Annotated in this window: 824 protein-coding genes, 16 tRNA genes, 3 rRNA genes, 35 pseudogenes and 2 riboswitches (1 of these 880 only partly in view); of the genes and pseudogenes, 496 read left to right on the forward strand and 382 right to left on the reverse strand. The window is 59.6% G+C overall.

The window, feature by feature from the left end:
• Window positions 1–97 precede the first annotated feature (97 nt).
• From KI237_RS05835 to KI237_RS05865, 7 genes and pseudogenes are all read left to right on the forward strand, one after another.
• Window positions 98–1,353, forward strand: a pseudogene (locus tag KI237_RS05835) (hypothetical protein).
• 268 nt (window positions 1,354–1,621) lie between these two features.
• Window positions 1,622–2,656, forward strand: coding sequence for a hypothetical protein (locus KI237_RS05840; RefSeq protein ID WP_249410693.1), 1,035 nt, complete (start codon window positions 1,622–1,624; stop codon window positions 2,654–2,656).
• A gap of 58 nt (window positions 2,657–2,714) precedes the next feature.
• Complete coding sequence (locus KI237_RS05845; RefSeq protein ID WP_212799170.1) at window positions 2,715–3,458, forward strand: fimbrial biogenesis chaperone; 744 nt, start codon at window positions 2,715–2,717, stop codon at window positions 3,456–3,458.
• Between the two features lie 44 nt (window positions 3,459–3,502).
• Window positions 3,503–3,985, forward strand: coding sequence for a CS1 type fimbrial major subunit (locus tag KI237_RS05850; protein ID WP_212799171.1), 483 nt, complete (start codon window positions 3,503–3,505; stop codon window positions 3,983–3,985).
• Between the two features lie 215 nt (window positions 3,986–4,200).
• Window positions 4,201–4,695, forward strand: a complete 495-nt coding sequence (locus tag KI237_RS05855; protein WP_212800563.1) for a CS1 type fimbrial major subunit — start codon at window positions 4,201–4,203, stop codon at window positions 4,693–4,695.
• Window positions 4,696–4,724: 29 nt separating this feature from the next.
• On the forward strand, window positions 4,725–5,282 hold the full coding sequence (locus KI237_RS05860; RefSeq protein ID WP_249410694.1) for a CS1 type fimbrial major subunit: 558 nt from the start codon (window positions 4,725–4,727) through the stop codon (window positions 5,280–5,282).
• Window positions 5,283–5,406: 124 nt separating this feature from the next.
• A complete protein-coding gene (locus tag KI237_RS05865; RefSeq protein ID WP_212799172.1) occupies window positions 5,407–5,898 on the forward strand; it encodes a CS1 type fimbrial major subunit in 492 nt (163 codons plus the stop codon).
• A 60-nt stretch (window positions 5,899–5,958) separates the two neighbouring features.
• Here KI237_RS05865 and KI237_RS05870 read toward each other — a convergent pair whose 3' ends face one another.
• Window positions 5,959–9,066, reverse strand: a complete 3,108-nt coding sequence (locus tag KI237_RS05870) for a transglycosylase domain-containing protein (RefSeq protein ID WP_212799173.1) — start codon at window positions 9,064–9,066, stop codon at window positions 5,959–5,961.
• Between the two features lie 357 nt (window positions 9,067–9,423).
• On the opposite strand from KI237_RS05870, the gene KI237_RS05875 reads away from it, so the two are divergent.
• The 4 genes from KI237_RS05875 (at window position 9,424) to KI237_RS05890 (ending at window position 13,672) form a co-directional block, all read left to right on the forward strand.
• Window positions 9,424–9,885 (forward strand): REP-associated tyrosine transposase, encoded by a 462-nt coding sequence (locus KI237_RS05875; RefSeq protein WP_212799174.1) that lies wholly within the window; start codon window positions 9,424–9,426, stop codon window positions 9,883–9,885.
• A 472-nt stretch (window positions 9,886–10,357) separates the two neighbouring features.
• Window positions 10,358–11,779, forward strand: a complete 1,422-nt coding sequence (locus tag KI237_RS05880; protein ID WP_212799175.1) for an amino acid permease — start codon at window positions 10,358–10,360, stop codon at window positions 11,777–11,779.
• A gap of 379 nt (window positions 11,780–12,158) precedes the next feature.
• Window positions 12,159–13,217, forward strand: a complete 1,059-nt coding sequence (locus KI237_RS05885; RefSeq protein WP_212799176.1) for a glucosyltransferase domain-containing protein — start codon at window positions 12,159–12,161, stop codon at window positions 13,215–13,217.
• Window positions 13,218–13,267: 50 nt separating this feature from the next.
• On the forward strand, window positions 13,268–13,672 hold the full coding sequence (locus tag KI237_RS05890) for a hypothetical protein (RefSeq protein ID WP_212799177.1): 405 nt from the start codon (window positions 13,268–13,270) through the stop codon (window positions 13,670–13,672).
• Between the two features lie 68 nt (window positions 13,673–13,740).
• On the opposite strand, the gene KI237_RS05895 is transcribed toward KI237_RS05890, so the two are convergent.
• The 6 genes and pseudogenes from KI237_RS05895 to KI237_RS05920 form a co-directional block, all read right to left on the reverse strand.
• Window positions 13,741–15,360 (reverse strand): FMN-binding glutamate synthase family protein, encoded by a 1,620-nt coding sequence (locus tag KI237_RS05895; protein ID WP_212799178.1) that lies wholly within the window; start codon window positions 15,358–15,360, stop codon window positions 13,741–13,743.
• 418 nt (window positions 15,361–15,778) lie between these two features.
• Window positions 15,779–17,184, reverse strand: a pseudogene (locus KI237_RS05900) (ATP-binding protein).
• The gene (locus tag KI237_RS05905) at window positions 17,181–18,983 is read right to left on the reverse strand and encodes a DAHL domain-containing sensor histidine kinase (RefSeq protein WP_212799179.1); all 1,803 of its coding nucleotides are present in this window, start codon (window positions 18,981–18,983) and stop codon (window positions 17,181–17,183) included. The pseudogene KI237_RS05900 and the gene KI237_RS05905 overlap by 4 nt, the downstream one beginning before the upstream one ends.
• Window positions 18,980–19,939, reverse strand: coding sequence for a cytochrome-c peroxidase (locus KI237_RS05910; protein ID WP_212799180.1), 960 nt, complete (start codon window positions 19,937–19,939; stop codon window positions 18,980–18,982). Before KI237_RS05910 ends, KI237_RS05905 begins: the two co-directional genes overlap by 4 nt.
• Window positions 19,940–19,982: 43 nt before the next feature.
• Window positions 19,983–21,857 carry an EAL domain-containing protein gene (locus KI237_RS05915; RefSeq protein ID WP_212799181.1) on the reverse strand — a complete coding sequence of 625 codons (1,875 nt, stop codon included), beginning with the start codon at window positions 21,855–21,857 and terminating at the stop codon, window positions 19,983–19,985.
• Complete coding sequence (locus tag KI237_RS05920) at window positions 21,854–24,145, reverse strand: GGDEF/EAL domain-containing response regulator (protein ID WP_212799182.1); 2,292 nt, start codon at window positions 24,143–24,145, stop codon at window positions 21,854–21,856. The genes KI237_RS05915 and KI237_RS05920 overlap by 4 nt, the downstream gene beginning before the upstream one ends.
• Before the next feature lie 227 nt (window positions 24,146–24,372).
• Here KI237_RS05920 and nosR (KI237_RS05925) point away from each other — a divergent pair, with 227 nt between their 5' ends.
• The 4 genes from nosR (KI237_RS05925) to KI237_RS05940 all read left to right on the forward strand — a co-directional run bounded on the left by nosR (KI237_RS05925) (window position 24,373) and on the right by KI237_RS05940 (window position 27,544).
• Window positions 24,373–25,740, forward strand: a complete 1,368-nt coding sequence (gene nosR / locus KI237_RS05925; RefSeq protein ID WP_212799183.1) for a response regulator c-di-GMP phosphodiesterase, NosR family — start codon at window positions 24,373–24,375, stop codon at window positions 25,738–25,740.
• Window positions 25,741–25,970: 230 nt separating this feature from the next.
• Window positions 25,971–26,387, forward strand: a complete 417-nt coding sequence (locus KI237_RS05930) for an NUDIX hydrolase (protein WP_212799184.1) — start codon at window positions 25,971–25,973, stop codon at window positions 26,385–26,387.
• Window positions 26,388–26,411: 24 nt separating this feature from the next.
• Window positions 26,412–27,050, forward strand: a complete 639-nt coding sequence (locus KI237_RS05935) for a LysE family translocator (protein ID WP_013694135.1) — start codon at window positions 26,412–26,414, stop codon at window positions 27,048–27,050.
• The gene (locus tag KI237_RS05940; protein ID WP_212799185.1) at window positions 27,047–27,544 is read left to right on the forward strand and encodes a GNAT family N-acetyltransferase; all 498 of its coding nucleotides are present in this window, start codon (window positions 27,047–27,049) and stop codon (window positions 27,542–27,544) included. The genes KI237_RS05935 and KI237_RS05940 overlap by 4 nt, the downstream gene beginning before the upstream one ends.
• A gap of 105 nt (window positions 27,545–27,649) precedes the next feature.
• Here the strand turns inward: KI237_RS05940 and metR are convergent, their stop codons facing one another.
• Window positions 27,650–28,567: a transcriptional regulator MetR gene (metR, locus tag KI237_RS05945; protein WP_058546066.1), complete on the reverse strand. Its 918-nt coding sequence runs from the start codon at window positions 28,565–28,567 to the stop codon at window positions 27,650–27,652.
• Between the two features lie 109 nt (window positions 28,568–28,676).
• Between metR and metE the strand changes: the two genes are divergently transcribed.
• Window positions 28,677–30,989, forward strand: coding sequence for a 5-methyltetrahydropteroyltriglutamate--homocysteine S-methyltransferase (gene metE, locus KI237_RS05950; RefSeq protein ID WP_212799186.1), 2,313 nt, complete (start codon window positions 28,677–28,679; stop codon window positions 30,987–30,989).
• Window positions 30,990–31,226: 237 nt separating this feature from the next.
• Window positions 31,227–32,246: an alpha/beta fold hydrolase gene (locus KI237_RS05955; protein ID WP_212799187.1), complete on the forward strand. Its 1,020-nt coding sequence runs from the start codon at window positions 31,227–31,229 to the stop codon at window positions 32,244–32,246.
• A gap of 107 nt (window positions 32,247–32,353) precedes the next feature.
• Here KI237_RS05955 and KI237_RS05960 read toward each other — a convergent pair whose 3' ends face one another.
• Window positions 32,354–33,262, reverse strand: coding sequence for a LysR substrate-binding domain-containing protein (locus tag KI237_RS05960; protein WP_212799188.1), 909 nt, complete (start codon window positions 33,260–33,262; stop codon window positions 32,354–32,356).
• Between the two features lie 160 nt (window positions 33,263–33,422).
• Between KI237_RS05960 and KI237_RS05965 the strand changes: the two genes are divergently transcribed.
• Window positions 33,423–35,054 carry a 5-guanidino-2-oxopentanoate decarboxylase gene (locus tag KI237_RS05965; protein ID WP_212800565.1) on the forward strand — a complete coding sequence of 544 codons (1,632 nt, stop codon included), beginning with the start codon at window positions 33,423–33,425 and terminating at the stop codon, window positions 35,052–35,054.
• Between the two features lie 120 nt (window positions 35,055–35,174).
• On the opposite strand, the gene KI237_RS05970 is transcribed toward KI237_RS05965, so the two are convergent.
• Entirely contained in the window at window positions 35,175–36,104 is a 930-nt protein-coding gene (locus tag KI237_RS05970) for an AraC family transcriptional regulator (RefSeq protein ID WP_212799189.1), read from the reverse strand.
• A 113-nt stretch (window positions 36,105–36,217) separates the two neighbouring features.
• Between KI237_RS05970 and KI237_RS05975 the strand changes: the two genes are divergently transcribed.
• Genes KI237_RS05975 through KI237_RS05985 form a run of 3 tightly spaced genes read left to right on the forward strand, consistent with a single transcriptional unit; the run spans window position 36,218 to window position 37,068 of the window.
• Window positions 36,218–36,379: a hypothetical protein gene (locus tag KI237_RS05975; RefSeq protein WP_212799190.1), complete on the forward strand. Its 162-nt coding sequence runs from the start codon at window positions 36,218–36,220 to the stop codon at window positions 36,377–36,379.
• Window positions 36,380–36,431: 52 nt separating this feature from the next.
• The gene (locus KI237_RS05980) at window positions 36,432–36,785 is read left to right on the forward strand and encodes a putative quinol monooxygenase (protein ID WP_212799191.1); all 354 of its coding nucleotides are present in this window, start codon (window positions 36,432–36,434) and stop codon (window positions 36,783–36,785) included.
• Window positions 36,786–36,828: 43 nt separating this feature from the next.
• Complete coding sequence (locus tag KI237_RS05985) at window positions 36,829–37,068, forward strand: hypothetical protein (protein WP_212799192.1); 240 nt, start codon at window positions 36,829–36,831, stop codon at window positions 37,066–37,068.
• Window positions 37,069–37,176: 108 nt separating this feature from the next.
• On the opposite strand, the gene KI237_RS05990 is transcribed toward KI237_RS05985, so the two are convergent.
• Window positions 37,177–37,797 carry a flavin reductase family protein gene (locus KI237_RS05990; RefSeq protein ID WP_212799193.1) on the reverse strand — a complete coding sequence of 207 codons (621 nt, stop codon included), beginning with the start codon at window positions 37,795–37,797 and terminating at the stop codon, window positions 37,177–37,179.
• 290 nt (window positions 37,798–38,087) lie between these two features.
• On the reverse strand, window positions 38,088–38,654 hold the full coding sequence (locus KI237_RS05995) for a heme utilization protein (protein WP_212799194.1): 567 nt from the start codon (window positions 38,652–38,654) through the stop codon (window positions 38,088–38,090).
• 339 nt (window positions 38,655–38,993) lie between these two features.
• On the opposite strand from KI237_RS05995, the gene KI237_RS06000 reads away from it, so the two are divergent.
• On the forward strand, window positions 38,994–39,749 hold the full coding sequence (locus KI237_RS06000) for a COG4705 family protein (protein ID WP_212799195.1): 756 nt from the start codon (window positions 38,994–38,996) through the stop codon (window positions 39,747–39,749).
• Between the two features lie 236 nt (window positions 39,750–39,985).
• On the opposite strand, the gene KI237_RS06005 is transcribed toward KI237_RS06000, so the two are convergent.
• The 4 genes from KI237_RS06005 to KI237_RS06020 form a co-directional block, all read right to left on the reverse strand.
• Entirely contained in the window at window positions 39,986–41,305 is a 1,320-nt protein-coding gene (locus tag KI237_RS06005; RefSeq protein WP_003178505.1) for an MFS transporter, read from the reverse strand.
• Window positions 41,306–41,739: 434 nt separating this feature from the next.
• Entirely contained in the window at window positions 41,740–43,065 is a 1,326-nt protein-coding gene (mifR, locus tag KI237_RS06010; RefSeq protein ID WP_212799196.1) for a two-component system response regulator MifR, read from the reverse strand.
• On the reverse strand, window positions 43,058–44,824 hold the full coding sequence (locus KI237_RS06015; protein ID WP_212799197.1) for a sensor histidine kinase: 1,767 nt from the start codon (window positions 44,822–44,824) through the stop codon (window positions 43,058–43,060). Before KI237_RS06015 ends, mifR begins: the two co-directional genes overlap by 8 nt.
• Window positions 44,825–45,680: 856 nt before the next feature.
• A complete protein-coding gene (locus KI237_RS06020) occupies window positions 45,681–47,204 on the reverse strand; it encodes a fumarate hydratase (RefSeq protein WP_212799198.1) in 1,524 nt (507 codons plus the stop codon).
• Between the two features lie 417 nt (window positions 47,205–47,621).
• On the opposite strand from KI237_RS06020, the gene KI237_RS06025 reads away from it, so the two are divergent.
• The 3 genes from KI237_RS06025 to KI237_RS06035 are packed head-to-tail and all read left to right on the forward strand — an operon-like array spanning window position 47,622 to window position 50,434.
• Window positions 47,622–48,728, forward strand: coding sequence for a GGDEF domain-containing protein (locus KI237_RS06025; protein ID WP_212799199.1), 1,107 nt, complete (start codon window positions 47,622–47,624; stop codon window positions 48,726–48,728).
• Window positions 48,721–49,656 (forward strand): iron-sulfur-binding ferredoxin reductase, encoded by a 936-nt coding sequence (locus tag KI237_RS06030; RefSeq protein ID WP_212799200.1) that lies wholly within the window; start codon window positions 48,721–48,723, stop codon window positions 49,654–49,656. The genes KI237_RS06025 and KI237_RS06030 overlap by 8 nt, the downstream gene beginning before the upstream one ends.
• A 28-nt stretch (window positions 49,657–49,684) precedes the next feature.
• Window positions 49,685–50,434: an enoyl-CoA hydratase gene (locus KI237_RS06035; protein ID WP_212799201.1), complete on the forward strand. Its 750-nt coding sequence runs from the start codon at window positions 49,685–49,687 to the stop codon at window positions 50,432–50,434.
• A 209-nt stretch (window positions 50,435–50,643) separates the two neighbouring features.
• On the opposite strand, the gene pyk (KI237_RS06040) is transcribed toward KI237_RS06035, so the two are convergent.
• The gene (gene pyk / locus KI237_RS06040) at window positions 50,644–52,095 is read right to left on the reverse strand and encodes a pyruvate kinase (protein ID WP_212799202.1); all 1,452 of its coding nucleotides are present in this window, start codon (window positions 52,093–52,095) and stop codon (window positions 50,644–50,646) included.
• 365 nt (window positions 52,096–52,460) lie between these two features.
• On the opposite strand from pyk (KI237_RS06040), the gene KI237_RS06045 reads away from it, so the two are divergent.
• Entirely contained in the window at window positions 52,461–52,835 is a 375-nt protein-coding gene (locus KI237_RS06045) for a tetratricopeptide repeat protein (RefSeq protein ID WP_212799203.1), read from the forward strand.
• 289 nt (window positions 52,836–53,124) lie between these two features.
• Window positions 53,125–53,484 carry a PilZ domain-containing protein gene (locus KI237_RS06050; protein WP_212799204.1) on the forward strand — a complete coding sequence of 120 codons (360 nt, stop codon included), beginning with the start codon at window positions 53,125–53,127 and terminating at the stop codon, window positions 53,482–53,484.
• 156 nt (window positions 53,485–53,640) lie between these two features.
• On the opposite strand, the gene KI237_RS06055 is transcribed toward KI237_RS06050, so the two are convergent.
• The 7 genes from KI237_RS06055 to KI237_RS06085 form a co-directional block, all read right to left on the reverse strand.
• Complete coding sequence (locus tag KI237_RS06055; protein WP_212799205.1) at window positions 53,641–54,009, reverse strand: DUF6124 family protein; 369 nt, start codon at window positions 54,007–54,009, stop codon at window positions 53,641–53,643.
• Window positions 54,010–54,350: 341 nt separating this feature from the next.
• Complete coding sequence (locus KI237_RS06060; protein WP_212799206.1) at window positions 54,351–55,682, reverse strand: DUF58 domain-containing protein; 1,332 nt, start codon at window positions 55,680–55,682, stop codon at window positions 54,351–54,353.
• A gap of 169 nt (window positions 55,683–55,851) precedes the next feature.
• On the reverse strand, window positions 55,852–56,856 hold the full coding sequence (locus KI237_RS06065) for an AAA family ATPase (protein ID WP_212799207.1): 1,005 nt from the start codon (window positions 56,854–56,856) through the stop codon (window positions 55,852–55,854).
• Complete coding sequence (locus KI237_RS06070; RefSeq protein WP_212799208.1) at window positions 56,853–58,016, reverse strand: DUF4350 domain-containing protein; 1,164 nt, start codon at window positions 58,014–58,016, stop codon at window positions 56,853–56,855. Before KI237_RS06070 ends, KI237_RS06065 begins: the two co-directional genes overlap by 4 nt.
• Window positions 58,013–59,563 (reverse strand): DUF4129 domain-containing protein, encoded by a 1,551-nt coding sequence (locus tag KI237_RS06075; protein WP_212799209.1) that lies wholly within the window; start codon window positions 59,561–59,563, stop codon window positions 58,013–58,015. Before KI237_RS06075 ends, KI237_RS06070 begins: the two co-directional genes overlap by 4 nt.
• On the reverse strand, window positions 59,550–60,524 hold the full coding sequence (locus tag KI237_RS06080) for a stage II sporulation protein M (protein ID WP_212799210.1): 975 nt from the start codon (window positions 60,522–60,524) through the stop codon (window positions 59,550–59,552). Before KI237_RS06080 ends, KI237_RS06075 begins: the two co-directional genes overlap by 14 nt.
• Window positions 60,521–61,246 carry an RDD family protein gene (locus KI237_RS06085; protein ID WP_212799211.1) on the reverse strand — a complete coding sequence of 242 codons (726 nt, stop codon included), beginning with the start codon at window positions 61,244–61,246 and terminating at the stop codon, window positions 60,521–60,523. The genes KI237_RS06080 and KI237_RS06085 overlap by 4 nt, the downstream gene beginning before the upstream one ends.
• Before the next feature lie 323 nt (window positions 61,247–61,569).
• Between KI237_RS06085 and sbcB the strand changes: the two genes are divergently transcribed.
• Window positions 61,570–63,006: an exodeoxyribonuclease I gene (sbcB, locus tag KI237_RS06090; protein ID WP_212799212.1), complete on the forward strand. Its 1,437-nt coding sequence runs from the start codon at window positions 61,570–61,572 to the stop codon at window positions 63,004–63,006.
• Between the two features lie 82 nt (window positions 63,007–63,088).
• Here sbcB and mvaT read toward each other — a convergent pair whose 3' ends face one another.
• Window positions 63,089–63,466 carry a histone-like nucleoid-structuring protein MvaT gene (mvaT, locus tag KI237_RS06095; protein WP_003205091.1) on the reverse strand — a complete coding sequence of 126 codons (378 nt, stop codon included), beginning with the start codon at window positions 63,464–63,466 and terminating at the stop codon, window positions 63,089–63,091.
• 306 nt (window positions 63,467–63,772) lie between these two features.
• On the opposite strand from mvaT, the gene purU reads away from it, so the two are divergent.
• Window positions 63,773–64,621 carry a formyltetrahydrofolate deformylase gene (gene purU, locus KI237_RS06100; RefSeq protein WP_003178545.1) on the forward strand — a complete coding sequence of 283 codons (849 nt, stop codon included), beginning with the start codon at window positions 63,773–63,775 and terminating at the stop codon, window positions 64,619–64,621.
• 57 nt (window positions 64,622–64,678) lie between these two features.
• Window positions 64,679–64,852, forward strand: a complete 174-nt coding sequence (locus KI237_RS06105) for a hypothetical protein (RefSeq protein ID WP_003205087.1) — start codon at window positions 64,679–64,681, stop codon at window positions 64,850–64,852.
• 4 nt (window positions 64,853–64,856) lie between these two features.
• Here the strand turns inward: KI237_RS06105 and gpgF are convergent, their stop codons facing one another.
• The 3 genes from gpgF to gpgS are packed head-to-tail and all read right to left on the reverse strand — an operon-like array spanning window position 64,857 to window position 67,745.
• Window positions 64,857–65,852 carry a glucosaminyl phosphatidylglycerol flippase gene (gene gpgF, locus KI237_RS06110; RefSeq protein WP_212799213.1) on the reverse strand — a complete coding sequence of 332 codons (996 nt, stop codon included), beginning with the start codon at window positions 65,850–65,852 and terminating at the stop codon, window positions 64,857–64,859.
• A complete protein-coding gene (gene gpgD, locus KI237_RS06115) occupies window positions 65,849–66,616 on the reverse strand; it encodes an N-acetylglucosaminyl phosphatidylglycerol deacetylase (RefSeq protein WP_212799214.1) in 768 nt (255 codons plus the stop codon). The genes gpgF and gpgD overlap by 4 nt, the downstream gene beginning before the upstream one ends.
• 16 nt (window positions 66,617–66,632) lie before the next feature.
• Window positions 66,633–67,745, reverse strand: a complete 1,113-nt coding sequence (gpgS, locus tag KI237_RS06120) for an N-acetylglucosaminyl phosphatidylglycerol synthase (RefSeq protein ID WP_502937080.1) — start codon at window positions 67,743–67,745, stop codon at window positions 66,633–66,635.
• A gap of 293 nt (window positions 67,746–68,038) precedes the next feature.
• On the opposite strand from gpgS, the gene KI237_RS06125 reads away from it, so the two are divergent.
• Window positions 68,039–69,526: a helicase HerA-like domain-containing protein gene (locus KI237_RS06125; protein ID WP_212799216.1), complete on the forward strand. Its 1,488-nt coding sequence runs from the start codon at window positions 68,039–68,041 to the stop codon at window positions 69,524–69,526.
• Window positions 69,527–70,254: 728 nt separating this feature from the next.
• Here KI237_RS06125 and KI237_RS06130 read toward each other — a convergent pair.
• A complete protein-coding gene (locus tag KI237_RS06130) occupies window positions 70,255–70,710 on the reverse strand; it encodes a DUF721 domain-containing protein (RefSeq protein ID WP_212799217.1) in 456 nt (151 codons plus the stop codon).
• A gap of 307 nt (window positions 70,711–71,017) precedes the next feature.
• On the opposite strand from KI237_RS06130, the gene secA reads away from it, so the two are divergent.
• The 4 genes from secA to KI237_RS06150 all read left to right on the forward strand — a co-directional run bounded on the left by secA (window position 71,018) and on the right by KI237_RS06150 (window position 76,828).
• Window positions 71,018–73,753, forward strand: a complete 2,736-nt coding sequence (gene secA, locus KI237_RS06135) for a preprotein translocase subunit SecA (RefSeq protein WP_212799218.1) — start codon at window positions 71,018–71,020, stop codon at window positions 73,751–73,753.
• Between the two features lie 123 nt (window positions 73,754–73,876).
• Window positions 73,877–75,094: a bifunctional glutamate N-acetyltransferase/amino-acid acetyltransferase ArgJ gene (gene argJ / locus KI237_RS06140; RefSeq protein ID WP_212799219.1), complete on the forward strand. Its 1,218-nt coding sequence runs from the start codon at window positions 73,877–73,879 to the stop codon at window positions 75,092–75,094.
• Between the two features lie 160 nt (window positions 75,095–75,254).
• Window positions 75,255–75,887 (forward strand): glutathione S-transferase family protein, encoded by a 633-nt coding sequence (locus tag KI237_RS06145; protein ID WP_212799220.1) that lies wholly within the window; start codon window positions 75,255–75,257, stop codon window positions 75,885–75,887.
• Entirely contained in the window at window positions 75,884–76,828 is a 945-nt protein-coding gene (locus tag KI237_RS06150) for a Nudix family hydrolase (protein ID WP_212799221.1), read from the forward strand. Before KI237_RS06145 ends, KI237_RS06150 begins: the two co-directional genes overlap by 4 nt.
• A 116-nt stretch (window positions 76,829–76,944) precedes the next feature.
• Here the strand turns inward: KI237_RS06150 and KI237_RS06155 are convergent, their stop codons facing one another.
• Genes KI237_RS06155 through KI237_RS06165 form a run of 3 tightly spaced genes read right to left on the reverse strand, consistent with a single transcriptional unit; the run spans window position 76,945 to window position 80,529 of the window.
• On the reverse strand, window positions 76,945–77,526 hold the full coding sequence (locus KI237_RS06155) for a cob(I)yrinic acid a,c-diamide adenosyltransferase (RefSeq protein WP_212799222.1): 582 nt from the start codon (window positions 77,524–77,526) through the stop codon (window positions 76,945–76,947).
• Between the two features lie 2 nt (window positions 77,527–77,528).
• Window positions 77,529–79,565 (reverse strand): sensor histidine kinase, encoded by a 2,037-nt coding sequence (locus KI237_RS06160; RefSeq protein WP_212799223.1) that lies wholly within the window; start codon window positions 79,563–79,565, stop codon window positions 77,529–77,531.
• A 46-nt stretch (window positions 79,566–79,611) separates the two neighbouring features.
• Window positions 79,612–80,529 carry a putative 2-dehydropantoate 2-reductase gene (locus tag KI237_RS06165; RefSeq protein ID WP_212799224.1) on the reverse strand — a complete coding sequence of 306 codons (918 nt, stop codon included), beginning with the start codon at window positions 80,527–80,529 and terminating at the stop codon, window positions 79,612–79,614.
• Window positions 80,530–80,671: 142 nt separating this feature from the next.
• Between KI237_RS06165 and KI237_RS06170 the strand changes: the two genes are divergently transcribed.
• Both KI237_RS06170 and KI237_RS06175 read left to right on the forward strand, forming a co-directional pair.
• The gene (locus KI237_RS06170) at window positions 80,672–81,157 is read left to right on the forward strand and encodes a YajQ family cyclic di-GMP-binding protein (RefSeq protein ID WP_003205057.1); all 486 of its coding nucleotides are present in this window, start codon (window positions 80,672–80,674) and stop codon (window positions 81,155–81,157) included.
• Window positions 81,158–81,366: 209 nt separating this feature from the next.
• A complete protein-coding gene (locus KI237_RS06175) occupies window positions 81,367–82,209 on the forward strand; it encodes a mechanosensitive ion channel family protein (RefSeq protein WP_212799225.1) in 843 nt (280 codons plus the stop codon).
• A gap of 163 nt (window positions 82,210–82,372) precedes the next feature.
• On the opposite strand, the gene KI237_RS06180 is transcribed toward KI237_RS06175, so the two are convergent.
• On the reverse strand, window positions 82,373–83,635 hold the full coding sequence (locus tag KI237_RS06180) for an OprD family porin (protein ID WP_212799226.1): 1,263 nt from the start codon (window positions 83,633–83,635) through the stop codon (window positions 82,373–82,375).
• 76 nt (window positions 83,636–83,711) lie between these two features.
• Here KI237_RS06180 and KI237_RS06185 point away from each other — a divergent pair, with 76 nt between their 5' ends.
• The 3 genes from KI237_RS06185 (at window position 83,712) to KI237_RS06195 (ending at window position 85,160) form a co-directional block, all read left to right on the forward strand.
• Entirely contained in the window at window positions 83,712–84,104 is a 393-nt protein-coding gene (locus tag KI237_RS06185) for a hypothetical protein (RefSeq protein ID WP_212799227.1), read from the forward strand.
• A 420-nt stretch (window positions 84,105–84,524) separates the two neighbouring features.
• Window positions 84,525–84,950, forward strand: a complete 426-nt coding sequence (locus KI237_RS06190) for an HIT family protein (protein ID WP_212799228.1) — start codon at window positions 84,525–84,527, stop codon at window positions 84,948–84,950.
• 3 nt (window positions 84,951–84,953) lie between these two features.
• Window positions 84,954–85,160 (forward strand): SlyX family protein, encoded by a 207-nt coding sequence (locus KI237_RS06195; RefSeq protein WP_212799229.1) that lies wholly within the window; start codon window positions 84,954–84,956, stop codon window positions 85,158–85,160.
• A gap of 77 nt (window positions 85,161–85,237) precedes the next feature.
• On the opposite strand, the gene KI237_RS30705 is transcribed toward KI237_RS06195, so the two are convergent.
• Window positions 85,238–85,843, reverse strand: coding sequence for a cold-shock protein (locus KI237_RS30705; RefSeq protein ID WP_003178583.1), 606 nt, complete (start codon window positions 85,841–85,843; stop codon window positions 85,238–85,240).
• A gap of 394 nt (window positions 85,844–86,237) precedes the next feature.
• Between KI237_RS30705 and KI237_RS06205 the strand changes: the two genes are divergently transcribed.
• The 19 genes and pseudogenes from KI237_RS06205 to KI237_RS30325 form a co-directional block, all read left to right on the forward strand.
• Complete coding sequence (locus tag KI237_RS06205; RefSeq protein ID WP_014339923.1) at window positions 86,238–86,711, forward strand: Dps family protein; 474 nt, start codon at window positions 86,238–86,240, stop codon at window positions 86,709–86,711.
• 206 nt (window positions 86,712–86,917) lie between these two features.
• The gene (locus tag KI237_RS06210) at window positions 86,918–87,262 is read left to right on the forward strand and encodes a ribbon-helix-helix domain-containing protein (protein ID WP_212799230.1); all 345 of its coding nucleotides are present in this window, start codon (window positions 86,918–86,920) and stop codon (window positions 87,260–87,262) included.
• Window positions 87,263–87,409: 147 nt separating this feature from the next.
• On the forward strand, window positions 87,410–87,631 hold the full coding sequence (locus KI237_RS06215; protein ID WP_003178589.1) for an FmdB family zinc ribbon protein: 222 nt from the start codon (window positions 87,410–87,412) through the stop codon (window positions 87,629–87,631).
• Window positions 87,632–87,706: 75 nt separating this feature from the next.
• Window positions 87,707–89,482 (forward strand): aspartate--tRNA ligase, encoded by a 1,776-nt coding sequence (aspS, locus tag KI237_RS06220; RefSeq protein WP_135846914.1) that lies wholly within the window; start codon window positions 87,707–87,709, stop codon window positions 89,480–89,482.
• 120 nt (window positions 89,483–89,602) lie between these two features.
• Window positions 89,603–90,349, forward strand: coding sequence for a YebC/PmpR family DNA-binding transcriptional regulator (locus KI237_RS06225; RefSeq protein WP_212799231.1), 747 nt, complete (start codon window positions 89,603–89,605; stop codon window positions 90,347–90,349).
• Window positions 90,350–90,512: 163 nt separating this feature from the next.
• The gene (gene ruvC, locus KI237_RS06230) at window positions 90,513–91,037 is read left to right on the forward strand and encodes a crossover junction endodeoxyribonuclease RuvC (RefSeq protein ID WP_025215229.1); all 525 of its coding nucleotides are present in this window, start codon (window positions 90,513–90,515) and stop codon (window positions 91,035–91,037) included.
• Window positions 91,038–91,152: 115 nt separating this feature from the next.
• Complete coding sequence (gene ruvA / locus KI237_RS06235) at window positions 91,153–91,761, forward strand: Holliday junction branch migration protein RuvA (protein ID WP_058542614.1); 609 nt, start codon at window positions 91,153–91,155, stop codon at window positions 91,759–91,761.
• Entirely contained in the window at window positions 91,762–92,823 is a 1,062-nt protein-coding gene (gene ruvB, locus KI237_RS06240) for a Holliday junction branch migration DNA helicase RuvB (protein WP_025215228.1), read from the forward strand.
• Between the two features lie 127 nt (window positions 92,824–92,950).
• On the forward strand, window positions 92,951–93,418 hold the full coding sequence (gene ybgC / locus KI237_RS06245; protein WP_003205037.1) for a tol-pal system-associated acyl-CoA thioesterase: 468 nt from the start codon (window positions 92,951–92,953) through the stop codon (window positions 93,416–93,418).
• The gene (gene tolQ / locus KI237_RS06250) at window positions 93,408–94,103 is read left to right on the forward strand and encodes a protein TolQ (protein ID WP_014339916.1); all 696 of its coding nucleotides are present in this window, start codon (window positions 93,408–93,410) and stop codon (window positions 94,101–94,103) included. Before ybgC ends, tolQ begins: the two co-directional genes overlap by 11 nt.
• A gap of 23 nt (window positions 94,104–94,126) precedes the next feature.
• Window positions 94,127–94,579, forward strand: coding sequence for a protein TolR (gene tolR / locus KI237_RS06255; RefSeq protein ID WP_212800566.1), 453 nt, complete (start codon window positions 94,127–94,129; stop codon window positions 94,577–94,579).
• Window positions 94,579–95,658, forward strand: coding sequence for a cell envelope integrity protein TolA (tolA, locus tag KI237_RS06260; RefSeq protein ID WP_212799232.1), 1,080 nt, complete (start codon window positions 94,579–94,581; stop codon window positions 95,656–95,658). Before tolR ends, tolA begins: the two co-directional genes overlap by 1 nt.
• On the forward strand, window positions 95,655–96,956 hold the full coding sequence (gene tolB, locus KI237_RS06265) for a Tol-Pal system beta propeller repeat protein TolB (protein ID WP_502937081.1): 1,302 nt from the start codon (window positions 95,655–95,657) through the stop codon (window positions 96,954–96,956). Before tolA ends, tolB begins: the two co-directional genes overlap by 4 nt.
• 52 nt (window positions 96,957–97,008) lie before the next feature.
• Window positions 97,009–97,506: a peptidoglycan-associated lipoprotein Pal gene (gene pal, locus KI237_RS06270; RefSeq protein WP_003178634.1), complete on the forward strand. Its 498-nt coding sequence runs from the start codon at window positions 97,009–97,011 to the stop codon at window positions 97,504–97,506.
• Between the two features lie 6 nt (window positions 97,507–97,512).
• A complete protein-coding gene (ybgF, locus tag KI237_RS06275; protein ID WP_212799233.1) occupies window positions 97,513–98,346 on the forward strand; it encodes a tol-pal system protein YbgF in 834 nt (277 codons plus the stop codon).
• A 166-nt stretch (window positions 98,347–98,512) separates the two neighbouring features.
• A complete protein-coding gene (queE, locus tag KI237_RS06280; RefSeq protein WP_109753811.1) occupies window positions 98,513–99,160 on the forward strand; it encodes a 7-carboxy-7-deazaguanine synthase QueE in 648 nt (215 codons plus the stop codon).
• A gap of 19 nt (window positions 99,161–99,179) precedes the next feature.
• Window positions 99,180–99,854, forward strand: a complete 675-nt coding sequence (gene queC / locus KI237_RS06285; RefSeq protein ID WP_212800568.1) for a 7-cyano-7-deazaguanine synthase QueC — start codon at window positions 99,180–99,182, stop codon at window positions 99,852–99,854.
• Window positions 99,855–99,917: 63 nt separating this feature from the next.
• Window positions 99,918–99,993 (forward strand) — tRNA-Lys (locus KI237_RS06290).
• 185 nt (window positions 99,994–100,178) lie between these two features.
• Window positions 100,179–100,256 (forward strand): annotated as a pseudogene (locus KI237_RS30325) (nucleoid-structuring protein H-NS); the annotation flags it as partial.
• A 300-nt stretch (window positions 100,257–100,556) separates the two neighbouring features.
• Here the strand turns inward: KI237_RS30325 and KI237_RS30710 are convergent.
• The 7 genes from KI237_RS30710 to KI237_RS06320 all read right to left on the reverse strand — a co-directional run bounded on the left by KI237_RS30710 (window position 100,557) and on the right by KI237_RS06320 (window position 107,896).
• On the reverse strand, window positions 100,557–100,682 hold the full coding sequence (locus tag KI237_RS30710; RefSeq protein ID WP_283246325.1) for a hypothetical protein: 126 nt from the start codon (window positions 100,680–100,682) through the stop codon (window positions 100,557–100,559).
• A 247-nt stretch (window positions 100,683–100,929) separates the two neighbouring features.
• A complete protein-coding gene (locus KI237_RS06295; protein WP_212799234.1) occupies window positions 100,930–102,363 on the reverse strand; it encodes a hypothetical protein in 1,434 nt (477 codons plus the stop codon).
• A 97-nt stretch (window positions 102,364–102,460) separates the two neighbouring features.
• Window positions 102,461–103,648, reverse strand: coding sequence for a cyanate transporter (locus KI237_RS06300; RefSeq protein ID WP_212799235.1), 1,188 nt, complete (start codon window positions 103,646–103,648; stop codon window positions 102,461–102,463).
• A gap of 171 nt (window positions 103,649–103,819) precedes the next feature.
• Entirely contained in the window at window positions 103,820–104,731 is a 912-nt protein-coding gene (copD, locus tag KI237_RS06305; RefSeq protein ID WP_212799236.1) for a copper homeostasis membrane protein CopD, read from the reverse strand.
• Between the two features lie 4 nt (window positions 104,732–104,735).
• Entirely contained in the window at window positions 104,736–105,122 is a 387-nt protein-coding gene (gene copC / locus KI237_RS06310; RefSeq protein WP_212799237.1) for a copper homeostasis periplasmic binding protein CopC, read from the reverse strand.
• 52 nt (window positions 105,123–105,174) lie between these two features.
• Window positions 105,175–106,077 (reverse strand): copper resistance protein B, encoded by a 903-nt coding sequence (locus KI237_RS06315; RefSeq protein ID WP_212799238.1) that lies wholly within the window; start codon window positions 106,075–106,077, stop codon window positions 105,175–105,177.
• Window positions 106,078–106,087: 10 nt separating this feature from the next.
• Window positions 106,088–107,896 carry a copper resistance system multicopper oxidase gene (locus KI237_RS06320; protein ID WP_212799239.1) on the reverse strand — a complete coding sequence of 603 codons (1,809 nt, stop codon included), beginning with the start codon at window positions 107,894–107,896 and terminating at the stop codon, window positions 106,088–106,090.
• A gap of 317 nt (window positions 107,897–108,213) precedes the next feature.
• Here KI237_RS06320 and nadA point away from each other — a divergent pair, with 317 nt between their 5' ends.
• On the forward strand, window positions 108,214–109,272 hold the full coding sequence (gene nadA / locus KI237_RS06325; protein ID WP_003205010.1) for a quinolinate synthase NadA: 1,059 nt from the start codon (window positions 108,214–108,216) through the stop codon (window positions 109,270–109,272).
• Window positions 109,273–109,511: 239 nt separating this feature from the next.
• Here nadA and KI237_RS06330 read toward each other — a convergent pair whose 3' ends face one another.
• From KI237_RS06330 to KI237_RS06365, 8 genes are all read right to left on the reverse strand, one after another.
• The gene (locus tag KI237_RS06330; protein ID WP_212799240.1) at window positions 109,512–110,000 is read right to left on the reverse strand and encodes an RDD family protein; all 489 of its coding nucleotides are present in this window, start codon (window positions 109,998–110,000) and stop codon (window positions 109,512–109,514) included.
• A gap of 94 nt (window positions 110,001–110,094) precedes the next feature.
• Window positions 110,095–110,307, reverse strand: coding sequence for a cold-shock protein (locus KI237_RS06335; RefSeq protein ID WP_003175786.1), 213 nt, complete (start codon window positions 110,305–110,307; stop codon window positions 110,095–110,097).
• Window positions 110,308–110,700: 393 nt separating this feature from the next.
• Window positions 110,701–111,825, reverse strand: a complete 1,125-nt coding sequence (gcvT, locus tag KI237_RS06340) for a glycine cleavage system aminomethyltransferase GcvT (RefSeq protein ID WP_212799241.1) — start codon at window positions 111,823–111,825, stop codon at window positions 110,701–110,703.
• Between the two features lie 31 nt (window positions 111,826–111,856).
• Window positions 111,857–113,233, reverse strand: a complete 1,377-nt coding sequence (locus tag KI237_RS06345; RefSeq protein WP_212799242.1) for an L-serine ammonia-lyase — start codon at window positions 113,231–113,233, stop codon at window positions 111,857–111,859.
• A 236-nt stretch (window positions 113,234–113,469) separates the two neighbouring features.
• A complete protein-coding gene (gene gcvP / locus KI237_RS06350; RefSeq protein ID WP_212799243.1) occupies window positions 113,470–116,331 on the reverse strand; it encodes an aminomethyl-transferring glycine dehydrogenase in 2,862 nt (953 codons plus the stop codon).
• A gap of 10 nt (window positions 116,332–116,341) precedes the next feature.
• Complete coding sequence (gene gcvH, locus KI237_RS06355; protein WP_212799244.1) at window positions 116,342–116,725, reverse strand: glycine cleavage system protein GcvH; 384 nt, start codon at window positions 116,723–116,725, stop codon at window positions 116,342–116,344.
• 429 nt (window positions 116,726–117,154) lie between these two features.
• Complete coding sequence (gene gcsR, locus KI237_RS06360) at window positions 117,155–118,663, reverse strand: transcriptional regulator GcsR (RefSeq protein WP_058542596.1); 1,509 nt, start codon at window positions 118,661–118,663, stop codon at window positions 117,155–117,157.
• A gap of 211 nt (window positions 118,664–118,874) precedes the next feature.
• Complete coding sequence (locus KI237_RS06365; RefSeq protein ID WP_212799245.1) at window positions 118,875–119,780, reverse strand: LysR family transcriptional regulator; 906 nt, start codon at window positions 119,778–119,780, stop codon at window positions 118,875–118,877.
• 115 nt (window positions 119,781–119,895) lie between these two features.
• Between KI237_RS06365 and KI237_RS06370 the strand changes: the two genes are divergently transcribed.
• Window positions 119,896–120,774: an MBL fold metallo-hydrolase gene (locus tag KI237_RS06370; protein WP_212799246.1), complete on the forward strand. Its 879-nt coding sequence runs from the start codon at window positions 119,896–119,898 to the stop codon at window positions 120,772–120,774.
• Window positions 120,775–120,870: 96 nt separating this feature from the next.
• The gene (locus tag KI237_RS06375) at window positions 120,871–121,485 is read left to right on the forward strand and encodes an NAD(P)-dependent oxidoreductase (protein WP_212799247.1); all 615 of its coding nucleotides are present in this window, start codon (window positions 120,871–120,873) and stop codon (window positions 121,483–121,485) included.
• Window positions 121,486–121,617: 132 nt separating this feature from the next.
• Here the strand turns inward: KI237_RS06375 and KI237_RS06380 are convergent, their stop codons facing one another.
• The 11 genes from KI237_RS06380 to KI237_RS06430 form a co-directional block, all read right to left on the reverse strand.
• The gene (locus KI237_RS06380; RefSeq protein ID WP_212800569.1) at window positions 121,618–121,947 is read right to left on the reverse strand and encodes a GlpM family protein; all 330 of its coding nucleotides are present in this window, start codon (window positions 121,945–121,947) and stop codon (window positions 121,618–121,620) included.
• Window positions 121,948–121,975: 28 nt separating this feature from the next.
• Entirely contained in the window at window positions 121,976–123,304 is a 1,329-nt protein-coding gene (gene aauR / locus KI237_RS06385; RefSeq protein ID WP_212799248.1) for a two-component response regulator AauR, read from the reverse strand.
• A complete protein-coding gene (gene aauS, locus KI237_RS06390) occupies window positions 123,301–125,205 on the reverse strand; it encodes a two-component sensor histidine kinase AauS (protein ID WP_212799249.1) in 1,905 nt (634 codons plus the stop codon). Before aauS ends, aauR begins: the two co-directional genes overlap by 4 nt.
• Window positions 125,206–125,366: 161 nt before the next feature.
• Window positions 125,367–126,101, reverse strand: a complete 735-nt coding sequence (locus tag KI237_RS06395) for an amino acid ABC transporter ATP-binding protein (protein WP_003204983.1) — start codon at window positions 126,099–126,101, stop codon at window positions 125,367–125,369.
• Window positions 126,098–126,769, reverse strand: a complete 672-nt coding sequence (locus KI237_RS06400) for an amino acid ABC transporter permease (protein ID WP_212799250.1) — start codon at window positions 126,767–126,769, stop codon at window positions 126,098–126,100. Before KI237_RS06400 ends, KI237_RS06395 begins: the two co-directional genes overlap by 4 nt.
• A complete protein-coding gene (locus KI237_RS06405) occupies window positions 126,769–127,515 on the reverse strand; it encodes an amino acid ABC transporter permease (protein ID WP_212799251.1) in 747 nt (248 codons plus the stop codon). Before KI237_RS06405 ends, KI237_RS06400 begins: the two co-directional genes overlap by 1 nt.
• A gap of 192 nt (window positions 127,516–127,707) precedes the next feature.
• The gene (locus KI237_RS06410) at window positions 127,708–128,622 is read right to left on the reverse strand and encodes a glutamate/aspartate ABC transporter substrate-binding protein (protein WP_212799252.1); all 915 of its coding nucleotides are present in this window, start codon (window positions 128,620–128,622) and stop codon (window positions 127,708–127,710) included.
• A gap of 444 nt (window positions 128,623–129,066) precedes the next feature.
• Window positions 129,067–130,605 carry a glycerol-3-phosphate dehydrogenase gene (gene glpD, locus KI237_RS06415; RefSeq protein WP_212799253.1) on the reverse strand — a complete coding sequence of 513 codons (1,539 nt, stop codon included), beginning with the start codon at window positions 130,603–130,605 and terminating at the stop codon, window positions 129,067–129,069.
• 307 nt (window positions 130,606–130,912) lie between these two features.
• Window positions 130,913–131,668: a DeoR/GlpR family transcriptional regulator gene (locus tag KI237_RS06420; RefSeq protein WP_039591738.1), complete on the reverse strand. Its 756-nt coding sequence runs from the start codon at window positions 131,666–131,668 to the stop codon at window positions 130,913–130,915.
• A gap of 85 nt (window positions 131,669–131,753) precedes the next feature.
• On the reverse strand, window positions 131,754–133,259 hold the full coding sequence (glpK, locus tag KI237_RS06425) for a glycerol kinase GlpK (RefSeq protein ID WP_212799254.1): 1,506 nt from the start codon (window positions 133,257–133,259) through the stop codon (window positions 131,754–131,756).
• A gap of 74 nt (window positions 133,260–133,333) precedes the next feature.
• Window positions 133,334–134,185: an MIP/aquaporin family protein gene (locus tag KI237_RS06430; RefSeq protein WP_212799255.1), complete on the reverse strand. Its 852-nt coding sequence runs from the start codon at window positions 134,183–134,185 to the stop codon at window positions 133,334–133,336.
• Window positions 134,186–134,507: 322 nt separating this feature from the next.
• Between KI237_RS06430 and ybaK the strand changes: the two genes are divergently transcribed.
• The 3 genes from ybaK (at window position 134,508) to KI237_RS06445 (ending at window position 137,197) form a co-directional block, all read left to right on the forward strand.
• The gene (gene ybaK, locus KI237_RS06435) at window positions 134,508–134,978 is read left to right on the forward strand and encodes a Cys-tRNA(Pro) deacylase (RefSeq protein WP_212799256.1); all 471 of its coding nucleotides are present in this window, start codon (window positions 134,508–134,510) and stop codon (window positions 134,976–134,978) included.
• A gap of 174 nt (window positions 134,979–135,152) precedes the next feature.
• Window positions 135,153–135,935, forward strand: a complete 783-nt coding sequence (locus KI237_RS06440; protein WP_212799257.1) for a PhzF family phenazine biosynthesis protein — start codon at window positions 135,153–135,155, stop codon at window positions 135,933–135,935.
• Window positions 135,936–136,249: 314 nt separating this feature from the next.
• Window positions 136,250–137,197 (forward strand): IS110 family transposase, encoded by a 948-nt coding sequence (locus KI237_RS06445; RefSeq protein WP_212799258.1) that lies wholly within the window; start codon window positions 136,250–136,252, stop codon window positions 137,195–137,197.
• A gap of 108 nt (window positions 137,198–137,305) precedes the next feature.
• Here the strand turns inward: KI237_RS06445 and KI237_RS06450 are convergent, their stop codons facing one another.
• Window positions 137,306–138,418 (reverse strand): ABC transporter ATP-binding protein, encoded by a 1,113-nt coding sequence (locus KI237_RS06450; protein ID WP_212799259.1) that lies wholly within the window; start codon window positions 138,416–138,418, stop codon window positions 137,306–137,308.
• Entirely contained in the window at window positions 138,415–139,335 is a 921-nt protein-coding gene (gene argF / locus KI237_RS06455) for an ornithine carbamoyltransferase (RefSeq protein ID WP_212799260.1), read from the reverse strand. The genes KI237_RS06450 and argF overlap by 4 nt, the downstream gene beginning before the upstream one ends.
• A gap of 402 nt (window positions 139,336–139,737) precedes the next feature.
• On the opposite strand from argF, the gene plzR reads away from it, so the two are divergent.
• From plzR to grxD, 3 genes are all read left to right on the forward strand, one after another.
• The gene (gene plzR / locus KI237_RS06460; RefSeq protein ID WP_014339882.1) at window positions 139,738–140,025 is read left to right on the forward strand and encodes a PlzR type 4 pili assembly inhibitor; all 288 of its coding nucleotides are present in this window, start codon (window positions 139,738–139,740) and stop codon (window positions 140,023–140,025) included.
• Between the two features lie 131 nt (window positions 140,026–140,156).
• The gene (locus KI237_RS06465; RefSeq protein WP_212799261.1) at window positions 140,157–142,265 is read left to right on the forward strand and encodes a molybdopterin oxidoreductase family protein; all 2,109 of its coding nucleotides are present in this window, start codon (window positions 140,157–140,159) and stop codon (window positions 142,263–142,265) included.
• 89 nt (window positions 142,266–142,354) lie between these two features.
• Window positions 142,355–142,696 carry a Grx4 family monothiol glutaredoxin gene (gene grxD / locus KI237_RS06470; RefSeq protein WP_003204956.1) on the forward strand — a complete coding sequence of 114 codons (342 nt, stop codon included), beginning with the start codon at window positions 142,355–142,357 and terminating at the stop codon, window positions 142,694–142,696.
• Between the two features lie 241 nt (window positions 142,697–142,937).
• Here the strand turns inward: grxD and bfr are convergent, their stop codons facing one another.
• Together bfr and KI237_RS06480 are read right to left on the reverse strand one after the other, a co-directional pair.
• The gene (gene bfr / locus KI237_RS06475; protein ID WP_212799262.1) at window positions 142,938–143,411 is read right to left on the reverse strand and encodes a bacterioferritin; all 474 of its coding nucleotides are present in this window, start codon (window positions 143,409–143,411) and stop codon (window positions 142,938–142,940) included.
• Window positions 143,412–143,619: 208 nt separating this feature from the next.
• A complete protein-coding gene (locus tag KI237_RS06480) occupies window positions 143,620–143,838 on the reverse strand; it encodes a bacterioferritin-associated ferredoxin (protein WP_003178704.1) in 219 nt (72 codons plus the stop codon).
• A 314-nt stretch (window positions 143,839–144,152) separates the two neighbouring features.
• On the opposite strand from KI237_RS06480, the gene KI237_RS06485 reads away from it, so the two are divergent.
• A complete protein-coding gene (locus KI237_RS06485) occupies window positions 144,153–144,755 on the forward strand; it encodes a peroxiredoxin (RefSeq protein ID WP_003204949.1) in 603 nt (200 codons plus the stop codon).
• 223 nt (window positions 144,756–144,978) lie between these two features.
• On the opposite strand, the gene rnt is transcribed toward KI237_RS06485, so the two are convergent.
• Both rnt and pyrC read right to left on the reverse strand, forming a co-directional pair.
• The gene (gene rnt / locus KI237_RS06490) at window positions 144,979–145,656 is read right to left on the reverse strand and encodes a ribonuclease T (protein WP_212799263.1); all 678 of its coding nucleotides are present in this window, start codon (window positions 145,654–145,656) and stop codon (window positions 144,979–144,981) included.
• The gene (gene pyrC / locus KI237_RS06495; RefSeq protein ID WP_212799264.1) at window positions 145,653–146,699 is read right to left on the reverse strand and encodes a dihydroorotase; all 1,047 of its coding nucleotides are present in this window, start codon (window positions 146,697–146,699) and stop codon (window positions 145,653–145,655) included. Before pyrC ends, rnt begins: the two co-directional genes overlap by 4 nt.
• 188 nt (window positions 146,700–146,887) lie before the next feature.
• On the opposite strand from pyrC, the gene KI237_RS06500 reads away from it, so the two are divergent.
• Both KI237_RS06500 and KI237_RS06505 read left to right on the forward strand, forming a co-directional pair.
• Window positions 146,888–147,865, forward strand: a complete 978-nt coding sequence (locus KI237_RS06500; protein WP_212799265.1) for a flagellar protein MotY — start codon at window positions 146,888–146,890, stop codon at window positions 147,863–147,865.
• A 126-nt stretch (window positions 147,866–147,991) separates the two neighbouring features.
• A complete protein-coding gene (locus KI237_RS06505; protein WP_003204943.1) occupies window positions 147,992–149,209 on the forward strand; it encodes an argininosuccinate synthase in 1,218 nt (405 codons plus the stop codon).
• 308 nt (window positions 149,210–149,517) lie between these two features.
• On the opposite strand, the pseudogene KI237_RS06510 reads toward KI237_RS06505, so the two are convergent.
• A pseudogene (locus tag KI237_RS06510) lies at window positions 149,518–149,773 on the reverse strand (hypothetical protein); the annotation flags it as partial.
• A gap of 468 nt (window positions 149,774–150,241) precedes the next feature.
• Between KI237_RS06510 and KI237_RS06515 the strand changes: the two are divergent.
• Window positions 150,242–150,867, forward strand: a pseudogene (locus KI237_RS06515) (response regulator).
• Window positions 150,868–150,922: 55 nt separating this feature from the next.
• Here the strand turns inward: KI237_RS06515 and KI237_RS06520 are convergent.
• The 8 genes from KI237_RS06520 to metG form a co-directional block, all read right to left on the reverse strand.
• Window positions 150,923–151,105, reverse strand: coding sequence for a PA3496 family putative envelope integrity protein (locus KI237_RS06520; protein ID WP_212799266.1), 183 nt, complete (start codon window positions 151,103–151,105; stop codon window positions 150,923–150,925).
• 107 nt (window positions 151,106–151,212) lie between these two features.
• Entirely contained in the window at window positions 151,213–151,851 is a 639-nt protein-coding gene (gene nth, locus KI237_RS06525) for an endonuclease III (protein ID WP_003204935.1), read from the reverse strand.
• Entirely contained in the window at window positions 151,848–152,381 is a 534-nt protein-coding gene (locus KI237_RS06530) for an Rnf-Nqr domain containing protein (RefSeq protein ID WP_212799267.1), read from the reverse strand. Before KI237_RS06530 ends, nth begins: the two co-directional genes overlap by 4 nt.
• Window positions 152,374–152,985 carry an RnfABCDGE type electron transport complex subunit G gene (locus tag KI237_RS06535; RefSeq protein ID WP_212799268.1) on the reverse strand — a complete coding sequence of 204 codons (612 nt, stop codon included), beginning with the start codon at window positions 152,983–152,985 and terminating at the stop codon, window positions 152,374–152,376. Before KI237_RS06535 ends, KI237_RS06530 begins: the two co-directional genes overlap by 8 nt.
• The gene (locus KI237_RS06540; protein ID WP_212799269.1) at window positions 152,982–153,968 is read right to left on the reverse strand and encodes an RnfABCDGE type electron transport complex subunit D; all 987 of its coding nucleotides are present in this window, start codon (window positions 153,966–153,968) and stop codon (window positions 152,982–152,984) included. Before KI237_RS06540 ends, KI237_RS06535 begins: the two co-directional genes overlap by 4 nt.
• On the reverse strand, window positions 153,955–154,974 hold the full coding sequence (gene rsxB, locus KI237_RS06545) for an electron transport complex subunit RsxB (protein ID WP_212799270.1): 1,020 nt from the start codon (window positions 154,972–154,974) through the stop codon (window positions 153,955–153,957). Before rsxB ends, KI237_RS06540 begins: the two co-directional genes overlap by 14 nt.
• Window positions 154,971–155,543 (reverse strand): Rnf-Nqr domain containing protein, encoded by a 573-nt coding sequence (locus tag KI237_RS06550; protein WP_212799271.1) that lies wholly within the window; start codon window positions 155,541–155,543, stop codon window positions 154,971–154,973. The genes rsxB and KI237_RS06550 overlap by 4 nt, the downstream gene beginning before the upstream one ends.
• Before the next feature lie 130 nt (window positions 155,544–155,673).
• The gene (gene metG, locus KI237_RS06555) at window positions 155,674–157,719 is read right to left on the reverse strand and encodes a methionine--tRNA ligase (protein ID WP_003204922.1); all 2,046 of its coding nucleotides are present in this window, start codon (window positions 157,717–157,719) and stop codon (window positions 155,674–155,676) included.
• A gap of 298 nt (window positions 157,720–158,017) precedes the next feature.
• Here metG and apbC point away from each other — a divergent pair, with 298 nt between their 5' ends.
• Window positions 158,018–159,112 (forward strand): iron-sulfur cluster carrier protein ApbC, encoded by a 1,095-nt coding sequence (gene apbC, locus KI237_RS06560; RefSeq protein WP_212799272.1) that lies wholly within the window; start codon window positions 158,018–158,020, stop codon window positions 159,110–159,112.
• A gap of 154 nt (window positions 159,113–159,266) precedes the next feature.
• Here the strand turns inward: apbC and KI237_RS06565 are convergent, their stop codons facing one another.
• A complete protein-coding gene (locus KI237_RS06565; RefSeq protein WP_212799273.1) occupies window positions 159,267–160,025 on the reverse strand; it encodes an SDR family oxidoreductase in 759 nt (252 codons plus the stop codon).
• A gap of 164 nt (window positions 160,026–160,189) precedes the next feature.
• Here KI237_RS06565 and KI237_RS06570 point away from each other — a divergent pair, with 164 nt between their 5' ends.
• The 4 genes from KI237_RS06570 to groL all read left to right on the forward strand — a co-directional run bounded on the left by KI237_RS06570 (window position 160,190) and on the right by groL (window position 163,695).
• Entirely contained in the window at window positions 160,190–160,921 is a 732-nt protein-coding gene (locus KI237_RS06570; RefSeq protein WP_212799274.1) for a HugZ family pyridoxamine 5'-phosphate oxidase, read from the forward strand.
• A gap of 66 nt (window positions 160,922–160,987) precedes the next feature.
• The gene (locus KI237_RS06575) at window positions 160,988–161,464 is read left to right on the forward strand and encodes an FxsA family protein (protein ID WP_212799275.1); all 477 of its coding nucleotides are present in this window, start codon (window positions 160,988–160,990) and stop codon (window positions 161,462–161,464) included.
• Between the two features lie 243 nt (window positions 161,465–161,707).
• Window positions 161,708–162,001: a co-chaperone GroES gene (locus KI237_RS06580; RefSeq protein WP_003204913.1), complete on the forward strand. Its 294-nt coding sequence runs from the start codon at window positions 161,708–161,710 to the stop codon at window positions 161,999–162,001.
• Between the two features lie 50 nt (window positions 162,002–162,051).
• The gene (gene groL / locus KI237_RS06585; RefSeq protein ID WP_212799276.1) at window positions 162,052–163,695 is read left to right on the forward strand and encodes a chaperonin GroEL; all 1,644 of its coding nucleotides are present in this window, start codon (window positions 162,052–162,054) and stop codon (window positions 163,693–163,695) included.
• Between the two features lie 249 nt (window positions 163,696–163,944).
• Here the strand turns inward: groL and KI237_RS06590 are convergent, their stop codons facing one another.
• Together KI237_RS06590 and KI237_RS06595 are read right to left on the reverse strand one after the other, a co-directional pair.
• Window positions 163,945–164,688 (reverse strand): phosphatase PAP2 family protein, encoded by a 744-nt coding sequence (locus KI237_RS06590; protein ID WP_212799277.1) that lies wholly within the window; start codon window positions 164,686–164,688, stop codon window positions 163,945–163,947.
• Between the two features lie 53 nt (window positions 164,689–164,741).
• Window positions 164,742–166,691, reverse strand: a complete 1,950-nt coding sequence (locus tag KI237_RS06595; protein ID WP_212799278.1) for an LTA synthase family protein — start codon at window positions 166,689–166,691, stop codon at window positions 164,742–164,744.
• A gap of 208 nt (window positions 166,692–166,899) precedes the next feature.
• On the opposite strand from KI237_RS06595, the gene colR reads away from it, so the two are divergent.
• The 5 genes from colR to KI237_RS06620 all read left to right on the forward strand — a co-directional run bounded on the left by colR (window position 166,900) and on the right by KI237_RS06620 (window position 170,577).
• Window positions 166,900–167,583 carry a two-component system response regulator ColR gene (gene colR / locus KI237_RS06600; RefSeq protein WP_024779529.1) on the forward strand — a complete coding sequence of 228 codons (684 nt, stop codon included), beginning with the start codon at window positions 166,900–166,902 and terminating at the stop codon, window positions 167,581–167,583.
• Window positions 167,573–168,850, forward strand: coding sequence for a sensor histidine kinase (locus KI237_RS06605; protein ID WP_212799279.1), 1,278 nt, complete (start codon window positions 167,573–167,575; stop codon window positions 168,848–168,850). Before colR ends, KI237_RS06605 begins: the two co-directional genes overlap by 11 nt.
• Before the next feature lie 113 nt (window positions 168,851–168,963).
• Entirely contained in the window at window positions 168,964–169,632 is a 669-nt protein-coding gene (locus tag KI237_RS06610; protein ID WP_212799280.1) for a class I SAM-dependent methyltransferase, read from the forward strand.
• Between the two features lie 4 nt (window positions 169,633–169,636).
• Window positions 169,637–170,347 (forward strand): lipopolysaccharide kinase InaA family protein, encoded by a 711-nt coding sequence (locus KI237_RS06615; protein WP_212799281.1) that lies wholly within the window; start codon window positions 169,637–169,639, stop codon window positions 170,345–170,347.
• 2 nt (window positions 170,348–170,349) lie between these two features.
• Window positions 170,350–170,577 carry a hypothetical protein gene (locus tag KI237_RS06620; RefSeq protein ID WP_212799282.1) on the forward strand — a complete coding sequence of 76 codons (228 nt, stop codon included), beginning with the start codon at window positions 170,350–170,352 and terminating at the stop codon, window positions 170,575–170,577.
• A gap of 209 nt (window positions 170,578–170,786) precedes the next feature.
• Here the strand turns inward: KI237_RS06620 and KI237_RS06625 are convergent, their stop codons facing one another.
• The 11 genes from KI237_RS06625 to KI237_RS06675 form a co-directional block, all read right to left on the reverse strand.
• Window positions 170,787–173,813: a multidrug efflux RND transporter permease subunit gene (locus KI237_RS06625; RefSeq protein WP_212799283.1), complete on the reverse strand. Its 3,027-nt coding sequence runs from the start codon at window positions 173,811–173,813 to the stop codon at window positions 170,787–170,789.
• 13 nt (window positions 173,814–173,826) lie between these two features.
• Window positions 173,827–174,975 carry an efflux RND transporter periplasmic adaptor subunit gene (locus tag KI237_RS06630; RefSeq protein ID WP_212799284.1) on the reverse strand — a complete coding sequence of 383 codons (1,149 nt, stop codon included), beginning with the start codon at window positions 174,973–174,975 and terminating at the stop codon, window positions 173,827–173,829.
• Between the two features lie 155 nt (window positions 174,976–175,130).
• On the reverse strand, window positions 175,131–176,228 hold the full coding sequence (locus KI237_RS06635) for a DUF1513 domain-containing protein (RefSeq protein ID WP_212799285.1): 1,098 nt from the start codon (window positions 176,226–176,228) through the stop codon (window positions 175,131–175,133).
• A gap of 2 nt (window positions 176,229–176,230) precedes the next feature.
• Window positions 176,231–177,295 carry an imelysin family protein gene (locus tag KI237_RS06640; RefSeq protein ID WP_003204891.1) on the reverse strand — a complete coding sequence of 355 codons (1,065 nt, stop codon included), beginning with the start codon at window positions 177,293–177,295 and terminating at the stop codon, window positions 176,231–176,233.
• Window positions 177,296–177,323: 28 nt separating this feature from the next.
• Window positions 177,324–178,751, reverse strand: coding sequence for a di-heme oxidoreductase family protein (locus KI237_RS06645; protein ID WP_212799286.1), 1,428 nt, complete (start codon window positions 178,749–178,751; stop codon window positions 177,324–177,326).
• Window positions 178,752–179,031: 280 nt separating this feature from the next.
• Window positions 179,032–180,372 carry a sensor histidine kinase gene (locus tag KI237_RS06650; protein WP_212799287.1) on the reverse strand — a complete coding sequence of 447 codons (1,341 nt, stop codon included), beginning with the start codon at window positions 180,370–180,372 and terminating at the stop codon, window positions 179,032–179,034.
• Between the two features lie 66 nt (window positions 180,373–180,438).
• Entirely contained in the window at window positions 180,439–180,876 is a 438-nt protein-coding gene (locus KI237_RS06655) for a Spy/CpxP family protein refolding chaperone (protein ID WP_212799288.1), read from the reverse strand.
• Window positions 180,877–181,145: 269 nt separating this feature from the next.
• A complete protein-coding gene (locus tag KI237_RS06660; RefSeq protein ID WP_003204879.1) occupies window positions 181,146–181,823 on the reverse strand; it encodes a response regulator transcription factor in 678 nt (225 codons plus the stop codon).
• 7 nt (window positions 181,824–181,830) lie between these two features.
• Window positions 181,831–182,241, reverse strand: a complete 411-nt coding sequence (locus tag KI237_RS06665; RefSeq protein WP_212799289.1) for an SH3 domain-containing protein — start codon at window positions 182,239–182,241, stop codon at window positions 181,831–181,833.
• A 107-nt stretch (window positions 182,242–182,348) separates the two neighbouring features.
• Window positions 182,349–182,648 (reverse strand): YciI family protein, encoded by a 300-nt coding sequence (locus tag KI237_RS06670; protein WP_212799290.1) that lies wholly within the window; start codon window positions 182,646–182,648, stop codon window positions 182,349–182,351.
• 1 nt (window position 182,649) lies between these two features.
• A complete protein-coding gene (locus KI237_RS06675; RefSeq protein ID WP_212799291.1) occupies window positions 182,650–183,246 on the reverse strand; it encodes a septation protein A in 597 nt (198 codons plus the stop codon).
• Between the two features lie 87 nt (window positions 183,247–183,333).
• Here KI237_RS06675 and KI237_RS06680 point away from each other — a divergent pair, with 87 nt between their 5' ends.
• From KI237_RS06680 to rluB, 5 genes are all read left to right on the forward strand, one after another.
• Window positions 183,334–184,197, forward strand: a complete 864-nt coding sequence (locus tag KI237_RS06680; protein ID WP_212799292.1) for a PHP domain-containing protein — start codon at window positions 183,334–183,336, stop codon at window positions 184,195–184,197.
• Window positions 184,198–184,210: 13 nt separating this feature from the next.
• Entirely contained in the window at window positions 184,211–184,840 is a 630-nt protein-coding gene (locus KI237_RS06685) for an L-threonylcarbamoyladenylate synthase (RefSeq protein WP_053124883.1), read from the forward strand.
• Window positions 184,841–185,671, forward strand: coding sequence for a segregation and condensation protein A (locus tag KI237_RS06690; protein WP_003204868.1), 831 nt, complete (start codon window positions 184,841–184,843; stop codon window positions 185,669–185,671).
• 11 nt (window positions 185,672–185,682) lie between these two features.
• Window positions 185,683–186,624 carry an SMC-Scp complex subunit ScpB gene (scpB, locus tag KI237_RS06695; RefSeq protein WP_212799293.1) on the forward strand — a complete coding sequence of 314 codons (942 nt, stop codon included), beginning with the start codon at window positions 185,683–185,685 and terminating at the stop codon, window positions 186,622–186,624.
• A gap of 317 nt (window positions 186,625–186,941) precedes the next feature.
• Complete coding sequence (rluB, locus tag KI237_RS06700; RefSeq protein ID WP_212799294.1) at window positions 186,942–188,177, forward strand: 23S rRNA pseudouridine(2605) synthase RluB; 1,236 nt, start codon at window positions 186,942–186,944, stop codon at window positions 188,175–188,177.
• A gap of 226 nt (window positions 188,178–188,403) precedes the next feature.
• Here the strand turns inward: rluB and KI237_RS06705 are convergent, their stop codons facing one another.
• Window positions 188,404–189,369 carry a M29 family metallopeptidase gene (locus KI237_RS06705; RefSeq protein ID WP_212799295.1) on the reverse strand — a complete coding sequence of 322 codons (966 nt, stop codon included), beginning with the start codon at window positions 189,367–189,369 and terminating at the stop codon, window positions 188,404–188,406.
• A gap of 93 nt (window positions 189,370–189,462) precedes the next feature.
• The gene (locus KI237_RS06710; RefSeq protein ID WP_003178782.1) at window positions 189,463–189,600 is read right to left on the reverse strand and encodes a hypothetical protein; all 138 of its coding nucleotides are present in this window, start codon (window positions 189,598–189,600) and stop codon (window positions 189,463–189,465) included.
• A gap of 756 nt (window positions 189,601–190,356) precedes the next feature.
• On the opposite strand from KI237_RS06710, the gene KI237_RS06715 reads away from it, so the two are divergent.
• Both KI237_RS06715 and arfB read left to right on the forward strand, forming a co-directional pair.
• On the forward strand, window positions 190,357–191,775 hold the full coding sequence (locus tag KI237_RS06715) for an amino acid permease (protein ID WP_212799296.1): 1,419 nt from the start codon (window positions 190,357–190,359) through the stop codon (window positions 191,773–191,775).
• Between the two features lie 253 nt (window positions 191,776–192,028).
• On the forward strand, window positions 192,029–192,442 hold the full coding sequence (arfB, locus tag KI237_RS06720; protein WP_013694088.1) for an alternative ribosome rescue aminoacyl-tRNA hydrolase ArfB: 414 nt from the start codon (window positions 192,029–192,031) through the stop codon (window positions 192,440–192,442).
• Here the strand turns inward: arfB and KI237_RS06725 are convergent.
• The 4 genes from KI237_RS06725 to KI237_RS06740 all read right to left on the reverse strand — a co-directional run bounded on the left by KI237_RS06725 (window position 192,439) and on the right by KI237_RS06740 (window position 195,316).
• Complete coding sequence (locus KI237_RS06725) at window positions 192,439–193,638, reverse strand: MFS transporter (protein ID WP_003204857.1); 1,200 nt, start codon at window positions 193,636–193,638, stop codon at window positions 192,439–192,441. The genes arfB and KI237_RS06725 overlap by 4 nt on opposite strands.
• 101 nt (window positions 193,639–193,739) lie before the next feature.
• On the reverse strand, window positions 193,740–193,970 hold the full coding sequence (locus KI237_RS06730; RefSeq protein ID WP_212799297.1) for a hypothetical protein: 231 nt from the start codon (window positions 193,968–193,970) through the stop codon (window positions 193,740–193,742).
• Window positions 193,971–194,007: 37 nt separating this feature from the next.
• On the reverse strand, window positions 194,008–194,151 hold the full coding sequence (locus KI237_RS06735; protein ID WP_212799298.1) for a hypothetical protein: 144 nt from the start codon (window positions 194,149–194,151) through the stop codon (window positions 194,008–194,010).
• Window positions 194,152–194,293: 142 nt separating this feature from the next.
• Window positions 194,294–195,316: a transporter gene (locus KI237_RS06740; RefSeq protein ID WP_212799299.1), complete on the reverse strand. Its 1,023-nt coding sequence runs from the start codon at window positions 195,314–195,316 to the stop codon at window positions 194,294–194,296.
• A gap of 361 nt (window positions 195,317–195,677) precedes the next feature.
• Here KI237_RS06740 and KI237_RS06745 point away from each other — a divergent pair, with 361 nt between their 5' ends.
• Entirely contained in the window at window positions 195,678–197,303 is a 1,626-nt protein-coding gene (locus tag KI237_RS06745; RefSeq protein ID WP_212799300.1) for a methyl-accepting chemotaxis protein, read from the forward strand.
• A gap of 79 nt (window positions 197,304–197,382) precedes the next feature.
• On the opposite strand, the gene KI237_RS06750 is transcribed toward KI237_RS06745, so the two are convergent.
• Window positions 197,383–197,688: a PepSY domain-containing protein gene (locus tag KI237_RS06750; RefSeq protein WP_212799301.1), complete on the reverse strand. Its 306-nt coding sequence runs from the start codon at window positions 197,686–197,688 to the stop codon at window positions 197,383–197,385.
• 150 nt (window positions 197,689–197,838) lie between these two features.
• Window positions 197,839–198,966, reverse strand: coding sequence for a glycerophosphodiester phosphodiesterase (locus KI237_RS06755; RefSeq protein WP_212799302.1), 1,128 nt, complete (start codon window positions 198,964–198,966; stop codon window positions 197,839–197,841).
• A gap of 246 nt (window positions 198,967–199,212) precedes the next feature.
• On the opposite strand from KI237_RS06755, the gene KI237_RS06760 reads away from it, so the two are divergent.
• Window positions 199,213–199,539 (forward strand): DUF2025 family protein, encoded by a 327-nt coding sequence (locus KI237_RS06760; protein WP_212799303.1) that lies wholly within the window; start codon window positions 199,213–199,215, stop codon window positions 199,537–199,539.
• 334 nt (window positions 199,540–199,873) lie between these two features.
• On the opposite strand, the gene KI237_RS06765 is transcribed toward KI237_RS06760, so the two are convergent.
• Complete coding sequence (locus KI237_RS06765) at window positions 199,874–200,188, reverse strand: antibiotic biosynthesis monooxygenase family protein (protein WP_212799304.1); 315 nt, start codon at window positions 200,186–200,188, stop codon at window positions 199,874–199,876.
• Window positions 200,185–200,895: a CTP synthase C-terminal region-related (seleno)protein gene (locus tag KI237_RS06770; RefSeq protein WP_212799305.1), complete on the reverse strand. Its 711-nt coding sequence runs from the start codon at window positions 200,893–200,895 to the stop codon at window positions 200,185–200,187. Before KI237_RS06770 ends, KI237_RS06765 begins: the two co-directional genes overlap by 4 nt.
• Before the next feature lie 14 nt (window positions 200,896–200,909).
• On the opposite strand from KI237_RS06770, the gene KI237_RS06775 reads away from it, so the two are divergent.
• Both KI237_RS06775 and KI237_RS06780 read left to right on the forward strand, forming a co-directional pair.
• On the forward strand, window positions 200,910–201,857 hold the full coding sequence (locus KI237_RS06775) for a LysR family transcriptional regulator (RefSeq protein WP_212799306.1): 948 nt from the start codon (window positions 200,910–200,912) through the stop codon (window positions 201,855–201,857).
• 93 nt (window positions 201,858–201,950) lie between these two features.
• Complete coding sequence (locus KI237_RS06780; protein ID WP_212799307.1) at window positions 201,951–202,484, forward strand: DUF1003 domain-containing protein; 534 nt, start codon at window positions 201,951–201,953, stop codon at window positions 202,482–202,484.
• 22 nt (window positions 202,485–202,506) lie between these two features.
• On the opposite strand, the gene KI237_RS06785 is transcribed toward KI237_RS06780, so the two are convergent.
• Window positions 202,507–203,115 carry a TetR/AcrR family transcriptional regulator gene (locus tag KI237_RS06785; protein ID WP_212799308.1) on the reverse strand — a complete coding sequence of 203 codons (609 nt, stop codon included), beginning with the start codon at window positions 203,113–203,115 and terminating at the stop codon, window positions 202,507–202,509.
• A 185-nt stretch (window positions 203,116–203,300) separates the two neighbouring features.
• Between KI237_RS06785 and KI237_RS06790 the strand changes: the two genes are divergently transcribed.
• Window positions 203,301–204,359: an MBL fold metallo-hydrolase gene (locus KI237_RS06790; protein ID WP_212799309.1), complete on the forward strand. Its 1,059-nt coding sequence runs from the start codon at window positions 203,301–203,303 to the stop codon at window positions 204,357–204,359.
• A 20-nt stretch (window positions 204,360–204,379) separates the two neighbouring features.
• Here the strand turns inward: KI237_RS06790 and KI237_RS06795 are convergent, their stop codons facing one another.
• Entirely contained in the window at window positions 204,380–204,697 is a 318-nt protein-coding gene (locus KI237_RS06795) for a helix-turn-helix domain-containing protein (protein WP_212799310.1), read from the reverse strand.
• An 85-nt stretch (window positions 204,698–204,782) separates the two neighbouring features.
• The gene (locus KI237_RS06800; protein ID WP_212799311.1) at window positions 204,783–205,559 is read right to left on the reverse strand and encodes an AraC family transcriptional regulator; all 777 of its coding nucleotides are present in this window, start codon (window positions 205,557–205,559) and stop codon (window positions 204,783–204,785) included.
• 113 nt (window positions 205,560–205,672) lie between these two features.
• Between KI237_RS06800 and KI237_RS06805 the strand changes: the two genes are divergently transcribed.
• The 3 genes from KI237_RS06805 to KI237_RS06815 are packed head-to-tail and all read left to right on the forward strand — an operon-like array spanning window position 205,673 to window position 207,608.
• Window positions 205,673–206,488 (forward strand): sulfite exporter TauE/SafE family protein, encoded by an 816-nt coding sequence (locus KI237_RS06805; RefSeq protein WP_212799312.1) that lies wholly within the window; start codon window positions 205,673–205,675, stop codon window positions 206,486–206,488.
• Between the two features lie 43 nt (window positions 206,489–206,531).
• On the forward strand, window positions 206,532–206,882 hold the full coding sequence (locus tag KI237_RS06810) for a hypothetical protein (RefSeq protein WP_212799313.1): 351 nt from the start codon (window positions 206,532–206,534) through the stop codon (window positions 206,880–206,882).
• A gap of 30 nt (window positions 206,883–206,912) precedes the next feature.
• Complete coding sequence (locus KI237_RS06815) at window positions 206,913–207,608, forward strand: DUF6933 domain-containing protein (protein ID WP_212799314.1); 696 nt, start codon at window positions 206,913–206,915, stop codon at window positions 207,606–207,608.
• A 29-nt stretch (window positions 207,609–207,637) separates the two neighbouring features.
• On the opposite strand, the gene KI237_RS06820 is transcribed toward KI237_RS06815, so the two are convergent.
• Window positions 207,638–208,630, reverse strand: coding sequence for a hypothetical protein (locus KI237_RS06820; protein WP_212799315.1), 993 nt, complete (start codon window positions 208,628–208,630; stop codon window positions 207,638–207,640).
• Window positions 208,631–208,966: 336 nt separating this feature from the next.
• Here KI237_RS06820 and KI237_RS06825 point away from each other — a divergent pair, with 336 nt between their 5' ends.
• From KI237_RS06825 to KI237_RS06835, 3 genes are all read left to right on the forward strand, one after another.
• Window positions 208,967–209,212 (forward strand): type II toxin-antitoxin system Phd/YefM family antitoxin, encoded by a 246-nt coding sequence (locus tag KI237_RS06825; protein WP_212799316.1) that lies wholly within the window; start codon window positions 208,967–208,969, stop codon window positions 209,210–209,212.
• Window positions 209,209–209,595 carry a type II toxin-antitoxin system VapC family toxin gene (locus tag KI237_RS06830; RefSeq protein WP_212799317.1) on the forward strand — a complete coding sequence of 129 codons (387 nt, stop codon included), beginning with the start codon at window positions 209,209–209,211 and terminating at the stop codon, window positions 209,593–209,595. The genes KI237_RS06825 and KI237_RS06830 overlap by 4 nt, the downstream gene beginning before the upstream one ends.
• Window positions 209,596–209,827: 232 nt before the next feature.
• Window positions 209,828–210,709, forward strand: a complete 882-nt coding sequence (locus KI237_RS06835; RefSeq protein WP_212800570.1) for a LysR family transcriptional regulator — start codon at window positions 209,828–209,830, stop codon at window positions 210,707–210,709.
• A 64-nt stretch (window positions 210,710–210,773) separates the two neighbouring features.
• On the opposite strand, the gene KI237_RS06840 is transcribed toward KI237_RS06835, so the two are convergent.
• The 4 genes from KI237_RS06840 to KI237_RS06855 all read right to left on the reverse strand — a co-directional run bounded on the left by KI237_RS06840 (window position 210,774) and on the right by KI237_RS06855 (window position 213,925).
• Window positions 210,774–211,394, reverse strand: a complete 621-nt coding sequence (locus KI237_RS06840; protein WP_212799318.1) for a LysE family translocator — start codon at window positions 211,392–211,394, stop codon at window positions 210,774–210,776.
• A 283-nt stretch (window positions 211,395–211,677) separates the two neighbouring features.
• A complete protein-coding gene (locus KI237_RS06845) occupies window positions 211,678–212,925 on the reverse strand; it encodes a ribonucleotide-diphosphate reductase subunit beta (RefSeq protein ID WP_212799319.1) in 1,248 nt (415 codons plus the stop codon).
• Between the two features lie 489 nt (window positions 212,926–213,414).
• Window positions 213,415–213,630 (reverse strand): hypothetical protein, encoded by a 216-nt coding sequence (locus KI237_RS06850; RefSeq protein WP_212799320.1) that lies wholly within the window; start codon window positions 213,628–213,630, stop codon window positions 213,415–213,417.
• A gap of 31 nt (window positions 213,631–213,661) precedes the next feature.
• Window positions 213,662–213,925: a DUF2790 domain-containing protein gene (locus tag KI237_RS06855; RefSeq protein WP_212799321.1), complete on the reverse strand. Its 264-nt coding sequence runs from the start codon at window positions 213,923–213,925 to the stop codon at window positions 213,662–213,664.
• Between the two features lie 430 nt (window positions 213,926–214,355).
• Between KI237_RS06855 and acs the strand changes: the two genes are divergently transcribed.
• The 13 genes from acs to astE all read left to right on the forward strand — a co-directional run bounded on the left by acs (window position 214,356) and on the right by astE (window position 229,485).
• The gene (gene acs, locus KI237_RS06860) at window positions 214,356–216,311 is read left to right on the forward strand and encodes an acetate--CoA ligase (RefSeq protein WP_212799322.1); all 1,956 of its coding nucleotides are present in this window, start codon (window positions 214,356–214,358) and stop codon (window positions 216,309–216,311) included.
• Between the two features lie 724 nt (window positions 216,312–217,035).
• On the forward strand, window positions 217,036–217,809 hold the full coding sequence (aotJ, locus tag KI237_RS06865; protein WP_212799323.1) for an L-arginine-binding protein AotJ: 774 nt from the start codon (window positions 217,036–217,038) through the stop codon (window positions 217,807–217,809).
• Window positions 217,810–217,899: 90 nt separating this feature from the next.
• Window positions 217,900–218,589, forward strand: a complete 690-nt coding sequence (locus tag KI237_RS06870; RefSeq protein WP_003204800.1) for an ABC transporter permease — start codon at window positions 217,900–217,902, stop codon at window positions 218,587–218,589.
• Window positions 218,586–219,284, forward strand: coding sequence for an ABC transporter permease (locus KI237_RS06875; protein ID WP_003204798.1), 699 nt, complete (start codon window positions 218,586–218,588; stop codon window positions 219,282–219,284). Before KI237_RS06870 ends, KI237_RS06875 begins: the two co-directional genes overlap by 4 nt.
• Before the next feature lie 56 nt (window positions 219,285–219,340).
• Window positions 219,341–220,105 carry an ABC transporter ATP-binding protein gene (locus tag KI237_RS06880; RefSeq protein ID WP_018612663.1) on the forward strand — a complete coding sequence of 255 codons (765 nt, stop codon included), beginning with the start codon at window positions 219,341–219,343 and terminating at the stop codon, window positions 220,103–220,105.
• 113 nt (window positions 220,106–220,218) lie between these two features.
• The gene (locus KI237_RS06885) at window positions 220,219–221,199 is read left to right on the forward strand and encodes a GlxA family transcriptional regulator (protein WP_018612661.1); all 981 of its coding nucleotides are present in this window, start codon (window positions 220,219–220,221) and stop codon (window positions 221,197–221,199) included.
• 359 nt (window positions 221,200–221,558) lie between these two features.
• Window positions 221,559–222,779, forward strand: coding sequence for an aspartate aminotransferase family protein (locus tag KI237_RS06890; RefSeq protein WP_212799324.1), 1,221 nt, complete (start codon window positions 221,559–221,561; stop codon window positions 222,777–222,779).
• 232 nt (window positions 222,780–223,011) lie between these two features.
• The gene (gene aruF / locus KI237_RS06895) at window positions 223,012–224,031 is read left to right on the forward strand and encodes an arginine/ornithine succinyltransferase subunit alpha (RefSeq protein ID WP_003178851.1); all 1,020 of its coding nucleotides are present in this window, start codon (window positions 223,012–223,014) and stop codon (window positions 224,029–224,031) included.
• A gap of 54 nt (window positions 224,032–224,085) precedes the next feature.
• Window positions 224,086–225,111: an arginine N-succinyltransferase gene (gene astA, locus KI237_RS06900; RefSeq protein ID WP_212799325.1), complete on the forward strand. Its 1,026-nt coding sequence runs from the start codon at window positions 224,086–224,088 to the stop codon at window positions 225,109–225,111.
• Window positions 225,108–226,577, forward strand: coding sequence for a succinylglutamate-semialdehyde dehydrogenase (gene astD / locus KI237_RS06905; protein ID WP_212799326.1), 1,470 nt, complete (start codon window positions 225,108–225,110; stop codon window positions 226,575–226,577). The genes astA and astD overlap by 4 nt, the downstream gene beginning before the upstream one ends.
• Before the next feature lie 185 nt (window positions 226,578–226,762).
• On the forward strand, window positions 226,763–228,109 hold the full coding sequence (astB, locus tag KI237_RS06910) for an N-succinylarginine dihydrolase (protein WP_212799327.1): 1,347 nt from the start codon (window positions 226,763–226,765) through the stop codon (window positions 228,107–228,109).
• Between the two features lie 68 nt (window positions 228,110–228,177).
• Window positions 228,178–228,465, forward strand: a complete 288-nt coding sequence (locus KI237_RS06915) for a hypothetical protein (RefSeq protein WP_003178862.1) — start codon at window positions 228,178–228,180, stop codon at window positions 228,463–228,465.
• A 12-nt stretch (window positions 228,466–228,477) separates the two neighbouring features.
• Window positions 228,478–229,485, forward strand: coding sequence for a succinylglutamate desuccinylase (gene astE / locus KI237_RS06920; protein ID WP_212799328.1), 1,008 nt, complete (start codon window positions 228,478–228,480; stop codon window positions 229,483–229,485).
• Window positions 229,486–229,608: 123 nt separating this feature from the next.
• Here astE and KI237_RS06925 read toward each other — a convergent pair whose 3' ends face one another.
• Window positions 229,609–230,118, reverse strand: coding sequence for a 6,7-dimethyl-8-ribityllumazine synthase (locus tag KI237_RS06925; RefSeq protein WP_212799329.1), 510 nt, complete (start codon window positions 230,116–230,118; stop codon window positions 229,609–229,611).
• A gap of 100 nt (window positions 230,119–230,218) precedes the next feature.
• Window positions 230,219–230,387, reverse strand: a riboswitch (FMN riboswitch).
• Window positions 230,388–230,651: 264 nt separating this feature from the next.
• Between KI237_RS06925 and ltaE the strand changes: the two genes are divergently transcribed.
• The 7 genes from ltaE (at window position 230,652) to KI237_RS06960 (ending at window position 236,612) form a co-directional block, all read left to right on the forward strand.
• A complete protein-coding gene (ltaE, locus tag KI237_RS06930; RefSeq protein WP_212799330.1) occupies window positions 230,652–231,656 on the forward strand; it encodes a low-specificity L-threonine aldolase in 1,005 nt (334 codons plus the stop codon).
• A gap of 146 nt (window positions 231,657–231,802) precedes the next feature.
• A complete protein-coding gene (alaS, locus tag KI237_RS06935) occupies window positions 231,803–234,424 on the forward strand; it encodes an alanine--tRNA ligase (RefSeq protein ID WP_212799331.1) in 2,622 nt (873 codons plus the stop codon).
• An 89-nt stretch (window positions 234,425–234,513) separates the two neighbouring features.
• Window positions 234,514–235,755: an aspartate kinase gene (locus tag KI237_RS06940; protein WP_014339802.1), complete on the forward strand. Its 1,242-nt coding sequence runs from the start codon at window positions 234,514–234,516 to the stop codon at window positions 235,753–235,755.
• Between the two features lie 184 nt (window positions 235,756–235,939).
• Complete coding sequence (csrA, locus tag KI237_RS06945) at window positions 235,940–236,128, forward strand: carbon storage regulator CsrA (protein ID WP_003178872.1); 189 nt, start codon at window positions 235,940–235,942, stop codon at window positions 236,126–236,128.
• Window positions 236,129–236,190: 62 nt separating this feature from the next.
• Window positions 236,191–236,281: transfer RNA gene (locus KI237_RS06950), tRNA-Ser, on the forward strand.
• A gap of 105 nt (window positions 236,282–236,386) precedes the next feature.
• Window positions 236,387–236,463, forward strand: a tRNA-Arg gene (locus tag KI237_RS06955).
• Between the two features lie 72 nt (window positions 236,464–236,535).
• Window positions 236,536–236,612 (forward strand) — tRNA-Arg (locus KI237_RS06960).
• 40 nt (window positions 236,613–236,652) lie between these two features.
• Here the strand turns inward: KI237_RS06960 and KI237_RS06965 are convergent.
• Complete coding sequence (locus KI237_RS06965; protein ID WP_212799332.1) at window positions 236,653–237,168, reverse strand: cell envelope protein SmpA; 516 nt, start codon at window positions 237,166–237,168, stop codon at window positions 236,653–236,655.
• A 322-nt stretch (window positions 237,169–237,490) separates the two neighbouring features.
• On the opposite strand from KI237_RS06965, the gene mgtE reads away from it, so the two are divergent.
• Window positions 237,491–238,933 (forward strand): magnesium transporter, encoded by a 1,443-nt coding sequence (mgtE, locus tag KI237_RS06970; protein ID WP_003204768.1) that lies wholly within the window; start codon window positions 237,491–237,493, stop codon window positions 238,931–238,933.
• A 294-nt stretch (window positions 238,934–239,227) separates the two neighbouring features.
• On the opposite strand, the gene KI237_RS06975 is transcribed toward mgtE, so the two are convergent.
• Complete coding sequence (locus KI237_RS06975) at window positions 239,228–239,554, reverse strand: Arc family DNA-binding protein (protein ID WP_003204761.1); 327 nt, start codon at window positions 239,552–239,554, stop codon at window positions 239,228–239,230.
• 523 nt (window positions 239,555–240,077) lie between these two features.
• Here KI237_RS06975 and KI237_RS06980 point away from each other — a divergent pair.
• The 3 genes from KI237_RS06980 (at window position 240,078) to KI237_RS06990 (ending at window position 241,184) form a co-directional block, all read left to right on the forward strand.
• A tRNA-Arg gene (locus tag KI237_RS06980) sits at window positions 240,078–240,154 on the forward strand.
• A gap of 155 nt (window positions 240,155–240,309) precedes the next feature.
• Window positions 240,310–240,840 carry a hypothetical protein gene (locus KI237_RS06985; RefSeq protein ID WP_212799333.1) on the forward strand — a complete coding sequence of 177 codons (531 nt, stop codon included), beginning with the start codon at window positions 240,310–240,312 and terminating at the stop codon, window positions 240,838–240,840.
• Entirely contained in the window at window positions 240,837–241,184 is a 348-nt protein-coding gene (locus KI237_RS06990; RefSeq protein WP_212799334.1) for a hypothetical protein, read from the forward strand. Before KI237_RS06985 ends, KI237_RS06990 begins: the two co-directional genes overlap by 4 nt.
• 196 nt (window positions 241,185–241,380) lie before the next feature.
• On the opposite strand, the gene KI237_RS06995 is transcribed toward KI237_RS06990, so the two are convergent.
• The 11 genes from KI237_RS06995 to KI237_RS07045 form a co-directional block, all read right to left on the reverse strand.
• Window positions 241,381–241,614, reverse strand: a complete 234-nt coding sequence (locus tag KI237_RS06995; protein ID WP_212799335.1) for a hypothetical protein — start codon at window positions 241,612–241,614, stop codon at window positions 241,381–241,383.
• Window positions 241,615–241,679: 65 nt separating this feature from the next.
• Window positions 241,680–242,267, reverse strand: coding sequence for a tail assembly protein (locus KI237_RS07000; RefSeq protein WP_212799336.1), 588 nt, complete (start codon window positions 242,265–242,267; stop codon window positions 241,680–241,682).
• 31 nt (window positions 242,268–242,298) lie between these two features.
• Entirely contained in the window at window positions 242,299–242,625 is a 327-nt protein-coding gene (locus KI237_RS07005; protein ID WP_212799337.1) for a hypothetical protein, read from the reverse strand.
• 464 nt (window positions 242,626–243,089) lie between these two features.
• Window positions 243,090–244,010 (reverse strand): phage major capsid protein, encoded by a 921-nt coding sequence (locus tag KI237_RS07010; RefSeq protein ID WP_249410695.1) that lies wholly within the window; start codon window positions 244,008–244,010, stop codon window positions 243,090–243,092.
• A gap of 11 nt (window positions 244,011–244,021) precedes the next feature.
• Window positions 244,022–244,216, reverse strand: a complete 195-nt coding sequence (locus KI237_RS07015) for a hypothetical protein (RefSeq protein ID WP_212799339.1) — start codon at window positions 244,214–244,216, stop codon at window positions 244,022–244,024.
• 9 nt (window positions 244,217–244,225) lie between these two features.
• Window positions 244,226–244,900 carry an HK97 family phage prohead protease gene (locus KI237_RS07020; RefSeq protein WP_212799340.1) on the reverse strand — a complete coding sequence of 225 codons (675 nt, stop codon included), beginning with the start codon at window positions 244,898–244,900 and terminating at the stop codon, window positions 244,226–244,228.
• A 132-nt stretch (window positions 244,901–245,032) separates the two neighbouring features.
• Window positions 245,033–245,230 carry a hypothetical protein gene (locus tag KI237_RS07025; RefSeq protein WP_212799341.1) on the reverse strand — a complete coding sequence of 66 codons (198 nt, stop codon included), beginning with the start codon at window positions 245,228–245,230 and terminating at the stop codon, window positions 245,033–245,035.
• A gap of 1,345 nt (window positions 245,231–246,575) precedes the next feature.
• Complete coding sequence (locus KI237_RS07030; protein WP_212799342.1) at window positions 246,576–246,884, reverse strand: helix-turn-helix domain-containing protein; 309 nt, start codon at window positions 246,882–246,884, stop codon at window positions 246,576–246,578.
• A 2-nt stretch (window positions 246,885–246,886) separates the two neighbouring features.
• Window positions 246,887–247,165, reverse strand: coding sequence for a hypothetical protein (locus KI237_RS07035; RefSeq protein ID WP_249410696.1), 279 nt, complete (start codon window positions 247,163–247,165; stop codon window positions 246,887–246,889).
• The gene (locus KI237_RS07040; RefSeq protein WP_212799343.1) at window positions 247,162–247,488 is read right to left on the reverse strand and encodes a hypothetical protein; all 327 of its coding nucleotides are present in this window, start codon (window positions 247,486–247,488) and stop codon (window positions 247,162–247,164) included. The genes KI237_RS07035 and KI237_RS07040 overlap by 4 nt, the downstream gene beginning before the upstream one ends.
• Complete coding sequence (locus tag KI237_RS07045) at window positions 247,485–247,718, reverse strand: helix-turn-helix domain-containing protein (RefSeq protein ID WP_249410697.1); 234 nt, start codon at window positions 247,716–247,718, stop codon at window positions 247,485–247,487. Before KI237_RS07045 ends, KI237_RS07040 begins: the two co-directional genes overlap by 4 nt.
• Before the next feature lie 170 nt (window positions 247,719–247,888).
• Between KI237_RS07045 and KI237_RS07050 the strand changes: the two genes are divergently transcribed.
• A complete protein-coding gene (locus tag KI237_RS07050; RefSeq protein ID WP_212799345.1) occupies window positions 247,889–248,443 on the forward strand; it encodes a hypothetical protein in 555 nt (184 codons plus the stop codon).
• Here the strand turns inward: KI237_RS07050 and KI237_RS07055 are convergent, their stop codons facing one another.
• From KI237_RS07055 to KI237_RS07075, 5 genes are all read right to left on the reverse strand, one after another.
• Window positions 248,444–249,658 (reverse strand): site-specific integrase, encoded by a 1,215-nt coding sequence (locus KI237_RS07055; protein ID WP_212799346.1) that lies wholly within the window; start codon window positions 249,656–249,658, stop codon window positions 248,444–248,446.
• A 334-nt stretch (window positions 249,659–249,992) separates the two neighbouring features.
• Window positions 249,993–251,066 (reverse strand): polyamine ABC transporter substrate-binding protein, encoded by a 1,074-nt coding sequence (locus tag KI237_RS07060; protein ID WP_212799347.1) that lies wholly within the window; start codon window positions 251,064–251,066, stop codon window positions 249,993–249,995.
• Between the two features lie 44 nt (window positions 251,067–251,110).
• Complete coding sequence (locus tag KI237_RS07065) at window positions 251,111–251,452, reverse strand: cupin domain-containing protein (RefSeq protein WP_212799348.1); 342 nt, start codon at window positions 251,450–251,452, stop codon at window positions 251,111–251,113.
• Window positions 251,449–252,873 carry an NAD(P)/FAD-dependent oxidoreductase gene (locus tag KI237_RS07070; protein ID WP_212799349.1) on the reverse strand — a complete coding sequence of 475 codons (1,425 nt, stop codon included), beginning with the start codon at window positions 252,871–252,873 and terminating at the stop codon, window positions 251,449–251,451. The genes KI237_RS07065 and KI237_RS07070 overlap by 4 nt, the downstream gene beginning before the upstream one ends.
• 57 nt (window positions 252,874–252,930) lie before the next feature.
• On the reverse strand, window positions 252,931–253,731 hold the full coding sequence (locus KI237_RS07075; protein ID WP_212799350.1) for a helix-turn-helix domain-containing protein: 801 nt from the start codon (window positions 253,729–253,731) through the stop codon (window positions 252,931–252,933).
• A gap of 395 nt (window positions 253,732–254,126) precedes the next feature.
• Here KI237_RS07075 and KI237_RS07080 point away from each other — a divergent pair, with 395 nt between their 5' ends.
• From KI237_RS07080 to KI237_RS07095, 4 genes are all read left to right on the forward strand, one after another.
• The gene (locus KI237_RS07080) at window positions 254,127–255,734 is read left to right on the forward strand and encodes a tetratricopeptide repeat-containing response regulator (RefSeq protein ID WP_212799351.1); all 1,608 of its coding nucleotides are present in this window, start codon (window positions 254,127–254,129) and stop codon (window positions 255,732–255,734) included.
• Entirely contained in the window at window positions 255,727–256,419 is a 693-nt protein-coding gene (locus KI237_RS07085) for a sensor histidine kinase (RefSeq protein ID WP_212799352.1), read from the forward strand. Before KI237_RS07080 ends, KI237_RS07085 begins: the two co-directional genes overlap by 8 nt.
• Window positions 256,420–256,747: 328 nt before the next feature.
• Window positions 256,748–257,989, forward strand: coding sequence for a glutamine synthetase family protein (locus tag KI237_RS07090; protein WP_212800572.1), 1,242 nt, complete (start codon window positions 256,748–256,750; stop codon window positions 257,987–257,989).
• Window positions 257,990–258,059: 70 nt separating this feature from the next.
• A complete protein-coding gene (locus KI237_RS07095) occupies window positions 258,060–259,427 on the forward strand; it encodes an MFS transporter (protein ID WP_212799353.1) in 1,368 nt (455 codons plus the stop codon).
• 61 nt (window positions 259,428–259,488) lie between these two features.
• Here KI237_RS07095 and KI237_RS07100 read toward each other — a convergent pair.
• The 4 genes and pseudogenes from KI237_RS07100 to flgA form a co-directional block, all read right to left on the reverse strand.
• A pseudogene (locus KI237_RS07100) lies at window positions 259,489–260,234 on the reverse strand (flagellar brake protein).
• A 92-nt stretch (window positions 260,235–260,326) separates the two neighbouring features.
• A complete protein-coding gene (locus KI237_RS07105; protein ID WP_212799354.1) occupies window positions 260,327–260,794 on the reverse strand; it encodes a flagella synthesis protein FlgN in 468 nt (155 codons plus the stop codon).
• A gap of 47 nt (window positions 260,795–260,841) precedes the next feature.
• Window positions 260,842–261,159, reverse strand: a complete 318-nt coding sequence (flgM, locus tag KI237_RS07110) for a flagellar biosynthesis anti-sigma factor FlgM (protein ID WP_212799355.1) — start codon at window positions 261,157–261,159, stop codon at window positions 260,842–260,844.
• A gap of 172 nt (window positions 261,160–261,331) precedes the next feature.
• A complete protein-coding gene (gene flgA / locus KI237_RS07115; RefSeq protein ID WP_212799356.1) occupies window positions 261,332–262,096 on the reverse strand; it encodes a flagellar basal body P-ring formation chaperone FlgA in 765 nt (254 codons plus the stop codon).
• Window positions 262,097–262,174: 78 nt separating this feature from the next.
• Here flgA and KI237_RS07120 point away from each other — a divergent pair, with 78 nt between their 5' ends.
• The 10 genes and pseudogenes from KI237_RS07120 (at window position 262,175) to KI237_RS30330 (ending at window position 276,046) form a co-directional block, all read left to right on the forward strand.
• Complete coding sequence (locus KI237_RS07120; RefSeq protein ID WP_212799357.1) at window positions 262,175–263,101, forward strand: chemotaxis protein CheV; 927 nt, start codon at window positions 262,175–262,177, stop codon at window positions 263,099–263,101.
• Between the two features lie 54 nt (window positions 263,102–263,155).
• Window positions 263,156–263,982 (forward strand): annotated as a pseudogene (gene cheR, locus KI237_RS07125) (protein-glutamate O-methyltransferase CheR).
• Window positions 263,983–264,343: 361 nt separating this feature from the next.
• A complete protein-coding gene (gene flgB / locus KI237_RS07130) occupies window positions 264,344–264,751 on the forward strand; it encodes a flagellar basal body rod protein FlgB (RefSeq protein WP_042729797.1) in 408 nt (135 codons plus the stop codon).
• 3 nt (window positions 264,752–264,754) lie between these two features.
• Window positions 264,755–265,198: a flagellar basal body rod protein FlgC gene (gene flgC / locus KI237_RS07135; RefSeq protein WP_212799358.1), complete on the forward strand. Its 444-nt coding sequence runs from the start codon at window positions 264,755–264,757 to the stop codon at window positions 265,196–265,198.
• 15 nt (window positions 265,199–265,213) lie between these two features.
• Window positions 265,214–265,936 (forward strand): flagellar hook assembly protein FlgD, encoded by a 723-nt coding sequence (gene flgD / locus KI237_RS07140; RefSeq protein ID WP_212799359.1) that lies wholly within the window; start codon window positions 265,214–265,216, stop codon window positions 265,934–265,936.
• A 28-nt stretch (window positions 265,937–265,964) separates the two neighbouring features.
• A pseudogene (flgE, locus tag KI237_RS07145) lies at window positions 265,965–267,289 on the forward strand (flagellar hook protein FlgE).
• Window positions 267,290–267,496: 207 nt separating this feature from the next.
• A complete protein-coding gene (locus KI237_RS07150) occupies window positions 267,497–269,236 on the forward strand; it encodes a type I secretion system permease/ATPase (protein ID WP_212799360.1) in 1,740 nt (579 codons plus the stop codon).
• Window positions 269,236–270,546 carry an HlyD family type I secretion periplasmic adaptor subunit gene (locus KI237_RS07155; RefSeq protein ID WP_212799361.1) on the forward strand — a complete coding sequence of 437 codons (1,311 nt, stop codon included), beginning with the start codon at window positions 269,236–269,238 and terminating at the stop codon, window positions 270,544–270,546. The genes KI237_RS07150 and KI237_RS07155 overlap by 1 nt, the downstream gene beginning before the upstream one ends.
• A gap of 56 nt (window positions 270,547–270,602) precedes the next feature.
• Entirely contained in the window at window positions 270,603–275,858 is a 5,256-nt protein-coding gene (locus KI237_RS07160; protein ID WP_502937082.1) for a beta strand repeat-containing protein, read from the forward strand.
• Entirely contained in the window at window positions 275,855–276,046 is a 192-nt protein-coding gene (locus KI237_RS30330) for a hypothetical protein (protein WP_249410699.1), read from the forward strand. The genes KI237_RS07160 and KI237_RS30330 overlap by 4 nt, the downstream gene beginning before the upstream one ends.
• A gap of 197 nt (window positions 276,047–276,243) precedes the next feature.
• On the opposite strand, the gene KI237_RS07165 is transcribed toward KI237_RS30330, so the two are convergent.
• Window positions 276,244–279,135 carry a ribonucleoside-diphosphate reductase subunit alpha gene (locus KI237_RS07165; protein ID WP_212799362.1) on the reverse strand — a complete coding sequence of 964 codons (2,892 nt, stop codon included), beginning with the start codon at window positions 279,133–279,135 and terminating at the stop codon, window positions 276,244–276,246.
• Between the two features lie 766 nt (window positions 279,136–279,901).
• On the opposite strand from KI237_RS07165, the gene KI237_RS07170 reads away from it, so the two are divergent.
• Both KI237_RS07170 and KI237_RS07175 read left to right on the forward strand, forming a co-directional pair.
• On the forward strand, window positions 279,902–280,624 hold the full coding sequence (locus tag KI237_RS07170) for a response regulator (RefSeq protein ID WP_212799363.1): 723 nt from the start codon (window positions 279,902–279,904) through the stop codon (window positions 280,622–280,624).
• A pseudogene (locus KI237_RS07175) lies at window positions 280,621–282,229 on the forward strand (ATP-binding protein). Before KI237_RS07170 ends, KI237_RS07175 begins: the two are co-directional and overlap by 4 nt.
• 132 nt (window positions 282,230–282,361) lie before the next feature.
• Here the strand turns inward: KI237_RS07175 and KI237_RS07180 are convergent.
• Window positions 282,362–283,087: a 4'-phosphopantetheinyl transferase family protein gene (locus KI237_RS07180; protein ID WP_212799364.1), complete on the reverse strand. Its 726-nt coding sequence runs from the start codon at window positions 283,085–283,087 to the stop codon at window positions 282,362–282,364.
• Between the two features lie 200 nt (window positions 283,088–283,287).
• A complete protein-coding gene (locus tag KI237_RS07185; protein ID WP_212799365.1) occupies window positions 283,288–284,076 on the reverse strand; it encodes a dienelactone hydrolase family protein in 789 nt (262 codons plus the stop codon).
• A gap of 144 nt (window positions 284,077–284,220) precedes the next feature.
• Between KI237_RS07185 and KI237_RS07190 the strand changes: the two genes are divergently transcribed.
• The 3 genes from KI237_RS07190 to KI237_RS07200 all read left to right on the forward strand — a co-directional run bounded on the left by KI237_RS07190 (window position 284,221) and on the right by KI237_RS07200 (window position 286,946).
• Window positions 284,221–284,820 (forward strand): hypothetical protein, encoded by a 600-nt coding sequence (locus KI237_RS07190; protein WP_063324738.1) that lies wholly within the window; start codon window positions 284,221–284,223, stop codon window positions 284,818–284,820.
• 105 nt (window positions 284,821–284,925) lie between these two features.
• Window positions 284,926–285,603, forward strand: a complete 678-nt coding sequence (locus KI237_RS07195) for a response regulator (protein ID WP_212799366.1) — start codon at window positions 284,926–284,928, stop codon at window positions 285,601–285,603.
• The gene (locus tag KI237_RS07200; RefSeq protein WP_212799367.1) at window positions 285,600–286,946 is read left to right on the forward strand and encodes an ATP-binding protein; all 1,347 of its coding nucleotides are present in this window, start codon (window positions 285,600–285,602) and stop codon (window positions 286,944–286,946) included. The genes KI237_RS07195 and KI237_RS07200 overlap by 4 nt, the downstream gene beginning before the upstream one ends.
• Window positions 286,947–287,078: 132 nt before the next feature.
• On the opposite strand, the gene KI237_RS07205 is transcribed toward KI237_RS07200, so the two are convergent.
• On the reverse strand, window positions 287,079–288,077 hold the full coding sequence (locus KI237_RS07205) for an AraC family transcriptional regulator (protein WP_212799368.1): 999 nt from the start codon (window positions 288,075–288,077) through the stop codon (window positions 287,079–287,081).
• 330 nt (window positions 288,078–288,407) lie between these two features.
• On the opposite strand from KI237_RS07205, the gene KI237_RS07210 reads away from it, so the two are divergent.
• The gene (locus KI237_RS07210) at window positions 288,408–289,760 is read left to right on the forward strand and encodes a dicarboxylate/amino acid:cation symporter (protein WP_212799369.1); all 1,353 of its coding nucleotides are present in this window, start codon (window positions 288,408–288,410) and stop codon (window positions 289,758–289,760) included.
• A gap of 242 nt (window positions 289,761–290,002) precedes the next feature.
• A complete protein-coding gene (locus KI237_RS07215) occupies window positions 290,003–291,184 on the forward strand; it encodes a CaiB/BaiF CoA transferase family protein (RefSeq protein WP_212799370.1) in 1,182 nt (393 codons plus the stop codon).
• A gap of 112 nt (window positions 291,185–291,296) precedes the next feature.
• Here KI237_RS07215 and KI237_RS07220 read toward each other — a convergent pair whose 3' ends face one another.
• Both KI237_RS07220 and KI237_RS07225 read right to left on the reverse strand, forming a co-directional pair.
• Window positions 291,297–291,791 carry a SprT family zinc-dependent metalloprotease gene (locus KI237_RS07220; protein ID WP_003204703.1) on the reverse strand — a complete coding sequence of 165 codons (495 nt, stop codon included), beginning with the start codon at window positions 291,789–291,791 and terminating at the stop codon, window positions 291,297–291,299.
• 174 nt (window positions 291,792–291,965) lie between these two features.
• The gene (locus KI237_RS07225) at window positions 291,966–292,568 is read right to left on the reverse strand and encodes a Yip1 family protein (RefSeq protein ID WP_212799371.1); all 603 of its coding nucleotides are present in this window, start codon (window positions 292,566–292,568) and stop codon (window positions 291,966–291,968) included.
• A 394-nt stretch (window positions 292,569–292,962) separates the two neighbouring features.
• Between KI237_RS07225 and ttcA the strand changes: the two genes are divergently transcribed.
• Both ttcA and KI237_RS07235 read left to right on the forward strand, forming a co-directional pair.
• Window positions 292,963–293,787, forward strand: a complete 825-nt coding sequence (gene ttcA, locus KI237_RS07230; protein ID WP_212799372.1) for a tRNA 2-thiocytidine(32) synthetase TtcA — start codon at window positions 292,963–292,965, stop codon at window positions 293,785–293,787.
• 67 nt (window positions 293,788–293,854) lie between these two features.
• Window positions 293,855–294,529, forward strand: a complete 675-nt coding sequence (locus tag KI237_RS07235; RefSeq protein ID WP_212799373.1) for a DNA-3-methyladenine glycosylase I — start codon at window positions 293,855–293,857, stop codon at window positions 294,527–294,529.
• A gap of 96 nt (window positions 294,530–294,625) precedes the next feature.
• Here KI237_RS07235 and KI237_RS07240 read toward each other — a convergent pair whose 3' ends face one another.
• The 3 genes from KI237_RS07240 to arsC are packed head-to-tail and all read right to left on the reverse strand — an operon-like array spanning window position 294,626 to window position 296,002.
• Complete coding sequence (locus tag KI237_RS07240; protein WP_212799374.1) at window positions 294,626–295,054, reverse strand: DUF2069 domain-containing protein; 429 nt, start codon at window positions 295,052–295,054, stop codon at window positions 294,626–294,628.
• Complete coding sequence (gene wrbA, locus KI237_RS07245; RefSeq protein ID WP_103310752.1) at window positions 295,047–295,652, reverse strand: NAD(P)H:quinone oxidoreductase; 606 nt, start codon at window positions 295,650–295,652, stop codon at window positions 295,047–295,049. Before wrbA ends, KI237_RS07240 begins: the two co-directional genes overlap by 8 nt.
• On the reverse strand, window positions 295,649–296,002 hold the full coding sequence (gene arsC, locus KI237_RS07250) for an arsenate reductase (glutaredoxin) (protein WP_212799375.1): 354 nt from the start codon (window positions 296,000–296,002) through the stop codon (window positions 295,649–295,651). The genes wrbA and arsC overlap by 4 nt, the downstream gene beginning before the upstream one ends.
• Before the next feature lie 114 nt (window positions 296,003–296,116).
• On the opposite strand from arsC, the gene KI237_RS07255 reads away from it, so the two are divergent.
• Complete coding sequence (locus tag KI237_RS07255) at window positions 296,117–296,584, forward strand: TlpA disulfide reductase family protein (RefSeq protein WP_212799376.1); 468 nt, start codon at window positions 296,117–296,119, stop codon at window positions 296,582–296,584.
• Between the two features lie 176 nt (window positions 296,585–296,760).
• On the opposite strand, the gene KI237_RS07260 is transcribed toward KI237_RS07255, so the two are convergent.
• The 4 genes from KI237_RS07260 to KI237_RS07275 form a co-directional block, all read right to left on the reverse strand.
• Window positions 296,761–297,165: an META domain-containing protein gene (locus KI237_RS07260; protein WP_212799377.1), complete on the reverse strand. Its 405-nt coding sequence runs from the start codon at window positions 297,163–297,165 to the stop codon at window positions 296,761–296,763.
• On the reverse strand, window positions 297,165–297,599 hold the full coding sequence (locus tag KI237_RS07265; protein WP_212799378.1) for a hypothetical protein: 435 nt from the start codon (window positions 297,597–297,599) through the stop codon (window positions 297,165–297,167). Before KI237_RS07265 ends, KI237_RS07260 begins: the two co-directional genes overlap by 1 nt.
• 199 nt (window positions 297,600–297,798) lie before the next feature.
• Window positions 297,799–298,788, reverse strand: coding sequence for a 2-hydroxyacid dehydrogenase (locus KI237_RS07270; protein WP_212799379.1), 990 nt, complete (start codon window positions 298,786–298,788; stop codon window positions 297,799–297,801).
• 92 nt (window positions 298,789–298,880) lie between these two features.
• Window positions 298,881–301,631: a response regulator gene (locus KI237_RS07275; RefSeq protein WP_212799380.1), complete on the reverse strand. Its 2,751-nt coding sequence runs from the start codon at window positions 301,629–301,631 to the stop codon at window positions 298,881–298,883.
• A 688-nt stretch (window positions 301,632–302,319) separates the two neighbouring features.
• Between KI237_RS07275 and KI237_RS07280 the strand changes: the two genes are divergently transcribed.
• From KI237_RS07280 to KI237_RS07305, 6 genes are all read left to right on the forward strand, one after another.
• The gene (locus KI237_RS07280; RefSeq protein ID WP_212799381.1) at window positions 302,320–302,712 is read left to right on the forward strand and encodes a hypothetical protein; all 393 of its coding nucleotides are present in this window, start codon (window positions 302,320–302,322) and stop codon (window positions 302,710–302,712) included.
• A gap of 276 nt (window positions 302,713–302,988) precedes the next feature.
• Window positions 302,989–303,891, forward strand: a complete 903-nt coding sequence (cysM, locus tag KI237_RS07285; RefSeq protein WP_212799382.1) for a cysteine synthase CysM — start codon at window positions 302,989–302,991, stop codon at window positions 303,889–303,891.
• Complete coding sequence (rlmD, locus tag KI237_RS07290) at window positions 303,891–305,261, forward strand: 23S rRNA (uracil(1939)-C(5))-methyltransferase RlmD (protein ID WP_212799383.1); 1,371 nt, start codon at window positions 303,891–303,893, stop codon at window positions 305,259–305,261. Before cysM ends, rlmD begins: the two co-directional genes overlap by 1 nt.
• Window positions 305,262–305,361: 100 nt before the next feature.
• Complete coding sequence (relA, locus tag KI237_RS07295) at window positions 305,362–307,608, forward strand: GTP diphosphokinase (RefSeq protein ID WP_212799384.1); 2,247 nt, start codon at window positions 305,362–305,364, stop codon at window positions 307,606–307,608.
• 191 nt (window positions 307,609–307,799) lie between these two features.
• Complete coding sequence (gene mazG, locus KI237_RS07300) at window positions 307,800–308,633, forward strand: nucleoside triphosphate pyrophosphohydrolase (RefSeq protein WP_212799385.1); 834 nt, start codon at window positions 307,800–307,802, stop codon at window positions 308,631–308,633.
• 26 nt (window positions 308,634–308,659) lie between these two features.
• On the forward strand, window positions 308,660–309,199 hold the full coding sequence (locus tag KI237_RS07305) for a DUF2058 domain-containing protein (protein WP_212799386.1): 540 nt from the start codon (window positions 308,660–308,662) through the stop codon (window positions 309,197–309,199).
• Window positions 309,200–309,325: 126 nt separating this feature from the next.
• On the opposite strand, the gene KI237_RS07310 is transcribed toward KI237_RS07305, so the two are convergent.
• A complete protein-coding gene (locus KI237_RS07310) occupies window positions 309,326–309,520 on the reverse strand; it encodes a hypothetical protein (RefSeq protein ID WP_025215049.1) in 195 nt (64 codons plus the stop codon).
• 407 nt (window positions 309,521–309,927) lie between these two features.
• On the opposite strand from KI237_RS07310, the gene KI237_RS07315 reads away from it, so the two are divergent.
• Window positions 309,928–310,416 (forward strand): hypothetical protein, encoded by a 489-nt coding sequence (locus tag KI237_RS07315; RefSeq protein WP_212799387.1) that lies wholly within the window; start codon window positions 309,928–309,930, stop codon window positions 310,414–310,416.
• Between the two features lie 282 nt (window positions 310,417–310,698).
• On the opposite strand, the gene KI237_RS07320 is transcribed toward KI237_RS07315, so the two are convergent.
• The 3 genes from KI237_RS07320 to purM are packed head-to-tail and all read right to left on the reverse strand — an operon-like array spanning window position 310,699 to window position 313,129.
• The gene (locus tag KI237_RS07320; protein WP_212799388.1) at window positions 310,699–311,412 is read right to left on the reverse strand and encodes a DUF3108 domain-containing protein; all 714 of its coding nucleotides are present in this window, start codon (window positions 311,410–311,412) and stop codon (window positions 310,699–310,701) included.
• Window positions 311,413–311,420: 8 nt separating this feature from the next.
• The gene (purN, locus tag KI237_RS07325) at window positions 311,421–312,071 is read right to left on the reverse strand and encodes a phosphoribosylglycinamide formyltransferase (RefSeq protein ID WP_212799389.1); all 651 of its coding nucleotides are present in this window, start codon (window positions 312,069–312,071) and stop codon (window positions 311,421–311,423) included.
• Window positions 312,071–313,129 (reverse strand): phosphoribosylformylglycinamidine cyclo-ligase, encoded by a 1,059-nt coding sequence (gene purM / locus KI237_RS07330; RefSeq protein ID WP_186728786.1) that lies wholly within the window; start codon window positions 313,127–313,129, stop codon window positions 312,071–312,073. Before purM ends, purN begins: the two co-directional genes overlap by 1 nt.
• Before the next feature lie 364 nt (window positions 313,130–313,493).
• Between purM and KI237_RS07335 the strand changes: the two genes are divergently transcribed.
• The 5 genes from KI237_RS07335 to KI237_RS07355 all read left to right on the forward strand — a co-directional run bounded on the left by KI237_RS07335 (window position 313,494) and on the right by KI237_RS07355 (window position 318,073).
• The gene (locus tag KI237_RS07335) at window positions 313,494–314,552 is read left to right on the forward strand and encodes a DUF2066 domain-containing protein (protein WP_212799390.1); all 1,059 of its coding nucleotides are present in this window, start codon (window positions 313,494–313,496) and stop codon (window positions 314,550–314,552) included.
• 32 nt (window positions 314,553–314,584) lie between these two features.
• Window positions 314,585–315,658, forward strand: a complete 1,074-nt coding sequence (locus KI237_RS07340) for an AI-2E family transporter (RefSeq protein ID WP_212799391.1) — start codon at window positions 314,585–314,587, stop codon at window positions 315,656–315,658.
• Window positions 315,659–315,827: 169 nt separating this feature from the next.
• Complete coding sequence (gene hda, locus KI237_RS07345) at window positions 315,828–316,532, forward strand: DnaA regulatory inactivator Hda (RefSeq protein WP_003178999.1); 705 nt, start codon at window positions 315,828–315,830, stop codon at window positions 316,530–316,532.
• Window positions 316,533–316,744: 212 nt separating this feature from the next.
• Entirely contained in the window at window positions 316,745–317,371 is a 627-nt protein-coding gene (locus KI237_RS07350) for a C40 family peptidase (protein ID WP_212799392.1), read from the forward strand.
• Window positions 317,372–317,536: 165 nt separating this feature from the next.
• Window positions 317,537–318,073 (forward strand): C40 family peptidase, encoded by a 537-nt coding sequence (locus KI237_RS07355; RefSeq protein WP_135846747.1) that lies wholly within the window; start codon window positions 317,537–317,539, stop codon window positions 318,071–318,073.
• A gap of 131 nt (window positions 318,074–318,204) precedes the next feature.
• On the opposite strand, the gene KI237_RS07360 is transcribed toward KI237_RS07355, so the two are convergent.
• Window positions 318,205–319,515 carry a PQQ-dependent sugar dehydrogenase gene (locus tag KI237_RS07360; RefSeq protein WP_212799393.1) on the reverse strand — a complete coding sequence of 437 codons (1,311 nt, stop codon included), beginning with the start codon at window positions 319,513–319,515 and terminating at the stop codon, window positions 318,205–318,207.
• A 241-nt stretch (window positions 319,516–319,756) separates the two neighbouring features.
• Window positions 319,757–320,341: a hypothetical protein gene (locus KI237_RS07365; RefSeq protein ID WP_212799394.1), complete on the reverse strand. Its 585-nt coding sequence runs from the start codon at window positions 320,339–320,341 to the stop codon at window positions 319,757–319,759.
• Between the two features lie 149 nt (window positions 320,342–320,490).
• A riboswitch (cobalamin riboswitch) is annotated at window positions 320,491–320,699 on the forward strand.
• 82 nt (window positions 320,700–320,781) lie between these two features.
• On the opposite strand from KI237_RS07365, the gene cobO reads away from it, so the two are divergent.
• From cobO to KI237_RS07430, 13 genes are all read left to right on the forward strand, one after another.
• Window positions 320,782–321,408, forward strand: a complete 627-nt coding sequence (gene cobO / locus KI237_RS07370) for a cob(I)yrinic acid a,c-diamide adenosyltransferase (RefSeq protein ID WP_212799395.1) — start codon at window positions 320,782–320,784, stop codon at window positions 321,406–321,408.
• Between the two features lie 11 nt (window positions 321,409–321,419).
• Window positions 321,420–322,889, forward strand: a complete 1,470-nt coding sequence (locus tag KI237_RS07375; protein WP_502937107.1) for a cobyrinic acid a,c-diamide synthase CobB — start codon at window positions 321,420–321,422, stop codon at window positions 322,887–322,889.
• A complete protein-coding gene (gene bluB / locus KI237_RS07380; protein ID WP_212799396.1) occupies window positions 322,886–323,536 on the forward strand; it encodes a 5,6-dimethylbenzimidazole synthase in 651 nt (216 codons plus the stop codon). The genes KI237_RS07375 and bluB overlap by 4 nt, the downstream gene beginning before the upstream one ends.
• On the forward strand, window positions 323,533–324,441 hold the full coding sequence (cbiB, locus tag KI237_RS07385) for an adenosylcobinamide-phosphate synthase CbiB (RefSeq protein ID WP_212799397.1): 909 nt from the start codon (window positions 323,533–323,535) through the stop codon (window positions 324,439–324,441). Before bluB ends, cbiB begins: the two co-directional genes overlap by 4 nt.
• The gene (cobD, locus tag KI237_RS07390; RefSeq protein WP_212799398.1) at window positions 324,434–325,426 is read left to right on the forward strand and encodes a threonine-phosphate decarboxylase CobD; all 993 of its coding nucleotides are present in this window, start codon (window positions 324,434–324,436) and stop codon (window positions 325,424–325,426) included. The genes cbiB and cobD overlap by 8 nt, the downstream gene beginning before the upstream one ends.
• On the forward strand, window positions 325,423–326,874 hold the full coding sequence (locus KI237_RS07395) for a cobyric acid synthase (protein WP_212799399.1): 1,452 nt from the start codon (window positions 325,423–325,425) through the stop codon (window positions 326,872–326,874). The genes cobD and KI237_RS07395 overlap by 4 nt, the downstream gene beginning before the upstream one ends.
• 150 nt (window positions 326,875–327,024) lie before the next feature.
• Window positions 327,025–327,546, forward strand: a complete 522-nt coding sequence (gene cobU, locus KI237_RS07400; RefSeq protein WP_212799400.1) for a bifunctional adenosylcobinamide kinase/adenosylcobinamide-phosphate guanylyltransferase — start codon at window positions 327,025–327,027, stop codon at window positions 327,544–327,546.
• Window positions 327,543–328,598 (forward strand): nicotinate-nucleotide--dimethylbenzimidazole phosphoribosyltransferase, encoded by a 1,056-nt coding sequence (gene cobT / locus KI237_RS07405; protein WP_212799401.1) that lies wholly within the window; start codon window positions 327,543–327,545, stop codon window positions 328,596–328,598. The genes cobU and cobT overlap by 4 nt, the downstream gene beginning before the upstream one ends.
• Window positions 328,595–329,170, forward strand: coding sequence for an alpha-ribazole phosphatase family protein (cobC, locus tag KI237_RS07410; protein WP_212799402.1), 576 nt, complete (start codon window positions 328,595–328,597; stop codon window positions 329,168–329,170). Before cobT ends, cobC begins: the two co-directional genes overlap by 4 nt.
• Window positions 329,171–329,172: 2 nt before the next feature.
• Window positions 329,173–329,904, forward strand: coding sequence for an adenosylcobinamide-GDP ribazoletransferase (locus KI237_RS07415; RefSeq protein ID WP_212799403.1), 732 nt, complete (start codon window positions 329,173–329,175; stop codon window positions 329,902–329,904).
• A gap of 196 nt (window positions 329,905–330,100) precedes the next feature.
• The gene (locus tag KI237_RS07420) at window positions 330,101–332,065 is read left to right on the forward strand and encodes a hypothetical protein (RefSeq protein ID WP_212799404.1); all 1,965 of its coding nucleotides are present in this window, start codon (window positions 330,101–330,103) and stop codon (window positions 332,063–332,065) included.
• 171 nt (window positions 332,066–332,236) lie between these two features.
• Entirely contained in the window at window positions 332,237–334,438 is a 2,202-nt protein-coding gene (locus tag KI237_RS07425) for an autotransporter outer membrane beta-barrel domain-containing protein (RefSeq protein WP_212799405.1), read from the forward strand.
• A gap of 125 nt (window positions 334,439–334,563) precedes the next feature.
• A complete protein-coding gene (locus tag KI237_RS07430) occupies window positions 334,564–336,030 on the forward strand; it encodes a hypothetical protein (RefSeq protein WP_212799406.1) in 1,467 nt (488 codons plus the stop codon).
• Window positions 336,031–336,108: 78 nt separating this feature from the next.
• Here the strand turns inward: KI237_RS07430 and KI237_RS07435 are convergent, their stop codons facing one another.
• The 3 genes from KI237_RS07435 to KI237_RS30340 are packed head-to-tail and all read right to left on the reverse strand — an operon-like array spanning window position 336,109 to window position 341,068.
• Entirely contained in the window at window positions 336,109–336,783 is a 675-nt protein-coding gene (locus KI237_RS07435) for a hypothetical protein (RefSeq protein ID WP_212799407.1), read from the reverse strand.
• Window positions 336,723–338,954: an RHS repeat-associated core domain-containing protein gene (locus KI237_RS30335; RefSeq protein WP_249410700.1), complete on the reverse strand. Its 2,232-nt coding sequence runs from the start codon at window positions 338,952–338,954 to the stop codon at window positions 336,723–336,725. Before KI237_RS30335 ends, KI237_RS07435 begins: the two co-directional genes overlap by 61 nt.
• Complete coding sequence (locus KI237_RS30340; RefSeq protein ID WP_249410701.1) at window positions 338,858–341,068, reverse strand: RHS repeat domain-containing protein; 2,211 nt, start codon at window positions 341,066–341,068, stop codon at window positions 338,858–338,860. The genes KI237_RS30335 and KI237_RS30340 overlap by 97 nt, the downstream gene beginning before the upstream one ends.
• 309 nt (window positions 341,069–341,377) lie before the next feature.
• Here KI237_RS30340 and KI237_RS07445 point away from each other — a divergent pair, with 309 nt between their 5' ends.
• From KI237_RS07445 to KI237_RS30345, 6 genes are all read left to right on the forward strand, one after another.
• Entirely contained in the window at window positions 341,378–342,820 is a 1,443-nt protein-coding gene (locus KI237_RS07445; RefSeq protein WP_212799408.1) for a hypothetical protein, read from the forward strand.
• 38 nt (window positions 342,821–342,858) lie between these two features.
• Window positions 342,859–345,174 carry a hypothetical protein gene (locus KI237_RS07450; protein ID WP_212799409.1) on the forward strand — a complete coding sequence of 772 codons (2,316 nt, stop codon included), beginning with the start codon at window positions 342,859–342,861 and terminating at the stop codon, window positions 345,172–345,174.
• Window positions 345,175–345,346: 172 nt separating this feature from the next.
• Window positions 345,347–347,641 (forward strand): hypothetical protein, encoded by a 2,295-nt coding sequence (locus KI237_RS07455; RefSeq protein WP_212799410.1) that lies wholly within the window; start codon window positions 345,347–345,349, stop codon window positions 347,639–347,641.
• Window positions 347,642–347,696: 55 nt separating this feature from the next.
• Window positions 347,697–350,603 carry a hypothetical protein gene (locus tag KI237_RS07460; RefSeq protein ID WP_212799411.1) on the forward strand — a complete coding sequence of 969 codons (2,907 nt, stop codon included), beginning with the start codon at window positions 347,697–347,699 and terminating at the stop codon, window positions 350,601–350,603.
• 163 nt (window positions 350,604–350,766) lie between these two features.
• Complete coding sequence (locus tag KI237_RS07465; RefSeq protein ID WP_249410702.1) at window positions 350,767–354,690, forward strand: RHS repeat domain-containing protein; 3,924 nt, start codon at window positions 350,767–350,769, stop codon at window positions 354,688–354,690.
• A gap of 69 nt (window positions 354,691–354,759) precedes the next feature.
• Window positions 354,760–354,912: a hypothetical protein gene (locus tag KI237_RS30345; RefSeq protein ID WP_249410703.1), complete on the forward strand. Its 153-nt coding sequence runs from the start codon at window positions 354,760–354,762 to the stop codon at window positions 354,910–354,912.
• Window positions 354,913–355,283: 371 nt separating this feature from the next.
• Here the strand turns inward: KI237_RS30345 and KI237_RS07475 are convergent, their stop codons facing one another.
• Window positions 355,284–355,559, reverse strand: a complete 276-nt coding sequence (locus KI237_RS07475; protein WP_212799413.1) for a helix-turn-helix transcriptional regulator — start codon at window positions 355,557–355,559, stop codon at window positions 355,284–355,286.
• Window positions 355,560–355,798: 239 nt separating this feature from the next.
• Between KI237_RS07475 and KI237_RS07480 the strand changes: the two genes are divergently transcribed.
• The 3 genes from KI237_RS07480 (at window position 355,799) to KI237_RS07490 (ending at window position 358,197) form a co-directional block, all read left to right on the forward strand.
• A complete protein-coding gene (locus KI237_RS07480) occupies window positions 355,799–356,203 on the forward strand; it encodes a MarR family winged helix-turn-helix transcriptional regulator (protein WP_212799414.1) in 405 nt (134 codons plus the stop codon).
• A 52-nt stretch (window positions 356,204–356,255) separates the two neighbouring features.
• Window positions 356,256–357,464 (forward strand): MFS transporter, encoded by a 1,209-nt coding sequence (locus KI237_RS07485; RefSeq protein ID WP_212799415.1) that lies wholly within the window; start codon window positions 356,256–356,258, stop codon window positions 357,462–357,464.
• A 181-nt stretch (window positions 357,465–357,645) separates the two neighbouring features.
• The gene (locus KI237_RS07490) at window positions 357,646–358,197 is read left to right on the forward strand and encodes a glutathione peroxidase (protein WP_212799416.1); all 552 of its coding nucleotides are present in this window, start codon (window positions 357,646–357,648) and stop codon (window positions 358,195–358,197) included.
• A 90-nt stretch (window positions 358,198–358,287) separates the two neighbouring features.
• On the opposite strand, the gene KI237_RS07495 is transcribed toward KI237_RS07490, so the two are convergent.
• The 3 genes from KI237_RS07495 to KI237_RS07505 form a co-directional block, all read right to left on the reverse strand.
• On the reverse strand, window positions 358,288–359,559 hold the full coding sequence (locus tag KI237_RS07495; protein WP_212799417.1) for an OmpP1/FadL family transporter: 1,272 nt from the start codon (window positions 359,557–359,559) through the stop codon (window positions 358,288–358,290).
• A 144-nt stretch (window positions 359,560–359,703) separates the two neighbouring features.
• Window positions 359,704–360,186, reverse strand: a complete 483-nt coding sequence (locus KI237_RS07500; RefSeq protein WP_212799418.1) for a hypothetical protein — start codon at window positions 360,184–360,186, stop codon at window positions 359,704–359,706.
• 276 nt (window positions 360,187–360,462) lie between these two features.
• A complete protein-coding gene (locus KI237_RS07505; protein ID WP_003204606.1) occupies window positions 360,463–360,687 on the reverse strand; it encodes a hypothetical protein in 225 nt (74 codons plus the stop codon).
• A 954-nt stretch (window positions 360,688–361,641) separates the two neighbouring features.
• Here KI237_RS07505 and KI237_RS07510 point away from each other — a divergent pair.
• Window positions 361,642–361,965: an SEL1-like repeat protein gene (locus tag KI237_RS07510; RefSeq protein WP_212799419.1), complete on the forward strand. Its 324-nt coding sequence runs from the start codon at window positions 361,642–361,644 to the stop codon at window positions 361,963–361,965.
• A 188-nt stretch (window positions 361,966–362,153) separates the two neighbouring features.
• Window positions 362,154–363,542, forward strand: coding sequence for a DNA recombination protein RmuC (locus KI237_RS07515; protein WP_249410746.1), 1,389 nt, complete (start codon window positions 362,154–362,156; stop codon window positions 363,540–363,542).
• 146 nt (window positions 363,543–363,688) lie between these two features.
• Here the strand turns inward: KI237_RS07515 and KI237_RS07520 are convergent, their stop codons facing one another.
• Window positions 363,689–367,159: a hybrid sensor histidine kinase/response regulator gene (locus tag KI237_RS07520; protein WP_212799421.1), complete on the reverse strand. Its 3,471-nt coding sequence runs from the start codon at window positions 367,157–367,159 to the stop codon at window positions 363,689–363,691.
• 237 nt (window positions 367,160–367,396) lie between these two features.
• Window positions 367,397–367,936, reverse strand: coding sequence for a TetR/AcrR family transcriptional regulator (locus KI237_RS07525; protein ID WP_212799422.1), 540 nt, complete (start codon window positions 367,934–367,936; stop codon window positions 367,397–367,399).
• Window positions 367,937–368,039: 103 nt separating this feature from the next.
• Here KI237_RS07525 and KI237_RS07530 point away from each other — a divergent pair, with 103 nt between their 5' ends.
• From KI237_RS07530 to KI237_RS07545, 4 genes are all read left to right on the forward strand, one after another.
• Window positions 368,040–369,230 carry an MFS transporter gene (locus KI237_RS07530; protein WP_212799423.1) on the forward strand — a complete coding sequence of 397 codons (1,191 nt, stop codon included), beginning with the start codon at window positions 368,040–368,042 and terminating at the stop codon, window positions 369,228–369,230.
• Between the two features lie 69 nt (window positions 369,231–369,299).
• Window positions 369,300–369,611 carry a cupin domain-containing protein gene (locus KI237_RS07535; protein WP_212799424.1) on the forward strand — a complete coding sequence of 104 codons (312 nt, stop codon included), beginning with the start codon at window positions 369,300–369,302 and terminating at the stop codon, window positions 369,609–369,611.
• A 103-nt stretch (window positions 369,612–369,714) separates the two neighbouring features.
• Entirely contained in the window at window positions 369,715–370,863 is a 1,149-nt protein-coding gene (locus KI237_RS07540; RefSeq protein ID WP_212799425.1) for a TDT family transporter, read from the forward strand.
• Between the two features lie 82 nt (window positions 370,864–370,945).
• On the forward strand, window positions 370,946–372,820 hold the full coding sequence (locus KI237_RS07545; RefSeq protein ID WP_212799426.1) for an MFS transporter: 1,875 nt from the start codon (window positions 370,946–370,948) through the stop codon (window positions 372,818–372,820).
• Window positions 372,821–372,936: 116 nt separating this feature from the next.
• Here KI237_RS07545 and sugE read toward each other — a convergent pair whose 3' ends face one another.
• From sugE to rdgC, 3 genes are all read right to left on the reverse strand, one after another.
• A complete protein-coding gene (gene sugE, locus KI237_RS07550) occupies window positions 372,937–373,251 on the reverse strand; it encodes a quaternary ammonium compound efflux SMR transporter SugE (protein ID WP_039594604.1) in 315 nt (104 codons plus the stop codon).
• 117 nt (window positions 373,252–373,368) lie between these two features.
• Window positions 373,369–374,334 carry a bile acid:sodium symporter family protein gene (locus KI237_RS07555; RefSeq protein WP_212799427.1) on the reverse strand — a complete coding sequence of 322 codons (966 nt, stop codon included), beginning with the start codon at window positions 374,332–374,334 and terminating at the stop codon, window positions 373,369–373,371.
• A gap of 141 nt (window positions 374,335–374,475) precedes the next feature.
• A complete protein-coding gene (rdgC, locus tag KI237_RS07560) occupies window positions 374,476–375,396 on the reverse strand; it encodes a recombination-associated protein RdgC (RefSeq protein WP_014339706.1) in 921 nt (306 codons plus the stop codon).
• Window positions 375,397–375,556: 160 nt separating this feature from the next.
• Here rdgC and KI237_RS07565 point away from each other — a divergent pair.
• From KI237_RS07565 to KI237_RS07580, 4 genes are all read left to right on the forward strand, one after another.
• Window positions 375,557–375,632 (forward strand) — tRNA-Val (locus KI237_RS07565).
• 19 nt (window positions 375,633–375,651) lie between these two features.
• Window positions 375,652–375,728 (forward strand) — tRNA-Asp (locus KI237_RS07570).
• Window positions 375,729–375,903: 175 nt separating this feature from the next.
• Window positions 375,904–375,979, forward strand: a tRNA-Val gene (locus KI237_RS07575).
• Window positions 375,980–375,996: 17 nt separating this feature from the next.
• Window positions 375,997–376,073 (forward strand) — tRNA-Asp (locus KI237_RS07580).
• A gap of 251 nt (window positions 376,074–376,324) precedes the next feature.
• Here the strand turns inward: KI237_RS07580 and KI237_RS07585 are convergent.
• Window positions 376,325–377,233, reverse strand: coding sequence for an alpha/beta hydrolase (locus KI237_RS07585; protein WP_212799428.1), 909 nt, complete (start codon window positions 377,231–377,233; stop codon window positions 376,325–376,327).
• Between the two features lie 193 nt (window positions 377,234–377,426).
• Window positions 377,427–377,522, reverse strand: a pseudogene (locus KI237_RS30720) (helix-turn-helix domain-containing protein); the annotation flags it as partial.
• Window positions 377,523–377,641: 119 nt separating this feature from the next.
• Between KI237_RS30720 and KI237_RS07595 the strand changes: the two are divergent.
• Window positions 377,642–377,935, forward strand: a pseudogene (locus KI237_RS07595) (aldehyde dehydrogenase family protein); the annotation flags it as partial.
• Here KI237_RS07595 and KI237_RS07600 read toward each other — a convergent pair.
• On the reverse strand, window positions 377,935–379,071 hold the full coding sequence (locus tag KI237_RS07600) for a catalase family protein (protein ID WP_212799429.1): 1,137 nt from the start codon (window positions 379,069–379,071) through the stop codon (window positions 377,935–377,937). The pseudogene KI237_RS07595 and the gene KI237_RS07600 overlap by 1 nt on opposite strands.
• Before the next feature lie 31 nt (window positions 379,072–379,102).
• A complete protein-coding gene (locus tag KI237_RS07605; RefSeq protein ID WP_212799430.1) occupies window positions 379,103–380,908 on the reverse strand; it encodes a di-heme-cytochrome C peroxidase in 1,806 nt (601 codons plus the stop codon).
• A 268-nt stretch (window positions 380,909–381,176) separates the two neighbouring features.
• On the opposite strand from KI237_RS07605, the gene bamJ reads away from it, so the two are divergent.
• The 8 genes from bamJ (at window position 381,177) to KI237_RS07640 (ending at window position 389,020) form a co-directional block, all read left to right on the forward strand.
• Window positions 381,177–381,890 carry a BamJ family beta-barrel-assembly machinery protein gene (bamJ, locus tag KI237_RS07610; protein WP_003204577.1) on the forward strand — a complete coding sequence of 238 codons (714 nt, stop codon included), beginning with the start codon at window positions 381,177–381,179 and terminating at the stop codon, window positions 381,888–381,890.
• A gap of 294 nt (window positions 381,891–382,184) precedes the next feature.
• A complete protein-coding gene (locus KI237_RS07615) occupies window positions 382,185–382,640 on the forward strand; it encodes a YkvA family protein (RefSeq protein ID WP_212799431.1) in 456 nt (151 codons plus the stop codon).
• A 114-nt stretch (window positions 382,641–382,754) separates the two neighbouring features.
• Entirely contained in the window at window positions 382,755–383,096 is a 342-nt protein-coding gene (locus KI237_RS07620; protein WP_003204574.1) for a helix-turn-helix domain-containing protein, read from the forward strand.
• Window positions 383,093–383,464, forward strand: coding sequence for a hypothetical protein (locus KI237_RS07625; protein WP_003179080.1), 372 nt, complete (start codon window positions 383,093–383,095; stop codon window positions 383,462–383,464). Before KI237_RS07620 ends, KI237_RS07625 begins: the two co-directional genes overlap by 4 nt.
• Window positions 383,465–383,866, forward strand: a complete 402-nt coding sequence (locus KI237_RS07630; RefSeq protein WP_212799432.1) for an SEL1-like repeat protein — start codon at window positions 383,465–383,467, stop codon at window positions 383,864–383,866.
• 188 nt (window positions 383,867–384,054) lie between these two features.
• Window positions 384,055–388,380 (forward strand): RHS repeat-associated core domain-containing protein, encoded by a 4,326-nt coding sequence (locus KI237_RS07635; protein ID WP_249410704.1) that lies wholly within the window; start codon window positions 384,055–384,057, stop codon window positions 388,378–388,380.
• Window positions 388,347–388,712, forward strand: coding sequence for an RNase A-like domain-containing protein (locus KI237_RS30350; RefSeq protein WP_249410705.1), 366 nt, complete (start codon window positions 388,347–388,349; stop codon window positions 388,710–388,712). Before KI237_RS07635 ends, KI237_RS30350 begins: the two co-directional genes overlap by 34 nt.
• Window positions 388,709–389,020 (forward strand): contact-dependent growth inhibition system immunity protein, encoded by a 312-nt coding sequence (locus KI237_RS07640; RefSeq protein WP_212799433.1) that lies wholly within the window; start codon window positions 388,709–388,711, stop codon window positions 389,018–389,020. The genes KI237_RS30350 and KI237_RS07640 overlap by 4 nt, the downstream gene beginning before the upstream one ends.
• Window positions 389,021–389,102: 82 nt before the next feature.
• Here the strand turns inward: KI237_RS07640 and KI237_RS07645 are convergent.
• Window positions 389,103–389,561: pseudogene (locus KI237_RS07645) on the reverse strand (diguanylate cyclase domain-containing protein); the annotation flags it as partial.
• Window positions 389,562–389,873: 312 nt separating this feature from the next.
• Between KI237_RS07645 and KI237_RS07650 the strand changes: the two are divergent.
• A complete protein-coding gene (locus tag KI237_RS07650) occupies window positions 389,874–391,616 on the forward strand; it encodes a P-loop NTPase fold protein (RefSeq protein WP_212799434.1) in 1,743 nt (580 codons plus the stop codon).
• Window positions 391,617–391,656: 40 nt separating this feature from the next.
• On the opposite strand, the gene KI237_RS07655 is transcribed toward KI237_RS07650, so the two are convergent.
• The 5 genes and pseudogenes from KI237_RS07655 to KI237_RS07675 all read right to left on the reverse strand — a co-directional run bounded on the left by KI237_RS07655 (window position 391,657) and on the right by KI237_RS07675 (window position 398,114).
• Window positions 391,657–392,790: a beta family protein gene (locus KI237_RS07655; RefSeq protein ID WP_200660215.1), complete on the reverse strand. Its 1,134-nt coding sequence runs from the start codon at window positions 392,788–392,790 to the stop codon at window positions 391,657–391,659.
• Window positions 392,791–392,801: 11 nt separating this feature from the next.
• Window positions 392,802–394,013, reverse strand: coding sequence for an ImmA/IrrE family metallo-endopeptidase (locus KI237_RS07660; protein ID WP_083349617.1), 1,212 nt, complete (start codon window positions 394,011–394,013; stop codon window positions 392,802–392,804).
• A complete protein-coding gene (locus KI237_RS07665) occupies window positions 394,010–394,273 on the reverse strand; it encodes a type II toxin-antitoxin system HigB family toxin (protein ID WP_167663944.1) in 264 nt (87 codons plus the stop codon). Before KI237_RS07665 ends, KI237_RS07660 begins: the two co-directional genes overlap by 4 nt.
• A gap of 301 nt (window positions 394,274–394,574) precedes the next feature.
• A pseudogene (locus tag KI237_RS07670) lies at window positions 394,575–395,917 on the reverse strand (EAL domain-containing protein); the annotation flags it as partial.
• A gap of 118 nt (window positions 395,918–396,035) precedes the next feature.
• Window positions 396,036–398,114, reverse strand: a complete 2,079-nt coding sequence (locus tag KI237_RS07675; RefSeq protein ID WP_212800574.1) for a carboxy terminal-processing peptidase — start codon at window positions 398,112–398,114, stop codon at window positions 396,036–396,038.
• 139 nt (window positions 398,115–398,253) lie between these two features.
• Here KI237_RS07675 and KI237_RS07680 point away from each other — a divergent pair, with 139 nt between their 5' ends.
• From KI237_RS07680 to KI237_RS07690, 3 genes are all read left to right on the forward strand, one after another.
• Entirely contained in the window at window positions 398,254–399,216 is a 963-nt protein-coding gene (locus tag KI237_RS07680; RefSeq protein WP_212799435.1) for a zinc-binding dehydrogenase, read from the forward strand.
• A 313-nt stretch (window positions 399,217–399,529) separates the two neighbouring features.
• The gene (locus KI237_RS07685; protein ID WP_212799436.1) at window positions 399,530–400,165 is read left to right on the forward strand and encodes a DUF1326 domain-containing protein; all 636 of its coding nucleotides are present in this window, start codon (window positions 399,530–399,532) and stop codon (window positions 400,163–400,165) included.
• A gap of 2 nt (window positions 400,166–400,167) precedes the next feature.
• Complete coding sequence (locus tag KI237_RS07690; RefSeq protein WP_212799437.1) at window positions 400,168–400,956, forward strand: DUF2182 domain-containing protein; 789 nt, start codon at window positions 400,168–400,170, stop codon at window positions 400,954–400,956.
• A gap of 30 nt (window positions 400,957–400,986) precedes the next feature.
• Here KI237_RS07690 and KI237_RS07695 read toward each other — a convergent pair whose 3' ends face one another.
• From KI237_RS07695 to KI237_RS07720, 6 genes are all read right to left on the reverse strand, one after another.
• A complete protein-coding gene (locus KI237_RS07695) occupies window positions 400,987–401,640 on the reverse strand; it encodes an HAD family hydrolase (RefSeq protein WP_212799438.1) in 654 nt (217 codons plus the stop codon).
• 46 nt (window positions 401,641–401,686) lie between these two features.
• The gene (locus tag KI237_RS07700; protein ID WP_212799439.1) at window positions 401,687–402,676 is read right to left on the reverse strand and encodes an ABC transporter ATP-binding protein; all 990 of its coding nucleotides are present in this window, start codon (window positions 402,674–402,676) and stop codon (window positions 401,687–401,689) included.
• Window positions 402,673–403,473 carry an ABC transporter permease gene (locus KI237_RS07705; protein WP_212799440.1) on the reverse strand — a complete coding sequence of 267 codons (801 nt, stop codon included), beginning with the start codon at window positions 403,471–403,473 and terminating at the stop codon, window positions 402,673–402,675. Before KI237_RS07705 ends, KI237_RS07700 begins: the two co-directional genes overlap by 4 nt.
• Complete coding sequence (locus KI237_RS07710) at window positions 403,460–404,296, reverse strand: ABC transporter permease (protein ID WP_212800575.1); 837 nt, start codon at window positions 404,294–404,296, stop codon at window positions 403,460–403,462. The genes KI237_RS07705 and KI237_RS07710 overlap by 14 nt, the downstream gene beginning before the upstream one ends.
• Window positions 404,297–404,301: 5 nt before the next feature.
• On the reverse strand, window positions 404,302–405,108 hold the full coding sequence (locus KI237_RS07715) for an alkaline phosphatase family protein (RefSeq protein WP_212799441.1): 807 nt from the start codon (window positions 405,106–405,108) through the stop codon (window positions 404,302–404,304).
• Between the two features lie 215 nt (window positions 405,109–405,323).
• A complete protein-coding gene (locus tag KI237_RS07720; protein ID WP_212799442.1) occupies window positions 405,324–406,391 on the reverse strand; it encodes an ABC transporter substrate-binding protein in 1,068 nt (355 codons plus the stop codon).
• A 349-nt stretch (window positions 406,392–406,740) separates the two neighbouring features.
• On the opposite strand from KI237_RS07720, the gene KI237_RS07725 reads away from it, so the two are divergent.
• Window positions 406,741–407,469 carry a UTRA domain-containing protein gene (locus KI237_RS07725; RefSeq protein ID WP_212799443.1) on the forward strand — a complete coding sequence of 243 codons (729 nt, stop codon included), beginning with the start codon at window positions 406,741–406,743 and terminating at the stop codon, window positions 407,467–407,469.
• A 7-nt stretch (window positions 407,470–407,476) separates the two neighbouring features.
• Here the strand turns inward: KI237_RS07725 and KI237_RS07730 are convergent, their stop codons facing one another.
• The 6 genes from KI237_RS07730 to minC form a co-directional block, all read right to left on the reverse strand.
• Entirely contained in the window at window positions 407,477–407,659 is a 183-nt protein-coding gene (locus tag KI237_RS07730; RefSeq protein WP_212799444.1) for a hypothetical protein, read from the reverse strand.
• A 151-nt stretch (window positions 407,660–407,810) separates the two neighbouring features.
• Window positions 407,811–409,100, reverse strand: coding sequence for a M18 family aminopeptidase (locus tag KI237_RS07735; protein ID WP_212799445.1), 1,290 nt, complete (start codon window positions 409,098–409,100; stop codon window positions 407,811–407,813).
• A 167-nt stretch (window positions 409,101–409,267) separates the two neighbouring features.
• Complete coding sequence (locus tag KI237_RS07740) at window positions 409,268–409,903, reverse strand: RluA family pseudouridine synthase (RefSeq protein ID WP_003204542.1); 636 nt, start codon at window positions 409,901–409,903, stop codon at window positions 409,268–409,270.
• 104 nt (window positions 409,904–410,007) lie between these two features.
• Window positions 410,008–410,262: a cell division topological specificity factor MinE gene (minE, locus tag KI237_RS07745; protein ID WP_003179111.1), complete on the reverse strand. Its 255-nt coding sequence runs from the start codon at window positions 410,260–410,262 to the stop codon at window positions 410,008–410,010.
• A complete protein-coding gene (gene minD / locus KI237_RS07750) occupies window positions 410,262–411,074 on the reverse strand; it encodes a septum site-determining protein MinD (protein WP_042728954.1) in 813 nt (270 codons plus the stop codon). The genes minE and minD overlap by 1 nt, the downstream gene beginning before the upstream one ends.
• Before the next feature lie 200 nt (window positions 411,075–411,274).
• Entirely contained in the window at window positions 411,275–412,012 is a 738-nt protein-coding gene (gene minC / locus KI237_RS07755; protein WP_212799446.1) for a septum site-determining protein MinC, read from the reverse strand.
• A gap of 118 nt (window positions 412,013–412,130) precedes the next feature.
• Between minC and KI237_RS07760 the strand changes: the two genes are divergently transcribed.
• Both KI237_RS07760 and KI237_RS07765 read left to right on the forward strand, forming a co-directional pair.
• Complete coding sequence (locus KI237_RS07760) at window positions 412,131–413,063, forward strand: lipid A biosynthesis lauroyl acyltransferase (RefSeq protein WP_212799447.1); 933 nt, start codon at window positions 412,131–412,133, stop codon at window positions 413,061–413,063.
• A 44-nt stretch (window positions 413,064–413,107) separates the two neighbouring features.
• Window positions 413,108–414,262 carry a patatin-like phospholipase family protein gene (locus KI237_RS07765; protein ID WP_212799448.1) on the forward strand — a complete coding sequence of 385 codons (1,155 nt, stop codon included), beginning with the start codon at window positions 413,108–413,110 and terminating at the stop codon, window positions 414,260–414,262.
• Window positions 414,263–414,472: 210 nt separating this feature from the next.
• Here KI237_RS07765 and KI237_RS07770 read toward each other — a convergent pair whose 3' ends face one another.
• The 6 genes from KI237_RS07770 to puuE form a co-directional block, all read right to left on the reverse strand.
• Window positions 414,473–415,258, reverse strand: a complete 786-nt coding sequence (locus KI237_RS07770; RefSeq protein ID WP_212799449.1) for an outer membrane protein OmpK — start codon at window positions 415,256–415,258, stop codon at window positions 414,473–414,475.
• A gap of 502 nt (window positions 415,259–415,760) precedes the next feature.
• Window positions 415,761–417,062: a urate hydroxylase PuuD gene (locus KI237_RS07775; protein ID WP_212799450.1), complete on the reverse strand. Its 1,302-nt coding sequence runs from the start codon at window positions 417,060–417,062 to the stop codon at window positions 415,761–415,763.
• Window positions 417,063–417,067: 5 nt separating this feature from the next.
• Window positions 417,068–417,616: an ureidoglycolate lyase gene (locus tag KI237_RS07780; RefSeq protein WP_212799451.1), complete on the reverse strand. Its 549-nt coding sequence runs from the start codon at window positions 417,614–417,616 to the stop codon at window positions 417,068–417,070.
• A 115-nt stretch (window positions 417,617–417,731) separates the two neighbouring features.
• Window positions 417,732–418,733, reverse strand: a complete 1,002-nt coding sequence (alc, locus tag KI237_RS07785) for an allantoicase (RefSeq protein ID WP_212799452.1) — start codon at window positions 418,731–418,733, stop codon at window positions 417,732–417,734.
• Between the two features lie 66 nt (window positions 418,734–418,799).
• Window positions 418,800–419,315, reverse strand: a complete 516-nt coding sequence (gene uraD / locus KI237_RS07790; protein ID WP_212799453.1) for a 2-oxo-4-hydroxy-4-carboxy-5-ureidoimidazoline decarboxylase — start codon at window positions 419,313–419,315, stop codon at window positions 418,800–418,802.
• On the reverse strand, window positions 419,312–420,238 hold the full coding sequence (gene puuE / locus KI237_RS07795; protein WP_212799454.1) for an allantoinase PuuE: 927 nt from the start codon (window positions 420,236–420,238) through the stop codon (window positions 419,312–419,314). The genes uraD and puuE overlap by 4 nt, the downstream gene beginning before the upstream one ends.
• A 414-nt stretch (window positions 420,239–420,652) precedes the next feature.
• On the opposite strand from puuE, the gene uraH reads away from it, so the two are divergent.
• Window positions 420,653–421,006, forward strand: a complete 354-nt coding sequence (gene uraH, locus KI237_RS07800) for a hydroxyisourate hydrolase (RefSeq protein ID WP_212799455.1) — start codon at window positions 420,653–420,655, stop codon at window positions 421,004–421,006.
• Between the two features lie 201 nt (window positions 421,007–421,207).
• Here the strand turns inward: uraH and KI237_RS07805 are convergent, their stop codons facing one another.
• The 3 genes from KI237_RS07805 to KI237_RS07815 all read right to left on the reverse strand — a co-directional run bounded on the left by KI237_RS07805 (window position 421,208) and on the right by KI237_RS07815 (window position 424,018).
• On the reverse strand, window positions 421,208–421,834 hold the full coding sequence (locus KI237_RS07805) for a LysE family translocator (RefSeq protein WP_212799456.1): 627 nt from the start codon (window positions 421,832–421,834) through the stop codon (window positions 421,208–421,210).
• Window positions 421,835–421,896: 62 nt separating this feature from the next.
• Window positions 421,897–423,246, reverse strand: a complete 1,350-nt coding sequence (locus KI237_RS07810; RefSeq protein ID WP_212799457.1) for an NCS2 family permease — start codon at window positions 423,244–423,246, stop codon at window positions 421,897–421,899.
• Between the two features lie 334 nt (window positions 423,247–423,580).
• The gene (locus tag KI237_RS07815; protein WP_212799458.1) at window positions 423,581–424,018 is read right to left on the reverse strand and encodes a MarR family winged helix-turn-helix transcriptional regulator; all 438 of its coding nucleotides are present in this window, start codon (window positions 424,016–424,018) and stop codon (window positions 423,581–423,583) included.
• An 82-nt stretch (window positions 424,019–424,100) separates the two neighbouring features.
• Between KI237_RS07815 and KI237_RS07820 the strand changes: the two are divergent.
• A pseudogene (locus KI237_RS07820) lies at window positions 424,101–425,265 on the forward strand (aminotransferase-like domain-containing protein).
• A gap of 155 nt (window positions 425,266–425,420) precedes the next feature.
• Here the strand turns inward: KI237_RS07820 and KI237_RS07825 are convergent.
• From KI237_RS07825 to KI237_RS07845, 5 genes are all read right to left on the reverse strand, one after another.
• Window positions 425,421–425,792: a glutaredoxin family protein gene (locus KI237_RS07825; protein WP_212799459.1), complete on the reverse strand. Its 372-nt coding sequence runs from the start codon at window positions 425,790–425,792 to the stop codon at window positions 425,421–425,423.
• Window positions 425,793–425,896: 104 nt separating this feature from the next.
• Window positions 425,897–426,442 (reverse strand): GTP cyclohydrolase I FolE, encoded by a 546-nt coding sequence (gene folE / locus KI237_RS07830; RefSeq protein WP_003204506.1) that lies wholly within the window; start codon window positions 426,440–426,442, stop codon window positions 425,897–425,899.
• Window positions 426,443–426,519: 77 nt separating this feature from the next.
• A complete protein-coding gene (locus tag KI237_RS07835) occupies window positions 426,520–427,077 on the reverse strand; it encodes a Smr/MutS family protein (protein ID WP_053146321.1) in 558 nt (185 codons plus the stop codon).
• A 73-nt stretch (window positions 427,078–427,150) separates the two neighbouring features.
• Window positions 427,151–427,471, reverse strand: a complete 321-nt coding sequence (locus tag KI237_RS07840) for a hypothetical protein (RefSeq protein WP_212799460.1) — start codon at window positions 427,469–427,471, stop codon at window positions 427,151–427,153.
• 130 nt (window positions 427,472–427,601) lie between these two features.
• Window positions 427,602–428,192, reverse strand: coding sequence for a cysteine hydrolase family protein (locus KI237_RS07845; RefSeq protein WP_212799461.1), 591 nt, complete (start codon window positions 428,190–428,192; stop codon window positions 427,602–427,604).
• Between the two features lie 253 nt (window positions 428,193–428,445).
• Here KI237_RS07845 and prmB point away from each other — a divergent pair, with 253 nt between their 5' ends.
• On the forward strand, window positions 428,446–429,354 hold the full coding sequence (prmB, locus tag KI237_RS07850; protein WP_212799462.1) for a 50S ribosomal protein L3 N(5)-glutamine methyltransferase: 909 nt from the start codon (window positions 428,446–428,448) through the stop codon (window positions 429,352–429,354).
• A 139-nt stretch (window positions 429,355–429,493) separates the two neighbouring features.
• On the opposite strand, the gene KI237_RS07855 is transcribed toward prmB, so the two are convergent.
• Both KI237_RS07855 and KI237_RS07860 read right to left on the reverse strand, forming a co-directional pair.
• The gene (locus tag KI237_RS07855) at window positions 429,494–430,282 is read right to left on the reverse strand and encodes a hypothetical protein (protein ID WP_063324822.1); all 789 of its coding nucleotides are present in this window, start codon (window positions 430,280–430,282) and stop codon (window positions 429,494–429,496) included.
• A gap of 109 nt (window positions 430,283–430,391) precedes the next feature.
• Complete coding sequence (locus KI237_RS07860) at window positions 430,392–431,357, reverse strand: alpha/beta hydrolase (protein WP_212799463.1); 966 nt, start codon at window positions 431,355–431,357, stop codon at window positions 430,392–430,394.
• 142 nt (window positions 431,358–431,499) lie between these two features.
• Here KI237_RS07860 and aroC point away from each other — a divergent pair, with 142 nt between their 5' ends.
• From aroC to KI237_RS07875, 3 genes are read left to right on the forward strand one after another with little or no spacing between them, the layout of a single operon-like run.
• A complete protein-coding gene (aroC, locus tag KI237_RS07865; protein WP_212799464.1) occupies window positions 431,500–432,591 on the forward strand; it encodes a chorismate synthase in 1,092 nt (363 codons plus the stop codon).
• 34 nt (window positions 432,592–432,625) lie between these two features.
• Entirely contained in the window at window positions 432,626–433,771 is a 1,146-nt protein-coding gene (locus tag KI237_RS07870) for an MFS transporter (RefSeq protein WP_212799465.1), read from the forward strand.
• A gap of 34 nt (window positions 433,772–433,805) precedes the next feature.
• Window positions 433,806–434,336, forward strand: a complete 531-nt coding sequence (locus KI237_RS07875) for a 1,2-dihydroxy-3-keto-5-methylthiopentene dioxygenase (protein WP_212799466.1) — start codon at window positions 433,806–433,808, stop codon at window positions 434,334–434,336.
• A 959-nt stretch (window positions 434,337–435,295) separates the two neighbouring features.
• On the opposite strand, the pseudogene KI237_RS07880 reads toward KI237_RS07875, so the two are convergent.
• A pseudogene (locus tag KI237_RS07880) lies at window positions 435,296–435,573 on the reverse strand (DUF3509 domain-containing protein).
• A 355-nt stretch (window positions 435,574–435,928) separates the two neighbouring features.
• Between KI237_RS07880 and KI237_RS07885 the strand changes: the two are divergent.
• The 4 genes from KI237_RS07885 to KI237_RS07900 all read left to right on the forward strand — a co-directional run bounded on the left by KI237_RS07885 (window position 435,929) and on the right by KI237_RS07900 (window position 439,345).
• Entirely contained in the window at window positions 435,929–437,755 is a 1,827-nt protein-coding gene (locus KI237_RS07885; RefSeq protein WP_212799467.1) for a long-chain-acyl-CoA synthetase, read from the forward strand.
• Between the two features lie 95 nt (window positions 437,756–437,850).
• A complete protein-coding gene (locus KI237_RS07890; protein ID WP_212799468.1) occupies window positions 437,851–438,369 on the forward strand; it encodes an ankyrin repeat domain-containing protein in 519 nt (172 codons plus the stop codon).
• Between the two features lie 182 nt (window positions 438,370–438,551).
• Window positions 438,552–439,082, forward strand: coding sequence for a hypothetical protein (locus KI237_RS07895; RefSeq protein WP_212799469.1), 531 nt, complete (start codon window positions 438,552–438,554; stop codon window positions 439,080–439,082).
• A gap of 71 nt (window positions 439,083–439,153) precedes the next feature.
• Window positions 439,154–439,345 carry a PLDc N-terminal domain-containing protein gene (locus KI237_RS07900; protein WP_212799470.1) on the forward strand — a complete coding sequence of 64 codons (192 nt, stop codon included), beginning with the start codon at window positions 439,154–439,156 and terminating at the stop codon, window positions 439,343–439,345.
• A gap of 61 nt (window positions 439,346–439,406) precedes the next feature.
• Here KI237_RS07900 and KI237_RS07905 read toward each other — a convergent pair whose 3' ends face one another.
• The 9 genes from KI237_RS07905 to gcl form a co-directional block, all read right to left on the reverse strand.
• Complete coding sequence (locus KI237_RS07905) at window positions 439,407–440,609, reverse strand: MFS transporter (RefSeq protein WP_212799471.1); 1,203 nt, start codon at window positions 440,607–440,609, stop codon at window positions 439,407–439,409.
• A gap of 336 nt (window positions 440,610–440,945) precedes the next feature.
• A complete protein-coding gene (locus tag KI237_RS07910) occupies window positions 440,946–441,944 on the reverse strand; it encodes a sulfate ABC transporter substrate-binding protein (RefSeq protein WP_212799472.1) in 999 nt (332 codons plus the stop codon).
• Window positions 441,945–442,037: 93 nt separating this feature from the next.
• Window positions 442,038–442,862 (reverse strand): ion transporter, encoded by an 825-nt coding sequence (locus KI237_RS07915; protein ID WP_212799473.1) that lies wholly within the window; start codon window positions 442,860–442,862, stop codon window positions 442,038–442,040.
• A gap of 21 nt (window positions 442,863–442,883) precedes the next feature.
• On the reverse strand, window positions 442,884–443,786 hold the full coding sequence (locus tag KI237_RS07920) for an urea transporter (protein WP_212799474.1): 903 nt from the start codon (window positions 443,784–443,786) through the stop codon (window positions 442,884–442,886).
• Between the two features lie 113 nt (window positions 443,787–443,899).
• On the reverse strand, window positions 443,900–445,315 hold the full coding sequence (gene pyk / locus KI237_RS07925) for a pyruvate kinase (protein WP_212799475.1): 1,416 nt from the start codon (window positions 445,313–445,315) through the stop codon (window positions 443,900–443,902).
• Entirely contained in the window at window positions 445,305–446,585 is a 1,281-nt protein-coding gene (locus tag KI237_RS07930) for a glycerate kinase type-2 family protein (RefSeq protein WP_212799476.1), read from the reverse strand. The genes pyk (KI237_RS07925) and KI237_RS07930 overlap by 11 nt, the downstream gene beginning before the upstream one ends.
• 150 nt (window positions 446,586–446,735) lie before the next feature.
• The gene (locus KI237_RS07935; protein ID WP_212799477.1) at window positions 446,736–447,626 is read right to left on the reverse strand and encodes a 2-hydroxy-3-oxopropionate reductase; all 891 of its coding nucleotides are present in this window, start codon (window positions 447,624–447,626) and stop codon (window positions 446,736–446,738) included.
• Window positions 447,627–447,743: 117 nt separating this feature from the next.
• Window positions 447,744–448,538: a hydroxypyruvate isomerase gene (gene hyi, locus KI237_RS07940; RefSeq protein ID WP_212799478.1), complete on the reverse strand. Its 795-nt coding sequence runs from the start codon at window positions 448,536–448,538 to the stop codon at window positions 447,744–447,746.
• 136 nt (window positions 448,539–448,674) lie between these two features.
• A complete protein-coding gene (gene gcl, locus KI237_RS07945) occupies window positions 448,675–450,450 on the reverse strand; it encodes a glyoxylate carboligase (protein ID WP_212799479.1) in 1,776 nt (591 codons plus the stop codon).
• Between the two features lie 268 nt (window positions 450,451–450,718).
• Between gcl and KI237_RS07950 the strand changes: the two genes are divergently transcribed.
• Window positions 450,719–451,159, forward strand: coding sequence for a GlcG/HbpS family heme-binding protein (locus KI237_RS07950; protein WP_212799480.1), 441 nt, complete (start codon window positions 450,719–450,721; stop codon window positions 451,157–451,159).
• Window positions 451,160–451,370: 211 nt separating this feature from the next.
• A complete protein-coding gene (locus KI237_RS07955; protein WP_212799481.1) occupies window positions 451,371–451,829 on the forward strand; it encodes an REP-associated tyrosine transposase in 459 nt (152 codons plus the stop codon).
• A gap of 133 nt (window positions 451,830–451,962) precedes the next feature.
• Here the strand turns inward: KI237_RS07955 and KI237_RS07960 are convergent, their stop codons facing one another.
• A complete protein-coding gene (locus KI237_RS07960; RefSeq protein WP_212799482.1) occupies window positions 451,963–452,571 on the reverse strand; it encodes a TetR/AcrR family transcriptional regulator in 609 nt (202 codons plus the stop codon).
• 291 nt (window positions 452,572–452,862) lie between these two features.
• On the opposite strand from KI237_RS07960, the gene KI237_RS07965 reads away from it, so the two are divergent.
• The 3 genes from KI237_RS07965 (at window position 452,863) to KI237_RS07975 (ending at window position 456,057) form a co-directional block, all read left to right on the forward strand.
• Entirely contained in the window at window positions 452,863–453,777 is a 915-nt protein-coding gene (locus KI237_RS07965) for a DUF808 domain-containing protein (RefSeq protein WP_212799483.1), read from the forward strand.
• Window positions 453,778–453,838: 61 nt separating this feature from the next.
• Window positions 453,839–454,981 (forward strand): acyltransferase family protein, encoded by a 1,143-nt coding sequence (locus KI237_RS07970; protein ID WP_212799484.1) that lies wholly within the window; start codon window positions 453,839–453,841, stop codon window positions 454,979–454,981.
• Window positions 454,982–455,091: 110 nt separating this feature from the next.
• On the forward strand, window positions 455,092–456,057 hold the full coding sequence (locus KI237_RS07975) for a WaaS/CpsH family glycosyltransferase (protein ID WP_212799485.1): 966 nt from the start codon (window positions 455,092–455,094) through the stop codon (window positions 456,055–456,057).
• Window positions 456,058–456,115: 58 nt separating this feature from the next.
• On the opposite strand, the gene KI237_RS07980 is transcribed toward KI237_RS07975, so the two are convergent.
• Window positions 456,116–456,904: an MlaA family lipoprotein gene (locus KI237_RS07980; RefSeq protein ID WP_212799486.1), complete on the reverse strand. Its 789-nt coding sequence runs from the start codon at window positions 456,902–456,904 to the stop codon at window positions 456,116–456,118.
• Entirely contained in the window at window positions 456,897–458,195 is a 1,299-nt protein-coding gene (gene mlaY, locus KI237_RS07985) for a lipid asymmetry maintenance lipase MlaY (RefSeq protein WP_212799487.1), read from the reverse strand. The genes KI237_RS07980 and mlaY overlap by 8 nt, the downstream gene beginning before the upstream one ends.
• 427 nt (window positions 458,196–458,622) lie before the next feature.
• Here mlaY and KI237_RS07990 point away from each other — a divergent pair, with 427 nt between their 5' ends.
• The 3 genes from KI237_RS07990 (at window position 458,623) to KI237_RS08000 (ending at window position 461,739) form a co-directional block, all read left to right on the forward strand.
• Complete coding sequence (locus tag KI237_RS07990) at window positions 458,623–459,477, forward strand: glycine betaine ABC transporter substrate-binding protein (RefSeq protein WP_212799488.1); 855 nt, start codon at window positions 458,623–458,625, stop codon at window positions 459,475–459,477.
• Between the two features lie 295 nt (window positions 459,478–459,772).
• Complete coding sequence (locus KI237_RS07995; RefSeq protein ID WP_212799489.1) at window positions 459,773–460,084, forward strand: DUF485 domain-containing protein; 312 nt, start codon at window positions 459,773–459,775, stop codon at window positions 460,082–460,084.
• Window positions 460,081–461,739, forward strand: a complete 1,659-nt coding sequence (locus KI237_RS08000; RefSeq protein WP_212799490.1) for a cation acetate symporter — start codon at window positions 460,081–460,083, stop codon at window positions 461,737–461,739. Before KI237_RS07995 ends, KI237_RS08000 begins: the two co-directional genes overlap by 4 nt.
• A 274-nt stretch (window positions 461,740–462,013) precedes the next feature.
• Here the strand turns inward: KI237_RS08000 and gltA are convergent, their stop codons facing one another.
• A complete protein-coding gene (gene gltA / locus KI237_RS08005) occupies window positions 462,014–463,303 on the reverse strand; it encodes a citrate synthase (protein WP_003204440.1) in 1,290 nt (429 codons plus the stop codon).
• A 365-nt stretch (window positions 463,304–463,668) separates the two neighbouring features.
• Between gltA and sdhC the strand changes: the two genes are divergently transcribed.
• The 11 genes from sdhC (at window position 463,669) to KI237_RS08060 (ending at window position 477,826) form a co-directional block, all read left to right on the forward strand.
• Window positions 463,669–464,043 (forward strand): succinate dehydrogenase, cytochrome b556 subunit, encoded by a 375-nt coding sequence (gene sdhC, locus KI237_RS08010; protein ID WP_003179220.1) that lies wholly within the window; start codon window positions 463,669–463,671, stop codon window positions 464,041–464,043.
• Window positions 464,037–464,405 (forward strand): succinate dehydrogenase, hydrophobic membrane anchor protein, encoded by a 369-nt coding sequence (gene sdhD, locus KI237_RS08015; protein ID WP_003204438.1) that lies wholly within the window; start codon window positions 464,037–464,039, stop codon window positions 464,403–464,405. Before sdhC ends, sdhD begins: the two co-directional genes overlap by 7 nt.
• Window positions 464,406–464,408: 3 nt before the next feature.
• On the forward strand, window positions 464,409–466,181 hold the full coding sequence (sdhA, locus tag KI237_RS08020) for a succinate dehydrogenase flavoprotein subunit (RefSeq protein WP_212799491.1): 1,773 nt from the start codon (window positions 464,409–464,411) through the stop codon (window positions 466,179–466,181).
• A gap of 11 nt (window positions 466,182–466,192) precedes the next feature.
• Window positions 466,193–466,897, forward strand: coding sequence for a succinate dehydrogenase iron-sulfur subunit (locus KI237_RS08025; RefSeq protein ID WP_003204434.1), 705 nt, complete (start codon window positions 466,193–466,195; stop codon window positions 466,895–466,897).
• A gap of 262 nt (window positions 466,898–467,159) precedes the next feature.
• A complete protein-coding gene (locus KI237_RS08030; RefSeq protein ID WP_212799492.1) occupies window positions 467,160–469,991 on the forward strand; it encodes a 2-oxoglutarate dehydrogenase E1 component in 2,832 nt (943 codons plus the stop codon).
• Window positions 469,992–470,035: 44 nt separating this feature from the next.
• Window positions 470,036–471,256, forward strand: a complete 1,221-nt coding sequence (gene odhB / locus KI237_RS08035; protein WP_212799493.1) for a 2-oxoglutarate dehydrogenase complex dihydrolipoyllysine-residue succinyltransferase — start codon at window positions 470,036–470,038, stop codon at window positions 471,254–471,256.
• Window positions 471,257–471,369: 113 nt separating this feature from the next.
• Complete coding sequence (lpdA, locus tag KI237_RS08040; protein ID WP_212799494.1) at window positions 471,370–472,806, forward strand: dihydrolipoyl dehydrogenase; 1,437 nt, start codon at window positions 471,370–471,372, stop codon at window positions 472,804–472,806.
• 196 nt (window positions 472,807–473,002) lie between these two features.
• Window positions 473,003–474,169, forward strand: coding sequence for an ADP-forming succinate--CoA ligase subunit beta (gene sucC, locus KI237_RS08045; RefSeq protein WP_007919879.1), 1,167 nt, complete (start codon window positions 473,003–473,005; stop codon window positions 474,167–474,169).
• Window positions 474,169–475,053 carry a succinate--CoA ligase subunit alpha gene (gene sucD, locus KI237_RS08050; RefSeq protein ID WP_003179236.1) on the forward strand — a complete coding sequence of 295 codons (885 nt, stop codon included), beginning with the start codon at window positions 474,169–474,171 and terminating at the stop codon, window positions 475,051–475,053. Before sucC ends, sucD begins: the two co-directional genes overlap by 1 nt.
• Before the next feature lie 445 nt (window positions 475,054–475,498).
• Window positions 475,499–476,812 carry a branched-chain amino acid transport system II carrier protein gene (brnQ, locus tag KI237_RS08055; protein ID WP_212799495.1) on the forward strand — a complete coding sequence of 438 codons (1,314 nt, stop codon included), beginning with the start codon at window positions 475,499–475,501 and terminating at the stop codon, window positions 476,810–476,812.
• 276 nt (window positions 476,813–477,088) lie between these two features.
• Window positions 477,089–477,826 (forward strand): DUF599 domain-containing protein, encoded by a 738-nt coding sequence (locus KI237_RS08060; protein WP_212799496.1) that lies wholly within the window; start codon window positions 477,089–477,091, stop codon window positions 477,824–477,826.
• A 73-nt stretch (window positions 477,827–477,899) separates the two neighbouring features.
• On the opposite strand, the gene KI237_RS08065 is transcribed toward KI237_RS08060, so the two are convergent.
• A complete protein-coding gene (locus tag KI237_RS08065) occupies window positions 477,900–478,151 on the reverse strand; it encodes a hypothetical protein (protein WP_212799497.1) in 252 nt (83 codons plus the stop codon).
• Between the two features lie 157 nt (window positions 478,152–478,308).
• On the opposite strand from KI237_RS08065, the gene KI237_RS08070 reads away from it, so the two are divergent.
• From KI237_RS08070 to KI237_RS08085, 4 genes are all read left to right on the forward strand, one after another.
• A complete protein-coding gene (locus KI237_RS08070; protein ID WP_212799498.1) occupies window positions 478,309–478,785 on the forward strand; it encodes a PaaI family thioesterase in 477 nt (158 codons plus the stop codon).
• Window positions 478,782–479,243 carry a PaaI family thioesterase gene (locus tag KI237_RS08075; RefSeq protein WP_212799499.1) on the forward strand — a complete coding sequence of 154 codons (462 nt, stop codon included), beginning with the start codon at window positions 478,782–478,784 and terminating at the stop codon, window positions 479,241–479,243. Before KI237_RS08070 ends, KI237_RS08075 begins: the two co-directional genes overlap by 4 nt.
• Window positions 479,244–479,330: 87 nt before the next feature.
• Window positions 479,331–481,235, forward strand: coding sequence for a molecular chaperone HtpG (gene htpG / locus KI237_RS08080; protein ID WP_212799500.1), 1,905 nt, complete (start codon window positions 479,331–479,333; stop codon window positions 481,233–481,235).
• A gap of 117 nt (window positions 481,236–481,352) precedes the next feature.
• A complete protein-coding gene (locus KI237_RS08085) occupies window positions 481,353–482,081 on the forward strand; it encodes a dienelactone hydrolase family protein (protein WP_212799501.1) in 729 nt (242 codons plus the stop codon).
• Between the two features lie 154 nt (window positions 482,082–482,235).
• Here KI237_RS08085 and KI237_RS08090 read toward each other — a convergent pair whose 3' ends face one another.
• A complete protein-coding gene (locus tag KI237_RS08090; RefSeq protein WP_212799502.1) occupies window positions 482,236–483,096 on the reverse strand; it encodes a pirin family protein in 861 nt (286 codons plus the stop codon).
• Window positions 483,097–483,221: 125 nt separating this feature from the next.
• Between KI237_RS08090 and KI237_RS08095 the strand changes: the two genes are divergently transcribed.
• Window positions 483,222–484,238: an amidohydrolase family protein gene (locus tag KI237_RS08095; RefSeq protein ID WP_212799503.1), complete on the forward strand. Its 1,017-nt coding sequence runs from the start codon at window positions 483,222–483,224 to the stop codon at window positions 484,236–484,238.
• A 133-nt stretch (window positions 484,239–484,371) separates the two neighbouring features.
• Window positions 484,372–484,836: a DUF3859 domain-containing protein gene (locus KI237_RS08100; RefSeq protein WP_018610122.1), complete on the forward strand. Its 465-nt coding sequence runs from the start codon at window positions 484,372–484,374 to the stop codon at window positions 484,834–484,836.
• A 203-nt stretch (window positions 484,837–485,039) separates the two neighbouring features.
• Here KI237_RS08100 and fabB read toward each other — a convergent pair whose 3' ends face one another.
• The 5 genes from fabB to KI237_RS08125 form a co-directional block, all read right to left on the reverse strand.
• Complete coding sequence (gene fabB / locus KI237_RS08105) at window positions 485,040–486,260, reverse strand: beta-ketoacyl-ACP synthase I (protein ID WP_212799504.1); 1,221 nt, start codon at window positions 486,258–486,260, stop codon at window positions 485,040–485,042.
• An 11-nt stretch (window positions 486,261–486,271) separates the two neighbouring features.
• Complete coding sequence (fabA, locus tag KI237_RS08110; RefSeq protein ID WP_003204400.1) at window positions 486,272–486,787, reverse strand: 3-hydroxyacyl-[acyl-carrier-protein] dehydratase FabA; 516 nt, start codon at window positions 486,785–486,787, stop codon at window positions 486,272–486,274.
• A gap of 248 nt (window positions 486,788–487,035) precedes the next feature.
• Window positions 487,036–488,937 (reverse strand): ATP-binding protein, encoded by a 1,902-nt coding sequence (locus KI237_RS08115; RefSeq protein WP_212799505.1) that lies wholly within the window; start codon window positions 488,935–488,937, stop codon window positions 487,036–487,038.
• The gene (locus KI237_RS08120; RefSeq protein ID WP_212799506.1) at window positions 488,934–489,866 is read right to left on the reverse strand and encodes an ABC transporter substrate-binding protein; all 933 of its coding nucleotides are present in this window, start codon (window positions 489,864–489,866) and stop codon (window positions 488,934–488,936) included. Before KI237_RS08120 ends, KI237_RS08115 begins: the two co-directional genes overlap by 4 nt.
• On the reverse strand, window positions 489,867–491,990 hold the full coding sequence (locus KI237_RS08125; RefSeq protein WP_212799507.1) for a TonB-dependent receptor plug domain-containing protein: 2,124 nt from the start codon (window positions 491,988–491,990) through the stop codon (window positions 489,867–489,869).
• Between the two features lie 198 nt (window positions 491,991–492,188).
• On the opposite strand from KI237_RS08125, the gene KI237_RS08130 reads away from it, so the two are divergent.
• The 8 genes from KI237_RS08130 to KI237_RS08165 all read left to right on the forward strand — a co-directional run bounded on the left by KI237_RS08130 (window position 492,189) and on the right by KI237_RS08165 (window position 498,502).
• On the forward strand, window positions 492,189–493,214 hold the full coding sequence (locus tag KI237_RS08130; protein WP_212799508.1) for an NAD(P)H-dependent glycerol-3-phosphate dehydrogenase: 1,026 nt from the start codon (window positions 492,189–492,191) through the stop codon (window positions 493,212–493,214).
• Window positions 493,215–493,245: 31 nt separating this feature from the next.
• Window positions 493,246–493,593: a DUF4389 domain-containing protein gene (locus tag KI237_RS08135; protein WP_212799509.1), complete on the forward strand. Its 348-nt coding sequence runs from the start codon at window positions 493,246–493,248 to the stop codon at window positions 493,591–493,593.
• Window positions 493,590–494,042 (forward strand): phosphohistidine phosphatase SixA, encoded by a 453-nt coding sequence (sixA, locus tag KI237_RS08140; protein ID WP_212799510.1) that lies wholly within the window; start codon window positions 493,590–493,592, stop codon window positions 494,040–494,042. Before KI237_RS08135 ends, sixA begins: the two co-directional genes overlap by 4 nt.
• A 52-nt stretch (window positions 494,043–494,094) precedes the next feature.
• The gene (locus tag KI237_RS08145) at window positions 494,095–494,538 is read left to right on the forward strand and encodes a hotdog fold thioesterase (protein ID WP_212799511.1); all 444 of its coding nucleotides are present in this window, start codon (window positions 494,095–494,097) and stop codon (window positions 494,536–494,538) included.
• Between the two features lie 272 nt (window positions 494,539–494,810).
• A complete protein-coding gene (locus tag KI237_RS08150) occupies window positions 494,811–495,605 on the forward strand; it encodes an alpha/beta fold hydrolase (RefSeq protein ID WP_057451981.1) in 795 nt (264 codons plus the stop codon).
• Window positions 495,602–496,453: an alpha/beta hydrolase gene (locus KI237_RS08155; RefSeq protein WP_212799512.1), complete on the forward strand. Its 852-nt coding sequence runs from the start codon at window positions 495,602–495,604 to the stop codon at window positions 496,451–496,453. Before KI237_RS08150 ends, KI237_RS08155 begins: the two co-directional genes overlap by 4 nt.
• 129 nt (window positions 496,454–496,582) lie before the next feature.
• A complete protein-coding gene (locus KI237_RS08160; RefSeq protein ID WP_212799513.1) occupies window positions 496,583–497,401 on the forward strand; it encodes a DUF4892 domain-containing protein in 819 nt (272 codons plus the stop codon).
• 63 nt (window positions 497,402–497,464) lie between these two features.
• Window positions 497,465–498,502 carry an AI-2E family transporter gene (locus KI237_RS08165; protein ID WP_212799514.1) on the forward strand — a complete coding sequence of 346 codons (1,038 nt, stop codon included), beginning with the start codon at window positions 497,465–497,467 and terminating at the stop codon, window positions 498,500–498,502.
• 204 nt (window positions 498,503–498,706) lie between these two features.
• Here KI237_RS08165 and KI237_RS08170 read toward each other — a convergent pair whose 3' ends face one another.
• On the reverse strand, window positions 498,707–499,753 hold the full coding sequence (locus KI237_RS08170) for a HAMP domain-containing sensor histidine kinase (RefSeq protein WP_212799515.1): 1,047 nt from the start codon (window positions 499,751–499,753) through the stop codon (window positions 498,707–498,709).
• Window positions 499,753–500,511, reverse strand: coding sequence for a response regulator (locus tag KI237_RS08175; RefSeq protein WP_212799516.1), 759 nt, complete (start codon window positions 500,509–500,511; stop codon window positions 499,753–499,755). Before KI237_RS08175 ends, KI237_RS08170 begins: the two co-directional genes overlap by 1 nt.
• Before the next feature lie 292 nt (window positions 500,512–500,803).
• Here KI237_RS08175 and pyrF point away from each other — a divergent pair, with 292 nt between their 5' ends.
• Window positions 500,804–501,502, forward strand: coding sequence for an orotidine-5'-phosphate decarboxylase (gene pyrF / locus KI237_RS08180; RefSeq protein ID WP_212799517.1), 699 nt, complete (start codon window positions 500,804–500,806; stop codon window positions 501,500–501,502).
• Window positions 501,503–501,634: 132 nt separating this feature from the next.
• On the opposite strand, the gene KI237_RS08185 is transcribed toward pyrF, so the two are convergent.
• Window positions 501,635–502,639 carry an NADP-dependent oxidoreductase gene (locus tag KI237_RS08185; protein ID WP_212799518.1) on the reverse strand — a complete coding sequence of 335 codons (1,005 nt, stop codon included), beginning with the start codon at window positions 502,637–502,639 and terminating at the stop codon, window positions 501,635–501,637.
• A gap of 227 nt (window positions 502,640–502,866) precedes the next feature.
• Here KI237_RS08185 and KI237_RS08190 point away from each other — a divergent pair, with 227 nt between their 5' ends.
• The 4 genes and pseudogenes from KI237_RS08190 (at window position 502,867) to KI237_RS30915 (ending at window position 507,297) form a co-directional block, all read left to right on the forward strand.
• Window positions 502,867–503,628: an SDR family oxidoreductase gene (locus KI237_RS08190; protein WP_057451989.1), complete on the forward strand. Its 762-nt coding sequence runs from the start codon at window positions 502,867–502,869 to the stop codon at window positions 503,626–503,628.
• A gap of 205 nt (window positions 503,629–503,833) precedes the next feature.
• Window positions 503,834–505,219 (forward strand): aminotransferase-like domain-containing protein, encoded by a 1,386-nt coding sequence (locus KI237_RS08195; RefSeq protein WP_212799519.1) that lies wholly within the window; start codon window positions 503,834–503,836, stop codon window positions 505,217–505,219.
• Window positions 505,220–506,211: 992 nt separating this feature from the next.
• Window positions 506,212–506,436 (forward strand): annotated as a pseudogene (locus KI237_RS30910) (HAMP domain-containing protein); the annotation flags it as partial.
• A complete protein-coding gene (locus KI237_RS30915; RefSeq protein WP_411740638.1) occupies window positions 506,434–507,297 on the forward strand; it encodes a methyl-accepting chemotaxis protein in 864 nt (287 codons plus the stop codon). The pseudogene KI237_RS30910 and the gene KI237_RS30915, both read left to right, overlap by 3 nt.
• A gap of 62 nt (window positions 507,298–507,359) precedes the next feature.
• On the opposite strand, the gene KI237_RS08205 is transcribed toward KI237_RS30915, so the two are convergent.
• The gene (locus tag KI237_RS08205; RefSeq protein ID WP_212799521.1) at window positions 507,360–508,118 is read right to left on the reverse strand and encodes a hypothetical protein; all 759 of its coding nucleotides are present in this window, start codon (window positions 508,116–508,118) and stop codon (window positions 507,360–507,362) included.
• A 371-nt stretch (window positions 508,119–508,489) separates the two neighbouring features.
• On the opposite strand from KI237_RS08205, the gene KI237_RS08210 reads away from it, so the two are divergent.
• The 5 genes from KI237_RS08210 to KI237_RS08230 all read left to right on the forward strand — a co-directional run bounded on the left by KI237_RS08210 (window position 508,490) and on the right by KI237_RS08230 (window position 510,966).
• Window positions 508,490–508,565: transfer RNA gene (locus KI237_RS08210), tRNA-Glu, on the forward strand.
• Between the two features lie 2 nt (window positions 508,566–508,567).
• Window positions 508,568–508,643 (forward strand) — tRNA-Gly (locus KI237_RS08215).
• Between the two features lie 104 nt (window positions 508,644–508,747).
• A tRNA-Glu gene (locus tag KI237_RS08220) sits at window positions 508,748–508,823 on the forward strand.
• Between the two features lie 3 nt (window positions 508,824–508,826).
• Window positions 508,827–508,902, forward strand: a tRNA-Gly gene (locus KI237_RS08225).
• A gap of 222 nt (window positions 508,903–509,124) precedes the next feature.
• Window positions 509,125–510,966, forward strand: a complete 1,842-nt coding sequence (locus KI237_RS08230; RefSeq protein ID WP_102617808.1) for a tyrosine-type recombinase/integrase — start codon at window positions 509,125–509,127, stop codon at window positions 510,964–510,966.
• A gap of 934 nt (window positions 510,967–511,900) precedes the next feature.
• Here KI237_RS08230 and KI237_RS08235 read toward each other — a convergent pair.
• Window positions 511,901–512,629: an SOS response-associated peptidase family protein gene (locus KI237_RS08235; RefSeq protein ID WP_102617807.1), complete on the reverse strand. Its 729-nt coding sequence runs from the start codon at window positions 512,627–512,629 to the stop codon at window positions 511,901–511,903.
• 162 nt (window positions 512,630–512,791) lie between these two features.
• Here KI237_RS08235 and KI237_RS08240 point away from each other — a divergent pair, with 162 nt between their 5' ends.
• Both KI237_RS08240 and umuC read left to right on the forward strand, forming a co-directional pair.
• Window positions 512,792–513,217 (forward strand): LexA family protein, encoded by a 426-nt coding sequence (locus KI237_RS08240; protein WP_014338712.1) that lies wholly within the window; start codon window positions 512,792–512,794, stop codon window positions 513,215–513,217.
• A complete protein-coding gene (gene umuC / locus KI237_RS08245) occupies window positions 513,210–514,487 on the forward strand; it encodes a translesion error-prone DNA polymerase V subunit UmuC (protein WP_014338713.1) in 1,278 nt (425 codons plus the stop codon). Before KI237_RS08240 ends, umuC begins: the two co-directional genes overlap by 8 nt.
• Before the next feature lie 836 nt (window positions 514,488–515,323).
• On the opposite strand, the gene KI237_RS08250 is transcribed toward umuC, so the two are convergent.
• The 4 genes from KI237_RS08250 to mobH all read right to left on the reverse strand — a co-directional run bounded on the left by KI237_RS08250 (window position 515,324) and on the right by mobH (window position 520,621).
• Entirely contained in the window at window positions 515,324–516,346 is a 1,023-nt protein-coding gene (locus tag KI237_RS08250; RefSeq protein WP_041475976.1) for a hypothetical protein, read from the reverse strand.
• A 1-nt stretch (window position 516,347) separates the two neighbouring features.
• Window positions 516,348–517,946, reverse strand: coding sequence for an AAA family ATPase (locus tag KI237_RS08255; RefSeq protein ID WP_212799522.1), 1,599 nt, complete (start codon window positions 517,944–517,946; stop codon window positions 516,348–516,350).
• A gap of 324 nt (window positions 517,947–518,270) precedes the next feature.
• Window positions 518,271–518,486 (reverse strand): hypothetical protein, encoded by a 216-nt coding sequence (locus KI237_RS30355; protein ID WP_102617441.1) that lies wholly within the window; start codon window positions 518,484–518,486, stop codon window positions 518,271–518,273.
• 410 nt (window positions 518,487–518,896) lie between these two features.
• Window positions 518,897–520,621: a MobH family relaxase gene (mobH, locus tag KI237_RS08260; RefSeq protein WP_102617440.1), complete on the reverse strand. Its 1,725-nt coding sequence runs from the start codon at window positions 520,619–520,621 to the stop codon at window positions 518,897–518,899.
• Between the two features lie 231 nt (window positions 520,622–520,852).
• Here mobH and KI237_RS08265 point away from each other — a divergent pair, with 231 nt between their 5' ends.
• Complete coding sequence (locus tag KI237_RS08265) at window positions 520,853–521,047, forward strand: DUF7740 domain-containing protein (RefSeq protein WP_027912535.1); 195 nt, start codon at window positions 520,853–520,855, stop codon at window positions 521,045–521,047.
• 134 nt (window positions 521,048–521,181) lie between these two features.
• Here KI237_RS08265 and KI237_RS08270 read toward each other — a convergent pair whose 3' ends face one another.
• Both KI237_RS08270 and KI237_RS08275 read right to left on the reverse strand, forming a co-directional pair.
• A complete protein-coding gene (locus KI237_RS08270) occupies window positions 521,182–522,144 on the reverse strand; it encodes an ArdC family protein (protein WP_212799523.1) in 963 nt (320 codons plus the stop codon).
• A gap of 113 nt (window positions 522,145–522,257) precedes the next feature.
• A complete protein-coding gene (locus KI237_RS08275; RefSeq protein ID WP_126587178.1) occupies window positions 522,258–522,587 on the reverse strand; it encodes a hypothetical protein in 330 nt (109 codons plus the stop codon).
• Window positions 522,588–523,035: 448 nt separating this feature from the next.
• Between KI237_RS08275 and KI237_RS08280 the strand changes: the two genes are divergently transcribed.
• Window positions 523,036–523,401: a DUF3742 family protein gene (locus tag KI237_RS08280; protein ID WP_126587179.1), complete on the forward strand. Its 366-nt coding sequence runs from the start codon at window positions 523,036–523,038 to the stop codon at window positions 523,399–523,401.
• A gap of 9 nt (window positions 523,402–523,410) precedes the next feature.
• Here the strand turns inward: KI237_RS08280 and KI237_RS08285 are convergent, their stop codons facing one another.
• The 5 genes from KI237_RS08285 to KI237_RS08305 all read right to left on the reverse strand — a co-directional run bounded on the left by KI237_RS08285 (window position 523,411) and on the right by KI237_RS08305 (window position 527,995).
• On the reverse strand, window positions 523,411–524,967 hold the full coding sequence (locus tag KI237_RS08285) for a conjugal transfer protein TraG N-terminal domain-containing protein (RefSeq protein WP_126587180.1): 1,557 nt from the start codon (window positions 524,965–524,967) through the stop codon (window positions 523,411–523,413).
• A 10-nt stretch (window positions 524,968–524,977) separates the two neighbouring features.
• On the reverse strand, window positions 524,978–525,286 hold the full coding sequence (locus KI237_RS08290) for a hypothetical protein (RefSeq protein WP_068934379.1): 309 nt from the start codon (window positions 525,284–525,286) through the stop codon (window positions 524,978–524,980).
• A 3-nt stretch (window positions 525,287–525,289) separates the two neighbouring features.
• Entirely contained in the window at window positions 525,290–526,672 is a 1,383-nt protein-coding gene (locus KI237_RS08295) for an integrating conjugative element protein (RefSeq protein ID WP_212799524.1), read from the reverse strand.
• On the reverse strand, window positions 526,669–527,625 hold the full coding sequence (locus KI237_RS08300) for a TIGR03756 family integrating conjugative element protein (RefSeq protein ID WP_126587182.1): 957 nt from the start codon (window positions 527,623–527,625) through the stop codon (window positions 526,669–526,671). Before KI237_RS08300 ends, KI237_RS08295 begins: the two co-directional genes overlap by 4 nt.
• Window positions 527,626–527,740: 115 nt before the next feature.
• Complete coding sequence (locus KI237_RS08305; protein ID WP_046062023.1) at window positions 527,741–527,995, reverse strand: helix-turn-helix domain-containing protein; 255 nt, start codon at window positions 527,993–527,995, stop codon at window positions 527,741–527,743.
• A 157-nt stretch (window positions 527,996–528,152) separates the two neighbouring features.
• Between KI237_RS08305 and KI237_RS08310 the strand changes: the two genes are divergently transcribed.
• On the forward strand, window positions 528,153–528,410 hold the full coding sequence (locus tag KI237_RS08310) for a LasR-specific antiactivator QslA (RefSeq protein ID WP_126587183.1): 258 nt from the start codon (window positions 528,153–528,155) through the stop codon (window positions 528,408–528,410).
• A 41-nt stretch (window positions 528,411–528,451) separates the two neighbouring features.
• On the opposite strand, the gene KI237_RS08315 is transcribed toward KI237_RS08310, so the two are convergent.
• From KI237_RS08315 to KI237_RS08355, 9 genes are read right to left on the reverse strand one after another with little or no spacing between them, the layout of a single operon-like run.
• Window positions 528,452–531,205, reverse strand: coding sequence for a conjugative transfer ATPase (locus KI237_RS08315; protein WP_126587184.1), 2,754 nt, complete (start codon window positions 531,203–531,205; stop codon window positions 528,452–528,454).
• Window positions 531,205–531,621 carry a TIGR03751 family conjugal transfer lipoprotein gene (locus KI237_RS08320; protein WP_041475984.1) on the reverse strand — a complete coding sequence of 139 codons (417 nt, stop codon included), beginning with the start codon at window positions 531,619–531,621 and terminating at the stop codon, window positions 531,205–531,207. Before KI237_RS08320 ends, KI237_RS08315 begins: the two co-directional genes overlap by 1 nt.
• Complete coding sequence (locus tag KI237_RS08325) at window positions 531,584–533,101, reverse strand: TIGR03752 family integrating conjugative element protein (protein ID WP_126587185.1); 1,518 nt, start codon at window positions 533,099–533,101, stop codon at window positions 531,584–531,586. Before KI237_RS08325 ends, KI237_RS08320 begins: the two co-directional genes overlap by 38 nt.
• The gene (locus KI237_RS08330) at window positions 533,091–533,903 is read right to left on the reverse strand and encodes a TIGR03749 family integrating conjugative element protein (RefSeq protein WP_126587186.1); all 813 of its coding nucleotides are present in this window, start codon (window positions 533,901–533,903) and stop codon (window positions 533,091–533,093) included. The genes KI237_RS08325 and KI237_RS08330 overlap by 11 nt, the downstream gene beginning before the upstream one ends.
• Window positions 533,900–534,541, reverse strand: coding sequence for a PFL_4703 family integrating conjugative element protein (locus KI237_RS08335; protein WP_014338741.1), 642 nt, complete (start codon window positions 534,539–534,541; stop codon window positions 533,900–533,902). The genes KI237_RS08330 and KI237_RS08335 overlap by 4 nt, the downstream gene beginning before the upstream one ends.
• Window positions 534,538–534,951: a TIGR03750 family conjugal transfer protein gene (locus KI237_RS08340; protein ID WP_014338742.1), complete on the reverse strand. Its 414-nt coding sequence runs from the start codon at window positions 534,949–534,951 to the stop codon at window positions 534,538–534,540. The genes KI237_RS08335 and KI237_RS08340 overlap by 4 nt, the downstream gene beginning before the upstream one ends.
• Before the next feature lie 7 nt (window positions 534,952–534,958).
• Entirely contained in the window at window positions 534,959–535,330 is a 372-nt protein-coding gene (locus KI237_RS08345; protein WP_014338743.1) for a TIGR03745 family integrating conjugative element membrane protein, read from the reverse strand.
• A 17-nt stretch (window positions 535,331–535,347) separates the two neighbouring features.
• On the reverse strand, window positions 535,348–535,587 hold the full coding sequence (locus tag KI237_RS08350) for a TIGR03758 family integrating conjugative element protein (protein WP_014338744.1): 240 nt from the start codon (window positions 535,585–535,587) through the stop codon (window positions 535,348–535,350).
• On the reverse strand, window positions 535,584–535,916 hold the full coding sequence (locus tag KI237_RS08355) for an integrative conjugative element protein, RAQPRD family (RefSeq protein WP_014338745.1): 333 nt from the start codon (window positions 535,914–535,916) through the stop codon (window positions 535,584–535,586). The genes KI237_RS08350 and KI237_RS08355 overlap by 4 nt, the downstream gene beginning before the upstream one ends.
• Window positions 535,917–536,307: 391 nt before the next feature.
• Between KI237_RS08355 and KI237_RS08360 the strand changes: the two genes are divergently transcribed.
• Complete coding sequence (locus KI237_RS08360; RefSeq protein WP_126587187.1) at window positions 536,308–538,626, forward strand: hypothetical protein; 2,319 nt, start codon at window positions 536,308–536,310, stop codon at window positions 538,624–538,626.
• 74 nt (window positions 538,627–538,700) lie between these two features.
• Here KI237_RS08360 and KI237_RS08365 read toward each other — a convergent pair whose 3' ends face one another.
• The 12 genes from KI237_RS08365 to KI237_RS08415 all read right to left on the reverse strand — a co-directional run bounded on the left by KI237_RS08365 (window position 538,701) and on the right by KI237_RS08415 (window position 548,234).
• Window positions 538,701–539,432, reverse strand: a complete 732-nt coding sequence (locus KI237_RS08365; protein WP_126587188.1) for a TIGR03747 family integrating conjugative element membrane protein — start codon at window positions 539,430–539,432, stop codon at window positions 538,701–538,703.
• Window positions 539,433–539,518: 86 nt separating this feature from the next.
• Window positions 539,519–541,624, reverse strand: a complete 2,106-nt coding sequence (traD, locus tag KI237_RS08370; protein WP_014338751.1) for a type IV conjugative transfer system coupling protein TraD — start codon at window positions 541,622–541,624, stop codon at window positions 539,519–539,521.
• A gap of 9 nt (window positions 541,625–541,633) precedes the next feature.
• Window positions 541,634–542,149: an integrating conjugative element protein gene (locus KI237_RS08375; RefSeq protein WP_041475986.1), complete on the reverse strand. Its 516-nt coding sequence runs from the start codon at window positions 542,147–542,149 to the stop codon at window positions 541,634–541,636.
• Window positions 542,146–542,694, reverse strand: a complete 549-nt coding sequence (locus KI237_RS08380) for a lysozyme family protein (protein WP_041475987.1) — start codon at window positions 542,692–542,694, stop codon at window positions 542,146–542,148. The genes KI237_RS08375 and KI237_RS08380 overlap by 4 nt, the downstream gene beginning before the upstream one ends.
• Window positions 542,676–543,395, reverse strand: a complete 720-nt coding sequence (locus KI237_RS08385; protein ID WP_014338754.1) for a TIGR03759 family integrating conjugative element protein — start codon at window positions 543,393–543,395, stop codon at window positions 542,676–542,678. Before KI237_RS08385 ends, KI237_RS08380 begins: the two co-directional genes overlap by 19 nt.
• Before the next feature lie 9 nt (window positions 543,396–543,404).
• Window positions 543,405–544,076: a chemotaxis protein gene (locus KI237_RS08390; protein WP_014338755.1), complete on the reverse strand. Its 672-nt coding sequence runs from the start codon at window positions 544,074–544,076 to the stop codon at window positions 543,405–543,407.
• A complete protein-coding gene (pilL2, locus tag KI237_RS08395; protein WP_014338756.1) occupies window positions 544,073–544,615 on the reverse strand; it encodes a PFGI-1 class ICE element type IV pilus protein PilL2 in 543 nt (180 codons plus the stop codon). Before pilL2 ends, KI237_RS08390 begins: the two co-directional genes overlap by 4 nt.
• Window positions 544,616–544,721: 106 nt before the next feature.
• Window positions 544,722–545,468: a DUF5983 family protein gene (locus tag KI237_RS08400; RefSeq protein WP_102617439.1), complete on the reverse strand. Its 747-nt coding sequence runs from the start codon at window positions 545,466–545,468 to the stop codon at window positions 544,722–544,724.
• Between the two features lie 53 nt (window positions 545,469–545,521).
• Window positions 545,522–546,016 (reverse strand): RadC family protein, encoded by a 495-nt coding sequence (radC, locus tag KI237_RS08405; protein ID WP_014338758.1) that lies wholly within the window; start codon window positions 546,014–546,016, stop codon window positions 545,522–545,524.
• 100 nt (window positions 546,017–546,116) lie between these two features.
• Window positions 546,117–546,374 (reverse strand): hypothetical protein, encoded by a 258-nt coding sequence (locus tag KI237_RS30360; protein WP_041475988.1) that lies wholly within the window; start codon window positions 546,372–546,374, stop codon window positions 546,117–546,119.
• Between the two features lie 69 nt (window positions 546,375–546,443).
• On the reverse strand, window positions 546,444–547,025 hold the full coding sequence (locus KI237_RS08410) for an STY4534 family ICE replication protein (protein ID WP_014338759.1): 582 nt from the start codon (window positions 547,023–547,025) through the stop codon (window positions 546,444–546,446).
• 867 nt (window positions 547,026–547,892) lie between these two features.
• Window positions 547,893–548,234 (reverse strand): helix-turn-helix domain-containing protein, encoded by a 342-nt coding sequence (locus KI237_RS08415; protein ID WP_027912505.1) that lies wholly within the window; start codon window positions 548,232–548,234, stop codon window positions 547,893–547,895.
• A 209-nt stretch (window positions 548,235–548,443) separates the two neighbouring features.
• On the opposite strand from KI237_RS08415, the gene KI237_RS08420 reads away from it, so the two are divergent.
• Entirely contained in the window at window positions 548,444–548,701 is a 258-nt protein-coding gene (locus KI237_RS08420; RefSeq protein ID WP_126587189.1) for a hypothetical protein, read from the forward strand.
• A gap of 36 nt (window positions 548,702–548,737) precedes the next feature.
• Here KI237_RS08420 and KI237_RS08425 read toward each other — a convergent pair whose 3' ends face one another.
• From KI237_RS08425 to istA, 14 genes are all read right to left on the reverse strand, one after another.
• A complete protein-coding gene (locus tag KI237_RS08425; RefSeq protein ID WP_126587190.1) occupies window positions 548,738–550,705 on the reverse strand; it encodes a DNA topoisomerase III in 1,968 nt (655 codons plus the stop codon).
• Window positions 550,706–550,927: 222 nt separating this feature from the next.
• Window positions 550,928–551,398: a single-stranded DNA-binding protein gene (locus KI237_RS08430; protein WP_126587191.1), complete on the reverse strand. Its 471-nt coding sequence runs from the start codon at window positions 551,396–551,398 to the stop codon at window positions 550,928–550,930.
• Window positions 551,395–551,913, reverse strand: a complete 519-nt coding sequence (locus tag KI237_RS08435; protein ID WP_126587192.1) for a DUF3158 family protein — start codon at window positions 551,911–551,913, stop codon at window positions 551,395–551,397. Before KI237_RS08435 ends, KI237_RS08430 begins: the two co-directional genes overlap by 4 nt.
• Window positions 551,910–552,665 (reverse strand): PFL_4669 family integrating conjugative element protein, encoded by a 756-nt coding sequence (locus tag KI237_RS08440; protein ID WP_126587193.1) that lies wholly within the window; start codon window positions 552,663–552,665, stop codon window positions 551,910–551,912. Before KI237_RS08440 ends, KI237_RS08435 begins: the two co-directional genes overlap by 4 nt.
• Before the next feature lie 143 nt (window positions 552,666–552,808).
• Complete coding sequence (locus KI237_RS08445) at window positions 552,809–553,996, reverse strand: STY4528 family pathogenicity island replication protein (protein WP_126587194.1); 1,188 nt, start codon at window positions 553,994–553,996, stop codon at window positions 552,809–552,811.
• Window positions 553,993–554,541 carry a DUF2857 domain-containing protein gene (locus tag KI237_RS08450; RefSeq protein ID WP_126587195.1) on the reverse strand — a complete coding sequence of 183 codons (549 nt, stop codon included), beginning with the start codon at window positions 554,539–554,541 and terminating at the stop codon, window positions 553,993–553,995. Before KI237_RS08450 ends, KI237_RS08445 begins: the two co-directional genes overlap by 4 nt.
• Entirely contained in the window at window positions 554,538–556,109 is a 1,572-nt protein-coding gene (locus tag KI237_RS08455; protein ID WP_126587196.1) for a ParB family protein, read from the reverse strand. The genes KI237_RS08450 and KI237_RS08455 overlap by 4 nt, the downstream gene beginning before the upstream one ends.
• Window positions 556,110–556,515: 406 nt before the next feature.
• Window positions 556,516–556,743, reverse strand: a complete 228-nt coding sequence (locus KI237_RS08460) for an AlpA family transcriptional regulator (RefSeq protein WP_034113396.1) — start codon at window positions 556,741–556,743, stop codon at window positions 556,516–556,518.
• A 112-nt stretch (window positions 556,744–556,855) separates the two neighbouring features.
• Window positions 556,856–557,605, reverse strand: coding sequence for a hypothetical protein (locus KI237_RS08465; RefSeq protein ID WP_034113394.1), 750 nt, complete (start codon window positions 557,603–557,605; stop codon window positions 556,856–556,858).
• A 577-nt stretch (window positions 557,606–558,182) separates the two neighbouring features.
• Complete coding sequence (locus tag KI237_RS08470) at window positions 558,183–558,863, reverse strand: TetR/AcrR family transcriptional regulator (RefSeq protein ID WP_080569988.1); 681 nt, start codon at window positions 558,861–558,863, stop codon at window positions 558,183–558,185.
• Window positions 558,850–559,701 carry a 3-hydroxybutyryl-CoA dehydrogenase gene (locus KI237_RS08475; RefSeq protein ID WP_014338772.1) on the reverse strand — a complete coding sequence of 284 codons (852 nt, stop codon included), beginning with the start codon at window positions 559,699–559,701 and terminating at the stop codon, window positions 558,850–558,852. Before KI237_RS08475 ends, KI237_RS08470 begins: the two co-directional genes overlap by 14 nt.
• A gap of 13 nt (window positions 559,702–559,714) precedes the next feature.
• Window positions 559,715–560,899: an acetyl-CoA C-acyltransferase family protein gene (locus KI237_RS08480; protein WP_014338773.1), complete on the reverse strand. Its 1,185-nt coding sequence runs from the start codon at window positions 560,897–560,899 to the stop codon at window positions 559,715–559,717.
• 110 nt (window positions 560,900–561,009) lie between these two features.
• On the reverse strand, window positions 561,010–561,765 hold the full coding sequence (istB, locus tag KI237_RS08485; RefSeq protein WP_057711072.1) for an IS21-like element ISPsy14 family helper ATPase IstB: 756 nt from the start codon (window positions 561,763–561,765) through the stop codon (window positions 561,010–561,012).
• A 19-nt stretch (window positions 561,766–561,784) separates the two neighbouring features.
• Window positions 561,785–563,299 (reverse strand): IS21 family transposase, encoded by a 1,515-nt coding sequence (istA, locus tag KI237_RS08490; protein WP_102617438.1) that lies wholly within the window; start codon window positions 563,297–563,299, stop codon window positions 561,785–561,787.
• Window positions 563,300–563,609: 310 nt separating this feature from the next.
• Here istA and KI237_RS08495 point away from each other — a divergent pair, with 310 nt between their 5' ends.
• The 3 genes and pseudogenes from KI237_RS08495 (at window position 563,610) to KI237_RS30925 (ending at window position 566,468) form a co-directional block, all read left to right on the forward strand.
• A complete protein-coding gene (locus tag KI237_RS08495; RefSeq protein ID WP_014338774.1) occupies window positions 563,610–564,626 on the forward strand; it encodes an AraC family transcriptional regulator in 1,017 nt (338 codons plus the stop codon).
• Between the two features lie 780 nt (window positions 564,627–565,406).
• Window positions 565,407–565,604 (forward strand): annotated as a pseudogene (locus tag KI237_RS30920) (HAMP domain-containing protein); the annotation flags it as partial.
• Window positions 565,605–565,742: 138 nt separating this feature from the next.
• On the forward strand, window positions 565,743–566,468 hold the full coding sequence (locus tag KI237_RS30925) for a methyl-accepting chemotaxis protein (protein WP_404940916.1): 726 nt from the start codon (window positions 565,743–565,745) through the stop codon (window positions 566,466–566,468).
• A 52-nt stretch (window positions 566,469–566,520) separates the two neighbouring features.
• Here KI237_RS30925 and KI237_RS08505 read toward each other — a convergent pair whose 3' ends face one another.
• The 3 genes from KI237_RS08505 to KI237_RS08515 all read right to left on the reverse strand — a co-directional run bounded on the left by KI237_RS08505 (window position 566,521) and on the right by KI237_RS08515 (window position 571,264).
• On the reverse strand, window positions 566,521–566,979 hold the full coding sequence (locus KI237_RS08505) for a MarR family winged helix-turn-helix transcriptional regulator (protein WP_034114523.1): 459 nt from the start codon (window positions 566,977–566,979) through the stop codon (window positions 566,521–566,523).
• A gap of 63 nt (window positions 566,980–567,042) precedes the next feature.
• Window positions 567,043–567,600, reverse strand: a complete 558-nt coding sequence (gene folE / locus KI237_RS08510) for a GTP cyclohydrolase I FolE (protein WP_014338777.1) — start codon at window positions 567,598–567,600, stop codon at window positions 567,043–567,045.
• A gap of 100 nt (window positions 567,601–567,700) precedes the next feature.
• A complete protein-coding gene (locus KI237_RS08515; protein WP_014338778.1) occupies window positions 567,701–571,264 on the reverse strand; it encodes an indolepyruvate ferredoxin oxidoreductase family protein in 3,564 nt (1,187 codons plus the stop codon).
• A 373-nt stretch (window positions 571,265–571,637) separates the two neighbouring features.
• On the opposite strand from KI237_RS08515, the gene KI237_RS08520 reads away from it, so the two are divergent.
• The 8 genes and pseudogenes from KI237_RS08520 to KI237_RS08555 all read left to right on the forward strand — a co-directional run bounded on the left by KI237_RS08520 (window position 571,638) and on the right by KI237_RS08555 (window position 580,656).
• A complete protein-coding gene (locus KI237_RS08520) occupies window positions 571,638–573,308 on the forward strand; it encodes a DUF1302 domain-containing protein (RefSeq protein WP_014338779.1) in 1,671 nt (556 codons plus the stop codon).
• A gap of 67 nt (window positions 573,309–573,375) precedes the next feature.
• Window positions 573,376–574,728, forward strand: coding sequence for a DUF1329 domain-containing protein (locus KI237_RS08525; protein WP_014338780.1), 1,353 nt, complete (start codon window positions 573,376–573,378; stop codon window positions 574,726–574,728).
• Window positions 574,729–574,793: 65 nt separating this feature from the next.
• Window positions 574,794–575,612: an SDR family NAD(P)-dependent oxidoreductase gene (locus tag KI237_RS08530; protein ID WP_014338781.1), complete on the forward strand. Its 819-nt coding sequence runs from the start codon at window positions 574,794–574,796 to the stop codon at window positions 575,610–575,612.
• A gap of 33 nt (window positions 575,613–575,645) precedes the next feature.
• Window positions 575,646–576,095 carry a nuclear transport factor 2 family protein gene (locus KI237_RS08535; RefSeq protein ID WP_014338782.1) on the forward strand — a complete coding sequence of 150 codons (450 nt, stop codon included), beginning with the start codon at window positions 575,646–575,648 and terminating at the stop codon, window positions 576,093–576,095.
• 38 nt (window positions 576,096–576,133) lie between these two features.
• Window positions 576,134–577,497, forward strand: a pseudogene (locus tag KI237_RS08540) (phosphotransferase family protein).
• 59 nt (window positions 577,498–577,556) lie between these two features.
• Window positions 577,557–578,378: an SDR family NAD(P)-dependent oxidoreductase gene (locus tag KI237_RS08545; RefSeq protein WP_034114521.1), complete on the forward strand. Its 822-nt coding sequence runs from the start codon at window positions 577,557–577,559 to the stop codon at window positions 578,376–578,378.
• Window positions 578,379–578,388: 10 nt separating this feature from the next.
• The gene (locus KI237_RS08550) at window positions 578,389–579,636 is read left to right on the forward strand and encodes an MFS transporter (RefSeq protein WP_102617437.1); all 1,248 of its coding nucleotides are present in this window, start codon (window positions 578,389–578,391) and stop codon (window positions 579,634–579,636) included.
• Window positions 579,637–579,729: 93 nt separating this feature from the next.
• Window positions 579,730–580,656, forward strand: a complete 927-nt coding sequence (locus KI237_RS08555) for a quinone oxidoreductase family protein (protein ID WP_014338786.1) — start codon at window positions 579,730–579,732, stop codon at window positions 580,654–580,656.
• Window positions 580,657–580,696: 40 nt separating this feature from the next.
• Here KI237_RS08555 and KI237_RS08560 read toward each other — a convergent pair whose 3' ends face one another.
• Window positions 580,697–581,602 (reverse strand): helix-turn-helix transcriptional regulator, encoded by a 906-nt coding sequence (locus KI237_RS08560; protein WP_212799525.1) that lies wholly within the window; start codon window positions 581,600–581,602, stop codon window positions 580,697–580,699.
• 141 nt (window positions 581,603–581,743) lie between these two features.
• On the opposite strand from KI237_RS08560, the gene KI237_RS08565 reads away from it, so the two are divergent.
• Window positions 581,744–582,655, forward strand: coding sequence for a LysR family transcriptional regulator (locus tag KI237_RS08565; RefSeq protein ID WP_034114514.1), 912 nt, complete (start codon window positions 581,744–581,746; stop codon window positions 582,653–582,655).
• 165 nt (window positions 582,656–582,820) lie between these two features.
• Window positions 582,821–583,858, forward strand: a complete 1,038-nt coding sequence (locus KI237_RS08570) for an amidohydrolase family protein (protein ID WP_014338789.1) — start codon at window positions 582,821–582,823, stop codon at window positions 583,856–583,858.
• Between the two features lie 44 nt (window positions 583,859–583,902).
• Here the strand turns inward: KI237_RS08570 and KI237_RS08575 are convergent, their stop codons facing one another.
• On the reverse strand, window positions 583,903–584,748 hold the full coding sequence (locus tag KI237_RS08575) for an SDR family oxidoreductase (RefSeq protein ID WP_014338790.1): 846 nt from the start codon (window positions 584,746–584,748) through the stop codon (window positions 583,903–583,905).
• 421 nt (window positions 584,749–585,169) lie between these two features.
• Between KI237_RS08575 and KI237_RS08580 the strand changes: the two genes are divergently transcribed.
• The 8 genes from KI237_RS08580 (at window position 585,170) to KI237_RS08615 (ending at window position 596,399) form a co-directional block, all read left to right on the forward strand.
• A complete protein-coding gene (locus KI237_RS08580) occupies window positions 585,170–586,831 on the forward strand; it encodes a DUF1302 domain-containing protein (RefSeq protein WP_014338791.1) in 1,662 nt (553 codons plus the stop codon).
• A 30-nt stretch (window positions 586,832–586,861) separates the two neighbouring features.
• The gene (locus KI237_RS08585) at window positions 586,862–588,223 is read left to right on the forward strand and encodes a DUF1329 domain-containing protein (RefSeq protein ID WP_034114512.1); all 1,362 of its coding nucleotides are present in this window, start codon (window positions 586,862–586,864) and stop codon (window positions 588,221–588,223) included.
• 95 nt (window positions 588,224–588,318) lie between these two features.
• A complete protein-coding gene (locus KI237_RS08590) occupies window positions 588,319–589,449 on the forward strand; it encodes a YCF48-related protein (RefSeq protein ID WP_014338793.1) in 1,131 nt (376 codons plus the stop codon).
• 35 nt (window positions 589,450–589,484) lie between these two features.
• Window positions 589,485–592,016 (forward strand): efflux RND transporter permease subunit, encoded by a 2,532-nt coding sequence (locus KI237_RS08595; RefSeq protein ID WP_014338794.1) that lies wholly within the window; start codon window positions 589,485–589,487, stop codon window positions 592,014–592,016.
• Between the two features lie 47 nt (window positions 592,017–592,063).
• Window positions 592,064–593,035, forward strand: a complete 972-nt coding sequence (locus KI237_RS08600) for a VOC family protein (protein WP_102617436.1) — start codon at window positions 592,064–592,066, stop codon at window positions 593,033–593,035.
• Window positions 593,032–593,850 carry an enoyl-CoA hydratase/isomerase family protein gene (locus KI237_RS08605; protein ID WP_014338796.1) on the forward strand — a complete coding sequence of 273 codons (819 nt, stop codon included), beginning with the start codon at window positions 593,032–593,034 and terminating at the stop codon, window positions 593,848–593,850. Before KI237_RS08600 ends, KI237_RS08605 begins: the two co-directional genes overlap by 4 nt.
• Window positions 593,851–593,882: 32 nt before the next feature.
• Complete coding sequence (locus KI237_RS08610) at window positions 593,883–594,704, forward strand: SDR family NAD(P)-dependent oxidoreductase (protein ID WP_014338797.1); 822 nt, start codon at window positions 593,883–593,885, stop codon at window positions 594,702–594,704.
• Window positions 594,705–594,794: 90 nt separating this feature from the next.
• Window positions 594,795–596,399, forward strand: coding sequence for a phytoene desaturase family protein (locus tag KI237_RS08615; protein ID WP_014338798.1), 1,605 nt, complete (start codon window positions 594,795–594,797; stop codon window positions 596,397–596,399).
• Between the two features lie 179 nt (window positions 596,400–596,578).
• On the opposite strand, the gene KI237_RS08620 is transcribed toward KI237_RS08615, so the two are convergent.
• A complete protein-coding gene (locus KI237_RS08620; protein ID WP_014338799.1) occupies window positions 596,579–597,244 on the reverse strand; it encodes a TetR/AcrR family transcriptional regulator in 666 nt (221 codons plus the stop codon).
• A gap of 182 nt (window positions 597,245–597,426) precedes the next feature.
• On the opposite strand from KI237_RS08620, the gene KI237_RS08625 reads away from it, so the two are divergent.
• From KI237_RS08625 to KI237_RS08645, 5 genes are all read left to right on the forward strand, one after another.
• Window positions 597,427–598,704, forward strand: coding sequence for a cytochrome P450 (locus KI237_RS08625; protein ID WP_014338800.1), 1,278 nt, complete (start codon window positions 597,427–597,429; stop codon window positions 598,702–598,704).
• A 50-nt stretch (window positions 598,705–598,754) separates the two neighbouring features.
• Complete coding sequence (locus KI237_RS08630; protein WP_014338801.1) at window positions 598,755–599,786, forward strand: hypothetical protein; 1,032 nt, start codon at window positions 598,755–598,757, stop codon at window positions 599,784–599,786.
• 87 nt (window positions 599,787–599,873) lie between these two features.
• Complete coding sequence (locus KI237_RS08635; protein ID WP_014338802.1) at window positions 599,874–600,662, forward strand: SDR family NAD(P)-dependent oxidoreductase; 789 nt, start codon at window positions 599,874–599,876, stop codon at window positions 600,660–600,662.
• A 45-nt stretch (window positions 600,663–600,707) separates the two neighbouring features.
• Window positions 600,708–602,009: an MFS transporter gene (locus KI237_RS08640; RefSeq protein WP_014338803.1), complete on the forward strand. Its 1,302-nt coding sequence runs from the start codon at window positions 600,708–600,710 to the stop codon at window positions 602,007–602,009.
• A gap of 23 nt (window positions 602,010–602,032) precedes the next feature.
• Window positions 602,033–602,383 carry a nuclear transport factor 2 family protein gene (locus KI237_RS08645; protein ID WP_014338804.1) on the forward strand — a complete coding sequence of 117 codons (351 nt, stop codon included), beginning with the start codon at window positions 602,033–602,035 and terminating at the stop codon, window positions 602,381–602,383.
• A 56-nt stretch (window positions 602,384–602,439) separates the two neighbouring features.
• Here KI237_RS08645 and KI237_RS08650 read toward each other — a convergent pair whose 3' ends face one another.
• From KI237_RS08650 to KI237_RS08665, 4 genes are all read right to left on the reverse strand, one after another.
• Window positions 602,440–603,273 (reverse strand): oxidoreductase, encoded by an 834-nt coding sequence (locus KI237_RS08650; RefSeq protein ID WP_014338805.1) that lies wholly within the window; start codon window positions 603,271–603,273, stop codon window positions 602,440–602,442.
• A gap of 82 nt (window positions 603,274–603,355) precedes the next feature.
• Entirely contained in the window at window positions 603,356–604,591 is a 1,236-nt protein-coding gene (locus KI237_RS08655) for an NAD(P)/FAD-dependent oxidoreductase (protein WP_014338806.1), read from the reverse strand.
• A gap of 20 nt (window positions 604,592–604,611) precedes the next feature.
• Window positions 604,612–604,932, reverse strand: coding sequence for a 2Fe-2S iron-sulfur cluster-binding protein (locus KI237_RS08660; protein WP_014338807.1), 321 nt, complete (start codon window positions 604,930–604,932; stop codon window positions 604,612–604,614).
• Between the two features lie 33 nt (window positions 604,933–604,965).
• Window positions 604,966–606,228, reverse strand: coding sequence for an MFS transporter (locus KI237_RS08665; RefSeq protein ID WP_014338808.1), 1,263 nt, complete (start codon window positions 606,226–606,228; stop codon window positions 604,966–604,968).
• Between the two features lie 352 nt (window positions 606,229–606,580).
• Here KI237_RS08665 and KI237_RS08670 point away from each other — a divergent pair, with 352 nt between their 5' ends.
• The 6 genes and pseudogenes from KI237_RS08670 to KI237_RS08695 all read left to right on the forward strand — a co-directional run bounded on the left by KI237_RS08670 (window position 606,581) and on the right by KI237_RS08695 (window position 610,693).
• On the forward strand, window positions 606,581–606,817 hold the full coding sequence (locus KI237_RS08670; RefSeq protein WP_014338809.1) for a ferredoxin: 237 nt from the start codon (window positions 606,581–606,583) through the stop codon (window positions 606,815–606,817).
• 51 nt (window positions 606,818–606,868) lie between these two features.
• Entirely contained in the window at window positions 606,869–607,627 is a 759-nt protein-coding gene (locus tag KI237_RS08675) for an SDR family NAD(P)-dependent oxidoreductase (protein WP_034114552.1), read from the forward strand.
• 61 nt (window positions 607,628–607,688) lie between these two features.
• A complete protein-coding gene (locus KI237_RS08680) occupies window positions 607,689–608,639 on the forward strand; it encodes a VOC family protein (RefSeq protein WP_102617435.1) in 951 nt (316 codons plus the stop codon).
• A gap of 1 nt (window position 608,640) precedes the next feature.
• Window positions 608,641–609,525 (forward strand): fumarylacetoacetate hydrolase family protein, encoded by an 885-nt coding sequence (locus KI237_RS08685; protein WP_014338812.1) that lies wholly within the window; start codon window positions 608,641–608,643, stop codon window positions 609,523–609,525.
• 34 nt (window positions 609,526–609,559) lie between these two features.
• Window positions 609,560–609,844, forward strand: coding sequence for an MFS transporter (locus KI237_RS08690; RefSeq protein WP_014338813.1), 285 nt, complete (start codon window positions 609,560–609,562; stop codon window positions 609,842–609,844).
• A gap of 64 nt (window positions 609,845–609,908) precedes the next feature.
• Window positions 609,909–610,693, forward strand: a pseudogene (locus KI237_RS08695) (IclR family transcriptional regulator).
• 9 nt (window positions 610,694–610,702) lie between these two features.
• Here the strand turns inward: KI237_RS08695 and KI237_RS08700 are convergent.
• Together KI237_RS08700 and KI237_RS08705 are read right to left on the reverse strand one after the other, a co-directional pair.
• The gene (locus tag KI237_RS08700) at window positions 610,703–611,893 is read right to left on the reverse strand and encodes a thiolase family protein (RefSeq protein ID WP_212799526.1); all 1,191 of its coding nucleotides are present in this window, start codon (window positions 611,891–611,893) and stop codon (window positions 610,703–610,705) included.
• Window positions 611,893–612,291: a Zn-ribbon domain-containing OB-fold protein gene (locus KI237_RS08705; protein ID WP_014338816.1), complete on the reverse strand. Its 399-nt coding sequence runs from the start codon at window positions 612,289–612,291 to the stop codon at window positions 611,893–611,895. Before KI237_RS08705 ends, KI237_RS08700 begins: the two co-directional genes overlap by 1 nt.
• 139 nt (window positions 612,292–612,430) lie before the next feature.
• Here KI237_RS08705 and KI237_RS08710 point away from each other — a divergent pair, with 139 nt between their 5' ends.
• The 4 genes from KI237_RS08710 to KI237_RS08725 all read left to right on the forward strand — a co-directional run bounded on the left by KI237_RS08710 (window position 612,431) and on the right by KI237_RS08725 (window position 616,307).
• Window positions 612,431–613,132 (forward strand): SDR family NAD(P)-dependent oxidoreductase, encoded by a 702-nt coding sequence (locus KI237_RS08710; protein ID WP_014338817.1) that lies wholly within the window; start codon window positions 612,431–612,433, stop codon window positions 613,130–613,132.
• Window positions 613,129–614,127, forward strand: a complete 999-nt coding sequence (locus tag KI237_RS08715; RefSeq protein WP_102617434.1) for a fumarylacetoacetate hydrolase family protein — start codon at window positions 613,129–613,131, stop codon at window positions 614,125–614,127. The genes KI237_RS08710 and KI237_RS08715 overlap by 4 nt, the downstream gene beginning before the upstream one ends.
• Window positions 614,128–614,241: 114 nt before the next feature.
• Window positions 614,242–615,642 (forward strand): Rieske 2Fe-2S domain-containing protein, encoded by a 1,401-nt coding sequence (locus tag KI237_RS08720; protein ID WP_014338819.1) that lies wholly within the window; start codon window positions 614,242–614,244, stop codon window positions 615,640–615,642.
• Between the two features lie 89 nt (window positions 615,643–615,731).
• On the forward strand, window positions 615,732–616,307 hold the full coding sequence (locus KI237_RS08725; protein ID WP_014338820.1) for an aromatic-ring-hydroxylating dioxygenase subunit beta: 576 nt from the start codon (window positions 615,732–615,734) through the stop codon (window positions 616,305–616,307).
• Window positions 616,308–616,392: 85 nt separating this feature from the next.
• Here the strand turns inward: KI237_RS08725 and KI237_RS08730 are convergent, their stop codons facing one another.
• Entirely contained in the window at window positions 616,393–617,133 is a 741-nt protein-coding gene (locus KI237_RS08730; RefSeq protein WP_014338821.1) for a DUF2889 domain-containing protein, read from the reverse strand.
• 101 nt (window positions 617,134–617,234) lie between these two features.
• On the opposite strand from KI237_RS08730, the gene KI237_RS08735 reads away from it, so the two are divergent.
• Window positions 617,235–618,035, forward strand: coding sequence for an SDR family NAD(P)-dependent oxidoreductase (locus KI237_RS08735; RefSeq protein ID WP_014338822.1), 801 nt, complete (start codon window positions 617,235–617,237; stop codon window positions 618,033–618,035).
• Window positions 618,036–618,161: 126 nt separating this feature from the next.
• Here the strand turns inward: KI237_RS08735 and KI237_RS08740 are convergent, their stop codons facing one another.
• Window positions 618,162–619,793, reverse strand: a complete 1,632-nt coding sequence (locus KI237_RS08740; RefSeq protein WP_102617433.1) for an ATP-dependent acyl-CoA ligase — start codon at window positions 619,791–619,793, stop codon at window positions 618,162–618,164.
• 184 nt (window positions 619,794–619,977) lie between these two features.
• Between KI237_RS08740 and KI237_RS08745 the strand changes: the two genes are divergently transcribed.
• The 17 genes from KI237_RS08745 to KI237_RS08825 all read left to right on the forward strand — a co-directional run bounded on the left by KI237_RS08745 (window position 619,978) and on the right by KI237_RS08825 (window position 637,099).
• Window positions 619,978–620,709: a TetR/AcrR family transcriptional regulator gene (locus KI237_RS08745; RefSeq protein WP_014338824.1), complete on the forward strand. Its 732-nt coding sequence runs from the start codon at window positions 619,978–619,980 to the stop codon at window positions 620,707–620,709.
• A gap of 333 nt (window positions 620,710–621,042) precedes the next feature.
• On the forward strand, window positions 621,043–622,107 hold the full coding sequence (locus KI237_RS08750) for an amidohydrolase family protein (protein WP_034114491.1): 1,065 nt from the start codon (window positions 621,043–621,045) through the stop codon (window positions 622,105–622,107).
• Window positions 622,107–622,958 carry a fumarylacetoacetate hydrolase family protein gene (locus tag KI237_RS08755; RefSeq protein ID WP_034114489.1) on the forward strand — a complete coding sequence of 284 codons (852 nt, stop codon included), beginning with the start codon at window positions 622,107–622,109 and terminating at the stop codon, window positions 622,956–622,958. Before KI237_RS08750 ends, KI237_RS08755 begins: the two co-directional genes overlap by 1 nt.
• 13 nt (window positions 622,959–622,971) lie before the next feature.
• Window positions 622,972–623,874: a 3-hydroxyacyl-CoA dehydrogenase gene (locus KI237_RS08760; protein WP_014338827.1), complete on the forward strand. Its 903-nt coding sequence runs from the start codon at window positions 622,972–622,974 to the stop codon at window positions 623,872–623,874.
• Window positions 623,871–625,046, forward strand: a complete 1,176-nt coding sequence (locus KI237_RS08765; protein ID WP_014338828.1) for a thiolase family protein — start codon at window positions 623,871–623,873, stop codon at window positions 625,044–625,046. Before KI237_RS08760 ends, KI237_RS08765 begins: the two co-directional genes overlap by 4 nt.
• A 1-nt stretch (window position 625,047) precedes the next feature.
• Window positions 625,048–625,551, forward strand: a complete 504-nt coding sequence (locus KI237_RS08770) for a carboxymuconolactone decarboxylase family protein (protein ID WP_014338829.1) — start codon at window positions 625,048–625,050, stop codon at window positions 625,549–625,551.
• A gap of 139 nt (window positions 625,552–625,690) precedes the next feature.
• The gene (locus KI237_RS08775; protein WP_014338830.1) at window positions 625,691–626,968 is read left to right on the forward strand and encodes a cytochrome P450; all 1,278 of its coding nucleotides are present in this window, start codon (window positions 625,691–625,693) and stop codon (window positions 626,966–626,968) included.
• Between the two features lie 113 nt (window positions 626,969–627,081).
• Entirely contained in the window at window positions 627,082–628,389 is a 1,308-nt protein-coding gene (locus KI237_RS08780; protein ID WP_014338831.1) for an amidohydrolase family protein, read from the forward strand.
• 110 nt (window positions 628,390–628,499) lie between these two features.
• A complete protein-coding gene (locus KI237_RS08785) occupies window positions 628,500–629,648 on the forward strand; it encodes an acyl-CoA dehydrogenase family protein (RefSeq protein ID WP_034114487.1) in 1,149 nt (382 codons plus the stop codon).
• A complete protein-coding gene (locus KI237_RS08790; RefSeq protein ID WP_014338833.1) occupies window positions 629,648–630,721 on the forward strand; it encodes an acyl-CoA dehydrogenase family protein in 1,074 nt (357 codons plus the stop codon). The genes KI237_RS08785 and KI237_RS08790 overlap by 1 nt, the downstream gene beginning before the upstream one ends.
• Window positions 630,718–631,518, forward strand: coding sequence for a crotonase/enoyl-CoA hydratase family protein (locus KI237_RS08795; protein WP_014338834.1), 801 nt, complete (start codon window positions 630,718–630,720; stop codon window positions 631,516–631,518). The genes KI237_RS08790 and KI237_RS08795 overlap by 4 nt, the downstream gene beginning before the upstream one ends.
• 42 nt (window positions 631,519–631,560) lie before the next feature.
• Window positions 631,561–632,685: an acyl-CoA dehydrogenase family protein gene (locus tag KI237_RS08800; RefSeq protein WP_014338835.1), complete on the forward strand. Its 1,125-nt coding sequence runs from the start codon at window positions 631,561–631,563 to the stop codon at window positions 632,683–632,685.
• A gap of 24 nt (window positions 632,686–632,709) precedes the next feature.
• Window positions 632,710–633,261 carry a glutathione peroxidase gene (locus KI237_RS08805; protein ID WP_014338836.1) on the forward strand — a complete coding sequence of 184 codons (552 nt, stop codon included), beginning with the start codon at window positions 632,710–632,712 and terminating at the stop codon, window positions 633,259–633,261.
• Window positions 633,262–633,263: 2 nt separating this feature from the next.
• Window positions 633,264–634,124 carry a pantoate--beta-alanine ligase gene (gene panC / locus KI237_RS08810; protein ID WP_102617432.1) on the forward strand — a complete coding sequence of 287 codons (861 nt, stop codon included), beginning with the start codon at window positions 633,264–633,266 and terminating at the stop codon, window positions 634,122–634,124.
• Between the two features lie 88 nt (window positions 634,125–634,212).
• Window positions 634,213–635,070: a cache domain-containing protein gene (locus tag KI237_RS08815; RefSeq protein WP_014338838.1), complete on the forward strand. Its 858-nt coding sequence runs from the start codon at window positions 634,213–634,215 to the stop codon at window positions 635,068–635,070.
• Window positions 635,071–635,076: 6 nt separating this feature from the next.
• Window positions 635,077–636,282 (forward strand): MFS transporter, encoded by a 1,206-nt coding sequence (locus tag KI237_RS08820; protein WP_014338839.1) that lies wholly within the window; start codon window positions 635,077–635,079, stop codon window positions 636,280–636,282.
• Between the two features lie 250 nt (window positions 636,283–636,532).
• Entirely contained in the window at window positions 636,533–637,099 is a 567-nt protein-coding gene (locus tag KI237_RS08825; RefSeq protein ID WP_232925609.1) for a TetR/AcrR family transcriptional regulator, read from the forward strand.
• A gap of 68 nt (window positions 637,100–637,167) precedes the next feature.
• Here KI237_RS08825 and KI237_RS08830 read toward each other — a convergent pair whose 3' ends face one another.
• From KI237_RS08830 to KI237_RS08845, 4 genes are read right to left on the reverse strand one after another with little or no spacing between them, the layout of a single operon-like run.
• Window positions 637,168–637,680, reverse strand: a complete 513-nt coding sequence (locus KI237_RS08830) for an integrating conjugative element protein (RefSeq protein WP_041475991.1) — start codon at window positions 637,678–637,680, stop codon at window positions 637,168–637,170.
• Between the two features lie 46 nt (window positions 637,681–637,726).
• On the reverse strand, window positions 637,727–639,115 hold the full coding sequence (locus tag KI237_RS08835; RefSeq protein ID WP_212799527.1) for an efflux transporter outer membrane subunit: 1,389 nt from the start codon (window positions 639,113–639,115) through the stop codon (window positions 637,727–637,729).
• Complete coding sequence (locus tag KI237_RS08840) at window positions 639,112–640,281, reverse strand: HlyD family secretion protein (RefSeq protein WP_249410706.1); 1,170 nt, start codon at window positions 640,279–640,281, stop codon at window positions 639,112–639,114. The genes KI237_RS08835 and KI237_RS08840 overlap by 4 nt, the downstream gene beginning before the upstream one ends.
• A gap of 7 nt (window positions 640,282–640,288) precedes the next feature.
• Complete coding sequence (locus KI237_RS08845; protein ID WP_014338844.1) at window positions 640,289–641,230, reverse strand: MFS transporter; 942 nt, start codon at window positions 641,228–641,230, stop codon at window positions 640,289–640,291.
• A gap of 344 nt (window positions 641,231–641,574) precedes the next feature.
• On the opposite strand from KI237_RS08845, the gene KI237_RS08850 reads away from it, so the two are divergent.
• Complete coding sequence (locus KI237_RS08850; protein ID WP_013692858.1) at window positions 641,575–641,859, forward strand: hypothetical protein; 285 nt, start codon at window positions 641,575–641,577, stop codon at window positions 641,857–641,859.
• 149 nt (window positions 641,860–642,008) lie between these two features.
• Here KI237_RS08850 and KI237_RS08855 read toward each other — a convergent pair whose 3' ends face one another.
• Complete coding sequence (locus tag KI237_RS08855; protein WP_013692859.1) at window positions 642,009–642,203, reverse strand: hypothetical protein; 195 nt, start codon at window positions 642,201–642,203, stop codon at window positions 642,009–642,011.
• 521 nt (window positions 642,204–642,724) lie between these two features.
• On the opposite strand from KI237_RS08855, the pseudogene KI237_RS08860 reads away from it, so the two are divergent.
• From KI237_RS08860 to KI237_RS08890, 7 genes and pseudogenes are all read left to right on the forward strand, one after another.
• Window positions 642,725–642,931 (forward strand): annotated as a pseudogene (locus KI237_RS08860) (IS3 family transposase); the annotation flags it as partial.
• Window positions 642,932–643,590: 659 nt separating this feature from the next.
• Complete coding sequence (nosR, locus tag KI237_RS08865; protein ID WP_371918414.1) at window positions 643,591–645,717, forward strand: transcriptional regulator NosR; 2,127 nt, start codon at window positions 643,591–643,593, stop codon at window positions 645,715–645,717.
• Between the two features lie 65 nt (window positions 645,718–645,782).
• Complete coding sequence (gene nosZ / locus KI237_RS08870) at window positions 645,783–647,720, forward strand: TAT-dependent nitrous-oxide reductase (RefSeq protein WP_013692874.1); 1,938 nt, start codon at window positions 645,783–645,785, stop codon at window positions 647,718–647,720.
• Window positions 647,721–647,776: 56 nt separating this feature from the next.
• Window positions 647,777–649,048: a nitrous oxide reductase family maturation protein NosD gene (locus KI237_RS08875; protein ID WP_102617442.1), complete on the forward strand. Its 1,272-nt coding sequence runs from the start codon at window positions 647,777–647,779 to the stop codon at window positions 649,046–649,048.
• The gene (locus tag KI237_RS08880) at window positions 649,045–649,968 is read left to right on the forward strand and encodes an ABC transporter ATP-binding protein (RefSeq protein ID WP_014338849.1); all 924 of its coding nucleotides are present in this window, start codon (window positions 649,045–649,047) and stop codon (window positions 649,966–649,968) included. The genes KI237_RS08875 and KI237_RS08880 overlap by 4 nt, the downstream gene beginning before the upstream one ends.
• Entirely contained in the window at window positions 649,965–650,795 is an 831-nt protein-coding gene (locus KI237_RS08885) for an ABC transporter permease (protein WP_014338850.1), read from the forward strand. The genes KI237_RS08880 and KI237_RS08885 overlap by 4 nt, the downstream gene beginning before the upstream one ends.
• Before the next feature lie 24 nt (window positions 650,796–650,819).
• A complete protein-coding gene (locus tag KI237_RS08890; RefSeq protein ID WP_014338851.1) occupies window positions 650,820–651,329 on the forward strand; it encodes a nitrous oxide reductase accessory protein NosL in 510 nt (169 codons plus the stop codon).
• A 122-nt stretch (window positions 651,330–651,451) separates the two neighbouring features.
• On the opposite strand, the gene KI237_RS08895 is transcribed toward KI237_RS08890, so the two are convergent.
• Window positions 651,452–651,766: a c-type cytochrome gene (locus KI237_RS08895; RefSeq protein WP_041475993.1), complete on the reverse strand. Its 315-nt coding sequence runs from the start codon at window positions 651,764–651,766 to the stop codon at window positions 651,452–651,454.
• Window positions 651,767–652,505: 739 nt separating this feature from the next.
• On the opposite strand from KI237_RS08895, the pseudogene KI237_RS30365 reads away from it, so the two are divergent.
• A pseudogene (locus KI237_RS30365) lies at window positions 652,506–652,817 on the forward strand (nitric oxide reductase activation protein NorD); the annotation flags it as partial.
• 37 nt (window positions 652,818–652,854) lie between these two features.
• On the forward strand, window positions 652,855–653,211 hold the full coding sequence (locus KI237_RS08905; protein ID WP_047296634.1) for a hypothetical protein: 357 nt from the start codon (window positions 652,855–652,857) through the stop codon (window positions 653,209–653,211).
• Window positions 653,212–653,398: 187 nt separating this feature from the next.
• On the opposite strand, the gene KI237_RS08910 is transcribed toward KI237_RS08905, so the two are convergent.
• The 6 genes and pseudogenes from KI237_RS08910 to KI237_RS30370 all read right to left on the reverse strand — a co-directional run.
• Window positions 653,399–655,417 (reverse strand): nitric oxide reductase activation protein NorD, encoded by a 2,019-nt coding sequence (locus KI237_RS08910; protein ID WP_102617429.1) that lies wholly within the window; start codon window positions 655,415–655,417, stop codon window positions 653,399–653,401.
• A complete protein-coding gene (locus KI237_RS08915; protein ID WP_094989999.1) occupies window positions 655,418–656,233 on the reverse strand; it encodes a CbbQ/NirQ/NorQ/GpvN family protein in 816 nt (271 codons plus the stop codon).
• Between the two features lie 14 nt (window positions 656,234–656,247).
• A complete protein-coding gene (locus KI237_RS08920; protein ID WP_102617428.1) occupies window positions 656,248–657,615 on the reverse strand; it encodes a cbb3-type cytochrome c oxidase subunit I in 1,368 nt (455 codons plus the stop codon).
• Between the two features lie 15 nt (window positions 657,616–657,630).
• A complete protein-coding gene (locus tag KI237_RS08925; RefSeq protein ID WP_025214367.1) occupies window positions 657,631–658,488 on the reverse strand; it encodes a c-type cytochrome in 858 nt (285 codons plus the stop codon).
• Window positions 658,489–659,156: 668 nt separating this feature from the next.
• Window positions 659,157–659,507 (reverse strand): hypothetical protein, encoded by a 351-nt coding sequence (locus KI237_RS08930; protein WP_034114485.1) that lies wholly within the window; start codon window positions 659,505–659,507, stop codon window positions 659,157–659,159.
• A 366-nt stretch (window positions 659,508–659,873) separates the two neighbouring features.
• Window positions 659,874–660,023, reverse strand: a pseudogene (locus KI237_RS30370) (DUF488 family protein); the annotation flags it as partial.
• A gap of 495 nt (window positions 660,024–660,518) precedes the next feature.
• On the opposite strand from KI237_RS30370, the pseudogene KI237_RS30375 reads away from it, so the two are divergent.
• Window positions 660,519–660,946: pseudogene (locus KI237_RS30375) on the forward strand (regulatory protein NosR); the annotation flags it as partial.
• A gap of 377 nt (window positions 660,947–661,323) precedes the next feature.
• Here KI237_RS30375 and KI237_RS08945 read toward each other — a convergent pair.
• Entirely contained in the window at window positions 661,324–661,671 is a 348-nt protein-coding gene (locus tag KI237_RS08945) for a hypothetical protein (RefSeq protein WP_034114482.1), read from the reverse strand.
• 198 nt (window positions 661,672–661,869) lie between these two features.
• Between KI237_RS08945 and KI237_RS08950 the strand changes: the two genes are divergently transcribed.
• Window positions 661,870–663,072: a cytochrome P450 gene (locus KI237_RS08950; protein ID WP_014338858.1), complete on the forward strand. Its 1,203-nt coding sequence runs from the start codon at window positions 661,870–661,872 to the stop codon at window positions 663,070–663,072.
• Between the two features lie 123 nt (window positions 663,073–663,195).
• Here KI237_RS08950 and norR read toward each other — a convergent pair whose 3' ends face one another.
• Window positions 663,196–664,719 carry a nitric oxide reductase transcriptional regulator NorR gene (gene norR / locus KI237_RS08955; protein ID WP_102617426.1) on the reverse strand — a complete coding sequence of 508 codons (1,524 nt, stop codon included), beginning with the start codon at window positions 664,717–664,719 and terminating at the stop codon, window positions 663,196–663,198.
• Between the two features lie 156 nt (window positions 664,720–664,875).
• Here norR and norV point away from each other — a divergent pair, with 156 nt between their 5' ends.
• From norV to KI237_RS08970, 3 genes and pseudogenes are all read left to right on the forward strand, one after another.
• Window positions 664,876–666,318, forward strand: a complete 1,443-nt coding sequence (norV, locus tag KI237_RS08960) for an anaerobic nitric oxide reductase flavorubredoxin (RefSeq protein WP_095021390.1) — start codon at window positions 664,876–664,878, stop codon at window positions 666,316–666,318.
• Window positions 666,315–667,448 carry an NADH:flavorubredoxin reductase NorW gene (gene norW / locus KI237_RS08965; protein ID WP_025214355.1) on the forward strand — a complete coding sequence of 378 codons (1,134 nt, stop codon included), beginning with the start codon at window positions 666,315–666,317 and terminating at the stop codon, window positions 667,446–667,448. Before norV ends, norW begins: the two co-directional genes overlap by 4 nt.
• 974 nt (window positions 667,449–668,422) lie before the next feature.
• Window positions 668,423–668,689: pseudogene (locus KI237_RS08970) on the forward strand (Arm DNA-binding domain-containing protein); the annotation flags it as partial.
• 464 nt (window positions 668,690–669,153) lie between these two features.
• Here the strand turns inward: KI237_RS08970 and KI237_RS08975 are convergent.
• A complete protein-coding gene (locus KI237_RS08975; RefSeq protein WP_185833616.1) occupies window positions 669,154–669,294 on the reverse strand; it encodes a hypothetical protein in 141 nt (46 codons plus the stop codon).
• 160 nt (window positions 669,295–669,454) lie between these two features.
• Here KI237_RS08975 and KI237_RS30380 point away from each other — a divergent pair, with 160 nt between their 5' ends.
• The 4 genes from KI237_RS30380 (at window position 669,455) to KI237_RS08990 (ending at window position 672,254) form a co-directional block, all read left to right on the forward strand.
• Window positions 669,455–669,775 (forward strand): hypothetical protein, encoded by a 321-nt coding sequence (locus tag KI237_RS30380; protein WP_013692855.1) that lies wholly within the window; start codon window positions 669,455–669,457, stop codon window positions 669,773–669,775.
• A 605-nt stretch (window positions 669,776–670,380) separates the two neighbouring features.
• Complete coding sequence (locus KI237_RS08980; RefSeq protein ID WP_126587314.1) at window positions 670,381–671,052, forward strand: hypothetical protein; 672 nt, start codon at window positions 670,381–670,383, stop codon at window positions 671,050–671,052.
• Window positions 671,045–671,752, forward strand: a complete 708-nt coding sequence (locus KI237_RS08985) for an RES family NAD+ phosphorylase (RefSeq protein WP_126587313.1) — start codon at window positions 671,045–671,047, stop codon at window positions 671,750–671,752. The genes KI237_RS08980 and KI237_RS08985 overlap by 8 nt, the downstream gene beginning before the upstream one ends.
• Window positions 671,753–671,993: 241 nt before the next feature.
• On the forward strand, window positions 671,994–672,254 hold the full coding sequence (locus KI237_RS08990; protein WP_126587312.1) for a hypothetical protein: 261 nt from the start codon (window positions 671,994–671,996) through the stop codon (window positions 672,252–672,254).
• A gap of 119 nt (window positions 672,255–672,373) precedes the next feature.
• Here the strand turns inward: KI237_RS08990 and KI237_RS08995 are convergent, their stop codons facing one another.
• Entirely contained in the window at window positions 672,374–672,586 is a 213-nt protein-coding gene (locus tag KI237_RS08995; RefSeq protein ID WP_126587311.1) for a hypothetical protein, read from the reverse strand.
• A gap of 175 nt (window positions 672,587–672,761) precedes the next feature.
• On the opposite strand from KI237_RS08995, the pseudogene KI237_RS09000 reads away from it, so the two are divergent.
• Together KI237_RS09000 and KI237_RS09005 are read left to right on the forward strand one after the other, a co-directional pair.
• A pseudogene (locus KI237_RS09000) lies at window positions 672,762–672,866 on the forward strand (MotA/TolQ/ExbB proton channel family protein); the annotation flags it as partial.
• 44 nt (window positions 672,867–672,910) lie between these two features.
• Window positions 672,911–673,306 (forward strand): annotated as a pseudogene (locus tag KI237_RS09005) (ExbD/TolR family protein).
• 1 nt (window position 673,307) lies between these two features.
• Here the strand turns inward: KI237_RS09005 and KI237_RS09010 are convergent.
• The 4 genes and pseudogenes from KI237_RS09010 to KI237_RS30930 all read right to left on the reverse strand — a co-directional run.
• Complete coding sequence (locus KI237_RS09010) at window positions 673,308–674,075, reverse strand: HNH endonuclease (RefSeq protein ID WP_126587310.1); 768 nt, start codon at window positions 674,073–674,075, stop codon at window positions 673,308–673,310.
• Entirely contained in the window at window positions 674,072–676,357 is a 2,286-nt protein-coding gene (locus KI237_RS09015; protein WP_126587309.1) for an AAA family ATPase, read from the reverse strand. The genes KI237_RS09010 and KI237_RS09015 overlap by 4 nt, the downstream gene beginning before the upstream one ends.
• Before the next feature lie 108 nt (window positions 676,358–676,465).
• Complete coding sequence (locus tag KI237_RS09020) at window positions 676,466–677,560, reverse strand: PD-(D/E)XK nuclease family protein (RefSeq protein ID WP_126587308.1); 1,095 nt, start codon at window positions 677,558–677,560, stop codon at window positions 676,466–676,468.
• A gap of 150 nt (window positions 677,561–677,710) precedes the next feature.
• Window positions 677,711–677,850 (reverse strand): annotated as a pseudogene (locus KI237_RS30930) (DUF6282 family protein); the annotation flags it as partial.
• Between the two features lie 5 nt (window positions 677,851–677,855).
• Here KI237_RS30930 and KI237_RS09025 point away from each other — a divergent pair.
• Window positions 677,856–678,083: a LysR substrate-binding domain-containing protein gene (locus KI237_RS09025; RefSeq protein ID WP_249410707.1), complete on the forward strand. Its 228-nt coding sequence runs from the start codon at window positions 677,856–677,858 to the stop codon at window positions 678,081–678,083.
• A 69-nt stretch (window positions 678,084–678,152) separates the two neighbouring features.
• On the opposite strand, the gene KI237_RS09030 is transcribed toward KI237_RS09025, so the two are convergent.
• Window positions 678,153–679,241 carry a helix-turn-helix transcriptional regulator gene (locus KI237_RS09030; RefSeq protein WP_212799528.1) on the reverse strand — a complete coding sequence of 363 codons (1,089 nt, stop codon included), beginning with the start codon at window positions 679,239–679,241 and terminating at the stop codon, window positions 678,153–678,155.
• 98 nt (window positions 679,242–679,339) lie between these two features.
• Here KI237_RS09030 and KI237_RS09035 point away from each other — a divergent pair, with 98 nt between their 5' ends.
• The 11 genes from KI237_RS09035 to KI237_RS09080 all read left to right on the forward strand — a co-directional run bounded on the left by KI237_RS09035 (window position 679,340) and on the right by KI237_RS09080 (window position 687,612).
• Window positions 679,340–680,209, forward strand: a complete 870-nt coding sequence (locus KI237_RS09035; RefSeq protein ID WP_212799529.1) for a hypothetical protein — start codon at window positions 679,340–679,342, stop codon at window positions 680,207–680,209.
• A 103-nt stretch (window positions 680,210–680,312) separates the two neighbouring features.
• Window positions 680,313–680,681, forward strand: a complete 369-nt coding sequence (locus KI237_RS09040; RefSeq protein WP_212799530.1) for a hypothetical protein — start codon at window positions 680,313–680,315, stop codon at window positions 680,679–680,681.
• Between the two features lie 179 nt (window positions 680,682–680,860).
• A complete protein-coding gene (locus KI237_RS30385; RefSeq protein WP_249410708.1) occupies window positions 680,861–681,142 on the forward strand; it encodes a helix-turn-helix domain-containing protein in 282 nt (93 codons plus the stop codon).
• A complete protein-coding gene (locus KI237_RS30390) occupies window positions 681,139–681,495 on the forward strand; it encodes a hypothetical protein (protein WP_249410709.1) in 357 nt (118 codons plus the stop codon). Before KI237_RS30385 ends, KI237_RS30390 begins: the two co-directional genes overlap by 4 nt.
• A gap of 11 nt (window positions 681,496–681,506) precedes the next feature.
• Window positions 681,507–682,316 (forward strand): ubiquinol-cytochrome C chaperone family protein, encoded by an 810-nt coding sequence (locus tag KI237_RS09050; protein WP_198799710.1) that lies wholly within the window; start codon window positions 681,507–681,509, stop codon window positions 682,314–682,316.
• Window positions 682,317–682,347: 31 nt separating this feature from the next.
• On the forward strand, window positions 682,348–682,491 hold the full coding sequence (locus KI237_RS09055) for a hypothetical protein (protein ID WP_164488184.1): 144 nt from the start codon (window positions 682,348–682,350) through the stop codon (window positions 682,489–682,491).
• Between the two features lie 28 nt (window positions 682,492–682,519).
• Window positions 682,520–683,749 (forward strand): AAA family ATPase, encoded by a 1,230-nt coding sequence (locus KI237_RS09060; RefSeq protein WP_212799531.1) that lies wholly within the window; start codon window positions 682,520–682,522, stop codon window positions 683,747–683,749.
• An 80-nt stretch (window positions 683,750–683,829) separates the two neighbouring features.
• A complete protein-coding gene (locus KI237_RS09065) occupies window positions 683,830–684,858 on the forward strand; it encodes a radical SAM family protein (protein ID WP_212799532.1) in 1,029 nt (342 codons plus the stop codon).
• The gene (locus KI237_RS09070) at window positions 684,855–685,709 is read left to right on the forward strand and encodes a histidinol-phosphatase (RefSeq protein ID WP_212799533.1); all 855 of its coding nucleotides are present in this window, start codon (window positions 684,855–684,857) and stop codon (window positions 685,707–685,709) included. Before KI237_RS09065 ends, KI237_RS09070 begins: the two co-directional genes overlap by 4 nt.
• Window positions 685,706–686,839: a hypothetical protein gene (locus tag KI237_RS09075; RefSeq protein WP_212799534.1), complete on the forward strand. Its 1,134-nt coding sequence runs from the start codon at window positions 685,706–685,708 to the stop codon at window positions 686,837–686,839. The genes KI237_RS09070 and KI237_RS09075 overlap by 4 nt, the downstream gene beginning before the upstream one ends.
• The gene (locus KI237_RS09080) at window positions 686,836–687,612 is read left to right on the forward strand and encodes a glycosyltransferase (RefSeq protein WP_249410710.1); all 777 of its coding nucleotides are present in this window, start codon (window positions 686,836–686,838) and stop codon (window positions 687,610–687,612) included. The genes KI237_RS09075 and KI237_RS09080 overlap by 4 nt, the downstream gene beginning before the upstream one ends.
• 6 nt (window positions 687,613–687,618) lie before the next feature.
• Here KI237_RS09080 and KI237_RS09085 read toward each other — a convergent pair whose 3' ends face one another.
• Together KI237_RS09085 and KI237_RS09090 are read right to left on the reverse strand one after the other, a co-directional pair.
• On the reverse strand, window positions 687,619–689,085 hold the full coding sequence (locus KI237_RS09085; protein ID WP_212799536.1) for a glycosyltransferase family 9 protein: 1,467 nt from the start codon (window positions 689,083–689,085) through the stop codon (window positions 687,619–687,621).
• 182 nt (window positions 689,086–689,267) lie between these two features.
• Window positions 689,268–693,863, reverse strand: coding sequence for an NACHT domain-containing protein (locus KI237_RS09090; RefSeq protein ID WP_212799537.1), 4,596 nt, complete (start codon window positions 693,861–693,863; stop codon window positions 689,268–689,270).
• Between the two features lie 127 nt (window positions 693,864–693,990).
• On the opposite strand from KI237_RS09090, the gene KI237_RS09095 reads away from it, so the two are divergent.
• From KI237_RS09095 to KI237_RS09115, 6 genes are all read left to right on the forward strand, one after another.
• Window positions 693,991–695,210 (forward strand): IS3 family transposase gene (locus KI237_RS09095; protein ID WP_376741864.1). Its coding sequence is split into 2 segments (ribosomal slippage): window positions 693,991–694,336 and window positions 694,336–695,210, totalling 1,221 coding nucleotides; the frame shifts between segments, so codons are not numbered across the junction.
• Window positions 695,211–695,434: 224 nt separating this feature from the next.
• On the forward strand, window positions 695,435–695,614 hold the full coding sequence (locus KI237_RS09100; protein ID WP_126587305.1) for a hypothetical protein: 180 nt from the start codon (window positions 695,435–695,437) through the stop codon (window positions 695,612–695,614).
• Window positions 695,615–695,954: 340 nt separating this feature from the next.
• Window positions 695,955–696,368 (forward strand): ATP-dependent nuclease, encoded by a 414-nt coding sequence (locus KI237_RS30395; protein ID WP_249410711.1) that lies wholly within the window; start codon window positions 695,955–695,957, stop codon window positions 696,366–696,368.
• A gap of 29 nt (window positions 696,369–696,397) precedes the next feature.
• On the forward strand, window positions 696,398–697,846 hold the full coding sequence (locus KI237_RS09105) for an ATP-dependent nuclease (protein WP_249410749.1): 1,449 nt from the start codon (window positions 696,398–696,400) through the stop codon (window positions 697,844–697,846).
• On the forward strand, window positions 697,843–699,600 hold the full coding sequence (locus tag KI237_RS09110) for a UvrD-helicase domain-containing protein (RefSeq protein WP_126587303.1): 1,758 nt from the start codon (window positions 697,843–697,845) through the stop codon (window positions 699,598–699,600). The genes KI237_RS09105 and KI237_RS09110 overlap by 4 nt, the downstream gene beginning before the upstream one ends.
• Before the next feature lie 793 nt (window positions 699,601–700,393).
• Window positions 700,394–701,353: a hypothetical protein gene (locus KI237_RS09115; RefSeq protein ID WP_126587301.1), complete on the forward strand. Its 960-nt coding sequence runs from the start codon at window positions 700,394–700,396 to the stop codon at window positions 701,351–701,353.
• 216 nt (window positions 701,354–701,569) lie between these two features.
• Here the strand turns inward: KI237_RS09115 and KI237_RS09120 are convergent.
• Window positions 701,570–702,090, reverse strand: a pseudogene (locus tag KI237_RS09120) (cation:dicarboxylate symporter family transporter); the annotation flags it as partial.
• 492 nt (window positions 702,091–702,582) lie between these two features.
• On the opposite strand from KI237_RS09120, the gene KI237_RS30400 reads away from it, so the two are divergent.
• The 4 genes and pseudogenes from KI237_RS30400 to KI237_RS09140 all read left to right on the forward strand — a co-directional run.
• Window positions 702,583–703,020, forward strand: a complete 438-nt coding sequence (locus KI237_RS30400) for a transposase (RefSeq protein WP_249410712.1) — start codon at window positions 702,583–702,585, stop codon at window positions 703,018–703,020.
• Between the two features lie 39 nt (window positions 703,021–703,059).
• The gene (locus KI237_RS09130) at window positions 703,060–704,409 is read left to right on the forward strand and encodes an IS110 family RNA-guided transposase (protein ID WP_126587413.1); all 1,350 of its coding nucleotides are present in this window, start codon (window positions 703,060–703,062) and stop codon (window positions 704,407–704,409) included.
• A 42-nt stretch (window positions 704,410–704,451) separates the two neighbouring features.
• Window positions 704,452–705,291, forward strand: a pseudogene (locus KI237_RS09135) (IS3 family transposase); the annotation flags it as partial.
• A gap of 214 nt (window positions 705,292–705,505) precedes the next feature.
• Window positions 705,506–706,038: pseudogene (locus KI237_RS09140) on the forward strand (KUP/HAK/KT family potassium transporter); the annotation flags it as partial.
• A 76-nt stretch (window positions 706,039–706,114) separates the two neighbouring features.
• Here the strand turns inward: KI237_RS09140 and KI237_RS30405 are convergent.
• Both KI237_RS30405 and KI237_RS30410 read right to left on the reverse strand, forming a co-directional pair.
• Window positions 706,115–706,660, reverse strand: a complete 546-nt coding sequence (locus KI237_RS30405; protein WP_249410714.1) for a hypothetical protein — start codon at window positions 706,658–706,660, stop codon at window positions 706,115–706,117.
• Window positions 706,612–707,304, reverse strand: coding sequence for a hypothetical protein (locus tag KI237_RS30410; protein WP_249410715.1), 693 nt, complete (start codon window positions 707,302–707,304; stop codon window positions 706,612–706,614). Before KI237_RS30410 ends, KI237_RS30405 begins: the two co-directional genes overlap by 49 nt.
• Before the next feature lie 690 nt (window positions 707,305–707,994).
• Between KI237_RS30410 and KI237_RS09150 the strand changes: the two genes are divergently transcribed.
• Complete coding sequence (locus KI237_RS09150; protein WP_212799538.1) at window positions 707,995–708,627, forward strand: LysE family translocator; 633 nt, start codon at window positions 707,995–707,997, stop codon at window positions 708,625–708,627.
• 65 nt (window positions 708,628–708,692) lie between these two features.
• Here KI237_RS09150 and KI237_RS09155 read toward each other — a convergent pair whose 3' ends face one another.
• From KI237_RS09155 to KI237_RS09170, 4 genes are all read right to left on the reverse strand, one after another.
• Window positions 708,693–709,949, reverse strand: a complete 1,257-nt coding sequence (locus KI237_RS09155; protein ID WP_212799539.1) for an aminotransferase-like domain-containing protein — start codon at window positions 709,947–709,949, stop codon at window positions 708,693–708,695.
• Between the two features lie 61 nt (window positions 709,950–710,010).
• On the reverse strand, window positions 710,011–711,156 hold the full coding sequence (locus tag KI237_RS09160; protein ID WP_212799540.1) for a PLP-dependent transferase: 1,146 nt from the start codon (window positions 711,154–711,156) through the stop codon (window positions 710,011–710,013).
• Window positions 711,153–712,637 carry an AmmeMemoRadiSam system radical SAM enzyme gene (gene amrS / locus KI237_RS09165; protein WP_212799541.1) on the reverse strand — a complete coding sequence of 495 codons (1,485 nt, stop codon included), beginning with the start codon at window positions 712,635–712,637 and terminating at the stop codon, window positions 711,153–711,155. Before amrS ends, KI237_RS09160 begins: the two co-directional genes overlap by 4 nt.
• Before the next feature lie 103 nt (window positions 712,638–712,740).
• The gene (locus KI237_RS09170) at window positions 712,741–713,454 is read right to left on the reverse strand and encodes a YczE/YyaS/YitT family protein (RefSeq protein WP_212799542.1); all 714 of its coding nucleotides are present in this window, start codon (window positions 713,452–713,454) and stop codon (window positions 712,741–712,743) included.
• 187 nt (window positions 713,455–713,641) lie between these two features.
• Between KI237_RS09170 and KI237_RS09175 the strand changes: the two genes are divergently transcribed.
• On the forward strand, window positions 713,642–714,073 hold the full coding sequence (locus tag KI237_RS09175) for an Lrp/AsnC family transcriptional regulator (protein WP_060741195.1): 432 nt from the start codon (window positions 713,642–713,644) through the stop codon (window positions 714,071–714,073).
• Window positions 714,074–714,120: 47 nt separating this feature from the next.
• Here KI237_RS09175 and KI237_RS09180 read toward each other — a convergent pair whose 3' ends face one another.
• Window positions 714,121–714,987, reverse strand: a complete 867-nt coding sequence (locus KI237_RS09180) for a response regulator transcription factor (protein WP_212799543.1) — start codon at window positions 714,985–714,987, stop codon at window positions 714,121–714,123.
• A 312-nt stretch (window positions 714,988–715,299) separates the two neighbouring features.
• Here KI237_RS09180 and KI237_RS09185 point away from each other — a divergent pair, with 312 nt between their 5' ends.
• The 12 genes and pseudogenes from KI237_RS09185 to KI237_RS09240 all read left to right on the forward strand — a co-directional run bounded on the left by KI237_RS09185 (window position 715,300) and on the right by KI237_RS09240 (window position 725,566).
• Entirely contained in the window at window positions 715,300–715,494 is a 195-nt protein-coding gene (locus KI237_RS09185; RefSeq protein WP_008070254.1) for a Flp family type IVb pilin, read from the forward strand.
• A gap of 157 nt (window positions 715,495–715,651) precedes the next feature.
• Window positions 715,652–715,846, forward strand: a complete 195-nt coding sequence (locus KI237_RS09190; RefSeq protein ID WP_212799544.1) for a Flp family type IVb pilin — start codon at window positions 715,652–715,654, stop codon at window positions 715,844–715,846.
• A gap of 26 nt (window positions 715,847–715,872) precedes the next feature.
• Window positions 715,873–716,403, forward strand: coding sequence for an A24 family peptidase (locus KI237_RS09195; RefSeq protein ID WP_212799545.1), 531 nt, complete (start codon window positions 715,873–715,875; stop codon window positions 716,401–716,403).
• Window positions 716,404–716,405: 2 nt separating this feature from the next.
• Window positions 716,406–717,734, forward strand: a complete 1,329-nt coding sequence (locus KI237_RS09200) for a DUF8689 domain-containing protein (RefSeq protein ID WP_212799546.1) — start codon at window positions 716,406–716,408, stop codon at window positions 717,732–717,734.
• Between the two features lie 15 nt (window positions 717,735–717,749).
• Window positions 717,750–718,565 carry a Flp pilus assembly protein CpaB gene (gene cpaB, locus KI237_RS09205; protein ID WP_212799547.1) on the forward strand — a complete coding sequence of 272 codons (816 nt, stop codon included), beginning with the start codon at window positions 717,750–717,752 and terminating at the stop codon, window positions 718,563–718,565.
• 70 nt (window positions 718,566–718,635) lie between these two features.
• Window positions 718,636–719,952, forward strand: coding sequence for a TadE/TadG family type IV pilus assembly protein (locus tag KI237_RS09210; RefSeq protein ID WP_212799548.1), 1,317 nt, complete (start codon window positions 718,636–718,638; stop codon window positions 719,950–719,952).
• 8 nt (window positions 719,953–719,960) lie between these two features.
• Window positions 719,961–720,440: a TadE/TadG family type IV pilus assembly protein gene (locus KI237_RS09215; RefSeq protein ID WP_212799549.1), complete on the forward strand. Its 480-nt coding sequence runs from the start codon at window positions 719,961–719,963 to the stop codon at window positions 720,438–720,440.
• Window positions 720,440–720,934 carry a TadE family protein gene (locus KI237_RS09220; RefSeq protein WP_212799550.1) on the forward strand — a complete coding sequence of 165 codons (495 nt, stop codon included), beginning with the start codon at window positions 720,440–720,442 and terminating at the stop codon, window positions 720,932–720,934. The genes KI237_RS09215 and KI237_RS09220 overlap by 1 nt, the downstream gene beginning before the upstream one ends.
• A pseudogene (locus tag KI237_RS09225) lies at window positions 720,928–722,147 on the forward strand (AAA family ATPase). The gene KI237_RS09220 and the pseudogene KI237_RS09225 overlap by 7 nt, the downstream one beginning before the upstream one ends.
• A 3-nt stretch (window positions 722,148–722,150) precedes the next feature.
• Window positions 722,151–723,593 (forward strand): TadA family conjugal transfer-associated ATPase, encoded by a 1,443-nt coding sequence (locus KI237_RS09230; protein ID WP_212799551.1) that lies wholly within the window; start codon window positions 722,151–722,153, stop codon window positions 723,591–723,593.
• Window positions 723,590–724,576 (forward strand): type II secretion system F family protein, encoded by a 987-nt coding sequence (locus KI237_RS09235; RefSeq protein ID WP_212799552.1) that lies wholly within the window; start codon window positions 723,590–723,592, stop codon window positions 724,574–724,576. Before KI237_RS09230 ends, KI237_RS09235 begins: the two co-directional genes overlap by 4 nt.
• Window positions 724,577–724,603: 27 nt before the next feature.
• Window positions 724,604–725,566, forward strand: coding sequence for a type II secretion system F family protein (locus KI237_RS09240; RefSeq protein WP_212799553.1), 963 nt, complete (start codon window positions 724,604–724,606; stop codon window positions 725,564–725,566).
• A gap of 786 nt (window positions 725,567–726,352) precedes the next feature.
• On the opposite strand, the gene KI237_RS09245 is transcribed toward KI237_RS09240, so the two are convergent.
• The 5 genes from KI237_RS09245 to KI237_RS09265 all read right to left on the reverse strand — a co-directional run bounded on the left by KI237_RS09245 (window position 726,353) and on the right by KI237_RS09265 (window position 731,464).
• Window positions 726,353–727,500 (reverse strand): IS3 family transposase gene (locus KI237_RS09245; RefSeq protein WP_212799554.1). Its coding sequence is split into 2 segments (ribosomal slippage): window positions 726,353–727,245 and window positions 727,245–727,500, totalling 1,149 coding nucleotides; the frame shifts between segments, so codons are not numbered across the junction.
• Window positions 727,501–728,074: 574 nt separating this feature from the next.
• Window positions 728,075–728,344, reverse strand: coding sequence for a DUF3613 domain-containing protein (locus KI237_RS09250; RefSeq protein WP_212799555.1), 270 nt, complete (start codon window positions 728,342–728,344; stop codon window positions 728,075–728,077).
• A gap of 22 nt (window positions 728,345–728,366) precedes the next feature.
• Window positions 728,367–729,080: a tetratricopeptide repeat protein gene (locus tag KI237_RS09255; RefSeq protein ID WP_212799556.1), complete on the reverse strand. Its 714-nt coding sequence runs from the start codon at window positions 729,078–729,080 to the stop codon at window positions 728,367–728,369.
• 56 nt (window positions 729,081–729,136) lie between these two features.
• A complete protein-coding gene (locus tag KI237_RS09260) occupies window positions 729,137–730,360 on the reverse strand; it encodes a type II and III secretion system protein family protein (protein WP_212799557.1) in 1,224 nt (407 codons plus the stop codon).
• A 477-nt stretch (window positions 730,361–730,837) separates the two neighbouring features.
• Window positions 730,838–731,464: an alanyl-tRNA editing protein gene (locus KI237_RS09265; RefSeq protein WP_212799558.1), complete on the reverse strand. Its 627-nt coding sequence runs from the start codon at window positions 731,462–731,464 to the stop codon at window positions 730,838–730,840.
• Between the two features lie 90 nt (window positions 731,465–731,554).
• Between KI237_RS09265 and KI237_RS09270 the strand changes: the two genes are divergently transcribed.
• On the forward strand, window positions 731,555–732,553 hold the full coding sequence (locus KI237_RS09270; protein WP_212799559.1) for a LysR family transcriptional regulator: 999 nt from the start codon (window positions 731,555–731,557) through the stop codon (window positions 732,551–732,553).
• Window positions 732,554–732,748: 195 nt separating this feature from the next.
• Here the strand turns inward: KI237_RS09270 and KI237_RS09275 are convergent, their stop codons facing one another.
• Together KI237_RS09275 and KI237_RS09280 are read right to left on the reverse strand one after the other, a co-directional pair.
• Entirely contained in the window at window positions 732,749–733,156 is a 408-nt protein-coding gene (locus KI237_RS09275; RefSeq protein WP_212799560.1) for a PA2817 family protein, read from the reverse strand.
• Between the two features lie 130 nt (window positions 733,157–733,286).
• Window positions 733,287–735,734, reverse strand: a complete 2,448-nt coding sequence (locus tag KI237_RS09280; RefSeq protein WP_212799561.1) for an acyl-CoA dehydrogenase — start codon at window positions 735,732–735,734, stop codon at window positions 733,287–733,289.
• Between the two features lie 380 nt (window positions 735,735–736,114).
• Here KI237_RS09280 and KI237_RS09285 point away from each other — a divergent pair, with 380 nt between their 5' ends.
• The 4 genes from KI237_RS09285 to KI237_RS09300 all read left to right on the forward strand — a co-directional run bounded on the left by KI237_RS09285 (window position 736,115) and on the right by KI237_RS09300 (window position 739,293).
• Window positions 736,115–736,774 carry a transglutaminase-like domain-containing protein gene (locus KI237_RS09285; RefSeq protein WP_212799562.1) on the forward strand — a complete coding sequence of 220 codons (660 nt, stop codon included), beginning with the start codon at window positions 736,115–736,117 and terminating at the stop codon, window positions 736,772–736,774.
• Window positions 736,775–736,818: 44 nt separating this feature from the next.
• Window positions 736,819–737,442: a glutathione S-transferase family protein gene (locus KI237_RS09290; RefSeq protein ID WP_212799563.1), complete on the forward strand. Its 624-nt coding sequence runs from the start codon at window positions 736,819–736,821 to the stop codon at window positions 737,440–737,442.
• 136 nt (window positions 737,443–737,578) lie between these two features.
• Window positions 737,579–738,511, forward strand: coding sequence for an ABC transporter ATP-binding protein (locus KI237_RS09295; RefSeq protein ID WP_212799564.1), 933 nt, complete (start codon window positions 737,579–737,581; stop codon window positions 738,509–738,511).
• A 2-nt stretch (window positions 738,512–738,513) separates the two neighbouring features.
• On the forward strand, window positions 738,514–739,293 hold the full coding sequence (locus tag KI237_RS09300) for an ABC transporter permease (protein WP_212800577.1): 780 nt from the start codon (window positions 738,514–738,516) through the stop codon (window positions 739,291–739,293).
• 191 nt (window positions 739,294–739,484) lie between these two features.
• On the opposite strand, the gene KI237_RS09305 is transcribed toward KI237_RS09300, so the two are convergent.
• Window positions 739,485–740,000: a DUF2062 domain-containing protein gene (locus KI237_RS09305; protein ID WP_212799565.1), complete on the reverse strand. Its 516-nt coding sequence runs from the start codon at window positions 739,998–740,000 to the stop codon at window positions 739,485–739,487.
• A 144-nt stretch (window positions 740,001–740,144) separates the two neighbouring features.
• On the opposite strand from KI237_RS09305, the gene KI237_RS09310 reads away from it, so the two are divergent.
• The 12 genes from KI237_RS09310 to KI237_RS09365 all read left to right on the forward strand — a co-directional run bounded on the left by KI237_RS09310 (window position 740,145) and on the right by KI237_RS09365 (window position 751,637).
• A complete protein-coding gene (locus KI237_RS09310; protein WP_212799566.1) occupies window positions 740,145–742,391 on the forward strand; it encodes a DNA internalization-related competence protein ComEC/Rec2 in 2,247 nt (748 codons plus the stop codon).
• A gap of 95 nt (window positions 742,392–742,486) precedes the next feature.
• Window positions 742,487–743,122, forward strand: a complete 636-nt coding sequence (gene pocA, locus KI237_RS09315; RefSeq protein WP_212799567.1) for a flagellar polar localization protein PocA — start codon at window positions 742,487–742,489, stop codon at window positions 743,120–743,122.
• Entirely contained in the window at window positions 743,119–743,547 is a 429-nt protein-coding gene (gene pocB, locus KI237_RS09320; protein WP_212799568.1) for a flagellar polar localization protein PocB, read from the forward strand. The genes pocA and pocB overlap by 4 nt, the downstream gene beginning before the upstream one ends.
• Window positions 743,547–744,557 (forward strand): tetraacyldisaccharide 4'-kinase, encoded by a 1,011-nt coding sequence (gene lpxK / locus KI237_RS09325; protein ID WP_212799569.1) that lies wholly within the window; start codon window positions 743,547–743,549, stop codon window positions 744,555–744,557. The genes pocB and lpxK overlap by 1 nt, the downstream gene beginning before the upstream one ends.
• A 23-nt stretch (window positions 744,558–744,580) precedes the next feature.
• Window positions 744,581–744,766, forward strand: a complete 186-nt coding sequence (locus KI237_RS09330; protein ID WP_003179363.1) for a Trm112 family protein — start codon at window positions 744,581–744,583, stop codon at window positions 744,764–744,766.
• Window positions 744,763–745,527: a 3-deoxy-manno-octulosonate cytidylyltransferase gene (gene kdsB, locus KI237_RS09335; RefSeq protein ID WP_212799570.1), complete on the forward strand. Its 765-nt coding sequence runs from the start codon at window positions 744,763–744,765 to the stop codon at window positions 745,525–745,527. Before KI237_RS09330 ends, kdsB begins: the two co-directional genes overlap by 4 nt.
• On the forward strand, window positions 745,527–745,991 hold the full coding sequence (locus KI237_RS09340; RefSeq protein ID WP_212799571.1) for a low molecular weight protein-tyrosine-phosphatase: 465 nt from the start codon (window positions 745,527–745,529) through the stop codon (window positions 745,989–745,991). Before kdsB ends, KI237_RS09340 begins: the two co-directional genes overlap by 1 nt.
• Window positions 745,988–747,007: a UDP-N-acetylmuramate dehydrogenase gene (gene murB / locus KI237_RS09345; RefSeq protein ID WP_212799572.1), complete on the forward strand. Its 1,020-nt coding sequence runs from the start codon at window positions 745,988–745,990 to the stop codon at window positions 747,005–747,007. Before KI237_RS09340 ends, murB begins: the two co-directional genes overlap by 4 nt.
• 265 nt (window positions 747,008–747,272) lie before the next feature.
• Complete coding sequence (locus tag KI237_RS09350) at window positions 747,273–747,743, forward strand: (2Fe-2S)-binding protein (protein ID WP_212799573.1); 471 nt, start codon at window positions 747,273–747,275, stop codon at window positions 747,741–747,743.
• Window positions 747,740–750,055, forward strand: coding sequence for a xanthine dehydrogenase family protein molybdopterin-binding subunit (locus tag KI237_RS09355; protein WP_212799574.1), 2,316 nt, complete (start codon window positions 747,740–747,742; stop codon window positions 750,053–750,055). The genes KI237_RS09350 and KI237_RS09355 overlap by 4 nt, the downstream gene beginning before the upstream one ends.
• Window positions 750,055–751,026 carry an XdhC family protein gene (locus KI237_RS09360; RefSeq protein WP_212799575.1) on the forward strand — a complete coding sequence of 324 codons (972 nt, stop codon included), beginning with the start codon at window positions 750,055–750,057 and terminating at the stop codon, window positions 751,024–751,026. Before KI237_RS09355 ends, KI237_RS09360 begins: the two co-directional genes overlap by 1 nt.
• 20 nt (window positions 751,027–751,046) lie before the next feature.
• Window positions 751,047–751,637 (forward strand): nucleotidyltransferase family protein, encoded by a 591-nt coding sequence (locus tag KI237_RS09365; RefSeq protein ID WP_212799576.1) that lies wholly within the window; start codon window positions 751,047–751,049, stop codon window positions 751,635–751,637.
• Between the two features lie 1,296 nt (window positions 751,638–752,933).
• On the opposite strand, the gene rne is transcribed toward KI237_RS09365, so the two are convergent.
• On the reverse strand, window positions 752,934–756,131 hold the full coding sequence (gene rne / locus KI237_RS09370) for a ribonuclease E (RefSeq protein WP_212799577.1): 3,198 nt from the start codon (window positions 756,129–756,131) through the stop codon (window positions 752,934–752,936).
• 699 nt (window positions 756,132–756,830) lie between these two features.
• On the opposite strand from rne, the gene rluC reads away from it, so the two are divergent.
• Genes rluC through KI237_RS09385 form a run of 3 tightly spaced genes read left to right on the forward strand, consistent with a single transcriptional unit; the run spans window position 756,831 to window position 759,449 of the window.
• A complete protein-coding gene (rluC, locus tag KI237_RS09375; RefSeq protein WP_212799578.1) occupies window positions 756,831–757,787 on the forward strand; it encodes a 23S rRNA pseudouridine(955/2504/2580) synthase RluC in 957 nt (318 codons plus the stop codon).
• On the forward strand, window positions 757,777–758,439 hold the full coding sequence (locus KI237_RS09380; protein ID WP_212799579.1) for an HAD-IA family hydrolase: 663 nt from the start codon (window positions 757,777–757,779) through the stop codon (window positions 758,437–758,439). The genes rluC and KI237_RS09380 overlap by 11 nt, the downstream gene beginning before the upstream one ends.
• A gap of 20 nt (window positions 758,440–758,459) precedes the next feature.
• Window positions 758,460–759,449: a S49 family peptidase gene (locus tag KI237_RS09385; RefSeq protein WP_212799580.1), complete on the forward strand. Its 990-nt coding sequence runs from the start codon at window positions 758,460–758,462 to the stop codon at window positions 759,447–759,449.
• Window positions 759,450–759,611: 162 nt separating this feature from the next.
• Here the strand turns inward: KI237_RS09385 and KI237_RS09390 are convergent, their stop codons facing one another.
• Window positions 759,612–760,190: a Maf family protein gene (locus tag KI237_RS09390; RefSeq protein WP_212799581.1), complete on the reverse strand. Its 579-nt coding sequence runs from the start codon at window positions 760,188–760,190 to the stop codon at window positions 759,612–759,614.
• A 105-nt stretch (window positions 760,191–760,295) separates the two neighbouring features.
• On the opposite strand from KI237_RS09390, the gene KI237_RS09395 reads away from it, so the two are divergent.
• From KI237_RS09395 to araH, 23 genes are all read left to right on the forward strand, one after another.
• Window positions 760,296–760,823 carry a YceD family protein gene (locus tag KI237_RS09395; RefSeq protein ID WP_212799582.1) on the forward strand — a complete coding sequence of 176 codons (528 nt, stop codon included), beginning with the start codon at window positions 760,296–760,298 and terminating at the stop codon, window positions 760,821–760,823.
• Window positions 760,824–760,836: 13 nt separating this feature from the next.
• A complete protein-coding gene (rpmF, locus tag KI237_RS09400) occupies window positions 760,837–761,019 on the forward strand; it encodes a 50S ribosomal protein L32 (protein ID WP_003179396.1) in 183 nt (60 codons plus the stop codon).
• 4 nt (window positions 761,020–761,023) lie between these two features.
• On the forward strand, window positions 761,024–762,034 hold the full coding sequence (plsX, locus tag KI237_RS09405; protein WP_212799583.1) for a phosphate acyltransferase PlsX: 1,011 nt from the start codon (window positions 761,024–761,026) through the stop codon (window positions 762,032–762,034).
• Window positions 762,035–762,157: 123 nt separating this feature from the next.
• Window positions 762,158–763,096, forward strand: a complete 939-nt coding sequence (gene fabD, locus KI237_RS09410) for an ACP S-malonyltransferase (protein ID WP_212799584.1) — start codon at window positions 762,158–762,160, stop codon at window positions 763,094–763,096.
• A 15-nt stretch (window positions 763,097–763,111) separates the two neighbouring features.
• The gene (fabG, locus tag KI237_RS09415) at window positions 763,112–763,855 is read left to right on the forward strand and encodes a 3-oxoacyl-ACP reductase FabG (RefSeq protein WP_186707194.1); all 744 of its coding nucleotides are present in this window, start codon (window positions 763,112–763,114) and stop codon (window positions 763,853–763,855) included.
• 191 nt (window positions 763,856–764,046) lie between these two features.
• On the forward strand, window positions 764,047–764,283 hold the full coding sequence (gene acpP / locus KI237_RS09420; protein ID WP_003442511.1) for an acyl carrier protein: 237 nt from the start codon (window positions 764,047–764,049) through the stop codon (window positions 764,281–764,283).
• A 108-nt stretch (window positions 764,284–764,391) separates the two neighbouring features.
• Entirely contained in the window at window positions 764,392–765,636 is a 1,245-nt protein-coding gene (gene fabF / locus KI237_RS09425; RefSeq protein ID WP_212799585.1) for a beta-ketoacyl-ACP synthase II, read from the forward strand.
• Window positions 765,636–766,451, forward strand: coding sequence for an aminodeoxychorismate lyase (pabC, locus tag KI237_RS09430; protein WP_212799586.1), 816 nt, complete (start codon window positions 765,636–765,638; stop codon window positions 766,449–766,451). Before fabF ends, pabC begins: the two co-directional genes overlap by 1 nt.
• A 3-nt stretch (window positions 766,452–766,454) precedes the next feature.
• Window positions 766,455–767,615 carry an endolytic transglycosylase MltG gene (mltG, locus tag KI237_RS09435; RefSeq protein ID WP_212799587.1) on the forward strand — a complete coding sequence of 387 codons (1,161 nt, stop codon included), beginning with the start codon at window positions 766,455–766,457 and terminating at the stop codon, window positions 767,613–767,615.
• A 19-nt stretch (window positions 767,616–767,634) separates the two neighbouring features.
• The gene (gene tmk, locus KI237_RS09440) at window positions 767,635–768,267 is read left to right on the forward strand and encodes a dTMP kinase (RefSeq protein ID WP_212799588.1); all 633 of its coding nucleotides are present in this window, start codon (window positions 767,635–767,637) and stop codon (window positions 768,265–768,267) included.
• Window positions 768,260–769,246, forward strand: a complete 987-nt coding sequence (locus KI237_RS09445; RefSeq protein ID WP_212799589.1) for a DNA polymerase III subunit delta' — start codon at window positions 768,260–768,262, stop codon at window positions 769,244–769,246. The genes tmk and KI237_RS09445 overlap by 8 nt, the downstream gene beginning before the upstream one ends.
• Window positions 769,247–769,288: 42 nt before the next feature.
• On the forward strand, window positions 769,289–769,645 hold the full coding sequence (locus KI237_RS09450; RefSeq protein ID WP_024618378.1) for a PilZ domain-containing protein: 357 nt from the start codon (window positions 769,289–769,291) through the stop codon (window positions 769,643–769,645).
• Between the two features lie 11 nt (window positions 769,646–769,656).
• On the forward strand, window positions 769,657–770,451 hold the full coding sequence (locus KI237_RS09455; RefSeq protein WP_212799590.1) for a TatD family hydrolase: 795 nt from the start codon (window positions 769,657–769,659) through the stop codon (window positions 770,449–770,451).
• Window positions 770,452–770,835: 384 nt separating this feature from the next.
• Window positions 770,836–771,474, forward strand: coding sequence for a TetR/AcrR family transcriptional regulator (locus tag KI237_RS09460; protein WP_212799591.1), 639 nt, complete (start codon window positions 770,836–770,838; stop codon window positions 771,472–771,474).
• Window positions 771,475–771,627: 153 nt separating this feature from the next.
• Window positions 771,628–772,596 (forward strand): GTP 3',8-cyclase MoaA, encoded by a 969-nt coding sequence (locus tag KI237_RS09465; protein WP_212799592.1) that lies wholly within the window; start codon window positions 771,628–771,630, stop codon window positions 772,594–772,596.
• 187 nt (window positions 772,597–772,783) lie between these two features.
• The gene (locus KI237_RS09470) at window positions 772,784–773,389 is read left to right on the forward strand and encodes a DUF4823 domain-containing protein (RefSeq protein WP_212799593.1); all 606 of its coding nucleotides are present in this window, start codon (window positions 772,784–772,786) and stop codon (window positions 773,387–773,389) included.
• 16 nt (window positions 773,390–773,405) lie between these two features.
• Window positions 773,406–773,966: a DUF1285 domain-containing protein gene (locus KI237_RS09475; RefSeq protein ID WP_212799594.1), complete on the forward strand. Its 561-nt coding sequence runs from the start codon at window positions 773,406–773,408 to the stop codon at window positions 773,964–773,966.
• A 178-nt stretch (window positions 773,967–774,144) separates the two neighbouring features.
• Complete coding sequence (locus tag KI237_RS09480; protein WP_212799595.1) at window positions 774,145–774,891, forward strand: FadR/GntR family transcriptional regulator; 747 nt, start codon at window positions 774,145–774,147, stop codon at window positions 774,889–774,891.
• Window positions 774,888–775,763, forward strand: a complete 876-nt coding sequence (locus tag KI237_RS09485; RefSeq protein ID WP_212799596.1) for an SMP-30/gluconolactonase/LRE family protein — start codon at window positions 774,888–774,890, stop codon at window positions 775,761–775,763. Before KI237_RS09480 ends, KI237_RS09485 begins: the two co-directional genes overlap by 4 nt.
• 236 nt (window positions 775,764–775,999) lie before the next feature.
• Entirely contained in the window at window positions 776,000–776,818 is an 819-nt protein-coding gene (locus KI237_RS09490; RefSeq protein WP_212799597.1) for an SDR family oxidoreductase, read from the forward strand.
• Between the two features lie 175 nt (window positions 776,819–776,993).
• Complete coding sequence (locus tag KI237_RS09495) at window positions 776,994–777,998, forward strand: substrate-binding domain-containing protein (protein ID WP_212799598.1); 1,005 nt, start codon at window positions 776,994–776,996, stop codon at window positions 777,996–777,998.
• Window positions 777,999–778,073: 75 nt separating this feature from the next.
• Window positions 778,074–779,618 carry an L-arabinose ABC transporter ATP-binding protein AraG gene (gene araG / locus KI237_RS09500; RefSeq protein WP_212799599.1) on the forward strand — a complete coding sequence of 515 codons (1,545 nt, stop codon included), beginning with the start codon at window positions 778,074–778,076 and terminating at the stop codon, window positions 779,616–779,618.
• A 10-nt stretch (window positions 779,619–779,628) separates the two neighbouring features.
• Window positions 779,629–780,597, forward strand: coding sequence for an L-arabinose ABC transporter permease AraH (gene araH / locus KI237_RS09505; protein WP_212799600.1), 969 nt, complete (start codon window positions 779,629–779,631; stop codon window positions 780,595–780,597).
• Between the two features lie 678 nt (window positions 780,598–781,275).
• Here the strand turns inward: araH and KI237_RS09510 are convergent.
• The 3 genes from KI237_RS09510 to KI237_RS09520 form a co-directional block, all read right to left on the reverse strand.
• A complete protein-coding gene (locus tag KI237_RS09510; protein WP_212799601.1) occupies window positions 781,276–781,656 on the reverse strand; it encodes a Rho termination factor N-terminal domain-containing protein in 381 nt (126 codons plus the stop codon).
• A 32-nt stretch (window positions 781,657–781,688) separates the two neighbouring features.
• Entirely contained in the window at window positions 781,689–782,036 is a 348-nt protein-coding gene (locus KI237_RS09515) for a hypothetical protein (protein ID WP_212799602.1), read from the reverse strand.
• An 83-nt stretch (window positions 782,037–782,119) separates the two neighbouring features.
• The gene (locus KI237_RS09520) at window positions 782,120–782,776 is read right to left on the reverse strand and encodes an HD domain-containing protein (protein WP_212799603.1); all 657 of its coding nucleotides are present in this window, start codon (window positions 782,774–782,776) and stop codon (window positions 782,120–782,122) included.
• 117 nt (window positions 782,777–782,893) lie between these two features.
• Here KI237_RS09520 and KI237_RS09525 point away from each other — a divergent pair, with 117 nt between their 5' ends.
• Window positions 782,894–783,376, forward strand: a complete 483-nt coding sequence (locus tag KI237_RS09525) for a GNAT family N-acetyltransferase (protein WP_014339485.1) — start codon at window positions 782,894–782,896, stop codon at window positions 783,374–783,376.
• A 3-nt stretch (window positions 783,377–783,379) separates the two neighbouring features.
• Here the strand turns inward: KI237_RS09525 and KI237_RS09530 are convergent, their stop codons facing one another.
• Window positions 783,380–784,012, reverse strand: a complete 633-nt coding sequence (locus tag KI237_RS09530; RefSeq protein WP_212799604.1) for a glutathione S-transferase family protein — start codon at window positions 784,010–784,012, stop codon at window positions 783,380–783,382.
• A 189-nt stretch (window positions 784,013–784,201) separates the two neighbouring features.
• Between KI237_RS09530 and KI237_RS09535 the strand changes: the two genes are divergently transcribed.
• The 5 genes and pseudogenes from KI237_RS09535 (at window position 784,202) to KI237_RS09555 (ending at window position 789,371) form a co-directional block, all read left to right on the forward strand.
• Window positions 784,202–785,182, forward strand: a complete 981-nt coding sequence (locus tag KI237_RS09535; RefSeq protein WP_212799605.1) for a 2-dehydro-3-deoxygalactonokinase — start codon at window positions 784,202–784,204, stop codon at window positions 785,180–785,182.
• 19 nt (window positions 785,183–785,201) lie between these two features.
• On the forward strand, window positions 785,202–785,822 hold the full coding sequence (locus tag KI237_RS09540; RefSeq protein WP_212799606.1) for a 2-dehydro-3-deoxy-6-phosphogalactonate aldolase: 621 nt from the start codon (window positions 785,202–785,204) through the stop codon (window positions 785,820–785,822).
• Window positions 785,823–785,871: 49 nt separating this feature from the next.
• Window positions 785,872–787,020: a galactonate dehydratase gene (gene dgoD / locus KI237_RS09545; RefSeq protein ID WP_003179439.1), complete on the forward strand. Its 1,149-nt coding sequence runs from the start codon at window positions 785,872–785,874 to the stop codon at window positions 787,018–787,020.
• A 178-nt stretch (window positions 787,021–787,198) separates the two neighbouring features.
• Window positions 787,199–788,509 (forward strand): MFS transporter, encoded by a 1,311-nt coding sequence (locus KI237_RS09550; protein ID WP_024616933.1) that lies wholly within the window; start codon window positions 787,199–787,201, stop codon window positions 788,507–788,509.
• 59 nt (window positions 788,510–788,568) lie between these two features.
• Window positions 788,569–789,371 (forward strand): annotated as a pseudogene (locus tag KI237_RS09555) (IclR family transcriptional regulator).
• Window positions 789,372–789,377: 6 nt separating this feature from the next.
• On the opposite strand, the gene KI237_RS09560 reads toward KI237_RS09555, so the two are convergent.
• Window positions 789,378–790,430 carry an NAD(P)-dependent alcohol dehydrogenase gene (locus KI237_RS09560; RefSeq protein WP_212799607.1) on the reverse strand — a complete coding sequence of 351 codons (1,053 nt, stop codon included), beginning with the start codon at window positions 790,428–790,430 and terminating at the stop codon, window positions 789,378–789,380.
• 179 nt (window positions 790,431–790,609) lie between these two features.
• Between KI237_RS09560 and KI237_RS09565 the strand changes: the two genes are divergently transcribed.
• Complete coding sequence (locus tag KI237_RS09565) at window positions 790,610–791,500, forward strand: AraC family transcriptional regulator (RefSeq protein ID WP_212799608.1); 891 nt, start codon at window positions 790,610–790,612, stop codon at window positions 791,498–791,500.
• A 183-nt stretch (window positions 791,501–791,683) separates the two neighbouring features.
• Here the strand turns inward: KI237_RS09565 and KI237_RS09570 are convergent, their stop codons facing one another.
• Window positions 791,684–793,348, reverse strand: coding sequence for an electron transfer flavoprotein-ubiquinone oxidoreductase (locus KI237_RS09570; RefSeq protein WP_212799609.1), 1,665 nt, complete (start codon window positions 793,346–793,348; stop codon window positions 791,684–791,686).
• A gap of 545 nt (window positions 793,349–793,893) precedes the next feature.
• Here KI237_RS09570 and KI237_RS09575 point away from each other — a divergent pair.
• The 14 genes from KI237_RS09575 to KI237_RS09640 all read left to right on the forward strand — a co-directional run bounded on the left by KI237_RS09575 (window position 793,894) and on the right by KI237_RS09640 (window position 805,403).
• Window positions 793,894–794,643, forward strand: a complete 750-nt coding sequence (locus KI237_RS09575; RefSeq protein WP_014339477.1) for an electron transfer flavoprotein subunit beta/FixA family protein — start codon at window positions 793,894–793,896, stop codon at window positions 794,641–794,643.
• Between the two features lie 2 nt (window positions 794,644–794,645).
• On the forward strand, window positions 794,646–795,575 hold the full coding sequence (locus tag KI237_RS09580) for an electron transfer flavoprotein subunit alpha/FixB family protein (protein WP_212799610.1): 930 nt from the start codon (window positions 794,646–794,648) through the stop codon (window positions 795,573–795,575).
• 76 nt (window positions 795,576–795,651) lie between these two features.
• Window positions 795,652–796,476 carry a substrate-binding periplasmic protein gene (locus tag KI237_RS09585; RefSeq protein ID WP_212799611.1) on the forward strand — a complete coding sequence of 275 codons (825 nt, stop codon included), beginning with the start codon at window positions 795,652–795,654 and terminating at the stop codon, window positions 796,474–796,476.
• A 9-nt stretch (window positions 796,477–796,485) separates the two neighbouring features.
• Window positions 796,486–796,845 (forward strand): DUF4398 domain-containing protein, encoded by a 360-nt coding sequence (locus KI237_RS09590; RefSeq protein ID WP_003204190.1) that lies wholly within the window; start codon window positions 796,486–796,488, stop codon window positions 796,843–796,845.
• Entirely contained in the window at window positions 796,842–797,651 is an 810-nt protein-coding gene (locus tag KI237_RS09595) for an OmpA family protein (RefSeq protein ID WP_212799612.1), read from the forward strand. Before KI237_RS09590 ends, KI237_RS09595 begins: the two co-directional genes overlap by 4 nt.
• A gap of 200 nt (window positions 797,652–797,851) precedes the next feature.
• Window positions 797,852–799,294 carry an aminotransferase-like domain-containing protein gene (locus tag KI237_RS09600; RefSeq protein WP_014339472.1) on the forward strand — a complete coding sequence of 481 codons (1,443 nt, stop codon included), beginning with the start codon at window positions 797,852–797,854 and terminating at the stop codon, window positions 799,292–799,294.
• An 85-nt stretch (window positions 799,295–799,379) separates the two neighbouring features.
• Window positions 799,380–799,856, forward strand: coding sequence for a translation initiation factor 2 (locus tag KI237_RS09605; RefSeq protein ID WP_212800578.1), 477 nt, complete (start codon window positions 799,380–799,382; stop codon window positions 799,854–799,856).
• Between the two features lie 148 nt (window positions 799,857–800,004).
• Window positions 800,005–800,259 carry a YkgJ family cysteine cluster protein gene (locus KI237_RS09610; protein ID WP_003204182.1) on the forward strand — a complete coding sequence of 85 codons (255 nt, stop codon included), beginning with the start codon at window positions 800,005–800,007 and terminating at the stop codon, window positions 800,257–800,259.
• Between the two features lie 54 nt (window positions 800,260–800,313).
• Window positions 800,314–800,922 carry an START domain-containing protein gene (locus KI237_RS09615; protein WP_212799613.1) on the forward strand — a complete coding sequence of 203 codons (609 nt, stop codon included), beginning with the start codon at window positions 800,314–800,316 and terminating at the stop codon, window positions 800,920–800,922.
• A gap of 141 nt (window positions 800,923–801,063) precedes the next feature.
• Complete coding sequence (locus tag KI237_RS09620; protein ID WP_057452053.1) at window positions 801,064–801,300, forward strand: hypothetical protein; 237 nt, start codon at window positions 801,064–801,066, stop codon at window positions 801,298–801,300.
• 201 nt (window positions 801,301–801,501) lie between these two features.
• Window positions 801,502–801,843, forward strand: coding sequence for a ribonuclease E inhibitor RraB (locus KI237_RS09625; protein ID WP_003179463.1), 342 nt, complete (start codon window positions 801,502–801,504; stop codon window positions 801,841–801,843).
• Window positions 801,844–802,233: 390 nt separating this feature from the next.
• On the forward strand, window positions 802,234–803,643 hold the full coding sequence (locus KI237_RS09630) for a circularly permuted type 2 ATP-grasp protein (RefSeq protein ID WP_212799614.1): 1,410 nt from the start codon (window positions 802,234–802,236) through the stop codon (window positions 803,641–803,643).
• 9 nt (window positions 803,644–803,652) lie between these two features.
• A complete protein-coding gene (locus KI237_RS09635) occupies window positions 803,653–804,603 on the forward strand; it encodes an alpha-E domain-containing protein (RefSeq protein ID WP_212799615.1) in 951 nt (316 codons plus the stop codon).
• Window positions 804,600–805,403, forward strand: a complete 804-nt coding sequence (locus KI237_RS09640; protein ID WP_212799616.1) for a transglutaminase family protein — start codon at window positions 804,600–804,602, stop codon at window positions 805,401–805,403. Before KI237_RS09635 ends, KI237_RS09640 begins: the two co-directional genes overlap by 4 nt.
• Window positions 805,404–805,473: 70 nt before the next feature.
• Here KI237_RS09640 and KI237_RS09645 read toward each other — a convergent pair whose 3' ends face one another.
• On the reverse strand, window positions 805,474–806,286 hold the full coding sequence (locus tag KI237_RS09645; RefSeq protein WP_212799617.1) for a c-type cytochrome: 813 nt from the start codon (window positions 806,284–806,286) through the stop codon (window positions 805,474–805,476).
• A gap of 607 nt (window positions 806,287–806,893) precedes the next feature.
• On the opposite strand from KI237_RS09645, the gene KI237_RS09650 reads away from it, so the two are divergent.
• From KI237_RS09650 to KI237_RS09660, 3 genes are all read left to right on the forward strand, one after another.
• Entirely contained in the window at window positions 806,894–808,099 is a 1,206-nt protein-coding gene (locus KI237_RS09650; protein WP_212799618.1) for an acetyl-CoA C-acetyltransferase, read from the forward strand.
• 26 nt (window positions 808,100–808,125) lie between these two features.
• On the forward strand, window positions 808,126–810,270 hold the full coding sequence (locus tag KI237_RS09655; RefSeq protein WP_212799619.1) for a 3-hydroxyacyl-CoA dehydrogenase NAD-binding domain-containing protein: 2,145 nt from the start codon (window positions 808,126–808,128) through the stop codon (window positions 810,268–810,270).
• 89 nt (window positions 810,271–810,359) lie between these two features.
• Window positions 810,360–811,094 carry an amidotransferase gene (locus tag KI237_RS09660; protein WP_212799620.1) on the forward strand — a complete coding sequence of 245 codons (735 nt, stop codon included), beginning with the start codon at window positions 810,360–810,362 and terminating at the stop codon, window positions 811,092–811,094.
• Window positions 811,095–811,218: 124 nt separating this feature from the next.
• On the opposite strand, the gene KI237_RS09665 is transcribed toward KI237_RS09660, so the two are convergent.
• The 3 genes from KI237_RS09665 to KI237_RS09675 all read right to left on the reverse strand — a co-directional run bounded on the left by KI237_RS09665 (window position 811,219) and on the right by KI237_RS09675 (window position 814,074).
• Window positions 811,219–812,190, reverse strand: a complete 972-nt coding sequence (locus KI237_RS09665; RefSeq protein ID WP_212799621.1) for a magnesium and cobalt transport protein CorA — start codon at window positions 812,188–812,190, stop codon at window positions 811,219–811,221.
• Window positions 812,191–812,326: 136 nt separating this feature from the next.
• Window positions 812,327–813,049: a 1-acylglycerol-3-phosphate O-acyltransferase gene (locus KI237_RS09670; protein WP_212799622.1), complete on the reverse strand. Its 723-nt coding sequence runs from the start codon at window positions 813,047–813,049 to the stop codon at window positions 812,327–812,329.
• 335 nt (window positions 813,050–813,384) lie between these two features.
• On the reverse strand, window positions 813,385–814,074 hold the full coding sequence (locus KI237_RS09675) for a crotonase/enoyl-CoA hydratase family protein (protein WP_212799623.1): 690 nt from the start codon (window positions 814,072–814,074) through the stop codon (window positions 813,385–813,387).
• 308 nt (window positions 814,075–814,382) lie between these two features.
• Here KI237_RS09675 and KI237_RS09680 point away from each other — a divergent pair.
• A tRNA-Ser gene (locus tag KI237_RS09680) sits at window positions 814,383–814,472 on the forward strand.
• 219 nt (window positions 814,473–814,691) lie between these two features.
• On the opposite strand, the gene KI237_RS09685 is transcribed toward KI237_RS09680, so the two are convergent.
• Window positions 814,692–815,213 carry a hypothetical protein gene (locus tag KI237_RS09685; RefSeq protein WP_212799624.1) on the reverse strand — a complete coding sequence of 174 codons (522 nt, stop codon included), beginning with the start codon at window positions 815,211–815,213 and terminating at the stop codon, window positions 814,692–814,694.
• Window positions 815,171–815,464, reverse strand: a complete 294-nt coding sequence (locus tag KI237_RS09690; protein ID WP_212799625.1) for a type II toxin-antitoxin system TacA family antitoxin — start codon at window positions 815,462–815,464, stop codon at window positions 815,171–815,173. The genes KI237_RS09685 and KI237_RS09690 overlap by 43 nt, the downstream gene beginning before the upstream one ends.
• A 400-nt stretch (window positions 815,465–815,864) precedes the next feature.
• On the opposite strand from KI237_RS09690, the pseudogene KI237_RS09695 reads away from it, so the two are divergent.
• Together KI237_RS09695 and KI237_RS09700 are read left to right on the forward strand one after the other, a co-directional pair.
• Window positions 815,865–817,066: pseudogene (locus KI237_RS09695) on the forward strand (MFS transporter).
• A gap of 192 nt (window positions 817,067–817,258) precedes the next feature.
• Window positions 817,259–817,654 (forward strand): nuclear transport factor 2 family protein, encoded by a 396-nt coding sequence (locus tag KI237_RS09700; RefSeq protein ID WP_212799626.1) that lies wholly within the window; start codon window positions 817,259–817,261, stop codon window positions 817,652–817,654.
• Between the two features lie 7 nt (window positions 817,655–817,661).
• Here KI237_RS09700 and KI237_RS09705 read toward each other — a convergent pair whose 3' ends face one another.
• On the reverse strand, window positions 817,662–818,477 hold the full coding sequence (locus KI237_RS09705) for a DUF1206 domain-containing protein (protein ID WP_212799627.1): 816 nt from the start codon (window positions 818,475–818,477) through the stop codon (window positions 817,662–817,664).
• Between the two features lie 210 nt (window positions 818,478–818,687).
• Between KI237_RS09705 and KI237_RS09710 the strand changes: the two genes are divergently transcribed.
• Window positions 818,688–818,915, forward strand: a complete 228-nt coding sequence (locus tag KI237_RS09710; RefSeq protein WP_003204158.1) for an integrase — start codon at window positions 818,688–818,690, stop codon at window positions 818,913–818,915.
• Between the two features lie 16 nt (window positions 818,916–818,931).
• Here the strand turns inward: KI237_RS09710 and KI237_RS09715 are convergent, their stop codons facing one another.
• Together KI237_RS09715 and KI237_RS09720 are read right to left on the reverse strand one after the other, a co-directional pair.
• On the reverse strand, window positions 818,932–819,414 hold the full coding sequence (locus KI237_RS09715; protein WP_212799628.1) for a GNAT family N-acetyltransferase: 483 nt from the start codon (window positions 819,412–819,414) through the stop codon (window positions 818,932–818,934).
• Window positions 819,415–819,489: 75 nt separating this feature from the next.
• Window positions 819,490–820,425: a helix-turn-helix transcriptional regulator gene (locus KI237_RS09720; protein WP_212799629.1), complete on the reverse strand. Its 936-nt coding sequence runs from the start codon at window positions 820,423–820,425 to the stop codon at window positions 819,490–819,492.
• Window positions 820,426–820,986: 561 nt separating this feature from the next.
• On the opposite strand from KI237_RS09720, the gene KI237_RS09725 reads away from it, so the two are divergent.
• The 4 genes from KI237_RS09725 to KI237_RS09740 all read left to right on the forward strand — a co-directional run bounded on the left by KI237_RS09725 (window position 820,987) and on the right by KI237_RS09740 (window position 825,064).
• The gene (locus tag KI237_RS09725; RefSeq protein WP_212799630.1) at window positions 820,987–822,336 is read left to right on the forward strand and encodes an MFS transporter; all 1,350 of its coding nucleotides are present in this window, start codon (window positions 820,987–820,989) and stop codon (window positions 822,334–822,336) included.
• A 101-nt stretch (window positions 822,337–822,437) separates the two neighbouring features.
• Window positions 822,438–823,136 carry a fumarylacetoacetate hydrolase family protein gene (locus KI237_RS09730; protein ID WP_212799631.1) on the forward strand — a complete coding sequence of 233 codons (699 nt, stop codon included), beginning with the start codon at window positions 822,438–822,440 and terminating at the stop codon, window positions 823,134–823,136.
• 21 nt (window positions 823,137–823,157) lie between these two features.
• Window positions 823,158–823,916, forward strand: a complete 759-nt coding sequence (locus KI237_RS09735) for an SDR family oxidoreductase (RefSeq protein WP_212799632.1) — start codon at window positions 823,158–823,160, stop codon at window positions 823,914–823,916.
• 191 nt (window positions 823,917–824,107) lie between these two features.
• Complete coding sequence (locus KI237_RS09740) at window positions 824,108–825,064, forward strand: 2-hydroxyacid dehydrogenase (protein ID WP_212799633.1); 957 nt, start codon at window positions 824,108–824,110, stop codon at window positions 825,062–825,064.
• 43 nt (window positions 825,065–825,107) lie between these two features.
• On the opposite strand, the gene KI237_RS09745 is transcribed toward KI237_RS09740, so the two are convergent.
• Window positions 825,108–825,614 carry a DUF7079 family protein gene (locus tag KI237_RS09745; RefSeq protein WP_249410716.1) on the reverse strand — a complete coding sequence of 169 codons (507 nt, stop codon included), beginning with the start codon at window positions 825,612–825,614 and terminating at the stop codon, window positions 825,108–825,110.
• On the opposite strand from KI237_RS09745, the gene KI237_RS09750 reads away from it, so the two are divergent.
• From KI237_RS09750 to KI237_RS09760, 3 genes are all read left to right on the forward strand, one after another.
• Entirely contained in the window at window positions 825,613–825,945 is a 333-nt protein-coding gene (locus tag KI237_RS09750) for a type II toxin-antitoxin system HigB family toxin (RefSeq protein ID WP_212799634.1), read from the forward strand. The two genes, KI237_RS09745 and KI237_RS09750, sit on opposite strands and share 2 nt — an antisense overlap.
• Window positions 825,942–826,580, forward strand: a complete 639-nt coding sequence (locus tag KI237_RS09755; RefSeq protein WP_212799635.1) for a helix-turn-helix domain-containing protein — start codon at window positions 825,942–825,944, stop codon at window positions 826,578–826,580. Before KI237_RS09750 ends, KI237_RS09755 begins: the two co-directional genes overlap by 4 nt.
• Window positions 826,581–826,681: 101 nt before the next feature.
• On the forward strand, window positions 826,682–827,242 hold the full coding sequence (locus KI237_RS09760) for a GNAT family N-acetyltransferase (RefSeq protein WP_212799636.1): 561 nt from the start codon (window positions 826,682–826,684) through the stop codon (window positions 827,240–827,242).
• Window positions 827,243–827,267: 25 nt separating this feature from the next.
• Here KI237_RS09760 and KI237_RS09765 read toward each other — a convergent pair whose 3' ends face one another.
• Window positions 827,268–828,038, reverse strand: coding sequence for a S1C family serine protease (locus KI237_RS09765; protein ID WP_212799637.1), 771 nt, complete (start codon window positions 828,036–828,038; stop codon window positions 827,268–827,270).
• A gap of 541 nt (window positions 828,039–828,579) precedes the next feature.
• Here KI237_RS09765 and KI237_RS09770 point away from each other — a divergent pair.
• The 7 genes and pseudogenes from KI237_RS09770 (at window position 828,580) to KI237_RS09795 (ending at window position 833,467) form a co-directional block, all read left to right on the forward strand.
• Complete coding sequence (locus KI237_RS09770) at window positions 828,580–829,749, forward strand: PDZ domain-containing protein (RefSeq protein ID WP_212799638.1); 1,170 nt, start codon at window positions 828,580–828,582, stop codon at window positions 829,747–829,749.
• 129 nt (window positions 829,750–829,878) lie between these two features.
• The gene (locus KI237_RS09775; RefSeq protein WP_212799639.1) at window positions 829,879–830,244 is read left to right on the forward strand and encodes a VOC family protein; all 366 of its coding nucleotides are present in this window, start codon (window positions 829,879–829,881) and stop codon (window positions 830,242–830,244) included.
• Entirely contained in the window at window positions 830,235–831,038 is an 804-nt protein-coding gene (dapF, locus tag KI237_RS09780) for a diaminopimelate epimerase (RefSeq protein ID WP_212799640.1), read from the forward strand. The genes KI237_RS09775 and dapF overlap by 10 nt, the downstream gene beginning before the upstream one ends.
• A 77-nt stretch (window positions 831,039–831,115) precedes the next feature.
• The gene (locus KI237_RS09785; protein ID WP_212799641.1) at window positions 831,116–831,562 is read left to right on the forward strand and encodes an NUDIX hydrolase; all 447 of its coding nucleotides are present in this window, start codon (window positions 831,116–831,118) and stop codon (window positions 831,560–831,562) included.
• Window positions 831,563–831,761: 199 nt separating this feature from the next.
• Window positions 831,762–831,959: pseudogene (locus tag KI237_RS30415) on the forward strand (sterol desaturase family protein); the annotation flags it as partial.
• Window positions 831,956–832,771, forward strand: coding sequence for a suppressor of fused domain protein (locus tag KI237_RS09790; protein ID WP_212799642.1), 816 nt, complete (start codon window positions 831,956–831,958; stop codon window positions 832,769–832,771). The pseudogene KI237_RS30415 and the gene KI237_RS09790, both read left to right, overlap by 4 nt.
• An 81-nt stretch (window positions 832,772–832,852) precedes the next feature.
• Complete coding sequence (locus tag KI237_RS09795) at window positions 832,853–833,467, forward strand: alpha/beta fold hydrolase (protein WP_212799643.1); 615 nt, start codon at window positions 832,853–832,855, stop codon at window positions 833,465–833,467.
• Window positions 833,468–833,665: 198 nt separating this feature from the next.
• On the opposite strand, the gene KI237_RS09800 is transcribed toward KI237_RS09795, so the two are convergent.
• Window positions 833,666–833,944 (reverse strand): short-chain dehydrogenase, encoded by a 279-nt coding sequence (locus KI237_RS09800; RefSeq protein WP_212799644.1) that lies wholly within the window; start codon window positions 833,942–833,944, stop codon window positions 833,666–833,668.
• A gap of 481 nt (window positions 833,945–834,425) precedes the next feature.
• Between KI237_RS09800 and KI237_RS09805 the strand changes: the two genes are divergently transcribed.
• Window positions 834,426–835,049, forward strand: coding sequence for an SMI1/KNR4 family protein (locus KI237_RS09805; protein ID WP_212799645.1), 624 nt, complete (start codon window positions 834,426–834,428; stop codon window positions 835,047–835,049).
• Window positions 835,050–835,084: 35 nt separating this feature from the next.
• Here the strand turns inward: KI237_RS09805 and KI237_RS09810 are convergent, their stop codons facing one another.
• The 3 genes from KI237_RS09810 to KI237_RS09820 form a co-directional block, all read right to left on the reverse strand.
• On the reverse strand, window positions 835,085–835,771 hold the full coding sequence (locus KI237_RS09810) for an HD domain-containing protein (RefSeq protein WP_212799646.1): 687 nt from the start codon (window positions 835,769–835,771) through the stop codon (window positions 835,085–835,087).
• A 21-nt stretch (window positions 835,772–835,792) separates the two neighbouring features.
• A complete protein-coding gene (locus KI237_RS09815) occupies window positions 835,793–836,182 on the reverse strand; it encodes a hypothetical protein (protein WP_212799647.1) in 390 nt (129 codons plus the stop codon).
• Between the two features lie 121 nt (window positions 836,183–836,303).
• Window positions 836,304–837,764 carry an L-lactate permease gene (locus KI237_RS09820; RefSeq protein WP_212799648.1) on the reverse strand — a complete coding sequence of 487 codons (1,461 nt, stop codon included), beginning with the start codon at window positions 837,762–837,764 and terminating at the stop codon, window positions 836,304–836,306.
• 132 nt (window positions 837,765–837,896) lie between these two features.
• Here KI237_RS09820 and KI237_RS09825 point away from each other — a divergent pair, with 132 nt between their 5' ends.
• Window positions 837,897–838,400 carry an Lrp/AsnC family transcriptional regulator gene (locus KI237_RS09825; RefSeq protein ID WP_212799649.1) on the forward strand — a complete coding sequence of 168 codons (504 nt, stop codon included), beginning with the start codon at window positions 837,897–837,899 and terminating at the stop codon, window positions 838,398–838,400.
• Window positions 838,401–838,481: 81 nt separating this feature from the next.
• Here KI237_RS09825 and KI237_RS09830 read toward each other — a convergent pair whose 3' ends face one another.
• From KI237_RS09830 to KI237_RS09840, 3 genes and pseudogenes are all read right to left on the reverse strand, one after another.
• Window positions 838,482–839,051: a DJ-1/PfpI family protein gene (locus KI237_RS09830; RefSeq protein ID WP_212799650.1), complete on the reverse strand. Its 570-nt coding sequence runs from the start codon at window positions 839,049–839,051 to the stop codon at window positions 838,482–838,484.
• A gap of 75 nt (window positions 839,052–839,126) precedes the next feature.
• Window positions 839,127–840,181, reverse strand: a pseudogene (locus KI237_RS09835) (alpha/beta hydrolase family protein).
• A 99-nt stretch (window positions 840,182–840,280) separates the two neighbouring features.
• Window positions 840,281–840,958 carry a phytanoyl-CoA dioxygenase family protein gene (locus tag KI237_RS09840; RefSeq protein WP_212799651.1) on the reverse strand — a complete coding sequence of 226 codons (678 nt, stop codon included), beginning with the start codon at window positions 840,956–840,958 and terminating at the stop codon, window positions 840,281–840,283.
• A gap of 428 nt (window positions 840,959–841,386) precedes the next feature.
• Here KI237_RS09840 and KI237_RS09845 point away from each other — a divergent pair, with 428 nt between their 5' ends.
• Complete coding sequence (locus KI237_RS09845; RefSeq protein WP_212799652.1) at window positions 841,387–843,576, forward strand: GAF domain-containing hybrid sensor histidine kinase/response regulator; 2,190 nt, start codon at window positions 841,387–841,389, stop codon at window positions 843,574–843,576.
• Window positions 843,577–843,949: 373 nt separating this feature from the next.
• Here the strand turns inward: KI237_RS09845 and KI237_RS09850 are convergent, their stop codons facing one another.
• Window positions 843,950–844,120, reverse strand: a complete 171-nt coding sequence (locus KI237_RS09850) for a hypothetical protein (protein WP_212799653.1) — start codon at window positions 844,118–844,120, stop codon at window positions 843,950–843,952.
• Window positions 844,121–844,352: 232 nt separating this feature from the next.
• On the opposite strand from KI237_RS09850, the gene KI237_RS09855 reads away from it, so the two are divergent.
• From KI237_RS09855 to KI237_RS09870, 4 genes are all read left to right on the forward strand, one after another.
• Complete coding sequence (locus tag KI237_RS09855; RefSeq protein WP_212799654.1) at window positions 844,353–844,763, forward strand: glycine zipper domain-containing protein; 411 nt, start codon at window positions 844,353–844,355, stop codon at window positions 844,761–844,763.
• 498 nt (window positions 844,764–845,261) lie between these two features.
• Complete coding sequence (locus KI237_RS09860; RefSeq protein WP_212800580.1) at window positions 845,262–845,465, forward strand: hypothetical protein; 204 nt, start codon at window positions 845,262–845,264, stop codon at window positions 845,463–845,465.
• An 87-nt stretch (window positions 845,466–845,552) separates the two neighbouring features.
• Window positions 845,553–845,936 carry a hypothetical protein gene (locus KI237_RS09865; protein WP_212799655.1) on the forward strand — a complete coding sequence of 128 codons (384 nt, stop codon included), beginning with the start codon at window positions 845,553–845,555 and terminating at the stop codon, window positions 845,934–845,936.
• A gap of 342 nt (window positions 845,937–846,278) precedes the next feature.
• On the forward strand, window positions 846,279–846,974 hold the full coding sequence (locus tag KI237_RS09870; RefSeq protein WP_014339428.1) for an HAD-IA family hydrolase: 696 nt from the start codon (window positions 846,279–846,281) through the stop codon (window positions 846,972–846,974).
• Window positions 846,975–847,043: 69 nt separating this feature from the next.
• Here KI237_RS09870 and KI237_RS09875 read toward each other — a convergent pair whose 3' ends face one another.
• Window positions 847,044–847,790, reverse strand: coding sequence for a 3-oxoacyl-ACP reductase family protein (locus KI237_RS09875; RefSeq protein WP_212799656.1), 747 nt, complete (start codon window positions 847,788–847,790; stop codon window positions 847,044–847,046).
• Between the two features lie 125 nt (window positions 847,791–847,915).
• Here KI237_RS09875 and KI237_RS09880 point away from each other — a divergent pair, with 125 nt between their 5' ends.
• Complete coding sequence (locus KI237_RS09880) at window positions 847,916–848,839, forward strand: LysR family transcriptional regulator (RefSeq protein WP_212799657.1); 924 nt, start codon at window positions 847,916–847,918, stop codon at window positions 848,837–848,839.
• A 147-nt stretch (window positions 848,840–848,986) separates the two neighbouring features.
• On the opposite strand, the gene KI237_RS09885 is transcribed toward KI237_RS09880, so the two are convergent.
• From KI237_RS09885 to KI237_RS09895, 3 genes are all read right to left on the reverse strand, one after another.
• On the reverse strand, window positions 848,987–849,715 hold the full coding sequence (locus KI237_RS09885) for an aspartate/glutamate racemase family protein (RefSeq protein WP_018600232.1): 729 nt from the start codon (window positions 849,713–849,715) through the stop codon (window positions 848,987–848,989).
• Window positions 849,716–849,775: 60 nt separating this feature from the next.
• Window positions 849,776–851,302: an NCS1 family nucleobase:cation symporter-1 gene (locus tag KI237_RS09890; protein ID WP_212799658.1), complete on the reverse strand. Its 1,527-nt coding sequence runs from the start codon at window positions 851,300–851,302 to the stop codon at window positions 849,776–849,778.
• A gap of 451 nt (window positions 851,303–851,753) precedes the next feature.
• Entirely contained in the window at window positions 851,754–852,497 is a 744-nt protein-coding gene (locus tag KI237_RS09895; RefSeq protein WP_212799659.1) for a phosphoadenylyl-sulfate reductase, read from the reverse strand.
• 174 nt (window positions 852,498–852,671) lie between these two features.
• Between KI237_RS09895 and thrH the strand changes: the two genes are divergently transcribed.
• Complete coding sequence (thrH, locus tag KI237_RS09900) at window positions 852,672–853,289, forward strand: bifunctional phosphoserine phosphatase/homoserine phosphotransferase ThrH (protein ID WP_212799660.1); 618 nt, start codon at window positions 852,672–852,674, stop codon at window positions 853,287–853,289.
• Between the two features lie 146 nt (window positions 853,290–853,435).
• Here thrH and pabB read toward each other — a convergent pair whose 3' ends face one another.
• From pabB to rloA, 4 genes are all read right to left on the reverse strand, one after another.
• Entirely contained in the window at window positions 853,436–854,779 is a 1,344-nt protein-coding gene (pabB, locus tag KI237_RS09905; RefSeq protein WP_212799661.1) for an aminodeoxychorismate synthase component I, read from the reverse strand.
• 190 nt (window positions 854,780–854,969) lie between these two features.
• The gene (locus KI237_RS09910; protein WP_212799662.1) at window positions 854,970–855,956 is read right to left on the reverse strand and encodes an alpha-L-glutamate ligase-like protein; all 987 of its coding nucleotides are present in this window, start codon (window positions 855,954–855,956) and stop codon (window positions 854,970–854,972) included.
• Window positions 855,956–857,488 (reverse strand): osmotic stress tolerance membrane protein RloB, encoded by a 1,533-nt coding sequence (gene rloB / locus KI237_RS09915; RefSeq protein ID WP_212799663.1) that lies wholly within the window; start codon window positions 857,486–857,488, stop codon window positions 855,956–855,958. Before rloB ends, KI237_RS09910 begins: the two co-directional genes overlap by 1 nt.
• A gap of 5 nt (window positions 857,489–857,493) precedes the next feature.
• A complete protein-coding gene (gene rloA, locus KI237_RS09920; RefSeq protein WP_018600248.1) occupies window positions 857,494–858,030 on the reverse strand; it encodes a retropepsin-like aspartic peptidase RloA in 537 nt (178 codons plus the stop codon).
• A 280-nt stretch (window positions 858,031–858,310) separates the two neighbouring features.
• Between rloA and KI237_RS09925 the strand changes: the two genes are divergently transcribed.
• The 5 genes from KI237_RS09925 (at window position 858,311) to prpF (ending at window position 865,104) form a co-directional block, all read left to right on the forward strand.
• Window positions 858,311–859,024, forward strand: coding sequence for a GntR family transcriptional regulator (locus KI237_RS09925; protein WP_003204063.1), 714 nt, complete (start codon window positions 858,311–858,313; stop codon window positions 859,022–859,024).
• Window positions 859,021–859,911 carry a methylisocitrate lyase gene (prpB, locus tag KI237_RS09930; protein WP_003204061.1) on the forward strand — a complete coding sequence of 297 codons (891 nt, stop codon included), beginning with the start codon at window positions 859,021–859,023 and terminating at the stop codon, window positions 859,909–859,911. The genes KI237_RS09925 and prpB overlap by 4 nt, the downstream gene beginning before the upstream one ends.
• A 42-nt stretch (window positions 859,912–859,953) precedes the next feature.
• Window positions 859,954–861,081 (forward strand): bifunctional 2-methylcitrate synthase/citrate synthase, encoded by a 1,128-nt coding sequence (gene prpC / locus KI237_RS09935; protein ID WP_212799664.1) that lies wholly within the window; start codon window positions 859,954–859,956, stop codon window positions 861,079–861,081.
• 198 nt (window positions 861,082–861,279) lie between these two features.
• Window positions 861,280–863,871, forward strand: coding sequence for a Fe/S-dependent 2-methylisocitrate dehydratase AcnD (gene acnD / locus KI237_RS09940; protein WP_212799665.1), 2,592 nt, complete (start codon window positions 861,280–861,282; stop codon window positions 863,869–863,871).
• Window positions 863,872–863,913: 42 nt separating this feature from the next.
• Entirely contained in the window at window positions 863,914–865,104 is a 1,191-nt protein-coding gene (gene prpF / locus KI237_RS09945; RefSeq protein ID WP_212799666.1) for a 2-methylaconitate cis-trans isomerase PrpF, read from the forward strand.
• Window positions 865,105–865,242: 138 nt separating this feature from the next.
• Here the strand turns inward: prpF and KI237_RS09950 are convergent, their stop codons facing one another.
• The 10 genes from KI237_RS09950 to soxR all read right to left on the reverse strand — a co-directional run bounded on the left by KI237_RS09950 (window position 865,243) and on the right by soxR (window position 872,717).
• Window positions 865,243–866,136: a metal ABC transporter solute-binding protein, Zn/Mn family gene (locus KI237_RS09950; protein ID WP_212799667.1), complete on the reverse strand. Its 894-nt coding sequence runs from the start codon at window positions 866,134–866,136 to the stop codon at window positions 865,243–865,245.
• Window positions 866,137–867,036 carry a metal ABC transporter permease gene (locus tag KI237_RS09955; RefSeq protein ID WP_212799668.1) on the reverse strand — a complete coding sequence of 300 codons (900 nt, stop codon included), beginning with the start codon at window positions 867,034–867,036 and terminating at the stop codon, window positions 866,137–866,139.
• Window positions 867,033–867,788 (reverse strand): metal ABC transporter ATP-binding protein, encoded by a 756-nt coding sequence (locus tag KI237_RS09960; RefSeq protein WP_212799669.1) that lies wholly within the window; start codon window positions 867,786–867,788, stop codon window positions 867,033–867,035. Before KI237_RS09960 ends, KI237_RS09955 begins: the two co-directional genes overlap by 4 nt.
• Window positions 867,785–868,714 carry a metal ABC transporter solute-binding protein, Zn/Mn family gene (locus KI237_RS09965; protein ID WP_212799670.1) on the reverse strand — a complete coding sequence of 310 codons (930 nt, stop codon included), beginning with the start codon at window positions 868,712–868,714 and terminating at the stop codon, window positions 867,785–867,787. Before KI237_RS09965 ends, KI237_RS09960 begins: the two co-directional genes overlap by 4 nt.
• A 35-nt stretch (window positions 868,715–868,749) precedes the next feature.
• Window positions 868,750–869,325 (reverse strand): DUF6162 family protein, encoded by a 576-nt coding sequence (locus tag KI237_RS09970; protein WP_212799671.1) that lies wholly within the window; start codon window positions 869,323–869,325, stop codon window positions 868,750–868,752.
• A complete protein-coding gene (locus tag KI237_RS09975) occupies window positions 869,322–869,648 on the reverse strand; it encodes a hypothetical protein (protein ID WP_212799672.1) in 327 nt (108 codons plus the stop codon). Before KI237_RS09975 ends, KI237_RS09970 begins: the two co-directional genes overlap by 4 nt.
• Window positions 869,645–870,187 carry a PA2404 family protein gene (locus tag KI237_RS09980; RefSeq protein ID WP_212799673.1) on the reverse strand — a complete coding sequence of 181 codons (543 nt, stop codon included), beginning with the start codon at window positions 870,185–870,187 and terminating at the stop codon, window positions 869,645–869,647. The genes KI237_RS09975 and KI237_RS09980 overlap by 4 nt, the downstream gene beginning before the upstream one ends.
• On the reverse strand, window positions 870,184–871,398 hold the full coding sequence (locus KI237_RS09985) for a PepSY-associated TM helix domain-containing protein (RefSeq protein ID WP_212799674.1): 1,215 nt from the start codon (window positions 871,396–871,398) through the stop codon (window positions 870,184–870,186). Before KI237_RS09985 ends, KI237_RS09980 begins: the two co-directional genes overlap by 4 nt.
• A gap of 301 nt (window positions 871,399–871,699) precedes the next feature.
• Window positions 871,700–872,161, reverse strand: coding sequence for a VOC family protein (locus tag KI237_RS09990; RefSeq protein WP_212799675.1), 462 nt, complete (start codon window positions 872,159–872,161; stop codon window positions 871,700–871,702).
• A gap of 103 nt (window positions 872,162–872,264) precedes the next feature.
• The gene (gene soxR / locus KI237_RS09995; protein WP_212799676.1) at window positions 872,265–872,717 is read right to left on the reverse strand and encodes a redox-sensitive transcriptional activator SoxR; all 453 of its coding nucleotides are present in this window, start codon (window positions 872,715–872,717) and stop codon (window positions 872,265–872,267) included.
• Between the two features lie 96 nt (window positions 872,718–872,813).
• On the opposite strand from soxR, the gene KI237_RS10000 reads away from it, so the two are divergent.
• The 5 genes from KI237_RS10000 to KI237_RS10020 all read left to right on the forward strand — a co-directional run bounded on the left by KI237_RS10000 (window position 872,814) and on the right by KI237_RS10020 (window position 877,459).
• Entirely contained in the window at window positions 872,814–873,179 is a 366-nt protein-coding gene (locus KI237_RS10000; RefSeq protein ID WP_212799677.1) for an antibiotic biosynthesis monooxygenase, read from the forward strand.
• Between the two features lie 116 nt (window positions 873,180–873,295).
• A complete protein-coding gene (locus KI237_RS10005; RefSeq protein WP_018600280.1) occupies window positions 873,296–873,562 on the forward strand; it encodes a hypothetical protein in 267 nt (88 codons plus the stop codon).
• Between the two features lie 102 nt (window positions 873,563–873,664).
• Complete coding sequence (locus KI237_RS10010) at window positions 873,665–874,279, forward strand: LysE family translocator (RefSeq protein ID WP_212799678.1); 615 nt, start codon at window positions 873,665–873,667, stop codon at window positions 874,277–874,279.
• 159 nt (window positions 874,280–874,438) lie between these two features.
• Window positions 874,439–875,605: a cysteine desulfurase family protein gene (locus KI237_RS10015; protein ID WP_212799679.1), complete on the forward strand. Its 1,167-nt coding sequence runs from the start codon at window positions 874,439–874,441 to the stop codon at window positions 875,603–875,605.
• A gap of 45 nt (window positions 875,606–875,650) precedes the next feature.
• The gene (locus KI237_RS10020) at window positions 875,651–877,459 is read left to right on the forward strand and encodes an aminopeptidase P family protein (protein ID WP_212799680.1); all 1,809 of its coding nucleotides are present in this window, start codon (window positions 875,651–875,653) and stop codon (window positions 877,457–877,459) included.
• A 9-nt stretch (window positions 877,460–877,468) separates the two neighbouring features.
• On the opposite strand, the gene KI237_RS10025 is transcribed toward KI237_RS10020, so the two are convergent.
• A complete protein-coding gene (locus tag KI237_RS10025; RefSeq protein ID WP_212799681.1) occupies window positions 877,469–878,059 on the reverse strand; it encodes a 2-hydroxychromene-2-carboxylate isomerase in 591 nt (196 codons plus the stop codon).
• A gap of 34 nt (window positions 878,060–878,093) precedes the next feature.
• Entirely contained in the window at window positions 878,094–878,822 is a 729-nt protein-coding gene (locus KI237_RS10030) for an SDR family oxidoreductase (RefSeq protein ID WP_212799682.1), read from the reverse strand.
• A 90-nt stretch (window positions 878,823–878,912) separates the two neighbouring features.
• Between KI237_RS10030 and KI237_RS10035 the strand changes: the two genes are divergently transcribed.
• A complete protein-coding gene (locus KI237_RS10035; protein WP_212799683.1) occupies window positions 878,913–879,482 on the forward strand; it encodes a TetR/AcrR family transcriptional regulator in 570 nt (189 codons plus the stop codon).
• A gap of 6 nt (window positions 879,483–879,488) precedes the next feature.
• Here KI237_RS10035 and KI237_RS10040 read toward each other — a convergent pair whose 3' ends face one another.
• Together KI237_RS10040 and rhtA are read right to left on the reverse strand one after the other, a co-directional pair.
• Entirely contained in the window at window positions 879,489–879,770 is a 282-nt protein-coding gene (locus KI237_RS10040) for a hypothetical protein (RefSeq protein WP_014337379.1), read from the reverse strand.
• 168 nt (window positions 879,771–879,938) lie between these two features.
• Window positions 879,939–880,829, reverse strand: a complete 891-nt coding sequence (gene rhtA / locus KI237_RS10045; protein WP_212799684.1) for a threonine/homoserine exporter RhtA — start codon at window positions 880,827–880,829, stop codon at window positions 879,939–879,941.
• Window positions 880,830–881,497: 668 nt separating this feature from the next.
• Between rhtA and KI237_RS10050 the strand changes: the two genes are divergently transcribed.
• From KI237_RS10050 to rrf, 5 genes are all read left to right on the forward strand, one after another.
• Window positions 881,498–883,034, forward strand: a 16S ribosomal RNA gene (locus tag KI237_RS10050).
• A gap of 123 nt (window positions 883,035–883,157) precedes the next feature.
• Window positions 883,158–883,234, forward strand: a tRNA-Ile gene (locus tag KI237_RS10055).
• Between the two features lie 10 nt (window positions 883,235–883,244).
• Window positions 883,245–883,320: transfer RNA gene (locus KI237_RS10060), tRNA-Ala, on the forward strand.
• 233 nt (window positions 883,321–883,553) lie between these two features.
• A 23S ribosomal RNA gene (locus KI237_RS10065) occupies window positions 883,554–886,445 on the forward strand.
• Between the two features lie 158 nt (window positions 886,446–886,603).
• Window positions 886,604–886,719: ribosomal RNA gene (gene rrf / locus KI237_RS10070) — 5S ribosomal RNA — on the forward strand.
• Together the 16S, 23S and 5S rRNA genes with 2 tRNA genes alongside form the textbook arrangement of a ribosomal RNA operon.
• Window positions 886,720–886,834: 115 nt before the next feature.
• On the opposite strand, the gene KI237_RS10075 is transcribed toward rrf, so the two are convergent.
• Window positions 886,835–887,236, reverse strand: a complete 402-nt coding sequence (locus tag KI237_RS10075; RefSeq protein WP_212799685.1) for a lysozyme inhibitor LprI family protein — start codon at window positions 887,234–887,236, stop codon at window positions 886,835–886,837.
• A gap of 141 nt (window positions 887,237–887,377) precedes the next feature.
• On the opposite strand from KI237_RS10075, the gene KI237_RS10080 reads away from it, so the two are divergent.
• Window positions 887,378–887,836, forward strand: coding sequence for an SRPBCC family protein (locus tag KI237_RS10080; protein WP_212799686.1), 459 nt, complete (start codon window positions 887,378–887,380; stop codon window positions 887,834–887,836).
• A 505-nt stretch (window positions 887,837–888,341) separates the two neighbouring features.
• On the opposite strand, the gene KI237_RS10085 is transcribed toward KI237_RS10080, so the two are convergent.
• Window positions 888,342–889,289: an AraC family transcriptional regulator gene (locus KI237_RS10085; RefSeq protein ID WP_212799687.1), complete on the reverse strand. Its 948-nt coding sequence runs from the start codon at window positions 889,287–889,289 to the stop codon at window positions 888,342–888,344.
• A gap of 203 nt (window positions 889,290–889,492) precedes the next feature.
• On the opposite strand from KI237_RS10085, the gene KI237_RS10090 reads away from it, so the two are divergent.
• Window positions 889,493–890,230 (forward strand): SDR family oxidoreductase, encoded by a 738-nt coding sequence (locus KI237_RS10090; RefSeq protein WP_212799688.1) that lies wholly within the window; start codon window positions 889,493–889,495, stop codon window positions 890,228–890,230.
• A gap of 137 nt (window positions 890,231–890,367) precedes the next feature.
• Here KI237_RS10090 and inhA read toward each other — a convergent pair whose 3' ends face one another.
• Window positions 890,368–891,051, reverse strand: a complete 684-nt coding sequence (gene inhA, locus KI237_RS10095) for an isonitrile hydratase (RefSeq protein ID WP_212799689.1) — start codon at window positions 891,049–891,051, stop codon at window positions 890,368–890,370.
• A 100-nt stretch (window positions 891,052–891,151) separates the two neighbouring features.
• On the opposite strand from inhA, the gene KI237_RS10100 reads away from it, so the two are divergent.
• Window positions 891,152–892,144, forward strand: a complete 993-nt coding sequence (locus tag KI237_RS10100; protein WP_212799690.1) for a GlxA family transcriptional regulator — start codon at window positions 891,152–891,154, stop codon at window positions 892,142–892,144.
• Here KI237_RS10100 and KI237_RS10105 read toward each other — a convergent pair.
• On the reverse strand, window positions 892,113–893,015 hold the full coding sequence (locus KI237_RS10105) for an alpha/beta fold hydrolase (RefSeq protein WP_212799691.1): 903 nt from the start codon (window positions 893,013–893,015) through the stop codon (window positions 892,113–892,115). The two genes, KI237_RS10100 and KI237_RS10105, sit on opposite strands and share 32 nt — an antisense overlap.
• 27 nt (window positions 893,016–893,042) lie before the next feature.
• Window positions 893,043–893,420: a hypothetical protein gene (locus KI237_RS10110; protein WP_212799692.1), complete on the reverse strand. Its 378-nt coding sequence runs from the start codon at window positions 893,418–893,420 to the stop codon at window positions 893,043–893,045.
• Between the two features lie 556 nt (window positions 893,421–893,976).
• On the opposite strand from KI237_RS10110, the gene KI237_RS10115 reads away from it, so the two are divergent.
• Window positions 893,977–894,357 carry a DUF6124 family protein gene (locus KI237_RS10115; RefSeq protein WP_212799693.1) on the forward strand — a complete coding sequence of 127 codons (381 nt, stop codon included), beginning with the start codon at window positions 893,977–893,979 and terminating at the stop codon, window positions 894,355–894,357.
• Between the two features lie 13 nt (window positions 894,358–894,370).
• Here the strand turns inward: KI237_RS10115 and KI237_RS10120 are convergent, their stop codons facing one another.
• From KI237_RS10120 to tam, 4 genes are all read right to left on the reverse strand, one after another.
• Window positions 894,371–896,194, reverse strand: coding sequence for a glycoside hydrolase family 15 protein (locus tag KI237_RS10120; protein WP_212799694.1), 1,824 nt, complete (start codon window positions 896,192–896,194; stop codon window positions 894,371–894,373).
• Entirely contained in the window at window positions 896,187–896,987 is an 801-nt protein-coding gene (locus KI237_RS10125; protein ID WP_212799695.1) for an SDR family oxidoreductase, read from the reverse strand. Before KI237_RS10125 ends, KI237_RS10120 begins: the two co-directional genes overlap by 8 nt.
• Window positions 896,988–897,167: 180 nt before the next feature.
• On the reverse strand, window positions 897,168–898,301 hold the full coding sequence (locus KI237_RS10130; protein WP_212799696.1) for a cupin-like domain-containing protein: 1,134 nt from the start codon (window positions 898,299–898,301) through the stop codon (window positions 897,168–897,170).
• 90 nt (window positions 898,302–898,391) lie between these two features.
• Window positions 898,392–899,243 (reverse strand): trans-aconitate 2-methyltransferase, encoded by an 852-nt coding sequence (tam, locus tag KI237_RS10135; protein ID WP_349305757.1) that lies wholly within the window; start codon window positions 899,241–899,243, stop codon window positions 898,392–898,394.
• Window positions 899,244–899,363: 120 nt separating this feature from the next.
• On the opposite strand from tam, the gene KI237_RS10140 reads away from it, so the two are divergent.
• Together KI237_RS10140 and KI237_RS10145 are read left to right on the forward strand one after the other, a co-directional pair.
• Window positions 899,364–900,098 (forward strand): thioesterase II family protein, encoded by a 735-nt coding sequence (locus tag KI237_RS10140; RefSeq protein ID WP_212799698.1) that lies wholly within the window; start codon window positions 899,364–899,366, stop codon window positions 900,096–900,098.
• Window positions 900,099–900,392: 294 nt separating this feature from the next.
• A protein-coding gene (locus KI237_RS10145) for a non-ribosomal peptide synthase/polyketide synthase (RefSeq protein ID WP_212799699.1) crosses the window boundary here: on the forward strand, window positions 900,393–907,230 show its 5' portion. The gene runs 5,780 nt beyond the window's last position; only the first 6,838 of its 12,618 coding nucleotides appear in the window; the start codon lies at window positions 900,393–900,395; its stop codon lies beyond the right edge, outside the window.

Consider the following 907,230-nt stretch of genomic DNA (forward strand, 5'->3'; position numbering starts at 1 on the left):
GAAATCGAGGCGCCTGCATCGCGGGCAAGCCTTGCTCCCACAGATGATTCTCACCCCCTGTTTGTAGTGATTGGTCTTGATGTATGAGGTTGTATTAATGAAATGTTTATCGGCGGCAGGGCGTGGTGTGGCTTCGGTGTTGTTGTTTGCCTCGCTTCTTGCTGGTCCAACAACGGCCAGTGCACTGACGCAAGAGATCAGTGCGCTTTTTCGGCCCGATCCTGCAAAACCTACGGAGAACAAGTTCACCAATACCACGCCAGTGAGTGGGTATTGCGCCCAGTATTCCGCGCAATGTGCCAGCACGAATATGTTCAGTATTCGAATGCCCATTATTTTTAATTCGTCCAGGCCTATCGAGGCTAATCATGTGGATAGTCGGCAGGGCGCCATGTTCAGGATGCCCACCGATTGGCGTCCTGTAACAGTAAACAATTCAAGCACTGGTGAAAGTGAAGAGGTTGAAATACGAATATCCGGTGTGGGTTCGCAATATCGCCTCAACGAGAATCCTATTGATCTGGTGGGGGGGGCGTGGACCTTGTCACGGCGCATTTCAGGCTCTGGGGCGGCAGTTGGGTATATGCACCTGCTCCATGCCGTCAGACTGGTGTTGGTTACTACAGTACGCATTGGTACACATTTTTCTGGACGACGCCACAGGCAGGCTCTTGTAACAAACAAGCCAAATTCCTGATACCGGAACTAAAGTACAACTATCTGGATTTCGCTTACGAATTGCGCACACCCAACCCCTTGAAGATGTCTGTCGGTCATTACACGGGGACGTTGAACTATACCGTCGGGCCAGGACAAGACTTCGACATGGGCGATGTCATGATCCCAAACGATTCGACCATCACCCTCAATTTCAATCTCGAAGTCCAACACACCCTCAAAGTCGAAGTCCCCCCCGGCGGCAACCGGGTCGATCTGGAGCCCCAGGAAGGCTGGCAAGTCTGGCTCAACAGCGGGCGCAAACCAACGCGGCTGTTGCGTGACCAACGCTTCCATATCTCGGCCTCCTCGCGTTTCAAGATGGCGCTCGAATGCCAATACGTCAGCGGCAATACCTGCGCGGTCGCAGAAACCGACACCGGCCACGCCGTGCCGGTGGACGTCAGCGTCAGCCTGCCCGATGGCCTGACCGACGCCGCCGGCCAGCCGGTCAACCGTCGCCGGTTACTGCGTGACGGCAGTGGCACCGAACTGTTCCAGCCGGGTTTTTACATCGAGCGCCGATCAGGAACCCTGCACTTCGAAGTGGGCCGCAGCGCTGTTGAAGAGATGCTTGGCAATGGCGCCAAGGCGTATAGCGGCAACGTCACCGTGATTTGGGATTCGGAAGTTTAAAACCCCTGGTTTGTTCAACGGCTGCTTTTCCCCGCCAGGACTTGCCCTGATGCATGAGGTTGCGTAGATGAAATTCTCAAGAACACTCGCAAGCGGTATGGCTGCCACCGTTTGGTTGGCTTGTTTGCCAACTGTCGATGCCGCCACTCTGGACATAACAGCGCAGTTCAGAGCCGATAGCGCCAAGCCCCAAGAGAATAAGTTTGTCAACACCACTCGAAACAGCGGCTATTGCGAGCAGTTTGCCGCGCAGTGCCAATCGGCAGGGATGTTCAGTCTGCGATTGGGCACGGGCGCTTCAGGCGGGCCGATCCAGGCCAATCATGAAGATGTCCGCCAGGGGGCGATGCTCAAGGCACCGGCCAGCTGGCGTACCGTACAGGTGACCCATGCAGGGACAGGCCATACCGAAATGCTTGAGTTGCGCGTGGTCGCAATGGGCGGGGCGATCGGGCTGACGCCCAATCCGACTGACATTGTCGGTGGCGGCGTGAGTGACGAAACCGCCTATAACATGATTTTCGGTTCGACCTGGTGGCAAGCCCCGACGCCCTGTGTGAGACAGGGAGCCAGCATTTCCCACGCCTGGTTCTTCTGGAGGACCCCGACAGAAGAAGCGTGTGCCAAACCGGCCCGTTATCTGATTCCTCGGTTCCAGTACCAGGACCTGAGTTTTGCCTACGAGCTGCGCACACCCAATCCTTTGAAAATGGCCGGTGGGCAGTACCGGGGCTCGCTGACGTTCGGCATCGGGCCGGGCCAGGATTTTGACTTCGGTGACGTCGTGATCCCCAACGATTCGGCGCTCACACTCAATTTCACACTGGACGTCGAACACGTCCTCAAAGTCGAGATTCCACCGGGAGGCAACCAGGTGGAATTGGAGCCTCGAGAGGGCTGGAAAGCCTGGTTGAGCAATGGCAGCAAACCCACGGTGCTGTTTCGCGACCATCCGTTCCTGATCTCGACGTCTTCACCTTTCACGATGAGGCTTGAGTGTCGCTACATGGCAGGCACCGAGTGCGGTGTCACGGCAGCCGGTTCCGCCATTTATTACCCGGTGGATGTCTATGTCTCGCTGCCCGACGGTTTGACCCATCCCAACGGGCAACCGGTCAATCGCCACACGGTGCCCGTCGCTGGCTTTGCCAATCCTGTTCGATTTCTCCCGATCCGGTACATCGACCGCAAGACCGGAACCCTGCATTTCCAGATCCGCACCGCCAGTGTCTCCGCGATGCTGGACCGTGAGCCCGACACCTATACCGGCGGCGTCACGGTGATCTGGGATTCAGAGGTTTGAGTGGCGTGCCGTCCGGCAATGTTCAGTGAGTTGCGTTTAATACATGAGGTTTGAAGTGATGAAGCATCTATTGGCATGGGTTGGTTTTCTTCTGTTTTGCGGCGTGGCCCAGGCCGGGCCGCAGATTGGTGTCGGGGTGGTCTACGACTACCTCGACGGAGACAAAAGCACCTACATGAAGCGTGTGTTCAACGGGGGCACCTCCACGGCATTCGTCAAGGTCAACATTCTGGAGATTGTCTACAACGAAGATGGCAGCTACCAGGAAGTGCCCCTGCAGGACCAGGCCAATGCCACGGCCAAGGATGGCCTGATGGCCAGCCCGGCGCGCCTGATCGTGCCGGCCAACGGCATGCAGGGCACCCGGTTGCTGTTCATGGGCAACCGCGACAAGGAGCGTTACTTCCGAGTGCGTTTCGTGCCGGTGGTACCCGAAGCCGAGGATGAATTTGCCGTCAGCGCCGAGGAGCGCGAAGCCTACAAGAAAGAGCGCGTGGCGGCAGGGGTCAAGGTCCTGGCGGGCTACGGCACGGTGTTTTTCGTGCGGCCCAAGAACACCCGTTTCGAGACGCTCGTCGATGACAGCGCCAATCGTTACGTGGTGCGCAACAACGGCAACAGCGTCGTGGTGATCGATGAGTTCAAGGATTGCGTAGTGAAGAAAGAAAACGACTGCCGGCCGACCACCAAACACCACGTCATGGCCGGTCGCACGTTTTCGTTCGACAAGGAGGCGGGGCGTGAATATCGCTTCACGCTGATCGAGGGCGGCAAGAGCAAAGCCGTCGAGATCAAGGGTTGACGGTTGCCGTCGCCGAACCGTCCCAGACGCCACAGGTAATCAATATGTCCAAGACACTGCTACCCCCGCTCGCGTTGACCGCCCTGATGCTGCCCTGGGTATGGGCCTGGGGCGCGGTCGAGCGGGAAACGTTCGAACTCCACGTGACCATCCCGACGATCGATTTTTATGTACTGCCCCTCGACCCGCAGTTGGTCCAGCGTGAGCAACGCTTGCCTTTCAGCACCGTCACCAGCGAGCTCAGCCCGCTGCGTGCCACCTACGAGGTGAAGAACAGCAACGGGGCCATCGGTGCGCGCCTGGGAGAGGAGGCTTATCTGTCCAATGGCCGTGAGCGTATCGACTTGAGGGTGAAGTTCAACGACGTCGAATTGACCCTGGACTCGACTCAGGTGGTGTCTGCTCTCGAAGCCCGGCCCGGACGCCAGGTGCCCCTGGAAATCGCCGCGATCAAGCCGGGTGACGGCTATAGGACCGGTGATTACTACGGCACGGTGCACATGGTGTTCGATGCCATTGCACCGTGAGCCAGGTGACTTGTAGGCGTCAGGGCATACGCCTTCCGTGGCGAGGGGATTTATCCCCGCTCGGCTGCGAAGCGGTCGTCACACAGCTGACGCGGTTTATCTGCAGCACCGCACTGCCTGGTTTTTGGAGGAGCTGCTGCGCGGTGCAACGTTTCGCTAAATCCACTCGCCACGGAATCTGTCTTTCGTTTTATTACTCAGAAGAGGTGTCAAGCATGTTAAAAAAAATGATGACCGTTATGGCCTTGGGCGTTGCGGTCCTGAGTCCTTCATGGGCGTTGGCGGCTGATGATGCACGCTCATCCATCCATATCACCGCGAACATTCCAAACAAGCAATTTCATGTACAGCCCCGCAACCCGGACTTTGGCAGGGACGAGGTGATGCATTACAACCCTGTGCAGAATCAATTGAGCTCTTTGCACCAGACCTTTGATGTGAAGCACACCGATGGCTCGATCCATGCCTACATTCAGGAGGGCAGGGCCATTCTGAGCAATGGCTGGGATCTCATCCCCCTGAGCGTGACGTTCAACGGCGTCTATCTCAATGGCGTGCCTCAAGAAGTCGTCGACGATGCCTCGTCCACGCCAGGTACCCAGGCCGAGATGGTCATTCGTTCCAACGCCATGTCGGTCGACCGCCACCCAGGCTTGTACACCGGCCAATTCACCGTGATTTATGACGCGGTGCCTAGGGTCAGCCTGTAACTCACTGCGCCACGTCATGAGGCATCGGTGTGCAGACCGTTCCCTCTAGCCCGCAGTACGGGGATTCTGCACTTCGTTTATTAATCAGAAGAACAAATATGTATAAAACAATAATGTTCGTAACGGCTATGGTCGTTGCAGCACTGAACCCTTCGTGGGTATTGGCAGTTGATGATGCGCACGCAGCCATCCATATCACCGCGAATATTCCGAACAAGCAATTTCATGTAGTGCCACGGGATCCGGACTTCGGTAAGAACGAGGTCATGCATTTCGATCCTGTAACTAGAAAATTGTCCCCTGTGCGCCAGCTCTTCGATGTGAAGCACACCGATGGTTCGGTTCATGCTTACGTTGAAAGGACTCCCGTGCTGTATGGCAAATATCTGATACCCCTCCTCGTCGCGTTCAACAACGTCTATCTGTACGAATCGCCGCAGGAAGTGGTGGACGACGCCACGTCCACACCGGGTATGACGGCTGAGATGCTCATCTACACGCCGTTCCCGGTCTCTTCCAAACATACAGGTTTGTACGTTGGAGATATCACCGTGATCTTCGATGCGGTCCCTAGGGTGACCCTGTAACTCACTGCGCCGTGGCACATCGGCGTGGTCCCGTCGGCCTGCAAGGCAGGCCAAATGCTAAAAGGTGCAGTCGGTTTAGGCTGGCGTGCATTTTTTCTTAAAATGCTATCAACAGGAATTGAACATGTTTAAAAAAATACTCTGCGCGACAGTACTGGCTGCCGGTGCCTTGAATACCTCTTTGGTATTCGCTGCCGATGACGCACTGGCGCCAATTCATATTACTGCGAATATTCCTAATAAACAGTTTCATGTGCAGCCACGCAATCCGGATTTTGGTAAAGATGAATACATGTATTACAACCCGGTAAGTTACGATTTGAGCTCCATACGCCAGACCTTTGATGTGAAGAATACCGATGGCTCGGTTCATGCCTACCTTGAGGGACGCTCTGTTTTGTCTAATGGTACCGTGCTCATACCTCTGCGTGTCTTGTTCAACGACGTATTGTTGAACGAGGTGCCTCAAGAAGTAGTGGATGACGCCACATCCACGCCAGGGACCCAGGTGGAGATGTTCATCCATGCGAATCATTGGCCCATCCCTCGCTATCCTGGCCTGTACACCGGGAACTTCACTGTCATCTTCGATGCGGTACCCCGTGTAACCCTCTGATCGAGTAGCGTGGGAATAAAAGACCTCGCCCACGATACATGATCCCTATGGCGCTATAGCTCATTGCCGTGCCACCAACGGCTTGCACTGGGTATGACTCCCCGGTTGCAAGTAAGGCGAGAGAATCGGCGCCATCCCCTTGAGCACTTGCACCGGCAGGGCTGAGGTGAACTTGAAGTTCTGCGCCGAAGCCCCCGGGACGAAGGCGGTGAGGGTGCCGAAATGGCTGTCGCCGATGTAGAACACGAAAGTGGCGGTGCGGTTGATGGCCTTGGAGCTGATCACTCGTCCCCCGGCACCGATGGCTTCGATACGGTTGTCGCCGGTGCCGGTCTTGCCGCCCATGGCCAGCGGCGTACCGTCGGCCAGTTTGAAACTGCCGGCCACGCGTTTCGCGGTGCCGGCATCCACCACCTGGGACAGCGCACCGCGCAGGGCCTGGGCCACCTCGGCTGGCATCACCCGCTTGCCGTTATCCGGATCGTTAAGAAGGCGTGTTTCATAGGGGGTGCCGACGGCAAAGTCCAGGCTGTCGACCCGCAGCGCCGGTTGCCGGATGCCGTCGTTGAGGATCGTCCCCACCAGTTCCGCCAGCGCGGCGGGGCGGTCGCCTGAGCTACCGATGGCGGTGGCGAGCGACGGCACCAGGTGGTCGAACGGGTAGCCGACTTTCTGCCAGCGCTGGTGAATATCCAGGAACGCCTCGATCTCCAGCATGGTACGGATGCGACCGTCGCGGGCGCTCTTGTGCTTGCTCTTGAACAGCCAACTGTAGACTTCCTGGCGCTCGAACTGGCTGGCCTTGACGATCTGGCTGAACTTGGCGTCGGGGTTGTTGAGCAGGTAACCCATCAGCCACAGGTCCAGCGGGTGGACCTTGGCGATGAAGCCTTGGTCCGGCAGGTCGTAGGCGCCGGGGCCGTAGCTCTGGTAGAGCCGTTCCAGGCGTTCGTCGGTGAGTTTCTCGGGGTTCTTGACCGACTTGAGGTGCGAGCGCACGAAAAGGTTGAAGCTCTCCTGGCTGTCGCCGGGAAAGAAATAACGGTGCACCGCCGCCAGGCGGATCGCGGTGGGGCGCATGCCGTCGAGGAAGGTCTCTAGCCGTTGGCTGGTGTCTTTTTTCTGGTACTTCTTCCAGAACCTGAGCAGGAACGAGGTGCCTTCACGGTCGGCGAACTGGGCCAGGTACTCCTGGCGGCGCGGATCCTGGTCGTCCTTGAGCAGCTCGGAACTGTTGTTGGGGCCGGCATAGGTGGCGTAGCGCACCAGGTCGCGCATCAGGCGGATGAAGGGCAAGTTGATCGACTCGCGCAGGGCATCGCGCAGCGTGGGGTTGCGACCGTTGTCTTCGCTGCGGAAGTTGTGGAAGGTGTGCAGCCCGCCGCCGGTAAAGAACGCCTCGCCGGGGCTGGCCGAGTACGTGCGGTCCAGCGCCGCTTCGAGCATCTTCGGCAGGCTGTGGTCGGTGTTCTGGATCAGGTAGTCGACCGCCCAGCGCGAGAGGCGGTCCGGCTCGGCGATGTCGACTTTCTTCAATGCCGCCGGGGTTTGCTGGGCATAGCGCTCGTGCAGCTCGGCGATGATCTGCAGATACGTGGTGAGCACCCGCAACTTGGCGGTGGAACCCAGTTCCAGCTTGCTGCCTTCGTTGATGTCGAAGGGCTGGTCGGTGCTGTCGGTCTGCACCCGCACGCGCGAGCCATCGGGAGTCAGTTCCAGCAGGGTGAAGCTGTAGCGCACCTGGGTGGTGCTGGTGGGGGTCAGCAGGCGTTCGCCCATCAGGCCGATCTCGGTCGCGAAGGCCGGGTCGGCCAAGCGCTTGAGGTAGTCGGTGGCCTGGGCCTGCAAGTCGCTTTGCAAGGTGCTGGTGGCGGAGAGGTCGAGGCGATCGAGGTCGTACAGCGGACGATTGAGCAGGGTGGCGAGGCGACTGCGGGCGGCGCTGATGCCTTTGTTGGTTTCGTTGGGCTGGACGGTCGGGTCCTGGACCCAGTCGCGATAGCTGACCTGGCTCGCCAGGGCCGCCTCGGACAACGCCGCATCGATCACGCCGTTCTGCACCAACAGCCGGATGTGGCTGTCGGTCAGGCGCGCCAGCTCATCGTGGCCCTTGGACAGGTAATGGGACGGGCGGCGCTGGGCGATCATCAGCGACAGCATTTCGCGCAGGGCCAAGCCTTTTTCCGCCAGGCTCTTGGGGTCGTTGGCGGCACTGAACAGGCGTTCATTGGCCCGGTTGAAATCGGCGCCGTACCAGACCCGCAAGCCCTCCGCCATGCCATGGACTTCACCGTGCCCCGGCACAGCCGAGAGCGGCACGCTGTTGAGGTAGTCGCGGATGATCCGCTGCCGGGCTTCGAGCGTCTGCGGGCCGGCCTGATAGGCCCGCACGCTGGCGGAGATCATCTGGCGAATTTTTTCCCCGCCCGACACGGTGAGGCCCTCGGGAGAGTGCCGGTATTTTTCCAGCTGTGTCGCCAGGGTACTGCCGCCGGCGGACTGCCCCGGCAGGCTAAACAACTTGGCCACCTGCGACCACGCCGCCATGCCGAAGCGCGGCCAGTCCACTGCCGGGTTCGCCAAGGGTTGCTTGGGGTCGAGCAGGAAACGGTTCTCGATGAACAGCAGGCTTTGCACCACCACCGGCGGGATCGCGTCGAAACTGGCGTACAACTGCTGCGGGTACTTGAACTGATAGACCGGCGCCGCGCGGCAATCGGTGATGGTCAGCCCGGCCTGGATCTTTTCCGCATAGGGCACGAACAGGCCTTTTTCGACGTAGCCCATCAGGGCCGGGGAGAACCGCGCCTGGCCCTGGATCACGTAGTCGCGCTTGAGCAGGCGCGGCAGGAACTCCCCCAGCGCGCTGTAGCCCAAGCGCCGGTCGAACGGGCCTGCACCCGGGTAGACGATGGCATCGCTGGGCCCCGGCTGCACCGCATAGCTCAGGGACGTGGCGTACTTGCTGATCTCCCGGGCCTGAAACTGGGAGGTGCGCATCTCCTTGGCCACCGCCAGGCCGACCACCACGATGATAATCAGCAGCAACAACCAGAATGCCCGCCAGCCATGCCGTACGCGGCGTTTTTTTTGAGGTAAAGGCGCTTCTTCCATACGTTCAGCTGGGACCACAGGTTCATTCGAATCGGTTTGCCACAAAGCGCCCATAGTCGACTGATCCATTCACGCAGATTGATCGGACTTGCTTGAAGCTTAGACGGTGGTTGGCGGGGGGGAGGGGAAATTGTCGACTCGGTGGCCCGGGACGCAGGGCAATGCCTTTGAGTGAAGGGCTTATGTGGCGAGGGAGCTTGCTCCCGCTCGGCTGCGCAGCAGACGCAACGGCGGCATGGCTGAAGAATTTCAGCAGTTGAAAAGCGAGGGCGGCTTCGCCCCCCAGCGGGAGCAAGCTCCCTCGCCACGGGTACTACGTTGTTTTCGGAAAAGTCGCTCAACCGTCATCGCGTCGGATCGTCACGGGCGAGGCTACTGTAAGTAGATCCCCTAAACTCAGGAAGCCAAGGAATGCAGCCCCCACGTCCAAACTCCCATCGCTTGCGTCGCGGACGCTCTTCGGAACCGGGGCGAGGTTACCTCGTCACTACGGTTGTTCACCAACGCATACCGATCTTCAGGAACTGGCGACTGGGCCGCTTGTTGGTGGCAGAAATGCGTCAGGCTCATGAGCGAGGCCAGGTCAATTCGCTGGCCTGGGTTGTGATGCCGGATCACCTGCATTGGCTTGTGCAGCTAGAGCAAGCTGACCTCATGCAGGTGATGCAGAGGGTCAAGTCCCGCAGCACCCTCACAATCAACCGAGCAATGGACAGGAAGGGTGCCTTCTGGCAAAGCGGTTTCCATGACCGCGCGATTCGCGACAACGACGACCTGCGGCCTTTCGCCCGCTACATCATTGCCAACCCTCTTCGCGCAGGGTTGGTGGATCGCATTGGCGATTACCCGCTCTGGGATGCGACATGGCTCTAAGTGCTTTTGTGGCGAGGGAGCTTGCTCCCGCTGGGGGGCGAAGCCACCCCCGGCTTTTTGGCTTTGCCTGCGACTGCTGCGCAGTCGAGCGGGAGCAAGCTCCCTCGCCACAGGTTGAGAGTGTTCAAGAGCCTTGTGCTAGAGCCTTGAAGAGGTCGCATTACGGTCATGACGTAGCGCGTATCCCTGTGCAATACTCCGCCACGTTTATCCCACTGAATTTCCTGTAATCGTAGTTAATGCATCTCCAAAAGAACGGCTTTTTTTGAGGCTTTCCCTGAATTAATCCCGTTTTACAGTGAATCTCTCTATCCCTGGCTTCTTATACTGCATGGCCCACCGATCCTGGGGCTGGTGTCCCAAAGGACGGTCTGCCCATAAGGCAGGCCCGGTTTCGGCAAGGCGGCAGGCTTACCGGCCTGTGGCTTTGGACACTCGGTGGCTAATCCAATAACAAGACGAGGTTACCCCTATGCCTGTCGGCAATCATCTGCCCCATGGCGAGACCACGCAGGGTGGTCCGCTCAAACGTGAGCTCGGTGAGCGGCATATCCGCCTGATGGCGCTCGGTGCCTGCATCGGTGTCGGGCTGTTCCTCGGTTCGGCCAAAGCCATTGAAATGGCCGGCCCGGCGATCATGCTGTCCTACATCCTGGGCGGCCTGGCGATCCTGGTGATCATGCGCGCCCTCGGCGAAATGGCCGTGCACAATCCGGTGGCCGGTTCGTTCAGCCGCTATGCCCAGGATTACCTCGGCCCGCTGGCGGGTTTTCTCACCGGCTGGAACTACTGGTTCCTGTGGCTGGTGACCTGCGTGGCGGAGATCACCGCCGTGGCGGTGTACATGGGCATCTGGTTTCCTGACGTTCCCCGTTGGATCTGGGCCCTGGCCGCGTTGGTCAGCATGGGCTCGATCAACCTGATCGCGGTCAAGGCCTTCGGTGAGTTCGAATTCTGGTTCGCCCTGATCAAGATCGTCACCATCATCGCCATGGTCATCGGTGGCGTCGGCATCATCGCCTTCGGGTTCGGTAACGATGGCGTGGCCCTGGGCATTTCCAACCTCTGGACCCACGGCGGCTTCATGCCCAACGGCGTGTCCGGCGTATTGATGTCCCTGCAAATGGTGATGTTCGCCTACCTGGGCGTGGAGATGATCGGCCTGACAGCCGGTGAGGCGAAGAACCCGCAGAAAACCATCCCTAACGCCATCGGCTCGGTGTTCTGGCGAATCCTGCTGTTCTACGTTGGCGCGCTGTTCGTGATCCTGTCGATCTACCCGTGGAACGAGATCGGCACCCAGGGCAGCCCGTTCGTGATGACCTTCGAGCGCCTGGGCATCAAGACCGCCGCCGGCATCATCAACTTCGTGGTGATCACCGCCGCGTTGTCGTCCTGCAATGGCGGCATCTTCAGCACCGGGCGCATGCTCTACAGCCTGGCGCAGAACGGCCAGGCCCCGGCCGGCTTCGCCAAGACCTCGGCCAACGGCGTACCGCGCCGCGCACTGCTGCTGTCTATCGGTGCGCTGCTGCTGGGCGTGCTGCTCAATTACCTGGTGCCAGAAAAGGTCTTCGTCTGGGTGACCTCCATCGCCACCTTCGGCGCGATCTGGACCTGGGTGATGATCCTGCTGGCCCAGCTCAAGTTCCGCAGAGGCCTGAGCCCTTGCGAGCGTGCCGCGTTGAAATATCGCATGTGGTTGTACCCGGTCAGCTCGTACTTGGCGCTGGCCTTCCTGGTGCTGGTGGTGGGCCTGATGGCGTACTTCCCGGATACACGGGTGGCGCTGTACGTAGGGCCGGCGTTCCTGGTGTTGTTGACGGTGTTGTTTTATACCTTCAAGTTGCAGCCGACGGGGGATGTGCAGGGTTCGGTGCGTTCGGCTTCGTAGGTTGACATTGCGGTAAGAAAGAAGCCCCGATCGGATGATCGGGGCTTTTTTTGTAGTGCGTGTCTCTCAAACCGCCCGGTGGGGATCGCGTGCCGAGTGGTGTGGCAGGGGAGCGTCCTATGAACGGCCGTCCCCTATGCGATAGTCGCTGGGCGCCTTGTATCGCCACAAATAAACCCTTCCCCAGGTCACCCCGGCACCTGTTAGTTCTTACAGTAGACGGCGTATCGACGGGTCGATAGATTAAATATCGCCTGAAATACCAATCCGCTGATGATCTACTTGGAAACTAAACGTCGGCCCCGGCATGTAGTCAAGGATAGGGTCGGGGAATAAGTAAAGTGGTAAAGCAGGGTTCGGTTCATGGAGGTGCCAGTTTATGTGGGCTGAGAAAATATTAAGCAAAGGAGAAGTGTTCGGGTTTTTTGTTTTGGCTTCTCTGCTCTATGTGTTTCCTTTTATTAATGCTGATTACGCCTATATAGATGACAACTGGCGAGCGCTTTTATGGGCGGACGAAGCCTGGAGGAATCAAGGCAGAGTGCTGGCTGAGGGGTTGACAAAATTTTTGGCCTTCAATAATGCATCCATCAATATATTTCCACTTCCTTTATTGATTGCTACCGTTGTGATAGCTCATGCGATGTGTCTATTGACGTTTTGGTTTTTCTCTCAGCCACGATGGACTACATGTTTGATTGCGCTTCCCATGTTGTGCAATCCATTTTTTTTGGGAAATATCAGTTATCAGTATGATGGGCCTGGAATGATGCTTTCGGTGGCGGCTGCTATCTATGCATTGACTTGTCAGGTGGGCGGTGTTTATTTTCGAGGGGCATTGTCGGCGCTGCTACTGGCCGTTATGTTGAGTCTTTATCAACTGACGGTCACGGTGTTTATAAGTTTGTGCTTTGTGGAATGCGTATGGAATGTGCGGAATGAAAAACATGCGCGAGCGGTGCTGCTCGGCCTGGTGCAGCGTGGCTTACAACTCGCAGGGGGAGGGCTTATATATTACCTGACAGCTTTTCAGCTGTTCGTTGTTTCGCGAGGGGGGCTTATACCGGTTGGTCAACAGTGGTTTGAGGTGATAAGTGGAAGGTTTTTGTTTTCGGTGGACAGGGTTGTAGAACTTATTAATCCGGGAAATTTTTATTTTTCTGTTTTGATTCTGCTTGTGGCCGGTATAGCCTTCATAAGGCTGGGCAGGAATATTTTTATATTGGAGGGTGGTCGAACAGATAGGTTTCTGGTTTTGGTCGCTTACCTGTGTGTGATCCCAGTGCTGATCATTGGGGTGCCCGGCGCTATATTGTTTCTGGAGGAAAAAAATATTTTTGCCAGGTATTTTTGGGGTTCTCAGGCGTGTTGTTTTTTCTATTTCTGCTTAATTATGAATGCCTGGGGCGTGTTTGGGGTGGGTTGCGGGTTTTTTTAGTTATTCCGGTATTGTGTATGTACTCACTTTGTTATGCCTATGGGCAAGTCATGATCGCAAAGAAAGAACTTGAAACTACCCTGGCTACATTCATCGCTTATGACATAGTCGCAACAGATGAGCTGAGAGCGAGCAAGGTCTTGTTCTTCATCGGACCCCGAACAGACGGGAACTGGTTGCCCCAGGGGCACCCGGCAATGAGCTATATGCCGGTGCTGAGGTATATTTTGAGCAACGCCAGTGAGCTGTTACATCCGCAGTTTTTTCCGAGGCTGGGTATCAATAATGTCGATGGCCGCACAAGGGAGGTCTTCGAGACGGCCATGTCCTCCAGCAAAACGTCCAAGCGTGTCGTGGATAGAAAGTTCTATTCCATTTACATCACTGAGGCAGGTGATTTCATCGTCATGAAAGACATTGTCGATTCGGAAAAATATATGGATGACCCTTGGTGATGGCGCGATCTGCTGGAGCAATCCCTATACGGGGATTACTCCATGCCCAAGCAGCAATCAACCTACCGCTACGCAGCCCCCGCTTCCAAAGGCTCAAAACTATCCGCCCGCGCCATCTGCCACATCCGCGAATAAAACGCCCCATTGACCTCACTTGTCAGCAATTCCCCCGGCTTCAAGAACACATGCAACTGTGAAAACAGTTTGATCTCAGTGGCCGACATGCGCCGCACCAGGTGCTTGGGTTGCAATTGCGACGGGTGCTCGAGCCCGGCGGCGGCGAGCATTTCGGCCAGGGCCTTGAGGGTGTTGCGGTGGAAGTTGTAGACCCGCTGGGCCTTGTCCGGGACGACCAGGGCGCGCTGGCGCAGGGTGTCCTGGGTGGCGACGCCGGTGGGGCATTTGTTGGTGTGGCAGCTTTGGGACTGGATGCAGCCGATGGCGAACATGAAGCCCCGGGCGGCGTTGGCCCAGTCGGCGCCGATGGCCAACACGCTGGCGATGTCGAAGGCGCTGACGATCTTGCCGCTGGCGCCGAGCTTGATCTTGTCCCGCAGGTTCAGGCCCACCAGGGTGTTGTGCACGAACAGCAGGCCCTCGCGCAGCGGCACACCGATGTGGTCGGTGAACTCCACCGGCGCCGCGCCCGTGCCGCCTTCCTTGCCGTCCACCACGATGAAGTCGGGCAGGATCCCGGTTTCCAGCATGGCCTTGGCGATGCCCATGAATTCCCACGGGTGGCCCAGGCAAAACTTGAAACCCACCGGTTTACCGCCGGACAGCTCACGCAATTGCTGCACGAATCGCATCAACTCGATGGGCGTGGAAAACGCGCTGTGACGGGACGGTGATACGCAGTCCTCACCCATGAGGATGCCCCGGGTTTCGGCGATTTCCCGGGTGACCTTGTGCTTGGGCAGGATGCCGCCGTGGCCGGGTTTGGCGCCCTGGCTCATCTTGATTTCGATCATCCGCACTTGTGGATCCTGCGCCTGGGCGGCGAAGCGCTCCGGGTCGAAGCGCCCGTCGCTGGTGCGGCAGCCGAAATAGCCGCTGCCCAGCTCCCAGGTCAGGTCGCCGCCGTGTTCGCGGTGGTAGGGGCTGATGCTGCCTTCGCCGGTGTCGTGGGCAAAGTTGCCCAGCTTGGCGCCCTGGTTCAGCGCCCGGATTGCATTGGCGCTCAAGGAGCCGAAGCTCATGGCCGAGATGTTGAACACCGATGCCGAGTACGGCTGGGTACATTGCGGGCCGCCGACGGACACGCGAAAACCGCTAGGGTCGCTCAGCGGGGCCGGGCGCATGGAATGGCCGATGAATTCGAAGCCGGCCTGGTAGACGTCGATCAAGGTGCCGAACGGTTTGTCGGCGCTTTCGTTCTTGGCCCGGGAATACACCAGCGAACGCTGGGCCCGGGAGAAGGGCAGGGCATCGCTGTCGGATTCGAGCAGGTATTGGCGGATCTCCGGGCGAATGCCTTCGACCAGGTAGCGGATATTGCCCAGGATCGGGTAGTTGCGACGCACGGCGTGGCGGCTTTGCAACAGGTCGAACACCCCCAGCAGGCTCAACAGCCCGGTCACCAGCGTGATCGGCCAGAGCCAGTCGTGTTGCAGGAAAGGCAGGCTGGCGAGGGTGAACAGGACGCAGCCGGCAAAGAAGGCGTAACGGCTCAGCAGGGACAGGCTCATGCGGTTTCCTTGGGGGAGCGATTGGCGAGGCGGCGCAGGCATTCTGCGCCGACAGCGAAACGGCGGGCAACCCTGTGGCGAGGGGTTGTTGTGGGAGCAAGGCTTGCTCGCGATGGGGGCGCCTCGGTTTCTGGAGTACCGCGTCGCCCCCATCGCGGGCAAGCCTTGCTCCCACAGATTCACAGCTTCACAGATTCACAGATTCACAGATTCACAGATTCACAGCTTCACAGATTCACAGATTCACAGCTTCACAGATTCACAGATTCACAGATTCACAGATTCACAGATTCACAGATTCACAGATTCACAGCTTCACAGCTTCACAGCTTCACAGATTCACAGATTCACAGATTCACAGCTTCACAGATTCACAGATTCACAGATTCACAGCTTCACAGCTTCACAGAGGCGTTGTTCAACTCGCCTGCTTCATCTGCCGCACCGGCAATTCCACGCGGAAGGTGGTGCCGACGCCGACTTCGCTGCGTACGGTGATCTCGCCGTTATGCTTCTTCACGATGCCGTAGGACAACGATAGCCCGAGCCCCGTGCCCTGGCCGATGGGTTTGGTGGTGAAGAACGGGTCGAAGATTTTCTGCAGGGTTTCGGGGGGATGCCCGAGCCGTTATCGGCGACTTCGATCCACACGGTTTCATCACCGACACCGTTGCGCAGGGTGATGGTGCCGCGCTCGGGGCCAATGGCCTGGGCGGCGTTGACGATCAGGTTCATGATCACCTGGTTGATCTGCGACGGCAGGCATTCCACCTCCGGCAACGGCGTGTACTCCTTGACCACGTCGGCCTTGTACTTGATTTCATTGGCGACGATGTTCAGCGTCGAATCCATACCCTGTTGCAAATTAGCCATTTGCCATTCCTGTCTGGAGTCGACGCGAGAGAAGTCCTTCAGGTCCTTGACGATCTGCCCGACCCGGCCAATGCCATCCTTGGACTCCTTGATCAGCAGGGGGATGTCCTCGACGAGGAAGTCCAGCTCCACCTGTTCGCGCAGCTTGCGCAAGTGCACCACCAGTTCCGGCGAGGCGATGGCCCCCTCGGCGTTGCCGTAGGCGCTGAGCATTTCCTGGAGTTTGCCGAAGTAGCCGTCCAACGCCCCCAGGTTGGAAGAAATGAAACCGATCGGGTTATTGATTTCGTGAGCCACCCCGGCCGCCAACTGGCCCAGCGAGGCGAGCTTTTCCGATTGCACCAGCTGGGTTTCCAGCATCTTGCGTTCGTCGATTTCCATTTGCAGCAGCTCGCTGGCCTGTTTGAACGCCTGGGTGCGTTGTTCCACCAGGTCTTCGAGCTTGTTCATTTTCAATTGCGCACGGGAGGTCATTTCCCATTTGGTGGTCAGGGTGTTGGCCATCTGCTGGACTTCGATGTTGTCGAACGGCTTTTTCAGGATCAACAAGCGGTCATGGCCGTTCAGACGGTCGAGCAGTTCATCCCAGGAATAATCCGAATAGGCGGTGCAGACCACCACTTGCAGCAACGGGTCGCGTTTCCAGAGTTCTTCGATGGTCTTGGCGCCATCCCAGCCTTCGGGCATGCGCATGTCGACAAAGGCCAGGGCATAAGGACGCCCTTTTGCCGATGCCTCCAGCAACTTGTTCAAGCCCTCCTGCCCGCCATAGGCCGAGTCAAGTTCGAACACGGTGGCGACAGGTTTTGGCGCAGCGCCGAACAGTGCGCTTTCCATGTCCTGCAAGTCCGTGTTGCTCTCATCCTCTGGGGTGAGGATCTTGCGGAAATCTTCATGAATGGCGGGTGTATCGTCGATCAACAGGATGCGGCGGTTACTCATGCTATTCATGGTTCACCTTCTGCGAGTTTCAGGGGCACCTGCAGTTGGAACGTCGCCCCTTTTCCTGGCCCCTCACTGTGGACGGTGAGGTGGCCGTTCATTTCAATGGCCGCCAGTGCGCAGCTGTGCAGGCCAAAACCGTGGCCTTCCTTACGCGTGGTAAAACCGTGGGCGAAGATGCGCGTCATGTTTTCCTCCGGGATACCTTCGCCTTCGTCCTTGACGCTGATTTGCAAGGTCTGGCCATCGACGACGTCGGCCTTCAGGGTCATGTTCCGCGCATGATTGGAAACCCCCGCCATGGCGTATTTGGCATTACTGATCAGGTTGATCAGAATCAACAGCAAGCGATGCTTGTCGCCCATGATCCGCGGCACTTCGCCGTATTCCTTGATCACCGTAACATGGTGACGGGTCAGGGCGCCCGAGTTCATGCGCAGGGCATCTTCGAGCAGCTCACTGACCACCAAGGGTTCCAGCAGGCTGTTGGCCCCGGCATAGGATTGTTGGGTGGAGACGATGTCCTTGATGTGGTCCACGCTCTTGCTCAACTGGGCCAGTTCGTCGGTCAGGCCCTGCTGCTCAAGGGCGATGGCCTCGACCAGTTGGTTGAGGTAGCCGGGCAACAACTTGCCTTTTTCGTCTTGGGTGAGGAAGTACCCGAGGTTATCGGCGTGTTCGTTGATCAGTTGCATCGCCTTGCCCAGCCCCACGGTCTTGCTGCTGCGCAGTTTGCGGCTGATCAGGTCGGCGGAGATGTTCACGCTGTTGAGGACGTTGCCGACGTTGTGCAGCACGTTGGTGGCGATCTCCGCCATGCCGGCCTGGCGGGCGGTGTCCATCAGCTCGCTCTGGGTGTCCTTGAGCTGGCGGGTCCGTTCTTCGACCCGTTGTTCCAGCTCATCGTTGGCGGTTTGCAGGGCATTGTTGACCCTTTTGATCTCGGCGAAGCTGCGCACCAGCCGGAGCGCCAACCAGATCAATATCAATACCAAAACCGTGGCGAATACCAGCAAGTAGATGTGGTTACGTTGGTACTTGACTGCGGCTTTGCTCTGGTCTTTCTCCAGCAGGTCGGAAATGGTGTCCAGGCGGTTGGCCAGGGGGATCGCTTCGATGCCCTGCAGCAGCTCATTGACCCGTGGTTGTTCGCGCAGGATCAGTGCGATGTGCCTGCTCAGGATGTCAACAGGGCCTTGAAGCCCCTGCGGCATGCGCTCCTTGTTGACGTCCAGCCGGTTCAGGCCCAGCAGCACTTCGGCAGCGATCTCCGCGGTGCTGAGCTGGGCGAATTCCATGCTGCTGAGCAACAGGTCGTAGGTGTCGATGGCGACATTTTGCAGCTGCAGCCGCTCGGTGTCAGCCAGCCGGGCGAATTGGGACTGGATGTCGTCTTCGGCGGCGGGCAGGAACGCCATGGAATTGCGCAGCACCGCGTTGTGGGATTTGAACTGTTCCACCAGCCGGGTTTTTTCCTTGACCGCCTTGAGGTACCCATCGCGTTGGGTTTCCCAGAGTGATGGCTGGTGGCGCCCAGGCTCCGATTCGATGGCGTCGAGACGTTGCCACAGGCGCGACATTTCATGCAGGGGCGAGACCAGTGGGTCGTAGTTGTGGGTCAGGGCGATCCGCGACTTGAGTACCTCGTTGTCCCAGATGGCGTCTTGCTGCTTGAGCTGGCGGATCAGGTCCCGTGACTCGATGTACGAAGCGGCCTGTTGGGCCCCCGAATTGATGTACATGAACAGCAGGACTGAAGCCAGCAACAGGCCGATGAACGCAAGACCGAGGCGACGGAGAGTTGTCATAGGGGCTTGCCCTCCGATTCACCGGTCAGGGTCTTGAGAAATTCGACGATCAGGGTCGTATCGTTCTTGAGCGGCTCACGCCCCAGTTGGTACTTGAACATGACTTCGACCGCGTGTTCCAGGGTCGGCGCCGATCCGTCATGGAAATACGGGGCGGTGACAGCCACGTTGCGCAGGCTGGGCACCTTGAAGACCTGGCGGTCGGCTTCATCGCCGGTAATGTTGTAGCGTCCTTCGTCGGCTTGGGTGGGGTTGCCCCGGTCCTTGATGTAGTCGCCCATGACGCCGAACTTCTGGAACATGTTGCCGCCGATGTTCACGCCTTGATGGCAAGCGATGCAGCCGTACTCCTTGAAACGCTGGTAACCGAACTTCTCACGGGGCGTGAGGATGTCGGTATTGCCCAGCAGGTATTGATCGAAGCGCGAATTGGGTGTCTGCAAGGTACGCTCGTAATCCGCCAGTGCGCCCTGGATATTGGGCTTGGTCACGCCATCGGGGTACGCGTCCTTGAAGTCCTTGGCATAGCCGGGGTCGTCGGCGATGCGCTTGACGACCGACTCCCAGGTGCTGCCCATTTCCACCGGGCTGGTCACGACCGCGTTGACCTGTTCTTCCAAGGTGTCGACGCGGCCGTCCCAGAACTGGTGGAAGTTCAGGCCGACATTGAACACGGTGGGTGTATTGACCGCCACGGGCTTGCCGTCGAAGCCCAGGGAAAGCGGCTTGTCGTCGGCGCCGCCCTTGTCCAGGCGATGGCAACTGGCGCAGGACAGGGTGTTGTTCACCGACAGCCGCGGGTCATTGAACAGCCGCAGCCCCAATTGGACGCGCTTGGGGTCCAGGGCCGGAACCGGTGGCAGGGGTTTGAGGGGTTCATCCAGTGGTTCGGCGTGAGCGATCACGCTTGATCCCACGAGCAGGCCGAGAGCCAGAATCAGTCCATGTGACGCCATGGGAATGCTTTCCTTGAAACTTTGGTTGATGACACTCAGGTATTCACGAAAACGGGTTCTGGCGTTTTTCCCACTCGGTCATCCAGTCGGCGAAGGCCTGCGGTTCCACGGCCTTGCTGAAGTAATACCCCTGGACCTCCTCGCAGTGGTGTTTCTTGAGAAACTCCAACTGTTCGAGGGTTTCCACACCTTCGGCAATGATGTGCAGGTTCAGGCTTTTGCCCAGGCTGATGATGGTGCTCACCAGCTTGGCGTCGTTGCTGTCGATGCTCAGGTCACCGACGAACGATTGGTCGATCTTCAACACATCCACTGGAAATTTCTGCAGGTAGCTCAGGCTCGAATAGCCGGTGCCGAAGTCGTCGATGGCCAGGCGTATCCCCTGTTGCTTGATGGCCTTGAGGATGGCGACCGTGGTATCGACGTTCTGCATCAGTACGCTTTCGGTGATCTCCAGTTCTAACTGTGTCGGGTCCAGGCCGGTTTCCTTGAGGGTGCGGGCAATGCCTTCGACGAAGCCGCGCTGGCGAAAATCGATGGCCGAGATGTTCACCGACAAGTACAGCGGTCGCATGCCCTGGGCTTGCCAACGGCAGGCCTGTTGGCAGGCTTCCTGGAGTACCCATTGGCTCAGCGGCACGATCAGCCCGCTGTCCTCGGCCACCGGGATAAAGTCCGAGGGGAAAACCAGGCCATGGTCCGGTCGGTTCCAGCGCACCAGCGCCTCGACACCCACCACCTTGCCGCTCTTGAGGTCGAGCTTGGGCTGGTAATGCAGCACGAATTCCTTGCGTTGCAGGCCCAGGCGCAAGCCGGATTCGATGGTCTGCTGTTGCCGCGCCCGGCGGTTCATGTCTTCGGTGAAGAAGCGGTAGTCGTTGGGGCCGGTTTCCTTGACGTTGCGCATCGCCGTCTCGGCTTTCTTGATCAGCGCCACGGCGTCGAAACCGTCAGATGGGTACACGCTGATGCCCAGGCTCGCGGTGACGCTCAGGTCATGGCCGTCAATGGGCTGAGGAGTGCTGATGGCCGCCAGCAGTTTTTCGGCCACGCCTTTGGTTTGCTGCGCGTCGACGATATCCCCGGCTATCACCACGAATTCATCGGAGCCGTAGCGAAACACCGAATCGGATTCACGCACCACGCTGGCCAGCGCCCGGGCCACCCGCTTGAGCATTTCGTCGCCCACCGGATGCCCCAGCGCGTTATTGACGCGCTTGAAACGGTCCAGGCCGATGAACATCACCGCTAATTGCCGGTCATGTCGGCGACACTGGGCCATGGCCTGGGTCAGGCGATCGCCGAGCAACATGCTGTTGGGCAGCTCGGTGAGCACGTCGTACTGCAGCAGGTGAGACACCTTGAGCAATTCCTGGACCCGCTCTTCGATCGTGCGCTCCAGGCTGCGCATTTTCCTCGCGGCATCTTGGGCCAGTTGCCATTTCCAGGTCATGGCGCTGGCCATCTGGCGGATTTCCAGGGTGTCGAAGGGTTTCTTGAGGATCAGCAGTTGATCGTCGAACTCGATCCGTTCGGACATGGTTTCCCAGGAATAATCCGAGAACGCCGTGCACAGGGCAATTTGCAGGCGCGGGTCGGCTTTCCACAGTTGCTCGATGGTTTGCAGGCCGTCCCAGCCCGGGGGCATGCGCATGTCGGCGAACACCAGCGCGTAGGGCTGGCCTTCGGCCTGGGCACGCTTGACCAGTTCCAGCGCCTCCTCGCCCTGATAGGCCGAATCGATCTGGAATTGCAGCCGGTTGACCTGCGAGGTGCCAAACAGCAGGCTCTCGGTGTCGTCCAGTGAGGCATCGTTGCCGGCGCTGGGGCTGAGGATCTTGCGAAAGTCCTGGTGGATCGCTGGCGTGTCGTCCACCACCAGGATTCGCCGGTTGGCAGGGACCGACATGGGGTTCATGGATTGCTCTCCGATAGCTGGGTCGCAGGCCGAGTCCAGTGATCCGTCGCCGGAACGATGGTGCCGGCCTTGAGCAGTTCGGCGGCCTGGCCGCTGTCGACCACGGTGCTGAAGTAATGCCCTTGGGCCTGCATATCCCCACCGCTGGACATCAGCGTGGTGCGTTGCTCCTGGGTCTCGACGCCCTCGGCGATGATCCCGATGCCCACGTCCCGGGCGAAATTGATGATCGCCCGCAACGTCGTGGCGTTCTCGGGGTCGGCGTTGGCGCTGTCGAGGAAGCGCTGGGCGAGCTTGAGGTGATTGACTCGATAGGTCTTGAGGTAATCGAACGAGGAATACTCTGTACCGAAGTCATCGATGGCGATCTGCACGCCCAATTCGCAGAGGCGCGGCAAGACGTCGTTGTGGGTCCACTTCGTCTGGGCCAGGGTGGCTTCGGTGACGTCGAAACGCAGGTCCCAGGGCGCCAGTTCCCAGCGCGCGGTGGTGCGCAGCACATCGTAGATCAGTTCCGGACCGGTCTTGAGTTGGGTCAGGGACAGGTCGATGGCGATCACCGGGGGCGCCATGCCCTGGTCGCGCCACTGGCGCATTTGTTGGCAGGCCTGGTCCAGCACCCAATGGCCCAGGCCAATGATGATCCCGGTTTTCTCGGCGGCGGGCATGAAGGCCGCCGGCTCCAGCCAGCCACGCTCGGGGTGGTTCCAGCGCACTTGCACGCCCATGCCGAGGATCTTGCCGGTGCCGAGGTCGACTTCCGGCAGGTAGTGCAGGTGCAGCTCTTTGTTTTCGATGGCTTGGCGCAGGTCGTTGGCGAGGGCAACCCGGTCGGTGACTTCCTGGTTGATCTCCTCGTTATGGAAATGGTACTGGTTGCGGCCCTTTTCCTTGGACCGGTACAGGGCCATGTCGGACTGCGCCATCAGGCTGTCGGCACTCAGGCTCTGCGGGGTGTACAGGGCGATACCAATGCTCACCGAGATCCGCACGTCGTTGCCGTCCAGGAAATACGGCGCCACGAGGGCATCGCGGATCTTGGCCGCCAGCGCGGCGCAGTGGGTCGCTTCATGGACGTCCAGTTGCAGCAGGGCGAACTCGTCGCCGCCCAGGCGTGCCACCACGTCGTTTTCCCGGGTACAGGCCTTGATCCGGGCGGCGACCTCTTGCAACAGCAGGTCGCCGATGGGGTGGCCCAAGGTATCGTTGATGCGTTTGAAGTGGTCCAGGTCCAGGTAGAACATCGCAAACGGCGCCGCCCCCCGACGAGCGGCAGCGAAAGCCTGGTGCAGGCGCTCGATCACGGTGGCGCGATTGGCCAGCCCGGTCAGGCCGTCGGTGCGCGCCAACAGGGCGATTTTTTCTTCGGCCAGCCTGCGCTCGGTGATGTCGAGGATGATGCCTTCTATCTCCAGCAACAGGCCCTGCTCATTGCGCACCGGAATGTAGCGGTTCTCCACCCAGCGGAACATGTCGTCGCCGGTACGCATGCGGAACTCGATGGATGCCCCTGTGTTGTCGCGGTCCAGGACGCGGACCATGGCCTCATGGACTTTGTCCTGGTCGTCGCTGTGGATCAGGGTTTGCGCCCAGTCCGGCGCGTTGGTCAGTTGCGCCGCGACATGGCCGAACTTGGTGATGTTGTGGGAGATGTACATCAATGCAAACGGCGGCTCGCCCCGCAGGCGGTAGAGGATGGTCGGGCTGTTCTGCACGATGATGTTGGCGTCGGCCAGTTCCCGGGTGCGTTCCTCGACCGCGTGCTCGAGCATGTCCATTTTCAGCGCCGCGTCTTCGGTCATCTGCCATTTGACGGTCAAGGTGCTGGCCATCTGGCGGATCTCGATGGCGTCGAAGGGTTTTTTCAGGATGAGCAGGCGGTCGCCCAGTTCAAGGCGATCGGCGATGTCCTCCCAGGAATAATCCGAATAAGCGGTGCACAGGGCCACTTGCAGCTTGGGGTCGGCGCGCCACAGCCGTTCGATGGTTTCCAGGCCGTCCCAGCCCGGTGGCATGCGCATGTCGATGAACGCCATGGCGAAGGGTTGCCCCTGGGCCAGCGCCGTCTCGACCTTGTTCAGGGCTTCCATGCCCTGGAACGCTGAATCGAGCACGAAACTCGTACCGGAGACCGCCACGGGCGAGCCGAACAAGGCCTCTTCGGCGCTGCTCAGGCTGTCATTGTTGGTCGCCTGGGGGCTGAGGATCTTGCGAAAATCCTCATGGATGGTCGGGGTGTCATCGACGATCAGGATCCGCCGATTGGTTTTATCCAACGGCAGGCTCATGGCCGTGCACCACTTTGATGCTGACTATAGAACCCTGGAAACATCTGATATCCCTTTCGCTGGCATGAGTATTCGGTCTGTACTTGGCCCTTCATGGGGTAGAGCATAGTCGCCTGATCGGGATGCGCTCGGTCAGTGATGGCAAATGTGTCTAAATGTTCGCAATCTACTAGCCTGTATTTCGGGGGTAAGGTAGAACGGTTGTCGTGAATAGGAGGGGGGTTCAAATGGAAGATCAATCGCCGGACGTTTCGGTAAGGAAGCCAGCGGTGCTTCTGGTCGATGACGAAGAGTCGATTCTCAATAGCCTGCGTCGGCTATTGCGCAGCCAGCCGTACGAGATCCTGCTGGCCGACAGTGGCGCCAAGGCCCTGGAAATTCTCAAGGAGCGGCCGGTCGACCTGGTGATGACCGATGCGCGCATGCCGAACATGGATGGCGCCACGCTGCTGGCCGAGATCCGCAGGCTGTACCCATCGACCTTGCGCATCCTGCTCACCGGTTATGCCGATGTGGACATGATGACCAAGGCCATCAACGAGGGGCAGCTCTATCGCTACCTCAGCAAGCCCTGGAACGATGAAGAGTTGGTCCAGGCCTTGCGCCAGGCCCTGGCCCACCAGCATTCCGAAAGTGAGCGCCAGCGCCTCGAAGCGCTGAACCGCGAGCAGAACCAGCAACTCAAGACCCTTAACGCCACCCTGGAAAAACGCGTGGCGTCGCGTACCTCCGAGCTGCAGCAGACTGCCGACATGCTCGATTTGGCCTATGACGAGCTCAAGCGCAGTTATGTGACCAGCACCGAAGTGTTTTCGCTGATCGCCAACCTGCGCCTGCCCAAGACCAAGCAGACCAACCGGCAGATCATCGAGTTGATCAGGGTCTACAGCCGGCTGCATTTCCTCGATGAGTCCACCGACCGCGACCTGACCATGGCCGCGGCGCTCTATAACATCGGCAAGCTGAGCTGGACCGACAACATGATGGTCACGCCCGCCGACTTGTTGCACCACACTGAACTCGATCTCTATCGGGCCTATCCGAAGCAGAGCGAATCGCTGCTGATGACCCTGGACCCGATGAAGGACGCGGCCCGGATCATCCGCCATCACCAGGAGCGTTGGGACGGCAGCGGTTTCCCCGAGCATCTGAGGGGCGACGCCATTCCGTTCGGTTCACGGCTGTTGAAACTGGCGGTGGATTTCATCGAACTGCAGCGTGGGTTGATCCTCGAACGGCAGATGAACAGCGACGAAGCGCTGGTCTACATCCGCAAGTACGCCGGCAAGCTGTACGACCCGGACATGATCGAGGACTTCATCAAGGCCTGCGCCGAATACCTGGAAGACGTGACCCTGTCGGACCCGACGGTGCAAGTCTCCACCACGCGCGAGTTGACCGCGGGGATGATCCTGGCGCGCAACCTCAATGCCGACAACGGCATGTTGCTGCTCAACGCTGGCAAAGTCCTGAGTGCGCCATTGATCGAAAAACTCATCGCCTTCGAAGCGATGGAAGGCGCGCGGTACAGCGTGTTCGTCAAGATCCCCGAAGAGGCGGCCGACCCTTTGGCACCGAAGCCGATTTTGGGGTGACACGGTTCTGAAGGCGACACCATTTCAACTGTGGGAGCAAGGCTTGCCCGCGATGAAGGCACCGCGGTCTATAGCATGACCGCGTTATCGTTCATCGCGGGCAAGCCTTGCTCCCACAAAGGCTCGCTCCCACAGGGGGCAGTGTTGAGTGTGAGATCGGGCAGGCTTTGCTCCCACCGCTACGCGCTGTAATCTCCCCACCATTTTCCCGCCCAAGGCTTTGATCGCCCATGACCACTTCCCTCATCCGTATCGCCGCCGCCCTGTTGTTCGGGCCGGACGGGCGAACCCTGCTGGTGCGCAAGCGCGGTACGCGGGCCTTCATGCAGCCGGGCGGCAAGATCGAGGCCCATGAACAACCGGTGCAGGCACTGGCCCGCGAATTGGAAGAGGAACTTGGGTTGCAGATCGACCCGGCACAGGCCCGTTACCTGGGCGTGTTCAGTGCTCCGGCGGCCAACGAACCGGGGTTTGTCGTGCAGGCCGAGGTGTTTTTGCTGAGCATCGACGCGCCGGTTTCGCCGGCTGCCGAAATTGAAGAGGTGTGCTGGATCGACCCGGCCGGTGACAGCGATCTTTTGCTGGCACCGTTGACAGGCGAGGTGATCCTGCCGTTTTATCGAGCGACACGTCTCGCTACCTGCTGATTCGCGCCTCAAGGACTGATGCTCATGATTCCATTGCCCGACCTGTTGATTTTCGCCGCCGCCGCGTTGCTGATGGTACTGACGCCCGGCCCGAACATGATTTACCTGATCTCCCGTTCGATCTGCCAGGGCCGCAAGGCTGGCGTCACTTCCTTGCTGGGGGTGGTGGCGGGGTTCTTCGTGCACATGTTTGCCGCGGCCGCCGGGTTGACGGCGGTGTTCCTGGCGGTGCCCGTGGCCTATGAAGTATTGAAGTGGGCCGGTGCGCTGTACCTGTTGTGGCTCGCCTGGCAGGCCGTGAAGCCGGGCGCGCGTTCGCCCTTCGAGGCCCAGCAACTGCCGGCGGACTCGACGCGCAAGTTGATCACCATGGGCTTTCTCACCAGCGCGCTGAACCCCAAGATCGCGGTGTTCTATCTGTCGGTGTTTCCGCAGTTCATCAGCCCGGAGCACGGTTCGCTGTTCACCCAGAGCATTATCCTGGGCCTGACCCAGATCAGCGTCAGTTTCAGCGTCAATCTGTTGATCGCCCTGTTCGCCGCCGGCATTGCCTCGTGGTTCGTCCACAACCCCACCTGGCTGGCGGCGCAGCGCTACTTCATGGGTTTTGTACTCGGTGCGCTGGCGTTGCGCCTGATGTTTGAGCAACGGCGTTCGGCGTGAGCATCCGGCGGTTGCGGGCCAGCGATGCCCAGGCGTATCGCCAGTTGATGCTGCAGGCGTACGCACTGCATCCCCAGGCCTTCACCTCCAGCGTCACCGAGCGGGCCAAGCTGCCTATCAACTGGTGGGAGTCACGCCTGGGCAGCCGGCTCGATGTACTGCTGGGGGCGTTTGTCGAGCAAGAACTGGTCGGCATCGTCGGCCTGGCCCTGGAGCCCCGGGAAAAAGCCCGACACAAGGCACTGTTGTTCGGCATGTACGTCGCCGATGAACAGCGCCATCGCGGGCTCGGCTATCAACTGGTCCAAGCCGCCCTCGCTGAAGCCCGGCGTCATCCCTTCCTGCGTCTGGTGCAACTGACCGTCACCGCCGGCAACGACCCGGCGGTCAAGCTCTACCAGCGCTGTGGCTTTGTTCTGTACGGCCTTGAGCCGATGGCGATCTGCGTGGGTGACCAATACCACGACAAAATCCATATGTGGCTGGAGCTCTGATCTCACCGCAGATCCCTATGTGTGGGCGTCTGTGGGAGCAAGGCTTGCCCGCGATGGTGATTGCGAAAACGCCATCGCGGGCAAGCCTTGCTCCCACAGAAGCAGTCAGCGCACGGCACTGACACCGTCGAGTGTGGAGAACGACGTGTCCTTGGCCGTCAGCAAAAAGTCGCGCATGTACGGCGCGTCGAGCATGTCGGTGCGCACCGCCGCGTACAGCGTGGCAAACAAGCCTTTCTCTCCCAGCCGCTTGGCCTTCACGTAGCCCCGCGAGCTGTATTCATGCAGGGCCCAGTGCGGCATGCCGCAGACGCCGCGACCGCTGGCCACCAATTGCATCATCATCACCGTCAGTTCAGAGGTGCGCACCTGGGCCGGTTCGATGTCGGCCGGCTCCAGGAAGCGGGTGAAAATGTCCAGCCGGTCGCGTTCCACCGGGTAGGTGATCAGGGTTTCGCTGATCAGGTCCTCGGGCACGATGTAGGGTTTGCCCGCCAATCGATGCTGGTTGGCTACGGCGAGCATCGCTTCGTAGGTGAACAATGGCACGTACGTGATGCCGGCCAGCTCCAGCGGGTCGGAGGTCACCACCAGGTCGAGGTCGCCCCGGGCCAAGGCTGGCAATGGGGCGAAGGCGAAGCCCGAGGCCAGGTCCAGTTCGACTTCAGGCCAGGCATCGCGGAACTGGTCGATGGTCGGCATCAACCATTGGAAGCAGCTATGGCACTCGATGGCCATGTGCAGCCGTCCGGCGGTGCCGCCAGCCAGGCGGGCGATGTCCCGTTCGGCGCCGCGCAGCAGAGGCAAGGCGGCATCGGCCAGTTGCAACAGGCGCAGGCCGGCGCTGGTGAACCGTACCGGCTTGGTCTTGCGCACGAACAACTGCATGCCCAGGCGCTCTTCCAGTTCCTTGAACTGGTGGGAGAGGGCGGACTGGGTCAGGTGCAGGCGTTCGGCGGCTTCGACCAGACTGTCGGCTTCGCGCAGGGCGTGCAGGGTCTTGAGGTGACGGAGTTCAAGCACCGGAGTTGCTCCATGAGTAAAACTTGTGATCAACACGAAAAGGTTGAGTTTGTCTCATGTAGGGTCGGCTGTCGACAATGGCGCCATCTTTTATAGGAGGACGCCTACCATGGCCCTGGCCCACACCCTCGGTTTTCCCCGCATCGGCGCCGACCGCGAACTGAAAAAAGCCCTCGAAGCCTACTGGAAAGGTGACCTGGCCCCGGCCGCGCTGCAAGCGGTGGGTCGCGAACTGCGAGCCCGGCACTGGCAGCTACAAAAAGACGCCGGCATCGACCTGCTGCCCGTCGGGGACTTTGCCTGGTACGACCAAGTGCTCAGCCACTCCTTGACCCTGGGCGTCGTTCCACAGCGTTTCCACGGCACCTTGAATGCCCAGGCCCGGCCGACCCTCGACACCCTGTTCGCGATGGCCCGTGGCGCCACGGCCAGTTGCTGCGGAACCGACCACGGCCAGGCGCAATACGCCCAGGAACTGACCAAGTGGTTCGACACCAACTACCACTACCTGGTCCCGGAGTTTTCCGCCGACCAGACCTTCGCCCTGAGCTGGGAACAGTTATTCGATGAAGTGGACGAGGCCCATGCCTTGGGCCACCGGGTCAAACCGGTGATCATCGGCCCGTTGACCTATTTGTGGCTGGGCAAGGCCAAGGGCGAGGCGTTCGACAAGCTCGGCCTGCTGGAGCGCCTGCTGCCGGTCTACGGAGAAATTCTCAACCGCCTCAAGGCCCAGGGCGTGGAGTGGGTGCAGATCGACGAACCGATCCTCACCCTCGACCTGCCCCAGGCTTGGAAGAGCGCGTTCGAGCGGGCTTATCACATCCTCCAGTACTCGCCGCTGAAAAAACTGGTGGCGACCTATTTCAGTGGCCTGCAAGACAACCTCGGCCTGGCGGTGAGCCTGCCGGTGGACGGCTTGCACATCGACGCGGTGCGCGCCCCGGAACAACTGGGCCAGGTGCTGGACCGCCTGCCGACCTACAAGATTCTCTCGGTGGGCCTGGTCAATGGCCGCAACGTTTGGCGCTGCGAGCTGGAACAGGCGTTAGCGCAACTGCAACCGGCTCAGGAGCGCTTCGGCGATAACCTCTGGGTCAGCACCTCGTGCTCGCTGCTGCACAGCCCGGTGGACCTGGAGCGCGAAGACCGCCTCGATCCCGAACTCAAGAGCTGGCTCGCCTTTGCGGTGCAGAAGTGTGGTGAAGTCGCGGTGCTGCGCGATGCCCTGAACGATCCACAGGCGCCGGCCGTGCAACAGGCCATGGCCGACAGCCGCGAGGTGCAGGCCAGTCGCGCCAGCTCGGCGCGCATTCACAAACCCGCGGTCCAGGCGCGCCTGGCGGCAATCGGGCCACAGGACAGCCAGCGGCGTTCGCCGTTTGCCAAACGCATCGAACGCCAGCGCGCCCGTCTGAAACTGCCGGCCTTTCCCACCACCACCATCGGCTCCTTCCCGCAGACCCCGGCCATTCGCCTGGCTCGCCAGGCCTACAAGCAAGGCAAGCTGTCGGCCAACGACTATCAGGACGCCATGCACACCGAGATCCGCCATGCCGTGCAGATCCAGGAGCGCCTGGGCCTGGACGTGCTGGTGCACGGTGAAGCCGAGCGCAACGACATGGTGGAATATTTCGCCGAGCAACTGGACGGCTACGTCTTCACCCGTTTCGGTTGGGTGCAGAGCTATGGTTCGCGCTGCGTGAAACCGGCGATCATCTATGGCGACATCAGTCGGCCGAACGCCATGACCGTCGACTGGATCCGCTACGCGCAAAGCCTGACCGACAAAGTCATGAAAGGCATGCTCACCGGCCCCGTGACCATGCTGATGTGGTCGTTCCCCCGCGAAGACGTGTCGCGCCAGGTCCAGGCCCAACAACTGGCCCTGGCCCTGCGCGACGAGGTGCTGGACCTGGAAAAGGCCGGGATCAAGATCGTGCAGATCGACGAGGCGGCGTTTCGCGAAGGGTTGCCGCTGCGTCATGGGCAATGGCAGGCGTACCTGGATTGGGCGGTTGACGCGTTCCGTTTGTGCGCGTCGGGGGTGGGCGACGCAACCCAGATCCATACCCACATGTGCTACAGCGAATTCAATGATGTGATCAAGGCCATCGCCGACATGGACGCCGATGTCATCACCATTGAAACCTCGCGTTCGGACATGGAGTTGCTGGAGGCTTTCGAGGCGTTCGATTACCCGAACGACATCGGCCCGGGCGTCTACGACATCCACTCGCCACGGGTGCCGGATACCGCCGAGATGGTTGCGCTGATGAGCAAGGCGGTAAAACGGATCGCCGCCGAGCGGCTGTGGATCAACCCCGACTGCGGGCTGAAAACCCGGGGCTGGCCGGAAACGGAAGCGGCACTGGTGAACATGGTGGCGGCGGCGCGGCAGTTGCGTAGCCAACTGGCCTGAAGCCGACGCCTTGAGCGGGTACCTGTGGGAGCAAAGCTTGCTCGCGATGAAGCCAGCGCGATTTCTCAGGAATCGAGGTGCCTCTATCGCGAGCAAGCTTTGCTCCCACAGATACATCTTTCCCGCAGGAGACCATTCGGCAATCTTCATCAAACTGTCATGCAACTGTGGCAGCGCGCTTGAACAAACTTCATCAGACTCGCGCTCTACTGGGGTTCTGCGTTTCGGTGTTTGTTCATGCGTGTATTCATTTTCCTGGCCGCGTTGTTTTTCGGCCTGCCGTCGATGGCGGCTTCTCGGTGTGACATCAATGTTGCGACCCAACGGGTCGATCTGGATCAGGTGAGCCTGGCCTACCAGAGCGTTGGCCGTGCCTCGGATCCGGCGCTGCTGCTGGTGATGGGCCTGGGTGGGCAGTTGATCCATTGGCCGGACGAAGTGGTGGTTGCCCTGTGCGAGCAGGGTTTTCGGGTGATCCGCTACGACAACCGCGACGTCGGGCTTTCCACCTGGCGCCAAGCCCCCGGCAGCGCCAACCTGACCTTCGAAGCCCTGCGCTACAAACTCGGCTTGCCCGTGGCCGCGCCTTATTCGTTGACCGACATGGCCGACGACGGACTGGGGTTGATGGATGCCTTGCAGGTGCAGAGCTTCCACGTATTGGGCGTGAGCATGGGCGGGATGATCGCCCAGCACATGGCCGCGATGGCGCCGCAGCGGGTCGAAAGCCTGACCCTGATCATGACCAGTTCCGGTGCCGAAGGCTTGCCCGCACCCAGCGCCGCGTTGGTGCAGTTGCTGTCGCGGCGCAGTGCGCCGAATCGCGAAGCGGCCCTGCAGCAACAGGCCGATCTGCTGGCCGCGTTGGGCAGCCCGATGGTGGTGGATGATCGCCAGGCATTGCTGCATCAGGCCGCCGTGGCCTATGACCGGGCCTTCAACCCCGAAGGCGTGAAGCGCCAGATCATGGCGATCATGGCCGAGCCGAGTCGGGTGGCCCTGCTCAATCAACTGCGGGTGCCGACCCTGGTGGTCCACGGTACCGCCGACCCTTTGCTGCCGGTGATGCACGGCGTGCATCTGGCGGCGCACATCCAAGGCAGCCAGTTGAAGCTGATCCCGGGCCTGGCCCATCGTTTCCAGGAGGCATTCAAGGCGCCGTTGCTGGGGGCCGTGTTGCCGTATCTGCAGCAGCACCGCGAGGACACGTCGCACTGGGCGCAGATCGAGCCGGTGCAGGCGCCGAATCTGCTTTGATCAAACATTCTTTCTAAAGGTCTGCCTGGCTTTGTGGCGAGGGGATTTGTGGGAGCAAAGCTTGCTCGCGAAACAGCCACCTCGATCTCTGAGAGACCGCGTCGTCTTCATCGCGGGCAAGCCTTGCTCCCACAGGACCGCGCCTGGGCCTGCCCCACCAACCAATCCATCAATTCCTGCAACGGCCCTGACACCTGGGGTTTGTGCGGGTGCACCAGGTGATAACCCAGCCCGGTCTTGACCTTCAATTCGAACGGCATCACCAGCCGACCGGCGCTCAAGTCGTCGCCGATCAGCGACCAGTCGCCAATCGCAACACCCGTGCCTTGGGAAGCCATGGACATCGCCAGGTCCAGGGTTTCGAAATGCTGGCCCTTGCTGACATTGCTCAGGTGCACATCGGCTGCCTTCAGCCAGGCGTTCCAATCACGCTCGTCACGGGTGGGGTGCAACAGCAGGTGTTGTTGCAGGTCGGCGGCCTCACGCAGCGGCACCGGCCCTTCCAGGATCGGGCGAGAGCAGACGGGCGTCAGTTGTTCATCGAACAGATGCACGCAGGCCAGCGAGGCGTCGGGTGGTGGGCCATAGACCACCGCGGCGTCGAAGGCTTCGCGCTGGAAATCCACACCGTGCCTGACCGTGGTGGTCAACTCCACCGGCACGTCCGGCCGTTCCTTCTGCCATTGCAACAGGCGTGGCAGCAGCCAGCGCATCACGCAGGTCGGGGCCTTGAGTTGCAGGGTCTGGCGTTTTTCGCCGACCTGCTCCACCGCTTCGCCGATCAGGCTGAACACCTGCTGCACCCGGGGTAGCCACGCCTGGCCTTCGGCAGTCAGGCTCAGGCCGCGTGCCTGGCGCTGGAACAGCGCATAACCCAGATGATCTTCCAGCCCGGCGATCTGCCGACTCACCGCGCCTTGGGTGATGTGCAGTTGTTCGGCGGCCCGGGTGAAGTTGCAGCATTGGGCTGTGATCAGAAACGTGTGCAGCGCCGGCAGCGGGGGAAGTCGCTTCATTTCAGATCCAAGCCATGACGTGAGGACATGGCTAGTATGACTTTTTATCCATTGTTGCCGCTATGGCCTGCCCGTTCCAATAACGCCATTCCCAAGACCAGAAAGGGGCCCGCCGCGTGCTGTGCGAGGCCCTTTACACGAAAAGAAAAAGGCAATGGCAATGGCGACGTGCGGCGAAGTATTGGTCAAGTTACTCCAAGCGTATGGTGTGGAGCAGGTGTTCGGCATTCCTGGCGTGCACACCGTCGAGTTGTACCGGGGGCTGGCCCGTTCCAGCATCCGCCATGTGACCCCGCGTCATGAACAAGGCGCAGGCTTCATGGCCGACGGTTATGCCCGGGTCAGCGGCAAGCCAGGCGTGTGTTTCATCATCACCGGCCCCGGCATGACCAACATCACCACCGCCATGGGCCAGGCCTACGCCGATTCGATCCCGATGCTGGTGATCTCCAGCGTGCAGTCGCGCAGCCAGTTGGGCGGCGGGCGCGGCAAGTTGCATGAACTGCCGAACCAGGCTGCATTGGTGGGCGGGGTGGCGGCGTTTTCCCACACGCTGATGTCCGCCGCTGAATTGCCCGGCGTGCTGGCTCGGGCTTTTGCCGTGTTCCAGGCTGGGCGCCCGCGGCCGGTGCACATCGAAATTCCGTTGGATGTTTTGGTCGAAGACGCCGATGCCTTGCTTGCCAGCGTGCCGGTGAATATCAACCGCGCCGGTGCCGCACCGAGTGCGGTGCAACAAATTGCCGGCCTGCTGGCGACGGCTCGACGTCCTTTGATCCTGGCCGGCGGCGGTGCCATCGACGCGGCGGCCGAATTGACCGAACTGGCCGAACGTCTCGGCGCCCCCGTGGCGTTGACCATCAATGCCAAAGGCCTGTTGCCGTCCCGGCATCCGTTACTGATCGGCTCCACGCAGAGCCTGGTTGCCACCCGCGCGTTGGTGGCCGAAGCGGATGTGGTGCTGGCCATCGGCACCGAGCTGGCCGAGACCGACTATGACATTACCTTCGCAGGCGGCTTCGAGATACCCGGTGCGCTGCTGCGCATCGACATCGACCCGGACCAGACTGTGCGCAACTACCCGCCGCACCTGGCGCTGGTGGCCGACGCCCGTGCCGCCGCCCGGGCCGTGCTCGACGCCTTGAGTCAACACCCCTTGGCCGAGCGCCGTGACGATTGGGGGGCGCCGCGTGCCGCCCGGTTGCGTGCGGATCTTCAAGGCAGTTGGGACGCCGCGAGCCGCGCCCAGACCTTGTTTCTCGACACCGTCTTGCAGGCGCTGCCGGAGGCGGTGTTCGTCGGCGATTCGACCCAACCGGTGTACACCGGCAACTTGACCTTCAACCCGGAGCAGCCCCGTCGCTGGTTCAATTCATCCACCGGCTACGGCACCCTCGGCTACGCCTTGCCGGCGGCCATTGGCGCCTGGCTGGGTGGCAAGGACCAGGGCCATGGTCGCCCGGCGGTGGTGTGTTTGATTGGCGACGGCGGGTTGCAGTTCACCCTGCCGGAACTGGCCAGCGCCGTGGAAGCGCGCACGCCAGTGATCGTGCTGCTGTGGAATAACCAGGGCTACGAAGAGATCAAGAAATACATGCTCAACCGCGCCATCGAACCGGTGGGCGTGGACATCTACACCCCGGATTTCATCGGCGTCGCCAAGGCCTTGGGCTGCGCTGCCCAAGCCATCGACGATGTGCCGTCACTGCGTGCCGCGTTGCTTGCGGCGCGTGAGCGGCAGGGGCCGACATTGATTGAGATTGATCAGGGCGTTTGGATGTCCAAGTGCTGAGGTGTTTTTACTGGCCTCATCGCGAGCAAGCTCGCTCCCACAGTTGATTGTTGTGAACAGGGGCCCTGTGGGAGCGAGCTTGCTCGCGATGGGGCCGGCCCATTCAACACAAAATCCAGGTCAAACGGTCATCCGCAACCGCGCCAGATCCCGCAACGGCGGCGCACCGAACAACCGGCTGTACTCGCGGCTGAACTGCGAGGGGCTTTCATAACCCACCCGATACCCCGCCGCCGAGGCTTCCAGCCCTTCGGCGAGCATCAGCCGCCGGGCTTCCTGCAGGCGCAGTTGCTTCTGGTATTGCAGCGGGCTCATGGCGGTCATGGCCTTGAAGCGGTGATGCAGGGTGGAGACGCTGAGGTTCACTTCCCGGGCCAGGTCATCGATGCGCAGCGGCTGTTCGAAATGGCCGTTGAGCCATTTGATCGCCTGGCTGATGCGATGGCTCTGACTGTTGGCGATGGCGATTTCATACAGCCGATAGCCCTGGGGACTGCGCAGCAGGCGATAGAGGATTTCCCGGCGCACCAGCGGTGCGAGCATGGCGATGTCCTTCGGCGTGTCGAGCAGCCGCGCCAGGCGCAGCACGGCGTCGAGCATCGGCGTGTCCAGGCGTTCGACATACAGCCCGCGCCCGGCGGGGCGGGTCGGTACGCCCAACGGGCCGGCGTCGGCGATCAACGCGGTGATTTCCGCCGGGTCGATGTCCAGGCGCAGGGCCAGGATCGGCTGCTCGGGCGATACGTCGGCGATGCAGCCACTGAGCGGCATCGAGACCGAGACCACCAGGTAATGGAGCGGATCGTAATTGAAGAACTCATCCGCCAGGCGCACCTGTTTGCTGCCTTGGGCCATGATGCACAGCGCCGGTTGCGCCAGCACCGGGGCGAATTTGTGCGGCTGGCTGTGGCGCGACAGGTTCAGCGAGCCGATGGCCGTGGCGTAGCTGCCGTCTTCGCTGGTGTTGCGGTCGATGATCGACGCCAGTTCGGCGCGCTGTTGTTCCAAGTGCGTGTCCAGCGGGACGTGGGCGTGGTCGAGTGGCGACATGCCGGAATCCTCAGGCGATAGGGAGCGATGAACAAAAGCTTATGTTTGTGCAAGGCGCAGCGGTAGCCACATCCTGTTGAAAGCTTGCCTGATCCTGCACGGCGCAAGGGGGCATGACGGTGCAACGTTACCGAAACTTGCTTGAAACCTTTTGTTTCAAGTTTCCGGGGTTCAACCAGATTGATGGCAAATGGTGTGACGCCGATGCGCAGGATTGTGCAATGGGTCGGCAGGAATCGACTAACGAAACTGGCGTCGTGGCGCTTAACCTTTGATCCTGTCGCAGCTGTCCCCGGCTGCACAACGGATTACCTGGGAGGGTTGAACATGACTACACAGATCCCCGTCAGCCACATGGCTTTCGTCCGGGCCCGTGCCGGTTGCTCCAGGCAACTGGGGGCGCGCCTGAGTACGCTGATCGCGCCTTCGCGCCTGGCTCCCGGTTGCTTGCACTTTGCTTTGCAGCAATCGCAATGCGACGCTGATTTGTGGCTGGTGTCCGGGCTCTGGGTCAATCAGCCGTCGATGGACGCCTACTTCAATTCACCGGCCATGGCGATTTTCGCCGAGCTGGTGCAAAACCTGGTGGTCAGCAGCCTGGATTTCCACACCTTCCGGGAAGTCTCTGCCACCCAGGCGACTGAAGGGTGTCGGGCGCAGGTACACAAACTGGCCGGTTGAAGGTTTAATGAGCGTCATTTTCCATCGCCAGGATGCACAAGACATGGCACGTAAAGCCTTTGAAACCTTTGAAGCTGTTTCCGCAGTCGTTCCCAAGGAAGGCGGCGGCTACCATGCCGCCATTGCCACCAAGGCCATCGGCGGCTCAGGTGCGCCGCGCTTCAACAAGATCCTTGAAGAGCAGACCTTCGAGACCGCGGTCAAAGCCGATGAAGCGGCAGCCCTGCAACTGACCCACCTCAAGGGTGTCGACGACGAGGGCGGGTTGGTCTGGAACCTATGAGATTAACGTTGTGGGAGCAAGGCTTGCCCGCGAGGCAGGCTCCTCGGTTCCCAAGACAGACCGAGTTGCCTGCATCGCGGGCAAGCCTTGCTCCCACGGTGCAACCTTCTATCGAGGGCGATGCATCTTGAACAACGCCTCAGGCCCCAACTGGAAATAGTCCGCCGGCCCGCCACCGCGCAAGATCGGCTCGGCGGCGGCGGTGTCGTACACCCCATCCTTCAACAGCCACTTGGCGATATGCACGGCGACCACTTCGCCGAGGATCAGCCAGCTCGGCACCAGCCCTTTGTCCGCCCGCTGCAACTGAATGATCTGCGTGACCTTGCATTCAAAGGACACTGGGCTTTCGGCGACGCGCGGTACCTGGATCACTCGTGACGGGGCGGTCGTCAAACCCGCCAGTTCGAATTCATTGACCTCAGGCGAGACCATCGCGCAGCTCTGGTTCATCTGCTCGGCCAGCGGGCGCGTGGCCAGGTTCCAGGCGAATTCGCCGGTCTGTTCGATGTTGTTCAGGCTGTCTTTGCGTCCGATGCTGGAAAAACCAATGATCGGCGGAATGTAGTTGAAGGCATTGAAGAAACTGTAGGGCGCCAGATTCAGGCGGCCTTCGGTATCTTGCGAAGAAATCCAGCCGATGGGACGCGGGCCGACGATGGCATTGAACGGGTCGTGGGGTAGGCCGTGGCCGTTGGCGGGTTCGTAGAAATGGATGTCATCGGGCATGGCTGAAGAAGGTCCTGCGGTGGGGTTTCAAGGGATTGGAAGATAGTGCAGGGCCGCACTGTTTTTGTCAGCACCCATGGAGCCCTGTGGGAGCGAGCTTGCTCGCGATAGCGATGGATCGGTCAGTATCGTTATTGACTGGAACTCCGCTATCGCGAGCAAGCTCGCTCCCACACTGGATTTCTGGCATCAGACAAATCGTGCTCCTGCGTCATGGTCGTGTTGGTTCCACTTGCCCCACAAATAACTAAGCCCGGCCGAAGCCGGGCTGTGAGGGTGTCGTTCTCGGATTAGCTGATGGCAGCAGTGTTGGTGCGGTCGAAGCCATCTTCAGCGACGGTGGCGCCGTTGGTGCGGTCGAAGCCATCTTCAGCGACGGTGGCACCGTTGGTGCGGTCGAAGCCATCTTCAGCGACGGTAGCGCCGTTAGTGCGGTCGAAGCCATCTTCAGCGACGGTAGCGCCGTTAGTGCGGTCGAAACCATCTTCAGCGACGGTAGCGCCGTTAGTGCGGTCGAAACCATCTTCAGCGACGGTAGCGCCGTTAGTGCGGTCGAAGCCATCTTCAGCGACGGTGGCGCCGTTGGTGCGGTCGAAGCCATCTTCAGCGACGGTGGCGCCGTTGGTGCGGTCGAAGCCATCTTCAGCGACGGTAGCGCCGCTAGTGCGGTCGAAACCATCTTCAGCGACGGTAGCGCCGTTAGTGCGGTCGAAGCCATCAGCCGCAACAGTGGCAGCGCTGGTACGGTCATAACCGTCGGCGGCAATGGCCGAGCTGGTGCGGTCGAAACCGTCGGCAGCGAAGGTGTTGGCGGCCAGCATGGACAGGGTCAGGGCGAGGATCAGTTTGGTTTTCATGGTTGTTACTCCGGGTTCGTTGGCGATGTGTCTTGCATGTGTTGAATGCTACGCCAATTAAATTGATTTAAAATCGCAAAATAATGCTAATAAAGATCGATTAAATCGATATTAACGTCGGCGTACTCAATTCGTTTCAATGCTCGAAACGAAAAACGTGCAGGTGATCGATCAAGTGAGCCCAGCGTGCAGTGTCAGCATTAACGGGTGATTAATCGCTGTTTTGGCGCGTGTGACAGAATTTTCATACATTCGCGACCTGTTTTTCACCGACGCCCCCCAGTCTGCCCCCCCATGGCCATCTAGAGCCCGCCATCACACACTGGAGCTTTGCCTGCGATGAATAAATTGCCCCAAATTACCCTGGCCTTCTGGGTCATGAAGATCTGCGCGACGACCTTGGGCGAAACCGCAGGGGACTTGTTATCGATGACCCTCAATGTCGGTTACGCCATCAGTTCGCTGATCTTGATCAGCGTGTTCGTCCTGACGTTGGTGACGCAACTGATGGCCAAGACCTACAAACCGCTGCTGTACTGGATCGTGATCCTGTCCACCAGCACCGCGGGCACCACAATGTCCGATTTCATGGATCGCACCCTTGAGTTGGGTTACGCCACCGGGTCGATGATCCTGATTGCGATTTTGTTGGCGATTTTCGCAGCCTGGCGCCTGAGTGGTGATTCGCTCAACGTCACCAAGGTGCAGACCTTCCGGGGTGAAATGTTCTATTGGATGGCGATTCTGTTTTCCAACACCTTGGGCACGGCCCTCGGTGACTACCTGGCGGACGATTCGGGCCTGGGCTTCGGCGGCGGCGCATTGCTGATCGGCTCGACCATCGCCGTGGTCGTGCTGCTCAAGTACACCACCCGGATTTCGACGGTGGCGTTGTTCTGGGTAGCGTTTGTACTGACGCGTCCCCTGGGGGCGACGCTGGGCGACTTGATGACCAAGTCCCACGAAAAGGGTGGCTTGGACTTTGGCACCGTCGGCTCGTCGGCAGTGCTGGCGGGGATACTGGTGGTGATGATCGCCGGGGCGGCGTATGCGCAGAATCGTTATGGCAAGCAGGGTGCTGCCGAGTTGAGTTGATATCGAGTTGTCCCGATCGCGAGCAAGCTCGCTCCCACAGGCCCGTGCGAATCCCCTGGGTTCAAGCCTGCTCCCACAGGCTAGTGCGAATCCCCTGGGTTCAAGCCTGCTCCCACAGGCTAGTGCGAATCCCTGGGTTCAAGCCTGCTCCCACAGGCTAGCGCAAATCCTGTGGGAGCGAGCTTGCTCGCGATGAGGCCACTACAGTCAATGGGTATCGACTGTGGAAGTACCGATCAGTCCGTCACAATCCGCGAATGTTTGCGGGTGTCCTTCATGGTGATGTACACCAGCAGCGACACGGCGATGCACGCCGTCACGTACCAGTAGTAGCCCGTTTCCATGCCGATGCTCTTGAACCACAGCGCGATGTATTCGGCGGTGCCACCGAAGATCGATACGGTCAGTGCGTACGGCAGGCCGACGCCCAGGGCGCGGATTTCGGTGGGGAACAACTCGGCTTTGACCACGGCGTTGATCGAGGTGTAGCCGCTGACAATGATCAGCGCGGCCATGATCAGGAAGAACGCGCCCCACCAGGTCTGGATGGTGTGCAGGGTGGTGAGGATCGGCACGGTGCACAGGGTGCCCAGGATGCCGAAGGCAATCAGGATCGGCCGGCGACCAATCTTGTCCGACAGCCCGCCGATCACCGGTTGCAGGCACATGAACAGGAACAGCGTGGCGGCGGAAATGGTGGTGGAGTCGGAGATGCTCATGCCGACGGTGTTCACCAGGTATTTCTGCATATAAGTGGTGTAGGTGTAGAACGCCAGCGTGCCGCCCATGGTCAGGCCGACCACGGTCATCAGTTCCTTGGGATGGCGCATCAAGGTGCGCATGGCGCTTTCCTTGGACTTTTCCTTCTTGGTGAACGACTCGGTTTCTTCCATGCCGCGTCGCAGGTACAGCGCCACGACGGCACACAGCGCGCCGATGGCAAACGGGATGCGCCAGCCCCAGGCGTACAGCTGCTCGGTGGTGAGGAACTGTTGCAGCACGATCAGCACGCCCAGGGCGATGAGCTGGCCGGAGATCAGGGTCACGTACTGGAAGCTGGAGAAGAAGCCGCGGCGTTCCTTGGTCGCCATCTCGCTCAGGTAGGTCGCCGAGGTGCCGTACTCGCCACCGACCGACAGGCCTTGGAGCAGACGGGCAAACACCAACAGGATCGGCGCGCCGACGCCGATGGTTTCGTAGCTCGGGCTCAAGGCGATGATCAGCGAGCCGAAGCACATCAAGTACACCGAAGCCATCAACGCCCGTTTGCGACCGGCGCGGTCGGCGTACAAGCCCATCAACCACCCGCCGATCGGGCGCATCAGGAAGCCCACGGCGAAGATCGCGGCGGTGTTGAGCAATTGGGCGGTGGTGTCGCCCTTGGGGAAGAAGACTTTGGCGAAGTACAACGAGAATGCGGCGTAGACGTACCAGTCATACCACTCGACCATGTTGCCGACCGAGCCGCTGAAGATCGATTTGATCCGGCTGGCGGTGGTTCTTTCACGGGCGGGCACGGCAGCCGACCCAATGGGCAGGGCGTTGGAGTTGTCCATTGAAGGATCCTTCGTTTAATTGTTTTTGTGGAGCGCGTGGGAACGCAGCCTGACAGGGCTATAGCAGGAGCTGTGCCAGGTGGCAGAAGGCCGGTTTAGAGGGGGCTCGGCGCTGGATGAGCGGAAAACCGCTCGCTATGGCTGGGGGTGTCGGCGGGAATCCGCTTATGCTTGGGATGGATGCGTTGTTTGTGCCGGTCTCATCGCGAGCAAGCTCGCTCCCACATTTTGTCCGGTGCACACATGACCCTGTGGGAGCGAGCTTGCTCGCGAAAGCGGTGTATCAGCCAACTCACTATCGATGCCATCGCGGGCAAGCCTTGCTCCCACATTGGCACTCGTATGTCCACAAGTCTGGCGTCCACCAAAAATCCCATGTGGGATCTGAGCTTGCTCGCGATGGCGTCAGTCCAGGCACAGCGAATCCAGCGGCCTTACAGAAACATCTCCCGACTCAACCCATGCCGCTGCATCTTTTCATTGAAGGTGCGGCGCGGCAGTTGCAGTTCTTCGAGCACGGCCTTCACGTCGCCTTTGTGGCGGGTGAGGGCGGCGCGCAGGCATTGGGCTTCGAAGGCTTCCTGTTGGGCGGCGAGGGACTGGCCGGGCTCGGTGTCCAGGGCGTGCGGTTGATCCAGTCCCAACACCTGGCGTTCGGCGACATTGGCCAGTTCGCGCACGTTGCCCGGCCAATCGTGGCTGAGCAGGTGGCTCAACTGCGGGCCGCTCAGGGGCGCGGCGGCGCGGCCCAGGCGTTCGGCGGCGTTGTGGGTGAAGTGCTCGAACAGCAAGGGAATGTCCTCGCGCCGCTCCCGCAGTGGCGGCAGGCGCAGCTCGGCGATGTTCAGGCGATAGGCCAGGTCTTCGCGAAAACGCCCGGCCCGGGCTTCGTCCAGCAGGTCGGGCTTGGTGGCGGCGATGATGCGCAGGTCCACTTGGATGCTCTGGTTGGAGCCCAGGCGTTCGAGCTTCTGTTCCTGCAATACCCGCAGCAACTTGACCTGCTGGGCCAGGGGCATGCTCTCGATTTCGTCGAGAAACAGCGTGCCGCCGTCGGCGTATTCGAGCTTGCCGATGCGCTTGCCCTGGGCGCCGGTGAAGGCGCCGCTTTCATGGCCGAACAGCTCCGCCTCGAACAGCGCTTCGGGAATGGCCGCGCAGTTCAACGCGACGAAGGGTTTGCTCGCCCTCGGGCCAAAGTCGTGCAGGCAACGGGCGACCAGTTCCTTGCCGCTGCCGGTTTCGCCGCGGATCAACACGTTGACCGGCAGTGCTGCCAAGTCCAGCACCTGGCGCCGCAGGTTTTGCAGTGCCCGCGATACGCCCAGCAGCGTTCCATCGAGGCGGGCCCGAGCGTCGGCCTGTTCATGCAGGCGACGGTTCTCCAGGACCAGGGTGCGCTTGTCCAGGGCCCGGCGCAGGCTGCCGAGCAGGGCTTCGGGGCTGAAAGGTTTTTCCAGGAAGTCGTAGGCACCGTCGCGCATGGCCTCCACGGCCATCGGCACGTCACCGTGGCCGGTCAACAGAATCACCGGCAGGTCCGGATCGCGGCGGCGCACTTCGGCCAACAGTTCCAGGCCGCTGAGGCCGGGCATGCGCACGTCGCTGAGGATCACCCCGGGGAAATGGTCCGGCAACCGGGCCAGGCATTCGTCGGCGCGGCTGAACAACTGCACCTGAAACCCCGACAGGCTCAACCACTGCTCGACGGCACTGCGAATGCTGCCTTCGTCATCAACGACCATGACTGAATCAAGCATGCAGTTGCGTCTCCTGATCAATGGGCAAGGTCACGCAGAATACCGCGCCGTTCTCATGGTTGTCCGCCGTCAGTCGTCCACCGGATTCATGAATGATCGCAAACGAAACCGCCAGCCCCAGGCCCAGGCCGTCGCCCACCGCCTTGGTGGTGAAAAACGGATCGAACACCTGGGCCAGATGTTCCTCGGCGATCCCGGTGCCGCTGTCGCTGACGGTCAGGCGCCACAATTGTTCATCGGCCTGCAGGCGTACTTCCAGGCGCTTGATGGGTTGGTCGGCCATGGCGTCGAGGGCGTTGCGCAGCAGGTTGATCAACACCTGTTCGAGGCGGATCGCGTCGCCGCGTACCCACGCCGGGCGGGTCAGGTGCAGCACGGTGCTGATCTGCTCGTCGCGCAGGCGCGTGTCCAGCAATTGCAGCGCCTGGTCCACCACCGCCGCCAGGTCCAGGCGTTCACGCAGGCCGCTGGGGCTTTTGCGGGCAAACGTCTTCAGGTGGCCGGTGAGGGCGGCCATGCGCGTCAGCATGTCGTCCACCGGCTTGAGGGCCTTGTAGGCGTCATCGACCCGACCGTGATCGAGCAGCAAGCGCAGGGTCGCCAATTGCATGCGTTGGGCGGTCAAGGGCTGGTTGATTTCATGAGCCAGTGCCGCCGACATTTGTCCCAGTGCCGCCAGCTTGGCCGATTGCACCAGCCCGTCCTGGGCCGTGCGCAGATCCCGGGTGCGCTCTTCGACCAACCGTTCAAGCTCTTCGCGGCTGCGCTGGCGCAACCGTGCCAGGCGCCAGCGCTGGTTGAGAAACAGCAGCAGGAACACCAGCGTCAGCCATAACCCGGCGGCCGCGAGCCCGGCATTGCGACGGTCTTCGAAGGCGATCTGCGGACGGCGCAGCAAGTGCAGCGTCCAGCCTTCGGTGGTCAGTGGCAAGGATTCCCACAGGTAGTCCGCCGAGCCATCGGGGGTCTCGACCCGGGCCAGATGGCTATTGTCGTCAAAGCGCCGCAGGGGTTCATAGGCCAGCGGTTGCAACGGTTGCTTGTCGTATTGACGGGTGGCCTTGAGCTCGGCGCGGTCGCTGTCGCTCAGCGGCTGCAAGTGGCGATAACGCCAGCCTGGGCGGTTGGCGATGAAGATGATGCTCCGGGCGTCGCTGACCAGCAGGGTGTCGCTGCCTTGGCGCCATTCACGCTCCAGCTCCGGAAACTCCAGCTTCACCACCATCGCGCCAAGGAACTCGCCGTTGTCGTCCGTCACGGCGCTGGAGAGAAAGTACCCCGGGATGCCGCTGGTCACGCCCACCGCATAAAAACGTCCGGTGCCCTGGGTGCGGGTCTGGAGGAAATACGGACGAAAGCCATAGTTGTGCCCGACATAGCTGCTGGGCAGGCGCCAGTTGCTGGCCGCGACGGCCAGGCCTGTGTGGTCGAGCAATTCCAGGGTGGACGACTGGGCGGCGCCGTTGATCTGTTCCAGCTTGCGGTTCAACGCGTCCTGCTGCGCCGTGCTGACTGGCCCTTTGAGGGCCGAGCGCAATTGCGGGTCCAGCGCCAGCACGGCAGGCAGGGCACGGTAGCGTTCGATCAGGGTGTGCAGCGAAGTGGCGTACAGCGCCAATTGCTGGTTTGCGCGACTGGCATCTTCTTCCAGGGCCACGCGTTCGGCATGGCGCACGGCGAGGGTGGCGGCAACTGCCGCGCCAGTGAGGATCAGCAAGGTGTACAACGACAGACGCAAGGTACGGGTAGTTGGCAGCATGCTGGCGTAAACCAGTGGAAAGTCGGGCGGGCACGATAGCATGGCGGATCCAACATGGATGCAAGCTGAGCCACTGCCATCGCGAGCAAGCTCGCTCCCACAGGGGCTTGATGGTGGCCTCAGAGTTTGTGTTCACTGAAGATCCAATGTGGGAGCGAGCTTGCTCGCGATGGCGGTGCGTCATTCAGCATTTATGTCGACTGGCAGACCGCTTTCGCAAGCAAGCTCGCTCCACAGGGGCTTGATGGTGGCCCCAGAGTTTGTGTTCACTGAAGATCCAATGTGGGAGCGAGCTTGCTCGCGATGGCGGTGCGTCATTCAGCATTTATGTCGACTGGCAGACCGCTTTCGCGAGCAAGCTCGCTCCACAGGGGCTTGATGGTGGCCTCAGAGTTTGTGTTCACTGAAGATCCAATGTGGGAGCGAGCTTGCTCGCGATGGCGGTGCGTCATTCAGCATTTATGTCGACTGACAGACCGCTTTCGTAAGCACGCTCGCTCCACAGGGGCTTGATGGTGGCCTCAGAGTTTGTGTTCACTGAAGATCCAATGTGGGAGCGAGCTTGCTCGCGATGGCGGTGCGTCATTCAGCATTTATGTCGACTGGCAGACCGCTTTCGCGAGCAAGCTCGCTCCACAGGGGCTTGATGGTGGCCTCAGAGTTTGTGTTCACTGAAGATCCAATGTGGGAGCGAGCTTGCTCGCGATGGCGGTGCGTCATTCAGCATTTATGTCGACTGGCAGACCGCTTTCGCGAGCAAGCTCGCTCCCACAGGGTTTGGCTGTGGCATCACTGCACAAAAAAAGGCCGGTGAGCTTGTCGCCCACCGGCCTTTTTCATCGCGTCAAAGTGCGTGTTACTGCACTTCTACCGCCAGGCTGTCACTGATCTTCTTCTGCCAGATGGCGGGACCGGTGATGTGCACCGACTCGCCTTGGCTATCGACCGCAACGGTCACCGGCATGTCCTTGACCTCGAACTCGTAGATCGCTTCCATCCCCAGTTCGGCGAACGCCAGGACTTTGGATTTCTTGATCGCCTGGGCCACCAGGTAAGCGGCGCCGCCGACGGCCATCAGGTAGACAGCTTTGTTGTCCTTGATCGCTTCGATGGCGGTCGGGCCGCGCTCGGATTTGCCGATCATGCCCAACAGGCCTGTCTGTTCGAGGATCTGACGGGTGAACTTGTCCATCCGCGTGGCGGTGGTCGGGCCGGCTGGGCCGACGACTTCGTCACCGACCGGGTCGACCGGGCCGACGTAGTAGATGAAGCGGCCCTTGAGGTCCACCGGCAAGGTTTCACCCTTGTTCAGCATCTCGACCATGCGCTTGTGCGCGGCATCGCGGCCGGTGAGCATCTTGCCGTTGAGCAGCACGGTTTCGCCCGGTTTCCAGCTCTGCACGTCTTCCGGGGTCAGGGTGTCGAGATTGACGCGACGGGCCGACGGGCCGGCTTCCCAGACGATTTCCGGGTAGGCGTCCAACGGTGGCGCTTCCAGCGACGCCGGGCCGCTGCCGTCGAGCACGAAGTGGGCGTGACGGGTGGCGGCGCAGTTGGGGATCATGCACACCGGCAGGGAGGCGGCGTGGGTCGGGTAGTCCATGATCTTCACGTCGAGCACGGTGGTCAGGCCACCCAGGCCCTGGGCGCCGATGCCCAGTTGGTTGACCTTCTCGAAAAGCTCCAGGCGCATCTCTTCGATACGGTTCTGCGGGCCGCGAGCCTTGAGCTCGTGGATGTCGATGGATTCCATCAACACTTCCTTGGCCATGACCGCGGCTTTCTCGGCGGTGCCGCCGATGCCGATGCCCAGCATGCCCGGTGGGCACCAGCCGGCACCCATGGTCGGAACGGTTTTCAGCACCCAGTCAACGATGGAGTCGGACGGGTTGAGCATGGCCATCTTCGACTTGTTCTCGGAGCCGCCGCCCTTGGCCGCCACGTCCACTTCCACGGTGTTGCCCGGGACGATGGAGTAGTGAATGACCGCCGGGGTGTTGTCCTTGGTGTTTTTGCGTGCGCCTGCCGGGTCGGCGAGGATGGAGGCACGCAGGACGTTTTCCGGCAGGTTGTAGGCGCGACGCACGCCCTCGTTGATCATGTCGTCCAGGCCCATGGTCGCGCCATCCCAGCGCACGTCCATGCCCACGCGCACGAACACGGTCACGATGCCGGTGTCCTGGCAGATCGGCCGATGGCCGGTGGCGCACATGCGCGAGTTGATCAGGATCTGCGCCATGGAGTCACGGGCTGCCGGCGATTCTTCGCGCAGGTAGGCCTCGTGCATCGCCTGGATGAAATCCACGGGGTGGTAGTAGGAAATGAACTGCAAAGCGTCGGCAACGCTTTGTATCAGGTCATCTTGCTTGATCACGGTCATGAGTCGCGCTCCTCTCTAAAGACGGGAACATTCAATAAGGTGCCGGCCGCTTGGGTGCATCGGTCGACGGGCGGCACCTCTACAAGGCACGCCGGGCATGCTGGCGCGACGCTAAAAAGGCGCGGCAGTATATCGCAGGCGAGCACCCTGTGGGAGCAAGGCTTGCCCGCGATGAAGATAACGCGGTCTCCCAGGGAATCGAGGCGCCTGGATCGCGAGCAAGCTTTGCTCCCACAGCTCAACAGGGCGATGCCCTGTCAGACATCAAACAACTGCGTCAATCTAGGCCATTGCTTTGACGCCATTTTTCTGCTCCAGAATTGAATGGTCATTTGTCCTACACGCCACTAAAGTGGCGTCTGGCCTGTAGCGTAGGACGCCTCCTGTCAGTTTCCCTTTCCCATGGTGAGTCAACGATTGACCCATAACGCCATTCAACGTCTTTTGCTGAAACGCTTCGCTTTGGCGGCCGCGACGTACGCGCTGGCACTGGTTTTGTTGTGGCTGGCATTTTTCAGTGGTCATTACCTCGATTCGTTGCGCGGTGTCATCATCGGCAGCGTGTTGGTGGTGCTGTGCCAGGCCGGGCTGTTCGCGCTGTTTATCACCGACCGTAACCTGCGCTTCGCCGACCCCAGCCTCACCGAAGTGCAGGTACTGATCGGCCTGGGCTGGCAGACCTGGATGATGGCGCACCTGGACCAGGCTCGGGGCGTGTTCCTGGTGTTCTATGTATTGATCCTGCTGTTCGGGCTGTTTCACCTGTCACGCCGGTCTTTCGTGCGCTGCGCGTCGCTGGTGTTCATCAGCTTCACTGCTATAACCCTTTGGGACGGTTACTTCTTCAAGCTTCCCGATCCCACCTTGGCCGGGTTGCAGGTGGCCGTGCTGTTTCTCGTGCTGGTGTGGTTGGTGTTTTACGCCCGCTACGTCCAGATCTCACGCCAGCGCATGCGCCAGCGGCGGTTTGCCCTGCAGGCGCACCAGGACACCTTGCGCGGGATGATGCGCCAGCTCGAAGACCTGGTGGCCACCGATGAGCTGACCGGGCTGTTCAATCGCCGGCACTTCCTGCGCCTCGCTTCGCGCGAACTCAACACCCTCAGGCCCGGCATCGCCCATGGCCTGGCCCTGATCGACCTCGACCATTTCAAACGCATCAACGACCTGCACGGCCACGCTGCTGGCGACCAGGTGCTGCAGGCATTTGCCGCAGTCGCCACGGCGTGCCTGCGTGAGGGCGATGTATTGGCCCGTTATGGCGGCGAGGAATTCGTCATGCTGCTGCCTGCTTGCGATCCCTCACGCCTGACGGCCTGTTGCGAGCGGCTGCGGCTGGCGTTCACCGAAGTCGAGCTGATTGGTTTGCAGGTCGGCGCCCTCAGCTTGTCGGCGGGCATGACGATGCTGGAAATGGGCGATGACCTGGACAACGCATTGCAGCGTGCCGACCAGGCCCTGTACCGTGCCAAGCGAGACGGCCGCAATCGGTGCGCTGCCGCTTGGGAGAACGTCGATGCCTGAACTGACAGTCGCCGGTCGACAATGGACGGTGGCGGCGGGCAGTAACCTGCTGGACGCGTTGAACGGCGCTGGCGTGGCGGTGCCCTACAGTTGTCGCGCCGGCAGTTGCCACGCCTGCCTGGTGCAGTGCGTGGGCGGCGATGTACGCGACAGTCGTCCCGACGCCTTGAACCCGGCGCAACGCGATCAGGGCTGGCGGCTGGCCTGCCAATGCCAGGTAGTCGAGGATGTGCGGATCCACACCTTCGACCCGCAACGCGACGGTCAGGGCGCCCACGTGGCAGCGGTGGATTGGCTCGGTGGCGAGGTGCTGCGCCTGCGCGTCACCCCCGAGCGGCCGCTGCGGTATCGGGCCGGGCAGCATCTGGTGTTGTGGGCCGGCGACGTGGCCCGGCCGTATTCCCTGGCGAGCCTGCCCGAGGAAGACCGATTCCTGGAGTTCCACCTCGATTGCCGCGAGCCCGGCCAATTCATCGATGCGGCCAGGCAGATGAAGGTCGGCGACCCGATCCGCCTCGGCGAACTGCGCGGTGGTGCCCTACATTATGACCCCGACTGGCAAGACAGGCCGCTGTGGCTGCTCGCTGCCGGCACCGGCCTGGCGCCGCTGTTCGGTCTTTTGCGCGAAGCCTTGCGTCAGCATCACCAAGGCGCGATTCGCCTTATTCACGTGGCCCATGATGCCGCCGGGCATTACCAGGCCAAACCCCTGGCGGCGCTGGCCGCCAAGCATCAGAACCTCTCGGTGGAGCTGCTGACTGCGGCCGAGGCGCCGCCAGCCTTGGCGCAACTGCGGCTTGTTTCACGGCAAACCCAGGCCTTACTCTGCGGTCATCCCGACCGGGTCGAGGCCTTTGCCAAGCGCTTGTACCTGGTTGGCCTGCCGCGCAATCAACTGCTGGCCGACGTCTTCCTGCCCCGTGGTTGAGCGCTGATTCCCAGACGCGAGACCAACCATGACCGAAACCCTGCTGCTCGACCGTGAACGCGGCCTGTTGACCGTACGCTTGAACCGTCCGGACAAGAAAAACGCCCTGACCCGGGCCATGTACAGTCGATTGGCCCAAGCCCTGGCCACAGCCGATACCGTCCCGCAGATTCGCGCCGTGTTGCTCACCGGCTCCAGCGAGTGCTTCACCGCTGGCAACGACATCATCGACTTCCTTGAACAGCCGCCGAACGATCTCGATAACCCGGTGTTCCAGTTCATGCTCAGCCTGCTCGATTGCCGCAAGCCGGTGATCGCCGCCGTGGCCGGGCCGGCGGTGGGCATCGGTACCACGTTGCTACTGCACTGCGACCTGGTCTACGTCAGCCGGGACGCGCGGCTGCGCATGCCGTTCGTCAACCTGGGGTTGTGCCCGGAATTTGGCTCCAGCCTGATCCTGCCGCGGCTGCTGGGCCAGGCCAGGGCTGCGCAATTGTTGCTGTTGGGCGAGGGTTTCAGCGGTGAACAAGCCGTCGCCTGGGGGATTGCCACCGAGGCGCTGGACAGTGGCGAGGCGGCCTTGGCCAAGGCTCGGGAAGTGGCGTTGCGCTTCGAATCGCTACCGGCTGAAGCCGTGCGCATCAGCAAGCAACTGATGAGGGCAGCGGACCGCGAACAGCTGCGCAAGGTGATCGAAGAAGAGGGCAAACTGTTCAACCAGCAGTTGCGTTCGCCCGAGGCGCTGGAGGCGTTGTCGGGGTTTATCAACAGGCATTAGTTTTGTAGTGCCTGGCCCGGCCAATCGCGAGCAAGCTCGCTCCCACAAGGAGTAGTGTTGAACACATTAGCCATGGACACCAGAGATCTCCTGTGGGAGCGAGCTTGCTCGCGATGAGGCCAGTCCAGGCAACCTATTGATCAGAAGGCAAACACCAAAAAGCCCCGCCATTCACATGGCAGGGCTTTTGTTTTTCAGCGCTCGGTCACTCAGACCATCGGGTCGCCAACATGCAGGATTTTCATCCCGTTGGTGCCGCCGATGGTGTGGTAGCTGTCGCCTTTGGTCAGGATCACCCAGTCACCGGTCTGTACCACGCCGCGCTTGACCAGTTCATCCACCGCCGCCTGGCTGACTTCGCCCGGTTGCAGGGCGGCCGGGTCGAACGGCACGGTGTAGACGCCACGGAACATGGCGGCGCGGGCCTGGGTTTCGCGGTGCGGGGAGAACGCGTAGATCGGCACCGAAGAGCGGATGCGCGACATGATCAGCGGCGTGTAGCCGCTTTCGGTCAGGGCGATGATCGCTTTGACGCCCGGGAAGTGGTTGGCGGTGTACATCGTCGCCAGGGCGATGCTCTCGTCGCAACGCTCGAAGGTCTTGCCGATGCGGTGGCTGGAAGTCTTGCTGGTCGGGTGCTTTTCAGCGCCGATGCAGATACGTGCCATGGCTTGCACCGCTTCGAGCGGGTACAGGCCGGCGGCGCTTTCAGCCGAAAGCATCACGGCGTCGGTGTAGTCGAGTACGGCGTTGGCGACGTCGGACACTTCGGCGCGGGTCGGCATTGGGTTCTGGATCATCGACTCCATCATCTGGGTCGCGACGATCACCGCTTTGTTGTGGCGGCGTGCGTGCAGAATGATCTTCTTCTGGATGCCCACCAGCTCGGCATCGCCGATTTCCACGCCGAGGTCGCCACGGGCCACCATCACCGCGTCGGACGCCTTGATCAGGCCGTCGAGGGTTTCGTCGTCGGCCACCGCTTCGGCGCGTTCGATCTTGGCCACCAGCCAGGCAGTGCCGCCGGCTTCGTCACGCAGTTGACGGGCGTATTCCATGTCGGCGGCGTCACGCGGGAAGGACACGGCCAGGTAGTCGACTTCCATTTCCGCGGCCAGCTTGATGTCGGCCTTGTCTTTTTCGGTCAGGGCCGGTGCCGTCAGGCCACCACCGCGACGGTTGATGCCTTTGTGGTCCGACAGCGGGCCGCCGATGGTCACGACGCAGTGGAGTTCAGTGGCGGTGGCGGTCTCGACGCGCATCACCACACGACCGTCGTCGAGCAGCAGCTCGTCGCCCACGCCGCAGTCCTTGACCAGGTCCGGGTAGTCGATACCGACCACTTGCTGGTTGCCTTCGGTCAGCGGATGGCTGGTGGAGAAGGTGAACTTGTCACCGATCTTCAGCTCGATGCGCTTGTTGGCGAATTTGGCGATGCGGATCTTCGGGCCTTGCAGGTCACCCAGCAGGGCAACGAAGCGGCCGTGCTTGGCGGCGAGGTCGCGCACCAGCTTGGCACGGGCCTTGTGCTCGTCGGGGGTGCCGTGGGAGAAATTCAGACGGGCAACGTCCAGGCCAGCCAGAATCAGCTGTTCGAGAACTTCCGGCGAATTACTGGCCGGGCCAAGGGTAGCGACGATTTTGGTGCGACGGACGGACATGCAAGACTCCTCAAGTTCAAGCGCCAGCGAAGGCTACTATGCTCTTTGGGTGTAGTCATTGTTCATATGCACTACTTTTTCGTTTGTTTTTCGAAATGAACATTCCTGAAAATTTTTGCGCCTTGGATGAGCGTTGGAGTACAGCTTGCTGGTGCGGTGGATGATCTGTGGGAGCATAGCTTGCTCGCGATGGCGATCTTGATTGCGTCATCGTGGGCAAGCCTTGTTCCCACAGGAGTTCATTCACATCCTATTGCTTCGCAGCTCATCATCCCTTTAACCAGCAGGACAGCGCCCGGCTCAGTTTTCATACTGAAGAATTTCTTGCTCAGGTCGATACAGGACTCAAGACAGGAGAACCTCCCATGCGATTCGTGTTTTTTGTTGCCCTGGCCCTGAGCGTCACGGGCTGCACCCGTTGGTCGATGAACCATCACATGAACCTGGCCTACAAGGCCTATGACCGCGGCAACTGCGAGCAGGTCATGCTCGAGCTGTCTCAGGTCGACCGCGCCAGCCGTGCCCGCCGCTATATGCAGCCGGAAGTCTCGATGCTGCGTGGCCAGTGCCTGGAGCGGCAGAAGCTGTTTGTCGATGCGGCGCAGACTTACCAGTTCATCATCATGCAATACCCCAACAGCGAATACGCCTTCCGCGCCCGCGCCCGACTCGAAACCCTGCAGAGCCTGGGCCATTATCCGACCCGCAGCGCGTCGGCGATACGCCCGACGGCGTCCTGACAGCCCCCAAGCCCTGGCCGGGGACGATCCCTGGCCAGCAGCGTCTTGCACGTTTTTGTTTAGGAAAGGTTTGCGGATGGGCTGGCCGCTACGCAGCCTTGAGCTATATTTGTACAAATCGACATTAGAGCTAGATCTCTAACTTCAAGCGGCACCTGTGACCGGCAGCAGTAGGGCCGAGATGCTTGCGAGTGTCTGGCACCGGGATCGGGGAGAGCGAGCGGGTGTTTGCTCGTTCCGAAGTATTCGGTGGCCCCTGTTTGGGGTCTTCCAAAAAGCGATACAAGACATGTACAAAAAACGGCGAATCGAGCGGCAGCAGTTGCCGTGTTTTCTGAGAGTGTTTAACGGTGTCAACGGCAAGCCCATCGGTTTCCTGGGCAATGTTTCGGCAGATGGCCTGATGCTGATCAGCCATTTGCCGTTGATGGTCGGCGCGGACTTTGACTTGCACCTGAAAATCCCTGCCGATGAGGGGCCGCAGCAGAACATTGTGCTCAGGGCCAATTGCCTGTGGTGCCGCGAAGACGTGACGCCGCAGCATTTCGACGCCGGTTTCAGCCTGAAATGGGCACCGCCGGAGTACGGGCAACTGATCAGCGCGTTGCAGCAATATTTCAGTTTTTATCCGTTGCCGGAATCGGCCTGAGCCTGCGGCACCTTTTGGCGGGTAGACCACCTTGTGGGATCGAGCTTTGTGGGAGCGAGCTTGCTCGCGATGGCGGCGGTACATTCAGCATTGCTGCAAGCTGACCCACCGCTATCGCGAGCAAGCTCGCTCCCACAGGTTTCTCACACACCTCTTCTAGCGCTGAACCTTGGCCTCGTTATCCAGCATTTTCTCCAGCAACAACACCCCCATCTCGCCCATCTGGTGAATCGCCAGGGCCAGGTTGCGCGGGGCGCCTTCGAGGTCTTCCGATAAATCCAGGATCAGCGTGCTTACCGAACAGAAGGTTTCGTAGGTGTGGGCGAGCATGCCTTCGGGGTCGGCGTCGGGGGCGACGATGAAGTAGTCCGGTTGTTTGTAAGGTTTTTTGTCGGGCTGGCCGTGGTTGGGCTTGAGGTAGTAGTCGAGGGCTCTCTGGGCTGCTTCGTCGAGCTTTTCGGAGTCGAGGGTTTCGTGCGAGGATTGCGGGTCGGTGTGGGGTGGATTTGGTGTTTGCTTGAACATAGCCGTTTTTCCGTGATTGGAGCAGCCACCCTGTTCGCGACTAAACGAGGGGTGGCGGCTGGACGCAGGTTAGTCGACCGGTGGAAAAACGAAGCCCGGCGCGCCCGAGGGCGCCCTGCGCACAGCCACCATCAAGTGCGGGGATAGGGGGACCCGACTGGATGACGCTTGTGCACATCGTTTTCACCACCGGGCGACTAAACCCGATCGCTGACTATCAGCGACGCGAATCAAGTTACGGGGCAAGGCCAAGGTGCACAAGCCGGCGGATTCTGGCGGATCTGTAGTCCGTTGCGCAAGGCGCTGTAGTCACCTGGACCTTTGCGTGCTCGCTGTAGGACCTAGGCGGTCCCGGCCTTTTTCCAGGCCAGGTATTGGGTCACCAGGTCTGCGCCCAGCTCACTGGGGCGCGAGTCCAGGGCCGGCACGCCGTGGGCGGCCAGTTGCTTGTGCAGTTCGGCCCGTGCATTCAAATAGTCGACCGTCCCGCAGTAGGCCAGGGCCTCGGACACGGTCTGCACCGGCGCCTGGCGCAAGCGGTCGAGGGCCTCTTCCCGCAGGCTGGCCACCAGCACCCGATGCTGTTGGCCCAGTCGTTTGACGGCGGCGAGTAGATCCGCGTCGTCTTCATCCCGCAGGTTGGTCACCAGCACCACCAGGGCCCGGCGTTTTTGCCGGGCCAGCAGTTGGGTCACGGCCGCCTGGTAGTCGGCGGGGCGTTGGCTACTGTCGAGGTCGTACACAGTGTTGAGCAGGACGTTGAGTTGGCCGGTGCCTTTGACCGGGGCGAGGTGGCGCGGCTGTTCGCTGGCGAAGGTGCTCAGGCCCACGGCATCGCCCTGGCGCAGCGCGGTGTAGCTGAGCAACAGGCAGGCGTTGAGGGCGTGGTCGAAGTGCGACAGCTCGCCGTCCTGGCTGCGCATGCGCCGGCCACAATCGAGCAGGAAGATGATCTGCTGGTCGCGTTCGTCTTCGTATTCCCGGGCAATCGGCGTGCGATGGCGGGCGGTGGCCTTCCAGTCGATCTGGCGCAGGCTGTCGCCCTCGCGAAATTCGCGCAGTTGATGAAATTCCTGCCCCTGACCGCGCCGTTGACGCTGGCGTATACCGAGCTGGCTGAGCCAGTTGTCCACCGCCAATAATTGGCCTTCGTAGAGCCTGGCGAAATCCGGGTAGACACGGGTTTCATCGACGACGTCCAGCAGACGCTTGTCGGACCACAGGCCCAAGGGGCTCGGCAGGCTGGTTTCGCACTGGGCGAAGACGAAGTGACCGCGCTTGAGCGGGCGCACGCGGTAGCCGACCTGGCTGTGCTGGCCGGGTTGAAGCTCGACCGACAGGGGCAGGTTCTCGAAGTCCAGACCCTGGGGGATATGGTCGAACATTTCAATGCTCAAGGGCTGGGCGAATTCATGCTGGATTTGCAGGTGCACTTCGCTCCAGCGCCCGAGGGCCAGGCTTCCCGGCATCTGCCGCCGCACCCGGGGCGAGGGCGAGCGCCTGAGGCGCGCCGCGTCGAGCATTGCCAGGGCCAACAGCGCCAGCAGCAAGCCCCAGTTGATCGACTGCAGCGTCGAGGGCACCGCCACGCCCAAGGCTCGTAGCGCGCCCAGCACAATGCCTGCTGCCAGCAGCACGGTGAGCCAGATCAAGAGCAGGCGCGAGGGTTTCATGGGTGCATCTCTCTTGCGAGGGAGTGTGGGCAGAGCGTTTTGTTTGTGGCGAGAGGATTTATCCCAGCTTGTCTGTGGGAGCAAAGCTTGCTCGCGAAACAGGCGCCGCTATACCTGAAGGATTGCATCGCTTTCATCGCGGGCAAGCCTTGCTCCCACATAAATCCCCTCACAACCGCGGCGCCGGCACTTGATCGAGCAGTTGCCCCAGCACCTGGTCCACCGTCAGCCCTTCGATATCCAGCTCCGGCGCCAGTCGCACCCGATGGCGCAGCACGGCCAGGGCGCAGCCCTTGATGTCATCCGGCACGACGAACTCGCCACCGCGCAACAACGCCCGTGCCCGGGCGCACCGGACCAAGGCAATCGAGGCGCGCGGGCCGGCACCGAGGGTCAAGCCCGGCCAACTGCGGGTGGTGCGGGCCAGGCGCACGGCGTAGTCGAGCACCTGGTCGTCCATCGGCAGGTCGCTGGCGATGCGTTGCAGCACCTGCACGTCCTTGGCCTGCAACACCGTGCGCAACGGCTGCACGTCGAGCATGTCGGCGCGGGTCGAGCGGCTGACTTGACGCACCATGTCCAGCTCCTGGTCGGCGTCGGGGTAGTCCATGCGCACCTTGAGCATGAAGCGGTCGAGCTCGGCTTCCGGCAGCGGGTAGGTGCCTTCCTGTTCGATGGGGTTCTGGGTGGCGAGCACCATGAACGGTTGGGTGATGGGCAGGGCGCGGCCTTCGAGGGTGACCTGGCGTTCCTGCATGGCTTCGAGCAGCGCGGCTTGGGTCTTGGCGGGTGCGCGGTTGATCTCGTCGGCCAGCAGCAGGTTGGTGAACACCGGGCCCTTGCGCAGCTTGAACTGCTCGGTCTGCAAGTCGTACACCGCATGCCCGGTGACATCGCTGGGCATCAGGTCGGGGGTGAACTGGATGCGCGCGAACTCGCCGGCGAAACAGCGGGCCAAGGCCCGCACCAGCAAGGTCTTGCCCAACCCGGGAACGCCTTCGAGCAGCACGTGGCCGCCAGCGATCAGCGCCGTGAGCACATCGTCGATCACCGCGCCTTGGCCCACCACTGCCTTGTGCAACTCGGTGCGGATCGCCTGGGCCAACTGACTGGCGCGCTGGCGCTGTTGGACGGCGTGGGCCTGGGCGTCTACAGGTTCGTTCTGTTCAGTCATAAGGCATTCCTGAGGGTTTGCAAATGGGCGACCTGGCGGCAGAACTCTGCGCTGGACAGGCGCTGTTTCGGCCGTGGGCTCAAGGCCTGGCTGATGGCTCGGGTGGGTTGCCGGGTCAGGCGGGCGAGGACCTGCCATTGTTCGGCGACGGCCAGTTGTTCGAAGCCTGGGTGAAGATGGCGTGCCCGGCGCAGCAGGTCTTGTTGCAAGGCGTGCAACACGTGTTGCTGGCCGTTGTGACGCAGGTGGAAACCGGCGCTGGCCTGTACGTGCTCTTCCAACTGGCGCCGCGCCTTGGGGGCCGGTTGTTGCAGCGGGCCATGACGCACCGCCGAACGCCAGAACCACAGGGCAATCAAGGCGAGCAGCGCCACCAGCGCCTGGGGGAAGTAGCGCAGCAGCAGGGTCAGCAGGTTGTCGTGGTCGGTGTTGTACAGCAGCGTGACGTCCGTGTCGGCACTCAAATACCAGAGCAACCAGGCGTTGTCGTACTGCTCGATGTTCTCGTTCTTCCACAGCTCGGCGTCGGTAATTACGGTGATCGAGCCCAGGCCGAGGTTCAGCTGCATCATGTGGGTCGACAGCGCGCTGTTGGCCCAGGCCTGGGCCAGGTTATGCGGGTCTTCGAGGTGGAAGTCGGTGTCAAAGCCGATATACGCCGGTGCCTCTTCGTCTTCCAGGTAGAGCTTGGTCAGTTCCGGGTAACGGTCCTTGATCAGTTCGGGTGTCGGTTCCTTGAGGTCCTTGCTCAACAGTTGGCGCAAGCGTACTCGGTCGAGCAGCAAGTCGCCGCTGCTGCCGGTGCTGTCGTCCCACAAGGCTTCGGCGACGAAGAGCAAGCGCCCGCCGGCCCGGGTCCAGTTCATCAACTGTTCGACTTCCCGTGGCGTCATGTGGGTTCGCTCGCCCAGCAATAGCAGGCTGTGCTGGCGAGGCTCCAGGGTGGGCAGCACGTTCAGGCTGTTGGCGTGCTCGACGTTGATACCCTGCTGGCGCAGGAAAAGTTCGGCGGCCAGGTAAGGATTGGCCTGGGCTTGCGGGGAGGGGCCGTGCTCGATGGTTTCCTCGTAGGGCACGGCCTTGGCGTAGAGGTAGAAGGCCAATGCGCCCACCAGCGCAACCAGCACGGCGCCGATCAGCCACCCTGCGCGCCGACTCATCGGGACGCTCCCGGACCGAACAGTCCGCGCCAGCCGTCACACAGTTCCTGTTGCAAGTGTGCCGGCGGAGGGCGATGCCCATAGGCAATGTTTTGCCAATGCAAGGTCAGGCTTTTGCTGAAGCCCAGCAGGTTTTCCTGCTCGAGCTGTTCGACGCGTTGCAACACCTGGCCTTCGGTGTCGGCTGGTTTCAAGGGGATCTTGAAGTCGTGATGCAATCGGCTGAGCAGCGCCCGGTACAGCAAACCCAGGGCTTCACGGGGTTGCGTGGCCCACAGTTGTTCGACGCTGGCGGCCACGTCGGCGGGCAGGCTCTCTTCGCGAATATCCAGGCCGAACATGCGTGCTGGGGCCGCTCGTTCCACTGGCAGGCGCTGCGTCGGTCGACGATTGGCCAGGGCCTTGAACCTTTCACGGTAACGCCAGGCCAGCCAGACGATTGCGCCCACCAGGCAGGCCCACAGCACCACTTGGATCAATGCCGCGGCGATGTCGAAGCGTTGGCTGCCGAGCCACTTGAACAGGGCCTTGAGCCAGCTCGGTTTGGCCTCGGTCTCTGTTTCGGTCTCGGGGGATTTGGCGGTTTCTTCGCCGAAACGATAACGGGTGACGGTCTCGGGATTCTTGAAGGGCGGGGCATCGAGGATCGCCTTGATGCCGTCCCGGGAGGCTTCGCTGGTGATGGGTTGGTTGAGCAGCCGCGGGCTGTCGGGGCCGTTGCTGTCCTCGGCGGCGAACGCCGGGGGCGCCAGCGGCAGTAGCATGAACGCCAGCAGCATCAACACCGGGGCCACGCCACTCAGGCGCTGGCGCAGGCGCCGGAACACCAGCTCGATGTCCCACGCTTCGAGGATCGTGCGCCGGTTCAGGTAGAGGCTGAAACCGCAGGCGACATACACTGGCTCCCACAGGATCAGCAGCAGCGGGTAGAGGAAGTTGACCAGGTGTTCGAACCACAACCAGTCCTGCTCGGCCGCTGACACCAGCGTTTCCCAGTCCCATTGCAGTTCGACTTGTTGCGGTACGAACAGATAGAACAGGGCCATCAGGCCGAACCACAAGGCGGTTTCCAGGTGCACGCCGATGATGGTCAACCATTGCGCTGCGCCGTGGTTGCGTTGCAGCAATACCCGCAAGCGCTGCGTCCGTGCCTCACCGGCAAGCCCCTCGAGTTGCACCACGGGCATCAGGAAGCTGCGGCTCAGGCTCAGCCTGCGCCAGGTCAGGCTGGCCAGCAACTGGGGCTTGAGCAGCGCCGGCCACTGGCGCAAGGCTTGCCTCAAGGTGGGGGTTTCGCCGAACAGCGCCTTGGACAGAATGTACAGCGGCAGACGGTCGAAGGCCGGCTTCAACCACCAGAACAGCATGACCACCAGCGAAGGTGAATCCCACAGCAGCACGGTCAGCAACGCGTACACCGGCAGTGTGATGATCGCCCAGCTGGTCATCAGCAGGCGTCGATGTTGCTGGCTCATCAGCACGCCCAGGTCCATGGCTTCCCAGGTGGTGCGTGGGCGGATGACGACGGTGGCATCACTCAGGCGCATGGCGGACCCGTCCGGCAAGCGACAGATAACTGATCACCAACAGCCACAACAAGGTGCCCACCGTGTATTTGGTGGCGGGCGTCACGGCGCTGGAAGACCAGTAGGCCTCGATGAACGCGGCAATGAGCAGGAACAGCATCACACCGCCGATCATCAGCACGCTTTTGCCCGCGGCGAGCCGCAGGGCCTCGCCCCGGGTCAGGCGCCCCGGCGCGATCAAGGCCCAGCCCAATTGCAGGCCCGCGGCCCCGGCCAGGGCGATGGCGGTGAGTTCGAAGGCGCCGTGGCCGATCACGAACGACCAGAACGTTCCCCCGGAGCCAATCTGGGTCAGGTGCCCGGCCACCGCGCCAATGGTCAGGCCATTGAAAAACAGGAAAAACGCGCTGCCCAGCCCAAACATCAAGCCACTGGCAAAGGTCTGAAAGGCAATGCCGATGTTGTGCATGATGTAGTAGCCAAACATGACCCAGTCCTCGCTGGCGGCCCGCTCGATCGAGCGCCCCAGGTGCCCGGACGCCGGGTCATACATGCTGCGGATCTGGCTGATTTCGTCGGCGCCGAGCACGCTGTAGACCAGTTCCGGGAACAGGTAGACCAGCAGCCCGATGCCGACCAGGCTGCCCAGGAACATCAGGCTGGCCGCCAGCACGAATCGCCATTGTTCACGCACCAGTCGGGGGAAGCCGACCAGGATAAAGGCCGAGAGGCTGACCGATGGCCGGCTGCGGTCCCGGTAGAGTTGCTGGTGACCGCGCAACGCCAATTGTTGCAGCGTGTCGACCAGCAAGCTGCTGTAACCCCGGGCCTGGGCCAGTGCCAAGTGATGGCAAAGCCGTCGGTAGGTGGCAGGGAAGTCGCTGCTCTGGGGCACGCTGCGGCTGCGCTCCAGTTGGTCGAGTTGCCGGGACAGATGGGCCCATTCCCCTTGGTGACGGCTTTCGAACAGGCTTTGCTTCATGTTGGCCCCAACAGGCCACGGGCGACGCCATTGAGTTCGGCGGCGGCGTGCTGCACCTGGACGTTCAATGGTGCGGCCAGGACGGCAGCCAGTTCGTTGACTCGCGCCTGGGACAGTTCTGCCTGGCGTTCGGCGAAGCCCAGCACCGCGCGTTGTTCATGCAGGCTGAGGGTGAAAGGCGTTCGTATCGGGGGGGCCATTGGCAATGCGGGGCGTTTGACCGGTTGTTCGCGATACACCACCAGCGTGCCGGCCGCGAGGTCGCCCAAGCGCTTGAATGCAGGATGTTGCAGGCAACAGATGGCGCCGAAGGTGTAGCCAAAGGGCAGCATGTCGACGAAACGCAGGAGGTTGCGGATCAACGACGCCGACCAGCCGATGGGCCGGCCGTCGTCCTGCACCACGCGCAGTCCCATGATCTGTTTGCCGGGAGAGCGCCCCTGGTTGAGCACCTCGAACAGCACCATGTACCACCAACTGACGACAAACAGCAGGATCGAGCCCAGGCCGACCCCCAGCTCGCCGAAAAACGCCAGGACCAGGAAGAAAAAACCCAGGACCAACCCGCGTATGCCCAGGTCGATGGCGAAGGCGATAGCACGCGGCATCAATCCCGCCGGGCGCAGCGGCAGGTCGATGCCTTCGGGCGTTTCAACCTGATAGCGCGTGTCCAAGGGCGCGGGCAGCGTCGCGTTCCTTTGCAGTGCTGGTGTCTCGAGCATGGGCAACCTGTGATGGGCCAGACCGAAGGTTCAATCTTGGCCCAGATGCTAGCAGTCTTCGTGCGGGCAAACGATACAACTGTGTGTGTCATTTCATGGTTTGCAACGAGATTGAGCGCGCGAACACAGATCCCCTGTGGGAGCGAGCTTGCTCGCGATGACGGCGTTACATTCAACCTCAATGCAAACTGGCCCACCGCCATCGCGAGCAAGCTCCCACAGGATGGGGGCACCCTGCATTGGCATTCAAAAGTTACAGGACTGCTGGTCGCAGGCAGGTTCGAGCGCCTAGACTTCGCCAGTCTTCAGTTCAGGAACAGCCCGTGACTTCCATTTTCTGGTACGACTACGAAACCACCGGCATCAACCCGCGTTGCGACCGACCCTTGCAGGTGGCGGGTATCCGTACCGATTTCGAGCTCAATGAAATCGACGAGCCGGTGAACCTGTATTGCCGGCCCAGCGATGACATCCTGCCCCATCCGGCGGCCTGTGCGATTACCGGTATCACCCCGGCATGCCTTGCCGAAAAAGGCTTGAGCGAAGCCGATTTCATGACCCGCATCCACGGGCAACTGGCCGCGCCCGGTACTTGTGGCGCTGGCTACAACACCCTGCGTTTCGACGATGAAATGACCCGCTACAGCCTCTATCGGAATTTCTTCGATCCGTACGCGCGGGAATGGCAGGGCGGTAATAGTCGCTGGGACCTGATCGATCTGGTGCGCGCCGCCTACGCGCTGCGCCCCGATGGCATTGTCTGGCCGCAAGAGGACGGTCGCGTGACCCTCAAGCTCGAGCGCCTGACCGCCGCCAATGGCATCGACCATGGCCAGGCCCACGATGCATTGTCGGACGTGCGCGCAACCATCGCCCTGGCCCGGCTGATTCGTCAGCAGCAGCCCCGGCTCTACGACTGGTTGTTCCAGTTGCGCAGTAAACAGAAGGTGATGGACCAGATCCGCCTGTTGCAGCCCATGGTGCATATTTCTGGTCGCTTCTCGGCGGCGCGCAACTACATCGGTGTGGTCTTGCCGCTGGCCTGGCACCCGAAAAACCGCAACGCCCTGATCGTCTGCGACTTGCACCTGGACACCCAGGGCTTGCTGGACGACGATGCCGAAAGCCTGCGCCAGCGTTTGTATACCCGCCGTGAAGAATTGCTCGAAGGTGAGTTGCCGGTGCCGCTCAAGCTTATCCATATCAATAAGTGCCCGGTGATCGCGCCATTGTCGGTGCTGCGTGCCGAGGACCAGCAGCGACTGGAACTGGACATGGAGGGCTATCAGCAACGGGCATTGCGGCTAACTGACGCACAGAAAGTTTGGCAAGATAAACTTCAGGCTATTTATGGTCGCGAGGATTTCACCGCCAGCGAGGATCCCGAGCAACAGTTATACGCGGGCTTCCTGGGGGATCGCGATCGACGTTTATGTGAACAAGTCCGTATGGCTGACCCCGCGCAATTGGCTCAAGAACGCTGGCCTTTCGATGATGAGCGTTTACCAGAACTATTGTTCCGATATCGCGCGCGCAACTTTCCAGACACGTTGAATCCTGAAGAGCAGGAGCGTTGGAGACTTTTCTGTCAACAACGGCTGTCTTCCCCGGAGTGGGGCGCGCCTAATACCTTGGAAAGTTTTGATGCGGCGATGGGGGAGTGGATGGACCTGTCTACACCCGTGCAGCAAGAAGTACTCAGGGAGTGGCAGGGTTACAGCCAGCAATTGCGCAAGCGTTTAAGCCTTGAGCCGCGATGAAGTGAAAAGATGACAGGCAAAAAAAACGCCAGCAATCGCTGGCGTTTTTTTGTTCGCTAAGAACGGTGCGAACCGGTGAGGCTTAGCCCAGCAGGGTTGCCCAGCCTTCAACCACGTCACCGCCCCACTTGGCTTTCCACTCTTTCAGAGTCTTGTGGTTGCCACCTTTGGTTTCGATGACTTCGCCGTTGTGCGGGTTCTTGTATTGCTTAACTTTGCGAGCGCGTTTGGTGCCGGTAGTTTTCACAGCGCCACGGGGTGCTTTGCTCGACTTGGCTTCTGGGTCCAGCAGGGCAATGATGTCGCGCAGCGACTTGGAGTATTCGCCCATCAGAGTGCGCAGTTTGCCTTCGAATTCAAGCTCGGTTTGCAGTTTGTCGTCTTGGGACAGGTTTTTCAGGCGAGCTTGCAGTTCTTTGATGGCTTCTTCTGTGGCGCGGTATTCATTGATCAAGGACATGTGGACTACCTTATGTAGGACGCGGGTGACAAGGAGACAGTGCGGCAATAGTAATCAGACAGTTTCATCAAGTAAACATTTAACCGATGTTTTATTTAATTAATTAGTGCTGTGCCACAAAAACGCCTGTTGCAGTTAAATACCGCGACAGAGTCTTCACATCTGTTCACGCATATAGCCTGCTTTCCCGGGCCACGCCGGTCGTGGCCTGGGGCCGTCGCCGAGGATCTGGCGTGTAATCGATACTGCAGTTTTGTCGCGCAATGGCTAGAATGGCCGCCTTTGCGAAGTTCTGGAGTTTCCCTAATGCGCACTTTTCGTCTGGTGATTGCTTGCCCGGACCGCGTCGGCATCGTTGCTAAAGTCAGTAACTTTCTGGCGTCCCATAACGGCTGGATCACCGAAGCGAGCCATCACTCGGACAATCAAAGTGGTTGGTTTTTCATGCGCCACGAGATTCGTGCCGACTCGCTGCCCTTTGGTATCGAAGCCTTTCGTGAAGCGTTCGCGCCCATTGCCGAAGAGTTCTCGATGGACTGGCGTATCACCGACACCGCGCAGAAAAAGCGCGTGGTGCTGATGGCCAGTCGTGAGTCTCACTGCCTGGCCGACCTGTTGCACCGCTGGCACAGCGATGAGCTCGATTGCGACATCGCCTGTGTGATTTCCAACCATGACGACTTGCGCAGCATGGTGGAGTGGCACGGCATCCCTTACTACCACGTGCCGGTCAACCCGCAGGACAAGCAGCCGGCGTTCGCCGAAGTCTCGCGGCTGGTCAAGCAGCACGATGCCGAAGTCGTGGTGCTGGCCCGCTACATGCAGATCCTGCCACCGGCCTTGTGCAGCGAATACGCCCATAAGGTCATCAACATCCACCACAGTTTCCTGCCGTCGTTTGTCGGTGCCAAGCCTTACCACCAGGCGTCGATGCGCGGTGTGAAGCTGATTGGCGCCACCTGTCACTACGTGACTGAAGAGCTGGATGCCGGCCCGATCATCGAGCAGGACGTGGTGCGCGTCAGCCACAGCGACAGCATCGAAGACATGGTGCGTTTCGGCCGTGACGTGGAGAAGATGGTGTTGGCCCGGGGCCTGCGTTATCACCTGGAAGACCGGGTGCTGGTGCACGGCAACAAGACCGTGGTCTTCTGACGACACTGCAAAGGGCCTGGACGAGCGATCGCCGGGCCTTTTTTCATGAGGTTCGCCATGACCGATCCGTTGGACAAAGCCACCTCCAAAGCGCCGGCGACCCTGGGCGAGGGCTGCCTCAGCCGCTATGACCCCGATGCGTTGGGGCCGGAGGACGGCACTGAGTTTCCCGATGCCGCGCAATTGTGGGAGCAACTGCATCCCCAGGACGAGCCCGAACAGAAGCCGTGATACGTCAAGCCTGCCTGAGCCTGATCAGTTTCTTGAGCAACGGTCGCCCGACCATCAGGAAGAACACCGGCCCACCGGCCACCAGATAAAAGTAATAGGTCACCGCCCGCCAGATCAGAATCGCCGCCGCTGCGGTGGATTTGCCCACCATGGGCGCCAGCAGCGCCGCCGAAGTCAATTCGGCCGCCCCGGCGCCGCCCGGCAGCAGGCTGAACTGCCCGGCGCTCAAGGACAGCATCTGGATCAGGAAACACCAGGCCCACTGCAAATCCGCCCCCAGCCCCTTCAATGCCAGGTACAACACGCTGTAGCGCAGCGCCCAATGCAGGCAGGTCAGGCCGAAGACCTGGAAGAGTGTTTGGCGTGGCAACTTCAACGTGTCGGTGAACGCCGCCAGGAAGCTCAGGATCTTGCGTGCCCAGCGTCGGCGAGTGAGGGTTTTTACACGCAGGTGACGCAGCAGTCGGGCGCCCAGCAGAATCAATCTGCGGTGATACCGGGCCACCAAAACGCAGCCGAACAGCCCGCCGAACAATGAAATCGCGCTTAACGCCAGCATCCATTCCATGCGCTGGCTGAGGTTCTGGAACAGCGCGTAAAACAGAATGCCCACCAAGGCGCAGAGGAAGAACAGCAAGTCGCTCAACTGGTCCATGGCAAACACCGCACTGCCATGGGCCGGGCGCACGCCGTTGCGCGCCAGCAGGGCCATCAGCGTCAGCGGGCCGCCACTGCCACCGGGCGTCGCGCACATGGCGAACTCGGTGGACATCACCACGCCGACGCTTTTGAGCCCGCCGATGCGCCCACGGTGTTCCCCCAGCAGCAGGCGCAAGCGCACGGAGTTCAAGCCCCAGCACAGCACGATCATGCCGAGCATGGCCAGCAGTAGCGACAAGGGAAAGCGCTGCACCCGCGACCACATTTCCCCGCCGCCGACCAGCAGCGGAACCAGCAGCGCCGTGAGCAGGGCGGCGCCCAGCCAGATCAGCCGTTTCATGCGGCGCTGCGGGCCCGCAACCCCTGGGTCGCCAGCCAGCCGACTTTGGTCATGGGGACACGACCGTCGTTGAGCAGGCGTTCGAGGGTGCGCAGCCAATAGTCCCGGGAAAAGGTATGGCGCATGTCCACCGGGTGCAGGCCCAGGCGAATCACCGGGGCCTGGCGCCAGCGCTGTTCGCGTTGGTCACTGATGACTTTCGACAGGCCACGGCGCCAGGCACTGCGGGCACTCCAGACCAGACCCGGCGCATCGATGGCGGTGAAGTCAGGTAGGCGATAAAGGTGTTGGGTGTCACTGGTGTAGCTCAGCGGCAGCTGGCGCAGGGCCTGGCGCGTGCCGTCGCTCATCAGCCAGGCCGGGGCGACGAAACCTTCCAGTGGCCAGTGGTAGCGCTCAAAGGTGTCGATCCCGGCGCGCAGGCGGGCGAGGGCGGCGGCTTGGGACAGGTTGTAGAACTCACCCTCATGGGTATAGACCCGGCGCATGAACCAGTCCTTGGGGTGGCGGGCGGCAGGGCCGTCGTCGCAATGGTAGTAGCCATGCAACACCAGTTCGTCGCCGCGCTCGACCCGGCTATCGAGCAGACGCCGAAAGCCGGGGTGAGCCTCCAAGGCATTGTTGCGATGGAAGTCCGGCACCACCAACCAGGTCATCGGCACCTGGCCGAGGGCGTCAACGGCTTCGACGAAGGGCTGGTAGTCGGGCCAGGTTTGCGGTGCCACGTCATGCAGCACCAGGAGCACGCTGGGCGAGTGATTCATCGACACGGACCGGCCCTCAACCATTGGCCAGCAGTGGCATCTGCTCGCCGAGCACGGCGTAGTAGTGCCCTAGCAAACTGTTGACCACGGTATCCCAGGCGTAATGACGCTCCACGTGCCGGCGTGCCAATACCCCCCGACGCTGACAGCCTTCGGCAAACAGTTGGCGCACGGCATTGGCCATGGCCTGTGGATTGTTGGGCATGCACAACAGGCCACAGTCTTCATCGACGATTTCGGTGAAGGCCCCGGCGGCTACCGCCACCACCGGAATACCGCTGGCCATGGCTTCGAGGATTACCAGGCCGAAGGTTTCCTGGTCGCCGGCGTGCAGCAGGGCATCGGCGCTGGCCATGAGCCGCGCGACTTGCGACGCCGGGCAGAATTCATCGACCACCGTGACGTTGTCCGGCACCACGGCGGGCATCGACGAGCCCACCAACAGCAGGTGGTAGCGCTCGCCCAGGCGTTTCATGCACTTGAGCAGCACCGGCAGGTTTTTTTCCTTGGAGCCGCGACCGGCGAAAATCAGCAGGCGCGCGTCCTCGGCGATGCCCAGTTCGGCGCGCAACTCCGGGTCGCGGGCGGCCGGGTTGAAGGTTTGCAGGTCGACGCCCAACGGTTGCACGTAGACGTTCTTGACCCCCAACCCAATCAGTTTGTCGGCCATGACCTGGCTCGGCGCCAGGACCCGGTCAAAATTGCCGTACAACTTGCTGACATAAGCTTCGATGTTGGGGGTGAACCAGTTGCCCATGCGGTTGCTGACCAGCAGTGGCAGGTCGGAGTGATAGAAACCGATGACGGGTACGTCGAGCTGGCGACGGGCATCCAGCGCGGCCCACGCCGTGAGGTAGGGATCGCCGACTTCAATCAGATCGGGCTGAAGATCGCGCAGGACATTGCGCCAGGGCGCCAGGCGAAGGGGGAAGCGATAGCCCTTGCCGAACGGCAGTGCTGGGGCCGGAACCTTGTAGATCCCATCGTGCTCGCTCAAATGCGCGCCGGGAATCAGCAGGCTGTGACGAATACCGGGCCGATCGCCCAGGCGCCGGTGCTTGGCATCCAGATAGGTGCGCACGCCTCCGCTGGCGGGGGCGTAGAACATGGTTATGTCCGCTATATGCACGATGAACGTCCCTCCGGTCTGTGTTCTCCTGTGTTGACCTTTAGTAAGAATAGATGTTCGGTTGGGGTTGTGGGGGCGGGGTGTCAGTGGAGTATTGCCGGGTTTGACAGGGACTCATCGCGAGCAAGCCCGCTTGCACATGGGGTCTGTGCCTCCCTGTGGGAGCTTGCTCGCGATAGGGCCAGTCGGGGTTCGCAGGCTATTATTCCTGGCGCCAGGGGCTTAATGCGCCAGGCATGCTTTTATATAAGCGTGCAAAATGGCGTCATATCGCAAACACCACGGGTGACCACATGCCTGACTCATCGCAACTCGTTATCGGGGCCGACCTTAGCGGCCAGCCCATCGCCCAGGCCATGCGCCTGGCGAACCGTCATGGTCTGGTGGCGGGTGCCACCGGTACCGGCAAGACCGTCACCCTGCAGCGCCTGGCCGAAATGTTCAGCGACGCCGGCGTGGCGGTGTTCGCGGCGGACATCAAGGGTGACCTGTGCGGCCTTGGCGCGGCGGGCAACCCCCAGGGCAAGATCGCCGAGCGCATCGCCGGCATGCCTTGGCTCCATCACAAACCCCAGGCTTACCCGGTGACCTTGTGGGATATCCACGGCCAGTCCGGTCATCCGCTGCGCACCACCTTGAGTGAAATGGGTCCATTGTTGATCGGCAGCCTGCTGGAGCTGACGGACAGCCAGCAGTCGGCGCTCTACGCCGCGTTCAAGGTGGCCGACCGCGAAGGTCTGTTGTTGCTGGACCTCAAGGACCTGAAGGCGCTGCTCAACCATCTCAGGGACAACCCCGAGTTGCTGGGGGACGATGCGGCCCTGATGACCACCGGCTCAAGCCAGGCGTTGTTGCGGCGCTTGTCCACTTTGGAGCAGCAGGGCGCGGATGCGTTGTTCGGCGAGCCGGCCTTGCAGCTCGAAGACATCCTGCAACCGGCCAGCGATGGCCGTGGCCGCATTCATTTGCTTGACGCCAGCCGTCTGGTCCATGAAGCGCCGAAGGTCTACGCGACGTTCCTGTTGTGGCTGCTGGCCGAGCTGTTCGAGCAGTTGCCTGAGCGCGGTGATGCGGACAAACCGCTGCTGGCGCTGTTCTTCGACGAAGCGCACCTGCTCTTTGCCGGGACGCCCAAGGCTTTGCAGGAGCGCTTGGAGCAAGTGGTGCGGCTGATCCGTTCCAAGGGCGTGGGGGTGTATTTCGTGACCCAGTCGCCGGGCGACTTGCCGGACGACGTGCTGGCGCAGTTGGGTTTGCGCATCCAGCACGGGTTGCGGGCCTTTACTGCCAAGGAGCAGAAATCCCTGCGGGCAGTGGCCGACGGTTTCCGGCCCAACCCGCAGTTCGATGCCTTGGCGGTGCTCACCGAACTGGGCATTGGTGAAGCCTTGGTGGGCACCTTGCAGGAAAAAGGTACGCCGGAAATGGTCCAGCGGGTGTTGGTGGCGCCCCCGCAATCGCGCATCGGGCCGCTGAGCGAGGCCGAGCGCGCCGGGTTGATCGCCCATTCACCGTTGCAAGGGCGCTATGACAAACCCATTGATCGCGAATCGGCCTATGAAGTGCTGATGGGCCGCAAAGGGCTGGAACCGCAGGCCGAAGAGACGCCGGGCAAGCCGACGCCGGAAGAACCGAGTTTCACCGAAAAAGCCGGCGAGTTCCTTGGCAGCGCGGCCGGCCAGGCGCTTAAATCGGCGATGCGCCAGGCGGCCAATCAGTTGGGCCGGCAATTGGTGCGTGGGTTGATGGGGTCGTTGCTCGGTGGTAGCAAGCGCCGGTAGGTCTGGACTCAACCTGTGGGCGCGAGCTCGCGATGGCGGTTTAACCGGCGAAGAATATACCGACTGACCTGGCGCTATCGCGAGCAAGCTCGCTCCCACAGGGGACCTGTGTCGGGCACAAAGTTTGTGTCCGCTGAAGACCTACTGTGGGAGCGAGCTTGCTCGCGATGGCGGTTTAACCGGCGAAGAATAGGCCGACTGACCTGGCGCTATCGCGAGCAAGCTCGCTCCCACAGGGGGACCTGTGCCAGGCACAAAGTTTGTGTCCGCTGAAGACCTACTGTGGGGGCCTGCTCGCGATGGCGGTTTAACCGGCGAAGAATAGGCCGACTGACCTGGCGCTATCGCGAGCAAGCTCGCTCCCACAGGGGGCCTGTGCCGGGCACAAAGTTTGTGTCCGCTGAAGACCTACTGTGGGAGCGAGCTTGCTCGCGATGGCGGTTTAACTGGCGAAGAACAGGCCGACTGACCTGGCGCTATCGCGAGCAAGCTCGCTCCCACAGGGGACCTGTGCCGGGCACAAAGTTTGTGTCCGCTGAAGACCTACTGTGGGGGCCTGCTCGCGATGGCGGTTTAACCGGCGAAGAATAGGCCGACTGACCTGGCGCTATCGCGAGCAAGCTCGCTCCCACAGGGGGACCTGTGCCGGGCACAAAGTTTGTGTCCGCTGAAGACCTACTGTGGGAGCGAGCCTGCTCGCGATAGCGATTCAACAGGCGCCGAAAATCTCAGTCTTTGGGCCTGGCATGCGCCGCCAATCGCTCCAGCGCCGCCCGCAGGTTGGGATCGGTGATGCCGTCCGCCGTGGCCTGGATAGTCGCCGCGGCGTCGGTGGACAAATCCAGCGTGTGTCCCTTGACGCCGACCTGGACGGTGGGCGGTTGTACCTTGAACAGGATCCGCGTCAGGTTGGCGAATTCTTCGAACGCCTGGAGTTGGCGCAGCAGGCGTTTTTGCTGGTAGCGCAGGCGTGTGGCCCAGTGACCGTCGGTGACGATCAGCAGCAAGCTGCCTTCGCGCCAGGAGGCCACGTGGCAGTGTTCGCGCGCGGCCGGTTGCAACTGGCTGTCGAGCAGGCGTTGCAAGTGGCCCAGGCGTTTGGCGTGGCCGAAGATGGCTTTCAGCGGCTTGGCTTCGCGCAGCAGAACGGCGGGCGCCTTGGCTGGAAGTGGGCGAAAGGCCATGAATGAATACCGCAAGTGACAGAGGCGCCATGGTAGCAGAAAGCGCCGGATGCGCCTGGACCCTCTCACCCTGCGGCTTTTGGGGGCACAATCAATAAGTAACTTCTGCTCTTTATGGGTTGAAGTTCGCGCAAAAGCCCTTATTTTATGCAAGCCCCGTCACAGCGCTGTGCCAGCATCGTGGAATAACGCCACTTTCCTCTCCATCGTTTCCGGGTAGAATGCTCGTTCGCATGCGGCCATGAGGGCTGCACGGGCGACTCACGGGGCCGCCCTCCATCCCTTTAGTGTGGAAGATCCTGCCGATATGTTTGCGCCTTTGTTAAAGAAACTTTTTGGAAGCAAGAACGAGCGTGAAGTCAAACGCATGCTCAAGACGGTACAGACTGTCAATGCCTTCGAAGAGCAAATGGTGGCCCTTTCGGACGATCAGTTACGCGCCAAGACTGCCGAATTCAAGGACCGCATCGCCAAGGGGGAAACCCTTGATCAGCTCCTGCCTGAAGCCTTTGCGGTCGCCCGTGAAGCCGGCAAGCGGATCATGGGCATGCGTCACTTCGACGTTCAGTTGATCGGCGGCATGACCTTGCACGAAGGCAAGATCGCCGAAATGCGGACCGGTGAGGGCAAGACCCTCGTGGCGACCTTGGGCGTGTACCTCAACGCACTGTCCGGCAAGGGCGTGCACGTAGTGACGGTCAACGACTACCTGGCCCGCCGCGACGCCAACTGGATGCGCCCGCTCTACGAATTTCTCGGCCTGACTGTCGGCGTCGTCACGCCGTTCCAGCCGCCGGAAGAGAAGCGCGCCGCCTACGCCGCCGACATCACTTACGGTACCAACAACGAATTCGGGTTCGACTACCTGCGCGACAACATGGCGTTCAGCATGGAAGAAAAATTCCAGCGTGAACTCAACTTTGCCGTGATCGACGAAGTCGACTCCATCCTCATCGACGAAGCCCGTACCCCGCTGATCATTTCCGGTCAGGCCGAGGACAGCTCCAAGCTGTACATCGAGATCAACAAGCTGATCCCGCAGCTCAAGTTGCACGTTGAGGAAGTCGAAGGCGAAGTGACCCAGGCCGGGCACTACACCGTTGATGAGAAGACCCGTCAGGTCGAACTCAACGAAGCGGGTCACCAGTTCGTCGAGGAAATGCTTACCCGTATCGGTTTGCTGGCCGAGGGCGAGAGCCTGTACTCGGCTCACAACCTGGGCCTGCTGACCCACGTTTATGCTGGCCTGCGTGCGCACAAGCTGTTCCATCGCAACGTCGAGTACATCGTGCAGGACGGCCAGGTCGTACTGGTGGACGAACACACCGGCCGTACCATGCCGGGTCGGCGCCTGTCCGAAGGCCTGCACCAGGCCATCGAAGCGAAGGAAGGCCTGAACATCCAGGCCGAGAGCCAGACCCTGGCCTCGACCACCTTCCAGAACTACTTCCGCCTGTACAACAAGCTGTCCGGCATGACCGGTACCGCTGACACCGAAGCGTTCGAATTTCACCAGATCTACGGCCTGCAAGTGGTGGTGATTCCGCCGAACAAGCCGCTGGCCCGTAAAGACTACAACGACCTGGTGTTCCTGACTGCCGACGAGAAGTACGCGGCGATCATCAACGACATCAAGGAAGGCATGGCCCAAGGCCGTCCGATCCTGGTGGGTACCGCCACCATCGAGACCTCCGAGCACATGTCCTCCCTGCTCAACAAGGAAGGCATCGAGCACAAGGTCCTCAACGCCAAGTTCCACGAGAAGGAAGCCGAGATCATCGCCCAAGCCGGTCGCCCGGGTGCGCTGACCATCGCCACCAACATGGCTGGCCGTGGTACCGACATCCTCTTGGGCGGCAACTGGGAAGTGGAAGTCGCCAGCCTGGAAAGCCCGACCCCCGAGCAGATCGCGCAGATCAAGGCCGACTGGCAGAAACGTCACCAACAGGTGCTCGAATCCGGCGGTTTGCAGGTGATCGCTTCCGAGCGTCATGAGTCACGCCGTATCGACAACCAGCTGCGTGGCCGTGCCGGTCGCCAGGGCGACGCCGGTTCCAGCCGCTTCTACCTGTCCCTGGAAGACAGCCTGATGCGCATCTTCGCCTCTGACCGGGTGAAGAACTTCATGAAGGCCCTGGGCATGCAGCCAGGCGAGGCGATCGAGCACCGCATGGTGACCAACGCCATCGAGAAGGCCCAGCGCAAGGTCGAAGGCCGCAACTTCGATATTCGCAAGCAATTGCTCGAGTTCGACGACGTCAACAACGAACAGCGTAAAGTGATCTATCACATGCGTAACAGTTTGTTGGCCGCCGACAACATTGGCGAAACCATCGCCGATTTCCGCCAGGACGTGCTCAACGCCACCGTCAGCGCCCACATCCCGCCGCAGTCGCTGCCGGAACAGTGGGACGTCGCCGGCCTGGAAGCTGCCCTGCAGAGCGACTTCGGCGTGGCACTGCCGATCCAGCAGTGGCTCGACGAAGACGATCACCTGTATGAAGAAACCCTGCGCGAGAAACTGCTGGCCGAACTGATTGCGGCCTACAACGAGAAGGAAGACCAGGCAGGCGCCGAGGCGCTGCGTTCCTTCGAGAAGCAGATTGTGCTGCGGGTACTGGACGACTTGTGGAAAGACCACCTGTCGACCATGGACCACCTGCGTCACGGTATCCATTTGCGCGGTTACGCCCAGAAGAACCCGAAGCAGGAGTATAAGCGCGAGTCCTACACGCTGTTCTCCGAGTTGCTCGACTCGATCAAGCGCGACTCTATCCGTGTGCTGTCCCACGTTCAGGTTCGCCGCGAAGACCCGGCCGAAGAAGAAGCTCGCCTGCGCCAGGAAGCCGAAGCCCTGGCTGCGCGCATGCAATTCGAACACGCCGAAGCCCCGGGCCTGGAAGTGGTCGCCGAAGAGGGCATCGATGTGGACGTCGCCTTGGCGACCGCACCGGTGCGCAACGAGCAGAAGCTGGGCCGTAACGAACTGTGCTATTGCGGTTCGGGCAAGAAATACAAGCATTGTCACGGGCAGATCCAATAAACCCGCTCCAACGCTGAACCACCCGCGCCGCGACCGGATTTTATCCGTCGCGGCGTTTTGCCATTTTGATTCGCCGTCTCGATGAGGACGGCGTCGATATACATCTCATTTAGGAGCGCATTCATGGCTGTTGGTCTTGGTCCGTTGCCAACGTTGCACCCGGTTGCCGGTTTTGAACTCGGTATTGCCTCGGCGGGCATCAAGCGCCCCGGGCGCAAGGACGTCGTGGTCATGCGTTGCGCCGAAGGCTCGACGGTCGCAGGCGTGTTCACCCTCAATGCCTTTTGCGCCGCGCCGGTCATCCTGGCCAAGCAGCGCGTGCAGGGGCCGGTGCGTTACCTGCTGACCAACACCGGGAACGCCAACGCCGGTACCGGTACGCCAGGCCTGGCCGCTGCCGAACGCACCTGCGCCAAACTGGCGGAGCTGACCGGTGTCGATGCCAGCCAGGTGCTGCCGTATTCCACGGGCGTGATCGGCGAGCCGCTGCCGGTCGAGAAGATCGAAGGCGCGTTGCAAGCCGCTCTCGATGACCTGTCGGAAAACAACTGGGGCGCAGCCGCCACCGGCATCATGACCACCGACACCTTGCCCAAGGGGGCGAGTCGCCAGTTCGAGCACGATGGCGTGACCATCACCGTCACCGGTATCAGCAAAGGCGCCGGCATGATCCGCCCGAACATGGCGACCATGCTCGGCTACATCGCCACCGACGCCAAAGTCTCGCGTCAGGTGCTGCAAGACCTGATGCTTGACGGTGCCAACAAGTCGTTCAACCGCATCACCATCGACGGTGATACCTCCACCAACGACTGCTGCATGCTGATCGCCACCGGCAAGGCCAACCTGCCTGAAATCACCGAAGCCAGCGGCCCGTTGTTCACCGCCTTGAAGCAGGCGGTGTTTGAAGTGTGCATGGAAGTGGCCCAGGCCATCGTGCGTGACGGCGAAGGCGCGACCAAGTTCGTGACCGTGCAGGTCAACGGCGGCGGCAATCACCAGGAGTGCCTGGATGTCGGCTACACCGTGGCCCACTCGCCGCTGATCAAGACCGCGCTGTTCGCCTCCGACCCGAACTGGGGCCGGATCCTCGCCGCCGTTGGCCGTGCCGGCGTGCCTGAGCTGGACGTGAGCAAGATCGACGTGTTCCTCGGCGAAGTCTGCATCGCCAGCCAAGGCGCTCGCGCTGCGACCTACACCGAAGCCCAGGGCGCGGCGGTCATGCAACAGGAAGAAATCACCATCCGTATCGAGCTGGGACGTGGTGATTGCAGCGAAACCATCTGGACCACTGATCTGTCCCACGAGTACGTCAAGATCAACGCTGAGTACCGGACTTAACCGGTTCGGGATCGAGTTGCTCCCATCGCGAGCAGGCTCGCTCCCACAGGGGTTTGTTGAGTGGCATCGATAGTGGTCTCAACACAAACCCAGTGTGGGAGCGAGCTTGCTCGCGATGGCGCCAGAACAGACACCTCGGAACCATAAGAAAGGAATCCCCATGAGCCTGCACCTGATCATCGGCGACAAAGATCTCTCTTCCTGGTCCTTGCGCGGCGCATTGGCCCTGGCGCTGACCGGCGCGAAGTACACCGAAGAGCTGGTCAGGCTTGACCAACCCGACACCCGCGAGAAGCTGCTCAAGTATTCGGCCACGGCCAAGGTCCCGTTGCTCAAGACCGAGTTCGGCGTGATCGCCGATTCCCTGGCGATTGCCGAGTACCTGGCCGAACAGTTCCCGGATGCCGGCCTCTGGCCCCAGGATGTGGCCGCCCGGGCCCAGGCGCGCTCGGCCTGTGCGCAAATGCACAGCGGCTTTTTCGCCCTCCGCAGCCACATGCCCTTTGACCTGCTGCACGATGCCCCGCTGTCGCCCATGCCGGCTGACGTCCAAGTGGAAATCGAGCGGATGCTGGCGCTGTGGGCCGAATGCCGTGCCGCGGCGACGCAAACCGGTCCCTACCTGTTTGGCCGCGTGAGCCTGGTCGATGCGTTTTTTGCCCCTGTTGCCGTGCGCTTGCGCACCTATCAGGTGAAACTGTCGGAGGTCGATGAGGCCTACGTCGAAACCCTTTATCAATGGCCAGCGTTCAAGGCGTGGCAACAGGCTGGCCTGGAGGACATTGCGCGGTGAAACGAGTCCATGTGGCGGCGGCGGTCATTCGCGATGCCGCCGGTAAAATCCTGATTGCCCGACGGGCCGACACCCAGCACCAGGGCGGCCTGTGGGAGTTCCCCGGCGGCAAGGTCGAGGCCGATGAGTCCGTCGAAACGGCCCTGGCCCGCGAACTTCATGAAGAGCTGGGCATTGTCGTCAATGCCGCCCGACCGTTGATCAAGGTGCGTCACGACTACCCGGACAAACAGGTATTGCTGGATGTCTGGGAAGTCTCGGCCTTCACCGGCGAGCCTCACGGTGCCGAAGGGCAGCCATTGGCGTGGGTGGCGGCCCGCGACCTGACGAACTATGAGTTTCCGGCGGCCAATCAGCCGATCGTCGCGGCGGCCCGTTTGCCGGGTGAATACCTGATCACGCCTGAAGGCCTTGAGACCCCGGCCTTGCTGCGCGGCATGCAGAAGGCGATTGCCGGCGGGATCAAGTTGGTCCAACTGCGTGCCCCCGGTGGCTACGACCCGAAATACCGCGATCTGGCGGTGGATGCGGCGGGGCTGTGTGCCGGCAAGGCCCAATTGATGCTCAAGGGGCCGTTCGAATGGCTGGGGGATTTTCCCTCCGCCGGTTGGCATATCACCGCCGCGCAACTGCGCAAGCATGCCGCGGCCGGTCGACCGTTCGGCAAGGACCGCTGGCTGGCGGCCTCCTGCCATAACGCCGAGGAACTGTCCTTGGCGCAGCAGATGGACGTGGACTTCGTGACGCTCTCGCCGGTGCAACCGACCCAGACCCATCCTGACGCACAGCCGTTGGGGTGGGCAGAGGCGGCGCGGTTGATCGAGGGCTTCAACAGGCCGGTCTATGTGTTGGGCGGGGTAGGGCCTGGCGAGCGGCAACAAGCCTGGGAAGCCGGGGCGCAGGGCGTGGCGGGGATTCGGGCGTTCTGGCCTGAAGCTTGATTCTGTGGTGTAGCCGCTGATGCCATCGCGAGCAGGCTCGCTCCCACAGGGGGCTGTGAGCGCCGCAGATCCAGTGTGGGAGCGAGCTTGCTCGCGATGGCGGCCTCAAGAACGATTCAACCCGCAGGCTTGGCCGCCGCTTCCCAAAGCACCTCCGCCACCCCTTGCCGCCGGGCAATGACCCGCGCCGCCACGAACAGCAGGTCCGACAACCGATTGATATAGGCCAGTCCCGGCCCTTCCAACGGTTCTACGGCGTTCAAATGCTGGCAACGCCGCTCGGCGCTGCGGGCCAGGCTGCGGCAGACGTGGGCCTGGGCTATCAACGTCGAGCCGCCGGGCAGGATGAAGTTTTCCAGTGGCCCCAATTCCTCGTTCCACCGGTCAATCGCCGCTTCCAGGCGTTCGACTTCCACTGGGGTCAGTGCCTGATAGGCCGGCATGGCCAGTTCTCCGCCGAGGTCGAACAACCGATGCTGACACGGTGTCAGTACATCAATGACGTCCTTGAGCATCGGGTATCGTGGTGTTTCAGCGACGAGCCCGGCCAGCAATAAACCCAGCTGGCTGTTCAGCGTATCCACTTCGCCGATGGCCTCGACCCGTGGGTGGTCCTTTGCCACGCGGCGACCATCGCCCAACCCGGTTTCACCTTTGTCGCCGGTGCGGGTGTAAATCTTCGACAGGCGAAAACCCATGTTCAGCGCTCCAGTTGTCTGTTTTCCTGCGGCACCATCGAGGTGCCAGCCAGAGGCAGGCGCAAGGTGAAGCAGGTGCCTTGACCCGGCGCCGACTGCACTTCCATCTGGCCCTTGTGGTTGTTGGTGATGATGAAATACGAGACCGACAGCCCCAGGCCCGTGCCCTGGCCGATCTCCTTGGTGGTGAAGAAAGGCTCGAAGGTGCGTTTGCGTACGTTCTCGCTCATGCCGATGCCATTGTCCTCAACCTGGATTTCCGCCCATGGCGGATTCAACCGCGTGCGCAGGACGATGCGCCCCGGTTCGCTGTCGTCCTGGCGTTGATGGATCGCCTGGGCGGCGTTTTTCAGCAGGTTGAGCAGCACCTGTTCCAGCTCGTTGGCCGTGCCGGGCACCGGGCCCAGGTTCGGGTCGAACTGACGGGTGATCGCCTGGCCCTTGAAGTCGAAACCGATTGCGAGGTCGAAGTCGTTGCCAGCGATTTCCACGGCTTGGTCGATCAACGCGGGCAGGTCGCAAGGTGCCATTTGCCGGGTGCTGCGACGGCTGAAGCTGAGCATGTGGGTGACGATCTTTGCCGCCCGGGCTCCGGCTTGCTGGATGCCGTCGAGCAACTGCGGGATCTCCCGGCCCTGGAGGTAACGATTGACCTCCTCTAACGGGATACCCAGCAGCTCGGCCTGTTCGAGGTTCTTGGGCAGCTCGGGCGACAGGCGTCGGCGAATGTTCTGCACGTTGTGCAGGATCGCGCCCAGCGGGTTATTGATTTCATGGGCCATGCCCGCCGCGAGGCCGCCGACCGAGAGCATTTTCTCGGATTGCACCATCATTTCTTCCAGCGACAGGCGCTGGGTGATGTCATCGATCCGGATGACCACGCCACGCCCGGCGCCGCCCATCAGTGGATAGAAGGTGAGGGCGTAATGCCGGGCTTCGTCGTCCTTGGTCCAGGTGACGCGTTCGATCTTGGCCACCGTGTGCTGTTCGACGGTCTGCTTGAGCTGGGGCAGGTAGGGTTTGAGCGGTTCGAAGGCGAGGAAAATCGGCTGGTTCAGCGCCTCGTCCAGCCGTGTGCCGGAGAGCGCACTGGCTTCCTGGTTCCATTGGGTGACGTAGAGCTGCTCGTCGAGGGCGATCAGCGCCGAGGGCATGGAGTCGATGATGCTGTTGAGGTAATTCTGAAAACCGGTGAGCTTTTTCTCGATCTTGCTGCGTACCTGGACTTCCAGCTCCAGCTTGCGATTGGTATGGCGGGTCTCTTCCGCCAGGCCTTGGGCCTGGTCGTAGGCAGCCTGGGAATCGTCCCGTGCGCGCTTGAGTTGCTGTTCCCGGGCTTCGATCCGCGACAGCATGGTGTTGAACGCTTCGGCCAGGCTGCCGATCTCATCGTGGTTGCCGCGCGCGGCACGCAGGGCATAGTTCTCTTCGCGGGTGACCTGGCGTGACAGTTCTTCAAGTTGATGAATCGGCTGGGTGATCAGGCGCTTGATCTGCTGGGCAATGATCAGCCACAGCAACACGCTGAAAATCAGGATGCCGAGGCTGGCGGTCAGGGTGCCGGTGTAGAACGCGGTGGGCAGTTCGCTGCTGGCCACCAGCAACAAATGGCCCGGCATCGTGCCGGGACGGGGCAGGGTAATGAGCTGGTTGCTGCGAAATTCGTTCGCCTGCCAGGCTTGTATCTTGTGGTAATGGTCCGGCAGCTTGAGTTTGTCGCCCTGTTGCAGTTGGGCCAGGCGCTCACCCTGGCCGTCATACAGCGCCGCCGCCCGCAGCGGTGCGTAGCTGTTGAGTTCATCGAGCAAGCGCTGGGCACTTTGTGGCGATTGCAGGGCGTCGGAGATCAGGCTCGGATTGGCCACCAGCCGGCCAATGGTCTGCAGGGCCTGGGGTGCCATGCTTTCCTGGGAGATGTAGTAGGCGGCGCTGATAAAGGTCAGGTTGGCCACCAGCAGGACAGTGGTCAACAACACCAACAGGGCGGCCAGCAGTTTCTGGCCGACCGGCAGGTTTTCAAGGCGCTGGCGCAATGGCATCAGACTCGTCGCTAAAAAGGAATACGACGGCCAGCGTAGCCGCTGCTCAGTCGCTGGGCAATCCGAGGTTGTGCAAGTGGACAATCAGTCGCTGTCGCAGTTGTTCCAGGTGCGGCACGGTCAGCTCATGGCGTTGGGCGACCTTGCAGGCATAACCGAGCAAGTAGCTGATTTCGGTGCGGCGCCGATTGGCGACATCCTGGTACATCGAGGAATAATTGGCGGCCGTGGCCTGGATCACCCGTTCGACTTCCGGCTGCAAGTCTTCGGCCGCCGCGGGCTGGCCGCAGCGTTCGAGCAAGTCGGTGAGCTCTGCGCACAGGGTCGCCACTTCGCAGCGGTGCTCCTGCAAGCCGCCGTTCTTGCAGTGGTGCAGCACGGTCAGCGGGTTGATTGCGCAGTTGAGTGCCAGCTTGCGCCAGAGCCGGGTGAGGATGTCGGCGCTCCATGCGTGGGGAATGCCGGCGGCGGCCAGGTCGTCGAGCCAGAACGGCGCCACTGGGTGAGCAGGATCGCCCAGCCAGGTGTAGCCGTGGCCGGCGAATACCACGCGCCAGTCACCGTCGCGGAACGCGCCTTCGGTGCTGGAGGCGCTGATGCAACGGGCTTGGGGCGCACAATTGGCCACCGCGTCCTGGCTGCCGAGGCCGTTCTGCAACAGGATCAGTTCCGATTCGCCGTCCAGGCGATGGGCCACCGAGGCCACGGCCGCTTCCGCGTCGTAGGCTTTGCAGGCCAATAGCAGGCGCCTGATCGGTTCCGGGCTGTCCGCCGTTTCGCCAGGTATCGGGTAGCTCTGCGCCTGGCCCTGTTCCACCAGCGTCAGGCCACCTGCGCCTCGGTAGGCCTGCAGGCGGGCTTCGTTACGCAGCACCAGCCGCACTGGCAACCCGGCCCGTGCCAGGCGCGCGGCCCACAACGTGCCGAGACTGCCGGCCCCCAGGACATGCCAGGTGGTAGACATCAGTTTTTTACTCGGATTGGCGCAGGCATCTGAGGGCTCACAGTGTCGGCAGGAAAAGAGTCGTTATAATGAGCCCGATTTTAACCTCAAGCCAAGCGCGCGCCGTTGTTACTGGCGCGCCTTTTTATTTGGAGAACACTACATGCCGTCATTCGACGTGGTATCCGAACTGGACAAACACGAAGTCACCAACGCCGTTGAAAACGCCGTCAAGGAACTCGACCGTCGTTATGACCTCAAGGGCAAGGGCAGTTTCGAGTTCAAGGAAAAAGACCTGACCGTGAACCTGACCGCCGAGGCCGATTTCCAGCTTGAGGCGATGATCGAGATCCTCAAGCTGGCGCTGGTCAAGCGCAAGATCGACGTGCAGTGCCTTGAGGTCAAGGACGCCTATGCCTCGGGCAAGCTGATGAAGCAGGAAGCCGTGCTCAAGGAAGGCATCGACAAGGAGCTGGCGAAGAAAATCGTCGCTCATATCAAGGACGCCAAGCTCAAGGTGCAAGCCGCCATTCAGGGCGAGCAGGTGCGAGTCACCGGCAAAAAGCGTGACGACTTGCAGGAAGCCATTGCGGCACTGCGGGGCAAGGAATTCGGCATGCCGCTGCAATTCAACAACTTCCGCGACTGACCCCTTCGGTTATAGAAAAATACTGTGGCGAGGGCGCTTGCTCCCGCCGGGCTTGTGCAGGAGCTGCCGAAGGCTGCGATCTTTCGATCTTTCGCTTGGGGTTTAAGTGTCTGGGGAGAGATCGCAGCCTCGTTGCACTCGACAGCTCCTACACAGCTCCCTGGCTTCCTCGCCAGGATGCCGCGTGCAATAGAAATAAGGAGAGTTAGATGGACTTGAACGCTGAAGTGGACAACCTGGTCAAGGCTTCCCAGACCTGGATCCCCATGATCATGGAATACGGCAGCCGCGTGTTGCTGGCCGTCATCACCCTGGCCATCGGCTGGTGGTTGATCAACAAAGTGACGCAGAAACTGGGCGCGCTGCTGGCCTTGCGTAACGCCGACCTGGCGCTGCAAGGGTTTATCAGTACGCTGGCCAACATCATCCTGAAGATATTGCTGATCGTCAGCGTCGCTTCGATGATCGGTGTGGAAACCACCTCATTCGTTGCCGCCATCGGTGCGGCTGGCCTGGCGATCGGCTTGGCCTTGCAGGGCAGCCTGGCGAACTTCGCCGGTGGCGTGCTGATCCTGCTGTTCCGCCCGTTCCGCATTGGTGACTGGATCGAAGCTCAGGGTGTGGCCGGTACGGTCGACAGCATCCAGATCTTCCACACAGTTATTCGCACCGGTGATAACAAGACGGTCATCGTGCCGAACGGCAATCTCTCGAACGGTATCATCACCAACACCAATCGGCAGCCGACCCGTAAGGTCGTGTTCGACGTGGGCGTGGATTACCAGGCTGATCTGCAAAAGGCCCGGGAAGTGTTGCTGGCACTGGCCAAGGATGAACGCGTTCTGGCTGATCCGGCCCCGCAAGCCGTGATTGCTACCTTGGGCGACAGCTCCATCACGGTGTCACTGCGGATATGGGTCAAGACGGCTGATTATTGGGACGTGATGTTCATGCTCAATGAACAGGCGCGGGATCGCTTGAAGGACGCGGGCATTGATATTCCGTTTCCACAGCGAGTGATTCGGGTCGTTCAGGAAGGGGCAGCGCAATAATGATTCGACTGTAACTTGGCGCTGGGGTCAGGTTATGTTTAGTTAGCTTGCTATTTATTGAGTTGCGTTAAAGCTGACATGCAATGAACATAAAAAAACCGCTCACCTGAAAAGGTGAGCGGTTTTTGTTTGTTGCGGGTGCAGCTATCGAACTAGCACTGAATTACAAGATGCTCAGTGGGTATTCGACAATAACGCGGAAGTCGTTGTTGTCGTTGCCATTGATACCGTTGTAAGACGTGTTGGCACGATAGAACGCACTACGCAGACGGAAAGACAGGTCTTTGGCTGGCCCGCTTTGCATGACGTACTTGGTTTCGAAATCCAACTCGTGCTCTTTACCTTCGTCGGCGCCAGTGGAAATGTTGTCACCCTTGACGTAACGGGTCATGAAGCTCAGGCCAGGAACGCCGTAGGTTTTCATGTTCAGGTCGTAGCGAGCCTGCCAGGAACGCTCGTCTTCGCCGTTGAAGTCGGAATACTGGATGGAGTTGGCGAGGAAGATGGTGCCGTTACCGTCAGCACCATAGGCATAACCGCTGGAACCGGTGGAGCGCTGGTGAGCCAGAGTGAACTTGTGGGCACCGATGGCATAGGCAGCTGCGAGGGACCAGATGCGGTTGTCAACGTCACCGCTGAGTTTCTGGCCCTGATCCTTGCTGTCATAACCGTTGAAATCGAAGTTCAGGGACTGATCTTCGTTGATCGGCAAGGTGTAGTTCAGGTTGATGTATTTCTTTTTGTAGTTGTCTTCAACGTCGGAAGCCGCTATGCCGGCTACGAAATTGTCGGTGAACTGGTAGGTTGCGCCAGCAATGTCAGCGGATTTCAGGCCGGTACCATTGATGCTGTCGTGCCCCATGTGGTTCTGTCCGCTGATAGCGGTGAAGTGACCAGCGCTGAGTTCCAGGCCTTTGATTTCCTTGCTGGTGATCAAAGTGCCGGTAGCAACTTCTGGCAGCAAGCGGCTGTCGTCAGTGGAGAGGACAGGACTGGCAACGTATTGGCTACCATATTTCAGAACTGTGTCGGACAGACGGAACTTGACCGCGCCGCCAGCGATGGATTGGGTGTCTTCCGGACGGCCATCGCTGTCGGAACCGAACATGCCATTACCTGTGCGGCCACGGCCGCTGTCCAGTTTGACCATCCCATTGGCCAGAGCGTCTATACCGAAACCAACAGTACCCTGGGTAAAGCCAGACTCGTACGTCGCGCGAGCGGCCAGGCCGGTCTCTTCACGGTAGCTTTGAGTGGTACTGGCGTTGTTCTTGAAATCACGGTTCATGTACAGGGCACGGGTCAGAACTTTCAAGCTCTGATCTTCAAAAAAGCCCTTGGACTCCTCTTGAGAGGACGCCACTGCGAACTGCGAAACGCTGGCCGATACAGCCAGTGCGATCATGCTCCACTTCATCACGCGCATCGTGATTTGCTCCTTTGGTTTTTAGAAGAGTACTGCCGTCCCACCTGTTTTTTTATCTGGGCGGCTCTTTCTTTTTGTGTCGGCGCAAACTTATATCACGACGACATTATTGGCGATACTTGCCCATTCAACCTTTCAGCTTCTTTACGACCATGTCGCCAATGGCTCGATCCATGTCGTATTTCAGCTGTTCCGACGCAACCGTATTCACAACTTTAATGTTGTTTTTTCTTTCCGGCATCGGTGTAAAGAGTCCGTCATTACCGCGCTTGAAGCTCCTGAGGGCAGCCTTGCCACTTTTAATTTGTATGTCGGCAGGTTCCCGCGTCCGGCGGAACCTTTGGACAGTGCGGGGATGAATGCAACAAGCATGCTCAAACCCGAATTTCGTTTACATTTTTTTCACATTTTATCGTTTGACGCGGTGAAACCTCATGAAACCGGGCTCCAAAGGCCTTGTTTTAAATAGGGTTGACTCGTGTGCGGCTCTCGTGTTTGACGCCGACAAACGTGGCAAGACAATCAAAAACGTTACCGGTTCACCCTACCCAGTGAGTAAATCACGGATACTTTGTGCACTGAGCGTAGACGCACTGTGCTGTTTTGGTGCAAAAAATTTTCAAGCTGTACGAAAATCTTACAACCTCGATGCCTTTCCCGAGCCCTGGCACGGTCCTGTCAGGACCCTGTCGCACCGTTTGCGCCATGTTGGTGCGTCAGCTTGCACAGGTTGATGCCGTGTGTTGAAAAAAATCGTTCGAAGGCCGGGCATCAGGATGGTACGCAGTGATCGATCCGGCGTTCGCGGGTATGCTGCGCATCTGAGTCCGATGCAGGCCTGCGGGCCGCCAAACCGGACAGAACCGATAACGAGCGAGGAGTACACGCGGTGTTCGCTTTAGATCCACGACTGCAACAAGACACATTGCCCATCGGTGATTTCCCGTTGTGCCGGTTGCTCTTGTCCAACGATTCGAACTACCCATGGTTCATCCTCGTGCCGCGGCGGGAAGATATCAGCGAATTGTTTCAATTGGATGACGCTGATCAACAGCAGCTGTGGAAAGAAACCACGGCGCTGGCCGAGACCCTCAAGGATTCGTTCGATGCCGACAAGATGAACGTTGCAACCCTGGGTAACGTCGTCAGTCAATTGCACATGCATGTCATCGTGCGCAAGCGTGATGATGCCGCCTGGCCTGCGCCGGTCTGGGGCAAGCACCCGGCCCTGCCTTATAATGCAGGGCAGGTTGCGGCCATTCGTGAACGGTTGCGAGTGGCCTTGACCGATGATTTCAAGTTTCTGGAGGGCTGAACCATGAACCTTGAAGACCGCGTAACCGATCTGGAAAGCCGCCTGGCGTTTCAGGATGACACCATCCAGGCATTGAACGATGTGCTTGTAGGGCAGCAGCGGATCGTCGAGCGTCTGCAGCTGCAGATGGCGGCGTTGCTCAAGCGCCAGGAAGAAATGGTCGGGCAGTTCGAGTCCTTCGAAGAAGAGGCGCCGCCGCCTCACTACTGACCAGCCCGACTCCCGTTTGACGGGCAATAAAAAACCGCGAGCAGCCTGGCTGCATCGCGGTTTTTTTTACGCTGGGATCAGCGGCGCGGCAGCGCGGCGATCACATCTTCGGCCTGCAGGCCCTTGTCGCGGTTCATTACGGAGAACTCCACGCGCTGGCCTTCCACCAGGACGCGATGGCCTTCGCCGCGAATGGCCCGGAAATGCACGAAAATGTCATCGCCGGAGTCGCGGGAGATGAAGCCGAACCCTTTGGACGTGTTGAACCACTTCACCGTGCCGGTATCGCGGTTGGACATGTCGTAGTTCTGCGTAGCGGCGGCCGGCGACGACTTCTTGTAGAAGCTGACGGCCAGGTGCAGTGCCACGGCGAGCAGGGCTGCGCCCAGGCTGAACAGAATGGCCGGTTGACCGCCGATTTCCGGCATGGGCGCCAGCAGGGCCAGGGTTTGCAGGGCAACGGCCAGCACCAGCAGGACGCTGACCAGGTTTTGCAGTTGGTGACGTGGACCTTTGTTCCAGTAAGGGATAACAGGTGCGAGGGTCAGGTTGAGCAGGCCGAAAAAGGCCAGGTACAGTGCATCGGGGTGTTGCAGGTAAGGTGTGGCTTCGGAACCCAGGCTAGGGATGAAGGACAGCAGCAGGGCAGCTGCGCCCATTAGCAAGTGGACGATTTTCAACATTTTGATTGGCTCACGGTTAAGACAGATCACAAGGAAGAGCGGGTCGGGCACGGTTCGCTTCGAAACAATGAGAGGCGTTGGACACGCACCCGAATCAGCCTATGCGCCACACCTGGGAAAATAAGCGTAGCGACACACTGCCTATTTAACAGCAAAGCCCCGGCCTTCTCAAACTCGTTACGGGCACGTACCGCGCTGTTCGTCGGCCAGAAAAGACCCGCCGGTGCTCGAAGGTGCCAGGCAAGCGGCGTTGAATTCCCTGGGGGATCGGAACCGCCCGCTGTCCCGGCTTGTCGGTTCAGGAGGGCTGGCGATCTGTCGCAGGCCATAGGCGGCCAAAACCACTAGAGTTTGGGGCGTTGTCCAATTCATCACCGTCAGGAGATCAACCAACATGGCAATTGACATCGGTATCAGTGAAGAAGACCGCAAATCCATCGTCGACGGGCTGTCGCGCCTGCTGTCGGACACCTATGTGCTGTATCTCAAGACCCACAATTTTCACTGGAACGTCACGGGGCCGATGTTTCGGACCCTGCACCTGATGTTCGAGGAGCAATACAACGAGCTGGCCCTGGCGGTGGACTTGATCGCCGAGCGAATCCGCGCCCTGGGCTTCCCGGCCCCGGGTGCCTACTCGGTGTACGCGCGCTTGTCTTCTATCAAGGAAGAGGAAGGCGTGCCTGGCGCCGAAGACATGATCCGGCAACTGGTCGAGGGCCAGGAAGCCGTGACGCGTACGGCCCGTGGCATCTTTCCTTTATTGGACAAGGTCAGTGATGAGCCTACCGCCGACCTGCTGACCCAGCGCATGCAGGTTCATGAAAAGACCGCGTGGATGTTGCGCGCGTTGCTTGAAGGCCAGTAAACCCCAGGCCAGTGATGACGTGATGCGGGCATCATTCCCTGCCCCTGGCGTGTAGGACGGCGTAACTCGTCGCCTGCCTGCTGTTGGCTTGTCCTACGTCCATGGCCATAAAGTCGTCTGGAACTGGCGATGCCGTTGAGCTTCCATAGAGCCACAGATGGGGTGCCCCAACTGAAAGGCTCGTATGGCAAAGGAGTGTCAACGGTATGATTCAAGGAAAAGATCCGGGGGAGGGTGTGCATGGACGCTTTCAGTCCATCAGCGTCGATCCATTCGTCAGGGGGTTCGATATGCAGTTGGCCCGCCCCCTGGCCCGATCCATTCGTCTGAACGGGTTCGCCACCTGTCTGCGGCTGGAGCAGGTCTATTGGGATATCCTCGGCGAGATGGCCCAGCTCAACGGCTGTTCCATCAGTACGTTGCTGTCCCATGTGGACAGGGAGGTGCATCTGCGCCATGGCGGCGTGCGCAACTTCAGCGCGCTGGTGCGTGTGGTCTGCGTGGTGCACAGTTTGAAGGACACCGCGTTGGAGGTCGCGGACAGCCATTGATGGGGTACCTGCCCTGTTGATGGCTGAGTCGGACCGCAAGCGGCCTGTGCGCTTACGGCTGCACAGGCTGCATTTAATGGATATAATCCCGCTCTTTGCCGCAAAGCCCAGCCTTTGCGCGTGTAACCTGATCGCCGAGACAACCCCATGCCGATGTACGACTATCAATGTGCTTCCTGTGGTCATCAGATGGAAGCCATTCAAAAGATCAGCGCGGCACCGCTGGTCGACTGCCCTGCCTGCCAGGCGCCAGAACTGAAAAAGATGCTGTCCATGCCTGGTTTCCGCCTCGGTGGCACAGGCTGGTATGAAACCGACTTCAAGACCGGCGCCAAGAAGAATTTGGCCGGTGGCGACAAAGCTGATTGAGCTGAACACGCGCGAGTGCTTGCACGGGCAGGTCCTCCAACCGAATTTCGAATTACGAGAAGTGAAACCACTACCATGATGCGCAGCCATTATTGCGGCCAACTGAACGAAAGCCTGGAAGGTCAGGAAGTTACTCTTTGCGGATGGGTCCATCGTCGCCGTGACCATGGCGGGGTGATTTTCCTCGATATCCGTGATCGTGAAGGCCTGGCCCAGGTGGTGTTCGATCCGGACCGCGCTGACACCTTCGCCACCGCCGACCGCGTGCGCAGCGAATACGTGGTCAAGATCACCGGCAAGGTGCGCCTGCGTCCGGCCGGTGCTGGCAACGCCAACATGGCGTCCGGCATGATCGAAGTGCTGGGTTACGAGCTGGAAGTGCTCAACGAATCGGAAACCCCGCCGTTCCCACTCAACGAATACTCCGACGTGGGCGAAGAAACCCGCCTGCGCTACCGCTTCATCGACCTGCGTCGCCCGGAAATGGCCGAGAAGCTGCGCCTGCGTTCGCGCATGACCACCAGCATCCGTCGCTACCTGGACGAGAACGGCTTCCTCGATGTCGAGACGCCAATCCTGACCCGTGCCACGCCGGAAGGCGCCCGCGACTACCTGGTGCCGAGCCGTACCCACCCCGGCAGCTTCTTCGCCTTGCCGCAATCGCCACAGTTGTTCAAGCAACTGCTGATGGTGGCCGGGTTCGATCGCTACTACCAGATCGCCAAGTGCTTCCGCGACGAAGACCTGCGTGCCGACCGTCAGCCTGAGTTCACTCAGATCGACATCGAGACCAGCTTCCTCGACGAAAAAGACATCATGGGCCTGACCGAAGGCATGATCCGCAACCTGTTCAAGGAAGTGCTGGGTCTGGAATTCGGCGAGTTCCCGCACATGACCTTCGAAGAGGCCATGCGTCGCTACGGTTCCGACAAGCCGGACCTGCGTAACCCGCTGGAGCTGGTGGACGTGGCCGACCAGCTCAAGGAAGTCGATTTCAAGGTGTTCAGCGGCCCGGCCAACGACCCGAAATGCCGTATCGCGGCCCTGCGCGTTCCTGGCGGGGCCAGCATGCCGCGCAAGCAGATCGACGACTACACCAAGTTCGTCGGCATCTACGGTGCCAAGGGCCTGGCCTACATCAAGGTCAACGAGCGCGCCGCGGGTGTTGATGGCCTGCAATCGCCGATCGTGAAAAACATCCCTGAAGCCAACCTCAATGTGATCCTCGATCGCGTGGGTGCGGTTGACGGTGACATCGTGTTCTTCGGTGCCGACAAGGCCAAGATCGTCAGCGAAGCCCTGGGCGCGCTGCGCATCAAGCTGGGTCACGACCTGAAGCTGCTGACGTGCGAATGGGCGCCGATGTGGGTCGTTGACTTCCCGATGTTCGAAGAAAACGATGACGGCAGCTTCTCGGCGCTGCACCACCCGTTCACCGCGCCGAAGTGCTCGCCGCAAGAGTTGGAGGCCAACCCGGCCACCGCTCTGTCGCGCGCTTACGACATGGTCCTGAACGGCACCGAACTGGGTGGCGGTTCGATCCGTATCCATCGCAAGGAAATGCAACAGGCAGTGTTCCGCCTGCTGGGCATCAACGAAGCCGAGCAGGAAGAGAAGTTCGGCTTCCTGCTTGACGCCCTGAAGTACGGTGCACCGCCCCACGGTGGCCTGGCCTTCGGCCTGGACCGCCTGGTGATGCTGATGACCGGCGCCCAGTCGATCCGTGAAGTGATCGCGTTCCCGAAAACCCAGAGCGCGGCCGATGTCATGACCCAGGCGCCGGGCGTGGTGGATGCCAAGGCATTGCGCGAGTTGCACATTCGTCTGCGTGAACAGCCAAAGGCTGAGTAAGGCCGGGACCTGAGCGGGCGCATCTTCGGATGCGCCTTTTCATTGGGGTCGATATTTCTGATTGCCGGCCACTGCGCAAGCGCCGGGCGGGCAATGTTCCAAAGAGAAACGGAGCGAGTTATGGCAGGTCATTCCAAGTGGGCGAACATCAAGCACCGCAAAGAACGTCAGGATGCCAAGAGAGGCAAGATCTTCACCAAGTGGATCCGTGAGCTGACGGTCGCGGCCCGCCAGGGTGGCGGCGATCCGGGTTCCAACCCGCGCTTGCGCCTGGCCCTGGACAAGGCGCTGGGTGCCAACATGAGCCGCGACATCATCGACCGGGCCATCGCCCGTGGCGCCGGTGCGACCGAGGCTGACAACGTTGAAGAGCTGACCTACGAAGGTTATGGCCCGGGCGGCGTGGCGGTGATGGTCGAATGCATGACCGACAACCGCAACCGTACTGCCGCCGCCGTGCGTCACGCGTTCAGCAAATGCGGTGGCAACCTGGGCACCGATGGTTCGGTGGCTTACCTGTTCGAGCGCAAGGGCCAGATCAGCTTCGCGCCGGGTCTCGATGAAGATGCCCTGACGGAGGCCGCCCTGGAGGCCGACGCCGATGACGTGGTCAGCCACGAAGACGGCTCGTTCGACGTGTTCACTTCGTTCGCCAGCTTCTATGCCGTGCGCAACGTCCTGGAAGCGGCCGGGTTCAAGCCCGCTGACGCAGAGATCGTCATGCAACCGACCACCAGCGCCGAACTGGACCTGGAGGGCGCCGAGAAAGTGCTCAAGCTGATCGATATGCTCGAGGACCTGGATGACGTGCAGAACGTCTACTCCAATGCCGACATTCCCGAATCGGTGGCTGAACAGCTCGGCTGAGAGGGGCTGTTCAAATATTGACGATTGCCAATGACCAGAATGTGGGAGCGAGCTTGCTCGCGATAGCGGTGCGTCAGTCAACACTATGCTTGCTGATCCGACGCCATCGCGAGCAAGCTCGCTCCCACGGGTCTGGATAATTTCTCTTCAAGCCGCAGGCGCTATGACTTTAATCCTTGGCATCGACCCCGGTTCACGCATCACCGGCTACGGCGTGGTTCGCGATACCGGGCGCGGCTGCGTGTACGTGGCCTCCGGTTGTATCCGCACCGGTGCGGGTGAACTGCACGAGCGCTTGCAGATTGTTTATCGCGGCGTGCGTGAGGTCATCCAGACCTACGGTCCAGTCACCATGGGCATCGAAAAGGTCTTCATGGCGCGCAATGCCGACTCGGCCCTGAAGCTGGGCCAGGCCCGGGGCGCGGCCATCGTCGCCGGTGCCGAGGAAAGCCTGGAAATCGCCGAGTACACCGCCACCCAGGTCAAGCAGGCGGTCGTCGGAACCGGGGCGGCGAACAAGGAGCAGGTGCAAATGATGGTGATGCACCTGTTGAAACTGGTCAGCAAGCCGCAGATCGATGCCTCCGACGCCCTGGCCATTGCCATTTGCCATGCCCATACCCGTTCCAGCCTGTTGCCTCACGGCCTGGGAGCTGCACGCAGTCGTGGCGGGCGCCTGCGTCTCTGATAGCATCAGCGCAATCTTTCGTGAGCCCGAGCATCTTGCGCCTGTGTCGTCGGCCTTCATGCCCGGGTTGTTACTCGCCAGCCAGCAGGCTGGCCAACACCCAAGGATCTGAAACGTGATTGGACGCTTGCGCGGCACCCTGGCTGAAAAACAGCCGCCGCACCTGATTCTGGATGTAAACGGCCTGGGCTATGAGCTGGAAGTGCCCATGACCACGCTGTACCGCTTGCCGTCGGTCGGCGAGCCGCTGACCCTGCACACCCATTTGGTTGTGCGCGAGGATGCGCAGTTACTCTATGGCTTCGTTGGCAAGCGCGAGCGGGACTTCTTCCGCGAACTGATCCGTCTCAATGGCGTCGGCCCGAAACTGGCCCTGGCCTTGATGTCGAGCCTGGAAGTCGACGAACTGGTGCGTTGCGTGCAGTCCCAGGACACGTCGGCCCTGACCAAGGTGCCGGGTGTGGGCAAGAAAACCGCCGAGCGCCTGCTGGTCGAGCTCAAGGACCGCTTCAAGGCCTGGGAGGCGGTGCCGGCGATGTTCGCCCTGGTGCCGAACCAACCGGACGCGCCTGCGCCTGCGGTCAGCGCCGAAAACGATGCGGTCACCGCGCTGATCTCCCTGGGCTATAAGCCGCAGGAGGCCAGCAAGGCGATTTCCGCTATCAAGGAAAAAGGCCTGAGTACTGAAGACATGATTCGTCGTGCCCTGAAGGGAATGATTTAAGTGATTGAAGCTGACCGCCTGATCGCCGCCACGGGCGCGCCCCGTGACCGCGAGGAAATCCAGGACCGCGCGATTCGTCCTGTCAGCCTGGCCGACTACATCGGCCAACCGACCGTGCGCGAGCAGATGGAGTTGTTCATCCAGGCCGCCCGTGGGCGCAGCGAGTCGCTGGACCACACCTTGATCTTCGGCCCGCCGGGCCTGGGCAAGACCACCCTGGCCAACATCATTGCCCAGGAAATGGGCGTCTCGATCAAGAGCACCTCGGGGCCGGTCCTTGAGCGGCCGGGTGACCTGGCGGCGCTGCTGACCAATCTTGAACCCCATGATGTACTGTTCATCGACGAAATCCATCGGCTGTCGCCGATCGTCGAGGAAGTGCTGTACCCGGCCATGGAAGATTTCCAGCTCGACATCATGATTGGCGAAGGGCCGGCGGCACGCTCCATCAAGCTTGATCTGCCGCCCTTTACCCTGGTGGGCGCCACCACCCGCGCGGGCATGCTGACCAACCCGTTGCGGGACCGCTTCGGTATCGTCCAGCGCCTGGAGTTCTACAACAACGCCGATCTGGCGACGATTGTCAGCCGCTCGGCGAGCATCCTCGGGTTGCCGCTGGACCCGGACGGTGCGTATGAGATCGCCCGGCGTGCCCGGGGCACGCCGCGGATCGCCAACCGCCTGCTGCGCCGGGTCCGGGATTTTGCCGAAGTCCGGGCCAAGGGTCACATCACCAAGCCGATTGCCGACCTGGCGTTGAACCTGCTGGACATCGACGAGCGTGGTTTCGACCACCAGGACCGGCGTCTGCTGTTGACCATGATCGAGAAGTTCGACGGTGGCCCGGTGGGCGTGGACAGCCTGGCCGCGGCCATCAGCGAAGAGCGCCACACCATTGAAGATGTGCTGGAGCCGTACCTGATCCAGCAGGGCTACATCATGCGTACCCCTCGCGGGCGCGTTGTGACTCGTCATGCTTACCTGCATTTTGGCTTAAACATCCCGACACGAATGGGTGAGATGCCGGTGGTAGACGAATTCCTCGATGCCGTGGACGATTGAACGAGCTCTGTACGCCGACTTTTTTCCAGTTCGTGCTGTCCCAGACGACGCCTGGAGCGTCAATGCGTTCGAGAATGAAAAAACAGTTGCCTGGCCGATTGGCAACCTGAGGAGTAAGCACTAGAGTATGCGCGCGCAAAACGGGCTGGAGTCGTTCGCACATCGCTGTCGCGTTTATTACGAGGACACCGATGCTGGCGGCATCGTCTACTACGTCAATTACCTCAAGTTTATGGAACGGGCTCGAACCGAACGGCTGCGGGAACTGGGTTTCGCCCAATCCGCACTGGCAGGGGAGGACCTGTTGTTCGTCGTGCATTCCAGCGAAGCGCGCTACCACGCGCCGGCGCGACTGGACGACGAACTGGTGGTAAGTGCCGATGTCATCGAATTGAACCGTGTCAGCCTGCGCTTCAAGCAGCAGGTCAGGCGGGCTACGGATAACGTGCTGCTCTGTGAAGGGCAGTTTTTGGTGGCCTGTGTGCGCACCCATAGTTTGAAACCCCGGGCCATTCCCGAAGCTCTACGTGCGGCCTTTGCCGGCGTGAGCGGCGCGGGTACACACTCAGAGCAGGAGATAAAGCGTGGAAGCTAACGTCGTCGACCATTCCTCCATGTGGAGCCTGGTCAGCAATGCCAGCGTCGTGGTGCAACTGGTAATGCTGACCCTGGTAGCCGCATCGGTGACCTCATGGATCATGATCTTTCAGCGCAGCAACATGCTGCGCGCCGGTCGTCGTGCCCTGGAGAGCTTCGAGGAGCGCTTCTGGTCCGGTATCGACCTGTCCAAGCTCTATCGCCAGGCTGGCAGCAACCCTGACCCGGATTCGGGCGTCGAGCAGATCTTCCGTGCCGGCTTCAAGGAGTTCTCCCGCCTGCGCCAACAGCCGGGCGTCGATCCTGAAGCGGTGATGGAAGGTGTGGCTCGCGCCATGCGCGTTGCCATTTCCCGCGAGGAAGAAAAGCTCGAACAAGGCCTGTCGTTCCTGGCCACCGTCGGTTCGGTCAGCCCGTACATCGGTCTGTTCGGCACCGTGTGGGGGATCATGAACTCCTTCCGTGGCCTGGCTTCTGCCCAACAAGCGACCCTGGCCACCGTGGCCCCGGGCATCGCCGAGGCACTGATCGCCACCGCCATCGGTCTGTTCGCGGCCATTCCAGCTGTTATCGCCTACAACCGCTTCGCTGCCCGCAGCGAAATGCTGACCGGCCGTTACTACACCTTCGCCGATGAATTCCAGGCGATCCTGCACCGCAAAGTGCACACCAGCGAAGAATAAGCAGGTATTTCCCAATGGCTTTAATCGCTCGAGCCCGAAAAAAGCGCAAGCCGGTTGCCGAGATGAACGTGGTCCCCTACATCGACGTGATGTTGGTGCTGCTGGTCATCTTCATGGTGACCGCGCCCATGCTCAATCAGGGCGTGAAGGTCGATCTGCCCAAGGTTTCCAGTGAAGCCTTGCCGCAGGACAACAACACCCAGGTACTGACCATTTCGATCAAGGCTGACAAGACCTACTACTGGAACCTTGGCAGCGAAGTCGACACCGAGAAGCAGCAGGACCGCGCCATGACCTTGCCGCAGATGACCGACGCGGTGACCAAGATCATCCGTGCCGGCAACGATGCCGGCAAGCGTACGCAGGTCTTCATTCGCGGCGACAAGACCGTCGACTACGGTGCCGTGATGGGCGCCATGGGCGGTCTGCAGAAAGCCGGGGTGGGTAACGTTGGCTTGATCACTGAGGCGCCCTGATGCAGCAACAGCGAGAGCCGTCCGCCTCGGAAAGCTACTTCTGGCCCAGTGTCCTGGCAATCAGCCTGCACGTGCTGGTGTTCGGCATGCTGTTCGTCAGTTTTGCCATGACGCCTGAGCTGCCGCCAGCCAAGCCGATCGTGCAAGCGACCCTGTACCAGCTCAAGTCCAAAAGTCCGGCGACCACCCAGACCAATCAGAAGATTGCGGGTGAGGCGAAGAAGTCTGCCGCGCGCCAGACCGAAACCGAGCAGCTGGAGCAGAAAAAGGTCGAGCAGGAAGCGATCAAGGCCGCGGAACAAAAGAAAGAGGAAGCTGCTCAAAAGGCCGAGGAAGCCAAGAAGGCCGATGAGGCGAAGAAAGCGGACGAGGCGAAAAAGGCTGACGAAGCCAAGAAAGCCGACGATGCGAAGAAAACCGCCGAGGCGAAAAAGGCCGAAGAGAAACAATTGGCTGATATAGCCAAGAAGAAAGCCGAAGAAGAAGCCAAGAAAGCCGCTGAAGAAGAGGCCAAGAAAGCGGCCGCTGAAGAAGCGAAGAAAAAGATCGTCGAGGACGCCAAGAAAAAGGCTGCCGAAGACGCCAAGAAGAAAGCCGAAGCCGAAGAGGCGAAAAAGAAAGTCGCCGAAGACGCGAAGAAGAAAGCTGCCGCCGATGCCGCCAAGAAGAAGGCCCAGGATGCAGCGCGCAAGTCCGCCGAAGACAAGAAGGCCCAGGCCTTGGCAGACCTGCTTTCGGACTCGACTGAGCGTGAGGCGACCAAGGCGGATGAACTTGGCGATCAAGTGGCAGGCGATTACGACGACCTGATCCGCATCCGAGCGGCGGAAGGCTGGGCTCGTCCACCCTCGGCGCGCAAAGGCATGACGGTAGTATTGCAAATCGGCATGTTGCCCGACGGTACGGTTACCTCGGTCAGCGTCGCCAAGTCCAGTGGTGATGGTCCGTTCGATGCTTCGGCGGTCGCAGCGGTCAAGAACATTGGGCGATTGACGGAAATGCAAGGAATGAAACCGAGCGACTTTGCTCCCTATCGTTCATTCAAGATGACATTCACACCTGAGGATCTAGCCTTGTGAGAAACCTTCTTCGATCAATGCTGGTCGTTATCTGCTGCCTGGCAGGGATAGCGGTAGCAGATGAAAAGAACATCCTGGTCACCAGCGGCAGCGACCGGGCCACCCCGATCGCCGTCGTACCGTTCGGCTGGCAGGGCGGTAGCGTCCTGCCGGACGACATGGCGGAGATCATCGGCAACGACCTGCGCAACTCGGGTTACTACGCGCCGATTCCGAAGCAGAACATGATCAGCCTGCCGACCCAGGCCAGCGAAGTCATCTACCGTGACTGGAAGGCCCTGGGCGCCCAGTACATCATGGTCGGCAGCATCGTTCCGGCTGGCGGTCGCCTGCAGGTGCAGTACGCCCTGTTCAACGTCGCCACCGAACAGCAAGTGCTGACCGGCAGCGTGTCGGGCAGCGTCGATCAGTTGCGCGACATGGCGCACTACATCGCCGACCAGTCGTTCGAGAAACTCACCGGCATCAAGGGCGCGTTCTCTACCCGCATGCTCTACGTGACGGCCGAGCGGTTCTCCGAGAACAACACCCGCTACACCCTGCAGCGTTCCGACTATGACGGCGCCCGTGCAGTGACCTTGCTGCAATCGCGCGAGCCGATCCTGTCGCCGCGCTTCGCCCCCGATGGCAAGCGCATCGCCTATGTGTCGTTCGAGCAGAAGCGTCCACGCATCTTCATGCAGCACATCGATACTGGTCGTCGCGAGCAGATCACCAACTTCGAAGGCCTCAACGGTGCGCCAGCCTGGTCGCCGGACGGTACTCGCCTGGCGTTCGTGCTGTCCAAGGACGGTAACCCGGACATCTACGTGATGAACCTGGCTTCGCGTTCGATCTCCCGCGTCACCAATGGCCCGGGCATCAACACCGAGCCGTTCTGGGGCAAGGATGGCTCGACCATCTACTTCACCTCAGACCGTGGCGGCAAGCCACAGATCTACAAGACCAGTGCCGGTGGCGGCGGTGCCGAACGCGTGACGTTCGTGGGTAACTACAACGCCAACCCTAAACTGTCGGCGGACGAAAAGACCCTGGTGATGATCCATCGCCAGGATGGTTTCACCAATTTCAAGGTGGCGGCCCAGGATTTGCAGCGCGGAAGTGTAAAAATCCTCACTGATAGCACTCTGGACGAGTCACCTACTGTTGCGCCCAACGGCACCATGGTAATCTACGCCACCCGCCAGCAGGGCCGGGGAGTCTTGATGCTCGTGTCCATTAATGGACGCGTGAGGCTCCCGCTTCCTACCGCTCAAGGCGAAGTCAGAGAACCGTCCTGGTCCCCTTACCTGAACTGACGCGGCGCTATACGTTTTACTTAACACACTGGGGTTCATTAGGAGTTTCACGATGGAAATGCTGAAGTTTGGTAAATTTGCTGCGCTGGCTCTGGCCATGGCTGTAGCTGTAGGTTGCTCGTCCAAAGGCGGCGACAATGCCGGTGAAGGCGCTGTTGATCCAAACGCTGGTTACGGCGCTAACACTGGTGCAGTTGACGGCTCCCTGAGCGAAGAAGCTGCTCTGCGCGCAATCACCACCTTCTACTTCGAATACGACAGCTCGGACCTGAAGCCAGAAGCCATGCGCGCTCTGGACGTTCACGCCAAGGACCTGAAAGCAAACGGCGCTCGCGTCGTTCTGGAAGGCAACACCGACGAACGTGGTACTCGTGAGTACAACATGGCACTGGGCGAGCGTCGTGCGAAAGCCGTTCAACGCTACCTGGTACTGCAAGGTGTTTCCCCAGCTCAGCTGGAACTGGTTTCCTACGGCGAAGAGCGTCCAGTTGCCACCGGCAACGACGAGCAGTCCTGGGCTCAAAACCGTCGCGTCGAACTGCGTAAGTAATTCGTCATGCGAACGTGCCGTCGTGCTGTAACTGTTCTGGCTCTCAGCCTCGCGCCGCTTGCGGCGTGGGCTGCGGTTCCTGTGGTCGATAACGATGCCGGCTATAACAATAGCGGGAGCAGTTATCCGCCTGCAGGTTACGGTACGAACGGCGCCTATGCCGGGGGAGGGGTTTCGGCCCCTGTCTCGGCACAGGGCCAGCTGTTCAACCAACTGCAGCAAATGCAGGATCAGATCTCGCGCCAACAGGGTGTGATCGAAGAACTGCAAAATGATATTTCGCGCATGAAGCAGGAAAACCTGGAGCGATACCAGGATCTTGATCGGCGCATAGGATCCGGCGTTGCACCTGCCGCGACTCCTGAGAATTCTCCTGCCGGTGGCGACTTGAACGCCCCCGGTGCAGCCGCAGGTGCGGGGGCTGCTGCTCCGGCAGCGCCTGCCGCCGGTGGCGAACCGGCTGATCCGGCGAAGGAAAAGCTCTATTACGACGCTGCCTTCGACTTGATCAAGGCCAAGGATTTCGACAAGGCCAGCCAGGCCTTTGCCGCTTTCCTGCGCAAATACCCAAACAGCCAGTACGCGGGCAATGCCCAATACTGGCTGGGCGAAGTGAACCTGGCCAAGGGCGATCTGCAAGGCGCTGGCCAGGCGTTCGCCAAGGTTTCGCAGCTGTATCCCAAGCACGCCAAAGTGCCGGATTCGCTGTACAAGCTGGCTGACGTAGAGCGCCGCCTGGGTCACACCGACAAGGTCAAAGGCATTCTGCAGCAGGTGGTGGCCCAATATCCGGGTACGTCGGCTGCCCAATTGGCCCAGCGTGATCTGCAACGCATGTAAGCCGGCTTGACCTGTTTTGAAGAAACCCGCGCTTGTCGCGGGTTTTTTCGTTAGAATTCACGCCCTTTTTATGAAACACGCTTTTTGGGATCTGCGCGTTGGCGGGGTTCCTTGAAGTGCCTGACGGAGGCGGACAGCCTGTTTAGCTGTTACGCCCGTGGCGACTATGCAAGACACATTGAGAATCACCGAAGTTTTTTACTCGTTGCAGGGTGAAACGCGGACGGCTGGGCTGCCCACCGTATTTGTGCGCCTCACCGGTTGCCCATTGCGTTGCCAGTACTGCGACAGTGCCTACGCCTTCAGCGGCGGCACCTTGCGAACCCTCGACGATATCCTGGAGCAAGTGGCCAGTTATCGTCCGCGTTATGTCTGCGTCACCGGTGGTGAGCCATTGGCGCAACCCAACGCCATCCCGTTGCTCAAGCAGTTGTGTGATGCCGGTTACGAGGTTTCGCTGGAAACCAGCGGGGCCCTGGATATCTCGGCCGTCGACCCGCGCGTCAGTCGCGTCGTGGACCTGAAGACTCCAGGCTCCAAGGAAGCGCACCGCAACCGTTACGAGAATATCGAGTTGCTGACCCCCAACGATCAGGTCAAGTTCGTGATCTGTTCGCGGGAAGATTATGACTGGGCCGTCTCGAAGCTGATTCAGTACGGGCTCGACCAGCGGGCTGGCGAAGTGTTGTTATCGCCGAGCCATCACGATTTGAGCGCCCGGGAACTGGCGGATTGGGTGGTGGCGGATAACCTGCCGGTGCGCTTGCAATTGCAGCTGCATAAATATCTTTGGAACGACGAGCCGGGGCGCTGACATGACTGAACATTCGAACATTACGCAAAAACGTGCGGTCATCCTGTTGTCCGGTGGCCTGGATTCAGCCACTGTCGTGGCCATGGCCCGTGCCGACGGTTACCGCTGCTACACCATGAGTTTCGACTATGGCCAGCGCCACCGCGCTGAACTGCACGCCGCCGAACGAGTTGCCCAGGACCAAGGCGTGGTGGAACACAAAGTGATCGGCCTGAACCTCAACGGCATCGGCGGCTCGGCGTTGACCGACAGCTCCATCGACGTGCCCGAGGTGCCTGGCGAAGGCATCCCGGTGACGTATGTGCCAGCGCGTAACACCGTATTCCTGTCCTTGGCATTGGGCTGGGCCGAAGTGCTGGGGGCCCGTGACATTTTCATCGGCGTCAATGCCGTGGATTACTCCGGCTACCCGGATTGCCGCCCGGAATTTGTCGAAGCCTTTGAGCGCATGGCGAACCTGGCGACCAAGGCCGGCGTAGAGGGGCAGGGTTTCCGTATCCAGGCGCCGCTGCAGAATCTCAGCAAGGCCGACATCGTCAAGGCGGGTATGAAGCTTGGCGTGGACTACGGGCTCACTGTTTCCTGCTATCAGGCCGACGATCAGGGCCGTGCTTGCGGCAAGTGCGACAGCTGCCGCCTGCGCGCAGAGGGCTTTGCTGCGGCCGGCGTGAGCGATCCAACCCGTTATTTTTGATTTATTTCAAAATAGGTGTTGAATAGTCCTTAAAAATCAGTATTATACGCGCCACCACACAGCGGGTCGTTAGCTCAGTTGGTAGAGCAGTTGGCTTTTAACCAATTGGTCGTAGGTTCGAATCCCACACGACCCACCATTTTTTGCAGTTTTAAAAGTCTGGAAGGCCCACGAAAGTGAGGATTTCCGGATTTTTTTTTGCCTGAAATTAAGTGTCCCCCGCCCAAGCGCGTCATGTGTCCACCATGTCCCCGGTCCGTACAAAACGCGTAAAAGTAGCCAAACGCTCTTGTCCCACCACTTGGTGCCTCGCCTAGGCTCGGCATCCATGCCGGATTGCCTACTGCGCAATACCTTCGCTCAGCCAGCGTGATTAATGGGGCACCCCAGATCAACGTCCACCCGAGGCGGCCTGACAGCCGACCTGGTTCTTGGTGGGGCCGCGTTTCTCCTGTGGGAGCGAGCCTGCTCGCGAAGGCGGTGCCTCAGTTGGCGAAAATGTTGGATGTGCCGGCGTCATCGCGAGCAAGCTCGCTCCCAGGTTCAGTGTCGGACATAAATTTTGTGTTCACCGAAGCTCCAGTGTGGGAGCGAGCTTGCTCGCGATAGCGGTGGCTCAGCCACATAGATGTCGGCATGTACCCCGCTCTTGCTCTTGCTCTTGCTCTTGCTTTGGATCTTGATCTTGATCTGGACGCCCCGTTAAACCACGCTGGCCGAACGCAGGTATTGTGCAGTGGGCACCTCGGCATGGATGCCGAGGTAGCCGCGCTGGGCCATGGATGGCCCTTCGCGGCGGCCCGCGGAGCAATGCCTGCGTTCGGGCATGCCGAGCCTAAGCGAGGCACCAAGTGGTGGGGCAAAGCGTTTTTGGTTACTTTTGGCGCTCTTCCAAAAGTGACCCGCCGTAAGGGCGGAACCCTAGGCAGCCGTGACCGCAGCAACGGATATGTACCCAATCCAATCCAATCTAACCCAACCCAACCCCAAAGAAACGGCGCTCCCTCGGAAAAGCGCCGTTTCCCTAAGTGAACCTGTCGTGGAGCAGTCGCCATGCTCACGACTACCAACGCCATCAGCCCTTCTTCTCACCCGACGCGGAGCGATGAACGCCTGGACCCAGCGCTTCCCACGCGAGCCAACGTCCTGCTTGGATCCGCCATGAGGGCACCCGGCAGACCCATTCATTGGGTGGTTTCCTGGCAAATACCGGTAACCGAGGTTTGCGCACAACCTTGCTATTGAGCGTGCTGACGCAGAACTTCGAGTAGTTTTTCAGTTCCTTGAGTTCAAGCGACAGCATGTCTTTTGGGCACAGTAGCAGTACGTCCCCAAAGGAATACAACTGGAACGCCTCGACTTCTATTTTTTGCGCAGCAACCTGACGTGTTTTCCACTGGGTGGCGTTCAGGTCTTGCAGTTTTATCTCTTCTGGCAAGGCGTATCGCTCCGCCGTTTGTTGGCGAACCGATAAGCCTCCTGCCGCGATGTAGGTGATCTGGCTCAAACTGCCTGGCGAGAGGAATGTGAAGGCGCAGAAGGCGAGGATCATTGCGATCAGGCCATTGAAGGTCCGCCTGTAGATGTCCCCCTTGAAACAATAAAATATGACGACCGGTAGCAGGGTGAAGATGAGTGTCAGCCAGGACAGGCCCGCTACGTAGGGGACGGTGTCAGGCGTTTCCCTCTCCATATATGAACGTATCGTCAGCAGGATTGGAAAGGCGGCGAAGATCACGGTGATGAAGATGGAGATCGAGAGCAGGGTGACGAGCCAGAACTCTTTGCGAGCCCGTATCCAGGACAGTAGCCGCTGCCAATTTTTCTTGACCCAGAGCCACGCTGGAGTCGTCTCGTTTTTGAAGATCTGCCAATAGGTGAGCCATTCTTGCGACCAGCTCTTCTGGGGGAGGGTGGCCTTGCGCTGCTGGGGCTTTTTTCGCGTTATTCGTTGATGGTCTGCCAGGCGTTTCGAGCGGGCTCGATCCAGCCTGGCTTGGACAAGTGTGCTTTTCCTGATAATTCTTTTGAACGGCGTGAGTGCGTACATGAGAAAGCACGCAACGAGGACGATCAGGAATAACACCGCCAATGTTGCCCAGTGGTTCAATAAAGTGGGCAAGAAGAAGGTGGTCCAGATGAACGCGCTAAACCCCACAACCGTAGGGAACACCAGATAGAAAACAATCTTCGGTTGGTTGTCTTTCATGTTTGAAAAAAGCGAAACCGAGCAGCCGAACATCCACGTTGTTGCACCCAGGATGAACAAATACGACAGCATCAGCAGCAGGACCAACACGACCCAGACCAACAGTGCGGACTTCACATCGATGGACGGCATGAACAGATCGATTCGTCCAATCGTCCGGGTATAGAGATACAGCGTGATGAACCCAAGCCCTGTCGCGAGCAGGCCTAACGTGACGGTGATCTGGGTCCAATAGGAAAGAATGCGTTTGACGGTGTGCTTGAGCACTTCAGCGAAGGTTCTGTCAGGTATGACGGACAAGGCGTGGCTCCCTTACGAGGTAAAATTCCTGGCAGGTATAGTAACGCCTAGTCGTACCAGCCCAATCTTCGGCCTATAAGTCATGCTCCTAGAACGTTTAGCGGATGTGCTGCCCGTAATGTTTCGGGTCCAGGCGCAATACCATCACCATCATCAACGCCATGACCGCCGTGAGCGACCACCAGGCCCACTCGAAGCTGCCCAATTGGTCGCGAATCATCCCGGCAATCAAAGGCGAGAGCCCGGCGATGAGATAGCCCACACCCTGCACGAACGCGGTAAGGCCGCCGGCCCGGCGTGGGTTTTCCAGGTGGTCGAGGGATACGATCAGGCTCATGGGGAACAGGCCGCCGATACCCAGCCCCAGCAGGCAGGCCCATAGCAGGCTGAAGCGTTCCGGACTGAGGATCAGGCCGCAGAAGCCGCCGATGATCAGGGCCAGCAGGACGCTCAGGACCAGGCGTTTATCGCGGCTGCGGTTGGCAATCGCCGGAGTGACCAGGCCGGATAACACTTCCATTGCCGTGAGGAACCCCAGCAGCAGGCCAGCGTGCTGTTCGCTCCAGCCCTTTTCCACGTAGTACGGCGCCAGCCAGGCCAGCACGCAGGTGTAGGAGGCAGTGCCCAGGCCAAAGAAACTCGCCAGGAGCCAGGCCCGGGCGTTGCTGGAAAACGCTTCGTGATGCCGGGACGCTGCTTCGGGCAAGGGCGTGATGTTCGAGCGCTGGGCGTACCAGCAGCCCAGGGCGACCAGCGCCAGCAATGCCCAGATCGCCAGCCCGATGCGCCAACTGCCGGTCTGCGTCAGGACAAAGGGTGAAAACGATGCGGCAATCGCTGCACCGCCCATGATGGAGGTGACGTACAAGCCCATGAACAGCGAGACGTTGTCGGCGAAGCGCGACTTGATCAGTGCCGGCATCACGGCCTGGATCAAGGCGATCCCGAGCCCGGCCACGACCGCACTGGCGATCAACCCGGCGGCGCTGTCCAGGTACAAGCGCGAGGCCGTGGCCAGACCAATGATCAACAGCGACAGCACGATGGTGCGGTGTTCACCAATGCGCAGGGCGATGCGCATGCCCAGGAACATCGCCAGGCCCATCGCCATGACAGGCAACATGGTCAGCAGCGAGGCGGTACTGAAACTCAAGGGCACCTCGCCGCGAATGGCCGACAATAACGGCCCGACTGCCGCCATCGAGGGGCGCAGGTTCAGCGCGACCAAGACGATGCTGACCATCAGCCAGGTGGCGTGGGTGCTTGAGGTTCGAATATTTTCCATGACAGGGCCTTGGCTGGATAAAGCCCTATTTAGGCCAGGGCACCTTGCGATGGGCAAACTGAAAACTGGTGGGGCTTATTTAATAATTAAATGCGGTGTCAAATCGAAGGCTGGCTTTTGTGGCGAGGGGATTTATCCCCTCGCCACAATGTCGTTTGCCACCTGTCCTGTTTATTCCATCCCTGGGCTCAGCGTCCCCAGCCACGCCACCAACCCAAGGATGGCCACCGCCACAGCGAACTCCAGGACCATGCTGCGCCGCAGGGCACCCACCGCGACTTTGTGCTCGCCGGTCTGTTGAGCCTGCGCCAGCAGTGGGCTCAGGTGAAAACGGTTCAGTGCGGCGAACACCAGCATGGCGGCGAACAAGATGAGTTTGAGCGCCAGCAACTGACCGTAGGTGCTGTCCAGCAGTCCTTCGACGCTCGGGCCGACGATGAACAGATAATTCACCACCCCGGTCACGCTAATGACCACCACGAACACCGCCCCGGCGGTTTCAAACCCGGTCAATGTCCGGGCCAGTACCGCCAGCTGCGGTTCGGCCTGGCGAAGCAGCAGGGCAAATGCGGCCAAGGCCCCAATCCAGCCCGCCGCCGCCCACAGGTGCAGGAAGTCGGTGATGAAGTGCCAGCTACGGCGTGCGCCTTCGTCCATGGCGCCGTGCCCGGCCCAGGCCAACGTCGCCAAGGCCACGGCACCGCCCAGCATGACCAGGCCCAGGCTGGCGCTCGGCCAACGTTTATTGAACGTAACGGCGACACCGGCCAGCAGCAGCGCCGCCATCCGCAGTATCCAACTCAAGCCGACGTCGGTCTCCATTACCATCATTTCGATGTGCGGCCATAGCTCGACCCACTCCACTACGCCGCTCATGGCCCAGGCCATGCACGCCATGGCGGCGAGGGAGAGCAACCCGCCCAGCACCGCCGAGATCAGCAGCAGCGGCGTGAAAGGCAACTGCGCGCCTGACACCCGCTCCTGGCCTCGCAGGCTATAGAGCCCGAACGCGGCCAGGCCGAACAGCAACATCAGATCCAAATACAGGGCAAAACGCAGGGCAATGTTGATCGAGTCGCTCATCAACTCACTTCACCTTGAACGTGACGTTGCCGGTGATCGGGTGAGTGTCGGACGACACCGCGCGCCACTGGACCTGATAGGTGCCAGCGGTGAGGGGCGCATTCGGTGTGATGACCATGGTTTTCGGGTCATCGCTGCCGGCGACCTTGGCTGGCATGGGCATCGGCGAATGGGCTGCCATGCCGGGCATCTCGGTCATCATCAGCTTGGCGCCGGAAAACTTGGTCATCAGGTTTTCGGAAAAATGCAGCTCTATTTTTGCCGGTGCCGCACCTTCGGCGCCCTCGGCGGGGGTAGAGGACAGCAGTTTCGGGTGGGCCTGGGCCAGGCCACTGAGCAACAGGCCGGTGGATAAGGCGACGGCAACGACAGCGTTTTTGATGAGTGACATGCAAGGACTCCTACAGCTCGGTTTTTAGTTTTGAGTGAAACAGGTCAGCGGGTCAGAACCACATGCGCACACCCAGCACCAGGCGGGCTTCGCTGCGGTCTTCGCCGTCTTCACGGGTGTAATCGGCGGTGTTGCCGTAGACCCGATTCCAGGTGACGCCAATGTAGGGGGCGAATTCACGGCGTATTTCATAACGCAGCCGTACGCCAAGTTCGCTGTCCGACAGCCCCGAGCCGACGCCGCGGGCGGGATCGTTCTGGCCATAGAAGTTGACCTCGGCGGTGGGCTGCAGGATCAGCCGATTGGTCAGCAAGATGTCGTAGTCGCCTTCCAGCCGCGCCGCGCTCTGGCCACCTTCGCCGATGAACGCAGTGGCCTCGGCTTCGAAGTTGTACAGCGCCATGCCTTGCACGCCGAAGGCGGCCCAGGTTTGCCCATCGCCTGGCTTGAAGTCTTGGCGCACGCCGGCCACCACGTCCCACCAAGGACTGATGGCGTGGCCCCATAGGGCCTGAAGTTCCGCTTCTTCGGTCTTGCCGTTGAGGCGTTCACCTTCGGAGCGCAGCCACAAACGGTCGATGTCGCCACCGATCCAGCCGGAGGCGTCCCAGCTCAGGGCGCTGCCGTCATCGGCGTCCTGCCACTCCAGCTGGTCGATGAGGAAAAACGAATTGATGGCGCTGTCATGCACCGCGTGTCCGCGATGATCCTCGTAGACGGCGGCGCGATCGGCGGCGGTCAGTTCCGGGATCGGTGTGCGGCTGCTGGTCGGCGCTGATTGCATGGGTTCCATGCCCTGCATCGAGTCCATGCCTTGCATCTGGCCAGGGTCCATCCCTGGCATCTGGCTGTGATCCATGCCTTGCATGTCGTTGCCCGCCGCCCAGGCCGAGGGGGTGGCGCCAAGGGTCAGGCTGGCAATGAGTGCCATGGGGTATCGAAAAACAGTGGTCATGGTCGGCTCCTCATTCCTGCACCCGAACTTCACGGAACATCCCCATCTCCATGTGAAACAGCAGGTGACAGTGGTACGCCCAGCGCCCGAGGGCATCGGCGGTGACGCGGTAGCTGCGCTTGGCGCCCGGTGGCACGTCGATGGTGTGCTTGCGCACCATGAACTGGCCGTTCTCATCCTCCAGGTCGCTCCACATGCCGTGCAGGTGGATGGGGTGGGTCATCATGGTGTCGTTGATCAGCACGATGCGCATTCGCTCGCCGTACTTGAGCAGCAGCGGCGCGGCGTCGGAAAATTTCACGCCGTTGAACGACCAGACGAATTTCTCCATGTGCCCGGTCAGGTGCAGCTCGATCGTACGGCCCGGCTCGCGGCCGTCGGGGTCGGGAAAGGTGCTGCGCAGGTCCGAGTAGGTCAGCACTTTGCGGCCGTTGTTGCGCAGCCCCATGCCCGGGTCGTCGAGCTTGGGTTTGACGCTCATGACCTGCATGTCCACCAGGGGGTTGTCTTTCTCGGTGTCGGGATGCGACAGCATGCCGTCCATGCCTTGCATGGCACCGTGATCCATCCCGGCCATCCCGGCCATGTCGCCCATGCCCTGCATCTGGCTATGATCCATACCTTGCATCTGGCTGTGGTCCATGCCCTGCATCTGGCTGTCGTCCATTCCGGCCATGCCCTGCATCGAGCCATGGTCCATGCCACCCATGCCCATGTCGTCCATGGTCACCAATGGCCGCGGGTCCAGGGGCGGCACTGGCGCCGACAGCCCGGCCCTGGCCGCGAGGGTGCCGCGGGCGTACCCGGTGCGGTCCATGGACTGGGCGAACAGGGTGTAGGCCTCCTGGGTGGGTTCGACGATGACGTCATAGGTTTCGGCCACGGCGATCCGGAACTCGTCAACGCTCACCGGTTTGACGTATTGGCCGTCGGACGCCACCACCGTCATCTTCAAGCCGGGAATGCGCACGTCGAAATAGCTCATGGCCGAGCCGTTGATAAAACGCAGGCGAAGACGTTCGCCAGGCTTGAACAGGCCGGTCCAGTTCATGTCCGGCGCCTGGCCGTTCATGAGGTAGGTGTAGGTGGCGCCACTGACGTCGGCCAGGTCCGTGGGATTCATCTTCATCTCGGCCCACATCTTGCGATCGGCCACGGTGCTGGCCCAGCCGTTCTTGCCCACATCGTCAATGAAGTCGCCGACGGTGCGTTTGTTGTAGTTGTAGTAGTCCGACTGTTTCTTGAGCTTGCGAAGGATGTTGCCGGGGTCTTCATCGGTCCAGTCGGTGAGCATCACCACATAGTCCCGTTCGTATTGGAAGGGCTCCGGTTCCCTGGCGTCGATCACCAGCGGGCCGTAGACCCCGGATTGTTCCTGGAAACCGGAATGGCTGTGGTACCAGTAGGTGCCGTTTTGCCGGACCTTGAACTGATACACGTACAGGCCGTCGGGTTCGATGCCCTTGAAACTCAAGCCCGGAACGCCGTCCATGTTGGCTGGCAGCAGGATGCCGTGCCAGTGGATGGACGTGGTGTCCTTCAAGCGATTGCGCACCCGCAGGGTCACGGTGTCGCCTTCACGCCAGCGCAGCAGTGGGCCGGGAATGCCGCCGTTGATGGTCTGGGCGGTACGTGGGTTGCCGGTGAAGTTGACCGGGCTTTCGCCGATGAACAGATCGAACTCGGTGCCGCTCAGGACGTTGGGCTGGCCCGGGCCGGTGACCGCCCAGACAGGCGCGCGCCACAAGCCCAGGCCGCCGAGGATGCCACCGGCAGTCAGGCCCTTGACGAAGGTTCGCCGGGAAGATTTTGTTTGCATACGATGGAAGTCCGTCAGTCGATTCGCTGCGAACACGGGGGGCAATCCCCCGGTTTCGCTTTGAAAAGAAGATGACATAAGCCGGCCGGGCAGGTGATTACATTTCGGTCAGCTTGCTCCCGCTGGGGCGCGCGTCCGGTTGCAGGGGCGGGCACAGGTCAGAATGATCTTTTGCATCGACGGGATATTCTGTAGCCTTGCCGGCTTCACGCTGTCCCGTGCCTGATTGATACCCACTTTCCCGGCGGTACCCGAGTGGTCCGGAGCCGGGTGTATACTCGACTTTCGCGCTAAACGCGCTTGCAGGTCTTGCGAACATGACGCAAATTTCCGAACGCCTTCTGGTCCAGGCCCACCTCGACGCCAAGCAGCCCAAGCCGCTGACCGCCGAGCAAGAGGCCTGGTACCGCGCTGCCATCGCCGCCGAGCTCAAGGCTCAGGACGCGGTGCTGGTCGCGCACTTCTACTGCGACCCGATCATCCAGGCCCTGGCCGAAGAGACCGGTGGTTGCGTGTCCGACTCCCTGGAAATGGCCCGCTTCGGCAATGCCCACCCGGCCAAGACCGTGGTGGTGGCGGGGGTCAAGTTCATGGGCGAGACCGCGAAGATCCTCAATCCCGAAAAGCGTGTGTTGATGCCCACCCTGGAGGCCACCTGCTCCCTGGACCTGGGCTGCCCGGTGGACGAATTCTCGGCGTTCTGCGACCAGCATCCGGAGCGCACCGTGGTGGTGTACGCCAACACCTCGGCAGCCGTGAAGGCCCGGGCCGACTGGGTGGTGACGTCCAGTTGCGCGCTGGAAATCGTCGAGAGCCTGATGGACAACGGCGAGACGATCATCTGGGGCCCGGACAAGCACCTGGGTACTTACATCCAGCGCAAGACCGGCGCCGACATGCTGCTCTGGGACGGTGCCTGTATCGTCCACGAAGAGTTCAAGTCCAAGCAGTTGGAGGACATGAAGGCGCTGTATCCGGACGCCGCGATCCTGGTGCACCCGGAGTCGCCGACGTCGGTGATCGAACTGGCGGATGCCGTGGGCTCCACCAGCCAATTGATCGCCGCGGCCCAGACCCTGCCGAACAAGACGCTGATCGTCGCCACCGACCGGGGTATTTTCTACAAGATGCAGCAGCTGTGCCCGGACAAGGTCTTCATCGAGGCCCCAACCGCCGGTAACGGCGCGGCGTGCCGCAGTTGCGCGCATTGCCCATGGATGGCGATGAATACCCTGGAGCGCACGCTCAAGAGCTTGCAGGAGGGCGCCAACGAGATCTTCGTCGACCCGGCGCTGATCCCCCAGGCGATTCGCCCGCTCAAGCGCATGCTGGACTTCACCCAGGCGGCGCGGATGAAGTTGGCGGGCAATGCCTGATCGTTGGGAGGCTTGAGGCTTCAAGAAGTCTTGAGGCCTATGATGCTTTTTGTGGCGAGGGAGCTTGCTCCCGCTCGGCTCTGTAGGAGCTGCCGAAGGCTCGGGCCGCGTTCGGACGATCTTTTGATCTTTCGCTTTAGACTCAAGTGTCTGGGGAAAGATCGCAGCCTCGTTGCACTCGACAGCTCCTACAGAGCCGAGCGGGAGCAAGCTCCCTCGCCACGGGTTTTGTGGTGTGCTTATTTGGTCTTCTTGGGAATCCGCACCAGCTGCGTATCCGAGTAGATGTCATGCCAGCTGCGCTTGCGCTTGTCGAACAGCACCCAGATGAAGCCCAGCCCCACCAGCAGCAATGACGCAATCGAGACCACGAACCGCAACAGCGCCTGCCACAGGCTGATGGCCGTGCCATCGGCGTTCTGTACACGGATGCACCACACCTGCATGCCCAGGGTCTGGCCGTTGTGGGTCCAGAACTTGGCGAAGAAGCCGAACAGCACGAACAGCAGCACGGTGGACAGCAGCGGGTCACCGTCCAGTGCGCCGGCTTCGGTCAGGGCGCGCATTTTTTCTTCGCCGATGATCGCCATCTGGATCATCTTGTAGGCACCGCTGGTGACGATCAGCAGCGCCGTGCACAGCAAGAAGTCATAAAACATCGCTGCCAGGCGACGACCCAGGCCGGCGGGTGGAAAGTCGCCCTGGGGGGTGAGCAGGTGTTTCGGCATGATGGCCTCGGTTGAAAAAAGAAGCCATTTTACGGATTTACGCCCATAAAAAAGCCCCTGATATCAATCAGGGGCTTTTTAGTGTGCGAAAGCCTCAGGCTTCTGCTTGAACCTCGTCAGCCTGCATGCCTTTCTGGCCTTGCACAGCAACGAAAGTGACTTTCTGGCCTTCTTTCAGGCTCTTGAAGCCGTTGCCCTGGATGGCGCGGAAATGCACGAACAGGTCCGGACCGCTTTCAGGCGTGATAAAACCAAAACCCTTCTCGTCGTTGAACCACTTGACGGTACCGCTCTGACGTTGAGACATTTTCTTATTTCCTTTGACACTAAAATTGATGACAGCCTCTTTCGCATGAAAGAGTACTGGGGCTGGGTTGCAGGAAAGTAAGAGACGTCGAACGGGATGTAGCGAACTTCATAAGCTACTGCCCAGGTCACGATTCCAAGCGACCCATGCAAACACAGTGACCAAACTCTACGCCAACTACGAATGAAAAAACAACCCCCGGGGAAGCCCGTATTTGCTCAGCTTACAGGCATTTACATACATCGCCGGGCGCGGCTTATTCGATAGGCTAGTTCAATGGTTAACGACTGTTATAAGCGCCATTGAAGTCTAAGGATATGCACCTTTTTATGGCGGTTGCGTTACACATTAGTGCACGTATAACGCAATCGCGTTACTTATAGAAACAGTCAATCAGCCGCGGAAGTAGCGTTGTGGAACGAATGGCATTTTGCTTACAAGTAAAGGCACCTTTTTCCCACGCACAATGGCCCAGACGGGTGTATCCAGTGCGATATAGGCGCTGTCCAGGTAACCCATCGCCAACGGACCGCCCAGGGTCGGGCCGAAACCGCCGCTGCACACCGCACCGATAATCTCGCCCGCTTCGTTGACGATCTCTGCGCCTTCGCGCACCGGTGTGCGTTCCTGGGGCAGCAGGCCGACACGTTTGCGCTTCACGCCGCCCTGTTGTTGGGCGAACACGGTTTCAGCACCGGGGAAACCGCCAGCGCGGGCGCCGTCGGCACGACGTACTTTGGAAATTGCCCACAGCAGGCTGGCTTCGATTGGCGTGGTCTCGGTGTTCATGTCGTGACCGTAGAGGCACAGGCCGGCTTCCAGGCGCAGCGAGTCACGGGCACCCAGGCCGATGGCCGTGACTTGCGGCTCGGCCAGCAGGGCGCGGGCCAGTTTTTCCGCATCGGCGGCGGGTACCGAAATTTCGAAACCGTCTTCACCGGTATAGCCCGAACGGCTGACAAAGCAGTCCACGCCCAACAGCGTGACGCGCTGGAACTGCATGAAGGTCATCTTCGCCACGTCCGGCGCCAGGCGTGCAAGCACGGTGACGGCGGCCGGGCCTTGCAGGGCAAGCAGGGCTCGGGTTTCGAACAGCGACTCGATGCTGCACTGCGCGCCAATGTGGGCACGCAGGTGGGCCAGGTCCTGGTCCTTGCAGGCCGCGTTGACCACCAGGAACAGCTCGTCATTGCCCAGGTTGGCGACCATCAGGTCGTCGAGGATGCCGCCGTTCTCGTTGGTGAACATGGCGTAGCGCTGCATGCCCACCGGCAGGTCGATGATGTCCACCGGCACCAGGGTTTCCAGGGCCTTGGCGGCGCCTGCGCCGGTCAGGCGGATCTGGCCCATGTGGGACACATCGAACAAGCCGGCCTGGTCGCGGGTGTGCTGGTGTTCTTTCATCACGCCCAATGGGTACTGCACCGGCATGTCGTAGCCGGCGAACGGCACCATGCGGGCGCCGAGTTCGAGGTGCAGTGCGTGCAGCGGGGTTTTCAACAGTTGTTCGGTGGACATATCGACTCCTGGAAAATGAGAATGGCGCGCATCAGCATTCGATGATGTTGACCGCCAGACCGCCTCGGGCGGTCTCCTTGTATTTGCTTTTCATGTCGGCGCCGGTCTGGCGCATGGTGCGGATGACTTTGTCGAGGGAGACGAAGTGATGCCCGTCGCCGCGCATGGCCATGCGTACCGCGTTGATGGCCTTCACCGAACCCATGGCGTTGCGTTCGATGCAGGGCACCTGCACCAGGCCGCCGATCGGGTCGCAGGTCAGGCCAAGGTTGTGTTCCATGCCGATCTCGGCGGCGTTCTCCACTTGCTGCACGCTGCCGCCGAGCACTTCGCACAGGGCGCCGGCGGCCATGGAACAGGCCACGCCCACTTCACCCTGGCAACCGACTTCGGCGCCGGAGATGGAGGCGTTTTCCTTGTACAGGATGCCGATGGCGGCGGCGGTCAGCAGGAACCGCACCACGCCATCCTCGCTGGCCCCGGGAATAAAACGCATGTAGTAATGCAGCACGGCCGGGATGATGCCCGCCGCCCCATTGGTAGGCGCGGTGACGACGCGGCCGCCGTAGGCGTTTTCTTCGTTGACCGCCAAGGCATACAGGTTGACCCAGTCCAGCACCGACAACGGGTCGCGCAGTGCGGCTTCGGGGTTCTTGCACAATTGGCGGTGCAACGCCGCGGCCCGGCGCTTGACCTTCAGCCCGCCCGGCAGAATCCCTTCGTTGCGACAGCCCGCCGCCACGCAATCCTGCATCACCTGCCAGATTTTCAGCAGGCCGGCACGGGTCTCGGCTTCGGGGCGCCAGGCGCTTTCGTTGGTCAGCATCAGTTGGCTGATGGACAGGCCATAGGTGCTGCAATGGCCCAGCAGGTCCTTGGCACTCTTGAATGGGAAGGTCAGGGGCGTGGCATCTTCGACGATACGGTCGGCGCCGGCGGCGTCTTCATCCACGACAAAACCGCCACCGACCGAGTAGTACTCGCGGCTGCGCACTTGCAGCCCTGCGGCATCGAAGGCGCGGAAGATCATGCCGTTGGGGTGAAAGGCCAGCGGCTTGCGGATCATCGCCAGGTGCAGCTTTTCATTGAATTCGATGGGATGCTGGCCGAGCAGGTTCAGGCGCCCATTGCTGCGGATCGCTTGCAGGCGGGCGTCGACGGTTTCGGTGTCCACGGTGTCCGGGTGTTCACCTTCCAGGCCCAGCAGCACGGCCTTGTCGCTGCCGTGGCCCTTGCCGGTGGCGCCGAGCGAGCCGTAGAGCTCGACCTTGACGCTGGTGATGGTTTCAAGCAGGTCATCACGGCGCAGCCCTTCGACAAAACGGGCAGCGGCACGCATGGGGCCGACGGTATGGGAACTGGAGGGACCGATACCGATCTTGAACAGGTCGAACACGCTTAACGACATGGTGTTTCTCCGGTTTCTTTTTATGAGTTCGACGGTTTGCGGGGTTTGGCACATTCCCCTTGTGGGAGCGAGCTTGCTCGCGATAGCGGCGTGACAGCCACACACCTGCAGACTGACAGTGCGCTATCGCGAGCAAGCTCGCTCCCACAGGGGCTGTGGTTTTCCTTGAGAAATTGCTTTCACAAGGCATGGCGGTGTGTTTGAGAGGGGCGAGCGAACCCGCCCCTCTTCACAGGTCAAGCGTAGCTTTCGATCGACGGGCAAGCGCAGACCAGGTTGCGGTCGCCGAACACGTTGTCGACCCGGCCCACGGGCGGCCAGTACTTGCCTTCGATCAACGACGCCACCGGGTACACCGCCTGTTCGCGGCTGTAAGGGTGGGTCCACTCGCCGACGATTTCCGCCGCAGTGTGCGGGGCGTTTTTCAGTGGGTTGTCGTCTTTGTCCAGGCTGCCGTTTTCCACCGCGCGGATTTCTTCGCGGATGCAGATCATGGCGTCGCAGAAGCGGTCCAGTTCTTCCTTGGATTCGCTTTCGGTCGGCTCGATCATCAACGTGCCGGCCACCGGGAAGGACATGGTCGGCGCATGGAAACCGAAGTCGATCAGGCGCTTGGCCACGTCATCGACGCTGATGCCGCTGCTGTCCTTGAGTGGACGCAGGTCGAGGATGCATTCGTGGGCCACCAGGCCGTTGCTGCCGGAGTAGAGCACCGGGTAGTGCTCTTCCAGGCGACGGGCGATGTAGTTGGCGTTGAGGATCGCCAGTTGCGAGGCGCGCTTGAGGCCGGCGCCGCCCATCATGCGGATGTACATCCAGGTGATTGGCAGGATGCTCGCGCTGCCGAACGGCGCCGCGCACACCGCGCCTTCCTTGCGTTCCATCTTGGCGTGGCCCGGCAGGAACGGAGCCAGGTGCGACTTGACGCCAATCGGGCCGACGCCCGGGCCGCCACCGCCGTGAGGGATGCAGAAAGTCTTGTGCAGGTTCAGGTGGGACACGTCGCCACCGAACTTGCCTGGGGCGCAGAGGCCGACCATGGCGTTCATGTTGGCGCCGTCGATGTACACCTGGCCGCCGTTGTCATGAATGATGCCGCAGATTTCGCGGATGCCTTCTTCGAACACGCCGTGGGTGGACGGGTAAGTGATCATCAGCGCCGCGAGGTGTTCGCGGTGCTCGATGGCCTTGGCGCGCAGGTCTTCGATGTCGACGTTGCCGCGGGCATCGCAGGCGGTCACGACCACGCGCATGCCGGCCATGTGGGCGGTGGCCGGGTTGGTGCCGTGGGCCGAGGACGGGATCAGGCAGATGTCGCGACGCTCTTCGCCACGGCTCTGGTGATAGGCGCGGATCGCCAGCAGGCCGGCGTATTCGCCCTGGGAGCCGGCGTTGGGTTGCAGCGACACGGCGTCATAGCCGGTGGCGGCGCAGAGCATCGCTTCCAGTTCGTCGGTCAGTTGCTGGTAGCCAGCGCTCTGTTCGGACGGTGCGAATGGGTGCAGGGCGCCGAATTCGGCCCAGGTCACCGGAATCATTTCGCTGGCGGCGTTGAGCTTCATGGTGCAGGAACCCAGCGGGATCATGGTGCGATCCAGGGCCAGGTCCTTGTCGGCGAGCTTGCGCAGGTAGCGCATCAGCTCGGTTTCGGAGTGGTAGCGGTTGAACACTGGGTGGCTGAGGATCGCCGATTGGCGCACCAGCTCGGCCGGAATGTGGCTTTGCACGTTGGCGGCCAGTGCCGCGAAGTCCGGCAGGGCCTTGCCGTCGGCCAACACGCTGCCTATCAAACAGAGCAGGGTCTCGATGTCAGCCTGGCTGGTGGTCTCGTCCAGGGACAGGCCCAGGCGCTCAGCGTCCACTACACGCAGGTTGATGCGTTGGACGCGGGCCTTATCGTGCAGGGCAGCGGTTTGCGCGCCGGTACGCAGGGTCAGGGTGTCGAAGAAGCTTTCTTGCTCGACGTTCAGGCCCAGCGCGCCCAGGCCCTTGGCGAGGATCGCGGTCAGGTGATGGATGCGATTGGCAATTTGCACCAGGCCCTTGGGACCGTGGTACACGGCGTACATGCTGGCGATGTTGGCTAGCAGCACCTGGGCGGTGCAGATGTTGCTCGTGGCTTTCTCGCGGCGGATGTGTTGCTCGCGGGTCTGCATCGCCAGGCGCAGGGCCGGCTTGCCGAAACGGTCCACGGAAACGCCGACCAGACGGCCCGGCATGTCGCGCTTGAAGGCGTCCTTGGTGGAAAAATACGCCGCGTGCGGGCCACCGAAGCCCAGTGGCACGCCGAAGCGCTGGGCGCTGCCGATGGCCACGTCGGCGCCGAATTCACCTGGCGGAGTCAACAGGGTCAGGGCCAGCAGGTCCGCGGCCACGGCCACCAGGGCGTTGGCGGTGTGGAAGCGTTCGGTCAGTTCGCGATAGTCGAACAGATCACCGTTGCTGGCCGGGTATTGCAGCAGCGCGCCGAAGAAACCGCTGACGTCGCTCAGTTCGCGCTCATCGCCGACCACCACGTCGATGCCCAGGGGCTCGGCACGGGTGCGCAGTACGTCGAGGGTTTGCGGGTGGCTGTGCACGGAGGCGAAGAATGCGTTGCTGCCCTTGTTCTTGCTCAGGCGCTTGCAGAAAGTCATGGCTTCGGCAGCGGCGGTGGCTTCGTCGAGCAAGGAGGCGTTGGCGATTGGCAGGCCGGTAAGGTCGCTGATCAGGGTCTGGAAGTTCAACAGCGCTTCGAGACGGCCCTGGGAAATTTCTGGCTGGTACGGCGTGTAGGCGGTGTACCAGGCCGGGTTTTCCAGCAGGTTGCGCAGGATCGGCGACGGCGTATGGCAGTTGTAGTAGCCCTGGCCGATATAGGTCTTGAACAGTTGGTTCTTGGCGGCGATGGCCTTGATCGAGGCCAGTGCATCGGCTTCGCTCTGGCCGTCGCCCATGTCCAGCACGCTGGTGCCCTTGATGCTTTCCGGGATGACGCTGGCGCTCAGGGCCTCCAGGGAGTCGTAGCCCAGGCGCTCAAGCATGGCTTGCTCGTCGCTGGCACGCGGGCCGATGTGGCGGGCGATGAATTCGTTGGCAGTGCCGAGATTAACGGTCATATGGCGCTCCTCAGGCTTCGGCGTTGGCTTTGATCAGGCGGTCGTAGGCGTCCTGATCCAGCAGTTGGTCAACGTCGGCGGCGTTGGCGGGTTTGAAGCGGAAAAACCAGCCTTTGCCCAGCGGATCTTCGTTGACCAGTTCCGGATTGCTTTCCAGGGCCGGGTTCACTTCGAGCACTTCACCGTCCAGTGGCATGTAGACACCGCTGGCCGCTTTCACCGATTCCACGGTGGAGGCTTCGGCACCCTTGTCGTAGCTTTGCAGTTCCGGTAACTGAACATAGACCACATCGCCCAAGGCGTTCTGCGCAAACGCAGTAATACCGACTGTAACGCTGCCGTCGGCTTCGGTGCGCAGCCATTCGTGATCTTCAGTGAAACGCAACTCGCTCATGGAAACTCCTGGGGCCAGATTCGTCTGGTGGACGCGAAGAAAGGCGCGGGGCTTGGCCCGGCCGAATGCTAATACCCATAGCAAGAACGCGGCCAATAGTGAAAAAAGCTTGTGGGTCAATGATTTGAGGCGTTTGCGAGGACTGCGGATCCGTTGGGCTGTAGCGAAATCGCTACGGCGCCGCGCCTGAATAAAATCATTGCTGGATCAAAGCCTTATCTGGCGCAGTCTAGCGCTACCTGTAGCGATATCGTTCCGCTGTAGCGCTTTCAGTACAGGTGGAGGTCGTTTTTGACGCGATTCTCGACCACAACACAGAACCCCTGTGGAGCGAGCTTGCTCGCGATAGCGATGTGTCAGTCAACCTATGGCTGACCGGGCTAGCGTCATCGCGAGCAAGCTCACTCCCGCAGGGCGACTGCGGCGGGTTTATGGCTTTCCGGAAATCCCGTACTTGCGCAGCCGATGGGCAATGGCGGTGTGGGAGGTTTGCAGGCGGCTGGCGAGCTGGCGGGTGGAGGGGTAGTTGACGTAGAGGCTTTCGAGCAGGTGCTTCTCGAAGCTTTCCACGGCCTGTTCCAGGCTTTCGACTTCCACATCGCCCTGGCGCGCCACGGAGGTGCCGGCGATGTCCAGGTCGCCGATGTCCACCAGGCTGCTTTCGCAGATGGCCGCGGCGCGGAAGATCACGTTCTGCAATTGCCGCACGTTCCCCGGCCAGCGGTTGCCCAGCAGGGCCGGGTAAGTGCCGGGGGCCAGGCGGCAGACCGGGCGCTGGATCTGCGCGCAGGCCTGCTGCATGAAGTAACGCGCCAGCAGCAGGATGTCCTGGCCGCGTTCACGCAGCGGCGGGACTTCGACATTGAGCACGTTCAGGCGATAGAACAGGTCTTCGCGGAACGAGCCTTCGCTGACCATTTTCTCCAGGTTGCGGTGCGTGGCGCTCAAGATCCGCACGTTGACCTTGATCTCCCGGTCGCCGCCCACCCGGCGGAAGCTGCCATCGTTCAGGAACCGCAGCAGCTTGGCTTGCAGGTACGGCGACATCTCGCCGATTTCATCGAGGAATACCGTGCCCTGGTTCGCCAGCTCCATCAGTCCTGGCTTGCCGCCTCGTTGCGCTCCGGTGAAGGCGCCGGGGGCGTAGCCGAACAGTTCGCTTTCCGCCAGGTTCTCCGGCAATGCCGCGCAGTTCAGGGCCAGGAACGGTGCGCCATGACGGGCGCTGATGGCATGGCACGCCCGGGCCACCAGTTCCTTGCCGGTGCCGGTTTCGCCCTGGATCAGCAGCGGTGCATCCAGCGCCGCGACCCGCTGGGCCCGGGCCTTGAGGGTGCGGATCGCCGGGGACTCGCCCAGCAGCGCGTCGAAGCCTTCGGCGTGATCGTGATGCAGGGCCGACAGGCGCTCGCCGATGCGGTTCGGTTGATACAGCGTCAGCAGCGCGCCGGCGTCGGTGATGGGCGTGGCGTCCAGCAGCAACGTCTGGCCGTTGAGGGTGATTTCCCGCAGGGGCAAGCGGAAACCATTCTCCAGCAAGGCGTCCAGCAATGCCTCGTCACCGAACAGCTCGGCCACGCTTTCCCCGGCCGGTTCACGACCGTACAGGGCAATCAGCGCCGGGTTGGCCAGCAACACCTTGCCGGCACTGTCCAGGGCCAGTACCGGGTCGGTCATGGCCGCGAGCAAGGCATCGAGCTGCAAGTGACGACGCTGGCCCGGGAGGATGTCCACCACGGTGACCGCCTGCACGCCGCGCACGCTGAACAGTGCCTCGCGCAACTCGTCGAGCACTTGCGGGCTGAGGGTCGGGGCGTCGATGTAGACGTTGGGCGGTACCATCTCTACCGCATCCAGATTGAGATTGCGCCCACCGAGCAAGGCCAGGACTTCCTGGGTGATGCCGACGCGGTCGATGAAACTGACGTGGATACGCATGGGGCGATGGGTTCTGGAACTCGGAGGGCCGCAAGTATGCCTTGGGGCGGGCTAATGGTGAAATCCTGGTCATACACCGATCTCCATTGTGGGAGCGAGCTTGCTCGCGATAGCGGTGTATCAGTCAACAAAAGGGTGGCTGACACTCCGCTATCGCGAGCAAGCTCGCTCCCACAGAGACTCCCCACATAGGTTTTTTCACAGGTGGCAGCTACAACCCCACATCCCACTCGGGCATCTCGGGAAACTTGAGCACCAGAAAATCCAGCAGGCTGCGCAGTGCCGAGGGCATGTGTTTGCGTGAGGCATACACCGCGTACATGTTCATCCGGCGGGGTTCGGCGTGGGGCAGCAGGCGGATCAGTTCGCCGTTCTTGATGTGGGCGCCGGCCTGGTAGCTGGGCAGCATGGCCACGCCGGCACCGGCTATCGTCGCCTGGAGCAATGTGCTGGCCTCGTTGGCGCTGATATTACCTTGCACTGGCACCGAGACCTGCTCGCCGTCCTGCTCGAAATGCCACAGGCTCTTGCCGACGTAGGAGTGGGTCAGGCAGTTGTGCCGGCTCAGGTCTTCCACTCGCAGCGGAGTCGAGTGCTCACGCAGATAGCGCGGTGAGGCGCAGATCACCGAGCGGCAGACCGTGAGGCGACGGGCAATCAGGTTCGGGTCCAGGTCGTTGCTCATGCGGATCGCCAGGTCGATGCGCTCATCCACCAGGTTCACGGTGCGGTCGAGCATTTGCAGGTCGACGCTCACCCCAGGGTAGCGCTTGACGTATTCGGCCATGGCGCTCGCCAGTTGGGCCTGGCCGAACGAAGTACTGGCACTGATGCGCAACACGCCCCGTGGCGCGTCGTCCGGGGTGCTGACGGCGGCTTGCATGTCGCCGGACAGCTCCAGCATCTGCCGGCAACGCGGCAGGACTTCCGTGCCAGCGGCTGTCAGGCTCAGCTTGCGGGTGGTGCGGTGCATCAGCCGGGCACCGACCCAGTCCTCCAGCTCCGCCAAGTAGCGCGACACCACCGGCCGCGACAGGTCCAGATGCTCGGCCGCCGCCGACTGGCTGCCCAGGTCCACCACCGTGACGAACACCCGCATTGCTTGTAGACGATCCATGATTTGCCCGATTTCAGAAACAAACTATGTTCCAGCATCGCATTTTTTGTAACGAGTCAGGTAACTAAGCTCTGTCTCCATTCCCGTAGCGGGTTTTTAGATAACGGAGCACACCATGACCGGATTTATCCCACTCAAGCGCTTGCTGCTGGCAACCGCCGCCCTGGCCTTCACGGCCCAGACCTGGGCCGCCGGCCTGACGCTGGACGTCTATAACCCCGGCGCGGCGGCGGTTTTCCCGGTGACTTCGGTTTTAATCAGCGGTGAAAAAGAGGCGATCCTGGTGGACGCCCAATTCGGCAAGACCCAGGCCGCACAGGTGGTGGAAAAAATCCGTGCCAGCGGCAAGCGATTGACTACGATCTACATCAGCCACGGCGATCCAGACTACTATTTTGGCCTGGAAACCCTCACCGCCGCGTTCCCTGAGGCCAAGGTGCTGGCGTCCGCACCGACTGTCGAGCACATCAAGCACACCATGGATGGCAAGCTGAAATATTGGGGGCCGATCCTGAAAGCCGATGCCCCGGCCAAAGCCATCGTGCCCCAGGTGCTCAAGGGCGATAGCCTGACCCTGGAAGGCCAGCGCTTGCAGATCGTCGGCCTCGATGGCCCGCAGCCGGACCGCAGTTTCGTGTGGATTCCATCGATCAAGGCCGTGGTTGGCGGTGTGGTGGTGGCCGAGAACATTCATGTCTGGATGGCTGACACCCAGACGCCGCGGTCCCACAAGGACTGGCTGGCGACCCTCGCCGGTATTGAAAAGCTGCAACCGAACACCGTGATCCCAGGCCACTACCTGGGTGAAAGCGCCCGGTCCCTGGCCCCGGTGACATTCACCGCTGGCTATATCAAGGCCTTCGACGAAGAAACCGCCAAGGCGAAGGATTCCGCCGCGCTGATCGCCGCCATGAAGCAACGCTACCCGAACCTGGGTGAAGACAGCTCCCTGGAACTGAGTGCCAAGGTCGCCAAGGGCGAGATGAAGTGGTGAATACCGATCTTTGATCGGAGCACCGTTGTGGCGAGGGGATAAATCCCCTCGCCACAAGAGCATGCATTTCAACATTGCTAATCACTGGAGAACACCATGAGCAAAATCGCAATCATCGGCGCCACCGGTCGCGCCGGCAGCCAATTGCTGGAAGAAGCCCTGCGCCGTGGTCACAGCGTGACGGCCATTGCCCGCAATACCGCGAAAATCGGTGAAAGGGCCGGGGTGGTCAGCAAGCAACTGGATGTATTGGACAGCGAGGCGTTGACCGCGGCCATCGCCGGGCATGACGTGGTGATCAGTGCCGCTCACTTCGCCAGCGTGCCGGCCGACAAGCTCATCGCACCGGTCAAGGCCGCCGGGGTCAAGCGTTTGCTGGTCGTCGGTGGGGCGGGTTCGTTGCTGCTGCCGGATAACAGCCGTGTGATCGACAGTGATGGCTTCCCGGAGGAATACTTGGCCGAAGCGAGCGCCGGAGCATTGTTCCTGGACGTACTGCGCCAGGAACAGGACTTGGACTGGACGTTCCTTTCGCCTTCGGCAGAGTTCGTCGAAACCGAGCGCACCGAGCAGTTCCGTCTTGGCAAGGATCACTTGTTGTTCGACGCCGCCGGCCGCAGTTGGATCAGCTTTGCCGACTACGCCATCGCGATGATCGATGAAGTGGAAACGCCGCAGTTTCCGCGGACGCGGTTTACCGTCGGCTATTGATCACTGGCTTGTGTAGGAGCTGTGTAGGAGCTGTCGAGCAACGCGAGGCTGCGATCTTTCCTTGGACACTTGAGTCTCCAGCGAAAGATCAAAAGATCGCAGCCTCGCGTTGCTCGACAGCTCCTGCAAGGTTTAGCCGTGAATTCTTACCCAGACGCTGACCAGCACCGTCGCCGCCATCAGCCAAGCCACCGCCGCCACGGCCAATGACGCCTCCAGGCGCATGCGATCGACCATCACATACAGCGTCGCCAGGTACACGAAGTACGGAATGATCGACCACATGCCGAACACAATGGTGGTCTTCAGGTCATCCACCGAGCGGCCCTTGCCGACGATGTAATGGGCGATCAGGGCGAAGGTCGGGAACAGCGGCACCAGCCCGGCGATGTAATAGTTCTTGGTCTTGGCCAGCATTGCCAGAATGACCACCACGGCTGCACCCAGCGCCGCCTTGAAAATCAGATCCACAGGTCTTGCGCCCCGTTCATTAATGGCTCAGGCCATATTTTTTGACTTTGTCGAACAGCGTGGTCTTGGCCATGCCCAACTCCAGGCTTGCCTGGGTCAGGTTGCCACCGCTGCGTTGCAGGGCGTCCACCAGCAGGTTGCGCTCGAAGGCTTCTACTGCTTCGGCAAAGGCCAGGCCTTGGCTGGCACCACTGGCGCCGGACCTCTTGAACGCTGGCAGGCCCAGGGCATAGCGCTCGGCGACGTTGCGCAGTTCGCGCACATTGCCCGGCCAGTCGTGGCTCATCAGGTTCGACAGGGTCTGGTTGTCCAGCTCCGGCACCGTGCGGTCAAAGCGCAGGGACGACTGCTGGAGAAAGTGCTTGAACAGTTGCAGGATGTCTTCGCGCCGCTCGCGCAGCGGCGGCAGTTCCAGGGTCACCACGTTGAGGCGGTAATACAAGTCGCTGCGGAACTGCCCGGCCCGGCCCATTTCGTCCAGGTCGGACTTGGTGGCGGCGATCACCCGGCAATCCACGGCCACGCTCTGGTTCGAACCCAGGCGCTCGAGGGTGCGTTCCTGCAACACGCGCAGCAATTTGATCTGCAAGGGCAGGGGCATGCTTTCCACTTCATCGAGAAACAGCGTGCCACCGTCGGCGTGTTCGATCTTGCCGATCCGGCGTTTGCCGGCACCGGTAAAGGCATTGGCCTCGTGGCCGAAAATTTCGCTTTCGAACAGGTTCTCCGGCAGGCCGCCGCAGTTCAGCGCGACGAACTGCTTGTCGTGGCGTCGGCTGAAGTCATGCAGGCAACGGGCGACCAATTCCTTGCCGGTGCCGGTTTCACCTTCGATCAGCACGTTGGCCGAGGTGTCGGCGACGTTGGCGATCAGCGCGCGCAGGTGCTGCATGGCTGGCGAGCGGCCAATGATCCGCCCTTCCAGGGTATCGCGCTCGGCCAGTTGCCGACGCAGCGATGACACTTCCCGGGCGAGGCTGCGCTGCTCCAGGGCACGGCGGGCGACGTCCACCAGGCGTTCAGGAGAAAAGGGTTTCTCCATGAAGTCATAGGCGCCTTTTTGCATGGCGCCGACGGCCATGGAGATGTCGCCGTGGCCGGTGATCAGCACCACCGGCAGGCTACGGTCCCGTGCCTTGAGGCGGGTCAGCAGTTCCAGGCCGTCGATGCCCGGCAGGCGAATGTCGCTGATGACGATGCCGGCAAAGTTATCGTCGACGTGCTCCAGGGCCTCTTCGGCGCTGCCCACGCCGATGCAGGGAATGTCTTCCAGGCTCAAGGCCTGCTGGCAGCCCAGTAGGACGTGGGGGTCGTCTTCGACGATCAGTACGCTCAGGTCGTGGTTCATAGCGGCTCGACAGGTGAAAGGCTTACCAACGGTAAACTGAGGACAAATGTGGTTCCACTGCCCTCAACCGGGTGCTCGACGCCCAGGTAGCCACCCGTGGCGGCGGCCAGGCTGGCGGAAAGCGTCAGGCCCAGGCCCAGGCCTTGTTCGCCGGGTTTGGTGGTGAAGAAGGGTTCGAACAGATGCTTGCGTGTTTCTGGGTCAATGCCGTGGCCGTTATCCCGCACGCGCAGGCGATATTTGCCATCGCCGGCCTGGCCTTCGAGCCACAGCTGCGGTTCGGGTTGCGTCTGCATGGCGTCCAGGGCATTGCCGATCAGGTTCACCAGGATCTGCTCCAGGCGCGTCTGGTCAATTTGCACCTGGACGTCATCGAAACTGGAATGAATCTGGATGTTCAAGCTTTCAAGACGAGCGCCCAGCAGTTGCAGCGCGGCTTCGACGCCTTTGCCGAGGCTGGCCTGGCCCTGGTCGTCCCCACGCCGGGCAAAGGAGCGCAGGCTGGCGGTGATCCGGCCCATGCGGTCGATCAATTCGTTGATGGTCTTGAGGTTGGTGCTGGCGATGTCCAGCTGGCCACGTTCCAGGAAGCGCACGGTATTGCCTGACAAGGTGCGCAGTGCCGCCAGTGGCTGGTTGAGTTCGTGGGCGATGCTGGTGGACATCTGGCCGATGGCCGCCAGTTTACCGGCCTGGACCAATTCGTCCTGGGCCCGGCGCAAGGTCTCTTCGGCCTGGCGCCGTTCGCGGATCTGGCCCTTGAGTCGTTCGTTGCTGGCGCGCAGGTCGGTGGTGCGTTCGGTAATCCGACGCTCGAGCTGGTTGTTGGCTTGCTGCAAGGCTTCCCGGGCCGCGAGACGGGTGGCGATGACCTTGCGCCGTTCGTTCCAGGCAATCAGCAGGAACGCCACCAGGGCGAAGGCCACGGCCACCAGGATGCCTTGGTTGATCGCCTGGCGACGCAGGTCTTCAAGTGAGGTCAGCAGGGTGAAATTCCACGGTGTATCGCTCAAGGGCCGGGTCTGCGACAAATAGCTGATGGCGCGCTCGTCGGACACCAGTTCGCTGTTGGCCGGGAACGTCAGTTTCTCCATGCCTTCGGCCAGGTGTTCCCGGGCCAGTGGCACGAGTTCATTGAGCGGGAACCAGTAGTACTGCAGGCTGCGGGCCAGGCGTTCCTTGGTGTCGTCGCTCAGGGGACGAACCGACTTGAGCCGCCGCGCCGGGTCGCTGGACAGGATAATGATGCCGTTCTCATCACTGACGAACGCCTCCAGCCGCGCTCGCTGCCAGCGTTCCTCCAGGGCTTCGAGGCGCACCTTGACCACGGCGACGCCGATGATCTTGCCTTGTTGCTCCAGGCCATGGGCCAGGTAGTAGCCGGGTTCGCCGTTGGTGCTGCCGATGCCATAGAACCGCCCCGGCTGGCCGCGCACGGCGTTCTGGAAATAGGCGCGAAAGGACAGGTCTTCGCCCAGGTAACTGTCGACATCGCGCCAGTTGCTGGTGGCCATCACCCGGCCGGTGGTGTCCATGACGTAGATGGCCCGGCTGCGGCTGCGGCGGTTCAGGCCTTCGAGGTATTCATTGACGGTCCTGCGGTGCTCGGGCGTAGGGTCCTCGAGCAGTTGCGAGACACTCGATTCGAGCTCCAGCAGGCTGGGCAGGTAGGTGTACTTGCTGATCTCGCTCTCGACCGCACGGGCGTGCAGTTCCAACTGGCGTTCGCCATTCTCGGCGAGGCCACGTACGCCATAGTGCTCGCTGATCCAGAAGCCGAGGTAGCCCAAGCCGATCATCAGGGCAATGACCAGTGGCGGCAGGAACAGATGGCGAATCAGGCGGGGTTTCACGGCGAGTGATGGCGGCGCGGCGCGATAGAGGGTGGGGTCGCATTTCATCACAGAAGCCTTGGGTCAACCACAACACAAATCGACAAGCCAACACTTCTCCCTTGTGGGAGCGAGCTTGCTCGCGATGACTGCAGATCAGTCGACAATAAGGCGGACCGGCAGTCCGCTATCGCGAGCAAGCTCGCTCCCACAGTGGGGAGCGGTGTTGTTTAGTGCTGCAGGATTTTCTCAAGGAAATGCTGCGCGCGTTCGGAGCGGGCGCTGATGTCGCCGAAGAACTCTTCTTTCTTGCAGTCTTCGATGATCTGGCCCTGGTCCATGAAGATCACCCGGTTCGCCACTTTGCGGGCGAAGCCCATTTCGTGGGTCACGCACATCATGGTCATGCCTTCGTGGGCCAGTTGCACCATGACGTCGAGCACTTCGTTGACCATTTCCGGGTCGAGGGCCGAGGTCGGTTCGTCGAACAGCATTACCACCGGGTCCATCGCCAGGGCACGGGCAATCGCCACGCGCTGCTGCTGGCCGCCGGAGAGCTGACCCGGGTGCTTGTGGGCGTGGGCCGAGAGGCCGACCCGCTCAAGCAGTTGCAAGCCTTTCTTGGTGGCCTCTTCCTTGCTGCGGCCCAACACCTTGATCTGCGCGATGGTCAGGTTCTCGGTGATGGTCAGGTGTGGGAACAGTTCGAAATGCTGGAACACCATGCCCACCCGCGAACGCAGTTTCGGCAGGTTGGTCTTCGGGTCGGCGATGGATGTGCCATCGACCACGATGTCGCCTTTCTGGAACGGTTCCAGGGCGTTCACGCATTTGATCAACGTGGATTTGCCCGAACCGGACGGCCCGCACACCACCACAACCTCGCCCTTGCTGACCTCGGTGCTGCAATTGGTCAGTACCTGGAAGTCCCCATACCACTTGTTGATGTTCTTGATAGAGATCATACGGTGAACCTTTTTTGCAGACGCTTGACCAGCTGCGAGGCGGCAAAGCTGACGGTGAAGTACACGAGACCTGCGATGATCAGGAACTCATTGGAGCGGCCGATGATGTCACCACTGGCCCGCGAAGCATTGAGGAAGTCCACCAGGCCGACCGTGTAGACCAGCGAGGTGTCCTGAAACAGGATGATGCTTTGTTGCAACAGCAGTGGGGTCATCTTGCGAAACGCCTGGGGCAGGATGATCAGGCGCATGGTCTGGCCGTAATTCATGCCCAGTGCCTGGGCGGCGCCCATCTGGCCCTTGGGAATCGACTGCACGCCGGCCCGCACGATTTCGCAGAAGTACGCTGCTTCGAACATCATGAACGCCACGATGCAAGAGCCGAATGCCCCGATCGGCGTGTCTTCGCCAGTGATCCAGCGCAGCACGAACGGCACTGCCAGGTAGAACCAGGTGATCACCAACAGCAGCGGGATCGAGCGGAAATAGTTGACGTAGGCGCCAGCGATATTGGAGACCAGCTTGTTATGGGACAGGCGCATCAGTGCCAGGATCGTGCCGAGGATGATCCCGCCGACCACGCCCAAGACCATCAGCTTGAGGGTCATCACCATGCCGTTCCACAAACCGGGAATGGCCGGGATGATGCCAGTGAAGTCGAATTCCATTATTTACCCCCCACGGAGATCAGGCCGGGCACCGCGACTTTCTTCTCGACCATGCGCATGAGCAGCATCAGGCTCATGTTCAAGGTGAAATAGATCAGCGTCGCCAGGGTAAAGGCTTCGAACAGGTTGGCGGAGAACTCGGCGGTTTGCTTGGTCTGCGCGAGCAATTCCATCAGGCCGATCAGCGAGGCCACGGAGGAGTTCTTGAAGACGTTGAGGAATTCCGAGGTGAGCGGCGGAATGATGATCCGGTAGGCCTGGGGCAGCAGCACGTTCCAGTAGATCTGCGGCAGCTTGAAGCCCATGGCCCGGGCGGCGGATTCCTGGCCGCGCGGTAGCGCCTGGATACCGGTACGTACCTGTTCGCAAACCCGGGCGGCGGTGAACAGGCCCAGGCACACGACGACGCTCAGGTAGGCCGAGGTGGTCGGGTTGAGGTCCTGCTTGTACCACTCCTGCATATCGGCGGGCAGCAGGTCCGGCACCAGGAAGTACCAGATGAACAGCTGAACCAGCAGCGGCACGTTACGGAAAAGCTCCACGTAGCACGTGGCGATACCCGACACGAGCCGGTTCGGCACAGTACGCATGACGCCTAGCACCGAACCCAGCAGCAGGGCGATGATCCAGGCTACGACGGCGATGGCGATGGTCCAGCCCAGGCCGGACACGTACCAGTCGAGATAGGTCTCGCTGCCCACGCCGGTGGACTTGAAGAACACGCTCCAGTCCCAGTTGTAATTCATTAGGGTCTCCCCTCAGATCGTTCGATGTACAAATGCCCGCCTGGGGAAACTCCGTTCCCGCCCGGCTTGAAGGCCAGGCACACGCGATCGGCTCGACAGCCACCGGTTCGAGTGTTTCCAGATTTGCCAGCAGGGAGTGACCATCCCCTGAAAGGGCCGGGCCCCTTCAGGAGATAAGGTTAGTCAGAAATATCAGGACTTCTTGTCGTCAGCCGCTTTGTCGGTCGGATTGGCGATCAGGGCCTTGAGCTCGTCGCTCATCGGGAAGTTCAGGTTCAGGTTTTTCGGCGGGATCGGTTGTGTGAACCACTTGTCGTAGATCTTGTTGATCTCGCCCGAGGCATAGGTGGCCTTGATGGCGTCGTCCACCGCTTTTTTGAATGGCTCGTCGCCCTTGCGCATCATGCAGCCATAGATTTCGTAGGACTGTGGGGTACCGGTCACGGCCCAGTCATCGGCTTTCTTGGCCTTGGCGGCTTCGCCAGCCAGCAGCGCGTCGTCCATCATGAACGCAACGGCACGACCCGATTCCAGCATCTGGAAGGATTCGCCGTGGTCCTTGGCGGAGATGACGTTCATGCCCATCTGCTTGTCGGCGTTCATCGCCTTGAGTATGCGTTCGGACGTAGTGCCGGCGGTGGTCACGACGTTCTTGCCCTTGAGGTCGTCGAAATCCTTGTACTTGGAATCTTTCTTGGACAGCAGCTTGGTGCCGATTTCGAAAATGCCAACGGAGAAGTCAACCTGCTGCTGACGCTCGACGTTGTTGGTGGTGGAGCCGCATTCCAGGTCCACGGTGCCGTTCTGCACCAGCGGGATACGGGTTTGCGAAGTCACCAGGTTGTACTTGACCTGCAGGTCGGGCAGGTCCAGGTCTTTTTTCAGCGCGTCGACGACTTTCATCTGGATATCGTGGGAGTAGCCGACCGGCTTGCCGGAAGCGTCCGCGATGTAGGAGAACGGAATGGAAGCGTCGCGATGGCCAAGCGTGATAACGCCGGACTCTTTGATCTTTTTCAGTGTGCCGGTCAGTTCGGCTGCGAAAACCGGAGTGCTGATCAGAGCGGCAGCCATGGCTGCGCCCAGGAGATGGGGAACGATGCGCATCGATGTTTCCTCGACATTGTTTTTTTTATTTCGGCCGGTTCGTCGGCCCTGAGTACTTCGAAGTGCCTGGCAGCTCCTGTTGTGTTGGCGTACAGGCATTCGTCTCCAGAAGTGTAGAGCATGACTCGTGCCAGGCCAGTCGCATCTTGATAACAGATTGTTTTTATTGGCAATTAATGTTTTGTTTCAGGTTTTTGGCGGTCAGATCATCCGGTAAGCCGAACTGACTGACGGGTCGCGTTCGGAAAACCGAATGCCTTGAGCTTCCCAACTCATTGAGGGAGCGAGCTTGCTCGCCATAGCGGTGTGTCAGCCACATGAAGTGTTGAATGTGCAGGCCTCGTCGCGAGCAAGCTCGCTCCCACCGGGTTGCCCAGTGTGTTCAGAATGTGAAAAGCCCCTGAATCGCAGGATTCAGGGGCTTTGGGTTTAGCGGACGATCGTTCAGGCCGCTTCGATCTTGCGACGGTTGTGCTCGACCTTGTCCAGGTACTGCTGCAGTTTCTCTTGCTCGACCGGGGTGGTGAACAAGCCCAGCTTGCTACGGCGCCAGAGGATGTCCTGGGCGTCGACGGCCCATTCGTCGCTGCACAGGTAGTCGACTTCGCGGGTATAGAGCCCCGCACCGATGTGCTCGCCCAGGTCGCCCAGGCTGTGCACGCCTTCGAGCATGCGCCAGGTGCGGCTGCCGTAGGTGGTGGCCCAGCGGCGGGCGATGTCGGTTGGTAGCCAGTCGAACTTGTCGCGGATCGCCGAGCACAGCGCCTGCGGGGTGGTCATGTTTTCGCCGCCGGGGAGTGCCTCTACGGCGGTCCAGCTCGGACGCATTTGCGTGAAATACGGGGCCAACTGCGCCATCGCCGATTCGGCCAGTTTGCGGTAGGTGGTCAGCTTGCCGCCGAACACCGACAGCAAGGGGGCTTCTTCACCGCCACCCGACAGCGCCAGGGTGTAGTCGCGGGTCACGGCCGAAGGGTTGTCGGATTCGTCGTTGCACAGCGGACGCACACCGGAATAGCTGTGCAGGATATCGTCGCGGCTGATCTGCTTCTTGAAGTGGGCATTGACCACCTTCAGCAGGTAATCGGTTTCGCCTTCGGTGATTGTCACTTTGGCTGGGTCACCGGTGTATTCGCGATCGGTCGTGCCGATCAGGGTGAACTGGTTCAGGTAGGGAATGGTGAACACGATGCGCTGGTCTTCGTTTTGCAGAATGTGCGCATGTTCGCCTTCGTAGAGTTTCGGCACGATCAGGTGGCTGCCCTGGATCAGGCGGATGCCGTAGGGCGATTCCAGCTTCAGGTCATCGCGAATGAACTTGGCGACCCACGGACCGGCGGCGTTGACCAGTGCCTTGGCGCGGATCGAAAACAGGCTGCCGTCGGCACGTTCCAGGTGCAAGTGCCACAGGCCTTTGCTGCGACGGGCGTTCACGCAACGCGTGCGGGTGTGGATATGCGCGTTTTTTTCCCGGGCGGCCATGGCGTTGAGTACCACCAGCCGCGCATCGTCGACCCAGCAGTCGGAATATTCGAAACCTTTGGTGATCTCGCTTTTCAATGCACTGTCGGCACCGAACTTCAGGCTTTTCGAGCCGGCGAGCTGCTCACGTTTGCCCAGGTGATCGTAGAGGAACAGGCCGGCGCGGATCATCCAGGCCGGGCGCAGATGCGGGCGGTGAGGCAATACGAAGCGCATTTGCTTGACGATGTGCGGGGCCTTGGCCAGCAACACTTCGCGCTCGGCCAGCGCTTCGCGCACCAGGCGGAATTCATAATGTTCCAGGTAGCGCAGGCCGCCGTGGATCAGCTTGCTGCTGGCTGACGATGTGTGGCTGGCCAGGTCGTCCTTTTCGCAAAGGAACACCGAAAGACCGCGACCGGCAGCGTCCGCGGCAATCCCCACGCCGTTGATACCGCCACCAATGACGGCGACATCGTAAACCTCGGCGAGAGGGGGCGTAGGCAAGGTAGAAGTGGGCATCGGCTGGCCTCGGGCTCTTTTTCGCAATATTTGAATTCGAACATAAATGTTCATTTGCGAAAATACTAGCCCATAAAAACGACAACGGCCAGTCAACTTCGATTGAAAATACTGATCAAGGGAAGCTGAAAGGAAAATTTTCGAACATGAAGAAAGGTTGAAGCCGACAGGGAGGCCGTTGTGGCGAGGGGATTTGTGGGAGCAAAGCTTGCTCGCGAAACAGGCGCCTGGTTCTATCTATGTAGAAACCGTGTCGCCGTCATCGCGGGCAAGCTTTGCTCCCACAGACAGGGTGTTGGGGAGGGCGTCAGACCACTTCCAGCCGAATCTTGTGCTGGCTCAGCAATTGCGCCAGGGCCGGCACGGGTTGCTGGTCGGTCACCAGGCAGTCGATCAGGCTGATGGGCCCCAGGCGGACCATGGCGTTGCGCCCGAATTTGCTGGAGTCCGCCGCCAGCAGCACTTGCCGGGCGTTGGCGATGATGGCTTGGGAAACCCGCACTTCCTGGTAGTCGAAGTCCAGCAGGCTGCCGTCTTCATCGATCCCGCTGATGCCCACCAGGGCGAAGTCGACCTTGAACTGGTTGATGAAGTCGACGCTGGCCTGACCCACCACTCCGCCGTCACGCCGTACGTTGCCGCCGGCGATCAGGACTTCGAAGTCGTCCTTGGCGCTGAGGATCGAAGCCACGTGCAGGTTATTGGTGATGACCTTCAGATGGTTGTGATTGAGCAGCGCCCGGGCGATGGATTCGGTGGTGGTGCCGATGTTGATGAACAGCGAGGCATGATCGGGAATCTGGGCGGCGATGGCTTCGGCGATGCGTTGTTTCTCATCGCGCATCTGATCGGCGCGCATGGCGTAGGCAGTGTTTTCCACACTTGAGTCGTAGGCGGCACCGCCGTGGTAGCGACGCAGCAGGTTCGCTTCCGCCAGTTGGTTGATATCGCGGCGAATGGTTTGCGGGGTGACGACGAATAGCTGCGCCATTTCCTCGATGCTGACATAGCCGCGTTCGCGGACCAGTTCGAGGATTTGCTGCTGGCGGGGAGGCAGATTCATGGGGCTTCCTTTGGGCTGCCGTACAAAATTTGCCCATGATGCCGCAGGAATCCACTCCCGACCAGTTTCAGAACCTTATCAGGCTTTATTCAGCGTCTTCATGGGGTTCCCAGTCACGGGTGCGGCTGACCGCCTTCTGCCAGCCTGCGTAGAGTTTTTCCTTCGCCTGCTCGTCCAGTTGGGGTTCGAATTCGCGCTCGATCACTGCTTTGCCGCGCAGTTCTTCCAGGCTGCCCCAGAAACCGCACGCCAGGCCGGCCAGGTACGCAGCACCCAGGGCGGTGGTTTCACGCATTTTCGGGCGCTCAACCTGGGTACCCAGGATGTCGGCCTGGAACTGCATCAGGAAGTTGTTCGCCACCGCGCCACCGTCGACGCGCAGGGCCTTGAGGCGTTCACCCGAGTCCTGCTGCATGGCGTCGAGTACGTCGCGGGTCTGGTAGGCAATCGACTCCAGCGCTGCGCGAATGATGTGGTCGACGCGTACGCCGCGGGTCAGGCCAAACAGCGCGCCACGGGCATAGGGGTCCCAATACGGTGCGCCCAGGCCGGTAAAGGCAGGCACCAGGTACACGCCGTTGCTGTCCTTGACCTTGTTGGCAAAGTACTCGGTGTCCAGGGCGTCGTTGATGATCTTCAGTTCATCGCGCAACCACTGCACGGTAGAGCCGCCATTGAACACCGCACCTTCCAAGGCGTAGGCGACTTCGCCGCGCGGGCCGCAGGCGATGGTGGTGAGCATGCCGTGATTGGATTTTACGGCCTTGTTGCCGGTGTTCATCAGCAGGAAACAGCCGGTGCCATAGGTGTTTTTCGCCTGGCCCGGCTCCACGCACATCTGGCCGAAAAGGGCCGCCTGCTGGTCACCGGCGATGCCGCCGATGGCAATGCCGCTCTTGGTGCGGCCATAGATCTCTGAGGAGGACTTCACTTGCGGGAGCATTTCCCGAGGGATGTCGAGGATCTCGAGCATCTTCGCGTCCCATTCCAGCGTGTGGATGTTGAAGAGCAGGGTGCGCGAGGCGTTGGTGTAGTCAGTGACATGAACCTTGCCGCCGGTGAATTTCCAGATCAGCCAGCTGTCGACGGTGCCGAACAGCAACTCACCGTTGCGTGCACGCTCGCGGCTGCCTTCGACGTTGTCCAGGATCCACTTGAGCTTGGTGCCGGAGAAGTACGGATCGGTGACCAGGCCGGTGGTCTGGCTGATGTATTGCTCGTGGCCGTCACGCTTGAGCTGTTGGCAGATTTCGGTGCTGCGGCGGCATTGCCAGACGACGGCGTTGTAGATCGGGCGGCCGGTGGTCTTGTCCCAGACCACCGTGGTTTCACGCTGGTTGGTGATGCCGATGGCGGCCACCTGGTCATGGTGCAGGCCAGCCTGGGCGAGGGCTTCGACCATGACCGCGCTCTGGGTGGCGAAGATTTCCATCGGGTCGTGTTCGACCCAGCCGGCCTGCGGGTAATGCTGGGCGAATTCGCGCTGGGCGGTGCAGACCACGTTGGCGTCACGGTCGAAGATGATCGCGCGCGAGCTGGTCGTACCCTGGTCGAGGGCAATGATGTAGTTCTTGTTCTCAATGTCGGTCATGTCGATTGCCTTGGGACGTAAATAGGGAAGAAGCTACGGTGCAGGCTCGATGACAGGCACCTGCACCGACTGTTTCAGGACGTTCTGGGCTTGCCGTCAATGGCCGGTTCTGCATCCTTTGTAGCAGTTATGGCGCTGGGCAGGTGGCGGGCAATCAAGCCGCGATAGGCCGCAGCGCCGAGGCACGCCCCCACAATCGGGGCAAAAATCGGAACCAGGAAGTACGGGATGTCGCGTCCACCCGTGAGGGAAATTTCACCCCAGCCAGCAAAGAAAGTCATCAGTTTAGGACCGAAGTCACGTGCCGGGTTCATCGCAAAACCCGTCAGGGGCCCCATGGAGCTACCGATCACGGCAATCAGCAGGCCGATCAGCAAGGGGGCCAGTGGACCACGGGGCAAACCATTGTTGTCATCGGTCAGGGACATGATCACTCCCATCAGGATGGCTGTGATGATCACTTCCACGAGGAAGGCCTGGCCGGTGGACAGCGCTGCGTGCGGGTAGGTGGAAAACACCGAGGCCAGTTCGAGGCTTGCTTCGGTGCCGCGAATCATGTGCCGGGACTGTTCGAAATCGAAGAAAAGGTTGCTGTATAGCGTGTAGACCAGAAGGGCACCGCAGAAAGCACCGGCCACCTGGGAAAACATGTACAGAGGCAGTTTGCGCTTTTCGAAGTCAGTGAAAATGCACAGGGCAATGCTGACGGCGGGGTTGAGATGGGCGCCGGAAATGCCCGCGCTCAGATAGATCGCCATGCTGACGCCAACGCCCCAGATGATGCTGATTTCCCACAGGCCGAAGCTGGCACCAGCGACTTTGAGCGCCGCGACACAACCGGTACCGAAAAAAATCAGCAGGGCAGTGCCCAGGAATTCAGCCAGGCATTGGCTGGACAGGGACGGCTGTTGTAAAGCAGTGGTCATTCAAACCTCGGTTTTTTGTTGTTTTGCTGCGCCTTCGATAAAGCTCGATTGCGCGACTTCCACCGAGACAGGATCCCCATCCTGATCTCGGGTTGTTGCTTGAGACCTGCGATATGACTTTCAGTTTCGAAAAAATATAGACAAGAAACGCTGGTGTCAAAGGTCGAAAGTGAACCGTCGGTCACATTTCAACTATTCGTGACGTGAATGACGCTTGCGCTGACGGCGGATCACCGGAACTCGCGACGTCCTCCCAAGCCTTTTCGCTGGCGATGGCTTAGAATCCGGCCACGCTTTTTTCATTTCCTTGTCAGGAGCCGTCATGACACCCGCGTTGGATCTGCTTAAGAAAGTGCGCGCCGAACATCGCATCCACAGTTACGAACACGATCCCAAGGCTGCGTCCTACGGTTTGGAGGCGGCGGAAAAGCTCGGGCTGAATCCGGCGCAGGTGTTCAAGACGTTGTTGGCGGTCAGCGAAAAGGGTGAACTGTTGGTGGCGGTGGTGCCCGTGGCCGGAAGCCTGGATTTGAAAGGCCTGGCCCATGCCGCCGGGGTGAAAAAGGTCGAGATGGCCGACCCAGCCGCCGCGCAGCGGTCGACCGGTTATTTGCTCGGCGGGATTAGCCCGCTGGGGCAGAAGAAGCGCCTGCGCACTTTTATCGACAGTTGCGCACAACCGCTCGCCAGTATGTTTGTCAGTGCGGGACGGCGCGGCTTGGAAGTCGAGTTGGCGCCTTCGGTATTGAAGGAGCATACCGGGGCGGCGTTTGCTGATATTGGGCGGGCTTGATAACCGGGTGGCCGCCGCGCAGCCAGGCGCGAGCAAGCTCCCTCGCCACAGGGACGTAAGGCCTGATCATTGTTTTCATCCGGCGCTGTAGGGTGAAAATTCTGCTGATCTGTCACTGGATACGCCGTGCCGCTACACCCCATGCTGGCGCATCAAAAAATAAGGAGAAGTGCCATGCAACTTGCGTTTCATCAGGTCGATGCGTTCAGTGACCGGCCGTTCGGTGGTAACCCGGCGATGGTCTATCGGCTCGACGGCTGGATTGCCGATGACTTGATGCAGAAGATCGCCGCCGAACATAACCTGGCTGAAACCGCGTTCCTGGTGCGTGAAGGTCAGCATTGGCATATCCGCTGGTTCACGCCCACCACCGAAGTCCCGCTGTGCGGGCACGCCACGTTGGCCAGCGCTTATGTACTGTTCGAGGTCTACCACGAAACGGTCGAACGACTGGATTTCATCTGCAAGTCCGGTTCGTTGAGCGTTACGCGCGAGGGTGATCGGCTGTGGCTGGATTTTCCGGCCATCGTGCCTGTCGAGTTGGGCGCGTCCTTGGCGATCCAGAATGCCTTGGGTGTCGAAGCGGTGGACGTGCTGAGTTCCAACGAACTGTTCGTGGTGCTGGAATCGGAGCAAGCGGTGCTCGATTGCAAGCCGGACATGGCGGCCCTGGCAAAGCTGCCTTGGCCCGGCGCTATCGTGACCGCGCCGGGGAGCAAGCATGATTTTGTCTCACGCTATTTTGCCCCGGCGATTGGCATCAACGAAGACCCGGTGACCGGCTCGACCCACTGCAGCCTGATTCCCTATTGGTCCAAACGTTTGGGTAAGCACGGGCTGACGGCTTATCAATGCTCGGCCAGAGGTGGGGCGTTGTTTTGCCGGCTGGAGGGTGAGCGGGTGAAGATTGGTGGGAATGCGACGTTGGTGGCCAGTGGGACGTTGATGCTGGGGTGACTCTGCATTAAAGCCAATGCGATCAAATGTGGGAGTGAGCTTGCTCGCGATGGCAGTGTGTCAGCGTACATCGGTGCTGAATTTGCCTATGCCATCGCGAGCAAGCTCGCTTGTATGGTAGGACTTGAAGGGAGGAGGAGGGACAAGGCTCGATTCTGACTGTTAGCGCAGTACAGACCGTGGGAGATTTCACCCCTCCTCCTTTCACCCAAGCGCCGATAAAGAATGCATCTGGCCTAGACCGACGATAGGAACAAGCCTGCGCCTCTGGGTGAACCCTTCAAGTGTTCAAACCTTAGCCCGGAGGATTTCCAATGGCAATGCCGGTTTCTGTCACTAAGCCGATCGTGGGCGTGGACGTCGCCAAAGATGAGTTGGTGATTTATCACGCTGAATCCGATCGACTCGAAACGATCCTAAACACCAAAGCTGCGATCAAGAAGTGGCTCAAGGCACTGCCCGCACCGGTGAGTGTCGCCATTGAAGCCACCAATATCTATCACCAGGAATTCGCCGATCTGGCTTATGCGCAAGGCTGTGTGATTTATATGATTGGCGGTTACGAGCTCAGCCATTACCGAAAAGGCGTAAAAGTTCGCGCCAAGACTGATGCGCTAGATGCTCGGTTGCTGGTTCGCTATTTGAACAATGAAGGCCACCAGTTGCACCCCTGGACTCCGCCATCGCCCCTGTATTGCCGGCTTATAAGCCTTTTCCGGCGCCGAGCAGCCTTGGTGCAGGCGCGTGTCAGCCTCAAGCAAAGCTGGGCGAACGAGCCGTTGCTAAAAACAGCCTTCGAGAACCAAATAAGTGCCATGCAAAGGCTGGAAGTCTTGCTTGAGAAAACAATCCAGACGCAGTTGCAAGATGCCGGTTTGGGCGATCAGCTCAAGCGTTGCATGAAAGTCGAAGGAATCGGCTTGTTGAGTGGCGCTCGTTTACTTACGGCATTGCAGCGGGGGGACTTCAGAAATGCCGATGCCTTCATCGCTTTTCTGGGTTTGGACCTGCGCATAGCAGACTCGGGAAAAAAGAAGGGGCGCCGCTGCCTGTCTAAGCGAGGCGACCCGGAAGCGCGTCGACTGATGCACAACGCCGCGATGTCGGCGAGGCGCACAGCGGCATGGAAGGGTTTTTATGAGGCACTGAGGGCCCGGGGACTCAGCACAACCGAAGCATTAGTGGCACTGGCCCGCAAGCTTGCCCGAGTGGTATTCGCCCTGCTGAAGAACCAGAGCGAATACTTACCGAAAGGCATGTAGGGGGTAGCACTGCACCATAGAATCTCCCACAGGATTTGTGGATGACAGCTGATTTGTAACTGCTGCAAATCCCCTTGTGGGAGCGAGCTTGCTCGCGATAGCGATGGTTCACCGTGCATCGGTGCTGTAGCGCCGTACGCCGCTGTCCGTCGGCGGGATATGCGCGGCGGTGCTGCCCGAGGCTTGGAACAGGACCAGGTGTTCAGCCGCGACGCGGATGCCCACGCTGTCCTCGACCTGATGGTCGGCATGGCTGGGGAAGATCGATTCCAATTGCGCGCCTGTCGGCAATTGCAGGCGATACAAGGTTGAAGCACCCAGGAAGGTCTTGCCGACGATTTTGGCGGTGAGCGGGCTGTCCGGTGCGTAGACGATATCGTCTGGGCGCAGCAACACATCCACCGCTGCGCCGATGGGCCAGGTGTAGGCTCGGTTGCCGCGCAGGGTACCCAGCTCGGTTTGCACCGATTCCGGGCTGTCGAGCCGGCCACGAATGAAGTAACCCTGGCCAATGAAGCTGGCGACGAATGGCGTCAGCGGTTCGTGGTACAGGTTGTAGGGCGTGTCCCACTGTTCCAGTCGACCTTCCTTGAATACCCCGACGTGGTCACTCACGGCGAAGGCTTCTTCCTGATCGTGAGTGACCAGGATCGCGCTCGTGCCGCGGGCCTTGAGAATATCCCGCACTTCATGGCTGAGCTTGCGTCGCAACTCGCCATCGAGGTTGGAGAACGGCTCATCAAGCAACAGCAGTTGTGGTTCTGGTGCCAGCGCGCGGGCCAGGGCCACACGCTGTTGCTGGCCGCCGGACAACTCATGGGGAAAGCGCTTGCCCAGGTGCTTGAGGTTGACCAGTTCCAGCAACTCTTCGACGACGCGATCCTTGTCCGGATGCTTGCGAATGCCAAAGGCGATGTTCTCGGCCACGCTCAGGTGGGGAAACAGGGCATAGTCCTGGAAGACCATGCCGATACGGCGTTTTTCCGGGGCGAGGGTGAAACCGGCGCGGGAAATGGTTTCCCCGGCCAGTTGGATTTCACCCTCGTGCACCGGTTCGAAGCCGGCGATGGCGCGCAGCGTCGTGGTCTTGCCGCACCCGGACGAGCCGAGCAGGCAGCCGATATCGCCGGCGTTGAGGTGCAGGTTGAGGTTCTGCACGACCCGCTGGTTTTGGTAGCCGCAGGCCAGGTTATGCAAATTCAGCAGCAGCGAATGGCTCATGCGTGGTGATAAGCCGGCTCGACAAGGAACTCGAGCAGTGCCTTTTGCGCGTGAAGTCGATTTTCTGCCTGGTCCCAGGCCACCGAGCGCGGGTCGTCCAACAAATCGAAGCTGATCTCCTCACCACGGTGCGCCGGCAGGCAATGCATGAACAGCACGTCGGCATCCGCCAGGTCGAGCAAGGCCCGGTTGACCTGGAGCGGCGCGAACAGCTTGAGGCGCTTGGCGGTTTCTTCTTCCTGGCCCATGGAAGTCCAGACGTCGGTGCTCACCAGATGCGCACCGGCCACGGCCTGTTTCGGATCACGCACGATGGTCACCCGGTCCCCGGCCTTGGCGAGCAGCTCGGCATTGGGGTCATAACCTTCAGGGCAGGCAATGCGCAGCTGGAAGTCGAATTGCAGCGCCGCTTCTATATAGCTGTTGCACATGTTGTTGCCGTCGCCGATCCAGGCCACGGTCTTGCCCTGGATCGAGCCGCGATGCTCAAGGAAGGTCTGCATGTCGGCCAGCAACTGGCAGGGGTGCAGGTCATCGGACAGGCCATTGATGACGGGAACGCGGGAATGGGCCGCGAACTCGGTCAGGGTGCTGTGGGCAAAGGTACGGATCATCACCGCGTCCAACATGCTCGAAATGACAATGGCACAATCGCTGATGGGTTCGCCGCGGCCCAACTGGGTGTCGCGCGGCGACAGGAAGATCGCCTGGCCACCCAGTTGGATCATGCCGGCTTCGAAAGAAATGCGGGTGCGGGTCGATGACTTCTCGAAGATCATCCCCAGCACGCGGTTTTTCAAGGGCTCGAACAGTACGCCGCGGTTACGCAGGTCCTTGAGCTCCACGCCTCGACGAATCACGCCGAGCAACTCATCGGGCGTGAAATCCATCAGGGAGAGAAAGTGCCTTGCGCTCATGATTGACTACCTTTTTGTAACTGACCGCAGATGCTCAAAGCCTTGTTTATTCAAAAAACGGGCGAGACCTGCGGCAAAAGCCGCACGGGGCGACGAAATAGGGGAAGGCGCGATCTTATAATTAAATGTCGCGTCTTACCAATAGGGCTACGGTTTTTGGGGATTTCAGCGAGGCCACCACGCGAGTGCGATGGCATATGAGAAGCCATTTCCAGACAGCAGCGACTCCATTTGTACACTGGCGCTGCTTGGCTTGGCAATCAAGCGCGGCGGGCGCGTCATGGATGGGGGGCGGTTTATGCCGTGTCATCCAATCCTGCGCCTGTCCGCTGGTTGTTGTGAAACATTTCCTAATGCAAAAGCCTGGGTTATAAATGAGCCACAGCGGCACAGGAGCCCGAAATGGATTCGAAAGAGCAACAATTGATGGAATTGCTGGGGCTGACCGCACGCTCGCTGACGCACCTCACGGCTTCGGTGACCTCGATGTCATTCGAATTGCTGCGCAGCGACGACGAGGTGACCAAGGCCGCGGGGCGTCGGATGATCGATCGCATGGCCACTATCAGTAATGGGCTCGACGAGCATTGGCGGTTGATCGGCGAGCTGACAGGTGTGCCCATTGCCCAGGAGCAGGTGGAAACCGTCGAGGAAATCCAGCTGCTGGCGCCGCCTCCCGACCAGCCTTGACGCCCTGTCATCGGTGGGCCTGATGCCCGGCAATTCACAGGACGAACGTCGCTGGCGCTGCCGGGAATCATGCGCCATAGTTTTGTTCCCGCGGCCGAAAACGCCCGTCACGAATAAAACAGAGACTGGCCATGACCAAGACTCTCCACCACCGTGCGTGCCATCTGTGTGAAGCCATCTGTGGCTTGACCCTCGAAACCACCGAAACCGACGGCCAGGACCTGGCGATCACCTCGATCAAGGGCGATGCGCTGGACACTTTCAGCCGGGGTCATATCTGCCCCAAGGCAGTGGCCCTGCAAGATATCCAGAACGACCCAGACCGGCTGCGCCAGCCCATGCAGCGCGTTGGTAATGAATGGCAACCCATTGCCTGGGACGACGCCTTCACGTGGGTGGCCGAGCGCCTGGCGGACATCCAGGCGCGCCACGGCCAGAACGCAGTGGCGGTCTACCAGGGCAACCCCAGCGTGCATAACTATGGGCTGATGACTCATAGCAACTATTTCCTGGGCCTGTTGAAAACCCGCAGCCGTTTCTCGGCGACCTCGGTGGACCAACTGCCCCATCACCTGACCAGCTACCTGATGTACGGTCACGGCCTGCTGCTGCCGATTCCGGACATCGACCACACCGACTTCATGCTGATCCTGGGCGGCAACCCGTTGGCTTCCAACGGCAGCATCATGACCGTGCCAGACGTGGAAAAACGCCTCAAGGCGATCCAGGCCCGTGGCGGCAAGGTAGTGGTGGTCGATCCGCGCCGCAGCGAAACGGCGGCCATTGCCGACCAGCATGTCTTTGTACGTCCCGGCGGCGATGCTGCGCTGCTGTTTGGTTTGCTCAATACATTGTTCAGCGAAGGCCTGACCCGTGACAGCCACCTGCCGGTGGATGGCCTGGACGAGGTGCGCGAGGCCGTCGCCACTTTCACGGCTGAAGTCATGAGCCCGCTCTGTGCGGTGCCGGCGGCGCAGATCCGGCAATTGGCCCGGGACTTCGCCGCCGCGCCGTCAGCGGTATGCTACGGGCGAATGGGGGTCTCGACCCAGGCGTTCGGCACGTTGTGCCATTGGCTGATCCAGGTGATCAACCTGGTCACCGGCAATCTTGATCGGGTGGGCGGGGCACTGTGCACCGAGCCGGCGGTGGACCTGGTAGCCACCACTTCGGGCGGGCATTTCAACCGTTGGCAGAGCCGGGTGTCCGGGCGTCCAGAATATGCGGGGGAGTTGCCGGTGTCGGCCCTGGCCGAGGAAATGCTCACCGAGGGCGAAGGCCAGATTCGTGCGCTGGTCACCGTGGCCGGCAACCCGGTGCTGTCCACACCCAACGGGCGGCAACTGGAACAGGCCCTGGACGGGCTGGAGTTCATGGTCAGCCTCGATTTGTACATCAACGAGACCACGCGTTACGCCGACCTGATCCTGCCCTCGACCTCGGCCCTGGAGAACGATCATTACGACACCACGTTCAACCTGTTCGCAGTGCGCAACGTGACCCGTTTCAACCGGGCGATCCTGCCCAAGCCCGAGGGCGCGCTGCACGACTGGGAAATCTTTGTCGGCCTGGCCAAGGCTTTTGCCGCCCGAACCGGCAAGGAACTCAAACCGACCATGCCGCCAGCGCAGATGATCGATTTCGGCCTGCGCAGTGGGGCGTATGGCGATGCCTCGCCGCACAAGCTGTCCCTGGCGACCCTCTTCGATCATCCCCATGGCATCGACCTCGGTGCGCTCAAGCCCAACCTGGCTGCGCGCCTGAAAACCGAAAACCAACGCGTGCAGGCCGCGCCAGCCGTGATACTTGCCGATCTCGAGCGCTTCGCGGCGTTGCAGGCGCCAAAACCGGACGAGTTGCTGATGATTGGCCGCCGCCATGTGCGCAGCAATAACTCCTGGATGCATAATTTTCATCGACTGGTGAAGGGCAAGCCACGCCACCAATTGTTGATGCACCCGGATGATCTCGCCAGTCGTGGTCTGGTCGACGGGCAACGGGTGACCGTCAGTTCGCGCGTGGGCGTCATCGAAGTCGAGGTGCTGGGCAGCCTGGATATGATGAAAGGCGTGGTCAGCCTGCCCCACGGTTGGGGCCATGCCCGGCCGGGCGTGCAGATGACCATTGCCAGCGGACAACCGGGCTCCAGCGCCAATGACCTGACCGATGATTGTCAACTCGATGAGTTGTCCGGCAACGCGGCGCTTAACGGCGTACCGGTGAAGGTGGCGGCTGCGTAAAATTGTCTCTGGAGCACGTTCGGCTTTCCGTTACAATGCGTCACCGTGTCGACAACTTAAGTCGCAAAAGTTTTAAGCCGAGGTGCTCCATGGATATCATCGAAACGATTAAAGACCAGATTGCCAACAACACCATCCTGCTTTACATGAAAGGCTCGCCGAACGCGCCACAGTGCGGTTTCTCGGCCAAGGCTGCTCAGGCTGTGATGGCATGTGGCGAGAAGTTTGCCTACGTGGACATCCTGCAGAACCCGGAAATCCGCGCCAACCTGCCCAAGTACGCCAATTGGCCAACCTTCCCACAGCTGTGGGTAGGTGGTGAACTGATCGGCGGTAGCGACATCATGACCGAGATGGCCGCCGACGGCTCTCTGCAGGCCACGATCAAGGAAGCGGTAGAAAAAGCGGCGGCGAACAAGACCGAAGCCTGATCCATGGAAGTCTGTTCACCCCATAGGTTGTGGTGAACACGAGACCTTGTGGGAGCGAGCTTGCTCCGGGCGGCGATCCGACGATGGCGGTGTGTCAGTCAGCGTTTTTTACCTGATCCACCGCCATCGCGAGCAAGCTCGCTCCCACAGTGGTTTTGGGCAGGCCTGGGAATCCAGGCAATAAAAAGCCCCGCCTCTCGAAAGAGGGCGGGGCTTTTTAGTGGCTTGCTTTCGGGGAAGCTTACTCTTCACCCATCTGCGATTGCAGGTAGTTCTCAAGACCGACTTTGTCGATCAGGCCCAGTTGGGTTTCCAGCCAGTCGATGTGCTCTTCCTCGGATTCGAGAATGTCTTCCAGCAGTTCGCGGCTACCGAAGTCGCCAACGCTTTCGCAATGGGCGATAGCGGCCTTCAGGTCGGCGTGACCGATGCGCTCGATACGCAGGTCGCACTCAAGCATCTCGCGGGTGTGTTCGCCGATGTGCAGCTTGCCCAGGTCTTGAACGTTCGGCAGACCTTCGAGGAACAGGATGCGCTTGATCAGCTTGTCCGCGTGCTTCATCTCGTCGATGGACTCGTGGTACTCGTGCTTGCCCAACTTGTTCAGGCCCCAATCCTCGTACATGCGCGCATGCAGGAAGTATTGGTTGATCGCGACCAGCTCATTGGCAAGGATCTTGTTGAGATGCTGGATGACTGTAATGTCGCCTTTCATGATGAGGCCTGCCCTGTAATAGCTGTGTATAAGGCAGAGTTTGAGCCGCGCATTTGCGAGTGTCAAACCTAAGTTATTGAATAATAAATGAAAATTAATCGGAATAAGAATGTTTGTGTTCCGCGTCTGGACGCTAAGCATTTGATTTACAGGCATAAAAAAACCGGACATTGAGTCCGGTTCCTTGAGAACTGTGTATTACGCGCTCTTACGCGGCGGTAAATTCTACCGGGTAGGGGATCGATGCCTGTGCCGTTTGCACTTTGGCGAGGGTTTCACGAACCACTTCCTTGGCCAGGCAGGCACATTTGCCGCATTGGCTGGCTACGCCGGTGGCCTGGCGGACTTCGCGATAGCTGCAGCAACCTTCGTAGATCGCTTCGCGGATTTGCCCGTCGGTAACGCCAGTGCAGAGGCATACATACATAAGTGAGAACCGTCGCTGGTTGTGACTCAATTGAGACGGATCTTAATGTTAACGAGAATGATTGTCAAAGTTGTTTCTGAAACACTTTTGCCAGAGTGGCACCTGGCTGACGAACGGTTCGTGCTCCGGTCAGTGCGGTGTCATCAAATGCTACAGCGATTTTTCAATGCCACCGAAAAACCGTTGAAGACAGTCCAAATGTGCGGTGTATGATGATCGGCCCTTGCAAGCGGGTTCGTGTCACAGGGCTGTCGCCTGAGGGTGACAGGCTGGCCCGGACCTTGTTTTCACGCTATTACATCAGGAGATATCCAATGAGCGTACTCGTAGGCAAACAAGCCCCAGACTTCACCGTTCCAGCCGTCCTCGGCAACGGCGAAATCGTCGACAGCTTCACCCTGTCCTCGGCCATCAAAGGCAAATACGGCCTGGTGTTCTTCTATCCACTGGACTTCACCTTCGTCTGCCCGTCCGAGCTGATCGCACTGGATCACCGCATGGATGATTTCAAGGCGCGCAACGTTGAAGTGGTCGCTGTTTCGATCGACTCGCACTTCACCCACAACGCCTGGCGCAACACCCCGATCAACAATGGCGGTATCGGTCAGGTGAAATACACCATGGCTGCCGACATGAAGCACGAAATCGCCAAGGCCTATGACGTTGAGTCCGAAGGCGGCGTGGCCTTCCGTGGCGCGTTCCTGATCGACGACAAAGGCGTTGTCCGTTCGCAGATCATCAACGACCTGCCACTGGGTCGTAACATGGAAGAACTGATCCGTCTGGTCGACGCGCTGCAATTCCACGAAGAGCACGGCGAAGTCTGCCCGGCCAACTGGAAAAAAGGCGACAAGGGCATGACCGCTTCGCCTGAAGGCGTTGCCGCTTACCTGGGCGAGCACAGCGACAAGCTGTAAGCCCGCAAGGTATAAAAAAAACCGGCCCATGATGGGCCGGTTTTTTTATGCCTGTTTCAAGCCTGATCATTTGCTGAAACACAGAACCTTGCGGCGAGGGGATCTATCTGTGGGAGCAAGGCTTGCCCGCGATGGCAGCGGTGCGGTCTTCCAGGAACCGAGTCGCCTGTGTCGCGAGCAAGCTTTGCTCCCACGGAGTTGGCCGCCACAATGGCTCCAATCTTTAGTCGTCGAAATCCTGCCAGCCACCCATCTGCTTCCACCGATTGACGATGCCGCAGAACAGCTCGGCGGTCTTCTCGGTGTCGTAGCGGGCCGAGTGGGCTTCGCGACCATCGAAATCGATGTCGGCCGCTTGGCACGCCTTGGCCAGGACGGTCTGGCCGTACGCCAGGCCAGCCAGGGTCGCGGTGTCGAAGCTGGAGAACGGGTGGAAAGGGTTGCGCTTCATGTCCAGGCGCGCGACGGCGGCATTGAGGAAGCCCAGGTCGAAGCTGCTGTTATGGCCGACCAGGATCGCTCGCTTGCAACCATTGGCCTTGAGCGCCTTGCGCACGCCACGGAAGATGTCGGTCAGGGCCGTTTCTTCGCTGACCGCCATGCGCAACGGGTGATCGAGCTTGATCCCGGTGAACTCCAGGGCCGCCGCTTCGACGTTGGCGCCTTCGAACGGTTCGACCCGGAAGAAGTAGGTGTGGTCAGGGAACACAAAGCCTTTTTCGTCCATGCCGATGGTGGTCGCGGCGATTTCCAGCAAGGCGTCGGTCGCGGAGTTGAAACCGCCGGTTTCTACGTCGACGACAACCGGCAGATAGCCACGGAACCGAGCAGCCATGGGGTGGCGGGCGCCGCCCGAACCACCGTTGCCGTCCTGTTCGTCGTCGAAATGATCTTCACTCACGCGTTTTCCTCCAGCAGGCGCCAGCGCAGTTTTTCACCGGCGCGCAGCGGGATGACAGCCAGGTCGCCGAAAGGCAGGCTGGCGGGGGCGGTCCACTCATCGCGAACCAGGGTAATACGATCGGTGTTCACCGGCAGGCCATAGAAACGTGGGCCATGCAGGCTGGCGAAGCCTTCGAGTTTGTCCAGCGCGTTGCGCTGTTCGAATGCCTCGGCGTACATCTCGATGGCGGCATAGGCGGTGTAGCAACCCGCGCAACCGCAGGCTGCTTCCTTGGCGTGCTGGGCGTGGGGTGCCGAGTCGGTGCCGAGGAAAAACTTGGCGCTGCCGCTGGTGGCGGCGTCCAGCAAGGCTTCCTGGTGGGTATTGCGCTTGAGGATCGGCAGGCAATAGAAGTGCGGCCGGATCCCGCCCACCAGCATGTGGTTGCGGTTGTACAGCAGGTGATGGGCGGTAATGGTCGCGCCGACGTTGGCCGGGGCCTCGTTGACGAACTGCACGGCATCGCCGGTGGTGATGTGTTCGAACACCACCTTGAGGGTCGGGAAGCGCTCCACGACGCGGCGCATGTGCTCGTCGATGAAGATTTTCTCGCGGTCGAACACGTCGACGTCGCCCCGGGTGACTTCACCGTGGATCAACAACGGCATGCCGACTTCGGCCATGGCCTCCAGCGCCGGGAAGATCTTGTCGATGCTGGTGACGCCGGAATCGGAATTGGTGGTCGCGCCGGCCGGGTACAGCTTGGCGGCATGGACGAAGCCGCTGGCCTTGGCCTCGCGGATCTCTTCGGGCTGGGTGCGGTCGGTGAGGTACAGCACCATCAGCGGTTCGAAGCGGCTGCCAGCCGGGCGTGCGGCGAGGATGCGCTGGCGATAGCTGTCGGCCTCGGCGGCGTTGCGCACTGGCGGAACCAGGTTAGGCATGATGATTGCGCGCCCGAAGGTGCGCGCGACATCGGCGACGGTATGGGTCAACACAGCACCATCGCGAAGATGAATATGCCAGTCGTCGGGACGCAGCAGGGTCAGGCGGTCAGACATGGGGGGCTTCCAGGCGGGTCAAACTGTGGGAATGCTACCGGAAAAGACCGATTCAGGCACCCGCTATCAAGTTCTGCCGCAACTTACCGATAGCTCCTACAGGTGTGCCACGAATCCGTGAGTGCCCCGGACAGGCGTCACGCCCCAGGCATGCGTCGATCTTTGTATAAAAGTCAGTGGAGCCTCCCGTGCGCCAGCGTTATCTAGCCTTGCTCAGTGTGTTTGCCAGCCTTCCCGCCATGGCGCTCACTTTCCAGACCCGTCTGGAGAGCATTGAGTGGACGGTCGAAGGCGACAAGTTCGAGTGCCGGCTGAGCCAGCCGATCACTGATTTTGGCAGTGGCGAATTCGTGCGCCGGGCGGGCGAGCAGGCCACGTTCCGCCTCAAGACCTACAACCCGATGCTTGGCGGCGGTTCGGCAACCTTGCTGGCGGCCGCCGCGCCTTGGCAACCGGGGCGGGGCGATATCAACCTGGGTTCGGTCAGGATCGGCAGCGGCGATGTATTGTTCAACAGCTCCCAGGTCCAGGCTGGCCGCTTGATCAGTGGCCTGATGGAAGGTCGCAGCCCCGTGGTGCGTCGCAACACCGAGGACGGGCGAGTCTCGGAAGTGCGCCTGCTGCCGGTGCGCTTCAGCAAGGCCTTCAATGACTATCAAGGTTGCGTGGCGAAACTGTTGCCAAAGAATTTCGAGCAGGTGAAGCAGACGCAGATCGGCTTCCCCGGCGAAGAAGTCGAACTCGATGCCCATGCCAAGGCGCAGCTGCAGGTCATGCTCGACTTCATCAAGGCCGATCCAAGCGTCAATCATGTCGAGCTTGACGGCCACTCCGACAACAGCGGCAATCGCCTGACCAACCGTGAGCTATCACGCCGCCGGGCCCTGGCAGTCCAGGATTTCTTCAAGGCCAATGGCTTCCAGGAATCGCAGATTACCCTGCGCTTCCACGGCGAGCGTTATCCCCTGGTGCCCAATACCAACGCCGCCAACCGCGCCAAGAACCGTCGCGTGGTCGTGCGCCTGGAGCGCGCGGCGCCGATCGAGGCACCGGCACCACAACCGCCAACGCCAGCACCGGCCCCTGCTGCGGCTCCTGGCAAGGTCCCGGCGCCGGTAGCGGCTCCGGCCAAGGCGCCCGCAGCTACCACGGCGCGGACATCCTGACTCGAGATCCCGTCGCTCGTTCGACATAATCTGTCGCTTCGTCGTCATAAGCTGTCGCGCCCCTGTAAATTATCCGCGCTGGACGTTAGACTTCCCTGCTTTCCGTACAACCCGTGGAGTGATGGCATGGCGGACGTAAACAAGGTCGTTCTGGCGTATTCCGGCGGCCTGGACACTTCGGTGATCCTCAAGTGGCTGCAGGACACTTATAACTGCGAAGTGGTGACCTTCACCGCGGACCTGGGACAAGGCGAGGAAGTCGAGCCTGCACGCGCCAAGGCCCAGGCCATGGGCGTCAAAGAGATCTACATCGATGACCTGCGCGAAGAGTTCGTCCGCGACTTCGTGTTCCCGATGTTCCGCGCCAACACCGTTTACGAAGGCGAGTACCTGCTGGGTACCTCCATCGCCCGTCCGTTGATCGCCAAGCGCCTGATCGAAATCGCCAACGAAACCGGCGCCGACGCCATTTCCCATGGCGCCACCGGCAAAGGCAACGACCAGGTGCGTTTCGAGCTGGGTGCCTATGCCCTCAAGCCAGGCGTGAAAGTCATTGCCCCGTGGCGTGAATGGGACTTGCTGTCCCGTGAAAAGCTGATGGACTACGCCGAGAAGCACGCGATTCCGATCGAGCGCCACGGCAAGAAGAAATCCCCGTACTCGATGGATGCCAACCTGCTGCACATCTCCTATGAAGGCGGCGTGCTGGAAGACACCTGGACCGAGCACGAAGAAGACATGTGGCGCTGGACCGTCTCCCCGGAGAAGGCTCCCGATACCCCGCAATACCTGGAACTGACCTATCGCAACGGCGATATCGTCGCACTGGACGGCGTTGAGATGAGCCCGGCCACCGTGCTGGCGACCCTGAACCGCATCGGTGGCGAACACGGCATCGGTCGTCTGGATATCGTCGAAAACCGCTATGTGGGCATGAAGTCCCGTGGCTGCTACGAAACTCCGGGCGGCACCATCATGCTGCGCGCTCACCGGGCGATCGAGTCGATCACCCTGGACCGCGAAGTGGCTCACCTCAAAGACGAGCTGATGCCCAAGTACGCCAGCCTGATCTACACCGGCTACTGGTGGAGCCCAGAGCGTCTGATGCTGCAACAGATGATCGACGCCTCCCAGGCTCACGTGAATGGCGTGGTACGCCTGAAGCTGTACAAGGGCAACGTGATCGTTACCGGGCGCAAGTCCGACGAGTCGCTGTTCGATGCCAACATCGCGACCTTCGAAGAAGATGGCGGTGCCTACAACCAGGCCGACGCGGCAGGCTTCATCAAGCTCAACGCCTTGCGCATGCGCATCGCGGCGAACAAGGGTCGCAAGCTGTTCTGACCTTGGCGATGTGAAAGCGGCCTGCCATGAGCAGGCCGTTTTTTTGTCCGCTTTTTTTTGCGCGTGCGGCCTTTGCCGCGGCGCCCCCTTGATCGCTCATTCATCCTGCCCGTGCGATGCCTGGTCTGCGTGGCTGTAGATGACGTACACGACGATGCCGGTGTGCTTCGAATGTCTCGATCGACAGGTCTCGCTCGGGGGCTCCGATTGGCCACATAGGATGCAAGGGGAGGCCGGTTCGCGTTTGTGTCGCAACAGCACTTTGATTTTATCCGCCCGACGCAGCAGTCGTTTGCGCCGGCAGGGCGAGTCAACCATGGTTTTTAAAAAGTGTTTGTTCTTGCGAAAATCCGAAGGTGAATACAGGGAGCGATAATTGAAGTTGAGCGTTATGAAAAAAAGCAGCAATAGATAAAAAGGAAAGCTGATCAGGAACCACAGATAATATTCACGATCCTGGTCATCCAGAAAGGGCAGGGAAATCGCTGCGGAGGTTTCGGACAAAGTTGCAAATATGGCGATGAGGGTCATAGGGTTGGTTATAGTCTTCAAAGGTTTGTTCATGGTTAATGCTCATGGATACTTGTGCTCGGTGAGTGGCTTGAAAAGTGTTTGTCCATGCCGAAGGAAATATAGGCACAGTCGCAATGGCTGCCCTGTTGGATATCAGGCGCCTGAGTGGGTTTTATATATGAATTCCCCAGCCGTAAGTGAGTGAAAGGCAGTTTTAATAGTTAATAATTCAGTTACTTTCTATGAGCGAAGCGCTTTTCAATGAGCTGTCCATGGGTGGGTGTGGCGGTGAAAGAGCGCATTGTTCACAGGGTTACCGGATTGTTAAGAAAGGTCATTCCTTCTCTGTAAAAAAATCCATGACACATTTTTTCTGGGGCGAATTGTAGGAATTTTCTGTATCGCTTGTAGGTTCTGTCTCTCGGTGCGAGCGTTCAGGGGGGGGCGGCATGCCAAGGTAGAAATGACTAGGCTATTGTGCGTGCTCTAAAAATTCGAACAGCGAAGTTGGATTTGCCCATGAATAAAGTGCTGATCGTGGATGATCATCCCGTCATTCGTCTTGCTGTACGTTTGCTGATGGAGCGTCATGGTTATGAAGTCCTTGCCGAAACCGATAATGGCGTCGATGCGTTACAACTTGCACGTGAACTGATGCCCGATATCGTCATTCTCGATATTGGTATTCCGAAGCTGGACGGGTTGGAAGTCATTGCCCGCCTGACAGCCATCCCTTCATCAATGAAGGTGTTGGTGCTGACTTCCCAGGCGCCGGGACATTTTTCGATGCGCTGCATGCAGACGGGGCGGCCGGGTATGTATGCAAGCAACAGGATCTTACCGAGTTACTGAGTGCAATAAAGGCGGTACTGTCCGGTTACAGTTACTTTCCCAACCAGGCATTGCATACGGTGCGGTCGAGTCTGGGTAATGCCAGTGAGTCCGATATGGTCGATCGATTATCGGGACGGGAAATGATGGTCTTGCAGCAACTGGCGCGCGGAAAGACCAACAAGGAGATCGCCGATGGAATGTTCTTGAGCAACAAGACCGTCAGTACCTATAAGACGCGCCTGTTATTGAAGCTCAATGCCCGTTCGCTGGTCGACCTGATCGAACTGGCGCAGCGCAATGGCTTGGTGTGAGTTTTCGGGGCACGCGTACTCAGTAAAAAGCCTCCATCAGGGAGGCTTTTACGTGTCAGAGGTCAAAGTCATAATCGGCCAGTTGTTTCTGCAGACGGCGCTCTTCCAGCAGGTTATCAATGGTGCGGCGCTTGCTCAGGTTGGTTTTCGCCACTTCCACGACCACAGGTTCGACGTCGTCGGCGTCAGCGGCGATGAATTCGTCTTCTACATCCAGTTGTTCTTTGCCAGCACTCATGGGTTCGACTCCAGGCTAAGACTGCCATTGGCGCTCCTTATATCGATAAACCACGGGCGGGTAAAAAAGATTTTTTCAATCGATGGATCAATAAAAGCAATAGCGCCTCAATCGTCGGAGGTCTTGTGCTTGTATTCGCATAAATCCTCAATTCGGCAGCTGCCGCAGCGAGGCTTGCGCGCCAGGCAAACGTAGCGCCCGTGAAGGATGAGCCAGTGATGGGAGTCCAGCAGGAATTCCTTGGGAACAAATTTCATCAATTTCTTCTCGACCTCCACCACGTTTTTGCCGGGGGCCAGCCCGGTGCGGTTGCTGACGCGGAAAATGTGCGTGTCGACCGCCATGGTCAACTGCCGAAACGCAGTATTGAGCACGACGTTGGCGGTTTTGCGGCCCACGCCCGGAAGGGCTTCCAGCGCTTCGCGCGTCTGCGGTACTTCACTGCCGTGGCGCTCGATCAGTAGGCGGCAGGTTTCGATTACGTTCTTGGCCTTGCTGTTGAACAGCCCGATGGTCTTGATGTATTCGGACAGTCCCTCGACGCCCAGGGCGTAGATCGCTTCCGGCGTATTGGCCACCGGGAACAGTTTGGCCGTGGCTTTGTTGACGCCGACGTCGGTGGACTGGGCTGACAGAATGACCGCGATGAGCAACTCAAACGGCGAGGAATAGGCCAGTTCGGTTTTCGGTTCCGGGTTGTCCTCGTGAAGGCGACGAAATATTTCCAGGCGTTTTGCGGCGTTCATGGGCGCGGCTTTTCCTCAACGGATGAATGGGGTTTGGCGGCCGTCCAGGCCTGTCGGGCCGCCAGCAGCAGCCCGAGCAGAATGAACCCGCCGGGGGCGAGCAGGGCCAGGGGCAGGCCGCTGCCGATCAGCCCACGCACGGCGCCCAGGCTGATCATCAAAAGGCCAAACAGCCCAGCCAGCCTGAGGCGTCCGGGCCAGCGCGATTCAACGAAGAAACCCTCCTGCTCCAGCGCTACGCAACTCAGGGCGATCCAGCCAACGTAAAGGCTCAACGGTCGATACAACTCCAGCACCCAGGCCTGGGCGACAAGGCCCGTGCAGGTGGCCAGGGTCGCGGCCAGCACGATGGAGGCGAGCAGCCGTTGACAGGCTGCCAGGTGTTGCCGCACAAGCCCCATTGCCGAACCGTGGCTGAAAAGAACCAAGGCCCAGGCCAGCCATAACCCCAGTGCGCCAACCAGCGAGTCGCTTGCGCCAACCAATGGAACGAGCAGCAGGCCGTGTGTCAGTCCCCAGGGTTTATTCATTCGCAGCCACCCCCATCAACTGAGCCTTGTGCTCGTCGAAGTAACGCAGCGCATCGTGGATAGCCTGGAGGACCGCCCGGGACGTCACTGTCGCGCCTGCCAGTTGATCGAACTGGCCCTGGTCCTTTTTCAAGGCCCAGCCGCTGTCATCAGGTGCCTGGCGTGATTTACCCGTGAAGGTCTGCAACCAGGCGTTCGGCCAGCCGGCAATCGCCGCGCCCAATCCAGGTGTCTCGGATTGGCGCAGGGTCTTGACGCCCAGCAACCGGCCCTGTGGATCGATAGCGACGAGCAATTCGATGCGGCCTTCATAGCCCAGCGCCTGGCTACGCAGCAGCACGGCGCTGGGTTGGCCGCTGCGAGTCGCCAGGTAGCCACCCAGCAGCGTGCTATGGGCCAGGGGCACCGAGGTGGTGACAACGGGGTGCGCCAACGGCTGGTTATCATAGCGGTCGGTGGGCAGCACCTCGAGCAAGGCCCTGTTCGCCAGCGCTTGCTGCTGGGCCTCGATACGCCCGGCGGTGCCGAGGTGCGTGAGGTAAGTGGCACCGATACCCAGGCCGATCAACAAGGTCAGGATTGCCACGCCGACGGGATTGTTCATGTCAGTGGCCGCCGTTGTCGCGCCTCGGCAAACCGGTCCAGCGCCGGCACGCCGAGGTTCATCAGTAACACCGCGAACGCCACGCCGTCCGGGTAGCCACTCCAGGTGCGTATCAGATAGACCAGTAATCCCATGCCCGCGCCAAACAGCAGGCGGGCGAGAGGGGCCTTGGCACCCGAGACCGGTTCGGTCGCGATAAAAAATGCGCCGAGCATGGTTGCGCCGCTGAACAGATGAAACAGCGGCGAGCCATGGGAGTCGGAACCCGAACCGTTCCAGCACAACAGGCTGATGATGGACAGGCTCGCCAGCATGCCCACCGGAGCATGCCAGCTGAACACCCGTTGTTGCAGCAGAAACAGACCGCCCGCGAGGAAGGCCAGGTTGACCCATTCGACACCGCGGCCACCGAAACGTCCGAACGCCGGATCGTTGGTGAACAGTTCATCGACGGTCAGGCTCGTGTTGGTCCGCAGGCTGTCCAGCGCGGTCGCCCCGGCCCAGGCATCGGGCGCCGGATGAGCGCCGAATACCTGCTGCAAGCCTTCAGACAGGCCGATGCCGTGGAGCACTGGCCAGTGACTCATATGGGAAGGAAACGCCACCAGTACCAGGGCGTACCCGAGCATTGCCGGGTTGAACGGGTTGCTGCCGACGCCGCCCCACAGGTGCTTGCCGAACAGCAAGGCGCAGGCGGTGGCCGTGACGGTCAACCACCAGGGGCAATAGGCCGGCAAGGCCATGGCCAGCAGCGTGGCGCTGACCAGCGCACTGCCATCGTTCAGGACGGGCTTGAGTGGTCGGCGCCGTAAACGCAGGACCAACGCTTCGACCGCCAGCGCAGTGGCGCCGGACAACAGCAGGTTGAGCGCCACGCCCCAGCCATGGAACCACAGCAATGCCAGCACGCCGGGCAGCGTCGCCAGCAACACTCGCGTCATTGCCTGGCGCAGCCGTTCGTCCACTGGCTCAAGAGGCGGCATGGGCGTCCACCTGGCGTTCGGCGTCCTTCACCGCTTGTTCCAATGCCTGCAGTTGTTCATCCGATGCCGTTGCTGCCCGGGCTTTGCTGAGTTCGGCGCGGCGCATCGCCAGTTGGATCTTGGCCCGCTTCAGCTCGGCGTTTTGCGTCGGTGCAGGGGCTGGCGCGGCCGCAGGCGCGGCGTTTTCCAGTTGGCTCAGGGCCTGTTCGGCCGCTTCGAACTGGCGTTGCAGCACGATCAGTTGCGACTGCTGCTCGAAGGTTGGCGGATGGCCGAACGCTTTTAAGGATTTGTTCAACTGCGCCCGGCTCATGGCCAGGTCGACCTTGGCTTTTTTCAAGGCGGCATCGGCGGTGGCGGCTTTTTGCGCGCGCACGCGTTCCAGTGCGGCTTGTACGGGGTCGAGGGTCGGGACCTGGGTTTGAGTCTGGGTCTGGGCCGCCCGTTGGGTTCGAGCCAGGCGCTCGGCCTGGCGCTGCTCTTCTTCGCGGCGCAGGCGCTCGTTGCGTTGCTCGAAGCGACGCCGGGCATGATTGCGCTTGGCGGTTCGCGCCTGTTGTTCTTCGGTGCTGAAGGCCAAGCCACCGACGATCGGCAGCACGGTTGCCGTCGGCAGAGGACGCATTTCGATGCAATCGACCGGGCAAGGCGCCACGCACAGATCGCAGCCTGTGCATTCGTCGATGAGGACGGTGTGCATCAGCTTGGCGGCGCCGACAATCGCATCCACCGGACAGGCCTGGATGCACTTGGTGCAACCGATGCATTCGGCTTCACGGATAAAGGCGATTTGCGCCGGGGCCACGCCGCGGCTGGTGTCCAGCTCCAGCACCGGTATTTTCATCAGCTCGGCCAGGGCTGCGATGGTTTCGCGCCCCCCGGGCGGACATTTGTTGATCGGCTCGCCCTGGGCGATGCCTTCGGCGTAGGGTTTGCACCCGGGATGGCCGCACTTGCCGCATTGGGTCTGCGGCAGCAGGGCGTCGATACGTTGAATCAGGCTCATGTTTTGACCAGCCCGCGCAATCCGAGAAAGGCCACCGCCATCAGTCCGGCGCTGATCAACTGAATCGGCAGGCCCCGAAAGGGCAAGGGAATATCGTTATTGAAGGTGCGCTGGCGCAGATCGTCGAACAGGCTCAGCACCAGCCAGAACCCCAGCCCGGCACCCAGGCTCAGGGCGATGGCGTGGCCCAGGCCTCGATCATCCTGGCCGTTGAGCAGCGTGACCCCGAGTATGCCGGCATTACCCAGCAACAGCGGCCACAACCCCGCGAACGGCATTGCCGGCAGCCAGCGTGCCAGCAGGCGCAGCACGGGGCCGATCAGCAATACGCTCAAGGACAGCCAGGCCAACAGGCGCAGCGAGACCAGGTTTGTCGGCGCCAGCAGCCCATGATCGATCAGGTAGCCCAGGGTGCCGACGATCAGCATCAGGCAGGCCGTCGCCAGGCCCAAGGCGTGTACCTGCCTCCTGCCGTTGGCCGCCAGCAGCGGATCGACGCCCAGCGGCCAATGCAACACGAGGTTGTTGATCAGAGCAGCGCTGAACAGCGTGAGGACGATTTCGGTCATGGGCGTGTTGGCAACAAATGGCCTGTTACAAGATTAGGCATTATCCGGCACGCCGGGAGCGTGGGCCAGATATGAAAATCCCACAGCCACCTGCAAGGCGACTGTGGGATCGGTGCAGCAAGCGGTCGTGTTACTTGATCCGCTGGCCCGGCTTGGCGCCGCTGTCAGGGCTCAGCAGGTAGATTTCCTCGCCGCCGGGGCCTGCCGCCATCACCATGCCCTCGGAGATGCCAAAGCGCATTTTGCGCGGCTTGAGGTTGGCGATCATCATCGTCAACCGGCCTTCGAGCTTGGCCGGGTCCGGGTAGGCACTCTTGATGCCGGAGAACACGTTGCGTTGTTCGTCGCCGATGTCCAGGGTCAGGCGCAACAGCTTGTCGGCGCCTTCGACGGCCTCGGCCTTGACGATCAGTGCCACGCGCAGGTCAACGGCGGCAAAGGCGTCGAAGTCGATTTCCGGCGACAGCGGGTCCTTGGCCAGTTCGCCGTTCCCGGCAGGCGCGCCGGTGTCGGTCTGGCTGGCGGCCAGGTCTTCCTTGGAGGCGTCGGTCATGGCTTGCACCTTGGTGGCGTCGATACGGGTCATCAACGGCTTGAACGCGTTCAACTGATGGTTGCTCAGCAGGGTCTGGTGGTCGTTCCAGGTCAGCGGGGCGACGTTGAGGAACGCCTCGGCATCGGCGGCCAGCAGTGGCAGCACCGGCTTGAGGAAAATCACCAGCTGGCGGAACAGGTTGATGCCCAGGGCGCAGATCGCCTGGACTTCGTCCTGCTTGCCTTCCTGCTTGGCCAACGACCAGGGCGCCTTGTCGGCGATCCAGGCATTGGCGCGGTCGGCCAGGGCCATGATTTCACGCATGGCACGGGCAAAGTCGCGGCTCTCATAGGCATCGGCGATGCTTGGCGCTGCGGCCAGGAACGCGTCGGTCAGTTCCGGTGCGGCGTTGCCAGCGACCAGGACCCCGGCGTTGCCCTTGTGGATAAAACCGGCGCAACGGCTGGCAATGTTGACGACCTTGCCCACCAGGTCGGAGTTGACCTTCTGCACGAAGTCTTCGAGGTTCAAGTCCAGGTCGTCGACGCCGCGGCCGAGCTTGGCCGCGTAGTAGTAGCGCAGGTACTCAGGCGACAAGTGGTCCAGGTAGGTCCGGGCCTTGATGAAGGTGCCGCGGGACTTGGACATCTTCTGGCCGTTGACGGTCAGGTAGCCGTGCACGTTGATACCCGTCGGCTTGCGGAAGCCGGCACCTTCGAGCATGGCCGGCCAGAACAGCGCGTGGAAGTTCACGATGTCCTTGCCGATGAAGTGATACAGCTCGGCGGTGGAGTCCTTGCCCCAGAACGCATCGAAGTCCAGCTCCGGCGTGCGGTTGCAGAGGTTCTTGAAACTCGCCATGTAGCCGATCGGCGCGTCCAGCCACACGTAGAAATACTTGCCGGGCTCGTCGGGGATCTCGAAGCCGAAGTACGGCGCATCGCGGGAAATATCCCACTGCTGCAGGCCGGCATCGAGCCATTCGGCGATCTTGTTGGCGACGGCGTCCTGCAGGGTGCCGCTGCGGGTCCAGGCTTGCAGCATCTGCTGGAAGTCCGGCAGCTTGAAGAAGAAATGCTGGGAGTCCTTGAGCACCGGCGTCGCCCCGGAAATCGCTGATTTCGGGTCTTTCAGGTCGGTCGGTGCGTAGGTGGCACCGCATTTTTCGCAGTTATCGCCGTACTGGTCTTCAGTGCCGCATTTCGGGCAGGTGCCCTTGATGAAGCGGTCGGCCAGGAACATTTTCTTTTCCGGGTCGAAATACTGGGTGATCGAACGGGTGGCGATGTGCCCGGCGTCACGCAGTTTCAGGTAGATCTGGCTCGACAGCTCACGGTTTTCTTCGGCGTGAGTGGAGTGGAAGTTGTCGAAGTCCACCAGGAACTCGGCAAAGTCGGCGCTGTGTTCAGCCTGGACATTGGCGATCAGTTGTTCCGGGGTGATGCCTTCCTTTTCTGCGCGCAGCATGATGGCCGAACCGTGGGCGTCGTCGGCGCAGACATAAATGCATTGGTTGCCGCGATGCTTCTGGAAGCGCACCCACATATCGGTCTGGATGTACTCCAGCATATGGCCGAGGTGAATCGAACCATTGGCATAGGGCAGGGCGCTGGTGACGAGGATCTTGCGTGGCTCGGACATGGGGCTCGGCTACTTGATGAAACGGAGGTCGGCCACTATAAAGCGCCGGGAAATATATTTCACCCTGCCAGCCTGTTTCCGAATGCATTGGGATTGTGGGAGCAAAGCTTGCTCGCGAAACAGGCACCTCGATTTCCGGAAATCCCATCGCCTGCATCGCGGGCAAGCCTTGCTCCCACACAGCGGGAGCAAGCTCCCTCGCCACAAGAGCATTCGTCGCCCTTAATCGGGTCGCCACAAAAGCATGCGCGGCGTAGGATAGCGGCCTGTTTTTCCAGTCTTGCTATCGGAGTTGCCCATGAGCGCCGTCAATCGCGCAGCGGTGGAAGCCGTCCTTCGCCAGTACACCGACCCCTACTTGAACCAGGACCCGGTCAGCGCCGGATGCGTGCGTGCCATCGACATCCAGGGCGATCGCGTCAGCGTCCAGCTGGAAATCGGCTACGCCGCCGATCTCTTCAAGAACGGCTGGGCGCAGATGCTGCAAATGGCGATCGAGGCCCTGGACGGGGTGACCGCCGCCAAAGTCGACATCACCAGCGTGATCGCCGCCCACAAGGCCCAGGCGCAGGTTCCGGGGTTGGCGAACGTCAAGAACGTGATCGCCGTGGCCTCGGGCAAGGGTGGCGTGGGCAAGTCCACTACCGCCGCCAACCTGGCCCTGGCCCTGGCCCGTGAAGGGGCGAAGGTGGGGATTCTCGATGCAGACATCTACGGCCCGAGCCAGGGCATCATGTTCGGTGTGGCCGAGGGCACCCGACCGCAGGTCAAGGACCAGAAGTGGTTCGTGCCGATCCAGTCCCATGGCGTGGAAGTCATGTCCATGGCTTTCCTGACCGACGACAACACACCGATGGTCTGGCGCGGACCGATGGTTTCCGGTGCCTTGCTGCAACTGGTCACGCAAACCGCGTGGGGCGACCTGGATTACCTGGTGATCGACATGCCACCGGGCACCGGCGATATCCAGCTGACCCTGGCGCAGAAAGTCCCGGTGGCCGGCGCGGTCATCGTCACCACGCCCCAGGACCTGGCGCTGCTGGATGCGCGCAAAGGCGTGGAGATGTTCCGCAAGGTCAACATCCCGGTCCTGGGTGTGGTCGAGAACATGGCCGTGCACATCTGCTCGAACTGCGGGCATGCCGAGCATCTGTTCGGCGAAGGCGGCGGGGAAAAACTGGCGAGCCAGTACGGCGTCGAACTGCTGGCTTCGCTGCCGCTGTCGATGCTGATCCGCGAACAGGCCGACGGCGGCAAGCCCACGGTCATCGCCGAACCGGACAGCCAGATCGCCATGGTCTATCAGGAACTGGCCCGCCATGTGGGCGCGCGGATCGTGTTGCAAGAGGCAGCGTCACCGGCGATGCCGAACATCACCATGAGCGACGATTGATCGACTGAACGGCAATCCCTTGTGGGAGCGAGCTTGTGGGAGCACAGCTTGCTCGCGATGACGGCGTCACCTACAACACATCTGTTGGCGTTAAAACCGCTATCGCGAGCAAGCTGTGCTCCCACAGGCTCCCACATTTTGTTATGCGCTGGATTTAGATCCGCAACCCGCCATCCATCTCCAGGATCCGCCCGGTGTAATAGTCGTTCTCGAAGATGTACGCCGCCGAATGCGCAATCTCCTCAGGCTTGCCCATGCGCTTGAGCGGAATCCCCGAGGTCATTTTTTCCAGGGCCTCGGGCTTCATGCCCAGGGTCATCTCGGTTTCGATGAAGCCCGGTGCGATGCCGGCGACACGGATGCCGTAGCGTGCCAGTTCCTTGGCCCAGGTCACGGTGGCGGCGGCCACACCGGCCTTGGCGGCCGAGTAATTGGTCTGGCCGACATTGCCGGCGCGGGAAATCGACGAGATATTGATGATGGCGCCACTGTTTTTCAGCTCGACCATCTTCGCCGCCACTTCGCGGGTGCAAAGAAATACACCGGTCAGGTTGACGTCGATCACGGCTTGCCATTGGGCCAGGCTCATCTTGCTCATTTCGCCGTCCTTGACCTTGATCAGCAGGCCGTCACGCAGGATCCCGGCGTTGTTGATCAAGCCGTGGATCGCGCCGAAATCCTCGGCTACCCGCGCGACCATGTCGGTCACTTGTTCTTCATTGGCGACGTTGCACAAGTAGGCGCGAGCCTCGACACCCTTGGCTGTGCAGGCGGCAACTGCCTGGTCGAGTCTTTCCTGGTTGAGGTCCACCAAGGCGAGCTTCGCGCCTTTACCCGCCAGATACTCGGCCATGGAGCGGCCCAAACCCTGGCAACCGCCGGTGATAATGATTACTTTGTCGGTGAGTTGCATGCTCATGTCCAAATGGCGCAGCGGTGAAGGGGACCTTTTGGGAGGCCTCTCGATTGGCGACGGTGTAGCCCGGCTGCACACGAGAACTGTCCCATAGGCGTGCTGGAACATTACTCCAGTCACCTGACCATTTTCTAGACGGTTTTCATAAGAGGAGTCATAAATTGAGCGTTGAAGCTGCCAAGCATGCCCGGGAACTGCTGCTCAAGGAGTACCGTGGAGTGCTCGCCACTCATTCCAAATCCATGCCCGGCTTTCCGTTCGGCTCCGTTGTACCGTATTGCCTGGACGAACAAGGCCGGCCACTGATCCTGATCAGCCGCATTGCCCAGCACACTCACAATCTGCAAAAAGACCCCAAGTGTTCGATGCTGGTGGGCGAGCGCGGCGCCGAGGATGTGCAAGCCGTGGGACGCCTGACTTATCTGGCCGAAGCCCGCAAACTCGAAGACAGCGCCGCCATCGAGGCTGCCGCCGAGCGTTACTACCGCTATTTCCCTGACTCGCAGAACTACCACAAGGCCCATGATTTCGATTTCTGGGTGCTCGAACCGGTGCGTCATCGCTACATCGGCGGCTTTGGCGCCATTCACTGGATCGACCAACTCACCCTGGCCAACCCCTTCGCCGGCAAAGCCGAAGCCAGCATGGTCGAGCACATGAATGCCGATCACGCCAAGGCCATCGCCCATTACGTGGATTTGACCGGCCTGCCGAAAAGCGAACCGGCGCAACTGGCGGGCATCGACAGCGAGGGCATGCACTTGCGCATTGGCCAGGGCCTGCACTGGCTGGCGTTTCCGACGCCTTGCAACACGCCGACACAAGTGCGCCAAGCCTTGGTTTATCTGGCTCACGCCGAGCAATGGCCAAAAAATGCGGACGTCGACGCTTGAATTCATGAAAGGGCGACGTCATTTAGGTTTTCATAGCAAGGCATTCTTGCGTTGAGGAACCATTTGATGCGCCCTTTTTTGTTGCTCTTTCTGCTGTTCCCGGTGTTGGAGCTGTTCGTATTCGTCAAGGTCAGCGGTGCGATCGGGTTTTTCCCGGCGCTGCTGCTGGTCATTCTCGGCTCGATGCTTGGCGTGTTCGTGCTGCACATTGCCGGCCTGGCCACGGCGTTGCGGGCTCGTGAAAGCCTGAGCCGTGGCGAGCTGCCCGCTCAGACCATGCTCGAGGGCCTGATGCTGGCCTTGGGTGGCGGCCTGTTGATCCTCCCAGGCTTTATCAGCGACGTGCTGGGCCTGGTCATGCTGTTGCCGTTCACCCGTCGGTTGCTGGCCAATAAAATGCGCCAGCGCGCCGAAGAGCAGGCGATGCGTCAGCGCGCCTTCGCCGATGACCTCCAGCCCCGCGGCGGTCCGGCTCCGCGAGAGCCCGTGGGCCGGGAGCCCAACGTGATCGAAGGCGAGTTCGAACACCGGGATTCCAAGTAAACCAGCGATACGGCGCCTTCGGGCGCCGTGTTCGTTTTGGCTGCGTGAAGTAAAAAAAATTCTATCCCCGCCCTTGTAATCCACTTGTGCGCCCTTATGTAACGGTCACCGCAAGGTTTCCGGTGGTGACACCGGACAGACTTCCGCGGTTCGACTGACGAACCGCACCCGGCTCCGCCGGCTTTGTTAAACCCGCCGGGACTACACCGGCCGATGAAAACCAAAAATTAGGAGAGATCGACAATGAAGCTTCGTCCTCTGCATGACCGCGTCGTCATCCGTCGCAGCGAAGAAGAGAAGAAAACCGCTGGCGGTATCGTCCTGCCAGGTTCGGCTGCTGAAAAAGCCAACCACGGTGAAGTTCTCGCTGTAGGCCCAGGCAAGGCACTGGAAAACGGTGAAGTACGTGCGCTGGCCGTGAAAGTGGGTGACAAGGTTGTGTTCGGCCCTTACTCCGGCAGCAACACAGTGAAAGTCGACGGCGAAGACCTGCTGGTAATGAGCGAGAACGAAATCCTCGCTGTTCTCGAAGGCTGATTCCCCCGCCCATTTTCCCGTTACTACAAAGTATTTAAGGAATATCGATCATGGCTGCTAAAGAAGTTAAATTCGGCGATTCCGCCCGCAAGAAAATGCTCGCCGGTGTCAACGTCCTGGCTGACGCAGTAAAAGCGACCCTGGGCCCGAAAGGCCGTAACGTGATCATCGAGAAGAGCTTCGGCGCTCCGACCATCACCAAGGACGGCGTTTCCGTAGCCAAGGAAATCGAGCTCAAAGACCGCTTCGAAAACATGGGCGCGCAACTGGTCAAAGACGTTGCCTCCCGTGCCAACGATGACGCTGGCGACGGCACCACCACCGCTACCGTCCTGGCTCAATCGATCGTCAACGAAGGCCTGAAAGCCGTCGCTGCCGGCATGAACCCGATGGACCTCAAGCGCGGCATCGACAAGGCGACCATCGCCATTGTCAAAGAGCTCAAAGCCCTGTCCAAGCCATGCGCTGACACCAAGGCCATCGCTCAGGTCGGCACCATCTCGGCCAACTCCGACAACTCCATCGGCGACATCATTGCCGAAGCCATGGAAAAAGTCGGTAAAGAAGGCGTGATCACCGTTGAAGAAGGCTCGGGCCTGGAAAACGAACTGTCGGTTGTAGAAGGCATGCAGTTCGACCGTGGCTACCTGTCCCCGTACTTCGTCAACAAGCCAGACACCATGACCGCCGAGCTCGACGGCCCGCTGATCCTGCTGGTGGACAAGAAGATCTCCAACATCCGCGAAATGTTGCCAGTGCTGGAAGCCGTTGCCAAAGCCGGCCGCCCACTGCTGATCGTGGCTGAAGACGTTGAAGGCGAAGCCCTGGCGACCCTGGTTGTGAACAACATGCGTGGCATCGTTAAAGTCGCTGCCGTCAAGGCACCGGGCTTCGGCGATCGTCGCAAGGCCATGCTGCAGGACATCGCCGTACTGACCGGCGGTACCGTCATCTCCGAAGAGATCGGCCTGAGCCTGGAAAGCACCACCCTGGAGCACCTGGGTAACGCCAAGCGCGTGATCCTGTCCAAGGAAAACACCACCGTGATCGACGGTGCTGGCGTCGAGGCTGACATCCAGGCTCGCGTTACCCAGATCCGCGCACAAGTGGCCGAGACTTCGTCCGACTACGACCGTGAAAAACTGCAAGAGCGCCTGGCCAAGCTGTCCGGCGGCGTTGCAGTGATCAAGGTTGGCGCTGGTTCCGAAGTTGAAATGAAAGAGAAGAAAGCCCGCGTTGAAGACGCCCTGCACGCTACCCGCGCAGCCGTCGAAGAAGGCGTGGTACCTGGCGGCGGCGTGGCACTGGTTCGTGCCCTGCAAGCCATCAGCGAACTCAAAGGCGACAACGATGACCAGAACGTGGGCATCCAGTTGCTGCGTCGCGCTGTAGAAGCTCCTCTGCGCCAGATCGTTGCCAACTCCGGCGACGAGCCAAGCGTTGTGGTCGACAAGGTCAAGCAGGGTTCGGGTAACTACGGTTACAACGCTGCCACCGGCGAATACGGCGACATGATCGAAATGGGTATCCTGGACCCAGCCAAAGTGACTCGTTCGGCTCTGCAAGCGGCTTCGTCGATTGCCAGCCTGATGATCACCACCGAGGCGATGATCGCTGAAATCAAGGACGACGCTCCAGCTGGCGGCGGTATGCCAGACATGGGCGGCATGGGTGGCATGGGCGGCATGATGTAAGCCAGCCTTACCCCTGTAGCGAAAAACCCCGCCAGCGAAAGCCGGCGGGGTTTTTTATTGCCTTGTATTTGTGAACGACGCCAATCCCTCTGTGCGAGCGAGCTCCATGCTGCCCACAACATTCGGACACGACACAAAACCCTGTGGGAGCGAGCTTGCTCGCGATGGCGTCGGCACATCCAGCATCCCCGCAAGATGACACACCGCTATCGCGAGCAAGCTCGCTCCCACATTGGGATGTGGTTCAGTTCAGGCATTGGCGGGGCTGGTTACAGCGACACCCTCAGCCCGGAGGGCGGGTCGGTACAGCACGTAGTAATAACACCCCAGACTAATCAGCCAGCAGAACACCGCTGTCCACACGTTGTGAGAAAAGAAATGCGCCCCTTGCATCATCCGCCCCAGGGAAAACACCGTTCCCAACGTGAAGGCGAATATCAGGGCCAGGCGGGCCAGGCGTGGGCGGCGGTCGCGCAGGACGAAGAACAGCGCAAACAACGTGAACCCCGTGGCGGCGTGACCGCCGGGCCAGCATCGACCGGGTTTGTTCGTGGCCGGGCGTGGGCTTAGCAGCTCACTGTAGGTTTCCTTGCCGCCAAACTCCTTCAGGCTCCAGGGGCATTGCACGGCCGTCACCGCTTTCATTGGCGTGACGAAGGACGTCGCCAGTGCCAAGGACAGCACCAGGCAACCGAGTTCCCGCTTGAACGGTTTGAGCCGGGCGATGAAAAACGCACCGATGAACCCGAGGATCGCTAGCACCGAAAAGGCGATGACGACTTGTTTTGCCCGGTCATGGAGGATGTTTTCCAGAAAGTAGCTGCGGCGCCCGATAAAGCCGCCGGCAGCGGGGTCATAGAACAATCGGGCTAAATCCATGTCCAGATCGGTCCACTCCAATAAAACCAGCATAATTGCCGCAACGGCGGGAATTGTGAGGCACAACCAGAAGTTCAGTGGGCGAGGGGTAGGGCGTAGAACGCTTGATTGCATGACAGGTCCTGAAGCAAGAAAGCGCCCCAGGACATCAGCCTGGGGCAGTTCGATTAACGGTCGCTGACTTGCTCGACACCCTCCTTGGGTGCTCTCCAGCCAAGCAGCTGTTGTTTGAAGCCATAACTGGCGGTTTGGTAATACGTGATGGCGCGGTGGATCAGAGGGTCTTCGCTGTTCACCCGGGATTCGCGACTTTCGGTCAGCGCATCGTCATGCCGTCGCAGGCCTTGGCGTGGACTGAGGATTGCCAGATCCTTGCCGTCGAACAGGCCCAGATGCTGATAATTGCCTACGACGACGCGGGGCGGCAACGGGTTGTCCTGCAACAGGTTGCGGCCGAAGAACGTCGACTGGTAATCCAGGTTCAGCAAACCGAGCAAAGTGGGTGCGAGATCGATCTGACTGGCGAGTTGGCCGCTTTCTCGTGGTTCGATCAGCTTCGGTGCGTAGACGAACAGTGGGATCTGATAATTGCTGATCGGCAGGTCTTCCTTGCCAGCGCTGCCGGCAGTGTGGTCGGCGACGAAGACGAAGATCGTGTTATCGAACCACGGCTTTTCCCGTGCCTGCTCCAGAAACTGACCAATGGCGTAATCGGTGTATTTCACCGCGCCATCACGCCCATTGCCGGACTTGATGTCGATCCGATCATCCGGATAGGTGTAGGGGCGGTGGTTGGACGTGGTCATCAGCTGCAACAAAAATGGCTGTTGCCTGGCGTAATTGGCATCGGCCAGTTTCAACGTCTGTTTGTACAGATCCTCGTCAGCCATGCCCCAGGCATTCTTGAAGTGGATCTCGGATTCATCAATGCTGCTTTGATCGACGACCCGATAGCCGTTGCCGCTGAAAAACGCGTTCATGTTGTCGAAATAGCCGCGCCCGCCATACACAAACACGCTGTCGTAGCCGACTGCTTTCAATTGCTGGCCAAGGCTGGCGAAGCCGCTTTCCCGGCCAATGCGCTTGACGATCGAGCGTCCCGGGGTAGGCGGAATAGCCAGGGTGATGGCTTCCAGGCCTCGGTCGGTGCGAGTGCCCGTGGCGTAGAAGTTACTGAAGTACAGGCTCTGTTTGCGCAAGGCGTCCAGATTGGGCGTCAGGTTGCGCTGGTCACCGTTGCTGCCCAGGTACTTGGCGCTGAGGCTTTCGATGGTCACCAGCACGATGTTCGGTTTGCGGACGGTGCCGGGGTTGTCGATCATTCGACGGATATCCTGCGGATCTTCACCGATGAAGCGCGCATTGGGCTCGCTCAGTTCGGCCCGTATCTGCTGGGCGACGATATTCGGGGCCAAGTTGCTGTAGAACTGTCCATAGTCCAGTTCGTTGTTACGAAACGCCGCGAAGAACTGATACGGGCCGTTGCTCGCCAGTTCGTTCTGATAGGCATTCCCGCCCTGAGCGCGTGGGGCATCCTGGCTGAGCAATTGCAAGCTCAGGCCCGCGACAGCCAGCAGTCCTAATGCACTGAGCAGGCGTCCGCGCAAGGGGGGCAATGGCGCGGCCAGCGCGGCATTGAACGGTTTGCCCAACGCCAGGCTCAAGCCCGCGGCCAGTACAGCGAGAATCGTCAGCAGAGTGCCGATTGGGTACGATTCCAGCACGTTGTTCAGCACTTCATCGGAATAGACCAGGTAATCGACGGCAATGAAGTTGAAGCGCACGCCGAACTCGTCCCAGAATAGCCATTCGGCGACGGCGGTGAACAACATGACGAACACGCTGACGGTTAGCAGCCCTCGAAGAAACCAGCGGTGACCGCGACGCTGCCACAGGGCCGGGGGGCAAAGCATCAAATACAGCCCCATCGGCAAGATTGCATAGGCGAGAAAGCCCAAGTCATACAGCAGACCGGTGCCAAACACGGAAAACGCGACGCCTCCAGCCTCATCCAAGTGAGTGAGCAGCAGGACGGTTCGGGTCAGGAGAAACACCACCAGCCAGGTGCTGGTGATCAACAGCAGAAAGCGCATGGGCGCTGCTTTGATAAAGTCCATTTACTACTTTCCTTATATATCAATCCGATAGCGCGAGAGTGTTGCTCCTTCACTGTAGTCGGGGCGTGAATCGATAGTGAAAAAAACATTAAGAGCTGGTGGGGGGCAGGCGTCGATTTGCGCAGCAGCCAGCCCTAGCCCTGAATCGGCATTGGCCGTAAGCTGCGCGGGCCAAGATGGCCGTTAACCGTATACGCAGGAGGTGTCCATGCGAATTCTACTGGTTGAAGACAACCGCGACATACTCGCCAACCTGGCCGATTACCTGGGGCTCAAGGGCTACACCGTCGATTGTGCCCAGGACGGTTTGTCGGGGTTGCACCTGGCCGCGACCGAACACTACGACCTGATCGTGCTCGACATCATGTTGCCGGGCATCGACGGCTATACCTTGTGCAAACGCCTGCGCGAAGACGCTCGGCGCGACACACCGGTGATCATGCTCACCGCGCGGGATCAGTTGGATGATCGTTTGCAGGGCTTCAAGTCCGGGGCCGACGATTACCTGATCAAGCCTTTTGCCTTGTCGGAACTGGCGGCACGGATCGAAGCGGTCATGCGCCGGGCCCAGGGTGGTGGCCGGCGGGCGTTGCAGGTGGGCGACCTGAGCTACGACCTGGACACTCTGGAAGTGACCCGCGAAGGCAAGCTGCTCAAGCTCAACCCCGTTGGCCTGAAGCTGCTGGCGGTACTGATGCAGAAAAGCCCCCACGTGTTGCGTCGGGAAATCCTCGAGGAAGCCCTCTGGGGCGATGATTGCCCGGACAGCGACAGCCTGCGCAGCCACGTCCATCAATTGCGCCAGGTGATCGACAAACCGTTCGAAAAACCCTTGCTGCACACCGTGCATGGCGTCGGTTATCGCTTGGCCGAGGGCCGCGATGGAGTTTAAGCAAAGCCTTGCCCAGCGGATCATCATTGCCTTTGCGCTGATGAGCGCGTTGGTGGCAGGGGCGTTCGCCATGGGGATCGTGGCGACGGTCCATCTGGTCGAAGAGAAACTGATTTCCGCCGGGCTTGGTGGCGATCTGCAACGCTTGCTATTGATGGACAGTGTCTCGGACTGGAACCATCGGCCGGAACCCGACCAATTGTTTTATTTCAGTGGCGGCCCAGGTGATTTCGAGCTGCCCAAGGACCTGCGCCATCTGGAGCGTGGTTTCCACGAGGTGTTTCGCGAGCAGTTGTCGTATCACGCCATGGTCGAGATCGTTGACGGTCGGCACTACGTGTTGCTGCAAGATCAGAGCGACTTCGAGGAGCGCGAGCGAGTGCTGTTCGCCGTGGTGCTGGTGGGGTTTGTGCTCAGCCTGGCGCTGGCGGTATTTTTGGGCTGGGTCCTGGCACGTCGGGTGATGGCGCCGGTGGTTCGCCTGGCCAGGCAGGTACGTCATCGTGATCAGCTCCTGGGTCTTGCTCCGCCGCTGGCTCCGGATTATGCCGCCGATGAAGTGGGTGAACTGGCCGTGGCGTTCGACGCGACCTTGGGGCGGCTGCGCCAGGCCCTGACCCGCGAGCGGTTGTTTACCAGCGATGTGAGTCACGAATTGCGCACGCCTTTGATGGTGCTGGCCACGTCCTGCGAACTGCTGTTGGAAAACCCGGCGCTGGATCAGCGCGGCCGCACCCAGGTCGAACGCATCAACCGCGCCAGTGAGGAAATGCGCGAACTGGTGCAGACCTTCCTGATGCTCGCCAGGGCCCAGCGCGAAGACAATGGCATGTCACCTCGGTCGACCCTTGCGCAAGTGGCCGAGAACCTCCTTGGGGTATGGCGCGCGCCCATCGAGTCCAAGGGGCTGACGCTGATCTTCGACCCGGGGCAGACCCTCGAGACGCTGTATAACGCCACGTTCCTGACCGCCGTGATGGGGAACCTGCTGCGCAACGCCCTGCACTACACCGACCAGGGGTTTATCCGTCTTTCGTTGAGCGCTACCGGGTTCGTGGTCGAAGACAGCGGTGTGGGTATTCCCGAAGAGAAGCGCGAGGCGATGTTCGAGCCATTCGTGCGAGGTAACGAGCAGCGTGGCGAGGGGTTGGGACTGGGGCTGTCACTGGTCCAGCGGATCTGCGAAAACCAGGGCTGGACCGTGAGCCTCAGCACCATGAAGCCCAACGGTTGCCGTTTCGAGGTGGCGTTGAGTCCGACGGGATGAGCTTGCCTGGACAAATCTTGTAACCATTGCTGGCCTCTACATGACGTTGTTTTCACAAAGAGATGACATCTCTATTCATAAGGTGGGGTCGATTTGCAATGGAGCCCCCCTCAATGTCCAAACCCATCAAGCTGGATTTTTCCGAGAAATATGACGAGCAGCACGCTCGCAAATACTTCAATAAGCATCGCAACGGCTTGAGCCGTCGCCTGTCCAACCAGCGAGATCAACAGCTGGCCCGCCGAGCGTTGGGGCTTGTCGGCGATCCAGGCCTGGTGTTGGACCTGCCCTGCGGTGCCGGGCGCTTCTGGTCCTTGCTGGCCGAAAAACCGAACCGGGTGATCATCGGCGCTGACAATTCCGAGGCCATGCTCAAAACTGCCTTGGAAGCTCAACCGGCCGATGTGGTGAAACGGGTACAACCCTTGCACACATCTGCGTTCGACATCGCCTTGCCTGATAGCGCCGTCGATAGCATTTTTTGCATGCGCTTGCTGCACCACATTGGTGATCCCGCGCATCGCCTGGCAATTCTGAAGGAATTCGCGCGTGTCAGCCGCGACAGCGTGATTGTTTCCTTGTGGGTCGACGGCAATTTCAAGGCTTGGAAACGCAAGCGCCAGGAACGCACCCGTGGGCAGAAAGGCTACCAGAATCGATTTGTGTTACCGGTTGCTACAGTAGAAGAGGAATTTCGCCAGGCCGGGTTCCGCATTCAGGAACGACTGGATTTTCTACCGCTCTATGCCATGTGGCGAGTTTATGTATTACGCAAGAGGTAAAAGCATGGTTGTGCAGGTAGCAGAGGCATCAGGAACCCCCCGCGACAGCTTCGATTATTTCTGGAGCTTGCAGGGGGAGTGGGTGGAGGAGCCCAACGTACGACGCGGCGGTGAAAGCGGCGTACAGCGGATCACCAGCAAGGATGGCGAATTGTTATATGCCAAGCGCCAGACCGGGCACATCTATCGCAGTTGGCTGCACCCGTTCGGTCGCCCTACGGTGCTGCGTGAGCAGGACGCGCTCCTGGCATTGCCCCGACTCAATGTTCGAGTACCCGAGCTGGTGTTTTGTGGTGCCCTGCCGGACCCCGACCATCAGTGGCGAGCGCTGCTGGTGACCCGTGCGCTCGAAGGTTTCGAAGAGATTGAACACTGGTATGCCGGTGGCGGCCGCGAGCGTCATGGCGAAGCGGTGCATGACCAGATCCTCCGGGAGTTGGCCGAAAACCTGGCCCGTATGCACAGGGGCCGCTGGCAACATAGCTGCATCTACATCAAGCATGTCTTCGTGCGTGTGACCGGGGAGGGCGAGGCGGCCAAGCCTGAGGTGGCGCTGCTGGATCTGGAGAAATGTCGTCGACGCCTGACCGCGCGGCGAGCGGCCTCCCATGATATGAAGCAGCTACGGCGCCACTCGTCGTTTAGCGACGCTGACTGGAAAAAACTCGTCTACTTTTACGAAGCGGCGTTTGGCAGCGCTATCAAAGGTTTATAGCGATGAAACTAGAAATTGCTAGAGGTTTGTTTTTAGTTGGAGCCCTGGCAGTTGCATCGATGGCGGTGGCTGTTTGGGAACAGCCACGCTCGCAGATCCTCAGTGCTTCCAATGCTGATGCGCATTGTCCTTTGCCGCGTGTGGCGAAGGTCAGCGAGGCGATCCAGCCGGACAATGATCTGCTTCTGTTCATGTTCAGCTTGTCCCAGGGGATGAGGCCGCAAAGTTGAGAGACATGAAGCCAAAATAAAGGCCTCGCTTGTGCGAGGCCTTTATTTTTTTACGACAGGAAAACCAGTGTGGCAAGGGGATTTATCCCCGTTGGATTGTGGGAGTAAAGCTTGCTCGCGAAACGGCCGCTCCGATTCCTGGAGGACCGCACCGCCTTCATCGCGGGCGAGCCTTGCTCCCACAGTATTCCTCGCCACAGGTGTCTGCGTCAGGCCTTGTCCGGCTTGGCCAGCAGCGTGTAGACGCAAGGCAACACGAACAACGTGAACAAGGTGCCAATCGACATGCCCGTGGCGATCACCGTGCCGATGTCGAAGCGGCTCACCGCCCCGGCGCCTGTGGCGAAGATGAGCGGCACCATGCCGAACACCATCGCAGCAGTGGTCATCAGTACCGGCCGCAGACGAATCGACGCGGCTTGCTCCACGGCTTCCCGCGGCGTCAGGTTCTGTTCCCTGCGCAGTTGGTTGGCGAATTCGACAATCAGGATCCCGTGCTTGCTGATCAGGCCAATCAGGGTCACCAGGCCCACCTGGGTGTAGATGTTCATGCTCGACCAGCCGAGGAACAGCGGAATCAAGGCGCCGCAAATCGACAGCGGCACCGTCACCAGGATCACCAACGGGTCCCGGAAACTTTCGAACTGCGCGGCCAACACCAGGAAGATGATTGCCAGGGCGAGGGCAAAGGTCACCCACAACGCACTGCCTTCCTGTACAAATTGGCGCGAAGCCCCAGCGTAATCGAAGGCGAACCCCACCGGGGCTTCCTCCCGGGCGATCTGCCGGACGGTCTCGATCGCCTCACCCATGCTCACGACGGGAAAGCCCGAGATGGTCACCGCATTGAGCTGCTGGAACTGGTTGAGTTGCCGTGGTCGCGCCCGGTCGCTGACCTTGATCAGGGTCGATAGCGGCAGCGATTCACCCTTGGCATTTTTCACGTAGTAGTTGTTCAACCAGTCCGGGTTATCCCGGAAGGGGCGTTCGACCTGGGCAATGACTTTGTAGCTGCGTCCCTCGAGGGTGAAGCGGTTGATCTCTGATTCGCCCAACAGCGTCGCCAGGGTACCGCCCAGATCTTGCATGGAAACGCCCATCTGGGCGGCCTTGGCGCGATCGATATCCACCACGACTTCTGGCTTGTCGAACGCCAGGTCAATGTCCATGAAGGCGAACTTGCCGGATTCCAATGCGCGCTTTTTGACCCGATCGGCAATCTCCAGCAGCGTCGCGTACTCCTTTGGCGAGTTGATGACGAACGCGAACGGCAAGCCTTCGCCGGTACCCGGCAGCGAGGGCAGGTTGAAGCCGAAGATCTGCAAGCCAGGCACGCTTTCCAGCTTGGCCTGGACCTCTGGCAGGATTTCCATCTGGGTGCGGCTGCGTTCGTTCCAGGGCTTGAGCAGAAAACCGCCGATGCCCGATTGTACGCCGTTGTAGCCGTTGATCTGGAACGAGGAGTAGTACTCCGGAAACTCCTTGAAGATGGTAATGAAGTGATCGGTATAGCTGTTCAGGTAGTCGAGGTTGGTTGTCTGCGGGGCGTTGGCCATCATGAAGATGATGCCCTGGTCTTCGTCGGGGGCCAGTTCGGACTTGGTGAACATGATCAGCACCGGGATCAGCAGCAGGACGATCACCGCGAACACCAGTACCACCGGCCGGGTGTTGAGCGTGCCGTGAAGCATGCGCTGGTAACGGCTCTTCAAACGTTCGAAAACCATGTCCAGCCGGTGGGCCAGCCCCGAGGGGTTTTCGTCGTGGCGCAGGAGCATGGCGCACATCATCGGTGACAGGGTCAGGGCGACGATCCCGGAGATCACCACCGCCCCGGCCAGGGTCAATGCAAACTCCTTGAACAAAGCGCCCGTCAGGCCCTGGAGCAGGCCGATCGGTGCATACACCGCTGCCAGGGTGATGGTCATCGAGACCACCGGCATGGCGATTTCCCGGGCACCTTCTATTGCGGCGTCGAATGGGGTCTTGCCTTGCTCGATGTGCCGGTGAATGTTCTCCACCACCACGATGGCGTCGTCCACCACCAGACCGATGGCGAGCACCATGGCCAGCAGTGTGAGGAGGTTCATCGAGTAGCCCATCAACTGCATGAAGAACATCACGCCGATCATCGACAGTGGGATGGTCACCACCGGGATGAGTACCGAACGCAGGGCACCGAGGAACAGGAACACCACGACGATGACGATCAGTACCGCCTCGAACAGGGTTTTCACCACTTCGTCGATGGAGGCCTGGATGAACAGGGTGGCGTCGTAGGCAATTTCGGCCTTGAGGTTGGTCGGAAGCTGGGCCTCCATGTCCGGCATGATCTTGCGTACTTCCTTGATCACATCCAGCGGGTTCGCACCGGGCGTGGCCTTGATCCCGATGTACACCGAGGGCGTGCCACCAAAGGAGCTGATGGTGTCGTAGTTCTCGGCGCCCATTTCCACGCGGGCCACGTCCCGCAGCAACACACGGCTGTCGCCGTCGGTCTTGAGCGGGATCGCGCCAAAGGCCTCGGCGGACTTGAGCTCGGTATTGGCGTTGATGCTGGTGACGACATACTCGCCTTTCAATTCACCGGCCGCGGAGAGGAAGTTGTGCTGGCGCACGGCATTGGTCACGTCGGCGGCAGTCAGGCCGAAACCGGCGAGCTTGACCGGGTCCAGCCACAGGCGCATGGCAAAGACCTGGTTGCCGAGGATCTCCGCCTCAGCCATGCCTGGCAGGGTCGCCAGTTTGGGCTGGATCACCCGGGACAGGTAGTCGGTGATCTGCGGGTTGTTCAGTTCCTTGCTGAAGAAACTGATGTACATCAGTGCCGAGGCATCGGCGGCCTCGCGGCTCAGGACGGGGTCCTCGGCGTCCTGGGGCAGTTGGTTCTTGACCTCGTTGGCCTTGGCCAGCAGTTCGGTAAAGAGCCGATCGCTGTTGGAACCGATGCGGGCATAGACCGAGATCACCGAGAAATTCTGGCGGCTGACCGAGGTCATGTAGTCGATGCCCTCGGCACTGGCCAGGCTCTGCTGCATCGGCTGGGTGATGTAGCCCTGGATGGTCTCGGCGTTGGCCCCGGGGTAGGCGGTGGTCACCGTGATCAGGGCGTTTTCCATTTGTGGATACTGGCGCAGGGGCAACTTGCTCCAGGCCTGGAAACCCAGCAGCACGATCAACAGGCTGACCACGGTGGCGAGCACCGGACGGCGAATGAATGGATCGGTAAAAGCCATGAGGGTTCCTTGATCAGTCCGCGCGCGGCGGGCTGTTCTGTTCGGTCAGGGTCTTGTCGTCGCTGATGGCGATCGGCGTACCGTTGTCGAGTTTGATCTGGCCGGCGATCACGACTTGTTCGCCGCTCTGCACGCCTTTGGAAACCAGTACTTTCCCGTCGCGTCGCTCGCCGGTTTCAACGAAACGCCGTTCGGCGATCAGGACCGGCTGGCCCTTGTCGTCCTTCTCGACAGTGCCGTCGGCGGCTTTCTTTTGGCTCACCACGTACATGGAGTTGCCGTAGAGGGTGTAGGTCACGGCGCTTTCCGGCACGACGATTCCGGCGGCCACGTCCGGCAGGATCACCTGCAGGTTGGCGAACATGCCGGGCAGCAACTTGCCGTTGGGGTTGGCCAAGGTGGCACGCACCAGCACGTTGCGGGTGCTGTCCTCGACCTTGGGGTTGATCGCGCTGATGGTGCCGACGAAGGTCTGCTCGGGATAGGCCGAGACACTGACGTTGACCGACTGGGCAACGGCGAGCCTGGGCACGGTTTGCTCAGGGACGTAGAAGTCCACGTAAAGACTGCTGAGGTCCTGCAGGGTGGCGATCACCGTGCCGCTGGCCAGGTAGTCGCCAACGTCCACCTGGCGAATGCCGATGGTGCCGCTGAACGGGGCCAGAATCTGTTTTTTGGCCAGCGAAGCCTTGAGCTGGTTGACCGTGGCCTGGTTCTTCTTCAGTTGTGCCGAGAGCCGGTCGAATTCGCCCTTGGAGATCGCCTGGCTGCCCACCAGTTGTCGGCCGCGACCGAAATCCAGTTGCGCCAGGCCAAGGTCGGCCTCGGCGGTTTCCAGCAGGGCGCTTTCGACTTCACTGTCCAGTTGCAGGAGCGGTTGGCCGGCCTTGACCTTCTGCCCGGACTGGAATTGCACCTTCTGCACGGTCCCGGCGATTTCCAGGCTCAGGTCCACGCCTTGCAGCGCCTTGAGGCTGCCAACGGTGGGCAGGCGAGCTTGCCAGGGTTGCTGGGCGGCCGTGGCCACGGCCACGCTGACCGGCGGTTTGGGTGCAGAAAACATCTGGATCTGCTGGTAGACGGAGAAGGCCTTGTAGCCGGCGAGCAACAGCACCACCAGCAGGACAACACCCAACATGATCAGCATGCGGCGACGCAGCATGTTCCACTTCCTTGGAAAAGAGCTGAGAGAAAATACAGATAGGCGGGCACATTACTCTGAGTGTGCGGGGTATTCCAGATGCTGGCAGGCGGGTGGTGCGTGGGATTTTTCCGAAAAATCAGGGAGCTCGGCGCCGATGGGCTTCGCTCCCTGGCTCAGGCCAGATGCAAATGGTTGTCCCAGAGCCCCGCCGGCAGATCCAGTGGTTTTGCAACCAGTTGTGTCTGCCTGCAATCGTAATAGCGGCAACGCCCTTGGCCCGACGTCACGACAAAACCGTCGGCCACTGCGCCCACGCCGGCACAGTCCGGCAGTGGCGCATCCAGGCGTACTTCGCCACTGTCCAGGTCCCAGATGAAGAAGCGATTGCCACGAGGGGCGGTCAGGGCCACCAGGCGCAGGTCGCTGTGCACGGCGACGCTGGCAGTGTAGTGCCCCATGGCCTGCAATTGCTCTTCAGGCACCGGGAACGCCTGGAACGGTTGGCCCGGCCGCTTGATCGCCAGCAGTTCCGACGATTCGTGGGCAGCGCCCATGAACTGCTGGCCGGAGACGATGGTGCCGTCGCTGGCAATGCCCAGGTGGCGCACGCTGTTCATCGACTGGGCGAGGGTTTCCTTGCTCAGCAGGGTGCCGTCGCGTTGCATCAGCACCAGGCTCGGTTCCATGGCGTCGAGGTTCATTTCGACCCGGCTTTCGGCCTCGGTGCGAATGCCGCCATTGGCGACCACCAGCGTTTCGCCATCGGGCATCCATGACACCTGGTGCGGACCGATGCCATGGGTGGACATCTCGCCGCTGTGCACCAGCCGCTCGCCTTCGAAACGGTACACGCCCAACAGGCCGCGTCCCGGGTCGGTGGTGTCGTTCTCGGTGGCATACAGCCATTCGCCGCTTTTGTGGATCACCGCGTGGCCATAGAAATGCCGGTTCGGCAACGAGGTGATGGTTTGCAGCAGCGTCCCGTCGCGCAGGTCGATCAGGTAGCTTTCGGTACCTGGACGACGGGCGACGAACAGCGCAATCGGTTGTGTCGGATGATTGATGATGTCATGGCAACGCTGGCCGACCTGGGTGGCGAACACCCGGGTGCCGTCCAGTCGATAGCCGACGGCGTAGTGCTTGCCGTCGCCATCGTCCCGTGCCGAAAGTAGTAGCGGACTCTTGTCCTTTTGCTTGAACAGCGTCCAGCCGCCCAAGGTAACGGCGCCGAGCAGCAAGCTGCCCAGTGCCAGGACCTGACGTCGAAACATGATCAGTCACCGTCGTTGGCATTGAAGCCCAGTTGAATGCCCAGCGCCTTGGCCAGTTCGCCTTCGTGCAGGCGATGGACGACGTTGAGGCTGTCATACAAATCGTTGAGTTGCTGGCGCCCGGCATCATCGTTGAGCATTTCGGTCAGCGAACGCTGGCTGCTGGCGAACAACTTCAAGGAGGCATCGTAGGCGGCATCGATCTTGTCGGCCAGTGGCTTCTGGTCGCTTGGCAACAGGCCACGCAGGCCCTTGTTGTCCACGCCTGCCCAGACGGTCCTGGCCGCGCTCAGGCTGGCCTCCAGACCTTGCAGCGACGACTGGCTGCGCCAGGCATCGGCCTGGAACGGTTGGGGTACGCCTTTGCTCTGGCGGCCCATCGGCGTGCCGAGTTTTTTCTTCAGCGTGTCCAAGGCAGTGACCTGCACACGCAGCAGATCGGCGATGGCCTCGTGGGAGTCGGCGTAGCGCTGGTTGGGGAACTTGCTCATCTGGGCGAGCATGCCGTCGTTGGTGTTCCAGCGCGACAGGATCTCCTCGGCCAGTTGTTTCTGGCGTTCGCCGATGGCGGTGAGCAGCGGGCAGTACTTGGCTTTTTGCGCGCTATCGGCCATGTCGATCTTGGCGTCGAACAGCAGGTATTCATAGGCCGAGAGGCCCTGGACCACGACGCTGGACTTGGCCAGGCCGGCGGCGTCGATCTGTGGCTCGCTGTTGACCAATTGCTCGACCTGGCGGCCCACCAGGTTTTTCTTGTCCGGCCAGAACTGCACCTGCCAGGCGCGGTTGCCCTCGGCCAGCGGCCCGATCAGCAGCGGTTGCAGCTCGGCCCAGGCTTTTTGCGCCTTGAGGAAATCGGCACGGGCAGTTTCCAGGTTTTCCTTGCCTTGGCAGAACGCCAGGGCGCTGGTCGCCAGTTGCCGGTCGGCATCGACCCAGCGGCTGTAGGTCGGCAGGATCACTTGCTTGGCGATGGCGGCCGAGGTAACGGCTTGCGGATCCTGGGGCGAGCAGGCACCAAGGGCGATGGCGGCAAGGCTGGTGAACAACAGCTTGGGACGGAACATGTCGTGCTCCCACTTCTGGAAAAGGCGTTTAAAGGGAATTCAGGAAGGCCAGCAGCGCAGTGCGCTGCTCGGCATTGAACGATAAAACCTGGCGCTGCGCCGCTTGTGCTTCGCCGCCATGCCACAGCACGGCTTCGAGCAGGTTGCGGGCGCGACCGTCATGCAGGAACTGAGTGTGGCCGTTAACGGTTTCGGTCAGGCCGATACCCCACAGTGGCGGGGTTCGCCAGTCACGGCCGCTGGCCTTGAATTCGCTGCGGTTGTCCGCCAGGCCTTCGCCCATGTCGTGCAACAGCAGGTCGGTATAAGGGCGGATGACCTGGTTTGCCAGCTCCGGTTCGGCAGCCTTGGCCGAGGTGGTGTATTTCGGTGTGTGGCAAGACTGGCAACCGGCCTGGAAGAACAGGCTCTTGCCCGCCAGCACCTGGGGTGAATTCACCTCGCGACGCGCCGGTACGGCCAGGTTGCGGCTATAGAACAGCACCAGTCGCAGAATATTGTCGCTGACTTCCGGCTCGCCGTCCGGGCCGTTGCCGCTGGGCGCGCGCTGGCAGTCGACTTGCGTCTCGGTGCAATCGTCGAAAGGCCGCAGGCTGGTGGTCAGGCCCATGTCCCCGGAGAAGGCGTGGACGTTCTGTTGGTTGAGATTGGGCTGCCCGGCCTTCCACCCGAACCGTCCCAGGACGGTTTTTTGCTGGGCATCGTCCCAGACCTGGTTGGGACGCCCGGCGATGCCGTTTTTCTCCCGGGCCTGGGTCTTGGCGTTATCCAGGATAGCTTCGTCGGGGATGGCCTCGAGCAGTCCCAGGCCGATCATCGGCGGGGCGATGCGGGCGGAAAAACGCGTGTCCGGGTGCATCGGTCCGTAGGCCAGTTGGGTGATCTGCAGGTTCGGCTTGCGCAGGTCCACGACGGTGCCGTCCGTGAAACGCACCGGGACCGGTGTGTAGTCGACTCGCACCTTGCCTTCGGGGGCGACGCCGGGCACGGACATGTCCTGCAACTGCCCGCCGTAAACCGGTTCCGGCACGACGCCCAATTGTTCGATGACCTTGGCGTAAGGCGGCGCGTCGGGGATCGACAGGCGCACCAGCATCGATACTGCGGTGGCCGCGTCCGGCGCGGGCGGGTGGCCGCGACCGTCCTTGATGTGGCAGTTCTGGCAGGCGTTGGTGTTGAACAAGGGCCCGAGGCCGTCGCGGGCGGTGGTGGTCGAGGGCGCGATCACCCAGGGGCTGCGAAAGAAACTGTTGCCGACGCTGAAATCCACACGCCGCGAGGGCGGCAGGTTGGCCGAGGGCAGGGAAAAGGCGTTCTGATCCGTCTTGCGTACCGTCGCGGCGCCACCGGAACGGGCTTCACCCGGTTCGGCCTGGGTAAAACGCGGGGCATCATCGCAGGCGCTCAGGCCCAGGGCCATGAACAGCGCACATAAACGAAGAGGCAACGACGGCATCGGGCATCCTGGAAGATGAGTGAAAACGCGGGCGCAAAGTCTAACAGGGCGGGGCAGTTTGAATAAGAGGAATTATCGTTTGGTTGGTCGCAGAGCCGCTTTGATGTGAGAGAGGAAAGTCCTGCTCACTCAAGGATCCGCCATGACGAGGGAAGTTATACCGCTATGTGGGAGCAAGGCTTGCCCGCGATGAAGGCGATGCGGTCTATCAGAAGTTGAGGCGCCTGTTTCGCGAGCAAGCTTTGCTCCCACAGTGGTGACTGGCTTTTCATCTGAGGGGTTATGGCTGGACGACAGCCCCCGGTACCAACGGCAACTCCAGCGTCGCGATGAAGCCACCGCCAGGATGATTGCCCAGCACCAGCGTGCCCCCGTGGCGTTCGGCGGCACGGCGCGCGATGGCCAGGCCCAGGCCATGACCGGCGGCGGTCTGGCCGGGCGCGCGGTAGAACGGCTCGCCCAACTGTCCCAGGTGTTCGGTCTCCACCCCTGGCCCGTGGTCGCGCACGCTGACCAGAATCCGTTCACCCTGGCGCATCGCGCGCATCTCGATCGATTGCCCGGCCGGATTGAAGCGTTGGGCGTTGCGCAGCAGGTTGTCCACCGCTCGCTCAATCATGGTCGGCCAGCCCTTGAGGGTCAGGTCCGCCTCGGTTTCGAGCTGCACGCTTTGTTCCGGTGAGGCCAGTTGCGCATCTTTTTGCAGGGTGACCAGCAAGCCGTTGAGTTCCACCTCTTCGGCGCCGGCGTTGTCGGCATCGACCCGGGCCAACACCAGGATTTCGCTGATCAGCGCTTCCAGGCGATCGCATTCGCGGGTCAGGCGCGGCCAGAGTCTTTCACGCTCCTCGGGGCTGGCCCGCTCAGCCAAGGCCAAGGCAATGCGCAGCCGGGCCAGTGGCGAGCGCAGTTCGTGGGACACGTCGCGCAACAGTTGCCTTTGGCTGGCGATCAAGCTTTGCAGGCGCGCGCCCATGCGGTTGAAGTCAGTGGCCAGTACGCCGAACTCGTCCCGCCGGTTGGCCAGCTTGGCGAGGCTGTTCTGCTGGTAGGCGGCCTGGCCCAGGTCATGCACCGCACCGCGCAGGCGACTCAGCGGGCGGGTGATGGACAGCGTCACCAACAGGCTGAACAAGGTCAGCACCACCAGCGCGATCCCCAGGGCACTGAGGGGCCAGAGCAGGCTGTCGCGGTGCCAGGCGTCCAGTTCGGGGTGGGGGATGCGGTAGATGAACAAATACGTGTCACCGGTCTTGGCGCTGGTGAATTCGTCGGTCAGTCGCCGCCAGGGCAGGCGCCGGTCGTCGTTGTTCTGCCGGGCCTCGAACGCCGCGGCGCGTCGTGGGAAGGTGCCGCGCACCACCGGGTCGCCGCTTTCGTTGAGCACCTGGACATCAATGTGGTACTGGCGCTTGCGCTGTTGCAGGATCTCCTGCGCGGCGTCCTCACCCTGGCTTTCGTAGGTTTGCGTCCACTCTTCGGGCAGGGTATTGAGCCCTGGGTGACGACTGAGAATCCAGGCATCCTGGTTCAGCATGTGACCCAGCAGAATCGAGAGTCCTGCAACCAGGGCGATGGCCAGCCAGAAACTGGCCAGGATGCGCCAGAACAATGAACGCACGGTCAATCCTCGAAAACAAAGAAAGCCCAACGGCGACTGGCCGTTGGGCTGGGGGGCTTCAGTGCATTATTGCGCTTTTTGCGGCTGTTGCGCTTTCCAGGCCTTGAACTCAGCCCACTCGGCGCGACGCTCGGCCTGTTTCTTCTGGATCGCGTCGAACTCTTTCTGCTGTTCAGGCTTCAACAGTCCGCGGATCTGGGCATCGATCTTCTCATGCCGGGCTTGCATTTCGTCCTGCATGGCTTTCTGGTCGGCTGGCGACAGCTTGGCCAGGTACTTGTCTACCAGTTCGCGTTGTTCGTGGCGCTGCTCGCCCATGATCCGGCGAATCTGCTGGCGCTGTTCGCGGCTCAGGTCCAGTTGGCTGTAAGGACCTTTGTCGTGCATCTGGCCGCCGTGGCGGGGGCCGTCCATTGGGCCCATCGGGCCGGCGCCTTCGGGCATGGCCATGGCGACAGTAGGCAGGGCTGCGGCGAACATCAGAGCGATAAGGGTCTTGCGCATGGTGTGTCTCCTTGTCTCATTCCCGGTCAGTTCCGGATGTGTGCAGATTACGGAGATCAAGGTCAGCGGCGGTCAGGGGTGGGTAAAGCTTGGGTAAAGACGGTCTGGTGCAGACCTGACAAAACTGCAGGGTCGAACATCAAATCCTGTGGGAGCAAGGCTTGCCCGCGATGAATATAGCGCGGTACCTGAGGAACCGAGGCGCTTGCATCGCGAGCAAGCCTTGCTCCCACAGCCCATCCCCTTGCCACACGTAATCGGTGTCGTGTTCAGAGGCTGTAGTAATACCCACGGCTACGCAGGGCCACGATGCGCGGACGGCCGTCGGGGTGGGGGCCGATTTTCTTGCGCAGGTTGCTCACGTGCATATCGAGGCTGCGGTCGTACAGGGTCAGCTTGCGGCCCAGGGCGATCTGCGCCAGTTCCTGCTTGTCCAGCGGCTCGCCCGGTTGCTTGAGCAACGCTTCGAGCAGGCGGCTTTCGGAAACGGTGAGGGTTTGTTCCTGTTCATCGATGCTGACCACGCCACGCACCGGGCTGAAGGTCAGGTCACCCAGTTCGATCTGGCTGGACACCGCAGTCGGGTGGCTGCGGCGTAGCACGGCGCGCAGGCGGGCGGTCAGTTCGCGTGGATCGCAAGGCTTGGCCAGGTAATCATCGGCGCCCAGTTCCAGACCGAGGATGCGGTCCAGCGGTTCACCCCGGGCCGACAGCATCAGCACCGGCAGCTCCGGGTGATCGCTGCGCAATTGCTTGAGCAGTTCCAGGCCACTGCCGTCGGGCAGCATCACGTCCAATACCACGGCTGCCGGGGCGGTTTCGGCCAGGGCCTTGCGGGCACTCTGGCCATCGTGACAGGCCCGGACCTGGAAACCTTCCTGGCTCAACCAACTGACGAGGAGCTCGCACAGCTCCTGGTCATCGTCTATCAGTAACAGCTCGCTCATGACTCACTCAATTTAGCCATTGCCGACGTTGTCTACGTCCACCGCTGGCAAAGATACCGCAGAGCAGGGCCAATAGCGCTACCCCGGCACCGATGACAAACCATTGCTGTTGATCGGTCAACAGGCGTGGCAGGGGGCTGGCCTGGGCTTCCTTGAGCTGCAGCTTCAGGCGCTGGTTCTCCTGGCGCAAGCGGGCCAGCAATGCGCTCTCGCGTTCGTTGTCGGCGCTTTGCAATTGCTTGCTCAGTTCTTCGCGCTGGCGTTCGCTGTCTTTCAAGCGTTGCTGCAGTTCGGCGATCTGGCCGCCAGCACTCAGGGACAAAGGCGTCGAATGACTGCCCTCGGTGCTCTCCTCGCCATGGGCGGGTGCCCCGATCGCCAACGTGATCCATAACAGGCACAACGGACCTTTGCGCATTGCAACTCCTGAATTCCAATCGAGATTAGACAGGTTGTCGGCAGGCAAACGAGAACAATGAGCAATTGAACGCAATGAGCCGCGAAGGCTCATCGCGCCAGGGGCATTTACGGCATGACCTGCTTGAATGGCTTGACCACGACATTGGCATAGACGCCGGCCGCAACGAACGGGTCGGCCTCGGCCCAGGCTTGTGCCGCAGCCAGGGAGTCGAATTCGACCACCATCAGGCTGCCGCTGAAACCTGCGGCGCCCGGGTCATTGCTGTCCACCGCCGGATGCGGGCCGGCCAGCACTACGCGGCCTTCGTTCTGGAGTTTTTGCAGGCGTTCCAGGTGTGCGGGACGAGCGGCCTGGCGTTTTTCCAGGGAGTTGGCGACGTCGGTAGCAATGATTGCGTAGAGCATGTCAGTCCTCGGTTTTTGGCGTGGTGGGGTCGGCATCATGCAGATGACGGGACAGGTAGATACCCTGGCCAATCAGGAACAGCAGCGTCATGCCCAGGCTACCGAAGACCTTGAAGTCGACCCAGTACGCCTGGAACGTGAACGCAACGAACAGGTTGGCGGCGCCGCAGAACAGGAAGAACGCGATCCAGGCGATATTTAGGCGGGTCCAGATCTGGTCCGGCAGGCTCAGGGCATGGCCCATGATGCGCTTGATCAGCAGGCGGTCACCGACGAAGTGGCTGCCGATAAAGGCCAGGGCGAACAGCCAGTTGACCACCGGGGCCTTCCACTTGAGGAAGGTTTCGCTGTGGAAGGCCAGGGTCAGGCTGCCGAAGACAAGGCAGGCGACCAGCGTCAGCCACTGGCTCTTCTCCAGTTTGCGCTGGGATACGAACAAGGCACCGTAGACCACCAGGGAACTGACGATCAGCACCGCGGTGGCGCTGTAAATACCGCCTACAGTCAAGGAGTGACCGGCGAATTCGACGGCCCGGGGATCAAGTTTGTAGACGATGAAAAACAGCAGGAGCGGGATGAAGTCGATGAATTGTTTCACAGTGGCAGCCAGAAGCAGGATGTGGCGGCATAATAACAAACATCCTTGGCCGCGATAGGGCCAGCTGATTTGAGGTAACAAACTCTCGTGAATGTTGATTTGCACTGCCATAGCACGGCCTCCGATGGCGCCCTGGCGCCTGCGGTTCTGGTGGCGCGGGCGTTCGAGCACGGCGTGCGAGTCCTGGCCCTGACCGATCACGACACCCTCGAAGGCCTCGACGAGGCCCGCAGCGCCGCCACGGCGCTGGGCATGCAGTTGGTCAATGGGGTCGAGTTGTCCTGTACCTGGGGCGGGGCGACCATCCATGTGCTGGGCTACGGTTTCGATGTGAATGCACCGGCGTTGGTCCAGGCCATCGCCCAATTGCACGACGGGCGCTGGCTGCGTTCCGAAGAGATCAGCCGCAAGCTGGCCCTCAAGGGCATGCCCGGTGCGCTGGACGGCGCCCGGCAGATCCAGCAGGAACTGGGCGACAGCGGCAATGCACCGGCCCGGCCACACTTTGCCGACTGGATGGTGCGCGAAGGGTTCGTCAAGGACCGCGCTGAAGCGTTCCGCAAATGGCTGGGGGCCGGCAAACTGGGGGACGTCAAGCAGCACTGGCCGACGTTGGAAGAGACCGTCGAGACCCTGCGGGCCGCTGGCGCCTGGGTCAGCCTGGCACATCCATGGCACTATGATTTCACTCGCAGCAAGCGCCGCCGCCTGGTCGCCGACTATATTCAAGCAGGGGGCCATGCCATTGAGGTGGTCAACGGCCATCAGCCTGCCGAGCAGGTTGGCAGCCTGGCGATCCTGGCCCGTGAGTTCGGCCTGCTGGTCACCGCCGGCAGTGATTTCCATGGCCCTGGGGGCTGGTCCGAGATTGGCGAATACCGCCCGTTGCCGGAAGATCTGCCACCACTATGGTGTAGATTCAAACATGATCCCGTTACCGCCGCCGTCTGAACAGGTAGAACACGTGAGTCAATTTTTCCAGATTCATCCGGAAAACCCGCAAGCGCGCCTGATCAAACAGGCCGTGGAAATCATTCGTGGCGGTGGCGTGGTGGTCTATCCCACCGATTCGTCCTACGCCATCGGTTGCCAGATCGGTGACAAGAATGCCGTGGAGCGGGTAAGACGCCTGCGTCAATTGGACGACAAGCACAATTTCGCGCTCATCTGCAGCGACCTGTCGCAGTTGGGCCTGTTCGCCAAGATCGACACCGGCACCTTCCGCCTGCTCAAGGCGCATTTGCCGGGGCCGTACACCTTTATTCTCAATGCCACGCGGGAAGTCCCGCGGCTGTTGCTGCACCCGAAAAAACGCACCATCGGCCTGCGGGTGCCGAGCCATCCCATTGCCCTGGCGCTGCTGGCGGAACTGGGTGAGCCGCTGATGAGCGTGACGCTGATCATGCCCGGCGAGACCGAGCCGTTGACCGATCCCTACGAGATGCGCCAGATCCTCGAACATCAGGTGGACCTGATCATCGACGGCGGTTTCGGCGGCATGTCGGCGTCCACGGTGATCAACCTGGCCGATGGCGAGCCCCAGGTGGTGCGCGTCGGCTGTGGCGATCCGACGCCGTTCATGGTCGAGGCCTGAATGTCCGCCGTGGAAACTGCTGTGGACCGTACAGACAGCCAGGCCGGCGCGCAGCAGGAGCTGCCGTTCGCCATGGTCTATGGCCAGGCGGTCATGGAAATGCCCCTGGACCTGTACATTCCGCCGGATGCACTGGAAGTGTTCCTCGAAGCCTTCGAGGGCCCGCTGGACCTGCTGCTGTACCTGATCCGCAAACAGAACATCAACATCCTCGACATCCCCGTGGCGGAAATCACCCGCCAGTACATGGGCTACGTCGAGTTGATGCAGTCGGTGCGCCTGGAACTGGCGGCCGAGTACCTGGTGATGGCGGCCATGCTCGCCGAGATCAAGTCGCGAATGCTGTTGCCGCGCTCGGCGGAAGTCGAAGCGGAAGAAGACGACCCGCGCGCTGAGCTGATCCGTCGCTTGCAGGAATACGAGCGCTTCAAGGTCGCAGCCGAAGGCCTCGATGGTTTGAACCGGGTCGGGCGCGATGTGGTGGTGCCCAAGCTCGATGCCCCCGAGGCGCGGGCGCGCAAGTTGCTGCCGGACGTGAGCCTGGAAGAGTTGCTGATGTCCATGGCTGAGGTCCTGCGCCGGGGCGATATGTTTGAAAGTCACCAGGTCAGCCGTGAAGCGCTGTCCACCCGCGAGCGCATGAGCGATGTGCTGGAGCGGCTCAAGGGCGGTGGTTTCGTGCCGTTCGTCGAGCTGTTCACCGCCGAGGAAGGGCGCTTGGGGGTCGTCGTGACGTTTATGGCGGTCCTGGAATTGGTCAAGGAATCCTTGGTCGAGCTGGTGCAGAATGAGCCGTTCGCAGCGATCCACGTGCGGGCACGAGCCGAATAACGAGCAAATCAATGAATCTGACTGAACCCCGCGAGCTGGCCCCCTTGCTTGAAGCTTTCCTGTTGGCCTCGGGAAAGCCGCAATCGATGGAGCGCCTGTTCGAGCTCTTCGAAGAAGGTGAGCGACCTGAGCCGGTCGTATTCAAGAAAGCCCTGACGCTGTTGGGCAAATCCTGCGAGGGGCGGGCTTTCGAACTCAAGGAAGTGGCATCCGGTTATCGCCTGCAGATCCGTGAGAAGTTCGCGCCCTGGGTCGGGCGCCTGTGGGAGGAGCGGCCGCAGCGTTACTCCCGCGCCATGCTCGAAACCATGGCGTTGATTGCCTACCGCCAACCGATCACCCGCGGCGAGATCGAAGATGTGCGCGGCGTGGCGGTCAACAGCCATATCGTCAAGACGCTGCTGGAGCGCGAGTGGATCCGCGTCGTTGGCTATCGCGATGTGCCGGGCAAACCGGCGATGTTCGCCACCACCAAGGCCTTTCTCGATCACTTCAACCTGAAGAACCTGGACGACCTGCCACCGCTGGCCGAACTGCGCGAGCTTGAGCCCGAGCCGATGCTGGAGTTCGACGACGCCCCGGTGCCCCAGGGCCTGCAGGAACTGGCCGACGCCAGTGCCGAGCAGGAGGAGCCCAAGGAAGAAACCAGTTTCCACACGTTGTTGTTGGAGCTGGACACCATGGAGGAGGGCTTGAAGACCGATTTCGATGACTTGCTGCGTGAAGGTCCTGGTCTTGAAGGTGAGTCGGATGAAGTGCCGGAGCCCGACAGCGAGGTGGAGCCAGAGCCCGAACCGGAAGAAGATATCCTCGGCGTCGCCCAAGCGCGGGAAAAACTGCTAGCCGCTGTCGCCGCCCTCCAGCCGTCGGAGCCCGAACTGAGCGACGAAGAAGCCGAAGCCCGCGCCCTGGCCGAGGCGATCGAGAATGAACGGCGCCAGCTCGATGACTGACTCAGTGAAATATCGCTGACACTCCTCGATCCCTGTGGGAGCGAGCTTGCTCGCGATAGCGGTGTGTCAGCTGACAGAAATATTGAACGGAAGGACGCCATCGCGAGCAAGCTCGCTCCCACAATGGATCTGCGGCGGTCATAGGCCTCACCGGTCGGCGGAAAAACCGCTGAGCTTGCGTCGATCAGCTAGTCTCTGATGCGCAACCGCCTCAACAGGCGTATGATTCGCGACCCTTTGGCGATCCCTTCGCCGAAGAACCGTTTTCAAAGTGTCAGGCCACGTGCCTGACCCGACCACACCGGGAGGTGCCCAGAATGAAAGACCTAGACCAGAACGACAGCCAGGAAATCGGCCCAGCAGGCGAGAAGCTGCAAAAAGTCCTCGCCCGTATCGGCGTCGGCTCGCGCCGCGACGTGGAAGCCTGGATCACCCAGGGCCGGATCAAGGTCAATGGCAAAGATGCCACCTTGGGCCTGCGTGTCGACATGCACGACGCCATCACCATCGATGGCAAGGTGATCAAGCGCGAAGAGGCCGCTGAAACGGTGCGCCGCGTGATCATGTACAACAAACCCGACGGCGAGATCTGCACCCGTGACGACCCGGAAGGCCGTCCGACCGTGTTCGACAAGATGCCGCGTCCCAAGGAAGGTCGCTGGATCAACATCGGTCGCCTGGACATCAACACCACCGGTTTGCTGATGTTCACCACCGACGGTGAACTGGCCAACCGTTTGATGCACCCGTCCTACGAGATGGACCGCGAATACGCCGTGCGTGTGCGTGGCGAAGTCGATGACGAGATGATCGAGCGCCTCAAGGCCGGCGTTGTACTGGAAGACGGCCCGGCGCGTTTCACCGACATCAAGCAGGCGCCCGGCGGTGAAGGCTTTAACCACTGGTATCACTGCGTGGTGATGGAAGGCCGCAACCGTGAAGTGCGGCGTTTGTGGGAATCCCAGGGGTTGGTGGTCAGCCGCCTGAAGCGCGTGCGTTTCGGCCCGGTGTTCCTCAACTCCGACCTGCCGATGGGTCGCTGGCGCGAAATGAGCCAGTACGAAGTCGACATCCTGGCCGCCGAAGTGGGCCTCCAACCTGTGGCGATGCCGCAGATGACCGCCAAGAGCAAGGACAAGCTGGAGCGGATGCAGCGTAAATCCTCGCGCCCGATGGGCAAGACCGAGCGCGTGCGTACGCTGCGTCCGGCTGCCGAAGGCGCCCCGACCGGTCCGCGTCCTTCGCGCGAGCCGCAGATCGAAGGCGAACGCCCGGCCCGCAAGCCTGCCCCGCGTCAGGACGGCGAGCGTGGTCCACGCGCGCCGCGTCCGGCCAACGGGCGGACTGAACGTGGTGAAGGGCGCGGTGCTCCGGCTGGCCGCGGTACGCCAGTTGCCGATCGCCCGGCCGACACCAAGCGTCCGGCCAAGCCAGCCGCGAAGAAGCGTCCGGGCATCGTCCTGGTCGACCGCGACACGCCATCGGGTAAACGCCGCGGCGCACCGGCAGGTTCGGGACAGCGTCCGGGGTTTGGGCGTCGCAAGCCGGAGTGAGGCCGTTGTGAGTTTCTAGCTGCAAGCTGCAAGAAAAAACGCCAACCGTTGAGTTGGCGTTTTTTTTTTGCCTGGCTTTAGTGAGGCGGCGCAGATGAGTCCGCATCGCGAGCAAGCTCGCTCCCACACTGGGGCGGCGCCGACCACAGATCGTCTATTCGCTGAAGACCCACTGTGGGAGCGAGCTTGCTCGCGATGGCGGCATCAGCCTTAAGCAAATTCCAACCTAAAGCACAAACCGTCCATCAAACATCGGCTCATTATCCAGGGCCAACACGCCCCCCTCGAAAATCAGGTCCAGGTGATGGCTGCCCTTGGCCCCGCCGCCCAGCCCCAAGTGCAGGCCGCAATGGCGCTCCTCGAAACCGGCATTGCGGGCGTACAGGCTCTTGACCCCTTCGTTGGTGCCAATCCCCAGTTCCTCGATGCGGCGGTTGGACGGGTTGGCGTCCAGGTATTTGTTGAAGTCGTGCTCCAGGCCCGGTACGTCGGTGGCGATTTTCTGGATGGTGGAATCTTCGATCCACAGCTCCAGCGGCGATTGCAGCACGCCATATTTGCGTGCGAACGGGATGGTGCTCAGGAACGTGCCGACGAATTTGACCTGGCCGTTGATCGTGTCGCTGTGGGTGGCGATTTCACCGGGCGCGAGGTCGTAGTTGCCCAGACCGTTGATGTCAGTCCATTTCTTCACGCCGCCCAGCGCTGTGTCGAAATACGAACCGTGGTCATCCTGGAAACTCAACGTCGTCGCCTGGGACATGCGTCGGATCAGGTGACTGTTGAGCCCGGCGATACGCTGGGGAATCACGCTGAAAGTGTCGTAGAAATAATCGCCGTAGTCCTTGAACAGCAGCGATTTCCTCCAGTTGTCCGCCATCACGCCTTGTAGCGCGCGAACGAAGTCCGGGCCGTCCGGGCGAGGGTTGGGCAGGGTGGATGAATCGTAGAAGAAAATGTACAGATCGCTGTCGGCAATGGCCTTGGACAGGCGCTCCGTGGACTCCAGGTCCAGGCGCATGGCGCTGAACCGGAAAGGCGAGCCGCTGCCCGCCTGTTCGGCGATGGCGCCGGTCAGCGTTTCGTAGTCAGCGGTATGACCGAGCAATACCTTGGCCGGCTGGATGCCGGCCAGGGCGGGATGGTGTTCGAGGTAGTAAAGGAAATGTGAGATGGCTCGTTGTGTGTCCATGCTTATGCTTCCCTGACAAGTTCATTTAACTTCCCTGACAACCGGAAAATAGTGGCGGAGTCGACCGGCCGGACCGCCTCCGCCGGGCTGTGCCTACAGAGGCCACATCGCCGTGCCGAACGGAACGACCGCGTCGGCTTGCATCATTTCAACAGCGGCTTCATGGGTTGGCGCTTCAAACCATTCGTCCAGCTGCAGTTCGGTTTCCAAGTCTTTGTCCAGTGCTTGCATAGTGAATCTCCTAGATGACTTTTACGGAAATCAGCGGCTCGATTCGGCGAGTGAAAACAGGCCGGCAACGGCACCGCAGAACTTGTCGGCACGATGCCTTGGCAAGTCGGTGAAAACCTAGTCGAGGGTTTTTTGGAATGCAAAAAATAATTTTTATTTTTTTAGATGAACTTTTTATTCCATTTATGGCGAGATTTTTTGCTCATGAAAAACAACTGGCTGTGGGGTTTATTCATTAGCTAGCTTCCTACCGTCAATTTCCAGACGGATGACAGAAAATTCCTACATGGAAAATATGCGTTACGCCTTGTAAAGAAATGTTGACGAAACCCGGCGAGCGATTCGACTTCAAACACACATCCCTGGGAATGTAAGAAAAAGCTTCCAGCAGGCCCCTCAAAGGGCGTTTCCCGAGGAATGGGTCGGCTTGTATCCGCTTCCTGGGCAGGGTCAGATGCGTCCCATGCCTTGGGAGGTGTCTGGCGGCAGAGGGCCGGCGGTGTACAATGCGCCGCGTTTTACTGTGACCCTTCGCGTACCCACGCATCCTCAAGGTTATCCGCCTTGCTCATTCCGCCACGTCACAAGCGTGTCGGGTTCGATTTCGTCACAGATAAAAACAAACAGGTGACGCATGACTGTTGTAAATACGCTGACTTCCTGGTGCCTGCGCTGGGGTTTGATGGGCGCTGCTTGAAATCCATTTGAGCGGCAACGTCCTACGAACATCATCAAACCTTGCGTGAGACCCTTTTCATGAGTGGACAAAACTCGCATTCGGGCGAGCTGAAGCGCGGCCTGAAAAATCGCCACATTCAATTGATCGCCCTCGGCGGCGCCATCGGCACTGGCCTGTTCCTTGGTTCGGCGGGGGTGCTGAAGTCAGCCGGCCCGTCGATGATCCTCGGCTATGCCATCTGTGGCTTCATTGCCTTCATGATCATGCGCCAGTTGGGCGAGATGATCGTCGAAGAGCCGGTGGCCGGTTCCTTCAGTCACTTTGCCCACAAATACTGGGGTGGTTTCGCCGGGTTCCTGTCGGGTTGGAACTGCTGGATTCTCTACATCCTGGTGGGCATGTCCGAGCTGACGGCAGTCGGCAAGTACATCCATTACTGGGCACCGGACATTCCGACCTGGGTGTCGGCGGCGGTGTTTTTCATCCTGATCAACGCGATCAACCTGGCCAACGTCAAAGTCTTCGGCGAGGCCGAGTTCTGGTTCGCGATCATCAAGGTCGTGGCGATTGTCGGCATGATTGCCCTGGGCAGTTATTTGCTGGTCAGTGGTCATGGCGGGCCGCAAGCGTCGGTGACCAACCTGTGGTCCCACGGCGGGTTCTTCCCTAACGGCGTGAGTGGCCTGGTGATGGCCATGGCGATCATCATGTTCTCCTTCGGTGGCCTGGAAATGCTCGGTTTCACCGCCGCTGAGGCCGACAAGCCGAAAACCGTGATCCCCAAGGCCATCAACCAGGTGATCTACCGGATCCTGATTTTCTACATCGGCGCCTTGGTGGTGCTGTTGTCCCTGACGCCCTGGGACAGCCTGCTGACATCCCTCAACGCTTCCGGCGATGCCTACAGCGGCAGCCCGTTCGTGCAGGTGTTCTCGATGCTGGGCAGCAACACCGCCGCGCATATCCTCAACTTCGTGGTACTGACCGCCGCGTTGTCGGTGTACAACAGCGGCACCTACTGCAATAGCCGCATGTTGCTGGGCATGGCCGAGCAGGGCGATGCGCCCAAGGCCTTGTCCAAGATCGACAAGCGCGGCGTGCCGGTGCGTTCGATCCTCGCGTCGGCGGCGGTCACGCTGGTGGCGGTGCTGTTGAACTACCTGATCCCGCAGCATGCGCTGGAGTTGCTGATGTCGCTGGTGGTCGCGACCCTGGTGATCAACTGGGCGATGATCAGCTACTCACACTTCAAGTTCCGCCAGCACATGAACCAGACCCGCCAGACGCCGCTGTTCAAGGCGTTGTGGTATCCGTATGGCAACTTCATTTGCCTGGCATTCGTGGTGTTCATCCTCGGCGTGATGTTGCTGATCCCCGGCATCCAGATATCGGTGTATGCGATTCCGGTATGGCTGGTGTTCATGGGCGTGTGCTATTGGATCAAGAACAAGCGTAGTGCCCGGCAGGAATTGGCTGTGGCGGTTGTCGCCAAGTAAGCAATCCTGAAAAACAACAAACCCGGCCGAGCGCCGGGTTTGTTGTTTCAAGCCAGACACAAATCCTGTGGAAGCAGGGTCTGTGGGAGCAAGGCTTGCCCGCGATGCAGTCACCGCGATTTATCGATAGACCGCATTATCGTTCATCGCGGGCAAGCCTTGCTCCCACAGACCAGTTCCACAGGTCAGGCTCTCGCAATCTTCAATCCAGCTGTTTCGGGTATCCTGTGGGGCCTGATACCGGACGCTTTCCATGCTGGCCATTTCCAACACCGTGCACATTCCGGACGCCGAGATCGAGCTGACGGCCATCCGCGCCCAGGGAGCCGGTGGGCAGAACGTCAACAAGGTTTCCAGCGCCGTGCATTTGCGTTTCGACATTCCGGCCTCGTCGCTGCCCGAGTTCTACAAGGAGCGGCTACTGGCCCTGCGCGACAGTCGCATTACCAGCGACGGTGTATTGATCATCAAGGCCCAGCAATACCGCACGCAGGAACAGAACCGGGCCGATGCCCTGGAGCGCCTGACCGAACTGATCCTCAGCGCCACCAAGGTCGAAAAGAAGCGCCGTCCGACCAAGCCGACCTTGGGCTCGAAAAAGCGTCGCCTGGAATCCAAGACCAAGCGCGGCTCGATCAAGGCCGGGCGCGGCAAGGTGGACTTCTAGCTTTTCTCCCGTTCCTGGCGATGCCTCGGCGCCTGTCGGTACAGGTAGACGCTCAATGCCAACCCGCCCAGGGCCGCCAGTGCGGCGAACAGAAAGATCGAGGCAAAGCCGAAGCCCGCGGCAATCGCACCGGCCAGCGGCCCGGTGATCCCCAACGACAAATCAATGAACAGCGAATAAGCGCCCACCGCCGCCCCGCGGCTGGAGGCCGGCACCAGGTTGACCGCTTCCACGCCCAGCGCCGGAAACACCAGGGAGAAGCCGAAACCGCTCAACGCCGCGCCCGCCAGGGCCCAGTGGGCATCCGGTGCGAGCCACAACAGCAACAGGCCCAGGGTTTCCACAGACAGGCAGGCAATCGCCACGCGAAAGCCGCCCAGACGGTTGATCAGGTTGCCGAACAGCAGGCGCGCGCCGATGAAGCTGGCGCCAAACAGGCTCAGGCACAGCACGGCGTTGTCCCAGTGTTGTGTGGCGTAGTACAGGGTGATGAAGGTCGCGATGGTGCCAAACCCGATGGAACCCAGAGCCAGGCCGCAGCCGTGTGGCAGCACACGTCCCAGCACGTGCATGAACGGCAGGCGTTCGCCAGTGACGATGGGCGCGGCGGTTTTACGCCAAGCCAATGCCAACCCCAGCAAACCGAGCAAGATAATGCTAACACCCATGCTCCACAGTCCCAGCGCATTGACCAGCCACACCCCCAGCGGCGCGCCAATCGCCAGCGCGCCGTAACTGGCGATACCGTTCCAGGAAATCACCTTGGCGGTATTCGCCGCGCCGACCCGACCAATGCCCCAGCCAATCGAGCCCGAGCCCACCAGGCTTTCCGCGCTGCCCAGCACCAGGCGACCGATCAGCAGGCTGATCAGGCTGAACGTGGGCAGGTGGGGCGTCCAGGCAGACACCAGCATGAACACACCGCTCAGCCCGCAGCCGGCGAGGCCGAACATCACCGCGCGCTTGCTCCCCAGGTTATCGATGATTCGCCCGGCGTAAGGACGACTGAGCAGGGTCGCCAGGTATTGCACGCTGATCACCAACCCGGCGATCACCGCGCCGAAGCCCAGTTCGCCGTGGACGAACCCGGGCAGCACGGCCAAGGGAATGCCGATATTCAGGTAGCCGATGAAGGTGAACAGGACGATGGAAACGACTTGCAGCGTGACCGCCAGGGGGCGCTGGGAATCTGACATGGGGTAAAGGTCCACGGAGCAGCAGGATAGATAGGCTGCTTATGATAACGGCGACCGTTGGATCAGGGCGGGAAAAGTAAAACTATTTGCCCAACGGTGGTTCAGCTGTCGTCCTGACCGCTGACCAGGCGTGTGGTGACCAGGGCGGCGATGGCGTTTTCTTCGCTGCCAAAGCGCGCCAGCAGGGCCGCTTGTTTCTCGGCAGGAAGACGGGTCCAGATCTCGACCATTTTTTCGGCGGTGCCGATCAGCACGCTGGCCTGGGCTTGGCTGAATGGAGAGGTGTCATCGGTCATGGAGGGCTCGGGATTCAGGCAGTGTGGAAAGCGCATCTTAGCGCTTTCCACACGGTCTGGTGGTGCGGGTCAATCAGTCTTCGTTGTCGGCCTGGCGGCGTTCAACGGCTTCCTTGGGCTCGGGCTGCTGGGCGTCTGCTTGCCCGCCGGCTTGTAGCGTGGTCGTCTGCTCAGTGTCGTGCAGGCTTGGGAAGGGGAGATTAGGGATCTCGTGCATATCGCGCTCCTCGCAAAGTCTGTGGATAGATCTGGTAGATCCGCGCTTTTACAAAGCCTGGGCAGGATACAGCAGGAGAAATGACAAAAAGACTTTTAAATCCCGTCGGACCGACAAAAGGGATTGTCTAGACACGTCATGTTCAATAGTCACCTCGCTTGCGAAATGCCCAGCGGCCGGCAATCAGAGTGAAGGTTGCCACCAGCGCCACCAGGATCCAGAAGCCTTCGGGATCGCTGGCAAGCGGCACGCCACCGACGTTCATGCCAAAAAAACCGGCAATGATGTTGATGGGCAACGCCAAGACCGTGACCACCGTCAGGGTGAACAGGGTGCGGTTGCTTTGTTCGTTGAGGTTGGCGGCGATTTCTTCCTGGAGCAGCTTGATCCGTTCACTCAACGCGGTGAGGTCGTTGATGATCAGGGCGAACTCCTCGGTGGATTTGCGCAGTTCCTTGACGTCTTCTTTCTGCAACCATTGCGGCGGTCGGTTGAGCAGACGTAGCAATGAGCCCGGTTCCAGGGCCAGCAAGCGCTGCAAGCGCACCAGCACCCGGCGGTTGCTGCCCAGCTCGGCGCGGTTGGTGGACAGCCGCGAGGACAGCAACTGATCTTCGACCTGGTCGACGCTCAGGCTGGTCTTGCGCACGATCTGGGTCAGCACTTCGCCTTGGTCGCGCAGCAAGTGCACGAGTAATTCCACTGGCGAGCGAAAGCGCTCGCCAGCCTTCACCGACGAGCGCAGCTTGTCGACCGAGTGCAAAGGTTGCAGCCGTGCGCTGACGATCAATCGACTGTGCACGCAAACCCACAATGTGGAGACGTCCGAGGACACCAGGTTGCTGAGGTTGAACACGACATCGTTCACCACGGCCAGCAACGCCGAGTCGACATGCTCGATGCGGGTCGAGCGCGAGCCTTCGTGCAAGGCTTCGAAAAACTCCTGGGGCAGGGCCAGGTGACCTTTCATCCAGCGCTCGCACGCAGCGTGGGCCAGGTTCAGGTGCAGCCAGAGGAACTCATCCGAGTCTTGCGGGTGTTGCAGGCTCTGTAAGGCCTGGGCTGAATCGATCTCCTGCCCGCGTTCGCCGGGGCGGAAACGGAACCCGTAAAGCAGGCCGAACAGGTCCGGATCTCGGTGGCTTTGGTCGATGCTGTGGTTCATGAAGTCTCGCTGGCGGGAAGTGCCTGTCGCGGCTACAGGTTCACTTGAGCGTCATCTTCGCAAGCTTTCTTGATGGTTTTGTGACAGTTGTGCAGTGCTGCCAAACCGGCAGTGACCGGGAGTTGTGATGTCCATCGATGAAGGATGGCGCAGATCGCTGGGCTTTGGTTGTCGCATCGTTTTTTGAGGTCGGACAACTGACCACTATCGTTGGCTACCGATGGTCGGGAAGGCTCAAGAACGGCCCTTACAGGCCGATGGCCTGTACACATCTACCGCACTCGGTTGCGGTACGAACATGGAGGTCGGGACACGTCGTTCCGGGGGTTCGATTATTTTTTCTTCTCAAGAGATCCTCTCTATGTTTCTACAAAAATCCCTGAGAGCCCAAATTCTCGCCCTGCTGAGCGGTAGCCTACTGGCGATGCTGCTGATCGCCCTGGCGTCCTTTCATTTCCTTTCCAACGGTGTTCAGAACTATCGCAACCTGATCGATGGTCCACTGCGTGCCTCGCAGTTGATCGACGAGGCCAACCTGCAGTTCAAGGTGCAGGTGCAGGAATGGAAAAACGTCCTGTTGCGCGGCAAGCAGCCGGCGGACCTGGATAAATACTGGAAGCAGTTCGAGGAGCAGCAGCGCGATGTCCAAGGCATCCTTGGCGAACTGAGCGGGCAAGACGGTGTGCCGGCCTCCATCAAGACGCGTATCGATGCCCTGCGCGATGAGCATCGTCAGTTGGGCGCGGCCTACCTAAAGGGCCGTGATGCATTTGTCGCCTCGGGTGGCGATGCCGCAGTGGGCGATGCGGCGGTCAAGGGCGTGGACCGTGCGGCCAGTGAGCAAATGAGTGCGCTGGTGGTGGAGTTGCGCAAGCTGGGCACCGAGCAATCGATACTGATCAGCGCCGGTGCCGATCGCACGATTATGCTCGGTACGGTGATCATGCTGGTGTCGGGCGTGCTGATCGGGTTGTTCAGTCTGTGGCTGGTCAATCGCAATCTGGTTCAACCGATCCGTAACCTGATCGACTACGTGACCCGACTCAGTCATGGGCGTTTCGCCGAGCGTGTGACGAGCAACCGCCAGGACGAGTTGGGTAATTTGGCGGTAGCGGCCAACACATTGCGTGATTTCCTGGCCGAAACCTTTACCCGCCTGCAACGCAGTGCCACCGAACTGGACAGTGCCAGCGGCGAGCTCAACACCATCGCCAGCCTGATGAGCCAGGGCACCAACGAGCAATTCGAACGCACCGATCAGGTGGCGACGGCGATGAACGAAATGTCCGCCACGGCCCAGGAAGTGGCCCGTCATGCCGCCGACGCGGCGCGGGCGGCCGATGATGCCGATCAATCGGCGCAACAGGGCGAGAAGGTCATGCAGGGGACCATCCACACCATCACGCGGATGCGCGGCGAAATCGCCAACACGGCCACGGTCATCCGTCAGTTGGAAACCGACAGCGGGCGTATCGGCAAGGTGCTGGAGGTGATCCGCGGGATCGCCGAACAGACCAACCTGCTGGCCCTCAACGCGGCCATTGAAGCAGCGCGGGCCGGGGAGGCGGGGCGCGGTTTCGCGGTGGTTGCCGATGAGGTACGCAGCCTGGCCCAGCGCACGGCCTCGTCGATCATCGAGATCAACCAAATCATCCAGACTGTACAAACGGGGGCGGTGGACGCGGCCCATGCCATTGAGAGTGGGCAGTCGCGCAGCGAAGAAAGTGTGGAGCAAGTGACCCAGGCCGGTGCGATGCTCGAACGCATCACCCAGGCTGTCGAAGCCATTCGCGACATGAACCGCCAGATTGCCACCGCAGCCGAAGAGCAGACCTCCGTGGCCGAAGACATTTCCCGCAACCTGACGGAAATCACCGGCATTGCCAGCACTAACCTGGACAATGTGCAGCGCACCGAAGCTGCCAGTCGGAACTTGCACGGCTTGTCGGGGCAGTTGAATGAAGTGACAGCGCGGTTGAGTGCCTGACGGTCGTTCGCGACAGTGATTGATAAACGCAAAGAAGCCGCGCAACCCTAAAGTTGCGCGGCTCTTTTTTACTGATGGATCAAGTGTCTTGCTTGTTGCTCAGGACTTTTCCGGTCGTGGCATCAAAGTCCACGTCGAATTCTTTACCGTCGGCGGTTTTCAATTCGACTTCATACTCATAACCGTTGAAGTGATTGTCCAGGTCGGTGTCGGTGATGGTCGCGCCCGGGTGCAACTTCAGGGCTTCTTCATTCATCGATTCAAGCGACTTGATCTTGCCTTCCTTGACCAGTTGTGGGATCTGGTCAACTCGCACATCCGCCTGGGACAGGCCAGCGGTGAGGGTCAGGGCGGCAGCGGTGAACAGGGCAGTCAACGTTTTCATAAGTTCTTTCCTTGGTGTCATTAAGGGTTGAGTCGTTTAAGTGGGGCCAGATTATCTGTGGCAACTTAATTCACCCTTAATTCGAAAAAACTCCTGAAGTGCCGGGTAGGGCCTATGGGGCAAAGTCCTCCCCCATAGGCGTGTTCGAGTTCAGTAGCCGTTCTTTTCCAGCAACTGCGCGACGCTGCCAGTCTGTGGGCGCTTGAAATAGTTGAGCAGTTCACTGGCCCGGTTGGTGAAGATCCCATCGACGCCGGCATCCAGCACTTTCTTGAAGTCCACCGCTTCGTCCACGGTGTAGACATGCACCAACAGACCCTGGTCATGGGTGTACTGGTTCATCCACGGCTGCACCAGGTCCGCGTAGCTCTGGCTGCCGCCATGGGTCAACGCCGCGGACGGCCCAGTACCAATGGCGCCCTGGGCCTTGGCGTACTGAATCCATTTTTCGAATTCAGCCTTGTCCTTGGGTTCCTGCCTGGCGTAATAGGCGGCCTTGTCCGTTTCGCCGGACTCGGCAAAAGGCACCTTGGACTTGGGCTCGATGTTGCCTTCGCCCACCCACAACAGCAGGATCTTCGGCACCTTCGGCATCTCTTTGTGCAGCAGTTCGAGGCTGCTCTTTTCAAAGGTCTGCAAGACCACTTTACCCTTGCCCTGGCCGACCCCCGTGGCCCGCTTGGCCAGTTTCGACCCGGCCGGGCTCAGCCAACCGCGGTCCTGCAATTTGTCCTTCAGGTCGCGCTCGATGCCTGGGAACAGCTTCGGCTCCTTGGTTTCGACGTACAGCCCGGGTTTTTGCTGGGGATTGCCCTCGGCGATATTGATCACTTCATCGAGGGTCAGGATTTTCAGGCCCACGAACGAAGGGCGCGCGCGGTCCGGGTAAGCGGTGTTGAACCAACTGCCGGCATCGAGGGTTTTGAGCTCCGCCATGGTGAATGCGTTGGCGGTGCTGTCCTTGCGCTCGGGGAATTTGACCGCGACATCCGTGGTGCGCAGCAGGCTGTCGTCATGCAGGACGAACAACACGCCGTCCTTGCTGCGTTGCAGGTCCAGTTCCAAGTAGTCGGCGCCCAGGTCGCGGGCCAGCTTGTAGGCGGCAGCGGTGGATTCCGGCGCGTCGAACGAGGCGCCGCGGTGGGCGATCACGGCGGGGTGAGGAATGCCCTGGAGGGCTGCCAGGGCCTTGGGGCCAGGGGCCTCGGACGCTTGGGTCTGGCCGAAGCCGAGCAACAGGCTCAGCATCAAGGCGGTGCGGGTGAAGGTGACAGGCATGCTCGAAATCCTTTCGTAGGTGTATGCAAAAACCTATCTTTTAGCAACTGAACGCTGTCGGCGCTATCGCCATACCGACATAAACCTGTGCAAAGCAGATTTTTCCCACGCATTTGCAGGATGCTTTGCAGTACCCTTGGCAGCATCAGTTTCCCCGGCAGAGGGAAACCTTAAATCCTGTGTCCGCTTGCCCTGCGTGTAAACCATCGATCAGACGTCCCCAGGGACGCATCCATGAGGTTTACCATGCGCACCACTTCGACATTCATCTGCCAGGCCGCCGACCAGCTCAAGGGGTTTGTCGGCTTGAACCGCAAGACCGGCCAATACATCGTGCGGTTCAGCGAAGACGCTTTCGGCATGGACGTGGCCGACGACGGCATCATCCCCACCTGCGAGTTTGTCTGGGCTCCCGCGGCAGACGGCACCATGGCCCTCAAGCGCGAGCGAATCCAGTTGTTGCAGGACCTGCACATCGACGACCGGATCAACCTCACCGAACCTTTGCGGGTGTACATGGCGCGCAGCGATCTGCCAGAAATCGTGGCGGTACGGCAGTTGGTGGAAGGCTGAGCCCCAATCTTGAATTGAGCGGAGATCCTGTGGGAGCAAGCTCAGCTCCCACAAGGGATTTGTGGTGAAGGCAGGATCTGTTAACACTCGAGATTCCGTGTGGGAGTGAGCTTGCTCGCGATGGCGGTGTGTCAGTCATGGTGATGTTGGCTGATCCACCGCTATCGCGAGCAAGCTCAGCTCCCACAGGGATTGGTGGTGAAGGCAGGATCTATGAACACTCGAGATTCCGGGTGGGAGCGAGCTTGCTCGCGATGGCGGTATGTCAGTCACGATGATCTGGGCTGATCCACCGCTATCGCGAGCAAACTCCCACAGGTTTTTTATCCTGGCATCAGGTTTGGCGTCGGAACGCATAATCGCGTTCGACCTTGCACACCCTCGTATGGCAATGGATATACCAGGTGGAGCGGCCGCGCTCGCGGATCGCGCTGTGTTCGGGATGCTCCTTCCAGGCCAGGATCGCAGCTTCATCGCTCCAATAGGACACGGTAATCCCCAGACCATCGTCGCCACGGGCCGACTCTACGCCTAAAAATCCGGGCTGCTCCTGGGCAAGGGCGAGCATGCGCTCAGCCGCTTGGGCGTAACCTTGGTCCCCCTCAGTGCGCAGGGAGGTGAAAATCACCGCGTAGTAGTGGGCACTCATCGTGTTGTCCTGGCGCAGGCTTCGACAAACGCGTTGATCAGTGGTGGTACGCGCCCCTCCAGCGCAGCACGCTCAGGCTGGAAAAGCGTCGCGACAAAGAATGGATGATCGTGCAGCTCTACCGCTCGCAGATCGCCGGCCGAATCGCGGGCAACGGCACGCAGGCGCTGATTGAGCAAGTCTTCTTCAAAGTCCGGGTTGACCCCGAAGCGGCAGTGATAGCCCTCGAATACCATCTGGCGACCATAAGCCTTGGCAATCAACGAGTCTGCATCGAGCTGAAGGCTGTCGATGGTTTCGATCAAGGCACAGCTCAGCGGCGTCAGCAGCGCGCGCTCAGCCTCGGGGTCGGTTTCGCCATGGGCGGCATCGGCCCACCCCATCACGTTGCGGGCGTATTCCAGCACGGCATGTTGAAAACCACCGCAGGTACCCAGGAAAGGGCGACGTTGTTCGCGGGCAAAACGAATCGCCTGCAGGGCGCCGTTTTCGTTTCGGTAGGGGCTGCCCGGCACGCACCAGATACCGTCGAAGTCCTCTAGCACTGCGTTGTCGGCGATGAGCGGCGTTGCTAGCCATTGGACGCGAATATTATGGCCGGTTTGCCCACCGGCCAGCTCAAGTGCGATGGGGATCGCGCGGTGAGCGGTGATGTGTGGGTCGTGGTCGCCGACCAGGGCGATGTGTAAAGGACGCTGTTTTTCCATGAGAGACTCGCCGCTTGTTGATTCCTGGTCGCCACTATAGATTGGCGTTCACGCAATCAATATTGGCGTTTACCCAAGTGATCAATGCAGCAGCGCACTATCGTCTGGACTATCCCGACCTGTCCCTGATCCTCGCACTGGTCCGTGGCGGCTCACTGGCCCGGGCCGCTCGATTGCTGCAGGTGGACGTGTCCACAGTGTTTCGTTCGGTACGTCGGCTGGAGGCGGCCCTGGGTCAGCCCTTGTTTGAAAAAAGCCGTTCCGGGTACTTGCCCACGAACCTGGCCCAGGCACTGGCCGAGCAAGCCGAGCGCGCCGAACAGGCCTTGGAGGCGGCGCGGGTGGGTGTGGAGCAGGGCGGCGAGGTCATCAGCGGGACGGTACGCCTGACGTGCAGCGACTCGGTGCTGCAAGCGTTGCTGCTGCCTGCGCTGGCGCGCTTCATGCCCGCTTACCCGGCGTTGACCCTTGAGCTGAGCACCTCGAACGACTTTGCCAACCTGAGCCGCCGCGATGCCGACATTGCGTTACGCCTGACCCGTACGCCGCCGGAACACCTGGTCGGTCGAAAGCTGGGCAACGTGGCTTACCGGGTATGTGCCAGCGCCACCTACCTGCGCTCGGCGAATACGGATGACCTGGCTTCCATGATCTGGATCGCACCGGACGATTTCCTCCCGGATCACCCCACGGTAGCCTGGCGCCGCCAGCATCTGCCCGGCGTGGTGCCCGCCTATCGCTGCAACAGCATGCTCTCGGTCACCGAACTGGTGCGAGCTGGCTTGGGTGTGGCGGCGCTGCCGGACTTTCTGATAGATGAACACCAGGGCCTGATGCCCCTTGGCGAACCGCTGGAGGGGTACGACACAGCCCTGTGGCTACTGACCCGCCCCGACTGCCGAGCCTTGCGCTCGGTGGTGACCTTGTTCGATGAGCTGGGGCGCAATCTGCGCTGGCGCTGACTTTTAACGGGCAATGTGTGCATGGCTCAATGGATGACGTTCCTCCAACGGTTATAGTGCCTTGCGCACCAGCCCTTGGCAGAGAACATCACGATGACGAAGTCTTCCCAACCCACTCCCGCCGCACCCGTTGACCACTTGCGTTTTCATCGCCCCCACGCGCATCTGGCGCCGACCTTTGGCAATGACCGCTTTGCGCTGAGAGCGGAGGCGTTCGCGCGTTTTTTCGGGACGCCGATGTTCCTCGGTGCGCAAACCCTGATCGTGCTGCTATGGGTCAGCCTGAACCTGGTGGGGGTCTTTCATTTCGATGCCTACCCGTTCATTTTGCTGAATCTGGCGTTCAGCCTGCAGTCGGCCTATGCCGCGCCGCTGATTTTGCTGGCACAAACCCGTCAGGCTGCTCGGGACAAAGCCCAGGCGGAAGCCGATGCCCAGCATCGTGAAGCCTTGGCCATCGCCAACAGCGAGCGTCAGGCCCAGGCCGCGCAGAATACGGCGCAGTTGCTTGAGTTGTTGGAGCAGAACACCCGCCTGACGGAAATGACCAAGGCATTGACCGAGCGTATCGACAACTTGACCACTGAAATGCATCAGAAGGTCGTGCACACCCCATCGGTGCAGTAGCCCTTCATTCCAGGGTTCTTGATCAGGCTTGGTAACGGCTCAGGAACATGTCGAGTGCCGACTCGATTACCTGCGCCTGTTCGTCCGCGGTCAGGCTCGGTTGGCCCATTGAAATCTGCGGCCAGAAGGCAAACGTCTTGAGCAACCCGTGCATCTGCTGGGCGGCAAACGCCGGCTCTGCGGGTTTCAACCGACCATCGGCCTGGGCCTGGCGAATCCAGACAGTCAAGCCTTCCTCGCGCTCGCCCATGCGCGCAACCATGTCCTGGGCCCGCTCAGGGGAATGAATGGTTGCCGCGATGGCAATGCGCGCCAGATCGAGAAAATTCTCGCCCGCCAGCAAGTGCAGCTTGGCTTGCAACAACGCCTGAAGCTGCTCCCGAAGAGGTTTTTCCGAGCTGTAGGCGGTGTCTTGTTCGGCCGTGATGCTGTTCCATAACCGATTGAGGATTTCGGCAAACAACGCTTCCTTGCTCGGGAAGTGGTTGTACACCGTGCGCTTCGACACGCCGGCCGTCGCCGCGATCCTGTCCATGCTGGTGATTTCGAAACCGCTGCTGCGAAATTCGGCAATCGCGGCCTGGAGAATGGCTTCGCGTTTTCGTTCGGTGAGGCGCTGCGGTACGGTCATGGGCACTCGTCGGTCGAGAGAGGGAAATTACACTCGGTAGTTTACTTGCTCCCGGGATTCATGCAATCTAGAAACTACACCGACTGGTGTAGTTTTTGTCGTGAACGGCTGAGCGAACCTCGCAGCCATCAAACGTCCCACAAAGGCGAAGCGTAATTCGACGACGTCCCTGGAGTGATCGCACCATGAGTATTCCGTCTTCCGCGACCGACAGCGCGGCCGCCAACCCGGCTTCCCGACACGAACAAGGGAAGTACCACAATCACGCCCATACACCGCGGGAAGGCTTCGGCCAGATGCTGCGCATCATCTGGAACATGCTCCTGCACAAGCCGCGTACCACCCGTCCTGCGGGAGCCATCACGGTCCAGCCGCTGACACGTGCCAAGTTGCTGGCAGCCCCCAACAACAGCGTCTTCCGCCTGGGCCACTCCACCGTCCTGCTCAAGCTGCGCGACAAATTCTGGCTGACCGACCCGGTGTTCTCCGAGCGCGCTTCTCCCGTGCAGTGGGCCGGGCCCAAGCGTTTTCACCAACCGCCCATCAGCCTGGAAGAGCTGCCGCCGATCGAAGCCGTGATCCTTTCCCATGATCATTACGACCACCTCGACCACCAGGCCATCCTCAAGCTCGCCGCCAAGACCCGGCACTTCCTGACACCCCTTGGCGTGGGTGACACTCTGGTCAAATGGGGTATCGAGGCCAGCAAGGTGCGTCAGCTGGATTGGTGGCAGGGGACCGAGGTGGACGGTATCGAATTCATCGCCACGCCCTCGCAGCATTTTTCCGGTCGTGGCCTGTTCGACGGTAACGGCACGCTATGGGCTTCCTGGGTGATGATCGATGGCGGCACGCGGATTTTCTTCAGCGGCGACACCGGTTATTTCGATGGCTTCAAGCGCATCGGCGCGCAATACGGCCCCTTTGACCTGACGTTGATGGAAACCGGCGCCTACAACGTCGATTGGCCCCACGTGCATATGCAGCCCGAGCAAACTCTCCAAGCGCATATCGACCTCAGGGGCCATTGGCTGCTGCCGATCCACAACGGCACCTTCGACCTGGCAATGCATGCCTGGTATGAACCCTTCGATCGCATCCTGGCTCTGGCGTGGGAGCGCAACGTGTCCATCACCACGCCACAGATGGGCGAAGCCTTCACCTTGAACCAGCCGCAACGTGGCCGGGCCTGGTGGCTGGATGTGGAGGCCGCGGCCTATCAGAACCAGACTGGCGCTGCCTGACACCTGAAGACTCGATCCGATTATTCGATCATCGCATAGTCGGGCCGCCCCATCGGGTCCGGCGTGGCGCCTTTGATATTCATGCCACGCCCTGGTGCAAAGCCGGGGAAGAAGACCAGGCCCTCGGCTTCAAGACAGAACGCGAGCGCCAGGCGTGTCACATCGAGCAACTCGCCTCCCGCTTCGAAGCGCCGGATAGCCTTGACCGAGACCCCGGACTGGCGGGACAACTCCTCGACACTCCAGCCCAGCATCGCTCGGGCCTGTGCGCTGTGTGCAGGGGTGAATTGATAGACGGCGATGCGTTCAAGAGTGGTTTTGATTGCGAGAGAGGCCATGGGGTACTCCAAAGCTGTGGGATTCAAAAAAAGCACTGTGTTTTTGTACAGTTGTTTTGAGTCCCGATCAATCTCATTTTTTTGATCAATGACCGGCGGTCTTTTCCAGCCAGGCGCTCGGGGCGTGACCCAGTACCCGGCGGAACATGGTGGAAAACGCGGCGGGGCTGTCGTAGCCCAGATCCAGGGCAATGCGGGTTACCGAATCGCCTACGGCCAATCGAGACAATGCCGACATCACACACGCCTGTTGCCGCCATTGGCTGAAACTTACCCCGGTTTGCTGGCTGAACAGGCGGTTGAACGAGCGCAAGCTGATAGGTAACTGCGCCGCCCATTGCACGGGCGAGACGTGGGCGTTGGGGTGTTTCAGAAATCCCTGACACAGGCCTAGCAGACGCGGGTCCTTGGGCAGTGGAAGGTGCAGCGGCAAATGCGCGCTGCGGGCCAGTTCGTGCAGCAACAGATTGATCAATGCACCGTCGCGTCCAACCTCATCGTAGTCCGGCGCAAGCTCCACGGCTTCCAGCAGCAACTGGCGCATCAAGGGCGACACATTGATGACTTGGCAGCGGGTGTCCATGGCCGTTACGGCGGCCGGTTCGATATACAAACTTCGAGTGCTGACGCCCAGCATCAGTACCTCATGGGCAACCCCGGGCGGTATCCACACCGCCCGTTGCGGCGGCACCACCCAATTGCCATCCGACGTGCTGACCTGCATGACCCCGGTGGCGCCGTAGAGCAACTGCGCGCGCCGGTGGGTATGGCGCGGCAACCGGTGACCGTCGGGGTAATCCGTGCCGATAGCCACTACAGGCCGTGGCGTGTCGTCCAGCAGGTCAATCGAAACATTGCGCATCGAGCGGTATCCAGCGATTGGCGTAAACACAAACATTATTGGCTTACTTGCTGAAGCAGGCCAAGCCCCATCGCTCTATCGTCGTCCTCTCTCAAATTAACGGATGGCGCGCGATGTTCTACCTCTTGCTGGCACTCTTCGGCTGCATGACTGGCGTCACTGCCGTGTTGTTCGGCTTCGGCGGCGGATTCGTCGTGGTGCCCTTGCTATACCGCATGCTCACCGCCAGCAACGGCGCTGACGACCCTATCGGCCAATCGGCGATGCACATTGCCGTGGCGACCTCGACCTGCGTGATGATCGTCAACGCGCTGATCGCCACCGCCAAGCATCACCGCGCTGGTAACCTCATTCGCCACTACGTATGGCCGTTGGGTGGCTTCATCGGCCTGGGCGCTACCGTTGGAGCCGTTGCCGCGATGTGGGCGAGTGGCGAAATCATTCGCTATGCCTTCATCGTTTATCTGGGCGTGACCATTCTGGACTGCTTGTTCAGGCGCGGCTTTCTGACACAGTCTGAGGCTGTAATCCCACGGCGATTGGGTAGGGCAGAGGTATCGGCAGGCGGAATCAGCATCGGTGCCATCGCCACTTTTCTGGGTGTAGGTGGCAGTGTCATGACAGTGCCGTTGCTGCGCCGTTGTGGGCTGAACATGTCGCGCGCGACGTCCATGGCTAACCCGTTGAGTTTGCCGGTTGCGGTCGCCGGAACTGTTACCTACATGGCTTTGGCGAGCTTCACCGGGACAGATCTTGGCACTTGGTACATCGGTTATGTCGACTTGCTGGCTTTTGTTGCACTCACCTTCGGCGCGCTCCTGGGCATCCGTCTGGCGACGCCATGGATCGGGCGGATACCGGATCGATTTCACGCCTGGGTCTATATTGGATTGTTGGTTATTGTGATGCTGGGTATATCGATACAATAAATCGCTGCACGGCGTTGTTCGAAATCTAGTGGAGGAGAATGGCATGTCGATATCCGACGTCGACTGGAAACATTACAACAAGCTCCGCGATCTGGCGCTGGAGCGCTTCTGCCAAGGCGTTCTTGCTGATGCTCAGACAATCGCTCAGAACGACGCAGTGTCAGCTCACGCGAGATATCGTGTGCTTTATGGCCTCATGCGAGAGCGGGACAAGAGCCTGGCGATGGCATTCAACGTATCTCGACGTCGAGACATCTCGTTGTCCCTGAGATTGCTGATTGCATACGACCTGCTGAGCGATCAGGAACTGATGGTTCTGAGCGAGGAGTTACGTGAAAGGGTTTCTGACGCTGTTCGCCAACCTTTTGAGATCGAATGGCCTGAAGAGGAATAGTATTTTCGAACATTTTTTCCGAGAACCTGAATGTTGATCTTCAACTGCACCGAAGCCGCCAGCAACTTCTTCAGCCGCGTGAGCAAAGGTAAGAAAATTACTCCAGTGGAGAAACCACCATCATCTGTGATCGAGAATGATGAGGTGGTTGAGTTGGTCGAGCAGTGGCTGGTGCATGCCACCACTGTGCAACGTAAACATGTGCTGTTCGTCATTCATGTGCAGACCCGTTACTGCATGATTTTCGCCGATGCTAAAAAAGCAGACGTCGAAGGTTTTGTTCAACGGTTTTCCGAGCGATGGATCGACGGCCTGATGCGCCACGCGGGGCAGCACGACCTTCTTCGCTGGGTCGATGGCGAGTCGATGATGGCGCGGTTCCAGGAAAGTTGTCGTGAGTACATCTTTTACAAACGCGGCCATCGCGGTGCGCAAAAGCACCTCAACGAGATTTCCTGGATTTTTGAGGGCTGTGCCGCCGAATGGGGCACGTTACCCTCAGATGAATTCTCCGCGGGTCGCTTCGATGGCAATATGAACCAAACCCCGAGGAGCAGTAAGGGGCGCAAGGACTATTACTACGCGGATGAAGAAATGATCGTCCACTGGTTGCGGCGTTATAGCGACTTGGACGAGCCCGCCGTCCAGGCAGCACGTGAACGACGCATGGAAGTGAAACGGGAAATATGGGCGTTCGAACGGCAACTTGCCCAAGAGGCGCAATAAAGAATGCGTAGCGCTAGCCTAAGGCGAAGTTACTTATCGGCCAACCCCGGCGCCTCCCGAATAATGAAGTGATCCAGGCTCTCGATATTCGCACTGAACACCCCGAACGTCTGCTCGGGGTTTTTCTTGCTCGGCACTTGCCTGAACTCCGGCGTGACGCCATAGAAGAAGCAATACAACGGCGCGTCACTGTCGATGGCGTGCTTGATCTCTTCCAGGAATGCCTTGCGCTTGCGGTAGTGATCGATCAGTTTCTTGCTCAGGTAGACGTTGACCGAATAAGGTCTCTTCTTCGCCTCGCCCGGTTGCTTGACCCAGACCTTTTGTTCGAAGTCGACGCGAAAACTGGCGCTGTGATAATCCTCGATCTTCTTGATCTTGCCCCAGTAGATCAGCCCCTTGTTATCCAGCAGGAACTCGATTTTCTTGAAAAAAGAACTGTAGGGCGCCGTGTGCTCGCCGATCTTCAGCGGCATGCGCTTGAGCAGTTCCTTGTCTGCGAAGTTCGACACGAAACATTCCACTGGATGGGCAAAGACGCTGGTCTTGTCGGGCGTTGAATCCCGTGAGGCACGTGCATCGTCCCCGCTGGAAGAGGCATTAGCCGGCGCGGGTCGAAGGGTTTCGACTTCCTCTGGCAGATCGGACGGTTTGCGCGTGTACTGACGCCGAGTCAGCAGCAGTTCCGACGGAAAGTGCTCTTCACGGTCGTCATCCGTGCCGGCCTCATCGCCCCCCATGCCCACCCCAGGCGCCTTCGGGCTGACATAAGGACAGCCCTCGATGTGCCGCGTGCTCGGTTGGTTCTTGAAATGCGGTGTGCGGATGTAATTGACGTTCTTGGCATTCAACGTCGTCAGCCCATTGTTCTCGTCAAACGCCACGCGACAGGCATCGTTGGGGCACTGAAAGCGCTCCTTGGCCGAGTCGAAATCCATGGTCTCGTCGAAATTGAGATCCCGAACGTCATAGATCGAAAGCTTGGCGTCGAGGCTGAGACAGTAGGCGGTGTCGAATTTCATCGGGGCTCGGATCCGTGAGAGGACGTGTATTAATACCGAAGGGCAGGGCGGGTTGCACTCAAAGTTTCAACACGCCACAACCCCCCTGTGGGAGCGAGCTTGCTCGCGATTCCCAAAACCAACTCGGCCACCCGTTGTGCCCTGACCTCAACCCGTGGCGAGGGAGCTTGCTCCCGCTGGGCTGCGATATAGGTAGTCCGTTCCAAGACCAATGCTGAGCGACATCCCATAATGATTGCGGCTTGAGGTGCCATTTTTGACAAGCGGTCAGCCCGATATCTTGCTTATCCAAAATCCTCGCCTTAGGCTAGCTTAGCTAACCTGTGGAGGTGACACATGAGTGAACTGGTGCAAGTAAATATGCACGAAGCAAAGTCCCAACTTTCCCAGCTCGCTGAGCGTGCATGGCATGGGGATAAGGTGGTGATCGCCAAGGCCGGTAAGCCTTATCTGGACCTGCTGCCTCATATCGATACACCTAGGGCTCGCAAGCCTGGGCGGTTAAAGGGCAAGATCCGGATGTCTGCGGATTTTGACAAGACGCCCGGTGACATCATCGATGGATTTGAGGGCAGTTTATGAGGCGTCTGTTGTTAGATACCCATGCGTTTCTTTGGTGGCTGTCCGATGATCCTGCTCTGGGCGCAGAGGTTCGGCAGATGATCGGGGAACCACGTAATCAGGTCCTGGTGAGTGCCGCTTCGATCTGGGAGATATCGATCAAACAGGCTAAAGGGATGCTTGAAGCTCCAGAGGATCTTGAGGCACTAGTCGAGGATGAGGGTTTTACCAAACTGCCGATTTCATTGTTCCATGGACAGCAGGCGGGCAAGTTACCGGAAATTCATCGTGATCCATTTGATCGGATGTTGATTGCCCAGGCTCAGGCGGAGGGACTGGAGTTAGTCACAGCGGACGGGGTTATTCCGCAGTACGGGGTGCGGGTGGTTTCGGCACGGTTGTGAGGCCAAGGCGTGATGCAGGTGTTCAGAACCGGCGATTTTTTTTAAAACAAGGCAGCAATCGAGCCCTGCACCAACCTATGACCTGCACCGTGGCGAGGGAGCTTGCTCCCGCTGGGCTGCGCAGCAGCCCCAATTCCATATCACCAAAAAACCTCCGCTCGTAACGTGGCCTCTAGATATTTCGAGTAGAAATAGATGGGGATCGATTTTCCATTTGGGGTATGTCATCAACATGGATTGGGATGATTTGAAGGTTTTTATCTTCGTCGCTAAATCGAACAACGTGACCGAGGCCGGAATTTCGCTCAAGGTTTCGGCCTCGACGGTGTCGCGCAAGATCGCGGCGCTTGAGGCATCGCTCGGTACGGTATTGTTTTCGAAGAAGACTAACGGCTACTTTCTGACTGAAGCGGGAAGAGCGTTGCTGCCATTGGCACTGGAAACGCAGGAGCGTTTCAAACTGATCGAGCGGCAGATGTCGCAACCGGCTGATCGGCTGGCGGGACAGGTGCGCATCGATTGTCCGGAACTGATGGGCACGCACTTGATCATTGCGCAACTCGCGGCATTTCATGATCAGCACCCCGAGATCAGCTTCGACTTCATTAATTCGGCGGTGTCATCGAAGCTCACGCAGAGCCACAGCGACATCATTATCCGCTTGCGCAGACCGGAGAACGGTAACTTCACCATGCGCCGGGTCGGGACACTGATGCAGGGGCTTTTCTGCTCCCAGGCTTATGCCGATGCCAACGGTCTGCCGGCCGAGCCCGCCGACCTCAAGCACCACAGCCTGATCGGCTGGACCGAAGAAATGTCGTATATGCCGCTCGCCCAATGGTTGAGCGAAATGACCGGAGACCAGAAGCTGTGGATGCGCGTTTCAAACCTGAATGCGCAACTCAAGGCAGTCGAGGCCGATCTGGGGATTGCCGCGCTACCTGCCTATGTCGGATATCAGTCCGGTCTGTGCCAGGTGTTGGCCAATCGCCCTGCTCACCGTTCGGAAATCTGGTTGCTGCGCAATCAGGCGACTCAGGGCGTGAGCCGCGTTGATCGAGTGGTGGAGTATCTGACGGAGCTGTTTCACGGCAACGCGGCCGGCATGCACTGACGACTGTCTTTGAAATTCACGTCGGCGGCTTCGACGGCAGTACGCAGCGGGCATAGGAGCCTCCTTAAAGCGGGCCGATGCGCAGGAAAATCCATACAGCAACCGCCATCAGCATCAGGCCGAACGCAGCGTTCTGGAACATCAGCAACTTGGGGCGGGACTGGATCAGTTTCTGCACGGTCGACCCCATCGACACCCAGACGACATGCGAGAAGAAGTTCAGCGAAATCAGCGCCGCACTGAGGATCAACACAACAATGCTGCTGCTCTCGCCGGAAGGCATGAACGTGGAAAACATCACCAGCAACATCACGATCCCTTGCACGTTGCCCAGCTGTACAACAATGCCGTCCCGAAATTGCAGGTGCATGGCCTTGTCGGTGGGCGCCTTCAGTGGACGACGCAGCATGCGCACACCCAGCCATAAGATGTAGAAACTGCCCACCACTTGCAGTGCCCATACCAGCGTCGGATTGTTCATCAGCGTGTGATAAAGGCCTAAGCCGACCAGCACGGCGATCAGGAAGTAAGTAATGTCGAGCCCGACGATAAACCGCACCGAACGACGTACACCGCTTTGCGCACCCGACGTCGCCACCATCAAGTTGCCAGGGCCTGCGCTCAGGGTCAGCGGAACCATGGTCGATAGCCAAAGCAACCAGTTGATGCTGAAAATTTCTTGCATGTTGTCTTCCTTAATCACAACGCGGACTTAACTCCGGCAAGTCTAATTCGCAGTTGCTTCTAAGGTTATAGCGAAGAGCGCAAGGCGGTTTCCCATAAATGGGGGAAGCGTGGGCGCAGGAGGGTGGTTTCCGTCACCTTCGGGTGAATCGACGTTTCGGGAAGACCAGGGGGAGAAGGCAATCGTCCTGGAGTTAAACGCGGTCTTGTTTCCGTAGAATACAAAAAACCCCGTTTTCACGGGGTTTTTAGTTACACGAGCAGCCTAGGATTTTTCTTTCGAATCAATCCCAGCTCAAAGCCCCACCCGTCTGATACTCAATCACGCGTGTCTCAAAGAAGTTCTTCTCTTTCTTCAAGTCCATGATCTCGCTCATCCAAGGGAACGGGTTAGTCGTGCCTGGGTACTCTTCCTTCAAGCCAATCTGCGACAGGCGACGGTTAGCGATGAACTTCAGATAGTCTTCCATCATCGCTGCGTTCATGCCCAGCACGCCGCGAGGCATGGTGTCGCGAGCGTATTCGATCTCCAGCTGGGTCCCTTGCAGGATCATCTGGGTCGCTTCTTCCTTCATCTCGGCATCCCACAAGTGTGGGTTTTCGATTTTGATCTGGTTGATCACGTCGATGCCGAAGTTCAGGTGCATGGATTCGTCGCGCAGGATGTATTGGAACTGCTCGGCGACGCCGGTCATTTTGTTGCGACGGCCCATGGAGAGGATCTGGGTGAAGCCGCAGTAGAAGAAGATGCCTTCCAGGACGCAGTAGTAGGCGATCAGGTTGCGCAGCAACTCTTTGTCGGTGTCCGGGGTGCCGGTTTCGAACTTCGGATCGGAAATCGAGCGGGTGTATTTCAGGCCCCAGGCGGCTTTTTTCGCGACCGATGGGATCTCGTGGTACATGTTGAAGATTTCGCCTTCATCCATGGCCAACGATTCGATGCAGTACTGGTAGGCGTGGGTGTGGATCGCCTCTTCGAAGGCCTGGCGCAGGATGTACTGGCGGCATTCCGGGTTGGTGATCAGGCGGTACACGGCCAGGACCAGGTTGTTGGCAACCAGGGAGTCGGCGGTGGAGAAGAAGCCCAGGTTGCGCATTACGATGCGGCGCTCGTCGTCGGTCAGGCCTTCCGGGTCTTTCCAGAGGGCGATGTCGGCGGTCATGTTGACTTCTTGCGGCATCCAGTGGTTTGCGCAGCCGTCCAGGTACTTCTGCCAGGCCCAGTCGTATTTGAACGGCACGAGCTGGTTGAGGTCGGCGCGGCAGTTGATCATGCGCTTTTCATCGACGGCGACACGTGCGGAGGCGCCTTCGAGTTCGGCGAGGCCTTCGGCGACGTCGAGTTTGTCGAGGGCGGCCTTGGCGCGAATGATCGCGGCCGAGTCGCTGGCCGTCACGGCCCGGGCTTCGAGGGCGGCGGCACCGCCGGCGCTGTCGAGGCGGTCCATGTTGGCTTCAGAAGCGTGGCCGGCGTTGGCGCCTTTTACAGCAACTTCGCCGTCTTCTTTGTCGAATTCGTCCCAGCTCAGCATGACGTGTCGTCTCCTGCGTGAGGGCCAGATGCCCGATGAGGGCCTACTGGCCGCGGTGGATCTTGAAAAATCGTTTGTTGCAGCAGCTGACGCAGGCAATAAACAGAAAAATGTACGGGTCATTCCGGAGCGGCTGTGAACGCGAGGAGATGATTGGCCCCCGCGTGGGCTCCAGGCTGGCGTGATCCCCTGTAAGGGAATATTGCAGGCCCGTTTGAGGCGGCATTATAAGGGCTTTTTTGCCTACGTGCTGCGGCGAAATGGCTCACAGAAGGGACAGCGAAGGGCATACCCGCGTGGGAGCGAGTGTTTACAAGGCTTTGGCCGCTGAAGATTTTTTTTGCAGGGATCGGATGGCGGTTTTTTTTGATCAAAAAAACAGCGTTTTTTGCGGTTTTGCACTACATGTTGTGTTTGTGGAGGGTTTTAGGCGCTTAAAGACACAACCAGGCCCGATCGAAACCGGGCCGTGGAAAATGCCATTGATGATCAATCGGTCTGGGCGGAACCGACGCGATCGCTACCATCTGAGGCGACGGTGGTGGGGGCAGTGGTGTTGTCGTCGTCAGCAGCAATGGTGGCGGAATCCGCCACGTCATACCGACTGATCGCGGCGGCGGAACCGGTGCGATCAAACCCGTCGGCGGCGAAGGTGTTGGCGGCCAGTACGGAGAGGGCCAATGCGAGGATCAGTTGGGTTTTCATGGTGGTTGCTCCGGATTCGTTTAAAGGTTGATCAGCCGTTGGAGCAGCCGTTGCCCATGATGCTGTAGCGCAGGATGTGGCGCTGGCCCTTGGAATCGTCGTATTCCATCTTCGCCGGGACCACTTCGCAGACGTTCGGGATATCGCTCATGTAAATGACCTTGGCGATGTCCAGGTGGGTGGAGTAGGTGTACTCCTCAATGGCCGGTTTTTGCTGTGCAACATCGGTCGGGACCTCGTCTGCCATCGCGGTGGCGCAAAGGCTGCCGAGGACCAGAACCCATAAAGCTTTCATCTGTATTTCACCTTTCTTGAGGTCGAGTGGGGTCACGCAACCTTTTTGGGGTTGCGTGTGGAGCTTGGTTTTGGAGGTTGGATTAACGGCCTTCGTGGGGGCTGTGTTGCGTTAATCGTGTTTGCCGGTTGGCGAGGTGGATTTTAGGGGGTTGGATTAATCGCAAAAAGACCGGGTTTTGATAAACACTGTTGGTTGATCTGGTAATAATCGCCATGGGGTGGGATTGTCTGTTGCACCTATGTTGGATGTGCCGCCGTCATCGCGAGCAAGCTCGGCTCCCACAGGAAAATGCCCGTAGACAAAGCCTTGCACGTTAGTACCGACATTTTGTAGGGACTTGTTACTACCATCGTCGAATGGTTCTATAGGCCCGCCCCGGGCTACAACGGGACCATACAAAAACAACTATGTCTCCGAGGTAAGAAAGATGAGTGCGGCTTCTGTGTATCCCGTTCGCCCCGAGGTTGCGGCTAATACGCTGACTGACGAGGCGACCTACAAGGCCATGTACCAGCAGTCGGTGGTCAACCCGGACGGCTTCTGGCGCGAGCAGGCCAAGCGCCTCGATTGGATCAAGCCTTTCACCACGGTGAAGCAGACGTCCTTCGACGATCACCATGTCGACATCAAGTGGTTCGCCGACGGCACCTTGAACGTTTCCTACAACTGCCTCGACCGTCATCTGGCCGAGCGCGGCGATCAGATTGCGATCATCTGGGAGGGCGATGACCCTGCCGAGAGCCGCAACATCACCTATCGCGAGCTGCATGAAGAAGTCTGCAAGTTCGCCAACGCCCTGCGCGGCCAGGACGTGCATCGCGGCGACGTGGTGACCATCTACATGCCGATGATCCCTGAAGCCGTGGTCGCGATGCTGGCCTGTGCCCGGATCGGTGCGGTTCACTCGGTGGTGTTCGGCGGTTTCTCGCCTGAAGCGCTGGCCGGTCGGATCATCGATTGCAAATCCAAAGTGGTGATCACCGCCGACGAAGGCATTCGTGCCGGCAAGAAGATCCCGCTCAAGGCCAACGTCGACGACGCGCTGACCAACCCGGAAACCAGCAGCATCCAGAAAGTCATCGTGTGCAAGCGCACCGCTGGCAACATCAAGTGGAACCAGCACCGTGATATCTGGTACGAAGACCTGATGAAGGTGGCCGGTACCGTGTGCGCGCCGAAGGAAATGGGGGCTGAGGAAGCGCTGTTCATCCTCTACACCTCCGGTTCCACCGGCAAGCCCAAGGGCGTGCAGCACACCACGGCCGGCTACTTGTTGTACGCGGCGCTGACCCATGAGCGGGTGTTCGACTACAAGCCGGGCGAAGTCTATTGGTGCACCGCTGACGTGGGTTGGGTCACCGGCCACAGTTATATCGTCTACGGCCCGCTGGCCAATGGCGCGACCACGCTGCTGTTCGAAGGCGTGCCGAACTATCCGGACATTACCCGGGTGGCCAAGGTCATCGACAAGCACAAGGTCAACATCCTCTACACCGCGCCGACCGCCATTCGCGCGATGATGGCCTCGGGCACCGCCGCCGTCGAAGGTGCCGACGGCAGCAGCCTGCGCCTGTTGGGTTCCGTGGGTGAGCCGATCAACCCGGAAGCCTGGGACTGGTACTACAAGAACGTCGGCAAGGAGCGTTGCCCGATCGTCGACACCTGGTGGCAGACCGAGACCGGTGGCGTGTTGATCAGCCCACTGCCAGGCGCCACGGCGTTGAAACCAGGTTCGGCCACGCGTCCGTTCTTCGGTGTGGTGCCGGCGTTGGTGGACAACCTGGGCAACCTGATCGAAGGCGCCGCCGAAGGCAACCTGGTGATCCTCGATTCGTGGCCAGGCCAGGCGCGTACGCTGTACGGCGACCACGACCGGTTTGTCGACACCTACTTCAAGACTTTCAGCGGTATGTATTTCACCGGTGACGGCGCTCGTCGTGACGAGGATGGCTACTACTGGATCACCGGTCGGGTGGATGATGTGCTCAACGTGTCCGGCCACCGCATGGGGACCGCCGAGATCGAGAGCGCCATGGTCGCCCACCCGAAAGTCGCCGAAGCGGCGGTGGTCGGTGTGCCGCACGACATCAAGGGGCAGGGCATCTATGTCTATGTCACCCTCAATGCCGGTGAAGAAACCAGCGAGGCATTGCGCCTGGAGCTCAAGAACTGGGTGCGTAAAGAGATCGGTCCGATTGCCTCGCCGGATGTTATCCAGTGGGCACCGGGGCTGCCGAAAACCCGTTCCGGCAAGATCATGCGCCGCATCCTGCGCAAGATCGCCACGGCGGAATACGATGGGTTGGGTGATATCTCCACCCTGGCCGACCCGGGTGTGGTGGCGCATCTGATCGAGACGCACAAGACCATGAACGTGGCCTGACGCTAGCGTGCAGCACCCAAAGCCCCGCCCGGTATTTTCCGGGTGGGGCTTTTTTATGGGCGCGCTGGGAGGGCTTGAAGTGTGGTGCCTTTGTGGCGAGGGAGCTTGCTCCCGCTCGGCTGCGTAGCAGTCGTAAACCGGTCAATGCGGTATGCCTGAACAAACGCGGTGCCTGGCTTTTGGGGCTGCTTCGCAGCCCAGCGGGAGCAAGCTCCCTCGCCACAGGGTTCTGTGTTAGCCGACATGGTCTGCGAATAAATATCGATCTTCGTCGTCAGACGCTTCCGAACGTTACCCGTGTTTCGAAATGTGTAACCAAAGGCGCCACAACGGGGCGATGTGAAACGTGAAACCCCGTAATAGGGCGGCTTCAGGTGTCTCTGAAAATAAGCCGACACGCTGTGCTTGCCGGATTAGAAGGGTTTGCGAATAATGGGCCCGCTATTTGCAGCATAGATCGGTTTCCCTTCTTTTGCTCTTGCATGAATTTGCGGGGCTGTCAATGTGCCTGAACAGCTTTCTCGGTGCTTCTGTAATTTGTTGTCGCATTGAAGAAATATCGGCTTCGGGCCTGTCGTTAGAATGCCGATCACTCGCTCGTCGTGGCTCGTGTTGAATAAACCGTGAGCTTCCTAGGACGCAGCACCAAAGTTCGTTTCACCCATTCGCATATTGGGCTGTTGCTCACTCTGCCGTTTTTGCCCTTTACCGATGGAGTTCCAAGATGAAGAAACTTGTGCTGCTTGGCGCCCTGGCACTGTCCGTGCTGTCCCTGCCGACATTCGCTGATGAGAAGCCCCTGAAGATTGGTATCGAAGCGGCTTACCCTCCGTTTGCCTCGAAAGCGCCGGATGGCAGCATCGTCGGTTTCGACTACGACATCGGCAATGCGCTGTGCGAAGAGATGAAGGTCAAGTGCGTGTGGGTCGAGCAAGAGTTCGACGGCCTGATCCCGGCGCTCAAGGTCCGCAAGATCGACGCGATCCTGTCGTCCATGTCGATCACCGAAGATCGCAAGAAGTCGGTTGATTTCACCAACAAGTACTACAACACCCCGGCACGCCTGGTGATGAAGGCCGGCACCCAGGTCAGCGAAAGCCTGACCGAGCTCAAGGGCAAGAACATCGGCGTGCAGCGTGGTTCGATCCACGAGCGTTTCGCCCGTGAAGTCCTGGCCCCGCTGGGTGCCGAGATCAAGCCGTACGGTTCACAGAACGAGATCTACCTGGACGTGTCCGCTGGTCGCCTCGACGGCACCGTGGCAGACGCTACGCTGTTGGATGACGGCTTCCTCAAGACCGACGCCGGCAAGGGTTTCGCCTTTGTAGGTCCAGCCTTTACCGACGAGAAATACTTCGGCGACGGCATCGGTATCGCGGTCCGCAAGGGCGACGCGCTGAAAGACAAGATCAATGGCGCGATCACCGCCATTCGCGAGAACGGCAAGTACAAGCAAATCCAGGACAAATACTTCGCTTTCGACATCTACGGCAAGTAACGACGTCCCGCCACTCGTGCGAAATGGCGCAAGCAACAGAATCTCTGCGGTTTGCGCCATTTTTTCATCCCACTTTCGAGGACCTGAATCATGTTGAAAGGCTACGGGGCTGTCATCCTCGATGGCGCATGGTTGACGCTTGAGCTCGCCTTGTCGTCCATGGCTCTGGCCATCGTCCTGGGGTTGATCGGCGTCGCCTTGCGTCTGTCCCCGGTGCGCTGGCTGGCGTGGCTGGGCGACCTGTATGCCACGGTCATTCGCGGCATTCCCGACCTGGTGCTGATCCTGCTGATTTTCTACGGCGGTCAGGACCTGCTCAACCGTGTGGCGCCGATGCTCGGTTATGACGACTACATCGACCTGAACCCGTTGGCGGCCGGCATTGGCACCTTGGGTTTCATCTTCGGTGCCTACCTGTCGGAAACCTTTCGCGGTGCGTTCATGGCGATCCCCAAGGGGCAGGCCGAGGCGGGCATGGCGTACGGCATGAACGGGTTCCAGGTGTTTTTCCGGGTGCTGGTGCCGCAGATGATCCGCCTGGCGATTCCGGGCTTCACCAACAACTGGTTGGTATTGACCAAGGCGACCGCGCTGATTTCGGTGGTGGGCCTGCAAGACATGATGTTCAAGGCCAAGCAGGCGGCGGATGCCACGCGCGAGCCTTTCACCTTCTTCCTCGCAGTGGCGGCGATGTACCTGGTGATCACCAGTGTCTCGTTGCTGGCATTGCGTCACCTTGAGAAGCGCTACTCGGTAGGCGTAAGGGCGGCTGATCTATGATCTTCGACTACAACGTCATCTATGAAGCCTTGCCGCTGTATTTCAGTGGCTTGTTGACCACCTTGAAGTTGCTGGCCCTGTCGCTGTTCTTCGGCCTGCTGGCGGCGTTGCCCCTGGGGCTGATGCGGGTGTCCAAGCAGCCGGTCGTCAACATGACGGCCTGGCTCTACACCTACGTGATTCGCGGCACGCCGATGCTGGTGCAGCTGTTCCTGATCTACTACGGGCTGGCGCAGTTCGCGATCGTTCGCGAAAGCTTCCTCTGGCCGTGGTTGTCCAGTGCGACCTTCTGTGCGTGCCTGGCGTTCGCCATCAACACCAGCGCCTACACCGCCGAGATCATCGCCGGCAGCCTGCGGGCCACGCCCAACGGTGAGATCGAAGCGGCCAAGGCCATGGGCATGTCGCGCTACAAGCTGTATCGCCGGATCCTGCTGCCATCGGCCTTGCGTCGGGCGCTGCCGCAATACAGCAACGAAGTGATCATGATGTTGCAGACCACCAGCCTGGCCTCCATCGTGACCCTGATCGACATCACCGGTGCCGCGCGCACGGTGAACGCGCAGTACTACTTGCCGTTCGAGGCCTACATCACGGCCGGCGTTTTCTACCTGTGCCTGACCTTCATCCTGGTGCGCCTGTTCAAACTGGCCGAGCGCCGCTGGCTGGGTTATCTGGCCCCGCGCAAGCACTGATAACGCATCGATCCGATCGACTGCTCAACGACTGACGTTTTGTGAGAACCGACCGCATGTACAAGCTTGAAGTCCAAGACCTGCATAAACGCTATGGCAGTCACGAAGTGCTCAAGGGCGTGTCCCTGAAAGCCGCCGCTGGCGATGTGATCAGCATCATCGGCTCCAGTGGCTCCGGCAAGAGTACTTTCCTGCGTTGCATCAACCTGCTTGAGCAACCTCATGCCGGCAAGATCCTGCTCAACAACGAAGAGTTGAAGCTGGTCGCCGGCAAGGACGGCGCGTTGAAGGCCGCGGACCCCAAGCAACTGCAGCGCATGCGTTCGCGGTTGTCGATGGTGTTCCAGCATTTCAACCTGTGGTCGCACATGACTGCCCTGGAAAACATCATGGAGGCGCCGGTGCACGTACTGGGCGTGGCCAAGGCCGAAGCGCGGGAGAAGGCCGAGCACTACCTGAACAAGGTGGGCGTGGCTCATCGCAAGGACGCCTATCCGGGCCACATGTCCGGCGGCGAGCAGCAGCGCGTGGCAATTGCCCGTGCGCTGGCGATGGAGCCGGAGGTGATGCTGTTCGACGAGCCGACCTCGGCCCTCGACCCGGAACTGGTAGGCGACGTGCTCAAGGTGATGCAGGCCCTGGCCCTGGAAGGTCGGACCATGGTGGTGGTGACCCACGAAATGGGCTTTGCCCGTGAAGTGTCGAACCAACTGGTGTTCTTGCACAAAGGCATCGTCGAAGAAAGCGGCAACCCGCGCGAAGTGCTGGTCAATCCGCAATCCGAGCGCCTGCAACAATTTCTTTCGGGCAGCCTCAAGTAATCGCTCCCGTTACGCACCTGATTTGGGTCATGCTGCGCACCGCGCGCCAGATGGTCTAATTTGGTTGCAGCCGCTTTTGGCTTTAACACTGTTTTCGCTTCGGATTGCCCGCCATGACTGCCCATCGAATAGGTTTCCTGATTTGGCCCAGCACTAAAGCCTTGACGCTGGCGCTGGCCGAGGAGGCCTTGCGTGTTGCTCAGCGGGTGCATCCGGATGTGGTCTATGAACTGTCGTTCTTGCAGGCCGAACCGCCGGCCGACGGCGCCTGGCAACTGCCGGGCGAGCCCTGGGCCGGCAAGCTCGAAGGCTTCCAGAAGCTGTTCCTGCTGGCCGATGAGCCACCGACTGCGTTGGCCTCGCCCCTGAGCAGCGCCCTCAAGCAACTGGTGCGTGCCGGTTGTGTGATTGGCGGTTTGTCTGCCGGTGTCTATCCCCTGGCCCAGCTGGGTTTGCTCGACGGTTACCGTGCCGCCGTGCATTGGCGCTGGCAGGACGATTTCTCCGAGCGCTTCCCCAAGGTCATCGCCACCAGCCATCTGTTTGACTGGGACCGCGATCGCTTGAGCGCTTGCGGCGGCATGTCGGTGCTCGACCTGTTGCTGGCGGTGCTGGCTCGCGATCACGGCGCGGAACTGGCCGGTGCGGTGTCAGAAGAACTGGTGGTCGAGCGCATTCGCGAGGGCGGCGAGCGCCAGCGCATCCCATTGCAAAACCGTCTCGGTTCCAGCCATCCAAAGCTCACCCAGGCGGTGCTGCTGATGGAGGCCAACATCGAGGAGCCGCTGACCACCGACGAAATCGCCCAGCATGTGTGCGTATCCCGCCGGCAGCTGGAGCGGATCTTCAAGCAATACCTCAACCGTGTCCCCAGTCAGTACTACCTGGAGCTGCGCCTGAACAAGGCCCGGCAGATGCTGATGCAGACCAGCAAATCCATCATCCAGATCGGCCTGTCCTGCGGCTTCTCCTCGGGGCCGCACTTCTCCAGTGCCTACCGCAACTTCTTCGGCGCCACGCCGCGGGAAGACCGCAACCAGCGACGCAGCAGCAGCCCGTTCGAATTGTCCTCGGTGCCGTCCGAGCGCGGCTAAGCGGCAGGACTGCGGATAGGGCGGTCAACACAAAAAACTGTGGGAGCGAGCTTGCTCGCGATGGCGGGTTATCAGCCGACGCGAATGCCAACTGAGCCGACGCTATCGCGAGCAAGCTCGCTCCCACAGGTGTTTTGTGTCTGGCAGCGGAAATGTGGAGGCCGGTCCCTCAAATCCCTTGCCAACGTTTAAACTGCGCCTTTGCGACGCTATTTGTCGCATTGCCGTAAACCCGCGAAAAACGTGGGTTGGCGCTATAAGAAGTTGTCGCTTGGCGGCAAGGCCGGGCTGAAAACTGTCCTTACAATCCTTACCAAGCCCGCCAGTTCCAGGCGGGTGTTCCTCATCAGGAGACTCCGATGTCCGTTGAGCAAGCCGCGGTACAACGCGCCGATTTCGACCAGGTTATGGTTCCCAACTATGCACCTGCTGCCTTCATACCTGTGCGTGGCGCCGGTTCCCGCGTATGGGACCAATCCGGTCGCGAGTTGATCGACTTTGCTGGCGGTATCGCAGTCAACGTACTGGGCCATGCCCACCCGGCGCTGGTCGGTGCACTGACCGAACAGGCCAACAAGCTGTGGCACGTGTCCAACGTATTTACCAACGAGCCGGCCCTGCGCCTGGCCCATAAGTTGGTCAATGCGACCTTTGCCGAGCGCGCGTTTTTCTGCAACTCCGGCGCCGAAGCCAACGAGGCCGCCTTCAAGCTGGCCCGTCGCGTCGCGTTCGATCGGTTCGGCAGCGAGAAGTACGAAATCATCGCCGCGCTCAACAGCTTCCACGGTCGTACCCTGTTCACCGTCAACGTCGGCGGGCAGTCGAAGTACTCTGATGGCTTCGGACCTAAAATTACTGGCATCACCCACGTTCCTTACAACGACCTGGCCGCTTTGAAAGCCGCCATTTCGGACAAGACCTGCGCCGTGGTGCTGGAGCCGATCCAGGGCGAGGGCGGTGTACTGCCAGCCGAGCAGGCCTACCTGCAAGGCGCCCGCGACCTGTGCGATGCCCACGACGCATTGCTGGTGTTCGATGAAGTGCAGACCGGCATGGGCCGCAGCGGCCACCTGTTCGCCTACATGCATTACGGCGTGGTGCCGGACATCCTCACCAGCGCCAAGAGCCTGGGCGGTGGTTTCCCGATCGCGGCAATGCTCACCACCGAAGCGCTGGCCAAGCACTTGGTGGTCGGCACCCACGGCACCACTTATGGCGGTAACCCGCTGGCCTGTGCGGTGGCCGAGGCAGTGATCGATGTGGTCAATACCCCTGAAGTGCTCGCCGGCGTGAAGGCCAAGCACGACAAGTTCAAGGCTCGCCTGGAGCAGATCGGCGCGAAATACGGCCTGTTCACCCAAGTGCGCGGCCTGGGCCTGTTGATCGGCTGCGTGCTGAACGATGCCTGGAAAGGCAAGGCCAAGGACATTTTCAACGCCGCCGAACAGGAAGGCCTGATGATCCTGCAAGCCGGCCCGGACGTGATTCGTTTCGCCCCGAGCCTGGTGGTGGAAGACGCCGACATCGATGCTGGCCTGGATCGTTTCGAGCGGGCGGCGGCGAAGCTGGCGCAAGGCTGATTGTTTACAGACTGTACCGGCTCCAATGTGGAGTCGGGCTTCTGTGGGAGCAAAGCTTGCTCGCGACGGATCGCCTCGGCCTTGCAGGTAGAACTCATTGCCTGCATCGCGAGCAAGCTTTGCTCCCACAAACCTGCTCCCACATTTGAGTCAATAGGGAGGCAGGTCCGGTATTTTTTCTCTGTGTCGACCCAACGGTCGAACCCTTTATTTCAAGTTAAGGAGTGACACCATGCTGGTGATGCGCCCCGCGCAAATGGCTGATCTGGGCGAGGTACAGCGTCTGGCTGCGGACAGTCCGATCGGTGTCACTTCCTTGCCGGATGACGTGGAACGCCTGAGCGACAAGATCGCCGCAAGCGAAGCCTCGTTCGCCGCCGAAGTCAGTTTCAACGGTGAGGAGAGCTATTTCTTCGTCCTCGAAGACACCGCGACCGGCAAACTGGCGGGCTGTTCGGCCATCGTCGCTTCGGCCGGTTATTCCGAACCGTTCTACAGCTTTCGCAACGAGACCTTCGTTCACGCCTCCCGTGAGCTGAAGATCCACAACAAGATCCACGTGCTCTCCCAGTGCCACGACCTGACGGGCAACAGCCTGCTGACCAGTTTCTACGTGGTGCCGGAGCTGGTGGGTTCGCCATGGTCGGAACTCAATTCCCGCGGGCGCCTGTTGTTCGTCGCCAGCCACCCGGAACGGTTTGCCGATTCGGTGGTGACGGAGATCGTCGGCTACAGCGATGAGAATGGCGACTCGCCGTTCTGGGACGCCATCGGTCGCAACTTCTTCGACCTCAACTACGCTGCCGCCGAGCGCTTGTGCGGGCTGAAAAGCCGCACCTTCCTCGCCGAGTTGATGCCGCATTACCCGATCTACGTGCCGCTGTTGCCGGACGCCGCCCAGGAAGCCATGGGCCAGGTCCATCCGCGGGCGCAGATCACCTTCGACATCCTGATGCGCGAGGGTTTCGAGACCGATCATTACATCGACATCTTCGACGGTGGCCCGACCCTGCATGCCCGTGTCTCGGGGATCCGCTCGATTGCCCAGAGCCGCGTGGTGCCGGTCAAGATCGGCGAGCCGGTCAAGGGCGCCGGTCGGCAATACCTGGTGGCCAATGCCCAGTTGCAGGATTACCGCGCCGTGTTGCTCGAGCTCGACTACGCGCCGGGCAAACCGGTGACCCTGGACATGGAAGCGGCCGAAGCCTTGGGCGTTGGCGAAGGTGCCAGCGTGCGCCTGGTGGCGGTTTAACGCTTTACAGCTGAGTTTCGCGGGTGGCGTGAGCGACCCGTTTGAGGAGATAGCATGATCGTTCGTCCCGTACGCAGCAGCGATTTACCCGCTCTGATCGCCCTGGCCCGCAGCACAGGCACCGGCCTGACCACCTTGCCGGCCAACGAAGAGCGCCTGGCCCATCGGGTCGGCTGGGCCGAGAAGACTTTTCGCGGCGAAGCCGGGCGCGGTGACGCGGACTATCTGTTCGTGCTCGAAGACGACGACGCTCGAGTGGTGGGCATTTCGGCCATCGCCGGTGCCGTGGGGCTGCGTGAGCCCTGGTACAACTTCCGGGTCGGCCTGACGGTCAGCGCGTCCCAGGAGCTGAACATCTACCGGGAAATCCCGACGCTGTTTTTGGCCAACGACCTGACCGGCAATTCCGAGCTGTGCTCGTTGTTCCTCCATGCCGACTTCCGCAATGGCCTCAATGGCCGGATGCTGGCCAAGGCTCGGCTGCTGTTCATTGCTGAGTTCCCGCAATTGTTCGGTAACAAGATCATCGCCGAGATGCGCGGCATGTCTGACGACAACGGTCGTTCGCCGTTCTGGGAAAGCCTGGGCCGGCACTTCTTCAAGATGGAATTCAGCCAGGCCGATTACCTGACCGGTGTGGGCAACAAGGCGTTCATCGCCGAGCTGATGCCCAAGTTCCCGCTGTACACCTGTTTCCTGTCCGAAGATGCCCGGGCCGTGATCGGCCAGGTTCACCCAGACACCGAGCCTGCGCTGTCGATGCTCAAGAGCGAAGGTTTCAGCTACCAGGGTTACGTCGACATCTTCGACGCCGGCCCGGCGGTGGAATGCGAAACCGGCAAGATCCGCGCGATTCGTGACAGCCAGGCACTGGTGCTGGCCATTGGCACGCCGGGCGATGATGCCACGCCGTTCCTCATCCATAACCGCAAGCGCGAAGACTGCCGCATCACGGCGGCACCGGCGCGCTTGGCCGCTGGCACACTGGTGGTCGATCCGCTGACCGCCAAACGTCTTCAACTCAACGCCGGCGATCAGGTGCGTGCCGTCGCGTTGTCTGCTGCCCGGGAGTCGAAATGATGAAGTCGCTGTACATCGCAGGTAGCTGGCTGGAAGGTCAGGGCGATCTCTTTGAGTCGTTGAACCCGGTGACCCAACAGGTGCTGTGGTCGGGCAACGGCGCCACGGCGGCCCAAGTGGAATCGGCGGTGCAGGCCGCGCGCCAGGCGTTCCCGGACTGGGCTCGACGCTCGCTGGATGAGCGTATCCAGGTGTTGGAAGCTTTTGCTGCCGCCCTGAAAAACCATGCTGACGAACTGGCCCATTGCATCGGTGAAGAAACCGGCAAGCCGTTGTGGGAAGCGGCGACCGAAGTGACCAGCATGGTCAACAAAGTCGCCATTTCGGTGCAGAGCTACCGCGAGCGGACCGGCGAGAAGAGCGGCCCCCTGGGCGACGCCACCGCTGTGCTGCGCCACAAGCCCCATGGCGTGGTAGCGGTCTTCGGTCCTTACAACTTCCCTGGCCATTTGCCCAATGGCCACATCGTGCCGGCGCTGCTGGCCGGCAACAGCGTGTTGTTCAAACCGAGCGAACTGACGCCGAAAGTGGCCGAGCTGACGGTCAAGTGCTGGGTCGAAGCCGGCCTGCCGGCGGGCGTACTGAACCTGCTGCAAGGCGCGCGGGAAACCGGCATCGCCCTGGCGGCCAACCCAGGTATCGACGGGCTGTTTTTCACCGGCTCCAGCCGCACCGGCAATCTATTGCACCAACAGTTTTCCGGGCGCCCGGACAAGATCCTCGCGCTGGAAATGGGCGGTAACAATCCACTGGTGGTGGATGAGGTGGCGGACGTCGATGCGGCGGTCTACACCATTATCCAGTCCGCTTTCATTTCCGCCGGGCAGCGCTGCACCTGTGCGCGCCGCCTGCTGGTGCCCGAAGGCGCCTGGGGCGATGCCTTGCTGGCGCGCCTGGTGGCGGTCAGCTCGACCCTTGAAGTCGGTGCCTTCGACCAACAACCGGCGCCGTTCATGGGCTCGGTGATTTCCCTGGCCGCAGCGAAGGCGCTGATGGATGCGCAAAACCATTTGCTGGGCAAGGGCGCCGTGCCGCTGTTGAGCATGACCCAGCCGCAGGCCCAGGCCGCATTGCTGACGCCGGGTATCCTGGACGTGACGGCAGTGGCCGAGCGTCCTGATGAAGAGCTGTTCGGGCCGTTGCTGCAAGTGATCCGCTACAAAGGTTTCGCAGCGGCAATCGCCGAGGCCAACAATACGCAATATGGCCTGGCTGCCGGGTTGCTGTCCGATTCCCAGGAGCGTTACCAGCAGTTCTGGCTGCAAAGCCGCGCCGGTATCGTCAACTGGAACAAACAGCTGACGGGGGCTGCCAGCAGCGCGCCGTTCGGCGGTGTCGGCGCCTCGGGCAACCATCGCGCCAGCGCTTATTACGCGGCCGATTATTGCGCGTATCCGGTGGCTTCCCTGGAGGCACCAAGCCTTGTGATGCCGGCTGCCCTGACTCCCGGCGTGCGCATGTCTTGAGACCGCCATCGCGGGCAAGCCTTGCTCCCACAGGCGTTATGCAAAACCTGTGGAAGCAAGCCTTGTTCCCATGGGGCCTGTGCAAAACCTGTGGGAGCAAGGCTTGCCCGCGATAGCCGCGCCGCGGTGTTCGATGAACCGTTACTTGATGCCTATAAAAAACAGATTCTCGTGGAGCCTCGCTGATGAAATCCTATGAAGTCAACTTTGACGGTCTAGTGGGGCCGACCCATAACTACGGCGGGCTCTCGTACGGCAACGTTGCGTCCCAGAGCAACAGCCAGCAATCCTCCAACCCCAAGGAAGCGGCGTTGCAGGGGCTGGCGAAAATGAAAGCGCTGATGGACATGGGTTTCCAGCAAGGTGTGCTGGCGCCACAGGAACGCCCGGACGTGGCGGCCCTGCGCCGGCTGGGCTTTGCCGGCAGCGATGCCCAGGTCATCCAGCAGGCCGCGAAAGAAGCGATGCCGTTGCTGGTTGCCAGTTGCTCGGCTTCCAGCATGTGGGTGGCCAACGCCGCCACAGTCAGCCCGAGCGCCGACACGGCCGATGGTCGCGTGCATTTCACCGCCGCCAACCTGAACTGCAAATATCACCGCAGCATCGAACATCCGACCACCAGTCGTGTGTTGGGGGCGATGTTCGCCAACCCGCAACACTTCGCCCACCACGCCGCCTTGCCGGCGGTGGCGCAGTTCGGCGACGAAGGCGCGGCCAACCACACCCGTTTCTGCCGCGCCTACGGCGAGGCCGGTGTTGAATTCTTTGTGTTCGGCCGCAGTGCCTTTGACACCCGCTATCCCGCGCCGCAGAAATACCCGGCGCGCCAGACCCTGGAAGCTTCCCAGGCTGTTGCCCGCCTGCATGGGCTGAGGGAGGAGGGCGTGGTGTACGCCCAACAGAACCCGTCGGTGATCGACCAGGGTGTGTTCCACAACGACGTGATCGCGGTGGGCAATGGTGAAGTGCTGTTCTATCACGAGGACGCGTTTCTCGAGACCGACAAGATGCTGGCCGAATTGAGCGGCAAACTCGCCAAGGTCGGTGGGAAATTTCAATCGGTGTGTGTACCGCGTTCGGCGGTCACCGTCGATGATGCGGTACGCTCCTACCTGTTCAATAGCCAGTTGCTGTCGCGTCCCGACGGTTCGATGCTGTTGATCGTGCCGGAAGAATGCCGTAGCAACGAACGTGTCTGGCAATACCTGCAGGGCCTGACGGGCGCTGGCGGGGTGATTCGCGAAGTGAAGGTCTTCGACCTCAAGCAAAGCATGCAGAACGGTGGCGGCCCGGCTTGCCTGAGGTTGCGCGTGGCGCTCAATGAAACCGAGCTGGCGGCCGTCAACCCAGGGGTTATCATGACCGCGCCGCTGTACGATTCGCTGACCCACTGGGTCGAGCGGCACTACCGCGACCGCATGACCGAAAATGATCTGGCAGACCCGCAGTTGCTGCTCGAATGCCGTGCGGCACTGGATGAACTGACACAAATCCTTAAACTTGGCTCGGTTTATCCTTTCCAGATCAATTGAAAGCGCGCGCGACCTGACTACAGTCAAAGCAGGGCGCGTGCCTTATCCCCAGACGAGAACGTAAAGACATGAGCGATACCCTGCAGCTGATCCTTGAAGACACCGACGGCACCCAACTGGAAACCTCCTGCACCCGCGTCGCGGTGATGTGGCAAGGCAAGGAGTTGTGGATCCAGCAGGATGGCCGCGGTCAATTGCTGATCGGCGTCGATGTCGAGGAAGGGGACGAGGAATACGCCAACCTGTTGTTGCGTCCATTGGCGACCAACCTGGTCAGCCTGCAACTGGAAATGGAACCAGCGGACGTCGGCGACGATGACCATGTCCATGGCCCGGATTGCGGCCACGACCATTAAGGAAACCGCGCTATGCTCGCCCTCGGCAAACTGCTTGAACTGACCCTCGCCGGCCGTGAACCGGCGGAGAAGACTCAACTGACTGTCGAAGGCGTACGGATGCGCTGGTTGAGCGAGGGCGCGCTGGAGGTCAAGCCGCCCGAAGCCCGGGATAACGGCCTGGACCTGCTGCTGTCGGCTGGTATCCATGGCAATGAAACCGCGCCGATCGAGTTGCTCGACCGCTTGCTGCATGACATCGCCCGTGGCCATTTGAAGCCGCGGGCACGCATTCTGTTCCTGTTCGGCAACCCCGAGGCCATACGGCGCGGTGAGCGTTTCGTCGAACAGGACGTCAACCGACTGTTCAATGGCCGCCATGAACTGAGCGGCGGTCCTGAGGCGTTGCGGGCCTGCGAGCTGGAGCGGCTGGCCGCGAGTTTTTTCAGTCGACCTGAGCGCAGCCGCCTGCATTACGATCTGCACACCGCCATCCGTGGCTCGAAGATCGAGCAGTTTGCCTTGTACCCATGGAAGGAAGGCCGTGCGCATTCACGCCGTGAACTGGCGCGCCTGCGTGCCGCGGGCATGGAGGCGGTGTTGCTGCAGAACAAGCCGTCCATCGTGTTCAGCGCCTACACCTACGACCAGCTCGGTGCCGAGTCCTTCACTCTGGAACTGGGCAAGGCCCGGCCATTCGGGCAGAACGACGGCGTCAACGTCAGCCTGCTGGAAACCCGCCTGCAACAGATCATCGAGGGCAACGAGCCGGAACTGGATGAAGGGCTCGATGGCCTGCAACTGTTCAGCGTGGCCCGGGAAATCATCAAGCACAGCGACAACTTCCGCCTGAACCTGCCAGCGGACATCGAGAACTTCTCGGAATTGGGGAAAGGCTACGTGCTGGCCGAAGACATCGCCCAGACCCGCTGGGTGATCGAAGAGGAGGGCGCTCGGATCATCTTCCCTAACCCCAAGGTGAAGAATGGCTTGCGGGCCGGGATCCTGATCGTGCCGGCAACCGACGAAAACCTGATCTAAGTCCGACACCAAAACCCTGTGGGAGCGAGCTCGCTCGCGATAGCGGCATATCAGTCGACATTGATGGCGACTGACACCCCGTCATCGCGAGCAAGCTCGCTCCCACAGGTTCCTGGGTGACTGTCAGACCGCGACCGCCCGCGGCTCGGTGCGGCGCAATGCCCGGGTTTTGTGCAAGGTATCGGCACAGGTCTTCGCCGCTTCCTGGCCCTTGTGCACGAAATGCTCGAAGAAGAACTTCTGGTGTTCTTCCCCAGCATGGAAGTGATGCGGCGTGAGCACGACCGAGAACACCGGTACTTCGGTTTCCAGTTGAACCTGCATCAGGCCGCTGATCACCGATTGGGCGACGAACTCGTGACGGTAGATGCCACCGTCCACCACCAGGCCGGCGGCGACGATGCCGGCGTAGCGGCCTGACTTGGCCAGCAGCTTGGCGTGCAGCGGAATCTCGAAGGCGCCACCGACTTCGAAGAAGTCGATATCACTTTCCTGATAACCCTGGGTGATCATTTCGGCAACGAAGCCTTTACGGCTCTGGTCGACGATTTCCTTGTGCCAGCAGGCCTGGATGAACGCGACGCGCTCGCCCGGATGACTTTTGCTTTTGCTGTCGATTGCAGTGGGTTGCATGTTCTGGTTCCTGTTTGTGTGAAAAACAGGGCGTCATGAATCGAAGGGGATTCGAGGGTACGCCGCGCACGGACAGTCGCAGTCGGCCCTTGGGTATCAATCCCGTTCTCTTTTCATCCGGACTATGACCGTCGGCCCCGGAATCACACCGGGTCTGCTGACCTTGTCGCCACACCGCAAAAAGCGGTGCACCAGCAAGCGCTCGCGGGCTATGCACGTTGCGTGCAATTACCGCCGGTGGGGAATTACACCCCGCCCTGAGAACGTTTTGCCGCCATGGTTTTTGGCAGCGAAGGATTTTTAACACATAACCCCCTGTGGGAGCGAGCCGTGGGAGCAAAGCTTGCTCGCGATAGCGTCAGGTCAGGCCGTATGGATGTTGACTGACCCAACGCTATCGCGAGCAAGCTTTGCTCCCACGGCTCGCACAAAAGGGGGGGCTTTTCTTCGGCTGGACTTGATTAATCGTCGCCATGACCGCAGTAATTGCCTTCGAAAGGGATTTCCCTCCACTTGAGCCCGAGGCCAGATTCATGAGTGTTATCGATCTTCGCAGCGACACGGTCACCCAACCTACCGCCGGCATGCTGGATGCCATGGCCAGCGCGCCTACCGGCGACGATGTGTATGGCGAAGACCCGACCGTCAATCGCCTCGAGGCCGAACTGGCCGCGCGCCTGGGCTTTGCCACAGCGCTGTTCGTGCCCACGGGGACCATGAGTAACCTGTTGGGGCTGATGGCCCACTGCGAGCGCGGCGACGAATACATCGTCGGCCAGCAGGCCCACACCTACAAATACGAAGGTGGCGGCGCGGCCGTGCTCGGTTCGATCCAGCCCCAGCCCCTTGAGGTGCAGGCGGACGGTTCCCTGGACCTGGCGCAGGTCGCCGCGGCGATCAAGCCCGATGACTTCCACTTTGCCCGCACCCGCCTGCTGGCCCTGGAAAACACCATGCAGGGCAAGGTACTGCCTCTGGAATACCTGGCCCGGGCCCGACAGTTCACCCAGGAACATGGCCTGGCCCTGCACCTGGACGGGGCGCGGTTGTACAACGCTGCGGTCAAGCTCGATGTCGATGCCCGGCAGATCACGCAATACTTCGATTCGGTGTCGGTGTGCCTGTCCAAAGGGCTCGGCGCGCCGGTGGGCTCGGTCCTGTGCGGCAGCGTCGAACTGATCGGCAAGGCGCGCCGGCTGCGCAAGATGGTGGGCGGCGGTATGCGCCAGGCCGGGATTCTCGCGGCGGCGGGGCTGTATGCCCTGGAACATCAGGTCCAGCGCCTGGCCGATGACCACGCCAACGCCCAGCGGCTTGCCGAGGGCTTGCGTGGGGCGGGTTACGAGGTCGAACCGGTGCAGACCAACATGGTCTACGTGCAAATGGGCGAGCGGGCCGAGGCGATCAAGGCATTTGCCGATGAACGGGGCGTCAAGCTCAGCGCGGCGTCACGCCTGCGAATGGTGACGCACATGGACGTGAGTGCGGCGCAAATCGACCAAGTGGTAGCCACTTTCGTCGAGTTTTCCCGCCACTGACCCGTCAACCGGGCCAATTGACAGTTTCTATCGCATAAACACGCTGTACCCCACGCGCAGGGCCGATATAATGCGGCCCTTTGCCGTTGCTTCGTCTGTTGACGTTTTGCACAGGCCTTTGGCCGCAGCCTCCGTGGAAGAACCTAATGAAAAGCGCAGAAATCCGTGAAGCCTTCCTTCGCTTCTTCGAAGAGCAAGGTCACACCCGAGTAGCCTCCAGCTCTTTGATTCCGGGCAACGACCCGACCCTGCTGTTCACCAACGCGGGGATGAACCAGTTCAAGGACTGCTTCCTGGGCCAGGAAAAACGTGCCTACACCCGTGCGGTGAGCAGCCAGAAATGCGTGCGTGCCGGCGGCAAGCACAACGACCTGGAAAACGTCGGCTATACCGCACGTCACCATACGTTCTTCGAAATGCTGGGTAACTTCAGCTTCGGTGACTATTTCAAGCGCGACGCCATCACCTTCGCCTGGACCTTCCTGACCTCCGACAAGTGGCTGAACCTGCCCAAGGAGAAGCTCTGGGTAACGGTCTACGCCACCGACGACGAAGCCTATGACATCTGGACCAAAGAGGTCGGTGTCCCGGCTGAGCGCATGGTGCGCATTGGCGACAACAAAGGCGCGCCTTACGCCTCCGATAACTTCTGGACCATGGGCGACACCGGCCCGTGCGGCCCGTGCACCGAGATTTTCTACGATCACGGCGCCGACATCTGGGGCGGCCCACCCGGCTCGCCGGAAGAAGACGGTGACCGCTACATCGAGATCTGGAACAACGTGTTCATGCAGTTCAACCGCACAGCCGATGGCGTGTTGCATCCGCTGCCAGCGCCGTCGGTCGACACCGGCATGGGCCTGGAGCGGATCAGTGCGGTGTTGCAGCACGTTCACTCCAACTACGAAATCGACCTGTTCCAGAGCCTGCTGAGCGCGTCGGCCCAGGCCATCGGTTGCACCAATGACAACCAGGCGTCGCTCAAAGTCGTGGCCGACCACATCCGTTCCTGCGGTTTCCTGATTGCCGACGGGGTGCTGCCTTCCAACGAAGGCCGCGGCTATGTGCTGCGCCGGATCATCCGTCGTGCCTGCCGTCACGGTAACAAGCTGGGCGCCAAGGGCAGCTTCTTCTATCAGATCGTCGCGGCATTGGCGGCCGAGATGGGCGAAGCCTTCCCGGAGCTCAAATCCCAGCAGGCGCACATCGAGCGCGTGCTCAAGGCTGAAGAAGAACAATTCGCCAAGACCCTGGAGCAAGGCCTGAAGATCCTCGAGCAGGACCTGGCCGAGCTCAAGGGCAACGTGGTTCCGGGCGATGTGGTGTTCAAGCTTTACGACACCTACGGTTTCCCGATGGACCTGACTGGCGACATCGCCCGCGAACGCAACCTGACCCTCGACGAGGAAGGTTTCGAGCGCGAGATGGAAGCCCAGCGGGTGCGTGCGCGTTCCGCCAGTTCCTTCGGCATGGACTACAACAGCGTGGTCAAGGTTGATGTGGCCACGGAGTTCACCGGTTATGCGGGTACCACCGGTTCGGCCAAGATTGTTGCCATCTATAAGGACGGGCAGTCGGTCGACATCCTGAGCGAAGGCCAGGAAGGCGTGATCGTGCTGGACAAGACCCCGTTCTACGCCGAATCCGGCGGCCAGATCGGCGACAGCGGTTACCTCCAGGCCGGCAGTTCGCGCTTTGACGTGCGTGACACCACCAAGACCGGCGGCGCCTTCCTGCACCATGGCGTGCTGGCTTCGGGCAGCCTGATGATCGCAGCCCCGGTGGCGGCGCATGTCGACGCCGACGTTCGGCATGCCACGTCGTTGAACCACTCCGCCACGCACTTGCTGCACGCTGCGTTGCGCCAGGTGCTGGGCGAGCATGTCCAGCAGAAGGGTTCGTTGGTGGACAGTCAGCGCCTGCGCTTCGACTTCAGCCATTTCGAAGCCATCAAGCCTGAGCAGCTCAAGGCGCTGGAAGAAATCGTCAACGCCGAGATTCGCAAGAACTCCCCGGTGGAAACCGAAGAAACCGACATCGAGACCGCCAAGCGCAAGGGCGCGATGGCGTTGTTCGGTGAGAAATACGGCGACAGCGTTCGCGTGCTGAGCATGGGCGATTTCTCCGTTGAGCTGTGCGGTGGCATCCACGCCAACCGGACCGGTGACATCGGCCTGATGAAAATCATCAGCGAAGGTGGCGTGGCGTCCGGCGTGCGCCGGATCGAAGCGGTCACCGGCGCGGCGGCCCTGGCGTACCTCAACGCGGCCGAAGAACAACTCAAGGAAGCGGCAACCCTGATCAAGGGCAGCCGCGACAACCTGATCGACAAGCTGTCGGCTGTGCTGGAGCGCAACCGCCTGCTGGAAAAGCAACTCGAGCAGTTGCAGGCCAAGGCTGCCAGCGCCGCGGGCGACGATCTGTCGGCCCAGGCCGTGGACGTCAATGGCGTGAAAGTGCTGGCCGTGCGTCTGGATGGCCAGGATGGCAAGGCGCTGCTGGCGCTGGTCGATCAATTGAAAAACAAACTCGGCCGCGCAGTGATCCTGCTCGGCAGTGTCCATGAGGAAAAGGTCGTTCTCGTCGCAGGCGTGACCAAAGACCTGACTGGCCAACTCAAAGCCGGTGATTTGATGAAGCAAGCCGCTGCGGCAGTGGGCGGCAAGGGCGGTGGTCGTCCGGACATGGCGCAAGGCGGTGGTACCGACGCAGGCGCGCTGGACGCGGCACTGGCCCAGACCGTTGCATTTGTAGAGCAGGGTATTTAAGGCAGCGCCGCGGGCTCGTGGTCTAGTCACGGGCCCGATCGCTGTTGAGTGTTTATTGGGCGCCCTTCATGGGCAGAGGCGGCTTTGAAATGGCTTTGATCGTACAGAAATTTGGAGGCACCTCGGTCGGCACTGTCGAGAGAATCGAACAAGTCGCCGACAAGGTTAAGAAATTCCGCGAGGCGGGCGATGACCTGGTGGTCGTGCTGTCGGCAATGAGCGGCGAGACCAACCGTCTGATCGATCTGGCCAAGCAAATCAGCGGCGACCAGCAACCGGTTCCGCGTGAGCTGGACGTGATCGTTTCCACCGGCGAGCAGGTGACCATCGCCTTGCTGGCCATGGCGCTGATCAAGCGTGGCGTGCCGGCGGTGTCCTATACCGGCAACCAGGTGCGTATCCTGACGGACAGCGCGCACAACAAAGCGCGTATTCTGCAGATCGACGATCAGAAAATTCGCGGCGACCTGAAGGCGGGCCGCGTGGTGGTTGTCGCCGGTTTCCAGGGCGTGGACGAGCAGGGCAACATTACCACCCTCGGCCGTGGTGGTTCCGATACCACGGGCGTAGCGCTGGCCGCGGCCCTCAAGGCTGACGAATGCCAGATCTACACCGATGTGGACGGTGTCTACACCACCGACCCACGGGTAGTGCCTGTGGCCCAGCGCCTGGACAAGATCACGTTCGAAGAAATGCTGGAAATGGCCAGCCTGGGTTCGAAGGTGTTGCAGATCCGGGCGGTCGAATTCGCCGGCAAGTACAACGTTCCGCTGCGCGTTCTGCACAGCTTCAAAGAGGGTCCGGGCACCCTCATTACTATTGATGAAGAGGAATCCATGGAACAGCCGATCATTTCCGGCATCGCTTTCAACCGCGATGAAGCCAAGCTGACCATCCGTGGCGTGCCAGACACCCCCGGCGTGGCGTTCAAGATTCTCGGCCCGATCAGTGCCGCGAACATCGAAGTCGACATGATCGTGCAGAACGTCTCGCACGATAACACCACTGACTTCACCTTCACCGTGCACCGCAACGACTACCAGTCTGCCGAAGCGATCCTGAAAAAGACCGCTGGCGAGATCGGTGCCCGGGAAGTGGTGGGCGATACCAAGATCGCCAAGGTCTCGATCGTCGGTGTCGGCATGCGCTCTCACGCAGGCGTGGCCAGCCGCATGTTCGAATCCCTGGCCAAGGAAAGCATCAACATCCAGATGATCTCTACCTCGGAAATCAAGGTTTCCGTGGTGATCGAAGAGAAATACCTGGAACTGGCCGTGCGCGCCCTGCACACGGCTTTCGAACTCGACGCTGCTGCCCAGCCGGGCGAATAAAGCGTTGTCTGGAGGGCGCGGCTGGACCGCGCCCTTTGTTTTTCTGAATGGCGCGTCCCAAAACTGTTCTTTTGCCCGCGCTGGTCAATACTAGGCCTGTAGGCTTCGACCGTTTCGGTTGTAGGTCCAATGCCTTTTTTTTGCAGACTGTTGTCCCTTAAGTGAATTGCGTGAGGAGAAAGGTATGCTGATTCTGACCCGTCGGTGTGCAGAAAGCCTGATTATTGGCGATGGCGAAATCACCGTGACCGTGCTCGGCGTCAAAGGAAACCAAGTGCGTATCGGCGTCAATGCCCCGAAAGAGGTTGCTGTACACCGCGAGGAAATTTACCTGCGTATCAAGAAAGAGAAGGACGACGAACCAAGCCATTAATTTTTATCGATTTTTATGTTTGCAAACGGGGATGAAGGTGGTTAATATACGCCCCGTGTTGCGGAGAGCTGGCCGAGTGGCCGAAGGCGCTCCCCTGCTAAGGGAGTACACCTCAAAAGGGTGTCGGGGGTTCGAATCCCCCGTTCTCCGCCATTATTTTTAGTGCGTCAAAACCTGGCTTGCTCAGTAAGTGATTGAAATTACTGAAAAAAGCGCTTTACAAAAGGAATTGACGACCTATAATGCGCGGCAACAAATGCACTCGTAGCTCAGCTGGATAGAGTACTCGGCTACGAACCGAGCGGTCACAGGTTCGAATCCTGTCGAGTGCACCATTTAAGAGTTGTTTGCAGTAATGCAAATAACTTGGCTTCAACCAGTTGTGATCTGGTATAAAACCACAATCTGCACTCGTAGCTCAGCTGGATAGAGTACTCGGCTACGAACCGAGCGGTCACAGGTTCGAATCCTGTCGAGTGCACCAAACACCAAGAAGCCCGCGTTTAACGCGGGCTTTTTGCTGTCTACGATTTGCCTTTCACGCATCCCCTCTCATCGAACACGACTTCTGCGCTGCGACCTTTCTTCGCCTTGTAGGTATACCGTGTGCTCGAATTCCGAATCCTGATTGAGTCTGGCTTGCCCAGGGCGCTCTCTACGTCCTGTTGGCTCATGCCAGCGATGATGCGCTGGCCGAGTATGGCGTCGCGGCGTTGCCTGGCGTCGATGAGGTTCCCACAGCGGTCCTGGAGCTGGCCAACCACGGTCGGTTCCTTGCGCGTGGTTTTGTTGCCGGATGTTTGCCCGCGCTCCGCTTCAGGCAGCATCGCCTCGATCGTCGGTTTGATTGTCGGTTCGCTCGAACCTGGGCGGTACGGATGGATCTGTTGTAGCGACAGGGCGTCTCCCGGACCGCAGCTCAGGGTTGTGAATGTCACGTGCCCTGCGATGCTCTCGCAGCGATGCACGGTCTGCCCGGCAGCCGATAAAGGTAGGCAGGACAAGCAGGCGAGCAGGAACAGGCAGTGGTTGAGGTGCATCCGGTCGTCCTCCTTGACGGTGCAGAAGAGAAGGGTAGACGCCGTACTTGTGCCGCGGCGTGTGTTTTCTTTTCTGGATAAGTCGTCGTAAGGGAACAGGTTCAGCCTGTGTTCAGGTTTGTCTCGCAAGCGCTTGTTCTTGCCATGATTTTTTAGCGTTTTAAAGCGTCAAGCGGTGTATGATTGCGCCCGTCAGCCCCGCCGGGGCTTTGGAATATCTCCATGGACTTACCCAGTAGTTACTCAATATTTAGTTTTGCCAATCATGAATTGACTGATTGATCCTTCCGGCGTGCTCCACTGCTGGGAGTGGAGTTCGCCTATGACCCAAGTAGATGTAAAAAAAACGCAGGAAAGCCTTCAGGATCGTCTCGCTCAAGTTGTTGAGCTGCTGCAGCGCCAGCGGGTCGTCGAAGACCTGACGCATCGCCAGGAAGGTCCGCATCATGACCGGGTCGAGAACCTGGTCCACCGGCAGAATCTCGTCGAGCTGCAACGCAAGCTCGATGATCTGCACTCCGCCGACGTCGCCTACATTCTTGAAGCCTTGCCACTGGAAGAGCGTCTGACGGTCTGGCAGTTGGTCAAGGCTGATCGCGACGGTGACATCCTGCTCGAAGTGTCGGACTCGGTTCGGGAAACCCTGATCGCCGACATGGATGATCACGAGTTGCTGGCGGCGGCCAAGGAAATGGACGCCGACGAACTCGCCGACCTTGCGCCCGAACTGCCGCGGGACGTTGTCCACGAACTGATGGAGGCCCTCGACGGCCAGCAGCGTGAGCGTGTGCGTTCGGCGTTGTCCTACGACGAGGAACAGGTCGGTGCGCTGATGGACTTCGAGATGGTGACGATCCGAGAGGACGTCAGCCTTGAAGTGGTCTTGCGCTACCTGCGTCGCCTCAAGGAACTGCCGGGGCATACTGACAAACTGTTTGTGGTCGACTATGACGGCGTGCTCAAGGGTGTTCTGCCCATCAAGCGTTTGCTCGTCAACGACCCGGAAAAACAGGTGGCCGAAGTGATGGCCAGCGACCCGGTGAGCTTTCATCCGGACGAAGACGCCTATGATGCGGCCCAGGCGTTCGAACGTTATGACTTGATTTCGGCGCCGGTGGTCGACAAGAACGGCAAACTGATCGGCCGTCTGACCATCGACGAAATGGTCGACTTGATTCGTGAGGAAAGCGAAAGCGAAGTCCTCAACATGGCCGGTCTGCGCGAAGAAGAAGACATCTTCGCCTCGGTCTGGAAGTCCCTGCGTAACCGCTGGGCCTGGTTGGCGATCAATCTGATCACCGCGTTCGTTGCCTCCCGGGTCATCGGCCTGTTCGAGGGTTCCATCGAAAAACTGGTGGCGCTTGCGGCGCTGATGCCCATCGTCGCCGGTATCGGTGGCAACTCCGGTAACCAGACCATCACCATGATCGTCCGTGCCATGGCGCTGGACCAGGTCAGTACCGGCAACACTTCGCGATTGATGCGCAAGGAACTGGCTGTGTCCTTGATCAACGGCGTGATTTGGGGGGGCGTGATTGGCGTGGTGGCTTATCTGCTCTATGGCAGCTGGTCGCTGGGGGTGGTCATGACGGCCGCGATGACGCTCAATCTGTTGTTGGCGGCATTGATGGGGGTCCTGATTCCCATGACCCTGGCTCGCATGGGCCGTGACCCTGCCATGGGCGCCAGTGTGATGATTACCGCCGTGACGGACAGCGGTGGGTTCTTCATCTTCCTGGGGTTGGCGACGATTTTCCTGCTCTGAGTCACTCATCAAGAAAACCGCCTGTTTGGCGTAATACGTCCACTTAGAAAAAACGGCGCTTCTTTCAGAAATGGGAAGCGCCGTTTTTTTTGGGGGAGGGGCTTTCGAGGAGGGGACGCGGGATCAAGAGCTCAACGCAAGAGCAACAGATCGTTCCAACCGCTATAGCGGCGTCGGCGCCATCGATCTGCAGGTACTGGCTGGATGGCTCCGATGGGCGCTTCAATGCAGGTCTGGGCCAAACGCCAGGCAAAAAAAAGCCAGCACGAGGCTGGCTTTAGTATTTGGGAGCTATCAGGTCGCGTCTGCGGCCATTTCTGCGTCATGGGCAATCAGCGAAACGAGGGCGTTCTGCTGACGATGGGAGAGTTGTCGGAAGCGTTGAAGCAGTTCGCGCTCATGCAATGACAGCTCCGGGCTGTCCAGGCGCATGCTCAACTCTTCACCCAGCGCACCTTCCTGAATAAGGCTTTGCTCAAGACGCGCGATGATTTCAGAGTTCATGCTGCGGTGATGGTTGCGAGCCACTTCGGCAATGCGTTCCCGCATTCCGTCTGGCAGACGTACGACGAACTTGTCAGCCGTACGGCTGGAATAAATTGCCTGTTTCAATGGGCGCATATATTTAACCGGTTAGTTCAGGGGAGCGGTTCTCGGGATTGGCCGCAGGATGTCGATAAGACAAGCTCCATTGCCAAATGTTCAACCTGAATTGTTAAGAGGCCCACATCATGCCTCAAAGTTGCCAGATCATTGGCGCCAATTCTGTGACAAATTCTGATCCGGGTAAAGGCGTTATGCCAGTACCCTTCATCAAAAAATGCGGACTGGTTGGTAAAAAACAACAGGTTCGCATCTGTGACCGTCGGATTGTGTCTATGTGCCATACCGTCTGGCGGATAACGGAAATGACAAAAACGTGTGTCGTCCCTGTCTTGTACAGGATAGTGGCAAATGGCCGATTTACTAGTGATAACCACGCCAGGGCAGATGAATGGCGGCCAAAACTCGGTGTCCGGACCTGTCAGCCTTACTAGGAGTACCCTTTGCCTACACTAAAAAAACATGGGCAACATGACAAACGCAGGGTAGGTCGTTAACATGCACGCCGTCCCGCGCACCGCGTCTCTCGTGGTCGACTCGTGTCTCAGTAGCTCAATTGGATAGAGCATCCCCCTCCTAAGGGGAAGGTTGGCAGTTCGAACCTGCCCTGGGACACCATATTTACTGGGGTTTAAGCCTGCTGTGTTCTTTGAGTCGTTGTTTGTACCAGCGCCATACCAGCATCAGAGACATTAGCTACTCGACGGTCCGCTATGATTGAGAATAGCCGGCAAAGAACAAAACGATAACGTCTCTCGAGTCTGCACATAGAAATGGACTTCGCCCAGGTCAACCATTTTTTGGAAATTTACCGGATAGGTGATTACGCTGGCCTTCTGGGGCTGGTCATATCATTGGTCGGTTTTTTCGTAACTATAAGAACGTCACTTAAAACCCGAACCGCCGCAGCTCAAGCATCTGCGGCAGTCGAGAGCATAAGAGGCGATTTACGGAAGGGCGATACCGTCGCTGATTTTTCGAGCGCGCTTGCCATCATGGACGAGATCAAGCGAATGCACCGATCTACGAATCTCCACCTCTTACCTGATCGATATTCCCAACTCCGTAGATTTCTAGTGAGCATCCGTTCATCGAATCCTCTATTGAGCGATGCCGATCAGGGCACCATACAAAACGCCATAGCCCAATTTTCTGCTTCGGAGCGCCTGGTGGAGAGGGCTTTGGAGGGAAAGGGGGTGATGTCCACAGCCAAGATGAATTCGCTTGTCTCGAAACATTCAGAAGCGATCCAGGAGCTCCTGGTAAGAGTAAAGTCTGAGATTACAAAAGGCGGTGATGTATGAGCTATCCAAAAATTGCCAAGCTGATTGACGTGCTTCTCAAGCAAACTGAGAACGGCTCTCTGCAATGGGCGCAGACTGAAACTTCTGACATGTTTCAGGCGTCGTTCCCGCGGTATTCCGTAAGGCTTTACATCCAGGCAGACAATCCAATTGAAGTCGACTATGTGCTGCAAATTCTCAATGAGTTAGGGGAAATCGTTGAAGAGGTCTCTGACCCGGACTTGAACGATGTCATGGCGTCCCCCTACCAGGTTATGAGGAGGCTGCACGATGCAGCTCGCCGCAGTGCTATGGGCGTCGAGAGCGCTCTTGATGAAATTCTTGAGTTTTTAGACCCTTTTTGACTGCGAACGTATCTGTTTAACAAGTGACTAAAAACCCGCCGAGGCGGGTTTTTTGTGGGTTTCAGATGCTGAATTCATGGTGCAGAGACGGAATCGAACCGGGCGTCTGCAGCGTTGATCAGGTTGAATGCGTACGGTTTGATTGTCAGGGATGCCCCCAAATCTGCCCCCAAGAACTAATCCTCCCCCGCGATATTCAGTCCAGCGAGAGCATTTTGGCTAACAGAGGGTCGTTTGAGCCCATCACCGCGGCCTGCAGATCCACGAAGTACATACCGCCGGTGATCTCTCCAATGATCTCACCTTCCTCGATCCACTTCTTGAGCAGCTGCAGGCTCGGCTTTGTCCCTGCGTATCTCAGTTTTCGATACTCACCCACCTCCATTAATCGTGGCAATCGAACAGTTACTTGCGTGACAATCTTGGTCATGGAGGCGCGTTCTACTTGGCTGGGTCCTGAGCCTATCGCAAATCCGTGCAGAAGCTCCAGCCAGGCTAGGTTTTGTCTTCGGCGTAGATCGAGGCGGATACGATCATTCCGCCCCACCGGCGTTCACCGATGCAGATCGGCACGGGGTTGCCGCTGGCCGTGGTGTTCTTGGCGCTGCCGAAGGCATAGGACGGGGCGTTGTCAGGTGATGCGCTCGTCTTGAGGCCTGAGGCCTGGGGGCTGAGCATCTGAATAACGCCGCCGGCGACCATCGCAATACCGGGCGCCAAGGTGGCACCATTTGTGAAGGGGCTCGCCACGATCAACAGTGCGCCGATAATGGTCTGCAGAATCCCGGCTCGCTTGCTGCCGTTGATCACTGGGACGATCTTGAGCGTCTTGATGCCTCCAAGGTCAAAGTCCTTCTCTCCCACATTTTTTCCGTTGCGGATGATCGCGAACCTCATACCCAGCCGGTCAAGCCGCGCAATCTCTTCAGCGAATCCCTGCACGGTTGCTTTCAACGCTCTGAACACCTCCCAAGTGCTCCCTGTGTCGAGCTGGTAATCCTTCTGGCGGAAAAACTTCCTCCCTAGGATGCTGCTGAGTTGGATGGTGGTCGTTGGGTGGTAATGCGCTGCAGTTGCGGCCATGAGCTGGCTCCTATGTGTTGGCGATCGGCAGTTAGACGCCCAAGCGCATTGCGAGAAGCGATCGCGACATAAGCGCCTGGTCGAGTGTCAGTTGTTCGCGCTGCGGGGTGTAGTTCCAAATCCGGTCGTAGATCGCTTGGTAGGCCCGCGCTCCGCGGAAGGTGCCGCGCAGCAGGTCGGCGGAAATACGCGCCTCTTCTTCAGTGAGATACGGTCCGTCGATCGTTACCTTTTCACCGTCGCGGACGCATTTAACGTCCCAAACCAGGTAACCAGAATCGGGACCCTGTGACATGTGGTGAGATTGGAAATTGCCGATCTTGGCGGCCTCGGCAAATCGTTCTCTAACGTTTTCCATGGTGATCCTCGTCCCGTTAACCATTCTTGTTAAAAAGTTAACGGTGTTAACGGGCTGCCTTGGCGTCTTTCTCGGAAAACCCGCGATTTTATTGGCCTTGGGCATCTGTTAAAGGTTCTGCGGTGTTAACACCGAGTTAACAAAAAACCTTGGGGTCGGGAAAAAAAGTGCAAATGCGATCGGGCGCGGTCTGGAAGCGATACACCCCCTATATTTAGACCCCCCCTCCATAGGAATCCCAAATCGCACCATTTTGGTGCTGTCTGGGTGAGAATTCTTCTCGCCTTGGCCTCGGCCTGACCCCGCCATCTCGACGGGGTAGGTCGTGGGCTTTATGCAGTGCCTGCCGCCAGCCCATTTGGAGTGTTGCTTGAGAGCTGCGCAGGCTGTCGGGGTTAACTCGGGGGCACTGGCCGACTGATCCCCACCAGGCACGCCCGAAGGCAGCCCTGGCCGCTTTGCTACTAGGGTGCTGTCACAGTCAGGTCAACCGATCGGATGGCGTCCTTTGCGAACACTGCAAGGCCGGCGCGCAGTTCGGCCAACAGCGTCACCAGGTTGGTCACCAGGTTGTCGCGATCGAAGCGGGTGGCAATGACGGTTGGCTGCATACGGTCCAGGATGCGAACGTGCGCCGGGTCAATGAGCAGTGCCTTGCCTCGCGCGAGGCTCGGAGTCTCGACAACGACGTTTTTCCAGAGGGTTGCGTTCGCCGGATCCTGGGGGCCGCCGAGCAGGTAGAGCCCGTCTGTGCTCTTCTGGGTTTGAATTGCGAACCAATCCAGTGGGTTCATCAGCACCACACTCGGTCTCCAGCCCGCCGCCTTCATTGCGGCCGCCGCTTCACCGACTCGATCGGTAGGCGTGGTGGCAACGGTAGGCACAAAGGCAACAGCCTGGGCGAGCAAGCCGAGGATCTTGCCGGCGCCACCAACTCCGTTGATGATCTCGGCCTCCAGTTTGGCCAGTGCACCGTAGCCCAGTAGGTTGCCGAGATAGGATTGCAGGGATGGCTCATCGTCCAGTACCTGCACCGAGGCGCGGGTCCAGTGGGCAACGGTCTGGATGTTGGCCACTGCCTCGATCAGGTTGACGCTCGATTCAGCCTTGAGCGTCCCTTCCTTGAGCTGGTAGTCGGCGTTGTTTTCGAAGCTTTCGAGCTGGGTGAACTCATAGGATCCGGAGCCAACTGGGATAGTGGTCAACACCTCCAGGAGCTGCAGCGCCAGGCGCGGATCATCGGCAATGCCGGTGCCGCGTTCTGCCTGGGTGGCGTGCTGAGTGTCGCCGGCCTGACCACGGCCAGAGCTCACCAGCGCCTTGAGGCTGATGGCGGGCAATTCAACCCGTCCGGTGTCCTTGGCGCCTGAGCGAATCGCCTCCATCCCGGATGATTTCATGAACGCGTGTACCGCACCCTTGGTGCTGGTGGATTCCCTACCGCCGCGCAATTTAACCCCTTCATTTCCAGGTCTTGCAGACGATCAAGGGCTTCCTCGATTTTGGTCTGGTTACCATCAACTTTGCCTGCAAGGCTCTTCACGGCGGCGCCGTGGTCTTCTACTGCTTTTGTCAGAATTTCGAGAGACATGGTGTTTCCTCAAAGACCCCGAAGGGTCGCTGTGATGCTCTGGAGTTTGGCCGCGATTTGGGCCAGTTCAGTGCTGTCGTCGGGCTGTTCGTCGCGAACAAGCCCGTTCCAGCCACCCGACATAAGCCTCTTGGCTTCGCGAGCAGAGAGCCCCAGCGCATCACGCGCGGCGCGTTCAAATTCCCGAGGGTTCGGGCTTTCAGGATCGAAGGCGCATTTCACGCTGACGATCCGGGAATTGGGATTGGCGGCGATGGCCACAAGGCTCGTCTCCACCAGGTCAATTTCTTTGAGCAGGCGTGCACCGTTGACCAGCTCGGCACCGCCGGGCGGAATGGTGTAGCCGATGCTCAGCGCCAAAGCACCGTCCTTTGCCAGGGCGTATGCCGCTTTGGCCTGGGGCACGTCCAGAGTAAAACGGCCCGACGCAAGAAGGCCTTGGGCGTCCTCGTCGAAGGACTCCCAAACACCGACAGGGTTGGCCTGATCGTGTTGCCAAAGGAGTGCTGGGCGGGTGCCGGCGGCGGCGTGCCTGGACAGGCTTTTCGTAAAAGCACCAGGGGCGATAATGTCGCCGTGAAAATCTGGCTCACCGCCGAAGGTCGAGGCGTAGCCGGTAAATCTGCCCACCGAGTCATCGGCGGCGAACTTGTATTGCAGGGGCGCAGTTTGGAATGGGCGCATAGGTGTTCTCTCTAAGAGCAAATAGTTTCATTTGCCGCTCAAGGAACGCATCACGCGCAACTGGGACGGGGTACAGCACATCACGCGCTGTATGAGTGTCCAGTATACGAGGATGCGCCCGGAGCGCCAAGTTCATTTCAATCCGAGTTGATGCTCAATTTCTGGCGCCGTGAGACCGCGATCCAGGGCGCGCTGGGCGTCACGAACCATCGTCCGTATGGCCTGATCCTCAAGGCGGGCGGCCATGATCGAGGCCTTGCGGGCGATCATTGCTGCCAGGCCAGCTGGGAACGGCACGTGCTGAGGCCGGGTGTAGTCGTCTTTCTTCACTTTCAAACCTCCACTTTCATTGTTTTCGAAGTAGTGCCGCAGGCCTTGTGCGGCGCGGCCTGTAGCGAGTTATGCGAATTTTCAAATCAGGCGCCTGTCAGGTTGTGGACTGGCTTCTTGCGTATCCCGTCTAACCAAACCGGCCGTCTAACTCCTCCGCTACGGTTGTGTCCTGGATCCTTGGGCAAGTCAGGTGTTCCGGGCCTTACAGCGAGTTACGTGATTCCCCAGATGTATCGCCTGTGTAGCATCGACCTGGCTCAAACCTGAGCCATCTACTTGGCGCCCGCATCCTCGCGGTTGGTTTATTCGCCACCGACCTGCAACGCGTGCACCCCGTGGCCTGCGTTTGGTTTTGGCCTACGCGCCGGTCAACAGCGGATCAATGCCGCAATGGCGTAAATCTGCTCCATCAACAAATCCCTCAACTTGAGTAAAACCCTCCACCGAGATGTGAGCAGATGTGCTCACATCTGAGCGCATCTCCTGAAACTCAGGGGAGAGTGCATTTTCATTGCACCCCCCAATCAGCTAACGCACTGGTAACGGTGCCAGCGTTACCCGAGCGCACCTGGGCCAGTTCGCTCCCACAGGCAGCCGTTAAGGTTCATTCAGTGGCACTGCATCAACTCCGCTAAGGTGCAGGACTTGCACCTCGTTACAGTTTCAAAACCACAGAGCCGAGGCCTTTTATCGAGGCTTGGTTGGTAGATATCTAAAAGGGTGTGCACTTTCTGCACAGGTAAAACCCCTTTTAAGGTGCATTTCCTGCACACGTAAACCAAATCAAGGCCCAGTAAATCCAGCGGTGCCGCTCTCTATGTGTGCAGAAAGTGCACCGCTACTTATGCACTTTCTGCACAGGATGATTTGCTAGCAAAAAGTGTCGGCAGTGGTCGCGGTGGAGATCGCGTGGACCCGATATCTAGATCTTTGCCCGGGCACTCATCGACAGGTAGCCAGGCGAGAGCGAATAGCGCACATCTTGCCCCGTGCTTGGAAAACACACTGTTCCGGCTGATCAAGATCCAACCTGCCTCTTCAAGATCCTTCAGCGCCTTTTGTAGCGTGTGAGCGGAGGCAATCCCCCAATCCTTGGCCATGGTTCTGGTCGCCGATAGGTCGCCATTGTTCGATCCCGAGTACTGCGCAAGCAGCTCCACCAAGACCATCCGGGCGGTGCAACTGAGGGCCCTGTATCCAGGTGACTGAATCATTGCCTTTGGCATCATCGCGAACGGTGGTGTCTTGACCCTGACCCCGTTTTTCTTTCTTGCCATTGCGCAACTCACAGGCAGGCCAGGGGTGTCGTTCTCTCAAACGAGACCCCTTAGCGCAGTTCAAGTCAGGAGGGTTCGCTGGCCAGCACGTACAGGCCGACTCGGTGCGGGCGCCTGCCCGGCTCCGTGGTCTTGTAGATCCATTCCGTTTTGATTGAGTAGCCACGATTTCTCAGCCACCGCACGGTGCTCGGCGGGTGAACAATGTCCAATTCCTGTGCGGCCGTGATAGTCGATATGGGGCCCACCCGAAGCGCACTGGCTAAGCGTTGTGCCTGTGCACCCGACGTATGAGCGTCCGCTGGCCGATCGGTTGCTTGCCCTGTTACAGCCGCTCCCGCAGGCGCGGATGGGCACGTTTCGCGACTTGTCATATTCAGGCCCTCGCCTCGAGGGAAATGAGGCAGTCATTCATGCCCTCAACATCGTTCGCCGGCGTGTTTCGGTAATCGTCCGCCAAGTAATGAGCGACAGCAGCCAGGCGTTCAGCGTGGTTCTCATGGCCTTGGTTTATTGAGCTACTGATTGCCCAGGCCAGAGAGCCAAACCAGGCCATATACCCGAGCGCTACCTCGAGCTGATCAACCGCCTCATTGGCCAGGTCTCCCGCGGGATTAATGGAGTGCTTCTTGTCACGGCATTTTGAATCTGTCACGATGCATTCCTCACGTTGGTGCTATCCAATGTTGTTTTAACGGGGCGGCGCGCCAACGCCGCTTTGTTTTCTTCTTCCTGCATTTGCTCTCTCTGCACAACAAATCTCAACCAGTCACTCCGCTCAGCCAGCGCTTCACTAATAATTCCCAGCCCCCGCATAAGCCCATCTGTTGCGAAGCTGCCCAGGAAAGGCTTACCGCCTTCGTCCTCTCTCTCCACCAGGTCATCCACGACAAGTTTCGCAACTGTTGACATGTATATGCCCGCGTCCTCCATAAGCTTTGCTGTGTCGCTTGCTTTCGATCGGTCAGCTACGTTCACCTTGCGTTCCCCCGCGCCATTCGATTAATCCAAATTTCCAGCTCGCTAACCAAGATCATGCGGCGCTTGCCAGCCTTGAAGGACTGAAGTTCGCCGGTTGCGATGGCCCTATAAATTCCGCTACGGCTGTGCGCCGTGATTCTGGCTGCCTCGACCGTCCCGACAACCAGAATGGGTGGCTTGGTCAGCTCTGTTCCTAACGGCTTTTCGTCAATTGCGTTTTGGTTCACATCTCTCTCCTCCTGGCCGATTTGTATAGCCAGATGTGGCCACCATAACGAGAGGAAAATCATGTGTCCACATTTTTCTTACACGTACCGACACATGGTGAGACGCATTGACAAATATCGGCCATGTGGCATCCTCCGCCCACCTCCCTATGTGAATACCGAGAATCGACATGGCAAAAGCTGCCCCCAATAGAGTCAAAGCTGAAACTCTATCGCTACGCATATCGCCTAACTTGAAGTTCGGTTTGGAGTTGCTTTCGCGTCTGGAGGAGCGCTCTCTGACAACAGAAGTCGAAAAGGCTTTGGGTGAACTATTCGACAGGACGCCGGTGGATATTGGGTATTTAGGGACGACTACAGTTGAAAATAATGGTCGCTTTGAAGATCTGTGTTTCTTCGAGCTTATGACGCTTATTTATTCAATTGATGCGCCAACCAGACTTATGCGGACTGCCGTTTTGCTGCCGCGAACATTGACCCAACGAGAGATTGCGCTGCTTGACCTTGCCTCCGATCAAGCACAACTTTTTGCAGAGGGTGCGCCTAACTATTTTTCATTAAATATCGGGCACGAGAACTTGCTTGCTGAGGTGATGAAAGAGTATTGCAGGTTTAATCAGCCTCTTGATTTGAAGTCTTTACGAAGGAACTGGCAGACGCTAAACGATGCAGTGGATTACGCTCTAGATAACGGACACTACCCAGAAAAAATAATGCTGGTGTAATCACCCGATTAAATCCACAGCCGCCGCTTTTGTGCCGGGTGCCAAGTGGGCATATCGAAGGGTCATCTTGATGTCCGAGTGCCCCAGCAGATCGCGTACGGTGTTCAGGGGCACGCCAGCCATCACCAGGCGTGACGCGAAGTCGTGGCGCATATCGTGCCAGCGAAAGCCTTGGATCTCGGCGCGCCCGAGCAGCTTGAGCCACGCGCTTTTCACGTCTTCCATACGCCCGCCACCCTGGCCGGCAAACACGTAACCCACACCGGCACCCTGTTTCTTCCATTCCTGCAGGGTGGTGAGGGCTTCCTTGTTGGTGGGTATGTGCCGCGTTTCACTGGTCTTGGCGGTGGCGCCCACCACGGTGATTGTCTTGGTGGTGAAGTTCACATCCGACCATTTGAGGTTGAACAGCTCCCCGCGTCGAACGCCAGTGTTTAGCGCCAGCAGGATCATCGGCTTGAGATGGTCGGTGAACGTCACCCCCCGCAGATCCTCGATCGGCTGCCGGTCGCGCTCCAGGCGCCAGTTGTTGGCGCTGTCCCTCTCGGTGCGCATCTGTTCCTGGCGGGCGTCCAAAGCGCCGCGAAGGCGCTTAGCCTCATCTGGCGACAGATACCGGACCTGCCCCCTTGAATCGACTTTGAGCTGCTTCAACTTTTCAACCGGGTGCTCACTGACAAACCCCCATTCCGCTGCGCGACTGAATACCCCGCTGATGGCCCCCATCTTGCGATTGGCGGTTGCTGGCTTGTTCCCACCGGTGAGCCAGGACGTGCGCACCAGCTCAAGGTCACGCCCAGTTATCTCGGTGAGCCGGCGTGCCATGATCGAAGAAAAATTATTGTCCAGGGTGTGCAGCGTTTTGTCGTAGCCCTTGTGATGGGCCTTAAACCACGGCAAATAGGTGTCGTCGAGGAACTCGCGCAGGGTAGGAGTGTTCGCGTTGCGGCGGTTCTGGGTGACCGCCAGTGGCTCGCCGTGCTCGTGTGCGTCCGCCAGATAGCGGGCGGCCTCTGTTCTGGCCTGAGCGAGCGTCAGGGTACCAACACGACCTAGGGAGCGTTCACGGTTGCGAGCCCAGGAAACCATGTAGGCCATATGGCCGCTCGGCTGAACCCGGATGAACAGTCCAGGTTGATCTGTATCGAAGACGCGATAGTGCTTTTCCTGGGGGGCCAGGCTGTTGATGAGTTTCTGAGTTATCTTGGCTTTCATTGTCCGTACCAGCAGCATACCAGCAGAAAGCAAAGTATCAGTGTGTCCCACGATACACAACCATACGTTTAAACCCAGCAATATAAGCCGTATACCCGTATTCACTGGGCCTAATTTGACCCTCCTAAGGGGAAGGTTGGCAGTTCGAACCTGCCCTGGGACACCATATTCTTCAAGGCCTTCAAAAAAATCCGTCACCGTCGCTGCAGCCTCATGGGGTGCGGTATGGGCAGGACGTATTTGCCGCAGGCAATGAAAGCCCCACTTCAGTCAAATCTGGTGGGGCTTGTTCCTGGGACGCCGCCGATGATCCGGGTTTCACCGGCGATTGGCTTCATTGCCCGTTTTTGATCCGGCTCCAGACCCGTGTGCGCAACCGGTCGTTCTCTAGTGGCATCGCCTCTAGCACGAAGAGTTTCTTCATCACGTTTTCAGGCGGGTACACCATCGGGTCGTTCAGGATAGCCTTGTCGACCAAGCCCTCGGCGGCCGCGTTGCCGTTGGCATAGTGCACGTAGTTGCTGATGCCAGCCATCACCTTGGGGTCCAGCAAGTAGTTGAGAAATGCGTAACCGGCGGCTTCATCCGGTGCATCGGCGGGCATGGTGACCATGTCGAACCACATCGGCGAGCCTTCCTTGGGGATGGCGTAGGCAATGTGTTGGCCGTTCCCGGCTTCATTGGCTCGCGCGGCGGCCTGCATCACGTCGCCGGAAAATCCCACGACCAGGCACACGTCGCCCGTTGCCAGGTCACTGGTGTACTTGGAGTTGTGGAAGTAGCTCACATAGGGGCGCACGCTGAGTAGCAGCGCCTGCGCCTTCTCGTAGTCCGCCTTGTTCTTGCTGTGGTGCGGCAGACCCAGGTAGTTCAAGGCAATGGGAAGGAGCTCGGGACCATTGTCGAGCATCGCCACGCCGCATTGGGCGAGCTTCTTCATGTTCTGCGGCTTGAACACGATGTCCCACGAGTCTATCGGTACGTCGCCCAGGACCGCCTTGACCTTGTCCACGTTGTAGCCAATGCCGGTGCTGCCCCACAGGTAGGGGAAACCGTAGCGGTTGCCGGGGTCGTTGGCCTCCAGCACTTTCATCAGCGTCGGGTTGAGGTTCTGCCAGTTGGGGAGTTTGCTGCGGTCCAGCGGCTTGAGCGCGCCGGCCTTGATCTGCCGGGCCATGAAATGGTTGGAGGGGAACACCACGTCGTACCCTGAACGGCCGGCCATCAGTTTGGCGTCGAGTACTTCGTTGCTGTCATACAGGTCATATTGGGTCGGGTGGCCGGTATGGGCGGTAAAGTTCTGCAGGGTGTCCGGGGCGATGTAGCTGCTCCAGTTGTAGATCCTGACGGTGTCTGCCGCCTGGGCGGTGGACGCGATCAACAGTAACGGAACGATCGACTTCAACATGGGAGACCTCAACCTTTGTTCTAGGCGTTATGGATGAAGGCAGTTCAGAAAATCAGCACGTAGCTTTTGCGAACGGTTTCTTGTACATCCCAGATTCCCGTCGTGTTCGCGGGGAACATCAACGCGTCGCCGGCCTGGATATGAAGGGCTTCACCGCCATCGGGGGTGAAGGTGCAACGTCCCTGGATGAAGTGGCAGAACTCCTGCTGCAGGATCTGGCGCCGCCAGCGGCCGGGGGTGCATTCCCATACGCCGGCCTCGACGCCGTCGTCACGCTCGACGCTGGCCGTGGCAACGTGTGAAAGCGGCTCGCCCAGCGGTACACCCACGGCGCCCGGCTCACCGAGAGGCAAGCGGGCGGTGTCGCGAAAATGATTGATCTTCATGCAAACGGCTCCTTGGACTTCATCAGGCGTTCCATGCACCCCGCCAGGCCTTCAGCCATCTGGCGGCGCCAGCGCGGTGCATGGAGATTGGCCAGTACCCGATCCTCAAAGACAAAGCTCTGGATAATGGCGTTGTAACCCAGCCACCGCAGGGGCTCTGGCTCCCAGCGTGGCAGCGAGTCGAGCGGGCGATCACCCAGTACCCAGGGTTGGCGAGTCAGTTCGTTGTCTTGGCCAAGAATCAGCGCCGCCACGGTCCGGCCGCCCAGATTGCTGGCACCTACGCCTTCGCCTCCGTAGCCTCCCGCCAGTGCAATTTGCTGGCGACGGTCGGCGAGCATGTGCGGGTGAAAACGCCGGGCCACCCCCAGATTGCCGCCCCAGGCGTGGGTGAGGCGTACATGGCGCAAGACCGGAAACAGTTCGCTGAACAGGTGTTGCCGCAACGCCCGTTCGGCCTGGCTCAGGTTGAAGTCACTGCGCAGGCGACCGCCAAAGCGATAGCCGCCGCGGGCGCCAAACACCAGGCGGTCGTCCCGGCTGCGCTGACCGTAGGTGACTTGTCGACTGTTTTCGCTGAAGGCCTGACCACGGTTCAGGCCGATTTGCGCCCAGGTATCGGCCGGGAGCGGTTCTGTCGCGACGATCAGGCTTTGCGCGGCCAGTTGGTGTTTGTTCAACGGGGGCAGGGCACTGGCATAACCTTCGACTGCCGGCACCACCCAATCGGCGCTCACCCGACCGTGCTCGGTTCGAACCTGACCTGGCTTCCAGTCGAGTACCGCACTTTGTTCATAAATGCGTACGCCCATCCGTTCGACGACTTCGGCCAGCCCCCGAACCAACCGTGCAGGCTGGATGGTCGCGCAGTGAGGCGAATACAGGGCGCCGTACGCCTGGGCCACATTTAATTGCTCGCGCAAGGCCGGAGGACTCAACCAGCAGTAGTCGTCTTCGCCCAAGCCTTGCGCCCGGGCGGCATCGAGTTGTTCACGCAGGCGCCGTTCTTGCTCGGGATAACGTGCCGCGCAGTACAGCACGCCGCCTTTGCGCAGTTCGCAATCGATGCCTTCGAGCTGGCACACCCGCGCCACCTCGTCGGGGATTCCATGCAGCAGTTGGTAGCTCGCGTGGCGTTGCGCGGCAGGTAAAGGGCCCAGCAGACGGTCTTCGCCCAGCAGGTTGCCCATCAACCAGCCGCCGTTGCGGCCGGAGGCGCCGAAGCCGGCAGTCTGGGCTTCAACGATGATGATGTTCAGGTGCGGTGCTTGCTGTTTAAGGTAATAGGCCGCCCAAAGGCCGCTGTAGCCTGCGCCGATAATCACGACGTCGGCTTGCAGGTCCTGATGCAGGGCCGGGCGGGGCGTCAGGGCCTCGCCAAGTTGCTCCATCCACATGCTCACACCACTCCAGCCAGTCATCACATGCTCCATCGGTTGATTGCCGACAGAGATTAATGCGCTGCAACGGGGGCTGTGTTATCTGCGGGCACGCGCGCAATGGGCTTTCAGCCACGCCTTGGGTGTGCAGCCGGTGTGGCTGCGGAAGGCCTTGTAGAACGCCGAGGTGGAATTGAACCCGGCACTCACCGCCAGGGCATCGATGGGCGCGTTTTCACCGTGACTGGCCAAGCGTTCAAGCAGGTAGGCCAAGCGTGCCTGGGTCACGTAGCGATAGAAGCTTTGTCCCAGCACTTGATTCAGCAGGTAGGACAGTTGGTTGCGGCTGTACCCCGTGGCGCTGGCGATCCGGGCAAGGTCCAGGTCCGGGTCGAGGAAGGGCTGCTGGTGGGTGAAGTAATCGGCCAGGTCCCGGGCCATGAAGCTCAACTGACGCGCCGAGAGCCCCAGTTTGCTGATGGCAGGGGCCTGGCGTCCGGCCTGCGGCTCGCCGTCGCGCACCAGTGACGCATATTCGTTGATACGCAGGATCAGGCCATCACAGACTGTGATCGCTTCGCTGGTGCGAAAGACCACCCGCTCGCCACTGCCCTTGAGCGCTGTCTGGTACTGGATGAAGGCGGTGCAGCCGTCGGCGCGAATGCGGTCATTGTGCTCAAGATACTCATCGGGATGGCGCGGCAATGTTCCGCTGATGTAGGCGCGCAGTTCGGTCAGGCCCATGCTTCGGTTCTGGAAAAAATCGTTGTACTGCACCTGTGGATGGTAGATCGCCAGGATCGCCTCCAGGTCGCGACGCTTCCAAGCCATGTGGTAGCGCATGACCACTTCGAGGGTGAGCGGGGTCTGTTCGGCGGTATCTGGCAGGACGAGGGGCATGGGCTGGCGGGCCTGGCGACTGGGCAGCGCCAGTCTAGCCCTTGAGTCGCTGGCTGAACAAACACAGCAGCCCCGTTCCTCGACCGGCCTGCTACGGTGGTGGAGAATCAGGGCGATTTTGGGGCGAAGTTGCCAGAGGCTTGGCAAGTCGTCCGTGCTCAATCTCTCCCAGGTTCCCCTTAACGGAACGCCATCGCCTGCCGATAACCCGATGAGCCCGGTTGTCTCCTGCGTTTTGGCTCGCAATGTGGGTCACGACACAGCCAGGACAAGCGGTTGCCGAAATCCCTTGAAGGTTGCTGGTTGGTGGCTATCATCTGCGCGCCTCGGGGCTGTGACACGGCGTTTCGTTGTTATGCCATTGGGTTATTTTCTTACTTGCCTGGACATCCTCGATGCTGGCGTACCACCAAAAAAGTTTTCTGATCGTCGATGATTTCTCGGATTTCCGCAGTTCGATCCGCTCCATGCTGCGTGAGCTGGGCGTCAAGGACGTGGACACTGCCGACACCGGTGAAGTGGCACTGCGCATGTGCTCGCAGAAGCGCTATGACTTCATCTTGCAGGATTATCACCTGGGCGACGGGCGCAAGAATGGCCAGCAGGTGCTTGAAGACCTGATGGTCGAAAAGCTGATCAGCCATGAAAGTGTGTTCCTCATGGTGACCGCCGAGACCAGCCAGGCGATGGTGCTCAGTGCGCTGGAGCACGAGCCTGACGCGTACCTGACCAAGCCGTTCAATCGCTCCGGCCTGGCCCAGCGGCTGGAACGGCTGGAGCAGCGCAAGACTTTGCTCAAGCCGATCCTCCAGGCGCTGGATCGCGAAAAGCCGATGGAAGTGCTCAATGCCTGCATCGCCCTGTGCAAGCAGGACCCGCGCTACGGGCCGTTGTGCCTGCGTTATCGCGCCGATGCGTTGCGCGATCTGAATCAGAACGAGGCTCTGGAACGGTTGTACAACACCATCCTGGCGGATCGTCCGTTGCCGTGGGCTTATGCGGGGCTGGGGAAGTTGATGTTCAAGCGTGGCCAGGTGGGGCAGGCCAAGGCGGTCTATGAAAAAGCCCTGAAAGCCTTTCCGATGATGCCGGCGTTGTACGACGGCATGGCCGAAGTGTTGATGGCCGAAGGTGACACCAAACAGGCGCAGCACGTGCTGGAAGAGGCGGTGCGCCTGTCGCCGCTGGCCGTGCGCCGCCAATCGTTGCTGGGCAAGCTGGCGATGACCAACGAAGACTACGACACCGCTTCCCGGGCCTATCGCCAGGCGGTTGGGCAGGGTGCGCAGTCGCGCTTCAAGGACCCGGAAAGCAACCTGGGCCTGGCCCATGCGCTGATCAGCAAGGGCAGCGAAAAAGGCCTCGATACCCGGACCCGGCTGGAGATCAACACCACGCTCAGCGCTGTGGCGAAGGATAACCTCAACGACCCGGGTTTGCAGGTCCGGGCGCGGTTGATGAAGGCCACCAGCCTGTTGCTCAACGATGCCGAAACCGCTGAGAAACTCACCGAGCAGGCCTTGCAGCGCCTCGATGGCATGGAGCAGTTCATGAGCGCCGAGGCTGCGTTGCTGGTGGCCAAGCAGTTGCAAATGCTTGGACAGACCAGCGCCGGCGAATCGATGCTCAAGAACTGCGCGGAAATCTACGGCGATGACCCGACGGTGATGCAAGGCATCGCCAAGCTGACCGACGACCCAAACATCCTCAACCAAGGCAATGCCGCCGCCGAGCTGAACCGCGAAGGCGTGCGCGTCTACAAGACCGGCGCGTTGCCGGAGGCGCGGGAGCTGTTCCGTCGCGCCCTGAAGATGCAACCGAAGAACATCAGTATTGCCCTGAACATGGCGCAATCATTGCTGCATGGCACCGACACCAGCGTGGAGTCGGAGCTGCTGCAGGAATGCCGCGCCTGCCTGAAACTGGTGGGCATGATGCCCGACACCGATGCGCGTTTTGCGCGTTATCAAAAACTGCGAAGCAAGGCATTTGGCGATGAATGACAGCGAACAGTCCCTCGATTTTTCCACGGTGATCGCGTCTACCGTGCACGACATGAAGAACTCCCTGACCTTGCTCATGCAGGCGCATACGCAATGGCTCGAGCGCTTGCCCGAAGCCGAGCGGCAAACCTCGGAGCAGGGCGTCATCGAGTTCGAGTTCGCCCATCTCAATGGCCTCATGGTGCAGTTGCTGGGGCTGTACAAGCTCGGCGTCAACCAGTTGCCGCTGCACCCGGCCTACCATGAGCTGGATGATTTCATCGAGGCACAATTGGCCGGCCATCAGGACGTGTTCCGCAGTCGCGGGATCATGGCCACCTACGACGTCGATCCGCTCAGCCCCCTGGGCTTTTTCGACCGTGAGCTGGTGGCGTCGGTGCTCGACAACTGTATCAACAACGCCATTCGCCATGCGCGCCAGGCGCTGCTGATCAGTGTGAGCGACGAGGCCGGGCAACTGGTGCTGACCATCAACGACGACGGCGAAGGTTACCCGCCAGAGATGATCGAGCGTCAAGCCGAGTACGTGCAAGGCATCAATCACAGCAGCGGCAGCACCGGGCTGGGCCTGTACTTCGCCGCACGGATCGCCGGGCTGCACCAGCGCGGCGGCGTGAGCGGGCGTACCGAGATCGCCAATGGCGGTGTGTTGGGCGGTGGGGTGTTCCGGCTTTACCTGCCCTGAGCAATCGCCCTGGCAATACAAAACACCTGTGGGAGCGAGCTTGCTCGCGATGGCGCCGGGTCAGCAACGTGGATGCTGATCGGTCCGCCGCTATCGCGAGCAAGCTCGCTCCCACACTCGTATTGCACAAGATTTTAATTGTCTGTGGGTGCTTGATATTCCGAACAGCCGAAGCCTATTTTGTACGGGTTGCCGTTCACGGCTCGCACATAACAAGGATTGCGTCATGACGACCGATGGCCAGCGTTCACTCGCGCAGCGACTGACGGGCATTGATGAGATTGAATGTGTCACGCCGGATTTGAATGGTGTGCCGCGGGGCAAGGTAATGACCGCTGAGGGTTTCCTCGAAGGCCGGCGGCTGCAGCTGGCGCGGGGTGTTCTGCTGCAATGCATCATGGGCGGTTATCCACCGGCGCGTTTCTATGGCAGTGATGATGGTGACCTGGCGCTGGTGGCGGACCCGAAGCAGATCCACCGCCTGCCCTGGAGCAAACAGCCCCGTGCCCTGGCGATCTGCGATGCCGACGAGTTGACCGGTGAAAGCTCCCGGCTCTCGACGCGCGGCCAGCTCAAGGCCGTTGTCGCTCGCTATGCCGCTCTTGGCCTGGCGCCGGTGGTGGCGACCGAGCTGGAATTCTTCGTGTTCGCCCCCAATCCCGACCCGACCCAGCCGTTCCAGCCGCCGATGGGCCTGGATGGGCGTCGCGAAGACGGCCACTCAGCGTTCAGCGTCAGCTCCAACAACGGCCTGCGCCCGTTCTTCAGTGAAGTCTATGCCTGCATGGCGGTGCTGGGCCTGCCTCGCGACACCTTCATGCATGAAATGGGCGTGAGCCAGTTCGAGATCAATCTGCTGCATGGCGACCCGCTGTTGTTGGCGGACCAGACGTTCCTGTTCAAGCACCTGCTCAAGGAAGTCGCCCTCAAGCATGGCCTGACCGTGGTCTGCATGGCCAAGCCCCTGGCTCACACGCCGGGCAGCTCGATGCATATCCATCAGAGCGTCGTCGAGGCAGGCAGCGGTCGCAATGTCTTCAGCGACGACGCGGGCGAACCGACAGCCGCATTCCGGCATTTCATCGGGGGGCAGCAGGCGTGCCTGGCGGATTTCACCGCGTTGTTCGCGCCGAACGTGAACTCCTACCAGCGCCTGTGCCACCCGTTCGCCTCGCCGAACAATGCCTGTTGGTCACATGACAACCGTTCGGCCGGGTTGCGCATTCCTGCCAGTTCGCCGGTGGCCCGGCGGGTCGAGAACCGCTTGCCGGGGGCCGATGCCAACCCCTACCTGGCGATTGCCGCCAGCCTGGCCGCCGGGCTGTATGGGATTGAACATCGGCTGGAGCCGAGCGCGGCGATCCAGGGCGAATTCGAAGTGCCGGATAATCTGTCGCTGCCATGTACCTTGCATGCCGCCCTGGAGCGTCTGAAGCGTAGTCATCTGGCGAAGGAACTGTTCGGCACGGAGTTCATCGAAGGCTACATCGCCTCCAAGACCCTGGAACTGACTAGCTTCTTCGATGAAATCACGCCCTGGGAGCGACGTGTCCTAGCGGCCCAGGCATAAAGAACCGCCGCATTCGGGCTATCTTCAACAGGTAGCCCTTACTCACCTCAAGGAGCCGCTCGGAACGCCGATGCGCCAAATCTGGAAACCTTTTCGAGCGCTTTATTTCGCCTCGCTGATGATGTTGATCGGCTCGGGCCTCTTGAGTACTTACCTGGCTTTGCGCCTGGCCGCCGACCATGTGGACAGCCTCTGGGTCGGTGCGCTGATGGCCGCCAACTATTTCGGCCTGGTGCTGGGTGGCAAGATCGGCCACCGGCTGATCGCCCGCGTCGGCCACATCCGCGCCTATTCGGCCTGCGCCGGGATCGTCGGTGCGGCAGTGCTGGGCCATGGCCTGGTGGACTGGCTGCCGGCCTGGATCGTGCTGCGGATGATTGTCGGCCTCGGGATGATGTGCCAGTACATGGTCATCGAGAGCTGGCTCAACGAGCAAGCCGACGCCAAGCAGCGTGGCGTGGTGTTCAGCGGCTACATGATCGCCTCGTACCTGGGGCTGGTGCTGGGCCAGTTGATCCTGGTCATGCACCCGGCCTTGGGCCTGGAGCTGTTGATGCTGGTGGCGCTGTGCTTCGCCTTGTGTCTGGTGCCGGTGACACTGACCCGGCGAATTCACCCGGCGGCGCTGCATCCGGCGCCCATGGAGCCACGCTTCTTCATCAAGCGCGTGCCGCAATCCTTGAGTACGGTGCTGGGCTCCGGGTTGATCGTCGGCTCGTTCTATGGCCTGGCGCCCCTGTATGCCTCCCAGCAGGGGCTGTCGACCGAGCAGGTCGGTCTGTTCATGGGTAGCTGCATCTTCGCCGGGTTGCTGGTGCAGTGGCCCCTGGGCTGGCTGTCCGATCGATATGACCGGGCGCTGCTGATCCGCTGCTTTGCGCTGGCCCTGACGATCTGTGCGCTGCCATTGGCGATTCTTCCGACGGTGCCGTTGGAGGTGCTGTTTGTCGCGGGGTTCTTCTGTTCGCTGGTGCAGTTCTGCCTGTATCCGCTGGCGGTGGCGTTTTCCAACGACCACGTCGAAGCTGATCGAAGGGTGTCCCTGACGGCGATGCTGTTGGTGACCTATGGCGTTGGCGCCAGCATCGGGCCGCTGGTGGCTGGCGTGCTGATGAAGATGTTCGGCAGCCAGATGTTGTATGGTTTTTTTGCCTTCTTCGCCTTGGTGCTGGTGTGGCGGATCCGGCCGAAAGCGGTGACCAACCTGCATCAGGTCGATGACGCACCGCTGCATCACGTGGCGATGCCGGACAGCATGTCGAGTTCGCCTTTGGTGGCGTGTCTTGATCCGCGGGTGGATGAGCAGGTGGTGCAGGAGCAGATGCAGGCGCCGGCCAACCCGGACGTGGAGCTGGAGCCGGGCGAAGAGCCGGCCACTGAAACCGAAGCGGAGTCTGACGAACCGGAGGCGCCCAGCTTTACCCAGGCCAGGCCTTGAAACGGGCATAAAAAAACGGGCAGTCACCGCAAGGGACTGCCCGTTTTTTCATGGCTGTCGATCAGAGGTCGTCTTTGTCGAAACGCCGGGCTTCGCGCTGGAGCTGGTAGACGAACCGCTCGACCTGCCGTTGCACCAGGCCACTGATGTTGTGGAAGCGTACGCCGGCGAACGTGGTGTTGATCCTTTCTTCGAAATGCAGGTAACGCAGCTCGACCGGGGCGATCATGTTGCCGAACGGCAGCGCCGCGATGAAGCGCTCGTACACCTGGCCCAATTGCAGGCGTTCGGTAATATCGCCGTCGAAACGCAACTTGCAACCGGTGGCGGAGATGTCGAGCAGTTTGCCGTCCACGGGGGACTTGAGCTTTTCGCCGCCCAGTTCAACGCTTACCAGTTGTGCCAGTTTCAGGGCGGCGCGGAAGGCATTGCGACGTTGGTGGTAGACCACTTCGTCGGGCAGGGCGCCGCGATAGCAGCGACCGTCGCTGGATTCATCAATGGTCAGTGGGCCGTTGCCATCCCAGGCGATACGCACGCCGTCATGGAAACCCTCGACACGAAAAGGCTCGCCCGCCAGCAGGAAACGCTCGCCGTCCCGGGGAATCATTTCATCCAGGGCGATGGAGTTGGTCTCGCGATCGACATTGACCAGATAGCTCTGGAAACGCTGGGTGCGCTCATGGAACGTAATGATCAGCGGGTCGTGGCTCTCTTGCAGCATCCGCAGGTTGCCGGAGATTTCCAGAGGCGTGGTGAGGACCTTGGGGGCTGCGGAGCATCATCCGCGTTTGAGGCATTGAACACGGTGAGTCAATCTCCAGGCAAAATACGACTACGAATGGCCGGCATTTTGCCAGCATGTATCGCGCGTTGATAGAGCGAAGGCATTGTTCGTTTCATGCCTGGCTGAGCGGGCGGTGCTTGACCATTCTGGCCGTTGAACCGCTAGCGTCATACAGCGTCGGGATCTCGCCACCGTTGAGAATGCGCAACTGGTTGGCGGTGGCGGCCTGCTGCATCAGGATCGACTGGCCGTTGCGGGCATTGGTTGCCTGGCATTGGGCGAGCAGATCGTTGAGCACTTTGCTCTGGGAGCGCAATTGATCGCCGAGAGTCGACTGGCTGGCCAATTGCTCAAGGCCGTCAGGACTGGCGGGCAGGCTGAGGCTGGCGAGGATCTCGCTGCGCTTGCGGCCATGCTGGTCGAGCAAGATGATCAATGCCTGTTTCTGCGCCAGGATATTTTCCAGCAAAGGCATGTCACGACCGTGCAGTGCCACGGATTCGGCCTGCAACAACTCCAGCAATTGTTGGGCTGGAACAAAGTCGTCGATGATCAGTTGCAATAAATGTGTGTCGTGCATGGCTGGCCTTGGGTCTTAGCGTCCAAAAGCCTCACGCAGGCGGTGGCCTAGCGCTGGGCTTCGAAATTGAGCAGTTTGCTGGCTACGCGGTTGCTGTCGACTTTGTAGCTGCCATCGGCGATTGCTGCTTTCAACTCGGCCACGCGGGCGTTGTCGACGACAGGTTGATCGCGCAGCTTGTCAGTGACCTTCTGCAACTGCTGAGCCTCATTGCTGAGGTGTACCGACTCCCCGTTGCTGACCTGGTCGGCTGGTGTAGGCAGCGGCGCGGATTTGCCGGCTTCGGCGGTTTCCTTGGTGGCGCTGGTACGCGTAGTGCCTGTCAGCGGTGAAGAGCTGTTTAAACGATTGAAATCGATGACCATGGTAAAAAACCTCTGGGTATTTGGACGCTTGCCATGTTTTCGGCCATTCCCAAAAAAACTTTAGGCTCATTTATCCAATGAACGTGCGCACGTCTGCGCTTGCCTTTGCGTAAGGCACAGTCTAGGGAACACCGGGATCAAGCGCCAGCTTTCTACCTCCTCTGCCGGGTCATCACATCGCCACTTCCACTTGGCCTGGGGCCATCACCTGCGCCTTGATAACGCGCTGGGAATTAAGGTTTTTTACCCGTATCTGTTCACGCATGCCGCCATTGGACAGGGCTTCGCCGGGCATCCGCACGGCCAGGGAGCCGCTGCGGGCGGTGATCACAACCTGGTCGCCCTTGCGGACCACCTCGGCCTGCTCCAGATGCACCAGCGTCACGACCTGATCGGCGACCATTGGTCGGACAAGTTTCTGCCCGATGGCCTGATCGACAGAGGTCAGAAAACCCTGGGTGATCTGGCTGATGTCCCGTTCACGCAACATCACGTCCTGAGGCTCGACGATCCCGGCCCGCTTGAGTGGACGAGTGGTGGTGACAATTTCCCGAAACAGGCGCACTTGAGCGGGCACGAACACCGTCCAGGGCGCGGCGCTGTCGCAACGAACCTTCACCGTGACGCGGCCCAGGGGGCGAGCGGGACTCTCCAGCGAAGCAGTCAATTCCTTGTCGCACATTGGCATGCGCAGGCGCGGGTCGAGTTGGTTGACTTCGATTTCGTAGCGACCTTCGGTTTGACTGGTAGCCAGATAGTCTTCTACGGTGAATTCAAGAAAGCCCTGAGTGACGCCGATAAGGAGATCAGGCAAGGTAACCGGAACAGCAGCAAAGGCAGGACCGCCCGAAGTGAACAGGCAGACAGCCAGCAGTGCACCGAGCCAGTGGCGGCAGTGAGTGGTCAGGCGTCGAGAAAATGTCGTTTGTGCGTTCATGCCGGTTCAATAGCAAGCCCCGTGCCGTTTAGTGATGAATGCGCGTCGGACACATTAGCGTTAGGTAGGAGTCAGGGCATGGCGGGAGTAATGGATTCGGTAAACCAGCGCACTCAGCTGGTCGGTCAGAATCGCCTGGAGCTGTTGCTGTTCCGTCTCGACGGCCAGCAAATGTATGGGATCAACGTATTCAAGGTTCGCGAGGTGCTGCAATGCCCCAAGCTGACCCTGATGCCCAAGTCCAGCCCCGTCGTGTGCGGTGTGGCCAATATCCGGGGTGCAACCATCCCGATTCTCGACCTGGCGATGGCGACCGGTTCCGGTCGGCTGCTGGACCAGAGCAATCCGTTTGTGATCATCACCGAGTACAACACCAAGACCCAGGGGTTCCTGGTCCGCTCGGTGGAGCGCATCGTCAACATGAACTGGGAAGAGATCCATCCACCGCCCAAGGGCACCGGCCGCGATCACTACCTCACGGCAGTGACCCGGGTCGATAACCAGTTGGTGGAAATCATCGACGTGGAAAAAATCCTCGCCGAAGTCGCGCCCACACCGGAAGCGATCTCCTTCGGGGTGGTGGATGCCGAAACCCAGCACAAGGCGATTTCGTTGCGGGTGTTGACCGTCGATGACTCTTCGGTGGCCCGCAAGCAGGTGACCCGTTGCCTGCAAACGATTGGCGTCGAGGTGGTGGCGTTGAACGACGGGCGACAGGCGCTGGATTACCTGCGCAAGCTGGTCGACGAGGGCAAGAAGCCTGAGGAAGAGTTCCTGATGATGATCTCCGACATTGAAATGCCGGAGATGGACGGGTACACCCTGACGTCGGAAATCCGCAGCGACCCGCGCATGCAAAAGCTGCATATCATCTTGCATACTTCGTTGTCCGGGGTTTTCAACCAGGCGATGGTCAAGAAGGTCGGCGCCGACGATTTCCTGGCAAAATTCCGTCCCGATGACCTGGCTTCCCGGGTCGTGGATCGGATCAAGGCAGCAGAATAAAAGGTCGGGCGCGTTGTGCGCCCGGCAAGTCAACACGATGAAAGAGGCGGTATCTTGTCTACGGGTAATTTGGATTTCGAACAGTTCCGGGTCTTCCTGGAAAAAGCCTGTGGCATCTTGCTTGGTGAAAACAAGCAGTACCTGGTGTCGAGCCGTCTCAATAAATTGATGGAGCAACAGGGCCTCAAGTCATTGGGCGAACTGGTGCAGCGTATTCAGACCCAGCCGCGCAGTGGTTTGCGCGAAATGGTGGTGGACGCGATGACCACCAACGAAACCCTGTGGTTTCGCGACACCTATCCGTTTGAGGTGTTGAAGAACAAAGTGTTGCCGGCGGCCATCAAGGCCAGCCCGGGCCAGCGTTTGCGGATCTGGTCGGCGGCCTGTTCGTCGGGGCAGGAACCCTATTCGCTGTCGATGTCCATCGATGAGTTCGAGCGGTCCAACCTCGGCCAGTTGAAAGGCGGCGTGCAGATCGTTGCCACCGACCTTTCCGGGACCATGCTCAATAACTGCAAGACCGGCGAGTACGACAGCCTGGCCATCGGCCGGGGCCTGTCGCCGGATCGCCTGCAACGTTACTTCGATCCGAAAGGGCCGGGTAAATGGGTGGTCAAGGCGCCGATCAAGAGCCGGGTGGAATTCCGCTCCTTCAACCTGCTGGACAGCTATGCCAGCCTGGGCAAGTTCGACATCGTGTTCTGCCGCAATGTACTGATCTACTTCTCCGCCGAAGTGAAGAAAGACATTCTGCTGCGCATCCACAGCACGCTGAAGCCGGGCGGCTATCTGTTCCTCGGCGCCTCCGAGGCGTTGAACGGTTTGCCGGATCATTACCAGATGGTCCAGTGCAGCCCGGGATCATCTACCAGGCGAAGTGATTGGCTTGGCATGTCAAAAAAACGGGAGTCCTCAATGGCTCCCGTTTTTTATGCCCGCTGATGATCTCCTGATCACCCCTATCCCCTGTGGGAGCGAGCCTGCTCGCGATAGCGATATCACAGGTGACATCAATGTTGACTGACACACCAACATCGCGAGCAGGCTCGCTCCCACAATGAAATGCATTTGTCCTGCAGGAAGCGGCAGAAAAGCGGCAGCCAAGCGGAACCTCATTGCCGCTTTTCTGGCATTGCCGCTTTGCCGGTGCCCGCAAAGCCCCGGTTTACGGCGTTTTTGATAATGGCACGACGCTTGCTTTAGCCATCGTACGTACATTCTGGTCACCCAAAGGTTTCCGCCATGAGCATCAGCTTCGATAAAGCGCTCGGTATCCACGAAAAGGCTCTGGGCTTCCGCGCCCAGCGTGCCGAAGTCCTGGCCAACAACATCGCCAACGCCGACACCCCGAACTACAAGGCTCGGGACCTGGACTTCTCCAAAGTGCTCGCCGAGCAGAACGAGAAGACCAAGAACGGCAGCTTTGCCTTGAACATGACCAACAGCCGTCATATCGAGGCCGAAGGCCTGGGCAATGGCGACGAATCGCTGATGTATCGCACACCGATGCAGCCTTCGATCGACCAGAACACCGTGGACGCTCAACTGGAACAGTCCAACTACGCGGAAAACTCCGTGAACTTCCAGGCCAGCTTCACCCTGCTCAACAGCAAGTTCAAAGGGCTGGTATCGGCCCTGCGCGGAGAGTAAGCCATGTCGATTGCTAGCGTATTCAACATTGCCGGCAGTGCCATGAGTGCCCAGACCACTCGCCTGAACACCGTCGCCAGTAACATTGCCAACGCCGAGACCGTTTCGTCGAGCATCGACCAGACCTACCGTGCCCGCCACCCGGTATTCGCCACCATGTTCCAGGGCGGCCAGTCCGGCGGCAGCGACTCGTTGTTCCAGGAGCAGGGCGCGGCCGGGCAGGGCGTACAGGTGCTTGGCGTGGTCGAAGACCAGAGCAACCTCGAAGCACGTTATGAGCCAAACCATCCGGCCGCAGACGCCAAGGGTTACGTCTACTACCCGAACGTCAACGTCGTCGAAGAAATGGCCGACATGATTTCCGCCAGCCGTTCCTTCCAGACCAACGCCGAAATGATGAACACCGCCAAAACCATGATGCAGAAGGTCCTGACCCTCGGTCAGTGATAAGGGGCGAGTCACATGAGCGTTACCAGTACAACAGGTGGTTTGAGCCTTAACGAGATTCTGGCCAATTCCTCGGTCAAGACCCCCACCACGAGCGATGGCCTGGGTGCGGCGACCGGCGCGGCAACCGGCAAGAAGGAATTGGGCAAGGACGCGTTCCTGCAGTTGCTCGTTACCCAGCTGAAAAACCAGAACCCGCTGGAGCCCCAGGACAACGGCGAGTTCGTTGCCCAGTTGGCGCAGTTCAGCAGCCTGGAAGGCATTACCACCCTCAACGACACCGTGAGCGGTATCGCCGGCAACTACAACTCGTCCCAGGCCCTGCAAGCCTCGTCGCTGGTCGGTCGCTCGGTCATTGCCCCGGGCGACAAGGCGGTGGTCGATACTTCCAAGAGCCTCAACGGCACAGTGGTGGTACCGGCATCGGTGTCCTCCGTCGCGGTCAAGATCGTGGACAAGGACGGCAAGACCGTTCGCACCATCGACTTGGGCAGCCAGAACGCCGGCAATTCGGCCTTCATCTGGGATGGCAAGAACGACGCGGGCACGACGGTCGAGTCGGGCACCTACACCTTCGCCGCGTCGACCACCATCGACGGCAAGGCCACGTCGCTGATCACCAACCTGCCGGCCACGGTCAGCAGCGTGACGATCAGCCAGACGGGCGGTGAGCTGATGCTCAACCTGGCCGGGGTGGGCAGCATCGCCCTGTCCAAAGTACAAACTATTGGTATGTAGAGCCGACTAACCGGCAAAAGGAGTCAACATGTCTTTTAACATCGGCCTTAGCGGTCTCTATGCAGCCAACAAACAGCTGGACGTGACCGGCAACAACATCGCCAACGTGGCGACCACCGGTTTCAAATCGTCCCGCGCGGAATTCGAAGACGTCTACTCGGCCACCAAGCTGGGTTCGGGCAGCAAGACCGTCGGCAACGGCGTGCGCCTGGCCAACGTTTCCCAGCAGTTCGGCCAGGGTGACGTGAACAACACTGGCAACGTGCTGGACATGGGCATCCAGGGCCAGGGTTTCTTTGTCCTGAGCAACGACGGTTCGCTGAGCTACACCCGTGCCGGTACCTTCAAGACCGACAAGGAAGGCTACATCACCAACAGCGACGGCACTTCGCGCCTGCAAGGCTATGGCGTGGATGCCAACGGCAAGATCCAGAACGGTATCCTGACCGACCTGCGCATCGATACCTCGAACCTGCCACCGAGCGCCACCAGCCTGGTTTCGTCGACGATCAACCTGAACTCGACGGCGACGGCGATCACTACGGCGTTCAATCCGACCGACACGGCCACGTTTACCAAGCAATTCACGACCCCGGTCTATGACACTCAGGGCAACCAGCACTCCATGGACCAGTACATGGTCAAGACTGCTGGTAACACCTGGAACGTGTATACCTTGATCGATGGTCGTAACCTCAATGGCAGCGCGCCGATTGCTCCGAACGCTCCGGTTCCTTCGACGATGACATTCGACTCGAACGGCAAGTTAACCCAAGTCAGCACTCCGGTTCCGCCGACCGTTCCGCCGACTGTTCCGACCCCCCGCCAACCATCAGCAATGATCTGAACCTGATTGGCTGGGTCCCAGGCACTGTGACCAATGGTACATGGACCGCTAATGGCGCGGGCTCGTCGACTATTACGATTTCCATGGCCAACACCACCCAGTTCAACGCCGACACCGCCCGCTCGATTCCGACCCAGAACGGCTACGCCACTGGCCAGATTACCAACCTGACCATCGACGGCAGTGGTGTATTGCTGGCCAACTTCAGCAACAACCAGACCAAGCCGATCGGCCAGCTCGCGCTCGCCAGCTTCACCAACGAGCAAGGTCTGCAGCCAGTAGGCGGCACCAGCTGGAAAGAAACCTTCGCCTCGGGCATCCCGGGTTACGATGCTCCAACCACTGGCACCCTGGGTTCGATCGTCTCCAACTCCCTGGAAGAGTCCAACGTCAACCTGACCAACGAACTGGTCGAGCTGATCAAGGCCCAGAGCAACTACCAGGCGAACGCCAAGACCATCTCCACCCAGAGCACCATCATGCAGACCATCATCCAGATGGCTTGATAGCGGGCTGCTTCAAAAAAACCGACGTCTTGGGCGTCGGTTTTTTTATGGGTGAATTTTGAGCGGATGACCGTTTGTCGGGTATCTGGTGCGGAATTTGCACTTTAGTCCAAATCGCTCGAAGAGCGTCAAGTTTCCATACGACTGTCATCGAATCTGTATTGACTGACGACAGGGATGTCACGAAAACCAAGGGACGGATACCAGTTGAAAGCCCATAACGCTGTCAGTGCGCCTGTTGTCGCGCCTTCATTGAAATCGGTATTGCGTCGGGGCCTGCTGGGTGCTGCGCTGTTTTCCGGTGTGATCAATATTCTGGCGCTGGTTGGCCCGGTGTTCATGCTGGAAGTCTACGACCGGGTCATTCCCAGCCAGAGCGTCCCGACCCTGGTCGCCCTGGGGCTGCTGGCACTTGGGGTTTATGCGCTTTCAGGTCTGCTGGATATCATTCGCTCCCGGGTCATGGTGCGAATTGCTTCCTCGCTGGATCTGGCGCTGTCCGCAAAGGTCTTCAATGTCATTGCCGGTGCGTCGCTGAAAACGCCCATTACCGGCGATGCCTTGAAACCGGCTCAGGAGCTGGATCAGATTCGCGGTTTTATTGGCGGACCGGGCCTGGTGGCTTTTTTCGATTTGCCCTGGATGCCGGTTTACCTCGCGGTCTGCTTTTACATTCATCCGTTGTTCGGCCTTTTGGCCGCCGGCCTGATGATTATCCTTATCAGTCTGACCCTGATCACTGATCGGCAAACCCGCAAACTGATGCGGGCTTCGGCCGATGCGTTGAACAAGCGCAACCATCTGGGTCAGCAAGCTCACCAGAACGCCGAAGCGCTGATGGCCATGGGCATGTTGGCCAACACGTCGAACCTCTGGCAGAACAATCACAGCACCTTCATCACCCTGCAGCGGCGCTCGATCGACATTGGCGGCTTTTACGGTGGCATTTCCAAAACCCTGCGTCAGGTCGTTCAGTCAGCCGCTCTGGCTCTGGGCGCATGGCTGGTGATCAAAGGCGACTTGAGCGGCGGCACGATGATCGCGGCCTCGATTATTGTGGCGCGGACCCTGGCACCGGCGGAGCAGGTCATTGCCACGTGGCGCAGCCTATTGGGGGCCCAGATCGCCTGGAAGAGGCTGCTGGAAGTGTTCTCTCTGTTCCCGGATGCCCAGAGCAAGACCGAGCTACCCACCGCCCATCGCAGTTTGCAGGTCGAAAGTGTGTTTGCCGCGCCGCCCGGCGCGCAGCGCCTGACTTTGCAGAATATCAACTTCATGGTCGCCGCAGGCACCGCTGTTGGTGTAGTGGGGCCGAGCGCATCGGGTAAGTCGTCATTGGCGCGTGTGCTGGTCAACGCGTGGGCGCCAGCGCGGGGGCATGTCCGGCTCGATGGGGCGCCGTTGGACCAGCTGACTGAGCTGGCTCGAGGCAAGTTGATCGGTTATCTGCCGCAAAGCGTTGGGCTGTTTACCGGAACCGTCGCCCAGAACATCGCACGATTGGATCCTTCAGCGCAGGACAGTGCGATTGTCAGTGCCGCGCAATTGGCCGGGGTCCATGAGCTTATTCTGCAATTGCCCCAGGGTTATGAAACCCAAGTGGGCGAGGGCGGGGTCAATCTTTCGGCGGGGCAACGACAGCGGGTGGCATTGGCCAGGGCGCTGTTTGGTGATCCCTTCCTGGTGGTATTGGATGAGCCGAATTCAAACCTCGATGCCGAAGGCGAGCAGGCGCTGGCCAAGGCCATTCTGGCGCTCAAGGCCCGTGGTGCAATCGTGGTGGTGATTGCCCATCGCACCAATATCTTGTCGGTGATCGATCAGGTACTGATCCTCGAGAATGGCGTGCAAGCGGCTTACGGCCCCAGGGATGTCGTCCTTAAACGAGCTCCGGCAACGCCCCCCCGGCCCTCCAGCAATGTTGTGGAACTGGGAGTATCCAACTGATGCATACCGATCAAGAAGTCACCCTGACCGATTCCTTGTCCCGTCATTTACGTTGGGGAGCGATCTCATTGGTGGTGCTGCTCGGCGCAGGGCTGATCTGGGCGGTGTGCACCAATCTGTCCGGCGCTGTCATCGCCACGGGCGTGGTCGCCGTGGAAGGCAGTGTCAAGACTGTCCAGCATCCTACCGGCGGTGTGGTCGCCGAACTGCTGGTCAAGGAAGGGCAGGCAGTCGCTGCAGGGGACGTGTTGTTACGCCTCGATGCCACATTGCCCGCCGCCAGCCAGGCCATCGTCAGCAAATCATTGAACCAGGCTTGGGCCCGTCTCGCCCGCTTGGAGGCCGAGCGGGACAGTGCCCGCGAAGTGGTAATCCCCCAAGAGTTGCTGACCCGCATGAGCCTGGAGGAAGCCAAGTCGGTCATGGCCATCGAGCAGCAGTTGTTCCTCGACCGGCGTGCGTCCCGTGAAGGCCAGAAAAAGCAACTGCGCGAACGTGTCCAGCAACTCAACGAAACCATTGCCGGCCACGACATCCAGCAGAAAACCAAGCTGGAAGAAATCGAACTGATCGACAGCGAATACCAGGCCGTCAAGAAACTGTTCGACAAAGGCATGATGACCCTCGACCGGGTCAATGCCCTGGCTCGGGGTATCGCTCGGCTGCGCGGGGAGCGTGGGCAATTGATGGCATCGATTGCCGAGGCGCGGGGCAAGATCGCCGAAACCGAGCTGCAACGACTCCAGGTTGACCAGACTTTCCGCAGCGAAGTGTCCCAGGAACTGAGAGATTTGCTGGCCCGTCAGGGCGAATTGATCGAGCGGGAAATTACGGCCAGCGATCAGCTCAAACGCATCGACATCACCTCGCCTATTACCGGGCGCGTGCAGCAATTGGCCGTGCACACAGTCGGTGGCGTCATTTCACCGGCCGAAGGGCTCATGCAGATCGTACCCGCCGACGATGAACTGCTGGTTGAGGCGAAGATCAGTGCACAGGACATTGATCAGCTAACCGTCGGGCAATCCGCGACCTTGCGCTTGAGTGCGTTCAACCGCAGCACCACGCCGGAACTGACTGGCACCGTGGTGCGACTGTCAGCGGATCTGATTCAGGATGAGCGCACTGGTGTGGGCTTCTATCGAGCGGGTATCAAGATTCCTCAAAGCGAATTGGCGAAGCTGCAAGGGCTTGCCCTGGTGCCGGGGATGCCCGTGGAGTCGATGATCCAGACCGGCTCCAGGAACGTCATGTCTTATTTGCTTAAACCAATCAGCGACCATGCTCAGCGGGCCTTCCGCGAAGGATGAGGCTCTGCTGATTAATCGACGCACAACCGATTCATCAATAGGGCAAGGAAGAAATAATGGCAGTGATAAATGGGACATCGGGTACGGACACTCTGGTTGGGACTTCGAGCGCGGATGAGCTGTACGGGTTAGCAGGGAATGACTCGCTGAGTGGTGGGGACGGCAACGATTGGCTGGAGGGGGGCGCGGGCGCGGACGCCCTGAATGGAGGAACAGGTGTCGATACGGCGTCCTACGTGAATTCGACTGCAGGAGTGACAGTCAATCTAATCACAGGGACTGGCCTGGGAGGGGATGCTCAGGGCGATACATTGACGGCCATAGAAACCGTGGTCGGCTCATCCTTCAACGACAGGCTGACCGCCCAAGGCACCGGGAATACCCTCAGGGGCGGTGCCGGTGATGACGTTTACGTCATCGGCGGAACGTCGGTCAACGTCATCGAAGTGGCCGGCGAAGGCGATGACGAAATCCAGACGAGCCTCCTCAACCTGACGATGGCGGCCAACGTCGAACGCCTGACCTACACCGGCACGGGTAACTTCGTCGGTTACGGCAACGCCTCGGACAACATCATCACTGGCGGCGTGGGCAATGATTTCCTGCTCGGTGGTGCGGGGGCGGATCAGTTCATCGGCGGCGCCGGAACCGACACGGTCAGCTACACCGACAGTAACGTGGCGGTGAGCATCAACGCCAAGACCGGTGTGAACAGTGGCATTGCTGCTGGCGATACCTACGTGGGCATCGAAACGATCCAGGGTTCGCAGAACCACGATTCGTTTACCGCCAGCGAAGCGGCAGACCAGTTCGACGGTACCGGCGGCATCGATACCATTGACTACTCCACCTCGGCCAGTGCCGTGACCGTCAGCCTGGTTGCTGGCGTAGTGGGTGTCGGCGGTGATGCGCAAGGCGACAAACTGTCGAACTTCGAAACCGTGGTCGGCTCGTCCTTCAACGACAGGCTGACCGCCCAAGGCACCGGGAATACCCTCAGGGGCGGTGCCGGTGATGACGTTTACGTCATCGGCGGAACGTCGGTCAACGTCATCGAAGTGGCCGGCGAAGGCGATGACGAAATCCAGACGAGCCTCCTCAACCTGACGATGGCGGCCAACGTCGAACGCCTGACCTACACCGGCACGGGTAACTTCGTCGGTTACGGCAACGCCTCGGACAACATCATCACTGGCGGCGTGGGCAATGATTTCCTGCTCGGTGGTGCGGGGGCGGATCAGTTCATCGGCGGCGCCGGAACCGACACGGTCAGCTACACCGACAGTAACGTGGCGGTGAGCATCAACGCCAAGACCGGTGTGAACAGTGGCATTGCTGCTGGCGATACCTACGTGGGCATCGAAACGATCCAGGGTTCGCAGAACCACGATTCGTTTACCGCCAGCGAAGCGGCAGACCAGTTCGACGGTACCGGCGGCATCGATACCATTGACTACTCCACCTCGGCCAGTGCCGTGACCGTCAGCCTGGTTGCTGGCGTAGTGGGTGTCGGCGGTGATGCGCAAGGCGACAAACTGTCGAACTTCGAAACCGTGGTCGGCTCGTCCTTCAACGACAGGCTGACCGCCCAAGGCACCGGGAATACCCTCAGGGGCGGTGCCGGTGATGACGTTTACGTCATCGGCGGAACGTCGGTCAACGTCATCGAAGTGGCCGGCGAAGGCGATGATGAAATCCAGACGAGCCTCCTCAACCTGACGATGGCGGCCAACGTCGAACGCCTGACCTACACCGGCACGGGCAACTTCGTCGGTTACGGCAACGCCTCGGACAACATCATCACTGGCGGCGTGGGCAATGATTTCCTGCTCGGTGGTGCGGGTGCGGATCAGTTCATCGGCGGCGCCGGAACCGACACGGTCAGCTACACCGACAGTAACGTGGCGGTGAGCATCAACGCCAAGACCGGTGTGAACAGTGGCATTGCTGCTGGCGATACCTACGTGGGCATCGAAACGATCCAGGGTTCGCAGAACCACGATTCGTTTACCGCCAGCGAAGCGGCAGACCAGTTCGACGGTACCGGCGGCATCGATACCATTGACTACTCCACCTCGGCCAGTGCCGTGACCGTCAGCCTGGTTGCTGGCGTAGTGGGTGTCGGCGGTGATGCGCAAGGCGACAAACTGTCGAACTTCGAAACCGTGGTCGGCTCGTCCTTCAACGACAGGCTGACCGCCCAAGGCACCGGGCACACCCTCAGGGGCGGTGCCGGTGATGACGTTTACGTCATCGGCGGAACGTCGGTCAACGTCATCGAAGTGGCCGGCGAAGGCGATGATGAAATCCAGACGAGCCTCCTCAACCTGACGATGGCGGCCAACGTCGAACGCCTGACCTACACCGGCACGGGTAACTTCGTCGGTTACGGCAACGCCTCGGACAACATCATCACTGGCGGCGTGGGCAATGATTTCCTGCTCGGTGGTGCGGGGGCGGACCAGTTCATCGGCGGTGCCGGAACCGACACGGTCAGCTACACCGACAGTAACGTGGCGGTGAGCATCAACGCCAAGACCGGTGTGAACAGTGGCATTGCTGCTGGCGATACCTACGTGGGCATCGAAACGATCCAGGGTTCGCAGAACCACGATTCGTTTACCGCCAGCGAAGCGGCAGACCAGTTCGACGGTACCGGCGGCATCGATACCATTGACTACTCCACCTCGGCCAGTGCCGTGACCGTCAGCCTGGTTGCTGGCGTAGTGGGTGTCGGCGGTGATGCGCAAGGCGACAAACTGTCGAACTTCGAAACCGTGGTCGGCTCGTCCTTCAACGACAGGCTGACCGCCCAAGGCACCGGGAATACCCTCAGGGGCGGTGCCGGTGATGACGTTTACGTCATCGGCGGAACGTCGGTCAACGTCATCGAAGTGGCCGGCGAAGGCGATGACGAAATCCAGACGAGCCTCCTCAACCTGACGATGGCGGCCAACGTCGAACGCCTGACCTACACCGGCACGGGTAACTTCGTCGGTTATGGCAACGCCTCGGACAACATCATCACTGGCGGCGTGGGCAATGATTTCCTGCTCGGTGGTGCGGGGGCGGACCAGTTCATCGGCGGTGCCGGAACCGACACGGTCAGCTACACCGACAGTAACGTGGCGGTGAGCATCAACGCCAAGACCGGTGTGAACAGTGGCATTGCTGCTGGTGATACCTACGTGGGCATCGAAACGATCCAGGGTTCGCAGAACCACGACTCGTTTACCGCCAGCGAAGCGGCAGACCAGTTCGACGGTACCGGCGGCATCGATACCATCGACTACTCCACCTCGGCCAGTGCCGTGACCGTCAGCCTGATTGCTGGCGTAGTGGGTGTCGGCGGTGATGCGCAAGGCGACAAACTGTCGAACTTCGAAACCGTGGTCGGCTCGTCCTTCAACGACAGGCTGACCGCCCAAGGCACCGGGCACACCCTCAGGGGCGGTGCCGGTGATGACGTTTACGTCATCGGCGGAACGTCGGTCAACGTCATCGAAGTGGCCGGCGAAGGCGATGACGAAATCCAGACGAACCTCCTCAACCTGACGATGGCGGCCAACGTCGAACGCCTGACCTACACCGGCACGGGTAACTTCGTCGGTTATGGCAACGCCTCGGACAACATCATCACTGGCGGCGTGGGCAATGATTTCCTGCTCGGTGGTGCGGGTGCGGACCAGTTCATCGGCGGCGCCGGAACCGACACGGTCAGCTACACCGACAGTAACGTGGCGGTGAGCATCAACGCCAAGACCGGTGTGAACAGTGGCATTGCTGCTGGTGATACCTACGTGGGCATCGAAACGATCCAGGGTTCGCAGAACCACGATTCGTTTACCGCCAGCGAAGCGGCAGACCAGTTCGACGGTACCGGCGGCATCGATACCATCGACTACTCCACCTCGGCCAGTGCCGTGACCGTCAGCCTGGTTGCTGGTGTAGTGGGTGTCGGCGGTGATGCGCAAGGCGACAAACTGTCGAACTTCGAAACCGTGGTCGGCTCGTCCTTCAACGACAGGCTGACCGCCCAAGGCACCGGGAATACCCTCAGGGGCGGTGCCGGTGATGACGTTTACGTCATCGGCGGAACGTCGGTCAACGTCATCGAAGTGGCCGGCGAAGGCGATGATGAAATCCAGACGAACCTCCTCAACCTGACGATGGCGGCCAACGTCGAACGCCTGACCTACACCGGCACGGGCAACTTCGTCGGTTACGGCAATGCCTCGGACAACATCATCACTGGCGGCGTGGGCAATGATTTCCTGCTCGGTGGTGCGGGGGCGGACCAGTTCATCGGCGGCGCCGGAACCGACACGGTCAGCTACGCTGACAGCAGCGCGGGCTTGACCATCAACACGCAGACGGGCGTCCATACCGGGATCGCGGCGGGTGATACCTACAGCAGCATCGAAGTGATTACAGGCTCCAATTACAGTGATGTATTTGTCGGTGACGCAGGTGTCAATGTCTTCAATGGCGGCACGGGCATGGACATGCTGAGCTTTTCCAATGAAGGCTCAGGCATCACGCTGGATCTGAGTGTGCCTGTATTGACGGGTATCGCGGCAGGCGATAGCTACACCTCCATTGAGATTTTCCAAGGCACTGCCCAGGCCGATACTTTCACCGGCAGTACCGCCGCTGCGGAAAACTTTGTCGGTGGTGCAGGCGCCGACACGCTCAATGGCTTGGGCCGTGGTGACGGTGCCTGGTACCTGACCAGCAGCGCTGCTGTGCAGATCGACCTGCTCGCGGGAACCGCGTCGGGTGGTGACGCCCAAGGCGACGTGTTGGCCAATATCGATAATCTGATCGGCTCGCAATTCAACGACACGCTGACGGGCAACGCCTACTCGAACAAGCTGGAAGGTGGGGCGGGTAACGACTTGCTCTATGGCGGCGATGGCGATGACTTTATCTATGGCGGCATCGCCACGGATACCAGCGCTCTGGGATTGACGCCTTCCACCAGTGTCGAGGCCGATACGCTCTATGGCGGCAATGGCAATGACACCATGCGTAGCAGCGGTAACGACGCTGGCAGCGTGCTTTACGGCGAGGCTGGCAGTGACTCGTTGACGGTCTCTTCCGGTATTGCCTATGGCGGCGATGGTAACGACACCCTGACGGGAACCGGTTATGGCTATGAACTTCATGGTGGTGCGGGTTTTGACACCTTCAACATGAATGCGTCTGGTGACGCCTATGGCGGGGAGGGGGGGATGCCTACGTGGTCAACTCCAAAACCATGGTCGCCATTGAAGATACAGGAACGACAGGTGCCGATACCGTCACGTTGAGAAATATCCAGAGCGTCAACGACGTTCAGGTTATCAAGACCGATGCAGGCGCCTACATCTTCAACGCTGCCGATTACCAGAGCGGTAACCTGGACTCCGGTGTTTTCCTGAAGGACTGGTACGCAGGAAGCAACACCATCGAGACGTTCTTCACCAACAACGGCGACTCTTTCACCCTTCCGGTCTAAGCGCCATCTGGCCACCGCAGCATCCGTCGCTTTTCAGTGGATGTTGCGGTGAGATAAACACAAACGGCAAAGCCATAACCCTGGCTTTGCCGTTTTTTTTAGCGAACTTTCCCCGAGGCAAAAGAAAACCCCCGATAAACCAACGGTCTATCGGGGGCTTCTTTCAGCAGGCGCCTTTACGCGCCCACCCACTCAGCTTATTGGCAAGCTTCGCAATCCGGCTCGTCAATCGCGCAGGCCTTTGGCACTGGCGCCGGACCGGCGGGAGCCGCCAGGACCGAATCATCACCGTGGTTGCCGCCGCTGGAAACAGCGTTCAGCTTGCCGGTGTTGATGGTCGACTTCTCGGTGCTGGTCGCGGCCAGGGCACGGAGGTAGTAAGTGGTTTTCAGGCCACGGTACCAGGCCATGCGGTAGGTCACGTCCAGCTTCTTGCCCGAAGCGCCGGCGATGTACAGGTTCAGCGATTGAGCCTGGTCGATCCACTTCTGGCGACGGCTGGCGGCGTCGACGATCCACTTGGTGTCCACTTCGAACGCAGTGGCGTAGAGCTCTTTGAGCTCTTGCGGGATGCGTTCGATCTGCTGCACCGAACCGTCGTAGTACTTCAGGTCGTTGATCATGACCGAGTCCCACAGACCGCGGGCCTTGAGGTCGCGAACCAGGTACGGGTTGATCACGGTGAACTCGCCCGACAGGTTCGATTTCACATACAGGTTCTGGTAGGTCGGTTCGATCGACTGCGACACGCCAGTGATGTTGGCGATGGTGGCGGTCGGTGCGATGGCCATGATGTTGGAGTTACGGATGCCTTTCTGCACTCGGGCGCGAACCGGTGCCCAATCCAGGGATTCGTTCAGGTCAACGTCGATGTACTTCTGGCCGCGCTGGGCGATCAGGATCTGTTGCGAGTCCAGCGGCAGGATGCCCTGGGACCACAGCGAACCCTGGAACGTCTCGTAGGCGCCACGCTCGTCGGCCAGGTCGCAGGAAGCCTGGATCGCGTAGTAGCTGACCGCTTCCATGGACTTGTCGGCGAACTCGACCGCGGCATCGGAACCGTACGCAATGTGCTGCAGGTACAGCGCGTCCTGGAAGCCCATGATGCCCAAGCCAACCGGACGGTGCTTGAAGTTGGAGTTCTTCGCCTGTGGCACCGAGTAGTAGTTGATGTCGATCACGTTGTCGAGCATGCGCACGGCGGTGTTCACGGTGCGTTGCAGCTTGGCGGTGTCCAGCTTGCCGTCCTTGATGTGGTTCGGCAGGTTGATCGAGCCCAGGTTGCAGACCGCGATCTCATCTTTGTTGGTGTTCAGGGTGATCTCGGTGCACAGGTTCGAACTGTGGACCACGCCCACGTGCTGCTGCGGGCTGCGCAGGTTGCACGGGTCCTTGAAGGTCAGCCATGGGTGGCCGGTTTCGAACAGCATCGAGAGCATCTTGCGCCACAGGTCTTTGGCCTGGACGACTTTGAACAGCTTGATCTTGTTGTACTCGGTCAGGGCTTCGTAGTACTCGTAGCGCTCTTCGAAAGCCTTGCCGGTCAGGTCGTGCAGGTCCGGTACTTCGGATGGCGAGAACAGGGTCCACTTGCCGTCATCGAAGACGCGCTTCATGAACAGGTCAGGGATCCAGTTGGCGGTGTTCATGTCGTGGGTACGACGACGGTCATCACCGGTGTTCTTGCGCAGCTCGATGAACTCTTCGATGTCCATGTGCCAGGTTTCCAGGTAGGCACAGACCGCGCCCTTGCGCTTGCCGCCCTGGTTGACCGCGACGGCGGTGTCGTTGACCACTTTGAGGAACGGCACGACGCCCTGGGATTTGCCGTTGGTGCCCTTGATGTACGAGCCCAATGCGCGAACCGGAGTCCAGTCGTTGCCCAGGCCACCCGCGAATTTCGACAGCATGGCGTTGTCGTGGATGGCGCCGTAGATGCCCGACAGGTCATCCGGAACGGTGGTCAGGTAGCAGCTCGACAGCTGTGGACGCAGGGTGCCGGCGTTGAACAGGGTCGGGGTCGAGGCCATGTAGTCGAAGGACGACAACAGGTTGTAGAACTCGATCGCACGGTCTTCGCGCTGCTTCTCTTCGATCGCCAGGCCCATGGCCACGCGCATGAAGAAGATCTGCGGCAGTTCGAAACGCACGCCATCCTTGTGGATGAAGTAACGGTCGTACAGGGTTTGCAGGCCCAGGTAGGTGAACTGCTGGTCGCGCTCGTGGTTGATCGCCTTGCCGAGTTTTTCCAGGTCGAATTCGGCCAGGACCGGGTTCAGCAATTCGAACTCGATACCCTTGGCAACATAAGCTGGCAACGCCTTGGCGTACAGGTCGACCATTTCGTGGTGGGTCGCGCTCTCGGCGACTTCCAGGAAGCTCAGGCCTTCGGCACGCAGGGTGTCCATCAGCAGGCGGGCGGTCACGAAGGAGTAGTTCGGTTCGCGCTCCACCAGGGTCCGCGCGGTCATCACCAGCGCCGTGTTGACGTCCTTGAGGGCAACGCCGTCATAGAGGTTTTTCAGGGTTTCGCGCTGGATCAGGTCGCCATCGACTTCTTCCAGGCCTTCGCAGGCCTCGGTGACGATGGTGTTCAGGCGGCCCATGTCCAGCGGCGCCAGGCTGCCGTCGGCGCGGGCGATGCGGATCGACGGGTGGGCCTGCACCGGGGCGTCGGCCGGGGTGCGGATGGCGCGTTCCTTGGCGCGGGAGTCACGGTAGATCACGTAGTCGCGGGCCACTTTCTGCTCGCCGGCACGCATCAGGGCCAGTTCGACCTGGTCCTGGATTTCTTCGATGTGGATGGTGCCGCCCGAGGGCATGCGACGCTTGAAGGTTGCGCTGACCTGTTCGGTCAGGCGGGCCACGGTGTCGTGGATTCGCGACGAAGCGGCAGCGGTGCCGCCTTCAACTGCGAGAAACGCTTTGGTGATGGCGACGGTAATCTTGTCATCGGTGTAAGGAACGACAGTGCCGTTACGCTTGATCACACGCAGTTGGCCCGGCGCGGTGGCGGACAGATCCGAGTTCGAATCGGCGGCCAGCGGCGCGGTGCCCTGCGGGTTCTCGCGAGTTGTGTCGGTGTGCATGGGTGTCTCCACGTTCTCTATGTTTGTTTGGGCACCATCACGGTGCCCACCGTTCCGTCCTGAAGCACTACAACCGACTGGCGCCGGGCATAACAACTTCGGGACAGTAGGAAGCAGGCGTTTAATGCCGCTTCCATCCGAAGTCTCAGGTTGCGAGCGGGGCTCGAAACCGGGTTGCCGGGGTGGCAGCAATTGACTGCAACACCCGTACCGTTTCGGTCGTTTTCGACCTTGAAACAGTTGCCATCCGCAGGGGCGGTCTGGGCTTGGGGAAATACGGTGTTTCAGCTGGACAGAAGCAAGAAAAGCGCTTGAATTCTCTGCCCGACTTGTGTTTGGTTTTTGGCCTGAAACCCTACATGTAGGGTTTTTTGCGCGGCGGGCTACAAGATAATGCGTTTTGGGGGGTATGCAACGTACTACCTGTGGATAAGCCTGTGCGTAATTTGTGTGCGAAACGTGGAACTGCTCTGTAGGCCGCGACCTAGCTGGAGTGGACCTTTTTTCATCGGTTTTGACGATCCGAAAACAGTTCGATGGTTTTTTCGGGCGCGGACGTTACCACATAAAACCCAGCCGATCGAAACGCATTTGTTCGCTTGTTTTCTGCGCAGGCCACGTTTATACAATCGGCCCATGCATGGGTGTGTTTATCCTCCTTTAACATGACAAAAAGAGGGGATGTTCTGTATTTGAAGGTGCTCTTTGTGGTGAGGGGATTTGTGCTGATCCTTCCTTTTATATTCGCAGCAAGACGAGGCCCTCAGTGGAACAAGAAGCCTGGCAGGTATTGATCGTCGAGGATGACCAGCGTCTGGCCGAGCTGACCCGGGAATATCTCGAAAGCAACGGGCTGCGTGTCGCCATCGAAGGCGACGGCGCGGTGGCGGCGGCGCGGATCATTGCCGAGCAACCGGACCTGGTGATCCTCGACCTGATGCTGCCCGGCGAAGACGGCCTGAGCATCTGTCGCAAGGTGCGCGGGCATTATGACGGGCCGATCCTGATGCTCACCGCCCGCACCGACGACACCGATCAGATCCAGGGTCTGGACCTGGGCGCCGATGATTACGTCTGCAAGCCGGTTCGACCGCGTTTGCTCTTGGCGCGCATCCAGGCCCTGCTGCGGCGCAGCGAACCGGAGCCGAGCGCCGCGCAGAAGCCGCGGCGCCTGCAATTCGGTCCGTTGGTGGTCGACGACGCCCTGCGCGAAGCCTGGTTGCAGGGTAACGGTATCGAGCTGACCAGCGCCGAATTCGACCTGCTGTGGCTGCTGGTGTCCAATGCCGGGCGCATCCTGTCCCGGGAAGAAATCTTCACTGCCCTGCGCGGCATCGGTTATGACGGCCAGGACCGTTCCATTGACGTGCGCATTTCACGCATCCGCCCCAAGATCGGCGACGACCCGGACCATCCACGGCTGATCAAGACCATTCGCAGCAAAGGCTACCTGTTCGTTCCTGAAGCTTGCGTAGACCTGGCACCGTGAACTCGATCTTCCTGCGTATTTGGGGGCATGTGTGCGGCACTGGTGCTGGTGGCGGTCCTCGGTGTGCTGGCCCTGCATCTGCTCAACCAGACCCGCAGCGAGCAATACCGCGAGCGTCTGGCCCACGGCACCTTTTCGTTGATGGCCGACAACCTGCGGCCGATGAACGACACCGAGCGGCACCGGGCTTTGCTGGTGTGGGAGCGCCTGCTGGGCATTCCCCTGGCGTTGCAGACCTTTGCCCAGACCGACCTCGACCTTGGCCAGCGTACCCGCGTATTGCGCGGCCAGGCGTTGGTCGAACAGACCGGGCCGCATGCGGCGAAAGTCTATCGGCTGGTCAGCGATGGCGAGCAATTGATGTTGGTGGGGGAGGTCCAGCAGATCAGCGAACAACTGGCCCGCGCGACCATCTACCTGTTGGCTGATGAGCTGGTGCGTTATCCGGTGGCCGAACAACCCAAACGGCTGGCGCAACTGGCGCAGGAAAAAGGTTTTGGTTTCGATCTGCGACTCATGACCGCCGAGCAGGCGGACATGGACGAAGACCAGCGCCGTCGAGTGTCCGAGGGCGATACGGTGATGGCGTTGGGCAAGGGCGGCGACTCCATCCGGGTCTTCGCTGGCATGGTCGGCACGCCGTGGGTGCTGGAGATCGGCCCGCTGTACCAGATGAACCCTTATCCGCCGCAATGGCTGGTGCTGATCGCGGCACTGGGCTTGAGCCTGATCGGCTTGATCGTCTACCTGCTGGTGCGCCAACTGGAGCAGCGCTTGCGTGGCCTGGAGTCGGCCGCCACCCAGATTGCCCAGGGCAGCCTGGAAACCCGGGTGCCAGCCCGAGGTGCCGACTCGGTGGGGCGACTGGCTGCGGCGTTCAATGGCATGGCCGAGCACCTGCAGCAACTGTTGGCGATCCAGCGTGAGCTGGTGCGGGCGGTGTCCCACGAATTGCGCACCCCGGTGGCGCGCCTGCGCTTCGGCCTGGAAATGCTCGGCAGCGCCAGCACGTCCCAGGCCCGGGACAAATACCTGGCGGGCATGGACCACGACATCGAAGACCTGGATCGGCTGGTGGACGAAATGCTCACCTATGCGCGGCTGGAACAGGGTTCGCCGGCCCTGAATTTCCAGCGGGTGGACCTGGATGCGCTGGTCAATCAAGTGATCGATGAACTGGGGCCGTTGCGGGCCGGGATCACGGTCGAGCGCGGTCTGTGCTTGTCGGCCGCCGATTGCGACGGCGCCTGGGTCGAAGCCGAGCCACGTTTTCTGCATCGTGCCCTGCAGAACCTGGTGGGCAACGCCATGCGTCACGCCAGTTCCCGGGTCACCGTCAGCTATCAGGTGGGCCAGTTGCGCTGTCGGGTGGATGTTGAAGACGACGGGCCCGGCGTGCCGGAAGCGGCATGGGAGCGGATTTTCAAACCTTTCCTGCGCCTGGACGACAGCCGCGCCCGGGCGTCGGGCGGCCATGGGCTGGGGCTGTCGATCGTGCGACGGATCATCCACTGGCATGACGGCCGGGCGCTGATCGGCAAGAGCAAGAGCCTGGGTGGGGCCTGTTTCAGCTTGAGTTGGCCGAGGCATCAGGACAGGTCTTGAGGGCGCGGGTGAATGGTAGGCCGCCATCGCGGGCAAGCCTTGCTCCCACAGCAAGCCACATTTAAATGAGGGAGAACTGATCGGTGGGAGCAAGGCTTGCCCGCGATGAGGCCCGTCCAAACACCCAGGATCTCAGGCGCTGATCCCCACCAGGCTCAATAGCTGCCCATCCTTCACCGCGAACTGCGCCTGCAGCTCACTGCCATGGCGCCACTCGGTCGACAGGTCCGTCAGCAGGCGCAGGCGCACCTGTCCATCGCGTGTCCAATCCAGTACCTCGGCATGCTCGAAATAAAAGCGCTGCCTGACGATGGGGTACAGCGCCTTGAACAGGCTTTCCTTCACTGAAAAGGTCAGGGTCACCAGCAAGGCACGGTCATCGCGCGCGAGTTGGGTCATGCGCTGCAACTCTGGCGAGGTGAGGATTTCACCGGCCAGGCGCTCGGCGCGTTCGGGATCGAGGAGGTTTTCCACGTCCATGCCCAGCCCTTGCCAGTGCTCTTTTTTCGCGACAATGGCCGCTGCCCGACCCGTGCTGTGGGTGATCGAACCGCTGACATGCGCCGGCCACACAGGCGCGCGGTCTTCGCCGATGGCCGGCACGCAGGCCAGGCCGTCGAGCCGCTGCAAGGCCGCCCGGGCGCAGATCCGCCCGGCCAGGAATTCTGCCTGGCGCTTGGCGACCGAGCGCTGGATGCTTGCCGGAGGCTCGATGGCACTGCTTGAGAAGTCGGCGCCCACCAGCAACAACGGGTCGAAGCGCGTGCTCAGCAGCACCGTATCGGACAGGGCATCGGGCAAGAGCCAATGCTCATCCAAAGGCGAGCAGCAGGCGGGCAGGGTGGGGAGTGTATTCATGCCGGGCATTTTGCCGGGTTGGCTGGAGCCTGGGTAGTGGGCGTGTGCGTATGGGCGCAGAACAAGCTTGTGTGGCGAGGGAGCTTGCTTTGGGAGCAAGGCTTGCCCGCGATGAAGGCGATGTGGTCCTCCAGAAATCGAGTCGCCTGGGTCGCGAGCAAGCTTTGCTCCCACAATTCCCTCGCCACAAGGGGGATGTATTAGAAGATTTTCTTGAAGAACGCCTGCATATCCGCCCACGACTTTTCATCGGCCGCCTTGTTGTAGCCGATGTCCGGCCCGCCATGCTCGCCGTGGCTCAGGCGGTCGGCGTCAGGGTTGCTGAAGCCATGCTTGGCACCTTCGAGGCTGACGAATTTATAGTCGGCGCCGGCCTTGTCCATCTCGCTCTTGAACGCGGTGACGTTGTCCTGGGTGACCATGCTGTCCAGGGCGCCATGCTCGACCAGCACCTTGGCCTTGACGCTGCCAGGCGTTGCCGGGGTATTAGTCACCAGCGCACCGTGGAAGCTCACCACGCCGGCCAGCGGCACACCCTGGCGCGCGGCATCGAGCACCACCTTGCCGCCGAAGCAGTAGCCGATGGCGGCGAGTTTGTCTGGATCGGTCTGGGGCTGTTTCTTCAGCAGGTCGAGACCGGCCTGGAAGCGGGCGCTGGCCGCCTTGCCGTCCTTGAGCGCCGCCTGCATGAAGGCCATGGCGTCGTTGGGGTGCTCGGTGTTCTTGCCGTCGCCGTACATGTCGATGGCCAGGGCGCTGTAGCCCAGGCCGGCGAGGTCACGGGCACGGCGCTTGGCGTAGTCGTTCAGTCCCCACCATTCATGCACCACCACCACGCCCGGGCGCGGGCCTTTGACGGCGTCGTCATACGCGTAATAGCCGATCAGCTTGGTGCCGTCGGCAGTGGTGTAGGGGAATTCCTGGGTCTGGATGGCGGCGTGGCTCACGCCGCTCATGGCCAGGAGTACAACAGCAAGCAGCCTGCGCATGACGGATCTCCTTATAAAAGTGGTCCGCACAGATTAGCCGATTCATTCAGCGCAGGTTCAGAGAACGTTCAAGGGGTGTTCAGGGACCGCTGGTTAAGGTGACCACGACTTCACAAAACATCCACGCTGCACAGGAACTTGATCATGACTGCTATGAAAAAACTGCTGTTGGCTTTCACCGTGCTGGGCGCCAGTGCCTTGGCCCACGCCGATGACAACTTCGCCAGCCTGACCCTTGGCCAGACCAGCGACAAGGTTAAGAAATCCAACGCCTTGGACAGCGCCCTGAACAACCCGAACGCCGACGGCGTCATCGGCAAGGACACCACGTATGGCCTGCGACTGGGCAAGCAAAACGACCAGGGCCGCTACTACGCCACCTACGACAACGTCTCGGGCACCCACAACGGCATCAAGCTGCGCCAGGAAAACCTGCTGGGCAGCTACGATGTGTTCTATCCGGTCACCAGCAGCACCAAGCTGTTCGGTGGCGGCACGGCGGGCCTGACCAAGCTGACCCAGGATTCTCCCGGCTTCAGCCGCGACAGCGACATCGGCTATGCCGTGGGTTTGCAGGGAGGCGTCCTGCAACAAATTTCGCAAAACACCTCGGTTGAACTGGGTTACCGTTACCTGCGCAGCAACGCCAGCACCGAGATGAGCCCGCACGGTGGCGACAAGGTCGGCTCGCTGGACCTGACCAGCAGCGCCCAGACGTACCTGTCCGCCAACTACACCTTCTAAGCGGCCGTAGGTGGGCGTATCCAGCCGGATCGTCGAAGACGATCCGGCGCCTTTCGTTGACGTGCGCCGCACTGGATTGTTTGATTTGCCCTGGGGAGAGGCTCCATGAAATTACTGGTCGTCGAAGACGAAGCGTTGTTGCGTCACCACCTGCAAACCCGTCTCGCCGACAGCGGCCACGTGGTGCAGGCCGTGGCCAACGCCGAAGAGGCTTTGTATCAGGTTCGGGAATTCAACCATGACCTGGCGGTGATCGACCTGGGCCTGCCGGGTATCAGCGGGCTGGAACTGATTCGCCGGCTGCGCTCACAGGACAAGACGTTTCCGATCCTGATCCTCACCGCCCGCGGCAACTGGCAGGACAAGGTCGAAGGCCTGGCCGCCGGTGCCGACGACTACGTGGTCAAGCCGTTTCAGTTCGAAGAGCTGGAGGCCCGGTTGAACGCCTTGTTGCGCCGCTCCAGTGGTTTTACCCAATCGACCATCGTTGCCGGTCCATTGCTGCTCGACCTCAACCGCAAGCAAGCGTCCCTCGATGAGGAACCGCTGGCATTGACTGCCTACGAGTACCGCATCCTCGAATACCTCATGCGCCATCACCAGCAAGTGGTGGCCAAGGACCGCTTGATGGAGCAGCTTTACCCCGATGACGACGAGCGTGATCCCAATGTCATCGAAGTGCTGGTCGGGCGCTTGCGCCGCAAGCTGGAAGCCCCGGCCGGCTTCAAGCCCATCGATACCGTGCGCGGCCTGGGTTACCTGTTCAACGAGCGCTGCCAGTGATTCGTTCGCTTCGCCTGCGGTTGATGCTGGCTGCCATGACCCTGGCGGCGCTGTTCATGCTGGCATTGTTGCCGGCCATGCAAGGCGCGTTCAGCCTGGCGTTGCAGGAATCCATCGAGCAACGCCTGGCCTCGGACGTGACCACGCTGATTTCCGCCGCCCGAGTGGAAAACAACCGCTTGAAGATGCCGGCGCAGTTGCCCGATGAGCGCTTCAACCTCGCCGATGCCCGCCTGCTGGGCTACATCTACGATCGTGAGGGGCGGCTGGTGTGGCGGTCGAAGGCCACCCAGGAAGAAAACATCAATTACACGCCGCGCTATGACGGCCAGGGCAATCAGTTCGCGCGCATTCGCGAGAACGACGGCCAGGAGTTTTTTGTCTATGACGTCGAGATCAAGCTGCTCGGCGGCCAGAGCGCGGCGTTCAGCATCGTCACCCTGCAACCGGTGCGCGATTACGAAGTCACGCTGCAAGGGCTACGGGACAATCTCTACCTGGGCTTTGGCGCGGCCCTGGTGGTGTTGCTGGCGTTGTTGTGGATCGGCCTGACCTGGGGCCTTCGGGCGCTGCGGCGCCTGAGCCAGGAACTGGACGAAATCGAAAGCGGGGCCCGGGAAAGTCTCAGCACCGAACATCCCCGGGAGCTATTACGCCTGACCGGCTCCCTCAACCGCCTGCTGTACAGCGAGCGGGAGCAACGCAGCCGTTATCGCGATTCCCTCGATGACCTGGCCCACAGCTTGAAGACCCCGTTGGCGGTGTTGCAGGGTGTCAGCGAGGACATGGCCCGGCGCCCCGAGGACCGTGGACAGGCTTGGGTGCTGCAATCCCAGATCGAGCGCATGAGCCAGCAGATCGGCTACCAGTTGCAGCGTGCCAGCCTGCGCAAAAGCGGGCTGGTGCGCCATCAGGTGCGCTTGCGCCCGGTGCTGCAAAGCCTGTGTGACACCCTGGACAAGGTCTATCGCGACAAACGGGTCCATCTAAGCTTCGATCTGCCGGAGCACTGCCAGCTGCCGATCGAACAGGGCGCCTTGCTGGAGATGCTCGGCAACCTGCTGGAGAACGCCTATCGGCTGTGCCTGGGCGAGGTGCGCGTCAGCGTGCATCAGACCCTTGGCGGCACGGAGTTGAGTGTCGAGGACGATGGGCCGGGCGTGCCACCGGATCAACGTGCGCGGATTCTCCAGCGGGGCGAGCGACTGGATCGCCAGCATCCGGGGCAGGGAATCGGACTGGCGGTGGTGAAAGACATCATCGAGAGCTACGGCGCCAAGTTGACCCTGGGGGATTCAGAGCTGGGTGGGGCAGCGTTCCGGATTCATTTTCCGGTGGTTTGACAGAGAGTCATGGGTGTTGCCACTGGCCCTATCGCGAGCAAGCTCGCTCCCACAAGAGGGGGCATGAACGCCGAAAATCCAGTGTGGGAGCGAGCTTGCTCGCGATGAGGCCAGTCAGTACAGCGCATCAATTCAACTCTCCAACGCCCGATAAGCCCCCGGCGTCACCCCCGTCCACTTCTTGAATGCCCGGTGAAACGCCGACGGCTCTGAGAACCCCAACTGCTCGGCAATCTGCTGCAACGACAAATCCGCACGCCCCAGGTGGTAGATGGCGATATCCCGCCGCAGTTGATCCTTGAGTTCCTGGAAGCTGGTGCCTTCCTCCCGTAAATGTCGGCGCAAGGTCTGCGGGCTGATGTGCAGATGGCCGGCGACGGTGTCCAGGTCGGGCCAGCGGGCGGTGTCGCGGCTGAGCAGGCGACGCAGTTGGCTACTCAGGCTGTGGCCATCGTCCGGGCGCGACAGCAGGTCGGCGGGGGAGCGTTCGAGAAAATGCTTGAGGGTGCGTTCGTCCTGCAGCAGTGGCATGTCCAGGTAGCGGCTGTGGAACAACAGGCTGCTGCTGTGCGCTTCGAACACCAGCGGACAGGGGAACAACAAGTCGTATTCGGCACCGTGGGCGGGTTTGACGTAGCCGAAGGTCGCCTGTTCCAGGCCGATCCGCTGGCCGATCAGCCAACTGGCGAGGCGATGCCAGACCACCAGCAGGCTTTCAGTCAGGAAGTGATCCGGGTCCCACAGCGTCGAATCGTCCAGCACTAGCCGCACTCGCTCGCCTTCGGCTTCCAGGGTCAGGCTCGGCGCATCGGGGAACAGGCTGTAGAACAGCAAACCGCGCTGAAGGGCCTTGCCCAAGGTCCGACAGTGGATCAACGCGTGACACATCATGGCAAACGTCCCGGGTTTACTCGCAGCCCGGCCGAATCCCAGGTACTCGTCCCTCAATGCCAGCCACAGCGCCTGCAACAGGCGCGCGAACTGCTCGGGCGCAATCCGCGCGCGCGGCTCATCCAACAGCTCTGGGCTGATGCCCAGCTGTTGCAGCAGAGGAAAATAGTCGAAGCCTTGCCGACGCGCGCCGCCCAGGGCGGCGCGGGCAAAGTGGCTGGCGATCGTGCGTTGGCGCATGGCAGAAATCCGTCCGTTAAGCGGGCGATGGTAGCAGGGGAGGGAGGCTGAACAAGGCGGATATCCGCCAAATCCCGGAATACGAAACGGCTTGTCGGCGGAAATCCGCCACCTTACACGCTACGTTTAATCCATGTGGAATCCGCTAACCCCTCTGCTATACCGGATGTAGGGGGTTTCGCAAAAATGGCACGCGCTTTGCGAAGGGGCATGTAGGTCTGCCGCGTGCAGCCGACAAAACAAATCCCTCCAGCGCAGGAGGGTTCGCAATTGAGGTGCCGTGGACGACAGGTGGATGTCGTCTAACGGGACTCTTGAGGAAGGTTTGCCATGACGACTCGTCAGCCACTGTACAAATCCCTGTATTTCCAGGTGATCGTAGCCATTGCCATCGGCATTTTGCTCGGCCACTTCTACCCGCAGACCGGTGTTGCCCTCAAGCCATTCGGCGACGGGTTCATCAAACTGATCAAAATGGTCATCGCCCCCATCATTTTCTGTACGGTCGTGAGCGGCATCGCCGGCATGCAGAACATGAAGTCGGTGGGCAAGACGGGCGGTTATGCGCTGCTGTACTTCGAAATCGTTTCCACCATCGCCCTGCTGATCGGCCTGGTCGTGGTCAACGTCATCCAGCCAGGCGCTGGCATGCACATCGACGTGGCAACCCTGGACACCAGCAAGATCGCCGGCTTCATCTCCGCCGGTAAAGACCAGAGCATCATCGCCTTCATCCTCAACGTGATCCCGAACACCATCGTCGGCGCGTTTGCCAACGGTGACATCCTGCAAGTACTGATGTTCTCGGTGCTCTTCGGTTTCGCCCTGCATCGCCTGGGTGCCTACGGCAAGCCGGTGCTGGAGTTCATCGATCGCTTCGCCCACGTGATGTTCATCATCATCAACATGATCATGAAGCTGGCCCCGCTGGGTGCGTTCGGTGCCATGGCCTTCACCATCGGCGCCTACGGTGTCGGTTCGCTGGTGCAATTGGGCCAGCTGATGATCTGCTTCTACATTACCTGCGTGGTGTTCGTGCTGGTGGTCCTGGGCGCCATCTGCCGCGCCCACGGCTTCAGCGTCATCAAGCTGATCCGCTACATCCGTGAAGAACTGCTGATCGTGCTGGGTACTTCCTCGTCGGAATCGGCCCTGCCACGCATGCTGATCAAGATGGAGCGCCTGGGTGCCAAGAAGTCGGTCGTAGGCCTGGTGATCCCGACTGGCTACTCGTTCAACCTCGACGGTACTTCGATCTACCTGACCATGGCCGCGGTGTTCATCGCCCAGGCCACCGACACCCCAATGGACCTGACTCACCAGATCACCCTGCTGCTGGTGCTGCTGCTGTCGTCCAAAGGTGCTGCTGGCGTGACCGGTAGCGGCTTCATCGTACTGGCGGCCACCCTGTCGGCCGTGGGCACCTTGCCGGTGGCCGGCCTGGCACTGATCCTGGGTATCGACCGCTTCATGTCCGAAGCCCGCGCCCTGACCAACCTGGTGGGCAACGCCGTCGCCACGATCGTGGTTGCCAAGTGGGTCAAGGAGCTGGACGAAGACCAGTTGCAGACCGAGCTGGCTTCCGGTGGCCGGGGTATCTCCGATGTTCGTGAAGATGACGAGCAGATCGCGGCGGCGCAGATTGCAGCGGCTGAATCCTCTGCTCCAGGCGCTGTGAAGTAATCTTCAGGCTGTAATGAAAAACCCGCTTCGGCGGGTTTTTCATTGCGCCTCGTTTTTCAGGCGAGGGTGCTTCTGATCCGTGGGGATTTTTGTGGGAGCAAGCTTTACTCCCACAACCCAGCGTCGCCACAAAGGATCTGCACCAGCCCTGAGCGCAATGGTCATCCCCTGTGACACCTACGGTAATTGCCCCACCGCCAACCCCTGCCTAGTCTTCAGTGATCACCCATCGGAGATCGCCTATGCAAGGCCCACTGGCATCGCTCAAGGTTCTGGACTTCTCGACCCTGCTTCCCGGCCCATTCGCCTCGCTATTGCTGGCGGACATGGGGGCCGAGGTGTTGCGCATCGAGTCGCCGACCCGCAAGGACCTGCTGCGGATACTGCCGCCCCATGACCAAGGTGTATCGGCCAGCCACGCCTACCTCAACCGCAACAAGCGCAGCCTGGCCCTGGACCTCAAGCAACCGCAAGCGTTGGCGGTGGTCACGCAATTGCTGGAGGACTACGACATCCTGCTGGAACAGTTTCGCCCCGGCGTGATGGAGCGACTGGGCCTGGGATACGAGGCTTTGAAGGCGATCAATCCGCGGCTGATCTATGTGTCGATCACCGGCTACGGCCAGACTGGCCCCTATAAGGACCGCGCCGGTCACGACATCAATTACCTGGCCCTGGCGGGGTTGGCCAGCCAAACCGGCCGTGCCGACAGCGGTCCGTTGCCGCTGGGGATCCAGGCGGCGGACATCGCCGGTGGGTCGTTGCACGGGGTGATCGGGCTGTTGGCGGCGGTCATCGCCCGTCAGCAAACCGGGCAGGGGCAGCATCTGGACGTGAGCATGACTGACTGTGTGTTCAGCCTCAACGCCATGGCCGGCGCCGGTTACCTGGCCTGCGGTGTCGAGCCTGGTTGGGAAACGCAGATGCTCAACGGCGGCAGTTTCTATGACTATTACCGTACCCGAGATGGTCGCTGGATGTCGGTGGGCAGCCTGGAGCCGGTGTTCATGCAGGCGTTGTGCGAGGCCTTGGAGCGGCCGGAACTGGCGGCCCAGGGTTTGTCGCCCAAGCCTGAAGACCAACACGCGCTCAAGCAGGCACTGCAGGCCGAGTTCGAGAAACATGACTTTGATGAGCTTTGTAGCCTGTTTGCAGGAATCGATGCTTGCGTCGAGCCGGTGCTGAGCTTTGAGGAAGCCATCAGGCATCCGCAGCTACAGGCTCGGGAACTGTTGACACAGGTGCCGCGTGGCGATGGTTCCAATCAAGCACAGATGGCTTGTCCGTTGAAGTTTTCACAAGGGCTGCCCGAGCCTCGGCATATTGGCGCGGGGTTGGGGGCGCATACGGATCAGGTGTTGGGGGAGTTGGGGTTCAGTGTTGAGCGGATTGCCCAATTGCGTCGCAGTGGGGTGGTTTTGTAGCGTTGGCCAGGCCGCCATCGCGAGCAGGCGCGCTCCCACATTGGATCTATGACATTCCCCCTTGTGGGAGCGAGCCTGCTCGCGATGAGGCCGGCCCAAACACCATAAAATTTTATTCCACCCGAGTTTCCCCACTGAACACCAACGTATTGCGGCAGCTACGGCACAAATACCGTCGCCCCTGGCGCACCAGGCTGTGGCGCTGGGCCGAGAACGGGAAGTCGCTGCCGTCGCAGGGGCATTTGTAGATATAGCGGGTCACGCTGCGGCGTTTGATTTCGTAGGTGTGGCAGCGGTTCGGCGGCAGTTCGTACACCCCGCGCATGATCAGTTGCCATTCCTCGCCATGGGGCTGGATGCGTTCTCCAAACAGCTGGTGGGCGATCAGGTGCGCCACTTCATGGGCGACGGTCTGCTTGAGGAAGTCTTCGGCGTTTTCCCGGTACAACTGTGGATTGAAGCGCAGCAGGTTTTCATGCAGGTGCGCAACACCGGCCTTCTGGCCACGCAATTTGAAGCTGACCACTGGGCGTTTGAAAGGACGTTTGAAAAAGGATTCGGCTTGTTGGTAACACTCTTCGACGCGGGTATTGAGTTGCTCGAGCATGCTTTACGGGTCTCCAGAAGCCCGAGTATGCCGCAAGCGTCGGCCGTTGCGAATCGTCCAGGCGCCCAATGGTCGTTTCGAGCGGCTCATACACAGGAAGGCCGCCTTGCGGCGGCCTGTGTCGGCAGATCCTGCTTTTTTATTGGAGGGTACTTTCGGGACCGTTTCAATCCTTCAATTGGTATAGACCGGGCCGACGCCCAGCCCCCAGACGATGACCGTGAACGCCATGATGGCCACCAGCACCACCAGGCCGACGGCGAGCACCGAACTGGAAAACAGAAAACCTTCGTCCTGGGGAATGTTCATGAACGTCGGCAAGCCCACATACAGCAGGTAGACCGTGTAGCAGATCGCCGCCGTGCCGACGATCATCCCCAGCCACATGTGCGGGTAGAGCGCCGCCAGGCCGCCGATGAACAAAGGTGTCGCGGTGTAGGTGGCGAATGCGACGCAACGGGCCAGGCTCGGATTGGCGTCATAGGTACGGGCCATCCAGTGGATGAAGGCGCCCATCACTGCCACACCGCCCAACATGGCCAGGTATGACATGACGGTCATCCACAGCGCACTTTCCTGGGTGAGCATGACCGGTGGACGATTGCCGATGACCCATCCCACCTGCGTGGTGCCGATGAATGCCGATACCGCGGGAATAGCTGCCAGGATCAGCGTGTGGGTGAGGTACATGTGGCTGATGCTTTCCTCCTGATCGCCACGGATGTCTTTCCATTCTTGATCAGGGTGGGTAAAGAGCCCCACGACATGATGGATCATAGTCAGTCACTCCTTTGTTATTGCCATCGCCCCCCAACGGAGCGCCTACGGGCCAAATGGCCGGGTAAGTGAAGGTCTGTAAGTGTGTGCGACCTTATGCCGCAGTATAGAAAGGACTCATCCCCTATGGGATAGGGGGCTTAGAGCAAATCGCGCTGTAAAGGAACAGGCTAATCGCGACGTGATCTGTGTGCGCTCCCCTATGGCGAAGAGATTTCCTGTGGCGAGGGAGCTTGCTCCCGCTCGGCTGCGAAGCAGACGCCAACAGGGCGAGCCCAAAGGGTTGCTGCGCAACCCAGCGGGAGCAAGCTCCCTCGCCACAGGGGACGCTGCCAAATCCTGGGTTTTTTGCGTAAAATGCCGGCCTTTCGTCACACCTCACGGATTTCGCGTCATGGGCACTCTTACGGTCAATCAGAACAAACTGCAAAAGCGCCTGCGCCGCCTGGCCGGTGAGGCGGTCGCCGATTTCAACATGATCGAGGACGGCGACAAGGTCATGGTCTGCCTGTCCGGCGGCAAGGACAGCTACACCCTGCTCGATGTGCTGATGCATTTGCAGAAGGTTGCGCCGATCAAGTTCGACATCGTTGCGGTGAACATGGACCAGAAGCAGCCCGGGTTCCCCGAGCATGTGCTGCCGGCTTACCTTGAGTCGCTGGGCGTGGAATATCACATCGTCGAGAAAGACACCTATTCGGTGGTCAAGGAACTGATTCCCGAAGGCAAGACCACCTGTTCGCTGTGCTCACGCCTGCGGCGCGGGACGCTCTACACCTTCGCCGACGAGATCGGCGCAACCAAGATGGCCCTGGGGCACCATCGCGACGACATCGTCGAGACCTTCTTCCTGAACATGTTCTACAACGGCTCGCTCAAGGCCATGCCGCCCAAGCTGCGCGCCGATGACGGGCGCAACGTGGTGATCCGCCCGCTGGCCTATTGCAGCGAGAAAGACATCCAGGCCTATTCGGATTTCAAGCAATTCCCGATCATCCCCTGCAACCTGTGCGGCTCCCAGGAAAACCTGCAACGCCAGGTGGTCAAGGAGATGCTCCAGGAGTGGGAACGCAAGACCCCGGGTCGTACCGAGAGCATTTTCCGCGGCTTGCAGAACGTCATTCCGTCGCAACTGGCGGACCGCAACCTGTTCGACTTCGCTAACCTGCGCATCGACGAAAACGCCACGCCGCGGTTCGTCAACGTGGTGAACCTCTGAGGCTGTCAACGCCTCTATTCCACGGCGCTCGCAAGCGCCGTTTTCATTTCCGACCCCAGGAGAGGGCATGCGCGATTACAAGTGGCTGCACGAGTACTGTCTGAACCGCTTCGGTTCGGCGGCTGAACTGGAAGCCCACCTGCCGGTGCCCAAGACCCCGGCGCAACTGCGCAAGATCGGCGACGACCGCTACCTCTCGACCATGGCGCTGCGGGTGTTCCGCGCCGGGCTCAAGCACAGCCTGGTGGACGCCAAGTGGCCGGCCTTCGAAGAGGTATTCTTCAAGTTCGACCCGGAGAAAGTCGTGCTGATGAGCGCCGAGCATCTGGAGCGGCTGATGCAGGACGCGCGGATCATCCGCCACCTGGGCAAGCTCAAGAGCGTGCCGCGCAACGCGCAATTGATACTGGACGTGGCCCATGAGAAGGGCAGCTTCGGCGCGCTGGTCGCCGACTGGCCGGTGACCGATATCGTCGGCCTGTGGACCTACCTGAAAAAGCACGGCCATCAACTGGGCGGCCTCTCGGCGCCGCGCTTCTTGCGAATGATGGGCAAGGACACCTTTGTCCCCAGTTATGACGTCGTGGCCGCGCTCAATGCCCAGGACATCATCGAAAAAGTCCCCACCAGCCTGCGGGACCTGGCGACGGTGCAGAATGCCTTCAACCAGTGGCATGAAGAGAGTGGTGGGCGGCCGATGTCACAGATATCGATGATGTTGGCTTACACAGTGAATCATTGAGACCGCGTCGCGCCTATCGCGAGCAGGCTCGCTCCCACACTGGATTTGTGAACCCCTCAAATCCCCTGTGGGAGCGAGCTTGCTCGCGATAGCGGTTCACCCGGCGACGCCGATATCGCCTTCGCCCGCCAGCCGTCGGTTCAGCTGGAATCGCCAACGCACATACAGCAAGGCCGAGCAGAACACCGCGACGCTCGCCACCATCTCCAACACGCCGAACAGCTGTCGGTTCGGGTCATAGGCCGCCAGTGCGCCCTTGATGAAATACAAATTCACCACGAAGCACATCCACGAGTGTCCGCGGGCGCTACCGGTGAGCATGCCTGGCGCGAGTATCAGCAGCGGTACCAACTCGATCAGCAGAATCACCCAGGGGCGCGCGCCGTGCAGGTCGGCGATCAGCAGGTAGTACGCGCTGAGCAACCCCACCAGGCCGAAAAAGCACAGCAGGCTGAGCGCGCGGGCGATGCGTACGCGCGGTTCCAGCCATTGGATCGAAGGCAGGATCTTGGGCTTCTTAGCCACGGCCGTTCTCCAGCAACAGGGCGGTTTTCGCCAGGCGCAAACCCAAGGCGCGGCACAGGGCCACTTCATGTTCGTTCAAGCCGCTTTTGCCGTCGGCCCCGGCGTGATGGCTCGGGCCGTAGGGCGTGCCACCGCCCTGGGTGTCGATCAGGGCCGATTCGCTGTAGGGCAGGCCGGTGATCAGCATGCCGTGATGCAACAGCGGCAGCATCATCGACAGCAGGGTGGTTTCCTGGCCGCCGTGCAGGCTCGCGGTGGAGGTGAACACCCCGGCCGGTTTACCCACCAGCGCACCGGTCAGCCACAGGTTGCTGGTGCCGTCGAGAAAGTACTTGAGTGGCGCGGCCATGTTGCCGAACCGGGTCGGGCTGCCCAAGGCCAGGCCTGCGCAGTGCTTCAGGTCATCGAGGCTGGCGTAGAGCGGGCCTTGTTCAGGGATGTCCGGCGAAACCGCTTCGCACTCGGCAGAAATCGCCGGGACCGTACGCAACCTGGCTTCCAGCCCGGCCTGCTCGACACCACGGGCGATCTGCCGGGCCATTTCGTTGGTGGAGCCGCTGCGGCTGTAATACAACACCAGGATGTATGGCGTGGTCACGGCAGGATCTCCAGGATTTTCTCCGGCGGACGGCCGATCATGGCCTTTTCCCCAGCTTCCAGAATCGGCCGTTCCATGAGCTTCGGGTGGGCGGCGATGGCTGCGATCAACTGGGCCTGGCTCAGGCTTTCGTCGGCCAGGTTCAAGTCTTTGTATTCGTCCTCGCCGGTGCGCAGCAATTGCCGGGCGGTGAGGCCGAGCTTGCCCAGCAGGCGCTCCAGGTGCGCGGCGTCGAGCGGGGTTTCCAGGTAGCGGACCACGGTAGGTGTCAGGCCACGGGCCTCCAACAGTTCCAGCGCACCGCGGGATTTCGAGCAGCGCGGGTTGTGGTAAAGCGTCAGATCGGTCATGAGCGGGTCGCATCTTGCGTAAGGTGGCGGCTATTCTACTGTGCTGCGAAGCCCCTAGCACGTGAGAGAGGCGACGGGTCGCAGCAGCGTTCACATTCAGACAAGGATTGGCACATGGCAAGGCGATTGACGGCGGCACTGACATTCATCGGCATTTTGTTGCTCGCCGGCTGCGGGAACGACTACGGCGTGGACCAGAACGGTCAGGCCATTGCCTCGCAGCGACTGGACAAACAGTGGGTGGTGCTCAACTACTGGGCCGAATGGTGCGCACCGTGCCGTACCGAAATCCCGGAATTCAATGCCTTGGCCGAACAGCTCAAGGGCCGCAACGTCGGTGTGTTCGGGGTCAACTTCGACCAAGTGCAGGGCGAAGAACTCAAGAGTGCCAGCGACAAGATGGGGATTCGCTTCACGGTATTGGCGCGGGATCCGGCGGAGATCTTCGACCTGCCTCGCAGCGAAGGGCTGCCGGTGACGTACATCATCGATAACCAGGGCAAGGTGCGCGAGCAACTGCTGGGGGAACAGACGGCGGCCGGGGTGATGGCCAAGCTTGAGGCGTTGCAGGTGCTCAAATAACACTCTGGTTGCGAAGTAGCACCCTGTGGCGAGGGGATTTATCCCCGCTGGGCCGCGAAGCGGCCCAAAGATTTATTTGCCACTGCGGTGCGTCAGACGGTGCGCAGGGGGCTGCTACGCAGCCCAGCGGGGATAAATCCCTCGCCACAGGGTTCTGGCCAGGCTCAGCAATAGCCTCAGCCTTCTTCCAGCCACCAACGCAGCGGCTTGCCCTGGGCCGGCCAGAAGCGCATCTGCTCGATGGGCGAGATGTCCCAGCGTTCGACCTTTTCCAGGGCCTGCAAGAAGCGCGTTTCTTGCTCCATTACCGCTGGGGCACAGAGTTTGCGCGTGCTGCCGATCTTGCCGAAGCTCAAACGGTGGCCTTCCAGGGTGTAGGGCGCGAACCAATGGTTGCAGCCGCCGTTGCCATAGGCACGTCCGTCATCCCCAAGGGTGATGGTCAGGTGGCTGTAGTCCATCAATGGTCGCTCACCGATCCACTCCAGGATGTAGCTGCGGTTATGTTGCAACTGCACAGGTTCAGCGGCACACCCCATCAGGCTCATGCCGATCGACGCGCACAGGGCCAAACGTTTCATCAGGCGGCTTCCCGGCATTTCGGGCACAGGTGTTTTTCACCCACGGTGGTCCAGCCCAGTTCGGCGATCCGTGCGGTGGCGGCCGGTTTTTCGGCCTTGACGCCGAGCTTGGCATCAACGGCGAATTCGAAGCTCAGCTCCTTGGCGCAGCTGTCGCAGTTGACCTGCCAAGTGTGGATCGCCAGTTCGCCGAACACCGGGCCGGTGGTCATGGCGGTCCATTGGCCCATGGGCTTGAGCAGGTGCCGCACGGTGTCCACGGTCAGGCGCATGGACAAGTCCTTGCTGCCCTTGAGCGTGACGAGCAACACATCATTGACCTGGATCGAACCGCCATTGCCGGTGACCTGGTAGCGGCCCGGTGTCAGCCCGCGGACTTCAGTCAAGGTGTGCTGGGGGTTCATCAGGGTGTAGCGGAAATCGTGTTCGGCCATGGGTCCTCCAAATAGGCGCGACATGCTAGCACGGGGCATGGCTTTGGATCGTTCGGATGCAGGTCAGGCGACGAAATCCACTGTGGGAGCGAGCCTGCTCGCGATAGCGGTGTGTCAGTCGATATTAATGCTGATTGATCTACCGCCATCGCGAGCAGGCTCGCTCCCACAGGGGTTATGTGTTGGCTGGTAGAACGGGTTAGCCGTCGACCAGGTTTTGCGGCGTGCCGGCTGCCCAGGCGGCGATGTTGTCCAGGGTGGTCATGGCAATTGCCGCCAAGGCTTCATGGGTCAGGAACGCCTGGTGGGCAGTGACGATCACGTTGGGAAAGGTCAACAGCCGTGCCAGCACGTCATCCTGCAAGGGCAGGTCGGAGCGGTCCTTGAAAAACAGCTGGGCTTCTTCCTCGTAGACATCCAGGCCCAGGTAGCCCAACTGGCCGCTTTTCAACGCCTCGATCAAGGCCGGTGTGTCCACCAGGCCACCGCGCCCGGTGTTGATCAGCATGGCACCGTGCTGCATCGCGGCAAGCGATTGGGCGTTGATCAGGTGCCGGCTCTGTTCGTTCAGTGGACAGTGCAGGCTGATGATCTGTGCTTGCGTCAGCAGATCGGCCAAGGGCAGGTAGCGAGCGCCCAAAGCTTCGACCTGCGGGTTGGGGTAGGGGTCGTAGGCCAGTAACTGGCAGCCGAAGCCGGCCATGATCCGTGCGAACGTCGCGCCGATCTGTCCGGTGCCAATCACGCCTACTGTCTTGCCCACCAGGTCGAACCCGGTCAACCCATGGAGGCTGAAATTGCCGTCCCGGGTGCGGTTGTAGGCGCGATGCAGGCAGCGATTGAGGGCCATGATCAACGCCACGGCATGTTCGGCCACGGCATGGGGCGAGTAGGCGGGCACCCGGACGATGCTCAAGCCCAGGCGCTTGGCGGCGAGCAGGTCGACATGGTTGTAGCCGGCCGAGCGCAGGGCGATCAGCCGCGTGCCGCCTTCGGCCAACTGCTCCAGCACCGGGGCACTGAGGTCATCGTTGATGAAGGCGCACACCACTTCATGCCGTTCGGCCAGGGCCACGGTGTCCAGGTCCAGGCGGGCGGGCTGGAAGTGCAGTTGAAGGCCCGTGGGCGCCGACGCCTGGATGAAACTGTCGCGATCGTAGGTCTGGCTGCTGAAAAAAATGACGCGCATGGCGGCCTCCTGGCATAAAAAAACAAGCCCGTACGGTCCGGGATCGGAACCTGGATTTTCAGCCAATCCGGCTCCCAGGATCTTGCTCTGGATCAGGCACTGATGCGCGCCTCGCTGGCCAGGCGGTTGATGGCCCGCTCCAATTCTTCCAGGGCGGCGGCGGCCTTGGGATCTTGTTGCTTGAGCAGGGTTTCGCTGCGCTGGCAGGCCGCACGCAATTGCGGTACGCCGCAGTAGCGCGTCGCACCGTGCAGGCGGTGGACGCGTTCGATCAGGGCGTTGTGATCGTTGGCCTCGCTGGCCTGGCGGATCGCTTCGCGATCGGCTTCCAGGGAGGCCAGCAACATTGCCAGCATGTCCGCCGCCAGGTCGGCCTTGCCGGCGGCCAGGCGCAGGCCTTCCTCGTGATCGAGCACCAGCAGTTCGCTGCCGCCCTGGGCATCGCCGCTGCGTTCCGGTGACTGGTTGCGCAGGGCCAGGCCGGTCCATTTGAGCACCACCTGGGCCAGTTGCCGCTCGCTGATGGGTTTGGTCAGGTAGTCATCCATGCCGCTTTGCAGCAGGGCGCGCTTTTCGTTGGCCATGGCGTGGGCGGTGAGGGCGACGATCGGCAGCGGCGTGCAATGCCGCTCGCTTTCCCACTGGCGGATCGCCTCGGTGCTTTGGCGGCCGTCCATGCCGGGCATCTGCACGTCCATCAAGACCAGGTCGAAGGTTTCCTTCTGCACGGCCTTGACCGCCGCGTAGCCGCTTTCCACCGCTAGCACCTTGGCACCCATGTCTTCGAGCAGGGTCTGCACCAGCAGCAGATTGGCCGGATTGTCATCCACGCAGAGCACTTTCGGGGCCCGGCTGGAAATTGGCTCGTTGGGTTCGCTGCGGGCCGGGCGCGGGTTGACCAGGTCGGAAAGCGCGCGGCGCAACTTGCGGGTGCAGGCCGGCTTGGCCTGCAGCTGGCTGTGAGGGTTGGGCACCGAGAGGTGGTACAGGGTCTGTTCGGTGGTGGGGCACAGCACCAGCACTTTGCAGCCCAGGTGCTCGAGGTCCCAGATGTGCTGGTTGAGGCGCTCCGGCGGCATGTCGTTGCTGGTGATGCCCAGCACGGCCAGGTCGATCGCCTGATCGGTCTGGTGGGCGACGGTGATGCCGTTGGTCAGGCTCTCCAGGGTATTGAACGGCGTCACTTGCAGGCCGCAGTCTTCGAGCTGGTGCTGCAAGGCCTGGCGGGCCAGCTCGTGATTCTCCAGCACCGCTACACGCCGGCCCAGCAACGGTGGGCCGGGCAGGTCCTCGGCATCGTCACGGGTCTTGGGCAGGCGCAGGCTGATCCAGAACTCCGAGCCTTCGCCCGGTGTGCTGTCGACACCGATCTCCCCGCCCATCTGTTCCACCAGACGCTTGGAAATCACCAGGCCGAGCCCGGTGCCTCCCGGTTGCCGCGACAGCGAGTTGTCAGCCTGGCTGAACGCCTGGAACAGGGCACGCACATCCTGGTTGGACAGGCCGATGCCGGTGTCCTGGATGCTGATACGCAACTGCACGCTGTCTTCGTGCTCGTCTTCGAGCATGGCTCGGGCGACGATGGTGCCCTCGCGGGTGAACTTGATGGCGTTGCTCACCAGGTTGGTCAGGATTTGCTTGAGGCGCAGCGGATCACCCACCAGCGACAGTGGTGTGTCCCGGTAGACCAGGCTCACCAGTTCCAGCTGCTTGGCGTGGGCGGCGGGGGCGAGGATGGTCAAGGTGTCCTGCAGCAGGTCCCGCAGGTTGAACGGAATGCTGTCGAGCACCAGCTTGCCGGCCTCGATCTTCGAAAAGTCGAGGATCTCGTTGATGATCCCCAGCAGGCTGTCGGCGGATTTCTCGATGGTGCCCAGGTAGTCGAGCTGGCGCGGGGTCAATTCGCTTTTTTGCAACAAGTGGGTAAACCCGAGGATGCCGTTGAGTGGCGTGCGGATTTCATGGCTCATGTTCGCCAGGAATTCGGATTTGATCCGGCTCGCTTCCAGGGCTTCCTTGCGGGCCAGGTCCAGCTCGATGTTCTGGATCTCGATGGTTTCCAGGTTCTGGCGCACATCTTCGGTGGCCTGGTCGATGCTGTGCTGCAATTCTTCCTGGGCGTTCTGCAAGGTACTGGCCATGCGATTGATGCCCGACGCCAGTTCATCCAGTTCCTGGCTGCCCAGCGGTGGCAGGCGGGTTTCCAGGTGGCCGTCCTTGAGTTGCGCCACGGCTTGCTTGATCTGGCTCAGCGGGCGGTTGATCGTGCGGCCCATGCGCAAGGCCAACAGCGCGGTCAGGCACAGGCCGGCGGCGATCAGCAGCAGGCTGGCGAACAGGCTGCGATAACCGCGCAGCAACATATTGCTATGGGACAACTCCAGCTCGACCCAGCCCAGCAGGCGGTCGGCTTCTTCGGGAATCAATTCGCCCGCCAGGTTGCGGTGCTTGCCGAATACCGGCAACAGATAGCGCGTGGCGTCGTTGCCGGTGCGTTGCAGCAATTGCGCATTGTTGCCCTCCGGCGCCCGGTTGAGCATGGTCGGGCCGGCGTGGGCCAGCGGTGCGCGGTCGGGGGCGAGGAAGGTGACGGCGCGTACATCCGTCTCTTCGAGGGACTGCGTCGCGATGCGCTCCAGCAAATCGCTGTCCTGGCGGCTCATGGCCGGGGCGACCAGCGGCGCGAGCTGTTCGGCGATCATCTCGCCCCGTTGCAGCAACTGGGCGTGCAGGTCCGCTTGCTGCATCCAAGTGAAATAGCCGCCCAGGACCAGCGCCATCAGGCTGGTCGGCAACAGGGTCAGCAACAACACGCGGCCTTTGATTCCCAGTTTCTTGAGCACACTTGTCTCCTGCATCCAGCGGTCTGATTGAGCTGTGCGCGCATCCGGCACGCATTAAGTGCGCAGTGTAGCGATTTGCGGGCGGGCGATCTTCGTAAATTCATGCCTGCCGCGCATCCGTACTGCTGGGCAATTGTCCACGGCGATAAACGGCGCTGGCGTCTGGGGTCAAACTAGCGATGATCCGGGTAGGCAGCCACCATTTGTCACTTCCGGCTCGCTATTGACCATTGGTCGGGACTGTCAATCCTGACAGGTGTCGTTTTCTTTCCGTTGTTTAAGCTCGGTGTCGTTGAGTTATATAGGGCAGGGTGGAGTTGTAGTGGAGTTTCATCTTCTAGTAGATCCAGGGACCTATGAAATTGAAAGATATAGACTCTGGATAGAGGTCGACTATAGCGAATATGAAGGGGTCGGAAAAACGGGAGCTTTAACTCTTGAGACAACTCGTGCCACAAAAACGATACAAAGGTAGTTTCGATGTCAAAACTATCGACCGCCGGAAAATGGAAGGGGTATTTGACGTTCGGATTATATAGGTTCGAGTGGCAGATGGGGCCAGTTCCAGATGTAGCCTGGGACATGCACGTCAGCCAGGTTTTTAGCAAACTCAAGGCCACTGGCTGTGCCGCTCGGCAAGTGCGCTCGGCATGAGGCATTGAGTGATAAGCGCATCAGGAGAAACAATATGAGTGCCATGAGTGCAGAAGAAAGAGTAAAAGCCGTAACGGCTGCTCCTAGGCTGGATGCAAAAGGTTCAATAATCATCACGCTTAATGGGCAGGTTACGAAAACCGAGGATGTTCATATCCTGGATCAACCCGGTCACTCCATTGTGGGAATCATAGGGGGGGATATCGTCATCGTGCAGTTCAACTCACTGATAGCGCCTGGTATCTATGAGATCAAGGAACATGGTATCTGGATATATATGGCGTTCCACGGTTACCAGGGAACGGCAGCAACCGGAGCCTTGACCCTTGACACCATCGAGACGAAAAGCAAGTACAAAGGTCATTTTGATGTGAAGACCTCGGATCACCAAAAGGTTGATGGGGTATTTGATGTCCAGAGGGTATAGGTTAGGAAGTTGAGGATAAGGGGGGCTCCATGTGAAGGTCCCCATCAAGCTTGGGTCATCGATCATGTTCGCAATCTGAGCGATGAGTTTCAGCCTTCTAGCTCCCAGGCATTCGCAAAAGGCTGCAGTCCTACGCCGACAGTCGGAAGCGAGCTCAGTCGTGCCACTTGGGCTCGCTTATTCCCATAAGCCATAACGACCACACTTTGCGTGATATGGCCGCGTCGGGTTTGCCGGTATGATAGGCGCCCCCGCAGTCCGGATTGCGAATACGCCATGACTCTGCAGTACCCCACCATCGCCGATTGCGTCGGCAACACTCCGCTGGTCCGTTTGCAACGCTTGCCCGGCGAGACCACCAATACGCTTTTGCTCAAGCTCGAAGGGAATAACCCGGCGGGTTCGGTCAAGGACCGGCCGGCGCTGTCGATGATTACCCGTGGCGAATTGCGCGGGCAGATCCGGCCCGGCGATACGCTGATTGAGGCGACCTCCGGCAACACCGGCATCGCCCTGGCGATGGCGGCGGCGATCAAGGGCTACAAGATGATCCTGATCATGCCCGACAACTCCAGCGCCGAGCGCAAGGCCGCGATGACGGCCTACGGTGCCGAGTTGATCCTGGTGACTCAGGAAGAAGGCATGGAAGGCGCCCGGGACCTGGCCGAGCGCATGCAGGCCGAGGGGCGTGGCAAGGTGCTGGATCAGTTCGCCAACGGCGACAATCCCGAGGCCCACTACACCACCACCGGCCCGGAGATCTGGCGCCAGACCGACGGCACCATCACCCATTTCGTCAGCTCGATGGGCACCACCGGCACCATCATGGGCACCTCGCGTTACTTGAAGGAACAGAACCCCAACGTGCAGATCATCGGCCTGCAACCGATGGAAGGCGCGGCCATTCCCGGTATTCGTCGCTGGCCCGAGGCGTATCTGCCGAAGATCTACCAGGCCGAGCGTGTGGACCGCATCATCGACATGGCCCAGAGCGAAGCCGAGGACGTGACCCGTCGCCTGGCTCGCGAAGAAGGCATCTTCTGCGGCGTGTCTTCGGGCGGTGCCGTGGCGGGGATGCTGCGCCTGTCCAAGGAAGTTGAAAATGCGGTGATCGTCGCGATCATCTGCGACCGTGGCGACCGTTACCTGTCGACCGGCATTTTCGACGCGCCCAACTGATGGCCAAGCAAGAAAGAGGCTTGCGCTTCCAGCCCAGCGGCGGAAGCCGGGCCCCGCAAGTGCCCACCGGTAAAAAGCAGCGCTTGACCATCGAGCGCCTGGCCAACGATGGCCGGGGCATCGCTTTTGTCGACGGGCGCACCTGGTTTGTCATCGGCGCCCTGGCCGGCGAAGAAGTCGAGGCGCGGGTGCTCGGTGCCCATGGCAAAGTGGTCGAGGCGCGTACCGAGCGGGTGTTCCTGTCCAGTGAGCTGCGTCGCGCGGCGCCGTGCATCCATGCCGGTCGTTGCGGCGGTTGCAGCGTCCAACATTTGCCCCATGTCGAACAACTCGCCCTGAAACAGCGCATGCTCGCCGAGCAGTTGTCGCGGGTGGCCGGGGTGGAGCCGCAAGAATGGGCCGCGCCGTTGAGCGGGCCGGAGTTCGGTTATCGACGTCGCGCCCGGGTGGCGGTGCGTTGGGACCAGAAAGCGAAAAAACTCGAAGTGGGTTTTCGCGCGGCCGGCAGCCAGGATATCGTTGCCATCGGTGATTGCCCGGTGCTGGTACAGCCCTTGCAGCCGATCATGAGCCGCTTGCCGGAGATGCTCAGACGCTTGGGCAAACCCCAGGCGCTGGGGCATGTGGAGTTGTTCGCCGGTTCGTCCCTCGCGGTATTGCTGCGCCATATGGCGCCGCTGTCGGAGGCCGACCTGACGATCCTCAAGGACTTCTGCACGTTTCATGAAGCCCAGTTGTGGCTGCATGGCGAAGGCGAGCCAAAACCGGTCGATCCCGGGCAAACCTTGGGTTATCGCCTGGAAACCTGGGGCCTGGAGCTGGCTTACCGGCCCGGGGATTTCATCCAGGTGAACGCCGGGGTCAACGAGGCGATGATCGCCCAGGCCTTGCAATGGCTGGCGCCGCGATCCGAGGAACGGGTGCTGGATCTGTTCTGCGGCCTGGGCAACTTTGCCTTGCCGCTGGCCCAAAGCGTGCGCCAGGTGGTGGCCGTCGAAGGCGTGCAGACCATGGTGGATCGTGCGACGGCCAATGCCGTCAGCAACAATTTGAATAACACTGCCTTTTTTCAGGCCGATTTATCCCAGCCTCTGGCTGATGCCCAATGGATCGGCGAGGGCTTTTCTGCGGTACTCTTGGACCCACCCCGTGACGGTGCTTTCGAGGTGGTACGCAAGCTGTCGTCCCTGGGGGCCAGACGGCTGGTTTATGTATCGTGCAACCCGGCAACTTTGGCCCGGGATACGGTCGAACTGATCAAGCAGGGCTACCGGTTAAAACGTGCCGGGATTCTCGATATGTTTCCTCAAACGGCACATGTCGAGGCCATGGCGTTATTTGAAGCGAGCCAGGATGGCTTGTCCGACTGACCCGTTCGTGCGAACCCGCCACAGCCCTGGGCGCAAACACGGGCACGAAGGTCAGCGAAGTTGACGCATTGAATCTGCGTCGTAGGGAAGGTAAGTAAAGATGGTACAGGTGAGAGCACACCAGCCGATCAACACCGACGGCAGTATCAATCTCGAGGCTTGGCTCGATCATGCCGTCAGTGTCGACATGGCTCTGGATCGCGAAGCCTTGAAGGCCGCCTGCGAGTTCGCTCGTGAGGCGGAGCAGCAACATAACGCGGCGAAGAACCTGTGGTCCGAAGGCACCTCGAGTTTCCAGACGGGCCTGGAGATCGCCGAAATTCTCGCGGACCTCAAGCTCGACCAGGACTCGCTGGTGGCGGCGGTGCTGTACCGCGGCGTGCGCGAAGGGCAGATCCAGCTACCGATGGTCAGCCAGCGCTTCGGCACGGTGGTGGCCAAGTTGATCGACGGCGTGCTGCGCATGGCCGCCATCAGCGCCAGCCTCAGTCCGCGCCAGTCCATGGTGCTGGGCACCCAGGGGCAGGTGGAAAACCTGCGCAAGATGTTGGTGGCGATGGTCGACGACGTGCGTGTCGCGCTGATCAAGCTGGCCGAACGCACCTGCGCCATCCGCGCCGTGAAGTCCGCCGATGACGAAAAACGCAATCGCGTCGCCCGGGAGGTGTTCGACATCTATGCACCCCTGGCCCACCGTCTCGGCATCGGTCACATCAAGTGGGAGCTGGAGGACCTGTCCTTCCGCTACCTGGAGCCCGACCAGTACAAGCAGATCGCCAAGCTGTTGCATGAGCGGCGCCTGGATCGCGAGCGCTTCATCACCGATGTGATGACCCAGTTGCGCGAAGAATTGCAGGCCACCGGCGTCGAAGCCGACATCAGTGGCCGGGCCAAGCACATCTACTCGATCTGGCGCAAAATGCAGCGCAAGGGCCTGGAATTCAGCCAGATCTACGACGTTCGCGCCGTTCGCGTACTGGTCCCGGAAATGCGCGACTGCTACACCGCGCTGGGGATCGTCCACACCTTGTGGCGGCACATTCCCAAGGAGTTCGACGACTACATCGCCAACCCCAAGGAAAACGGCTATCGCTCGCTGCACACTGCGGTGATCGGCCCCGAGGGCAAGGTACTGGAAGTGCAGATCCGCACCCATGCCATGCACGAGGAAGCCGAACTGGGCGTCTGCGCCCACTGGAAATACAAGGGCACCGACGTCAAGTCCGGGTCCAACCACTACGAAGAGAAAATCTCCTGGCTGCGCCAGGTGCTCGAGTGGCATGAGGAGCTGGGTGACATCGGCGGCCTGGCCGAACAGTTGCGGGTGGATATCGAGCCGGACCGGGTCTACATCTTCACCCCTGACGGCCACGCCATCGACCTGCCCAAGGGCGCGACGCCGCTGGACTTCGCCTATCGGGTCCACACCGAGATCGGCCACAACTGCCGTGGCGCCAAGATCAATGGGCGGATCGTACCGCTCAACTACAGCCTGCAGACCGGTGAACAGGTCGAGATCATCACCAGCAAGCACGGCACGCCGAGCCGCGACTGGCTGAACCCGAACCTGGGCTACATCACCACCTCGCGGGCGCGGGCGAAAATCGTCCACTGGTTCAAATTGCAGGCCCGCGACCAGAACGTCGCCGCCGGCAAGACCTTGCTTGAGCGTGAACTGGGACGCCTGGGCCTGCCGCAGGTGGACTTCGACAAGCTGGCCGAAAAAGCCAACATGAAAACCGCCGAGGACATGTTTGCCGCCCTCGGTGCTGGCGATCTGCGCCTGGCGCAGTTGGTCAACCTGGCCCAGCAACTGGTGGAGCCGGAGCGTGGCAACGAACAACTGGAATTGATCCCGCGCAAGGCCACCGGCTACAAGCCGGGCAAGCGCGGCGATATCCAGATCCAGGGCGTCGGCAACCTGATGACCCAGATGGCGGGCTGCTGCCAGCCATTGCCGGGGGATGCGATCGTCGGCTACATCACCCAGGGCCGTGGCGTGAGCATCCACCGCCAGGACTGTGCCTCGGTGCTGCAACTGGCCGGTCGCGAGCCGGAACGGATCATCCAGGTCAGCTGGGGCCCGGTGCCGGTGCTCACCTACCCGGTGGACATCGTCATCCGCGCCTACGACCGCTCCGGTCTGCTGCGTGACGTGTCCCAGGTGTTGCTGAACGAGCGGATCAACGTGCTGGCGGTCAACACCCGTTCGAACAAGGAAGACAACACCGCGCTGATGTCCCTGACCATCGAGATCCCGGGGCTGGATGCGCTGGGGCGGTTGCTGGGGCGGATTTCCCAGTTGCCGAACATCATCGAGACCCGGCGTAACCGGACGCCGGGGTGATCGCTATCCACTAATGTGGGTGGGAGCGGGCTTGTGGGAGCAAAGCTTGCTCGCGATAGCGGTGGATCAGTCTCGACATAGGTTGGTCCACCACCTCAATCGCGAGCAAGCTTTGCTCCCACAGACCTGCTTCCACAGGCTTGCTCTCATTGGGTTACTTCCCACAGTGTTTTGTGTGATGAGACGGATTAATGTACAGCCTTGAAGACCTGCTCCACCTGATGAACCGCCTGCGCGACCCGCAATACGGTTGCCCGTGGGACATCAAGCAAACCTACGCGACCATCGTCCCCCATACCCTGGAAGAAGCCTACGAAGTGGCCGATGCAATCGAACGCGGCGACTTCGATCACTTGCAGGGCGAGTTGGGCGACCTGTTGTTTCAGGTGGTGTATTACAGCCAGCTGGCCCTGGAAGAAAACCGTTTCGAATTCGCCGGCGTGGTCGACAGCATCACCCGCAAGCTGATCCGCCGCCATCCCCACGTGTTCCCTAGCGGTGACCTGTATGCGCCCGTGGACACGCCGCGCCTGAGCGAAGAGCAGGTCAAGCAGCGCTGGGAGGAAATCAAGGCCGAGGAGCGTGCTGAGAAAGCCTCGGCACCGGAGCAATTGTCGTTGCTCGACGATGTGCCGGCGGCCCTGCCGGCGTTATCCCGCTCGGCGAAGCTGCAAAAGCGTGCCGGTCAGGTCGGTTTCGACTGGCCAGGCCCGTTGCCGGTGCTCGACAAGGTCCGGGAAGAGCTGGACGAAGTCCTCGAGGCGATGGCTGACAATGATCCCGCCGCCATCAGCGATGAGATCGGCGACCTGCTGTTCAGCGTGGTAAACCTGGCCCGCCATCTGAAGGTCGACCCGGAAACCGCCCTGCGTGGCGCCAACGGGAAATTCGAAAGACGCTTCCGATTTATCGAACAGGCATTGCGCGACACCCACCGTCCCATGGAAGATTGCACCCTCGAAGAGTTGGACGCCTTGTGGGGCGAAGCCAAACGTCAGGAAAAGAATTTGCCCAGCTGTGGCTGAGGCCGTTGCCTAAGTGAGTAAGCACCATGAGCCTTTCCCTTCGCGACCAGTTGCTCAAAGCAGGGCTGGTCAACCAAAAGCAGGCCAAGCAGGTCGGCAAAGAGAAACAGAAACAGCAGCGCCTGGTCCATAAAGGCCAGATCGAACAGGATGATTCACAGCAACGCGCGGCCCAGGAAGCCATGGCCGAGAAGGTCAAGCGCGACCAGGAACTCAACCGTCAGCAGCAGGAAAAGGTCGAGCAGAAGGCCCGTGCCGCGCAGATCAAGCAATTGATCGAAGTCTCGCGCCTGCCGAAGCTGACCACTGAGGACTATTACAACTTCGTCGACGACAAGAAGGTCAAGCGCATCTCGGTCAATACGTTGATGCGCAACAAGCTGAGCAGTGGCTCGCTGGCAATTGTCCACCATGCCGGCGGCTACGAAGTGATCCCGCGCGAGGCGGCCCTGAAGATCCAGGAGCGTGACCCCCAGCGCATCGTCCAGCTCAACACCCAGACCGAAGAAGTGGATGCCGATGATCCGTACGCGGCGTATCAGATTCCTGATGATTTGATGTGGTAGGACCGGCAACCTAAAACAAACTGTGGCGAGGGAGCTTGCTCCCGCTTGAGTGCGAAGCGCTCACAAAAAAGGGCTGCTACGCAGCCCAGCGGGAGCAAGCTCCCTCGCCACAGGGTTCCGTGTCGTTCAGGATTCTGCCATCTCACGCGAGCGCAACCTTTCTTCGCGCTCCAGCTCAGCCTTGTAACTATGGGCATCCGTCTCGGAGTGGAACATCCCCACCAGCAGATCCTGTTGATGCACATCCCAGATCCGGATACCGGCGGCAATGCCTTCGTGGGACATATGGGCGTCGTCGCGTTCAGTTACTTTCACAGTCATCTTGCAAGCTCCAATCTCTGTTATCTGCAGCAAGGCGTGTGCAGGTCTTTGTTATAGATTTTGGTAGCGTGCTAAGTAAATGCCTGGGCCCGTTAAGAAGTTTTCATGAAAATCGCAACAATCCTGCAGGCCAGGCGGTGCGCGGCGTTCGGTCGCAGGTGTTTTTCATGAAAAAAATATCATTTTGTCGCAGCAGGCCAGGCTCGACGAATGGTATGCCTACAACACATTTTTTTCGGCACACCTGTCAACTCTGACAGTTACCTCACTCCCCAAAACCCTGTTTACTTTTATCCAGCGCGGAGTGGCGGAATGTGGTTGGGCGATGGTCGACTGCGCTTGGTTTATTTTCGAGATGAACCAGTCATGGACGTCCATGGCAGGGTGGCAATCAAAGGGGTCATATGATGAATATTTCCAAGGTGATATTTATTGGATTTATGCTTATAGCCGGCTGCGTAGATATTAACTCATCAATGCAGGCAGATATGCCAACGGGAGTCATTAAACTATCTGCAGACGAGGATGGAGGGGGAAAGTCATGTGCATTGACAATTAGTAATACAGCGCCTGATCCGCAACGTTTTAATATGGCCAGTACCTCTTGTAAGAATGATGAGGCAAGGTATTTTGCGCTTGAAAATATGCCTTCGACTACACGGATACGATTTGATAATAAACAATGCAATGAAGCGGGTCATGACTGGTATTTTTTGATAAAAACAATTGTTCATCCTACTACGACTCGCCGGATAAATCTCAGAGAGCTGAAGGATTCCGCGGAAGGTTCAATTATAGTTAGGGGGGTTATGCTTGTAGAAAAAAACCTAGCGAGTGAATATCAAGACGGAAAATTGAGTTGCGTTGTCGTTTGGCGTGCCTATGGGGCGGACTAAGCCAGAAATCATTTGGTTTAAGAGGGGCGCTGCACTTGCTTCCTAACTGAAAAGTTGATGTTTTGACTTCTGTATATTTAACTTCTGTTTGTTACCGCGTTTTTAATGTTTCTCTTCGATGAGGGCGATCTTGCACTCTTTGATGGCTTCACAAACGGCGTCACCGCTAACTGATACACCGCTATCGCGAGCAAGCTCGCTCCTACAGAGGGCGTGTGGTGGGCTTGAAATCCAGGCATTAAAAAGCCCCGCATTTGCGGGGCTTCTAGGTGTTCACCTCGATCAGCTGCCTTTCACAGCCTTGCCATTGACCGTACCGTCCAGGAGCATGATGTTGTACTCCTTGCCGTCGGTCTCAACCTGTTGCAGGCGCACCAGCAGGTAATCCCAGTCCTTGGCGAACCAGAGCACGGTGATGCGTTTGCTTTGTGTCGGGTCGCGCACGCGCTCGACCTTGATCGCGTCGATCTGGCCGGCCTTGGTGGCGACCTTTTCCGAGCCCAGCACGCGGAAGTCATAGGTATCGACTTCGCCGTCATCGACGACCTGGTAGCTCATGCTTTTCTTGCCGGCGGCCACGTCGTGTTGCAGGGCCAACTGGTAAGTGGATTTATCGACCATGCCACGGTTGAGCGGCAGCTTGACCGCGTCGCCGCGATCGGTGCCGGTGACCATCTTGGTGTTCCAGTCGAAGTCCAGGTCGGCCTTCTTGGCCTTGCCCAGCCCGCCGCGTTCGAAGTGGTAGGACTGTGGCAACAGCGTGTCCTTGTCCAGGGTCAGGGTGCTTTCTTCGGTCAGGCTGGCGATCATCATCGAAGCCTTGAAGCTCAGCTTCCAGGTGCCGTTGGCTTCCTTGGTCAGGCTGCGCTCGGCGGTGCCGCTCATGGGCAGCTGTTTCCAGTCGGCAGTGTAGCTGGCGGAGAACGGTTGTAGTTCCGAAGCCTGTGCCAAGGGCAGGGCAAGCAGAGCGCAAGCGAAGAGCAGGGCGCGACGCATAAAATCTCCTAGTGTCGAATCAAATGGCCGCTGGCGGCGAGCAACTGGCCGTCCAGTGAGGCACCGCGATCGTCGAGGGTCAGCCTTCCTTCGGCAAACCAACGCACGGCCATCGGGTAGATCTGGTGCTCGCGGGCGTGAACCCGTTGCGCCAGGCTTTGCGGCGTGTCGTGCAACTCTACCGGTATTACTGCCTGTACGACCAGTGGTCCGCCATCGAGTTCCTCGGTGACAAAGTGCACAGAGCAGCCGTGCTCCGTGTCTCCGGCCTCCAGCGCCCGCTGGTGAGTGTGTAACCCTTTGTATTTGGGCAGCAGCGAGGGATGGATATTGAACAGGCGGCCCTGGTAGTGACGCACGAAGCCGGCGCTGAGGATGCGCATGAAACCGGCCAGTACCACCAGATGCGGATTGAAGGTGTCGATTTGCTCGATCAGCGCGGCGTCGAAGGCTTCGCGGCCCTCGAACGCCGTGTGATCCAGGACGCGGGTGTCGATACCCGCCTCCTTGGCGCGTTGCAGGCCGTAGGCATCGGCGCGGTTGGAAATCACCGCGCGGATACGGACCGGGCTGTCGCCGGTCCGTGTGCTGTCAATCAAGGCCTGCAAGTTACTGCCGGTGCCGGACAGCAGCACCACCACGTCACAGGTTGCGGACATCAGTGCGCCTTAAGGTTTTGCAGCTCGACTTGTGCAGCGCCTTCGGCCGCGGTAGCGATCTGGCCGATGACCCAAGGCTGCTCGCCGGCTTCACGCAAGACGTTCAGGGCCGTCTCGACGTGCTCCTGGGCCACGCAGATGACCATGCCCACGCCGCAGTTCAGCACGCGGTGCATTTCGGTTTCATCGACGTTGCCTTTCTCTTGCAGCCAGTCGAACACCGCCGGGCGGGTCCAGCTCGCCACGTCGACCACGGCCTGGGCGCCTTTTGGCAGCACGCGCGGGATGTTGTCCAGCAGGCCACCACCGGTGATGTGGGCCATGGCCTTGACGGCGCCGGTGTCCTTGATCAGCTTGAGCAGCGGCTTGACGTAGATTCGGGTCGGGGCCATCAGCAGGTCGGCCAGTGGCTTGCCATCGAGCTGGGTGTTTTCGATGTCGGCACCCGAGACTTCGATGATCTTGCGGATCAGCGAGTAGCCATTGGAGTGCGGGCCGGAGGACGGCAGGGCGAGCAGGGCATCGCCAGCGGCGACTTTCGAGCCATCGATGATCTCGGCCTTTTCCACGACGCCGACGCAGAAGCCGGCCAGGTCGTAGTCTTCGCCTTCGTACATGCCAGGCATTTCAGCGGTTTCGCCGCCGACCAGGGAGCAGCCGGACAGCTCACAGCCAGCGCCGATGCCGGTGACGACCTGGGCGGCGGTGTCGACGTTCAGTTTGCCGGTGGCGTAGTAGTCGAGGAAGAACAGCGGCTCGGCGCCGCAGACCACCAGGTCGTTCACGCACATGGCCACCAGGTCGATGCCGATGCTGTCGTGCTTGTTCAGGTTCAGGGCCAGGCGCAGCTTGGTGCCGACGCCGTCAGTGCCCGAGACCAGCACCGGTTGCTTGTAGCCGGCCGGGATCTCGCAGAGGGCGCCGAAACCGCCCAGGCCGCCCATGACTTCCGGACGCGCAGTGCGCTTGGCGACGCTCTTGATGCGTTCGACCAATGCTTCACCGGCGTCGATGTCTACACCGGCGTCCTTGTAGCTCAGGGAGGGTTGCTTGCTCATGATCCAGGCCTTTAGGGGGGATTTCTGGGTAACGACCGACGCCGGGGCCATTGAATAACCGTTGTACGAATTATTCCGGGAGCCCAGCCATTGCCGGTCTGCGAAGGCGCGCGATTTTATCAGGCTTGAGGGGCAGCGGCCATCCTCGCGCCGACGGGCAGGGACATATCCACGGAAAAAAACCGATATTTCTTATATTGGTACTGCGTAGCGCGTCTGTATAAGGTGTATCGGTAACCGGTTATGGTGATGACCGTGCGAAACTTCCACCGGGTGTGTGAATGTTTTGCCGGGTGCTGTGGTCACAGCCATGCTCAATCTTCTTCACACGGCCTGTTCCAGCCGTTATGTCCGGGAATCTTCCATGCGTTTTTTCAAATTCTTGTCCGTGAGCTGCTTGTCGCTGATCAGCCTGGCGAGCCATGCCGAAACCGTCAATGGTCTCTATCAGGTGCTCGAACCGGTTGCCAGCCAGACACCAGAGGAGCGCAACCAGGCGACGCAGCGCGCCCTGGATACGCTGGTGCTGCGCCTGACCGGCGACGCCAAGGCTGCCCAGAATCCCGGGTTGGCGGCGCTGCGCCAGGACCCGCAGCAGATCATTCTTCAATATGGCTACGACGCGGGTCCGCCGGAAAGCCTCAAAGTGGACTTCGATCCGGCGAGCACCGACCGGGCATTGCGTTCGGCAGGGTTGTCGCTGTGGAGCGCGAACCGCCCATCGATCCTGGGCTGGTGGCTGAACGACTCGGTCGAGGGCTCCAGCCTGGTGGGCGATGGCCAGGCCAGCGCCTCGCCATTGCGGCGTGCCGCCCAGCATCGGGGGCTGGCATTGCACCTGCCGCTGGCGGACTTGAGCGAGCAGATCGTTGCCACCGCACCTAACCTGGAAGGCAGCGACCCGGCGCCTTTGCGTGATGCCTCGGAGCGCTACGCGACAGACGCCTTGCTGGCGGTCCATGCCAAGGAAGAGGGCGGACAGTGGCACGGCACCTGGCGCTTGTGGCTGGGCGATCAACGCGAGCAGGGCACTGCCCAGGGTGCCAATCCTGCGGCCCTGGCCGACGCGGTCATGCTCGCGGTGAGCCAGCGCCTGGCGCCGCGTTTCGTCACCAAGCCGGGCGTGGCCACCGAGCAACTGCTGGAAGTGCAGGGCATGAATCTGGAGCGTTACGCGGCACTTGGACACCTGCTCGAACCGTTCGGTGGGCAGTTGCAGCGGGTTGAAGGCGACCGGATCGTCTATCGGGTCAACGGCAGTGCCGAACAACTGAAGGCGCAGTTGGCCCTGGCGAAACTGCAGGAGATCCCGCCTGGCGAGGCCGTCGCGCCAGTGCCAGTGGCGCCGCCCGCTGCCGATGGCTCGGCCCCGGTTGCGGCACCTGTGCCGGCGCCGGCAGCCAATCTGCGGTTCCGCTGGTAGGTTTTCTTTCTTTATATAGCTAGGAGTGGTTCATGGGCGATACGCGGCGTTGGTTCTGGTTGGGCGGGGTTGCCCTGCTGATTGCGCTTATCTATTTGCTGCATCCGATCCTGACGCCGTTCCTGGTTGCGCTGCTGTTGGCCTATCTGTTCGACCCGGTGGTGGATCGCCTGGAAAAACTCGGCCTGTCGCGGACCTGGGGCGTGGTGACGGTGTTTGCGCTGTTCACCTTGATTGTGAGCGCACTGTTGCTGGTGCTGATCCCGATGCTCGCCAAGCAACTGGTGCGCCTGTACGAATTGGCGCCGCAGATGCTCGATTGGTTGCAGCACAGCGCGGTGCCGTGGGTGCAGTCGAAGCTGGGGTTGGCGGACGGTTTCTGGAAGTTCGACAAGGTCAAGGCGGCTATCAGCGAGCACATGGGCCAGACCACCGACATCGTCGGCGTGGTGTTGAGCCAGGCCACGGCCTCGGGCCTGGCGTTGATCGGCTGGCTGGCGAACCTGGTGTTGATTCCGGTCGTGGCCTTCTATCTGCTGCGGGACTGGGACCTGATGATGGCGAAGATCCGCAGTCTGTTGCCGCGTCACCGTGAAGAACGCATCATGACCTTGACCTTCGAATGCCACGAAGTGTTGGGGGCGTTCGTACGCGGGCAGTTGCTGGTAATGGTGGCCCTTGGGTTTATCTACGCGGCCGGGCTGATGCTGGTGGGGTTGGAGCTGGGGTTGTTGATCGGCATGATCGCCGGCCTGGCCGCCATCGTGCCGTACATGGGTTTTGTGATTGGTATTGGCGCGGCATTGATCGCCGGATTGTTCCAGTTCGGCGGCGACCTGTACCCGATGGTGGGCATCGTCGCGGTGTTCATGGTCGGTCAGGCCCTGGAGGGCATGGTCCTGACACCGCTGCTGGTGGGCGATCGTATTGGCCTGCATCCGGTGGCGGTGATCTTCGCGATCCTGGCGGGGGGCGAGTTGTTCGGCTTCACCGGGATCCTGCTGGCACTGCCGGTGGCGGCGGTGATCATGGTGCTGGTGCGTCATATGCACGATTTGTACAAGGATTCGGACATCTATAGCGGCGCCGAAGACCCTGATCTGTAGGGCGAATGGCCGGCGGGCTGCCAGGGAAACTGACGCTGCGTGCCCTTGCCGCTGCAAACCTTTGATTTTGCTCGTGGTCCGGCGCATTGTGCGGTCCGCGCCACGGGTATAAACTTTGCGCACTTTACACAGAGGCCACTAACGGTTCCTTGGGAACTGTTCAGTCAGCATGAAACCGATTCAGCTGCCCCTAGGTGTGCGTCTGCGTGATGACGCCACCTTTATCAATTACTACCCAGGCGCCAATGCCGCAGCACTCGGCTATGTCGAGCGGCTTTGCGAAGCCGACGCCGGCTGGACCGAAAGCCTGATCTATCTGTGGGGCAAGGACGGGGTAGGGCGCACGCACCTGTTGCAGGCCGCGTGCCTGCGGTTCGAGCAATTGGGCGAACCTGCGGTGTACCTGCCGTTGGCCGAGTTGCTCGATCGCGGCGTTGAAATCCTCGACAACCTTGAGCAGTACGAACTGGTCTGCCTGGACGATCTCCAGGCCGTGGCCGGCAAGGCTGATTGGGAAGAAGCGCTGTTTCATCTGTTCAATCGGTTGCGCGACAGCGGTCGGCGCTTGCTGATCGCCGCATCGACGTCGCCACGGGAGCTGCCGGTGAAGCTGGCGGACCTCAAGTCCCGCCTCACCCTGGCGCTGATCTTCCAGATGCGCCCGCTGTCCGACGAAGACAAGCTCCGTGCCTTGCAACTGCGCGCTTCTCGGCGTGGCCTGCACCTGACCGACGAAGTCGGGCATTTCATCCTCACCCGCGGTACCCGCAGCATGAGCGCCTTGTTCGAGCTGCTCGAACGCCTCGATCAGGCCTCACTCCAGGCCCAGCGCAAGCTGACTATTCCTTTTTTGAAAGAAACCCTGGGCTGGTAGAACCGTTGTCTGTAGTGGCTCTTAGCCTCTTCTGGACGCGGCGAAACCCGCGGTCCTGCTGGGTTGCAGGCCACGTGACATTCAAAATGGGCTTAAGCGCTTAGATGTAAACGTAAAACCGAGAAGTCACATTTGCATCGATTGAATTTGCAAATGAGGTTGATAGAGGGCATAGTCTCGCCATCTTTACTACTTCAGCCACGGTCGTGCCCATGCTAAATCGCTTCGCACCCCTCGTGCCTCTCGCACTCGTTACCCTGTTGTTCGGTTGCGCTGCCCACTCCCCAGTGTCCCAGCAAGTACAACAACCACAGGTCCAGAACACCGTTACCGCCCAGTCTTCCTCGGTTTCCTTCCAGGAAGAAATGGCCAACGACAAGGAGCTGGCAGCTTTCGCCGGCAACAAGCCTTATCAGCTTCCCGTGCTGGCTGACAGCATCCTGGAACGTGGCATGTCGTTGATCGGTACCCGCTACCGTTTTGGTGGTACCTCTGAAGCCGGCTTCGATTGCAGTGGTTTCATCGGTTATCTGTTTCGCGAAGAGGCCGGCATGAACCTGCCACGTTCCACTCGCGAAATGATCAACGTGAACGCCCCTCTGGTGGCTCGCAACCAACTTGAGCCCGGTGACCTGCTGTTCTTCAGTACCAGCGGTCGTCGCGGTCGCGTCAGTCACGCCGGTATCTACCTGGGCGACAACCAGTTCATCCATTCCAGCAGCCGCCGCAGCGGTGGCGTGCGGATCGACAGCCTGGGCGACAGCTACTGGAACAAGACCTTCATCGAAGCCAAGCGCGCCCTCGCCATGGCACCGACTGTGGTCACTGCTCGCAAGTAAGCACACAGTTTGTAAGGCAAACTTAAAGTCTTACTTGAAGTTTGCTGCATAGCCGCTAGAATCCTAGATCATTGATTGATGGCAATCCGCCTGCGTACTCCGCAGGCGGATTTGTTTTCATGCCCACGGCAGAAAAGCCGCATCCAGATCAGGATTGTTCTGCATATGTCGACGTCGGCCCGCCTCGCTCTCATCTGTCTCGCCGCGCTGCTCAGCGCCTGCGCCAGCCGTACTCCACCGCCACCCGCACCGGTACGGGCGCCGGTAGTCTTTGCGCCCTCGCAAGCTTTTTCCCCGGCCGCCGAAGATGTGCTCTTCCGTGCCTTGGGGTTGGTGGGCACGCCGTATCGCTGGGGCGGAAATACACCGGACTCGGGTTTTGATTGCAGTGGCCTGATCGGCTACGTCTACCGTGACGCCGCCGGCATTTCCCTGCCGCGTTCCACTCGCGAAATGATCGGCATGCGCGCCCCGAGCGTTGGCAAGGAAGCCTTGCAAACGGGTGATCTGATCTTCTTCGCCACCAACGGCGGCTCCCAGGTCAGTCATGCCGGGATCTATGTCGGGGAGGGCCGCTTTGTCCATGCGCCGGCCACCGGCGGTACGGTCAAGCTCGACAGCCTGTCCAAGGCCTATTGGCAGAAAGCCTATCTGAGCGCCAAGCGGGTGCTGCAGCCGGAGCATCTGGCGCGTAATCCCTGATGTGTTGCCCTGATTTGTGGGAGCAAAGCTTGCTCGCGAAACAGGCGCCTCGATCTCTGAAAGACCGCATCGCCTTCATCGCGGGCAAGCCTTGTTCCCACAGATTCCCTCGCCACAAGGGTGTGTAGGTATTATTTAGCCGATACCCGCCAAATCTTGTTCCCCACATCATCAGCCACCAACAACCCGCCCTGCTTGTCGATCACCACGCCCACTGGCCGGCCCTGGGCTTTTTCGTCAGCGTTCAGGAAGCCGGTCAATACATCCACCGGTTGTCCCACCGGTTTACCGCCGTTGAACGGTACGAAAATCACCTTATACCCACTGTGGGGCTTGCGGTTCCAAGAGCCATGCTGCCCGATGAACGCACCTTCGGTGAACGGCGCGGGTAAGGCGCTGCCTTCAGCGAAAGTCAGGCCCAGTGAGGCGGTGTGGGGGCCGATGGCGTAGTCCGGGGCGATGGCCTTGGCCACCAGGGCCGGGTTCTGTGGTTCGACCCGGACATCGACGTTCTGTCCATAGTAGCTGTAGGGCCAACCATAGAAGGCCCCGTCCTTGACCGACGTGATGTAGTCCGGCACCAGGTCGCTGCCGATCTCATCTCGCTCGTTCACCGCTGTCCAGAGCGCACCGCTGCGGGGTTCCCAAGCCAGGCCGTTGGGGTTGCGCAGGCCCGAGGCGAAGATACGGTGATTGCCGCTGGCGCGGTCCACTTCCCAGATGGCGGCGCGACCTTCTTCGGCCTCCATGCCGTTTTCCGCAACGTTACTGTTCGAGCCGGTGGTGACGTACAGCTTGCTGCCGTCGCGGCTGGCGATGACGTTCTTGGTCCAGTGATGGTTGATGGTCCCACCTGGCAAATCGACGACCTTGGTCGGCTGTGCGGTGATCTGTGTGTCGCCTTCCTTATAGGGGAAGCGGATCAGCCGGTCGGTGTCGGCCACGTACAGGTCATTACCCACCAGGGTCATGCCGAACGGCGAGTTGAGGTTTTCCAGGAACACCGTGCGGGTTTCGGCGATGCCGTCATGATTGGTATCGCGCAACAGTGTGATGCGGTTGGGGCTGGGCACTCCGGCGCCGGCGCGGCCCATGACTTTTTTCATCACCCAGCCACGGATGCCCTTGGCGTCGTCCGGCTTGGGCGGGGCGTTGGTTTCGGCCACCAGCACATCGCCATTGGGCAGTACGTAGAGCCAGCGTGGATGGTCCAGGCCCTCGGCGAATGCGCCCACTTGCAGGCCCGGGGCCGCGGTCGGCTTGGCACCTTGCGGCCAGCCGATGGCTTCGGCGATGTTGACGGTGGGGATCAGGGTCTTGTTCGGCTCGGGCAGTTTCGGCGCCGGGCCGGTGCCGTCGGACACTTGCAAGGTGGAAGATTCGCCACAGGCGGCGAGCCCGACGGCAAGGGCGAGGATCAATAGATGAGGTGGCTTGAGCATGCTGGCTTCCCTATGAATGCACGTGGTTATTCATAGAGGAGCGTAGACGCGCGATGGTTCAACCTTGGGTCGCCCTGTCAGCCGGGCAAGATGGCCTGTGGTGTATCTGGATTTTGCGCATGCTGGAAATCCAGTGTGGGAGCGAGCTTGCTCGCGATAGCGGTGCCGCAGCTGGCGAAGAGGTTGAATGTGCTGGCCTCCTCGCGAACGAGCTCGCTCCCACAGTTCCTTGCTAAAGGAATCAACCGTGGGCCTGTTTGAACAGCACCGCAATGCCAGGATGGTAATGACCGGCTTCATTGCGCAACTTGCGGTAGGCGTAAGGGAAATACCAGGCCACGGCGCAGGTGTTTTCCTTCTGCAGGTCGTCGAGCATGTCCTGCAGTTCTTCGGGCGTGGCGCTTTGCTGGGCTTTTTGCGGCGAGACGAACAGGCAACCAAGCTTCAAGTCGCTGGCATAGCTGATGCGCTTGGCATCGCTGGTGGCTTCCAGTAGCGGCTGGGTCAGGTTCAGGTGGTTGACCTTGGGCCAGCGCTGGGTGGCCTGGATGAAGGCACGCTCCTCGGTGCTGGCAATGAACAGGTCGGCGCTGACATTGCGCTCACCTTCTTCATTCTGTTTTCGGGTCGGGGCGTGTTGCAGCGTGACCATCTCGGCCATCCACGCCGCAGCCGACAGCAATCCGAGGTTGGCCTTTTCATCGTACCAGTAAGGTGTGTCGTTATCGCCGCGTAGGGCGTTGTAGCGATCGATGCAGTCAAACCAGCGCTCCAGCATCGGGCGCAGGAATTCCAGCTTCGGATTGCTGATAATCATGCCTTGCATGCTTTTTGCCCTCTTATTCTTGTGATATCGGGGTAGTGTCTATTTGATATCACTTGCCGCAGCCTGACACAAGATTGGCGTCGCTTTATTGATCCGGGCCAATGACCGGTGAACCAGCTTTAATTGACGCTCCACCCCCAACCCTCTAACCTTCGCCGCTTGTTTCAGGTGCTTTGTGGCTATGGCCGACAAAGTGAAACAGGGAAGCCGGTGAGTGCACACGAACCCGGCGCTGCCCCCGCAACGGTAAATGAGTCAAGGCTGCCATCACGCCACTGTGTCATCGACATGGGAAGGCGCGCAGTCCGGCACCACGCCGCTCATGAGCCCGGAGACCGGCCTGATTCATCCAACGGCGTCACGGTGGGCGATGCCAGGCTTTGTTGCCGTCCTTTTTTGTGCCCGCCCGCCGTTATTCCATTCCAACGGAGGCTTCCCCCATGTCCGGTTCACCCAACAGCGACGCGCCCGATCGCGACGAACGCCACCTGGCGCGCATGCTGCGCAAGAAGGCCGTGATCGACGAGCGCATCGCCAACTCGCCGAATGAATGCGGCCTGCTGCTGGTGCTGACCGGCAACGGCAAGGGCAAGAGCAGCTCGGCGTTCGGCATGTTGGCCCGGGCCATGGGCCACGGCATGCAATGCGGTGTGGTGCAGTTCATCAAGGGGCGTAACAGCACGGGCGAAGAGTTGTTTTTCCGCCGTTTCCCGGAGCAGGTGCGCTTTCACGTCATGGGCGAAGGTTTCACCTGGGAAACCCAGGATCGCCAGCGCGACATCGCCGCCGCCGAAGCCGCCTGGGCGGTATCGCGCCAGTTGCTCAGCGATCCGTCCATCGGCCTGGTGGTGCTCGACGAGTTGAACATTGCCCTCAAGCACGGTTATCTCGACTTGGATCAGGTGCTGAGCGATCTGCAGGCACGCCCACCGATGCAGCACGTGGTGGTGACCGGTCGCGGCGCCAAGCCCGAGATGATCGAGCTGGCCGACACCGTCACTGAAATGGGCATGATCAAGCACGCGTTCCAGGCGGGTATCAAGGCGCAGAAAGGCGTCGAACTGTGAGCGATCCCGCCATGACCAGCCGCCACTGTCCGGCGGTGCTGATCGCAGCGCCGGCCTCGGGCCAGGGCAAGACCACCGTCACTGCGGCGCTGGCCCGCTTGCATCGCAACCAGGGACGCAAGGTGCGCGTATTCAAATGCGGCCCGGACTTCCTCGACCCGATGATCCTGGAGCGGGCCAGTGGCGCGCCGGTCTATCAATTGGACATGTGGATGGTCGGTGAGCAGGAAAGTCGCCGGCTGTTGTGGGAAGCCGCCGCCGAAGCGGACCTGATCCTGATCGAAGGGGTCATGGGGCTGTTCGACGGCACCCCGTCGAGCGCCGACCTGGCGCGGCATTTTGGCGTGCCGGTGCTGGCGGTGATCGACGGCACGGCCATGGCCCAGACCTTCGGCGCCTTGGCCCTGGGCCTGGCGCGTTATCAACCCGACCTGCCGTTCGCCGGGGTCTTGGCCAACCGGGTCGGCACCTTGCGCCACGCGCAATTGCTCGAAGGCAGCCTGACCGAAGGCTTGCGCTGGTACGGCGCGCTGTCCCGGGAAACCGGCATTGAATTGCCCAGCCGTCACCTCGGGTTGGTCCAGGCCAGCGAGTTGAACGACTTGGACGTGCGCCTCGATGCGGCCGCCGATGCCCTGGCCGGCAGTTGCGAAGTGGCGCTGCCGCCAGCGGTGGAGTTCGCCGCGCCCGAGGTGATCGCCGTTGAGCCGTGGCTCGCCGGGGTGCGCATCGCTGTGGCCCGTGACGAAGCGTTTGCCTTCACCTATGGCGCCAGCCTCGATCTGCTGCGGGCCATGGGCGCGCAGTTGAGCTTCTTTTCGCCGATTCATGACAGCGAACTGCCCGAGGCGGACAGCCTTTACCTGCCTGGTGGTTATCCGGAGCTGCACCATGTTGCGCTTGCCGGGAACGCGCCGATGCTGGCGGCGATCCGTGCCCATCACGCCGCCGATAAACCGTTGCTCGCCGAATGCGGCGGCATGTTGTATCTGCTCGATTCATTAACCGACGTCGACGGCACCCGCGCCGAACTGCTCGGCTTGCTGGCCGGTGATGCGCAGATGCAAAAGCGTCTGGCGGCCCTGGCGCTGCAAGCGGTGGATTTACCGGAAGGCGCCTTGCGTGGGCACACCTACCATCATTCCCTGACCAGCACCGAACTTGAACCGATTGCCCGTGGCCATAGCCCCAACGGCGGGCGGGGGGCGGAAGCGGTGTTCCGGCAGGGGCGGATGACGGCTTCTTATGTGCACTTTTATTTTCCGTCGAATCCGCGGGCGATTGCGGCGTTGTTTGCGCCCGACCTTGAGGGCGCCTTCGCGAGCAGGCTCGCTCCCACAGGGGACCGAGTTGGGCAGGAAATGTCGGGAGCTCCTCAACCCTTTAAGGGGGACCTTGAGGGCGCCTTCGCGAGCAAGCTCGCTCCCACAGGGGATTGCGATTCAAATGTGGGAGCGAGCTTGCTCGCGAAGCGGTCATGACCGACAACGCCTTTGCCCCGGCCGAACGCGAAGCGGTCTATCGCGCCATCGCCGAGCGCCGCGACATGCGCCACTTCACCGGTGGCACGGTTGAGCCGGCCTTGCTGCGCCGCCTGCTGGAAGCTGCGCACCAGGCCCCCAGCGTCGGTCTCATGCAACCGTGGCGATTCATCCGCATCAGTGACCGTGCCTTGCGTGGACAGATCCGCGAACTGGTGGAGCAAGAACGCATTCGCACCGCCGAGGCCTTGGGTGAGCGCAGCGATGAGTTCATGAAGCTCAAGGTCGAGGGCATCGACGACTGCGCCGAAGTGCTGGTGGCGGCGTTGATGGAGGACCGCGAGCGGCACATCTTCGGTCGCCGGACCTTGCCGGAAATGGACCTGGCGTCGCTGTCCTGCGCGATCCAGAACCTGTGGTTGGCTTCCCGCGCCGAAGGGTTGGGGATGGGCTGGGTGTCGCTGTTCGAACCCCAGGCCCTGGCCGACCTGCTGGGCCTGCCCGCCGGGGCCAAGCCGCTGGCGATCCTTTGCCTGGGCCCGGTCGAGGGTTTTTATCCGGCACCGATGCTCGCCCTGGAAGGTTGGGCGCAACCGCGCCCGCTCAATGAACTGCTGTATGAAAACCATTGGGGAGTGAGCCCATGAGCGTGGCGTTGCTCAGTGCCGCCGCAGTGGCGCTGGATGCGCTGCTGGGCGAGCCACGACGCTGGCATCCGCTGGTGGCGTTCGGCGGTTTTGCCGATCGCATCGAACAACGTTTCAATTCCGGCGGACGCGGTTGGCGCAGCCATGGGGTGACGGCATGGATCATCGCCGTGGTGCCGTTGACCTTGCTCGCCACGGCCCTTTCGTGGGCGCCGATGGTGGGCTGGCTGGTGGAGATCCTCGCCTTGTACTGTGCCCTCGGCCTGCGCAGCCTCGGTGAGCATGTCGAGCCGGTGGCGCGGGCGTTGCGCAGCGGTGATCTGGACGAGGCGCGCCAGCGTGTCGGCTATCTGGTCAGCCGGGAAACGGCTGAACTGGATGAAACCGCCGTGGCCCGCGCCGCCACCGAGTCGGTGTTGGAAAACGGCAGCGACGCGGTGTTCGCCGCGCTGTTCTGGTTCGCCGTGGCCGGTGCGCCCGGGGTGGTGTTGTACCGCCTGAGCAATACCCTCGACGCCATGTGGGGTTATCGCAATGAACGCTTCGAGCGCTTTGGCTGGGCCGCAGCGAAAATCGACGACGTGCTCAACTACATTCCGGCGCGCCTGGTGGCGTTGACCTACGCGCTGCTCGGCAAAACCCGCCTGGCGCTCAAGTGCTGGCGCAGCCAGGGGCCGACCTGGGACAGCCCCAACGCTGGGCCGGTGATGGCTGCCGGTGCCGGTGCGTTGGGGGTCGAGCTGGGCGGGGCGGCGGTTTATCACGGCCAGTTGCACCAACGTCCAGCGCTGGGCGAAGGCGTGCCGGCCAGTGCCGACTCCATTGATCGCGGCTGGCAATTGGTCCAGCGCGGGGTATGGTTGTGGTTGCTGATTCTCTGCCTGGGAGCTGAGTTCTATGCTTGAGCACGGCGGACGCTTGCGCAACGCAGCCCGGCAATACGGCATTGCCGAGGCTGATTGGCTCGACTTGTCCAGCGGCCTGGCGCCTTGGCCGTTCGACGTCCCGGCGATTCCCTTGCGCGCCTGGGCGCGTTTGCCGGAAACCGATGACGGCCTGGAGCAGGCCGCCTGCGATTATTACGGCGCGCTGAATGTGCTGCCGGTGGCCGGTTCGCAGATGGCCATCCAGCTGTTGCCACGCCTGCGCCGGGCCGGCAAGGTCGGCGTCTTGTCGCCCTGTTATGCCGAGCACGCCGAAGCCTGGCGCCGCAGCGGCTACATCGTGCGCGAAGTGCTGGCGTCGGAGGTGGATTTTTTCCTCGACAGCCTCGACGTCCTGGTGGTGGTCAATCCGAATAACCCCACGGGCCTGAGCCTGGAACCCGAGCGCTTGCTGGATTGGCATGCCCGTCTGGCCCAACGCGGTGGCTGGCTGGTGGTGGATGAAGCCTTCATGGACGTCACGCCGTCGCTGAGCCTGGCGGCGCACACCCATCTGGTCGGGCTGATCGTGCTGCGTTCGTTTGGCAAGTTCTTTGGCTTGGCCGGCGTGCGCCTGGGGTTTGTCTTGGCCGAACGCCGCTTGCTCAAATTGCTCGCCGAACAGGTCGGGCCGTGGGCCGTCAGCGGGCCGACCCGGGTATTGGGCCAGGCGTGCCTGCTGGACAGCGACGCCCACGCGAGCCAGCGGCAACGCTGCGAAGCCACCAGCCAACGCCTGGCGCTGATGCTTGAGCGCCACGGCTTCAAGCCCCAGGGCGGTTGCGGATTGTTCCAATGGCTGGTCACCGAGCACGCCCAGGGGCTTCACGATTTCATGGCCCATCGCGGCATTCTCCTGCGGTTGTTCACCAATACCGGCAGCCTGCGCTTCGGACTGCCGGCTGACGACAGTGAATTCCTGCGCCTCGAACAGGCCTTCGAGGCCTACGCCAAGGACATCCAATGACCACAGTGATGGTGCAGGGCACCACCTCTGATGCCGGCAAAAGTACCTTAGTGACGGCGCTGTGCCGCTGGGTCAGGCGCCAGGGTGTGAGCGTGGTGCCGTTCAAGCCGCAGAACATGGCGCTCAACAGCGCGGTGACCGCCGACGGCGGCGAAATCGGTCGCGCCCAGGCGGTGCAGGCCCAGGCCTGCGGGCTTGAACCGCACACCGATATGAACCCGGTGCTGCTCAAGCCCAACAGCGACACTGGCGCCCAGGTGATCATCCATGGCCGCGCCGTCACCACCATGAATGCCGTGGCCTATCACGATTACAAAGCCATCGCGATGCAAGCGGTGCTGGTCTCCCACCAACGCTTGAGCGCGATGTATCCGGTGGTGATGGTGGAAGGCGCGGGCTCGCCGGCGGAGATCAATCTACGTGCCGGCGATATCGCCAACATGGGCTTTGCCGAAGCTGTGGACTGCCCGGTGCTGCTGATCGCCGATATCAATCGCGGTGGCGTGTTCGCTCATCTGGTCGGTACCCTGGAGTTGCTTTCGCCCAGCGAGCAGGCGCGGGTCAAGGGCTTCATCATCAACCGCTTTCGCGGTGACATCGCCTTGCTGCAACCGGGCCTGGATTGGTTGGAAGCGCGCACTGGCAAACCGGTGATCGGCGTGTTGCCTTACGTAATGGACCTGCACCTGGAAGCCGAGGACGGCCTCGACCAACGCCAGGCCGACAAGGCCGAACAAGTGCTCAAGGTGGTGGTGCCGGTGCTGCCGCGCATCAGCAACCACACCGATTTCGATCCGCTGCGCCTGCATCCGCAGGTCGACCTGCAATTCATCGGCCCCGGCCAGCCCATCCCGCCCGCCGACCTGATCATCCTGCCCGGTTCGAAAAGTGTGCGCAGCGACTTGAACTACCTGCGCGCCAACGGCTGGGAAACCGCCCTCCAACGGCACCTGCGCTACGGCGGCAAGTTGCTGGGCATCTGCGGCGGTTTGCAGATGCTCGGCCAGCACGTCCATGACCCGCAGGGGCTGGAAGGCGCGGCGGGGTCCAGCGCCGGGCTGGGTTTGCTGGCTTTCGAAACGACCCTGGAACGTGAGAAGCAACTGCGCAATGTGCGCGGGCGGCTGGCCTTGGAAGACGCCGAGGTCAGCGGCTATGAAATCCACGCTGGCGTGACTAGCGGCCCGGCACTGGAGCACGCGGCGGTGCATCTGGAGGATGGCCGTTGCGACGGCGCCCAGAGCCTCGATGGACAGATTTTCGGCACCTATTTGCATGGGCTGTTCGAGTCGCCCCAGGCCAGCAGCGCGTTGTTGCGTTGGGCCGGGTTGCAGGATGTGCAGGCGGTGGATTACCACGGGTTGCGCGAGCGTGATATCGAGCGGCTGGCGGACTTGGTGGAGCAGCATTTGGATACTGGGTTGTTGCGTGAACTCTGTGGAATTTGAGGTGGCTACACCGGCCTCATCGCGAGCAGGCTCGCTCCCACATTGGATCTCTGATGACCACAGAATTCATGTACACCATAACCCCCTGTGGGAGCGAGCTTGCTCGCGATGAGGCCGACAGCAACACCGCCTATTCGAAAGGTAAAAAACATGCTCCAACTGATCCTCGGTGGCGCCCGCTCCGGCAAGAGTCGCCTGGCGGAAAAACTCGCGACGGATACCCAATTACCCGTGACCTACATCGCCACCAGCCAACCCCTGGACGGCGAGATGAACGAGCGGGTCGCCCAGCATCGCGCCCGCCGTCCGGTGCAATGGGCGCTGGTGGAAGAACCCCTGGCTCTGGCTCGGGTGCTGCGGGACAACGCCGCCGCCGATCGATGCCTGCTGGTCGATTGCCTGACCCTGTGGCTGACCAACCTGCTGATGCTCGACGATCCCGAGCAACTCAATACCGAACGCGAAGCACTGCTGGACTGCCTGGCCGCACTACCCGGTGAAATCATTTTTGTCAGCAACGAGACCGGAATGGGTGTCGTGCCCCTGGGCGAGCTGACTCGCCGTTACGTCGATGAAGCCGGTTGGCTGCATCAAGCTTTGGCCGAACGTTGCCAGCGCGTCGTGTTGACCGTTGCCGGCCTGCCCCTGACTCTCAAAGGTACTGCGTTATGAATCACTGCTGGTGGCTGGACCCCTGCAAGCCCCTCGATACCCAGGCCCTGGAACAGGCCACGGCCCGTCAGCAACAGCTGACCAAGCCGGCCGGCTCCCTCGGGCGCCTGGAGTCGGTGGCGGTGCAACTGGCGGGGCTGCAAGGGCAAGTCAAACCAAGCCTGGATCGGCTGTGGATCGCGATTTTCGCCGGTGATCATGGCGTGGTGGCCGAGGGCGTCTCCGCCTTTCCCCAGGAAGTGACCGGGCAGATGCTGCTCAACTTCGTCAGCGGCGGCGCGGCCATCAGCGTCCTGGCGCGGCAATTGGGCGCGTCCCTGGAAGTGATAGACCTGGGCACCGTGGCGCCTTCGCTGGACCTGCCCGGTGTGCGGCATCTGAATGTCGGGCCTGGCACGGCGAATTTCCTCCAGGGCCCGGCCATGACCGCATCCCAGGGTGAACAAGCCTTGCAAGCCGGACGCGACAGCGTGGCCCGGGCCGTCGCCAGCGGGGCGCAACTGTTCATCGGCGGTGAGATGGGCATCGGCAACACCACGGCCGCCAGCGCCCTGGCCTGCGCCTTGCTCGATTGCCCGGTGGCACAGTTGGTCGGCCCCGGCACGGGCTTGGACGCCGCAGGTGTCAGCCGCAAGGCCCAGGTCATCGAACGTGCCCTGACGCTGCACAGTGCCGAGCGCAACGACCCGTTGCAGACCTTGTTCAACCTCGGTGGTTTTGAAATCGCCGCCTTGGTGGGTGCTTATCTGGCCAGCGCCCAGCAGGGCGTCGCGGTCCTGGTGGACGGTTTTATTTGCAGCGTCGCGGCCCTGGTGGCCGTGCAGCTCAATCCCGCCTGCCGGCCATGGTTGCTGTTCGGCCATCGCGGCGCCGAACCGGGCCATCGTCACGTACTGGAAACCCTCAACGCCGAACCGCTGCTCGACCTGGGCCTGCGTCTGGGCGAGGGCAGTGGCGCGGCGCTGGCGGTGCCGTTGTTGCGCCTGGCCTGTGATCTGCACGGGCAGATGGCGACGTTTGCCGAAGCGGCCGTGGCGGATCGCCCGGCATGACCTTGCACCTGGACCTGCTGCGTCATGGCGAAACCGAACTGGGCGGCGGCTTGCGCGGCAGTCTCGACGATGCCTTGACCGTCAAGGGCTGGGAACAGATGCACGCGGCGGTGGAGCAGGGCGGGCCGTGGGATCGCTTGGTCAGTTCACCATTGCAGCGTTGCGCCCGTTTCGCTGAGCAGCTCGGCGCCCGACTCGGCCTGCCGCTGCACCTGGACAAAGATCTGCAGGAGCTGCATTTCGGTGCCTGGGAAGGCCGCAGCGCGGCGGCGTTGATGGACACCGACGCCCAAGCCTTGGGCCGCTTCTGGGCCGACCCCTACAGTTTCACGCCACCTGATGGTGAGCCGGTGCTGGCGTTCTCCAACCGCGTGCTGGCGGCGGTCGAACGCCTGCACGCGGCCTACGCCGGGCAGCGGGTTTTGCTGGTCAGCCATGGCGGCGTAATGCGCCTGCTGCTGGCCCGGGCCCGAGGCCTGCCTCGCGAACAATTGCTCAATGTCGAAGTCGCCCACGGCGCGTTGTTTTCTCTGCAAGTGTCGTCCGACTCCGTACTGACAGAGGTTGGCTGAAGATGCTGCCATTGTGGATCGCCGTGCAATTTCTCAGCAGCCTGCCGGTGCGCCTGCCGGGCATGCCTGAACCTGAGCAACTGGGTCGTTCGCTGCTGTTCTATCCGTTGGTGGGGCTGCTGTTCGGTGCTTTGCTGTGGCTGCTCAATGCCCTGCTGCTCGGCGCGCCGCCGTTGCTTCATGCCGCGTTGTTGCTGACGGCATGGGTGTTGCTCAGTGGCGGCCTGCACCTGGATGGCCTGGCCGACAGCGCGGACGCCTGGCTCGGTGGTTTCGGTGACCGAGAGCGCACACTGCTGATCATGAAGGACCCGCGCAGCGGGCCGATTGCAGTGATCACGCTGATGTTGGTGCTGTTGCTCAAATTCACCGCGCTGCTGGCGTTGGTCGAGCAGGAGCAGACCTTGGCCTTGATCATCGCGCCGGTGTTGGGGCGTGCCGCGTTGCTCGGGCTGTTCCTCACCACGCCTTATGTGCGTGCCGGCGGGTTGGGGCAGGCGCTGGCCGACCATCTGCCTCGACAGGCCGGTCAGCAGGTGTTGCTGGTGTGTGTATTGGGCTGCGTGGTGGTGGCGGGCTGGGCCGGCCTTTTCGCGCTGCTGGTTGCCTCGGTGGTGTTTGTTGGCTTGCGCCAGATGATGCTGCGCCGGCTGGGGGGCTGCACCGGGGATACCGCCGGGGCGTTGCTGGAGTTGCTCGAGGCGGGGGTGTTGGTGGGGTTGGCGTTGGTCTGATCACGGCTCATCGTGGGCACTGTGCAGATAGCCACCTGTCAACTCTGACAGTTTCGGCCCATCTGAAAAAAGCGCTTACTGCTTGCCAATGCAGAACGGCGGGTGGCGTTCGGTAGTGCCCGGCAGTAACGCTCTGTTTTTCGAACGCATGCGCCATGGGCGTCCGTGGCGATCAGTGTGAACACGGAGAGCAAACATGGCTGGTTCAGATGAGAAAGAGCAGCTTACGGCTAATGAAACCGGCGCCGGCGGGCCCGCGCCGTTGGCGCTTCAGGATCCGGATGTATCAGGTTTCATTATGCCAGGGTTGCCGGTGGGGCTGATTCCCAGGGCTGACCTCGATAGGGGGGTCAGTACGACCATCCAGAGTTGGCCTAACCCGCCGCCGGATGGGGAGACAGACTATTTCCGGCTGCAAATTGCTCGAGCGCAGAGTAATGAGTGGTCCACGGTACAGGAACACTCCTTTTCCGGCGGTGATACCTGGGTGCCGCTGGTATTCACCATTCCCAGTAGTTATTTGCTGGACCCAGAGCACGAAGGTGCTTTCGACCTGCGATACGAACATGAGAATTTTCTTGAAACCCTCGACCACTCCGGCCGTGCTTATATTCATATCGACAAGCTTCCACCCAATGGAGTGATCCCTCCCAATAAAATGGTGTTCGCCTTAACGCCCCCCATCACCGACGCAACCTTTGGCGCGAACGATTATCTGGAAGCGACGATTCCCCCTTGGACAGGTGATCAGACGGCTGTGCAAGTCGCTTTCGGCTGGATTAAAGGTGAGCTACCCGAAGATCCCGACGACATCGATCTGATCGGTCCGCAGCCCATTGCCGCTGGCGGCGGTACGGTACAAATTACCAAGGACAAGTTTGCCGCCGCCGGAGATGGCCGTTGCTGTGGCGGTTACGTGCTGATCGACAAGGCCGGTAACATCAGCGCGCTGTCCAGGTATGAGCTCATGTCGGTCGCCCTGGACCCTTTGCCGATTACGCCATTGATCAAGCCCACGGCGGCGGATGCCACTGGCGGTGAGCTTCTGCGTTCGGACATCGTCCATGGCAATGTGTTGGTCAATGTACCTCGAGTTTCCAATGGCAAGTCCACCGATACGGTGGTGGTGAAATGGGGCTCGCGGGAAATCACGCCGGGCACGCCTGTAGGCAGCAATCCATCAGGGGGGATCAACATTCCCGTGCCTTGGAGTGTGATCTGGGCGGAGTACGGCAGCGCCACCATTGGTGGGGTGGACACGGATCTGTCCTATACCGTGCTGCGCGGGGTAGAGCCTTTTGGCTCAGCATTGGAGACCGTCCGCGTCAACCTTTCCACCACCGGGCCAGTGAACCCGGACCCGGAACCCGGCAACGGCCTATTGAAAGTCGTGACCGTCGTTGGAGACTCGGGTGTGGACAATGAACTGGTCGACACCGATGAAGATCAGGAGGTTTTTGCCAAGATCGAGCTGGTGGCCCCGCTGGTCGACGGCGATACCTATCAAGTCCTGTGGAATGGCACCCCCATCGGTGCCCCCTATGTGATCGACGTGACCAACGACGCGGCGGGGGATGAAATTGAAATTGAACTTGACTGGGATGTCATCCGCGGCGAGGGCCCCAGTGCGACTATGCCGGTCTGGTACGTGTTGACCAATGCGGCCCACCAGAACCCAGAGGAGCCCGCGCAGCGTACTTCGGTGAAGATCGACTTCCTGGTGTTCGACTTGCCGCAAGCTATCCCCCAGCACACCAATACGGCTGGCATCCTGACCTGTAACTCACTGCGCTGGGATGCCACGGGTACTGAGTATGGGATGGAGTACCTGATTCCACCGAGCAGCTATTTGAAGCCAGGCGACGACGTGGTGGTGGAGTGGAAGGCTTATACGGACCATTCCAACCCGGTGGAAATCCCCAGTGCGGCCAAAACCCATACGTTCACCAACATCACCCAGGCGCAGGCCGATAACGGCATTGTCTGGCTCATCGAGCCATATGACACGCATATCCTGCCTCTCTGGCAGAGCGCCAGCGTGCTCGGTAAAGGCGAGGTGAGCTATAGGATCACCGGCAAACCGTATCGGGAAACACCGACCAATACCCGGGTGGGGTTGGCGCAGGGCGAGGGCTCCTGTGAGGTTCCGGATCGTCCTTGAACGTGCATTCCCCCAAGGAACCCACTGTAGGAAAAGGAGTGGTGCCAGGCCCTTTTTCTACAGTGTGCTTCATCAGTTCCAATGGAATGTTCGGACTAATCCTACATACCCCTGCGAAGACGTTCTGTAGCCTGCGCGGCCTTCCGTATTCAATCGCCACAGGGTGCCTGTATGTCCACGCCTAAAGTATTCACGTTGCATCCGCTGTTTCGTGCCTTGAAATTACTGTCCATCCCGCCGTTGTTGCTGGTCGCCGAGGTGGCGTACGCCAGGGTGCTGATTCCGGGTGAAGTGGTGTTCATCGACGGCAGCACCGCCACCGATAACTACGTGTTGAACGGTGAATCGACCTTGAATGCCGAGGGAGCCAATACCCGGGACATTGTCGTTAATAGCTCCACCCTGAACCTTGAACGAAGCAATGTGAACGCAACGGGCGCCAATGGCGTTCATTTGAATTCCGGTCGCGCGACCATTGGCAGCAGCATCATCACCAGCGACCGGGTAGGCCTGGCCGTCAGCCGTGACCCCGCAGGCACCCAAGGCTCGGTCGCGACGGTGAGCGACAGCACCATCGTCGGCGGTACAACGGGCGTTACAGTGACCGACCTGAGCGAACTGACGCTGGTGCGTTCCATCGTCCAGGGCACAGGCGCCAACGCGGCTGGCTTGCGGCTGTTCGGCGGTACGGCCACGGCCACCGACAGCATCATTTCCGGCGCGCGAAATGGCATCGAGATCGGTGGCGATGCCGGCTTGAGTACTCCCGACACCCTGACCCTGAACAATACTCATGTCGAAGGCCTCAACGGCTCGGCCATCGTCGTCGATACGTTGGGCCTGGGGGCAACCACAGCCAATATCTCGGTCAATAATGGCTCCACGCTGTCGGCCAGCAACGGCATCCTGATGGACGTTCGCAGAGGCGCCGAAGGCAATCTTCAGGTCAGCGCCAGCACACTGGTGGGCGATATCGTCGCCGACGACAGCAGCACCGCCAACGTCAACCTGAGCAACGCCGCGACCCTGACGGGCAACCTGGTGAATGTGCAGAACCTGGGCATCGACAGCAACGCCCGTTGGGTCATGGTCGGGGATGGCGAAGTCGAGAACCTGGTCATGAATGGCGGGGCGATCCAGTTCGGTAACCCGGGCGAGTTCTTCAAGTTGACCGTCGACACGCTGTCGGGTAGCGGCGGTACGTTCTACATGCACACCGACTTCACGACCGGCCAGGTCGACACCCTGACCGTGAACGGCGCGGCCACCGGCGACCATACCATCGCCATCGATTCCAGTGGCTCGGAGCCGGTGGGTGCCGGAGCCATCCCGGTGGTGCATATCGGCAGCGGCGACGCGACGTTCAGCTTGGCCGGTGGTGAAGTGGACCTCGGGGCGTATTCCTACGACCTCATCCAACAGGGCAACAACGACTGGTACCTCAATACCGCCTCGCGGACGATCAGCCCGGGCACGCGCTCGGTGATCGCGCTGTTCAACGCCGCGCCTACCGTTTGGTACGGTGAGCTCAGTTCCCTGCGCAGCCGCATGGGCGAAGTGCGCATGGACCATGGCAAGGCCGGTGGCTGGATTCGTGCCTACGGCAACAAGTTCGATGTCAGCGCCAGCTCCGGCGTGGCTTACAAGCAGGTACAGCAGGGGCTGTCGTTCGGCGCGGACGCGCCTTTGCCAATAGGCGATGGTCAGTGGTTGGTGGGCGTGCTCGGCGGCTACAGCAAGTCCGACCTGGATATGAGCCGTGGTACCAGTGCAACCGTCGACAGCTTCTATCTGGGCGCCTACACCACCTGGATCGACGAACACAGTGGCTACTACTTCGACGGCGTACTCAAGTTCAACCGCTTCCAGAACGAGTCCGATGTGCAACTGAGCGACGGTCGCAAGACCAAGGGCGAATACGACAGCCACGCCGTTGGTACTTCCCTGGAATTGGGTCGGCATATCAAGCTGGCGGATGATTATTTCGTCGAGCCGTTCACGCAACTGTCCGGTGTGGTCATCCAGGGCAAGGATTACGACCTGGACAACGGTCTTTCCGCCGAAGGCAGCCGCAGCCACTCGCTGTTGGCCAAGGCCGGGGCCACTGCAGGGCGTAATTTCAAGTGGGACGACAAGGTCGTGCAACCCTACGTTCGCGCTGCCTATGTGCATGAATTTGCCAACAACAACGACGTGAAGGTCAACGACAACCGATTCAACAACGACCTGTCGGGCTCGCGCGGTGAGTTGGGTCTCGGCGTTGCCATGAGTGTGACCGAAAAAGTCTCGATCCATGCCGACTTCGATTACAGCAACGGTAACAAGATCGAACAGCCGTGGGGTGCCAACGTGGGCGTGCGCTATCTCTGGTAGGGCCGGCTGACCGGGCGGGCCTGCCAGGTCGATTCGGCATTTTCCCTTTGCGGCATTCGAGTGTTCATCATGATTTTGCCCCCCGGGCCTGGGGGGCTGATATTCAGCGACGGAGCACATGATCAATGTCATCGACCAAGCCCACCCGGCTCGACCCCACCATGACCGCCCCTTGGACATGGCCCGAACCACTGGCCGACATGCCTGGTGGAGAGCGTAACCTGCTGCATCGCACGGCCTGGAGCGACCCGGCCAATCCATTGAGAGTCCAGTTAAGGCCCTGGTATAGCGACCCGCCGCCATCGGGGACTGAGCGAGTCGATGTTTTTCTGGATGAGGATGAAAGCAATATCATCGGGTTCCGGGAATGGACCTTGCCCATGGCGGAGGATGATTATTATGTTCCCATCGGTGCCGACAAGTTGCCCGAAGGCAGGCATACGCTCAGCTTCATCATGACCAACTACCTGGACGTGCCGGCGCGATCGTTTCCGTTCACGGTGACTGTCGACAAGACGCCGCCAGTGCTGGCGGGTGACAGCAAACTGATTTTCCCTTCCGAAGTCCTTCCGCCCAATAAACTCACTGCCCGTTACCTCGAAATGAACGGGGATGAGGTGAAGGCAGATCTCCCGCTGTATACGGACCCCCGACCCTGGGACCAAATCACCTGGTACTTGGGCGCCACGCCCGGTACCCAGGACCAGGGAGGTGTGATCGAGCTGGATGACCGCAACTATGCCGATCCGGTGGTTGTCACGATCCCGGGGGATCTGATCCGGAACAGGGGCGATGGCTGGCGGTATGTGTGGTATCAGGCGCAGGACCGCGCGGGTAATCAGAGTCTGCGTTCCGAGCCGGTTGAGCTGAGTGTCGATGCCACGCCGATCCCGCGCACGTTGCCACCTTCCAAGGTCAAGGAAGCCAATGGCGGGGCTTCGGGCGGCGTACTGAGCCCACTGGATGCGGTCAATGGCGTGACGGTAACCATTCCGACGGAGGCGGTCATTTACGACGGCGAGGGCGTGTTCGTGCAATGGGCCGAGGCGGGTACCGTGGGGGCGTTTCGTACCGACGTTCCGAACCCGGCAGGCTCACGGGACTATAAGATCCCGAACGACAAAATCGCCCAGCATCTGGGCAAGACGATCCCCGTGAATTACGAGGTATTCGAGCCCGGCATTGCCCTGCCGCACAAGTCGAACAACTACAGCTTGCGAGTCGAGGAGTTGAGTGGCTTGCCCACTATTCAATGCGACAAGGTAACCGGTGGCAGGTTGGTTCTGGGGGATATTGCGCAGGGGGGGTATGCCAGCTTCACTCTCCAGCGTTGGACCTTCATGGCCATCGACCAATACCTTACGATCGAGGTAAGGGGCGTCGACAGCGGCAATCAGCTGGTCAGGATTCCTGTACTGACCGAATCCCCGGTTCCGGAAGTGGCTCAGGTTATCCCTGCCGGGCGAATTTCAAAGACTGACCTGCAACGTTTCAAGATTGGTGGAGCGCTTGAAGTGCGGGTGAGTGTGAGCTTCGACACCAAGCAGACGTGGAAGAGTTTTCCGATGTTGACGCCGACATTGGTGGCTTGAGGTGGGGCTTCGATCGGGTTGGTAGCGCTAAACTTCGGCGGCAAAACAGAGCGTTTTGTCGCCGAAGTTTATAGGGGGTTAGGCCCGGACGACCGGGACGCCCTGAATCGCAGTCCTTACAGACCAGTGTTGGAGCGGTTTTAAACGACCCCTTTGCCAGTTGCCAACGACGCGTCCCATCTCGTCAATATAGGAATTGACATCCCTGGTGACGGGGCCGGGTGCGGAACTCCTGGCGACGGGGTTGGCGCTGAGCTGCGACTGAACTACATCGCGAGAATTTGCATTGCGCCCCACGGCCTCGGTACCAGTGGCACGCCGAGGCAAGACCGCGCGGGGAATGCGGATTCTAGCTTTTTCCAGGTCGGAAAGAGGTGCTCCTAGCGTTGCTCGCGCTATGGATTGGCTAGCGGGTGGTGTTGCACCTTTTGTACTGGTTATGTTTGGTGCTTTTTTAACAAACCTGTTAAGAACCTGGCCATAGAACCCCTTATTTTTAGTTGCGGTGCTGGCGGTTTTTTCGAGCACCTTCTGAATCCCCTTGTAGGATTGCGTGGCTATAAGGGGAAGCGCTGCAACCATCGCCGCATACCCCAAATACTCTCCCCATTTACTGGCTGTCTCATTATTGCCGGCCACTGCCACTGCGTTGGCGATTGTCGAGCCAGCAGAGAGCGCGGTACCCACTGCGATCAGCGCAAAGGAGGTGCCCGCTGTAAAAAACAATGAAATGGTTCCAATGGCAACAAACACCGCTCCCACCGCCACGGAAATCCAGCCACCAAGCCCCCCCCGCCATCCGTTGGCAGGGGAGTGTCCTCGTCCGATCGCCGCAATCTACCACTCCAGCCGATCGCCTCGTGTCCCGTGGGATCACGCAGGGCAATCGGGTTGCCTAGGCAGTAGGTATAAGGGTTCACGCCGCCACTGCCAAACGGGCTCAGCGAGTCAGGACTGTGGAAACGCATCAGGCCCGGGTTGTAAGCCCTGTAACCCCGGCCCAGCAAATACCAGCCACTGGCGTCATCGCGCATCTCTCCATTGAACGCCAGCAGGCTTCGCAACGTGTCGTCGCTGTGACGTTCCCCGTAGGCGCTGTAGACGGCGGTGCGCAGGTCTCGTTGTCGGCTTTCACCGATGACGCTTTGGTTCGCGTCGGCCAGCAACAGTAATGTCTGCGAATCGTCCGAGGTTTGTTGCCCCAGTGGACCGTCAACGTGATGAAGGAGGTGGGTCTGGTGGCCGTCCTGATCGATATTGCTCAGCTGTTCATCTTGGTAAAAGAGCGAGGTTTCATTGTCATTTCCCTGTTTTGACGTGACCAGATGATCGTGTCCGTCATAACGATATTGGCTGACGACCTGACCACTTTCGACTCCCAGCAGGCGGCCCTGGCTGTCATAGCTCAGGCGTTGACCGCGCTCATCGTTGAGTTGACAGCCATTGAGGTCATAAGTGAACGTCGGATTCCCTCCCACTCTCGACGGCGTATAGGTAATGCCCTGTAGCTGGCAGGGGTTATTTTCGTCCGAGTAGGTGAATACTGCCCGTTCGGTCTTATTGTCAGCGAAGGTCGTCAACACCAGCTTGATATTGTCCAGGGCATCGAACGCGAAGATCTGGCTGCTGATCTCCCTCCCTTCGCTATCCCGGGGCAATATGCTGCCCTCGCACTCATGCTTGATCAGCCGGCCACGGGGGTCGTAGGTAAACGTCTCCTTGAGCAGACTGGCTCCATCGTGCTGCAGATGTCGGCTTTTCAGCAGGCCATCGACCTGCCAGGTTTGCGCCAGCGTGCGTGGTGGCAGTTGGTTCAAGGTGTGTGTGCGCAGTATCTCGCGACCCTGATCGTCATACTGCAACTGAGTGACCAGCGTGCTGTCCGTCGCCCGGTCCTTGGTGGTGGTGCGGTGAAGTTGGCCCAGGCCGTCATATTCGAACTCGGCCTGAAGTTGGCCCTGCTCAATGCTGCTCACGCGTGCGGCGTCATCATAGCCATAGAGGGTGTCCATGCCGGCGCTATGGTCTTGTTTCAAATCGGTGCGCTTGAGCGGGCGGTCTTGCATGGAGTTCGAATGAAGCGTCTCCCAGGCCGTGTTTCGATTGTCGACCCAACGCTCGACGAGCAGTTGATTGGCGGTGTTGTATTCGTACTCGCGATTACCTTGTTCATTACGTGCCTGGGTGAGGCGCGAGCTGGTCGAGTGATAAGCAAAGCCCGCGTTTTCATCTGGCGCGCGGCTGCTGATGGGTTGGTCGGTGAGGGCCAGGTTGTATTCGTACTCGATGGAGTCGTTTGCAGGGGTGATCCTTGTCTTCACCTGCATCTGGTCGGCGTCGTAGTTGTAGCGCTCCGTATAGGTGCCAACCGTGGTTCGGGTCAGGCGCCCCAGGCCATCGAATGTTTGTTCACCCACGGTTGTTTCGGTTACGCCGTCGGCGCTCACGCTCATGGCCACCGGTAATTCCAACGTGCTGTGTGCGGCGTAGGTGCGCTTGACGATACTGTCGTCGGGCAGCGTGCTACTGATCAGGCGTGACCAGGGGTCATAAACGAACTGGGTGATGTATTTCGACGGGTCTGTGTGTTGGGTGCACCGACCCAGGCCATCGTAAAGATAGGTTTCCTTTGCGATTTCTTGCTCGGCTGAATCCAGCGTACGGACCTGTGAGGGCTTGCTGAACAGGTTGAGCCAGGTCTCGCTCAGGCCGCTGATTATCGGGGCTGGCCCGGCGCTCTGGCGCCAGTTGCGTTGGATCGGTCCCTGCGACTCATCCGTCCCGATCGGATCCAGGTGTTGGTGGGTCTGGACCCCATCGGGGCCGATCACGCAGCATTGCTGCGCCCAGTCGTCATAGTAAAAGGTGCTCTTGAGCGCTCGGGACTCTCCATCCAGCCAGTCATATTCGGTCTCTTCAGCCAAATCCCCCAGGCGTTGTAAAGGGCCGCGTAAGTTTGTCGAGTCCGGCTCGAGTTGTCGCTACCGACATGGTCGCTCTCCTGGAAAATCAAACGACCCAAGCCGTCGAGCACGCTGCGTGTCTTGAGTTGCCTGGCGCTGATGCTCGAGTGCTCGGCCTGTTGCCCGCTCATGCTGCTGAGGGTGTATTCATAGTTGCGGGTGGCGCTGAAGGCGGTATCAGGGGCGACGACTTCCTTCGTCAGTCGATTCAGAACGTCATAGTAATAATGGGTTTCCACGCCATCTTCCCGAGTCAGCAGTTCTTGCGACGTGAGTCGCGAATGTTGCCGGACAATGGCTTTGCGGGCGTTATCGAACGTAGTGCTCACCGTTTCCGTGGTTTGTTGCACGGGGACGCCGAATTGAGGGCTGTCGAATTTGCTGTAGTCATAATCGACAAGGGTGGACTTGCCGTTCAAGGTCACCGTCTGGCGTGAGACGCGACCGTGCAGGAACGCGTCGGTCCGGTCGTCGAGATGTTCGAACAGCGTCTGCTCCAGCTCGATCTCGCTGGCCCCAAGCTGCACCAGCGTCTGGCTCTCGACCGTGAGCCACTGCTTCAGCGGCAGGTCCTGCGGCGGACAATCTTCTGGCAGGCAGTCCCCCAGTTCTGGCAGGCCCTTGTAGCGATAACGGGTGCATAGCGTCGGGGCCTGGCCATTGGGCGACGGCGCTGGGGTGACGGTTTGTTCTTTCAGGCTCCGCACAAAGCCCTCGGGATCGGCCGGACAGCCATCGCCACCCGCGGCCGGATACCAGGTGCTGGTTTCGATAACGCCATTGGCCTGGGTTTGCACCCGTAGGTTGCCATGGGTGTCATACGTGCTGCTGACGGTTTCACTGCGCCTGCGGTTCGGATTATTGAGTAACGACCAGGTGGTCCTGACTGTCTTGGGCAGTTGGCAGTACTTGGGTTGTTGGTCGAATTCGACGCCGGGGGTCAGGTAATACGTGGTTTCCACCGCCTCGACATTATTGTTCTGGGTGGTCGTTTCGTGGGTCAGCAGATGAAACTGATTGAATTTGCGTTCGATTTTTCGTACCGGATGCGGCTCCGGCTCCGAGTCATCAGGGGCCCAGAGGGTTTCAATGCACACGTACTCGTAGGCGCCAATGTACTTGTAGAGGTTGTCGAGGCCTTCGTCATCCCAGATCAGGCGAAGACCGCCACCCAGAAAATTCCTCTCACCTTGCTCTGGGTCTTCGCTTTTGTAGGTATAGCGGACATCGATCTGCGGCTGACCGAAGCCTGGATCGGTGAGGTGTCGGGTCACACGGGGCAGGGGCCTGCGACCGCTGCCTTCCGGGAACTGGTGGCCGGCGTCCTGATAGAAAATGTCCTCGCGCCCGTCCGTGGGGGTTTCTACCCAGGTCATGCAGAGATGATCGCGAATACGGCTATAGCCAAAACGCCAGGATGCTTCGTTGCCCGTTGGCAGAGTGATGCGAGTGACGTATTTGTCAGCGCCTTCCAGAGTCATGGCGAATCGCGCCAATGGGCCGCCATCAGGGCCGCCGACCGGCTGCAGCAGCACCTCGACGAACGTACTCTGGCGATTGAGCGTCAGCAGCGTTTGCCCCGAATCATCCTTGACCCAGGCCAGTATCTGCTCAGCGCCGCTGAATGGCGTATAGCCGAGGGTAACCTTATGCCCCGTGGGTGAACGAATCTCTACCGGTAAGGCGACCTTGTTCTGGTCGCTGCCCAGCACTTCGAGTATCTCCACCAGGCCGGACTTATGCACGACCCGGTAATGGGTCTCGTCCTGTTGATGGAAATGGAAGCTGTCGAGTTTTTTTTCCTTCATCACCAACTGACCACTGGCACCGTCGCTGCCGGTCACCTTGAAGGTTTCTCCCGTGCTCAGGGACAGGATCTGGTTGCTGGAGTTGTATTGCGACAACTGCAGGTTCCAGCCATGGCCGTAGCCACTGTCTTGCGTATTGAGCGAGCTGTACGCCAGCGCCAAGGCAAAACCGGGACCGCGTAAATCATTGGTTTGAATCTCGGGCAAGTTGATCGCTATCGCGTAGAGGCCGGTGCGTGGGTCAACACCGTTCTGTACAGAACTCATGAAGTTAAGTGCATTGGAATGTACAGAACTGGCGGCAGTCATTGATATGAACCTCATTGAGGATAATAAGAAATCGTCGATCGCAATGCAGTCGGACATAAACAATGCCAGCGCCGTCTAGCGTTGGAAGCCGGCTCCAAGGAATAAATACCGACTCGCGACAAGACAATAACAGCCTGGATAACGGCGGGTAACCTAGCAGTTCTGATAGTGGGCAGATCGATAGGCAAGGCGTAAAACAAAGACAACTTGATTGATGCGGCAGTGAAGTATCTGGCCATCAACACATGTATATCAGGGAGTTTAATGATGGCCACCGTGTTACCTCCGCCAGGCGTTTCCTCTGTGCTACTCCCGGTTCCCCAGTTCAAGGAGTCCCATGATTGCGATGTGGACCTGGCGTGGGTGGAGGCGGCCGGTGCCAGCGTGGTCGCGCCGCCTTATCAGGCAATGTCGGTGGGTGACGAGGTGACGTTTACCTTGAAGAGATTCTTTGATGACGGTTACCCGTGGGAGGACTTCACACGCAGAAAAATCCTCGCCGATCTCGACATAGGGCAACCGTTGCAATGGACTGTGCCACTCAGTGAGCTGCAAATCATTGACGGTGGCGCTGCGCTGATGAGTTACAGCGTCGTTTATGCCACACCGACGGTGCCCACCCACTCCCATGAACAGGCACTGCGTATCGTTACACCGCAAGTCCCGTTGCTGCCCGCTCCCCAAGTCAAGGATTTTACCGGTGACATGCTTGATCCCGAGGCGCATCCCAATGGTATTGCGTTGATCATCGAGGTGTACCCAGGTATCCAAGTGGGCGATGAGGTGGTGCTGTACGCCTTGGGCGACCCACGGGAAATCAAGACGGTGCGCGTCGATCCGTCGACAGTTGATAGCCAGATACTCGAAGTCAAAATCGATTATGAGTGGTTGTCGGCCAATAACGGCAAAGCGATCGAGTTGATGTATCAGTACGCCCGGGAGGGCAGTGCTGGCACTTCGTTGCCGTTGTCATTGACGTTGCGTAGGCCTTTGCATCTGCCACATCCCGAGATCGAGGACGTGACCTGGGACGGTGAGGATGATGAGTACAGAGGTTATCTATATGCCCGCAATATCACGGGAGGCGTCTACATCAAGGTTCCGGACGAGGCGGTGATTGGTTCCGGCGATAAGGTTCAGATGCACTGGGAAGGCCATGGTGATATCGGCAGTTACATCGCTGATCCTACAGTGGGTAACCCGAAACGTTTCTACATCCCTACACGCTTTGTGCCGGCGAACATGGGTAAGCGCCTGGACGTGTTTTATCAAGTGACCCCACCGGGGGAGCCGCCGTATAAGTCGAAGGTTTTCGATCTGGAAATCAAGGACATTGAAAGCGGTTGGCCGACCCTTCAGATCAGTTCCCCGTCTTCGCCGGGTAATAGGATTTCCCTGGCCACGGTAACCGACGAGGTGATCTTTCGCTTGAGATCATGGTTCTTCATGGAACAAGACCAACGGGTGAAGATATATGCCAAGGGCCTTCTGATAGGCGGCGGTGAAGAAAGGTTCAACCTGCGCGAAGGCAACGCCGAGGTAGTTACCCGGGAAGAGTATCTCGCAGGCGAACTACTTTCGAGTCTACCCCGTTCCTTTCTTGAAAGGCTGCAACTGAATTATCAGTTCGATGTGTCCGTTGAAACCAGTTTTGATGAGGGTTTTTCCTATAAAACCTTTCCCATGATATCTGCGCAGTTAGTGGCGTAACGCGCAGCGGGAAAACTGTTCAATTTAATGAGGGTAGGATGATGTCCAGTAATTCGCTCGAGACGTTATTGGCTTGGATGAAAGACACTTCGCGCCTGCTGGACTGGGGGATGATTGTGGCTCTGGAGCGGAACAAGACGAATTTATTGATGCGTCAGGAGTATATACGCCGCTTCGAAAGTGGAAACTATCTGCCACCGATCAAGGGTGAGGTGCCGGATGTCGATAATAAATGGAAGAAATTAATCCATGATTTTGTGATGGACGTTCCATTGCTGTCATTCGAAAATGCCGATCTTAACGACTCCAAGGCGATGTTGACAATGGCTGTGGTGGGTGGGAGCCAAATAAACCTTGCAAGAGAAAGCGTTGGCTGGAAGGCGGACGTAGTGGATGAGATAGATCCGCTGCAGGGACCTAAGTTATACCTGGACTTATTATTGAATCAGGTGCCAGGCGATGTCGATGTCGATGGGCGAATTATATTGGATTTAAGTAAAAGTGATAACTTCAGATTGACCTTTGGCGAAACACCACAAGAGCAACGGTTGGGTGGGGACTTTTTCAAGGATTTATTCAACCTGATGGACGATGTTGAGCGCATCTGGCCGTTGGGCAGAATTGAGCGCGGGACGAATGAGTTGATGCATCCGAAGTCATTTAGTTTGCGCACTCAGGCGAGCGGAGTGGCTGCCCGTGATCCACAGTCTTCCGAGCACGGTAACGGCGCTATCCTGGCCCTCGTACGCATGGAGGGTAGCAACGAAGGGAGCTATCCTGGAGCAAACTTCAAGTATTTGATTCCTGATGATGCCGGTAAGGACTATTCGGCTAGTGTGTTTTTCAACGGGGAGCGATTGTCCTCGATTTTGGGCAAGGAGATAATAAATAATATTGCAGAGATGATGGAGGGTGTTGACTTTGATTATGTCTACAATAATGGGCAGTTGGTGTCAGCAGTTGCAAAGGCTGGAGGCCTGACAATAAATAAAACAGCAAACCCTCTTCCTGGTCATGGTATAGGTGATCAATTTGTCATTCCGTGGATTACCCGAAGCGAGATCGTTCTGCCGGCAAACGGTAAAGTGCCTTTTACACTGGTTTCTGAAGGTGTGAATAAATTTTCTGTGCGTTGGGGTTCTGAAAGTCAAGCTGCAGTTGATATCATATTTAAGAATATGGCAGGTGATGATCTCTGGCCTACAATTAATAAAGTCTATATGTATTCTGTTGATTTGCAGGCGGAGTTCGAATTAATGGATGTCGTCGATGCTGAGGGTATCAGTGAGACGGTGATGCGAGCCACTCAGTTTGAATTGCTTATGGATGTAATAGATACAGAAACCGATCAGCCAGTAGGCGATAGGTCAGAGGCCGGTGAAGAGATAGGTAAAAATAGTTTGCCGGTGTTGTTGTTATTCGTGTTGGCGCAGCTAGTGCTTTTGCACATAAATAGTATTGGTCCGAAGATTAGACGCGCACTGCAAAGTGATCTAAAAGTGGATATTTTGCTCAGGCCATACATCGAAAACTTTATCAAGTTGAATTTTGGTCAGGCGATACAAGGTCACGAGATCCGCGCGCCTTACGATATCGGTTTTTTCGGCCGCCTTGACCCCACCCAGACTTCTTTCGTGATCAGCCCGATGCAACCGCTGATGCCGCAAGGCAGCACTCAGCAGTTCCGCACTGAACCTGTCGTCAACGGGGTACGGTGGACGGTGGAAAACCTGGCTGATGGTGCTGGCAATCCAGGGACTATTGACAGTGTCAGCGGATCATACCAAGCCCCTCCGGCCGCCTCGATCGAGGGGCGTTTCAAGCGCGTGCGGATCACGGCGACGGACCCGGGTTCGGGTTACCGCAGTTCGGCACTGGTGACCGTGCTGGTCAGCGAACTGTCAGTCCACCCTTTGATCCAGGTTTGCGACGTTGGAACCAGTGTCGAATTGGCGGCAGGTACTCTGGGTGAAGGCGAACTGCTCTGGTCGATCAAGAACCCTGTGGCGAACGAAAGTGGCGAGGTGCGGCCCAGCATTAAACCTGAGGGTGATCACACCTATCACCACGGGCCACAGGTCTCCTATAAAACCTATGTACTCGATGAGGTAGAAGTCAAAAACACTCGGACGAATCAAACCCGGTCAGTCCATGTGTTGGCGCTGCAGTGGCCCCCTGGAACAACGATCAAGATTCTCAATACCGACATTACACAGGGACAGGTTCAACTGGAGGCCATAGTCAATGCCAATCGATTGGACGCTCAGTGGAGCCTTCCTTTGGGGGGCCAGGTTCGATCGACTCAACGGGCCTTTACCGTGCGGCCCCGACGGCCACCGAACGATTCGTGCTGATTTTCGCCCTGGTGGATGGGGGGCCACTTGGCAAGTTCGAAGGCTATCTGATCTTGCCACTGCCGCTGGTTGTGTTCCCGCAGGTGCTTGCGATGCTGAGTCAATGAATATCGGTCATCAAGAGGTCGACCCAACCCTTGTTATTGGCGCACACCCTTCTGGAGGCAATGTCATGGCCGGTAATTCGTTGGAAAGTTTATTGGCGTGGATGAACGGCAACTCCCAAATGCGGGGGTGGGACCTTATCGTGGCCCTGGCGGGTGGCAAAATTAACCTGGGGTTGCAGCAGGACCATATCACCCGCTTGAGTCAGGGCACGGACTTGGGTCCTATCACGGGCTCCATCGATATACCCGAGACCAACGTCAGCCACTACCTGACGGGTTTCAGATTGGCCGCGCCGGTACTGTCCTTCGAGCGCGCCAGCCTCCAAAGTGCCAGGACATCCTTGAGCCTGGGGGTGGCAGAAGGGACCCATATGATGGTGGAGACTGCCCAGGGTCTGAAGAGAGTTACCAGCCTCACGGCCCTCGATCCGCTGAATGGATCGCAAGTGGTGCTGGACTTGACGGTGACGGCAGACGCCCGGAGTGTGATGTTGGATCTGGCGAACAGCGAGGAAGTCTTGCTGAAGCTGTTCAATACCCCGACGGAACAACGTGAAGCAGGGAAGCTTTTCAAGAACTGGTTTCAGGGGCTGGACACAGGTCGGCGGGTATATGCCCTGGGCTCCTTTGCGGAGGAGGGTAACCCGTTCATGCTCACCCATGGTGTCGATGTGCGAACCCAGGCTCGCGATGTGCAAGCGCGGACACCTGGGACCGAAGACGGTGCCCTGCTGCTATTCACACGTATGGCCGATGGTGGCTCGGGTTCATTTCCGGGCGATGACTCCGGCTTCAGGTACCTGATTCCCGATGATGATGCGCAGCATGCCTATTCGGGGACTGCACTGTTTTCCCAGGCCTTGATTCATCGCGCTGCGTTCGGTCACGCACTTGTGCAGTTGCTTGAAGACGCTGAATTTGAGCGTACCTTCGATCAGGACGGCGCGTTGGCAACGATGGTGGCCAAGCACGGCGCGTTGCAGGTGACGGCGGGCAGGTACCGCAGCCTAGATTATGAGTTTGAGTCCGAGGCTTTCAGTCTTCCGGCTGCGGCTGGGGCATCGCCGCTGACCGTCGAGTTTGCTCAGAACGAGGTCATTCAACGCTGGCAGGGCACATTCGCGTTGTCGTTTCGGTACCGTCCTTTAGGCGGCACGACTTGGAGTACGCATACGGCGACCTTCACCATCAACCTGCAGCATGAGTTCCGTTTATCGGCGGATGAGTCCGGCGTTTCAGCCATGGAAGGTGAGTTGTTTGTGCCGTACACCGATACGCCGGAGGTGAGCCACGTTTCCGGGCTGCCTGGGACGATCGAGCCCATGGAACTGGAGCAGATCAAGGATTTCGTCGCCAATACAGTGAAGAGGGGATTGCTGGAGCGGTTCTCCACCACCCTGACGACGACATCGTCGGAGACCTTTCTGGCGGGCATGGAGATAGCAGGCAGGAGCGTTGTGCAACCGCATCACGTCGCCTTGCCCTTCGATTTGGCGATGTTCGGCCAGATCAATACGTCCGCAGCGTCATTTTCTATTGTCGAGCGGCAACCCATGGTCGCTGCCGGCAGGACCCAGCAACTGAGCACCGAGCCTGCGCATGCCGGGCTGCGCTGGTCGGTGGAAAACGTTTCGGGAAGCGGCAGCAACCCTGGCGAAATCGACGAGCGGACAGGCTTGTACCAAGCGCCACCTGCCCATGCGTTGAACAGCACATTCAACCGGGTACTGGTCATTGCCCGTGACCCGCTCACCGACGAGCGAAGCGTGACCTTGCTGACGGTCCTGGCGAATCCTATAACGGTCAATCCGCAAATTCAGTTGTGCTATTACGGCCAGCGCGTAGAGCTGTCGGCAGGTCACCTGGACGGGAGCGCACTGAACTGGTCCATCAAGAATCCCGTTGTGGGCGAAAGCGGCGAGGTAGTCGCCAGCGACAAGCCCGGGGGCGACCACGCCTACATTGCCGGCCCCCGGGTGGCCAGAAAAACCTATGTGCTCGATGAAATAGAGGTAAGTCAGGGGGCGCAAAACCAGTCGGCCTATGTCCTGGTACTTCAGCATGAACCCGGCGCCACGATTAAGCTGGTAGAGAGTCCGGATTTGCCAGAGGGGCAGATTCAATTACAGGCCTTTGTCAACAATCAACTCCTGGATGGCCAATGGTCGCTCCCGCTCGGTGGGCCGGGATGGATTGATGCCTCATCGGGCCGGTACAGCGATGACTTTGCGGCCCAAGAGCGGTTCGTTCTGATTACTGTCGCCGTGGACGGCGGTGACTTCGGTATGTTCGAAGGTCACATTATTTTGCCGCTGCCACTTTCGAGTTTTCCTACCGTGCTTGAGGATTTGGCTCGCTAGCGATTAAGCACAGTTTTATTGCTTTGTTTCTTAAGTGAAATTCGAGGGCAATATCATGTCTGGCAATTCGTTGGAAAGTTTGCTCGAACGTATGGCGCGTGGTTCGGTGACCCAAGGCTGGGGCGCTGTTTCAATCTTCAGTCGCGGACGCTTGAACCGTTTGTTGGAACAACAATATATTGAGCGATTCAATAACCTTGGCTTCCTGCCGCCTTTTAGTGGGAAGGTCTTTCTAAACGATCTCCAGAGCCGTTATGTCGAGTTGGAAAGTATTACGTTGGGGCAACCGCGGCTGTCGTTCAATACCGCGTCGCTGACGAACTCCACCGCGCTATTGACGATGAATGTATTGAGCGGTCGTTATGTCGCTTCGCAGCAAGCGGCTGGCGCGTTGAAGACGCTATCGTCGACGTTCAATATAACGGAGTCGCAAGGTTTTACACTTGAAATGGACATTGACTTGTCCATGGTGGTGGGTGAAATCGACAAGCAGGGTAAGGTGAAACTGAACTTGTCTGAAGGGGTTAACTTCCGCTGCAATCTGGCCGGTGATGATGAAGTAACGAATAGCCGCTTGTCGGCTTTCTTGAAGCAATCTTTCGCGGCGCTGCCGACCCATCGAAGTGTCTTTCAGCTCGGGATGCTCGAACTCAAAGGCTACAGCTACTTGACCCCCACTTCATTTCGCATCCTCACCCAGGCCGCTCCAGGGGCGAAGGTCAGGGGAGCGTTGAACTTTGGTGAGGGGGGGGTGGTGATTTTCATAAGGCTTCTTGGCAATACGGCCGATGGGCTTTTCCCGCCGGATGGCAGCTTCCCGTATTTGCTTCCCGATGATCAGGAGCCGGATGGCAGCGATCGCTATACGGCGACATTGGTTCTTTCTCAAGCGATGATTCCCTATATCGAGAATGACCGGCTCGACGTGCTCAATAACTTGCTGTTTCCCGGTGACAATGTATTTGAAGAGCGCGAGCAACGTAGACCCGCCGATTTGGCGGTGTTCGGTAACATTAATCCGAAACGGACTCGCGTTACGCTGGAACCCACTTTCGCGACCATTCAGGCGGGAGGCGCCCAGCGCTTTATATTGCGCGACTGGAATGGGACGCAAATCCAGGCCAGCGAGTGGGAAGCGGTCAGTCTGCAGAGCCATGCCGCCCAGGGGCATGGCACGATAACGGACGGACTATACACCGCTGCCTCCAGGAGCGTTATCGGGCATGACTCGCTACACGTGGTCGTGACCGCCAAATATCAAGTTGGTAATAACACCTACACTGCTTCGGCCTTGCTGTTGGTGGTGTATGACAGCGTAACGGTAGCACCGCGAACGGCGGTTTACCCAACCAGGGCGCAATCACAACCTATTGTGTTGAAGGCATCGACAGTGGACGCCACGAGCGTGACATGGACGCCGCTTGCGCCTGCGTATGGGGCGCTGACCCCAGAGGGTAACCAGGCAACGTTCACGCCGGATGCCCGGTCAAGAGCCAAAGGCCTGGTCGTTCAACAGATTGAAGTCGCAGGCGCGGAGACGCGGCGGGTATCCCTGGTGCTCGCCAATGCGCAACAACAACTGCGGATCGATCCCGCCTATGTTCCAGCGCAGCACAAATCCGTAGATGTACAACTGACGGACGATGCCACGCTGCTGCCCGGCGTCCCCAGGCGCTGGAAAGTTATCAGCGGTGGGGGCACGGTCAGTTCCACTGGACATTTCAGGGCAACGGCGCAGGGCCCGGCGTCCAGCAGTGTCGTGCAATGTGAAATAGTGAGCAATGGTGTGGTGTTGTCCAGTGGCTACAGTGTCGTGGAGCTTTCTGAACTGGAGCCGGAGCCTAGCTGGACAACGCTTTCACAATTCACCATAAAAGTGCCTGGCGGGGTCGAGCCTGAACGTCTTGGCTCGTTGTATGCCAATGGCTATCAACAGCTCAGATTGGCGATCGTGGTCGAGACAAATACTGTCGATGGGAAAGAGTACTCGTTGAGCGTAACCGAGAAGGCCAGCCTGAAGCTGGTGAACGATGACTCGGGTGATGAAGTAGAGCCAGTCGATGAGCCCCAGGAAGGTATTCCCACATCGGATAGCGAGACGTGGCGCAGCCGTTTGGTGGCCAATCGTTTTGAGCTGGCCATGCCCAGATCTGCGGCGCAAGACAACTCGCCCAGTGCTGCCATCAGCAGGATGGAGATTTATCTCCATACGCGAGCAAGAGCGAATGAAACCAATACTTTTCATGTGACGCTTCAAGCGGACTCGAACAAAAGATGGTGGAAGTCGACTGACTTCAGCGCCGATCCCAACAAAACGATCGTGATTACACCACTGGCTATCCCTCAGTTCCTACCAGCTGACTACGAGTTCGAGCGGGTCAGGGTCGACGGCGGGTCAGGTCAGCCGGGTGATCCGGAAGATGATGACTTCGACTTTCATTTGCGCACTGTCGATTACTGGAAGTTGCGCTACGTGGGGGGGCTTGGATTGCCAGGGACGGGTTTCGAGACGCTGGAGTTTGTATCCGTTGACGGAAATAGTATTTATAACTCGCCCTCGACGTCGACCATTCGCTGGGAGAGCGAGCAATTAGCCGAAACCATGTTCAGTTGGACCGGGTATATCTTCCAGGATCCGCTGAAGAATGAGCTTCTTGATAAAGTAAAGTTCGATGTAGTGCTCAAGGATGTCGTCAAGGCTGAGTCGCTGGATGTTGACGTTAATGTGTCACAGTTTGAACAAGGCTTGTTGGTCATCAGCTTGCATCGTTCCGATCGCATTCCTTATGTCCGTCGAGGAGACCTTTCGCGAGACAAGTTGTCACGCGACCTGGCGGTGGTATTGGTCGATAGGCGTGGAAATCCACATAGCCGGCGGATTTCTTTCCTGCCATCCAGCCAGATGGGTGACCGCAACAGGTTAGTGCATACGCTATTCACTCCTGGGAGTGATGGCAGGTAGATAAATATTGACGTGCGGGCAATAAGCGCGGGTGTTAGTCAGATTCTGGGAACCAATAGATGTTGCGGGGTAATGCCCTGTTGCGGGCTTGTTGATTTATAAATACGTGAGGACTACTAAAATGGCCGCCTCGACCTCTGTACATTCCAATGCTTTCAACTTCATGAGTTTTATGGAAGGCGGCGTGGACCCCCGCACCGGGCAATATACATTTGCGATCAGCTTACCCGACGTTAAAGCCAATCACCTGCGCGGGCCCGATCTTCCACTGCAACTGGCGTACAACCCACTCAATACACGCGACAGTGGCTATGGCCATGGCTGGAACCTGCAATTGTCGCAATACACCCCCAGCAACCAGATCCTGTCCCTGAGCACGGGGGAAACCTTCAAGGTGACCGGTAGCGACAGTGCCAGTGGTCAGTTGGTGATGAAGGAAAAAAAACTCGACAGCTTCCATTTCCACCAACAGGACGAGGCCCATTACCGGGTCGTGCATAAGTCCGGCCTGGTGGAGATACTCGAAGTGCTGGGCAGCGACCAGAACAAGGTCGCCTTACCGGTAGAGATTCGTTCACCCACGGGGCATAAGGTTACCCTCGGCTATACGCCGTTCAGCGGCGCTCAGCAGATACTGGCCTGGGTCAAGGATGAAGCGGGCCAGACCGTGCTGATGCTTGACCGCCAGAGTACGTTTGTCGAAGTGCTGCTGCAGCCGTTCGGCGGCCCTGATGGCGGCCCGTTGGCGCGATTCACCATGGCCCTGGAAGGCGCTGACAAATACGTCACTCGCATCACGCTGCCAACGGGCAACGAAGCATCCTGGCGTTTTGGCTATAGCCGTATCCGCGATAATCTCTGCATCACGTGGGTAGAGACACCCACGGGCGGGCGCGAGGACATCTTCTATCAGGACACCGGCCACCAGTTCCCGGACGGCAGCGGTCACAGGCCATTGCCCCGTGTGACCCGACACCTCACCGAGCCTGGCTTTGGTCAGCCGCAGATCGATGTCCGCTACACCTACAAGCTCCCGGACAGCGACACCGAAACGAACTTCCTGGGACACGGTCTGCGTCTGGCCTGGGATAACGACGGCCTCGACAATCTCTATAAGCACATTGGCGCCTACGAGTACGTGTGCATTGAAACCCTCTGGGCCCCTGATGACTTGGAACCGGAACCGCGTCCGGTACGGAAAATCGAACGCAAATTCAATCAGTTCCATTTGCTGACTCACGAAACGACCACCCAGAACAACAACGTCCAGGCGGTCGAAACTGCGTATTACCTGACCCCCAATGTGGAGTTCGACCAGCAACCCAATTACTGCCAATTGCCCAGGACAATCAGGACCACTTGGTCGCTGCTCAATAATCCGAACCGCAGGCGTAGTGAAACCGTCAGCAACACGTACGACACGTACGGCAATTTGCGAGAGCAGACCCAAGCCAATGGCGTTGTCGAGAACAGCACTTGGTATCCCGCCGCGGGTGGCGATGGTTGCCCGGCCGATCCCGAGGGCTTTGTGCGCAACCTGAAAGAACAAACCGTCACCCCCGCGTCGTCGCCCAATGGCCAGGCCCCGACGCTATCCACCCGCTATCGCTACAAGGGCTTGTCGGAACTGGGGGACTGCCTGCCAGAGGATTGTCCGCCGCAGGACTTGCCGTTGAAGCAGTGGCTCACGGTCGAGAGCCAGACGCTGGTGCAGCTTGGGGCCGGCGAGATCGAACTGGAGCGGACGCTCTTCGACCATATCGACGCGCGGACCGATGCCTTCCTGCATGGTCGCGTCTCGCGCCAGACGGTGACCTTGAATGGAAAATCCACCCTCACCGACTATGCCTACAGCACGCTCGACAGCCCCTTGTTCAAGGAAAGCGTGCTGCAGACGGTCGAAACCCTGGCCGGTTTTGACCACGAACCCGATGGTAAGTATGGAAAGAACGTACAGAAAGTCGTCACATTGTGGCATTCGGTGCTCAACGGCGAACCTCTGCTCAACCGCGATGACAACAATGTGGAAATCCACTATGACTATGACGCGCTTCTGCGAGTGACCCGTGAAACCGTCGCGCCCGGCACCGCTTTTGCGGCGTTCCGCAGCTATGAGTATTTTCTTTGTGCCAATGCTGGAGATCAGGCCGAACAATGGCTGTTTGATGTCAAACAGGTCAAAACCTGTACGAAATTTGACGGGCTCAACCGAGCGATCTACGAAGAGCGGGACGATGCGGATAATCCCAGTCGTGCCAGCACGCCGCGTCAGGTCTATGCTGCCGATTACGACGTATTCGGTAATCTCATCAAGGAATCCGAGCACGACTGGTTGGGTGAGGATGTACGGATTCTGACGACGCAATACGCATACGACGACTGGGGCACGCAATACTGTGTCACCGGCCCGGAGGGTGTGAAGACGTTCGAGCAGACCGACCCGATTGGCACGTCCGAGTCGTTAGGACCGATTCAACGCAGTTGGCGCGAAGGCTTTGTACCCACTGCGAAAGTCAGTGGCGTCACCGAGACCTGGCTTAACCTGTTCGAAAAACCGACCCGTACCGAACGGTTCGATTTATCCGAGCAGCCGGTCAGCCTGCATCGATATTTCTATGATGGGCTTGGGCGGACCGTAAAAGAGATTGTCGGCTTCCCCGAGCTGGAGCGCGTGACACTCTATAGCTACGACGCTTTCGACCGGGTCACCGAAAACACACTACCGGACACCGCTGTGGTTCGGCGCAGCTATGCCGCGCACAGTCGCGAGGACCTGCCAGTTTCCATCAGCGTCAATGATATTGAACTTGGGACCCAGCAATTCGATGGTCTTGACCGTATGACTCAGTCGAGTACTGGCGGTCGCGAGCAGTTGTTCACCTATGAACCCGGGCAAACGCAACCCCATACGGTGACCACCCCTAGTGGCAAAGTCATCGAATACGAGTATCAGCCGGAGTTGGGGACCGAACCTCTGCGGCGGAACCTGGCGGGAAGTATCCTGGCCGACTACGAGTACGACCGCAAGAACGCGCGCCTGACCAGTTGCCAGGAGCAAGGCTTGCAGCTCATCCGTGAGTACTACAGCACCGGTGAGCCGAAAAGCGAGCGGCGAATAGTAGACGGTAGCGAATACACCATGCATTACCGCTACAGCCGACTCGGTCGCTTGTGTGCCTACACTGATGTCCTGGAACAGGAACAAAGTTATACCTATGACGCTCAAGGACGCTTGGAGCAAACGCAACTGGGTACGACTGTCTCGACGTTTACCTACGACTCGCTGGGCCAGACGGCAAGTATTCACACTCACGATAGCCTCAGTGGGCAAAGCTTAGGCATTACGTTGCAGTACGACGAGTTCGGTCGTGAAACCTTGCGCACCTTCGACCTCGATGGGGTGGCGCAGCAACTGAGCCAGGTCTACAACGATGTCGATGGTCTGAAACAGCGGACCTTGAGCCAAGGGGACGTCGTGCTGCGTGACGAATCCTATACCTATGACTTGCGTGGACGTCTGACTGACTACACGTGTACGGGCACCCAGCCGCCGATTGATCCCTATGGCAAACCCATCAACCGCCAAGTGTTCTCGTTCGACGCGTTGGACAATATCAAACTGGTGCTGACCTACTTTGATGGCGGCATCAACCGGGCGACCTACACTTACGACACGCAGCTCGATCCGACACAGTTGCGTAGAGTCACCAATAACCACGCGGATTATCCGGCCAGCATAGAGTTGGACTACAACTTGGACGGTCACCTTGTCCGCGACGAAGAAAACCGCACGCTTGAATACGACCCCCTTGGTCGCTTGACCTCCGTCAGCGGCCTGCCGGGCGACCCCTCTGCCGGCTACAGCTACGATCCACTGGACACGCTGACTGGCCTGGACGATGGGGGTGGGCAAGAGCAGCGCTTCTATCAGGACGGTGAATTGACGAGCCAGATCAAAGGCGCCAATAGCAGTACTTTCATACACGCAGAGGGCATTGTGCTCGCCGAGCATCAGGTCGGTGCCGACCCAAAGTCGTTGTTGTTGGCCGGGGATCACAAGAACAGCGTGCTAGGTGAGGTCAGTTAGAGCGCAATCAAGAGGGTTGTTTACTCGCCGTACGGCCATCGCGCCGATGAGGCGTCGGTCAGGAGTCATTTGGGATTCAACGGCGAGCGGCGGGAAGCGAAAACTAGTTGGTATTTGTTGGGGAATGGTTATCGGGCGTTCAACCCGGTGTTGATGATATTCACAGTCCAGACAGTTGGAGTCCGTTTTGGGGGGCGGGTTAAATGTATACGCGTATTGTAAAGGCGACCCGGGTAAGCTTGATCCGGGTGGGCATGCGCTATTAGGTGTGTTGTTTTTTGGGCTGGCAGCGATCGGTACCGGTGTAGGCGCTGCCAAGACAAAAGGTACTTTGAAGGTAGTGCTTTCCGTGATTAGTGCGGTTACGGCGATCGCTGCATTTTCGAAGTTATTTCCATCTGCTGGACTGGTTATGGCTATGGGGTATTAAAAAGCTCGTGGGGCTGATCCAGCACATAAAGGTGCCTGTGAGGTACACGCGTATCCTCACAGGCATTGTGTCGAAAATGTAGCGGTGATTGCGCGTATAGCTCAGGGAGCTCAAACCCGGAGAGTCGAATAGCGTTCCGTCCGCCGAGACTTCATCGCAACTCTTAGATCAACCCCTGCTCACGCGCAATCTTCCCCGCCAGATGACGCGAACTGACCCCGAATTTTCGGCGAATGTTATTGAAGTGATAATTCACATTGGCCTCGCTGCAATCGACGATCACGGCAATCTCCCAGGAAGATTTGCCAACCTCGCTCCACTGCAGGAACTCCTTTTCCCGGTTTGTCAGCCGGACGGCTGGAGGCTGTTTGCTCTCCGTGGAATGGAGGCGGGTCTGGTAGGGCGACGGATGTCCAGGAACAACGGTGGCGTGGTACATGAAAATTCTCCCATTCATCATCATTGATGGCGTGGGGGCGGCGCAATCTACCTACTGCTTGATGGCATGGTTCGCACGGCCCTTCTTCGGGCCCCTAAACAGGGCTGGAGGCACGGGTTCGTTATAGCTCGATTCAAGCCCTCTGAAACCTGTCAGACATTACAGGTGCAGGACGCAAGGGACGGGAATCGCACCCTTTAAAATTTGCATTCCGGCAACCACGGGTATATACACGCACCATGCTTCCTTCCCAATGTTTATGCATCAACCTGCGTCGTGCCGCCCGTGGCGTCAGCAGGTATTACGACGGCGCTCTCGACGGCTTCGGGATCAACGTTGCCCAGTATTCTTTGCTGAGCAACCTGGCGCGCCTGGACCAGCCGAGTATTTCTTCCCTGGCCGAGGCCATGGGCCTGGATCGCAGCACCCTGGGGCGGAACCTGCGGGTGCTCGAAGGGGAGGGGCTGGTGAAGCTGGCCGAGGGTGAAGACTTGCGCAACCGCATCGTCGAACTCACCGAGGCCGGGAGTGCCCGGTTGGCCGCGGCGTTGCCGGCCTGGGAAGCGGCGCAACAACGGTTGATCGATAAGCTGGGCGCCGAAAAGCGCACAGCGTTGCTGGCCTTGCTGGATGAACTGGCGTGAAGCCGGTTCGTTCGATAACAAGCGGGTATATACCCGCGAGCGGAGAATAAGAATGACATCGATGTGGCGTACCTGTGGTTGGGTCCTGGTGGGCAGTGCGCTGATCCTGGCGTTGTCCCTGGGCGTGCGGCATGGCTTCGGCCTGTTCCTGGCGCCCATGAGTGCCGAGTTCGGCTGGGGCCGCGGGGTATTCGCCTTTGCCATCGCCTTGCAGAACCTGGTATGGGGCATTGCGCAGCCGTTCACCGGTGCGTTGGCCGACCGCTTCGGCGCGGCGAAAGTGGTGCTGGTCGGTGGGGTCCTGTATGCCATCGGCCTGGTGTTCATGGGGCTGTCGGATTCGGCCTGGTCGTTGTCGTTGAGCGCCGGGCTGTTGATCGGCATCGGCCTGTCCGGCACGTCGTTTTCGGTGATCCTCGGCGTGGTTGGGCGCGCCGTGCCGCCGGAGAAACGCAGCCTGGGCATGGGCATCGCCAGTGCCGCCGGTTCCTTCGGCCAGTTCGCCATGTTGCCGGGCACGCTGGGGCTGATCGGCTGGCTGGGGTGGTCGGCGGCGTTGTTGGTGCTGGGTCTGCTGGTGGCGCTGATCGTGCCGTTGGTGAGCATGCTCAAGGATGCGCCGCTGCCGGTGTCCGGCCATGAGCAGACCTTGTCCGAAGCGTTGCGCGAGGCGTGCAGCCATTCGGGATTCTGGTTGTTGGCCCTGGGGTTTTTCGTGTGTGGTTTCCAGGTGGTGTTCATCGGCGTGCACTTGCCGGCCTACCTGGTGGACCAGCACTTGGCTGCCAGCGTTGGCACAACGGTGCTGGCCCTGGTCGGCCTGTTCAATATCTTCGGTACCTACACCGCCGGTTGGCTGGGCGGGCGCATGTCCAAGCCGCGCTTGCTGACCGGCCTGTACCTGATACGTGCCGTGGTGATCGGCCTGTTCCTGTGGCTGCCGGTGACCACCACCACGGCCTATCTGTTCGGCATGGCAATGGGGTTGCTCTGGCTGTCCACCGTGCCCTTGACCAACGGCACCGTCGCCACCCTGTTCGGTGTGCGAAATCTCTCGATGCTGGGTGGGATCGTGTTCCTGTTCCACCAATTGGGCTCGTTTCTCGGTGGCTGGCTGGGTGGAGTGGTGTATGACCGCACCGGCAGCTACGATTTGATCTGGCAGGTGTCGATCCTCCTCAGCCTGCTGGCGGCGGCGCTGAACTGGCCGGTGCGTGAGCGTCCGGTGGCGCGCCTGCAAGCCCAGGTCGGTGCCGCATGAGTCGCGTCGGCCCGTGGCTGGTGGCGCTCGGCGCCGGCGTGTTGCTGGCCTTCGCCTGGTGGGGCTGGCATCAGGGCGGGTTGGCCTTGATGCAGTTGGGCATGGGGGTGTGTTGAACAATGGACGGCATCGGACGCTGCGAGTAACGTCGTGGTCTGAAATGCTTTCTAGGAAAATCGACATGTTGATGCGCTGGTTTGCTGTTCCCGCCCTGTTGCTGGCTGCGACCGGGCACGTCTGGGCCGCCGGTTGCCCGCCGTTGCTGGAGGGTTCCTTGCCCAAGTTGCGGGCCAAGGAAACCATCGACCTGTGCCAACGCTTCGCCGGCAAGCCGCTGGTGGTGGTCAACACCGCCAGCTTCTGCGGCTTCGCCCCCCAGTTCAAAGGCCTCGAGGCGCTTAATCAACGCTACAAGGACCAAGGGTTGCAGGTGCTGGGTGTGCCTTCCAATGACTTCAAGCAGGAAGCCAAGGACGGGGCTGAAACCGCCAAGGTCTGCTACGTCAACTACGGGGTGACTTTCACCATGACCGAACCACAGCCGGTGCGTGGTGCGGATGCGATACCGCTGTTCAGGCACCTGGCTGAACAATCCGGCGCGCCGAAATGGAATTTCTACAAGTACGTGGTGGACCGCCAGGGCAATGTCGTTGGCAGTTTTTCCAGCCGGATCAAGCCTGACGATCCCGATTTCATCAAGGCGGTAGAGGCGGCCATTGCCTCGAAGCCCTGATCGCCAGCCACGAAAAAGCCCCGCTTCTTTGCAGAATGCGGGGCTTTTTTTCGCTTCAGGTGGCGAGGGGTTCAGGTTCGCCGTGAAACATCAGAAGCGGTAGGTTGCACCCACACCGAAACCGTTGGCGCTGTTTTCATATTTGGCGTTGTAGGACTGGCCGAGGGCATTGCTGCCGCTGACGTTGACTTTTTCTTCCTTGAGGTAGGAGTAGGCCACGTCGATGGTCAGGTCGTCGGTTGGGCTCCAGCCGGCACCGAGGCTGAAGATGGTCCGGTCGCCGGTCGGGATGCGTGGCGAGCGGTCGGTGTTGTTGGTGGGGGCCTGGTCGAAGGACAGGCCGGTACGCAGTACCCACTGTTTGTTCAACTGGTAGGAAGTACCAATGGCGTAGGCCCAGGTGTCGTGCCAGTTTTGTTCTTCGGTGATGTTGGTGAAGAAGTTTGGAGCCAGGGGGCCAGTCACACCGTCATTCTTCACGGTGATTTCTTTCAAGCGGCTCCAGCGCGTCCAGGTGCTACCGGCGTAGACGGTCCAGGCATCATTGATTTGCTGGGTGACCGAAAAGTCCACCGATTCGGGTGTCGTAATGTCCAGCGAAGCATCGTAGCGCGCGTCACTCAGGAAGCCGGGAGGAGTGCCCGCCCCGGGACTGATTTCGGTGTGGCCTTCAAGCTTGTACTTGACCTTGGAGTGATAGGTCAGGCCAACACGGGTGGTATCGGTCGCCTGGACCAGCACGCCGATGTTGTAGCCATAACCAATGTCGTCGCCCTTGATCTTCACGTCGCCATCGTTAGGCGACAGTGGTGTGCTCAGGGTCGATTCCAGTGCGCCGGAGATACGGTTGATAGTCGGGCCGAAACCGATCGATACCTTGTCGTTGAAGGCATAGCTGACGGTTGGCTGGAACGTGACGACCTTCACTTCGCTCTTGCTGCCGAAGTTGCCGCCCTGGAAGCCATTTTCATAATCGGTGATCAGGCCAAACGGTGCGTAGACACCCAGGCCGAAAGCCCACTGATCATCGATAGGCTTGACGTAATAACCCATCGGAACGCCGGTCAGCGGGACCATGTCGCCCTTGTTGGTACCGGACTGCGTACCGCTGGCATCTTTGATGTCGGTGGAAGCATCAATGGCCGCGAAGCCACCCGTGACCTGTTGGCGCTTGAGGCGCGACATGCCGGCAGGGTTGCCAAATACGGTGCTTGCATCATCGGCAGCGGAAGAACGACCTGCGAAACCAGTGCCCATGCCACTGATGCTTTGTTCGTTCAAGGCAAAGCCACTGGCGAAAAGTTGAGTGGATGCCAAGGTTACGGCAAGGCCAAGGGTGGTTTTGAGCATCATTTTTTTCATTGTTAGAACTCCTGGTGATCACCGACGCGAAAATTACCAACATTTTCCTTCAAGCGCTATAGCCCGTATCGCTTGATTTAGAGGGGTTTTGTAGGACAATCCGACCAGATTCGCGACCGTTGTAGGAAGTTTCCAAATTTCCCATCAGCAAGCGACCTGGTTCAGGGGTGAAACACAGCTTCGCCAGGCGCAGGTGAAATCTCGCAGGCGTCCTTGGGGGTGAAAGGTTTGTCGCCAGATGCGGGCCATGCCAAGCAGGTCATCGGCTTCAGGAAGCGGGGTGTTCTGTTCCTCGACCAGCAGCCAGGCGATGGCGGTGGCATAGCGCAAATTGACGGTCAACTCCAGGTGCGGGCCGCTGAGAAAGGCGTGCTGGCTGGCCAGGCCGCGTACCAGGCTGGCACGTTCCGGGTCCAGCGCCAGGTAATGATCCCAGAGTGCCTGGTGTCGGGGCTCGGTAATGCGATACAGGCCATGCCCGCGGCGATCATGCAGGGCTGAACCCAGGGCGGACTGGCTGGCGGCAATACCCAGCAACAAGGATTCCGCCGTTGCGCTATGACGCTCAAGGTAGAGGAGCGTCGGGCGGATCACATATCGACACAGTTCGCTGGCAGCGATACCCATAAAACCCTCGAAGTGTGAAAGGGGCGGAGCCTGAAGAGTGTGGGCTTGGCAGCGGTGGATCGGTCCAGGCCCCGCCGGAAGCGGATCATGCCGCTTGACTTGAAGTGTAGTGTCATATTTGCGTTGTAAAGGACTGTTTTTAAAACATCTTCAACGAACGGTTATAACTGTTATATCCCTTGGTACTTACGCCGTTTCGCTTGATCGAGAAATTCCAGGCAATAAAAAGCCCCGCTTTCTGGGCGGGGCCTTTGGGTTTTCAGTCTTTCTGGCGTCTCAGGCAACCAGTGCCTGGCGGGTACGCTCGATCACGGCCTGCAGCGGTTCGGCGCTGGAGTACTGATCGGGGTACAGGCGTTCGCTGTGACGGGCGATGCCGTGTTCGTTGACCAGGGTGAAGCTGAAGCAGCCTTTGCGAGCGGCCATGATCAGGCAGTTCATCGGGGCAAAAGCGTTGGTTAGGGTGCGGATAGCATCCTGTGCATGGATTTGAGTAGACATGTTATGGGTGTTCCTACAAATGACACGGTTAAGAACCGTGCAACGTTAAAACGTTCCAGTAACGTCGACCACCATTGGTCGAACGAAGAACCCGACTGGAACAAAGCAGCCAGTTTGAGCGCTATATAAAGTGCGCGCTTGGGCTGGCAGGTAGGTACTTAGGAGGGCAGGCAACACATCAAGGGCAAAGGTTCTGGGCCCGGGGTGAAGATCCTGATCAATTTGCAGGTTGGTTCGGTCAGAGTAATGAGCCTGGCAACACCCTTTGCATTCGATCAAAGGCTGTGTTGACGCAAGGTTTACCTGGAAACCATCGAGGGGGCCGGTCTCCTTTTTTCGATGAGGCGTCCTTTGAAGGATGGCTGACCGTGGAGATGTGTTCGACCCGGAATTGACTTTCAGCTTGGTACTAACGCCGCGGATACTAACGGATCGGAACCATGAAGGGAAGGGTGTTGGTTAAAAAATATTCAAAAGTTCGATAAACCGTGGTGAGGAGTCGGACGCGTAGCACAGGATTCAAGTGTGTGCAGGTGCGCGCGCGTCACCGACGTCGCGTGTAGGGCATGAGGTTTATCCCCAGGTTTTACCGCCAGATGCGCCAAAAAAACGCAGCGTTATAACCAGTTCGGCTGTTACTTGTGCACACTCGCGGCACCACTTGTCACTGTCCTGTCATGTCGAAACAATCCGGGGTGGGTGCCTGTATCCAAAATTTAAGTCAATGAAAAACATCGCTTTTTTTTACTGGTGAAAAAATCGTCAGTTTGAGCGCAGGCCCCGTTCCACAGGGCTTTGCGCGAGTTCAGGGTGGGTTGTCCACTGAGTTATCCACAGCTTCTGTGGATTGTCCCAAGCGCTTGCTCTAGCACGGGCGTGCTGGTTTTTTTCGGCTTTACCCGTACGAAAAAAGGAGTAGAGTGGCGCGCCTTCCGATCTGTCCCACAGTGTTTTATGAAGTTTCGCTCAGTATCAAATCCTGTTACCTCCACACCCTCTGGTGTTACCCCGCCCAAGCGTATTTCGATGCGGGTGGCTGAGTGGCTGCTCGACAGCCCGCGACTGGGGGACAGCCCCAGCGTCAAGCACTTGGCCGGCCGTCTGCTCAAGCAACCGGCTCGTGAAGGCGTGGTGGCCGCGCAAAGTCGCCTCGGGCAGTTGATGTGCCGTGAATGTGGCAACGCCCGGGATCGCCGCATTGGTCACGACCTGCTGCGCCAAGCCGCGCGAGCCGGCGATGATCGAGCCCGCCGGGCCCTCGGTGAAATCGAAAGCTGAAAACGAAGACCGCGCTGGGCAACCCCCAGCCGCTTGGTTAACCTTCGGGCTTTATTTGATCGGCAGGAATTGTCATGGCTATGGATTTGACCAGCCTGTTGCTTGGCCTGGCAGGCGCTGCGGTGCCGCTGCTGGCATTGGCCTGGCACCTGCAACGCCAAGCCAGTGCCGCGCAGAACGAACAGGCCCTGCTGGAAGAGCGCCTGACCACCGCGCACATGGCCCACGACGGCCTCAATGCCCAGCTCGATGCCTGCCGTGATGAGATCAGCGACCTGAGCCAGGCCAACGCCGCCAAGCAGGCCGAGCTTGCCGCCGCCTGTCGTGAAGTCGAGTTGTTGCAGATCGAGCGCGACAACGCCCGGGATGCGGCCCACGTCTGGAACCTCGAGCGCGCCAACAAGGAAGCGGAACTGCGGCGGCTCGATGCTCAGGCGGCGTCGTTGCATGCCGAACTGCGCGAGCAGCAGGAAAGCCATCAGCAACGTCTGGATGATCTGCAAGGTTCGCGCGACGCGTTGCGGGCACAGTTCGCCGAGCTGGCCGGGAAGATCTTCGACGAGCGTGAGCAGCGCTTTGCCGAGACCAGCCACCAGCGCCTGGGCCAGTTGCTCGATCCGCTGAAGGAGCGCATCCAGTCCTTTGAAAAGCGCGTCGAAGAAAGTTATCAGGCCGAGGCCCGGGAACGTTTCTCCCTGGGTAAGGAGCTGGAGCGCTTGCAACAACTGAACCTGCGCCTGAGCGACGAGGCGACCAACCTCACCCGCGCGCTCAAGGGGCAGAAGACCCAAGGCAACTGGGGCGAACTGATTCTGGAGCGGGTGCTCGAACATGCCGGCCTGGAGAAGGGCCGCGAGTATCAGACCCAGGTCAGCCTCAAGGGCCCGGACGGTGAGCGTTTCCAGCCAGACGTGTTGATTTATCTGCCCGGCGACAAGCAAGTGGTGGTCGATTCCAAGGTCAGCCTCACGGCCTATCAGCAGTACGTGGCCGCCGAAGACGACGCCATCGGCCAGCTCGCCCTCAAGCAGCATGTGGTGTCGTTGCGAGCCCACGTCAAAGGCTTGGCCGGCAAGGACTACAAACGCCTGGACGGTTTGCACAGCCTGGATTTCGTGTTGTTGTTCGTGCCGATCGAAGCCGCGTTTTCCGCCGCCCTGCAAGCCGAGCCGAACCTGTTCCAGGAAGCCTTCGACCGTAACATCGTGATCGTCAGCCCGACCACCCTGCTGGCAACGCTGCGGGTGATCGACAGCCTGTGGAAACAGGAGCGCCAGAGCCAGAACGCTCGGGAAATCGCCGAGCGGGCCGGGTGGCTGTACGACAAATTCGTCCTGTTCATCCAGGACCTGGATGAGATCGGCAGTCGCTTGCAGCAGCTGGACAAAGCCTACAGCGCGGCGCGCAACAAACTGACGGAAGGGCGCGGCAACCTGATCAGCCGCAGCGAACAGCTCAAACTGCTCGGCGCCCGGGCCAGCAAGAGCTTGCCCAGCGAATTGCTCGAACGGGCGATGAGCGATGCGGATGGGTTGCCAGAGTTGCCGGAAGAAGCCAGCGAGAAAACCCAGGGCTGAAACACTAACCCAAGGCTGAAGCAGAAACTTGTGGTGAGGTCCTCTGTGGGAGCAAAGCTTGCTCGCGATGACATCCTTGAGACCGCCATCGCGGGCAAGCCTTGCTCCCACAAGATGCCCTTGCACAGGGCCTCCATTTCTCCGAATTACAACGGTAAATGCCGGCTCAACAACGCCCGCAATGCCGCCGGTTTCACCGGCTTGGCCAGGTAATCCAGGCCTGCGGCATGCACCTGGGCGATCATCTCAGGTCGGCCGTCGGCGCTGATGACCACCCCCGGCACCGGCTCGCCCATGCGTGTGCGCAACCAGGCCATCAGCTCGGTGCCGGTCTCGCCGTCGTCCAGATGAAAATCCACCAGCGCCAGTTGCGGTCGGCCGCCCTGGACCAGCCAACGCTCACATTCTTCCCGGTTGCGCGCCGTCCACACCTGGCAACCCCAGCGTGTCAGCAGGCTGTTCATGCCGATCAGGATGCTGTCTTCATTATCGACACAGAGCACCTGGGCGCCGCTTGGCAAATGACCGTTGGGCTCGGCAGTGGGGCTCGGTACGACGGCCTGTGTATGGGCCAAGGGAACGCTGACGCTGAACACGCTGCCACGCCCCGGCCAGGAGCGCACGCGCAAGGTATGGCCCAGCACGCGGCATAGCCCGTCGGCGATGGCCAGGCCCAGGCCCAGACCCTTTTCGGCGCGGGTCTGGTGACTGTCCAGGCGTTTGAACTCCTCGAAAATGACCTGCAGCTTATCCTCGGCGATGCCCGGCCCGCGATCCCAGACTTCCAGGCACAACTCGCCGTTGTGCCGACGTACCCCCAGCAACACCGGGCCCTTGGCATAGCGGAAGGCGTTGGTGAGGAAGTTCTGCAAAACCCGCCGCAACAACTTGATGTCGCTGTCGACCCGCAGCCGCGAGCCGCGCATTCGGAATTTCAGGCCTTGTTCCTGGGCCAGCGCCGTGAACTCGGCGCCCAAGATGTCGAACAACTCGTTGAGGACGAACGGCTTGCGGTCGGGGTTGATCTTGCCGTTTTCCAGGCGGGAGATGTCCAGCAGGTCGGTGATCAGGTCTTCAGCGGAGCGCAGCGAACTGTCCAGATGCTGCACCAGTTGCCGGGCCTCGCTTGGCAAACCTTCGTGCTGGTGGGACAGCGCGGCAGAGAACAGGCGCGCGGCGTTGAGCGGTTGCATCAGGTCGTGGCTGACTGCGGCCAGGAACCGGGTCTTGGACTGATAGGCCGCCTCGGCGGTGCTCTTGGCTTCGGTCAGGGCCACGTTCAGTTGAGACAATTCCCGGGTGCGTTCGGCCACCCGTTGTTCCAGCCCTTCGTTGGCTTCGGTCAGCGCTTTCGCGGCCTCGCGAAAGGCGGTGATGTCGGTGAAACTCATGACGAAGCCGCCACCGGGCATCGGGTTGCCGATCAGCTCGATCACCCGGCCATTGGGGAACAGTCGTTCAGAGGTATGGGCGCGGCCCTGGCGCATCCAGTGCAGGCGTCGGGCGACGTGGACTTCGGCTTCGCCTGGGCCACAAAGGCCACGTTCGGCGTTGTAGCGGATGATGTCGGCGATGGGCCGGCCAACACTGATCAAGCCGTCCGGATACTTGAACAGTTCCAGGTAGCGACGATTCCAGGCCACCAGCCTGAGGGACTGGTCGACCACACTGATGCCCTGGCTGATGTTCTCGATGGCGCCTTGCAGCAGGGCACGGTTGAACTGCAGTACTTCCGAGGCTTCGTCCGCGATCCGGACGACGTCTTCGAGCTGCATCTCCCGACCTTCAATGGCGGCTTTTACCACGGCCCTGGTCGATGACGCCCCGAGTACACCGGCCAGTAGGCGTTCAGTGTGGGCGATCCATTCGCTGTCGGCGTTCTGGGTCGGATTGAAGCCTTTGCCCTGGCGGTAGGCAAAGCGAATGAAACTCTGCCGCGCCCGCTCCTCGCCGACGAAACGGGCGGCCAGTTGCAACAGGTCTTCGATGTGCACCGCCAGCATTGAACGGGGGTTGGGGCGGGCGCTGATTTCCTGACCGATGAAGCGTCCGGCCTGCCAGTGTTCCGAGACGCGTGTGCGCGACAGCACGGACACCCAGGCAAACAGCGTGAAGTTACCGGCCAGGGACAGGACCACCCCTTGGGTCAGAGGGGTAATCGGCAGGTTCAATGGATTGCCGTGCAACCAGGCCAGGCCGGGGAAGCTCGTGAGCGACCAGCCCAGGCTGTGAGCGGCGATCGGTAACACCAAGGTGTAGAACCACAGGAAAATCCCCATGGCGAGGCCGGCGAACACGCCGCGGCGGTTGGCCTGTTTCCAGTACAGTGCGCCGAGCATGGCCGGAGCCAGTTGGGTCACGGCGGCGAAGGCGATCTGGCCGATGGTCGCCAGGCTCGTCGTCGAACCCAGCAGGCGGTAGCTGACGTAGGCCAGCAACAGGATCACCACGATGCTCACCCGACGCACCGACAGCATCCACTGGCGGAACACTTCGAAGGGCCGTTCGGCGTTGTTGCGGCGCAGCAGCCACGGTAACAACATGTCGTTGGAGACCATGGTGGACAGCGCCACACTCGCGACGATCACCATGCCGGTGGCCGCCGAGGCGCCACCGATGAACGCCAATACCGCCAGGGCCGGATGTGCCTGGGCCAGCGGTAGGCTGATGACGAACGAGTCCGGCAGTACCGAGCTGGGCAGCATCATTTGCCCGGCGAGGGCGATGGGCACCACGAACAGCGCGGCCAGGGCCAGGTAGGCGGGGAATACCCACTTGGCCAGGCGCAGGTCCTGAGGTTCGATGTTTTCCACCACGGTCACGTGGAACTGCCGCGGCAAGCAGATGATCGCCATCATCGCCACCCCGGTTTGCACCACCATGGACGGCCAGTTGATGGTTTCTTTCCAGTATTGCTCCAGGCGAGGGGCGAGCATCGCCTGGTCGAACAGGTCGTCGAAGCCGTCATAGAGGCCGAACGTCACGAACGCGCCAACGGCCAGGAAGGCGAACAGCTTGACCAGGGATTCGAAGGCAATCGCCAGCACCATGCCACGGTGGTGTTCGGTGGCGTCGAGGTTGCGGGTACCGAACAGGATGGTGAACAAGGCCAGGATCAGCGAGACGATCAGCGCGGTGTCCTGGGCACGGGTGCCCATGGCATCGGCGCCAGCGCCGATCAACAGGTTCACCCCGAGCACGATGCCCTTGAGTTGCAAGGCGATGTACGGCAGCACGCCGACCAGGCAGATCAGCGCGACCACCACCGCCAGGGATTGGGACTTGCCATAGCGGGCGGCGATGAAGTCGGCGATGGAGGTGATGTTCTCCTGTTTGCTGATCATCACCATTTTCTGCAGGACCCACGGCGCCAGCACCAGCAGCAGGATCGGCCCGAGGTAGATCGGCAGGAATGACCAGAGCTGTTCGGCGGCCTGGCCGACGGCGCCAAAGAACGTCCAACTGGTGCAATACACCGCCAGCGACAGGCTGTAGACCCAGGCCCGCACCCGCGGCGGCAGCGGCGTGCTGCGCCGGTCGCCGTAGAAGGCGATGGCAAACATGATGGCCATATAGGCCAGGGCGACAACGGCGATCAGCCCGCTGGACAGCGACATGGAAACTCCCGGACAAAGACACCGGGTCTTGAGCCCGGCAGGACAGTCTCGCATGCCCGCTCGGGTTCGTCAGTGTCGACCAAGGTCGAGGCGTGTTGGGGTGTCGCAGGTGGGGATTGAGGTGTTTGGGCGGTCCTCATCGCGAGCAAGCTCGCTCCCACGGGATTTGCGGTGAACACTCGTTCTTTGGACGCCCTTGGAACCCATGTGGGAGCGAGCCTGCTCGCGATGGCGTCGTCACTGACCCAGCGCGATATCCACCAACCGATGCAACTCCTCAACCGCCAACGGCGCGCTGGCAAAGAGGATGCGGAACACCGTCGGTGCCACCACCACATTGATCAGCCGTTCGACGCCCGGGTTGGGTTCATCGGGGTAGCGATCCAGGATGATCTGCAACTGACGGCTGATGACCCCCACGCAATACCCTGGAGTGGCGCATGCCTGGATGTCGCGCATCATGTTGCGACCGGGCTCGGAACACATTTCATCCAGGTACTGTTCGGCCCAGGCGAGTAGGTCGCCGCGCAGGCTGCCGGTGTTGGCGGGTTCGCTGTCGGGGCGCAAACGGGCGATGGCGACGTCAGCCAGCAGCGCCGGCAGATCACCCCAGCGCCGGTAGATGGTGGACGGCGTCACCCCGGCGCGCGCAGCGATTTGCGGCACGGTCAGGGTCGCACGGTCCTGCTCTTGCAGCAGGTCGCGGACCGCCGAATGAATCGACTCTTGGACCCGGGCGCTTCGACCGCCGGGGCGTAAACCTTCTTTAATTGCCATGCGTCAGACCTTAACACAAAGAATTTGCTTTAAGCACACGCTGGTAGCACACTCCGCAAAAGCAAAAAATTAGCCTTTGCGAATATTCCTGTGGAGCGTGCCCATGTCCCGTCCAGCTTCGACCCGCGCCAGCCTGATATTCCTGGCGCTCACCTTGCTCGGTTTTCTCGCCGCGTCCAGCGCGCCGACGCCGTTGTATCACCTCTACCAGGAACAATTGCAATTTTCCCCGGCGGTGCTGACGCTGATTTTCGGTGTGTACGCCTTCAGCCTGTTGGCGGCCTTGCTGACCGTGGGTTCGCTGTCGGATTACCTGGGCCGTAAACCGGTGATCTTCGTGGCGCTGTTGCTCAATATGCTGGCGATGCTGCTGTTTATCCGTGCCGACAGCGTTGCCTGGTTGATCAGTGCCCGATTGATCCAGGGATTTGCCACCGGCATGGCCACCAGCGTGCTGGGGGCTGCCTTGCTGGATTTCGACCGTCGCCAAGGCCCATTGATCACCAGTGTCGCGCCGCTGTTGGGCATGGCATGCGGGGCGCTGGGCTGTGGCCTGCTGGCTGAGTTCGCACCGTTGCCCTTGCAACTGACGTACTGGCTTTTGTTGGGCTTGTTCCTGGCTCAGGCCGTTTACCTCTGGCGCCTGGCGGAAAGCGTCAGCTCGCAACCCGGTGCCTGGCAGTCCCTGTGGCCGACCCTGCATGTGCCGCTCCAGGCGCGGCAAGCCTTGTGGCGGGTCCTGCCACTGGACCTGGCGGCCTGGGCCGTAGGCGGTTTCTACCTGTCACTGGCACCGTCCCTGGTGCGAGCGGCAACCGGATCGACCTCCAATCTGATCGGTGGCGCGCTGGTGGCGGTGTTGACCCTCAGCGGCGCGTTATCCATTTACCTGTTGCGCAACCAAGGCGCAGACAAGATGTTGCGCCTGTCCGCGAGCTTGCTGGTGATTGGCCTGGCATTGGTGCTGGTGGCGGTGCATGACGCTAGCTTGCCATTGTTCTTCATGGGCACGCTGGTCACTGGCGGCGGCTTTGGTGCGGGATTCCTGGGCGCGCTGCGCAGCATCATGCCGCTGGCGTTGCCCCACGAACGGGCCGGCTTGATGTCGGCGTTCTATGTCCTCAGTTACCTGGCCTTCAGCCTGCCGTCGCTGCTGGCGGGGAACCTGACGCGGGTGTTTGGATTGATCCCGACCACCGATGGCTATGGCGCGGTGTTGATTGTGCTGTGTGTCGTCGCGTTGTTGGGGTTACGTCAATCCATGAGGCCGGTCAGCGATGGCGCGCGGCCTTGAAACCAAGCATGCAGGCGCTGCTGGCAGTGGGTTAGTCTTGGCGCCTCAGCCTTTTTTTCGGACGATCCCTTGAAAATCATTCGCAGCAAATCCTTCACCGGGGACCGCGCTTGGGCGGCGCTGGATATCGCCAACATGAACGGCATCACCACGCGCCTGCACTGGACCGATCAGCCGTACAAATGGCACGTCAATGACGGCGAGGAGGTCTTTGTGGTGCTCGATGGGCAAGTGCGGATGTGCTACCGGGAAGAGGGTGTCGAAAAGCAGAGCTTGCTGGAGGCCGGGGACATTTTCTACGCATCGGTGGGCACTGAGCATGTGGCCAAGCCCTTGGGCGAAGCGAGAATCCTGGTGATAGAGACCGAAGGCAGCGTCTGATATTTATCTATTAAACCGATAACATATAGAGAAATTACCCGTTATATAGATATTCGATCCGGCTCTAGCATGGCGTCACCTCATCCGAGGACAGGAGTTCGCCATGACATGCTGCGCCGCAAAAAACCGCCTGCGTCCCTTGAGCCATTTGCCCAGGCCGCTGGAGGCCATTCGCCAATTCACGCCTAACTGGTTTGCCGTGATCATGGGCACCGGTGTGCTGGCGCTGGCCTTGGCGCAATGGCCTGGGAATGTGCCGGGCCTGCGCCTCTTGGGTGAAGGTTTGTGGTTGTTCAATACGCTATTGTTCGTGGTGTTCGCCCTCATGTACACGGCCCGTTGGGTGCTGTTCTTCAACGAGGCGCGACGGATCTTCGGCCACTCAACGGTCTCGATGTTTTTCGGCACCATTCCCATGGGGCTGGCGACCATCATCAACGGCTTTCTGGTGTTTGGGCTACCGCGCTGGGGGAACGGGGTGGTGCCCTTGGCCGAGGCGTTATGGTGGGTCGACGTGGCCATGTCGCTGGCTTGTGGGGTGCTGATCCCATTCTTGATGTTCACCCGCCAGGAACACCGTATCGACCAAATGACCGCCGTGTGGCTCTTGCCGGTGGTGGCCGCCGAAGTCGCGGCGGCCAGTGGCGGGCTGTTGGCGCCGCATCTGGCCGACGCTCATGGGCAACTGGTCATGCTGGTGACCAGCTACGTGCTCTGGGCCTTTTCCCTGCCGGTGGCGTTCAGCATCCTGACGATTTTGCTGTTGCGCATGGCCCTGCACAAACTGCCTCACGAAAACATGGCCGCCTCAAGCTGGCTGGCCCTCGGCCCGATCGGCACCGGCGCCCTGGGCATGTTGCTGCTGGGCAACGATGCCCCGCTGATTTTTGCCGCTAATGGCCTGCCCGGCGTGGGTGAAATCGCCGCCGGGTTGGGCCTGGTGGCCGGCATCACGTTGTGGGGGTTGGGGTTGTGGTGGATGTTGATGGCGCTGCTGATCACCGCGCGTTACCTGCGCGCAGGCATTCCCTTCAACCTCGGCTGGTGGGGCTTTACCTTTCCTCTGGGCGTGTACGCGCTGACCACACTGAAGCTTGCGGACCTGCTGGGCCTCGGTTTTTTCAGCGTGTTCGGGGCTGCGCTGGTGTCGATGCTGGTGGTGATGTGGCTGATCGTCGGGCGGCGTACGGTGCTGGGCGCCTGGCACGGTGAGTTGTTTGTGTCGCCCTGTATTGCAGGGCTGGCGAAATAATCGCTAAAGACAGGTAATGTGTGGCCTGGATCGAAAAGCGTTCATTCCAATAAGCGTCCACGCCACTGTAGGAACATGGAAGATGAGTCACCCTTCGCAGTTCACCTTGCTTCGTACGCGGCGTTTCCTGCCGTTCTTCATCACGCAGTCCTTGGGCGCGTTCAACGACAACATTTTCAAGCAGTCGTTGATCCTCGCCATCCTCTATAAGTTGACCATCGAGGGGGACCGCTCGATCTGGGTCAACCTCTGCGCGCTGCTGTTTATCCTGCCGTTCTTTCTGTTCTCCGCTCTGGCAGGGCAGTTCGGGGAAAAATTCGCCAAGGACGCTTTGATTCGTCTGATCAAGCTCGGCGAAATCGCCATCATGGCGGTTGGCGCAGTAGGGTTTCTGTTCGATCACTTATCGCTGATGCTGGTGGCGCTGTTCGCCATGGGCACGCATTCGGCGCTGTTCGGCCCGGTGAAGTACTCGATCCTGCCACAGGCCTTGCGCGAGGACGAACTGGTCGGCGGCAATGGGCTGGTGGAGATGGGCACGTTCCTGGCGATCCTCGCCGGTACCATCGGCGCCGGGATCATGATGTCCTCGGCGCAATACGCACCCGTGGTGTCCACCGCGATCATCGGTGTTGCCGTGCTAGGTTACCTGGCCAGCCGCAGCATTCCGCGCGCGGCGGCGGCCTCGCCGCAAATGCGCCTGAACTGGAACATCTTCAGCCAGTCCTGGGCCACCCTGAAACTGGGGTTGGGGCAAACCCCTGCCGTGTCCCGTTCGATTGTCGGCAACTCCTGGTTCTGGTTCGTCGGTGCGATCTACCTGACGCAGATCCCTGCCTATGCCAAGGAGTGGATGCACGGTGACGAAACCGTGGTGACCTTGATTCTGACGGTGTTTTCGGTGGGAATCGCCTTGGGTTCGATGCTCTGCGAAAAGCTTTCCGGGCGCAAAGTCGAGATCGGCCTGGTGCCGTTCGGCTCGTTCGGGCTGACGGTGTTCGGCCTGCTGTTGTGGTGGCATTCCGGTGGAATCCCCGACAGCGTCGATGGCCATGGTTGGCTTGAAGTGCTCGGTTTCGGTCACGCCTGGCTGGTGTTGATCGACATCCTCGGTCTCGGTGTCTTTGGCGGCTTCTACATCGTACCGCTGTATGCGTTGATCCAGTCGCGCACCGTTGAAAACGAACGGGCGCGTGTAATCGCCGCCAACAACATTCTCAATGCCTTGTTCATGGTGGTCTCGGCGATTGTCTCCATCGTCTTGCTAACCCTGGCCAAGCTGTCGATCCCGCACTTGTTCCTGGTGGTGTCGCTGCTGAACATCGGCGTCAACGCCTACATCTTCAAGATCGTTCCTGAATTCAGCATGCGTTTCATGATCTGGCTGCTGAGCCATTCCATGTACCGCGTGGAGCATCGCAACCTGGAGGCGATTCCGGATGAAGGCGCTGCACTGTTGGTTTGCAACCACGTCTCTTTTGTCGATGCCTTGCTGATTGGCGGCGCGGTGCGTCGGCCGATTCGTTTCGTGATGTACTACAAGATCTACAACCTGCCGGTGTTGAATTTCATCTTCCGTACCGCCGGGACGATCCCGATTGCTGGGCGCCAGGAAGACATTCACATCTACGAAAAAGCCTTCAAGCGAATCGCCCAATACCTGAAGGACGGCGAGCTGGTCTGCATTTTCCCTGAAGGAAAATTGACCGGTGACGGTGAGATCAATGAGTTCAAGAGCGGACTGACACGCATCCTCCAGGAGACCCCGGTGCCGGTGATTCCCCTGGCATTGCGGGGTTTGTGGGGCAGTTTCTTTAGCCGCGATCCGGCCAAGGGGTTGTTTCGCCGGTTCTGGTCACGGGTGACGTTGGTGGCGGGTTCGGCGGTAGCCGTTGAAGAGGCGGAACCGACGAAACTGCAGGCGTTGGTGGGGCAATTGCGTGGGGCAGCCCGCTAGAACGAAAAACTGTGAGAACAAAGACCTGTGGGAGCAAGGTTTGCCCGCGATGGCAATCTCAGGGACGCCATCGCGAGCAAGCTTTGCTCCCACAGGTTTAGCTTCATAAGGAAAGTTCAAGCGCTGACCTTGAGCCCGATCAACCCTGCAATGATCAACGCCACGCTGGCCAACCGAACCAGCGCCATCGATTCACCAAACAGAATGATCCCGGCGATCACCGTGCCCACGGCACCGACCCCGGTCCAGATCGCGTACGCCGTACCCAGCGGTAGTTCCTTCATTGCAAGGCCGAGCAGGCCGAGGCTGATCGCCATGGCGGCGATGGTCAGTGCAGTGGGGAGAGGGCGGCTGAAACCGTCGGTGTATTTCAGGCCGACAGCCCAGCCAACTTCAAACAGGCCGGCAAAAAACAGAATGATCCAGGACATCACACACCTCATCGATGGATGGGGTCGTCCCCGGATAACGTTCGCTCTAGCGTTGCGGGGCCGTCCCCGCATTGGGCGAAGAATGCCCAATGCTGACGACTCGGTCAAGATTGCCCTTCAGTCCACCGCTTGACGGGCCTGTAGCTCACGGTCCTGTTTTTCACTCATGCGACGGAAGTACGTCGAGAGCAGCGCCCCGGAAATATTGTGCCAGACGCTGAACAGTGCACTGGGTACCGCCGCCAACGGCGAAAAGTGCGCACTCGCCAACGCCGCGCCGAGGCCGGAGTTCTGCATGCCCACTTCCAGGGCCAGAGTCTTGCGCTGGGCCAGCGGCAAGCCGAACAAACGCCCGGTGAAGTACCCCAGCAGATAACCGAAACTATTGTGCAGCATTACGATGGCCATGATCAGCAGACCGGATTCGGCGATCTTCGCCTGACTGGCCGCCACCACCGCCGCCACAATGATCACGATGCTTACCACGGATATCAGCGGCAGGACTTCTACGGCGTGACGAACCCGGGCACCCAGCAGGCGTTGGGCAACGATGCCCAGTGCTATCGGCAACAGGACGATTTGCAGGATCGACCAGAACAGCGCCGAGAACGACACCGGCAACCAGGCCGAGGCCAGCAGCCAGATCAGTGCCGGGGTCAGTAGAGGGGCGAGCAGGGTGGTGATGGCGGAAATCGCCACGGCCAGGGCCAGATCACCGCGAGCCAGCCAGGTCATGACATTGGACGATGTGCCGCTCGGGCAGCAACCCACCAGGATCACGCCGACAGCGATCTCCGGCGGCAGGCTGAACACTTGGCAAAGCAGCCATGCCGTGCCGGGCATGATCACGAACTGGGCAACCACGCCCAAGGCTACGCGTCCCGGACGGCGGGCGACTTCGGCGAAGTCTTCCAGCTTGAGGGCCAGGCCCATGCCGAACATCACCAGGCCCAGCAGCGGCACGATGGCGATTTTCAGGCCGACGAACCACTGCGGTTGCAGGAATGCCAGTACCGCGAAAATCAGTACCCAGTAAGCGAAGGTATTGCCGACGAAGCGGCTCAATGCAGCCAATGCGCGCATGACCTGATCCTTATTATTAAGAACACCGAATACTAATGTGGGAGCGAGCTTGCTCGCGATAGCGGAGGATCAGTCAACATTTCTGTGACTGTCGCGCCGCTATCGCGAGCAAGCTCGCTCCCACAAGGGTAACCCGTTACCTTAGATCCCCTGCGGAATCTCTTCCCCGCCCAACGCCTCGACCAGCGCCGGCAGGAACTCGCCGAACGTCAACATCATCAGCGTGAAGCTGGCGTCCAGTTGGCCGAGTGCTTCGTCGCCACCGTCCTGCTCTGCCTGGTCCTGCAGCAGGTCTTCGAACTTCAGGCGCTTGACCACCATCTTGTCGTCGAGCACGAAGGACAGTTTGTCCTGCCAGGCCAGGGACAGTTGCGTCACCACCTTGCCGGTGTTCAGGTGCAGCTGGATTTCGTCGCTGGTCAGGTCCTGGCGCTTGCAGCGCACGATGCCGCCGTCTTCGTGGGTGTCGCGCAGTTCGCATTCATCCAGCACGAAGAAATCGTCCGCGGCTTTCTGGGTCTTGACCCAGTCGGTCATGGTGGCGGTCGGAGCCATCTTGACCGTCAGCGGGCGTACCGGCAGCGAGCCGATGACTTCGCGCAGGGTGGACAGCAGGTCTTCGGCGCGCTTGGGGCTGGCCGAGTTCACCAGGATCAGGCCCTGTTTCGGCGCGATGGCAGCGAAGGTCGAGGAGCGGCGAATAAAGGCACGGGGCAGGAACGCCTGGATGATTTCATCCTTGAGCTGGTCCCGCTCCTTTTTATAGACCTTGCGCATTTGCTCGGCTTCGATCTCTTCGACCTTTTCTTTCAGGGCATCGCGTACGACGCTGCCCGGCAAGATGCGTTCTTCCTTGCGCGCGGCGATCAGCAGGAAGTCCTGGCTGACGTGCACCAGCGGTGCGTCTTCGCCTTTGCCAAACGGCGCGACGAAACCGTAAGTGGTCAACTCCTGGCTTGCACATGGACGCGCCAGTTTGCTGGCCAGTGCAGTTTCCAACGCCTCGGCATCAAAAGGCAGATCTTGGGTCAGGCGATAGATAAGCAGGTTTTTGAACCACATGGGGTGAGTCTCTCCTTTATACAAAGGTGGGCATTATTCTCTTCGCGGCGCCATAGGCCAACCCTTCGCTAAGCCTTTGGAAGGCCTGAAAAAATTAATTTAAAAAGTGCTTGCCAGCTTAAAGAGTGCTCCGTAGAATGCGCGCCACACCGAAAGCGAAGGGTGATTAGCTCAGCTGGGAGAGCGTCTGCCTTACAAGCAGAATGTCGGCGGTTCGATCCCGTCATCACCCACCATTCGTTCAACGTGTTACGCGCAGCGGTAGTTCAGTCGGTTAGAATACCGGCCTGTCACGCCGGGGGTCGCGGGTTCGAGTCCCGTCCGCTGCGCCATATTCGGTAACCTGGAACACTGAACGCCAGGTCACCACAGAAAGCCCGCTAACGCGGGCTTTTTGCTGTTTAGAGTTCCTGTGGTGTGCGTTGCTCATGTTTTTTGCTGAATTTGCTAATTAAATCAGCACGTTACAAAAAACTGTGAGAGAATGCGCCCCGCATCGAAAGTGAAGGGTGATTAGCTCAGCTGGGAGAGCGTCTGCCTTACAAGCAGAATGTCGGCGGTTCGATCCCGTCATCACCCACCAAACTTTCAGTGTTACGCGCAGCGGTAGTTCAGTCGGTTAGAATACCGGCCTGTCACGCCGGGGGTCGCGGGTTCGAGTCCCGTCCGCTGCGCCATATTTGCTTCCACTAAGGCCCTCTGAACGCCTGGAAGCCACGGAAAAAGCGGCCTTATGCCGCTTTTTTCGTTTTCTGAATTCCATTCAAATCCACTTCCCGCCACGGTTTTAATACCGATGAGCGCTCGCTCGTGGTCGATAGTTCAGGCATTGAACGTAGAAGGGCGCTACAAGTCACCCGTTGATCACCGCAAGTATGAGTCTTATTACTGCATACGGTATCGCCCCGCACTCTACGCAAACGTGTAGTCAGAGCACATTTTCCTCCAGGTGCCGAAGGAGGAAGTCGCTGATCTGGTCCAGTGCTCGGCGGGCTTCTTCGAGTTGATCGCTCATGGTCTGGAAAACATGAATCATTCCCGGCCAGACGTCCAGGTGTACCGCCACGTCGGCGCTGGCCAGGCGGCTGGCCAGCCGGGTTGAATCGTCCAGCAGGCATTCCCGACTGCCAACCTGGATCAGCACTGGCGGTAGGCTCCGAAGGTCACCGTACAAGGGGGAGGCTAGCGGATTCAGAGGCTCGGCGCCCTGCAGATAGGTGTCGGCAATAATGGTGTTGCCAGCAAGCGCGCCGAGCAATGGATCTCGAGCCTGCTGCAAATTCCAGGACTCTCCCGTCTGAGCCATGTCCACCCAAGGCGACATCACTGCCACAGCTGTGGGCAGCGGCAAACCCGCGGCCTTGGCAGCCAACATCAGTGCCATGCACAGACCGCCGCCTGCACTGTCGCCGGCCAATACCAGGTGCTTGGCGTTCACACCGTTTTCGAGGAGCGCACGGTAGACATCCAGAGCATCCTCTACGGCGGCGGGGAAAGGGTGTTCCGGGGCCAGGCGGTAATCTATGCACAGGGTACGAATCCCGCTGCGGGCTGCCAGTTGGCTGACGAACGGGCGATAGGCCTGGGCGCTGCCGAATGAGTAGCCTCCGCCATGCAGATACAGCAACACGAAGTCAGGCCGCACACCTGTGGGAATGGCCCAAAGCCCGCTGACGCTAGCCAGATTGGCGGCCTCAAAGGTCACGCCCTCGGCACAGGAGCCGGAACCGAAGAGTAGTTCGGCCTGTTGACGCTGCTGATCGACAGTCAACGAGCTGAGGGGGGGCAGTTTGCTGAGGTGTTCGATGAGGCCGTCGATGTTGTTGTTATTGGGCATGTGGACTCCGGGGGAGGGCGTGTGGTGAGCTAAACAAGTTAACTTTATATATAGTTAAGTATCAAAACTAAATTGGCAAGATAATTTCGTTTCATCCTCATCTACGACGGATAGTCGTTGCCACGCTAACCTCCGTATCTCAAAAGAGCGGGGCCGCCCTAGCTGGGGTGGGTCTGCATTGACACAGCCTGAATCAAACCGATGTCAGTCGGTACTTCTTCAGTCGGTAGGCAAACTGTGCACGGCTCAATCCCAGCAGTCGCGCTGCGGCGGTCAGGGTGCCTTCGGCTGATCGAAATGATCAATTAGCAAAAAAGTTATTAAACATAACTTTATCATTTGGACAAGTGACCGGGTTTCGACCGGGCGCCAAACGCGTTGCTACATTCATCGTCAGCGACACCGTGCGCTAGCGCCTGGCTTGAGGTGGGCGGCGAATATGATCGGTTGTTCTACCAGGCCACCGTGCTCAGCGGCGTGAAACCGGGCATGCGGGCCTTTGGCGAGGAAGTCTTCTGGCCTGTGACAACGGTGGTCAGCTTCGCCACCGATGACGAAGCCGTCGAGTTGGCCAACCGCACCGAGTACGGTTTGGCGGCGGCGATCATTTCACCGTCGGTGGGCAGGGCCAAGGCCATCGGTGAGCGGTTGCAGTGCGGCATGTTGCACATCAACGACCAGGCCGTCGCCGATGCCTGCCTCTATTGCTCGGCGTTACGGCTGTGACGGTAATCGCTGACCGCCTCGTACACCGCTTTACGCAAGCGGTTGATCCCACCAATAGGCCGATGCGCCTCGATGCCGAACCACGGATTGAACGACTGGTTATCACAGGCCAGGTTCAACATGGGCGTGTCGAAATCCTGTGCCGGAACCTTAATGTGCGCCACGGTCTCGAACGGCGCATCACTTTCCTGCCATTCAATACTGGTGTCTTCGATCGGCATGTACTTGCTCGGATCCTGACGCTGGATCTGCAAGATAAAACACGCTGGCACCCGATCTGTGGATAACTGCTGATTCAATGCGCTGCGTAAGAAGTTCGGCAGGTCCTGGTTCTGGGGAGGCAGGGTGTAGCTTGGGCAACTGTCCGGGTCCGGTGCGACGCGAAACTTGGCATTGGCTTCGCCGAACTTGTAAGGCGATACCGAGAAGTAAGTGGTCTGGGTCGGGCTGGCCGGTGGCGGTGAGAGTGTCGCCAGGGCGATGAGTAAATGCCGAATCTGCCAGCTGCGCGGGTCGGGGCTTGGAAAGAACGCCATCGCTTTCTTTCCGTCAGCCTGGGCTGCCACATTCTGACGATATTCGGCGACATCGCTGACGAAGAAGTTCGGATGGTTGAACATCACGAAATCCTGCTCGCCCTGTGATTGCCGGTCAGCGAGCAGTTGTTTGCCCGGTACGTTCATCAGCTTGATCGCCATTCCGCGGGCATCGCGCAGGCTGTCGAACTGCGGATAGGCGTTGCCGTTGGACAGGCGGATCGTTGCCTGCCAGGTCTTGCCCGGTTCGGCAAATACGCCTTGGCGCAACGGTGCCGGCAGGTCGTTCGGCACCTGGACTTCGGCCATCACGCAGCCGTGGGCCTTGGCGTGGGCGTCGCGCAGATAGCGCGTGCCTTCGCGGTGCTGATCGACGATGCGAATCGCGGTCTGGATGATGTCCTGGGTCATGGCCGCTTCGCCGGGCGCAACCTGTTCCTTGTCCGGGACCGGTCCCTTGTGTTGCCAGGCAAACCAGGCCGTGGACAGTGCCCAGCCGAGCAACCCGATGCCCAGCAGCCACAGGAGCGTCTTGCCCAAAAAGGCGCCGAGGCGCAGCCAGAGGGTGATCAACATGCCAACATCCTTTTACCTGTGGGGTTCATCATTACAGTTGCGACTCCAGTGGCCCGCCCAGCACCTTTAAATATTCCAGCAAGGCCCAGCGTTCCTGCGGTTGCAGCAGGCGGCCGATGACGCCGTTACCGCGCTCGCCGGCGCGGAATTCATGGCCGCTGTTGTGGTTACCGGTAATGCGGGTATCGAAGAGAAATGCGTTGGTAAAGGCTTCGGTGCGATAGCCCAGGTGGCGTGGGTCGTATTCGAAATTGCCTTTATAGAAGGTGGTCGCGCGCTCGTCCTGGGGGGACAGCAGTTGATAGATCGTCGGCACCGAGCCGTTGTGCAGGAACGGTGGCGTGGCCCAGACGCCCGCCAGCGGCCGGGCTTTGTAGGCGCGCAATTCACGTACGCCAATGGGCAGGCCGAAACCATCCAGCGCCGGGCGCTCGGCGGGGGTGACTCCGGCGTCGCGGTAAGCGCGGTTTTCGACGAATGCCGTAACGTAGGCCAGGCCTTTGGCGACCGAGAGTTGACTCAAGTCCAGCGGCTCCGTCGGGGTCGGGTGCAGTTGCACTTCCAGCTTCGCCAGTTCGGCCGGATCCCATTGCAGGCTGGTCAGGTCGTAGCGGTGGTCGGCGATGTTATTGGCGGCGCCCGGGTCGGTACCGATCACCTGCACGGGCAGCATGTGCAGTTGTTGGACCGGTCTATCAGGTCCCTGGATCACTTTGGGCACATGGCAGCCGGCGCAGTTTTCGCTGAACAGGGCCCGGCCCTTGGCCGCCAGCGGTTTGTCGATTGAGCCCAGCAGCGTTTGCGGCCATACAGGTGGCTTGAGCAGTTGCAGCGTCTCTTCGATCTTGTTCAAGTCGCGCACACGCACGCTGGAGGGGTATCGCGCATCGCCTTGCAGCGGTTTGCCTTGGGCATCGAAGAAATTCAGCGTGGCGCCGACCCCTAGGGCTTCACCGACGTTACGGGCCATCGGTTGCTGGGCCGATCCGTTCCACTGCACCCAGTCGAAGGTCCATATTTCCCACAATTGCGGGTAATCCACCGGTGCGTTGGCGACCCGGTAGTTCTCTGCCGAAATGGCGTCGCCGAAGCTGGCATTGGCGATGCGGCCGAAGGCGTCGGTGCGGCCTGGGCCCTCTTCGGTGGGGTAGAGGCCGCGATGGGTGTCGTTCCAGGCCACCCGCAGGAACGTGTCCAGGGAGACCTTGAACGCCTTGCGTAATTCCTCATGGCGGGCGTCGTAGTCCTTGCCTAGCACTTGTCGGGCGAAGCGCTCGAATTTCCAAGGGTTGTAGTAGGTCGACGCCAGACTGGCGACCAATGCCTGTCCGAAACTGCCACCGCGTAATGTAGGAACACTGGAAGGCAGCACGTGCTGAGCCGAGCCGCCATCGATCCGTATCGCCTGGCCCTTGAAGCGCAATTCGCCGGTATGACACGCCGCGCAGGTGATATCCAGGAACTGGTCGGTGCTGCCTGGGTTCTGGTGCCGTGCAAACCCTACCGGCAAGTTGCCAGGATTATCAGGCGAGGCTTTCTGCGCCGGATCGACCAGGAAGCCAAAGCGCGCCAGATATTCGGGCGATGCGAAGCGTTGTTGTGAAAACGGCAATTCGAGGACGGTGAACCAGTCGTAGCGCAGGCCTTTGACCTGGGTGCCCTGGGGCGTGAAGTAATACGTCTGGCGCTCGGCGGCGCTCCATTGATCCAGGTAATGCACCTGTTCGACGGGTGTATAAAACGGCAAGCGAGGATTGGCGACGTAGTAAAGCACCACGGCCACGACAATGATCAGCAGCGCGAGGAGCAGCAAGAGGATGCGAGAGAGAAGGCGCACGGTAACGTCCTTGTTATTTGATATGCCCTTATGCCTCAGTGCTGCGCGGCGGGCAAGTGGCCATTACCCCCGGCCTGTAAGGGGGCGGCAATTTGTCCCTGTACGTAACAGATGACAGATGCTTCATTCGTGGCGGCTTAAAAAGCGTTTGCGAACCTGAACTTATCGTTACTTTGTGGCTCACATGCCGGTAGCCATTGGTCGTGGCCGCCTGATAAGCTCGCGGCTTTATTCGATTGCCCTTTAGGCGCATGAACAAGGAAATAGCATGAAACAGCATCGGTTGGCGGCGGCGGTGGCCCTGGTTGGCCTGGTACTCGCGGGTTGCGACTCGCAGACCAGCGTAGAGCTGAAGACCCCGGCGCAGAAAGCTTCCTACGGTATTGGCCTGAACATGGGCAAGAGCCTGGCTCAGGAAGGCATGGATGACCTGGACTCCAAAGCGGTCGCCCAGGGCATCGAAGATGCCGTCGGCAAGAAAGAACAGAAGCTGAAAGACGAGGAGCTGGTCGAAGCCTTTGCCGCGCTGCAAAAGCGTGCCGAAGAGCGCATGGCCAAGATGAGCGAAGAGTCGGCAGCCGCCGGCAAGAAATTCCTCGAAGAAAACGGCAAGAAAGCCGGTGTCACCACCACCGCTTCCGGCCTGCAATACGAAGTGGTCAAGAAAGCCGACGGTCCACAGCCTAAGCCGACCGACGTAGTGACCGTTCACTACACCGGCAAGCTGACCAACGGCACTGTGTTCGACAGCTCCGTTGAGCGTGGCAGCCCGATCGACCTGCCGGTCAGCGGCGTGATCCCGGGTTGGGTCGAAGGCCTGCAACTGATGCACGTCGGCGAGAAGTACAAGCTGTACATCCCGAGCGACCTGGCCTACGGCGCCCAGAGCCCGAGCCCGGCCATCCCGGCCAACTCGGTCCTGGTGTTCGATCTGGAACTGCTGGCGATCAAGGATCCGGCAAAAGAAGACGCAGCCAAGTAAACGCGTCTGTTATAACGACAACGCCTCGCTTATGCGGGGCGTTGTCGCATCTGGGCTACGGCAAAATGGCAAAAAAACCGAACGCACGATGCAGGGTATAGTCATAGGCAATACAGGCGCTGTGCTAGACGCAGTCAGCCGGTCAAGTCAATGAAATATTGGGTTTTTTTATGTGAGTAAAAAACGCCCGATCTAAGCCGGGCCCTTATGAAACGGGGGCTTCAGCGGTGAAATGCAGCTCTGTTCACAAGGTTATCCACAATTTGTGTGGATAACATTTCAGTGGGAGAAAAAATGAAGGCCCCGTGGAATTTTGCGCGATTTCTGCCTTTGGCAGGCCGCCTGCTGGCCCGCGGTCGATTGCCGACGTTGCTGTTCGCTGTCGCCAGCAAAGGTGCCCGGGAGGGCGGACGGCTGGGCAAGCTCAAGGAGGATCTGCGGCTGTTGCAGGCCTTGTGCCTGGCTTACTGGCGGGGCGAATACCGCGCTGTCAGCGCCAAGTCGATGCTCTCGGTGGTGGCAGGGCTCATGTATTTCCTCAGCCCCCTGGATGCGATTCCAGACATCCTGCCAATGTTTGGCATGTTCGACGATATCGCCGTGCTGGCCTGGGTCATGAAAACCCTCGACGTTGAGCTCGAGGCTTTCCGAGCCTGGCGTTATCGGCAATCGCCCGAGAAGCTTGCCCAGGTCGAAAGGCTTCCCGATACCCCGGAGCAACTCCAGCTCCAAGGTCAGAAAAAAACCTGATTGGATAGCACTTACCCCTGAGAATTCATCGCCCCGCGACCTTAGCCGGTATTAGGATTACACTTCTAAGAAAAAAGGCTGGCTCGCTAAGTGTTGTTGTCCTACGGGGTAGACATGGATATTCAAATAATCACACGTGACGGAGAGCCCGAATACGCGGTTTTGCCGTGGGATCAGTACCAGTCGTTGTTGAAGGCAGCAGGCATCGATCAAGCTCCGCCGCGCGAAGCGACAGTCCGTCACGCGGCGGCACCGGGCCAGGTTCTCCCTGGTCTGGATCAGTTACGCAGTTTACGCGAAGGGAAGGGCATCGCCATCGAGGCGCTGGCCCGCACGGTAGGTATCAGCCCGTCTTATCTGGCCTTGATCGAGAGCGGCGAGCGTCAGCCCGATGCCGCGATTCGGCGCAGTCTGGCCTGGGAGTTGACGGTGCCGGGTTGGAGGGAAGAATCGTGAGCGTACGCATCAGTCGGCAGCATTGGGATGGGTTGTTGGGTGAGTTGGACCAGGCGCGCCGCCAGCGCCATTTATTGACCTACCGCGCCTTGCTGGAGCGTTTGCAACTGCCAAGCCCCGCCATGCAGACCTTGACCGCGGCCCTCGAACACCTGGCGGCGCTGGACGCCCGGGCGGAACAGCCGCTGCGCAGTTCATTGGTGATCAGCCAGGGCGCCAGTCGGTTGCCGCGCACGGGGTTCTTCGAGTGCGTTGAACGCCTGGGCCGCTTCTCCGGGCCTTCCGATGGCGTGGCCGCAGCCTCCTGGCACGCTTCAGAAGTGGTTCGGGTATTTGAATACGAGTACCCCGAGTCGGCGGAGGCCTGAGTGCTCTGGCGACTCAAGGCGCGGGCCGGTTACTGGCTGGCGCGTCGGTTGTTTCATTGGTCCTGGTTCGTCCGCCAGCGGCGTGGTTGGGCCTGGCTCGAGGGGCAGTTCTCCCGCATGGCGAACTTGGGCGACGTCGGTGCGCAGAGCTTCTATGGACACATCCTCACGTTTCGCGGCCAAGGACTGGGTGCCCGTGAAGAAGGGATTCGCCTGCTGCGGCTGGCGGCATTGGCCGGTGATGGCAAGGCCGCCTACCAGGTTGGCGTGATCAGCCTGGCCGGCACAACCAGCAAGGCGCCGGATCCGGTGGAAGCGGCACGTTGGTGGACCTTGGCGGCGAAAGCCGGGCACCCGCTGGCCGAAATCAAACTCAAATCACTTGAAGCTCGCGATACCTAGGGTGATCCACCGGCGATTCGTTGTGCAGGTCAGACGAATTTAGCGAATCGCCCTACGCGCTCTGTCTCCTTCCCCTGACTTAATTCCCCTGTCATCCCCGGCAAAGTCTCGCGCTCCCTGAGTGCTGCGAGACGTGTGCCCATGTTCGACCGTTTTTTCCTGCTGGCCCCTGAGCGAGCCCTGTTCTGATGGATCAGGTGAGTCGAATCGAGCAGGAACTCGACAGCTTCAAAGGCACCCTGTCGGTCTACCGTGAGCAGCTCGAGCGCTGGTACAGCCGAACGGCGGACCGGGCCAGTCATGCCGCTGACCTGCCGTCACTGATGGGCATGGAGCGGCTGATTCGCTTTGGCGACAGCACCACCGCTGTCAGCACCGGTGACGATGACTTCCTCTCCACGGTCGTCCAGTGCCCCAAGGGCGGGCCGATGACGATCGAAAGCAAGTTCGAATCGGTGTACGACATCCCGCTGGGTGACATCGTGGTGGATGTGGTGGATGTGGCCAGCGGCGAGGTCACGCCGGTCACCCTGGATGCCCAGGGCCTGGGGACCTTCACGGGGGAGGCGGGCAAGTCCTATCGCGTTCACGTCCAGGGCGAGGTGTCCGCCAAGCAAATCGCGAATCTGTTTTCTTCCTACGATGGCCTGACCTCCGATCTGACGGACTGGTTGCGCGGTGAGTGGCAGGGCTTCAAGCCGCGATGGGCACAACAATCGCTGTCGACTTCGGCGGCGGCGGTGGGCAACGGGTTGCTCGCCGGCAGTTGGGCTGCGATTGAAAGTGTGTGGGACAGCATCAGCTTGCTCTCGGACATCCTCAAGGACCCCGGTCAGTTTGTTGAGCGGTTGGGTGACAGCGCTGATCAGTTGAAAACACTGGCGCGAGACACACCGCAGGTGATGGCGAAGCTGCAACTGCTGGCCAGCGACGAAGCTGCACTGTGCCTGCTTGTGCGCACCGCCAGCCTCTGGCTGGAGATGTTGCCGCCTAGTGAAGTCGCTGGCGAAACGGCCAAAGGGCTCTCGACCGTGGCGGTGCAACTGGTGATCGACTTGCTGATCGGCGTGGTCTTGACCTTTGCCGGGGCAGGGGCCGGGATTGCCTACCTGGCGATGCGGTTGGCCAGGCACGGCGCAACCCTGCTGAACGCCATGCAGCGTTTCATCCGTGCGATCTTCGCGTTGGTCAACGGCTTCATGAACTACGTGGACCGCTACAAGAGCGTGGCGGCACGCGGCATCGCGGCGGGGATCAAGAAAGGCCGGATGCAGCTGCGCTGGGATGCGCAGCGCAACACCGCGCTGAAAAAACACGAACATCACGACGACGCCCCCGCCCAGTCGAAAAACCCCAACGGCGACAGCGTCGACACCGCGGCCCAGACCCAGACCAGCGGCTGCCCGGTGTCGATGGTCACCGGCGAAGAATTGCTGACCCTCGACGATGGCACCCTCGATGGCCGGCTGCCGTTTGTCTTCACCCGTTTGTACCGCACCAGTGCCGCCGACCTGGACGTCGGGCTCGGGCGCGGCTGGAGCCATGCCTTGGCCCATCGCCTGGAGCTCAAAGGCGAACAGGTCATCTGGGTCGACCAGGAAAACCGCCGCACGACCTTTCCGCTGCCCAGCGCCCAACGTCCGGCGATCCACAACAGCCTGGCACGGGCGGCGATCTACCTGGGCAGCGAACCGGACGAGCTGATCGTCGCCCAGCCCGGCGAAAACGCAGCGTTCCTGCATTTTCGTGACGGCCACCTGAGCGGGCTCAGCGACCGCTACGACAACCGCCTGACCCTCCAGCGCAACATCCATGGCGACATCAGCCGCCTGGACAACGGCGCCGGGCGTTCCCTGCGCCTGCGTTACGCGCAGCGTCACCTGATCGCCGTCGACTACCAGAGCTTCCACCCGGCCATCACCCTCGATGAAGCCTGGCGGACCGAGCAGACGCTGGTTTCCTACCGCTACGACGGACGTTTCCGACTGATCGAAGCGACCAATGCCGCCGGTGAAAGCGAACGCTACGACTACGACGACCAGCACGTCATTCTCCAGCGGCAACTGGCCGGCGGGGCGAGTTTCTACTGGGAGTGGCAAGGGGCCGGCCAGGCGGCTCGCTGCGTACGGCATTGGGCCTCGTTTGCGCAGATGGACAGCCGCTACACCTGGGGCGAAGACGGCAGCGTCACGGTCCGGCACCTGGATGGCAGCCAGGAGGTGTATGTCCACGATGACCGGGCGCGGTTGGTGCGCAAGGTCGAGCCCGACGGCGGCGAGCACCTCAAGGCCTACGACGAACAGGGCCGGCTGATCGCTGAGCAGGACCCGTTGGGGGGCGTCAGCGAATACCGCTACGACGACGTCGGACGGCTGGTGGCGCTGATTCCCCCGGACGAGGCGCCGACGTCCTACGAATACCGCAACGGTTTCCTGCACACCTGTTCACGCGGCAAGGCCGTGTGGACCTACCGGCGCAACGCCCGGGGGGACGTGATCGTCCTCATCGACCCGGATGGCCGGCGCACGGAATATGCCTACGACGCCCACGGGCAACTGCTGGCGACGTATGCCCCGGACGGTGGCGAGCATCGGTTCACCTGGAGTCGCCTGGGCCAACTGACCGAAGAGATCCTGCCCGACGGCGGTCGCCGGTGTTTTTCCTACGACGCTCTGGGGCGTTTGCTCAGTCGCCAGGACGAACACGGCGCCCTCACGCATTACCGATGGGACGCCGTCGGCCGACTGCTGCAAGTGACCCTGCCCAACGGTGCCATTCGGACCTGGAGCTACAACGCCTACGGCAAGGTCACCGCCGAGCGCGATGAACAGGGCCGCCTCACCCGTTACGAATACGCCGACGACCTGCACTTGGTCAGCCGCCGCCTGAACCCCGACGGCAGCGAGCTGAAGTACCGCTACGACTCGGCGCGGCTGTTACTGACCGAAATCGAAAACGAATCCGGCGAAAAATATCAGCTGGACTACACGCCCAACGGCTTGATCCGACAGCAAGTCGGCTTTGACGGCCAACGCACCGCCTACGCCTACGACCTCAACGGCCACCTGCTGGAAAAAACCGAGCACGGCGAGGACGGTTCGCAACGCGTCACCCGCTATCAACGCGACGCGGCCGGGCGGCTGCGGGTCAAGACCTTGCCCGACGGCCAGGCCATCGAATACCGCTACGACGCTCTGGGCCGATTGGTCCACGTCAACGACGGCAGCGATCATCCGCTGGCCTTCGAATATGACGCCCAGGACCGTCTGGTCTGTGAACACCAGGGCTGGGGCACCCTGCGTTATCGCTACGACGCCTGCGGGCGCCTCAACTACTTGCGCCTGCCGGACGACAGCCAGCTCGACTACCACCATGCCCCCGGTGGCGCACTGACCGCCATCGACCTCAATGGCTCACGCCTGACCGAACACCGATTTGACGGCGGGCGCGAACGGCAACGCCAGCAAGGCCGGCTGCTCAGTGACTACGACTACGACGAACAGGGCCGCCTCAAGGCCCAGACCGTGTGGCAGAGCCAACAGCAGCAACTGTTCTGGCGCGATTATGCCTACAGCGCCAAGGGCAATCTGCAAACCCTTTCCGACAACCGAAACCGCCGCAGCTACCAGTACGACCCGCTGGATCGCCTGACCCGCATCGACTTTTCCCACAGCGAACCGCCGGAACACTTCTGCCACGACCCGGCCGGCAACCTGATGATGCAGGACCGCCCCGGCCCGACCACCCTCAAGGGCAACCGCCTGCTGAAGGAGGGTGACCGCCACTACGACTACGACGCCTTCGGCAACCTGATCGGCGAACGCCGCGGCCAGGCCCAGGTCAGCGCCTACCGCTACGACTGCCAACACCGCCTGATCGGCGTTACCACGGCGGACGGCCGCGAAACATCCTACCGCTACGACGCCTTCGGCCGACGCATCAGTAAGACTGTGGACGGCCTGATCACGGAGTTTTTCTGGCAGGGCGACCAGCTCGTCGCCGAAAACAGCCCGGACCACCACCGCAGCTACGTCTACGAACCCGGCACCTTCCGCCCACTGGCGATGCTCGACGGCGAAGGCCTCAAGGCCCGCCCGTTCTACTACCACCTCGACCACCTGGGCACGCCCCAGGAACTGACCAGTCCTGCCGGCGAAATCGTCTGGTCGGCGCGCTACACCGGCTACGGCCAACTCACCGCCCTCAAGCACGGCGGTGGCGAACAACTCGAGCAACCGCTGCGCTTCCAGGGCCAATACTTCGACCCGGAAAGCGGCCTGCACTACAACCGCCACCGCTACTACAATCCGGAAACCGGCCGCTACCTGACGCCCGATCCGAGCAAACTGGCGGGAGGGTTGAATGGGTACCGGTACACCCTGAACCCGACGGGGTGGGTGGATCCGTTGGGGTTGGCATGTCAGTGTCCTGGTGATATCGACGCCGATGGGCCATTCAGCGAGATTGTCCCGGGGGAGGGTTGGCTGCGCATGAGGCGCACGGTGGCCATCTGATTGAGAAGCATATTGGTAGAACAAATGCCCAGCTAGCCCATAGACTGGAAGCAGAACCGCATATCCCAGCAGCCTCTACGTTTCCTGATAGATCTATTGCTGAGTTTTCAGCGGTGAGAGCATTAGCGGCAAATGAAAAGAAAATCGAAAAATTCTTAGCTGGGACGAAAGAAAAGACAACTATTCGTCATACATTCGACCAACCAGTGGGGGTCAGTCTGTTAAATGGTCGTAACGATTATTTACCCGCATCAAAAGTATTGTTAGTTTTGAAGAAAGACCAGCGAAGACCAGCAGGATATTTTTTGTTAACAGGATTTCCGGAAGTATGAATACAGAGTTTCCCGAATTACATGATTTCTTTGGGGCCTATTTTCACCAAGATTGGTCGGCCGAACATGAATCTGCTGAGCAAGTCCTCGAAGCCTTTCTGGCAGAGTCGGACGTCGAGATTCTGAAGGCTGTTCAGCAAGAGCTCAGCATCCTACTTGACCAAAAGAAAGATGAAATGGAGTTGAGAAAATATTTATTGACAGAGTTAAGTTGCTATTACAGTTATTGGAATACATGGGGGGACGGCGAGTCGTGGTTACGACATATTACTAGCAGGCTGAACTTTAAAATTGATAGTTTTTGCTGAGCTATGGCTAATCAACACACCTCCAAAACGCTTTTCGCGGCGAAGGAGCAAACTCCCTCGCCACGGGGCCGCGCCAGGTGCTTCACACCGTCAAACCCAATGCCACCAAAGGCGCCCGCTCAGCCAAACCCTCCACCAGATACACACTTCCCCCCAAAATCTCCTTGGCATGGTGCTTGGCCTGCGAAGCCAGTTCCGCCAGCTGACTGGCATCCAGCTCCTCGCAGGCCTCGGAACGCAGATGCACCACGCCAATCGACAATGACAGCAGCGCAAATTCCTGGCGGATCCCCTGGCGATTCAACGCGGTAAAACATCCGGCTTCCAGATGTTCCGGGCGGTAGAAGCGGCGGCAGTGGGTCTGGAAGTCGCTGAGCAGTTGGTCCAGGCGTTTGCGCCAGTCGTCCGGGCCGAGGACGAGGAGGAAGTCGTCACCGCCGATGTGGCCGACGAAGTCGCGGCTGGGGTCGATGCGTTCGTTCAGGCATTGGGCCAGGCACAGCAAAACTTCGTCGCCGCGACCGTAGCCGTAGATGTCGTTTTACGGCCCTGTGAAAAATTTGTACAAAACGCTCCCGTACAGCTTGTTGAAGGGGTTCACTGTTTACAGGCAGGATTCATTTGTCGAGGTCGAGAACCCTATCGAATTCAATGCAAGGCGTCCCTTGGTCTAGGATTTTTTCATGACTAGATAATCGTCAATTACTCTATATTGGCTTAATATAGTTTTCGTTTTAATAGCATTGCGATAGATTCTCATCGTCGGAAGCGTTGAGTTTTCTATCTAATATATGTTTATGTATGTCGCGAGACTTTCTGAATTTCTTAAATGAATTAATTGCAAGGTGGCTATATGTCTGTTCAGCAGGTCCAATCTGCATTGGAGATGTTCATATCTGAGCCTAACTCGAGAGCTGTTGTTTTAAAAGGCGAGTGGGGCACTGGGAAAACATACCTTTGGAATATGTTGCTAAAGCAGAAAAAAGAGTCAATATCTCGAAAAAAATACGCTTATGTTTCGCTTTTTGGATTAAGTAATTTAGTTGATTTAAAGCGGGCGATTTTTGAGAATGTTGTCTCTAGTGAAAATGCTGATACTAATGGAGACTTCAAAAGCCTGATTGGGAATTTAGCAGGTGTAGGGCAAGCCTTAGAGAGAGCTGTAAGGAAAGGTGTAAAGGTTACTACTGATGCTGCTTCAATACCGTTTGTAAAAGGATTGGGAGGTGTCGTCGATGCTATCTCTTTCGCAAGTGTCTCTGATACTCTGATTTGTATTGATGATTATGAGCGAAGAAATTCAGGTCTATCTGGCAAGGAAGTTCTGGGACTTATTTCTTATCTGGTGGAGAATAAAAACTGCAGTGTTATTTTGGTATTGAATCACTCTCAATTAAGTGCTGGGTTGGACGAATATTTCCAGTTTAACGAAAAAGTATTTGATTATGAAATCGAGTTTGCTCCTACTCCAGACGAAGCTGCGAATTTGGTTTTTAATGTGGGCGATGAGTATGAGCATAGGCTGCTGACAAACTCTATAGCCCTTAAAATTTCCAATATCAGAATTCTCAAGAAGATTCTTTATTTTTCAAAATCTCTCGCCTCGGTGATACGTAATTACCCAGAGCCGATAGTCACGCAAGTGTTACATACTCTTACATTGGCCGTTTGGTCAATTTACTCCAGTGACCCCCAGCGTGTAATGATAGGTGCAATTAAGGAGTTGGGGGGTAGTGGTTTTGAGGCCTATTTCTCAAATAAAGATGACTCGCCGGATGCTGCAATTAAAAATAAAGTTTCAATTTTTTTAAAAGAATATGGTTTTTCGAACTGTGATGAATTAGATATTGCCATCATTTCTTTGGTCGAGAAAGGTTATTTAGATGCTGGTGAGATAAGTAAGCTGGCTGAGGAGCTGGCAGCAAAAGTAGAGCATAATAAAGATATACAGATGCTTAGAGGTGCGTGGTCTGTGTATAGGTGTTCTTTTAAAGACGATGAAGATGAGTTGATTGCGTCTTTTGAAAATGCGTTAAAAGTTTGTTTGAATAAAATGTCCTTCATGGATTTGGATTCAGTATGTGAGGCTTATAGAGGGTTGGAGCGTAACGAAAGAGCTACGCAGATTGTCGATGAGTACATGCTGGGGTTGACGCAACAAGGTACGGTAATTGATAAGCGAAGCCTGTATAGATGGCCGAAAGATAAGTATCTTTCAGATGCATTGAATGCATATATTGAAGAGTCAAAAGCTGAGAAGGGGTTCGCGGATTACATCCTGCCTTATGTTGGGACAAATGGTCTAAATAGTGAGGACTACTTAAAGCTTTCTCAGGCTCCGGTTGAAAGTTTTTATGATTTTTTTTCGAATGCTGAAGACGAGGCATTACACTCTTGGGTCTTATATTGTTTGGAGTTCGGCTCTATTCGAGCCTCTGAAGATGCGTCGCAGGTGGCTTTTAGGAATATTTTTCTGAAGTCTTACGAGGCAATACTGAAAATACGCGGCGAGTCGTTGCTAAATAAGATGCGAACAGATACTTATATGAGCTATCAAACAATTTATGAGGCACTGAAAGAACAAAATGCTCCTTAGAAAAATTAGGCCCGGCAAAAAATTGTCGGGCCTATATTGATCATGCTTTTTCTGTTCTGGAAACTGTCGCTGCAAGTTGGCTGGTAAATTCATAGATTTCGGTGGTGAGGGAGCTGATGTGGTGATTAGTATCGATTGATATCCATGTGGTCGGGCTGCCAACAAATTTGCCTTGGCTGCACTCCATTATACGGAGGTCTCCCCAACTGAAGTTAGCACCCATATAGTGATGCGAATCAACAATTGCTTTTGCCAAAACGTTGTTTTGAGCTGTTTTGTTATCCTGCCTTAGCGAATGTCCTCTGGCTATGAAATAGCTGTTTTCAATCGTGTAACGTATTTTTCCGTTCATATCTGGTGCGATAATGTTCTCCGCTGCCCTTGGATTGCGGACACCATAGTCGCCAAAATACAAGCTAGCATTTGGGAATGCTTGCAAAAAACCTTTCCAAGCCAGAATTTCCTTTCTGAATATAGTTCCAGAAGAATCTTTTGTTTTTACGGCTAAATTCACCGATGCTGGAATGGAGCTGCCAATTGCTATTATGTAAGTGAATCCTAATGAACGCATATGTTCGTAAGCATGCTGTATTGTTTCTATCGCATCGCTTACAGATTTGTTTGAAATATCCGCTAAGTCGATTATTACAGGGGTAGACGCTGGATCTAATCCGGTCTCGACGGTAATATCTTCCAGTATTTCATTAAAGTAGTCAGGGTCGAGCATGTCTTCAAGAGCAACACTATCTAAGCGAATGCTAAAGAATTGGCCTTCTACAAGATTAATCGACTTTATTGCCTCTTTGTATTCTACAATGTCCCAGCGATCATATCCTATGATCGGACAAGGGATAACGCCTCGTGCAGCGAGCTGATCGATGCTGTAGTTTAAAATATGCTCACCTGTTTCCACTGTGAAATTCGCCGGCCATTGAAAAATGTCAATCATGACCTGTTTCTTTGGAGTGGCTTTTGACACGGCAAGAGAGCATTTTTCAACATACTCTTTGAAAGGAGTATTTGTACGCTTCATAGCCGTTTCTAACTGCTTACCACCTAATTTCGCAAGTTCGATAATCGGCGTGGTGCGAGCAAGAACACTGGGCGAAAGTTTGCTCAGGGCTTCTAGTTCGCCTTTTTTTGCTTTCAAAATTGGAAAGTATTGATTGTTCATCACAAGGTACCTTAAGGTTCAGATCTGAAAAGCTTTCTCACTTCGCCTTGTCCGACGAGGTCAGAAAACAGATTATAGTTGCCGCTTTCTTGCCTTAATCTTCCAGCGATTATTGCTGGGTGTATTCTCAAGTCCTGAGAGAGCTGTAGGATGGTTTCTTTACTAGGACTCAAATAAGCCTCAGATCTTTTCCATATGGCTCTTGGGATGAAAGTCTCACGGGCTATTCTATTGGCTTCGGCTTCTCTCCTATCATCAGATGGTGCTTCTAAGTCATCGAGTATTGCTTCAGAGTTGTCCTCCACATGTTTCCATATGTGAGCAACTTCATGTATTAGTGTAAACCAGAAATTATCTATTCTATCGTATCTTAAAGTTAGGCCAATTATAGGTGTGCCATCACTATCTTGTAAGGCCGCTCCATCTAGCATTGTTCCTTTAAGGTGAGGTTCTATAATTACGGATACTCCTATTTCCTCCAGCAAATTAACCGCTAGCAGAGGGCCATTTTCATATCTGCTTAAATGTGATAGTTCTTTGATGAAGCTGTTGTCTATTGAGTCTTTTTTATAATTTGTATTTTTACGTGTTGCACGAGATTTTTGGATGATTCGGGCTATCCATGCGTAAAGCGTGTAATGGGTCGTTGGTGTTGCTGCTTCACCTTTGAGCGTTCTTCTGAATGAAGCTCCGCTTACTTGTAAACCCATTTCAGATATAAAGTTCTTAACTATGTCTTCTGCGGTGATCTTTGCTTTTTCGGTTGCTTTTAGAATCCAACCTCTTGTCACCATTTCAGTGAACGGAAATTTTTTCCAGTCGATGCTTTCTTTATTTGAGGAGCTTTCTATTTCGGACAGCCCGATTAAAGTGTCTGTTGATATTCCTAACCCTATTGCGAGTGCTCTTATCATTGGGACTGTAAGAGGTCGTTTTCGTGAAAGTATCTCAGACACGCGGCTCCTAGTGCCGAAATATGGAACTAGGTCTGCTTGTTTTAAGCCTTTTTCCTCCATCCTAAATAGGATGGCGTCGATAGGGTCAGGACTCTCTACGGGATATTTTTGCTTTTCATAATCTTCAATAAGTATGGAGAGCAATTCAAGCTCGTCACTTTCTTTAGTGCCCGGCTTGGGCATCGAGTGAACCAGTTGTTGTACTTTTTCAAAGTACGCTTGGTACTGTTGTTCAGTGCGGATAATTTTTGCTTCTAAAATATTCATAGCTTTTTAATCGGAGCAGTGATGATGGCAATGCCTTGAGCGAAGGCAATCGTCAGTTCAATAAAGTAACGGGAAGAGCAAACACAGAACGAAAAGTGTCCTTCCTTTACTTTTTGAGCACTAGGATATTGTTCAATCAATTCATCGGGGCTTTTCCAGTTGGCATTAGCGATCTCGCTGACCCAGCTGGAAATCCATTTATCGATTTGCTCGCTTTTCCCTTTCAAGGGAAGGAGCTTGTCACGCCCTAGCAGTCTCATGATCACGTATTTTGTTCCCAATTTGGGAACAAATTACTCTTGGTTCGATAGGCCGTCAAGCGTTTGTTCCCAAATTGGGAACACGCTTCATGCCTCATAGATCATGAGATTTCAAGCGAGTGCTTGTTCTGGAGGTCAACCTTTCGGTCCCTAGCTTGCTGGCGGGCTTGGTCTATCCATCGCTTCAGATTTTTTATTTCTTCGGCACAAGATCATAGCTCTGCTGAATCAGCCCCGCGACGAGGTGAATCATCTGGTTAGCCGTGTCCGGCTCGTCACGCATTTGTTTGTACAAAACGCTTCCGTTCATCTCGTTGAAGGGTTTGAAACTGTCGATGTCCACGTAGCAAATCACCGACTCCTGCCGTTGTTGCAGCAGGCGCGTGAGGCATTGCTGGATCGGGACGTTGCCCGGCAGCAGGGTCAGGGGTTGGCGTAGCGCGCCTGTTGGATTTTCATTTCGGTGATGAGCTTGAGCACGTCGATTACCCGGCCCAGGCCCAGGTAGCTGCCGTTGAGGGTGATGATGAAGTCTTCTTCGATACGTTGTCGGGCGCGACTGGTGATCAGGCGGCTGACTTGTTGCAGCGACTGGTTCAATTCCACCGCCAGGAAGTCATCGCTCATCAGGCGGCTGATGGGTTTGCGGGCGAAGAGGTCGGTGGCGAAGGGCTTGAGCAAGGCGTCCGAGAGCGAATGGCGATGGACGATGCCGCAGGGCTGCCCTTGATCATCCAGCACTGCCAGGGAGTTGAGGTTGGCCTGGCGACGAAACGCTTCCAGCACGGTGGCTGTCGGTGTGTTGTGGGCCACTGCCGGTTGTTCGTTGAGCAGCGCACTCAGGTCGTTGACCTCATCGATCAACGCCGCCACGCCGCTGTCCTGCTTGGGCATCAGCGCCCGGGCATCGCGTGACGGTTGTTCTTGAGGCCGAGCCAGCAGATAGCCCTGGACCAGGTCGACGCCCATCTCGATCAGCACCGCCAGTTCTTCCGGCAGTTCGATTCCCTCGGCAATCACCTGGGCGCGGGAGGCCCGGGCGATTTTCAGGATCGAGCCGACGAACTCGCGCTTGAGGGCGTCCTGGTGGATACCGTCGATGAAATGCCGGTCGATCTTCACATAATCGGGCCGCAATTCAGACCACAGCCGCAGGCTGGAATAACCGGCGCCCAAGTCGTCCAGGGCAATCGAGAAACCCATCGCACGATAATGATGCAGCGCGGTTTGCAGGAGCTGGAAGTCATCGATGGGGGTTTGTTCGGTCAGTTCGATCACGACCTGGCTGGGGGCAATGCCGAGGTCCTGCAGCAGTTGCAGTGTGCGCCCCGTCTGGTGTGCCGATTCCAGCAGGGATTCGGGCGAGACGTTGAGAAACAGTTTGCCCGGCAGCTTTTGCTCATTGAAGCGCTGGCAGGCGCTGCGGCGACAGGCCAGTTCCAATTCGCTGAGGCGGCCGGCCTGGCGGGCCACGGAGAGCAGCGCGATGGGGGAGTGCAACGGGCTGTTGGAGGGGCCGCGGGTCAAGGCTTCATAACCCACGATGCGCCGTTCGGAAAGACAGATGATCGGTTGGAACAGGCTGTGCAAACCGCTTTGAGCCAGGATCGAACTCAAGGCACTCAGCTGTTCTGTCGTGGTCATGGCAATCTCTGGCGATAAAAAAAGGACTGGGTGCGCGGCACCCAGTCCTGTATTTCACGACAGACTGATGTCAGTTTGATGACACTCCGACGAGCATCACCATTAAATGGCCATCATCCTAGTGTTTGGCGATCGCCGTGTTGAGTTTCAGGTAATCCAGCAGGATCCGCCCGGTCTCGCTCAGGTAGGCATCGTCTTCCGGCTTGGTTTTCTCCGGCTCGGTGATCAGGTCTTCGTCCTCTTTCTTCAGCTCTTTGAGCGGTTCTTCGCCCTTGGCCTTGCGACGCAGGTTTTCCATGGTCAGTTGCTTGGCTTCGATGTCGGCATGCTGCGCGCGACGGTCGGCCTCGTTGAGGGTGACGGTTTTTTCCAACATCAACTTCTGCGCCAGGGCCAGCTTGTCACGGATGAAGACAAACTCCGCGTCCTGGGCCGTACGGACATCGTGCTCGGACTTGAGTTGGGCCAGGAACGGCTTGAACGGGTCCACGGCCGGTTTGATCGCAGGCCGGATGGTGTCCCACGGCATGGCTTCGGGCAGGGCGCTTTCACCGATTTCCTTGGTGTCGATGATCGACGGGTAATCGATGTCAGGCAGCACGCCCTGGTGCTGGGTGCTCTGGCCGGAAACCCGGTAGAACTTCGCCAGGGTCAGTTTCAGTTCGCCGTGGTTGAGCGGCTGGATGGTTTGCACGGTGCCTTTGCCGAAGGTCTGGCCGCCGATGATCAGTGCCCGGTGATAGTCCTGCATGGCGCCGGCGAAAATCTCCGAGGCCGACGCGGACAGGCGATTGACCAGCAAGGCCATCGGCCCTTTGTAGAACGCGCCCGGGTTTTCGTCTTCCAGCACATCCACCCGGCCATCGGCGTTTCGCACGAGCACGGTCGGGCCCTTGTCGATGAACAGGCTGGTCAGCTCAGTGGCTTCCTGCAGGGAGCCGCCGCCGTTGTTGCGCAAGTCGATGACGACGCCGTCGACCTTTTCCTTCTGCAGCTCGGTCAGCAGTTTCTTGACGTCGCGGGTGGTGCTCTTGTAGTCCGGATCCCCGGCGCGGAAGGCCTTGAAGTCCAGGTAGAAGGCCGGGATCTCGATGATGCCGAGCTTGTAGTCCTTGCCGTCCTGCTTGAGGTTGAGGACCGATTTCTTCGCTGCCTGTTCTTCCAGCTTCACCGCTTCACGGGTGATGGACACGATCTTGCTGGTCTGGTCGTTCGGCGCATTGCTGGCCGGGATGACTTCCAGGCGCACCACCGAGCCTTTCGGACCACGGATCAGCTTGACCACTTCGTCCAGGCGCCAGCCGACCACGTCGACCATTTCCTTGCTGCCTTGGGCCACGCCGATGATCTTGTCCGCCGGGCTGACCTGTTTGGTCTTGTCCGCAGGGCCCGCCGGGACCAGGCGCACGATTTTCACCTGGTCGTTGTCGCTCTGCAGCACCGCACCGATGCCTTCCAGGGACAGGCTCATGTTGATGTCGAAGTTTTCCGCGTTATCCGGCGACAGATAATTGGTGTGCGGGTCGTAGGACATGGCGAAGGTGTTGATGTACGCCTGGAAAATGTCTTCGGCGCGGGTCTGGTCCAGGCGCGCCAATTGGTTCTTGTAGCGCTTGGTCAGGGTTTCCTGGATCTGCTTGGGATCCTTGCCGGCGATCTTCATGCGCAGCACTTCGTCCTTGACGCGTTTGCGCCACAGGTCATCGAGTTCGGCTGTGCTTTTGAGCCAAGGGGCGTCCTTGCGGTCGACCAGCAAGGTTTCCTTGGTGTTGAAGTCGATTTTGTCGACGCCTTTGTTCAGCTCGGCAATGGCGTAGTCCAGACGCGCCTTCACGCGGTCCAGGTAGCGCTTGTAGATGGTGAACCCGGCGTTGAGGTCGCCACTTTTGAGGAAGTCGTCGAACTGGGTCTTCCACTTGTCGAATTCAGCGATGTCGCTGGCCAGGAAGTAACTGCGCGACGGATCGAGCAGCTTCAGGTAGCTGTCATAGATGATGACCGAACGCGCGTCATCGAGCGGCGGCTTGCTGTAGTGATGGCGCTTTAGCAACTCGACGACGTTAAGGCTGGCAATCACCTCGTCGCGATCGGGCTGAAGCTTGTCCCAGCTGTTGGCTGCGAACGTATCGTTCGACAGCGGTAACAGGCCGAGGCCAATGACTAGCGCGAGGGCGGTGCTGGGGAACAGGTGCTTCATGCTGATTCGACGCAGGGACAATTGATAACGCATATTAGGCCGTCTTTGAAGTCGCCGGTTCCATGTGGCCCGGGCGCATAATGCAAGAAAGCCCGGCGTTGAAGCAGCGGGCCCAGTCGAGACTCACTATGGAGGCACCGTGAAAGCATTGCAAGGCGTTGAAGGCCAAGTGGTATGGGCAGATGAGCCGAGTCCGACGTGTGATGTCGGGCAAGTTCGTATTCGTGTGGCAGCCGCCGGCCTGAATCGGGCCGATTTGCTGCAAAAAGCCGGACTTTACCCGCCGCCACCCGGCGCTAGCCAAGTGTTGGGGCTGGAGTGCGCCGGGGTCATCAGCGAGGTCGGGCCGGGCTCGTCCTGGCAGGTGGGCGATCGCGTTTGTGCGTTGCTGGCCGGCGGAGGGATGGCCGAGGAAGTGGTGGTCGATGGCCGGCATGTATTGCCGGTGCCGGACGGCTTGTCATTGGCTGAAGCGGCCGCGCTGCCGGAGGTCTACAGCACGGCGTGGCTGAACCTGTTCCAGCTGGCGGCGCTCAAGCCGGGTGAAAAAGTCCTGCTGCACGCTGGCGCCAGTGGGGTCGGCTCGGCCGCGATCCAGCTGTGCAAGGCGTTTGGCAACCCGTGCTGGGTCAGTGTCGGTTCGACCGAACGGCTGGCCTATTGCGAGGCTCTGGGCGCCCAGGGCGGCGTGGTGCGCACCGATGGCCTGGAAGGTTTGAACGACCTCGGTCCCTTCGATGTGATCCTCGATCCGGTGGGCGGCAGCTATGCCAAACTGAACGTGAAACTTTTGTCAGTTGACGGCCGCTGGGTGTTGATCGGCCTGATGGGCGGGCGCTCGACCGAGCTCGATCTGGCCCAGATACTGGGCAAGCGCATCCAATTGCTCGGCTCGACCTTGCGCAGCCGTGACGAGCACTTCAAGGCCGACCTGATCAGCGAGCTGGGCCAACAGGTGTGGCCGCTGTTTGCCGACAAGCGCCTGAGCCCGCAACTGGCCCGGACCTTCGCCATCAAGGACGCCGAAGCGGCGTTTGCGGAACTGGCGACCAACCAGGTGTCCGGGAAGTTGGTATTGCTGATCGACGAGAGCCTGAGCTGACTACGGCTCTGTGCGCGAACCTGTGGGAGCAAAGCTTGCTCGCGATAGCGGTGGATCGGTTTGCATTGATGTTGAATGTGCGGTCGCCATCGCGGGCAAGCCTTGCTCCCACATTGGTTTCGGGTGTTCGCAGGAAGCTACAGTCGCAGATTGTAAGCCTTGGTGTAGGGCCGCAAGTCTGGCGTCTTGCGCCACCGGGCACGCCGACCTTCGGTCGGCAGCCGGTAGCCGATGCGCGTGCCCTGCTAGCGTTAACTAATGGGGGATGGGGTAACCGCAACTTTCATTTCACCGCGAGGTGAAGAGGTTGATCATGGCCATCGCCGAATGGCGCATGCAGGGCGTCGAATTCGTTTCCTGCAACTGCAATTGGGGCTGCCCCTGCCAATTCAATGCGCCACCGACCCGTGGTCACTGCCAGGCGGTGGCGTCGATGCGAGTGGAGCTTGGGTATTTCAATCAGGTGGCGCTGGATGGCTTGTGCTGGGCCGCCACTTTCGCTTGGCCGGGCGCCATCCATGAGGGCAACGGCAGTTGTCAGGTGTTCATCGATGAACGCGCCGACGAGGCGCAGCGCCAGGCCCTGCTGACCATCCTCTCTGGCCTGGAGAGCGACCCTGGGGCCAACGTGTTTCAGGTGTTCAGCAGCACCATGAGTGAAGCGTTCGAACCGCTGTTCGTGCCCATCACCCTGTCCATCGATGTCGATCAACGCTTGGCGCACCTGGACATTCCAGGCGTGCTGCAGGCCAGCGGCGAGCCGATCCGCAGCCCGATCGACGGCTCACCTCATCGAGTCCGCCTGTCCCTGCCCAACGGCTTCGAGTTCCTCGAGGCCGAAGTGGCCAGCGGCAGCTACCAGACGCATTCAGCCCTCAAACTACAATCCCAGGGCAGTCATAGCCACCTTGCCCACGTGCACTTCACCGGTCATGGCATAGAGCCGTAGAGATGGCAGAACCTCAGACGGCGACGCCGAGCAAGCGACTGACAGGCGAGCAGTGGCTGCTTCTGCTCTGCCTGCTCGCGCTGACCGCCCTGGCCTGGCTGCTGCTGTTACGCATGGCCCGCGACATGAGCGCGCCAGGCGGCATGGCTGATACGGCAATGGGCGGCATGCTCATGCCCTGGAGCCTGGCCGATGCGCTGCTGATGTTCGCCATGTGGGTGGTGATGATGGTCGGCATGATGCTGCCCAGCGCCTTGCCCATGCTGTTGATCTACCAGCAGATGCTGCGCAAGCGCATGCCGGCACCACAGCGACACCTGGCCCTGCTGCTGTTTTGCAGCGCCTATGTTCTGGTCTGGGCCGGCTTCGCCCTGGGCGCCACGGCGCTGCAATGGGCGCTTGAGCAGCTCGTGCTGCTGAGTCCGGGGATGCGCGTGAGCAGTACCGCGCTGGGCGCCGGCCTGCTGCTGGTCGCAGGCGTTTATCAGTGGCTGCCAAGCAAGGCGGTCTGCCTTGAGCATTGTCGCGGGCCGCTGCACTTTCTGCTCAGCTACTGGCGCCCCAACGTGCTCGGCGGCTGGCGCATGGGCTTGGCCCATGGCGCTTATTGCCTGGGCTGCTGCTGGGCCCTGATGGGCCTGCTGTTCGTGGTCGGCGTGATGAACCTGCTCTGGGTGGCAGTGATCGGTGCCTTCATCTTGTTGGAGAAAAACCTGCCGCAGGGACTCTGGCTCAGTCGTCTCTGCGGTGTGTTGTTGCTCGGCTGGAGCCTGTGGCTGCTGCTGGGCTGAGTCTGTAGGAGCAAGCTCCCACAGATGGGCCTATTTCCAGGTATGGATCGGCCAGCCAGCTGATTCGGCGTGTGCCCTCAGCACCGGGTCCGGATTGACCACATGGGGATAATCGACCTTGAGCAACAGCGGCAGGTCATTGCGCGAGTCGGAATAGAAACTCGCGCCCTCCAGGTTCTCTTCCTCGGCATCCAGCCAATCCAGCAACCGCGCAATCTTGCCTTCGCGGTAGGTCAGGGTGCCGACGGTCTTGCCGCTGTACACCCCATGGGTCACTTCAAGATTGATCGCCAGGATCTCATCGATGCCCAGGCGTTCGGCGATCGGTTTGACCAGGTGCGTGCCCGAGGCCGAGATCACCAGGATCCGGTCGCCGGCCTTGCGGTGTTCGGCGATGGTCTTGGTGGCGTCGCTGAAGATGATCGGTTCGATGAAGTCCTCCACCCAAGGCCCCACCAAGTGTTCGACTTCTTCCGGTGTGCGGCCAATCATCGGTTCCAGGCTGAAGTCCATGTACTCTTCCATGCTCAGCTTGCCGTGGCTGTAGGCGTCCATCAGCGCGTTGTTGCGCTGCATGAACGACTCGGGGTCGACCCAGCCCAGGCGCCCCATCTGTTCGCTCCAGAGGGTGGCGCAGTCGCCGTGGATCAGGGTTTCGTCCAGATCAAAAATTGCCAGGGCCATCAGCGCGTTTTCCTCTTCAAGATCAGCTTCAAGATCGATAAAGCCATCAGGCTACCTCACACAGCGCCGACGGATCGATGGAAAGTGCCAGGCGGGCGCCATCGGGGTGCAGGTCGGCGGCCGAGCGGTTGAGCACATCCACCACCAGTTCCACGCCACGGGCCTCGACCCGGTAGCGAATCACGTTGCCCAACAGGCTGTGGCTGCGGATCAGCGCATCGGCCTCGCCGCTGCGGCTCAGCTCGATGGCCTCCGGGCGGATGGCGATACGGCCGCTCACCGGCCGTTGCAGCAGTTTGCTGGCGCTGTCGGCATCCAGCAGGTTGTAGTTGCCGATGAAGCCGGCGGCAAAGACATCGACTGGCGCAGTGTAAAGGGTTTCGGCATCGCCGCTTTGTACGATCCTTCCCTGGTTCATCAGGAATATCCGGTCAGACATGGTCAGGGCTTCTTCCTGGTCGTGTGTGACAAAGATCGTGGTCAGGCCCAACTCGCGCTGGATCTGTCGGATCTGTTCGCGCAAGTGCTTGCGAATCCGTGCATCCAGGGCCGACAGCGGTTCGTCCAGCAGCAACAGGCGCGGCCGGGTGACCAGGGAGCGGGCCAGGGCGACGCGCTGGCATTGGCCGCCGGAGAGTTGATGGGGATAGCGGGCGGCAAAATCCTGCAACTCCACCAGGCGCAAGATTTCTTGCACGCGCTTGCGGCTGTCCTCGGCCTCGATCTTTTGCATGCGCAGGCCGAAGGCGACGTTCTGTTCCACGGTCATGTTGGGGAACAAGGCATAGCTCTGGAAGACCATGCCGATCCCACGTTTCTGCGGGCTCAATGGGACGATGTCTTGCCCGTCCAGGATGATCTGGCCGGCATCCACCGCCGTCAGGCCGGCAATGCAGCGCAACAGCGTGGACTTGCCACAACCGGAAGGGCCGAGGAGGGTGACGAATTCACCCTTGCCGATCTGGCAGTTGATGTCGCTGAACACCGGGGTGCCGGCGTAGCTTTTCTGCAGGTGTTGGACGCTGACGTAGCTCATTGGCTTTTGTCCTTGTTCAAGATGTTGGCCGCCCAGGTCAGGACCAGTACGAAGAAGAAGTAGGAAATCACCAGCGCACTGGTGAAGTGACCGCTGCTGTTGCGCATGTTGTTCAGGTACACCTGCAGGGTTTCATAGCGGGTGCCGACGAGGATGTTGGCAAACACGAACTCGCCGAACAGGAACGAGAACGACAGCAACAGCGCCACCATCAGGCCCTTGCGCAGGTTCGGCAACACCACCAGGAACGCGGCCTGGAAGGTGCTGGCACCGAGCAGTTGGGCGGCGTCCATCAGGTCGCGCAGGTTGATGGCTTGCAGGTTGTTGGTGATCGCCCGGTACATGAACGGCAGGGCGACGGTGAAGTAGCAGCCGATCAGGATCCACGGCGTACCCACCATCGCCAGCGGCCCGGAGCCGTAGAGTTGCAGCAGCCCCACCGACGACACCACTGGCGGCACCGCGAAGGGCAGCAGGATGAGGATGTTCATCAGCGCGTCGAGCCTGGGGAAGTGGTAGTGCACCACGAACAGCAACGGCAGGATCAACACCACCGAGAGCACCAGCGCGCCGACGCAGACCAGCAGCGATTGGCCGAAGGCGTGGAGAAAACGCGGATCGCTCCACAACTGCACATACCATTTGAACGTGAAGCCGCTGGGTAGCACGGTGGCCGACCAGCTGCTGGCGATGGAGTAGACGAGCGTGCCGGCCAGGGGCAGCAGCAGGATGGCGAACAGCACGTACACCACCACCCGATGGTAGAGCCCGACGGAGCCCGGTTCAGCGCGAGACATGGTAGCTCCTCTTGAGCAGCAACTGATGGACGATGGTGACCACGGTCATCAACGCCACCAATATCACGGCCAGGGCACTGGCCATGTTCGGGTCGAGGGAAATGTCGCCGGAGACCATGGCGGCGATGCGAATCGGCAGCACGTTGAAGTTGCCGGTGGTCAGCGCATAGACCGTGGCGTAGGCGCCGAGGGCGTTGGCCAGCAGGATCACGAAGGTGCCCAGCAGCGCCGGGGTCAGCACCGGCAAGCCGATGTGTCGCCAGAACTGCCAGCCGTTGGCGCCCAGCAGTTCGGCGGATTCGCGCCAGTCTTCGCGCAGGGCGTCGAAGGCTGGATAGAGCAGCAGCACGCCCAAGGGGATCTGGAAGTAGGTGTAGAGGATGATCAGCCCGGTTTTCGAGTACAGGTTGAAATCCTCGATGATCCCTGCCTGTTTCAGCATGATCGTGATGCTGCCGTTGAACCCGAGCAAAATGATGAAGGCGAAGGCCAGGGGCACGCCGGCAAAGTTGCTGGTCATGTTGGCGAAGGCGTTGACGAAGTTGCGCAGCCGCGAATCCACGCGGCGCAGGGAGTAGCTGCCCAGCACGGCGATGACGATGCCGAACATACTGGACCAGAAGCTGATCTCCAGGCTGTGCTGGATCGCTTGCAGGTAGAACTTGGAACTGAAGATCTTGCTGAAGTTGGCCAGGCCCCAGCCGAACTCTTCCGATTCCAGGCTGTTGACCAGCACCCAGAGCAGCGGGGCGATCTGGAACACGATGAAGAAAATCGCGAAGGGCACCAGGCACAACGCTGCCAGCCATTTGCCGCGCGTCATGGCGTTCACTTGAGTAACTCCTGGCAATAGGGTTTGTCGTGGTCGACGCCGAGCAATTGGCAAATGGTGCCGCACAGTTCGGTCTGCCGGGGTGTGGCCGCGGGATCGAAACTGAAGCCGCTGCCCAGGACAAACAGCGGCACTTCCCGTTCTTCGGCCAGCAGGCCGTTATGGGAGCGATCGTTGTTCATGCCGTGGTCGGACGTCACCAGCACCTGGTAACCGGCGTCTAGCCAGTCTTGCAGGTAAACCGCCAGGTTGACGTCGGCCGAGCGCGCGCTATTGCGGTATTGCGGGGTGTCGAGGCCGTGCTTGTGGCCGGCGTCGTCGATGTTCATCGGGTGCACCAGCAAAAAGTTCGGCAAGTAGCGCTGGCGCAGGTGTTCGGCGTCAGCGAACAGATGGGAATCGGGGTAATGGTCATTCCAATAGAAATGCCCGTGTTGAATCGGCAAGTCGGGGTTGTCGGTGTGACGGTCGCGACCGGCCACGAAGGGTGAAGCGTTATAGAGCTCGCTGACCCAATGATACGCCGCGGCCGCCGTACTCAAGCCGGCCTGGGTGGCGTAGTGGAAAATGCTGCGCTGGTTCGACAGGCGCGAGACGTTGTTGTGCACGATCCCGCTGTCGATGGGCACGACGCCGGTGAGGATGCATTCGTAGAGCGGACGGGACAGGGCGGGCAACTCACATTCCAGTTTGTAGAGGGCCGCGCGTCCTGCGCCGACGTAAGCCTGCAAATGCCCCATGGCATGCCGGGCGACCTCATGGTTGAGACCGTCGAGCACCACCAGGATGACGTTGTGCTTCATGGGTACCGGAACTCCGGACAGATACCAGGAAACTCGGGCTGACCACAGGGCCCAATGTGGGAGCAGGCACTGTGGGAGCAAAGCTTGCTCGCGATGCTGGCGACACGGTGCAACTGTAAGACCGTGTCATCGTTTATCGCGAGCAAGCTTTGCTCCCACAGTGCTTGCTCCCACAATTTGGATCCTCGGTGGATCTCCGAGCGAGAGCTACCGCCTCACTGCATATTGATGATCACGTCTTCCTGCCATTTCTGCGGCAGTGCCTTGGAGGTCTTCTCCCACGCGTCCGCGTCCTTGATCGGGGTCACGCCTTTGTACTGCTCGTTTGGCAGCAGTTTGGCCTGGACCTCTTCCGGCAGTTTCAGGTGCTCGGCGCGGATCGGACGGGCGTTGCCTTTGGCCAGGTTGATCTGGCCGGCGTCGCTGAAGATGTATTCACGAGCCAGTTTGGCGGCGTTCGGGTGCTTGGCGTATTTGTTGATGATGGTGGTGTAGCCGGAGATGACCGAGCCGTCAGACGGGATCAACACGACGTAGTCATCCGGGTTGGCCATCTTGGCCTTGTAGCTCAGGCCGTTGAAGTCCCAGACCACGCCGACTTCGACTTCACCTTTTTCCATCGTGGCGATAGTCGGGTTGGCCATGGACAGGCGCCCTTGCTTGGCGATCTCGGCGAACATCAACAGCGCCGGCTGCAGGTTCTTCTCATCGCCACCGTTGGCCAAGGCGGCTGCCAGCACGCCGTTGGCGGCCTGGGCGGCGGTGCTCACGTCACCAATGGAGACTTTGTACTTGCCGGTCTTCAGGTCAGCCCATTTGGTCGGCACGTCGGAACCGTGCAGCAGTTTCTTGTTGACGATGAAGGCGATGGTGCCGGTGTAGGCCAATGCCCAGTTGCCGTCCTTGTCCTTGGCCCAGGCCGGTACTTGTTCCCAGGTACTTGGCTTGTAGGGTTGGACCACGCCCTGCTTGACCGCGATCGGGCCGAACGCCGCACCGACGTCGCCGATGTCGGCGCTGGCGTTGTCTTTTTCGGCGGCGAACTTGGCGATTTCCTGGGCCGAGCTCATGTCGGTGTCGATGTGTTTCAGGCCGTAGAGCTTGGCCAGGTCGTCCCAGGTGCCTTTCCAGTTTGCCCAGTCATCGGGCATGCCGACGCTGTTCACGGCGCCTTCCGCTTTCGCAGCGGCTTCCAACGTTTTCAGATCGGTGTCAGCGGCCATGGCGGCGGTGCACATGGCAATGGTCGAGCCTAACAGTGATGCCAGGAAAAGCTGTTTCATCCGAAGCTCCTATGGGCGTTTTCAACGCTGCGATTGCGGTTGTGTTGGTCTAGGTCAGCAATACCTGAGCCAATGTAGGCGAGCCCTGTGACATTTTGATGTCGGTGTCGCACGCGGTGGGAAATGCCAGGCTCGGGGACATTGGCTGTGAATTAAGCGTAGACCATGGTTAAACAGCTGATCTGAAAGGACTTGGCCGTTAATTTGCACGCGTGCAAAGCAACCGTTCGGCGGCTTTGTCATCTGCCAGTCATGTGCAGTGCCTAGGCTTGCTGGACCCAGAAGCGGGTCGATGAACCCTCGATCCTGCCCCGAAACAGTGCTGGTCTAGTCCAGATAGGTAACGTTGATGCGCATCGATGCAACCAAAGCGGTGACAGCCATCGGACACGTCCTGCAAGAGCAACTCGACCATGGGTTGCTGGCGCCCGGCAGCAAATTGCCGGCCGAGCGCAAGCTCAGTGAATTGTTCGGGACCACGCGCATTACCGTGCGCGAGGCGTTGTTACAGCTCGAAGCCCAGGGGCAGATTTATCGGGAGGAGCGCCGGGGCTGGTTCGTCTCGCCGCCGCGCCTGGCCTACAACCTGATGCAGCGCAGCCATTTCCACGCCATGGTCGCAGCCCAAGGGCGTGTGCCTTCTACCCAAGTGATCTCGGCGCGCCTGCAACCTGCTTCGGCGGCGGTGTGTGCCTGGTTGCAATTACCGGCGTTGTCCAGCGTGATCCAGATCTGCCGCGTGCGGCGTATCGACGAGCGCCTGGTGCTGTACGTCGAGCACTACCTGAACCCGCAGTATTTTCCGGACATCCTGGGGTTCGACCTCAACCAGTCCATCACCGAGCTGTACGCCCGCCACTACGACCTGCACTACGGACGGGTGAAGTTTGAAATCGTGCCCACCTCGTTACAGCCGGAAGCGGCAGCGGCGTTGAAGGTTTCGGTGGGCAGCCCCGGGCTTCGCATCGCCCGGGTCAACTATGACCAGCATCAGCGGCTGATCGATTGCGACCTGGAGTTCTGGCGACACGATGCGATCCATGTCGGGGTGGACGTGCCGGAGCAACCGCCGGCCTGAGTCAGGTTCAGAGCGACTCGTTGAGCTTGCTCAGGATCTTGAACACCACCGTGGCGAGGATCAACAACATGCCGATCCACATGGCAAAGACCCCGACGTTCTTGTCACGGAAGTTGAAGCCGATGGCCAGCAAGATCATGCCGGCAATGATAGGCACCAGCATGGCGTTGAACGAAGACATCGAAATCATGGCGACAGCCTTGTCGGAGGGACGATAAGGTCAGTCTAGTTGGCGTTTGGCTGGGGTGGGCTGATGTATGTCAGCACACCCCTCAATCCGAGGCGAGCACTGTGTGGGAGCAAGCCTTGCTCCCACACAGTTCATCATGTCTTTGGTGCGGTTATGGCAACTCGCGACTCGCATAGAACGCGCTCAGCACCTTCACCAGATGCGCCAGGTCATGGCTGCCGCACAGTTCGCGGATCGAATGCATGGCGAAGGTTGGCAGGCCGATGTCCACGGTGCGCACCCCCAGCTGGCTGGCGGTGATCGGGCCGATGGTCGAGCCGCAGCCCATGTCACTGCGCACCACGAAGCTTTGCACCGGCACTTCTTCTGCCATGCACAGGTGGCGGAAGAACCCGGCGGTTTCGCTGTTGGTGGCGTAGCGCTGGTTGCTGTTGACCTTGATCACCGGGCCGGCGTTGAGCTTGGGGCCGTGATTGGCGTCGTGCTTGTCGGCATAGTTGGGATGCACGCCGTGGGCGTTGTCCGCCGACACCAGCAGGGATTTCTGAATGGTGCGCACGAACGCCTCACCTTCAGGCAGCAGGCGACGCAGGGTCTGTTCAAGCATCGGGCCGTCGGCGCCACAGGCCGAGCACGAACCGACCTCCTCGTGATCGTTGCACACCAGTACGCAGGTTTCTTCGGTGTCAGCGTTCAGCAAGGCTTGCAGGCCGGCGTAGCACGACAGCAGGTTATCCAGGCGCGCGCCGGCGATGAAGTCGCCGTGCAGGCCAATGACCGCAGCGCTTTGCGTGTCGTAGAAACTCAACTCGTAGTCGAGCACCACGTCGGCATTCTGGCCGTGTTCGCGGGCCAGTTGATCGGTGAGCACGGCTCGGAAATCGACGCGCTCATCACCGGCGAACTGGGCGAGGATCGGCGGCAGTTCATTCTGCGGGTTGATGGTCCAGCCCTGGTTGGCTTCGCGATTGAGGTGGATGGCCAGGTTCGGGATCGTGGCGATCGGCGCCTTGAAATCGATCAACTGGCTTTCGACCTTGCCGTCGCGACGGAAGGTCACGCGCCCGGCCAGGGACAGGTCGCGGTCGAACCACGGCGCCAGCAACGCGCCGCCATAGACTTCCACGCCCAGTTGCCAGAACCCGTGGCGTTGCAGTTCCGGCTGCGGCTTGACCCGCAGGCAGGGGCTGTCGGTGTGGGCGCCGACCAGGCGGATGCCATCGTGCAACGGTGAGTTGCGGCCGAGCTTGAAGGCGATGATCGAGGAGTCGTTGCGTGTGACGTAATAGCGACCGTTGGCCTCGGTGGCCCAGGTCTCGCGTTCGTCAAGACGCTGATAGCCTGCCGCCTCCAGGCGTTTGGCAAGGCTGGCGGTGGCATGAAACGGGGTAGGGGAGGCCTTGAGAAAGTCGATCAGGCCCTGGTTCAACTCTGCGCGCATAAGAAACTCCAGACAGCAATGGGCGGCAGTTTACCGTATTGCTGATGGATGGGGAGGCATCTGTGGGAGCGAGCTTGCTCGCGATAGCGTCAGATCAGCCAACAGGGTGATCGACTGACACACCGCACCGCGAGCAAGCTCGCTCTCACAGGCGCTCATGCGAATTTTCAGAACGGCGCCGGGCACTCGAAGCGCAAGCGTTCGCCGCTTTGCGGATGGGTGAAACTCAGCATGCTGGCGTGCAGGCACAGGCGTGGCCAGGCGGCGAGGGCCTGCGGGTGGGCGTAGAGCCCGTCACCCAGCAGCGGGTGACCGATGGACAGCATGTGCACGCGCAATTGGTGCGAGCGCCCGGTAATCGGCGTGAGTTCGACCCGGCACCAATCGCCGCAACGTTCCAGCACGCGCCAGAAGGTCAGGGCGTGTTTGCCGTGTTCATGGTCTACCACATGCCGAGGTTTGGTCGGCGGGTCGTAGCGCAAGGGCAGGTCGATGCTGCCGCTGTCCAGTTCCGGTTGGCCCCAGCACAGCGCCGTGTAGGCTTTTTCGGTTTCGCGATCATGAAATTGCCGGGACAGTTCACGATGAGTGTCCGGGTCGCGGGCCAGCAGGATGATGCCGGAGGTTTCCCAGTCCAGTCGGTGCACGATTCGCGCTTCCGGATAGCCGTTTTCCTGCAGACGGGTGATCAGGCAGTCCTTGTTGTCGTCGGCCCGGCCGGGCACTGAGAGCAACAGGGTCGGCTTGTCGACCACCAGGACGGCGGCGTCCTGATGAATGATGCGGATGTTGGACAAGGGCATTGAAAACAGTCTCGTTACAAACGCCAACGGCGGCTCGGGCCCTTCTCAAACCCTAAGGGGAAAGAGGAGAAGGACCCGAGCCGCCGTGGCTCCAGCCGGAGCGATCAGCGATCCGGCAGGGTGATGTTGAGTTCCAGGATCGAGCAACTGCCCTGGCTTTCCAGTGCCACGTGCACGTCATCGCTACCGATGTTGACGTATTTGCGGATCACTTCCACCAGTTCCTTCTGCAGGGCTGGCAGGTAGTCAGGGGTGCTGCGTTGGCCGCGTTCGTGCGCCACGATGATCTGTAGACGCTCTTTCGCGACCGAGGCGGTACTGGGCTTTTTGTTGGCACGAAAGAAGTCAAAAAGGTTCATTACCTACCTCCAAACAGGCGCTCGAAGAAACCTTTCTTCGTTACATCGAGGAAACGATGCTCCACGGTCTTGCCCAGCAGGCGATCGACGGCATCGCTGTATGCCTGGCCGGCATCGCTCTGGTCGTCGAGAATCACTGGCACACCGGAGTTGGAGGCCTTGAGTACCGCTTGGGATTCCGGAATGACACCCAGCAGGGTGACGGCGAGGATTTCCTTGACGTCTTCGACGCCGAGCATTTCGCCATCGCTGACCCGTTGCGGGTTGTAGCGGGTCAGCAGCAGGTGTTCCTTGATTGGCTCTTCGCCGTTTTCGGCGCGGCGGGACTTGCTTGCCAGCAGGCCCAGCATGCGGTCGGAGTCACGCACCGACGACACTTCCGGGTTGGTCACGACGATCGCCTCGTCGGCGAAGTACATGGCCAGGTGGGCACCTTTCTCGATACCGGCCGGGGAGTCGCAGACCACGAACTCGAAGTCTTCCTTGAGTTGCATCAGGACTTTTTCCACGCCTTCCTGGGTCAGCGCGTCCTTGTCGCGGGTCTGGCTGGCGGCCAGGACGTAGAGGTTCTCAAGGCGCTTGTCCTTGATCAGGGCCTGTTGCAGGTTCGCTTCGCCGTTGACCACGTTGACGAAGTCATAGACCACGCGACGCTCGCAACCCATGATCAGGTCCAGGTTACGCAGGCCGACGTCGAAGTCGACGATGACTGTCTTGTGGCCGCGCAGAGCGAGGCCGGTACCGATAGCGGCGCTGGTGGTGGTCTTACCCACACCACCCTTGCCGGATGTAACCACGAGAATCTTGGCCAAGGTGTTTCACCCCTAAGGAAAAAGGACTTTTTCAGCCCCTGAAAAACATCTCTGGAAAACTGCTGCAATTGGACAGGCTTGGCTGGAATCGGATGTCGGGCGGGGTCTACCTCCGGTAAACACTGCCTGATCCTTTTTCCTACGTCGTTTAAGCCGTTTTCGCTCGTTTTAGAGATGCTTGGAAAATGCGGCAGTATCCGTTAAAGCCGAATGATGTTCAACACGTCGCCCGACAGGCTGATCTGGACGCCGGCCCCCCACAACGGATCGCGGCGCAAATCCTCGGAGACCTTGTACTGCCCGGCGATGGAGACCAGTTCAGCGCTCAATTGCTGACAGAAGATCCTGGCCTTTGTGTCGCCTTTGACGCCGGCCAGCGCGCGACCGCGCATCGGGCCGTATACATGGATGTTGCCATCGGCCAGAAGTTCCGCCCCCGGGCTGACCGAGGAGACGATGACCAGATCGCCACCCTGGGCGTAAATCTGCTGCCCGCCGCGTACTGGCGAGGTGATGACGCGCGTCGGCTTGATGGTGGGTTCTGGTGGTTTTTCCGGGGCTTTCCTGGCTTCGACCGGGCTCAGTTCCAGCACGCGCTCCCGGGCGCCGGACGGCGGCAGCACCGGAATGTCCACGGCGATGGCGGCGGCGATGTCTTCGATGCGGCTGGCGCGGATCGCCAGGGTACGCAGGCCGTGCTGGCGGCAAACGCGCATCAGGCCTGGCAGGTCCACCGCGCCTTCGCCGGCCGGCAGCTTGTCCAGGGCCAGCACCAGCGGGGCGTTGCTGAAGAAGTTCGGTGCCTGGGCGACTTTGGCCGCCAACTGCCGGTCAAGGCTTTCCAGGTCGTTGCGGGCCAGCTCCAGCACCGTAATGGCGAGCATGCTGCCCTTCAGCTGGAACACGGGATCTTGGTCTAGCGGTTCGGTTTGGCTCATGGTCGGCGTACAACGGCTTGTCACTAAAAGTGCCGAGACTTATAACGAGATCGTCCGCCAGCCGCAACCCGGGTCGAACAATGTAGAATGCGCGGCCCATGTCTTAATGGAAGCTGTAATGGATCGCCCGCGTTTTCGAGCTGCATTTTTTCATCCGCGTTTCTGGCTGCTGTGGTGCGGCCTGGGCCTGTTGTGGCTGATCGTTCAGTTGCCTTATCCGTTATTGCTGCGGGTCGGTCGTGCATTGGGCGCGCTGATGTACCGGGCGGCCGGCGACCGACGGCGCATCGCCCGTCGCAACCTGGAACTGTGTTTCCCGCAAAAGTCCGCCGCCGAACGAAAGCGTCTGCTCAAGGAAAACTTTGCCTCCACTGGCATCGCCTTTTTCGAAATGGCCATGAGTTGGTGGTGGTCGCGTTCGCGCCTGGCGAAACTGGCCCATGTCGAAGGGCTGGAGCATCTCAAGCAGGCCCAGCGCGAGGGCAAGGGCGTGATCCTGATGGCGCTGCATTTCACCACCCTGGAAATCGGCGCGGCCTTGCTCGGCCAGCAGCACACCATCGATGGCATGTACCGCGAGCACAAGAACCCGCTGTTCGACTACATCCAGCGCCGGGGGCGCGAGCGACACAACCTCGACTCGCTGGCGGTGGAACGTGACGACGTGCGCGGCATGCTCAAGCTGCTGCGGGTCGGGCGGGCGATCTGGTATGCGCCGGACCAGGACTACGGCGCCAAGCAGAGCGTCTTCGTGCCGCTGTTCGGCATCCAGGCCGCGACGGTCACCGCCACCAGCAAGTTCGCCCGCCTGGGCAAGGCACTGGTGGTGCCCTTCATCCAGGAACGCCTGGCCGACGGCAGCGGTTATCGCCTGGTGATCCAGGCCCCGCTGACGGATTTCCCGGGCGAGACTGAGCAAGCCGATTGCATCCGCATCAACCAGTGGGTCGAGCAGTCGGTAAGTGATTGTCCCGAGCAATACCTCTGGGCCCACCGGCGCTTCAAGAGCCGTCCGCCGGGCGAGCCGAAGCTGTACGACAAACGTGGTTGAGCCAATATCCACCATTTTCGGCACCTTGAGCACGGAGCATTGCGATGACCCCAGCTGAACCGGTTACAGGTTTGATTCTTTCCGGCGGCGGGGCTCGAGCGGCGTATCAGGTAGGCGTATTGGCAGCCATCGCCGAATTATTGCCAGACGGGGCGGATAACCCGTTCCCGGTGATCGTCGGCACCTCGGCCGGGGCGATCAACGCGGTCAGCCTGGCAAGCGGGGCGATGGACTTCAAGACCGCCATCGAGCGGCTGACGGCGTTCTGGCAAGCGGTGCGCAGCCATCAGGTCATGCGCAGCGACTGGCGCGGCGTGCTGGCCCAGTCAATGCGTTTCATCACCCACAGCCTGCTGGGCCTGGGGGCCAAGTTGCCGGTGGCGCTGATCGACAGTTCGCCGCTGCGCGAATTGCTCCAGGCCCAATTCCATGCCTCGGGCATCGAGCAGGCCATCGTCGAGCAGCAACTGCGCGCGGTGGCGGTGACGGCGTTCGGTTATGAGTCTGGTCAGGCTGTCACTTTCTACCAAGGGCGCGGGACCATCGATGCCTGGCTGCGCCATCGACGTATCGGGGTGCCGACGCAGTTGTCGGTGGAGCACCTGCTGGCCAGCTCGGCGATTCCGTTGCTGTTCGCGCCGGTCAGGATCGGCCCACAATACTTCGGTGACGGCGCGGTGCGCCAATCGGCGCCCATCAGCCCGGCCTTGCACTTGGGGGCCAATCGGGTGCTGGTGATCGGCGTCAGCGGCAACCCCCGTGGCGCGGGGTTGCAAGATCCTCTGGAGCGTAGCTACACCGGTCTGCAACCGACCCTGGCGCAGATCGGCGGCCATATGCTCAACAGCACGTTCATTGACAGCCTGGAAAGCGACATCGAGTTGCTTCAACGCCTGAACGGCTTCAGTCACCTGCTGCCCGATGACGTACCGGCCCATACCTTGGGCGCGGCACCGGTGGAGGTGCTGGTGATTTCACCCAGCCAGCCGATCGATGAAATTGCCGCTCGCCATCGCCAGGAACTGCCCCGCGCGCTGCGGTTGTTCCTGCGCGGGCCGGGCGCGACCAAGACCAGCGGCGCGGGAGTACTGAGTTACCTGCTGTTCGAGGCGGGGTATTGCCGCGAACTGATCGAGCTGGGACGCCAGGATGCGTTGGCGCAGCGCGAGGAACTGAGTCGGTTTTTGGGGTTGTCCTGACTGATGCAAGCAGGTCCACCGCTATCGCGAGCAAGCTCGCTCCCACAAGGGATTTGCGGTGGACGCTAAAGCCTGGCTTTCACGAAACCAATGTGGGAGCGAGCTTGCTCGCGAAGACGGCGGCACATTTAACATCAATGCAAGCCGACCCATCGCAATCGCGAGCAGGCTCGCTCCCACAGGGTATTGTTGCGGACGTAAATCCTGGGATCAGAAATGGTACTTCAGCAAGAAGCTGGTATTGCTCTGGTTGGTCTTGAACCCGTCCGTGTCTTCGATCCCGTACTTGTTCTTCCAGTAGTCATACTCCACGCCCACATACAACTGCTTGGCGCCGAGCTTCAACGCCTTGCCCAGGTCATATTTGATCTGCGGGTTGATGTGCAGGTTGGCGTGGTAGGTGCCTTTGGAGTTGCTGTCGTTGTCCACCACCCAGTCGATGAAACCGTCGATCAGGATGTCCGATGATCCCACCGGTACGGTGTAGGCCCAGGTCGGCGTGATCTGCCAGACGTTATCGCCGGCGCGTGGGCCTTCGGTCTGGCGGTTGTAGAAGTTCAGCTGGAAGTAGTCGAAGCCGGGAATCGCCAGGTCCAAGCCCGGACCGATCAGGTAGGACTCGTTGTCGCCTTCGCCGAATTCATACGTCATGGCCAGCAGCACATCCTTGATCGGGCCCAGTTCCAGCTTCTGGTCGAAGATCTTGCCGAACGACAGGCGTGGGCTGAACTCACCGTAATAGGTGTTCGGGCCGGACTGGCTGTCGTCCTGGCCGTTGTAGAAGATCCGATCGAGGAAGAAGAAGTTGTCCCCATATTTCCAGGCGTCGGCGTGCTCGAAGGTCACGGTCTGCTGGATGCGCGGGTTGACCTGGAAATCCTTGCCGTACAGGTAGGTCAGGCTGTTGTTCTGCCACTGGAACAGGTCGTCGGCCATCGCTTGGCCCCCGGCCAGCAAGGCTCCCGCAAGTATCAGGCTGGTGCACGTACGTTTCATTCGGTTTGCTCCCAAAGGTAAGTGGTGCCGCTTTTTTTTCAGGTCAGCGCTCTGGTGTGGCGCCTTTTTCCTCGGATAAAAAACATCCGTTCGGTCAGCTTTTTGCGCGTGGCAAATGCTGATAGCAAGAGCTGAGCCAAGGCCGGGGGAAACCCGCAAAAGACTCATTCAGCTGTTTGGAACAGTCGAAAAAGGTGTGTTCAGGAGGCGCTTGTTCTATCTGCCGGTGCCGGGATAAGTTGGCGGGCCGGTCAGGATCGGAGAGGGTTTTTGTGTCGGCCGGTTTCGAACGGCCGCGCAGGATACGGGCTTGAATCGCGGGGCTCAAGTGCCCTGCAACGGCGCATCCGTGGCGAATTTGGGGCGTGATGCAAGGGCTGGGTCATCGGGTGCTTTGCTCTTGTTTTTATTGTTGAGGCGCAGGCAGTCGCTGACGGGCGACCGGTGGTGAGCCGGTCGGCCTGTCAACGGCATGACATGTGAAGCTATTGGCGCGCGAGGCTCAGTTGGTCCGCGCGCCCTGGTTGATCCACGCGCCGATCAGGTCACGTTCCTGCTGGGTCATCTGGGTGATGTTGCCCAATGGCATGATCTGGCTGGTGACGGCCTGGGCCTGGATGCGCGCGGCCTGTTGCTGGATCTGCTGCGGGGTGTCGAACATCACCCCACCTGGCGCGGCGCTGAACAACGGGCTGGTGGGCTTGGCCGAGTGGCAGACCGAGCAGCGTTCCTGGATCACGCTGTGGACCTGCTCGAACGAAGGGCCCTGGGCGTTGGCGGCCTGGGTGGGCGCCAACGCCGGTGCAGCCGGTGCCGTCGCCGGTTTCGCGCCACCGCCCACCGCCGTTTCCGGCAGCGGTTGATACTCGATGGCAGCGGGTGCCTTGGCCACGTCGGGTGCGATGGAGATGGGCTTGGGACCGGTAACGTAAGCCAGGCAGATCATCGCCAGGGCACCGACCGGCAGCGTCCAGGCAAACCGGTTGCTGTCATGGCGCGTATTGAAGTAATGGCGCACCAACACCGCTGCCACGGCGATCCCGGCCAGGATCAACCAGTTGTACTGGCTGCCGTAGGTGCTCGGGAAATGGTTGCTGATCATGATGAACAGCACCGGCAACGTGAAGTAGTTGTTGTGGCGCGAACGCAACAAACCCTTGGCCGGCAGTGCAGGATCGGGCGTGCGGTTCTCGGCGATGGCCGCCACCAGCGCGCGCTGGGCCGGCATGATGATGCGAAAGACGTTGCCGACCATGATCGTCCCGATGACCGCCCCGACGTGCAGGTAGGCGCCGCGACCGCTGAACACCTTGCTGAACCCGTAGGCCGCGGCGACCAACAGCACGAACAGGATCATGCCGAGCAGGGCAGGGCGCTTGCCCAGGGCCGAGTCGCAAAGAAAGGAATAGACGAACCAGCCAACCAGTAGCGAACCGAGGCCCAGGGCGACGCCTTCGGGGCCGCTCAGGCTGCTGCCGGGAGCCAGCAGGTAGACGGTCGGGTTCCAATAGAACACCACGCACAACAGCGCGATGCCCGACATCCAGGTGAAGTAGGCTTCCCACTTGAACCAGTGCAGGTTGTCCGGCATGGAGGGCGGCGCGAGTTTGTATTTTTCCAGGTGGTAGATGCCGCCGCCGTGGATGGCCCACAGGTCACCGGCCAGGCCGCTCCTGGGGTTGACGCGGTTGAGGTTGTTTTCCAGCCAGACGAAGTAGAACGACGCGCCGATCCAGGCCACGCCAGTGATCATGTGAACCCAGCGTACGCTCAGGTTCAGCCATTCCAGCATATGTGCTTCCACAGTCTTTACCTCTCGCCCGTCACGCTTGTATTCGCGTGATCGGACCTTCTCTTATTGGTGGGGGCGAGGATCAAACACTCATCCTCTTGGAAAAAATGCTCATCGCAGTTATTGCCTGTGCCACTGCGATCAACCACCAGGAAGTCATCCCGCTTTTCGATCGTCAGCACCGGGTGGTGCCAGACGCCGCGATGGTAATTGATGCCCTGCCTGCCGTTGGTGACGAAGGCGCGGACCAAACCTGATACAGGTGCATCGCCAAGTGGCGCGACCACGATCAGAAAGGGGTTGCCGAGCAGCGGAATGAACGCCTGGCTGCCCAGCGGATGGCGCTCCAGCATGCGCACGGTCAGCGGCATGTCCAGCGCGTCGGCGCGGAAAATGCTGATGATCGCCTGGTCGTCCGGCGTGGCGGTTTGCACCGTCGCCAGGCGATGAAAGCGCATGGTCGAACCGTTGTTGATCATGAAGTGATCGCTGCCGTCGGTTTCGATCACGTCACCGAACGGGGCGAAGGCTTCTTTGGTCAACGGTTCGATCTTGAGTGTGCGCATGCTGGTCTTCTTATCCAAAATTCTGTGTTGTTTGTTGTGTCGCCATCGCGAGCAAGCTCGCTCCCACAGGGAGACGCATTTCAAGTGTGGGAGCGAGCTTGCTCGCGATTGGGGTTCACACTGACTTCGCGACCTTGCCCAACACCCGCAGGCGACTCACGCCACCGTCCGGGAACACGTTCAGGCGGATGTGGGTAATCGGCCCCAGCGCCTTGATCTGCTCGGCGAAGGTGTGTTCGGCGTGCATTTCCAGCTTCTGGCTGGGCAGCAGCTCACGCCAGAACAGCGACTGGGTCTCGATCTGGCTGTCGGTGCCGCCCTTGACGAACGCGCCCTGGATCGAGCAGCTGTCGGGGTAGTTGCCCTTGAAGTGCAGGGTGTCGACGATGACTTTCTCGACCTCGCCGGCATGACCCAGGGCGACGATGACCCAGTCATTGCCTGGCGTGCGACGACGGGCGGTTTCCCAGCCATCACCCATGTTGACGCCACGACCTGGGTTGAGGATGTTGCTCATGCGGCCGAAGTGTTCGTCGGAACAGGCCAGGGCACGGCCACCATTGAGGGCGGCAGCCAAGTCGATCTGTTCATTGTCGCCCACGGCCGACCAGTCGCGGTACGGAATGCCATAGACCCGCAACCGAGCCACGCCGCCATCGGGGTAGATGTTGAAGCGCAGGTGGCTGAAGGCCTGGTCGTGACTGATTTCGTGATAGTGGTGGCTGTTGCCTTGCAACTCGACGGCCGATAGCACTTCAGTCCATTGGGTGTTTTCGTCCGGCTCGCCTTCAGTCAGGAAGCAGGCTTGCAGGGAGGCCGACGGTGGATAGTTACCGGTGAAGAATGAAGTGTCGATGTCCACGCCTTTGATCGAACCGGCCACACCCAGACGGATCACCGCGCTGTCGTAGCCTTCGAAGCGCTTGCGCCGCGATTCCCAGCCGTCCATCCACTTGCCGTTGTCATCGAACACGCCCTCCTTCCAGACGGCCGGGGTCGGTTGGAACAAACGGTTGGCATCGGCGAACCAGTCATCGGTGACCGAGATGATTTTGGTGCCGAGGCGGGCGTCGGCCAGGTTGACGAACTTCTCGAAAGGTACGGCGTAAGCTTTCATTCTTCTTGTCTGCCTTTAAATAAGTTGGCTGGGGATGCTTGCAGCGCCTGGGGTCAGGACTGCTCGCTAAAGGGTCAGTAATCGGAACAACGCGATTTTGTTGATCTCTGCCAGCGCGCAGTTGAATTCGGTGTCTACCGAATGATGGATGCGCGTTTCGAACGCCGCGAGGATCTGGTGCCGGTTGCTGCCTTTTACCGCCATGATGAAGGGAAACTTGAACTTGGCCTTGTAGGCGTCGTTCAGCTCGGTGAAGCGCTGGAACTCTTCGGCCGTGCATTGGTGGATACCGGCGCCGGCCTGTTCGTTCGTGCTGGCTTCGGTCAGTTGGCCCTGGACGGCAGCCTTGCCGGCCAGGTCCGGGTGAGCGTTGATCAGCGCCAGTTGGCGGGCGTGATCGGCACTCAAAAGGATGTCGCTCATGCGCTGGTGCAGGGTTTCGATCTGGTCGATCGAGGGATCCTGGCCCAGGTCAAACGCCTTCTCGGCGACCCATGGCGAATGTTCGTAGATGTCGGCGAACGCTTCGACGAACGCCTCGCGGCTCAAGGTGGAGGGCTTGAGGGTCCGGAACGCAGTCATTTCGAGGCTCCAGGATGCGGATGGGTCTGCTGCCAGTGACGGGCAATATCGACGCGACGGCTGAACCAGACCTGCTCATGACCCTTGGCGTATTCGAGGAAGCGCTTGAGGGACGCCAGGCGCGCAGGGCGGCCGATCAGCCGGCAATGCAGGCCAATGGAAAGCATTTTCGGTGCCTCGGCGCCTTCGGCATACAACACGTCGAAAGCGTCCTTGAGGTACTGGAAGAAATCGTCACCCTTGTTGAACCCCTGCACTTGGGTGAAGCGCATGTCGTTGGTGTCGAGGGTGTAGGGGATCACCAGGTGCGGCTTGCCGTGGGGCGTGTTCGGTTCCCAGTAGGGCAGGTCGTCGTCGTAGGTGTCGCTGTCATAGAGGAAACCGCCTTCTTCCATCACCAGCCGGCGGGTGTTGGGCCCGGTGCGACCGGTGTACCAGCCCAGCGGACGCTCGCCGGTGATTTCGGTGAGGATGCGGATCGCTTCGAGCATGTGCTCGCGTTCCTGGGCTTCGTCCATGTACTGGTAGTCGATCCAGCGATAGCCATGGCTGCAGATTTCATGGCCGGCGGCGACCATGGCGCGGATCAGGTCCGGGTGGCGCTGGGCGGCCATGGCGACGGCGAAGATGGTCAGCGGGATGTCGAATTGCTTGAACAGCTTGAGGACACGCCAGACGCCGGCACGGCTGCCATACTCGTACAGCGATTCCATGCTCATGTTGCGCTCGCCCTGCAGCGGTTGCGCCGCGACCATCTCCGAGAGGAACGCTTCGGATTCCTTGTCGCCATGCAGGACGTTGCGCTCGCCGCCTTCCTCGTAGTTGAGGACGAAGGACAGGGCGATGCGGGCATTGCCCGGCCACTTTGGATGGGGAGGGTTACTGCCGTAACCGATCAGGTCGCGTGGGTAGTCAGCGCTCACTGCAGTCTTCCTTCTTGTTCGAACCATGTAGGTGGCGCCCCGGGGGATGGATCTTGGGCTGGCGTCACGACGATGGAGTGATTGTATACAACTTTATGTGCGATTTGTAAGCCTGATTTTTTGCATTTTTCACCGCCACCCCTGATTTGTCTACACTGCAAGAAACCTGCCTATCTGGTCAATTAATCAGGGCAAGGATAGCGTATCCGTTGGTGTGGCTTAAGATCGGGCAGGAAGCAAGGTCGGAACACGCATGGGCAAAACATTGGTTTTTATTGTGTACAATTTTATTTTAAAGTGTCTTAATTCGTGCATCGCCGTGGCGTTTCGTGCTCCGAAACGGTGCGGCCCGTCTTTCAACTGAATTCAGGAGGCGTCGTGCCGGACTGCACTGCAGCGAGGCGCGCACAAGCAATGGGACGTTTGACCACTCACGTTTTGGATGCTGCACACGGCTGCCCGGGCAGCTCGATCAAGATCGAGCTGTACCGCGTTGAAGGTTCGCAACTGCATTTGGTCGCCAGCGTACTGACCAACAGTGACGGTCGCTGCGACGCGCCGCTGCTGCAAGGGGACGACTACCGTTCGGGAGTCTATCAATTGCAATTCCACGCCGGCGATTACTACCGCGCCCGTGGCGTGCAACTGCCCGACCCGGCGTTCCTGGACGTGGTGGTGCTGCGCTTCGGCATTTCGGCCGAGCAGGAGCATTACCACGTGCCCCTGCTGATTTCGCCTTACGCCTATTCCACCTATCGAGGCAGTTGACCCCCCAAGCTGCTGCCTTGTCCTGGAAGCGACTGCGCATGGCGCTTCCTTGGTTTTTCGCCCGCTCACACTGCGGGCTTTTTTTCGTCCACGAGAATGTGGGGGCAGGGAGGGACTCATCGCGAGCAAGCTCGCGCCACAGGTCTTATGAGCGGCGAAAAACCACTGTGGGAGCGAGCTTGCTCGCGATGCTTTTGGTGCTTATCGGCTCAACAGGGAGGCTGCCCCCGCACCGCCAAATAATCCTGCGCTGATGCGGTTGAACCAGCCCTGGCCTTTACCCGTACGCAAATACCGCGCCGCGCCGTGGGCACCAAGGCCGTAGGCCAATTTGCACAGCAGGTCGAGTACGGTCCAGGTAGCGATCATGATCAGCAGTTGTGGCAGGAACGCTTGTTCGGCGCTCAAGAATTGCGGCAGGAAGGCGGCGAAGAACAGGATGTCCTTCGGGTTGCTGGCGCCCAATACGAACGCCCGGCCGAAGAGCGCGCGAAAGCGCGGGACGGTGGCGGCCTGGGGCACGTCGGCGCCTTGGGACGGTTGCCGCGATTGTTGCCAGCTCTGCCAGGCCAGGTAAAACAGGTACAGGGCACCGACAATCTTCAGGGCACTGAACAGCTGCTCCGACGCCATCAACAACGCACCGAGCCCCAGCGCCGAGGCGCTCAGCAGGCAGATCGAGGCGATCACCCCGCCGAGGAACGCTGGATACGAGCGGCGCAGTCCGTAGTTCAGGCTGTTGCCGATCATCAACAACGACAACGGGCCGGGGATGAGGATCACCACCAAGGCGGCGCCGCTGAACAACAGCCAGGTTTCCAGATTCATTGCTTTGCTCCTGATGGACAAAAGCCTCACCCAAGGGGTGAGGCGGGTGGCTATGGTTTCGCTTACAAGAAGATGAACTTGGCGATGAAGATCGCGCAGAGCACCCACAGGCTGACGGAAATTTCCTTGCGTTTACCGGTGCCGGCCTTGAGCACCACGTAGGTGATGAAACCCAGTGCGATACCGTCAGCGACCGAGAACGTCAGGGGCATCATGATGGCCGTGACAATGGCTGGAATGCTGTCGGTTGGTTCGTCCCATTCGATGTGGGCCATGCCGCCCATCATCAGCATGGCGACATAGATCAAGGCCCCGGCCGTGGCGTAGGCAGGGATCATCCCGGCCAGCGGTGCGAAGAACATGGCGGCAATAAATAGCACACCGACGGTCACGGCGGTAAGCCCTGTGCGCCCGCCCGCCGCGACACCGGCGGCGCTTTCCACATAGCTGGTCACCGGCGGCACGCCGACCATGGCGCCGAAGACACTGGAAGCGCTGTCGGCTTTCAGGGCGCGGGACAGGTTCTCGATCTTGCCGTCGGCCTTCACCAGGCCGGCGCGCTGGGCCACGCCCATCAGGGTGCCGGCGGTGTCGAACATGTGCACGAACAGGAAGGCCAGCACCACGCTGATCATGCTGACGTTGAACACACCGGCCACGTCCATCGCCATCCAGGTGGGGGCCAGGCTCGGTGGTGTCGACATGACGCCGTTGTACTGCACCAATCCCAGGCCCCAACCGGCCAGGGTCACGGCGATGATGCTGATCAGGATCGCGCCGAACACGCGGTGGTAGCTGAGCACGGCGATCATCAGGAAGCACACCGCGGCCAACAATGGGCCGGGCTCACGCAACGAGCCGAGCTTGATCAGGGTGGCGGGGCTGTCGACGACGATCCCGGCGGTTTTCAGGCCGATCAGCCCGAGGAACAACCCGACCCCCGCGCCCATGGCAAACCGCAGGCTCACCGGAATGCTATTGAGCAGCCACTCGCGCACCCGCGACAGGGTGAGGAACATGAACAGCACGCCGGAAATGAACACCGCGCCCAACGCGGTCTCCCAGTTGTAGCCCATGGTGCCGACCACGGTGTAAGTGAAGAACGCGTTCAGGCCCATGCCCGGCGCCAGGCCCACCGGCCAGTTGGCGTACAGCCCCATCAACAGGCAACCCAGGGCCGCGGCGATGCAGGTGGCGACGAAGGCGGCGCCGTGGTCGATGCCGGCGTCGGCCATGATGTTGGGGTTGACGAAAATGATGTAGGCCATGGTGATGAAGGTCGTCAGGCCGGCGATCAACTCGGTCTTCACCGTGGTGCCGTGCACGCTGAGTTTGAAGATGCGCTCCAGCCAGCCACTGCGTGAGGGCGGCGAAAGGTCCAGCGTCTGGGCTTCGGGTTTGCGGCTTTCCACAGCGAGTACTCCTCAAGAGTCTTATTGTTATTTCCAGCACCGCACACGCCCTGGGGGTGGCTGCGATGCGTTGAGGCAGGTAAGGCTGGCGAAGTATGTTGACCTGTTGGTCAGGAACTCGCACGAGGCGAATTATGCTTTTGTATACAAATAAAGCAAATAATGTTTTCTGTGTTGTCGACGAAATGTCGGGCGATAGGGATATATCGCCCTTGAGGGCGCTATCGCGAGCAAGCTCGCTCCCACAGTGGACTGTGGTGAAATGCAAGATTGGCGTTCACCCATGCACCCTGTGGGAGCGAGCTTGCTCGCGATGGCGTCGGCTCAGACGCCTTCAGTCACTGGATTTTCCCAGTGCCAGATTCACCGCCAACCACCCGTTCACCGCCGCTTCCCCAGCCTCGGCAAACACCCGCTCCAGCAATTTCACCTGCTCACGCCGCAACGCCTGCTCGAACCGCTCGCCCTCGGCCGTCAGTTCGAGTAGTCGCTTGCGCTTGTCGGTCTCGGACGCGACGCTGTTCACCAGGTGCATTTCCATCAGCTGCCGCAACGGCATGTTCAGTGCCTGCTTGCTCACCCCGAGCAATGCCAGCAACTCCTTCACGCTCAATGACGGATAGCGGGCGATGAAAAAAACGATGCGCTGGTGCACCCGGCTCAACCCGCGCCGTTCAAGCATTTCATCGGCCTTGGCGGTGAACGCCTGGTAACCGAAGAAGAACGCTTCCATGGCCATTTGTTGGGAAGTCGGATTTTTAAGGTCAAGCATATTGACGTATCCACAGAGGTCGGCGTAATTTCGGTCAATCAGTTTGACTCATTCCTCCCGTGCCCCGCTACAGGTGACCTCCATGGCTTTTTCCGAACGTGTCTCGCGCCTCAAAAGTTCTTTGATTCGAGAAATCCTCGCGGCGGCGCAGCGCCCTGAAGTGATGTCGTTCGCCGGCGGCCTGCCGGCCGAAGCCATGCTGCCGAAAGTGGAATGGGCGGCCATGCCGTTATCCATGGGCCAGTACGGCATGAGCGAAGGTGAAACGGCTCTGCGCGAAGCCCTGGCGGCCCAGGCGCGGGCGCTGGGCGTGGCCTGTGAGGCGAGTCAGGTGCTGGTGGTCAGCGGCTCCCAGCAAACCCTCGACCTGGCGACCAAGCTGCATATCGACGTGGGAACTGAAGTGATGCTCGAAGCGCCGACGTACCTGGCGGCGTTGCAGATTTTCCAGCTGTTCGGCGCCGACTGCATCACCGTGCCCCTGGAGGCCGACGGCCCGGACCTGAAACAGTTGCGGGCCCGGCTGGAGCAGCATCGGCCAGCGTTCATCTACTTGATCCCGACGTTCCAGAACCCCTCGGCGGTGCGCTATAGCGAGGCCAGGCGCGATGCGGTGGCTGCGCTGTTGGACGAGTTTGGCGTGACCCTGATCGAGGACGAACCCTACCGCGAGCTGACGTTCGATGGCGCCAGTGCCACGCCGATTGTCAGTCGCTTGAAGAAGGCCAGTTGGATCTACACCGGCACCGTATCGAAAACCCTGTTGCCGGGCTACGGGTGGGCTACCTGATCGCCAGTCCGGATCTGTTCCCGCACCTGCTGCGACTCAAGCAGTCAGCGGACCTGCACACCAATCGCATCGGCCAATGGCAAGCGCTGCAATGGATCGGGACCGAGCAGTACCGCAGCCATTTGAGTGAGTTGAGGGATTTTTACCGGGATCGTCGCGACCGCTTCCAGGCGGCGCTGCAAAAGCATTTTTCCGACATCGCGGACTGGAACGTGCCCCAGGGCGGGTTGTTTTTCTGGCTGACCCTCAGGCAACCGCTGGACACCCGCACCTTGCTCCCCGCCGCATTGGCGGCCGATGTTGCGTTCATGCGGGGGAGCCGTTCTTTCCTGAGCCGGACCAGCATCCGGGGCATCTGCGGCTGAATTTCAGCCACATTGACCCGGCGCGGTTGGATGAAGGGCTCAAGCGGTTGGCGGGGGTGGTGCGGGCGGCGTTGGCTGCAAAGGCAGCTTGATAGCAGGGGGCTTTGCGGTGGCTGGCCGGGCCCCCATCGCGAGCAAGCTCGGCTCCCACAGTGGGCCTCGGTGAACGCTGGATTTGTATCCACCACGGTCCCCTGTGGGAGCCGAGCCTGCTCGCGATGAGGCCAGTCGTCACACCAGAAAACTATCAGGCTGCCGAGAACCGCTTATCCAGATAATCAATGATCACCTTGGACTCATACATCCAGGTGGTCTGGCCATTCTCTTCAATACGCAGGCACGGCACCTTGATCCGACCGCCTTGCTCCAATAGCGCCTGGCGATCCTGCTCGTTGTTTTTCGCATCGCGCAGGGTCACCGGCACGTTGAGACGGCGCAGGGTGCGGCGGGTTTTCACGCAGAACGGGCAGGCGTGGAACTGATACAGCGTCAGGCCGCGAGCGGCTTGCTCGACCTGCGCCTGGGCTTCGGCCGGGCGCTTTTTCTTGCCCGGGCGGGTGATGAAATCGATGAAGATGATGAGCTGGCCCAGGCCAACCCGAAGCGCTTTGACAATCACGGTATTAAGCCTCGCGGCACGGAAGAAGAGGGCGCGCAGCTTACCTGATTTTTCACAGGCGAAAAAAAACCGGCGATCAATGCCGGTTTTCTTGATGCGGCGGATTACTTGATGAGGCTGAGGAATTCGCTGCGCGTGGCGGCATTTTCCCGGAACTCGCCGAGCATCACCGAGGTGATCATCGAGGAATTCTGCTTTTCCACACCGCGCATCATCATGCACATGTGCTTGGCCTCGATCACCACCGCTACGCCCAGGGCGCCAGTCACTTGCTGGACCGCATCGGCGATCTGGCGGCTGAGGTTTTCCTGGATCTGCAGGCGACGGGCATACATGTCGACGATGCGCGCGACTTTCGACAGCCCCAGCACCTTGCCGCTCGGGATGTAGGCCACATGGGCCTTGCCGATGAACGGCAGCAGGTGATGTTCGCACAGCGAGTACAACTCGATGTCCTTGACCAGCACCATCTCGCTGTTGTCGGAGCTGAACAAGGCACCGTTGGTGACTTCTTCCAGAGTCTGTTCATAACCGCGGCAGAGGTACTGCATGGCCTTGGCAGCACGCTTGGGCGTGTCGAGCAGGCCCTCGCGGGAAACGTCCTCGCCCAGTTGGCCGAGAATCGCGGTGTAATTCTGTTCCAGAGACATGAAACTACCTGTGGGATTTTACGCAAAGGGCAAGGGTACGGTGGCGGACACGGCGCTGCAAGCTCGGCAATCGAGGGCTATTCGTCGCGGCCTTCCATCATGGTGCGTTTGAGCATCACGTAGACCGCCCCGGCGCCGCCGTGTTTTGCCTGGCAGGAGGTGAAGCCCAGCACTTGCGGGTGCTGACGTAGCCAGGTGTTGACGTGGCTCTTGATCATCGGCCGCTTGCCATCCAGGCGCACGGCTTTGCCATGGGTGACGCGCACGCAGCGGATTTCGAATCGGGTGGCTTCGGCCAGGAACGCCCAGAGGGTTTCCCGGGCTTTTTCGACGCTCATGCCGTGCAGGTCGAGGCTGCCCTCGAAGGGGATCTGGCCGACCTTCAGCTTGCGCATCTGGCTTTCCTGGACGCCGTCGCGCGCCCACATCAACTCGTCTTCCGGCCCGACGTCGATGACGAACTGATCGGACAAGCCGTCCACGGTCGTGGCATCGGTGCGCACGGTGGCGGCCTGGCGCAGCTTGGCGATTTGCGCGCGATCGGCCTTGGGCTTGCCGGTTTCGGCACGATCGTGCTTTATCGGTTTTACGCCCTGGATCGCACTTTTGAACAGGGAAAAGTCGTCGTCTTGCATGTCAGCCTCCGCGAAGCCGGCCAGTTTACCCAACTCTGGCGGGATCAGGCGCGACAAAACGTCGGATGGCGGGTCAGTCGTGCTTTTTCATCAGGTGCGGAGCCATGGCCAGCTCCAGGGATTGGCGGGCACGACGGCGGCAGCGGCGCCAGAGCCAGACGCCCAGCAACAACACGAAAAGACCGACTGCCAGGATGATTGCCGAACCCAGCGGGGTGGCGTTCAAGTCACCCAGTGCGGGTGGGCGGCCCAGCAGACTGGCGGCACCGGCCATGGCCAGCAGTACTCCGAGTGTTGCCAGTAGCGCAGCGATCGCCGCGCCAAAACGAAACCGCCAGTTGCTCGGGCCCTTGGGCCGCAAGCGACGTGCGTCAAAACCATCGGATAACTTCATTCCGACCTTCCTCAATGGGTATCGGCCCTTCGACCGGAAGATGTTCGGGTTGTTCCTGACAGTGGGGCAATTGCGGCAAATGAGAGGCTTTTGCGGATGAGCGGCGGGAGTGGCCGCTCATCGAGGCGAATCAGATGAAGTCACGGGTCAACGCCAGGGTGGCGAAGTTGTCCGCCATGATCGCCATTTCGGTCTGCTGAACGTGTTCGGCGCTGAGGACGCCGCCCTTGTACGGCAGGTCGCGCGTGGCGCAGGCGTCTTCGACCAGGGTACAGCGAAAGCCCAGGTTCTTGGCGGCGCGCACCGTGGTGCTGACGCTGGAGTGGCTCATGAACCCGCACACGATCAGGTCCAGGGGGCCGAAGTCTTCCAGGCGCTTTTTCAACTCGGTGCCGTGGAACGCGCTGGGCAGCAGCTTTTCGATCACGGTTTCGTCGCCCTGGGGTTCGAGGCCGGGGATGAACTCCCCACGCTCGCCTTGCGGATCGAACAGCCCGCCATGGGTGCCCAGGTGGCGCACATGCACGATTGGCCGCCCGGCTGCACGGGCCGCGCCGAGCAATTGCTTGATGTTCGCGACGGCTGCATCCATGCCGCTCAGGGCCAGGGGGCCTGCGAGGTATTCTTTCTGGGCATCGATGATGATCAGGGTCGCTTGACTCAGATTGGCCGCTGCGTAACCACGGCCGCTGAGTTGAAACATCGTTTTTGGAACGGACATTCTGGGGCTCCTTCGAGTGGGGCTTTTGCGACATTCTCCTCTGGCTGAGCGGTTCTGTGAATCGCTTCCATCACAAGGGCCGCCGTTGCTGGCCTACAGCCTTGTCAAGATGCTCATCTTGTTCAATAGGCCGATCAAAAAACGGATGATTCCTACGATTGGTCCGGGTTTTTTCGTTCGTCATCGGGGCGTGTTTGGGTGGGGCGCGTTTGGCTGGTAGACTCGCCCGTCGATTTTTCTGGAGTTTGCCGCCGTGATCACTTCTCGTCTCCGTACCCTGCGCGACCATATCCGTTGGGCCGTCAGCCGTTTCCACGGGGAGGATCTGTTTTTCGGTCATGGCACCGACAATGCGTGGGACGAAGCCCGGCAACTGGTGTTGGGCGCGTTGCACCTGCCATGGGAAATTGCCGACAGCTACCTGGACTGCCGTCTTGAAGACGAAGAGTTGGTCCATGTGCAGCGCCTGCTGCGCCGGCGTATCACAGAGCGTGTGCCAACCGCCTATTTGTTAGGTGAGGCCTGGTTCTGCGGGATGTCTTTCATCGTCGACGAGCGTGTGCTCATTCCGCGCTCGCCCATTGGCGAACTGATCGAAAAGCGTTTCGAGCCTTGGTTGGGCCAGGAGCCGGCACGAATTCTTGATCTGTGCACCGGCTCCGGCTGCATCGGCATTGCCTGTGCCTATGAGTTCCAGGAAGCCGAGGTGGTGCTGGCCGACCTGTCGTTCGAAGCGTTGGAAGTGGCCAACCAGAACATCGAGCGACATGGCGTCGATGAGCGCGTGTTCACGGTCCAGGGCGATGGTTTCGAGGGTTTGCCGGGGCAACGTTTCGACTTGATCGTGTCGAACCCGCCCTACGTCGATGCGGAAGATTTCGCCGACATGCCGCAGGAATACCAGCACGAACCGGAACTGGGCCTGGCCTGTGGCGATGACGGCTTGAACCTGGTGCGCCGGATGCTGGCCGAGGCGGCCGATCATCTGACCGAGAAGGGATTGTTGATTGTCGAGGTGGGCAACAGCCAGGTGCACGTCGAGGCGTTGTACCCGGAGGTCGATTTCGCCTGGCTCGACTTCGAACGCGGCGGCCATGGCGTGTTCATGCTCAGCGCCGAACAGTGCCGCCAGCACCAGGAATTGTTTGCTTCGCGGGTTTGATCCCTTTATCCATCTGGGTGCACCCACTGTGGGAGCGAGCTTGCTCGCGATGGTGTCGGATCAGCAACATTGAAGTTGACTGATTCACCGCTATCGCGAGCAAGCTCGCTCCCACAGGGTTTTTCAGGCGCTGTCGGGCTTAATGCCGCGTCGCAATCCAGATCAGCAACCCCGCCTGGAACATGGCGAAGGCCACCAGGCAGGTGATGGTGAAGCGCAAGCCGGCGTCTTCGCGCTTGAACTTGGTGACCTTTTCTTCCTGCTGCTTGAGTTTGACTTCCTGTTCCGCCAAGTTCTGCTCGGCCTGTTGCAGCATCTGCGCCGCTTCAAGGATTTCCACGAACTGCAGCTTCTCGGTGTTCCAGTCCCCTAACAGATCGCCAACGTGGGTTGGCTTCACGCTGCCTTTGAGGTGCTGGGCGTCGGCGTAGACCACCTCGAAACCCTGGGCCTTGAGAAAGCGGTCGCGGCGCAGGCGAGTGTCTTCGTTCAGGGCGTCCTTGTTATCCAGGTCGGTGCCGTGCACCTGGTAGGCCGACCAGCGTTTCTTGGCCCAGGTAATGCCCTGGGCCGCCAGGAAACGGCCGATGCCACGGTTGGACGGCTCGACTTGCAGGTTGTCCGGGGAAAAAAACAGGCGTTTCTCGACGTGGTCGGCCCAGACGTCCAGGTGGTTCTGTTCCTTGCGCACGCGCTGGTTCGGCAGCTGGATGCTCATGCGCAGCAAGCTGCGTTCCTTGCTGTGGCGCTCGGCATAGCTGAACTCGACAAACCGCAATGGCCGCGCACCGGTGGCGCGGTCGGTCTTGAGCGGCGCCAGCCGGAGCATTTTGTGATGCTCGGTGTGCACGTCGGCCCACGGCAACTCCACCGCAGACGAGGCGGGGGCTTCGGCAGCGGTGTCGGGGGAAGCTTGAGTTTCAGTCATAACGGCTAAGTCCTGTCCAGGCCGGCTGGTCGGTAGCCATTGCGCTATCCGACACAGTGCTATCGGCCGTTTTTGCCAGGACTGGAGGGCTATTTGCCACTAAAACCGCTTAACGGGCAGCTAACGAGTCAATAAAACGCAGAATCCGTGTCCCAAGCTCGGCCGCCAGGGGCAGGTTGGGATCCTTGTAGGAGGCCAGTTGCCGTTTCACGTCGTTGGGCACGATGCGCATCACGTGGTTCATGCCCTCGATCAGCGCCAGTTCGGCGTCGGGCTTGACGGCTTTCAACTGCTTGGCATCATCGACGCTGACCTGGATATCGTTGCTGCCCTGGATGATCAAGGCTGGCATCTTCAATGCCGCAAAGGCCTGGGCCGGATCCTGGCGGAACAGCGAGATCAGGTAGGGCTGCACGCTGGGACGGAAAATGACCTGCAGCTGTGCCGGCACGTTGTCGTCGACTCGACCGGCCTCGAGGCTGTCGAGCAACTCGTTGCTGCGCAGCATCAATGGCGGTGGCAGGCGGTTGCTCAGTTGTTGGCGCAGCACCTGGTCGATCGGCCGGGCGCTGCCGGACAGCGAAATCACCGCCGCCGCGTTGGCCTGGGACGCGGCGAGGCTGGCGATCAACGCGCCTTCGCTGTGGCCCAGCAGGATCAATGGACCCAGTCGCGGATCGGCGGCGAGCTTGTGGCTCCAGGCCACGGCATCGGCCACATAGGCCTCGACGCTCAGGTTGCGTTCGTCCGGTGTCGCCGCGAGGCTGGCCGCTACGCCGCGCTTGTCATAGCGCACGCTGGCAATGTTGTGCTTGGCCAGCACCCAGGCCAGGCGCTTGAGGCTGTCGTTGCGCCCGCCCTCGGGGTTGTTGCCGTCGCGATCCGTAGGACCTGACCCGGAAATGATCAGGACAACCGGCACCGGCGTGTCGGACTTGGGCAGTAGCAACGAGCCGAAAAGCTCACCACTGCCCGTGTCGAGGCTGATCGGGCGTTGCAGCACCGTGGCCTGGGCCAGGCCGCAAAACAGACCGGTGAACAAGGTAAGGCTTAAGGCAAGCAGCTTTAACATCATCACGCCATTAGTTGCGAAGGTGCCGGTTGGACTGGTGGCCGCCAATAAGGTTCGAGGATGAACTACGCGGGGAGCCTGCGTATACTGGCGCGCATTACGAATCCAAGGTTGAGTCTCTCAGCGATTTCACGGAGCACCCCGCATGTCCGGCAATACCTACGGCAAGCTGTTCACTGTCACCACCGCGGGCGAAAGCCATGGCCCGGCGTTGGTCGCCATTGTCGACGGCTGCCCGCCGGGCCTGGAGATCTCCCTGGACGACCTGCAAGGTGACCTGGACCGGCGCAAGCCCGGCACCAGCCGCCACACCACCCAGCGCCAGGAAGCCGATGAAGTCGAAATCCTGTCTGGCGTGTTCGAAGGGCGCACCACTGGCTGCGCCATCGGCCTGTTGATCCGCAACACCGACCAGAAGTCCAAGGACTACTCGGCCATCAAGGACCTGTTCCGCCCGGCTCACGCCGACTACACCTACCACCACAAATACGGTGAGCGCGACTACCGTGGCGGCGGTCGCAGCTCGGCACGGGAAACCGCCATGCGCGTGGCGGCCGGGGCGATTGCCAAGAAGTACCTGGCCAGCCAGGGCATCGTCATCCGTGGCTACATGAGCCAGTTGGGTCCCATCGAAATCCCGTTCAAGACCTGGGATTCGGTGGAACAGAACGCCTTCTTCTGCCCCGACCCGGACAAGGTGCCGGAACTCGAGGCCTACATGGATCAACTGCGCCGTGACCAGGATTCGGTCGGTGCGAAGATCACCGTGGTCGCCGAAGGGGTGATGCCGGGCCTTGGCGAGCCGATCTTCGACCGCCTCGACGCCGAACTGGCCCACGCGCTGATGAGCATCAACGCGGTGAAAGGCGTGGAGATCGGCGCTGGTTTCGCTTGCGTCGCCCAGCGTGGCACCGAGCACCGCGACGAACTGACCCCGGAGGGTTTCCTCAGCAACAATGCCGGCGGCATCCTTGGTGGCATTTCCTCGGGCCAGCCGATCGTGGCGCACCTGGCCTTGAAGCCAACGTCCAGCATCACCACGCCGGGCCGCTCCATCGACATCCATGGCAACCCGGTGGACGTCATCACCAAGGGCCGTCATGACCCGTGCGTCGGCATCCGTGCCACGCCCATCGCCGAAGCGATGATGGCGATCGTGCTGATGGATCACCTGCTGCGGCATCGCGGCCAGAACGCCGACGTACGGGTGAGCACCCCGGTGCTGGGTCAGCTTTGATGACTGGCCTGCCGGCCGCCGTGGCCTGACGACCATGGCGGCACTGCCGTACTGGCGGCTCTCCAGTTTCTATCTGTTCTATTTCGCCCTGCTCGGTTCGACGGCGCCGTTCCTGGCGCTGTATTTCGATCACCTGGGGTTCAACGCGGCGCGCATCGGCGAGCTGGTGGCGATCCCCATGCTGATGCGCTGCGTGGCGCCGAACATCTGGGGCTGGCTGGGGGATTACACCGGCCGGCGCCTGGCGATCGTGCGGTTTGGCGCGATCTGCACGCTGCTGGCCTTCTCGCTGATTTTCATCGATAAAAGCTACGCCTGGCTGGCGATGGTCATGGCGCTGCATGCGTTCTTCTGGCACGCGGTGTTGCCGCAGTTCGAGGTCATCACCCTGGCCCACTTGAGCGGGCAGGCTTCGCGCTACAGCCAGATCCGCCTGTGGGGGTCCATCGGTTTCATCATCACCGTGGTGTTGCTGGGCCGCCTGTTCGAATGGCTGAGCCTGGACATCTACCCGGTGGCGCTGGTGTTGATCATGGCCGGCATCGTCCTCGCCAGCTTCTGGGTGCCCAGCGCCCAGCCATTGCAGGGGCCGCGAGTGGCGGGGGAGGGGTTCCTGCGGCAACTGCGCAACCCTGGCGTGTTGGCCTTCTACCTATGCGTGGGCTTGATGCAGGTGAGCCACGGGCCGTATTACACCTTCCTGACGTTGCACCTTGAGCACCTGGGCTACAGTCGCGGGCTGATCGGTCTGCTCTGGGCGGTCGGCGTGGTAGCGGAAGTGTTGGTCTTCCTGCTGATGAGCCGGATCCTGGCGCGGTTTTCCGTGCGCCGGGTACTGCTGGCAAGTTTCCTGCTGGCGGCGTTGCGCTGGTTGTTGTTGGGCTCGCTGGCCGAATTTCTCTGGGTATTGTTGTTCGCCCAAGTGCTGCACGCGGCGACCTTCGGCAGCTTTCACGCCGCCGCCATCCATTTCGTGCAACGCAGCTTCGGTCCTCGCCAGCAAGGCCAGGGCCAGGCGCTTTACGCGGCGTTGGCCGGCACGGGCGGGGCCTTGGGCGCGTTGTACGCTGGCTACAGCTGGAACGCCTTGGGCGCCAGTTGGACGTTCAGCCTCGCCAGCCTCGCGGCCTTCGCGGCAGCCGTTATCATTGCCACACGTATGCAAGAGGACCGGCCATGAGCCTTCGAACCGTTAATTTGCTGGAGCCTTTGTCATGAGCAGCCTGTCCGTCTATCACGTATCCAGCCCCGACCTTCCGAACAAGGTGTTGACCCACTTCGAGGACATTGCCGCGACCCTGGCTGAACAAGGTGTTCACTTTGCTCGTTGGGAAGCGGCGACGAAAATGCAGCCGGGTGCCAGTGAGGAGGACATCATTGCGGCCTACCAGGCTCGGATCGATGGGTTGATGACCGAGCGGGGTTATGTTGAGGTCGATGTGGTCAGTGTCAGCAGTGATCATCCGGAACAGGCTGGGGAGCTCGATGAGTATCGCCATAGCCAGGATGAAGTACGATTTTTCGTTGCCGGCCGCGGCTTGTTCAACCTGCACATCGGCGATTATGTCTACGCGGTGCTGTGTGAAAGGAATGACTTGATAACGGTGCCTGCTGGTATGCCGCATTGGTTTGACATGGGGGAGCGGCCGCATTTCGTTTCGATTCGTTTGTCTGGTGATCAGGGATTGGTCGCCGAACTCACTGGGGATGATATTGCTCGGCGGTTTCCGCGTTTGGAGGATTGACCCTGTGGTGGTGCCCCAGGTGGGTTCTTAGGGGGGTGTATATCCGTTGCTGCGGTAACGGCTACTTAGGGTTCCGCCCTTACGGCGGGTCACTTTTGGCAAACGCCCCAAAAGTAACCAAAAGGGCTTGCCCCCACCACTCGGCACCTCGCCTAGGCTCGGTGTGCCCTCACTCCGGCGTTGCTCCGTGGGCCCGCCGCGAAGGGCCATCCATGGCCCAGCGCGGCTATCCCGGCATCCATGCCGGGATACCCACTCCACAATGCCTGCGTTCGGCCAGCGTGGTTTAACGGGGCGTCCAGATCAAGATCAAGATCCAGATCAAGATCTAAAGCAAAAGCGGGGCATGTCCAGTATCTATGTGGCTGTACTACCGCTATCGCGAGCAAACTCGCTCCCACATTGGATCTTCAGTGGACACAGAATTCATGTGTATCGCAAAACCTGTGGGAGCGAGCTTGCTCGCGATGACGCCGGCACATGCAACATTTTCGTCGACTGAGGCACCGCCTTCGCGAGCAGGCTCGCTCCCACAGGAGAAACGCGGTCTCACCCAGAACCAGGTCGGCTGTCAGGCCGCCTCGTGGTGGACGTTGATCTCGGCGCCCCGTTAACCACGCTGGCCGAACGGAGGCGTTGTGGAGTGGGCAACCCGGCACGGATGCCGGGTTAGCCGCGCTGGGCCATGGATGGCCCTTCGCGGCGGCCCACGGAGCAATGCCTGCGTTCGGGCACACCGAGCCTAGGCGAGGTGCCGAGTGGTGGGGCAGAAGCGCTTTGGTTACTTTCGCGCTTTTCGAAAGTGACCCGCTGTAAGAGCGGAACCTTCAGCAGCCGTTACCGAAGAAATGGATATACACACCAAAGCGGGCTTTCCCAAGGCGCAAAAAAAGGCGCTTCTCATTTCTGAAAGAAGCGCCGTTTTTCAAGCAAGCAGCTAAGCGGTTTTACCAGCAGACTCAAGCGCTATGGTAAGTCGGCAGCGCAAACCGATGCTGGCTCTGCAGCAGAGTGATCTGTGGCAACTCGCTAGCCTGTTCAGCCAAGTCACGACGGATCGCGCTGATCGCCCAGGACAACTGATCCCCGCATGCAATTGAGCGTAGGAAATCGTGCGTTTGAACAGCTTGCCGTCGCTATTACGCAAGGTCAGCAAAATGCCGCCATCCGGGCGGGGCTGAGTGGTCACTTCGTAGTTGGAAAACAGGGATGCAAACTTTTCTTGAATCATGTTCATAGTTGACTGCTCCATGGTGTGGCAAACCGTGGAGGGGTGGTTGCACTGTCTGTGCCAGCATTTAACTTTATAAAAATACGTTAAAAAACAACTACTTGAGATTTTGTTGATTTTTTGCTTTCGTGCATCTTGCATGAATAGCCATCGTGCATCCTGCATTTTGCGTGGTCGGGCAATGATTTTTGGAACCAAATCGTTTCTCGGCGCTCACGCTTCGCCTGCCTCGCTCAGCAGATACAAAACATTGCAAAAACCGCGTGTACAGCGCCGCAATCGCCAGCGTACTTTCGAGCCAAAATCACCGCCTGCCGATAACAAGAACCCAGACCCAAGAGGTCGAACGGGGAAGATCACCATGAGTCGTACACCCAGCGACGCTATCACCTGGGGCATGATGCTGCGCAAGCTGCCAGCCATTGCCAAAGCCGTCCCGCGGATCGTCAAAGGCATGAAGCAGGCCAATGTCCAGGACCCGACCCAGCCTTGCGGCCTGGGCTGGTGTTTCGAACAGGCCACGCAACGCAATCCCCAGGGCCCGGCGCTGCTGTGCGGCGATACGGTGTTGAGTTATGCACAGGTCAACGCGCAGGCCAATCGTATCGCCCATTACCTGTTGGCCCAGGGCATCGGCAAGGGCGACTGTGTGGCGATCTTCATCGAGAACCGGCCACAGTTGTTGATCAGTGTGCTGGCGATGGCGAAGGTTGGTGCGGTCAGTGCCATGCTCAACACTTCGCAAACCGGTGACGCGCTGGTGCACAGCCTCGCCCTGGTCAATCCGGTCGCAGTGGTGGTTGGGGATGAGCGGGTCGCGGCCTTCAACGATGTGCGGGAGCGAACCGCGCTGTCGAGCACCAGGACCTGGTGGGTCGCGGACCAGGACAGTGCCGACACCCCGTCCGGTTTCATTGACTTGATGGCTAGCAGCGAGGGTTACCCAAGTGATAACCCGGCGTGCAGCCGCCAGGTTTTCTGCAACGACCCGTGTTTCTATCTCTACACCTCGGGCACCACCGGGCTGCCCAAGGCCGGGGTGTTTCGCCATGGTCGCTGGATGCGCACGTCCACCAGCTTTGGCCTGATCGCCCTGGACATGCAGCCCGACGATGTCGTGTATTGCACCTTGCCGCTGTACCACGCCACGGGCCTGTGCGTGTGCTGGGGCGCGGCGATCTGTGGGGCATCGGGGTTCGCCATGCGACGCAAATTCAGCGCCAGCCAGTTCTGGAGCGACGTACGCCGTTATCGGGCGACCACGCTGGGTTATGTCGGTGAGCTGTGTCGCTACCTGATCGACCCGCCTGCCGCTGCCGACGACCGCCGCCATGGGGTGAAGAAAATGATCGGCAATGGCCTGCGTCCCGGCGCCTGGTCGACCTTCAAGTCCCGGTTTGGCATCGACCACATCTGTGAGCTGTATGCCGCCAGCGACGGCAATATCGGTTTCACCAACATTCTGAATTTCGACAATACCGTCGGGTTCTCTTTGATGGGCTGGGAGCTGGTGCAGTACGACCATGCCAGTGGCCTGCCGTTGCGCAACCTGCAAGGTCGCATGCAGAAAGTGCCCAGGGGCCAACCGGGCCTGCTGCTGGCGCGGATCGATGAGAAGGCGCCACTGGATGGCTACACCGATCAGGCCTTGACCGAAAAAACCATCTGCCGGGATGTCTTTGCGCCGGGTGATCGTTATTTCAACACCGGGGACCTGTTGCGCAACATCGGCTTCGGGCATGGGCAGTTCGTTGACCGCCTCGGCGACACCTATCGCTGGAAAGGCGAAAACGTCTCCACCACGGAAGTCGAAAATGTGCTGCTGCAACACCCGCAGGTGGCCGAGGCAGTGGCTTATGGCGTGGAGATCAATGGCACCAATGGCCGTGCCGGCATGGCGGCGATCACTCCGTCCGAATCCCTGGCGACCCTGGACTTCAGCGAACTGCTGCAATTCTTGCGATGCAAGTTGCCCGCTTATGCCGTGCCGCTGTTCCTGCGCATCAAGGTGAAAATGGACACCACCGGCACCTTCAAGTACCAGAAGACGCGCCTCAAGGCTGAAGGGTTCGACCCGTGCGTCACTGGGGACGAGCCGGTCTATGCGTGGCTGCCGGGCAGCGATACTTACGTGCGAGTGGACCGGCCATTGGCGACGCGGATCCAGGACGGACAATTGCGTTATTGATTCTGGCTATGACTGGCACAGTGAAAAAAGGGGTGACAGCGCCCAGGTCCCTCGGGAAACTAGCCGCTTTTGCGAAGACCCGAGTGGAGTTTCCCATGTCCGATACTAGCCGCCAGATGACCCCGGAAGAGGCTGCCGAGTTTGCCGAGCAGGTGTTCAACGTCGCACGCCAGGGCGACGCGGCCATGATGGCTGCGCTGCTGAGCAAGGGCCTGCCGCCCAACCTGCGTAACCACAAGGGCGACACGCTGTTGATGCTGGCCGCTTACCACGGGCATGTGGAAACAGTGAAAGTGCTGCTGGAGCACAAGGCCGATCCGGAAATCCGCAACGACAACGGCCAGAGTCCGATTGCCGGGGCGGCGTTCAAGGGTGACCTGGCAGTGGTTTCGGCGTTGGTGGATGGCGGCGCGCAAGTGGAAGGTGCCTCCTTCGATGGTCGCACTGCGTTGATGATGGCGGCGATGTTCAATCGCGTGGAAATCGTCGACTACCTGATTGGCAAAGGCGCTGATCCGAAAGCCAAGGATGCCAACGGCGTCTCGGCGCTCGATGCCGCCAAGACCATGGGCGCGATAGACACCACGGCGCAGTTGGAGAAATTGTTGGGCTGAAAGGCTGTGGGAGCAAAGCTTGCTCGCGATACAGACACCTCGGTTCCAGAGAGACCGTGTTGTTTTCATCGCGGGCAAGCCTTGCTCCCACAACGCCACGGGGCCTTCTCCAATCCTAATCCGCATGTGAATGCGCTATCCTGCGCGCCCTCAAAACACCATTCGCCACAGGATTGACCCCCATGAAAGCCGCCCTCATCGAACTCATCGGTAAAATCAGCTCCGGCTGCCTCGGTGAGGCGGACATCGCGAAAATCGCTGACGAAGCGGCCCAGGCCTACGCCGATCCGGCGGCTTTCCTGGCGGCCAATCCCGATATCAACTACGACGACACTTTCCCGATCCCATTGGGTGAGTGGGTCGTGGTGGGCAGCCTGCCGGACACCGTACTGTTGCAGGCCGACACCTACGTGGACCTGTTCGAACAGATCGTCGCCTCGTTCGGCCCCGGCGTGGCGTTCAACCTCAAGCCCAAGCAGCTGGCGAAAACCGAAGCCCTGACCGCGCTCAATCGCATCCAGATCCAGATGAGCAGCCTGAACAAGGAAAACGGCGGCTACGTGCTGATGAACTTCAGCCAATTGCTCGACGATGAATTGCAGATGGTGCTGGTGTACGGCAACGATGTGCCGCGGGTGCTGGAATTGTGTGCCGAGGTCGGCATCGCTGCGGCACCGGCCTTGGAGGCCCTCAAGGTCGCGGTGCACGTCTGAAGCAATAAAACGGAACCCTTGACGGTGGCCCGCTATCCTAAAGGTGCCTATCACCATTTGGGAGCGACACCATGGGTTCCACCTTCAACGGCCTGGTCGGCCTGATTATCCTGGCGCTCGATATCTGGGCGATCATCAATGTACTCAAGAGTGGCGCGGAAACCGGGATGAAAGTCCTCTGGGTGCTGCTGATCCTGCTGTTGCCGGTGCTGGGTCTGATCATCTGGGCGATCGCCGGGCCGCGTGGCAACGTGCGGATTTGACACGTTCCACCCAAAAAGCCCGGTCGCTGAAGGCGACCGGGCTTTTTTATGCGTGGGGTATTCAGGCCGTTGCCAGGGACGGCTTGCGCGAGGTGCTCAAGAAACGTAGCAAGGCCAACAGCGGGAAGGCGCTGCCGACGATCACCACCCACAACCAGCCGCCGTGTTCGTACACCGCACTGGCAATCGATGAGCCGAAGGCACCACCGACGAAGATGCTGGTCATGTACAGCGCGTTCAGCCGGCTGCGACTCTTGGCATCAAGGGCATAGATGGTGCGCTGGCCCAGGACCATGTTCATCTGCACACAGAAATCCAGGACCACGCCGGTCACTGCCAGGCCGATCACGCTGTACAGCGGATGGATGAACGCTGGCAGGAAACTCAGGCTGGCGAACAGCATCGCCAGCAACGAGGCGTTGCGGGTATGGCCGGCATCCGCCAGGCGACCGGCGATGGGCGCAGCGATGGCGCCAATGGCACCGACCAGGGCGAACAGCGCGATTTCAGTCTGGGACAGCCCATGGTTGCGTGACAGTTCCAGCGGCACGGCAGTCCAGAACAGGCTGAACGTGGCGAACATGCAAGCCTGGTAGAACGCCCGTTGCCGCAGCAACGGTTGGTGGCGCAGCAGGGTGCCGAGCGAGCCCAGCAGTTGGCCGTAAGAGGCACTGTGGTCGGGCTGGCGCTTGGGCACGGTCAGCGCCAGGACGATGCTGATCGCGGCCATCAATGCGGCGGCGATGATGAACATCGCCCGCCAGCCGAAGTGGTCCGCCACCAGGCTCGAAATCGGCCGCGCCAGCAGGATCCCCAGCAGCAGGCCGCCCATGATCCCACCCACGACCCGGCCCCGGGTCTCCTCCGGCGCCAGGTGCGCGGCCAGCGGAATCAGGACTTGCACCGACACCGAGCTGAACCCCACCAACAGCGAAACCAGCAGAAATACGTTCGGTTGATCGGTGAACGCCGCCCCTAACAAACTGGCGATCGCCACCACGGTGGTAATGATCATCAGCCGACGGTTTTCCAGCAAGTCCCCCAGTGGCACCAGGAAAAACAGGCCAAGGGCATAGCCAATCTGGGTCAGCGAGACGATCAGGCTGGCCATGGTGCTGCTCAGGCCGACGTCAGGAGCGATCAGTTCGATGATGGGTTGGGCGTAGTAGATGTTGGCGACGATGGCGCCGCAGCAGAAAGCGAAGAGCAGGACCATGCCGCGGGTCAGGGTGCTGCCGGGCGAGGTGGGTGAATGAGCACTCATGGCAATCTCGTCGATCAATTGAAAGGATGGCGTGAGGCTAAAGACTTGCGGGGTTCTGGAACAGGGCTTGTGGCTGATATCAGACATGCCCGCAATTGATGGTGACAATCAGATTCCTGTGGGAGCGAGCTTGCTCGCGATAGCGGCTGCATTTCCAACATCGTTGACGCAGACAGACCGTTATCGCGAGCAAGCTCGCTCCCACAAGGTTGCTCGGCACATTGCAATCTGACGCGCCGGGACTTCCGGCTTTAGGGCTGCTGCGCAGCCCAGCGGGGCGGTGCGACGTTTCGCTGAATCCCCTCGCCACGGGGCTGCGCAGGGCTCACTTCTTTCTTATTGCCCGCTGTAGATCTGGTCGAAAACCCCACCGTCATTGAAGTGCGTCTTCTGCACGGTGCGCCAGTCGCCGAAGGTTTTTTCCACCGACAGGAAGTCCACTTTCGGGAAACGGTCGGTGTATTTGGCCAGTACCGTCGGGTCTCGTGGACGCAGGTAGTTGGCAGCGGCGATTTCCTGGCCTTCAGGCGACCACAGGTACTTGAGGTAGGCCTCGGCAGCTTCGCGGGAGCCTTTTTTCTCGACAACCTTGTCGACCACGCTGACCGGTGGCTCGGCCTCGGCGGAAACGCTCGGGTAGATCACTTCGAACTGGTCGCGGCCGAATTCGCGGGCGATCATTTCCGCTTCGTTTTCAAAGGTCACCAGCACGTCGCCGATCTGGTTGGTCATGAAGGTCGTCGTCGCGGCGCGGCCACCCGTGTCCAGCACTGGCGCCTGTTTGAACAACTTGCCAACGAAGTCCTTGGCTTTGCTTTCATCGCCACCGTTCTTGAGCACATAACCCCAGGCCGACAGGTAGGTGTAGCGACCGTTACCGGAGGTTTTCGGGTTGGGCACGATCACCTGCACGCCGTCCTTGAGCAGGTCGGGCCAGTCCTTGAGTGCTTTCGGGTTGCCCTTGCGCACGATGAACACCGTGGCCGAGGTGAACGGCGCGCTGTTGTTGGGCAGGCGGGTGACCCAGTTCTCCGGCACCAGTTTGCCGTTGTCCGCCAGGGCGTTGATGTCGGTGGCCATGTTCATGGTGATGACATCCGCCGGCAGCCCGTCGATCACCGAACGCGCCTGTTTGCTGGAGCCGCCGAACGACATCTGCACGGTGATGTTTTCGTTGTGCTCGGCCTGCCAGTGCTTCTGGAAGGCTGTGTTGTAGTCCTTGTAGAAATCGCGCATCACGTCGTAGGAAACGTTGAGCAGGGTCGGGGCGGCGTGGGCCAGGCTGCCAAAGGTCAGGCCGACGGCGAGAAGGGAGGCGCCAAAGAAGTTCTTCACTGCGAATTCCTTTTTATCAACGGTGGTTCCGGGCAATTAGCCAGCACACTAGCTGCAAGCCTATAGACCTTCAAGCACCAAAAAGTGCTTTGCTTATTCCAATTTTTTAAACAACGCATTGCCACAACGGGAACAGAAAGCGGCACTGTGTTCGTGGTTGTTTTTGCTGCACACCGGGCAATCGTGCTTGAGCTGGTCACCGCGCATGGCCGTGGCCAGTTCAGCGGTGAAAATACCCGTGGGCACGGCGATGATCGAGTAGCCGGTGATCATCACCAGGGACGACACCACTTGGCCAAGGGGCGTCTTGGGCACGATGTCGCCGAAGCCCACGGTGGTGAGTGTCACGATAGCCCAATAGATGCCCTTGGGAATGCTGGTGAAGCCGTGCTCGGGGCCTTCGATGACGTACATCAGCGTGCCGAATACCGTCACCAGGGTCGAGACACTGACCAGGAACACGATGATTTTCTGCTTGCTCCCGCGCAGCGCCGCCATCAGGTAGTTGGCCTGCTTGAGGTAGGGGCTGAGCTTGAGCACCCGGAAAATCCGCAGCATGCGGATGATTCGAATGATCAACAGGTACTGGGCATCGCTGTAGTACAGCGCCAGGATGCCCGGCACGATCGCCAGCAGATCCACCAGCCCGTAGAAACTGAAGGCATAGCGCAGCGGCTTGGGCGAGCAATACAGACGCAGGCCGTACTCGACGATGAAGACGAAGGTGAAGCCCCATTCGATACCGGCCAGCAGGGCCGCGTAGTTCTTGTGCACGCTGTCGATGCTGTCGAGCATCACGATCACCAGGCTGGCGAGGATGATCAACAGCAGGGTGCTGTCGAAGCGCCTACCAGCCACGGTGTCGGTCTGGAAAATCATTACGTAAAGGCGTTCACGCCAGTTGTTGCTGCTGTCCATGAGTTTCGCCTGAATCAGTTATCAGCGAAGCCTAGGGTGATTGCCCCGTAAAGCGCAAGGCGCGCTGTCGAGGCTGGTTTGGTGCCACAACCGAGCGGTCGCCTGAACCAGCCAGCAGGCGAGGATGAAGGGCGCCGTCAGCGACGCCACGCCCAGCGCGGTAAAACCCGGCGTGAGCACAACGGCGAGCAAAATGCCCAGTAGCGGCTGCCATGGCCTGGGAGTCCGTTGGCTGAGGGCCAGGGCTGCCAGTGCCGGGTTATAGCCGCCCAGGCCGGACAAGACGGATGCGTTGTCGTGGTGCAGCCAGGCGAATACCAGGCCCGCGGCCGAACCGAGCAGTGCCCAGGCAACAGCGCGACGGCTGGCGATCAGCAAGCCGATTGCAATCAGCGCACCGGCCAGGGGATGTTCGAGAAACATGACTTGGCCCAGGCCGCTCAGTGGCGCAAACAGCAGGTTGGGTATTGTCGTCTCCATCATTGTGGACAAGGGCGCAGGCGGGGCGAAACCCAGTAGCAACCAGCCGAGTCCGACGAAGGGCGCGGTGTAGGCGGGCAGGCATCGTGGGCCTCGGGTGCGCTTGAGCCATTGCTGGGTCAGCATCGCGCTGAGAGCGCCTGCGGCGAGGATCAACGGTGGCAACAGGACGGACCAGGGCAACGCAAGGCTCAGCAGCAAGCCCAGCAGGATGCCGTTGTAACTGAACAGCCCGGCTTGCCGGTCGGCCTTGGCGTAACCGCGTCGCTGGGCCGCGAGCAACCCGGCCACCCCGCCCAGCAACGCGCCGCCGAACAGGGCGGGCGCAGTGAGCAGAATCGCCAGCAGGCACAGCAGGCCGCACAACGGATGGCGCTGGAGGAAGATTTGGCTGAAGCCGTTGAGCAGGGCGGTGGCCCAGTCGGGACAGTGAGTGTTGGGCATGGTTTGTATGTCTGGTGGATCGAGTCGACCTCATCGCGAGCAAGCTCGCTCCCACAGGAACACACCGACTTCCTGTGGGAGCGAGCCTGCTCGCGATGAGGCCAGTACAGACGCTAGATCAACGTCTCAATGCGCAGCGAATTGGTCGACCCCGGCTGCCCGAACGGCACGCCCGCCGTAATCAGCAAGGTATCGCCACGCTGGGCCATGCCTTGGGCTTGGGCGATTTCCAGGGCGGTGGAACAGACTTCATCCACCTGCTTCAATCGATCGTTGACTACCGAGTGCACGCCCCAGGCCACCGTCAGGCGGCGGGCGGCCTGCAGGTTCGGCGTGAGGTTGAGGATCGGCACCGTCGGCCGTTCCCGCGCCGCACGCAGGCTGGAACTGCCCGATTCGCTGTAGTTCACCAACACCGCCACCGGAAGGATGCTGCTGATGCGCCGGATCGCGCAGCTGATGGCATCCGACACCGTGGCCTCGGCTCTCGGCCGACTGACGTCCAGTTGCGCCTGGTAGTCGGGGCCGTTTTCCACCTGGCGGATGATCTTGCTCATCATCTGCACGGCTTCGAGGGGGTAATCCCCTGAAGCGGTTTCCGCCGACAGCATCACCGCATCGGCCCCCTCGGCCACGGCGTTGGCCACGTCGGTGACTTCGGCGCGGGTGGGCGCCGGGGAGAAACGCATCGACTCGAGCATCTGCGTTGCCACCACCACCGGTTTGCCGAGGGCGCGGCAGGTGCCGATGATGTTCTTCTGGATCTGCGGCACGCTTTCGGCCGGGACTTCGACGCCCAGGTCGCCGCGGGCGACCATGATCGCGTCACTCAATTCGGCGATTTCCCGCAGTTGGGCCACCGCCGATGGCTTCTCGATTTTCGCCATCAGGAACGCCTTGTCGCCGATTAGCGCCCGGGCCTCGCGGATGTCCTCGGGCCGCTGGACGAACGACAATGCCACCCAGTCCACGCCCAGCTCCAGGCCGAAACTCAGGTCGCGCCGGTCCTTGCTGGTCAACGGGCTCAGGTCGAGCACGGCCTGGGGCACGTTCACGCCTTTGCGGTCCGACAGCTCACCGCCGTTGAGCACCTCGGTGTCAATGGCGTCGCGGTGCCTGGCGATCACGCGCAGGCGCAACTTGCCGTCGTCCAGCAGCAGGTCCATGCCGGGTTCCAGGGCTGCGATGATTTCTGGATGGGGCAGGTTGACCCGGCGTTGATCGCCAGGCGTCGGGTCGAGGTCCAGGCGCAGGGCCTGGCCGCGTTGCAGCAAAACCTTGCCGTCGGCGAATCGTCCGACCCGCAGTTTCGGGCCTTGCAGGTCCATGAGGATGCCCAACGGATAATTGAGCTGCTGCTCGACCTCACGAATCCACTGATAGCGCTGGGCGTGGTCGGCATGCTCGCCGTGGCTGAAGTTCAGGCGGAAGATGTTCACGCCGGCCTGTACCAGCGCGCGGATGTCATCGATGCTACGGGTGGCGGGGCCGAGCGTGGCGAGGATCTTGACCTTTTTATCAGGCGTCATGTTTGGGGTTCTCGAGGATCAGGATGGCGCGAAAGTCGTTGACGTTGGTGCGGGTCGGTTCGGTGACGATCAGCGCGTCCAGGGCGGCGAAGTAGCCGTAGCCATTGTTGTTGTCCAACTCGTCGCTGGCGCACAGGCCCAGTTCGGCGGCGCGGCGATAGCTGTCCGGGGTCATGATCGCGCCGGCGTTGTCTTCGGAACCGTCGATGCCGTCGGTGTCGCCAGCCAACGCGTAGATGCCGGGATGCCCCTTGAGGCTGTCGGTCAGGCTCAGCAGGAACTCCGCATTGCGTCCGCCACGGCCATCGCCCCGGACGGTGACGGTGGTTTCGCCGCCGGAGAGAATCACGCACGGCGCCGCCAATGGCTGACCGTGCAGGGCGATTTGCCGGGCGATGCCGGCGTGGACTTTCGCCACCTCCCGGGATTCGCCTTCCAGGTCGCCGAGGATCAATGGGCTGAAACCGGCCTGGCGCGCTTTTACTGCCGCAGCTTCCAATGACTGCTGGGGGCGGGCGATCAATTGGAAGTGGCTGCGGGCCAGGCTCGGATCACCGGGCTTGACGGTCTCTGAAGCCGGGCTGTGCAACCAGTTGCGCACCGAGGCCGGCACGTCGATCGCGTAGCGTTTGAGAATCGCCAGGGCGTCGGCCGAGGTGCTGGGGTCGGCCACGGTGGGGCCGGAGGCGATGACCGTGGCGAGATCCCCGGGTACATCGGATATCGCGTAGGTGTACACCGTTGCCGGCCAGCAGGCCTTGGCCAAGCGTCCGCCCTTGATCGCCGAAAGGTGCTTGCGCACGCAATTCATCTCGCCGATGGTCGCGCCGGACTTGAGCAAGGCTTTGTTGATCGACTGCTTGTCGGCCAGGGTGATGCCTTCGCCCGGCAAGGCAAGCAGGGCCGAACCGCCGCCAGACAAGAGGAAGATGACGCGATCGTTTTCGCTGAGGTTGCTCACCATGGCCAATACCCGCTGGGCCACGGCCAAGCCGGCGGCGTCAGGCACCGGGTGGGCGGCTTCGACCACTTCGATTTTCTGACAGGGTGCGCCATGGCCGTAGCGGGTCACCACCAGGCCAGAGACTTCACCCTGCCAGCAGCGCTCGACCACCTGCGCCATGGCCGCCGCGGCCTTGCCGGCACCGATGACGATCACCCGACCACTGCGATCGTCGGGCAGGTAGCGTTCAAGGACATGATGCGGATGGGCCGCGTCGATGGCTGTGGCAAACAGCTCGCGCAGCAGTTGTTGCGGATCGACCGACATGGCGGGCTCCCGATTTTTATTGTTGGCATCGGCACGGCCCTGTGGGAGCGAGCTTGCTCGCGAAAGCGGGTTTACATTCAACAAGGAGGGTGATTGAACGATCGCTATCGCGAGCAAGCTCGCTCCCACAGGGGCAGTGCAGGGCAGGGCTTATTTGTCGCGGATCGAGAAATTCGCCATGTGCTCCAACCCCTTGATCAACGCCGAGTGATCCCAGTTGCTGCCACCCATGGCCGCGCAGGTGCTGAACACTTGCTGGGCATTGGCGGTGTTGGGCAGGTTGATGTTCAGTTCCCTGGCGCCTTGCAGGGCCAGGTTCAGGTCCTTCTGGTGCAGGCTGATGCGGAAGCCTGGGTCGAAGGTGCCCTTGATCATGCGCTCGCCGTGCACTTCGAGGATCTTCGACGAAGCGAAGCCGCCCATCAGCGCTTCACGGACCTTGGCCGGGTCGGCACCGTTTTTCGAAGCGAACAACAAAGCCTCGGCCACGGCCTGGATGTTCAGGGCGACGATGATCTGGTTCGCCACTTTGGCGGTCTGGCCGTCACCGTTGCCACCCACCAGGGTGATGTTCTTGCCCATGGCCTGGAACAGCGGCAAGGCCCGCTCAAAGGCGTTGCTGTCGCCACCGACCATGATGCTCAGCGTCGCGGCCTTGGCACCGACCTCACCGCCGGACACTGGCGCATCGAGGTACTGCGCACCTTTTTCATTGATCTTCGCCGCGAACGCCTTGGTGGCAGTGGGGGAGATCGAGCTCATGTCGATCACCACCTTGCCCGCGCCCACGCCCGCCGCCACGCCATCGGCGCGAAACAGCACGTCGTCGACCTGCGGGGTGTCCGGGACCATGACGATGATGAACTCGGCTTCCTGGGCCACTTCCTTCGGGTTGGCCAACGCCACTGCGCCACCGGCCAGCAGATCGGCCGGTGCCGCGTCGTGGTGCTGCGACAGGAACAGGCTGTGACCGGCCTTTTGCAGGTTCAATGCCATGGGGTGGCCCATGATGCCGGTGCCGATGAATCCGATTTTAGCCATGGGAAAATCCTCTTGTTTTTATCGCTGCTTCAGCAAATGGGGAACTGCTTTTTTGTGGGAGCGAGCTTGCTCGCTATGACGATTTCACCTTCAACAAAGGGGTTGGCTGGACCACCGCTATCGCGAGCAAGCTCGCTCCCACAAGGTTTTCAGCCAGCCCAATCCCGCTTCGGTGGTGGTCAGCGGCTTGTATTCACAGCCGACCCAACCCGTGTAGCCGATGCGGTCCAGGTGTTCGAACAGGAAGTGGTAGTTGATCTCGCCCGTACCTGGCTCGTTGCGGCCCGGGTTGTCCGCCAGTTGCACGTGGTTGATCTCGCCCAGGTGTGCCGACAGGGTCCGGGCCAGGTCACCTTCCATGATCTGCATGTGGTAGATGTCGTATTGCAGGAACAGGTTGGTGCTGCCCACCTGCTCGCGGATCGACAGGGCCTGGGCGGTGTTGTTCAGGTAGAAGCCGGGAATGTCGCGGGTGTTGATGGCTTCCATCACCAGCTTGATGCCTTTGGCTTGCAGCTTCTGGGCGGCGTATTTCAGGTTGGCGACGAAGGTTTTTTCCACCAGGGTTTCAGAGCAGTTCTGTGGACGAATTCCCGACAGGCAGTTGACCTGGGTGTTGCCCAGCACCTGGGCGTAGGCTATGGCCAAGTCGACACCGGCGCGGAATTCCTCGACCCGATCCGGCAGGCAGGCAATACCGCGCTCACCCTTGGCCCAGTCACCGGCCGGCAGGTTGAACAGCACCTGGGTCAGGCCGTTGGCGTCGAGCAAGGCCTTGAGTTCGGCGGAGTTGTAGTCGTAAGGGAACAGGTATTCGACACCTGTGAAACCGGCCTTGGCGGCGGCTTCGAAACGGGCGAGGAAATCCTGCTCGGTGAACAGCATGGACAGGTTGGCGGCGAAACGCGGCATGGTGGTCTCCTGTAGATAGTGGGCAGGCCCCCTGTGGGAGCGAGCTTGCTCGCGATAGCGGTGTGTCTGCTTGCGTTGATGTTGAATGTAGCGCCGTCGCCCGGAGCAAACTCGCTCCCACAGAGACTCCGATTGGTCAGTCGAGCAACGAAATGGCGGTCGGTGCATCGTTGCCCACGAGCGCCAAGTCTTCAAACTCATTAACAGCGTTGATTTCGGTGCCCATTGAGATATTGGTCACCCGTTCCAGGATGATCTCGACGATCACCGGCACCTTGAACTCCTCGATCATCGCCTGGGCCTGGCGCAGGGCCGGTTGGATACCGGACGGTTCGAACACCCGCAGCGCCTTGCACCCCAAGCCTTCGGCCACGGCAATGTGGTCCACGCCATAGCCGTTGAGTTCCGGTGCGTTGAGATTGTCGAAGGACAGCTGCACGCAGTAGTCCATGTCGAACCCGCGCTGGGCCTGGCGGATCAGGCCCAGGTAGGAGTTGTTCACCACGACGTGGATGTAGGGCAGCTTGAACTGCGCACCCACCGCCAGTTCTTCGATCATGAACTGGAAGTCATAGTCGCCCGACAGCGCCACGACCTTGCGGCTCGGATCGGCCTTGACCACCCCTAGCGCGGCCGGAATGGTCCAGCCCAACGGCCCGGCCTGGCCGCAGTTGATCCAGTGGCGTGGCTTGTAGACGTGGAGGAACTGCGCGCCGGCAATCTGCGACAGGCCGATGGTGCTGACGTAGCAGGTGTCCTTGCCGAACACCTGGTTCATCTCTTCGTACACCCGTTGCGGCTTGACCGGCACGTTGTCGAAGTGGGTCTTGCGTTGCAGGCTGGCCTTGCGCTGCTGGCAGTCTTGCAACCAGGCGTCGCGGTTTTTCAGCTTGCCGGCGGCTTGCCATTCACGGGCCACTTCGATGAACACCGTCAGGGCCGAGGCAGCGTCGGAAACGATGCCCAGGTCCGGTGTGAACACGCGGCCGATCTGGGTCGGCTCGATGTCCACGTGAATGAACGTGCGGCCTTCGGTGTAGACGTCCACCGAGCCGGTGTGACGGTTGGCCCAGCGGTTGCCGACGCCCAGCACCACATCCGACTTGAGCAAGGTTGCGTTGCCGTAACGGTGGGAGGTTTGCAGGCCGACCATGCCGACCATCAGCGGATGATCGTCGGGGATGGTGCCCCAGCCCATCAAGGTAGGGATGACGGGAATGCCGGTCAGCTCGGCGAACTCCACCAGCAGTTCGCTGGCATCGGCGTTGATGATGCCGCCGCCGGCCACCAGCAACGGGCGCTCGGCCAGATTGAGCATCGCCAGGGCTTTCTCGATCTGCACGCGGTTGGCCGCGGGTTTGGCTAATGGCAATGGCTGGTAGGCGTCGATGTCGAATTCGATCTCGGCCATCTGCACGTCGAACGGCAGGTCGATCAGCACCGGGCCCGGACGGCCGGAGCGCATCTCAAAGAACGCCTTTTGGAAGGCATACGGCACCTGGCCTGGCTCCAGCACGGTGGTTGCCCACTTGGTCACCGGTTTGACGATGCTGGTGATATCTACAGCCTGGAAGTCTTCCTTGTGCAGTCGGGCGCGGGGGGCTTGCCCGGTGATGCACAGGATCGGGATCGAATCGGCCGAAGCGCTGTAGAGCCCGGTCACCATGTCGGTGCCGGCCGGGCCCGAGGTGCCGATGCACACACCAATATTGCCGGCCTTGGTTCGGGTGTAGCCCTCGGCCATGTGCGAGGCGCCTTCAACGTGGCGAGCAAGGACGTGATCGATGCCACCCACTTTCTGCAGGGCAGAGTACAGCGGGTTGATCGCGGCACCCGGGATACCGAAGGCGGTGTCCACGCCCTCACGGCGCATTACCAGAACGGCGGCTTCGATTGCTCTCATTTTGCTCATTGTTTTGTGCCTCTTACGTTTTGTAATTGTATACAAGTGGCTTTGCGCAGAGTGTATTCATGGGAAACGGCACAGGTCAATCCATTTCCTCAAGCATCTGTTTCATTCGTCGGAGGGCAAGGTTTTGCTGGGTTCTCTCATCGACTAAAGCGCTTTGTGAAAATTATTGTATACAAAAATGTGTGTTGTTGTGTTCTATTTGTTGTGTTCGGTTTTTCTGAAAGTGAAGCCCGCAAGGCTCTCCCATAACAAACGAAGGACAGCACCCATGAGCGTTCTAACCTTGAAAATCGCCGTCAACCTGGCGGGGCAAGCCCTTGCCGCCGGTCGTGAAATCAGCGCTGCACCCTTGACCGTCGCGGTCCTGGACAGCGGCGGACATCTGGTTGCCTTGCAGCGCGAAGACGGCGCCAGCCTGCTTCGCCCGCAGATCGCCATCGGCAAGGCCTGGGGTGCCATCGCCTTGGGCAAAGGCTCACGCCTGCTCGCCCAGGACGCCCAGCAGCGCCCGGCGTTCTTTGCCGCGTTGAACAGCTTGGGGCAGGGCAGCGTCGTACCCGCACCGGGTGGAGTGCTGATCAGGGATCAGGATGGGAAGGTGCTGGGGGCGATGGGTGTCAGTGGTGATGTTTCGGATGTGGATGAGCAGGTGGCGGTCAGGGCTGTGGAGGCGGTGGGCTTGTGGGCGGACGCGGGGGTGGTTGCTTGAGTTTGTAGTGAGTGGACTGACGTCATCGCGAGCAAGCTCGCTCCCACAGGGTCTGATGTTGGACACAAAATGTCTGAACACCGCGAGCCCAGTGTGGGAGCGAGCTTGCTCGCGATGACGATCTATCAGACACATCCAGCCAAGAGTCTGCCGACAATCAAAAATATTCTGGCCTAGCCTTTGGTGACCTGATCATTGGAGAGGCGAAGGAATGCCTGATCTACCTGCTTCACATCGCTTGCGCACTGGCCGTCATGGTGAGCTGAATCGAATCTATTTATTGACCACTAACACGGCTGAGCGAAAGCCGATTTTCCAGGATTTCGCTTTAGGCAGATTGGTGGTTGAACAATTTCGGTATGCCCAGGATGAGAGATGGGCGAAGTCATTGGCTTGGGTAGTCATGCCTGATCATTTCCACTGGGTGGTTGAATTGCAGCAAGGTTCGCTGAATGAATTGATGCAAAAAACCAAGTCCTTGGGTGCTCGGGCGGTGAACCTATCCACAGGGCGCAAAGGCAGTCTTTGGCAGCCGGGCTACCATGACCGGGCCCTGAGGCGGGAGGAAGAGTTGATAACAATGGCTCGTTATGTCGTCGCAAATCCACTGCGGGCAGGTTTGGTTAAGCGGCTTGGCGATTACCCGCTGTGGGATGCCATTTGGCTTTGATATGAAATCGAGTTGCCGCCATCGCGAGCAGGCTCGCTCCCACAGGGTTCTGTTGTGAGTGTGGATTCTGTGAGCAACCTAAATCCCTTGTGGGAGCGAGCCTGCTCGCGATGGTGGCAACTCGGTCCTAGGCCTAGCGATCCACCTCACACCCCTTCAACACCAACCGAATAATCGTCTGTGCCGCCGCTTCGTAATCCGCCTCATCAAGCTTGGCCTTGCCGGTCACGGCGCTGATCTGCCAGTCGAAATCGGCATAGGTCTGGGTGGCGGCCCAGATGCTGAACATCAGGTGGCTGGGGTCGATGGGGGCGATCTGGCCGCGGTCGATCCAGGTCTGGATGCAGTCGATGTTGTGCCGGGCCTGGGCGTTGAGTTGGTCCACCAGGTCGGGGCTCAGGTGGGGGGCGCCGTGCATGATTTCGCTGGCGAAGACTTTCGAGGCGAAGGGCAGGTCGCGGGAGATGCGGATTTTGGAGCGGATGTAGTGGCTCAGCACCTCACCGGGCACGCCGTCGGCATTGAACGGTGTCGAAGCCTGGAGAATCGGCTCGATGATGCTTTCCAGGACTTCGCGGTAGAGGTTTTCCTTGGATTTGAAGTAGTAGTAGACGTTGGGTTTGGGTAGGCCTGCCTTGGCCGCGATGTCGCTGGTCTTGGTCGCGGCGAAGCCCTTGTCGGCAAATTCTTCGCTGGCGGCACGCAGGATCAAGGCTTTGTTGCGCTCGCGGATAGTGCTCATAAACCCAGGGGTTCCTTGCCTGTTCTGGCGGTGGCGCATGGTAGCACCGGCCTCGCGCGGCGCTCAAGAATGCCCCTAGTGGCCTGTGTGGCTAATTCGTGCACCCAACTTCGGCGCCAGTGCTTGCCAAGCTGCGTTACCATTCCTCGCCGTAGCGGGCTAAGACTCGTCATGGCGCCTTGCCTGGCAATCACTGGCACTCGAATTTGAGTACTCGAATTAACCGTACAGGCCACCAGGCGCCGCGGCTCGCGGTATGCTGCGCGGCATTATTATTCAAGGAGCCCCTCCATGGCTGGAAGCAGTTTGCTGGTACTGATCGACGATATCGCCACCGTGCTCGACGATGTTGCGCTGATGACCAAAATGGCCGCCAAGAAGACCGCCGGCGTGCTTGGCGATGATTTGGCGCTCAATGCCCAGCAGGTCTCAGGTGTGCGCGCCGAGCGGGAACTGCCGGTGGTGTGGGCGGTGGCCAAGGGGTCGTTCCTCAACAAGTTGATCCTGGTACCGTCGGCGCTGGCGATCAGCGCCTTCGTCCCGTGGCTGGTCACGCCGTTGTTGATGGTGGGCGGCGCCTATCTGTGTTTCGAAGGGTTCGAAAAACTGGCCCACAAGTTCCTTCATAGCAAGGCCGAAGACCAGGCTGAGCATGCGCAGCTGGTCGAGGCCGTGGCGGATCCGGCGGTTGATCTGGTGGCCTTTGAAAAGGACAAGATCAAGGGCGCGGTACGCACCGACTTCATTCTGTCAGCGGAAATCATCGCCATCACCCTTGGCACGGTTGCCGACGCCGCACTCACCCAGCAGGTGATCGTGCTGTCGGGCATCGCCATCGTCATGACCATTGGTGTCTATGGCTTGGTGGCCGGGATCGTCAAGCTCGATGACCTGGGGTTGTGGTTGACGCAGAAGCCAGGCCAGGCCGCCAAAAGTATCGGTGGCGCCATCCTGCGCGCCGCGCCCTACATGATGAAAGGCCTGTCGGTGATCGGCACGGCGGCGATGTTCCTGGTGGGCGGGGGCATTTTGACCCATGGCGTGCCGGTGGTGCATCACTGGATTGAAAGCGTGACGGCCAGTGCTGGCGGCGCCGGGTTTATCGTGCCGATGTTGCTCAATGCGGTGGCGGGGATTGTCGCGGGTGCGGTAGTGCTGGCGGGTGTGCTGGGCGTGGGCAAAGTCTGGAAAGCGCTGAAAGGCTGAAGCTGGCAACTATCAACTCCCGACCTCGGTCGTGAGCAGCGAATACATGTGGAACCAATCAATGATCGAAACCTTTCAACTGCTGGCGCTATACGTGCTTACCGTCAGTGCATTCTGCTTGGTCGCCGGGCGCTTCCCTTTGCTCGCCCCTGAAGCACAACACCGAGTATCGTCGTTGGACGGTCTGCGTGGTGTCCTCGCAACAGCGGTGATGGTTCACCACTTCGCCATCACTTTTGTGTGGCACGGCACCGGAATCTGGCAAGTCACCGATAGTCGCGTAATCAACAATATGGGGGCCGTACCGGTGTCCTTGTTCTTCATGATTACCGGCTACCTTTTTACGCAAAAAGTTATCAGGGGGCAGCCCAAGTGGGGCTCGCTGCTTTCCTCTCGATTGCGCCGCATTTTTCCAATGTACATCGTGTCTGTTGGCTTGGTGGCGGCTATCAGTTTCTACCAGACAAGAGGGGAATCAGGTTCGCTGCTCGATCATTTCGGCGCGCTCGGTAGCTGGTTGATCTTTCTGGGGGAACCGATCAATGGATTTCCAGATAGCAAGCTGATCAACGCTTCTGTGCAGTGGACACTGATGTACGAGGCGCTTTTTTATCTCTCGCTCCCGCTCATGTATTGCCTGTTCCGTCGTCAGCTGCCGATTCTTGCCTTGGTGATTTCCATTGGCGCGATCGCGATCTTATGGCCGGAGTATCATCATGTGTTCCACAAGCGGTTCGTTAAGCTGTTTCTGGTGGGCATGGCTGTCGCCTTCTTGGAGCCGCGGCTGCGCAAGACGTCGATCGACTTTTCGAATCTCTGGTGCTGCCTTATCGCCACCGCGGTCCTTATCGCGAGTCTGAATATGCGCTCATACTCAACTGGGCAAATGTTGATTCTCGGCATTCCGTTTGGGCTGTTCGTTCTAGGCAATAGTCTGCACGGACTCCTGGAGCACAAGGGACTCAAGGTTCTGGGGGAGGCGAGCTTCAGTATCTATCTGCTGCACGGTATCGTGATCTACAGCATGTTTAGTCTGCTGAAAATATACAACTTCACAGACGGCTCACTCAGGGACTATGCATGGTATTTGCCGCTTATCATTCTGGTGGTGAGCGCGTTGAGTGTTTTGACCTACTGGTCAATCGAGCGACCCTTCATCATTTCGCCCCTCAAGCGGCTGGATAAGACAGTCAAAGAAATATGATGCCAAGCTCTTTCTGATCCACCGATCAGTGTGGGTTCTGCGTGGCTAGGATCCGCAGCTCAGAAATAAAATCATGAAAGCGCATTTTTACCTTTTTTTACGAGAACGACATGGCCTATCTGCCTCCAGACATCAAATCGAAAAAGCTCCTGATCGTTTGTCGGGACGTCGGCGGTTATGTAAAGCGGCTTAGCGATTACTTGGCCCGGAATAATGAGGTCACTTTCGTTGATCTTTCTGCACAGCGCGACGAGGTCCCGTTTCTTCCTGGAAAGCTACGGCGATGGCTGAAGAAGTTCCTGACAGTTCGTGCGGCGCACCGCCAGATTCAAGAGGCTGGGAAAGTCGATTCCGTACTCATCATCAATCCCGCACAAATTGACATCGCGCTTGTCGATCAGGCAATGGTTGCAGCACAACAGACCATCGCGTTCCTGTCTGACGGCGTTTCAAGACTTGCCATGTCGGTGACTCAGTTGGCCCGTTTCGACAAGGTCTACACCTTCGACGATGAGGACGCCCGGGAATACGGATTTCGCAAACTCAGTAACTACATCTACGAGGTCAACGCAGAGCTTGAAACGACGCGTGAGTACAAGGCTTTTGTAGTGATGGCGGGCAAGAATCGCATTGACGTGCTGGGCAGGATCGCAGCCGAGTTCGATCGTCTTGGCCACACGAACTATAAGTTCCTGGTCCAGAGCAAGGTGGTCGAAAACTCCAGTCCTGGTATCACTTTTTTCAGAAAAAGGATGTCGCTCGATGAAGTTGGCGACCTGATCAGGCGCTCGGAAATCCTGATCGATATCGTCCGGCCGGGTCATGCTGGGCTGAGCTTTCGCTTCTTCGATGCTTTGTTCTACCGCAAGAAAATCATCACCAACAATCCGTCGGTGATGAATTACGATTTTTATGATGAGCGCAACATCCTGGTCATTGACAGCGAGCACCCCGTTATCCCGCCGTCATTTCTCGTCGAGGACTACATGGATCCGCCTGCGGATGTGGTCCAAAAGTACAGCATGGGCAGCTGGGCTAACGAAGTGTTTGCTCCACTTGTCGATGATCAGCGATAGGGGCTGCTTCATCACAGGGTACTGCGGTCTGGCCTCGAAGATTCGAGGCTAGGCCGTATTACTCCGCGATCTGCAACTTGCGCGACTCGGTGTACACGTAGCGCACCTTTTCATACTCGAACGGCGAGTTCAGTTGCCCATAGCGGAAGCTGGTCTGGTAGCGCTTGTCGACGCCGCGCAGGAGCAACAACTCCGGGTGGTTGGCGCTGACTTCGGCGACATTGAGGAAGTTGATCGCCGATTCGGCGCTGTAGTCCACCAGCAGGCCGGAAGTGTCGCGCAGGTTCGATGGGCCGAAGATCGGCAACACGAAGTACGCGCCGCCGGGCACGCCATAGAAGCCCAGGGTCTGGCCGAAGTCTTCGCTCTGGCGCGGCAGGCCCATGGCGGTGGCCGGGTCCCATAGGCCGGCGATGCCGACGGTGGTGTTGAGCAGCAGTCGCGCCGTGGTTTCCATCGAACGCTTGCCCTTGAATTGCAGCAGGCTGTTCATCAGGTTAGGCACGTCCCCCAGGTTGTTGAAGAAGTTGCTGACCCCGGTGCGCATGAAGCTTGGGGTGATGTAGCGGTAGCCATCGACAACGGGCAGGAACACCCACTGGTCGAAACGGTAGTTGAAGTGATAGACCCGGCGGTTCCATGACTCCAGCGGGTCATAGACGTTCAGGGCGTTGAGGGTCGAGCGCTCGAACTCGCGCTGGTCCAACCCGGGGTTGAACTTGAGCTTGGTCAACGGTTCCTTGAAACCGTCCGAACCCACCACCACAGGCGCATTGGCCTTGCTGTTGTCGGCGTGGACCATGCCCGCACTCATTAACGCAGCGATAAGCAGCAGATATTTAGCCACGGAAGAACTCCAGCATGGCGTCGCTGTTGACGCGGTAGTTAAGGTTGCCGCAGTGGCCGCCCAGCGGATAAACCGTCAGGCGATCGCCAAAGGTCTTGCGCAGGAAGCCCAGGTCGCCCGGGCCGAGAATGACGTCGTCGGCATTGTGCATGACGGCAATCTTCGGGCTTTCGTGCAGGTAATCCTTCAGCGCGTACAGGCTGACCTGGTCGACCAGTTGCAACAGGCTGCCGCCGTCAGTGCGTGCGCGCCACATCGGGATCACCTGCTCGGTGAGGTAGCAGTCGAAATCGCATTGCAGAGCCCGCTTGAGGAACGGCGTCAGGCTGGTGCTTTCGGTAATCGGGAACTTGGGCGGGATGATCAGGCCGCGCCGGTTGATCAGGTCCGAGGTGAACGCGATGTCGGCCGCCGAGAACCGGAACGAGGTGCCGATCAACATGGCCATCTGCTCGTTGCTCAGGTGTTGCTTGGACTGCTGGAAGTCGTAGAGCAGGGCATCGTTGAGGTCGATGTAGCCTTTTTGCTGGAAGTAGCGCGTCAGCTTGTTCAGCACCAGCTCATAGAAGGTGGTGGTGCTGTTGATGCCCTTGACCTCGGTCTGGACCAGTTTGTCCAGGTTGGTGATCGAGGTGTAGAGGTTCACCGGCGGGTTCAGCAGCAGCACCTTCTTGAAATTGAAGCTGCGCCGGGTTTCGTCCAGGTGTGCGACGAAGGCCGCATCCAGGGCGCCGAGGCTGTAGCCGGTCAGGTAGTACTCGGTCACCGGCAGCTTGGGGTTCTGCGCGCGCACTGCTTGCATCACCCGGTACATGTCTTCGGCGTCTTCCTTGGAAATGCCTGGCGTGGCGAAGCGCGAAGCGGCGCTCATGAAGTCGAAGCTGGTGGGCGATGACAACTGCACCACGTGGTAGCCGGCCTTGTAGTAGAGCCGCTTGAGGTATTCATTGATGCTACTGTCAAAGCGCGCACCGGTGCCGGCGATGAGAAAAATCAGCGGCGCGGGTTTGTCTTGGGTGGCCATGCGGTAGGTGAGGCTTTTCACCGGCCAGAAGTTGTCCGGCAGGATGAACTCGCGTTCCGGGCGCAGGGTCAGGCTGTGGTCGGCCTGATTGATGTCTTCGATCAGCGGCAGCTCCGGACGCAGGTCCGGCGGCGTGGTGGCGATGGTCGCCTCGAACGGGTTGGTCAAGGGGTAGCCATAGCTGGCGGCGTCAATATCTGCCGCCAGCGCGGACGCACTCAAGATAAGGCCGCCGAGAAGGGCAGCGAAGCGCAAGGAACGGAGCATGACTGGATCCCTTAGAGGAAGGTGCCGAATGAGGTTCGCAGGCTATGACCGCCGAAGCAGAGCCAAGTGCCATGACGGGCACAAAACAGGCGCGGACGGGGTGCGATAGTAGCGGGACAATACACGGTTGGGTGCGGTGGCGGCTAGTTATCTGGCGTTTGCCGGATTTGACCGCAAAATCTGATGTGCGATGGCGGTGGTGCAAATGCCTGAAGCAAGGGGGCTGGCGTTCTGATGTCGTTTCTCGTTGCCTCGACGTCGCAGGCAGAGCAGGTTCCGGATCGGCGCAGGTTGATGATCAACGAGTCAGTACTCCACTGGCGTTCAGGCCGGTTTGAGGGCGAGCGTGATGGGGGCGCTGAGCATCATAACTATACGTTGACGCCGCCCGGCATCCGTCGGGCGCAGCACTTTCGGGGAAGTAACGATGAAGATGCGACGACTCTTGGGCGCAGGTGCCGCACTGGTACTGGCCATCAGTTCCACCTTGGCCAGCGCCGAAACCAAAACCCTGAGCATCGGTTACGTTGACGGCTGGTCCGACAGCGTCGCGACCACCCACGTGGCCGCCGAAGTGATCAAGCAAAAACTCGGTTATGACGTGAAGCTGCAGGCGGTCGCGACCGGGATCATGTGGCAGGGCGTGGCCACCGGTAAGCTCGACGCGATGCTCTCGGCCTGGCTGCCGGTGACTCACGGCGACTATTGGACGAAGAACAAGGACCAGGTGGTCGACTATGGCCCGAACTTCAAGGATGCCAAAATCGGCCTGATCGTGCCGGAGTACGTTAAGGCCAAGTCGCTCGAAGATCTCAAGACCGACGACTCCTTCAAGAAGCGCATCGTTGGCATCGACGCCGGTTCAGGCGTAATGCTCAAGACCGAACAGGCCATCAAGGATTACGACCTGACCGGTTATCAACTCAAGGCCAGTTCCGGCGCCGGCATGATTGCCGAGCTGACCCGTGCCGAGAAGAAAAACGAATCCATCGCCGTCACCGGTTGGGTGCCACACTGGATGTTCGCCAAGTGGAAGCTGCGCTTCCTGGAAGACCCGAAAGGCGTCTACGGCGCAGCTGAGACTGTAAACAGTATCGGCAGCAAGGAGCTGGGCACCAAGGCGCCGGAAGTGGCCGAGTTCCTGAAGAAATTCCAATGGTCTTCGAAAGACGAGATCGGCGAAGTCATGCTCGCCATCCAGGAAGGTGCCAAGCCTGAAGCCGCTGCCAAGGACTGGGTCGCCAAGCACCCGGACCGTGTGAAGGAGTGGACTGGCAAGTAATCTGCCTGGTTTAGCTGTTCCGAAAAACCGCATGGCTTTGTGTCATGCGGTTTTTTTGTGCCCGCGGATTGTTGAATTTGCACCAAAACCTGTGGGAGCGAGCTTGATCGCGATAGGGGTGGTCCTGCTGCCGCCATCGCGAGCAAGCTCGCTCCCACAGGAAGACGGCATATAAATGTGCGAAAAACTGGCAAAACCGTCATGTCGTTCTAATACTAAGGTCGTCTGGAACCTGGCCTTGAGCCGCATAGAGTAGGGCTGTTCCAATTAAATCTGTGCTGCGAGGATAAAAACAATGAACGACAGCATTTACCTCTCGATTCAAAACAGCCCGCGCTTCAAGGAGCTGGTGAGAAAAAGGGAAAAGTTCGCCTGGATTCTCTCGGCGATCATGCTTGGGCTGTATTCCGGCTTCATTCTTCTGATCGCCTACGGGCCACACATTCTCGGGGCCAAGATCACGCCTGAGTCCACCATTACCTGGGGCATTCCCATCGGTGTTGGCCTGATTGTCTCGGCCTTCATCCTGACCGCTATCTACGTACGGCGCGCCAACGGCGAGTTCGACGACCTGAACAATGCGATTCTCAAGGAGGCTCAGCAATGATCCGGCGTCTACTGGCTCTATTGAGCATCGCAGCGTTCGCTCCGGGCGCCTGGGCGGCTGAAGCCTTGACCGGTGCCGTGCAGAAACAACCCCTCAACGTCTCGGCCATTGTCATGTTCGTGGTCTTCGTCGGCGCGACCCTGTGCATCACTTACTGGGCGTCCAAGCGTAACAAGTCGGCGGCCGACTACTATGCGGCGGGCGGGCGGATCACCGGTTTCCAGAACGGCCTGGCCATTGCCGGTGACTACATGTCGGCGGCGTCCTTCCTGGGGATTTCCGCCCTGGTGTTCGCCTCCGGCTACGACGGCCTGATCTACTCCATCGGCTTCCTGGTGGGCTGGCCGATCATTCTGTTCCTGATCGCCGAGCGCCTGCGTAACCTGGGTAAATACACCTTTGCCGACGTGGCGTCCTATCGCCTCGGGCAAACCCAGATCCGCAGTCTGTCCGCCTGTGGCTCGCTGGTGGTGGTGGCGTTCTACCTGATCGCGCAAATGGTCGGTGCCGGCAAGCTGATCCAGCTGCTGTTCGGCCTGGACTACCATGTCGCGGTGATCCTGGTGGGTATCCTGATGTGCCTCTACGTGTTGTTCGGCGGCATGCTGGCTACCACCTGGGTACAGATCATCAAGGCGGTGCTGTTGCTGTCGGGCGCTTCGTTCATGGCCCTGATGGTCATGAAACACGTCAACTTCGACTTCAACATGCTGTTTGCCGAAGCGGTCAAGGTTCACCCTAAAGGTGAGGCGATCATGAGCCCTGGCGGCCTGGTGAAGGATCCGATCTCGGCCTTCTCCCTGGGGCTGGCGCTGATGTTCGGTACCGCTGGCCTGCCGCACATCCTGATGCGCTTCTTCACCGTGAGCGACGCCAAGGAAGCGCGCAAGAGCGTGCTGTATGCCACTGGCTTCATCGGTTACTTCTACATCCTGACCTTCATCATCGGCTTCGGCGCGATCCTGCTGGTCAGCACCAACCCGGCCTTCAAGGACGCGGCAGGTGCCTTGCTCGGTGGCAACAACATGGCGGCGGTGCACCTGGCCAACGCTGTGGGCGGTAGCATCTTCCTGGGCTTCATCTCAGCCGTAGCCTTCGCCACCATCCTGGCGGTAGTCGCGGGCCTGACCCTGGCCGGTGCCTCGGCGGTGTCCCATGACCTGTATGCCAGCGTGATCAAGAAAGGCAAGGCCAACGAGAAGGACGAGATTCGCGTCTCGAAAATCACCACCATCGCCCTGGCGGTGCTGGCGATCGGCCTGGGTATCCTGTTCGAGAAGCAGAACATCGCGTTCATGGTGGGCCTGGCGTTCTCCATCGCGGCGAGCTGCAACTTCCCGGTCCTGCTGCTTTCGATGTACTGGAAGAAGCTGACCACCCGTGGCGCCATGATTGGCGGCTGGCTGGGCCTGGTCAGTGCCGTGGGCCTGATGATCCTTGGCCCGACCATTTGGGTGCAGATCATGGGTCACGAGAAGGCGATCTTCCCGTATGAATACCCAGCACTGTTCTCGATGGCGATTGCCTTTGTCGGCATCTGGTTCTTCTCCATTACCGACAAGTCGGCTGAAGGTGCAAACGAGCGGGCGCTGTTCTTCCCGCAATTCGTGCGTTCGCAGACTGGCCTGGGGGCGAGTGGGGCGGTTAATCATTGATGTAGCGGCAAGTGTTTGAAGACATACCCCGGTCGAGAGGCCGGGGTATTTTTTTGTGCCCGGGTTTTGGGTGGGGCGGGCGGGCCGCATCGCGAGCAAGCTCGCTCCCACAGGGGCAGGGTTGCGCAGATCCAGGGTGGGAGCGAGAGCTTGCTCGCGATGGCGTCAGGCCGGTCGCTGAGCCTCTGGCGGCCTGAAACAGAACGGCCCCCGCTCCTATATAAGAAGCGGGGGCCGTTCCTGTGCAGCTTAAGACCTTATTGCAAGGCAGGTCTTACTTGCGGTCTTCCAGCTGGGTGATGTCACGCGACTCGTAGCCGGTGTACAGCTGGCGCGGGCGGCCGATCTTGTACGGGCTGGAGAGCATTTCCTTCCAGTGGGAGATCCAGCCGACGGTCCGCGCCAGGGCGAAGATCACGGTGAACATGCTGGTTGGAATGCCGATCGCCTTGAGGATGATCCCCGAGTAGAAGTCGACGTTCGGGTACAGCGAGCGTTCGATGAAGTACGGGTCGGTCAGGGCGATCTCTTCCAGGCGCATGGCCAGTTCGAGTTGCGGATCGTTCTTGATCCCCAGTTCCTTGAGCACTTCGTCGCAGGTCTGCTTCATGACGGTGGCGCGTGGGTCGCGGTTCTTGTAGACCCGGTGACCGAAGCCCATCAACTTGAACGGATCGTTCTTGTCCTTGGCCTTGGCGATGAACTTGTCGATGTTCGAGACATCGCCGATTTCATCGAGCATGGTCAGTACCGCTTCGTTCGCACCGCCGTGGGCAGGGCCCCAGAGTGCGGCGATACCGGCGGCGATACAGGCGAACGGGTTGGCACCCGAGGAGCCTGCCAGGCGCACGGTGGACGTGGACGCGTTCTGCTCGTGGTCGGCATGGAGGATGAAGATCCGGTCCATGGCCTTGGCGAGCACCGGGCTGATCGGTTTGATCTCGCACGGGGTGTTGAACATCATGTGCAGGAAGTTTTCTGCATAGGTCAGGTCATTGCGTGGGTACATCATGGGCTGGCCCATGGAGTACTTGTAGACCATGGCTGCCAGGGTTGGCATCTTCGCCACCAGGCGGATCGCGGAGATTTCGCGGTGCTGGGGGTTATTGATGTCCAGGGAGTCGTGGTAGAAGGCCGAGAGGGCGCCGACAACGCCGCACATGACGGCCATCGGGTGGGCATCGCGACGGAAGCCGTTGAAGAAGGTCTTCAACTGCTCGTGAACCATGGTGTGGTTCTTCACGGTGCTGACGAACTGGGCCTTTTGCTCTGCGGTTGGCAGCTCGCCGTTGAGCAGCAGGTAGCAGGTTTCCAGGTAGTCCGATTTTTCAGCCAGTTGCTCGATCGGGTAGCCGCGGTGCAGCAGGATGCCGTTGTCGCCATCGATGTAGGTGATTTTCGACTCGCACGAGGCGGTCGACATGAAACCTGGGTCAAAGGTGAAACGGCCCGTGGCCGTCAGGCCCCGTACGTCGATTACATCGGGACCAACGGTGCCGGTTAAAATGGGCAGCTCGACGGGGGCTGCGCCCTCGATGATCAACTGCGCTTTTTTGTCAGCCATGTGGCCTCCTATTAATGCTTGGAATCATCAGACAGACCCCCCACGCAGGGCCCGCACCACTATAGTGAGATAAATCCGAAAGTCAATTTGCCTAAAGTCTTGCTCCAGAAGGCTTTAACCGGACTTTTTCCGCGAAATTGCCTGCCGTTTACGCCTTTTGCGTCATATGTGCAATGCGCTATTAGGGGAAGGTGAACGCGTTGTCATTAGTAGCCTAACTGTCTATACTCGGCCACCGACCGCCAGGGGCTTTTGGGCCTGCTTTCTTGGGGGTCGTCACTCCCTGGGTGGTGAGTACCTGACCAGTGCGCGCCCCAACAACTTTGCCCTGATTGTTAGGGGCTCTTCAGTGTGAAAAAAAAGCCGTGAAAAGCCAACGACCTGTAAACCTAGACCTAAGGACCATCAAACTCCCAGTCACTGCTTACACGTCCATTCTTCACCGTATTTCCGGTGTCATCCTCTTCGTCAGCCTGGCCATCATGCTTTATGCATTGGACAAGTCGCTCGATTCGGAAGAAGGCTTCGGTCAGGTGAAAGCGTGTCTGACCAGTCCGCTAGCCAAGCTAGTGATTTGGGGCATCCTGTCCGCCTTGCTGTATCACTTGGTTGCCGGTGTGCGCCATTTGATCATGGACATGGGCATCGGTGAGACGCTGGAAGGCGGCAAGCTGGGCTCGAAAATCATTATCGCCGTGTCTGCGGTGCTGATCGTTCTGGCAGGAGTCTGGATATGGTAACCAACGTCACGAACCTTTCGCGTTCGGGCCTCTATGACTGGATGGCCCAGCGTGTGTCTGCGGTCGTTCTCGCGGCTTACTTCATCTTCCTGATCGGATATGTCGTGGCAAACCCAGGCCTGGGCTACGCCCAATGGCATGAACTGTTCGCAAACAACTGGATGCGTATCTTCAGTCTGCTGGCACTTGTCGCACTGGGCGCTCACGCCTGGGTCGGCATGTGGACCATCGCGACCGACTACTTGACGCCAATGGCGTTCGGCAAGTCGGCGACTGCCGTACGTTTCCTTTTCCAGGCAGTATGCGGCGTTGCGATGTTCGCTTACTTCGTCTGGGGTGTGCAGATTCTCTGGGGTATCTGATCCATGGCTAACATTCCAACGATTTCTTTCGACGCCATCATCATTGGTGGTGGCGGTGCCGGCATGCGCGCAGCGCTGCAACTGGCGCAAGGCGGTCACAAGACTGCCGTGATCACCAAGGTTTTCCCGACGCGTTCGCACACTGTTTCCGCCCAGGGCGGCATCACCTGCGCCATCGCTTCGGCCGACCCGAACGATGACTGGCGCTGGCACATGTACGATACCGTCAAGGGTTCCGACTACATCGGTGACCAGGACGCTATCGAATACATGTGTCAGGAAGGCCCGGCCGCGGTGTTCGAGCTGGACCACATGGGTATGCCATTCTCGCGTACCGAGCAAGGTCGTATCTACCAGCGTCCGTTCGGTGGCCAGTCCAAGGACTATGGCAAGGGCGGCCAGGCTGCGCGTACTTGCGCGGCGTCCGACCGTACCGGTCACGCACTGCTGCACACCCTGTACCAGGGCAACCTGAAAGCCGGTACCACGTTCCTGAACGAGTACTACGCCGTTGACCTGGTGAAGAACCAGGAAGGCGCCTTCGTCGGCGTGATCGCGATCTGCATCGAAACCGGCGAAACCACCTACATCCGCGCCAAGGCCACCGTGCTGGCGACCGGCGGTGCAGGCCGTATCTACGCATCCACCACCAATGCCCTGATCAACACCGGTGACGGCGTCGGCATGGCCCTGCGTGCTGGCGTTCCGGTGCAAGACATCGAAATGTGGCAGTTCCACCCAACCGGCATCGCCGGCGCCGGTGTGCTGGTGACCGAAGGTTGCCGTGGTGAAGGTGGTTACCTGATCAACAAGCACGGCGAGCGTTTCATGGAGCGTTATGCTCCGAACGCCAAGGACCTTGCCGGTCGTGACGTGGTTGCCCGTTCGATGGTTAAAGAAATCATCGCTGGCAACGGTTGCGGTCCGAATGGCGACCACGTGATGCTCAAGCTCGACCACCTGGGCGAGGAAGTGCTGCACAGCCGCCTGCCAGGCATCTGCGAACTGTCCAAGACCTTCGCTCACGTCGATCCAGTCGTTGCGCCGGTTCCTGTGGTTCCAACCTGCCACTATATGATGGGTGGTGTTCCCACCAACATTCATGGCCAGGCAATCACCCAGAACGGCGAAGGCGTGGACGAAATCATCCCTGGCCTGTTCGCAGTGGGTGAAGTGGCTTGCGTATCGGTCCACGGTGCCAACCGTCTGGGCGGCAACTCGTTGCTCGACCTGGTGGTCTTCGGTCGCGCTGCCGGCCTGCACTTGGAAAAAGCGCTGTCCGACGGTATCGAATATGACGATGCCACCGACGCCAACATCGAAGCCGCCCTGGCGCGTCTGTCCGCTCTGAACGAGCGTACCGAAGGCGAAGACGTGGCGACCCTGCGTCGCGAGTTGCAAAACTGCATGCAGAACTACTTCGGTGTATTCCGTACCGGCGAATACATGCAGAAGGGTATTGCCCAGTTGGCGCAATTGCGTGAACGAATTGCCAACGTGAAGATCAACGATAAGTCGCAGGCGTTCAACACTGCCCGTATCGAAGCGCTGGAATTGCAGAACCTGCTGGAAGTGGCCGAAGCCACCGCCATCGCCGCAGAAGTGCGTAAAGAGTCCCGTGGCGCCCACGCCCGCGAAGACTTCGAAGACCGTGACGATGAAAACTGGCTGTGCCACACCTTGTACTTCCCGGGTGAAAAACGCGTCGCCAAGCGTGCCGTGAACTTTTCGCCGAAGACTGTTCCGACTTTCGAACCAAAAGTCCGGACTTATTAAGGGTGACCGCTATGTTGCAAGTCAGTGTTTATCGCTACAACCCTGATCAGGACGCTGCGCCGTTCATGCAGGACTTCCAGGTCGATACCGGTGGTAAAGACCTGATGGTGCTGGACGTGCTGGCCCTGATCAAAGAGCAGGACGAGGGCTTCTCCTATCGTCGCTCTTGCCGTGAGGGCGTTTGCGGCTCCGACGGCATGAACATCAACGGCAAGAACGGCCTGGCCTGCATCACGCCGCTGTCTGCCGTGGTCAAGGGCAACAAGCTGATCGTTCGTCCGCTGCCAGGTTTGCCGGTTATCCGTGACCTGGTCGTCGATATGAGCATCTTCTACAAGCAATACGAGAAGGTGAAGCCATTCCTGCAGAACGACACGCCGGCTCCGGCCATCGAGCGTCTGCAGACTCCTGAAGAGCGTGAGAAGCTCGACGGTCTGTACGAGTGCATCCTGTGCGCTTGCTGCTCGACCTCGTGCCCATCCTTCTGGTGGAACCCGGACAAGTTCCTGGGCCCGGCCGCCCTGCTGCAAGCGTACCGCTTCCTGGCAGACAGCCGTGACACCAAGACGTCCGAGCGTCTGGCTTCGCTCGATGACCCGTTCAGCGTATTCCGCTGCCGCGGGATCATGAACTGCGTCAACGTTTGTCCAAAAGGCCTGAACCCGACGAAGGCCATCGGTCACATTCGTAACATGCTGCTGCAAAGCGGCGTGTGATTCAGCTGCTGTACCCGTAGGACCGTTGTACCCGTAAAGGCCAAGGCGCGGGCTTCAACCCGCGTCATGGCTATAACCAGAACAGCCGCTCACAAAGCGGCAGTTCTTATTTTGAAGAAATGAGACAAGCAGGGGCATCCGGGCTGGTACCCGGACTATCAGCGTGATCCTAAGTGGCTTGTTTTAGTCGCTGCACTCGGACTTCTGCAAGTTTGCTCGGTGTTTTCGCCGGTGGTGTTCCCCTAATCGAGGGTGACCAAGCATGCAAGAAAGCGTGATGCAGCGCATGTGGAACAGTGCCCACCTTTCCGGTGGTAACGCTGCCTATGTGGAAGAGCTTTACGAGCTCTACCTGCACGACCCTAACGCTGTGCCAGAAGAATGGCGCACCTACTTTCAGAAGTTGCCGGCTGACGGTAACTCTGCCACTGATGTTTCGCACTCGACGATTCGCGATCATTTCGTGTTGCTGGCAAAGAACCAGCGCCGCGCTCAACCGGTATCTGCCGGCAGCGTGAGCAGTGAACACGAGAAGAAGCAAGTTGAAGTGCTGCGACTGATCCAGGCCTACCGGATGCGTGGCCACCAGGCAGCCCAGCTTGACCCGCTGGGGCTGTGGCAGCGTCCTGCACCTGCAGACCTGTCGATCAATCACTACGGCTTGACCAATGCCGATCTAGATACGACCTTCCGTGCCGGCGACCTGTTCATCGGCAAAGAGGAAGCGAGCCTACGCGAAATTCACGAAGCGTTGCAGCAGACATATTGCCGCACCATCGGCGCTGAATTCACGCACATCACCGATTCCGAGCAGCGCCAGTGGTTCCAGCAGCGTCTGGAAAGCGTGCGTGGCCGTCCGACGTACTCCACCGACATCAAGAGCCACTTGCTCGAGCGCGTCACGGCCGGTGAAGGCCTGGAGAAATACCTGGGCACCAAGTACCCGGGTACCAAGCGTTTCGGCCTGGAAGGTGGCGAAAGCCTGATTCCGATGCTCGACGAGTTGATCCAGCGTTCCGGTTCCTACGGCACCAAGGAAGTCGTCATCGGCATGGCCCACCGTGGCCGCCTTAACGTACTGGTCAACACCTTCGGCAAGAACCCGCGCGAGCTGTTCGACGAGTTCGAAGGCAAGAAGAAGGTCGAGCTGGGCTCCGGTGACGTGAAATACCACCAGGGCTTCTCGTCCAACGTGATGACCACCGGTGGCGAAGTCCACCTGGCGATGGCCTTCAACCCGTCCCACCTGGAAATCGTTTCCCCGGTGGTCGAGGGTTCGGTTCGCGCCCGCCAGGATCGCCGCAACGATCCGACCGGCGAGAAGGTACTGCCGATTTCCATCCACGGTGACGCGGCATTCGCCGGTCAAGGCGTGGTCATGGAAACCTTCCAGATGTCGCAGACTCGCGGTTTCAAGACCGGCGGCACCGTGCACATCGTGATCAACAACCAGGTCGGTTTCACCATCAGCAACCCGCTGGACTCGCGTTCCACCGAGTACGCCACCGACGTCGCGAAAATGATCCAGGCGCCGATTCTCCATGTGAATGGCGATGACCCGGAAGCCGTGCTGTTCGTGACCCAGTTGGCCATTGATTACCGCATGCAGTACAAGCGCGATGTGGTGATCGACCTGGTCTGCTACCGTCGTCGCGGCCACAACGAGGCCGACGAGCCAAGTGGCACCCAGCCGCTGATGTACCAGCAGATCGCCAAGCAGCGCACCACCCGTGAGCTGTATGCCGAGCGCCTGACCCAGGGCGGTGTACTGGATGCAGCGCGCGTCCAGGAAAAAGTCGATGAATATCGCAATGCCCTGGACAACGGCCTGCACGTGGTGAAAAGCCTGGTCAAGGAGCCGAACAAAGAGCTGTTCGTGGACTGGCGTCCATACCTGGGCCACGCCTGGACCGCGCGCCACGACACCCGCTTCGACCTCAAGACCTTGCAGGAACTGTCCGCCAAGCTGCTGGAAATCCCGGAAGGCTTCGTGGTCCAGCGCCAGGTTGCGAAGATCTACGAAGACCGTCAGAAGATGCAAGCCGGCGGCCTGCCGATCAACTGGGGTTACGCCGAAACCATGGCGTACGCGACCCTGGCGTTCGAAGGTCACCCGATTCGCATCACCGGCCAGGACGTAGGCCGCGGCACTTTCTCGCACCGCCACGCGGCGCTGCACAACCAGAAAGACGCCAGCACCTACATCCCGCTGCAACACCTGTACAAAGGCCAGCCACGTTTCGACCTGTACGATTCGCTGCTGTCCGAAGAAGCCGTCCTGGCGTTCGAATATGGCTACTCCACCACCGAGCCGAATGCGCTGGTGATCTGGGAAGCCCAGTTCGGCGACTTCGCCAACGGTGCCCAGGTGGTTGTCGACCAGTTCATCACCAGCGGCGAGCACAAGTGGGGCCGTCTCTGCGGTCTGACCATGCTGTTGCCACACGGTTATGAAGGGCAGGGGCCGGAGCACTCTTCGGCACGTCTGGAGCGTTACCTGCAACTGTGTGCCGAACACAACGTCCAGGTCTGCGTACCGACGACGCCGGCACAGATCTACCACCTGCTGCGTCGTCAAGTCATCCGTCCGCTGCGCAAGCCGCTGATCGTGCTGACACCGAAGTCGCTGCTGCGCCACAAACTGGCGATTTCCACGCTCGAGGACCTGGCCGAAGGCTCGTTCCAGACCGTTATTTCGGAAATCGACACCCTGGACGCGGCGAAGGTCACTCGCCTGGTCCTGTGCAGCGGCAAGGTCTACTACGACCTGCTGGAAAAACGTCGTGCCGAAGGCCGCGAAGACATCGCCATCGTGCGTATCGAGCAGCTTTACCCGTTCCCGGAAGAAGACCTGATGGAGGCCATCGCGCCTTACACCAACCTCACCAATGTGGTGTGGTGTCAGGAAGAACCGATGAACCAAGGCGCGTGGTACAGCAGCCAGCATCACCTGCGTCGCAGCATCGGCAACCATAACAAGGCCCTGGGCCTGGAATATGCCGGCCGTGATGCTTCCGCTGCACCTGCGTGTGGTTATGCGTCGATGCACGCCGAGCAGCAGGAAAAACTGCTGCAAGATGCCTTCACTGTTTAACGCCTTCGCGCTGACTGAAACCGAATTTTAAGGACCCACAGATAATGGCTATCGAAATCAAAGCCCCGTCATTCCCGGAATCGGTTGCCGATGGCACCGTTGCCACCTGGCACAAGAAACCAGGCGAGGCCGTCAAGCGTGACGACCTGATCGTCGACATCGAGACCGACAAGGTCGTGCTGGAAGTATTGGCCGAAGCTGACGGCGTGCTGGGCGCAATCATTGCCGAGGAGGGCGCGACCGTTCTGTCGAACCAGGTCCTGGGCTCGATCGAAGAGGGCGGCGCTGCCGCCACTCCAGCCGCCGCTGCTGCTCCAGCCGCCCAAGCTGCTGCTCCAGCTGCCGATGGCGAAGACGATCCAGTCGCTGCGCCTGCTGCTCGCAAGATTGCCGAAGAGAACGGTATCAACATCGCTTCCGTTGCCGGCACCGGCAAGGGCGGTCGCGTGACCAAGGAAGACGTGGTGGCTGCCGTTGCCGCGAAGAAGGCCGCTCCAGCGGCTGCTGCTCCGGCCAAGGCTGCCGCTCCGGCCGCCGCCGCGCCTGTGTTCGCTGCCGGCGATCGCACCGAGAAGCGTGTACCGATGACTCGCGTGCGCGCCACCGTGGCCAAGCGTCTGGTTGAAGCCCAGTCGAACATGGCGATGCTGACTACCTTCAACGAAGTCGACATGACCGAAGTCATGGCCCTGCGTTCGAAGTACAAGGACCTGTTCGAGAAGTCCCATAACGGCGTACGCCTGGGCTTCATGTCGTTCTTCGTCAAGGCTGCCACCGAAGCGCTGAAACGCTTCCCGGCCGTCAACGCGTCGATCGACGGTTCCGACATCGTCTACCACGGCTACGCCGACATCGGTGTCGCCGTGTCCAGCGACCGTGGCCTGGTGGTTCCGGTACTGCGTAACGCCGAGCTGATGAGCCTGGCTGAAATCGAAGGCGGCATTGCCACCTTCGGCAAGAAGGCCCGTGACGGCAAGCTGTCCATCGACGAGATGACCGGCGGTACGTTCACCATCACCAACGGTGGTACATTCGGTTCGATGATGTCGACCCCGATCGTCAACCCACCGCAAGCGGCGATCCTGGGGATGCACAACATCATCCAGCGTCCGATGGCAATCAACGGTCAAGTCGTGATTCGTCCGATGATGTACCTGGCACTGTCCTACGATCACCGCCTGATCGACGGTAAAGAAGCCGTGACGTTCCTGGTAACCATCAAGAACCTGCTTGAAGATCCGGCTCGTCTGCTGCTGGATATCTGATTTTCGCCGCGAGGGCCGGTCTGTCATGACCGGCCTCTTGCTGAAACAACCGGTTTCGTCCCTCGACGGTCACCACAAGTGATCGTCCGGTTTGATTCGAAAAGGAATGACTCATGACTCAGAAATTCGACGTGGTAGTGATTGGTGCGGGCCCTGGCGGCTACGTAGCGGCCATCAAGGCTGCGCAACTGGGCCTTACCACTGCCTGCATCGAGAAATACACCGATGGCGAGGGCAAGCTGGCCCTGGGCGGTACCTGCCTGAACGTCGGTTGCATTCCATCCAAGGCGCTGCTGGACAGCTCTTGGAAATACAAGGAAGCGAAAGAAAGCTTCAACGTTCACGGTATTTCCACCGGTGAAGTGAAGATGGACGTCGCCGCGATGGTTGGCCGTAAGGCTGGCATCGTCAAGAACCTGACCAGCGGTGTTGCCACCCTGTTCAAGGCCAACGGCGTGACTTCGATCCAGGGCCACGGCAAGCTGCTGGCCGGCAAGAAAGTCGAAGTCACCAAGCCAGACGGTTCGGTTGAAGTGATCGAAGCCGAGAACGTCATCCTGGCACCAGGCTCGCGTCCGATCGACATCCCGCCGGCGCCAGTTGACCAGAACGTGATCGTCGATTCCACCGGTGCCCTGGAATTCCAGGCCGTGCCAAAACGCCTGGGCGTGATCGGCGCTGGCGTGATCGGCCTCGAGCTGGGTTCGGTATGGTCGCGCCTGGGTGCGCAAGTGACCGTGCTCGAAGCCCTCGACACCTTCCTGATGGCCGCTGACACCGCGGTTTCCAAGGAAGCGCTGAAAACCCTGACCAAGCAAGGCCTGGACATCAAGTTGGGCGCTCGCGTGACCGGTTCCAAGGTCAATGGCGAAGAAGTTGTGGTCACCTACATCGACGCCAACGGCGAACAGACCATCACCTTCGACAAGCTGATCGTAGCGGTCGGCCGTCGCCCAGTGACCACTGACCTGCTGGCTGCCGATTGCGAAGTGTCCCTGGATGAGCGCGGCTTCATCAAAGTTGACGATTACTGCGCCACTACCGTCCCGGGCGTCTTCGCCATCGGTGACGTGGTTCGCGGCATGATGCTGGCACACAAGGCCTCCGAAGAAGGCATCATGGTTGTCGAGCGCATCAAGGGCCACAAAGCCCAGATGAACTACGACCTGATCCCATCGGTTATCTACACCCACCCGGAAATCGCATGGGTCGGTAAAACCGAGCAGGCCTTGAAAGCCGAAGGCGTTGAAGTTAACGTCGGCACCTTCCCGTTCGCAGCCTCCGGCCGTGCCATGGCAGCCAACGATACCGGTGGTTTCGTGAAAGTCATCGCCGATGCCAAGACGGATCGCGTATTGGGCGTTCACGTCATTGGCCCAAGCGCTGCCGAGCTGGTACAGCAAGGCGCGATCGGCATGGAATTCGGCACCAGCGCTGAAGATCTGGGCATGATGGTCTTCTCCCATCCGACCCTGTCCGAAGCCTTGCACGAAGCGGCCCTGGCCGTAAATGGCGGCGCCATCCACGTGGCCAACCGCAAGAAGCGTTAATAGACAATAAGAAACCACGGCGGTATGGCCCGTCGTGAGCCTTGCGAGCAAGACTCACCGCGGAATATCCGCTGGACGCAGCCTTGCGTAGCCGAACCGGTTGACCGGAAGGCTACGCAAGCAGCAGTCACAGGTGGTGCGGCACCAAAACGGTGCAGCACCGAATGCGCAGTACCTAACGAAGACGGTAATAAGCATGAATCTTCACGAGTATCAGGGTAAGCAGCTGTTCGCTGAGTACGGCCTGCCAGTATCCACCGGTTACGCGGTAGACACCCCGGAAGCGGCAGCAGAAGCTTGCGACAAAATCGGCGGCAGCGAATGGGTTGTCAAAGCCCAGGTTCACGCCGGTGGTCGCGGTAAAGCGGGCGGCGTCAAGCTGGTTCGCAGCAAAGAAGACGCCAAAGCCTTCGCACAGCAATGGCTGGGCAAGCGTCTGGTGACTTACCAGACTGACGCCAACGGTCAGCCAGTCACCAAGATCCTGGTTGAGTCGTGCACTGATATCGCTAAAGAGCTGTACCTGGGCGCTGTCGTTGACCGTTCGAGCCGCCGCATCGTGTTCATGGCATCCACCGAAGGTGGCGTGGACATCGAGAAAATCGCTCACGATACCCCTGAGAAAATCCTCAAGGCCACCATCGATCCACTGGTTGGCGCACAGCCATTCCAGGGTCGCGAGCTGGCCTTCCAGCTGGGCCTGGAAGGCAAGCAAGTTGCTCAGTTCGCCAAGATCTTCGTAGGTCTGGCCAAACTGTTCAAGGATCACGACCTGGCGCTGCTGGAAGTGAACCCGCTGGTGATCAAGGCCGACGGCGACCTGCACTGCCTCGATGCCAAGATCAACATCGACGCCAACGCCATGTACCGTCAGCCTAAGCTGAAGACTTTCCACGATCCGTCGCAAGACGATCCGCGCGAAGCGCACGCTGCCAAGTTCGAACTGAACTACGTAGCCCTGGAAGGCAACATCGGCTGCATGGTCAACGGTGCTGGCCTGGCCATGGGTACCATGGACATCGTCAACCTGCATGGCGGCAAGCCAGCCAACTTCCTCGACGTGGGCGGCGGTGCTACCAAGGAACGCGTAACCGAAGCGTTCAAGATCATCCTGTCCGACACTAACGTCGCTGCAGTACTGGTCAACATCTTCGGCGGCATCGTTCGTTGCGACATGATTGCCGAAGGCATCATCGGCGCCGTGAAAGAAGTCGGCGTGAAAATCCCGGTTGTTGTTCGCCTCGAAGGCAACAACGCTGAGCTGGGCGCTAAAGTACTGGCAGAAAGCGGTTTGAACATCATCGCTGCTACCAGCCTGACCGACGCTGCTCAACAAGTCGTTAAAGCTGCGGAGGGCAAATAATGAGCGTCCTGATCAATAAAGACACCAAGGTTATCTGCCAGGGTATTACCGGTTCGCAAGGTAGTTTCCACACCCAGCAAGCCATCGAATACGGCACCAAGATGGTTGGCGGCGTAACGCCTGGCAAAGGCGGCACCGAGCACCTGGGCCTGCCTGTCTTCAACACTGTGAAAGACGCTGTAGCTGCCACTGGCGCCACCGCCAGCGTGATCTACGTTCCAGCTCCTTTCTGCAAGGATTCCATCCTTGAAGCAGCGTTCGGCGGCATCAAGCTGATCGTCTGCATCACCGAAGGCATCCCGACCATCGACATGCTGGAAGCCAAGGTCAAGTGCGACGAGCTGGGTATCACCCTGATCGGCCCTAACTGCCCAGGCGTGATCACTCCAGGCGAATGCAAGATCGGCATCATGCCAGGTCACATTCACTTGCCAGGCAAGGTCGGTATCGTTTCCCGTTCCGGCACCCTGACCTACGAAGCTGTGAAGCAGACCACTGACGCCGGTTTCGGTCAGTCGACTTGCGTCGGCATCGGCGGTGACCCGATCCCAGGCTCGAACTTCATCGACATCCTGAAACTGTTCCAGGAAGACCCGAAGACCGAAGCGATCGTCATGATCGGTGAGATCGGCGGTTCGGCTGAAGAAGAAGCGGCTGCCTACATCAAGGCCAACGTGACCAAGCCGGTTGTTTCCTACATCGCTGGTGTGACTGCTCCTCCGGGCAAGCGCATGGGCCATGCGGGCGCAATCATCTCTGGCGGCAAAGGCACTGCAGACGAGAAATTCGCTGCACTGCAAGACGCAGGCGTGAAAACCGTGCGTTCGCTGGCAGACATCGGCAAGGCCCTGGCCGAGCTGACTGGCTGGGAAATGAAGAAGTAAGCTTCGGCTGACTTTTTTGTTCCAGCAACAAAGGCCACCTTCGGGTGGCCTTTGTCGTTTCTGGCCCTGTGGGAGCAAGGCTTTGGTGGGGCGGGCCCTGTGGGAGCAAGGCTTGCCCGCGATGGCGTCAGCGTGAACTGACAGATAGAACTGAGTCGCCTGCATCGCGGGCAAGCCTTGCTCCCACAGATAAATGCCCTTACCGCAGGGGCTGCGTAGGAAAAATAGGTACGTAAACGCGACGCTGGGACGTCGCGCATCGGATAGTTTGCCCCTTAACAGTGCGTTTTCTCGCTAAATTCGTTAGGCTAGCAGCCATTTTGCGACCGCTGCCCACAAGGAAGCGCCGCGCTAAACGGGTCGGTCCCATACGGATCGGCAGCATTTCCCTCTATCCTCGGGGAAATCCCTCTCTAAATTCCGATTCAGTAGTGTGGTTTCCTTAATGAAAGTGTTGAAAGGCCAGGACATCCTGGCGCTTGGTTTCATGACATTTGCCCTGTTCGTCGGGGCCGGCAACATCATCTTCCCGCCTATCGTCGGTTTGCAGTCCGGGCCTCATGTCTGGATGGCGGCGCTGGGCTTTTTGATCACGGCGGTCGGGCTGCCGGTCATCACGGTCGTTGCACTGGCCAAGGTGGGCGGTGCGATGGACGCCTTGAGCAGTCCCATCGGCAAGCTCGCCGGTGGTGTACTGGCGGCTGTGTGCTACTTGGCCGTTGGGCCGTTGTTCGCCACGCCGCGTACCGCTACCGTTTCGTTCGAAGTCGGCCTGGCGCCGTTGACCGGTGAAAGCCCGCTGGCGCTGTTCCTCTATAGCGCAGCGTATTTCCTGGTGGTGTTTTTCATCTCGCTCTATCCGGGCCGCCTGCTGGACACCGTCGGACGCTTCCTCGCGCCATTGAAGATCATCGCCCTGGCCGTGCTCGGCATCGCCGCGTTTGCCTTGCCTGCCGGCGATATCGGCGTGGCGACCCCCGAGTACGTGGCCGCGCCGTTCTCCCAAGGGTTCATCAATGGCTACCTGACCATGGATACCTTGGGCGCCTTGGTGTTCGGCATCGTCATCGTCAACGCGATCCGTTCCCGGGGCGTCGAGTCGCCGGTCTTGATCACCCGCTATGCGATCATCGCCGGGCTGATCGCCGGGGTGGGCTTGGCGCTGGTCTACGTCAGCCTGTTCCGCCTGGGTTCGGGCAGTCATGAAGTGGCCGTGGGCGCAACCAACGGCGCTGCTGTGCTGCATGCCTACGTGCAACACACGTTCGGCAGCCTGGGCAGCGGTTTCCTCGCCGTCCTCATTTCCCTGGCGTGCCTGGTGACCGCGGTCGGCCTGACCTGCGCCTGTGCCGAGTACTTCAGCCGAGTGCTGCCGCTGTCCTACAAGACCTTGGTCGTGATCCTGGCTACCTTTTCGCTGCTGGTGTCCAACCTGGGCCTGACCAAGCTGATTGCGTTCTCGATTCCTGTCCTCACCGCGATCTATCCGCCGTGCATCGCCCTGGTGGCCCTGAGCTTCTGCAAGGACTTCTGGCACGAGCAGCGGCGCATCGTTGGTCCGGTGATGCTGGTGTCGTTCCTGTTTGGCCTGATCGATGCGCTCAAGGGTGCCGGCCTGGCGGACTGGATGCCGACGCAACTGGCCCACCTGCCGCTGAGTGAGCAAGGCCTGGCCTGGCTGGTGCCTTCGGTGATGACCCTGGCGGTCGCGGTGGTGTGCGATCGCCTGCTGGGCAAGCGCAGCGAAGCGTTGGCTTAAGCGCGGTTCTTCCGGCTACGACGAAATGCCCCGTATCAATCGATACGGGGCATTTTTTTTCAGTGCCGTGTCTTTTTCCGTGGGCTAACGTCGAACCAATGTCTTGAAGGCCTGCACGCAACCTTGTGGGAGCGAGCTTGCTCGCGATGACGGTAGACCAGCCAACGCATCTGTTGAGTGTTGGACCGAAATCGCGAGCAAGCTCGCTCCCACAGGTCTGGATTTCAAGGCAAGTCTGGCTTTAGACGTCATGTTTTTAGACATACAGGAAATCGAATGTCATTCATCCAAGCCAACCTGATCCACCTGCTTGCCGCCGCCTGGTTCATCATCTGCTGGGCGGGCTACACCCGTTATGCCACCTGGAAGGCACGCGACACGGCCTGCCTGGCCAGTGTGATGCACCTGTACCGCGAAGACTGGATGCGCCGCATGCTGTTGCGTGAGAACCGTATCGCCGATGCCAGTGTGATCGGCAACCTGGAGCGCAACGCATCATTCTTCGCCTCCAGTACACTGATCATCCTGGCCGGTATCCTGACCGTACTCGGGGCCTCTGATCGGGCGGTGTCGTTGCTGGCGGACATACCCATGGTGCAGCAGGCGTCCCAGGGCATGGCGGAGGTCAAGTTGCTGTGCCTGGCATTGGTGTTCGTGTATGCGTTCTTCACGTTCAGTTGGTGCATGCGCCAATACAACTTCGCGGCCGTCCTGGTTGGCTCGGCGCCGATGATCGGTGAGCGCCATGTATCGGAGCAGGAGCGCAAGGCCTTTGCTCTAAGGGCCGCGCGAGTGATCTCCATGGCTGCCAACCAGTTCAACTTCGGCCTGCGTGCCTATTACTTTGGCATGACCATGTTGGCGTGGTTCGTCAGCCCCTGGTTATTCATGTTGATGAGTGCGGGCGTGGTGTTCGTGCTGTATCAGCGCGAGTTTCACTCCGATGTGTTGGACGTGATGGTGTATACCCCCACCGAAGCGCCAGTGTCCGAGGTCGGCAAGGAGGCGGCCTGACAGGCGTTGCCGCCAGATCGCAGGCAAAAGAAAACCCGCACCAGGCGGGTTTTCTTTTACTGCTAAAACCGTATCAGTTGGTTTTAGGCGCGGTAGCAGGGGCTTGTTCCTGTTGCGCGGCGCTGTTCGATTCAGACTGAGCTTTGGCGGCTTCGGCGTTTTCTTTTGCCGCGTCGTTCACTTTATCCTGTGCTTTGTTCATGTCTTTCTGAGCTTGCTCAGCGTGTTGTTGGGCATCTTGAGCTTTGTCCTCGGATTTTTTATCGCAGGCAGCGAGGCCGAGGGAAGCGGCCAACATCAAGGCAATAGCTAAAGTCTTACGCATGGGGTGTTTCTCCTTATGGAAGTAACTACTGGCCTTTTGAACGCCGCCCCTCGGATTAAGTTCCTGTTGCGTAACAGATATATAACTTTGCATTGCAATGGAACTTTGTGAAGTGCGCCTGTTGTCAGGTCTCGTCACTCATTGGAGCGTTGATCGAATGGCCGTAGACCCCGTTTTTGAGCGTGCGACACGCTTTTTATCCGCACTCAGGCATTGCCAGGTGCTGGGCTTGAAGCTGCACAGTGCCAGTTGTGACGGGCTGACGGTCATCCTGCCGTTCAGCCCGCAAATCGTCGGCAATCCCCTGACGGGCATCATCCACGGCGGGGCATTGACCTCATTGATGGACACCGCGTGCGGCATGTCGACCTTATGTGTGCTGCCGCAATTCGAAGTCTGCCCCACCCTCGACCTGCGCATCGACTACATGCACGCCGCCGAGCCCCACAAGGACGTCTACGGCTTCGCGCAATGCTACCGAGTCACCCCGGACGTGATCTTCACCCGGGGTTTTGCCTACCAGGACGACCCCGAGCAACCCATCGCCCATGTGGTGGGCACCTTCATGCGCCTGGGCCAGCATGCCAGGGGAATGGGGAAGGGCGTCCCGATGACCACCGTGGGCCAGCCATGACCGATATCACTCAGGAACACCTGCGCCGCGCCTGCGAGCAGGGCGACTACGCGTTGCTGCTCGCCTCGATTCCCTATGCCCAACTCATCGGCGTCGAATGCACGCGCCAGGGCGACGACCTGTTATTTCGCCTGCCGGCCAACAAAGACAACATTGGTAACCCTTTACTGCCGGCCATCCATGGCGGAGTCATCGCCGGTTTCATGGAACTGGCCGCTGCAGTGCATCTGTTGATCGCCACCGGCACGCCAGGCATACCGAAAATCATCGATTTCTCCCTGGATTACCTGCGCACCGGGCAGTTTCGCGACACCTACGCCAAATGCCAGGTCTGGCGCCAGGGCCGGCGGGTCGCCAACGTCGCGATCACCGCCTGGCAAGGCGCCGAGGCCGAACCCATCGCCACTGCCCGGGCGCATTTCAAGATCCAGGAGCCGTCAAAACCCGCGAGCCCTTGAAATCATCTCCATTGCCCCCACCTTGTGGACATCCCGCCGCCAATCTCAGCGAGGCGGACACCACCATCCACTTGGAGTTTGATGACCATGAGCGTGGAAACTCAAAAGGAAACCCTGGGCTTCCAGACCGAGGTGAAGCAACTGCTGCACCTGATGATTCACTCGCTGTATTCCAATAAGGAAATTTTCCTTCGCGAGTTGATTTCGAACGCCTCTGACGCTGTCGACAAATTACGTTTCGAAGCCCTGTCCAAGCCTGAACTGCTGGAAGGCGGCGCTGAGCTGAAAATCCGTGTGAGCTTCGACAAGGACGCGAAAACCGTCACCCTCGAAGACAACGGTATCGGCATGAGCCGCGAAGAGGTGATCACGCACCTGGGCACCATCGCCAAGTCCGGCACCGCCGACTTCATGAAAAACCTGTCTGGCGATCAGAAGAAAGATTCCCACCTGATCGGTCAGTTCGGCGTCGGTTTCTATTCCGCGTTCATCGTTGCCGACCAGGTCGAAGTGTTCAGCCGCCGTGCCGGCCTCGCTGCGAGCGAAGGCGTGCACTGGTCGTCCAAGGGCGAGGGCGAGTTTGAAGTCGCCACCGTCGACAAGGCTGATCGCGGCACCCGCATTGTGCTTCACCTCAAGTCCGGCGAAGACGAGTTCGCCGATGGCTGGCGCCTGCGCAACATCATCAAGAAGTACTCCGACCATATCGCGCTGCCGATCGAGCTGCCGAAGGAAGTCACCGCTGCCGAAGGCGAAGAGAAGCCTGAAGTGGAATGGGAAACCGTCAACCGCGCCAGTGCCCTGTGGACCCGTCCACGCACCGAGGTGAAGGACGAGGAATACCAGGAGTTCTACAAGCACATCGCCCACGATTACGAGAACCCGCTGAGCTGGAGCCATAACAAGGTCGAAGGCAAGCTGGAATACAGCTCGCTGTTGTACGTGCCGGCCCGTGCGCCTTTCGACCTGTACCAGCGCGAAGCCCCACGCGGCCTGAAGCTGTACGTGCAGCGCGTGTTCGTGATGGACCAGGCCGAATCGTTCCTGCCGCTGTACCTGCGCTTCATCAAGGGCGTGGTGGATTCCAACGATTTGTCGCTGAACGTTTCGCGGGAAATTCTGCAGAAAGACCCGATCATCGATTCCATGAAGTCGGCACTGACCAAGCGTGTATTGGACATGCTGGAAAAACTGGCGAAGAACGAGCCCGAGCAGTACAAGAGCTTCTGGAAAAACTTCGGTCAGGTCATGAAAGAGGGCCCGGCCGAGGACTTCGCCAACAAAGAAAAAATCGCCGGCCTGCTGCGTTTTGCCTCGACCCAGGGTGACGATGGCGATCAGATCGTCGGCCTGGCCGATTACCTGGCCCGCGCCAAGGAAGGCCAGGACAAGATCTACTACCTGACCGGTGAAACTTATGCACAGGTCAAGAACAGCCCGCACCTGGAAGTTTTCCGCAAGAAAGGCATCGAAGTGCTGCTGCTGACCGACCGCATCGACGAGTGGCTGATGAGCTACCTCAGCGAATTCGACGGCAAGAGCTTTGTCGACGTGGCCCGTGGTGACCTGGACCTCGGCAACCTGGATTCGGAAGAAGACAAGAAAGCCGCTGAAGAAGTCGCCAAGAGCAAGGAAGGCCTGGTCGAGCGGATCAAGACGGCTTTGGGCGATGCTGTCAGCGAAGTGCGTGTCTCGCACCGCTTGACCGACTCCCCGGCGATTTTGGCCATCGGTGAGCAGGACCTGGGCCTGCAAATGCGCCAGATCCTCGAAGCCAGCGGCCAGAAAGTCCCGGACTCCAAGCCGATCTTCGAATTCAACCCGGCCCACCCGCTGGTGGAAAAACTCGACAACGAGCAGAGCGAAGAGCGTTTCGGCGATCTGTCGCACATCCTGTTCGACCAAGCGGCCCTGGCGGCTGGCGACAGCCTGAAGGACCCGGCGGCGTATGTGCGTCGCCTGAACAAGCTGTTGGTTGAACTGTCCGCTTAATCCGACGTCGGAAAAACAAGTGTGGGAGCGAGCTTGCTCGCGATGGCGGTCTGACCGTCATCGCGATCGGGGTCGCTCCCACAGTTGCATTCAAGCGTCCAACAAGAGGAGTCCGTCATGAGTCAGGTTACGGTTCGTTCGCTGGTCTATCAGATCGAAGGTCAAACCTATGAAGGCCGCCTGGCCTTCGACGTCAGCCAACAGGGCTCGCGCCCGGGGTTGCTGATGGCGCCGAATTGGATGGGCGTAGGGGCGGGGGCCGAGGACATCGCCAGGTCGGTGGCGGCCAACGGTTATGTCGTGTTGGTCGCCGACCTGTACGGGCAGACGGTCCGCCCGAGCAATACCGACGAGGCCGGGGCGGCGATGATGCCCCTCAAGAACGATCGGGCTCTGCTGCGCAAGCGCATGCAAGCGGCGCTCGAGCAGTTGCAAAGCCAGGGCGAGGCGCAGGTCGACACGTCCAGGTTGGCAGTGTTCGGCTTCTGCTTCGGTGGCTGTTGCGCCCTGGAACTGGCCCGCAGCGGTGCGCCGCTCAAGGCCGCGATCTCGTTCCATGGCTCCTTGGATACACCGACCCCGGCGGACGCGCACAACATCAAGGGTGCGGTGCTGGTGATGCATGGCGCCTCGGACCCGCTGGTGCCGAAAGAGCAGCTACCGGCCTTCGAAGATGAAATGAACGCCGCCGGGGTGGATTGGCAACTGCTGAGCTACGGCGGTGCGGTGCATTCGTTCACCGATCCGCAGGCCAATGTGCCAGGCAAGATGATGTACAACCCCAAGGTCGCCGGGCGGGCGTTCCGGTCGATGCACAATCTGTTGGATGAAGTGTTCAAGGGCTGAGGTCGGGGGCTTGGGCCTCTGTGGTCTGATACGAAGCCATCGTGAGCAAGCTCGCTCTCACAGTGGATCTTTGTCGTTCACAATGCCGCGAGCACCTCGCTCCAGTGTGGGAGCGAGCTTGCTCGCGATGGCGGCCTATCAGGCACCACTGAACTCAGGGCAACTCGATCCGCTCGCTTTCCCCCGGCACAGTCGGCCAGTCTCCAGCCGCCCAGCGCCGGCGGGCTTCATCGATCCGGGCTGGGTCGCTGGAGACAAAGTTCCAGTTCATCCGTCGCGGCCCATCCAGGGGCGCGCCGCCAAACAGCACGGCATGGCAGTCGCTGTCCGCAAACAAGGCCATCTCTTCTCCGACCGGCAGGATCACCAGCGAATGGGCTTCCAACGGCTCGCCGTCCAGCAGCGCTTCACCGCTCAACACATACAGTGCTCGTTCCTCGTGTTCGGTGGGAATCAGCAAGGTCGTCGCGGTTTGCAGGTTCAATTCGGCATACAGCGTCGGCGACAGCACCGGCACCGGCGATTCCAGGCAAAAGCCTGAGCCGGCGATCATCCGGATGCTGACCCCCAGGTTCTCGCTGACGGGCAGGCTGTGTGCCGGATGATGACTGTAGTGCCCCGGGCCCTGTTCGTGGGCCTTGGGCGAGGCCAGCCAGACTTGCAACCCGTGCATGACGAAAGGGCTGCCCAGCAAAGACTCGGGGGTGCGTTCGACGTGGGCGATGGCACTGCCGGCGGTCATCCAGCTGACATCCCCGGCATCCACCACCTGGTCGGAGCCCAGGCTGTCCTTGTGCTGGAGTTTGCCTTCGAACAGGTAGGTGAGGGTGGACAGGCCGATATGCGGATGCTGGCGGATGTTCATGCCTTTGCCGGCCGGGTAGGTGGTCTGCAGCATGTGATCGAAAAACACGAAAGGCCCGATGCTGCGACATTTGGCGGACGGCAGCGGGCGCAGGATCGGCTGGCCTTCGACGTCTTCGGCGCGGGGGCGAACGGTCAGGGGAGTGCTCATGTTGTCTTCCAGGTTGAACAACGGTTGCGCGAAGCATAACCCGCCGCCGGCACACGCGGCACATGCACCTTGAACCCGAGCGGGACGGTGAGGGTCTATGTTGCTCATGGCTTCTGGAGATTCCCGTGCCTTTGTCCCGTTTGATCTTCGCCTTGCTGTGGGTCGTATCGAGCAGCGGTGCCATGGCCCGCGAATATGCCTACAGCGACGCGCACCTGCATTACGTCGATTTCTTTCAGGAAACCGCCGGCATGCCCAAGCTGCTCCAGGCGATGGCCGACAATCGCATTGAGCATGTGATGATTTCTGGCGTTCCGGTGGCCAAGAAATGGCACGAAGACGAGCCCAAGCGTCCACGCTATTACGCCGGCGACGATGCGGACGCCTACTGGTACAGCGCCACCGATGTGATCGTGGCCGCGGCGTTGAGCAAGCTGACTGTCGAGCAACGCCAGCACTTCCATCCGTTCCTGTCGGGCTTCAACCCGAACGACAAGAATTCCGACGCCCATATCCAGCGCATGCTCGACCTGTACCCGGGGCTGTGGGAAGGCATCGGCGAAGTGTTCACCCGTCATGACGACCTCACGGCATTGACCGCGGGCGACACGCCGCGGGCCAACAACGAAGCCATGACGCGGATCTATCACCTGGCGGCCGAGAACGACCTGCCGGTGATGCTGCATTCCAACATCACTTCCAAGCGAGAGAAAAATCCGCTGTACCTGGCGGAAATCGAGGGGCCGTTGCGCAATCACCCGCACACGCGCTTCATCTGGGCCCACGCTGGCACCAGCAAGGAAATCCATCGCCACCAGACCCAGCTGGATTTTCTCTTGCCGACCGTGACCCGCATGCTCGAGTCCTACCCCAATTTGTACATAGACCTGTCCTGGAGTGTGCTCACGCCCTATCTGCTGGACGAGGCGGGTAAGCCTCGCCAGGCGTGGGTAAAACTGGTGGAGCGCTTCCCCGAGCGCTTTATGGTCGGGTCGGATGTGGTTGGGCGATTCAACAAGCTCGGTAAGGAATTGCACGGCTTCGATCCTTTCCTGGATGCCTTGCCGGAGGAGGTGGCGCGCAAGGTTGCGCGGGATAATTTCCTGGCGGTGTTGTGTGGGAGCAAGGCTTGCCCGCGATGAAGATCACGCGGTCTTGGAGACTGAGGTGCCTGCATCGCGAGCAAGCTTTGCTCCCACAGACAAACACCGTTGTGTCATCAGCCTGTCACCCCGGCGTCATACCCTCGCGCTCATCTCAATCAAGGAGCGCACTATGCACCTCACCCGTTCAAGCGCACTGGTCGCGCTGTTGTTGACCTGCGGCCTGGCCCAGGCCGAAGTTCGTGTCGAAGGCCCGGTGGAGTACGGTGTTTTCGAAGGGCCGCAAGCCGAGCTGCAATCGGGAGAGCGGGTCCTGCGGCGCAGCAACGAGCAGATCCGCCAGACCGAAAGCGTGCCGGCGAAGCTGGGCACCAAGTTCGGCATGCGCTACCAGTTGGCCGGCAAGGTGGCGGATGACCAGCCGTTGACCCTGTTGTACTTCACACCTGGCATCCGCACCCCCGATGGCGTGCGCCACGATAAATTCGAAGTCATCCAGAAACTGGTACCCGGCGCGCCCCAGGATGTCATGGCCTACGAATTCACCGAAAGCCACGAAGTGGTGCCGGGGGAGTGGCGGTTCATGGTGTTCCAGGGGGATCGGTTGCTGACGCAGCAGCGGTTCGTCGTGCGCTGAGTTCCAACACAGACCCCATGTGGGAGCGAGCTTGCTCGCGATTGCGGTGTGTCATGCAGCAGATAAGTTGACTGGCCTACCGCTATCGCGAGCAAGCTCGCTCCCACCAGGGCAATTCCTCAGGGACTTTGTGGTGTATAGAACAGGCAAAAAAACGCCCCGAACCAGTCGGGGCGTTTTTGTGTGTGGCGTTGCGGCGGGGCTTACTTACCCTGCCAGCGCTTCAGTACCAGGGTGGCGTTGGTGCCGCCGAAGCCGAAGCTGTTGCTCATCACGGTATTGATGGTGGCGTTCTCGCGAGTCTTGGTCAGGATTGGCAGGTCGGCCACTTCCGGATCCAGCTCGTCGATGTTGGCGGAACCGGCCATGAAGTTGCCTTCCATCATCAGCATGCAGTAGATCGCTTCGTGAACGCCGGCGGCGCCCAGGGAGTGACCCGACAGGCTCTTGGTGGAGCTGATGGCCGGGGCCTTGTCGCCGAACACTTCGCGCACACCTTTCATTTCCGCGACGTCGCCAACCGGAGTCGAGGTGCCGTGGGTGTTCAGGTAGTCGATCGGTGTATCGACGGTGGACATGGCCATCTGCATGCAACGCACGGCGCCTTCACCGCTCGGTGCGACCATGTCGTAGCCATCGGAAGTGGCGCCGTAGCCGACGATTTCCGCGTAGATCTTGGCGCCACGGGCCAGGGCGTGTTCCAGCTCCTCGACCACCACCATGCCGCCGCCGCCAGCGATGACGAAACCATCACGGTCGGCATCGTAGGCGCGGGAAGCTTTTTCCGGTGTGTCGTTGCGCTTGCTGGACAGGGCGCCCATGGCGTCGAACAGGAACGATTGGCTCCAATGTTCTTCTTCACCGCCGCCGGCGAACACGATGTCCTGCTTGCCCATCTGGATCTGCTCGACCGCCGTGCCGATGCAGTGTGCGCTTGTGGCGCAGGCAGAGGAGATGGAGTAGTTCACGCCTTTGATCTTGAACGGCGTGGCCAGGCAGGCCGAAACGGTACTGCCCATGGTCCGCGTGACGCGGTACGGGCCAACGCGCTTGACGCCTTTCTCGCGCAGAATGTCCAGCGCTTCCATCTGGTTCAGTGTCGACGCGCCGCCGGAACCGGCGATCAGGCCGGTACGTACGTTGGAAACCTGCTCGTCGGTCAGCCCGGAGTCAGCGATGGCGTCCTTCATGGCCAGGTAGGCGTAAGCCGCCGCATGGCCGACGAAACGGTAGATCTTGCGATCGATCAACTCTTCGAGGGGAAGGTCAATGGAGCCGGAAACCTGGCTACGCAGACCCATTTCGGCATATTCCGGGTTGAACCGGATGCCAGGGCGACTTGCACGCAGGTTAGCGGAGACGGTCTCTTTGTCATTGCCCAGGCACGAAACGATGCCCAGACCAGTGATAACGACGCGGCGCATGCGGATAACCCTTAGAAGTTGTCAGTGGAGGTGAAAACGCCGACCCGGAGGCCTTCGGCGGTGTAGATCTCGCGACCATCCACGGCAACCGAACCATCGGCAATGGCCATGTTCAGCTTGCCCTTGAGGACGCGTTTGATATGAATGTTATAGGTAATTTTCTTGGCGGTCGGCAGGACCTGACCAAAGAACTTCACTTCGCCCGAACCCAGGGCGCGACCGCGACCCGGCAGGCCTTGCCAGCCGAGGAAGAAGCCGACCAGTTGCCACATGGCGTCCAGGCCCAGGCAGCCCGGCATGACCGGATCACCTTCGAAGTGGCAGGCGAAGAACCACAGGTCCGGAGTGATATCCAGCTCGGCGACCAATTCACCTTTGCCGTACTTGCCACCCTCTTCGCTGATATGGGTGATGCGATCCACCATCAGCATGTTCGGGGCGGGCAGTTGCGCGTTACCTGGGCCGAACAGCTCACCGCGACTGCAGCGCAGCAGATCTTCCCGGGTAAAGGCGTTTTGTTTGGTCATGCGAGCTCCTCAATAGTCCCATGCGGCAGGGTGGGGCAAATCTTCCCGGCCAACCGAAGCGTTCATGCCTCGAGTCGACAGCCTACTCATAGACTATTGCGTTGTAGTGAAAGTCACAGCACACGGGAAATGAATGTACACCTGTGCACTGAAATTTTTATTCAAGCCCCAATCGAGGCTTGTTCGGGTGCCTAAGACTGCCGCACTTTCGCCTTTCACGCCAGTCACAGATGGTCCAGTGACCTGTTCTAATTCACCCAGCGCTGCAGAATCTGCTGCAGGTCGTTCCTTTTGAACGGCTTGGCCAGGTAATCGTTCATGCCCGCCGCGAGGCAGGCTTCGCGGTCACCCTGCAAGGCGTTGGCCGTCAGGGCGATGATCGGCACCTCGCCGCAGCCCGGCAACTGACGGATCTGCCGCGTGGCTTCGTAGCCATCGATGATGGGCAATCGGCAATCCATGAGGATCGCTTCGAAAATCAGGCTTTCGGCGCTGCGTACAGCTTGGGCGCCATCGGTGGCGATGCTGACGGAGAAGCCCAGGCTGCGCAGCATGGCTTCGACCACCGTCTGGTTGACCGGATTGTCTTCCACCAGCAATACGTTGCGGCCTTCGCCATCGCCGCTGCCGGTGGGCAGGCGCGGCGCCAGGGTCGGTGGCGTCTGGCGCGACAGGGCCAGCGGGATTTCGAGGGTGAACACCGAGCCCTGGCCTTCTTCGCTCTGGGCCCGCAGCGTCCCGCCCATGCGCTCGGCCAGGGTACGGGCGATCGGCAGGCCCAGGCCGGTGCCGCCGTAGCGCCGGGAGATCGAATTGTCGGCCTGCTGGAAGGCGTCGAACATGCGTTCCAGGCTCTCGGCCGGGATTCCGATGCCACTGTCGCGCACGGTGCAGGTGAACCACAGCAGTTCGTGGTCCAGGGCCTGCCACTGGCATTGCACGGTGACACGGCCTTGCTCGGTGAATTTCAGTGCATTGCCGATCAGGTTGACCAGGATCTGCCGTATCCGCGTCGGGTCGCCCTGGACCTGCAAGGCCAGCATGTCATCCGGGACCAGCAGGTCCAGGCCCAGCTTGCGCTGTGCGGCACTGTGCTGGAACGACTGCGCGCAACTGCTCACCAGCTCTGCCAGGTTGAACGGGATGTGCTCCAGCTCCAGGGCCGAGCGTTCGATGCGCGAGAAATCGAGGATGTCGTTGATCACCTTGAGCAGGTGTTCGGTGGATTCCGACGCCAGCGCCGTGTACTCGTGCTGCTCGTCGGTCATGTGGGTGGTTTCCAACAACTGCAGCATGCCCAGTACGCCGTTCATGGGCGTGCGCAGTTCATGGCTCATCATCGCCAGGAATTCGGACTTGGCACTGTTGGCTTTTTCCGCTTCTTCGCGGGTCTTGATCAACTGCGTCATGGCTTGGTGCTGTTCGCGGCTGGCTTGTCCCAGACCATCGGCCAGGTTGTTGATGTGCCGCGACAAGGCCCCCAGCTCGGCGTCATCGACGATGGGCAGCGGGGTGCTGTAGTCGCCTTGCTGGATGGCCTTGACTGCGTTGCCGATGTCGCGGATCGGCCGGGACAGGTTGGTCGCCAGCCGGCGCGCCACCAGGAAGGTGAACAGCAGGGCGAACAGCGCCAGGATCGCGGCCTTGAACAGGATTTCCTGCTGCCGCTGACTGAAGGCGTCACTGGACATGCCGACGATCACGCGGCCCAGGTAATCTTCGCCAGCCGCTTCGCCGGATGGGCTGTTGCCCTGCAGGAAGTCATTGTTCAGGGCGATGCGCTGCAGGCGCACCGGGGCCTGGAAGACTTCGATCTGCTGGGCGCGGCTGCGGGTTTGCTCGGGTTGTTCGACGTACACCAGGACCTTGTCGGTGCTGTCCTGGATCTCCAGAAAACGCACGTGTGGGGTTGCCAGGGTCGCGGTGAGCAGGCTTTCCAACACTTCTTTGTTGCCGGAAATCACCCCGTATTCCGTGGCAGGCGCCAGTTGGTTGGCGATCAGTTGCCCGGTGTGATTGAGTTCCTGGCGCAAATCCTGGATCCGCACGAAGGTAAAGAAACTGATCAGCAGCACGGTCAGCAACAATGCCGGGCCGAGGGCGATGAGCTGGGTTCGGGTGTTGATATCCCAACGGCGACGCAAGGTCATGGGCGGTGTTCTCCTTCGGCCAGCGTTGCCGCGACGGATTCGGCGTCAATCGGTTCGATCCCCAGTGAGCGGGAGACCTGCCGGTTGCCCAGGACCTTGAAACGGTCCGGATACAGCGTGCGCGGCCAGGTGGTGGCGGGACGGTCGAGCAACTCGTCGAGAATCGCCAGCCAGTCTTCTTGGTCGCTATAGGTGCTGGCCAGGCTGCCAGCCTTGACGAACGCGGCGCTGGGCCCGATCAGGGCGCGTTGCCGGGCGTAGCTGCTGAGCAACAGATTCTTCACGGTCTTGGGGTTGTACAAGTCGGGGTCATCCAGACCCAGCAGCACGTCGCTCTGGCCCAGCAGATTTTGCAGGGGCCGGCTGTCGTTGGTGTCGTCCCAGCGTTCGCTGACGATGGTCAGGCCCAGCGGTGCCGCGGCCTGGTGAATGTCCTTGAGCAGGAATTCACTGTGGGTGTCGTAAAGCACGCCGACCCGTCGCACTTGCGGCAAGATGGTGCGGATCAGTCGCAATTGCCGCGCCATCGGTGGATCGCTCCACAGCAGACTCAGGTGCGCAGGCGTTGCTTCGCCCAGGCGATCGCGGGCTTGCTGGCGGCTGATGCGCAGCACCAGGGTGGCCGGCCCCTGGGCGTCTTGCAGGCGCCAGTCGAGGCTGGGCAGGTCAAGCAGGACCAGGCGGACATTGCCTGGCAGCTTGTCTGGCGCCGGCAGGTTGGCCAGCGGCGTAAACTGCACGCTGTCTTCAGGGCGCAGGGTTTTCAGGGCCTGGGTGAAAGATTGCACGCCGGGGCTGTCCTCGGCGCCGGTCAGCAGGATCTCGGCGCCCCGGGCCTCGAGGGTCGCCAGCCAACCGGCAAACACCAGGCATAACGCTAGCGTCAGGCGGCCATGAAATGGCGTCTTGCGGGCTGGGCGTCGGGACATCTAGAAAGACAACTCCGCGCTGAAATACACGACATGGCGGGAGTCGTAGCGGTTGTCGATAAAGGTAGTGGGCTGGTTGTCCAGGCGCTGCTGCAGGACTCCCGCCAGTTCCAGGCTGGCCTTGCCCAGGGGAATGCGCCGGGCGAGGCGGGTGTCCACCCGTTCGTAGCGATAGCCATTGAGGGCGTCGGCCGCGTAATAGAGCAGCGCGCTGTTCCAGCCTTGGCCCCAGTCCCGTAGCCAGCCGGCCGAACCGCTGTTGCGGGCGGTCAGTTGTTCGTCGAGGGGGTTGCTGGCCTGGGCGTCGACATAGGCATAGGTCAGGCGCAGGCGGTCGGTGCTGGTCACGCGCCAGTCGAACTGGGTTTCAGCCCCGGAGAATTGCGATTGGTTGCTGTTGCTGGCGATGTACTGATTGTTGCGCAACGGTTCACTGATCATGCCGGTGATTTCGTCATGGAACAGTTTCACGTCGACCGCCAGCCCCAGGTCCACGAAATAACCGTTGTAGCCCAGTTCCCGGGAGCGCATGTGCTCTTGTTCCAGGTTGCCTGGGCCGCGGGTCCGGACGAAGTAACGGGCACTGTTCTGGCCGAAGGCGGCGGGTTGCAGGTTGGTGACCTGATAGCTCCAGTTGACGTTGTTCTCGAACATGTCCGGAGAACGCACGGCTTCGGAGTACACCGCCCGCAGGCCGTGGCGCGGGGTGATCAGGTAGTTGACCGCGACCCGTGGGGTCAGCGAACTGCCGGTCAGGCGGGCGTCTTCGAACATCGCACCGCCCTGCAACAACCAATGCTCGGTGGCCCGCCATTCGAGCTGGCCGAACAGGCGCCAGGTGGTGTCGTCCAGGGTGCCGTTGAAGTATGTCTGCGAGTCGGCCCGGTCGTAGCGATAGTTGGCGCCGGTGACCAGTCGCAGACTGTCGGACAGGCTCAGGGTGTCCTGGATCTCCAGATCGTAGCGCGATTCCCGGGCACTCTGGTCGATGTCGCCGCACAGGGTTTGCGAGGCGCCGTTGCGCCACTGGTCGAGCACCTGATTGGCCAACGCCTGCTCCTGTGGCGTGCCGGCTGGCGCGCCGCTGCTGACGTAGCTGGGGATATTGCGTGCCAGCTTCTCGGCATAGTAGGGGTTGAGCTGCCACAGGTCGGTCAATTGCGGGCTGAAGGACACCTCGGCGTCGCAGGCGCGCCAGGTCTGCTGGCGGTCCCAGTGCTGGATCGAGCCCTGTACATAAAGACTGTGGTTGGGGTCCAGGTCCAGGTTCCAGCGCAGCGAACCGGCGTAGTCCTTGGCGATGACGTCGGAGTTATCCCCAGCGGCGGTAATCCCGGCAAACACGGGACGGTAGGTATAAGGCCGCTGGTTGGTCCCATCCTTGGCGTTCAATTGCCAGTCGATGCTCTGCCGCTCGTCCAGGGTCTGGCTGACGGACAGGTTGAAGCGGTTCAGGCGGCGGCTGTCGCGGTAATCGGCGCCGTTGCGGTCGCTGTCAAAGCCATCGTCTTCCTGGCCGGACAGCGACAGCCGCAGATCGCCGCCGTCCCAACCGCTGCCCTGGCTGGCGTACCAGTCGCTGATGCCGCGCTGACCACGGGTGATTTTCAGCCGGGTGCCGTGGCTGTCGGCCGGGGCGCGGGTGATGATGTTGACCACCGCCATCAGCGCGTTGGCGCCATAACTGACGGTGTTGGGGCCGCGAAAGACTTCGATCCGCTCGATGTCTTCCATGGCCACCGGAATATCGCTCCAGTCCACCGTGGCCAGGCCGGCGCGGTACACCGAGCGGCCGTCGATCAGCACTTGCATGCGGCGGGCTTCGCTGGCGTTGGTGCCATGGTAGTTCACGGCAGCCTGGTTGCCGCTGAGGTTGCCGACCATCATGCCCGGCACCAGGCGCAGCAGTTCGCTGATATCGCGGGCGCCGCTGGCCTTGATCAACTCGCTGTCGAGCACGGTCATGCTGCCTGGCACTGCCGCTGGCGATTGCTTGAGGCGCGTGGCCGTCAGCACCTGCGGCAGGGGCTGGCTGTCCACGAACAGGTCGTCGCCCAGCACTGGCGGACTGATGATCAGTGCCAATAGCAGGGACGAGCCTGGACGGGAAGGGCCAACGGACACGGTACAGCCTTTGAGAAGGGGGGATGGCGGGCATGTTAACCGAGCTGAACGACTTTTCCATTCGCGTTGACAGCATTTTCCTAGGAACTGATGGTCAGCTTCCTACGTCTGGTGGTAATTGTTGCCGGGGCTGGTCGCGCTCTGGCCGCTCCGTATAATGCCCCGCATTGCCACTTGGTATGGATGAACGGATTGCATATGACTGAACAGCGCCCGATTGCGGTCCTGGGGGGCGGGAGTTTCGGCACCGCCGTGGCTAACCTGCTGGCCGAGAATGGTCACCCGGTGCGCCAGTGGATGCGTGACCCGGAGCAGGCCGAGGCCATCCGGGTCAACCGCGAGAACCCGCGTTACCTCAAGGGCATCAAGATCCGCCCGGAAGTGGAACCGGTGACTGACTTGCAGGCCACCCTGGAGGGCAGCGACCTGTTCTTCGTCGCCTTGCCGTCCAGCGCCTTGCGTTCGGTGCTGGCGCCCTACGCAGAACGCTTGAGCGGCAAGCTGTTGGTGAGCCTGACCAAGGGCATTGAAGCCAAGACCTTCAAGCTGATGAGCGAGATTCTCGAAGAAATCGCGCCCAAGGCTCGGATCGGTGTGATCTCCGGACCGAACCTGGCGCGGGAAATCGCCGAGCATGCGCTGACCGCCACGGTGGTCGCCAGTGAGGATGAGGCGCTGTGCCAGCGGGTCCAGGCGGCACTGCATGGCCGTACCTTTCGGGTCTACGCCAGTGCCGACCGTTTTGGTGTGGAGCTGGGCGGGGCGTTGAAGAACGTCTATGCCATCATCGCCGGCATGGCGGTGGCGCTGGGCATGGGCGAGAACACCAAGAGCATGTTGATCACCCGTGCGCTGGCGGAAATGACCCGCTTTGCCGTCAGCCAGGGCGCCAATCCGATGACCTTCCTGGGGTTGGCCGGCGTGGGCGACCTGATCGTCACCTGTTCCTCGCCCAAGAGCCGCAACTACCAGGTCGGTTTTGCCCTCGGCCAAGGCTTGAGCCTCGACGAGGCCGTGTCGCGCCTGGGTGAAGTGGCCGAAGGGGTCAATACCCTCAAGGTGCTCAAGGCCAAGTCCCAGGAGGCGGGGGTGTACATGCCACTGGTCGCGGGGCTGCACGCGATCCTGTTCGAAGGGCGCACGCTTGAACAGGTGATCGAGCTGTTGATGCGTGGCGAACCTAAGACCGATGTCGATTTCATTTCCACCAGCGGTTTCAACTGAACCTTATATTGACCGCAAGCAGGAGCGAGCCATGAACGATCCTCAAGGGCAACCCCAATACGAATCCATCCTGCTGCGTGTGCTGTGGATGGTGATTTACCTGCTGGTCTGGCAGGTGGCGCAATTCATTCTCGGCGCCGTGGTGCTGGTGCAGTTGATCTATCGGCTGATCTACGGCGCACCCAGTGCCAGCCTGATGAATTTCGGCGACAGCCTGAGCCAGTTCCTGGCCCAGATTGGCCGTTTCGGCACCTTTCACAGCGATCAGAAACCCTGGCCGTTCGCGGACTGGCCGACCCCACGCACCCCTGAAGGTGAAGCCCCGCACACCGTGCCGCCGGCCCCGCATCCCGTCCGGGACGAGGAACCGAAGCTATGAAATTGTGGGTATTGCGCCATGGTGAGGCTGAGCCGTACGGTGCCCGTCCCGATCCGGAGCGGGCCCTGACGGTTCACGGTCGTGAGGAAGTGTTGCGCAGTGCCGGTCGGTTGATGGGCGAGCCGTTGCGGGCCATCTACGCCAGCCCCTATGTGCGTGCCCAGCAGACCGCTCAACTGGTGCGTGAAGCACTGGGCATGGAAGCTGAACTGATCACCGTCGATTGGCTCACGCCAGAGACCCGGCCGAGCGAGGTGCTCAGACATCTGGAGGACCAGGACGATGTGCTGTTGGTCAGCCATAACCCCTTGGTGGGCAGCCTGCTGGGCTTTCTGCAGCATGGTCACCTGCAACAGCCCGAGCAAGTGCAAACCGCTGGCCTGGCCGAGCTGGAAGGCGACCTCCTGCTGGCCGGGGCGATGAAGCTCAAAGGGATCAGGCATCCCTGAACCGGTCGGTTGCAGGACTGGGCAAAACAACAATCACACAGGAAGGGCAACGATGAGTCTGTGGCGCACCACCCCCAACATCGAGCAATTGAACGCTGCCGGTAAAAACACCATCAGCGAAGTGCTGGACATTCGTTTCGAGTCTTTCGACGACGAATCCCTGACCGCCAGCATGGTGGTCGATCATCGCACCCACCAGCCGTTCGGCCTGCTGCATGGCGGTGCTTCGGTGGTACTGGCCGAAACGGTCGGGTCCATGGCGGCCTATCTCTGTGTCGATGCCAGCAAGTTCTATTGCGTGGGCCTGGAAATCAATGCCAACCATCTGCGCGGTGTGCGCAGCGGACGGGTCACCGCCACGGCCCGGATGGTCCACCTGGGCCGCACCACCCAGGTCTGGGACATTCGCCTGGTCAATGACGAGGGCAAGGTCAACTGCGTGTCGCGCCTGACCATGGCCGTGGTGCCGGTGGGCGAGCAACCGCCGGCGCGTTGATGCTCTAGCTGGACGAAATCCTGTGGTGAGGAGATTTCCTGTGGGAGCAAGGCTTGCCCGCGATGGTGGCGATGCGGTCTTTCAGAAATCGAGCCGCCTGTGTCGCGGGCAAGCCTTGCTCCCACCAATTTCCTCACCATAGGGGACAGTGCTCACCGCCTCATGACCCCATAGCCCAAGCCCGACTGTCATCATTGCTGTCAGTTACGGTCATTGCCGCGCGCTCGGGTTCTGCGGACAATCAGCCCCAGTTCCCCAATGGATCGGCTGTCATGTCGCAACAGATTTTTTTCGCCCACGCCAATGGTTTTCCCTCGGCCACCTACGGCAAGCTGTTCGCCGCGCTGGCGCCGCAGTACCAGGTGGCGCATCTGGAATTGCACGGCCATGACCCACGTTTCCCGGTGGACGATAACTGGCACAACCTGGTGGATGAACTGATCCATCACCTGGAGCAGCAACCGGCGCCGGTGTGGGGCGTGGGTCACTCCCTGGGCGGCGTGCTGCACCTGCACGCGGCGTTGCGCTGCCCCGAGTTGTATCGCGGCGTGGTCATGCTCGATTCACCGGTGCTGACCCGTACCGACCAGTGGGTGATCCTGGCCGCCAAGCGCTTGGGGTTCATCGACCGCCTGACCCCGGCGGGGCGGACCCTGGGACGGCGTGAGGAGTTCGCCGACCTGGCGTCGGCCCGGCAGTATTTTGCCGGCAAGACATTGTTCCGCGGTTTTGACCCGGATTGCTTCGACGCCTACCTGCAACACGGCCTGCAACAAGTCGGCGACCGGCTGCGGCTGCGCTTCGACCCGGCCACCGAAATCAGCATTTACCGCGGCGTGCCGCACACCAGCCCAGGGCGTCCGCGCAAGCTCAAGGTGCCGCTGGCGGTGGTGCGTGGCCGGCAGAGTCGCGTGGTGATGCGTCATCACACCCGTTCGGTGGGGCGTATGCTTCATGGCGAATCCCTGAGCATGCCCGGCGGCCATATGTTTCCCCTCGAACGTCCACAGGACACGGCCAACCTGCTCAAGAACCTCTTCCAGCGTTGGGAAGGGCGCAGCGCATGAGTATGGTCGAGGAGGTCCGCCTGAGCCTGCCGCACATCGAACTGGCGGCCCACCTGTTCGGGCCGGAAGATGGGCTACCGGTGATTGCCCTGCATGGTTGGCTGGACAACGCCAACAGCTTCGCTCGCCTGGCGCCCAGGCTCGAAGGTCTGCGGGTGATTGCCCTGGACATGGCCGGCCACGGTCACTCCGGGCATCGGCCGCCCGGTGCCGGTTATGCCCTCTGGGACTACGCCCACGATGTGCTGCAAGTCGCCGAACAACTGGGCTTGAAGCGTTTCGCCCTGTTGGGACATTCCATGGGTGCCATTGTTTCACTGGTGCTGGCCGGTTCCCTGCCGGAGCGGGTGACGCACCTGGGGTTGATCGACGGGGTGATTCCTCCTACAGCCAAAGGCGATAACGCGGCCGAGCGCATGGGCATGGCCCTGCAAGCCCAGTTGGATTTGCAACAAAAACGCAAGCCGGTCTACAAAACCCTGGAGCGGGCCATCGAAGCACGGATGAAAGGGCTGGTGGCGGTCAATCGCGAGGCCGCCGAATTGCTGGCCCAGCGCGGCCTGATGCCGGTGCCCGGGGGCTATACCTGGCGCACCGACAACCGCCTGACCTTGCCATCGCCTTTGCGCCTGACCGATGAACAGGCCATGGCGTTCGTTGCGCGGGTCGGTTGTCCGGCGCATCTGGTGGTGGCGGCGGACGGCATGCTTGCCCAACACCCGGAGTTGCTGGAGCGTCTACCCTTCAGTCATGAGCAGTTGCCCGGCGGCCATCATCTGCACCTGAACGACGAGGTCGGTGCCGCGCTTGTAGCAGACTGTTTCAATCGGTTCTTCACCGTTCCTTGACTTGCGCCGGGCAACTGTCGAGGCTGGGCGGGTTGAAAGGGAGACAACCATGACAGACCTCTGTTTATCCGCCTCGCGGTGCATCGATGACACCCGTTGCGTCCAAGCGTCCCAGGCCAAGCCGATCCGATGAAATTATCCGTTCACTCACTCGTCCTGCTGGTGCTGGCCTGCTTCAGCCCGGCGTCGTTCGCCGTCGACGTGCCAGGCAGTCGCGACCTGGAGCGGGTGCCGCGCATGCCTGACGCGCAGATTGTCGATTACCGGCAGACCAGCGACCTGGAACGTGTCTACCCCATGGGCTCGATCCGCAAGATCAGCGGCCAACTGCGCTTCGACGGCCAGGTCGATGCCCGTGGGAACGTCACGTCGGTCACCTACGAACTGCCGCCGGAACATGCCGCCACCCAGGCCTTTACCGCGGCGCGCGAAGCGTTGCAGAAACAGGGTGCCGAGCTGTTGTTCTGGTGCCAGGCCCGCGATTGCGGCGAAAGCAGCCTGTGGGCCAACGACGTCTTCGGCAACGCCAAGCTCTATGGTGCCGACAACGGCCAGGCCTTCCTGCTGCTGCGCCTGGCGCCACCGGCGGACAACACACTGATTGCGCTGTATGCCATCACCCGTGGCAATCGCAAGGCCTACCTGCATGTCGAGCAGTTCGAGGCGAACGCACCGCTGGGCGACCTGCTGCCGACGTCGGCCACGCTGCTGCGCCAGCTCAAGGACACTGGGGTCCTGGATTTACCGCGTGTTGCCGGTGAGCCGGACGACACCTGGTTGCGCCTGTTGTCCCGGGCACTGAACCTGGACACGGGCCTGCGGGTCAGTATCGCCGGGCCCCGGGCCGAGGACTGGCTTGAGGCGCTGGCGGGCCAGGGCGTCCGGGCGGCGCGCATGGAGGCCGCCAGCGGCGAGGCGGCGGGTTTGCACCTGGAGTTGCTGCGCTAAGCTGTCTCGGGGCAGCGGGTTTTCGCCGCTGCCTCGCACCTGTTCATTTTTTCGAGACCCTACATGCTCAATAACGATCGGCTGTTGGTGCAGATCCTGCTCCTGGTGTTGTTCGGCGCAAGCCTCTGGGTCATGGCGCCGTTCTGGTCGGCGCTGTTCTGGGGGGCGGTGCTGGCTTTCGCCAGTTGGCCGCTGATGCGCCTGCTGACCCGCTGGGTCAATGGCCGCGAATCCCTGGCGGCGGCGTTGCTGACGGTGGGCTGGATGCTGCTGGTGGCGGTGCCGCTGGTGTGGCTGGGTTTCAATCTGGCCGACCATGTACGCGATGCCACGGCGTTCATCAAGGACGTGCAGGTCGACGGCCTTCCCGAAGCGCCCGATTGGCTGGCCGGGGTGCCACTGGTGGGCGGGCGACTGGTCGGCATCTGGAACAGCATCGACCAACAGGGTGCGGCAATGATGGCGTCGATCAAGCCGTACCTGGGGCAAGTCGGCAACTGGCTGTTGGCGCGCAGTGCGCAGATTGGCGGTGGCATAGTCGAACTGACCCTGAGCATCGTGTTCGTGTTCTTTTTCTATCGCGACGGCCCGCGCCTGGCGGTGTTCGTCCACGGATTGCTGGAGCGTCTGATCGGCGACCGTGCCGGTTACTACATCGAGCTGGTGGCCGGTACGGTGCAACGGGTGGTCAACGGCGTGATTGGCACCGCGGCGGCCCAGGCCGTGCTGGCGCTGATTGGCTTTCTGATCGCCGGGGTCCCGGGGGCGCTGGTACTGGGTATCGTCACCTTCCTGTTGAGCCTGATACCCATGGGACCACCGCTGGTGTGGATTCCTGCCACGGCGTGGCTGGCGTGGAAGGGTGAGTACGGGATGGCGGTGTTCCTCGGCATTTGGGGCACGTTCATCATCAGCGGCGTGGACAACGTGCTCAAGCCCTACCTGATCAGCCGTGGCGGAAACCTGCCCCTGGTCATCGTGCTGCTGGGGGTGTTCGGCGGGTTGATCGCCTTCGGTTTCATCGGCCTGTTTATCGGCCCGACCCTGCTGGCGGTGGCGTATAGCCTGTTGACGGACTGGAGCAAAAGCCAGGCGCGATAGCTTAGGTCGAGTAACTGCTGACGCGACCAATCATGGACGCTCTCCTTGGGCTGGGATAGCCGGTGGCTGTACAAAACGGCCAGATCGACGCTGGCCCCTGTGGGAGCGAGCTTGCTCGCGATAGCGGCGGGTCAGCTTGCAAGCCTGTTGAAGGTGCTGACGCCATCGCGAGCAAGCTCGCTCCCACAGGTGATAGGCGTGTTCTCAGGCACGAGGCAGGCTGATCACCGCCGTCAACCCACCCCCTGATGTCTCTTCCAGGGTCAATTGCCCGCCCAGGCGTTCGGTGGCTTCCCGGGCGATGGTCATGCCCAGGCCGACGCCGCCGGAGTTGCGGTTGCGCGAGCCTTCCAGGCGAAAGAACGGTTCGAACACCGCCTCGCGTTTGTCCGTCGCAATACCGGGACCATGGTCGATGACTCGAATCAGCACCTGCTTATGTTGGTCCTCCAGGCTGATCAAGGCATGGCCGGCGTAGCGCAGGGCGTTGTCGATGAGGTTGTTGAGGCACGAACGCAGCGCCATCGGTTGCACCTGCAGCGGCGCGCAGGTACCGCTGACCTGCACATCGGCGCCCTGGTCCTGGGCGTTTTCGCTCAACGATTCCACCAAGGCCTGCACGTCCATCCATTGCAGCGCTTCACTGGTGCGCTGTTCGTGCAAGTAGGTGAGGGTGGCATCGAGCATGCCGATCATATCGTCCAGGTCCTGGCGCATCTGGCCTTGCAGCTTGATGTCATCGATCTGCTCCAGGCGCAGCTTGAGCCGCGAAAGCGGCGTGCGCAGGTCATGGGACACCGCGCCGAGCATGCGGGAACGCTGCTGCACCTGCTCGCGAATCCGTTGCTGCATCAGGTTGAACGTATGGGCCGCCTGTCGCGCTTCACGGGGGCCGTTTTCATCCAGCGGCGGGCTGTCGAGGTTTTCGCTCAGGCGCTCGGCCGCATCGCTCAGGCGCTGGATGGGGCGGGTCAGCAGCTTGGCGCCGTACCAGGCCGCGACGATCAGGAACACGAATTGAAAGGTCAGCGGCACCAACGGGCCGCCGAACCACGGGCGTTTCGCACGCCCGGGCGGTGGACCGAAGGGCGGGGGTGCGTCGCCATGCTGGGAAAAACCGGGCGGTGACCCGGGAGGTGGTGGCTTGTCGTAGACGGAGAACCAGGCAAAGGCCAACAGATGCGCCAGGACAATCGCCAGCAACAGCACGCCAAACAGGCGGCCGAACAGGGAGTCGAGGCGCAGTTGCATCAACCGACGTCCCGTGCGTCGAACAAGTAGCCCTCACCGCGCACGGTCTTGATCAGTTGCGGGGCCTTGGGGTCGTCGCCCAGCTTCTGGCGCAGGCGTGATACAAGCAGGTCGATGCTGCGGTCGAACGCCTCGATGGAGCGCCCGCGAGCGGCGTCCAGCAGTTGTTCGCGGCTGAGTACCCGGCGCGGCCGTTCGATGAAGACCCACAACAGGCGGAACTCGGCATTGGACAGCGGCACCACCAGCCCGTCGGCCGAGATCAGTTGGCGCAGTACGCTGTTGAGCCGCCAGTTGTCGAAACGGATATTGGCCCGAGGCTCGGTGCGGTCGTCGCGCACCCGGCGCAGGATGGTCTGGATACGCGCTACCAGCTCCCTGGGTTCGAACGGCTTGGCCATGTAGTCATCGGCGCCCAGCTCCAGGCCGATGATGCGGTCGGTGGGCTCGCAGCGGGCGGTGAGCATCAGGATCGGGATGTCCGATTCGGCGCGCAGCCAGCGGCACAATTGCAAGCCATCTTCACCCGGCAGCATCAGGTCGAGCACGACCACGTCGAAGTGCTCGGCCTGCATTGCCTGGCGCATGGCCGCGCCATCGGTCACGCCGCTGGCCCGTATGCCGAAGCGGGCCAGGTAATCGATCAGCAACTCGCGGATCGGCACATCGTCATCGACGATCAGCGCGTGGGTGTTCCAACGCTTGTCATCGGCGGGCACTTTTTGATCGTCAGAATTTGCAACAGGGGTGTTCTGCATGAATGCATCATCTGCCAGGTAGGCTGCCAACCGCAAAGAAGGCGGCAAGGTTGAGCCCTCAGCATAGGCTTCGTGCCGGGAGGCGTGAAGCGCTGAAAGGCTGGGTTGCGGCGGCGGACGGTAGCGTGTCGACGTGTTGTACGCATGTCATGAGTGTATCGGCTTCGACACAAAGGTCGGTGTCGTCCATGCTGCTCTGGACGCGATGAGGATTTTACCGATCATCGGGTCCCGCACGGGCGTTGGTTCCGCTACAATGCGCGCCGATTTCGACTTGCCTGAGAGCCCGCTCATGTCCGCCTGCCAGACGCCCATTATCGTCGCCCTGGATTTCCCCACCCGTGACGCCGCCCTGAAGCTGGCCGACCAGTTGGACCCCAAGCTCTGCCGGGTCAAAGTCGGCAAGGAACTGTTCACCAGTTGTGCTTCGGAAATTGTCGGGACCCTGCGCGACAAGGGGTTCGAAGTGTTCCTGGACCTGAAGTTCCACGACATTCCCAACACCACCGCCATGGCCGTCAAGGCGGCTGCGCAGATGGGCGTGTGGATGGTCAACGTGCATTGCTCCGGTGGCCTGCGCATGATGGCGGCCTGCCGTGAAGTGCTGGATCAGCGCAGCGGCCCGAAACCGTTGCTGATCGGCGTGACCGTGCTGACCAGCATGGAGCGCGAGGACCTGGCCGGGATCGGCCTGGACGTCGAGCCCCAGACGCAGGTGCTGCGGTTGGCCGCGCTGGCGCAGAAGGCAGGCCTGGACGGTCTGGTTTGTTCGGCCTTGGAAGCTGGCGCCCTGAAGGCGGCTCACCCGTCGCTGCAACTGGTGACCCCGGGGATTCGTCCGGCGGGCAGCGTCCAGGACGACCAGCGTCGCATCCTGACCCCGCGTCAGGCGCTGGACGCCGGTTCCGATTACCTGGTGATCGGCCGTCCGATCAGCCAGGCCGCCGATCCGGCCAAGGCGCTGGCGGCGGTCGTGGCCGAGCTGGCCTGAGCAATCCCTGAAGCCTATGTGAGAAACCCTCTGTGGGAGCGAGCTTGCTCGCGATAGCGGCCTATCAGCCCCTAACGGGTTGACTGATACACCGCTATCGCGAGCAAGCTCGCTCCCACAGTCGTCTTCACATCAGACCTTGAGGACGAGCTTGCCGAAGTTTTCCCCACTGAACAATTTGGTCAACGTCTCGGGGAATGTCTCCAGACCTTCGACAATGTCTTCCTTGCTCTTGAGCTGCCCCTTGGCCATCCAGCCGGCCATTTCCTGCCCGGCGGCGGCGAACTGCGCGGCATAATCCATGACCACGAAGCCTTCCATGCGCGCCCGGTTGACCAGCAGCGACAGGTAGTTGGCGGGCCCCTTCACTGCGTCCTTGTTGTTGTACTGGCTGATAGCGCCGCAGATCACCACGCGGGCCTTGAGGTTCAAGCGGCTGAGCACGGCATCGAGGATGTCGCCCCCGACGTTGTCGAAATACACATCCACGCCCTTGGGGCATTCGCGCTTGAGGCCGGCGTGGACGTCTTCGTTCTTGTAGTCGATGGCGCCGTCGAAACCCAGTTCATCGACCAGGAACTTGCATTTGTCGGCCCCGCCAGCGATGCCCACCACGCGACAGCCTTTGATCTTGGCGATCTGCCCGGCGATGCTGCCCACCGCACCGGCGGCACCGGAGAGCACCACAGTCTCGCCAGCCTTGGGCGCGCCGACGTCCAGCAGGGCGAAATAGGCCGTCATGCCCGTCATGCCCAGCGCGGACAAATAACGTGGCAGCGGTGCCAGTTTCGGGTCGACCTTGTAGAAACCTCTTGGCTCGCCAAGGAAATAATCCTGCACCCCCAACGCACCGTTTACGTAGTCCCCGACCGCGAACCCCGGGTTGTTCGAGGCCATGACCTGGCCGACACCCAATGCCCGCATCACCTCGCCGATGCCGACCGGCGGGATATAGGACTTGCCCTCGTTCATCCAGCCGCGCATGGCTGGGTCCAGGGACAGGTATTCGTTTTTCACCAGGATCTGGCCGGCTGCCGGTTCGCCGACCGGTACTTGCTGATAGGTGAAAGTCTCGCGGGTCGCCGCACCTACCGGGCGTTTGGCGAGCAGGAACTGGCGATTGGTCTGGGCAGTCATGGCGGGCACTCAAGATGAATGAAGCCTTGTTGATAGACCTTCGAAGCATTTGCCGCAAGGTTTGCTGACATAGCGAATGCAGTTCGATCCAACACAGTGATAGTTCAACCGGGGGCCTTATCACTGGCGCCCATGAATGCTCAAACGGCAATTGGATAGTGCTGCCGTGTCCTCGGGACCTGTGACTAGACTGGCGGCATCTCCCGCATTCTTCGAGGAACAGAACAATGAGCATGACGTTTTCCGGACAGGTCGCGGTGGTTACCGGTGCTGCCGCTGGCATCGGCCGGGCCACTGCCTTGGCGTTCGCGGCAGAGGGCCTGAAAGTGGTGGTGGCCGACCTGGACGTGGCGGGCGGCGAGGGCACGGTGCAGTCGATTCGTGATTCGGGCGGCGAAGCGGTGTTCGTGCGCTGCAACGTGACGCTGGAAAACGATGTGCAGCAGCTGATGGACGAGGTAATCAAGACCTACGGTCGTCTTGACTACGCCTTCAACAACGCCGGGATCGAGATCGAGAAGGGCAAGTTGGCCGACGGTACCCTTGATGAGTTCGACGCGATCATGGGGGTTAATGTGAAGGGCGTCTGGCTGTGCATGAAGTACCAGTTGCCATTGCTGCTGGCCCAGGGCGGCGGTGCGATCGTCAATACGGCCTCGGTGGCGGGCCTGGGCGCGGCGCCGAAGATGAGCATCTATGCAGCGTCCAAGCATGCCGTGATCGGCCTGACCAAATCGGCCGCCATCGAATACGCCAAGAAGAAAATCCGCGTGAATGCGGTTTGTCCGGCGGTGATCGACACCGACATGTTCCGTCGTGCCTATGAGGCGGACCCGAAAAAAGGTGAGTTCGCCAATGCCATGCACCCGGTAGGGCGTATTGGCAAAGTTGAGGAAATCGCCAGCGCCGTGCTGTATTTGTGCAGCGACGGCGCGGCCTTTACCACGGGTCATTCCCTGGCGGTGGATGGCGGCGTCACGGCGTTCTGAGGACGTGCCCTTCAGCTTGTAGGAAAAAGCCCGCACTGGTTGCGGGCTTTTTCGTGAGCGTTCGAAAAATCCTCGGAACGGCCCCTCAATGTGTTTCAAAGGGTGAGAATCGACGGTTTTGGCGACGTTGTCGTACATCGTCCCGTAGCAGCCTGTGCTTAACTGTTTCCGGAAATAAAACAAACGCTTAGGAGTTTGGTTACTCATGGAGTTGAGAATCGACCGACAGGCCCTGGTGCCTGTCGTGCAGCAAATCGTTGACGCGCTGATCGGCTGGATCCGACAGGATGCGGTGCAACCGGGAACTCGGCTGCCATCTGTCCGCCAACTGGCGCGGGATAACCTGCTCAGCCAGTCCAGCGTCAATGAAGCGTGTGAACGTCTGGTCGCCCAAGGCCTGTTGGCGTCGCGCCATGGTTCCAGTTTTTTTGTCGCACCCCCTTCACCCGAACCCGAGCCCACCGATCATAATCGAGAGCAGGACACGTTCGCCGCCGGGGGCGACAGCTCGCAATGGGAATTGAAGCTGGGGTGTGGCGGGCTGCCCGAGAGCTGGCGTGAAAGCGATGACCTGGGCTATGCGATCCGTCAGGTCACTCGCACCGACATGGCAGGATTGTTCAACTACAGCACGTCGTTGGGGCTGCCCGCCCTGCGTGAACAACTGTCCAGGCGCCTGAAACAACTCAATATCGAGGCCGGTAAAGATCTGATCCTGACCACCACCGGGGCGACCCATGGGTTGGACCTGATCGTACGGACACTGTTGCCGCCGGGTTCCTGCGTGGTCGTGGAGAGCCCAGGCTATTCAAGCCTGTTCGACCTGCTCAGGTTGCACGACATCGACATGATCGAACTGCCCAGGACACCGCGCGGCCCGGACGTCGATGCGCTGCAAGACCTGCTGGCGATGCATCGGCCTACCGCGCTGTTCGTCAACAGCGCCTGCCATAACCCGACCGGCAGCAGCCTGGCTCCGGCCGTTGCCCAACGGCTGCTGCAATTGACGAAGGAACACGGCGTACTGGTGATCGAAGACGATGCCTATGGCGACTTCCAGAGCTCGGCCCGGACCCGGCTGGCGGCGCTGGATCCCGATGTGATCTACGTGGGCAGTTTCTCGAAAACCCTGAGCAGTTCGTTACGCGTCGGTTTCGTGGTGGCCGGGCCTTCCATCATCGCGCGGCTGAGCGAGGTCAAGGGCATTACCAGCATGGGTGGGTCGCGGTTTTGTGAGTCGGTGCTTGCCTGTCTCCTGGCCAATGGCGCCTATCGCAAGCTGGTCCAGCGCCAGCGCCAGCGTCTGGGCGCCGACATGGCGGTGTTGTTGCAGGTATTGGAGGACGCCGACTGGGAGGTCTTTGGTAAACCGGCCGGCGGGCTTTTCCTCTGGGCAAGACCGCCGTTGTGTGACTACGCTGAAGTGCAGCGTCTGGCCAAGCGCTTCGGCGTGCTGCTGTCTTCGCGTACAGCATTCAGCCCTTCGGGCGCCGACAGCGACTGGTTACGGATCAACGTGGCCTATGCTCGTGATCCCAGGGCGCTGGCGTTCTTCCGGGTCGCGGCTCTGGATCGACCTCAAGTATCCTGAAAACGACGCGGCTGTAGCTTTTTGCCATTATTCCGACGCCAGCATCTTGTGTTGCAGGGCGTCTCGTTGCGAATCTGCAATCAACACACACTGGCAGAGGACTGAGCGCAATGATTTCGGCCGTGCAAGGACGTTTTGCCAACCTGGGTATGGCAAAGAAACTGGGTATCGGATTTGTCCTGGTGCTGTTGCTGACCGCAGTGGTCGCGGCCATCGGCGTCTGGTCCCTGCAGACCATCAGCTATCGCTTCGATGGCCTGAAACAGATGTCCTCCCTCAACAGCGGGTTGCTCAAGGTCCGGCTGCTGGAGCAGGAATACGCCTCGCGCTCCGACCCCAAGACGGCCGATGCCCTGCGCCAGGGCGTCGATGGGCTGGTGGCCCAGGCGGACGAACTCAAGGTGCAGTCGGCTGCCAACGTGCCGGTGATGAACGACGTGGAGCAGGCGCTGGCGGCGTATCGCAAGGCGTTCGACGAATTTGTCGGGTTGAGCCAGAGCAAGGACCTAGCGCTGGAAATGGCCAGTTGGTCGGTGTCCAGCGTCGCCAATAACCTGGATGTGTTGCAGGCCGGGCTGGCGGATGACGGCGCCTATACCTTGAAAGATTCCGAGGGCAAGGAGGGGGCCGAGTTCATCGAGCAGGCCAATCAGGTCAGCGAAGTATCCCGCTTGATGTTGCAGGCCATGAACGAAGCGCGGGTCCGCCTGGACCAGAGCCGCAAAGGCAGTGTCGAGGGCGCCGCAGAAGGCAGCATCGAACAGGCCGAGCAGGCGATGAAACAGGCCGAAGTGCTCAAGACCACCGTCAAGGACCCGGGTTACCAGACCGTGCTCAATGAAGTGGCCGGGCATATCGCCGGGTTCAATGAACAACTGGCCGAATACACCGGCCTGCTGGCGAAGGAAAAAGTCGTCTACCAACAACTGCACGAACGGGCCGATCAAGTGGTGGCGCGGGTTGACCAGGCCTTCAGTGCCGAAGACCAGGCCATGCAGACCGAACTGAAGAAAAACTCGCTGCTGATCATCGGTTCGTCGGCCTTGGCGTTGCTGGTGGGATTGATCGCGGCATGGGTCATAACCCGGTTGATCGTGACACCGCTGCGCAGTGTCATTCGCGTGGCCCAGCAGATTGCGTCGGGTGACTTGAGCGCCACGGTCGAAGTGACGCGCCGGGACGAAATCGGTCAGTTGATGCAGGCGATGCAACAGATGGGCGCGGGGCTGAGCAGTATCGTCAGCGGCCTGCAGGCCGGTATCGAGCAGTTGGCCAATTCGGCCCAATCGTTGTCGGCCGTGACTGAACAGACCAACCTGGAAGTCAGCAGCCAGAAAGAGGAAACCGAGCAGGTCGCCACGGCGATGAACCAGATGACGGCGACTGTGCATGATGTGGCACGTAACGCCGAAGAAGCCGCACAAGCGGCCCAGACTGCCGACGACAAGGTCGAAAGCGGCCAGCAGGTGGTGCGTCAGAGCATGGTGCGCATCGAGCAGCTGGCCGATTCGGCCACGTCGGCCAGTTCCAGCATCGAAAGCCTCAGCGCCGAGATCCAGAACATCGGCACGGTGCTGAGTGTGATCAAGAGCGTGGCCGAGCAAACCAACCTGTTGGCACTCAATGCCGCTATCGAGGCGGCCAGGGCCGGGGAGCAGGGCCGGGGCTTTGCGGTCGTGGCCGATGAGGTACGGGCGTTGGCCAGGCGCACGCAACAGTCCACCGAGGAAATCGAGCGATTGGTGAGCGCCTTGCGTTCAGCGGCCCAGGCTTCCGTGCAGCAGATCCAGAGCAGCGGCGAGTTGGTGAAGATGGCGGTCAGCGATGCACTGCAGACCGAAAGCGCCTTGGGCAGTATTGCGGCGGCGGTATCGCTGATCCAGCAGATGAACCAACAGATCGCGGCGGCGGCCGAGCAGCAGAGTTCGGTGGCCGAGGAGATCAATCGCAGTGTCACCAGCATTCGCGCCAGCGCCGATCAGTCGTCCCTGGCAATGCGCGGCAATGCCGCTTCCAGCATCGAGCTGGCGCAGTTGGGGGTTGAGCTGAAAGGGATGGTGGGGCATTTCAGGTTGTGACAAAGACGACGCCAGCCTTGTGGCAAGGGAATAAATCCCCTCGCCACAGGTTGGCCCAGGTATCAGTCGTAAACCTTCTTCTTCTTCCACTCGTCGCTGACTTCGGCTTCCTTCAGCCCTTCGGTCAACTGGTTGACCTCACCTTCGACCGGCTGGGTGCTGGCCAGGACCTGGGCATTGGCGCGGGCCAGGAGTTTCTCCAGGTAGGCCAGTTGTTCGGCGTAGACCTGGGGGTCCTGTTGCTTGCGCAGGTACTGCACGCCGCGCTCGAAGGCCAGGCGGGCCTGCCCGGGTTGTTCTTGCTGCAGGGCTTGCTGACCAAGGTTGTTGAAGAACTCGATGTGCAGCAGCACCAAGATGTGTCGCACTTCGCGAATCCAGCGCTTGGCTTCGTTAGGCGGCAGGAAACCGTCCTGGGCGGCGCGGGTGATCTGGCCGTGCAAGGCCTCGAGCAGAAACCGTACGTCCTTGGCCTTGGCTTCGGTCTGGATGGGTGCCGGTGGATTGTTCACCGGGATCGATTCACCCTGGGCGGCCAGTGCGCTCAACTCGTCCAGGCGTGCCTTGACCGCGGAGTTGGTCTTGTCCAGGTTCAGCAAGCGCTGGCAGGCGTTCATCTCAAGGCGCGTCATCAACAACTTCAGGGCAGGGGTCATCAACTGCCCGGGGAAGGTTTCGGTGAGTTCGCCACAGCGCCGCATCCGGTCGTTGAGTTCTACCTTGGTGCGAACCTTTTCCAGCTTGTTGTTTTCCACCACGTGGTTCATGTAGCCAATGGCGATCAACAGGGCGATCCCGGCTACGACGAGCAGGGTGATCATGAGTGGTGTCACCGGTAAGACCTCTTTATTGTGGTACGCATGTCATGAGTGTAGTGGCTTGGCTTTTAAGCGCATAGGCCCGAGCGACGCGATTAGACGGGCGTCGTGCTGTTTATAGGAAGCATAACCGGGTGAGTGCACATTGCCATCATTTGCCGGGCGCGACTATAGCGTCTCGGCGGGTGACAGAATATAGGCGTCAGAGACCGGGTGGGCAAAATGTCCGGATCGCCCCCAAACCGGGCGAAGTCATTGATTTAAATAAATTTATATCTGGGGGTTGACGACCCTTCAATCCATCCATAGAATGCGCGCCACTTACAGCGTAAAGCACTCAGCCAAACGCTATAAGCAGTGAATGTTGTACGTGTGTCCCCTTCGTCTAGTGGCCTAGGACACCGCCCTTTCACGGCGGTAACAGGGGTTCGAGTCCCCTAGGGGACGCCAATGCGGGAATAGCTCAGTTGGTAGAGCACGACCTTGCCAAGGTCGGGGTCGCGAGTTCGAGTCTCGTTTCCCGCTCCAATTTTAAACAGCGTTGCTTTCGGGCAGGGCTGAGTGAAACCAGAACCAAGTCTTCGGAGGCGGGTCTGGGCACTGGAACACACACCATGTGTTCCGGGCAGCGTGTCCCCTTCGTCTAGTGGCCTAGGACACCGCCCTTTCACGGCGGTAACAGGGGTTCGAGTCCCCTAGGGGACGCCATTTGCGGGAATAGCTCAGTTGGTAGAGCACGACCTTGCCAAGGTCGGGGTCGCGAGTTCGAGTCTCGTTTCCCGCTCCAAATATTGCGCTACAGAGTTCCACTGAATTCTGTAAGTGATTGAAATCAGGGCCTTTAGGCCCTTTTTTCGTTCCAGCGGGAACCACTGAAATCCAGCACTATCCGGTGCGTTTAAGTCCAGAATTGAGTCCAGGATTCTGACGAGCACTGAATCGGTTTAATGCTGGAGCAGATTGTGTAGCGAGATGAGCATCTGGCCCTGACTCTGTTCAGGAGCTCGCGATGGCACTCTCAGAAATGGCAGTTCGGCATGCCCGAATCACCGGTAATGACTACACCCTCGGTGACAGTGATGGTCTCACTCTCAATGTGACGGCCAGAGGCGGAAAAGTCTGGCTCTTCCGTTATTACTGGGCGGGCGTGCAGAAACGCATGTCTCTCGGTAGTTATCCGCAAATCAGCCTTAAAGAAGCCCGTGTCCGACGTGATGAGGCGCGCGCCTTGGTTGCCCAGGGCATCAACCCCTACGAGCATCGTAAACAACAGCGACTAGCTGTTCATGCTGCGAAGGAGCACACCTTCGAAGCGGTGTTTAATCAGTGGGTGGAGTTCCGCAGGCTAAGCCTGAAGGAAGGACGCCAGAGCACGCTCTCGCAGATCTTGAGAATCTTCAGTAAAGACGTCTTGCCCATGCTGGGCGGGCGGTCCATTTACGATATCAATCGTCACGATCTGCTGGATTTGCTGAGCAGGATTGAGCAGCGCAAGGCGTTAACGACCGCCGAAAAATGCCGGACCTGGTTCAACCAGTTGTTCCGCTATGCGTTGGTGAAGATCGAGGGGCTGGAACACAACCCAGCTTCAGATCTTGATGTGGTCGCATTTCCCAAGCCTCCAGTGACGCACAATCCGTTTCTCCGAATGGACGAGCTTCCGGCATTGATGGCTGCTCTTCGAAACTACGGTGGCGCCAACCAAACTCGGCTTGGCCTTCGGTTGTTGTTGCTGACCGGTGTCCGCACGGGCGAATTGCGGTTGGCGACACCCGACCAGTTCGATCTGGAGAAGCGCTTGTGGGTCATACCGGCGGAAGTGGTGAAACAACTCCAGCTAGCGATGCGGAAGCCAGGTAAGCAGACTCAAAATGTACCGCCTTATATAGTGCCGCTGTCGGTTCAGGCGCTGGAGATCGTGCGTCACTTGCTGGACCAGGTTGTCCCCGCACAGCGCTACTTGTTTGCGCATCGAAGCGACCTGAGCAAGCGCATCAGCGAGAACACGCTGAATGGCGCGTTGCGTCGGATGGGGTATGCCGATCAACTCACCGGTCATGGGATGAGGGCGACGATCTCGACGGCGCTGAACGAGATCGGGTATCCAAAGGTTTGGGTGGATGCTCAGCTTTCTCATGCTGATCCGGACAAGGTGAGCGCGGCCTACAATCACGCGGGATACGTGGAGCAGCGCCGGACCATGATGCAGGACTGGGCGAACCGTCTTGATCTTTGGGGGCAGGGCCAGCTGAAAGCGGCTAGCTCTCCGCTTACCATCCGGTTGGAGGGTGCTGCTTCGCTGCCGTCGCTGGAAAGCGCGAGCGCAAACTCCATTCAGTTCAACGGCATCTTTCCAATGACAACCGTCTCGGTGCCCAAGGCTTCGGTTAGCGGCGAACCAGCTCTTATCGTGCCGCACCAGTCGCCTGTCGTACCTCTTTCGGTCCCGACTGAAATGCCGCATAAATCTCACGTGTCTGACATCCAGCGCGAACGCGCCGAGATGCTTGCCATCTATGAGGCCGCTAGTAATTTACCGTTAATTGTTTTCGCTAAATTGGCTGGTAAATCCCGAGATCAGATCAATCGTGATATTAAGGCTCGGCGTCTGCTGTCCCTCAGCCTGGGGAATCGTGGTCAGCGCATTCCGGATTGGCAGCTTGATCCACTGCGGCACAAGTTGGTACTTGCTGCGTTAGCGAGGTTTCCGGATACCGGTGCGTGGAGGCTTTATCGGGCGGTCTGTGAGCCTCATGAGCGACTTAAGAGGCGTGCGCCAATCGATGTGCTCACTCCGGAGAATTTCGACGCGACTGTGCGGATCGTTTGCAGCGCCCTGAGCCCAAGCTGAGTTGCTGTCCTAGCGCGGTGACAAATGGGCGTCACCGCTTGCTTGAGTACTGCTTGGCACGGAACTGTAGTCGAGGCCTGCCGACGGTGTTATGCGTCTAGTCGACCTGATTCCGCTGCAATACCGCGTGTTGGTCGCCGGCCTTCTACCATGCGTTTTAGTCGCCGCTTCGGCGGCCATCGCCTGGATGGTCCAAGGCTGGCAATACGGTCAGCAGCTGGAAAAAAAAGCCCGGCAAGGCCTAGCTCAGCGGTGAACTGGTGATAATGAACTGGGAAACCGGAAGCACTAGGAAGGTTGTTTTGATGGGAGATGCTCCTCAGCAACGGCTCATTTCCTGATCGCCCGGGCTGACCCGCTCAAGTCTAGGGGAGCAGACTGTCAGCTCCCCGGTTTGAAATCAAAAAAAGAAGCCTGGGCAACCAATGCCCCATCGTTCCAGCAGCTCAGAGATCCTGATAAGCAATACAACAGTCGCCGTCAATAAAATAACTATGTTCATTTCTTCTTCTCGCAAAGAAACTCGCCACGCTGATAAGCGCGGTGTTTGTGGACGTTGGGTAGGGCTGTTAATAAACTAAATGTTTATCGGCTCGGTCGTCAACGGATGTTTTAAGAAATAATTAAATGAGACGACGACATACACCTTAAGCCCTCCTAAAGCAGGGCGGCTGCGGTGGTGTGAGGGTATATACGCCTTTAGCCCTAGTGGCAAAGATGTCCGGTGGTAGAGGAGATTCAATAGTGTAGTTTCATAAGCTGTTAACAACACTTTACGTGTAGATCTCCTGCTCTATTTTTCGCTTAAGATTTCGTACTATGTTGTTCCACGAAATTATAATTTTGTTGAAGTGCCCGATTTTATTGGGTGCGGTAGCCTATGTGTAGGAATAAGTTTCGCAGGGCAGGTGTTACACGAAAAGTGTAAATAACACTATTTCTGTGGATCGAATAAGGAAACCGATTGGATCAGGGCTGCCCCCTGATTGCGAACATTCCCCACGGCCTGGTCAACCCCGAACCACTCGAAGACCTCGCTAGGTTCGCCCTGCAGCAGCACAATTTGTTTGGGGCGCTCTGTGGGTGTGGCGGGGTCGATCCATTCCTGCGCCAGTTCCGCATTCAGCGCCACAGGGCAGCGATCATGGATTTTCACGATGCCTCCCTGGCTGTCAGCGGTGATGATCACGAAGCCGTCATGCTCCAGCGGCTCCCAGGCTCCCGTCGGGTACTGACCGATGGCAGCGCACAAAATCGGCGCTAGGTCCTTTCGGCGGATCAAATACGGCTGCTTTTTTGGCCCGCCTTCATCCACCCATTCCAACCAACTGTTGATTGGAGCCAGTGCTCGGTGCGGCCAGATCGACTTGTAGTAAGGACCGTGCGCAACTTTCTCGACCCTAGCATTCACCGGGGTTCTATCCTTCGCCCAATGCAGCTTCGAGCCCCAACGCACCATATCGGCGTTTAGAACGTCACCCCCCTGATGGAAGAGTGCGAACTGATTCGAGGGTGCGCCGTTATAGCGTCCCAAGGGCTGATCGCCCACGGTACTGACCATGGCATTCGGCATGCTCAGCACGCGGGTGAGCTCATGGCTTCCGGTGTACTGGGAGAGTCGTCCGCGATGTTCAGCCCTCTGGTTAACGTCAGCGTAGTCCAGCGGGCGATCCGTCTACGAAGCACAGGTGAGCGGCGCACGACCGTGACCTGTATCAGCGTGGGCCTGCTCAGCCATCTGTCCGAATATTCTTACAAGAAATTGACCGCAAAACTTGTACAACGTTAACTGTATATCTGTACAGGTTTCTGGAAGTGATCCGTCATGAGCTTTTCGATTTTGGGCCCTATTGCCGAGGGTGGCTTGAAGCTGCCCTTGTGTTCGTTTCGAGTGCCCGCCGGGTTTCCATCTCCGGCGGCGGACCACATCGAAGCGCACATCTCATTGGATGAGGTTCTGAACATTCGCGCCCCGCATGTCTACCTGGTCTCAATCGCCGGGGAGAGCATGCAAGGCGCCGGGATTTTTGAAGGTGATCTCGCGGTGGTGGACCGCGCTCTGGAGCCTGCGCACGGCCACATCGTCGTGGCATTGCTCAACAACGAGCCCGTATGCAAACGCCTTTGCATTCGCGGCAGGGAGGTGATTCTCCTTTCGGAGAACCCAAAGTACCCACCGAGGTACGTGCTTGAGGGCGACGAGCTGGTGATTTGGGGCGTCATCACATGCAGCGTGCGCAGCCATGTCTAAACCCCAGCCAGTTTTCGCCCTGATCGACTGCAACAGCTTCTACGCCAGTTGCGAGCGCGTGTTTCGACCCGACCTGGCCCGCGTGCCCATCGTGGTGTTGAGCAATAACGACGGCTGCGTGATCGCCCGCAGCTACGATGCCAAGCCCTATGTGAAGATGGGCGAGCCGTATTTCCAGATCAAGCACAAGCTGCATAAGCACGGCATCATCCCGTTCTCTTCGAACTATGCGCTCTATGGCGACATGAGCGAGCGGGTCATGACGCTCATTGAATCATTGGTGCCTGCCGTCGAGGTCTACAGCATCGACGAAGCCTTTGCAGACCTGACCGGCATCGACGGCCGGGATGCCCTCGGTCGGAAGATCCGCAGCCTGGTACTGCGCTGCACAGGCATCCCTGTTGGGGTGGGGATCGCCCACACCAAAACCCTGGCAAAGCTGGCAAATCACACCGCCAAACGGCTTCAGGTGGCAACCGGCGGTGTGGTCGATATCTGCGACCCGTTCAAGCGTGACTGGGTTCTGCGCAACACCGACGTGTCCGAGGTCTGGGGCGTCGGTCGCAAGATGAAACTTCACCTGGACGCCATGGGGATCAAGACCGCGATGGACCTGGCGAAGGCCGACCCATGGACGCTACGCAAGAAGTTCAGCGTGGTGATCGAGAAGACCGCCCGGGAGCTGAGCGGTACGCCGTGCCTGGAGCTGGACGAGCCGGACCCGCCGAAGCAGGAGATTTGCTGTAGCCGGATGTTTGGCAAGCGGCTCACGGAGCTGGCACCCATCAAGGAGGCGGTGGCCACCTACATGATGCGCGCCTCGGAAAAGCTCAGGGCACAGAAGTCGCTGTGCAAGAAGATCCGCGTCAGCATCCGCACCGGCATGTTCAACCCCGAGGAGGCGAAGTACGCCAATGGTGTACTGATTGACCTCCCGTATCCCACCGATGATGTACGGCTGCTGACCAAGGCGGCGGTGGACGCGCTCGACCGAGTGTTCCGGCCAGGTTTCAAGTACAGCAAGGCCGAGGTGTTATTGATGAATCTCTGTCAACAGGGGGAGTACACCGACGATCTATTTGCCACTTCCCAACCTGCCGACGCCACGAAGCTGATGGCGGTGTTGGACCAGGTCAACGGTCGATGGGGTAGGGGGACGCTTCGCTCAGCCAGTGTGCCCCTCAACCCGGACTGGGGAATGCGACGAGACATGATGAGCCAGAGCTACACCACCAAGCTGGACCAGCTTTGGCAGGTGCACTGTAGGTGAACTGATGCCTGCACCAGCCGCCCATTGAGGCGGCTTTTTTCGCCCGAAGGAAGCGCACCGAAATGGGGCGAAATGCGCTGGCAATGGCGTGCTTCACACCTGGCGCGCGCCGTCGTCCCCCCACCTCGCCTGCGGCCTAAATGGGTCATTTTTTCCGCGGACTTGCGGGCCGCTTACGACGGCGCAGGCCGGGCGTTTGCTTGGCGTTTTAGAGGGGGCAAAAACCTGCGAAACCCTGCGAAGGTGTATGTTTTTCGCAACGCTTAGAAGAACGCACAGATAGCTGAATTCAGAGGTGCCTCGGGAAAAAGGTTAGTTTTTTTTAAGGGGGGGTGATGTGACTTGGTAGGCCCGTGTTTGTTGGGCTTGAGACCTAACTTTGAGGGGTTAGATTAGGTTAGGTTAAAGGTTAGTAACTCATAAGTTACTATTTTTGAAGGGATTAATTTATTGAATATTTAACACTAATAAAGGTTAGTAAATAACCAGACCTAACCAAAAAGCTAACCTTGCCAACCCTTTGAAAAGCCATAACAAACAAGCCTTCCAGAGCACCTAGCAAAAAACTTACCCTCCTAACCTCTTTCCCGTGGGTCAACATTAAAAGCGCAAAAAGCGTAAAGGGGAAGGCGCTAGCTTTGGTGCGTCCAAGTTCTTGCACACAACCTGGTGCACAGTCACCAACAGCATTCGGTAGTAGTCGCCAGCCCGCGCACGTCATATCGGCACGCTGTGAGCCTGGAAATGGGGAGCGAATAGAGGGAGCCGAGCCCTCGTTATCAGCCGCGAAGCAGATAACGAGGTAAGGAGTAGGCATAAAGCCGAAGACTTGAGGCCTAGGATAATCGGCGTCTGAGTTTGACACCCCAACTAGCAATGATATTCGATATCGTGAAGAGCTCTTCGTTCGCGTCCTTGTCCAGAAACTCTTGTATTTTATACGTGGAAGTATTTTCAAGAAATTGCTTAGTTTGCTCAGTGAGGCTATTTAACTTAGCGCAGATGTAAGTGTGATCTCCTAGATGATAAAAATCTTTCCAGAAAGTATCACCATGATGCATGTCTTGTTTTTTTGCCTGTTCCACTAAGAAACCATTTTTGTGATCAGGGTATTTTTTGAATTTTATAGGGTTCGCATGTTTAAATAAATGCCCAAGATACTCCTTGGCAAATAAGTGTTCGATTATGGGGATAGGTATTAAGTTTTCAATTTCATGTGCATTTAATATTTCTAAACGGGAATTTCTATTCGGGCCCTTAGGGTAGAGGGCGAAATGTTTGGCTGTTTCGCCTAGTGGTCCTTTTGGATGCTTTATGTCACTGTCTAATAAGCAAACGAAAAGCCTGCTTTCGCTTAGCAACCGCTCAAAAGTTTTAATTGTGTCGGACCCTCCACCCCCATGTGGCTCAATATTTATCTCATATACAAGGTTCAGATTTTTCCGGGAGGAGAAAATTGCCTTAGCAAATAGAGTATAGACCTTTGCATCAATTTCATTTTCGGTAAGTAACACAGGCTCTAGCAAGAATTTTTCGTCTAGAATGATTTCATATCCGACGGTCAATTGTTTTTCGGTACTTAAGAGTTTATGTTTGTTCGAGAAGTCAACGACCACTCGAAAATCGAATTCGGTTATCAGCAGGTTTTTCGAGAATCTTGAAAACGTCTTCAAATCCACGAGCGCGCGCTTTGCGTAATCACTAAAACACGTTTTTTTGAGGAGGGCTTCGATTAAATCTATTGGCATCCATAGTACTTGGTTTCCACGACCATAGGCCCAGAGTAAACATTCTAATGCTGACTCCTGTGAATGGTTAAGTTTTTCTATTTCATCTATTTTTTCTATTATAATAATCATATTAGGCAGACAGGAAACCAGCAGGCCAATTCATCAGATAACCTTCGTCGTCAAAACCTGACATTGTTATCTCGGTGCAGTCATTTTTATTTTTTTCAAAGAGCGCGATGCTGATGTCGGAATCTTCTATTACTCCACGTCTGATGCTTTCTCCTATAGCTTCAATCATTTGACTGCTATGGGTTTCTATAACGATTCTAAAACCAAAATTTGTAGCTAAGCTAACTACCTTCGCTATGGCTAGGCCGAATCGATATTGGAGAGCAGGGTGCAGGTGGAGCTCAGGTTGTTCAATCACAAGGGTTCGAGAGTTTGCATCGGTGAAGCCTAGGTGCCGTCTTGGCACTGCTCCCACCGTTTCTAGCCATATGGATACAATGACTGGCAATATTTGAGAATAGCCAAAACCCATATCGCTTATGTTATGAAATTTTGCGTCATGCTCTTCTTTTATTTTTAATTCATAATGTAGGCCGGACGCTTCAAGTTCCAATTCAAAGCCGAAATTATCAGAAATCCATTTGCTCAGATTTTTCTTCATTCGAGCGTCTAACGAATTAATCACCATCGGGAGATTTTCTCCTTTGTGATCAACTTCCCCAATTTCGAGATCTTGATGTCTATAAAATCTCTCAGCGGACGCACGAACTGGACCTAAATATCTGACTCCGCTGAATAGTCCTTTAAAGGATTTATCTGCGGCGGTTAGGATTCTAGGAAAGTTGCGAATTATTAGATAGAAGAAAACTGTTTCTGGGATTTCGTTAGGTAGTTCTTTCAAATGCATGTGAAATTTTTTATCGGCGGGGAATATTTTAGTCAGTTCCCTTCCAAGTTTTCTTATTTCTACTAGCTTAATTTGTTCGAGCTTTTGCGAGAGAGATTTTGTTGTAGAAGTGTATTTTTTTAGATAGCTTAAAAGCGCTTGTTGGGCACCTTTTTTAATGGTTTCTTCGTCCAGCTGTTTCACCATATTGCCTTGTGCATCGGTGGAATCTTTTATTCCGTATATGTTTGTTGGGAGAATACTGCCTTTTGATGTTATATATAAATTAGAAAATGCCAGCTGGTTAAGTTGTTTTTTTTCAGAGTCTTGGCTGTATTGTGTACATACCATGTCCTGAACCTGTCCCGCGCAATAGTTTACAACGATCTCAGTATTGTTGATTGTTATTACAGAGTTAGATTGAACCTGTTTGTCTGTTCTAAGATCGAGTCCTATCGAGATGTCCGTATTAACTTGTAAGGTCTCTTTTGTGAGTGATGTAAGTGCGTTGAAGAATTGTGATTCATACAAGTATTTGTCAGAATAATTTGTTTCAATGTCAAGCTCGCAGTTGAAATCAAAATAGATCTTGGTGGAGCCGTCGTGGACTGCCGTAGTTAAATCTCCAAAGTCTACATAAGATCCATACCACAATATCGGTGATCTAGTGTTTGATTCTACAGATTGGCGGAGTAGAGGATATGTTCGTAAAAACGTACTTTTTCCACAACTGTTTCGACCAACAAAAATATTGATTTTTTTTATCGGGATCAGTTGGGTTTCTGCGCCGAAGCTTCTAAGATTTCGAACGCCGAAGGAGTTGACGTGGCTCAAGGTTTATGACCTGTATTGACAGATGAATAACGATTATATTAAGGTTTTGACTTAGTTGTATATTTAACTAGTCATACATGGCTTTCGAACTCTTTCGAGATGTATAACCTATCGAGTCTCTATAAAATTTCGGTCTATACATTTTCAATATTCAATCCTTTGAACGGTTAGAAATGTCCAGCCTATTCGAAGCCAGACGATACCTGAATATCATTCACAAAGCTTGGCCGAGTCAAGGCCAATGCCCCCAAGCCAGAATATCAAGCATAAGGGCCCCTATCGGTAGGAGAGGCGATAGTCAGTTCCCGCCCTGTTCACTGAAACCTAGCCAAGACCTTTACTCTTAAGCCGTGCCAAGCCTTGTTTGATATGGCCTGCATTTTCGCCAATCTCCTCGAGTGCCCCACGAACATTATTGCCTACAACCGAGCAGCCTTGCTGCTCCACCCACAACGTAAGGTCCATTACGGCAGCCTCCAAGGCTAGCTGATTGTGATAGATCCTATCCAGCACATCCGGCAGCGAGTAGCTCCCTGACATTGATCACCCCCTTTTTCAGAAAACTCAAGCATAGCAACGGCAGTGCCGGTAAGAGAAACCACAAAGCGATAGCTTAAAATCTGCTATGGAGCAGTCAGAAGCGTAGCCCGATTAAATCCGGTAGACGAATGTTTAGATAGGATCAAAAGGCAAAAAAATCGAACTCCGTCGTGGAGCCGCTACAGCCGGCGAAAAGGGCAGGGCCTAAATGTGGTGAAAGATGATGGTACGAAAGTGGTACGGGGTTTTTTATGATGCTCTACAGGGCTCGTATTACAAGGCCTGTAGAGTTAGCAGTTCCAATCCATCATTGGACGCAAAGCCCGCTAGGACGGATAATGGGGCGATCAAGCAGCGAGGGTTCTCCAGGGGCCAACTCTGCGTTTCGAACCCATCAATGGGCAGGATGTTCAGTTTTTTTCGATTTTAAGGAAGGGATTGTCGGGCGGAATTAATTCAAAAAGTAGCTTCGGTTCCTCAATCAGATATCCCTTGAGGACGGTTTTCTTCCTTGGACCTTGCACGTGGCATGTCCAGATGTTTAGACCATTGTCTCGCTTCCTATGAACCCTCAGCTTCTCGAACTGCTTTTGCACCCAGCGCCATGCCTCAATCTCCTGATCTGAACCCTGCGAAACGCCTGGAAACTCCTGCGCATAGCGTTGGAAGAGACCAGGCGTGACCAGAAATACGCTGCCATCCACCGTGTGGATTTTGGCCTTGCTGTCGTTGATGATCAGTTTGTGGCTCAGAATGCCTTCCTTGACCCAATTCAGGAATGCCTGGCCTGGGTTATCCGATTGAAGCGTTGAAATTTCGATAGCACTTTCTGGCAGTGCGTCACTGGCCTCAGGCTTTTCCAACTCGAACATGTCCAGCAGCGTGCCGAGGTAATCGCCATCCTTTAGTACCATGGGATCCGGCTGCGGTTGGCTTTGAGCTGATCCTGCACTGGCTGTCTCAGGCGCTGGTGTTGGTATCTGGGTGTCAGTTGAGTGGTCATGGGCTGCAATGCTCACCGTTCCGCTGAAAGCCTCGGGCCGGTCTTCGTTCCCCCAAATCAGCGCCGGTTGAAGGCGCAGAAAGGTGAAACTCTGCTGCCAATTTCCCTGTGCCACAAGCGCGGTCCAGATGGCTTTGCCTTCCGGTGTGGACTCCACCAATCCATGCGATTGCAGCTCGTCAAACACCGCGAGATTGGACGAGGGAATGCCCTCAATCGATTGCGACAGCAGATAGGCTCGTAGCCTGTCCGTGACCGTCTTACTGACGAGCCAGAGTGCGTCCTGGGTCAGCCATCCCGCGGCACCTGGCTGGTTGAGTTTCAGTTCGTGCTGAACCAGATGACGCAGTCCGCTGATTAAGTGATGTTGCAGCGAATGAGTCGGTGCCTGCAGTGCCTTGCTCGGATTACCACCGATATTCTGCGCAGTAGAAACGCGGTCGGCCTGCATCACCAACTCACCGAGCACGCCGGCACGTTCGTACTGGCCCGCCAGGACATAAAGCAGACTGGCCCAGAGCGATGGAAATCCACTGAGCCAATCGAGGATTGTGCGGTCGAGAATTCGGGTGTAGAGCAATCCTGCAGCCGCGCCGTGCAGGTGGTAGTCACGACCCTTGATATAACGGAAACGGTAGGGCTGATCCAGGGATCCCTGCCAAGGATGCCAGACACGGCCATCTTGGCGCTCAACCAGCAGGTCCACGGCGATCTTGCCGATGTCATGGAGCAACGCGCCATAGGCGATGCCAGCGGACCAAGCGTCAGTCTGGGCGGCTTGGTCTTCAGGTGCGGCGCCGGTGGGAAGCAGATACGACTGACGTAATTTCAAACTACAAGCGACCAGTTCCAACCCATGGTCTAGCATGCCGCCAAGATAAGCATGGTGGTGCGTCTCGCTGGCTGGAAGCTGCTGGACCAGCTCGGCGTATCGATGGATCGGATTTAAATAGAGCTGGCTGAATTGCGGATGGGAGAGGGCGGTGTACTGCCAAATGCGATCAAGCAATTGGCGGCGATGCTCGGCTGCTAACAAGCTCTGGGACGATTCGATGAACCGGTACCCATCGGCGACGTTTACGGTTGGTGGCGGAGGAGGCTTTTGCCTTTTGTGCCGAAACAGACTGAGCATCATGGTCCTCCCGGGAACTGGCAGAGTCAGTGGCCTTTTAGCCTTTTCGGATAGGGCTCTTACCCTTGACTCCCCATTCCCTTCCAATCCTTACCGGCCCTTTTGACGCGTTTCCCTTTGTGCGGCAATCGGAATATTGATTTGTCCTGGTGCCGTTTTGTTGGATGCGCATGCTGGTACGAAAAAGGAAAGTGTCGGTACACTGCGGTGCGAATTTTATCGGGTCTTGCCATGAACCTCACGGACGCAACGCTCATACTGCTGCTCGCGGCACGTATCCATGGAACAGACGAAGCCGTCAGGGCCTCGGCGAAGAGCGTGGTCAAGAAGCTACCGCGCAGCAAACGTGATCTGATCTACAAGGTGATCGATAGCCGAAGTCCACTTGAGCTGGTGGATTACCTGGCTGAGAATCTGGATACGTAACGGCGAACTGGGGTTACGGGATTACCTCATGTTCTTTGCGTCAGAACTCCGCACTGTGGGGATTTTTCTGGGCATAGAAAAAGGGTCCAACTCGTGTTGGACCCTATGAAGCGTTTGCAGCGGTGAGGTGACGATCAAGCTCCATCTTTCATGCATCGCGAGTCATCCATTACCGTCTGCTTCCGTTGCTGCTCCAGGTTGAGCACATACTCCGAAGCGCATCGGGCCTGGCCACTGGCGCGGAAAATCGCGCGGTTGTCAGCCTTGAGCAGGCCGAGCCAGGAGTCGATATAGCCCTCGTGCCGAAGCTCTCCCCGTATACCGGCGTAGGCACATAAAAAAGCGGCGCCCATTTCGGCGATCAACTCTTCAAATGCATAGCCTGGCGAGCCAAATGGACACGGAGAGGTCACGCCTTCGCGCTGCAATCGAGAGTGATGTCCGGTCCAGTGCGTCAGCTCGTGAAGTGCAGTGGCGTAGTATCCACCTTGATCGTGGAATTGCGATTTTGTCGGCAGTTGGATGAGATCCCTGATCGGGTGGTAAAAGGCTTCGTCGGCAAATCGATGAATGATATTTGCGCCCGAACTTAGCAACAAACTTTCCGCAGCAGCGTTGGGGAAGAAGGGATCGCTCGGTTCCGTCTGGAGCAAAGTTTCGTTGTGCGTTTCGAGCCCCTCCGTTTGCTCGATGTTGAACAGAAAGTGCGTCCTGAGAATGCCAAAGTGAGCGACCTTGGGCTGACCGTTTTCATCAAGTACGGGGTGGCCTGATTCGGTCTGTTCCTCGCGCTCCATCGGCTTGTAGAGCACTGCCAGAATGCTGTGCTCACCCTTACGGATGTGTCCGCCGGCTTTTTTGGCTTGGTTGAAGGTCAGCCAGCGATCTTGAGTGAACCCCTGCAACCTGGCCTCGGCCCAGAGCAACGGTAAATTAATGCCTGAATAGGGACGCTGCGTGATGGCGTTAATGGGATAGGGTTGGTGATGACCGACGTCAGTTGAACCACTTGAGGACCAGGGCCTGATCCAGGGGATTACGCCTTGGTCTAACGCGGCAACGATTTTGTTAGTCACGTCTTGGTAGATATTACGCATGGCATTTTCCTCGAGAGAAAACGGAGGAACGCCTTGCCCGTCGGGGAGGGGTTCCCCGGTGGGTGTTGGGTTGGATTGATGCAGGACTGCGCGCAGTCTGAGTGTGTATGCGTTCAGCGTTGCTGCTCTCCCGCAAGCGCTATCAATAAGGCGTCAGGCTGCTCCGGTGCCTGAAGCAGGCTGAGGCTCAGTTGCAGCAACGGTTCATGGTTTGCGTCACGTGTTGAGCCAATTTTGGCTACCTCGAACACCACGTAGGGCGCGTTTGGATCGGCCAAGTGAGCTTTGAAGGCTGCGCGTACCACGTTGCTCAGCCTATCGAATTGCAGTTTTTCAGGATGATTTGAACCGTCGAGCAGTACTGCGCGTTGCCACGCGTCTGGAGTGAACACAACGGGCAAGTGCAGATTGTTCAGTGCTTCGGGTGTGAGTGAGTCGGACATGGTATGCCTCCGTTGATAGCGCGAAGAAACCTGTCCCATAGGGGAAAGAATTCCCCGCGGTGGGTTGAAGAAAAATAAGAGGGGTTAGGACGAGCCGAGCTTGAAAGACGCTCGGGAGAGCAGTAGGCGTTCATCACCGTGAAACGTGACCGTGCGAGCCACCGAACGCTAATCGCACTTGGGGGAACCATCACTGGAGTGACGTAGCCTCAAAGACTCTGGCTACCTGGGAAGGTGCTGTCGATAACAGCGATCCGTATCCTCTATGTAGCTGGATGATTTGGATGGGTCAACGGCCTTAGAGGCGCTGTTGTACGAGGTGCGTCTTCTGTCTTCCAGTGAAGAGTTTTCGACCGAATAAGCTGATAAACGGTTAAGCATGGGCGGTTTTCAGTAGTAGGCTGTAATCTCGATTTCCACAGGAGTACGCTCAGAAGAGGGCGCAATCATGCCGGCTCAGCAGCCACTTCAAATCTCCCGCACACACCGCTGGGCATATGCATGCGGTATGTTCGCCAAACGTGGTTATCGCAGCTTGAAAGGGTTTGAGTCTCGTGTGGCCAAGCGTGCAGTGACGGCAGGTTTGCCTGCGGGTAATTTACTCATTCGCGGGATCTTTCTGCTTGCCCAGGTGGCCCTGTTCGGTGCACTTCTTTTTGTTAGCTTTTGGTTGTTTCTGCTGGTGTGCACATTCGTCGCATTAGCGGCTATCTCAGTTCAAGATTCAGACACTCCAGATATTGATGATATCAATGATCCAATTCACAGAGCGTCTTGGCCTGAGCGGTACGATAAATGGGGTTCACTGAAGTAACCTCCCTGGTTATTTTGAGCCCGATTTACCTGAAACTATTCTTGCTCCGCTCATCAACTGAGAGGTCCCGTTAGAACTCGCTGTCTGCGCAGCCTGGGTTCCCCGGCTGAGCATTCCTTCTACACCTGAACCTACGCTATACCCAGCCCAGCTCATTGCGGCTAGAAAGACCATCGGCAGTACGATGAACATCGCCCCCATCACATACTCAATCACTTGTGCCGTGACGGTTCCATCCATAAAACCGGATGTCGGCAGCGACAACAGCACCTGATTGGACGCCGAGACTTGGTTGTACAAGGTATCGAGCATGCTGGAGTCGACCCAGCGGGCCAACTCCCACCAGAAGGTCAGCATGTGCAGCGTGAACAGCGCGAACGTCGCCGTCATGACGGTCTTCAATTGGTAGGTACTGACCAGAAGGATCAGCGGCAAGCTGATGATGACACCCATGATCAGGAAAGCCTGCACCATCGGCAGGGCAGCGCGTAGTGCATTTATTGCCGGGAAGTTGCTGAACGAGCCAAGGGCCAGCCCAGTGTTGGTGGCCAGGTTATTGAGCCCCTGATTGATCGACCCACCGCGAGCACTGGAGCCATAGTCCTGGAACACCTGTCCGGGCGACATGGACATCGATTGTTGGCGCGGGCTGACCAGTTCGCGCAGTGTGGCATCCTCGATCTCGTTGCTTGAGCGACCAGTCAACCAGCCTTTCAGCTGAGTCAGCAGCGAAGGGTCAACTTGCTCGACCAATCGTGCTCGCAACCCGATACCGCTGTCACTCCACCATTGTTTGCAAGTGGGGTAGCCCGCGCCATTCTCCAACCGTGGCAAGGTAATATCGCGGGTTTCATCATAGGGCCAGCTGACTCGTGGTGTCCGTGAGTGATCTGTGTCGTAGTAGCCCGGAGCGTCGAGAAAATAGCTTGAGCCGATCCAAGACGCATCATGACTTTGAGCCTTGTCCAGCTGTGGACGATTGGTGAAGAGCCGAGAGCGGGAATAGCCGTAACAGTCGCGAGTAAAATCGGCGACTTCCTGTAACAACACTTGGTTATCAATGCGCGAACTGTCGATCTCCATGCGCATCTGTCGGATGTCCGGTGCGCAGGGGATGGAGGCGGTGGCCGCTGCGGTCACGCCTTTGCTCAAGGCGTGTACCAGAAACCACCAGATCGGTACGTTGGCGGAGCGTTCGCCGATAGTATTGAAGGTCGTCCCCCAGGCGGTTTCCGTCGGTTTGGCCACACTGATGCCGCAGCGCTGACTCGCCGCATCATCGAACGCCATAGACGCGAGGTTTAGCGGAAAGACCGGCGCACAGCCGAACAATACGACGATGTAGGCCAACCAAAGCCGGTTCTCGATTCGAGGTACCGAGAGCAATCCTTTGTTGCCTTCATCCGCGCCTTGCTGACGGGCCGACAACCATTCTTGCAAGATGATTGCACCAAAGGGAGCTGCGAACAGGCCAGTATCGGACAGGACGTTCCAGATACCGTTGTTGATGATCCATGCCAGCAGGGAGAGGTAAAACTCCAGGTAGCTGTTAGTGCTCATGAGCATGGTGGTGACCTCACAATCGAGTGAGCTCGACGCAGGTAAAGAGCAAGAGCCCTAATGTCCCGGCGCGTTTCACGCGCAGTCGGTCCTGTGGTCGATGTCGGTAGCGCCTCAGCAGGTCCCACCAGAGTGCAAAGAGGACGCCGTAGAGCAGGACACGCCACCACCGCAGATAAGGCCGTATCGATTCCAAGGCTTGCTGCCAGCCCCCGAAACTGCCCAGCGCAGTGCAGCCGATCCAGGCGATCAGTGCGGCGGTCAGGATCATCCCTGCGGCGATCCCTAGACTGGAAAGCAAAGTGAATAGCAGTGAGCGTTTCATGGCTCACTTGCGCCTGGCATCAGCGTCGTTGAGTCGGCCAGGTTCGGGGTCGCCTTGCTCGACGGTGCGCGACGCATCGGCACCTCCGGCATGTCGATCGAGCACTAGGCTGGCGGTATTGGTTGTGAGCATCTGCCGGACCTGCAACTCGGTTTGTAGCAGGCGTATCTCGCGCTCCAGTGTGTCGATGTTTTTCGTCAAGGCCGTTTGGGCCGGTTCGGCGGAAGCGATGTTAGGTTCGTGGCTGCCTGCCAGCAGCGTGCGCAATAGCAGGAGCGCTTTGTCGAGTACGCTGGACAGGGCCGTCTCACTGGCCAGGCGCCGCGCCAGGAGTTCCTGATCAGGATCGTCGCGCAGGGCTTCGATCACACCACGAGTCACCGGCAGCATCGGGCTGGAGGCTTTGCTCAGATTGTCAGGGTTCGGCGGCAGAGATCCGGACAGTAAGCCTTGCAGGGTTTTGAGGTGTTCACTGTAGGCCTCCTGGATCAGCGGCGTCAGTCCGCTGCCTGCGGTAGCCCGCAGAGTCTCGCAGGTGTCGCAGGTCGCGACTTCGGTCTCGCCCAACACGCGAACAGCCCATTCGGACTCCTCTTGCGGTGAGGTCCATGCCTGGCAAATAGCGCCGCCCAGGCAATCACTGTTACTGATCGAGGTGTTGTCATCCACTGCGCGGTTATGCAGCAGGTTATAACCCGCGCGCACCACATCGGAGGTTGCCCGGATGGGTGTTTGTCCGCTACCTCCAGCCTTCTGCCCGCCGACCCAAGACACCCCATTGTTGCCGTTACGGGCCTCGGTGTTTTTCACCGCAGCCACCGCATCACCGTCGGTTTGTTCGAGGTTGCCCTGCATTTCCTGGTTCTTGGCCAATGCGCCCCAGCCGGCTTGACCGACCTTGTCCGCCATCTTCTCAGCCATGGCCTGGCAGGTCAGCTTGGAACGGTCGAAGTCGATACGCCCCTGCATCACTCCGTTGCTCAACAACTCATAGAGACCCGGGTTGGCACGCTGGATGATCAACGCCGGCAGCGACATTACTGCTTGGGTCGCGTTCTGCACAATGCTGCCCATGATCTGCTGGAACCCTTCGGTGACGCCGTTCAACTGGTTTTGCAGGGTGTTGGTGAGGCTCATGTTTCCGCACATCATGTTCGCCTGCCAGGATCCGCCGACACCGAGCCCGTTGGGGCGATAGAGCGAGCTCGGCGAGCCCGCTGCCGAGCCGCCACCGATGGTGTACATCACCCGATCGTCGAGCACTTCGCCTTGGGTGCTTAAGCGGTAATCGTCCTCGGCGGCGTGGGCATGCGTGGCTATTGCGAGCAGTCCGCAGAGCAACAAAGTCATCGGGCTTAACCATGATTCTGCAAGAAGCCGACTCATGAAGCACCACCTTCGAAGTCGATGCTGAACAGGAAGGTCTGTCCCTCACGCTTGCAGCAGCTATAGGGACGCCACAGCGACCAGGCATAGCCGCCATCCGCGCTCTGCACCGGATCGTTGGGGAAGATGGCGCATGTGGGTTGAACCACGGGGGAGAGCAATTGCCATTTGTGGGTCGAAGCGTCGTTTTCAACGATTGGGCCAGGCGGCCAATAACCATCGCGTGGTACGGGTGTGAGCGGGACATACACGTGCGGTTGCCAGTTGCGGGTAATGACGTCACCCGCTCGCTGCGCCATCACCGCAGCGGCTTTGAAGTCGTCGGGTTGCACCAAAAATCCTTGCCGGGGATAGACGCTGCCCCACATGTTTCCTGCGAGCTGACGACCGATTTCACGGATCCCGGGCGCGAGCGACTCGGGGTAAAAGCTTTCTGGGATGCCATGACGCCAGGCCAGTGAGTCCAAAGTGCTCAGATAGTAGGGCACGAACGCAGTGGCGCCGCTGGCGCAGGCGTAGCCGGATTGCGAGGCAAGTTGCGTGGCGGCCCAGCCGCCGGGATGGCCAATGCCATCAACATTTTTGAAACGAGGCAGGTTATCGCGCTGAGTGTTCGGCGTGATCAGGTTACCGCCACCTTCCGCACCGCTGATGGGGTAGGAGAGAGCGGCCATCTCGGTCCACGGATTGCTGCCGGTGGTGGTATAGCTCGAGACCACCAGTTCAGGAATGAAGTGACGAACCTTGGTTGAGGTTTTAACCGTGCAGCCAAAAGGGGTGCAGAGCAACCAGAAGCAGATGCCGACGACCCTGTACTCGAGGCAGTCTGGAGAAAGCACGGAGGCGGTAATGCTGCCCGTTTCCAGCGCCACGCTTGACCCGGATGCCAGCAGAATGCTCAGCAACAAAGGATGTAACTTCTGGGGCGAAATATACGGGCAGGCAGCAGACATGATCCAGGCTCTGGGTGTATGGCCTGGACAGGTTCAATGATCGAAAGAAGGGTGTCAGTGAGAAAGCCGAAAGCAGGATAGTCGGTTTACAGCGACCTTCTAGATGAGCAGAGGGTCATTCAGCGCTCAGCGTACGAGCAAGCGCGTCAGACTCGATGAGCAGCTGATCCGTTTTGATCTCGAAAATGTTGGCGAGTTTGCAGAGGACCAATAACGACGGGTTGCCTACCCCTCGCTCGATTTGGCTCACGTAGGTACGATCCACCTCGGCCATGAGCGCCAATTGCTCCTGGGTAAGGTTCTTCACGCGTCGCATCGAGCGGATGTTTTCCGCGAGTTGCAGACGGAGCTGTTCGTAGTCTTGAGTCATGCGCGCAAACTGCGCCTTGAGGGACTCTCAATCCACGGGATATAGTCTACATTTGCTCTGATTCAGGCTTTTTGATGCTTAAGCCGAGTGTCAGTTTTGTTTCTATGCTGCTTGGAACAGACCGAGCATTAATAAATAATCGAAAGCTAAGGTGTCTATGGACGAAAATTACGTTTCAATTCCGGCGGCGGATGGTTGCCCGAGCCTTCTGACGCCGTGGGGCAGCGAATTTGCGCCTATGATCGAACGCGGCGTGCAATGCGCCCAGGCTTGGCTCGGTACTCCCGGCGAGACTCCACTGTGGTGGGAGCTGGCCCAAACACGCAAGACCTTTCCTATCGGTGACTGCCAAGATGCTTTTGAAGCCGGATTCTTGTTGAGGATTCAGCAGCGGCTTCGAGGCGCATCGCAGTAACCGGCCGCTTGCTTTAGAGCGCGATATTTGAGTAGATTTCCCTATGCGGATTCTATGCCTCGCGCTCTATCGATCCGTTCAGCTACCCGGTAAGCGGCTTCCAACTCCGAGCAGCCAATGTTCTGCATCAATGTCCAGCGCTCTGCTTTTTCCTCGGGTTCCGTCATGGCCAGGGCGAGGTAAAGGCTGGGCGGCACTGCTCGAAACAGCGTTTCGAGCTTTTTCGACAGCACTACTCCCTCGGTATATTTCCCCGGTTCTTTGCTAGCTGAGAGCAACAAAGATTTCTGTGCAGGCGTGAGCTTCTTGAAGCGTGCTATTTCTTCGCTTTCCGCGGGCGGCATGTTCAAACAAATCCACCATTCGATCATGTTCAGCATGGTCTGCGCGGCGGAAGGAAAGTCGGCAAGGTTTTGCGTCGCCAGCCAGAACCAGGCTCCGAGCTTGCGCCACATCTTGGTTCCCTTGACCACGAATGGCGCCAGCAGCGGGTTTTTGGTGATGATATGGCCCTCGTCAGTGACCATGATGATTGGTCGGCCCAGGTACTGGTCGCGCTCGGCCAGGTTGTTCACGGTGTTCATCAGGCTGATGTAGCTGATGGACATCTGGGCCTCGTAGCCTTCGCGAGCGTAAGTGGCGAGATCGACAATGGTCACATCGCTTTCGGGCCAAGGTGTGCCTTCGCGATCGAACAGTTCACCCTCGAAACCCTGGCAAAACAGGTCGATGGATTCACCCATTTCCTGGGCACGCTCACGACGCTTCTCCGGCAAGTGCGTGTCGGCGGCGACGCGCAGCAACGCGTCGCGCACATCGTGGGTCAATACCTGTCGACACGACGCGACACAGGTCTGTGCCGCATCGAGAATGCACTCGCGGATTAAGCTGCGATCGGCTCGACTCAGGCGCGCCTCTTCCTTAGCCTCGCCGCCGGTGATCATCAGCCGGGCGGTGATTTCCAGTTCGCCAAGAACATCGCGTTGGTCTTCTCGACTTGCTGCCGCCTCATCGTCCAGCTCATCAATCGACAGACTCGCCACCTGATCCGGTTGCTCGACCAGGCGCCAGGCATCGGCGAACGGGGCGAGACTGACCGAGGCGCCAGGTTTTAATTGGACCTTATTGACCGACAAGCCCTGAGTTGCGAAGTAATCACCCTGCAAGCCGAATGAGTTGCCGGCCTCGACGATAAACAGGCGAGGGCGGTACACGGCCATGACCTGCATCAGTAGGGTGACCAGGGTGGCCGACTTGCCGGCGCCGGTGGGGCCGAACAACAGCAGATGGCCGTTCATGGCCCGATCTAGGCGTGACAATGGATCAAAGCTCAACGGCGAGCCACCACGATTGAACAGGGTGATGCCCGGGTGGCCGGTACCTGTACTGCGGCCCCATACCGGGAGCAGATTCGCCAGGTGCTGGGCAAACATCAGGCGCGTGTACCAGTTGCGCGTGTCGCGGGCCGGGTTGTAAGCCATTGGTAGCCAACGCAGGTAACTGTTGCAGGCGGCGACCTCATCGCCTTCGCCTACCGGTTGCAGCCCCGCACCCAGCAGTGCGCTGGCCAGGCTGACCGAGCGCTGATGCAATTGCTGCTCATCGTGACCGCGCACGTAAAACGCCAGTGTGCCCCGGTACAGCTTGTGCTGGCGGCCAATGATCGCGCGAGCCTCTTCAACATCCTGGCGGGTCTGGGTTGAGGCCAGGTTTTCTCCTATGGATTTGCGCGCTAGGCGGTTTAACTGCTCCTCGAGCATGTCCTGCGGCTTGATCACTAGAGTCAGGCTCATCACTGTGCCTTCAGGCAACTGGTCAAACAGCGCATTCACCGCGTCACCCTTGCGGGCTTCCCCGGTGAGTTGACCAATCGACGGTGCCCGCCGCAGTTTGTCCACCACCATCACCCGGTGGGGCTGATCGTCGAAAAACCAGAGTCCGTGCTGCACATCCGAACGCGGTTCGTTGAAGAACAGCCGCTCGGCAAAGTCGTGATCGAAGGGCAGTTCCAGTGACTCATCTTCGCTCGACTCTGGATAGGCCACGCGGCGGTAGAATTCTTCGGGCGCTTCATCGGTGAGCTTGGGTGCCGGATTGAACCAGGGCAACAACCAGGCATACAAACCTCGGCCATCGACTCGTGTCGATTGCACGCCGCACGCCTGCAAGGAAGCACTGATACGTTCGCAAGCCTGTTGCAGGGATTGCACTGGGGTGAGTCCCGTCTCATCAGCGTCAGACTCAAACCAGCGATAGACCACCAGGCGCACCCGTCGGTTATTGCCACGCCAGGGCAGGCGCGTCACCACCTTATCCTCAAACAAACCACCGGGCTTGACGATGGCCTTCAGATGATGGCGGCTGAGCGCCAAATACGCCTGGGTGAAGACGGTGCCTCGTGCGCTGTCCTGAATATAATCGGTGAGCCGGGTCAGGTAGGGGGTGAAGTCGTTATCGTCCTGGCAGAAAAACTGCGCCACCCAAGGCGCTTGATCCAGCTCGTCAAAGCTATCCTGTAGGGCGTCTTCAAGGGCATCGCGGGCCGCCATCAGCCAATCAGGTTCGCGCCCTTCGGTGCCGATGGGCAGCAACTCGAACACCGCACCCACCGAGCGATTGTCATCCAGCAGAAAACACTGTTCGGTGTCGAGGTATTCGACCCATGGCAGGTGATCGGTGAAGCTGGGGTGGTGCGCATACAATGCGGCCTCATCGGCCAAGGTGGCACGAGGGCGCAATGGGTGGCGCCAGGCTTTCCACGCAGAAGAGCCCTCACCCGAGTCACCGGTAGGCACTATAAGTCTTCCTGACGTTCACCCGGTAATGCGTACTGCACCCGTTGGTAGAACGGAAAGATGGTTGAGTACCCCGGGACCGGTGCCTGCTCGGTACCACTCAAATGCGGATACACGTACAGCACCAGATCGGGATTGGGCAGGCGAGGGAACAGATTGTGGATCTCGTTCGCCGCGGTGCGCGTATACGGTTCTTGAAGAGACGCGGAGGAATCTGCCTGAGCCAGCGGACGGCGTAGCTGCTGCCGAGCATCCAGCAGTTGCTGCTGAGTGCCTTGCGAACCGGCGCCATTCCAGATATCCATCATGGTTTGCTCGCCATGGGGCAGCAGCGTCTCCTTGTCGGTGGAGCACCCTGTGAGGACCAAGGAAAACACGCTAATCCAGGTCAGGCAGGGAAACGTGGATTTTTTCATGGCGTACGCTCCGGCCCTTGGGCTCGTAGTCGATGGTGATTTCATGGTCGAGGTGCAGCGCGACTTGGGCGGCCGGTGGCACGTACACGGCAGCAAAGGTCTCGCCATACAATTTGTTGATCCACCCGCGGATGTCGCTGACCCCACCACTGAGAATTGAATTCAGCGCGCTATTGCCACTGCTGCTGGTGACCCCAAGCGTACTGCCGCCCGAACTGATGACGCTGCTGTTGTTCTGCTCATCCCCGAGCAAGGCGGCGACACTGGCGCCGGCGGCAGTGATCAAACTCTGGCTGCCGAGGTACTGTTGAGCGTTTGAGCGGCGTTCGCCGGCAATGCACGGGATGCCATATGGATCGGATAGGTAACCGAGTCCGCCACGAATCTTGTCGGTGTTCGAGCTCTGGGTGGTGGAGGCATTGCGGCTGGCCACTGCCTTCGGCGGAGGCATCGTGCGGATGGTGCCGTCAGTAAACACAAAGGTGATTGACTCGACCTGTCCGCGTACGCACGACAGGGTCCAGTCACCGGATGCCGTGCCGCTCATAACGGCCCCCGCGACGTCCGGCAGCTCGATGCCGTTGGCGGTCAGGTTCTCGGGGCCCACCAGTACTTTGAAGGGATAGGGATCATTCACGGTGCCGTCGACTGGGACTCGGCCGATCAGCGCGGTCATGGCGACCGAACCCATCAATGTTGCGTTTTCGGGAATGGTGTAGACCGGCTTCGCGCCTTCGGTACGATCAGCGGAGCGTGTCAGGTCATGTTCACCCTTGGTGACCTCGTGTAACTGCTTCTGGCTGCGGTCGATGGCATTGTCCTTCAAACCCTCCAGTGTGTTGAAGGCAGTAGGCAGACTCAGGGTGGGCGCGGTCTTGGTTCTGCCCTGGGGGGCGGTGGACAGAGCATCCGAGGGCTCAATCCACAGCAGTGCATCATTGGCAGGATGCTGCCGTTCGAACTGGGAGCCGTCGCCCGGCTCAAGCCCCAGTCCGATAGGCATATCCTTGTCTTTGCCGGTCAGCCCTGACAGCTGCTCCTGCAATTGCGTCAGCAGACCACGGGCCTGGCGACTGTCTTGTTCCGCTTTGAGTCGAGCCTCGTTGGCTTGTCGTCGACCTTCGTCGACCTGTTGAGTCACGCTGCCAAGCGCCGTCTGGATACGCGAATCAACATTGTTTTCCCGCTCGCGCAGGCGGTTGTTTTCCGTCTGCAGCGAATCGTTGTGTTTCTTCAAACCGAGCATGTCGCTGCGCATGGCCTTCACCTGGCCGACCAGGGTGGCGACCGTATCGCGGGGGGTATCGCCCGCAATACCGAGCGACTTGGCTTGCTCGGCGGATAGCTGAAGATTGCCTTGATCAACCGACTTCTCTGGAGAGGAACTGCTGCCACCCCCGACCCAAGTTTTCAGGATAATCAACACCACGCCCAGCAGCGCAGCCGGTACCAGCCATTTGAGCAAGGCGTTAGCTTTCATCGCCAGCACCTCGCGAAACGGCCGGGAACAGCACGGCTTGCTCAAGGCCGACACTGCGGGTGACAAGGTAGGCGATCGTGGTGTCTTCAGCGCTGCCGACAGGTCCGAGGAAAGCATGCTGGAAAGCCGCGGCGAATAGCTTGGCCTGGAGTCGACGTGGATCGAGTTGCACCGTCTCTGAACCACGATTGCGCAGCTTCACGGCCGTCACCCAGTAATCACCGAGTCGCCAGGCGGCGATGGGCGTGCTGGACACGTGTTCGATCGGCAGCAGGGTTGGCAGTTCGGTGCGCAGCTTGAGCGGGACGCGGCGTACGCCGGGCAGGGACTCCACGGTGCGTAGCGGCGCATACAGGCTTTGCGCGGCGTAGCGTGTCAAAGCGACTGGGATTGGCGTACGTTCTGGAACAGGGACGGTGCTGGATTCAGCCTCGGTAGGCTGCTCCTGAGCATTCTTAAGAATACGCACGGGTTCCAGCGGTTGATCGCCAGGCGTGGCCGCAATGTCCAAGAGGATGATCTCTCCCGTCGCGACAGATTGCAGCTGTAGGCGGGTCGGGGCGATGGCCTCCGACGCCCGCAGGTACAGCGTGCCGCCAGTTGATTGCACGCGCAGCTTGCCCGTCAGGGTTGAGGGCACTCCGACGCGAACAGCCTCATCGACAAAGACCACCCGCTCCTGATTGATCACCAGTGGGACCGCGAGAGGGAGGCGTTCCCAGCGCATCAACTCGACGGCCTGCGCTGCAACTCCCCATAGCATCAATGCGATGGTGAGCGCCGGGGTAGAAATCCGCTTCATGAATCACCTCCAGGCAGAGCGATTTTTTGTGGCGTGCCTTGATAACAATCCAGCGCCAGTCCCCACTTGTTGTGTTCGGGATCGAGGTCGAACCGCACCACGCGTAGTGGATAGCGCACCACCACCCGTTTCACCGGTTCCGCGGCGTAATATTCATCAGCGTTGAGGTCGAGGGTGACCAGCCAGCTGTCGCGGTCGAGTTGCTTGACCCTGAGTTCCGGATCTTCGCTGTAACCGCGGCCCAGAATTTCGTAGACCCCGCGCACTCGCTGGCGCAGTTCACCGGCGGCCTTGCGGTATTCGTAGTCGCCGTCGAGGAAGGCTTTGCAGGCAGGTGTCAGGTAGGACTGCAAGCCATAGATGGCGCGGCGATAATCCTGCTCGCCATCCGAGGGCCAGCGGTTTAGCTGACCAAAGATATACAGGGCAAAGGCATAGATATTTTCTGAGGGGATATCCCACCACTTGCGAGTGCTGCCCGAGCGCAGATCTGGTGGTACATGCACGGTCAGATCGGTCGGTGCCGAACGCCAGCCGTACCAGAGCCCGGCACAGACCAGGGCAAGGATCATTACCGCCAAACGCAGGCTGAAGATATGCGCCTGTTGGGCATCGACCTTGTTTCGAAAGCGGCTCATCGCTGCCACCGGGACAGAGCAGGGCGCAGCCGACGCGAGCGGCGAACCGTCCAGGCGCCGGAGTGAAGGATCAAACTTCCGCGACCCAGGCGCCAACGGCTGGCGAGGACCCATTCGATTTTGCGGTATAACCAGGTCTCGGGGCGGGCTCGTTTGGCCCGACGCAGTAGCGCCCCACCGGCCAATAACACTACCGCCATGCCTGCGATCATGCTGGTTGGCGCCACGGCAATGGAGGAGGTGGCAATCGCCAGAGGAACACCCAGCACCAGGCCAATGACTGCGCCGGCACCGAGCGCTACCCACATCTCATCATTGGTCAAACCGCGTAATACAGCAGGGTCACGATTGAGTCGCTCAGGCAGAAAGATCAAGGTGCCGTCGGCAAGACGTTCAATAGTGTCGTTCATGTCGACCTCATAGAATCGCGGCTGCCTTGGTCAGGAACCAGATGATGATCACCACCAGCAGCGCTCCAATGCCGACCACCGCACCCAAGTCCTTCCAGGTCTTGCGCTGGTTCTGAACGTCGGCATAGACGGTCAGCGAGTGCCAAGCTACGCCGAGAAAAGCGAGCAGGGCGATCAGCAGGCCGAGGAGAATGCCGCCGTCGTAGGCGTAGTTTTTGATCGTCTCGATCAACCCGGAACCTTCGCCACGTGACGGAGCCTCCATGGTCGGGAGTTCGGCAAAAGCCAGGCTTGGACCAAGTACTAGCAGCAGACCGATCAAGCGCTGGCTTGCACCATCACGGAGATTGTTTTTTAGGGGGGGAATGCACTTGAGCATGGCGACGATCTCCTGGATTAGGACAGGGTGAAGAACATCAGTACGAGCAGGGCGAGCAAGACGCGCACGGCGCTGCCGCCAAAGGCTCCAAAGCGCACACTGCCGGCGGCCCAACCCCGGTAAGCCGTCCACATCACCCAGGCACACCACAGCAAAGCCAGGACGAGAACCAAGGACAGCCAGAGCGTCGAACTGCTCTGTGCCGAAAAGCCTGAGGCATTTTGGAAGGCCGTGGTCTGAGCGTCAGTCATGCTCATGGCAAAGGCTCCGCTGGCGGAGTGTCGAGACGATAATCGCCGACCAATTCAGTGGGATCGCGTGGTTGAGCGCGGGATGGGGATAGATAGCTCTGCACGCCTTGGCGCATGCGTTGGATGTCTTGGATTAGGCGGGGATAGTCGAAGCGATAACGCTCGATTGATTCCGACGGATTGGCTGCCTCAGCTCGTGTCGCAAGACGTTCGATGATGTCGAGTTGCTGCTGGACTAGCCTGAGCTGATCCTGCTCATGACCAGATGCGGCATAGCTGCTGCCACCAACGATAGCCAGCGAGAGCAGTAAATAGCGAAAGACGGTAGTTGGCATGATGCTGGCTCGTATGGATCTGAGGACAGAATCAAGTCAGCGGTCGAGTTATTCAGTAGGAAATATGAGGTGTAATGAATCGTTTTTTCTGGCGGAGCGCTGCTGAGACTACGGACAACTGGCCTTCCTTTGACGCTAGTGAATAGTCATCCTTGCCTGCTTCGGAGACTAGCGTAAATGGCCAGCGTTCATTATCGGAGGTAGCTAGGTACTCATTAGGTGGCGAAGTCCAACCATACGTTCACTATGGGTGGGAGCGGATACTCTTCACAGCCTGGGTTAACCTCGCTACGGATTGAGTTCTGTCAAAAATGTATGCCAGAGACACACACTGGCTGTGACATTATTGACTCCCTGATACGGCCTTACCCGAATTCATAAAGGGACATTCATGCTTAACCTGGATCAGTTATTTCGCTTCAAAGAGAAACCAGAACCGAATGTAGCCATGATCGAGGGGCAGGGCGACGGGTGCTTGCTAGCCGATCAGTATCAGGAAGCGCTGGACCTCTATCGGCAGATTGAATCGCCGGGTCGCTTTTTGCGCGAGAAAATCTACTTCGCCAAGCTCTGCATTGGCAGCGCTGGTAGTAATGACGGTGATCTGATAGGTGATGACTTGAGTTCTAGCTCTCAGATGGGGCTGGAGCTCCAGGTAGAGGCCATACACCGAATCCATCAGCTGTGGGATTCTGACCTCGAGCCCGATGAGTATGAAAAACCGAAGGAATTAATTCGTCTGACCAGATGGATCAAGGACCATGTGGACTCTAATCCATACGCAGGCCGCCTAGTATTGATGTCTTGGTATGGGGCCAGCATGCACAGCCGCCGTGGACATCAGGCTTTCGTTGACCTGCAGAGAGTTGTTTACCCCACGCTGACCATACATGGTAAGTGGCATTCAGAGTTGTTGGATGCCCTAGCCGATCGAAATCGCGATACTGTTTTGACCCTTTTGGAGGCAGTCGATTTTGACACGGCCCCTAATATGGCCACCGTTTGCCGTGCAGCCAACTTCGTCAACAAAAAAGAAACTGCACAACGGGCCGCGAGAGTCTTTGTCGCTCGCTACAGCAAATTGGGCCCGCAAATGTACAGGGCGCTGGTGAGCGCCGCGATTATGAGCAACCAGGTGGATTTGCTCGACAACATTCCTAATGAGCATGCCCATGATTTTTTATCCGATCCTCTTATAGAACTTTTTTCCTGTGCCTCGAACGGACAATTCGAGCGTGCTGCGGTCGTCTTGGAGCGTACGAATGTCGATACCCTAATCTGTTACCAATCACCATGTATGGTTGAAGGTTACACACGCTTTCTTTCTGAGGGTCCATATGATTCTTGGCCGTCGATACTCCAGCCAGTGGACGGATTTGAGCTAGAATTGTTTCGTCGCCTGCCTAACACCGAGTCCTCAAACCGTTTTCGCCTTCTGCTGCTAAATGACGCTCAGTATGCCTTTGGAGAGGCGTTTACTAATTGTGTCCGACAGCTTTGGACTGACGCTCCGTCCTACGAGGTTGCTGAGTTGCTCAGCGAGTTTTCTACTAAGGACCTGAAGACTCTTGGGGCCTTGATGATCGACTATCTGGAAGAGTATCAGTTCGAGGACGGAGAGGACGTCGCGGCTCTGGAGATCTTGTCTGAGTGGGATGACGTTGATTTGAAATTCGGCCCCTTATTTTTTGGTGCTAAAGCGCAGCTCAGAAAAGTTGCAGCAACGAATCGACTCCGAGTGTTATCGATGCTGTTCGCTTTTGCTAAAAGAAATATTGCGAAGATCAATTGTGATGGGGACAGCAGCAATACCTACCTTGGTTGGTTAGCTGAGCTCACCGAGCTTGCTCCGACTCGATACGGTATTGAGTATATTTTCCGACAGGCCAATCTAGGTGACTATCAGGGGGCGCTTGCATCGCTGGAGCGTCTAAATCTTGAGCCAAGTAGAGATGTGGTATTCGCTTATGGTTGGGTCGGTACCAACACAGATAGCTACGCCCTGCTGGCAGCGTTCGAGAAGGCGGTTGAGATCGACTCTAAGCTTCACGAGGTAGAGCGAATACAAAAAATTCGTCCCGAAGTTAGAGCAAAATTGCAGCGACTTGCTGCAACGCAACTCCATCTGGATTTCGATGGCGAGCAGGTTGTACGTCCGATCCCGTCACCGTTGCCGGCTAGTCTTTACTCTGCCATGGAGGCCATTGACCAATCACTTGTCTCGCTCAGTCCGGCTCAGATCCTCACTCTTCAGATCTGGCTTGGCCAACGTTACAAAGATATTGATAGTTCAATGCCTCCGGCGGCCGGGAATCACTTAGTTATCGAGTCTTGGAATGGATGCCTCCGTAGCGCGAAGCTGGCTCTTAAAGGAGAAAGCCAAATACTTAGCTTGGCCAAACGTCACGGGTACTCAAAGGTGATTGATGTTATGGCCGAAGCATTTGCTCATGAAAGTAAGCCAGATCTGGCACTGACGGCCCTCGCAAAAATTCTGGCACAGCGCGTCGATACGGGGGCAAACGAGGTTGCCTATCTGATTGGCACAATTAGGAATCGTTGTAATTACCACAACCCGAATATTATAAGAGAGCAGGTTCGCGAAGCGTCTAAACGTGGTATCTCGGTGAGTCAATTGCAAGAGTTGGCGACCGAAGTCAGCAGCTGGACTATGTGGAAAAATAAAATCGAGGACTTACTCCAGAAGTAAGTCGTCGCGCTGGCAGAGAATCAGGCTGTGCTCCCCAACAGTGCGCTCGTCATTAGAAGCTCGTAGATTAAATCTCAGATGTACTTTTTGAATGTTGCTGTTGTTATAGTTATCGTCACCGCAAGCATCACAGCGCAAGGCAGAAAAACGATCATGGGATTGATTGAAAAGGGCAGTGACAGGTAAATGATCCAGGGCACGATCAGCAGTGGTATCACTGCGCGCTTGGCGCGGTGATAGACAAAACTGCTTTCACGCCCCGCGCCAAATTTGCGCAGGTCACGGCGCATCAAACCATCTACAAAACCAGTGAACATGGCCAACAGAAACAAGGGTGTCGCCAGAACCAGAATGGTCAGGCGCACCACAAATGTGAAGGTCACATACACTGCAGCAATCACGAAATCTTCGATGCTCACGTAGAACTGATTGGCCCAACTCCATAAACCGTTGCCCTGGCTCGACACCCGTGCTTGCCGGGCGTAATCCGAAAAGCCAGTCTTGACCAACAGCCACTGATCGAGGAAATCCAGCCACTGGACAATCATCAGTCCGGGTTGTTGGAGCATGAGTGAAGCTTTGAAGTGCTCGCTGAGCCATCCCAATTCGCTATTCAACATCGCTTGGCTGTGTCGCCAACCTTGGTCGCTCCAGAACAGCAGTAGACCGGCGAACTCGATGAGGATTGAGAACAGCAACGAGGCGATCAGCAAACCGATAATGCGTAAGACCAAGCCAATAACCGAGACGATCAATCCCGGGCGCTGGATCGGTTGTGGCGGCGTGTTCTGTACCGAAGTCGCCATCCTTTACTCCATTGCGCACCGTTAAGTTGCTGCCACGGCACCTGCCGAATACGTGTTTGCTGAATCAAAACCTGTCGCGGGGCGGGCTACCCAACCTGATCCAGATCGAAGTTGGTTGTCGGGCGGCCGCCGCTCGCACTCCACCATTGGCCCACCTGTTCGTTGTAAGTGGCCCGCATCCTCTGGGTAAGCTCCTGCAGGTCCTGGGGCATTGCATCGTAGTTGGAGGGCTTAGGCAAAGGCATGCGGACTTTCCAGAGCTGGCCACCGGCCTGAAAGGAAAACATTTGCCCCTTGGGCAAACTGACGATATGCGCTGGCTCAATCAGCGGCACGCTGGTGGTGCTGACGCGATCCTGCGAGGACGAAGTGAAGTCCGTGTTGGCCTCCGGATCGGAGGTGTCGGTCGCACCCGACACCAGGGTCTTGGTCAGCACGTTAACCTTGGGCAACTGCTGGGTTAGTAGTTCAGCCGTAGCAGTTTCGCGCACCCGGAGGATTTGCAGGGTGTTGAAGTTACCAATCACCTGGCCAGCTTTGGCGCGGTTGCCGATGCGTGCTTCGATATCACTGAGTGTCTGGGTGTAAGCCGTCACCTGGATGCCGGCGCCACCGCCCTTGTTGATTAGCGGAATGAACTCATCGCCCATCAACTCGTTGAACTCATCGGCATGCAGGTTGATCGCCAGCTTGTCACTGCTGCTGCTCGATGCAGGCAGGCCGTGGTCAATGCCATGTTTGTAGATGTGGCCCGCGACCGAGACCAAGTCGGCGAACATGGAATTGCCGACGGCGGCAGCCACCTCGGCATCGGTCAGTGCATCCAGGCCGACGTAAACGATGCCGTGTTTTCGGATGATCTGCATCCAGTCGAAGATCGGCCGCGGGTCATCTAAATCGGTGTAGTCGGGGGCCAGTAACTGGGCGGTCTTGCCGGTGGTGAGTTTCTCCAGCAGCGGCAGTAGCGAGGCAACGATTTTGTCGAAGTAAGTACGGTCGTAGCGCACCGCCGAACGCAGCCCGTCCATTACGGGATCAAATACCCGCTTCACCGCCAGATACTGCTCGATGGCCACCACGCGTTTTTCGCGTCCCACCATATGCCGGGGAATGTTTTTTTCGGTGAGCTTGCCTTCAAGCTGGACGATCACTTCCCACGCTTTCGGATCGGTTCTGGCGAAAAATTGCTGGGCATACTCAATGAACAATGCGTCGATGTTGACCACATGCCGTTGGATTTGCAGGTAGTCTGGACGTCGGCCCAACTCGATCAGGGCGCGGGCGATGATGTTGACGAAACGCCAGGCGAACTCGCGAAATGCCGCCGAGTTGCCTTCACCACTGAGCTGCCCGGCGATGCGCGACGCCACTTCCGAGATGCGCCCGAAACGTCCCACGGCGTTGTAGCGGGCGGAGATCTCCGGCCAGCCCAGATGGAAGACATAAAACTCCTTCTCCCGACCGGCGCGTTTGGCTTCGACGTACATGCGTTTGAGCAGGTCTGCATCGCCCTTCGGATCGAAGACAATGACGACCTCGTGTTCGATACGATGAATGTCCTGGGTGATGTACACCTCCGCGAGCCGGGTTTTGCCGACACGGGTAGTACCAAGCACCAGCGTGTGACCCACCCGTTCGCCAAGCGGCAGGCTGACCTCTGTTTCATCTGGCTCAACCCCATGCAGCAGTGGCGAGCCTCCTACCGGAGGCAAAGGGCGCAACGGATTAAAGGCGCTGTCCCAGGCGGTGACACGGGCCAATGTCGAGAGCGGAAATGGTGCATGTTCTAGGCGACGTTCGAGTCCACGTGCCAGGCGGTAACGGGTCGGTTGGTCGACGTAGTGAGCGACGGCCGGATCCTGGGCCTCGACTAAGCGCTGGGCGTGCAGGCGGGTCCAGCGAAAGCCTCGGCCCATGAACAGACGTTTGCGGCTCACCGGAATCTGCCGGCTGGTCAGCTCGTAGCGAGGCAGCCGGCGGATATTGCGCCGATAGCGCAACACCACCCAGGCTTGTCGGAGGCGGATCAAACCGAACAGGGCATAGGCCAGAGCCGCAATCAGACCGATCTCGGGTGATAGGGCCACGGCCCAGGGCGAATACACGCATAACACCGCCGCGGCGACGCAGATCGCCACGGTATACAGCTCGACTGCGGGCCGGAGTTTGGACTCCATCGCATGCTCGGCCATGACCCAGACTCACTGTTCCAGTGAGGTGGCTGTGATTAAGACAGGGTAGTGCTCAATTTTCAGGCGAGAGGCGATGTCGTTGCCGTTGACCGGCAGGATGGTGATGCCCGGCGCGGCTGCTCGAATTCGGGCCAGGGCTTGAGTATCGGTCACTTCGACGGCGAGGCCGACCGCCCCCATTTCTTGCAGTTCAGTCGCACGCTGATGCAGCCAAGCCAACGATTGGGGATCCTCCCCGACAAGGAAAAATGGCTGCAAGCCCGGCATGTCCAGGGTGCGAATTGTGATTTGGCCTGGGCTCAAGTGAGAGCTGCGCACGGGCAGTATCCAGGTTTCATCGGCAAATGCAGAGAGGTCTGCATGTATGGCCCGAGCAGGCTGGGTCTTGTTGTTTATTGGCGGCCTGGAAGCTTCAAACTGGGGGCGGGTGAAACCGCCAGGCTGAACTTCTGCAAACGACAGTCCTGGCTGGGCGAGCGCAGCCAAGAGCACGGCGAAGTAATACGCACTGGGAATTCGCTTCATGGTGGTGTGCCCTGTTTAAAGGAAACCTGCAGTCGTTCGAGTTGTTGAGAAAAGCCGGCGCGGTAACGCGCGGCCGGCGTTCCCCCTGCCGGGCGGTGATAGCGTCCGGCAGCGGACACCCAATCACCGGTGACGGCGTGATGCTCTTGCAGCAGCGCGGCAGTTACGGCCAGATTGCGGTAGGGTTCAAGGGCTTCGCAGGGACTGGAAAAATGCTGTCCGTGATAACCCAGGTTGATTTGCCCAAGCCCGGCATCGATCCGCTTGGCGTCATACCGAGCAAGCGCCTGAAGCAAGGCGTGACAGGCGGTCTGACGATTGGCGAAACGGTAAGGTATTCCGGCGACGTTCAAGGTCCAGGGCCAGGGCAGCAGTTGATCACGGACGCGCATACCACTCTCCTGCAGGGCAGTCGCGAACAACACCGTGGAAGGGACGTTGGCGTCATGCGCTGCCAGTTGATAAGCCGGAGGCGGAAGTTCGTCTGCCCGGACGGCGTGCACCGTCAGCAGGAGCGCAATAGCAATCAATCGAGACGTTGCCATTGTCCGTTCACCTGCTGAAATGTGACGGGTAGCGGTCTCGGGGCTCCCAGGCTGAACCAGCGCCCGCGATCATGGTTCAGCGTGATTTTCCGGTGTTGGACCTTGCTCGCATCAATGCCTGCTTGCCGCGCCCAGCCACGGACATGTTCGTCCTCACCTTGGCTGCCCACCAAGTAGATATCGAACGCTGTATCACTACTTTGCAGACGCTGCGCTTCAGCGGTGCACGCTGGGCAATGGTCTTCGACAAACAGAGCACGGCGCGGCTCTACCGGTGAGCTAGCAGCGGGCGGGGAGGCCATACCCTGAATCGGCAACAGTCCAGGAAACAGCTTGGCCCAAGCTGCGGTGTAGGCGTTTTGGTAAGCCAACTCGCGCTCGGCACGTTTGGCTTCCAGCGCTACCTGCAATTCGGCATAGCGCTGACGCTCTTGGTCGTTCTCTGCTTCGACGCCGAGTGCAGTCAGCGGATCGAGATTCGGGCTCCAGTAACCACGCGGGCCGGCTTGGATCTGTTCGAAGCGTGTCCACTCCTGCTCCGTCAGACCCCAGCTTGCCGCCTGTTCAGAGTGCGAACGCTCCAGCGGAGTAGACTGCGTGTCCTGGGTCCGTGACGGTGTCGTGACGGGGTTGCCCAGCGCAGCGCCCGTGCTCAGCAATGAAATGAAACAGACGATGGGGCTCAGCGGAGCTCTGTTCATGATCGCTTCTCAAGGGAGGTGCACGGTCTGGTCTGGGTGAGCGGTCACCGCGAAGATAGCCGCGTTCGGCTCCAGCACCTTCAGTTGCCATGTGCCGAACTGCTCGCCGTTGTGCAGCAACTGGATATCATTGAGCGAGCGACTGGTAGGAGGTGCGACCGCCAGAAAGCGCTCGCCACCGCGGTACTCAACGCTCAACACTGAAAATGGCGGCAGGAGCGGGGCAGGCTTGGGCTGAGCGGTTTTTTTCGGCTTGGCCGAGGAAGGCGTCGGTGGTGGGAGTGGTGGCTGACTTTTGAGGTCCAGGAGTTGCTGCTCGACGTGCTCAAGTCGTGCGCGTAGCGCGATCATGTCGGCTTCGGTAGCACGGGCTGCCAGACCATCGCGCAGTTCCTGTATCTCCTGCGCCCATTGATCCAACATCGGATCGAGGGTATTGGCCTGTTGCTCACCGGAATCGACCATCTGCTTCAGGTCTTTCAGTGCGTACTGCAGCTTCTCCTGTGCATCCATGAGGGTGCTTGAGTCACGTTGCAGGGTATCCAGGGTCTGTAGGCGTTGGGCGTTCGCATTTTCCAGCTCGGTCACGCGTTGATACTGGTTATACAAACCACCACTCAGCCCGGAGACCGCCAGGCAAAGTGAGCCGACAATGAGGGTTTGAAACGTCGTGGCTTTCATGGGCGTGCCTCCGGCTGATGGGCCGCGCTGGGTGCGAGCCGCACGACGGCAGCATCATTTTTTTGCCGTTCGAAGCAGACCGAACGGCTAACCTCATCGATCGTGAGTTGCCAGGCGGGGCCAGCCAGTACTTGTAGCGCGTTGCGTAGTGAGATCGGGCCGAGCCGGTAATGGGCGGCAGGCAGAGGCCGGGTAAACAGTATTTTTACTGGTTCGGCAGCAGGGCAGAGCGAATAACCTGAGCGCTGCAGCACGTAGTGCATCGCTTCCTGTACCGAAGGATTCAGGTTGGACGGAATGCTCACGTCAACAATTTGAGCGAGAAGATCACGTTGTTCCGGGGTGGGCTCGGTGCTGACCAGCGTATAGCGGCCATAGCGGAGCTCTGTCGGATGACTCTCTTCGGCTGTACTCCTCGAAAGCTGGGCCCGATTGGAACCACCGGCATTCTCTGGACTAGTCGGCAAATGGGTGGGGATCTGCGCCGTGCAGGCGCTCAATAAACCCAGCAGGCAGACAGGCGTGAAAAAACGCTCCATGGAAAAAACCTCATGTCAGATTCAGTGCAGAACCTGACATGAGGTGAAGGAGCGATTCAGTGAGTAAGTTGATTCAAGACGGGTCGTGTTTAAGTTGAACGCGTTGCTATTCGTCATAAATGGCGAGCCCATCCAAGACGGCAGCGTCGGGGTCGAAAATCAACAACCTCACATCCGCCAATGCCGCCAGATACAGTACGTTGACCAGGGCTTCCGGTGTGCCAGCGTCGAGCTGCTCCTGCCTCAGCGATGTGTAAGGACTGCCCTCAATCTTCATCAGATTTTCGTCGGTCCAGGGCGTGCCGACCAGCTTACACCCGAGGCCATTGCCGTCTGGCAGGGCGAAGGGTTCAAACAGCAGACCGGTTGGTCCGGAGTTGAAATTGCTAGCCCGGCGTTCCAAGTAGCGCAACGCCTCTTCAGTGAGGTGTGCGGTACTGATCTCCCAGGCTCGACTGTAGTGTCCTGTGTCGAAGCTCAAACGGTGGACCATGGCTTGGGCTTCTTCCTGGGAGTAAAGGTCACCGACATGATGTCGTTCGTTGAGCATCTCGCCAGTCACGGCATAGATCACTTCCCGCACCAGCCCGGTGGACTGGAAGTGTTCATCCAATTCATCCGGAATGGCCTGACCCTCGCTGATCAGAGCGAAGTCGTCGTTGAACAGGCAGGCGAACAGTTCCAGCGCATCGTTGGGTAGATGAGCTTGTGAGTCGTGTATGGAGCGAAAGCAGGGAGGGCAGTCGTTCGCGTAGGTGATTTGCAGCAGCCGTTCAATAAATAGATTGTCATAGCCGCGAACGAATGGGTTTGAGGCCCCCAGCATGGCTGGGGCTTGGGTAGTGGAGTTCATGAGTATTTCTCCAGGATGAAAATGAACAAGGCGCCCGAAGGCGCCTGTAAGGGTTAAAGCCAGCCGTATTCGGCAAGAGAAAGTGGGCGACCTTCACCCACGATGAAGTGATCCAGTACGCGCACTTCGATCAAATCCAACGCCGCTTTCAACCGTGCGGTCAAGGCGCGATCCGCCAGGCTGGGTTCCGTGCAACCGGAGGGGTGGTTGTGGCAGACAATGGCCGCTGCTGCGTTATGTGCGAGGGAGCGCTTGACAACTTGGCGGGGATAAACACTGGCGCCATCGATGCTGCCGTGAAAGAGGATCTCGAATGCCAGAACGCGATGGCGGGCATCGAGAAAAATCACACCAAAAACTTCATGCTCTTGTTGCGCAAGATGAAGTTTCAGATATGAGGCCACGGCGTCAGGTGACGTCAGGTTGGGGCCGCGGGTGAACAGCCGACGATCCAGAATGTGCAGCGCTTCGTCGATTAGCTGGTTTTCCTGGGCGATACGATCAGCCTCGACATCCGAGGTTTCAATCAGGGTGAGTGGGGTGCTCATGGCGTACCTCCGAAGGGAACAATCCGGGGGTACACACCTGAGGGGAGTGTTGTCCCCGAGGTGGATATAGAGTGACGGGCATTGCCCGATGACGCGCTGTTTACAGCCGAGTGAATCGGTGGCGTTGTCCGTGCAGGTGTGAATCACAACCGTCGCAGGGCAATGGAGAGGCAGTTCTTATACCCTGGCCAGTTTCGGGGTCGAAGTCGGCACTGATGGGCATTAGCCGAACCAGCCCAAGATGGAGGTCAGCAATGCGTTTTGCGATCTCATCTGTCGTGTAGTAGAGCGATAACGTGCTGTAGTCCTCGTAAGCCGCAGCGAACAGGCAATCGTCGCAAAGCCAGAAGGATTCCATATGGGTTCTCCTGTGCAGATTGAAGAAAGGCGCTCGATTGAGCGCCTTGATGTAAACATCGTGAATTGTTCAGGCGGACTGAACAGTACGTGTAGCGACACGGCGGGCCGTGCGGGGAGTGGGTGCAGATTCAGGTTCAGCCCTGGACTTCGCTGGGGTGTCGGTATCCTCGGCATCGGCATCAGCCGACGTTGGGGATGGCTCACTGTTTGGCGTTTGCTCAGCAGGTGCTGTTGCTTCCTGCCTGGCAGGCGCTTTGTACTCGAACGTGCCGTTGACCTTGATCCAGTCGATGTACAGCAGACGACCTTTCAGGCTGGCGCCCGGTTGGCCTTGTTTATCGCCTTTCTCATAGAGAAATGGGTCAATCCACAGGTCGCCGATACGGAACGACAGCAAGACCTTTTTCTCGGCTTTGACGGCGTCCATATAGAGGCGAATCAAACGTTCAGCTTCGCCTCCTGCGACTTTGCAGTCGAAACGGGTGTATTCCACTGCATCAGTGGCACCATGCAGAGCGGCGATATCGCAGGCCATGAACGGCTGGCCGCGGCGGACTTGTACTTCACGGACACGGTTGAGGTAGCCGATACCGACGGTGTGCAGATTGAAGTAAGTAGTTGCTTCTTGGGATTGGTTGGCGTGGGCCATGGTGGTTCTCCTGTTTCAAGGGAAAACGGCGACGCACAGCCCCTGACGGGGAAGTGAGTCCCCGTCAGGGTGGGTTAGGTGAAGGCGAACGATGAACGACTCGTCACCGGCAAGCCGATGACCATCAGATCGATGCGCCTGGAGAATAGGGGGGCAGCAGAGGAGAAATCCGCAGCATATCTGCGGACCTAGGGTAGTGGGCATTCATCACCGCTGAAGCGGTAATCGTGCGAGCCTCCGAATGCTGATCGCACTTGGGTAAACCACCACAAGCGTGGCGTAGCCTTGAAGGTTCAAGCTACCTGGGCTGGGCTGTCAACGACAGCGAACCACACCCTTTATATAAGCCTGTCACAGGGGCGCGTCAAGGCGCCGCAACCCGTTTTTTATGGCCGGAATTCAGTGGCAATCACTGGACGGAAGAAAGTGAAGAGTAGGCCTGGCGGGGTGCCAGGCGAGGAATAAAAAAAGCCACCTTAGGCGGTCTGACGCAGTCGACAAGCTCCTCGCAAAACTTTATTAACTGCGCCATGATTCGCCAACCGACCCTTATCGTGGCCTGGGTCGGAATACGCTGGCACGCATCCGCGCACAAAGGGTGCCCAGTGTTTCCCCGGCGGGCTCCGGGATTGAATGTGATCGCCGTAGCGGATGACCGCTGATGCCTGGCAGAGGCAACAGTGGTCATCCGCCACATTGATCCGGTCGAGCACAAAGCGGGAATGAAATTCCGCAGAAGAGAAGGCTCCGAACTCAGGGAGTCCAACCGAGCTGCCCGGAGCGAATCGGTCTTGGGTCGCCGTAGCGATGATCCTGAGGCACTACAGCAGAATGGGTGTGGCGACGTCAAGCCAGTGGGCGAAGAGGTTATTTGCTACTGAGATGAGCGGCCAGCTGTTCGACGGTCGTCAGGATAAAGGCACGGTCGCTTTCTTGAAGGCCGCTCAGCAGGCCCGCGATCATCTGGCCCTGGTCGTTGGGGCGACTGCTCGACTCCGTCAGCAGTTCATCCATCCGGCAGTCGAAGATGTCCGCCAGTTGCATCAGCTTGACCACGGAAAGCTCCACCACACCCCGCTCAAGGCGCGAAATGGCTTCGCTGCCGATCCCCAGGCGTTCAGCCACCTCTTCCTGGGTCAGATTACGCTGAGTGCGGTGCTTCGCGATCATGCGCCCAATTTGGGCTTGGGTTGGATGTTTATGTGCCAAGTGATGAGCTCTCCAATTCAACCCGAATGGTTGAGCAAAGACCCATTGACATGAACATCCTTAACGGTTGAGTATCGACTTAGAAGGTTGTTATATTGACTGAAATAGCTGTTTGTCGCGACGTGACATCTATTCCTCCAGGAATCAGAGGCCGAAGTGACCAGCGAGACTGAGCGGTCTGATAGGGCCAAAGGGAGGTAAGGTTGAGCATGGATGAGCCGCGCGAGAACGTCATGGACCTGATCTGGGATCGAACACTGGAGCTGTTCATCAAGATCCATGACTGCCCTGATAGCCCTGAACATCTCGAGAGCCTCGTTCATTGGCTAAACGAAGATCCTGCTCACCTGAAAGCGTTCAACGAACTGGGGCAGATATGGATCGCGACAGGCATCGCCTTGGCCCGTGAAATCGGACAACCGCTAGACGACTTGGAGAAGGATCAGGCGCCGTTGATGATGCACTGACAACACCCCCGAGGTCATGTGAACGCCAATGGTGCCTCATGGACGACGTATACCTTTGCTGATCGGCACAGTGCCTTTGCAGTCCGGGTAGTGGGAACATGACCAGAACGGTCCTGATTTTCCCTTCCGCCTGAGCATTGAGGCGTTGCAAATGGGGCAAATCGGCCCGGCTTCGGCCGGTACCGACAAGTTAAGCGCTCCGCAGTTTGCGATCAGCTGCGTAATCCAGTGCGCCTGCTTGGCAACGAATGCATCCAAGGTCAGACGTCCCGCTTCGATTTCATCCAGAGCCTGCTCCCAGATCGCTGTCATACCCGGATCCGCGACTGCTGCGGGTACCGCTTCGATCAGGGTATGGGCCGCTGCGGAGGCCATCAAAGCTCGTTTTTTCTTCAGCAAATAGCCGCGATCAATCAACCCCTTGATGATGCCGGCTCGCGTGGCTTCGGTGCCGATACCGGTGGTGTCCCGAAGTTTCTGTTTCAGACGCGGGTCGTTGACCAGCTTGGCCACATTTTTCATCGCCCTGATCAGATCACCCTCGGTGAGCGGTTTGGGAGCAGCGGTGCGCATGGACTTGAGGTCGACGTCGTCCACTGCGCACTTCACACCCTGTTGTAGAGCGGGCAACGCCTGGGACTTTTGATTGGGTTCATCGTCTTCGGCGCTGTCGGAGAGCAAGCCTTTCCAGCCTTGGACGAGGATCCGTTTGCCAACAGCAGTCAAACGCTCGGCGCCGCACTCCAGTTCGACCTCGGTTCGATCAAACTCGTGATGCGGCAGAAATTGCGCGAGGTAGTGGCTACGAATTAGCTCGTAGACTTGGCGCTCTTGTTCGGACATCCGCGTGAGATTCGCCGGCTCGGTGTTGGGGATAATGGCGTGGTGCGCAGTGACCTTGCCATCGTTCCATGCTCGTGAGCGCAATGATCGATCGACGCTTGCGAGCGCTGGGCGTAACGCAGGATCCATTCTGAGTAGGGCATCGAATACTGCGGCGACCTCGTTGAACATGCTCTCTGGCAAATAACGGCAATCGCTGCGCGGATAGCTGGTGGCTTTGTGGGTTTCATACAAGGCTTGGGCGATGTTCAGTGTTTCCTGAGCGCCGAGTCCCAACTTGCGTGAACAGACTTCTTGCAGTGTGCTCAGGTCGAAGGGCAGGGGTGGCGCTTCGCGCAAATGCTCAGTCTGCAGCGAGACTACGGTGGCGGTCTTGCTGCCAGAAAGCGCTTGGACGGCTTGACTGGCGAGCGCCTGCTGCAGGCAGCGACCGGCTTCGTCACGTCCTGAGCTTGGCGGTATCCACGACGCGATGAAGGGTTGCCCCATTGAAGACAGGTGCACATCCACCACCCAGTACGGCACAGAGACGAAGCTGGCAATCGCGCGGTCTCGTTCAACCACCAAGCGCAAAGTGGGTGTTTGGACGCGTCCAACCGACAGCACGCCGTCATAGCCCGCCCGCCGTCCTAGGAGGGTAAATAAACGACTGAGGTTCATACCAATCAGCCAATCGGCGCGGCTGCGGGCGAGGGCTGAGTGATAGAGCGGGAAGGTCTCCTGACTAGACTTCAGCGAGGACAGCGCTTTGCGAATCGACGCCTCGTTGAGTGCCGATAACCAGAGGCGCTCAACAGAACCACGATAGTTGCAGAGCTCCAGTAACTCGCGGGCAATCATTTCACCTTCGCGATCGGCGTCGGTGGCGATGACGACGGTGGTAGCTTCGCTGAGCAGCTGTTTGATGATTTTGAACTGCGCGCCAGTCTTGGGTTTGACCTCAACTCTCCACTGCGCGGGAATGATCGGTAGATGATCCAACGACCAGGTTTTGTACTGATCGCCATAGGCTTCAGGTTGGGCCGTTTCCAGCAGGTGACCGATACACCAGGTGACAGTTGTCTCGGGACCAATCAAGCAACCATCGCCACGTCGGCTGGCTCCGAGAACCTTGGCGATGTCACGACCTTGGGAGGGTTTCTCGCAGAGAAAAAGACGCATAGAACTGCTCCGGGTTGAGTTCGGAGCAGCGTTGTTGGAAACAGCAGTGGCGAGCTATGAGAAACCTGAATGGCAGGTCTCTCACATTAGTCGGTGAGGGCAGTCTTGAATGGGGGAGAGGCTGCTAGGTTGCAGTCATGTGGACGACAGTGCTTCACGAGCAGCGAGTAATGACAGGCCAGGAACTTCGCGCAAACGCGCAATTTTTATGCCTCATGTCAGTCATGCCGATGGTGGCTGCCCTCTGCGCTTTTTGGACTTCGACGCAGGCGAGCTGGCCTGGTCTGTAGCCTGCCCGACGGGAGCCGCAAACGATGCTGATTCACTTGTGCGCTCCCGCATGAGCACGTTCTGCACGCGGTGAGGCAGGATCCCGACTCGACGGGCCTCGATCTTGAAGGTCACCCGCGCATTGTCTTCGCTGTCCTCCCACTCATCGCGCACGGTGCGGCCTTCGACCATTACACGCATACCTTTCTGATACAGCGTGCTCCAGTGTTCAGCGTCGCGGTGCCAGAGCTCAACCGGCGCCCAATAGCCGCCTCGATCTTCATAGCTGCCGTCGCGTGGCACGGGGTTGTCAAAATACACATTCAGGCGCAGCAAGCGCCGTGGCTCGTCATTGCCTGACGGGAACTCCTGGAACTCTGGCGCACTACCGATGTTGCCTTCGCCGACGAAAAAGGTACTCATTGTGATATCTCCGCTGCTGGTGTGAACTGGCGCAGCAGCCGTTCGGCGCTGGCCATTTTGATCGCGCAGGTTGAAGCCTGACGGTAGAGCGAATGCACCACGCTCATCTGCAAGTTCAGTGCGATACGCTCGCATTCGAAACGGTGCAGTCCCTCGCGTACGGCTTGCGGCAAAGCCTTGTTGGAGACCTGGCGTTCCCAGACCGCAACGCCCATACGGGCGAAGTCGCGGGTGCGCCATCGCAAAAAGGTGCTGCGCGCACTGGTGTTCTGCAGCACCAATCGAATATCCAACAGTGAGTAAGGAGGTTGTTCGGCGTGCTGCGCCACAGCCTCCATCAGGCGACGTAACTGCGCCTCGATTCCCCTCGCCACCTGCGCCAGGTGTTCTAGCTCCCCCTTACCCTTAAATGGTTTTAAAAGGCCTTTTAGGGAGGCAGCGTGTTCGAGCTGTCGATAGGCATCCGGTGTGAGTGTTTCGAGGGGCATTGGTTGAGTCGGGATCACGGGGTTCATACTTCGTCCTCCGGCTCATCGACTGTCGCAGATGGCTCTATCGCGTTCTCCTCCAACGCTTCAGCGTCATCCACCGCCACAGCACCACGACGAATGATCGGGGGCGCGAACTGGGAGCGGCGATGCCCCTCAAGGATGTCCGTAGGGGGGAGCCCAAACTTCTCCATGGCCGCCAGAGCACGAGCGTTATTTGCCGCCATGTCGTCACGGGTGACGCCAGCATGCCGATAGCGCTGCGCCTGACCGAATAGGCTGCGCAGCAGATGGGCGCCGTCGTCGATCCAGGCTTCCATGTCTCGGCGACCGATCAAGGCGGTGTGATGGGCCAACAGGGTATGACGCACCAAGGTGTCGTAGTCAGTCAGCAGGTAGACGGCGAGGAAGCCCAGCTGGCTGCCGATGTACAACGGCAAAGTAACGGGATGGATGTTGATATTGTCGCTCATGTCGATCTGTGTCGGCAGGTCCTGTCTGATCCGGTCCAACTGCTGGGTCAGTTCCAGCATCCCAGCCTTGGCCTGCATCAATTTTTCTTCGAGCTGCACGATCGCCCAGTCGGCATAAGGATCGTCCTGCGCTGCGGCTTGTTTGATCAGGTTGGTGACGCTGATGTAGCCCGCCATACCCATGATCGAGTGGACGCCTTCGCGTGCGGTTCGGCCTTGCCAGATTCGGGCGGCGTGGTGGGTATGCAGTGTCAGGGTGATGCTGCTGCGCAATGAGCCCAGGTTGAGCTGATAGTGATCGGCCACGGTGTCGTCCTCGCATAGGCTTGGACGGGAACGTTGCGACAGAAGAAGGTCAAGTACATCCGAAAAGCTGTATTCGGTCTGTTCGATTTGGTTCGAGACGGTTGATTTCGAGACGCTCGTCAGTGATGCCAGTGGCATCAAATCTACTGACGTCCACCGCGTTTGCTACGCAGCTGGCGCAGTTCATCCAGGCACGCTTGGGCGAGGGCAGAGGCGGGTTCGCCCTTTTTCCTAAGTTGGCGCGGGGGAGCGGGTGGCGGTTCTGCAATGGGTAACGATTCAGCCTGACCTGCCCAAGGGCGGAAATCGCCTTTCAGCGCTCGCTGAATAAGACCCATCAGATACGCCGCCGGTTTGCGGACGCTGCCTGCCGCACATCGCGCGCCCGCTTCGTTGAGCACTGCCTGCCGATCCGCTGGCTTAAGCTTGTTCAGCGCCACGGTGACGGCCTGTCGCTCGCTCGGACTGAGGTGCAGCGGATCAGGCCAGTGCAGGTTATCCACCGCTGGGGTCGCGCGCGGTACCGTACTAATACTTTCTTTTAATACAGTACAGGCAGCGTTCGGATTCCGAACGCTGCCGGAAACATTGGCGCTCGGACCCGGTTCGGAATCCGAACCGGGTCCCGCACGATTCCGAACGAGGTGGTCGCCACCCAGTTCGGAATCGTGCAGCGCTTCATCGGGCGCCTTATCCAATCCTTGTTTTGTCCAATGGTCGCCCCAACTGTCGAGCCGGGTGGGGAGCCGACCCAAATCGATATCGGTGTCCTGACGAATTTCTTCCAAAACATGCCGAGCGACAATTCGCACAGCCTTGGTTGCATGATCGAGGGCGTGTCCGACCAGCTCCAGGTAATCCTGATCCAGCTCCATGGCTTCGGCGGGGGTTAACGGTTCATCGTGCAGGATGTACAGAGAACCTTGTAGGCGCCCGCTGAGCTGATCGCGGCCATGACTTACCAAGCTGAGCCAGCGGGTCAGCCGGAGCATCGTCAAAACGCGAGCGATGGTTTCACGAGAGGCTGACGCACCGTAGGGCACGCTCGACAAGTAAGGTTGCAGATCTTCATAGCGCGGCGTGACCACGCCCTGGCCTTGCAGCATGAGTCGAAATACTTGCCAGGCATTCCGTTCCAATGGCGTTAGCCGACTATCCAGCAGCAGTCGACGCGGCACGACTTCGAGAGATTGGCCACTGAACAAAAAGCCCGCCTGCAGGGCCTGGTTGGAAGGATGCTCAGTGGTTGGGCGTGAGGGCCAACGTTCACTTAATTGCTGGGTGCATTGCTGCAGAACACGCTGCCAGCGACTGGAAGGGGCAGTGTTCATGTTCCGTTGCTGTAATGGTCGATCTGCTGCCAAACGATGGTCAAGCTGATCTGTTGCTCCTCTGCCAACATCATCATGGCGTCGAGCTGATCCTCAGCACCGTCCTCAGCCCGTAGTTGGCACCAACGCTGCCAGAGCGCATGTTCCTGCGCTTCGCTCAAGTTCTGAGGACGGCCCTTACGGGTTTCTATCTTGAGCAGACGTCGGCGCAGGGCGGTTTCCGAATGCGCCAAGCCGAAGTGCTGATACATGATGGTACTGCTGGCACCGAGCTTGAGCGCTCGGTTGATCAGGCGCTCGTTCTGTTCGTCGCGTTCGGCCTGGTCGATCAATCGATGCAGCACCGGCGAATCAATCTTGACCTCAACCCAGGGGACGGTGGCATGGGCCAGACGTGACAGTGTGCTGGGCGGTAAGGATTGCAACAGGTAGATGTCGTCTTCACCCAGTCCGAGTGCTTTGCAGCGTTGCAGATTACCCAGGCGCAACTCGTGAAGGACTTGAGTCAGCATGGCCTGGTTGAGCACATTGAAGGACAGGTTCATGGCAGCTCCCTTGGTGAATCGTCTTCAGGAGTAAGCGTCAAGTCGATCAGGCGCCGGGCTAAGCGAATGAGGCGATACAGTTTGATTAACAGATAGTCGGGCAGTCGCTCCAGTCCTACGTCCACGGCGGGACGATCGGCCAGCGGGAGTTGATAGACCCCCAATAGCAGTTGCCCGAAAAGGGCTGAGGGCAATTGCTTGCGATCCTCCCAGTTCACTTCGTCTTGTGCACGCAGCAGGGCCAAGAGCAATAGGTGAACGCCGGTCGCGCGGGGCGCTGCAAGATCAAGTTGGTCGATGTTCAGGGCGAAGCCCAAGTCGCGCTGCTGATCGCTGACGCTCTCGGGATACCCGGCATAGGTCGCCAGTTCCCGAGCCAGCCCAGCAATGGCTAAACGCAGCTGCTCGGGGGTATCCAGTGTTGGTGCGATGATCCAGAGGTCGTCGATCATGCAGGTTTCGACGGTCGGTGCTGGTTCGGGGGCAGTGTCGCGTTCAATCTGTTCGCGAATTTGTTGGACACGTGACCGAGGGCTGACTGCTGATGCGACATTCGTTTCGGGCAGCGTGAGCTGCTCCTCTGGCGCTGTTTCGGCCCGGGTTCCGGTTTCAGTTGATGGGGGGCGGGACTCGGAGGAGGGAGGTCCTGCTGCGGCTTCATCAATGCTTGGCAGATGGCTGTTCTCTAAGGAAGTGCTGACAACGCCAGGCCGTTGTGTGGAGCTCAACTCCAAGGCCAACATGCGGTAGGACTGGCCGAGTAGGCGGCTCATGCGTTCGAGCAGTTCATCCTTGATTTGCTCAAGGTGGAAAGATTCGGGATCGGCATCAAATTGCCCCAAGGTGTCGAGCCAAAACTCGGGGAACGAAATGATGTCGGTTGGGTAACGATTCCAGGTTCGTTCAGCCTGGCTACGCAGAGCGATCAAGCGTTCAATTTTGGGTTTACCCAATCCGGCATACAGGGTCTGTGGAATGGCGGGCAGGAGATGTTCGAGGGTGTCGAGCATCCGGCTGATGTGCGACTGTGAAATTGGGTAACCCCCAGCGGCAATACGTCGCGCCAGCTCACGTTGCGAGAGTGTCGCTCCGTCTGATTCGATCATGGTTTTGAGTTTGGCCACCGCCAGAGCCCGTTCGATGAAGGTGAGTTGACCGTGCAGATCGCTTTCGGCCAGATGGCCGAGCAGGGTGGTGACTTCATTGCTCCAAGGCCGAAACAGACAATGAATGCGAAAGAAGCGCTCGTCGCGGGTTTCCTGCCACAGCTCGCCGAGAATTGCCAACCGCGTATTACCGCCGTTGCGGATAATGAAATAGGTCCCACCCGGGCGGCGGGTAATCGGCGGTGGTTGATCCAGCCCGCGTTCACGGATGGAGGCTTTAATATCGTCAAAAAGCGGATTACGGATGAAGCGTGGGTTGTGTTCGTAGGGTCGTAACTGCTCCAGTGTGACCAGCATGGGAGTGTCGACGACCGGATCGGAGAGTCGCTCCAGTTCTGGACCTCGAGGAAAATGGTTCTGGTGCAGTTTGTCGGCGACCTCCTCCTGACTGAGCTTCTTCATTTGAATAGTCTCAGTTAGCGCCGGTTGCGCAAATGGTCACCGACCTCGAATTTGACGATCTTGAGAGTCCGCGCATCTTCGAAGTGACTGGAAAGTTCTGTTAGGAACGATCCCATGGTAGAGCGTCCGCCCTGCAGGTGAAATACCACGGTGCAATACTCTTCGGACGGCGGAGGGGGCAGCCAATCGGATGGCTGAACGACGATGGGTAGTTTATCTAACATCGAAGAGATCCTTGCCAATGCTATTGGCGTCGAGGCCGGTCAAACAATATGGCCGGGCGAGAAACACCCGCTTGGTAATTCGTTTCATTGAGCCTCCTCACACGTGGCTATCGAGGTTGACGGCAACCGTGGGTTTACCTGTTCCACCTTTAGTGGAAGCCACCGACACCTCGCGCGTAACATCAGCGCTGCTGCGCCAAGCGATCGGTGACCCATCGCTCGATCTCCATTGAGTCCCATCCCACAGCACGCAATCCAATGCGCTTGGCTTGTGGGAATTTGCCCTCCTTCATCAAGCTGTAAATGTGCGCGCGCTTGAAGCCGGTTTTTTGCTCCACCTCTTCACGCCGCATAATATGGCGTTCGACTTGTGGTTGATGCTTAGCGATGGGGAAGGACTGGCTGGACATAATGGTCACTCCTGGCGTCGATTGGCGCGTGATAAGACGTGACCTGAATTGAATCGTTGAAACGGGTTGGCGTCATTGCGCTGCAACTACAGCGATTGCAGCGCAATCTGCCCTAGCGCTCCGAGAGGCTGCGTTTGGCAGCAGCAAATTTCTCATCCAGATTTCGCTTGGATATGCCTGGCAGCTTGTCATAATGGGCGGTCAGTGCGTCGACAATGGCGGCTTGGGAACGGAAAACTGAATGAGGTTTTCCTGAGGGAGAGTGACCGAGCAGTAGACTGAGCATCGCTCCGATGATGTGGAGGTAAGTGGCCTCACTTCGGTCGCTTACTTTGCCGTTAATTTTGATGAGATGCTCGATGTTCTCCTTTTCCAAACCGACAGCTTCAAGTTCACTCAACAGTTGTTGATAAGCTGTTTCTGTACTCCTCACCTGTAGTTGCAAAGCATCACGATCGGCTTGTAGAGCCAAGTAGGTACCAATGCTGATTGTTCCGTTCTGGTTCAATGGTTGATCGAAAAGGAAAGCTGGCTTTTGTTCAGGGTGAAAGCGAGACATCCAAAGTTTAAGATCAGTGTGGCGGATGGTTACTTGAGTGCACTCGACGCGAGTCCCAATGGCTACCTGTATGCCGAGGCAGCCGTAGGGAAGTTCTCCATGACGAATAGCATCGAAAATTTTCTCAGTGTTTGCGTACAGACATGGCCATTGTGGGAAGGCAGACCTGAGCATGGTAGGTGATCGCCAGGCTACCTCGAGAATCTGCGTCTCGTAGGCCATTAAGTTGCACCAACGTATTGCTGCATCGATGGGGCGATAGAATACCTGTGCCAGTGGGTTACAGCTTTGAGATATGTACACCGAAGGAACCTCCTATTCCTGTAAATCATGGACTCCTAGAATAAATTATACGTCGAATCCATCATTTTTCTTTCGTCCAGCCCCGGTGTCAATAGATTAAAAACTTTATACTATCCCCAGGTACGTACGGTCCGTTCCTGGCCACTATTGTAGTGTTCGGACCATCATGGGGGCATGAGAAAAAAATAGTAAGAATTTCAACTATTGATGTTGGTAACGATTGATGCGTTTGTTACCTGATCATAGCCAGTTGGCTTTCTTGCAGCGTTGAGCTACATACGTTCGATGAATATAGTCTTCGCCCATAGCTCGGTACGCAACGTTCGGTTGTTCTTTTAGCAGATTTGCGGGCATAACCACCCCACTGTAAGTAGCAAAAGTGTTTCGCTAGGCGTTTCCGCGGCGCGAGCCGTTCGGATTCAAATATCGGTTCGTTACGCCGATCAATTGATTCACATGTTTGGGAGAGGGGGCATCGGGGATCTGCGCCTGCTAGTATCGAGGGGAGTTTTTGAAACGAGTGCAGACTAGGGCAGTGTTCACAGGAGCCGCGCCTGCTCCCAACAACTGCCCTCTGCTACGATGTCTTCCTGCAGTGGAGCTCCGAATAAGTTTTCTGGACTGCGGCGGGGGTATGAGTTTCCTGGGGGTGTTTTTTGAAACCAAGGCCAGGCTTATTGCCAGATGCCAGCGACCTCTCGATGGCGCCACTCACCAGGTTTTCTATCAGACTATCGTGCTCTCGTTCCTCCAGCGAATAGTGCGTCAGCCAACCGGGCGCGCTGTTAAGCAGCGTGGCAATGGCATGACCGACGGCTCGGCCCTGTTCACTGAGTCGGGAGCGGACACCGAGCATCATTAGCAGTTGGCGTTCGTACTGTTCGCGAAGTTGTCGGACCCGTTCTTGCTGTTCTTCATTCAAACAACCGCTGTCACGCTCCACCAGGCGAAAATGCCAAGGCATCTCCCGATGTAGATCCTGGTGGGCGCGGATCAATGGCTTGAGCCTGTCGCGTTTTGTCGTAGCCGTTTGCTTGATGCGCGCCAGGGTTGCCAGCAGCTCTTCGTAAAATTCTTCGATCAGGTCGAGCAGCAAGTGTTGTTTGCTGGGGTAGTGGTGATACAGCGAGCCTGGGGACAGCCCCAGGCACGTGGCAAGCTCTCGCATGCCGACCTGACCGAACCCTTTGCTGGCAAAAAGCTCCAGCACCTTGTCCCGATACTCGGCGAAGCGCGAGCAACGCTCAGGCATAGGCATGGAAGCCACGCCCTGTTTTGCGTCCCAGGTAACCGGCGGCAACCATCTCCTTGAGCAGTGGCGCGGGGCGGTATTTGCTGTCGTTGAAACCATCGTAGAACGCTTCAAGGATAGCGAGTAGGGTATCCAGGCCGATCAGGTCCGCCAGCGCCAGCGGGCCGATTGGCTGGTTGCAGCCCAGGCGCATGCCCACGTCGATATCTTCGGCGCTGGCCAAGCCTTCCTGAAGCACCAGGATTGCTTCATTGATCATTGGCACCAGGATCCGGTTGACCACGAAACCCGGACGGTTGGCAGCGGTGATCGCGGTCTTGCCGAGCGTGGATGCCATTTCCAGCGCCAGGGCACGGGTAGCATCGCTGGTTTGCAGACCGCGTATCACTTCGATCAGGCCCATTACCGGCACTGGGTTAAAAAAGTGCAGGCCGATGAAGCGTTCAGGCCGGCTCACACTGGCAGCTAATTGGGTAATGGACAGCGATGAGGTATTGGAGGCGATTACACATTCGGCGCTGACCTGCGCGGCGATTTGTTGTAGCACGCGCAGTTTCAGGTCGAGGTTTTCGGTGGCGGCCTCGATCACCAGTTGCGCGTTTTGCAGGCTGTGGTATTCAGTACTGGTGCGTATCCTGTCGAGAGCCGCGAGCTTTTGCTCATGTGTCAGGGTGTTTTTGGAAACCTGTCGATCAAGGTTTTTATTGACGGTTGCGACTGCCTTTTGCAAGGCACCCTCGGATATGTCAATCAAGGTCACATTGAAACCAGCCAGGGCGCAGACCTGCGCGATGCCATTGCCCATGGTGCCGGCGCCGATGACGCCTATATTCTGAAGAGTCATGCGTATTTCCTTATCAAACCCGTTCGAACAACACGGCGATGCCTTGGCCGCCGCCAATACACATGGTCGCCAGGGCATAACGGCCTTGACAGCGATGCAGTTCGTGAATGGCTTTGGTGGCAATGATCGCGCCAGTGGCGCCCACAGGATGGCCCAGCGAGATGCCCGACCCGTTGGGGTTGACCTTCTGCGGATCGAAGCCCAGTTCTTGCGCTACGGCACAGGCCTGGGCGGCAAAGGCTTCGTTGGCCTCGATTACATCGAGGTCGGCGACGCTCAGGCCGGCACGTTCGAGCACCAGGCGGGTGGCGGGAATCGGTCCCAACCCCATCATCGAAGGTTCAACGCCGGCGTGGGCATAACCTACCAGTCGCGCCAGGGGCTTGAGGCCTTGTTCGTGAACAGTCTGGCCCGTGGCCAGGATCAGTGCGCCGGCACCATCATTGAGGCCAGACGCGTTGCCAGCGGTGACGCTGCCATCCTTCTTGAAGGCCGGCTTCATGCGACTCAATTGCTCGGCGTCGACCTCGGCCCGTACGTGCTCATCCGTCGCAAACGAAACAGGCCCTTTGCGGGTCGCGACTTCGATCGGCACGATTTGCCCGGAAAAACGCCCTTCGGCAATCGCCCGGGCAGCCCGCTGCTGGCTCAGAAGCGCCAGTTCATCCTGGGTCTGACGCGTGATGCCATAGTGCTCGGCGATATTTTCAGCAGTGATACCCATATGGAAACCGGCAAATGGGTCCTGTAATACCCCAAGCATATAGTCGATGGCCAGCACGTTGCCCATTCGTGCCCCCCAGCGCGCCTGCGGCAACAAATACGCCCCCCGGCTCATGGACTCGACGCCACCGGCCAGCGCAGCACCCGCGTCTCCGAGCATCAAGCTTTGCGCGGCACTGACAATGGCCTGGAGACCCGAACCGCAAAGGCGGTTGACGTTGAAGGCGGGGGTTTCTTTCGTCAGGCCGGCATTCATTGCGACAGCCCGAGAGATGTAGGCATCACGTGCCTCGGTCGGGATCACATGTCCCATCACCGCATGGCCGATGTGTTCGGGCGCCAGGCCTGACCGTTCGATAGCGGCGCGGGAAACCTCGGTTGCCAAGTCAATAGGCGGCACGTCCTTGAGCGAGCCGCCAAAGCTGCCAATGGCAGAACGGACGGCGCTCACGACAAAAATATCGGAATGCTTCATGTTGCCTGCGCATTCCACGCCATCCGGCCACCCAGCCCACCAACATCCGGCCACCTATTCCACGCTCATCCGGCCGGGCAGTCGGAGCGCAGCGACGCAGGTTTGCATTGTTAGTCTGAAGTCTCTGTCGCCGTCAATTTCGTTGCGCGCCTGCGCATCGATTCGCCCTTCAGTTCGATCCGATAAGCGTTATGTACCAGCCGGTCGAGGATCGCATCGCCCAAGGTCGGATCGCCGATCAGTGCGTGCCATTTGTCCACCGGCATCTGGCTAGTCACCAGCGTCGAGCGGTTGCCGTAGCGGTCGTCCAGCAGTTCAAGCATGTCGCGCCGCTGAGCAGCGGTAAACGGCGCCAAGCCCCAGTCATCCAGGATCAGCAGGTCGGTCTTGGCGTAGCCGGCCATTAGCTTGGCGAAGCGGCCGTCGCCGTGTGCCAGGCCCAGTTCTTCCATCAAGCGCGGCAGGCGCAGATAGCGCACGCTGTAACCGTCGCGGCAAGCTTTATGAGCCAGCGCGCAGGCGAGCCAGGTTTTGCCTACGCCCGTCGGCCCGCCGATGATCAGGTTCAGGCCATCGCGCAGCCACTGACCGCTACCCAGTTGCAGGATCAGCGCCTTGTCCAGGCCACGAGGGCTGCGGTAATCGATGTCTTCCAGGCAGGCGTTATGGCGCAGTCGTGCGGCTTTGAGGCGAGTCGTCAGGCGGGCGTCTTCGCGCTCGGTCAGCTCGCGGTCGACCATCAGGCCGAGGCGTTCGTCGAAGCTGAGATCGTTGATGTCGGGCGTTGCGTGTTGTTCGCCAAGCGCCTTGATCATGCCGTGCAGGCGTAGGATTTGCAGCTTGTCGAGGGTCGGGTTAGGCAGCATGTTCGTGCTCCTTTTTCAGTCAGTGGTAGTAGCCAGGGCCGCGCAGATTGATATGTTCATCGGGCAGTAACGGCAGGTTTTGCTGGGCAAGAGGTAGCCGTTCCAGGCCTTGGCGCAGGATCGATTCGAGGCTCTTGTAACTGCATGCGCCTAGGGCCAGCGCACGTTGGCAAGCGGCTTCCAGCCGCTCTTCGCCGTGCTGTTTGCTCAAGCGCAGGATGCCCAGGCAGGCGCGGAAGCCATGCTGCGGATGGATTCGGCGTTCGAGGATGTAGGCGATGACACCGGCCGTATTCGGGCCCGTCTGCTCAGCCCAGCGGATCAGCCGCTGGGGCGTCCACTCGGCGTGTTCGCGGTGACTTTTGGGCATGTGCTCGGTGTGGGTAGTGTGGCGGCCTTTGTGCGGCGAGCGCAGATGGCTGGCCACGCGCTGGTTGGCGTGGAAGCACTCGACGGTCTGCGCGGTCAGGCGTACTTCGAGTTGGTGTTTCACCAGTTGGTACGGCACGGAGTAAAAATGGCCGTCGACTTCGACGTGGTAGTCGATGTGGACTCGCACCTTTTTCCATTCGGCGTAGACATATGGATGTTCTGGTAGCGGTTGCAGCGCGGGTTGGTCGATGGTCTCGAAGGCCGAGCGGCGTGAGCCGGGCAGTTTCTTGAAGGGCTTCTGATTGAGGCGATCCAGCAGCAACGCGATGGCTGTGTTGAGTTCGCCCAAGGAGAAGAACTGGCGGTTGCGCAGCACCGCCAGTATCCACCGCTCGACGACCTGTACGCCGACTTCAACCTTGGCTTTGTCCCTGGGTTTACGCGAGCGCGCGGGCAGCACGGCTACGCCGTAATGCTCGGCGAGATCGCGGTAACTGGGGTTGATATCCGGCTCGTAGCGATGCGCCTTGGTCACGCCACTGCGCAGATTGTCGGGCACCAGGATCTGTGCGGTGCCGCCGAAAAAAGCAAAACAGCGGGCGTGCGAGCCCAGCCAGTCGGGCAGTTTCTGCGACCAGGTCGCCTCGGCGAAGGTGTAGCTGGAGGCGCCGAGGACGGCGACGAATATCTGGGCCTGGCGGATCTCTCCGGTTCGCCGGTCGATGATCGGCACGGTCTGACCCGCGTAATCGACGAACAGCTTTTCGCCGGCGCGATGTTCCTGGCGCATGACCACGTCGACCTTGGCGGCCCAGAGCCGGTAGTGCTCGCAGAACCAGCTGTACTGGAAGCCTTGCGGGTGCGCCAGTCGATATTCTTGCCAAAGCAGGGCCAGGGTTACGCCGGGGCGGCGCAACTCTGCGTGGACATGAGTCCAGTCCGGCATCGGACGTTGATCGCTGGGGACGTCGGGTGGTGGCGGAAAAAGACGCTGCTGCAACTGCGCCTCGCTCGCCGCACACGGCCAAGTCAGCCCGCTGGCAGCAAAGCGATTGAGGTACTCACCGATAGTTGCGCGACCCACCTGCAAGCTGACAGCGATCTGGCGAGCAGATAGGCCGACCTCAAACTTGAGACGTAGCACTTCCTTAATTTTACGCATGGATAACCGCTCCACGACGACCTCTCTGCTTCGATAAAAGAGGTCGATGGTAGTGAATTAATCCTGCGTTGCTGCCTGCCTTGTGGGTGGCCGGATGGCCGTGGAATGGGTGGCCGGATCATCGTGGAATCAGTGGCCGGATGTTCATGGAATGGGTGGCCGGATGCCCGTGGAATCCGCAATGTTGCCCTCTAAGCAGGTCTTTTATGTTGGACACGAGTTTAGAATCAGCAGCGCCACTGGCCTATGCCAGAACTGTTCAAGGGTGATGGCGTTTTTTGCCATATTCAGATGTGAGAGAGGCATTCAAATGCGGGAAACGGATTCGGTGGCGGCTTACTTCATGTTCCCCATGATCCATGCGCTGCGTGAGAAACCGCAGCGTCTGCGTTCAATACTGGAACAGGTGGGCATCGATCCGGCATTGCTGGGTCAACCGACAGCACGGGTACCGGCCAAGGCCTTCGCCGCGTTGTGGCTGGTGCAGATTCGTGAGCTGAACGACGAGTTTTTTCAATTGGACGCCCATGGCATGCCGCCGGGCAGTTTTGCCTTGATATGTAGGGCATTGATTCAGGAGCCGACGTTGGAGAAAGCCATGCGTCAGTGCCTGGCCAATTTTGCCCTGTTCCTAGGTGATTATCGCGGCACGCTAACTGTGCGTGGCAAACGTGCGGTGATCAGCTTGCAGAGCGGTTCGCAGGACAGTGAGGTCAGCCGGTTGGGAGAAGAAACGTTCCTGGTGTTGATGATCAGTCTGCTGTGCTGGCTGGGCGGGCGACGCATTCCTATCGATCGGGCAGACTTTCGTCATCAGCGCTTGTCGTTGCGTGATGATGCGTTGCTTTGGGGAGCCAACTTGACCTTTGGTGCCGAGCGCACCGAAATCGAGTTCGCCAGTCATTACCTGCGCTTGCCCGTAGTCCAAGACCTTGCCTCGCTGAAAGTTTTTTTGCGCACCGCACCGCAATGGCTGGTGATCCGCTTTCGCAACCAACATGGGCTGGCGTCGCAGGTTCATCAACGCCTGCGCCACAGCCATTACAGCGAATGGCCGACCTTGCAGGCCTTCGCCCTGGAGCAGCACCTGAGTCCCAGCACGTTTCGCCGGAAGTTAGGACGTGAAGGTTGTTCGTATCAGGAAATCAAAGATGAAGTGCGGCGCGCGCTGGCGTTTGAATGGTTGCGCCAGAGCAAGGCGAACATCAGCGAGATTGCCGAGCAGTTGGGATTTCAGGAGTCGAGTGCGTTTCATCGGGCGTTCAAGAAGTGGACGGGGGAGAGTCCGGGGCGATATCGGGCGCGGTTTCGGGTTCGTTCTGAATGAGCCATGCGCCTTGGCCGGCATGTGAGGTGATGAGGCGTCGATGCGCGTGCGCGCTCGCTGGAACCGGTCATTGATGGGGGGCAAATAGTTATTTTTATTCTGAAAGAAGAATTAAATACTGTATAAAGAATTAGGCGGGAGAGTTGCCTGCCCAGTCATGTCCCTATAAAAACAAAAACGGTACCCATCATGTCACTTCTCAAAGGCCTTTCTATCGGCGGCAAACTCCTCGTGTTGCCCGGGTTATTCATGCTCGCTCTCCTGGTTGTCTCCGGTCTGGCCTACCGGGGGCTTGCCAAGCAGCAAGCGGTGATTGAGGAAATAGACCAGTTGCGCTTTCAGCAGTATCGCCAGGTATTGGAAACCTCGGCCGCCTCGCAGGCGGCGATGGTCGGCGCTTATGCGGCAGGCGCGCGAATTCTCGAATCCAACGGGCAAGCTTCTGCTGAAGACCTTGAGTCCTATCTGGAAGACATGCAGGCCAGTGTCGACGATATGCGCGTGGGGCTGGACAAGGTAGCCCGTGAGACGCGCCTGGGTGACGAGGAGAAAGCCCTCTACCAGGCCGTGCAGGAACAGGCCGCGGTCGTTGGCGAGGGCCTTGCCGATTTCAAGCGCACCGCCCTGAGCGATCAGATACAGGCTGCTTCGCTGCTCGGAAGGGCGCGCGCCGATAACAATGGGCTACAAGGCCAATTCAGCCGCCTTCTGGGGCTGCAGGCGGAGCTGACCTCTGGCGCCTTTGCCGAGGCCGGTGCCACGCAACGACAGGTATCGCAGATGCTGGTCGTGGTATTGCTGGTCGCCAGCATACTGGCTGTGGTGGTCAGTCTGTTATTGCGTTCACAGATCATCCGGCCCATCCGGGAAATCGAGCAGGCGTCGATCGACTTGCGCGACGGCGACCTGACCCGACGTGTGCGGGTCATGGGGCGAGATGAGGTTGCCCATACCGCCCAGGCATTCAACGAGCTCATTGATAGCTTCCAGCAGGCCATGCGCAAGGTAGCCGGCGTTGCGGCATCGGTTGGCGCGTCGGCGGAGGAACTTGTGGAAACCTCTGCTCGGGTGGCCGAAAGCTCTACCGCACAGGCCGGTGCGGTGGGTGCGGTTTCGATGACCATCGAGCAGATGAGCGACGGGATTGCAGCAATCTCCCGTCATGCAGAGAGCCTGCGCAGTTGTGCCGAAGCCAGTTTGCGTGGTGCGCAAGATGGACACCTGGCACTGGCACGACTGCTTCAGAAGATCGACAGCGTGCGCCTTGCGTTCTCAGCGATCCGCGGCTCGGTGGGCGACTTCGTCGAGAGCACGACGGCGATCACTACGAGCATCGCTCAGGTCAAGGATCTTTCCGCACAGACCAGTATGTTGGCCCTCAATGCGGCGATCGAGGCGGCGCGGGCAGGAGAGAGCGGACGCGGTTTCAGTGTGGTGGCCGACGAGGTGCGCAACTTGGCACAACGCTCTGCGACGGCCGCTAATTCGATCAACGAACTGACCGTGAAGCTGGAGAGTCAGTCTGAGGTTGTCGACGAAGCCCTGCGCGCCGGCACGGTGGCGTTGGATGATAGCGGCCGATTGTTGACTGAGTTGGAAAGTACGCTACAACAGGCAGCGGAACTGGTCGGTGATTCCACGCGCGGGGTGGACCAGATTGCGGACGCGGCGAGTGTGCAGAGCGAGGGTGGGCGGGGCATCACTGCGAACGTCGAGCACATCGCGCGCATGGCCGGCGAGGGCGATGCGATCACTCATCAAGTCTCCGGAGCCGTGGTTTCTTTGCGGGAGCTGTCCGATGAGCTGAATCTGGCGGTAGGACGTTTTCGCTTTGAAATATGACCGACCGATCCAGGGCGCCTACGGATGGGTGCTTGGTGGATTCCCGTTGCACCTAGCCTGCTGTGGCTTCGTCCGGGGGCAGGCTGCAAGCCGTCAGCAAATGTTCACGCATACGCTCTAGGTACTGCTGCAATTGGTCATACTCCTGAGGGGAGAAGTCTGCCATGGCCTCCAGTCGCGTCTGCTCGCCAATGGAGCGCATGAACTGCAGCAGCGGGTGGGCACTCGGGGTTAGGAACAACAAGAAAAAACGACGGTCAGTGGGGTGGTTGCGACGCTCAATCAAACCGCGCGCCTGCATTTTGTCCAGCAGGCGTACCAGAGTGACAGGCTCGACTTCCAGCAGATCGGCCAGACCTTTTTGGTAAATGCCCTCATGCATGGACAGTTTGGATAGAACTTGCCATTGAGCGCGCGTTAGGCCGGCTGCACGAGTCAATCGCTCGAAACGTTTTCGCATCAAACGGGCAACGTCATGGAGAACTAAGCTGAGGGTAGATTCAGTTGTCATTAGGCACCTCAAGTCAATGTTTGAACTGAATGCCGCCATGCCTGGGCGAATCAGGTGCATCGCCTAGCGGCTGCGGATCAACTGCAAGAACTCCTGGCGCGTGTTGTACGACTCGCGAAAAGTACCGAGCATTACCGAAGTGCTCATTACAGAGTTCTGCTTTTCAACGCCGCGCATCATCATGCACATGTGTTTCGCCTCGATTACCACCGCCACGCCGGCGGCACGGGTGATCTGGGCAATAGCTTCGGCAATTTGACGGGTGAGGTTTTCCTGAATTTGCAGGCGGCGGGCAAACATATCGACAATACGCGCCACCTTTGACAGACCAAGCACTTTGCCCGTCGGCATGTAAGCAACATGCGCCTTACCAATAAACGGCAGCATGTGATGTTCACACAGCGAGTAAAGTTCGATATTCCGGACGATGACCATCTCATCGTTGTCCGACTCGAACAGTGCACCGTTGACGATCTCTTCGAGCGTTTGCCGATAGCCATGGCAGAGGTAATGCATGGCCTTGGCCGCGCGTTCTGGCGTATTCAGCAAGCCTTCTCGCTGCGGATCCTCGCCCACGCCTTGGAGTATTTCCCGGTAGTTTTTCGCCAGCTTTTCGTCCATTAGTCGACCTTGTTGTCAGGTTGAAAAAGAAGAGAACGTCATACCCTGCCACGTGGCAAAAAAACGTACACCCCGACGCCGCAGCGCCGGGGTGTCGAACTTAAAGTTGGGTGACGGTGATTTTTCCTGTGGTTCGACTGGCATCGTGAAACGCTGCCCCCGTGCCGTTGCGCCACTGCTCAAGCAAAAGTGCCTGGCGCTCTCGGGCGTGGGCGAGGAAGCGTTCTTTAACCGGACCATAACCGCGGACGCTGTCTGGCAACTGCGCCAGATCCTGAGCCAGGCCCAGCTTGTCCGCAGTCAAATCACTCAACACTTCGTCGAGGATGCTTTCATAGTTGGCCAGCCAGTTACGTTCCACCTTGCGCTCGTGGGTGCGACCGAATGGATCGAGCCAGGTGTTGCGCAGGAACCTGAGCTTGGCCAGCAGCTTGAAGCCTTGCAGCATCCACGGGCCGAAGCTGCGCTTTTTCGGCTCACGACCGGTACCGTTATCATTGAGCAGCGGTGGCGCCAGGTGGAAGCGCAGGCGGTAGTCGCCCTCGAAGCCCGCCTGGATTTTTTCCAGGAATTGACCATCGGTAAACAGACGTGCCACTTCGTATTCATCCTTGATCGCCAGCACTTTGAAGTAGTAACGGGCGACGCTTGCCGACAGCTTGCCCGGCTGCCCGAGCAGTGCCGTTTCCGCTGCCATGACTTGCTCGACCCGTTGTCGGTAACGTTGGGCATACGCCTTGTTCTGGTACGCCGTGAGAAATGCCACGCGGCGTTCCAGCGTTTCCTCCAGGCTTTGCGACAGCCGGCGATCTGCGTTCTGCACGTTGCCGGCTTCCAGCTTGCGCAAGACCCGTGGCAAATCTTCGGCACTGCGCCGGCCCCATGCAAAGGCTGAAAGGTTGAAGGGGACCGCAGTGCCATTCAATTCGATGGCCTGTAGCAGCGCCGCTTCGCCCACGGGCAACCAGCCTTTCTGGTAGGCATAGCCGAGCATGAAGGTATTGGTGGCAATCGAATCGCCCATCAATGCCGTGGCGATTTTGCTCGCGTCGACGAAGTCGGCCTGGGCCTGGCCAACCGCTTCGGCGATTTGTGCCGACATGCTTTGGGTCTGGAATGTCGGGTCCGGGTGTTTCTGCAAATCGCCGCTTTCGGCCTGTTGGGCAAAGGTGCGCACAAAGGCGCTGGTAATACTTTCTTCACTGTTGATCAACGCATGGGTAACGCCCTGGCGCAGCTTGGACAGGGTTTCGGTGTTGGCGCTGACCACCAGGTCGCAGCCCAGCAGCAGCGCTGCTTCACCTTCGGCAATCCGGGGCGCGAACAACTGATCCTGATGCGCGGCGATGCGGATATGCGACCACACCGCGCCGCCTTTTTGCGCCATGCCCGCCATGTCCAGGTTGAGTGTGCCTTTACCTTCGATAAACGCTGCCATTCCCAGCAGTGCGCCGATGGTCACCACGCCGGTGCCTCCTACGCCGGTCACCAGAATGCTGTAGGGCTCATCCAGGGTAACGGTCGCAGGGGTTGGCAGTTCCCAGACGTCATCCGCCGTAGCCGCCAGCGCCTTGGGTTTGCGCAAAGCGCCACCTTCGACCGTGACGAAACTCGGGCAGAAGCCGTTGAGGCAGGTGAAGTCTTTGTTGCACGAGGACTGGTCGATTTCCCGCTTGTGGCCGTACTCGGTTTCCACTGTCACCACCGACATGCAGTTGGATTTGCTGCTGCAATCACCGCAGCCTTCACACACCGCTTCGTTGATCACTACCCGGCGGGCCGGATCGGGGAACTTGCCGCGCTTGCGACGCCGACGTTTTTCCGCGGCGCAGGTCTGGTCATAAATGATTGCAGACACACCCTGGAATTGACGCAGCTGTTCCTGCACCTCGTCCATCTTGTCGCGACGCAGCACCGGCACGCCATCAGCCAGATCATGGATATGCTGGTATTTCTCGACATCGTCGCTGACCACCACCACGCGCTGTACGCCTTCGGCGGCGAGCTGTCGGCTGATCTGCGCCACGCTGAGGCTGCCGTCCACCGGTTGCCCACCGGTCATGGCTACGGCATCGTTGTAGAGAATCTTGTAGGTGATCTGCACATTTGCCGCGACGGCAGCCCGGATCGCGAGAATGCCGGAGTGGAAATAGGTACCGTCACCCAGATTGGCGAAAACATGTTGGGTGGTGGTGAAGGGCGCCTGGCCGATCCACGCCACGCCTTCGCCACCCATCTGGCTGAAAGTCTGGGTCTGGGGGTAGATCCACGCGGCCATGTAATGGCAACCGATGCCGGCCAGTGCCCGGCTGCCCTGGGGCACTTTGGTCGAGGTGTTGTGCGGGCAACCGGAGCAGTAATGGGGGACGCGGTCCATCAGGTTGCTGAACTGGCCTTTGCTGGCCAGCTGCGCATCCAGCACGGCCAGGCGCACTTGCAGCGGGCCACTTTGATGTACCCGCAACATACGCTTGGCCAGCGCACGGGCGATCATCGCCGGGGTCAGGTCGTTGATGGCGGGCAGCAACCAATCGGTGTGCGGCAGGCTCCATTCACCTTTGTCGTCAAACTTGCCGACGATGCGCGGGCGGACATCTTCGCGCCAGTTGTAGAGTTCTTCCTTCAACTGGTATTCGATCATGTGGCGTTTTTCTTCGACCACCACGATTTCTTCCAGGCCCTCGGCGAACTGCCGCACGCCTTCAGCCTCCAGCGGCCAGACCATGCCGACCTTGTACACGCGCAAGCCGATCTGCTGCGCCAGGGCTTCATCGATACCGAGGATTTTCAGTGCCTGGCACACGTCGAGGTAGGATTTGCCGGACGTGATGATACCGATCCGCGCCTTCGGCGAGTCCATCACGATCCGGTCGAGGCGATTGGCGCGGGCGTAGGCGAGGGCGGCATACAGCTTGTGTTCCAGCAGGCGTTGTTCCTGCGCCAGGGGCGGGTCTGGCCAGCGAATATTCAAGCCGCCTTCGGGCAGCGGGATATCGGGAATGATCGGCTGCACGCGATGAATGTCGATATCGACAATGGCCGCGCTCTCCACGGTATCGGCCACTGCCTTGAGCGCAACCCAGCACCCGGAATAACGTGACATGGCCCAGCCGTGCATGCCGTAGTCGAGGTATTCCTGCACGCCCGATGGTGCCAGTACCGGCATCATGACTGCTTTGAAGATGTGCTCGGTCTGGTGAGGCAGCGAGGAGGAACGCGCGCCATGGTCATCACCGGCAATGGCCAGTACACCGCCGAACGGCGAGGTGCCGGCGGCGTTGGCGTGACGGAACACATCGCCGCAGCGGTCGACGCCCGGACCCTTGCCGTACCACATGCCAAACACGCCATCGTAGGTGGCGCCTTCGAAGAGGTTGACCTGCTGCGTACCCCAGATCGAGGTGGCGGCGAGGTCTTCGTTCATGCCTGGATGGAACACTGTGTGGTGCGCCTTGAGATAGTCGCGCGCCTTCCACAATGCCTGGTCGAAACCACCCAGCGGCGAGCCCCGATACCCGGAAATAAACCCGGCGGTGTTCAGGCCATTGGCCAGGTCGCGTTGGCGCTGCATCAGCGGCAGGCGCACCAGCGCCTGAATCCCGCTGAGCAAAACGTTTCCACTGTGCTGGACGTATTTGTCATCCAGGGACGGGGGCGCACTCATGTTCATCCTCCAGGCTTTATTGTCATGGCGGCGCCAGGAGAGCGGCGTTGCCTAGTTATTGGCCGGAGTCTAGGGAGTGCTTCTGTCATCGTAAAATCACAAAAACGACGGGTCGGTATTGGTTATTCAAATACCGCTCAGTCGTCCAGCGGTCCTTGCTGACACAGCTTGCGTGTTGCACGCCCTCCGTGGGCCTGAGCATTTGATCAATACCAAAATGCATTTGAGCAATGCTCCCAACCGTTGTGCCCGAACCTCCCCCTCCCGTCTACTTCAGGCCATACCGAATGCCGTCGGGCCGGCGCTTATCGCGCGGCCCAAACGGCCCAAGGCCTCGGCTGCCAATAACAACAAGAATGTAGGGGGAGTGTTGATGATCGATGCAAAGTTAAAGCCGTTAAGCCTGGCCGTCTGGTTCAGCGTGACCGGGTGTGCCTTCATCGTCAGCCCTGGTCAGGCTGCCGAGTTTGATACCGGCAATCCCGACCTGACCGCGCGCTGGGACAACACCGTACGTTACAACCTCGGGATACGGGCCGAGGGACGCGACTCCGCGTTGGCCAACAATGCCAGCTACGACGAGTCCGATTCCAAGTTCGATCGAGGCGATGTGGTGACCAATCGCATCGATTGGATGAGTGAAATGGAGGTGGCTTACAAGCAGTACAACGGCTTTCGCATCAGCGGCGCCGCCTGGTACGACCAGGCATATGCGGACACCGATGTCGAAACCAGCCCTGGCAATGTCTACTACCCCGGCGCGTTTCCCGGTACCAGCACGTCGAGCTACACCAACGGCCATTACTCGGGCTTTACCAAGCGCTACCACCGCGGCCCCAGCGGTGAGTTGCTGGACGCCTTCGCCTTTACCCGCTTCGAACTCGGTGACATTCCGGTCAGCGTACGTGCCGGTCGACACACCGTGTACTGGGGCAATGGCCTGCTGATTGCCGGGCATGCGGTCTCCTATTCGCAAGCACCGCTGGATGGGCGCAAGGCCGTGAGCAACCCCGGTACCGAGACTCGCGAAATTTTCCTGCCATTGACGCAGCTTTCCACCCAGGCACAGGTCACCGACAAGTTATCGGTGGCGGCGCAGTATTTCTTCGAATGGGACACCACTCGGGCACCGGAAGGCGGCACTTATCTGGCGTCTGCCGACGTCGCCCTGGAGGGGCCGGACCGCTTGCCGCTGTTCAGTGGTGTATCACGGCCGTTGATCGATCCGGTCAAGCCCAAGGACCGGGGCAACTGGGGGGTGATGGGCACTTACAGCTTCGACTTCCTGCACTCGGAGGTCAGCCTGTTCTATCGCCAGTTCGACGATTACAACCCGTGGGGCCTGCAGGTGGCGCCCACCTTCGCCCGGTATGTGTACGCCGAGAACGTCAAGCTCTATGGCCTGGGTTATTCCGCTGGCCCGGTACTGGGTGGTGGCTCCCTGGGAGTAGACCTGTCGTATCGCCAGAACACCTCGCTGGTCTCCAGCAATATCAGCACCGTCGACAACCAAGGTGCCCGGGGTGATACGTGGCACATGGTGGTCAACGGCTTGTGGTTGCTGCCGCGCACCGATTATTTCGACACCGGCAGCCTGATTGCCGAAATGGCTTTCAGCCATGTGGCACGGGTGACCCAGCATGAAGAACTGTTCAAGGGCGAAGGCTATGGCGGCTGCCCGGCGGGCCAGGACAAGCACTACGGCTGCGCCACCAAGAACTATGTCGGCCTCGCCGTCAGCTTTGCGCCGCAATGGCTTGGGGTGTTCCCCGGCTGGAATATTTCCACGCCCATGAGTGTGGATTACGGCGTCAACGGCAATGCCGCAACGGGCGGTGGCAACGAAGGGAAATACACCTGGAAGGCTGGCATCAAGGGCACTTACGACGAGCGCGTTGACGTGACCCTGTCGTACATCGGCTACGGCAGTGAGCGCCACTACGCGGACGTCGCCGGTGTCGGCAAAACGGTGGTTGGCGGTTCCGGCGATGTTGGTCTGACCGACCGTAACTGGGTGTCCTTGACCCTCAGCACCGCGTTCTGAACAGCCTCTGAATGCAATGCAGTGATCGCCGGGTTCGGTGATCACCCCCCTCTGATCGGAGAATGTCATGATGGTTGATTTTCATGCGATAGGCCTGGTGGTCATCGCGTTGGCGGGTTCGGCGTTGGCCGATGACAGCTTCACCCCGGCCGACCTGGGCGGCAAGCTCACGCCGTTTGGCGCGATAGTCGCGGGCAACGCCGCGGGCACGATCCCGGCGTACGACGGTGGTTTGAAAGTGCCTGCAGGCCTGGTGCCCGGCGATGGGAACTGGCCCAACCCGTTCGCCAATGAAAAACCACGCTTGCGCATCACGGCGGCCAACGCCGATCAGTACGCCGACCAATTGGCGGCCGGGCAATTGCAACTGCTCAAGCAGAACCCCGACACCTATTATCTCGAGGTGTACCCCACGCACCGGACGGCGGCCTTTCCGGCTGACTTTCTGGCCGCCACCCAGCGCAACGCCAGCCGCAAGGAATGCAAAACCGAAAACGACGGTCTGTCGATCAGCGAAGGCTGCCGTGGCGGCCTGCCATTCCCGTTGCCGCGTGACGGTCGGGAGTTGATGTGGAATTACATCCTCAACTACCAGGGCGTGAATGGCTGGGACTGGAACCACAGTGCCTACGTGGTCAACGAAGGCCATGCGACGCTGACCAACACCAACCAGTCCACCGGCGAAAAACCTTTCTACCAATTGGAGGTGCCAGGGCGCGATCCGAAAATCGCCCAGCGTATCTGGTCGCGCATTGTCGCGCCGGCTCGCACCGCCGGGCAGGCATCCGGGTATTGGGATTACCTCGACCCGGTCGCCGACGCCCGATACGCCTGGAGCTACAGCACCGGCCAGCGCCGTGTGCGCAAGGCCCCGGAGTTCAATTACGACACCCCCAACTCGGCGTTCGGCGGGGTGGCGTTCTACGACGAAATCTTCCTGTTCTCCGGGAAGATGGACCGCTTCGACTGGAAGCTGGTGGGCAAGAAGGAAATGTTCATTCCCTACAGCAACTACACGCTGAAATGGGGTTGCGACATGGACAAGAAGCTCATGCCCAAACACATCAACCCCGCTTGTGAGCGTTGGGAGCTGCACCGCGTCTGGGTGGTGGAAGCGACCCGCAAGGACGGGGTGCGCCACGCGCAAAAGAAACGTCGCTACTACATCGACGAGGACACCTACGGCGCTGCGGTCTACGACGCCTGGGACGACAGCGGTGCGCTGTTCCGCACCGGCTCTCAGTACAACATCGAGGCCTACGGCATTCCCAACAATCCGCAACAGGATTCCTACTCGCTGTACGACTTCACCCGTGACCAATACGGCATGTTCGGCAATGGCCCGACGCGCTACCGAAAGGCACCGGTGGCTGAGCGTGAAGCCAACCCGCAGACCATCGCCGGGGGGCAGACCCGCTGACGTCATGCTCCTTTTCGGCGTTCGCCACGGGCGCCGATTTTTTTTATCCGTCCCGAGATTCCTTTATGAGCGAGATCCTGAAACGTCTAGCCGGCAAAATCTGTGTGATCACCGGCGCAGGCAGCGGCATTGGCCGTGCCTCGGCACTGCGTTTTGCCAGGGAAGGCGCCACGGTGGTGGTCACCGATCTTTACGCTGAATCGGCGCAGGCCGTGGCAGCGGAAATCGGTGCCAACGCCCTGGCCTTGCAGGTGGACGTCGGTGATGAAGACGCCTTGCGGCAGATGATTGAGCAGACCGTCCAGACCTTCGGTTGGATCGACGTGCTGTTCAACAACGCCGTGTACCGAAACCCGGCCACCACGCGCGATATCGACTTCATCAACTTCAACACCGAGCTGTTCCACAACTGCATGCGTGTCAACGTGCTGGGCGGTGTGCTGGCGTGCAAATACGCCTTGCCGCACATGCTCGCCCAGGGCAGTGGCTCGATTTTGTTCACCTCGTCCACCAGCTCGATTGCCGGTGAGATATCCCAGTTCAGCTACGGCGCCTCCAAGGCCGCGCTCAACTGGTACGTGCAAAGCATTGCCGCCACCTTCGGTAAGCGCGGCATTCGTTGCAATGGCATTTTACCGGGGGTGATTCGCACGCCTGCCATGGAAAGCTGGGCCAACGAGGCCATGAAGGCCGCCTTTCTCGATCTGCAAAACGTACCGCAACTGGGCGAGCCGGAAGATATCGCCGCCATGGCTGCTTTCCTCGCCAGCGACGACGCGGCCTATGTCAACGGCACGCTGATGCGCGTGGACGGCGGCATGAGCTGCGGCACGCCGATGGTGCCGGTGGTGCGTAATTTCCTGCTGCCCAAAGCCTCGGTCTGATGCCGATCCATTCACTGCACTGGAGCCCGTTTCATGGCACTCGAACAGGAACGCTTCATCCTCGACATGCTGGCCGCCTGGGGCGATGGCAGCGACGGCAGCCGCCCCGATATCGACCGCATCATGGCCACCTTCGCCGACAACGCCGTCTGGCAACTGTGGGTGCCGGGTGGCCCGGTGATCCGCGGGCATGCTGCGTTGCGTCGCGAGATCGAGCGGCAGATGAGTTATGTCACGCATAACCGCTGCACCACGCGCCACATTGTCTCTTCCGAGCGCGTGGTGATGACCGAGCGCGACGATTACTGCGTCAGCAATGGCATCCCCATGCCGCACTCGATGGTGGCGGTGTATGAGCTGGATGAAAACGGGCTCATCTGTGCCTGGCGCGAGTACCTGGACACCGCCGACCTTGCCAGGAAAAAAGGCGTGCCGCTGGAACAGGTGGGCGGGCCTGGCGCTGGAGTGACCGACACCCATTGAAAACGGCGCTGGTCATCAGCGCCTGATGAGGACCTTGTATGTCAACAACAATAAATGCGACCTGTGATCCGCTCGAAGAAAAGCTGCGTACCTTTGTCGAAGGGCTGCTGGGTGGGAAAGTCACTGCCATGCAACGCCTGCCGCGCTGGCGCCCGGCCTGGAACCTTGAACTGCAACGCGAGGGCGAAACCCTTCAACTGCACATTCGTGGCGAGCGCGGGGGGATGTCAGTCCATTTCCGGAGCTACGCCGGGAAGCGGATATTCTCACTGTGCTCGATCAGCAAGGCGTGCCGGTACCGCGTATCTACGGTTTCTGCGAAGATCCGCAGGCCATCGTGATGCAGTGGGTGCCGGGGAGTCGTGATGTCAGCACCGCGCAGAGCGATGCCGAACGCCATGGGGTCGCACGCCAGTGGGTCGACGCCATGGCACGCATGCATCAATTGCCGCTGCAACCCTTTGTCGAGCAGGGTATTGATCTCCCAACAGGTGCCGAGGACATGACCTTGGCAGGCCTGGAGGCCTATTACCCGCTGTACGCGCGTAATAAAACCAAGCCGCAACCGCTGGCCGAATTCGCCCTCGGTTGGCTGCGCCGCAACGTGCCACGGCACCGCACCCGGCCTGCTTTCGTTCAGTATGACTCGGGGCAATTCCTGTTCGAGAACGGCCAGGTGCTTGGCCTCTATGATTTTGAATTCGCCATGATCGGCGATCCCCTGGCCGACCTGGCTTCGGCGCGCATGCGCGACAATTATGAGCCGCTCGGGGACAGTTTCGCGGCCCTGTATCGCTACTACCAGCAAGTGACCGGTGAACCGGCGGACCCCGATGTCGTGCGTTATCACACCGCCCTGTTTGCCACCGTCAGCACGATGCAGTTCTCGGCGTCGGTGGCTACGCCACAACCGGGTGACCCCCATGACACCTACGCCGAGTTTGACCTCGCCCTGCGCCGGGTGGTGGTGCATGCGCTGGCCGAAGCCATGGGGGTCGCTCTGCAAACGCCGACACTGGACATTGTCAGCAGTGGCCCGAATGCAGCGTTGCTGACCATGCTCGCCGATGCCCTGGCACAGGTGGAAGTGAGCAGTGACTTCCAGAAGACTAAACTGCGCGCAGTGAGCAAATTGGTGGAATACCTGGGTCGTGGTGATGCCATGGAGTTGCACTTGCGCGAGCTGGAACAACAAGAAGCGCAAGACCTGCTGGACCGCACCTTCAGTGGCTACAACGAGATCGATGCAGCGCTGGAGGCCTTTGTCAAAAGCGCCGGGCCCGAATACGACGAGCCCTTGCTGCGCCTGTTCATGGCGCAAATCGAGCGCCGCGTCCTGGTCTATGGCAGCACCGCCATTGGCGCCTCCGCCAGCCACATCGACCTGCCGCCTGTCATCTGACGCGCTGAAACCTTCCTCGTCCGGTGATCGGTCACCGGACCCTCGTTTTGGGAGTCCCTATGCCTGTTCCTAATAATGCCTTCGCGCATCGGTATGGCCCATGGGCCGTGATTGCCGGCGCCTCCCATGGCTTGGGCGCCGCGTTCGCCCGTTCACTGGCCGAGCGTGGCCTCAACTGCGTGCTGGTGGCGCGCCGTGGTAACGCGCTGGCGCAATTGAAAAGCGAATTGGAGCAACGGTACGCCATCGATGTGCTGGTGGTGACCCAAGACCTTGCTCATCCGAATGCCTGCGAGCAATTGATGGCGGCTGTGGGTGAACGGCAAGTCGGTCTGTTCATTTACAACGCTGGCGGTGACCCTTACATCACACGCTTCCTCGACACCTCGGTTGAGGACTGGGGCGCCTTGCTGCGCCTCAATTGCTCGACCGTGATGCAATGCAGCCATGCCTTTGGTGCCGCCATGCTGGCGCGCGGACAGGGCGGATTGCTGCTGGTGGGTTCCCAGGCTGCATTGGGCGGTATTCGCAAACTGGCGATGTACGCCGCCACCAAGGGGTTCGCATTGAATCTCGGCGAGTCGTTATGGGCCGAGTGGAAAGACCGTGGCGTGGATGTGCTCAACCTGCTCATCGGCACCGTCGACACACCGACCATGCGTGATGCCATGGTCAAGTTGAACATTCCCGACGCTCTGACCATGACCTTGCCCCAGGCTGAAGACCTGGCGCTCCTGGCGCTTGAGGAACTGGGCAATGGCCCGACGCTGATCCATCCCGAAGACATCCTCGCCCAGGGCGCGGATACACCCGGTGCGGCACGTCGTGCCCATGTGCTGGGCAAGAGCGCGCAAGCGGCTGTGTTTATCGGCAACGACTGAGGTCACCCCCATGAAAGGTTTTGATAACGCAGAATTCAAACGCGGGTGGCAAGTGCTGATCCTGGCCCTGATCGGCGTCGCGACCAGTTCCAGTTCGTTGCTGCTGTACAGCTTCAGTTCCATGGTCATTCCTCTGGAACAGGCCATGGGCTGGGGCAGGGCAGAGTTGCAGGCAGCGATCACCGCGCTGTCGCTGGGCACCATTGTCGCGTCGCAGTTGGCGGGCTGGCTGAACTTGCGATATGGCCTGCGCCGGGTCACGTTGCTGTCGCTGCTGGCGCTGTCCCTGAGTGTCTTCACCCTGACCTGTATCAACGGTTCGATCTGGACCCTCTACCTGGGGTTTTTCCTGGTGCCGCTAGCCGGGCTGGGTACATTGCAGGTGACCTGGTCGCACCTGGTCAACTTGTGGTTCGAGGAAAACCGTGGCCTGGCGCTGGCGATCATCCTCAGCGGCTCCGGGCTGGCCGCCATCATGCTGCCGCTGGTTACCGCCTGGGCGATCGGCCGCTGGAATTGGCAGGCCGGTTTCCTGGCGCTGGGCGTATTGCCGGTGCTGCTGGCGTTGCCCTTGGCACTGCGGTGGTTATTACCGACGGCCAATGTCAGCCACAACACCACACAACTCCCAGCCGCCAACGGACAAGCTGGAGGGCTGTTACTGCGGGAGGCGCTGCGTTCATGGCGGTTCTGGGTTTGCAACCTGTCGATGACCTTGGTGGTTTCCTGCGTGGTGGGCATGGTCACCAATATCGTGCCGTTGCTGCAGGACAGAGGCCTGAGCGCCTTGCAGGCCAGCCAGGTTTTCAGCAGTTTTGGCGTGTCGCTGATTCTTGGCCGGCTGCTGGTGGGCTACCTGATTGACCGGTTGTGGGCGCCCGGCGTCGCCTCTTTGGCGCTGCTGATGCCGGCATTTGCCTGCGGCATTTTCGCCTATGGGGATTCCAGTATTGCGCTGTACATCCTCGCCACGTTGCTGGTGGGCGTGGGGGCGGGTGCCGAGTTCGATATCGCGGCATTCCTGATCGCCCGCTATTTCGGTATGCGTGACTACGGCCGCTTGTTTGGTGCCCACCTGGGCCTGATTACCGCCGGTGCCGCGATCTCACCGTTACTGTTCGCGGGGTTGTTCAAGCTCACCGGTGGCTACTCGGCCATGCTGCTGTTGAGTTCCATCTGCTTTGTCGTCGGGCCCTTGCTACTCCTGACGCTGGGTGGGTACCCGCGTTATCAGGTCGAGCCATTGAGGAGCAGTTAAACGCGGCGCTTAAGTAAATATGGACAGATAATAGAAAAATGTTCAATTATTGCTCGGGTGCAGCCTGACAATAAAACAGACAAGGAGAATGCCATGCGTGCCGCAATCATTTCCGAGCGCAATGCACCGCCAGTCGTCGGTGAGTTTCGTGAGCCGCAATCGCAAGACGGCGCAGTCCTGATCGATGTCGATACCGCCGGCCTGGGCGGCTGGGATGTCCTCGGCGCGTACCGACTCGGGGTTGAATACCCCTGTGTCATTCGCGGCGAAGGCGTGGGCCGGGCACCGGATGGTCGCCGGGTGTATTTCGGCGAGCGCTCGGTGTTGCCGTTTGGTGCCTGGGCAGAGCGCACCCTGGTGCCGCAAGCCGAGGTATGGAATGTGCCGGACGACGTCGACGATAAAACCGCGATCAGCATGGGCATCGCCGCTACCGGTGCCATCGTGCCGCTGGAAAAAGCCGCGATCCAGAAAGGTGAAAAGGTCCTGATACTGGGCGCCACCGGCACCCTCGGCCAGATTGCCCTGCAATTGGCGCGTGGCATGGGGGCTGGCAAAGTGGTCGGTGCTGCACGGTCGGGCGAAGCGCTGGGCCGTTTGAAGTCGCGGGGCCTGGCCGACGCTGTGGTGACGCTGGGTGGCAGCGATGATGTGGCTGCACTGAAGGATGCGGCCGATGGCGGATTTGATGTGGTGCTTGACCTCGTGTGCGGTCAACCCATGTTGACCTCCCTGAAAGCCACCAATTGGGGGGCGCGGATCATGACCATTGGCACGGGAGCCGGTCGCCAGCTCAATCTGGATATTGCCGATCTGTTGTTTCGCAACTTGTCGTGCATTGGCACGGGTCAACGCCCGCCCGCAGACCGTGAGCAGATCTGGCTCCGACTGCTGAAGATCGCCAAAGAGCAGCAGATCCAGGTGGATTACCTTGATTACACCCTCGACCAGGCGGCTGAAGCCTGGGCCGCGCAGGTCAATGGGCCACACGCCAAAATCACCGCCAAGATTCATCGCTGAAGCCATGAGCGCGAAAAGGGCGTCCTTGTCAGGGCGCCTGTCAGCGCTGGCGCTGGTGGCGAAACTCCTCGGGTGTGACACCGAGTTCTTTACGGAATGCGGCACTGAAGGCGGCGGCATTGTTGAAGCCGGCCTGATAGGCAACCTGTTTGATCAGCAGTCGTGAGTCGGCCAATAGCACCACGGCTTTTTGCAGGCGACTTTGCGCGGCGTACTGACGCAAGGTCATGCCGGTGGTGTTTTTGCAGCGACTGGACAGCGTTCGCAGCGGCAGTTGGCAGGCCTGCGCCAGGTGGCCGAGGGAGCGGCCCTCATCGCTGGCGCTGTCGAGCAGCTCGCGCAGAATGTTGAGTTGACGAGGGCTGAGTTTTTCCGCGCTGTGCGAGGAGTGGACGGCATCGTCGTCCGCGTCGATGAACTCGCGACGCAGGTCCAGGGCGATGCTGGTGAGCAGGCACTCGGTTTGCAGTTCGCTGGCAAAACCGGGGTGGGCCACCTCTTCGGCCAGACGCTGCAGGGAGGCGTGCAGGTAACCGCTTTGCAGGTTGAGCATGGCTTCGCTGACGCCGTCTTGCCAATTCCAGCGATAGCTGCCCAGGACGCCGAGGGAGGAGGGATCGAACAGGCAGACCAGCGCTTTTTGCTCGCTGGCCGCGTGACGCAGGTGAAATTCGGTGCCGCGGGGAATGAATAATAGATTACCCAGGGGGTGGAATCGATGCGCGCCGTGGCTGGGGAAACTGCCGAAGTTAGGCTTGGTCTGGGCACTGGTCGGCAGCATCAGGCGTAACAGGCAACTGTCGCCGGTTTCGATCAAGGCGGTGCCCGTGTTGGACCACTGCGCGTGTTCAACCCGGATGTCGAAGCCTTGTCTGGCCAATGAAGCTTCAGTCAGGAAATTACCCGACGCTTCGCAGTCGTACTCGCTGTAGTGGATCGCGTTCATGGTTCAACCTTCAGCCATTTTTATTATTGGCGCTGAAATTCGAAAGATAACGATACGTCAGGGAGTTACCCGGCTTTGAGTGTACCCAGCGCGTGAGCCGAGCTGTTTCACATATTCAGGTGACAGGTATCAGAAAATCCGATGACGAAAGGCAAAGATATTTCCATGCGTCAACTGCGCTATTTCGTTGCCGCCGCCGACGCGGGCCAGTTTTCCCAAGCGGCGCTCAAGGCGCATGTCTCGCAGTCGGCGATTACTGCGGCGGTGCTGCACCTGGAGCAGTCCATGGGCGTCAGCCTGTTCGACCGTTTACCTCATGGCGTGACACTGACCGCTGAGGGCAACAAGTTTGCCCAGCATGCGCGGCACATCCTCGACACCTTGCAGGATGCCCTCAGTGAACCGCTGTTTCTCGGCCACACCATGCAGGGGACCGTGCGCATCGGCGCCTCCTACACGGTGCTGGGTTACTTTCTGCCTGCGCTGCTGGCACGCTTCAAGCGTAGCTACCCTCAGGTCGAGATCGACCTGATCGATATGAACCGCCAGAGCATTGAGGAGGCCCTGGGCAATGGCGACCTCGATCTCGGCCTGACGATCGTCTCCAACACACCGAACCTCGACGGATTTGCTCACCATGTGCTGGTCCGTTCCCGCCGCCAACTCTGGTTGGCCAGCCAGCACCCGTTGATGGCTGCCACCTCGATCAATCTCGAGGACGTCGCCGGGCATGCCTATATCCTCCCCACGGTGGATGAGGGAGAGGCGTCGACCTTGCGCTATTGGGAATCCCGTGGGCTGGCCCCCAAGGTAGCTTTTCGCACCTCTTCCATGGAGGCGTTGCGCGGGTTGGTGGCGCATGGCTTCGGTGTGACCATTCTCTCGGACATGCTCTACCGGGCCTGGTCACTGGAAGGCAAGAAAATTGAGATCCGGCCGCTGGTGGATGTGATTCCACCCATGGAACTGGGGCTGATCTGGCTGCCGGATAACCGGTTGTCGGCGCCGGCCCAGGCGTTCCGGCAGTTCCTGATCATGGCCTGCGCCTCGTAGCCGCTACCGGCAGGTGGCTGTTCTAGTCGTTCACTCAATAATTAAATGAACACTTAATTAAAATGTGTCTATATAGTTGGCGATGCATTTATACCCTCAAATCGATCCGGAGCCCCTGCCAATGGGGCGTTCGGTCTGCTGGCTCATTACAACAAGGAGAACGCCATGCTGATTGATGTCCACGCCCACTTGCTGACCGAGGGCATGTTGAACCGCCATGAGTTCTGGGGGCCGTTCATGAAGGTCCAGGGGCTGACCGTGGGGCATTTTTCCCTCGGTACCAAACAACCGGCCAAAGCGGCTACGGATGCCGAAGCGCAGGCCAATCTCCTGGCGCGCATGACCCACGCCAGCCGTCGAAAGCTGATGGACGAGCGGGGTGTCGACAAACTGGTGATGTCCACGCCGTCCCACTGCTTCATGTACTGGGCGGGGGACTTCGCCAATGAGTACGCAAGCATCTGCAACGATGAATTATCCGCGTTTTGCCGGGCCGACCCCGACCATTTCGATTTCTGGTGCCATGCCAACCTGGCGGACCCGCAAAACGCGGCCAAGGAGATCGAGCGCGCCGTGACTCAGCTAGGCGCCAAGGGTGTCTGCGTGGGTGGGGCTAATTTCAATGGTTTGGAGGCTCACGATGAGCGCTTGTTTCCTGTCTGGGAAAAGCTGACCCAGCTGGATGTGCCGATTATGGTGCACGGCTTCAACCAGTCGATCTATTGGGGCGAGAAACATACGCAAGACAAATTCGAAACGACGTCGATCGTGGGCGACTGTGTCGATGAAACACTGTTTTTCTGGTACCTGATCTGCGGCGGCGCGCTGGATGTGTTTCCGACCCTGAAAACCTACATCACCCATGCCGGCGGTATGGCGGTGTTCCAGTTGGGGCGCCTGAGCGAACTGAACCGGGCCATGGCGCCGGACTCGCGCAACCAGCGGCCATTGATGGATTACCTGCCGAACTTTTACTTCGATCTCGACGTTCATGCTCCGGGCTTGCGTCGTGGTGTCGCCGAAGTGGTGGGCGCGCAGCGTCTGTTGTACGGCACCAACTTCGGCGGTGCCTACGACCATGGCGATCTGACCGAAGGCATCGGCTTATCCACTGAGGACCGCGAGCGGATTCGCAGTGGTAACGCGATTGAACTGCTCAAGCTGACGGTGCCGGCCAGCACTGACCGGATATTGACGCCGTGATGGAATAGCCTGCCAGGCATGGCCGCCAGGCGGCCATGCCTGTGTTATTCGCTGGCAGCGTTACGCGCCGCGATGGCAGCGGCAAAATCGCGCTTGAGGGTTGGGAAGTAGGCAATCTGTCCGCCCATGCCACCGGCAATGTCGATCGAGGCGGCGCTGATGAAGCTGGCATATTCACTGGCCAGGAACAGCGCCATGCCGGCCACGTCTTCAGGTTTGCCGTAACGCCCGAGCGGTACGACTTTCATCACCATGGCGTCGAATTCCTCGCGACTGACGCCCGGGCCCATTTCCTTGTAGTGGCGATCCCACTGACCGGTATCGATCCAGCCCATGTTCAGGCTGTTGACCAGGATATTGTCCTTGGGCAGGGACATGCCCAAGGAGCGGGAGAGGGCGATGCACGAGGCGCGGTTGATCACCGAGGGAATTCCGTCGGGCGTCGGAATCGCGCCGGCCAGGGCATTGATCTCAATGATCCGCCCCCAGCGCTGTTCACGCATGAACGGCACCACGGCCTGAACGAACCGGAAATGCCCCATCTGCAGAATGTTGGCATGTTCGAGGATGGCTTCCGGCGTCAGGGTCTCTAGATTGCCGCCACGCCCTTGACCGGCGTTGTTCACCAGCACATCGACACCGCCCCAGGCCTGTGCAACTTCAGCCACGAATGCTTTGACCCCCTCGCTGTCGGTCACGTCGACAGCCCGGGCAATGACCGCTTGGGCGTGTTGCGAGAGCTCCTTTGCGGCTTCGTGGACGGCAGTCTCGCTGCGGGCACAAATCGCTACCCGTGCGCCTTCGGCCGCGAAAGCCCGGGCAATGGCCAGGCCAATGCCCCGCGAAGCGCCCGTGATGATCACGCGTTTGGCACTCAAATCAATGTTCATGGTGGCTCCTCTTGTTTTTATCTGCCGCTGCGATGGCCGTTTTTTGCTGGGGAACATCCCAAATTCACTGGGTTTTCCGGAGCTATTGAAAGCTGAAAGAGGAAAAGCGTCAAAGACTATTTGAACGTTTATAGATTTTGTGTGCAGTATTATTCCTGGCATCGCCTGTGGCTGAAATCGGTATCCCAAGGAAGTCGATCGATAATTCTGTATATAGAATTGAAATCTTTATGTGGAATTTTTGGTTCTTATCCGTTACGGTAACTTCAGCTGAGGAGGGAAGCGGTCCTGGAGCGTGCCAGGCCTCCGTGAGCGGACTGTCCAGGCAGGACTTGCAACGATCCTGTGAGGTTTCGCAGATTGTTGGAAGGACTGTTTGAACGCACTAAACGACTGAAAATAAAAATAAAAGGTAGTGTGTATGAAAGAGAAGACCAAACAGGGTCGGCGGGTGCTGACTCAAGGTGCGCTGACACTGTTGATGGTTGGCGGCGCACAGGTTTCGATGGCGGCCTCGTTCGACATGTCGAACCCGGACTACCGTGTGCGTTGGGACAATACGGTCCGTTACAACCTCGGGATGCGCACCGACAGTCAAGACAGCCACATCATGAACACGCCGAACTACGACGAGTCGGACGGCAAGTTCGATAAAGGCGATATCGTGACAAATCGCCTCGATCTGTTGAGTGAGTTCGACCTTTCCTACCTCAACGAATGGGGAGGGCGACTCAGTGCCGCCGCCTGGTTTGACCAGGCTTATCACGACGACTCGGTGACCAGTAACATTCCCGGCTACGCGACCAGCTATCACAACAATAAGTACAGCGATGAAGTGGATCGCTACATGAACGGACCGTCGGGCGAGATCCTCGATGCGTTCGTCTGGCGCAACTTCAACATCGGCGACACGCCAGTCAACGTGAAAGTCGGTCGCCATACCAACTATTGGGGCGAGGGCCTGCTCTTCGGCGCCCACTCCGTGTCTTACTCGCAAGCCCCGAGCGATGGCGTGAAGGCGTCAACCAGCCCAGGTATCGAAACCAAGGAAGTGTTCCTGCCCGTCGGACAAGTGTCGGCCAAAGCGCAGGTCACCGACCGACTCTCCCTTGCCGCTCAGTACTTCTATGAATGGGAACCGACCCGGATTCCATTCGGCGGCACCTATTTCGGTGGCGCCGACCCTCTGTTCGAAGGTCCGGACCAATTGCCGGTGGCTGCCAATGGGGCAACGTTGCAGCGTCAGGATTCGCGCTTCGGGCGTGACGGCAAGAACTGGGGCGTGATGGGTAAGCTCAACGTCGAAGAAATCGAATCGACCTTTGGCGCCTACTATCGTCAGTTCGATGACTACCAGCCTTGGCTGGCACCGCAGGTCAAAGCGGCATCGGGCTCCTATCGGGTGGTCTACCCACGCGGCGTGAAACTCGCTGGTGTCAGTTTTGCCCGGGTCTTCAACACCGTGGCGGTAGGGACCGAGTTGTCCTATCGCATGGGCGGCGCGTTGAATGCCACCGGTGTCAGTGCCCTGGATGATGAAGGCCCTCGCGGCGATACGATCCACTTCATCGCCAACGCTGTCTACGGCGTACCGCGTAACTTCATTTCGGACAACGCCACGCTGGTCGGTGAGTTCGCCTACAGTCATTTGCAACGGGTGACCGAACACGAAGAACTGTACAAGGGCGTCGGTACGGCGGCCTGTACCAATGCCAGGACTCCCGGCATTCCTGATTCGGGCAGCGAAGCCGATGGCTGTTCGTCGAAGAACTACTACGCCGTCGCCGTCAACTATACGCCACAGTACATTTCCATCTTTCCGTCCTGGGATCTGGATGTTCCATTGACCGTCAACTACGGTCTGCATGGCAACGCACCGACTGCCGGTGGTGGGAACGAGGGAGCGCTGTCCTATTCGATCGGGCTGAAGGCAACTTACGCGCAACTCTATGAGTTCGGGTTGCGCTATGCCGACACCCGGGCTCAACCCAAGCACCTGGCGAACGGGACCGTGGCGGGTAACGGGCCCGTGGGCGGCACCGACCGCGGCTGGCTGGCGTTTACCTTCAAGACCTCCTTCTGACAAATACAACAAGAATCGGAGAATGTGTTCATGAAACGACAACTTGCCCTATCCATTGCCCTGATGAGCATGGCGACCTACACCCTGGCGGCAGGCGGTGACGCCTCGGAACTGGGCAAAAGCCTTACCCCGTTCGGGGCGATCAAGGCAGGTAACGCCGAAGGTACGATTCCTGCCTATGATGGCGGCTTGACCAAGGCACCGGCCGGCTTCGTAGCGGATAGCGGGTTCTGGGTCGACCCGTTCAAGGACGAGAAACCACTGTTTCGCATTGATGCCAAAAACGTTGACCAGTACGGGGACAAGCTCAGTGAAGGGCAAAAGGCCCTGATCAAGAAATACCCGACCTACTACATCGACGTTTACCCAAGCCACCGTACGGCGGCCTATCCTCAGGCGGTACTTGACGCCACCATGCGCAACGCCACCAGCTGTCAGATCCAAAAGGACGGGTTGGCAGTCGATCCGGCCTGCCGTGGCGGCTTGCCGTTCCCGATTCCGAAAACCGGCAACGAAGTGATGTGGAACCAGCAGGTGCGTTACAAGATCGGCACCGGCTACTCGACCACGTCTTCTTCCAATAGCTGGGTAGTCGATGCGAACGGCTCGATTACCAAGACCGCTGAACAGGCGACCTTCGAGGAAACCCCTTATTACCAGGTGACTCAGCAGGATCGCGACCCATTGATGTATGCCCGGGTGTTCTCGCGCAATGACTATCCGGCGCGACGTTCTGGTGAAGTGGTGGTACTGACCGACTTCCTCGATCCGTTGGCCAAGGCGCGTCGTTCGTTCAGTTATTCCCCAGGCCAGCGCCGGGTAAAACTGGCGCCGGAATTCGCCTTCGACACGCCGGTCGCCAGCCAGGGCGGTGTGACGCTGTTCGACGAGCTGCAAATGTTCTCCGGCAGCCAGGACCGGTTCGACTACAAACTGGTCGGCCGCAAGGAGATGTACATCCCTTACAACGCCTACAAGTTCTATTTCGGCGTTGGCAAGCAGGAAGATCAGTTCATGCCGCACCACGCCAATCCGGCGAACGAGCGTTGGGAACTGCATCGGGTCTGGGTCGTCGAGGCGACGTTGAAGCCGGGCATGCGTCACGTCTACAGCAAGCGCACCTACTATCTGGATGAAGATACCTTCGGCGTAGGCCTGTATGACGCCTGGGACAAGAGCGGCGCCTTGTATCGCTCGATCTTCCTCAGCGGTGTCCAGCTCTACGACAAGAACATCCCCTACAACGTGAAGAACGTCGTTTATGACTTCAACAAAGGCATGTATGCGTTGCTCAACGATGGTTTGAAGGGCGGCTACAAATTCGTCGACAAACCACTTTCCGAGCGTGACATGAACCCTGAAGCCATTGTGGCCCGGGTGACTCAGCGCTGACGTGATCTCGCCTGTTCTGCGTGCCGGTTTGCGCATCAAGCCTGGCAGGCAGAGCGGGTGGGTTCGCCACGTGGGATGGTTAAGGAATAAAAATAATGACTGGCCCTTGCCCTGCTTCTTTTTTCCGCTCCACGACGCGCCTGCTGCTGGCTGTCGCGCTGATCGTCGGTGCGAGTCCGTGGGTGACGACGCCTGCCTATAGCGCGGTCGCGTCCTCCGCCGACTCGCTGGACGTGCCGGCGCAGCGGGTGGATGAACGTCTGCCCGCACCCTTGCTGTCGGTCGCCAGGGCTGGCAACGCGATGATCGGCGTCGGTCTGCACGGGCTGATCCAGCGTTCCACCGATGACGGCCGGACCTGGCGGCAGGTCGACAGCCCGGTTTCCAGCGATCTGGTGCAAGTACGCTTTCGCGATGAGCGCAATGGCTGGGTCGTCGGTCACGATGCCTTGGTCATGCGCACCACCGATGGCGGCGACAGCTGGCAGGTGCAACTTGACGGGCGCCGCCTGTTGACGTTGCTCAACGCCTACTACGGCCCGCGGGCCGAAAAAGGCGATGAAGCCGCAGCCCTGGTGCTCAGGGAGGTTGCCATGGCCGCCAGCACTTCGGCGACGCCGGACGTGTTGGCCGCACCGTTTCTGGATGTGATGTTCAATGAACACGGCAGCGGGTTTGTCGTGGGGGCCTTCGGCATGTTGTTGCACAGCGCTGATAACGGCCAGAGCTGGGAACCATGGATCGAGCGCAGCGACAACGATCGACGCATGCACCTGTATGGCCTGGCGCAGCACGCTGGCGCTTTTTATATCGCGGGTGAACAGGGCCTGTTGTTGCGCCTGGACGGTCAGCAACAGCGTTTCGTGAAAATCGATACGCCCTATACCGGTACCTACTTTGGCGTTCGTGCCTTCGATCATCTACTGCTGGCTTACGGACTGCGCGGCAATCTGTTGGCCAGCCGTGATGACGGCCAGCAGTGGCAGCCCGTGGAGACCCGGCTCAATAGCAGCCTGGTCAGTATCGTCGAGCAGGGCAACGCCTTGATCGTCGTAAGCCAGGGGGGGCAATTGGTCAGTGTCGATCGGCAGAGTTTGCAGGTCAGCCCGTTGACCGATGCGCGGGTAGGCGAGGTGTATGCAGCCACCGCCACCAAACAGGCTGGGAGCCTGGTCGTCACGCGCTTCAGCGGCGCGAAGGTCATCGATATCGCCCCGGCCAACTAACGCCGCCGGCACGATTCCCCTACGAGAAAGAAAAAATGGTCGAGCAAAAATTCAACAGCGGGATGCCAGTGATTGCCAACCTGGAGGACTTTGACAAGCACTCCGGTGGCTGGTTTGAACGGGTCATTTTCCGTCATCGCATGGTCGTCATCGTTGCCTGCTTGCTCGCCACGGTCGTGCTGGGCTTCTTTGCTACCCAGCTGCAGGTGAATGCCAGCTTCGAGAAAATGATTCCCAGCTCCAGCCCGTACATCAAGAATTACCTGGCCTATAAAAACCAGTTACCAGGCCTGGGCAACAGCATTCGCGTGGTGGTGGAAAACAAGACCGGTGACATCTACGACGCTGACTACTTGCTGGCCCTGCAGAAGGTCAACGACACCCTGTACCTGATTCCGGGTATCGACCGTTCCTGGATGAAGTCGCTGTGGATGCCCATCGTTCGCTGGAAAGAAGTGACGGAGGAGGGCATCGATGGCGGTGCGGTGATGCCAGCCGATTACGACGGCAGCGACAAGTCGATAAAGGCGCTGCGCCGCAACATCATGCGCGCCGGCATTATCGGCAACCTGGTGGCCAACGACGGCCGGTCGAGCATGATTGTCGCGCCACTGCTCGATACTCATCCGCAGACCGGGAAACCCCTGGACTACGGTGATTTTTCCAAGCAACTGGAAGCACAGATTCGCTCGCTGGAAAGCGACAAGGTGGGCATTCACATTGTCGGTTTCAGCAAGCTGGTCGGTGACCTGATCGACGGCCTGTATTCGGTGATGCTGTTCTTTGGCACCTCGGTGGTGATCGCCGGCCTGTTCGTCTACTGCTATACCCGCTGCCTGCGCAGCACCCTGTTGCTGGTGAGCGTGGCGGTGGCCGGTGTGGTGTGGCTGTTGGGTTTGATGCAGATCCTCGGCTACGAGCTGGATCCGTATTCGATTCTGGTGCCGTTCCTGATTTTTGCCATCGGCATTTCCCATGGCACGCAGAAGATGAACGGCATCCTCCAGGATATTGGCCGGGGCACTCATAAGTATGTGGCCGCGCGATACACCTTCCGCCGTTTGTTCCTCACCGGCCTTACCGCGCTACTGACCAATATCGTCGGTTTTGCCGTGCTGGTGATCATTGATATCCCGGTGATCCGCGACCTGGCCCTGACCACCAGCATCGGTGTGGCGGTGTTGATTTTCACCAAGCTGCTGCTGATTCCGGTGGCGCTGTCATACCTGGGTGTGAGTGAAAAAGCCGCGCGTATCGCCATCGCCAAAGACCAGGCCGATGAAGCCAGCCGAGGTTTGCTTGGGCATATCTGGCGTGGTCTCGACCGCTTCACCGAACGGCCGGCGGCCACGGCAGTCATTGCCTTGTCGCTGTTGGTGACCCTGCTGGGCAGCGTGGTGATGATGCATCTCAAGGTGGGCGACCTGGACCCCGGTGCACCCGAGTTGCGCGCGGACTCACGCTATAACCGTGACAACGCCTACATCACCAGCCATTACGGACTTTCCAGTGACCAGTTCGTGGTCATCATGAAGACCAACGAAGACAGCTGCCGTCTGTACCAGTCGCTGCAAAGCATGGACAAACTGGCCTGGCGCCTGCGCCAGACGCCGGGCGTGCAAACCACCCAATCGCTGGCCGAAACCGTGCGGATGATCAGCTCCGGCATGGCCGAAGGCAGCCCGAAATGGTTGAGCATCAGCCGTGACCAGGCGATCACCAACTCGGCGGTGGACGCGGCGATGATTTCCGCCCCCGGCATCACCAACCAGCAATGCTCGGTGACGCCATTGATTGCCTACCTGGCAGACCACAAGGCCGATACCCTGAGCCGGGTATTGAAGGTCTCCGAGGCGTTCGCCAAGGAAAACAACACCGCCGCCGGCGCCGAGCAGCCGGTGGAATTCCTGCTGGCCGCGGGTAACGCCGGCATCGAGGCCGCCACCAACATCGAGGTTGAGAAGGGCATCATCACGATGTACCTGGCTGTGTATGGCGCCACGGCCTTGCTCTGCCTGCTGACGTTCCGCAGTTGGCGTGCAACGCTGGTGGCGCTGATTCCGCTGCTGATGACCACGATCATCTGCAAGGCGCTAATGGTCTGGTTGGGCATCGGCCTGAAAGTGGCCACCTTGCCGGTCATCGCCGTGGGTGTCGGGGTCGGTGTCGATTACGCGTTGTACCTGCTGAGCGTGCAACTGGCGGTGCAGGCGCGAGGTGGCAGCCTGGCTGTCGCTTATCGCCGCTCGCTGGATTTCACTGGCCGTGTCGTCGCCCTGGTGGGCCTGACCATGGCCGCGGGGGTGATTACCTGGGCCTGGTCGCCGATCAAGTTCCAGGCGGACATGGGCATTCTGCTGACCTTCATGTTCCTGTGGAACATGCTCGGTGCGCTGGTGTTGATCCCGGCCCTGTCACATTACCTGCTCAACCCCAAGGGCAACTCCAAGGCCGGAGTGACGCTTGACCTTGAAGACGCCCGCGCGCAGCAGGAACCGCGTAAGGCCGCGACCAGTGCACCAACACACTCATTGACTGAGCTCGCCTTACCCCGGCGTGCCCGCTGACTAATGGCCGGGCCCAGGCCCTGGCTGGCAATTGCAAGGAGATAAAGATGTTCGAGTTATTGATGAGTGCCGACATGATGGTTCCAGACCCGGACGGCATGACGCAAATGTTGGTCGACAAGCTCGGGATCTACAAACACGAGCGCTGGCGCCAGGCGTTCGATAATCACCCGTACATCGCGCATTTTCTGCGGGTACACAAATCCCTGGCGGTGTCGCCGACGCGCATCGAACCGCAGTGGCACCTGGATCGGCCGAACCCCGGTGACCCGCTGTTTCATGATTTCCTGGAAAGCCTCAAGGATTTCCAGGGCCACCACCGGCCCATGCTTACCCACTCCATCGTGCTGGCGCTGCATGGGGACAAGTTCGACGCGCTGGTGGACAAACTGATGCGTCGTCGCTTGCCATTCCGCATGGCGCAGCGCACCCCGGAAATGCCGTTCGATCGCCTATGGCTGGGGGCGACCCCCGAGCAACCGTATTACCAACCCTCCGTGGACGGCGGCTTGTGCATTGAAATCATGCCGACCGAGCCTTTGCAGATGCCGCCGGAAACCTACCAGCTGCCACCGATGCAACCGCGCGATCTCAAGCCCGGCGACATGGTGCGCGTCACCGCCCGTGGCTTCCTGATACGCGACCTCGATGAAACCCTGCGCAAGGTATCGACCAACCTCGACTGGGAGCCGAGCGGCCCGGTAGAGACCATCGGTAGTGAAGGTTACCGCCGTGCGCGGATGGGCTTCACAGTGCCCAACAGCGCCACCCTCGATGTGCTCGAGGCTACCTACTGGAACACCGACGCCGGCCACTACGTCAATAATTGGGGCCCGGGTCCGTACTACATCCGCATCGGTGTCAACGACCTGGCCGCCAAAGCCGAGGACTTGCGAGCGCGCGGCACTCGGTTCCAGTGGATCGAATCCTCGGCGGCCGTGGGTGGCCGTGCGTTGATCAAGGTCGATCCGCAGGAACTCGATGGCCAAGTCTTCGAGTTCGAGGAGTGCTCTGCATGAGCCCGGCGCAGAACCAGCCGTCTTGCGTGCTGATCAACGATGCCGTGCGCCTGGAGCGGGAGGCCATGGTGGGCTGGGTGGTACTGACCCGGCCCCGGCAGATCAACGCCATCAACGACGACATTCGCCAGGGCGTGCCGCAAGCATTGGCGTTGTTGCAACAAGACCCGGAAATTCGTGTGATCGTGATTCGCGGGGAAGGCGAGCGAGGCTTTTGTGCGGGCGCCGATATCAAGGAACGTCGCGGTCCGGAGTCGAGCCTGCAAGTGCGCCAGCGCATGGAAAAGGTGCGCTGGATCGAAGCGCTGGATGGCATCGGCAAACCCGTGATTGCCGCCATCCATGGCTACTGCATGGGCGGTGGGCTGGAGCTGGTATTGGCGTGTGACATCCGTTTCGCCGCGCCCGATGCCGTGTTCGCCCTGCCGGAAACCGGCCTGGGCCTGATTCCCGGTGGCGGCGGCACGCAACGACTTTCCCGTGTGGTGGCGCCGGGTCAGGCATTGGACATGTTGCTTACCGGTGACCGGGTGGGTGCCGAACACGCGCAGCGCATTGGCCTGGTCAGCCGCCTGGCCAGTGACAACGCCAGCCTGCTGGACGAAGTACGGGCCTTTGCTCAGCGCATCGCCAGCAAACCACCCACCGCGTCGGCCTTTGTCAAACAGGCGGCCCGGGCGGCGCTGGACATGGATCTCAAGCGCGGCCTGGACTTGGAGCTCGATCTGTTCGCCTTGCTGGCCCCGACCAAGGATGCCCGCGAAGCGGCCCAGGCGTTCAGCGAGCGGCGCGAACCGCGCTTTACCGGCGAGTAAAGCGTCACCCAAAAAACAATAAGGAACAGGACATGAGCACAGGAAAACTGGCAGGGCGAGTGGCCATTATTACCGGTTCCGGTGGCGGCCTGGGCGCTGAGTGCGCCCGGGTACTGGCGTCGCATGGTGCAAGTATCGCAGTGGTCGATATCAACTTCGAGGGCGCGACGGCCGTTGCCGAGTCGCTGCTGGCTGCGGGTCATCAAGCCTTGGCGATCGCTACGGACGTGTCCTCGGAAGACGACGTGCGGGCGATGGTCGCCCAGGTGAAACAGCGTTTTGGCCGTGTCGACATCCTGCACAACAACGCGGCGATCCTGAATGCCGAGCAACGTCAGTTGGACCGTGACTTCGTCAACCTCGATATGCAGGCCTGGGATCGCGCCATCGCCGTCAACTTGCGGGGCGCGGTGCTGTGCACCAAGCATGTGATCCCGGTCATGCTGGAGAACGGCAAGGGCTCGATTATCTTTGCCACTTCAGGCCTGGGCATGCAGGGCGATATGTCCCTGACCGGCTACGCCACCTCCAAGGCGGGGCTGATGATGCTGCCGCGCATGGTGGCTTCGCAGTACGGCAAGCAAGGTATTCGTGGTAACGCCGTGCAGATCGGCCTGGCGCCTTCGGAGCACGCCATGCCTGAACCGGTGCTCGACATTCTGCGCGACAACCACTGCACCGCCGAGCTGGGCACACCCCGGCAGATCGCCGATGTCGTGGCATTCCTGGCCAGTGATGAATCCGCCTTTGTCACCGGCACCACACTGGTCGCCGACGGTGGTTTCAGCAGCCACACGCCATCCCTGGTGGCGATGCGCGCGCTCTTTGCGCAGATGGGCCGCACCGGCATGTAACGCTTGCCTCGGCGCCCTCTACGCAGTGCGCCGAGGCTGATCTTCGCCGCTACAGCCGCCGTGCTTGTATTTCGACATTGGAAGCCTGAAATGAACCAGAACCAAATTGAGAGAAACACTGATTTCGATGTAATCGTGGTCGGTGGGGGTACCAACGGCCTGTCAGCGGGCTGTTACTTGGGCATGGAAGGCAAAAAAGTGTTGGTCCTTGAGGCGTTGGACAAGGTTGGCGGGATGGCCTCGTCTGGCTACCTGATACCCGAAGCGCCGCAGCATCTGGTACACCCCTGTGCCTTGGACATGATGTCGATGCGTGTGCATTCCCATGTGCCGCTGGAATTGGGACTGGAGCGCCACGGCTTCAAATCGGTGGAGCTCGCGCCGGGGTATGTCTACCTCCACCCGGATGGGCAGTCGCTGATTTTCTGGCGTGACCGTGAGAAAACCGCTGCCGAGATACGCCGCTTCAGCAGCAAGGACGCCGAGGCGTTTCTTCAGTTCATGAAGGTCATCGACATGTTCCTCGATATCGCGCTGCCGATGATGCGGGTCGACCCGGCGAAAACCAACCTGGGCGTGAAGCTGAAAATGCTCGGCACCGCGCTTAAGCACAAAGCCTTGAAACCCGAGCTGATGGCGCTGATGACGGGCTCTGCGTTGCAGGCGGCCCGTGAGCGCTTCGAGCATCCGGTGACCCTTTCTGCGATGTGCGCACTCACCGGCCTGGCGGGCGATATCAGCGCCGATGGCGGTGGCATCTATTACGCCTTGCTCGGTTTCCTCCATCGTTTTGGCGTGGGCCGGGTGATGGGGGGTATGCAGCAGTTGAGCAATGCCATGCAGGCTCGATTGGAAGAGTTGGGCGGCCAGGTGCTGGTATCGGCCAGCGTCAGTGAAATCGTCGCCAGGCAAGGTCAGGTCAAAGGCGTGAAGCTGGCCGACGGTCGCGAGTTCACGGCCCGTGCAGTCATTGCCGGTTGTCATCCCAAGCCAGCGCTGGACATGGTCACCCGCGGCGAGATCCCGCAACACCTGCTGACCCGCATCGCCATGGCGCCGGCCAACGGCAAGGGCTCGGGACCGCTCAAAGTGGATGTCGCCTTGCGTGGGCAGATTTCCCTGCCACGTTTCGCTGCCGCGCGCGGCGACGGTGTGGATCTGCGCAAGACCGTGATGTTGATCGGCACCGAAGAGGCCGTGCTGGAAAACTTCGCCGCCTGCGCCCGTGGCGAGGTCCCCAAATTGCCCTATATCACCGTGGCCGCACCAAGCGCCGCGGATCCCTCCCAGGCGCCAGCCGGCCAGGATGTGTTGTACATCTACCCGCCCGTGATGCCGGTGAACCCCAACGAAGGCTGGGACGCGTTGCGTGAGCGAGTGGCCGACCAGGTGCAGGAACAGTTGTACGACTATATCGAGGGTATCGAAGGGCAAGTGATTGGCCGACGCATCGAGGCCGCCCCGGACTTTACCGAACGCCTGAACACCGTGAATGGCTGCGTGGTGCATATCGACACCACCTCGATGCGCTCGAGTACCATGCGCCCGGCATACGGCTTGGGAGGCGATACCTTGCCGGTGGCGGGATTGTATTTGGGCAGTGCCGGCATTCACCCGGGCGGCGGAGTCAATGGCATGGCCGGCCGGCTGGCGGCCAGGCGGGTGAGCAAGTACCTGAGTAAAAAAGGCAACTGAACCGTCGACAGATAAACCTGTGGGAGCGAGCCTGCTCGCGAAGGTGGTGTGTCAGGCGGCGATGATGGTGCAAGTGCTTGCCCCTTCGCGAGCAGGCTCGCTCCCACAAAGAGATCATGTTCAGGTAACGCGGGTAAACCTGTGGGAGCGAGCCTGCTCGCGAAAACGCGCCGACAGCCTTAAACGCTGTCGGCGTTCTTTTCTGCCCCCAGTGAAATACTCGCCAGGACAAAGTCCGCCGAGTACTGACGCCAGATGGCCATGCCTTGGGCCGAGTCGGTGTCCAACCCGGCGAGTGCCGACATCGAATAGCGGTTGGTGAACCAGCCAGTGGTCACCAAAGATGCACTGGCCAGCAAAAGGCGCGGGTTGATACCCCCACGGAAATCACCATTGGCAGCGCCGCGCAGCAGAATCGCGTCGAGTTTGGCGATCAGTTTCGGCGCCATTTCCAGGAAATGGTTACGGGGTGTTTCGTGGGTATCGTGGTAGCGGATGCCCTCCAGCGCCAGGCTGCCAAGGAAGGGGTCCAGGCGGTACTGATCGAAGAAATGGTTGAGCACGACGCGCATCGCTTCCGGTGGTGGAAGCGCTTCGACATTGAGGTTGACCAGCTCGGACATGATGTTGTCCGAAGACTCATCCAGTACCGCTACAAACAGCCCTTCCTTGGACTTGTAGTAGTGGTAGACCAACTGCTTGGTGACGCCCGCATCCCGGGCAATTTCTTCCACTCGCGCACCGGCCAGGCCCTTTTTGGCGAACTCCATGCGCGCAGCAGCGAGCAGGCGATTCATCGTATTGCGCTTGCCCTGTTCGCCACCTTCTCCTGCCTTCACCGCCACCTCGTACTCCTCATGCCTGCATGGGGCAGGCTATTGATACTTTGAAGCATTTTCCCGTGGGCCTTCGTTTGACCCTAAGTCAAACGAAGCCGGCCACCGGTATGGATGCAAGCGCATACCATAGGTTAGCAGCCGGGCAATCTTGGTGTGCAAGAGCCATAAAAACAAGACGGGAGACCCTGATGAACAACGACAGCGCGGCACTGGACCTGGCAACCGCTTATTCTGCCGTATCGCAAATGTACCGCGGCACCGACCTGGATATTCACGCGGTGTGCCGCGAGCAACGGCTGAAATCGCCCATCTATGAAGGCGACTTCATCACCCAGTTCGGCGTTCCGACCAATGCCGGGACCCAGCAGGGCACTCGCCCGACCTTCGCCTTGTTCAAGTACCAGGATGTGATGACCGTCCTGCGCGACGGTGCGACCTACACCAGTGGATTCATTGCCGAAGGTCTGGGCGCGTTCTTCGATGGCCTGATCATTCTTGCCATGGACGGTGACGAACACCGCAAGGTCCGCGCCTTGCTGCAACCGGCATTCATGCCGGAGACCGTGAACAAATGGCGCCCGCAGATCGATCAAGTGATTCGCGAAGAATACATCCGGCCGATGCTGCCAGCGAAGAAGGCCGACTTGATGAAGTTCGGCCTCGAACTGCCGATTCGCATCATGTACGCCTTGATGGGCTTCCCTTCGGATGACCCCTCCAAGTACAAGCAATACGCCGCCTGGGCCTTGGCCATTGTCGGCGGCAACCAGATTGACCCGAGCAAAATGGCTGAAGCGCGCCGCCAGGCCGGCATCGCCGTCAAAGGGCTGTACGACGCGCTGGCCGAGGTCGTGGTGCAACGCCGTGCCGAGGGTAGCCAGGGCGATGATGTGATCGGGCGTTTGCTGCGTGCCGAATACGAAGGGCGCACGCTGGATGACCATGAAGTGATCACCTTCACCCGCTCGTTGTTGCCGGCCGCTGGCGAAACCACCACGCGCATGTTCGGCTCGGTGATGACCTTGCTACTGACCACGCCCGGCCTGCTGGAGCGCGTCAAGGCCGACCGCTCGCTGATCGGTAAACTGATGGACGAAACCACCCGCTTCGAGCCGGTCGCCACCTTCAAGGTGCGTGAAACCGCCAAAGAAGTGGAGTTTCACGGCGTGAAGATTCCCAAGGGTTCGTTTGTCCAGTGCATGGTGGTGTCCGCCAACCGCGACGAAGACGCTTTTGAAAACCCCGATGTATTCGACATCGATCGCAAGCCAAAACCCTCCTTTGGTTTTGGCTTTGGCCCGCACATGTGCATCGGTCAATTCGTAGCCAAGGTGGAAATCAGCTGCGCGGTCAACGCGATCCTCGATCTATTCCCCAATTTGCGCCTCGACCCGAGCGAGCCTGTCCCGCAGATCGGCGGGGCGCAACTGCGCGGCGTGTCCAAGCTTCCGGTGATCTGGGACTAACCACGCCTAAGAGCCATCTCCAGGCCTCAACAAAAACAACAGAGGGCATTATGAGAACGTTCAAGACCATTCCGGAACGCGGTGATTTTGGCTTTCAACAACTGGTCGGGCCGCACAAGGTCACGGGGGCTTCGATGTCCGCCGAACGCGGTTTCTTCGGGCTGCACCTGAGCAAGAGTTCCCCGTTCGGGTCGGTGCGCGATGAACAAGGCAACATCTATTCATTCGTGCGTTCGCTGATGGCGCCCAATGGCACCCCGAACCCGACCAAGTTCTTCTACCTGAACAACCACGTCGACAACGTCAACCTGCGCATGGACCACGAAAAAATGGCCCGGCAGGCCCTGACGCCGTTGCCCGTGCACAGCCTGGAAGGCGATGTCGCACGCTGGGCCAGCCAACCGGGTGAGCCCGGTAATGGTTGGGAAATCACGGCCAGCAGCGAGCGCCTGACCTGGAAGGAAGAAGGCCTGTTTCACCTGGAAGGGCGTCTGCTCGGCCCGGGACTGCAGTGGTACTTGCCGGGTGTGGACTGGGGCACCTTCTACGTTTCGCAGTTGTGGGACATCGCCGGTGTCTGCGAGGGGCGGGCGGTGAAAGGTGCCATGGCGCTGGACCAGTTCTACATGGCCGAAGGCGGCGCTATTCACTTCAAGAAAGACCTGGTGGTGAACAACAACAAGCACGTGATCTGGTGGTCCTTTGTCACCGTTTACAAAGACGGCAGCTGGGACACCGGTTCCTTCATGGTCGGTCACGACCACTTGGGCTACGCCATTTTCAACAATGAAAAGGGCGAGGTACGGGTCACCACCGATATCGAAGGGCAAACCGTGCACAAGGACGGCAGTTACTTCCTGAAGTCGGCCAAAATTGTCCTGGAAGGCCAGGAAGAGTGGGAGTTCCTGCCCGACGAGAAGGGGGAGATGATCGACTTCGTCGGTGGCTTCCCGATCACGGCGCAGCAGGAAGGACGCTGGCGTCGGGTGGGCGATACCCGTGAGCCTTCGCACTGGCTGGGCTGGGGCGAATCGGACCGACGTAACGGCTCGGCCCGTAACGTTCCAGGCAAGGACCTGTAGTCGGTCGGGTGCGCCGGGTTGCGATGGGTTACCCGGCGCGCGCGCTGCGTCAAAAGCCTCTTCTAATAACAACAATGAGGAACCGCAATGAAATTCCGTGACAAAGTCGTGCTGGTCACCGGTGCCGGTCGAGGCATGGGCCGTGCCATTGCCCTGGCCTATGCCCGCGAGGGCGCCAAGGTGGTCGTATCGGCACGCACCGCTCGATACGGCGAAGAAACGATCAGCCAGATCAAGGCCCTGGGCGGTGAGGCCTGTCTGGTCGGTGGCGACATCGCCGACCGCGAGGCGATCAAGTCGATGGTGGAAGGTGGCGTGGAGCGTTTTGGCGGCCTGGATATCGTGGTGCATTGCGCGGCCGATACGAGCCACGGATTGATCGCCGACATGGCCGATGACACCTTCGATCACATCGTGCGCAGCAACATCCAGTCGTTGTTCTGGCTGGCCAAGGACAGCGCCTTTTACCTGTCCCGGGCGGTCGATAAAGGCCGGTTGATATTCATCTCCTCCGGCGAAGCCAACCGCAAATATACGCCTCGACTGATTGCCTATAGCTCCAGCAAAGCCTTTATGAACGCCTTCGCTCGTGGCTTGGCGGTGGAGTTCGGCGCCATGAATATTCTGGTCAATGTTGTCGAGCCCGGGCTGATCGGCACTGACCATATGCTGGAAACCCTGGGCAATGAACTGCCGCATAAACTCGCGGCACATTTTCCCGTGGGGCGTTTGGGTGAGTCCGCCGACATTGCCAATGCCGTACTGTTTCTGACCTCCAACGAGGCCTCCTACATCACTGGCACCTCGCTGCTGGTGGATGGAGGCGCCACCATGGTCGCGCTGCCCAAAGTCGAAGAAATCCTCAAGGGCCACTAATCATGTCGCGCGTCCGCAATGGCGGGCCGCGCTGGGAGTCAGGTCATGACTACAAATACACGCAACAGCACCACCTCGGCCCACGCCGGCAATGATTTCTCCGAGTTCAAGCGTGGCTGGCACATTGTCCTGCTGGGGTTGTTTGGCATCTGCACGAGCATTTCCGCTGCGTTGCTGTATTCCTTCGGCACCCTGGTGATTCCGCTGGAGCAGGCGTTCGGCTGGAGTCGTGGCGACTTGCAGGCCTCGATCACCTTTCTGTTTGCTGGTGTGGCGATTTCCACGCAGTTGGTGGGTGGGTTGTATCGCCGTTACGGATTGCGCCGAGTGGCGATTGTTTCGATGGTGCTGCAGATCGTCGGTTACCTGGCCATCACCCGGATCCAGGGCTCGATTGGCTGGTTGTACCTGGCATTCTTCATCATGCCGATCATCTGCGCCGGCACCATTGCGATTACCTGGACACAACTGGTCAACCTGTGGTTCGAGCGTAATCGTGGGTTGGCGCTGGCCGTGATCCTGTGTGGCACCGGCTTGATGGCGATGATTCTGCCGCCGCTGTTGTCGCGGTTGATTGCCGCCTACGGCTGGCAGGCCGGGTTCATTGCGTTGGCGGCGATGCCGATGCTGTTTACCCTGCCTTTGTCATTGATGTGGTTACGCATGCCGGCACCGCTCGCCAGTGCTGATGCCACGCCTCAGAAAGCGCTTGCGCAACTGACTGGCATGTCGTTCAGACAAGCCTTGCGCTCAGGGATGTACTGGGGCTTCAACGTCGCGTTGATATTGTCGGTGTCGTTGACCGTCGGCATGGTCACCAACCTCGTGCCGATGCTGCAAAGCAAGGGCTTGAGCCCCCAGCAGGCCAGTCAGATTTTCAGCAGCTTTGGTATTTCCATCATCGGCGGACGTTTGTTGGTGGGCTATCTGCTGGATCGCTATTCACCTTCGGTGGTCGCGGCCGTGAGCCTGGCGCTACCGGCGCTGGGTTGTGCGATCTTCCTCTTGGGCGGGGCGCAGAACACCTCGTTGCTGGTCCTTGCCACCCTGTGCATTGGCGCCAGTGCCGGGGCTGAATTCGATCTGGCGGCCTTCCTGATGGCCCGCTATTTCGGCCTGAAGGACTACGCGCGAATCTTTGGTTTGCACCTGTGCCTGATTACCATCGTCTCCGGGCTGGTGCCCATGCTGTTCGGTCATCTTTATGACGTGTACGGCAGTTATTCGGCGGTGCTGGTGTGCTGTTTCTGTTGCGCCATCATCGGTCCGATCATTCTGTTGTGGTTGAAGATGGAGCCGGCATTCCTGGCCCGTCAACAAAACCCGCAGCAAGGACAACACGCCTGACCCCACCTGAGGATGAACCTGATATGAGCATGGACAAACAAGCAATCGAGCACTTCCTGCACGGCCAGATCGACTGCTGGAATAAAGGCGACAAAGAGGGTTTTTTCGCCCATTACCGCAGCGTCTCGGCCAATGGCTTGAGTATCGAATATGTCGGCAAACCCCTGCATGATGCCTGGCAGGTGTTGGAAGGCATGTGGGCGCTACAGCAGCCGAAGATTCGCGTGGAGGTGCGCCAGTGCATCGTCAATGGCAATGAGGCGGCCTGTCATCACCTGAACGCCTTTCGCGAGCAGCAAGGTGGCATCGAGACGATCGAGTTGTACCGATTCGAAGACGGCAAGTTGTCTGTGCGTTATTTCATCAACCAGTAACCGTGGACGCCCTGGTGCGTGCAGCTTTTGTCAAGAAAGGCTATGCGCACCTGCGGTTATTCGCCATCGGTGGAGCAGGTCAGCGGCCGCCACTGCTCGATTTGCGCGAGCATCTTGTCGAGCTTGTCGCGGACTTGCTGATAAGCGTCGGAGCCTGCCAGGTAACGCAACGGTGGCTGCGCACTGTTGGCCAGCTGTACCAGCGCGCTGCCCAGTTTCGTCGGGCTGCCGGTTTGCCGGTGGTTGTAGGCGGCCGAAGCGCTTTTGACCTTGGCGGTGAATGTTGCGTAATCCTCTAGCCCACCTGCACCGAAGACCGCTGAACTGGCGTCGAGAAAGTCGGTACGGAAAACGCCGGGTTCCACCAGCGTGACCTTGATACCGAACGGCGCCACCTCCAGGGCCAGTGATTCGGAAAAACCTTCCACGGCAAATTTCGACGCGCAATACAGCGCCGCACCGCCCATGCCCACCAGGCCGCCCATCGAGGACAGATTGAATATATGGCCGCTGCGTTGCTGGCGCATGATGGGTAAGACGGCACGGCAGACGTTGAACACACCAAACACGTTGGTCGCGAACTGCTTGTCGGCGTCGCTGGCGAAATTGTCTTCAAAGGGCCCCAGTTGCCCGTAGCCGGCATTGTTGACCAGCACATCAATTCGGCCAAAACGCGCAACGGCCTTCTCTGCGGCGGCAAGCGCCTGGGCTTCATCGGTCACATCCAGGGCCACTGCCAGCACGCGCTCGCCATACTCGGCGAAGACATTTTCCAGCGCGTCGGTGCGCCTGCCGCTGACCACCACACGGTCGCCGTCGGTCAGCGCGGCCTTGGCAATGGCGGCACCCAGGCCTCGGGCCGCACCGGTAATAAACCAGACTTTGTTCATCGCATCGCTCCAGGCATTGTGCAAAAAAAAGCCGCGTCAGCTTTGGGGCGGGCGCGGCTGCGGGTTTACAGGTCCGCAGTGCTCAGTCGCGATTGGCCACTTCCCAGGCCTTCAGGTCGAAACCGTCAGCGGCGGCTTCGACAGCCGTCAGCTTGGGCGCGCGGGCGAGGATCTTGCGCGCGGCCATGTGATCACCCATGCGGTTGCAAGACTCCACGGCCACCAGGCGGTCATTGCGGAAACACAGCACAGAGACTTGTTTCTCGTCGACGGAGCCGAGGACAACGGTGCTGTCGTAGCCATTGGAGAGCCCGGCAATCTGCAGCTTCAAGTCCCCCTGATCGGTCCAGAACCAGGGCAGGGCGCTGTAAGGCGCCGGCTTGCCCATCAAGCGCGCGACGACCGCGCGGGCCTGGTCGACGGCGTTCTGCACCGACTCGAGGCGGGTATGTTGTTCATCGTTCTGCTGGCAAGGGAAACTGGCGACGTCGCCCACCGCGGAGATTCGCGGGTCAGAAGTCAGGAGGCTGGCGTCTACCTTGATGCCGTTCTCGATGTCCAGGCCTGCTTCGGTCGCCAGTTGCGCGTTGGGGATCACGCCGATACCAAAGACCACCAGGTCAGCGGGCAGGACACGTCCGTCACCGGTTTGCACCGCGCACACCTTGCCGTTGTCGCCATCGATGCGGCTCAAGCCCTGGCGGAAGTCAAAATGCACGCCCCAGGCTTCATGGGCCTGGCGAAACACTGCAGACATCTCCCGCGACACGGCACGGGCCATGGGGCGCTCACCCAGCTCCAACACGTGCACGCTGGCGCCCAAGGCAGCGGCCACTGCCGCGAACTCCAGGCCGATAAACCCGGCCCCAATCACCACCACGTTGCGCGCTGCTTTCGCGAGCGGCGCCAGGGCATCGGCATCGGCTTTGGTCTTGATACCGAACACTTGCGCCAACTCTGCGCCGGGAACCGGCAGGGGACGGTTGTGCGCACCGGTGGCCAACACCAGATGGTCATAACTGACAGCCGCACCCGAGGCCAGGATCACCCGTTGGTTCTGGCGGTCAATGGCGCTGACCTGGTCATGTAGCAGTTCAATACGCTGGGTGGCGTAAAAGTCCGCCGGGCGAAACAGCAGATTGGTCGCCTGGATTTTGCCGAGCAGATAGGCCTTGGACAGCGGCGGTCGCTGATAGGGCAGGCCTGGTTCATCGCCGATCAGGGTAATGCGCCCGTCATAGCCTTCCTGACGCAGGGAGGCAGCGACCTGAAAGCCGGCCTGGCCGGCACCGACGATAACGACTGAGGCGAGGGTCATGAGAGCTCCTTCAAGTGCATTCAGAATTGCGACGACGGCAGGTGCAGCACCATGCCGTCCATTTCTTGGCTGATGATCAACTGGCAGCTCAAGCGGCTGTTGTCGCGGCGTTCGAAGGCGTACTCGAGCATGTCGCTTTCCATGCCTTGCGGTGCTTGCACCTTGCCCAGCCAGGCCTCGTCCACGTAGGTATGGCAAGTAGCGCAACTGCAGGCGCCACCGCAGTCGGCGGAAATACCGGGCACCGAGGCGAAGGTCGCGGCTTGCATCACCGATTGGCCGATGTCGCCCTTGACCTGATGGGTGGTGCCGTTGTGTTCGATAAACGTCAATGTGGGCATGTTCTGCTCCGGTTCTTGTTGTGGGGGGAGGGCTCAGGATTGGCTGGGAAGTGGTTGCGCATTGAAGCGTGGTACGCGTCCCAGGGTCAGTAAAAGCAGCGGACCGACCAGGCAACAGGCGGCGCTGTACACCAGCATTGCCGTGTACGAACCAGTACGTGCCAGCAGGTAGGCGAAAAGCAATGGCGCCAGCGCCGAAGCCACGGTATTCAAGCCCTGATGGACGCCAAACAGACGACCGTACTCGCGCAGGCCGAAGTAGCGGGCAATCAAAAAGGCGGCAATATCGAATTCTGCCCCGGCGCCAAAGCCGATCAGTACGGCAGCCAGCATCAGCGGCGCAAATTCAGCGGTGGGGCTCAGGTAGATAAAACAACCGACGGCGGGCAACACCAGGCTGAGCGCGGACACCGCCGGTGGCCACAGGCGATCGAGCAGATAGCCGATCAACATCCGGCCGAAGATCAGCGAAATACCAAAACCGCTGAAAATGGTGGCGGCATCCGCAGCGGACAACCCCCTGGATTGCAGCATGGGCACGGTGCTCGTGACCATGCCAACGATCGAAGAAATCACCAGGCTGAGCGCCAGGTTGCAGGTCCAGAACTTCAGCGAGCCCATACCCTCACGAAAGCCCATGCCGGGCAATCGCTCCAGTGCATGGCCGTCGTCTTGGCTACCCGCCGCAGCGGGCAGCTTGAACCACAGCAGAATCAGAGGCAACAAAACCAGCAGGTTGAGCAGGGCGAGAATCACGAAGGCCGCGCGCCAGTCCCATTGTTCGATCCCCCATGCCATCAACCGGGGAATAGTGGCGGCGGTGAGACCGGTGCCGGACAGGCCGATGGCCAATGCCAGGCCGCGATTGCGGTCAAACCAAAGGCTCAACAGTTGTGTCCAGGTCACCGCCAGTGCGCCCATGCCCACGATCGGCAGCACTGCAAAGGCGATGTACATCGACCAGATCGATTGGGTCAGTTGGGTTGTCGCCAGGTAGCCGAGTGACAACAACAGCAGGGAAATGACCGTGACGCGCTTCATGCCATAGCGCAGGTTGAACCAACCCACCAGTTGCAGTGACACCACGGCGCCGCCAAACAGAAAGGTGATGCAGGCCTGCAGCTCGCTTCTGCTCCAGCCAAAGGCATCGCCGAGCGGCACGACCAATGTGCCGAAGCCATAGAGCAGGGCGGCATTGATGCTGATGGCAACACCGGCGACGGACAAAATGAGAATTTTCCAGCTCTGTCGAAATTCGCGCGGATCGATTGCGGCTTGGTTTGTAGACGGGTGCATGGGGTTGGCTTCCTTATAGGTTTTGTTGAGCCAAGCATTGCTACAAGGGGGAAATGAATCCACCCTCAGCAGATTCTTTGAACAGAATCTGGTTTTTTATTCAGAATAAAATCAAAAATTCCGCTTTGTCCAGCCCAACCATCTGACTTATAGACAAACGAATTCCCTGCGTGGGGGCCTCCTTCGGACCAATCTGGGCCTCTGGGAGCGAGCAAGTTCGCCCACATGGATCTTTGTCTGGCACGGCGATCGTCCCAGGTGACTGCCAGCATAGCCGTGCCAAATATTAATTGCACATAAAATAAAATAGTGTTCATAATTTGCCGAGGCTGAACCTGATAAGGAGAAAAAAATGAGTTCAGAAAAAGCGCAATTCAAAGCCGTGGTAGACCGTAGCCGCTGCTGTGGTTATGGTTTATGTGCCGCGATTTGCCCCAGCCTGTACAAGCTCGATGCCGATGGCCTGGTGTATTTCGACGACGCCCATATCCCCCCGGAGTTGGAGGAGGAGGCCCGTGAGGGCGCTGCCGCCTGTCCCGCCGAGGCGATCTGGCTTGAACCCATCACCTCGGAAAACGAAGCCGTTTGACGGCATGAACGTTTGCCGCAATGTGATAACCACAGAGGTGAGGGTGTGCTGATGGGACGTTTACAAGACAAAGTGGCGTTGATCACCGGTACCGGTGGTGGCCAGGGCCGGGCGGCGGCGCTGCGTTTTGCCCGCGAAGGCGCAATCGTGGTTGGTTGCGACGTGGTTGCCGAAGGTCATGAGGAGACGGCGGCCTTGCTGCGGGCCGAGGGCCATACCCTGTATGGCTCGGCGCCTGTGGACCTGGGCGATCATGAACAGGCCCAGGCCTGGATCGATGCCGCCGTCGCCGAACATGGGCGCATCGACATTCTCTACAACAATGCTTCCGCCGCTCGTTTCGGACTGGTCAGCGAACTGTCGATCGAGGATTGGCAGTACACCATGCGCAATGAAATCGACCTGCTGTTCTATACCACAAAGTATGCCTGGCCCCACCTGGCCGAGCAGCGCGGGGTGATCATCAACGTATCGTCCACCGCAGCCTGGGGCGGCTCGAAAGTCGCCGGCATCAGCGCCCACTCGGCAGCAAAGGGGGCCGTGGTGTCGTTCACTCGCCAGCTGGCGGTGGAGGGCGCCCCGTTCGGCATCCGTGCGGTCAGCTTGAGTCCGGGATTTGTCGCCACCCCGGGTACCCGGCCGTTTCTGGAAGACCCGAAGATTCGCGCCATGCTGCTGGACGGCGTATTGATGGATCGCCCCGGCGAGCCTGAGGAAGTGGTGGCCATGGCGGTATTTGTCGCTTCGGATGAGGCCTCATTCATCACCGGTTCAGACTTCGTCATCGACGGTGGGTTGCTGGCTGTCTAGCGCGGCGTCAGGGCGGGTGCCGCAGGCACCTTTCATCTCGAACAATAAAAAGGTGAATAACGTGGACATCATCGGTATCGGTTACATGGGCTTCGAAACCCCCAATCTCGAGGCGTGGCGTGAGTACGGCCCGCAGGTAATGGGCTTTGGTATCGGCAAGAATCCCGAGAGTGACCCGGAGTCGCTGTACTTCAAAATCGACGATCGACGCCATCGCTTCGCTTTTCATCCAGGCAAGGTAGACCGAATTGCCTACATCGGCTGGGAAGCGGTGGGGCGCATGGCGTTCGAAGAGGGCATCAGGAAGCTGGCGGCGGCGAATGTCGACTACAGCCGTGGCGACGCCCAATTGTGTGAAAAGCGCGGTGTGCGCGAATTGGTGCGCTTCCGCGACCCCGTGGGGTATCAGCACGAACTGTTTTACGGGCAGAAATGGCTGCCGCGCTCGTTCCAGCCAGGGCGTCCCCACAGTGGTTTCCTGGCTGACGAACGGGGCGCGGGCCATGTGGTGCTGATCACCCCGGACTACACCCCGGAACTGGAAGACTTTCTGCTCAACGTGATGGGCTTCAGTTGGTATGGCGCGGGTGCGGGCAAAGGGCGAACCGGTTTCTTCCGCTCCAAACTCAACCATCACACCAGCCATGATATTGCCTATGGCCATGGGCCGGGACGCATGGGGGTGCAGCATGTCGGGCTGTTCGTGCGCAATGTGCGGGATGTCGGGGAAACCTACGACATCGTGCGCCAGCGTGGGCTGCCGATGATGATGACCCTCGGCCAACATGCCCAGGACCCGCACCTGTCGTTCTACCATTTCAATCCGTCCGGTTTTGCCTTCGAGACCATTGCTGAAATCGAGCCATGGCAAGGCGATCCCTATGAGTTGAACCCGGAAAAACTCAGCCTGTGGGGCCACGAAATGGTTGGCCCGATTCTCGGTCCCAGCGTCAAGACGCCGGAAGAAGTGCTCGATGCCGAGTACCTGACGACGTACCTGGCCAAGCGCTGATATGCGTCTGGCGCGGGTCGAAGTCGCTGGGCAGGCGTTCTGGGCACTGTTGGATGGGCAAACCGAGCATTTGCGGCGGATTAACGCGCCGTTTTCCCACTGGGTCGGGCTGTGCGCGGATCTTGCGATAGACGCCCTGGACCTGGCAGGCCAATGGTTGCCGTTGTCAGCCGCGCGCCTGCTCGCGCCCTTGGAGCCGGGCAGCCGCGTCTTTGGTGTGGGCCTCAACTACCTCAGTCATCTCAAGCGCCTGGGCAGTGATGCGCCGGCGCACCCGCTGGCCTACATGAAGCCTGGGTCGGCGCTGGTCGGTGCCGATGACGATATCGACTACTCACCCTTAACCGCCCAACTTGACTATGAGGTCGAACTGGTCGCCGTGGTGGGCCGACCGTTGCTGGATGAACCCCATGCCAGCGATTGCCTGCTGGGGTACACGGTGGGCAATGACATCAGTGCTCGGGATGCCGGCAAGCAGATTGGTCGCCTGGACCTGTTGACGCAGAAAGCCATGGATCGCACCACGCCGGTAGGTCCCTGGATCGTGACCACGGACGAAGTGGCCGTCAGGGGGCAACCGGCTCTGGAGATGCGCCTGAGCGTCAACGATGAGTTGCGCCAGCAGGACAATACCCGGCAGATGATTTTTCCCTTGGACGAGTTGCTCAATTATTTGGATGCGCGCATCAGCCTGCGCCCGGGTGACCTGGTGTTTACCGGTTCCACCCACGGCGTGGGGCTGGAAAGCGGGCGCTTTTTGCGCCCGGGTGACCGCGTCGAGGCCGAAATCGAAGGCATCGGCCGACTGCGCAATACCATTGCTGCGCCACGCCCGCTCAGCCCCGCCCGTGCGGTCGGGCGACTGGGCCTGCCGCTGGATAAGTGAAAGATCCTGTACCAAGTGACGGCGCCAGAGCGCGATGAATTTGATCGCCGTGTACGCTGTAGGTAAGGCGCGACGGCGCAACGGTGCGCAAAACTGGTGCCTTTACCGCGACATGGCGGACCCGCAACTCTACAGTGAGCGCTTTATTGTCGAGTCCTGGCTGGAGTATCTGCGCCAGCAGATGCGGGTGACCCAGGCTGACCATGCCCAGGAGTGTCTCATTGAGCGTTTTCGTCGAGAGAACCTGCAAACCCGCCGGCTGATTTACCAGCCGTTAGAGAAATACTCCGTCTCAAGTGTTCGACTAATTCCCAGATAAAACTTTCACGTTGTCGTTCATTCTCAGGCTAGAATGCCGGCACTTTAAAGTGACGGGATCGGGCATGGAATTCACTGACGTCAATGACAGCACCAAATCGGCCGGCGTAACCCTCGTCAAGCCCGTTTCCAACGCCATTCGCATCCTGCGCTACCTCAGTCAGGTGGGCACACCGGAACGTTCGGTGGATATCGCCCGGCAACTGAAGATCAATCCCAGCACCTGCTTCAATATCCTGCGCACCCTGGTCCAGGAGGAAGTGGTTGATTTCAGTCCCATGTCCAAGCGTTACTCCGTGGGCCTGGGGCTGGCGCGTTTAGTCGAGCAATTGGTCACCCAGGGCCACCGCGTACAGATGGCCAAACCCCTGTTGCAGAACCTGGCTGCACGCCTGCGAGTGACCATCACCCTGTGGCGCAAGATGAGCCCTGATCGCATCGTCATTGTCAGCTCCGCGGCCAGCCCGACCGATGTGCGCATCGACATGGCCGAAGGTCAGCGCCTGCCGATTCTGATGGGTGCCAGTGGCCGTCTGTTCGCCACGCAGATCGACCTTGACGACCCCGAGGTACAAAGCAGTTTCGAGACCATCCGCTGGGCTCAACCGCTGTCGCTGGAGGTTTACCGCAAGGAAGTGAGACAAGCTGCCGAGCGTGGTTGGGCGGTGGATGATGGCCATTTCTCGGGGGGATTCTTGCCATTGCGGCGCCGGTCTACTCACCGACCAACAGCATCGACTTCACCGTTTCAGCGGTGATGTTCCGTGGACAACGGGATGAAGCGGGCCTTGCCGAACTGGGCAAGGCGCTGATCGAGTTCTGTAACGAAGTGGCTGGCGTTCTCTACTGAGGCGCGCGGTCACTCGCGCACCAACAGCAGGCTGCCTCCCAGCGGACCGCCGCCGGCGGCCACCGCACTGACGCGGTGTTCGCGGGTTTGTCGGCCTTCGGCACGCCCCCACAATTGCAGGCAGGCTTCGTGCACATAACCCAGGCCGTGGGTGCGCCCGCCAGACAGTTGCCCGCCATTGGTGTTGATGGGCAAGCTGCTCTCCAGCGCAATGCGCGTGCCACCCTCGACAAACCCGCCACTTTCCCCGGTCGGGCACAACCCCAGGGCTTCCAGCCAGATAAGGGTCAAAATCGAAAAACCGTCATACAACTGCGCAGAGCCAACGTCCTGCGGAGTGTAGTCGGTGCGTGCCCACATCATCTGGCCGACATCGAAGGCGGCCATCCTGGTCAGGGAAATCTGGTCCCACGACCATGGCTGGTTCAACGCCGCGCCCATGGCCTCGATGCGGATCGGTGCGTTCGACAGATCCCGCGCGATATCGCGACGCGACAGGATGATGGCGGTGGATGCATCGCAATGCACGTCGCAGTCGAACATGCGCAGAGGAGAGGAAATCATCCGCGACGCCATGTAGTCGTCCATGCTCATGGGCGTTCGGTACAGCGCTTTGGGGTTGCGCATGGCGTTCTGGCGACACGTCAGGGCGATTTGCGCCAGTTGCTCTGGCCGGGTGCCGTACTCATGGAAGTGACGTTGGGCATACAGCGCCATCAGGTTGATGCCCGATTGCACATTGAAAGGGGTAAACCACTGCCAGGCGTAGCTGCTGTCGCGACCTTGAGTCTTGTTGGTGAGAGCGCCCGCTTGTTTGTTGACCCTGCGAGCCGACGCTTCGGTGATAGTACGAAACACCAGTACGTGATTACACAGGCCCGCCGCAATCGCCATGGCGCCATTGATCACGCCAGTGAGTGGGCCAGGTCCTTCATAACCGCCGCCGAACCAGTTGACGTTGAGCCCAAGGGCACTTTTCAGTGCGCTGGGGCCGACCGGGGAGAACGGGTCACCGTTATTGTTGTCGCCCGGCCAGCAGGCCACGCCGTCGATATCGCTGCGTTGCAGGCCAGCGTCGGCAATCGCTTCCAGGCAGGCATCCAGCGTCAGGCGCATCGCCGACTTGTTCGAGGGGCGCCCGACTTCCGATTGGCCGACGCCGGTGATGGCGACGTCTTTTTCATAACGATGATCGAACATCACTGATCCTTCTCGAACAGAGGTAACCACACATCCTCGACATTGAGGAAGCTGACCCGTACCGGCATGTCGATATGCACATCCGTGACCGGCATGCCCACGATGTTGCTTACGAACTGCAATCCGGACTGTTCGACCAGCTCGATGATTGCCACCACATAGGGCACCTCCAGGTCAGGAGCCCAAGGCTGGTGGTTGATGGTGTAACTGAGCACTTTTCCCTTGCCTGACACCGCCTGCGGTGCCACGTCAAAGCTTGCACAATGCGGGCAGAGCGGGGCCGGTGGATGGAAGTACCGGCTGCAGGCCGCGCAACGATGAACGAGCAGTTCGCCCCGTTCGCCACCTTGCCAGAAGGCGCGGTTGTCGGCGTTGAGTGCAGGTAGTTTTCTGGGCATCAGCGCTCCGCAGGTGAGTATTTGACTGGAAGTCATACGGTATCATTTGTACATATTTTCTAAAAGTGTCATATATTTGTTCCGACGAAGGCACGAATCGACCGTTCGCGCCGTAAAACAACAACAAGAGGATTTTGCGATGTCCCAGTCATTACTGGACAAGAGGGTAGTCGTTACCGGCGGGTTTGGTGCCCTTGGCAGCACACTTGGCAAATGCCTGCTGGCGCGCGGCGCCCGGGTCGCTTTGCTGGACCGTAGCCAGGCGCCAGCCGCCTTGCTGGATACAAAGAATCTGCTGTGCCTGGGCGGTGTCGACCTGACCTCGACCGAGTCGGCCAGCGCGGCGTTCGAGCAGGTCGCGGCGCAGTGGGGCGGCATCGATGGTTTAGTCAATGTCGCGGGCGGTTTTGCCTGGGAGACCGTCGAAGGCGGCAGCCTGGAGACTTGGGATCGCCTCTATCAGATAAACGTGCGTACCGCGGTCATCAGTTCTCAATCGGCGCTGACGCACCTGTTGGTCTCCAACGCGGGACGCATCGTCAATATCGGTGCGCTGGCGTCGGTCAAGGCCGAAACGGGGATGGGGGCTTATGCGGCCTCCAAGGCTGGTGTGGCCCGGTTGACCGAAGCCCTGGCCGAAGAGTTGAAGGAGCGTGGCGTGACGGTGAACGCCGTGCTGCCAAGCATCATCGATACCCCAGCCAACCGTGCCGACATGCCGGATGCCGACAGCAGCCGCTGGGTGACGCCAGAAGCGTTGTCGGCGGTGGTGGCCTTTCTGCTGTCGGATGATGCTGCCGCTGTAACCGGTGCGCTGTTGCCCGTGAGTGGTCGCGTATGAGACTGGTGACCTATACCGACGCCGAAGGCTTTGACCGCGCAGGAGCCTTGCTCAACCAGGACCAGCAGGTGCTCGACCTGCAAAGGGCTTACCGCTTGCTGGAAAGTCGCGACAGTGTGGCACTGAGCAGCATTCTGGCCTTGGTGGAGGGCGGTGAGCCGGCGCTGGAATTGGCCCGTTCGCTGGTGGCCAAGGCACCCTCGGCGGCGGTGCTGGAACGTGCCAATGTGAAACTGCGCGCACCGATTCAGCCACCCCCACAGATGCGCGACTGTTCGTGCTTCGAATTGCATCTGCGCCAGAGCTTCGCTGCGGCCCGTCGCGCCCGTGCGCTAAGTACCGAAGATCCGGAAGCTACTTTGAAAGCGATGAACACTCGTGCCGACGACCGGGTGATCGAGACCTTCAACCAGCAGCCCATCTACTACAAGGGCAACCGTTTCGCGGTGATTGGCATCGACGATGAATTCCAATGGCCGAGCTTTAGCCGGGCGATGGATTTCGAACTGGAGTTCGGTTGCTACATCGGCAAGCGCGGCAAGGACATCAGCCGTGAAGCAGCCCGTGGGCATATCGTCGGTTACACCATCTTCAACGACATGAGTGCGCGCGACGCGCAGGCCCTGGAAATGCCCGGCATGCTCGGTCCGGCCAAGAGCAAGGATTTCGACACCGCCAACATCATGGGGCCATGCCTGGTGACCGCCGATGAACTGGGTGATCCCCACGATCTGAATATGGTTGCCCGGGTCAATGGGGAGGAGTGGGGGCGCGGCAATACCCGTGATATGCGCTGGAGTTTTGAAGACGTGATTGCCCACGTGTCCCGTTCGGAAACCTTGTACCCCGGTGAGTTTCTTGGTTCCGGCACGGTCGGCAACGGCTGTGGCCTGGAGCAATTGCGTTATTTGAAACCCGGCGACGTGGTTGAGCTGGAGATCGATGGCATTGGCGTGCTGCGGACTCAAGTGGGCAAGGCGCCCGACAGGGAATGACTATGATGCGAGGACGGAGACATTCACCGCTCGCGAATTAAATGTACAGAAATATAGAAAGTGTCTTATATTTTGTGGCGACCAACCGTGTAACGCTCTGATCAGGAGGCAATCATGCTAACAAAAACAAGCCCCGTATTGTCCGATGGAACCAAGGTCTCGGACCTCATCTACCCCTCTAGCCGTGAAGTGCAAATGCGCGTGTTGTCTGACCGCGAAATTTACGAACTGGAGATGGAAAAGATCTTCGGCAAGATCTGGGTACTCCTGGGGCACGAGTCGGAAATTCCCAACTCCGGAGACTTCATGGTCCGAGACCTGGGGTCCGATTCCGTCATTGTGGCCCGTGGCAAGCAGGGCGAGGTGTTCGTGACCCTTAATGTGTGCCCGCACCGCGGGATGCGCATCAGCACCGCCGACTGCGGCAATACGCAAATTCATAAATGCATCTATCACGGCTGGGCGTTCCGCCCCAATGGCGATTTCATCGGCTCGCCCGTCGAACGTGAATGCATGCACGGCAAGATGTTGCCCAAGGAAGAACTGGGCCTGAAGAAGGCGCGGGTCACGCTGTATGGCGGCCTGGTATTTGCCACCTGGAATATCGATGGGCCCTCGTTCGACGAGTTCCTGGGCGATGCCAAGTGGTATTACGACATGCTGTTCTGTCGCTCCGACAAGGGCATGGAAGTCCTCGGCCCACCGCAGCGCTTTATCGTCAACGCCAACTGGAAAACGGCGGGCGAGCAATCGGCGGCGGACGGTTTCCACACGCTGACCCTGCACCGTTGGTTGGGTGAGGTGGGTAATTACGCCAAGAAAGGCGAGGGCGAGACAGCCGACCTCAGCCCGGAAATGATTGGCGTGGAAATCAGCTCGCCGCACGGTCATGCACTGCGCTGCATCGACCTGGCGCGCAAGATCAAGCGCCTGACCGGCCTCGATCCGGCGGAGTTGACTGTGCAGCAGAAACTTGAAGCATTGCCGCCGGCCGGCATGACGGCCGACATGGTCGAGCAGTTGGCACGCAATCTGACCGAAGATCAATTGAACGTGCTCACCAGCATGCCGCCCCAGGTCGGTGGGATGTTCCCGAACATTCTTTTCGGCTTTGTCTACATTCCGCAGCCAGATGGCTCTGTCGTTGGCTCGATGACCCTGCATGCTTACGTACCGCAAGGCCCGGACAAGCTCGAGTTCGTCAACTGGGTGTTTGCCGAGAAAGACGCCTCCCCGGAACTGCGCGACAAGATGCTCAAGCAAACCATCCAGCTGTTCGGCACCTCTGGCATGGTTGAGCAGGATGACTCCGACACCTGGCCGCACATGACCCTGGCCGCCAAAGGGGCAATGGGCCGCAAGAGCACGCTGAAATACCAGGCCTGCTTTGAAACCGGCGCACCTGAAGGCTGGCCTGGCCCCGGCATCGTCAATGAAGGCTTCACCAAGGACGATACCCAGTGGCACTGGTGGTTGTACTGGCATGAGCTGATGACGGCATCGGATGACCAGTAACGCCCGCTGTCAGGCCAGGTTCGACTGCGGTCCTCGGGCCGCCGTCGGCGGTAACAGCATTAACAAGAATAACAGTGAGGGAATGACTCATGGCTCAGGTTCAACAGCGCGGCGTGGAAGATATCCAGCCGGGTTCCCCAGTCGGTACCAAGCGGGTGCCGGTGGGGTCGCCGATATACAACGACGTGGTGACCTTTTTGTACGAGGAAGCCACGCTGCTCGACCAGATCCGCCTACAGGAATGGGCCGAGCGCCTGGACACCGACCTGGTGTACACCGTGCCGCTGCGCCAGACGCGCCTGGCGGCGGAACTGAAAACCACCATCGTGCGCAGCGTTCAGCATTACCACGACGATTACCGCTCGATCATGGGCCGCATTTTGCGCCTGTCCGGCAAAAGCGCCTGGGCGGAAGACCCTCCCTCGCGTACCCGGCGTCTGGTGACCAACGTGTTTGTCGAAGAAACCGACAAGCCCGATGAGTTCGTGGTGACCAGTTACCTGCTGCTGACCCGCAGCCGTTTCAAAGACCACCACGTCGATATCATCAGTGGTGAACGGCGTGACGTGCTGCGTCTCGGCGGGGCGGGCTTCAAGCTGGCACGGCGCGAAGTCATTATCGATCAGGCGGTGCTCGGGACGCCCAACCTGGCTGTTTTCCTCTAGGGTGGTATCGGCGATCCGGCTCGCGTCCGGATCGCCAACCCTTGGAGGTATCGGCCGCACCGGTCTTTACGCCAGTGTCGCGCGGCTAGCGTTTCTGCCTGAGCCACGCCTGGTCCTGGTCACACAGCGCTGATGCTTGATAGCTGAAGTCCAGGGTCGAGCCCTTCATTCGCAGTGCCCGTTCGGCGCGCTCGGGTTGTTGGCTGTAGCACCGGGCGGTGCTCGAGGCGTGAATCTGTTCGTCGAGGTTGTAGGCCCGTCCCATCGAAATTAGCGTGCAGCGGCGAAGTAGCAGGGCTGCCTCGGCGGCTTCCTCACTGAGGGTGTTGAGGGCCCAGCGGGCCATGCCTTCGCGAAGGTTGATGCCGGCATAGGGCGCAGGTCCTTCGATCAGGGTGCCGTTCACGTCCCAGGTCAGGTCTTGATTACCATCGCGTATCAAGATGGCGCGGGTACGGTTGTCGATGCGCCGGCCGATATTGATTTCGTAGCGACGTTGGTGAGTACCGCGCGCGGCGGCGGCAATGGCCAGGCCCGCCAGGTCGAACAAATGGGTGCATTGATGGCTGGCGTCGGTCTGCCGGGTGACGGAGTGGGCAATCCGATTCAATGTCATGCCCAGCAACTGCTGTAACTGATCGCAAGCCTGTGGGCACAGAGAATAGGGGTAGCGCAACGCTTCACCGCCTATGGCGGTGACTTCACCTTCATGGTGACGAACCCAGACGCGGAAGTGGTGGAAGTCGTCTTCCAGAGCGGCACGGACTTCCCCCGTGGCCTGGGCATGATGAGCAACGATGTCCACGCGGCGACGAAATACAGCCATTCTCGATATCCTTGTTCCGCTACTGTTCGGTCAGAAGAAATCAGCTATAGTTGAACACTATAAACAAAAATGTTCACTGAATAACAAGAATTGGAGTGGCTATGGCATTGCTAAACGAACAGGTTGCGCTGATTACCGGTGCAGGTGGCGGAATCGGTCGCGGCATTGCACTGAGTTTTGCCAAAGAAGGTGCTGCCGTGGTGGTCGCCGAGCTGGATGTTTCCAGTGGCGAGGCTGTAGTCGCCGAGTTGAAAGCGCTGGGCGCCCAGGCGGTATTCATCAAGACCGATGTGTGCAGCAAGACCGATATCGAAGCCGCCGTGCAATTGGCCGTCGATCAGTTTGGTGGCCTGGACATCCTGGTCAATAACGCCTTCGCTCCCACGCCCAATGTCCTTCTGGAAGAAAAAACCGATGCCATGCTCGAGCAGACCCTCGGCTCTACGGTATGGGCTGCCTGGTGGGCAATGAAAGCCGCGCTGCCCCATATGAAGGCGCGGGGCGGCGGCAAAATCATCAACTTCTATTCCATCGATATCGAGATCGGCGCCTGGCTGCACGGCGACTACAACACAGCGAAGTCAGCGATCGTCGGACTGACCCGCAGCGCGGCCTCTGAGTGGGGGCGCTTCAACATCCGCACCAATGCCATTGCCCCTACCGCGATGGGGGCCACCTTCCACAAACTCGCCGCGGAAAACCCCGGCTTTGCCGAAATGTCCGCTTCGATGCGGCCGTTGGGTCGTTGTGGCGAGCCTGAGGCCGACATTGGTCCGGTGGTGGTGTTCCTCGCGTCGGAGATGTCGCGGTTTATCACGGGCGAGACTATTCACGTCGATGGTGGCTTGCACCTTCCCGGCTACAACTCCCGCCCGAAAGGTGTTCCCGTGCGGGAGTACTGATTGAGCCCGTAAATGTGGGGGCGAGCTTGCTCGCTCCTGTGACCGGATACGGCGCCAGACCCAAAAAACGCGAAAGCCCGCTTCAAAGCGGGCTTTCTGTGTTGGCGCGTACCAAGCAAGAGGCCGCTAATTTTTGGACACTACGATCGATGTGGTTTCCAGATCCCAAGTGGTTTCGGTTTTTCCTTCATCGCGCAATAGATACTTCAACACCCGACCCTGCGGGTTTTTTGGCAAGCTGCTGCGAAACTCGATGTAGCGCGGCAGGGCGTAGTAGGGCACCGAATCGGTGGCCCAATGGAACAATTGCTCCGGTTCAAGCGTTACGCCTTCATGCAGTACGGCAGTGACCTTCACATCGTCCTCACCCCGCTCTGACGGGACGGCATGTACCGCCACTTCTGCCAGTGCCGGGTGAACAGCAAAAGCGGCTTCCATTTCAAAGCTGGAAATGTTTTCACCCCGGCGGCGCATGTAGTCCTTCTTGCGGTCGACGAAGTAGAAGAAGCCGTCGTCATCGAATCGGCCAATGTCGCCGGTGTGGAACCACATATTGCGCATCAATTTAAGGGTGTCCTCCGGACGACGCCAGTAGCCCTGGAACATGATGTCCGGACGTAGCGGGCGTACGACGATTTCGCCCACGCAGTTGGGTTGTACTTCCTGATCCAGGTCATCGACGATCCGTACGTCAAAATCCGCGATGCGTTTTCCCGACGAGCCGGGCGCGGCGTATTCCCCGGCCGCCAGCGAGGTGACGACACAGGCTTCGGTCAGGCCATAGCCGTTGCCGCCTACCCGTTGGGTGCCGAAACGCTCGCGCCAGATTTTCTTGGTCTCTTCGGTGTAAGGGTTGCCACGTGCGGTATGAATCTGCCCGACGCAGCGCAGCATCGCTTCATTGTCAGGCGCTTGAGCGAGAAGGCCGCCCATGCCGCCCAGGATCGAGGCGATGGTTGCGCCCGAGCGCTCCACTTCAGGCCAGAAATTCGAGACCGAGAAACGCGGGAGAATGGCGGCGCGCGCGCCCACCAGAATGCTGGCGATGATCGATACGCACAGTGCATTCATGTGGAACAGCGGCAGCGGGGTGATGGTCACGTCATCGGCACTGGCTGGACCGGCACGCAATTGCAGGCGCGCCAGATTGCACATGAAGTTGTAGCTGATCATGCAGCCCTTTGAGGGGCCGGTGGTGCCTGAGGTGTAGATCAGGCAAGCCAGGTCTGAAGGCTGTGGTTTCTTGACCAGCGGGGTCGTGTCATGTCCGCGCCATGCATCCAATGGCGCAATATGAATCGGGCAATCGGGGACTGTCTCCAGTGCGCCGCGATGGAGAATGTGCTGTACGTCGTGCAGTTGTCCGGCCAGTGGCGTTATGCGCGGCAGGTAGGCTGCTTCGCAGATCACCACCGAGGTGCCGGTATCGGCGATCTGATGGCGCAGGAACTCCCCTTTGAGGGCGGTGTTGATTGGCACGCTCACGGCGCAGAGCTTGTTAATGGCCAGCCAAGTGGTGACTGCGTCGATGTTGTTATCGAGCATTGTCAGCACCGTGTCACCGGTCTTGACGCCCAGCGAGATCAAGGCATGCGCCATTTTTGTTGAGAGTGAGTCAATCTGTGAATATGTGTATAACTCTCCGCTGAAATCCAGCAGTATCTTGTCTGGATGCCTTGCTACCGCCCGATCTAACGCATCGATAACAGTGTCTCGTTCTCCCACTGCCCACGTCTCTGGATTTCCACTGCTGCCCATCAGTTTTCTCCTTTTAGGCGCCCACGTTGGTAAGGGTTGCCTGATTTTATTTTGAAGAGAGAATGAGATTCTAAATAGAAAATGTGAAAATGTCTTTAGCAATAAGTTGAACATATCCTGTTATTTATGCCCAGATCCTGTGGTAACGTTGCGCCATCTTTACTTTCCTTGAGCGCATCGATCCATGCCAAAAGCCGCATCCCTGAAAACAGAAGCGCCTACGCCGGCCTCCAGAACGAAGAAAAAGGCGTTGCCTGATACAGGGGCGAGCCAGGTTAAACCGGTCGAGCGACGTATCGCTGCCAATGGAGGGGCAGGGATCAAGGTGAAGCCGAACCGACGTTCGGAAGAGACAATCGCCAATATCCTCAAGGCCACTGAAGAAGTGGTGTTGATGTCCGGTGCCGATCGTATTTCGATCCTGGATGTGTGTCAGGTCGCGGGTGTTTCGCGGGGGACCTTCTACCGCTATTTCGCCTCCCAAGAAGATCTGCTGGACACTTTTTCGCGGCACAAACGCGAAAGTTTCCACAGCTCGCTGTCCCAGGAGCTGGGGCATATCAGTGATCCGGAAGCGCGTCTGAATGCGCTGTTCGCTTATCTCGACAATTACCTTGAGCAAAGTCGGGCGCGGCGCCTTCTGGTGGTTGCCCCTGATTATGCGTTGGGTTTTTTCCGGCGGATTTTCCACGATTCGATCGTGCGTTTTCAGGATGGCTTGGGCATTGTTTTCGACGATTGGGACGAGCGCCTGGGGGTACGTCTTGACCGTGAGTTGATCTGCGAAATGATCATTCGTTATGTGTTGAGCGAAATCCTGGTGCCGGAAGCCGCGGGGCGACGCTTGTTCCCGGTGCGGATGAAAAAACTGCTGGGTGCGCTGATCATGGGTTCCACATCCCGTACCCGCCGCTGACCTTCGACAAATCACCCATCGCTTGACTAAAGCCCTCGCATATCGAGGGCTTCGCGTTTCCGGGCGCTAGTTTTTTCGCCGCTGCACTCCTCATTTTTCGAGCTTGGCTCGTGCTTTCCAATCCCTCGATGCGTTTCAAGACTTAGGTCGAAGGCCCTGCGTCAGGCTTCCTGGCGATTTTTCAAAATAAATTGAACAGTATTTTGATTTCTGCTCAATTTAAATTTAAGCTCTGGTCCTGGTAGTAAGTCTTTTCGTGACGGGTCGATCCTGTCCATGTGAAGGCGCCGCGCTAATAAACCAACAAAAAGTGCCAACCTCGAGGTACCAGACATGCTTATCGATCTACACGCCCACGCACCACACCCTGGCTATTACAACCAGCACCCTCACTGGGGGCCGTTCTTCGAACAACATGCCGACGGCGATATCAAGCTGCGTGTAGGTGATTGGATTCTCGGGCTTGGGTCGCCCGAGCGTAAGGCGGCCGTGCGCTCGGGCAACGGTCCCAAGCTTGAGGAGTATTTTGCTCGCTGGGCTGACCCGAAAACGCGTCTGGCCGGCATGGATGCCGCGGGACAGAATTTGCAGGTGGTTTCTGTCCCATCCCATTGCTACATGTACTGGACCGAAGCCGAATTTGCCGTACCGTTCGCCCGCACCGTCAATGAGACGCTGGCGCAATACTGCTCCGCCGCCCCTGATCGCCTGATGTTCTGGGCCCATGTACCGCTCAATGCTCCCGAAGCGGCGGCGGCTGAATTGCGCTACGCCTGCACCGAGCTGGGCGCCAAGGGCTTGGTCGCCGGAGGGGCCAACTTCGGCGGCCTGGAGTTCGATTCGCCGGAGCTCGACGTGGTATGGAGAACCCTCTGCGACCTGGATCTGCCGATGTTCATCCACGGCTACAACCAGTCGGTCACGTGGGGTAAGAACGCCAATGATGACCGTTACGAAACCACTGCCATCGTAGGCATGCAGTACGACGAAAGCCGCTGTTTCTGGAACCTGATTTGCGGCGGTGTGCTGGATCGTTTTCCCGATTTGAAGGTGTACATCACCCATGGAGGTGGTTATGTCCCGTACCAGCTCGGTCGCCTGGCCAAGACCAACGAAAACCTCGACGTCAAATACAACAAAAAGCCGCTGCTCGAGTACATGAAGAACTTCTACTTCGACGTCGAGCTGCATGAAGTGCCGATGCGCCAGGCTCTGGTCGATATCATTGGGGCAGACCACGTGCTGTACGGCAGCAACTTCGGCGGCAGCGATGCCGTGCGTCACGACCTGACCCATGGTTTGAAGTTGTCCGACGCGGACCTGCGCAAGATTCGCTATGAAAACGCATGCCGCCTGCTGCACTTGGATCCCGCCAAGTTGGGCAAGGTAGGTGCCTGATGAAACTGGCGCGTTGTGAGTATTTTGATACTGGGGTTTTTTGGGCGGTGGTTGATGTCGCTCAGAATCAGGTGACACCCATTTGCGGAGAGTTCAAAGACTGGGCACCCGCGGTGGCGGCCGGGCGCGGTATCAGTTCGGTACGTTTCGCCGGGCCCTCGTTGCCGCTCTCCAAAGTACGTTTGCTGCCGCCTATTGAGCCTGTCAACCGAGTGGTGGTGGCGGGAGCCAATTACGCCAAGCATCTGGTGGAGTTCGGCTTGCAGGCGCCGGCGCAGCCGGTTGCATTCCTCAAGGCCTATGGCGCGTTGATTGGCGCCAATGACCCTATCCGCTTTCCTCCGTTGACTGAGGAGCTCGATCACGAAGTCGAGTTGGTCGCGGTCATTGGCACCGATGAGATCGACCTGGAAAACCCGCTGGCTTGCGTGCTCGGTTACACGGTCGGCAACGACGTCAGTGCCCGAGACCTGCAACGCAGCGGGCCTGCGGGGATTGGCATGGACCTGTTCGCGGCGAAAAGCCAGGACCAGACCACCGGCCTCGGGCCCTGGATCGTCACCAAGGACGAGTTCCCGGAAGGTTCGCCGCGGCTGCGCCTGACCTTGAAGGTGAACGGTGAAGTACGTCAGGACGGATCGACAGCGGAAATGACCTGGGATGTCGGTCAACTGATCCGCTTCGTGCAGCAGCGTTCGAGTTTCGCCGGTGGCGACGTGCTATTCACCGGTTCGCCAGCGGGGGTGGGGATGGGCACCGGTGTGTTCCTCAAGGAAGGCGACGTGGTCGAAGCCAGCGTCGAGGGCATTGGCACGTTGCGCAATGTGGTCAGTAAAAAGAACTGCGCCTAATCGAGAGCCAAACATGAACGCCAATAAAGAAAAAGTAGTCGTCGTCGGTGCTGGCTTGATGGGTACCGGTATTGCACATGCGTTCGCCAGCTCCGGGTTCAACACGTTGCTGGTCGATACCAATGCCGCCTCATTGACAAATGCCAGGGCGAGCATCGAAAAGATCCTTGCCGATGGTGTGCGCCTGGGCAAAGTCAGTGACGAAAAAGCCCAGCAGTCCCTGGCCAACCTGCTGACCTGCAGCGACCTGAGCGAAGCCGCGAGTGGCGCAAATTGGTTGGTGGAGACGGTGTCCGAGCAGTTGGCGGTGAAGAAAACCGTTATCGCTCAGGCGGCGCCACTGCTGGCACCGGACGCGATTATCGCGACCAATACTTCGGCCCTCAGCGTGACCGAAATTGCTGCGTCGGTGGACTGTTCGGATCGCGTGATCGGCATGCACTTCTTCAACCCCGTGCACAAGATGAAGCTGGTGGAGCTGGTGCGAGGGTTGGCCACTCGCGATGAAGTCGTGGCGCGTACGCGCACCCTGTGTGAGCAGATCGGCAAAACCTCTATCGTCGTCAATGAATCGCCAGGACTGACCACCAGCCGCATGTCTGCGCTCTTGGGTAACGAGGCGATGTGGATGCTCCAGGAGGGTACGGCGACCGCCGAAGACATCGACACGGCGTTGCGCCTGGGCTTCAACCATCCGATGGGACCATTGGAGCTGGGTGACCTGACTGGTTGGGATACGCGGTTGTCGGTGCTGCGCTATTTGCACCAGACCCTGGGCGAAAAATTCCGGCCTTGCCCGCTGATCATCAAAATGGTTGCCGCCGGGCGGCTGGGTCGCAAGTCGGGGCAGGGGGTCTACCGCTATGAAGAGGGTAAACAAGTTCCGGGTTCGGGGCTCAAGGCGAGCGCGCTATGAAAGACATCGTCATCGTTGATGCCGTACGTACGCCAATCGGCAAGTTCCGTGGCGGCCTTGCCAGCGTGCGCGCCGATCATCTTGGGTCGCTGGTGCTCAACCGCTTGCTGGAGCGGGTCGATGTGTCGCCGAATCTGGTCGATGATGTGATCTTCGGTTGCGTCACGCAAATCGGTGAGCAGTCCGCCAACATCGCCCGCACAGCCTTGCTCGGTGCCGGATGGCCAGTGACTGTTCCGGGGCTGACCATCGACCGCAAATGTGGTTCGGGTGAAGTGGCGGTGCATGTGGCTGCTGGCGCTATTGCTGCTGGCGCCGCTGATGTCGTGGTGGCGGGGGGCGCGGAAAACATGAGCCGCGTGCCCATGGGCAGCAATCGCGAAATTCACGGCGAGGCGTTTGGCTGGATGGTGGCGCAGCGTTATGAACTGACTGGTCAAGGCGAGGCAGCCGAGCGTATCGCCGACAAATGGGGGCTCAGCCGTGATGCCCTGGATGATTTTGCGTTCGCCAGTCATCAGCGCGCCGCCTCGGCGTCCGATGCCGGTTATTTCGATCATGAAATCGTGCCGGTTGCGGTCGAGGAGTTGTCTGAGCGGGTGCTGGCGGCGCCGGCCGCTGTGTTGCGTCAGGATGAAACCATTCGTCGTGACACGTCGCGGGAAAAGCTGTCGACGCTTAAGACCAGTTTTCGTCCGGACACTGGACGCATTACGGCTGGCAACTCGTCGCAGATCTCCGATGGTGCTGCGGCTTTATTGTTGATGAGTGCCGAAACCGCGAAAAAACTCGGGCTCAGGGCGCGCGCGCGGGTTGTGGCCTTCACCACGGTCGGTTCCGATCCGACGTTGATGCTCACAGGCCCCATCGATGCCACCTGGAAGGTATTGAGCAAGGCCGGGCTGAGCATCAACGACATCGACCTGTTCGAAGTCAATGAGGCGTTTGCCTCCGTGCCGCTGGCGTGGATGCGGGAAACCGGTGTGCCTCACGATAAGTTGAACGTCAACGGTGGCGCCATCGCCCTCGGTCATCCGTTGGGTGCCAGCGGTGCGCGATTGATGACGACTTTGTTGAACGAGCTCGAACGCCGTGGTGGTCGTTTTGGCCTGCAAGCCATTTGCTGCGCTGGCGGCATGGGCACGGCGACCATCATCGAACGGCTCGATTGAGATGGCGCGCCTACCGCTGGTTTCGCTGGAGGCCATGCCGGTTGCGTTGCAGGACGCAGTCGAGCGTGGTCGGTACAGCCGCATGCTCAGTTCCACGACGCCGGTTCAGGTCTGGGCGCATCGACCGGCGGTAGCGCTGGCTTGGCTGGGCTTGATGGAGAGCTTGCACAACGACAGTGTGCTCGATGAGCGCTTGCGCGAGCTGGTGCGGCTGAAGATTGCCAGCATCACCACCTGCAAGGCCTGCCAACTGGCGCGTAAGTCCGATGCGGTCACTGAGGAAGATATTGCGTGCATGGCAACGGACAGCGCGTCCTTCACGCCAGCCGAGCGCGCTGCGCTGCGTTATGCCGAGTTGTTTGCCGGCGACTACCTGGCAATTGACGACACCGATTTCCTCCAGCTTGGGGACTTCTTCTCCACGGCCCAAGTGGTAGAGCTTGGGCTGTATTGCGCGCTGATGTTGGCTGGAGGTCGTATGACCCTGGTGCAGCAGGCCTATTGATACCTTCGATGTCGAGGTATATATGATCTATTTTTTAATAAGTGTCCAATAGTGTTCGGGCAAGGCCTATGATTGGCCGTAAAGTATGGCCTTAAGCGAGCTTTCTTGAAAAATAATGACAAAAATTACGGAGACGATCATGTCCACACCCGCACAGAGTGACCTGGTCAAGGTTTTTACTGACGTAGCCAGTAATTATCGCGGCACCAGCGATATCGACTTGCACGCGGTCTACCGCGACATGCGCGCCAACTCGCCGGTGCTGCAAGACAATTTCATGGCCCGGCTGGGCGTGCCCTCGATTGCCGGGCTGGATGCCAGTCGACCGACCTTCACATTGTTCAAGTACGACGATGTCATGGCTGTCATGCGTGACGCCGGCACCTTCACGAGTGGTTTCATCGCGGAAGGGCTGGGTGCGTTTTTCGATGGCTTGATCCTCACGGCAATGGACGGGGATGCCCACAAGAACATCCGTAACCTGTTGCAGCCGGTCTTCATGCCGGAGACGGTGAATCGCTGGAAAGAAACCAAGATCGACCGGGTGATTCGCGAGGAATACCTCAAGCCGATGGTGCAGGCCAAAGGCGCGGACCTGATGGATTTCGCGCTGTATTTCCCCATCCGGGTAATTTACTCGTTGATCGGCTTCCCCGAGGACCGTCCCGAGCAGATCGAGCAATACGCTGCCTGGGCCCTGGCCATTCTGGCGGGTCCGCAAGTCGACCCGGAAAAAGCCGCGGCTGCCCGGGGCGCCGCCATGCAAGCGGCGCAGTCCTTGTATGATGTGGTGAAAGTAGTCGTGGCCGAGCGTCGCGCAAGCGGGGCATCGGGCGATGATCTGATCAGCCGGCTGATTAACGCCGAATACCAGGGTCGCTCCCTGGACGATCATGAGATTGCCACCTTTGTGCGTTCGCTGCTTCCGGCTGCCAGTGAAACCACAACCCGAACCTTCGGCACCTTGATGTCCTTGCTTCTGCAAAATCCGGACGTACTGGAGCGGGTGCGCAATGACCGCAGCCTCGTGAACAAGGCCATCGATGAAGCGGTGCGCTTTGAACCGGTGGCTACTTTCAAGGTGCGTCAGGCCGCTAAAGACCTGGAGATTCGTGGCGTGCCCATCCCTAAGGGGGCGATGGTGCAATGCATTGTCACTTCCGCCAACCGCGATGAAGAGGCGTTCGAAAATGCCGATCAATTCGACATCGACCGAAAACCCAAACCCTCGTTCGGCTTCGGCTTCGGTCCGCACATGTGTATCGGTCAGTTCGTTGCCAAAACCGAGATCAACTGTGCGCTGAATGCCATCCTCGACCTCATGCCCAACATTCGCCTCGACCCGAGCAAACCCGGCCCGCAAATCGTCGGCGCGCAGCTGCGCGGCCCGCACTACCTGCATGTGCAGTGGGACTGATGGGCGCTTGGGTCTGATTTAATATGAACACAAATAAAAAATGTGTTTAATTAAATCAAGATGTGCACTATGATTCAGGCACAACAACAAGCCCGAATGCGAAGGGGAAAACAATGAAAGTTGAAGATCTGATTCTCGTCAGTGTCGATGACCACGCGATCGAGCCGCCAAATGCCTTTGCTCGTCACATGCCTGCCCGTTTCAAGGGGCGCGAGCCGCATGTGATCAAGAAAGGCGATCGCGATGTTTGGGTGTTCGAGGAGCAGGCCACTGGCTACATGGGCCTCAACTCCGTGGTCGGCCGACCCAAAGAGGAATACGGCATGGAGCCGCTGGGCTACGAGCAGATGCGTCGTGGCACCTGGAGTATCAAGGACCGCGTCGACGATATGAACGCCAACGGCGTGCTCGGTTCATTGTGCTTTCCTACCTTCCCGGGTTTTGCCGGGCAACGTTTCCAGGTGCACGCTGACCGTGACGTGTCGATGGCGGCCATCCAGGCTTACAACGACTGGCATTTGCATGACTGGTGCAATGCAGCGCCAGGCCGTTTCATCCCGCTGATGATCGTGCCGTGGTGGGACATGAAGGCCGCTGCCGCCGAGGTCGAGCGCCTGGCCAAGCAGGGGGTGCACGCGCTATCGCTGTCGGATAACCCGGCCATTCACGGTTACCCGTCGATTCACAGCGATTACTGGGACCCGTTGTGGAAGGCCTGCAGCGATAACAAGGTGGTGATCTGCTGTCACATCGGTACCGGCGTAAAAGCCAACCACGCATCGGATTTGTCACCCATCGATGCCTGGATTACCTCCATGCCGATTTCCATCGCCAACTCCGCCGCCGACTGGATCTGGGCGCCCATGTGGAAAAAATTCCCGGACCTGCGCATGGCGCTTTCCGAAGGCGGTATCGGTTGGATTCCTTACCTGCTGGAGCGGGCTGACTTCACCCACCGTCATCACAACGCCTGGACCAACTCCAATTTCGACGGAAAAATGCCCAGTGACATTTTCAACAAGCACTTCATCACGTGCTTCATCGAAGATAATTTCGGCCTGAAAAACCTCGATTACTTGAACGCCGAGATGGTCACCTGGGAAAGCGATTACCCGCACTCCGACTGCACCTGGCCAAACTCGCCGGAAACCGCCTGGGAAGGGTTGCAGCACCTGCCCAAGGAGATGATCGACAAGGTCACTCACTTGAATGCCATGCGTGAGTTTTCCTTCGATCCGTTCTCCATCCATGGCCGGGAAAACTGCACGGTCGGCGCGCTACGGGCTCAGGCCACGCACGTCAGCATCGAGCCTGCCCTGGGCCTGGGCGGCGCCGATCATGGTCGCCATGACAACAAGCCGGTCACCTCCGGCGACATCAATGCGATGTTCGCCCAGGCTGACGCGCAAACCGCGTTGTAAGTTGTCGCTGCTCCCACAGTCGCCGGCCAATGGCGGCTGTGGAGCGGTTGCCGTTCTGTGGTCGCTTCGTTCGAAGCGATTGCGCCTGTGTTGAGCGTGAGAGAGCGCATATGGCCATCAGTCAATTTTCCTACAGCAGTATTCCTCCCGAGGCGGAAGCGCTTCGCCCAGAGGTGCGAGCGTTCATTCACGACACGCTGGCCGATTATCCTCCCACCCTGAGTGCGCGGTCCTGGATGGGGTTCGACGCCGAGTTCAGCAAGAAACTCGGCGCCAGGGGCTGGGTCGGCATGGCCTTGCCCAACGCCTACGGCGGTGCACAGGCGAGCCCGTTTGCCCGCTATGTGATTATCGAAGAGTTGCTGGCTGCCGGTGCGCCGGTATCGGCTCATTGGATCGCCGACCGGCAAAGCGGGCCGCTGATCAATCGTTTCGGCACCGAGCAGCAAAAACAGCATTACCTGCCGGCCATTTGCCGGGGTGAAAGCTACTTCTGCATTGGCATGAGCGAGCCCAATTCCGGTTCGGACCTGGCGTCGATCAAAAGCACTGCGGTGCGTGAGGGCGATGATTGGCTGGTCAATGGCCAGAAGGTCTGGACCACCAACGCCCACCATTCGCACTACATGATTGCCCTGGTGCGTACCGGTGAGAAACAGGCCGCCAGGCATGAGGGCATGTCGCAATTCATCGTCGATCTGAGCCTGCCCGGCATCACCATCCGACCGATTCGCGACCTGGCCGGTGGCGAGCACTTCAACGAAGTGTTTTTCGACAATGTGCGGCTGCCCGCCGACGCCTTGATCGGCACTGAAGGCAAAGGGTGGGACCAGGTCACCGCTGAACTGGCCTTCGAGCGCAGCGGCCCTGAGCGGTTCCTCAGTTGCATGGCCTTGTTGAAAACGCTGATTGACGCGGTGGGTAAGACACCCAATGCGCTACAGGCGCGGGAGATCGGGCGGCTTTCGGCCAAGTTGCTGACACTGCGCAATATGTCGTTGTCGGTCACGGCACAGCTGGCAGCGGGTGAGCATCCGGCCTGGGCGGCTTCCTGCGTGAAGGACTTGGGCAATGCCTTTGAGCAGGAAATTCCCGAGGTTGCCCAGCTGTTACTGGAAACCGAACCACGGCAAGACGGCGGCAGCGAACATGCACGGGTGCTGGCCTACCTGACTCAGATGGCGCCCTCATTCTCACTGCGCGGGGGCACGCGCGAAATTCTACGCGGCATCATTGCCCGCGGGTTGGGGTTGCGATAATGCGCGAGATATTTGAAACGACGATTGAACGCCTGTTTGCCGATGTGGCGACGCCGGCTTATGTGATGGGTTGTGAAGGCGGCGAATGGCCGGCCGAATTATGGGCCGCGCTGGACGAGTCGGGCTTTACCCAGGCGGGTGTCACCGAAGCGCTGGGAGGTGCTGAAGCCAGTTGGGCCGATATGTATGTGCTGGTCCGTGCCGCCGGGCGCTTTTCGGTGCCCGCGCCATTGGGTGAGGCCCTGCTCGCCAACTGGCTACTGAGCAAGGCCGGCCTGGAGGGCAGGGCAGGCGCCCTGAGCATGGCGGCCAGCGCTGATCTGGTGCTCGATGGCGAGCGCGTTCATGGCGCTGCCTATTCGGTCCCTTGGGGGCGCAATGTCGAAGCGCTGGTAGCGATTGCCAATAGCGTAACCGGTGTCCCACATGTGGTGTTGCTTGAGCGCAGTGCTGCCAGCGAACTCACGCCGAGCTTGAATGTGGCGGGCGAGCCACGGGATGACCTGGGGTTCACCAGTGCCCAGGTACTGGCGCAAGCGCCGCTACCCGCCGGGCTCGACGCCGATGTCCTGGAACTGGGCGGTGCGATGCTGCGTGCGGCGCAGACCGCCGGGGCTTTGCACGCGCTATTGGACATGACCGCCAACTACGCCGGCGAACGCAAACAGTTCGGGAAGGCCATTGGTTCGTTCCAGGCCATTCAACAGCAATTGGCGGTATTCGCCGAACAGGCTGCTGCCGCCGGCATTGCCGCCGAGGCCGCCTTTGCAGAGTCCCGTTGGGGCCTGGCCGCGCTGACCATTGCTGCCGCGAAAATCAGCACGGCAGAAGCGGCCAGTGTTGGCGCCGGCATTGCGCATTCCGTGCATGGGGCTATCGGGTTTACCGAGGAGTACCCCCTGCATTTGCTCACGCGGCGGTTGTGGGCGTGGCGCAGCGAATTCGGATCGGCCAGCGTTTGGAGTCAACGTTTCGGCGCTCAAATATGCCAGGGAGGCAGCGATGGATACTGGCCGTTGCTGACCAGCCACGGCCAGCAATCCTTAATCTGCCCTGCGAGTAACCCGGCATGAGCAACTTTCTTCAGATCGAGCGCGAGGACGGCATCGTCACTGTGCGCATGAACCATCCCGATACCCGCAATGCGCTGACGACGCCCGAGCAGATTCAGGAGTTTGTCGACCTGTGTGCGGAACTGCGGCGCGACAAGTCGGCGCGGGTGATGGTGCTCACGGGCAATGGCAGCGCGTTCTGTGCCGGCGGTAACGTCAAGGATATGCACGAGCGTGGCGGTATCTTCGCCGGTTCGCCCTATGAGTTGCGCAATACCTACCGCGATGGCATTCAACGCATTCCCCTGGCGATTTACGAGCTGGATATTCCAGTCATCGCGGCGGTAAACGGCCCGGCGATTGGCGCGGGTCTCGATCTGGCGTGCATGTGCGACATCCGCCTGGCGGCGCCCAAGGCGATCTTCGCCGAGAGTTTCGTGCGCCTGGGCATTGTTCCCGGGGACGGCGGTGCCTGGCTGTTGCCGCGCATCATCGGCATTCCCAAAGCCAGTCTCATGGCGTTTACCGGCGATGCCATCGATGCCGCAAAGGCGCTGGAATGGGGCCTGGTGGAGCAAGTCTGCACGCACGAAACGCTCCAGACGGAAGCTCAGGCGCTGGCGCGACGAATCGCCAGTAATCCGGGGCATGCGTTGCGCCTGTGCAAGCGCCTGCTGCGTGAAGGCCAACATATGCGCCTGGATTCGCTGCTGGAATTGTCCGCGGCGTATCAGGCGCTGGCGCATCACACCGAAGACCATCAAGAGGCGGTGGCGGCTTTTGTCGACAAGCGCGATCCCGATTATCAGGACCGCTGATCACCCATTGCCCACAACAAGAATCGATCTGGAGTAAGCAAAATGCGTGGCGTATTTCGAGAAGACCACAACATGTTCCGTGATCAGGCCCGCCGCTTCGTCGACCGCGAAATCGTGCCTTACCTGCATGAGTGGGAAAAGAACGGCATCGTTCCCAAGGAGGTTTGGCTCAAGGCCGGCGAGAACGGATTGCTGTGCTCCACGGTGCCAGAAGAATATGGCGGCCCCGGAGGTGACTTCGGTCATTCGGCGGTGATGATCGAAGAGCTGGCGCGAGCCAACGCCACTGCCGTGGGTTTCACCACCCACTCGGAAATCGTAACGCCTTATATCGTGGCCTACGGCAGCGAAGAGCAGAAGCAGCAATGGCTGCCGCGTATGGTCAGTGGTGAATTGATTGGCGTGATCGCCATGAGCGAACCGGGGATCGGCAGTGACCTGAGGGCCATGCGCACCTCGGCGCGGCGCGACGGTGACGACTACATTGTCAGTGGCCAGAAGACCTTTATCACCAACGGTGGGAATGCTGGCCTGGTGGTCACTGCCACCAAGATTGACCCCGCGGCCAAAGAGTTGACCTTGATCTGCGTCGAAGAAGACCGTGCCGGCTTCGCCAAGGGACGCCTGCTGGAAAAGATCGGCCTGAAAGGGCAAGACACCGCCGAACTGTTTTTTGATGAAGTCCGGGTGCCTGTCGGCAATCGTTTGGGCGAGGAGGGCATGGGGTTCAAATACCTGACCCATCAACTGGCCTGGGAGCGCCTGATTATCGCGATCCGTGCCGCGCAATCGATCGACACGCTGCTGGAGGAAACCATTGGTTATACCCGTGAGCGCAAGGTCTTCGGCAAACCGGTGCTCGACTTCCAGAACACCCGTTTCAAACTCGCTGAAGCCAAGGCCCAGGCCACCATGTTGCGGGTGTTCGTTGACGACTGCCTGACCAAGGTGATGCGCGGTGAGTTGACGCCTGAAATCGCCGCGATGGCCAAGCTACTGGGGTCGGAAATGCAGGGCAAGCTGCTCGACGAGTTCCTGCAATTGCACGGTGGTTATGGCTTCATGAGCGAATACAAGATCAGCCGTGCCTGGGTAGATGCTCGCGTTGCTCGGATCTACGGCGGCACCTCGGAAATCATGAAAGAAATTATCGGCCGTACCCTTTGAAGTACTGCCGCAGGAGGCAATCAGATGAATAACTCCCTTTATGACATTCCTTTGAAAAAAAACGATGGCAGTGCCAGCCGCCTGGGCGACTACCAGGGCAAAGTTCTGCTGGTGGTCAACGTCGCTTCAAAATGCGGCCTGACCCCGCAATACGAGGGGTTGGAAAAGCTGTACCAAAGTAAAAAAGACCAGGGGTTTGAGGTGTTGGGTTTCCCGGCCAATAACTTCAGGGAACAGGAGCCGGGGAGCGACGCGGAAATCGTCGAGTTCTGTTCGGTCAACTATGACGTCCACTTTCCGTTGTTCTCGAAAATCTCGGTGGTCGGCGCGGATCAGCACCCTCTCTACACTCAACTGACTGGCTCGCAACCTGAAGCCATCGGTGACGGTCCGTTCCGTGAGCGGTTGAAGGGATATGGCATCGAGTCGGCCAACACCACGGACGTGCTGTGGAATTTCGAGAAATTTTTGATCGACCGCCACGGCGCGGTGGTTGCGCGTTTCGCTCCGGACGTTACGGCGGATGACCCTCGGTTGCTTGACGCGATAAATACACAGTTGGCCAAAGAGGCTTAGGCGTGCAGACGGTCGACACAGTGAGTGCACTTCGCGCGTTGGTAACCCGCGCGCGCAGTGAAAACAAGAAAGTCGCTCTGGTGGCAACCATGGGCAATTTACATGAGGGTCATATAGCCCTGGTTCATTGGGCCAGGCAGCGGGCTGATTATGTGGTCGCGAGTATCTTCGTCAATCCACTCCAGTTCGGGGCGAGTGAGGATCTGGCCGGCTATCCTCGGACGCCGGAGGCGGATCGAGAGAAACTGGTCGACGCTGGCTGTGATGCGCTATTTGTCCCGGCTGTCGAACAGATCTATCCCGAAGGAATGCTTAACCAGGCCATTGTTAGTGTGCCGAACGTCTCCGAAGGTTTGTGCGGTGCAGCGCGCCCAGGACACTTCGATGGCATGGCTACGGTCGTTGTCAAATTGCTGAATATCGTTCAGCCGAGCGTCGCGGTTTTCGGGGAGAAGGACTATCAGCAGTTGGCGGTCATTCGTTCAATGGCCAGGGATCTCAATATGACAGTCGACATTGTCGCTGCTCCGACCATTCGAGCCCCGGATGGGTTGGCGTTATCTTCCCGCAACGGTTATCTGACCGATAGAGAGCGTGCCATTGCTCCAGTGCTTTATGCATGCCTGCAACAAATGGCGGCGTCTATCCAGGTTGAGGGTCGGGTGGCTGAGGGCCAGTTGATGGAATGTCGTCGACGTATAAGCGACGCCGGTTTTCAGCTGGAGTACTTTGAGGTCAGGAATGCCCAGAATTTAAATCCTGTGACAAGCACTGATACTCATTTTGTGATCCTGGTGGCGGCGCGCATCGGTAAAACGCGACTCATCGATAATTTGACGGTGGATCTTCGCCTGGGTGACTGAATTAACCATCACGGAATGCATCACCACACAGTCCCAAGGGGGGCCTCAGTCCATCGTGAAAACAGAAAGATCACCAAAGGAAACGACAGTGGGCCTTTATCGAGCATTCGCTGCGCTTTGCCTGTGTTTTGTCTCTCTAGTCGGCGTTGCTCAGCAAGCCCCAGCGGATGCCTATGGTGCCGACACCCAGCGTGCCAAAGCCTTGCTGGCAAAAGCTGTCGCCGAGTACAAAGCCAAGGGCGACACAGCGTTAGCCGAGTTCAGCCGGCAGGGGGCCTATGTCGATGGTGAGCTGTACATCTACGTGGTAGATACCTCCGGTGTAATGCTTGCGAGCGGCGGGCCTTCAGTTTCACTGGTCGGCAAACCGGTGGTCAGCTTCCTGGACGACGACCTCAAAGCTGTATTCCAGCAAGCCATTTCACAGCCAGATGACGGCGTTGTGCATAGCGCCGAATACCGCTGGTGGAACTGGCAACACGCCAAGGTCGAGCGCAAACGGGTGTTCTATCAGCGTGTGCAGGATCGGGTGATCTCCGTGGGTTACTACATGCCACGGTCGAGCCCGGAACAGGCACAACAACTGCTGCGCCAAATCTCGGGGCAAGTTGCCAACGACGCTAAAACCACCTTCAGCCTCATTAATCAGCACGATAAGCAGCTCACCCGGGATGATCTTTATGCCTTTGTGGTGGACCTGAAAACCCAGCGGTTTGTCGCTCACGGTTTTTCGCCCCGGTTGATCGGCACCGACTTCAAGTCATTGCGCTCAACCGACGGCAAGCCTATTGGCGAGGATATTCTCAAGCAGATGAGCGCCCATGAAACAGGGGAGATCGCCTATCTGTGGCGCAACCCTATGACCGGGCAGAACGAATACAAGAGGACTTTTCTGCAGCGGGTGAACGGGTACATCGTCGCCGTGGGCTGCTATGCAATCAAGTGATCAATGATGGGTGATATCGGTGTTTTGAGCCATGGCAGCGACAAGGCGACCCGTAGCCATTGGATGATTCTGTCCATTATCAGCTTCAACTTTATCTCGTACGTATGCAGTGGCTTGCCGCTTGCTGTGTTGCCGGGCTACGTCCTCAATGACCTGGGCCTGCCCTCGGTTTTCGCGGGTGTGGTGATCAGCTCGCAGTACCTGGCGACGCTCCTGACCCGCCCCTTGGCTGGTGGCGTGGCCGATCGCCTGGGTGCCAAATACGCGGTGGTGTGTGGGTTCAGTGGCTTGATGTTGAGCGGCACCCTGACTGCGCTCGCCATTTTCCTGCACACCCAACCCTGGTTGACCCTGACACTATTACTGCTGGGGAGGTTGGTGTTGGGGGCGTCCACAGCCATGATTTCCACGCCCTGCTGCACCTGGGCCATCGGGTTATGCGGTGCCCCTCGGGCAGCACAGGTCATGTCGTGGAACGGAATAGCGGCTTACGGCGGCACGGCTGTTGGCGCGCCACTGGGTGTGCTGCTGCACAATTCGTTGGGTATCGCCAGTGTGGGGTTGAGCACCGTGTTGCTTGGCCTGATGTTCCTGCTTTTGGCTCTGGGCAAGCGGTCAGCTCCATTAGTGACAGGCGCCCGTCTGGCATTTTATCGAGTCCTGTTCGCCGTCATGCCAAATGGCCTGGTCCTGGTTTGCAGTTCGGTGGGGTTTGGCGGGCTGACGGCGTTCGTCGCACTGTTCTTCGACAGTCTGGGCTGGGATCACGCCGCCTACTGTCTAAGTGGCTTCGGGGCAGGTTTTATCGTTGCCCGATTGTCGTCGCCGGGAATACTGCAGCGATTCAGAGGGTACAAGGTGGTGGGTGGGTGCCTGCTTGTACAGACCTTGGGCATGCTGCTGATATGGCTCGCGCCGTCTCCTGCGCTGGCCATTGCCGGCGGGGCGTTGACCGGGATAGGGGTGTCATGGGTCTATCCGGGGCTAGGCGTGGAGACATTGGCGAGCACTCCGGCCGCGAACCGTAACTCGGCGCTCAGTGCCCTTTCAATATTTTTTGATATTGCAGTGGGGATCGCCGGCCCGGTGATGGGCCTGGTTGCCTCAGGTTTTGGCTATGCTGCGATATTTCTCTGTGCTGCACTGATGTCAGCAGGCGGGTTTCTAGTGGCGCTCTGCCTATGTTGGCGGAAGGGCCGCATACGCGATTGATACGGCTTGCTTAATGGCGTCCCTCTGTTTGACATGACTGATGCGCAAGTAAGCCCTTCGACGCTCTGAGAGCGCAGCGATCCACAGGCTTCCTGTTCGCGGCCTGCCTGGCCGACGATGTGATCGACTGGACGCCATGCCATAATGGAAAGCCCTCTCGATTTTGAAGATCATGACAGACTCACAGGCACCCGCCTCCCCGAGATACAAACGTCGTCCACAACAGATGCGTGGCCATGAGCGTGTCGAGATGATTCTGGATGCTTGTGCACGCCTCATGGTGGGGAAAGGTGTGCTCAGTCTGACCATGCATGGTATTGCCAAGGAAGCGGGTACTTCCATTGGGTCGCTTTATCATTTTTTTAGGGATAAGGAGGAGGTCCTGAGCGCATTGGGCCGTCGCCATATTGATGCGCTAGGCAAAATTGCCAGTGAGCTTCTTCTTATTGAACCCGCCACCTGGATTGGATTTAGTACGGCGGATACAGTTAAACATTTAGTGCTTCCATTGCTGGAGTATGTTGAGAAAAATCCTGATTTTCTGCATATGATCAGCCCGAATTTCTCTGCTGGCCAGCTTCAGGCTTCTGATTTACAGGTACAGCTCAAAGAAATTTATAGTCATGTTGTTATGTTACGCATTCCTAATGTCAGTACCGAAATGTGTGAAGTGTATGCGGTTGCAATGTTGGCGTTACCTGCTGGTCTTTGTCGCGCAGCATTTGAAAATGATAATTTTAAAAGTTTGCTTATTCTAAACGAGGCGCCACGCGCCTTGGTTGCATACCTTGAGGCAATAGAAAAGCAGGGCGCTTGATGAGATAGTCACCCCTGTAAAATCTAAACTTTCGCAGGGTGTTCTGTTTCGAAGGCCATTTCCTCGATTCACTGTTCCAGCGAGGTGGCAGTGACCAGGACTGGGTAATGCTTGATCTGCAAGCGTGTTGCGATGCTGTTGCCATTGAGCGGGAGAATGGTGATCCCGGGAGCGGCTGCGCGAATCCGAGCCAGAGCTTTTAAATCAGCCACTTCGACAGCCAGGCCAACTGTACCCAGCTCGCGCAGGACTGTGCCCCGCTCCTGAAGCCAAGCCAGTGACTTGGGATCGTCCCCCACCAGAAAGAAGGGCGGCAGGCCAGGCATGTCCAGGGTTCGAGGTGTGATCTTGCCTGGGCTCAACCGAGAACTGCTGATGGGTAGCATCCAGGCCTCATCAGATAGCAGGGAGACCTCGGCACGGAAAAGTCCGTTAGGTGTCCCTCCATTCATCTGAGCATCGAATACTCGAAGATCGGTTTGAGCGAAGTCGCCGGGCAGACCCTCAACAACTGTCAGTTCTGCTAGGGCGAAGGGTGTCAGTATCAGAATGAGACAAGAGGTGAGGGGGATTTGCTTCATGGTGATGGGACCTGTTCGACCGCGGGGTTCATTGCTGGGACCCTGTTCATTTTTCCGGCACCCATCCCCCTCCAAGCGCCTGATACAGAGAAATCACGTTCTTAAGCTGGTTCTCCCGAATCTGAATGGCTGACAATTCGGTGTTAAACAGATTGCGCTGAGCGTCCAGTACTTCAAGGTACGAAGAGTAGCCCCCTTGGTAACGATCCCTGGCGATTTCCAGTGAGCGAGCCAAGGTAACCCGGCGAGCATGCACTCGCGTTATCTGCTCCTCGAGGCGTTTGACGCCAGATAATGAATTTTCAACTTCACCAAAAGCTTTGAGCGCAGTGGCCCTGTACGAATAAGCCGCTTGATTGCGTTGGGCGGTGGCGACCCCGACTTGGGCTTCGAGTCGACCAGCGCTATAGATCGGTGCCAAGACGCTCGCCCCCAGATCCCAAACTTTGACTGGATCGAAATCCAAGGCATTTACATAAAGCCGTCCTATGCCACTCGACAGTTGCACTTGGGGGAGGAATTCGTCACGCCGTGCATCCAGCTTCAGGTCAGCAGCGGCGACCAACTGTTCGGCCTGCTGTATATCAGGGCGCCTGCGCAGCAATTGCGCGGGCAAGAGTCCTGGCACCGTGGGCGGTGTAAGGGTTTGAAGCTCTCGTCCCCGGTGTAGATCGCCCGGCAGCGTGCCGGTTAATAAACGAATGGCGTTCTCTTGCTGACGGATAGCCTGCTCAAGTTCGGGGATCATCTGTGCGGCAGATTCGTACTCAGACTGCGCCTGGGTAAGTTCCAGTTGCGAGGTGTAGCCTTCGTTTGCTCGATCCTCAGCGACACGCAATGCGTCACGGCGTGATTGTGCGGTATCTCGGGTAACCTTTAGCTGGGTGTCCAGGGACACCAGTGAAATGTAGGCCCGCACGGTGGTACTGGCCACAGACAGGCGAATGTTATCCCTGTCAGACTGGCTTGCCTGATAACTCATCTGCGCCGCGTTTTCCAAGGTGCGCAGGCGGCCCCAGAGGTCCAGTTCATAAGACGCCTGCAGCTCCGGTTGTATGGACCGCGTATGGGTGATGCCGGTAGTCCCCAAACTGCGATTGGTTTGTCCGCCGACCGAACCGTCCAGAGTCGGCAACAGCGCTGAGTGGGACAGCCTGATCTGCTGTCGGGCTTCTTCAACTCTGGATATGGCCTCTAGAATGTCAGTGTTATGGGCCAGAGCAGCCTCAACCAGGTCATTAATCGCTGGTTCATCGAACGTTTGCCACCACGTGCCGGATATCGGTGCGGGGACTCCGATGGGTGCGCGCCAGGCCGTCGGGGCAAATACTTTGGCCTCCTGGGGTGAGGCTGTTTTGACCGGGGCGCAAGCAATCAAGCCGAATGCGGCGCCTAACGACATCCACTGCAGGGCACCATACGCTTTGATATTCATGGCGCCGAACTCCGCTTCGAGGTGTCGCTGGTATCGACATTGGTGATCACCGACATGCCTGGACGCAGCCGGTGCAACAAGGGTTGCTCTGGATCCAGGACTATTCGAACGGGAATACGTTGTGCGACTTTAGTAAAGTTGCCTGTTGCGTTGTCCGGACGCAGGACGCTGAATTCCGAGCCGGTGGCTGGGGCCAAACGTTCGAGTCGCCCCGTCAGACGTGCGCCGTCCAGTGCGTCCACATCAAGGCTGACAGGTTGGCCCACTAGCATATGGTGAATCTGGGTTTCCTTATAATTGGCGATCACCCACAGTTGTTCCGGCACCAGGTAGAGCAGTTGCGAGCCCGCCGATACATATTGGCCAAGACGCACCGATACCTCGCTGAGAACGCCGTCGCGCGGCGCCCTGATCTGTGTATTGTCCAAATCGATCTCAGCCAGATGAAGAGCCGCTTGTGCGGTTCTGACCTGCGCCTGGAGCACCCCTCGTGAAACACGGGTGGACTTGACGGTCTCTTCTGCAATGTTGATGGCGGCTCGCGCTTTTTTGACGTTCGCACTGGCGGCCCGAGCGGTCGCGCGAATCTGGTCGCGTTCACGTACAGAGACCGACCCACGAGAGGCCAACTCGTTGACCCGCAGTTCGTCGGCCTGCGCACGGGCATATTCTGCTTGCGCCGAATAGAGTTCCGCCCCTCGAGAGGTGAGTGTCGCCTGGTCTGACGCCTGGGTTTGCACAGAGTTGTCCAGTTCTGCCTTCCGGGCGTCAAGGTCGGCCTGTGCTTGCTCGACTCGCTGGCGATAAATCCGATCATCGATTTGCAACAGGGTCTGGCCTCGACGCACAGCCTCGAAGTCGCGCACCAATACCTTTGCGACATAACCGTTGACCTGAGGTGCCATGACCGTTATCTGTCCCCGGACATAGGCGTTTTCAGTGGTGGTGATGGCGCTGTTGAAAGGCCAGAATTGCCAAGCGTAAAGAATCGCCAGAATACCCGCCAAAGCCACACCAATCATTATGAAAACCGTACCCCGTCGGGGCTTTATGATTTTTGGCGGGTCCTGGGCCGCACTGCCAGTATCTGCCACCGAGATGGAGTCTTGCGTCGCTGGATTCTGCGGGTTGGGCTGTCCGTTTCCGGCTTTGTCATTTCGGGTCATAAGAGGGTCACACAGTCACAGGATGGGTAATGTCGGGCTTGGGCTGTTCGGCCTTCTTTGCCGCCCGTGCGGCACGCACGGTGTGGAATAGCGACCAACTCAAGAAGCTGATGGTCAGCAAGCCGATAACACGAAAGACGTCATTGAATGCCAGCACATTGGCTTCACGGCTGGCTGCCTGGCTCAGTTGCGAGATGCCCTGGGCCTGACGTAGAACAGGGTCGGTCTGGGTCGCGCTGTAGATCTGGTTCTGGATCTGCAACCGCTGAGCCACCACAGGATTGGTCGGGTCGAGATGGCCATTGATCTGGCTCGAATGGAATTTTTCGCGCATCACCTGGAAAGAGCCGAAAGCAGCGGGGCCCGCCAACCCACCTATGCTTTGGGTGAGAGAGAACAGCACGGCAAAACTGACCATGTACTGCGGCCCGTTTTTCAAGGCGCTCATTACGCCAATCAGCATCAGCGGCCCCATGAACATCCCGGCTGCAAACGAGAGCAGTCCCTGGCTGAGGAACATATCGTGTGGACGCGTCAGATTGGTTGCGTCGGCGTCCATGAAGCTACCCAGGCCTATCAGGACGATGGACGTCAGGATCTGCGGAATCACCGCCTTCTGACTGAACGTCAGAGCGCTGGTGCACATACCTCCCAGCAAACCTGCAAGCATGACTGCATACAACGAATGCAGTTGGTCTGCGCCCATACCAAGTGTCTGTAGTAGTCCGACGGCGCCGAAGTTCTGTTCTGAGAGGATGAAGCGCAACATCATTGCGCCCATGGCGAAACGCAAAGTCTCCAATGATCCCAGCCAGCGAGTTTGCAGCAATGGGTTCTTGCGGTTGTACTCGATGATGAAGGCAGCGGTCAGCAAAATGACCGATGCGAGCAGCGCATACCCCATCCATAGCTGGCTGTTCCACCATTGCACGCGGCCCTGGGCCAGCACCGCAGCTATCAATGCCAGCCCCGGAGCAAGTAGCGCGAAGGTTACGAAGTCCAGCGATTCAAAGATTTTGATCCGCTCTCCCGGAGGCAGTTTGAGAACGACGACGGCGGCGAGACTGCACAGCGCCAGGCCTGCTTCAAAGACGTACAGTCGATGCCAGAACAGTGGTCCCTGGAATCCGCTCTCTATGGCTTAAATCGCCATTCATTAGGACTTGCTGAGGAGGGCGGGCTTCTGTGGGGTGTCGGTGGTTCCGTAGAAGGTTTATGCGGCGTCGACGGCCAAACGCCTTGCGTGCATCCCAAGGAAGGGCGGCACTTGTCCCGGAACGCAGAAATGACACGATGGCTGGCTCCTTGCTGGCCTTGGATGTGGTTCTCATTATAAATGACAACCAACCGTTGTGTGATGAACTGGTGAGCCGGCTGGAGGAGAAAATTCCAGCGATGGCGAAAGGCACGATTAATGCGGCCTATATCAATACGCTGGCGGCCGGACTCAGTGTGATGGAAGTCATGAATGGCGTGCTCGTTGATACAACGGCCGATGGTCAGCACAAGGTTATTCGAGTGGCCAAGCCCAAGCATAAGATAGCTTCGGGCAGGATTATCAAGGTGCGCCGCTTTTGATAACGAAAGATTGAGAGGGCCCGTATCTTCACGATGTCGCCGTGCAACACGCGGGAAGTCTGACACTTCGGCAAGTCCAGCCTTCCTGCTGAGCAGGATAACCGCCAAGCTCGCCGGTGCGTTGGGTCCGCTAATCAGTGCCTGGGCTCTCAGCTTAGCCAAGCCTGTTTGATGTGTCCGGCGTTCTCGCCGATCGTGTGAAGTGCCCCTCGGACGTTGGCGCCAATATCTGTTGTACTTTGGTTTTCTACCTTCAAGGTCAGTTCCATCACCGCAGCCTCCAGGGCTAGCTTATTTTGATATAGCCGCTCAAGAACATCAGAAAGTGAATATTCGCTGGGCATCGTTTTGGCTCCAATCGAGGACTCAAGAGCGTAGCAGCGGAAGGGGTGGAAACAAAGTGCGGTTGAATAAGCGAGCGGTAGGCGATGCTCGCGCTCTGCGTGATATAGCAAGGGCGCTGGTCGCGAAGGGTATCGATCCCCGCGATCAGCGGTGCCTTGAGCGCAATGCCAAGCTGTTGAACCGCAAAACACCTCCTGAGCGTCGTAATAGCGTTGATGTGCTGCAGATCCTCGGCCCTTGGGAGAGGGGCGCGGCACCACCCGAAGATGTTGCCGTCGTGCGCTGGGGTTCAAGCAATGCTGAATCGGGTTATGCCAACACCGTCGGTCTACCGTCGCCGGGCTTGAGAACGATCGCCCGTAACACATCTGAATGCTAACTTTGTGCCCATAGACTCACACCTCTACGCCATTGCACTGACCGATGGCACCGCGTGCTCCCTTAACCCTATCTATGCATCGGGATGAGTGGAGGGCCGGAGAGGTGCATTCTGCCGTCCAGGTTAGCCAGCCACAACCGCCGGCTTAGCCGAATCCGATTCGTGACCCCGGCCGAACGCCACCAAGGGTTGGACCGAAAGATCCTGGCGCGGCGTCATGTAGTGTACAAGCAGGCGAGGGAGAAAAATCCGGAGCGCTGGCCTGGCCAGACACGCAACTGGGAGCCGATAGGCACGGTGCTGCTGAACCCAGACCGGGAGCAGCCAGCTGAGAAAAGAGCTGCATAATTAGACGGTGACGCGACAACTACCTTGAAAAACGCCGGGAATGTGAGCGTGTCGTTAGCTTCCATGCCACAAAATGCTTAGCGTGCATGGGGCAGGTTTGGTTTCGCCACGAACATCATCGGTTTTGATCCGTCAGCTTTGACTGGCAATGAGTTATTTCCTAATCGTCTGAATATCGGTCTGATTCGCTATTTTCGGCATAGTGTCCATCTACGAATTTCTTGCGCACTGCAATTGAGCGGCTAATAGCTTGTAGGAACGAACCGCAAGAAGGGTTTATTTACCGCCTTAGTCAAAAATGCGATAAAAAATGTTCGAATTAGTGCTTTTGAGTACTCGCGTGTTGTCGTACGAAAGTGACTGTCGCGGGGGCTATAGGTGCTTCTTTGACGGATGACGCATCTTGCGTGGGTAACCTATTGTTTTGTAAATATTTTTTTTATATTTTTAGGGGAGCGCTGATAATGCGTTGTTTATTAAGCAACAAACTTGAAATGTTCATGTCTCTAGTCTAAGGTCAAGAAAAACTAGAGTAGAATAGTGCGGTGGAAAAGCGTGTTTTATACTTAATGCAAATTGGATGGCGCCGTTGTCGCATGGATAATTATAAAAAATTCGTCTCCAAATTCGTCTTGCTTTTCAGTCGTTTTGCCGTGCTTATGTGCATATTGCTATGCATTAGTTTTGTTACCTTGCAAGCTAAGGATTACGGTGGGATGGAGCAGCAGCGCATCAGCGAAGTGTTTGCAGGTAATGTAGATATTTCCGCGCCGGTGGATGAGTTTAAGGTGCGCGTCGTAAAGTCTGAAGGAAAAATCAAAGGTTACGTATTCCAAAGCCAAGATGTCGTAGATATACCCGCATATTCGGGTAAACCCATTAATATGCAGGTCATTCTTGACACTCAAGGCGTAATACTGGATGCATATGTATTGGAGCACCATGAACCAATTCTGTTAATCGGAATTCCAGTGGCGAAGCTCCACGCATTTGACGATAAATACAAGGGCATCAAAGCTGATCGACGGGTAGTCGTGGGTCGTTCCAGCGATCCAGAGACGGTGACAGTTGACGGGATCGCCGGAGCCACAGTAACCGCCATGGTGGTGAATGAAATCATCATGCGTGCGGCACATAAAGTGGCGGTGTCGTTGCAACTGATCGAGGACAACAGCGGCGTTAAGCAGAAACCTGCTGCCGTGCGTGAAGATTTTTTTAAGCCTGCCACCTGGGAGCAACTGACCGGCAACGGCGCAATCCGCCGGTTAAGCCTAACCCGCGGTCAAGTCGACGCTGCATTCAAGGGTACTGAGGCCGAGGGGGTTGACAATGCTCCGCCCGGACAGGAAGACGATACTTTCATAGAACTATACACCGCCGATCTGAACCCACCCGCCATTGGTCGAAACCTGCTGGGCGATAATCAATATCGCTTCTTGATGCAAGACCTCAAGCCAGGTGAGCACGCCATCGTAGTGCTAGGTCGTGGCCTCTATTCCTACAAGGGCTCCGGTTATGTGCGAGGAGGAATTTTCGATAGGGTGCAATTGCGTCAGTTCGGCAACATCATCAGCTTTCGCGACATGGACCATCAACGTTTGTCCGACGTGTTCGCAACGGGCATGCCCGAGTTCAATGAAATGTCCATTTTCATTGTTCGTGAGCCCGTCCGGTTCGATCCAGGATCGCCCTGGACCTTGGAATTGCTGGTGCGTCGCCAGACCGGCGCTGTCGGTGGTACCTTCAGCAGCTTCGAACTGCCTTACCAATTGCCAGAACAATACCTTTTGCGTCCGCCACCCACCGCTCAAGAGCTGGAGGCTATCGAGGTTGCCAATAGACCGACATGGGTCAATATCTGGTATCAGAAAGCCTTTCAGATCGGGGTTCTTTGCACGGCTCTGGCTGTATTGATGATTATCTTGTTCCTGCAAGATACCTTCACCAAGTACCCGCGTTTTCTCCACTGGTTGCGTCGGGCTTACCTGATGTTCACCGTCGTGTTCATCGGCTGGTATGCACTGGGGCAGATTTCTGTGGTTAATGTACTGACCTTCGCCCATGCTCTGTTCGATAACTTCCGTTGGGAATTGTTTCTTACCGACCCGATTGTGTTCATTCTTTGGACGTTCACCGCCGCCAGTATTCTGCTGTGGGGAAGAGGAGTTTTCTGTGGTTGGTTGTGTCCCTTCGGCGCGTTGCAAGAGTTGATCAACGAAGCCTCCCGCAAGCTGAAGATTCCCCAATATGAGCTGCCTTTTGCATTACATGAGCGCCTATGGGCGGTGAAGTACATCGTTTTGTTAGTGCTGTTCGGCATCTCGCTTGAGTCGATGACTACCGCCGAGCAATTTGCTGAGGTGGAGCCGTTCAAGACCGCCATCACCCTAAAGTTCGACCGCCAATGGTGGTTTGTGGCTTACGCAGGGGGGCTGCTGATCATCAACATTTTTACCCGCAAGATCTATTGCCGCTACGTCTGCCCGTTGGGCGCTGCATTGGCCATTCCTAGCAAGCTGCGTCTGTTCGACTGGCTTAAACGACGCAAGGAATGCGGCTCGCCCTGCCAACTATGCGCCAAGGAATGTGAAATCCAGGCGATTCACCCGGACGGTCATATCAACGTCAACGAGTGTCATTACTGTCTGGATTGCCAGATGACTTACCACAACGAAAACAAATGCCCGCCGTTGGTGCTCAAGAATAAGCGCAAGACGCGGGACAAACCGGCGCCGGTGCCAGAACACACTGAGTTGATTCCGGTGGTGCAGGTATTCAAGCCATGAATATCTAAGCTGGACGAAACATTGCGATTCTTGTTTTTTCACCCGCATCCAATGGAGCAGCAACCATGACTGACAACAAAACGAATGCTGATCATGAACCTAAGGAGGCAACGCAGGAATTTAAATCGCCCGGCCTTAGCCGTCGCGGTTTTCTCGGTACCAGTGCGCTTGCCAGCGCTTCGCTAGCCGGTGCATCGGCACTTGGCAGCGTGGTCTTCACCCGCGAATCCTGGGCGGCTGCGGCTAAGGATGCGCAGTCGAAAATTCACGTGGCGCCGGGTGAACTGGACCAGTATTACGGTTTCTGGAGCGGCGGCCATCAGGGCGAAGTGCGGATCATGGGGGTTCCATCGATGCGCGAGTTGTTACGCATACCGGTATTCAACGTCGACTCTGCCACCGGTTGGGGGCTGACCAACGAAAGCAAGCGGATACTGGGTGATAGCGCAAGATTCATGAATGGCGATTGCCACCATCCACACTTGTCCATGACTGACGGTAAGTACGACGGCAAGTACCTGTTCATCAATGACAAGGCCAACTCCCGGATCGCGCGCATTCGCCTAGACATTATGAAGTGCGACAAGATGCTTACTGTGCCCAACGTACAGGCGATCCATGGCCTACGGCTGCAAAAGGTGCCCCATACTCAGTATGTGTTCGCCAACGCTGAGTTCGTTATTCCGCATCCCAACGACGGTAGCACCTTCGACTTGCAGGATAAGAACAGCTTCACAATGTTCAACGCTGTCGATGCCGAGAAAATGGAGATGGCCTTCCAGGTGATCGTCGACGGCAACCTGGACAACACCGACGCTGACTACACCGGCAAATACGCCGCCAGCACCTGCTACAACTCCGAGAAGGCCTACGACCTGGGCGGTATGATGCGCAACGAGCGCGACTGGGTGGTGGTGTTCAACATCCCTCGCATCGAAGCGGCGATCAAGGCCGGCAAGTTCATCACCCTGGACGGTTCTAAGGTCCCTGTGGTGGATGGGCGCAAAAGCGACGGCAAGGATTCTGAATTTACCCGCTATATCCCTGTGCCGAAAAATCCTCATGGGCTCAATACCTCGCCTGACGGCAAATATTTCATCGCCAACGGCAAGCTCTCGCCTACATGCACAATCATTGCAACTGCCAAGCTCGACGATTTATTTGATGACAAGCTCAAAGACCCACGGGACGTGGTAGTCGGTGAGCCTGAACTGGGACTGGGGCCGTTGCACACCACCTTCGACGGCCGCGGTAACGCCTATACCACCTTGTTTATCGATAGCCAGGTAGTGAAATGGAACATGGAAGAGGCGATCCGCGCCTACAAGGGAGAGAAGGTCAACTACATTAAGCAAAAACTCGACGTGCAGTACCAACCCGGACATAACCACGCGTCGCTGACCGAAACCCGTGAGGCCGACGGCCAGTGGCTGGTGGTACTCAGCAAGTTTTCCAAGGATCGCTTTCTGTCGACCGGTCCGCTGCACCCGGAAAACGACCAGTTGATCGATATTTCCGGTGACGAGATGAAGCTGGTGCACGACGGCCCGGCCTTCGCTGAACCACATGACTGCGTCATGGCCCGTCGAGATCAGATCAAGACTAAAAAGATCTGGGACCGCAACGATCCGTTTTTTGCAGAAACCGTGGCTATCGCTGCGAAGGACGGAATTAAACTGGAGACTGATAACAAGGTTGTCCGAGAGGGCACGAAAGTTCGTGTCTATATGACTTCTATGGCCCCTGCCTATGGAATGCAAGAATTTACCGTAAAACAAGGCGATGAGGTTACTGTGACGATAACTAATATCGATAAGATTGAGGATGTCTCTCACGGCTTTGTCATGACTAATCATGGTGTAAGTATGGAGATTAGCCCGCAACAAACATCGTCGATAACTTTCATTGCTGACAAGCCCGGTCTGCATTGGTACTACTGCAGTTGGTTCTGTCATGCACTGCACATGGAAATGGTTGGGCGTATGAAAGTCGAGCGAGTTTAACGGCCCCCCGCGCTGCCAAGAAGGAAAATGCAGTGTCTAGGCATCTCTTGTTCAAGATGCGATGGGCGTTAACTCTATTTTCATTGATGTTAACGTCCCTCGCATATTCGTCGCCTCGGCCCATCACTGAATTGTTAATGCATGCAGAGGGCGCCAACCGCTGGAGACTTCCTTTAGGAGAATACAAAGGCCAATTTACTATTGAGCAATCTATGCAGATAGTTTGTGATAAAGGTGCGGTCTTTGACGCTGAAGGTGCTGGGAACGCGCTTTTTATCAGTGCGCCCGATGTGCGCGTCGAAGGCTGTACTTTGCTTAACTGGGGGCGCGATATGACAGCGATGAACGCTGCGATTTTCATCGGCCCTCAAGCGACAGGCGCGATGATACGCAACAATACAATGAACGGGCCGGGATTTGGTATATGGGTGGATAGGGCGCATGACGTTAGCCTGATTGACAACGATATTGAAGGCGACCCGAGCATTCGCTCCCAAGACCGCGGCAATGGGATTCATCTGTATGCCGTGCACGGCGCCAAGGTTATCGGTAATCACGTGCGACAGACCCGGGACGGGATCTACATCGATACCTCGAATGGCAACCTGCTGCAGGGCAATACTTTGGAAGACCTGCGCTATGGCGTGCACTACATGTACGCCAACGACAACCAGTTGCTGGGCAATACCACCCGCCGCACACGCACCGGTTATGCCTTGATGCAGAGCCGCAAGCTGACGGTGATTGGCAATCGCTCCGAGCAGGACGAAGGCTATGGCATCCTCATGAACTACATCACCTATTCCGAGCTGCGCGACAACTTCGTCAGCGACGTGCGCAGTGGTTCCGCCGATGGCGGTATGGTCAGCGGTGCCGAAGGCAAGGCGCTGTTCATCTACAACTCGCTGTTCAATGTCATCGAACACAACCACTTCGAGCGCAGTGCCGTGGGCATTCACCTCACCGCAGGCTCCGAAGACAACCGTATCGCCGACAACGCCTTCGTCGACAACCAGCAGCAGGTCAAATACGTTGCCACCCGCTTGCAGGAGTGGTCGGCCGACGGTCACGGCAATTACTGGAGTGATTACCTGGGCTGGGATCGCAATAACGATGCGATTGGCGACGTGATCTATGAGCCCAATGACAATGTGGACCGCCTGCTCTGGTTGTACCCGCAGGTCCGTCTGCTGATGAATAGCCCGAGCATTCAACTGCTGCGCTGGGTGCAGCAAAGTTTCCCGGTGACCAAGTCGCCAGGGGTCAAGGACAGCTATCCGTTGATGAATCTTCCGACCATGCCCCAGACACAGCAGCCGAACTTATGAACGCAGTCGACATTGAAGGGGTTAGCCAGCGCTACGGCAGCATGACCGTGCTGCACGATCTGACCCTGAGTCTGGGCGAAGGCGAGGTGCTGGGCTTGTTTGGCCACAACGGTGCGGGCAAGACCACGGTGATGAAATTGATCCTTGGCCTGCTCAAGGCCAGCGCCGGCCAGGTGCACGTACTGGGCTGCCGACCCGCACAAGCCGACGTGCGTCGCCAACTCGGTTACCTGCCGGAAAACGTGACGTTCTACCCACAACTCAGTGGTCGCGAGACCCTGCGCTATTTCGCCCGCCTCAAGGGCGCCGCGTTGACACAAGTGGACGAGCTACTGGAGCAGGTCGGTCTTGCCGGCGCCGCAGACCGTCGGGTGAAAACCTACTCCAAAGGCATGCGCCAGCGTCTAGGGCTGGCCCAGGCGGTTCTCGGTGAACCTCGCCTGTTGCTGTTGGACGAACCCACGGTGGGTCTTGACCCTATCGCCACCCAAGAACTTTACCTGTTGATCGACCGTCTGCGCCAACAGGGCGCGAGCATCATCCTCTGTTCCCATGTGTTGGCAGGTGTCGAAGTGCATATCAACCGTGCGGCCATCCTGGCCAATGGCTGCTTACAGGCGATCGGGAGTCTGTCCAGACTGCGAGAAGACGCCGACTTGCCGGCGCGAATCCGGGCCAGTGGTCTTTGCCGACGCGAGCAATGGTTGCAGCGCTGGAATGCCGCCGGGCACACCGCCACAGCGGTGGGCGGCAACGGGATCGAGGTGATGGCCGTCAATGGCTACAAAGTTGATCTACTGCGCCAGTTGTTCCACGAGGATCAACCGCAGGACATCGAGATACTGCAACCGTCCCTTGAGGACCTTTACGGCTATTACATGAGCCATGCAAGCGCCGCCACTGAAGGCACTCATTCATGACGCAGATTTGGAATATCGCCGCCAAGGAGTTCAGCGACGGCCTGCGTAACCGCTGGCTGCTGGCAATCAGTCTGTTGTTCGCCGTTCTGGCGGTGGGGATCGCCTGGCTTGGCGCGGCGGCCTCCGGGCAAGTGGGCTTTACCTCGATTCCGGCAACCATTGCCAGCCTCGCCAGCCTGGCGACGTTCCTGATGCCATTGATTGCGCTGCTGCTGGCCTACGATGCCATTGTCGGGGAGGAGGAGGGTGGCACGCTGATGCTGCTGCTGACCTACCCGCTGGGTCGTGGCCAGATCCTGTTGGGCAAGTTTGTCGGTCATGGCCTGATTCTGGCCTTGGCCACCCTGATTGGATTTGGTTGCGCCGCAGTGGCCATCGCCTTGCTGGTCGATGACGTCGAGTTGGGGCTGCTGCTCTGGGCGTTCGGTCGCTTCATGGTGTCTTCCACGCTACTGGGTTGGGTCTTCGTGGCGCTGGCTTATGTCTTGAGCAGCAAGGCCAGCGAGAAATCCAGCGCCGCCGGGATGGCATTGGGCGTGTGGTTTCTCTTCGTATTGGTATTCGACCTGGCACTGTTGGCGTTGCTCGTGCTCAGCAAGGGCCGGTTCAACCCGGACCTCTTACCGTGGCTTCTGCTGCTCAACCCCACCGATATCTATCGCCTGATCAATCTCTCTGGTTTCGAGGGCAGCGGTAATGCCATCGGTCTCATGGCATTGAGCAGTGATTTACCGGTGTCGATTTCGGTGCTCTGGCTCTGCTTGTTGCTCTGGGTCGGCGCTTTGCTGTTGCTGGCTTATTGGATGTTTCGCCGTCGGCTGACTTGATTCATTACGCTCGAGGCTATTGCGATGAACACTCTGTACCTGATCGGAACCCGTGCCCTGGTCATCATTATCTGTTTGGGGTTGGCGGCTTGTAATGATCGCGCAGAAGAAAAGCAAACCCTTGCGCCGGTGGCTTTCCATCAGAGCGACGAGTGTCATGTCTGCGGCATGGTGATCGCCGACTTCCCGGGCCCCAAGGGTGAAGTCGTGGCAAAAGGTTCAGTCAAGAAGTTCTGTTCCACCGCAGAAATGCTTGGATGGTGGCTTCAGCCAGAGAATCACCTCACTGAGGCGAAACTGTATGTGCACGACATGGGTAAAAGTGCCTGGGAGAAACCCGACGACCATTACTTGATTGATGCCACCCAAGCCTACTACGTCGTCGGGACCCGGCTCAAAGGTTCCATGGGCGTGGTCCTTGCGTCATTTTCCGAGGAGGCCGCCGCGCGCAAGCTGGCCAGCGAGCAGGGCGGCAGAGTATTGCGATTTGAAGACATCGATTTAACGCTTTTACAGCAAACGCCTGCGCTGTAACTGAGCCGCTTCCCTGAGTAGGGCTGTCTGAGGAACTTACCGAACCGACTCGCAGAAGAGAGCTGGACCCACTTCTGCGATTTTATTGGCGGTCGGATTGCGGTACCTTGCTTTAGCAAAAATTATTTGAGCGTCAAGATCCAGTCCGCCAACGTTTTCGCTTCTTCGTCTGTTACTTGGTTGGCCGGCATTGGCGCGGCGCCCCATTTTCCGGAGCTACCTTCCTTGATGCTTTTTACCAGGGTGGCCGAGGCATCAGCTTGTCCGGCATATTTAGCTGCGATCTCCTTATAACTAGGCCCGACTAGTCTCGCTTCGATCATGTGGCAGCCTACGCAGGGTTTGCTCTTGAACAGTGCTTCACCATCAACGGCTTGGGCTGGTTGAAGGTTCAGCAAAGTGCCGAAGATAAAAAGATGCATAAGTTTTTTCTTCATTTTTTATTTCCTCATCTGGGTGTGCTTTGCTAGTACCGCTTGTCAGTAATCTGTTCCGTTTTTTATCAATCAATACAGCATTCGCGCCGGTAAGCTTCGGATGCAGTGGAAAGTGTAGTTGAGGTTCCGAGATTTTCAAAAACTTCTGTCGGGATTTTCTGAGATATCGACTGCGGCATTCACTGAAGTATTTATGGTGTGATCGCTGCAATTGGTCGTTCAGATATGTGACATTTTAGCGAAACTCGATGTTCGGTACGATTTGTTAGTATTGTAAATGCCGCCCAAATTCACCATCCAGGATCTGGGCTTTTTCAGAAAAATATGCTTATAATTCAGTGGCTTGGATGCTAGCGTAACTCGAATTTCGCTTCGAATTTTGCGCTGAAAGTTCGGAGTTGTTCAAAAGGTTGTAATCAATGGCGTATGGTATAAATTCCAATTTTGCAGCTGTTTTTTATTTAAGGAGCTAAAATCCAGGCGAGCGCAGGGTGTTGAATTCAATGGCTGGTGTAATGACAGGAGTGATCAATTGCTGATAGGAGTTCTCCCATTGAACCCAACTGTTTTTTTTTTTTCACGCCATCTGAATTAACTGAAGGAGAAATGCATGGCGGTGGTATACGCTAGGCTCAATTAGCCGAGATGATCTATTGTTATTTTTCGAAGCCGATCTGGTGATTGCCACGCTGGTTTTCCTGGGTGCTGGATGGCGGACCGACTATCATGGTCGAAGACGGCAGGGGCCGCCATACGCCACGCCAGCACCTTACTGATGCGCGAAGCCAGCAGGAATAGTCTGCTATTGTTGATTTCCGATGGCAAACCTATGATATCGATCGATATGAGGGTCGTTATGGTGTAGAAGACATGCGCCAGGCAGTCACCGAAGCTGATTTGCAAGGCATCTATTCCTTCTGTTTGACTATCGACAGGCAAGCAGCAAACTATCCGCCTGCGGTATTTGGCGCGTCAATACGCCTTATTGCCCAGACCCGAGTTGTTGCCCGGCGTGTTGCTGAAGTGGATCAAAAGGCTGGTGATGGCTTGAGCTTCCACAATTCGCCTTCTCTTTGGAGAATCCTTTTATGCCTAGAGACAAGACCCCATCGTCGGTTGTTGCACAACAACTTCAGATGACGCTTTCGAGATGGGACGCTGAAGACACATCAAAAGCTTTTCCCACCCAAGGCACTCATGAGCTTCCCGAATTATCAAATACCGAGTTGGTTCACCTTCGTGTTCGTGTGATTGCTCTGGAAAATCTGGTTATCGCGTTGCTCGCCCAAGGGACGGATCAACAGCTTACGGTCGCCCGGGAAATGGCTGGCTACATTAGGCCTAGACCGGGTTTTACCCAGCACCCTTTGACGATTCATGCCGCATCCCAAATGGTCAACAGCGTCGACCGTGCAGTGAGATTTCGAAAGCTGTCGGAAATATGAGCACTGAGCGGCCTGGCCTGCGCGACAAAGCTTGCCCTGCATTCAAAGATTAGGTTTAGAAGTTATTGTGTGCGTCACCAATGGAATCAGGAAAGGCGCAGTCATGAAGTCATCTCCCCACTGACGGGAAACTCAGTCATGAGCCGAAAACCGCCTGCCATGAAAAACCTTGGCGGGCGTCTCTCGTTCACGCTGATACCAGTCGTTTGATCCAGTCCAGCAGCACCCTGGGTAGCAACTCGGGTCTGTGCAACAAGGCATATTGCCGCGAGCCGAATACCGCTGGCAGGTAGTTCGCCGCCTGGCGATCGATAGTCAAACAGAAGGGATAGATGCCTTGGAGCTTGGCTTCGGTTACGGCCTGACGCATGTCTTCGACGCCGTAGCGGCCTTCATACTGGTCAACATCGTTGGGCTTGCCATCGGAGATCAGCAATAAGAGACGGTGCGTGGCAGCTTCGCGCATCAGCAACGTGCTGGCGTGGCGCAGGGCGGCGCCGGCCCGGGTGTAGCGTTCCGGTTCGAGAGCCGCGATGCGCCGACCGACTTCAAGGCTGTAACGCTCATCGAAGGTTTTCAGAGTTCGGATCGTGACCCGCTGCGGCCCTTCGCCGGAAAACGCCATCACACTATAGGGCTCGCCCAGGCTCTCTAGCGCCAGGCAGACCAGCAGCAACGCTTCGCGCTCGACATCAATGACCCGACGATGGCAGGACAGCCAGCTGTCGGTGGAGCCGCTGACGTCGATCAGCAACATGATCGCCATGTTGCGACGGCCACGACGCTGGGTCAGATACACCGCTTGCGGCATGCTCAGGCCAGCGCGGGCCTCGGCGCAAGCGTCGATATACGCTTCCAGATCGATTTCGTCGCCGTCCCATTGTTTGCGTAGCCTGACGCGTTGGGCCCGCAGACTTTCGAATTGCCGACGGATGGCATCCAGCACCGGACGATGAGCATCAAGGGTTCGCTCAACCCATTGCTGCGGACCTTCCCGAACAGGACTCAGTTGCAGGGTCGCCCCCGGATCACGGTACACCTGGTGGTGATAATCCCACTCGGGATAGCTGATCGTGTGGGTTGCGAGGTCCTGTGCACGGTGCTGAAATCGGGTCCGTGGCGGGTCGAGGGACAGCAGCACTTCTTTCGGGCGACCTGCCGTCACCACCAGCCGGGCTTCGTTGAGTTCGGACAAAGACTCAGCGAAATCAGCCGCAGGGGTATCGGTATCCCGGTCGGTCGGGCGCTGCATGCCCATGGGGTCTTCGGCTTTTTCCAGCGGTTCGGCGGGTTGCACCATCCATAGGCCTTGTTCCTGATCGTCCTCATCGGCACAGGCCTCGCGCGCAGTGGGCTGACGTGTGAGGCGGGCACTGCGTGGCAGGGCATCGTCGGTGTCGATTTCACCGGGCGAGGGCGACACTTCCTCACCGGCCGACGGTTCGCGCAGGTCGCCGGTCCAGGCATCAAGGAGAAGCCTGTCTGCGCCGAGCCCGTGAGATTCTTCGCAGAGGAGGAGACGTTGCGCGAGTGCTTCTGACAGTTGCAGCGAATCGGCGGTGTGGGTGGGGGGCGCCAACTCTTCCAGAGGCGCGCCGCATTCACTGTTCAGCAGTAAACGCAGGAAGTTTTCCAGGGGGTGTCGCTGGCTGGGAAAGGCGTGAAGCGGTGGGCGGGTCGCCAGGGCATGCTGGCGCAAGTCATGGATCGAGGGCGCCAATCCCGGCAACAGGCGTATCAAATCCGCATCAGCCGCCCAAGCTTCGAGAAGTAGATAGACGCTGCGCTGCATCGGGTTGTCGAGGGCTGACAGGGCATTGGCGCTGCCTCGTTGGGCGCGCATCGCCTGTTGCAAGGCCAGGGCTCTATAGCACTCCAGGGTGAGCGGATTCTCGCTGCTTCCCAAATCCTGCGGTAGCCATATAGTCACGCCATCGGTCGCTGGGACGGCGCTTTGCTGACACGGCTTTTCGTGACGCACAAAAAGCTTCTTCAGCAGCGTAGGGGGCGAGGGCGGTTGCGCGACGCGCAGCGAATAGTGGGTGTTGAACACTGCCTTGATCAGCAAGTCGAGGTGTTGTGCGACATCCCCGAGGGTGACGATTTTTTCAGTTTCCGAGGGGGGGCGGTGACGACGCCACAACGCCTGTGCATACACCGTCGCGTGGCGTGCAACATCGGTAATGAGGTCCTCGGCTTCGGCCATTTAGATAAATGTCAGGTCGACGAGGTCGCGCATGGCAGCGACCAGTACCGCGTCGTCGGACAGCGGCGAGATCAATGCGACCCGACAGGCGATGGGCGCAGCAATGCCGCTGGTAATCAGTCGCGCAGTGGCAATCAACAGACGGGTACTGGGGACTTCCGCCAGGCCCCGGTCCTGCAGGGCGCGTAGTCGCTGGGCGAGGGTGACCAGCGCGTGGGCGATGGCGTAGTCGGTTCCACCTTCATGGATGACAATGGCGATTTCGCGCTCGGCCGGCGGGAAATCGAAATCCAGCGCCACAAAGCGCTGTCGAGTGCTCGGCTTCAAATCCTTGAGTATTCGTTGGTAGCCGGGGTTGTAGGACACCACCAATTGAAAGTGTGGCGAGGCTTCAACGATTTCGCCAATTTTGTCCAGGGGCAGAATGCGTCGGTGGTCGGTCAGCGGGTGCAGGACGACAATGGTGTCTTGCCGCGCTTCGACCACCTCATCCAAGTAACAGATAGCGCCTTCGCGCACCGCCCGGGTCAGCGGGCCTTCCGTCCAATGGGTACCTTGGTGACCGATCAGGAAACGCCCGACCAGGTCGCTGGCACTCAAGTCGTCATGGCAGGAAATAGTGATCAGCGGGCGCTTGAGACGCCAGGCCATGTGTTCGACAAAACGGGTCTTGCCACACCCGGTGGGTCCTTTGAGCATGACAGCCAGCTGCTGTGCATGGCATTGATCGAAGATCGCCACCTCGTCGCCGCTGGGCTGGTAATAGGGTTCAGCTTGCGGCGATGCGGGTTCTGCGGCCGACAGGTTCTGCTGCATTCGTGAACGATCAATCACAACGCTGCGCCCGACGCACGAGGCACCAGAACCGGATCGGATTCATCGACATTGAATTGCGGCGCATGGCGGAAAAAATCGAAGATAAACAGCCCGACACCCAGGCTGAACATCGACGCCGTCGCCACCAGCATCAGGAAATGCACCTGAATCTTCAACTGCACATCCAGATAGCCCATGCCAAGAATGCGTTCCAGGTACACCTGAGCAATGCCCGCAGTGGCAAATGACAGGGTCATGCCGAACATCCCTCCCAACTGCAGCCAAAATGCCCAATAACCGATACTGCTTTCTTCCACGGGACGACGGGTCATGCCTGGAAGTGCGTAGGTGATCATCGCCAGGACTATCATGGCATAGGCCCCATAGAAGGCCGCATGGCCGTGCATTGCGGTAATCAGGGTGCCATGGGTCCATTTGTTGACGTCGGGGAAGGTATGAGCCAGACCGAGGAGGCCAGCGCCAAACATGGTGAACAGGGCGCTGCCCATGGTCCAGTGCAAGGCCAGTTTATTGGGATGAGAGAGGCCGGAGCGGCGCATTGCGTTGTAAGCGTAGATCGCCATACCGACCAGCGCCATAGGCTCAAGTGCACTGAAGAAACCGCCCAATGGAAGCCAGTAATGGGGGACGCCGATCCAGTAATAATGGTGGGCGGTGCCAAGGATACCGGCAATGAACACCAGGCCGACAATCACGTACAGCCACTTCTCCATGACCTCGCGATCAGCACCGGACAGTCTGATCAGCAGATAGGCCAGAAAGCCGCCCTGGATCATTTCCCAGACACCTTCGACCCACAGGTGAATCGTCCACCAGCGGTAGTAGATCGATACCACGTAGTTTTCATAGTGCAGCAGCGCCGGCAGATAAAGCACGGCGGCACTGGCCAGCCCCAACAAAAGAACGCCTTCGGTGGCAGTGAAGCGCCCGGCTTTCTTGATGGTCATGCCGATGTTGTAGAGAAACATCAGCATGCAGATCACGATCACGATCTTGTGCGGCAGCGGTTGTTCGAGCAATTTGTTCCCGGTGCCATAACCGAACAGATAGCCCAGCACGGCGGTGACGCCCATGGCCGTCCACAACCCGAGCTGGATATACGCCAGTTTGGTGCTGTGCAACTCGCCACGGGACTCGTCCGGCACCATCCAGTAGGTTGCCCCCATGAACCCGGTCAGCACCCAGACGATCAACAGATTGGTGTGTATCGCCTTGGTGACATCAAAGGGCAACACGTCCAGCAGGGGATCCGGTCCGAGGTATTTAGCCGCCGAGAGCAAGCCGAATACCAGTTGCAGACCGAATAGCGCCATGGCGACGGCGAAGTACCAGTAAGCGACGGATTGAGATCTGTAACGCATGGTCATCCCCTTTGATTACTGGAACGACGCCAGATAGGCGACCAGTTGATCGATCTGTTCGGGCGTTAGCGATTTGGCGAAGGTGTCCGGCATGAAAGACATGCCATTGGCGGAATACATGTCGCCCGGATGCAGGTACGCGCTTGGCGTGACGATGGATTCGCGGATGAAGCCTTCGACGTCCTTGGCCTTGCCCTTGTAGTCAGGCGAGGCAATGACCTGTTTGGCCCGAGCAGCCAACCCGGCCAGTGTCGGTCCGGCGAGATTGACTCCCGGTGCAATCGAATGACAAGCGCTGCACACCGGTGTGGCCGTGGTTCGAAACAGCGCCTCGCCCAGGGCGATCGGGTCTTCCTTGTCGGACACCGGGCGTGCGGCGGGTGGCTGGTTGCCACCGGCGACATTCTGTTGCGCAACGGTGAGGTCCATGCCGGGAATCGACGTGCCGGTCACCAGGATCGGCCGCGGCGGCCAGCCTTGATTGTCGACCTTGCTCACCCAATCCATAAAGGCGATCAACGCCGCGATTTCTTCGTCGTTGAGTTTTAGGTTCGGCATCAACCGGCGATGACGTTGCTCGTCATAAAACTTTGAGGGGTCTTTGAGGAACGCGGTGAGATAGGGGGTGCCGCGCTGCTGGGTGATTTTCGTAAGGTCCGGAGCGTAATACGCGCCTTCACCAAACAACGTATGGCAATTGATGCAATTGTATTCATGCCATACATCCTTGCCGCGAGTGACTTCTGGCGTGATCTGTTGAGCGTTGGTCAATTTTGGAAACTGCCGGTGACTATCAACCGTCATGCCAAGAAACACAATGGCGGCGATGGCCGTCGATATCAGCGCGAACGAGCGTGTCTGGCGTTTGTTCATTGCGAACTCCCTAGACGCCGATACCCGTCCAATAGGTGATGCCGATAACGCTGGCATAAACGACCGCGCTGGCCATCAGCACGAGCACGGCATAGCTGACTATCTTCAAAGCTTTTTGCACGGCTGCATCCCGAGTAGAAAGTGCAGTTGGAAAGTTCTTGGAAAAGCGCTCTGCCGGTTGGGTATTATTAACGATACCAAGCGCTGCATATTTGAGTGTGGTGGTTCAAGTTGTGAGAATGAATGATCTTGAGGGTAGTAGGCTTTGCATGGCTGTCAAGAAATTCTATGAAATTTTAACAAGTCGTAGTGACGGATACATAGAAGAAATTGAAATAATCAGGTGAAGCAAATGATCAGCATATCTCTATTGAGGGCGGAGGCGCATGGCATTCAGTCATGGTCAACCGTAAGCTCGATGGCTTCATGATATTTTGAGATCGGTATTTCGTCTCTTTTCATGATCCGGGATTCAAATTTCCGATCTAGATAGAGTCGATCGAGTAATCAAGGGCGGCGCAGCTCGAAAAAGTCCGAACGGTGGGAATCCATTTAGGAATCTGATCAAACATCGAATCGTTAATGATAGATATCAAAAACGACTTAAAAAGGCCCACAAGCGGGCCTAAAAAGGGGGGCTATTAGTCGCATGAAACTGTTCCGGCTTCTTACTCCTCAACTGCCACCAGTCGCGCACCTTTACGCGTGACCTGCTGCCCGACTTCAAATCTGGCATTGGGTGAGCGCACTGTACTAGTCTCACCTTGTGTGTTTTTTACTTGATAAGCGGTTTCAGATTTACCAATCCCTGTTTGCACCGCACTGCCTGCGAAAAAACCGCCAGCTGCGCCGACTAATGCACCAATCGGCCCCCCTACCGCGCCAACCATCATTCCGGTCAAGGCGCCGAAACCCTTGCCGGCAGTTGTGTCGGGGACTTCACGGATTATCTGGTCTGCCAGGCATAGCGGAGACAGTAGAGTACACAGGGTAAAACTGAGCGCGATTGAACGAGTCATGACATTGTCCCTTTGGGGTTTGCGTTAAGTTCAATACTCAATACACAAAACGGGCCAAGAATTTTATTCAACAATATCAATTAGTTAAGTATTTGAATGGTCATTACGACCTAGTCCGGAAAGGGTCATAATGACAAAACAATAGTCAATATGACTTCTCGACTGGTGGCTTATTCGGCGCCAGCTTACGGGACAGACGGTGAAGCGCCGCTAATAGACAATCCACCTCCTGAGAAGGTGCGACGCATCGGCGCGGGCAACAAGGGAGCAGCAGTAGAACTGCAATCATGGCGGCTACCGAGATTCCAGAGTTGTCGGGTGCCGAATCAGTCTGCCTTCAAAGCCGAGCTCTTGCCTTGGAAAAAGCTAGTAATCAAAGAGAGGGTAGTCCGCTACGATTCTGCGATGACAACGCCACCAGACGGCCTCCCACATAGGATCGCATCGCTGGTCCTGACTGAGTTCTTGCAAACGCAAAAAAGCCTGTTCAAATTCTTCGGACGATGCATGGTCGCCATAGTTATGAAAACGTTATCTGATCCAGAGTCCATTAGTGTGGGCGCGGTTCGGATATGTAAGTTGCTGCAACTTGAATATTGCCTCGGTCCAACAATACCAAAAGTGCTAACTATGACAATGAACATCGGGGGGTTGGCGCGGAAATTTCGGTCATGGTCAATAAATAATTTATTCAAATCTGTATTTTAGACGAAAGGCGATAAAATCAGGCATGAATACCTGTCAGGAGAGGTTTTCGTGCAATGACGAAAAATATATCGACCTGTTGGAAGATGACTATTTATCTACTGGATAATCTCTTAAATAAATATTGAACCACGGGTGCTGATAATTGGCTTGACCCGTTTATAGAATATGATTGCTATTTTCGTGAGTAAGGGGGAGTGTTGATCACATAATTCAGTTAAGAGCGATTGAGCATAACCGTTACTCGACGGGTGTTTTTTCAGAGGTCGATCGCTCAGCGAACCCATGCGTGCTTCCAAACTCCCAATGCCCGGTGTCCGGCGGCCATTTCACTATGGGCTGATTATTTTGTTGTGCTTGGTGTTCGATGGTTTTTTCGGATTACAGGCGAAGGACTATGGCGGGTTCGAGCAGCAGCGTGTAGAAACCATATTTCCCGGTAGCGATGGACTTTCCGAGCCTGACGGCGAGTTTAAGGTTCGCACCATGCGCACCGGCAAAGAGGTGCTCGGTTACGTGTTTCAGAGTCAGAACGTGGTAGATATTCCGGCTTACTCGGGCAACCGATCAACATGCAGGTCATCCTCGATACCCACGGCGTCATCCAGGATGCCTACGTGCTGGAGCACCATGAGCCGATTTTGCTGATCGGCATTCCCGTGGAAAAGCTTCATGCCTTCGATGCCAAATACAAAGGGGTCAAGGCCGACCGAAGGGTGGTCGTTGGCCGGTCCCGTGTGGTTAATTGCCGCCCGTGGATAATTAACTGATGCTTGCTAAGTGTGTCGTGTTCGCAACTCCCGGGGTTGAGCGCTGATTATTTATCTTCATGGCTCTTCCTTTAAGTTGTGTTGTGTAAGTCGCTAAAATATATTGAATTAAAATAGGGCGTGGAGGGTATGCTGGACGTCAGCAAAGCCCTGTGTACGCTCGGCACTATATCCGCGGTGATTGAATTAAAATAGCTTCTCGAAAGAAAGAAAACATCATTGAGGTATGGCTTTGCTGAAATGATTGATGTTCTGACGATGAGGAGCTCGGAGTCAATCGTATCACCACCCACCTGCCACCCTATTCCTCCCGTAGGATTGAGGGCCCTGGTCATTTGGGGTTAAAAAGGGAGCAGCAGGGGGTAGGCAATGGCATTAAGATGACCTAGGAAGAGAAAACCCGAAACCAATACCGCGTTGATCGACCACGCCACTGTGAGGAAACGAGCGATCTGACCCCAGATGGGGTCACGGACATTATCCGCATTGCGCCATACAGCATTGAGCATGCAAGCGGCGTAGGCCACGAAACCCAGCAGCATCAGACCAAACAGGGAGGGGGCAACCTTGTTGAAGGCGACCAGGATCAGGCCAAATAGTACATTGCTGAGCACTACGCCGTAGAGCCAGAACACCACCCACAACGCAGTGCTACCCTGCGAGTTTAACCTGTGCTGAAGCTTACTCATCACGTCTCCCTGGCCAGCTAGTGACCCGATTTTCCCTACAAGCCCGTGCAGACTTCACCCGGATGATGCCGACGTAATGGACGTCGTGCATGGTTTCAGTCTAGCGGGCTTTTCGGACATGTCCCGACCGAGTGCGGCTAGTTCGACTAACCTTGCTACCTTTTCCAGATTCACTTGGACGGGTTTATGGAGTAAACGATGGACGAGAAATCACTACCTGATTGGGATCCGAGGTCAGAAGCTGTGTTAAAGGATCAGACGACAGCCTACGACGACATGCGCCGCCGTTGCCCGGTCGCATACAGTCAATATGGCTATACGTCCTTGTTCAGGCATGAGGATGTGCTGCGCGTACTTAAGGATCATGAATCCTTCAGTAATGCGGTCTCGCGTTTTCCCTCTGTTCCCAATGGCATGGATCCGCCCGAGCATACGGTGTACCGGAACCTCATCGAGCCTTATTTCAGCCCGGAGCATATGGATGCTTTTGCCCCGGTGTGCCGGGATATAGCTGTTCGTTTGGTGCGGGCGTTACCGGATGAAGGCCCTTCGGAACTGATAGGGGAATTTGCTCAAATCTTTGCGTTGCGGATCCAGTGTGCCTGGCTGGGCTGGCCGGCTGATCTTCATGAACCGCTGCGCCTGTGGACACTGAAGAATCACGCGGCCACGCTGGCCAGAGACGACGCTGACCTGGCCGCCGTGGCCCTCGAGTTTGACGGTTATATCAAGGATTTGCTGGAGGTGCGCCGTACGGCCGGCGCTGCTGCGCCGAATGACATCACGACCATCTTGCTACGCGATCAGTCCTTGGGAAGGACTCTGACAGACGATGAAATCGTCAGCATTTTACGCAACTGGACGGTCGGCGAACTCGGAACCATTTCCGCTTCAGTCGGCATTCTCGCGCATTATTTGGCCATCAACTCCGAATGGCAGCAGCAATTACGCGAACAACCCGCTCTGCTACCTGCCGCCATCGATGAAATACTGCGTATTCATGCACCGCTGATTATGAACCGTCGGGTGACTACGAAACAGGTCATGCTGGGCGGGCGCACGCAGGCAAAGGGGGCGCGTATCGCCCTCAACTGGGCGTCGGCCAATCGGGACGAAGCGGTTTTTGGAGATCCCGATGAAATGCGCCTCGATCGCGATCCCGAGCTGAACCTGCTCTATGGTGCCGGCATTCATGTCTGCCCCGGTGCACCGCTTGCAAGACTGGAACTACGGATCGTGATGGAAGAGCTGCTGGGCCGCACCAGTCGGATTGCACTAGCGATGGATAAGGAACCAGTGAACGCGTTTTTCCCTGCTAGCGGGTTTTCTTCTCTACCCCTGCGGATTCAAAAACCGTCTTCCCAAGCTTTGGGAGCCTGCCTGCCCCCCGAGATCCCATGATCTCCAGACAGTCCTTTAATGCTGGATGGCTTGGCGGCGGGACCGACGGCCTTGACTGACTGCAATCGGCCAGTCGATCAATGCTTGGTTCTGGTTGAATTGAGCCCTGATCGGCCGTGAGTGTTATTTCAAACCAAGCCGCTTCGCCAGTCGGTGCAGGTTAGCTACGTCCATATCCAGCATTCGAGCACAGGCAGACCATTTCCTTGCGCAATTATTCAGCGTGTTATCAATCAGCTGACGCTGGAAGTCATCCGTCGCATCCCGCAGGCCCTGTTCAACGCCGAGGAAAGATACATCCAGAGCAACAGGCGGCGCTACCATCTGCTCGGGTACTTGATTGAAATGCTGTGCTTCAAGCAGCAGCTCGTCACTTTGCTGGGTCGCGCGAGCAATGATCGTCGCCCGATAAACAGCGTGCTCCAGTTCGCGAACGTTTCCTGGCCACGTGTACTGCTTGAGCAACGACAGACAGTTGGCAGCCAAAGCCACCCGTTTCAATCCCATGCGTTCCCGGCTCTGCTCGCAGAAAAAACCCGCTAGCAACGTGATGTCCTGATCACGCTCACGCAGTGGTGGTACATGCACAGGGAATACGCTTAAACGGTGGAACAGGTCTGCACGGAACCGATTGTTCAACACCTCCTGCTTCAGATCACGATTGGTCGCGGCAAGCACCCGTACGTTGACCCGCAAGACGTTATCGTCACCAACCCGTTGCAGGTCGCCGTATTGCAGTACCCGCAACAGTTTTGCTTGCAGATTCAATGACAGTTCACCGATTTCGTCGAGAAACAGTGTGCCGTTATCAGCCATTTCGAACTTGCCGGTGCGATGATGGATTGCACCGGTAAAAGCCCCTTTGACATGGCCGAACAACTCACTTTCAGCCACTGATTCCGGTAGCGCAGCGCAGTTCAGATAAACCACAGACTGACCGGCGCGCGATGAACCTTCATGTATGGCCTTGGCGACCAGTTCTTTGCCGACTCCGGTTTCTCCAGTGATCAAGACGTTCAGGTCGGAACCTGCCACCATTTCGATCTCTCTCTTCAACTGTCGCATGACTTCGCTGAGCCCGACCATTTCGGTGCCGGGTTTGCCCGCCGGGATATTGCTGATGGAGAGAGGCGTAATTGTCTGACTTTCCAGTTGCTCCACCAGCAATGCATTGGCCAAGGCAGCAGAAGCGAGGGCTCCCACAAGTCGCAGCTCTTCGTCGCTGAAGTGATCAAACTGTGCCGGGTCCATGCCATCGATCGTCAACGCACCAATCAGTGTCTGGTCCGCGAACAACGGCAATCCGATGCAGGCATGCACTTTGAGGTCCTGCCGGTTCGGTATCAGTCCGTCATAGGGATCAGGCAAATGACTCTCTGCCGGAAAGCGCACCACGTCACCGGCGCGAGCGATGGCTTCCAGTCGCGGATGTGCATCAAGGCTGAAGCGACGCCCCAGAACATCCGGTGCCAGGCCGTCAATCGCCAGCGGACGGAACTGTCGCTGTTCATAACGCAACAAGGCAGAAGCGTCGCAACCCAGCAATTGGCGCAAGGTATTGATTAGACGTTGAAAGCGATCCTGATGGGAAATGCCGCTTTGCAACTGAATAGCGATGCGCGCCAAGGATTCAACGGACAGACTCATGTTTTGTCACTTTGACAATGATTAGTCATAAAGACAGTAAACGGGTAATGTCATATTGACAATATTTTTTTATTTGTCGTTTAAAATCAATGTCTTATTATCTGGCACGAACATTGCCATCTTCGGTGTAGAAATCATTTTTTACCGAGGTAGGTTATGTCAATTCTCGTCAAGAACAACATCCATTGGGTCGGTCAGCGCGATTGGGAAGTGCGGGACTTTCATGGCACAGAATACAAATGCCACAAAGGTAGCAGTTACAACAGCTATCTGATCCGTGAAGAAAAGACCGTGCTGATTGATACGGTTGATCACAGGTTCAGCCGGGAGTTCATACAGAACCTGGCGATGGAAATCGACCTGAACACGCTGGACTATATCGTCATCAATCATGCCGAAGAGGACCATGCAGGGGCGCTGACAGAACTGATGTCGCTGATCCCGAATACGCCGATCTATTGCACCGCCAATGGCGTGGACTCGATCAACGGTCATCACCATCATCCAGAGTGGGATTTCCACGTCGTACATACCGGCGATACCCTAAATGTCGGCAATGGCAAACAGCTGGTTTTCGTGGAAACTCCGATGCTGCATTGGCCAGACAGCATGATGACGTACATAACCGGCGATGCCGTACTGTTCAGTAACGACGCCTTTGGCCAACATTACTGCGACGAACACCTGTTTAATGATGAAGTGGATCAAAACGAACTGTTCGATCAGTGCCAACGTTACTACGCCAATATCCTCACGCCATTCAGTCGTCTGGTCATTCCTAAGATTACCGAGATCCTCGGTTTCAATCTGCCGGTCGATATGATTGCCACCGCTCATGGCGTGGTGTGGCGTGATAATCCGACGCAGATTGTGCACCGCTATCTGGAATGGGCGGCGGACTATCAGGAGGACCGCATCACATTGTTCTACGACACCATGTCGAATAACACCCGCATGATGGCCGATGCCATCGCACAAGGCATTCACGAAGTTGATCCGGGTGTGGCGGTGAAGATTTTCAACGTCTCGCGCCACGACAAGAATGAGATTCTGACCAACGTGTTCCGCTCAAAAGGTGTTCTGGTGGGCTCGTCCACCATGAACAACGTCATGATGCCGAAAGTCGCCGCCCTGCTGGAGGAAATAACCGGGCTGCGTTTTCGTAACAAAAAGGCTTCGGCGTTTGGCAGTTACGGCTGGAATGGTGGGGCGGTAGACCGCATTCAGACACGCTTGATGGACGCTGGTTTTGAAACCACATTGACGCTCAAAGCCAAGTGGCGGCCAGACGGTGACTCGCTTGAGGTTTGCCGAGCTCATGGCCGTGAAATCGCTCGGCAATGGGCGCTGCAACCATCGACGCAAGCACAAGTCGCACGATCTGCCGCAGCCACAACTGCCCAGGCAGAACCAATCGCGGACAACGGCCCGCGCATGCAGTGCAGTGTCTGCCAATGGATTTACGACCCGGCGATCGGGGAACCAATGCAGGATGTGCAGGCCGATACGGCCTGGTGTGATGTGCCTGATTACTTCCTGTGCCCGGAATGTTCACTGGGTAAATCGGTATTCGATGAGCTTGCTTCGGAGGCGAAATGAACAAGGAAATCGTCATTGTGGGCTCCGGCTTCGCTGCTCGTCAGGTGGTCAAGAACTTGCGCAGGCTCGATGCAGCGGTGCCCATTCGGCTGATTGCTGCAGACAGTTGCGATGAGTACAACAAGCCCGACCTGAGTCACGTCATCAGTCTCAATCAGACAGCGGACGACATGACTCGTCAGTCTGCGGCGGAGTTTGCCGAGATGTATCGGTTAACCCTGAATGCTGGTTGCCAGCTGACTGCAATTGATCGTGAAAACAAGCGTGTCAGCGCCGGCAGTGAGGCGTTCAGCTACGACAAACTGATTCTTGCCACGGGTGCGCAAGCCATCGTTCCGCCAATTCCCGGACGGGAGTGGATGGTGACTTTGAATAGTCAGCAAGAATACCGTCATGCACAACACGCTCTGAGAGCGGCAGAGCGCGTACTGATTCTGGGAGCCGGCTTGATTGGCAGTGAACTGGCAATGGATGTCAATCGTGCCGGAAAGCAAGTGGTACTGATGGATAAGTCCTGCAGCCTGCTGGCATCGTTGCTGCCTGTTGAGGTGAGTAGCCGCTTGCAGCATCGGTTATGCCAGATGGGGGTGGAAATGGTGTTCAACCAGGCTTTGGAATCCATTGAAAAGAGAGACGATAGCCTGTTGGCGACTTTGTCCAATGGCCGGCAAATCACCACCGATGTGATCATTGCCTCAATCGGATTGAAACCTGATACGACGTTAGCGGCGCAGGCTGGCCTACGGGTTGATCGTGGCATTGAAGTTGATGAACGCATGTGCACCTCTGACCCACACATATTTGCCGTTGGCGATTGCGCGCAAATCCAGGGCAAGCTGCTGCCGTTTCTACAACCCATTCAGTTAAGCGCCATGACCCTGGCGAGTAATGTGCTGGGTGGCGATGAGCAAGTGAAGTTCCCGGCGATGCTGGTGAAGATCAAGACCCCGGAAATGCCGCTGCACCTGGCCGGAGAAACCAACCGGAAGGACTTGCAATGGCAGATCAACCTTGAGGCACAGGGGCTGGTAGCCAAAGGGCTGGACATGGCAGGGCAGCTGCGGGCGTTTGTCGTCAGTGAAGACCAAATGAAGCAGGCCTTTACATTACTACGGCAACTCTCGTTGTAAATAAAATTGGCAGGGCTCACCCGGATCGACCAATCGCGCTGAGTGTTTTGTTCTTCCTAGACTTATTATCGACGTCAAGTCTGCAATCGCCAGATCGGCTTTGAGTAATTGACGTTAGACCGTCTTGCCGAACAAAAGCCGGACTTGTGTGATCGCGACTTGTATATCATGCAACCGGCCTTGACCTGCGTTGGCATGGTTTACTATCAAGAGTTCCCGAGCAAAATGCAGCTGTACCGCTTGATGTGGGCCTCGTCAGCCTTCGAAAACAGGAGAGCACAGTTCTAGGCCTAGGCTAGGCCGAACGGGTTGCGTTTCGTGCCGGGGGTGGCAGAAGGCGCGGATGGAGCAGCAGGTTCTTGTTTGGTTCGGTGGGTTCCGAGTTTCATCATCACCCTAGCCGCTCAATTCCTCAATCGTTGAGCCAGCGCAGCGCCATAAAGTTCTGTGTACTCATCGAACACGAGCCGCGCCCACTGGTTTTGGGAATGTATTGAGGTTGGGCGCGGTCAGGCGTTGCATCATGTTATTTACCGTTCTGGTAGGCTCACCGTTCGTAACGGCGGCGCGCGTTCGTCCAATTGGCTACGGATGTAATCCAGTAGCGCAGCTTGGAATAAACCCCTTTTTGACCGTTGAAGTACTTTAAAAACAAGTCCAAAATTAAGTCTTTTCCTGCTCCGGCAAGAAAAGAAACCCCTTATATTTCAATGGGTCGGACGCCAGATACGAGTCTCGTTTCCCGCTCCAATTATTTTGCTATAGACTTCCATTGAAGTATGTAGAGATCAAAAAAAGAGGCTTAGGTCTCTTTTTTAGTTCCAGTAAAGTCTATTCTGTTACATTGGCATCCGCGATTTTTTAGTACATTTTTTAGTACATCAATTCGACGCTTGGTAAATCAGTTTTTAGAGCTGCTTGGCACTCTGATGGCTGTACAACACTCCTTCATTCATATGAGTGGAGTTAGTACAATGGTTCTTACCGATACGGCGGTCCGGCACGCCAAACCTAGCGCAAAAAACTACACCCTTTCTGACTTTGACGGCCTTGCGCTTTTCGTGAATACGAAGGGCACCAAGAGCTGGCACTTCCGTTTTTCTTGGGCGGGCAAACAGCCTCGTATTTCGCTCGGTACTTATCCTGAAATAGGTCTACGCGATGCTCGCGTTCTGCGTGATATCGCCAGGGCGCTGATCGCGAAGGGTATCGATCCCCGCGATCAGCGACGCCTTGAGCGCAATGCCAAGCTGTTGACCTGCAAAGCGCCTCCTGAGCATCGTTTTAGCGTTGATGTGTTGCAAATCCTCGGTCCTTGAGGGAGGGGCGCGGCATCATCCGAAGGCGTGCCTCTTAACCCTATTTATGCCTCGGGATGAGTGAAGGGTCGGACAGGTGCATTCTGCCGTCCAGGTTAGCCAGCCACTACACCTGGTTGATTTGTCCAGCGTGCCCCTGCGTAGGTTGGGCGTCACCAGCAAGCAATTGATCGACACTGAGAAAGATCAATGCCCCGCGTCGCGCAAATGGGCAGAGGCGACCCTCCGTCAATACCCTGATGTGCAATGGCTGTCGTGGGTGTCGGGACAAGATGACTCGGCACGTGCGGTGGTGCTTTTCGGTGACCGGATTTCTGAGGGTGCGTTCCATCCGCAGGGGGGCGTCACGCAGCTTGACTGAGGATTCGGCTGTGTTCGACACGGTGCTAGATTTGGCGGACCTGATCGGTCGTCATCATCGCGGGAAAAACTGAGCCAAAATGACCGAGCAGCGCCCCTTGAATTCGCTCTCTAAGGCCGAACTTGGTGCCAATCGCAGCATCGCGCAGCAGATTTTTATCGGGCATAAGAATTTCTCGCCCGCGGTTCACCGGCAGGCAGGTAAGAAGAGGTGCGGGCGCGCTAATACCGTGCAGTGCGATTATAGTTCAATAAAAAGTTCGATTTCCTTACTTTCCTAATAAAATAAGGAGTAAAAGATACAAATAATCCCCAAGGCCACGACAGATGTATTTAAAACAACGAAGGCGAGTGTTTTGGGAATGGTCCGATAGCGAGCTTCACAATCGTTGTCACGATGGCTTGCTCTCAGACGGTGGGCAGATTGATGTGCAGGTGCGGACTTCCCGCACCGGGGCGGTTCAATTGTTTGTTGGTGCCTACGACGGAGAAGGTTCGATGCTTTTTGAGGAGTACTACAAGGAGCGGCCGGGGGAGTCGATGAGTACAGCGCTAGCGTTCGGTGTAGGGAGGGCAATGACTCTCACGTCGACGAAGCTGTTACCCCTTCCATCTACGGCTCGACTGGGTATTTATCGCAAGGCTTGATGCCTAAAATTCCTCAATGTAGCCCTGTAGATTACTTAGGCCATGTGGAGCGGCGGGCCCCGAGCTGGAAGGCGCCTGGAACTGGAGCAGCGTCTGTCGGCCAACGAACAGACCCATTAAGGAACTGAGCGATGCACAACGAATCAGGCTCGTCTACGTGACCGCCTTGCCACTTCTGGCCGGCAGCTGTCAGTCCTCCTCGAGAATTCAGTCGACGGCTGCTCAGTGCCTACCGCCACCGACGCCGTGATTCATGGAGGAGCAGAGCCCAACTCGCCCCGGCGCATGCTCGACGAATTATCGATATCACCGACGACGGTGACCGAACTGTAATTAAATTGAGATCGTAGTCTGCTCACAGCGCCACTATGCTACGCGACTTCTTGCGGTTTCCAACGCATGTCTTGAACGAGTCCGCTCGCAGCACCTGAATGCCAAGATCGTGTCCTTAGGCTTCTCACCCCAGCGCCATGCGCTGATCGACGGCATGGCGTACTCCACTCAAACTTACCTATGCATCCAGATGAATGGAGCTTAGGCTAGAGCTAGGGTTATCACGACTATGCTAGAATTAGATAACGTAGATAACTGGAGAGGAGATTTCCATGAGCGTTACAGAGCAGTCGGGCGTCTCCACCTTGATCGGTACGCCTAAGGAGGCTCGGGCCAGCTTGAGCCGCTCGCATGCGGACCGAGTGCTGGTCGTGTCCTTCGATCAGGTCAACCTCAGCGTATTTGAGGTGTTGGCGGAAAACTTCGCCAATGTGGCTTCTTCGATGTACGAGGTGCTGCAGGAGCGTCAGGACCCGAAGTCGCTAGAGCGACTGGCCGAGGTGTTTGTGACGCGTAAGCCGCCTTCGCCTCGCTTGCTCAAGGAAGCGGCAATGCTGGTACAGGCCCGCAAAGCGGTGTTGGAAAGCGGTGACTGGCTGACCGCCGCAGACATCGCCCAAGTGGCACAGTTGAGTACACGAAACCCGAGTGCCCAGCCCAACAAATGGAAAAAGCAGGGGCAGATCTTTGCCATCAGTCACGGTGGGGTCGATTATTTCCCTGGCTACGGCTTGGACCCGGACGCGGGCTATCGGCCGTTCAAGGCGCTGGCCAAAATCATTGAGGCTTTCGCTGGCCACAAGGACGGCTGGGGGATGGCTTACTGGTTTCGCTCCGATAATAGTTTTCTGGGAGGCAAAAGACCTCAGGACTTGTTGGCATCGGCGCCTGATCGGGTGATTGCTGCAGCACTGGATGAAATCCAAGGTATTGTCCATGGCTAAGCAGCGTACCGAGTCCAGTGAGGGTAGGGCGACGCCTCCCACGGATTTGGCGGCGTCCGTTACCCCAGTGCCTGCGGCTACGTTGCACGTCACTTTCACCGTGATCGCCAAAGGCGATGTGTTTCACCGTGTGCACCAGGATAAGTATCAGCCTGATCAATTCAATCCTGGTGTGCACGGCAACGCACGCTTCAGCCCGATCCAGGATAATCAGGGGCGGGCGATTCCCACCTTGTATGGCGGCACGACAGTCGATTGCGCCTTGATGGAGACCGTCTTCCACGACGTTCCCCATACGGCTGGGTTTAAGAGCTTCGACAAAGGCAAGCTAACTGGACAGGTGCATTCTGCCGTCCAGGTTAGCCAACCGCTGCGCCTGGTTGATCTGTCCAGCGTGCCCCTGCGGAAACTGGGCATCACGCGCAAACAATTGATCGACACTGAGAAAGATCAATATCCTGCGACGCGCAAATGGGCCGAGGCAATCCACCGTCAGTGTCCAGATGCCCAAGGGCTGACTTGGGTGTCGCGACAGGATGATTCGGCGCGTGCGGTGGTGCTCTTCGGTGACCGTATTCCTGACGGCGCACTCCACCCGCAGGGGGCGTCGCGCAGCTTGTCCGGCGATTCGACTGTGTTCGACACGGTGCTCAATCTGGCAGAGCGGATTGGGGTCGTTATCATCCCGGGAAAAAGCTGAGTCAAAATGGCCGAACAGTGGCCCCTGGGATCCTCTCTCTGAGGCTGGAGTTGCCACCAGTCATTAGATCTTGCCGAAGACGGCGAGTTTTTATGGGGGGCATTAATGGTGATTTCCGTACAAGTTTTACGTGGTGTCGACGGCCAGACACGTCTCGCCTACCTCCCAAGGAAGGGGGGCTTGCCACGGAGCGCAGCAACAACGATGGCTGGCTCCGTGCTGGCCTTACGCGGAGCTCGTTATGATCGCCAACCAACCGATGAATGATGAACTGGTGAGCCGGCTGGAAGAAAAAATTCCAGCCATGGTGAAAGGCGCGATCAAAGCTGCTTATATCAATACGCTGGCGGCCGGACTCAGCGTGATGGAAATCAGAGATGGCATGCTCGTTGAAACAACGGCCGATGGTCCGCACACGGTTATTCGGATGGCCAAGCCCAAGCATAAGGTCGCTTCGGGCAGGATTATCAAGGTGCGCCACCTTTTCATAACGCGAGGCTGAGAGGATCCCTATCTTCACGATGTCGCCGCGCAGCGCGCGGGAAATCTGCACATCCGTCATGTCAGTCTTTGTCCTTTGCGCGAAAAATCGCCAAGCTCGCCATCGCATGGGCGGTTAAATCAGTGACCTTGGGTTCTCAGCTTAGCCAAGCCCTGCTTGATGTGTCCGGCGTTCTCTCCGATGGTGTGAAGTGCACCTCGGACGTTAGCACCAATCTCCGTTGCACCTTGGTCTTCTACCTTCAAGGTCAGCTCCATCACCGCGGCCTCCAAGGCGAGCTGATTTTGGTACAGCCGCTCAAGAACATCAGAAAGTGAATATTCGCTGGGCATTGTTTTGGCTCCAATCGAGGACTCAAGAGCGTAGCAGCGGAAGGGGCGGAAACAAAAGGGCGGACGAGGGAAGCGCGTACCTGTTGATATCGAGCGACAGTAATCGGCCTGGAAGGTAAAACGCTAAATCGGGTCTATAGCAGAGTCTATTTTAAGCCAGATTTCCTGCGCCGATTTGAAGCTGACTGCCGCAGACTTGGTCGATTTCGCCTACGACTTCTACAGCCTGGCGCAGAAAGATGCCTTCCGCGTGTTGTTGCACCCGGGGGCTGAACAAGCCTGGCGCGACCGTCGCCGTGTAACACGTCAGGGAGGCGTCCTGACATGGCCTTCTCGGCACGAGACAGCGATGAAGTGCTCAGCGAGATCAACGTCACGCCCTTGGGGGATGTCATATTGCTGCTGCTGGTGGTGTTCATCGTCACCGCGTCGCTGCTGACAAACGCCATCTCCGTCAACCTGCCCAAGACCGAGTCGGTACCAGTGGAGCAGAAAGACCGTTGGTGGTGAGCATTGATGACAAGGGCAAGGTCTTCATCAATAAGGACGAGATCCAGCAGATTTGCTGGAGTTGAACCTTAAAGCCGCCAAGGCGAAAAAATCTGACGTCCGCGTGCAGCTGCAGGCGGACAACGGGGTGAATTATGGCGAGGTGGCTCGGGCCATGGCGTCTATTGACCGGCGGGGATCAGCAAGTTATCAGTGATTACGGCGAAGTAGATTAAGATTCGTCAGGCACTATCCATAGTGCACTGACGTTGTCGCCGTCATCGAGGCGCTCGGCTATCGCCTTGTCCATCGCATCACGGAATGCTTGCAAGGCAGGGCGAGACGTTGATTGAGGCTCGGTATCAAATTCCTCAAGCGTACGCAGCCAGCCGGCTAACTGAGGATAACTTTTTTTCAGGTTACGCTTACCGACTACCCTGCTTAGCAGCTTTGTACACAGGTGTTGTCCTTGGGGGGTGAGTCCATGGTAAGTGACGAATTCCTGTCGATTTGTTTCCATGCGTAGGTAGCGGATATGTTCATCATAAAAATGGTAGCGGGGATGAAAAAAATGCATGGTCGCAGGGGAAGGGTAAGCTTTAGGCGATCCAGTGAAATTTCCCCAATCAGCGTCGGATTTCAATGAATTGCAATCATTGCAGGCAATCGCGAGGTTGCGCGCACGGAGCGCAAATTCTGGATAGTGCTTGCGTGGCAGAATATGTTCTATGGGGCTCGCATGTGCATTGTTTAATAGCCAACGCTTGCAATAGCAGCAACGTGGCTCTTGGCGAGCCTTCAGGCTTTTACGAAGCAGGGCCTTGAGATCCTTGCTCGGAGCATTTTTAGTATCGCCCAGGCGAGTCCAGACATGGATATCGCCACCTTTTGCCGCGATCCGCAATTCACGCAGGAGGGTCAGACGGTCCTGTCGAAGGCTCAAGCGCTTTTCGGCTCGGGAAGGTTTGAGGTCTGTGGCTTCGGCCGCTTTACCCGTCATTCAGGCAACTCCTCTTGGGCGAAGCGAAATGTCTCGGCAATCGCTTGACGAGCTTGAATGATCAATTGCCGGTCCTGCTCATATCGCTTGTCTTCGCGATTGCCGGAGTTCGTCATGATCTCCTCCATGTCATTTAGCTCATCCACCAGATTTTGTTGCTGGCTGGCGTCGATACCTTGGCTGTGATTAATTGCTCTAATTGCTTTTGCGACAAGGGCGGCACAACGTTCGGCGATTTCGCGATTGTGTGGCGTATAGGTCTCGAATCCCTCCAGTAGTATGGTCTCCACTGAATGGCGCTGCTCAGGCGGAACCGGGTGAAGCTGCTGGTTTTTGGCGAGGAAACAAGCACTGATGTCGTCCTGGGCATTGGCAATCAGTGTGGGCGAGTGCGTCGCGATGACCATTCGTGTTTCCGTTTCCCGTGCAATCAGGCTGAAACATGCCGGCAGCAATTGCTGCCATCGGACGTGCAGACTGATTTCTGGTTCGTCGATGAGTAGAACCTTTCCAGGGCCGGCGCCCGCCATGATCTTTCCGAGCAACAGCAAGACTTGTTGTTCCCCGGAGCTCAGCTCGTTGAATTTCACCAAATGGGAACTGCCTTGCCGGGACAAGGCGAGCGTGTCGTGGTTAGTTGGCGCGGAGGCCTGAAACGCTTCCGCCAGAGGCATAACACGATCGATCACATAGTCGGGGACTAGAAATTTGTTGAAAAGCTCGATTGGGGCGAGGTAGACCCGGCCTTTCAGACCCAGGAGTTCCAATGCTTTTTCGAATAGCTGAATACGGTCGTGGAGAGCAAAAGTCTCTTTTAGGAAAGCGAGCAGTTTTTTTTCGGTATTTTGTATGGAACTGCCTTTCGTCGTTCTGTCGCCCATGTAGCGGTAGGTATTTTTGTCGCCGGTCAGGGGGAAGCGATCCGTGCTTCCACTGGCAATCACGGCACAGCCCGTTTGCTTATTTTGCAGATGGGCAGCCAAGGCGGTCAGCAATAAACTTTTACCTGCCCCGTTGTCGCCGATGATATAGGCGCAAAATGGCCCTTGGCCTACCCGCTCCAGTGCGTCTACAACCCGGTGCTTGTCCAATAGAGAAAATTTCACATCGACTGAGCTGGCGGGTGGGATCAGTCGATTCCAGGGAGTGTTTAGCACATATCTTGAGCCGTGAACGACGCAGAAACCTTCTACGTCTCGGTAATCGCTTTGAAAGTATTGGCTGAAAAGACCTTGAAGCAACCCTAGACGTGCGTGAGGAAATTGACCGATGCGAAATTTCTTGCGGGCGGCCCAGAGTTGGTACGTTGCGGACGCAAACCATGCAAGTTGTTCTGCTGTGATACCGGGGAAATGGTCAAGCAGTTTTCGCGTATCGATGCATAGCGTTTTCGTGCCGTGATGCTTGTCGCTGTTCAATAGCCAGGCGCGAAGCGGAGCAGGTTTGCCTTTTACGTTGTAGCTGGTGAATGAAAAAACGGCCTCCAGAAGATCGTCATCCCGCAGTATGTCTTTGAGCTCGTTTGGCGTCTCACGCTCTGACCCGCCGCTGGGTTTGAACAGCACCAGCAAACGCCCTGTCAACTTACCGGACTGGAGGTGCTGGTGCACTGCCTGGAGTGGCGCCGCTTGAGTTGTGGAAAGATCAAGTAGAGTCAGGTGTTCACTTTCGAAGTCATCCAGGCCGTACCCGAGCAGCTGGGCGTTAATCTGATGCACCGCCAGCCTGAGTCGCATTAGGTCCTGGCGGCGATTTTGGGCCGAGGTGTAGCGGTATGGTCGAGGAACTTTTTCCAGGTGTGAGTGAACGATAAAAGGTTCACCGCTGTACCCTTGCAGCTCGATCAAATCCTGGTTATGGGCCAGGCCGCTGGCCAAGGCTGCGCTGATTTCTGCGTGTCTGCGGTCGACACCGGCTTGGGCGATGATGCGATAGAACAAGGTATCGAAGAGCGCGAGGTGTTCATCTGGGTGTAGTCCTATTAGCGCATCTGTTATCAAATGCGATAGATGTTCGTGAATACTGCTATGTCGAGCCGACAGTTCGTCACCGCGGTCACAGTAGTCCATCAGCATTTGCGCGCGATCGTCCAGATCGCGGTCAGCCGCCCAAGACCTATTCGCTCGTTCGTGACGCCATTTGTCGTTGTTCCAATCCACCATGTGAACGGCGAGCCAATAAAGCAGCAGTTCCTGAAAATCCAATTTTGTCATATCTTTATCAAGCTGACGATCCGTGGATGCTTTGAGTAGCCTGTTCAGCCAGATGACACTTTCGTCCATGATGGAATACCGAAAATTGATAAGGGGATAGATTTTCAATCAGCTCCGATGAGACGCGGGAGCGTGCAAAAATCAATAGGGCGAGTTTATTGGTTCTCAGTCAGTTGCCTACGTGGTTGATGACGCTAACTTGTCTTCATCTCGGCGATCGTCATTCTCAAATCGCATCAGCAGCTTCATCTTTTCAGTGATCACTTCGATAATCGTCTGCTCATCGAACGTCTCCAGTTGCCATTCGAATCCGATGACAGACTTGCCTTCGGTCCATGGTTGCCGGCTGGGGCGTATGAAATGCTTGCGTGCCTGCTCCATGAGGTTTGTGTCGGCATCGCATAAATAAACACGTATGAAGGGTTTTAACGTTGATTGACTGCAATCCAGGTAGAGGAGAACGTCCGACCAGTTCTCCCAATCATTGCAGGCGTAGCGCAGAACCGGGCCATCAACCCAGTTTTGCCGTCGCGTATAAGGTACGTAGTCAGGGATTTCGGCTTGGAGATTGCCGAGGATCTTGCTGTTCAACGCTTCCAGGGCCTTATCGCGCAGCTTGTTCAAGGCGTTAATTTGGGGGAGGTGATCAAAGATAAATCCAACGCTGTCCGTGTCCATAGCCTGCTCAATAGTAAGATTTTCTAAGTGCAACACGAACTCTCCCACCAGTACTCGCCATTTATCCATTGGCTCAAGTAGGGAGTAACAAGATAGTTCTTCACGTAACTTATTGATAAATAACACGTAGCTCAAGCCAATCCAGTTAACGTCTGGGCTGCGTCCTGATGGAGACAGCACGACGAGAATAGGATGGCTAGAACTTCCGTACGCAAGCGCTTTAGCGTGGAGCTCATAATCGGCAAACGGATTGACTTGGCCATGGAATATCTTGTTTTCCAGAACCAAGATCCATTCCTTCCCCTGAAGGAGTAGATCGATCCGGTTGCCATTGCTGGTCATTACCTCTCGCTCGGGCGGAGAACGAAGCGCAGTAGAGGGCAATGGTTCCTGGCCTATACAACTCAGCAAGACTCGAAGGAAGCAATCGCCAAAGCCATGTATCTGAGTGGGATCGAGGAAGAATGCCAGCAAATCACTCGTAGGATTTTCGTAATAGCCCCTTCCGCCAAGAGCAAAGATGCTGGGCTCGTAGGTGGGTTGTCGATGCTGTTGAGCTTGCGCTAACAAAGCTCGAGCCTGTTCCTGGTTCATCGCGTCTCCTGAGTTGAACCCTTTCTCCTCGGTAGAGGCTGCCTCAATGGCATAGTGATATCAAGTGGTGAATGAAGCGGCGTGACGGTTTGCCTTAAAGCCTATGCAGGATGCGTGTGTACCCTTCATGGCTGACGGTCGTGGGGGCTTGAGGCGGGACTGGTGGGAGCAGCCTGTGACGGTTGGAGGTGCACGATCAGTCGAGCTTCGCTGTCCCCATGGTGGCACAGCGAACGCTGTATCATCCTGAAATCGATACCACCGGCAATTTCATTGACGACCACCGAGCCGGGCCATGCTGGTCTGCAACAACATCGACATGCTTTTCAACGCCGCCATGGAAGCGGGCATTGCCTGCCTGCAGGAATTTTCCGTCAAGGAGGCCCTTGAGTCTGGAGAATTGCGGGCCGTGCTTACCCAGGAGGTAACCCGCACAATTCACTTTAGCGTGCTGTGGCCGCCGAATCGCTTTATCACGCCCACGCTGCGCTGTTTTGTGGATTTCATTTCTTTGCACATTTGAGGGGAGGGCGGCGTGGGGCGATGGATGTACAAAATCTGCCCCAGGTGCCGGGAGCCTTTCCAGTGGATTTCAGCACGTGTACTGCGATAGCGCTGTTTCGAGTTGCTCGCGGACATGACAGCGAAGGTACTCGGGCGACACGACTTCGACGTCTGCGGCATTGCTCATCAGGAATAATCTAAGCCCCTGAGTGTCGAGCAATTCACAACGCAGCAACCATCCGTTGCCATCTCTTTCGACCCGTTGATTCGCCGCAAGCGCGTTTTCCGTAAGGCGATTGTGAAGGTTCTCCTTCAACCGCAACACCAACTCTATCGTCTCGTTCGCGTGGACAGAAATTAGGTCTCGCTGAACCTCGATGGAGCGAACGTCATAGCCTTCAGGTTCTTGGATAGCATCCCTCGCCACCCGCACGTCCACCATCCGATGCAACATCAGCGCACAGGTTTTACCAATCCCGTTGCTGCTGTACTTTCCTCTTGGCAAGCCAGGATCGGGCGCCTCTCCATGCCAGGTCTCCTTTGCTACAAATGCTGACAGGTAGATGTTGCTGTCCTGGTACGCGAGCGCGAGCGGTTTCAGAAGGTAGGAGCACTCCACGCCGTTGGCATCTCGAGGTCTATAACGCACGGTCAGGCTATGATCGTCGATCATTGCACCTTGTATGAGCTTGAGGTGCTCATGGTCATGTTGCCCATGCTCCAGCACCGTGAACCGCGTGCCAGTGATGATGCGACCCTCGGCGACTAAATGCCGGGCTGATCGAGACTTCAGCTCCCAGGCCGCGTACTCGCGCAGCTTTGTAAGCTCTTTCGTGTCCATCCAGAAACCGAAGCGTTCAGCATGTTGGAAAATAGCGCTAAGGGTCATCGATTCTTGCGGCGAAAGCGCCAAGTCAAAACTGCCCTTGCCCAATTTCCAGCGATGCGCTCTGCGTCGCTGTCCTGATTCTTCGGGTACTTTTTCTACAAACCCTTCCGCCTTCAACTCAAACAGGTCACGCCGAGTTGTCCTCGGATTGGCGGTACCGTCCGCCCATTCGAGCATCTCTTGATGCAACTCCTCGGTCGACAAAGCGCGGCCTGCACGTTGGAGAATCTTGCGCAAATATTTGCGCCGCTTTTCTCGGTGTTCAGTTTCATCTGAAATAATTCGCATAATTTTTCAACTCGGACAAACTAGTGTCTAGTAGGACTGCATCATAGCCCCGCTGGCACGCAATTGGGCGTTGAATATGCCAGCCCACAGGAGCATTCATGAACACTAAACACCCCTACGCTAAGCTTGATCACGTCCCCGAATTCATCGACTGGTTGGCGGGTCATCTTGATTCGGACACGCTCATCACGCATGAGTACGTTGATCGTCGCTCGGGAGTACGGTGGTCGTGTAACAGCCTGTACGGCGCGTTTACCTCGTATTGCTGGAATCATCCGGGTAATACCCGCCTCGCGTTCAACCCAGGGGTTAGCGCTGCCAGCAACGAAATGGCGCTGTCCGCACTGCGCGCAGACTTGATCGCTGCTGGCAGCAGCGATGCGTTGATCCTTCAGGCGTCCCTCGACGTCATGGCCTGGGGAGGTGTCACCTCCCGCAACAACGAATGGTTGAAAGCCAACAAGACTGGCCTTGCAAAGATGATTTCGGATGTCGCTACAGCATTGGTAGACAATGATCCCGACGCCCCGATTCTTCGTAATCAATCGCTGCGCTTCAATTCGGGAATGACCAAAATCTATTCGTTGCTTTGCCCTGATTTCATCATCTACGACAGCCGGGTAGCCGCTGCATTGGGATTGCTGGTGGTCAAATACTGCAATGTCAAATGCCTGACGAAAGTTCCGCCGGCGCTTAATTTCCCTTGGGCCGGGGCGAAAGGGTCGACCACTGCTCTCGCACCTAAACGCCGTAACCCAAGTATCGGAAGTCTACAGTTCAAACGCCTGCGCTCAGGGTCGCATCACGCACGTTGGAACATGCACGCCAGCTACGTGCTCAGCCAAGTGGCAAAACATCCTCTCTGTGCTGAGAGTCCTTTCCGAGTCGGTAAAACAACCCAACAAACACTTCGCAGCATCGAACAGGCTCTGTTCAGTATTGGGTATGACTTGCCGGTGAACGACTGACCACCATTGCTTTGGTGAAACGATCTCACAAGTCACCCTGCTGGAGGAGGCGAGGGGGCGTCCTGCGCCCTTGCGCCCCCACTAACTTAAATCGGAGGCCCCAATGGCCGAGATGACCTCGCTGCAACTCATGATTGTCGAGTTGGCGAAAAGCGGTATTAGTTCGTCGGCGCTCAAATCTGCTGTCCTATGCGTTCACCCACACCTGAACGATGGTGCTTACTTGGGGGAATTGGCCACCTTGCAAGTCGAAGGCCGGCTTGTTGGTGAAGAGGCGGAGGGCGCTTGGTTTTTCACTTCTTTCATCGACGACGTGGTCGCTGACCGGGTACCTGAGTACAGCCCGGAGTTCGCCGAAATGATTGTGGCCGCGGATTGTGGCAACTGGACCGAATTGGACCCGAATGAACTCATAGCGCAGTTGGATGAAATGCTCAGAAAGGCAAACGCCCGGCGTTCGGGAAAAGCGTAGCGTTGGATTCACAGAGCTCCGTTGTTGTCTTCGCCCTGACAACGCACAGAATAATGGAGTGACAACGCTCCAGTCACCATCGGGATATCTTAAGAATGGAGTGACAGCGCTCCAGTTAGGCCTGTTGCTACGCTAAAAATATTACTAAAGTGCCACCATCTAATAGCGAGATGATGGCAATGAATATCCTCACGCCTCAACCCATTCAGGTTTCGCTCGGCCAATGGTTTAGCCGCAACCTATCCTCCGTTCTCGCTGTCGCAGGTGCGCAGCGGGAAACGCAACACGATGCCGACGGCCCCGGGCCCTTGTCCGCAGTGAAGATCCAGCAGCGAACCGGCATCGCTCGTAGCACGCTGCGGGCCCTGAAATCACCAGCGCAAGGTAGCGATGCCAACCCGGACCTGAGCACTATCGAGCGTCTTGCCCAGGCTCTGGGGTACCACCTGCTTTTCTGTTGATGCGGCCCCAGGACTGGGCACTGCTGGCCAGCGCGATCGGCAACAGTGGCGATTACTTGGTTGCAGCTCACAAGTTGGAGGCCGATGAGCGGCTTCAAGAGATTAATCCGGTGGAAAAGGTCTTGCGCGAATGCAAGGTCCATCCGGATCGGCGCCCCAGTATTGTGGGTGCCTCGCCGGAAGTTGCCCGGGCCAATGCCCGCGATGAGTGGCGTAGACGCGCATGTCTCAAGCTCGATGCGCTGATGCTGCGCGAGATTTCAAAATCCGGCCCACGCAAGTGGTTGGCCGCGATAGCGGGCGCCTGGGTCAGCCAGACCACGCCACACGATCCTTCTTCTAGCGAACAATAAGGAGTGCCGGGATGCCGATCATTCACGACCCCGATCTTGCCGATGTATTGATGAGTGCCAGCGCCGACGACGTGGGCCTGTTGATAGATGTGATCACCGACAACGGCAAGGGCCGCATCTCCCTGTCATCTTCAGTCTGTCGTCAGTTGATGTCCGACAAGGACAAGGGTGTCGGCGAGTCGACCCGGGCTATTTTCGCCGAGGAGCTGACCCGCTTTGGCGGCAACTCACTGGTCAACCTGTTCCGCGGTGGCAGTGGTGTGCCGTACCGCGAGCTGTTGGCTGATGTGGCCGGGCACGTCGGCGCGAAGAACAAGGCGAGCGCCAGCTGCGCCGAGATGGAAATGGCGATCATCACCAAGGTATTCGCCCAGTCCCTGGCGCGGATGAGCGAGGAAGACCGCAAAACACTGTTCGAATCCCTGGGCGGACTGGCGTACCGACCCGGCATGGGGCCAGGGGCATTGGCGGCTTTGCTGGCTTCACTCGGTAGTTCCGGGTTGGCTTCCTACAACGTGGCGGCGGTGGTCGCCAGCGCGACCATGAGCAGCCTGGTAGGGCGTGGCGTGGTGCTGGCGGGTTCGAGCACCCTGGGTCGTGGTCTAGCAGTGCTGGCTGGCCCGGTGGGCTGGGCCATCACCGGGATCTGGACGGCATTCGACCTAGCAAGCCCGGCGTACCGGGTCACCGTGCCCTGCGTCATCCAGATCGGCCATATGCGCCAGAAGATGTTGCTCAAACCCACCTGTCCCGGTTGCCACGCGATAGTCGCGGTCGGCGCCAACTTCTGTGGCAAATGCGGGATACGACTGGGCGCCTGATGCTCACTTTAGACGACCAAGGAGTGAGTCAATGAACCCTGTGATTTCCCCTCTCGAATTTCTCCTGACCAACGTCATCTGCTTCGCCGCTGGCGCGGCCACGGTGGTCGCGCTGAACCTTGCGGCGAAAGCCGTGCATGCCTCCGGCAAACGCGCCGCGCAGAGCGCCACCTGAACCAACGGATTGAGTAGGAGCGAGAACCGTGTACAGCAACCATCACGCCAAGCGACTGGTATCCCTCAAAGGGGAAATCATAAAGATCAATGCAGACATCCAGAATCTGCGTGCCGACCTCGAATGGTTCGAGCGATTCGACCAGGAGAGCAACCATAGCAGGCTCGCTCAGTTGCAACGGGAAACTCTCGCCGCGCGGGAGCAGCTTGCAAGGGTGGAACAGAGCATCAAGGCCAGCCGCGCTGAGCTGAACAGCGCCAAGGGCGTTGCCGAGGCGGGCTGGTCGCCGTTGCACTGGTTTTCCAGTGAACGGCGCGTGGCTGAGCGCCAGGTCAGCACCCTGCAGGAGCGGCTGTCGCAGTTCAAGAGTCGGCTAGAGGGCTTGGTATCCGGCCTCGGCGAAAGCCAGCGGGAGGAGCTGTGCCTGAGCGCCAATTCGCGGCGTTACCGGGGCTTCGATTCATTGCAGGCCAAGGCCACCATCACGCAACTGGACAACGACGTGCAACGCCTGCAGGGCGTCGCCGACGAAGTCAGAAAGGCCAGCGCCCACTGGGAGGCTGTGGCCGGAGAGGTGTATCGCAATTGGAAAACTACTCATGACCAGTTGCGGGCGACGGAGCGGGACATCATCGATGCCCAGTGCTTCATCAACCAGTTGGACAACGCGCAAAGCCCATTCGATAGAAAGATGGTCCATGACGATTGCGAAGCTCGTTTTGGTGCCGGGCAGCGCGGTCCGGATAGAGTGTTGAAGGACCGGCAATTCCACCAGCGCAAACTGGAACGGGAAGAGGAAAAACGCAAGCGGCGCCTGCGCGACACCATTCGCCTGCTAGAAAACGAAATCCGCAACTTGGTGGTAGATGGCAATAATCTTTGCTACCTGAACGAAGCGGGCGGAAAACGGCGCTTCATCGGTCTGGAGGTGCTCAAGACACTTGTGCCTCACCTGGCTGCGACTTATGGCGTGACCTTGGTCTTTGATCCGGGCATCCGCCGCCAGCTCGATATGAGCGACAACGCACTCCAAGCGATGTTTCCGCAGGCCCGGGTACTGGTTATGCCGCCCACCCTCACCGCCGACCATCCGGTGCTGGTCGCCGCGGAGTTCGATGTCGAGACCTATGTGATCAGCAACGACCACTACAGCGATTACCCGGACATGGCTGCGGTCCGAGAGGATCGGGTACTGCATACAGTGGTCCATCGCGACTCCGTGCAGATCCCGCAACTGCAGGTATTGCAGCCTTACTGATGCCCCACGTGACCGGTGCCTACCGGTCATGTGCAACCCACGCCTGTGCGCTTGTACAGGCTAGCAACGAGTCAAGAAAGATGGATCTGAAAGGCCACCTGCTGTACATCGATATCACCCAAATCTGCGGCATCGGTTGCACGTTCTGCATGTACGCCGACAAGCACAAGACGGGGATGAGCATGGAGTTATCGAGCCTCGCCCGGGAGAACCTGACGGCGCTGATCAACGCCCCCGACGTCAAGCGCATCTCCATCAGCGGAGAGGGCGAACCCCTCAACAACGCCAGGGTCTTCCACGAGATTCTCGAGCTTTCCCAAGGCGGCAAGCGTTTCGAGTTCATCACAAGCGGCTTCTTTCCCCACGAGAAGATGGCGGAGTTCTATGACACCACCAATCGCATCGTGGTCAGCCGCGGCGACACCTGCAATATCCGCCTGAGCTCGGATAGCCACCATATCGACAAGGTGAAATGGCGGGCTCATGGCTTCAGTCTGGATTACCTGCGACGAAACAGACCGGCCGGGCTGAGCTTCTCGTTCCGCTCGATCGACACTGATCGGGAGTTCACCCGCGACTACTTACGGGAGGAACTGGCGCGCTGGGGCCTCGACGCCGAGATAGTCCCGGGCAACGCCCTGGAAGATACGCTGGTGGTCGGCGAGGAACGGTTCGGTATCGACTACAAGAACCTTGTCCACCCGGCGGCCGACACGCCACCAGGTTACCTGGACCTGCATGGCTACATCGACGCGATCGAAGCCCGGGTCAACAAGCGCTTCACCCTCGGCAGCCTCAACCCGCCTCCCCACGCCAACGGCATCGACCTGACGGTGAAACCTAATGGTGACGTCTATCTGTACGGCATCGAGCACCAGCGCCTGGGCAATATCCACTTTGACCGGATTTGCTGGGAGCGACTGGCCAGCCATGTACGCGACACGCCCCTGGTCCGCGCCCTTTACAGCCAACCGCTGAGGGACCTGCTGGCGCGTCTCGACGACCTCGAACTGGTGCACAAGATCCTGCGCAAGGCGAATAACCCCTACTGGCTGGTCAAGGAACTGGCTAATCACGATGGTCTGTTAGAACGAATGGTGCCGGCATGATCGACTCCCACAGCCATACCTTTTATTCCAAGCATGCCGTCGGTACGGTGGATGAGTTGGTGCGGGCGTCAATCGCGGCCGGAGTGAAGATCCTCACCATCACCGACCACGCGCCGTTCCCGGTGGACAGCGACAATCGCCTGTTGGAGGCGGAACTGGAGCGCTATTTCGCCGATATTGAGCGGGCACGACAGGAGCACCAGGGGCAGATCAAGATCCTGCGCGGACTGGAGTTCGACTACATGCCGGGTGTGGATGCCTACAACCGCGAGATGCTGGCCCGGTACGAGCTGGATTTCGCCATCGGCTCGATCCACTACGTCGAGTTGCCGGGCGAGACCATGGCTAAGGTTTGGGAGTTGGCCCGGTTGTCCGCCCCGGCCTTTCTCGACCGTTATTTCGCCCATCTGCAAGCCTTGCTGGAGTGCGGGCTGTTCGACGCAGTCGGGCACGCCGACACGCTGCTGCGCGGCGTGGCGGAAGACGTAGTGCTGCGCCGGATGGAACCGCTGCTGCCGCTGTTCGCCCGCAATGGTGTGGCCTACGAACTGAATGCCTCGGGCATTCGCAAGTCGAGCCTGTTGCCCGGTTCGACTCGTGAGGTTCAGGGTGTCTGGAGCTATCCATCACGCACCCTGCTGCCCCAACTGATCGCCCACGGCGCGGCCTTCACCATAGGTTCAGACGCCCACGATCCGCTGGACGCGGGGGCAGGTATCCGCACTTTGGTCGACGAACTGCAACCGCTGGGCCTGGACCGGATCAGCTACTTCGAAGGGCGTCGACGCATCGACATGCCCCTAGACTTCTTCAGCCTGTCGTCCGGCACCGATACAAGGATTGTCCCGTGAACTCCCGATCGATTGACTGGAAACTACTCGCCAAGGCGCCTGTCGACGAACAGCTGGCGCGCTTTCGCGAGGCCGTGGCCCGGCCGCAGGCGGAGGACGTAAAAGGAGGTCTGCGCGCATTCGCTTGCGGCTTGCTTGCGCAAGACCTGATCGATATGGACAGCTATGTCGCGGTGCTCGGTGGTCATGCCCTGAACTGTCTGACGCCCGACTGCACCAACGGATTCCGCGACATGAGCAATGGCGCAAGCGCCTCCGCGCTGACATCCATCTACAGCCGTGCCAAGTACGGCAGCCAGAAGGACATCCGTTTTCTAGCCGGCCTGGTGATCAACTATCTGGAGCGGCAGCTGGATGACCCGGCATCGCACTGGGCACGGCTGTTCACCAGCGCGCGGGAGCTCAACGACAATGTGGTGCTGATGACCACTGGCTGGCGCAACGTGCCTTCGACGGCCAACGTGCTCTACGACATCGTGGTTGAGGAGATAAACATCAAGCTCGCCCATATGGGCCTCCCCACCCTGATCAACGTCAAGCTGCCGCGCATCGCCCCTCCTTGCGAGAACTACGCGAGCCTGAGTGCTGAAGAACGCGAGCGGGTCAATCTTGTCCAGGACCATGTGATACCCGCGGAGAACTTCTATCGCTGGAGCGGTGTGCACGTCATCTTCGGCGACGATGTACTGGTGACGGGGTCGACTGCCGACAAGGTGTTGCGTGAGTCCCTGCTAGCCGGTGCCCGCTCGTTCCAGGCGATCTACCCGGTTGCCATCGATCCGCGGGTCGCCCTGGCGGATGCCACCGTCGAGGAGCGCCTGAACATGGTGGAAATCAGCCATCAGCTGGACGACACATTGGCCAAACTGCTTGGGGCCGCGGATTACCAACCGATCCTGCGCACGTTGCGTCTACTGTTTTCGACGGACAACTACCAAGCCTTGCCGGCATTCCTGGCGCGGGTGCCGGCGGCCAATTGGTTGCGGCTGTACAAGGCGGCCCTGGGAAACGAGTTCCTGCGCCAGGCCGAATGCATACCCTCGCTGACGCTGCTGCGGCATTACCTGGAGAACCTCGGGCTGCTGGGCAGTAGCGGCGTGACGGCAGAGAGGGCCCCGTTGTGCGTGTGAACTACGTGAGCTACTGGGAAACGGCGGCGGGGCAGTGCATGCCGCCGTGGATCGCCTTGGCTCTGGTCTCCATGCAGCGTGCGCTGGGGGATCATTTCACCCTGCTAACCCCGGACAGCCTGGAGCATTGCATAGATGCTTCTATCCTCGGCAAGGATTGGCGCTTCGAGCCGCTTACCTTCAGCATGGACAAGGGGATCGAGGCGATCGTCGCCAGGAGCGACTTCATCCGCATGGCTTACGTTCATCGCCATGGCGGGGCCTGGATCGACGCGGACAGCATCCTGCTGCGCGACCCGACCTCCCTGTTGTTCCCGACGGGACTCGACGAGCGACTGCACTGGCACAGCGAATGCCTGTTCGCCTCACTGCCGGGAAACGCCGATCTCGCTGAGGCACTGGCGACCGGGCTCGCGGTCGAGACACATGCCTGGGGCAACCCGGGAGGGATCAAGGAGCTTGTCGCCAGGTCGCCGCATCAGCTGGTGCCAATTTCGCCCTCGGTATGCGACCCGGGTTATCGACCGGTTTACAACTTCGACAGTTGCGCGGTGATGAGGCGCACGGACATTGCAGTGAGTGATTTCCTGCTCCATGACGTAAGCCTGCTGAAGCTGTACAACACCTGGTTCAAGCGGACAGTGACACGCGACGAGTCGGTGGCGGAATTCCTTGACGAGGGTACCCTGCTGTCACGCATCTTCCTGCATATCCAACCCGATCGTGGCTATTGGCTGGGGGAGAGTGAGCGCTTGATCGAACGCTGCGGCTGAGGGTGTTCAGGCCAGTTCCACCGCATGCGCCGGCAGGTGCACGCGGCAACGTTGGGCCCCGTTTAGCTCCAGGCGAGTCGCGATCACCTCGTGCACCGTCGGGGTCTGCCGGTGTGGCGAGCCGTGGGCGACGTACAGCCAGGCCGGCACGCGGTGGGCAAGGTGGTCGAATTCCAGCTCGATGCGCAGCAAGTCGAACACCTCACTGGTACGTCCGCTCGGTGTCCAAGCCAGCGGAGCGCTGCGGTGATGAGGATGGATCAAACGCAGCGGTCGTGACAGTTGCAGGTTCAGCGTGCCCGGATGGCAATCGGCGACTTCAGGAAAAGACTGGCTGATCAAGGGCAGCTGGCGGGCCAGCGTGCCATTGGCCACGCCCAGGCCTGAAACGATATGCGCATCCACTGCGAGGGCCGCATCGATCGACTCTTGGAGCAGTTCGGTGACGGGTTGAATCACGTCGACATCAGTGAATTCGTTCAAGTTTTTCCTGCCGGTATGCGGGTACTGACGTGGTTCCTGGCGGCTGAAGACAACCCGGGTACGGGGGGAAAGCGGCGGCAGCCAGGGATTGAAAAAGTTACTGGCTGGATAGATCGCGACCAATGCCGCTTTAAGTCCGACGGCCATATGGACAATGGCGGTATCGACGCTGACAACCACCCCGGCCCGCTGGATGGCACCCGCGACCGCGCGGGGCGTATCCAGTTCGAACAGTGTCCGGACGTTGCTGCGGGCGATGGCGTGCTCGAGTTGCAGTGCCTCGGCACGGCTGGCGGGACTGCACAGAATGCCAATATGGTGCTGCGGCCAGGCATCCGCCAGTGCACGGACCAGCGAGAGCGCTCTGGCGAACCCAAGGCTTTTGTCAGGTCGGCTGGCATAGGGATTGACCAGGATGTGCGCGACGGTGTTGCCGTCCTGTCGTTCGGGAAGCGGGACGATATAGTCGCGGTTGATCCGGGTCGCCCCGAGATCGAGCAGGACCCGGGCGTAGCGCTCGACCACGTTAAGCTGGGCGGTGGCTTCACCCAGTTTGCCGCTGACGCAGTGTAAAGCATCGTCCAGCGAGTAAACCCGGGCAGGTTTAAGCAAGCGGATGAACAGTATCTCGAGGGGCTGGATACGGCCAACTAGGTGGACCAACACATCTACCGATCCCAATTCGCGTACCAGTTGGCCCATCCCGGTCAACGTGGATGGGCAAGTGACGGGGATGACCCGGTCGACGCCGAAGTCGAGCCGATGCAGGGCGACCAGCTCCGGTACGGTGAGCACAGTGAGCCGGGCACCGAGCTTCTGCGCTTCGCGAAAGAAGAATGAAGAAACGATCGCGTCGCCCAGTTTGGCGTCCCAGCGGGGAAGCACGATATGCAGGGGTTGGGCAAGGTCGCGACGTGCCAGCTGGCGGTCCACCAGGCAACGCATCAACAGACGTGCCATAGACTTCCGATGGTTTTGCAAAATCGGCATCAGCTCACACTTTCGGGAATAGCTGGCGATGATATCTATGGCATGGGGCCGTTGCCAGTACTGGCCTAAGACGCGTGAAATATGCCGATGAGGCAGGGCTTTGCGCTCTTATCTCGGCCACTCGCAAAGTCGATACCTACCGACGAAAGCGGCCACGCTTTCGCCTCTGCCTTCGCACTTCATTATTCAAAACTCAACATTACAGATGAGGGAGCTTTTTCACCGAACAGCTTCTCTTGGCGCTTTTTCTGGACCTTAATTGCTCTGTTGCTGATCTCCCGACTTATCGTCGGCATAAAGGCCGTGAAGATGGCTGTTGGTGCTATCGAGGCTTCGGACCATATGTCAAAACGGCCATCGACGATCTTCATAAACAGAATGGACGCGCTCCAGAAATCCTCCTGCCGTTGGGCATTTAGCATCTTTTCATACCAAGTCTTTGCCCAAAGATTCCTTGCATACGAATCGCTCGCAGTTGAGTGGGCCTTGCCAATGAAACCCTCGGTGCCGTCGAAGCGAGACAGAACCGCCTCAGCGTGGACGCTATCGTCGCAAAAGCCTGCAATCATGAGCGCAAGTGCTGTCTCGTACGGCCGGTCCGTGGCAAGAAGTTCATCAATATAGGTCTGTAGAATTGCCACCTTTCCGCAGAGATGGGCTGCGATGACCTCGCGCGCGATGTCGCTGTCGCTTTGCGGTGTTCGTAGGCGCCTTTTGCATATGTCCACCATCGCCGCGTTAGCAGTGTTGCTCCATAGGACAATGGTCTCTACAGGGATTTTTGCAGCGCCGGTGACACGACGTATGGTCGGGCCCAATGCCAAAATTCGGGTAATGAACTCAGGTGCTAAGAGATTGCCGCTGGTGCCGAGTGCGACCGCTACCTGCAGGGCGACGTGGTGAAGATGACGGAGCTTTCGATCGGAGGTGGCGACCAACATCCGGAGCCAGCGCTGATCGCGATCAGCATCCTGTCCGATGATCGATTTGATGCCGTCGAACGTGAGGTCGGAGAGTATTAGGTCTGCTTCAACAGCCGTAAGCTCACCGACAAAGCGTTCATAGGCATTGTTCATGCGGCGTTGGCGCTCGTCGAACTGTTCTTCCGTTTCCGAAAGCCGATTCATCTGGGATGCGAAGTCGTTTTCCGATGGAGCCCGTTCCGCTAACGAAACTAGGGGAGGCGCGAGGTCGGACACTGTCGGCGCCCCAGCCTCAATCTCCGGCAACTCCACATCCCCCTCATAGTCCAATGCTTTCACAAGCGCGGCTTCGATGCGAGCGGCGATGGCATCATTCTGTTCGGCAGGTAGCGTTTCGGCGGCGAACCCGTAGTGGGACACGTTCATTCGATCAAGCGCGGACTCCGTCTCTATCAGGCCCGCTTCCAACGCTTTCAATATCGCGGTGGACCCGTGCCACTCCTCGAAGCTGCTGTCGCGCTTGTTCGGCTTTTCAGCGCTCCATCCACTATCTATGACTTCCTGTAGTAATGAGGTGTCACCGCTCGATGCGGCGAGGGCGAGCGCTTCATGCCGGAGATTTTTTAGTGGAGATCGGATGAAGCCTTTGACAATACCGACAGCGCGCGGTGTGAGCGGCGATTTAGAATAGTGGATTGAGGCAAGAACCGCTGTCTGCGCATGCTGATTTCCGCTCTGCTGAACACCCTCCAGCACCTGTTCCACTTTTTCCGGTTTGGCGCTGCGCACGCATGAGAGCAGCTCCAGTAGGAGGGTCTCGCCCTGCATTTTTATGATCGCGTCGAGCTGCTCGTCGGCGGTAAAATGCGGCAATGCGATGATCGCGGAAAACTGTGCCGTAAGGAATTCGTCCCGATCGTCTTGCCCGTCTTTATGCGACGCGGTGCTAGCTACACTGGCCGAAAGGAAGCGCTGGGCAAGGTCTTTTGTGAGGGCCGCACTATGCCGTAAAAGCATCAATACGCCCTGAAGTCGCGCATGCCCGCTACGGCCGAGCACTTCGCTCGCGAGTGCTCGGTGCGTGTGTATCGCGTCAGCAGGTACGAAGCGTGCGACACCGGCCCGAGCGCCGCGGAAGTAATGTTCCTCTTGGGCCATTCCCCGGCTCATGGCAATTTTTTCTGGGTCAATCTGTCGATAGTTTTGGGCTGTCGCGATAACGTTCTCTGGTTCAACGGTATCGGGATTGCAGGGATCAACAGCGCTGTATTTTTCTTTTATAGACCAGCCTTCAAAGCGTTCTTGGTCGCGTGTGAGTTCACCGCGGATACGGGCCCCCTCTTCGGCGTCGCCGACATCCCCGGTGCCGTACAGGATGCCAACGCGTGTCCACGCCCCCACGCTGGACGAGTGTTCCGCCAGCAGCGCCTCCAATCCCTTCAGGATTGCTGATCGAGTCTCCTCCCAATCGGCGCGGTTGTAGTGAAGAAGCTGCTCGAATTCTGCATAGGGCACCGACGTTGATGAATTGAGTGCGGCAGAAAACCGCCAACGGACAAGATAGGTTGCGATCTCTTCTAGCGGCATACCAGCCAGAAGATAGAGAGCGAAGCGACTTATACCATCGAACCTAGGGTGCGGAGCGATTACGAGGTTCCTAGTCATGAAGGATCGCTCGGCTTCAGTGAGGGCAGCCTGACGTACTTGAATGTTAGCCAAGACTTTATTGCGCTCTTCGTCAGTATGAGTGACAGATCCATGGCCCGACGTCCGGTGCATCCCTCGTTCTGGTGCAAGCGAATAGAAGGAAAGCCAACGCTTCGTAGATTCCAAAATGTGCTGCCAAATTCCCGGCTCGTCGCGCCGGTTGAGTAGCGCGTAAAGCAGCCACTCTTTGCTGGCGATGTGTTCTTGAGACAGGTATACATTTTCAGCGGCTTGCAGGAAAGCGAGCGGGGCCGATTTTGCTAGCACGGCGAAGGCGTCGGCCTGGCTGTTCGGAAGATTCTGCAGTGATACGAATTTTTCGATCAGCGCGGAGCGTATCTCGGGGCTCGTTTCATCTTCAAGGCAAGCGATCTGCGTTGCGAGCAAGATAACCTTGGCCGTTTCATCAAGTGCGCTGATCGGTTCCAGTATTGTCGCTAGCTTTTCTCGCGGGTCGCGTTCGTTGCGCAACTCGAGTTCGAGTTGGCCGACGAGGTAGAGCGCGAGTGCCAGGTTTAGACCATCGAGTTTTATCTCATACTGTGATGCGCTTCCTTTCACCGAGGAGAAGAACCGGCTCGATGCAACAGCTTCGAGTTGGGCTTCTTGGACGGCATCGAACAGCCTAAGATCATCCGTATTCTGCGCATTCGCTCGAGCCACTACCTTAGCTGCGAGGTCTTTCAAAAGGTCGGCGAATGCGGGCGCCGAAACTGTAGCCGCTCCGTGCTGCTCCATTCTGCGCATATGCTCAAAGAGCAGCCGCCCGACGCTTAGCTCATCCAAAAGCTCGATGGCCTTGGCTTCTATCAGCTCAATAGCGATACCAAGAAGTCTGGGATTCCGAACGGATTCGAGAACCTCAATTCTGGTGTTGGAGAAGTCGATGCCGCGACTTCCCAATATCTGTTTCACGTCATTGATGGACCACTCGGCCAGCGTGATCGTCCTTACTGCACAAAACAGCGTTTTTTTGAGATACGCCCAGTGCGGCGTACGGGTGGTGACTACCAGGCAGCCGCCCAGTTCCTTTAAGCGTAGCGCGGCGCGATCGAGCCAACGCCCCCAATTCGACTTGAGCGGCTGGTTGAGCCCGTCCGCTATGAGGGCTACGCGGACGGAGCTTGCCGGAGTGTTCGTGCGCCAGTCTTTAAAACGGCGCCGCCAGCGCGCGATCACTTGCGGCGTAACATTTCCATCTGTCTGATAGATCAGTTTGCGAATTAGGAAGTCATCAAAGTCTTCTGCATCATCTCCGGTCAAATCGTCAGCAGGACACAGAACGAGAAGTGATTTGGGATGGGACAGATTCCAGCTCTGGACAGCCAGCCAGGATTTTCCGACTCCCTCTTCACCGACAATTGCGTAGATTTCGCTTTCTGGAGCTCCGGAGAATGCCTTTGTAAGAAGCGCACGCTCAGGTCGGTCGAGTGCCGAAGGGCCGGACGGATCAAATGGGGAGAGTGGTTGGCCGAGCTCGGCGCGCGCCTGCACTTTGTCTGTGAACAACCGGCCCAGCCATTCTTGGTTGAGCGTCTTGGCGTGGCCCAACCCAACGTCTGTGGCGAGTGATTTTCTGAGCGCACTCAGCCTTGAGGGATAATCCCCGTGTCTTTCAAAGTGGTCGATTGCTTTGATAGCGGGTGCGATAAGGACCGAGCCAAGTTTTCCGGTAAGTCCTTGTTCGATAAATGCTTTGGATTTTAAACCTGCCGCAACAGTGGCTACGAGCAGTGCCCCGAGATCGTTATTTGACCAGTCCAATACCGTGAAGCCGAAGCCGTTCTTGGCCGAAAATTTCCGCCCGTCTTCGACTGTTTGGGATGCCACCTCGCATGTTGCTCCGAGTATCCAGAGATCCACCACCCCGGTGTCGTCGTTCGCAACGTCGAAAAGCTTCGTCGAAATATCGTTCTTCGAAAGGCCTTCTTTGTAGCGTTTGCCCTCGAAATATGTGGCCCCGCCATCGAACGCCGAATCGCCGTCTCGTCCTCGCTGTGTACCTGACTTTGCGAGACGGAAAGATTGTCCTGTAATTTGACCCAGTACGACTCCGAGTAACCCTTCAAATCCTTCTGGGCCTGAAGGATCGAGGGCTAAAAGGGCGTCCTGTAGAGCCTTCGCGTGCGTTTTATCTGCTGTGTTCATGCTGGAATGACGGTTCCACAAGTGTTGCAGCCAATGGAGTTAGGGGGCGTAGCTTTGTGAACGAGCCCCATGAAAGACAGGACACCGTTTCCCCCTTACGATAAGGGATAGGCAAACGGTTATGTTTATGACTAATAGCAACGATAAGAGTGGGGAGCTTTTGGGCCAGGAGCGGCGACGCCGCTGGAGTCCAGAGCAAAAGCTGGCCATGGTTCGCGAGAGCCTTGAGCCAGGGCAAAGTGTGTCGGTCGTCGCTCGACGCAACGGCATCAATGCCAACCAGTTATTCCTGTGGCGCAAGCTGTATCAGGACGGCAGCCTGTCGGCGGTCAGTGCTGGCGAAGCCGTGGTGCCGGCCTCCGAGCTGAGCGATGCGCTCAAGCAGATCCGTGAACTGCAACGGATTCTGGGCAAGAAAACGATGGAAGCCGAAATCCTCAAAGAGGCCGTGGAGATCGCCCGGTCGCGAAAATGGATTGCGCACTCACCCTTGTTGCCGGGGGACGACCAGTGAAGCTGGTCAGCGAATGTCTCGGTGTGGCGCGCTCGCAATTAACGGTTCGAATCAAGCAATCGGTATCGCCCAAGACACGGCGAAGCAGACCTGTGGACGACGCTGAGTTGGTGGTTGAAATCCAACAGCAGGTCAGCGAGTTGCCCAGCTATGGCTACCGTCGTGTCTGGGGATTACTGCGTCGGGAACGTGAAACCCATTCGCTGCCGGCGATCAATGTGAAGCGGGTTTACCGGGTCATGCGTGATCACAACTTGCTGCTGGAGCGTCGACTCAAACAGCCCGGCGTGCCGCGTCGGCACGAAGGCCGTATTGCCGTGAAAACCAGCAATACGCGTTGGTGCTCGGACGGCTTTGAGTTCCGCTGCGAGGACGGCGCCAAACTGAGCGTGACCTTCGCCCTCGATTGCTGTGATCGCGAAGCCATCGGCTGGGTGGCAAGCCCGACCGGGTACAGCGGCGATGATATCCGCGATTTGATGCTGGAAAGCGTGGAGAAGCGCTTCGGTGATCAATTGCCCACCACGCCGGTGCAATGGCTAAGCGACAACGGCTCGGCGTACACCGCCGAACAGACACGCCTGTTTGCTCGGCAGATCGGTTTGCAGCCGGTGACCACGCCAGTTCGCAGCCCGCAGAGCAACGGGATGGCGGAGAGCTTCGTGAAGACGATCAAGCGTGACTACGTGGCGCACATGCCCAAACCGGATCGGGAAACGGCGTTGCGTAACCTGGCAATTGCCTTCGAACATTACAACGAGCAGCATCCGCACAGCGCTTTGAAATATCGCTCGCCGAGGGAGTTCAGGCGCTTGGCGGCAGCATCAATTTAACAGGGAGTTGGTGTCCGGTTTTGTAGGGGCAAGTCCACTTTGTCAGGGGAACGCTTTGCTCCACCTCTTGGCTAGGCTCGGAAGAAGTGTCGGTTGCAGAAGACAACTTTCCGGACCTCCGGCTTTTAAAAGCAAAGAATGTCTCATACTGGCCGATTTCTACCTGTCGCCATCGCCAGCTTTGGGTCGATTGTAGCTGGTCGCGAAAGGCAGGAACCGGTCAAATGCAGACATTGGCTGTCGGCTCTACGTGTTTTGGCCTTGAATTTGATTGTTACCTGCAAGGTACTAGGGAGGTCAACGCCATCCGCGTGGTACTGCGCGGTGGACTGCTGCTGCAAGTTCCGACAAACGATGGAAGCAACGAGCCGGGAGGCGACGGACTGTTGACCGATGTCGAGTAACACGAATTATTACTTCATTCCGCCGCCTCTAAAGAAGGACGGGGAATAACCAGCCATGGATGCCCATGGGGTTTCATCAGGCACTTGAGTGAGTGACCGTCCCTGACTTCAACTTGTGAATCAGGATGTTGTTGGAAAATTTCGTCTAAACGTCACGGCCAGGGGTTGATATGACATCAACTCTGGGGGGGCACTTTGGAGTGCCCTAAATAGTCTAGTCACAACTTAGCGACTAATGGCCTATGGACATCCCCTTGGCAATTGGCGACATTGGCAATTACCACCAGGTGAGCGCACCCCAGCACACCTGCCAAACGTTAAGTTGAAGGGATGAGATTTAATGTACTTGAGAAAGCTAGAGATTGAGGGCTTCAAGAGTTTCGGCAGGCGTTTCACGGTTGAGTTTCATGAAGGGTTGAACGTATTGGTTGGGGAAAATGGGGCGGGCAAAACGGGCGTGATTAACGCGTTGCGTCAGCTGTTCCAGGATTCGGAGTCGGGTAAACGCTCGATCAACGAGCGCGATTTTCACAAGTCGTTCGAGCTAGACGCGGTGCCCGCCCCCAGTTTCGCCATCACGGCGACGTTTGGCGATCTCAGTGTTTTCGAGAAAGTAGCTCTCGACTCCTGGTGTGGTGAGCAGGACGAAGCGGTGCTCAATCTGACCGTGCTCAACCGCGAGTTGCGCGGTCGCTACAGCCAGGAGCTCTGGGGGGCGCAATCAGGACGGGGGGCTTCAATCAACAGACGCTAGAGCTAATTCACTGCATCTATTTGCCACCGTTGCGTGATGCGGAGCAGAAGCTGCGAGAGGGGCGACAGTCCAGATTATCCCGGCTGATGAAGGCATTGTGCAAAGACCAGCTACAGGCATGTGCTAAAACCAGAACGTTGCATCCGCTTGAAGTAAAAGTCGCCGACTTCAATTCCCAGCTAGCGGCTGAACAAGACATTAAACGGGCGAATGACCTGATCTCCAGTAGTCTACGCGCCGCCCTCGGAGAAAGGTTGTCGCAAAACACCACGATCCAGTTTTCGGAATCCAACTTCACCAGGATCGTCGAAGGCTTGCGTTTGCTGTACTTTCCGAACGCGTCATCCGCCGAACTGTCGCAGTTCCGCTCGCTGGATGAAAACAGCCTTGGCTACAACAATCTGCTCTACATCGCCTCCATTCTCGCCGAGTTGGTCGTCGAGGATGGCGAGGGGCCGGGGGAGCGCACACTGCATAAGCTGCTGTTGATTGAGGAGCCGGAAGCTCACCTGCATCCGCAACTGCAGATCAGGCTGTTAAAACACCTGCAGGAGGTGGCCCTCAACAAGAATATTCAAGTAGTAATCACTACCCACTCTACTGTTATTTCGTCGGCCGTCTCCATCAACAACATTATCCATATCAACGGCGGAGCCGAACCACTCGCCGTTCCTGCGCGTTTTTGCGGCCTAGCGGAACCGAGTCGGCGATTTATCGACCGCTGGCTGGATGTCACCAAATCCAACCTGCTTTTCTCGAAAGGCGTCATCCTTGTCGAGGGCGTGGCAGAGGCCATTGCACTGCCGGAGCTGGCGAAAATCGTGCTTGCTAATCGCGGCCAAGGACTGAACACCCTGGAAGACTACGGGGTGTCCGTCATCAATCTCAACGGCATCTATTTCGCCCATTTCATGCAGCTGTTTTGTGAGGTCGATGGGCAGTTACGAAGCCGTAACCTGCCTATTCCCTGCTCAGGTCTCACCGACAACGATCCGGCCAAAACCCACAAGGTGCGGGTGCAGGAGCAGTTGGTCGACGTGGCTATCAAACCGTATCCAGGGAATTTGGCCGCAGGAACAAATCCCGCGCTGGGCCTGATTCCGACCATTGCGACATCCCAATACGGGCGCTTGTTTAGTGGCGTCCTTAAAACTTTTGAGTATGACTTGGCGATGACGGCAGGCAATCTGCAATTGATGCTGCAGGTGGCGTATGACAACTGGCCCACCGATGGCTCCGTCAAGGCCGCGTTCAAGGAGATGCTCGCGGCCGACTTTGTGGCCCTGACCGAGGTGCAGAAAGCCGAATATGCCTACGAGCTTCTGGAGCGTATTGATTCTACCAGCATGGGAAAGGGGCTCTACGCCCAGCTACTGGCCGACAAGCTCGAGCAGGGTGACTGCGTCTTTGCCGTACCGCGCTATATCAAGCAGGCCATCTGTTGGGCGTGCGCTATTGCTGAGGAGGGATCTGAATGATCTTTCCGAGCGACGAGCAACGGGCATATCTCGGCTCCTCCATTGACGATAATATTTACTTGGAGGCTTGTCCAGGGAGCGGGAAAACCGAGGTAATTGCCGCGAAGGTGGCACGCGAAATCGAGGATTGGCAGGGCTATCCGGGAGGAATCGCACTGCTGTCGTTTGCCAACAGCGCGGCCAATGAACTGAAGAGCCGGTTAATCGCTCATCGGCAACGGGCTCCGTTGGCCTACCCGCACTGGGTGTCGACGATTGACAGCTTCATCCTCAATTGTGTCGTGGCGCCCGTGGCCCATCGGCTCACCGGATATGCTGGCAAAAACGGCGACTTCCGGCTGAGGTTGGTCGACGCCTCGTCAACGGTGTACTTCAAAACCAAATACGCCATCGAACACATCCGCGTTTCCGCCAATCAGTACGACTTGGATCTAGCAACGGGTAAGTTTGTCTTCCGAACGGGGGAGCCTGGACTGGACCGCAAGCTGAACGCCGTTGTATTGGCCGATTGGCAATTGCGTGACCTTAGGGAGGCCAAGACACGTTTCAAGGCGGCAGGTTTTTCCACATATAGGGATGTTGAACATCTCGCCATCCAGATCTTGCACGAGGCAAAGTTGTCCGCCTTTTGCGCACGACTGGCCCTGCGATATCCATTTCTGGTGATCGACGAGTGTCAGGACCTTTCGGTAGAGCAGTTAACCATCTTGGAGGGTTTGCTCGGGCTGGGCGTGAAAATGCACATCGTGGGGGATCTCAACCAGTCGATCTATGGATTTCGCCATGCAGATCCCGCACGTGTCATGCATTTCATTCGAGCTCATGGATTCACCGGTCTGCAGTTGTGTCAGAATTTTCGCAGTTCTCAGGCCATTGTCGACCTCTGCTCCGAACTAGTACCGGGGAGCAAAATTCACGGCAATCCAACGATTCAATCGGCTGCGCCAGTGATTGTCGAGTATGACGATTGTCCCTCGGAAGCGATGCCGCTGTTTATGAGCCTCAGTGACAGCTACGCGAACCGGGTGATCGTCTCGCGCGGTCATTCGACACTGAGCCGGTTTTGCAGCGGTGCCAATGACCTGAACGATACCGAGCGTTTGGCACTGGCCTGCGCCTTGGCAGGTAATGATTCGGCATTCGCCATCCAGAAGTCGCTTGCGCTGTTTGGAGGGTGGCTGGCCAGCAAGTTGGAGTATTCAGTAAAACCCAATTCCTTCCACTGCCCTGTGGATGTCGAGTCCGAGTTGGAGTGGCGTTTATTTCTTCATCAGGCGTTGGCATTTGTCACAAGCACAGGCGCCTTGGTCGCAGGTCAGCACTGGCGCGGGTGGTGCAGGGTCGCCAAAGCTCGTCTTAATGAACTGCCAAAGCAGGCCTTTGTCATCGCCGATATTGCCGTAGCAATTGCACCACTGGTAGCACTTGGATTGCGCTCCCCAGCGGGGCTCGGTGAGCAATTGGTCACTCAGAGACTATCGTTGGTGGCGTTGCAGCAGAGCAGCATTCGGTTGGCAACAATTCATGAGATCAAAGGCGAAACCCACGAAGCGACAATGCTGGTCTCAGCTTCCAGGCGAGGGGATCAGTCACATTGGGCGGATTGGATTGGTGATAAGAATTTAGAAGCGGCAAGGCTCGCCTATGTGGCGAGTTCGAGGCCCAGAAATCTCCTGGTCTGGGCAGTCAAGAAATTGAAAGCCGCAGAGCGAACCACACTTCAGCGGCTCGGATTTCATATAGCTCAGCGATAATCCGTCAGTCAAAAAACGTCGCGCTTGGATAATGTTTCGCAGGGGCAACGGATTCGCTGCTACCTGCAGTCGTTTTCATGTCTGATTGTTTCTCAATACCGTCCTGCCAGGTGGCTGTGTATCGAAAGTAACAATGATTAGCGGGCTCGCGGTTTGAGGCGTTCACTTTCTTCCCCGGAGCAGCCTCGCACCGTTTCCGCCGCGCAGATCGGAGGGTGGACGCCATAGTGGCGTTTTGCTAATTTTGTTCTGGATCAGTTCCATTTCAACCGACAACGCGGGCAAGCCAGCACATGCGCACGATTTTGAAATACAGGACACGGGTCGGCACGTTCTACATTGCTCAAGCGGTAGATGGCAGATTTCATCCAATGTTCGATCACGAGAGTCTAGGTAGTTATCAGAGCATCCTGCACGCCATTGATGACTTGTTAAACGACGCCACCAGCTCCGTACTCCATCCAGAAACGTTTGAACTGGTGGACACATCCACCCTCGGACTACCGGATGATCCTCGAGACTGGGAACGGGTATAGGTTCGTTCAAGTAGGGTGCCACCGCCACGTGGCCGGCCAAATTGAAAGTGCCGCTGAGCGGCATCAATCACCAGGCTCAAAAGTCAGTACCCAATTCGAGAGTCTGGGCAAGTAACGAGCTCGACACTCTGACAAGTTAGTTTCAGCTCCCGAATATTGAGTCGCGAATCTCTGCAACTGGATCATTGCTCACTATCGCGGGGCGCTCAAATACTCTATAAAAAACAAGCAGGATCCACACAGCAAATGGACTGAAAATGACAAAAGAAATTGAACGGAGTCTCGAGGAAATCCATCGCCAGTTGAAAGGAGACGAGCGAGATCTGTCTAGCAATTCTGTAAAATCGTTAAAATACTATGTGCGTAGCATCAGTCATCGTTTGACGGAGTTTCTAATCGCGCAAGAACGGGAGCAGCACAAGCATCGTTATAATCTCAGTTGGGCCATGGGGGGGATCGGTATAGTCGGTGTACTCTTGGCCATCGGTCAATGGGGAAACAGTGATATTGAGTGGATAGAGCACCACCGATTAACGCTGCAATTGTGGGGCGTGACGCTGTGTACGATTTTTGTTGGTGTATCGCTGGAACGATCGGCCTTAGTCAAATCGCTATGGGGTTTTTACATCACAAAATTTATCGTGTCGATTATCTTGTCGGGCGTCATATTTTATGCTCGAGGTCGAGCGGCAGGTTTAGTTAACAGTGTTTTTCATGTTGACGCATCGGCATTCACTGTCACATTGGTACTGACTACAGGGCTCGTGCTCTTTAAGTTGTTGATCCCCTTTGTATTGGCTTTGGCAACGATAACTGCCTTGGCTCATTTTCTGATTATTTTGACCTGGGTTAAAGCCAAGTGGACGGACCGCGATGTAGAACTACCGCCGCTGTTTTCGTTATTGTTCATATGTGTGTCCAGTGTGATTTTGCTTTTTGGTTCGGGCTGGTCGAAGGAAGAACTGAATGACTCAAGAATTTCAGAGAAAATCTACCTGATGGCCCATGCACTTGATTTCAATTACTCGCATGAGTGCGCCAACGTGAAAGCCTCCAAGCCGGTCGTTTTTCTTGGGAACACACAGGAGTCCGTATTGGTCGCGCCTTTTGCTCTAGAGGATTTTGACTTTGGCACCTTCTTTGAAGCATCTGTGGTGATACCTACCGACTTTTCTCGACAAAAGTGTGAGTACAAACCCCTCAAGGTCAACGACTGAGACGTTACCCCCATGCAGATGTGCCTTTTCATCAACAACCACGAATGTTTGAGCTCTCGCGGTCGGATACGTCACGCAGGCCAATTCGGTTAGAAGGACGCCCAATGCTTGAGACTTAGCTGATCAAGTGATTTTGGAGAGAATACAAAAAAGGGCCCTTTGCCGGCCCTTCGTCATGAACGGTCTTCAGGACAACTGCTGCACACCGATGAGCGACTAGAGCGCTGCCTCTGGGCTGCGGCCAAACACTCGGTGGTATTCAGCCCTGGCGGTCTGTTCAGTGAACTCGCCTGACCACTTCGACACCACCACGTTTGCCACGCTGTTGTCGATGGTGTTGCAGGTGGCGATCGCCATCGACCATGAAGCGGTAGACGCCGAACAGCAGCGCCAGACTTTCCACCGGCAACAGGCCGATCGCCGTGACCGTTGCGGCAAACACCACGAAGCTGCCACCGAACACCGTCGCCGCCCCTTTGGAGGTGACCAGCATGATGGCGATGGTGCCCAGGCGTTGTTCCCAGCTCATCGGCACGCCGTAGGCGTTGACGATGAACAGCACTACAGCGACATGTAAATGGACATGCCGTCTAGGTTGAAGCATGACCGGTGGGTAGCACCAGCACTAGGTTGATCAGCACCATCAGCACCGCCGACCAGTTGCTGCCGATCGCGTACGCCTCCGAGCCGAACGCGCCGAGTGGGGCGAATTTCATGATCAGGTTGATGAACTCGAACGCCTACGTTGGACAGGCTTCGTTCTTAGATCACTGGCAATCAATCCTGCTAGATGTCGACTGCATTGTGACGGGCTGGCTGTTCTGCGCTCCTCGCGAAAGGAATCGGATGGCCTTGTGGTTTTATTAGATGACCGCGCTTCTGCTGTGCTTCATCCAACACAAGCAGGCTTACCGAGCATTCAGCGCCTACGAAGCTGTGCTTGATCTGCGGGTCGGGCTGCTGTCGCTATCGTTGTGGGAGGATCAAAATATGACCCACCAATCCTTGAGCTCGCTTCTCTAGTGTCTAAAGCTAGGTTCCTATGAAGCCGCTGGTCGGCGTTTGGGGAGAGGCGGGGAGGCGGGGGTAGTATCGGGTGTTTATCTAACCGCTCCACGAGTCGTACGTACATATCAACCCGACATGAGTACAAGAAGGTGAACTGGCCTAATGATTCTGGACACTTCAATCGGGCGCTATGATGGCGCCCAAATCTGAGGTGTTTGGATATGCGTAAATCTTATTCCAGTGAGTTCAAGCTCAAAGCTGCCAGCATGGTGCTGGACGAGGGACAGTCGGTCCCTGAGGTCTGTGCCAGCCTGGATATTGGCCCTACGGCCTTGCGCCGTTGGGTCGATCAGGTTCGAAAAGAGCGCTTGGGGTCGACCCCGGAAGGGGCCAAGGCGATTACCGCTGATCAGCGAGAGATCCAGCAGCTCAAAGCCTTGCTCAGACAAAAAGACCTGGACATTGAAATCCTAAAAAACCGCCTCCCCGGCGCTCCGCGGCCCATTGGATTAGAAACACTGCGTTCTACACTGATCTTACTGGACAGTGGTCGCTGGCTTTTTGGAGGCTTAGTCCCCGTCAAAAAACTTGACCCAGGGGAAGCTGCGGACCCGTTAGTGGTGGCACGTTCCGTGACCCCGTTTAGGAAGGTGATTTGATCCGAGTCCCCGTCCAGTTCAACTTGACTGGAGGTGCTCATGAAAAAGCATGATCTGAAGCAGCGTGGGTTACCGGTTATTCATGATTACGCAGCCGGCATTGATATTGGCTCACGCTTTCATGTGGTGGCCGTTCCTGCAGACCTGGCCAAAGAATCCGTTCAAACTTTCCAGGCCTTCACTGCCGATCTCGAGCGCATGGCCAACTGGCTGGTAAGTCTTGGGATAACGACGGTCGCCATGGAATCAACTGGCGTTTACTGGATTCCGGTTTACGAAATACTGGAAGCGCACGGCCTTCAGGTCGTACTCGCCAATGCGCGTGATGCCCGTGCGGTGCCAGGGCGCAAAACCGATGTGAATGATGCACAGTGGATTCAACGACTCCATGCATGTGGGCTGCTTCGAGCCAGCTTTCACCCTGATCGTGAGATTTCGGCTTTGCGCAGCTATTTGCGGCTGCGGGAGCGTCATCTCGATTATGCCGCGGCGCATATTCAGCACATGCAAAAAGCTCTCACGCACATGAACCTGCAATTGCATCACGTCGTCGCCGATATCACCGGCTTGTCGGGGATGCGGATAATTCGCGCCATCGTCGCAGGCGAGCGCAACCCCTCCTCGTTAGCGGCGCTGAGTGACAAGCGCTGCAAGGCAGGTGTTGATGTGATTGAGGCATCGCTGGTCGGCAACTACCAGCCCGAGCACGTTTTCGCTTTGACGCAGGCGCTGTCCATGTATGACGCTTATCAAGCGCAGCTACTGGTTTGCGACCAGCAGATTGCACAAACGTTGATTAAGCTCTCGCAGGAAAAGACATTGCCCGCTGAGCCGCTGCCAAAACCACGGCATAACACTCGGCAACCCAACGCGCTCAATTTCGATGTACGTACCTTGCTCTATCAACTGGTCGGTGTTGATCTGACCCAGATCCACGGCATCGGCCCCTACCTGGCTCTTCGGCTGGTCGCCGAGTGTGGCACGGATCTGAGTCGATGGCGGACTTGTCACCATTTCACTTCCTGGCTCACCCTTGCACCCGGCTGTCGCATCAGTGGCGGCAAGGTACTTTCGGCCCATACCCGCAAGACCAAAAATCGAGTGACCGCCCATCTGCGCTTAGCCGCAGTGACGGTCGGCAGAACCAATACCGCATTGGGGGCGTTTTATCGGCGGCTCGCGGCGCGAATCGGCAAAGCCAAGGCGGTCACGGCTACCGCTCGAAAGATCGCGATCCTGTTCTACAACGCCATGCGTTTCGGCATGAATTATCAAGACCCTGGAGCAGATCACTATGAGCAAAAATATCGCGAGCGAGTCGTCAAAGGCCTACACCGACGCGCGGCTGAGTTTGGTTTTACGCTGCAACCACTGGAGGGTGTTTCTTAGGAAGGCCAGTGCTCTCCTGCTTTTGGACTCCAAAGATCATTCTCGTTGATCAATGAGCTGGACGAGCAGTACGGCGTCAACAATTGCTGTCGGGCGTTTGGAGTCAACCGCAGCAGCTTTTACGCCTGGCGTCAGCGCCAAGGCAAGGTGAAGCCTGAGCGGGAGAAACTGAAAGCCATGCTGGTCGAGCATCACAAGGAGTCCAGAGCGTCCGCGGGGGCTCGCACCCTTTCCAAGGAGCTGCAAGCAAAGGGGCATCGCGTCGGGCGGCATATGGCTCGCAGCTTAATGCGCGAAGCCGGTGTTGCCAGTCATCAGCGACGTCGGCACAAGTACAAATCTTCCGGTGTGGAGGCCCTGGTGGCGCCGCATGTGCTCAAGCGCAAGTTTGATGTCACGGCGATCAATCAGGTGTGGTGTGGCGATGTGACGTACATCAAGGTGGGTAATCGCTGGATGTATTTCGCAGCGGTACTGGACTTGTTTGCACGCAGGATCGTGGGCTGGTCGTTTTCCATGATTTCCGATGCCACGCTGACCTGCGAAGCGTTGCGAATGGCAGTTCAATTTCGAGGCCGTCCAAAAGAGGTGCTGTTTCATTCCGATCAAGGTTGCCAATACACCAGCCACAAATTCAGGAATGAGATGCGCAAGCATGGACTCCTGCAAAGCATGAGTCGCAAAGGTGAGTGCTGGGACAACGCCCCGATGGAGCGTTTCTTCGGTAGTCTGAAGTCAGAATGGGTGCCGGAAGACGGCTATAGCTCGGAACACGAAGCTCGGGTGGATGTACAGCGTTATGTGATGCGTTACAACAACGTCAGGCTCCATAGCTACAACGGCTATCGGTCGCCAGTAGCTATGGAGAAAATGGCGGCGTGAAACCTTAACTCGTGTCCAGAATTACTTGACCAGTTCAAAGGCCGGTGCTAAGTCGGCGTTATTTCTTAGACACTGTTTCCGCTCTTTGGGGACGAATCTCGCTCGTTGGCGATGAGAGCGGGGGTAGTGAACTGCCGTTGGGGATCGTTAGAAGCTCTCACCGTGTCGTCGGGCACCGCGCGGATAATTTGATACTTCGGCACGCTTCGGGGGAGTCATCGTCGAGCGGCTCGACGAAACTGCGCTTCCCTTGCCTTTGTTTATCGCCAGCGTCCGTTTACAGCCACCCCAACGTGTGCAAGGTACGGCGGTTTTTCTCACGGCGCGGGCCGATGCCGTTCCGCACGCGTTATTGCACAACCTGCTGCATAACCAAGTGCTCCATGAACAGGCGGTATTGCTGACCGTGGTTTCCGAGGACAGTCCTCGCGTTTGCGCAGGCCGTCGCTTTGAGGTTGAGGCCCACGGCGAAGGGTTCTTCCGCGTCAGCCTCCATTTCGGTTTCATGGAGGAGCCTGACGTGCCGCTGGCGTTGAGTCAGTGCCATCTCGAGCAACTCGATTTCAGTCCTATGCGAACCACTTACTTTCTCAGCCGTGAGACGGTGATCCCAACCAAGCGCATTGGCATGGCTCGGTGGCGCGAAAACCTGTTTGCGTTTTTGCTGAAGAATGCCAACAGCAACCTGAAGTATTCAAGCTGCCGTTAAACCGGGTGATAAAGCTTGCTACGCAAGTTGAGATGTAAGGGACCATATCCTGGGAGACGGGCGAATCGACGAATTTAAGCCAGGCAGGTAGGTATGGAATGCTCCTTTCAGCGCTTATTCGGACCACCAACTTTTTTCCACTTGGCCGTAGTGTGAACCACTGAACCAGCTTTCCAGCTGCACGTCCAAATTGGTGATCTGTGCGAGATTTTCCTGGAGTGGATCTAAGAGGTTAGCTTGCTTGTGAGCCCAATCAATCCATCTCTGGGCCATTTCGGGGTCTGCTAGAGAGGCAGATCTAAGGCTGTCTTCAACACTCTTTATGAACGCCCGTAAGCGCTCGGCGCGTTCCCAGCACTCCGTATGCTTAACGAGTGACCGCCTGAGACGACGCTGTGTTTCTGCTTCTCGGACACGTTCAAGGCGACGTTTCTCATTTTCAGCCCATTCACGATTTCTTGCCTCCTCTTTCTCTCGAAGCGCCTTGATGGAGATTGAGGCGGACGTGAGGCCGGACAAAATGCTAGGTAGTTTTTTCTCGAGCGGTGCGGTCTTGGTGTCCTTCCAATTTTTCCGCTCCCCATAATCCATCCGCGCTTCAATCTGAAAGGTCAGCTCACCCGTTGAGGTCCACTCAAACTGTGGCCTTCGCAGAGACATAAAATCAGGTTCCCAAGGAGCACCGGGGCGGCGCTTGGGGGAGGCGGGGGCGGTATCGGATGTTTGTCTAAGCGTTCCACGAGTCGCATGGCTATGGGCTCGTCGTTAACAGTGACAATGGTTTTTCCTTCAGCATTGATCTTCCATGCATAACCTTCAGCTTCACCTTCATTGATTAGTGCATCGAACAGGATTGCGCAGCGTTCGATCAATGACGAGGAGATCATTGCATTCAAGACACGCTTGCCTGCGTAATCGAGGTAGCCATCTTTGAGCTTTGCTGCCTTTGCGCTTTTTAACCACTGACTCACCAGAGCGTGGGGCTCGGTCAATTGAGACGGGACTTCAATCATCCGCTGGACTGTAGGTGAGTTTGTCTCCGCATTATTCGCAGCGGGTAGGGGGGCATGGTCGAGAACTTGGAATTGGATCACGCCCTCAATAGCAGGAGGCTTGGGTTTGCGTGGTCGCTGCTTTTCCTGCTTCGCCCAGTAGCCACGGCCAGGGAGAGGGATGCCGGCTTTGCGGCAAGCCTTGGCGACAGCAACGTCAGACACACCGATGTCCTGAGCCAATTTGACCATCGGCGTTTCCCATACCTTTTCGAACAGTTCCGCAATGGTGAAGGTCACTAATGTGTACATGCAGTCTGCCATCCCAATCTATCGCGAGTTTAGGTCAACTCGGTCGGAGCGGATGTTAAATTTCAGAGAATTTTGGGCACAAGCAGTCCACATGGCGGGCGTGTTACGCTGGTGCTGAAAGGGCATCATCGACTCGGTCGGTGCGTGCTCGCTCGTGAAGAGATGAGCCTGCCGTCCTTCACGGACCGACGCGTCATCGTCATCTCGTAAACCATCGCCTAACTGTCCAGACCGGACGCTTCCGGTCCGGTTGGCTATGGATAGAAGGAAATGGCACAGCCCGGAGTCACCCCTTCTTGGCCCTTGATACTCCCCAAAAACGAGTCCAGAATTAAGTCTTTTCCTGCTTCGGCAAGAAAAGAAAACCCTTATTTTTCAATGGGTCGGTCGCCAGATGCGAGTCTCGTTTCCCGCTCCAAATTCAAAAAAACGCCGCTCATTTGAGCGGCGTTTTTTTATGCGCGCAAAAAAGCCATTTCAATGCCCAAGGTTATGCATCCGGCGCTCAAGGGGTTTTAACGAGCGACTTGTCTTGTGTGAGGGGCGTGGCAACGATTTTCCTTAATATTGAAGGGGAGGTGAGAGTACTTCCTGCAAAACTTAAGCGAAAACGCTGAGGAAGATTAATAGTTCATTCCTAAAAAAATGCACTTCTCCTAACCTTCCAGTACCCCTTCTGGAGATGCATTTATGCTGATTTTCGTTAAATCGATGGTCATAGGGTTGTGCATTGCAGCCCCTGTAGGACCGATTGGGCTGTTGTGCATACAGCGAAGTCTGATGCTTGGGTGGAGAGCCGGTTTCGCGACGGGATTGGGCGCGGCCACAGCCGATTCGATCTATGGGTTCATCGGTGCCCTGGGTGTCACGGCCATCATTGCGACGCTCATCAGCTTTAAACCTTGGTTGTGTATTTTTGGTGGGCTGTTCCTCGCCTACATTGGCTATCAGACAATACGATCGAAGGGCGGCGCGGCGGCCATGGCGGGTGAGCGGGCCAACATGTTCAAAGCCTACTCGACCACGCTGTTCCTGACGCTGTCCAACCCCATGACCATCTTGTCGTTTATCGCGATATTTGCCGCGTTGAGTGATGGTATGGCCAGTGACCAAGGCGGCCAGCACGCCTTGCTGCCAATGGTGACCGGTATCTTCCTGGGCTCGGCTGCCTGGTGGCTGGGGTTGAGTGGGTTCTCCTCCATTTTCAAGGCGCGGATTGCCGAATCAAAGCTAAGGCTGATCAACTACTTTTCAGGGGCAACCATCACCATCCTGGGGGCCTATCAGGTCGCCACTGGCGTCATGCTGGCCACGGCAACCTGACCCGGAGCTTATGCCGCGCTGAGCGAGGCATAAGCTGGTGTCTCCCTTCTATGCACGCAGGACGTTTACTGCAGCCTGAACTCGACGTACGCCCTGAAACGGCCTATCGCTTGGGTGATTTGTGAGGTGGTTGCATTGCTGAACGACAGCCTGACCTGGGTGGCCGCCTCATTCATCAGCGAAAACAAGGTGGTGGGAAACACAATCACCTTGAACAGCCTGGCGCATTCACGCATTTCAGAATATCCAAAGACGAAAGGCAGCTGCAGATTGATGAAGAAGCCGCCTGCCGGATGATTCCAGCTGACCGCGCTTTGAGCGCCGACCTTGAGTGGAAATTCGCGCTCAAGGCATTCCAGCATGTGATTTCTTTTCTTTGTATAAGACAACACCCTGGGTTGGTTCAGCCCTTTGAGCGAGTAGTTGTGCTCGATCAGCAAACCTGCGACAACCGCTTGGCACAGGGCAGGGGTATTCACTGTGATCAGGCTTTTGGCCTTGCACAATCGACCGCTGAAGGACATGACCCCAGCGCCCTCCGGGGCGACCACATAGCCCATGCGCAAGCCCGGGAAAATCGATTTGGCAAACGAGCCCAGCAAGAACACCCGACGGCTGTCGATGGACTTCATGGACGCAATGGCATCGCCTTCGTACCTGAAGTAACGGTAGGCAGTGTCTTCGAGGATGAAAAAGTCCTTTTCATTGGCCAAGGAAAGCATGGCTCTTCTGTCGTCATGGGAAAGGCTATCGGCGGTAGGATTGCTAAAGTCCGCAATCGCATAGAGTGCCTTGATTCTTTCACCTCTGGATTCCAGCGCTTCAATGAGCTTGCGCAGGGCGATCGGATCAAGAAAGACCGTCATGGGAACGGGGACTATTTTTATTCCCAGCAGCTTTGCGATACCGGTTATCCCGGAAAATACCGGGTCAGGTACCAATAAAACCCCGCCGCCATCAAAAATGGACAGGAGCGTCAAGGTGCAGGCTTCTTGAAAGCCCATGCACACCACAATGCTTTCAGGGTTGGAAACGTTGATCGCTTCATCCACCTGCAAATGACTGGCGATTATTTCATTGATGATTCCAGCGGTTTTTCCATATTGGCACAGCAGCGTCGCAAGTGACTGTTCGGTGCCGGCAACGTGATCTTTGTATTGGGCCAGGCCCCTGTCGATGAGCGACGGGTCGCACTGCTCATCATCGGGTCGACCGGAGGCCAGTGAAATGGCCTCCGGGTTTTCCTGGGCAATGGAGTTCAGGAGGTGGATGACGTTCAGGATGGGGTCGTCGAATATCGTGTTGTCGAATGCGCTGGACAATTCGTTTCTCCATAAAAAAGCAACGAGCCATTGAAGGCCCGTTGCTCATGATCAACACCCGCTACGCAGGATCGAGTGAGTGTTCTTGATCGACCTTGCTCTCCATGGCTTTGAATGCCTGCAGCAAGTCTGCCTTGAGGTCATCCAGGTCCTCCAGGCCAAAGCACAATCGGACCAAGCCTTTCTCAATGCCCATGTCCGCTTTTTCCTGGTCTGTCATCGAGGCATGGCTGCCACTGAAGGGCTGGGCAACCATTGATGTCACACAGGCCATTCCAGTGCCCGTGCCAAACCATTTGAGCGTGCTGGTGAACGTTTTGTAGAAGGGAACCAGGTCGGGTCGAATATCAACAAACACAATGCCGCCATAACCGGTCAGTTGTTTGCCATCGACGCGTGGGTAATAGACATGCTCAATAAAAGGCAGCTCGCGCAGATAGTTGAGCATGCTGGATGTCGTCTGGCTGTGTTTCTCCATGCGCAGGTTGAACGTCTGCATGCTTCTGCGCAGCAACCATGCGCTGTTGGGGGTTAATATCGTGCCTGAATAAAAGCGCCCCTCAAGCAGGCGGTTGTAAATCATTTCACTGTTGACCAGAACCAGGCCGCCCATGACATCGCTATGCCCGGAGAAGTACTTGGTTGCGCTGTACAGCGAAATGTCGGCGCCAAAGTTCAACGGCTTCTGAAATATCGGCGTGGCCCAGGTATTGTCAACCACCACCAGTGCCTGCGGGTTGTTTTGCTTGACGGCCCGGCTGACCGCATGAATATCAATGTCTTTCAGGAAGGGGTTGGTCGGTGTTTCGAAAATGACCATGTCGACGTTCGCCGGCAAGGCCTTCAACCCCTCTGCCGTGGTGAGATCCAGGATGGTCAGGTGCGCGCCGATGCGTGCCGCATACCGCTGGAACAATTTATAAGAGCAGCCATAGATGTATTTGTTGATGACCAGCGAAGCACCCGGTTTCAACAGTTCCAACACCATGTAGATGGCGCTCATCCCGGTGCTGTAGGCCAGGGCATATTCGCTGCCCTCCAGGGACGCGACAACCTGTTCCAGCTCACTCACATTGGGATTGGCCTTCCTTGAGTAGAAGAAGGCCGAGTCAGCGCTGAAGGCGCTGCACTGATAAATAGGCGTTACCGAAGGACGCGCGTCCCGGTCATCGACCTTGATATGAAGTATTTCAGTAGACACTTTCATGCTTGGCTGACCAGTTTGATGACCTGTTCATACATGTTCTGCTTGCCCTCGTAACCAACGGTCGGGGTAATGTCGTTTTGTGAAATACCAATCTCTTCAATCGATTCCGTTGGGAAGTGAGCCCTGTCGAATACTTCATGAAGGTTCGAATTCACCCCGTTGGGGAGCCAGACCTCAGGACCGGTTTCATCGATGCGTGCCTTGGCAATAATGAATCGATAGCTTTCATGTGGCCGTAGCGTCAGTGATTTCCAATCGCTGTTGTGTCCGTCCGTATAATTGCGCCGCAGGTAGACGGTCTGTTCGAAATCTTCGGTATTGAGCACTTGGGCGTGCAGCGACACGATATCCCCATGCCACTCGAACTTGCGTTTCTCGTAAGCGCTCAGCGCGTCCTCTCGCAGCTCAACAGGCGCGTTCGCCTGGTGTTCGCCCAGCAATTTGAAATGCGCATCGTGCCCGCATTCAGAGCAGCAACCCTTGCTGTCCAGCCCGATGATTTCAGCGTTCAAACCGTAGCGAGTGACGAGCAGGGCGTTGCAGTTGTTGCAACTGGTATTGGTCCCCTCGACGTCATTCACGTTGCCCAGGTAGACATGCTCAACGCCCATGCTTCGAGCAACGTCCCGAGCTTTCAGCAGCCGGTCCACAGGGGTGCGGATGCTGTTGCTCATTTTGTAATCGGGGTGGAACCTGACGAAGTGCAGCGGCACATTCGGGCCCAGCTCATCCAATACCCACTGGCTGATTTTCCGGGCTGTTTCCTCGTCGTCGCTGATGTCGGTCACCATCAAGGTGCTGACCTCAACATATTTGCCGGCGTCATAGACCTTCTTGATACCCGCCAGGACTGGCTCTACCCAGCCGGTGGTGACCTTGCGGTAGTATTCCGGGGAAATCGATTTCAGTGAAATCGAGAAAATATCGATGACCGGCAACAATTCATCAATGGCCTCTTCGCTGATAAAGAACGCCGATTTATACAGGTTGATCAGGCCCGCTTCCTTGGCCAGCTTTGCTGTGTCGAGAATGAATTCATGCCAGACAACGGGATCGTTATACGTCCAGGAAATGACGCGTATTCCGTGCTTGAGCGCGGTTTCCACAACTTGCTCGGGGGTGTAGTAGTAAACGTCTTTGTCGGTGACGTACTTGGCTTGCGAGGTCTTCCAGTTGTGACAATAACCGCAGTTGAGCATGCAGCCGATATTGCCCAGGGACAGGATCCGTTCTCCAGGGGCAAAGTGGAAAACGGCTTCGGTCTCGATCGTTTCTTCTGTGCTGTGAACGCCTTTGCCATAGTTCAATGTGACGAGTCTGCCGCCTCGGTTTCCGCGCACTTTGCAAAAACCTACCTTGCCCTCCTGTATGACACAGTTTCGCGGGGAAAGATGACACTTGACGACGCCCCCTGGGAGTATTTCTTCCAGTTTTGCCGGGCTGCTTTCCAAGGTCCAGTTTTTATTTTTTGTAGTGTCCATCTTTCTCAGTCCTCATCACGGAAGTTGCTATCAATATCATCGGTTGAAAAAAATCGAGGCGAAACGATCCCGCTGCCATGGATGGCAGTCATCTTTATGGGGATTAGTAAGCGGATGAAGCGCGAATCAATCCATAGTTCTTGAGGGAAAAGCGCTTGGCATTCATGTTCATGAAAGGTTGAATAAGCGGGCCGATAACTAACAGGAATGCAATCGTTCCCACGCCGAACGGGCCGCCTAAAAGCCATCCGCTCGAAAAGATGCCAATTTCAATGATCATTTTGGCTTTGGTGAATGACCAGCCCCACTTGGAAACCATGGTCAGTACCACGAGGTCCATGATTCTGATTCCAATACCGCTCATGATGATCAATGCCGAGGAGTAGGCACATAACATCAGCCCCGCCGCCAATAACGTGTACTCATTCATTCTGGCGATCAAATACTCTCCGAGCCCCAACCATGACCAGAGGTCAATCAGCAGACCGGTCAATGTTGTTGTAATAAAGGGACTTATCGGCGGGTATTTCTTGTTCCAGAGCATCCACCATGTCAGGAAAAAGAGGGACACGATAGCCGAGCAAACGCCCATGCCAAGCATAAGTATCTTATCGATCGAGATGATCAGGACGTCTAATGGGTCAGTACCCAGTTGACTGATGATGAAGCACTTGGCGCCCAGCGAAAAGAAACCGACACCCGTCAAGTACATCAGGATCTGGTCCTTCTTGAAACGGCGAAGATTTAGGACTTGCGTACCAATATGCTGGGTGAAAGAGTATGACTTTTTTCCACACTTTATCTTTTCATCTTCCATGCGAACACCATCCCTGGAGAGAATATTTTATTATGAGTGCGTCACGCTAAAGAGCAGGGCTATTGATTGCTCTCAGGCTTCAGGCTGGGAATAGACTAGCGCTATGCTTTATTTTGGTGCATGCTTTTTTTAATGAAAAACGCGGGCTTTTCATTAAAATTTATACTTTTAACCGGGGAAAACGCACATGGATCGTATAGACGTCAAAATCCTGGGTAAGGTACAGGACTGTGGTCGCATTTCCATCACAGAGCTTTCCAAGCATGCAGGCCTTTCTATTCCTGCCACCAATGACAGGTTGCGTAAACTTGAAGATTCAGGGGTGATCAAGGGTTATTGCGCTCAGTTAGATCCAACCAAACTGGGGTACGGCATATCAGCTGTCGTCGGCATCACCACACTCAAGCCGGCGAAAGCCAAATTGATCGCGACACTCACCGACATACCCGAAGTCGTCGAGTGCTTGCACATCACGGGAAACGACTCCTACCTGATCCGGATCTACGCCAGATCCATGGCTGAGATCGAGGACATCATTGCGAAAATCAACGCGTACGGAGAGACGCGTACCAGCATTGTCCTGTCCATTCCTATCGAGAGAAGAAAACTCGCCCCGTGAGTCAGGGCGCCGCTTACTGACTACGTGCTTTGCTGAACAAATAGGGCTCACCCCTCAAGGCTGTGCACCAGGTTTTCGATAGCGTCCAGGGCGTCATCCTGAAGCGGCGGTGCAGCACTTGCGCTGCGCATCTGGTACGCAAGACGGTATTCACTGGGGGTGCAACCGGCGTATTGCTTGAAGGCGCGGGCGAAGTAGGAGGGGTCCTTGAAGCCGGCCTCATAACCGATGCTGGTGATGGGCATCTGGCTGTTGTCGAGCAATTCCTTGGCAAAGCTCATGCGTTTGTTCAGTACGTAGTCGGTGAAGCCGAGCCCGTTGGCTTCCTTGAACACACGGCTGAAGCGAAAGGTCGTCATGCCACAGCGCTTGGCCAGATCGCGCTGATCGATGCTGTCGCGAAAATGCTGGTCGATGTACAGCATGATGTGGCTGAGGGCATGGTGCTTCTGGTGCCCGGCGGTCAGGCGGATACTGTCCGGCAGGGTAGGGGAGTGGTCGATCTGCGAGGTCTTTGCCCGGCCATTGGCATGGCGGCGCAGCTCGCACAGTTGCACCACGGCCGTCAGGTAGCGCTTTTTTTCGGTGCCAGACAGGGGCAGCACCATGTATTCCCAGACGCTGGAGCGCATGGCCCACACCGCCAGTTCCTCGGAGTGCTGCACGGTGAACATGGTGATGGGGATGGCCGGGACGGTCCGCTTGATCTCCAACAGGCGCCGCAGGCCCGGCGTGTCCGGGCGATCGAAGTGGATGCAGATCATGTCGACCTGTTCCCCGCTGGGCAGCATGGCGTTTTTTGCCAATGTGCAATCGCACGTGTCCAGGAACTGGGAGATGAGTTCCTTGCTGGACCGATCATGAGTCAGATCGAACCATAACAGCTTTGGCTTGCCAGTCAGATTTGACGTCATAGGACGACTACCCAGCGGTTCTTCCTGCCCTTTAGCTAGCAGTATTGTCACTGTGCTATCACTTCGCCGAATAAATTTTTATAAAAACTCGATCTTTTAGCGCCAGCCCCTGTCACCGGATGCTGGCGAGCCCTGTTTGCGCTGCGGCCCGGATGGATTTTCCGATCCTGGACCGTTTCCCATACCCCGCAAAAAAATCCTAGCGATGTGCAAAATCCTCCTAACGGCTATCACCACCTGCTGACTAGGGTTGCATCAGGCAGTTCGCAATGTACTGCCCCTTGAGAAAACAACCCCGATGAGGTGTGCGAAATGACTCTTCAAACAATCAAGGCTTCGGTACTGAAGTTCGCCAAAGATGAAGATGGCTTGACCATTGTGGAATACGCCGTGGCGGGTGGGTTGATCACCGTGTTGGTGGCCGCAGCCTTTGTGCTTCTGGGTGGTGCCGTCAATACCAAGATCCGTGCACTGTGCCAAGCGGTCAACGGCAACGTTGCCTGCTGACAGCGGCAACTTGCGGTGACGGGGACACGGCAACTCTCAAGGAATAACGCTTGCGACTCTTTTGCAGTGAGTACAACGAATAAATCAAATGGACTTGGCGCTGTCCCCTCCAACTTAAGTTCGTAGCAGTACCACTTACGAGCGTGAGGTTCATGCCATGACTTTCCATACGATAAGCACTTCGATCAGCAAGTTCGCCAAAGATGAAGACGGCCTGACCATCGTTGAATACGCGGTGGCGGGGGGCTTGATCACGGTGTTGGTAGCGGCAGCATTCGTCCTTCTGGGTGGCGCCGTGGATACCAAGATCCGGGCGCTGTGCCAGGTCGTCAATAGCAACGTCGCCTGCTAACGAAAATCACCCTAGGGAGACGCATCATGTCCATGGAACTGCTGGTGTCGACGGTAGTGCTGCTAGGACTGCTGGGTGTGGCGGTGGTGAGCGATCTGCTTCGCCACCGCATTCCCAACACACTGGTGCTGTTGGGCCTTGCCCTGGGATTGGCCGGCCAGGTGTATACCGGCGGGATCGGCGGCTTGGGCGACAGCCTGCTGGGCATGCTGATCTGTTTCGGGCTGTTCCTGCCCATGTACGCCGTCGGAGGCATGGCCGCCGGTGACGTCAAGCTGATGACCATGGTCGGCAGCTTCCTGCCTTTTCATTACGCACTGTGGGCGGCGCTGTTCAGCCTGATCGCCGGCGGTGTGTGCGGCTTCCTGATCGTCCTGGCCCGCGGCCAACTGCTCCAGACCCTGGGGCGCTACTGGTTGATTGTGAGGGCCCAGGCCTATCTGGCACCGACTTCCGATGAAGTGGCCGGCAAACCCTTTCCTTATTCGATTGCGATCCTGATCGGTACTTTGAACAGCGTTTACTGGCAACTGGTTGCCGGCGGCTGGGGAGTCTAGTCATGCACGTCATCAACGATAGCGATGCCTATCCCAGCGAACGGGAAGCAGTGCAACGCCTGGCGCCACAGCCCTGCACCATTCGCGACACCGGCCTGACCGACAGTTTCCTGGGTGAGCTGGTGTGCAAGCATCTGCACGATGCCGGGGTGCTGGACATGACGCGGCTGGTGGAGCGCCTGGCCCTGACCGGCGCGGTACTGGAGGAAGTCCTGGCGTTCCTGCGCAAGGACGGTCGTGTCGAAGTGCTGGGCCAGTTGGGGCAAACGGGCGGGCAGACGCTACGTTACGGCCTGACTGAGCGCGGCCGCAGTTCGGCCCGTGACGCTCTGGCCCGCAGCGGCTACATCGGCGCGGCGCCGTTCCCGGTGAGCACCTATCGCTCGCTGATCAAGATCCAGACCATTCACCATGGCCGCATCACCGCCAAGGACATGCACCAGGCCCTGGCCGGCCTGGTGCTGAGCCAAGGCATGCTCGACCAGTTGGGCGTCGCCCTGAACTCCGGGCGGGCGATCATGATCTACGGCCCGGCGGGCACGGGCAAAACCTACGTCAGCAGCCGATTGATCCGGCTGTTCGCCGAGGCGATCTGGGTGCCCCATGCCATCGTCATCAACGAGTCGGTGATCGAGATCTACGACCCGCAGGTGCACCAGCGCCTGGATGACAACGGCCAATCGAACAACCTGATGCTCAACGAAGGCATCGACCGTCGGCTGCTGTGCTGTAAACGCCCGATCGTCATCACCGGCGGCGAGCTGAACATGGAACAGTTGGACGTGCGCTACGACCCGTTCACCCGGCAATACCAGGCGGCGTTGCAGCTCAAGGCCAGCAACGGCCTGTTCATCATCGATGACATGGGCCGCCAGCGCATGGCCCCGGCCGAGTTGCTCAACCGCTGGATCGTGCCGATGGAGGAGAAGCGCGACTTCATCAACCTGGGCGGCGGCCGGCATTGCGAATTGCCGTTCGACCTGGTGCTGGTGTTTTCCACCAACCTCAACCCCCTCGAATTGGCCGATGAGGCCTTCCTGCGGCGCATTGGCTACAAGGTGCAGTTCGGCTATCTCAAGCCCGAAGAGTACGAACGCATCTGGCGCCAGGAGTGCGAACGCCTGGGCATCCCCTATGACCCGCTGCTGGTGCGCTATGTCCTGCAGCGGCTGTATGCAGGCGAAGGCATGCCGCTGGTGCCTTGCCATCCCCGTGACCTGTTGAACATGGCGCTCGACCGCCAGCGTTACCTGGGCGGTTCCGGGCCCCTGTTGCCGCAAGAGCTGGAATGGGCCTGGCACAACTACTTCGTTCAGCTCGACTTCCTTTGATCTGGAGATACCGACATGAGCTCTCGTACGCTTCCGCTGATAGGCGTTTCCCTGGTAATGGGCCTTGGTGCCGCGTGGATGGCCGACTCCTGGCTGAGCGCACGACTCAACGCGACCCCCGATGACCACTTGCGAAGCGTGGTGGTCGCCACGGTGGAAATCCCCTTCGGGCAAATGGTCGAGGCCCAGCAAGTCACCACCGTGCGCATGCCCATGGACACGATCCCGGACGACGCCTTCGATTCCAGCGAGCAGGCCGTGGGCAAGATCGCCACCTTCGACATCCTGCGCGGCGACATCGTGCGGGGCGCGCGTTTGAGCGAGCACTTGGGCGGCAGCACCCTGGCTTCGCTGATTGCACCGGACAAGCGGGCCATATCGGTACGCGTGGATGATGTGGTCGGCGTGGGCGGCTTCCTCTTGCCGGGCAACCGGGTCGATGTGTTGGCAACCAAGAGTACCAGCGCCGGCAGCAACAGCGCGACGTCCCGGACCCTCCTGGAAAACCTGCGGGTGCTGGCCGTGGACCAGACCGCAGGCACGGACAAAACCCAACCCGTAGTGGTGCGGGCCGTGACGCTGGAAATGTCCGCCACCGAAGCGGAATTGCTGGTCACGGCGCAGACCGAGGGCAAGCTGCAATTGGCCTTGCGCAACCCGTTGAACCTGGAGAAGAAGGCCGTGGCCGTTGCGCCGCCAGCCCCTGCGCCGGCGATGGCGGTGGCTGCCGCTGCGCCGCCAAAACTAATGGTGCAGCGCAGTGCCAAGCCGCAAGGCGGGTCGATCACGCTGATCCGCGGGATTGAAAGCAGCGTGATCAATGTTCGCTGACTAACGCCTCCATGCCAGGCCGTTACGGGCCGTGGCGATGCCGATCCTCAAACGTTGTAATGAGGGCTCGATGATGAATGCCAATATCCGGCGCCAGGGAGGGGCGGTGAGTGTACTGATGGTGATCGCGCTGGTGGCGATTTCCATGATGGCGGCGTTGGCGCTGGATGGCGGGCACATGCTGCTGAACAAGACGCGCCTGCAAAATGCGGTGGATGCCGCCGCCTTGGGCGGCGCCAAGACCCTGAGCCAGGTCAGTGGCGGCATCAACATGGCCAGCACCACCCGCGCGGCGGCCCTGGACACGCTCAACAGAAACGCCACCGCCGCCGGCAACACCGAGTTGGCCACCGCAATTGCCGGCAACCCGGGCGCGTTTGCCGTGGTGGAATTGTCCAGCAGCGTCTACGGCCCGTTCTCCTACCCAGGACCTGCCGATGCCAAGTACGTACGGGTGTCGGTGTCCAGCTATCAATTGAGCGGGTTTTTCTGGAGCTTCGTGCAAACGATGGGCAGTGCCGGCTTGGGTAACAAACGCGTGGCGGCGATTGCCACTGCGGGGCCCAGTCCGACCTCTCCTTGTGACCTGGCGCCGTTGATGGTCTGTGGCAATCCCACTCAGTACAACCCGGCCGCCGGCAACTTCTGGGGGTATCAGTTTGGCGACCTGAACGTCCTGAAAACCGCTGCGGGGAACACCTCGCCCATCGGCCCTGGCAACTTCCAATTGCTGGATTTCGGCTCAGGCGGCAGTGCCGTCCGTGAAGACCTGGCCGGCGGTGGCTCGGTTTGCCGCAGTGTCGGCGACAACGTCCAGACTGCGCCCGGCAATAAAGCCGGCCCAACCTCCCAAGGCTTGAATACGCGCTTTGGTATCTACAACGGCCCGGTCAGTTCTTCGGACTACCCACCGGACCTGGTCACGGCCTCAGGCTCCCCGGCGATCACCTACAACGATGCGCTCTCCCAGGCGCAATACAAAGGTAAACCCGTCACGTCGAGCAACGGCAATCTCTCGGCGGGTGGCGAGGCGATACAGGATTACAACGACTGGCGAGCCAAGGTCGCCGCTTGTGTGGCAGGGGGCGCCAGCGGTTGCGAAAGCAACGGGGTTTTCGAGCGCCGGATGCTGAAAATCGTGATCGGCAACTGCACCGGTAAGCAAGGCGGCTCCACCTCGATTCCCGTCTTGGGGTTCGGTTGTTACTTCGTCCTGCAGCCGGTGAATGGCGGTGGTTCGGACTCCATCATCTTTGGCCAGTTCGTCCGGGAGTGCGAGGGCGACAACGTACCCGGTCCGACGCCGTCCACCGATTCGGGCCCACAGATCATCCAGCTCTACAAAACCTATCTCAACGGCAGCGGCACTCCGAGCACCGACTCGTAGGAGGCGTCATGGGACTTTCTCAGTTCAAACCAGCGCATGTCCAGCAAGGTGTGGCCCTGGTGGAATTCACCCTGGTGCTGCCGTTGCTGCTGTTGTTGCTGCTGGCCTTCGGCGAGTTCGGCCGCATGCTCTACCAGTACAACGTGTTGTTGCAGGCCAGTCGCGATGCCGACCGCTTCGTCGCCAGCCAGGCGTGGAACTCGACCCTGGGCGCCGTCGCTTTGAGCGGCACGCTCCAGACCCAGACGAAAAACGTTGCGGTGTATGGCGTGCCCAGCGCTGCCGGTAGCGCCGTGGTGTCTGGGTTGACCACGGCTAACGTGCAGGTCGCCGCCGTGGGCACCGATCATGTGCGCGTGACCATTACCTACACCTTCTGCCCGGTGATTGGTACGGGCAACTGTAATGGGTCGATCCCCGGTTTTTTCGGCAACGCCATTCCGCTGGGTATCCAGTTGGTGGCGACCACCGTCATGAGGGCACTCTGATGAACAATAAGCACATGCGCGGCACTTACGTCGTGGAGTTCGCCTTCGTTGGGCTGTTGGTGTTCACGCTGTTGTTCGGCGTGGTGGAGATGGGCCGGTTGTATTTCACCGTCAATGCGCTGGATGAAGCCGCGCGGCGCGGTGCGCGCCTGGCGGCGGTGTGCAATATCAGCGACCCGGTGGTGTTGCGTCGGGCCATCTTCAACGCGGCGACGGATTCAGGCACCAGTCAGTTGATCAGCAGCCTGGCGACCACGAACCTGGCGCTGACCTATCTGGACGTCAATGGCGCCGTGGTAGCCAACCCCGCCGATACGTCCGGCGTCACTGGGTTTCGTGCCATCCGCTACGTCCAGTTGAGCGTACGGGGCTTCGTTTTCAACCTGTTCATTCCCGGGTTGGGCGTGTCCATCACCTTGCCCGCATTCAAGGCCATCCAGCCGCGCGAAAGCCTTGGGCGTCATACCGATTCAGGGGAGATCACACCATGCTGAATACTCGGGAAACTCCGCTTGCGAGCGTCACCGGCAAGGCCGGGCTGCGGCTGCTGATCAGCAGCCGCGACGCCACGTCGCTGCGCGACCTGCAATGTGTCTGCCAGCGCATGCCGGGCCTTGAAGTGAGCACGCGCCTGGTGAGCAACGGGCACGTCGATCCACTCTACGGCCTGGACCGCATGCCCGACCTGCTGTTGTTGCGCGTCAGCCACCTGTGGCGCGAAGAATTGTCAGCCTTGCTGCAACGTCCGGCCCATGAGCGCCCCCCCTGTTGGTGTGCGGTTTGCTGAGTGAGCAGGAAAGCATGCGCCTGGCGATGCAGGCCGGTGCTCGTGACGTGTTGCCCGAACCCATCGCCGATACCGAATTGGTCGCTGCGCTCAATCGCCTGGTCGCGGACGTGCGCCTGGGCAGTGGCAACGAGGGCAAGTTGGTCGCTGTGATCGGCGCCAAGGGCGGCTCCGGCGGGACCCTGGTGGCGTGCAACCTGGCCCAGCAGCTCAGTGCCCGGGTCGGCAATACCTTGCTGCTGGACATGGACCTGCAATTTGGCAGCGTGACCCATTACCTGGATGTGGCGCAGTCCCACAGCCATCTGGAAGTGCTGCAGCAGATCGATGACATGGACAGCGTCGCGCTGCGGGGGTTTTGCAGCCACTTCAGCCCGACCCTGCATGTGCTCGGTGGCCGGGCGGGCGAATTGTGCCTGCCCCAGGACGCCCAACCCGAACAGCTCGATGCCCTGTTGCAACTGGCCCGTGCCAGTTATGACTGGGTGATAGTGGACCTGCCGCGGCAGATCGATCACCTCACAGGTTCCGTGCTGGAACAGGTGGACCGGGTGTACGTGGTGGTGCAGCAGAGCGTCAGCCACCTGCGCGACGCCAGTGCCCTGGTGCGCATCCTGCGTGAAGACCTGGGCGTGCGCGGGGATCAGTTGCAGATCGTGATCAACCGCTATGACAAAAACGCTGCTGTCAGCCTCAAGGACATCGGCGAGGCCCTGCGTTGCACGAACCTGTCGAAATTGCCCAATGACTTCAACCTGGTCAGCCAGAGTCAGAACACTGGCGTGCCGTTGGGGCTGCATGCGCCGAAGGCGGCCATCACCGCCGCCCTGCGCGATTTGACCGAAGACCTGGTCGGTCACCAGATGGCCACAGACAAGGGCTTGCTTAAACGTGCCTTCAACCGTTTTTTCGGGGGATGACCCATGATCAGCGACTTTCGTAACCGCTTGCGCAAACAGCCCGCCAAACCTGGCGCTTCAGTGGGCACCCAGCCCGGCGACGGCCTGCCGGACCCGACAGAGGCGTTGATGGCCTGGGAGCAGGCCATCCCGGATGTGCTCTACGAAACCCGCAGCCAGGTCACCCCGGTGGAAGCCGAATGGCGGGAAAAGATCTACCAGCAATTGCTCAAGGTCATGGACCTGTCGTTGCTCGATGCCCTCGAACAAGTCGAGGCCACGCGGCAGATACGCGATATCTGCCAGCGCCTGCTCGAGGAACATTCGGCACCGGTGAGTACGGCCAGCCGGCAGTTGATCATCAAGCAGATCACCGACGAGGTGCTCGGCCTCGGGCCGCTGGAACCGCTGTTGGCCGACCATAGCGTGTCCGACATCCTGGTCAACGGCTTTGCCTCGGTCTATGTCGAACGCTTCGGCAAGCTGCAACGCACCGACGTGCGTTTTCGCGATGACCAGCATCTGCTGAACATCATCGACCGCATCGTGTCCAGCCTGGGGCGGCGTATCGACGAGTCCTCACCGTTGGTGGACGCCCGGCTCAAGGACGGTTCGCGGGTCAACGCGATCATTCCACCGCTGGCCATCGACGGTCCGAGCATGTCGATCCGGCGTTTCGCCGTGGACCTGCTCAACACCGACAGCCTGATCCAGGTCGGCACCATGACCCCGGCCATCGCCTTGTTGCTCAAGGCCATCGTGCGCGGACGCCTGAACGTGCTGATCTCCGGCGGGACCGGCAGCGGCAAGACCACCATGCTCAACGTGCTGTCGAGCTTCATTCCCCATAACGAACGTATCGTCACCATCGAAGACTCGGCCGAGCTGCAACTGCAACAGCCCCACGTGGTACGCCTGGAGACCCGGCCGTCGAACATCGAGGGGCGCGGCGAGGTGAGCCAGCGCGAGTTGGTGCGCAACAGCCTGCGGATGCGCCCGGACCGCATTGTCATCGGCGAGGTGCGCGGTGCCGAGGCGCTGGACATGCTCACGGCGATGAACACCGGCCACGATGGTTCGCTGACCACCATTCACGCCAACACCGCACGCGATGCCCTGGGGCGAGTCGAGAACATGGTGTCGATGACCGGGGCGACTTTTCCGATCAAGGCCATGCGTCAACAAATTGCCTCGGCCATTGATGTGGTGATTCAACTGGAGCGTCAAGAAGACGGCAAGCGACGCGTGGTGAGCATGCAAGAGATCAACGGGATGGAAGGGGAGGTCATCACCATGACCGAAATTTTCTCCTTCGTGCGCCAGGGCATCGGCGAGCACGGCGAGGTGCTCGGGGAGTATCGGCCCAGCGGCATGATCCCGGCTTTCCGCGATGTGCTGGCCAAGCGTGGCATCGAGTTGCCGCTGACCTTGTTTCGCCCTGAGTGGATGGAGGGCCGGCCGTCATGAGCAATATTCCCAGTGAGTTCATCCTGATTTTCCTTGGCATGGTGTTCATTGCCGTGTTCCTGCTGTCCCAGGGCGTGGTGGTGCCGGTGTTCGGCGAGGCCGGCAAAATGCGCAAGCGCATTCGCGGGCGCCTGCATGTGCTGGAAAAGGCCAACCACTTGCCCAACATGCAGACCGTGTTGCGGCAGAAATACCTGACGCGCCTGTCACCCCTGGAAGCCCGCCTGGAACAACTGCCGTTCATGGCCAACTTGACGCAACTGATCGAGCAGGCCGGGCATGAATACCGGGCTTATCGGGTCATGCTGCTCGGTCTGATCCTGGGCGTGGCGGCCGGTGCCCTGGTGCTGATGGTTTCGCCGGTCTGGTGGATGGCGCTGGTGGCGGCCTTTGCGGTGACCTGGGTACCGGTGTTGAAAATCCTGCGTGACCGCAGCAAGCGTTTCGCCGCGTTCGAGGAGGGCTTGCCGGATGCGCTGGACGCCATGTGCCGGGCCTTGCGCGCCGGCCACCCGTTCAACGAAACCCTGCGTCTGGTCGCCGAGGAGCACAAAGGACCGGTCGCCCAGGAGTTCGGTATGACCTTTGCCGACATCAACTACGGCAACGATGTGCGCCGGGCGATGCTCGGGTTGCTGGAGCGGATGCCGAGCATGACGGTGATGATGCTGGTGACCTCGATCCTCATCCACCGCGAAACCGGCGGCAACCTGACCGAAGTGCTGGAGCGCCTGAGCCGCTTGATTCGTGGTCGGTTTCGTTTCCAGCGCAAGATCAGGACGCTGTCGGCGGAAGGGCGCATGTCGGCCTGGGTGCTGGTGGCGATCCCGTTCGTGCTGGCGATCGCCATCGTGCTCACCAGCCCCAGCTACATGCCGGTGCTGATCAATGACCCCATAGGACACAAGCTGATCATCGGTGCGTTCTGCGCCATGTTGATCGGGATTTTCTGGATAAGAAAGATCATCCGGATCCAGGTTTAAGCGCTGTCGCGCCGAGAGGTTTCAGTCATGGACTTTTTGCTCGGATTGTTGAGTCGGTTCACCGGCAACGAAGAACTGGCACGCCTGTTATTCATTGCCACGATTGGCCTGAGCGCAGTGCTGGCGGCCGCCGCGCTCCTGCTATTGTTGCTGGGCCTGCAGGATCCGGTGCAGCGGCGCCTGGCGCTGATCAAGCGCGGTTACGCGGGCAGTGCAGGGCAGGATGCGCCGGGTAACCTGCAACTCTTGCTGGAGCGCGTCGGCCAGCGCTTTGCCTCGACCGACCAGGCCCACACGTCCGCTACCCAGACTTTGCTGACCCATGCCGGTTACCGCTCTGCCTCGGCAGTGCAGATGTATTGGGCCGTGCGCCTGATGCTGCCGCTGTTGCTGGTCGGCGTGGCGTTATTGCTATTGCCGATGGTCAAGGTTTCAGTGGTCATCGGTCTGCTGGCGGTGACGCTCGTGGCGGGCATCGGCTGGTTGCTGCCGGCGATCTACGTCGGCAAACGCAAGCAGGCACGGCAAGGCCGGCTGCGCGCCGCGTTTCCGGATGCGCTGGACCTGATGGTGGTCTGCGTCGAGTCGGGCCTGGCCTTGCCCACGACGATTGAGCGGGTGGCTGAAGAAATGTCGGTCAGCCAGGTTGAGTTGGCCGAGGAGCTGGCGCTGGTCAATGCACAGATCCGAGCCGGCATCACCAGCACCGAGGCCCTCAAGCAACTGGCCGTGCGCACCGGCCTGGAGGATATCCAGGGGCTGGTCAGCTTGCTGGCGCAAAGTATCCGTTTCGGCACCAGCGTGGCCGACACCCTGCGGATCTACGCCGATGAGTTTCGCGACCGGCGTACTCAGGCTGCAGAAGAAATGGGGGCCAAGATTGGCACCAAGCTGATCTTTCCGCTGATTTTCTGCTTGTGGCCGAGCTTCTTCCTGGTTGCCATTGGTCCGGCCATGATCGGTGTGTTCAGGGCTTTCGGGAATATGTAGATCGGTGGGTGTTCATGAGTCTTGTGTTCGCCACCGTCTCATTGTGGGAGCAGGCCAGGATGTTGTTGACTGAGTACATATCCATTGCTGCGGTAACGGCTACTTAGGGTTCCGCTCTTACAGCGGCTCACTTTTGAGAAGCGCAAAAGTAAGCAAAACGCTATATGCCCCACCACTCGGTGCCTCGCTTAGGCTCGGCATGCCCTCACTCCGGCATTGTTACGTGGGCCCGCCGCGAAGGGCCATCCATGGCCCAGCGCGGCTATCCCGGCATCCATGCCGGGATGCCCACTCCACAATGCCTGCGTTCGGCCATCGTGGTTAACGGGGCGCCCGAGATCAACGTCTACCGCGAGGCGGCCTGACAGCCGACCTGGTTCTCACGGTCGTGCACCCATCAGAGCTGTTGTGGGAGCAAAGCTTGCTCGCGAGGCGGCCTTATAGCCGACCTGGTTCTCCCGGTCGTACACCCGTCAGAGCTGTTGTGGGAGCAAAGCTTGCTCGCGAGGCGGCCTGACAGCCGACCTGGTTCTCACGGTCGTATACCCATCAGAGCTGTTGTGGGAGCAAAGCTTGCTCGCGAGGCGGCCTGACAGCCGACCTGGCTCTCCCGGTCGTGCACCCATCAGAGCTGTTGTGGGAGCAAAGCTTGCTCGCGAGGCGGCCTGACAGCCGACCTGGTTCTCACGGTCGTGCACCCATCAGAGCTGTTGTGGGAGCAAAGCTTGCTCGCGAGGCGGCCTGATGTAGTGGTCAACTTTTTCCGGACACCTCAATCGGTGTTTTTCAGGCTGCTTGCCGCTCATACTGATTGGGCGGCAAATAGCCCAAGGATGAGTGCATTCGCCTTTCGTTATAGAACCGCACAATGTAGTCCGTGATGTCCTTGATCGCTTCGCCATGGTTGGCGTAATCCTTTCTCCAAACACGCTCCATCTTCAGATTCAAGAAGAAGCGCTCCATGACCGCGTTGTCCCAGCAGTTACCCCGGCGACTCATGCTGCAGCGCATTCCATGCCGCGTCAGCAAGTCCTGGTAAGCAGTGCCCGCATATTGGCTGCCTCGATCCGAATGCGCGGTCAGACCCGGTTCAGGTTGTCTCTGCGCGATGGCCAGTTGCATCGCACTACACGCTAATTCTGCCCGCATGTGCGGTGCCATGGCCCAGCCCACGATCTTGCGTGAGTACAAATCCATGACGGCCGCCAAGTACAACCAACCACTTCGGGTGCGGATGTAGGTGATGTCAGCGACCCATGCCTGGTTGATGCGCTCGGGGTCGAACTGGCGATTGAGTAGGTTCTCAGCCACCGGAAAATTGTGATTGCTGTCGGTGGTATGAACGAACTTACGCTTCCAGATCGGGCGCAAATCCTGTTGTTTCATCAGGCGACGGACCTTGTGTCGTCCGATGGACACGCCATCGCCGCACAGTGCTTTCACCAAACGACGGCTGCCGTAACAGTGCTCATAGGACACGAATGCAGCCTTGACCTGGGCCGCAACCGAGCAGGCAGGTTTTGGCTTCAGGCGCCGCTGACGAGCTTCATAGAAGCCCGAACGACTAATCCGCAACACCCGGCAGATACGCGCCACCGGATAGGCCTTGCATTGTATTTGGTGAACCAAGCGGTGGATCACTTCAATTCGCGGGCAAAGAAGGCCGTAGCTTTTTTTAATATTTCATTGTCCGTCTTCAGCTCGCGGACTTGCTGTTCAAGCTGGCGAATACGCTGTTGCTCGCTGGTCAATGGCTTGCCAATCCCTGCACCGCCCAATTGCTCGGTCTGGTACTGCTGAACCCAGCGGCGCACGGCCGTGTCGCTCAAGCCTAAGTCTGTACAAACTGAATTCACACTGAGGCCTTGATCAACAATCATCTTGCAGACCTTCAGCTTGAAATCGGGGTCGAACTTTCTGTACTTCTTGGTCATGGAGTATTCCTCAATAGGTGTAGTTTCACCTATTGAGGTGTCCGGGGTCATTAGACCAGCTCATGACAGCCGGCCTGGCTCTCCCGGCCGTACCCCGATCCAATTAATGTGGGAGCGAGCCTGCTCGCGAAAGCGGTGGGTCAGTTTGCATGGATGTTGGATATGAAGGCCCCTTCGCGAGCAAGCTCGCTCCCACCGGTGATCTTGGGTGTCCATGAGTCTTGTATTCACCACAGGCTCCATTGTGGGAGCGAGCTTGCTCGCGATAGCGGTGTGACAGTCAATGAAGGTGTTGGGTGTCAGTCCGCCTTCGCGAGCAGTGAGCTCCCACCGGTGATCTTGGGTGTCCATGAGTCTTGTGTTCACCACAGGCTCCATTGTGGGAGCGAGCTTGCTCGCGATAGCGGTGTGACAGTCAATGATGGTGTTGAGTGTGCGACCGACATCGCGAGCAGACTTGCTTCCCCCAGGTTTTTCCGGCGGTCAACCAAAAGACCGCAGCCCCCGGCAGTGCCTACATCGGATCAAATGTAGGCGCTGCCGGGGGCTGCGGTCTTTTCGTTTGCTGCGTGTGTCATTTGCTACTGGTGATTTCTCCGCCCGAGTCCTGGTCAAAGAACTCCGGGATCGGGTAGTTGAAGCTGTTGAGCCAACGCTGCATGGCCATCTCGCGTTCGGCGGCAGAGGCGGTTTGCAGGTTGGTGGAGGCCACCACGCCGCGAATCTGCAGTTGCATCCAGCTCTCGGTGCCTTGCTGTGCGGGCGAAGAGGGGCCTGGTTCAATGGCCCAGGCGGTGCTGGAGAGGCCCACCAGGCATGCGATCATCAATTGTTTGGTCATCATTTCTTGGACTCCTCGTAACGCTCTACTTGACCGCGCCGGTTGAGGCATCGACGATCTCGGCGGGGCGGTTGGCGGGTGACGTCACTGCGTTAGTGGCCGAACCCCTGATTTTTTCCGCACGGGCTTGGGCAGCTGCGACTTGCTGGGGGCTCAGCTTGGCCATGTTCGCGAGCTCGGCGGCCTGTTTCCAGTTGTCCTGGTAGATCAGCAGGGTCACCATGTTGAGCGCTGCCAGCGTGTCTGACTGCTGGAGCTCCATGGCGGTCATGAACTCGAAGCGAGCTTCTGAAATGCGTCGTTGATTGAGGTAGACAACCCCCAGGTCATTGCGGATCTTGCCTTCGGTCGGGGCCATTTTTGCTGCGCGTTCGAGGTATTGCATAGCGGTCGCATTGTCATTTCTGGCAGCCGCCAGCTGACCAAGACCATGTTCACCGTCGGCGGCCAAGCAAGTCCCGAGCAGGCTTTTGTACAACGGTTCGGCCTCGTTGCGCCCCATCAGGCGCAGGACCCGAGCCTTGCGCAGGCGGACCTGGACCAAGTCTTCGGGCAAGCGTTCGAGGTTCGCCAGGCTGGCGTACAAACGGCCCTCGTTGGCCATGTCTTCCGCCATGTTCAGGGCCAGTTCCTGATCGGATCCGGGCTTGGCGCAGTCGGCTGAGCGTGAAGCCACAACGTTGTTGCTGGCACAGCCGGCAAGCATCAAGCTCGCCGCTATTGCGATCACTGCTTTCATTGAATGCCCCTTGGCAACCCGTTGCATATCGGATGCCTTGTCCATCAGGTGCCGGCTCATTGGGAAAGCCCGCTGCGGTTGTCGAACTCGCCATGTTCAAGGAAGTACATGCGGTAGAAGTTCGGGTCGTAATTGCGCAGTTGTTCGCCCGGCAAGGTTGGCAGTTGCGCGTCGGCGGCCAATGGTTGGACCAGGTGCGGCGTGACGATCATCAGCAGCTCGCGCTCTTCGCGGTTGATGGAGTTGTCGCGAAAGAACGCGCCGAGAATCGGTATATCGCCCAGCCCTGGAAACTTGTTCACCTGGGAGCTGTTGCGGGTGCTGATCAGGCCGCTGATGACGAAGCTCTCGCCATCGGCCAGGGCGATGCTGGTGTCGGTACGACGTACCGTGAGTGCTGGCACCAGTGTCCCGGCGATGTTCACCGCGTTGGTGAAGTCCAGCTCACTGACTTCCGGCGCCACCTTCAATGCGATGCGATTCTTGCCGATGACGGTGGGGGTCAGGGTCAGGCGAATACCGAACTCCTTGTACTCGATGGACACGTTGTCGCTGCCGGCACTGGGCACCGGAATCGGCACTTCACCGCCGGCCAGGAAGCTCGCGCTCTGCCCGCTGAGGGCCACAAGGCTTGGTCGCGCCAGGGTATAGGCGAAACCGCTGCCTTCCAGCGCGTTGATCATCAACAGCGTCTTACCGGTGGCGAAAGACAGGTTGAACATGTCGTTATTGACCGGCAACGAAGGCCGGACAATACCGCCGACGGTGGGCAAGGTCCTCGGCGAGCCGAACAGGAAGTTGCCACGGCTGCCGAAAATCGACGTCGAGGCTTCCTTGAGCTTGGTCCGGCTGACCTCGACGAAACGAATGTCGGTTTGCACCTGGGCAAGCAGCATCGGGTCTTCGGAAGGTATGCTCGCAGCGGCCGTCAATGCCTCAGTGGCCCTGCCTCTGACAAAGACCATGCTCTGGCGCGGTATTTTCGAACAGTCCGTCCAGACCATCAGGCTGGTGGCGCCGGGCGCCAGGCCCGTGAGAATGAAGGCATCGCTGCCGCTGGGCTGCACATCGGCAATTTTCGGGTCGCCGACTGCCAGCTTCGTCACGGGGGCGAGGATGCGCAGTTCGCTCTGGAGCCCTTGCCCGACCTCGAAGGTCGCCGGCAAATTGTCCAGTTGCGAACAGTTTGTCGCGGCGGCCTGGGCCGCATCCAAGCCAAGACCCATCCAGAACAGGCCATGAATGAAATGTTTTAGAACGGGAGCAGTGCGATGGGTCATGAAGTGATCCTCGATAAGGAGAACATCCTTAGGCTTAACTGTTTGCCTCGGATCACTTAAGAGGTCCGGGGCTACCCCTTCCATCTCGCCCGTATGTTCATTGATTCCGGGTTCAGGCCGCGTCGCTATAAGCAAACGGGCGCATTTCTCCGGCCTGACTGAACGACAGGCAGCTCACAAACAACTTTTCTGTACCCGGACTCCGGGATCTTCGAAGGCAACGACGGTATCGATCAGGTCGCTTCAGGAGCGTTCTGCCGAGCCTGTCATCGCTTCTGTTTGACGGTAGTTCAAGCATGGCAAAGCGCCACGCGCCGAATCAAAAAAAATGACTAAAAAGTGACGGAAGGGAAAAACTCGCGCAAGCGTGCGTCAATAATCTGTCTTTTTATGTTTTGAAGGGGGATTCGCAGGCGCAAGTCCGTCTGCGGGAGGCGAGGCCTGCGAGCCATTCCTGGTCGCAGGGGCTGGCGGATATCAGGCCACGTGGTAGTGCACTGACAGTGTTCCTTTCTTTTGCGAAAGCGAGGCGATGGTGACTGTTCCCAGTTCCTGCAGGCGCTGCACGTGCGTACCGCCACAACCGTAGGCGGCCAGTTCACCGAAACCGACTTCGCGCAGACCTTCGCGCAACGTGATCTGGCGCGGCAGGTCGTTGGCAATCCATTCGTCGATGCCTTGCTGAATGATCGAGATGTCCAGCTCCTGAGGGTTTTCCCCTGGTTGGAACTGCACGCGGCTTTCGCCGGGCCAATGATGGGCCTTGATCGGCGTCCAGCCACGGATCTCGGCGAAATGGCCGATCAGGTGCCCAGCCGAGTGCAGGCGCGCATTCAACAGCCGACGCTGCTCATCCACGCGGATCGCAGCCGTGCCCAAGGCCACCGGGCGGTCGACGTAATGGACGATCTGTGGTTCTTCCTGGACCACGCGCAGCACCTGGCTTTCACCGATCCATCCGGTATCACAGGGCTGACCGCCACCCTGGGGATGGAACAGCGTGGCGTGCAGCACCACGGCAAATTCATGTTCCCGGGGGCTGCAATCCAGGACTTCCACATTGGCCTTGAGATCATCGCTATGGAAAAAGAGGCGAAGCGTCATGTGCCATACCCACATCAGAAATTGTCACGGGATTATAGGTAGGGCGTAAAAGAGTGATAATCCGTTCAAATTTCAAAGGACTGTTGCGCCATGAGCACAAATCTACCGTTGCCGTTGCTGGCTGAAATGGCCATCTTCGTCAAGGTCGTGGAGACCGGCAGTTTCTCCGAGGCGGCCCGCCAGTCGGGCTCATCACCGTCGGCCATCAGCCGCAGTATTTCTCGCCTGGAGAAAGCCCTGGCGATTCGCTTGCTGCAACGCACCACCCGCAAGTTGCGTTTGAGCGATGGTGGGGAAGAGGTGTTCAAGCGCTGTCAGGAAATGGTCGCCGCCGCTCGGTCGGTGATGGAAATCAGTGGGCAGTTCACCCAGGAGGCTGAAGGCCGCATCCGCGTCAGCGTGCCCAAGGCGGTGGGGCGTTTCGTGATTCATCCGCACATGCCCGAATTCCTGCGTCGCTATCCCAAGATCGATGTGGAGTTGCTCCTGGAGGATCGGCAGGTTGACCTGATCGACGATCACGTCGACCTGGCCATTCGGATTACCGATCAACCTCCGGTCGGGCTGGTAGGACGTCAGTTGCTGACCATCGATCACCTGCTCTGCGCCACACCGCAATACCTGGCTGAACACGGTACGCCCACGCATCCTCATGACCTGTTGGAGCACAGCTGCATTTATCTGGGGGCAACCCCGAACGATGCACGCTGGAAATTCAAGAAAGGCAGCAAGTCCGTCACCGTCGGCGTGCGCGGACGCTACGCGGCCAATCACACGGGTGTGCGGTTGGGTGCCGTCTTGCAGCACATCGGCATTGGCAGCCTGCCGTACTTCACCGCCCGTCATGCCTTGGAGCAAGGCTTGATTGTGCAGGTATTGGCCGACTGGACGTTCCTGGCTTCCTACCACGGTGGCTTGTGGTTGCTGCATTCACCGACCCGCTACCTGCCGCCCAAGCTGCGGGTGTTCATTGATTATCTGGTGGCTTGCCTGGAGAAAGAACCGACCTTGAACAAAGCGGGCAGGGCGAGTCGTTCCAGCAAGGTCGCGGCGCACTATGAGCTACCGGAGAGTGATGGGTTGTTTTGACTGGCCTCATCGCGAGCAAGCTCGCTCCCACGCAAGGTTTTATGACCAACCACAAGTCAGTGTTCCACAGGGAGGGTTATGACCAACCACAACTCGGTGTGGGAGCGAGCTTGCTCGCGATGGCGGCCTCCAGGTCAATACTATAAAAAAAGCCCGCAGGGTTAACCGTGCGGGCCTTTGCATGACGGATCGCAATCAGTGCTTGCTGTCCTGGTCCGACATCGCCAGCAATTGCTTTTCCTGGTTCCAGTCGAAAGGCTCGTCATTTTGCTCAGCTTCGAAACGACGCTCCTCCAGGGCCTGGTACAGGGCGATTTCTTCGTCGGGCATGTAGTGCAGGCAGTCGCCGGCGAAGTACCAGAGCAGGTCGCGAGGCACCAGGTGGGCGATCTGTGGATAGCGGACGATCACTTGGCACAGGAGGTCCTGGCCCAGGTACTGGCTTTCGATTGGGTCGACGGGCAGTTGCGCGCGCAACTCGTCGAAGCGCTCCAGAAACAGGGCATGGCTTTCTTCGGGCACCTGTTCGGCCTCACCCACGGCGACCAGGATGCTGCGCAAGTGGTCAAGCAAGATAAGGTGATCGGCAACGACATTGGACACGAGATAAGTCCTCAAGAGCAAAACGGGCGCAGGAGTATAAAGCCCTTGCGCCCGCTTTTATAGGTTAAGAGCTGTAGGTTAAGAGCTGTAGGTTAAGAGCTGTAGGTGACGGCGTACCTGGCCGTCAGTATCAACGGACCTTGTCTTGCGCCAGCGTCAACTCGTCCTTATCGAAGTCATCCACATCGATGACCTTGCGCCTCGCCGCCTCGGCCGCGCGCAAGGTCTGCGCTTCACCGGCTTGCAGCACACCCGCCTCCAGGGCGGCGTCGATGAGAGATTCGCCCGGCGCTGGGTTGAGCTGACCCTGCTTGAGCGCGACGTGCAGCTTCTTGTGCAGCGGATGGGCGGCGGCCAGCAGGTCGGCGGCGTGTTGCAGGGCGCCCACCGGATCGTCGGTCGATTGCGGGCGATAGCAGCCCTGCAGCAACTCTTCGAGGGTCGGGTCACCCTTGGGTCGGCCGATGACCGCCGCCACCTCGGCGTCGAGCCTGTCGCTCGGGCCCTTGTGACGACGACCGAAGGGGAACACCACCAGGCGCAACAGGCAACCCAGCACCCGGTTCGGGAAGTTGCCCAGCAGTTCATCCAGCGCACGCTCCGACTGGCCCAGGCTTTCCTCCATGGCCCAGGTGAACAGCGGTGTCATGTGGTCCGGCGAGTCCAGGTCGTGATAGCGCTTGAGCGCGGCGGACGCCAGGTACAGGTTGCTCAATACGTCGCCCAGGCGGGCCGACAAGCGTTCGCGGCGTTTGAGTTCACCCCCCAGCAGCATCATGCTCAGGTCCGCCAGCAGGGCGAATGCCGCGGCCTGTCGGTTGAGGGCGCGGAAATAACCTTGGCTCAAGGCATTGCCTGGGGCCTTCTCGAAATGCCCCAGGCCGAGGTTGAGCACCAGGGTACTGGCTGCGTTACTCACGGCAAAACCAATGTGCTTGAGCAACAAGGCGTCAAACTCGATCAACGCTTGGTCTTTGTCTTCACGGCTTGCCAGGGCCATTTCCTTGAGTACGAACGGATGGCAGCGAATGGCGCCCTGGCCAAAGATCATCAGGTTGCGCGACAGGATGTTCGCGCCTTCGACCGTGATGAAGATCGGCGCACCTTGCCAACTGCGACCCAGGTAATTGTTCGGGCCCATGATGATGCCCTTGCCGCCATGCACGTCCATGGCGTGGCTGATGCACTCGCGACCGCGTTCGGTCAGGTGGTACTTGAGAATGGCCGACAGCACCGAAGGCTTTTCCCCCAGGTCCACGGCGTTGGCGGTCAGCATGCGCGCAGCATCCATCATCCAGGCGTTGCCACCGATGCGCGCCATGGCTTCCTGAATACCTTCGAACGCCGACAACGGTACATTGAATTGTTCGCGCACCTGGGCGTACTGGCCCGTCACCAGGCTGGTGAACTTCGCAGCACCGGTGCCCACCGCTGGCAGGGAAATCGAGCGCCCCACCGACAGGCAGTTCATCAGCATCATCCAGCCCTTGCCGAGCATGTCCTGGCCGCCAATGAGGAAGTCCAGCGGGATGAATACGTCCTTGCCCCAGTTCGGCCCATTCATGAACGCGGCGCCAAGGGGCAGGTGACGGCGGCCGATATGCACGCCAGGGGTATCGGTGGGAATCAGGGCGAGACTGATGCCCAGGTCTTCTTCCTCTCCCAGCAGGTGGTCTGGGTCATACGCCTTGAAGGCCAGGCCCAGGAGGGTGGCCACCGGGCCGAGGGTGATGTAGCGTTTTTCCCAGTTCAGGCGCAGGCCCAATGTTTCCTGGCCCTCCCATTCACCCTTGCAGATGATGCCGGTGTCGGGCATTGCCCCGGCGTCGGAGCCGGCCAGCGGCCCGGTCAGGGCGAAGCAGGGAATGTCGTCGCCACGGGCCAGTCGCGGCAGGTAATGGTCGCGTTGTTCATCGGTGCCGTAGTGCAGCAGCAGTTCCGCCGGGCCGAGGGAGTTGGGGACCATCACGGTGGAGGCCAGGTCGCCGCTGCGCGTGGCCAGTTTCATCGCTACCTGGGAGTGGGCATAGGCAGAGAACCCCTTGCCGCCGTATTCCTTCGGAATGATCAGCGCGAAGAACCCGTGCTCCTTGATATGGGCCCAGGCTTCAGGCGGCAGGTCCATGGCCTGGCCGATCTGCCAGTCGCTGACCATCGCGCAGAGGGCTTCGGTGGGGCCATCGAGGAACGCCTGCTCCTCCTCGGTCAGTTGCACCTTGGGGTAGGCCAGCAGCAAGTCCCAGTCCGGGCGGCCGCTGAACAGTTCACCGTCCCACCACACCGTGCCGGCGTCGATGGCGTCGCGCTCGGTCTCGGACATGGGCGGCAGGGTTTTCTGGAACCAGTCGAACATCGGCGCACTGAAATACCGACGGCGCAGGTCCGGTAGCAGCAGCGGGGCCGCGACAGCGGCGAGGACCACCCAGAGGATCAGCAGCAGCCAGCCGGGCGCATGACTGAAAATGCCCATGGCCAACAGATAGACCGCGACGATACCCAGCGCGGGCAGCGGGGCGCTGCGCCGATGCGTCAGCCAGGCGATCCCGACGACCAGGACCAGTATCCACAACAACAGCATATGTAATCCTCCGTGAACCAAGGCAAAACCGACCTTCAGAGCTTAGACGGCATCTGCAAAACCGGCGGTCAGCGCGATGTGATTGATTTCGTGGGAAACCCTGGGTGCATTGCGCCAGTCTGGTTGGCAACAGCCGTGGGAAATCGTTCGTTAACAAGGTGAGAAAACGCCATTGTTTGGCCGGAATGCCGTTATCGCGGGTAGGGAACTGTGGATAAACTCGAGGCAAGTCCTCCCGTAGGAGCTGCCGAAGGCTGCGATCTTTTGATCTTGATCTGTCGGTGTTTCGCTCGGGATTCAGTTGTCTGGGCAAAGATCGCAGCCTCGTTGCACTCGTCAGCTCCTACAGGTTGTGATGTTTTTTGAGAGGTCTTCCTTTTATGCAGCAATACCTGAACCCCGGCCCGTTCATCGACAGCGATCACCCCGCGGTCATCGACTTCACCGAAACCCACCGCGGTGCCGAACGCGACCCGCTGGCGCAAGCGGTCAGTCTGTATTACGCCGTGCGCGAGGCAGTGCGCTACAACCCCTATACCTTCAGTCGCGACCCGGCGACGCTGCGTGGCAGTTACGCGCTGGCTGCCGGCGAAAGCTATTGCGTGCCCAAGGCTACCTTGCTGGCCGGCTGCGCCCGGCATTGCGGTATCCCGGCGCGCATCGGCCTGGCGGATGTCCGCAATCATTTGTCTACACCGCGCTTGCTGGAATTGCTCAGGAGCGACGTGTTCGCCATGCACGGTTATACCGAGCTGTACCTGAACGACCGCTGGGTCAAGGCCACGCCGGCATTCAACCAGGGGTTGTGCGAATTGTTCGACGTGGCCCCGCTGGAATTCGACGGTCGCCACGACAGCGTTTTCCACCCGTTCAATCGGCAAGGGGCGAAGCTGATGGAATATGTCATCGACCACGGCCCGTTCGCCGATGTGCCCGAAGCGTTCTTCTTCGAACACCTTGAGAAATGTTACCCGCACCTGTTCGGCGCGCAGGTGCCGCTCTTGCTTGGCGACATGCAGGGTGATTTGAGTCACGCCTGATCCGGCGTATGCTGCGGCGGCACTTATTCATCGAGGACGCCGTGATGCTGAAGATATGGGGCCGGAAAAATTCATCGAATGTGCGCAAGGCGTTGTGGTGCGCGGAAGAGTTGGGGCTGGCCTACGAGGCCATTGATGCGGGCGGGGCATTCGGTGTGGTGGACACGCCCGAGTACCGTGCGAAAAACCCCAACGGCCGCGTGCCGATGATCGAGGACGACGGCTTCGTGCTCTGGGAATCCAACACCATCGTGCGTTACCTGGCTGCTCGTCATGCGTCGGGTTCGACCTGGTATCCCGCTGACATACAGGCCCGGGCCCAGGCTGAAAAATGGATGGACTGGACCACCTCCAGCTTTGCTGCACCGTTTCGCACGGTGTTCTGGGGCGTCTTGCGCACCCCGGCCGAGCAACAGGACTGGGCGGCCATCAACGCGGCGATCAAGGAGTGCGACGACTTGCTGGCGATGGTCGAGCAGACCCTGAGTGAGCAACCCTACCTGTCGGGTGCTGAAATCGGCATGGGTGACATTCCCCTGGGCAGTTTCATTTATGCCTGGTTCGAGATGCCCATCCAGCGCGCCGAGCTGCCTGGCGTGCGGGCCTGGTACGCACGGTTGCAGCAGCGTCCGGCCTACCGCAAGGCTGTCATGACTGCGTTGACTTAATACTTACTATCGACACACTTGACTGTACTTGTGCGGCGACGCCAAGCACCATTGCCTTCGTGCGCCGTGGTTGCATTGCTCGCCGCCCGCCCTTATCTATTCTTTTCCTCCCTCCCTTCTTGGTGCGTAATCCGATATGAGTTCCGCTCTGTCCATCCGGCAGCTAACCAAAACCTACGGCAACGGTTTCCAGGCCTTGAGTGGTATCGATCTGGACGTCGCCGAAGGTGATTTCTTCGCCTTGCTCGGCCCTAACGGTGCCGGCAAATCCACCACCATCGGCATTCTTTCCACCCTGGTGAACAAGACCAGTGGCACGGTGAACGTCTTTGGTCATGACCTGGACCGCGACCCCGCCGCCCTCAAGCGTTGCATCGGCGTGGTGCCCCAGGAATTCAACTTCAACCAGTTCGAGAAGACCTTCGACATCGTCGTGACCCAGGCCGGTTACTACGGTATCCCGCCGAAGATCGCCAACGAGCGCGCCGAGCAGTACCTGACCCAACTGGGCCTGTGGGATAAGCGTGATGTGCCGTCCCGTTCGCTGTCCGGCGGCATGAAGCGGCGCTTGATGATTGCTCGCGCGCTGGTGCATGAGCCGCGCCTGCTGATCCTCGACGAACCGACCGCTGGCGTGGACATCGAGTTGCGTCGTTCGATGTGGAGCTTCCTCACCGAGCTGAACCAGAAAGGCATCACCATCATCCTCACCACCCACTATCTGGAAGAGGCTGAACAGTTGTGCCGCAACATCGGCATCATCGACCACGGCACCATCGTCGAGAACACCAGCATGCGCCAGTTGCTCAGCCAGCTGCATGTGGAAACCTTCCTGCTGGACCTGAAAAACGACCTGAAGACCGCGCCCCAGCTTGTCGGCTATCCGGCCCGCCTGGTGGACAGCCACACCCTGGAAGTCCAGGTGGACAAAGCCGTGGGTATCACCGGGCTGTTCGCCCAACTGGCCCTGCAAAACATTGAAGTGCAGAGCCTGCGCAATAAAACCAATCGCCTTGAGGAGTTGTTCGTGTCCCTGGTGGAGAAAAATCTGGCGAAGGTGGCGGTATGAGTGTGAGTTCCGAACTGCGCCCCAACCTCATCGCCCTCAATACCATCGTGTACCGTGAAGTCCGGCGCTTCATGCGGATCTGGCCGCAGACCCTGCTGCCGCCCGCCATCACCATGGTCTTGTACTTCGTGATCTTCGGTAACCTGATCGGCCGGCAGATCGGCGACATGGGCGGCTTCACGTACATGGAATACATCGTGCCGGGGCTGATCATGATGTCGGTGATCACCAACTCCTACGGTAACGTGGTGTCGAGTTTCTTCGGCAGCAAGTTCCAGCGTTCGATCGAAGAACTGATGGTCTCGCCGGTGTCGCCCCATACGATCCTCATCGGCTACACCCTGGGTGGTGTGCTGCGCGGCCTGGCGGTGGGCCTGATCGTGACCCTGCTGTCGTTGTTCTTCACCGATTTGCAGGTGCATCACCTGGGGGTGACGATATTGGTGGTGGTGCTTACGGCCACGATCTTTTCGCTGCTGGGTTTCATCAATGCCGTGTTTGCGCGCAACTTCGATGACATTTCGATCATCCCGACGTTCGTGCTCACGCCGCTGACCTACCTGGGTGGGGTGTTCTACTCGATTTCCCTGCTGCCGCCGTTCTGGCAGACCGTGTCCCTGGCCAACCCGGTGCTGCACATGGTCAATGCCTTTCGCTATGGCATTCTCGGGGTGTCGGACATCAAGATCAGCATCGCGATCACCTTCATGCTGGTGGCGACCGTGGTGCTCTACATCGGTTGCGCGCGGTTGCTGGTCAGCGGGCGCGGGATGCGTACCTGATCCCGTGTGGGAGCGAGCCTGCTCGCGATGGCGTCGGGTCATTCGGTCATTTGCTGGCTGACACACCGCTATCGCGAGCAAGCTCGCTCCCACATTGAAATGCATTCCCCTGTGGGAGCGAGCTTGCTCGCGATGGCGCCAGTACAAGCACCACAAAAAAGGCCTCCATTTCCAGGAGGCCTTTTTGCATCTCACATCCGGCTTTTCTTGCGCCGTTTCCACTGTCGGGCCACCCACCAGCGCCAGTAACTCATGGTGACGAAGTAGGCGAGGGCGCCGAGTACCAGGCCGGTCACCACCGAGCCGAGCAGGAACGGCTGCCACAAGGTGGATAACTGGCCGCTGATCCATTCCCAGGTCAGCGCTTCGGGCAGCGTCCGGGCGGGCACGTCCATCAGCCAGGCGCCGGTCTGGTAAGTGCAGAAAAACACCGCCGGCATGGTGATGGGGTTGGTCAGCCACACCAGGCTCACCGCAATCGGCATGTTGCCGCGCACCGTGATGGCCAGTGCGGCGGCCAGCAACATCTGCAACGGGATCGGCAAGAATGCGGCAAACAGGCCAACAGCCATCGCCCGGGCGACCGAGTGCCGATTGAGGTGCCAAAGGTTGGGATCGTGCAGCAGGGTGCCGAGAAAGCGTAAGGATTTATGTTCCCGAATGCTCTCTGGGTCTGGCATGTAACGTTTGAATAGGCGCCGGGGCATAAGGCTTCTCGGTCGGTTCAACGCAATAAGGCCGCAAGTATGTCCGGATTCTACGGCTGGCAGATTCAGACTTTGTGACAATTGATAACGCCGACGGTGCCGCAGACCGTCTATGCCTGGAGAGGGCACTCTCAAGGACGGGTTATGCGCACAGGGTTAGTCGCGCTTGCACTGGGGCTGTTGGCCCCGATTTTTTTGCCGGCACTGCCGCCGTTGTGGCTGATTGCAGCCATGCCGGTACTGGCGCTGATGGCGTTGCCGTTTCGAACCTATCCGCTGGGTTTCTTCCTGTTCGGGTTGGCCTGGGCCTGTCTGTCGGCGCAGTTTGCGCTGGACGATCGGTTACCCATCGCCCTCGACGGCGAAACCCGCTGGGTCGAGGGGCGAGTGGTCGGTTTGCCGCAACAGGGCGAAGGCGTGGTGCGCTTCGAACTGGCCGATGTCCATTCACGCCGTACCCGGCTACCGACGGCGATGCGCCTCGCCTGGTTCGGTGGTCCGCCGGTCAACAGCGGCGAGCGATGGCGATTGGCCGTGAAGCTCAAGCGGCCCAGCGGGCTGCTGAACCCACACGGCTTTGACTATGCCGCCTGGTTGCTGAGCCGCGGCATCGGCGCGACCGGTACGATCAAGGATGGCCGTCTCCTGCAAGCGGCCCGGGGTGCCTGGCGCGACGAGGTGCGCCAGGCGCTGGCACAGGTCGATGCCCACGGCCGCTCCGGTGCGCTGGCGGCGCTGGTGCTGGGCGACGGCGGCGGGCTGAGTCGCGAGGATTGGCAGGTGCTGCAAGACACCGGCACTGTCCACTTGCTGGTGATCTCCGGGCAACACATCGGCCTGCTCGCCGGCCTGGTTTACCTGTTGGTGGCCGGTGCGGCCCGTTATGGCCTGTGGCCGGTGGGTCTGGCCTGGTTGCCTTGGGCCTGTGGGCTGGCCTTCTGTGCCGCCCTGGGCTACGGCTTGCTCGCCGGCTTCGAGGTGCCGGTGCGACGGGCCTGCGCGATGATCGGTCTGGTGTTGCTGTGGCGCCTGCGTTTCAAACAGCCGGATCCGTGGTGGGCATGGCTGCTGGCCTTTTCCGGGGTGCTGGTGTTCGATCCGCTCGCCAGCTTGCGACCGGGGTTCTGGTTGTCGTTTGCCGCTGTCGCCATATTGATGTTCACCTTTGGCGCTCGCCTGGGGCCTTGGCGCTGGTGGCAAACCTGGACCCGCGCCCAGTGGCTGGTTGCGCTCGGCCTGTGTCCGTTGTTGTTGATCGTGGGCTTGCCAGTCAGCCTCAGCGGGCCGCTGGTGAACCTGCTCGCGGTGCCCTGGATCAGCCTGTTGGTATTGCCGACAGCGCTGCTTGGCACGGCGTTGTTGCCGGTGCCGCTCATTGGCGAAGGCTTGCTGTGGATTGCCGGCGGACTGCTCGATCTGTTGTTCAAGGGGCTGACGCTGGTAGCCGGACGAATGCCTGCCTGGGTTCCGGCCGCAGTCCCGACCTGGGCCTTGGGTATCGCTGCCTTCGGTGCTTTTTTACTGTTGTTGCCCAAAGGTCTGCCACTACGTGTACTGGGGTGGCCAATGGTGTTGCTGATGGTTTATCCACCGCAAGAACACCTGCCACCAGGGCGAGCCGAGGTCTGGCAACTGGACGTGGGCCAAGGGTTGGCGGTGCTGGTGCGGACCCGCCGGCACACCCTGCTATATGACGCCGGGCCGCGCTTTGGCGAGGCCGATGTGGGCGAGCGGGTCGTCCTGCCAACCTTGCGCAAACTGGGTGTGCGTGGCTTGGACCTGATGTTGCTCAGCCATGCCGACGCCGATCACGCTGGCGGTGCCCGCGCCGTGCGCAATGGGCTACCGACGATGGAGGTGATCAGTGGCGATCCCGACGCGCTGCCCGCTGAGCTGCTGGCCGGGCCTTGCGACAGTGGCCGGCGCTGGGAATGGGACGGCGTCGGGTTCGAGCTGTGGCGGTGGGCCTCTGCCGTTGAAAGCAACCAGAAATCCTGTGTCCTGCTGGTGGAGGCCGGCGGTGAACGCCTGCTCCTGACCGGCGATATCGACGCCCACGCCGAACGCGCCTTGCTCGACGAGCCCCTGGCGCTACCGGTCCAGTGGCTGGCCGCGCCGCATCATGGCAGTCGCAGTTCGTCGTCGATGGCGTTGCTGTCACGGCTGCAACCGCATTCGGTGTTGATTTCCCGAGGCCAGGGCAACGCGTTCGGCCACCCCCATCCCCAAGTGATGGCCCGCTATCGACGCTCGGGCCTGGCGATCTACGACAGTGCCGAGCAGGGCGCCATTCGTCTGCAACTGGGGGCTTTCGAGCTGCCGCGCTCCGAGGCCGGGCACCGCCGCTACTGGCGTGATCCGCCAGGCGTCGGGCCACCGGGGCAATATTGATCCAGCGCAATTGGCTGATGTGCTTATCGGCGGGGCGGGTCTGCAAGGCGAGTCTGTGTGATAAAGTGGCGCACTTTTTCGAGGGGGCAGTCACTGTGTGGGAATTGGTCAAATCCGGCGGCTGGATGATGTTGCCGATCATTCTGAGTTCCATCGCGGCATTGGGTATCGTTGCCGAACGCCTGTGGACCCTGCGGGCCAGCCGCGTGACCCCGGAGCATTTGCTCGGGCAGGTCTGGGTCTGGATCAAGGACAAGCAACTGAACAAGGACAAGCTCAAGGAACTGCGGGCCAGTTCGCCGCTGGGGGAAGTCCTCGCCGCCGGCCTGGCGAACTCCAAGCATGGTCGCGAGATCATGAAGGAGTGCATCGAGGAAGCCGCCGCCCGGGTCATCCATGAACTGGAGCGCTACATCAATACCCTGGGGACCATCGCCGCCATGTCCCCGCTGCTGGGCCTGCTGGGTACCGTGCTGGGCATGATCGACATCTTCAGCGCGTTTACCGGCTCCGGCATGAGCACCAATGCCGCCGTGCTGGCGGGGGGCATTTCCAAGGCCCTGATCACCACCGCCGCCGGCCTGATGGTGGGTATTCCATCCGTGTTCTTCCACCGCTTCCTGCAACGGCGCGTCGACGAGTTGGTGGTCGGCATGGAGCAAGAAGCGATCAAGCTGGTCGAGGTGGTGCAAGGTGACCGCGATGTGGACCTGGCTGGGGGCAAGAAGTGAAATTCCGCCGCAAGCCACGGGAAAACATCGAGATCAACCTCGCGTCGCTGATCGACGTGGTGTTCATCCTGCTGCTGTTTTTCGTCGTGACCACCACGTTCACCCGGGAAACCCAGCTCAAAGTTGAATTGCCGGAGGCTGTCAGCGGCTCGCCGGCCGAAGACCAGCAACTGAAGAACCTGGAAATTACCATCAGCGCCGAAGGGGCGTTCTCGGTGAATAACCAATTGCTGCCCAAGAGCGACCTGGCGAGCCTGATCGAAGCCCTGCAGAAAGAGTCGGGCGGCGACACCCACCTGCCGCTGTCCATCAGCGCCGACGGCAAGACCCCCCATCAATCGGTGATCACCGCCATGGACGCGGCCGGCAAGCTCGGCTTCAGCCAGTTGCGCATGACCACGGTCGAGGCGGCGCCCGCACCCTGATGGCCATGTCCGATCGATTGCTTGCCGCGTGGTACCGGGGGCATCCGGCCCTGGCGCTGCTGCGGCCACTGGAGTGGCTGTACCGGCGGGTGGTCGTGGGCAAGCGCGAGCGCTTTCTGGCGGGCGAAGGCCCGATCTACCAGCCCCCTGTGCCGTTGCTGGTGGTCGGCAATATCACGGTCGGCGGCACCGGCAAGACGCCGTTGATCCTGTGGATGATCCAGCACTGCCAGCGCAGTGGCCTGCGCGTCGGGGTGGTCAGCCGGGGTTACGGCGCCAAGCCGCCGCACCTGCCTTGGCGGGTAACGGCCGAGCAGGGCGCCGACGTCGCGGGTGACGAGCCGCTGTTGATCGTCCAGCGCACCGGTGTGCCGTTGATGATCGACCCTGATCGCAGTCGCGCCATCCAGGCGCTGCTGGAGGCCGAATCGCTGGACCTGATCCTGTCTGACGACGGCATGCAGCATTATCGGATGGCCCGGGACCTTGAGCTGGTGCTGATCGACAACGCCCGGGGCCTGGGCAACCGGCGTTGCCTGCCCGCCGGGCCATTGCGCGAGCCGGTCGAACGCCTGCAATCGGTCGACGCCGTGCTGTACAACGGCGCCAGTGCCGACCGCGACGACGGCTTTGCCTTTCAATTGCGTCCCACCGAACTGGTGAACCTGGCCAGTGGCGAACGCCGTCCTCTCGACCATTTTCCATCCGGCCAGGCCCTGCATGCCGTGGCCGGCATCGGCAACCCCCAGCGTTTCTTCAAGACCCTCGAAACGCTACACTGGCGGCCAATACCGCATGGGTTTGCCGACCATGCCGAATACAACGCCCAGGCCTTGAGTTTCACGCCATCGCTGCCGGTGGTCATGACGGAAAAGGACGCAGTCAAATGCCGTGCCTTCGCCGCACCTGACTGGTGGTACCTGGCGGTTGACGCCGCACCGTCGCCGGCCTTCGCGACCTGGTTCGATACGCAGTTGATGCGCCTGTTGCCGGATCGGCTTTTGCCTTAAAACCTTTTATCCAGGGGAATTCCATGGACACCAAACTGCTCGACATTCTGGCCTGCCCGGTCTGCAAAGGCCCGCTCAAGCTCAGCGCCGACAAGACCGAACTGATCAGCAAGGGTGCCGGCCTGGCCTACCCGATTCGCGACGGCATCCCGGTGATGCTCGAAAGCGAAGCCCGCACCCTGACCACCGACGAGCGCCTGGATAAATGACCGCAGCCTTTACCGTTGTCATCCCGTCGCGCTTCGCCTCGACGCGCCTGCCCGGCAAACCGTTGCTGTCGATTGCCGGCAAGCCGATGATCCAGCACGTGTGGGAACAGGCCTGCAAAAGCAGCGCCCAGCGCGTGGTGGTGGCGACCGACGATGCGCGCATCGTCGAGGCCTGCAAAGGTTTTGGCGCCGAGGTCGTGCTGACGCGTGAAGACCATAATTCCGGCACCGATCGCCTGGCGGAAGTCGCGGCAAAACTCGGTCTTGGCGCTGACGCAATCGTCGTCAATGTGCAAGGTGACGAGCCGTTGATCCCGCCGAGCGTGATCGATCAGGTCGCCGCCAACCTCGCGGCCCACACCGAGGCGCGCATGGCCACCCTGGCCGAGCCGATCGAGGATGTGCAGACGCTGTTCAACCCCAACGTGGTCAAGGTGGTCAGCGACCTCAATGGCCTGGCGTTGACCTTCAGCCGCGCGCCGTTGCCCTGGGCGCGGGACGCATTCGCCCAAAGCCGTGACGTGATGCCGGAAGGCGTGCCGTACCGCCGTCACATCGGCATCTATGCTTACCGCGCTGGCTTTCTCCAGGACTTCGTCGCCTGGGGGCCGTGCTGGCTGGAAAACACTGAGTCCCTGGAACAGTTGCGTGCCCTGTGGCATGGCGTGCGGATCCATGTCGCCGATGCGCTGATCGCCCCGCCGACGGGTGTCGACACCGCCGAAGACCTCGAGCGCGTTCGTCGCCTGCTGGAGGCTTGATGCGGGTCCTGTTCGTCTGCCTCGGCAATATCTGCCGCTCGCCCACCGCCGAAGGCATCCTGCGCCACAAGTTGCGTGAGGCCGGGCTGGCCGGGCAGGTGGAAGTCGCTTCCGCCGGCACCGGTGACTGGCATGTCGGCAAAGCGCCGGACAAGCGCAGCCAGGCGGCGGCCCTGAGGCGTGGCTACGACTTGTCGGCCCAACGCGCGCAACAGGTGACCCGCGCTGATTTCGCCGCCTATGACCTGATCCTGGCGATGGACAGCAGCAACCTGCGCAACCTCAGGGCCCTGCAACCGGCCAATGGCAGGGCCGAGCTGGATCTGTTCCTGCGGCGCTACGAAGCTGAACTCGACGATGTGCCGGATCCGTACTACGACGGCGAACAAGGCTTCGAGCAAGTGCTGGACCTGATCGAGCGCGCGACCGATCGCCTGGTGATCGAATTGAAGGGGCGGTTATGACCTTGCAGGTGCGGGCGGGCGTCAGCCTCAAGCCCTTCAACAGTTTCGGGGTTGACGTCACCGCCCGGCTGTTCGCCGAAGCCCACAGCGATGGCGATGTTCGCCAGGCGTTGGCGTATGCCAGCGAGCATGCCGTGCCGCTGCTGGTGATCGGCGGCGGTAGCAACCTGCTGCTGACCGGTGACATCGACGCCTTGGTGTTGCGCATGGCCAGCCGGGGGATTCGTTTGCTCAGCGATGACGGCGAACGTGTGATAGTCGAGGCCGAAGCAGGTGAGCCCTGGCATCCGTTCGTCCAGCACACGCTGGCGCAGGGTTGGGCGGGATTGGAAAACCTCAGCCTGATTCCCGGTACGGTGGGGGCGGCGCCGATGCAAAACATTGGCGCCTACGGCGTAGAGATCAAGGACGTCTTCGCCGGCCTCACCGCGCTGGATCGCCAGACCGGTGAACTGCGCGAGTTCACCCTGGAAGAGTGCCGTTTCGCCTACCGCGACAGCCTGTTCAAGCAGCAGGTGGGGCGCTGGTTGATCCTGCGGGTGCGTTTTGCCCTCAGCCGCGCCGCGCACTTGCATCTGGAATACGGCCCGGTGCGTCAGCGATTAACTGAGCAGGGCATCGAGCAGGCAACCCCCTCCGATGTGAGCCGGGCCATTTGCAGCATTCGCAGTGAAAAACTTCCGGACCCGACCGTACTGGGTAACGCTGGCAGTTTCTTCAAGAACCCGCTGGTGCCGGCCACGCACGTGGCTCACCTGAAGGTGAAATACCCGGACCTGGTGGCTTATCCACAACCTGAAGGGCAGATGAAAATCGCCGCTGGCTGGTTGATCGAGCACGCCGGCTGGAAGGGCTTTCGCGAAGGTGATGCCGGGGTGCATAAGTTGCAGGCGTTGGTGCTGGTCAACTACGGCAATGCTACGGGCCCGCAACTGCTGGACCTGGCGCTGCGCATCCAGAAGGACATTGCCGAACGTTTCCAGGTCGAACTGGAAATGGAACCCAATCGGTACTGAGTCACTCTCACGCAAGCGCCTGAAAAACGCCCTGCACACCCCGCACACAAGCATTTGTGCAGGATTGTGCAGGGCGTTTTGCGTGATCCTGGGTTAATTTAGCGTCCTAACGATGCGACCATTGCATCCTAAAGGCCCGATGCAGACGCCTGCGTGCGCATGCATAAGAGAGCCCGATCAGCCTGAGCCAGTCTGCGACAACCGAACCGTTACCCTAGCGGCAGATTGCTCGACCCCATCATTCGATAACTGTGCGGGCGTGCCCATGATTACCCTGAAACTCAATGGAAAAGACCATCAACTGGATGTGACCGAGGACATGCCGCTGCTGTGGGCTATTCGGGATGTGGCCGGTTACAACGGCACCAAATTCGGTTGCGGCATGGGCCTGTGTGGCGCCTGCACCATCCACATCGACGGCGCCCCGGCGCGCAGCTGCATCACGCCCATCGGCTCGGTGAAAGGGCAGGACGTCAGCACCATCGACGGGCTTCACGCCGACCCGGTCGGGCAAATCGTCCAGAAGGCTTGGCTGGAGACCGCCGTGGCCCAGTGCGGTTACTGCCAGGGTGGGCAGATCATGTCCGCCACCGCGTTGCTCAAGACCAATCCCAACCCGAGCGATGAGCAGATCGAAGAAGCCATGGTCGGCAACATCTGCCGCTGTGGTACCTACAACCGGATCAAGACCGCGATCCGCCAGGCTTCCACTCACCTGAAGGAGGCCAAGGCATGAGCCGCTTGCCCGATGATTTCGTGCTGAGCAACCTCAGCCGCCGTGGTTTCCTCAAGGGCGCGAGCGCCACCGGTGTGCTGGTGCTGGCGGCCACGTGGGGCTTGCCGGAGGCCTTTGCCGAGGAGAAGAAATTCGGCGCCGAGGGCATGCCCCATGGCGCGGTCGATGACCCGAAGGTGTACGTCAGCATTGCCGCCGATGGCAGTGTGACCGTGATCTGTAACCGTTCGGAAATGGGCCAGGGTGTGCGCACCAGCCTGAGCATGGTCGTGGCTGATGAGCTGGACGCGGACTGGGCGCGCGTCAAGGTACAGCAGGCGCCGGCCGATGAGGCGCGTTTCGGCAACCAGGACACCGATGGCTCGCGCAGCATGCGTCACTGGTACGAGCCGATGCGCCGTTGCGGTGCCGCCGCCCGGACGATGCTGGAGCTGGCCGCTGCCGCACAGTGGAAGGTGCCGGTGGGTGAGTGCCATGCGCAACTGCACAAAGTGCTGCATCAGCCTTCGGGGCGTGAACTGGGTTATGGCGAATTGGCCGCCGCCGCCAGTGCCTTGCCAGTGCCGGCCCGTGAAAGCTTGCGTCTCAAGCAGCCATCGGAGTTTCGTTATATCGGCAAGGACGCGAGCCGGGCCATCGATGGCGCGGACATCGTCAACGGTCGTGCCGTATTTGGTGCCGATGTGCATTTGGACGGCATGCTCTACGCCGTCATCGCGCGTCCGCCGGTCTATGGTGGCAAGGTCAAGAGCGTGGACAGCAGCGCGGCGCTGAAAGTACCGGGCGTGCTCAAGGTGGTGCAGATCGAAGGGCGCCCGCTACCCTCGGAGTTCCAGCCGTTGGGCGGCGTGGCGGTGGTGGCGAAGAACACCTGGGCGGCGATCAAGGGCCGCGAAGCGCTGAAAATCCAGTGGGACGACGGCCCGAATGCCGGTTATGACTCCATTGCCTATCGCAAGGAGCTGGAAGCGGCGGCCCTCAAGCCCGGAAAAGTCGTGCGCAGCAGTGGCGACCTCGACGACGCGCTGGCCAAGGCCGACTCGACCCTGGAAGCAGCGTATTACTTGCCTCACCTGTCCCAATCACCGATGGAGCCGATGGTTGCCGTTGCCCGGTTCAAGGACGGCCAATGCGAGGCCTGGGCACCGAGCCAGGCACCGCAGGTGACCCGCGAACGTGTCGCTGAGCGCCTGGGCATCCCTTTTGAGAAGGTCACGGTGAACATCACGTTGCTGGGCGGCGGTTTCGGACGCAAGTCCAAACCCGACTTTGTCGTCGAGGCAGCGGTGCTGGCCAAAGAATTTCCCGGTCAGGCAGTACGGGTGCAATGGACCCGCGAGGACGACATCCATCACTCGTATTTCCACACGGTATCGGCCGAATACCTCAAGGCCGGCCTGAATCAGGACGGTATGCCGTCCGGCTGGCTGCATCGCACCGTGGCTCCGAGCATCACCGCACTGTTTGCGCCGGGCATGACCCACGAGGCGCCGTTCGAAATAGGCATGGGCGTGACCAACATGGCCTACGCCATTCCCAACCTGCGCCTGGAAAATCCTGAAGCGGTGGCCCACACCCGGGTTGGCTGGTATCGCTCGGTGTCGAACATTCCCCACGGATTTGCGATCCAGAGTTTCATCGACGAATTGGCCCACAAGGCCGGTCAGGATCCACTGAAGTACCAGGTCAAACTGCTCGGGCCGGACCGTAAGATCGATCCACGTACGTTGAGCGAAGAATGGAACTATGGCGAGTCCCCCGAGCGTTATCCGATAGATACGGCGCGGATCCGCACGGTGCTGGAAACCGCCGCGAAGGCCGCCGGTTGGGGCCGGGAACTGCCCAAGGGCCGTGGCCTTGGGCTGGCGGTGCACTACAGCTTCGTCACTTACGTGGCGGCGGTGATCGAGGTGGAGGTCAAGGACGATGGCACGGTGATCGTGCACAAGGCGGACATCGCCGTGGATTGCGGTCCGCAGATCAACCCTGAACGCATCCGCTCACAGTTCGAAGGCGCCTGCGTCATGGGCCTGGGCAATGCCATGGTAGGCGAAATCAGCTTCAAGGACGGCAAGGTGCAGCAGGACAATTTCCATATGTACGAAGTGGCGCGCATGTCCCTGGCGCCCAAGGAAGTGGCGGTGCATCTGGTCACGCCGCCGGGTGAGGTGCCGTTGGGCGGTGTTGGCGAGCCGGGCGTGCCGCCGATTGCGCCAGCGCTGTGCAACGCGATTTTCGCTGCCACCGGCAAGCGTATTCGTAGCCTGCCCGTGCGCTATCAGCTGCAAGGCTGGCAGCAGGCGAAGGCCTGATGGACAGCGTTGATCTGAATGTCCTGCGCAGCGTGCTTGAGTGGCGCCGCGCCGGGCAGCGGGTGGTGTTGTTCACTGTGGTCCAGACCTGGGGCACCGCGCCAAGGCCGCCGGGGGCGATGCTGGCCCTGCGCGAAGATGGCGTGGTGATTGGTTCGGTGTCGGGCGGTTGTGTCGAGGATGATCTGATCGCCCGGCTGCACGACGGTCGCATTCCGGCGGACGGTCCGCCGGTGCAACTGATCACCTATGGCGTCACCCGCGAAGAAGCGGCGCGTTTCGGCCTGCCGTGTGGCGGCACCCTGCGCCTGACCGAAGAGCGGGTGGGCGACCCACACTGGGTCGCGCAATTGCTGGAACGCTGCGAGGCCCATGAAATCGTCGCCCGTGAGCTGGCAGTCGCCAGTGGCAACGTGATCCTGACCCCGGCCAGCAAGACCGACGTCCTGGTATTCGATGGGCAGGTCCTGCGGGCCATATACGGTCCACGTTGGCGGCTGCTGCTGATCGGCGCGGGGCAACTGTCGCGCTACGTGGCGCAAATGGCCCGACTGCTGGACTTCGAAGTGCTGATTTGCGATCCGCGCAAGGAGTTTGTCTATGGTTGGGAAGAGCAGCACGGCCGCTTCGTCTCGGGGATGCCCGATGAAGCGGTGTTGAGCATCCAGACCGACGAGCGCACCGCCATTGTGGCCTTGACCCATGACCCACGCCTGGACGACATGGCGTTGCTCACGGCCCTGGACTCCAAGGCTTTTTATGTCGGCGCGCTGGGCTCGCGGGTCAACAGCCAGAAGCGCCGGGATAATCTGGCTCAGCTAGGCTTGTCAGCAGAGGCCATTGAACGCTTGCATGGACCCATCGGCTTGCACATCGGCAGTCACACCCCGGCGGAAATCGCCTTGTCGCTGCTGGCCGAAATCGTGGCCATCAAGAATGGCGTAGAACTACGGCAGAAAAAGTCGCTGTAAGCCGTGGGTGAGGAGGGCGTATGAGCGAGTCGATTGGCGTGATCATTCTGGCGGCCGGATCGGGCAGCCGTTTTCGCCGCATTGCAGGCCCGGACAAGGATAAATTGCTGGCTGACTGCACCGGGCGTGACGGTGCCGTGCGGTCGGTGATCGAGCAGGTTCTGGTGAACCTGCCTGCCTCCCTGGAAAAACGCCTGCTGGTGACGAGCAAGGAGCGGCCGCAAGCCATTCGCATGGCCCAGGCCTATGGTTGCGATTTCGTGGAGCTGGACTCCCCCGGCCTGGGCGACAGCATTGCCGCCGGTGTCCGGGCCTGTCCGGAGCTTGATGGCTGGCTGATGGTCCTGGGTGACATGCCCTTCATCTTGCCGTCGAGCATCGAACAGGTGGTGGCGGGGATCCGCGCGGACGGCATCAGTGTGCCGGTGCTTGCAGGTGAGTACGGGCACCCGGTGGGATTCGGCCGCGGGTTTGGGCCGAAACTGATGGCATTGACCGGCGAACGGGGGGCTAAGGCATTGTTTGCCGGGGCGCAAGTGGTCGAAGTGCCGGTGGATGACCCCGGCGTGACGTGGGATGTCGATGTGCCAGAGGCACTGGCCTTCAAATAACAGGCGACGCAGAATCCAGTGGGAGCGAGCTTGCTCGCGATAGCGGTCTGGCATTCAGCCTTGATGCAAGCTGACCCGACGCCATCGCGAGCAAGCTCGGCTCCCACATTGGATTTTCAGGTGGGCATGAGTCTTGTGTCTGGTCCCAGACCCTCTGTGGGCACAAGTCTTGTGCCTGGCCCCACCCCCCTGTGGGAGCGAGCTTGCTCGCGATAGCGGTCTGGCATTCAGCCTTGATGCAAGCTGACCCGACGCCATCGCGAGCAAGCTCGGCTCCCACATTGGATTTTCAGGTGGGCATGAGTCTTGTGTCTGGTCCCAGACCCTCTGTGGGCACAAGTCTTGTGCCTGGCCCCACCCCCCTGTGGGAGCGAGCTTGCTCGCGATAGCGGTCTGGCATTCAGTATTGATGCAAGCTGATCCGACGCCATCGCGAGCAAGCTCGGCTCCCACATTGGATTTTCAGGTGGGCATGAGTCTTGTGTCTGGTCCCAGACCCTCTGTGGCACAAGTCTTGTGCCTGGCCCCAGCCCCCTGTGGGAGCGAGCTTGCTCGCGAAAGCGGTCTGGCATTCAGTATTGATGCAAGCTGACCCGACGCCATCGCGAGCAAGCTCGGCTCCCACATTGGATTTTCAGGTGGGCATGAGTCTTGTGTCTGGTCCCAGACCCTCTGTGGGCACAAGTCTTGTGCCTGGCCCCACCCCCCTGTGGGAGCGAGCTTGCTCGCGATAGCGGTCTGGCATTCAGTATTGATGCAAGCTGATCCGACGCCATCGCGAGCAAGCTCGGCTCCCACATTGGATTTTCAGGTGGGCATGAGTCTTGTGTCTGGTCCCAGACGCTCTGTGGGCACAAGTCTTGTGCCTGGCCCCACCCCCCTGTGGGAGCGAGCTTGCTCGCGATAGCGGTCTGGCATTCAGTATTGATGCAAGCTGATCCGACGCCATCGCGAGCAAGCTCGGCTCTCACATTGGATTTTCAGGTGGGCATGAGTCTTGTGTCTGGTCCCAGACCCTCTGTGGGCACAAGTCTTGTGCCTGGCCCCACCCCCCTGTGGGAGCGAGCTTGCTCGCGAAAGCGGTCTGGCATTCAGTATTGATGCAAGCTGATCCGACGCCATCGCGAGCAAGCTCGGCTCTCACATTGGATTTTCAGGTGGGCATGAGTCTTGTGTCTGGCCCGGCCCCCTGTGGGTATAAGTCTTCATGGTTCCAGACCCACAGTGGATAAGTTTGAAGGCATAAAAAAGCCCCGCCTGGCATGACCAGGCGGGGCTTTTTACTGGGCGGTGGGATCAGGCGTGAGGTTTAGGCTCGTGCTCTTTTTCCAGGGCTTCAGTATGACGCGGCACGACTTCTTCAGCGGTGTGCTGAGGTTCGTCGAATGTCGGAGCCGATTCAGTCGGGGTCTCGGCGACCGGAGCAGGGGCTGCCTCGGCGACTTCTTCCACGGCTGGAGCTGGCTCGGCAGCAGGCGCTTGAGCGGCGGCAGCGGCAGCTTGTTCGGCTTCCTTCTGCAGACGCTCGGCTTCACGCTTGCGACGACGCACTTCACGCGGATCGTTCGGCGCGCGGCCATTCGCGGTCAGGGCGCTGGCAGGTGCTGGCTCTTCAACCGGGGCAGGTGCTTCGACAACCACGGGTGCTTCGACCACTGGAGCAGGCTCGACCACTTCTGGCTCGACTGCTTTCACAGGCTCTGGTGTCGGTTCTGGCTCGACAACAGGTGCCGGTGCCGCTGGCTCGGCGGTCCAGTTGAACGCAGTCTGCTCCTCGCGGGCAGGCTCTGGTGCCTTTTCCTCGGCCGGTGTTTCGAAGGCCGGCTCAGCGGCTACCACTGGCTGCTCGACGACCGGTGCAGGCTCGGCGACCACTTCAGTTTCAGCAACCTGGGCTTCATGGGCCGGGGCGACTTCCACTTCTGGCGAAGCAGTGGCTTCTACCGGGGTAGTGGCTTCTACCACCGGAGCTTCGGCAACTGGCGCGCTTTCCACCGCAGCGGTAGCGCGTTCGGCTTGTTCGTGAGCCTGGGCTTCGGCCGGGGCGCTGATTGCGCTGCTGGCAACGGCCGCGGTCACGGCCAGGCCGGCAGCCAGGTCGGCAGCGCTTGGCGCTTCAGTGTTCTCGGTGGACTCGGACTCTTCCGAGCCTTCGATCACGTTGCCGTTAGCGTCGCGCTGACGCTCACGACGGTTGCTGCGACGACGCTGGCCACGGGAGCGGCGACGTGGACGATCGCCTTCGGCGGTGTCCTGGCCGTCTTCCTGCAACTGCTCTTCGGTGTTCAGCTCTTCTTCTTCGCTGGCGGCGGCGGCTGCCTGCTCGGCACGTGGCTGACGCTCTTCACGTGGAGGGCGTGGTGCGCGTTCTTCACGAGGCTGGCGGGCCGGACGCTCTTCAGCGGTGGCGGCTGCAACGGCCGGGGCGGCATCCAGTGGCTCGCGCAGTTCGCGAACACGCTCTTCACGCTCGCCACGTGGCTTGCGATCTTCACGCGGTGCGCGCGGCTGGCGTTCTTCACGCGGCGGACGCGGTGCACGCTCTTCGCGGGCTACGGCTGGCGCTTCCTCACGGGCTTCGCGCGGCTGACGCTCTTCACGCGGCTCGCGTGGCGCACGTTCTTCACGCGGTGCACGCTCTTCGCGAGGTTTGCGTTCTTCGTCACGACGACCGTTGCGGTTGCGGGTCTGCTGGCGACCGTTACGGCGTTCCTCGTTGCGGGCAGGACGCTCGGTCGCGGCGGGCTTGGCGACGACGGCTGGGGCAGCAGGTTCTTCCTTGGTGGCGAACAGGCTGACCAGCGACTTCACCAGGCCTTTGAACAGGCTAGGTTCTGGTGCGGCGGCCGGGGCGGCAACCGGAGCGGCCACTTCGGTCGGAACCGGAGCGTTGGCGCGGGCCGGAGCGGTCTTGACCGCTGCTTCCTGGCGAACCAGGGTGCGAGTGGCGGCGGCCGGCTGGACTTCTTCCACTTCGGCAGCGGCTGCGGCGATTTCGTAGCTGGACTGGTTGGTGTGGGCTTCCGGGCTGTCATCGCGCAGGCGCTGCACTTCGAAGTGCGGCGTCTCGAGGTGATCGTTCGGCAGGATGACGATACGAGCGCGGGTGCGCAGTTCGATCTTGGTGATCGAGTTGCGTTTTTCGTTGAGCAGGAACGCGGCCACCGGGATCGGCACCTGGGCGCGAACTTCGGCGGTGCGGTCTTTCAGGGCTTCTTCTTCGATCAGGCGCAGGATCGCCAGGGACAGCGACTCGACGTCACGGATGATGCCGGTGCCGTTGCAACGCGGGCAAACGATGCCGCTGCTTTCGCCCAGGGACGGACGCAGGCGCTGACGGGACATTTCCAGCAGGCCGAAGCGCGAGATGCGGCCGACCTGTACGCGAGCGCGGTCGGCTTCCAGGCATTCACGGACCTTTTCTTCCACGGCGCGCTGGTTCTTGGCCGGGGTCATGTCGATGAAGTCGATGACGATCAGGCCGCCGATGTCGCGCAGGCGCAACTGACGGGCAATTTCTTCGGCGGCTTCAAGGTTGGTCTGCAGGGCGGTTTCTTCGATGTCGCTGCCTTTGGTGGCGCGGGCCGAGTTGATGTCGATGGACACCAGGGCTTCGGTCGGGTCGATGACGATGGAGCCGCCGGACGGCAGTTCGACGACACGCTGGAAGGCGGTCTCGATCTGGCTTTCGATCTGGAAACGGTTGAACAGCGGAACGCTGTCTTCGTAGAGCTTGATCTTGCTGGCGTACTGCGGCATCACCTGGCGAATGAAGGTCAGGGCTTCATCCTGGGCTTCGACGCTGTCGATCAGCACTTCGCCGATGTCCTGGCGCAGGTAATCGCGGATGGCGCGGATGATCACGTTGCTTTCCTGGTAGATCAGGAACGGCGCGGAGCGATCCAGCGAGGCTTCTTTGATGGCGGTCCACAGTTGCAGCAGGTAGTCGAGGTCCCACTGCATTTCTTCGCTGCTGCGGCCAAGGCCAGCAGTGCGAACGATCAGGCCCATGTCAGCCGGGGCAACCAGGCCGTTCAGGGCTTCACGCAGTTCGTTACGCTCTTCGCCTTCGATGCGGCGGGAGATGCCACCGGCGCGAGGGTTGTTCGGCATCAGGACCAGGTAACGGCCGGCCAGGCTGATGAAGGTGGTCAGGGCGGCGCCCTTGTTGCCACGTTCTTCTTTTTCGACCTGAACGATGACTTCCTGGCCTTCGCTCAGGACGTCCTTGATATTGACGCGGCCTTCAGGGGCCTTCTTGAAATATTCGCGGGAGATTTCTTTGAGGGGCAGGAAGCCGTGGCGCTCGGAGCCGAAATCGACAAAGGCAGCCTCAAGGCTTGGTTCGATGCGAGTAATCCGGCCTTTATAGATGTTGGCCTTCTTCTGCTCGCGTGCACCGGATTCGATATCCAGGTCGTAGAGGCGCTGGCCGTCTACCAGTGCAACACGCAACTCTTCGGGTTGAGTTGCGTTAATCAGCATTCTTTTCATGTAGTACCGTCGGTTTCCGGGCTGCCGGAAACGGCGTTCGGCACACACGACTTCTCACGGTCGGTGTCAGGTGCGTCCTGGAGATGGCGGGGCCACTCCAGTGTCCAGCGAGTTCGGCCCAATGATGGCGAAGTCGCGACGGACGCGTCCTGCTTGCTGGTACTCAAGCACTCAGTCAGGAGGAGGAATCAACCGGCGTCTGTGGACGAGATGAAGCGTCTAAATATAAGCCTAGTGCTACACAGTCCGACGGTTGTACATCTCCACCCTACACGTATCCCTGATAATTCGGGTGCTGCCGCGCGCAGAATCCGCAGCGGGTTGGCATTTACCGTGAGCTCCGGAAGGGGAGGTCACGCATCATGGCTCATTTAGGCGTTGTTTCCGAAGCTCTCGCTCGGGGTCGTTCGCAGCTGACTGCACTTTGTGAACTGGCCGTGAATGTGGCGCGCAAGGCGAGTCAAAACTCTGCTTTGCGGCGTATTTCAGGCCTCATGTCACCTGCGCTCGTTACACCTGAAAACTCTACCGTTACGTAGCGAAAGCCCCGTAGGACGGCCTCTCGTCCTCGTGAATTGCGTTGGTCAGGGCCGGTTTTTGACCGCTGGTCCACTGTCCAGCCACTTTTGGCGGCGTTCGCGACTATAGCAGCAATGATTAAGTGCTTCAATTCCATAAAAAATTGTTATGATCGCCGCCATGACAACTACTGCCCCTTCGACCCCTGGCGTTCAACTGCTCGAGGTCTCGCCGGAATATGCCGGCCAACGAATCGATAATTTCCTGCTGGCCCGGCTCAAAGGCGTGCCCAAGACCTTGATCTACCGCATTTTGCGCAAAGGCGAAGTGCGGGTGAACAAAGGTCGGATCAAGCCCGAGTACAAGCTCCAGGCCGGCGATGTCGTGCGCGTGCCACCGGTTCGCGTGCCTGAACGCGATGAGCCGGTGCCCCTGGCCCAGGGGCTGCTGCAGCGCCTTGAGGCCTCGATTATCTATGAAGACAAGGCCCTGATCGTGATCAACAAGCCCGCGGGCATTGCGGTTCACGGCGGCAGCGGCCTGAATTTCGGTGTGATCGAAGCCTTTCGTCAGTTGCGTCCGGACACCAAGGAACTGGAGCTGGTTCATCGTCTCGACCGCGACACCTCCGGCCTGCTGATGATCGCCAAGAAACGCAGCATGTTGCGCCACCTGCATGAGCAATTGCGCGGTGACGGCATCGACAAACGCTACATGGCGCTGGTGCGTGGCCGCTGGGAAACCTCCATCAAGCAAGTCCGGGCGCCGTTGCTCAAGAGTAACCTGCGCTCTGGCGAGCGCATGGTCGAAGTCAACGAGGAGGGCAAGGAAGCGCTGACGGTGTTCAAGGTGCTGCGCCGTTTCGATGATTTCGCCACCCTGGTCGAGGCCAAGCCGGTGACCGGGCGTACTCACCAGATCCGTGTCCATACCCTGCATGCTGGGCATTGCATTGCCGGTGACAGCAAATACGGCGATGACGATTTCACCAAGGAAATCCGCGATCTGGGCGGCAAGCGCCTGTTTCTCCATGCTTACATGCTGACCGTACCGCTGCCCGATGGTGGCGAGCTGAAATTGCAGGCCCCGGTGGATGACATGTGGGCCAAGACCGTGGAGCGGTTGAGTGCATCCTGACTACAAGCTGCTGATCTTCGATTGGGACGGCACTCTGGCCAACTCCATCGGTCGGATCGTGGAGGCGATGCATGTCGCCTCGGACCGCATGGCGTTTGCCCGGTGCGACGACTTGGCGGTGAAAGGCATCATCGGTCTCGGATTGCCGGAAGCCATTCGCAGTTTGTATCCGGAAATTGACGACAGTGAGTTGGTGGTTTTTCGCCAGCATTACGCCGATCACTACATCGCACTGGACGCCGAGCCTTCACCGTTGTTCGATGGCGTGGCGGGTACGCTGGAGGCCCTGCGGACCGAGGGCTATCACCTGGCTGTCGCGACCGGCAAGGCTCGTCGCGGACTGGATCGAGTGCTCAAGGCTCATGGTTGGGAGGATTATTTTGATATCACCCGTGCCGCGGACGAAACCGCCAGCAAGCCGCATCCGTTGATGCTCGAGCAGATCCTGACGCACTGCAACGTGCGGCCGGAGCAGGCGCTGATGGTGGGGGATTCGTCATTCGACCTGCAGATGGCGCGCAACGCCGGCATGGGGTCGGTGGCGGTCAGCTACGGCGCTCAAACGATCGAGGCGCTACGGGCATTCGAGCCGCGACTGGCCATTGATCATTTTCCTGAGCTGCACGCCTGGCTGAGCCAGCGGGCTCTCTAAGTTTTGCTGGGGATTCACGCATGACCGATGAATGGAAAGCACCTGTCAAGGCGAGCGCCGAGGGCGCTGATGACAAAAGCTGGAAGCTGTTGGAGAAAACCCTGCTCGCCAGTGTGCAGGAGCAGCGTCGCTCCCGTCGCTGGGGCATCTTCTTCAAGTTGCTGACCTTTATTTATCTCTTTGGTGCGCTGGCGCTGTTCACGCCGCTGATGAATATGGAGAAAAGCGCTGTCGCCGGTTCGGCGTACACCGCCTTGATCAATATCGAGGGCATGATCGCCGACAAAGAACCTGCCAGCGCCGACAACATTGTCGGTAGCCTGCGGGCCGCCTTCGAGGACTCGAAGGTCAAGGGCGTGGTGCTGCGCATCAACAGTCCCGGTGGTAGCCCGGTGCAATCGGGGTACGTTTACGACGAGATCGTGCGGTTGCGCGCATTGCATCCGGATACCAAGGTGTATGCGGTCATTTCCGATCTCGGTGCTTCCGGTGCCTATTACATTGCCAGTGCGGCGGACCAGATCTATGCCGACAAGGCCAGCCTGGTGGGCTCCATTGGTGTGACAGCGGCCGGTTATGGCTTTGTCGGGACCATGGAGAAGCTGGGCGTGGAGCGTCGGGTGTATACCTCCGGCGAGCATAAATCCTTCCTTGATCCGTTCCAGCCGCAAAAGCCTGAAGAAACTGCTTTTTGGCAGGGCGTGCTCGACACTACCCACAGGCAATTCATTGCCAGCGTCAAGAAGGGCCGGGGCGAGCGCCTGAAGGACAAGGAGCATCCGGAGCTGTTCTCCGGGCTGGTCTGGTCGGGGGAGCAGGCATTGCCGCTGGGCCTGATCGACGGCTTGGGCAGTGCCAGTTCGGTGGCGCGGGATGTGATCGGTCAGAAGGACCTGGTGGACTTCACGATTGAAGAGTCGCCGTTTGATCGCTTCTCGAAAAAGCTGGGGGCAAGCATCGCCGAGCATCTGGCGATGTGGATGGGTTTCCAGGGGCCAGCGTTGCGCTAGCGCCTCGTTTCCCGCGATCTTCTGTGGTGAGGAGATTGCTGTGGGAGCAAAGCTTGCTCGCGATGAACGATAGCTCGGCTGGCCTGTATCGTCGCGGCGCCTGTATCGCGGGCAAGCCTTGCTCCCACAAAAGAATCCTCTTGCTGCACGTTGTATGGTCGATCAGGGAACCTGCACGCCCTCGGCCAGCAACATATCCACAAGGCGAATCAACGGCAGGCCGATCAAGCTGGTGGCGTCCGGCCCTTCGGTGCCCTGGAACAGGCTCACGCCAAGTCCTTCGGCCTTGAAGCTGCCGGCGCAGTCGTAAGGTTGCTCGGCCCGTAGGTAGCGTTCGACGCGCTCTGGGTCCAAGGTGCGCAGGGTGACGGCAAACGCAATGCAGTCGACCTGGCAGGCGCCGGTCTGGCTGTTGAGCAGTGCCAGGCCGGTCAGGAACGTGACCTTGGCGCCGCTGGCGGCCAGCAGTTGTTCGCGAGCGTTCTCGAAGGTGTGAGGCTTGCCCAGGATGCGTTCGCCGAGCACGGCGACCTGGTCTGAACCGATGATCAGGTGCGCCGGGTGGCTGTCGGCCAGTGCCAGGGCTTTTTCCCGGGCCAGGCGCTTGACCAGTTCTGCGGCGGGCTCGCCGGGGCGATGGCTTTCGTCGATGTCGGGTGAGCTGCAGACGAACGGCAGGCCCAGGCGGGCAAGCAATTCCCGGCGATAGACCGAGCTTGAGGCAAGTAATAAAGGCAGCATGGGCGGCTCCAGGAGGCAGGGGCGAATTCTAGCGGGGCGCGCAAGTGACGGACAGGGCTGAATTTCCTTTGACATGGCCGGGGGCATCCCTATAATGCTGCGCCTATGTTGAATGACCCGATTCCACCTCACGTTGACCCGCGCAAATTGGCTGACCGTGGCACCACCCTTCAAGGTGAACTGCTGCTGGCCGATTTGAAGAGACTCTGCGACCCGCTTTCCGACGATGTCGGTACGGTCCAGGCCAAATTCGTTTTTGAACGAGATGAACGTAAATCTGTGGTTATCCACAGCTTTATCGACACCGAAGTCAAAATGGTTTGCCAGCGTTGTCTTGAGCTGGTCACCCTGCCGATCCACAGCGAATGCAGTTACGCCGTGGTGAAGGAGGGTGCGAATACCCAGTCGTTGCCGAAAGGTTATGACGTGCTGGAACTGGGCGAAGATCCATTGGATCTGCAGTCACTGATCGAGGAGGAGCTTCTGCTCGCCTTGCCCATTGTGCCTGCTCATCATCCGGAAGAATGCCAGCAGCCGGCGGGAGCACATGAGCCCGAACCGAGCGAGGACGAGGTAACGCGGTCCAACCCGTTCAGTGTATTGGCGCAGTTAAAGCGTGACCCAAACGTTTAGGAGTTAATCAATTATGGCTGTTCAGCAGAACAAAAAATCCCGCTCTGCCCGTGACATGCGTCGTTCGCACGACGCTCTCGAGGCTAGCACCCTGTCCGTAGAAAAAACCACGGGTGAAGTTCACCTGCGTCACCACGTATCGCCAGAAGGCGTATACCGTGGTCGTAAAGTGATCGACAAGGGCGCCGACGAGTAATCACTTGTCCGCTCAAGTCATCGCGATTGACGCAATGGGCGGGGACTTCGGTCCCCGCAGCATTGTTCAGGCCAGCCTTGCTTGTCTGAATGCTACACCCTCGCTGCACCTGACCCTCGTCGGTCAACCCTCCCTCCTGGAAGACATGCTCAGCGGCCAATCGGCTGTCGATCGCGCGCGCCTGACGATTGCCCCAGCGTCCGAAATCATCACCATGGACGAAAAGCCCGCCCAGGCCCTGCGCAGCAAGCCTGACGCCTCGATGCGGGTAGCCCTTGAGCTGCTGCGCGATGGCAAGGTCCAGGCATGCGTCAGTGCGGGCAATACCGGTGCGCTGATGGCGCTGTCACGCTACGTGCTCAAGACCTTGCCGGGTATCGACCGACCCGCGATGGTGGCGGCGATCCCGACTCAGCGTGGGTTTTGTCAATTGCTCGATCTGGGGGCCAACGTCGATTGCAGTGCCGAGCATTTGCTGCAATTTGCGGTGATGGGCTCGGTCGCGGCGCAAACCCTGGGTATCGTGCGCCCTCGTGTGGCATTGCTGAACATCGGCACCGAAGACATCAAGGGCAACCAGCAGGTCAAGCTGGCGGCCACGCTGCTGCAGGGCGCGCGCGGCATCAACTACATCGGCTTCGTCGAAGGCGATGGCTTGTACCGTGGCGAGGCCGATGTGGTGGTGTGCGATGGCTTCGTCGGCAATATCTTGCTCAAGTCCAGCGAAGGCCTGGCGACCATGATCGGCCAGCGCATCGAGGCCTTGTTCAAGCAGAGCTTCGCCTCGCGGGTAGTGGGTGCCCTGGCGCTGCCGTTGATGCGTCGGTTGCAGGCCGACCTGGCGCCGGCGCGGCACAACGGTGCGAGTTTTCTCGGGCTGCAGGGAATTGTGATCAAGAGCCACGGTTCGGCGGGCGTGCAGGGTTTTCAGAGTGCGATCAACCGGGCAGTGATCGAGGTCCAGGAAAACCTGCCGGAGCGCTTGCGCGGTCGCCTCGAGGATTTGTTAACTTAGGCGTTTTCGTCCGACAATGCTTAAATGTGACTGGTCGGTTCAACCCGCCATCCAACTCTCAGTTTCCTAGCGCCCCCAGGGGCGTCAATTTTTGACGACAAGATCATTAGGGGCTTTGTTTTCATGTCTGCTTCCCTCGCATTCGTCTTTCCAGGACAGGGCTCGCAGTCCCTCGGCATGCTGGCCGAGCTGGGCGCGCAATACCCGCTGATCCTCGAAACATTCAAAGAAGCTTCCGATGCGCTCGGCTATGACCTCTGGGCACTGACCCAGCAAGGGCCGGAAGAGCGCCTCAATCAAACGGATAAAACCCAACCCGCCATCCTGACTGCCTCGATCGCCCTGTGGCGCCTGTGGCTGGCTGAAGGCGGCGCGCGCCCGGCATTCGTCGCCGGCCATAGTCTGGGCGAATACAGCGCCCTCGTAGCCGCTGGCAGCCTGAGCCTGGGCGACGCGGTGAAACTGGTGGAGCGTCGTGGCCAGTTGATGCAGGAAGCGGTTCCGGCCGGGCAGGGCGGCATGGCCGCGATCCTCGGCCTGGAAGACGCCGATGTGCTGGCCGCCTGTGCCGAAGCGGCGCAAGGCGATGTGGTCAGTGCGGTGAACTTCAACTCCCCGGGCCAAGTGGTCATCGCCGGTGCCAAGGCTGCTGTCGAGCGCGCCATCGAGGGCTGCAAGGCTCGTGGTGCCAAGCGCGCCATGCCGCTGCCGGTCAGCGTGCCGTCGCACTGCGAGCTGATGCGTCCGGCTGCCGAGCGCTTTGCCGAATCCATCGCCGCCATCGACTGGCAGGCCCCGCAGATTCCCGTGGTGCAGAACGTCAGCGCCAACGTGGCGCCGGATCTCGAGACCCTCAAGCGTGATCTGCTGGAGCAACTCTACAAGCCGGTTCGCTGGGTCGAATCGGTGCAGGCCCTGGCGGCCAAGGGCGCGACCGAGCTGGTCGAATGCGGCCCAGGCAAAGTGCTGGCAGGCCTGAACAAACGCTGCGCCGAAGGCGTATCGACTTCCAACCTCAACACCCCAGACGCCTTCGTTGCCGCCCGTGCAGCGCAGGCCTGAACAGGAGAAGCTTGCATGAGTCTGCAAGGTAAAGTTGCACTGGTGACCGGTGCAAGCCGTGGCATCGGCCAGGCCATCGCCCTGGAACTGGGCCGTCAAGGCGCCATCGTTATCGGCACCGCGACTTCCGCTTCGGGTGCCGAGCGTATCGCTGCAACCCTGAAGGAAAACGACATTCAAGGCACCGGCCTTGAGCTGAACGTCACCAGCGACGAATCCGTTGCGGCGGTGCTGGCAAGCATTCAGGCGCAGTTCGGTGCGCCGGCGATCCTGGTCAATAATGCCGGTATCACCCGCGATAACCTGATGATGCGCATGAAAGATGACGAATGGTTCGACGTCGTCGACACCAACCTGAACAGTCTGTACCGGCTGTCCAAGGGCGTTTTGCGTGGCATGACCAAGGCTCGCTGGGGTCGAATTATCAGTATCGGTTCGGTTGTGGGTGCCATGGGCAACGCAGGCCAAGTAAACTATGCTGCGGCGAAGGCCGGTCTGGAAGGTTTCAGCCGTGCGCTGGCGCGTGAAGTGGGTTCGCGCTCGATTACGGTAAACTCGGTTGCACCGGGTTTCATCGACACCGACATGACCCGCGAACTGCCAGAAGCACAGCGTGAAGCCTTGTTGACCCAGATTCCGCTGGGTCGTCTGGGGCAAGCTCAAGAAATCGCGTCCGTGGTCGCTTTTCTTGCGTCGGACGGTGCGGCATACGTGACCGGGGCTACAATCCCGGTAAACGGCGGGATGTACATGAGTTAAATGTGACGGATTGCTTCAAAAAAATGTCATACGAGCTGTCTAAAATCCGTTATAAAGCTGCAATCAATTTATAGACGGCGGGCCGCAGGGTTTGAGGAGTGAAGCTTTCGGTTGAAAAACCGAAAAGTTCTTCTATACACTTACCCCCCGGCCAGCTGCCTGAATTTGTCCATTAGGAGTGAAAACAAGGTATGAGCACCATCGAAGAGCGCGTCAAGAAAATCGTTGCCGAGCAACTGGGCGTTAAAGAAGAAGAAGTTGTGAACACCGCTTCCTTCGTTGAAGACCTGGGTGCCGACTCCCTTGACACTGTTGAGCTGGTGATGGCTCTGGAAGAGGAATTCGAGACCGAAATCCCTGACGAAGAAGCTGAGAAGATCACTACTGTACAAGCTGCTATCGACTACGTTACCAACCATCAGGCGTAATCGTCTTTAGTCGTCGCTAGCTGTCATGGAAAAACCGCACTGCCATCACGGCGTGCGGTTTTTTCTTTAGGCCTGATGCAAAGTCGTCATTAGAAAAAGGAGAGTGCTGTGTCGCGTAGACGCGTCGTAGTCACCGGTATGGGTATGTTGTCGCCACTGGGCACGGATGTGCCGAGCAGTTGGCAGGGCATTCTGGCTGGCCGCAGTGGCATTGGTCTGATCGAACACACCGACCTTTCTGCCTATTCCACCCGTTTTGGCGGCTCGGTAAAGGGCTTCAATGTCGAGGAATACCTGTCGGTCAAGGAAGCTCGCAAGCTTGACCTGTTCATTCAATACGGCCTGGCAGCCGGTTTCCAGGCTGTGCGTAACTCAGGGCTGGAAGTCACCGACGCCAACCGTGAACGCATCGGCGTGGCCATGGGTTCGGGTATTGGCGGCTTGACCAATATCGAAGAAACCAGCCGCACGCTGCACGAATCGGGGCCGCGACGGATTTCTCCGTTCTTCGTGCCGGGCTCGATCATCAACATGATTTCCGGTTTCCTGTCCATCCACCTGGGTGCCCAGGGACCCAACTACGCCATTGCTACGGCGTGCACCACCGGTACCCACTGCATCGGCATGGCCGCGCGCAACATCATGTACGACGAAGCCGACGTGATGATTGCCGGTGGCGCTGAGATGGCGGCTTGCGGCCTGGGCATGGGTGGCTTTGGCGCTTCCCGTGCGCTGTCGACCCGCAACGACGAGCCCGCCCGCGCGAGCCGGCCATGGGACAAGGGCCGCGATGGCTTCGTGCTGTCCGATGGTGCCGGTGCGCTGGTGCTTGAGGAACTGGAGCACGCCAAGGCGCGCGGCGCGACCATCTATGCCGAGCTGATCGGCTTTGGCACCAGTGGCGATGCGTACCACATGACGTCGCCACCGGCCGATGGCGCCGGTGCTGCCCGTTGCATCGCCAACGCCTTGCGTGATGCGAAACTCAACGGCGAGCAGGTGCAGTACATCAACGCCCATGGCACTTCGACCCCGGCCGGCGATCTGGCCGAAGCCCAGGCCATCAAAACCGTGTTCGGCGAGCACGCGTACAAGCTGGCGGTCAGCTCGACCAAGTCCATGACCGGTCACCTGCTGGGTGCGGCAGGGGCGGTGGAAGCGATCTTCAGCGTCCTGGCGATCAACAGCCAGACAGCGCCACCGACCATCAACCTCGATGAGCCGGACGAAGGTTGCGACCTGGACTTCGTGCCGCACACTGCCCGCAGCATGGACATTGATGTGGTGCTGTCCAATTCCTTCGGCTTTGGCGGGACCAACGGTTCTCTGGTGTTCCGCCGGTTCGCCGGTTGATGAAAAGCTGGGTCGACGGTCAGCCGGCCGACGTCCTGTCGCTGAAAGATCGCGGCCTGGCTTACGGCGATGGGTTGTTCGAGACCCTTGCCGTGCACGATGGCAGGCCGGTGTTGCTGGAGCGTCACCTGCAACGCCTGGAAACCGGTTGCCGGCGGTTGGCGCTCAACGTCGACATGAGCGCGTTGAGCACCGAGCTCAATACTTATGCCCGGAGCCTGGGCGTCGGCGTGCTGAAGCTGATCGTGACCCGTGGCGACAGTCTGCGCGGTTATGCCGCAGATCCCTCGACCCCGGCCCGCCGTATCTTGCAAGGGAGCCCACCAGCGGCTTATTCCCTCGCCCATGCCGAACAAGGCGTTCTTCTGTTTCCCTGCAGCGTGCGGTTGTCCGAGCAGCCTTTGCTCGCCGGCCTCAAGCATCTCAATCGCCTGGAACAGGTGCTGGCTCGTGCCGAGTGGAGTGACGGGCAGTACGCCGAAGGCTTGATGCTGGATACGTCCGGGCGGGTGATCGAAGGTGTGTTCAGCAACCTGTTCCTGGTGCGCGATGGCGTGTTGTTCACCGCGGACCTGAGCCGTTGCGGGGTGGCCGGCGTGATGCGCGCAGAATTATTGTTTCAAGCCAAGTCCCACGGCATCGCCACGCAAATCACGGATATCAGTCTCGAAGAGCTGCACCAGGCTGATGAAGTCTTCGTCTGCAACAGCGTTTATGGCGTGTGGCCGGTACTCGGATGCGGTTCGGCGCGCTGGTCGGTTGGCCCGCTCACCCGTAAACTGCAGACCCTTGCCCGTGCGCTATTGGATGTTTGATTCGTGAGACGTAAATTCTTGCTGCTGCTGGAGACCGGACTGGTTCTGGCAGGGCTGTTGTTGGGTGCTTCGGCCTGGAAGATCCATTCGGCGCTGCAACAGCCGCTGAACATCACCCAGGAAGAATTGCTGGACGTGCCCAACGGGACCACTCCGACCGGAACCCTCAAGCGCCTCGAAGCCGATGGCTTGATCAAGGACGCTTTCTGGCTGCGGATCTATTGGCGCTTCAATCTCGCCGACCAGCCACTGCATTCCGGTGAATATCGGATGGTGCCGGGCATGACCATGGAAGGCCTGATCGCCGTCTGGAAACGCGGCGAAGTGGTGCAGTACAGCGTGACGCTGGTGGAGGGCTGGAATTTCCGTCAGGTGCGTGCCGCGCTGGCCAAGGATGAAAAACTCCAACAGACCCTCACCGACCTGAGTGATAGCCAGGTCATGGACCGTCTGGGTCACTCCGGAGTATTTCCCGAAGGTCGGTTCTTTCCGGACACCTATCGCTTCGTGCGTGGCACCTCGGATATCGACCTGCTGAAAAAAGCCTACGACCGCTTGGAAGACGTGCTTGCCAAGGAGTGGGCACAGCGTGCCGCCGATGTGCCTTATACCCAGCCGTACCAGGCGCTGATCATGGCCTCCCTGGTGGAGAAGGAAACCGGCGTGCCCCAGGAACGCGGGCAGATTGCCGGCGTCTTTGTGCGGCGCATGCACCTGGGCATGCTGCTGCAAACCGACCCTACGGTGATCTACGGCCTGGGCGAGCGCTACACTGGCAAGCTCACCCGTGCCCATCTCAAAGAAGACAATCCGTACAACACCTATTTGAATTCGGGCCTGCCGCCAACGCCGATCGCAATGGTGGGACGCGAGGCGATTCATGCGGCATTGAACCCGGCGTCGGGCAATAGCCTTTACTTCGTCGCGCGCGGTGATGGCAGCCATGTGTTCTCCGATGACCTGGAGTCGCATAACGCCGCGGTGCGCGAATTCCAGCTCAAGCGCCGTGCCGACTACCGCTCCAGTCCGGCCCCGGCAACACCGGACGAACAGGCACCCATTCCCGCGGCATCACCCGACACGGCGCCCGAAGCTGTACCCCAGGTGCCGCCCCAAGTGCCTGCTCCCGAACCGGATGCCAGCGAGCCGCCGAGCCCGCAATGACTTTGATTAAGGATCGCCTGTGACTGGCTTGTTTATAACGCTGGAAGGTCCGGAAGGCGCCGGCAAGAGCACTAACCGCGAATACCTGGCCGAACGCCTGCGGGCCGCGGGCATCGAGGTGGTGTTGACCCGTGAGCCGGGCGGTACGCCGCTGGCCGAGCGAATTCGCGAGGTGCTGCTGACGCCCCTTGAAGAAATCATGAACCCCGACACCGAGCTGTTGTTGGTGTTCGCGGCCAGGGCGCAGCATCTGGCCGAGGTGATTCGTCCGGCGTTGGCCCGTGGCGCCGTGGTGCTCTGCGATCGTTTTACCGATTCGACCTATGCCTACCAGGGCGGCGGTCGCGGTTTGTCCGTGGAGCGCATCGCCGCGTTGGAAGCCTTCGTCCAGGGTGACCTGCGGCCAGACCTGACCCTGGTGTTCGATTTGCCGGTGGAAATCGGCCTGGCTCGCGCCAGCGCCCGTGGCCGGCTGGATCGTTTCGAACTCGAGGGCCAGGCTTTTTTCAACGCGGTGCGCAATGCCTTCCTGAGTCGCGCCAAGGCCGATCCGGCGCGTTACCTGTTGATCGATGCCGCGCAACCGCTGGCCCAGGTCCAACAGTCCCTGGACGGCTTGCTACCGCGTTTGCTGGAGCGTGTCCGTGGCTGAAGCCTATCCGTGGCAAGACGGCCTCTGGCAGCAACTGGCCGGTCGTTCCCAGCATGCCCATGCCTATCTGTTGCATGGCCCGGCCGGAATCGGCAAGCGAGCGCTGGCCGAGCGCCTGATGGCCAGCCTGCTGTGCCTGCGTCCGGGTGTCTCGAACGCCTGCGGTGAATGCAAGTCCTGCCTGCTGCTCAAGGCTGGCAGCCATCCCGACAATTACGTGTTGGAGCCGGAAGAGGCGGACAAGGCGATCAAGGTCGACCAGGTCCGGGACCTGGTCAGCTTCGTGGTCCAGACCTCACAGATGGGCGGGCGCAAGGTGGTGCTGATCGAACCCGTCGAGTCGATGAACATCAACGCCGCCAACGCCTTGCTCAAAAGTCTTGAAGAACCTTCCGGCGACACCGTGCTGTTGCTGGTCAGCCACCAGCCGAGTCGCTTGCTGCCGACCATCAAGAGTCGCTGTGTGCAACAGGCCTGTCCGTTGCCGAGCGAGGCGATGAGCTTGCAGTGGCTGGCCCAAGCCTTGCCCGACAGCAGCGACGAAGAGCGTGTCGAGTTGCTGACCCTGGCGGCCGGCTCGCCCCTGGCGGCTGTCAGCCTTCAGGCCCAAGGCGTGCGTGAACAGCGGGCCTTGGTGGTGGACGGGGTCAAGAAACTGCTCAAGCAGCAACAGTCCCCCACGCAACTGGCCGAGGGCTGGAATGCGATCCCGTTGCTCTTGCTGTTTGACTGGTTCTGCGACTGGTCAAGCCTGATCCTGCGTTACCAACTGACCGAGGACGAGGCCGGCCTGGGCTTGGCGGACATGCGCAAGGTGATCCAGTACCTGGCGCAAAAAAGCAGCCAGGATAAAATCTTGAACATTCAGGACTGGATTCTTGCCCAACGTCAGAAGGTGCTGGGCAAAGCGAACCTCAATCGGGTGCTGTTGCTCGAGGCGCTGTTGGTGCAATGGGCGAGTTTGCCTGGTCGAAACTGACAGCTAGCGCCTAGACTCAGCTCAATCGCAGCGGAGATCAGCATGAACGAACCTGTCAGTCCCGGGCCACGCAACGGCATCCTGTCCCTGACCATCAAGGACAAGTCGGTGCTCTACGCCGCCTACATGCCCTTCATCAAGAACGGCGGCCTGTTCATTCCGACCAACAAGAGTTATCGCTTGGGCGATGAAGTGTTCATGCTCTTGAGCCTGATGGATGAGTCGGAAAAGATCCCGGTTGCCGGCAAGGTAATCTGGATGACGCCCAAAGGCGCCCAGGGCAACCGGGCCGCCGGCGTCGGTGTGCAATTCAGCGACGGCGACAATTCCGCTCGCAATCAGATCGAAACCCACTTGGCCGGCTCCCTGAAGTCCGACCGTCCCACCCATACGATGTAGTCCGGCTTTTTATGCTTGTAGATTCCCATTGTCACCTTGACCGTCTCGACCTCGCTGCCCATGGCGGCTCCCTGGATGCTGCGCTGGACGCGGCCCGTGAGCGGGGGGTCGGTCATTTCCTGTGCATCGGCGTCAGCGTCGACAACGCCGCCGACGTCAAGGCCCTGGCCGAACGTTATGCCGATGTCGATTGCTCGGTCGGTGTCCACCCGCTGGATGTCCAGCCCGGCGCCGCGCCAGCGCTCGATTGGCTGTTGCGTGAGCTGGACCATCCGCGGGTAGTCGCCATCGGCGAAACCGGCCTGGACTATCACTACGAACCGGAAGCCGCCGACGTGCAGCAGGCGTCGTTCCGCCTGCACCTGGAGGCCGCCCGGCAAACCGGCAAGCCGGTGATCATCCACACCCGTGGCGCCAGGGCCGACACCCTGGCCTTGCTGCGTGACGCCGCGCTGCCCCAGGCCGGGGTGCTGCATTGCTTCACCGAAGACTGGGACATGGCCAAGGCCGCCCTGGACATGGGTTACTACATTTCCTTGTCCGGGATTGTCACGTTCCGTAATGCCGATGCATTGCGCGACGTTGCCAGCAAAGTACCGGCTGATCGACTGTTGGTGGAGACCGATTCGCCTTACCTGGCGCCCATTCCCTATCGTGGCAAGCCAAACCTTCCGCAATACGTACGGGAAGTGGCAGAGTTTCTGGCGATGCTGCGTGGTGAGTCCTACGAGCGGTTTGCCGAGCAGACGACGGAAAATTTTAAGCAATTGTTTCCGCTGGCTCACGTTCGTTCGGTGCGAACCTGAATTCCATGCAAAAAAAACCCGGGTTCTGGGGGGTGAATCCGGGTTAAGACCATTAGGAGTAAAACAAAGGCACGCGGTCCGTTGGTACCTTTATCAGCGCGTCACTTGGGGGAGATGTCGCGCTGACAGTTCAAGTATTGATCAGTATGCCAACCCGTCCAGTCTGGCCGGTGCGGTTTTTAAACAAATTTGGAATACGCTCGCTTCGGATAAGTTCTCACTGCCGCCAAAGCTCGCAGACGCGGCGCATTGGGGTGAGAAACGGCGAGCCGGGTGTGTACGGTTTTGTGAAGAACAGTGGCCGAGAACGGATGATCCGTGCATTTTTGCGTAAGTTAGGCATAATACCCGGCTTCGAATTTTGACCCTTCAGACCTTTTTCTTATGCACAAAGAACCCCGTAAGGTCCGTGAGTTTCGCCGCCGCGAGCAGGAAATTCTCGACACCGCGCTCAAGTTGTTCCTCGACCAGGGTGAAGACAGTGTCACCGTCGAGATGATTGCGGATGCCGTGGGTATCGGCAAAGGCACGATTTATAAACATTTCAAATCCAAGGCGGAGATCTACCTGCGCCTGATGCTCGACTACGAGCGCGATTTGAACGAGCTGCTGCATTCGGCCGACGTGGACAAGGACAAGGAGGCCCTGTCCCGGGCCTACTTCGAATTCCGCATGCGCGACCCGCAGCGCTACCGCTTGTTCGATCGCCTGGAAGAGAAGGTGGTCAAGGGCAACCAAGTGCCGGAGATGGTCGAGGAGCTGCACAAGATCCGCGCCTCGAACTTCGAACGCCTGACCCTGCTGATCAAGGGCCGGATCACTGAAGGCAAGCTTGAAGACGTGCCGCCTTATTTCCATTACTGCGCCGCTTGGGCGTTGGTGCATGGCGCGGTGGCGCTGTATCACTCGCCGTTCTGGAGCAACGTGCTGGAAGATCAGGAAGGTTTCTTCCAGTTCCTGATGGACATTGGCGTGCGCATGGGCAACAAGCGCAAGCGCGATACCGACGTCCCGAGCAGCTAAGGCCGCACAGGCCAAGACATTCAGCTGTCTTATTGCGCCATGTCCGCTTACATGGCGCAGTGCCCCAGTAATATACTCAGGCTTGGGTCTTGCGAAATCTTGATTTCTAGGTCAGTTTTCGTGAGTCCGATTTTTCTCGTGCCGGAGTGATCCATGATCGTTGACCGTCAAGGCAGGCGTTTCCGTAATCTGCGGATAAGCCTGACCTCAGCCTGCAATTACGCCTGTACCTATTGCGTGCCTGACGGCAAGCGGTTGGTGGCTGCGCAGGATGAACTGTCGGCCGAGGCCATGGCGCGTGGCGTGGCCTATTTGATCGAGGCCGCCGGCATCGAGCGGCTGCGCATCACTGGGGGTGAACCGTTGGTCAGCCCCAAGCTCGAGCGTTTCATGACGGCGGTCGGGCAGATGGGCCTGGAAGACATCAGCCTGACCACCAACGGCCAGTTGCTGGCGAAAAAACTGCCCTTGTTGGTGGATGCTGGTATTCGCCGCATCAACGTTTCCCTCGACACCCTGGACCCCGCCGCGTTTCGCAGTATCGCCCGTGGTGGCGACCTGGCGACCGTGCTCGACGGCATGGAGCAGGCCCGGGCCGCCGGACTGAAGATCAAGGTCAACATGGTGCCGTTGCGCGGGCAGAACCTGGACCAGGTGATGCCTTTGCTTGAGTACTGCCTGGAACGTGGCTATGAGTTGCGTTTCATCGAGTTGATGCGCATGGGGCACCTGGCCAGCGACTCCAACGCTTTCCTGCAGCAGTTCGTCAGCCTCCAGCAATTGCTCAGCCTGATTGGCGATCAATACGAGTACCTGCAAGCTGACGCCCCGGTGGATGCCACGGCGGTGCGCTATGAGATACCGGGGTTGGGTCACTTTGGCGTGATTGCCAACGAAAGCGTGCCTTTTTGCCGTACCTGTTCGCGCCTGCGGTTGTCTTCCACGGGTTGGCTGCATGGCTGCCTGTCGTCGAGTAACCGTCACTTCGTCGGCGACCTGTTGGACAAGCCTCGCCACCAGGCATTGCCGGCGCTTCAGCGCTTGCTGGTCAAGGCGTTGGGGGACAAGCAGGAAGTCGCATTCTCGGGCGGTGCTACCATCATGAAAATCATCGGCGGCTGATCTATCGCTATCGCGGGCAAGCCTTGCTCCCACAAGTACGACGCTTACCATGTGGGAGCAAGGCTTGCCCGCGATAGCAATTTCCCATTCACCTGGGTACATCTGGCCTCCATCTCGATGAGCTGGCGCAAAAGCTGCATCCCACGACCATTCGCCGGTTTTCCGACACCGGTTTTTGGAGGGTAGGATGCGTAGCCTGGTTTTGCTGCTGGCCGTTATGGCGCTTGGCGGTTGCATGAATGTCAGTGACATGGGAGAGGGCGTTCGTTATCACATGAGCGACGCCGGCCTGCTGGACCATAGCGACAGCCGTCGTGTGAGCAACCTGCGTATTCAGCCAGACTCGTTCATCTACATTGCCCAGGGTGCCTTCGCTCCACCAGGCGGTGCTTATCCGCGTCCCAACGTCGTGGCCGAAGAAGCCTTCAATGGCTTCATCGAATATTTCCCCATGGTCCGTCGCGCCCGCGTTCCCGAAGGCCTCGACCAGGCCATGGGCGAAGCCCGTTCCGCCGGTGCTCATTATTTGCTGTACACCCGCTTCGCCAAGGCTGACAACCGCATCGGCAACACTGACGAATGGCAGGATGAAGAAGCCGTGGATCGCCTGGGTGTCGATACCAGCGTGATTCAAATCATGTTGATCGAGACCAGCACCCAGTATTTGATTGATACTGCACGTATCAAGAGTCGTGGCGGTTTACTGACGTTGCACGACAAGCAGCCACAAGACCTCATCGCCACGCCTTTGCGTGAATATGCCCGCAGCCTGCTGGGGATGAGCGACGAATAAATAATCAGGAGTCACCATGAGCGGACCGCAAAAAGCCAATGACTTGCTGGGGCAGATCCCCAAGACCAAAGGCCTGCCGCCGGTCCACTTGTGGAACCCCGACTTCTGCGGCGACATCGACATGCGCATCGCCCGGGATGGCACCTGGTACTACCTGGGTACGCCCATCGGGCGAAAGCCGATGGTCAAGCTGTTCTCCACCATCATCCGCCGCGACGGCGATGATTACTTCCTGATTACTCCTGTGGAAAAAGTCGGCATCAAGGTCGATGATGCGCCGTTCGTGGCGGTGACCCTTGAGGTTGAAGGGCAGGGGGAAGGTCAGGTGTTGCGCTTTACCACCAATGTCGAGGAAACCACCGAGGCCTGTGCCGAGCATCCGCTGCGGGTGGTGATCGATACCCAGACCCAGGAACCCGCGCCCTACGTGCATGTGCGCAGCAATCTCGAAGCGCTGGTCCATCGCAATGTGTTCTACCAACTGGTGGAGCTGGCGGTCAGCCGCGAGATCGACGGGCAGCGCTGGTTGGGCGTGTGGAGCGGCGGCGAGTTTTTCCCCATCGGCCTGGAACCCTAGCCCCTGTGGGAGCGAGCTTGCTCGCGATGGCGATGGTTGATCCAATATCGGTGTCGGCTGGGAGACCGCTATCGCGAGCAAGCTCGCTCCCACGGGTGGTTTGCGTAAAATTCAAATTGACACCCAATCATATGATGATTAGCGTGGGCCTCCAATAAGAGTGGCCCGCGGGGTTTTCATGTCCAGCAGTTTTCATGCATCGACCGTCGATTGGCTGGGGGGCTGGATAGCCGCCGGCCAGGTCAAGCCTGGGCAAACCATCAAGGTCGAGGCGGACTTGGGCGAACAACTGGGCGTCAGTCGCACGGTGATTCGCGAGGCGATCAAGACCCTGGTGGCCAAAGGCATGCTGGAGGTCGGGCCGAAAGTCGGCACGCGGGTGTTGCCGGTGCGACGCTGGAACCTGTTCGACCCCCAAGTGGTGGGCTGGCTGTCACGCAGCGGCCTACCGGAAAATTTTGTCGATGACTTGTTGGACCTGCGGCGCACCATCGAGCCGATGGCGGTGCGCTGGGCCTGCGAGCGGGCCACGGCCGATCAGGTGCAGGCGATCCGCCTGGCCTACCATGCGCTGGAGCGAGCGGTGGACAGCGGCGCGGATTACAACCGCGCCGACCAGTTTTTCCATGAGTGCATTCTTGCCGCCAGCCATAATCAATTCATCGAACAAATGGTCCCGGCCCTGGGTGCGCTGCTGGCGGTGTCGTTCGAGGTGTCGGCGGCCGACCCGGATGAACTGCGCCGCACCTTGCCCATCCACAAGGACATCGCCGACGCCATCGCCGCCCGTGACGCCACGCGGGGTGTCTGGGCCTGCATGACCTTGATCGATAACGCTGACCTGGCCATCAAACGCTTTTACCCCAATGTCATGGCCGGTCGAACAGACGCCGCCGGGCAAGCTGGGAACGGGAGGTTTCAATGAAGTGGACGGCTGTGACGGAACACCGGGCGAAGTTGGGCGAGGGGCCCTTCTGGGACGAGCCGACCCAGGCGCTGTATTGGGTCGATATCGCCGGCAAACAGGCACTGCGGCTGATCGGCGCCAACGTACAGATCTGGCAGATGCCCGAGCATGTGTCTGCTTTCATTCCGACCCAGAGTGGCGACGCCTTGGTGACCCTGAGCAGCGGTGTCTACCGCCTCGATCTTGATTCTCCGGGCCTGGAACCGCGCCTGACACTGCTGTGCATGGCCGACCCCCAGCCAGGCAATCGTCCCAACGAGGCCCGTTGCGACGCCCTGGGGCAACTCTGGCTCGGAACCATGCAGAACAATATTGGTGACGAAGGCGAGGATTTGCCGATCGAGCGGCGCTCCGGCGGGCTGTTTCGCGTCGCGGGTGATGGTCGGGTCATGCCCTTGTTGCGTGGGCTTGGCATTCCGAACACGTTGCTCTGGAGCCCCGATGGCACCACGGTGTATTTCGGCGACAGCCTGGATGGCACCTTGTATCGGCACTTTATCTATCCGGAAGGCAACCTGGCGCCTGCCGAGGTCTGGTTCGGCCCGCACCCACGTGGCGGCCCGGATGGCTCGGCGATGGACGCCCGAGGTTATATCTGGAACGCCCGCTGGGACGGCAGTTGCCTGCTGCGGCTGAACCCGGACGGGCAGGTCGATCGGGTGATCGAGTTGCCCGTCAGCCGCCCGACCAGTTGTGTCTTCGGCGGCGAAGACCTCAAGACGTTGTACATCACCAGCGCGGCGAGCCCATTGGGTCATCCGCTGGACGGTGCCGTGCTGTCGATGCGTGTCGATGTGCCTGGCGTGGTGTGTACAAGGTTCGCAGGTTGAATCCCAAAATATGGGATGTAAATATATATATTGAGATTATTTGGCGGCCGGGTTTATAGTCGGCTCCATCGGCAATACGCACTCACACTAAAAAAACAAAACAGGTGAAGTGATGCAACGATCTTTCCCCGTACGCCCCGGTGGCGTACGCCGGCCACTGTTCTTTCAAGCGTTTTTGCGCCGGTCATCCGTGAATGCCCGGTTTTTGTCGTGCCCGCGCGCAGGAGGCTTGAACCATGGCTGAGCCCTTGGTATTGCCACCCGTGCCGGAGCCAACGAAGGGCGAGCGCCTGAAAGACAAGGTCGTGCTGTTGACCGGTGCCGCCCAAGGCATTGGCGAGGCCATCGTCGCGGCGTTCGCGTCGCAACAGGCTCGGCTGGTGATCAGTGATATCCAGGCGCAGAAGGTCGAGGCGGTGGCCGCCCACTGGCGTGAACGCGGGGCCGATGTGCAAGCGCTGCAGGCCGATGTGTCGAAGCCGCAGGACTTGCAGGCCATGGCCCGGCGCGCCGTCGAGCTGCACGGGCGCATCGATGTGTTGGTTAACTGCGCTGGCGTCAATGTCTTCCGTGACCCGCTGGAGATGACCGAAGAAGACTGGCGTCGCTGTTTCGCCATCGATCTGGATGGCGCCTGGTACGGTTGCAAGGCGGTGTTGCCAAAGATGATCGAGCAGGGCGTGGGCAGCATTATCAACATTGCGTCGGTCCATTCGTCCCACATCATTCCCGGCTGTTTCCCTTACCCGGTGGCCAAGCATGGCTTGCTCGGCCTGACTCGCGCCCTGGGCATCGAATACGCGCCCAAAGGGGTACGCGTCAACGCCATCGCACCGGGTTATATCGAAACCCAACTGAACGTCGACTACTGGAACGGCTTTGCCGATCCCCATGCCGAACGCCAGCGTGCGCTGGATCTGCACCCGCCACGGCGCGTCGGGCAACCGATCGAAGTGGCCATGACGGCCGTGTTCCTGGCCAGTGACGAAGCACCGTTTATCAATGCCTCATGCATCACCATCGATGGTGGACGTTCGGTCATGTACCACGACTGAATATTCTTGGGTTGCGGTCGGAAACTTCGCCTGTAATCCAATCATCATACGATATGACTATTTAGACCTATGCTGTGTAGCAACTTGCTGTAACCGCCCAGCCTGCGCATGTCCACCGATGGTGGAGCAGAAACCTGGACGTTTGGCTTTCAATAAAAAAAACAAGGAGTCAACTATGAATCATCGTCGTGGGATCCGTTCCCTGTGTCGCGCCGCCCTGGCGGTTACCGCGGTCAGCCTCAGCAGCAGTTTGCTGGCGGCTGATCCTGTAAAAATCGGTTTCCTGGTCAAGCAGGCCGAGGAGCCCTGGTTCCAGACCGAATGGGCCTTCGCCGAGAAGGCGAGCAAGGACAAAGGCTTCGAGTTGATCAAGATCGCCGTGCCTGACGGCGAGAAGACTCTCTCGGCCATCGACAGCCTGGCCGCCAACGGTGCCAAGGGTTTCGTGATCTGCCCGCCGGACGTCTCCCTCGGCCCGGCCATCGTGGCCAAGGCCAAGCTCAATGACATGAAAGTAATCGCCGTCGACGACCGCTTCGTCGGTTCCGATGGCAAGTTCATGGAAGACGTGCCGTACCTGGGCATGGCCGCGTTCGAGGTGGGCCAGAAGCAGGGCGCCGCGATGGCTGCCGAAGCCAAAAAGCGCAACTGGGACTGGAAAGAGACCTACGCGGTGGTCAACACCTTCAACGAGCTGGACACCGGCAAGAAGCGCACCGACGGTTCGGTCGATGCCCTGAAGAAAGCCGGCATGCCGGCAGACCATATCCTCTATTCGGCCCTCAAGACCCTCGACGTACCCGGCAGCATGGACTCCACCAACTCAGCGTTGGTGAAGCTGCCAAGCGGTGCGAAGAACCTGATCATCGGCGGCATGAACGACAACACCGTGCTGGGCGGCGTGCGCGCCACCGAAGCTGCCGGCTTCAAGGCGGCCAACGTGATCGGCATCGGCATCAACGGTACCGACGCCATCGGCGAGTTGAAGAAACCTGACAGCGGCTTCTTCGGTTCGATGCTGCCAAGCCCGCACATCGAAGGCTACAAGACCGCCGAAATGATGTACGAGTGGATCACCACCGGCAAGGAACCGCCGAAGTACACCGCCATGGACGAGGTGACGCTGATCACCCGGGAGAACTTCAAGCAGGAGCTGGAAAAGATCGGCCTGTGGAACTGACGGCCGGTTGATTCAAAAGCGGCCCTGGCCACATGAGTGGCGGGGTCGCTTGATCTCTGTAAGTTCGAGGTGGTTATGCAAGCGCAAACAGCGACACAGCAACACAACATCGGCGGCAGCTTGCGGTTCAACGGGATCGGCAAATCCTTTCCCGGGGTGCAGGCGCTGGCCAATATCAGTTTCGTCGCGCATCCGGGGCAGGTGCATGCCTTGATGGGCGAGAACGGCGCGGGCAAGTCCACGTTGCTGAAGATCCTCGGCGGCGCCTACATCCCGAGCAGCGGCGACTTGCAGATCGGCGAGCAGACAATGGCCTTCAAGGGCACTGCCGACAGCATCGCCAGCGGGGTGGCGGTGATTCACCAGGAGCTGCACCTGGTGCCGGAAATGACCGTCGCAGAAAACCTGTTTCTTGGCCATTTGCCGGCGCGTTTTGGCCTGGTCAATCGTGGCGTGCTGCGCCAGCAGGCGCTGACGTTGCTCAAAGGCCTGGCCGACGAAATCGACCCGCAGGAAAAAGTCGGTCGCCTGTCCCTCGGTCAGCGCCAGTTGGTGGAAATCGCCAAGGCCTTGTCCCGTGGCGCCCACGTCATTGCTTTCGACGAACCGACCAGTAGCCTGTCGGCCCGGGAAATCGACCGTTTGATGGCGATCATCGTCCGCCTGCGGGACGAGGGCAAAGTGGTGCTGTACGTCAGCCACCGCATGGAGGAGGTGTTCCGTATCTGTAACGCGGTGACGGTGTTCAAGGATGGTCGCTACGTGCGCACCTTCGAAAACATGAGCGAGCTGACCCATGATCAACTCGTCACGTGCATGGTCGGTCGCGATATCCAGGACATCTATGACTACCGTTCCCGGGAGCGCGGCGATGTGGCGCTGCAAGTGAAGGGCCTGTTGGGGCCGGGCTTGCGCGAACCGGTGAGTTTCCAGGTGCACAAGGGCGAGATCCTCGGCTTGTTCGGGCTGGTTGGCGCCGGTCGTACCGAGCTGCTGCGCTTGCTCAGTGGCTTGGAGCGTCAGCGCGAGGGAAGTCTCGTCCTGCACGGCAAGGAACTGAAACTGCGTTCACCCAGGGATGCCATCGCCGCTGGCGTGCTGCTCTGCCCGGAGGATCGCAAGAAGGAAGGCATCATCCCGTTGGGTAGCGTGGGCGAGAACATCAACATCAGCGCGCGCCCGGCTCATTCCGCGCTGGGCTGCCTGTTGCGTGGCGACTGGGAGCGGGGCAACGCCGACAAGCAGATCAAGTCGCTGAAAGTGAAGACGCCGGCGGCCAGCCAGAAAATCATGTACCTGTCCGGCGGCAACCAGCAGAAGGCGATTCTGGGTCGCTGGTTGTCGATGCCGATGAAAGTCCTGCTGCTGGACGAGCCTACTCGCGGCATCGACATCGGTGCCAAGGCGGAGATCTACCAGATTATCCACAACCTGGCGGCCGATGGTATCGCGGTGATTGTGGTGTCCAGCGACCTGATGGAAGTGATGGGCATATCCGACCGAATCCTGGTGCTGTGCGAAGGGGCCATGCGCGGCGAGCTGCCGCGTGACCAGGCCAACGAATCCAACCTGCTGCAACTGGCGCTGCCGCGCCAACGCGTTGCCGACGCGGCGAACTGAGAGGTAAATCATGACCATTCAAAACAATGCACTGCCAACGGCACGCAAACCCCTGGACCTGCGCCGTTTCCTGGACGACTGGGTCATGCTGCTGGCGGCCATCGGTATCTTCGTGCTCTGCACCCTGATGATCGACAACTTCCTGTCGCCGCTGAACATGCGCGGCCTGGGCCTGGCGATTTCCACCACCGGCATTGCGGCGTGCACCATGTTGTATTGCCTGGCGTCCGGGCACTTCGACTTGTCGGTCGGTTCGGTGATTGCCTGTGCCGGCGTAGTCGCGGCGGTGGTGATGCGCGACACCAACAGCGTGTTCCTCGGCGTCAGCGCGGCGCTGGTGATGGGGCTGATCGTCGGCCTGATCAACGGCGTCGTCATCGCCAAGCTGCGAGTCAATGCGTTGATCACCACCCTGGCGACGATGCAGATCGTCCGTGGCCTGGCCTACATCTTTGCCAACGGCAAAGCGGTGGGTGTGTCGCAGGAGTCGTTCTTCGTGTTCGGCAACGGCCAATTGTTCGGCGTACCGGTGCCGATCCTGATCACCATTGCCTGCTTCCTGTTTTTCGGCTGGCTGCTGAACTACACCACTTATGGGCGCAACACCATGGCCATCGGTGGCAACCAGGAAGCGGCGTTGTTGGCGGGGGTGAACGTTGATCGCACCAAGATCATCATCTTCGCCGTGCATGGCTTGATCGGCGCCCTGGCCGGGGTCATCCTGGCGTCGCGCATGACCTCGGGCCAGCCGATGATCGGCCAAGGCTTCGAACTGACCGTGATCTCGGCCTGCGTGTTGGGTGGGGTATCGTTGAGCGGTGGCATCGGCATGATTCGCCACGTCATTGCCGGCGTGCTGATTTTGGCGATCATTGAAAACGCGATGAACCTGAAGAACATCGACACCTTCTACCAATACGTCATTCGCGGCTCGATCCTGCTGCTGGCGGTGGTGATCGACCGCCTGAAACAGCGCTGAGAGTCAGAGATCGCTGGCGGTTGATCGACCGCCATCGCGAGCAAGCTCGCTCCCACAGTTTTTTGCGCCAGGCCTATCACCCCGGCGTAGCGAAGACCCAGTGTGGGAGCGAGCTTGCTCGCGATGGCGTCATTACATTCAATACTTCCCTGGCTGACCCACCGCTATCGCGAGCAGGCTCGCTCCCACAGTTTTTTGCGCCAGGCTGATCACCCCGGCACAGCGCAGGCCCAGTGTGGGAGCGAGCCTGCTCGCGACGGCGTCATCACATTCAACACTTCCCAGGCTGACCCACCGCTTTCGCGAGCAAGCTCGCGCCCACAGTTTTTTGCGCCAGGCTTATCACCCCGGCACAGCGCAGGCCCAGTGTGGGAGCGAGCTTGCTCGCGATGGCGTCATCACATTCAACCTTCCCTGGCTGACCCACCGCTATCGCGAGCAGGCTCGCTCCCACAGTTTTTTGCGCCAGGCTTATCACCCCGGCACAGCGCAGGCCCAGTGTGGGAGCGAGCCTGCTCGCGACGGCGTCATCACATTCAACACTTCCCTGGCTGACCCACCGCTTTCGCGAGCAGGCTCGCGCCCACAGTTTTTTGCGCCAGGCTTATCACCTCGGCACAGCGCAGGCCCAGTGTGGGAGCGAGCCTGCTCGCGATGGCGTCTACCCTGACGCCTACATCACCCTGCCTTGCGCAACGCTTCGACTAGCTCCTGCTTGCGCATTTTCGAGCGGCCGGGAATGTTTTTCGCCCGGGCCTCTTTCATCAGGCTGTCCACGGTCTGGATTCCATGGGAGGCCTTGCTGGTGCGCGGGTGGCCTTCACGGGTCTTGGCGGCGCGGCGGGCGGATTCCTTGCGGTCGGTTTTCTTTTGCGTCGCCGGCTTGGCCTTTCCCGAACCGCCGGCGCGTTCGCCGCCGCCCGATTGCTTGTTCACCGTCGCCCAGGCGCGGGCCTCGGCCTTATCTTCGGACAAGCCTTTCTTCTCGTAGCTTTCCTCGATGTGCTCGGCCTTGCGCTTTTGCTCGGCGGTGTACTTGTCTTTGCTTCCACGAGGCATGGGACCTTCCTCCTCTTGTGTGTGAGCAGAGGTTACTGGCTGGCGCCGCCGCCTTCGGAACCCGAACCACCGGTCGTGGTTTTCGAGCCCACCCCGGTCTCGGCGTTATCAGGTGCTGTCGAGTCCGGGGTGTTCATCCCGCCCTGGCGCCCCGTGTCATTGCCCTGCACGCGCGGATCGGTACCGGTCGCCGGTGGTTGACCATTGTTCAAGGTGCCGCCGCCGGTGCCGTCGGTGTTCAACTTGGGCAGGCCTTGCGTGGCCGGGGAGTTGGGCGCCTGCACCGGATCGGTCGGCCCGGTGCCGGAAGTGGTCGCCGCGAACGCCGCCGAGGACAGCAGCGTGGCAAGGGTCAATGCAGTCAGCCTTGAAGTGATCATGGGTGTCGCCTCCATTTTCAGAATGCTTACCTGATCTTGGGCCTCGCTGGATTTGGGTTGGTGCCTGGGGCGCGACGAATGGTCTAGCCGACGAGTCCGGCTTCTTCCATGAATTGCTCCATGAAGTTTTTTAGTTTTTCATGACGGATCTGCGCCATGTGTTGCCCGGTGGCGGTCTGGAAACCGTCGGCCAGGTGCAACAATTTGGTCTGGAAATGATCGAGGCAGAAACGTCGATCATCGTAATCCCGGGACTTGGCCTGCGGATCCTGAGGGTCATAGAGCGCACTGCCCATGCGTCCGGCCACATAGAATGTGCGGGCCACGCCGAGCAGGCCCAATGAGTCGAGGCGGTCGGCGTCCTGGAGAATTTTGGCCTCAAGTGTGATCGCTGCGATATTGGCCGAAAAACTGTGAGCCTCAATGGCATGGGCAACGGCGCTGATCTTTTCGTTTGGCCAGTTCAATGTCGACAACAGCGTCGATGCCTTATCCGCTGCCAAGCGAGAGGCCCCGGCGCGCAGCGGTGAATTTTTTTCCACCGCCACGCAATCATGCAGCAACGTTGCCGCCAGCAGGATAAGCAGGTCACCGCCTTCATCACGGTGGAGCAAGCGTACGTTGTGCCAGACCCGTTGCAGGTGTGACAGATCGTGAGCGCCATCCTCCGAGGGCTCCAGTGCATGAGGCAGCAACTGCGCAGCGACGGTTTGAAAAGGTGCAAAGGCGGCAGCGGTCATGACAGATCCTTTGTATGTCAGTACTTCAAGGGTTCGTGGATGATGTTCATTTTCATATGTGACGAGCGGCACGTAGCGGCTTAGTATGGCGCTTTCAATTGGCTACAAGGCCTGTTCATGTCCATCGAGATCCGTCCTGCGCAACCCAGCGATGCGCCTCAAATCCTTGCCTTCATCACCGAGTTGGCCGATTACGAGAAGGCCCGCCACGAAGTCATCGCCAGTGTGGCTGACATCGAGCGCAGCCTGTTCAGCGAGGGCGCAACCGCCCACGGGTTGATCTGCCTGCGTGATGGCGTGCCGATTGGCTTCGCGGTGTTTTTCTTCAGTTATTCCACCTGGCTGGGCAGCAATTGCCTGTACCTCGAAGACCTGTACATCACGCCTGAGCAGCGTGGCGGCGGGGCGGGCAAGACCTTGCTGCGGCATTTGGCTAAAATTGCCTGTGACAACGATTGCGGCCGTTTCGAATGGAGCGTGCTGGACTGGAATACGCCGGCCATCGAGTTCTACAAGTCCCTCGGCGCGCAACCCCAGGAAGAATGGGTGCGCTACCGAATGGACGGTAAGGTGCTACGGGATTTCGCGAACGGCAATTGAAACTCATGAGTATGCGTTGGATGCGTACTCAGCAAATCCGGGGCGCTGTTCCAGCCGCTTGCAGTAGGCGGCCACCGCTGGATAATCCGGACGCTCCATGGGCGCCTGGCGCCAGCGGTGTACGGACAGGCCGATGAGCACATCCGCCAGGGAAAACGCCGTACCGGCCACGTAGGCGCCGGTGCGGTTCAGTTGCTGCTCCAGCAAACCCATCTTCTCGTTCCAGCCTTTGATGCCCGCGGCGATGCGCTGCGGGTCCTGGAAGTCCGGATGCTTGCGCACCAGGGCGTGGAAGGCGTAGCCCCATGACGGGTTGAGTTCTGTGGCTTGCCAATCCATCCACTGTTCGATTCGCGCCCGGGCGGCGGGCTCGACAGGCAGCAGGTCGCTGGGTCCATGCTTGCCCACCAGGTAACGGCAAATGGTATTGGATTCCCAGAGCACGCCGTTCTCATCAATGATCACCGGCACTTGGGCATTGGGGTTCAAGCCCAGGAACGCCGGTTCTCGGGTTGAAGAAAAACCAATGCCCCAGTCTTCGCGCTCGTAGGCGATTTCCAGCTCCTGGCAGGTCCACAACACTTTTCTGACGTTGATCGAGGAAGTGCGGCCGAGGATTTTCAGCAGTTGTCCCATCACTTTTTTCCTGAGTTGTTTGGCGTCCGGCAGAAAACGTAGCAGGGTCCTGGGTGAATGGCGATTAGCTTTGCAGGCGATATTGCTGTATCCCAATATATGGGAGTGATATTTATATATTGAGATTTTATTGCGCCCAGGTTTATAGTCCGCCTCACTCACTGCCAAAAAACAGAACAGGTGAAGCGGATGCAGGCGCAATTGATCGCGCTCGATTGGGGGACCACCTCATTACGGGCTTACAAACTCGCAGCCGGTGGCGAGGTGCTCGAGCAGCGTTCGCTGTCATCGGGAATCATGCAGTTGCCCTCCGGGCCGCGAACCGTGGCCGGCCAGGTGTGCATCGACGGGTTTGAATTGGCCTTCGACGAGGCCTGTGGCGACTGGCTCGATGCACAGCCTGGCTTGCCGGTCATTGCCTGCGGCATGGTCGGCAGCGCCCAGGGCTGGCGTGAAGCGCCGTACTGCGCCACACCTGCCAACGTCGCCAATCTCGGACATTCCCTACAAATCGTTCGCAGCCTTCGCGGTGTCGATGTGCACATCGTGCCGGGCGTGATCCAGCGTTCACGCTTGCCCAATGTCATGCGCGGCGAAGAAACCCAGGTGCTCGGCGCGTTGCACAGCCTGCCGGACGAAGCAGTGCTGATCGGCTTGCCCGGCAGTCATTCGAAATGGGTGGAAGTGGCCGATGGCTGCATCGTGCATTTCGACACCTTCATGACTGGCGAGATCTTCGCCGTGCTCAGTGACCACAGCATTCTCGGCCGCACCCAGCAACGGAGTACGACCTTCGATGGCGTGGCCTTTGATCGCGGTGTACAGGTGGCGTTGTCGGTGGACGGCCAGATCGGGCCGTTGTCCACGGTGTTCAGCGCTCGCAGCCTGGGCTTGACCGGCGAATTGGGGGCGAGCGCCCAGGCGGATTACCTTTCGGGCCTGTTGATCGGCCATGAACTGACAGCGCTGGCCGAAGTACAGCGCCGGCGACGCGACAGCCTCCACCTGCCGACGGTGGTGCTGATCGGCAACTCCCAACTCTGTGGCCGTTATCAACGGGCCCTCGACGCCTGCGGCTTCGCCCGGGTGGTCCTGGCCGAACAGGCCACCGAACGCGGTTTGTGGCAACTGGCCGTGGCGGCCGGGTTGCTCGATTCCACCGCCCCCTGAACCTGACTGGAGGTCTGACATGCTCACACAAGCACTGGCGCACAACGGGCTGATCGCGATCCTGCGTGGTCTGCGTCCCGAAGAGGCGGCGGCCATCGGCGAAGTCCTGTACAGCGCTGGATTTCGCGTCATCGAAGTACCGCTCAATTCCCCCGAGCCTTACGAAAGTATCCGCATTCTGCGCAGCAGCTTGCCCGCCGATTGCCTGATCGGTGCCGGTACCGTGCTCACGCCGGAACAGGTGGAACAAGTGAAAGCCGCTGGCGGCCAAGTGATCGTCATGCCCCACAGCGATCCGAAGGTGTTGCGGGCAGCGAAAGCGGCAGGGCTGTACTTGTCCCCCGGCGTCGCCACGCCCACCGAAGCCTTTGCCGCGCTGGCCGAAGGCGCCCACGTGCTGAAGATGTTCCCCGCCGAGCAAATGGGCCCGGCGGTGGTCAAGGCCTGGCTTGCGGTACTGCCGGCCGGGACCGTGCTGGTGCCGGTGGGCGGGATTACGCCGGACAACATGGCGGTGTTCGTCGAAGCCGGTGTCAAGGGTTTCGGCCTCGGTTCCGGGCTGTTCAAGCCGGGCCTGACAGCGGATGACGTAGCGGTGCGCGCCAAGGCCTACGTGGCCGCATGGAACGCCTTGAACTGAAGACTTTTCCAGCGCCCCGTGCGCTGCATCTGATAAGAGAGACAACAAGATGAAAATCACCAAGCTGACCACGTTTATCGTTCCGCCGCGCTGGTGCTTCCTCAAGGTCGAAACCGACGAGGGCGTCACTGGCTGGGGCGAGCCCGTGGTCGAAGGCCGTGCCCACACGGTGGCGGCGGCGGTTGAGGAATTGTCCGACTACCTGATCGGCAAAGACCCACGCAACATCGAAGACATCTGGACCGTGCTGTATCGCGGTGGCTTCTACCGCGGCGGTGCCATTCACATGAGTGCCCTCGCGGGTATCGACCAGGCGCTGTGGGACATCAAGGGCAAGGCCCTGGGTGTGTCGGTCAGCGATTTGCTGGGTGGGCAGGTGCGCGACAAGATTCGCGTGTATTCGTGGATCGGCGGTGACCGACCGGCCGACACCGCACGCGCGGCGAAAGAAGCCGTGGCGCGGGGCTTCACCGCCGTGAAGATGAACGGCACCGAGGAGCTGCAGTTTCTCGACACCTTTGAAAAAGTCGACCTGGCCCTGGCCAACGTTGCGGCGGTACGCGATGCGGTAGGGCCGAACGTCGGCATTGGCGTGGACTTCCACGGCCGGGTGCACAAGCCAATGGCCAAGGTGTTGATGAAGGAACTCGATCCCTACAAGCTGATGTTCATTGAAGAGCCGGTGCTCAGCGAAAACTACGAAGCCCTCAAGGAATTGGCACCGCTGACCAGCACCCCGATTGCCCTGGGTGAGCGGTTGTTCTCGCGCTGGGACTTCAAGCGTGTACTCAGCGAAGGCTACGTGGACATCATCCAGCCTGATGCGTCCCACGCCGGTGGCATCACCGAAACCCGCAAGATCGCCAACATGGCCGAGGCCTACGACGTGGCGCTGGCGCTGCACTGTCCGCTGGGCCCGATTGCCCTGGCGGCGTGCCTGCAACTGGATGCGGTCTGCTACAACGCCTTCATCCAGGAACAGAGCCTGGGCATCCACTACAACGAGAGCAACGACCTGCTGGATTACATCAAGGATCCGCAGGTGTTCGACTACGACAAAGGCTTCGTGAAGATCCCCAACGGCCCGGGCCTGGGCATCGAGATCAATGAGGAATACGTCATCGAGCGCGCGGCCATCGGCCACCGCTGGCGCAACCCGATCTGGCGCCATGCCGATGGCAGTTTTGCCGAGTGGTGAGTCACTCCTAGTCACTGCGTAGGAGCAAAGGCGTCTTGTGGGAGCAAGGCTTGCCCGCGATGAACGATGACGCGGTCCGACTGTAATACGCATCGCCTGCATCGCGGGCAAGCCTTGCTCCCACAGGGTCTTGCTCAATCCTTGCCGTATTCGACAAATATAAAAAGAGGCACCTCACATGCAAGCGCACACCCTGAGCGCGCAGGCGTCGTTGGTGACGCCCAGCCGCAAGCGTTTTTTCATCATGGTCCTGCTGTTCATCACCGTGGTGATCAATTACCTGGACCGCAGCAACCTCTCGATCGCCGCCCCCGCATTGACCAGCGACCTGGGTATCGATCCGATCCACGTCGGGCTGATTTTCTCGGCGTTCGGCTGGACCTACGCGGCCATGCAGATCCCCGGTGGCTGGCTGGTGGACCGGGTGCCGCCGCGCATTCTGTATAGCGTGGCATTGCTGTTGTGGTCGGTGGCCACGGTAATGCTGGGTTTTGCCGCCAGTTTCATTGCGCTGTTCGTGTTGCGCATGGCGGTCGGTGCCCTGGAAGCGCCGGCTTATCCGATCAACAGCCGCGTGGTCACCACCTGGTTTCCCGAGCGCGAGCGGGCCACGGCCATCGGTTTCTACACCTCCGGGCAGTTTGTCGGGCTGGCTTTCCTGACCCCGGTATTGGCCTGGCTGCAACACGCCTTCGGTTGGCACATGGTGTTTGTCGCCACCGGCGCGGTGGGCATTCTCTGGGCGGCGATCTGGTACGCGGTGTATCGCGAGCCACGGGATTTCAAAGGCGCCAACGCCGCCGAAATCGAACTGATTCGTGAAGGCGGCGGGTTGGTGGATATCCAGGCCGATACCGCCAAGGTCAAGGCCAAATTCAGCTGGACCGACCTGGGGATTGTCCTGACCCAACGCAAGTTGTGGGGCATTTACCTGGGGCAGTTCTGCCTCAACTCCACGCTGTGGTTTTTCCTGACGTGGTTCCCGACCTACCTGGTGAAATATCGTGGCATGGACTTCATCAAGTCCGGCCTGCTGGCGTCGCTGCCGTTCCTCGCGGCGTTTGTGGGTGTGCTGTGCTCCGGATTCTTCTCCGACTGGCTGATTCGCCGCGGCGCCACCGTGGGGTTTGCGCGCAAGCTACCGATCATTGGCGGGTTGCTGATCTCTACCTCGATCATCGGCGCCAACTTCGTCGAGTCGACGCCGCTGGTGATCGCCTTCCTGGCCCTGGCGTTCTTCGGCAATGGCCTGGCGTCGATCACCTGGTCGCTGGTCTCCACGCTGGCGCCGGCGCGACTGCTCGGGTTGACCGGTGGCGTGTTCAACTTCATCGGTAACCTGGCGGCCATCGCCACGCCAATTGTCATTGGCTTCCTCGCCAGCGGCGATTCGTTTGCCCCGGCCATTACCTATATCTCGGTCCTGGCACTGGCTGGCGCGCTGTCCTACATCCTGCTGGTCGGGAAGGTCGAGCGCATCGAGTTGTAGTCCGACGGGGCGGGCGACCATAATGCCGCCCGTTCCCCGCTCACTGTTGAAGGCCGGCTATGCAGCAAGACGATCCAAAAATCACCAAGGACGCCGCGCCTACAGGCACGCAGACATTGCTGCGTGGCCTGGGCGTGGTCCAGGCGGTCGCCAGCGGCGCCCGTGACTTGAAGGAAATCGCCCGGCTGATCGGCACCACCCGCAGCACCACCCATCGCCTGGCCAGTTGCCTGGTGGATGAGCGTTACCTGCGCGTGGTGCCGCAAGTGGGTTACCTGCTGGGGCCGAAATTGATCGAGCTGGGCTTTCAGGCCCGGGAAGAGTTGCCACTGGTGAGCCTGGCGGGGCCGTATCTGGACGAGCTGTCGGCGCTCACTGGGGACACTGTTCACCTGGCGATTCGCGAGGGTGACGAAGTGTTGTACCTGCTGAAGAATCCGGGACGCAACGGGCCGGAAATGCGCTCGCGCGTAGGCCATCGCATGCCGTTGGCGCGCACCGGCATCGGCAAGGCACTGATGCTCGATGACTCGCAGGAACAATGGAAGCGGCTGTATGAAATCAGCCTGCCAGCCGGTGGGAAGAATCAATTCTGGCCCCAGCATCAGGAACAATCCTGGGAACAATTCCAGCAACGGATGGTGGAGTATGTGGCGGGGGCTATGCCTTCGACCTGGAAGACAACGAACCGTCGATTCGCTGTGTGGCGGCGCCGATTCGCGACGCTGGCAAGCGCATTGTCGCCGGTATCAGCATCGCCAGCACCGTGCCGTACATGCCGCTGGAAAAGATGGCCGAGCTGATTCCCCTGGTCAAAGGGGTCACAGCCCGGTTGTCGGCGGAGCTGGGCGCCAAGGTTTGACGAGCGTCAGGCCTTGAGTGTCGCCATGTCGATGACAAAGCGGTATTTCACATCCCCGGCGATCATGCGGCTGTAGGCCTCGTTGATCTGGCGGATGTCGAGCATTTCAATGTCGCAGCTGATGTTGTGTTCGGCGCAGAACTCCAGCACTTCCTGGGTTTCGGCAATGCCGCCGATCAACGAACCGGCCAGGACGCGACGGCCCATGATCAGGTTTGCCGCATGGACCGGCGGATCGATTGGCTCGACCAGGCCTACCAGGATATGCACGCCGTCGAAGCGCAGGGTGGAGAGATAGGGGTTGAGGTCGTGTTGCACCGGAATGGTGTCCAGCAGGAAGTGGAATCGTCCGGCTGCGGCGGCCATCTGTTCGGCGTCGGTGGATACGATCACATGGTCCGCACCCTGGCGACGGGCTTCTTCGGCCTTGCTGGCCGAGCGGGTGAACAACGTCACTTCGGCGCCCATGGCCTTGGCGAACTTGATGCCCATGTGGCCCAGGCCTCCCATGCCCAGCACGCCAACCTTGTCGCCAGCCTTCACGCCATAGTGCTTGAGGGGCGAGTAGGTGGTGATGCCAGCGCAGAGAAGCGGCGCGGCGCCGGCCGGGTCGAGTGCTGCCGGAATACGCAGCACAAAGTGCTCGCTGACCACGATGCTGTTGGAGTAACCACCCATGGTGTGGCCGCCGCTGATAGGGTCCGGGCTGGCGTAGGTCTGGGTCATGCCCTGGTAGCAGTATTGCTCCAGGTCGGCACGGCACGCTTCGCACTCGCGGCAGGAATCGACCATGCAGCCCACGCCGACCAGGTCGCCGACCTTGTAGCGGGTCACATTCGCACCGACGGCGGTGACTTTGCCGACAATCTCATGGCCGGGCATCAGCGGGTAAACGGCGATGCCCCACTCATTGCGGGCCTGGTGGATGTCGGAATGACAGACGCCGCAGTAGAGAATCTCGATTGCCACGTCGTCGGCTCGCGGGCTGCGACGCTCGAACTTCATGGGGGCGAGGGGAGTGGTGGCCGACTGGGCGGCATATCCGATGGCTGTGTACATGATGGACCTCGCTAAGCAATGAACGGTGAGGGTTTCATTCTGGGAGTCCTGGCAGCTGACGGCGATGGCGATTCCTCCGCCTGTCATGCCTAATCCTCCGGTCTTGGCCAGGATTTGATCCTATGTGACGCCAGACCTGCGATGATGGTTTCATCCCTTTTTTCGTGAAGTTTTCGCCCATGTTGTTGACCCGCCATCTCGATGCCAACGCTACGCTGGTTTCATTGATAGAACCCTTGGCGACCCGCGACGGTTTCGTCCCGACGCCATTGCCCGGGGTACATGCGCTTCGGGCCAGCCAGGACATCGGGCGTGGCCCGCAGCTCTACGAGCCTAGCCTTGTGATCATTGCCCAGGGCAGCAAGCTGGCGTACCTGGGACCTCGCACGCTGGAATATGGCGCCGGGCATTATCTGATCCAGGCATTGCCGGTGCCGTTCGAATGCGAAACCTACGCCATGCCCAATGCTCCACTGCTTGGCGTTTCCGTCGCGATCGATCGGGCGATGCTGGGGGAGTTGGTACTGGCCATGGGACTTGTGCCGGGGCGGAACCTGGCGCCGCAGACGCCGGAATCGATGACCTGCGCCGTACTCGATGACGCCATGCGTGGGTGTGTCGAGCGCTTGTTGCACTGCTTGCACGATCCACTGGAATGCCAGGTCATGGGCCAGGCGCGGTTGCGGGAGTTGTTGTTCGTTGCGCTGCGTGGGCCGCAGGCGGATGTGTTGCGGGCGCTGGTAGAACAGCAAGGGCAGTTTGCCCGGATCGCGGCCTCCCTGAGCCATCTGCACGCGCACTTCACCGAGCCGCTGAACGTCGAGACCTTGGCCAGTTGCGCAAACATGAGCGCTTCGACCTTCCACGAGCATTTCAAACGCAGCACCTTGCTGTCGCCCGTGCAGTACCTCAAGCGCTTGCGCTTGCTCAAGGCCCAGCGACTGCTGCTCACCGAGGGCATGGGCGTGGCCCAGGTCGCGCACCAGGTGGGGTATCAGAGCTCGTCGCAGTTCAGTCGGGAGTACAAGCGCTACTTCGAGCGCAACCCCGGGGAAGAGCGCGCCGCTTGATCCACTGATGTCACCCTGTGGGAGCGAGCTTGCTCGCGATAGCGGTGTGTCAGTCGACATCTGTGTTGAATGAACAATCGCTATCGCGAGCAAGCTCGCTCCCACATCGGGCTGCGGTGCTTCTTCGATGGCAGGCAACAAAAAGGCCCCCATTGCGGGAGCCTCGATGTTCAGCGAAACGGCTTACATGTTCGGGTAAGTCGGACCGCCAGCGCCTTCCGGCGATACCCAGGTGATGTTCTGCGAAGGGTCCTTGATGTCACAGGTCTTGCAGTGTACGCAGTTCTGGGCGTTGATCTGGAAGCGCTTCTCGCCATCTTCCTTGGTCACCACTTCGTACACGCCGGCCGGGCAGTAGCGTTGGGCCGGTTCGTCGTACAGCGGCAGGTTCTTGCTGATCGGGATGCTCGGGTCGGTCAGCTTCAGGTGGCAAGGCTGTTCTTCTTCATGGTTGGTACCGGAGATGAACACCGAGCTGAGTTTGTCGAAGCTGATCTTGCCGTCCGGTTTCGGGTAGTCGATCTTCTTGCAATCGGCCGCGAGCTTGAGGCAGGCGTAGTCGGGTTTGGTATCGTGCAGGGTGAACGGCATTTTGCCGCCGAGGATGTTCTGGTCGAACCAGTTGAAGCCGCCACCAATGATCGCGCCGTATTTGTGGATCGCCGGGCCGAAGTTGCGACTGGCGAACAGTTCTTCATATAGCCAGCTGTTCTTGAAGCTGTCGACGTAGGCGGTCAGTTCATCACCGCCTTCGGATTCGGCGAACAGGCGATCGGCTACGGCGTCGGCGGCAAGCATGCCGGACTTCATGGCGGTGTGGCTGCCCTTGATCTTGGCGAAGTTCAGGGTACCGAGGTCGCAACCGATCAGCGCGCCGCCCTTGAAGACCATTTTCGGCAGCGAATTCAGGCCACCCTTGCAGATGGCACGAGCACCGTAGCTGACGCGCTTGCCGCCTTCCAGGTACTGCTTGAGCACCGGGTGATGCTTGAGACGCTGGAACTCGTCGAATGGCGACAGGAAGGTGTTGCTGTAGGACAAGTCGACGATCAGGCCGACCACCACCTGATTATTTTCCAGGTGATAGAGGAAGGAGCCGCCGGTGTTCTCGGTGCCCATGATGTCCAGCGGCCAGCCGGCGGTATGCACCACCAGGCCCGGTTGATGCTTGGCTGGGTCGATTTCCCAGATTTCCTTGAGGCCGATGCCGTAGTGCTGGGCGTCGGCATCGCTGTCCAGGTTGAAGCGCTTGATCAATTGCTTGCCGATGTGGCCACGGCAGCCTTCGGCGAACAGTGTGTATTTGCCGCGCAATTCCATGCCGGGGGTGTAGAGGCCTTCTTTCGGATGACCTTCACGGTCGACGCCCAAATCGCCAGTGATGATCCCGCGCACCACGCCGTTCTCGTCGAACAGCGCTTCCTGGGCGGCGAAGCCTGGGTAGATTTCCACGCCCAGGTTCTCGGCCTGCTGGGCCAGCCAGCGGCACAGGTTGCCCAGGGAAATAATATAGTTGCCTTCGTTGTGCATGGTCTTGGGCACGAAGAAGTCAGGGATTTTGCTCGCGGCCTCGGCGTTTCTCAGGACATAAATGTCATCGCGCACCACGGGCGTGTTCAACGGGGCGCCGAGTTCTTTCCAGTCCGGGAACAGTTCGTTCAGGGCGCGGGGCTCGAACACCGCACCGGAGAGGATGTGCGCACCGACCTCGGAGCCTTTTTCGACCACGCAGACGCTGATTTCCTTACCGGCTTCGGCGGCCTTCTGTTTCAGTCGGCAAGCGGCAGACAGGCCAGCGGGGCCGGCGCCGACGATGACCACGTCGAATTCCATGTATTCGCGTTCCACAGGGCTATCTCCTACTCAAGGCTCACAGTTTTTTCTAATTGGAGGTTTGGCGTTGCATCCGTTGTTTCCTTCGCCAAAAGCGATGAAAGCGACAATGGATGAAACGCGTGTCTCTCTTAAGCGGCGCATTATATCTACACCACTCTCACGGTCCAATACAAACGTTTGTTTGAAATTGCCGCAGCCCAGATAAATCACTGACGTACGGCTTATGACTGACCATTTTGCCGTATTGACCGGAATAGGCGTTCCGGTCAAGATACGGGCGGTTTTGCGCTCGCCGTAGGCTGACTGTTGGTTTCAAGAGCACCTCTAAAGACAGGGCGAAGGCAGCACAAAGTGACGCATTGCGTGGTTCTGACGCGCAGTTTACACGCCGCGATAATGAATGACTCATCAGTCATCACTGACGAATGGTCTTCACTCCGTGAGCTGGGTCATGTGTGGTTCATGCCGGCGTTTTTAGAGGTGCCCTTGCGCCCATGAGCATCAACCGCCAGGTTCGCCTAGGCGACTTTTTTTCACCGGAGAGTAACGAGGAATCCATGAAGGTTCTTGTAGCTGTCAAACGTGTGGTCGACTATAACGTCAAGGTTCGCGTCAAAGCGGACAACTCCGGCGTCGACCTCGCCAACGTCAAGATGTCGATGAACCCCTTCTGCGAAATCGCCGTAGAAGAAGCCGTACGCCTTAAGGAAAAAGGCGTGGCGACTGAGATCGTCGTCGTCTCCATCGGCCCGACCACCGCCCAGGAACAACTGCGCACCGCGCTGGCACTGGGTGCCGATCGCGCCATCCTCGTCGAATCCGCCGAAGACCTGACCTCCCTGGCCGTGGCCAAGCTGCTCAAGGCCGTTGTCGACAAGGAACAGCCATCGCTGGTGATCCTCGGCAAGCAGGCCATCGACAGCGACAACAACCAGACCGGCCAGATGCTCGCGGCATTGAGCGGCTACGGTCAGGGCACCTTCGCGTCCAAGGTCGAAGTGTCCGGCGACAGCGTTGCCGTGACCCGCGAGATCGACGGCGGCGCGCAGACCGTTTCCCTGAAACTGCCAGCGATCGTCACCACCGACCTGCGTTTGAACGAGCCGCGCTATGCGTCGCTGCCAAACATCATGAAAGCCAAGAAGAAGCCGCTTGAAGTGCTGACGCCGGACGCTTTGGGCGTTTCCACCGCCTCCACCAACAAGACCCTCAAGGTCGAAGCGCCGGCTGCACGCAGCGCGGGCATCAAGGTCAAGTCGGTGGCTGAACTGGTCGAGAAACTGAAAAACGAAGCGAAGGTGATCTGATCATGACTATCCTCGTAATCGCCGAACACGATAACAAGGCGCTGGCTCCGGCCACGCTGAACACCGTTGCTGCCGCCGCTAAAATCGGTGGCGACGTTCACGTCCTGGTGGCTGGCCAGGGCGTCGGCGCCGTGGCTGAAGCCGCTGCGAAAATCGCTGGCGTGGCCAAAGTGCTGTCGGCTGACAACGCCGCCTACGCGCACCAACTGCCGGAAAACGTTGCGCCGCTGGTTGCCGAGCTCGGCAAGGGCTACAGCCACATCCTGGCTGCCGCCACCTCCAACGGCAAGAACATCCTGCCACGCGTGGCCGCTGCACTGGACGTCGACCAGATCTCCGAAATCATCTCGGTGGAAAGCGCTGACACCTTCAAGCGTCCGATCTACGCCGGCAACGCCATTGCCACTGTGCAATCGAACGCTGCGGTCAAGGTCATCACCGTCCGCGCCACCGGTTTCGACCCGGTTGCCGCCGAAGGTGGTTCGGCTGCCGTTGAAGCCGTAGGCGCTGCCCACGACGCCGGCATCTCCAGCTTCGTCAACGAAGAACTGGCCAAGTCCGATCGTCCTGAACTGACCGCTGCCAAGATCGTCGTTTCCGGTGGCCGAGGCATGCAGAACGGTGACAACTTCAAGCACCTGTACGCCTTGGCCGACAAGCTCGGCGCTGCCGTCGGTGCTTCGCGCGCCGCGGTCGACGCTGGTTTCGTGCCCAACGACATGCAGGTCGGCCAGACCGGCAAGATCGTTGCGCCACAGCTGTACATCGCCGTCGGTATCTCCGGCGCGATCCAGCACCTGGCCGGCATGAAAGACTCCAAGGTGATCGTCGCGATCAACAAGGACGAAGAAGCACCGATCTTCCAGGTGGCCGACTATGGCCTGGTCGCGGACTTGTTCGAAGCCATCCCTGAGCTGGAGAAGCTGGTCTAATCCGGCGTCTTCACTTATAAAGAGCCCGGCCCTTTGGCCGGGCTTTTTATTTTCTGCCTCAGAGGAGCGTATCGCCATGGATCTTCGCCGTTTGGCCGGCCTGTGGTTGCTGTGTGCATTGGCGAGCGTGCCCGGCCTGGTTGCCGCGGCCGGCAAGTGCGAGCGGCTTATCGCTACCGGCAGCCCGGACGCGCCGCCTTACCTCTGGCAGGATCCGCAGGATCCCAAACACCTGATTGGCGCCGGTGCCGACCTGTTGAAGCAAGTGGCGGCCGAGCTGGGGATCAAGGTCGAGCTGCTTTACGCTGGCAAGCGTGCCCAGGCGCTGGACGAAGTGCGCAGCGGACGCATGGACCTGCTGACTGATGCTCCCCTGACCAGTACCGGACTCGAGATGATGGATTATGTCCATCCGCCGTTGCTGGAGAATGACTATTTGATCTGGACTCGCAAGGACTCGACGCTGGTCATCAATCAGCCCGCAGACCTTCACGGTCATCCCGGGGCCTTGTCGGAAAAGTCCCGCATGACCCAGGGATTTGGCGTCTTTGCCGAGCAGAAATTGTCCCTGGTGCGCACGCCCAACCTGACCCAGGCCTTTCAGAAACTTCTTCTGGGCGAGGTGGAATATGTCCTGGCGGGGCGCTACTCGGGCCTGGCAATGGCGCAGACACTGGGGATGGCCAACGACCTGCAAGCCGCACCGCAACCGGTGGATAAACCCGGGCTGTTCCTGGCGATTTCCCATAACTCCGCCTGCAATGACCCATGGTTACGCGGACAGCTGGCGCAAAAGATGACAGAATTGGCCGCGTCCGGCCTGACGGAGGCTGTGTTGCAGCGCAATCTCGAGCGTTGGAGAACACAGTTGCAGCCACCTGTCAGTGCCCCAAAACAGTAGGGAACATTAGTGACTATTCGACCTCTTTTCGCTGCCCTGGCCGTTCTGGCTCTGGCGGGCTGCGCAGCCGATCCGGCGCCGAATGAACAGATCCGCCTGACCGAACAGGCACTGGAGCAAGCCCGGGCCGTTGGTGCCACTGCCGACGAAGTGCCTGAATTGAAACTGGCTGAAGAAAAGTTCGCCCGCGCCAAATCCAACATGGCCGACGAATCCTACAAAAAGGCGCGCATGCGGGCCGAACAGGCCGAACTGGACGCCCGCCTGGCCGAAGCGAAGGTGCTGACCCTCAAGAGCCAGGAGCAACTGAACGTGCTCGACACCCGCATCAAGCGCTTGCGCAAACAGTTGAGGGAGGATGCCCAATGAAGCACTCCCACGTATTGGGCGGCCTGGTCCTCGCCTGCCTGGCCAGCTTGTATGGCTGCGCCGGCCAGCGTAGCGAAGCGGCGCTCGAGCAGGCCAGCACCGACTTCCAGAAGGTCAAGGAAGACGCCAACGTATTGCGTGCCGCACCCCGGGACGTGATCCGCGCTGGTGAATCCCTGGCCCGTGCCGATCGTCTGTCCAGCTACTGGGGCAGCGGTGAGGATGTGCAGCATTACGCCTACCTGAGCCAGCGCTACAGTGCGATCGCCCGGGAGCACAGCAACCAGGTGCTCAACGAAGAACACGCCGCGAAGCTCGAACTGGAACGCCAGCGCCTGCAATTGGCCCTGCGTGAATCCAAGTTGCTGAGCGTGCAGCAGCAGGGCAAATGGCTCGAAGAGCAAATCATGGCGATGGCGACCACACAAACCGATCGCGGTCTGGTGATGACCCTGGGTGACGTGCTGTTCGACACCGGCGAAGCGGAACTGAAGAACTCGGCCAACCGGGTCGTGCTCAAGATCGTGCAGTTCCTGCAGCTCAACCCCAAACGCGTGGCCCGGATCGAGGGGTACACCGACAGCACCGGCGGCAAGCAGGAAAACCTCAAGCTGTCTCGCGACCGCGCGCAAGCGGTGGCGGATGTGCTGGTGGACCTGGGGATAGACGAAAAGCGCATCCAGGTCGAGGGCTACGGCGATCAATACCCGGTGGACGTCAATGCTTCCGAGCGTGGCCGGGCACAGAATCGTCGCGTTGAAATTGTGTTCTCCGACGAAAAAGGCCAGCTCGGCGCCGCCCGCTGAGGGTTGCGTCACTGGAAAGCCCGGCCCCTGTAAAAGGCGCCGGGTTTTTTTGGCCCTGCAATCGATGCACGATGGGTACAGTTAGGGCTGTCACTCCACTGTACTGTCGAGTAATCTGGCAACTGTCCCAGTACACTTCTAAACTGTTCCGGTATCGTTTCCGACAAGAATAAAATGCCCGTGAAATCGAGTGCTGCGTCATGACCAACCTTCTGCTCTATCAACGTATTGCTCAACAACTGGCTGAAGACATCCGGCGCGGTGTGTATCAGCCCGGTGAGCGCGTGCCGTCGGTGCGCAAGATGAGCTCGCAGCTCAACGTCAGCCATGCCACGGTGCTGCAGGCCTACGCCAACCTTGAAGACCAGGGGCTGATCCGCGCGCGGCCGCAGTCGGGCTACTACGTGCACCAGACGCCGGCCCTGACGGCGCCGACGCCGGACATCGCCCGGGTAGAGCGTCCGGGGCTGGTGACGCGCAGCAGCATCATCCAACAGGTATTGGTCGAGTCGCGCCGTGAAGGGGTGTTTCCCCTGGGGGCGGCGGTGCCAAGTGTCGACTATCTGCCTGTCCGGGCCTTGCATCAGCAATTGGCCAAGGTCACGCGCTTCCACAGCCCGCGGGCGTTCAGCTACATGTTCAGCCCGGGCTTCGAGCCGTTGCGCCGCCAAGTGGCGATTCGCATGCGCGATGCCGGCGTCGTGGTGGACCCCTCCGAGGTGGTGATCACCCACGGCTGCGTCGATGCGCTGCAGATGTCCTTGCGGGTGCTGACGCGGCCGGGGGACTTGATCGCCGCCGAGTCGCCGACCTATTACGGCTTGCTGCAACTGGCGGACCTGTTGGGTCTCAAGGTCATCGAGATCCCCAGCGACCCGGTCACCGGCATGAGCCTGGAGGCCTTGCAGCTGGCGGCCAACCAGTGGTCGATCAAGGCGCTGGTGCTGACCACGCGCCTGAGCAATCCTCTGGGCGGCACCATGCCGGAGGAGCGGCAAAAGCAACTGCTGCGCCTGGCGTCGGACTTCGACATCCAGATCGTCGAAGACGATATCTATGGCGAGTTGATGTTCGAGCAGGGGCGTACCAAGGCCCTCAAGGCCTACGACCGGTTGGATCGGGTCATCTACTGTTCGAGTTTTTCCAAGACGTTGTCGCCGGGGGTGCGCATCGGCTGGATGATCGCGGGGAAATTCCAGCAGGAAATCCAGCGGCTCCAGACCTTCAGCACTCATTCGGCGTGCAGCGTCACGCAGATGGGGATTGCCGCGTACCTGGAAAACGGCGGCTACGACCGGCACTTGCGCTATATCCGTCAGGAGTACCGCAAGAACCTCAGCGCCTTTCAGTTGGCGGTGCAGCAGTACTTCCCCGAAGGCACGCAGATGAGCCGTCCCACTGGGGGCTTCATCCTGTGGGTCAGCCTGCCGGGGCGGGTCAATACCCAGGAGTTGCATGTGCGGGCGTTGCAACAAGGCATCAGTATCGCGCCAGGGCTGATTTTCAGTAACACCGAGCAGTTCAACCACTGCATTCGCTTGAACTGCGGCACTCCCTGGAACCGTGAGGCGGAGCGGGCCTTGATGACGCTGGGGCTATTGGCCACTCAATTGTGCCAAGAGACGGCCAACGGATTTCTTTAGGCATCAGCGGCTTAGCTCGATGTGCTTGTCAGCGCCTCATTATCAGGCGAGCATGGGGGTCCTTGCCGTTACTGCCGTTGTTTCTATGAAAGCCATTGTTCCTGCTGCCTGGGTTTTGATCGGCCTGTTAAGCGCCTTCCACATGGGGGGCGTCGTCGCGGCAGCCCCAGCGCAGGAAAAACCGACCGCCAGCGCCACGAAGGATGCGCCGAAAAAAAACGCAGTGGCCAAGAAGCCTTCTGCCAAGAAGGCGGCACCCGCGAAGAAGAAACGCGCGCCCATCGCCTCCAAGAGCAAATCCGCCCACGAGGTCGCCAAGACCCCATTGCCGCCGGCCAAGCTGGATTTGAGCCTGCCTCAGGAGATGGTCGAGAAACTGCAACCACCGGGGAAGGTGGTGCAGTCCAAGCGTGAGCCGCTCTTGCCGTCGATGTTCGGCGAGAAACCCGGGCCGTTTCAGCTCAATGGCCGTTTGTTGAGCAATGAAATGCAGCTGCCACTGCGCAATCAGGAGCGCAATGAGGTGGAAGGCGCGGCGCTGGACTTCGAATTCAAGCAATAAACCTTCGGCAGGCCTGCAGTTCGTCGCTGACCATTCGGTCATCCCACCTTGGGCAAAAAAACACGCAGACGGTAATTTAAAACGAGTGTTTTAGCCGTTACTCTGTGTTCTGTTACTAACCATTACCTGTCGTGAGGATGTTGTCGTCGTGAAATGCCGTGAAGGCTGTGGCGCCTGTTGCATCGCCCCCTCCATCAGCTCACCTATCCCTGGCATGCCCCAAGGCAAACCGGCGGGAGAACGTTGCGCGCAATTGTCGGTCGATAACCTGTGCCGGATCTTCGGCCAGCCGGAGCGTCCGGCAGTGTGCTCGGCGTTCGAGGCCGATATCGAGGTTTGCGGCAGCAGCAGTGAAGAGGCCATCCGGCTGATCGGTTGGTGGGAACAAATCACGGCAGCGTAATGAGTCAATGAACGGATCCTAACTGAACGAACTTGGACAATAAGGAAAAGAACTATGGGTTCGCTGCATCGTATGGCTGTGTTGTGTGGGTTGACCGTATTGCTGGCAACGGCCACCGCTCAGGCAGAGGATTGGCAGGTTGCCAAGGAAAAGGACGGTATCAAGGTTTCCCTCAGTGAGGTGACGGGCTCCAAATACAAGGCCTACCGTGGCGTGACGGTGATGAAAACCACCATGGCCAAGCTGCGGGCCCTGCAGGAAGACGTTCCCGGCGCCTGCGCCTGGATTCATGAATGCAAGAGCCAGAAACTGCTCAAGCACGAAGGTAATCAGAGCTGGACCTACACCCGGTTCAACACGCCATGGCCGGTGACGGCTCGGGACTCGGTGCTGGAAGTCACCACCGAGGAGGGCGCCGATGGCAGCCTGACCCGCAAGCTCAAGGGCGTGCCGAAATACCTGCCTGAAGAGCAAGGGTTCGTGCGAGTGACCCAGGTTGACGGTTTCTGGAAGTTCACGCCAAAGGGCGCTGACCAGATCGAAGTGACCTACCAGGTCCACACCGAACCAGGGGGGGACGTACCGTCCTGGCTGGCGAACAAGTTCGTGGTGGATGCGCCGTTCAACACCTTGAAAGCCCTGAAGGAACGCGCCGAAAACTGATCGGCCACGGCTTCATACCTGGAGACCGCCCCTGAGGCGGTCTTTTCATGTGTGCCGTCCAGACGCCCGGGGGAACGATTGTCCGGCCCTCAATGTCGAGATAAAGGTAAGCCAGGCCCTGAATTGATCAAGGAGACACCGATGCAAAAGTGGGAAATCACTTTCGTGGATGATCATGGCGAAGCCATCGCCGAGCAGTTCGACTACGAGCAGGAGCCTACGATGGAGCAGGCTGCACAACTGATTCGCGAAAAATTGCTGCCCGTTTCCGCCCAACTGGACCTCAACGACCTGGAAGGTCGCACTGAAGATCCCACCGTCAAGAACCTCAAGTCCCAGCACAGTATCGAAATCATCAGCATTACACCGATTTCATGAAACGGTGGCTGGTCTCGCTTGGCAGTGGCCACCACTTGCGGCTACTCTGCAACTGAGATCAGCGAAAGGATCGCCAAGGTCCGGTCTTGTCAGCTACATGCTTGTGTCCCGACGGTCATTTGATGCCGTATCGCTTGCAGCCTTGAGGCTTCACGCACGGGAAGACGGAAAGTCTATCCATCGGTTCTAGGAGGACGTTTCATGAGCACAGCCTATCAAGAAGACATCAGCACCAGCGTATTGCGCCGCATGAAAGAAGGCGGTTTCGATTTTTCCCGATTCCATCCCATTGAGTTCTACGCCATTTTCCCGGACGAGGAGCGGGCGCGCAGGGCGGCAGGTCATTTTCGGGGAGAGTCGTTGAACGCGCAGATCAGTGCACGGGACGACGGGGCTTGGTCATTGGAACTGAGCCGGGTGATGTACGCCACTTACGATGACATTGGCGACTTCGAGCAAGACTTTGAGGCAGTCGTCGAACCCTTGGGTGGTGTGATCGAGGGCTGGGGTGTCAAGCAAGAGATCCGACGCCTGCAGGCCTGACAGTTACTCACCGCAACCACAGCAACGGCTGACCTTTGTGTCGGCCGTTTTCATGTCTGTGAGCTCACCGGGAATCCCGGTGGGAGCCGAGCTTGCTCGCGATGGCGGCTGCACTGCCACCCTTATTCCCCGCTGACACACCGCAATCACTTCCCCAGGTTTTGTACCTAACTGTATCCAGATCAAGCTGCGTCGTTTTTCCGTGACTATGCTCAGCAGAGCGACGCCCCTGCGTCGCAATGAAGCGGGGGGCAGCGGGGCGCGGGCATTTGCTGCACTACAAAAGTGCACGGCCTGTTGGAGGAGAATCCAACCCGTTGATCATAAAGCGTTTATGCCGATGGCACGGGGCTTGCGAAGCCTTGCTGCCAGGGTGACAAGGAGTACGGCATGATCCGCAGCGGTTTTGATGAAATGTACGATGCCAGCGGCCAGGTCCGCCCGCATTACCAGGCGTTTGCCCGCTGGCTGGCTGAAACGCCTGACGAGCTGCTGGCGCAACGCAGGCGCGAAGCCGACCTGTTGTTTCATCGTGCTGGCATTACGTTCACGCTCTACGGGGACGAGCAAGGGACCGAGCGCCTGATCCCTTTCGACACGATCCCGCGCAGCATTCCGGCCAGTGAATGGCGGGTGGTCGAACGCGGCTGCATCCAGCGGGTCAAGGCGCTGAACATGTTCCTGGCCGACCTCTACCATGAACAACGGATCATCCGGGCCGGGATCATCCCCGCCGAACAGGTGCTGGCCAACGAGCAGTACCAACTGGCGATGCAGGGGCTTGATCTGCACCGTGACATCTATGCCCACATTTGCGGTGTCGATCTGGTTCGCGACGGTGACGGCACGTACTACGTGCTCGAAGACAATCTTCGTACGCCCAGCGGCGTCAGCTACATACTCGAAGACCGCAAGATGATGATGCGCCTGTTCCCCGAACTGTTCGCCGCCCAGCGCATCGCCCCCATCGACCATTATCCGAACCTGCTGCTCGACACCCTGAAAAGCTCCAGCCCGCTGGACGATCCCAGTGTCGTGGTGCTCACGCCGGGGCGTTTCAACAGCGCGTTCTTCGAGCACGCGTTCCTGGCCCGGGAGATGGGCGTGGAGTTGGTGGAAGGCGCCGACCTGTTCGTGCGCGATGACAAGGTGTTCATGCGCACCACCGACGGCCCAAAAGCGGTGGATGTGATCTACCGTCGCCTCGACGACGCGTTCCTTGACCCACTGGCCTTCAATCCGGACTCGATGCTCGGGGTGCCGGGCCTGTTGTCCTCCTACCGTTCCGGCAACGTGGTGCTGGCCAATGCCATCGGCACGGGTGTGGCGGACGACAAGTCGGTGTACCCGTTCGTCACCGACATGATCCGTTTTTACCTGGACGAAGAGCCGATCCTGAAGAACGTCCCGACATGGCAATGTCGTAATCCTGCCGAGCTGTCCCACGTATTGGCGAATCTTCCCGACCTGGTGGTCAAGGAAACCCAGGGCTCCGGCGGTTATGGAATGCTGGTGGGGCCGGCCGCGACGACGGCGCAGATCGATGCCTTTCGCGAGCGGATCAAGGCCAAGCCGCACGCCTACATCGCTCAGCCGACGCTGTCGCTCTCGACCTGCCCGACCTTTGTCGAAAACGGTATCGCCCCGCGCCACATCGACCTGCGGCCGTTTGTGCTGTCGGGGCGCGAGACCCGCGTGGTGCCTGGCGGGCTGACGCGGGTGGCGCTGCGCGAAGGCTCCCTGGTGGTGAATTCATCCCAGGGCGGTGGGACCAAGGACACTTGGGTCGTTGAGGATTGAGGAGCTGCCATGCTGAGTAGAACCGCCTCGGACCTGTACTGGATGTCGCGCTACCTGGAGCGCGCGGAAAACCTCGCACGGATGCTCGACGTCAGCTATTCGTTGTCACTGATGCCCCAGGACGGGCGTGGCGACGGCCTGCACGAGCTGGCCATGCCATTGCTGATCACCGGCACGCTGGATGATTACCTGGAGCGACACGGTGAGCTGCACGCCGAACGCCTGCTGCATTTCTTTGCCCTGGAAGCAGCCAACCCGGCCAGTATCTACAGCTGCCTCGGCGCCGCGCGAGCCAGTGCCCACGCGGTACGTGGGCGAATCACCGCCGACATGTGGGAGAACATCAACGCCACCTGGCTGGAAATTCGCGGTATCGCCGAGCAAGGCTTGAATCGCTACGGCATGAGCCGTTTCTGTGAGTGGATCAAGGAGCGATCCCACCTGTTTCGCGGTGCAACCTACGGCACCATCATGCGCAACGACGCGTTCCGCTTCATTCGCCTGGGGACCTTCATCGAAAGGGCCGACAACACCCTGCGCTTGCTCGACGCCCGCTACGAAATGGCCGGTGACCAGGCCGACACGGTCAGCGATGGCACGGCCCACGCGTATTACCAATGGAGCGCCTTGTTGCGGGCCTTGTCGTCCTTCGAGGCCTACACCGAGATCTACCGTGACGCCCCGGGCTCTCGCCATGTGGCTGAGTTGCTGCTGTTGCGCGCCGATGTGCCGCGTTCGCTGCGCGCCTGTACCGAAGAAATCAACCAGATCCTCGCGAGCCTGCCGGGCACCAACGGTCGGCAGGCACAACGGTTGGCGGCGGAAATGGACGCACGCCTGCGCTACACCGGCATCAATGAAATCCTCGACGGGGGCCTGCATGCCTGGCTCACCGAATTCATCCCACTGGTCCGTGAACTGGGCAATGCCATTCACAGTTCCTACCTGGAGGTCATATGAGACTCTCGATCAGCCATGAAACGGCCTACCACTATGAAGATCAGGTGCGCGCCAGCATCCAGTACCTGCGCCTGACGCCCCACGACAGCGAACGCCAGCATGTGCTGAGCTGGCAGCTGGATTTGCCACGGCCGGTGCGGGCGCAGCTGGACCCGTTCGGCAACATCCTTCACGTACTGACCCTGGACGAACCCCACGAAACGGTCATCATCGGCGCCCGCGGACAGGTGGATATCGATCCGTCGCGTGAAGCCGAGCACGAGAGCCAGTCAGCGCTGCCGTTCCTGCGCTTCACCCGGTTGACCGAGGCGGACGAGGCCCTTCGAACCTTCGCCGCGCAGCAGTGCCAGCAGCGTCGCGATCGCACGGCGCTGATCGACCTGATGCACGGGCTGAACCAGCACATGATCTACACCCCCGGCACCACTGAGGTGGAGACCAGTGCGGCCCAGGCTTTCGCCGGTCGTAGCGGGGTGTGCCAGGATCACACCCACGCCTTCCTCGCCTGCGCCCGCAGCCTGGGGGTGCCGGCGCGGTATGTCTCGGGGTATCTGTTCAGCGAAGAGAGCGAACACCTGGCAAGCCATGCCTGGGCGGAGGCCTGGCTTGACGACGCCTGGTACAGCTTTGACGTGACCAACCAACTGGCCCGTCCGGAGCGACACCTGAAGCTGGCTGTGGGCCTGGATTACCTGGATGCCTGCCCGGTGCGTGGCATGCGCCGCGGCGGCGGTTGCGAGCAGATGCATGCCAAGCTGGTCGTGACACCGGCGCCGGTAATCACGGTGCAACAACAATAACTGGCGACTCATTCAATGTGGCGAGGGGATTTATCCCCTCACAGAGGTCATATGTGCCGCATACGCAGGCCTACTGGCCCTGCGGTGTTTTACGTCCGGCCATATGCTTCAAGTAACCCACCAGCAAATCCAGCTCCGAATCCGGCAGCACCGCTGCCGAGAACCCGGGCATCTTGCCCTGGGGCCAGTGACGCATCGCTTGCGGGTCGCGAATGTAGCGCTTGAGGAAATCCCCGGAGAAGTATTCGGTCGGGTTGAAAGGAATGTTCAGGTCAGGGCCGAACTGAGCGTCGCCTGCGCCATTGAGCCGATGACACGCCAGGCAGTTTTTCTGGAACAGCTCGAAACCTTTATTGACCGGGTCGTCCTTGGCCAGGTTGGGCGCCGGGAGCAGCGCCGGGAAACGTTCGGCCACGGCCGGAAGACGCTTGATGGTCGCCACTGCGTAGGGCCATTGCTCCGGGCTGATGTGACCCGCCTGCGGATCGGTCCAGACCAGGTAGAAAGGCCCGGCGCTGTGCTTGCCTTCCCCCAGCGACGGCCAGGGCTTGGCCGGGTCCTCGATCGCCAGCCAGGCCCGGGCCCCACTCTTGTTGAGTAACGGTGCCGCGGGCATTTCGGCAGCGAAGCCATCCAGGGCAACGGCTTGTAGATGGTCGTCCGCTTGGACGCCCGTCAACAGTGCCGTCAGCGGTACGGCTCGATAGCTCATCGGTTTCTTGTAGGAAACGTCATCAGCGATCCGGACCGTTTGAGCGTCCGGGTGCTTGAGCAGTTCTTCGGTTTGCCAGGTGCGCGTGCTCGCGCCCAACTCCAGCACCAGTTGCGCGGCGTAAAGGGGCGTGCTGAGCAGCAGCGCCCCGAACACAATAAGAGCTTTCAAGTCGATCGCCTTCCATGTCGAGGGGTGCGGCAAAGGTTGGCACAGCCATCGCGGCTCGAACAGAGAACCCGTCACATTTTTTGGCGACACAACTCATGAATGATGCGGATGCCCTCGCGCAGGACTCAGCCAATCACCTTGGTGATATTCGGCAAAATCAACAGCAGCGTCGTGGCAAAGAGAATGAGTCCGGCTTGGCGAACTTTCGAATGTTTGAACATGGCTGACCCGCCTTTATTGTTATTTCCTAGAAGCCAGCCTGCATATCCATGGCGGCTGGCGTTGCACTTCCTGTTCGACAAGCGCCTCGGCAAAACCCGACGACTTTCTTGTACAAGGATTACATTAGGGGCCGCGGCGGCCTTGGCTTAGATCCAATTCATATCAGCTGGGTGCAGGTTGCTCTAAAAAAGCTATGAGGCCTATTGCCATCTTCCTGCCGGCCCTTTTGCTAGACAGCTTGCCCTCCTGAATCGGTTAACCCGATAGCTCGCTACCGTTCGTCTGAGCGTGGCCGTCAACACCATTGAGCGCTGTGGTCATTGAATCCGGTGCCGCTGGGCTTATGGTTGAAGGCATCGCATTACTCCGTGCTTTCGAGGACGTCATGACCCAAGCTTTGATTTTCGACGCAGTACGCACGCCCCGTGGCAAGGGCAAGGCCGATGGCGCCTTGCACAGCGTCAAGCCGGTGAACCTGATGGGTGGTTTGCTCAGCGCCTTGCAGCAGCGCATGGACCTGGACACCCGCCAGGTCGATGACATCGTGCTCGGTTGCGTGACCCCGGTGGGTGAACAGGGGGCCGATATCGCCAAGACCGCTGCGCTGGTGGCCAACTGGGATGTCAGCGTGGCGGGCGTGCAGCTCAATCGGTTTTGCGCCTCGGGCCTGGAGGCGGTGAACCTGGCGGCCATGAAGGTGCGTTCCGGGTTCGAAGACCTGGTGGTGGCCGGCGGCGTCGAGTCCATGTCCCGGGTGCCCATGGGCAGCGATGGCGGTGCTTGGGCGCTGGACCCGCAATCCAACCTGCACGGTCACTTCGTTCCCCAGGGCATCGGCGCCGATCTGATCGCCACGCTGGAAGGCTTCAGCCGTGAGGATGTCGACGGTTATGCGCTGCATTCCCAGCAAAAAGCGGCGCGCGCCCGGGCTGACGGTTCGTTCAATAAATCCCTGGTCGCGGTGCGGGACCAGAATGGCATCGTGCTGCTTGACCACGACGAATTCATCCGCGCCGACTCCACGCTCGAAGGCCTGGGCAAGCTCAAGCCGAGTTTCGAAGCCATGGGCCAGATGGGCTTCGATGGCACGGCGTTGAGCGTCTACAGCCATGTCGAACGAATCCATCACGTGCACACGCCGGGCAACAGTTCCGGCATCGTCGACGGTGCGGCGCTGATGTTGATCGGTTCCGAAGCCAAGGGGCGCGCCATGGGCCTGCAACCCCGGGCGCGAATCGTCGCCACCGCTGTCACCAGTACCGACCCGACCATCATGCTCACCGGCCCGGCGCCGGCTACCCGCAAGGCCCTGGCCAAGGCCGGGTTGCGGGTGGAGGACATCGACCTGTTCGAAGTCAACGAAGCCTTCGCCTCGGTGGTGCTCAAATTCATCAAGGACATGGCTATAGACCCCGCCAAGGTCAACGTCAACGGTGGCTCTATCGCCATGGGACATCCCTTGGGCGCCACGGGGTGCGCAATCCTTGGCACGTTGCTCGACGAATTGGAGGTGCGTCGCCTGCGCTATGGCCTGGCAACCCTCTGTGTCGGCGGCGGCATGGGCATTGCCACCGTTATCGAACGCCTCTGAGCCTCGACTTCAAGGAACACGTTTTCATGACCGATGCCATTCGTTACGAAACCGGCCAGGACCGGATCGTCGTCCTGACCCTGGACATGCCGGGCCAGAGCGCCAACACCATGAACGCGGTGTACCGTGAGGCCATGGCCGCCTGCGTCGCCCGTTTGCAGGCCGAAAAGGACTCGATTGCCGGTGTGATCATCACCTCGGCCAAGCACACCTTCTTCGCGGGCGGTGACCTCAATGAATTGATCACGGTCGGCAAGCCCGAGGCCAAGGCTTTCTACGACATGGTCCTGCTGCTCAAGGCCCAACTGCGTGCCTTGGAGACCTTGGGCAAGCCCGTGGTGGCGGCTATCAATGGCGCGGCCCTCGGCGGTGGTTGGGAAATCTGCCTGGCCTGCCATCATCGCGTGGCCCTGGACTTGCCGTCGGTGCAGCTCGGTTTGCCGGAGGTCACGCTCGGCCTGTTGCCAGGTGGTGGTGGGGTGGTGCGGATGGTACGCCTGCTCGGTTTGGAAAAGGCCTTGCCGTATCTGCTCGAGGGCAAGAAGGTCAATGCGCAACAAGCGCTGCAGGCCGGTTTGATTGATGAGCTGGCGAAGGATCGTGACGAACTGCTGGCCAAATCCCGAGCCTGGATTCTTGCCAACCCCAGCGTCATCCAACCCTGGGATGCAAAGGGCTATCGACTGCCGGGCGGCACGCCGTCCGACCCGAAAGTTGCGCAAATGCTGGCAATCGCCCCTTCGATCCTGCGAAACAAGACCCAGGGTTGCCTGCCAGCACCGGAGAAAATCCTCTGCGCAGCGGTGGAGGGCGCCCAGGTTGATTTCGACACCGCGCACCTGATCGAAACCCGCTACTTCACCGAATTGACCACCGGCCAGGTGGCGAAGAACCTGATCGGCACCTTCTGGTTCCAGCTCAACGAGATCAAGGCTGGAGGCTCTCGCCCACAAGGCTTTGCGCCTTATCTGACGAAAAAAGTCGGCGTGCTCGGCGCGGGCATGATGGGGTCGGGTATCGCCTATGTCAGCGCCTTGGCTGGCATTGCCGTGGTACTCAAGGATGTCGATCTGGCTGCGGCCGAGAAGGGCAAGGCCCGTTCGGCGGCGTTGCTGGATAAAAAGGTCGCCCGCGGCCAACTCAGCGCCGAGCAGCGCGAAGCCACGCTGGCGCGAATTCACCCCACCGACAGCAACGCGGACCTGGCCGGCTGCGACCTGATCATCGAAGCGGTGTTTGAAGATCGCGCCCTGAAAGCCAGCGTGTCGGCCGCCGCCCAGGCGGTGGTGGGCGTTGATGCGGTGATCGCTTCCAACACCTCGACTTTGCCCATCACCGGCCTGGCCATGGCTGTGCCGGACCCGACGAAGTTCATCGGCCTGCACTTCTTCAGCCCGGTGGAAAAAATGCCCCTGGTGGAGATCATCAAGGGCGCGCGCACCAGTGACGCGACCCTGGCCCGGGGTTTTGATTTTGTCCTGCAGATCAACAAGACGCCGATTGTGGTCAACGACAGTCGCGGTTTCTTTACGTCCCGGGTCTTTGCCAGCTTTACCAATGAGGGCATCGCCATGCTCGGCGAGGGCGTGAGTGCACCAATGATCGAGACCGAAGCGCGCAAGGCCGGGATGCCGGTCGGGCCTTTGGCGATCTCCGACGAAGTTTCCCTCAGCCTGATGAACCATGTCCGCGCGCAAACTGCCAAGGACCTGCGCGCAGAAGGGAAAACGCCGATTGAGCACCCGGCGTTCGCCGTGATCGACTTGCTGCTCAACGAATACAAGCGACCGGGCAAGGCCGTTGGCGCCGGTTTCTATGAATACCCGGCCAATGGGCAAAAGTACCTGTGGCCGTCGCTCAAAAGCCGCTTCGAGAAAGCCGACGGGCAGATTTCCCCGCAGGATATCCGTGATCGCCTGCTGTTCATCCAGGCCCTGGAAACCGTGCGCTGCGTGGAGGAGGGGGTGCTGACTTCGACGGCTGACGCCAACGTCGGCTCGATCTTCGGAATCGGCTTCGCCGCCTGGACTGGTGGTGCGCTGCAGTTCATCAATCAATATGGCCTGCAAGACTTTGTCGGTCGCGCCCAGTATCTGGCCGAGCAATACGGCGAGCGTTTCTCACCACCGGCCTTGTTGTTGGGGAAAGCCTCCCGCCACGAACTGTTCTGACAGACCCGGGAAGGGGCTTGCCTTGGGACCGTGTTTCAGGGCAGGCTCTGGTGTGTGCAGTATTCCCATCATCGTGTCAGGTATTTTTTATGTCGCTACGCATCTGCATTCTGGAAACCGATATCCTGCGTCCGGAACTGGTCGACCAATATCAGGGTTACGGGCAGATGTTCCAGCGCCTGTTTTCGCAGCAGCCCATCGCGGCCGAATTCGTCGTTTACAACGTGATGGAGGGGCATTACCCCAGCGATGACGAGCAGTTCGACGCTTATCTGGTGACCGGCAGCAAGGCGGATTCCTTCGGTACCGACCCTTGGATTCAAACCCTCAAGACCTACCTGCTGGAGCGTTACCAGCGCGGCGATAAATTGCTCGGTGTGTGCTTTGGTCACCAACTGTTGGCGTTGTTGCTGGGTGGTAAGACCGAGCGTGCCACCCAAGGCTGGGGCGTCGGCACCCATCGCTACACACTCGCCGCCAAGGCACCTTGGATGAGCCCGGTGATGGAAGAGCTGACCTTGCTGATCAGTCATCAGGACCAGGTCACTGAACTGCCCGAAAGCGCGACCGTCATCGCCTCCAGCGATTTCTGCCCGTTTGCCGCCTACCACATCAACGACCAGGTGCTGTGCTTCCAGGGCCACCCGGAATTCATCCATGATTATTCCCGGGCCTTGCTGGAGATTCGCCAGCAGCACCTCGGCGAGCAGATCTATAGCCAGGGCGTGGCGAGCCTTGCCCACGAGCACCACGGCACCACGGTGGCGGAGTGGATGATGCGTTTCGTTGCTCACAAGCCGCAGGCCGAAGCCACCCAAGGCTGAAGATCACCACTCATGTGGGAGCGAGCTTGCTCCCACAGTTATTTCGGATTGGGGTTTACGAGCCCCTGTGGGAGCGAGCTTGCTCGCGATGAATACCACACAAACCCCAGCGAAGAACGCCCGTCTACAACCACCCCGATCGCTTGAAGCTCAACCACAGCGACGAGCATCCCACCGCAATAACCCCCAGCACCGCGAAATACCCGTATTGCCAACTCAACTCCGGCATGTCCTGGAAGTTCATCCCATAGATCCCGGCCACGGCCGTGGGAAACGCCAGGATCGCCGCCCAGGCCGCGAACTTGCGCTGCACCACGCTCTGGCGCGACGCTTCGAGCAGCACGCCGACTTCGATGGTCTGGCTGGCGATGTCGGCCAGGGTCGCGAGGTCTTCCATTTGCCGCGTGACATGAATCTGCACATCGCGGAAATACGGGCTCATGTTCTTGTCGATGAAGGGGAAGTCGAGCCGCTGCAATTCTTCGCTGATCTCCACCATCGGTGCCGCATAGCGACGCAGGCGCAACACGTCGCGGCGCAAGCTGTGCAGGTTCTGGATATCCCGCTCGTTCAGGGAGCTGCACAGGACGTTGCGCTCCAGCTCATCGATTTCGGTGTGAATGGCTTCCCCCATGGGTTGGTAGTTTTCAATCACGAAATCAAGGATGGCGTAGAGGACGAAATCTTCCCCGTGTTTCAGCAAAAGCGGACGCGCCTCACAGCGTTGCCGGACGTGGGCGTAGGACGCTGAGTGGCCGTTGCGAGCCGTGATGATGTAGCCCTTGCCAGCAAAGATATGGGTTTCGATGAACTGCAGCTTGCCGTCCTTGCGTATCGGTGAATACGTGACGATAAACAGCGCATCGCCAAAGGTCTCCAGCTTGGGGCGGCTGTGTTTCTCCATGGCGTCTTCGATCGCCAATTCGTGCAGGTTGAATTGACGCTGCAGGTTGGTCAGCTCCAGGGCGCTGGGCTCTTCGAGACCGATCCACACAAAATGACCAGGTTTGGCAGCCCAGGCGCTGCCTTCGTCGAGGGTGATATTGGTGACTTTCTTACCGGCGCTGTAGACCGCAGCAGCAACGACTCTACCCATAGTGGTGGTTCACTTCTTATTGGAAAATGGCAGTGGCAAGGCAACGTCCAGCTTAGCGCGCCCTGTAGCTTGAGAGTCAGCAAAATCTGCGGAGTTCGGCGGTAAAAGAAAACCCGCCGAGGGGCGGGTTTGCCATTCAAGCGGCTTGTAGCTGGCGGTCCATTGTCGCGATGCACTCGCGCATCTGTTCACGGCATTGGGCAATGAGCCGGGGCATATCCTCCATGCTCAATCCGGCCGTAGGAATCGCCGGCAATGAACGTATGAGAATGTCACCGCTGCGCCAGCGATTGAGGCGCATGTGCTTGATGTAGCTGCTCACGCACACCGGAACAATCGGCACCCCGGCGGCTATTGCCATCTGGAAGGCGCCTTTCTTGAACGGCAGCAGGTCCTCACCCAGATTACGCGTGCCCTCCGGGAAAACCCAGATCGAGGTCTCCTCGTGCTGCAAGGTATGGGTGGTGGTCAGCATCGACTTTCGTGCCTTGATCGCGTTGCCGCGGTCGATCAACACGTTGCCCGCCAGCCAGAACAATTGCCCGAACAGCGGCACCCATTTCAGGCTCTTCTTGCCGATGCACACGGTACGGCGCGGCACCACGTTGCCGAACATGAACAGGTCATAGTTGGATTGGTGGTTGGCGATGATGACGCAGCCGTTGGGCTTATTCACCAGCGTGTCGACTTGCGTCCGTACCCGCAGGCGCAAAATGCACATCGCCGGCAGTGCGTAAAACCGTGCGCATAAACGGCTATTGTCCGGGTTGAACGGCCGGCACAGGCCCAGAATCACCCCGAGCACGCCAGCCAATACAAAATGCAGGCCCATCAACAACATACGCAATACGAACAGCATCTACAGGCCCCATCGGGACAAAAGGTGGCGCAGTGTACGGATGTGCACTGTTTTCGGCAATTGCCCCTATAGATGTGGGATATGGACGATGTTTAAGCGCATGTTGCGAAATAACGCGACAGAAGCGGCGTAGAGCGGTTGTGGATTTTTAAACGACGCGCGTAGGAAAAAGCCCAGCTCGGGGGAGGGCTGCATCTGTGGCGAGGGAGCTTGCTCCGGCTGGGCCGTAGGAGCTGTCGAGCGGCGCGAGGCTGCGATCTTTCCATTACCCATTGGGTCTGGAGCGAAAGATCAAAAGATCGCAGCCTCGCTCCGCTCGACAGCTCCTACAAGCCTTAGCCCAAGTGCTCCTGATCCAGCAGAATCGCACTGTCCAGCGTTTCCAGCAGGGCCTTGCGCACTTTCAGCTTGGTGTTCTTGTGGGCGGACATGTTGATTTTCTTCAACTGACGCGCCGCTTCCAGGGCCGCGCCCTGCAGTTCTTCGGCCGACACCACCTTGTCGAGGAAACCGGCATCCACCGCGCCCTGTGGATTGAACATCTCGGCATTGATCACCGAGCGATGAAACGCCGACTTGCGCAGGCGATCACGGGCAAGTTCGATACCGGCGTGGTGCATGGTCATGCCGATCTGCACTTCGTTCAGGCCGATGCTGAACGGCCCTTCCACACCAATGCGATAGTCCGCCGAGAGCAGCAGGAACGCACCCTTGGCCACCGCATGCCCTGGACAAGCGACAACGACAGGGAAGGGGTGCGACAACAGGCGACGGGCCAGGGTCGAGCCAGCTGTGACAAGGCTCACTGCTTCCTTGGGACCGGCGGTCATCACCTTCAGATCGTAACCTCCTGACAAAATCCCCGGTTGCCCGGTAATGATCACCACCGCCCGATCCGCCGTCGCCTGGTCCAGCGCAGCGTTGAACGCGGCAATCACATCCGGCGAGATGGCATTGACCTTACCGTTGTTCAAGGTCAGGGTCGCGATACCGTCTTCGAGATGGTAGGCAATCAAGTCGCTCATGACGCTATTCCTTGTAAGAGAAGTGACGCAGACGTTACCCACCGCCGCAGGCCAGGTAAAGCGCCGTGACTGACTCACCGGTCAGCCCCAGGCCCTGTAAACAGCCTGACCCGCCCATCCCGCTTCGCCTTCATCGATAGAGCAGCGCCCGCATAGCCCCGAAGATTGGCCGGTTTGCCATGCCCGGGTGCGTTTGAAATGCCCAACCAAGCTTAACCGCATGAAAATTCTGAAAAAAACCTTTGCCATCGGAAAAGCTTTCGACTACATTAGCGCGCCTCGACAGACTGAACAGTTTGTCGAGATACGGTGAAGTGTCCGAGTGGCTTAAGGAGCACGCCTGGAAAGTGTGTATACAGGAAACTGTATCGAGAGTTCGAATCTCTCCTTCACCGCCACATTTTGCAAACACAAACCCCTGATTTTCCTAGAGAAAGTCGGGGGTTTGTGGTTTTTGGTGTCTGGAAAAGGGTGATATGGGACCAAGATGGGAATTCAGATGCCTTCGGGGTTAATGTAATTGGTCTGAACTCTACGTCCTGCAGGTCAGGCTTACCTTGCTAGGCTGCGGCGTCGATCTGCTGCGGTCCTCGGGACGGGGCGTTTCCATCCTAAGGCTATCGAAGTGGCAACATCAGCGTAATAGGTGAAAGCCCTGGGCAGGGTATAAATCCTGCGTGCTTGGCGTAAAAATCCGACAGACGCTGGTCGAGTGGGTGGACAATCATTGCAGTAGAGCCGATGGTTTCAGACGCGATAATTGTTCGTTCAACCGCATCTTGAAGCAAACCGATAGCGAAGCCCCGGCCCTGTGCTGCCTCAGTGATGCCCATGCGCCCCAACAAGGTCACTGGGTGCACAATTGGGGAATTACGCTGACGGCTTTTCGGAACGACATTCTCCCGAGCGATCGATCCACTCGATAGGGTGTAATAGCCCATGACGACCATTGTGTCCTTGCGACAGACAACGTACACAACGGCTTGCTTGGCGGCTTGTGCTTTACGTGCTGTTTTTTGAAGATAATCGTTGATCGATGCCGTGCCTGAATCGAATTCGTCCAGGATATGGTCGTCGTTCAGCTTTTCTGGAGCCCTCAGCTCCACGGTTTGGGCCTTTCGAGAAGTTGAAGTAGGCATTTGTTACCTCGGATCGGATTGGCTTCCATGGCCTGCTCAAATGCGTCAAATGCTGCGTCGTCGAGAAGGAACAGCCGCTTATCAAGGATGACTTCCTCTGCTCTCTGACAAGCAGCTTCCAAGATAAAGCTGGTCCGATCACGACCGGACATGGCAGCGGCCAGATCGATCAGGTTCCGCTTTTTTTCATCCGCCCTCATGTTGATGGGAACGGGCTTGGATTTTTCGATTTTTTCGATAGTTACGGTCATGTTGATTCCGCCTTGGAATGCCTCAGTGCTTCGCTTAATGTGATCAGTCGTGGAACGATCTAAGTCGGCTTCGCGGTTAACGCTACATCAGCGTATAGCTATTGTCTATACGCGTATATCGTTTGGCTACACTGTTTGCATCCTTGGCAACCTTACCCAACCCACTCCGCGACCTCGTACCCACAGCGTTTCCGGGCACCCGAAGCCTCCGCAAGGTTGGCCGCATCCAGTCCGACGCAAAACTCATCTCATCCCATCCGTTCGGGTGAGCGACGAATCAGGTGATACGCGGCCAGCGCTAAAGGTGCGAATTTCCTAACCTTGACTCCTCCACCAACATGACTTTGCCCACATGTAGCCATGCTACAAAAAGGCCCGTTCAACCCGTGGAAAAACACTGATGTCACCGCTCTCCAATGGCAGACCCTCCAATCGATTCGGCCTGTTTTGCTTCGCCAGCTTCCTTCTGTCCATTTCTTATGGCGCCACTTTCCTGGTCTCGCTGCTGGTGTCCTCCTTGGGGGAACTGAGCGTGATGCAGGGCAAGTCTTTGCCGTTGCCATGACCAGTACCCTGGTCGCGGTGGTCGCCTCGGGGCATTTGATGCAGCGTATAGGCGCTGCGCTGTGCATGGCCCTTGGCGCTGTGTTCCTGGTCATTGCATCCATGGGGTTTGCGCTGCTATCGGGCCTGGGTATTGGTTTGTTGGCCTGCGGTTTGATGCTGGGGATCGGGTGGGGACTGTTTTACACGGTTGGGCCCATCATGGTCGCAGCGATGGTCGAGCCAGCCAGGCGGACTCATTGCTTCGCGCTTTTGTCGGGCAGCATGTTGACGGGGATCGGCAGCGGCCCTCTCGCTGGCAAATTGGCCAGCTCCGTTGGGCTACCGATACAGACGGCTTTTTTCTGTGCTGGCGTCGCGGCATTGCTGGGTGGTTTGTATTTTTGGTGGTTGAGAACGGGCTTCGCCGAGTTGGAGCGCCGGTCTGGCGATAAGGCTCGGATGGGGCTGAGATCGGCGACGGATGTGCTGCGCTCACGTTCAGCGTTGTCCATTTTGATGGTGGGACTGGGAGGCGCGATCTTCGGCGGCCTGGGCAGTTTCCAGACCAGTTATGCAGCCAGTCAGGGGCTTGACTACTCTCTGTTTTTCGTCGGTTTCATGGGGGCGGCCATCGCTTGTCGGTTGCTGATTGCCGGGTGGGTGGTCAGCCGTGACCCTTTCGCGACTTCTTGCCTGTTGACCACGCTGATGTTGGTCGCCGTGACGGGGTTCGGTGTGTGGGTCCATGACAGTCTGAGTTATGGGTTGACCGCTGCCTTGCTTGGGGTCGGTTATGGTCTCAACTATTCGGTCATTAATGGCTTGGCTGCCAACGAGGCGCCACCTGGACTGACCGCACAAGCACTGCTGCCTTTCAGCCTGTCCTACTTCATTGGCGTATTCGGGTTTCCCTTTGTCGCCGGCAAGCTTATCAGCAGCATGGGCGTGAACGGGATGCTGCTCAGTGTCGGATTGATCGCTCTGTTTGCCTGGGCCTTGAGTGTTAGTCGCTGGCTGGCCGGGCGATTCTGGAAACCTGTATCCCTCTCGGAATGAAGCACATCCACAAATGTGCCTCATTGAAAGTAGGCATTTCGTGTGACTCGTACCCTCTAATCGCGCCAGCGACTTATTACCAGACAGCATCAGGCAAACGCGCAACAGTATCGAGCAACAGCGTCCAGGTGCATGCCGCTAAGGTTCCTCTCCAAACGCTTCCTATCAACTGCATTATTGTGAGAAACCATCATGACCGCACGGATGAGTTTGGCTTCGCGCCTTCAGACTGTCGCTCTGTACTGGGCACTTTCAGCGAGCCCGGTCTGGGCTTTGGATACGGTGACTCAAGACGCCAATGTGCATCGCGTGCACCAAGCGTTCACGAACTGGCAGCAGGGCAAAGGCACAGCGTTCGATTTGCTGGCGCCCAATCCCGTATGGACCGTGACCGGATCAAGCCCCGTATCGAGTGTGTATAACAGCAAGGAAGATTTATTGGAACAGGCCGTACGGCCCATTACGGCTCGGCTGGCGACTGCGGTTTCCCCTACCGTCCAAAGCATTATTGCCGAGGACGACGTTGTGGTCGTTCTATGGAGTGGGAAAGCCACGGCCCTGGATCGCAAACCCTACGACAACACCTAAGTAAGCGCTATGCGTCCGACATTCCGGGCACATCCATGTTGATCTTGCGCCAGGCCGCTTCGGAAAAGCTGTAGACCGAAAACGCGATGAGCCCCAACGCCATCACCATTAAAACCACACCGCCGGCCGGCAGGTTTTGCAGTACATCGAGGGCGTCTTTCATACCGGGTGGATCCATGGCTTTATAGGTCGAGCCACTGATGATCAGCAGCAGGGCGATTTCAATGAAAACGACGCCCCGGGCGATAAGGCCGAACCGAGACACTGGGCGCACATACCGCATGACGTCTTCGTCCGCTTCAAAGTATTTCTCGAACGAGGCTTTCCAGCCCTTGATGAGGTGAGCGATGCCCACGCCAAGCGGTATCAGCGCGATGACGTAAACCAACACATTCGAATGATCCCAGGATAATAGGCGCGCAAGTAAATCCTGAGTCTGCCCCCCTCCGGAATCGCCTGAGCTTTTAAGACCGCTGAGTAGCAAACCCAACGCAAAAAACGCCAGTGCGGCGTTGACCAAGCCGCCTGCCAGCAAACCTGCCCGAATGACCAAGCCTTTAAGCTCTTTACCGTGATGGTCTACATCGCGCGTTGCTTGCAGTACGCGCCATCCGGCGAAAGCAAGTAAACCCATCACCACCAGGCCGACTAAAGCATGGCCGAATGGCTGGCTTAACAATGCCTCCAGGCTGCTGTGGCTATCCTTCGATTTGCTCGAGTCTTGAGCCGCCAGCAAAGCGAAGATACCAATGATCAGATAGATAACGCCCCGAGCGGCATAGCCGCCTCGTGCCAGTAAAACGAGGCTTTGGTGTGGGGACATGGGAGCAGATTCCGAAGAGGTCATACAGGAGCAGACCCATGGTATTGCGAGGGGTTCGATTGGTGTTCGAGTGCCCACGGCTGTGATTTTTTGTGACGCCGTTCGTTTTTTCGCATAGCGCTAATCAAAGGCTAAGCTTGATCCCGAACAAAAACTGCATACAAGCAGTCTTTTGAAGAGCCGAAATTCCACTCATCCTGAGGTCGCACAATGAGTCTGATCGATTGCCCTGAATGCGCTTCGCGAATTTCCGACAAGGCCTACGCCTGTCCTCATTGTGGCAATCCTTTCCGGGAGCCGAGTTTCCGCCTGACCGAGAAGAACGTGGGGCAGATTGCCGGGGTGACCGGCGTCTGGCTCACCGCGCCCTGGATCGCGCGGATGGTCTTTGGCGTGGTGGCCGTGATTGCGGTGGCGGCGGTGTTGATTCTACGGTAACTGCGTCGATAGCCAGCTAGCGAGCCGGGTCCGCCGTGCAAGCGCTCTGCCGAACATAATAATTGTCGAACTCACTGCTTTCGACGAATTGGAAACCGTGGCGGATGTAAAAGCGATTCGAGTCGCTTTCTTTAAGTGCGCCAACCCTGACCGGGAGCGCGGCGGCATCCGCTTCCTTGAAAATATGATCGAGAACAGCAGCGCCTATTCTTGAGCCCTGCACGCAGGGCCTGACATACAAGTGGTCAAGCAAGAGCTCATTGTTGAGAGGCTTGACCACAACGAACCCAACCCTCTTTCCCGATACCTCGATGTGGCGTGTATAGCGAGGTTCAAAACCTCCCAGAAACCGCTCGCGTGCCCGCACCGGATCAAATCGCCCCACACGCTCCAGACTTTCGCGCATGGCCTCGATTCGAATATCCACCAGAGCGTCCGAGTCGCTTTGTTGAGCGGGGACTAAAATGATTGGAGGGTTTTGATGGGGGGAGAGGGCCATTGTTCACACTCTGATTTTCATCCGGAAAGCCAGTATAGATAACCTGACGATGCCGGCTCATGGTGTCGGATGTCTCTAGCCATTGTTCAACGGCAACTGCGGACTGTCCGGATTCAACTGCTGGCGCCTGAACTGCCCCGGCGGCTGGCCATGTATCTGGCGAAAACGCCGGGAGAAATATGCCTCGTCGGCAAACCCGCACAACCTCGCCACTTCGCCCACCGGCCGTGTGCCATTAAGCAGGTAATTGCGCGCTGCATGCATCCGACGTTCAAGCACCAGTTCGGTGAAGGTCTTGCCGATTTCCTTGCGCAACCAGTGGGTCAGGTACGTTGGTGACAAGTACGTCGCCGCGGCCACCTTGATCAGGTTGAGGTCGGGGTCGGCGATGTTCTTGCGCAGGTACTCGGACATCCGGCCCAGCGCATCGCGTCGGCTGACTTCGGCGGCGTTCTCTTCGGCCAAGCGCTTGAGCGGCTCGGCGTACAAGGCGCAGACGCTGCCGATCAGCTGCAACAACAGGCCCTTGAGCATCTCGCGAGTGCCGAATTGACGGTTCTGGTCCAGGCCACGCATCTGTTCGATCAAGGCGCAGACCTTGGCGAAATCCTCATCCTCCAGAATGAAATCCAGATGTTCCTGGAAACGGAACGGCGACAGTTCCGGTGCCAGCAGGATCGAGACCTCTTCCAGGTCCATGGGGTCGCACTGCAGATGCGGCAGGAGGAACGTCTGGGAAAAATTGATCACCATGAAATTGCTCTCGGCCGGGTGCGGAATCACGTGCACGCGGTGGGGCAGGATGAAGGCCAGGGTGTTGCGCGGAAACGGACGTTCGACGTTGCCAATGTGTTGCACGGTGTCGCCGCCAAGGTTGATCTGGATCTGGAAGTACTCGTGGCGGTGCGGGCTGGTTTCGGCGCGTCGGCCCTTTTTGTCGCGAATGTAGAAATCCGTCAATTCGCTGCGTTGCTGCATGACGTAGGTGGGGACTCGGCTCGGTGATGACATCTCCTGGGAATCCTTTGCGGTCATGATGATGACGATTGTGACGGTGTATCTGGATGATTTTCAAGAAGTCATACGATAACAAGGCTGCTGGCGTGAATTTTATGGCTCTCGAAAAAGGAAGGCGCTTGTCCAAAAACGATAAGTTTTAGTTTTTTTATTTTCTCTTTTAAAACAGATATTTAAGTTTGTTCTAAAAGTCATCTCAAAAAAATAATCGATCTGATTTTTTTGGACAGGTTCCTTTGACGCGGTTTTAGCCGGGAAAAATGATCTAACAGCTCAGTTGATTTTGGATGGTTGTACGACCACTGTTGGGCCACGCAACCCGACCCTCCCTCCAAAAACAATCAAAAGGTGCGCACATCATGAAGCTTTTCCTGATTCACCCTGACCCGCCTGACTGCTCCCCCGACAGATCCTGTTGCAAGGCCTCTTCGGACGCCTGACACCGGCTGTTCGCACCCCTCATTCCAGTAGCGATTGTTCTGCCCCGACATCGAGGGCATTGATTTCGGCTGCTCGTAAACATTTCGACGCTTCTAACAATAACGAGGTCCACTCATGTCGAATTCCCACACCTCCCAGACCGCTGCAGCACCGGTGGTTGCCGGCGCCCGGGACGCCGCAGTGCCAGAGCGTCTGCCGTCGCGGCGGCGTTGGTTCATGCTGTCGTTGCTGCTGATCGCCACGATCATCAATTACATCGACCGGGTGAATATCTCGATTGCCGCGCCGTTCCTCGCCAAGGACCTGGGCCTGGACAAGATCGAGATGGGCCTGATTTTTTCCGCGTTTGCCTGGACGTACGCGATTGCACTGGTGCCCGCCGGCTTTATCGCCGATCGCTTCGGTTCCCGGTTCACCTACGGGGTGTCGCTGATCAGTTGGTCGACCGTTACCGTGTGCCAGGGCCTGGCCACGGGCTTCGCTTCGTTGTTCGGTCTGCGCCTGGCAGTCGGCGCGATGGAGGCGCCGGCATTTCCGGCCAACAGCCGGGCGGTCACGGTGTGGTTCCCGGCGCGTGAGCGGGGCCTGGCCAGCAGCATTTACGTCTGCGGTCAGTACCTGGGCACGGCGCTGTTTACCGGCGCGCTGCTTTGGCTGGCGACCACCTACGATTGGCGCCATGTGTTCTATAGCACCGGCGCACTCGGCATCGTCTTCGGTGTGGCCTGGCTGTTCCTGTATCGCGACCCGATGAACTGCAAGAAGGTCAGCAAGGAAGAACTCAAGTACATCGAAGCCGGGGGCGGGCTGGTCAAGAGCAGTCAAGAGCGCACCCGGTTCAACTGGCGCCAGATCGCCGAGCTGTTCAGCTATCGGCAGATCTGGGCGATTTGCATCGGCAAGTTCGCCAGCACGTCGGCGCTGTACTTCTTCCTCACTTGGTTCCCCACGTACCTGATCGAAGAACGTCAGTTGACCATGATCAAGGCCGGGATCTTCGCTGTCCTGCCGTTCGTGGGCGCGACGGTGGGCATCCTGCTTGCCGGGATCGTCTCCGACCTGTTGATCCGTCGCGGCTATTCGCTGTCGTTTGCCCGCAAGTTGCCGCTGGTGGTCGGCTCGATGCTGGGCATGTCCATCGTCTTGGTGAATTTCACCGACTCGAACGTGATCTGCATCGCCGTGCTGACGGTTGCCTTCTTCGCCCAGGGCATTGCGTCGTCCTCGTGGGCGGCGGTATCGGAAGTGGCGCCCAAGGAACTGATCGGACTGACCGGCGGGATCACCAGCTTGGCGGCCAACATCGGCGGGATTGTCACCCCCATCGTGATTGGCGCCATCGTCCACAAGACTGGCTCATTCGCCTTGGCCTTCTGGTTCATCGGCGGCGTGGCGTTGATCGGCACCTTGTCCTATTCGTTGCTGCTCGGCCGTTTGTATCGCATTGAACTGAAGGCACGCTGAGCCCGGAAAAAACCGTTTTTCTCCAACACGAGGCGGCATTCCTCCAACTTCGCCAGGGATTGCCGCCGTACGCTGACCCTTCCAACAGGACTTTTATCAGGATGAACATGCCCGAGTATGTCTTTACCCCGGACCTGCCAGTGACCTTGCCGGTTGTCGGTACCCCGCAGCGTTTTCCCGTCGGCCGGGTCTTTTGCGTTGGTCGCAACTATCCCTGGCCTGATACCCAGGGTGAATCCCGAGTGCCACCGGTGTTTTTCATGAAGCCTGCCAGTTGCGTGGTGGAAGCGGTGGGTGAGGTGGCATTTCCATCGGTGACCGAGGAGTTTGCCCACGAAATCGAATTGGTCGTAGCCATCGGTGAGGGCGGCGCCAACATCCCCGAGGGCCAGGCGTTGGCTTATGTGTGGGGCTACGCGGCGGGTTTGGATTTGACCCGGCGTGATGTCCAGCGCATGGCCAAGCGCAACGGTCTGCCGTGGGAGGGCGCCAAGGTGTTCGACGGCGCCGCGCCAATGACCGCCATCGTGCCGGTCTCCCGGGTGGGGCACCCCGATGGCGAGTTGTGGTTGAACGTGAACGGCCAGGAGCGCCAGCGCGACAGCCTCGACAGCCAGATCTGGTCGGTCAGTGAAGTGATCGCGCGTATCTCGCAAACGGTGGCGCTACGGGCCGGCGATCTGATCATGACCGGCAGTCCTGCAGGTGTTGATGTGTTGCAGCCGGGTGATGTGATCACGGCTGGCATCGATGGCATCGGCCAACTGGAAATGCGCGTCGGTCCGCGTTTGTCTGAGTGAATTCGAGAAAGGAGAACCCACATGTCCTACATATTGAAAGTGGCTTTGGTAACTGGCGCCGGCAGCGGGATTGGCCGTGCGGTGGCCCTGGGCCTTATGGAAGACGGCTACACATTGGTGTTGGCCGGCCGCCGTCCAGAGCCCTTGCAAGCATTGGTCGAATTGGCAGCCAGCCAGGGCCACGAAGCCTTGGCGGTGCCCACCGATGTGCGCGACCCGACCAGTGTCGACGGGTTGTTTGCAACCATCGCCGAGGTGTACGGACGCCTCGATGTGGTGTTCAACAACGCCGGGGTCAACGCGCCCGCCGTGCCACTGGATGAACTGACGTTCGAGCAGTGGCGAAACGTGATCGACACCAACCTCAACGGTGTCTTCCTCTGCGCCCGCGGTGCCTTCGGCCTGATGCGCCGGCAACAGCCCCAGGGCGGACGCATCATCAACAATGGTTCGATCTCGGCCCACACCCCGCGACCGTTCAGCAGCGCCTACACCGCCAGTAAACACGCGGTGCTGGGGTTGACCAAATCCTTGGCCTTGGACGGGCGTGAATACAACATCGCCAGCAGCCAGATCGACATCGGCAATGCCCTCACCGAAATGTCCGTACGCATGACCAAAGGCGTACGCCAGGCCAACGGCAGCATTGCGGTGGAGCCGATGGTGGACGTCAAGCATGTCGCCGATGCGGTGCGCTACATCGCCGGTTTGCCGTTGTCGGCCAACGTCTTGAACATGACTGTCATGGCCACGGCCATGCCGTTTGCCGGTCGCGGTTGAGCCTGCGTGCTGTTCATTTTGGGGACATGCATCCGTGGCGAGGGAGCTTGCTCCCGCTTGAGTGCGAAGCGCTCATGAAAAGACTGGGGCCGCTGCGCAGCCCAGCGGGAGCAAGCTCCCTCGCCACACTGATTCGAGCACGCCTTGATTGCGCTTGAATCAGTTTTTTCCTATTTCGATACGAGGTCTACATGAAGCCAGAAGTCTTGCAACTCAGCCCGATTCTGATCCCTGAAATCAATGCCCGGCTCAGCGAGCTGTTCACGATACGGCGCTATTTCGAACAGGCCGACAAACAAGCTTATCTGCAAGAGCACGGTGCCAATATTCGCGGCGTGATCACCGGAGGGCATACCGGCATCAGCCAGGCGCTCATGGCACAACTGCCCAAGCTGGAAGTGGTGGCGGTCAACGGCGTGGGCACCGATGCGGTGGACTTGGCCTACGCCAGGGATCGCGGAATCCGCGTGACGGCCACTATCGGCGCGCTCACCGAAGATGTCGCCGACCTGGCGATCGGCCTCTTGATTGCCGTGTGTCGCGGGCTGTGCACCGGTGACCGTTACGTACGCTCCGGCCAATGGCCCCAGAGCCCGACGCCATTGGCCCCGCTGCCCTTGGCCCGGCAGGTGTCCGGCATGCGCATTGGCATTGTCGGCATGGGCCGGGTCGGTCGCGCCGTGGCCACCCGCGCCGCCGCGTTCGGTTGCCCGATCAGCTACACCGACCTGCGACCCATGGGCGACGTGAACCACACCTTCGTCGCCGACCTCAAGCAACTGGCCCGCGACAGCGACGCCCTGATCCTCGCGGCCGCCGCCGACAAGGCTGAAGCCATCATCGACGCCGAGGTGCTGCGCGCCTTGGGCCAGGGCGGGTTCCTGATCAACGTGGCCCGCGGCAAACTGGTCGATGAGACCGACCTGGTGGCGGCGCTGACTGCCGGGGAAATCGCCGGTGCGGCGCTGGATGTGTTTGTCGATGAGCCACATGTGCCTGAGGCATTGTTCGGCAATGAGCAGGTGGTGCTGCAACCTCACCGCGCGAGTGCGACGTTGCAGACCCGCACGCGGATGGGGGAGATGGTGGTGGCGAGTTTGGTGGATAGTTTCGCGGGGAGGGTGCCGCAGGGGTGTGTGACGGGTTGAAGGTTGGTCACTTCAGGGCAGCTTGAAGTGGCGATGCAATGCGTCAGTCGTATCCGGGTGGGAGCCGCGTCACGACCTGGCTCCAACACCTGGTGATCTCCCCGGCAACGCTGCCGCGGCCTTTCCTGGGCTCAAGCCCATCGCTTGCAATGAGGTGCTCCAGCAGCCACTCATCCGTCCATCCTGCCCATTCACCCGCAACTGACCTGAGATTCGCTTCAAGCACCGGGAATACTTCATTCCACAGGATGCTGTGCATTTCACTGGGTGAGTAACCGGTTTCAAGGACGACACGAGCGATGTATTCGTAGGTCAATTCGTCGATCTCGGTATCCAGGAAGAGCGAGGAAAGGGCTTGCCAGGTTTTCAGGCGGTTCGCGTCGACAGGGTTCATGTTTTTGTCTCGGGATATGTAGGTGATAACCCATTTGGCCCAATGCTGCCGGCCAATCGCCTGCTTGCCACCGTACAAGTCTGGCTGCTGCCAGTAAACCGAGGTTGTGAAAAAACACAACCAGAGTACCATCGGCTCAAAGACAAGGACGCCCATGGATATACTCACGCCCTCACGTTTTGACGACGCTGCGATTTTGTACCCGAACGACAAGGCCGGGCTTGATCGGTGCCTGCGCATTTTGAGGATGGCTCGCCCCAAGGGGTTCGCGGATCTGCAAAAACTTTTCGGTAGGCACGGTGTGGACTTGTTCAAGCCCAGAGCCGCAATGGATTGGGTGGTGATCGACGTAGGTGGCAATAATCTCAGGGTGATAGGCGGAGTCAACTACGCCCGGCAGAAGTTCTACGTCAAACACATCTACACGCATGCCGATTACGACGTTGCCAATGTCTGGTATGCAAGAAACAAAGGGGTAAGACGATGAGCGTAGCCCGGAACGACTTTCAAACCGTGATCGCAGCGCTTGGCGAGCTACACGCCGTACTGGATCGCCTGCGCGGTGAGTTTGTGCATGGCATCAAGACCTCTGCCGACTATGAGCGTGCGACGGACTTGCTTGATGTACTCACCGATGGGCGCCAGCTGAGCAAGACCGAGGAGAGAATTCTCGTTGAGCTCGAGGATGAAATCCTGGCCTACCAGCGCGACTCCGATCAGTTCCGCGAGTCGACTGCCGCTTTTGAGGCGACCTGCACGCCTGTGCAATTGATCAAGGACCTGATGGAGACGCTCGGACTGACCGGTTCAGAGCTCCCTGAAATCGGTGATAAAACGGCGGTGTCCAAGGTACTCAGTGGTGATCGGCCTATCAGTCACAAGATGGCGTATGCGCTGGCTCAGCGGTTTGCGATGGAGCCGAGTGCTTTCTTGACCACCAGCCCGGCAGAGGCGGCTCATATCGAAACTGTTCGTCTTCCCCTCAGGAAAACCTCAACCTATGAGCGTTTTCGCAGCGACTCTATGGCTACACATTCAGTGAAAGAGGCCGGCGCCGGTGAATACAAAACGGTGACTTCGAAGGGCCGCAGAAAGCCAGTCAAAGGGCCGGACCAAGGATAGGGCAATAGCCAGAGCAGCACGACCGCGTTGCAGGCCGACGAATAATTCCTGATAGGGACATTTCCCTGGACGTCTTAAGGATTGAAAAAGGAGTTTCATCAATGGGCCCCATCCCCACGTTCCACACCCGCCGCCTCATCCTAACCCCCCTTGAACTGACGGACGCGCCGGCGATTCAACGGTTATTCCCACACTGGGAAGTGGTCCGTTTCCTGGACAGTCGCGTGCCCTGGCCTTACCCGGATGACGGCGCTCTGACGTACGTGCGCGACCATGCGCTTCGCGCGATTGCAGCCGGACGCGAGTGGCATTGGATGATCCGTATTGCCGAAGATCCGGCACAGAGCATCGGCAGCATCAGCCTCTACGATCAGCCCGGCAACCACCGAGGGTTCTGGTTGGCGCCGCAATGGCAGCGGCAGGGTTACATGCGCGAGGCTTGTGAAGCGATCAACGCCTATTGGTTTGAAACCCTGGAACGTCCCGTCATGCAAGTCCCCAAGGCGGTGGGCAACCTTGCTTCGCGCAGGGTATCGGAGCATGAAGGCATGCGCCTGATCGGGACGCAGCAGGGAGACTTTGTCTGCGGGACATTGCTCAAGGAGGTTTGGGAGATGACGCGTGAGGCGTGGCTTAAAGCCAAAGCCTTATCAAGCACCTGAAGCCCATAGCAACCCATCGAGGTCGTTATTGACCCGCCGAGGGACGCCACGCGGTGGCTTGTAGATAGGGCCACTGTTTGAGCAGTAGACCGCGCGTTGTTTCAACGCCCTGCAAGGTTTCAGCGCAATTGACCACCGCGGTAAAGCTGCGCTCGGTCAGCATGAAACTCTCCGAGCCCAGCGTCTGGCACTGCTCGCTGGCGCCGATGGGTTGGCAGAACATCGGTTGCATTTTCACGTCGTAGCCTTGGGCCCGAGTGAATGCCTGGAACTCTGGCATGGCAAGACGAGCCGGTGTGCCGCTCAGTGCCGGACCTTGCCAGACGGGGGTGATAAGACCCCTTGATGGATAGTCGCTCAGCCCTTGGACTTGCCTGGCCTCGAACAGGGCAAAACAGAACGAAATGTTTGCTGCATTATTGCTCGCTGGGGGAGTGACGGGAGCGGCCACGGGAAGCGTCGTCGCGGCGACTGCCGGAGGCTGAGGCGCAGGCGCTGCAGAGGGGGCCAAGCCCGATGAGTCACCTATTTCCACCAGCACGTCGATGGGTGCCCGGTAACGCCACACCTTCAACGGCGCCGTGAATCCAGGTCGGATGCGGCTGGCGACAGCGGTCAGCTCGGCCGGGCTATTGACCGAGGTCCCGGCAATTTGCAAAACGATATCGCCGGCCAACATGCCTGCTTTTTCAGCGCCACTCCCTGGCACCGGCCCCAGGACCAATACGCCGCTGACCGCGGCTAATCCGAATTGCCGGGCCACCGTTGGTGTAACGCTGGTGATGTGCAGGCCCAAGACCCCTGTCTGATTGGGCACGGATACGGGCATCACCGCTGATGGCACAGGCACCGGGGGCGCACTGGGCGCAGGAACGCTGCCGGCTGAACAGTCGCGTTGTGTGGCGACCTGTTGGATTACCAGGTTGACGGGGTCGGCCGCCATGCTGGGATATTGCTCCCACCCCGTTTGGTTGCCAGGAAAGTCTCACAATCCATGGCGTAGTAGGTCGCCGGGTCTCTGACCTTGCTCAGGTATTGCGCTGTTTCGGCTCGCTCGGCGGCGCTGTACATGGGGTTGACGCAAGACGCCAGAAGAGGGGAGAGCAGCATTGCGGCAAGGCACTTTGTCGACATGGGCTTCTCTGAGGTCTTGGCGTGCAGGCAGGTCCAGGCAAGGTACTATTTGGCCATCATCCTGTCCAACCTCAAACCAAGCACTTCGTTGCCGTGATGATTGAGACGAGCGGCATCCGGGCAAACGTGCACTTGATATACAACTTAAAAGCACTTTGCCATGATGCGGCACGATCCATTCGAATCAATCACTGAGAAGCGAAATGTCTGCTCCCGCCTTCAAATCAAGTACCAGGCTCGCCGTTGCCCTGTCACTCGCAGCCCTGTCCGGCTGTGCCTCTGACGGCGGTCTCGGTGAGGCGGCGGTAGTCGGTGCGATGCTTCTTCCCATGCCGGGTGGCGTCGACACCAGCGTTATGACCAGTGCCGTAGGCTTGGCGGCCGGCGCCTATGTGGTTTCCTCGGTCGCAAGTGCGGACTCTGCCAGCGTCTCTCCCGCGACCTCCACCGTTGCCGCGCCCCAAGGCCTTCCTCCCATTGACCTGCAAAAGCTGGTGACTCGGGAAACGCCTGACCGGTATCGCTCCAAATCCTGTGAGTACATCGAAATGTCCCTCAGCGAAGTGCCGATGTACCAGGCGAGCGCTGAGCCGGTCATGAAGCAGGTTGGCACCGCTCGAAAGGAAGCGGCCAGCCAGGTATGGCTTGAGAAAGGTTGCCAGCCAGCCAATCTACCTCGCGGTCGGATCGGTGCCAGTATCGACACCATCGATCCAAAGCGGGCGATGGCTTTGTCACAACCCCCTGCCGGTGTTGTTGTGTTGGCGGCCGTTCCGGGTAGCGGTGCTCAACAGGCCGGGATAGTGCCTCAGGACGTGATCGTGGCCGTTGACGATCGGCCTATCGCCGACTCAATCGATTTCAGGGTAGCCGTCGCAAAAGCTTCAATCGGCTCGCGGGTGAATCTGAAAGTATGGCGAGGCAACGCGTTTAGCATCGTTCCCGTTCTGGTGGGGCCCGGCGGGACTCAAGTATCTGTGACCCCAACGGCGATGGCGAACGGTGTAACGGCTGCGTCTGCGGTCCCGGCAGGTGCAATGTATTGCACGGCAGTGCTGTCCACCCAACACACTTACGGCGCTGCCGTCAGCCCGGTCAAATTGATCGCTGGAGCTGCGAGCGACATGCAACCTTCGCTCAAGAACTACATCGCCAAGGTGAAGCTGCAACAGCCCGGCGTTTGGGGGGATTTCAAACTTAACAGCGACGTTTGTGCGCCCGGCGCTGTTGTATGCATGGCTGAGGCCAAGGGACCGACCGGCAAGACACAGAACGCTTTCGAGTTCTGTCACGCGACACAAGCCAAGGCGGATGCTGAACTGGCCCAGATGCGCTTGGGGGATCCGAAAGCGGTGCTGGTTGATTGGCCTTGAGCTGTAATCGTTCTCTGCGGTTATGATCGAGCGGTTTGAAGCGCTGGAGTGCCTCGTGATGCCAAGGCTCTGGGGCAATCATGCTACGTGCAAAGCACTTCATCTTCAGCAGCGATCAAGGAAGACCACATGCAACCGTCACTCAATCGAATCATGCTGTATGTCCGGGACGTTCAAGCGACCTGTGATTTTTACGAGCGTCATTTCAGTTTTACCCATGAAAGAAGAGTCGGTGACCGCGTCACCGAATTGAGCCCTGCAAACGGTGGCGCGATCCTGATGGTCCACCCGGCAGGGAAGGCCGTTAAAACAGGGCAAGTCACCGTAAAGCTTGTCTTCGATATTCGGGATGTCGAGGGCTTCAAGGAAAAGTGCCTGGCTCAAGGCCTGAAGTTTGGCGCGACCCATAAGGCGGACGACTACTCTTTCGCCAATGCGAAAGACCCTGACGGCAATTCCATTTCCATTTCCAGCAGAGCGTTTGCATGCCACTGAGCTTTCATAAGATGCATGCCAATGGCGATGACTTCGTCATTGTCGATTCGCGAAACTCGGCCAGTCTGGTGACAAGCGCCATCGTCCAGCGAATGGGGGATCGGAACCGGGGCGTAGGCTTCAACCAACTCGCGGTGCTGCTCGATTGCGACGATGCCGATGCGCGTGTGATGTTCTGGAACGCAGATGGCTCTGCGCTGGACGTTTGTGGCAGTGCGACGCGGGGGGCCGCGGATCTGCTGATGCGCGAAGCAAATGTTGCTTCGGTAGTGCTGCGCACTCACCGTGGTCTGCTCACGTGCGAACGTACCCCAACCGGCGACATTTGCGTCGACATGGGCGTGCCGATTTTCGGCTGGTCAGACATTCCCTTGGCGCAAGCATTGGACTCCGCTGTCCTGCCACTTGCCGGCAGTCCCGCCGCCTGCAGCATGGGAAATCCCCACTGCACCTATTTTGTCGATGATCTGGCTAACGTTGATATCGCGACGATCGGCCCGGCCATCGAAACCAACGCGCTGTTCCCGCTCAAGACCAACGTTCATTTCGTCCAGATCATTGATCGCACGCATATTCGGTTGCGCATCTGGGAGCGCGGGGCAGGTATTGCGCAGGGTTCAGGTTCTTGCTCGTGTGGCGCGGTTGTTAATGGGATTCGTCGTGGTTTATTGGGCAGCGCCGTCGAGGTTGAATGTGATGGCGGAAGCGTGACGGTGCAGTGGGATGGCGTGGGGCCGGTCTTTCTTATCGGGCCGGTGAAAACGAGCTTTTCGGGGACGATGAGTCAAGGCTGAGTCGGTAGGTGTTTCAATCCCTGGAGCAGGGATTTTCAGGACGTTATGCATCATTAAATCAAAAGGAGGTTTTATTCATGTCGGAGCAACGCATTCGCCCCCTCGCTCTTTGTGTCTTTCATCATCAGGGAAAAATACTGGTCAACCAGTTTTACGATGCCATCAAAAAACAGACGTTTTTTCGTCCTGTCGGGGGCGGCATTGAGTTCGGCGAAAGGAGCCATGATGCCATCGTCCGAGAAGTGCAAGAGGAGCTGGGTGCCTCGATCAGTGACCTTCGACTGATTGGCACTTTGGAAAGCATTTTTACCTACGCCGGCAAGCCTGGGCACGAGATCGTCCAAGTCTACGATGCAAGGTTTGACGACGCTGATCTCTACGAAAAACCCTGGTTGGAAGGCTTTGAAAGCAACGGTGCATCGTTCAGAGCAACGTGGTGCTCCAGTGCCAGTTTCACGGCTATATCACCTCTGGTACCTGAGGGGCTTTACGATTTGCTCAAGTCGGCTTCGCTCCTGGAGTGAGTTCAAGCTTGGCCGGGATTACTATGCAACGACGTGCAGGGTGGCACGCTGGGTCGCAGTCGTTACGCAGTATCAGCCCTGTTTACTAAGTGGGATTTTTTCGGAATACACAGTCTTTTTTGGGCCCCCTTTCCAAGGTGTGTACTCAACGGTTAAATAAAAATCGGTCGGCTCATTCCTGGGGATCGTAAAACCTTCTACTCGCAAACAGGACTTCCAGCGTTACCTGACGGTGTACAGCCTGATTGTCACGCCTTTCATCGACACCGCTCGCAAGTGCCTGCCCACGTTTTCATATCAACGCCAACACGCCACAATGCGCCCAACGCCTGCCATCGGATCAGCGAGTGCTGACACGGGCGAGGCTCAGAGAAAATCCAGCAAGGAACGCCCATGAATTTCTTCAAGAAGCTTCTCGGTTCATTGAAAGGCCCAGCAACTCAAGACGACCAGCCCGCGCCGCAAACCCACGAGCTTGGCGACCTGAGCGAGGCTGAAGCAGCCAATCTGGCCGTCCGGGAGGCCGGCCAAGCGTGCCTGGATCGTCATTGGCGTTCTGTCGGCACGGTCGAGCGGGATGTCCTTGCCTACCTGATCAGCCCGAGCCTTTCCGGCGGCCCGTACTGGCCCTCGACCCGCCAGGCCTACCGCGTGGTTCGCCGTGGCGACACGATCATTCTCGCCACTGAAGGCCTGTCCGATCCATTCGATGACGCGGAAGGAATGGGCAACGGCTTCGAGATGGAATTGTTCGTCGAAACCGCAGATATACCCGAGCACGCCTATGCCCCCGTGGGGGAGGTCGATCCTTTCAAGCGCAGTTGGGCATTCGAGTTGCTGGAGCATGTCGCCAAAACGGTGGCCGACGCTGGCGGCATCACCCACCAACTCGACCAGCACGGGGCGCTGTCGCTTGAACTTCCCGGGCTCAGCCAATCGCACCACATGAGCGATCAACTGCCCAAACTCTTCGTGACCGATGACGACTCCACCGGCGTTCTGCTCGGTGCCCCGGAGCCGGATTTCCCTACTCAACTGGATGACATGCCCTTGTCTCCGGTCAGATTAGTACCGGTGGTCTTGATCACGGCAGCGGAGCTGGAGTACGTCCGTTCCGGCGGGCGAGCGGCGCGGGAGGATCTGGTGAGTCGTTTGAAGGCGGCGGGTGTTGGGCATATGAGCAGCCTGCATCGGGCGAGTGTGGTGTGAGGCTGGAGCCGGTCGTCGAACCTGGCGGTATCCCTTTGGCCTCCTGCTGACTCTTTCAACCCCATCTTCAAGGACGAACCCGTGACCGCATCCCCCGGCAAACTCATCTTCCTGCCCGGCGCCTCAGGCAACACCCAATTCTGGCATCCGGTCGCGGAGCGCTTGGCAAACCCGGCGCAGCAAGTGCACATCGGCTGGCCCGGCTTTGGAGACACACCGCCCATGCCGAGCGTGACCGGCATGAATGACCTAGTGGCGCGTGTACTGGCCCAGATCGACCGACCCACAGCGCTTGTGGCGCAATCCATGGGCGGTATCGTCGCTGTGCTTGCAGCGCTTGAACGCCCTGAGCTGATCACCCACCTGGCGCTGACCGCCACCTCGGGTGGGGTAGACATGTCGGCGCTGGGCGCGCACGACTGGCGCCCGGATTTTGCGGCCGCCAACCCGATGCTGCCGAGTTGGTTTCTCGACGACCGCACCGACCTCACACCCCGTTTGATCGAGTTGCGCATGCCGGTCCTGCTGCTCTGGGGCGACGCTGATCCGATCAGCCCCGTTCGCGTCGGCCAGTACCTTGCCCAACTGTTGCCCCGCGCTGAACTGCACGTTTTCCCTGGCGCCGATCACAGCCTGGGCTTTACTCACGCAGATGAGGTGGCGAGGCTGATCGAGAAACATCTGGCCAGCGAGTGAGCGGAAATATGTCGGACTGATTGTGCGGGGGCAAGCGCTTTCGGATAGCGAACAAACAGCCTAATGCGCACTTAAGAACACGATGAACCTGTGGCGAGGGAGCTTGCTCCCGCTTGAGTGCGAAGCGCTCACAAAAAGGGCCGCTACGCAGCCCAGCGGGAGCAAGCTCCCTCGCCACGGGGTTGTCGATTGGCAGGCTTATAAAGTGGAACCTGCTGGCGCTGCATCCAGTCGTCGTGCAATCACATCCATCACGTCGCACCCATCGCGCAGCGGGATGCAGCAAAGCTGCGCCAGGTCTTGCAGGGTCGCGGGATCGAGGGGCTGTTCATCGCGCATCGCCAAATTCTCCAGGAACTGGGTAGCGGCACGGATTCGATAGGCTGCTGCATCGAGCAGGATGTGTAGCGGGGCGGTGGTATCGACGTAGAGGGGTTGGTCGTCGGCGTTGCTGGTGAGGCCCATATATCGGTTCATATCAATTCCTTGTGTCATGAATGAACTGTCACGCTTTGTCGCCAAACAAAGGGTGACAGCTGTACGCAGGTTGGCGAACCGGAGACACAAGGAGCCGGCAGACCCGAAGGTCTCCCGCGCACAGCTGCCATAAAGCAGTTTCTGTGAGCACAAGGGTGCTTCTGCCACAGCAGAAAGCACCGTTGCACTTGTGTCAATCGAGTCGCCAAACCCGGTCGCCATCTGGGCGACGCCAAGACTATAGACGCCGCAGCAAAAAATACGCAAGGGATTGATAGGGAAGGGGATTCCCAATCATAGGTAGGACATTGCGGTGGTCGTAAGCGTCCGAACTCCGCGTCCTACAACTCGGCAGACCCGCCCCTTACATCTTCCGAGGAGCAAGAACATCGTCCTGTGCTGTGCGAATATTGGCCGCGGATGCAGCGTTTAAGGAGTGACGAATGATTCAAACCCCACCCAATACCCTTTCGAGGTATCAATGACTGACTACCGCGGACTGATCCTCGAAGACACCCGCGAAGGCGCCACCGACGGTGCTATCGCGCAGCTGGAAGCCAGCCTGGGTGCTCGACTGCCGGACGACTATCGCCAGTTCCTCAAGACCTGCAACGGCGCCTACGTGGAATACGACGTGCTGGCCACGCTCGCCAATGGTGATGAGGAATTGCTCAGTTTCTCGCTATACGGGCTGGATCCGGACCAAGAATATGAATCCAACCCCTTCGAGCTGGAGCAACTGCGGGCGCAACCCGGGTTCCCTGCAACGGGATTGTTGCCGATCGGTCGCGACGGTGGCGCGAGTATCTTGCTGCTGGACCTGCGGGAAGGGCGCCAGGACGTGGCGGCGATGGTGGCGGGCTTGCCCGCTTGGACTGGCCGCCGCCAGCAGGGCGATGAGTACGTGGTGCTGGCGGATTCTTTCAATGGTTATCTGGACTCGCTGCATCTATCGCAAGAGCGGATCGAGGAGCATATCAATCACTTCATGATCAGCCCTGAGAGTATTGCGGCGACGTTGGAGTGGTTGGATAAGGGGAGTCCGGGGTGGCGGGATAGATACCGGGATTTGTGGAATGCGAGGGTTTTGGATCGGTTGATCTGAAGGCTGAACCCCTATTTCCCGACTGACGCCAGTCCTCAGTCGAGGCGGTCGATGGCGCGTGCAAGATTGGCGCGTGCCTGCTGCTCGAATGCGTCGAAGTACGCTGGTGTCGTATAGAGCCGCCCGCGCGCCAGGAAGCCTTCAAGGACCTGGCGCCGCTTTTGGCGGTACAAAGGCAGCGGCACAAACTGATACTCGCAGCGAATTTGTTGGTCGTATTCCTCGAACCGTTCGAACGACGCTCCAAGGATCGCCAGATCCGTGTCCACCAACACCGCTTCGTCTGCCGACGCCGGGGCGCCGTCGTGTCGCGTCACCATGATCAGGTCGTAAAGCCTGCGTCGCGTTTCATCGCCCAGGCCGCTATCGCGTGCCACCTCGTCCAACCATTGCGCGCTGCGCAGCTCGTTGTCGCTGCGAAGAGGGTCGTAGATCGCATCATGGAACCATAGCGCGAGGTCGACTTCGGCAGGGGCCTGGCAGGCCGCGTTGACGAATCGGCGCACTTGAAGGCATTCCTTCAGGTGCTGGAGGTTGTGGTAGGCGCGGTGCGGCTCGCAGTAGTGTCGAATGAGGTCTTCGTACGTCTCTGGTGACGCGCATCCGACGCCAAACTCCGCCCAGACGCGAGCCCAGGCGGCGAAACCCGTGTCATCAGCCACGTCCAGGTCGCCGGGCGTGTTGGCCGGGAATAGACCGTTCTCTTCTGGCGAACCCGTCATTGTTTTTCCTTCCCCTTTGGATTATTGGGTATCAGCCGCCGGCGCATCGTCGGCACCTTCCGGCGGCGCTCCGTAAGGTACGCCAATCTCGACCCGATCAGCCTTTACCCAACCGGTATAGTCGTCGCCGCTCTTGGCGATGAAGTTCACTTCCAACCATGATTCGTCTTCAAGGCTGGAGTAAACGGTGAGGGAGTCACCGGGTATGACGAAAATTTTCTTATTGGCACAGGCTTCGTCCGGCGCTTCGTGGAAATGCAGGCGCCCGGTGCCAATGACCTTGCCTTGCACCGACGGATGAAACTCAGGCACTGTTCCAGAGAGCTTTTCCGCCAGGGCAGAACAGTTAACAGCCGCCTGGCTCAGGCTGCTGAAAAGGCACAGGCACAACACGCTTGAACGCAGATACATCGTGGCGAATCCGTTTGGGGTAGGGGCGTAGGATAGTTAAGTCAGAAATTATTGGGAACGAAACATGGAAAAAGCGGCTGGAAAAAGTGCGGAAAGGGAGTGCCCATCTGCCAATACCCCGCTATCCAAACCATCCACTCAGCAACGCTGCGCCCAATGCGACTAACGCGGTATTGAGACAGACCAGCGTGAAGCCGAACCTTACCAGTTCGCCTTCCTCCTTGGCCTGGGTCTTGGCAAGTCCCAGGATCAGCATGACAACCGACAGAGAGCCCAGCGCTGCATGTCCTGCCGAGCTGTTCTGGACGGCAGCCAACAACAGGCGAGAGGATTCCGGCAACATCGCGATGGCCGGCATGAAGATCGCATTGCCGCCAACATTCGACCCGGTCATGTAGCCTGACAGCGCGCCAAACAGGGCCACCAGCGACGTCGCGGCGGTGGGCGACAGGCCTGCCAGCATTTGCATCAAACCCGCGAGGAAGCCGGCCTTCACCATCATCTGCGACATCGCGAGGAAGAAGAAAATGGTCAACAGTGGTCGCTTCGCCCGCGCCACCAGCGCAGCAGGCATGCTTATGTCGAGTGCTGTCTGGCGTTGTGTGTGGCGTGTGTGAAACCCTAGCCCGATCAACACCAGAACCAGTGCCAGGCCTGGTGAGGCGAGTGGCTTCCAGGTGACTTGGGCGCCCTGTACAACCCAGTGATCCTGCCAAGCGGTGATCGCCCACACCGTCTTCAACGCGACAATGCAAACAATCAGCACCAGATACGGCCAGGCCTGACGCGGCCATTGCACCGCACCGCGCTCGCTATCGTTGCTGCGCAGGCGCCACAGCCCAACAGAGAGTATCGCTGCGGCCGTCACCAGGCCCGCGGCAACGCCGGCCACTTCCGGCCCCAGCCACCGACTGGCACTGTAAAGCACGCCCACAAACAGCAGCCAGAAAGCGCCCAGCGCCCTCCATTCCCGCGAGTCACGAACGCCTGCAAGAGAGAGTGCGATTGCGCCAAGTGCCAAGAAAACCGGTGCGCTGGTCAGTGCCGACGTCGATGCCAGCGCGGGTGCGTCCAGGTGAACCAACGAAGCACCAATGACCGATGCCAGGCCCAGCGTTCCCCAAGGCATGATTGCCATGCCGGTCAGTGCTATTCGTAGCGCGACCCGACGTTCGAAGAGACTGAGAAGCAGGGGCACCGTGGCGATCAACGACACGCCGAAGCCGGTCATCGCTTCGAGCAACGGTGCCAGTCCAAGAACGATGAACACGACTTGATCGCCGCGTCCAAGCCCCAGTGACCGCACCCATTGGCTAAGCGCCAGGTTGACCCCCATGCGCTCGATAAAAATCACGAAGACCAGGCCTGGAACGATCACGAAAGCCGTACTTGCAAACAGCACAGCCGTATCTTGAGCAGCGGCCACCATGCTGCCCAGGCGCCACGCGTCGGCAGCGCCGGCGAGCCAGAGCACCAAGACTAATGCAGTGCCTGCAATGGCGGCGTGCATGGGTGGCCGGCGCAGCCCGACGAGCATGGCTGTAACCAACAGGACAGGGGAAAGATGGAACAGTGCGAGCATGCCAATAATATCCTGTGTGTGTTCCCGACTAAGGCTGCGTACGCAGACTGCTGGCAAGATAATATTTCTCTTGGCTAGATAAAGGGGTGCGGTTTTCTGTTAGTTTTCGAGAAAATTTCTCACAGGCTTACCATGGCAAAAAACGACGCTGCACTTGAATCGTTGGACAAATTCGACCGTGCCATCCTGGACCTCGTCCAGCGCGACAACACGATGCCGCTGCGCCTCATGGCCGAGCAGGTCAATCTTTCCACGGCCGCCGTTCAGCGCCGTATCAAGCGGATGGAAGCGGGGGGCGTCATCACGGGCAACGTAGCCATCGTGGATCCCACCGCCGTAGGGCGGCCGATCACGATCATTGTCGAGGTGATGGCAGAGCGCACGAGCATCGAGGCACTGGAGGCGATGAAGGCACACTTCGCGGTGCCCGAAGTTCAGCAGTGCTACTACGTCACCGGCGAAGTGGATTTCGTCCTGGTGCTAACCGTTGCCAGCATGAACGAATACCAGGCGTTGGCGCGGCGATTGTTTGCCGAAAATTCCAACGTGACCTGGTTCAAGACAATCGTGGCGCTGGACCGTGTGAAAGTCGGGCTTGATGTGCCGAGCGTGCCGGTGGGAAAAGAGATGGAATAGGGGATTACTTTTACTTCCATAAAACAAATCCGACCGGGTAGGGCACGTGACTTTGACAGACGCTCAGGTAGGGCGAAGCGCTTACCCATGCTCCGCTGCCAACATCGACCTGAACTGAGCAATGATCTCTGAAGATAACCCGGCACCTTCGAACACTGCGCAGGTGAAGCTAACGGGTGCAGTGCCTGGAGCAGTGATGACGCTGTCCGCAGCCACTGCTACTGGGCTGCTTCGATAAAACTCATTTCCTTCATAACCCACGGCATTGTTTTGCAAGAAGTCGGCGCTGTTCGAGGTATGAGGAACCGTGTCGAGAAGCCCGGCCCTGGCAAGTGCCAGCGTTCCCCCGCAGATACCGGCAATGGTCGCGCCACGTGATCGACTCGCCTGAAGAAAATCGCGAATATCGGGCGCTTCTGCACGTTCCCAGGCCATTCCACCAATAACGACGACAACGTCCGGTTTCCACCCCAGGCATTCTTGCAAACTGCTATCAACCGTTACGGCCAATCCACCCTGTGAACGGAACGGCCCCGTAGCAGGAGCGAAAAACCGGACGTCGATCCCGTAAAAAGGGGACGCAGTTCCAGCGATGAAAGCATATTCCCAGTCCGCAAAACCGGGGGTCAGTATCAAACCCACGCGTGCCATCAGTCAGAATCCTCCATGAATGCCAAATGACTGCCACGGCATTTTCGTTAAGCCGCAGCAAGTCAGTACCACTCGTTACAAACTGTCTTTTTTGGCAGCAGGTGATTGCGCCAGAAACTCCGCGATCAGCGATGCAACCTGCTCCTGAATCACCCCCGATCACGGCCGCCATCCCCGTCTCGACAAATAATGCCATCCCCCGGGACGTCCTCTTCGAGCATCCCCTGCGCACCAGGTTTACACATCGACATGAAGCTGAAATGGCTTGCGTCTTTGATCTCGACGTAACGGCTTGTCGCGGGTGAAAGTCGCTTGGCCAGGTTGGCAGACTCCAACTCAGCAGGAAGCTCTCGCGACGGTACGCCAGCAGCGATCACCAGGGTGGGGACAGGCAGCGCGGCCAAGCTTTGATCGGTCATGCCCCGTGAAAGGCCCAGGTCCAATGTCACCACCGCAGTAACGCGTTTATCGCGCCAATCGGCGGCCAGTTCGGTCTTTGCTTGCGAGGTGCTGGCGGGGTTCATCTGCTGGTAAACGGTGCAGCTGGCTAGCTGCGAGTGGCTTTTACAGTCTTGGGCAAAGCGCTCTGGATCGAAGCGAGCGCCGGCGATCTCCAGGGCGGTCCAGCCGCCGAGTGAATGGCCCACGGCTGCAATTCGGCCATTGGCGACCCGGCCAAACTTTTCAGGTTGGGTCGTGACCGCATCAATGGCTCGACGCAGGTCAACAGGCCGCTGCCATAACTGCGCTGCTGCTTGGGGGCTGCGGTCATGGGTGGTGCTGCCGGGGTGGTTGATGGCAGCGACGATGTAACCCTTGCGGGCCAGCGCGCTGGCAAGCCAGATCTGATTGCTCCAATTGCCCCGGTAGCCGTGGGAGAGCACCACCAATGGATGTTCACCAGCAGTGGGCGGCGCGTTACGCACGGCAGACGCGCCGACAAACACCGCATTGTCGGCGATCAGTTCTGCGGTTGCGGTGGTTGCGCCGGGGTACCAGACAACCATCTCCAGTGCGCGGCCATTGTGCGGATCCGGCAGGGTGGAAGATTGGAAACCGACGGGGTTTTCGTCAGCCAATGCGGTGGTCGTCAGGCAGGCCAACAACAGGGTGCCGAAAGCTGTTCTCAATGTCGTTTCTTCCTTGATTAGACGAAGGGGTTGTCGATAAGCACGGGCATTAAAGCCCAGATTCGAATCGCTGCGCATCACTTTCATCAACCCGGGAAACTAGTTCCCGAAAGCAAACTCCGACGGTGCGAATCGGTCGCGGGTGTCCATACGAATATTGCGCAGCGCCATGGTTTGCAGGTGTGAGGCGTAGAGCGATTCCGAGAAATAGCTGATCAGGATGGAGCGGCGGCGTGTGCCGATCACGTTCAGGCTGCCCGCGTGCACCAGATCGACATCGAACACCAGGATGTCACCGGCGCCGCCTGAAAGCTGTACGCAACGTGACTCGTCAGTGAAGTCGAAGGGTGGGGCGTCCGGCTCGGGGCGGTGGCTGCCGGGGACGATCCGTGTCGCGCCGTTTTCGGGGCCGTAATCGTCGAAGAAGGCCAGGGCGATGGCGATGTCGCCTGGCCGTTGGGCTGATAAATCGCGATGCAGTTGTTGGTGGCCGCCATCGGCCAGGGGCTCGCGGCCTTCCACTTGGGAGAGGAAGAACCGTTCGCCGATCAATTCACCGGCCACCGCCAGTAACTGGGGTAGACGGCACACGGTCTGAATTTTTGAATCGTCATCCAACATCGAATGGCGCCAGTCCATGCCACGGGGCACTGGCCATTGATCCGACGGCCGCACACCCGCATCGAACACGGCGCGCAGGTCAGCCAGCCACTCGGTCGGGATCGCTTGACGGAGCAGGGCGTAGCCGTCTCGATGGAGTTGTTTGCGGTTAGCCATGGTTTTTTTCGACTTCCTTGTTCGGACCTTTGGAAGGCTAGTATGCAAACCAAAGTGGGACCACCAGTCCCTACAACGCAGTTTCAAGCGGGAGCAAGCTCCCTCGCCGCAGGTTGTCGGTTGGCAGGCTTGTAGCGTGGAGCCAGCCGGTGCCGCATCTGATCTTCGCGCAATCACATCCATCACGTCGCACCCATCACGCAGCGGGATGCAGCAGCGTTGTGCCAGATCTTGAAGGTAACGACATGTAGGAAATTTCTGTAGCCTTACCGCCATTATCTGCCCGTTACCCCCATTTGCCCCCCCGACGCATCCCACAATCCAATCGCGCATTCCCACCCGGCGCGGGATAATACGGGCCTGCTTGGGGTCACAGTCACAAGCTTTTCCCCCTCGTTGGTATTGGCGGATCAGAAGGATCGAACGCTATGACAGATTGGCTCCAGAGCTATGGAGATATGGCTGAACGGGTTCGCCGCCATCCTTGGGAGGACACGCCGCTCGGTCCGCCTGCGCAGTGGCCTGATGTATTGAAGACCACCGTGGCGCTGAGCCTCGCCTCGCATTTTCCCCAGGCCATCGTATGGGGGCCGGACCTGATCACGCTGTACAACGATGCGTTCCTGCCGATCCTTGGCAACAAGCCTGAGGCGCTGGGCCGGCGGTTCGATGAGGTGTGGCAGGAGGTCTGGAGCGATATCGAGCCGATTGCGCGTGCTGCCTTCGATGGGCAAGCGACTTATATAGAGAACTTTCCCTTGATCATCGAGCGTGGCGGCGGTCCTGAGCAGGCTTATTTCACGTTCTGCTACAGCCCCATTCGTGACCAGTTCGGCAAGGTCGTGGGTATGCTGGATACGGTTACCGAGACCACTTCCACGGTGTTCATGACCCAGCGGCTGGCGGTGCTCGATGCCATCGGCAATGCCGTGGCGAACGCCACCGACCCGCAGAGCATCATGGCAGCCACCTCACGGATCCTGGCGGCGCATTTGAACCTGTCCAATTGTGCCTACGCGGACATGGATGAGGACGAAGACGGCTTCACCATTCGTGGTGATTGGGCCAGGGTGGGTTCGCCCCATATCCTTGGGCATTATCGACTGGCTGATTTTGGCCGACTGGCGGTCGCTAACCTGCGGGCCGGCAAGCCGCTGGTGATCAACGATAACCTCAAGGAACTGGAGCCGGAGGAAGCGGCGACGTTCCAGGCCATTGGCATCGCGGCCACCATCTGCGTGCCGTTGATCAAGGGCGGGCGACTGACCGCGCTGATGGCGATCCACGATAAAACCCCGCGCGCCTGGTCATCCAACGACTTGGCGCTGCTGATGGAAGTCACCGAGCGATCCTGGGCCCACATCGAGCGCGCCCGTGCCGACGCTGCCGTGCGCGAAGGCCTGGCGGCCCTTGCCGAATTGAACGCGACGCTGGAAGAGCGGGTCGAGGAGCGCACCACGCGTTTGAAACAGACCGAAGCGGCGCTGCGCCAATCGCAAAAGCTCGAAGCCATCGGCCAGCTCACCGGCGGCGTGGCCCATGACTTCAACAACCTGTTGACCATCATTCGTTCTTCGGTCGACTTCCTGCGCATGCCCAGCCTGTCCGAGGAGCGCCGGCAACGCTACATGACGGCGGTGTCCGAAACCGTGGAGCGCGCCTCCAAGTTGACCAGCCAGTTGCTCGCGTTTGCCCGGCGCCAGCCGTTGAAGCCGCAAGTCATCGATGTGGGCAAGCAAGTGCAGAGCCTGGGGGACATGCTGCAAACCGTTACCGGGGCCCGGATCCAGGTCCACGTCGAGTTGTGCGATCGGTCTTGTTACATCCGGGCGGATCTGAGCCAGTTCGAGACGGCGCTGATCAACATGGCCCTCAATGCCCGGGATGCCATGAATGGCCAGGGCACGTTGTGGCTTCGGCTCAGTTGTGGCGCTGGCATGCCGCCGATCCGTGGTCATGCCGGGGCGGAGCAGTCCTTTGCTGCCATTGCCCTGGCGGACACCGGTACCGGTATTGACTCGCCGGTGCTCGAGCATATCTTCGAACCCTTCTTTACCACCAAGGAAGTGGGCAAGGGCACGGGGCTGGGCTTGTCCCAGGTGTTTGGCTTTGCCAAGCAGTCTGGCGGCAACGTCGATGTTTCGACCGTGGTGGGCGAGGGCACGGTGTTCACCTTGTACCTGCCGGAAGTGGCGCCCGAGAAGAACCATGAGCCTGTCCGGGAAGAGCACACGCATCTGCTGCCGGAAAAGGGCAAGCGTCGGGTGCTGATCGTGGAAGACAACCTGGAGGTGGGGCGTTTTGCCAACCAGATCCTCCAGGACCTGGGCTACGAAACCGCCTGGGCGACCAACGCCGAGCAAGCGCTGGAAATGGTCGGCCCGGATGCGATGGCATTCGACGCGATATTTTCTGACGTGGTGATGCCGGGTATCAGCGGTATTGCCTTGGCCCGGGAGCTGCGCCAGCGTCGCCCGGATCTGCCTGTGGTGCTCACTTCCGGTTACAGCGAAGAGTTGGCCCACAGTGGTCATGAGGGCTTTGAGTTCTTGTCCAAACCCTATTCGGCCGATCAGGTTTCCCGGGTTTTAAACCGGACGATACTGGGGGCTGAATGAGTGTTTCCTTTTTGAAACAGTGAGTTCCATTCGTCGGCCAGGGGCTTTGTTGAATCAACAGTCTGTTGATGACCGGCTAGTCTCATTGTCGTGAAGGTCGATATTGTCAGGCAACCGGATGTTGCCGGTATGGGCCTCGATGAAGGGGAAAGACATGGGAGCACCGTATAGCGAGGAGAATACAGCTGCGTATCCGATCAACGAAGGGTTGCAGTGTGGCCAGTCGGCCTATCATGCGGACTTCGGTGATGAGCCAATCAAGTCCATCAGGACGAAGGTGGCCAAAGTGCAGCGAGGGGAGAAAGCCAAGTTCTTGCCCAAGGTCCCGGTCAGAAAGTGACGGCGGATAATGGTCAGCGTTTGCTTCGCCGGGCTACACCCGGCAGGAGCTGCCGAAGGTTGCGATTTTTAGATCTTTCGCTTTGGATTCAATTGGCAGGGGAGACATCGCCGCCTCGTTGCACTCGACAGCACCTACAGGGCGTAGCCCGGCGGGAGCAATATCTGGCCACGGCATCTCGGTTTTTGCGTAAATATTTTTCATCTTTTTTCAACTGGCGTTTTCTTTCACGTTTCTTTCACAAGCAGGTACGTAGCCTGAGCTCATCCGTTAGAAAGCAGTACCTGCCCGTTTCCCCAGCGGGCTTTTTTTTGCCTGTCATAAAATAAATCACCGTTTCGTTGTCCAACCGTCATGGCTGACGCTATCTGGCGTAAACTCGCGCCCGCGTGCAGCGGCCATTTCTCCCCGATGCGGCATTCTTGAGGTTTCTATCATGCGTTTGACTTTGTCCACCTTGGTACTGGGGTTGGTGGTTGCCCAGGGCGCGATGGCTGCCGGCGACGGTACCGCCGCGGTCGGCGGTGGTCTGGGCGGTGTGTTGGGCAACGTGGTCGGCCAGCAGATGGGCGGCAGCACTGGCGCCGCGATCGGCGCGGGCGTTGGCGGCGCAGCCGGCAGTGCGGTGGGCGCTCGCAAGGGTAGCCGTACCGAAGCGGCCATTGGCGGTGGCTTGGGTTCGGCCGGTGGTTCGATTGTCGGTAACCGTTTGGGCGGCTCCACTGGCTCCACCATCGGCGCAGGCATTGGCGGCGCGGCCGGCGGCGCGTTGGGCAGCAATCTGTCCAATGACAACGACCGTCACTCCGGTGGCAAGAAGTACAAGCACAAGAGAAGGCATCGTTAAGCGGATGCTTGGATGAACAGATCCGGCCTTTTGCCGTAAGCCTGTTCACTTAGAAAAACGGCGCTTCTTTCAGAAATGGGAAGCGCCGTTTTTTTGCGCTTTTTTTGGTTCAAGGGCTGTCGAGATCAAGTACCCAAGGCAGGAGCCACAGACAGGTCCAGTCCCTATGCAACTGCACCATCGCTATCGCGAGCAAGCTCGCTCCCACATGGGGGGCGGGTGTTCACAGCATTTGCACACGACACAAAAACCTGTGGGAGCGAGCTTGCTCGCGATGAGGCCGGCACATCCAACATCTATGTCACTCCAACCCTGAACCCCCCTAAAAACGGCAAATCAAAATCTCTGGAACGATTGGCGTTCGCCCGCCTCGAATTCATACATCCATCAGCAATTGCGAGGTATGCCATGACGCCGCAAACGCAAGGCAAGGAAGAGAACGATTCCTCGGGTGCGCCTGTCGTCAATGACCCGGGCAATGAAGACCCCGGTTCCCTGATGGATGACGCCCAGGTTCCCTTGATCGAGGATGAAACCCCGGAATACCCGCTGCCTTCGCCCACCAACTCCCTGAGCCGCGACCAGCGTCCACCCGATGACGATGCGGGCGTCGAGCAAGTACCCAGTGACGATGAGGATGTCGAGGCGACCCCGGATGATCCGGACATTGCCGGTGACGACGCCTCCGGCACGCCGAGCTGATCGCAGGCCCGCCTGTCGATTCAGCGGCACCATCGTTCCGCCACGCGTGCCACATATCAGGTAAGTATCTTGAAAAGGAGACTCACCATGATGAAGTCCAACATGACCGCGCTGACACTCGCCGGGATTCTTTCGATCGGTTCACTGGCCGCTTTCGCACAATCTTCGAACGACACGCCCCCCGTGGACAAGGGCGGCATGCCACCTTCTTCGGAAATGGAGGCCGGCTCCACTTCCGGTGCCAGCGGTAACGCCTTGCCCCCGGGCTCGGTGAGCGGCGGCAATGGCGGCGATGCCAGCGGCAGCACTACCAGCCCCGGTACGGGCAGCGGTTCGATGAGCGGAGGCAGCACGATGGGCGGTGCCGACGCCGGCGGTGGGAGCAACGGAGGAACCGGTACCAGCGACAGCGGCGACAGCTCGGGCGGCAGTGGCTCGGGGGCGGGCGGCTCCGGCAGCTCAGGTCAATAACTGTCCCTTCACACCCTCCGCTTTTGTGGCGAGGAACCTTGCTCCCGCTGTGTTGCGTAGGCGCTGTGTAGGCGCTGTGTAGGAGCTGTCGAGTGCAACGTGGCTGCGATCTTCCCCAAGCCACTTGAGTCCCAAGCGAAAAGATCAAAAGATCGCAGCCTTCGCCAGCGCCTACAGAACCGAGCGGTAGCAAGCTCTCTGGCCACGGACCCCGGCCATGGATTTCCCATTGCCGGTTCCAAGCCCCCTTCGTTATCCTGCTGAATCCTTTAAGGCGAACACGCGACCCTGGCCGCACCTGAGCCATCCCTGGAATGTTGTGTTGATAACGGATCAGATGCGATGAATGCACCCCTGAAAGAGTTTGGCCCGATCAAGGCTGTGATTTTCGACATGGATGGGCTGTTGCTGGATACCGAGGGGATCTACACCGAGGTCACGTCCATCATCGCCGAGCGCTACGGGCGCACGTTCGATTGGAGCGTCAAGCAGAACATCATCGGGCGCGGCGCCACGGACCTGGCCAATTATGTGGTCCAGGCGCTGGAATTGCCGATCACCCCCGAAGAGTTCCTGGTCATCCGCGAGCCCTTGATGCGCGAGCGCTTTCCTCATGCCCTGGGGATGCCCGGTGCCGAGGAACTGGTGCGGCATCTCAAAGCCCACAACGTTCCGATTGCGGTGGGCACCAGTTCGTCGAGCCCTACGTTTGCACTGAAAACCACCTTGCACCGGGACTGGTTCGCGCTGTTCGACTTTATCGTGACGGCAGATGACCCTGAAGTCGGTGCGGCGAAACCGGCGCCGGATATCTTCCTCACGGCTGCCCGGCGCCTGGGTGTCGAGCCGCGTGACTGCCTCGTGTTTGAGGATTCGCCGTTCGGCGTGACGGCCGCGAAAGCCGCCGGCATGACCGCCATTGCCATTCCGGATTCGGCCATGGCGGATGAAAAGTACGCTCACGCCGACGGGATCATTCGCTCCTTGAAAATGTTCCAGCCCAGCCTTTGTGGTCTGCCGGAGTTGGAGTGGGCCTGACACTGTCGCGCTACACAGCAAAACGCCGTTCATGGTTAAAGCCATGACCGGCGTTTTTTCATGCCTGTATCAGGCGCCAAAACCACCGTCGATGGTCAGGCTGGCGCCGGTGATATAGCCGGCTTCCGGCCCTGCCAGGTAAGCGACGAAGCTGGCGATTTCATCGACGTTGCCGTAGCGCCCGACGGCCATCAGCGACAACAGGCTGGAGGCGAAGTCGCTGTCGGCCGGGTTCATGTCGGTGTCCACCGGGCCGGGCTGCACGTTGTTGACGGTGATGCCGCGCGGGCCGAGGTCACGGGCCAGGCCTTTGGTCAGGCCCACCAGCGCAGCCTTGCTCATGGCGTATGGTCCGCCGCCGGCGAAGGGCATGCGGTCGGCGTTGGTGCTGCCGATGTTGATGACCCGACCCCCTTCGCCCATGTGCCGCGCAGCGGCCTGGGTGGCGATGAATACGCTGCGCACGTTGATGGCCAGGGTCTGGTCGAAATCTTCGAGTTTGAATTCATCCAGCGGCCCCATCGCCAGCACGCCAGCATTGTTGACCAGGATATCCAACCGGCCAAAAGCCTCGACGGTGGCCGCGACGGCGTTACGGATGGCCTCGGCGTCGGCACTGTCGGCCTTGATCGCCAGGGCCTTGCCGCCTGCTGCGGTGATGCTGTTCTGCAGTTCTTCAGATTTTGCGCCAGAGCTGACGTAGGTGAAGGCCACGGCGGCGCCTTCTGCTGCCAGGCGTTTGACGATGGCGGCGCCGATGCCGCGAGAACCGCCCTGGATCAGGGCGACTTTACCGCTCAGTGTTGGGTTACTCATGATGATCTCCAAAAAGTGCCGGGGCGAGATGCCGCGGTGATGGAGCGAGTATCAAGAAGGTGCGGTGGGCTGTGTAGACCGCCATTGCTATAGTCTGTCTAAACCAAAAGTTTAGAGTGAGGCTCATGGAGACCTTCAACAGTATCGAATGCTTCGTGCGCAGCGCCGAAGTCGGCAGCTTTGCCGAGGCGGCGCGACGTTTGAGCGTGACCCCTGCCGCAGTGGGTAAAAGCGTCGCCAAGCTGGAGGCGCGGATGGGCGTACGCCTGTTTCAGCGCAGCACCCGTAGCCTGAGGCTGACCGAAGCCGGCCAGTTGTTCCTGGGGGAAGTCGGCAGCAGCTTCAACACCATCCAGAACGCCGTCGCCAACCTGGCCAGCGCCGGAGGGCAACCGGCGGGAACGCTGAAGGTGAGCATGGGCACGGCGTTCGGTCGATTGTATGTCGTGCCGTTGCTGGGGGCGTTTCTGCAACGCTACCCGGCGATCAACCCGGACTGGCATTTCGATAACCGCCAGGTGGACCTGATTGGCCAAGGCTTCGATGCCGCCATCGGCGGTGGTTTCGAGCTGCCGCAGGGGGTAGTGGCGCGCAAATTGACGGTGGCTCATCGGGTGCTGGTTGCCTCCACCGACTACCTGCAAACCCATGCCGTGGTGACAGAGCCGGAAGATCTTTCGCAGCACCAGGGCATTCTGATTCGCTCGCCACAAACCGGGCGGGTCCGTTCCTGGCAACTGACCAGCCGCAATCGGGAACACAGCCCGCTGACGCTCAAGACGCGCATGACCATGAGCGATTCGGAAGCCGACTGCGCCGCCGCCGCCCAAGGGCTGGGCATCGGCCTGGTGAGCATGCCGATCGCCGTTCCCTTTCTGGAAACCGGGGCGCTGCAGCGGGTGCTGCCGGACTGGTATGTCGACGATGGCAACATCTCCATCTACTACGCCGAACACAAGCTGTTGCCGGGCAAGACCCGGGCGTTCGTGGATTTCATCATCGAGCAATTTGCCGAGCAGGGGTTGGCGCGGCGGTTCAGTGCGGTTTGAGACAGGTCTGGTATTGAGTTGACCCTAATCGCGAGCAAGCTCGCTCCCACAGGGTTAGTAGTGTTCACAAAAGGTCTGATCACCACCAGTCAAGTGTGGGAGCGAGCCTGCTCGCGATTGCGGCCAACTCGGTCTAAAGCCGTGAACTCACCGCCCAAACCGCCCCGGCCAGCCAATGATGGTCTTGGGCCGAGGCGTCGCGTAGGTGCGCACTTTCGACGTCGACAAACCCAGCCGCACCAGCGCTTCGGCAATGGTCACCGCGGCAGTCACCCCATCGACCACCGGCACGCCGGTGCGTTGGCGGATCTGCTCGTCGAGCCCGGCCATGCCACCGCAGCCCAGGCAGATCACTTCGGCCTTGTCCTGGCTCACTGCCAGTTCGGCCTGCTGCACGATGGCTTCAACCGCCCGTTGCGGATCCTGCTCCAGTTCCAGCACCGCCAGGCCGCTGGCCCTTACCGAGGCGCAGCGGTCGAACAGGCCGGACAGCTTGAGCCGATCTTCGATCAGCGGCACGGTGCGGTCCAAGGTGGTGACTACCGAGTAAGCGTGGCCGAGGAACATGGCGGTGCTGGCGCCGGCATCGGTGATGTCCACCACTGGCACGTTGAGCAGTTCCTGCAAGCCTTCACGACCGTGTTCGCCATAGCCGGCCTGGATCACCGCGTCGAACGGCTGGTCGTAGGACATCACCCGGTCCATCACAGCGATGGCCGCCAGGTAGCTTTCAAAATTGCCTTCGATGGAGTCGGCACCGAAATGCGGCGTGAGCCCGACGATCTCGGTGCCCGGCGCGGCAACGGCCTGGGCCTGCCGGGCGATGGCCTGGGTGATGGATTCGGTGGTGTTGACGTTGACCACGAGAATTCGCATGAGCTGTCCTCCTTGATAGATAAAAGTGAGCGGCCCGAACCTGGCGGGCCGTTTGAGCGATCAATGATTGACGTTATCCACAGCGATGGACTCGCCGCTGACGTCCTCGTAATACGGTTGGCGCTTGGCGATGATCAGGTACAGCAGCCCTGCAATCGAAGCGCCAATCAGCCAGGAAAACGGTGAAACGCTGTCAAAACCCGGCACCAGCGCCAGGATGATTGCGATCAGCGCCGCCGGAATGAACGCCGCCACCGCACGCAGGTTGACCCCATTGCTGTAGAAATACGCCCCATTTGGGTCCTCGCTATACAGTTGCGGCACGTTGATGCAGCCTTTTCGCAGCAGCCAGTAGTCGACCATGATCACGCCGTACAGCGGCCCGAGCAGGGCGCCAAGGCCGGACAGGAAATACACGATCACCAGCGGGCTGTTGTAGAGGTTCCACGGCAGGATCAGCACGGCAATGGCGGCGCTGATCAACCCGGCGCGGCGGAAGGTCAGGTACTTGGGCGCCAGGTTGCTGAGCACAAAGGCCGGGGCGACGAAGTTGGCCATGATGTTCACTGCCACGGTGACAATCAGGAAAGCCAGGCAGCCCAATACGAGGAAGAAGGTGTTGGGGATCGAGGCAATCACCTGGGTTGGGCTTTCAATGATTTGCCCATTGATCTGGAACTGCGCACCGCAGAGCAGGATGGTAATCCCGGCAAACACCAGGATGTTCACCGGCAGGCCCCAGAAATTGCCGACGATGATGGTTCGGCGGCAAGGCGAGGAGCGGGCGAAGTCACAGAAATTGAGAATCAAGGTGCCGTAGATCGACAGCCACAGTGCACCACCGGCAAAGATATTGCGCCACATCTCGCCACCGGTCAGCGGTTCGCGGATCGACCAGGCAATGGTGGCGTCGGCCTGGGTGTACATCCAACCGGCCAGGGCCGCGACGGTCACCAGGATCACCGGCCCGGCAAAACCTTCGTAGCGGCGCACCGTTTCCATGCCGTAGGCCAGGATCACCAGTTGCACGAACCAGATAGCCACGAAACACACCCAGCCCAGGCTCGACAAGCCGAGGATCGAGTCGTGGTCGTAGGCGGCGAAACCGGGGTGGATCGCCACCAGCAACACGCGCAACACCACCGACGCCAGGTAGGTCTGGATACCGAACCAGGCAATGGCGATGACCGCCCTGATCAAGGCCGGAATCTGCGCGCCATGGATCCCGAAGCTGATCCGGCTGATCACTGGGAACGGCACCCCGGTTTTCTGGCCCATGTAGCCGGACAGGTTCATGAAGCCATATACCAGCGCCGCGCCTATCCCGAGGGACAGCAAGATCTGCCAGCCACCCAGGCCCAGGGCATAGAGGCCGATGGCGAAGGAGTAGTTGGCGATGTTATGCACGTCGTTGGTCCACAGCGCAAAGATGCTGTAGCGACCCCAGCGTCGACCTTCGGCCTTGGTCGGCGCCAGGTCGTTGTTGTGCAGCCTCGGGCTCAGTGCCAGGGACGCGGCAGCGTTGTCGACGGTCGTGGTGGTGGAGGGCAGATCCAGCGCGATGTTATTGGAGAGACTTGTACGCATTCCGGCAGGCTCCTGATTCTCGGCGCAGCGATGACTGTGCATGAGCGCAGGGCTCGACAAATCTTCGTCGCGGCGGGCGAGCATCATTGATTACGGGGCATCTGCAGCCTGTACGGGATAGGGCGCTTCAGGCTTGCGGATCTAAAGTGTGTGTATGTTTTATATAAGTTGTATACAAAACATGTTTCGACTTAAGCCAGATCTATGCCACTCACGGATCTATTCGAGCAAGCGCTAATTTCGTTTCGTTATGATGTTTTATTAAGTAACTGAAATACCGTGATTTAAAACTGACCGTTTAAACAGGTATTTATTTTTTGGCGAGCGTCATTGGTATGAGAAGGGCAGGCGAGGGGCGAAGGTGTGTGTAACCTTTGGGGGCAGTAACGTAGTAAGTGCACACAAAAATGCCACTTGTAGTGACATTTTTGTGTACAGGTGCGGCGGACGTTTAGACGGTCTTGGATTTGGCGATGATGTTCCCGGCGTGCAGCCCGCATTCTTTCTGCGTGGCTTCTTCCCACCACCAACGGCCTTCGCGCTCGTGCTGGTTTGGCAGCACCGGGCGGGTGCAGGGCTCGCAGCCGATGCTGATGAAACCGCGTTCATGCAGGCTGTTGTAAGGCAGTTCCAACATGCGGATATAACCCCAGACTTCTTCGCTGGTCATCTGCGACAGGGGGTTGAACTTGTACAGGGTGCGCTGCGGAGTGGAAAACGCCGTGTCGATTTCCAACACTGCCACCTGGCTACGAGTGCCGGGGCTCTGGTCGCGGCGCTGGCCGGTGGCCCAGGCGCGCACATCGGTCAGTTTGCGGCGCAGGGGTTCGATCTTGCGGATGCCGCAGCACTCGCCGTGACCGTCCTTGTAGAAGCTGAACAGGCCTTTTTCCTTCACGAAGGGTTCAAGTTTCGTGTAGTCCGGCGAAACCAGCTCGATGTCGATCTTGTAGTGCTCGCGCACCTGATCGATGAAGCGATAGGTTTCCGGGTGCAGGCGGCCGGTGTCGAGGCTGAATACCTTGACGTTCTTGTTCAGTTTCCAGGCCATGTCCACCAGCACCACGTCTTCGGCGCCGCTGAAAGATATCCACAGCTCGTCGCCAAATTCGGCGAAGGCCAGTTTGAGGATGTCCTGCGGGGACTTGTTGGCATAGGTCGTGGCGAGTTCCACGACGTCAAACGATGGGCTCATCAGGGCGGTTTCCTACAGGTCGGTGGCGCTGGGCGCTCTATATGGGGCTGATGGTAACAAAAGCTGTCGGGGCTGGCGCGTTCCTGTGCGTTGCGCGGGCTTGGACGAATGGCTAGAGTCGGCAAGCCTTTTGTTCGCTCAACCGATAAACATCAAAAAAAATGGGAGTGTCTTGTGGAAATTGCCTGTCTCGACCTGGAAGGTGTACTGGTCCCGGAGATCTGGATCGCCTTCGCTGAAAAAACCGGGATTGACGCCCTCAGGGCAACCACTCGGGACATTCCCGACTACGATGTGCTGATGAAGCAACGGTTGCGCATCCTCGATGAACACGGCCTCAAGCTTTCCGACATCCAGGAAGTCATCGCCACCCTCAAACCACTGGACGGCGCCATCGAATTCGTCGACTGGCTGCGCGAGCGCTTCCAGGTGGTGATTCTTTCCGACACGTTCTACGAATTTTCCCAGCCGTTGATGCGCCAGCTGGGGTTTCCGACGTTGCTCTGCCATCGGCTGATTACCGATGACACTGGCCGGGTGACGGGCTACCAGTTGCGTCAGAAAGATCCCAAGCGCCAATCGGTCCTGGCGTTCAAGAGCCTGTACTACCGGGTGATTGCAGCGGGGGATTCCTACAACGACACCACGATGCTGGGCGAAGCCGACGCCGGGATATTGTTCCATGCGCCTGAGAACGTGATCCGTGAATTCCCGCAGTTCCCGGCAGTGCACACGTTTGCCGAGTTGAAGCAGGAATTCCTCAAGGCCTCGAATCGCAATCTCAGCCTGTAAGTAAAACTCTGTGGGAGCGAGCTTGCTCGCGATGGCGGTGGTCCAGCCGGCATTGATGTCGACTAATACACAGTCATCGCGGGCAAGCCTTGCTCCCACAGACTGGACTGCACCCCCTGTGGGAGCAAGGCTTGCCCGCGATGCTTTTAGAGGCTCTGCAAGGTTTCCAGCAACACCCGAACCTTGGTAATCGACTCCTGATACTCGGCCTGCCAGTCCGAGTCCGCGACAATCCCGCCGCCGCCCCAGCAGCACACCTGCCCATCCTTGACCAGCAAACTGCGGATGGCGATGGAGCTGTCCATCTCTCCGCGCACGTCCAGGTACAGTAACGAGCCGCAATACAGGCCGCGCCGGGTCGGTTCGAGTTCGTCGATGATTTGCATGGCGCGGATTTTCGGCGCGCCGGTGATCGAGCCGCCGGGAAAACTGCCGGCGATCAGGTCCAGGGCGTCCTTATCCGCAGCCAGTTCGCCGGTCACGCTGCTGACCAGGTGATGCACGTTCGGGTAGCTTTCCAGGCTGAACAACTCCGGCACCCGCACCGAGCCAATGCGGCACGTGCGGCCCAGGTCGTTGCGCAGCAGGTCGACGATCATCAGGTTTTCGGCCCGGTCCTTGGGGCTGGCCAATAGCTCGGCGGCGTGGGCCGCGTCTTCGCTGGGCGTTGTACCACGGGGCCGGGTGCCCTTGATCGGCCGGGTTTCCACCTGGCCTTCGCTGACCTTGACGAAGCGCTCCGGGGACAGGCTCAGCACCGCGCCGCCCTCCGGCAGGCTCTGGAAACCGGAAAAGGGCGTCGGGCACGCTGCCCGCAGTGCCTGGTAAGCGGCCCAGGCATCGCCCTGGCAGGGCGCGCGAAAACGTTGGGCAAAGTTGACCTGGTAGCAGTCGCCGGCCTGGATGTACGCCTGGATACGTTCGAACGCTTGTCGATAGGCCTCGGCGCTGAGATCCGGCGTCATGGGGCCTTCAAGGCTGAACGGGGGAACGGGCGCCGGGGGCGGCTGGTTGAACAGTGCGATCAGGCGCTGGCGTTCGCCTTCGCCACAATGGGGGTGGAACACCAGTTGGCTGGTGCCCGCCTGATGATCGCTGACCAAAGCCCAGTCGTATACGCCAAAACGCGCGTCGGGCAGTTGCAGGTCGTCCTTGGCGTGGGACGGCAAGGTTTCGAGATGTCGGCCGAAGTCATAGCTCAAGTAGCCGATCAAGCCGCCGGCAAAGGGCAGTTGCACCGTGGTCGGTAGTTCCGCGTCACCTAGCTGCGTCAGCTGAACACGCAGGCGTTGCAGGAAATCGCTACCGCTTTCGTCCGGCAACACCGCCAGTTGCGCCAGCGGCCAGGCGCTGAGCAGGTCGTAACGCCCGCGTTCGGCACTCGGCCGGCCGCTGTCGAGCAGCACGCTGCCGGGGGCATGACGGATCGCCGCGAAATACTCGGCAGGGTTGGCGCGGTAGGGCAACGGGTGTACGGAGCAGGTTGGCATGGGCGAGGCGGGTCGGCCGTTGAGGCGGGGTGGCGATTGTAATCCCTCTGTAGGATTTGCTCCTAGAGGGATGTCGGAGATGGGTAAGTATGGGGCCGTCGAAAATCTTGGAATGTGAACACCTTGTGGCGAGGGGATAAATCCCCTCGCCACAGGAAGTACCCTGTCCCCAGTCCACACAAGAGGTTGTTCAACCCTCAACCGGCGGAATATGCCCAAACAACTCCTGGGCAAACGCCACGCGCTCTTGCACGGTTTCAACGACGCCCCGTGCCTTGAGTTCTTCCAGGTGGGCTTCCACCGCGTGGGTGCGCAAGGTCAGGCCGCAGTCGTTGGCGATCTGGATGTTCAGCCCCGGCCGGGCGTTCAGCTCCAGGATCAACGGGCCTTTTTCCTGGTCCAGTACCATATCGACGCCGATGTAGCCCAGCCCGCACAGTTCATGGCAACCGGCGGCCAGCTTCATGAAACCGTCCCAGTAGGGCAGTTGCACGCCGTCCACCGCGTTGGTGGTGTCGGGGTGCTTGGTGATGATGTTGTTCAGCCAGGTGCCGCGCAGGGTCAGGCCGGTGGCGAGGTCGACGCCCACGCCGATAGCGCCCTGGTGCAGGTTGGCCTTGCCGCCGGACTGACGGGTCGGCAAGCGCAGCATGGCCATCACGGGATAGCCCATCAGCACGATGATGCGGATGTCCGGCACGCCTTCATAGCTGATGCTCTTGAAGATCTGGTCCGGCACGACCCGATACTCGATCAGCGCCCGGTCACGGTGCCCACCCAAGGAGTACAGGCCGGTGAGGATGCTGGAGACGTGGTGCTCGATTTCCTCATGGCTGATGATCTTGCCGGACACCGTGCGATAGCGGCCTTCGAAGCGGTCGGCGATGACGATGATGCCGTCGCCGCCAGCACCCTGGGCCGGCTTGATTACGAAGTCGGTGCGCCCGCCGATGATCTCGTCGAGCTTGTCGATTTCCTTCTCGGTGGAGATCACCCCATACAGCTGCGGCACATGAATGCCGGCGGCGATGGCCCGTTCCTTGGTGATGATCTTGTCATCGACGATGGGGTACAGGCTGCGCTTGTTGTACTTGAGCACGTAGTCGGCGTTACGCCGGTTGATGCCCATGATGCCCCGAGCTTCCAGGGCCTTCCAGGTCTTCCAGAAGCCGAACATCAGGAGTCAGCCTTGAGGAAGGCCTTGAACCGCACCAGCTCGGTCAGGCGGTAGCCGCGATAACGACCCATGGCCAGCATGAAGCCCACCAGGATCAGGAGGATCGCCGGGAAAGTGAACACGAAGTACACCAGTTCCGGCACGCTCATGATCAGGTGCGCCAGGGACGCGGCGAACAAGGTACCGATGGCGACTTTCATCGCGTGGCCGGCGCCGCGTTCTTCCCAGGTGATGGACAGACGTTCGATGGTCATGGTCAGGATCACCATCGGGAACAGCGCCACCGACAGGCCACGCTCCAGGCCCAGCTTGTGGCTGAACAGGCTGATGGCGGCGATCAGCACCACCACGAAGGTCAACACCACCGAGAGCCTTGGCAACATTTGCAGCTTGAGGTGTTCCAGGTACGAGCGCAGCGACAGCCCCAGTGCAGTGATCACCGTGAACAGGATGATGCCGAAGCCCAGTTGGGTTTCCCGGAAGGCCAGGGCGATCAGCACCGGGGTGAACGTCCCCAGGGTCTGCAGGCCGATCAGGTTGCGCAGCACCAGGATCACCAGCACGCCGATGGGGATCATTACCATGATCATGAACGTCTGCTGGGTCTGCAGGGGCAGGCCATAGAGCGAGTATTCGAGGAAATTGGCGTCGGTGTTCTCGTCCGTCAGCTTGGCCAGGCGAATGGCGTTCATTTCGCTGTTGTTCATGCTGAAGGTGACGGTGGCTTTCTTGCCGCCATCGACGGTGATCAGGTTTTCATCGCCGGTCCACCACAGCAGGCGGTCGGTGGGCAGGCCCTGTTCGCCGGTGTCCGGGTTGAAATACAGCCAGTCGGTGCCGTTGAAGCTGCGCAGCCACAGTTCAGGTGTCTGCGGCTGCTCGGCCACCAGGCGGATGGTGTGGACTTTTTCCACCGGGACGTGGGCGATGGACAGCACCAGTTCGACGATGCGCGCCTTGTTGCTCGACGAGGGATCACCGGCCAGCAGCAGCTTGACGTTGTCGTCGTTGAGGTTGTTGACCCGCTTGATGGCTTCGCTGATGAAGGTCTCGACGTCGGCCGAGTGCTGGCGGATCGGCGCTAGCAGGGCTTCGGCGGCGAGTTTTTCCGGGCCTTCGACGGCGATGCTGTCACGGAAGGTCGGGCCCTTGACCTTGGTTTTCTCGGCGCTGTAGCGCTTGGTCAGCACCAGGCGGTAATAAAGGGTCTGGTTGCCCTTGGCGCGACGGGCCGACCACGTCACCTTGCGGTTACCGTCGACCCGGTTCACCGCCACGCCGTAATTATTGGAAATGAAACTCTCGTTGAGGCTCACGTAGTCGCGGCTCAGGGGCGGCACGAACATCTGGATCTTGACCGGATCCTTGGCATTGGGCACGAACTCGACCTTGGCGTCGATGTTCCACAAGTCGTCGGTGGCGTCTTCAGTGACCGGGATGCCGAGCACGAAAATCTGATAGGCCGTCACCGACAGGCCCAGCACCACCAGGATGGCGATCAGCATTTTCAGATGGAGGGTAAGGGAGCGCATTGGAATTACTCTGCGGTTTGAGCGGCATTGGCGCAGGCGGGTTTGCCGGCAGCGTATTTAAGACTGGGGTCGACCAGCGCGTCGAAGCGCTTGAGCGCCTCGGAACCGATCAGCAACGGGTATTGGAAGGCGCTACGGTCGGTCAGGTTCACTTCGATGCTGCGCAGGGCCGAGCCCATGCAGATGTCCAGTTCGATGACCGGTCGGGCCGTGTATTTCTTGCCTTCTTCCGGGTCGTAGTCACCGGCGCGGCGCTTGATCTTGCTGACCCGGGCCAGCGGACGTTCGATGGGGTGCGAGTGGGCCGCGTCGATGGCCAGGTAAAAGCGCACCCAGGATTCGCCATTGCGCTTGAAGCGCTTGATGTCCCGGGCGCTGAGGGACGCGGTCTTGGCGCCGGTGTCCAGCTTGGCGGCGACCTCCAGGTCGATGCCCTGCAGGGCGGCGTATTCGTTGAGGCCGTACACGGTTTTTTCACCCGCCACGGCAAGCCCTGGCAGGCACATGAAATAAAGAACAGCGGTGAAGGGCTTGAGTGTCATAGATCCTGGTGCGCAGCGTTCCGTTTATCGGTTCAGGCCCTGGCATTACTGCACAAGCTCCCTGGGCAGCCTTCCCTATAAAAGGAGAGCGGCAAATCGCGCGGCATTCTAGCACGGTGGTTTTCTGACGCCACCGCTGGCCGGACGCTACGACGCATTCAAACGAGTGGTTATGTCGAGTGGGCTTATTAGACGATTGTCGACAATGTTGATTTTCTCTTTGACGTTAACGCTGGTATTGGGTAGTTTTTGCCGTATTGATTTGCAAGGTGTCGACAATATGCTCGATCAGCTCGAAACCCCGGTGATGGCTCAGGACGACTCGGAGACCCTGTCCGAGAACGTCTTCCGACGTATCCAGGCCGCCATCGTCAAAGGCGAGATCGCCCCCGGCAGCAAGATCTCCGAGCCCGAGCTGGCGCGTACCTACGGCATCAGCCGCGGGCCGCTGCGCGAGGCCATCCATCGCCTGGAAGGCCAGCGACTGCTGGTTCGCGTGCCCCACGTCGGTGCCCGGGTGGTGTCGCTGAGCCACGCCGAGCTGCTGGAACTCTACGAAATTCGCGAATCCCTCGAAGGCATGGCCTGCCGCCTGGCGGCCGAACGCATGACTTTGGAAGAAATCGACGAGCTGCGCCGCGTGCTGGAAACCCACGAACGCGATGCGGCGTTCCAGGCCGGTGTTGGCTATTACCAGCAGGAAGGCGATTTCGACTTTCATTACCGGATCATCCAGGGCAGCGGCAACCGCACCCTGACACAAATGCTCTGCGGCGAGTTGTACCAACTGGTGCGCATGTATCGCATCCAGTTTTCCACCACGCCCAACCGTCCGCGCCAGGCCTTTGCCGAGCACCATCGAATTCTCGATGCTATCGCCGACCGTGACGGCGAACTGGCTGAATTACTGATGCGCCGGCACATCGGCGCCTCCAAACGCAATATCGCGCGTCATTTCCAGGACAGCGCCGCCACTGAACGAGGTGAGTCATGAGTTCCAGCAAGAGCACGCCAGGCCAGCGTTTCCGCGATGCGGTCGCCACCGAGCATCCGCTGCAAGTGGTGGGCACGATCAATGCCAACCACGCGTTGTTGGCCAAGCGCGCCGGTTTCAAGGCGATCTACCTGTCGGGCGGCGGTGTGGCGGCCGGCTCTCTCGGCGTGCCAGACCTGGGCATTACCGGCCTGGATGACGTGCTGACCGATGTGCGCCGTATCACCGACGTGTGCGATCTGCCGCTGCTGGTGGACGTGGACACCGGTTTCGGTTCCTCGGCGTTCAACGTGGCGCGCACGGTCAAGTCGATGATCAAGTTCGGCGCGGCGGCCATCCATATCGAGGACCAGGTCGGCGCCAAGCGTTGCGGCCATCGTCCGAACAAGGAAATCGTCTCGCAGCAAGAGATGGTCGACCGCATCAAGGCCGCCGTCGATGCCCGTACCGATGACAGCTTCGTGATCATGGCCCGTACCGATGCCCTGGCGGTGGAAGGCTTGGAGTCGGCTCTGGACCGCGCCGCGGCCTGCATCGAGGCCGGTGCCGACATGATTTTCCCGGAGGCCATCACCGAGCTTGAGATGTACAAGCTGTTCGCCAGCCGCGTGAAAGCGCCGATCCTGGCCAACATCACCGAATTCGGCGCGACACCGCTGTACACCACCGAACAGCTGGCCGGTGCCGATGTGTCGCTGGTGCTGTACCCGCTGTCGGCCTTCCGGGCCATGAACAAGGCCGCCGAGAACGTCTACACCGCGATCCGCCGCGACGGCACGCAACAGAATGTCATCGACACCATGCAAACGCGCATGGAGCTTTACGATCGCATCGACTACCACACCTTCGAGCAGAAGCTCGATGCGTTGTTCGCAGCGAAGAAGTAAGGCGCGACTCCCCCTACAAATTCAAGAAAATGGAGACAGCAAATGGCCGAAGCAAAAGTACTCAGTGGCGCCGGGCTCCGTGGCCAGGTGGCCGGGCAAACCGCATTGTCCACCGTAGGCCAGTCTGGCGCCGGCCTGACCTATCGCGGCTACGACGTTCGCGACCTGGCGGCGGACGCGCAATTTGAAGAAGTGGCCTACCTGCTGCTGTACGGTGAGCTGCCGACCCGGGCACAACTCGATGCCTACACCGGTAAGCTGCGCCAATTGCGGGACTTGCCCCAAGCCTTGAAAGAGGTGCTGGAGCGCATTCCCGCCGACGCCCACCCGATGGACGTGATGCGCACCGGTTGCTCGTTCCTGGGTAACCTGGAGCCTGAGCTGGATTTTTCCCAGCAACATGACAAGACCGACCGCCTGCTGGGCGCGTTCCCGGCGATCATGTGCTACTGGTACCGCTTCAGCCACCAGGGCCAACGCATCGAATGCGTGAGCGACGAGCCCTCCATCGGCGGCCATTTCCTGCACCTGTTGCACGGCAAGAAACCGAGCGAGCTGCACGTCAAGGTGATGAACGTGTCGCTGATCCTCTACGCCGAGCACGAATTCAACGCCTCGACCTTCACCGCCCGGGTCTGCGCCTCCACGCTGTCGGACCTGTTCTCCTGCATCACCGCTGCCATCGGCTCGTTGCGCGGCCCGCTGCACGGCGGCGCCAATGAAGCGGCAATGGAAATGATCGAGCGGTTCAGCTCACCCCAGGACGCCATCGAAGGCACCCTCGGCATGCTGGCGCGCAAGGACAAGATCATGGGCTTCGGTCATGCGATCTATAAGGACAACGATCCGCGCAACGAGGTGATCAAGGGCTGGTCGAAAAAACTCGCCGACGAAGTGGGCGACACGGTGCTGTTCCCGGTCTCCGAAGCCATCGACAAGACCATGTGGGAACAGAAGAAACTGTTTCCCAACGCCGATTTCTACCATGCATCGGCCTACCATTTCATGGGCATCCCGACCAAGCTGTTCACGCCGATTTTCGTCTGCTCGCGCCTGACCGGCTGGGCCGCCCACGTGTTCGAACAACGCGCCAACAACCGCATCATCCGACCGAGCGCCGAATACACCGGCGTCGAACAGCGCAAGTTCGTGCCAATCGAACAACGCTGAGCTGGAGGGTTCTAGCCGCCGGAACTGAGTAACCCCGAAACCTTGTGGGAGCGAGCTTGCTCGCGATTGCGCACTGACATTCAACATCGATGTCGACTGTTATACCGCTATCGCGAGCAAGCTCGCTCCCACAGTGGCCGGGGTTGCTTCAAGTCCGGTACCAACCCTTCTGAAACCACCGTGACCCGAGTCCTGACGATGAACACAGAATTTCGCAAACCGCTGCCCGGCACTTCGCTGGATTATTTCGACGTTCGCGAGGCCGTGGATACCATTCGCCCCGGCGCCTACGACGGCCTGCCATACACTTCCCGCGTGCTGGCGGAAAACCTGGTGCGTCGCTGCGATCCGGCCACGCTACGTGAATCGCTGTTGCAGCTGATCGAGCGCAAGCGCGACCTGGACTTCCCGTGGTTCCCGGCCCGCGTGGTGTGCCATGACATTCTCGGCCAGACCGCGTTGGTGGACCTGGCGGGCCTGCGCGACGCCATCGCCTTGCAGGGCGGTGACCCGGCGCAGGTCAACCCGGTAGTGCCGACCCAATTGATCGTCGACCACTCCCTGGCGGTGGAAAGCGGCGGTTCCGATCCCCAGGCCTTCGCCAAGAACCGCGCCATCGAAGACCGGCGCAACGAAGACCGCTTCCACTTCATCAATTGGACCAAGAAGGCCTTCAAGAACGTCGACGTGATTCCACCGGGCAACGGCATCATGCATCAGATCAACCTGGAAAAAATGTCGCCGGTGATCCAGCAGCGTGATGGCGTGGCGTTCCCCGACACCTGCGTGGGCACCGACAGCCACACGCCCCACGTCGATGCCCTGGGCGTGATCGCCATCGGCGTCGGTGGCCTGGAGGCCGAAAGCGTCATGCTCGGCCGCGCCTCGTGGATGCGCCTGCCGGAAATCATTGGCGTCGAGCTGACCGGCAAGCTGCAACCGGGCATCACCGCCACCGACATGGTGCTGGCGCTGACTGAGTTCCTGCGCAAGCAAAAAGTCGTCGGGGCGTGGCTGGAGTTTTTCGGCGAAGGCGCCAGTGCCCTGACCTTGGGCGACCGCGCGACCATTTCCAACATGGCCCCGGAATACGGCGCCACGGCAGCGATGTTCTACATCGACCAGCAAACCATCGATTACTTGAAGCTCACCGGGCGCGAAGACGACCAGGTGCGACTGGTCGAGACCTACGCCAAACAGGCCGGCCTGTGGGCCGACAAGCTCAAGGGCGCGCAATACGAGCGTGGCCTGACCTTCGACCTGTCCTCGGTGGTGCGCAACATGGCAGGGCCTAGCAACCCGCACGCCCGCGTCGCGGTGTCGGATCTGGCTGCCAAAGGCATTTCCGGGCAGTGGGACGATGTGCCGGGGCAGATGCCTGACGGTGCGGTGATCATCGCCGCCATCACCAGTTGCACCAACACCAGCAACCCGCGCAACGTGATCGCCGCCGGCCTGTTGGCGCGCAACGCCAACCGCCTGGGCCTGGTCCGCAAGCCGTGGGTCAAATCGTCCCTGGCGCCGGGTTCGAAAACCGTGGCGCTGTACCTGGATGAGGCGGGCCTGACCAAAGAGCTGGAGCAACTGGGATTCGGCGTGGTGGCGTTCGCCTGCACCACCTGCAACGGCATGTCCGGCGCACTGGACCCGGTGATCCAACAGGAAATCATCGATCGCGACCTGTACGCCACCGCCGTGTTGTCGGGTAACCGCAACTTCGACGGACGCATCCACCCATATGCCAAGCAGGCGTTCCTTGCTTCGCCGCCGCTGGTGGTCGCTTATGCCATCGCCGGGACCATTCGCTTCGACATCGAGAAAGATGTGCTGGGCGTGGTGGACGGTCGGGAAATCCGCCTCAAGGACATTTGGCCGAGCGACGAAGAAATCGACGCGGTGGTCAAGGCCTCGGTGAAGCCGGAGCAGTTCCGTCAGGTGTACATCCCGATGTTCGCCATCCAGGAAGACACCGGGCCGAAAGTCACGCCGTTGTACGACTGGCGCCCGCAAAGCACCTACATCCGCCGTCCGCCGTATTGGGAAGGCGCGCTGGCCGGCGCGCGGCCGCTCAAGGGCATGCGCCCGCTGGCGGTGCTGCCGGACAACATCACCACCGACCACTTGTCGCCGTCCAACGCCATCATGCTGGACAGCGCCGCCGGTGAATACCTGGCGAAAATGGGCCTGCCGGAAGAGGACTTCAACTCCTACGCGACCCACCGCGGTGACCACCTGACCGCACAACGTGCCACCTTCGCCAACCCGAAACTGTTCAACGAAATGGTCCAGGAAAACGGCAAGGTCAAGCAGGGCTCCCTGGCCCGGGTCGAGCCGCAAGGCAAGGTCATGCGCATGTGGGAAGCCATCGAGACCTACATGGAGCGCAAGCAACCGCTGATCATCATTGCCGGCGCCGACTACGGCCAAGGTTCGTCCCGGGACTGGGCGGCCAAGGGCGTGCGCCTGGCCGGTGTCGAGGCAATCGCTGCCGAAGGTTTCGAGCGTATCCACCGCACCAACCTGGTGGGCATGGGCGTGTTGCCGCTGGAATTCAAGCCCGGTACCGATCGCAAGACCCTGGGCATCGACGGCAGTGAAATCTATGACGTGATCGGCGAGCGCACCCCGCGTGCGACGCTGACGTTGGTCATCACGCGCAAGAACGGCGAGCGCGTCGAAGTGCCGGTGACCTGCCGCCTCGATACCGCTGAAGAAGTGTCGATCTATGAAGCCGGTGGCGTGCTGCAACGCTTTGCCCAGGACTTCCTTGAGTCGGCGGTTGCCGTCTAAACCACAGCTGCGGACACCTGGCGTGTCCGCTTGAGGAGCATCATGGCTCACGCACCGCAAATCAGAATACCCGCTACCTATATGCGTGGCGGCACCAGCAAAGGCGTGTTCTTCAGCCTGCAAGACCTGCCCGAAGCGGCCCGCGTCCCTGGCCCGGCCCGGGATGCCTTGTTGCTGCGGGTGATCGGCAGCCCCGACCCGTACGAGAAACAGATCGACGGCATGGGTGGCGCGACGTCCAGCACCAGCAAGACTGTGATCCTGGCCAAGAGCACCCGGGCCGACCACGATGTCGATTACCTGTTCGGCCAGGTTTCCATCGACAAGCCGTTCGTGGATTGGAGCGGCAATTGCGGCAACCTCTCGGCGGCGGTCGGTTCATTCGCTATCAGCAGTGGTTTGGTGGAGGCCAGCCGTATCCCGCAGAACGGCGTGGCCGTGGTGCGGATCTGGCAGGCCAACATCGGCAAGACTATCATCGCCCATGTGCCGATCACTGACGGCGCGGTGCAGGAAACCGGTGACTTCGAACTCGACGGCGTGACCTTTCCGGCGGCCGAAGTGCAATTGGAATTCATGGACCCGGCGGCCGAAGAAGAGGGCGGTGGTGGCGCGATGTTTCCCACCGGCAATCGGGTGGACGATTTGGAAGTGCCCGGTGTTGGCACCTTCAAGGCGACACTGATCAACGCCGGGATCCCGACGATTTTCATCAACGCCCGGGACGTCGGCTACACCGGCACCGAATTGCAGGGCGCCATCAACGGCGATCCCAAGGCGTTGGCCATGTTCGAAACCATCCGCGCTCACGGCGCCTTGCGCATGGGTTTGATCAAACACCTGGACGAAGCCGCCCAGCGTCAGCACACGCCGAAAGTGGCGTTTGTCGCGCCACCGGCGGATTACATTTCATCCAGTGGAAAAGCCGTGGCGGCCGGGGATGTCGATCTGCTGGTACGTGCCCTGTCGATGGGCAAACTGCACCACGCCATGATGGGCACCGCAGCGGTCGCCATCGGCACCGCCGCGGCGATTTCCGGCACCGTGGTCAACCTCGCGGCTGGCGGCATCGAGCGCAACGCGGTGCGTTTCGGCCATCCGTCCGGCACCCTGCGCGTCGGCGCCGAGGCCAGCCAGGTCAACGGCGAATGGACCGTGAAAAAAGCCATCATGAGCCGCAGCGCGCGGGTGTTGATGGAGGGGGTTGTGCGGGTGCCGGGGGATGTCTTCTAACTCGATACTTCAGGAACGACACAAAACCTGTGGGAGCGAGCTTGCTCGCGATGGCGGTGTGTCAGCCGACATCGATGTTGAATGCGCCGGCCTCTTCGCGAGCAAGCTCGCTCCCACAGGTTGGTCGTGCTTGCGCCATCAGTCCGCGGTCAGTGCCGCGACAACCAATCCCACATTGCTTTCCAGTTCCGCAACCGGATCGGTGGTATCGGTGCTCAATATCAGCAACTGGCTGCCGCCCTCACTGATGGCAGCCTTCAGCGCCTCCGACGGCTGGCGATGATGCAGCACCAGCGCCACGTCATTGTCTTTCAACGTGGTGGACAATTGCTTGAGGGCTTCGGCTGTCCAGTCGGCATCGGGTCGGGCATCGGTGCTGATTGCGTCCAGGTTGAGCCCGCTGATCAAGTAGCCGAAATGCTCGCTCAGGCTGACCACGCTCAGGTTGTCGGCGCTGGCGAGGCGTTTTTCGCTGTCGGCGCTGAGTTTGAGCAGGCGCTGCTTGAGGGCCGCCAGGTTGGCGTCGATCTTCGCTTTGTCCGCCGGGGCCAGGCGCACCAGGTCGGCGGCGATCACGTCGGCCATGCGCCCCAGGTTGTGGCTGGCCATCCACGGCTGGCTCGCCAGGCCGTCGGTCATGCCCGGCTGCACGGCGATACCGGGCAGGGCACCGTCCACCGGGCGCGCGGCATCGATTTCGACGATGCGGATATTGCCGCGTCGTGCCATGGGGTACAGCGGATCGTCCGGCCACAGCGAGCGCAGGCCAATCACCCCGTCAGCATCGCTGGCCAGTTTGCTCAAGGCCGGCGCGCCACGGCCGCTGAAGTAGGCGCTCTGCCGGGTGCCGGGAAGATTGGCGGGCGCGGCCCGCTCCAGGCTGACCTCAGTGCCCTTGAGCAAGGCCTCGCCCAATCCGTAGGTGACCGGCAACGATGCCAGCAGACGCACTTTTTCGCTGGCAAATGATGAGGTGACGGCCACGCCGCACAACGCGACGGCCAGGGTCAGTTGTCGCAATGAAAAAACCATTTATCCAAGATTCCCTTTGAGGCTGGGGACAACACCGCGGGCGATGGCGGACAGAGCGAAGGCGATGCCGGCCACCAGGATGATCGCGGCACCGGACGGGATCGGCAGGTCGAACACAATGGGCGCGAGAATTCCGCATAAGGTGCTGGCGGTGGCGATCAGCACTGAACACCAGAAAAAGCCCTTCAATGATTGGCTGAGCAGGCGTGCCGCCGCTGCCGGGATTACCAGCAACGCGCCCACCAGAATGGCGCCGATGACTTTTACCGCCGCCACGGTGATCAGCGTCACCAGGACCACGAACAAGTAGTCCAGGGGCTTGACCGCCACCCCGCGTACTGCCGCCAGTTGCGGGTTGAAGCTGGCGAGCATGATGCGGTTATAGAGCGGCAAGGCCAGGGCCATCACCAATGAGCCGACCACCGCCAGCACCAGCAGGTCGTTGCCATTGACCGTCAGCACCGAACCAAACAGTACGTTCTCCAGGATGTGCACGTTGATCTTGCCCGCCAGGATCAGCAGCAGGCTGGCACCCAGGGCCAGGGACACCGACAGGAAGACGCCGATCAGCGTGTCCGGCGCCAGGCCGGTGCGGTTGCGCAGGTAATTGAGCAGGATGCCGAACAACAGGCAGTAGCCGAACAGGCTGCCGTAAGGCCCGGTGTAGGGTTCGCCGAGCAGGATGCCGATGGCCACGCCGGTCAGCGCCGCATGACCCACCGCCTCGGAGAAAAACGCGAAACGCTTGACCACCACCAGCGTGCCGAGGCCGCCCAGCACCGGGCCGATCAGCAGCCCGGCCAGCAACGCATTGACCACGAATCCGTAGGCCAGCGCTTCGGGCAGGTAACCGGCCGAGGCCCAGCCCTGGACCATCAAACGAAAGGCTTCGTAACTCATCTGGCGGCGCTCCCGTTCGTGCGTGGATGGGTGGAAAACAACGTCAGCAAGCGTTCCGGGGTCAGGGCCTGGCGGGGTGGGCCGTCGAACAGCACCCGGCGGTTCAGGCCGGTGACACGGTCGGCCAGGCGCCCGACGGCTTCCAGGTCATGTTCGATCCACAGCACGGTGATTCCGGCTTGGCGCCAGTCCTGCAGCAACCGTTCGAACACCTGGATGCCGGCCTCGTCCAGGGCCGACATCGGTTCATCCAGCACCAGCAATTGTGGCGTGGGGATCAATCCCTGGGCCAGCAAGACCCGTTGGCGCTCGCCGCCGGACAGCGCGCCCATGCGCCGCTTGCGCTTGTCCTGCATGCCGACTCGCTCCAGGGCCTGTTCCATGGCGCCGGCGTAGTGCTTGCTCAAGCCGAGAAAGGCCGGCCGCCGCTGACACATCGCCGCCATGAAATCGTCCACCGTCATGGGCAGACCCCGGTCGAACTCCAGCGCCTGGGGCACGTAGCCGATCACACCGGGCTCGCCCGGCCATTGCAGGCTCAAGCGGCCCTGGTGCGGCATCTGCCCGAGCAAAGTCTTGATCAGCGAACTCTTGCCGCCACCATTGGGGCCGACCAAGGCATGGATGCTGCCGGGCTCCACCTGAAATGCCACGCTGTCGAGGATGGTCGTACGGCCCAGGTTCAGGCTGACGTCGGCGAACTCAATCAAGGGACCGACGGGGTGCAGGATGAGGGTTTCCTGAACGGTCATGCGCCAGACTCCTGGATGGCCCGGACCACGGTGTCGAGGTTGCCGGCCATTTCCTTTTCGTACTTCTCGGGGCTGTAGTCGCCGTAGGAAATGTGTGAGAGCGGGTACAGCTTCACGCCCGATTCACGCTGGATGGTGTCGACGTAGGTGGACGGGAAATCCATCTCCGAGAAGATCACCTTCACGTCCAGTTCGCGCAGTTGGTCGATGGTTTTCTTCAACTGGCTGGGGCTCGGTTCGATGCCATGGGCCGGCTCGACCACGGCGGTCACTTCCAGGCCGAACTCGCGCAACAGGTAGTCGTAGGCGGCATGCACCGTGGCGACCCGCAACTCGGCATTGGGGGCCTGGGTCAGTTTCGCCAGGGCGGCGGCGCGCATCTGCCGCAGGCGCTTGCCGTAGGCGCGGGCGTTCTGGGTGTAGGCCTTGGCGTTGTCCGGGTCGAGTTTGCCCAACTCCCGGGCGATGTTATTGACCTGGGCAATGGAGGCGCTGATGGACAGGAACGTGTGCGGGTTCACGACCTTGCCCGCGCCACGGGCCGCCGTGCCGGTGGCAGCCAGCAGGGGCACGTTTTCATTGGCCTCGATCACTTTCACGTTCGGGGTTTCGCTGGCGGCGATCATGCGGTCGGCGAAGTCGTCGTGCCCCACGCCGTTGAGCACGATCACGTCGAGGCCGCTGATGCGCTTGATGTCCTCGGCCCGAGGTTCATAGGCATGGGGGTTGAAACCGGCCGGGATCAGCGGCACGACCTCGGCCTTGTCGCCGACGATGTTGGCCACATAGCTGTAATAAGGATGCAGGGTGATGCCGATGCGCAGGCGCTTGGCTGTTTCGGCGTACGCCTGCGAGGTGAACAGGCAGGCCAGCAGGCCGATCAGCAGCAGGCGCAGCAAGGGGCGGCGTTGGGATGCAATAGGCATGGGCAAACGGTCTTCTCTCGAATGAAGGCGTGGGGTCAGTGCCGGTGTTGGCGGGTTACGCCGGCATCGAATTGCGCGACGATCTGTTGCCAGCCGGCGGCGGACAAAGCAGCGTCGTCCAGCGCAGCAGGTGTCGCGAGGCCATTGCTGCGGTTGAGCCAGATGTCCGACGCAGCGTCGGACGCTTCGCCGATGCGCATCAGGAAGGAACCTGCGACGGAAGAATTGGCACTGGCGCCGAAGTAGGCCTGGTCCTGCAGCTGTTGCCAGGCGTGGCCGCCCCGGCTGACAGCGCTGGCGTCCTGGGCGAACGGCGCGAAGCCTTCTTCGGCCAGGGTCTGCGGGCCGGGTAGGGTGGATTGGTCTTCGCGCAGCAAGCGGATTTCATCCAGGGTCACCCGCAGGTCGGCGTAGATGCCCTGCTCGGCGGCGCTGAGGTCGCGGCGGGCGTCGAGTTGGTTCGAGGCCAGGTGCGTGGTGTCTTCGGCTTCGCCATGCCAGGCCACCACAGACCCGGCGACCAGCACGATGACCAGGCACAGCAGCAACACATACAGGGTTTCGTGGCCCGCGCCAGCGGGGCGGATGACTTGAGTTGTGGTGTTGGTCATGGGGCCTCGATGTCGGCTTGGTCGATTTCCACAACGTGGCCGGGGCCGGCGTCGAAGAGCACGTAGAACTCAGCGTCCGGCTTCTTGAAGGTCAGCTTCGAATCGGCACCGAGCTTGCCCGGGACGAGGATGGTTTCGTCGTAGCCGATTACGTCCAGGGTCACTCCGGGTGCGCCGCTGCCGTCGGAAAAACCGCCGGTGCATTGGATCTGCTCGGCGTCGATCGCCTTGCATTCGCACATCGGGTTGTGCGCCAGTGCGCTGCTGCTTGCACCTGCGCAGAACAGCAACGCCAGGCCGTTGGATAAGGCGCGAAGGGTCATGGTTTGGGTCCTTGGTTCTTCAGCCAGGCAACGGTGGCCGGGGAGGCCTGGCGCAGGGGAATGGAGGCCTGGTGCATCGAACCGTCCCAGCCCTCGAGGGTTATCCACAGTTCGGCATCGGGCTGGGTCTTTGGCGGGACCGGCAACAAGGCGCCCATGCGATAGGGCGAGCCGAAGAAAATCACCCCGGCGGCCCGCAGGCTGCGGGGTTTGCCGATGCGCAGATAGGTGGCCTTGACCTGGCCGATACAGCGTTCGCACAGGGCCGCGTTGAAGTGCTTCATGGGCCCCGCCGGCCCTTGGGGGCGTGGGGCTTCGTTGCGAAATTCCGCCAGGCGCAGGCTCCAGGGGCCGACCTGGACTTCGCCGACTTCTCGCTCACCAAGCCCGGCATCTCCGCGAAACAGCGCGGCTTCGGATAGATACTTGGGCATGAACCCCAAGGGGATCAGCAACAACAGCACGTTGAGGTGAAAGCGCCATTTATGCCAGAACAGGCTCAGGCGTGACGGTGATGAAGTGGTATTGGACGGGTTCACAGGCTGCCCTCCGACGACTCACGGTGGACCGACGGCTGCAATGCCTGCGCGAGGCGGGTTTCACGGGAGGGTTTCTGGCTACGCTTGAGGGCATTGGCGGTGGCCAGGGCTGTGCGTTTGGTCCAGATCAGCAGCCCGCTGAGCACCATCATGCTCAGGACCAGGCCGAAGAAAAACCAGATGAGCTTGATCCATAGGCCACCGAAGTCGCCGGTGTGCAACGGGCGCATGGATTCGGTGACGAACTCCAGCGTCGTGCGGTCGGCCAGCAGTCGTGAGGCGGCGACGTCACCGTTGTAGGGATTGATGGTGGCGGTCTGGAACATCAGTGGATACCAACCGCGGCCGCCGATTTCCAGATGGCTGTAGGCATTGCCGGGCAGGCTGACGAAACTCGCTTCCAGGCCCGGGATGCGTTGCTGGGCGATTTCAATGGCCCGGTCCAGGTTCAATTGCGGCGGTGCAAGGCCATCAGCTGACAGCGGAACGCTTTCACGCGCCACCACGGGGATGACCGGTTCGCTGGAAATGGATATCTGGTTGTCGGATAGCAAGGCTTCGATCAGGAACCAGGTGCCCGTAACGGAAATCACCGCGATGAACCAGATCGACCAGATACCACTGAGTCGGTGCAAATCCCCCCAGAAAATTCGGGCGCCGTGGCGGATCCGCAACGTCGGACGGAAAAAGCCTTTCCAGAAACGCTTGTAGACCACCAGCCCGGTCACCAGCGAGGCCAGCAATGGCAGCCCCAACAAGGACACCAGGTACCAGCCCCAGCTGTAGCCGTTGGTGAACGGCACCAGCCACCAGCCATGCAGGGCACGGGTAAACCCCCTGAAGTTGAATGTCGGCGCCGAGCCTTGGATGACGCCGCTGTAGGGGTTGACGTAGACCTTGTCGGGGCGTCCGTCTGGGTAAGTCACGCTCACCTCCAGCGCGAAATGCGACTCGTCCGGGCGGACGATGCCTTGCACCTGGGTAAGCGGCTGGGCTTGCTTGATGGCGGTGATGACTTGGTCATAGCTGAGCAGTTGGGCATCGTCCGAGGGCTTGCTGGCGCGCATCTCAGGGTTGACCAGCCAGACAAGCTCCTGGCTGACCACCGCGAGGGTGCCAGTGACGCAAACGATCAGTACGAAAAACCAGATGGGCAATGCCAGCCAGCTGTGGACCAGGAACCAGAGTTTGGAGCGGGACTTCTTCGACATGATTGAACGTCTTGATTCGATGAAAGGTTCGGTATTACGGGCTTCGCAATACCGTGAACCGTAAAAAAGCAAACCGTGGCTTTTGCCGACGCGGCCTGCTGCATCTAATTAAGACGAACCAGCAAATGAAATCCTGAAGGGGAAGATGAAAGAAAATGTTTCGCGTGGTAGGAGCTGCCGAAGGCTGCGATCTTTTGATCTTTTGATCTTTCGCTTGAGACTCAAGTGTCAGGGGAAAGATCGCAGCCTCATTGCACTCGACAGCTCCTACAGGGGGTAACCCTGCGGGAGCAAGGGCAAGTCAGCCTTGCTGTTGGAACATCTCCCTGGCCCGTTGCTCGATCTGTTCCTGGCTCAGATCTTCCTTGTGCGTCGCCAGGAACCACAGATGCCCATAGGGATCTTTCAAGGTGCCGGTACGATCGCCGTAGAACTGGTCCTTGACCTCGGAAATCACGGTGCCACCGGCGGCAATGGCCTGGGCAAACGCGCTGTCCACGTCCTCGACATAGATATGCAGGCCGACCGATGGCGATTGGTCCGGGTTGCTCAATGGGCCTTGGTCGCAAGGCGTGCCGAGCATCATCGGAAAACCGTTGATCCGCAGTTCGGCATGCCCGATGCCGCCGTCGGGCATGGCCAGGCGCATGACCTCGGTGGCATTGAAGGCTTTTTTGTAGAAGTCGATGGCTTCGGCAGCTTTCTGAATGCCCAGGTAGGGCGTGATGTTATGGAAACCTTCGGGAATGGCTTTGACGCCCATGACGGTTCTCCTTTTTGTTATGGGAGGCGAAGAGGGTCTTCGTCGATTTGCCCATCCACTATAGGTCAGTCGCCGTGGGCGGGCTCATGTCCCGACGAACGCTTCACGGCTGCTCCAGCAGGTGAGCCCCTGGCCCGTGTTTGCCCAGCACGTCGCCCTGATTGCGCAGCGGACAAGCCTCCATCGACAGGCATCCACAGCCGATGCAACCGTTGAGTCGATCGCGCAGCGTCATCAATTGGTTGATGCGCTCGTCCAGGTCCCGGCTCCACTGCGCCGACAAGGTTTGCCAGTCGGCGGCCGTTGGCGCACGGTTGTCCGGCAGGTTTTTCAACGCCGCGCCGATTTCCGCCAAGGGAATGCCCAGGCGCTGGGCAACCTTGATCAGCGCCACGCGACGCAATACTGCCCGTGAGTAGCGACGTTGGTTGCCCTGGTTGCGCGTGCTTTGGATCAGCCCCTTGGATTCATAGAAGTGCAGGGCCGTGACCGCCACGCCGCTGCGGGCGGCCACTTGGCCTACGGTGAGTTCCTTGTGAACATCGATCTGCGTCATCGCTTCAATTCACTGCTTGACCTCAAGTTAACTTGAGGTTTTACCCTGCACGCGTTCGGATCGCAAGATCCGCCTTACGTGCAGAGGGGACCTTTCATGCAATCACCAAGGAACAATCGCAGTTTCACCCAGTTGATGGAATTCGATATCGAGCCTCAATGGCAGCAGGCGCTGGTAACCGCCTTGTCGGAACAAACCGAGCGCCTGGCTCGGGACCACCAGGGGTTCCTGAGTGCAAGTATCCAGGCCAGCGAGGATGGTCGGCGGGTGCTCAACTATTTGCAGTGGCAAACCCGTGAGGCAGGCGAGGCGGCGCTTCGAGGCTTCGAAAGTGGCGAACAGGATTTCTGGCGGCTGATCCAGGCTCATCGAGCCAAAGCCGTGACATTTGGCTCGTTCCAGGTGCTGCGCAACATCGAGCGCAGTCTGGACAACGCGCTGCATTGCCAGTTGGTCGACTGAATGCAGCGGCTGATCCGCGAAGGCAATAGCCACTATCGAGAGGGTTGATTTCTGCCGCGCAGGGCTGGCGGGTAGCCTTTGTTCATCGCCCAACTCCAGAACACCGGACACTTGCCATGAACCGTACCTTTGCTGTTTTGCTGCTGTTGACCGCCACCCTCCTGGGCGGTTGTGCCAGTTCTTCCCCGGAGCTGCGTCCCTACACTGCCGACGAGACCCGCGAACTGGCCCTTGAAGCCTTGAATCGTCGAGGCCTCTCGTTCGATGAATACCACGCGAAAAAAGCCGAGTTGCTCGGCTCGTCGCAGAAAAACGTGGGTTTCGACGATCAGGGCCAGATGAGTGCCGAGCGGGTCGTGCAACAGCCAGGCCGGTCAAGCTGAGGGACTGTACTGCTTAAAGTTTTGCCCAACTGTCCGTGGGTTTGCGCCAAGGCGTGGGGTAGGGTCATGACATGACTGACCGCCCTGATGGACTGACTTGAAATGACCCTTTCGCTTGACCTGCTGCTGGGCTTCGCCCTGTTTGCCCTGGTGACCTCGATCACGCCTGGCCCTAACAACACCATGTTGTTGGCCTCGGGTGTCAATTTCGGTTTCAACCGCACCATTCCTCACATGCTGGGTATTACCTGCGGCTTCTTTTCCCTGGTGCTGGCGGTGGGCCTTGGCCTGGGCGCGGTGTTCCAGACTTATCCACTGCTCTATACGGCGCTGCGCTACATCGGCGCGGCGTACCTGGTGTACCTGGCTTGGAAAATAGCCCACTCCGGTCCGGTTTCGGAAAGCCAGGCGGGGGACACTACGCCGATGAGCTACTGGGGCGCCGCGGCGTTCCAATGGGTCAATCCCAAGGCCTGGATCATGGCCATCGGTGCCATCAGTACCTACACGCCACTTCAGGGTTACTTCTTCAACGTGTTGGTGATTGCGGCGGTGTTTGCCCTGATCAACCTGCCAAGCGTGAGCTTGTGGGTGGTGTGCGGTAGCCTGTTGCGCAACCTGTTGGGTGATCGTCGCTGGTTGCGCCTGTTCAACTGGGGCATGGCGCTGCTGTTGGTCGCTTCGCTGTATCCATTGTTGCTCGAAAGCATCAGTTGAGGGCTGAGCTTCGCGGCGATGCCTGCTAAGCTCGCTGTTCAGGAGCGTTCCTACGCACTTTTAAACGAAGTCCGACTTCTTTAAGGTCTTTGATCAGGTATTGCTAGTCTCGAACCCAACGAGGGCGCCTGATCCCGGAGCAGGCTCTGCGAGTTTCCTATGAATAAACGTCCGTTGTATTTCGACTACGCCGCCACCACGCCGGTGGATGAGCGGGTTATCCGGGTCATGGTCGAGTGTCTGGGCTTTGACGGCAACTTTGGCAACCCGGCTTCCAGTTCCCATGCCTTCGGCCAGGAGGCCCGGCGCTCGGTGGAGCGTGCCCGCCAGCAGGTGGCGCAATTGGTGGGGGCCCAGCCCGAACAGATCGTTTGGACGTCCGGCGCTACCGAGTCCAACAACCTGGCCCTCAAAGGGGTAGCCCAGGCGCGCGGTGGTTCCGCCGGCCATGTCATCACCAGTCTGATCGAACACAAGGCGATTCTCGACACGGCGCGCCAGCTTGAAGAGAGCGGCGTCGCGGTGACCTGGCTGGCGCCGGACGCCGAGGGCCTGATCAGTCCGCAAGCGGTTCGCGACGCGTTGCGCGAAGACACGTTCCTGGTGTCGCTGATGCTGGTGAACAACGAGTTGGGCACCCTCAATGATGTCATCGCCATCGGCGAGATCGTTCGCAAGCACGGTGCGCTGTTTCATGTGGACGCAGCCCAGGGCGCCGGCAAGGTGCAGATCGACCTGTCTCGTTGGCCGGTGGACCTGATGTCTTTTTCCGCGCACAAGATCTACGGCCCCAAGGGCATCGGTGCGCTCTACGTCGGCGACCGTGCCCGGCCACGGCTGTCAGCGCAGATTCACGGCGGTGGGCATGAAGGCGGTTTGCGCTCCGGGACCCTGGCGACCCACCAGATCGCAGCCATGGGCGCCGCATTCGAACTCGCGGCCGAGGCATTCGACGAAGAACTCGCTAAAATCGCCCGGTTGCGCAATCGTTTGCTTGAGCCGCTGCTGGCCTTGCCCGGTGTGCGTATAAACGGCAGTGTGAGCCGCCGGATTCCCCACACACTGAGCCTGACCTTCAACGAAGGTGAGTTCAACCCGGCGACGTTGGGCGTATCGATTGCATTTTCCGCGACCTCGGCCTGCAATTCGGCGCAGAACACCCCGTCCCACGTGCTGCTGGCCTTGGGGCACGATGCGCGTGCGGCCGGGCGGACCATTCGCTTGAGTCTGGGCCGTTTTACCACTGAGCAAGATATCGACGAGGCGGTTCGGCTGATCAAAGCGGCGTGCGCGACAGCGCCGGCGTTCTGGGCCACGACCCCATAAGCCGTCTTCGGCATCGAACAACAATATCAACGAGCAGGAGAAACAATGAGCACCGAGCCTTTGCCCCATGGACTGGTTCCCCAGCGCCTGGCCCAAATTCGCCAACTGATGAGCCGAGAGGGTATTCATGCACTGCTGGTGCCATCGGCCGACCCGCATCTGTCTGAATACTTGCCGGGCTATTGGCAAGGGCGGCAATGGCTGTCGGGGTTCCACGGCTCGGTGGGTACCTTGATCGTGACCGGCAGTTTCGCCGGCGTCTGGGCCGACAGCCGTTATTGGGAGCAGGCCACCAAGGAGCTGGAGGGCAGTGGTATCGAGCTGGTCAAGCTCATTCCCGGCCAGCCCGGCCCCTTGGACTGGCTGGCGGACCAAACACCTGAGGGTGGGGTGGTTGCTGTTGACGGCGCGGTCATGGCCGTGGCATCGGCTCGCACCCTGGGCGGCAAGCTTGCGGAACGCGGCGCGCGGTTGCGCACTGACATCGATCTGCTCAACGAGGCCTGGAGCGATCGCCCTGGCTTACCGGATCAGCCGGTCTATGCCCATTTGCCTCCCCAGGCGACCGTCAGCCGGATCGAGAAACTCGCCAAGCTGCGCGAATCCCTCAAGGAGCGTGGTGCCGACTGGCATTTCATCGCCACGCTGGATGACATCGCCTGGTTGTTCAACCTGCGCGGCGCGGATGTGTCGTTCAACCCCGTGTTCGTCTCCTTCGCCTTGATCAGCCAGCAACAGGCAACGCTGTTCGTGGCCCTGGACAAGGTTGACGCTGCGCTACGTGCCGTTCTTGAACAGGACGGCGTGACCCTGCGCGATTACAGCGAAGCCGCTGCCGCGTTGCGTGAAGTGCCGGACGGCGCGAGCCTGCAGATCGATCCGGCGCGGGTGACGGTCGGCTTGCTGGATAACCTGGGCAGCGGCGTGAAACTGATCGAAGGTCTGAATCCAACGACGCTGGCCAAGTCTCGCAAAAGCCTGGCCGACGCCGAGCACATCCGCCGGGCCATGGAGCACGATGGCGCGGCGCTCTGTGAGTTCTTCGCCTGGCTGGAAGGGGCCTGGGGGCGCGAGCGCATCACCGAGTTGACCATCGACGAGCACCTGACCGCCGCCCGCACGCGCCGGCCGGACTTCGTCTCCCTGAGTTTCAACACCATTGCCGCCTTTAACGCCAACGGCGCGATGCCTCATTACCACGCCACGGAAGAAGCCCATGCGGTCATCGAAGGTGATGGCCTGTTGCTGATCGATTCCGGCGGCCAGTACTTGGGAGGCACCACCGACATCACTCGCATGGTGCCGGTCGGCACACCCACCGCTGAGCAGAAACGTGATTGCACGCGCGTACTCAAGGGCGTGATTGCCCTGTCCCGGGCCAAATTCCCTCGGGGAATTCTCTCGCCGTTACTGGATGCCATCGCTCGTGCACCCATCTGGGCGGAGCAGGTGGATTACGGCCACGGCACCGGCCATGGCGTCGGCTATTTCCTCAATGTCCACGAAGGCCCGCAGGTGATTGCCTATCAAGCTGCTGCCGCGCCGCAAACGGCGATGCAGGCTGGCATGATCACCTCCATCGAACCGGGTACATATCGTCCTGGTCGCTGGGGTGTGCGCATCGAGAACCTGGTGTTGAACCGTGAAGCCGGAAGCAGCGAGTTCGGCGAGTTCCTTGAGTTCGAAACCCTGACCCTGTGTCCGATCGACACTCGCTGCCTGGAACCTTCGCTGCTGACCCAAGACGAAAAAGACTGGTTCAACGCCTACCACGCCGAGGTTCAGCGTCGCTTGAGCCCATTGCTGGAAGGTGACGCACTGCAATGGCTCAACACGCGAACAATGGCAATTTGAAGTAGAGGATCAGGCGAGGGCTTCACGGACGAAGTCCAATCGATCCTGGCCAAAGAACAACTCGTTGCCGACAAACATGCTCGGGGCGCCGAACACGCCCCGTGCGATGGCTTCCTCGGTGTTGGTCTTGAGTGCTTGCTTGACCTGTTCGTCGTTCGTCAGGGTCAGTACGTAGTTGGCGTCGAAACCACCCTCGTTCAGGACCGCTGCGACAGTCGCAGGGTCGTTGAGGTTGCGGCCATCGACCCAAAAGGCACGGAACAGGCAATTGACGAAGGCCTCGAAGCGTTCAGGTTGGCGCAACTGCATGCCAGTCACCGCGCGCATCAGTTGCAGTGTATTGATGGGGAAGTGCGGATTGAACTGGAAGGCAACGCCGTAGCGCTTGGCGAAGCGATTCAGATCCCTGAACAGGTAAGGGTTCTTGGCCGGCACTGTCGCCGGTGATGCATTGCCGGTTGCCTTGAAGACGCCGCCTAATAGCATCGGACGATAGATCAACTGGCTGTTGGTCTGTGCGCACAGCGTCGGCAACTGGGTGTAGGCCAGGTACGTGGTCGGGCTGCCGAAATCGAAGTAAAACTCCACCGATTTGCTCATGGGATCTGCTCTCTTGTTGTTGTGAGGGGAGGGTTTACCAGCGTTCGCTCCAGGGCCGCAGGTCCAGCTCGAAGGTCCAGGCGTCGCGGGGTTGGCTGTGCAAGTACCAGTAATTCTCGGCGATGTGTTCAGGGTTCAGGATGCCGTCCTCATCCTTGGTGGCATATTTCTCCGGGAAGTTATCGCGGATGAAGTCGGTGTCGATGGCACCGTCCACCACAACATGAGCTACATGAATATTCAGCGGCCCCAGCTCACGGGCCATGCTCTGAGCCAATGCCCGGATGCCATGCTTGGCGCCTGCGAATGCGGCGAACCCCGAAGCACCGCGCAGTCCCGCCGTTGCCCCGGTAAACAGGATCGTCCCGCGCTGGCGCTTGACCATGCGCTTGGCCACTTCCCGTGCGTTGAGAAAGCCTGAGAAGCAGGCCATCTCCCAGATCTTGAAGTACTTGCGTGCGGTTTCTTCGAGAATGCTGCAAGGAACGTTGGCGCCGATGTTGAACACAAAGGCTTCGATCGGGCCGATCTGGTTCTCGATTTGTTCGATGAGAGCGATCACGTCGTCTTCTTTGCGCGCATCACAGGCAAACCCTTGGGCTTCGCCGCCCTGGGCGCGGATTGCGTCCACCAGTGGTTGGAGTTTGTCGGCGCTGCGACGGGTAACACAGGCAATAAAACCTTCCTGCGCAAAGCGTTTGGCAATTGCTCCGCCGGTGGCATCGCCCGCGCCAACAACCAGTGCGACCTTCTTGTTATTCATGGTTTGCCTCATTGGTGAACGATCGTTAACTAAACGGACGTTATGCTAAGATTCGGCAAGCGTCAAGGTGAGTAATCAGGGGACAGGACCATGCGATATTCAGCCAATCACAAAATGGAAACCCGCGAGAAACTGCTCGCCAGCAGTGCCGTCTCCGCCAAGAAGTCGGGTTTCTCCACGGTCGGTGTCGATGGCTTGATGAAAGCGATCGGATTGAGTGGCGGTGCTTTTTATAGCCACTTCTCATCCAAGGATGAGCTTTTCAAGGCCATTGTTGAGCGAGAGTTGGCCCAAAGCCTGGATCGTCTGAGTGGCGACGGCGCCATGGACTCAATGAAGCTGGAGCGCTGCCTCAAGCAGTATCTGAGCATGAGCCACGTTGAGCAACCCGAAGCGGGGTGTGCGTTGCCGGTGCTGGGTGCCGAGATCGCGCGATCGGATGTCCAGGTGAGGGAGACGGCGCAAACGTGGATCTGTCGTTTGCACGAAAGCTGGGCGCGGATATTGGGAAGCGACAGTCTGGCCTGGGCCATCCTGTCTCAATGCGTGGGAGCATTGGTCGTTGCGCGGATGCTGGTCACGCCACAGGTCCAGCGTGATGTCCTCAGGTCCAGCCATGAGGAGATTAGGCGCCGAATGGCCGAGCAAGGGCTCGACTGACGTGGCTTATTTACAGATGACGATCATGCTGCGGCTGGTATAGCCAGCGGGGTTGAGCCCGAAGGGGTAATCCCCGGGCTCCTCGACGGCGTCTCCGGACTTGGCAATGACCTTGTAACCCTTGGGAGCACATGAATTGGCAGCGCTGGCGGCACACTGGTCCCAGGATGAGGACAGGCCGGAGCAATTGATGTGCAGGCCTTTTTTACCGCGCTTGACTTCAGTTTTCGACGTTGCCGCACAGCCCGCTACTGCAAGTACGGCGATCAGTATCAAAATTCGTTTCATTCCTGTCCTTATAATCGTCGTGGATCTTGTGGCCACGTACGATTGTGTTCGCTCTTGCTTGAAGCGTTCATGACGTCCTGTATGAAAAAATCCATGTCTGACATTGGGTTACCGGTCTAAACATGGCCTAAATGCGTTGCAAATACCAGACCTTCGTTAAATCCTGTTTCAATCTGCCGCGACGGCAGGCTTCGCAGTGTTGGCCATGGTCATCGTTGCGCCGACCGACGCGAGGATGATGCAGGTAATGGCTAACCACTGGGTCAAGGACAAGTACTCCTGCAGAAAGATCAGTCCCGACAGGGCCGCGATTGCCGGTTCGACGCTCATCAGAGTGCCGAAAGTGCGGGCTGGCATTCGGGTCAGTGAGATCATTTCCAGGGTGTAGGGCAGGGCCGTAGACAGAATGGCGACGCCGATGGCGATTGGAATCAAGCTCGGTGTGAGCAGTGCGGCGCCCGCGTGCACGATACCAATCGGTGCGACGAACAGGGCGGCGATCATCACCCCCAATGCGGCGGTTTGCACACCATTGTCCGCGCCAGCCTTCTGGCCAAACAGGATGTACAACGCCCAGCAGAAACCCGCGCCCAGCGCATAGCCGGCTCCAAGCAGATCAATACCTGCATTGGTCGCTCCGGTCGGTATAAGCAGAAGCAGGCCCGCGACTGCCAGGGCGATCCAGAGAAAGTCGATTGCCCGGCGTGAGGCGTAAATGGCGACTGCCAGAGGCCCTGTGAACTCCAGTGCCACGGCAATGCCCAGTGGAACGGTACGAACCGACATATAGAAGAGAAAGTTCATCCCGCCCAATGCCATCCCATAGACGATCACGGTGCGCAGGGATTGAGCGGTGAGCTTGGCGCGCCAGGGGCGTAGCAATAACACCATGATGAGGCTGGCAAAGATGAGTCGCAGCGTCGTTGTGCCCTGTGCACCCACTATCGGAAACATGCTTTTGGCGAGAGAGGCTCCCGATTGGATGGAGGCCATGGCTATTAATAGCAGGGCAACCGGATACAGGGTGGAGGCCAGGCTGCGATGTGGAGGGGGTGTCATTACGAAGTGTCGTCCAGAATAAAGGCGGGGAGGCTGCTTTGAGCAGTATATTGCGCACATGCGGCGATTCCGTCTATATACCGGGCAAATTTAGTGTCGTGTCGGACTAAAGATAGAAAAATCAAATTAGGGGTTGACGGCAGATTCTGGAAGTCTATAATTCGCCCCACTTCCGGCGCAGTCGAAACGGAAAACTCCTTGAGATTCAATGAGTTAAGTAGGTTTCGAGGGTGTTGGGCTTCAGGTCATCGAAGCCCGGAAGGAGCAGGTAGAGCGGTGTTGTTTGGCTCTATCGGCGGTTCGATCTTCTCGGTCGAAAGCGGTGAAAAAGAGGTGTTGACAGCAGCGAGTAACGCTGTAGAATTCGCCTCCCGCTAACGAGAGATCGAAAGCGCAAGTGGTTGAAGTTGAAAAGGAAACTTTGAAAACTTCTGAAAATAACCGCTTGACAGATACACGGGGCGCTGTAGAATGCGCGCCTCGGTTGAGACGAAAGACTCAACCAACCGCTCTTTAACAACTGAATCAAGCAATTCGTGTGGGTGCTTGTGGAGTCAGACTGCTAGTCAACAGATTATCAGCATCACAAGTTACTCCGCGAGAAATCAAAGATGTAACCAACGATTGCTGAGCCAAGTTTAGGGTTTTCTCAAAACCCAAAGATGTTTGAACTGAAGAGTTTGATCATGGCTCAGATTGAACGCTGGCGGCAGGCCTAACACATGCAAGTCGAGCGGTAGAGAGGTGCTTGCACCTCTTGAGAGCGGCGGACGGGTGAGTAATGCCTAGGAATCTGCCTGGTAGTGGGGGATAACGCTCGGAAACGGACGCTAATACCGCATACGTCCTACGGGAGAAAGCAGGGGACCTTCGGGCCTTGCGCTATCAGATGAGCCTAGGTCGGATTAGCTAGTTGGTGGGGTAATGGCTCACCAAGGCGACGATCCGTAACTGGTCTGAGAGGATGATCAGTCACACTGGAACTGAGACACGGTCCAGACTCCTACGGGAGGCAGCAGTGGGGAATATTGGACAATGGGCGAAAGCCTGATCCAGCCATGCCGCGTGTGTGAAGAAGGTCTTCGGATTGTAAAGCACTTTAAGTTGGGAGGAAGGGCATTAACCTAATACGTTAGTGTTTTGACGTTACCGACAGAATAAGCACCGGCTAACTCTGTGCCAGCAGCCGCGGTAATACAGAGGGTGCAAGCGTTAATCGGAATTACTGGGCGTAAAGCGCGCGTAGGTGGTTCGTTAAGTTGGATGTGAAATCCCCGGGCTCAACCTGGGAACTGCATTCAAAACTGTCGAGCTAGAGTATGGTAGAGGGTGGTGGAATTTCCTGTGTAGCGGTGAAATGCGTAGATATAGGAAGGAACACCAGTGGCGAAGGCGACCACCTGGACTGATACTGACACTGAGGTGCGAAAGCGTGGGGAGCAAACAGGATTAGATACCCTGGTAGTCCACGCCGTAAACGATGTCAACTAGCCGTTGGGAGCCTTGAGCTCTTAGTGGCGCAGCTAACGCATTAAGTTGACCGCCTGGGGAGTACGGCCGCAAGGTTAAAACTCAAATGAATTGACGGGGGCCCGCACAAGCGGTGGAGCATGTGGTTTAATTCGAAGCAACGCGAAGAACCTTACCAGGCCTTGACATCCAATGAACTTTCCAGAGATGGATTGGTGCCTTCGGGAACATTGAGACAGGTGCTGCATGGCTGTCGTCAGCTCGTGTCGTGAGATGTTGGGTTAAGTCCCGTAACGAGCGCAACCCTTGTCCTTAGTTACCAGCACGTTATGGTGGGCACTCTAAGGAGACTGCCGGTGACAAACCGGAGGAAGGTGGGGATGACGTCAAGTCATCATGGCCCTTACGGCCTGGGCTACACACGTGCTACAATGGTCGGTACAGAGGGTTGCCAAGCCGCGAGGTGGAGCTAATCCCACAAAACCGATCGTAGTCCGGATCGCAGTCTGCAACTCGACTGCGTGAAGTCGGAATCGCTAGTAATCGCGAATCAGAATGTCGCGGTGAATACGTTCCCGGGCCTTGTACACACCGCCCGTCACACCATGGGAGTGGGTTGCACCAGAAGTAGCTAGTCTAACCTTCGGGGGGACGGTTACCACGGTGTGATTCATGACTGGGGTGAAGTCGTAACAAGGTAGCCGTAGGGGAACCTGCGGCTGGATCACCTCCTTAATCGACGACCGCAGCTGCTTCATGAGCTCCCACACGAATTGCTTGATTCATTGAAGAAGACGATAGAAGCAGCTTTAAGCTCCAAGCTGATAGCTCCAAGCTAACAGTTGCGCGCTCGAAATTGGGTCTGTAGCTCAGTTGGTTAGAGCGCACCCCTGATAAGGGTGAGGTCGGCAGTTCGAATCTGCCCAGACCCACCAATTTTGTTATGGGGCCATAGCTCAGCTGGGAGAGCGCCTGCCTTGCACGCAGGAGGTCAACGGTTCGATCCCGTTTGGCTCCACCATATAACTGCTTCTGAAAGTTTAGAAATGAGTATTCCGCTGTGAATATTGATTTCTAGTCTTTTGATTAGATCGTTCTTTAAAAATTTGGGTATGTGATAGAAAGATAGACTGGACGTTACTTTCACTGGTAACGGATCAGGCTAAGGTAAAATTTGTGAGTGGCTCAATGAGCGTGATCGAATTTTCGGCGAATGTCGTCTTCACAGTATAACCAGATTGCTTGGGGTTATATGGTCAAGTGAAGAAGCGCATACGGTGGATGCCTTGGCAGTCAGAGGCGATGAAAGACGTGGTAGCCTGCGAAAAGCTTCGGGGAGTCGGCAAACAGACTTTGATCCGGAGATGTCTGAATGGGGGAACCCAGCCATCATAAGATGGTTATCTTGTACTGAATACATAGGTGCAAGAGGCGAACCAGGGGAACTGAAACATCTAAGTACCCTGAGGAAAAGAAATCAACCGAGATTCCCTTAGTAGTGGCGAGCGAACGGGGACTAGCCCTTAAGCTTCTTTGATTTTAGCGGAACGCTCTGGAAAGTGCGGCCATAGTGGGTGATAGCCCTGTACGCGAAAGGATCTTAGAAGTGAAATCGAGTAGGACGGAGCACGAGAAACTTTGTCTGAATATGGGGGGACCATCCTCCAAGGCTAAATACTACTGACTGACCGATAGTGAACTAGTACCGTGAGGGAAAGGCGAAAAGAACCCCGGAGAGGGGAGTGAAATAGATCCTGAAACCGTATGCGTACAAGCAGTGGGAGCCCACTTTGTTGGGTGACTGCGTACCTTTTGTATAATGGGTCAGCGACTTATTTTCAGTGGCGAGCTTAACCGAATAGGGGAGGCGTAGCGAAAGCGAGTCTTAATAGGGCGTCTAGTCGCTGGGAATAGACCCGAAACCGGGCGATCTATCCATGGGCAGGTTGAAGGTTGGGTAACACTAACTGGAGGACCGAACCGACTACCGTTGAAAAGTTAGCGGATGACCTGTGGATCGGAGTGAAAGGCTAATCAAGCTCGGAGATAGCTGGTTCTCCTCGAAAGCTATTTAGGTAGCGCCTCATGTATCACTGTAGGGGGTAGAGCACTGTTTCGGCTAGGGGGTCATCCAGACTTACCAAACCGATGCAAACTCCGAATACCTACAAGTGCCGAGCATGGGAGACACACGGCGGGTGCTAACGTCCGTCGTGAAAAGGGAAACAACCCAGACCGTCAGCTAAGGTCCCAAAGTTATGGTTAAGTGGGAAACGATGTGGGAAGGCTTAGACAGCTAGGAGGTTGGCTTAGAAGCAGCCACCCTTTAAAGAAAGCGTAATAGCTCACTAGTCGAGTCGGCCTGCGCGGAAGATGTAACGGGGCTCAAACCATACACCGAAGCTACGGGTATCACGTAAGTGATGCGGTAGAGGAGCGTTCTGTAAGCCTGTGAAGGTGAGTTGAGAAGCTTGCTGGAGGTATCAGAAGTGCGAATGCTGACATGAGTAACGACAATGGGTGTGAAAAACACCCACGCCGAAAGACCAAGGTTTCCTGCGCAACGTTAATCGACGCAGGGTTAGTCGGTCCCTAAGGCGAGGCTGAAAAGCGTAGTCGATGGAAAACAGGTTAATATTCCTGTACTTCTGGTTATTGCGATGGAGGGACGGAGAAGGCTAGGCCAGCTTGGCGTTGGTTGTCCAAGTTTAAGGTGGTAGGCTGGAATCTTAGGTAAATCCGGGATTCTAAGGCCGAGAGCTGATGACGAGTTACCCTTTGGGTGACGAAGTGGTTGATGCCATGCTTCCAAGAAAAGCTTCTAAGCTTCAGGTAACCAGGAACCGTACCCCAAACCGACACAGGTGGTTGGGTAGAGAATACCAAGGCGCTTGAGAGAACTCGGGTGAAGGAACTAGGCAAAATGGCACCGTAACTTCGGGAGAAGGTGCGCCGGTGAGGGTGAAGCACTTGCTGCGTAAGCCCACGCCGGTCGAAGATACCAGGCCGCTGCGACTGTTTATTAAAAACACAGCACTCTGCAAACACGAAAGTGGACGTATAGGGTGTGACGCCTGCCCGGTGCCGGAAGGTTAATTGATGGGGTTAGCTAACGCGAAGCTCTTGATCGAAGCCCCGGTAAACGGCGGCCGTAACTATAACGGTCCTAAGGTAGCGAAATTCCTTGTCGGGTAAGTTCCGACCTGCACGAATGGCGTAACGATGGCGGCGCTGTCTCCACCCGAGACTCAGTGAAATTGAAATCGCTGTGAAGATGCAGTGTATCCGCGGCTAGACGGAAAGACCCCGTGAACCTTTACTATAGCTTTGCACTGGACTTTGAATTTGCTTGTGTAGGATAGGTGGGAGGCTTTGAAGCGTGGACGCCAGTTCGCGTGGAGCCAACCTTGAAATACCACCCTGGCAACTTTGAGGTTCTAACTCAGGTCCGTTATCCGGATCGAGGACAGTGTATGGTGGGTAGTTTGACTGGGGCGGTCTCCTCCTAAAGAGTAACGGAGGAGTACGAAGGTGCGCTCAGACCGGTCGGAAATCGGTCGTAGAGTATAAAGGCAAAAGCGCGCTTGACTGCGAGACAGACACGTCGAGCAGGTACGAAAGTAGGTCTTAGTGATCCGGTGGTTCTGTATGGAAGGGCCATCGCTCAACGGATAAAAGGTACTCCGGGGATAACAGGCTGATACCGCCCAAGAGTTCATATCGACGGCGGTGTTTGGCACCTCGATGTCGGCTCATCACATCCTGGGGCTGAAGCCGGTCCCAAGGGTATGGCTGTTCGCCATTTAAAGTGGTACGCGAGCTGGGTTTAGAACGTCGTGAGACAGTTCGGTCCCTATCTGCCGTGGACGTTTGAGATTTGAGAGGGGCTGCTCCTAGTACGAGAGGACCGGAGTGGACGAACCTCTGGTGTTCCGGTTGTCACGCCAGTGGCATTGCCGGGTAGCTATGTTCGGGAAAGATAACCGCTGAAAGCATCTAAGCGGGAAACTTGCCTCAAGATGAGATCTCACTGGGACCTTGAGTCCCCTGAAGGGCCGTCGAAGACTACGACGTTGATAGGCAGGGTGTGTAAGCGCTGTGAGGCGTTGAGCTAACCTGTACTAATTGCCCGTGAGGCTTGACCATATAACACCCAAGCAATTTGTGAACTCGAAAGAGGCCAGATTGCGGTGTGTGAAGACGAAACGAACCGAAAGTTCGAGAGACTCGACAGCAACACACAAATCTATCGCATACCCATTCGCTGGCACGTGACCGCAAGGCACGCACCGGCTACCGAATTTCTTGACGACCATAGAGCATTGGAACCACCTGATCCCATCCCGAACTCAGCAGTGAAACGATGCATCGCCGATGGTAGTGTGGGGTTTCCCCATGTGAGAGTAGGTCATCGTCAAGATTAAATTCCGAAACCCCAATTGCGAAAGCAATTGGGGTTTTGTTTTTGCCTGAAATAAAAAGCTTTGGCCAAAAAAGAATGACCTGTAGAGGTCATCCTTTTTTGCATCCGGCCCTTAAGTCTCGGGTACTGGGCAGCTCAGATCCCCTTCCTTGCACTTGAGATAGGTCTTGAATGCCTCGACCCGGGCTTTAGTCTGGCCGGTGATGCAGTTGCTGTAGATCAGCGGGTAGACGCTACCGCCTTCGACCCCGGAGGCGGAGAAATTGCACTCGGCGTCACGGAAGCCTATCCAGGCACGCTGCGCCTTGACCAGCATTTGTTTGGCCTCCGGGTTGTCCTTCAAACGTGCCGTGATCTGCTTGTACAAGCTGTTCAGCTCGTTGTCGGCGGCCTTGTTTTCTTTGGCTGCGCATTGGTTCATTTCGCCTTGAGTGGTGGCGTCGGCGCAGTCGTCGGCCTTGGCAACGGTGACGAAAAGCAGCGGCATCAGGGCCAGAAGCAGGCGCGGGGACATGTTTGGTCTCTCCTTGAGGGGGTGAAAACACCGGATGAGTTTACATCGCACCATGCAGTTTTAAAGAAGGCGATCCTGATACAACTTTCTGGTTGGCCTTGTGGTCTTACAAGCCTACTGTTGAAACACAGGAGGTGACTCATGCATTCATCCGACCGCATTGAAAGAAAGATCCTGCTCAAGGCTCCGCGCTCTCATGTCTGGCGAGCCCTTGCCAATGCCGAGGCTTTCGGCCAATGGTTCGGTGTCGCCCTTGAGGGGAAACGGTTCGTGGCAGGGGAGCGTACCCAGGGGCAAATCACTTATCCAGGTTACGAACATCTCATCTGGGATGTGGCGGTGGAGCGGGTGGAGCCCGAGCGGGTGTTCTCGTTTCGCTGGCATCCTTACGCTGTCGAGCCGCAGGTGGATTACTCTCAAGAGTCCGAAACCCGGGTGCAGTTCGAACTCGAAGACATGGATGGCGGTACCTTGCTCAAAGTCGTGGAGTCGGGTTTCAACAACATTCCCGAGGCTCGCCGGCTCAAGGCTTTTCGTATGGACAGCCGTGGCTGGGACGAGCAGATGGTCAATATTGAAGCCTTTCTGAGCCAGTCTTGATCGGAACTGTTTAGGGGCTAAGGGTTTTCGGATGGGTTGGTATAGCGAATGTCTTACACGAGATGGTAGCTATGTCGTCTATTTCATTTTGGATCCGAGGCGTAATCTGGACTTATCCACTGAGGCACAGGAAGTGCTCAGGATCAGGGACGATCGACCTTGCAAGGAAAGCTATCGACAGGGAGTCGTAATGGTCTTGGAAAAACCCGCTTCGGCGGGTTTTTTTTCGCCCGTAAAAATCTGGGAAGGTCGCTATAGCGAAACGCTTACACGCCGTTGCTGCTTTCTCGTCTTTTTCCAAGATGCCGATGGACCTAATCTATGTTCATCCACTGAGTACAGGGAGTGCTCGGGGTCATGGATGATTGGACCAGGCATGGAATGCCGGACAGGGAGTCAAGTTGGTCCTCAAAAAACCCGCCTAGGCGGGTTTTTTTTCGTCTGTGAAAAAGTCCCATGATCATGGATACCGTCCTGGTTTTGCCTGATCCTGTCTGCGTGCAGGTCAGGCGCTACTGGCTTGCAACGCCTGAGCGCGCAAGCGAGCGATGTCCTTGCTCGGGGAGGCGCCAAATAGACGGCTGTATTCACGGCTGAACTGCGAAGGGCTTTCATACCCCATCTTGTAGCCGATTGACGAAACGTCGCTGTTCTGCGCCAACAACAACCGTCGTGCTTCCTGCAGGCGCAGTTGTTTCTGGTATTGCAGCGGGCTCATGGCGGTCACGGCTTTGAAGCGGTGGTGCAGCGCCGAAGCGCTGAGATTGATCATTTGTGCCAGGCTGTCGATGCTCAGCGGTTCGGCGTAATGGGTATTGAGCCATTCGATGGCACGGCTGATGCGATGGGTCTGGGTGTCGGGAATGGCGATTTCGTGCAAGCGCTGGCCTTGGGTGCCACGCAGCAGTCGGTAGAAAATCTCCTGTTGGGCCAACGGCGCCAGGGTCGGAATATCGTCAGGGCTGTCCAACAGCCGCAGCAAGCGCAACACCGCGTCGAGTAATGGCGCATCGATACGGTCCAGGAACAACCCGCGTCCGGTTCTTTCGGCCGGCACGCCGATAGGGCTGGCGTCGGCAATCAGGCGGCATATCTGTGCCGGATCGATGTCGAGGCGGATGCACAGGTAGGGACGCTCGGGACTGGCTTCAATCACCTGACCGGACAACGGTAGGGTCACCGAGACGACTAGGTAGTTGAGCGGGTCATACACGTAGCATTCGTCTGCCAGGCGCACTTCCTTGCGCCCCTCGATAATCACGCATAAACCAGGCTTGTGCACGGTGTGCAGGGCTTCGGTTGGCTGGTCGCTACGGATCAGGTGCAAGGCCTCGATGGCCGTAGGGTGGACGCCGTATTCCGGCGCAAAGCGCTTCATCAGGCTCGCCAGTTCGGCGCGGCGCTGGCTGACACCGTCTTCTGGCGCAATGTGGAGGGACGTGGATACCGACATGCCGATCAATCTCCCAGGCCAAATTGAGTGGACCGCGCTAGTAAAGCCGATTGCGCGGCTGTCGGCCAGAGTCGGTTTTATCACTACAGGATCGTGCAAGTGCGCAGGAGGATCCGGCTAACCCGCGCCTGGATCGGTTCCCTAATCTGGACGTGTCAAATCGCTCCCACCGGGGGCCAGCACATCCAGACGAGGAAACCATCATGTCCGATATTCAAAACAAAGTAGTGGTCATCACTGGCGCCAGCAGCGGGATTGGTGAAGCCACGGCGCGATTGCTTGCTGCCCGTGGTGCCCGTGTGGTGCTTGGCGCCCGGCGCATCGATCGTTTGCAAGCACTGGTGCAAGAACTCGAAGCCATCGGCCAGCAGGCGGTCTGCAAAGCCGTGGATGTGACCCGTCGCGAGGATGTCCAGCAGATGATCGACTTTGCTGTCGAGCGATTCGGTCGGGTCGACGTGATCATCAACAATGCCGGGGTCATGCCGCTCTCCAAGCTCGAGGCGCTGAAAGTCGAGGAGTGGGACCGCATGATCGACGTCAACATCCGTGGCGTGCTCCACGGCATCGCCGCCGGCCTGCCGCTGATGCAGCGCCAGCGCAGCGGGCAGTTCATCAACATCGCGTCCATCGGTGCCTACGCCGTCAGCCCGACTGCCGCCGTGTATTGCGCCACCAAGTTTGCCGTACGGGCGATTTCCGAGGGCTTGCGCCAGGAAGTCGGGGGGGATGTGCGCGTGACGGTGATTTCCCCCGGCGTGACCGAATCGGAATTGGCCGAGAGCATTTCCGATGAAGGTGGCCGTGCCGAAATGCGCGAGTTCCGCAAGATATCCATTGCGGCCGAAGCCATCGCCCGGGCAATCGCCTACGCGATCGAACAACCGGCGGACGTAGACGTCAGCGAACTGATCGTGCGACCCACCGCCAGCCCGTTTTGAATCGAGTTGACCTACAGGAAAACCCTCATGAGCGAGTGGTATCGCCATGAGGGGTCAGGCTTCTGTGGCGAGGGGATAAATCCCCTCGCCACAGGTTTAACCCTATCTCCAGTCAGCGGCTTATGTCTGGCTGGTGTCTATCGTTCCAACCGCGCCGCAGCACGCTGGGCGATCTGCGAGCGCACCCGGAACGACTCTGCGATACGCCGGTGGGCTTCTTCCAGGACGCGCGTCGGTGCGGTGTCCGGGCTGCCTGCGTTGAACGGCGGGGCAGGGGCGTATTCGAGTTGCAGTTGGACCAGTTCGGCGGTGTCCTGATCGAACAGTTCGGCCGCCAGGGTCAAGGCAAAATCGATCCCGGCCGTGATGCCGCCACCAGTGAGCAGGTTGCCATCGCGGACTACGCGATCCTTGATCGGTGTCGCGCCCAGGGTTTGCAGCAAGCTGTGATAGGCCCAATGGGTTGTGGCGCGCTTGCCCTGCAACAGGCCTGCCGCACCGAGCACCAGCGAACCGGTGCACACGGAAGTGATGTATTTCGCATCGGCGGCTTGCCGCTTGATGAAGGCCAGTGTTTGCTCGTCTTCCATCAGGGGGCCGACGCCGGTCCCGCCGGGGACGCAGATCACGTCGAGCTTCGGGCAGTCCTCGAACGTGGTGGTGGGCAACAACACCAACCCGGTGCTGGCGGTGACCGGAGCCAGGTCCTTCCAGATCAGGTGGACCTTCACGTCTGGCAACGAGGCCAATACGTCGTATGGGCCGGTCAGGTCCAACTGCTGGACTTGGGGGAATAACAGCAAACCGATCTGCAACGTCATGTCGCGTTCTCCTTTGGATGATTGCCCGAGGGGTGGACGGTTTGACTTTAGATCCGTAGGCTCTGGCGTATACGCCAATAAACCCACGAATCACGCCAATATGCCCAACTCACCGAAAACCGTTCACGTACTGGCCTTCACCAACGTGCAAGTGCTGGACGTCACCGGGCCCTTGCAGGTGTTTGCCTCGGCCAACGACCTGGCCCGCCAGCAAGGCCTGCCGTTGCCCTATGCGCCGACGGTCATCGCCGTGGGGGGCGGGGCCGTCATGTCCTCGGCGGGGTTGGCGCTGATGGCAGAGCCGCTGCCGGCCGAAGGCAGCGATACACTGTTGATCGCCGGTGGCTGGGGTGTGTACGAGGCAGCGAAGGACTCGGCGTTGGTGGCCTGGGTCAAGGATCACGGCCAGCGTTCGCGGCGGGTGGCGTCGGTGTGCACTGGGGCGTTCTTGCTGGCCGCCAGCGGTTGGCTGGACGGACGACGCGTGGTGACACACTGGACTCGCTGCGAACAACTGGCCGAGCAGCATCCGCAACTGCGGGTCGAGCCCAACCCGATCTTTATCAACGACGGTCCGGTCTGGACCTCGGCAGGCGTCACGGCCGGTATCGACCTGGCCCTGGCGTTGGTGGAGGAAGACCTGGGCCGCGCGGTGGCGCTGGAAGTCGCTCGGCAACTGGTGGTGTTCCTCAAGCGTCCTGGGGGGCAATCACAGTTCAGCGTGACCTTGTCCCTGCAAAAACAGGGCAGTCGGTTTGATGACCTGCATGCCTGGATTGCCGAAAACCTGACCTGTGACCTGGGCCTGTCGAACCTGGCCGCCGAGGTGGGCATGAGCGAGCGCAGCTTTGTCCGTCATTACCGCGCCGATACCGGCCAGACCCCGGCGCGGGCGGTGGAGTTGATTCGCGTGGAAACCGCTCGCCGTCTGTTGTCCGACACCGCCGTGTCAATCAAGCGGGTGGCGGTGCAATGTGGCTTCGGCAGCGAAGAAACCCTGCGCCGAAGTTTCCTGCGGGCCATGGGCGTAACCCCTCAAGCTTATCGCGAGCGGTTCGCCGTCAGCCCTCAAGCAGATCCAGCAATGCCTTGAGCGTGGCCTCGGGGGCTTCCTGGGGAATATTATGGCCGACCCCCGCGAGCACGCGGCGCTCATAAAACCCCGTGAAATGCTCGAGGTCTTCATCGTGTTCCGGGACGGGCCCCACGCCATCGTCGGCCCCGCACAGGGAAATGCTCGGCACGCTGATGGCCGGTTGTGCCGCCAGCCGCTCCTCCATCCACTCCAGCGTCGGGTCGCCTGGCGCGTACATGAAGCGATGGCGGTAGGAATGAATCACTACGTCGACGAAGTCCGGGTTGTCGAACGACGGGGCGCTGAGGGGATACAGTTCGGCGCCGCGCTTCCAGGTGGGGGACCACAGGCGCCAGAGCCATTCACACAGTTCACGGCGGTTTTGCGTCAGGCCTTCGACACCCCGTGTCGTGTGGAAATAGTACTGGTACCACAACCGATGTTCGGTTTGCGGGTCCAGTGGTTGCGTGGAACGGGGAATGTCCTGCAGGTTGTAGCCGTCGCCGGTCACCAGGCAGCGCACGCGCTCGGGCCACAGCGCCGCGACGATACACGCCGCTCGCCCACCCCAGTCGTAGCCGCACAGCGCCGTTTGGGGGATGGAGAGTGCGTGCATCAGATCCAGCAGGTCTTGGGCCAGGGCCGCTTGCTGACCGGAGCGCAGGATGGCCGGGCTGTTGAAGCGGGTCGGGCCGTAGCCGCGCAGGTAGGGCACGATGACCCGGTAGCCACGCTGGGCCAAGGCGGGCGCGACGTCATCGAAGGCTCTCGGGTCGTAAGGAAAACCGTGCAGCAGAATGATGGGTTCACCGCTGGCGGGACCGTGTTCTTCGTAGGCGATGCGCAACAGCGGCGTCACGGCGAAGTTGACCTTGGGATTGAGGTTCATGTTGGCCTCCGGTATGCCCTGTTGCGATCAGGCGGGTTCCTGGTTCACGTATTTGGCCCGGTCCGGCGTGAACGTCACGATCATGTTCGTGCTGGAGCAGGTCAGGGTGCGCTCCTGGGTCAGGTCGATGTCCAGGTCTTCACCGCGTAGGCCCTGCCATTGGGCGAGGTACTTGAGACAACCGAATTTTTCGTTTTTCTTCAGGCTGCGGCTGACGCCACCTTTCCAGCCCAGTACCGGCAATTCACCGGCCAGGCAGCGTTGCGCCAGTTCCGGAAACTTCATCGCCCGGTCGCGGCCGATTTCCCAGCATTTGATCAGGCCTCGGTCCTGGCCCTCCCAGAGGTCTTCGCGGGTCAGGCCTGTTCGGGGTGGGGTGGTGATGGGGCGTTTGATGTGGGCCATGTCAGATCCTTGAGTCGGGTTTTATCGGGCAGCTCCGCTGCACCCGTGAGAGCATCGATCTTAGGAGGGGTTTGGGGGACTGGCAACTCGAAAGGGGGCGTGACGATAAATGGGCCGTAGGAGCTGACGAGTGCAGCGAGGCTGCGATCTTTCCCCAGACACTTGAGTCTCAAGTGAAAGATCAAAAGATCGCAGCCTTCGGCAGCTCCTACGGGCGCAGTCCAGCGGGTTGAATTCCCTATTACAGTGGTGCGGTGTTCCTACAAAAAAATAGGTGAACCGGAATTTTCTGACGAGTCGCGTCGGTTGCCGGTTCGGAAGAGGCGGGGATAGGCTTTATTCGTCGCTGCAAAATCAGCGGCCGGGTTTGGTCGCCCGGGTTTAGAATGGCGCACAATGCCGCGCGAGCGGCTGTCTGCTTTATGGCTGACTGTGCGTGGGAGGGCTTCGGGCCCTGCCGGGTTTCCATTCCCTGGTCGACCAACCTGCGTACAGTTCGCCACCCCTCTGCTTGGTCGCGGAAATGGCGAACTCCACTTTCGAATGGAGATTCATCATGGTCAAAATCACCCCCAATCCCCCGCGCGCCGAAGACCTGTCCGCCTACACCACCCTCGACACAAAAAAACTCCGCGAGGCCGCCGACCGGGCGCTGAACATCCATTTGTCCCCCACACCAGCCAAACCCGACACCCAGGACGGCCAGGTCTTTTCAGTGGTCCCAGGTCTCAACACCGAATCGGTGCTAACCACCCTCAGCGAAACCCTGGCCTCGGCCGATGCGCTGGTCAGTGACCTGGGGTTCGAGTTGGAAGGTTCCCGGCGGTATGTTGCGTTGGGGATCCAGCAGTTGATCGAGCTGGCCAGGTTGCTGGCCAACCGTGCGTTGGATGACATTGAGTTGGCCGGCTCACCACAGGGGCCGTGTTCTGGCTGAAGGGCAAATCAGCTCACGGCTGCCAATGATTCTTCTCCCCGCTCAACTTGCGGTCCAGGAAGCTCGCCGCGCTGATCAGCGCCAAGTGGGTCAGGGCCTGGGGAGTGTTGCCCAGGTGGTAGCCGTGGCTGTCGAATTCTTCGGCGTACAGCCCCAGCGGATTGGCGTAGCGCAGCAGTTGTTCGAACTCCAGCTGGGCTTTTTCCACGCGGCCGGCGCGGGCCAGGCATTCGACGTACCAGAACGAGCAGGCCGCGAATGAGCCTTCGATGCCTTCGATGCCGTCGATGGGGCTGTCGTCGTTGCGGTAGCGATAGACCATGCCGTCGCGCACCAGACTTTTTTCGATGGCATCGAGTGTCGAGAGCCAGCGCGGGTCGCGGGCGCTGACGAAGCGCACCAGCGGCATCAACAGCATCGAACCATCGAGGGCCGTGCTGCCCAGGCGTTGGATGAAGTGCTGGTGTTCGTCGTTCCAGAAGTTTGTCCAGATGTCTTGGTAGATGGCCTGGCGCGTCTCGTCCCAGCGGACGAACGGGGCGGGCAGGGAGCGTTTTTCGGCCAGGCGGATGGCGCGATCGACGGCGACCCAGCACATCAGCCGCGAATGCAAAAAGTGTTGCTTGTCGCCACGCATTTCCCAGATACCCACGTCTTTGTCCTGCCAGACCTTGCACACTTGGTCGATCACCTCGACGGTGTGTTTCCAGCCTTGATGGGAGATGGCTTCGCCGTACTTGTTGACCAGATACACCGCGTCCATCAGCTCACCGAAAATGTCCAACTGCACCTGCTGGTAGGCCAGGTTGCCGATGCGTACCGGTTGTGCATTGCCGAAGCCGCTCAGGTGCGGCAGCTCGGTTTCCGGCAGTTCCAGCCTGCCGTCCAGGCCGTACAGGATGTTGAGTTTGGTCGGTTGGTCACAGCAGTCGCTGACCCGCCCGCGCAGCCAGCGCATGTAGGCGTTCGCCTCTTCGACGAAACCCAGGCGCATGAACGCGTAAACCGTGAACGAGGCGTCGCGGATCCAGGTGTAGCGGTAGTCCCAGTTGCGTTCGCCGCCGCGGGTTTCGGGCAGGCCGAAGGTAGCGGCGGCGAGGATCGCGCCGTGTTTGCGCGAGGTCAGCAGCTTCAGCGCCAGGGCCGAGCGGTTGACCACTTCGCGCCAGCGTCCACGATAATTCGATTGGCCGATCCAGCCACGCCAGAAGGCCAGGGTGCGTTCCAGGCAAATCGCGCTGACGTCGTCCTGAAGGCGCGGGTCGTCGATGCCACCCAGCAGGAATTCGGCGCTCTGACCTTGTTCCAGGGTGAACTCGGCCACCGCCGCGTTACCGTCCAGCGTTATGGGTGGGTCGGCACGCAAGCGCAGGCTCGGTTGTCCTGGCGCGGTAAAACAGACATGGCGACCGTCCTGGCACGCCACCGTCGCGGCTCTGGCGTAGTCATGCCGCACCGCGCAGCGCATGCGAAACGTCGCGCTACCGACGGTCATGTGCACCCTGCGCATCAGCACCGGCAAATCATCCTCGGTGTCGCCGATGGGCAGCAGGTCGGTAACTTCCACCACGGCGCCATCGCTCAGCCAACGGGTTTGCAGTACGTTGGTGTCGGGCAGGTAGATCTGCTGGCGACGGGCATTCGGCAGGTCCGGGGCCAGTTGGAAAATGCCCGCTTCGGGGGTATCCAGCAGCGAACAAAAAATCGATGGGCTGTCGAATTCCGGCCAGCAGAAAAAGTCGACACTGCCGCGGTCATTGACCAACGCAGCAGTGCGCATGTCGCCGATGATGCCGTGGTTCTCGATGGGGCTTTGCGGTTCGTCATGATCAGCCATTGCCGCGAAACCCCGGATAAAGGCTCATCCCGCCATCGATGAACAGCGTGGTGCCCACCACATAATCGGACAAGTCCGAGGCCAGCCAGACCACCGCGTTGGCGACGTCTTCCACATCGCCGACGCGACCATAAGGAATCAGCTCCAGCAGTTTCTGCTCCTGCTCGCCTTCGGTGGCGTCGCGGTTGATGGCCGTGCGGATGGCACCAGGGGCGATGCTGTTGATGCGGATGCGTTGGTGGCTGGTTTCCTGGGCCAGGCTCTGCATCAGCAGATCGACACCGCCCTTGGACGCGGCGTAATTGACGTGGCCGGCCCAGGGAATGCGCTGGTGCACCGAACTCATATGGATGATTTTGCCGGCGGCCCGGGACACGCCCTGGCGAATGCCCTGGCGGGTGAAAATCCGCAGGGCGGCGCGAGCGCAGAGGAACTGTCCGGTGAGGTTGGTGCCGATCACGGTGTTCCAGTCTTCCAGGCGCATGTCGACGGCGGCGGCGTCTTTTTGCAGGCCAGAGTTGGCCACCAGGATGTCCAGCGCGCCAAAGGCTTCGAGGGTCTGGGCGAACAGTCGCTCGACGTCATGCTCCTTGGATACATCGGCACCGACGGCGATGGCGCGACCGCCGTTGGCGTTGATTTCACGGGCCAGGTCTTGTGCCAGGCCGGCGCTGGAGTGGTAGTTGAGCACCACCGCGGCGCCGGCGTGCGCCAATGCCTTGGCCGCGCCTGCGCCAATGCCGGAGCTGGCGCCGGTGACCAGGGCAACCTGTCGGGCGAGGGATATCTGCATGGTCTAGCACCTTGAACGGAGGGCCTAACCTGCTGACTGGTGTGAGGTGTGCAGAGTTCAGTTGGGTGAAGCAGTCTTCATATTCCAGGTTCAAACACAAACCTGTGGCAAGGGGACTGTGGGAGCATAGCTGGCTCCCACTATCGTCCCGCCACAAAGAATCTTGCTTCAGGCCGGCCCTTACCAACCCCGCCCCGAATTCACCCAGAAATTCACCGACAACGACGTAGACACCGACTCCACCTGATGAAACCAACCTTCCGGCAAAAACAGCAAATCCCCAGCCTCCAATGTCACGCGCATGAAGGTCACGTCGCGGGCGTGGGGGAAGCGCTGGTAGTCCGGCGCGTCCGGGTTGAAATCACAGCCGTCCAGCCCGCCTTGGGGCGCCGTGGACCAGGTGCCCAGGGCTTCGCGGTGGTGCGGCGCGGCGAGGGTGAAGGTTTTCTGGCCCCAGACCTGGGCGAACAGGTTGTCGGTGTCGTCGCGGTGCAGCGGTGTGAGGGTGCCCTTGGGGCCGATCCAGATGCGCGGCGGGATGAACAGCGAGGGGTCGAAGTAGGGCGGGTACTTGATCTGCTCCATCAATTGCGCCGGCAGGATGTTGTTGCCCATGTAGGCCGGTGGTTCGCCGTCCGCGCCCTTGGTCGCCGCGCTGTCGAGGGAGGCGATGAAGTCGGCCATGGACGTGGAGCGGAAATCCCGCTCGGTGGAGAAGGTTTTCTTCACGTAGTCGCCGTGGCGGGTGATGCCTTGCAGCTCGGCAAAATGCACCAGGGACTCTTCGCGGCTGAGCTTGAACAACGGCCAGTCCTGCAAGGCATCGCTGATGACCACTGGAATACCGTGGGGTAAATAGCGCGCTTGAAACGCCTGCACCGACAGCTCGCTGCGAGGCCGACGCTCCACGCTTCGTTGGGTCGGCAGGCTGGCGGTGAGTGTTTCGCTGAAGCGCGACGGGGTGGGGTAGCGCTTGTTCATGTCGACCTTTTCCACCACGCCGCCGCCATGCCGGGCATGGTCGATGATCTGCGGCAGCAACGTCGCCAGGCCCATGTTGCCGCCGATCTTCAGGCGCCCGCTGGCGAACAGTTCCTCGACATTGGCCAGGCCGGCCATGATCCCGAGGAAATCCTTTTCCGCCACTTCAATGGTGACATCAGGGCTGGTGTGGCGACCGGCCTGGGTGTGGCTGCTGGCCTTGACCTCGGACCAGTACGCCTGGTGCGGGCCGAACACGAATTGGAAGACGCCTTCGATACCAACGGCGCCGGCATTGGCGAACAGCTTGCCCAGGATGGTTTGCAGGTCCACGGCGGTCACTCTTGCGGGTTTTTGGTCTTAGCAGGTAACGAGGGCCTGGAGCAGAAATTTAGCCCCGTCGTCGCGTCATCGACCGTCGCCCTAGCGCGTCGCGACCATGAACACCCGGGGAAACGGCAGCAGTACGGTTCCATCGTCCAGGGCGGGATAAGCCTGTTCGATCGCCTGGAGATAGAGCGCCAGGTACTGCTCGCGTTGCGCCTCATCCAGCGGGTCGAGAAACGGGCGCAAGCCGCTGCCCTTGAACCATTCCACTACGCCGGCGGCGCCACCGGCCAGGGGGTGATGGTAGGTGGTGCGCCACACATCGACGCGGCGGCAGTGGGGCTTGAGGATCGCGTAATAGGTGCTGGCGTCTTCCACCTCGGTCCGTGAATCAGCCGCCCCGGCCAGTTGGCTGGCCCACGGGCCGTTGGCGGCGATTTCCCGCATCAGACGGTGGGAGGGTTGGTGCAGGGTGTCGGGCATCTGGATCGCCAGGCTGCCACCGGGGGCGAGTTTGTCCACCAGCGAGGGCAGTAGGGTGGCGTGGTCGGGCAGCCATTGGAGCACGGCGTTGGCGAAGATCACGTCGAAGGGCCCGGGTTCATCCCATTGGCCGATGTCGGCGGTGTCGAACGCCACGGCGGGCAGGCGTTTGCGCGCGGCGTCGACCATGTCGCTGGAACTGTCCAGGCCGCGCACCGTGGCATCGCTGAAATGCGCCACCAGCAATTCGGTGGAATTTCCCGGGCCGCAACCCAGGTCGATCACCGAGCGCGCCTGTGCGGGAGGGATGGCGGCCAGCAGGTCCCGGGCTGGGCGGGTGCGTTCCTGTTCGAAGCTGACGTATTGCTTGGCGGACCAGCTCATGGCGTTCTCCTGTGTGGTGGAGTGAGTCGAGGTATCGCCAGTATAAGGTCGGGTGGGAAGATGAACCGCGTTATCGTTCATCGCGGGCGAGCCTTGCTCCCACAAGGTGCCGTCATCTTGTAGCGAACGTCACGGTTTTGACTAAATCGGTGGGTTACGATTTCGTTATCTTCCTTACACGACCGATCGGAGAAAACCGCAGTGACCCAACTGACCCTGCTGTGCCTGCCTTATTCCGGCGCCAGCGCGATGGTGTACAGCCGCTGGCGGCGCAAGTTGCCGGCATGGCTGCTGGTGCAACCGGTGGAACTGCCGGGGCGCGGGGCGCGTTTCGGGGAGCCGTTGCACACCGACATGGGCGCGTTGGCGATGCAACTGGCCCGGGAACTGCTCCCGTCGCTACAGGCCCCTTATGCCTTGTTCGGCCACAGCCTGGGCGCGTTGCTGGCGTGTGAAATCGCTCATGCCTTGCGTGAACTCGGTGGCCCGGAGCCGGTGGCGCTGTTTGCATCCGGCACCGCGGCGCCGACGATGCGGGCCGACTACGACCGTGGTTTCGCCGAGCCGAAAACCGACGCTGAACTGATCGAACAATTGCGCACCCTCAACGGTACGAGCGAGGAGATCTTGGCCAATGAAGAGCTGATGACCCTGACCTTGCCGATCCTGCGGGCGGATTTCTTGCTGTGCGGACGCTTCCAGCCGCGGCAGCGACCACCGCTCAACTGCCCGGTGCACGTTCTTGGCGGCACCGCCGACAAGGCCACCACGGAGCAGTTGATCGGCTGGCGCCGCGAGACGTCGGGCAGTTTTTCGGTAGACATGCTGGCGGGCGGGCACTTCTTTATTCATGAGCACGAGGCCAAGGTGCTGCGGCTGATCAAGGATCAGTTGAGTGTGCATCAGCGGCGGCATGGGTTGGCGATCAGCGCTTGATTTGATTCCCAGGCTCATTCAAATACAGCCCCGCAGTGGATAGGGGTGATACATCCCATTGTGGGAGCGAGCTTGCTCGCGATGGCGGTGGGTCAGCTTGCTGTTCGTTGACTGACACGACGCCATCGCGAGCAAGCTCGCTCCCACATTCAGGGGCTGCACCCTTCTGAAAATCCTCGTTCTACCTCTCTTCCTGATACAAATTCTCAAACGCTAATTTTTCCGGTCTGCATTCGTTTTATAGGCACGACTTGCCTTTGTGCCTTGTGCCCACTGATTCCGGATACCCCAGAAATGAATGCTGAAGACGCCTTGAAACTTGCTCGCCGGTTTATCGGGTTGCCCCTGCAAAAGCGCCGGATGTTCCTGGCCGCATTGGACAAGGAGGGCGTGGAGTTCAGCGGTTTTCCCATCCCTCAGGGCGTCGAGGCCGAGGATCGCCAGGCCTTGTCCTATGCCCAGCAGCGCATGTGGTTCCTCTGGCAACTGGAGCCCGACAGCGGCGCCTACAACCTGCCGGGAGCAGTGCGGCTCAAGGGGTCATTGAGCCTGCCAGCGTTGGAACAGGCTTTCGCCGATCTGGTCGCGCGCCATGAAACCCTGCGTACGGTGTTCCAGCGCCAGGCCGACGACAGCCTGGTACAGGTGCCGACCCGAGCCCCCCTGGAGATCGGCAAAACCGACTTTAGCCACTTGCCGGCTGCCGAGCGCGAGCAGGCGGTGCGCCGGGCCGCCGAGGAACAATCGCTGCGGCCCTTCGACCTGTCCAGCGGCCCCTTGCTGCGGGTTGAACTGCTCAAGCTCGATGACCAGGAGCATGTGCTGCTGCTGACCTTGCACCACATCGTCTCCGATGGTTGGTCGATGAACGTGCTGATCGACGAATTCATCCGTTTCTACGACGCCCATGAAGCGGGCGTTGCCCCGCAGCTGGCCGATTTGCCGATCCAGTACAGCGACTATGCCCTGTGGCAGCGGCGCTGGTTGGAGGCCGGTGAGCTGCAGCGTCAACTCGACTACTGGCAAGCACAGCTGGGTGACGAGCACCCGGTGTTGGAGCTGCCTATCGACTATCCACGCCCGGTGCTGCCGAGCTATCGCGGTCGTCGCCTGGAGCATGTGGTGGACGCCGCGCTGGTCGAGCAACTGCGCGGTGTTGCCCGGCAGCACGGGGTGACCTTGTTCATGCTGCTGCTGGGGACTTTCAATATCCTGCTGCACCGTTACACCGGACAAGACGACCTGCGGGTCGGCGTGCCGATCGCCAACCGCAACCGCCGGGAAATCGAAGGGCTGATTGGTTTCTTCGTCAACACCCAGGTGTTGCGGGTGCAACTGGACGGCCAGGCCCGCCTCGGCGACCTGCTGCGGGACATCAAGGAAACTGCCCTCGGTGCCCAGGCCCACCAGGATCTGCCCTTCGAACGGCTGGTCGAGGCGCTGAAACTTGAGCGCAGCCTGAGCTACAACCCGTTGTTCCAGGTGATGTACAACCACCAGCCGGAAGTGGCCGACGTCACCACGCTGAAAGTCGGCAGCGGCCTGGAGTTGGGCGTCATCGAGTGGGAGTCGCGCAGTACCCAGTTCGACTTGAGCCTGGACACCTACGAAAAGGGTGGGCACTTGCACGCGGCGTTCACCTACGCCAGTGACCTGTTCAACCCCGATACCATCGAACGCATGGCCCGGCACTGGACGCTGTTGTTGCGCAACATCGTCAACGACCCGCAGCAGCGTGTCGGTGAACTGGCGTTGTTGGCGCCGGCCGAATATCGGCAGTTGGTCACCGAGTGGGCGCGCCACGACACGACCTGGCCGAGCGGGCGCCCGGTGCATGAACTGTTCGAGGCGCAAGCTGAGCGCAGCCCGGACGCCATTGCCTTGATCTGCGACGGACAACGATTGACCTACGGCCAGCTCAACGCCCGATCCAATCGTCTGGCGCGCACGTTGGTGGCGGCGGGTGTCGGTCCTGACGTGCTGGTGGGCATTGCTGTCGACCGGAGCCTGGAGCTGGTGGTCGCCATTCTTGCCGTACTCAAGGCCGGCGGTGCGTACGTGCCGCTGGACCCCCAGTACCCGGCTGATCGCCTGCGGTTCATGATCGAAGACAGCGCCAGCCGTTTGCTCCTGAGCCAAAGCCATTGGCTTGAACGCCTGCCCGTGCCCGATGGCGTACGTTGCCTGTGCCTGGATCAGGCCGAGCCCTGGGAGAACGCTGAGCCCGGCAATCTGCAACGCCAGGTGTGGGCCGACAGCCTGGCCTACGTGATGTTCACCTCCGGCTCGACCGGGCGGCCGAAAGGCGTCGGCATCAGCCACGGCGCGCTGAGCAAGCATGCGTTCGCCTCGCAGCACTATTACGGTTTGAGCAGTGCCGATTGCGTGCTGCAATTCGCCACGTTCAACTTCGATGCCTTTGGCGAGCAGCTGTTTGGTCCGCTGACCTGCGGCGCCTCGGTGCTGCTGCGTGGCAACGAGGTGTGGGACAGCGAAACCCTGTACCGCCAGATCGTCGAGCAGGGCATCACGGTCATGGACCTGACCACCGCCTACTGGAACATGATCGCCAAGGAGTTTGCCGCTGCCGGCCCGCGTGACTATGCGGCGCTGCGCCAGGTGCACAGCGGTGGCGAGGCGATGCCGCCCGAAGGCGTGCAGGCCTGGCGCCGGGCCGGGCTGGAGCAGGTCAAACTGCTCAATACCTACGGCCCGACCGAAGCTACAGTCACCGCCACCACCCTTGATTGCAGCGATTACGTCTTCAATCGCCGGCCACTGCCGCTGACCTTGCCCATTGGTCAGCCGCTTCCAGGCCGCCACACCTATCTGCTCGATGCACACCTTGAATCCACTCCGGTGGGGGTGATTGGCGAGCTGCTGATTGGCGGCGAGTTGCTGGCGCGCGGTTACTTCCAGCGCCCGGCGTTGACCGCCGAACGGTTCATCCCTGATCCGTTTTCCACCAGCGGCGCGCGCCTGTATCGCACCGGCGATTTGGCGCGTTTCAACACCTCGGGCCAGATCGAATACGTCGGTCGTGTTGACCATCAAGTGAAGATCCGTGGTTTGCGCATCGAGTTGGGCGAAGTCGAAGCACGCCTGCTGGAACTGGACGCGGTCAGCGAAACCGTCGTGCTGGCGGTGCAGGGCGGCAGCAGCCTGCAACTGGTGGGGTATGTGGTGCCCCAGGACGCAGCGCTGGTGTCGGCCTCGGCCGAGGAACAGGGCGCGGCGCGGGAAACCCTCAAGGCGCAACTCAAGGAGCGCCTGCCGGATTACATGGTGCCAACCCAGCTGCTGTTCCTTGCGCAATTGCCGCTGAGCCCCAACGGCAAGCTTGACCGCAAGGCCTTGCCTTCGGTCGATGCCAGCCAGTTGCAGCAGGCCTTTATCGCGCCCCGCAGCGAACTGGAACGCGGCATCGCGGCCATCTGGCAGGACGTGCTCAAGCTTGAGCAGGTCGGCATGACCGACAACTTTTTCGAACTGGGCGGCGACTCGATCATCTCGATCCAGGTGGTCAGCCGCTCGCGGCAGGCGGGGATCCATTTCACCCCCCGTGACCTGTTCCAGCATCAAACCGTGCAAGGCCTGGCGAGCGTCGCGCAGCAGGGCGGCAGTGGGCTGGTCATTGATCAGGGAGCGGTCATTGGTGAGCTGCCGTTGCTGCCCATCCAACAGGTGTTTTTCGAGGACGCCATTGCCCAGCGTCACCACTGGAACCAGGCTGTCCTGTTGCGCAGTCATCTGCCGTTGCAGGCACCGGCGCTGCTACAGGCCCTCAACGCACTGCTGGCGCATCACGATGCCTTGCGTTCACGCTTCGTCGAAACCCCGGCGGGCTGGCGTGCCGAGGTGGCGCCGGTCGCGGTCGAGCCTGAGCTGCTGTGGACGGCAGATAATCTGAGCACCACCGAGCTGGAAGACCTCTGTGCCAAGGCACAGCGCAGCCTGGATCTGCAAAATGGCCCGCTGCTGCGGGCGGTGCTGGCAACTGTCGCTGATGGCAGCCAGCGTCTGCTATTGGCCGTGCACCACCTGGCCGTGGACGGTGTGTCGTGGCGCATCCTGTTGGAAGATCTGCAACGGGCCTATCAACAGGCGTGTGCCGGCGGCGCCCTCAAGTTGCCGGCCAAGACCAGCGCCTACAAGGCCTGGGGCGAACATCTGCAGGCCTACGCCAGCAGCGAAAGCGTGCAAGCCGAATTGACGTTCTGGCAGCAGCAACTGCAAGGCGCCGTGGTCGATCTGCCCTGGGATAACCCCCAAGGCAGCCGGCAAAGCCGTTACGCCAAAGTGCTGCACAGCCGTCTCGACAAAACCCTCACCCAGCAACTGCTGCAACAGGCGCCCGCGGCGTATCGCACCCAGGTCAACGACTTGCTGCTGACCGCCCTGGCGCGGGTGATCTGCCGCTGGACCGGGCATGCCGACACCCTGATCCAACTGGAAGGCCATGGCCGCGAAGAGTTGTTCAGCGACGTCGATCTGACCCGCACGGTCGGCTGGTTCACCAGCCTATTCCCGGTGCGGCTGACCCCGGCCGATGGCGTGGGGGCCGCGATCAAGCAGATCAAGGAACAACTGCGGGCGATCCCGAACAAGGGCATCGGTTTCGGTGTGTTGCGCTACCTCGGCGACGACACTTCACAGGCCCGTCTCAAGGCCTTGCCATTGCCGTGCATCACCTTCAACTACCTCGGCCAGTTCGACGGCAGTTTCGATGCCCGGGAAGGGGCGCTGTTCAGCCCTGCGGGCGAAAGCGCTGGGCTGGAGCAGAGCCTTGATGCGCCGCTGGACAACTGGCTGGGCGTCGAGGGCCAGGTCTACGACGGCGAGCTCGACTTGCGCTGGACGTTCAGCGATCAGCAATTCAACGAGGCGACCATCGCCCGTCTGGCCGATGACTATGCCCGCGAACTGCAAGCGCTGATCGGCCATTGCTGCTCGGCCGATGCCATGGGCGCCACGCCGTCGGACTTCCCGCTGGCGCGCATCACCCAGGCGCAGTTGGACGCGATCGCCGTGCCGGCGGCCGCTATCGAAGACATCTATCCCCTGTCACCGATGCAGCAGGGCATGTTGTTTCACACCTTGTACGAGCAGGGCACCGGCACCTACATCAACCAGTTGTGCGTGGATGTCGATGGCCTGGACCCCGAGCGTTTCCGCGCGGCGTGGCAGGCAACCGTGGACGCCCATGAGATCCTGCGCAGCGGTTTCCTCTGGCAGGGCGAGTTGCACGAGCAATTGCAGATCATCCACCGTCGTCTGGCGCTGCCCTACACCGTGCTCGATTGGCGCGCACGCCATGACGCCGCCCAGGCCCTCAAGGATTTCATTGCCGCAGACTTGGCACGGGGCTTCGACCTGACCCAGGCCGGGTTGCTGCGGGTCACGCTGATTCAGCTGACCGATGAGCGTCATCACCTGATCTTCACCAACCACCATATCCTGATGGACGGCTGGAGCAGCGCGCAGATGCTCGGCGAAGTCCTGCAGCGCTACGCCGGTCAACAGCCGCCGCGCCCGGTCAGCCGCTATGCCGATTACATCCAGTGGTTGCAGCGTCAGGACGCCGCCCTCAGCGAAGCGTTCTGGCTGGAGCAACTGGCCGATCTCCAGGAGCCGACCGTGCTGGCAAACGCCGCCGCGGCGAGTGCTGAAGTGCGCAGCGAAAGCGGTCATGCGCTCAAGCATTACACGCTGGATGCGTCGCGCACCGGCCGGCTCAATGCGTTCGCCCGTCAGCAGAAAGTCACCGTCAACACCCTGGTGCAAGCGGCGTGGCTGCTGCTGTTGCAGCGTTACACCGGCAGCGACTGTGTGGCGTTCGGCACCACCGTGGCCGGGCGGCCGGCAGCGCTGGTGGGCATCGAGCAACAAGTCGGCCTATTCATCAACACCTTGCCGGTGATTGCAGGCTCGCGTCCGGACCAGACGGTCGCGGCCTGGCTGGCCGCCGTGCAGGCTCAGAACCTGAGCCTGCGCGAGTTCGAGCACACGCCGCTGGCGAGTATCCAGCGCTGGGCCGGGCAGGGCGGGGGCGCGCTGTTCGACAGCTTGCTGGTGTTCGAGAACTTCCCGATCTCCGCCGCTTTGCAACGCGGCACCGCCCAAGGTGTGGTGTTCGGCGAAGTCGCCAACCAGGATCAGACGCACTACCCGCTGACCCTGGGCGTGACCTTGGGCGAGACGCTGGCGCTGCACATGAGTTTCGATCAGGCGCATTTCAGCGTCGCAACCATTGAGCGCCTGAGTGCGCAACTGCTGCACCTGCTGGAGCGGTTTGCCGACTCCGCCGAGCGTCGCCTCGGCGAGATTGCCCTGGCCGATGACGAGGAGCACAGGGCGCAACAGGCTGCCAACCACCCGCAGCCCTACCCGACCGACATCGCCGTACACCAGCGCATCGCCCATCTGGCGGCGCTAAACCCGCACAGCACGGCGGTGATCTTCGACGGCCAGCGCTTCAGCTATGGCGAGATCGACCGCCGGGCCAACCAACTGGCTCACGCGCTGATTGCCCGTGGCGTGGGCCCGGAAACCCGGGTCGGCGTGGCCCTGCCGCGCAGCGAAGGGGTGATTGTCGCGCTGCTGGCGGTGCTCAAGGCCGGCGCTGCCTACGTGCCGTTGGACACCAGTTACCCCCGTGAACGCCTGGCGTACCTGATCGAGGATTCGGGGTTGGCCCTGTTGCTCACCGATTCCCGGGTGTCGGCGCAACTTCCCCTGGAAGCCGCTGCCCAGGTGCTGGAACTCGATTGCCTGGACCTGAGCCTGCAATCGGCGGACGCACCTTCGGTCACCGTCGATCCGCAGAACCTCGCCTACGTGATCTACACCTCCGGTTCCACCGGCAATCCCAAGGGCGTGAGCGTGGCCCATGGTCCGTTGGCGATGCACTGCCAGGCCATCGGCGAACGTTATGAAATGCAGAGCAGCGATTGCGAATTTCATTTCATGTCCTTCGCCTTCGACGGCGCCCATGAGCGCTGGCTCACCAGCCTGACCCACGGCGCCTCGCTGCTGATTCGCGATGACAGCCTGTGGACCCCGGAACAGACCTACAACGCGATGCGCGAGCACGGCGTGACGGTGGTGGCGTTCCCGCCGGTGTACCTGCAAC

Source organism: Pseudomonas sp. St316 (assembly GCF_018325905.1).
Classification (GTDB): Bacteria; Pseudomonadota; Gammaproteobacteria; order Pseudomonadales; family Pseudomonadaceae; genus Aquipseudomonas.

What these genes read in the sequence shown, in the direction of transcription:
- KI237_RS08980 (WP_126587314.1), top strand. Translation starts at nt 670,381, where the DNA reads ATGAGCGTTACAGAGCAGTCGGGCGTCTCCACCTTGATCGGTACGCCT.
- KI237_RS06730 (WP_212799297.1), bottom strand. Translation starts at nt 193,970, where the DNA reads ATGCGCTTTCCACACTGCCTGAATCCCGAGCCCTCCATGACCGATGAC.
- KI237_RS07635 (WP_249410704.1), top strand. Translation starts at nt 384,055, where the DNA reads ATGGATCAGGTGAGTCGAATCGAGCAGGAACTCGACAGCTTCAAAGGC.
- KI237_RS07545 (WP_212799426.1), top strand. Translation starts at nt 370,946, where the DNA reads ATGAGTCACCCTTCGCAGTTCACCTTGCTTCGTACGCGGCGTTTCCTG.
- KI237_RS09970 (WP_212799671.1), bottom strand. Translation starts at nt 869,325, where the DNA reads ATGACCAACACCACAACTCAAGTCATCCGCCCCGCTGGCGCGGGCCAC.
- KI237_RS09110 (WP_126587303.1), top strand. Translation starts at nt 697,843, where the DNA reads ATGATCTTTCCGAGCGACGAGCAACGGGCATATCTCGGCTCCTCCATT.
- KI237_RS09230 (WP_212799551.1), top strand. Translation starts at nt 722,151, where the DNA reads ATGATCAGCGACTTTCGTAACCGCTTGCGCAAACAGCCCGCCAAACCT.
- KI237_RS09535 (WP_212799605.1), top strand. Translation starts at nt 784,202, where the DNA reads ATGCAGGCGCAATTGATCGCGCTCGATTGGGGGACCACCTCATTACGG.
- acpP (WP_003442511.1), top strand. Translation starts at nt 764,047, where the DNA reads ATGAGCACCATCGAAGAGCGCGTCAAGAAAATCGTTGCCGAGCAACTG.
- fabB (WP_212799504.1), bottom strand. Translation starts at nt 486,260, where the DNA reads ATGCGCCGCGTCGTTATCACTGGTCTGGGCATCGTTTCGTGCCTGGGC.
- KI237_RS06885 (WP_018612661.1), top strand. Translation starts at nt 220,219, where the DNA reads ATGACTGCCCATCGAATAGGTTTCCTGATTTGGCCCAGCACTAAAGCC.
- KI237_RS09830 (WP_212799650.1), bottom strand. Translation starts at nt 839,051, where the DNA reads ATGGCACGCGTGGGTTTGATACTGACCCCCGGTTTTGCGGACTGGGAA.
- KI237_RS10100 (WP_212799690.1), top strand. Translation starts at nt 891,152, where the DNA reads ATGCCCAACTCACCGAAAACCGTTCACGTACTGGCCTTCACCAACGTG.
- nadA (WP_003205010.1), top strand. Translation starts at nt 108,214, where the DNA reads ATGACGCAAATTTCCGAACGCCTTCTGGTCCAGGCCCACCTCGACGCC.
- KI237_RS09355 (WP_212799574.1), top strand. Translation starts at nt 747,740, where the DNA reads ATGAGCCGCTTGCCCGATGATTTCGTGCTGAGCAACCTCAGCCGCCGT.
- KI237_RS08655 (WP_014338806.1), bottom strand. Translation starts at nt 604,591, where the DNA reads ATGACCCTCGCCTCAGTCGTTATCGTCGGTGCCGGCCAGGCCGGCTTT.
- KI237_RS06800 (WP_212799311.1), bottom strand. Translation starts at nt 205,559, where the DNA reads ATGCGCAATGTTTCGATTGACCTGCTGGACGACACGCCACGGCCTGTA.
- KI237_RS09455 (WP_212799590.1), top strand. Translation starts at nt 769,657, where the DNA reads ATGCTTGTAGATTCCCATTGTCACCTTGACCGTCTCGACCTCGCTGCC.
- minE (WP_003179111.1), bottom strand. Translation starts at nt 410,262, where the DNA reads ATGAACCTTTTTGACTTCTTTCGTGCCAACAAAAAGCCCAGTACCGCC.
- KI237_RS07365 (WP_212799394.1), bottom strand. Translation starts at nt 320,341, where the DNA reads ATGCAAGGCATGATTATCAGCAATCCGAAGCTGGAATTCCTGCGCCCG.
- KI237_RS08665 (WP_014338808.1), bottom strand. Translation starts at nt 606,228, where the DNA reads ATGCACCCGTCTACAAACCAAGCCGCAATCGATCCGCGCGAATTTCGA.
- KI237_RS07070 (WP_212799349.1), bottom strand. Translation starts at nt 252,873, where the DNA reads ATGACTGGCTGGAGTGGTGTGAGCATGTGGATGGAGCAACTTGGCGAG.
- KI237_RS09670 (WP_212799622.1), bottom strand. Translation starts at nt 813,049, where the DNA reads ATGCTGTTCGTATTGCGTATGTTGTTGATGGGCCTGCATTTTGTATTG.
- KI237_RS08230 (WP_102617808.1), top strand. Translation starts at nt 509,125, where the DNA reads ATGGCACTCTCAGAAATGGCAGTTCGGCATGCCCGAATCACCGGTAAT.
- KI237_RS10105 (WP_212799691.1), bottom strand. Translation starts at nt 893,015, where the DNA reads ATGAACCTCAATCCCAAGGTCAACTTCGCCGTGACGCCGCTGTTGCGC.
- KI237_RS09770 (WP_212799638.1), top strand. Translation starts at nt 828,580, where the DNA reads ATGTCTGCTCCCGCCTTCAAATCAAGTACCAGGCTCGCCGTTGCCCTG.
- KI237_RS09480 (WP_212799595.1), top strand. Translation starts at nt 774,145, where the DNA reads ATGTCCAGCAGTTTTCATGCATCGACCGTCGATTGGCTGGGGGGCTGG.
- gltA (WP_003204440.1), bottom strand. Translation starts at nt 463,303, where the DNA reads ATGGCTGACAAAAAAGCGCAGTTGATCATCGAGGGCGCAGCCCCCGTC.
- KI237_RS09820 (WP_212799648.1), bottom strand. Translation starts at nt 837,764, where the DNA reads ATGCTCGCACTGTTCCATCTTTCCCCTGTCCTGTTGGTTACAGCCATG.
- KI237_RS07190 (WP_063324738.1), top strand. Translation starts at nt 284,221, where the DNA reads ATGACTGCTATGAAAAAACTGCTGTTGGCTTTCACCGTGCTGGGCGCC.
- gpgD (WP_212799214.1), bottom strand. Translation starts at nt 66,616, where the DNA reads ATGAATCACTCGCCCAGCGTGCTCCTGGTGCTGCATGACGTGGCACCG.
- KI237_RS09565 (WP_212799608.1), top strand. Translation starts at nt 790,610, where the DNA reads ATGTTGTTGACCCGCCATCTCGATGCCAACGCTACGCTGGTTTCATTG.
- KI237_RS09925 (WP_003204063.1), top strand. Translation starts at nt 858,311, where the DNA reads ATGCTCGATCAGCTCGAAACCCCGGTGATGGCTCAGGACGACTCGGAG.
- KI237_RS09715 (WP_212799628.1), bottom strand. Translation starts at nt 819,414, where the DNA reads ATGGCCCTCTCCCCCCATCAAAACCCTCCAATCATTTTAGTCCCCGCT.
- pyrF (WP_212799517.1), top strand. Translation starts at nt 500,804, where the DNA reads ATGTCCGCCTGCCAGACGCCCATTATCGTCGCCCTGGATTTCCCCACC.
- KI237_RS10020 (WP_212799680.1), top strand. Translation starts at nt 875,651, where the DNA reads ATGAGCACCGAGCCTTTGCCCCATGGACTGGTTCCCCAGCGCCTGGCC.
- rne (WP_212799577.1), bottom strand. Translation starts at nt 756,131, where the DNA reads ATGAAAAGAATGCTGATTAACGCAACTCAACCCGAAGAGTTGCGTGTT.
- KI237_RS08115 (WP_212799505.1), bottom strand. Translation starts at nt 488,937, where the DNA reads ATGACCTTGCGTCGCCGTTGGGATATCAACACCCGAACCCAGCTCATC.
- KI237_RS08480 (WP_014338773.1), bottom strand. Translation starts at nt 560,899, where the DNA reads ATGAAGCATTCCGATATTTTTGTCGTGAGCGCCGTCCGTTCTGCCATT.
- KI237_RS06330 (WP_212799240.1), bottom strand. Translation starts at nt 110,000, where the DNA reads ATGCCGAAACACCTGCTCACCCCCCAGGGCGACTTTCCACCCGCCGGC.
- KI237_RS10090 (WP_212799688.1), top strand. Translation starts at nt 889,493, where the DNA reads ATGTCCGATATTCAAAACAAAGTAGTGGTCATCACTGGCGCCAGCAGC.
- KI237_RS06690 (WP_003204868.1), top strand. Translation starts at nt 184,841, where the DNA reads ATGTCCGCCGTGGAAACTGCTGTGGACCGTACAGACAGCCAGGCCGGC.
- KI237_RS07915 (WP_212799473.1), bottom strand. Translation starts at nt 442,862, where the DNA reads ATGGACAGCAGCAACAACTGGCGTGAACGCCTTTACGTAATGATTTTC.
- KI237_RS05865 (WP_212799172.1), top strand. Translation starts at nt 5,407, where the DNA reads ATGTTTAAAAAAATACTCTGCGCGACAGTACTGGCTGCCGGTGCCTTG.
- KI237_RS09990 (WP_212799675.1), bottom strand. Translation starts at nt 872,161, where the DNA reads ATGGGCGTCAAAGCCATTCCCGAAGGTTTCCATAACATCACGCCCTAC.
- KI237_RS07280 (WP_212799381.1), top strand. Translation starts at nt 302,320, where the DNA reads ATGAGTGCCATGAGTGCAGAAGAAAGAGTAAAAGCCGTAACGGCTGCT.
- KI237_RS08720 (WP_014338819.1), top strand. Translation starts at nt 614,242, where the DNA reads ATGCTAACAAAAACAAGCCCCGTATTGTCCGATGGAACCAAGGTCTCG.
- KI237_RS09015 (WP_126587309.1), bottom strand. Translation starts at nt 676,357, where the DNA reads ATGGACGAAAGTGTCATCTGGCTGAACAGGCTACTCAAAGCATCCACG.
- KI237_RS09790 (WP_212799642.1), top strand. Translation starts at nt 831,956, where the DNA reads ATGAATTTCTTCAAGAAGCTTCTCGGTTCATTGAAAGGCCCAGCAACT.
- KI237_RS08850 (WP_013692858.1), top strand. Translation starts at nt 641,575, where the DNA reads ATGGCTGGCTCCTTGCTGGCCTTGGATGTGGTTCTCATTATAAATGAC.
- KI237_RS08285 (WP_126587180.1), bottom strand. Translation starts at nt 524,967, where the DNA reads ATGCTCATGAGCACTAACAGCTACCTGGAGTTTTACCTCTCCCTGCTG.
- cobT (WP_212799401.1), top strand. Translation starts at nt 327,543, where the DNA reads ATGAATCACTGCTGGTGGCTGGACCCCTGCAAGCCCCTCGATACCCAG.
- KI237_RS07885 (WP_212799467.1), top strand. Translation starts at nt 435,929, where the DNA reads ATGAGTCGTACACCCAGCGACGCTATCACCTGGGGCATGATGCTGCGC.
- KI237_RS09160 (WP_212799540.1), bottom strand. Translation starts at nt 711,156, where the DNA reads ATGAAAGTGTCTACTGAAATACTTCATATCAAGGTCGATGACCGGGAC.
- KI237_RS08290 (WP_068934379.1), bottom strand. Translation starts at nt 525,286, where the DNA reads ATGAAACGCTCACTGCTATTCACTTTGCTTTCCAGTCTAGGGATCGCC.
- KI237_RS08090 (WP_212799502.1), bottom strand. Translation starts at nt 483,096, where the DNA reads ATGAGCACTCCCCTGACCGTTCGCCCCCGCGCCGAAGACGTCGAAGGC.
- KI237_RS30380 (WP_013692855.1), top strand. Translation starts at nt 669,455, where the DNA reads ATGTATTTAAAACAACGAAGGCGAGTGTTTTGGGAATGGTCCGATAGC.
- KI237_RS07905 (WP_212799471.1), bottom strand. Translation starts at nt 440,609, where the DNA reads ATGAGTGCTCATTCACCCACCTCGCCCGGCAGCACCCTGACCCGCGGC.
- KI237_RS08635 (WP_014338802.1), top strand. Translation starts at nt 599,874, where the DNA reads ATGAAATTCCGTGACAAAGTCGTGCTGGTCACCGGTGCCGGTCGAGGC.
- KI237_RS06880 (WP_018612663.1), top strand. Translation starts at nt 219,341, where the DNA reads ATGTACAAGCTTGAAGTCCAAGACCTGCATAAACGCTATGGCAGTCAC.
- KI237_RS09955 (WP_212799668.1), bottom strand. Translation starts at nt 867,036, where the DNA reads ATGAGTTACGAAGCCTTTCGTTTGATGGTCCAGGGCTGGGCCTCGGCC.
- KI237_RS09360 (WP_212799575.1), top strand. Translation starts at nt 750,055, where the DNA reads ATGGACAGCGTTGATCTGAATGTCCTGCGCAGCGTGCTTGAGTGGCGC.
- KI237_RS06180 (WP_212799226.1), bottom strand. Translation starts at nt 83,635, where the DNA reads ATGCGCGTGATGAAGTGGAGCATGATCGCACTGGCTGTATCGGCCAGC.
- KI237_RS09575 (WP_014339477.1), top strand. Translation starts at nt 793,894, where the DNA reads ATGAAGGTTCTTGTAGCTGTCAAACGTGTGGTCGACTATAACGTCAAG.
- KI237_RS08920 (WP_102617428.1), bottom strand. Translation starts at nt 657,615, where the DNA reads ATGCGTTACAGATCTCAATCCGTCGCTTACTGGTACTTCGCCGTCGCC.
- KI237_RS07320 (WP_212799388.1), bottom strand. Translation starts at nt 311,412, where the DNA reads ATGCGTCGCGCCCTGCTCTTCGCTTGCGCTCTGCTTGCCCTGCCCTTG.
- KI237_RS08945 (WP_034114482.1), bottom strand. Translation starts at nt 661,671, where the DNA reads ATGAGTAAGCTTCAGCACAGGTTAAACTCGCAGGGTAGCACTGCGTTG.
- KI237_RS06610 (WP_212799280.1), top strand. Translation starts at nt 168,964, where the DNA reads ATGTCCAAACCCATCAAGCTGGATTTTTCCGAGAAATATGACGAGCAG.
- mlaY (WP_212799487.1), bottom strand. Translation starts at nt 458,195, where the DNA reads ATGCTCCGTTCCTTGCGCTTCGCTGCCCTTCTCGGCGGCCTTATCTTG.
- KI237_RS09520 (WP_212799603.1), bottom strand. Translation starts at nt 782,776, where the DNA reads ATGACCGCTGCCGCCTTTGCACCTTTTCAAACCGTCGCTGCGCAGTTG.
- secA (WP_212799218.1), top strand. Translation starts at nt 71,018, where the DNA reads ATGTTTGCGCCTTTGTTAAAGAAACTTTTTGGAAGCAAGAACGAGCGT.
- KI237_RS06740 (WP_212799299.1), bottom strand. Translation starts at nt 195,316, where the DNA reads ATGAACCACAGCATCGACCAAAGCCACCGAGATCCGGACCTGTTCGGC.
- KI237_RS07085 (WP_212799352.1), top strand. Translation starts at nt 255,727, where the DNA reads ATGAATGACAGCGAACAGTCCCTCGATTTTTCCACGGTGATCGCGTCT.
- KI237_RS07705 (WP_212799440.1), bottom strand. Translation starts at nt 403,473, where the DNA reads ATGTCTCGCGCTGAACCGGGCTCCGTCGGGCTCTACCATCGGGTGGTG.
- KI237_RS08325 (WP_126587185.1), bottom strand. Translation starts at nt 533,101, where the DNA reads ATGAAAGCTAACGCCTTGCTCAAATGGCTGGTACCGGCTGCGCTGCTG.
- KI237_RS09860 (WP_212800580.1), top strand. Translation starts at nt 845,262, where the DNA reads ATGGATGACGCCCAGGTTCCCTTGATCGAGGATGAAACCCCGGAATAC.
- KI237_RS07620 (WP_003204574.1), top strand. Translation starts at nt 382,755, where the DNA reads ATGGATATTCAAATAATCACACGTGACGGAGAGCCCGAATACGCGGTT.
- KI237_RS07030 (WP_212799342.1), bottom strand. Translation starts at nt 246,884, where the DNA reads ATGACAAGTCGCGAAACGTGCCCATCCGCGCCTGCGGGAGCGGCTGTA.
- rluC (WP_212799578.1), top strand. Translation starts at nt 756,831, where the DNA reads ATGACAACTACTGCCCCTTCGACCCCTGGCGTTCAACTGCTCGAGGTC.
- KI237_RS08320 (WP_041475984.1), bottom strand. Translation starts at nt 531,621, where the DNA reads ATGAAAAAATCCACGTTTCCCTGCCTGACCTGGATTAGCGTGTTTTCC.
- KI237_RS07205 (WP_212799368.1), bottom strand. Translation starts at nt 288,077, where the DNA reads ATGCGCCAACGCACGATCGCCAGCCACTTTGCCCGCGCCGCCCTGGGC.
- norW (WP_025214355.1), top strand. Translation starts at nt 666,315, where the DNA reads ATGAACAAGGAAATCGTCATTGTGGGCTCCGGCTTCGCTGCTCGTCAG.
- alaS (WP_212799331.1), top strand. Translation starts at nt 231,803, where the DNA reads ATGAAAAGCGCAGAAATCCGTGAAGCCTTCCTTCGCTTCTTCGAAGAG.
- KI237_RS08530 (WP_014338781.1), top strand. Translation starts at nt 574,794, where the DNA reads ATGAGCGAGATCCTGAAACGTCTAGCCGGCAAAATCTGTGTGATCACC.
- KI237_RS09040 (WP_212799530.1), top strand. Translation starts at nt 680,313, where the DNA reads ATGGCCGAGATGACCTCGCTGCAACTCATGATTGTCGAGTTGGCGAAA.
- KI237_RS08195 (WP_212799519.1), top strand. Translation starts at nt 503,834, where the DNA reads ATGGAGTTGAGAATCGACCGACAGGCCCTGGTGCCTGTCGTGCAGCAA.
- KI237_RS08745 (WP_014338824.1), top strand. Translation starts at nt 619,978, where the DNA reads ATGCCAAAAGCCGCATCCCTGAAAACAGAAGCGCCTACGCCGGCCTCC.
- gcvP (WP_212799243.1), bottom strand. Translation starts at nt 116,331, where the DNA reads ATGACCGTTAATCTCGGCACTGCCAACGAATTCATCGCCCGCCACATC.
- ltaE (WP_212799330.1), top strand. Translation starts at nt 230,652, where the DNA reads ATGAGTGTTATCGATCTTCGCAGCGACACGGTCACCCAACCTACCGCC.
- KI237_RS06785 (WP_212799308.1), bottom strand. Translation starts at nt 203,115, where the DNA reads ATGACCGTACCGCAGCGCCTCACCGAACGAAAACGCGAAGCCATTCTC.
- istB (WP_057711072.1), bottom strand. Translation starts at nt 561,765, where the DNA reads ATGCTGCCTAACCCGACCCTCGACAAGCTGCAAATCCTACGCCTGCAC.
- KI237_RS30705 (WP_003178583.1), bottom strand. Translation starts at nt 85,843, where the DNA reads ATGTTGAAAATCGTCCACTTGCTAATGGGCGCAGCTGCCCTGCTGCTG.
- KI237_RS10010 (WP_212799678.1), top strand. Translation starts at nt 873,665, where the DNA reads ATGACCCTTTCGCTTGACCTGCTGCTGGGCTTCGCCCTGTTTGCCCTG.
- flgC (WP_212799358.1), top strand. Translation starts at nt 264,755, where the DNA reads ATGTCGATTGCTAGCGTATTCAACATTGCCGGCAGTGCCATGAGTGCC.
- KI237_RS07255 (WP_212799376.1), top strand. Translation starts at nt 296,117, where the DNA reads ATGGCAAGGCGATTGACGGCGGCACTGACATTCATCGGCATTTTGTTG.
- KI237_RS06000 (WP_212799195.1), top strand. Translation starts at nt 38,994, where the DNA reads ATGAATAAATTGCCCCAAATTACCCTGGCCTTCTGGGTCATGAAGATC.
- KI237_RS09825 (WP_212799649.1), top strand. Translation starts at nt 837,897, where the DNA reads ATGGCAAAAAACGACGCTGCACTTGAATCGTTGGACAAATTCGACCGT.
- KI237_RS08300 (WP_126587182.1), bottom strand. Translation starts at nt 527,625, where the DNA reads ATGTCTGCTGCCTGCCCGTATATTTCGCCCCAGAAGTTACATCCTTTG.
- htpG (WP_212799500.1), top strand. Translation starts at nt 479,331, where the DNA reads ATGAGCGTGGAAACTCAAAAGGAAACCCTGGGCTTCCAGACCGAGGTG.
- KI237_RS08600 (WP_102617436.1), top strand. Translation starts at nt 592,064, where the DNA reads ATGTTCGAGTTATTGATGAGTGCCGACATGATGGTTCCAGACCCGGAC.
- KI237_RS07095 (WP_212799353.1), top strand. Translation starts at nt 258,060, where the DNA reads ATGCGCCAAATCTGGAAACCTTTTCGAGCGCTTTATTTCGCCTCGCTG.
- KI237_RS07265 (WP_212799378.1), bottom strand. Translation starts at nt 297,599, where the DNA reads ATGGCCGAACACGATTTCCGCTACACCCTGATGAACCCCCAGCACACC.
- KI237_RS07055 (WP_212799346.1), bottom strand. Translation starts at nt 249,658, where the DNA reads ATGAAAGCCAAGATAACTCAGAAACTCATCAACAGCCTGGCCCCCCAG.
- KI237_RS07420 (WP_212799404.1), top strand. Translation starts at nt 330,101, where the DNA reads ATGGCTGGTTCAGATGAGAAAGAGCAGCTTACGGCTAATGAAACCGGC.
- KI237_RS08515 (WP_014338778.1), bottom strand. Translation starts at nt 571,264, where the DNA reads ATGAGTGCGCCCCCGTCCCTGGATGACAAATACGTCCAGCACAGTGGA.
- KI237_RS07720 (WP_212799442.1), bottom strand. Translation starts at nt 406,391, where the DNA reads ATGAAACAGCTTTTCCTGGCATCACTGTTAGGCTCGACCATTGCCATG.
- KI237_RS08650 (WP_014338805.1), bottom strand. Translation starts at nt 603,273, where the DNA reads ATGAACAAAGTCTGGTTTATTACCGGTGCGGCCCGAGGCCTGGGTGCC.
- hda (WP_003178999.1), top strand. Translation starts at nt 315,828, where the DNA reads ATGAAACCGATTCAGCTGCCCCTAGGTGTGCGTCTGCGTGATGACGCC.
- KI237_RS06975 (WP_003204761.1), bottom strand. Translation starts at nt 239,554, where the DNA reads ATGCGCCCATTGAAACAGGCAATTTATTCCAGCCGTACGGCTGACAAG.
- KI237_RS07090 (WP_212800572.1), top strand. Translation starts at nt 256,748, where the DNA reads ATGACCGCTGAGGGTTTCCTCGAAGGCCGGCGGCTGCAGCTGGCGCGG.
- KI237_RS08590 (WP_014338793.1), top strand. Translation starts at nt 588,319, where the DNA reads ATGACTGGCCCTTGCCCTGCTTCTTTTTTCCGCTCCACGACGCGCCTG.
- KI237_RS06370 (WP_212799246.1), top strand. Translation starts at nt 119,896, where the DNA reads ATGACCGGATTTATCCCACTCAAGCGCTTGCTGCTGGCAACCGCCGCC.
- KI237_RS07335 (WP_212799390.1), top strand. Translation starts at nt 313,494, where the DNA reads ATGCGTTTTTTCAAATTCTTGTCCGTGAGCTGCTTGTCGCTGATCAGC.
- pyrC (WP_212799264.1), bottom strand. Translation starts at nt 146,699, where the DNA reads ATGTCTGACCGCCTGACCCTGCTGCGTCCCGACGACTGGCATATTCAT.
- copD (WP_212799236.1), bottom strand. Translation starts at nt 104,731, where the DNA reads ATGAGCGACTCGATCAACATTGCCCTGCGTTTTGCCCTGTATTTGGAT.
- KI237_RS08830 (WP_041475991.1), bottom strand. Translation starts at nt 637,680, where the DNA reads ATGAAGCAAATCCCCCTCACCTCTTGTCTCATTCTGATACTGACACCC.
- KI237_RS06635 (WP_212799285.1), bottom strand. Translation starts at nt 176,228, where the DNA reads ATGTTTCGACGTCAGGTCCTGGCACTGGGCAGCTTGCTGCTCGGCGCC.
- acs (WP_212799322.1), top strand. Translation starts at nt 214,356, where the DNA reads ATGAGTGCGGCTTCTGTGTATCCCGTTCGCCCCGAGGTTGCGGCTAAT.
- aotJ (WP_212799323.1), top strand. Translation starts at nt 217,036, where the DNA reads ATGAAGAAACTTGTGCTGCTTGGCGCCCTGGCACTGTCCGTGCTGTCC.
- KI237_RS06645 (WP_212799286.1), bottom strand. Translation starts at nt 178,751, where the DNA reads ATGCCGTCGTTGCCTCTTCGTTTATGTGCGCTGTTCATGGCCCTGGGC.
- KI237_RS06765 (WP_212799304.1), bottom strand. Translation starts at nt 200,188, where the DNA reads ATGAGTGCCCACTACTACGCGGTGATTTTCACCTCCCTGCGCACTGAG.
- KI237_RS09865 (WP_212799655.1), top strand. Translation starts at nt 845,553, where the DNA reads ATGATGAAGTCCAACATGACCGCGCTGACACTCGCCGGGATTCTTTCG.
- KI237_RS09840 (WP_212799651.1), bottom strand. Translation starts at nt 840,958, where the DNA reads ATGGCTAACCGCAAACAACTCCATCGAGACGGCTACGCCCTGCTCCGT.
- aroC (WP_212799464.1), top strand. Translation starts at nt 431,500, where the DNA reads ATGTCCGGCAATACCTACGGCAAGCTGTTCACTGTCACCACCGCGGGC.
- KI237_RS06625 (WP_212799283.1), bottom strand. Translation starts at nt 173,813, where the DNA reads ATGGCTTTTACCGATCCATTCATTCGCCGTCCGGTGCTCGCCACCGTG.
- KI237_RS09465 (WP_212799592.1), top strand. Translation starts at nt 771,628, where the DNA reads ATGATCGTTGACCGTCAAGGCAGGCGTTTCCGTAATCTGCGGATAAGC.
- KI237_RS06810 (WP_212799313.1), top strand. Translation starts at nt 206,532, where the DNA reads ATGTCGATATCCGACGTCGACTGGAAACATTACAACAAGCTCCGCGAT.
- araH (WP_212799600.1), top strand. Translation starts at nt 779,629, where the DNA reads ATGACCATTCAAAACAATGCACTGCCAACGGCACGCAAACCCCTGGAC.
- KI237_RS06925 (WP_212799329.1), bottom strand. Translation starts at nt 230,118, where the DNA reads ATGCAACCCACTGCAATCGACAGCAAAAGCAAAAGTCATCCGGGCGAG.
- KI237_RS07060 (WP_212799347.1), bottom strand. Translation starts at nt 251,066, where the DNA reads ATGTTGAAGTCGATCGTTCCGTTACTGTTGATCGCGTCCACCGCCCAG.
- KI237_RS06175 (WP_212799225.1), top strand. Translation starts at nt 81,367, where the DNA reads ATGGACTTGAACGCTGAAGTGGACAACCTGGTCAAGGCTTCCCAGACC.
- KI237_RS10080 (WP_212799686.1), top strand. Translation starts at nt 887,378, where the DNA reads ATGCATTCATCCGACCGCATTGAAAGAAAGATCCTGCTCAAGGCTCCG.
- KI237_RS05895 (WP_212799178.1), bottom strand. Translation starts at nt 15,360, where the DNA reads ATGAGCCTGTCCCTGCTGAGCCGTTACGCCTTCTTTGCCGGCTGCGTC.
- KI237_RS09890 (WP_212799658.1), bottom strand. Translation starts at nt 851,302, where the DNA reads ATGCGTACAAGTCTCTCCAATAACATCGCGCTGGATCTGCCCTCCACC.
- KI237_RS08560 (WP_212799525.1), bottom strand. Translation starts at nt 581,602, where the DNA reads ATGAACGCGATCCACTACAGCGAGTACGACTGCGAAGCGTCGGGTAAT.
- rhtA (WP_212799684.1), bottom strand. Translation starts at nt 880,829, where the DNA reads ATGACACCCCCTCCACATCGCAGCCTGGCCTCCACCCTGTATCCGGTT.
- KI237_RS09350 (WP_212799573.1), top strand. Translation starts at nt 747,273, where the DNA reads ATGATTACCCTGAAACTCAATGGAAAAGACCATCAACTGGATGTGACC.
- KI237_RS07500 (WP_212799418.1), bottom strand. Translation starts at nt 360,186, where the DNA reads ATGGGTATCGCTGCCAGCGAACTGTGTCGATATGTGATCCGCCCGACG.
- KI237_RS05850 (WP_212799171.1), top strand. Translation starts at nt 3,503, where the DNA reads ATGTCCAAGACACTGCTACCCCCGCTCGCGTTGACCGCCCTGATGCTG.
- traD (WP_014338751.1), bottom strand. Translation starts at nt 541,624, where the DNA reads ATGGCCGAGCATGCGATGGAGTCCAAACTCCGGCCCGCAGTCGAGCTG.
- KI237_RS08170 (WP_212799515.1), bottom strand. Translation starts at nt 499,753, where the DNA reads ATGCAACTGCGCCTCGACTCCCTGTTCGGCCGCCTGTTTGGCGTGCTG.
- KI237_RS07970 (WP_212799484.1), top strand. Translation starts at nt 453,839, where the DNA reads ATGATCGAAACCTTTCAACTGCTGGCGCTATACGTGCTTACCGTCAGT.
- KI237_RS05975 (WP_212799190.1), top strand. Translation starts at nt 36,218, where the DNA reads ATGACGGTGCAACGTTACCGAAACTTGCTTGAAACCTTTTGTTTCAAG.
- KI237_RS08880 (WP_014338849.1), top strand. Translation starts at nt 649,045, where the DNA reads ATGAACGCAGTCGACATTGAAGGGGTTAGCCAGCGCTACGGCAGCATG.
- KI237_RS08645 (WP_014338804.1), top strand. Translation starts at nt 602,033, where the DNA reads ATGAGCATGGACAAACAAGCAATCGAGCACTTCCTGCACGGCCAGATC.
- rlmD (WP_212799383.1), top strand. Translation starts at nt 303,891, where the DNA reads ATGGCCAAGCAAGAAAGAGGCTTGCGCTTCCAGCCCAGCGGCGGAAGC.
- KI237_RS07835 (WP_053146321.1), bottom strand. Translation starts at nt 427,077, where the DNA reads ATGCAAGACGACGACTTTTCCCTGTTCAAAAGTGCGATCCAGGGCGTA.
- mobH (WP_102617440.1), bottom strand. Translation starts at nt 520,621, where the DNA reads ATGCTCAGTCTGTTTCGGCACAAAAGGCAAAAGCCTCCTCCGCCACCA.
- KI237_RS05890 (WP_212799177.1), top strand. Translation starts at nt 13,268, where the DNA reads ATGATCGCAAAGAAAGAACTTGAAACTACCCTGGCTACATTCATCGCT.
- KI237_RS07860 (WP_212799463.1), bottom strand. Translation starts at nt 431,357, where the DNA reads ATGATGTTAAAGCTGCTTGCCTTAAGCCTTACCTTGTTCACCGGTCTG.
- KI237_RS09800 (WP_212799644.1), bottom strand. Translation starts at nt 833,944, where the DNA reads ATGAACCGATATATGGGCCTCACCAGCAACGCCGACGACCAACCCCTC.
- KI237_RS06165 (WP_212799224.1), bottom strand. Translation starts at nt 80,529, where the DNA reads ATGTCTACCACCTGGCATGTCCTGGGGGCCGGCAGTCTCGGCACGTTG.
- KI237_RS08535 (WP_014338782.1), top strand. Translation starts at nt 575,646, where the DNA reads ATGGCACTCGAACAGGAACGCTTCATCCTCGACATGCTGGCCGCCTGG.
- rsxB (WP_212799270.1), bottom strand. Translation starts at nt 154,974, where the DNA reads ATGAGCCTGATTCAACGTATCGACGCCCTGCTGCCGCAGACCCAATGC.
- KI237_RS09720 (WP_212799629.1), bottom strand. Translation starts at nt 820,425, where the DNA reads ATGTCATCACCGAGCCGAGTCCCCACCTACGTCATGCAGCAACGCAGC.
- KI237_RS08425 (WP_126587190.1), bottom strand. Translation starts at nt 550,705, where the DNA reads ATGCGTCTTTTTCTCTGCGAGAAACCCTCCCAAGGTCGTGACATCGCC.
- KI237_RS05920 (WP_212799182.1), bottom strand. Translation starts at nt 24,145, where the DNA reads ATGAGCCTGCCGTTGGATAAAACCAATCGGCGGATCCTGATCGTCGAT.
- KI237_RS09515 (WP_212799602.1), bottom strand. Translation starts at nt 782,036, where the DNA reads ATGATCACTTCAAGGCTGACTGCATTGACCCTTGCCACGCTGCTGTCC.
- KI237_RS06665 (WP_212799289.1), bottom strand. Translation starts at nt 182,241, where the DNA reads ATGCGCAAAGGTCCGTTGTGCCTGTTATGGATCACGTTGGCGATCGGG.
- acnD (WP_212799665.1), top strand. Translation starts at nt 861,280, where the DNA reads ATGAACACAGAATTTCGCAAACCGCTGCCCGGCACTTCGCTGGATTAT.
- KI237_RS07225 (WP_212799371.1), bottom strand. Translation starts at nt 292,568, where the DNA reads ATGATCCATCATGTCGTGGGGCTCTTTACCCACCCTGATCAAGAATGG.
- KI237_RS09655 (WP_212799619.1), top strand. Translation starts at nt 808,126, where the DNA reads ATGACCGATGCCATTCGTTACGAAACCGGCCAGGACCGGATCGTCGTC.
- KI237_RS08760 (WP_014338827.1), top strand. Translation starts at nt 622,972, where the DNA reads ATGAACGCCAATAAAGAAAAAGTAGTCGTCGTCGGTGCTGGCTTGATG.
- KI237_RS07165 (WP_212799362.1), bottom strand. Translation starts at nt 279,135, where the DNA reads ATGCACACCGACACAACTCGCGAGAACCCGCAGGGCACCGCGCCGCTG.
- KI237_RS07425 (WP_212799405.1), top strand. Translation starts at nt 332,237, where the DNA reads ATGTCCACGCCTAAAGTATTCACGTTGCATCCGCTGTTTCGTGCCTTG.
- KI237_RS08475 (WP_014338772.1), bottom strand. Translation starts at nt 559,701, where the DNA reads ATGACTCTTCAGAATATAGGCGTCATCGGCGCCGGCACCATGGGCAAT.
- KI237_RS06060 (WP_212799206.1), bottom strand. Translation starts at nt 55,682, where the DNA reads ATGAAACCCTCGCGCCTGCTCTTGATCTGGCTCACCGTGCTGCTGGCA.
- KI237_RS07260 (WP_212799377.1), bottom strand. Translation starts at nt 297,165, where the DNA reads ATGAAACGTTTGGCCCTGTGCGCGTCGATCGGCATGAGCCTGATGGGG.
- fabA (WP_003204400.1), bottom strand. Translation starts at nt 486,787, where the DNA reads ATGACCAAACAAAACGCCTTTACCCGGGAAGATCTGCTGCGCTGCAGT.
- KI237_RS08825 (WP_232925609.1), top strand. Translation starts at nt 636,533, where the DNA reads ATGATTCTGGATGCTTGTGCACGCCTCATGGTGGGGAAAGGTGTGCTC.
- KI237_RS07695 (WP_212799438.1), bottom strand. Translation starts at nt 401,640, where the DNA reads ATGGCCCTGGCAATTTTTGATCTGGACGAAACCCTGATCCACGGCGAC.
- colR (WP_024779529.1), top strand. Translation starts at nt 166,900, where the DNA reads ATGCGAATTCTACTGGTTGAAGACAACCGCGACATACTCGCCAACCTG.
- inhA (WP_212799689.1), bottom strand. Translation starts at nt 891,051, where the DNA reads ATGACGTTGCAGATCGGTTTGCTGTTATTCCCCCAAGTCCAGCAGTTG.
- mifR (WP_212799196.1), bottom strand. Translation starts at nt 43,065, where the DNA reads ATGCTTGATTCAGTCATGGTCGTTGATGACGAAGGCAGCATTCGCAGT.
- KI237_RS10040 (WP_014337379.1), bottom strand. Translation starts at nt 879,770, where the DNA reads ATGAAACGAATTTTGATACTGATCGCCGTACTTGCAGTAGCGGGCTGT.
- KI237_RS08685 (WP_014338812.1), top strand. Translation starts at nt 608,641, where the DNA reads ATGCGTCTGGCGCGGGTCGAAGTCGCTGGGCAGGCGTTCTGGGCACTG.
- sixA (WP_212799510.1), top strand. Translation starts at nt 493,590, where the DNA reads ATGAAATTGTGGGTATTGCGCCATGGTGAGGCTGAGCCGTACGGTGCC.
- KI237_RS07485 (WP_212799415.1), top strand. Translation starts at nt 356,256, where the DNA reads ATGACATCGATGTGGCGTACCTGTGGTTGGGTCCTGGTGGGCAGTGCG.
- KI237_RS09210 (WP_212799548.1), top strand. Translation starts at nt 718,636, where the DNA reads ATGATGAATGCCAATATCCGGCGCCAGGGAGGGGCGGTGAGTGTACTG.
- KI237_RS07510 (WP_212799419.1), top strand. Translation starts at nt 361,642, where the DNA reads ATGAAGTTTCGCTCAGTATCAAATCCTGTTACCTCCACACCCTCTGGT.
- KI237_RS07770 (WP_212799449.1), bottom strand. Translation starts at nt 415,258, where the DNA reads ATGAAACGTACGTGCACCAGCCTGATACTTGCGGGAGCCTTGCTGGCC.
- KI237_RS07740 (WP_003204542.1), bottom strand. Translation starts at nt 409,903, where the DNA reads ATGCCCTTGTCCAACATCCGCATCATTCATCAGGACGCCGCCGTCCTG.
- KI237_RS07530 (WP_212799423.1), top strand. Translation starts at nt 368,040, where the DNA reads ATGTCCCGTCCAGCTTCGACCCGCGCCAGCCTGATATTCCTGGCGCTC.
- KI237_RS09700 (WP_212799626.1), top strand. Translation starts at nt 817,259, where the DNA reads ATGACCGCACGGATGAGTTTGGCTTCGCGCCTTCAGACTGTCGCTCTG.
- KI237_RS06055 (WP_212799205.1), bottom strand. Translation starts at nt 54,009, where the DNA reads ATGTTCAAGCAAACACCAAATCCACCCCACACCGACCCGCAATCCTCG.
- purM (WP_186728786.1), bottom strand. Translation starts at nt 313,129, where the DNA reads ATGAGCAAGCAACCCTCCCTGAGCTACAAGGACGCCGGTGTAGACATC.
- KI237_RS30915 (WP_411740638.1), top strand. Translation starts at nt 506,434, where the DNA reads ATGGGCGCGGGGCTGAGCAGTATCGTCAGCGGCCTGCAGGCCGGTATC.
- KI237_RS06480 (WP_003178704.1), bottom strand. Translation starts at nt 143,838, where the DNA reads ATGTATGTATGCCTCTGCACTGGCGTTACCGACGGGCAAATCCGCGAA.
- KI237_RS06020 (WP_212799198.1), bottom strand. Translation starts at nt 47,204, where the DNA reads ATGACCGTGATCAAGCAAGATGACCTGATACAAAGCGTTGCCGACGCT.
- KI237_RS09650 (WP_212799618.1), top strand. Translation starts at nt 806,894, where the DNA reads ATGACCCAAGCTTTGATTTTCGACGCAGTACGCACGCCCCGTGGCAAG.
- csrA (WP_003178872.1), top strand. Translation starts at nt 235,940, where the DNA reads ATGCTGATTCTGACCCGTCGGTGTGCAGAAAGCCTGATTATTGGCGAT.
- nosZ (WP_013692874.1), top strand. Translation starts at nt 645,783, where the DNA reads ATGACTGACAACAAAACGAATGCTGATCATGAACCTAAGGAGGCAACG.
- KI237_RS08765 (WP_014338828.1), top strand. Translation starts at nt 623,871, where the DNA reads ATGAAAGACATCGTCATCGTTGATGCCGTACGTACGCCAATCGGCAAG.
- KI237_RS10120 (WP_212799694.1), bottom strand. Translation starts at nt 896,194, where the DNA reads ATGGCTGATCATGACGAACCGCAAAGCCCCATCGAGAACCACGGCATC.
- KI237_RS06710 (WP_003178782.1), bottom strand. Translation starts at nt 189,600, where the DNA reads ATGCAAGCACTGGACAAAGACTTGGAAACCGAACTGCAGCTGGACGAA.
- KI237_RS09065 (WP_212799532.1), top strand. Translation starts at nt 683,830, where the DNA reads ATGGATCTGAAAGGCCACCTGCTGTACATCGATATCACCCAAATCTGC.
- ruvC (WP_025215229.1), top strand. Translation starts at nt 90,513, where the DNA reads ATGACTTTAATCCTTGGCATCGACCCCGGTTCACGCATCACCGGCTAC.
- KI237_RS08910 (WP_102617429.1), bottom strand. Translation starts at nt 655,417, where the DNA reads ATGGCCGAAGCCGAGGACCTCATTACCGATGTTGCACGCCACGCGACG.
- pal (WP_003178634.1), top strand. Translation starts at nt 97,009, where the DNA reads ATGGAAATGCTGAAGTTTGGTAAATTTGCTGCGCTGGCTCTGGCCATG.
- KI237_RS09050 (WP_198799710.1), top strand. Translation starts at nt 681,507, where the DNA reads ATGCCGATCATTCACGACCCCGATCTTGCCGATGTATTGATGAGTGCC.
- KI237_RS08275 (WP_126587178.1), bottom strand. Translation starts at nt 522,587, where the DNA reads ATGTCCGACTCACTCACACCCGAAGCACTGAACAATCTGCACTTGCCC.
- KI237_RS30355 (WP_102617441.1), bottom strand. Translation starts at nt 518,486, where the DNA reads ATGTCAGGGAGCTACTCGCTGCCGGATGTGCTGGATAGGATCTATCAC.
- KI237_RS07310 (WP_025215049.1), bottom strand. Translation starts at nt 309,520, where the DNA reads ATGACTGTGAAAGTAACTGAACGCGACGACGCCCATATGTCCCACGAA.
- KI237_RS09750 (WP_212799634.1), top strand. Translation starts at nt 825,613, where the DNA reads ATGGATATACTCACGCCCTCACGTTTTGACGACGCTGCGATTTTGTAC.
- KI237_RS07105 (WP_212799354.1), bottom strand. Translation starts at nt 260,794, where the DNA reads ATGCACGACACACATTTATTGCAACTGATCATCGACGACTTTGTTCCA.
- KI237_RS08780 (WP_014338831.1), top strand. Translation starts at nt 627,082, where the DNA reads ATGAAAGTTGAAGATCTGATTCTCGTCAGTGTCGATGACCACGCGATC.
- KI237_RS09845 (WP_212799652.1), top strand. Translation starts at nt 841,387, where the DNA reads ATGACAGATTGGCTCCAGAGCTATGGAGATATGGCTGAACGGGTTCGC.
- KI237_RS06830 (WP_212799317.1), top strand. Translation starts at nt 209,209, where the DNA reads ATGAGGCGTCTGTTGTTAGATACCCATGCGTTTCTTTGGTGGCTGTCC.
- KI237_RS06660 (WP_003204879.1), bottom strand. Translation starts at nt 181,823, where the DNA reads ATGAGCGAGCTGTTACTGATAGACGATGACCAGGAGCTGTGCGAGCTC.
- flgM (WP_212799355.1), bottom strand. Translation starts at nt 261,159, where the DNA reads ATGGTCATCGATTTCAATCGTTTAAACAGCTCTTCACCGCTGACAGGC.
- KI237_RS07020 (WP_212799340.1), bottom strand. Translation starts at nt 244,900, where the DNA reads ATGCGCCCATTCCAAACTGCGCCCCTGCAATACAAGTTCGCCGCCGAT.
- KI237_RS05970 (WP_212799189.1), bottom strand. Translation starts at nt 36,104, where the DNA reads ATGTCGCCACTCGACCACGCCCACGTCCCGCTGGACACGCACTTGGAA.
- KI237_RS08670 (WP_014338809.1), top strand. Translation starts at nt 606,581, where the DNA reads ATGAGTTCAGAAAAAGCGCAATTCAAAGCCGTGGTAGACCGTAGCCGC.
- KI237_RS08705 (WP_014338816.1), bottom strand. Translation starts at nt 612,291, where the DNA reads ATGCCCAGAAAACTACCTGCACTCAACGCCGACAACCGCGCCTTCTGG.
- KI237_RS07315 (WP_212799387.1), top strand. Translation starts at nt 309,928, where the DNA reads ATGAATATTTCCAAGGTGATATTTATTGGATTTATGCTTATAGCCGGC.
- KI237_RS08380 (WP_041475987.1), bottom strand. Translation starts at nt 542,694, where the DNA reads ATGGCAACGTCTCGATTGATTGCTATTGCGCTCCTGCTGACGGTGCAC.
- KI237_RS30360 (WP_041475988.1), bottom strand. Translation starts at nt 546,374, where the DNA reads ATGGAATCCTTCTGGCTTTGCGACGATTGCCTGTTCGCTGCGGCTTAC.
- KI237_RS10125 (WP_212799695.1), bottom strand. Translation starts at nt 896,987, where the DNA reads ATGCAGATATCCCTCGCCCGACAGGTTGCCCTGGTCACCGGCGCCAGC.
- KI237_RS08190 (WP_057451989.1), top strand. Translation starts at nt 502,867, where the DNA reads ATGAGCATGACGTTTTCCGGACAGGTCGCGGTGGTTACCGGTGCTGCC.
- KI237_RS07735 (WP_212799445.1), bottom strand. Translation starts at nt 409,100, where the DNA reads ATGCGCGCAGAGTTGAACCAGGGCCTGATCGACTTTCTCAAGGCCTCC.
- KI237_RS07480 (WP_212799414.1), top strand. Translation starts at nt 355,799, where the DNA reads ATGCTTCCTTCCCAATGTTTATGCATCAACCTGCGTCGTGCCGCCCGT.
- folE (WP_014338777.1), bottom strand. Translation starts at nt 567,600, where the DNA reads ATGGACGAAAAGCTGGCGAAAAACTACCGGGAAATACTCCAAGGCGTG.
- KI237_RS09285 (WP_212799562.1), top strand. Translation starts at nt 736,115, where the DNA reads ATGCAGCAATACCTGAACCCCGGCCCGTTCATCGACAGCGATCACCCC.
- KI237_RS09220 (WP_212799550.1), top strand. Translation starts at nt 720,440, where the DNA reads ATGAACAATAAGCACATGCGCGGCACTTACGTCGTGGAGTTCGCCTTC.
- KI237_RS05885 (WP_212799176.1), top strand. Translation starts at nt 12,159, where the DNA reads ATGTGGGCTGAGAAAATATTAAGCAAAGGAGAAGTGTTCGGGTTTTTT.
- brnQ (WP_212799495.1), top strand. Translation starts at nt 475,499, where the DNA reads ATGAAAGTGTTGAAAGGCCAGGACATCCTGGCGCTTGGTTTCATGACA.
- KI237_RS08735 (WP_014338822.1), top strand. Translation starts at nt 617,235, where the DNA reads ATGGCATTGCTAAACGAACAGGTTGCGCTGATTACCGGTGCAGGTGGC.
- ybaK (WP_212799256.1), top strand. Translation starts at nt 134,508, where the DNA reads ATGACACCCGCGTTGGATCTGCTTAAGAAAGTGCGCGCCGAACATCGC.
- KI237_RS07180 (WP_212799364.1), bottom strand. Translation starts at nt 283,087, where the DNA reads ATGAATACACTCCCCACCCTGCCCGCCTGCTGCTCGCCTTTGGATGAG.
- prpB (WP_003204061.1), top strand. Translation starts at nt 859,021, where the DNA reads ATGAGTTCCAGCAAGAGCACGCCAGGCCAGCGTTTCCGCGATGCGGTC.
- KI237_RS08075 (WP_212799499.1), top strand. Translation starts at nt 478,782, where the DNA reads ATGACCGATATCACTCAGGAACACCTGCGCCGCGCCTGCGAGCAGGGC.
- KI237_RS06505 (WP_003204943.1), top strand. Translation starts at nt 147,992, where the DNA reads ATGGCGGACGTAAACAAGGTCGTTCTGGCGTATTCCGGCGGCCTGGAC.
- flgD (WP_212799359.1), top strand. Translation starts at nt 265,214, where the DNA reads ATGAGCGTTACCAGTACAACAGGTGGTTTGAGCCTTAACGAGATTCTG.
- KI237_RS06985 (WP_212799333.1), top strand. Translation starts at nt 240,310, where the DNA reads ATGGACTTCGCCCAGGTCAACCATTTTTTGGAAATTTACCGGATAGGT.
- KI237_RS09260 (WP_212799557.1), bottom strand. Translation starts at nt 730,360, where the DNA reads ATGACCCATCGCACTGCTCCCGTTCTAAAACATTTCATTCATGGCCTG.
- KI237_RS06565 (WP_212799273.1), bottom strand. Translation starts at nt 160,025, where the DNA reads ATGCAACTCACCGACAAAGTAATCATTATCACCGGCGGTTGCCAGGGT.
- rpmF (WP_003179396.1), top strand. Translation starts at nt 760,837, where the DNA reads ATGGCTGTTCAGCAGAACAAAAAATCCCGCTCTGCCCGTGACATGCGT.
- KI237_RS08555 (WP_014338786.1), top strand. Translation starts at nt 579,730, where the DNA reads ATGCGTGCCGCAATCATTTCCGAGCGCAATGCACCGCCAGTCGTCGGT.
- KI237_RS05855 (WP_212800563.1), top strand. Translation starts at nt 4,201, where the DNA reads ATGTTAAAAAAAATGATGACCGTTATGGCCTTGGGCGTTGCGGTCCTG.
- KI237_RS06315 (WP_212799238.1), bottom strand. Translation starts at nt 106,077, where the DNA reads ATGACCACTGTTTTTCGATACCCCATGGCACTCATTGCCAGCCTGACC.
- KI237_RS06405 (WP_212799251.1), bottom strand. Translation starts at nt 127,515, where the DNA reads ATGAATTACAACTGGGACTGGAGCGTGTTCTTCAAGTCCACCGGCGTG.
- KI237_RS08340 (WP_014338742.1), bottom strand. Translation starts at nt 534,951, where the DNA reads ATGAACGACACTATTGAACGTCTTGCCGACGGCACCTTGATCTTTCTG.
- bamJ (WP_003204577.1), top strand. Translation starts at nt 381,177, where the DNA reads ATGAAACAGCATCGGTTGGCGGCGGCGGTGGCCCTGGTTGGCCTGGTA.
- KI237_RS09850 (WP_212799653.1), bottom strand. Translation starts at nt 844,120, where the DNA reads ATGAAAAATATTTACGCAAAAACCGAGATGCCGTGGCCAGATATTGCT.
- KI237_RS06640 (WP_003204891.1), bottom strand. Translation starts at nt 177,295, where the DNA reads ATGTTCCGTCCCAAGCTGTTGTTCACCAGCCTTGCCGCCATCGCCCTT.
- KI237_RS08905 (WP_047296634.1), top strand. Translation starts at nt 652,855, where the DNA reads ATGCCTAGAGACAAGACCCCATCGTCGGTTGTTGCACAACAACTTCAG.
- scpB (WP_212799293.1), top strand. Translation starts at nt 185,683, where the DNA reads ATGAATCTGACTGAACCCCGCGAGCTGGCCCCCTTGCTTGAAGCTTTC.
- KI237_RS08840 (WP_249410706.1), bottom strand. Translation starts at nt 640,281, where the DNA reads ATGACCCGAAATGACAAAGCCGGAAACGGACAGCCCAACCCGCAGAAT.
- KI237_RS08495 (WP_014338774.1), top strand. Translation starts at nt 563,610, where the DNA reads ATGCGGGAAACGGATTCGGTGGCGGCTTACTTCATGTTCCCCATGATC.
- KI237_RS07005 (WP_212799337.1), bottom strand. Translation starts at nt 242,625, where the DNA reads ATGGAAAACGTTAGAGAACGATTTGCCGAGGCCGCCAAGATCGGCAAT.
- KI237_RS07855 (WP_063324822.1), bottom strand. Translation starts at nt 430,282, where the DNA reads ATGACTGAAACTCAAGCTTCCCCCGACACCGCTGCCGAAGCCCCCGCC.
- KI237_RS08070 (WP_212799498.1), top strand. Translation starts at nt 478,309, where the DNA reads ATGGCCGTAGACCCCGTTTTTGAGCGTGCGACACGCTTTTTATCCGCA.
- metG (WP_003204922.1), bottom strand. Translation starts at nt 157,719, where the DNA reads ATGTCCGAGCCACGCAAGATCCTCGTCACCAGCGCCCTGCCCTATGCC.
- KI237_RS08350 (WP_014338744.1), bottom strand. Translation starts at nt 535,587, where the DNA reads ATGAGCATGACTGACGCTCAGACCACGGCCTTCCAAAATGCCTCAGGC.
- KI237_RS08605 (WP_014338796.1), top strand. Translation starts at nt 593,032, where the DNA reads ATGAGCCCGGCGCAGAACCAGCCGTCTTGCGTGCTGATCAACGATGCC.
- KI237_RS08410 (WP_014338759.1), bottom strand. Translation starts at nt 547,025, where the DNA reads ATGGCCCACGCCAACCAATCCCAAGAAGCAACTACTTACTTCAATCTG.
- KI237_RS07360 (WP_212799393.1), bottom strand. Translation starts at nt 319,515, where the DNA reads ATGCTCAAGCCACCTCATCTATTGATCCTCGCCCTTGCCGTCGGGCTC.
- KI237_RS05960 (WP_212799188.1), bottom strand. Translation starts at nt 33,262, where the DNA reads ATGAAGCGACTTCCCCCGCTGCCGGCGCTGCACACGTTTCTGATCACA.
- dapF (WP_212799640.1), top strand. Translation starts at nt 830,235, where the DNA reads ATGCCACTGAGCTTTCATAAGATGCATGCCAATGGCGATGACTTCGTC.
- KI237_RS09240 (WP_212799553.1), top strand. Translation starts at nt 724,604, where the DNA reads ATGGACTTTTTGCTCGGATTGTTGAGTCGGTTCACCGGCAACGAAGAA.
- KI237_RS09450 (WP_024618378.1), top strand. Translation starts at nt 769,289, where the DNA reads ATGAACGAACCTGTCAGTCCCGGGCCACGCAACGGCATCCTGTCCCTG.
- KI237_RS05840 (WP_249410693.1), top strand. Translation starts at nt 1,622, where the DNA reads ATGTTCAGTCTGCGATTGGGCACGGGCGCTTCAGGCGGGCCGATCCAG.
- KI237_RS06030 (WP_212799200.1), top strand. Translation starts at nt 48,721, where the DNA reads ATGCCTGAACTGACAGTCGCCGGTCGACAATGGACGGTGGCGGCGGGC.
- KI237_RS08505 (WP_034114523.1), bottom strand. Translation starts at nt 566,979, where the DNA reads ATGACAACTGAATCTACCCTCAGCTTAGTTCTCCATGACGTTGCCCGT.
- apbC (WP_212799272.1), top strand. Translation starts at nt 158,018, where the DNA reads ATGAGCGCCGTCAATCGCGCAGCGGTGGAAGCCGTCCTTCGCCAGTAC.
- KI237_RS07490 (WP_212799416.1), top strand. Translation starts at nt 357,646, where the DNA reads ATGTTGATGCGCTGGTTTGCTGTTCCCGCCCTGTTGCTGGCTGCGACC.
- astE (WP_212799328.1), top strand. Translation starts at nt 228,478, where the DNA reads ATGCTCGCCCTCGGCAAACTGCTTGAACTGACCCTCGCCGGCCGTGAA.
- cobC (WP_212799402.1), top strand. Translation starts at nt 328,595, where the DNA reads ATGACCTTGCACCTGGACCTGCTGCGTCATGGCGAAACCGAACTGGGC.
- KI237_RS08375 (WP_041475986.1), bottom strand. Translation starts at nt 542,149, where the DNA reads ATGAAGCGAATTCCCAGTGCGTATTACTTCGCCGTGCTCTTGGCTGCG.
- KI237_RS06035 (WP_212799201.1), top strand. Translation starts at nt 49,685, where the DNA reads ATGACCGAAACCCTGCTGCTCGACCGTGAACGCGGCCTGTTGACCGTA.
- KI237_RS09810 (WP_212799646.1), bottom strand. Translation starts at nt 835,771, where the DNA reads ATGACGGGTTCGCCAGAAGAGAACGGTCTATTCCCGGCCAACACGCCC.
- KI237_RS07965 (WP_212799483.1), top strand. Translation starts at nt 452,863, where the DNA reads ATGGCTGGAAGCAGTTTGCTGGTACTGATCGACGATATCGCCACCGTG.
- KI237_RS08295 (WP_212799524.1), bottom strand. Translation starts at nt 526,672, where the DNA reads ATGAGTCGGCTTCTTGCAGAATCATGGTTAAGCCCGATGACTTTGTTG.
- KI237_RS08930 (WP_034114485.1), bottom strand. Translation starts at nt 659,507, where the DNA reads ATGACTCGTTCAATCGCGCTCAGTTTTACCCTGTGTACTCTACTGTCT.
- KI237_RS07685 (WP_212799436.1), top strand. Translation starts at nt 399,530, where the DNA reads ATGGCCATCGCCGAATGGCGCATGCAGGGCGTCGAATTCGTTTCCTGC.
- KI237_RS09640 (WP_212799616.1), top strand. Translation starts at nt 804,600, where the DNA reads ATGAGACTCTCGATCAGCCATGAAACGGCCTACCACTATGAAGATCAG.
- KI237_RS07765 (WP_212799448.1), top strand. Translation starts at nt 413,108, where the DNA reads ATGACCCCAGCTGAACCGGTTACAGGTTTGATTCTTTCCGGCGGCGGG.
- KI237_RS06065 (WP_212799207.1), bottom strand. Translation starts at nt 56,856, where the DNA reads ATGACTGAACAGAACGAACCTGTAGACGCCCAGGCCCACGCCGTCCAA.
- KI237_RS06630 (WP_212799284.1), bottom strand. Translation starts at nt 174,975, where the DNA reads ATGCTGCGTCGCCGCATGCTGATCATGTTGGGTGTTGTCCTGCTGGTG.
- KI237_RS08925 (WP_025214367.1), bottom strand. Translation starts at nt 658,488, where the DNA reads ATGAACAAACGCCAGACACGCTCGTTCGCGCTGATATCGACGGCCATC.
- KI237_RS08565 (WP_034114514.1), top strand. Translation starts at nt 581,744, where the DNA reads ATGACGAAAGGCAAAGATATTTCCATGCGTCAACTGCGCTATTTCGTT.
- KI237_RS09395 (WP_212799582.1), top strand. Translation starts at nt 760,296, where the DNA reads ATGTTGAATGACCCGATTCCACCTCACGTTGACCCGCGCAAATTGGCT.
- KI237_RS09965 (WP_212799670.1), bottom strand. Translation starts at nt 868,714, where the DNA reads ATGCCTATTGCATCCCAACGCCGCCCCTTGCTGCGCCTGCTGCTGATC.
- KI237_RS10085 (WP_212799687.1), bottom strand. Translation starts at nt 889,289, where the DNA reads ATGTCGGTATCCACGTCCCTCCACATTGCGCCAGAAGACGGTGTCAGC.
- KI237_RS09035 (WP_212799529.1), top strand. Translation starts at nt 679,340, where the DNA reads ATGAACACTAAACACCCCTACGCTAAGCTTGATCACGTCCCCGAATTC.
- KI237_RS07235 (WP_212799373.1), top strand. Translation starts at nt 293,855, where the DNA reads ATGCGCGATTACAAGTGGCTGCACGAGTACTGTCTGAACCGCTTCGGT.
- KI237_RS06125 (WP_212799216.1), top strand. Translation starts at nt 68,039, where the DNA reads ATGCCTGACTCATCGCAACTCGTTATCGGGGCCGACCTTAGCGGCCAG.
- mvaT (WP_003205091.1), bottom strand. Translation starts at nt 63,466, where the DNA reads ATGTCCTTGATCAATGAATACCGCGCCACAGAAGAAGCCATCAAAGAA.
- KI237_RS09365 (WP_212799576.1), top strand. Translation starts at nt 751,047, where the DNA reads ATGAGCGAGTCGATTGGCGTGATCATTCTGGCGGCCGGATCGGGCAGC.
- KI237_RS08265 (WP_027912535.1), top strand. Translation starts at nt 520,853, where the DNA reads ATGAACCTCACGGACGCAACGCTCATACTGCTGCTCGCGGCACGTATC.
- KI237_RS07475 (WP_212799413.1), bottom strand. Translation starts at nt 355,559, where the DNA reads ATGTACCACGCCACCGTTGTTCCTGGACATCCGTCGCCCTACCAGACC.
- KI237_RS08390 (WP_014338755.1), bottom strand. Translation starts at nt 544,076, where the DNA reads ATGAAAGCCACGACGTTTCAAACCCTCATTGTCGGCTCACTTTGCCTG.
- KI237_RS07120 (WP_212799357.1), top strand. Translation starts at nt 262,175, where the DNA reads ATGGCGGGAGTAATGGATTCGGTAAACCAGCGCACTCAGCTGGTCGGT.
- ybgF (WP_212799233.1), top strand. Translation starts at nt 97,513, where the DNA reads ATGCGAACGTGCCGTCGTGCTGTAACTGTTCTGGCTCTCAGCCTCGCG.
- KI237_RS10015 (WP_212799679.1), top strand. Translation starts at nt 874,439, where the DNA reads ATGAATAAACGTCCGTTGTATTTCGACTACGCCGCCACCACGCCGGTG.
- KI237_RS09305 (WP_212799565.1), bottom strand. Translation starts at nt 740,000, where the DNA reads ATGCCCCGGCGCCTATTCAAACGTTACATGCCAGACCCAGAGAGCATT.
- KI237_RS06225 (WP_212799231.1), top strand. Translation starts at nt 89,603, where the DNA reads ATGGCAGGTCATTCCAAGTGGGCGAACATCAAGCACCGCAAAGAACGT.
- aspS (WP_135846914.1), top strand. Translation starts at nt 87,707, where the DNA reads ATGATGCGCAGCCATTATTGCGGCCAACTGAACGAAAGCCTGGAAGGT.
- KI237_RS08750 (WP_034114491.1), top strand. Translation starts at nt 621,043, where the DNA reads ATGCTTATCGATCTACACGCCCACGCACCACACCCTGGCTATTACAAC.
- KI237_RS06840 (WP_212799318.1), bottom strand. Translation starts at nt 211,394, where the DNA reads ATGCAAGAAATTTTCAGCATCAACTGGTTGCTTTGGCTATCGACCATG.
- KI237_RS09775 (WP_212799639.1), top strand. Translation starts at nt 829,879, where the DNA reads ATGCAACCGTCACTCAATCGAATCATGCTGTATGTCCGGGACGTTCAA.
- KI237_RS06050 (WP_212799204.1), top strand. Translation starts at nt 53,125, where the DNA reads ATGTACAAAAAACGGCGAATCGAGCGGCAGCAGTTGCCGTGTTTTCTG.
- KI237_RS09740 (WP_212799633.1), top strand. Translation starts at nt 824,108, where the DNA reads ATGAAGCCAGAAGTCTTGCAACTCAGCCCGATTCTGATCCCTGAAATC.
- KI237_RS06760 (WP_212799303.1), top strand. Translation starts at nt 199,213, where the DNA reads ATGCGCACCACTTCGACATTCATCTGCCAGGCCGCCGACCAGCTCAAG.
- KI237_RS08445 (WP_126587194.1), bottom strand. Translation starts at nt 553,996, where the DNA reads ATGAACACTGCCCCTTCCAGTCGCTGGCAGCGTGTTCTGCAGCAATGC.
- KI237_RS07210 (WP_212799369.1), top strand. Translation starts at nt 288,408, where the DNA reads ATGACGACTCGTCAGCCACTGTACAAATCCCTGTATTTCCAGGTGATC.
- KI237_RS09665 (WP_212799621.1), bottom strand. Translation starts at nt 812,190, where the DNA reads ATGGGTAGAGTCGTTGCTGCTGCGGTCTACAGCGCCGGTAAGAAAGTC.
- sugE (WP_039594604.1), bottom strand. Translation starts at nt 373,251, where the DNA reads ATGTCCTGGATCATTCTGTTTTTTGCCGGCCTGTTTGAAGTTGGCTGG.
- KI237_RS06080 (WP_212799210.1), bottom strand. Translation starts at nt 60,524, where the DNA reads ATGAAGCAAAGCCTGTTCGAAAGCCGTCACCAAGGGGAATGGGCCCAT.
- KI237_RS08400 (WP_102617439.1), bottom strand. Translation starts at nt 545,468, where the DNA reads ATGAACTCCACTACCCAAGCCCCAGCCATGCTGGGGGCCTCAAACCCA.
- minC (WP_212799446.1), bottom strand. Translation starts at nt 412,012, where the DNA reads ATGAGCCAAACCGAACCGCTAGACCAAGATCCCGTGTTCCAGCTGAAG.
- aruF (WP_003178851.1), top strand. Translation starts at nt 223,012, where the DNA reads ATGCTGGTGATGCGCCCCGCGCAAATGGCTGATCTGGGCGAGGTACAG.
- KI237_RS05980 (WP_212799191.1), top strand. Translation starts at nt 36,432, where the DNA reads ATGACTACACAGATCCCCGTCAGCCACATGGCTTTCGTCCGGGCCCGT.
- KI237_RS06825 (WP_212799316.1), top strand. Translation starts at nt 208,967, where the DNA reads ATGAGTGAACTGGTGCAAGTAAATATGCACGAAGCAAAGTCCCAACTT.
- bluB (WP_212799396.1), top strand. Translation starts at nt 322,886, where the DNA reads ATGACCGACAACGCCTTTGCCCCGGCCGAACGCGAAGCGGTCTATCGC.
- KI237_RS06195 (WP_212799229.1), top strand. Translation starts at nt 84,954, where the DNA reads ATGAACCTTGAAGACCGCGTAACCGATCTGGAAAGCCGCCTGGCGTTT.
- KI237_RS09330 (WP_003179363.1), top strand. Translation starts at nt 744,581, where the DNA reads ATGGACACCAAACTGCTCGACATTCTGGCCTGCCCGGTCTGCAAAGGC.
- KI237_RS05915 (WP_212799181.1), bottom strand. Translation starts at nt 21,857, where the DNA reads ATGAACCCCATGTCGGTCCCTGCCAACCGGCGAATCCTGGTGGTGGAC.
- KI237_RS08700 (WP_212799526.1), bottom strand. Translation starts at nt 611,893, where the DNA reads ATGTTCGATCATCGTTATGAAAAAGACGTCGCCATCACCGGCGTCGGC.
- pabB (WP_212799661.1), bottom strand. Translation starts at nt 854,779, where the DNA reads ATGCCAACCTGCTCCGTACACCCGTTGCCCTACCGCGCCAACCCTGCC.
- aauS (WP_212799249.1), bottom strand. Translation starts at nt 125,205, where the DNA reads ATGAAATGCGACCCCACCCTCTATCGCGCCGCGCCGCCATCACTCGCC.
- KI237_RS07815 (WP_212799458.1), bottom strand. Translation starts at nt 424,018, where the DNA reads ATGCTTGACCTTAAAAATCCGACTTCCCAACAAATGGCCATGGAAGCG.
- KI237_RS07845 (WP_212799461.1), bottom strand. Translation starts at nt 428,192, where the DNA reads ATGTCCGTTCCAAAAACGATGTTTCAACTCAGCGGCCGTGGTTACGCA.
- KI237_RS07760 (WP_212799447.1), top strand. Translation starts at nt 412,131, where the DNA reads ATGGATCGCCCGCGTTTTCGAGCTGCATTTTTTCATCCGCGTTTCTGG.
- arfB (WP_013694088.1), top strand. Translation starts at nt 192,029, where the DNA reads ATGCTGGCCATTTCCAACACCGTGCACATTCCGGACGCCGAGATCGAG.
- KI237_RS10035 (WP_212799683.1), top strand. Translation starts at nt 878,913, where the DNA reads ATGCGATATTCAGCCAATCACAAAATGGAAACCCGCGAGAAACTGCTC.
- fabD (WP_212799584.1), top strand. Translation starts at nt 762,158, where the DNA reads ATGTCTGCTTCCCTCGCATTCGTCTTTCCAGGACAGGGCTCGCAGTCC.
- KI237_RS09600 (WP_014339472.1), top strand. Translation starts at nt 797,852, where the DNA reads ATGACCAACCTTCTGCTCTATCAACGTATTGCTCAACAACTGGCTGAA.
- KI237_RS08145 (WP_212799511.1), top strand. Translation starts at nt 494,095, where the DNA reads ATGAGTCTGTGGCGCACCACCCCCAACATCGAGCAATTGAACGCTGCC.
- KI237_RS07270 (WP_212799379.1), bottom strand. Translation starts at nt 298,788, where the DNA reads ATGCGCGTCATTTTTTTCAGCAGCCAGACCTACGATCGCGACAGTTTC.
- KI237_RS06530 (WP_212799267.1), bottom strand. Translation starts at nt 152,381, where the DNA reads ATGAATAAACCCTGGGGACTGACACACGGCCTGCTGCTCGTTCCATTG.
- sucC (WP_007919879.1), top strand. Translation starts at nt 473,003, where the DNA reads ATGAATCTTCACGAGTATCAGGGTAAGCAGCTGTTCGCTGAGTACGGC.
- KI237_RS08305 (WP_046062023.1), bottom strand. Translation starts at nt 527,995, where the DNA reads ATGACTCAAGACTACGAACAGCTCCGTCTGCAACTCGCGGAAAACATC.
- KI237_RS09760 (WP_212799636.1), top strand. Translation starts at nt 826,682, where the DNA reads ATGGGCCCCATCCCCACGTTCCACACCCGCCGCCTCATCCTAACCCCC.
- KI237_RS06590 (WP_212799277.1), bottom strand. Translation starts at nt 164,688, where the DNA reads ATGCAATCAAGCGTTCTACGCCCTACCCCTCGCCCACTGAACTTCTGG.
- KI237_RS06870 (WP_003204800.1), top strand. Translation starts at nt 217,900, where the DNA reads ATGTTGAAAGGCTACGGGGCTGTCATCCTCGATGGCGCATGGTTGACG.
- KI237_RS09660 (WP_212799620.1), top strand. Translation starts at nt 810,360, where the DNA reads ATGTCGCTACGCATCTGCATTCTGGAAACCGATATCCTGCGTCCGGAA.
- KI237_RS08805 (WP_014338836.1), top strand. Translation starts at nt 632,710, where the DNA reads ATGAATAACTCCCTTTATGACATTCCTTTGAAAAAAAACGATGGCAGT.
- KI237_RS07675 (WP_212800574.1), bottom strand. Translation starts at nt 398,114, where the DNA reads ATGAAGCACCTGTTCCCCAGCACCGCCCTCGCGCTAGTCATTGGCCTC.
- KI237_RS30340 (WP_249410701.1), bottom strand. Translation starts at nt 341,068, where the DNA reads ATGAGTTCTGTACAGAACGGTGTTGACCCACGCACCGGCCTCTACGCG.
- KI237_RS08950 (WP_014338858.1), top strand. Translation starts at nt 661,870, where the DNA reads ATGGACGAGAAATCACTACCTGATTGGGATCCGAGGTCAGAAGCTGTG.
- flgA (WP_212799356.1), bottom strand. Translation starts at nt 262,096, where the DNA reads ATGAACGCACAAACGACATTTTCTCGACGCCTGACCACTCACTGCCGC.
- KI237_RS07665 (WP_167663944.1), bottom strand. Translation starts at nt 394,273, where the DNA reads ATGAGACTGCTAGGGCGTGACAAGCTCCTTCCCTTGAAAGGGAAAAGC.
- KI237_RS07725 (WP_212799443.1), top strand. Translation starts at nt 406,741, where the DNA reads ATGCGCATCGATGCAACCAAAGCGGTGACAGCCATCGGACACGTCCTG.
- KI237_RS08795 (WP_014338834.1), top strand. Translation starts at nt 630,718, where the DNA reads ATGAGCAACTTTCTTCAGATCGAGCGCGAGGACGGCATCGTCACTGTG.
- aauR (WP_212799248.1), bottom strand. Translation starts at nt 123,304, where the DNA reads ATGAACCACGACCTGAGCGTACTGATCGTCGAAGACGACCCCCACGTC.
- KI237_RS06550 (WP_212799271.1), bottom strand. Translation starts at nt 155,543, where the DNA reads ATGACCGAAATCGTCCTCACGCTGTTCAGCGCTGCTCTGATCAACAAC.
- KI237_RS09620 (WP_057452053.1), top strand. Translation starts at nt 801,064, where the DNA reads ATGCAAAAGTGGGAAATCACTTTCGTGGATGATCATGGCGAAGCCATC.
- KI237_RS09250 (WP_212799555.1), bottom strand. Translation starts at nt 728,344, where the DNA reads ATGATGACCAAACAATTGATGATCGCATGCCTGGTGGGCCTCTCCAGC.
- KI237_RS06670 (WP_212799290.1), bottom strand. Translation starts at nt 182,648, where the DNA reads ATGCTCTACGCAATCATTGCTACCGACGTCGCCAACTCCCTGGAAAAA.
- KI237_RS07710 (WP_212800575.1), bottom strand. Translation starts at nt 404,296, where the DNA reads ATGACGCGCGGCAAATGGCTGGCAGCGTTGTGCCTGGTGCCCTTCGCG.
- KI237_RS09805 (WP_212799645.1), top strand. Translation starts at nt 834,426, where the DNA reads ATGACTGACTACCGCGGACTGATCCTCGAAGACACCCGCGAAGGCGCC.
- ttcA (WP_212799372.1), top strand. Translation starts at nt 292,963, where the DNA reads ATGGGCACTCTTACGGTCAATCAGAACAAACTGCAAAAGCGCCTGCGC.
- KI237_RS09690 (WP_212799625.1), bottom strand. Translation starts at nt 815,464, where the DNA reads ATGACCGTAACTATCGAAAAAATCGAAAAATCCAAGCCCGTTCCCATC.
- KI237_RS06725 (WP_003204857.1), bottom strand. Translation starts at nt 193,638, where the DNA reads ATGTCAGATTCCCAGCGCCCCCTGGCGGTCACGCTGCAAGTCGTTTCC.
- KI237_RS09895 (WP_212799659.1), bottom strand. Translation starts at nt 852,497, where the DNA reads ATGAGCCCATCGTTTGACGTCGTGGAACTCGCCACGACCTATGCCAAC.
- radC (WP_014338758.1), bottom strand. Translation starts at nt 546,016, where the DNA reads ATGAGCACCCCACTCACCCTGATTGAAACCTCGGATGTCGAGGCTGAT.
- KI237_RS06890 (WP_212799324.1), top strand. Translation starts at nt 221,559, where the DNA reads ATGTCCGTTGAGCAAGCCGCGGTACAACGCGCCGATTTCGACCAGGTT.
- KI237_RS07805 (WP_212799456.1), bottom strand. Translation starts at nt 421,834, where the DNA reads ATGAATCTGGAAACCTGGCTGTTGTTCAGCGGCGCCGCCTTGGTGGTG.
- KI237_RS07450 (WP_212799409.1), top strand. Translation starts at nt 342,859, where the DNA reads ATGATGTCCAGTAATTCGCTCGAGACGTTATTGGCTTGGATGAAAGAC.
- KI237_RS06535 (WP_212799268.1), bottom strand. Translation starts at nt 152,985, where the DNA reads ATGAACAATCCCGTCGGCGTGGCAATCCTGACCTTGTTGATCGGCCTG.
- KI237_RS08130 (WP_212799508.1), top strand. Translation starts at nt 492,189, where the DNA reads ATGACTGAACAGCGCCCGATTGCGGTCCTGGGGGGCGGGAGTTTCGGC.
- KI237_RS10030 (WP_212799682.1), bottom strand. Translation starts at nt 878,822, where the DNA reads ATGAATAACAAGAAGGTCGCACTGGTTGTTGGCGCGGGCGATGCCACC.
- araG (WP_212799599.1), top strand. Translation starts at nt 778,074, where the DNA reads ATGCAAGCGCAAACAGCGACACAGCAACACAACATCGGCGGCAGCTTG.
- KI237_RS09585 (WP_212799611.1), top strand. Translation starts at nt 795,652, where the DNA reads ATGGATCTTCGCCGTTTGGCCGGCCTGTGGTTGCTGTGTGCATTGGCG.
- KI237_RS10115 (WP_212799693.1), top strand. Translation starts at nt 893,977, where the DNA reads ATGGTCAAAATCACCCCCAATCCCCCGCGCGCCGAAGACCTGTCCGCC.
- KI237_RS06335 (WP_003175786.1), bottom strand. Translation starts at nt 110,307, where the DNA reads ATGTCTCAACGTCAGAGCGGTACCGTCAAGTGGTTCAACGACGAGAAG.
- KI237_RS06795 (WP_212799310.1), bottom strand. Translation starts at nt 204,697, where the DNA reads ATGGCCTCTCTCGCAATCAAAACCACTCTTGAACGCATCGCCGTCTAT.
- KI237_RS07730 (WP_212799444.1), bottom strand. Translation starts at nt 407,659, where the DNA reads ATGATTTCGATGTCTTCGTTCAACGCCATGCTGGTGCCTATCATTGCC.
- KI237_RS07650 (WP_212799434.1), top strand. Translation starts at nt 389,874, where the DNA reads ATGTCTGTTCAGCAGGTCCAATCTGCATTGGAGATGTTCATATCTGAG.
- KI237_RS07050 (WP_212799345.1), top strand. Translation starts at nt 247,889, where the DNA reads ATGGCAAAAGCTGCCCCCAATAGAGTCAAAGCTGAAACTCTATCGCTA.
- KI237_RS06215 (WP_003178589.1), top strand. Translation starts at nt 87,410, where the DNA reads ATGCCGATGTACGACTATCAATGTGCTTCCTGTGGTCATCAGATGGAA.
- tam (WP_349305757.1), bottom strand. Translation starts at nt 899,243, where the DNA reads ATGAACGATAACGCGGTTCATCTTCCCACCCGACCTTATACTGGCGAT.
- uraD (WP_212799453.1), bottom strand. Translation starts at nt 419,315, where the DNA reads ATGACTGCGTTCCGGACCCTCAAGCCCTCCACCTTGAGCCGCGAGGCG.
- prpF (WP_212799666.1), top strand. Translation starts at nt 863,914, where the DNA reads ATGGCTCACGCACCGCAAATCAGAATACCCGCTACCTATATGCGTGGC.
- KI237_RS08330 (WP_126587186.1), bottom strand. Translation starts at nt 533,903, where the DNA reads ATGAAGCGGATTTCTACCCCGGCGCTCACCATCGCATTGATGCTATGG.
- KI237_RS09265 (WP_212799558.1), bottom strand. Translation starts at nt 731,464, where the DNA reads ATGACGCTTCGCCTCTTTTTCCATAGCGATGATCTCAAGGCCAATGTG.
- KI237_RS06940 (WP_014339802.1), top strand. Translation starts at nt 234,514, where the DNA reads ATGGCTTTGATCGTACAGAAATTTGGAGGCACCTCGGTCGGCACTGTC.
- KI237_RS08430 (WP_126587191.1), bottom strand. Translation starts at nt 551,398, where the DNA reads ATGAGTACCTTTTTCGTCGGCGAAGGCAACATCGGTAGTGCGCCAGAG.
- KI237_RS08740 (WP_102617433.1), bottom strand. Translation starts at nt 619,793, where the DNA reads ATGGGCAGCAGTGGAAATCCAGAGACGTGGGCAGTGGGAGAACGAGAC.
- KI237_RS09310 (WP_212799566.1), top strand. Translation starts at nt 740,145, where the DNA reads ATGCGCACAGGGTTAGTCGCGCTTGCACTGGGGCTGTTGGCCCCGATT.
- umuC (WP_014338713.1), top strand. Translation starts at nt 513,210, where the DNA reads ATGTCTAAACCCCAGCCAGTTTTCGCCCTGATCGACTGCAACAGCTTC.
- dgoD (WP_003179439.1), top strand. Translation starts at nt 785,872, where the DNA reads ATGAAAATCACCAAGCTGACCACGTTTATCGTTCCGCCGCGCTGGTGC.
- KI237_RS07870 (WP_212799465.1), top strand. Translation starts at nt 432,626, where the DNA reads ATGGCGGCACTGCCGTACTGGCGGCTCTCCAGTTTCTATCTGTTCTAT.
- KI237_RS06130 (WP_212799217.1), bottom strand. Translation starts at nt 70,710, where the DNA reads ATGGCCTTTCGCCCACTTCCAGCCAAGGCGCCCGCCGTTCTGCTGCGC.
- KI237_RS09875 (WP_212799656.1), bottom strand. Translation starts at nt 847,790, where the DNA reads ATGAGTAACCCAACACTGAGCGGTAAAGTCGCCCTGATCCAGGGCGGT.
- KI237_RS08580 (WP_014338791.1), top strand. Translation starts at nt 585,170, where the DNA reads ATGAAAGAGAAGACCAAACAGGGTCGGCGGGTGCTGACTCAAGGTGCG.
- KI237_RS06070 (WP_212799208.1), bottom strand. Translation starts at nt 58,016, where the DNA reads ATGAGTCGGCGCGCAGGGTGGCTGATCGGCGCCGTGCTGGTTGCGCTG.
- KI237_RS09290 (WP_212799563.1), top strand. Translation starts at nt 736,819, where the DNA reads ATGCTGAAGATATGGGGCCGGAAAAATTCATCGAATGTGCGCAAGGCG.
- KI237_RS08570 (WP_014338789.1), top strand. Translation starts at nt 582,821, where the DNA reads ATGCTGATTGATGTCCACGCCCACTTGCTGACCGAGGGCATGTTGAAC.
- KI237_RS06375 (WP_212799247.1), top strand. Translation starts at nt 120,871, where the DNA reads ATGAGCAAAATCGCAATCATCGGCGCCACCGGTCGCGCCGGCAGCCAA.
- purN (WP_212799389.1), bottom strand. Translation starts at nt 312,071, where the DNA reads ATGTCCGCAACCTGTGACGTGGTGGTGCTGCTGTCCGGCACCGGCAGT.
- cbiB (WP_212799397.1), top strand. Translation starts at nt 323,533, where the DNA reads ATGAGCGTGGCGTTGCTCAGTGCCGCCGCAGTGGCGCTGGATGCGCTG.
- alc (WP_212799452.1), bottom strand. Translation starts at nt 418,733, where the DNA reads ATGAAAGCTTACGCCGTACCTTTCGAGAAGTTCGTCAACCTGGCCGAC.
- KI237_RS07185 (WP_212799365.1), bottom strand. Translation starts at nt 284,076, where the DNA reads ATGCGCAGGCTGCTTGCTGTTGTACTCCTGGCCATGAGCGGCGTGAGC.
- KI237_RS05870 (WP_212799173.1), bottom strand. Translation starts at nt 9,066, where the DNA reads ATGGGCGCTTTGTGGCAAACCGATTCGAATGAACCTGTGGTCCCAGCT.
- KI237_RS09985 (WP_212799674.1), bottom strand. Translation starts at nt 871,398, where the DNA reads ATGTCGAAGAAGTCCCGCTCCAAACTCTGGTTCCTGGTCCACAGCTGG.
- KI237_RS09605 (WP_212800578.1), top strand. Translation starts at nt 799,380, where the DNA reads ATGAAAGCCATTGTTCCTGCTGCCTGGGTTTTGATCGGCCTGTTAAGC.
- KI237_RS06085 (WP_212799211.1), bottom strand. Translation starts at nt 61,246, where the DNA reads ATGCTCGAGACACCAGCACTGCAAAGGAACGCGACGCTGCCCGCGCCC.
- KI237_RS06440 (WP_212799257.1), top strand. Translation starts at nt 135,153, where the DNA reads ATGCAACTTGCGTTTCATCAGGTCGATGCGTTCAGTGACCGGCCGTTC.
- KI237_RS06790 (WP_212799309.1), top strand. Translation starts at nt 203,301, where the DNA reads ATGAGTATTCCGTCTTCCGCGACCGACAGCGCGGCCGCCAACCCGGCT.
- KI237_RS06430 (WP_212799255.1), bottom strand. Translation starts at nt 134,185, where the DNA reads ATGACCACTGCTTTACAACAGCCGTCCCTGTCCAGCCAATGCCTGGCT.
- KI237_RS07215 (WP_212799370.1), top strand. Translation starts at nt 290,003, where the DNA reads ATGCAAGGCCCACTGGCATCGCTCAAGGTTCTGGACTTCTCGACCCTG.
- KI237_RS05910 (WP_212799180.1), bottom strand. Translation starts at nt 19,939, where the DNA reads ATGGCGTCACATGGACTGATTCTGGCTCTCGGCCTGCTCGTGGGATCA.
- groL (WP_212799276.1), top strand. Translation starts at nt 162,052, where the DNA reads ATGGCTGCTAAAGAAGTTAAATTCGGCGATTCCGCCCGCAAGAAAATG.
- nosR (WP_212799183.1), top strand. Translation starts at nt 24,373, where the DNA reads ATGGAAGATCAATCGCCGGACGTTTCGGTAAGGAAGCCAGCGGTGCTT.
- KI237_RS08150 (WP_057451981.1), top strand. Translation starts at nt 494,811, where the DNA reads ATGTCGCAACAGATTTTTTTCGCCCACGCCAATGGTTTTCCCTCGGCC.
- KI237_RS09855 (WP_212799654.1), top strand. Translation starts at nt 844,353, where the DNA reads ATGCGTTTGACTTTGTCCACCTTGGTACTGGGGTTGGTGGTTGCCCAG.
- KI237_RS08715 (WP_102617434.1), top strand. Translation starts at nt 613,129, where the DNA reads ATGAGACTGGTGACCTATACCGACGCCGAAGGCTTTGACCGCGCAGGA.
- KI237_RS09100 (WP_126587305.1), top strand. Translation starts at nt 695,435, where the DNA reads ATGCAGACATTGGCTGTCGGCTCTACGTGTTTTGGCCTTGAATTTGAT.
- KI237_RS07960 (WP_212799482.1), bottom strand. Translation starts at nt 452,571, where the DNA reads ATGAGCACTATCCGCGAGCGCAACAAAGCCTTGATCCTGCGTGCCGCC.
- KI237_RS08595 (WP_014338794.1), top strand. Translation starts at nt 589,485, where the DNA reads ATGGTCGAGCAAAAATTCAACAGCGGGATGCCAGTGATTGCCAACCTG.
- mazG (WP_212799385.1), top strand. Translation starts at nt 307,800, where the DNA reads ATGTACAGCCTTGAAGACCTGCTCCACCTGATGAACCGCCTGCGCGAC.
- KI237_RS09475 (WP_212799594.1), top strand. Translation starts at nt 773,406, where the DNA reads ATGAGCGGACCGCAAAAAGCCAATGACTTGCTGGGGCAGATCCCCAAG.
- KI237_RS08820 (WP_014338839.1), top strand. Translation starts at nt 635,077, where the DNA reads ATGGGTGATATCGGTGTTTTGAGCCATGGCAGCGACAAGGCGACCCGT.
- KI237_RS30405 (WP_249410714.1), bottom strand. Translation starts at nt 706,660, where the DNA reads ATGTCTCTGCGAAGGCCACAGTTTGAGTGGACCTCAACGGGTGAGCTG.
- KI237_RS06205 (WP_014339923.1), top strand. Translation starts at nt 86,238, where the DNA reads ATGGCAATTGACATCGGTATCAGTGAAGAAGACCGCAAATCCATCGTC.
- KI237_RS09580 (WP_212799610.1), top strand. Translation starts at nt 794,646, where the DNA reads ATGACTATCCTCGTAATCGCCGAACACGATAACAAGGCGCTGGCTCCG.
- KI237_RS06615 (WP_212799281.1), top strand. Translation starts at nt 169,637, where the DNA reads ATGGTTGTGCAGGTAGCAGAGGCATCAGGAACCCCCCGCGACAGCTTC.
- KI237_RS08165 (WP_212799514.1), top strand. Translation starts at nt 497,465, where the DNA reads ATGCTCAATAACGATCGGCTGTTGGTGCAGATCCTGCTCCTGGTGTTG.
- KI237_RS08755 (WP_034114489.1), top strand. Translation starts at nt 622,107, where the DNA reads ATGAAACTGGCGCGTTGTGAGTATTTTGATACTGGGGTTTTTTGGGCG.
- KI237_RS09705 (WP_212799627.1), bottom strand. Translation starts at nt 818,477, where the DNA reads ATGTCCCCACACCAAAGCCTCGTTTTACTGGCACGAGGCGGCTATGCC.
- KI237_RS08030 (WP_212799492.1), top strand. Translation starts at nt 467,160, where the DNA reads ATGCAAGAAAGCGTGATGCAGCGCATGTGGAACAGTGCCCACCTTTCC.
- KI237_RS08615 (WP_014338798.1), top strand. Translation starts at nt 594,795, where the DNA reads ATGAACCAGAACCAAATTGAGAGAAACACTGATTTCGATGTAATCGTG.
- KI237_RS08460 (WP_034113396.1), bottom strand. Translation starts at nt 556,743, where the DNA reads ATGTCCAGCCAGTCCTTCCCCATCGCTAAGCATCAACCACAAGTCGAA.
- KI237_RS09885 (WP_018600232.1), bottom strand. Translation starts at nt 849,715, where the DNA reads ATGCGAATTCTCGTGGTCAACGTCAACACCACCGAATCCATCACCCAG.
- KI237_RS06105 (WP_003205087.1), top strand. Translation starts at nt 64,679, where the DNA reads ATGACCGATCCGTTGGACAAAGCCACCTCCAAAGCGCCGGCGACCCTG.
- KI237_RS09910 (WP_212799662.1), bottom strand. Translation starts at nt 855,956, where the DNA reads ATGTTCGGCTTCTGGAAGACCTGGAAGGCCCTGGAAGCTCGGGGCATC.
- KI237_RS07540 (WP_212799425.1), top strand. Translation starts at nt 369,715, where the DNA reads ATGACATGCTGCGCCGCAAAAAACCGCCTGCGTCCCTTGAGCCATTTG.
- KI237_RS08420 (WP_126587189.1), top strand. Translation starts at nt 548,444, where the DNA reads ATGGATGAGCCGCGCGAGAACGTCATGGACCTGATCTGGGATCGAACA.
- KI237_RS30925 (WP_404940916.1), top strand. Translation starts at nt 565,743, where the DNA reads ATGACCATCGAGCAGATGAGCGACGGGATTGCAGCAATCTCCCGTCAT.
- argF (WP_212799260.1), bottom strand. Translation starts at nt 139,335, where the DNA reads ATGAGCGCAAGGCACTTTCTCTCCCTGATGGATTTCACGCCCGATGAG.
- KI237_RS08175 (WP_212799516.1), bottom strand. Translation starts at nt 500,511, where the DNA reads ATGCAGAACACCCCTGTTGCAAATTCTGACGATCAAAAAGTGCCCGCC.
- KI237_RS06715 (WP_212799296.1), top strand. Translation starts at nt 190,357, where the DNA reads ATGAGTGGACAAAACTCGCATTCGGGCGAGCTGAAGCGCGGCCTGAAA.
- fabG (WP_186707194.1), top strand. Translation starts at nt 763,112, where the DNA reads ATGAGTCTGCAAGGTAAAGTTGCACTGGTGACCGGTGCAAGCCGTGGC.
- KI237_RS06145 (WP_212799220.1), top strand. Translation starts at nt 75,255, where the DNA reads ATGAGCCTGCACCTGATCATCGGCGACAAAGATCTCTCTTCCTGGTCC.
- KI237_RS09460 (WP_212799591.1), top strand. Translation starts at nt 770,836, where the DNA reads ATGCACAAAGAACCCCGTAAGGTCCGTGAGTTTCGCCGCCGCGAGCAG.
- KI237_RS06410 (WP_212799252.1), bottom strand. Translation starts at nt 128,622, where the DNA reads ATGCGCATCGTTCCCCATCTCCTGGGCGCAGCCATGGCTGCCGCTCTG.
- KI237_RS07000 (WP_212799336.1), bottom strand. Translation starts at nt 242,267, where the DNA reads ATGGCCGCAACTGCAGCGCATTACCACCCAACGACCACCATCCAACTC.
- nosR (WP_371918414.1), top strand. Translation starts at nt 643,591, where the DNA reads ATGTGCATATTGCTATGCATTAGTTTTGTTACCTTGCAAGCTAAGGAT.
- KI237_RS07505 (WP_003204606.1), bottom strand. Translation starts at nt 360,687, where the DNA reads ATGTCTACTCAAATCCATGCACAGGATGCTATCCGCACCCTAACCAAC.
- KI237_RS06045 (WP_212799203.1), top strand. Translation starts at nt 52,461, where the DNA reads ATGCGATTCGTGTTTTTTGTTGCCCTGGCCCTGAGCGTCACGGGCTGC.
- KI237_RS07415 (WP_212799403.1), top strand. Translation starts at nt 329,173, where the DNA reads ATGCTGCCATTGTGGATCGCCGTGCAATTTCTCAGCAGCCTGCCGGTG.
- KI237_RS08640 (WP_014338803.1), top strand. Translation starts at nt 600,708, where the DNA reads ATGACTACAAATACACGCAACAGCACCACCTCGGCCCACGCCGGCAAT.
- KI237_RS07780 (WP_212799451.1), bottom strand. Translation starts at nt 417,616, where the DNA reads ATGCGCACACTCAAGATCGAACCGTTGACCAAAGAAGCCTTCGCCCCG.
- murB (WP_212799572.1), top strand. Translation starts at nt 745,988, where the DNA reads ATGACCTTGCAGGTGCGGGCGGGCGTCAGCCTCAAGCCCTTCAACAGT.
- KI237_RS09090 (WP_212799537.1), bottom strand. Translation starts at nt 693,863, where the DNA reads ATGAACACAGCAGATAAAACGCACGCGAAGGCTCTACAGGACGCCCTT.
- KI237_RS07585 (WP_212799428.1), bottom strand. Translation starts at nt 377,233, where the DNA reads ATGCCCAATAACAACAACATCGACGGCCTCATCGAACACCTCAGCAAA.
- KI237_RS09625 (WP_003179463.1), top strand. Translation starts at nt 801,502, where the DNA reads ATGAGCACAGCCTATCAAGAAGACATCAGCACCAGCGTATTGCGCCGC.
- KI237_RS08060 (WP_212799496.1), top strand. Translation starts at nt 477,089, where the DNA reads ATGTCATTCATCCAAGCCAACCTGATCCACCTGCTTGCCGCCGCCTGG.
- KI237_RS06540 (WP_212799269.1), bottom strand. Translation starts at nt 153,968, where the DNA reads ATGCCGCCTCTTGAGCCAGTGGACGAACGGCTGCGCCAGGCAATGACG.
- KI237_RS09710 (WP_003204158.1), top strand. Translation starts at nt 818,688, where the DNA reads ATGAGTCTGATCGATTGCCCTGAATGCGCTTCGCGAATTTCCGACAAG.
- KI237_RS08240 (WP_014338712.1), top strand. Translation starts at nt 512,792, where the DNA reads ATGAGCTTTTCGATTTTGGGCCCTATTGCCGAGGGTGGCTTGAAGCTG.
- KI237_RS07990 (WP_212799488.1), top strand. Translation starts at nt 458,623, where the DNA reads ATGAAGATGCGACGACTCTTGGGCGCAGGTGCCGCACTGGTACTGGCC.
- cobO (WP_212799395.1), top strand. Translation starts at nt 320,782, where the DNA reads ATGTCCGGTTCACCCAACAGCGACGCGCCCGATCGCGACGAACGCCAC.
- KI237_RS08710 (WP_014338817.1), top strand. Translation starts at nt 612,431, where the DNA reads ATGTCCCAGTCATTACTGGACAAGAGGGTAGTCGTTACCGGCGGGTTT.
- KI237_RS09525 (WP_014339485.1), top strand. Translation starts at nt 782,894, where the DNA reads ATGTCCATCGAGATCCGTCCTGCGCAACCCAGCGATGCGCCTCAAATC.
- KI237_RS09530 (WP_212799604.1), bottom strand. Translation starts at nt 784,012, where the DNA reads ATGGGACAACTGCTGAAAATCCTCGGCCGCACTTCCTCGATCAACGTC.
- lpdA (WP_212799494.1), top strand. Translation starts at nt 471,370, where the DNA reads ATGACTCAGAAATTCGACGTGGTAGTGATTGGTGCGGGCCCTGGCGGC.
- KI237_RS06300 (WP_212799235.1), bottom strand. Translation starts at nt 103,648, where the DNA reads ATGGAAAATATTCGAACCTCAAGCACCCACGCCACCTGGCTGATGGTC.
- KI237_RS06485 (WP_003204949.1), top strand. Translation starts at nt 144,153, where the DNA reads ATGAGCGTACTCGTAGGCAAACAAGCCCCAGACTTCACCGTTCCAGCC.
- KI237_RS06465 (WP_212799261.1), top strand. Translation starts at nt 140,157, where the DNA reads ATGACCAAGACTCTCCACCACCGTGCGTGCCATCTGTGTGAAGCCATC.
- KI237_RS06780 (WP_212799307.1), top strand. Translation starts at nt 201,951, where the DNA reads ATGACGAAGTCTTCCCAACCCACTCCCGCCGCACCCGTTGACCACTTG.
- KI237_RS08120 (WP_212799506.1), bottom strand. Translation starts at nt 489,866, where the DNA reads ATGTCCCGACGCCCAGCCCGCAAGACGCCATTTCATGGCCGCCTGACG.
- KI237_RS09390 (WP_212799581.1), bottom strand. Translation starts at nt 760,190, where the DNA reads ATGCTGCCTTTATTACTTGCCTCAAGCTCGGTCTATCGCCGGGAATTG.
- KI237_RS09540 (WP_212799606.1), top strand. Translation starts at nt 785,202, where the DNA reads ATGCTCACACAAGCACTGGCGCACAACGGGCTGATCGCGATCCTGCGT.
- KI237_RS07930 (WP_212799476.1), bottom strand. Translation starts at nt 446,585, where the DNA reads ATGTCGGTCGATCCGCAACAACTGCTGCGCGAGCTGTTTGCCACAGCC.
- KI237_RS09685 (WP_212799624.1), bottom strand. Translation starts at nt 815,213, where the DNA reads ATGCCTACTTCAACTTCTCGAAAGGCCCAAACCGTGGAGCTGAGGGCT.
- KI237_RS07660 (WP_083349617.1), bottom strand. Translation starts at nt 394,013, where the DNA reads ATGAATATTTTAGAAGCAAAAATTATCCGCACTGAACAACAGTACCAA.
- KI237_RS09175 (WP_060741195.1), top strand. Translation starts at nt 713,642, where the DNA reads ATGGATCGTATAGACGTCAAAATCCTGGGTAAGGTACAGGACTGTGGT.
- KI237_RS06735 (WP_212799298.1), bottom strand. Translation starts at nt 194,151, where the DNA reads ATGCACGAGATCCCTAATCTCCCCTTCCCAAGCCTGCACGACACTGAG.
- KI237_RS07455 (WP_212799410.1), top strand. Translation starts at nt 345,347, where the DNA reads ATGGCCGGTAATTCGTTGGAAAGTTTATTGGCGTGGATGAACGGCAAC.
- KI237_RS08660 (WP_014338807.1), bottom strand. Translation starts at nt 604,932, where the DNA reads ATGCCCACATTGACGTTTATCGAACACAACGGCACCACCCATCAGGTC.
- KI237_RS09560 (WP_212799607.1), bottom strand. Translation starts at nt 790,430, where the DNA reads ATGTACACAGCCATCGGATATGCCGCCCAGTCGGCCACCACTCCCCTC.
- KI237_RS08310 (WP_126587183.1), top strand. Translation starts at nt 528,153, where the DNA reads ATGGACGAAAATTACGTTTCAATTCCGGCGGCGGATGGTTGCCCGAGC.
- KI237_RS09030 (WP_212799528.1), bottom strand. Translation starts at nt 679,241, where the DNA reads ATGCGAATTATTTCAGATGAAACTGAACACCGAGAAAAGCGGCGCAAA.
- amrS (WP_212799541.1), bottom strand. Translation starts at nt 712,637, where the DNA reads ATGGACACTACAAAAAATAAAAACTGGACCTTGGAAAGCAGCCCGGCA.
- KI237_RS07010 (WP_249410695.1), bottom strand. Translation starts at nt 244,010, where the DNA reads ATGGAGGCGATTCGCTCAGGCGCCAAGGACACCGGACGGGTTGAATTG.
- KI237_RS05990 (WP_212799193.1), bottom strand. Translation starts at nt 37,797, where the DNA reads ATGCCCGATGACATCCATTTCTACGAACCCGCCAACGGCCACGGCCTA.
- gcvH (WP_212799244.1), bottom strand. Translation starts at nt 116,725, where the DNA reads ATGAGCGAGTTGCGTTTCACTGAAGATCACGAATGGCTGCGCACCGAA.
- KI237_RS05880 (WP_212799175.1), top strand. Translation starts at nt 10,358, where the DNA reads ATGCCTGTCGGCAATCATCTGCCCCATGGCGAGACCACGCAGGGTGGT.
- KI237_RS08205 (WP_212799521.1), bottom strand. Translation starts at nt 508,118, where the DNA reads ATGATCACCCTGCTCGTCGTAGCCGGGATCGCCCTGTTGATCGCCATT.
- KI237_RS07395 (WP_212799399.1), top strand. Translation starts at nt 325,423, where the DNA reads ATGACCACAGTGATGGTGCAGGGCACCACCTCTGATGCCGGCAAAAGT.
- KI237_RS06345 (WP_212799242.1), bottom strand. Translation starts at nt 113,233, where the DNA reads ATGTCGTTAAGCGTGTTCGACCTGTTCAAGATCGGTATCGGTCCCTCC.
- KI237_RS07655 (WP_200660215.1), bottom strand. Translation starts at nt 392,790, where the DNA reads ATGAACAATCAATACTTTCCAATTTTGAAAGCAAAAAAAGGCGAACTA.
- KI237_RS05955 (WP_212799187.1), top strand. Translation starts at nt 31,227, where the DNA reads ATGCGTGTATTCATTTTCCTGGCCGCGTTGTTTTTCGGCCTGCCGTCG.
- KI237_RS06445 (WP_212799258.1), top strand. Translation starts at nt 136,250, where the DNA reads ATGGCAATGCCGGTTTCTGTCACTAAGCCGATCGTGGGCGTGGACGTC.
- KI237_RS09725 (WP_212799630.1), top strand. Translation starts at nt 820,987, where the DNA reads ATGTCGAATTCCCACACCTCCCAGACCGCTGCAGCACCGGTGGTTGCC.
- KI237_RS09295 (WP_212799564.1), top strand. Translation starts at nt 737,579, where the DNA reads ATGAGTTCCGCTCTGTCCATCCGGCAGCTAACCAAAACCTACGGCAAC.
- pyk (WP_212799202.1), bottom strand. Translation starts at nt 52,095, where the DNA reads ATGTCCGTCCGTCGCACCAAAATCGTCGCTACCCTTGGCCCGGCCAGT.
- KI237_RS08585 (WP_034114512.1), top strand. Translation starts at nt 586,862, where the DNA reads ATGAAACGACAACTTGCCCTATCCATTGCCCTGATGAGCATGGCGACC.
- KI237_RS06320 (WP_212799239.1), bottom strand. Translation starts at nt 107,896, where the DNA reads ATGCAAACAAAATCTTCCCGGCGAACCTTCGTCAAGGGCCTGACTGCC.
- KI237_RS08975 (WP_185833616.1), bottom strand. Translation starts at nt 669,294, where the DNA reads ATGCCCGATAAAAATCTGCTGCGCGATGCTGCGATTGGCACCAAGTTC.
- copC (WP_212799237.1), bottom strand. Translation starts at nt 105,122, where the DNA reads ATGTCACTCATCAAAAACGCTGTCGTTGCCGTCGCCTTATCCACCGGC.
- KI237_RS06770 (WP_212799305.1), bottom strand. Translation starts at nt 200,895, where the DNA reads ATGGAAAAACAGCGTCCTTTACACATCGCCCTGGTCGGCGACCACGAC.
- KI237_RS08730 (WP_014338821.1), bottom strand. Translation starts at nt 617,133, where the DNA reads ATGGCTGTATTTCGTCGCCGCGTGGACATCGTTGCTCATCATGCCCAG.
- KI237_RS07445 (WP_212799408.1), top strand. Translation starts at nt 341,378, where the DNA reads ATGGCCACCGTGTTACCTCCGCCAGGCGTTTCCTCTGTGCTACTCCCG.
- KI237_RS08345 (WP_014338743.1), bottom strand. Translation starts at nt 535,330, where the DNA reads ATGCTCAAGTGCATTCCCCCCCTAAAAAACAATCTCCGTGATGGTGCA.
- KI237_RS09255 (WP_212799556.1), bottom strand. Translation starts at nt 729,080, where the DNA reads ATGAAAGCAGTGATCGCAATAGCGGCGAGCTTGATGCTTGCCGGCTGT.
- cobD (WP_212799398.1), top strand. Translation starts at nt 324,434, where the DNA reads ATGCTTGAGCACGGCGGACGCTTGCGCAACGCAGCCCGGCAATACGGC.
- KI237_RS09130 (WP_126587413.1), top strand. Translation starts at nt 703,060, where the DNA reads ATGAAAAAGCATGATCTGAAGCAGCGTGGGTTACCGGTTATTCATGAT.
- glpD (WP_212799253.1), bottom strand. Translation starts at nt 130,605, where the DNA reads ATGCCCACTTCTACCTTGCCTACGCCCCCTCTCGCCGAGGTTTACGAT.
- KI237_RS06520 (WP_212799266.1), bottom strand. Translation starts at nt 151,105, where the DNA reads ATGAGTGCTGGCAAAGAACAACTGGATGTAGAAGACGAATTCATCGCC.
- rloB (WP_212799663.1), bottom strand. Translation starts at nt 857,488, where the DNA reads ATGCGCTCCCTTACCCTCCATCTGAAAATGCTGATCGCCATCCTGGTG.
- KI237_RS08545 (WP_034114521.1), top strand. Translation starts at nt 577,557, where the DNA reads ATGCCTGTTCCTAATAATGCCTTCGCGCATCGGTATGGCCCATGGGCC.
- KI237_RS09615 (WP_212799613.1), top strand. Translation starts at nt 800,314, where the DNA reads ATGGGTTCGCTGCATCGTATGGCTGTGTTGTGTGGGTTGACCGTATTG.
- KI237_RS06580 (WP_003204913.1), top strand. Translation starts at nt 161,708, where the DNA reads ATGAAGCTTCGTCCTCTGCATGACCGCGTCGTCATCCGTCGCAGCGAA.
- KI237_RS08675 (WP_034114552.1), top strand. Translation starts at nt 606,869, where the DNA reads ATGGGACGTTTACAAGACAAAGTGGCGTTGATCACCGGTACCGGTGGT.
- KI237_RS09490 (WP_212799597.1), top strand. Translation starts at nt 776,000, where the DNA reads ATGGCTGAGCCCTTGGTATTGCCACCCGTGCCGGAGCCAACGAAGGGC.
- KI237_RS08890 (WP_014338851.1), top strand. Translation starts at nt 650,820, where the DNA reads ATGAACACTCTGTACCTGATCGGAACCCGTGCCCTGGTCATCATTATC.
- KI237_RS09195 (WP_212799545.1), top strand. Translation starts at nt 715,873, where the DNA reads ATGTCCATGGAACTGCTGGTGTCGACGGTAGTGCTGCTAGGACTGCTG.
- nth (WP_003204935.1), bottom strand. Translation starts at nt 151,851, where the DNA reads ATGAACGCCGCAAAACGCCTGGAAATATTTCGTCGCCTTCACGAGGAC.
- KI237_RS09190 (WP_212799544.1), top strand. Translation starts at nt 715,652, where the DNA reads ATGACTTTCCATACGATAAGCACTTCGATCAGCAAGTTCGCCAAAGAT.
- uraH (WP_212799455.1), top strand. Translation starts at nt 420,653, where the DNA reads ATGGGACGTTTGACCACTCACGTTTTGGATGCTGCACACGGCTGCCCG.
- KI237_RS07080 (WP_212799351.1), top strand. Translation starts at nt 254,127, where the DNA reads ATGCTGGCGTACCACCAAAAAAGTTTTCTGATCGTCGATGATTTCTCG.
- KI237_RS06965 (WP_212799332.1), bottom strand. Translation starts at nt 237,168, where the DNA reads ATGCACCTCAACCACTGCCTGTTCCTGCTCGCCTGCTTGTCCTGCCTA.
- KI237_RS09200 (WP_212799546.1), top strand. Translation starts at nt 716,406, where the DNA reads ATGCACGTCATCAACGATAGCGATGCCTATCCCAGCGAACGGGAAGCA.
- KI237_RS05935 (WP_013694135.1), top strand. Translation starts at nt 26,412, where the DNA reads ATGATTCCATTGCCCGACCTGTTGATTTTCGCCGCCGCCGCGTTGCTG.
- flgB (WP_042729797.1), top strand. Translation starts at nt 264,344, where the DNA reads ATGAGCATCAGCTTCGATAAAGCGCTCGGTATCCACGAAAAGGCTCTG.
- KI237_RS10025 (WP_212799681.1), bottom strand. Translation starts at nt 878,059, where the DNA reads ATGAGCAAATCGGTGGAGTTTTACTTCGATTTCGGCAGCCCGACCACG.
- KI237_RS09785 (WP_212799641.1), top strand. Translation starts at nt 831,116, where the DNA reads ATGTCGGAGCAACGCATTCGCCCCCTCGCTCTTTGTGTCTTTCATCAT.
- KI237_RS09180 (WP_212799543.1), bottom strand. Translation starts at nt 714,987, where the DNA reads ATGACGTCAAATCTGACTGGCAAGCCAAAGCTGTTATGGTTCGATCTG.
- KI237_RS05965 (WP_212800565.1), top strand. Translation starts at nt 33,423, where the DNA reads ATGGCGACGTGCGGCGAAGTATTGGTCAAGTTACTCCAAGCGTATGGT.
- KI237_RS09815 (WP_212799647.1), bottom strand. Translation starts at nt 836,182, where the DNA reads ATGTATCTGCGTTCAAGCGTGTTGTGCCTGTGCCTTTTCAGCAGCCTG.
- KI237_RS08160 (WP_212799513.1), top strand. Translation starts at nt 496,583, where the DNA reads ATGAAATTATCCGTTCACTCACTCGTCCTGCTGGTGCTGGCCTGCTTC.
- KI237_RS08450 (WP_126587195.1), bottom strand. Translation starts at nt 554,541, where the DNA reads ATGAACCTGTCCTTCAATGTGCTCAACCAGGCCATGCTGACTCAAGTC.
- KI237_RS09675 (WP_212799623.1), bottom strand. Translation starts at nt 814,074, where the DNA reads ATGAGCGACTTGATTGCCTACCATCTCGAAGACGGTATCGCGACCCTG.
- KI237_RS09550 (WP_024616933.1), top strand. Translation starts at nt 787,199, where the DNA reads ATGCAAGCGCACACCCTGAGCGCGCAGGCGTCGTTGGTGACGCCCAGC.
- KI237_RS09735 (WP_212799632.1), top strand. Translation starts at nt 823,158, where the DNA reads ATGTCCTACATATTGAAAGTGGCTTTGGTAACTGGCGCCGGCAGCGGG.
- KI237_RS06400 (WP_212799250.1), bottom strand. Translation starts at nt 126,769, where the DNA reads ATGGAATTCGACTTCACTGGCATCATCCCGGCCATTCCCGGTTTGTGG.
- KI237_RS06170 (WP_003205057.1), top strand. Translation starts at nt 80,672, where the DNA reads ATGCCGTCATTCGACGTGGTATCCGAACTGGACAAACACGAAGTCACC.
- KI237_RS08575 (WP_014338790.1), bottom strand. Translation starts at nt 584,748, where the DNA reads ATGAACATTGATTTGAGTGCCAAACGCGTGATCATCACGGGCGCTTCG.
- KI237_RS08630 (WP_014338801.1), top strand. Translation starts at nt 598,755, where the DNA reads ATGAGAACGTTCAAGACCATTCCGGAACGCGGTGATTTTGGCTTTCAA.
- KI237_RS30400 (WP_249410712.1), top strand. Translation starts at nt 702,583, where the DNA reads ATGCGTAAATCTTATTCCAGTGAGTTCAAGCTCAAAGCTGCCAGCATG.
- KI237_RS06015 (WP_212799197.1), bottom strand. Translation starts at nt 44,824, where the DNA reads ATGCTGCCAACTACCCGTACCTTGCGTCTGTCGTTGTACACCTTGCTG.
- KI237_RS08360 (WP_126587187.1), top strand. Translation starts at nt 536,308, where the DNA reads ATGCTTAACCTGGATCAGTTATTTCGCTTCAAAGAGAAACCAGAACCG.
- KI237_RS10075 (WP_212799685.1), bottom strand. Translation starts at nt 887,236, where the DNA reads ATGTCCCCGCGCCTGCTTCTGGCCCTGATGCCGCTGCTTTTCGTCACC.
- KI237_RS08085 (WP_212799501.1), top strand. Translation starts at nt 481,353, where the DNA reads ATGAGTCAGGTTACGGTTCGTTCGCTGGTCTATCAGATCGAAGGTCAA.
- KI237_RS10110 (WP_212799692.1), bottom strand. Translation starts at nt 893,420, where the DNA reads ATGGCCCACATCAAACGCCCCATCACCACCCCACCCCGAACAGGCCTG.
- prpC (WP_212799664.1), top strand. Translation starts at nt 859,954, where the DNA reads ATGGCCGAAGCAAAAGTACTCAGTGGCGCCGGGCTCCGTGGCCAGGTG.
- KI237_RS07875 (WP_212799466.1), top strand. Translation starts at nt 433,806, where the DNA reads ATGAGCAGCCTGTCCGTCTATCACGTATCCAGCCCCGACCTTCCGAAC.
- KI237_RS09115 (WP_126587301.1), top strand. Translation starts at nt 700,394, where the DNA reads ATGACAAAAGAAATTGAACGGAGTCTCGAGGAAATCCATCGCCAGTTG.
- KI237_RS08915 (WP_094989999.1), bottom strand. Translation starts at nt 656,233, where the DNA reads ATGCAGCAGAACCTGTCGGCCGCAGAACCCGCATCGCCGCAAGCTGAA.
- gcvT (WP_212799241.1), bottom strand. Translation starts at nt 111,825, where the DNA reads ATGTCCACCGAACAACTGTTGAAAACCCCGCTGCACGCACTGCACCTC.
- KI237_RS08885 (WP_014338850.1), top strand. Translation starts at nt 649,965, where the DNA reads ATGACGCAGATTTGGAATATCGCCGCCAAGGAGTTCAGCGACGGCCTG.
- KI237_RS07430 (WP_212799406.1), top strand. Translation starts at nt 334,564, where the DNA reads ATGTCATCGACCAAGCCCACCCGGCTCGACCCCACCATGACCGCCCCT.
- KI237_RS06855 (WP_212799321.1), bottom strand. Translation starts at nt 213,925, where the DNA reads ATGAAAGCTTTATGGGTTCTGGTCCTCGGCAGCCTTTGCGCCACCGCG.
- KI237_RS09010 (WP_126587310.1), bottom strand. Translation starts at nt 674,075, where the DNA reads ATGACGGGTAAAGCGGCCGAAGCCACAGACCTCAAACCTTCCCGAGCC.
- KI237_RS06850 (WP_212799320.1), bottom strand. Translation starts at nt 213,630, where the DNA reads ATGAAAACCCAACTGATCCTCGCATTGGCCCTCTCCGTACTGGCCGCC.
- KI237_RS08835 (WP_212799527.1), bottom strand. Translation starts at nt 639,115, where the DNA reads ATGAATATCAAAGCGTATGGTGCCCTGCAGTGGATGTCGTTAGGCGCC.
- relA (WP_212799384.1), top strand. Translation starts at nt 305,362, where the DNA reads ATGGTACAGGTGAGAGCACACCAGCCGATCAACACCGACGGCAGTATC.
- KI237_RS09755 (WP_212799635.1), top strand. Translation starts at nt 825,942, where the DNA reads ATGAGCGTAGCCCGGAACGACTTTCAAACCGTGATCGCAGCGCTTGGC.
- KI237_RS07460 (WP_212799411.1), top strand. Translation starts at nt 347,697, where the DNA reads ATGTCTGGCAATTCGTTGGAAAGTTTGCTCGAACGTATGGCGCGTGGT.
- KI237_RS06820 (WP_212799315.1), bottom strand. Translation starts at nt 208,630, where the DNA reads ATGAAATTCGACACCGCCTACTGTCTCAGCCTCGACGCCAAGCTTTCG.
- KI237_RS08185 (WP_212799518.1), bottom strand. Translation starts at nt 502,639, where the DNA reads ATGACTGCCCAGACCAATCGCCAGTTCCTGCTCGCCAAACGCCCGGTA.
- KI237_RS09280 (WP_212799561.1), bottom strand. Translation starts at nt 735,734, where the DNA reads ATGCTGTTGTTGTGGATACTGGTCCTGGTCGTCGGGATCGCCTGGCTG.
- norR (WP_102617426.1), bottom strand. Translation starts at nt 664,719, where the DNA reads ATGAGTCTGTCCGTTGAATCCTTGGCGCGCATCGCTATTCAGTTGCAA.
- KI237_RS08065 (WP_212799497.1), bottom strand. Translation starts at nt 478,151, where the DNA reads ATGCGTAAGACTTTAGCTATTGCCTTGATGTTGGCCGCTTCCCTCGGC.
- KI237_RS07840 (WP_212799460.1), bottom strand. Translation starts at nt 427,471, where the DNA reads ATGAAGTTATCCGATGGTTTTGACGCACGTCGCTTGCGGCCCAAGGGC.
- KI237_RS09085 (WP_212799536.1), bottom strand. Translation starts at nt 689,085, where the DNA reads ATGCCGATTTTGCAAAACCATCGGAAGTCTATGGCACGTCTGTTGATG.
- norV (WP_095021390.1), top strand. Translation starts at nt 664,876, where the DNA reads ATGTCAATTCTCGTCAAGAACAACATCCATTGGGTCGGTCAGCGCGAT.
- KI237_RS09880 (WP_212799657.1), top strand. Translation starts at nt 847,916, where the DNA reads ATGGAGACCTTCAACAGTATCGAATGCTTCGTGCGCAGCGCCGAAGTC.
- KI237_RS09975 (WP_212799672.1), bottom strand. Translation starts at nt 869,648, where the DNA reads ATGACCCTTCGCGCCTTATCCAACGGCCTGGCGTTGCTGTTCTGCGCA.
- ybgC (WP_003205037.1), top strand. Translation starts at nt 92,951, where the DNA reads ATGCGCGCGCAAAACGGGCTGGAGTCGTTCGCACATCGCTGTCGCGTT.
- KI237_RS07220 (WP_003204703.1), bottom strand. Translation starts at nt 291,791, where the DNA reads ATGCTCGAGCAACTCAATACCCGCGTCGAAGAGTGTTACCAACAAGCC.
- cysM (WP_212799382.1), top strand. Translation starts at nt 302,989, where the DNA reads ATGACTCTGCAGTACCCCACCATCGCCGATTGCGTCGGCAACACTCCG.
- gpgF (WP_212799213.1), bottom strand. Translation starts at nt 65,852, where the DNA reads ATGAAACGGCTGATCTGGCTGGGCGCCGCCCTGCTCACGGCGCTGCTG.
- KI237_RS09025 (WP_249410707.1), top strand. Translation starts at nt 677,856, where the DNA reads ATGCTGGTCTGCAACAACATCGACATGCTTTTCAACGCCGCCATGGAA.
- KI237_RS05995 (WP_212799194.1), bottom strand. Translation starts at nt 38,654, where the DNA reads ATGAAAACCAAACTGATCCTCGCCCTGACCCTGTCCATGCTGGCCGCC.
- KI237_RS08995 (WP_126587311.1), bottom strand. Translation starts at nt 672,586, where the DNA reads ATGCCCAGCGAATATTCACTTTCTGATGTTCTTGAGCGGCTGTACCAA.
- purU (WP_003178545.1), top strand. Translation starts at nt 63,773, where the DNA reads ATGCGCACTTTTCGTCTGGTGATTGCTTGCCCGGACCGCGTCGGCATC.
- KI237_RS09635 (WP_212799615.1), top strand. Translation starts at nt 803,653, where the DNA reads ATGCTGAGTAGAACCGCCTCGGACCTGTACTGGATGTCGCGCTACCTG.
- KI237_RS07920 (WP_212799474.1), bottom strand. Translation starts at nt 443,786, where the DNA reads ATGCCCAACACTCACTGTCCCGACTGGGCCACCGCCCTGCTCAACGGC.
- argJ (WP_212799219.1), top strand. Translation starts at nt 73,877, where the DNA reads ATGGCTGTTGGTCTTGGTCCGTTGCCAACGTTGCACCCGGTTGCCGGT.
- KI237_RS06575 (WP_212799275.1), top strand. Translation starts at nt 160,988, where the DNA reads ATGCGCCCTTTTTTGTTGCTCTTTCTGCTGTTCCCGGTGTTGGAGCTG.
- KI237_RS09730 (WP_212799631.1), top strand. Translation starts at nt 822,438, where the DNA reads ATGAACATGCCCGAGTATGTCTTTACCCCGGACCTGCCAGTGACCTTG.
- KI237_RS09510 (WP_212799601.1), bottom strand. Translation starts at nt 781,656, where the DNA reads ATGCCTCGTGGAAGCAAAGACAAGTACACCGCCGAGCAAAAGCGCAAG.
- KI237_RS08365 (WP_126587188.1), bottom strand. Translation starts at nt 539,432, where the DNA reads ATGGCGACTTCGGTACAGAACACGCCGCCACAACCGATCCAGCGCCCG.
- gcl (WP_212799479.1), bottom strand. Translation starts at nt 450,450, where the DNA reads ATGAGCAAAATGAGAGCAATCGAAGCCGCCGTTCTGGTAATGCGCCGT.
- KI237_RS08250 (WP_041475976.1), bottom strand. Translation starts at nt 516,346, where the DNA reads ATGATTATTATAATAGAAAAAATAGATGAAATAGAAAAACTTAACCAT.
- KI237_RS06210 (WP_212799230.1), top strand. Translation starts at nt 86,918, where the DNA reads ATGATTCAAGGAAAAGATCCGGGGGAGGGTGTGCATGGACGCTTTCAG.
- KI237_RS07690 (WP_212799437.1), top strand. Translation starts at nt 400,168, where the DNA reads ATGGCAGAACCTCAGACGGCGACGCCGAGCAAGCGACTGACAGGCGAG.
- KI237_RS07900 (WP_212799470.1), top strand. Translation starts at nt 439,154, where the DNA reads ATGGGTTCCACCTTCAACGGCCTGGTCGGCCTGATTATCCTGGCGCTC.
- KI237_RS05875 (WP_212799174.1), top strand. Translation starts at nt 9,424, where the DNA reads ATGCAGCCCCCACGTCCAAACTCCCATCGCTTGCGTCGCGGACGCTCT.
- astB (WP_212799327.1), top strand. Translation starts at nt 226,763, where the DNA reads ATGAAATCCTATGAAGTCAACTTTGACGGTCTAGTGGGGCCGACCCAT.
- KI237_RS06815 (WP_212799314.1), top strand. Translation starts at nt 206,913, where the DNA reads ATGTTGATCTTCAACTGCACCGAAGCCGCCAGCAACTTCTTCAGCCGC.
- KI237_RS09485 (WP_212799596.1), top strand. Translation starts at nt 774,888, where the DNA reads ATGAAGTGGACGGCTGTGACGGAACACCGGGCGAAGTTGGGCGAGGGG.
- KI237_RS10005 (WP_018600280.1), top strand. Translation starts at nt 873,296, where the DNA reads ATGAACCGTACCTTTGCTGTTTTGCTGCTGTTGACCGCCACCCTCCTG.
- KI237_RS08770 (WP_014338829.1), top strand. Translation starts at nt 625,048, where the DNA reads ATGGCGCGCCTACCGCTGGTTTCGCTGGAGGCCATGCCGGTTGCGTTG.
- KI237_RS07340 (WP_212799391.1), top strand. Translation starts at nt 314,585, where the DNA reads ATGGGCGATACGCGGCGTTGGTTCTGGTTGGGCGGGGTTGCCCTGCTG.
- KI237_RS09340 (WP_212799571.1), top strand. Translation starts at nt 745,527, where the DNA reads ATGCGGGTCCTGTTCGTCTGCCTCGGCAATATCTGCCGCTCGCCCACC.
- KI237_RS08800 (WP_014338835.1), top strand. Translation starts at nt 631,561, where the DNA reads ATGCGTGGCGTATTTCGAGAAGACCACAACATGTTCCGTGATCAGGCC.
- odhB (WP_212799493.1), top strand. Translation starts at nt 470,036, where the DNA reads ATGGCTATCGAAATCAAAGCCCCGTCATTCCCGGAATCGGTTGCCGAT.
- KI237_RS06420 (WP_039591738.1), bottom strand. Translation starts at nt 131,668, where the DNA reads ATGAATCTGCCTCCCCGCCAGCAGCAAATCCTCGAACTGGTCCGCGAA.
- KI237_RS06620 (WP_212799282.1), top strand. Translation starts at nt 170,350, where the DNA reads ATGAAACTAGAAATTGCTAGAGGTTTGTTTTTAGTTGGAGCCCTGGCA.
- KI237_RS08690 (WP_014338813.1), top strand. Translation starts at nt 609,560, where the DNA reads ATGAATTTGATCGCCGTGTACGCTGTAGGTAAGGCGCGACGGCGCAAC.
- KI237_RS06595 (WP_212799278.1), bottom strand. Translation starts at nt 166,691, where the DNA reads ATGGACTTTATCAAAGCAGCGCCCATGCGCTTTCTGCTGTTGATCACC.
- sdhD (WP_003204438.1), top strand. Translation starts at nt 464,037, where the DNA reads ATGGTAACCAACGTCACGAACCTTTCGCGTTCGGGCCTCTATGACTGG.
- KI237_RS08100 (WP_018610122.1), top strand. Translation starts at nt 484,372, where the DNA reads ATGCACCTCACCCGTTCAAGCGCACTGGTCGCGCTGTTGTTGACCTGC.
- KI237_RS06750 (WP_212799301.1), bottom strand. Translation starts at nt 197,688, where the DNA reads ATGAAAACGTTGACTGCCCTGTTCACCGCTGCCGCCCTGACCCTCACC.
- KI237_RS06450 (WP_212799259.1), bottom strand. Translation starts at nt 138,418, where the DNA reads ATGAGCCATTCGCTGCTGCTGAATTTGCATAACCTGGCCTGCGGCTAC.
- KI237_RS10000 (WP_212799677.1), top strand. Translation starts at nt 872,814, where the DNA reads ATGCAATCACCAAGGAACAATCGCAGTTTCACCCAGTTGATGGAATTC.
- KI237_RS09020 (WP_126587308.1), bottom strand. Translation starts at nt 677,560, where the DNA reads ATGAACCAGGAACAGGCTCGAGCTTTGTTAGCGCAAGCTCAACAGCAT.
- KI237_RS07465 (WP_249410702.1), top strand. Translation starts at nt 350,767, where the DNA reads ATGAGTTTTATGGAAGGCGGCGTGGACCCCCGCACCGGGCAATATACA.
- KI237_RS07160 (WP_502937082.1), top strand. Translation starts at nt 270,603, where the DNA reads ATGGCAGTGATAAATGGGACATCGGGTACGGACACTCTGGTTGGGACT.
- KI237_RS07155 (WP_212799361.1), top strand. Translation starts at nt 269,236, where the DNA reads ATGCATACCGATCAAGAAGTCACCCTGACCGATTCCTTGTCCCGTCAT.
- KI237_RS06395 (WP_003204983.1), bottom strand. Translation starts at nt 126,101, where the DNA reads ATGATCTCTATCAAGAACATCAACAAGTGGTATGGGGACTTCCAGGTA.
- pyk (WP_212799475.1), bottom strand. Translation starts at nt 445,315, where the DNA reads ATGACGCCTGATAAAAAGGTCAAGATCCTCGCCACGCTCGGCCCCGCC.
- KI237_RS05905 (WP_212799179.1), bottom strand. Translation starts at nt 18,983, where the DNA reads ATGACAACTCTCCGTCGCCTCGGTCTTGCGTTCATCGGCCTGTTGCTG.
- pilL2 (WP_014338756.1), bottom strand. Translation starts at nt 544,615, where the DNA reads ATGGAGCGTTTTTTCACGCCTGTCTGCCTGCTGGGTTTATTGAGCGCC.
- KI237_RS06915 (WP_003178862.1), top strand. Translation starts at nt 228,178, where the DNA reads ATGAGCGATACCCTGCAGCTGATCCTTGAAGACACCGACGGCACCCAA.
- KI237_RS08000 (WP_212799490.1), top strand. Translation starts at nt 460,081, where the DNA reads ATGATCCGGCGTCTACTGGCTCTATTGAGCATCGCAGCGTTCGCTCCG.
- KI237_RS08455 (WP_126587196.1), bottom strand. Translation starts at nt 556,109, where the DNA reads ATGAAGAAGCTCAGTCAGGAGGAGGTCGCCGACAAACTGCACCAGAAC.
- KI237_RS07975 (WP_212799485.1), top strand. Translation starts at nt 455,092, where the DNA reads ATGGCCTATCTGCCTCCAGACATCAAATCGAAAAAGCTCCTGATCGTT.
- KI237_RS07640 (WP_212799433.1), top strand. Translation starts at nt 388,709, where the DNA reads ATGAATACAGAGTTTCCCGAATTACATGATTTCTTTGGGGCCTATTTT.
- KI237_RS06005 (WP_003178505.1), bottom strand. Translation starts at nt 41,305, where the DNA reads ATGGACAACTCCAACGCCCTGCCCATTGGGTCGGCTGCCGTGCCCGCC.
- plzR (WP_014339882.1), top strand. Translation starts at nt 139,738, where the DNA reads ATGGATTCGAAAGAGCAACAATTGATGGAATTGCTGGGGCTGACCGCA.
- astA (WP_212799325.1), top strand. Translation starts at nt 224,086, where the DNA reads ATGATCGTTCGTCCCGTACGCAGCAGCGATTTACCCGCTCTGATCGCC.
- KI237_RS08875 (WP_102617442.1), top strand. Translation starts at nt 647,777, where the DNA reads ATGCGATGGGCGTTAACTCTATTTTCATTGATGTTAACGTCCCTCGCA.
- KI237_RS09870 (WP_014339428.1), top strand. Translation starts at nt 846,279, where the DNA reads ATGAATGCACCCCTGAAAGAGTTTGGCCCGATCAAGGCTGTGATTTTC.
- KI237_RS07525 (WP_212799422.1), bottom strand. Translation starts at nt 367,936, where the DNA reads ATGGCAATTAAAGAAGGTTTACGCCCCGGCGGTCGAAGCGCCCGGGTC.
- gcsR (WP_058542596.1), bottom strand. Translation starts at nt 118,663, where the DNA reads ATGCGTATCCACGTCAGTTTCATCGACCGCGTCGGCATCACCCAGGAA.
- KI237_RS07935 (WP_212799477.1), bottom strand. Translation starts at nt 447,626, where the DNA reads ATGGCTAAAATCGGATTCATCGGCACCGGCATCATGGGCCACCCCATG.
- KI237_RS08470 (WP_080569988.1), bottom strand. Translation starts at nt 558,863, where the DNA reads ATGCCTATGCCTGAGCGTTGCTCGCGCTTCGCCGAGTATCGGGACAAG.
- KI237_RS09960 (WP_212799669.1), bottom strand. Translation starts at nt 867,788, where the DNA reads ATGACCGTTCAGGAAACCCTCATCCTGCACCCCGTCGGTCCCTTGATT.
- KI237_RS06995 (WP_212799335.1), bottom strand. Translation starts at nt 241,614, where the DNA reads ATGACCAAGATTGTCACGCAAGTAACTGTTCGATTGCCACGATTAATG.
- KI237_RS06705 (WP_212799295.1), bottom strand. Translation starts at nt 189,369, where the DNA reads ATGGACACACAACGAGCCATCTCACATTTCCTTTACTACCTCGAACAC.
- KI237_RS07700 (WP_212799439.1), bottom strand. Translation starts at nt 402,676, where the DNA reads ATGAGCTACGTCAGCGTCCAACACCTGCAGAAAAGCTACGCCGGCACC.
- KI237_RS07890 (WP_212799468.1), top strand. Translation starts at nt 437,851, where the DNA reads ATGTCCGATACTAGCCGCCAGATGACCCCGGAAGAGGCTGCCGAGTTT.
- KI237_RS07715 (WP_212799441.1), bottom strand. Translation starts at nt 405,108, where the DNA reads ATGAAGCACAACGTCATCCTGGTGGTGCTCGACGGTCTCAACCATGAG.
- KI237_RS30385 (WP_249410708.1), top strand. Translation starts at nt 680,861, where the DNA reads ATGAATATCCTCACGCCTCAACCCATTCAGGTTTCGCTCGGCCAATGG.
- KI237_RS09595 (WP_212799612.1), top strand. Translation starts at nt 796,842, where the DNA reads ATGAAGCACTCCCACGTATTGGGCGGCCTGGTCCTCGCCTGCCTGGCC.
- KI237_RS05930 (WP_212799184.1), top strand. Translation starts at nt 25,971, where the DNA reads ATGACCACTTCCCTCATCCGTATCGCCGCCGCCCTGTTGTTCGGGCCG.
- grxD (WP_003204956.1), top strand. Translation starts at nt 142,355, where the DNA reads ATGGATATCATCGAAACGATTAAAGACCAGATTGCCAACAACACCATC.
- KI237_RS07495 (WP_212799417.1), bottom strand. Translation starts at nt 359,559, where the DNA reads ATGAAAAAAATGATGCTCAAAACCACCCTTGGCCTTGCCGTAACCTTG.
- KI237_RS07015 (WP_212799339.1), bottom strand. Translation starts at nt 244,216, where the DNA reads ATGTCTCTCGAAATTCTGACAAAAGCAGTAGAAGACCACGGCGCCGCC.
- KI237_RS09745 (WP_249410716.1), bottom strand. Translation starts at nt 825,614, where the DNA reads ATGGGCGTCCTTGTCTTTGAGCCGATGGTACTCTGGTTGTGTTTTTTC.
- KI237_RS06990 (WP_212799334.1), top strand. Translation starts at nt 240,837, where the DNA reads ATGAGCTATCCAAAAATTGCCAAGCTGATTGACGTGCTTCTCAAGCAA.
- KI237_RS09070 (WP_212799533.1), top strand. Translation starts at nt 684,855, where the DNA reads ATGATCGACTCCCACAGCCATACCTTTTATTCCAAGCATGCCGTCGGT.
- rloA (WP_018600248.1), bottom strand. Translation starts at nt 858,030, where the DNA reads ATGACACTCAAGCCCTTCACCGCTGTTCTTTATTTCATGTGCCTGCCA.
- KI237_RS30395 (WP_249410711.1), top strand. Translation starts at nt 695,955, where the DNA reads ATGTACTTGAGAAAGCTAGAGATTGAGGGCTTCAAGAGTTTCGGCAGG.
- tolA (WP_212799232.1), top strand. Translation starts at nt 94,579, where the DNA reads ATGCAGCAACAGCGAGAGCCGTCCGCCTCGGAAAGCTACTTCTGGCCC.
- KI237_RS07955 (WP_212799481.1), top strand. Translation starts at nt 451,371, where the DNA reads ATGCCTGATCTACCTGCTTCACATCGCTTGCGCACTGGCCGTCATGGT.
- soxR (WP_212799676.1), bottom strand. Translation starts at nt 872,717, where the DNA reads ATGACGCAGATCGATGTTCACAAGGAACTCACCGTAGGCCAAGTGGCC.
- KI237_RS08385 (WP_014338754.1), bottom strand. Translation starts at nt 543,395, where the DNA reads ATGAACAGAGCTCCGCTGAGCCCCATCGTCTGTTTCATTTCATTGCTG.
- KI237_RS08520 (WP_014338779.1), top strand. Translation starts at nt 571,638, where the DNA reads ATGATCGATGCAAAGTTAAAGCCGTTAAGCCTGGCCGTCTGGTTCAGC.
- KI237_RS07375 (WP_502937107.1), top strand. Translation starts at nt 321,420, where the DNA reads ATGACCAGCCGCCACTGTCCGGCGGTGCTGATCGCAGCGCCGGCCTCG.
- arsC (WP_212799375.1), bottom strand. Translation starts at nt 296,002, where the DNA reads ATGACCGATCTGACGCTTTACCACAACCCGCGCTGCTCGAAATCCCGC.
- KI237_RS09215 (WP_212799549.1), top strand. Translation starts at nt 719,961, where the DNA reads ATGGGACTTTCTCAGTTCAAACCAGCGCATGTCCAGCAAGGTGTGGCC.
- rdgC (WP_014339706.1), bottom strand. Translation starts at nt 375,396, where the DNA reads ATGTGGTTCAAAAACCTGCTTATCTATCGCCTGACCCAAGATCTGCCT.
- KI237_RS07555 (WP_212799427.1), bottom strand. Translation starts at nt 374,334, where the DNA reads ATGCGCGCATTGGCTGCATTGAGCCGCTTCGTCGGCAATACCTTCGCT.
- KI237_RS08725 (WP_014338820.1), top strand. Translation starts at nt 615,732, where the DNA reads ATGGCTCAGGTTCAACAGCGCGGCGTGGAAGATATCCAGCCGGGTTCC.
- queE (WP_109753811.1), top strand. Translation starts at nt 98,513, where the DNA reads ATGCAAGACACATTGAGAATCACCGAAGTTTTTTACTCGTTGCAGGGT.
- KI237_RS06160 (WP_212799223.1), bottom strand. Translation starts at nt 79,565, where the DNA reads ATGCCATTGCGCCAGCGCCTTGAAAACCTGCCGGTCGGCCAGAAACTG.
- KI237_RS06805 (WP_212799312.1), top strand. Translation starts at nt 205,673, where the DNA reads ATGTTCTACCTCTTGCTGGCACTCTTCGGCTGCATGACTGGCGTCACT.
- metE (WP_212799186.1), top strand. Translation starts at nt 28,677, where the DNA reads ATGGCCCTGGCCCACACCCTCGGTTTTCCCCGCATCGGCGCCGACCGC.
- kdsB (WP_212799570.1), top strand. Translation starts at nt 744,763, where the DNA reads ATGACCGCAGCCTTTACCGTTGTCATCCCGTCGCGCTTCGCCTCGACG.
- KI237_RS09495 (WP_212799598.1), top strand. Translation starts at nt 776,994, where the DNA reads ATGAATCATCGTCGTGGGATCCGTTCCCTGTGTCGCGCCGCCCTGGCG.
- glpK (WP_212799254.1), bottom strand. Translation starts at nt 133,259, where the DNA reads ATGACCGACATTGAGAACAAGAACTACATCATTGCCCTCGACCAGGGT.
- KI237_RS06605 (WP_212799279.1), top strand. Translation starts at nt 167,573, where the DNA reads ATGGAGTTTAAGCAAAGCCTTGCCCAGCGGATCATCATTGCCTTTGCG.
- KI237_RS08135 (WP_212799509.1), top strand. Translation starts at nt 493,246, where the DNA reads ATGAACGATCCTCAAGGGCAACCCCAATACGAATCCATCCTGCTGCGT.
- KI237_RS08025 (WP_003204434.1), top strand. Translation starts at nt 466,193, where the DNA reads ATGTTGCAAGTCAGTGTTTATCGCTACAACCCTGATCAGGACGCTGCG.
- KI237_RS07895 (WP_212799469.1), top strand. Translation starts at nt 438,552, where the DNA reads ATGAAAGCCGCCCTCATCGAACTCATCGGTAAAATCAGCTCCGGCTGC.
- KI237_RS06075 (WP_212799209.1), bottom strand. Translation starts at nt 59,563, where the DNA reads ATGCGCCTGAGTGATGCCACCGTCGTCATCCGCCCACGCACCACCTGG.
- KI237_RS08155 (WP_212799512.1), top strand. Translation starts at nt 495,602, where the DNA reads ATGAGTATGGTCGAGGAGGTCCGCCTGAGCCTGCCGCACATCGAACTG.
- cpaB (WP_212799547.1), top strand. Translation starts at nt 717,750, where the DNA reads ATGAGCTCTCGTACGCTTCCGCTGATAGGCGTTTCCCTGGTAATGGGC.
- KI237_RS09170 (WP_212799542.1), bottom strand. Translation starts at nt 713,454, where the DNA reads ATGGAAGATGAAAAGATAAAGTGTGGAAAAAAGTCATACTCTTTCACC.
- KI237_RS08855 (WP_013692859.1), bottom strand. Translation starts at nt 642,203, where the DNA reads ATGCCCAGCGAATATTCACTTTCTGATGTTCTTGAGCGGCTATATCAA.
- rluB (WP_212799294.1), top strand. Translation starts at nt 186,942, where the DNA reads ATGAAAGACCTAGACCAGAACGACAGCCAGGAAATCGGCCCAGCAGGC.
- KI237_RS06745 (WP_212799300.1), top strand. Translation starts at nt 195,678, where the DNA reads ATGTTTCTACAAAAATCCCTGAGAGCCCAAATTCTCGCCCTGCTGAGC.
- KI237_RS08790 (WP_014338833.1), top strand. Translation starts at nt 629,648, where the DNA reads ATGCGCGAGATATTTGAAACGACGATTGAACGCCTGTTTGCCGATGTG.
- hyi (WP_212799478.1), bottom strand. Translation starts at nt 448,538, where the DNA reads ATGCCGCGTTTCGCCGCCAACCTGTCCATGCTGTTCACCGAGCAGGAT.
- KI237_RS07065 (WP_212799348.1), bottom strand. Translation starts at nt 251,452, where the DNA reads ATGAAGATCAATCATTTTCGCGACACCGCCCGCTTGCCTCTCGGTGAG.
- KI237_RS07350 (WP_212799392.1), top strand. Translation starts at nt 316,745, where the DNA reads ATGCTAAATCGCTTCGCACCCCTCGTGCCTCTCGCACTCGTTACCCTG.
- KI237_RS08985 (WP_126587313.1), top strand. Translation starts at nt 671,045, where the DNA reads ATGGCTAAGCAGCGTACCGAGTCCAGTGAGGGTAGGGCGACGCCTCCC.
- bfr (WP_212799262.1), bottom strand. Translation starts at nt 143,411, where the DNA reads ATGAAAGGCGACATTACAGTCATCCAGCATCTCAACAAGATCCTTGCC.
- istA (WP_102617438.1), bottom strand. Translation starts at nt 563,299, where the DNA reads ATGCGTAAAATTAAGGAAGTGCTACGTCTCAAGTTTGAGGTCGGCCTA.
- KI237_RS08525 (WP_014338780.1), top strand. Translation starts at nt 573,376, where the DNA reads ATGATGGTTGATTTTCATGCGATAGGCCTGGTGGTCATCGCGTTGGCG.
- KI237_RS08355 (WP_014338745.1), bottom strand. Translation starts at nt 535,916, where the DNA reads ATGCCAACTACCGTCTTTCGCTATTTACTGCTCTCGCTGGCTATCGTT.
- KI237_RS09270 (WP_212799559.1), top strand. Translation starts at nt 731,555, where the DNA reads ATGAGCACAAATCTACCGTTGCCGTTGCTGGCTGAAATGGCCATCTTC.
- KI237_RS08335 (WP_014338741.1), bottom strand. Translation starts at nt 534,541, where the DNA reads ATGAGCCGCTTTCGAAACAAGGTCGATGCCCAACAGGCGCATATCTTC.
- KI237_RS07195 (WP_212799366.1), top strand. Translation starts at nt 284,926, where the DNA reads ATGAAATTACTGGTCGTCGAAGACGAAGCGTTGTTGCGTCACCACCTG.
- KI237_RS05845 (WP_212799170.1), top strand. Translation starts at nt 2,715, where the DNA reads ATGAAGCATCTATTGGCATGGGTTGGTTTTCTTCTGTTTTGCGGCGTG.
- astD (WP_212799326.1), top strand. Translation starts at nt 225,108, where the DNA reads ATGATGAAGTCGCTGTACATCGCAGGTAGCTGGCTGGAAGGTCAGGGC.
- KI237_RS05985 (WP_212799192.1), top strand. Translation starts at nt 36,829, where the DNA reads ATGGCACGTAAAGCCTTTGAAACCTTTGAAGCTGTTTCCGCAGTCGTT.
- KI237_RS09185 (WP_008070254.1), top strand. Translation starts at nt 715,300, where the DNA reads ATGACTCTTCAAACAATCAAGGCTTCGGTACTGAAGTTCGCCAAAGAT.
- cobU (WP_212799400.1), top strand. Translation starts at nt 327,025, where the DNA reads ATGCTCCAACTGATCCTCGGTGGCGCCCGCTCCGGCAAGAGTCGCCTG.
- KI237_RS08610 (WP_014338797.1), top strand. Translation starts at nt 593,883, where the DNA reads ATGAGCACAGGAAAACTGGCAGGGCGAGTGGCCATTATTACCGGTTCC.
- KI237_RS30410 (WP_249410715.1), bottom strand. Translation starts at nt 707,304, where the DNA reads ATGTACACATTAGTGACCTTCACCATTGCGGAACTGTTCGAAAAGGTA.
- KI237_RS07075 (WP_212799350.1), bottom strand. Translation starts at nt 253,731, where the DNA reads ATGCCCCTCGTCCTGCCAGATACCGCCGAACAGACCCCGCTCACCCTC.
- KI237_RS09150 (WP_212799538.1), top strand. Translation starts at nt 707,995, where the DNA reads ATGCTGATTTTCGTTAAATCGATGGTCATAGGGTTGTGCATTGCAGCC.
- KI237_RS08435 (WP_126587192.1), bottom strand. Translation starts at nt 551,913, where the DNA reads ATGAACCCCGTGATCCCGACTCAACCAATGCCCCTCGAAACACTCACA.
- KI237_RS08990 (WP_126587312.1), top strand. Translation starts at nt 671,994, where the DNA reads ATGATCGCCAACCAACCGATGAATGATGAACTGGTGAGCCGGCTGGAA.
- KI237_RS07615 (WP_212799431.1), top strand. Translation starts at nt 382,185, where the DNA reads ATGAAGGCCCCGTGGAATTTTGCGCGATTTCTGCCTTTGGCAGGCCGC.
- KI237_RS09470 (WP_212799593.1), top strand. Translation starts at nt 772,784, where the DNA reads ATGCGTAGCCTGGTTTTGCTGCTGGCCGTTATGGCGCTTGGCGGTTGC.
- KI237_RS08270 (WP_212799523.1), bottom strand. Translation starts at nt 522,144, where the DNA reads ATGCGTAATATCTACCAAGACGTGACTAACAAAATCGTTGCCGCGTTA.
- KI237_RS06155 (WP_212799222.1), bottom strand. Translation starts at nt 77,526, where the DNA reads ATGGGTTTTCGCCTGTCGAAGATTTACACCCGCACCGGCGACAAAGGT.
- KI237_RS09235 (WP_212799552.1), top strand. Translation starts at nt 723,590, where the DNA reads ATGAGCAATATTCCCAGTGAGTTCATCCTGATTTTCCTTGGCATGGTG.
- lpxK (WP_212799569.1), top strand. Translation starts at nt 743,547, where the DNA reads ATGGCCATGTCCGATCGATTGCTTGCCGCGTGGTACCGGGGGCATCCG.
- KI237_RS06655 (WP_212799288.1), bottom strand. Translation starts at nt 180,876, where the DNA reads ATGCGCAAGACCCTTATCGCTCTGATGTTCGCCGCAGCCCTGCCTACT.
- KI237_RS06365 (WP_212799245.1), bottom strand. Translation starts at nt 119,780, where the DNA reads ATGGATCGTCTACAAGCAATGCGGGTGTTCGTCACGGTGGTGGACCTG.
- KI237_RS06875 (WP_003204798.1), top strand. Translation starts at nt 218,586, where the DNA reads ATGATCTTCGACTACAACGTCATCTATGAAGCCTTGCCGCTGTATTTC.
- sucD (WP_003179236.1), top strand. Translation starts at nt 474,169, where the DNA reads ATGAGCGTCCTGATCAATAAAGACACCAAGGTTATCTGCCAGGGTATT.
- KI237_RS08280 (WP_126587179.1), top strand. Translation starts at nt 523,036, where the DNA reads ATGCCGGCTCAGCAGCCACTTCAAATCTCCCGCACACACCGCTGGGCA.
- KI237_RS30710 (WP_283246325.1), bottom strand. Translation starts at nt 100,682, where the DNA reads ATGCCCGAACGCAGGCATTGCTCCGCGGGCCGCCGCGAAGGGCCATCC.
- KI237_RS06835 (WP_212800570.1), top strand. Translation starts at nt 209,828, where the DNA reads ATGGATTGGGATGATTTGAAGGTTTTTATCTTCGTCGCTAAATCGAAC.
- KI237_RS07520 (WP_212799421.1), bottom strand. Translation starts at nt 367,159, where the DNA reads ATGTCGCTGTCCAGCGGGCTGATCGCCGTTGTCGCCCTGGCCTATATG.
- KI237_RS09385 (WP_212799580.1), top strand. Translation starts at nt 758,460, where the DNA reads ATGACCGATGAATGGAAAGCACCTGTCAAGGCGAGCGCCGAGGGCGCT.
- mgtE (WP_003204768.1), top strand. Translation starts at nt 237,491, where the DNA reads ATGACCCAAGTAGATGTAAAAAAAACGCAGGAAAGCCTTCAGGATCGT.
- KI237_RS07600 (WP_212799429.1), bottom strand. Translation starts at nt 379,071, where the DNA reads ATGTTGATCACCCTCTGGCTGCGCCTCGGCGCCTTTTTGGGCAAGACG.
- KI237_RS07355 (WP_135846747.1), top strand. Translation starts at nt 317,537, where the DNA reads ATGTCGACGTCGGCCCGCCTCGCTCTCATCTGTCTCGCCGCGCTGCTC.
- KI237_RS09950 (WP_212799667.1), bottom strand. Translation starts at nt 866,136, where the DNA reads ATGGTTTTTTCATTGCGACAACTGACCCTGGCCGTCGCGTTGTGCGGC.
- KI237_RS06755 (WP_212799302.1), bottom strand. Translation starts at nt 198,966, where the DNA reads ATGCCTGTCACCTTCACCCGCACCGCCTTGATGCTGAGCCTGTTGCTC.
- KI237_RS08625 (WP_014338800.1), top strand. Translation starts at nt 597,427, where the DNA reads ATGAACAACGACAGCGCGGCACTGGACCTGGCAACCGCTTATTCTGCC.
- KI237_RS07305 (WP_212799386.1), top strand. Translation starts at nt 308,660, where the DNA reads ATGAGCCTTTCCCTTCGCGACCAGTTGCTCAAAGCAGGGCTGGTCAAC.
- KI237_RS08775 (WP_014338830.1), top strand. Translation starts at nt 625,691, where the DNA reads ATGTCCACACCCGCACAGAGTGACCTGGTCAAGGTTTTTACTGACGTA.
- KI237_RS07950 (WP_212799480.1), top strand. Translation starts at nt 450,719, where the DNA reads ATGAGCGTTCTAACCTTGAAAATCGCCGTCAACCTGGCGGGGCAAGCC.
- sdhA (WP_212799491.1), top strand. Translation starts at nt 464,409, where the DNA reads ATGGCTAACATTCCAACGATTTCTTTCGACGCCATCATCATTGGTGGT.
- KI237_RS08550 (WP_102617437.1), top strand. Translation starts at nt 578,389, where the DNA reads ATGAAAGGTTTTGATAACGCAGAATTCAAACGCGGGTGGCAAGTGCTG.
- folE (WP_003204506.1), bottom strand. Translation starts at nt 426,442, where the DNA reads ATGTCTCTGGAACAGAATTACACCGCGATTCTCGGCCAACTGGGCGAG.
- KI237_RS06845 (WP_212799319.1), bottom strand. Translation starts at nt 212,925, where the DNA reads ATGCTGAGCTGGGACGAATTCGACAAAGAAGACGGCGAAGTTGCTGTA.
- KI237_RS08785 (WP_034114487.1), top strand. Translation starts at nt 628,500, where the DNA reads ATGGCCATCAGTCAATTTTCCTACAGCAGTATTCCTCCCGAGGCGGAA.
- KI237_RS09055 (WP_164488184.1), top strand. Translation starts at nt 682,348, where the DNA reads ATGAACCCTGTGATTTCCCCTCTCGAATTTCTCCTGACCAACGTCATC.
- KI237_RS08895 (WP_041475993.1), bottom strand. Translation starts at nt 651,766, where the DNA reads ATGAAGAAAAAACTTATGCATCTTTTTATCTTCGGCACTTTGCTGAAC.
- KI237_RS09630 (WP_212799614.1), top strand. Translation starts at nt 802,234, where the DNA reads ATGATCCGCAGCGGTTTTGATGAAATGTACGATGCCAGCGGCCAGGTC.
- pabC (WP_212799586.1), top strand. Translation starts at nt 765,636, where the DNA reads ATGAAAAGCTGGGTCGACGGTCAGCCGGCCGACGTCCTGTCGCTGAAA.
- KI237_RS07995 (WP_212799489.1), top strand. Translation starts at nt 459,773, where the DNA reads ATGAACGACAGCATTTACCTCTCGATTCAAAACAGCCCGCGCTTCAAG.